The sequence below is a fragment of the Pedobacter sp. AW31-3R genome (assembly GCF_052180285.1).
GTDB lineage: Bacteria > Bacteroidota > Bacteroidia > Sphingobacteriales > Sphingobacteriaceae > Pedobacter.
In genome coordinates, this window is the sequence record NZ_CP197475.1 from 1,038,087 (window position 1) to 1,960,832 (window position 922,746).

Sequence of the window (922,746 nt, forward strand, 5' to 3'; positions counted from 1 at the left end):
GGTCGGGGTTTGGCCGGTATAAATCCGTTACAATAGAATAGGCTTTCCAGCAGTCGGCTTTTTCATTTTCAGGCGTACTGTCCAGGATAATCCTGATGGCAAAAAGATCATATACCTCTTCAAAAGGAATATTTTTCTTCTTCATCTTGTTCCATATGGAATGGATAGACTTCGGCCGGCCGTAGGTACTGGCCACAAAGCCCTGCTCGGCCAGTATCTCATTAATCGGGTCCACAAACTGTTTGACGAAAAGCGTACGTTCAGCTTTCTTTTCATTGAGTTTGGTGGCAATAAACTTATAGGTATCGGGCTCCAGGTATTTCATGGAAAGATCTTCCAATTCCGACTTGATGGCATATAAACCCAGACGGTGGGCAAGAGGGGCATATAAATAGATCGTCTCAGAAGCTATTTTGAGCTGTTTATGCCTCGGCATAAAATCCATGGTCCGCATATTGTGCAGCCTGTCGGCCAGCTTGATCAGGATCACCCTTACATCATCAGCAAGGGTAAGCAGCATCTTTCTGAAATTTTCTGCCTGAAGGGAACTGTTGTAATCGAATACACCGGCAATTTTGGTGAGGCCATCAATTATTTTTGCTGTTTTCTTTCCGAATTCCCTTTCAATATCCTCGAGGGTAATCTCTGTATCTTCCACGACATCGTGTAACAGGGCACATACAATGGAGGTGGTTCCCAGCCCTATTTCCTCAGCAGCGATTTGAGCAACAGCTATCGGGTGATAGATATAAGGTTCACCGGACTTCCTGCGCATGTCTTTATGGCTTTCCAGGGCCATATCGAAGGCTTTGCGGATTTCTTTTTTATCTCCCTTTTGCATTGTAGGTTTACAGGCGCGCAAGAGGGCACGATACCGCTTAAGGATTTCTTGCTTTTCTGCTTCTAAATCAATTACTAAGGTATTCTTCATTTGTATTTTTTTCGTAATAATTGTTGGTAGTTATACGTTTAAGGCTATATTAGATATACGTTATAAACCTAATACATTAAATTTGCTTTAACTTCGCGGGAGCATAAATTTATGAAATTTTACAGTTTATTTATTCTGTTATTTGTCATTATTATCGGAGCAAAGGTAAATGCTCAGGATAATCCTGCGCCTTATAAGTTCCCTCCACACGGCAAAAATGATACCATTAAGGTGGCTTCTACCAATGACATGGGGGAGATGATCCCCTGGATTCCATTAAATGAAGTCGTGATTTATGGGGTACGGATATTTAAATCGCCTGCCGACCGCGCGGCTTATAACAGGTTGCGTTACAATGTACTTAAAGTGATGCCTTATGCGCTTTTTGCGAAACGCCGGTATGAGCAGCTGGAACGTGACCTCGCCGTTACCACCAATAAGAAGGATCATAAAAAACTGATTAAACAATGCGATGCGGAAATTAAACAGATGTTCAAGACAGAAATTAAAGAACTCACGATTACGCAGGGACAAATATTAACAAAGCTTATAGACAGAGAGGTTGGACGTACGACCTATGAGATTGTGAAAGAAACACAGGGTGGAGTCAGAGCCTTTCTTTACCAGTCTGTTGCACGTGTGGTAGGACATAATCTAAAAAGCACCTATAATCCGGAGGAGGAAAGGGATATTGAATCCATTATTACTTCTTCAGGTTATTATCAATAATTATATATGACAGAGACTCCCGGTAATATCTACCAGTTTAAAGCGAAGTTGATCAATGGTGATGAAAAAGTGTTATCAGACTATAAAGGCAAAGTGCTGCTGATTGTCAATATTGCTTCAGCATGTGGTTTTGCCCCGCAACTGGAAGAACTGCAGGAACTGAAGGAAAGTATGAAGGACGAAGCATTTGAAATCCTGGGCTTCCCCTCAAATGATTTTGGGGGTCAGGAACCTTTAAACGGTATGGCGATCCATGAGTTTTGTACCCAAAACTACGGGGTGGAATTCCCGATTTTCGATAAAATTATGGTCAGGGGCAAACTTGCCAATCCCATTTATCAATTTCTGGGGGATAAGAAACTAAATGGCCGCCTCAAATCTACCCCCCGCTGGAATTTTCATAAATACCTGATCAACAAAAATGGGGAGGTTGTTGATTATTTCTTTCCCTTTACCAAACCTCAGTCGGCCAAAGTTACAAAGAAGATCCGCAGGTTACTGTAGGTTCCTATGCTGTACATTGTATAGCCGACAAAACAAAACAAGATTAAAACACAAATGAAATTAGATATATTAGTATTGGCTGTTCATCCTGATGATGCAGAGCTGGGTTGTTCAGGAACCATTTTAAAACATATCGCTGCCGGTAAAAAAGTAGGTATAGTAGATTTTACAAGAGGAGAGCTGGGAACCCGCGGCACGGCAGAAACCAGGGATGCAGAAGCTGCCGACTCTGCGCAGATTTTAGGTTTACATGCAAGGGAAAACCTGCGGTTCAGGGATGCCTTTTTTAAAAATGATGAAGCACATCAACTGGAAGTGGTACGGATGATCCGTAAATACCAACCGGAAATCGTATTCAGTAATGCCTTGCGCGACAGGCACCCTGATCATGGTAAGGCGGGCGATCTGGCAAATGATGCCTGTTTCTTAGCCGGATTGCCTAAAATAGAAACAGCACTGGATGGGGTAGCGCAGGAAGCTTGGCGGCCACGTCTGATTCTCCAGTATATCCAGGATCAATATATTCAGCCAGATATCATTGTAGACATTACTCCTTATATAGAAACAAAAATACAATCTATAAAGGCTTTTAAAACACAGTTTTATACACCTGGAGTGGATGGGCCGGCTACGTATATCTCTTCTCCTGATTTTTTTGAGAGTGTCATTGGCCGTGCCCGTGAATTCGGTAAATCTATCGGGGCAACTTACGGTGAAGGTTTCACCTCCCGCAAACTTTTAGGGATCGATAATCTTTTCGACTTAAGGTAGGAACACAAAACCGGCCTTATGGATGTTTAGTATAAAACAAATATAAAACATCGTTATGGCCGGTATATTTTCCAAATTAAAAAATGCGTACACCCTTTTTCAGAAAATAGATCTGGAGAAACTGGATGCCTTATCCAGAAAAGTTGACCTTACAAAAATTGTAGATGCGGTAGCCCGGCTGGATGATCAGCAGGTTGGCGGACTGATGAAGATGCTGGGTTCTCCCTCCAGGAAAAAAGAGCTTCCGCCTATCAATGGTGATTTTTACCATTTGGGTGCCCAGGCACTGACTGAGGAAGACCGTGCCTTGCAGTTAAAGGTAAGGGCCTTTCTTGAAAAAGAAGTGAAACCGCTTGTGAATGACTACTGGCTGAAAGCTGAATTTCCCTTTGAACTGATTCCAAAAATAGCTGAACTGAACATTTGTGGATTAACTTACAAGGGCTATGGCTGCCCCGGAAGGTCTAATCTGATGGAAGGGATTCTGGCCATGGAACTGGCAAGGGTAGATACCTCTATGTCCACTTTTTTTGGGGTACAGAGTGGCCTCGCTATGGGATCGATTTACCTGCTGGGTTCTGAAGCCCAGAAGCAGGAATGGTTGCCTTTAATGCAGCAAATGAAGATCATTGGCGCTTTTGGCCTCACAGAACCGGAAGTAGGTTCAGCAGCTGCGGGGGGACTTACGACTACCGCGAAACGGCAGGGGAATAAGTGGATCTTAAACGGTCAGAAGAAATGGATTGGCAATGCAACTTTTTCGGATGTAACCATTATCTGGGCACGTGATCTTGACGACAATGAAGTAAAGGGTTTCCTGGTGAGAAAGGGAACCAGGGGGATTGCAGTGGAAAAAATGCGCGATAAAATGGCCTTAAGGATTGTGCAGAATGGTTTAATTACGCTGACGGATTGTGAAGTAGATGAATCCGACCGGCTGCAAAATGCCAATTCATTTAAGGATACCGCCAGGGTATTGCAAATGACCAGGGCAGGGGTAGCCTGGCAGGCTGTGGGTTGCGCCAGGGGTGCCTACGAAAGTGCATTGGCGTATACCAGAACCCGTAAACAGTTCGGTAAACCTATAGCCTCCTTCCAGTTGGTACAAAACCACCTGGTAGAGATGTTGTCCAACCTGACCGCCATGCAGACCCTGTGTTTCAGGTTATCGCAATTACAGGATGAAGGGCTGCTGACCGATGAGCATGCCTCCCTGGCCAAGGTTTTCTGTTCGTTGCGGACACGTGATGTGGTCAGCAGGGCAAGGGAGGTCATGGGTGGAAATGGGATCTTACTCGAATATGATGTTGCGCGTTTTGTGGCAGATGCCGAGGCAATATATTCTTATGAAGGTACGAAAGAGATCAATTCCCTTATTGTTGGACGTGCAATTACAGGATTTTCTGCCTTTGTATAATAAAAGACATTTTTTTAAACAGGAATACCCGGGATACCGGAATGCGCAGTCTCCGCATGGGGTGGCTAAAGATCATTAACTGCCTTTTGAGTGGAATTTATCTCCCAAACGGGAACCTGGCATCTTTGCATTTAGCTTACTGTTTATACATAAATGACGGAAATCACGTTATTTTTACAAATACCTAGGAAGGTTGTGTTAATATTTTCTTTAATTTGAGAACTATTAGCCATTAAACCTACCAAGCTATAATTAGTCTGTACAGCTACAACATTGTTTGTACCGTACAATCTACCTTTAAAATTTTAAAAAAAATACATGAAAAGATTAGTGTTATCCTTATTAATGACTTCTCCTGTTCTGGCATTTGCACAACAAGGTGCTTACACCTTAAATGGAAAGATTGGAACTCTTAATGCGCCATCAAAAGCGTATCTTATTTACACAGCCGGAGGTGCACAGGTGCTGGATTCTGCTGTAATTACAAAAGGTGCATTTACCTTCAAGGGAACAGTTGCCGGCCCTACAGCAGCAAGGGTTGTCATTGACCACCAAGGTGCCGGAATACAAAAGCTGGGCAGGAATGCTGACAATAGTGTAGTTTATCTTGAAGCTGCAACCATTAACCTTGCCGCGAAAGATTCAGTGAAACATGTGACCATCACTGGCTCAAAACTGAATGATGAGAATGTAAAATATACAAAATCTATCAGCGCTCCAATGGCACTGATCAATTCGATCAATGCAGAATTCCAGAGTGCTCCTGAAGATAAACAAAAAGACCCTGCTTTCAGGGAAGCATTGGAAGCGAAATATGAAAAAGCGGTTACTGAGCTTGAAGGGCTTCAGAACGCTTATATCAAAGCAAATCCTGATTCCTACTTCAGTCTTGTCGCTTTAACTGAAACTACAGGTCAGGGCATTGATGTAGCGAAAGTTGAACCAATTTACAAAGGTTTATCGGCAAGGGTACGTGCTACAGAGGCAGGTGTAGCTTTTGCTAAAGCAATTGAAAGTGCACGTGCCACTTCAGTTGGTGCTATGGCTCCCGATTTCACACAGAATGATGTGAATGATAAACCTGTTTCCCTGTCAAGCATGCGTGGAAAATACGTACTGTTAGACTTCTGGGCTTCATGGTGTGGACCTTGCAGGGCTGAAAATCCAAATGTAGTTGCTGCTTTCAATAAATTCAAGGATAAAGGCTTTACTGTCCTGGGTGTTTCTTTAGATCAGCCGGGTAAAAAAGATGCATGGTTAGCCGCTATCGCTAAAGACGGACTGGCATGGACTCAGGTATCAGACCTTAAATTCTGGAACAATGAAGCTGCTCAGTTATATGGTATCCACAGTATTCCTCAGAATTACCTGATTGATCCAACCGGAAAGATCGTAGCTTCCAACTTAAGAGGTGCTGAATTACATGCTAAATTAGCTGAGCTGATTAAATAATCAGCCTAAAAACAGGGTTTATTTAGAGACCCTGTTCAAATAAATAAAAGCCTTTATGAAAATCCTGATGCTTATTCAAAGTTCAGCACCTTCATAAAGGCTTATTTATTTTTGATCCGCTTTATGTTGTATCAAGCGATGTGGTACCTACAACGAGATGAAGATCTTTTCAGGTTAACTGTTATTTAAATGGATATTTCTTTACACTCGTGTAACCTGTTGCACTCTTTTCATATAATCCCACACAACCTGTATTAAAAGAGCTGTCAAAGTTCACATTCCCGGGACTCAGCTGATGGGGTACAGAACTACCTTCCATAAAATAATACACTTTGGTATTTCCTCCTTTATGGTGGGGTTTATAATTGCCGAAGGTTTCCATCTCTGACCATATTGTATCTTTCACGGTGACTGTAAAGATATATTGAATAGGGCCTGTATTATTTTCATTTCTATACTTGGCAATTTCTTTAAATCCCGCTTTCAGGTCACCTGCACCAGGTTGAAAAAACGTCCCTTTCAGCATCCAGACCACCAGGAAGAGCACAAGGATCACCAGGAAGATATTTGTTTTTTTATTTCGCATTGTATTTATAAATCGGCTAAAATTTTAGTCATCACTTCAAGACCCAGATCGATATGACCTTTCTCTATGATCAGGGCCGGCCGGAAACGGATCGTATGTGAGCCGCAGCCTAAAAACATCACCTGCTGCTCCATTCCTTTTTTGATAAAGGCATTCCGCATGGCCGTATCAGGAAAATCGAAAGCACACAGGAGTCCTTTCCCGCGCACATTGCTGATCTTCTCATACTTGCCGGCCAGTGCTTCCAGGTTTTCTTTCAAATACAGTCCCACCTGAGCAGCATTCTCACATAATTGATCCTCCTGTATAATCTGAAGGATTTGTGTCGACCTCACCATATCCACCAGGTTTCCACCCCAGGTGGAGTTAATTCTTGAAGGGACATGGAACACATTGTTCTCCACCTCATCAACTTTATGTCCAACCAGGATTCCGCAGACCTGCATTTTCTTGCCAAAAGCTACAATATCGGGTCTTGCTTTCTCACTGTAGTGCTGGTGGCACCAGAATTTACCGGTCAATCCCACACCAGTCTGCACCTCGTCATAAATGAGAAAGGCCTCATTTTCGTCTGCAATATTCCGCAGTTGTATCAGGAACTCCTCACGCAGGTGGTTGTCGCCACCTTCAGATTGTATGGGTTCAATGATAATGGCACAAATATCATTTTTAAAGTCTGCAAATGCCTGCTTCACCTGTGAAATTGACAATTCTTCAGTATGTATGGCATTCTCCAGGTTTTCTCCCTGCTGGGGGAATTTAACGGTAGGAACTGAAACACGTGGCCAGTCGAATTTCGCGAACCATTTTGTTTTATCAGGTAAGGTATTGGTCAGGCTCAGGGTATAACCAGATCTGCCATGAAAGGCTTTCTCAAAATGAAGTACTTTGAAACCTTTTTCTTCCTTGTACCCTTTGGCAAAATTCTTTTGTACCTTCCAGTCCATTGCTACCTTGATGGCATTTTCAACAGCCAGTGCGCCGCCCGCAATAAAAAAGGCATGCGGCAGATAGGAGGGGATACCAACGGCTCCGAATGTTTTCACAAACTCAGCATACTGTTGCGTATATACATCCGAATTCGAAGGGTTTGCAATGGCAGCCTGCAGCAGATTGTTTTTAAAGTTTTCATCATTGACCATCTTCGGGTGGTTATACCCGAGTGGGACAGAAGCAAAACAAGTGAAAAAATCCAGTAACTTACGTTTGTGCTTCGAGTCATAAATATATGCTCCCTGGCTTTCGGCCATATCGTAAGTCAGGTCAAACCCATCAGCTAATATATACTGGCTTAAAGTTTCATTTACCTTATCTGGTGCTACGGTAAGTTGGTACATAGTTTTATATTTTGGTTCATTGTAAATGTAACAAAAAGCCTATCAATAACAAATCAAGCCATATTGTGGGAGAAACCAAAATGGTGCTTAAAGCTTCTTAAAGGCATCAAACGTTTTAGGTATCATTTAAAGGAAGTTTTTATGTATCGGAGGGGATGGTGAGAACTTGAAATGGTAAGCTATGAATTCGAATTGGTTACAGCATTATTTTCAACCAGATGTATAATCATAGATGATTGAGCAATAAAAATTCTCAAACTTGCCATTCACGATTAGTTTTGTGGGTGGCTTTTTAAAGTCTAAACATCAACCGAGCATATGACAGGTAATGGAATTGTAACAAAAGGCCCATCAGGTAATAACAGTATAAGAGGCATGTTGCGTAAATTTTGTTTTACGGTGCAGGATATAAATCTTATTATTTATATTCGTAGAGAAGGGCTGATCAGAAACACCTGAACCCCCTTTTTCATTTGAATTTGTATCCTTGTTTGTGATTTTCAATGAAGTTCCCATGCCTGATTAATTTTAAACCTATTTTTTAATAAAACTACTTTGTCGAATCAGAACATGGATAAAGGAAAGAAACCTCAGAAATTCATCGTTACGGATAGTGAAATTGCCTTTCATCATGAAGACCGGAAGAAGCGTACTGCAGAACTGGCCACAGCAAATGAAGAACTGGCTTACCAGTATCTTGAAAAGAGTAAGCGTGCTGGAGAGCTGCTTATCGCCAATGAAGAGTTGCTTTTTCAAAACAGAGAAAAGGAAAACCGTGCCTCAGAGTTAATTATAGCAAACAAAGAACTGGCTTATCAGAACCAGGAAAAAGAGAAACGTGCTGCAGAGCTGCTTATTGCCAATAAGGAGCTGGCCTACCAGAATGAAGAAAAAGAGAAACGTGCTTCAGAATTGGCCATAGCAAATAAGGAACTTGCTTTTCAAAATGAGGAAAAGGAAAGGAGGGCAATAGAACTGATGCGCGTGAATAGTGAACTTAAAAAGGCTGAAGAGCAACAAAAAATGAACTTATTGGTCATGGAGGAGATGATGTTCATCACTTCACATAAAATCCGTCAGCCAATTGCACAGATTCTCGGGTTGACCAACCTGATGGATACCTTAATGGATTCACCGGAGGAACTCAAAGAGATGACAGGATATATTCAGCAGTCTGCACATTCCCTTGATAACTTAACCAGAGAATTGACCACCTTTATCTATGAGCAGGAAGTAAAAGCAAGAAAGGCTTTATAAAATTTAAATCTCGAAAAGCCTTTCCTTCATTCCCATAATTCCCAGAAGTCCCCCGCTATGAATAGCTACGATTTTCTGGTTTTCAACGAAATAATTCTTGTCGGCCATATCATAAATTGCATAACACATTTTAGCGGTATACACAGGATCTATCAATATCCCGGTTTCTGCAATAAATTGTTTTATGAAAGCCAGCAACAGCGGCTGTGTTTTGGCATAACCACCGAAATGATAATTGGTATGTACAATCAGGTGTTCTGTAAAGGGCACATAACGTTGTATATCATCTTTCATGAATTCTCCGCCTTTAAGTACCGGGATCACATGAAGTTTAGTCTTCAGGCCTGCATCCTGAATTCCTTTGAGCAGTCCGGCAGCCGTTGCTCCGGTTCCCGCAGCGCAGAAAATATGATCCACGTCGCCGGGCAGTTCTGCAATGATTTCCGCACATCCTTTCACTGCTTTTGATCCTGCACCACCTTCATCTACAAAGTAACTGTCAGGGTTATTCCCGAAATATTTATGGTAGCACGACAGTTTATCACGGTACGACTCCCGGTCGATAAAAATAAGGTGCATCCCAAACAATTTACACAGCACCAGCATTTCATTGGCCAGCTCTTCGCCCCTGACAAAGGCAGTCGATTTTAATCCCGCCCTGGCAGCAGCAGAGGCCGTCGCAACAAGGTGATTGGAGTATGCTCCTCCAAAGGTAACCAAATGTGTCTTTCCTTTGGCAGCTGCATCCTGCAGGATATATTTTAGCTTTCTCCATTTATTCCCTGAAATATAGGGGTCGATTAAATCATCCCTTTTCATCCATAAATCTTTCAGGTATGGGTGTGACAGTTGTTGTAAGGGGCTGTACAAATCTTTAAACATGCCGCAAATATAAAGCTCTTTTTTAGGACGTTTATAATTTAATCCATACTATAAAGCATTTCAGGGCGAATTTCTTTCAAGAAATGTAATAGTTAAAGATTAGTTTTGTAAAATGGAATCTGTAAAGGTAAATCTCTTATGGGCTCCATTAGCAAATAACAATAAAACTCATGGAACACGCAAGGCAGGGATGCCGGATGTGCGGTGACCAATAGCAAATAAACTTAATGGAAAACACAAATAGCGGGCAGGAATTAGAAGAGCAGGATTTATACGAGCATTTTAATATAGTAGTAGACAAAGGACAATCCCTGTTGAGGGTAGATAAATTTCTGATGCACCGGATGGAGAATGCATCCAGGAACAGGATACAGAATGCCATAGAAGCAGGAAATGTACTGGTCAATAAATCCACAGTAAAGGCGAGCTATAAGGTGAAACCGGCAGATGAAATTTCTATTGTATTCCCACATCCGCCAAGAGATACAGAAGTGTATCCGGAAGATATTCCTCTGGATATTGTGTATGAAGACAATGACTTGCTGGTAGTTAATAAACCAGCAGGAATGGTTGTACATCCGGGTTTTAACAACTATACGGGTACATTGGTAAATGCCCTGGCCTTCCACTTTGAGCAATTGCCACAGTTGCCGGGTAATGAAGGCAGACCGGGACTGGTACACCGGATTGATAAGGATACTTCGGGACTCCTGCTCATCAGCAAGAATGAAATCACGATGACCAAGCTGGCCAAGCAATTTTTTGATCACTCGATTACGCGTAAATATATCGCCCTGGCCTGGGGTGACATTGAAAATAATGGCACTGTTACAGGGTACATCGGACGAAGTGCAAAAAACAGGATTGTCATGGACGTTTATGACGATGAGGAGAAAGGAAAGTGGTCTGTTACTCATTATTCCGTACTGGAACGCTTAAATTATGTAACCCTGATCAGTTGTCAGCTGGAAACCGGACGTACCCACCAGATCAGGGCACACATGCAGCATATTGGTCATCCTTTATTTAATGATGCGAATTATGGAGGAGATAAGATCCTGAAGGGGACTACGTTTAATAAATATAAACAATATGTAGCCAACTGTTTTGAATTGCTGCCACGTCAGGCCTTACATGCACAGACTTTGGGTTTTATCCATCCTACGACTAAGGAATATATGGAATTTGAAGCGCCGCTGCCACCTGATTTTGATGCTGTACTTAACAAATGGAGAAACTATATCGTTCAGTCGTAATTATTAATGCAACAGGAATATATTTTACATAACAATCAGTTTGTAGAGATCAATCAGCCTATACTGACGGGTAAAAACCGTGGGTTCAGGTATGGGGATGGCCTTTTTGAGACCATGTTGATGTCGGGCGGGAAATTAAAGTTCCCTGAGCTGCATGCCGATCGTTTACAGGCCGGAATGAATGCGCTGAAGATGGAAGGGGGAGTGTTGTTCGATGCTTATTTCCTAAAGCAGAAAACGGCAGAACTTTGTAAAAAGAATAAACTAAAAGACAACATCAGGTTCCGTCTTTCGGTATACCGGGATGGGGAAGGATTGTATACACCTGAAAGCAACCGGACAGGATACATGCTGGAAGCTACGCCATTGGAGCATGCAGGGTATGAGCTGAACAAAAAGGGACTGATCATTGACGTATTTGACGAAATATCAAAACCCGTTGACAAGTTTTCCAATTACAAGACCAGCAATTCATTGCTGTTTGTCATGGCTGGATTGTATAAAAAACAAAACCGGCTGGATGAAGCATTTATCCTGAACCAGCATGGCTTCCTTTGTGAAAGCATCAGTTCAAATGTTTTCGTTGTTTATGATAAACAGGTCTATACTCCCGGCTTATCTGAGGGTTGTGTGGCAGGCGTGATGCGTAATGCTGTGATGCAAATGGCTAAAACCAATAATATCTCTATTATTGAAGCGCAGATCAATCCGGAAGTGCTGAAAGAGGCGGAGGAAGTGTTCATCACGAATGCCACTTCAGGTATACGCTGGGTAATGGGGTATGGAAAGAAACGTTATTTCAATGAAGTGACGAAATCGCTTTCCACACTGCTGAATGCTTTATAGCCAACGCCTGCAAAAGTATACAGGGAATGCGTTATAAACGCATTCCCCTTAAAAATTCATCGACCATCATTCTCTTTTTGCCTTCATACTGCACATCAAGCAGTTGAATGAAACCATCAGTGGCAGCAAATTTCAGATATGTTTTTCCATCTGTCATAAAGTCGCCCGGCAGGTGTGCTTTTCCATTATCCCCTTTTGTTTCTTCATAAGCAGCTTTAAAAATCTTAATGATCTTATCGTTCAGCTGTGTAAATGCCGTAGGGTAAGGACTCAGTCCCCTGATCAGGTTATAAATTGTTTTTACCGGCTGATTCCAGTCTATTTTACAAAACTCCTTAAATATTTTAGGGGCATGTTTTAACTCCCCGCTCATGGGCTGTGGGATTTCAGTATAGTTATTGCCTTCTACAGCCTTTACTGTTTTGACCAGTAAGGCTGCACCGGTCTCCATCAGCTTGTCGTGAAGGTCACCTGCTGTGTCATCGGCTGCAATACTTACTTTTTCGGAAAAAATCACATCACCGGTATCAATTTCATGCTTCAGGAAAAAGGTGGTTACCCCACTTTCTGTTTCTCCATTGATAATGGCATGGTTAATGGGTGCTGCGCCACGGTAATGCGGCAGGAGCGAGCCGTGCAGGTTGATTGTTCCTTTTGGGGGCATATTCCAAACCACTTCAGGCAGCATCCGGAAGGCAACCACCACCTGAAGGTCGGCATTCAATGATGTTAACTCCGCAATGAATGCAGGGTCTTTCAGTTTTAAAGGCTGTAATACTTTTATGCCTTTTTCAACAGCATATTTTTTTACGGCACTCTCCTGGAGTTTTTGTCCTCTTCCTGCAGGTTTATCTGCTGCGGTAACTACCCCTGCAATTTCATAGCCTGCTTCATACAAAGCATTTAAAGAAGCTACGGCAAAATCGGGTGTCCCCATAAAAACTATTTTCATAGATATATGTTTGTTTTTTCAGTATTGTGTTGTATTGGCTTTTAGCTGAAACCGCAGTTTTTCCATGTATACCTGTTGGTTCATGAAGGATACTGTGGGATCTGCTTTAAAACTGACAAAATAACTAAAATTTAACGCATATTCTGCTTAATTCATATGGTTCAGACACCCGAAGAGATAAAAGAAAGTGGTTTGGTATACGTTACCGACAGTATGCCTGGTATTTACAGGAAGGGAGTGCCCGGTAAGTTTTATTACGAGGATAAAAATGGGGTCAGGATAAAAGACGAATCCATACTGGAAAGAGTACTGGGACTGGTCTTGCCTCCGGCCTGGACGAATGTGTGGATTGCTGCAAAAAAGAACGCTTATCTTCAGGCGACAGGCCTGGATGCTGCGAAGCGTAAACAATACCGGTACCATCCCAAATGGACTTCAAGGCAGTCTGACCATAAATATTTCAGGTTACTGGAATTTGGAAAAGTACTGCCTCTGGTGAGGAAAAGGATAGCGAAAGACCTGAGAAGGAAAGATTATGACGAGCAGAAGGTACTTGCAATTTGCCTGCAGGTGATGCAGAAAACACTGATCAGGGTCGGAAACGAATCCTATGCCCAGCTCTATGGCAGTTATGGTTTGTCTACCCTGCGGACCAAACATGCAAAGGTGGAAGGAAACCAGCTTAAGCTGAAGTTTATCGGTAAAAAAGGCGTAAAGCAGGAAGTGGTGCTCAATGACAGGAGCCTGGCAAAAATGGTCAAACATTGTATGGAAATCCCTGGTCAGGATTTGTTTCAATATTATACAGAAGGCAGGGAGCACCGGGGAATTGATTCGGGTAAGATCAATAATTACATCAGGGAAATTACGGGGAGTGACTTCACGGCTAAAGATTTCCGTACCTGGGGAGGAACGCTGGAGGCTTTAAGGCAAATGGCTATCTGCAACTGTAACGTGGAAGAGGAGCGGCCAAAGAAGAAAATCATTGTGCATGTGCTGGATTGTGTCGCTTCAAAACTGGGAAATACCAGAGCAGTATGTAAGAGTTCCTATGTCTACCCGCTACTGCTGGAGGCCTTCGAAAATGACCGGCTTGAAAAGTACCTGAAGAAAATACATACTACACAGCCTGATACCATCAAAGCCATGGAGAATGACGAGAAAGTACTGATGAAATTTTTGAAAGAGATGCAGCGCTAAGTTGAAGATCTGCCTGACCCGCAATAACTGAATGGGCAGCACCCCTAGCCTTCCTGAAAATAAGGACAACAAAAAAGAGCTGCATATCCAGCTCTTTTTTGTTGTCCTTATTTATTCTTTAGGGGCTTTTTTGACCGGATTTACCGGCTGTTCTTCACGTTCCCTCTGTTTTGCGGGATTCTTAAATTCAGGCTCCTCTTCTGTATAGTCCTTATCTTCGGGTTTCTTTACTGCTTTATTTCCTTTGTCCACTTTATCTTTAGGGATACTCTCCTGAAGATTACTGCCCGGATTTTCATTTTTTTTCTTAGGTTCCTCGTTCATGGTAAGATCGGTTTAATGTTAAGGATACAGCAAGTACTTCTCGCGTATCTTTTTATACTGACTCAATCCAGGTTCCCAGCTTGCCCTGATTTCTTTTTCGGTCTTTCCAGCAATAATCTGCTCTTTGAGACTATAAACACCTGCAAGCTTATCAAAATTTCCCATCTGCCTGCTCAGTTTAAAATTAAAGAAATCGGCTTTTGCCGGATATGCCTTGTACAATTCCATCAGCCATTTAAGATTTAACGTTTTATCTTTCCTAATGTTTGAAATATCGTAATTCCTGAGGTCTACACCATAACAGGCCTGGTTCATATGTAAAGGTGACTCCGACATTCCTTTGATACTCTTCGGACTAAAGGAGAAGCTGTATTTTCCTTTTAATGCTGGAGCTCCCAATACGGTAAAAGGAAATTGTGTTCCGCGTCCCTGACTGATGTAGGTTCCTTCAAAAAGGCAGAGTGTGGGATAAAGTAAAATGGATTGCTGGGTATTTAAATTCGGTGAAGGTTTTACCGGCAATTCGTAAGGCATATCATGGGTATAATGGTCTACCTTCACAATATCGATTTTACATTTCAACTTATTTTTCAGCCATCCTTCACCATTCAGCATTTGTGCATATTCCCCAATGGTTAGCCCATGTACAATAGGGATAGGATTAATTCCCAGTCCGGATACCAGTCTTGGATCCAGCACAGGGCCATCAATGTAAAAGCCATTGGGATTCGGGCGGTCCAGGATCAGTAACTCCCTGTTGTTTTGTGCACAGGATTCCATGACATGCTGCAGGGTATTGATATAGGTATAAAAACGTACCCCTACATCCTGAATATCAAAAACCATCAGGTCAATATCCGATAAATCGGCAGCAGTAGGGGCTTCATGTTTACCATAAAGGGAAATCACCTTGATCCCGGTTGCCTGGTCTACTTCATCACTAACCGCTGCGCCATTACTGGCATTGCCTCTGAAACCATGCTCCGGGCCGAATATTTTTACAATGTTTACCCCGTGCTTCAACAGGGTATCTACCAGTGTTGCCTGTCCGATGACCGAGGTTGGGTTGACCACCATGCCAATGCGTTTTCCGGCAAGTTTAGGCAGGTATTTTTCGGTTTGCGCCGCACCGGTAAGGATCTCTTCCGATTCTTGTTTTTGAAGGGGTTCACTAGGCTGACTATTTTCAATCGGTAAAGGAGACTCCTGTGGAACTTTAGGTTTTTCCTGTATGACAGGCTTACCGGAGGCACAGGCCTGAAATGTACTTAGTGCAACGAGTATAGGAAATATGGTGTTCAGGGATAGTTTCATAGTAATTTATTCATCAGGATATAAACTATTGGTTAGCATTGCATATCAAAGAATAGTCCAAACGAAAATTAAAAAGTTAAATGATATAAATTAATTACGCATAGCATGTGTGATCAGGGATAAAACTACTGAATATTTTGCTGCATGCCTGTTTTTTTATTCTGTTAAAAAGGATTCCTGCGGTGTGGATTAGCGTTATTCGATTAATATTTGCATTTTTACCCCAAACAATTAGACATGGGATACAGGTCTCTGATATGAATACAGAATATTTTATTGCCAGGCGTATAGCCATCAAATCTGAACGTACTTTCTCCAAACTGATTGTCCGCATTGCCATTTCTGGTGTGATGTTGAGCCTTGCGGTAATGTTGCTGTCTGTCGCCATTATCAAGGGATTTAAGACCGAAATTCAGGAAAAAGTAAGGGGGTATGTCGGGGATGTACGGATTTTTAAGCTTGATCTCAATCATTCTTTTGAGCTTACGCCATTTGTTCCTTCCAAAGAAACCCTTTCCGCCCTTAAAAATAATAAAGACGTTGATTATTTTCAGTCCTATGCGACAAAGCCAGGCATTATATCCGCAAATGATGAAGTCGAGGGCATTAACTTTAAAGGGATAACGAAAAACTTCAACTGGAGCTATATCAGTAAACACCTGGTTTCCGGCAGGGTGATTAATTTTGCAGACAGTGCCGGTGCCATGAAAGAGATCATGATCTCTTCTTATACGGCGAACCGTTTAAAACTGAAGACGGGAGACAAGTTTATCATGTATTTTGTACAGGATCCTCCCCGTAAGCGGCCTTTTAACATTGTTGGAATCTATGATATCGGGGTGGAAGAGATTGATAAGAGCTTTGTCCTGGGGGATATCAATATCATCAGGAGATTAAATAACTGGAAAGCCGATGAAATAGGGGGGATAGAAGTGAGACTGAAAAGCTTTTCCCGTTTAGATGTGGCGGCTGAACAGATCTATTCCAATCTGGAGATGAAACTCAGGTCGGAATCTGTCCGGGAGTATTTTCCTAATATTTTTACCTGGCTTTCCTTACTGGATGTCAATAATAAAGTCCTGCTGATCTTAATGATGATTGTAGGGGTGATCAACATGATCACTGCATTGCTGATTATGATTCTGGAACGCACCAATATGATCGGGATGCTGAAGGCTTTTGGCATGACAAACTTCGGGGTCATGAAAATATTCCTTTACAATGCTATTTACCTCGTAGGACTGGGATTACTCCTGGGGAATATTCTCGGATTGGGACTTGGGCTGTTGCAACAGTATACGCATGTCTTTAAACTCAATCAGTCCAACTATTATCTTGCCTATGTACCCATTGAAATACATTTATCAGATGTGGTTTTGCTGAATGTAGCGACCCTGTTAATTTGTGTAATGGTATTGGTGATCCCGTCGATGCTGGTCAGCAGAATTTCTCCGTTAAAAGCGATCAGGTTTAAATAACTTACTTAGCTCAAGAAACAACGAATAACAAAAGTATAAAAACATAAAAGCCCGGCAGTGATTCCTTACTGCCGGGCTTTTAATTAATGGGGTTACGATCTCTATTTTGCTTTCTTTACATAGGTATCTAACCAGTTGTTCATTTCCCAAAGCATATGAAGGAGGTTTTCCTTACCTCTGTAGCTATGGGCCTCATAGGGCAGGAATACGAATCTGGTTGTTCCGCCAAATCCTTTGATCGCTGCAAATAACCTTTCACTATTCATCGGGAAGGTACCCTGATTATCATCTGAATCACCATGTATCAATAAAATAGGGGTTTTAATTTTATTGGCATAACTAAATGGACTCATCTCATAATACAGTTCCGGTGCATCCCAATACGTACGGTCTTCATTCTGGAAACCGAATGGAGTAAGGGTTCTGTTATAGGCACCGCTACGGGCAATACCAGCTTTAAACAGGTTGGTATGCGCCAGTAGGTTTGCTGTCATGAAGGCGCCATAACTGTGTCCGCCCACAGCCATCCTGTTTTTATCACCCACACCAAGTCCGGATAGTTTATTGATAGCGGCTTCGGCATTCATTTGCAGTTGTGACACATAGGTATCATTTGGCTTTTTACCATCTTTCGCCACAATTGGCATTTCAGCATTGTCAAGCACTGCAAATCCCTGCGTTACCCAGTAAATAGGGGATGCCCAACTGATGGTGGTAAAGCGGTCTTTGGAACCTCTGATCTGTGCAGCATCAGCGGCAGAGTTAAACTCACGCGGATAAGCCCAGATCAGGGTAGGCAGCGGTCCGTCCTTTGCCTTATCGTAACCTTTTGGTAAATACAGGTCGCCCGTCAGGTCTACCCCATCGGCCCGTTTATAGGAAATTTTCTCTTTGCTGATTCCTGCAAGCTGAGGGTATGGGTTGCTGAAACTGGTTACAGGGAGGTCAGCAACTCTTAAAATCAAGTTCTTGATATAGTAATTGGGAACTTCTTTCTGCGATTCTTTTCTGGTCAGCAGGACAAGTTTATTCACATCCAGCACATCGGCAACATATTCGTAGCTACCTTCAGCACTGCGCCAGATGATTTCACTTTTCTTTGTCTGCAAATCAAATTTTGCCAGAAAAGGAAGATCACCTTTAGGTGATGACCCGGTTATATTATTCAATACGATTTTCTTTCCATTGTCTATGGTCTGCACCACATAACGGCCAAACTTGTTCTTTGCCAGGACAGGGTCGCCGGGATTATTGTAGGCATCGGTCTGGTTTAAATCAAACAGCGTCTCCAGTTTACCTGTAGTGGGATTGTAGCGGCTTGTTTTGATCCTTTGTTTACTGCGTAAGCCTTCTTCTACCAAGGCTAAAGTTGCATTGCCCCAGTTCGTGCCGCGGTAACGGGTTTCTGTTTTAAAAAGCTCCCTGGCGGTTCCCGAGAAAGGCGCACTCAGGGCATAAACAGCATCATGGAAGGCTACCTTTTTCTTAATCAGTCCGCTGTCCAGCGGCTGTGCCCAGGTAATGGTTGCAGGTTCATCATCCCGCCAGTCATATCCGCGTGGCAGGTTCTGGGTATTGTCATATCCGGAAGGTGTGCCTTCGGCAGAAGGAAGTTTGATCAATACTTTTACTGGTTTTCCAGCCATATCGGTTACACTTACTGTAGAAGGAAAACCACGTGAAGGCACCAGGTAGGAGAAGGGCTTATCGATAGTCCTCGTCAGCATAAATCGTTTATCCGGTGAAACGCTCACGCTGGAATAAATGGCGGGCTGACCTATTAAAGTTGTTTTGCCTTGTTTATACAGGCTGAGCTGTGAAGTAGCAAAGAATTCAAACAGCTGCTCATCGTACGGGGATTTAATTAAATCCTGGTAGGTGGGGCTGGGAGAAGCTTTTCCCAGGTTCTGTTGTACCGTTGGTCCTTTTGGCATAAGTGGTTTTACGGGGAGTTCAGTAGCAGGTTGAACAGCAATCCTGTACAATAAGGTTTCACTGTCCACCCAGTTGATTCCACTGCCCAGTACCACATTCAGCGGTTGTGTGTTAATTTTTATAGCTTTAAGTGTAGCGATATCGATGATATACAGGTCTACTCCCTTTGCTGTGGTCTGCGTAAAAGCAATTTTGGTTTCTCCGGGATTCCAGGAGATATTGCCAGCAAATAATGGGGAAGGTATTCCTGTGATCGCTGCGGTTTTACCGGTCTTTATATTTTTCAGGGTGAAATTGTTAATGAAGATCTGCCTGCTTGGAGAAAAATTCTCCGGGTTAATGCGCAGACCGGCGATCCTGAATTCTGGTCGTGCCAGTTCTTCTACCGAAGGGTAAGAATTGCGGTCACTGAGTAACATCCATTCTGCTTTACCGTCGATGTTTACTGTAGGGGTTGGCCGGGCCAGTAACAGGTCGGCCATTTCCTGTGGTGGTTGCTGATAATTTACGGCATCCTGTGCAAGAGCACCAAGAGAAGTACTGATTAAAAATAAACCGAGTAGAGTTTTCTTCATTTGAATGGGGGTGGTTTAAGAAATTGAAAATAGGTAGTTAATTAAAAAAACAGCGGGTGTTTTTCTAAGCGATAAACCTACAAATTCCATGACTGAATACAGATTCTGTTGTATCAAAATCTTGATACAATAGATAGATATGATATAAATAACTGATGTTGCGCTTATTTCCGTAAATTTGCGCCAATATCAATTTTAATAAAAATACTGTGTCATTAGAGAAATTAAAACTAAGTAAATTCCTGGTAACGTCCATGACTGATGCCGGATACTTAACCCCCAAAGAGATTCAGGCGAAAACAATGTCCCGGATCCTTGGCGGACAAGATGTAATTGCGGTGGGACCTGAAGGGTCGGGCAAAACAACCACTTATATTCTTGGTGTTTTAATGCGTTTAAAATATACCAAAGATGAGGCACCTAAGGTACTGATTTTGGTGGCTGATGCAGAACGTGCTATTGCCGTCATTGATCAGTTTGTGTCCTTAAGTAAAAACCGCGATTTGAATATTGTGGGATTATATGGTACAGGGGGACTTGAAGCAGAGATTAATGAATTGGTACTGGGGATCGATATTGTTGTCGCCACACCAACACGTGCAAGGGCGGTTTACCTGAAGCTGGGATTGAACCTGAGCAAACTGCAGACTTTCATTGTAGATGATGCAGAACTGATCATTAAGCAGGGAATGCAGTTGCCTGTTTGTGAGCTGGCGAGAAGTGCAGGCAAATGCCAGCATTTGGTCTTTACTGAAGTGATCCATGAAAAGATGACCAAGATGACCGACCAGTTTATGAATTATCCGACTGTACTGGAGGTTGAAGACTTCGGGGATACGCAAGCCGAGACTGTAGACCAGGTGTTATACCTTGTTCCGAATTATAAAACCAAGATCAATCTTCTGCACAATTTATTGCGTGACGATGAAGTATTTGATAAGGTGGTTGTTTTTGTGAATACCCGTTTGGCGGCCCAGAAATTAACAAAAAGCATCGCTTCTGAACGTGTTGCTGAATATTCGATGCTGAAGCCCCTTCATTTTGATGAGGATGGGTTTGATGATTTTGAAGATTTTAAGCAACATCCTGAAGCCAGGGTATTGGTAGTTGCCAATGAAGGTACAGATGCGCTCGACTTATCGGGTATTTCTTTTATTTTCCACTTTGAACTCCCTGAGGAGAAAGAGACATTTTTAAGCCGTATCGTTAAAAACAAGGAAAATACAGCGGAAATGGTGGCTATTACCTTCTCTACTGATATGGAACTGGTACAGGTTAAAAAGATTGAACAGGCGATAGGCCAGAAGCTTGAAATCGCCGATCTTCCTGAAGAAATCCTGGTGGAGAAAACTTCCAAGCCCAAGGGACTGGATAAAAACCGTATAGTGAAGGTTAAAAATGATGAGCCTTCAGGCGGTGGCGCATTCCATGATAAAAAAGAAAGCAATACGAAGAATTACAACTATGGGATTGGCCAGAAAGCCAAGATGACAATGAAGAAGAAACATTCATAGTGTTTCTTCTTCATTGATGTTTAATGTTGTTTAACATATGTTTGTTGTTTTTTTTAGTTGAAAAATAACAGGCCTGTTTAATTGAAGGCCAGTGCTGTTCCCTGGCATAAACCCTTTTGCCCGCACGCAAAAAAAAAAAGCGGTGAAGTAAAAATTTATGTTTTACTTCACCGCTTTCAGCTATTCCTCCTTAAGGAGATATTTTTTATCTCAAATTTTGTGGAGACCTTTTCAACTTTTATAACTTCTTGGCCTCATTCCAGTACACATCCATTTCGGCCAGTGTCATATCCTGTAGCAGTTTACCATTTTCTTTTGCTTTCTCCTCTAAATACTGGAAACGTTTGATAAACTTCTTATTTGTCTTTTCCAGTGCATTCTCTGGATTGATATTGATGAAACGTGCATAATTGATCAAAGAGAACAATACATCACCAAATTCTGCTTCGGCTTTTTCTATATCAATTGCTGCATTATCCACCACATTGTACTCGTTTTTAAATTCGGCCAGTTCTTCTTCTACTTTTTCCCAGACCTGGCTTTTGTTCTCCCAGTCAAAACCGATACCCCTTGCCTTCTCCTGAATCCGGCTTGCTTTAACCAGCGCAGGTAGGGAAGCGGGAACACCACCTAAAACAGATTTATTGCCCTCTTTTAGTTTAATCTGCTCCCAGTTGCGTTTTACATCCTGTTCATCCTGAACTTCCACATCCCCGTAAATATGCGGGTGACGGTTGATCAGTTTATCACATACACTGTTTAAGACGTCAACAATCGTAAAGTCATTGGTTTCTGACGCAATCCGTGCATAAAATACGAGGTGCATCATGACATCCCCCAGTTCCTTTTTTACCTCATCCAGATCCCCTTCAAGTATGGCATCTGAAAGTTCATACGTTTCTTCAATGGTGAGGTGACGTAAGGTTTCCATGGTTTGTTTTTTATCCCATGGACATTGGGTTCTCAGTGTATCCAGAACAGTAAGTAATCTTAAGAATGCTGATGAAGGATCTGCTGCGGTAATTGGTGGAATATTATTGGGCATATTGCGGTTTATTTTTATCGATGTATGTACGCTGTTCATCAAAGGTCTTCTTTTCCTTGAGTTTTCAGGTTAAATCTGTTGAAATAAATTCTTTTGAAGCCTGTCCGCTGCCTTTTAAGCTGCAAACGGGTTCGGTGTATGAGCGTGATTGTTGTCCGGCGCAGGGTTATTCCGCTTCCTGAAACTTGATCTTCTTGGTCAGATGGAATACCTTTCTTTTTTTCTTCGGATGTTCCTGTTCACCCAGCAGCAGTCCCCATGGCTTGAGTTCATCCACGCGATCGAATATGATTTTCAGGATGGCCAGGTAGGGGATGCATAGGAACATGCCGGAAATTCCCCAGATCATTTCTCCCACAACAATTCCAATAAATGCAAAGAGGGCATTGATTTTTACTTTTGAACCTACTACAAGAGGCATGAGCACATTTCCGTCGATGGCATGAACGCCAACAAATGCAATGATCACAAAGAGTACTTTTGTGGCTCCTGCTGTTGCAAAAGTGATGAGGATGCTGATCAGCAGGGAACTAAAGATACCTATATAGGGAATAAGGTTGAAAATTCCGGTGATCAGGCCCAGCAGTACGGCATATTTTACGCCCATTACTGATAATACAATAATCATCATCACTGTAACGATAAACATCTGCAGAAACAGACCGAGGATATATTTCTTGATAATGTACTGGATCTGATCCACAATATCTCCTACTTTTTGTTGGTGTTCTTCCTTGAACACGGCTTTTAGGAAAGTAAACAGGATATGTCTGTAGTTCAGTATGAAAAAGGTAAAAAGCAAAATGAATGACAGGAAAAGCAGGGTAGAAGATAAGGTCATCAAGGTTGCTCCCACCACAGTAGCACTGGTCGCCAGGGCACTGGTGGCACTGTTTTTCAAATAATCAATCTGTTTATGGGCATTCACATGGAAATTGGTGGAGATATAACGCTGCAAATCCTCAAAGGAATGGATAGCCTGCTGTTTCAATAATGGCCAGTCCTGCCACAAATCACTGAGCTGATTGGCTAGAAAAACCATGATGCTTGAAATGACGGCAATCATGATCACCACCGAAATAATGGACGACAGCGCCCTTTTAAATTTCCATTTTCTTTCCAGAAAATTAGCCATTGGTAATAACAGCAATGCCAGCAAAATAGAAGCCAATAGGGGGGCGAGGATGGTCTGACCCAGGATCGCAATGTAGACAAGGCAGATGATGGACAATAACACCATAGCAAGCTTGGTGTAAAAAGGGAGAGAGATGTTTTTCATGGATTACCTTATGGTCATTTAAAGCGTTAAATTTATTTAAATACAAATGCCCTGCCAAATAATTTGACAAGGCATTTGTTATTCAACGATTTGATCTACCAGGCACTTGCTTCATCCAGTATTGCAATATCTTCTGTGTTTAATCTCAGTGATGCCGCTTTTACCAGGTCTTCCAATTGGGTCAGACTGGTCACACTTGCAATAGGGGCAGTTACTGAAGGACGTGCAATTAACCAAGCCAGGACAACGCTCGCAGGACTTGCGTTGTACTGTTCCGCTACATTGTCTAAAGCTTTAAGGATGGCAAGACCCCTGTCGTTCAGGTAATCTTTCATGCCTCCGCCGCGCTGACTTTTACTGAAGTCTGCCTCAGAGCGATATTTGCCGGTCAGGAAGCCGCTGGCAAGCGAGTAGTAATTGATCACACCCAGCTGGTTATCCAGGCAAATTTTTTCATATTGTTTTTCGAAGTCTTCACGTTTGTAAAGGTTATATTCCGGCTGGAAGGTCTGGTATTTCGGCAGACTTAAGCGCTGACTTGTTTCCAGAGATTCTTTCAGTCGTTCCGCACTAAAGTTGGATGCACCGATCCAGCGTACTTTTCCAGCCCTGATCAATTCGTCATACGCTTCCAGTGTTTCCTGAACGGGAGTCTCCAGGTCGTCGAAATGAGACTGATACAGATCGATATAGTCTGTTTTTAAACGGCTTAAAGAAGCATCTACTGCTTCCAGGATATATTTTTTGGATAGACCTTTTTTACCATTGCCCATGTCGCTGCCAACTTTGGTGGCGAGAATGATCTGATCGCGGTTATTGCGTGATTTCATCCAGTTTCCGATGATGATTTCTGATTCACCACCATGATTACCTTCTTTCCAGCGTGAATATACATCCGCCGTATCTATAAAGTTAAAGCCTGCAGCGATAAAACTGTCCAGTATTTCGAAAGATTTCGCTTCATCAATTGTCCATCCAAATACATTGCCACCAAAAGTAACCGGGGAAACGAATAAGTCTGTGTTGCCTAATTTTCTTTTTTCTATTGTACTCATATACTGCTTGTAAATTGTAAGGAATTCCCGTATGAATGCAATTGATACATTCTATTTACTATCAGGAACAACAAATCTAAGATCCTGTTTGACAGTTTAAGTCTTTGTTTTGTCAATTATCGGTAGTGGAGAAATAGCTATAAAATGGATAGGCTGGATGTAGCGGAGTTTATACGCATCCCATACTTCAAACTTTCACTATAACCTGACCGCACGCAACATCTCTCTTTTGCCGGGGGCGCCAGGGAGTTTCTCAATCTTTAGTCCAAAGCTTTTCAATGCACGCTTCAATTTGCCGGTGATGGCATAGGTGACAAATATTCCACCGGGTTTAAGAAAAGAACACACATGGCCGATGATTTCGTCAGACCACATTTCCGGCTGGTGCTGAACGGAAAAGGCATCAAAGTAAATCAGGTGATAGGTTTGTCCTGTGTTAAAAGTTTCAAGTGTAGTATGAGCAATGTCAAGCTTCACCTGAGGAGTCAGCTGCACTTCATTGACCAGGCTTTCTGCATACTGTTCAATGAATTTATTCCAGATATCTGCACTTACATACTGACCGTAATTTGTGCTTTTCAGTTCTTCAGTCCCAAGAGGATAAGCTTCAATCCCTGTATATGCCATGGGGACTGAATTTTCTTCGGCATAGGCTGTGCTGAGCAGGAAGTTTAATCCGGTTCCGAAGCCTACTTCCAGGAGCTGTAGCGGTTGGTCTGGGAAAACTTCCCGGGCATGCCTGAGTCCAGCGTTGATAAATACATGTTTGCTTTCCTGTAAGGCACCATGTTTGGAATGGTAATGTTCACCTATGGTTTCATTGTATAAAGTATTCGAGCCATCGGCAGTCTGCGTAATCACGTTCATTTCTCAAATTTATCGTATTTGTTTAAATTAGCTTAAATTTATTTGGATATGGATATTGAAATGTTCCGCGATTATTGCCTTTCCCTGCCGGGGACTACTGAAGACCTGAAATGGGGAGATAACCTTTGTTTCCTTGTGGAGGAAAAGATTTATGTGATGGCCTCACTGGATTCAGGCAGCCTGGTCTTCAAATGTGACCCGGAAGAATTTGAGGAATTGACGGCCCGGGACGGGGTGAAACAAGCTGGTCATATGGCCAAAGGTCAATGGGTGGCGCTGATGGATTTTGATGTGCTTCCTGTGAAGGAACTTCAAAAGAGAATTGCCGGTTCCAGGTCATTAGTCCTAAAAAAACTGCCGAAAAAAATTCAGGAGAAATATACAGCTGCTGAATAACGGTAAAATAAGGCTGAAATGTAACCTCTGTTACATTTGATGGATTTTAGGGTTTTTGTGTATTATGGATCATTTATTTTTGTGATTTCTCTCATTATTTTAACCTGTGCTTCCTTTTAGTTTTGCTTTAAATTAAAAAAAAGCCAAATGAAAAGATTAATTTTAGTGTCAACAATGATGTTTGTTGGGTTTACTGTCTTCGGTCAGTCGGTTGAAAGCAGCAAGGAAACAAAAAATGATGCAGGTCATGAATGGAGAGTGAGGTTGCGTGGCGTAGGTGTTGTTCCTCAGGAGAGTGCAAAAATAGGCGTGATCGGCGGGGATGCAGAAATTTCCAATACCCTGATTCCTGAACTCGATTTCACGTATTTTTTTAATAAACATTTTGCGGCTGAACTGATCCTGGGTACCACAAGACATTCCGTAAATACGGCTTCTTCTGATCTTTCAGCCATTGGTGCTTCGAGTTCTGCCAATGTAGACCTGGGCAAAGTATGGTTGTTGCCACCAACACTGACTTTTCAATACCACTATCCTGTTGGAAAGTTTAATCCGTATATCGGCGCCGGATTGAACTATACGATCTTTTACAGTGTAGACGAAGGCCCGACAGTAAAAGATGTAACATATGAAAACAAGTTTGCATTTGCCGCCCAGGCCGGATTTGATATTGATATCAGCGACCGTTTTTTTGTAAACGTGGATGTGAAGAAACTCTTCCTCTCTACCGATGTCACTGTTGATGCTTCGAATTTAACCCCCGCCAATAGTCCGTCACTGGCACCGGTTTTAAGTAATATTCAGGCAGACGTAAAAATCAACCCGTGGCTGCTGGGGATAGGTATCGGATGTAAATTTTAAATAAAATACGCACATAGAAAGACCTCTTCAAATGCTGAAGGGGCTTTTCTCCGCTTAACCGGATATTGGATTACCGTTTTTCACTGTCGTGTTTTTCCGGTTTAATCTCCGTATCAATCATTTCCTTTTCGAATTTCTTTTTGTCTTTTTGATTTCTTCTGATGAGATAGATAATCAGCAGGATAACTGCCAGCAAGACCAGACCTGCAATTTCATAATTGATGTCCATAGGATTTGCATTTAGCTGTAGAGGAAGGAGTCGAACCCTCGGCGTGCCGCCAACCAGCGCTCTACCAGATTAATTAACTACTTAACCTGATACAAATATAATTCAGTTCATCAGGTTTTCTTTCGCCAATCTATTCCTTAACAAAAGAATAATACTTTTTGTTCACACCATTTTTACTCATCTGCTTTTCCTTAGCGGGTTGATACTGTCGTACGGATGTTGATTTAATGTGACCTCAAAGAGCCCGATTGTAAACTTAACCTATTTTTAACCTGAAAAATTATAGATTCTATAGGTTTAAGCTTAGTATTGGAATCTTTTTACCATATCCCGAAAAATAAGATCACTGATATGTCTAACCGTAGATTTTTTATCAAAAGCAGCCTTGCAGGTTTGGTTCTTGCAGGAATTTCCCCGGCAGTATCCGCACTGAGTCCTGCAGAACAGGATGCATTGCCTGAACCGGGCAAAAAGCTGAAACTCCGCTTTGCAATTGCATCCGACGGCCATTATGGCCAGCCGGGAACGGAGTATAAAAAAGACCATGCCAATATGGTCGGCTGGTTGAATGATGCACACGGCATTAGTCCCCTGGATTTTGTTATTATCAACGGAGACCTGGTACATGACCGCCCCGATTTGTTACCTGAAGTAAAAAAGGATTATTATGATCATTTAAAGGTTCCTTTTTATGCCATACCGGGAAACCATGACCATACCGATACGGCAACATGGAAGTCTATTTTCGGGTATGAGGATAATTTTTCTATGGAAAAGAATGGGGTAGGGTTTGTACTTGCCAATACCTCTAATACTACCGGTAAATATCTCGCTCCCAATAATGAGTTCATTAAAATGGAACTCGATAAATTTACGGCATTAAAAACCGTTTTTGTGGTTTTACACATTCCACCACACCTGTGGGTTCCGGAAAATCCATTTGTAGATTCGCCGGAAACTGTCAAACTGTTGCATGCCTATCCGAATGTGAAAGCTGTGTTTCATGGGCATGACCATAGCCTGGATGCCGTGTTTTACACCAATAAACTGCCACACTTCTTTGATTCCCATATTGGGGGCAGCTGGGGAACAAGTTATCGCGGATACAGGATTGTCGAAGTGGATGAAAATGATAAGGTAACTACCTACCAGGTCAATGCGAGTAAAAGTCCGATGCTGAATTCCACAGTCTTGTAAAGATTGATCTGAAAACTTATTCGGCGTCTGTGTTTTGGATAAGCGGTATAGCCTGGCTAAGCCGTAATGTTTGGGTAGATGATGGCCTCTAAAACAGGTTGGCGAGGAGGTGGCCTGCTGTACAGAACGGGCAGAATTATTATATAATAATTTGATAACATACAGGAAACACCCTTAAGGAACTATCGGGATAATTTTGGATCGAAATAAATTGATCCATGCAGTATTATAAAAATGATTCGGAGGCGGCGCAGGCATTGAAAGATGGGAACATGCGTGCATTGGAGTATTTTTATCATGCTTATCAGAAAACATTGCTGCTGTTCCTAAGGAGCTACTGCCGTGACGAAATGCTGGTGGAAGAGATGTCCCAGGAAGCTTTTATTCAGCTTTGGGAGAACAAACATAAGGTGAATCCGGAACAAAATGTTAAAAACCTGCTGTTCACCATCGCTAAAAATAAAGTGATTGACCAAACCCGTCAAATCCGCAACCAGGCAAGGATTATCAAATTACAACCTGTAGAAAATGCAGGCAACTTTACGCTGGATCAGGTGATCCTGGCCGATTATAACCGTTTGCTGTCCAATGCACTTTTACAGTTGCCTGCCCGTAGCAGGGAAGTGTATGCACTGAGCAGAACGACGCAGCTCAGTAATGTCGAGATATCCAACCAACTGAATATTTCCGTGAAGACTGTTGAAAAGAATATCACCAAGACGCTGCATTTCCTTCGCTCTTTCCTCAAAAACCAGCAGATCCTGCTCCTCTTTGTATTTTTTTATCAATATTTTTTTTAAATAGGTAGGGTTGCCCTACAGGTTATACGTATACCACGTATAACAAATGAAAGAACATCCTTTTACTCCGGAAAAAATAGCGCAGTTTTTTGAAGGTACCCTTCCTGAAACTGAACATACAGCAGTATTAAACTGGTTCTCTTCTCTTTCCGAAGAAGAACAGCTTGCCTTTATGGATCAGCACCTGGCTGCATTGGAAAAGCAGGAGGTTAGCTGGGTGGATGTTCAGAATAATGGATTCGGGCAGATTGAAGAACGTATACTCCAGATAAGAGAATCAAATAGACATAAGGGATACTGGTTCCTCAGGATTGCTGCAGTCAGCCTGCCTTTCCTGCTGGGATATTTTCTCCTGCAACAACCGGATACCGCAACGAAAGAATCCGGCGGCATTGAGCTTTCTGCTACCATAAAAACGATCCGGGTCAGTAATCCCTCGCATACGGTCAAAAATATTTCCTTACCGGATTCCAGTACGGTTATCCTCTATCCAGGGGCGGAAATGAGTTATACTGCGGGGCTTCAGGGGGAAAAAAGGGCATTACAATTATCGGGTAAAGCCTTTTTTAACGTGAAACATGAGGAACACCGTCCTTTTACCGTCCAAACGGGTGCAATCACTACAGTTGTACTGGGGACTTCCTTCTGGATAGACGCAGAAAAGGGAGCCGGAAAAATCAGTGTAAAAGTGAAAACCGGAAAAGTGGGGGTGATACATGGCAAACAGGCAACTGTATTTCTATTGCCCACAGAAATGGCCGCATTCAATACCACTAGTGGGGTACTCGCAAAGGTTAATCCACCTGCAGTTAAAAAACGTGTAACCACTACAATTGAAGACATTCCTGCAGCCCTGGTATTTAATGAAACCCCTTTAAGACAGGTAGTGAGGGCGCTGTCCGAAAACTTTAAGGTCAATATCACCACACAGGACTCGCTGCATAACGATAGGCCAGTTAGCCTGAGTACAAAGGGAAAAACAATGGAGGCCATCTTACAGGAAATTAAATCACAAATCCATATCGATTATGAAATAAAAGACAACCGTATTACCATCAAAAATCAGGAATAAAAAGAAACCATGAGTGGGTCGAGCACTCATGGAATCAGACATCATTAAAAACTGGTCTTAATGACCGCCATTATTAAAAATCTAAAATATGAAAAAAAAGTCTACATCCTCAAAATGTATCTTTCAATCCATCGTTGTCTTGCTGATTTTCAGCACGATGCTATTCAGTCAATTTTCTTCCCATGCCCAGGGCACTACCTCTTCAGGTATCCGGGGCTATGTTTTCAATAACATGAACCAGCCGCTTTCAGGAACAAGTGTAACTGCAGTCTATAAACCTTCCAACAGCCGCTTTGTGGTGACCGTAAATGAAAAAGGTGCCTTTAACTTACAGAATTTACCTGTCGGCGGGCCTTATACCATTGAAATCACCCATATTGGGAACAGGAAATACACGGAAGAAAATGTAACCCTGCCATTGGGACAGGTGTATACCATGAAAGTATATATGGATTCCGAAGACCAACAGTTAAATGCAGTAGAGGTGAAAGGTGCAAAAACAGGATCTTCAAGAAATCTGTTAAAGACCGGAGCTTCAAAAAATATCAGCCGCGCAGATATAGACCGCTATCCTTCTATTAACCGTTCATTAGCTGATTATACCAGGTTTACCCCGCAGTCTTCAGGTTTATCTTTCGGGGGAAGGAATAACAGGTTCAACAATATCCAGATAGACGGATCGCAGAACAATGATATTATGGGTTATGGAGTAGGCGGAGGGACAACTACAGGCGCTCCGGGTGGTCAGGCCGGCACACAGCCAATCAGTCTGGATGCGATTGACGAGATTCAGGTGGTACTAGCTCCATTTGATGTGAAGCAAGGCAGTTTTACCGGAGCAGGAATTAATGCGGTTACCCGTCGTGGTAACAATACCACCACAGGTTCTATCTACACTTTTGGCAAGAATGAATCATTGGTAGGGAAAAGTCCCGATGAAAAACGGGCCAAATACAATGAGTTTACAGATGTCCAGTATGGTTTCAGATTGGGAGGACCAATTATAAAGGATAAACTGTTTTACTTTGTGAATGCAGAGATCAGCCGCAGAAAGGAACCTTTATTGTACAAAGCAAAAGGAAGCCAGGGAAGCACCCTTGAATCTAATATCGAGGCTGCAGTGGCACAGGATTTATCAGATTACCTGAAAAATAACTTTAATTATGATCCAGGGAATTTTGATGACATCAATAAAGAAACGAACAGTGAAAAGTTTTTTGTCCGCTTCGATTACCTGATCAATGCCAAAAACCGTTTAACAGTGAGGCATAATTATGTGCATGGAAAACGTGATGACATCAGCAATGGTATCAATGCCCTGAGGTTTGAAAATAATAAATATATACAAACCAGTACCACCAATATTACTGTAGCAGAGCTGAACACCTATTTTTCCAATAATGTAGTGAATAACCTGATCATTGGATATTCAAACGTACGTGATAACCGTGAAATTCCAGGCAGCCCATTCCCTCAGGTAACAGTTCAGTTGGGTGCGTCTGCGACCATCACAGCCGGAACAGAAGGGTATTCCCCTTCGGCGCGACAAACGCAGAACCTGTTCCAGCTGACAGATAACCTGGACGTGATTGCTGACAATCACCACTTTACTTTCGGGACACAGAATGAGTTTTTCAAGTTCGACAACCAGTTTATCCAGAATATCTGGGGGAACTATACCTTCAATAGCCTGGAAGCATTCAAAACGAATCAGGCACCTACGCTATATCAGCTGACGTATTCAAAGGTTCCGGGTGTAGCCATCCCTACGTCGATCTTCCGTGCAATGCAACTTGGATTTTATGCTCAGGATGAGTTTACCGCAACAGAAGGACTGAAAATTACAGGTGGCCTGAGAGTGGATATTCCGGTATTCCTTGATAAGCCACTGGCGAATGAACAGTTTGCCGCTTCATTCCAATCGCAGGGGCTGGCTACAGATACGAAACCAAAATCGCAGTTCCTGTTTTCACCACGTTTAGGCTTTAACTGGGATGTGATGAAAAATGGCGCTACAATCATCAGGGGTGGAACAGGTATTTTTACTGGCCGTCTGCCTTATGTATGGTTAGGAAATGCGTATAACAATTCAGGTGTAGACCTGGGTAGGATCAATGCTACCGGAACAGCAACAGCAGCTATCCGTTTTGATGGTGATGTAAACAATCAGCCACGTACGGCAAATGTGGCTACTTCGGAGATCGATCTTACCGATAAGAACTTTAAAATGCCTCAGGTATGGCGTTCCAATCTGGCAATTGACCAGAAGCTGATCTGGGGATTCGTAGGAACACTGGAAGCGATTTATGGAAAGGAACTGAATGCACCCTATATCCAGGATTTAAATCTGGTTGAGCCAACAGCTAAGCTGGCAGATGGGCGCGACTTGTACCCTGCCGGGAATGCAAGACTGAAATACCCGGAATATACAAACGTATTTTTACTGAGGAATACCAATAAAGGATACCAGTACAGTTTAACGGCACAGTTACAGCGCAATGTGGCACAGGGCGTGTCGGGTTCAATTGCCTATACCTATGCGCAATCGAAGGATATTTCCAGTATGAACTCTACGATTGCCTCTACAAACTTCAGGAACAATACCATTGCAAATAATCCAAATATGCCTTTGTCTACTTATTCTGACTGGAATCTGGATCACAGGATTATTGGTACCGTGTCTTACCGTTTTGAATACCTTAAAAATTATGCGACGACTATTGGCTTGGTTTATAACGGACAGTCGGGCCTGCCGTATACCTACCGTCTGAATTCAGATATCAATAATGACGGACAGGCACAGAATGATGCGATGTATATTCCAAGGTCGGAAGCAGATATCGTGCTGATCCCTACCAATGCGGCGGATACGCGTACCCCTGCACAGATTTACCAGCAGCTGAATGCTTTTATTGAACAGGATCCTTACCTGAGTAAACACCGCGGAGAGTTTGCAGAACGTAACGCCGCCAGAACACCATGGTCACATGTTTTTGATATGCACCTGGCACAGGATTTCTTCATCAATACCGGTAAAAAGAGACACAATCTCCAAATTACTTTTGATGTATTTAATGTGGGGAACCTGCTGAATAAAAACTGGGGATTAATTAAGCTGCCTTCGATTACCACAGCTCAGTTACCTGCGACATTAAGTGGTTCCATCCTGACTTACAGGAATACCACCACAGTCAATGGGGTTTCCCGTGCAGCTTACAGCTATACGCCACTGAGCAGCTCATTTGTCAATGCACCATTCGACTCCAGATGGAGAGGACAGATTGGTGCCAGATATAGCTTCTAAATTATTACGGAAGCAGAGATTATCCAAAATAGAAGCGCCCCGGTCATTTATTACGATGACCGGGGCGCTTCTATTTTAATACACTCTTTAAATTACCACAACCGGATCCGGTCTTCTGGTTTTTTATATAATTTATCTCCGGGTTTCACCTCAAAGGCTTCATACCAGGCGTCCATGTTTACCGGTGCACCGATAGTCCTGTACGGGCCTGGAGAGTGGGGATCTGTTTTAATCAGCTGAGCCGCACTTTCAGGTAAGATATTACCTCTCCATACCTGTGCCCAGGAAAGGAAGAAGCGCTGGTCAGGACTGAATCCATCAATCTTTTCATTAGACTGACCTTGTTTGGTGAGCTTGAAAGCGGTATATGCTGCATTTAATCCACCCAGGTCACCAATGTTTTCGCCCATAGTGAGCTTTCCATTTACATGAAGGGTATCCAATACCGTATAGGCATCAAATTGTTCCCCCAGCGCTTTGGTTTTCTCTTCAAACTTGGTACGGTCTTCTGCAGTCCACCAGTTTTTAAGATTTCCTTCCTGATCGTATTGGCTGCCACTGTCATCAAATCCATGCGACATTTCATGACCAATTACAGCACCTATACCGCCGTAGTTGATGGCGTCATCGGCATCTGGTGCAAAAAATGGAAATTGCAGAATACCTGCCGGAAATACGATTTCATTCATCGTAGGGCTATAATAAGCATTTACTGTCGGAGGTGTCATTCCGAAACGGTTACGGTCAACCGGTTTACCCAGCTGACTGATCATTTCTGTATACCCCCAGATGCCTGCATTTCTGATATTCTGGAAATAGGTGCTGCGGGTAATGTTCAGGCCTTCATAAGTTTTCCATTTTTCAGGGTAACCGATTTTGGGAACAAAGGCATTCAGCTTGGCTAAGGCTTTTTCCTTAGTGACCGCACTCATCCATTCCAGGTTTTTAATCCGGATCTCGAACGCCTTACGCAGGTTGCTGATCAATTCGGTCATGCGGGCCTTCGCTTCAGGCTTAAAATATTTAGCGACATACAGTTGTCCCAGCAATTCTCCGATAGTTCCATCGGTTAACTGCGACATGCGCTGCCACCTCGGCGTTTGTATACGCTGACCTGTTTGCGCCTGAGTAAATGCGAAATTGGCGTTGACGAAAGGAGTACTCAGGTTTGGTGCGGCATTTTTAAGTACATTCCATTGCAGGTAGGTTTTCCAGTCGGCCACAGAAACATCCGACAGCATTGTATTTAAGCTCAGGAAGAATTTTGGAGAATTGACCATCACCGTATCCTGACCTTTTACCTGCAGTTTTTCCAGTGTGTTTACCCAATTGATGTTCGACGTTGTTTCGTTGAAATCAGCAATGGTAAACTTGTTATAGGTTTTATAAGGATCACGCATCTCCAGTCTTGACAGCTGTGCTTCAGCTAATGCCTTCTCTATCTTCCAGATGGTTTCAGCCTTTTGTTTAGCTTCCTCAGCCTTTGTACCGGTCAGGGTGAACAGTGTGCTGATGTAGTGGAAATAGGCGTCACGGATCTTCAGTGACCTGCTGTCGTCTTTTAAGTAATAATCGCGGTCGGGCAGGGTGGTCCCACCCTGACTCAGTTGAGGAAGGTACTTATTTACATTTTTTCTGTCCTGTGCTACACCGAATCCGTACATCGGACTTCCGATTCCTGAAGTGCGCATGAATACAACTTCATCGAGGATGCCCTGTAGGTTCTTAATTTTCCCAATCCTGGAAAGATCAGCTTTGATAGGGGAGAATCCCAGTTTGTCAATCGTGGTGCTGTCCATCGCAGCAGTATAGAAATCACCAACCCTTCTTTTAACCGATCCTGCAGGTGCAGATTGGTCTCCGGCAGCTTCTTCTACAAGGCCTTTGACTGCGATGATATTGAAATCCCTTAATTCGTTAAAACTTCCCCAACGGGTTTCCTTGGCTGGAACAGGGTTCTTTTTGATCCAGTTTCCACTGGCATAGTTGTAGAAATCATCTCCAGGTTTTACCGTGAGATCCATGTTGGCAGGATCAATAAATTTTTCTGGTGCCTGTTGCGCAAAGGAGGAATAGCCTGCCGCTACAATCCCTAAAGCAGCAAATGAGCTTTTAAGACGGTTGATAGTCATCATTATTCAGTTAATAGTTTTTATGAAGGCATTATTGTCCTGATAGAACACCAATACCATCGTGTGTAATATGTCGTAGGAAACGAACACTAGGCGGAACCAGAAATTAAGAATAGGCAGATCCCGTTCATTTAAAAACGACACGGGCTGAAATTAAGCAATACCAGTAAACATTAAGACTGTCTAATGAAAATATTACTTATTGAACCAATCATAAATTTTTGCTAATCCTAACTTTCTAAGGATCAGTCCGGGAATCAGAAATGCTTTAATAGATTTCATGGCTGAATAATTATATACTATTAACATATTTTAACATATATTATTGTGAACGTGTCGATAATTATGTTATAACTGGTCACTTGGCTTAAAATGGAGGGATTGGGCAATAGTCATAATTACTATATTTGGCGGATAAATTTAAAATGATAATGAAGAAAATATTGGTGCTTATCCTTTTCTTATCGCCTTTTTTCCCTGGCGTTGCACAACAGAAACAGTTAACTGTACAGGATGCCATGCTCAAGGCAAGGGCCAGCCTGGCACCACAGAGTTTACCACTCCTGCAATTTATGTATGGTACGGAAGATTATGTATACCTGAAAAGAGAGGCAAATGGGGCATCCTGGTACACAGGAAATACAGGCCTGAAAGAGGAAAAGGTTTTGCTGACCCTGGAAGGACTGAATGAAAGTTTAAAAAAGGCCGGTAAAGATGTTTTACCGCAGATGCCTTTTGTGGAGTTCAATAAAGGGAAAAACTGGATTATCTATATCAACGGTGCCGCTGTAGCCTATGACCCTGCAAAAAATACCTTCATCCCTGAACTGGCAGCCTCCTTGCTGGACAAGGATAAACTGGAGAAAGGAAATGCGGGTTTTGCGGCATACCTGCAGGATTTTAACCTGTTTGTGAGCGATGGAACTAGTGCTAAACAGGTGACTACCGATGGGAATAAGGATATTGTTTATGCTTCTTCCGTACACAGGGATGAATTTGGTATTTCCAAAGGTACCTTCTGGAGCAATAATGGACAGCAACTGGCTTTCTATAGAATGGATCAGGGGATGGTGACAGATTATCCCATTATCGACTGGACAAGCTACCCGGCGAAGAATGTCAATATAAAGTATCCGATGGCAGGTGGTAAAAGTCACCAGGTGACTGTTGGGGTGTATCATACGGCTACACAAAAGGTGGTTTACCTGAAGACCGGTGAACCGGCAGAGCAGTACCTGACCAATATTACCTGGAGTCCTGATGATCGATTTATCTATCTGGCCATTGTTAACCGTGGACAAAACCACATGAAGTTAAATGTGTATGACGCAGCTTCTGGTAATCTGGTGAAAACCTTATTTGAGGAGAAAGATGATAAATATGTGGAACCCCTGGTACCGGTATTGTTCCTGAAAAATGATCCTGCTAAGTTTATCTGGCAAAGTAACCGTGATGGATGGAACCATTTGTACCTCTATGATACGAAGGGTAAATTGCTGAAACAACTGACCAAAGGAAACTGGGAAGTGCTGGAGGTGATGGATTTTGATGCAAAAGGCGAGCATCTTTTTTATGTGTCTACCGAAGAATCCCCTGTTAACAGGAATGTGTACAGCTTAAATATCAACACAGGAAAATCTGTGCGACTGACAAAAGGAGCAGGTGTTCACCGGGTGCAGATCAGTACCTCCGGACGTACCCTGATCGATAATTTCAGTACTACTGAAAATCCGGGAACGGTCAGTGTGTTTGAAACCGCAGGTTCCGGAAAGAAACAACTGCTGCAGTCGGCTAACCCTTTAAATGAATACGGAAAAGTAAATTCCGGTATTTTCACCTTAAAAAGCAAGAGCGGCGATTTGCTGTATTGTAACCTATATAAAGCTGAGGGACTGGACACCACAAAGAAACATCCTGTGATTGTGTACTGGTATGGGGGTTCCCATGCGCAACTGGTTTTAAATCAGTGGAATGGTGGGGCTGGCGACTATTGGTTCCGGTATATGGCACAACAGGGCTATATTGTATTTGTTATGGATACCCGAGGCAGTGATAACCGTGGAAAGGCATTTGAGCAGTCAATGTTCAGAAGGGCGGGAGATGTGCAAATGGAAGATATGGTGACCGGAACAGATTACCTGAAAGGTTTACCCTACGCAGATAGCAGCAGAATGGGATTATTTGGCTGGAGCTTTGGTGGATTCAATACTGTAGATTTTATGCTGAACCATCCTGATGTATTTAAGGCTGCTGTCGCGGGCGGACCCGTAACCAACTGGAAGTTTTACGAAGTGATGTATACCGAGCGTTATATGGATACCCCACAGGAAAATCCTGAAGGTTATGCGGCGACAGATTTAACGATGCAGATCCAGAAGCTTAAAGGTAAACTGCTGTTGATTCATGGATTACAGGATAATGTGGTAGTGCAGCAGCATTCTGTAGAATTGGTAAAGAAAGCAGTAGACCATGGAGTGCAGGTGGATTATATGATTTACCCGGGCCATGAGCACAATGTGACCGGAAAGGACAGGGCGCACCTGTACCAGAAAGTGACAGATTATTTTATGCAAAACCTGAAGTAGAGAAATGACTGAAGTAAAATTTTTCACAGAACGACTGAAATTAAGACTGGTCGAGATGGCAGATCTGGAAGCCGTCCATATCTTGCACCACCTGGCAGAAACTGACCAGTATAATACACTGGGGATTCCAAAAAACCTGGAGGAAACCAATGTGATTGTTGATGGCTGGATCAATGACCACCAGAAGAAAACGATTAAGAATTATACTTTTGCGATTGAACTGGAAAAGGGCGGGTTTATTGGGTTAATCGCACTCAAATTGTCTTCCTCGAAGTTCAAAAGTGCAGAGGTATGGTATAAGATCAATGTAGATTTCTGGAATAAAGGATATGCTACTGAAGCGATCCGGGCAATCATCAGGTTTGGCTTTGACCGTCTTAAATTACACCGGATCAATGCCGGATGTGCTGTTGAAAACCTGGCTTCTATCCGTGTACTTGAAAAAGCAGGAATGACACAGGAGGGCAGGAAGAGGCAGATTTTACCACTTAAAACCGGTTGGATGGATAGTTTTGAATATGCAATCCTTGACGAAGAGTGGAAAGCCTGATTCTTTTCCATTAAAAAGATTATTTTTGCAATTGAAACTGATACTTTAAAAATATAATGAGCATTTCCACTAAATATGATCCGGCAGCAACCGAAGACAAATGGTACAGCTACTGGCTTTCAAAAAACTTCTTTCATTCTGAACCTGATGAGCGCGAGCCTTATACCATTGTAATTCCTCCACCAAACGTTACTGGTGTATTGCACATGGGGCATATGCTTAACAATACCATTCAGGATGTACTGATCCGCCGTGCCCGTATGCAGGGGAAAAATGCCTGCTGGGTACCGGGAACAGACCATGCTTCTATCGCGACAGAAGCAAAAGTGGTCGCCATGCTGAAGGAAAGAGGAATTAGTAAGAAAGACCTGAGCAGGGAAGAGTTTCTTGCTTATGCCTGGGAATGGAAAGAGAAATACGGAGGCATCATTCTTGACCAGCTGAAAAAACTGGGGGCAAGCTGCGACTGGGAGCGTACACGTTTCACCATGGAGGAAGACCTTTCAGATTCAGTGATCGACAGCTTTATCCATTTATATAAAAAAGGAAGAATATACCGCGGAATCCGCATGGTGAACTGGGATCCGGCTGGTAAAACAGCGGTGTCTGATGAAGAAGTGATCCGTAAAGAGGTGAACCAGAAGTTATACTATATTAAGTATTCCATTGCTCCCGCGAATGCAGATGCTGCAGTGGAATACCTGACTATTGCGACCACACGACCTGAAACCATCATGGCGGATGCAGCGATTTGTATCAATCCTAATGATGAACGTTATACCCACCTGAAAGGTAAAACTGTTTTCGTTCCGCTGATTAACCGTGAGATCCCGGTGATTGAAGACGAATATGTAACGATGGATTTTGGTACAGGCTGCCTGAAAGTTACGCCTGCGCATGACCTGAACGATTATGAACTGGGGGTAAAACATAAGCTTCCTGTGATCGATATCCTGAATGATGATGGTACTTTAAATGAGCTTGCCGTTATTCTGGTAGGCGAAGACCGCTTTGCAGCCAGAAAGAAAATTGCCGTATTGCTCGATGAAGCAGGTCACCTGGAAAAAGTGGAAGATTATAAGTCGCAGGTAGGATTTTCTGAACGTACCGATGCTGCCATTGAGCCTAAACTTTCCATGCAGTGGTTCTGTAAAATGGATGAGATGGCAAAACCTGCCCTTGAAGACGTATTGAACGGAGAGGTGAAGCTGATCCCGGAGAAATTCGTGAACACCTACCGTCACTGGATGGAGAATGTGCGCGACTGGAATATCAGCAGACAACTGTGGTGGGGACAACAGATTCCGGCATGGTATGATGATAAAGGTAACTGGGTAGTTGCCAAAACGAAGGAAGAGGCTTTGGATGAATTTCTGAAGCTGAAAGATATTGATGGCAATTTCTCTGAAGAAGAAGCCCATGGCTTTAAACACCAGCTGGCACCATTCATTAAACAGGATGATGACGTGATGGATACCTGGTTTTCTTCCTGGTTATGGCCAATATCTGTATTTGACGGACTGAAAAATCCGGGAAATAAAGATATCAGTTATTATTACCCCACGAACGACCTGGTGACGGCTCCTGAGATCTTATTCTTCTGGGTAGCGCGGATGATTATGGCAGGACATGAGTTTACGGGTAAAAAACCATTTACCAATGTTTACCTGACTGGTATCGTACGTGATAAACTGGGCCGTAAAATGTCTAAGTCGCTGGGTAATTCACCTGATCCGATTGGCCTGATTGAAAAATATGGAGCGGATGGTGTTAGGGTAGGAATGTTATTGTGCTCTCCTGCAGGAAATGACCTGATGTTTGATGAAAGCTATTGTGAACAAGGCAGGAATTTTGCCAATAAAATATGGAATGCCTTCCGTCTGGTGAAAGGATGGAAAGTTGATGAAAGTCTGCCAAATCCAAATGAACAGGCTATTCTATGGTTCGAGAACCGTTTCAATGAGGCTTTTGCTGAAATTGAAGATAACTTTAAACAATACCGCCTGTCTGAATCTCTGATGACGACTTATAAGTTAGTGTGGGATGATTTCTGTGCCTGGTACCTGGAAATGGTAAAACCTGTTTATCAGCACCCAATTGATCCTGCTACCTTAAAAGCAACGATCGGTTTCTTTGAGAAAATATTGAGCCTTCTGCATCCATTTATGCCATTTTTGACAGAAGAGTTGTGGCATGATGAGTTGTTTGGCAAGAAAGGTGAACTGGATTGCATTATTGTTGCACCGTTCCCTGTTGCAGGCCATGCTGATGCAGCTTTACTGAAAGATGTGGAAGTGGTGAAAGGTATTGTTGCTGAAGTGCGTAATATCCGGAATACGAAGCAGATTTCCCCTAAGGAAGGATTGCCATTGGGCATTAAAGTGAATTCAGCTTTAGCGTATGATAAATGGCTGACTATTATCGGGAAACTGGCCAATATTACAGCGGTTGACTTTGTGAATGATAAGGTTGCGGGTGCGGCTTCATTTATGGTGGGGAATGATGAGTTCTTTATTCAGCTGAATGAGACTGTCGATGTAGAGGCAGAACGTGAACGCTTAAATGCAGACCTGGTGTATTTGCAAGGCTTCCTGAAGTCTGTTGATGCGAAGCTGGGTAATGAAAGGTTCGTGCAGAATGCGAAACCGGAGATTATTCAGAATGAACGTAACAAGAAATCAGATGCGGAAGGGAAGATTAAAATTATAGAGGAGTCCTTGCAAGCACTTTCCTAATTAGGAACGGTATGCGGGAAAGAATTTTCTTCCTGTAAAAACTTGGGGTATGCTGTTTGATGTCTGGATAATTTGCCTAAAGGGGCGAAAGATTCAGACATCAAACAGCATACCCCTTTTTGTAAAATAACTGCTGTGAAACAATGATCCATAAACCTGTATGGGCAAATAGTATTCAGTTATCTCAACTGATTGTGAAAAGATGATCTATAAAATAAGTGTACACACCTCCATATCTACATACCTCAGCTGGTTTTGAATATAAACCCATATCACGGATACACACTTTTTCGGATAAAGACTGCTTCGTTTACCTGTATTTCTTTAAGCGTTCAATTTACCTCCATCCCAGGTGAGAAGAAATTCAAAAAATGAATCCTGTTGTTGAAAGGCATTCAAGCGTATTTCAGCGCTTGTCGGCCTGGAAACAATAGGATTCATTTTTCCGGCTGAAAGCCGTAGATGAAGCTTAGAAGACTCGCAGGAGAACCCAATTACAAATCCCTGTAGTCCGGCAGTTCCTCAAAAAATAAAAAAGATGATTTAAGGTGATCTATCTGTGCATAACAATGCTTCAGTCCATTGGTCACCACCAGCCATTTGGCTTTATGTACGGAATTGTATCTTGATGCCTGGTCAAACACAGCCTGGGAAATCTTCACCGAAGGTGCCTTACATTCAATCACCATGATGCGCTCACCGGAAGTATTAAAAATAACGATGTCAGTTCTTTTCTGCAATGCATTTAAATGCAGTCCCCCTTCAATCTGGATCAGAGATTTAGGAAACTTCCTTTCCTTAATCAGGTATTGGATAAAATGCTGCCTTACCCATTCTTCAGGTGTCAGCACCAGGTGTTTCTTCCTGATTTCATCAAAAATAAAATACTGCTCTTCTTTTAGGGTAATCCTGAAAGGATGATGCGGTAAATTAAGTGCTGTGGGATTAAATGCCATTTGTGCAAAAATAACCTTTAATAATTAATTTATAGCGGTTACATTTGGATAATTATATGAGTGCCTCCGATATTATAAAAGACCTTAAAGCAAAAAAGTTCAAGCCGGTTTATCTGCTGCATGGTGAAGAACCGTATTATATTGACCAGATTATTCACTATATGGAGCAACATATTCTGAATGATATGGAAAAGGGGTTCAACCAGACCGTTTTATACGGGAAGGATACAGATATGGCTACCATTCTGAATGCCGCTAAACGATACCCGATGATGTCCGATTATCAATTGATCATTGTGAAGGAAGCACAGGATTTAAAATGGGCAAAGGAAACTGAAGGAAGCAGTAAAGAAGCAGAATTTATTCAGAGTTATTTTGAAAAACCACTGCCCAGCACCATTCTGGTGTTCGGCTTTAAGTATGCAAATTTCGATAAGCGCAAGAAGCTATTCAAATCCATTACCAAAAGCGGATTGGTATTTCAGTCTGATCCGGTAAGGGATTATAAGCTGGCAGGCTGGATTGAAGACCTGGTCAAAGAAAAGGGAGCTAAAATAGCTCCGCAGGCTGCGGCATTGATGGCGGAATACCTGGGGACGGATTTATCCAAGATTTCCAATGAGCTGGAGAAACTGATGCTGAATGTCAGCAGGGAAACAACCATAGATACCGACCATATCCAGCGGAATATTGGCATCAGTAAAGAATATAACGTCTTTGAGCTGCAGAAAGCTTTGGCGGTAAGGAATGTATTGAAGGCCAATCAGATTGTCAACTATTTTGCAGATAATCCCAAAGCAAACCCTATGGTCATGGTGATGGCAAATTTAAACGCGTATTTCACTAAAATCCTTAAATACCATTACCTGCAGAACAAAAGTGAAGCAGCCAAAGAGTTGGGGGTTAATCCTTATTTCGTGAAGGACTATGAAACGGCGGCCAGAAGTTATACTATCGGCAAAACTTTTGATATTATCAGTCTGTTGCGGGAATATGACCTGAAGAGCAAAGGAGTGGACAGTACGGGGAATGTGACTGACGGAGAGCTGCTGAAAGAGTTGATGTTTAAAGTACTGCATTAATATTTAATCACTGCTTGTATTTACATTTTGCCATTTCTATTTATTTAACCACAAATTGTTCCGCTTTTATTAGTTTTGGTTACTGAAACCATCGAAGGAATTATATAAACAATCAACAAATGAACTACTTCTTAGTCAAGTCAGAACCTTTTAAATATAGCTGGGAACAGTTTAACAAAGACGGACGTACCTTCTGGGATGGTGTACGAAACTACCAGGCACGTAACAATATCAAATTGATGAAAGAAGGTGACTTAGTCCTTTTTTACCATAGCAATGAAGGGAAAAATGTGGTGGGCATCGCCAAAGTAGTCAGGGAATTCTATCAGGATCCTACAACTGATGATGCGAATTGGGTGGTGGTAGACCTGGTGCCTGTGGAGACGCTTAAAAATCCCGTTACACTGGAGCAGATTAAAGCCGAGGAGAGCCTTAAGGACATTTCCCTGGTACGTCAGGGCAGGTTATCAGTGATGGAGCTGAAAGCGACTGAATTTGATAAAATACTGGAAATGGGCAGTTAGGTGGAGGCTGAATCCTGAACATAAAAAACCGGATCATTTTTTAAGGTGATCCGGTTTTTTTATTTTTAATATCAAGCGTATTCTTTGCGCTCATGCTTCTTCTTTAAGTCTAAGCCTGTTCACCGAAGAAAAATGTTTTCAGTTCTTTTGCATCTTCAGCCTTCATCTTTCCGGCAAGGATCAAACGCAACTGTCTTCTTCTCAAGGCATCAGCATACAATTCAATTTCGTCTTCCGTCTCTGGTAACAACTCAGGAACAGGGATCGTCCTGCCACTCTGGTCAACCGCCACAAAAGTATAATAGGCCTGGTTGGATTTTACCCGCGTTCCGGAAGGGATATTTTCTGCCCATACATCCAGGCGTACTTCTACAGAAGTATGAAAAGCACGGGTGACTTTGGCCTCAATGGTAATTACATCCCCCAGTTTAATGGGTTGCTGAAAAGATACATTGTCTACCGATGCTGTAACCACAATCCTGTTGCAGTGTTTTTGTGCAGAAATAGCTGCAGCGATATCCATCCAGTGTAACAGCCTGCCACCCATGAGGTTATTTAATGTGTTGGTGTCATTTGGCAGGACTAATTCATTCATGATAGTGAACGAATTTTTTGGGCTTTTGGCGTTTGTACTCATAATTGCTGCAAAAGTAAACAAAATAGAATTAAACGCTGTTACTCTAGCGATTTAACAACAATTACGCTTACAAACTTATGGTCAATCAGACATTTATCCAATATTTTCACTGGTATTATAACGAAGAACAAAAATTATGGCAGAAGGCTATTCAGGAGTCTGGAAAACTGCAGGAAATGGGAATTACAGGAGCATGGCTGCCCCCCGCCTATAAATCAACAGAAGGGGCTGATTCTACCGGGTACGACTGTTACGACCTGTACGACCTGGGAGAGTTTGACCAGAAGAACAGTATCCCTACGCGGCACGGCAGCAAAGATGAATATCTTCAGGCGATAAATGCCTTACAGGAAAAGGGGATTATGGTAATGGCAGACATTGTCTTCAACCATAAAGCTGGTGCAGATGAACTGGAGAAAGTTGCTGTTCGCCGTGTCGATCCGGAAAACAGGGCTGAGTTTATCTCTGATGTCTTTGAAATCGAAGCCTGGACGAAATTTACTTTTCCGGGCAGAGGGGGCAAATACTCTGATTTTGTATGGGATAAAAATTGCTTTAGCGGAACAGACTGGGCTGAAGATTTAAAAGAAACGGCTATATTTTCTATCCAGAATGAATACGGCGAAGGCTGGGAGGAGGTACCTTCATCGGAACTTGGCAATTACGATTACCTGATGTTCAGTGATATTGAATTCCGGAATAAAGCGGTACGGGAAGAGTTGAAAAGATGGGGAGAATGGTATTATGAAACCTGTGGAATGGATGGGTTCAGGCTGGATGCAGTTAAACATATTGCTCCGGATTACCTGAATGAATGGCTGGACCACATGAGGAATAAGTTTAACAAGGACTTTTTCGTCGTAGGAGAAAACTGGGTGCTGGATGATGTGGCCAATCTGCGTTCTTACATAGACCTTACTGAAGGCAGGATGCAGTTGTTTGATTCTATGCTTCACCATAATTTTTACCAGGCAGGATTGCAGGGTGACCAGTATGATATGAGCAAAATATTTGTGGATACACTGGTGGAATCACATCCGCATTTGTCGGTGACTTTTGTGGATAATCATGATTCACAGCCCCTGCAGTCGCTGGAAGCATATGTTGACTTCTGGTTCCGCCCGCTGGCTTATGCCATGATCCTCCTGAGGGAACAGGGAATCCCTTGTATCTTTTATCCCGACCTGTATGGTGCAAAGTATGTAGATAAAGATCATGAAGGGCAGGACAGGGATGTGGAGCTGGTCTTTGTTGAGGGACTGCCGCAAATGACGCAGATACGCAGGGATTTTGCACATGGTTTCCAGCGCGACTATATTGATCATCAGAACTGTATCGGATGGACCAGGGAAGGAGATGAAGAACATGGGGATTCTGGTGTGGCCGTGGTCTTAAGCAATGGAGAGGAAGGCCATAAAAATATGGAAATAGGAAAAGGACATGCGGGACAGATCTTTATTGATGCGATCGGCGGAAGGGAAGATGAAGTAATGGTGAATGAAGAGGGCTGGGCTGAGTTTTTCTGTAATGCAGGAAGTGTCTCTGTATGGATCAGGAAGAAATAATCCCTATCAGAAAGAAAACTTCAACAGTTTATTTCTGCACGGTACTGATGGTTTGATAACCCACCAGTTCATACCAGCGACTACCGGGTTTGCGAAAATAAACAAAAGCCTGGTAGTTGTTCTCGGTTTCAAAGAACGACCCTTCCATCGTAGAGATACTCACGACACCGGTTTTGCTGTCTTTCCAGGCATACTGGTAATCATATACTCCCTGTTTTAAGTACAGATTCGCAGAAAACCTTTTTCTGTTCGCATCATAAGTCATCCTGTTTTCAGGGTTCAGTCTGAAGTTATTGAAACCGCCGGTGACATACAGTTCACCATCTCCCGGAGAGGCAACATCGATGCTGAACCATACTTTTGCATAATCACTGTCGGTATTGTTCTCCAGGTTATCCTGGTTACGGATAAAAAAAGCTCCGTCATCATCAATCTGCCGTGTATACTTCGGCGCATTTCCGTCTGCATCGGCGAATAAAGTGATCCGGTTCAGCGTATCCATTGTAATAGCTGACACATGCGCACCTTTATACCGCAGGCTGCGGATATCGAATTTGCGGAATTCATTTAATCCTTTAAAGTCGTTTGCATTTACTTCATTGTAGATTAAAGTACCAGGTTTAACATAGGTTGGTTTGGTATTCAGTTTGGAGGTCAATGCATTTCCATTTTGCATCAGCACTACTTTCAGGTCGTTGTAAGGATTCTGAATGGGCATCTGATGCGTAACCGTAAAGTTGATCTTCTGGTTGCTGGAGCGCTGGTTTACGTCATTGCTGGGCGTTACCTGCAGGTCGATGTTCACCTGGTTACTGCTGACATAAAAACGCTGTGAGCACACGGGCTTTTTCTGATCTCCTTCTTCATAAATCTTGAGCAGATAATTGCCGGGTATTTTGGGCTTCATCTGTTCATTGGGTATCTTCAGTTCATAATGCGTAAACTTCTGGAGCGTTTTGGAGGAGTAGGCATAATCTATAATCCGGTCCTCGCTTAATCCGTCCAGGTAATCGAGCAGGGTGACATTGGAAGGCTGCCAGTCGAATGTGCAATGTTCTATGGTGTACCAGTATTCTTTGCTTCCTCCATTGAGGTCATCAAAAGAGAACAGCAACTGCGCAGTTGAATTCAGCTGTATAACCGGGAAAGATTGTTCTTTTTGTGTATTGTAACACTGCACAGACTTAATCTGTGCAGTGTAAATATGGTTGTCATACTCAAACTGCTTCTGCTGTGCCCTGCACAGCTGCAGTGTTCCGAAGAATACGAAGAGTAATCCGACAATACGCTTCATCAGGCGGTTTCCAGTTCCATGATTTCTGCAGCAAGGGTTTCCCACTTTTGCTGTGCATCATCCAGCAGTGTTTTTGCTGCCTGATAACGTTTGTTCGCCTCTGCCAGTTTAGCCTGATCACTGTATACTTTTTCGTCTGCCAGTTCAGTTTCAATAACTTTTACAGTCGTCTCCAGCTCAACAGTCTCCAGTTCGATTTTTTGTAACTGGTCGTTCAGCTTTTTGAGCTGCTGTTGTGTATTTATGGTAGGAGGTTTCGGCTCAGCCTTTGGCTTGACTTCTTTTTCTGCTTTTACCGGGATATTTTTGGCCGGTGGAATAACCCTTTTGCTGTTCCAGACTTCGTATTCGGCATAAGTACCAGGATATTGTTTGATCTTTTCCTCTTCAATGAACCAGATTTTATTGGCTACATTATCCAGGAAGTACCTGTCGTGGGATACGGCAATAAATGTTCCCTCAAACTGTTGTAAGGCTTGGATCAGAATGTTTACCGATTGGATGTCCAGGTGATTCGTAGGCTCATCCAGGATCAGGAAGTTAGAGTCTGTCGTTAATGATTTCGCTAAAGCGACCCTTGATTTTTCACCTCCGGAAAGGACTTTAATCCTTTTGAATACATCATCTCCTGTGAAAAGGAAACAGCCCAGGATAGAGCGTAACTCCGTATCGGTATGTTTAGGGGCAAAAGCCTGCAGTTCTTCCAGAATGGTATTTCCCAGGTGAAGGGATTCCAGCTGGTGCTGGGCGAAGAATGTGGTGGTCACATTGTGGCCTGTCTCACAGCTACCTTCAAATTTCTCCACTCCGGCAACCATTCTTAATAAGGTCGATTTACCTTTACCATTGGCACCAATCAATGCGATCTTATCGCCTTTTTCAATAACAGCCTCTGCATCCTCAAGGATGTCTATATTGGGATATTTCTTGGTTGCATTTTCAATCCGGATCACGTGCCGGCCTGAAGGTTTCGTGAATTTGAAGCTGAAGTTGACCGTAGGGTTATCATCATCAACATCTTCCACACGCTCCATTTTATCCAGTGCTTTCATTCGTGACTGGGCCATCTTGGCCTTACTGGCTTTCGCCTTGAAACGTTCAATCAAACGCTCTTCCTGTTTGATCTTGGCCTGCTGGTTTTTAAACTCACCTTTCTGGATCTCTCCGCGAAGTGCTTTCTCTTCCAGGTAGAAGGTATAGTTCCCCGCATAGGTCGTTAGCTTTCCTTTGCGTGATTCTACTGTGCGGTTCACGATTTTATCCAGGAAATACCTGTCGTGGGAAACGATGACAATGGCTCCTTCAAAACCTGCCAGGTAAGTCTCCAGCCACTTGATAGAGGGTAAGTCCATGTGGTTGGTCGGCTCATCCAGCAAAAGGATGTCCGGGGTTTGCAACAGGATTTTAGCCAGCATGACACGCATTCTCCATCCTCCTGAAAAAGTATTCAGTGGACGGTGCTGATCTTCAGTGCTGAAACCAAGTCCCGCAAGAATCTCATTTGCCTTGTATTCAATGTTGTAACCATCCAGTGCTTCAAACTCCTGCTGCTTGTCACTCAGTTTATTCAGTACTTCTTCAGAGTAATCGGTCTCAATCTTTTTTAATAACACTTCAATTTCATCATGTATCTGGTTCTGGCGCTCGAAAGCTTCCATGGCCACATGCAAAATAGTATGGTGGGATTCGTAGGAAAGTAAATCCTGGTTCAGGTAACCAATTTTCAAGTCTTTGGACATAGAAACTGATCCTGAGGAAGGGGCGTATTCTCCTACAATTATTTTTAATAGGGTAGATTTTCCTGTTCCATTGGCACCAATCAGGCCAATTCTTTCTCCTGGTTTGATATGCCAGTTCGCTTCGTCATATAAAGCCCTGGAACCAATAAGGAATGTTAAGTCGTTTATCGAAATCATGTGGATGCAAAAATACGATTTTTACTGCGCATTTTATATTGACTGATAGTGGGTTCTGGGCAATTTCTTTAATTTTATTACAGGCAGCCTGCTTTTTTATGTGAAAAGATGATTTATCTCCTTTTTTATCCTTGAAATGGTTCCTATCTTCGCTGCATGTATCGTCTTATAAAACCCATTTTCTTCAAGTTTGAGCCGGAGAAAGTGCACCACTTTGTCGTTGAACGGTTGAATTGGTTTCATGACCATTTCCCTCTTGGTAAAACTATCCTGCGCAATAGCTTTGATGTCCGTGATCAGGCACTTGAACGGGAAGTCTTCGGGATTAAATTTAAAAACCCTGTGGGATTGGCAGCAGGATTTGATAAAAATGGAGAGTATGTAGAGTCGCTGAGTCATCTCGGCTTCGGTTTTATTGAAATTGGTACGGTTACCCCTTTACCACAGCCAGGAAATCCGCAGCCGCGGATGTTCCGTCTCCAGGAAGATGAAGCCCTGATCAACAGGATGGGTTTCAATAATAAAGGGGTGGATGTGGTAGCGGAAAGGTTACGTGCCCTGAAAGCAAAAGACCCCTCAATTGTTGTCGGTGGGAATATTGGCAAGAACAAAAACACGCCAAATGAGGAGGCAACCAGTGATTATGTGAAATGTTTTGACAAGCTTTTCGATGTGGTGGATTATTTTGTGGTGAATGTGAGTTCTCCGAACACACCGGGATTGAGGGCTTTACAGGAAAAAGGGCCGCTGACTGAGTTGCTGAATACGCTGCAGCAACGAAACAGCAAGAATGGGGTCTCCAGGCCTATTTTACTGAAAATCGCTCCTGACCTAACGAATGAACAGCTTGATGATATTATTGATATCGTTAAAGATGCGGGTATTGCAGGTGTCATTGCGACGAATACAACAATCAGCAGGGAAGGACTGGCGAGTGTAGCTGCACTGGCTGCGGAGACTGGTGGATTGAGCGGCAAGCCCCTGACCCTGCGTTCTACTGAAGTCATCCGTTATTTATCGGAGAAGTCGGGTAAGGCTTTCCCTATTATTGGGGTAGGAGGAATTCATTCCGTTCAGGATGCAAAGGATAAAATTGCTGCGGGTGCTGCATTGGTACAGATCTATACCGGGTTTATCTATGAAGGGCCCTGGCTGATCAGAAGGATTTGTAAAGCTTTATTGGGAAAATAGCTTATTGAAAGCTCATAAAAAAAACCGTTTAGCTGACTAAACGGTTTTTTTTATGCTTTTAACAGAAAGAAACTATGCTCTTGCAGCAGCAACTAACTGATCTAAAATGATGTTGTTTAATGCCAACTGATCTTTTTTAGATTGTTTTGAACGGCTTCCCAATTCGATGTTTGTAGCTAGTTTCAAAGTTTTAACTTCTAAACGTGAAGTTGTTTTATTCTTTCTGTCTTTTCTTTTTAATCTGGTAACTGCCATGGTCTTAACCTTTATGTTTTTAATTTATATAAATCTGGAGGTCGAGAGCGGATTCGAACCGCTGTACGAGGTTTTGCAGACCTCTGCCTAGCCACTCGGCCACTCGACCTGTTAAATTCAAGGCTGCAAAAATAGTAATTAAATATTAATATGCAATTTATTTTTGCAAAAATCTGCTGATATCTGCGCAAAAAATTGCGGCCGATACTGCAACGTTCAATGACTCAGCCTGTCCCACTCTGGGAATAGTTACCGGACGATCAATTAATTTGATCACTTCTTCAGTCACTCCCTGTCCTTCATTCCCCAGCACAACAAGTCCCTCGTTTCCCCATTTGGTCTCATACAAACTATTTCCATCCAGCATCGCCCCGAAAACCGGCAATTGTATCCCCTGTAAAAATTCCGGAAGGTTCTGGTAGCTGACCTTTACACGTGCCAGTGAACCCATGGTCGCCTGTACTGTTTTCGGGTTATACACCTCCACCGTATTTGCAGAACAAATTACCTGTTTAAAACCAAACCAGTCAGCCGTTCTGATAATGGTTCCCAGGTTTCCAGGATCCTGAATCCCATCCAGTACCAGTGAAAATGAGTTTTTTAAAGTATTTTTATCCAAATCAACTACAGGAGGGATGGTCACCACTGCAAGAATGCCCTGTGGGGCCTGTAATGCACTAATCTTTTCCAATTCGGTAGTGTTTACTTCAAATAACTTTATATTTGGCAATAGTTTAGGTAGTAAAGACTGGTATTGAGGCAGAAAATAGATGCTTTGAATCTGATAACTGGAGTGAAGAAATTCAGAAATTGATTTTATTCCTTCAATAATGAATACCCCATTCTCTTTACGGTACTTTTTTTGATGTAACGATTTTATAAAACCTATCTGAGATTTTGAAAGCATACGCTAATTATAAAAAGAAATTCAATTTTCCCGCAATATTACTATTTATTCTTCTTTTTGTCACTGCCTGTTCCTCTACAAAATTTATTGAGCCAGACCAGTCCATTGTAAAAAGTGTGGAAATAGACAGCATCCCGGATAAGTATAAAGAGGAGTCACTGAACTATATACAGAAAGATATTCGTCCCGCACCGAAGTTCAGTATCAATGTGGGTTTGTACAATACTTTTTATTCCCTTTTCAAAACTAAATCGGTAGGTAATCCGGCACCAGTTCTCGATAGTACACTGGTGGAAATTTCGCGCAACCAAATTGAAAAGTTTTTGATAAGCAAAGGATATTTCAAAGCTAAAGTGAAATCTGAAATCAGGGTGGATAAACAAAAAGCAGAAGTTGATTTTAAAGCCATTACGGGGCCTGCTTTTTTTATCAATAAGGTGAAGTACGATATACCGGATACTGCTGTCAGCAAGCTTTATATGGATAAGAAATCATTGTTTACCCACCTGAAGGAAGGAATGCAATATGATGATGATTCCCTGGCCTATGAGCGGGAGCAGATTTTTACTGTCCTGAAAGGAAACGGATATTATGAGTTTCTTCGCCCTTATGTGCGTTTTGAAGTAGATTCAGCCCTGAACAGCAGTAAAGCCAATGTCGTTTTATTTATTGACACACCGGAAAACAGGCCCAATCATGTGAAGTATGTGATCGGGCAAAGTAATGTGATTATTGCCCCTTCCACAGAAGGTTTTACGGATTCCGTAAAACTCAACCCACGTACTTTCCGGGGAATTCGTTATACCGACCTGTCCAAACGCTTCAGAAGGAACCCTATCCTGCGGTACGATTTTATTAAAAAAGGAGAGGTGTATGATGTGAATAAGGAAAACCTTACCTACGACCGTTTATATGAACTCAATGTGTTCAAAAACGTTAAAATTGATTACGTCAAATCGAAGGATACGGCCAATACCATCGAACCTGTTATCCTGCTAACCCCTCAGAAAAGAATGAGCAACAGGGTAGAGGGAGAGATTCCTTTTAATGCGGGTACCATAGGTTTTACCCTAAGCAATACCTATACCAACAACAATATATTCAGGGGGGCGGAACGTTTTGAATTCCAGGTTAAAGGTGGACTGCAATCCCGTGTAGGGCAGGGCGGTTCTTTTTTTAATGACATTTATCAGCGTGACTTCTCTGTGAGTTCCAGCTTGTCTGTTCCGCGGCTGATGGTGCCTTTTAACATTCCCATGATGGGGAAAAACGGGATTCCCTATACCACCTTTTCTTCAAGTTATGTTTATGCACTGCAAAAGGATCTGTTTGTACGCCGTGTGTTATTGAATTCGGTGAGTTACCAATGGGTGGAAACCAAATCCAAACTGCATTCCTTTACGCCATTGAATTTTGAGTACCGTTTTGGAAGTTTGCTGCTTGATACCTCAGATACACAAGCAGGACAGGCGGGAAAGCTGTTTCTCGATTCCAACCGGTATACCATCAATCTACTCGACAGGAGGCTGATTACCCTCGGTATAAAATATGCCTACTCCCTGAATGCGGATAAACTTTTACAGAACAAGTCTTTTATTTACTTCCGCGGAACGATGGATATGGCCGGTAATTTATTGAGTGCAGTCACCAGGCTTACCGATAGAAAACATAACGCTTCTGAAGGGGATTATGCCAGGTTTCTGGGATTGCCCTTTAACCAGTACATCCGGCCGGAAGTCGATATCAGGTGGTATAAAAGTTTAGGGGAAGACCGGCAGTTTGTAGCCAGGATCAATGGGGGAGTGGGATATGCCTATGGGAATTCTACAGCGGTCCCCTTTGAGAAACTGTTTTTTGCGGGGGGCTCCAACGGTGTGCGGGCATGGCAGGCGCGGACACTGGGGCCAGGTAAATACAACCGTGCAGAACGTTTACCTACAGAAGATGCAAGGAGAACCTTGTATGGGATTGACCAGCTTGGTCAGATGCGGATTGAAGCGAACCTTGAATACCGGTTCAGGTTAATCAATAATTTCTTTGGAGCCAAGCTTAAAGGGGCATTTTTCCTGGATGCCGGTAATGTGTGGAATATTTCCCCTGGAAACCCACAGCCTGAGACCTATTTCGACTTTAAAAACCTGGCCAATCAGCTGGGGGTAGGAACAGGAATGGGCTTCAGGTATGATGTCCAGTACTTTGTTTTCCGTTTTGATATTGGTTTGAAACTCAGGGATCCCCAGTTTCAGGGATCCGATCAATGGGTAATTGGCAAATTCTTTAGCGGTGGTAAGGAATTTAAGGAAGTTTATAATGCAGCAAATAGTCCGGATACTTACCGGTTCCTGCAATATAATTTCGGTATCGGGCTGCCTTTCTAAAAGACGTTTTTTAAACTGTCGAAAATGGTTTCGAAGAAAGTTGACAGGTTAAGTCCGTTGCTGTGGTTAAAATAAATAAATACCAGCAGGATGATTACAGCGAAGATAATCAGCTTTCTGAAAGCAAAAGCGATGAAGATCACCAGCAGCGGAAACAGTACCAGCCACAAGCTGTTAATGGTATAGGGATTTAAACTCCCGTCCTTTTTATACACATACAGCAACTTGCTGTGTGTACCATTGTCATTCTGGTGTTTGATGTAGACAAAGGCCGACCTTTCCAGCTGCAATGGCAATACTGCCACCCCATCATTGAACTTTGCTTGCTGCGTAAACCCACTGACACTGAAAGTGTAAAGTCCGTTGATCGATTCCAGTGGATTTTCAAGGGAATCGGTAGCGATGATCGCCAGTTTACTGTTCTTCAACAGGCTTTCTTTTACAATGAAATTATTGATATCAGCAGTCTGTGCAAAACCTGCAGCAGAAATCATCATCAGCATCAGGCAATAGTAGATTTTCTTCATTATTCTATAGAACGTTTATTATAAATAAGATACCCCAAATGTAGTAAAACGCCGTTTCTTTTTATCGGGTCATCATACAAATTATAGCTAAAACTAATGGGGCCAACCGGTGTATGGTAAACCAGTCCTGCCGTACCGGCATAATGGAAGCGGTTGAAGGTTCCTGTATTCTTGATCTGCTGGAAGCCATTCTGTTCAAACTCCTTGTAGGGAATAAAGGCATAAGCTTCAATCCTCAGGTCGAGATTACGGCGGAATTTGAAGATGTTTCTTAATCCCCCCGCCAGATAACTGCTTGCCCTAAACCTTTCCAAGAACAACGACCTGCTGTCCTGCAGTGGATAAAAAGCAGGTGCCACCAGCAATGTGGAATAATAGTTATGAAATAGGGGCTGATTGGAAATCACCCCTTCGACCAGATAACCCAGCGTATACCGTGATTTATGGAAGAAATAATTTTCATCGCTTATTTTAATATTCACCCATTCCCTGAATGTTCTCTTGATCATGATCTCACCTGCCGTCATGTTTTCCTGATCTGTGCTGAAGCGTGAGATATTGCCGGGAGTATAGTTCTCTTTGCCAGTGAAATAGTTCAGGCTCAGCAGGAAATTCCTTCCTTTTGTGGCGTACTGTTTCCTGTCCAGTGTATTTTGTTCGAAAGCCAGGGTAGATCTCCATCCGTTGAAGATGGTTTCATCCAGGATGTCGCCCGTGCCGAAAGTATTGTTAGGACTGTAATGGTCACTGTTGTTAATGAAGGAATTACTGAGGGTGATTTTGGTATTTTTATTCAGGGGAATACCCGCTTTGAGCTCTATTTTCCGGTCACTTTGTTCAATATAGGTAGGATTTGGGTTTTCAATGAAAATCTGACTCGTATTGTAATAGTTAAAGTGGTTGAATGTCATTTCCATTGCCAGGAAAAAGGGTAGCCGGCTGGGATAATCTATTCGACCCTGCAGCTGTGCAGATTCATAAAAACGTCCGGAATAGAAGTCTGCCCCAAAGGTATAGGCCTTGCGGTTAAGGTAATTATACTGGACACCCAGAAAAACATTGCTTATTGCCCTGGTGGATATATTGCCACCGACATCCAATTTAAGGCTCTTTCTTGGTTGGGCAAGGATCTCAAAGGTATAACCGTCTGATTTAGGGTCATAGGAAATCCTGGGGTAAATGGTTTCAAAAGTCTCATCTGCCACCAGTTTATAGTATCCTTGTTTAATGTCACTGAGGTTGAATGTTGCTTTATCTCTTTTAAATAACCGCTCTATATATCTTTTCTGCTGACTATTTACGCCTGAAACCGTCACTGCGTTAAAAACAAGATCAGGTTTTTTACTGTTGAACAGTGCCCTTTTATCTGCCAGTTCTTTGTCACTTACCCTGCGGCTGAGCTTCTGTTTAATCTGCGGCATTTCGGCCATTGTTGCCTCATAGCCCAGTTGGATTAATTCGGCAACAGGATTGAAATTACTGGCCGTAAAACCTTTTAGGTCTGGTTGGATGTAAACCCCATTTTCCCCTACCAGGGTAGAATCAGACTTGGACAGGAACATGAACATCATTAGTCTGTTCATGAGCCTTTCGTCACCGTTTTTTGGATATTCATTAAAATTCTTGGCAGATACATTTGCACCAATGATAAAGTCGGGCTTAAATTCTTTCTGCATCACGTCGGCAGGAAAATTATTATACAGCCCTCCGTCAAACACATACTTGTTGTCCAGTTTAATCGGCCTGTAAATGAGGGGGACAGTCATGGTGCCACGCACGGCCTCGGCCAGACTGCCATTTTTGACCATGATACTGGTCTGGGAAAAGATATCAGATACCATGCAACGGTAGGGAACAAACAGACGGTTGAAATCGTCTTTGGCTGTGGCTGAGGCCTGTGATAAAAGTTCAAGCAAAGCAAAATTCAGGGGAATATCGTTTACTATATTCGACCTGAAATTCATCCGCAATGCGGTATCGATAGACAGCTTGGCAGTAATAAGGGAAGCATTCGTGGAAGTTTTCTGAAAGTAAAAGCTGTAATCACTCTTGAACTTTCCGCTTACCCAATCCTGGAAATCGGAATTCAACGCTATCTTTTCGATTTCCTGAGGGGAATATCCTGCAGCGTACAATGCCCCTACAATTCCTCCCATGGAAGTACCGGTGATGTAATCTACGGGAATATTGTTTTCTTCCAGCGCTTTGAGTGTGCCAATGTGGGAAAGCCCTTTCGCCCCACCCCCGCTCAATACCACGCCAACTTTCTGTGCAGATAAATTAAATGCCCATAAACACAGTATCACAAGGAATAATCTTCTTGACAGGATCACCCTACTAAATTACAGGTTCTTTTGGAATTAATTAAAGCAATAGCGTATTAAGTTTCAAACAATTAATTCAGTATAAAAAAGCTATACGTTAGAAATGAAGCAAAACTTACCCATAAAAAATAAGGAATAAAAAGCAGGCCGGCAGTCTTGTCGATTTTATAGAAAACGACAGCATTGATGGCGATAGAGATCAGCAGGGCAAAGATTTCAATCAGCGCTGCCCCAATCTGGTGGCTATAAAAAAACAGGAAAGACCAGCCCAGGTTAAGGATCAGCTGGATGAAATAAATCGCTACCGTACGCGGGAAATGGATGATCTGTTTCCTTTTGATCCATACCCGGTAAGCCGAAATTCCAATCAGCAGAAAAAGTACTGACCATACCGGGCCGAATAACCAGTTTGGCGGATTAAAAGCCGGTTTGCTGAGGCTGGGATACCAGGTGTTGACAGATTTGACAGTGATCAGGCCTCCCAGTCCGGCGATGATATAGGGGATGAATAAATTCATCAGCAGTGGAACAAACTGGATACTTCTCTTTTCTGCGGCCATCATATTCCAAATCTATGAATAAACATGGTTTTTTAAGACGGGAATTTAAAGGAACCTTAACCCTCAGAAATTTGTGCAGGCAGTAAAAAAGGTTAAATTGCATTAAAAACGATTTTCATGGAAGATTATAAACCTGTTGCGAGTTCCCAAACCACACTTACTGAATTGATGATTCCTTCTTATTCCAATTTTGGTGGAAAAATCCATGGAGGAATTATCCTGAGCCTGATGGATAAAGTAGCTTATGTATGTGGTGCCAAACATGCAAACGGCTATTGTATTACGGCATCCATTGATGTGGTGGATTTCCTGGCACCGGTGGAAGTAGGGGAGCTGGTTTCTCTGATGGCCTCTGTAAATTATGTGGGTAAAACCTCTATGATTATAGGCATCAGGGTAATTTCGGAAAACCTGAAGAGCAAAGTGATTAAACATACCAATACCAGTTATTTCACGATGGTGGCTATTGGGGATGACAATAAGCCGAAGGAGGTACCAGGATTGATTCTGAAAAGTCCTGAAGATGTAAGGCGTTTTTCCCAGGCTTTAAACAGGAAAGAGCTGAAGAATACCTATAAAAAAGATGAAGCCATGATCAAGACCGTTTATGAGCGGGATAACTTCATGAAAGCTTTACAAAGGGAACGCTGTATAGTTGATCTGGTCAGGGAATCCTGAAGGCTCTACATAAAGAGGCGGCCATCTTGCGATGGCCACCTCTTCAGGGTATAAACAAACGAGAACGTTATTGGTAACCAGGATTTTGAAGCAGTTTGTTATTGGCATCAATTTCAATCTGCGGAATAGGGAAAACCAGGGCATTGGCATTCCAGGCAATGTTTCCCACATTGGTTTCTGTTCTTTTTGCATCATGTAAAAAGAAACCTTCAAAAGCAAGTTCGCGTTTTCTTTCCAGTAGGATATCATCGAGGGTAGCAGAAGTGGTGGTTAGACCTGCTCTGCTGCGGATGACAGAAAGATCTTCCAATGGCGATTGTCCCACTGGTTCGCCGCCATTGCGCTGATTGCTCTCCGCTCTGATGAGATACATTTCCGCCAGCCTCAGTATGGAAACATTCCCGTATCGATTGGCATATTTTGAAGTGAAAATATCACCATCATCATAGAAATTGTTGATACGGTCATCACCGGCTTCATATGTATTGGCTATCCATGTGGAAGAAATAACCGCATCTCCTCTTCCTCCATAGGTGGAGGATCCGTAAAATTCATTATAGCTATTGTATCCGGTAAGTGTATTTACCTGCATGGCAAAGATATCTTCAGGGGTATTGGAACCAGGTGTTGAAGGACTGCCAATTACAGGCCTAACAGGGAATGCCCCGCTATAGGTAGATGCCAGTCTGTAAACACCCGATTTAATCACTCTGTTTGCAGCGTCAGCTGCATTGACATAATCCCCCATCTGTAAATAAACCCTGGCCAGCATACCCGTTGCTGCATATTTTGTCGCAAAAAATCCATTCTTCTCTGGTAATAAGGATTCTGCTTCCATCAAATCTTTAATCACCTGCTCATATACTGCGGCAACCGTAGTGCGTTCTACAAAACTGGCATCGGTAATTTCTGTAGTAGGCGTAAGTATCAGGGGCACGCCAGGGTTAACGGCGGGATTTCCATCATTGTAGGCTCTTCCAAAAAGTCTTACCAGGTCAAAATGTGCAGAACCTCTGATGAATTTAGCTTCACCCTCCACCTTATCTCTTTCCCCTTCATCTACAATTGCAATAGCTCCCAGGACAAGATTGACATCATTAATGGCGTTATAACCATATCGCCAGATGTTGTTCACATAGGTATTGGTCTTCAGTAGTGACTTGTTACTGGCCTGAGTGGGTTCCTCAAAAGTTCCAGACCAATCGATGGCCTGGTTATCACCCATGAGATCAGCCATGAGAAATGGCCTTCCTCCGTAAAAATTCCTGTTTCCAAGATCGGAATAAGAACCGATGAGCGCGGCCTTCACATCCTGAGAAGTTTTCAGGGCATCCCTTTGTTCAATGTCATTCACAGGGGCTACATCTAAGACATTCTTGCAGGAGAATACTGCAACCGCAAGGATGGAAAGGAATAGTAAACGATATATATAAATCTTTTTCATAATATTTCTGTTTTGGGTTATAAACTAATATTTACGCCAAGGGAGATGACTCTGGGTTGTGGAGCAGAGTAAAAATCCACACCCTGGTTAATATTAGTGGCCTGGTAATCTGCGTTTACTTCCGGATCCCATCCGGTATACCCTGTGATAGTTAACAGATTCTGTGCTGTGGCGAACACTTTTAACCTGCTTACTTTTATTTTGTTCAGCAGTGCTGAAGGAACATTATAAGCTAATGTCAATGTTTTCAGGCGAAGGTATGAACCATTGGAAAGATACCTGGTAGAGGTACCAACACCATTTCCGTAACCGAACCGGGGCTCTGGAATGTCAGTGATATCACCAGGGGTATTCCAGTAATTCATCTGATCAACGGTCTGGTTATCAAAGCCGTTTGATCCATTCGCACTCATAAAGGTACCCCCGCCATTGAATATTTTATTGCCCTCAACGCCCTGAAAGAATACAGTCAATTCTACATTTTTATAAGAAAATGAGTTACTGATGCCGAAGGTATAAGTAGGGGCAGGATTACCGGCAAATATTCTTTGGGCCTCATTGATCTGATTTGTTGTTCCCCTGTTAATTGTTCCATCTTCGTTGGTGGTGTTCAGATAATATATAGCATCACCATTCGATGGGTCTACCCCGGCATATTCAGGCATGTAAAATACACCTATGGGCTGACCTGCGATAGCCGCATTGATTTCATTGGTATTCAATATCTGCCCGCCAAGGTTGGTGATTTTGTTTTTATTGTATCCCGAGGTAAAGGAAGTAGACCATTTGAATTCACCCCTGAAGTTTTCTGTATTGATACCTATTTCAAAACCTCTGTTGGTAAGAGAGCCTATGTTTTCATTGATGGTAGCGTAACCTGTTGTCTGTGGAATTGGCTTTTCCAGTAAAAGATCATTGGTGCGCTTTTCATAATAATCAAATGTGCCTGAGATTCTGTTATTGAGTAAACCGAAATCCAGACCGATATCGAGTTGTTTTGTTTTTTCCCATGTTAAATTGGGGTTTGAAATTTGCAGGGGAATTTGTCCTGGTAAACCACCATACGCTCCTGTACCACTATATAATGCTTTGGCAGCATAATTCGAAATTTCGGCGTTTCCGGTCAGACCATAGCTTAGTCTTAATTTTAATAAGCTGATGGCTTCAATGGGTTTAAGAAAATCCTCTTCTGAAGCAATCCAAGCTACCGATCCCGCTGGGAAGTTACCATAATTATTATTCACTCCAAAACGTGAAGATCCATCTCTCCGGATACTAAATCCGATTACGTATTTATTATCATATTTGTAATTCGCCCTGAAGAAGTAGGAGAGAAAACTAAAAGCTTCTTCTTCACTGTTCGCTGTAAGTTTATTCGCAGCGCTTTCTATTTTTTTATAGGCATCAGAAGGGAAATCGGCCCCTTCAAGTGTGCTAAGCTTAGTAGTTGATTTCTGATAACTGTTTCCTAAGGTCGCATCCAGTATTCCTTTTTCACCTATTGGAGTGTTATAGCTTAAAAAATTGTTAATGTTGGTATTCATAACTGTAGTGGAGATGTTGTCTCCGTTACCTCCGGAAGAACCTGTATTCCGGAAGGTTAAGGAACCATAATAACTTTCCTCATCCTGATTGGTATTGTCTACTGAAAATTCAGTGCTGAACTTTAGTCCTTTCAATAAGTTCAGGTTTGCAAATGCTTTTCCTACAGTACGGTAAGTTGTTGCTTTATAAAATGCATTGTCAACCGAAATAAATGGATTATAGTATACCGGAAAAACGGAAGCCTCACCGGGAAGTGTACCACTGACCAGTCCTGTACGCGGATCAATAAATGGGGTAATAGGGGATAAGGCTACTGCCTGGATAGGATTAGAGAAAGCATTATCATTGGAAAGTCTGTTGTTAATACTATTTGTGAAGTTCAGGTTAACCCCGACTTCCAGGAAATCTGTGGCTTTATTGGTCAGGTTTAACCTGCCACTGTATCTCTTGTAACTGTTTCCTACAATGATTCCGTTTTGGTCCAGCGCCTGACCACCAATATAAAATTTAGTTTTGTCTGAACCTCCGGTGAAATTCAAGTCATACTGCTGATAGGTTGGATTGTCCTGAAAAGCGGCCTTTTCCCAGTTGGAATTTACTTTGTAGGTCTGGTAATCGTCATTTCCAGCAGAATACCTGTTTAACCGGCCTTCTATATATTCCTCATAATCGGCAAGTGCTTCCTCCGGTGTACTAAAATCGCCGGCATTAAATTCAAGAATGGCGGCGCCTACACCGGCTCTTCGCATTAATTGTACATACTGTTCAGCATTTAAGAAATCCCTGTGGTTGGAAGGGGAGCTGATACCGCCTATTGCACTGAAATTGACGGCCGTTTTACCAGCTTTACCTTGTTTGGTCGTGATCAATACTACACCGTTGGCAGCACGTGAACCATAAATGGCCGATGCATAAGCATCTTTCAGGATTTCGATTGATTCTATATCTGTCGGATTTAAATCTGCCAATGGATTTGTCGGAGCAGTGGTGCTGGAAAGGTCGCCAGTACTATAGGGTATTCCATCTACTACATAAAATGGCTCACTACTTGCCGTTACGGAACCTGATCCCCTTACCCTGACGGTGATCCCCTGCCCCAGTTTACCACTTGTAGAAGATACCATGACACCGGCAGCCCTGCCCTGCATCGCAGATTCAAAACTCGTTACGGGTAAGTTCTCCAGATCTTTTGCCTTCACCTGGGAGATTGAACCCGTCACATCCTTCTTATTCTGGGTTCCGTACCCCACCACGACAATTTCTGATAAGTTGTTCAGGTCTTCTTCCAGTGTAACATTTAAGGTCAAACCTGTAACAGGTACTTCCTTCATTTTGTAAGATATAAAGGAGAAGACCAATGTTTTTGCCTGTGCGGGAACTATTAGTTTATAAACCCCGCTTGCATCTGTCTGTGTGGCAACCGAAGCTGAACCTTTGAGTCTGACACTGACTCCGGGAAGTGGCTCTGCATTGGCAGAGGTTACCTTGCCGCTGATTACCCTGTCTTGCCCAAAGGCAAAAATCAGGGTACAGCAAGATAAAATGAAAGAAATGAGTAGTTTTTTCATCATATGGTTTGAATTAGTTAATAGTTAGGTGTTTATGGTATACAAAATAGTGATTTTTTGTGTAGTATTTTGAGTTTTGTGGCAAAGATTATAAGGGTGGACTCAATTTTTCAAAAAGTGTATATTCCTGGTGGATAAAAATTGAATATTGTTTTATTTGGGTGGGTTTATAGCAAAAAATTGCTGATTTGATATTTTTTTGAGAAAAAAGCAAGTGGCTGTGTCAGATTTTCAGGCCTTTTTTACAGAGAGAAAGGGGAAGCTGGAAGTTTTTAGCTTATAATTTTTATGATTCCGCAGGGAAGGGCGGTACCGGATCCAAAAAATACAGCTGATGTTGAGGATCTATATAGGAAGGAATAGGCAAAGCGTCTGGGATACGGCTACTGTAGGGACACCAGGCGAATGCTTTTGTTAGAAAAGATGCAGATACCCCAATAATGCGAGAATATAGGGGGTTAGTATGGCGGTGAAAATGCCATTCATAATTAAGCCGAGACTGGAGAAGGCACCAAATGAAGGACTGATTTCCAAAGATTTGGAAGTACCAACAGCATGTGCTGCAGTTCCCATAGACAAACCCTGTGATACCGGATTATGTACTTTTGCCCATTTCATAAACTGATATCCGTAAATAGAGCCGAAGATACCTACCACAATCACAACAGAAGCGGTGAGTGGAGGAATACCACCTACTACTTTGGAAACTTCTATCGCAATTGGTGTGGTGACAGATTTTGGGGCTAAAGACAGCACGACTTCACGCGGAGCCCCCATCACTTTTGCCAGAAGTACTACACTGACAATACCGGCAACACAACCGGCAATTTCAGAGATCACAATATGAAGCGTTTGTTTCCTTATTTTTTCCAGTTGCTGATACAGGGGGACACCTAAGGCAACCACCGCAGGTTTAAGAAAAAAGTCGATCAGCCTGCTTCCCTCATGGTATACCTTGTAATCAATTTTGAAGACCGACAGGAAGACAATGATGATGACAATTGATACCAGGATAGGGTTGAGGATCACCAATTTTGTTTTTCGCTGCAAAACCTGCGCAAGGAAATAGACAACGAAAGTGAACGAGATAATAAATACATGCCCCTGTAAAAATGTATTCATAACTTTTTCCGGATCAATTGATGAACCCAGCCCGTTACGGCCAGGATAATAACAGTGCTGCCAAAAGCAGATACCAGGATCGCGAGTAAGGAGTTTTGGATCACATCCAGATAAAGCATAATCGCTACACCGGAAGGCACAAAGAATAAAGCCAGGTTCTTAGATAAAAAATCTGCAAAACCTTTCACCCAATGTAATTTTACCCAGCCCATTTTCAAAAACAAGGTAAGTAATAACATGCCAATGATACTGGACGGAAGCTGGATACCGGTAATGCTTACGATAAGTTCTCCCAAAGCGAGGCAACCAAAAATAATTACGCACTGAATAATCATTACTATAGGTTAAGAATTAATGATTTTGTTTAAAATCTGTTGTCTGTCAGCAGACAGATCACCGTCAGGCTAAAATTAGAAATAAATGTTTTAATGTGAGGGACAAATCGGCAACAAATGATGCATATCATAAAAAATTAAAGCCCCCATTTTTGAGAGGTCATGCCTGATAAATTTTAGACGTAAAATTGTCCACAGTATAGTTGTCCAGGCATGCTGATATAGCGCAAACGGTTGGGTTTTTAGCTAAAAGTATCTTTATATGTCCTGCCAATAGGAAGCTGTTTGCCATTTTTCAGAATTGCCCATTGCGAATTGCGGGATTCAATATGGTCTTTTAAAACGATGTATGATTTGTGAATCCGTATAAATCCGAACTGGTCGTGTTTTTCCAGAAAATCATTCAGTCGTTGCAATACCATATACTGTTTAAACCTGGTCACAATTTTCAGGTATTCCCCACAGCCTTCAATCCAATGGATCTCATCAATAGGGAGTTTATTGACCATATAATCCGATTTGAAAATGATATAATCCTGAAGATTGCTGGATTCAAGGTATTTCTGGTAATCAACTGCTTTTTGTACCGCTTTGAGGAAACGTTCAGGAAATACAGGTTTGACCAGGTAATCGATGACATCAAGCTCGTAAGCTTGTGCGGCATGTCCGGGGTCGGCAGTGATGAATATGATCAATTTACCCGGCGGAATCATTTTTACCATATCCACTCCGGAGATTTCGGGCATCTGAATATCCAGGATCAGCAAATCAACGTCATTTTTTTTGATGAATTCAAGGGCCTCCGCAGCCTGTCTGAAGCAGGCCAGAAGACGGAGCTCAGGAATGCTGCTGCAATAGTTTTTTATCAATTCCAGGGCTGGCATTTCATCATCGACATAGATAGCGCTTAGACTTGTCATATATTAATTGTTAAGACGGTAGAATATTCTGTTTCTGATTCAGTAACCTGCAATTCAAAGTTATCGGGATATTCCAGGTTCATAATGGTTTTTAATACCGTTAGTCCGACACCATTATAATTGTGAACCGTGTCCTTTTGCTGAAGGGCAGATCTGTAATTGGTAATGGTAAAAATCAGCCGGTCTCCGGTAAGCACTAAACCAGCATGGATAAAAGCCTTTTGGTCTGCACCCAGGGCCGAATGTTTAATTGCATTTTCGAAAAGTGTAAAATAGATTGTCGGAGGGATTTCTATTAAATGGTACAAATCCTCAGCCACATAGTTGAAGTCCAGATTTAACTCCCTATTGTGTTTTAGCTGGTATAGACTGCTCAGCGCAGCAATCATTTGTATTTCCTTGTCCACCACTATCCTTTTCTTTCCTGTTTCATAGGTGGTGTATTGCAGCAACAGGCTCAACTGTTTGATCAGGTTCGCTGAACTAATATCTGTTGCATAACTATGAGAATAGATGTTGTTTAAAGTATTGAACAGAAAATGTGGATTAATCTTTGACTTCATGAGATCGAGGTCCGCTTCTTTTTTCAGGATTTCCAGTCGCGCGAGTTCATTTTCCACAATCATCTTATATTTTGATATCCCCAGTAAGGAAGCGATGAGAATGATTATCGTTTGTGTCACATAAACCAGCAATAGCAGGGTACCCAGGGAAATAGGATTTCCTGAAAACACCTCTGGTTCAATTAAAATCCTAAGCAGGCAGGAAATGACAAATACAACAGCTGTATAGCGGATATATTCCGCATATTTTTTAGTCTGATAATATTCAGGTACCAGCTTACTGTAGCAGAGGTGGTAGAGGGGGATATTGATCGCCAGCATAAATAGGAGCCGGTAGATTCCCTGGGCCAGGCCAAAGAGTTGCAGGTATAAATAGCTGTTCAGCAATACAAATGCCAGCCAGAATATCAGGTGCTGTATTGTAATCAGGCCAGGCCACTTCTTATACAACAGTATAGTCATCATCTTCTTTTCAAAGGAAAGCCGCAGGATAAGCACCAGGAAAAGCAGGTTGAATAACAATACCATATTCTAATTATTTGCTTCAGCCCTCATCATTAAGGCGTTTGTTTATTATTTACGTCGTTTATTGATTTTGTTCAGCACCCAATCTATAATCTGCACATCTTTAAAAATTAGCGCATAAATGTGATCCTTATCATTTCTTATGATGGTAATCATTTGTACGGAGCCAAATATAAAAATTACGAATCTAAACTATTTTACGTGAATAAGTAAAGAATTCCATATGACGGATAAAAAGTCTTTTGCTATAATTATTTCCATCTGCCAGTTATTGTGCCTCTGGGTTTCCCTTGGTGCCCTCCTGGTCGCCGGCTTGTGCAGCCCGGCCTTAGCACAGGACAGGCCTGCTGCAGAACGTGATAAGCACACCAACAAACCTTTAATTCATTATTTAAACGACGACCGGTCACATTACATCAAATTTGGAGGCTATGCCCAGGTTTGGGCAAGGTATACAGAGATGAACCCCGGCTCAAAAATCGATGAGAGCGTGATAAAAAACACGTCTGATTTCTCTTTGAGGAGATTACGCTTTAAAATGAGCATGGTACCGATGGATAAATTCCTGATCGTATTCCAGGCTGGAAGTACCAATGTGACTAACCTGTCCAATAATGAAAGTTCCTTCGACGTACTGGATGCCTATGGGGAATACCAGTTTAATCCTCACGTTCAGATTGGTGCGGGACGGTCCAGCTGGAAAGGGCTGACGCGCTTTGCTGCCGGCCCAACTTCTACACTATTGTATGATGTCCCTTTTCTTACGTTGGGTAATGTAAACCGTACAGATTTAACCCTTAGGAGCTTGAATATTTATGCCAAAGGACAACTGGGCAGGTTGGACTATCGCCTGAGTATAGCCAGGCCCTATATCATCTCACCTGCAGCACCTCAGCAACATATCTCTTCTTTCAATAACCTGGCAGTAAAGCCAACCCTTTCGGGTTATGTCAAATGGCAGTTTTTTGAAAAAGAAAGCAATACTTTTTCTACTTCAGCAGGCAGTTACCTGGGAAATAAAAAGGTTCTTGCCCTGGGAATTGGGGCGGAATATCAGAAGAATGCACTATGGCACCTGAACAATCAGGATACCGTGCTGAACAGTATGAGATTGTTCAGCGCAGATATATTTTTTGATACACCAGTAGATAAAAAGAGGGGAACTGCCTTTAACGTATACGCAGCAGTTTTCCACCATGATTACGGGCCTAATTATACCCGTTCATTGGGAATAAATAATATGGCGAATGGTGTGGACACGAAGACCGCATCATTTAATGGCTCCGGAAATAGCTATCCTATAGTAGGTACGGGCAATAGTTTTATCCTGCAAACAGGTTATACACTCCCTTATTTTAGTCAGCAGAAAAAGACAACCCGGTTAATGCCTGCTGCAGCATTCCAGTATTCCAAATTTGATCGGCTGGGCGACCCCATGTTTACCTATGACCTGGGTTTAACCCTGTTGATGAAAGGCCATGCCTCTAAGTTTGTGTTGAATGCACAAAGCAGGCCTGTGTACACGACTGTCAATAATGAACTCAAGGTATCGGATAGAAAAATGATGTATGTATTGATGTACCATGTCAGTATAGACTAAGAAAATATAAGCATGAATTAAAAGCAGCTCCGTGCTGACCAGTAGAACCGTATTCAAAACCTAACCAAACCAAATGAATGTAACTCATCCAACACCTGACCCTAAAAATCCGATAGCTAAAACCAGTATGGTTTCGCGGATTCTCAGCAACCTTACCTTCTGGGTACTGATCGCCATTATTGCCGGTGTCATCCTGGGCAGCTATGCGCCGGCAACTGCTGTGAAAATGGAAATCATAGGCAAAACGTTTATAGAGATCATTAAACTATTTATCGCACCAATTATCTTCCTGACCATTGTACTGGGAATTAGTGGGATGGGTGATCTTAAAAAGGTAGGCCGTATTGGCGTGAAGGCACTTTTTTACTTTGAGGTTGTCTCCACTTTCTCTCTGGCTATAGGCATCCTTATGGCTGTACTCATTCAACCGGGGAATATTGACAAGAGCCATCTTCAGATCGAGAATGCCTCAAAGTATACTTCCGCACCTGCCAAAGGATTCAGCTGGATGGAATTCTTTTTGAGTAACCTGACCTTACAGGTTTTGCTCGTGGCGATCCTGACAGGGATCATCCTGAACTATTCCAAATACCGTATGGTTGCTGTCGCCGGACTTGGGAAAGTTTCCAAACTTGTTTTTACCGGTTTGAAATATGTGATGTACCTGGCTCCTTTGGGTGCATTCGGAGGGATGGCTTATACTATTGGTAAATTCGGACTGCATACGCTTGTACCACTGGCCAAGCTGATGGGTACAGTGTATCTCACCATGGGGCTTTTCATCTTCCTTGTTCTCGGTGGAATCATGAGATACTATAAAATGAGTATCTGGAAGTTTATCAAATATATCAAAGAAGAATTGCTGCTGGTATTGGGGACTTCCTCTTCAGAATCTGCACTCCCTTCCATCATGCAGAAACTGGAAAAAATGGGTTGCAGTAAGTCAGTAGTGGGCCTTGTCGTCCCTACAGGTTATTCTTTTAATCTTGACGGAACTTCCATTTACCTATCCATGTCGGTTATCTTTCTTGCCCAGTTATACAACGTACACCTGAGTGCTTTTGAGATGGTCAGTATCATCGGCATTTTAATGGTTACCTCTAAAGGTGCGGCCGGTGTGACCGGCAGTGGGTTTATTGTGCTGGCTTCTACACTTACCGCTATCCATAAAATCCCTGTAGAGGGGTTGGCCTTCCTGCTTGGAGTGGACAAGTTCATGAGTGAAGCGAGGGCGCTGACCAATATCATTGGAAATGGGGTAGCTACTATTGTCATCGCCAGGAGCGAGAAGGAATTTCATCCGGAACAGTTAGCGGAGAAAAAAGAAGAAATGCCAGCACTACGGAAAAAAGAAGAAGTAATCACCTTAAATCATTAACAAATGACTGAATCAGAAACATCACCGAAAGGTAATTTACTGCAGTTTGGAAAACGGGTACACTACCAGTTATCCTCAGAAGAGTTGGTTAGGCAAAGTCTGGAACTGGGACAGGGAATCCTGAACCATTCCGGCGCTTTGTGTGTAGACACCGGGGAATTTACCGGGCGCTCTCCCAAGGATAAATTTATTGTGAAGGATGTGCTTACGGCGGACACGGTGGACTGGGGGGAGGTAAACAGGCCTATTTCTTCGGCAGATTTCGATAGGTTGCACCAGAAAATGCTTGTTTACCTGGAGGGTAAAGAAGTATGGGTAAGGGATGCCTATGCATGTGCGGACCCGGAATACAGGTTAAACATCCGTGTGGTGAATGAAACGCCCTGGGCCAATTTATTCTGTTACGAACTTTTTTTAAGGCCCGAAGATGAGGATTTGCTGACTTTGGAACCGGGATGGCTGATTCTTCAGGCACCGGGATTCAAAGCCAATCCCCTGATGGATGGAACAAGGCAGTCGAATTTCACGATAGTTGATTTTAGCAGGAAGACCATCCTGATTGGAGGTTCTGCTTATACCGGCGAAATGAAAAAGGGGATATTCAGTGTTTTAAATTTCCTGTTGCCGCAAAATCATGGGGTATTGAGTATGCATTGCTCGGCAAATGAAGGGGCGGATGGAGATGTAGCCTTGTTTTTCGGTCTTTCCGGAACAGGTAAGACGACGCTGAGTGCCGATGCCTCACGTGCCCTGATCGGGGATGATGAGCATGGCTGGGCAGCAGGTAGCGTGTTTAACTTTGAAGGGGGCTGCTATGCAAAAGCAATCGACCTCAATGCAGAACGGGAACCGGAAATTTTTTCTGCGATACGACCGGGAGCACTCCTGGAGAATGTAGTGGTAGATCAGGAAACTGGACTGGTAGATTTCAGTGATACCCAAAAAACGGAGAATACACGTGTTGCTTATCCTATCCATTTCATTGACAATGCTAAAGAGCCTTCCTTTGGTGCAGAACCGTCCAATATTTTCTTTCTTACCTGCGATGCATTTGGCATCCTTCCTCCCATTAGTAAGCTGGATACTGAACAGGCCATGTACCATTTTATCTCTGGATATACGGCTAAGGTTGCAGGTACTGAGATGGGGATCACCTCACCGCAGACGACCTTCTCTGCTTGTTTCGGAAGGGTTTTTCTACCCTTGCACCCGCTGAAATATGCCGGTCTGCTGGGTAGGAAATTACAGGAAAACCCTGAAATTAATGTCTGGCTGGTGAACACCGGATGGATTGGAGGAATGTATGGTATTGGAAACAGGATCAGTCTGAAATATACCAGGGCCCTGATTGCGGCGGCAATTCGGGGAGATCTCAATGCAGTGCCGTATACCACACATCCGGTTTTCAAAATTGCCATGCCCGGATCCTGTCCCGGTGTGCCATCAGAAATCCTGGATCCCTGTAATTTATGGTCAGACAGGGCGGAGTACGATGCTAAAGCTGCGGAACTGGCAGGGTTATTTGCCGGACACTTCGCCCAATATGCGGATGCCGCAGGCGAAGACATTAAAAGGGCTGCCCCATTAATAAAGACCAGGTAATGAATTTATCCGTATGTATATTAGTTCCTGATTTACAATTAATCCATGAATACCATTTGAGCATACTAGAAAAAGCGGACAGGTTATTTGATAAATTCAGTAAATATCTGAGTTTACAGATTCTTGTTGCCCTTACTTTTGGCGTACTGGCAGGAATTTTCTTCCCTGCTTTTGCCATTAAAACAAAGTTTATTGCCACAGTCTTTGTGTCTATCATTGAGCCCTTTGTTGCTCCGGTAATATTTTTAACCATAGTTACGCTTTTTGGAGGTCTTATAGATTTGAAAGGAGCCGGAAGGATTGGTTTAAAGTCTTTTATTTATTTTGAGCTCATCACCACTATAGCCATCGTATTTGGCATTTGCAGTGCACTGCTGATCCGTCCGGGAAAAATGGCGCGCGCTGAATTCAGCTCTATGCTTCCGGAGAATTTTACAGCAAGGGTCAGCAGCAGCTGGACCAGTCACCTGATCTCCAGTTATACCCTGTATTTCCTCCTGGCAGCTATTGTTATTGGCTTAATCATTAACCGTTCGAGGCATCAAACAGCAGCAATAGGAGTGTTGGACTACCTCCGCCATATGGTATTCCGGATATTGAGGTATATTTTTCTTTTTGCTCCATTTGCAGCTTTCAGTGGCATTGCCTATACTGTAGGAAAATTCGGAGCAGATACTTTACTCCCTATCGGAAAACTCCTTGCGGGCACCTATATAGCAGTCTTCATTTTTATATTCGCTGTACTTGGTGGTGTACTTGCTCTCTACAAAGTAAATATGTTTAGTTTCCTGAAGGCGATTAAGCAAGAGCTGTTATGGGTACTGGGTACTTCCTCTTCCACTTCTGTTTTGCCATTACTGATGGACAGGCTGGAAAATATGGGGTATCTGCGATCGGTAGTAGGACTGGTTACGGTAACGGGGAATTCTCTAAACCTGACAGGGACTTCGCTTTACATGGGGATGTCGGTGATTTTCCTCGCTCAGCTGTACAATGTTACTTTCTCCTTTTCGGAGCTGCTGAGTGTCGTGCTGGTGATCATGGTCACTTCTAAAGGAGCTTCGGGCATCTCTGGTACGGGCTTCATTGCACTGGCGACTACAGTGGGGACTATTCATAAAATACCGGTAGAGGGCTTAGCGATTTTATTGAGCATCGACCGGTTTATGAGTGAAGCGAGAGCCATCACAAACACGATAGGTCATGGCGTAGCAACGGTCGTGATTTCAAACAGTGAAAAGAACAATTTATAACACACACAACACATGAAAAAAATATTATCTATTGTACTGATAGCCAGTGTGCTATTGGGCGCTTGTAAAAAAGAGGCGGCAGAGGAGGAAACTGATGTGGTACTCATTGGTGCAGGTATTATGAGTGCAACCTTGGGCACGATGATGAAAGAACTTGATCCTAAGTTGAAGATTAATATTTACGAACGGCTGGATGCTGTAGCAGCTGAAAGTTCGGATGCCTGGAACAACGCGGGAACAGGGCACTCCGCACTTGCAGAACTGAATTATACGCCTGAAATGCCTGATGGCAGTATCGATATCCATAAGGCAATAGCGATAAACGAGCAGTTTGAGGTGTCCAAGCAATTTTGGGCCTATCTTGTTCAGCAGAAAAAACTACCGGCAGCCCATACATTTATCAATAATGTGCCCCACATGAGTTTTGTATGGGGCGATGAAAATACGGTGTATCTGAAGAAAAGATATCAGGCATTGCAGAAAAATGTCCTGTTCAAAGGGATGGAATATTCTGAGAATTATGACAGCCTGGCGAGATGGATGCCCTTGGTGATGAAAGGGAGAAGCAGGACACAGAAAGTTGCGGCAACACATATGGATATCGGTACGGATGTGAACTTCGGGAACCTCACGAGGGGAATGATTAGTGCCCTGAAAAATGCTGAAGGGGTGAAAGTAGCGTTAAACCATGAGGTGAAAACCATGAAAAGGAATGCGGACAGTACCTGGATGGTAACTGTGGTAGACAGGGCCACAAAAAAAGAAAGAAATATCAAAGCTAAATTTGTCTTCATTGGTGCCGGTGGTGGTGCATTGCGCCTGCTCCAGAAATCCGGGATCCCGGAAGGAAAGGGATTTGGAGGTTTCCCGGTGAGTGGAGAATGGATGGTGTGCCATAATGATGCTGTGATTGCACAGCATATCGCCAAAGTGTATGGAAAAGCAGGGGTGGGCTCCCCTCCAATGTCGGTTCCCCATCTGGATACCCGGGTGATTAATGGTAAAAAAGCATTGTTATTTGGCCCTTATGCCGGTTTCTCCAGTAAGTTCCTTAAACAGGGATCTTACCTTGATTTAACAAGATCGATTACTCTTAAGAATATTGGCCCGATGATGTCGGCAGGACTGGACAATATACCGCTGACAAAATATCTTGTGGGGCAGGTGATGCAATCTGACGAAGAACGCCTGAAAGCACTGCAGGAATACTATCCTGAGGCAAAGGCAGCAGATTGGAAACTGGAAACAGCAGGACAGCGGGTGCAGATTATTAAAAAGGATAAGGAACATGGAGGAATATTACAGTTCGGTACCGAAGTCGTGACTGCATCCGATGGCAGTTTATCTGCACTGCTGGGAGCTTCTCCGGGAGCCTCAACATCAGTGGATATCATGCTCAGCTTACTGAAGAAATGTTTTCCCGGTCGGGTCGCTTCGGCGGAATGGCAGCAGAAATTTAAGCAGATGATCCCATCCTATGGCAAGAAGCTTGCTGACAATGTGAATCTTGCCAATCAGGTTCGTGAGGCGGACAGCAAGGCTTTGGGACTGAAGTATTTTGTGATTCAACCCTGACCCATAAGAAGTATTGAGGTGGTTTAAAACTTGTTATTTGACGTCAGATGACAAGTTTTAAAATAGAATTATATGTAAAATCTTTAATATCAGTGATAAATGATAGATATCACTAAAAATTAAAGTGATATTATAATAATATGTAACGCAGGTTATATTTTAGGGCAATAATTTTCCATTCATTTGCTTTATAATATAAAAGGAATGAAGTATGTAATCATCGGTGCTGTTGCGGGAGGGGCAACCGCTGCAACAAGGCTCAGGAGACTGGACGAAAAGGCGGAAATCATTATGTTTGAAAAAGGTGAGTATATTTCGTATGCAAACTGCGGAATGCCCTATTATATTGGAAATATTATCAAAGAGCGGGACCAGCTTTTTGTACAAAAGGCAGATACTTTTAGTCAGCGCTTTAATATACAGGTAAGGATCAATACCAGGATCACGGCAATCAATTCCCGCAATAAAACAGTAACGGCTATTGATTTATCTACAGGCAGGTCCTATGATGAAAGCTATGATAAACTTGTTTTATCGCCTGGAGCTGAATCCCTGAAATTAAGAAGTGCAGGAAGTGGGTTGAAAGGTATTTTTAACCTGAGGAATGTCTATGATACCGATGCGATCAAAACCTATGCTGAACAATATCCATCTGGAAAAGCAGTGGTCATTGGTGCTGGTTTTGTGGGACTGGAAATTGCGGAAAATCTACATGCTTCAGGATTTTCAGTAACGATTATTGAAAAGGGAAACCAGGTGCTGCCACCGGCCGATTTCCCAATGGCAGCTATCCTCCAGGAACATATCCGTTCCAAAGGCATCGATCTTCGTTTAGATACAGAAGTGATTGCCTTTGTGAAGGGAGAAGAAGGAATTCATGTCATTCTCCGCTCTTCTGAGTCCATTGAAACCCATATTGTCATTCTGGCATTGGGCGTTACGCCAGATGTTAAACTGGCATCTAGTGCAGGACTTAAACTGGGAAAAGGAGGAAAAGGAATTGAGGTCAATCGCTATCTGCAGACTTCAGATCCTGATATTTATGCGGTGGGGGATGCGATCCTCTTTAAAAACCCTATTTCAGGAAAGAGTGTGAGCACTTATTTGGCAGGGCCCGCAAATAAACAGGGCCGCATCTGTGCAAATAATATCGTATTTGGCAATAGTCAGGAGTATTGCGGAGCAATTCAAACGGCTATATTAAAATTATTTGACTTAAATGCTGCCGTTACCGGTCTGTCGTCCAGGCAGCTCAGGGCAGCAGGAATAGCACATATCGTCTCCACTACGCACAGTAGTTCCCATGCAGGCTATTATCCTGGTGCAATGGAAATGACTGTCCAGCTGGCTTTCTCTCCGGCAGACGGGAGACTTTTGGGTGCTCAGGTAGTTGGCGGGCAAGGGGTGGATAAAAGGATAGATATCCTGTCCCTGGTGATCAAGAATCAGGGGACTATTGATGACCTTGTAGAATTTGAACAGGCCTATGCTCCACCTTTCTCATCTGCGAAAGATCCGGTAAATATTGCTGGTTTTGTGGCGGAAAATATCCTGCTGAAGCGCTCGGAAATCTTTCAGTGTACCGATGTGAAGTATATTAGCCCGGGCAGTGTACTGATTGATGTCCGCACACCTGATGAATTTATGGGGGGATCCATACCAAAAGCAATGAATATACCGCTGGATGAAATCAGAGGAAAGATCAAAAAGATCCCAAGGGATGCCCCTTTGTATATCTTTTGCCAAAAAGGGCAGAGAGGGTATCTCGCCCAGCAGATTTTACTGCAGAATGGTTACCGTACGGTCTTTAATCTTTCCGGTGGATACCTGCTCTGGAAATCCTATGCTGCTGAAACGAAGCTGGGTGGGAGTTAAGGTGCATTGCATCAGGTGTCTACGGGATGCACCATCTCTTATTTTCCAATAGATTTTTCCATAAGGATTCTCCATACATTCATATGGAGCCACTCTTTATAGTTCATCAGGTGTTCGTACTGCGGCATTTTTACGCTAGTGGGGATGTCAAAAAATGGGGTGCCGTCCTGCATGGCTTTTTCAGTAGCGGCATAGAGGTCTTCAAAATAACTAATGTTGAGGTCCAGGTCTTTGCGTGTACCTATGGGTCTCACATGGGCCATGTATAGTGTATCAAAGTCCAGTTTCCGTATTTCATACAGGTGTTTCAACCAGTTTTTGGGTTTGGCATCCGGCAGGTAGGCATATAAAACCCGGTCTGGAACCACCAGATCTACCACGAATAAAGCTCTTTGTTCAGGGAAACGAAATAAGGTCATCCCATCTCCATGATTTCTCCCATAAAAGTAAAGCTCGATAGTTTTGTCACCCAATGTAAATGTAGAACGCTGACCGGTCCATGTACTGTCCGGTAAGATAACTTTTGGACTGGGTTCTATATTTTCTGCTGCCTGCTGGTGGGCAAGGAAAGTTGCCCCTGCCTCTTTAAAGATTTGACCTCCACTAATGTGGTCCCAGTGATTGTGGCTGTAGATCACCTGTTTTATGGGTTTATCTGTTATTTTTCTGATGGCCTTCATCGTCGCAACAGCATGTACGGAATCCAGGGGGTCTATCACAATTACTCCTGCTGTAGTGATCACAAAACAGGAAAATGTGCGGTCCCCTACAAGATAAATGTCTTTTGCTGCTTTAAATGTCTGGATAGGAACATGCTGAGAAAATCCCTGAAAACCGAACATGAATGTCAATAAGAGTGGTGTAAATATGTATTTCATCTATTTTATTTCTCAGGTTACCTGTAATAGGTACAACAAAAAATGATTCTTGTTTGAATGAATAGTTATTTATTCCTCCCGCAGTTGCGGTTTATGCCCTAATTATAGAAGAAAATAGAATAACAGGCACTATAGATTTTCCAGCTGAGTTAAGTAAAACGGCGGTCAATTTTTCCACTACATAAATGATAACAGTCCCCCAGGTCATTGAATAGTGATGTATCTTTGTATTATTGTATAAAATACGTTGTTTTAACCCCCATTGAAGAAAAAAAAGGATGAACAAAATTGAAATCTATTCGGATAGAATTCTAGATATTATCGTCAGCCATTTGCCAAGTGTGGTGATGGCTATCATATTGCTTATTGTGGGCAGTTGGTTGATTAAGAAGCTGATCAGGTTTCTACACAACCGTTTCCACCGCAATAATATTGACATTTCCCTGAGCGAATTCCTGATCAGTATTGTGAATGTAGTGTTGTATGTGTTGCTGATTATCAGCTGCACGTCCATGGTCGGGATAGAAACCGGTTCATTCATGACGATACTTGGAGCTGCGGGATTGGCCATCGGACTTGCGTTACAGGGTAGCCTTTCCAACTTTGCCGGAGGTGTACTGATCTTACTTTTTAAACCCTTCAGGGTTGGCCATTTTATTACTTCCAGTAATAATGTATCAGGGACAGTACTGAAAATTGATATTTTGTATACCACTTTAAAAGCAGGTAACGGGACAACCATCTATGCCCCTAACGGGCCTTTGGCAAATGCGGTCATCAATAATACCTCAGATAATGAAATCAGGCAGGCTGAGTATAAGCTTAATCTTTCCTTTGATACGAATATTGATGAGGTGCGCAAAATTATATTACAGGTATTGGTCAGTGATGAACTGGTTCTTCAGGAGCCGAAACCGGTAGTCCTGGTTGGTTCCTTAACTGATACGGCTATCGTATTACAGGTACGTGCCTGGGCCCTGAATGCTAACTTTTGGCCTGTTTACCACAGCAATTATGAAAAAATAATTGATACGCTGGCTGCCAATGACATCAGATTACCTGCAACAAAGCCAGAAATTCACCTGATTAACAGTTCCTCAACTTAAACTTTGCTTTTCTAAATTTCAACGATTCTCTAACTGAGTTACAAACCAAAAGAAATGAAAGAAGAATTTTATCTTCATATTTACCAGAAACAGGGGCAGATAGAGCCTGTGTGCTCCAATAAGGAAATAGCCGACTGGGTACTGGACTTACTGAACCTGGTATATCCGGAAAGACTTACGCGTCCTGAATTCACCCTGGAACAGATCAGGCAGCTGTTTACCGATTCTGAAAAAGAATTGCTAAGTATCCTGAATGCAACGAAAGCCTGCAGAAATTGTAACCATGAACTGATTGCGGCTAACTTTTACGAAGGTTTGCCTGAATTATACCGCAAAATGAATACCGACATTGCGGCTACACTTGATGGTGATCCTGCAGCAGGCAGTGAGTTTGAAATCATCCGTACCTACCCGGGTTTTCTTGCCGTGTCTATTTATAGAATTGCACACCTCCTGCTGCAGCTCGGTGTCCCCCTGATTCCGAGAATTCTCACAGAATATGCGCATTCTATCACAGGGATTGATATCCATCCCGGAGCCAGGATAGGGGAATACTTGTTTGTAGACCATGGTACCGGTATTGTAATCGGCGAAACGACAGAGATTGGTGACCATGTGAAATTATACCAGGGCGTTACCCTGGGCGCACTCAGCGTAGAAAAATATATGGCCAATACCAAACGCCATCCAACCATTGGGGATCGCGTGATCATTTATTCCGGCGCAACCATACTGGGGGGCGATACCTTTATAGGAGAGAATTGTATCATTGGAGGAAATGTCTGGTTAACTAAAAGTGTTCCTTCATTTTCAACAGTATATCACCAGTCGGCCATGAAAGTTATAGAAACAAAAAATAAAGACTAGAGAAAAGCAAATGGGAAATATTATATCATTTATCGGGAATACTCCACTGGTAGAAATCCAGAAGTTAAACCCAAACCCCAATGTGAAGATCTTCGCTAAACTGGAAGGGAATAACCCCGGTGGAAGCGTAAAGGACAGGGCAGCCCTGAATATGATCCGCAGTGCAATGGAGCGTGGTGAAGTCACAAAGGGAACACGTTTAATAGAAGCGACCAGTGGGAATACAGGTATTGCCCTGGCCATGATCGCTGGCATATACGGACTTGAAATTGAGCTGGTCATGCCCTCAAACTCTACCCGCGAACGTACGCTGACCATGGAAGCTTTCGGTGCAAAGGTAACTTTGCTCGATTCTATAGAAATCTGTCGCGATTATGCAGAAGAAAAAAGCAGTCAGCCAGGATACTTTTTGCTGGATCAGTTTGCTAATCCTGATAATTACCTGGCACATTATAAAACCACCGGGCCAGAAATCTGGAAGGATACCCATGGGGAGATTACCCATTTTGTCAGCTCAATGGGCACCACTGGAAGTATCATGGGCAATTCCATGTACCTGAAGGAACAGAACCCGGAGATTCAGATCGTCGGCTGCCAGCCAACGGAAGAATCTTCTATACCGGGGATCAGGCGCTGGCCCGAAGCGTATCTGCCAAAGATTTTTGATGCCTCCAGGGTAGATAGGGTGATGGATGTTTCCCAAGAAGAAGCATCGGTATATGCGCGGTTAATGGCCAGAAAAGAAGGGGTCTTTGCGGGAATGAGCAGTGGTGGGGCACTGGCCTGTGCACTCAGGCTTGCTGCGGAGTTGAGCTCCGGGACGATCGTGTTTATTACCTGTGACCGTGGAGACAGATACCTCAGCAGTGACTTATTTATAGACAAATAAGGGGATGGGCTTAATTAAAGATATTTATTCTCCAGCATTTTATTCCCGGTTTGCAGATACCATCGCAGCGGTTGTTCCTTTGTTTTCCAAGGATAAGTTTATGGAAAACATACTGGATGATCAGTTTGTGCACATGGAATGGAAGGAAAGACTGAAACATACCACTAGGGTATTCCACCAGTTTATGCCGGCTGATTTTTCTGCAGCCAGTGCGATTATTGAGACGATCATTGCCCGTTTGAAGACCGCACAAGTTACTGAAGATAGTCTCGTATTTATCTTTTTTCCGGACTATATAGAAACGTATGGACTGGACGACTTTGAGACTTCAGTGAAAGCCCTTGAAAACATTACCCAATTTATCAGCTGTGAATTTGCAGTAAGGCCGTTTATCTTAAAATACGGGCAACGTATGATTGACCAGATGACCCTCTGGTCAGCCCATGAAAATCATAAGGTGAGGCGTCTGGCCAGTGAAGGCTGCCGGCCACGGTTACCCTGGGCAATGGCCCTTCCGGGATTGAAGAAAGACCCTGCACCCATTCTTCCCTTATTGGAAAACATGAAAAATGATCCCTCGGAATGGGTAAGGAGGAGTGTGGCCAATAATATCAATGATATTGCAAAGGATCACCCGGATATTGTGATTGCAATGGCTGCCAGGTGGAAAGGAACCAGCAAAGAAACCGATGCGGTGATTAAACATGGCTGCCGCACACTGTTGAAACAGGGGAATGCGGAAGTTTTAAAACAGTATGGCCTCGTCAGTGAACACATTACCCTGTCTGATTTTGAAATCCTGACGCCCGACCTGAAAATAGGGGAGGCCCTGGAATTTTCGTTTGCCCTGACCAATGAAAATAAAGCATCGCAGCTAGTCAGGCTCGAATATGGGGTGTATTACATGAAGGCGAAAGGGCACCTGGCGAGAAAGGTCTTCAAGATCAGCGAAAGGGTGTATGCCGCTGAAGAGAAAGCCGTCGTGAGAAGGAAACAACCGTTTAAAATAATTACCACCCGGAAGTACCATACAGGCAGGCATCAGTTGTCGATTATTATCAATGGGGAGGAAAAAGCACTGCTTAATTTTGAAGTAGGGGAAATGGATCCTATAACCTAACGGTCGGGATACCGGGCTCAGCTGGACAGGGGTAGGGATACATAGAATACAGATCCGCTATCCCTGTTACTCTCAAACCAGATTTCCCCATGCTGGAGCTTGGTATATTCTTTACAAAGGTAAAGTCCCAGGCCTATACCTTTTTCGTTGGCCGTTCCATAGGTAGACTCTGCTTTTAAGGAGAATACGGCAGCGCTATTCGCTGGATCGATGCCTTTCCCCGTATCTTTTACGGAAATCAGGCATTTTTCCTCCAAACGTAATGTCCTGATCTCAATCTTTCCATACTCGGGGGTAAACTTGATTGCATTCCCCGTGAGATTCCTGATGACCAGCTGAAGCATATTGATGTCGCATAACAGTACGATAGAAGAATCAATGTCAAAGTTAAGTGCTATATTTTTTTCTGTGGCGGCAACCTTCTGGTTATGAAGCAGGCGGACAAGTACCTCATCAATGGGATAGGGCAACAGGTTTACCTTGCTGCTGCTGAGCTGTGATTTAGACCAGGACAACAGGTTGTTTAACATTTCCTGTGTACCCGAAACGGCATTACTCAATTTATGTTCCAGCATCTTGCGTTCTTCGCTTTCCATTTCAAAAACCTTCAGTGTTTCCATATAACTTTGTATGGAGGCCAATGGGGCACGGAGATCATGGGAGATGATCGAGAAAAATTTAGTTTTCTCATCATTCATTTTTTCGAGCTCCCTTGCACGTACTTCGGCTGAGAGCTTCTCCTGGTAGTAGGCAGCCTTCAGGTAGAATAAACCTGCAAAAATGACGAGGATCTCAATGGCATAAGAAGATGCCAGGTCCATAAATAAGCTTGCCCTGTTGTCATACGGAGAGGAAATCAATGCCGGATAAAAGTAATGCACTGCAATCAATCCTGTTCCTGTCAGTACGGACAAAGAAGTCCAGATCCAATAATGTTTTTCAGAGGAGATAATGATGATCAGGAAAAAACCGATGGTCAGTGCCAGGAGACCAGGCCCATTTACGCCACTGGTGATAAAGAATGTCCCTGTAAGCGTGGCAAGGACAAGGATGGAACATAAAAAGATGGCCCTCTTATACCTCTTTCTCATCCTTGCATAGTAATAAGCCAGGCAAAGGCCAAAAAACATGACAAAGTAGAGCAAGGCAGTAGATTTCAGTCCCAGGTAATAACTGAAGGGAACATTATATCCAATAATGAGGATCCCTATAATGCTGATGAAGTTAAAGATCCTGTGCTCCAGTTTCATATGTTTCGTATCACCGGTAATCAGGTGTACAATCTTTTTAATGGCTGTCGGTACCTTTAGTTGCATTACCTCATGGTCGGTTTAACAGAAATATAAAATTCTGAGGCTATTTGTTCCGCAAATAGGTATACACAATTGTCAGACAATATATTAAATGGGAGGGTGGGCGTATGGATCACAGCTGAAATGCAAAATCAAATATACCACAGTAATTTCAAAAAATGTTGATTGAACGAGTTAAAAATATTACGAAGTGCTTCTTTTTTGTGGTTTTTAAAACTTTTAGGAATTATATCAGACGATTTCTATCGACGTTTCGACAAAAAATGTACTTTTGTAGTGTGAAATCTACAACTGATGTAAAACAACAAATTATAGCGGCTTCTAAAGAGGCTTTTAAACGATATGGGTTTACCAAGATTGCAATGGAAGACATTGCCAAAGCAAGTGGGAAGTCCAGGAGTACGCTGTACCATTATTTTAAGAACAAGACAGAGGTATTTGATGCCGTTATGCTGGACATTCTTTCAGCAATACTGGCCTTAGCATCAAAACAAATACAGAAAAATAAAAACCTGAAAGATAACCTGTGGGACTTTCAGCTGGTCAAACTCAATGAGCTGAAATTGCTGATTGATCAGTTTGAGCATGTGGTGAGTGATATACGTGTTTCACCGGAGATACTGAACAAGATAACTCATGTCCTCAAGAATGAAGAAATCAGCCTTGTATATCAGATTCTGGTGATTGGAATAGAGAATGGCGACGTTGCGGAGATTGAGGCCGCTGAACTGGATTTTCTGGCACGCTCTTTAGTCCTGGGCATGAGAAACCTGGAAGTTGACGCACTATTATTCGGAAATATGGTTGTGGAAATCAAACAGTTAGAGCGCCTGGTTCTTATTATTGCCAAGGGCCTTAAATAAAAATTATACTTTTACTATATATCTTACACCACCTGATACAATTTTTAAATTTATGAAGTTAAGCAGAAGAGGCTTTTCAGCCATGTTGATCCTGTGTGCAGCTATTGCAGGCTGCAACAATGAAAGTGATAAAATGAAGACGGTTGCTCCGGTAAAGGTGAATACGTTGACGATAGGTGGTGAAGATCAGGCAGGAAGTGCAATCAGTTACAGCGGAACCATCACCGCAAATAAAACGATAGATCTGAGCTTCCAGGTTTCCGGAACGGTATTAAATATTCCTGTCTCATCGGGACAATATGTAACTAAAGGGCAATTGATTGCTGCAGTCGATGAAACGGTATACCGTAATCAATACAATGCACAGCAGGCGCAGGCCAATCTTGCACGGGAGAATTCCCTGCGTGTGGCAGAAGTATTTAAAAAAGGGAGTATTGCTGAAATCAAGATGATAGAAGCTAAATCCAACGCAGAGCAAGCCTCATCGGCAGCTAAAGCCACTTACCAGAATATTCTGCACGCCAGGCTTTATGCTCCCCAAAGCGGATATATTGGAGAAAAAAGAATAGAATCCGGTGCAACGGCTGCACCAGGTGTCCCTGTAGTGCAGCTGCTGGATATCTCACAGGTGAAAGTCAATATTGCCATTCCTGAGGCCGAAATTAATCAGTTCAAAAAAGGCGACCAGGCTGCAGTAACCATTCAGGCCTTGCAGAACCTTAAACTTGAGGGTAAAGTGGATGAAGTCGCGGTGAGTTCCGCACAGGGAATCCCGACCTATACCGTGAAGGTGCTGCTGTCCAATGGGAACAACAAGCTGAAACCGGGAATGGTATGCACTATCCTTTTCAACAATAAAAAGAAAGATTCAGGGAAAGATGAGGCAGGACAGGAGCCAATTGTGGTACCCGTGCAGGCCGTTCAGATCGATGAGAACAATGTGAATTTTGTATACGTGACCAATGCAGAGGGAAACAAGGCGATCAGGAAAAATGTAAAAACAGGCGAACTTTTTAACAATGGCATAGCCATCAGTTCCGGCTTACAGCAGGGAGAGAAATTAATCATTACAGGGTACCACCACCTGACCAATGATACGCCAATTCAAATCGTTAAATAACCTTTGCAGCTGATTTATGACTAAAGATAACAATAGTATTATAGAATGGGCAATGCGGTACAAATCTGTACCCTTGTCCATGGCATTTATGATTGTGGCATTCGGGATCTACAGTCTCTTTAATATGCCAAGAAATGAATTTCCTGAATTTACCATCAGGCAAGGGTTGATTATTGGTGTCTATCCGGGTGCTTCCGCGAAGCAGGTGGAGCAGCAGCTGACCTCGAAGGTGGAACAATACCTGTTCGGCTTCAATGAAGTGGATAAGTCAAAGACCTATTCCTATTCAAGGGATGGCATGATGTATATCTTTGTGGAGGTAGAGGGAAGGGTAAACGGACCTGATACCAAAGCTTTTTGGAACAAGATTAAAAATGGGGCCATTGTACTCCAGGCGCAGATGCCGAAAGAAGTGAGGGGGATCCTGGTGAACAGTGATTTTGGAAGCACTTCGGCAGTTTTACTGGCCGTTGAATCCAAAACCAGACCTTACAAGGATTTGCAGAAACATGTGGAAGAGCTGGAAGATGGTATACGTACCATCCAGGATGTCGCCAAGATCAGTCATACCGGAAACCTGGAGGAGCAGATTGGTGTATATGTGGACAATAACAAACTGGCATTTTATGGCATATCTGCAGGATCTATTATGCAGGTACTGCAAAATGAAGGGGCCATCAATCCCGCAGGTTCTCTCGATGGAGAGGTGATCGACAGGCCGATCCACCTGAATACCTTCTTTAAGTCTGAAACAGACCTTGCCAGCCAGATTATCCGTAATGACGGCAAAGGAAATATTGTCCGCCTGAAAGATGTGGCGCTGATCAAAAAGGAATATGAAGACCCGGATTCCTATGTGACGGCGAACGGGACGAAAAGTATTGTCATTTCTATGGAAATGAGAGCGGGAAGAAATATCGTTCAGTTCGGTAAGAAGGTAGATGAAAAGCTCGCAGAGCTGGAAAGTAAACTGCCTGCAGATATTAAGATCAGCAGACTGGCGAATCAGCCAGCCGTGGTTGATGATTCCATCAGTCATTTTATGAAGGAGTTCCTGTATGCACTGATTGGTGTGGTCCTGGTGACCATGATGCTGTTGCCATTGCGCATTGCTTCTGTTGCTGCGGCAACTATTCCCATTACGATTGCAGCGACCCTGGGTATCATGTACTTTTTTGGGATTGAACTAAATACGGTTACCCTTGCCGCCTTGATTATTGTCCTGGGAATTGTGGTGGATGACCCGATTGTGGTGATTGATAACCATGTGGAGAAACTGGACCATGGCCAGTCTATCTGGGATGCGGCAAGACAGAGTGCCAAAGAACTCTTTCCATCTGTGTTCACCGCTACACTGGCCATCATTGCTACCTTTTTGCCAACCGCATTTTTTATGACAGGTGTGGCAGCAGATTTTATCAGTGTTTTCCCTTATACCATTATTATTGCACTGGTCTTGTCGCTCGTTATTTCCATGTTACTGGTGCCTTATTTCAATACCAGGTTCATCAAGAAAGGCTTGCATGACCCGGATAAAGTAAAGGAAAAAGGTAAAAAGTCTATGCTGGACAGACTGCAGTCGTTTTTTGACCACCATATCGGGGAAGCCATTGATCATTATAAAATGACCATTTTCTTCGGAATTCTCTCTGTCCTTATTGGGATGTACCTTATGAGTATCCTGCCCCAGCAGCTGTTTCCTAAAGTAGACCGTAATCAGTTTGCAATAGAAATTTACCTGCCCGATGGCAGCAACCTGAAACAGACGGATAGCGTAGTGAAAAAAATGGAAGCGGTAATGTCTAAAGATGAACGCATCGTTTCCTACACCAGTTTTATAGGTTCAGGCTCACCACGTTTCCATACGGTATACGCACCGAACCTTCCTGCAAAAAACTATGCACAGATATTGATCAATACGACTTCTGAGGAGGTGACAGAAGAAGTGCTGACGGAGTACGAGCAGAAATACAGTGATATTTCTCCCGGTGCTCATGTACGGATGAAACAGCTGAACATGATCCCTACACCTGCACCTATTGAATTCAGGCTTTCCGGAAATGATATTGCAACGTTGAAAAAGACCGGGTATGAACTGGCAAAGATTGCCAAAACTGTTCCTCATGTGACCTGGGTAAGGACCGATTATGAAGAAATGCAGGAAGGCATTGCACTTGATATAAAGAATGATGAGGCTGCAAGGCTGGGCCTGTCTAAAAATGATATTGCCAATGCGGTAGCCATGAATATGGAAGGACTGTCAGCCACGCGGGTTTGGGATGGCAACTATACCATGGACGTGAAAGTGAAAACAGATGCGCAAACAAGGACGAAGGTCGGCGACCTGAGAGATCTTTCCATTGCTTCACAGCAAACGCATAGCGTGGTGCCGTTGAGGCAGGTGGCAGCTATCAAGGCCGACTGGAATGAAGGACAGATTGTACGCCGCAATGGAGTACGGACGCTAACGGTAAGGGTGGATATCAATAAAGATGCTGTTGCTGCGAGCGTGATGAAGGATTTTAAACCTCAGCTGGAAAAGGTAAAACTTCCGGAAGGGGTGACTCTTGGTTATGGTGGTGAACAGGAAATGCAGGAGGAGAATATTGTTCCGATGGGACTGTCCCTGCTGCTGAGTATTGTGCTGATCTTCCTTGTACTGATCTGGCATTTCAAGAGTGTAAAACATGCTGTATTGAGTATCACAACTATGCCACTGAGCATTTTCGGTGCCTCCCTGGGACTGCTCCTGATGAACTATCCTTTTGGATTTACTTCATTTATCGGATTGCTTGCCCTCTGTGGAATTGTAGTCAGAAATGGAATTATCCTGATAGATTTTGCAGAAGAAATGCGGCATAAAGAAGGGATGTCGGTGAAAGATGCCGCTATTTTTGCTGCAGAACGCAGGATGAGGCCTATCTTTTTAACTTCCTCTGCTGCTGCGGTTGGGGTTATCCCAATGATCATCAGTCGTTCTTCCCTATGGGGACCTTTGGGAACCGTGATCTGTTTCGGTCTGATGCTTTCAATGCTACTGACCCTGTTTGTACTGCCCACCTTATATTGGGTGTTCTTCAGGAAGGAAGACCTGGAGAAGGCTGATCATCATAAAGTGGAAACCGTTTAAAATTTGACTATGCGTATTATATTCTTAAGTATATCTCTATTCATTGGTAGTGCTGCTGTAGCTCAGGAGCATAGCATCACCTTACAACAAAGTAAAACGGCTGCCCTGGAGTACAGTAAGGCCATTAAAAATGGACAGCTGAACATTGAATCTGCTGAATCCGGTAAGAAAGGGGCAGCAGCCAGCTATCTGCCTTCGGTAAGTGTGACGGGAGTTGGTGTTTATGCTTTTAAAGACATCATAGGTGCACCATTGGTGCCGCAGGGGATCAATAACTTCTATTTCGCAGGTGCCACGGCCTTACAGCCCCTTTATGCAGGCGGTAAGATTGCGACCGCAAATAAACTGGCAGCCATGCAGGTTGAAGTCAGCCGTATCCGGGCCAGGCAATCGAAAGATTCCGTGCTGCTACAGACGGAACAGAAATACTGGAACCTGGTGGATTTACAGGAACAGCATAAAACACTGCTGGCCAATGAAAAATTCCTTGACCAGGTATTGAAGCAACAAAAGGACATGCTTGCTTCGGGCCTGATTGCGCGAAATGATTTGCTGAAGGTCAATGTTCAGCGCAGCCGCCTGTTACTGAACAAGAGTAAGCTGGAAAATGGACAGCAAGTTGCCCGGCTCGACTTTTGCCTCTACGTAGGTATTCCGTTTGATTCCCTGCTGATTGCCAGGGACACGTTTAACATTGCCGGAAGTCCGGCAGCACAGCCAAAAACTGGTTTGCACCGTTTACAGGAAGCAAAACCTAGTCTGGACTTAAATGAAAACAATGATTACCAGTTGCTGCAAAAGAGTATAGAGGCAGAGAAACTGCAGACCAGGCTCAGTAAGGCTGATCTGCTGCCAAGTATTGCGGTAGGGGTAAATGCAGGACAGGCCGGTGTGATCGACAGAGGCATTGGAAGTACGTTTATGCCTCTGGCTTTTGGGACGGTGAGTATACCGGTTTCAGAACTATGGGGCAATGGTAAACAAAAAGTAAGGCAGCGGGAAATCAGTGAGCGTATTGCAGCGAATAATTTTATTGATGGGGAGAATAAACTGAAGGTGGGGATCATGAAAAGCTGGTACGACCTTACGGATGCACAGAAACAGATTGTCTTTGCCAATGAAAGTATCGCTCAGGCTACAGAAAACCTGAAGGTGACGAATGATAATTATTCCAGCGGACTGGCGGGAATCACAGAACTAATGGATGCCCAGGCGGCTTATCAGCAGGCACTCAGTGATGGGGTGACTTCTTATACAAATTATGAGAACAAACAATCCAGCTACCGGTACATTACAGGTAAAATGGAATAAAATGTGCCTTATTCAGCATATTTTAACGCTAAAACAAAAGGCCGGATCAACATGAAAATGATCCGGCCTTTTGTTTTTTCATCCTGTCATAAGCTAAAGTATGCCTATCTTTGTCCTGTGTCATATAACGGCTTTGTGAAAAATATCTTTCTGTCTTTTCTCTTCTTCCATTTATCTTTCGCTGTACATGGTGCTCCACAGGATACCATTTATACCAGACTGAATGAGGCTTTAGTGAAGAAGCCTTATTTTGTACGGCAGAAAGAAGAGAAAATAGCTGGCCTGAAGCGTATCCTGTCGGGTAACTTATCCCTACAGGGAGAATATGATTGCAATCAGCTGCTGTTCCAGGAATACCGGAAGTTCAGGCTGGATTCAGCGATACGTTATGTGGAAAGAAACCAGCAAATTGCCGGCGTCCTAAAAAACCAGGAACTCGCTGATCTGGCGAAATTACAATTGACCACCCTCTATTCCTCATCAGGGAGATACAGGGAATCCGAGCTGATCCTTAAAAGTATAGTTAAAGATAAGCTCGCAGCGAGATTGCTTCCCGCCTATTATGAGAGTTATATCCAGTTCTTCGAGCATTATTCCACCAACATTTACAGTGATGTCTATATACAGTCGATAGAACGCTACCGCGATTCCTTACTGAAAGTCCTTTCGCCTTCTTCCGTGGCCTACAAGATTAACCTGGTGCAAAAGGATTTCCACCGGCAGCAGCTCAGGGCAGCCCAGAAAAGTCTTCTTGAACTGTCGAAAACGGTTAAAGAGAACGATACTGACTATGCCATGATCGTGTATCTGCTGGGAAGGACCTATGAACTGCAGCAGAATAAAGCACTGGAAGAAAAATATTACGCTTATTCAGCAATTGCTGATATCAGGAACTCGATAAAGGACAATGCCTCCATGCAGCACCTGGCATTGATTTATTATGAAAGAGGCCATATTGACCAGGCATTTCAGTGTACCCGGTCAGCCATTGAAGACGCCATTTTCTGCAATGTTAAATTCCGCACGCTGCAGATGTCCGAGATCTTTTCCATTATCAATACCGCCTATCTGAATAAGGAAGCAAAAGGAAAAGAGCAGCTGCAGACCTACCTTTTAATGATCAGCTTCCTCTCCATTTTTCTTATCCTGGCCGTGATGTATGTGTACAAGCAAATGAGAAAGGTATCAAAGATCAAGGAACAGCTTGACCTGAGCAGTAAAAAACTGGCAGAGCTGAATACCGATATCAGCAATACCAATGACCAGCTGAATGAGCGGAATGCACAGCTGTCAGAATCCAATCATGTAAAGGAAGAATATATTGCACACTTTTTTGACCTCTGCTCTGCCTATATTGGTAAGCTGGAAAATTACCGTAAATCCCTGAACAAAAAGGCTACGGAAAAACAGCTGACAGAGTTGTTTAAAATGCTCAAGTCGACTACCCTGGTGGATCAGGAACTGGAAGAATTGTACAAGAATTTTGACCGTATTTTCCTGAATCTTTACCCCACTTTTGTGAAGGATTTCAATTCGCTGCTGATTAAAGATGAGCAGGTCGTTCCCAAACATGGTGACCTGCTGAATACGGAACTCCGTATTTTTGCACTGATCCGTCTGGGGATTACCGACAGTGTAAAGATCGCCGCATTCCTCCGTTACTCTATCAGTACAATTTATAACTACCGTTCACAGGCAAGAAATAAAGCGGCGGTTTCCCGCAATGAGTTTGAAGAAATGGTTTCCAAAATAGGGAATATCCCCGGAAAAATGTACTGAAACCTTTCTTGATCTACTACTTTTTCTTGTTATTTTAGATTGTTAATGCTTTGTTTTTTAGTGTTTTGTGATTCGTTGTGGCTACTTTTTTTTGTCAGCAATTTCAGATCGCGGATAACCTTTTAGTTTTGCAACGGGATTTCCGTCATCGCACAAATCCTGATACAGCAGGCAAGCTGTATGCAGATCAAATAGAACAAGTATGAAAAAGGTATTGACATTCATTTTTGTCTTTGCATTCATGATTTCCCTGAATGCACAGCAAAAAACAAAAGATCCCAAAATGGATAAGTTCATCACTAACCTGATGAATAAAATGACATTCGAAGAAAAGGTTGGACAATTGAATCTTCCGAGCGAAGGTGATATTATTACCGGACTGAGTAAAAACAGCAATATCAGTGGAAATATCAGGAAGGGCCTGGTTGGCGGAATGTTCAACATTAAAGGAGTGGATAAGATCAGGGAAATTCAACGTATTGCCGTTGAGGAAAGCCGCCTTAAGATCCCGATGTTATTTGCGATGGATGTGGTACACGGTTACGAAACTGTTTTTCCAATTCCATTGGGTATTGCCTGTTCCTGGAATATTGATGCTATTGAAGAATCTGCACGTATCGCCGCAACTGAAGCTAGTGCAGATGGGATTTGCTGGACCTTCAGTCCGATGGTGGACATTGCCAGAGATCCCCGCTGGGGCCGCGTATCAGAAGGTAGCGGGGAAGATCCTTTCCTGGGTGGAAAGATTGCACAGGCGATGGTGAGAGGTTACCAGGGAAAAGACAATTCCTTTTCTGAGAAAAGTAATATCCTGGCTTGTGTGAAACATTTTGCACTTTATGGTGCTGCAGAAGGAGGAAGAGATTACAATACGGTGGACATGAGCCACCTGCGGATGTTCAATGATTACCTTTACCCTTATCAGGCTGCTATAGATGCCGGAGCAGGTAGTTTAATGGCCTCATTTAATGTGGTGGATGGTGTTCCTGCTCATGGTAATAAATGGTTGCTGACTGATGTCCTGAGGGATCAATGGAAGTTTAACGGGTTCACCGTAGCAGATTTTGGTGGTATTGCAGAAATGCAGGCACATGGCCTGGGTGATATGCAGACGGTTTCTGCACTTGCACTGAATGCAGGCCTGGATATGGATATGGTAAGTGAAGGCTTTCTGTCCACATTGAAAAAATCTGTGGCGGAAAATAAGGTTCAGGAGGAAAAGGTCAATATTGCCTGCCGTCGTATTCTGGAAGCAAAATATAAACTGGGATTATTTGCAAATCCCTACAAATATTGTGATGCCTCCCGTGCAAAGAAGGACATTTACACCAAAGCAAACCGTGCCATTGCACGCAAAACGGCAGCAGAGAGCTTTGTGCTCCTGAAAAACCAAAATAACCTGCTTCCTTTAGCAAAAAAACAAACTATTGCCCTGATCGGCCCTTTGGCGGATACCCGTTCAAATATGCCGGGAACCTGGAGTGTGGCAGCGAAACTGGATGCTCCCGCTACAGTGCTGGAAGGATTAAAATCAGTTGCCGGAAAGGATGCTGCAATCTTATATGCGAAAGGAAGTAACCTGACGACAGATGCTACACTGGAAGCAAATTCTACTTTATTTGGGCGCAGCCTTAACCGCGACCAACGTACAGATGAAGAACTTCAGGCAGAAGCGCTTAAAATAGCCGGACAGGCAGATGTGATTGTTGCTGCAATGGGGGAATCTTCAGAAATGAGTGGCGAGTCCAGCAGCCGTACCGATATCGGCATTCCGGAGGTCCAGCAGCGATTGTTAAAAGCATTATTGAAAACAGGGAAACCTGTAGTACTGGTTCTTTTTACCGGACGTCCTTTAACCCTGGTATGGGAAAATGAAAATGTCCCTGCCATTCTGAATGTGTGGTTCGGTGGAAGTGAAGCGGCTTATGCCATTGGTGATGTTCTTTTCGGAGCGGTGAACCCAAGTGGAAAACTGGTTTCTACCTTCCCGCGCAGTGTAGCCCAGATCCCGCTCTATTACAATCATTATCCTACAGGCCGTCCGGCAGCTGACAATGGGTTTGAAAAATTCCGCAGCAATTACCTGGATGAAAAAAATGCACCGCTGTATCCTTTTGGATATGGATTGAGCTATACACAGTTTACTTATGGAGATATTCAGCTGAGTGAGAAGTCGATGACTGATAAAGGAGAAATTACGGCTTCCGTAACGGTTAAAAATACCGGAGAAGCAGCTGGAGCAGAGACGGTTCAGCTGTATATCCGTGATCTGGTGGCCAGCACTACAAGACCGGTAAAAGAACTGAAGGGCTTTGAAAAGATCAGTTTAAAAGCCGGGGAGACTAAAACCGTAAGCTTTAAGGTAAGTCCTGAATTATTGAAGTTTTATAATTCAAAACTCGATTACGCCTTTGAAGCCGGAGAATTTGAACTGATGATCGGTGGCAACAGCCGTGATCTGAAGTCTGCCAGATTTGTATTACAATAAGTTATTCTATAAAATTATGTTGAGAAAAATCAGATTAGTGACGATGCTGCTGGTGATGGGCGCTTTTGGTACACAGGCCCAGGATAAACCAGTTTATTTAGACGATACAAAACCTATCCAGGCGCGTGTGGAAGATGCCCTGTCAAGGATGACTGTAGAGGAAAAAGTGGCGATGTGCCATGCGCAGTCGAAATTTAGTTCTTCCGGGGTTCCACGTCTGGGGATTCCTGAATTCTGGATGACCGATGGTCCGCACGGCATCCGTCCTGAAGTATTGTGGGATGAATGGACGCAGGCAGGATGGACGAATGATTCCTGTATTGCCTTTCCGGCATTGACCTGCCTTTCTGCTACCTGGAATAAAGAGATGGCTTTGCTTTATGGTAAATCGATAGGAGAAGAAGCTCGGTACCGCAATAAAAATGTATTGCTGGGCCCTGGGGTGAATATCTACCGCAGTCCGCTGAATGGCCGTAATTTCGAATACATGGGGGAAGATCCATTCCTGTCTTCAAAAATGGTGGTTCCCTATATTCAGGGGGTTCAGCAAAATGGTGTTGCTGCATGTGTAAAACACTTCGCTTTAAATAACCAGGAGACAAACCGCCATAAAGTGAATGTGGTGGTAGATGACCGTGCATTGTATGAAATTTACCTGCCGGCTTTTAAAGCTGCGGTGCAGGAAGGAGATGCCTGGACCATTATGGGGGCATATAACCGCTACAATGGTCAGCAGGCCTGTCAGAATGAAGTACTCCTGAAAAAAATCCTTAAAGGCGAATGGGGATTTGAAGGCGCTGTCGTAGCCGATTGGGGTGGGGTAACCAATACCAAAGAAGCGATTTTCAATGGTATGGACATGGAGTTTGGTACATGGACTGATGGACTTTCTGTTGGAAAAAGCAATGCTTATGACAACTATTATCTGGCCGATCCATACCTGAAACTGATCAAATCCGGCGAAGTAGGGACAACAGAACTTGATGATAAAGTACGCCGTATCCTGCGCCTTGCTTTCCGTACCACGATGAACAATGCTAAGCCTTATGGATCATTCGGAACAGAAGCGCATGCCATGGCAGGCCGCAGGATTGCAGAGGAAGGAATCGTACTGCTTCAGAATAAAAACAATATCCTGCCGATTGACTTGAACAAGACGAAGAAAATAGCTGTAATTGGTGAAAATGCCATCAAAATGATGACTGTAGGTGGCGGAAGTTCTTCGTTAAAAGTTAAATATGAAGTCTCACCGCTTGATGGACTAAAGGAGAGATTCGGCAGCAAGGCTAAAATTGTATATGCACGCGGATATGTCGGAGATCCTTCCGGCAGTTACAATGGTGTCAATTCCGGTCAGGATTTATCGGAAAAACGCTCTGCTGCAGAACTGTTGGCTGAGGCACGTGACGCTGCTAAAAATGCAGATATGGTGATCTTTATTGGTGGATTAAACAAAAGTGATAACCAGGATGCAGAGGGCATGGACCGTTTGAGTTTAGGTCTTCCCTACGAACAGGATAAACTGATTACTGAGTTGCTTAAAGTGAATAAAAACCTGGTGTATGTGAATATTTCCGGTAATGCAGTGGCGATGCCATGGGTGAAAGAAGTACCAGGCATTGTACAGGGCTGGTTTTTAGGTACAGAAGCAGGAAATGCCCTGGCTGCGGTACTGGCTGGTGATGTGAATCCTTCAGGAAAACTGACTTTTACGTTCCCGGTAAAACTGGCAGACAATGGTGCACATGCTTTAGGTGAATTTCCAGGCAAAGATGAAGTGAAATATAACGAGGGAATTTTTGTAGGTTACCGTTGGGCTGACAAGCATAAAGTAAAACCATTGTTTAGTTTCGGCCACGGATTGAGCTATACTACATTTCAATATGGTAAAGTAACGGCTGATAAAAGCAGTATGTCTGCTTCAGATAAAATCACTTTTTCCGTGAAAGTTAAAAATACAGGTAAGAAATTAGGCGCCGAAGTTGCCCAGCTTTATATCAGTGATCTGAAATCTTCTGTTCCAAGACCTGTTAAAGAGTTAAAAGGATTCGAAAAAACGGTACTAAACCCTGGAGAAGAGAAAACGCTGACTTTTACAATTGATAAGGCTGCATTGAGCTTCTTTGATGCAGACAAACATGAATGGGTTGCTGAGGCTGGTGATTTCGAAGCCCTTATCGGTGCTTCTTCTACAGACATCAGAACTAAAGTGAAATTCACGCTGAAGTAAAAATCAATTATACTGAAGCGTTCCGGTGATCAAGTATCGGATGCTGAAAATTTAATTGTTTTTGAAGGATATACTTCAGAACAAAAAAACAGGCTGATCATGATTGATCAGCCTGTTTTTTATATCATGAATTTGATCTGCAATGCTCCGGTTGTCAGGATGCTGATGGGGCTGTTCCATCAGCATGATGAACAGGTTTGTCAGAATGTCCCAGATTTTTATCCGGACTAATCACATCGCGGACAAGTTGCTTGAGTTCCTTAATTTCCGGAAAGCGACCTTTATCTTTTCTGTCGAACACGGTGACCCCGTCAATACTGATGATAAAAGAACCACCTGTTTCACTGGGTTGTAACAACACACCATGTAGTTCATCGGTAAATGTAGTCAGTAACTCCTGAGCCATATAGGCTGATCGCAGCATCCAGCCACATTTGGGACAGTATTCAATGTTAAGGGTAGGTTTCATAAGCGCTAATTTAGCGCTTATGAAACTAATCTTTATGATTTACCTTTCAAAATATCATTGATACGTACCTGTAAATCCTGCAGGTGATATTTGCTCATTCCTGTAGCGGCAGGAATTGCGGCACGGATATCTTTAGCCAGTACATTCAGCTGTGCGCGACTTATACTCGACACATCAGAAGCTGTTGGATCTGCTGCAGCCCTCATACCCGGCATTCCCATACCCTGGCCTGATGGTGCAGCTGCAGGTGCAACTAATCTGCTTAAAGAAGCAACATAGGCTTTCTGAAGATTTCTTCTATAAACATCGATTGTTTTATGCGTATATAATTCTGACCAGATGCTGGTCTTCAGATCTGAAAACAGGTTCACTGCAGTGTAAGCTTTTGCTCCGTTCATTTCCTCTGCATTGATCAGTTTACCGATGGTAGCCGCGTTTAATAATCTGCTTAATACACCAGTCTGTATGTTCTGAAAGGCATCTGTCGGATTCACGCCGATCTGCTGCAGCAATGCTTTATTAATTAACCAGCTTGGTGTAGTAAATAACTGAACATGTAAGAAGGTCATGGCTTCTTTCTGTTTTGCGAAAGGTACTGCCTGGAAGGTCGCACCACTTTGCTCAACTGTATGAGGCGTTGTGTATACACCACCGACATTTTTGACTACATGTCCCATGTACCTGCCATACTGACCAATCAATTCAGTATACATCGTTTTGGCATTGTCATAACCTTCATTTGGTTCTTTTGTCCATTTGATAATGTTGGGCAGGATACGTTTCAGGTTTTTTATGCCGTAGGCAGAAGCAAGCATGGCATTGTCACCAAGATCTTCATTCTGGTTACGCGGATCATTGGGATCGCTTTCCGTACCAAAAGTCAGGCGTTTGTTGGCTGCCAGACGGCTGATGATGGTCTTGTTGGAATAGGCTTCTTCTTCCTGTGGTGTTTTAAATTGTGGCATCCATCTGTAGCCCCATTCTATTGCCCACATGTCATAATCACCGATTCTTGGATAAATACCTTTGGCAGTGATCCCGTCTTCCGGTTGGGCAACATAGTTGAAACGTGCATAGTCCATGATAGATGGCGTATGTCCGTTTTTCTCTACCCATTGTTTATCACGCAGTTTCTCTACAGGAACGGTTGCTGAAGAACCAAAGTTATGGCGTAAGCCTAAAGTGTGGCCAACTTCATGTGAAGAAACAAAGCGGATGAGTTCACCCATAAGTTTATCATCAAATTTCATCTTTCTGGCCTCCGGATCAATTGCTGAAGCCTGAATGAAATACCAGTTCCTTAACAACAGCATGATATTGTGGTACCAGTTGACATGGGTTTCCAGAATTTCTCCGGTACGCGGATCATGCACGTGCGGTCCGCTTGCATTTGGAATGGATGAAGGTTTATACACAATGACATTATGCCTTGCATCGTCAATACTCCAGGAAGGATCATTCGGTGCTTCTTTCGCAACAATAGCATTTTTAAATCCGGCCTTTTCGAAAGCCACCTGCCAGTCGTTTACACCCTGGATCAGGTAAGGAACCCATTTTTTTGGGGTCGCAGGATCGATATAGAATACAATTTGTTTTTTAGGTTCTACGAGTTCACCTTTTTTATATTTCTCGATGTCTTCATCCTTCGGTTCTAAACGCCAGCGGGTGATCATGTTCAGGTCTTTTATTCCCTGGGGGTTGGAATCAAAATCAACATACCCTGCTGCGAAGTAACCTACACGCGGATCAAAGAACCTTGGTTTCATTTCATCGGCAGGAAGTAAGATCATTGAGCTGTTCAGTTCATAGGTTGCAGGGGTGGGATTCCCGCCGCCACCGCCACCAGGTCCGCCAGCACCAGACATCATCTGTGTCGGTGATTTGGAGTAGGTTTTTACCGTTCTGATCTCAATGTTTGTCGGGTGCGACTTAATTTCTGTGATGTAACTGCGGTCGGGCATCATCCCACCCAATGATAATCCTCTTTTTGCACTCGGGTCAAAAAAGAAAATATCATTGTCACTGTTCATGTATTCTGTTACATCAATGACTGTACCTTTTGCTCCCGATACCGAGTCTTTGGCAAAGGCTTTGATTTCAAATGAGGCTACCAGAGGCTGAACGTTAGAGTTCATGACCGATTTGTACAATCCCTGTGCTGTCGTATCGGTGGAGCGCTCTCCATAAGAAAGACTTTTCAGGAACAATTTGTTCGATGGGCCTTTTTCGAATGAAATCACATTGTCACCGATCTGGTCGCCACCATAACCGGACATATTTGCACGGTTGCCTGCTGCTGCTTTACTGATCCTGTTTACCGTCAGGATTGCTCTGCCCAGCAGGGAGTCAGGAATTTCGAAGAAATAACGTTCCTCTATTTTGTGTACTTTAAATAATCCGTTTTCTGTTTTTGCTTTGGCAGTGATGATTTCTGCATAAGGCCTTGGTCCGGGACCCGATGGTGGACGGTTGACCGCATTTGGATTTGCTCCGGGTGCTACAGCAGCGACAGGTGTCTTCCCTTTATTTTTCCCTTTTGCCGGGCGCTGTTGTGCAAATGAATGATAACTGGCTCCTATAAGCACCAGTGCTATCAAATTGAGTTTTTTCATTAGAATATAATTGATTTTTTAGTAGTTTTTATTGTTGCTTTGGCCCTCAAGCTGCCTTCGGCGGTTTAATGGTGATGAAGCTACCATGCCTATTCATTGCTATTTTTTTAGTGGCAGGTGCATGATGGTTCCATCGTTTATTTGTATGTTTTAATTGATTATACGATAAGTCTGTTTCCTTCATTTTAATCATGAATTCAACATTAGTCGTGTTTTATAGGAGTTATCTAAAAGATAAAGTCGTTTCGAGCATGTTCAGCCGTTTTTCTAGGCCAGATTTGCCCGAAAAGCAATTGCATGTGCTGCTCTTACTGAGAATACAGTTCAGGAATAGTTAATGGCATGCAATTTAGTGATAAAAAACAATTGTAAGAAGTAATGGATATGAAATATCATCGGACTACGCAGTTTAATTGCCTTTAGAACCATAATTTAATGTGGTTTTCATATGTAAGTAGTTCGTTACATGGTTTTTTTTTTGAATATTAAAGAATATGACCATATTCAATGGCAGATTAAGGGAGCAGCTGATTTACTCCCCAATTCCATGCAACAATATTGGTATGAATATCAAGTAGCCTGTTCTTAGCACGATTTTTGGAGCTTCTACTGTTTTACAATTACTATTCAGATGCTATGATTAACAGAAGAAACTTTATCTCAAACGCTGTGGTTGGTGCCGCAGCAGTAGCCCTTACCCCAATTATCCCTGCTTTTGCGGCAGATTTGCCGGTAGAAGCAGGTTCAGCAGTTCCTTCAGTAGAAATGGATAAAACCGATGGAGTTCACTATAAACCCAATGTGAATTTTGGATTGGGTGGTGTGGCGATAGGAAATGGGTTTAAACCTACAACTGAGAAAGAGGCAGAGGCAGCGCTGGAAGCGTCCTGGAATGCAGGAGTAAGGTATTTCGATACGTCGCCATGGTACGGACTGGGTTTGAGCGAACGTCGTTTCGGGCATTTCCTGCATGGGCAGAAGCGTGAGGAGTATGTGATTTCTACCAAAGTCGGTCGTGTCCTGAAAGCCACAAAAACCCCACCTAAGGCATTATGGGTCAATCCTTCGCCTTTTATCCATAGTTATGATTATACGGCCAGTGGTGTTCGCCGTTCGGTAGAAGACAGTTTACAGCGCCTTGGCATCGATAGTCTGGATATTGTGTATATCCATGATCTTTCCGAAGATAATGGAGACCTGGGGAAAAACTGGCTGCAGCAGTTTGAAATTGCAAGAAAGGGGGCCATGCCTGAATTGACCAGGATGCGTGAAGAAGGGCTGATCAAAGGCTGGGGACTGGGGGTGAATACCATAGAACCGATACTGAAGACACTGGAAGTGGCAGATGCAGATATTTTTCTTTCAGCAACGCAATATTCAATGATGTACCATGAGGATGCATTGAACCGTCTGTTTCCTGCAATTGAGAGGAAAAAAGCAGCTGTTGTAGTTGGTGCCCCGTTAAATGCGGGGTTTCTGGCTGGGGTAGACCGCTATGATTACAGGGGTAAAATGCCGGCAGGTTACATGGAAAAGAGAACAAGGATGGAAGCTATTGCCAAGGCACACGGTACAGACCTGCGCACGGCAGCCCTTCAGTTTTCTGCAGCTCCGGCATGTGTGGCTGCGGTTATTCCGGGAGCAAGGACAGCAGAACAGGCAAAGCAGAATGCAGACTCAATGAAGGCTAAAATCAACTCAGATTTCTGGAAAGAACTAAAACAGGAAAAATTGATTGCCGCAAATACAGCTGAACCTGCGGCTTAAGATAGAGCCTGTTTTTTGCAAAACCGCCGTATATTTTTGACCAGGGCTGTAATGATCACACAAAAAGAGGATGAACCTGTAATTCAGGTTATCCTCTTTTTTATTCGTGAATGGCAATGAAATTCTTAATACTTTTGGCCAGTGCCGGTCCCGGACTTTAATCAATTCAAGAACAATGGCTGAAATTAAGAGGCAACGTGTAACAAGAGCAGATGGTAAAGCGATTAACCTCGTGCAACGGAGAGGCCACCTTTCCTATTGTTACAATGCCTGCTGTTGCGGAAGGACCGATAAGGGGTACAGCGCTGTTCCGGTCGATTTGTACAAGGGGGAATGGTTGCGCCGGAAACTGCGTAATGTGGTACACATGACCAAAGGGGGCTGTCTGGGCCCCTGTACACTGGCCAATGTCGTGACGCTTTTGTTTGACGGTCGTTCAGTATGGTTTCATTCCATCAACAGCGATTGGCAGGTTCTGGCCATTTTCGATTATATTGACAGCATGGTTCATGCCGACGGTTTTCTGGTACCTCCGGCAGAGCTGAATGAATATGTTTTTCAGTTTTATACCTGGAAAGGTCCGGAAGCACCAGGTTTGTCAGCACCAGCTGAACAGGCGAAGGAAGGCATTGTCTTTTTAAGCCATGCAGATACCGATCTGCTGACCCTCCACCGTGCCCTCCAGTCGCTGCCGGAAGACTTCCCCAGAACATTGGGGATTAACCTGCTCGCCGTAAAAACAGAAGCACATATGTTGCAGCTGCTGGAAAGGGAAATCGCGGGAGCGAAGATTATTCTCCTCCGGATTTTAGGCCGGCCAAGTAGTATTCCTGGATTTTCTGAACTCGTACAGCGGGCACAGGCACAAGGCCAGCAGCTGATGATCATTAGCGGAACCAATGACTTTAATCCGGAATATGCCGCAGCTTCTACTGTTGATCCCTCCATCTTACAGGAAACACTGGATTATCTGGATGCCGGGGGACATGTCAATATGGTTTCTCTTCTACATTTCCTGTCAGACCGTTTGTTGATGACAGGTTTTGGCTTTGATCGGCCTGTAACATTGCCTCAGCATGGAATATATCATCCCGACCTGCCGGAAAATGCAACTATAGCCGATTGGCTGTCCAGAAGGAATCCTGATTTTGCAAGTATCGGAATCACCTTTTACCGGGCCCATTACATGAGCGGAAATACAGCATTTGTAGATGCGCTGATCAGGTCGATGGAAGATCGTGACCTGAATGTATTGCCTGTGTATACGGCTTCCTTAAAATCAATGGAAGCAGATTCGGAATGGCCGGCAGCTTTCAGTTTTTTCAGGGATGGACAGCAGACTATCATAGATGTATTGGTCAATACGGTGTCTTTCGCCATGCAGGATGCCAATGCTATACATACAGGTAATGGTATCCTTAATCAATTAAATGTCCCTATCCTGCAGGCGATTACCAGTGGTATGGGGCGCGGGGCATGGGAGTCATCTCCCAGGGGATTAAATCCGCTGGATACGGCAATGAATGTGGCTATTCCGGAGTTCGACGGGCGTATCATCACCGTTCCTGTATCTTTTAAAGAGAAGGGGAGGGAAGCCCATGGTTATGAATCGCTTGAAGACCGTACTGACCGGGTGGCGGGACTTGCATTTCGTTTTTCAAGGCTTCGCCATTTACCGAACAAGGTTAAAAAAGTGGCTTTTGTATTCACGAATTCGGGGACTAAAGCTTCCCAGATCGGCAATGCTGTCGGCTTGGATGCACCTGCCTCGCTGATGCATATGCTGGAAGCCATGCAGGCTGAAGGATACCAGATCAGTGACCTGCCTGCTTCCGGTACACAACTGATCCATGACCTGGTGAACAGGTGTTCCTATGACGAGCAATACCTTAGCGCCCAACAGCTGGAAGATGCTGTAGGAAGTGTGTCATTTGATCAATATAAGCATTGGTTTAAAGAACTGCCGATCGCTTTACAACATAAAATGGAGAAACAATGGGGGGATGCCCCGGGAAAATCCTATGTCCATAACGGACATATTTCTTTTGCAGGTATTGAATTCGGGAATGCGCTGGTTGCTTTGCAGCCACCACGCGGGTATGGTATGGATACTGATGCGATCTACCATCAGCCAGACCTGGCGCCTACCCACCACTACCATGCTTTTTACCGCTGGCTCAGGAGTAGCTGGGGAGCAGATGCCATTGTCCATGTAGGAAAACACGGTACCCTGGAGTGGCTGCCGGGGAAGAGCATCGGACTGTCTGAAAATTGTTTTCCGGATGCTTTTCTGGCTGATCTGCCACTTTTTTATCCTTTTATTATCAATGACCCCGGTGAAGGTGCACAGGCGAAACGCCGTGCCCATGCTGTTGTTGTCGACCACCTGACTCCGGCAATGACTTCAGCCGATAGTTACGGAGAGCTTGCCCTGCTGACCCAGCTGGTTGATGAATATTACCAGGTGGAAACGCTTGACCCTTCAAAATTACCGCTGTTGCAGCAGCAGATATGGAACCTGATTAAACAAACCAATCTTGACCAGGACCTTTCAGCTATGCTTAAACGTGACCATGGAGACCATGTTCATGAATGGGACGATGAGATGACTCCTGAAGGGGTTCCGGTCAGTATTGCCGAGATGGATGGCAAGGATATTGCCCATCTGATTGAGGATATTGACGGTTATCTCTGTGAATTGGGCGCCGCACAGATCAGGAATGGCCTGCATATCCTTGGACAGGCACCGGAAGGAGAGGCGCTGATTGATATGTTACAATCTTTAACCAGGCTGTCTAATATTGGGGTTCCTGGTCTTTCTGCCGCTGTGGCTTCACTTTTTGGGTATGACATCAACGATCTTCTGGATAAAAAAGGACAGCGGCTGGAGAAGGTAGCGCAGGATTTTACGGCACTGGCCGGTAGGCCAGTAATGACAGCCAGTGATGCGCTGGAGGTGATAGATGAACTGAGTAAACATCTGCTCCAGCTGATGTATGCACGCCATTTCGATAAAAGATATATTGAACAGTCATTTGGTCAAACATTTGGCCGGGAAGCGGGGAGGCATGCTGAACCTGCTACCTTAACCCAGGAGCATTACCCAGATACGGGTACTGCGGACATCCTAAAAGTGATGGTGTATATCTGTGATTTCTTAATGCCCAGTCTGGGAAAAACCTATGATGAAATCAACAACCTGATGCATGGGCTGTCAGGAGGATATATTCCTGCTGGCCCAAGTGGTGCACCGACACGTGGAATGGCACATATTCTGCCTACAGGAAGGAATTTTTACAGTGTTGACCCCCGGGCTTTGCCGTCTCAGGCAGCATGGAAAGTAGGCCAGCAATTGGCAAAGGAAGTGCTGGACCGCCATCTCCGGGAAAAGGGATTTTATCCCAAAAGTGTGGCGATTAGTATCTGGGGAACCAGTGCCATGCGGACCCAGGGGGATGATGTAGCTGAGATTCTGGCATTATTGGGGGTCAGACCAGTATGGCAGTCGGAGAGCAGGCGTGTGATAGGACTCGAACTGATTTCCCTGGAGGAATTGAACCGGCCAAGGATAGACGTGACAACAAGGATCAGCGGTTTTTTCCGCGATGCCTTCCCCCATTTAATCGACCTGATTGACGAAGCTGTACAACTGGTACTGACAGCAGAGGAGCCGGAAGCGGATAATTTTATCAGGTCACATTATCTGAAAGACCTCGCGGAGTTCAGTGCGGCTGACCTGTCCCTTGAAGAAGCGGAAGCAAAAGCTTCCTACCGTATATTCGGTTCTCCCCCGGGAGGGTATGGTGCCGGAATACTGGAGCTCATCCAGGAACGGAACTGGAGTACTGATGCGGATTTTGCTTCTGCCTATATCAACTGGGGTGGTTATGCCTATTCCAGAAGTACAAATGGTACGGATGCAAGGGAGGAATTTAAAAAACGGCTTTCAGCTGTGGAAGTTGCCCTGCATAATCAGGATAACAGGGAACACGATATCTTTGACAGTGATGATTATCTGCAGTTCCATGGTGGAATGATTGCTTCTATCAGAAGCCTGACAGGGAAACAACCGAAAAGCTATTTCGGGGATACGCAGCACCCTGACCGGTCGACCGTGAGAGACCTGAAAGAGGAGGTTTTGCGTGTATTCCGGTCGAGGGTCGTTAATCCCAAATGGTTGGAAAGCATCAAAAGACATGGATATAAAGGTGGACTGGAGTTGACAACCACGGTAGATTATATGTTTGGTTATGATGCAACGGCAAAAGTTATGGACGACTGGATGTATGATAAAATCGCTGAAACGTATGCACTGGATCCTGGAATGCAGGAGTTTTTTGCTGACAGTAATCCATGGGCATTACATGCCATCACGGAAAGGTTACTGGAAGCTGTAAAACGGGAAATGTGGTCTGCTCCGAAGGAGATACTGGATAAATTAAAAGAACTTTACCTGAAAACAGAGACTTTACTGGAGGAAAGAAATGAGGTTGGATCAATTACTGGATAGAGTCATAAAACGGGAATATAAAATATGAATTACCCATTCACAGCGATAGTAGGGCAGGAAAAACTAAAGAAGGCATTAGTGTTGTGCGCAATTAATCCGGCTATTGGCGGACTTTTAATTCAGGGAGATAAAGGCACGGCTAAGAGTACCGCCGCCCGGTCATTGGCGGAAATTATCCCGCCAATGTCCAGAATAGCAAAGTGCAGGTTTAACTGTACTGAAGATAAGCCGCTCACCATTTGTGAGGTCTGCAACCGGCCGGACAGGACGCTGGAACAAGTGAAGGTGCCCTTTGTCAATCTGCCCTTAGGCGCAACCGAGGAGCGTATTTTAGGGAGCCTGGACCTGGGAGCAGTGCTGGTAGAAAAAAAGAAGAAATTCCAGCCAGGATTGCTGGCGTCGGTACACCGTGGAATACTTTATATTGATGAGGTCAATCTCCTGCCTGATCACCTGGTCGATGTCTTGCTGGATGTTTCCGCAATGGCAGAAAACAGGATTGAGCGGGAAGGCTTGTCACTGAGCCACCCTTCGCGATTCACACTCATTGGTACGATGAATCCTGAGGAAGGGCAGTTAAGGCCACAATTTCTGGACAGGTTTGGTTTGATGGTGCATGTGGAAGCCCCTGCAGATGTGACGGAAAGGACAGAAGTGGTGCGCAGAAGAATCGCATTTGAGACTGATCCGGAAGTATTCAGGAGCCGTTGGGAGTTGAGTCAGCAAAATTTGCAACATCAGCTGCTGAAAGCCAAACAATTACTTCCTAAGGTTAGACTGGATGATGACCTGCTCAGCCTAATCAGTGAACTGACAACAGTGATGGAGGTCAGGAGTCTTCGTGCTGATATCGTTGTCTATAAAACAGCAATTACCCTTGCCGCTCTTCATCACCGTACAGCAGTTAACAGGGAAGATATACTGGAAGCCGCTGAGTTGGCACTGAGCCATAGGAGCAGGAAAAAAACGGGATACCCCACACCGCCATTGAAGAATAATACCCGCAAAGATCATCGGGAGAATGGAGAACCTGATCAAAATAAATCTGGTACAACTGCAGGGCAGCCTGAGCCGAAGATTAAAAATCCTGAGCCTTCGGCTGAAAGAAATGAGCAGGAAAGCAAGGGGCGGTCCGGCCAGAAAGAGGCACCTGGTTATACAGGGGAGGGGAAAGCGACTGAAAATGAATCTGATCAGGGGCGCCAGTCTGGAACAGAACCTGAATGCGGTGATGAAAATTATTGTGGTTCAGCTGAGGATAATGGCACTGAAGGCGAAGAAAAAGGTGCAGCGGAGCAGGTTTTTAATGCTGGTCTGTCCACTGCTGCATTGCCAAAAATTCAGGCCCTGGATGTTCCTGTGATAGATAGTCCTCAGGAAGGCAGGAGGAATGTCATTCCGAATGTAAAAAGAGGCAGCTATCAACGTGCAGAACTGGTTGGGAATACCAGTGATATTGCTATTGAGGCGACAGTAGTTCATGCTCTCTTAAGGAACCCTGATCAGTTTGACATTTCAGCAGAAGATCTGCACCATAAAATACGGTCCGGCAAGACCAGTAATCTGATTTTATTTGTCGTAGACGCTTCAGGATCCATGGCGGCAAGCAAAAGGATGGAAGCCGTCAAAGGAACCGTATTTCAGCTGTTAACGGAAGCCTATGAGAAAAGAGATACTGTAGGGGTAATCGCTTTCCGGGGGATAGCGGCACAGATCTTACTGGATCCTACACAAAGTATTGACCTTGCCAGGGAGGCGATGCGAAATTTACCAACAGGCGGGAGAACACCCCTGCCCCATGCTCTGCAAACAGCCATTGGGCTTTTATCGGAGTACGATGGTAAAAAAGGTTATCACCCCATCATGGTCATCCTTACCGACGGAAAGGCAAATGTACCTGTAGCAGGGACTGGCGATGATCCATGGAGCCAGACGCTTACTTTTGCTGCGCAGCTAAAAGCGATGAATGTCCAAAGCCTGGTGTTGAATTCCGGTTCCGGTTATTTACAGTTGGATAAGGCTGAAGCGCTGGCAACAGCCCTCGGTGGGCAATACCAATCGCTGGAAGATATTTCCGCAGAACAATTGACCCCCATAGTGAACAGGCTCTCTTAATAATCGATATGGGATACTGCAGGTTCCCGAATCATAGGCAGACTGAACAACTGAAATTATAAAAAATCTGGTGTTATAAAACAAAGAAGCTCATGCTGTTAAAATGAGACCGCTATTGAAAAATTAAATATTCATGATAAGAAAAAGATGCTTTTTTACCTGCGTTGATCATAAAACCTTTCTACAGGCATTCATTGCTGGCCTGCTGATGTCCGTAGCTCTATTATTCAGTTCTTGCCAGCAAGAGCTGTACAGGGGGAATTCAGCCGGACAAAAGAAGGAATCGCCAGTTGGAAAAGCAGCTATCAGGTATGCAAAAGGCTTTAGTATTCTTTATTACAAAAACTTCAGCCTGGTCAATGTCTATCATAATGAGGGCCAGTCAATGGATACCGCCGAGTACTTGTTGATTAAAAGGGGGGCAGCTATACCTGATGGTTTTCCTGCTGCGCAGGTGATAGAAACGCCTGTAAGGTCTGTGATAGGCATGTCATCCATGCATGTCGGATTAATAGATTTTGCCGGGGCAGCACAGTTGCTTATTGGTCTGGGGAACCTGAAATATGCAAGCTCGGCTGTTGTGAGGGCTAATATTAAGTCAGGCAAGGTGAAAGAAGTCGGGCAGGAAAGCAACCTGAATAATGAGCTGGTGCTGACGATGCATCCCGACCTGGTGATGGCTGTAGGGAATGTCCATGCAAAAGCAAACAGGTTTAGTGTATTGACCCAGGCAGGGATTCCCGTCATTCAGAATTCAGAATTTCTGGAAAGTACGCCATTGGCCCGTGCCGAATGGGTAAAGCTGATGGGGGTTTTAACTGGTAGGGAGGAATTTGTGAACCAGAAATTCAATGCTGTTGAAGCTGAGTATAAACGATTGGTGAAACTTGCGGCGAATACCATAGATAAACCACATGTCATTACAGGAATGCCGGTTAAAGGCACCTGGTATGTGCCCCAGGGTAATAGTTATTTAACACATTTTCTGCAGGATGCTGGCGGTTATACGAAATGGACCGGGGAGAAGGGAATTGGAAGTTTGCCACTTTCTTTTGAAATTGTTGCGCCGGAAGCGCTTAAAGCAGATTATTGGCTGAATATAGGATATGTAAATACGAAGGATGAAATGACGGGCAGGGATGTCCGCTTTGCTGACTTCAAGCCATTTAAAAATGGAAATGTATACAATTTTAATAAGAAGGTCAATGAGATTGGAGCCAATGATTACTGGGAATCGGGTGCGGTCAATCCGCAATGGGTATTGGCCGATCTGATTAAGATTATTCATCCGGAATTGCTACCCGGGCATGAACTCATCTATTATAAACAACTGAAATAGTTTACCTGATCCATCCTTTTCAACAGGACCTTTAAAGGTACTTCTGATATGCTGTCCGGCAGTTTCTTCTTTTGATGGTGACTATGTTATTTGTGTATTGATATCTTTAATTTTTTTGTATCAATGTATTTAGGTTTCTTTATATGTCTATGTATTGGTATAGAGATGTTATTAAGTCAAGGTTCTTTGAGGTAACTATATTTTGATGTGGATATGCCTTGATTCGCTGATGTTTTTTATCCTAACCTATTGATTTATATGTCGAAAAAGAGTCTTTCTATAGCATTGATTTTATCTCCAAAATACAGGTGGAAATAACTTGCCAGGACAGTTTTGGTTTTGAAAACGGGTAATTGCAACAATTCGTTGCGGGCATTCCATACTTTCACAGCGGTCTGGTCTGAGCTTAAAACCGGCTTAATCCTGTCTTTTGATTCTTCATTTACGGTAAGTTTTCTCCTTCTGAATTCCTCTGCAGGTAGTGTTGCCGAACCTGCGATTTCTATAAACCGGGAATAATGAAACTCATGGCCATGCAATACTATCCCATCAATATTTAATCGTTTGTAACCGATGGATAGCTTCTTTTGTTGCATCCCTGTTGCCATATCCAGCAATCCGACCATGGGATAGATTTTTCCCTGTTCATCTGTAATGTATTTTCCGAGGTACATCATCCCCCCACATTCAGCCAAAATTTTACCACCATTCTGGTGATAGGCGTACAATTGGTTGATTAAGGTTTTATTGGCTGATAGTGCTTCCAGGTGCAATTCAGGATAGCCACCAGGTAAATAGATGAGATCTGCATCAGGTAGTATACTGTCAGAAAGTGGACTGAAATAACCCACTTCTCCAATGGCCGACAGCGCCCTGACGTTTTCCGGATAGATGAAGTTAAAAGCTTCATCATAGGCAATGAGCAGGCGCTTTTTTTTATTGGAACCTGGTACAGGGTGGGTGAGCCCTACTGGATCCGGAATGGGCTCCTGGTTACGATTTAAGGGTTGAAATGAGGTATTGGTCGCCTGTAACAACAGCTCCAGGTCAATATGTTGTTTGATATGGTCCGCTGCCTGTTCAATGATCGATTGATGATCTATTTCCATTCCTGTTTTGAGTCCCAGGTGTCTGGATGGGAGGTGTATACCGGAATGATCTGGTAAATAACCCAATGCGGTGATCCCGATATCCTGAGCGGCTTCTTTCAATATCCGGTAATGTGATTCGTGTTGTACAAAGTTAAAGATTACCCCGGCGATATGGATGTCTGTGCACAGCGTTTTAAAACCCAGTAGGAGCGCAGCAACGGAATAAGCCATGGCTTTGGCATTGATGACCATGATGACCGGAAGGTGGAGTAACCGGGCGAGGTCGGCACTGCTACCTTCCATTTTAACAGCCCCGTCAAACAATCCCATTACCCCTTCCGTGACCGTAACGTCGGCTTTGCTGCCATAACGGGCATACATGTCCTGAATGTGGCTGTCCTCCATCATAAACCTGTCCAGATTGATACTTTTTTGTCCGGAGGCCATCGTGTGCAACTTTGGGTCAAGGTAATCAGGACCGCATTTAAAAGGCTGTACATTCAGTCCCCGCTGGGTTAATGCGTTCAAGATCCCTAACGTGACTGTCGTTTTCCCTGCTCCACTGTGTGGTGCTGCAATTAAAAATTGAGGTTTCGTCCTGGGTACTGTTATTGCTGTCATGTGAGCCGGAATGTGAAAGGTATAACCAGGTCTATCTTTTGAACCACTTTCATAAAAATAGGCAATAAAAAACCGCCTGACATAATTTTAAGGTCAGGCGGTTTTTATTAAAAAGTGTCCCCGACGAGATTCGAACTCATATCGTTGGTACCGGAAACCAAAATTCTATCCATTGAACTACGGAGACAAGACCGCAAATATATAAATTAGTATGGGGAATTCTTAAATTTAGCTCAAATTAAACATTTTTAAATATTTCAGTTAAATGATTCCAATTTAAGGCGTTTAAAACCAGTATGATGTGATAAAAGCTGAAACAGCCCTATAGCTCTTTTGGTACCCTATGTTTTTTAATCCCCTAAGTTACCCGTAATAGACAGGATCTCAAATGTATAGGTTAATGAGGTCTTGCTTTTCTCATACCACTCAAGCGCATCCCAGCAATTCTCGAATTTAGATTCATACATGTTATTTTTGACATCCCGGCAGAAAGCAATCACCCCATGGTCTTTCCATGGCCTGACAGTGGAAGAGAGTTCAATAATCGGAGTTGATCTCCCTTTGGTGACCAATGCGGTTTTGAAGCTATTGATGATATCCGTCATGAGCATAAAATGGGATTCACTATCCCTGTACAAGTCGGGATATAAATCCTGTTTATGCAATTTGTGTATATTATCTTCCAGTTTGACTGCCTGTTCCAGGAATGACTTACGAATGCGGTCAGCCTCCTGGTCAGGTTCCAGAAGCTGGGCCTTTAATGCCTGGACGGTATCGAGAGACTTTTTCATGAATGCTTTACTCTCTAATGTTTTAGTCTTCAGGTGTTTTAGGTGGGCAGCCTGAAAGGCTTCAATTGCCTGCACAGTGGTCATCAATAGCGATGAACCGTTAAAAAAAATCTTCATAGGATCCATAAAACCATTTTTTAAGCGGCCCAACTAAGAATATCCGACAGCTCCACCATGTTACCGCTATGTAAAAATAATAAATTTGTTGAATTCAAGTATATGTTAATGAATTAATTTTATGATTATCAATTCATTAACGATTGGTTTGTTCGCTATTTGGTAAATCCATGTTTTTTTGCCGCCCTATACGTGTCTTCAGCATTTTTGTCAGATAGTGATAAATCACGAGTTCATGCATGCGTTGATCTACATAAAAAAGCCTGTTCACATGCATATGGAATAAGTCAGTTAGGAGTGTCTTCGCTTCTTCCGCATCGGCTGAAGAGATCACATCCAGTGCGGCATCCCGGATTTTTAATAACTGCTCTTCTGGAATCGTCCTGATCTTACCGTTGTCGTGATCTGTGTTAAATGTCCGGTAGGACTGGTTGATCTTTTTGTGTCCCTCAGCACCAATTTTCATTTCCCTGTCGAAAGCTGACGCCATCCCCTCTGCTAATGAAAGCTGTTGTACCAGGCTGTAAGAAGCTCCGCAAAGGATATAACCGATAAGCTTTAAAGAGATGGCATATAACTCTGGTATGGTAAAATTATATTTTAATATGTCCATGACCAGTTCACTGTTGATACAGAAGTAGCTTTCTGCCAGATGGATCCGTTGTGCACCATACCTGTCATTTTCCCGCTTATATATTTTAAGCTGTAAATCTGCTATAACACCGCTCAATATATCTGGCTGCAGTGTTTTAGAAAGCTGGTTCATGACTTCATACCCATCTTTGGGATCTTTCAGCCTCAATCTTAATCTGATATGATCTGAAGGAGAATTATAGCGGATAAAAAACCACTCTTTTATTTTATCATTCAGTCCGGCAATGAATCTCTTGATGCTGAACTGTAAAAGTGCATTACTTCGGGAAGCATGGCAATAAATCTCAGCGTATAACCACTCTCCACCTGGTAAATACATTTGTGGTACAGGTTGGCCAGCTTTCCTGAGTTCATTTTTCTTTAGGGGATAAGGCGTGTAGAGTTGTTGCTGGTGTGAAAGCGTGACAATAAATTCAGATAAATAAGGCTGTTGATCCTCATCCTTGATGACAGCGTTTACGGGGATAAATGCTTCTTCTACATAGTATTCGGATTTATTCCTGCAGTAGTTCAGGAAAGAAACCTGGTCTTCTTCACGATCAGTGTTAAAACATAAAATCTGATCACCATTCCCACATTTAAAGAACTTCCTTGGGCCTATACCTGTAGATTCCAGCCAGGAACTGAGTGCCTTGAATGGAAGTGCCTTGTAATGACAAAGTTCTGATGGAACCAGCCATTTTGCAGGGGAGAGTACCAGGTTTTTGTATTGTATCCGGGGATAGAAATCGAGCCCAGGCAAGACTTGTTCCGGATTTACTGTTAGGGCGAGATGAACATTTTGGTGTTGTAAATCTGACAAAAAACGGAAAATTGTGAGATCGGAACGCGTGTAATTGTATGCAGAGGCAAGTCTTGGGATCAGTCTTTTCTGGTGTTTGATGGAATGCAATACCAGCTCCTCTCCGGTAACAGAAAGTACAATGTCATCTAAATCGAGTACCTGATTGCTTTCTGTCCAGGTTAAGATCGGAAGCTCATACTTGTACAATGATTTCCTGCGGTTAATGTTGTCGACATGTTTTTCTGCCTGGTAAGCGATATCAAAGAATATGACATCAGGATTGGCTTGTTCTTCAATTTCTACCAGTTCCTTTCCTTTTTGAATTAATTCCTCACTTACCAGTGTAAATCTCCCCAGCAGGGCATTTGCTGTAACCCCTCCGATCTGACTGGTCACCATCAAATCATCACAAAAGGTAATCAGGCTGCTGGTGGTATTGGCTAAGGTGGCCTGGGGAGTGATCTCAATCCCTTTATAGTTGTCCAGTTGTATAGTTTCCTGCCGGGACAGCTGATTCAGGATATATTTGTATAAGGCTGTAATTGGCTGACCTGTATTCACCTGCTGAGACAGGCTTTCCTTTTTAAGTTCTTCAACCAATTCATCCTGTCCGCTTTCCTGTTCAAAAGCCATATAATTTACACCCAGTTCAGGATCTATGGCGACTAATAAGGGAACTGCCTGATGCTCAAACCTCGCCAGGAATTTGTTGCGAAAGTCATTCAAACCAGCATTTTTGCGATAGGGTATATGTTTACAGAGGAAATTTGCTAATTCGGCCAGGACCTGAAGCTTTTTTCCATTGAGCTGGCCCCTGTGTACTTTTCTTTCCGCAATGATATAATCTCCGTGTTTTATGGGGTGGACACTTCCAATACGGTTAAAATATTCACTTCCGGTAATGTTGGGATGGAAGTCGCTGAAAAAAAGCTGTAATTCAATGAATTGTTCCAGAAGAAACTTGATAGTCACCTCATTCAACTGGTGTTCTTTTTCCAGGTAATTCTTAATTTCATCTACCCTGCGTGGGGTATGGCAGTAAGCCAGGGTATCTAAAATTATTTTGTTGCTGTTCACTTCTGACAATTCAAATGTTCCTTCCACAAAGCTGATATAGCGGATCTGTTTGCTGCATAGATAGGCGGAAGTATTGGCACGCAGGAACCCCGCATTTTCCAGTAACCACACAGGATTAAGATTGACCTGTTCTTTTTCAGACCAGTCGGGGAACCTGTAAGTCACGGGCCCTGCCGTTTGTATGATTGGTGTATCCTCTTCTTTACCTACCGGAACAAGGGAGAAGGTGGCAAAGTTACCAAATGGCGTAGCCCTGAACTGAGCCCTGTTGAAATACTTCCATAAAGTGAATTTTATCTTTGGCTCCAGCAGCTGCAGCTCATCGCTTTTATAATTTTTAATAATATCAAAAAATGCGGGGGATGCTTCTTCAATATATAATTTGAGATCATTCCATACCTTTTCGATTTTAACATCAGATGAAAAAATAGGGGTACGGCATAAGCTGAAGGGGTGTATCGTTAGTTTCATAAAACGTTTATATTTTTTTTCTGTATACTGTATTGATTAATTGGTGTTTAGGGTTTTTTTTCTGGTGGCCTGCAGTAAATCTTTATCTCTACGTTGAACATTCCTTCTTCGAATTCAGAACTAAACTGGAACCCATCTTTATAAAGATGCCTTAACCTTGACCTGATATTATTTAATCCGGTTTGTGTGCTTCTCTGGTGTCTGCTTGCATTTGGAAGGTTTGAAGTCCTGAAGAATACATATTCAGCAGTGGTTTCTATATTGATCTCTGCCGGATGTTCCTTTTTTAATAAATCTCCGTGTTTAAAGACGTTTTCAACCAGTGTCAATAAGACAATTGGGATGACCGGTACTTCCTGGTCATAAATGTTTTTCGTATAATTAATCTGAAGGCTGTGGTTATATCTCAGTTGATTGAGCCTGATTATATTTTCAACCTGATCCAATTCTTTTCGTAGCGGAACAGTGGTGGAATTATGCTCCAAGGCATAGCTCATGATACCGGATAGCCGCATGATCGCTTCATTGGCTTCATCGGCGTTTCGTTTGGCCGCATATTTAATAAAACTCAAGGTATTAAATAATAAATGCGGATTGATCTGTGCTCTCAGGAAATCCTGTTCCGCCAAGAGAAGTTCATTTTTTAGTTTTTCATATTCAATTGACTGGTTCAATTCCATTTCTTTCCGCTGGTTGTACCGGATGAGGAAAAAATATCCTGTGCCATAAAGGATAAAATATATTCCCCGGTAGGCGACCGATATGACATAGTCTTGTGTGAGAAACTCCATCCCCATCTCTTTACCGGATAAAGCCATTAACAGCATGTTTAATAAGGCATAAATAGAACAGTATACCGCTAGTTCTATCGTGACGGCAAGTGGTATCCACCATAGATTGATGAAGAGTTTGGGCGAAGCCTTGTTCAGTATAACCAACGAGTGAAAATAAAACAGGCAGATATTCAGCAGGTAATAGAAAAGATAGAAGGAAAAGGGATGATAAGATTTTGCCAGGACAGCACTTACGCTAACCTCATAAACAATAAAGATAATCCAGCAAAACAGATGGATGTAGATGGGGTTTTCTGGCCAGAAACGGGCTTTATATAATAATTGAGGCATGTCATATAATAAAAGTGCACAGGTTTTTTTACGGCGATAATATTGGGCTCACCTAAACAACAATGGCCATGAATTCATCTCAAAAAAACCTGAAACTGACTAAAAAATCAATGTTTATTTTCAAACAAAAAGTTGGTGCCAAAATGCCTGAAGTTAACACAAGCGATCCTACAACGATTTTGGTGACTACCATTACCACCACCCAAAGACATTTTTAAGCTTATTGGATGGGGTATCTAAGACCTTAAGGTGTGTTTCTTTAAAAATTCAAGAAACACACCTTTATATTTCTCCCCCACCTGATAATTCTTCCCGTTCGCCAGTCTTGCAATAAATCCATCCACACGTTCCAGGAAATTTACAGATATGATAATTGATTTATTGACCCTGAAAAAGATGTCTTTGCCATAGAGTTTCTCTTCCATCGCCTTGAGTCCCATATAGGTGATCTCATGACCGTTAACGGTATGGATCATAATATAATTTAACATTGCTTCTATATAAATAATATCATTATAACTGATTTTGATATAACTGCATTTCTGACCTCCCTTGATGAATAAAAAATTCTGCTCATCTTTTTGCCGTTTAACCAGATGCTGAAATTGCTGGTGTAAGTCCCGCATATTTTCATTAAAAGCCACAAAACTTACTGGTTTCAGCAGATATCCTGCGGCTTTTGCACCAAAAGCCTCCAGGGCATAATCGCGGTATGCTGTCACATAGACCAGGAAATGGCAATAGTTATTTAAAACTATTGCAGCGTCGATCCCATTTAGAACCGTCATGTTGATATCTGAAAAAATAAGGTCAACATGTGATTTCTGCTGCAGGTATACAATAGCTTGTTTTGCATCCGGAAATGTTTCCAGTAATTCCAGGTAAGGCACACCGGCAATCAATTCTTTAAGTTCCTCAATGGCGTGCGGTTCGTCGTCAATAACAATACAAGTCATAGCCATAACATAATGAGTTAAATTTTGAGATAAATGTTTTGGGGCATTTCTATAGGGACTTCTCTATTTCATATAATATTTGGACTACTTTATATAATAAATTACTGTGACTGTACACCAACAGATATATTGCCTGTCCTTATTTGGTTAACTAAATTAATCATTAATATGGTATAAAATAAATTGTGGATGAGTATTTTGTTAAAATATTGAGTGTAACTATAGTTAAAAGGTTTTAGTGATCAAATAAGTCAAATAATAAAAAATAGATACCCATGAATCCATCATCAGCCTAAAGCTTAAAGAAGTACTGAAAACCGGGCTTGTGAATTCTTGAATGCAAATAAAAACAATAGAAACTACTGAAAAAACAATGATATTCTAATGAAGAACAGGGTAGAAACAGAACAAAAAATAATCAAAGCTGTGGAGTATATTGCTTATGTCCATGGATTTATGGCATTGGGTATCAATAAGGTGGCTAAACAGGCAGGGGTGTCAAAAGTCTTAATTTACCGGTATTTCGGGAGCTTTCAACTTTTATTGGTACACTGTATGAATAAAAAGAAACTTAATCCCTCTTCTGAGCATCTACCATTATTGGTCAACTGCGGATCCCTATCCTTAAAAGAGATGTTGGGGAATTTGATTGACTATCAGTTTGATCATTTTTTTAATTGCTGTGAAAAGGAAGTTCAATTGTTGAATGGCGCGACCAGTAAAAAGGGTATTGCGCCCGGTTTCTTCGGGAACTTTCTTTATCGGGAGGAGTCTGGGCTGGAAACGAGGCTATCAAATGATGAACGTATCTATTATAGAATTGTCTCGAAACTCATCTGTGCAGGAACAAATCAATTGATGATGCAAATTCCTGTACAAGGCCAAGCTCTTCAGCACAGCCGCGGGGAACAACGTGAACAGCTGCTACGTTCCATTACCCACATTTTACAAAGGTCATATTGCGTATAATTAAAGTGTATACTTTTGTGAATTTATTCCTATAGACTGTTTTTTAAATACCCCCATAGGTTAGTATTATATTATTTTTATGCTTCACTGAGGAGTTTTAAAAATAAAATGTCATTTTTGCAACCTTGACAAAATTTAGGAAAATGTAAAAACGACGCTATTTATGGAAGAACAGATTGTTGAAGAGGTTATAGAGCTGATTGAGCGTGGGGAAAAAGAACAATTAAAAGTCTATCTTGACAATCTGAATATTTCGGATGTTGAACATCTGATAGATGAACTTCCTGAACATGCGATTAAATTTATTGATACACTCTCCATCAAGAGAGCAGTAAATGTCTTTCGGATTCTCGATTTCCCCACCCAGGAGAAAATTATAAAAAAACTTCCCGGAGAGAAACTCGCGGAACTCATCAACCTGCTTCCTCCGGATGACAGGACCTCCTTATTTTCTGAACTTAAGGGGGATGCGGTAAAAAGCCTTATTATTCTTTTGCCTGCAAAAGACAGGGTAGAGGCATTGTCGCTGCTCGGTTATAAGGAAGACAGTGTCGGGCGGTTAATGACACCAGATTATGTGGCCGTTAAAAAAGACTGGACAGTTAAAAGAGTACTGGAACATATCAGACGGTATGGAAAGGATTCTGAAACCATTGATGTCATCTATGTGATCGATGAAAAAGGTGTGCTTCTGGATGACATCAGGATCAGGGAAATTCTCCTTGCCGATCCAGAAGTTTCCATTCTGGCCTTAACAGATAACCGTTCTATTGCTTTAAATGCGAATGACCCGCAGGAAGAAGCGATCAATGTGTTCAGAATGAATAATAGGGTAGCCCTTCCGGTAACGGACGATAACGATGTTCTTTTGGGGATTGTTACTGTAGATGATATCCTTTGGATTGCCAATGAAGAATATACGGAGGATATGCACAAAATCGGAGGTACCCAGGCCTTGGATGAACCTTATCTTGATATGCCCATCTTCGGTCTTTTTAAGAGAAGGATCGGCTGGCTTGTGGTTCTCTTCCTTGGGGAAATGCTGACTGCAACGGCAATGGCCCATTTCGAAGCTGATATTGCCAAAGCCGTAATCCTGGCCATGTTTGTGCCACTCATTATTTCAAGTGGTGGTAACAGTGGTTCACAAGCTTCCACACTGATTATCCAAGCCATGGCATTGGGTGAAATTACCATAGGTGATTGGTGGCGCGTGATGCGCAGGGAGATCATCTCAGGCTTAATGCTGGGTATTGTTCTCGGTTCAATAGGTTTCCTCAGGATCTTTGTATGGACATTGTTTTCAGATATCTATGGGCCACATTGGGTTTTACTCGGCATCACCGTCGGTGTAGCATTGGTAGGGGTAGTCCTGTGGGGATCTCTGGCTGGCTCCATGCTGCCCTTATTGCTGAAAAAATTAGGGGCCGACCCTGCTACTTCCTCAGCACCATTTGTGGCAACATTGGTGGATGTAACCGGACTGATTATCTATTTCTCTGTGGCCGTGATGTTCTTGACAGGGGTGTTGTTATAGCCTGAAGGGAATTCCAGCACTTCAAGGCAAAAAAACACAAAACGTACAAATACGTAATCTTGGCCCGGTGAAAACCTAAAACCATGCAGATTACGTATTTGTATTTTTTTTGTTTTATAAAATGGATAGTGAAAGGTATTATCATCTCACAGATGAAGAGCTCAGGCTCGAATTCTGTCCCCCGGATATCGATACTCCTGGTAAACGCAGGAAGCAGAAACATGCTTATATAGAAACGTATAGACGGTTCTGGGGCAGGGTTTTTTATGTGGCCTACAAACACCTGCAGCGTCAGAAAGATGCTGAGGAAGCAGTCTACCAGGTCTTCTTATTCCTTTGGAACAAGCGGGAAGAATTTAAGATTGAGTCCCTTGATGCACACCTGGCTGCAATCACGCGTTTTACCGTGTATCGTATCATGGCAGATGCAAGGGCGAAACGTGAGCTGGAAGCAGAACGTATGCCGGTGTGGCCTGAAGTGCTGGAACCGGATGCTAATATAGGAGAGCAGTTCCTGCTGAAAAATATTCCACAGCTGCGGAACCAACTTCCTGAGCAAATCAGAATGACATTCAGGCCACTAATGAAAAAGGTAAAATCCCGTTCAGAAAACGGATTTGCTGAAGGAATGAATAACCTGGGCCGGAAAATTACTGCTCTTTTTAAGCGCTCAACTTTATAGATTTCAACCGAAATATGTCAATCTATCCTGATATTTAGGTGTCCAGATAGAGATAAACCACCTATTTATCCTTTTAAATAAATACGGCTAACCTGATTGCAGGGAGGTGGGCCGTTCATCGGCGATAACCAAATATTAAAATTAAGATGGAGAATAAATACCTGGAGAGCCTTGCCTATAAGTTTGTATTGGGCACAGCGACGAAAGAAGAAGCTCAATTGTTACACCTCTGGTATGATGCAGAGGACATGGAAAGACCGGTGTATGTGTGTACGGCTAAGGGGGAGGATGAGTATACTACTGGTAAACGTTTATTTAAAAAAATACAGGCTTCCGGAGGTGGAAAACGTTGAGTCAACGCTTCAGTTTAAGTAAAATACCTACAGAAATACATATTCTTATTATATTGGGAAACTTGGGATTAAATTGCTGAGTGCTGTTGTATTTATTTATTTCTTGCTATGAAGGTATGGGGTCTTTTTCTTGCGGTATGCTTACCGTTTTTTGTTTCTGCACAGCAGGAGGTAAACCGGCCGGTTCCGGATACTGTCCGTCAGGTGAAAATTCAGTCTTTTATTATCCCGGCAGTATTCATGGGATATGGATTTGCCTCTTTAGGAGATAATGCCATCAGGCGTCTGGATTACAGCACACGTGCAGAGCTACAGGAGGACCATCCTGCTTTCGCCAAAGGAGCGGATGACTATCTGCGTTTTGCTCCGGTCGTTGCCTTTTATGCATTGAACCTGGCAGGACTTAAAAGTAAACATGGATATGCGGATGGTACAGGGTTACTGGTGCTCTCGCAGGCCATGATGAGCGGATCTACCTTTTTTGTGAAAAGAGCAGTGAACAGGAGCCGTCCAGATGGTTCCAACAATTATTCTTTTCCTTCCGGACATACGGCCACTGCTTTCGCTTCGGCAGAGTTTCTTTACCAGGAATACCGGGATATTTCTCCGCTGATCGGTTATGCCGGATATGCAGTCGCTACAGCAACAGGTGTATTCCGTTTATACAACAACAGGCATTGGGTGAGTGATGTGGTTGCCGGGGCAGGATTTGGGATTGCCTCTACAAAACTGGCATACCTGATTTATCCGGGATTTAAAAGAATGTTATTCGGAAAGGAGAGCACGAAATATACGGTAGTACCATTATATCAACAAAAAACAGCAGGTATTTCTTTTAGCGGAACATTCTAGCACAGGCAGGGTATCCTATGGAAATGCAGCCGGAGAAATACCTGCCCGTAATAATTATTGAATGATGGCTACATTAGTCAGGTCAATGGTAAAGTCGAGTACCGAATTTGCAGGAATTGCTCCGGAAGCCTGATTTCCATAACCATAATAAGATGGGATCAATAACCTGATCCTGCCACCTTTCTGGATATAAGGTATCCCAATCTGCCATCCCGGAATCAATTGGCTCAAGGTAAAAGTCCGTGGTGTTCCATTACTGGAATCGAAATTTGACGATGAACCCATTACTTTCCCGGTATAGTTTACGGTTACCGAAACTTTTGACCGGTCTGTATAACTGATAGAACCATCACCTGCAGTCTTTATTTCATAGAATACACCATTTGCATCTTTAAGTGCATTGATGTTGTTTGCTTTGATATACGTTCGGATGGCGGTGGTATCTGCTTTAAATTGTGCTTCGGCATCGAAATTGTCACCACCTTTTTTACATGAGGCAAGGCATGCCGCCATACCTGCCAGTAACAAGAAATATTTAATCTTCAACATCTGTTCAGTTATTTTTTTAAAGTAAAAATAGAAATTTACAAGAGATTCGTTGTGTCAGTGAAAAATCCTGTGCAGGAAGGCACAGGATTCTATGAATGAATTATACGTTGAAACGGAAGTGCATGATATCACCATCTTCCACAATATACGTTTTACCTTCAACACCTAATTTACCTGCATCCTTGCAGGCATTTTCCGAACCCAGTGTAATGAAATCGTTGTATTTAATCACCTCTGCACGGATAAATCCTTTTTCAAAATCAGTGTGGATCACACCGGCTGCCTGTGGAGCAGTAAATCCTTTGGTAATTGTCCATGCCCTTACTTCCTGTACTCCTGAAGTAAAGTAAGTATATAAATCAAGAAGGCGGTAAGCAGCAACAATCAGTTTATTGACACCCGACTCTTCCAAACCCAGGTCTGAAAGAAATTCCTGACGCTCTTCATAACTTTCAAGCTCAGCAATTTCCGATTCTATTTTTGCAGAAATAATCAATACTTCCGCATTTTCATCTTTTACGTTTTCTTTTACACGATCCACATATGCATTTCCATTGATCACAGAGTTTTCATCTACATTACATACATACATCACCGGTTTTTGCGTCAATAAACCAAGGTCCTGAATGAATTCAAAGTCTTCAGCATTTACTGCAGCGGAACGGGCAGATTTACCGCTTTCCAGGTGAGGTTTAATGACGCTAAGGATCTCGAAAGTCCTTTTTGCATCTTTATCTGTTTTTGCCAGTTTTTCAACTTTCTGAATACGTTTTTCAACGGTATCCAGGTCTTTAAGCTGTAATTCTGTGTCTATAATTTCTTTATCACGGATCGGATCTACTGAACCATCCACGTGGATCACATTACCATCGTCGAAACAACGTAAAACATGTATGATCGCATTGGTAGCCCTGATATTTCCTAAAAACTGGTTACCCAGTCCTTCCCCTTTTGATGCGCCTTTCACAAGGCCGGCGATATCCACGATCTCGATCGTATTCGGAACCACCCTGTTTGGTTTAACCAGCTCCGCCAGTTTAGTCAATCTTTCATCAGGCACAGTAATTACGCCGATATTGGGTTCAATAGTGCAAAAAGGAAAGTTAGCTGCCTGAGCTTTTGCGTTTGATAAACAGTTAAATAAGGTGGATTTTCCAACATTTGGTAAACCAACTATACCACATTGTAATGCCATGTATGATTTTTTTCTTTATTTGGCGCAAAGGTATCAATTTTTTTAAATCCATAATACAATAAACTTGCGGTGTATCCAAATATTCTTTATGTTTAGAAAATAAAAAACTGAACCATTGCAATGGACAATTTTGACGAAATAAAAACGGAACGTGATGAAAATGAGGAAGTAGATGCCTTATGGATTTCTGAAGATATCCGCAGTTATATTTATGATACGGCGAAGTGGACCCGCTTTCTTGCTATTGTAGGTTTTGTCTTTTCTGCACTGGTGGCGATTTCAGCCTTTAGTGTCGATGCCATTTTCAGTTCCATTGCAGCTGCCAATCCTGGTAATCCGTTGTTGCAACTGAACCCAATGGTACTCACGGTGATGTATTTGTTGTTCGCCCTGGTGATATTTTATCCCAGTTTTTTATTGTTTAAATTTTCGAGTTCAGCGAACCAGGCCGTATTATTCGCAGATCAGCCGAGTCTGACTGTTGCCATGAATAAACTGAAATCCTATTTTAAATTCTGGGGAATCATGACCATTATTGTGATCGGCTTTTACGTCCTGGCAATTGTTTCTGTAGTATTGCTGGGCTTAAGTGCACAGGGCGGGGCAGCTTAGGCTGGTTTTTGTGCAATTGCTGCACCTATGAGATCAATCTCCTGTTGCTCAAGATCTCCCCACAGCTGTTCCCATTGACCATCTTCTTCTTTTCTGATCTGGGTAATCTCAGCTGATCCGTCGTTACATTTATAGTATTCCACCCCATCACTGGTCTCTGCCGGCTGCACTCGGATCGTTTTTTCTTCTCCGCTCAAACTAACGGTAATCTCAAATTCCGGATTATTCAATTCTAAATCTGCCATAATTGCTGCTTTTTACAGGTAATAACAATTGTGCAGGCAGAGAGTTTTCCATGCAGGCCAACAATTTGTTTTTAATCCATTAAAAAGGGGTCAGCACTTTCGTGAAACCCCTTAATAGTGTTTGTCAACCGTAATTAAATCTGCCAATCCTTACCGGTTGCAAACACAACCCAACCAAAGCAAAAACAAGATATTATAGATGGTGTGTGTGCGCTAAGTCTCTTGTATCTGTAAGGTGTTTTGCTTTTTTCCGATAGGCCCAGTAAAACACAATGGGATAGACGAACAGGCAAAACAAGGTGTTGGTGATTAGACCACCAATCACAACGATGGCCAGTGGTTTGGAGGCTTCCGAACCAATCCCGGTCGATAGTGCTGCAGGCAGTAAACCTATTGCCGCCATCATTGCTGTCATGATCACCGGACGTAAACGTGTTGCAATGCCATCTTTCAGGGCATCCTGAAAACTCCAGGTCGGATGATATTTCAACTCTGCTATGTTTGTCTTAAACCGGGTGAGCAGTATGACACCGTTCTGTACACAGATCCCGAAGAGAGCAATGAAACCGATACCTGCAGAGATGTTAAAGTTTACCTGTGTGATCAGTAAGGCGATAATTCCGCCAACCATGGCAAAAGGGACATTGTTTAAGACCAGCAGGGAATCTTTGATATTTCCGAATAAGACGAACAGGATAAAAAAGATAAGCAGTAGACTGATCGGTACCGCTTGTGATAAGCGGGCTGTTGCCCTTTGCTGGTTTTCAAAGTCGCCTGCCCATTGCAGCCTGTATGCTTTAGGTAACTTAATGACTTTGTTTACTTTTGCCTGCGCCTCTGCGATGGTACTTCCCATATCTCTTCCACGGATAGAGAACTTGATGGCTCCATACCTTTCATGGCCATCACGGTAGATAATACTCGGGCCGGTTACCTTTTTAATGGTCGATATTTCACTCAAAGGGACTTTCGCACCAGATAAACTCTGGATCCTCAGGTTGCCAATGGACTCTTCATTCTGACGGAATGAATCCGGATACCTGATCCTCAGGTCGAACTTGCGTTCTCCTTCGTAAATCTGGGTCGCTGCTTTCCCGCCGATAGCCATCTCTATCACTGCATTGGCATCTTCGGTTCTTACCCCGTATAAAGCCATCTTTGTCTGGTCAAGATTGATCTGCAGTTCTGGCTGGCCAAGGTTCCGCAGGATGCCCAGGTCTTCAATCCCATCGACGGTTTTCAGTATGTTTTCGATTTTTTCCTCTTCTTTCTCGATGTAATCGAAGTCATTGCCAAACATTTTGACTACAATCGATCCTTTTACACCAGATACCGCCTCTTCAACATTGTCTGAAATAGGCTGTGAAAAGTTGAGACTGATTCCGGGATATCCCTTGAGTTTTTCCTGCATTCTTTCCACCAGCTGTTCTTTTGTTTCCTTACGCTTCCATTCTTCTTTCGGATAAATATCGACCAGAAACTCCATGTTGTAAAACCCGGTGGCATCTGTACCATCATTGGGACGACCGGTCTGTGAAACCACCTGTTTGACCTCATCGAAACTCAGGAAAATCTTGCGCATCTCATTGGATAATTTTTTTGTTTCATCGAGCGAGATGCTTAAGGGGGCACTGGCCCTCACATAGATCGACCCTTCATTCAGGGAAGGCAGGAATTCCGTTCCCAGGAATTTGAAGCAGGAGAAGCCCAGAACCAGGACAAGGATAGCGATGGGAAAAACTATTTTCCTGGCTTTGAAACTGGCATTGTATAAGCGCATGGTACCATTGGTGACCAGCTTCAGGAAGAATGTATCTTTCTCTTTTACATTTTTCTTTAAGAGGACACTCGCCAGTGCAGGTACCAGCGTAAAGGTCAGTATCAGGGCACCCAGCAGGGCGAAACTTAGGGTCCAGGCCAATGGGGAGAACATTTTTCCTTCTACCTTTTGGAAGGTGAAAATAGGCAGCAATCCCGTGATAATGATTAGTTTGGCGAAGAAGATCCCTTTGCCATTTTCTAAACAGGCCCTTTTGATAATGCCCCATTTGCTTAAGCGGTTGAATTTATCCATCCCCACGGCATGGGCACGACGATCGAGTGCTACAAATATACCTTCCACCATAACGACTGCCCCATCAATGATGATCCCGAAGTCTATCGCACCCATCGATAACAGATTGGCCGACATCCCCCTTAATTTAAGGCAGATGAAGGCAAATAATAAAGCGAGCGGAATGATGATGGATACAATCAGCGTGGTGCGCCAGTCGGCCATGAAAAGAAATACAATGACCGTCACGAATATGATGCCTTCCATCATGTTGTGCATGACAGTGTTGATGGCGAAATTAACCAGGTTTTCCCGGTCATAGAAAGTTTTTATCTTCACATCGTCCGGCAGAATGTTGTCGTTGACATTCCTGATCTTTTCCTTCAGCCTGCCCAGGACTTCACTTGGATTTTCTCCTTTACGCATGACTACAATACCTTCTACTACATCCGGATCATTGTCCCGACCTACCTGTCCCAGACGGGGCAAGGCACTTTCGGCTACATCAGCTATGGTTTTAACATATACGGGAGTCCCGTTATGGTTGTCGACAATAACATTATTAATTTCGTCGATATTATTTAATACCCCAATACCACGGACCACATAGGCCTGTCCGCCCTGGTTGATGACATCGCCGCCTACATTGATATTGCTTTTCGCTACAGCCTCAAAAACTTCAGTTGCTGTTACCCCATACTGAATAGATTTCTGTGGATCTACTGTAATCTGGTAGGTTTTTACTTCTCCACCAAAACTGACCACATCGGCAATGCCCGGTACAGAAAGGAGTTCGCGCTGCACTACCCAGTCCTGCAGGGTCTTGAGCTCCCGGATGGATTTGATATTGCTCTGAAGAGTATACCTGAATATTTCCCCTGTAGGTCCTGCAGAGGGTTGTATCTCCGGATCTACACCTGCCGGAATATCAGCATCTTCAATATGGTTATTGACCTGAACCCTTGCAAAGGCATAGTCCACATCGTCTTCAAAAGTTATTTTTACAATGGATAAGCCGAAAAGTGAAGAAGAACGGATACTTGTTCTTTTTTCAGTAGGGTTCATGGCTATTTCCAGCGGACGGGTGACAAATTTTTCTACCTCTTCCGCGCTGCGTCCCGGCCATTGGGTAATGATCGTGATGTTGGTATTTGTGACATCCGGGAAGGCTTCTATCGTGGTATGCTTAAAGCTCAGGTATCCGGCAACGATGAGGATGAACGTAGCAAAAAATATGAAGTATTTGTTCTGCAGGGCAAAACTGATGATCGTCTTAATGAATGTATTCATTATAGTAGAGTTAAACTGGGGTAAGGAATTTAGTTTTTAAGGCTTTCGTAGAGAAAGACCTGTTTGGATGCAATGATCCGGTCTCCTGCCTTTATGCCTTCACTTATATAGGCTTTTGCACCGCTTTTCCTTTCTATTTTAACCTGCTGTATCCTTACTTTTTTGACGGGATCAAGTACCAGAACATAGTTTTTATTGTCATCAAAAATAATGTTATCCGCATTGACAGAGGGTAAGTTGATTTGTGATTTCGCCGCGATCTGTGCTGTTGCCATCATGCCTGGTTTAAGGAGGTATCCGGGATTGGGAATGCTGACCCTGGCGTTCATGACTTTGCTGTCAGCATCCAGGATGTTGTAAATCTTATCAATTTTACCGGTAAAGGTTTTGTCCGGATAAGATAGGATGGCGATTTTCACCTCATCGCCTTCATGTATATCGGCGATGTCAGACTCATAGATATTGATGAGTCCCCAGACGGTTGACAGGTCCGCCACTGTAAAAAGGCTTTCATTATTATCCGGGCGTACCTGCATATTGTTGTTGACATTTTTTTCGATCACAAAGCCTGAAATCGGAGATTTTAGGGTGTACCCGCCATTGGCACTGCCACCATTCAGGCTGAGTACAGCTTTAGTCCTTTTATTCTCTGCCTGTTTCACCAGCAGGTCGTTTTTAGCTTCCTCCAACTCCTTGGCAGAGGATAATCCGCTGTTATACATATCCTGCGCAAGCTTTAGGTTCCTGGTTGCATTTCTCAGTTCTGCCGCTGAACTGATCTCTTCCTTATCATAACCAGCCATCTCAGCGCTGCCCATGGTGGCCAGGACTTGTCCTTTACCGACCCTGTCACCCAGTTTAACAGGGACTGATCTCACATTTCCACCAACCATGGGGAATACCCTGGCCATAGTTTCTTCGTTTGGGGCTATTCTGGCCGAAAAATTTAAATCGGTTTCATTGTTCGCTTTTTGTACGGTATCGATCAGCAGTTTATGGAGCAGGGAGTCGGTTACCGTGAATTTACCTTCTTTAGGTTGGTCCTGAACATGCGATGTACAGCTTTGAAAGAGGATGCCGGCAGCAAATAACAGTTGGGTAAGCCTGCCGATGTTTTTAATTGGGGTTTGCATGGTTTGTATTATTTAAAGATGGTGGAACCGGTGACATAATTGATTTCTTCTTTGGCATTCATCCGCTGATATTTCAGGTCGTTCATTTGCAGGGTACTCTGTTTATAGGAATCATAGAAATCCATAAATTCGATTAAACTCATATTCCTGTTTTTAAAGTTTTTGACCACTTCCCCAATGAGCTTGTCGAAATCTGCGCTGAAGTGCTGATCAAAACTGTGGTAAAGACCTTCGGTTCTGAGGGCTGTTTTATAGCTGTTGGCAACTTCATTTTCAAGGGTGGCTTCCTGTTGGCTTAGCCGGCTTTTTCCTGCATCTATAGCTATTCTGGCCTTTTTAATTTCTCCCTGGTTACGGTTAAAAAGGGGAAGGGGGATGGTTAATCCCAAACCGGTATAGTTGTCCGGGTAGGATGATTTCCAGTCATAAACCAGGGAAACCTGTGCATCTGGTATAGCCATCGCTTTTTGGAGGCGCAGATTCCTTTCTGCATAGGTAATCCCCGTTTGTGTAAGCTTCAGGTCAGCACGATTATTTCTTGCAGAGTCCAGCAGGTTGACATAGGTCTGTTTGTCCAGTTGGTAATTTTGTTCCTCTGCCGGATCCATAACCAGCTTTAGGTTGAGGTCCGGTTGAATATTCGTCATCAGCTTCAGGTCAGTCTGCATATCTTCGATATCATTCTCCAGGTTATTGTATTCAGATTGCAGGGTGTATACCAATGATTTAATCCTGATGATATCTTTCATGGCAATGTTTCCCAGTTTCAGCTGTTCTTCTGAGGCCGACAATAGCTTTTGAAGGGAGCTGATTTGCTGCTGGTAGAGTTTTGCCGATTGCTGCGCATAAAAAGCTTTGTAAAAATTAGACCGCAGGTCGTACCTTAAGGTACGCATCAGGTCAAAGTATTGATATTCTGCCAACTGGGCACCTGCAGTGGCCAGGCTGATGTTTTTATTTCTCTTGCCTGCCAGTTTAACCAGTTGTGAGATGGAACCCTGGTATTGTCCATGGGCTTTCGATGTTTCGAAGAACCTTTTCGACTCAGGATTATACAACTGATTTTCGAAATTAACTTCCGGGTTATCAAATAATTTTGCTGTAATGATCTCTGCTTTCGCTTCTGCCGTCTGGTAGTTTTGCGCAATTAACTGATAATTGTTTTTTATAAAAAGCGCTTCCGCAGCGGGGAGTGAGAGCTGCAGGGTATCCGTAGTTTGTGCGGTTGCTGTCCCGGAGATACCTGCGCTTGCGAATCCGATGAACAGGATATAATATTTTAGCTGATGGGTTGCCATTTTTTGTTGTTTAAACAAAGCTATAATGGCCGCATTAAAGGCAAATTAAAGACGAATTAAAAAGGAATTAAAATATAAATGAGGCTTAAAAAGATGGGAACCGGAGGATAAATGTGGTTCCTGTGGGTGCTGAAGAACTGACATGGATGGTTCCATGGTACAGGTGGACGATTTTATGGGCCATATACAGACCCATTCCGTTCCCGGCATGTTCAGATTTGGCAGAAGAGCTGAAAAAGGGTTTGAAAATTTCTTCCTGATGTGCTTCAGTGATGCCGGGACCGAGATCGCTGATCAGGAGAATAATCTCTTTTTCCTTTATTTCCAGGATACACTTTACCTGCCTGTCGTCTGAAAACTTAAAGGCATTTCCAATGATATTGTCCAGGGCAATCTGAAGCAGCGTAGGGTTTGCAGCAATGATCAGTGCTGACTCCTCTTCGGGAAGGTTTTTCATCTCTACTGTTAGCTGGTTTTGTCCTTTTTTCTGGTTCCATTCAGATTGCAGCTGCCAGATCAGTTCATCTATGCGAATGTTTTCTGTCTGTGAGGAACCATATTCCAGGTCGGCCTGGGCAAGGTTGACCAGTGCAGTAATGATATTGTCCAGTTTCTCCGCATCCTCAAGCATAGATTTCAATGCTTTTTGATAGGCTTCTTTTTCACGTTCCCTGGAAAGGGAAATCTCTCCGCTAATGATCATACGTGTTACGGGCGTGCGCAATTCATGTGAGGCATTCGCCACGAAGGTTTTCTGCAGGATAAAGGAATGTTCCAGGTGCTCCATCAGTTTATTGAAGTTCTGGGCAAGAAGACTGATTTCATCTTTATTTCTTCCTTCATCTACACGGAAGTCGAGATTGCTGGATTTGATCTCCTTTACCTGGTTAATAAATATATCAAGCGGGGACAGGATCCTTTTTGCAATCCATCGTCCGGATAACAGCAATCCCAGAAAAATGACCACAAAGACGATGACCATGATCGTGAGCAATTTATTGATCCGCCTGTTGGTCCCCTCGTCTATTGCTGAAGCCAGGATCACGAAATCTCCCTGATTATCTTTGTAGAAAATACCGACTACCTGCCGCTCGCCATCCTTAAACCTTATTTTTCCTTTTTTCCTGACCAGGTTGATGGTCTCACTTGTCCAGAACTGCTGGTCATCTCCGATAAAAGTAGCGCTATTTACTTCGTTATAAATCCTGATGACTTCTCCGTTTAGTCTCTCCAGATACTGTGTCCTTACCTTATTTAAGGCTTCGCTGGAAATTTCATCTGCTTCGAGGTACAGTTTTGCTGTAACCATGGTACGGTCGTTCAGGCGTTCAAAGAACTCTGATTCCATGAGTTTCAGAAAGGTAAAATAAACAACGACCAAAACACCAAGCAGTGTAACCGTGCTTACAAGCGTAAAGTATAAAGCCAGGCGGTCTTTGATCTTCATTCGATAGTGTTTAATTATTTTTGCAGCAGATGGGGAATGACCTTATTTGAGCATATATCCCATTCCTATTTTGGTATGGATCAGCTTTCTTTCAAAGCCTTTCTCAATTTTATTCCGAAGGAAGTTGACATATACATCAATCACATTGGTTCCGGTATCAAAACTGATATCCCATGCATTTTCGGCGATATACTGACGGGAAAGGAGTCTGTTCGGATGTTTGAGGAACAATTCCAGCAAGGTAAATTCTTTTGCAGTAAGCAGGATGTCTTTTCCTGCACGGACAACAGTTTTACTGTAGGTATCCAGCACAATATCTTCAAAACTCAGGGTGTGGGAAGCGGATGATGCTGCCGGACGCTGTCTTCTGAGCAGGGCTTCAATCCTTGCCAGCAATTCTTTGAAGTGGAAAGGTTTGACAAGGTAATCGTCTGCACCAGAATTTAATCCCAGCACTTTATCGTCTATAGATCCGAGGGCAGTGAGCATCAGTACAGGCACCTCTTTATTGGTTTCCCTCAACTGTCTGCAAACCTCAATGCCATTCATCCCCGGCATCATTACATCCAGGATGATGAGGTCAAATTTTTCTTCCTGAAAGGCATAAAGTGCCATTATTCCATCAGGAATGGTGGTCACGAGATAATTGTGTTCTTCCAGTCCGGCCTTCACCAGACCGGCTATTTTCTGATCATCTTCTGCAAGTCCGATTTTAAACATGGTAGGGTTGAGTTTGGTGGAATTACAAAGATAAAATCTATTTTATCATTTATTCCTTGCTTTTCGGCTCTTCACCTTTCTGACCGTCTTTAAATTCTTTAATGCCCTGGCCAAGGCCTTTCATCAACTCGGGAATTTTCTTTCCTCCGAAAAGCAGCATCACGGCTACAAGGATTAAAATGATTTCTGGGGTGCCTAGAGCGGCTAACAGTGTGGAGTTAAACATGTTTTCCTGTATTGAGTGGAGATGGGTGTGTTTTAATGACAAAGCTAAATATATCTGCTTAAAGTGTGATTAAAATGGGATTAAAATGTCATTAAAATTTAATAACCTTACCTTAATCTTTCTTTACCTTTTTTAATTGTACCTTTGCAAAATTGTTTCCCTGAGGGATCGGTTGAGCCTGCAATTCAGCCTGTTAATCACAAACAATTATTGCCATTAAACAACATATGAAGAAGATTGTCGATTACAGAAAGTTATTGGGTGTTCAGAAAGATGCCGAACTTAAAGAATTAAAAACTGTTTACAGGAATTTAATGAAAGAATATCATCCTGATAAATTTCAGGAGAGTGATGAAGCCAAGCTGGCAGCAGAAGTGAAAAGTAAAGAGATCATCGAAGCTTACCATTTTCTGGTAAGTATTGCTCCTGAAACTTTAGCCCTGTCAATAGAAGAGTATACCAATACGACTACTTCTTGTGGTATCGCAGATTATGAGTGGAAAGGATTGGTGTTAACCGTTCACTTCCTTGATGGAAGCGCTTATGAGTATTTTGAGGTTCCAAGAGCTATTTACGTGAAATTAGTAAATGCTGATTCTCCAGGCCGGTTTGCCCGCCGCCATATTTTCAGCTCTTTCCCTTACAGGAATATTGTAAAATTAGAAACAGCTTAAGCTGCTTTTATTTTAAATAACAGGTTATAATTTTTCCATCCCCCGGAAGAATATAACCTGTTATCTTATCTTTTGGTGGGCCAGAACGGATTCGTAATGCGGATATCTTTGTTGCTCTTAAGTCAGAATTCAGGAATAAGATAGAAATGCAAAATAATACATCTATTTTTGCTAACACTGTTAATAAAAATGAATGGGAATTATAGAACGCAAATTAAGGCATAAAGAAGAAATCAGGTCAGCCATTCTTTCTGCTGCCTGGCATATGGTCATCACCGAGGGCTGGCAATCCCTTTCTATCCGGAAAATTGCCGATGCTATTGAATATAGCATCCCTGTGATCTATAATCATTTTGAAAATAAAGAGGCAATTTTGCTGGAGTTTTCTAAGGAAGGTTTCCATAAACTTGCCCTGGTACTGGAAAAGACGAGAGATTTATACGCTTCGCCAGAGGTTCAGCTCGCAGAAATGGCGAATGTCTACTGGGACTTCGCTTTTGAGAATAAAGAATATTATCAGCTGATGTTTGGCCTGGGGATTCCTGCATGTGAAGCCGTCAACCAGAATGCACAGATCAAAGAAATGACGGCAATCCTGATTGCTACCATAAGAGCAGCACTCACCGCGGCCAAAAATGAAGAAGCCGATTATTTTCTTAAGTTTCATACCTACTGGTCTATCCTGCATGGCCTGGTTTCGATTGAAATGATCGAAAAAGCCGTAAAACCGATGGATAAGAAAAAGATGATCCTCAAAGATGCCATGACTGGTTTTATTAAATCCTTATTGCCATAAAAAGAGTATTATTTGTAATGAAACCTATATATTTACACGGGTTCACTATTAATAATAATTCTATTTAAATATGTACAGATTATTTAATACCAATTACAACCATAATAGTCTTGATTTTGTCGTATTCATTTTACGGGTGGCTATTGCCTTATTGATGCTTTCTCATGGAATGTCTAAACTGGATACATTGCTGGCGGGTGGCGAGATCAAGTTCCCTGATCCGGTAGGGGTTGGATCCGTACTTTCCCTTGTCTTTACCGTTTTTGCAGAAGTATTCTGCTCAGCACTGATCCTGATCGGATTGGCTACACGTCTGGCTGTACTGCCGCTGATTGTAACCATGGTTGTCGCTGTATTTGTCATCCATGGAGCTGATGGCATGAAAGAAAAAGAATTGGGACTGCATTATATTCTTGCTTATGTGGTATTGTTGTTCTCAGGAAGTGGCAGGTTTAGTATCGACAGTCTGATTAGCCGTAAGGCGACCCGATCAAAAAGAGGGTATTAAACAATAATACTGCTTTTTTCCGTTATAGTCTGGTGGACAAACAGGTCTGCCCATAAAATTTAAATGACATGAAGAAATTGATATTGATTTGCGTTGCAGCAATGACCGTGTTTGGCTGTGGCGTAAATAAACAGGCGCAGCAAATTAAAGCACTTGAAAAGTGTACCTATAAAGTGAAGTCGGCCGACAATATTTCTGTGGCCGGAACGGATATTAAAAACCTGTTGAATAATCAGAATATCAATCTTTCCAGCCTTCCCGGACTTGCCTTTGGTTTATTAAGGAAAGATGTTCCGCTGCGTGCAAGGCTGAATATGGAGATTACCAATCCCAGCGGTAACCTTGCAGCAATCAATGAGTTTGAGTATAAAGTGCTGATCAATAAACAGGAGCTGGCAACGGGTTTTGTGAACCAGCTGGTGAGTGTGGAACCTGGTACTACGGTAGTGGTACCGGTTGATGTGAATGCCAATGTGTACCAGTTTATTTCCAATGCGAAAGTAATGTCTGAAATTACTGAATTCCTGCGTGGCGGCGGCAGTGGCCCGGAAAGAAAAGGATTAGTGACCTTAAAAATCAGGCCGAGTATCAAAGTAGGGAACACCCTGGTGAAGTACCCTGGTTTTATCAGTATTGATAAGGAAGTGAGTAGTAAAATCCTGCTGTAATAGGCAAAAATCTATTTATATATCCCCCGCAGGATTGTTACCAATATTAATTGCTTTAAGAACCGGAGCTCCCGTTTTTTTAATTATTTTAGGCAATTCATACGGGCAGCCGGAACTTGTCATCATCAAGGGTTCCGGCTGACCAACAAAACAAGAATAAATAGATGAAATTTCGTTTGTCTTTGCTATGGATGTTGTCCATAACCCCATTGTTTATCAGTGCCCAGACGTCTACGCAGTTAAATGCGGCAGAAATTAAACAAGGTCTGGAAAGTTTGCATGTTACCGGTAGTGTATTGTACATGGCCGCCCATCCTGATGATGAAAATACCCGTCTGCTGGCTTACCTCGCCAAGGAAAGAAAGGTTCGTACAGGTTATCTCTCCTTAACACGCGGAGATGGGGGACAAAATTTAATCGGAACAGAGCAGGCGGAACTCCTTGGTCTGATCCGTACCCAGGAACTGCTTGCCGCCAGACGTATGGATGGTGCGGAACAGTTTTTTACAAGGGCGAATGACTTTGGTTTCTCCAAAAATTCTGAAGAAAGCTTTAAGATATGGAACAAGGAAAAAATCCTTTCCGATGCAGTCTGGGTGATACGCAAGTTCCGCCCGGATGTGATCATCACCCGTTTTCCTGAGGATGCAAGGGCCGGTCACGGCCATCATGCTGCCTCAGCGATCCTTGCCAGGGAGGCTTTCGCTGCCGCTGCAGACCCGAAACGTTTTCCTGAACAGCTGAAGTTTGTTAAACCATGGCAGGCGAAACGTATCCTGTGGAATACGTTTAATTTCGGTTCAATGAATACTACAGCAGATGATCAGCTGAAAATTGATGTAGGCGTGTATAATCCCCTGCTGGGAAAAAGTTATGGAGAAATAGCTGCTGAAAGCCGCTCGAATCACCGTAGCCAGGGCTTCGGCTCTGCCAGACAAAGGGGAGGCGCTATCGAATTCTTTAGTCCTGTAGCCGGAAGTCCGGCGAAAACTGATCTGTTTGAGGGGATCAATATCACGCTGAACAGCGAAAAAGGAATTTCTGCTATGGAGTCTATGGTCAAAGAAATTAATGAGACCTACAACCCGGCAATTCCATCGGCATCTATCCCCCGGCTGTTGAAGCTGAAAGCTGCAGTGAAAGATCTTCCGTTTAAACACCAGCTCCTGGATGAGCTTATCCTTGCCTGTGCAGGTTTGTGGCTGGAAACTTCTGCTCCACAGCCTTCCTATGCCTTAAATGATACTATTCCTGTGACCATCAGTGCCATTTCACGTGTGCCGGCAGGTTTTCCGATGAAGGTAAGTTTGAAAGTGATAAAAAACGGGACAAATGATGTACTTCCTGGTTTTGACGAAGTGCTGAACCCCAATCAGATGGTCTCGCTTACCCAAAGGGTGGCGACCAATTCCATAGGGATTACTCAGCCTTACTGGCTGGAAAAAAAACATCCTATAGGTAGTTATATTGTTGATGATCTCTCTTTTCTGGGGTTTCCGGAAGCTCCGGCACCTCACACAGGAGTATTCAGGATCTATTTTGATACCCAGTTTGTGGAGGTGCTGAGGCCTGTGGTGTATAAGATGACAGACCCTGTGAAGGGGGAATTGTATCAGCCACTGGTGATTGCGCCTCCTGTAACGGCGACTATGGCAGAAAAGGCTTTTGTCTTCAATAACAATACACCCAAAAAGATTACCGTATTGCTGCATAGCTTTAAGCAGCAGGCTTCAGGGACGCTGATCCCTAAGGTTCCTGAAGGCTGGAATGTTAGTCCCGCGAAAATAGATTTTGCTTCCATCAATAAAGGGGAAGAACAAAGTGTGGAATTTACAGTTACCCCCGCAGGAAAAGTAAGCGGCGGAGACCTCTCTTTCAGCGTATCAGTGAATGGAACCAGCTATAACCAGGGCTTAAAGGTGGTCAGTTATGACCATATCCCTGTGCAAACCCTCTTTCCTTTTGCGGAAGCAAAAGCAGAGCGTATAGATCTGAAATTTGCAGGCAGAAAAATCGGTTATATTGCCGGTGCGGGTGATTTAATTCCGGAGTCGCTGGTACAAATTGGTTACGAGGTGACCCGCCTTACCGAGAAAGAGGTGCTGCAAAGTGATCTTTCTTCCTATGATGCGATTATTGCAGGAGTAAGGTTATACAATATCAATGAACAGATCGGCTTAATGCAGCCAAAGCTGATGAAATATGTACAGAATGGTGGTGTCATGCTGGTGCAGTACAACGTGAATTCACCATTAAAGATGAATGACATTGGTCCGTACCCTTTCCAGCTTTCGCGTGACAGGGTAACGGAAGAGGATGCAAAAGTGGTGTTTTTGACACCTGGGCATGCGGCATTAAACTTCCCTAATAAAATTACGGCCAAAGACTTTGACGGATGGATACAGGAGCGGGGATTATATTTAGCCAGGAATATTGATCCGCATTATGCGAAGATTCTGCAAATGAAAGATACCGGGGAGGAAAGCAGTGACGGTTCATTACTGGTTGCGGATTATGGGAAGGGTAAATTTGTGTATACTTCACTGGCTTTTTTCAGGGAGCTTCCTGCAGGTGTTGCCGGTGCTTACCGCTTATTTGTTAACCTGATTTCAAAGGAGAACCCCAAAAATGAAACCGCAGGAAAATAAGGAAGGGCTACCGCCATTTGTGAAAAGCTGGAGCCAGTTTTACCGGTTGCTGGTGCTTTGGCTGGTTTTGCTGATTAGTTTATTTTACCTTTTTACCAGATATTTTGAATGAGTAGTGCAGACTGGGGAGTTTTAATTTTTACACTTGTCGTCATTGTCGGTTATGGCATTTACAAAAGCAGGGGTACGAAAAATATAGAAGGTTATTTGCTGGGCAACCAGTCTTTACCCTGGTATAGTGTCTGTTTATCCGTTATGGCTACTCAGGCAAGTGCCATTACTTTTTTATCTGCACCAGGACTGGCCTATTCATCGGGAATGAGCTTTGTACAGTTTTATTTCGGATTGCCCCTGGCCATGATTGTATTGTGCATCACCTTTGTGCCCATTTTCCACCGGTTGAAGGTCTATACGGCCTATGAATACCTGGAGCAGCGTTTTGACTTGAATACCCGGGCACTAACAGCCTTTTTATTTCTTGTACAAAGAGGACTGTCTACCGGCATTACGATTTATGCGCCCTCCATCATCCTTTCTACCATTCTGGATATCAATACCACCTATACCACCCTGTGTATTGGGAGTATTGTGGTCGCCTATACAGTTTATGGTGGCACCAAAGCAGTTTCCTATACGCAGATGCTGCAAATGAGCATCATATTCTGTGGGCTGTTTGCTGCAGGAATTATGGTGGTGCATCTGCTTCCGGGGGATGTAGGTTTCAGTAAGGCTATTGAGATCGCCGGAAAAATGGGCCGTACCAATGCCATTGATTTCAAGTTTGACTGGAACAACCAATATACGGTCTGGAGCGGATTGATAGGTGGTTTCTTTCTCCAGTTATCTTATTTTGGAACTGACCAGAGTCAGGTGGGCCGTTACTTAACGGGATCCTCTGTGAGTGAAAGCCGTTTAGGCCTGCTGATGAACGGATTGGTCAAAATTCCCATGCAGTTCCTGATCCTGTTGATTGGGGTGCTGGTATTTACCTTTTATCAGTATAACCGTCCGCCGGTATTTTTTAACAGTTATGAACTGAATAAACTGGAGAGGAGCAGTTATCAGCCTCAGTTGGAGCTTTTAAAAGCAGATTACGGAAAGGCATTTGACCGTAAGCAGATTCAGATCAATAAGTTAAATGTGGCACTTGATAAAAATGACCGGGCTGTTGTGGATGCGCAAAGGGTAGTACTCAGACAGGCTGATGATGAGGTCAAAGCAATCCGCGGAAAGGTAACCGATCTGATGTTAAAAAATGATAAGGGGGCGGATATTAATGACAACAATTATGTCTTTTTAAGCTTTGTGACACGTTATCTGCCCAGGGGACTGATTGGTTTGCTCATCGCCATTATTTTCCTGGCTTCTATGGGATCTACAGCAAGTGCATTGAATTCCCTGGCCTCTACCAGTGTGATTGATATCTATAAACGGTTGATCAATAAGGAGGCAAGTGATGAGAAATACCTGAAAGCCTCCCGCTGGTCTACGATCTTATGGGGAGTGGTCTGTATTGCCATGGCCCTGTACGCCAGTAAAATCGGAAACCTGATTGAAGCGGTAAATATCCTGGGTTCCTATATTTACGGCACTATCCTGGGTGTGTTCCTGGTGGCTTTTTATGTGAAACAGGTGAATGGTAAAGCGGTGTTCTATGCGGCGATACTTGCAGAAATTATGGTTTGTATCTGTGGCTTTAATCAGGTGGTCACCTACCTTTGGCTAAATGTGATTGGTTGTGTGCTGGTGGTTGTGCTGTCTATCCTATTGCAGCTGCTGATAAAAAACAAAACCGCTGCTGTTTCCGGCAACGGTTAAGGTAATTGGGTATATCGTTCTTTGCCTGGAGCAGAATTATTTTTTTGCCAGTCCCATCAGTTCAGTATGTAAACGCACATACTCCTCATTTTTCATTTCAGTGGCTGCTTTAAGACCTGCCTCAGCAGTAGCTGCGGCTCCTTTTTTGTCGCCCATTTTCAATTGAACACGGCCTTTCCATAGTTTAAACCATGGTGCTTTCGGGTCAGCTGCTTCCGCTGCTGTCATCCATTCCAATGCTTTGTTCAGGTCTTTACCTGTTTCAAAATAGTACATCGCAGCCTGGAAATACGGTTTTTTCTCCCCTTTCATCGCTTCATCGATGCTGGCCATTACTTTCGCATCAATATCTGTGGCAAGGTTAACCGTTACCACTGTTTTATCCCATGACAATTGTAATTGTGCTTTTGTAGGATAAACATTGGCAAACTCAATGGTAAAGGTTTCCGTTTTTTCCTTCGCAACAGCAGGTTTAACCTTTACTCTTAAGAAGTCTTCTGCCTCCTTGTATTCATAGGCACCCCATTGTTTAGTGGTTTTATTCAGGATGATTGTCCATTCCGTTTTGCCCGGAATAGTGAAGAGTGCATATTCACCTGCAGGTACTGCTTTACCTTCAATAGTGATGTCTTCTGTGAAAGTAAGGGTTGTGGCATTGTTTGCACCAGTTCTCCAAACTGATCCATAAGGCTCAAGTGCGCCGAATATTTCACGTCCCTTGGTATTCGGCCGCGAATAATTAACCGTGATTTTCCCAAGCCCAAATTCCTGTACCAGGGTCTGTGCAGTACTGGGCTGTGGCATTTTCAGGCCCTGTGCATGGAGTTCAGTGTTCATAACGATGCTTAAGGCAACGATGAATGTGGATTTTAATAGCGTATTCATTTTGATTGTTGTTAGTTTCTGTTTTGTTGTGGTTAAAAATGGTCTTGTTCTTTTTGCTGGTTTCAGAGACAGTCCCTACTTTACGGCTACGAAAATACAGTTCTATTTCTGAATTCTGTAGTATTCAGGGCATGTCTGAGTCATATTATACGTGACAAACTTTTTAAAGGATCAACTGTTAAACAGGAACAACAGTTAAATCAGGTGTCGCTGAAACGAAGATGACCTCAACAGGAGTTTCATCAGCGTTTTATCCGCCTAAAAACAACTCAATACTTATGAAAACATTAAATTTATTTGGCTTGATGATCACTGCGGCCTGCACGTTCCAGGCTTGTCAGAGCCCCGATTCCAGAACCGCAGGTGGTGACTCTACTTCAACGGACACTGCACAAACCCCGCAGGATACTACAGGGATGGTTGCTGATACCGGTCTTAAGGCATCGGACAAGGAGGAAATGAAAACAGGTAAACCAACTTATCAATCGAAAGTGGACAGTGATGAAGCTACTTTCTTAAAGGAAGCCGCAATAGGGGGAATGATGGAAGTGGAACTGGGCAAGCTGGCACAGCAATCTGCCCGTCCGGAAGTTAAAGCATTTGCTGCACAAATGGTAACAGATCATACCAAAGCAAATAATGAGCTGAAAGCCCTGGCTTCAGAAAAGAAAATCCTGCTTCCTGCAGCCTATCCGGCTGATGTAAAAGCACATATTGACATGATGAAAAAGATGGACGGCACAGCTTTTGACAAACACTATATCGACATGATGGTTAACGATCATGACAAGACTGTCACACTTTTTAAAGGGGGGCAGCAGTCACAGACAAAAGAAGTAAAAGACTTTGCGGAGAAAACCCTGCCTGTAATTATGGAACACTACAAAAAAGCAAAAGCTATCCAGTCAACACTTCAATAAGACGGAATCTCAGTAGGCAGGACTTAAAAAAGCAAGCGCTTAAGAAATAAGAATAGAGGGAGAATACCTTTAAAACAAAAACAGGCCTAACGTTGAAGTTCAGGCCTGTTTTCTGTTGTTTTGGGTTATCTACGCCAATGAAAGGCTAAGATCTTTGGTTATTAATCTGAGTTTTTCCTCAGCAACCAGCAATTGATGACGTAATTCCTGAGTGGCAATATCCGTTTGCAACTTTAATTCAGGAATTAACTCCTTGTAATAATTAATTCCGTTCAATAACTGTTCAGAGAATTTTTCGAAGTATTTCGCTTTTTTTGCATTCAGCTCATTGATATGGGCACTGAAGTCTTTTTTCAGGTAATCGATATAGATTTCAAGCTCATTGACAAATAAGTTTGGGCGGCTCATTTTAAAAGGGATAATCTCTCTGCCATAAATATGGCTGATCATTTCTTTAAGGGAATACTGTCTTGAAAAATAGGCCAGGTTCGGTCCGGGACAAATACTTACTGCTGTACTTTCTTTCTCTTTGAGAATACCATGTTTGAGATAGGTTGAAGTACAGAGTCCTTCACACAGACAGATCTTTTCTGTAATGGCATCAAATTTCTGGACGAAGTCTTCCGGGCTCAGCTCCATCTTTTCCAGTTCTTTTATTTTGTGGTTTTGATACTCCCGAGAGGCCGTACAGATGGGTAATTCCGTAAATTCTGTATTTGTAACGAGGAATTTCATCAGGCATGGGCTCCCTGGTCTGCCTTTGGCAATGCGGGCAAGACGCTGTTCTTCCATGGTATTGTTCTTGAAATTATTGAACAGTACCCCCAATGGTGAGGAATTGCTCACATAATAATCTTCTTTGGTCGCCACACAGAGGGCTTCCAGCGTTTTTTCATCCACATTTGTGGCTTCAGGAACCAGTAGAAATGGGCTTCCCCAGCCTGCGGAATCCAGTGAATAATAATTCAGCAGGAAGGTATGTTCTTCAGGTGTTCCTATACCTCCCTGGGCAGTGATCTTTAAGGAAGGCACCAGGTCAGAAGTAATGCTCCTGGCACTTAAAGCTGAAAAATAAATTCCGGAAAGCTCTGCCAGTAATTCTGCTCTTTTAGTTTTAAATTCTTCCAGGATCGGCCCCAGCAGGAAACCGTCGGTAGCAAAGGCATGTCCTCCGCAGTTCAGTCCTGATTCTACGCGGAATTCAGAAACCCATAGGCCTTTTTTGGCCAGCATTTTAGCCTGGATCAGTGCAGACCTGAAATCACTTACTTTCAGGGTAATGCTTTTTTTGATAATGCCGTTTTCATCAGGATAAAAATCCATACAGTTATCCATGTACGTGTATAGCCTTGGATTCAAACCTGCAGAAATAACAACGGAAGACCGGAGCGTGCTGTTGGCAAAACCACGCATGGAAGCCAGCGCATCAGTGAAATCATTCCCTATATTTTCATTGTCCTTGTTATAATTTGCTTTATCGACTTTGGACATGATATTCACATCAATATCCCCGGCCTTCATCTCTTTTCTCAGTTCTTCCTGAAGCTTTTCTTTTTCAGTTCCTTCAGGTAGGGCTATCATTTTCAGGTACCTGCTTTTCAGAATTGAATTTTCAGGTAAGAATTCGAAATAATTGTGGATATCATTACCCTCACTGAAACTTTCCTGTTGGAGATTGCTGAACTGCTTGTCCACCAATACTTTTAACATATCCAGATAGGCCGTAATTCTTTTGGCCCTGCTGTCAGTTTCATTTTTAGTAATGGGTTCATAGGGCAGACCATTTGCTTCCGAATGAAACTTTCTCATCCGTTCAGTCAGTTCATCATTAACTATGGAGGCCACGGAGGAAATACCATATCGGGCAACTTTTAGCGGGGTATCAACCGAATAACCCAATCCTAAAACGGGTATGTGGAAAGTATGGTTCATCGTATTTAGTTTATGTGTGCAATTGCAAAGAAGCAGAGAAAATTCAACCTAAAACATGATGAAGATCACGGTTTTGTGTGACGCATATTAGCTTGACCACTGACTGCTGTCACATCAGTGTTGGAAATAGCTGCTCATATTTGTAGTGTCAAAAACTTAAATCATGGCGATATTTTATAGATTGTAGTTATCTTGCTTCATGATTTTTATATTTGTAAAAATTAACTTATGGAAAATGCGAGGTTATTAGAGGCGATTATTGAAACAGCCATTGACGGGATTATTACAATAGATGATCATGGTGTAATTGAGAGCATTAACCCCGCAGGATTGAAATTATTCGGCTATGAGATCCACGAGGTGGTTGGAAAAAATATTTCCATCCTGATGCCTGAACCTGACAGGAGTCATCATGACAGTTATTTAAGTAAGTACAATGAAACAGGATATAAACACATTATAGGCAAGGGCAGGGAAGTCAACGGACTTAAAAAAGATGGCTCTACTTTTCCTTTCCGTCTGGCGGTGAGTGAGGTTCAATTCAGTGTACGCAAAATATTTACAGGTTTTATCCACGATTTATCCAAGGAGAAGGAAGCGGAAGAACGCTTACGTGAATATGCCATTGAACTGGAGAACCTGGTCGATGAACGTACACGCTCTTTAAAGAAAACCGTATCTGCCCTCCGGGAGGCAAAGGAAGAAGTGAGTATCTCCCTGGAAAAGGAAAAAGAACTGAACCAGATGAAGAGCCGGTTTGTGTCCATGGCCTCCCATGAGTTCCGTACCCCACTGAGTTCCGTACAGCTTTCCTCTTCACTGATTGAAAAATATGCGCAGCCATTTGACAATAAGCATATTGCCAAACATGTTCACAAGATAAAAAATGCGGTGGGTAACCTCACCACTATTCTGAACGATTTTCTTTCCCTGGAAAGACTGGAAGCCGGCAGGGTGGAGCCCTCTTTTCAGGAGTTTGACCTGGTCAAACTGGCAGAAGAGATTACCGAAGAAATGCAGATGATCGCCAAACAGGACCAGAATATTATTTATCTGCATACCGGCCTGGAAAGTGTAGTCTCGCTCGACCAGAATCTGTTGAAGAACTGCATGATCAACCTGATCAACAATGCCATTAAATATTCCGGTGAAAATACTTTTATAGAATTTAATACAGAAGTGAATGACAAACAATGTATCGTGACGATTAAGGATAACGGTATAGGGATACCGGAGACTGATCAGAAACACCTGTTCCAGCCATTCTTCAGGGCCCACAATACGGGCAGCATTCCGGGGACGGGATTAGGCCTGAATATTGTACTTCGTTATGCCAGCCTGATGAAAGGCGAGTTACAGTTTGAGAGTAAAATTAATAAGGGTACCACATTCATTCTTTCTTTTAACAAACAATAAACATGAAACAACAGACCATACTCATTATTGAAGATAACGATGATATCAGGGAAAGCACAGCGGAAATACTGGAACTTGCCAATTATGAAGTATTTCAGGCCGACAACGGGAAAACAGGGGTAGAAATTGCCAACACACAGTTACCCGACCTGATCTTATGTGATATTATGATGCCGGAACTGGATGGTTATGGTGTGCTTTACCTGCTGAATAAAAATCCGCAGACTGCAGCCACGCCATTTATTTTCCTCACTGCGAAAGCAGAGAGAATGGATATGCGGAAAGGCATGGAAATGGGTGCAGATGATTATCTGGTGAAACCATTTGATGATGTGGAACTGCTGAATGCCATAGAGAGCAGGCTGAATAAAAAGGAAAAGCAGGAAATCTTTTACAGCAAATCAATTGATAAGCTGAACAGCCTGGTTGCCGGAACCCAGGGCGTTAAAGAACTGGACAGGATGATGGCTGCACGTAAAGAACGGACCATTAAAAAGAAACAGATTATTTATTACGAATCCGATCCGGTTTCAGGAATTTACCTGGTGCTGAGAGGTAAAGTGAAGACGGTTAAACTGAGTGAAGACGGACGCGAACTGCTGACCGGCATATACGGGCCTGATGAATACTTCGGCATCCCGGCATTGCTGCTGAATGAACCTTATTCTGAAACGGCAGAAGCACTGGAAGATACCGTGATCAGCCAGCTCCCTAAAGAAATGCTGGAGGAGTTGCTCAACTTGTATCCTGATGTGGCCAGGCAGTTTATCCACATCCTTTCCAACAATATCCTCGATAAGGAAGAGCAGTTGCTGCAATTGGCTTACCACTCTGTCCGTAAAAGAATGGCCGATACACTGGTTCGCCTCTGCAAACAGGAGAAGCAGGATGCACAGATTACGCTCCGTATTTCCAGGGATAACCTGGCTTCTATGGCTGGTATGGCCACGGAAACTGTAAGCCGTATCCTGAGTGATTTCAAGGACGAAGATATCATCGAAAGGAAGGGAAGTCAGATCGTTATCCTCAATCTGTCGAAACTTCAATTGATGAAAAACTGATTAAGATCACTTTTCTGGCTGACTAATCTCATTCTGCGGCAAGCCATTTCGTGGTAATTTTGGTATATAACAAATACCATTGGAATGAGAGTCGTAGCTTATAGCATAAAGTCTTTTGAAAAAGAGCCACTGGCGATAGCCAATCATAAAAAGCATGATATTACACTGATATCAAACTCACTTAGCACAATAACAGCGAGTTACGCTGAAGGCAAAGAAGCTGTTATTGTGTTTAATGAAGATGAATTGTCAGAAGATGTCATTACAAGGCTGGCAGCTTTTGGAGTAAAATATATTGCTACCAGATCGACTTCTGTAGTCCATATTGACCACGATGCTGCGGCGAAACACAATATCAAAATTGCCAATGTTTCCGCGAATTCTTTAATAGGTGTCGCTGAAAAAGGCCTGCCACTGGCCCTGGCAAAGGAAACCATTTTAAATCTGGACAAATTTCAGAACGGCAGCTGTTTGGGTGATACATGTGTTTGTTCAAAAGCATGTGATCGTGAAAAACCTAAAACAGAAGAAGATGGACACTAAGGCCCTCATAGAAAAATATCATGTTGCTGCACCCAGGTATACCAGTTATCCAACTGTACCCTACTGGGATAATGAAAGGTTCGATAAGGAGAAATGGGCCTATGCGGTCAGCAGTTCTTTCCGCCACAGTAACCACCTGAATGGCCTTAGCTTATACATCCACCTGCCCTTCTGTGAAAGCCTTTGTACCTATTGCGGCTGTAATACCCGGATCACTAAAAATCATAAGGTAGAAGAGCCCTATATCCTTTCTGTATTGAAAGAATGGAAGCTGTACAGAAAACTTTTCAATGAGAAACCTGTAGTCAGGGAACTGCACCTTGGAGGGGGGACACCTACATTTTTTAGTCCCGAAAACCTGAACCTGCTGATCAGCGGAATCCTGAAAGAAGCAGATATCCATGCGGAAGCCGAGTTTAGTTTTGAAGCACATCCCGGAAATACGACAGCAGCACACCTGGAAACTTTATATGCGCTGGGCTTTAAACGCATCAGTTTAGGTATACAGGATTTTGATCCTAAGGTACAGCTGGTGATCAACAGAATCCAGACGGTGGAAGAAGTGGATAGGGTAACCCGTCAGGCACGTAACATAGGCTATAATTCAGTAAATTATGACCTTATATATGGCCTGCCACTGCAAGATATGCAGGGACTGACCGCAACGATACAGGAAGTACTGAAACTGGGGCCAGACCGGATTGCTTTTTACAGTTATGCACATGTACCATGGGTGAGACCAGGACAAAGAAGATATACGGAGCATGACCTCCCGGATCCTGAGCTTAAACAGCAACTGTATGAAACAGGACGTGAAATGCTGAAAGCCGGTGGTTATACAGAGATCGGTATGGATCATTTCACGCTGAAAACAGATAGCCTGTATACCGCAGAACAAAACGGGCAGTTACACCGCAATTTCATGGGCTATACCCATTTGTACAGCAAGCTGATGATTGGCCTGGGCGTTTCTTCTATCAGCGACAGCTGGACTGCCTTTGCGCAGAATGTGAAGAAAGTTGAGGAGTATATGGCACTGGTGGAAGAGGGACAGATTCCTGTTTTTAAAGGACATATCCTGGACCAGGAAGATTTGGTGATCAGAAGACATATCCTGAACCTGATGTGCAAGGGATATACCTCATGGGAATTGCCGCAACAGCAAAATCCGGCATTACTGAAAGGACTGGAACGCATGCAGCTGATTGCAGATGATGGCCTGGTGGTGATCAGCGGAAGCAGGCTTGACGTGACCCCATTGGGCAAAAGATTCCTGAGGAATATCTGTATGGCACTGGACTCAAGATTATGGCAGAATAAGCCGCAATCGCAATTATTTAGTATGGCAGGTTAATCCTGCCATTTTTTTATCTCCTGAATTTCTTTATAAACATTCGGTTATTGTGGCTGCTTTTGCAGGACTGAGGTAAGGAATGTTGAGCTCCATTCCCCTTAAGATGAACCAGCAGCCCAGGAAAAGCATCAGGTAAGGAACAACGGCATTGATCTTTTTTCTGAAGGTAAGTCCTGTAAATCCTGCGCTTAAACCGGCAATAAACATCAGCGGTGTAGTGCCCAGCCCAAACCAGAACATGTAACTGATCGCGGTATCCACACTTCCGGTATTGAGTGCACCGGCCATGGCCAGGTAGACAAAACCACAGGGAAGAAGTCCGTTGACCATGCCTATGATCAGGTGATTGGCCTTATGTTTAAGGGCATAGCCAAATAGCCTGTGAAAAGGTTTTAACAGGAAGGAACCAGAACCTGCAATGGATATTTTGAAGAGTCTGGAAGTAGCGGCAATGATGATCAATATTCCGCTGAGCACACTTACTCCCTGTTGAATCCCACCCAGCCATAGCTGTCTGCCAAGCAAACCTATAAATATGCCCAGCAGGCAGTAAGAAATGATTCTTCCCGACTGGTACAGGAGTTTATCCCGTACAAGGTAAGCCCAGCCCGGCTGTAAGGAGGGAACTGCAAAAGCAAGAGGACCGCACATACCAACACAATGTATGCTGCCGAGCAGTCCGATCATAAATGCAAGGTTTTGATAACTCATGTTGCCTGATATTTAAATTCCAGGGATTGCTTTAATTGATACTGATTTCCTGTTCATACAGGTAGGCTTTTTCATTGCTCTGCCAATTGATGATGACTCTCCAGGATCCTTTTTTGAGGCTGGCTGAAGGGATGACTACGCGACTTGCGCTATCCGTTTCAAAAGGTACCATCCTGTCGAGCGATTTGTCCGATGTGCGCATTAATTTGATCGTTCCTTTCGCACTTTCCTTAAAATTCAGGACAAGGGTTTCCTGACCGGTTGCAATGACCGGCTCGGCATGGTCTGTCCTGACCTGTTCCTTACGGTTGTAATCCTGATCATAGTTGATCCCTTTTTCATAGTAGTCTGTTTCCACCAGTGCATCGTCTTTACTGTTAAACATAAAAACGCCCAGCACGATAATGAATGTCATAAATGTAGCAAGACCTAAAGCCGCTTTTGTTCCCCAGTTCATAGCTTAATTAATTAACAGGTGCAATAAATGTAGTTTTAAAGTGATCTACTTCCTTATGGTCAGAGATCAGTTTAAAACCCAGTTCTGATTTGTATTTTTGGATGGACTGTTGAGGCAGGATCACGAAAAAAGTGATTTTCACACTTCCGCCAACTTTCAAACTGTCTTCCTTTTGAATATATTGAATTTTGGCTTCTTTATTGTCCGGAACAATTTCAAATACAATTGGCCGGTTGCTTTTATTCACCAATTCTGTATTGTATAAATTGCTTACGGTAGCATCTTTGTCGCGCAACTGATAAAGTGTACCTCCGGCCCTTAAAATGGTCGTCTGTACGTCTGTACGGCTGATGAGCAGGTAAGACAGGGTGCCAATTAACAAAGCCAAAACCACACTGTAACCATAGATCCGCTTGTTCCATCTGAAGGGACGCTGGGAAGCAATCTCATCTTCAGATTTGAAGCCAATCAGACGGGTAGGGCGGCTGATTTTTTCCATCACCATATCACAGGCATCAATACAGGCAGTGCAGTTGACACATTCCATTTGTGTACCATTGCGGATATCGATACCGGTAGGACACACCTGAACACATAACTTACAGTCAATACAATCCCCGATAAGGTTCTCTTCCTTCACCCGTTTACCGCGGGGTTCCCCACGCTGGTAGTCGTACGCCACAATAATACTCTGGTTGTCGAGCAATACGCCCTGGAGTCTTCCATAGGGACAGGCAACGGTACAGACCAGTTCCCTCATCCTGGCAAATACCAGGTAAAAGACAATGGTAAAAAGACAAATAGAGATAAAACCCGTAATGTGCAGGGCCACCGGCTCGGTAATGATTTTGATCAATACCTGACTGCCAATAATGTAAGAGAGAAAGATATTGGCAATAAAAAAGGAAATGCCAAAAAATAAGGTGTGTTTGAGGGTTTTCTTCCATACTTTTTCGAAGGACCATGACCCTTTATCCAGTTTTTGCTGTTTCAGGTGGTCCCCTTCAATCCAGTTTTCAATCTTCCGGAAGACCATTTCCAGGAATATCGTCTGGGGACAGGCCCATCCGCAAAAGACCCTGCCAAACACTACGGTAAACAACACGATAAAAACGATGAAGGTTAGCAGGGCCAGTACAAAGAGATAAAAATCCTGTGGCCAGAAGATAATCCCGAAAAGGACAAATTTTCTTTCCAGTATGTTAATCATGACCAGCTGTTCGCCGTTGAGCTTTATAAATGGCGCTGCAAACAGCAGCGCCAGGAAAAAATAACTGACAGCAGAACGGTACTGGTATAATTTGCCCTTTACGATTTTAGGGTATAACCATTTTCTCTTCTTCCCGTCATCACTAACGGTACTGATCTGGTCTCTGAAATGTAAAGGGCTTTGTGACATTATTCTTTTTCTCCCTGAGGTGCTTTCGCTCCTGCAGGATTCGTTCCTTTTAACGATAAAATATAATTGGCCAGGTCTGAAATCTGTTGTGCACTCAGGGATTTTTCCCAGGCAATCATTCCTTTTTCAGGTACGCCGTACTTAATTGTTTTGAATACATCCTGTATTTTTCCGCCATGTAACCAGAACTCATCGGTCAGGTTAGGACCGACAAGACCTTCCGCATGCTCCCCATGGCAGGGGGTACAGCGGTTGGTAAACAGGGCCGCACCACTTTGCACTACTGCAGCATCTTTACTTTCCACTACATTGTTTTCATTGACCGCGCTTGCCGCATTCACAGGATTGGCAAGGAAGGCAGCTTTGTCTTCCGCTGCCTGTGCGATCTCTGCAACGTATTCTTCATCCTGTAATTTGCCGTATCCAAAAACATGGTAATTCAGCAGGTAACCGATAGCGAAAATGATAGTTGCATAAAAGAGGATCATGAACCATGCGGGGGTAGGGTTGTTCAATTCCGCAATGTTGTCAAATTTATGCTCCATCACCAGGCTGTCCTCTTCTTCAAGCGGTTTGAGCTGCATCAGCTTCAGCCAGATCGATGGTTTCTTCTTTTTTGCTGCCTTGATCGCTTCCTGCTCCAGGCGTAATTTTTCTCTTTCTTCCGGTGTCGCGAAAGGCTTGGGGTTTGCGGCTTCTTTTACGTAAAACTTCACCACCTTCAGCATCAGTATGGAGACACAGAGGATCATGATCGAGGTGATCAGCATTAAGCCGATCACGATATCTACAGAAGTATTTCCTGTAGACCATCCGCTGCTAACTACCTCTTTCATCGGTTTCTTCGTTTAAGGGTAGTGCACTCATATATTCAACCTCGTCTTTTTTCATTGTCAAAAGGTATATTCCCACCAGGATAAAAAATACCAGGAATATGCCAAGTGAGGTGATCAGGTAACCCTGGTTACCGTCAACTCTATCTAAAAATTGCTTAAACATGTCTCTTTAGGTTAAATGTTATTTTGCTTTAATATCTGTACCCAGGCGTTGTAAATAGGCAACAATTGCAATAATTTCCTTGTCGCTTTTCACCTTGATGTTGTTTTGCTGCAGGTCGGCCGCAATGAGTTTTGCCTGCTCATCCAGTTTTGCATTGGCCTTGTGTTCATAACCGGTTTCATAAGGCACACCCAGGGAACGCATGGCATTGATTTTTGCACGCGTAGTGGTGGTATCCAGTGTCTGTTCCGCCAGCCATTCATACGGAGGCATGATACTGCCAGGTGACATCGTTTGCGGATCGACTAGGTGGTTATAATGCCAGGCATTACCATATTTTCCGCCTTCACGATGTAAATCTGGTCCGGTGCGTTTTGAACCCCACAGGAAAGGATGATCATACACAAATTCACCTGCTTTGCTGTATTCCCCGTAACGTTCCGTTTCTGAACGGAAAGGACGGATCATCTGTGAATGGCAGTTGACACAACCCTCCCTGATATAGATATCCCTGCCCTGTAATTCCAGCGGACTGTAAGGTTTCACACTGGTGATTGTCGGTACATTCGACTTGATGGTAAATGTTGGCATCATTTCTATCATGCCACCAATCAGGATCACGATGAGTGACAATACCAAAAATAACATCGGTTTGCGTTCCAGGATCCTGTGTAATTTTTTGTCAGATCCTTTGGCCACATACACTGCAGGCAGTGGCTGTGCTTCAGCGGCTTCATTGGCAACCAGTTTACCGGCCATCATCGTTTTGGCCAGGTTATAGGTCATCACAATCACCCCAACCAAATAGAGTGCGCCACCCAAGGCCCTTAACATATACATAGGAACAATCTGCAGGACGGTTTCCAGGAAGTTAGGGTATCTCAGTACACCTTCCGGGGTAAACTCTTTCCACATCAGTCCCTGGGTAAAACCAGAGAAGTAAAGTGGAACGGCATAAAATATAATTCCCAGTGTTCCAATCCAGAAATGGAAGGAGGCCAGTTTTTTAGAGTAGAGTTCTGTGCTGTAGATTCTTGGGATCAGCCAGTATAAAATACCGAAGGTTAAGAATCCATTCCAGCCCAAGGCACCGACGTGGACGTGTGCAACGATCCAGTCGGTATAGTGCGCAATGGCATTGATCTGTTTGAATGCCAGCATCGGGCCTTCGAAAGTAGCCATACCATAGGCAGTGATACCCACCACCATGAATTTTAATTTCGGATCTTCACGTACTTTGTCCCATGCCCCGCGTAAAGTCAGAAGTCCGTTGATCATACCGCCCCAGCTTGGTGCAATCAGCATCACGGAGAAAGCAACACCCAGCGATTGGGCCCAGCCAGGTAAGGAGGTATAGAGTAAATGGTGGGGACCCGCCCAGATATAGATGAAAATCAGCGACCAGAAGTGCAGGATACTCAATTTATAGGAGTACACCGGGCGGTCGGCCATTTTCGGCAGATAATAATACATCATTCCCAGATAAGGGGTAGTCAGGAAAAATGCCACGGCATTGTGCCCATACCACCATTGTACCAGGGCATCCTGCACACCTGCATAGATATAATAACTTTTAAATGCAGAAATCGGCAGCTGAATGGAATTGACAATGTGCAATACGGCTACGGTAACGAAGGTCGCAATGTAAAACCAGATGGCGACATACATGTGCTTTTCACGTCTTTTGATAATCGTTCCGAACATGTTGATCCCGAAGACTACCCAGATCAGCGTAATGGCAATATCGATAGGCCATTCCATTTCCGCATACTCATGTGAGGTGGTAAGACCAAGAGGCAGGGTAATCGCGGTCGCAACAATGATCAGCTGCCATCCCCAGAAGTGTATATTACTTAAAGCATCACTGAACATCCTTGCCTTCAGCAAGCGTTGTAATGAATAATAAACACCCATGAAAATTGCGTTACCCACAAATGCAAAGATGACTGCATTGGTGTGTAATGGCCGTATACGACCAAACGTAGTGTATTGCGAGCCCAAATTTAATGCAGGCGTGAACAGCTGCATGGCGATGAGGAGCCCGACCGTCATCCCGACTATTCCCCATACGATGGTGGCAATAGCGAAATTTCTGACGGTTTTGTTGTCGTAGTGAAATTTTTCAGTCATGAGAAAAATGATGTTTGGTTTGTACCGGTAAAATTAGACGGTCTGAAAAATATGACGAATGACATATATTCCTTCTATTTTTGATCCTCGTCACTTTTTTTATTGTCGGGTGCTATGATCTCATCGTCAAAGAGGATCCGGACACCTGGCGTATACAGGTCGTCATTTTGTCCCGATTTGCTTGCCCAGAAAAAAGCCAGCAGGAAAATCAGCGCCAGCAAAATGCTGAAGCCGATCAAAAGATAGATCATGTTCATAGTAATTTATTTAAATGGGCGTAATATCTGGCCGTAATACTGGTGAACAGAATAATGGTAATGGTACTCAAAGGCATCAGGATGGCCGCCATTAAAGGAGAAAGCAGGCCCTGAACAGCGAAGAACAATCCGACAGCATTATACAGAAGGGAGATCACGAAACTCATGTGAATGATCCTCACCGCATCTTTGGCCAGTTTAATAAACAGTGGAATCTTCTCAAATGCTGCCCCATCAAGTATGGCGTCACAACCCGGAGAGAAATTATTGATGTTATCGGTCACGGCAATCCCGAGGTCACTCTGTTTCAGTGCGCCGGCATCATTGAGTCCGTCTCCGAACATCATGACTTTCGCACCGCTTTCCTGAAGGATAGTGATATAGTTTAATTTGTCCTGCGGATTCTGTTTGAAATGCAGCTGCTGTGACCTTGGAAAGAAAGGGGTTAGCTGAGCGCGTTCCAGGTCATTGTCGCCCGATAATAAATGCAGGTCTGTGCTTTTGTTCAGCTGAAGGGCCAATTGTTTGAATCCCGGCCTCCAGCTTTGTCTGGAAATAAAATGCCCCAGGTGTTCATTGTCGATTACTACATGTACCACAGTACCGCGGTCTGCCACAGGCAGCTGCAGAAAAGCTGCACTTCCGAGTTTGATGGAATGTCCGTTAACCCATCCGCTGGTTCCCCGGCCTACCATTTCCCTGTACTGGTCGACCGGAAAACGGGATGGCAGGTCCAGGTATTTTACCAGTTCCCTGCTCAGGGGGTGACCGGAATTTCGTGCCAGGTCACCTACCATTTGTTTTTGTTCTTCACTAAGTGTTCCCTGAAATACAAATCCACCCGCATCAGGATTGGTAATGGTTCCTGTTTTATCAAATACAATGGTATCTATTTTAGCCATTTCCTCAATCACAGCTGTATTTTTGAGATAGAATTTATTTTTATCAAAAATGCTGAGCACCGCAGCCAGGGTAAAAGGGGAACTCAGTGCCAATGCACAGGGACAGGCAATAATCAGCACGGCAGTAAATGATGCCACCGCGCGGTTGATATCGGTATTTAACCAGAACAGACCGGCACATAAGGCCACTCCGAGAAGTACAATACTGAAATATTTGCTCGCGGAATCGCTGAAAGTTTTAATGGAATCTTTTCGCCTGAAGGTTTCATTGTTCCATAGCTGGGTTAAATAACTTTGGGAAACCGGTTTGATCACTTCCAGTTCAATGGCTCCGGTGAGCTGCCTGCCTCCTGCATAGATGACCTCCCCAAGGACTTTTTCTACCGGGGCTGATTCCCCGGTCACAAAACTAAAGTCCAGTTTGGCTTCTCCTTTAAGTAATATGGCATCTGCCGGAATGATTTCCTGGCTGCGGATCAGGATCCTGTCGCCGATCTTCAGTTCATTCAGGGGTAAAGGTTTTTCCAGGTCATCCTTGATCAGGGTAACTGCCACAGGAAAATAGGAACGGTAATCCCGCTCAAAGGAAAGATAATGGTAGGTGCGTTGCTGCATCCATTTACCGATCAGCAGAAAGAAAACCAGCGAACACAGGGTATCCACAAAACCTGCGCCCGTTCCGGTGATAATTTCGGCAAAAGAGCGGATAAACATTACCGCAATACCGAGGGCCAATGGAAAATCAAGGTTGAGGACGCCGCGTTTAAGGTTGTTCCAGGCAGATACGAAATAATCTTTTGCACTGTACAATAAAACAGGAACGGAAAATGCAAGGTTAATCCAGCCGAAGAAGGATTTAAATTCCTGCTCCAGGTTACTCAGTCCGAAATAATCCGGAAAACTCAGTAACATCACATTCCCAAAGCAGAACCCTGCTACGGCAATCTTTGTAATCAGGTTCCGCTCCGAATGGTCGGCCTGATTTTTCTTTACCACATCCTGCAGGCTGATCAGTGGCTCATAACCAATGGATTCCAGTAATTCAACTACCTGCCGGAGCGATATTTCCTGGTTTTTAAAAGATACCGAAACCTGCTTTTTAAGGAAGTCTATGCGGGACTGGAAGATGGACGGACTGAATTTATGCAGGTTTTCCAGCAACCAGATGCAGGAACTGCAATGGATAGCCGGAATAAATAAGGTGATCGACGTGATTTTATCGTCTGTATAGTCCACGAGTTCAGCTGCGATTCCAGGCTCATCCAGGTAATCGAAGTGCTGTTTTGCTTTTTTTTGGCTCTGGCCGGGAACGTCGTTATAGGCATAATAATTAGAAAGGTTATGACTGGACAGGATCTGGTAAACTCCTTTGCAACCCAGGCAACAAAATTGTTTATCGTCTGAAGTATAGGGTTTAACTGGCAGGGCATCGCCACAGTGATAACAAGTGGTCTCAATGGAAGAACGCGTTTTTTCAATCATAGGGGGAGGATTTAATACCTCAAAGATGTGATGATGATGCTGTTTTTAAAATGATAAGCCAACCGCAAAAAATGTGATTTGTATCATATTTATTTAATTGACAGTACGTGATGGGATTTATCCAGCTAATCTGTATTTTAGCATTTATTAATAGAAGTTGTTTATAAATAGATAATAATCAAGGGAATACATCGCCTGCATCCGATACAGAAAAATGGGAAAACTGAAACTGAAGTCTGACTGGAAAAAACTCAGCCGAACGACTGATACACATACGCTTGAGGCCCGGATCTTTCATGTTGCCTGCTTGTTTACGATCCTGTTGTTCTCCTGTAGTATCGTTTTCAACTATGCCCTTAAACTCTATGCAGTTTCCCTGATCCTGATTCCGGGTGTAGTAGCCACCTTCGGGGTGTATTATCTCTCTAAAGTTAAATACCGGCATCACCTGGGGGTAAGCCTTTTCTGCCTGCTCGGCAATATCATTTTTATCGGCTATTATTTCAATAATTCCGGGATTAACGGTCCGGGTTTCATCATTTACCTCTTGTTCTTCTTCCTGGTCATGAGCATTACCCCTAAATACAAGCGGCTGATATGGGTAGCGGTTAACAGTCTGGTGGCTTTTTCACTTTTGGCCATACAATATGTCAGACCAGAGTTGATGCCCATGAAATTTCAGAGTGCAGGCGGCAGGTACCTGGATTTTGCCTATGTCTATTTCTTTACCTTAATTATTATCTTTTTTATCATCACCCATATCATCGATAGTTATAACACTGAGCGCCTGCTGGCGGTAAAAAGGGCAGAAGAGCTGGAGCTTTCCAACCAGTCAAAAACAAAGTTGTTTTCTATACTTGCGCATGACCTTAAATCCCCCCTGAATTCCATTCAGGGATTTCTGGAGGTCCTGCAGAATTTTGATCTCGCTGAGGAGGAGCGTAGGGCAATAAAATCTACTTTGCTGCGGGAAACCAAAAACACCGGGGAGATGCTGATCAACCTGCTTTCCTGGAGTAAAACGCAGATGGAAGGGACAACGGTCAGAATGATGAGCCTGAATCTCCGTAATAACCTGGAATCAACGGTACGGATGAAAACAGGGATTGCCAGCGAAAAATCTATTGCCCTTCACAATAAGCTGCAGAAAGATGTTGAACTGATTGCAGATGGGGATATGCTGCAACTGGTCATCCGTAACATCTTAAGCAATGCCATCAAATTCACGCCCTCCGGCGGAGAAATCACAATCTCCTCAGAAATACATGGGAAAGAATGCTGGATCATTATTCAGGATACAGGGGTAGGGATCTCCAGTGCTACAGGCAGGGATATTTTCTCTATGCAGTCGGGCAGTACCTATGGGACCAATAATGAGAAGGGGGTAGGACTGGGGCTGGTTTTATGCAAGGAATTTATCGACGTACAGAATGGGCGCATCTGGATGGAAAGCACAGTAGGCGTAGGTACCACCTTCTTTGTCAGCCTTGACCTGACAGGTCATGGGGAGTTATTCACCATGAATTTGAATTGATGGGTTAAATGACCACCTTTGCGGCGTTAAAATATATTTTTATGGAAAATCTGAATGAGTTGACGCAATTTGGAAAGGATTTTAAAGAGCGGGTGGAAAATGCGTTGATCTGCCTGAAAAATGGCAGGGGAGTCATGGTCGTGGATGATGAAAACAGGGAAAACGAAGGAGATTTAATCTTTCCTGCGGAAAGCATGACTGTCGCTGATATGGCTTTAATGGTCAGAACCTGTACAGGAATTGTATGCCTGTGTTTAAAACCTGAAAAGGCAGATGAGCTGGAACTGTTTCCGATGGTACAGGAGAACAGCAGTAAATATCAGACACCATTCACGGTCACGATTGAAGCCAGGGAAGGCGTAACGACAGGGGTATCTGCTGCTGACCGTATTCAAACCATCAGAACAGCTGTTGCTGATGAGGCGAAACCTGAACATCTGGCCAGACCGGGGCATGTATTTCCCTTAAGGGCAAACCCTGCAGGCGTGCTGGGAAGAAGAGGCCATACCGAAGGAAGTATTGACCTGATGGTACTTGCAGGATTAAAACCTGTTGCCGTTTTATGTGAACTGACGAATGATGATGGTTCCATGGCTAAATTACCCGAAATCTCTGCTTTTGCCAGAGAACACCAAACAACCGTAGTATCGATAGAAGATATCGTTCAGTACCGGTTGAGTACAAACAGCTAGACCGGCTGATCAGCTAAATCCGGTTAGCTTATAGAAGAACTGATCAGTTTTAAACAATCTTCATCAGTTCTTCTATAAATAATACGGCCGATTTCTTCCGGTATGCTCCTTTCTGCCATAAAATAAAAGCCTGCTTAAAAAGCTCTTTCCCAGAGATGGGCACAGCCGTCAGGTTCTCCCAGGTACTGATTGCTTTTTCATTAATGATGGTGGCCCAATGTCCCGAGTCTACCATGGACAAAAGGGAATGTACATCATTCATCTCGATTTTGATCAGCGGGGAAATATTATTCTTTCTGAAAATTTCATTGAGCAGATCCCTTGAACTGAACCCGTTACTTGGTAAGATCAGTTCCAGCTTACCCAATTCTTTCAGGGAGATTTTTTGGAGTTTTGCCAACGGATTCTTTTTTGCAACCACCATCATGATTCTGGAAGAAAAAAGAGGCTGCATTTCCAGTCCTGCATTGTCCTCCTGCTCATGGAAGGCCACCATGAAATCAATGTCGGCCATTCTCAGTTTATTTTCCAGCTCTCCTGAAGTTCCATATTCTACATGGATCATGATCCCCGGAAATTTTTCCAGAAAGGGTGCCAGCGCGGGCAGCAGTAAGGAACTGAAAGCATAAGTCACCCCAATTTTCAATTCCCCCGTCACCAAATTGTTCAACTCAAAAACTGCCTGTTTTGCCTTTTTGATGTCCAGGATCACTTGCCTTGCATGGAATAGAAATACCGACCCTGCCTCGGTGAGCCTGACCTGCTTGCCTACCCTGTCGAACAATAACATGCCCAGTTCATCCTCCAGCTGCTTGATTTGCTGGGAGAGGGTCGACTGCGTCACAAAAGATGCGGCGGCGGCATCCGTGAAGTGGAGCATTTCTGCTGCCTTGATAAAATAGTTGAGCTGACGTACTTCCATATTGATCGTTAAAACTAATCAAAATCATTAAATCTATCAATTTTATAAATATATTCTTTATGCCGAAATTTGTTGGCATCATATTTAATCAATACCATGACTCTATTCAGATCTTTAAAATCACGTAATTTCAAACTGTTTTTCTATGGACAATCTATTTCCCTTATCGGGACATGGATGCAGAAGACCGCCGTAAGCTGGTTGGTTTATCAGCTTACAGGATCAGCTTTGTTATTGGGGGTGGTAGGATTTGTGAGTTTAATTCCTTCGCTGGTATTGTCGCCCTATGCGGGCAGCCTGGTGGACAGGCATAACCGTTACCGTATCCTGGTGATTACCCAGGTGGTATCGATGATCCAAGCCGGTGCATTGGCCGGGATTATCTTTTTCGGTTTTAACAATATCCTTTTTATTATCGGACTTAGTCTGATGCAGGGGGTGATCAATGCTTTTGACATTACCTGCAGGCAATCACTTATGGTGGAACTTGTTGACGATAAAGCAGACTTGCCCAATGCCATTGCTCTAAACTCTACGATGACGAACTTTGCGCGTATTGCGGGGCCTGCGGTGGCGGGGATTATCCTCAGTACGCTGGGAACCGACTTCTGTTTTATCGGTAACTTCCTCAGTTATATTCCGGTATTGATCTGTTTGTTTATGATGCGCCTGGATGTTCAGGTGATCGCAAAACCTGTGAACAGCATCTGGAAAGAGCTGCATGAAGGATTCAAATATGTGTCGGGTGACAAAGACCTGAGCAGTGTCCTGATGATGATCGGGATCAGCAGTCTCTTTGTGATGCCTTTTAATACCCTGATGCCCATTTTTGCCAAAGATCTTTTCCATGGAGATGCGAAAACATTCAGCTGGTTTGAAAGTGCTGCGGGATTAGGTTCTATCGTCAGTGCGGTATACCTGGCGAATCTGAAACACAGCAATACCCTGATGAAACTGATTGTCATTGCTGGCGGAATATTTGGGTTCAGTCTATTGCTGCTTTCCTATGCGCCGCAACTGCCTGTCGCCTTATTGTTTATGGCAGCAACAGGAGTGGGGATGATGGCACAGACTTCAGCGATCAATACCTATATCCAAACCCATTCCATTCCTGAAATGCGCGGACGTGCCATCAGTTATTATGTCATGGCCTATCAGGGACTGATACCTGTGGGGAGTTTAATGATCGGATGGCTGGCGAATGCGATAGGACCACGTCCTGCCGTGTTTATTGAAGGAATTATAGGTTTAACTGCCACAGCACTCTTCGTTTATTACCGAAGCAGAAATGAGGCAGTTAAACCAGCTCAGAGCTAAATAATTCAGCTGCTGAACTAAAATACTTCATTGTTTGAACTAAATACTTAATCCCCCGAACATGCTGAAGAGGATAATGAACAGTACAATAGCAGTAATGAGCACATAAAGTTTATCTTTTTCAAGTACAAAAGAAATCAGGGAAAATATAATGCGGATAATGGGGGTAGCGATGAGGATCACTACCCCTAATTGTATCACTTCTGTGGAGCTCCCACTGGCAAGTCCCTTTATAATTCCTGTCAGACTGGTGTATCCTGCGGGTTCACCACTGAAATGTACATAGTCTGGCATTCCTGATCCCTTCTGGAAGAGGTACAGTATTCCTCCAATGATGGCAACAATGCCGGATAAAAGCACACCATATCTTAAGACCTGACCAATGAGCTGTTGCATATCATAGTCGGTTATTTTTTTATTTTCTGTAGTTTTCATGTCGATGAATAGGTTGAATATTAGAATTTATGGTGAAAACCATTGTAAATCATGTTTAATGCAATCATGGTAATGGCGATGCTGAAAATAATCTTCAGCCATTTCACATTGATGCGCATCAGTAATTTAGATCCTGTAAATGCACCGGCGAGAACACCAATGATGACAGGGAATGCCAGTCCGGGATCAATATATCCCCTTTGCAGATACACGACAGCACTTGCTGCTGCGGTTACGCCGACCATGAAATTACTTGTTGTGGTGCTCACCCGGAAAGGTACCCGCATGGCACTGTCCATTGCAAGGACTTTTAAAGCTCCGGAACCTATCCCCAGAAGTCCTGATAAAACACCGGCAATGGTCATGATCGAAAATCCACCCCCAATATTTTTTAAATTATAAGAGACGATACCCTCTTTTGTCGGGTAACTGCCATTCAGTTTCAGGATATAGGAAAGCTTACTTCCTTCCGCAAGTGCGCCTTCGTGTTTTTTCCTTAAAGTCATGGCCGCAGAAAAAATGAGCATGACGCCAAAGAGAATAGCAACGATGTTTACCGGGGTATAAATAGCGAGGATAGCACCCACTACCGCCCCGGCGGTGGTGGCAATTTCAAGGAACATACCAAGTCTCACATTGGTGATCCCTTCTTTTACATAGGCACTTGCCGAACCGGAAGAGGTGGCAATAGAGGCGACCAGGGCGGCACCAATGGCATAACGGATATCTACATGGAACACAAGTGTTAAGAGGGGAATGATCACTACGCCACCGCCCAGACCGGTAAGTGAACCGGCTAAACCGGCAAGGTAAGCACCCAATAAAAGAATAATGGTGAAAGTTAAAATAGTCATGATATATTAATAATTGTTGTCTAAAATATGTTGTATAAAATGGATGGCCGATTCTTCGTCCCGCAAGGCAATAGCCTGGGCGAGCTGTTCGTGCAAGTGCTGGCTCTTTGCGAAATGAGCGATGGTCTGGTCTTCTCTTTTGGAGAAGAAGCTTTTGATCACTTTGGTGAAACTCTGGTAAATATCTGCAAGAATGGTGTTGCCTGAAGCTTTGGCAATCGTGATATGGAATTCAATATCCGTATCTGCACATCTTTTCTCAGCATTTGCCTCCACTGCATCATTTCGCTTCCGGAGCAGCTCTTGCATCAGCTGCAGTTGTTCAGCTGTCCTGTGAATGCAGGCAAGGCGGACGATTTCTTTCTCCATTAAAGCCCTGACGGCATTTACCTCCTCGAAATCGGCTCTTCTCAGGCGCTGATTTAAGGTTTCATCCTTAACTTTTGAGGCGACAAAGGTGCCTGATCCCTGTTGTACCCGCAGAATCCCTGAGATGGCAAGGGTTTTTATCGCTTCCCGGATCGTCGATCTGCCCACCTGATACAAGTCCATCAACTCCGGCTCTGAAGGAATTTTCTCCCCCTTTTTCAGTCGCCCGCCCGCAATATCATTTTTTATCGCGATGATCACTTTATCTGATAATTTCTCTTTTGTTTTCATGAGTTTCTACATTCCTCCAAAATGTGTTATATAATCCTGTTAAGCCTTATTTTGTGATAACCTTTATCCGGTCAGCACCCGTATAGCTGCTTATAAACATCTGATGTTTCAAAGGTGGTAATTAAATTTAAACATCAGATGTTTGTATGTTGATTGTGACAAAGAAAAGACTGTCCTCCGGGCTTTAAAAAAATAAATATTTCTTTTTTTAATAAAAATAAGATAGGTTTACAAAAAACTTTAGGGGTGCCTTGTGCTGAGATATACCCTTTGAACCTGATGCAGTTAGTACTGCCGAAGGGAAAAGTAAGGCCAATACCTGCTATTGGTTTTTCATTCCTTATTACAGGCCATTCCTATCGTTTGCTAAAAAATGAAAAGAATGGAAATTACTGTAAACAATCAAACTTATGTTGTTCATCCCGGCTGTTCCCTAAGGGAATTGCTTGCTGTTTTATCGCAGCATGCAACCGGAGGAATGGCCATGGCTGTCAATCATGCTGTGATTGCTAAAACACTTTGGGAGGACTATTTCCTTCAGCCAGGCGACCAGGTCATGCTCATCAAAGCTACCCAGGGAGGCTAATATTCCCCTTCAACCTATAAAACCACATCACATGAAAGTAGAAAAAACTCCCAACCAGGAAGTCATCAGCAGAACCCCCTTCCCGGCATCACGTAAAATTTTTGTCAGGGGCGAAATACATGACATCCGTGTCGCCATGCGCGAAATCAGTCTCACGGAGACAAAAATCCACAATGGGTTTGGCTTAACGGAGAAAAATACTCCGGTAACGGTATATGACACCAGTGGTCCTTATACCGATCCGGATGCAGACATAAATGTCAAAGCAGGTTTACCCAGATTGCGTGAGTCCTGGATTACAGGAAGGGAAGACGTGGAAAAGCTGGACAAGATCACTTCAGCGTACGGGGCGAAAAGACTGGCTGATCCGGCATTGAATCATCTCCGTTTTGGCTTTCAGCACCAGCCGTACCGGGCACGTCAAGGCGCAAATGTCACCCAACTGCATTATGCCAGAAAAGGAATCATTACTGCGGAAATGGAATATATCGCCATCCGGGAAAATCAGCGGATCGACCTGTTGAATGAACAACTGGGAGCACAGGCTGAGGTAATGAACCACCAGCATAAAGGACATAGTTTCGGAGCCAATACCCCCAAAGGATACATTAGCCCGGAATTTGTACGGCAGGAAGTTGCCAGTGGCAGGGCGGTGATCCCGTCGAACATTAACCATCCGGAGCTGGAACCGATGATCATCGGGCGTAATTTCCTGGTAAAGATCAATGCCAATATTGGGAATTCGGCAGTCACTTCCAGTATTGAAGAAGAAGTAGAGAAAGCCGTATGGGCATGCCGCTGGGGTGCAGATACCATCATGGATCTTTCCACAGGGAAAAACATTCATGAAACCCGGGAATGGATCATTAGAAATTCACCTGTTCCGATAGGAACTGTCCCTATTTACCAGGCATTGGAAAAGGTAAATGGGAAAGCTGAAGACCTGACCTGGGAATTGTTCCGCGATACGTTAATTGAACAGGCAGAACAGGGGGTGGACTATTTTACGATCCACGCCGGCGTATTGCTCAGGTATATTCCTCTCACTGCAAAGAGAGTCACCGGCATTGTATCCCGTGGGGGCTCAATCATGGCAAAATGGTGTCTGGCGCATCACCAGGAAAGCTTTCTTTATACCCATTTCGAGGAAATTTGTGAAATCATGAAAGCATATGATGTTTCCTTTTCACTAGGCGACGGATTGAGGCCGGGATGTATTGCCGATGCCAATGATGAGGCACAATTTGCGGAGCTGAAGACCCTTGGGGAACTTACCAAAATTGCCTGGAAGCATGATATCCAGACCATTATTGAGGGGCCGGGACATGTGCCGATGCACCTGATCAAAGAGAATATGGAGAAGCAGCTGGAGTATTGTTCAGAGGCTCCTTTTTATACGCTGGGACCATTAACGACAGACATCGCACCGGGCTATGACCATATCACTTCTGCCATTGGGGCCGCTATGATCGGTTGGTTCGGTACGGCCATGTTGTGTTATGTCACCCCCAAAGAACACCTGGGACTTCCGAATAAAAAGGACGTAAAGGATGGGGTAATTACCTATAAAATTGCGGCACATGCTGCGGACCTGGCAAAAGGTCATCCTGGTGCCCAGTACAGGGATAATGCATTGAGTAAAGCACGTTTTGAATTCCGCTGGGAAGATCAGTTTAACCTGTCGCTCGATCCGGACACGGCAAAAGAGTTTCATGATGAAACCCTGCCGGCGGATGGAGCAAAGATCGCTCATTTCTGTTCCATGTGCGGACCGAATTTCTGTTCCATGAAAATTACGCAGGATGTAAGGGAATACGCCGCAAAACAGGGCGTAGAGGAATCGGATGCCTTAGCGAGGGGCATGCAGGAGAAATCGCGCGAGTTTGCGGAAAAAGGCAGTGAAATTTATCTGTAACAATGGAACTGATCGTGATTTCCAGGCCCGGTTACTTTAAAGGTGAAGCCAGTCAGATCAACCGGTTATTTGAAAATGGGATGGAATTGCTGCATCTCAGGAAGCCGGAAAGTCACCCGGCAGATTTCAGGAAATTACTGAAGGGAATATCACCTGATTATATGGGAAGGATAGCCATTCATCAGCACCATGACCTGGCAGCCGAATTTAACCTGCGCCGTTTTCATTATCCTGAACGACTAAGGCTGCTCAGCAGTCACCAGATGCTGGAACAACTTCAGCAGGAGGGATTTATACTGAGCAGCTCTATTCATGATTTAAAAGCCCTTCAGGAGCTGAAATATATGGCCTATGTTTTTTATGGCCCGGTGTTCAACAGTATTTCAAAACCAGGGTATAAAAGTGTTGTTGCCCCGGATTTTCGTTTACCGGAAAGGGGAGAAGAGCAACCTAAAATCATTGCCCTTGGAGGAGTTAAGGTAGAGCGGTTGGAAGAACTCAGGAACATGAATTTTGACGGTGCTGCATTCTTGGGTGCTGTATGGGAAAACGGTATGGGAAAATCAGGGGGAGAAGCATAAAGCGTGAAAGATAGCCTCCTAAAGAATCAACTCATAAAGAATAAAACGATAAAGAAATGATTGACAAGATACAAATTGACCGGTTACATTATATCTCCCGGTCGGCTGAAGACGGATCACATCTGACCTCCATCGAACGTGTACTCCATGGAGGGGCCAGTTGGGTTCAGTTGCGTATAAAAGAACAGCCGGAAGCAGAGGTATTGCGCATCGCTAAGCAAGCGGTAGATTTATGTCAACAGTATAAGGCCAAACTGATCATTAACGATTACCCTAAAATTGCCTTGCAATCCGGTGCCTACGGGGTGCATTTAGGGCTGGATGATATGCCTATTCCTGAAGCAAGGGCATTGTTGGGTAAGGCCAAATGTATAGGAGGAACGGCCAATACCTTCAATGATATCCTGCGTAGGGCAGAAGAGGGTGCAGATTATATCGGCCTGGGTCCCTACAGGTTCACGCAGACCAAGAAAAATTTAAGTCCCATTCTGGGCATAGCAGGATACCAGGAGATTATGGAACAAATGAAACAAGCAGGGATAACTATTCCGGTAATTGCCATTGGTGGGATTGAACCGGAAGACTTGCCCCTCCTTCTGGACACCGGTATACATGGTGTTGCCGTTTCCGGAGCACTCGATGCCCGGAATGAACAAAGTAAAAGGATTGAAGCATTCTATCAGCAGTTGACTACTTCCCTGATCGTTCCCCAGTAGATGAGCTGGTCTGGAAAAGATCAAGCCATGATATCAGGTGATATCTGGATTATAAACCCATAAACCGATAAAAACAGGCATATGTTAAAAATAGCAGATAAAATATTTGGCTCCAGGTTATTTACCGGGACAGGAAAATTCAGTTCAGTGGCACAAATGGAAGGTGCTTTACTGGCCTCTGAATCTGAACTCGTTACTGTAGCCTTAAAAAGAGTAAACATCAACGATGCAGAAGATGATATGTTGCTTCGTCTGAAACATCCACATATCGGTTTACTCCCGAATACCTCCGGTGTCCGTACGGCGAAGGAAGCTGTTTTTGCCGCTCAGCTGGCAAGGGAAGCTTTGGAAACCAACTGGATCAAACTGGAGATCCATCCAGATCCGAAATACCTGATGCCTGATCCGATTGAAACGCTGAAAGCAACAGAAGAACTGGCGAAAGCAGGTTTTATTGTCCTGCCCTATATCCATGCAGATCCTGTATTGTGTAAACGGCTGGAAGAGGTGGGGACGGCTGCGGTGATGCCCCTGGGTTCGCCAATAGGCAGCAATAAAGGACTTCGGACGATAGATTTCCTGGAAATTATTATCAGTCAGAGTACTGTACCTGTCGTTGTAGATGCCGGTATAGGTTCTCCTTCAGATGCTGCCAAAGCCATGGAGATTGGTGCCGATGCAGTGCTGGTCAATACAGCTATTGCTGTTTCCAATGATCCTGTGGCCATGGCTATTGCCTTTAAAATGGCTGTTGAAGCAGGGCTAATGGCTTTTGAGGCACGGTTGGGCGCTATTTATTCACAGGCTGTAGCCAGCAGTCCTTTAACCTCTTTTCTCGATGACTGATCCCTTCACTAACCAGACCGATACATTTACTAAGTTATTTGATACCTATAACTGGGAGGAGACCAGTAAAGGTATCTATGCAAAGACCAGTGCTGATGTAGAACTGGCTTTAAGCCGTAGCAAAAGGACACTGGAAGATTTTAAAGCGCTGATTTCCCCTGCTGCCGCACCTTACCTGGAACAAATGGCCAGGTTGAGTCAGCAGCTGACGCGGAAAAGATTCGGTAATGTGATACAATTATATGTACCCTTATACCTTTCCAATGAGTGCAATAACATTTGTACCTATTGTGGTTTCAGCTTTGACAATAAGGTAAAGCGGAAAACCTTGTCACCGATGGAAATCATGCAGGAAGTGGCGGTATTGAAGGCCATGAACTACGACCATGTGCTGCTGGTGACCGGGGAAGCCAACCAGTCTGTTCATACTGACTATTTTAAAAAGGTATTGGAATTGATTAGGCCCCATTTTGCCAATATCTCTATGGAAGTGCAACCCCTGGATGTAGCAGATTACCAGGAACTCAGCCCCTACGGCTTGCATACTGTACTGGTCTACCAGGAAACCTACCATCGGGCTGACTATAAAAAACACCATCCAAAAGGAAAGAAATCCAATTTCGAATACCGGTTGGAAACACCGGACAGGTTAGGAGAGGCCGGAATCCATAAAATGGGTTTGGGGGTATTGATTGGTTTGGAGGACTGGCGGACAGATTCTTTTTTTACGGCATTACACCTGAGTTACCTGGAAAAGAAATACTGGAGAAGTAAATATAGCCTGTCCTTTCCGCGGTTGCGTCCCTTTAGCGGGGGACTCGAGCCTAAGGTGGAAATGAACGACCGGGAGCTGGTGCAGCTCATCTGTGCTTACCGTTTATTCAATGAGGAACTGGAGTTATCCATTTCCACACGGGAGACTGAAATTTTCAGGGACCATATCGTGAATTTTGGGATTACGGCAATGAGTGCAGGTTCAAAAACCAATCCTGGTGGATATGCCGTTGCCCCGGAATCCTTAGAGCAATTCGAGATTTCTGACGAACGTAGTCCGGAAATTATTGCGGGTATGCTCAGGCAAAAAGGGTATGAGCCTGTTTGGAAAGACTGGGAGAAATATTTTTAATCCCTTGTAATTGGATGTTAAACTTTTATTTGGGCCTTATGCTTGTATGTAGAAGTAGCTTATCTAGCAGTAGCAATTGCATTTAGAGTGAACACTTGTATTTGGAAGTATCACATTTCTAGCTTATTGTAATAAAGCCCCACCTGGTCGTCATTCGGTCCTATTTAGGCATAACAATGGGCCTGCGTAAAAAGAAATAATCTTCCGTATGTGCAGCAAACTCCTGGAAACTTTCAGATCCTTCTATTCCTTCCGGAAGTTTCTTGAAATTTTCAGGAGTAATAAATCTCCAGGTCACTCCATCATTACCCTGTACCGAAAGGACTTCAATAGGAAAATAAAGCACAAATTCCTGTAAGAACTGTTGTTTACATGCCGTCCACTCGCTGGTACTTCCCAGGTTACGGGGCCAGGTATATAACTTATGGGCTTCCAGGCTTCTGCCATTTTCATCGATATAAACCGACTGTTTCAAGATCAGGTCGCTCAGTTTCACTGCGGCAGGGATATCCCCTCTAAAACCGCCTTTATTTGCTGCAACCACGATAGCTTTGGCCACAATAAAAGGAACACTTGAACCGCTATTTTCCACCACGGAGAGCTGATCAATAAACACATATTTACCTTTTTGAAGTAATTCAGGGGGATTTATTTCTTCAGTTTTTTCTTTTAACATGATTAATTTCATTTATCGTAAAAAGCCGTTGGCAATATAGGAAATATCGTCATTTATGACAATATGGTGTGGGATAATTTAAAACTTTGCGGGATATTTAGCGTTTAATAATTCTAAATAAGCCTGCTTTCAGCATGAATGATATAAATAAGAAAAAAATAGTTATAGTAGGCGGAGGATTTGCTGGCGTAAATCTTGCTAATCAATTAGCTTCCCACAATGCTTTTGAAGTTGTCCTGGTAGACAAGAACAATTACAATTTCTTTCCGCCATTATTGTATCAGGTAGCTACCGGTTATCTGGAAACGTCAAATATCAGTTATCCTTTCCGTAAACTGTTCAGGGGTAAAGAGAATATCACCTTTAGAATGGGGGAATTGCAGGAAGTCATGCCTGAAGAGAAAAAACTTCTTCTTTCTACAGGACAAATAAATTATGACTATCTGGTATTCGCAACAGGCTGTATCACCAATTACTTCGGCATCAGAAGTGTGCAGCAAAATGCCATTCCCATGAAAACCGTAGCTGATGCTTTGTCCATGCGTAATACTTTATTGGAAAGACTGGAAAGGGCATCGAGAGAAACGGACCCTGCCAAACGTAAAAAACTTCTTACCGTGGTAGTTGCTGGTGGCGGACCAACAGGTGTAGAAATTTCGGGGATGTTTGCCGAGATGAAAAAGAATATCATTGCCAAAGATTACCCTGAACTGAAAGGTTCAAAGGGCGAGATCTATCTTGTAGACGGGTTGAAATCTGTTTTGGCTCCAATGACAGAGAAGTCGCAGAAATATACCCATGAGATGCTGACCAAAATGGGGGTTAAAATAAAGCTGAACAGCATGGTAAAAGATTTTACCAATGATACCGTTTATTTTGCTGACGGGGATAGCATTGAGGCGAAAAGCCTGATCTGGGCAGCAGGGGTGACAGCCATTGCTTTCAATGGATTGCCTGAAGAGGTTTATGGAAGAGGTAAAAGAATGATCGTTGATGAATTCAATAAAGTCATCGGTCAGGAAGATATTTATGCCATTGGTGATACCTGTCTGCAGACCACGGATAAAGATTTCCCGCAGGGGCATCCACAGGTGGCACAGGTAGCCATACAGCAGGGACAAAATCTGGGTAAGAACCTCATCAACGACCTGAAGAGCCAATCATGGAAACCTTTTCACTACCATGACAAAGGTTCAATGGCAATTATTGGTAGAAATAAAGCCGTCGCTGAGTTGCCCAAACCAAAAGTATTTTTCAGTGGATTCCTCGCCTGGGTCATGTGGATCTTTATTCACCTCTTGTCACTGATCAACTACAGGAACAGGTTGAAAACATTGTACAACTGGACTTCGGCATACTTTACGCAGGATCAGGCATTACGCTTTATCGTACGACCTGCAAGTAAAAGGACCTGATTTGTTTCAGTATCCTTTCTCCGGATTCCGGGAATAGAAATCATATCAATCCTGAAGGGACATCCTGAATAAAGGTGTCCCTTTTTGTCCTTATACATTCCCTCTGCGAGGAAATAAAAATTACAATTTATAGGCAAATTAAATTTGGTTACCTGCATCATCCTAAGCCATAACTATTACTTTTGCCTTTATGGATGATTTCTTAGCCGCGCGACTCCAAATGGCCTTTTCCTTAGGCTTTCACATTGTTTTTTCCTGTATCGGGATGGTCATGCCATTCTTCATGTGTACTGCCCATTACCTATGGCTTAAAAAGAAAAAAGCTGTTTATCTCGATGTGACAAAAGCATGGAGTAAAGGGGTAGCGATCTTCTTTGCCACCGGTGCTGTATCAGGAACCGTACTCTCTTTTGAACTGGGCCTGCTATGGCCGAAATTCATGGAACATGCGGGACCGATATTCGGAATGCCCTTTTCCTTGGAGGGAACAGCCTTCTTCATTGAAGCCATAGCCCTGGGTTTTTACCTTTATGGCTGGAACAGGTTCAATGCCTGGTTCCATTGGTTTACCGGTTTGGTGGTCGGCATCACTGGATTGCTCTCCGGCATATTGGTCGTTGCTGCCAATGCCTGGATGAATAGTCCCGCGGGATTCGACTTCATCGACGGTCAATACCTGAACATTGATCCGGTGAAAGCCATGTTCAACGATGCCTGGTTCTCACAGGCACTGCACATGTGTGTTGCAGCCTTTGTTTCCACAGGTTTTGCCGTAGCAGGTGTTCATGCCCTCATGATCCTCAAAGGGAAAAATGTGGCCTTCCATAGTAAAGCATTTAAAATTGCAGCCGTATTCGCCACTATCGCTGCCTGTCTGCAACCGCTAAGCGGTGATATTTCGGCCAAAGATGTGGCCAAACGTCAGCCTGCTAAACTGGCAGCCATGGAAGCCCATTTCCATACCGAAAAAGGAGCTTCATTAATTATCGGTGGAATTCCCGATACGGCCACAAAGCAAGTCAACTATGCCATAAAAATCCCCAAAGCTTTAAGCTTTATGGCTACAGGCGATTTGGATGCTGAAGTAACAGGGCTGGACCGTATTCCCCAGAAAGACCAGCCACCGGTTGCTGTGGTGCATTATGCCTTCCAGATTATGGTAGGACTGGGCATGGCCATGTTAGGTCTGGCCATTGTTTATTTCATTGCGCTCTTCAAAAAGAAAAACTGGCAGGAGAGCAAATGGCTGCTCTGGTTATTTGTCATTGCCACGCCTATGGGTTACATCGCGCTTGAAGCGGGATGGACGGTAACAGAAGTGGGCAGACAGCCCTGGATTATCAATGGGGTAATGCGCACGGCAGATGCGGTAACGCCTATGCCCGGGATTGCCTATTCTTTCTACCTCTTTACCGGGGTGTATATCTCCCTGGCGATCATTGTAAGCCTTCTTTTATTCAGGCAGATCACCATGGTGGGTAAACTATACGATTCTTCCACAGACAAAAAAATCCAGTAGATATGATTTATGTAGTTATTGTTTTCCTATGGACAGCCATTCTGCTGTATATCTTACTGGGCGGGGCCGATTTTGGTGCAGGTATCATGGAACTTTTCACCTCCAAAAAGAACAGGCACAGAACCCGTAAAACGATGTATGAGGCTATCGGTCCGGTTTGGGAAGCCAACCATATGTGGCTCATTATTGTCATCGTAATCCTCTTCGTGGGCTTTCCAAAAATATATACCACAGTTTCCATTTACCTCCACATCCCGCTGGTATGCATGCTTCTTGGCATCATTGCCCGCGGAACGGCCTTTGTCTTCCGGAATTATGATGCGGTTAAAGATGACATGCAGAAGCTGTATACCCCTATATTCGTTTTGTCCAGCCTGGTGACCCCATTTTTCCTTGGGGTAATTGCGGCAAGTGCCGTGTCGGGTAAAATTGATTTACAGGCCAAAGACTTTCTTTCCGCCTATATCCTGAGTTGGTTCAACTGGTTTTCTATCACTGTAGGCTGGTTTACCATTTCCATCTGTGCTTACCTGGCAACTGTTTTTATTATCGGGGAAACGGATAATGAAGAAGACAGGTTGCTATTCACGCGAAAAGCGAGACGTGTAATCTTCGTTGTCATGGGCGCTGGTGCATTGGTATTCATTGCTGCTTATATGGAAAACATTCCACTGCTGCAATGGATCCTGAGTGATGAGCTGGGGGTAATCGCCATTGTCTCTGCCAGTATTTCTCTGGTGATCATGTTTTTTATGCTGAACCGGAACAAACCCGGATGGCTGCGTTTTCTTGCAGGTTTCCAGGTCACGATGATCCTTTTCGCCGCCACCTACAGTCACTTTCCTGATATTGTGCTCCTGAAAGGCGGTGAAAACCTTTCCCTTCTGGCACATCAGGGAGAATACAAGGCTATTGAAGGTCTTGCCTGGGCTTTAATGATCGGCAGTATTTTTATCCTGCCTGCATTGGGGTACCTGATTTACAGTTTCCAACGGAAAAAAGGAAGTATAAGTGAACATTAAATGTATAAGGGAACATGAAGAAGTGCAATGGGCGTTAAGAAATATCCTACATCAGCATATCCTAACCTCAGCGCCCTGGAAATATAAAGAATAATCAATCATGCTGTTAACGCTCCGTCTTATTCACCAATTTTTGAATTAAATATTAGTATAGCATATAACTTTATGGAACAAGTATCCGATTTTTCGAGATTAAGTAAATTAACAGAAGGAGATTACGAAGCATTTTTATACGATTGTGATGGTACCCTGGCAGACAACATGCCTTTGCACGCAGAAAGTTACGTAGAGGTAGCCAGGGGATACAATTTTAACCTTGATCCGGCAATTATCAATGAGCTGGCAGGATGGCCGATAGTACAGGTCGTGGAAGAAATCAATATCCGTTATCAACTGGCAATGGATCCTCAGGAATTCCGGGTAAAAAAAGCGCAGGTTTTCAAAGAGCGTTTCCTGGAGCAGGTCATGCCAATTACCTATGTCACGGAACATCTTAAAGCCAATGCCGGAAAAGTTCGTATCGGCGTAGTGTCCGGAGGAGACAGGGCAGGCGTTCAGCGTACGCTGGAAGTTATCGGTGTAAGCGATTTCGTGGAAGTATTGGTTTGTGCAGGAGAAACGCCTAAAGGCAAACCATTTGCAGATCCATTTCTGCGTGCTGCGGAATTATTGGGGGTAGACCCCAAGAAATGCCTGGTATTTGAAGATGGTATTCCAGGGGTAAAGGCTGCAGAGGCAGCAGGGATGCACTGGGTACGTATTGATGAGTTTAAATTTGGTTAAGCCGGAATCCGGGCCATAATTTAAAAGTATTATCTTTAAGCGTACCTCTTTGTAAGATTAGGCGAACACCTTTGTAAAAATGAAAAGATCGGGAACAGCAGATTTACCTTTACATTATGGCCATATTCCCAAATGGCTGTCCGAACGTATGTCGCGGCTCGGCTTTGCCATCACCGAAGCCATTATTGCTGAATACGGCACTGCTGAAGTCCTGAGGAGGTTAAGCGACCCTTTCTGGTTTCAGAGCCTTGGTGCGGTGATGGGAATGGACTGGCATTCCTCCGGCATCACGACCTCCGTCATGGGTGCCCTTAAAAGTGCCATCAACCCCCATTCAAAAGAATTGGGTATTTATATCTGTGGAGGTAAAGGAAAATCTTCCCTGCAAACCCCAAAGGAACTTTTGTTTTACAGCGACCGGAACGGATTGGATGGAACTGAACTGGTGCGCTGCAGTAAACTGAGTGCAAAAGTTGATAATACCGCTTTGCAGGATGGCTTTCAACTGTACATGCACAGTTTCATTGTTAATGCTGACGGACTGTGGACGGTCGTGCAGCAGGGAATGCAAAACCAGGGATCTACTGCCCGGCGGTATCACTGGCATTCCTCCGGTATGCAATCCTTCGTAGAAGATCCGCATACGGCTATCTGCGGCATCAATCAGGGGCCTATCCTGAACATGGTAGCCAAAGAAGCCTTGCCGTCGCGAAATGCGGTATTGGCGATGGGAAAAGAAAATCCCTCACGTATGCTTGCTGAAGTACAACAGCTGGTGATGCCCAAACACCATGATGTCCGTGCAAAGGATGTCGACCTGAAGCGTCTGGGTGCCATGCTTTGGCTGACCCATGAAAAACAGCCTTCAGACTTTGAGGAACTGTTGCTCCTGGAGGGAATGGGACCAAGAACCCTGCAGTCGATGGCCCTGGTCAGCGAAGTGATTTATGGTACACCTTCCCGTTTTAAAGATCCGGCGCGTTTTTCCTTCGCCCATGGCGGTAAAGACGGACATCCCTTTCCTGTGCCTATAAAAGTATATGATGAAACCCTGACTGTACTTTCCAAAGCAGTACAAAAGGCTAAAATTGGGGAAAGCGATAAACTACATGCCATTCAGCAATTAAGTGAACTTTCCCGGCGCGCAGAAAAAGATTTTACACCAAACAATAATTTCGAGGAACTTCTTGAAAAGGAGCGCAATGCGTCCTGGAAGTATGGAGGTAAAACGATTTTTGGTGAGGCAAAACCGCCAAAAGAAGGGCAACTGTCCTTATTTTAGCCTGATATTTTTCTACCTTAGCCGGTATACATCACTGCTTCTACAGCGTTCTTTATAGAAGTAGAAATTAAACAACAAGTGAAACCACCATGATTTTTCAAATCACACAAAAGGGGTGAATACAAATTCATGACGGCTTCATGATCGTTAAAAAACAATTATATACTGATGAAAAAAATTTATCTTCTTGCCCTTCTCCTTCCTTTTGGACAGGGCGTAATGGCACAGCAAAAACAGTCTTCAGCTACCGTATATACTACCGCTGAAGGTTCAGACCTTCGCTTGTCAAAAAATGCAACACTTCAATTTACAGACCTTAATCAGCCGCTGGAAACACAGGTATGCATATTTGTAGACCCTGCGCGCACTTTCCAGACCCTGGTAGGGATCGGCGGGGCCATTACCGATGCTACGGCAGAAACCTTCGCCAAATTGCCTAAAACGGCCCAGCAGGAACTGCTCACTGCCTATTATGATACCCAAAAGGGAATTGGTTTCACACTTGCGCGGACAAGTATCCACAGCACAGACTTTTCGAGCGATAGCTATACCTATGTGAAAGAAAATGATGCGGAGCTGAAATCCTTCAATGTAAAGCACGATGAAAAATACAGGATCCCGATGATCAAACAGGCCATCGCAGCTGCAGGCGGTCAATTGCCAATGTTCGTGAGTCCCTGGAGTCCACCGGCATGGATGAAAACCAATAACAGCATGCTCAAGGGAGGGAAGTTGAAACCTGAATTCAGACAAAACTGGGCAAATTATTATGCAAAATTCATCAAGACTTACGAGTCTAAAGGGATGCCAATCTGGGGGCTTACTGTGCAGAATGAGCCAATGGCTACACAGACCTGGGAATCCTGTGTATTCACAGCTGAAGAGGAACGTGATTTTATCAAACAATTCTTAGGTCCGACTTTACAAAAAGAAGGCTTGAGCGATAAAAAACTAATTGCCTGGGACCATAACCGTGATCAGGTATACCAAAGGGCAAGTACCATCTTAAACGATCCCGAAGCAGCGAAATATGTATGGGGGATTGGTTACCACTGGTATGAAACATGGACTGGCAGCGGAATGTTATTCGATAACCTTAAGCTGGTTAAACAAGCCTTTCCGGATAAAGAACTTATTTTCACCGAAGGCTGTGTAGAGAAATTCAACCTCGACAGTGTGAACAACTGGTCGCTTGGAGAACGTTATGGGTATTCCATGATCAATGACTTTAACAGTGGTACAGCAGCCTGGACTGATTGGAATATGTTGCTTGATGAAAAAGGTGGACCCAACCATGTCGGTAATTTCTGCTTTGCTCCGGTACATGCAGATCTTAAAACAGGGAAACTGATCTATACCAATTCCTATTATTACATGGGACACTTCTCTAAATTCATTAAGCCGGGTGCAAAAAGAATTGTAAGCTCTTCTAACCGTGATCAATTGCTGACCACAGCTTTTGTTAACCCTGACGGGAAACTGGCTGTAGTCGTGATGAATAAATCGGATGAAAAGCTTTCCTACAATTTATGGATCGCTGGTAAGGCCGCAGAAACGGTGAGCTTGCCACATTCCATTGCGACGATTATAGTGGAGTAATTCCAGTCCTGTTTCTGTCAATAGCAAAGGCTGCGTAATGTACGTGGCCTTTGCTGTTTACTGCGTATTATTTATTATTTTGCTCATCTCTATGCTGATGGATACGTATTCCTGTTTATAGGTTCATTTTCCGACCCATATGGCACAGTCTATGCTTATTTCTTTTCATACATTTAAATTTTTCTGCATACATGAAAGGCTGGCACAAAGTAATCTGCTGTATATATCTGGTATCACTTTCCGGCTGCGGTATTCTGATGAAAGACCGTTACGCCAAACACCGGGGAATTGTATTGAATGAAGAAAACCTGCCGCCTGTCATCAGCTACACCTGCTCGGATGCTTCCGCTAAAAAGTTATTGATTTTTTTCTCTGGAGACGGGGGATGGCTGGAGTTCGAGGATGAGTTGTCCACCCGCTTTTCTGAGCAGGGGTTTCATACCATCGGATTCAATTCCAGAAGTTATTTCTGGGAGGCAAAAACGCCTGAACAAACGGCAAAAGATATTGTTATGCTCATCAATAAATATGCAGGGATGTATAAAACCAACAGGATTTATTTATGTGGTTACTCCTTCGGGGCAGATGTTGTTCCCTTTATATATAACCGTCTACCGGCAGTCCTCAAGAATAAAGTCGTTGCGCTGGAACTATTGTCCCCATTTGCGACATCAGATTTCATGGTGCATACCTCCGACCTGTTAAACATTGCCGGGGATGACAGGGCGTATAAGGTACAGCCGGAGATAGAAGCAGCAAAAGTTCATATTTTCTGCTTTTATGGGGAAAATGAGGAGCCCAAACCAATGGCAGGAATTCAGAAGAAGAATTTTTTTCTGAGGACTGTCCCCGGAGATCACCATTATGAAACCTCAGGTTATCCAAGCCTGCTTTCCGCCATGCAGCGGTTAAGAAAAAATCAGATATTCAGACAAAACAGACCATGAAAGCAATTGTAATTACCGAAAAAGGAGGACCAGAAGTATTAAAGATAAAAGAAGTTGAAAAACCAATTCCTAGGGGTAATCAGGTCCTCATCAAAGTAGTCGCTGCCGGTGTAAACAGGAGTGATGTATTATCCAGAAGCAGTAAAGCATATGGTGAAACAATAGCTGATGAAATTCCTGGCCTGGAAATATCCGGTATTGTGCAGGCGGTAGGGCCGGATGTGGAGCGCTGGAAAGTAGGAAACAGGATATGTGCGCTGGTTGCAGGAGGTGGATATGCAGCTTATAAGGTCTTAGATGAACGCCTCTGCCTGCCGGTACCCAGGGCCTTAAGCTTTGCAGAAGCGGCGGCACTTCCTGAAACCATATTTACGGTCTGGTACAATGTCTTCAAAACAGCTAAATTCAAAGAAGGAGAAAACTTCCTTGTGCATGGGGGAACAAGTGGTATTGGGGTGATGGCCATTCAAATGGTGCTGGCGATGGGTGGAAATGCTTTTGCCACTGCAGGTAGTGCAGAAAAATGTAAATTCTGTAAAGATCTTGGCGCAACGATGGCCATCAACTATAAGGAAGAGGATTTTGTGGAGCTGTTGAAACCTGTAGGAATCGATGTGATCCTGGATATGACAGGTGGAGAAAATACCCTTAAAAATCTGGAGATCCTGAATACAGATGGGCGACTGGCATATATCAATGCAATGAACGGACTGAAATCTGAGATCAATATCATGGATATGATGCGTAAGCGCCTTCAACTTACCGGGAGTATGCTCAAACCACAGACCGACGATTTTAAAGCAGAGCTGGCCTGGGAGATAGAGAACCTGGTATGGCCCCTGATTGAAGAGGAGCAGATCAAACCCATAATCTATAAGGTTTTTCCCCTTGATAAGGCTGCAGATGCACACCGGTTGATGGAAAGCAGTCAGCATATTGGAAAAATAATTCTGGAGGTGTAAGCCTGTTTCAAAATTGATACCTTTGCGGCTATATACAAATACACACCCATGAATAACCACATTACAAGAATTCAGCAAGTCATAGAGCCGTTAAGACAAGAAATTATCCACCATAAGGTCTATTCCGTGATCAACACGATGGACGACCTGAAAGTATTCATGCAGTACCATGTGTATGCTGTATGGGATTTTATGTCGCTCCTAAAGGCTTTGCAGATCAATCTGACCTGCACCACTATTCCCTGGTTTCCGGTAGGATCAGCGAATACAAGGTATCTTATCAATGAAATTGTGGCAGGGGAAGAATCTGATGTAGATGGGGCAGGCAACAGGTCCAGTCATTATGAGATGTACCTGGAAGCAATGGAACAATGTGGTGCGGATACGACAGCGATCCATCGCTTTATCGCGGAACTGAAGGAAGGGAAATCTTTAGCTACGGCATTCACGGAAGCTGGTGTACCTCAGGAAGCACAGGATTTTGTCGCTTTTACTTTTGAGGTAATTCAGGGGAATCAGCCGCATCTGCAGTCGGCCGCTTTTACTTTTGGCCGGGAAGACCTGATTCCAAATATGTTTGTTTCTATTGTAGGTGACCTGAACAGAAAATTCCCTGAACAGCTTTCCCTGATCAAGTATTACCTTGACCGTCATATTGAAGTGGATGGCGATCACCATAGCCACCTGGCTTTGGATATGACTGCGGAGCTTTGCGGGGATGATGAAGATTTCTGGAGAGCAGCAGAGGAGGTAACTATTGCTTCGTTACAGCAGCGTATTCATCTTTGGAATGGTGTTTATAATGAGATTGTTGGTGTAAAAGCTTAAGAGTCAGGTTTTTTTTATTTTGAGCGATATAGATGTTTTGATGTCAAGACATCTAAGTATCAATACGCCTGGGTTCCAAGGTTTGTTGGTACAATGATAGGTACATATGTTGATGTCATTTTTCCTGTAATTTTAATGACTGCTGAAATGTATGTAGATATCTAGATATTCAGCTGTAAATATGCCTGGGGTTCAATATTGATTAGCATAATGGTAGTGATAGGAAGGTAGGTTGGTGTTGTACCTTCGGTAGTTTTGATAGGTATCTGTATACTAAGATATCTAGGTTTTAAGATGTTTATATTTATTGATGTAATGATGTTAATGTGTATTTGTGTCCTTGTACCACAATTTTTAGGCAGTGCCTGTCTGCTGATTCGGGCAATAATTTAATCATGTATGGAATTCAATATCAGAAAGATACAGCCGGGAGACAATAAAGCCATGGCGCTTATTATTAGGGAAAGTTTAAAGGAATTCAGTCTTGACATTCCCGGTACCGCTTATTTTGATGAAAGTACGGATAACTTATCCGGGGCATTCGAAATAGCGCGCAGTGCGTACTTTGTAGCGCTAGGGGATGATAAAATAATAGGTGGTGTGGGTATCTATCCCACAGATGGCTTACCTGAAGATACAGTGGAACTGGTGAAGATGTATCTTATTCCGGCAGCCAGGGGAAAAGGTCTGGGGAAAATGTTAATGAAAAAATGTATTGATTTAGCAGGGGAACTTGGATACAAAAATATCTATCTGGAATCTATGCCTGAGTTGAAAAGTGCGGTATCGGCCTACGAGAAACTCGGATTTGAGCTCTTGGATAAACCTATAGGCAATACTGGGCATTATTCCTGCAGTATATGGATGTTGTACAAGGTTGAGGGGTAGATCTTTTCTTAAAGATGAAGCATGCCTGAATAGGTATCGGAGTTGCGCTCTGTCAAATGATGACATATAATGCCTAATGTCATCATTTGATAGAGCGCATCAGCCATTGTAAACTTATGTTGATTTAGCAATTCCAGACTTTAGGTTAATTTAGCAATTCCAGGTTTCGAGTTAATCTTGTAATTCCAGACTCTTAAGGGTGAATTCATATATCGCTTTTGGAGAAATTGCCAAACATGCTGTTCTGCTAAACCTTGCGATATTAATACCGTAGAATTTTCCATCGGCATCGAAGATGGGTCCCCCACATTCATCAGGTTTTATAATGGCATCATGCGCAAAAACCCTGTTAAAGCCGTCGAGTCTGAAGCTCTTGCCACCGTCAAACCTATCTGCAGGATGAACCACTGGCCTTGCGGGCATTTTTGTTAAAGTTACCTTTAAGTTATAGGTATTGCCTGCGCGCACACCTTGGATGGTAATGGTGTCGCCCGGAGCATATTTCATCAGTTCAGCACCATATTGTGGAGGTTGGTTGATAGGGGTGCCATTAATACCTGTGATCTGATCTTCCAGTACCAATTGAGCAATGTCAGCAGGACTGCCGGGGGCGATCCTGTTCAAAATGATTTGACCATTCCTGAAATTTGCTGATGCACCAAAGTAGCCGGAACTGAATTTTAAGGGTTGATCAACATACATGCTGCCCAAAGCACTGATCCTATTCTCATTTATAGCTAAAGGTGAAATCAGAAATTTCCCCAACTCTTTGAAAGTAATGCTCGCGGTATCCTGGAGTGACAATCTCAAGCCTTGGTCCAGCCTTTTACTGATCTTCAGCAATACGAGGTCGTTTTCTTTGTCCCTCGCAATTACTGAGGCTTTGCTGCGTTCGCCTCCATTTAACTCCACAACAATTTCATCTCCAACCATTGAGCTTTTACTGAGCAGCAGGCTGCCATCTCTGGGCGTATTTTTAAAGATTTTTCGATCCAACAGAAGTACCGTTCCCATAATCTGCTGTAGTTCACCTTTCCTTTTACTTTTAACCACCAGGCTGATACCCTCGAATCGGGGATACCATTCAGAAAAAATAGCCGGCAAATTCTCCAGCTCATTCATACTGGCAAGGTGAGTCACCAAGGGATCCGTGTGAATTGTATCTGCTGTGGTAGGGTAGGACTTGTAATCTTGAGCGACCGTTAATGCCGACCAATACTTTCGATACGTATCTACCGGGATTTCATAATTGATCATTTCTAATCTGTCAATCCGGCTGTGCAATGCGATTACCCTGCCCATAACATCAAAAAGAGGACCGCCAGAGTCTCCCGGTTCCATTTTACAAGTCGACTCTACAAAGCCGAATGGAGTCAGGGGATTTGAAATTCGGCCGATCCGGATAGTCGGCAATGGCTGGTTGATCGTTGTGGGGTAAGCAATACTGATACAGGGTTGGTTTACACGCAGGGCGTATGACCAGCCCATTTCTGCGACTGGCCATAGGCCTTTATCAATAATCTTTATCATTGCAGCATCCGGTCTTCCGGTCTTTGGTTCAAAACCCATTCTTCCCAAACCTTCCGCTGTACATTCCTTTCCGTCCGGAAAAATCACTTTATACCTCTTCCCGGGAACTATGGCATGGGCTGCGGTTAAAATGTGCCCGGCAGCATCTACCACCACACCACTAAACTGGGCACTATTCTGCTGCCGGCTCGCGCTGTCTATTCCCCATATTCTTACTGAAGCTGCATAGGCTTTCTCAATGCCCTTTTGAATCGTTTGCTCAAAGGCTTTTCTATCGAATTTCTGGCCATAAATTGGTGCGTTAAAGCAGGTAATAAATAGGAAAAGGACTAAAAATGATGTGTTGATTTTCATCAGTGAATATTTTCTTTTTAAAGGTTATGATGGTTTTATGAGAATATATTTGTTTTTTAGGCTTATCGGCCACCTGATAAATCAGATAGGGGCGTCTTATCAGGAAGAACACCCCTATCACAAGCTTGGTAAGCTATTTTTACTTAAATATTTCGTCAAGCTGTGCTTTTAACTTCGGGCTGAATCCGGTGTATTTTTCTATAATTTTACCCTCCCTATCTATCAGGTAAAGTGTAGGGATACCTATAATCATAAAATCTGCAAGCGTTTTGTTCTTATTGGGACTCAACACCTGCGTCCAGGGCATAGCCTCTTCAGACATCGCTCTTCTCCAGGCAGCATTATCCGTATCTACAGAAATGCTCAGCACTTCAAATCCTTTTTCTTTATACTTACTGTACAAGGTTTTGATTTCCGGGATTGCTTTTCTACAGGGACCGCACCAACTCGCCCAAAAATCAATCAGTACATACTTTCCTCTAAAAGAGCTGATATCAACCGGTTTCCCATCCGGATCGTTGTACACAATGGCTGGAATTTGACTCCCTGTTTTTAGTGCATTACGGATCGCACGTTTGTCAAGATAATCTTGTTTCAATTGCTTTGCTTCCTGTATCTGCGGATAGCGGGTGATCAGTTTTTCCACTGCCTTTTCAAAAAAAGCATTGTCTTTGTCGGTCGGCAATAAACCCAGCAGATAAACGGAAGCCGGGCTATCTTCGTTAGCTGCAATCAGCTGTTGTAACCGGAGTGTTTCATTGGCAGCTTTACTTTTAATCAGCCCCTCTGCACGCAGGTATTTCAGCCAGGTAGAATCTTTCGCTGCATGACGCATTGCGGCATAACTTTCATCCGTTAGCATAGCCATCTCTTTCTCTGCAAGATACTGGTTATATACTGCGGAGTTGATCAATTGAGTAGCTTTAGATTTACTTTCTACCGAAACAAATCCCGAATTTTTTACTTTCACCCTTGACGTATCGTAACCCCTGGCGGTAATATTCACATCCTGGTCCGACCAGAATGAAGCGGACTGCCATTTCAGCAAATCCAGCTGATATAATCCGGCAGGGGTTGACTTCATCCGTATGGTAAAACTTCCATCTGCATTTACGGGTACAGAATCTATGGCCTTTCTTCCTTTGCCTATTCCCTTGTACAGCCAAACCATATTGTACTTCTTGAATATCTCAGGGTTGAGTACAGCTATTTTACCCTTCACCAAAATATCTTTTTTTACCTGAGCCTTAGCCGGTGCCTTAGCCTGCGCTTGTACGGCTTTATTTCCAAACAACAGCAGACCCAAGGAAAGGGCTGCCATTGTTATTTTTCCTCTGAACTTCATACTTAGTTAAAGATTGCTTTCAATTTATCATCCAGGGCCTTGCCTCCGGCTCCCAGCCATCTGGCAATAATCTTACCCTCTTTATCCAATAGGATTTGTGTAGGGTACCCCTCAATATCATATAAGCGGACTACGTCCTGCTTCATCTCTTTTTCGTTATTTAAGACATTCGTCCAGGTAAGCCCGTCTTTTTCTATAGCTTCTTTCCAAACCTGTTCAGCGCGCTCCTGTCCGCTCACTTTCTCGCTTGAAACCCCCAGGATCTCAAATCCTTTTGCGGAATAAGTGGAATACAGTTCTTTTAAATGTGGGTTGGCAGCGCGGCAGGGACCACACCAGCTTCCCCAGAAATCTAATAGTACGTATTTTCCTTTAAACTGTGATAAACTCACCAGCTTACCATTCACATCCGGCTTACTGAAATCCGGCGCCGGTCCACCGGCCTGAATCAGCTTTAAAGAAGCAATTTTATCCTGGAGCCCTTTTGCATAGCGTGTATGTTTATAGGTTGGTGCCAATGCTTTATAGGCAGCATCGAGCTCATCAGCCGAGTAGTCCCTTGTCGTTAATGATAAGTAGTACAGGCTGGCAAAAGCTTCCGGATGTTCCTTGATGAATTTTTTCCTGGAGGCCGCAATGGACTTCCTGTTCTCTAACATTTTAGGCCCAATTTCATTCATCGCATCTTTAATCCCCATCACCCTGGCTTCTACCATTTGCTTTTGTAAGGCAACCATTTCCAGCATATATTTCTCTTCAGCTTTTCTAAACTGGGTGAAGCTTTCATTCAAAGCATCCCCTGTTACCGAAGCCAGGTTGAGCTCTTGTACCTTTCCGCTGATCATGAGTTTCGTCCCTTTGGTTAATACCACATCCAATGGAAGTGCTGGCTGATACATCCCCGTTTTACCACCACCCAAATAAAGGTTGCGGTCGACGCCTGTGTTGATAGAAGTCACAAATGGCTCCTCATCTGCTGTACCACTTAGCTCAAACACATTGTCCTTCGCCTCAACGGTTATTGGTCCGTCGGTGCCGCGCAAAATAATTTTCTCATTTCCCTGCCCCTGTAAATTGCCTTTTATGACATAGTTCTGTGCCCTGCTTACCGCAAAACAGCTCAAGAATACTAGTGTTAATGTGATTTTTTGTTTCATTTTTTTAATTGGTTTATGTGTTTCGTATTTATAGGTTTCGTTTGTATGCCATATCCGTAATTCTGCCAAAGCCACCATAAACACGTTCGGAAGATTGGTTGATATTGCCATTGGTGATATCAATCAGGTAACAATAGACTTTGCCTTCCTTCGTACCGGCATTCCAGGTAGCGATATAAACTACATTGTTTACTTTAGGCATTAAAGCCAGTCCGAGGGCTACATTGTAAAAGAACTTCTGGATGCGTACACAGGTGACTTCCTCATTTGCAGGAGCACTCCAGGCAATTGATGGATCAGAGCCTTCAATATAGCGATGCACGTATACTTCCTTATCAGTTCCAATCAAGGTATAATTGCCTCCAAATGCTGAAGTAAGTGAACGTACGGGAGTGCTCACCGGCAGTCCTCTGACCGGATATTTGGCCACTGCCATATTCGCCGTTACCGTACTGTAAAAGTTACTCACCAAAAGATATCTTTCCGTATCGTTTTTCATGATGCTGTATTCGTATCCGATCGTAATGTTTCCTGTACCCCGGCCATAATCAAAGGCCTCGGGAACCAGTCCGACATTGTTCACATCAAAGGCAGCAGTGGGCAATTGTTCAGGAAAAGCCTGCACACTTGTTGCCCCGGTAGGTACATTCAGAAATCTTTTATGGGTGTTGTCATACACCACTGCGTCATAGCCCGCGCCAAATGCGGTGGCCGACCATTCGGCCAGGTCGCCGTATGTTCCGTTCAACGCCGGACCAAAGAAATTTACCCTTTGCACACCTGAAGGCACAAAGTTAACCACATGTACCCTGTTGTTATAGATGATAACCTCCTTCCTTAAATTATTAGCCGATACCGCTTTAATCTCTGCACCTTTTGCAGTCGGATTCCAAAAAAGTTTTTCAAAGGGGTAGAACACCTGGAAGGAAGATTTCTCCACTGCTGCAATATCGCGGGATGATGAAATGACAACCTCTGCACTTGCAATTGGCCCTGCCGATTGAAGCAAAGCCCGGGGTTCTCCCGGCAGGGGAAAGCCATTTGAAGTACTATACATATCGACAAAAGTGCGGGGCTGGACCACACCTTTTTTTATCCAGTCGTCCACAATTAAGCCGGCATCGGTATTCCCGTCTTTGCCGTAAAGCAGCATCCATCCATCTGAAAGCTGTTCATCAATCTGAAGTGAAAATTTCATGTACTCTTCTACCTGCGTGCGGATATTTTTCACAGAAAGAATAACAATCCATGATCCGGCCGGCTTTTCTATACTTTTGTTGAGGATAAGTTCGTGCGACAAAGTATCGCGCTTATACACCTGTCCCCCGGCAATTGACTGGTATATAGACCAGGTAAAGGATAAATCATTGCTCACCTCACCCGTGGAGGTGACTTCCTTATTATTGAAGCTAATTTTAGGGTCAATCTTCAGCTCATCATATCTGAATATCGCGTATGCGCTTAAAATATTCCTGTTTGCGGTGTCTATTACCACTTTATCCAGCTCTACATAGTCATAATTTCCCTTGTCCTTAGCGCAGGATGCACACAACAAGCAGCTACTTACGAACGATATGGCTATCCAAATTACTTTTTTCATTTCTAATATTTTTAATAATTTATACCTGTAAACCAAATGGATATTAAGGGAATACAATTGGATTTCCATTCTCGTCCAGCAAATCCGTATCATGTTCTGCATTGTATTGCTCCAGGGCCACCTTACACTGAATTTTCAACGCCAGGGCATTAAACGTGGTAATGGTATTTTCAGGTAAAACAGGGTTAATAGCAATGGTGCTGTAAACCGAAAAGTTACTTAATCCAGTAGTTTGGATAATAAAACGGTATTTCGCATCACTATAGGTACCAAAATAAGTTTTGAGTGGAAAATAGGGGCTAACTGCTGTTTCCCAGTTTTCCGGTTTTGCTATCGCATTTTTGAATTTAATCCTCAGTGCCTTGTAATTCGTTGTTGAAGGCTGAAACAGGTCCGTCTGTTTCAACGTAAAAGTCACCTTCAAATCCCTTTGTGTAAATACATCCATATCTTCGGGTTTATCCACATACAGGATAAAACTCCCCTCATATTTCCCGGCCGGGACAACATAGGATCCAAATGTGAAGTTTACTAAGCGGGCGTCATCATCTGAAGTACTGAGCTCAAACGTACGGTCATAGTCCACAGCATATCCCGCAATGCGGTAGTAAAAGGTAATGGCATCCCTATTCCCTGAAGTATAGGCAAAATTATGTGTCAGGCTATCCTGCACAACCGAATTGGTGCCCAGCCAGATGTTCAGCAATGGAGTTTCCTCCCTGAAGAGCTGTAACTCACTTTTTTTGCATCCTGAAAAGATCAGTAATGCCAGTATTATAAAATTAATATGTTTCATCAATTGTTTTTTTAAGGCCATGAAGCCATTATGATTTTATACTTGGTCTATGGTGTGACTGGAAAAATCATGAGGATTTCATGTGCTGGAATTTAACGGTTTGGACTGCGGTTTGCGGACTCATATTCGGCTACCGGGAGTGGCAGCACATAGGCCCTTAACTCCACTAAATTCTTGTCGGTGCCTGCAATAAGCGTCCTGTTTAGTCTTTTATATAAGTGAAACAGCTGCCCTTCGCCAAAAAAATCCTTTCTAAACTCTGAAATAAATGTAGCTGTGGGATCGGTGGGGGCCGTAGTCATTGCAGGAAGCCCTCTTGCCTGTCTCACTTTATTCAGTGGATCCAACAGGCTGATGTTCTCCTCCAGGTTGCATCCTGCCAGGATAAAATACATCTCCGAAAGCTTAATCAGGGCACTCTTGTTCCTATAGTATAAAGTGGCTGCAATGGGTGCACTATACTTCAACAGGAACCGGTCACTCGCAAGACTTCCTGCTCCGATTTTAAAGAGGTAACTGAACCTGTAATCGCTCGAAGAAGATTCGTAATAGGAGGCCAGGGCCGCCGCAGTAAGAGAAAATGGCCGTGTACCCTCATCAGATAAATACAGGTCTGAACGGGTGTGAAGGTTATTGACCTGCAAGCCAAAAATATGCTCTGCTGCTCCGGTCAGGTCCACACCATTCGCAATATTAGCCTGAGTAGAAAATGAAAACTTACCGGAACTGATCACTGTATTGGCAGCGGTACGGGCCTTTGCAAAATTTCCTGTATTGTAATAAAGCCTTGCCAGCAAAGCTTCTACGGCATAATAATTCAAATGCAGCTGGCGGTTCAATAGATAACCGTTGTCATCTGCTTCCGATATCACCCTTCCGGTCAGCATAGGGTCTGCCTTCAGCAATTCTTTAGCTGCTTCCAGGTCCTTAAGGATCAAATCATAGGCTTCCCTCACCGTAGATTGTGCCGTCTGCTGAGGCGTATACTGCACAACATAGGGAATTGCCGGCTTGTTGGGATCAACCAGGTAAGAAGCACCAAATAAGCGCAGCAGTTCAAAATGAAGAAAGGCACGTTGTGCAAGTCCTTCTCCTTTTATAATGGCATAATTATCACCACTAAAAATTGATTTTTTGTCCTCTATACTATTGATCAGGTTATTTGAATTGGTAATGGCCTGATAAAGACCATTCCAAACATTATTGATGCGGCCCTGGGTATTTGTACTTTCATATTCATAAGCTGCATCTTCCGTATAAGCCACATCATAAGCTGACCATTCCTGGGCCAATACACCAATCATTCCGTACTGCAGCTCTTTGCCATATAGCCTTTCTTCAGTCATCAGTGTATACACTCCTGCAAGGGCTTCCTTAAAACCGGATTCGGTAGAAAAAAGCTCTGATGATTTAATCTGAGAATTGGGTTGAACGTCCAGCCACTTATTGCAGGAAGTTGATACTGTAACCATAAAACACAGTAGTATGCTATAAATAAATCTTGTATTCATGTGCTTAAATTAAAATGTGGTTTGCAATGCAAAAGAAAAAGTACGGGCAAAAGGATAGTCGGTACCCCTTTCAATACGAATGTTTGAAATGACGAAAGCTTCATTCACAAAAAATGAGCATTTCAGGTTTTTCAGCCCATAGCGCTTCAGGTTCTTCCATTTAAAATCATAATACGCACTCAAAGACGAAAGGGTGAGGTCACTTTTCCGTTGAACAAAACGGGTAGTTGCCCTGGTCTGGATGGGCCTTACATTAATTTTTTTGAAGGGTGTTTGATCCCCGGCCTGAAGCCATGTATTATTCAATACCCTGGTGTCAACGTTATTGGCTATATCCACATTTTCCACCCGGTTCACCAGGGTAGAATTGTAATAATCCTCCCCTAAAACATACCTGAAGGTCCCACTGAGTCCCCAGCCCTTATATTCCAGATTGATGCCGAAATTGCCGCGTAATGCAGGGTCAGTGACCCCTGCCACCACCTGATCATTCGGATCCCAGGTATAAGTTTTACTGCCGTCTTTCTTCACAAAAATCTCCTGCCCCGTTGATGGATCAATTCCCAGGGAAGGAACAGCCCAGATCGCTGAAATGGATTGCCCTTCTTCATAGCGGGTCACAGGAGCATTCAAATTATCTGTCCGCCCGTCCTGATCCCTGTTGAACTGTTTTAGTCCATCAGATATCTTGGTAATTTTATTCTGGTTATGTGCAAAGGAAGCGAACAGGGAAACATAGGACTGGGATTTCGGATCACGGTACAGCTGGTAACTCACTGTACCCTCATATCCTTTATTTTGAAGCGAGCCCAGATTCGCCTTATACGTAGTAAAACCTGTAGATGGGGGCAAAGTCATATCCGTAAGCAGGTTTTGTGTATTGCTGAGATAATAGTCCAGACGGATATTCAGCCGCTTTAATAAGCTGATATCAAGGCCGATATTATTGTCAATCTTCTCCTGCCACTGGAGGTCATCATTGGCCAGGGCAGACAAATAGGCACCGGAGATATTGTCATAGGTATTGCTGGTGAAGAAAGTATAGGTGGCCATAGCCTGGTAAGGATTGAAATTCTGACTACCCGATGATCCCTTCGAAGCCCTCACTTTCAGCATCTCAAATACATTCAGTTTCTTGATAAACGCCTCGTGATGCAGGTTCCAGCCCATACCGACAGACCAGAAGGTACCCCAACGGTTATTTGCGCCAAATACAGACGAGGCATTTCTTCTCACACTCAGGTCCAACAGGTAACGGTTATCATAGGAATAACTTCCGAACGACAGGAGCCCTAACTCCCTCTGAATATTCTCCGTTCCCATGGGTTTACCATCCTGGGCGTATTGGCTTGCAAAGGAGATAAAATCAACCCGGTTATTTAAAAAACCTTCCGCTACCATGCCATGAGACTGTGACTCTAATGAGCCTAAGTTTAGCCCACCATTAATTAATACCATATGTTTGCCCCACATTTTTGTCCAGTTAGCAAACACATCCGACGTCAAATTTGCGCTTTTGCCATCGGTGATCGTATAAGAGCCTCTTCTGCTAAAATTATCGCCCGTTAATTGCGTAAAACGGGTATGGTCGCCAGGTAAAAACACTTCAGAACCACTCCGGTTCTGTGTAAAGCCCACACGGGCTGTCAGCCTGAAATCCTTGCTTGGCTGCCATTCGGTATAGAAATTTTCCGTAATCTCTGTGTAGGAAGAAAAGTCCTTCGTATTCAGCGTAGCATTGTATAAAGGGTTATAATAATAAGTGGGGGTTCCTGAAGGACTGGATCTGAATTCGCCAAATACTTTGGTAATCCGTCCATATTCATCTGTTGGCGACCAGTAAGGATTTAAGCGGGTATATTCACCAAAAGTTCCATAGGGAGAATTCACCGACTTATTGAAATTTAAGTTCAGGATATTTCTGAACAGCACTTTTCCGCTCCGGTAAGAAAGATTGATCGATCCTCCGATATTATCCCTTTTAGAGCCTTTCATGACCCCTACTATATTGTTGTAATTGAGGTCAATGCCATACCGCATGTCCGTATTTCCGCCTTCCAGAAACAAAGCATTCTTTACGCCCATTCCTGTGCGTACGGGTTGTGAAAGCCAGTCTGTGTTTACGCCCCTTGCAATATCTTTCACCACATTGTTGTACTGTTCTGTTAGAAATTGCTGAATCAAAGGTTGCGTTGAGGTATACCGGCCTGCATTTTTTTCCACACTAAGCTTCTCTGCGGCATTCGTTAAGTGGTAAGAAGAAAGATCGGGAACTTCCAGGTTAAAATTACTGTTATAGGTAATGCGCAATTTCCCTTCTTTTGGGGTCAGCGTTTCGATCACAAGCACCCCATTGGCCGCTTTTGATCCGTAAATTGCCTTGGCTGAAGCATCACGTAATATCGTAATCGAAGCCACCCTATTCATATCCAGATCATATATCTTTTGCAGGTTGGCTTCAAAACCATCCAATATAAATAAGGGCAAATTAGGGTTGCCGGAATATTCTCCCCGTACATCATCAAGCCCCGCCTGTCCCCGTAACTGTATGTCCGGAAGCATATTGGGGTTAGATCCCATAGACAGATTCTCTGTCAGGACAAAGGAGGGATCCAGATTTTGTAAACTCTGCAGCACATTCCTATTTCCCACCCTTTTCAGGTCTTCCCCCGTAAATGTAGAAGCACTTCCTGTGAAATTCTCCTTTGAGCGTTTTGAATAGCCGGTTACGATGACTTCATTCAGTTCATCCGTAGACACTTTCAACACCAAAAGCAAGGGGAAATTGATTTTTTGCGTCAGGTCAACTTCCTGACGCATAAATCCTATACTGGTGATCACCAGTGTTTCATCGCCGTCTTTAGTTAAAAGCGTAAACTCTCCGGCAGTGTTCGTGGTGGTGGCTATCTTTGGATTTCCCAGCACAGAGATACTGGCTCCCGGAATAGGCTGCCTGGTTTCATCCACAACTTTTCCCAGTACATTCTGATTGACTTTCACTTGCGTGATCGCTACCGATTTGGTCATAGGCACCTGTGTAGCTGCTGCGGGTATGGTCTTTTTCCTGATAATGATCTTCTTATCCCTGATCAGGTAATCCAGTGTTGTTTTACCCAGTATGTTGTCCAGTACCGTCTGCACCGACAAAGCCTTTCCTTTCAGGGTAACCTTATAGGGTTTTACCATTTCTTCACTGAAGACAAAATTGTAGTCGCTTTTCTTTTGTAATTGTTCTATAGCTTGTTTTAACGGGATGTTATTGAAATCAACATCAACTTTTATGGGTTTAATCTGTTGAGCTCTGGCTGATTGGTTCAATGTCAGTAAAGCGCAGATCATAAAGCAGATGTTGTAAATTGAACGCATAGCGCGCACAGGTTCAACCGGCAATAAAATGCGGGCGTATTTTTTCATACCTTTGAATGTGGTTTTTTGATTAAAGTTTAGATTTAAAAGACACGTGTATCCATCAGTCAGGTGATTGGGATTACATTTCTGAGGATAGTTGAAACCGGAATAGTCTATTCCGGTTTCTTTTTTTAGTAGCTAATTTTACATAGGCAATGTGTTTAGTTTAGGTGAATTGGCTGGTTTAGGTTAATTTTTAATGGTAATCTTATTCTGGTTGATCTCATATACTAATCCCTGGGTCATCGTCAGGGCATCCAGAATATCAATCAGTTTGTCGGTCGGTTCAAACGTTGCACTGAAATGAAAATCCTCTATCTTTTCATCTGAAAAACTAATGATCACATGGTACTTGCGTTCCAGTACAGCAGCAACAGTTTTAAAATCTGCATCATTAAATGCGAGTCCCCCCTGCATCCAGGAAATCATATTGCTTGCCAGCAATTTTTTCTTCTCCAGGGTTGCCGAAGCTTTATCATATACCATCTGCTGATTGGGCAATAACATTTCATTATTTACGGCAACTTTTCCACTGGTAACTGTAATGTTGATGGTTTTCAGCCAGGAGTAAGCGTTGATATTAAAGGCGGTACCTAAAACATGGGTGAATGTTTTTCCTGCCTCTACCTGAAAAGGTATTTTTTCATCATGTTTAACATCAAAAAATGCTTCACCTTCCAGGAGGGTAACCTTCCGGGATTGACGTTTAAACTGTTGGGGATAGCTTAACTTTGTGCCTGCATTCAGTGTCACCACTGAACCGTCTGGTAAGGTTACTTTTTCCTGCTCTCCCTGTCTGGTCTCGACAATAATCTGCGGATAGGTAATCAACTGATCAAGCAACTCATCTCTAAATAAAAATCCTACCGCAACAGTAGCGATAAGGACAGCAGCGGCAGCTATAGCAGCGAACTTTTTGAAATTGAACACAGGTTTGGTCTCTGTGACATTGATGCTTGCTAAAACACGATTCAACACCTTTTCCCGTGCGATATTCTCGGCTCCCATAGATTCCGGGTTCCATGGCTCAGGATTTTCCTTCAGATCTTTCCAGACTTTGGAGATATATTGCTCCATTGCTTTGTTATCTTGCTCGTTTTTCCTGTTTTTCTTAAAAAATGAGGGAATCATATCTGCTGCTTTTGATATAAAGACACAGCAGGGGTTCATATCCCCCAAAAGAATATCGGTTTTATTTTAAAAGAGAGAAGAAAATTCCGGAAACGATTAGGAAATCGCCTAATTTTTTTCTTAGCTGACGTAATCCGATGGTAATTTGATTCTCAACGGTTTTAGTCGTGATGTTTAGCCTGGCAGCGATCTCCTTGTGTGAAAGGTGTTCTTTTCGGCTCATCAATAATATCGTACGGCATCTTTCGGGTAAATCGGCCAGGGCTAAATCGTATATTTTGTGGAGTTCCTTGGAATTCAACTCATCTTCTATTAAGGTTTCCGAAGAGATGGGTTCAGGTTGGGCATTTACGGCTTTTAAAAGACTTTTCTCTGAGCGCATTCCGTTCAGTATCCTATTTTTGACCGCAATGTAGAGGTAGTCTTTCAGGGACTTGACCAGGATCGTATGACGTTTGTTCCATACATTGAGGAACACATCATGGATAATATCTTCGCAGGTTTCCTGATTGGGATAGATTTTAAAAGCAGCGCGATATAATTCAGACCAGTATCTATCATAAATGCCCACAAAGGCATTTTGATCATTCTGTTTTAAGCGATCTAAAAATTCTGAATCTGTTATATCTTCCGCTTTTTTTCTCATTAAGGTCTAACTGAGTGCCTTTTTTTGATAAAAATACATTTATTAAGCAGAGTTCGACCTAAAAAGGTTAATTAGAGCGGAAGAATGGTGTTAAACTTTCGGGAATAACGTAGGGATAGGCTATGGAATATATCTTTACTACTTTTTGATGGAGGGAGTTTGCTGCTGCAATGCAGGGATTTTTCAAAAAATATCATCTTTCAGGGTAAAATGTAGCATCTTTAGCGCACTGAACCTTCACTATCAACGCAGTTGAGCTGACACTATGGCCTTGAAACCCCTCGATCAGGAAAATGTTATTCTGGCAAAAGTTGCACAGGGGGATCACCATGCTTTTTTCCTTTTATTTGACCATTACCAGCGGTATGTTTATGGGTTCGGACGAAAGCTGACACGATCAGATGACCAGGCTGAAGAAATTGTCCAGAACATCTTTCAGAAAATATGGATACGTAGAGAAAAGCTGCCGGAAATAGATCATTTTGAAGCCTATATTACCCGACTGGTTCGCAATCAGGCCTACACGATCCTCCGGAAAAATATGCTGTCCGCAAAAATCAATACCGGACTGGGCGAAGAGGCAGCCATGGAAGTCAGCGATCTTAATGCTGAGCTTGACTACCGAGAAACGGTTGTTTTATTGAATGAAGCCATACAATCTTTGCCCGATCAGCAGCGTAAAGTATACGAACTCTGCCACCAGCAGGGATTAAAGTATGAAGATGCCGCCAAAGAAATGAATATCTCTCCTGATACGGTACATTATCATATGAAACTTGCATTAAAAACTATTCGGGAGCATTTTAAAAGGAGGTCCTTCCTATATCCTGTGCTGATTTCTTTTCTTTTTAAATAATTTACGCTTTTTTTTAAGAATTGACTACCCTCTTTTCGTTTTGAGGCGTCGTACATATAAAGGGGAGATCAAATCATGCACAGTCACGTCCGCCTGTCTGCCTTGTTGGCCAGGTATTTTGAAAATAACTTAACGGCTATTGAAGCGCAGGAATTTTCCGCCTACCTGGAAGATCCGCTTTATGCAGAAGAAATAAAAGAGCTGCTCGGTGCATCTTTTACAAGGCAGAGCGACCTACTCGAAATGCCCGTCACCCGTAAAAGACGTGTACTGAAAAATGTGCTGGGTGCTTCTTATGTTTTACAACCTGTAAGTCGCCGAATCTGGTTCAGAGCGGGACTCGTTGCAGCCATCCTGTTATGTGTTCTTGCTGCAGGTTTATTCTACACCCCCCGCCATAGTGGTCATTCGGATGACATCACCTATCTAAATGACGTCGCTCCGGGAAAGCAGGGCGCTACACTGACCTTGTCAAACGGTACCCGGATCAAACTGGATGAAACTGGTAACGGGATACTTGCCGAAGAAGCAGGGGTAAAAATCAGTAAATCTGCCGATGGTCAGGTTGTCTATGAAATTAAGAATACCGACGATGGGAATCCTGCAGTTCAGGTGCTCAGTACTGCAAGAGGAGAGACCTATCAACTGCGGCTGCCGGATGGTTCTGTGGTACACCTGAATGCAGCTTCCAGTCTCAGCTTTTCCAGCCGGCTGTTACAGCAGGGCAAACGTCTCGTTAAACTCAATGGCGAAGGTTTTTTCGATGTAGCTAAAGATAAAACCCATCCATTCGTAGTTGAGTGCAAAGGGCAGGAGGTAGAAGTTTTGGGAACGCATTTCAACATTAAAGGTTACGCCGAAGACCAGAAGATGGCCAGCACACTTGTAGAGGGATCGGTAAAGGTAAGGTATGGAAATGAACAACGGCTGTTAAAGCCCGGGCAACAGGCGATAAACGATGGCCGCCGGCTCTCAGTCAGCGAGGTGGACGTTGCGGAAGCCATTGCCTGGAAGGAAGGTTTTTTCCGCTTCAACGATGCGCAGGTGGCGGACGTTATGGAGCAGCTGGCGCGCTGGTATAATATCGAAGTGAAGTATGAAGGGAAACTGGCCAGTGATGGCTTCAGTGGGAAAATCTCCCGATATAAACCGATCTCGGATGTTTTGAAGATGCTTGAAAACACCGGATTGGTCAAATTTAAAATCGAAGGAAGGAGGGTGACTGTACTGGAATAAATATACCATTCATTAACAACAGGAACCTGAATAAAAAAGGATACCGCTGGACACGGTATCCCCATCAGTAAGGTTCAGCAAAAAATTATCAGCTATCAGCAGCTGCCGACGCATCTCGACAATGAACGGCAGGCTGCACAACCAAACTCATGTAAATGTATAAAATATTGACCAAAGAACTATGGGCACCTTCGCGCGCCTTAGCTAAACTATTGTTGATTATGAGGCTAACCACCTTCATGCTGATCACAGCAATCCTGCAGGTAAGTGCTGCCGGGTATGCACAGAAGATTACCCTTAATGAAAAGAACATGCCGCTGATGAAGGTATTTGACAAGATCAGCACCCAAAGCGGACTGGACTTCCTGGTACCTGCTTCTGTCTTAAAGGAAAGTAAACCAGTCAACCTCCGTGTAGACAATATGGAACTCAGGCAGGTGATGGAGCAACTGTTGAAAGACAGTCCGCTTACCTTTAAAATTGCACAGCAATCCGTTGTGGTATCGAGGAAAGAGCCCTCCCTGATGGATAAGCTCATCAACATCACCAAAGAGGCCTTTACTGCCGATATTGATGTGCGGGGTCGGGTATTGGATTCCCTTTCCGGACCGCTGCGGGGCGCCTTTGTGCGGGTAAAACGTACAGGGAAAGTCGTCAGCACCAATTCCAATGGCGAGTTTACACTGCAGGGACTGCAGGAATCTGATGTACTGGAGGTGAGCTATATTGGCTATATGCTGAAATCTGTTCCTGTGCGCCAGGAACCAATGCTGATCAGACTGGAGCCCAGTACGACCAAGCTGGACGAGGTCATGGTGATGGCTTACAGCAATACCACCAGGAGGCTGAGCACGGGTTCAAGCAGCCAGGTAAAGGGTGCTGACCTTACCAAACAACCGGTATCGAATGCCATTGTTGCGATGGAGGGACGGGTGCCGGGACTCTTCATCACGCAGACCGCCGGTTATGCAGGTGCCAATGCTTCTGTCACCATCCGTGGCAGGAATAGTATCAACCCCCTTGCGGGTGCGTCATCGCCATTATATATTGTTGATGGGGTTCCTTTTGGCAGTAATCCTGTAGAAAAAAGCATCGGTGGTTTCAACCCGGCGCTTGACTTCAGTCCGCTGAATACCATCAACCCTGCCGAAATTGAAAGTATTGATGTGCTGAAGGATGCAGATGCCACGGCCATTTATGGTTCACGCGGAGCAAACGGTGTCATCCTGATCACGACAAAAAAGGGACGTGCAGGCCGCACGGATGTTAACGTCGACTTTAGCCAGGGTTTTGGTGAGGCCGGTAATTTCGTAGAGATGCTTGGCACCAATGAATACCTGGCCATCAGAAGGCAGGCTTTTGCAAATGATAACATCACACCTACTGCCGCAAACGCGCCCGACCTGGTTACCTGGGACCAGAATGCCTATACTAAATTTTCGAAACTGTTGATTGGAAACACATCGCATCAGACCAATGCGGGCATCTCCGTATCCGGAGGTAGTGCCTATACACAGTTCACTCTTGGCGGAACCTTTCGCAAAGAATCTACCGTTTATTACGCCCAATCTGGTGATAGGGCGGTGCAGCTTCGGCTCAGTGTACAGCACAAGAGTACCGATTCCAGGTTTGCCACTTCTGCTTCCGTAAGTTACAATATGGATAACAATAAAATCCCTAATTACAACATGAACCTGGCGAATTATGGCTTGCCACCCAACTATCCATTGTATAACCCGGATGGCAGTTTATATTTTGGCCCGGGTTATACCAGTCCGCTGGCAGCTTTCAATGCCAGTAACGGGTTGAAGTCGGCCAATCTGAATGCCACCGCTTCCATGCGTTACACCATTTTACCCGGACTGGACATCAAGGCCAACGGAGGGTACAACCTGATCGACGTGAAAGGCACCATCATCTCACCGGCATCTGCAAGTAATCCTGCTTTTAACGCATTGCCACAGGTTACCCTCAACAACAATTACATCAGAACATATCTTGCCGAGCCACAAATCACCTATCAGCTGGCGACTGGCAAGGGCAAGCTCAACCTGATTGTGGGCGGCACCTGGCAGCAGACGGAAACCGTTCAGCCCTTCTGGATATTGGGCAACTACAGCAACATCAATTTGGTAAACAGCCTGAATGCCATCTCGCTGATCGCCAAATCTTCGGATTATGCCGACTTCCGTTATGTTTCTGTTTTCAGTCGCGCGGAATATAACTGGGATGATAAATACCTTATCAGTGCCAACATCAGAAGAGATGGTTCTTCAAAATTTGGAGCCAATAACAGGTTTGGTAACTTCGGCAGTGCTGCTGCGGCCTGGGTTTTCAGCAAGGAAAACTTTGTCACTGAAAATCTCCCATGGCTGAGTTTTGGAAAGATCCGGGCGAGTTATGGAACGGTGGGCAATGATAAGATCAGAGACTATGGGTACCAGTCCAGCTTTTCTGCCAGCGCTGCTTATGGGCCACAGAACAGCCTGGCCCCCTCCCGGATTTCGAATCCCTATCTGAAATGGGAACAGACAAAAAAGTTGGATATCGCGCTGGATCTCGGTTTCCTGAAAGACAGGATCCTGTTCAGCACCATTTATTACCGCAACCGGTCTAGTGACCTGTTAGGTGATGTGCCGCTCCCAGGCCAGGCAGGTTTCTCTTCCTACACCGCAAACTTCGATGCTACTGTGCAAAACCGGGGGTTTGAATTTGAACTGAATACCGTAAATATGGATAACGGGAAATTTAGGTGGACAAGTTCCTTCAACCTGACGATTCCGGAAAACAAACTGGTATCATTCCCTGGTTTGAATGCTTCTACCTATAATAACCAGTACGTGGTGGGTGAATCACTAAACTTGCGCACCGTATTCCAGTCGGCCGGAATTATAGATGGTATTGCCACAGTAGTTGATGTCAACGGCGACGGTGTCATCACCAGCGGTATTAATGCCAATGGAAAGGGAGATTACATCGTCTATGGAAATAATGACCCTGAATTTTACTGGGGAATAAACAATACCTTTATTTATAAAGGATTTCAACTCGATGTGTTTTTTCAGGGGGTTAGCCGGAGGGCAACCAGGGGCGACCTCAACTTTGGTACTTATCCGGGCACCGGTTATAACTTACCAAAATCCATGGTCAACACCGGTTTGAAATACTCTTCCAATACTTCTACTGCTGCGGGCAGTAAATATTTCTACTATACCAATTCCGACCTGGCTGTCGAGTCTGCTAATTTCCTTCGGTTGAGAAATATCTCAGTCGCCTATAATGTACCGGCCACTTTCAGTAAAAAAATAGGGATGTCCTCCGTACAGCTCTATCTCCGCGGACAGAATCTGCTGACTTTTACCGGATATAAAGGGCTTGACCCGGAAACACTGAGCAATCAGGTGCCGCCTTTGAAAATGTTTATTGCCGGCTTTAGAATTACTTTATAGCATTAAAATCATGAAAAAATCTCCTCACTATACTTCCATATTCAGTCTGACCCTATTTATAGCGGTATTAACGCTGGCCCTTGGCAGTTGTAAAAAATTAATCGAAAATAACCCTTCGGGTTCGCAATTGCTGGATAAGGAGGTCTTCAACGACTCTACCGCAATTAAAAGCACGCTAGTGGGTTTATATACCAGCCTGAACTCCGGCGACAGGTATAGTGTGCTGCTGTCTACGCGGCCGGCTTTCAGTGCCGACGAAATGACCTTCGTGGGAAATACCTATGATCATTTTATTGGCAATGTGATCAATGTGAATGATCAGGATGTAGGTAACTTCTGGACGGCTCCATATGGCATCATTTACCAGGCAAATGCAATTATCGAGGGAACTTCGTCGGGGAGCAACCTTAGCCCTGCTTTCCAGGCCCGCACAATTGCCGAAGCCAGGTTCGTCCGTGCATTTTGTTATTTCTATCTGATTAATATTTTTGGCGACGTACCTCTGGTTTTGACTACGGATGTGGAGCAGAACAAAATAAGTACGCGTAATCCGGTCCCGGCAATTTACAGCCAGATTATAGAGGACTTGTTATATGCGCAGGTCAACCTACCGGCTGACTATGCGGTATCCGGTTCGGCAAGGGTACGTGCAAACAAGTGGGCGGCAACAGCTTTACTGGCACGAACTTATCTTTACCAGGGGAACTGGGACGGGGCAGAGGCAGAGGCAACGGCTGTGATTGAAAACACCTCCTTATTTGGGCTGGAGCAGCTGGATCGGGTGTTTATGCCAAGCAGTAAGGAAGCGATCCTGCAGTTCTATAATGAATCAAACGGTTACACGTCTTATGCATCGGCAATCTTGCCTAGTCCCGTAACGCCGGTACCCAAATATGTCTTTACGGAGCAACTGAAAAATGCGTTCCTGGCTGAGGACAACGATGCACGCCCCACGATTTGGTCTGCAACCATTAACTACAGCAATATCTTATATACCTATCCCACAAAATACCGGAGTTTAACTCCTGCTGCCAATGCAGAATATTTCACCGTCCTGAGGTTGGCAGAACAATATCTGATCCGGGCGGAAGCAAGAGCGCAGCAGAATAAGGTGACAGGTGCAAAGGAAGATCTTTTTGTGGTACGTAACCGTGCTGGCTTAGGTGAAACACCAGCAAACGACAAAGGTGCCTTGCTACTGGCCGTAGAACGTGAACGTCAGATTGAGCTCAACAGTGAGATGGGCCATCGCTGGTTTGACCTGAAAAGAACAGGCAGGGCAAATGCAGTGCTTGGGGCAGCGAAAGCGAACTGGACACCCGAGGCAGCACTCTATCCCGTACCTGCAGACCAGCGCTCAAGAAACGGAAACTTAACACAAAATCCAGGTTATCATTAAGAATTGATTACGATATGAAATTTAAAACAGGACTATTATGGCTGCTATGTGTCTGCACATGGGCCATTGCACAGGAAAAGAAATATGTAGTGAAAGGTAACCTTAGCGGATCAGCTGTACCGATGAAAGTTTTTTTGAATTTTCGGGATGGAAGCCGTGTGGTATCTGATTCTACGGTGTCAAAGAACAACAAGTTTACCTTCTCGGGAACGTTGATGCATGCTGCGGAGGCAACCATCTACGTACACTGGATCTATCCCTCAGGCATGAAACCAACTGGCCGGCTGAGTGAAGGAACACAATTTATACTTGACCAGGGGACGATATCGATTGAGGGGGAACGGTTATTTACGGCGAAAATTGAAGGTGGGGTAGCTCAGGCAGAGTATGTTGCCATGAAGGCAAAAAGTAGTCATGTACGTGACTCTGTATACCAGATCTGGAAAGCGCAACAAGGCGTATTACCTGAAGATTCTGCAGCAGCTTTTAACAGGTTGCTGTATGCCCAGCGCAACATGATGCAAAAAATAACAACAGACTTCGTGAAAGCCCATCCAAAGTCAGGTTATGCCTTTCATATTTTGCAGGCCAATACCCTTATCGTGAGTGATGTACCATTGGTGGAGTCAATGCTTGAGGTGCTGAGGCCGGAATTTGGAAATACTGAGCGGTATCGGGAGGTAGAAAATAAAGTGAACCTTGCTAAACGGCTGGCGATAGGGCAGTCTGCGATGGACTTTAGCCAGTCGGACGATAAAGGCAAAATGTTTTCCCTGTCGGATGTAAAAGGGAAGTACATATTGGTTGACTTCTGGGCGAGCTGGTGTGGCCCCTGCAGAACAGAATACCCATTCTTAAAGCGTGCATACAGCCAGTATAAAGATAAAAACCTGGAAATTATCGGTGTGTCGATAGATCATCAGAAATCTGCCTGGCTGGATGCGATTCAATCGAATGGTTTTGAATGGATCCAGCTCTCTGACCTGAAGGGGAGGGATAATGCGATTGCCAAAATGTATGGGATATCGGCAATTCCTCAGAGTTTCCTGATCGATCCCCAGGGTAAAATCATTGCAAAGAACCTTCGTGGAGAAGAGCTACTGTCAAAATTGGCAGAAGTAATGCCTTAACTGCTGAGAACAGCACCAATACCGATTACACCATTACTAATAGGAGCAATGGATAAATTTGTGTTGGGCGTCTCAGCAACAATTTTGAGAGGCTGAATCATAGATCATGATCAGTCTCTCAAAACTGTCACCATACCCAGGTATTCTGTCTCAGACACAAGCTTTCCATCCCGGGAGGCTACAAAAATATAACAGGCAATTTCATGCCCTATTTGCATCTTGGCGGCTGTTAGGGTATAGCTTCCAGTTTCTCTTGTTCCAACAAGCCCTTTCCGGCAAAATGCCCCAATATTTTTGTCATATATCAAAATGATCAACTGGTCGTTAGGTTCACTCTCTTGATGCCATGGCTACCAGTTGAATTGTCCGAGATGTAAACTGTCGCTGATCCGCGTACGCTCATCGCTCACAAAAGAAATATAGATCTCTGCAATGCTTCCTTTTTTGATTCCTGCGAGATCAAGAAAATCTTTACCGATACTCCGTCGTCGTCCTCCGGTGCTATACCTGGCTTCTTTTAGTTGTGGGAAATAGGCCATCAGGATCACCTGATCGGTAAAATGTGCAGTAGCCGGAACCTTGGTATCCCAGGTAAAAGCCACCCCTGTATCGGTTACTGAGGCTTCAGCAGCAGTTGTACCAGGCAGGGATCCTTTGGTCATCAGTATTTTACTGCAATCAACACTCCGGTTTGGAAATTCACCCTGTATGGAATTCCTTCTGTTGCAGGAAACCATTGCATTATGGGGGTTCATACCGAGTTTTTTTCCTTCAAGGCCATATCCTACCAGGGTAAAGCGCTTTAAAGGTTTCATGAAATTCGCAAATACCCTGGTATCTTTCTCTACGACAAGTTGTTTCGGTTTTGGTGCTACAGTTCTTTTCTTGTTTTTTTTCTTTGCACAGGTTCTCCCATCTGGAAGTTGATAATAGGTGATGCCGTCTACTGTACCGGAAAAACCCACATAAGGGCCGCTAGTAACGATTGCCATAGTTCTGAATAATTAAGTATGTATAATTGATAAATTCAAATTATGCAGCTTAATATCGAAATCAGGGCAGGGCTTAACATGGCGGTGTCGGTTCGAAATTACAGCTGAATGTTATTTATGCTAAAATTGTCAATTTCTTCAAGTCAAATATAAATAGTTAAGAACAATAATTATAAAATAAATATTTTATTTTCTTACAAAATTTTGAATAGAGGTATGTTGGTTAATTTTTGAAAAGAAATGGAGCGCGTCTAGGGATCCTCTTTGAATAGAATGACCTTGATGGTATTTTGGTTCGGGAATGGTTCGCCATGAAGTTTGGCTGTAGCCCGGTTGTTTTCTGGTTGTGGTTTGATCATAAGTACCCCATATATAGAGCTAACTTACCATAAACATACCTTTAGGTATATTTGTGGTAGGATTGACCTAAGTTTATTGTAGGTATGGGGTACTTATGATCAGGCAGCAAGCAAGCTAGAAGTAGGCCGCAAGGAGAATCAAAGACGAACCATTATCGAACAGTGTACGCAGAGAATGGCTTACAGATCAAATCATTTGTGCTATTCTGGTATCCGAACTTTATAGAGTAATATGCAGAGCAGTGTATCGGAGGTACAGGTGAAGAGGTTTGGCAATTCTGTTCTCACAGATCAAGTGAAAGATTACAAGAATCTAGTGCAAATTTTTCACCTTACACTTTGCGCTAATGTGCTAAAAGAGGGACTTCATTTCCTCTATCTGATCACCAGTTTCCTGATGGCAGCAAGGTGGGCAAACAGTACCAGCGGAACAATAAAGGTAGGTAACCAACTGAAAGGGAAGTGCAGAATCCCAACATTAGGCTGGTCAAAACCAAATTGCTGAAAGGGAGAGGGAGTAGAAAGCACAGCATTAACGACAATGTTAAGCAGCAGTCCTAAACAGATAAAGTTCCAGGCCAATAGAGAAGCCTTTCCCATCCTGCTTTGAGCAATCCCGAAGAATCCAATGAGCGGAGCAGTGATCCCAGCCAGGATATCCAGGTTGCGGCCTTCAAAGGTCATGAGCTCGGGAACTGCACCATTTATATATAATCCATAGAGAACCAGCTCCACCGGAATCCTGACCAGGTGGACATAGGTCAACATCTGCATGGATGAACGGTCAATGAATTGCTTGCCTTTCCTTGTCATGAAAATTAAAATGATGGCAATTAATGCTGGAAGGATGCCCAGAAGGACTATTCTAGGGGGCATAGCTTCCGGGTAGTCTGTATAAATTCCATATAAGGTTAATAAGGCCTGGATGGCAAGCCAGGAAAATATGGCCATGATAATTGCCCGTGATGAACCGATTCCCATGGGTTTTGACGAAGTTTTGATCAACAGCATGACCATAGCTATTGCCAGGAGCGTAGTGAATGCAAAACCTAAGGTCAGGTAAAAGGGCAGATTTTCAAGCATGGAATTTTCGTGAGGATAAACAAACTGGTGAGGATAAAACAAAGCTACTTAAAAAGACAGAACAAAATGTACCAATTTATGGATGTGCTATGTGACCAATAGAATTTCTTACGGAGACCCGTTCAGGTATAATTGTGTGGTTTGCAGGACGAAAGGTGGTGTATGGTTTGATGCGCAGATATTTGAATGTCATTCAACCGATAAACAACAGGATCTCCTTCCACTGGTGCAGTTTCTGCTCAAATGTTTTTGAGGCATTAGCCCCACTGGGGGATGGAAGCAAATGATACACCTTATCTTCGCTCTTGCCTACGTGCCGGAGATACAGCTGCTCTGCCTTTTTACTATCAAAAAATACGTGTTTTATTGCCGGATATTTGCTGTAGAAAATGGAAAAGTCGTTTACCACTTCATTTTTTATATTGCTGTCCAAGCTTCCTTCACAGGTGCAGGATGCCAATACATCCCATAACGCTATCTTGTGGTTCAATAAAAACTGTTTCCTTGCTGTATAATCAGGATCCGGCACCTGATCAAACAGACGATACACTAACTTCCAGAAATGATTTCCGGAATGACCATAATATTGCTGCAGCCGAAGGGAACGGTCGCCCGGCATTGTTCCTAACAGCAGGATATGACAGTTTTCATCTACGACAGGAGGAAATGCAGTTTTAACAGGAGGAGTATTTGTTCCCTTATCCAGTTCCATCCTACTTTCCGGCGTTTTCACAGCTAATGTCTGCTTTGTATTCATTTTATATCTTTTATGAGCTATTTGCTACCCATATCCTAACAGTTTAAAGGATATTTGGATTTGATTGTGGTCAAAATGAAAGATAGCGCTATTTCCAATATATTTTCTATAAGAAACATCGGTTTTTCAGTATTGGTTTCGCAGTATTCGTTTTTTAGTATCCGTTGTACAGTATTAGTTTTACAGCATTGCGCTTACAATATGTCAATTTGCAGCGTTGGTCCTCTAACACCATCTTTTCTGATAAAATGATTTTTTTAGCATATGAGTTCCTTGGTTGATATTGCCTACCTTTGTAAATTGAATAACAGGAATACATGATACAGATAGGACAATACAACGAACTGAGAATTACAACTAAAACGGAAGCTGGACTGATACTCACAGATGGCGATAAGGAAGCGCTGCTGCCGTACAACCATGTCCCTGCGGATGTGGAAATCGGAGATAATATCAACGTTTTCGTTTATATGCACAAAGATGGTAAACTTCATGCGACAACGCAGAAACCATATGCCTGTGTGGGTGATTTTGCTTACCTGACCGTTGTAGAAGATGGGGAGAATGGTGTGTTTATGGATATTGGCATTGATAAGGATGTTTATGTACCGGAAAAAGAACAAAAACGACCAATGTTCAAGGGGGATAAACATGTAGTATATGTTTTTCTTGACGATAGCAATGACCGTATGGTTGCTTCTTCCAGACTGACAAACTATGTGGAAGAGGAAGAAATAGACTTTGAAGAAGGTGATGAGGTGAGTCTGTTAATCGCAGACCGCAGTGATTTGGGATATAATGCTATTATTGACAATAAGTTCATTGGATTATTATATCAGAATGAATTATTTGATCAGCTTAACCCTGGGGAAGTCAGAAAAGGATGGATCAAAAAAGTACGTGTTGAAGGTAAGATTGACCTGAGTTTACAACCTATGGGTTATGGCCATATCCTGGATATGAAAGAGGTCCTGATCAAAATGCTGGAAGAAAATAAAGGTGTTATCCGTCTTGGTGACAAAAGTTCTCCGGAGGATATTTATGACGTATTGAAAATCAGCAAAAAAGCATTTAAGAAAACTACCGGTGCTTTATACAAGGAACGATTGATCATGATCGGTGACCATGAGATTACCCTGATTTCTGAATAAATACCGGGATCAGTTATTCGGGACTGAAAGGTATCAGTGCTAAGAAAAATACATGCAGCTATGTCAAATTATAGTGCCCCAAGAATTTAGATATTATCTTGGGGCATCATAATTTTAGATATTTAATTCAATTGGTCTGTAACTCCTGAGGAATGAACTATGTCTTATAGGCGTTGATAAATTACAGGGCCAGATGATATGACAAAGAAAACAATAATCTTATTGGGATTTATATTGACAAAGTTTCTGTTGCAATATTTTTTATTTAATCCCCAATACGACTTACAACGTGACGAGTATTTACATCTTGATCAGGCAAACCATCTGGCCTGGGGATATACATCAGTACCACCCGTTACTTCATGGATTTCTTATCTCATCCTGATACTTGGCAATGCTGTTTTCTGGGTTAAATTTTTTCCTGCATTATTTGGTGCATTGACAATTCTGGTGGTATGGAAAACTATTGAAGAGTTAAAAGGGAATTTATACGCCATGGTGTTAGGATCTACCTGTGTGCTGCTTTCCGTTTTGCTGAGGCTGAACTTTTTATTTCAGCCCAATTCATTGGATGTTCTATGCTGGACGGCATTTTATTTTTCGCTGATTAGGTACTTCAACAAGGAAAAGCAAAAATGGCTTTTTATAGCTGCAGTTATCTTTGCGGTTGGTTTCCTCAATAAGTACAATATGGTGTTCCTGCTCATCGGACTGATCCCTGCTGTACTATTAACCAGTCAACGTAAGATCTTTGCTCAAAGAGGTCTGTATGCCGCTATTGTATTTTCTTTATTGCTGGTCTCACCAAATCTATACTGGCAGTACGCGAATAATTTTCCAGTTTTTCACCATCTCAAAGAATTAGCAGAAACGCAGTTGGTCAACGTGAACAGGTGGGGTTTTTTAAGGGAACAGGTTTTCTATTTCATTGGTGCATTACCCGTAATTATTTCATCGATGTATGCGTTGCTGTGCTATGAACCTTTAAAAAAGTATAAATTTTTCTTCTGGTCTCTCCTGTTTACCCTGGCAACTTTTCTCTATTTTAGGGCCAAAGGTTATTACGCGATAGGACTTTATCCTGTTTATATCGCTATAGGTTCAGTTTTCCTGGGCAATATACTGCATACAGGATGGAAAGTATACCTGCGTCCGGTTATTTTGGCGGTTCCAGTTTTATTTTATGTGTTGTTATTCCGTGTTTTTTATACCATTGAAATTCCTGAAGATATTTTGAAGAGAAAAGATGTGTATCAAAAATTGGGTTTACTACATTGGGAAGACGGAAAAGACCATGCCTTACCACAGGATTTTGCGGATATGCTGGGCTGGAAAGAATTGGCCTTAAAAATAGAAGCTGTTTATAACCATTTGCCAAAGGGTAGCCAGACACTCATTGTTTGCGACAACTACGGTCAGGCGGGAGCAATCAATTATTATGCTAAAAACAAGAGTATCAGGGCGGTTTCTTTCAATGCTGACTATATCAATTGGTTTAACCTGGAAAAGAAAACCGACAATTTTATCAGGGTCAAAGCATTTACCTATAGGGATGGGGAATTTAAAAAAACGAGCCCTTTTTTTAATAAATCTTTTGTGGCCGATTCCGTAAATAATTCATTCGCACGAGAATATAAAACGACTATTTTTGTTTTTATGGAACCTAAAATAGATGTCAATCAAAGACTGAAATCTGAAATTGAAATAACGAAAAGATAGCAGGGATAAGAGATGTTGGTTCTTTTATCAACAGCTAAACGTTTTAATCTTTTATTGTTGAGAGGTAAAGCAATAAATGGGGGGCAAGCCCCCATTTCAGGTTCTTAGAGTTCGAATACAAAACCAGCATTATAGCCCGTTCTGCTATTCCTGATCGTATTGTCACTTTCGTTTTTAACAATGTTTGTAATACCTGCTTGTGCATCCAGCTCCAGTAAAATCTTTACACGATTCGCAACCGGTATTTTAACACCTATTCCAAAAGCCAAACCGACATCCGTACTTTTAAAATATTCTTTCAGGTTCATGTCAAAAGCAGTTTCTTTAGCTTGCAGTAAAATACCAGCATAGGGACCAAAATTCAAATACCAGTTTCTTTTCCTACCAAAATGCCAGTTTGCCATCAATGGAATCGTTAGGTAATCCATCTTGTAATCCGTAGTATAATACTCGCCACTGTTCAGGTTTGCAATATACCCATCACCCCAACCTTTCTGGTCGTATATCAGTTTTGCCTTGATACTCCAGCTGTCTGAGAGAAAGTAATCCCCAAAAATGGCCGCATTGAAGCCACCCTGGTAATTGCTGTTGGTTTCCGATCCACTGGTTGCAGTAGAAAGGTTGTAACCAATTTGAGCGCCCAGTTCAATACTTCCTTTTTCCTGGGAAAATGCTGTATAACCGGCGCAAGAGATCAATAATAAAGTAAATAACTTTTTCATTTTATTCGTTAAATAAGATTTCGCGAATATAGAGATACTGGGTAAATAAAATGACAAGAAAGAAATTATTTAATATACATGTTGTCGATACTGTTAATGTATTGGCTTTTTGGTTGAACATCATAGCTGTTATGGTTCTCCTATCTACTTAAATGTGTCCAACACATTTGTCTTACCCGATTTTAGATCAATTAACTGCGTGTGAAATTATCCCGATTTTAAAAAATAAGCCTTAAGTAATGAATTTGTGATACTTATATTTGCAAAATAAATGGATGCGGTAATCACAAAAAACAAACACAGGATATTTTTAAGCACATTTTTCTTCATGTCAGGTTTCAGTTTTGCCACATGGGCATCAAGAATTCCTACGATAAAAATGGCATTTGGTTTCAATGAGGCTGAATTGGGAAGTATTTTACTGGCCATGCCAATAGGTTCCCTAATCGGACTTCCGATATCCGGTTGGCTGGTTTCCAAATATAACAGTAGGGTTCCTCTGGCAGTTGGTTATGGAATGAATGCCATATCGCTGGCTATTATTGGGTTTACCCATTCTACTTTTAGCCTGGTGGCAGCAGTGGTCTTATTTGCATTCAGCACCCGTATCTTTAATATTTCAGTAAATACACAGGCCATCACCTTGCAAAAGCAGTTTCCAAAAAAAATAATGGGATCTTTTCATGGGTTCTGGAGTACCGGTGGAATTGCAGGGGTTGCTTTTTCTACTCTACTGATTGCGATGAACATCCCTATCCAGTTTCATTTTCTGATTGTTGCCCTGGTCACGTTGTCAATTACTATCTATTCCTACCGTTTTCTGCTCAGAAATGACAAGGCAGAGAGTGGCAATAAAATTATTCTGGGCAAACCGGACCCTTATATTCTTTATCTTGGACTTGTCGTTTTCTTCTCTGCAATTTGTGAGGGAGGGATGTTCGACTGGAGTGGAATCTATTTCCAGGAGGTATTGAATGTCAGGATTTTCACGTATGGTTACCTAATTTTTATGACTTTCATGGCAGCATCAAGATTCCTTTCTGATATTATCATTATCAGGATAGGAATGCCAGTCACTTACCTGATGAGTGCGGCCTGTATTGTGACCGGAATATTGCTGGCTATCGTTTTTCCTTATTTCTGGACGGCGATGATCGGCTTTTCATTGGTTGGTTTTGGGACAGCAGCCGTAATCCCGATGTCTTATGCCCTGGCAGGGACGTCAAAAAAATATTCACCAGGTATGGCCATTTCCATTATTGCCACCTATTCGATTACCGGAATGCTGCTTGGTCCCCCTCTTATAGGATACCTGGCACATGCCTTTAATCTGCGTGTCTCTTTTATTGTGTTTGCTCTATGCGGATTAATGCTTATCCCGATATCCCAACTGTTTTTCAAATATCAGAAGTCAATTTCCGGGACAACGGGCAAATAGAATGGAGGATGAACTGTCGAATGGACAGACAAAAATACCTGCACTAAAAAATAATTGATAAGCTGTACAATATTTGCGTTGATCAAGCGTCTATATATACGAGAGCGTTAATTTAGATGGCGGGGGCATTGCGAAAGTGATGCCCCTGCTTCTTTTTTCAGCTATCTTCTTTTTAAACATCTTCTTCGGCTACTTTAGTGCTTATTATCTCCAATAGGGCATTTAAACAATTATTCTGTCGGCATTGTTATACTTTAAAAGGATATTCTTATGGCAAATTTCAACGATATCATTAAATCTGATAAACCTGTGCTGGTCGATTTTTCTGCCGAATGGTGTGGCCCCTGTAAAATGATGGCTCCTATTCTTCAGCAACTGAAAGGAGCGATAGGCGATAAGGCAACCATCCTTAAAGTGGATGTGGATAAAAATCCAGCAGTCTCCAGTCAGTACCAGATTCAGGGTGTGCCCACCCTTATACTTTTCAGAAATGGGGAAATTAAATGGCGCCAGTCGGGCGTCATCCCTGCAAACCAGCTGCAGGGGATTATAGAACGGCATATTTAAGCGGAACAGCAATTCAGAATTGTTTATCCCGGATGGTGATGATTTATGCCGGATCTTCAGCAGCATAGTTTAGCATATAATTTGTTTTTTATTGATGGGCAATACGCTAATTATATATAACTTTAACAAGAAAGAATTTCAGGAAGGGCTGTTGTTCTTTAGCGTGCTTATAATTCTAATCAAATATACTTAAATGAGAAAACTATCTGTAATGATCCTGTTGTGTGCTGTAGTGTTGACTGCAAAAGGGCAGTCGAAAGATGAAGCCGAAGTAGCTGCTGGGGTGGAAAAATTAAGGGCCGCCATGGTGAGCGGTAACAAAGCTGATCTGGAAAGTGTCCTTTCTAAGGATTTAACCTATGGGCATTCAGGCGGAAAAATTGAGAATATGTCGTCTTTCGTCACTGCCATCTCTACAAAGAAATCGGATTTTAAGATGATCACGCTGGAAAATCAGACCATTTCTATTGTGGAAGATGTGGCCATCGTGAGGCATATTCTAGTGGCCGATACGAATGACGGGGGAAAACCTGCCCATATCCGTCTGGGAATAGTCCTGGTCTGGAAAAAGCATAAAGGAGACTGGAAAATGATAGCCAGGAGGGCATTCCATGTTGCTGATTAAAAAATATCGCTTAAACCAGTACATATTGCTGGTTTAAGCTTAAAAGTTTTATTTTTAGTGCATGTTAAAATCAATACTGACTGGCAGTGAAACCAGTGAAATCAATGCGATTCTCGATTCCAGAACAGCATCAAATGCAGCTATACTTCAACAGGATGTTGCCGGCGTGGCAAAATACTGGATGAACGATATGGTGGTCATTTCAGGTGAGGGAACGCCTTATGTGGGCAAAGCGTTGCTGATAGAGATATGGGAGGATATGTTCGCAGTGGATCAGCCTCCGGTATTTGAGCGGAACCCGGTAGAAATTACCATTGGCGCAAGTGGAATCCTGGCCTGGGAAACAGGCACCTGGAAATACCATACGGCGAGCTTCAAAGGCAATTATTCCGCCATGTGGAGGAAAATAAAGGGCAAATGGATGACCCAATCTGAATTGTTCGTTTCGCTGGATTAATAGCCTCGGGCGAAACGAACAGTTTTTTATTTGTTCCTTTTTCCTAGTTCATCAGCAGGTTCAGCATTTCTTTGACTTCTTCCAGTTCCTTTTCCAGCCGGGTTACCCTATATTCCAGTTCGCTGGTAGATGCCGGTAGCGGATCATTTGTTTCTGCCGCAATGATTTCTTCTTTTTCCCCGCCGAAAAGATGCCTATATCTTGCTTCTTTTTGTCCTGGTTTTTTCGCCAGCTGTTTGACATATGCCGGTTCATCAGCGGCCAGTTTATTCAATATTTCCTGGATCTCAGCGATAGTCTCAAATTCGTACAGGCGGGCAGAATTTGTATTGATTTCCCCTGGTGTGAGCGGACCGCGTAAGAATAACAGACACAAAACCGCCAGTTCTACCGGAAGCAGGGGATAGACAATGGCAAGATTATGTTTATATTTTATGCTGCGGCTTCCTGCCCCGGTAGCCGTCCCGATGAGTCCTTTTATCTTTAAGTTGTTCAGGGTAAGTACAACGGTTTCTTCATCATAGTTGACCACCGGATTTCTGGAGGTCTTTTGGTTACATGCGGCTGTTAAAGCAGAAATCGTCATGGGATAATAGTCGGGTGTAGCTTTACTTTTTTCTATCAACGCGCCAAGGATGCGCTGTTCAATACTGGTCAGGAGTAGGAGGGGATTTACTTCGTTCATAAGGTATAAATAGCTAAAAAGAAATGTGATGTGTGATAGGTGATAAAAATTTGTCTAAAATACGAGATCTGCCCCAAATAGTTTTTAGAATAGGCCATTTTTAGCCATTATTTGTACTTAAATACGATCAAAAATATTCATTCTGAATTTTATATATGTAATATTTATTATATATTCGAGGATAATTCAATAGAAATGACTATGTAGAACAGGTTAACGCTCGAAAAAGTTAAATGCTCCACATATTTTTATACTCAGCTTGTTGAGTGTCTGTTGACGATGATTACTGGTTTAAAAATATGCAGATGATACCATAGACTGCAAAAGAAATAGGCTTCGGCTTATAATAGGTAGTTAATAAAGAAAATGCTGATGGATGTCAGCATTTTCTCTTTCGGCCCTTTCTTAAAATCATTTTTTTGAACGTTGCTACTACAAAGTGTAGCCTTTTTCCACACTATATTTTTGGATGTTTAATTGTAAGTCATTGATTTTTATTGATTTGTTGTTTTTGGCATAACTCTTTCTATTTACCTATCATAATTATTTAAATGAATTTAACAGATCAACAATAAAGGGGATCCCCATTTGAAAAGGAAAACCAATTTATTGCGATCAAAAAAACAAATATTATGAAAAACTTAATTTTAACAGCTACAGTATTAGCATTCGCAGGAATTTCAACAGTAAAAGCATCAGCAGTGACAAATCCGGTAGCACCTACCATACAATATCAAATTAGCGTAAAACAAGACAGTACCACTAAAGTACCAGTGAAACTGGAAGAATTGCCAGCACCGGTAACCACTACACTTAAAGCAGATGCTTACAAGGAATGGGCACCAACAACAGCCTTTCTGGTAACTAATGCTGACAAAACCCAATATTACCATATTGATGTTAAAAAAGGAACAGAGGTTGCTTTTATTAAAATCAATAAAGATGGAGTGGTTGTTCAATAAGCCTTATTTCAACTCAATTATATGAAAGAGCCGGATTTATCCGGCTTTTTTTATGTGCTGCTGTGAGGTGTTTTCCTGAATTCTTTTAGTTGTTATTGCCTGCTCTTTTGAATTATTTCGTATTCTTTGTCGCTGTTTTTCTGGCTTCTTTTAACTGTTGTTGCTTACTCTCTTGAATTATTTCGTATTCTTTCTAGCCGTTAATTACCAGGTTTCATGGGAATAACCTTTGATTGAAAAGGGCTATAACATCGGAGTTATTCACATTCTTTGTGGATAACCGGGCAAATAAATGTGAATTGCTGTTAAGAACATGTGGATGGATGCGCAAAAAAAAACCGGCTGTCCCTATAAGAGACACCGGCTTTAGATTGGTGTGTGATTTATTGTTGATTAATTTCTATTGCTTTTCTCAGCAGAGCGGTTGTTTTTACTTCCTTCATTTCTGGAGTTATTTTTAGCCGTATTTGACCTGTTATCGGCACTGTTTACTTTGTTCCTGGAATTATTCTGTGTGGCCCGGTTGGTGTTATTACTTCTTGTAGTCACCGTTCTGTTTACCTGTTGTGTTGTCCTGCTGGTTGTAGTTCTGCTATTTCTTGCATTTGCATACCTGCTATCGCTGCTATTTTTAATGTTAGGTTGTTTTCCTTTATAGTTTTTGTATTTGCTATATTGGGTAACATGGTTTTTGTGTGACAGGTAAGGCCTTTGGGTATTCATGACAACCTTATAACTATTGTATAGATCATATCCGTTGTATCTTGAAGGAAGGGCATTTCTCCATATCCAGCTACCGTTGTTTAGATAGATGTATTGTGCTGTAGGCACGTAATAGTATACATCCAGATCCGGCAGATAGTAATAGTCTACGTGATCATAACCTGTTGGTCCCCATTGTGGCTGTGAACCGATGTTTATATTTACACTAACCTGTGCTTTTGTACTGATGCTGCTTAACGAAGCTACTCCGAATAGTACAGCTAATAGGATTCTTTTCATGTTTATGTGCGTTTATCTGTTAGGCAATGTCCAAATCATATGCCATAGGAGGGGTCCTATACGATGAAATCTACGGATAGCCTTCTTGTGTCGACGGAGAACAGGTAATTGCCGACAGAAAACCTCATTGCTGCGAAGGGAAAAAATGTCAGGTATTGATCAGGAGCTGTTTTTGAGGAGTTTTTGTTCCGGTGTTCTGCTTTAATGCACAGTTCATGGAGCTAAATAAATATGTAATTGAAATCAAACTAAACACCAGGAGTAATGTTAGGCTTATAAACATATTCCTATGAATTCTTTCTTTAAAACTATAATCGCCGGTTGGGGTGCAAAAAAATTAGGAGGCGGTTGCCTATCCACAATAATCATCTTTGTCCTGATTTATATGGCCTTAGGACAGTGCAGCGATAAATCTCATCGGGCCGTTCAATTGAAGCAGCACAGTTCTGCAGTAGCGGAATATAGAAGATAAGGGCTGAACAGATGAGCTGTTCAAAGTGCCTGTGAACTCGATGCAGTAGCGGAATACAGAAGATAAGGACTGAACAACGCTTAAGGAACAATCAAATACAGCGTGTAAAGACGGACGGAGATGGAGAGTAGCTGCACAGAGATAAATAACAGGTGGCCAGCGCAAATAACAGTCGAATCAGAACGTAAAGCACTGCATGCCCAAAAGTCCTGAAAAAAGAAACGGGGAACAGCCAGGCGGCTGATCCCCGTTATCTAATTAACGCTCTCATATATACAGACGCTCATTTTTTAAGTTTAGTATACCTTCATAAAAATAAATTCAGAAAAATGGTTTACAGGGTATCTTTGGTGCTTTGAAGGTGGGCTAATCCGTAAGGAAATCAGTAATATTGCAATTTAAATTTATACCCCAAAATAGTATATTTTGCTTTCCCTGCTTCAACAAACCAGAACTACCTATCAGGAATCATTTACCGGATTAAGCCGTGAAACGTGGTTATTAAGTATCGTGATGCTCATTAACAGGAGTTGCAGTATGGCAGTCCCTTTTATGAGTTTGTACATGACTCAATACCTGCACCGGCCACCCTCAGATGCGGGTTTGATCATTACCTTATTCGGGGCTGGATCTATACTGGGTGCGGTGGCGGGGGGTAAACTCACCGATATGATTGGTTTCAGGTCTGTGCAGATCCTATCTGCTGTGATCGGAGGTCTGTTTTTTATCTTCTTCTCTACCCTGACCCATTTCCATACCCTCTGCTTGCTCACGCTGGTGATCAGTTTTTTTTCTGAAGCTTTCCGTCCGGCAAATTTTGCAGCCATAGCAACGTATGCCGCTCCGGGTACCCAAACTCGGTCATATTCCCTGAACCGCCTGGCCACCAACCTGGGATGGGCTTTTGGCAGCAGTGTTGGTGGTATTGTTGCTTCGTTCAACTATCCGCTTCTTTTTATTGTTGACGGATCTGTCAGTATCCTGGCAGGTGTATTTATCCTGTGTTTCCTGCCCGCAGTCAGGATGACTCCGATAGTCGTAAAAGAGAAAATTGATGAACCGTCGGCCCCTAAACCCTGGCAGGATGCTTTATTCATCCGTTTTCTACTGTTGGTAACTTTGCTGACCACCTGTTTTTTTCTCATGTTCAGGGTGGTGCCCCTGTATTATAAAGAGGTATGGCATATCGATGAAATGCTGATCGGACTTATCCTGGGCGTCAATGGAATAATTATCGCTTTGTTTGAAATGGTCATGATCAGCAAAATAGAAAACAAAAGATCACCGATATTTTATATCATTGTCGGAGTGCTTTTTATCTCCGGTTCTTACCTGGTGCTGATGCTGCCAAAAATTACTCCGGTGCTGATCGCCTGCCTTTCTATTGTGTTTTTTACGATAGGGGAGATGTTTGCCCTTCCCTTCATTAACACCTTTGTCATGAGCCGTACAACGATGGCCAACCGTGGGCAGTATGCTGCAGGATATACACTTTGCTGGTCTGTCGCGCAGGTCATAGGCCCCTCTGCGGGATTCTACCTGGCAGAAAAATTCGGATATACCTGGTTATGGCTGATGATCTTTTTATTGCTGATAAGCTGTGCTGCAGGTTTCAGATATTTAGGAAAGAAGCTGTAATATCCTGTATAATATTTCCATCTTTGCTGTTTAATTGTTTTATGGAACGTAAGGAATATACAGAAGATCACTTTATTGGAATGACGGCTCAGGTACTGAGTTTTATTTCTATCAAATTATGTGAATACGGATATCTTCTTGCTTTTGAAAAAGAGCTGCCCGATCTGAAGGGTCTGGTTGAATTGGATACCATTTCAAATGCAGATTTTGAATTGCTGGAAACCCTGCAGGATCCTGCGGTGAAGATTGTGGTACATTCGATACATCAGGTAGAAGATTGCCTGAAAAATTTTATATTGATCAATAACCTGGATGAATATGAAATCCTGGATAATGAAGAATACCGGGAGCTTGCAGCCGATAGCTTTTTCGCCTATGTCATTGAATTTGACGGACAGACCTATACCGATATCTTAAATGACCTCAACGGTGTTTATTATAACATCTATCAGCTGTTGTACCATACCACAAGGCAGATCAGCCTGCAGCAAATGGATATCTTTGACCAGGTATATGATGAGTTTTTTGAAATCATAGAAGATCTGCTTGGGAACAAGATTGAAACTGACAATAAAAACATTGCGCTTTTATATCACCTCATCAATACCTTGGCTAAAGATGAGATCCTGCTGGACAATATTGAATAGATGGTCAGAAGGGAAGGAATATTTAAAGCTCCGGCAAACAAAATCTGCTGAAATTCCTTTTTAGTATATACAGATTTTTACCTGTGTACTAAAAGAATAAGCTATGGACAGATTAGTTATAGAATCAATACTTGCAGACCTCGATGAGATAGTCTTATCAAGTGATCAGGCAAGGCCGGAATTCAACCCTTCAATCATTTTAACTTTCAAAGCGGTCCATGCAGACCAGGTGAAGCATGCCTTCACTGCACTGAATGAATTGACGAGCGATAAAAAAGTAGAATTTATGATCTGCAGGACACTGGTATCAGGAATTTATGACCTGGAGATCAAAACAGATGCGCTGGATGAACCCATAAGAATAGTGAATAAAGCCATTTCACCTGAGTTGCTGTTACAGATTGAGGACCTCCTTGAAAAAAATAACCCTATCCGCATTGGTACCAATGTTACCGGTGAAGGGGACTGGATCATTGCTTCCAATGCGCAGGTAAAAGAATGCAGTGTCAAGGAAGGCTAATCCAATAAAACCAAGGAAGACTGGCCCTGAAAAATAACCAGGGATATAAAAAAAGCCCCTGGTTAAGGAGCTTCGGTAAATATTATATTTTAGAATGAAAAGTCGTCGTTTTGATTTTTACCGGAGCTTTCATGGTTCTCAGAATATTCATATCTTTTTTCTGTGACCTCCTGGTGATTTTTGATGTAGTCTACCGTTTCCGTCAGACCTTCAGCAAATTTCTCAAAGTCTTCCTTGTAAAGGAAAATCTTGTGTTTTACAAATACACCATCTTCCAGTCTTTTTTTACTTTCTGTTAATGTTAAATAGTAATCCCCTGTACGTGTCGCTTTAACGTCGAAAAAATAAGTCCTCTTACCCGCTCTTACTTTTTTAGAAAAAACCTCTTCTCTCTCTTTGTTGTCAAATTCTCCCATGTTTGGTATTGATCTTGGTTTTGGTACGGGTAAATATAAACTAATAATTAGGAAAGATCAAAATAGAAATTAAAGAGATTTATTTTCTTCTTCGAGTAATTGGTTCTGATACATTTCTTCATAGATGCCATGCAGGTTAATCAACTCATCATGAGTTCCTTGTTCCGCAATGCGCCCTTCATCCAGTACAAGGATTTTATCGGCATTTTTAGTTGTTGAAATCCTGTGGGCAATAAGGATACTGGTCTTTCCTTTCATGATCCTGCCCAGGTTGTTAAGTATTTCTTCCTCTGTTCTGGTATCGACGGCTGAAAGACAGTCATCAAAGATCAGTATTTTGGGCTCTTTAATCAATGCACGTGCAATGGATACACGCTGCTTCTGTCCCCCGGAAAGCGTAATTCCCCTTTCCCCCAGCATGGTCTCAAACTTCAGGTCGAAATCAATGATGTTCTGGTATACTGCGGCATTTTTCGCTGCTGTGTCTATCTCCTCATCGGTCACTTCATCCAGGCCAAAGGCAATATTGTTTTTGATGGTATCAGAAAATAAGAAGACTTCCTGAGGAACAAAACCAACCCCACTCCTGAAGGTATTGAGGTTAACCTCTTTCAGGGGATTTCCATCAATAGATATGGTTCCGGACTGTGTATCATACATGCGCATGATCAGATTGGCCAGGGTGGATTTTCCTGATCCTGTGCGACCGATAATGGCGACAAACTGGCCGGCTTCAATATGAAAGCTGACCTCCTTGATGGCCTGTATGCCTGTATCCTGATAGGTAAAGCTAACTTGATCAAAATCGATATGGCCTTTGAAATCTTCCAGGGGCAGCTGGCCTGAGATGATATCGGCCTTCAGTTCCAGGAACTCATTTATCCTTTTTTGGGAAGCCGCGGCACGTTGTATCAATGTCGTTACCCAACCCAGCATGGTGACAGGGAAAGTGAGCTGGTTTACATAAACAATGAACTCTGCGATATTACCCGCGGTGATGGAACCGTTTAGGACCTGCTCCCCACCAATGAATACGGTTAATATGGTACTCAAGCCAACCAGCAGCAACATGGTAGGGTAGAAGAGCGCCTGTACCTTTACCAGGTTCATGGCATTGTCTTTATATCCTTCACTCTCTTCGGCAAATATTTTCCTGGTATAGTCTTCCCTGACATAGGATTTGATGACCCGTATCCCGGAAAAACGTTCCTGAACAAAGCTGGAGAGCCTGGACAACTGTTCCTGGATCTGCTCGCTTTTGTGGTTAATCTGTGTATTGACAAAGTAGATGATGATCACCAGTACCGGCAAGGGCAACAGGCTATAGGTTGCCAGTCGCGCGTTTACCGCATACATAGAGGTGATGATCAGTAAGAATAATACGGCGGTATTGATCGCATACATAATGGCAGGCCCGACATACATCCTTACCCTGTTGACGTCCTCAGTAGCCCTGTTCATCAGGTCACCGGTATTGTTCCGCCGGTAAAATCCAAGACTGAGGTCCTGGTAATGGGCATAAATTTCATTCTTCATGTCAAACTCGATATGACGTGACATCAAGATCAATGTTTGCCGCATAAAAAAGAGGAACAAGCCTCTCAGCAGATACAGGAAGAGCACAATTCCCCCAAAGTAGAACAGGCTATAACTAAAGATATCATAAATCAGCTGCTGGCGTTCAAAACCATCAAAAAGGGTGTAGATCTGTATGTTTTCTGTGATCAGGTTAAAGGCATGTCCGATTACCTGGGCAGGGATAACGCCGAAGATATTAGAGATGATGACAAAAAAGACACCGGGAACTATCCACCATTTATATTTATAGAAATATTTATTTAAAAATCGAAGGTGCTTCATGTGGCTGTAAAGTTAGCCAATTGGCGCTGATTTTTGAAAACTGTTTAGTTATTGCAATGTAAATAATGTTTTTTTACGTAGTTTTGCGGCTCTGTGTTAAACGAAATCATATGTCTGCTAATACTACCGTAGTTACGTCAATTTTAGATCAATTAAGTTCTTTAGGGCATAAGAAAGTCGTTTTTTGTAATGATCCGGATACGGGCCTGAAAGCCATTATTGCTGTGCATGATACCACCCTGGGGCCTGCTTTGGGCGGAACAAGGATGTGGAGCTATGCAACAGAGGCAGAAGCGCTGGAAGATGTGCTGAGACTATCAAGGGGTATGACCTATAAGGCGGCCATCACAGGGCTTAACCTGGGTGGTGGGACTGCCGTCATTATTGGCGATTCAAGAAAAGGCAAATCGGAGGCAATGATGCGCAGTTATGGTCGTTTTATTAAAAACCTTAACGGTGAATTTATCACGGCGGAAGATGTTGGGACAACAATGAGGGATATGGAATACATCCGTATGGAAACCAGCCATGTGACCGGTGTACCGGAATCTATTGGTGGGGCCGGAGATCCGTCACCTGTTTCTGCAAAGGGAGTTTACCTGGGGATTAAAGCCTGTGTAAAGGAGGTGTTTGGAACAGATGTCCTTGCCGGCCGTTCTGTAGTGGTACAGGGCATTGGCAGTGTGGGAGAGCATTTGGTAGAGCTGCTCAGAAACGATAATGTGGAAGTCTTTGTCAGTGATATCAATGAGGAACGTTTGCAGTATGTGGCTAAAAAGTATAAAGCAAAAGCTGTTGAAGCAGATCGGGTATTTGGCCTTGATGTGGATATCTATGCGCCATGTGCACTGGGAGCGACCGTAAATGACAGTACGATCCCTAAGATGAAGTTCGCCATTATAGCAGGTTCAGCAAATAATCAGCTGGCGAATGAGCAGACCCACGGACAGCTGTTGCTGGAGAAAAATATTCTTTTTGCACCAGACTACCTGATCAATGCAGGCGGGCTGATCAATTGTTATTCGGAACTGACCGGTTATGGGAAAAAACGGACCATGCAGCTGACAGAGAATATATATGAGGCCACCAGGAATGTGATCAAGCTCTCCAAAGCAGAAAATATACCTACTATCCGTGCCGCAAACAGGATAGCAGAACAAAGAATAATAGATATAAAGAAAATAAAATCATCATTTTAAATAACCGGTAACCATACCAACTCGTTCTTACATTCATGTTAAACAGAAGGCACTTAAGAATTAAAGCTTTGCAAAATATTTTTGCTTGGCAAATGACAGACAAAAAAGATTTACTTTCCTCAAAGAAAGCATTAATGAAAAGCATTGATGATGTATATGAAATGTACATCAGGATGCTGGCACTGATTTCCGAAATTACGGAACATACGGCCATTGATGCTATTGAAAGGGCAAATAAACATTTCCCCACTGCGGAAGACCTTAATCCTAACCAGAAATTATTGCACAATAAATTTATTGTGCTGTTGCAAAAAAGTCCGGAATTTCAGGCTGCCGTGAATAAATATCAGGTGAACTGGAATGCAGAACCAGGATTTATTAAAACGATCTACAACAAGCTTAAAGCTACACCAGAATATGCTGCTTACCTGGAAGACCCGGATGACAGCCTGGAATCTTCTAAAGAAATTATCAAATTCATTTTCAGAAAAATCATCCTGAAAAGCCAGAATATCATTCAGGCTTTTGAAGATAAATTTATCAACTGGCCTGTAGATAAGGAAGTGATGCAGGGAATGGTTGCAAAAACGATTAAGAACTTTATCAACGAAGATCCTTTCAAGAATAAACTGACCCCGATCAGTGCCGACTGGAAAGAAGACAGCAAGTTTGTGGAAGATCTTTTTGTATATACCCTGAAAAACAATAATGAATACCAGGGACTGATTGCGGAACGGACTAAAAACTGGGAATCTGAGCGTATTGCCCTCATGGACACTATCCTGATGAAAATGGCGATCTGTGAGCTGATGAACTTCCCTTCTATTCCTGTGAAGGTGACGATCAATGAATACCTGGATTTATCCAAAGATTACAGTACACCGAAAAGTAATTCATTTATTAACGGTATTTTGGACAAAATTTTAGGGGATCTGAAACGGACCAATAGCATTAAAAAATTGGGTCGCGGTTTAATTGAAGAATAAAAAGAGGAAAACATCAGCTGGTCATCATGCTGACTGGATCCCTCATAAAGGCTTTATCCGCTTTAAAATAAATGATATAAGATGAGAAGAATATTTTTATTGGGTTTGCTGGCAGTTTCATTTGCTGCCTGTAACCGTACAAAAACCGCTACTGAAACTGAACAGGCAGCACAATCCAATGCTCAGGTAGCTGATGGTGCTACTCCTGTTTCCGTGGCTTCACCTGATGCTGCAGTGCTTAGTTTTGAAAGCGGCATGTACAACTTTGGTAAGGTTTTGCAGGGAGAGAAAGTAACGCATGAATTTAAATTCAAAAACACAGGCAAAAGTCCTTTGATCGTGACCAATGCGACAGCAACCTGTGGTTGTACTGTTCCTGAGATTCCTAAGGAGCCTGTAAAACCTGGAGCTACCGGAGTGATAAAAGTTGTTTTTAACAGCGCGGGGAAAATGGGAATGCAGGATAAGATCGTTACCGTGACATCAAATGGTAATCCTTCCACGTCTGAAGTTCACCTGATTGGAGAAGTGAAGGAAACTTCAGGTACATAATTTAATAACAACAAACAAAGAATATGATATCAACAGTAATTTTACAAGCTGCCGGCGGCGGTAGTATGTTAAGCACATTGGTTCCAATGGTTTTAATCATGATAGTATTTTATTTCTTCATGATCAGACCACAGGTAAAAAAAGCAAAAGACCACAAGAAACTGGTTGCTGAATTAAAAAAAGGAGATAAGATTGTCACTACTGCAGGTATCCACGGCAGGATTGTAGATATGAATGAGCTTACTTTTCTCATTGAAGTGGAAAGCGGAGCAAAAATCAGATTTGATAAAACTGCTGTTTCACTTGATGCGACTAAAGCTACCCTGGAAACACCAAAAGCCTAGAAAGCTTATACTTGTGTTTAAAACACTTAAAGCCGCTCCTTTCAGGTGCGGCTTTTTTTATTAAAATTTGTTTACTTTGCAGTTATGCCATTCATTAAACTTACAAAAATAGAGCGCAAGCGTTTTTTGGCTTTAGTTACCTGTCTGCTTCTCGCAATCGCCGGCTGGCTTTTTATGGCTTTAAATAATAAGTATGTGTACACGGCTAAGACGGTGCTGGTGTACAGGAACTTCCCCCAGAATAAAGCTTTTCACCCCCTGCAGTCCGATACAGTCGATTTACAGGTAGAAGGTACCGGATGGCAGCTGCTGTTTGCCCGTCTCAGGGTGAATCCGCAATCGATCAGCATTAGCCTGGATAAACTCAGCAGCAGGAATTTTATCCTGTTTTCCGAGCAATTGTATAATGTGAACGGACAGCTGGAAACCTCACAGAAAATCATCTCTGTCAGGCCTGATACCTTATACTTTGATTTCTCTAAAAGAACAGTAAAGCGGGTGCCTGTAAAACTGGTGACCAACCTGAAGTTTTCCAGACAGTTTGGGATTACGAACGACATTGAATTGACACCCAGTTACGTGACGGTTTCCGGTCCACAGGAAGAAATCGGAAAGATCAATGAGTGGAATACCGATACCCTGACCTTGCATGATATCCATGATTCCATTATTACCAGGGTGCCGATGAAACAGAATGTCCTGAAGAACGTGAATATCTTTCCTGCAAGTGTGGAAGTGAAGCTGCCTGTAGATGAATTTACCGAAAAGACAATTGAGGTTCCGCTGAAAATCCTGAACAACAAACAGTATTATAATGTAAAGCTTTATCCAAAGAAAGTAAAGATTACCTTTATGGTGGCTTTGTCCAGTTACCAGCAGGTGAATGAGGATTTCATTGAAGCCGCTGTGGATATGGAGGAATGGAAGGTTCAGGGGCATGACCAGTTTACGGTTAAGTTGACCCGTTTCCCCGACTATTGCAAGCTGGTTAAAATGGAACCGGAAAAAGTTGATTTTATTATAGAGAAGTAATGCTTAAGATAGGTATAACAGGGGGTATTGGCAGTGGAAAAACTACCGTTTGCCGGATATTCGAAACGTTAGGGGTTCCGGTCTTTTATGCGGATACCGCGGCCAAACAGGTGATGGTCACTGATCCGTTGCTGATAGCAGGGATCAAACAAACTTTTGGTTCCGGTAGCTATGATGAATCCGGTCAGTTGAACAATAAATATATTGCCCATATCGTCTTCAATGACGCTGCGGAACTGGCTAAATTAAATGCACTGGTTCATCCTGCAACATTCAGGGCTTTTGAGGAATGGACAAAAAATGTTCCTTCCCATACCCCTTATATCCTCAAGGAAGCAGCACTGCTTTTTGAAAGTGATTCTTACAAAATGTGTGACCAGTCTATTTTGGTTACCTCTCCTACGTCCGACAGGATACAGCGTGTCATGACACGCGATAACGTGACCGCAGCGCAGGTACAGTCAAGGATGGATAAACAGTTCAGTGATGAGCAGAAGGCTGCAATGGCCGGTCATACCATCAGAAATGAGGAGTCTGTATCCCTGATCCTGCAGGTGCTCGATTTACACCAACAATTTATAAAATAATTATTAAATGATATTGAACGACTTTTTAGTGCCAACTAAAATTGGCTTGTTTTGTGCCTATGGTAATTTTTACCTGGATCCAAAGGAAGCAGTGAAGGAGGCAGTAATTTCTCATGCCCATGGTGACCATGCCGTTGGTGGAAACCTTAATGTGTATTGTACCGATGCCACTGCGCAGTTTATGGTACACCGGTATAAGAAGTTTGCGGCAGTAAATTTTCATGTCAGGGATTACCACCATGAATTTGTGCTGAACGGCGTGAAAATCAGCTTTATTCCTGCCGGACATATCCTTGGATCGGCATTGATCATGATGGAATTTGAAGGGGTAAAATACCTGTACACGGGAGATTATAAGCTGCAGCCGGATCCGACCTGCGAGCCGATTGAGTTTGCTGCGGCAGATGTCCTGATTACGGAGACTACTTTTGCTAACCCTGATACCAGCCATCCGGATCCCGTGGAGGAAATCAAAAAACTGAATTCCACGTCGGTAAATATTATGCTTGGTGCCTATGCCCTGGGTAAAAGCCAGCGCCTGATACGCCTGATCAATGACCACTGTCCGGAAAAAAGAATCCTGGTTCACCACAGTATTGTCCCTTTTATCAAGATCTATGAGAAATTCGGCATTGATGTGGGCAGGTATGAAGTGTACGACAGGAAAGTCATGAAAGCGAATCCGGCCAACCTGATTTACATGGTACCCCCTATGGTTTACCGCAGTTATATCAGGGCGATCAATGTCATCCGGGTTTTTGTGACCGGATGGAAACATTTACAAAACAAAAATGAATTGCAGGTGTATATATCGGATCATGTCGACTGGCAGGAAATTGTGGGAACTATTGAGCGGGTGAAGCCCAGGGAAGTGTGGACAACGCATGGCAGTGGTATCCAGCTGAAAAGTTTTTATGAAAACATTTTAGAAGTTAAATTGCTTAGTTGATGGAAGAGGGTACAGATTATTATTTTAATACCGAAGGACTGATGGTTTTTACTGCTGCATACCACCTTAAACGTGGATATTGCTGTAAGAACAAATGCAAACACTGTCCCTGGAACTATGGAAAAAATAAAAATACTGCTGCCGGTTTAAAAAAATAAATGTAAGCTAAACAAACGATGCAGATTAAGGAAGAAGCGAAGGCACCCAAATATGAAAGTGTATTTCAACAGGCTATGGTCAATGTGTTTTTTACACATAACTACTGCAATGAAAAGATGAAACAGGCATTTGTGCCCTATGATATCACTACACAGCAGTTCAATGTACTCAGGATCTTACGGGGACAGTTTCCGAAGCCCTGTACCATTAATTTATTAAAATCACGGATGCTGGATAAAATGTGCGACGCTTCCCGTATTGTTGACCGCCTGGTGCATAAAGGATTAGTGAAAAAGGAAGTGAACCCCTACGATAAACGTGCAGTGGATATCATCATCAGTGATAAGGGCCTGGAACTACTAAAGAAGATGGACGACGAAGTCAGCCTGTCTTCCATTTTATCGCCCAACCTCAGCCATGAGGAGGCGGAGCAATTGAATAAATTACTGGATAAGATCAGGCGTTAATGGTGATGTCCTGATCCTGTACCTGAAGAATAAAATCCAATCAGTGCGACGGCTATACCCAGCAGTACAGCCAGCATTTTTTTTCGGGAAACCTTATGGTCTACACTTGATTCGAAGAGGATGGTTGTGGAAATATGCAGGAAGATACCAATCACAATACCCATCATTTTATTGAAATAAGCTTCAATGCCACCTATGCTTCCATTGCTGATCCCATAACTTAAACAAAATCCCAATGGAGCCATTACCGCAAAAATGGCCACATAAAAGATGATGGACTTCCGGTCAAATTGGTTTTGCACCAGGATACTGGAGAGGGCAAAAGCTGCCGGGATATGGTGCAGGGAGATCCCGAAGATCAAAGCATTGTGCTGGTCGGCCGCCAGGGGCATACCTTCCAGGAAGGCATGCAGGCAGAGGCTGATCATGATGCCATAAGGAAATGCTTTCGTTTCATGGTGCCTATGGATATGGCCGTGTTCCACACCCTCAGAAAACTGCTCAAGGAAGATCTGGAGCAGGAAACCAATCAGGATGAAGATACCTATCTGTTCATGGTCCGGGCCACTGTAGGCTTCAGGAATAAGATGAAGAACAGTGATGGCAAATAAATAAGCCCCGCTAAAGGAAAGAATCAGTTTCAGTAACTGTGATTTGTCACTTTTGACAAAAAATATCGTAAGGCCCCCAAGAAAGGCGCAAAGAAACAAAACGAGAAGTTTCCAGATTTCCATTATCGTACCGGTTGTAATTTTCTATATATTTTCCCTGTGAAAAGCCCTATTGCCGTTCCCAGTAATGCTCCTGCCATGGTATCTATAGGGTAATGTACACCTACATAGATCTGTGCAAAGGAAATGATAAATGCCCAGGCAAGCGCCAGGGGTAAAATGGGTTTCCACCTGGGATAGAATACCATGATCAGAAATACGGCAATGGCAAAATGATTGGTCGCATGCGAGGAGGGGAAACTGTATCCGCTGCCGCAGGGAACTCTGTGGATGATGTCATTGACAAGGGTAACTTCATTACATGGCCTGACCCGCGCAACAGCTGGTTTGATGATCCTCGCGGAAATCAGGTCGCCCAGGGCGAAGGTCAGCAGAAGCATCCCGATGATATACCACCCATTTTTTTTATACTCTTTAAAGCAGAATATAATAATAAACAGATATAACGGCGACCAGAAGTAACGGTTACGCACTAAAGGTAGTAACCAGTCGAAAAATCCGTTCGCCAGTCCCCTGTGTATACTCAGGAAAAGCTCTACATCAAACTCATGTAAGGACGTCATCATATTTTTTTACACACAAGAATAAGTCTGTCGGATTTCATTTCATCAAACTCCTCCAATCCGTAACTGCCAAAAGTTGCCGTGATTTCCAGTCCGCTTTTTTCCAGCATACGCTGAAAATCGGTCTGTGAAAAGGCCTGCACCCGTTCTTCAAAGGCAAAATGTTTACCTTTGTGTTCGAAATCTATATTCTTGATGATTTTGCCCTCCGTGACATATTTATGGATATTGAAATCAATGCCTTCCACGGTTTTTATCTCGCGGTGGGTAAGGTTTTTCAGGATTTTTTGGGTGTTAAAATAGTCAATCACCACTTTTCCGTCAGCTTTGATACTTTTCCTGAATGCTTTCAGGGCACTCACATGATCTTTTTCCGTGTCGAAGTAACCGAAGCTGGTAAACAGGTTCAGTGCAATATCGTAGTAATTGATATAACCCAGTTTACGCATGTCATGTACAAAGAAATGCAGTTGCTTGGACTCAAACTGGCGTGCATATTTGATATTCTGTTCGGAAAGGTCTATCCCGGTCACATCAAAACCTTTTTTCTGGAGGTAGATCGCATGTCTGCCTCTGCCACAGGCGATATCCAGTATCCGGCTTTCTGCAGGAGGTTTCAGATAAGCAGTTAAGTTATCAATTAAGAATTCGGCTTCCTCATCATTTCGCTGACTGTATAGGATATGATAGTAAGGGGAGTTAAACCAGTATTGAAACCACTTTCGCTGCATAAAGAACCTGATATAAAATGATGCTTAAAAAAAAACAAATATAGTAATTACTGTTGCAACGGTTGGATATTTACTTTCAATTGTTTTTTATATGGTCCCTGCTTCTTAAATTTTTGCTATTTTTGCTAAACAAATATTAAAGCGTTGACACTCATAAAATCTATCTCCGGAATCAGGGGTACCATCGGCGGAATCGCCGGGAATGGCTTAACACCAATCGACATTGTGAAATTTACCGCGGCTTACGGCTCATGGGTAATTCAGCATACACAGATAAAAAAAATTGTAATCGGGCGTGATGCACGCATTTCAGGGGATATGGTCAATCACCTGGTCACCGGAACCTTACAGGGTTTGGGGATAGCAGTGGTCGACCTGGGACTTTCCACCACTCCAACAGTGGAAATCGCTGTGCCTATGGAAGGAGCCGGGGGTGGGATTATCCTGACTGCAAGCCATAATCCCAAGCAATGGAATGCACTGAAGCTGTTAAACAGTGCCGGTGAGTTTATCAGCGATGCGGATGGGCGTGAGATCCTGGAAATGGCCGAGCGGGCAGATTTTTCTTTTGCCGAGGTGAATGAGCTGGGAAAAGTAACAATGGACGATTCCTACCTGCAGAAGCATATTGATGCCGTGCTGGCATTGCCATTGGTGGATACGGAGCTCATCAGGAAGGCCAACTTTAAAGTGGCGATCGACTGTGTAAATTCTACCGGAGGCATTTTTGTCCCTGCGCTGTTAAAAGCACTGGGCGTAGAAAATATAGTTGAGCTGTACTGTGACCCAAATGGGGAGTTTCCGCATAATCCGGAGCCGCTGCCGGAAAATCTAACTGAAATCGCCAAAGTCGTGCAGCAGCAAAATGCTGACCTGGGAATTGTAGTCGATCCGGATGTTGACCGTCTTTGTTTTGTCTGTGAGGATGGATCTATGTTTGGTGAAGAGTATACCCTCGTGGCTGTTGCCGATTATATCTTAAAAAATACACCGGGAAATACGGTCTCTAACCTGTCGTCTACACGGGCGCTAAAAGATGTCACCCTGAAAGCAGGTGCGGAATACCATGCTTCCGCTGTGGGGGAAGTCAATGTGGTGAACCAGATGAAAGCGACCGGGGCGATTATTGGTGGTGAGGGGAATGGCGGGATTATCTATCCGGAATCACACTACGGGAGGGATGCCTTAGTTGGTATTGCCCTATTTTTAACGCATCTTGCGAAGTTTGGTAGATCTGTTTCCTTATTGCGCAGCAGTTACCCTAACTACCATATTTCTAAAAATAAGATTACGCTTACACCGGAAATGGATATAGATGCCTTATTGGTTAAGGTGCAGGAAAAATATAAAAATCAGCCGAACAGTACTATTGATGGGTTGAAAATAGAGTTTGACAATGAATGGGTACATCTCAGGAGGTCAAATACAGAACCGATTATCCGAATATACAGTGAGGCAGAAAATGAAACTGTGGCAGAGAACCTTGCGAAAAAGATAATTTCGGATATTAAAGAAATTTTAAAATTGAATTAAAATACACATGAACAGGATCTATTTAGATAACGCTGCAACAACACCACTTGATAAGCAGGTAATGGCCGAGATGGTTAATGTGATGGAGAATTATTATGGAAATCCTTCATCTATTCATGCACAGGGCCGTGAGGTGCGTACCCTGATTGAAAAATCAAGAAAAACTGTTGCAGGCTTGTTAAATGCAGTTCCTGCAGAAGTGTTTTTTACCTCTGGTGGAACTGAGGCCGATAATACGGCCATTCGTTGTGGCATCGCTGCATTTGGGATTAAACATGCCATTACGTCGAAAATTGAACACCATGCCGTAGAACATACCATGGAACAGTTGTTGAAAGACGGAGTCATTGATAAGCTGAGTTTCGTGAATATTGACGGCAAGGGAAATCTTGATTATGCCCACCTGGAGCAGCTTTTACAGGAAAACGGCCGCTCATTTGTTTCCCTGATGCATGCCAACAATGAATTGGGTACACTGAATGATATCGAGCGTATAGGTGATCTCTGCGAACAATACGATGCCATCTTCCATAGTGATACGGTACAGACAATGGGGCATTATGTTCACGATGTGAAGAAGCTTAAGGCACACTTCATTGTTTGTGCTGCCCATAAGTTCCATGGGCCTAAAGGCGTAGGATTTATCTATGTCAACCACAAAGTTAAGATCAGTCCCATGATATTTGGCGGTGCCCAGGAACGCAATATGCGTGGAGGTACAGAGAATGTGTATGGAATTGTTGGTCTGGCAAAGGCAATGGAAATTGCTTACGCTGAAATGGAAGAGCATAAAACCTATATCCAGGAACTCAAAACCTATATGAAGGAAAAGTTAATGGCGGAGGTTCCCGGAATTAGTTTCAATGGAGAAACTGATCCAGAGAAAAGTCTGTATACGGTACTTAACGTTTCCTTTCCGGAGATGGACATGGCAGATATGCTGTTGTTCAACCTGGATATACAGGGAATATCTGCCTCTGGTGGGAGTGCCTGTTCTTCAGGTTCAAATATAGGTTCCCATGTCCTTACCGGTATTGGTGTAGACCCTAACCGGCCATCGGTACGTTTCTCTTTCAGTAAGTTCAATACCAGGGAAGAACTTGATTTTGTAGTAGAAAAAGTGAAGCATATTGTTGAACAGAATATTACAGTTTAATAGGCTTGCATTAGCGGTAGGTGGTAATACTGTACAGCGGAGGAATAACCCAGCTGACCAAAGCCCATAGCATCCAATATTAAAGAGGCTGCTGCAGGGGAGGACAGACGAAAATAGAAAAACAAGGCCGGTCATGATGAATGATACGGCCTTTGTTTTTGGCCGAGCAGCGCATAAACATTCTACACAGGCCTTTTGGGGGCTTTTGCAGGAAAAAATTAACCGGTTATGGATCCCCGGATCTTACAGGGGATTTGAATTTAATCAAACAATGCGCATACTTACCTGTTTATAAGAGTAATTCAACTTATTAATTCATTAAATACATCTATTATGATTACTCCTGAAGAACAATATAACGAAGAAGAAGAGAAAAAGACCGTTTATAAAGAAACCACAGATGATGATGAACTGACCAGTGGAGAGACTTCCACGCCCTCATCAAATTCGGCATTTGCCCGTCAGCCTGAGCGTAAAAACAAACCGCTTGGATCCAGTCATGAACCTGGTGTGACGCCTGGCAGAGAATTTTAAATTATATACGCATAAAATAAACTGACGAGGCTGTATCATAAATCATGATCAGCCTCTTTTTTTATTTATAGCTTCTGTCTCTGCTTATTTTTTATAACATTTTTTCGCAGCACTATTGACACAATTATTTGATTTTCATATATTTAATGTATTAAAACACACTAGATATGGCAATCAGAGAACCCGTATTTAAGCCCTATAACCAACAGCAGATTCTTGCCATTCCGCCCACTCTTGATGAATTAATTCCTGATTCCCATCCTGTTAGAGTTGTAAATGAGGTGATTAATAAGATTAGTATAGAACCTCTTCTAAAAGCCTACCACATTAAAGGCAGTTCCAGCTATCATCCCCAACTTTTGCTTAAAGTTCTGGTTTATGGTTATCTCACCAATATCTATTCGAGCCGTAAGCTGGCTGCCGCTTGCCGTGAAAGCATCTACTTTATGTGGCTGAGCTCCATGAGCTACCCAGATCACAATACCATCAACCGTTTCCGGGGTGTACGCCTGAAACATGCCCTTCGCAGTGTATTTGAGGATGTGGTAAAACTACTTGCCGCTGAAGGCTTATTAAGTATTGAGGAAATCAATACCGACGGGACTAAGATCGAAGCCAGTGCCAACAAGTACACTTTTGTCTGGAAGAAATCCATTCAGACCAATAAGGAAAAAATGAAAAAGCAGCTGACCCACATTTGGGAATATGCGCAACAGGTGGCCAGTGATGAAGACAAGATGCCTGAGCCGCCTGATTTTAAACAGATTGATAGTGAGAAGGTAAAGCAAGCTGTAGAGCAGCTGAATGAAAAGCTTGCCGGGCAGAAAGATATAGACAAGAAAGTGAAGGATAAGCTAAAGTATGTAACTAAAAATTATCCGCAGAATATAGCCAGATATGAAGCTCAGGAGGCTATTTTGGGCGAGAGAAACAGTTATAGTAAGACAGATACAGATGCTACTTTCATGCGGATGAAAGAAGACCACATGAAAAACGGACAGCTGAAGCCCGGCTATAATGTACAGATATCTACCTCTAACCAGTTTATCGTCAATTACACGATACATCCCAACCCAACCGACACGACTACCCTGAAGATCCACCTGGAACAACACGTAAGCAGCTTTGGAAAAGCACCAAAGAAACTTACAGCAGATGCAGGCTATGGTTCTGAGGAAAACTACCAACTGCTGGAAGATCAGAAAGTTGAGGCTTTTGTGAAATATGGCATGTTCGATAAACAGCAGAAGGGTAAGTACAACAGCAAATCTCCTTTTGGGGCAGACAAACTTTTTTATAACCAGCAGCAGGATTGTTATATCTGCCCAATGGGCCAGCAAATGCTCTCAATCGGGTCTTACACAAAAAAGACGACAACAGGCTTTAAGCAAACCCTTAAAAGATACCAGGCAAGGAATTGTGAAAACTGTCCTATGAGAGCAGTTTGCCATAAATCAAAAGAGAACCGCATCATTGAAATCAATGAAAACCTGAACAGGCTTAAGCAAAACGCATTCGAAAAGCTGAACAGCGAAGAAGGAATACAGCGGCGAAAGAAACGATGTTATGATGTAGAACCTGTCTTCGGAAATATCAAACAGAACCACGGGTTCCGCCGCTTTAGGCTCCGTGGAAAGGAAAAAGTGGCCATCGAATGGGGCTTACTCGCAATTGCACAAAATATCAGAAAAAAAGCAGCCTAAAAGAGCTGTTTCATTGACCTTTTTCAAAATCAGATGACTAAAATGCAAATGAACGCGTTGGTGTCCAGAGATGGTACAAAACTTACCCATCATAAAAAAAGGCTGCATCATCTAATTTGATACAGCCTCTTTTTATGTACGGCATATTTTTATATAGCGTAATGGCCCATTGTTTCGGAGCACAAGCTGTAAAATCAGGTTGGTATGCAAAAGCCTGTGGAATTTTTGAATGGCTGATCATTTCTATTTCCTAAATAAATTGAATAGTATTGTGTAACTAAAACGATTTAATCCTTTATTTTAGAAACGAAAATATCAATTAGCGTATATCAGTAGCAGGAACCACATTTTTTAATGCTTTTGATGCGTAAATTGAATACTAAATTATAACACACATAAAATGATAAAGCAATTTCTATCCGTATTATTATTTTCTGCGGCAATACCTGTACTGGCTCAGAAGACTGATCACATCACTGATCCTGTAGAATGGATTAATCCATTGATGGGTTCTGCAAGTAAACCGGACCTGTCTAACGGGAATACCTATCCAGCCATTGCTGTACCATGGGGAATGAATTTCTGGACCCCTCAGACCGGTAAGATGGGGGATGGCTGGGCATACACCTATGATGCTGACAAAATAAAGGGATTTAAACAAACCCATCAACCTTCACCATGGATGAATGACTACGGACAGTTTTCTGTGATGCCGGTTACCGGTAAAAAAAGATTCACACAATCGGACAGGGAGAGCTGGTTTTCCCATAAGGCAGAAACGGCCAAACCCTATTATTACAGTGTTTACCTGGCAGATGCAGATGTGACCACTGAGATTACCCCAACGGAAAGGGCAGCACAGTTCCGTTTTACCTTTCCTGCTTCCGATAGTTCCTATGTAGTGATCGATGCTTTTGACAAAGGGTCATACATCAAGGTCATTCCAAAAGAGCGTAAGATTGTGGGCTACAGCACCCGTTATGCAAGGGGGCCTTTACCCAATTTTAAGAACTACTTCGTCATTTATTTTGATAAAGCTTTTGTTTCTGCCGAAACCTGGCATGGAAATACTCTTGCCGGAGATACACTGGAATTAAAAAGTGACCATTCAGGAGCCATTATAGGTTTCAAAACTAAAAAAGGGGAACAGGTGGGAATGAAGGTAGCTTCGTCATTCATTAGTGTGGAGCAGGCAGATATCAGCCTGAAACGCGAGCTTGCGGGTGATAGTTTTGAGTTGACGAAACAAAAAGCGAAGACCGTATGGAATAAAACGCTGAGCCGGATTGCTGTAGAAGGTGGTACAGTGGATCAAACCCGTACTTTTTACTCCAGCCTGTATCGTACGGTGTTTTTTCCCAATAAACTGTATGAAATCGATGCTGCGGATAAAATTGTACACTGGAGTCCCTACAACGGTAAAACGCTGCCGGGATACATGTTTGCAGGTACAGGTTTCTGGGATACTTTCCGGGCCTTATATCCCTTCCTGAACCTTGTTTATCCTGCAATTAATAAAGAAATGCAGGAAGGCCTGATCAACGATTACAAAGAAGGCGGCTGGTTGCCAGAATGGTCCAGTCCGGGTTACGCCAATATTATGGTAGGCAATAACTCTGCCTCGGTAGTCGCCGATGCTTATATCAAGGGCATACGTGGTTATGATATTGAAAAGTTATATGAAGCATTGCAGCATGGGGCGAACAACGAGGGACCGATTGAAGCGGTAGGAAGAGCAGGGGTGAAGTATTATAATGATCTCGGTTATGTCCCTTATGATGTTAAAATTAATGAAAACGCCGCGCGGACTTTAGAATATGCCTATGATGATTTTACGATCTATCAACTGGGTAAAGCCCTGAATAGACCGAAATCTGAAATAGGGATTTATGCCAAAAGGGCGATGAATTACAAGCACCTTTTTGATCCTTCGACAGGATTAATGCGGGGGAAAAACAAAGACGGGTCTTTCCAAAGTCCCTTTAACGGATTCAAATGGGGGGATGCCTTTACTGAAGGGAACAGCTGGCATTATACCTGGTCAGTTTTTCAGGACATAGACGGCCTGGCTAAACTGATGGGGGGAAAAGAGAAATTCGCCATGAAGCTTGATTCCGTGTTTTCTTTGCCTCCTGTCTTCGATGACAGCTATTATGGTGGAGTCATCCACGAGATCAGGGAAATGCAGATTGCAAATATGGGGCAATATGCGCATGGCAACCAGCCTATTCAGCATATGACCTACCTGTATAACTATGCGGGACAGCCATGGAAAACCCAGTACTGGGTAAGGGAGGTGCTGGACAGGATGTATAAAGCTACACCTGACGGATATTGCGGGGATGAGGATAATGGGCAGACTTCAGCGTGGTACGTATTTTCTGCGCTGGGATTTTATCCTGTGACCCCTGCTGTGGATCAATATGTTCTTGGCGCACCTTTGTTCAAAAAAGTAACCCTGAACCTTGAAAATGGTAAACAGGTAATTATCAATGCGGCCAATAACAATGCCAGCAACAGGTATATCCAGACTTTGAAACTCAATACCAAAGACTATACAAAAAACTGGCTGAGCCACTCTGAATTGCTGAAAGGTGCAGTCCTGGATTTCCACATGTCGGCTGAACCCAATAAGAAGAGAGGGGTGAATACCTCCGACTTTCCATATTCTATGTCAACTGACAAGGATTTGTAAAGACAGTACGGGGATATTGTAAGGATAGGCTATTGCAGTAAATTAAAAATGGCAGTTAAGGTTTAAATGATAGAATCATTCAAACCTTAACTGCCATTTTTTCTCATAAACCCTGCTTCATAACTACTTCAGCAGGTAACCGTGTAAAACCTTCTCCCCATTTCTTCTCATAAACCCTGCTTCATAACTACTTCAGCAGATAGCCCTGTAAAACCTTCCCGCCATATCTTCTCATAAATCCTGCTTCATAACTACTTCAGCAGATAACCCTGTAAAACCTTCCCGCCATTTCTTCTCATAAATCCTGTTTCATAACTACTTCAGCAGATAACCCTGTAAAACCTTCCCGCCATTTCTTCTCATAAATCCTGCTTCATAACTACTTCAGCAGATAACCCCGTAAAACCTTCTCCCCATTTCTTCTCATACACCCTGCTTCATAACTACTTCAGCAGATAGCCCTGTAAAACCTTCCCGCCATTTCTTCTATAAATCCTGCTTCGTAACCCATTCAACAGATGATTGTATAAAAAAAGACCTTCCCTTTTTCCGGCCTTAAATTGCGTTTCAGCAATTTCCAGACGGAAAAAGGGAAGGTCTTTTTCAAGCGAAGCCAGGATAAATCTATCCAGGCAAAAGCATACTAGTTCTTCACCATTTTGAGGAAACTTCCTAATTTAGCCTTCATCTCCCTGCGGTCAACAATAAAATCAAGGAAGCCATGTTCCAGTACAAACTCAGCAGTCTGAAAACCTTTAGGTAAATCTTTCTTAATCGTTTCTTTAATCACCCTTGGTCCGGCAAAACCGATCAAGGCACCTGGCTCTGCGATATTGATATCACCAAGCATAGCATAGGAAGCGGTTACACCACCTGTGGTAGGGTCGGTAAGCAAAGAAATATAAGGGATTTTAGCCTGGCTCAACAATGCCAGCTTAGCTGAAGTTTTAGCCATCTGCATCAATGAAAATGCGGCTTCCATCATCCTGGCCCCACCCGATTTTGAAATCATCAGGAAAGGAATTTTATGTTTGATACTATAATCGATAGATCTGGCAATTTTCTCACCTACTACGGAGCCCATAGAGCCACCGATAAAGTTGAAATCCATACAGGCTACAACAAGATCTTCTCCATCCATTTTACCTACGGCAGCACGGATAGCGTCTTTCAGACCTGTCTTTGCCATGGTATCTGTCAGGCGTTCAGTATAGGGTTTACTATCATTAAAATTCAGCGGGTCACCTGAGGTCAGGTTACCGAAAAGCTCTGTAAACTGATTGTTATCAAATAATACCTGAAAATATTCTTTAGAGCCAACTCTTAAATGGTAATTGCAATAGTGACAAACGTATTTATTTTCGATCAGGTCTGCACTGTGTAACACTTTCTTACAGTTAGGACATTTGTTCCATAAGCCATCCGGCGCTTCTTTTTTCTCTTCAGTAAGCGTACTGATACCTTTTTTTTCTCTCTTAAACCAAGCCATGTTATTCGTTGAAAAATGCGATTACAAAGAAACAAAAAAAAATTAGAACAGTTTACCCTGTTTTTAGTATAATTTAGCTAAATAATGACGGGCGTTTATGTAAATAATGATCTTAGACATTTGCGTGGCATATTATTTTTCCTAACTTCGGCATATATTAAATCTTATTACAATGAGTTTAAAAGGCTATAAAGGCGTAATTTACGGAGATGCCGTTCAGGAATTGTTTGAACAGGCTAAGAAGCACCAGTTTGCACTACCAGCGGTAAATATTACCGGAACAAATACGATCAATGCAGTTATGGAAACTGCTAAAGCGGTGAATTCACCTGTAATGATCCAATTATCAAACGGCGGAGCTCAGTTTTACGCAGGAAAAACATTAAATAATGACAACTTAAATGCATGTGTATTGGGTGCAGTCTCTGCGGCTAAACATGTTCATTTATTAGCGGAACACTACGGTGTTGCTGTAGTTTTACATACAGACCATGCTGCAAAAAAATTATTACCATGGATCGACGGTTTGTTAGACCACGGAGAGAAATTTTTCGCAGAAACAGGTAAACCATTGTTTTCTTCACACATGATTGACCTTTCAGAAGAGTCGATTGAAGAGAACATGGAAATTTCCGTGAAGTATTTAGCACGTATGGCTAAAATGGGTATGACACTTGAAATTGAATTGGGTGTGACCGGTGGTGAAGAAGATGGTGTTGACAATAGTGATGTTGACAGTTCTAAATTATATACTCAGCCTTCAGAAGTAGCTTATGCCTATGAAGAATTGAGCAAAGTAAGTGACAAATTTACAATTGCAGCAGCATTCGGTAATGTTCACGGTGTTTACAAACCAGGTAATGTTAAATTACAACCGGTAATCCTTAAACATTCTCAGGATTTCGTGAAAGAGAAATTTAACCTTACTGCTGAAAAACCTGTTAATTTTGTATTCCATGGTGGATCTGGTTCCTCTACTGAGGAAATCAGAGAGGCTATTTCTTATGGTGCTATCAAAATGAATATCGATACTGATATGCAATGGGCATTCTGGGAAGGTATCTTAGATTATTATAAAGCCAATGAAGCTTATCTTCAGGGACAGATTGGTAATCCTGATGGAGAAGATAAACCAAATAAAAAGTATTATGATCCACGCGTTTGGTTGCGTAAAGGTGAAGAGACTTTTGTGAAACGTTTAACACAAGCTTTTGAAGATCTGAATTGCAGAGATGCAAGCGATAAATTGTAAGCTAACCAAATATTCTTTTAAGCCGCTGCCTGAATTTCAGACAGCGGTTTTTTTTTGTCTATTCACCTGCTGTTGCTGCCAATATTCTATATTAGTACAAAAATATAGACGATGGAAACTGAAACTAAATCAAAAAGCCTGTTTGAGAAATTTTCCAACAAAGCAACAGCCTTCACGGGAAGCTCTCCTGCATTTATCATCGCTTTCCTGACTGTTGTCATCTGGGCGGTGACCGGACCCCTGTTCCATTACTCCGAAACCTGGCAGCTGGTCATCAACACAGGTACTACCATTATTACTTTCTTAATGGTCTTCCTCATCCAAAAAGCACAGAATAAAGACGGGAAGGCCATACAGCTGAAATTAAATGAACTTCTGGCAGCAAATGAGCGGGCAAGCAACAGGATGGTGGATATAGAAGATTTAACGGAAGCAGAGCTCGACCAGCTGCATAAATTCTATGTTACATTGTCATCATTGGCAAAACAAGAAACCGATATCCATTGTTCTCATTCCATAGATGCAGCAACGGAGATCAATGAGATTAAAGTAGAGCATTCACGTCATCATAAAGACAAATCACATCATGGAAATACTTCAGGTAAATAAGATCAGGACCCAGGAAGAGCTGGAAAGGGCATTTGCTATCCGTAAAAAGGTATTTGTAGAAGAACAGGGGTGTCCGGCAGACCTGGAATATGAAAATGAGGATGTTTCTACCCATTTCCTGGCCTTAATGGACAATATGCCATGTGGTGCCTGCCGCTGGCGTAAAACAGAGCAGGGGTACAAACTGGAGCGGTTTGCAGTACTAAAGGAATTTCGGGGGAAAAGGGTAGGTCAGGCATTGCTGGCTGCTGCCCTGGATGACATCCCGGATCATGCCGATCTGATTTATCTGCATTCCCAGCTGGATGCCACCAGCCTCTATGCCAAATTTGGTTTCGCCGTAGAGGGGGAACAATTTGAGGAAGCAGGAATCAGGCACTTTAAAATGGTGAAACGATAATCCGGTATATCCCTATTAGCGGGAGGAAGCAGGTCAGGTTTGGAATACCGCAGCCGATAAGGCCAATGCTTCTTCCCATTTCTCCTGGTTCAGTTGCAGGCTTTCCCCCTGTTGCTCCAGAAAGGCAATAAGCTCTTCTGTGGCCAGGTTACCGGTCAGGTCATCCTTTGCCATCGGACAGCCTCCATATCCCTTCAGGGCACTGTCAAAACGCCTGCATCCACTATGGTATGCTGCTTCAATCTTCTCCATTCTCGTTTCCGGGGTACTGTGCAGGTGAAGGCCTATCTCTGTGTGGTGAAATCTTTCAGTCAGCAGGGGAAGCAACTCCCGTATTTTTGCAGGGGTAGAAGCACCAATGGTATCAGATATCGAAAGTATGGTGGTACCACTTTCGACCAGGGCAGAAGCCCAGTGCTCTACAATCTCGTTGTTATACACATCCCCGTAAGGATTACCAAAGCCCATGGACAAATAAACGACCGCTGTCTTTCCTTGCTGGTCACACAATTCCAGCAGCTGTTTTACCGTATCCAGCGACTTGGTGATCCCCGCATTGGTATTCCTTTGCTGGAAGGTCTCGGATATCGAAAATGGAAAGCCAATATAGCTGATCTCCGGGAAGGTCGCCGCTTCTTCTGCACCCCGTAAATTAGCTACAATGGCAAGTAGTTTGCTTTGTGTATGGCTCAGGTCAAGCTGTGCCAGTACCTCCCTTGTATCCTTTAATTGCGGAATAGCTTTCGGAGAAACAAAACTGCCGAAGTCGATCGTATCAAAGCCAACTTTTAAAAGCAGGTTGATATATGCAGCTTTCAGGGCTGTAGGAATAAAATCATGAAGGCCCTGCATGGCATCCCTTGGGCATTCTATCAGTTTTAGGGGGTGTAGTTTCATGAGGAACTCAAATTAAGAAAAAAAAGGCATAAACAAAAAAAGGCACCCTATAAAGGATGCCTTTTATGACTATAGCGTTTAGCTTATTTGGCTTTTTTCTGACCAAGGTCGATTACAATTGGAGTAGAGATACACAGTGATGAGTAGGTACCAATAATACGGCCAATTAATAATGCAAAGATAAATCCTCTGATACTTTCTCCACCGAAGATGAAGATCACTAACAAGACAAAGAATACGGTTAATGAAGTCAGGATGGTACGGCTTAAGGTACTGTTCAAAGCAAAGTTGATCAGTTTATTACGTTCTTCACCATATAAATCATCTTTACCTGCTTCAGTAAGCTTCTCTCGGATACGGTCAAATACAACAACTGTTTCTGTCATGGTATAAGACATTACGGTTAATATCGCCGCAATAAAGTCCTGTCCGATTTCCAGGGAGAATGGCAGTACACCATCCAGGATGGTATAGAATGACAATACCAGCAGCACGTCATGGAAAAGGGCGATAACCGCACCAAGACCATAGTTCAGTTTCTTGAACCTTACGATGATGTAAACAAACATCAGCAGGCAGGAGAACAGGACAGCTCCGTAAGCACTGTAAACAAGGTCGCTCGCAATGATTGGCCCTACTTTCTGGTTACTTTCGATGGTATATTTAGCACCTGTTTTGTTCAGGCCTTCTCTCAGTGTGTTTTCCACCAATTTATCTGCACCAGCATCCTGGTCAGTAATATGGAAGGTTGTGGTAATTTTTAACTGGTTATCGCTACCTGCAGTTTTAACCTGGATTTCTTCATTTTCAAAGCTTGGGGCAAGTTTCTCTTTCACATCTTCGGTATTCATTCCTTTATCGAAATGAACGATGTAAGTTCTTCCGCCTTTGAAGTCAATACCCAGTCTTAAACCACCATTTTTAAAATAGAAGACAAAACCTAAGATAATGATCACTGAAGAAATGATGTAATAGATCTTTCTGCGGCCTACGAAGTCGAATGCAATATTTTTGAAGGCATGGATCGTCGCTTTATTACCAAAAGTAATATTGGCATTTTTAGCCAGCAGGCTTTCAAATACGATACGTGAGATCAATACGGCACAGAACAGGGACGACAGGATACCAATACACAGGGTGGTGGCAAATCCCTGAACAGGGCCGCTACCGAAGATGTACAGGATCACACCCAGGATCAATACCGTAACGTTGGAGTCAATGATAGAAGGCATTGCATGTTTGAAACCTTCTTTGATAGACACGCTGATATTTTTACCATGGTTCAGCTCTTCCCTTACCCGTTCGAAGATCAGGATGTTTGCATCAACTGATAAACCGATCACGAGGATAATACCTGCGATACCCGGTAAGGTCAGTACAGCACCCAATGAAACAAGGATACCGAAGATGAAGAACAAGTTGATCACCAATGCAAGGTTAGCTACCCATCCTGCTTTGTTGTAATATAAGGCCATGAACACAAGGATCACGATAAATGCAAGCACGAATGACAATAAACCATTGTCGATAGCTTCCTGTCCCAATGAAGGACCTACCACGAACTCTCCTACAATACGTGCAGGAGCAGGCAATTTACCAGCTTTCAGGATGTTTGCTAAATCCTGTGTTTCATTCACTGTAAAGTTACCTGTGATCGAAGAAATACCGTTAGGGATTTCATTCTGCACTGTAGGCGCAGAGTACACTGCGTTATCCAATACGATAGCGATTGATTTTTTGTTATTTGGATCTGCCGAAGCTTCAGCAGTAATTTTTTTCCATTTCTGCGCACCTTCGCCAGTCATGTACATGGTCACTTCAGGTTTACCCTTCTGGTCGTAATCATGACGGGCATCGCTGATGGCGTCACCACCTAAATCTGGTTTTCCATCTGCATTGACAGATTTAATGGCATATAATTCGAAAACCTTCGTTCCGTCCATCGGTCTTACACTCCACATGAATTTGAAACTCTGAGGAATGATTGCCGCGATTTCAGGCATTCTGAAATATGAATTTACTTTGGCTGTGTCTTTTTGTGCTACCCATCCCACTGTCGGACCCGGACGTAAAGCAGGTTGCCCGTTTTCAGCCTGGTAAGTAGGGATATTTAAAACAGCAAACAAAGGGTTAGTTTTAGTTAGCTCCTGGGTTTTAAGATCTGTAGAATCTTTCCCGGTTTTCTTTGCTAATCCAGCCAGAGCACTTGTGCTTTTTGCAGCAGTGTCTGTTACTTTTGTTGCGGTGGTATCTTTTAATGTTGAAGCAAGGGTTTTGTTGATATTCTCCATGATAGAGTAGACCTCTTCATTTTGATATACCTGCCAGAACTGTAATTCAGCAGAACCTTGTAAAAGTTTATGTACCCTTTCTTTATCCTGAACACCTGGCATCTCGATCAGGATACGGTTGGTACCTTCCTGTTTTTGCATGTTCGGGCTCACCACACCAAATCCGTCAATACGGCTTCTGATAATGATAAATGAACGGTCGATTGCACTGGTTGCTTCTTTTGAAAGGTAAGCTGCTACTTCAGCATTGCTGGCATTGGCTTTCAGCTGCTGTGCATTATCCTGGTTAGAGAAATAATCTGCAAGTTTTACATTAGGGCTGATTTTTTCAAATTCGTTGACAAACAAACTGATGAAATCCTTACCACCTGCATTCAGCTGCGTTTGTGCTGTGGACAGTGCTTTGTTAAAATTGGCATCATCTGTATTGTTTGCCAAAGATTTAACAAGCTCACCTAACGAGATTTCCATCGTTACGTTCATACCGCCTTTAAGGTCAAGACCTAAGTTGATTTCTTTTCCTTTGCAAAACTGATAGTCAAATCCGAAAACCGGATAAACAGGTACAGTTGACATGGAGTCCAAATAAGCTTTTTCTTTTTCTAAGTCGCCTTTAGCATATGCTTTTGCGTCTTTTTCTACCTTCGAAGTAACGAGATTAAACGAGAGGGAATACACACAGACAATACCTAATAGTATTGCCATAAATTTAATGAAACCTTTACCTTGCATTTTTTGTTTGTAATTATTTGTCTATGCTGTATTATTTTTCAACAAGTCGGCAAATCTAATTAATTTTTTAATTAATAGTCAGCCTAATATAATATTTATTGAGCAGGCGGAACTATTTCCTGATTAACGTGGAGAATGTGTATCCGAAAGCATTTTTCTCATCCGGCCCATAAGTTGTACTTTCTGTTTCTATCCAGAGCTCAGGCTGGATGGCCGGGAAGAAGGTATCTGCTTCAAATGTGCCTTTAACCACAGTGAGATAGATCTTATCGGTCATATCCATGGCCATTTTGTAAATTTCTGCCCCACCGCCAATAAATACCTCTTCTTCATCTTTACAGCGGGCAATTGCTTCCTCCAGCGTATGGACAACTTCTGCTCCCGGAATGCTGATCTCTTTTTTCCGTGTAATAATTATATTACGTCTGTTGGGAAGAGGTTTACCCACAGAATCGAAAGTTTTGCGTCCCATAATAATGGTATGGCCGCTGGTGATGGTTTTGAAATGTTTCAGGTCTGCCGGCAGGTGCCACAGCAGTTTATTTTCTTTTCCTATCGCATTGTTTTCAGCGGTAGCGACTATCATAGACAAGATCATACGGCAACGATTCCTTTAATATGCGGGTGGGGTTCATAATTTTTAAGCGTGAAATCTTCATAGCGGAAGCTGAAGATATCTGTCACTTCGGGATTAATTTCCATAACCGGTAAGGGTTTGGCATCCCTGCTGAGCTGTAGTTTTGCCTGTTCAATGTGATTATTATACAAATGTGCATCCCCAAGGGTATGGATGAAGTCGCCATACTGCAATCCGCACACCTGGGCAACCATCATGGTCAGCAAAGCATAGGAAGCGATATTAAAAGGAACCCCAAGGAAAATATCCGCACTGCGCTGATACAGCTGGCAGCTTAATTTTCCATCGGCTACATAGAACTGGAAAAAGGCATGGCATGGTGGAAGTGCCATCTGATCAATATCAGCTACATTCCATGCGGATACAATGATACGTCTTGAATCCGGATTGTTTTTTATCGTCTGGATGATATTGCTGATCTGGTCAATATGCCGCCCGTCAGGTGTAGGCCAGGAGCGCCATTGAGAACCGTAAACGGGGCCTAAATTACCCTGTTCATCTGCCCATTCATCCCATATCTTTACATTGTTATCTTTCAGGTACCTGATATTTGTATCTCCGCTTAAAAACCAGATCAGCTCATGGATAATTGATTTAAGGTGTAGTTTTTTGGTGGTGACCATAGGGAACCCTTCCTGTAAGTTAAAGCGCATCTGGTAGCCGAATACACTGATGGTACCCGTTCCTGTACGGTCGTGCTTCTGGGCACCATGATCCAGCACATGCTGCATTAAATCTAAATATTGTTTCATTGATGTCTTTCTCTTTTTTCTTTGTCAGATGGAACCTGTGGTGATTTAAATACGATGCAGGTTTGCCTGCAAAACTAAACAAAATACTAAGTTTGTGCATTATCTCCTAAAATATTAAGAAATGCTTGCATTCGCTAATGCCAAGGTCAATCTTGGTTTACATGTGACAAAAAAGAGGGCGGATGGTTACCATGAGCTGGAAACCGTATTCTATCCGGTGCGTATCAATGATGTGTTGGAAATTACGGATGCACCGGAAACAGGATGTATAGTCAGAGGAATTGATGTACCGGGTGATGCCGCGGATAATATTTGCCTGCGTGCCTATCAATTATTGAAAAATGACTACGATCTTCCACCGCAACAGATTACCCTGCTGAAAAATATTCCTGTAGGTGCAGGACTTGGCGGGGGCTCTGCCGATGCGGCCTTCCTGATCAGGTTGCTGAACACAAAGTTTAAACTGGATCTTTCTGTGGCAGCGATGGAAGGATATGCGCGCAGACTGGGGGCCGACTGTGCATTTTTTGTGGAGAACAAACCGGTATATGCGGTAGGAAAAGGGGATGAATTTGCGCCCCTGAGTATAGATCTGAGTCCTTATTTTATGGTATTGGTGAAACCTCCTGTACATGTGTCTACTGCAGCGGCCTATGCAGGGCTGCAGCCTGTCATGCCTGAAAAGGAACTCAAAGCGCTGATTTCCTTGCCTGTCGGGACATGGAAATCTCATTTGAAGAATGATTTCGAAAAGCATGTTTTTGTAAAATATCCTGAAATTGCTCAAATAAAAGCGCGGCTTTATGCTTCAGGTGCTACATTTGCAATGATGAGCGGCAGTGGATCCAGTGTCTATGCACTTTTTGAGTCGCCCATAAAATTACCCGAACTGGAAATAAACAATAAAGTATTCTATAATATTTAGTCAGCATGGAGATTAACCTGGTACGTAAAAATAATAAATTCAATTTTGAAGCAGAGAGTGCTTCCGGACAAACGGTTGAACTGGATGCAAATCCGAAGATTGGCGGGGAAGGAAAAGGATTCAGGCCAATGGAAATGTTACTTGTCGGTTTGGGTGGATGCAGTGGTATAGATATGGTCAATGTCCTGACCAAACAAAAGGAGCCCCTGGAGGATATCAAAATCAGCATTAAGGCTACCCGTAAAGAGGAAGAAACGCCAGCGATATTTGATGTGATCGACATTCGCTTTGAATTGTATGGAGACCTGAATATCCAGAAAGTAGAGCGGGCACTGGCACTGACTTTTGATAAATATTGCTCCGTATCGAATATTTTAGGCCGTTCGGCCACCATTAATTTTTCATACGAAGTACACCCTTAAGGGAAATCACTGCTGCAATAGCAACTTTGTTTTTTTTTTACATGACCACTTTATCACCTGATCACAAAGTTTTTTATCACCTGATCATAAATAGTCCTGACCAGGTGATAAAAAATACTAACTGATATATTCCCGGTCTTCTTCTGTCAGGCCATCTTTCTCCTGGTCCGTTTTATGGGTATTGTCGAATTTATCGTCATACGTACTCACCACAACTTTAGGCCTCCCTGTCCAGTATCCCAGTATAAAACCTATAAAAGTAAACACCCCTACAACGACCAGTTTGGAGATATCTTTTTCAACGAAGATGAAATCAAATTTAACCGGATCTGTATTCATCATCAGAAATACAGTGATCAATACGGTAATTAGGATAATGAAAATGGTTTTTGCACGCATGGGATTAAAAAGTATAGTTTACAATTAATTCAAATATAGGATTCTGGTGGTATTGTTTGTTCACAAACACAAATCTTGTACCCAAATCAAAAACAGGTTCATAACGCATCAGGTTCATGCTGCTGTGCAGTTCGAATCCGTAAGTCTTTGGTGCTGATAGATCCGTACCGGAACCCAGGTTTTCATAATGGCAGAACAAGGCACCACGGACATTCGTGATATAGGCCAGGGGACCGATCTCTGTATCAGGAAAGGCGATAGGGAAGCGGTAATTGAGCAACAGCGTATTTTTGAGCCTGCTGTTTGCCCTGATATTATTATAGCCGTAAACCGTGTTAATGGCATTGGTAAACGCACGGATACCGGAAGATTCCTGATAGTTGAAATTCGCCAGCAGCACATGGTTTTTGGCTATACCCGGAAAATAGAAAAATCCTTCTGCAGCGAACAGGTCCCCACTCAGTTGGGGATCAAATGGCTGACTCAGGTAAGTCAACCGGATGGTCTGCGCCCATCGCGGTGCAATATCCCTTTCTGCTGCCCTGATGCTGTGGGTAAAAGTAAACCCGGTCTGCAAAGGAAACTGGAGTCTGGTAATGTAGTTCGCCGGCATATTTTCTGCCGCATACCGCTGGGTGTAACTGGTACCCAGGTTAACCGAAAAGTTATAATTGTGATTTTGTGCACTCAGGGAAACGGGAATCTGGGCCTGGAGGGCCACATAATTTTCTCGCCAGTCGCCCTGTTCAAACCCTGTTGTAGTTTCATAAAAAGCCCTGCGCGGCAAATTCCTGTAACTCAGGTTAAAAATGGGATAAAAGCTTTTAAAGCTGATTCCTGCATTGTACTCAAAACGTCGCAGGTCGCGCTGGTAATCAATTCCTGCGTAGGTATCCACTGTATTCAGCAGGTTGTTGGATTTCAGCTGCAGACCAGCTTTGTACTCATCTTCTACATTTGGGGAGATGCTGTGAAAATTAAACAGGTGGCCCAATTTATGGTAGGGTTTACTGGTAAAATTACTATCCGGGATGGCGGAAAATACATTGCCTGTGTTCTCCTGCTTTTCTGCTGCAGCACCAAAATAAACGAAGTGATTGAGCGCTACTTCCTCAGCTTGTAAAATCGTCTTTGATACCCCATACCCATACAGGTTATAATTATTGAAAAGGACACTATCGGTTCCTTCAATTGGTGTCGGGTTAAATGCACCGTATTTTGCAGCGCTCAGGGCCGTTATTTTTTTAGAGGATACATTGACCTGGTAGATGTTGTCAATTCCATTGTAATGCGCATTAAATGCGATCTGGTCCTTTATAAAAACCGGGCGGCGGAGCTGCTGTGCAGTTTCAGGAATAATCTTGCTGGTATTCCCGTTATCGGTTACGGTCCATAAGGCTTTTCCCTGTTCAGCTACGCTGATATAAGCAATCGTATGGTCATCATCGCTGAAAGAAGGCGTCTGGATCAGCAAATTTTGAGGATTCGGGTAAGACCTGATCATTTTTCCGTCTGCAGCATGGAGTACGACCAGCTGTATCTGATTGCTGAGGTCTATACTGACGGCAACTATCCTGGTTCCGTCTTTTGACAGGGAAGGGGAGAATAACCTTGATCTGGAACTTAATTTTTTCACTTTACCGGTTTCCAGGTCGTAACTGCAAATTACGCTGTAACTCCTGCGAAAGAAACGCGGGTCGTACCTCACCTCATCCCATACAATTTTGCCATTGGCGTAGCTGAACCAGGGACTTTCCTGGTAACCAATTCCCTGTAATCTTTTTTCTTTCCCATCAGGACTGGTCAGCACAAATGCGGCGGCTTCTGCTTTGCTTTGTTTAAGCGTCAGTATTTTTCCATCAGCCAACTTTACCGGGAAATAATAATTGGTTTCATAGCTGGCGGTGGGACTCAATTGGGGATAATTCCTGGATGGCGTGCTTTCTGCCTGTGCCTCCCAGTCTTTCCTGATTCTTGCCGTACTGAAATCGTACCATTCTTTTCCGGTTTTTCCGGTATATTTTTTAAGGCTCTTTGCAAATGGATACAAGCGGACAGGGCGCTTTTTAAGGTCGGTCAGTACGCTGTCAAAAACAAATTTTCCTGAAGACTCCCTGATCTGTGAAGCCAGTAGATAGCCCAGCTGGTAATAACCGGGAGTAATGTCTTTTTGGGATCCAAAATTTGCCTTGCTGTAGGAAAATTCCTTTCCTTCCAGAATGGAGGTGCGGTAGGGCATAATCCATACCGGCTGCCTGCCCCGTCCGGCATGGGTAAGTGAAGTTTCCGTACTTACCGCATCCCCTTCGAAAAACCATAGGGGAATGCCGGCCCCCATCAGGGCATAATATGCTTCTTCAGGGAATGGATAGGCCCTTCCGTTAGTCAGCTTATCAAATTGTGCGGCATGGCGCAATTCATGAACGGCGAGATTATTCAGCCAGTCCTGGCTATCGAACGATTGTGGCGGAGTGGTATAAAATTCTGATTTTTTGGGTGCCAGTTGTACAAATCCGTTGGCCAGGACACCCCTGTTTTGCAGGAGGACCGGGATGGTCGTTTTTTTTACATTCAGGCTGTTACCCACATAAGGGAAAATGTACCGCAGGGTATTGGCCATTCGCTGCGCTTCTTTTTCCATCTCTGTCGGATAGATGACTTTAAATCCTGAAGTATTAATTTCTCGCCAGGAAACGCTGAGGGGATTCTGTTCCCTGTTATAGACTTGTGCATTTGCGGTATTCCATACGGCAGAAAGGTGAAGGATGCTGGTAATACCAATGAGCAGTCTGATGTTTTTTTTTAAATAACCCATTATGATGTATGCGCTGAGACGATCTGATTTTTATTGTGGCCCTAAATTTAACCCTGTTGAATCTCTCTTTATTCCCCAGTCATTTACGTATACACAAAACCCAAAGATGGATTAAATATTTGGAAAAAAGCAAAAATGATATTGATTATTATTGGCTGTAATTTTGGTTTTAAAGGGCTGTCAGCTTGGGTTCAGCAGGGGTATTGTGGATAAAAATGAATATTTTAACCGATGGATCTTCCTTAAAAAGAAATCACCGCTCCTGAAAATAAGAACCGGACAAATATTTAATCATGTAGTCATTATTAATTTTCTTACTCTTCAATATTATTCCGGAAGCAAATGCTATCTTCGCTAAAGAATTTATTTTTTTAATGAAACTATTATACGCTCTTCTGCTTTTTCTTTCCCTCCATACCGTTGTTTACGCACAGGAAAACCCACGATTTACCCAGTACATTTTTAATAATTATTTGATAAACCCTGCAATTTCGGGGATAGATAACTACATCGATGTCAAATTGGGGCACAGGACGCAATGGAAAGGACTTCAGGGGGCACCGGTGACCAATTATATTTCTGTCCATGCACCGATCGGTGATGATTTTGTAAGAAGTTCCATCAACTCTTTTGGCGGAGGGTACAACCCCTTGAGCAGAAGTTACGTGAACCAATACACCTCTGCGGAGCCCCATCATGGGATTGGTTTTTATGCCATAACAGATAAAGCAGGCCAGATCAGGCAGACCAATGCCAGTGTGACTTATGCCTACCATATTGGTTTGAGCAATACCCTCAATCTGGCTCTTGGCGTTTCCGGGGGCTTCTCTTCTATAGGGGTGGATGTACCCAATATCAGGGTAGACAACACCTCAGATCCTTTATTGTCTGCCGACTATAACAATAAAATAAGGCCCGACGTAGGGGCGGGTTTATGGTTATATACCCCGAAATTATTTTTAGGGGTATCTGCCAAACAACTGCTTGGCTACAGGAGTGCGACAGAAAACAATGCGAACAACCTGATCACTTACCAAATGACTTCTTTTTATGGTACTGCCGGCTATAAAATTTTCATAGACGAAGACATTGCCGCAATTCCATCCATCATGGTAAGTTATACTGCTAATACCCCGACTGCTATTGATGGAAATGTGAAGTTTGCCTACCAGGACAGGTTATGGATAGGTGGCAGTTACAGAAACAATGATTCCTTTTCCTTCCTTGCAGGATTTAATATGGCTTCTCTGGTTAACCTCAGTTATTCTTATGATGTCACCACTTCCGGATTACGATCGGTGAACTCAGGGACACATGAGATTGTGCTGGGTTTTCTGCTGAATAACCGTTACCAGGTAAGGTGCTCTGCACGTCAGTTTTAAAAGTAAAAAATCCTTCATTCCTGACCGAATGAAGGATTTTTTACTTTTATCTGAGTAGGTTTAGACTGCCACCCAAAGGTTTACAATCTGACCGGAGATCTATCCTGTAATAATAGACGCCTGCCGGTAAATCTTTTCCCCTGAATCTTCCGTCAAAGGTATTTTCATACTTCCCGACTGATTCAAAAATCAGCTGGCCTCCCCTGGTATACAATTTAATATTGATGTCATTGTAATCCGGCAAGCCCCTGATGATCCAGTAATCGTTCATGCCATCCCCATTGGGGGTAATGGTATTGGTGATTTCCAGGTTATCAATCGTCACCTCTATGTGTACCTTCACAAACTCACTCGTACAGTTTCCAAGGACGCGTCTGATATAGTAATCCTTAGTTTTGCTGACCGAATAAATAAAGTTGCCGTTATTGCTTTCCATCAAAGGACGGGAATCGGTCATTTCATCAAACAACTGATAAGTTCCTTCTTCTGGGGCGATAACAGAAAGCATAATTTCTGAGGCATAACACACACGAAGGTCGTTCACCACAGGCGTCTGCAATTCAAAAGGATAATCATTAACGGTATACTCTTCACTGGTAAAAGTTCCGCAACTTGTCTTGTCTGTCACCACCAGGCGGTATGTTCCGGCACCTACGCCTGTAAGCTCCTGTGTATATTGCACCGCTGCACCATTGGCATCGATCCACTTGTAATCGTAGTCAGGGATTCCTCCAATGACTTGTATGCCTTTAATAGAGGCACGTTTCAAACCACAGCCATCATCAGCAACCGTACCACTTGCCGGCACAACCGAGAGCAGGGGAGTTATACTTATCGTATAAGGACCAATCACTGTCTCGCAATTGTATTCATCATAGGCATACATGGTATAGGTTCCTGCTGCCAATCCTGTCAATGCCGTTGCTGTTCCTGTAATTTCTGTGCCTGAAGCATCTTTCCAGATAAAGTTATATGGTCTTTGCTGGGAAGTATAATTTAAGGTGATACTTCCATTGATCAAACCGCAGGTGGTTGCATTTACTGTAGCGGTATAAGTATACACTGTAGGCAATACCTGGTCGATCCTGTAACTTACACTGTTGGTACAGCCGCTGACAGTATTTGTGGCCCTTAAGGTATAAGTACCCGCGGCAAGATCTTTAAGGACTAGCAACATACCAGGGGAATATGTTCCTTTTCCCAGACTTATATTGGAAGAATTAAACCATTCATAGCTATTGGCTTCCGTAATGGAAACTCCGGTAATGGAACCGTTGTCTGTATTACAGGTAGCACCCTTCACTGCTCCCCCAGATATGCCCACAGAGTTGTAGGTATCGATGAATAAGGGCGTCGTTCTTACCGGGGAACAGGATCCGTTATCTGTTACTTCAAAAACATACCATCCGCCGGCTGCATTGATGAGTTTGTCCGACGTACTTACCTGTGCGCCGATGATTCCTTTGTTATAATCATAAAGGTACCATTTATAGGTCGCTGTTCCGGTAATATCACTTACCGTGATCCCTGTTATGGATCCATTGTTTTGTCCACATGCAGCAGCGGTAAAACTGGCTGATGACAAGTTAATGATCGGCGCTGGAAGCCGTTTAATGGTGTAATATATGGACTCTTTTACACAGTTGGCTTCGTCAGTCACCTTCAGCTTATACGTTCCCTGCGGAAGGTTAACAGATTGTCCCATGGCGACAACAGTACCGCCTTCATTGATCCATTGATAAGTAATCGCGCCCTTTCCCCTAAGGACAGTGGCACTGAAATTAAAGCTCATCTGTCCGCATGAAGGTACAGGTACACTCACCACAGGATCGGTTAGTTTCTGATCCGTTATTTCAAATAACTGTGCGATGGGCTTACAGCCGTCATCAATAATGACTTCATAGGTACCTACTTCCAGATTTGTAATTTGCTGCGTACTTCCCAGGAATACGCGGGTTCCGTTATTGATAATTTTATTCCAGGTAAAAGTCATTCCTTCTCGGGGTTCCGGAATTTTTATGGAGCCATTACCTGAGCAGGTTACCGGCTCTACAATAGCCTCACCATCTAACAAGGCTGCAGTGGAAAAGGGGGAGGTGGTTGCATTGAGCAGGCTTGCTGTTGCGGTTACACTGCCGGTTAGTGCTCCGCTATATTCCCATCTTCCATCAGATCCCGCCTGTACCGTTTTGAAGTAAGTTTTTCCTTCGCAGATGCCTTCACAATTGACCGTATAAAAAAGCTCTACTTCCGCATTGGGGCTGGCCTTACCGGAGACATAATTCGATCGTTTTTTCAGGATCTGTATATAGGGCTGAAAACTGTTGAAGGTTTCCCCTATACCAAATACTTTATTACAGAACATACTGTTTCTGGTAATTTTTACCGGTCTGGCGGATGTACTTTCAATACCGTAATTATTGTACCCAATGCGGTTAATCTCTTCATTTGTTCCTCCACCTATGGTCCCTGTTGCTCCGGTTTCTATTCTTATCCCACCGCCATTGCTCAGTTTCTCGGTGCCTGCAGTTCCTGTACCGATAGAATTTCCAGTCAGGATAAAATCGGAATTGGAGATAGCCAAGCCCCAGGTACGGTTACCGGAAATAATATTTTTACGGATATAGAGATCTGTATTGGCTGCATTTACTTTGATGCCATAAATATCTATTGAAGAAGAAGAGAGAAACAGCGGATGTTCACGGAAATCTTTTGTCCCACTATGGTCTGTCCCTATTTTATTGTTGATGATGTTGATTTTGTGTTTGGTCGTGTTGTATGCGTAGGTACTGATGGAGATATTGGTCTGATTTGCAGAAATCACGTTGCCATTTCCGGCATTATCCCCTCCGATATCAAATGCGGAAGGATAATATACATTTGCGGAAATTCCTGTTACATTTGAATTGGCTGTTATTCCATCATAAAGCAATCCGATGATATTCGACTGTATGCTGATATTCGTGGTAGATGTGGAGGGATAGCGGTAATCGTAGCCATCCTGAATAAGAATCCCGTTGATATTTCCACCAATAACGTTTCCTTTTCCCGGCGCACCAATTTTGATACCGGTTGCCCTGTAGCTGATTACAATTCCTGACCCCTGACTGGTGTTTACATTCTGGAGATTAGTGAGGGTGGCAAAATTCCTGATGTACAGACCATAAATGGCGACATCTCTTGCTTCATAATATTCATTGTTGTTATTGCCGAAATAATATTCTCCTATCGTGAGGCAGGAAAAAGTAGAATTTGGATACTCAGGTTCTATAATAACCTTGGCACCGGAAACCCCCAAAGCTGGCCAGCTGGCTTGTGATGTCCCATCAATGGTCACTCTGGATCTTATGACGGGTAGCTGACTGCGTAACCTGATGGTCCTGTTCGCATAATTTGTCGGACTCCCGGGCAGGTTAAAATTGATGGTATAGGTACCTGTCGTCAAAACCGGTGCTTTTTCAAGTCCTTCTCTCAGTGTTCCGGGACCACTATCTGATGTGCTGGTGACTGTATAAGTTTGGGAGTAGCCTGATCTGACTCCGATAATGAGAAAAAACAGGAAGAAATACCTAGAGATGCGCATAATTACAATTGAAGCGCCAAGTTATAATTAATTTAAAGATTGCTAAAAAAAATAATTAAATACGGGTAAGATATTTGTTTTATGTTAAAAAGAAGTACGGCCTTTTTTCGAGGTCTATCCTATAGAAATTTAACGTTACAAACTTTTATTTTTCCTTTTCTTATAGACAGGATACAGGAAGACTGCACTTAAAATAAGCGTTGAACCCATATAAAAACCGAGTGACATGGTTTCTTTATGGCCGAAAAACAGGAACGCAAGAAGAATACCATAGACGGGTTCCAGGTTACTGATCAGTGCCACCCGAAAAGCAGACAGGGTACGCATCACGGCCACGCCGGCAATATAGGCCAGGGCAGTACAGATGGTTCCTAATATCCCGAGGTAAACCCAGTCCGTTACACTCAGTTTAAAGTGTTCTTCCGCCAGGGTCCCATCAAACAAACGGTAGACTGTAATCCAGAAGAAAGCACCTGCGATCTCATAAAAACCAATCACCCTTGCATCACTTTTCTTGGCAAAGGTAGAATTCATGATGGAAAAAAGACTGGAAGCCACTGCTGCAGAAAGTCCGAATACGATACCCAGTGTATATTGGGTTTCAAACTTAAAGATCATATAGATACCCAGGATAATGATCATCCCTATAATGATATCGCCCACTTCAACAGCAGTTTTCTTCACTATAGGTTCCAGAATGGCTGTAAATAGTGTAAAGGAGGATAGGCATACCAGGGTAACCGATACGGTAGAAACCTTTATGGCATGGAAAAATAAAATCCAGTGCAGGGCTACGATACTCCCCGTGAAGAAATATTGCAGGAATTCTTTTCTGCTTACCTTTAAAGAAAGGCCGCTGATCTTGAAATAAGCGAAAAGTGTCACACTGGCAATAAGTACCCTGTACCATACCATCTGCACGGCATCTACAGAAATTAGTGCGCCAAGGATACCCGTAAATCCCCAGATGAACACGGTGAAATGAAGGATCAACAGGTTTTTATTCACGCTGGAAGAAGAAAGGGTTGTCATTACTTTGGTGCTTTTCTTAATAAATAGTAGCCCAGGAGGCCGAAGAAGATGGTGGGGATCAATACGGCAACCAGCGGCGGGATTCCTCCTTTCAGGGAGAACATTTTAGCAAACTGGTTGACCACGATATAGGTGAAACTGAGGAATATCCCTATACCCAAAGGAAGGCCGACGCCCCCCCTTACTTTTCTGGAGGATAAGGCAACCCCAATAAGTGTCAGTACGAAGGCAGAGAGTGGCTGTAGGTATCTTTTATACTGTTCAAATAACAAATCATTCCATACGCCTGTACCCCTGGTTTTTTCTTTCTTGATCTTGTCTGATAATTCTTTGGTCGTGAGACTTTCAAATACATTCTCATAGGCCGAGAAATCATCCGGACGCATATCCAGAATGGTGTCTTTTGTCTTCGCTGATCCGTTGATCATCGACTCTTTTAATCCGTCAACATTCCTGATCGAATAGTTGGTAAGCTTCCAGTTTCTTTTCAGGGAATCCCATTTGATCTGGTCGGCCACCAGTTTTTTTACCAGCACATCACCCTTGAAATTATCCAGGGAGAACCGGTATCCTGACTTCGATTTATTGTCAAAACTTTCAATATAGATATACGTGTTCTCATCCAGTTTCATATGGATATTATTCTTACTGGAGGGGTCATTTTTCTTGATATACGTATTCTCAAAACTATTCTTCAGCTGGTTGGTATAGGGAAGAATATAGAGGTTGGCGGTAAGGTTCGCTGCGAAAATGATAAATGCGGAAGCAAAATAAGGGAGGAGAAAGCGGTTAAAACTCACACCTCCGCTGAGAATAGGGACAATCTCCGTCTGGTCGGCCATTTTTGCCGTAAAAAAGATCACCGCAATAAAGTTGATCAGGGGAGATAACATGTTCACATAAAAAGGAATCGATCCGGCATAATACAGGGAGATCACCTGCCAGAACGTAAGGTTGTTCCCTAAAAAGTCATCCAGTTTCTCCGACAAGTCGAAAATAATAATAATGACCACGAATACCGTCAGGGTATAAATAAAGGTACCCAGGTATTTGCCAATAATATAGCGGTCAATAATTTTTATTCTGTTCCTGAGGATGTCCATTTATAGCTTATTCCCTAATATAGTAACCATTTTATTTTTCCAGGCATAAAACTCTCCGCTGATGATTTTTTCCCTTGCTTCTTTAACCAGCCACATATAAAAATGGAGGTTATGCAGGGTGGCAATCTGTGCACCCAGCATTTCTTTGGAATGCATCAGGTGTCGGAGGTACGCTTTGGAATAGACCTGATCGGCGTATAAATCACTTTCCGCATCCAGTGGGGAGAAATCATCTGCCCATTTTTTGTTGCCAATATTTATAATTCCATTCCTGGTAAATAACATGCCATTCCTGGCATTCCGTGTAGGCATGACACAGTCGAACATATCTATACCTAACGCAATATTCTCCAGAATATTGATAGGTGTACCCACGCCCATCAGGTAACGCGGTTTCTCTTCGGGAAGTATATCACAAACCACTTCGGTCATGCCATACATTTCTTCGGCAGGTTCACCTACGGAAAGTCCCCCGATCGCATTTCCTTCACGGTCCATGGATGCAATAAACTCGGCAGATTTTTTTCGGAGGTCCTTGTAAACAGAACCCTGCACAATAGGGAATAAGGTCTGGTCAAATCCATATTTTGGTTCCGTTGTGTCAAAACGGTTGCAGCACCTCTTTAACCAGCGGTGGGTCATGTTGATCGAGTTTGCGGCATATTTATAATCACAAGGGTAAGGGGTACATTCATCAAAAGCCATAATGATATCTGCACCAATGGTACGCTGAATATCCATGGCATTTTCCGGACTAAACAAATGTTTTGATCCGTCAATATGTGACCTGAAGGTTACACCTTCCTCTTTGATTTTGTTTACCTTACTTAAAGAATAAACCTGGTAACCACCGCTATCTGTTAAAATTGGCCTGTCCCAGCCAATAAATTTGTGCAGGCCGCCCGCTCTTTCGATGATATCCAGACCCGGGCGCAGATACAAATGATAGGTGTTTCCCAGAATAATTTTGGCATCGATATCATTCTCCAGTTCACGCTGGTGCACGGCTTTGACAGTCCCTGCGGTTCCTACCGGCATAAAAATCGGCGTGGGTATTTCACCGTGTGCTGTGGTCACTGTTCCTGCTCTTGCTTTTGACTGGGTATCGTTAGCCTGTAAGGTAAATTTCATATATGTATGTACTCTTCAAAAAAAATCTGCGCAAAAGTAGCAAAAAACGAGCGATTAGCCTGCTAAATTTTTTATCAACATAAGAGAACATTATAGATTTAAAATCAGAAATTTGGCCAATTCAAAAATACCATCGTGGAATTAACCTTATTAGAGGGCTTTCTTGTCGGAGCTCTTGTTTTTTGTTTTGCCGTTCAGCTGTATTTCAGCCTATTTGTACATTTAAAATTGGCACTTGTAAAAGTTGAAGTCCTTCCTGAAGAGGGCCGCCATCCCATTAGTGTTATCATCTGCGCCCGTAATGAAGCCCATAACCTGGAGCGTTTCCTGCCCTTGGTGCTGGAGCAGCAGTATCCTGATTTTGAAGTTATTGTGGTCAATGACCGTTCCTGGGACGGAACTAGGGACCTGCTGGATACTTTTGCTGTAAGCTATAAGAACCTGAAGATCGTGACGGTGAGTGAAGGCAATAAATTCATTGCAGGGAAAAAGTTCGCCGTAACGATGGGAATTAAAGCTGCGGCAAATGAATGGCTGGTGTTTACTGATGCCGACTGCTATCCTGCGTCGCCACAATGGCTGATGGGAATGCAGCAGCCGGAAGAGCCCATGTCGGAGATCGTTCTCGGCTATTCTCCCTATGCTAAAAAACGCGGACTGCTCAATAGCCTGATCCGCTTTGAGACTTTTTTCACTGCCGTTAATTACCTTTCTTTCGCCATCAAAGGAATGCCCTACATGGGGGTCGGCAGGAATATGGCCTATAAAAAATCACTGTTCTTTAAAAACAAAGGCTTTGCAGCACATATGCATATCCCGTCGGGAGATGATGACCTGTTTGTGAATGCACATGCGACCCGACATAATACACAGATCAGGATCAATACCGGTACACAGGTATGGTCAGAACCAAATACAAAGTTTTTAGCCTACCTGAAACAGAAAAAAAGACATTTTGGCGCCGGGAAACTATACAAGGGAAAACACAAGTTTATCCTCAGTTCCCAGATTGTATTTCAGTTTCTGTTTTACCTGTTTTTTGCTGTTTGTATGTTCTTTAAACCTGCCATGTACCTTGCAGGGGGGGTATTTGGATTAAGTTTGCTGGTCCGGTGTTTCATTTATCCGCGACTGCTGAAACGCTTAAATTATGCAGAACTAAGGTGGTGGTTCCCGGTTCTCGATATTCTATTATTCATTTTTTTAGTCTTTAATGGCTTTCTGTCTATATTTGTCAAAAAAGTAACGTGGAAATAACTTCAGCCCTAATACAAAAATACTTCAAAAACCTGACTGCTGACCAGATTGAAAAATTTGACCGGTTGTATGAGTTGTATAGCTTCTGGAATGCCCAGATCAATGTGATTTCAAGGAAAGATATTGAAGAATTGTACGAGAGACATATCCTGCATTCCCTGGGAATTGCACAGTTCTGTTCCTTCAAACCGGGGACTAAGGTGCTTGATGTGGGTACCGGCGGTGGTTTTCCGGGTATTCCCCTGGCGATTTTATTCCCTGAAACACAATTCCACCTGGTCGATTCCATCGGGAAGAAAATTAAAGTGGTGAATGAAGTGTCCACGGCGCTTGGGTTGACCAATGTGAAAGCAAGTCATCTCCGTGCCGAACAGGTAACAGATAAGTATGATTTTGTAGTCTCCCGTGCCGTAACCAGGCTGGCAGATTTTTATCCCTGGGTAAAAGGAAAATTCAGCAAGACCTCAAACAATGCAGTGCCAAACGGCATCCTTTATTTAAAGGGTGGGGAACTTAGCGAAGAGATCAGGGAATCCGGGCTCAAGGCACAGCTGTTCCCCTTGTCGGATTATTTTGAAGAAGAGTTTTTTGACACCAAGTTCGTGGTTTATATCCCTCAGTAAGATCTTTTCTCCATGTCCTGAACGAAATTCAGATTGATTACCAGATGATGGATAATCGGCATTAGTTTGGGCCATGAGTTTAATCCATCAAATTGCACTCACCTTAATCAAAAATGTAGGTGATGTGAATGCCAAAAATCTTCTTAGCCATTTTGGCTCGGCTGAAGCTGTTTTTAAAGCCAGTCACAAACAACTGCTACAGATTCCGGGGATCGGAAAGGTAACCGCACAGCATATCCTCCGTAACCATGCGCTGGAACTGGCCGGAAAACAACTGGAATTCATAAAAAAGTATGGCATCGATGTGCTTTTTTATACCGATGAGCGCTATCCGAAAAGATTAAAAAATTGTTATGATGCCCCGGTGCTCCTGTATTATAAAGGGACTGCCGACCTGAACCATCCGCGGGTGCTGAGTATTGTAGGCAGCCGAAGGGCAACAGCGTATGGTCAGGGCCTTTGCCGGCAGCTTGCGGAAACCTTGAAACCCTATGGGGTACTGGTTGTGAGCGGGCTTGCTTATGGGATTGATGTGGCCGCCCACAAGGAAAGCCTGGCCTTACAAATTCCGACAATTGGGGTACTTGGCCACGGTTTAGATAGCATGTATCCTCCGGCACATAAAAAGATTGCAGCGGCCATGGTTAAAAATGGGGGACTGCTCACTGAATTTCCATTTCAATGCATTCCCGAACGGGAAAATTTCCCTAAGCGGAACCGGATTATTGCAGGAATTGCTGATGTGACTATCGTTGTGGAGGCTGCACTGAAAGGCGGTGCATTGATTACTGCCGAGATTGCAAACTCCTACCACCGCGATGTATTTGCATTTCCCGGAAGAACAACAGATGAATATAGCATGGGATGTAATTTCCTGATCAAAACCAATAGGGCAGGGCTAATTGCCCACGCCAGAGACCTGGTTTATGATATGGGCTGGGATGTACTGCCGACTACAGGGGAGAAGCAGATGGAAATCCCTTTGAATCTTTCCCCGGAGGAACAGAAAATCATTCAGCTATTGAAATATTCCGCTATGCAGGTCGATGAACTTGGGGTCAGGGCTGAAATTCAGCAGAGTAAACTTGCGATGTACCTGCTTAACCTGGAACTGAAGGGAGTTATTGTTTCCCTCCCCGGAAAGGTATATCAGCTCACTTCCTTTTGAGCAGCTACTGTGTTTGCCAATGATTTGGGAAGTATTTCAATAATTTATATCTCATTTCAGAATATAATTTCATTTCGGTTAGTTATTCGAAATTAGATTATGAATTTTTAATAAAAATAAAACTCTAGTAATCAAGTCGTATTTTTGTGCTATGTGGTATAACAATATTTTAGAAACTATCGGCAATACGCCTCTTGTAAGACTGAATACGATAACAAAGGATATTCAGGCAACTGTACTGGCAAAAGTGGAAACAACCAATCCTGGAAACTCCATTAAAGACCGGATGGCTGTTAAAATGATTGAAGACGCTGAAAAAAGCGGCAAACTGAAACCAGGTGGCACCATCATCGAGGGAACATCCGGTAATACGGGAATGGGACTGGCTATGGCTGCCATTATAAAAGGATACAAATGTATCTTCACGACGACAGATAAGCAGTCGAAAGAAAAGGTTGATGCATTGCGTGCTTTTGGTGCGGAAGTCATCGTTTGTCCCACGAATGTTGAACCTGAAGATCCGCGCTCTTATTATTCTGTGTCTTCGCGCTTAGAGCGTGAGGTGCCGAATTCATGGAAACCGAACCAATATGATAACCTGGCCAATACCCAGGCGCATTATGAACAAACGGGACCTGAGATCTGGGCGCAGACAGAAGGGAAAATTACGCATCTGGTAGTCGGCGTAGGTACGGGGGGAACGATTTCCGGTACGGGTAAATACCTGAAAGAACAAAATCCGGATATCAAAGTATGGGGGATAGATACCTATGGTTCTGTCTTCAAGAAATATAAAGAGACAGGCATTTTAGATAAGAATGAGATTTACCCATATATTACGGAAGGTATCGGAGAAGATTTCCTGCCAAAAAATGTAGATTTTGATATCATCGACCTGTTTGAAAAAGTGACAGATAAGGATGCGGCGCTGATGACCCGTGATATTGCCCGTAAGGAAGGGATTTTTGTAGGGAACTCTGCTGGTTCGGCTATTGCGGGGCTGTTGCAGTTAAAAGACCTGCTTCAACCTGAAGATGTGGTGGTAGTCATTTTCCATGATCATGGCAGTCGTTATATGGGTAAAATGTATAATGAAGACTGGTTGCGGGAGCGTGGATTTTTGCATGACGAGAAATTGACTGCAAAATCAATTCTTTCTAAAAAAGAGAAGACAGAGATTGTAACCATCGATTGTGAAAAATCACTTGTGGAAGCGATCAATACCATGAATACGTTGAATATTTCCCAGATTCCTGTGACTCAGCAGGGGATGGTGGTGGGTAAACTGGCAGAGGGTGATATCCTCAGGGCTTTAATGGAAAATCCTTCCCTGAAATCTTCACCTGTGAAAGAGGTCATGTCGGCTACTTTCCCTTTTGTGGATCTCAATACTTCAATTGATAAGATTTCTGCCTTGATTAACAAAGAAAACAGCGCGGTACTGGTAGAAGATGCTGATGGCAACATAGAGATCATTACGCAGTACGATATCATTAATGCGATATCTGCATAAGGTCAGAGAAACAGGATAAGACCACAGAAATTAAGGCATAAAAAAAGAGGGATATTATATCCCTCTTTTTTTATGCCTTAATTTCTGTTTCCTGCAGTTTTTTAGTGGCCTGGACCTGATCCGTCCACACGTTTGATCTGGGCACCTAAAGCACGTAAACGTGTATCGATATCCTGGTAGCCACGTTCAATTTGCTCGATATTGTAAATTGTTGAGGTACCTTCGGCAGATAATGCTGCAATCAGCAGGGATACTCCTGCACGGATATCAGGGGAGGTCATGCTGATTCCCCTTAATTTATATTGTTTGTCTATCCCATTCACTGTTGCCCTGTGCGGATCACAAAGAATGATCTGGGCCCCCATATCAATCAGTTTATCTACAAAGAACAAACGGCTTTCGAACATTTTCTGATGAATAAGTACCGAACCCCTTGCCTGCGTAGCGACAACCAGGATGATACTCAGCAGGTCGGGCGTAAAACCTGGCCATGGTGAATCGGCTACAGTAAGTATCGACCCGTCAATAAAAGTATCGATGATGTAATGTTTTTGGGAAGGGATAAAGATATCATCACCCCGCAGTTCGAAGCTGATTCCCAGTTTCCTGAATACCTCCGGGATAATACCTAATTCCTGGTAACATACATTTTTGATGGTGATTTCCGATTCGGTCATCGCAGCCAGACCGATGAATGAGCCGATTTCGATCATATCGGGAAGCATACGGTGTGTGGTACCGCCTAATTTCTGTACGCCTTCAATAGTCAGCAGGTTAGATCCAATACCGGAGATCTTAGCACCCATGCGGTTAAGCATTTTACACAACTGCTGTAAATAAGGCTCACATGCGGCATTGTAGATGGTTGTTACCCCTTTGGCCAGCACTGCAGCCATTACAATATTCGCTGTTCCCGTAACAGATGCCTCATCCAGCAGGATATACGCACCCTGAAGGTTTGTTGCATCCACATTAAAGAAGGCTTCTTTCGCATCATAAACAAATTTGGCACCTAATTTTTCGAAACCCAGAAAGTGGGTGTCGAGTCTTCTTCGTCCTATTTTGTCGCCCCCTGGTTTAGGGATAGCGGCTTTACCGAAGCGGCCTAACAGCGGACCAACAATCATGATTGAACCCCTTAAGCTTCCACCTTTAGATTTAAAAGTTTCAGATTTAAAGAAATCCAGGTTGATATTTTTGGCTTCAAAAGTATAAGTATCTTTTGATAACCTTTCAACAATAACCCCCAGGTCTCCCAATAATTCAATTAATTTATTGACATCCTTGATATCAGGGATGTTGCTGATGGTGATTTTTTCTTCAGTAAGCAGAACGGCAGAAATAATCTGAAGGGCTTCATTTTTAGCTCCCTGAGGATGAATTTCTCCTTTTAACTTCTTCCCGCCTATAATTTCAAATGCGTTCATGTGCTGTTAACCTATAATATATATTGCAGACAGATTAATGTCTTTGTTTCGGATTGTTATTATTGCTGCGGGGAGGACGGTTATTGTTGTTGTTATTCTGTCTTCCTTTATTATTGTTGTTATTGTTATTGCGTCCGCGGTTGTTTGTTGCCGATCTGCTCACCTGTGGCCTGAATTCTACTTTATTCAGGTTCACATTTTCATCCAGTACCAGTTGCCCACCGGATAGCTCACGTAAGTTTTTGATGATCGTCTCATCAGCAACGCTGTCTTTATTCCAGGTAACATAGGCCATTTTCATGAAATTAGCAATGCCCTGAACCATAGCAGCCCTGCGTTCCGGTTCGTCTACAGCCTTTGCCCTTTCAATCAGCGTTTCTACTGTTTTTCCATAATGCTTATAGGTAATCCTCTTTTGGGGATAACCGATATGTGCAGGTTTTACGAGTGCCATTTCAGGTGTCGGTTTAGGATAAGGGCTGTCTACCTCTATCTTATATCCTGATATGATGTGCAGGTGATCCCATAATTTATGCTTGAAATCAGCAACATCCCTCAAATGTGGATTTAAGAACCCCATCAGATCTATCACTGCCTGGGCATATTTATTTCTTTCTTCCAGATCAGGCAGCTCGCAAATGTACTTCACCATATTCTGTACATTACGGCCATATTCTGCAAGAATTAACTCGTTTCTTGTGGTGTTATAATCGAAATTCATTCTTTATTATTTCTTAAAGGCAGTCGTAGAAGGGAATAACGACACAAAGCCTGATTTGTTATATTGTTCAAAGATAACCTTATTTTACAATCTGCAATTTAGCAAATTTTAATAATAATTGTTTATTTCCTAATCCCTGGAAAAATACCGTTGCTTTCACATCGGGTAAGGTCCCTTCTAAATTGATGATCTTACCAAATCCGAACTTTTCATGCTCTACTTCCATGCCATTCTGGAAGGCTTTCGCTTCATCGGGTTTAAAACCTGCTGAAGGTACGTGTGCCTTGGGAAGGATAGACGTCGTTTTTGGCCGTGGCGCTGTTCCGGCACTTGCCGAAGATCCAGACGATGCAGGTTTCGGTTTGCTGAAACTATCACGTTGTTGTGTCCATGAACGGCGTTCGCCTTCAAAGCTTCCTGAATCGAGGCTACTGTTTTTTGGCGCTTTAACCATTTCCAGCTCCAGGTATTTGGCATTGATTTCATTGATGAAACGGCTCGGCTCACAGCTGGTCAGTGTTCCCCAGCGGTATCTTGAGGTGGCATAGGTCAGGGTAAGTTTCTTTTCAGCACGGGTAATCGCGACATAAAAAAGCCTGCGTTCCTCTTCCAGATCGGTCCTTGAATTCAGTGACATTTGGGAAGGGAAAAGGTTTTCTTCCAGTCCCACCACAAATACGTTTTTAAATTCCAGTCCTTTGGCCGAGTGGATGGTCATCATGGAAACCATGTCCTTATCCTTGTCGTCCTGTCTGTCATCATTGGTCAGCAAAGCAATATCCTGCATGAAAATAGCCAGTCCGCGGTCTTCAATATCTTCACGTTCAGCGAATTCCTTCACCCCGTTCAGCAATTCCTGGATATTTTCGTACCTGCTGCGGCCTTCTATACTGTCATCAGTATGCAGTTCTTTTAAGATCCCTGAATGTTGTGCAATATACAATGCAGTTTCATACGCATCCAGTTTCTTCGCTTCTGCCATGAAACTTTTAATGAGCATGGCAAAATCATTCAGCTGGTTGGCAATCCTGCCCGCAATGTATTTTTGCGGGTCGCAAATCACTTCCCACATGGTGATGTCATGCTGGTCTGCCGCAACGATGATCTTATCTACCGTGGTATCACCTAATCCCCTTTTCGGATAATTGATGACCCTTTTGATGGCTTCTTCATCACTCGGATTGAAAGTCAGGCGGAAATAAGCAATTAAATCCTTGATCTCTTTACGTTGGTAGAAAGAGAGTCCCCCGAAGATCTTGTAAGGGATATTTAATTTCCTCAATCCTTCCTCCATGGCCCTGGATTGCGCATTGGTCCGGTAAAGGATGGCAAAATCATTATAATTAAGGCCGTTTGAAGTACGGTCCTGTACGATCGCTTCCGCTACAATTTTACCCTCTTCATTATCGGTAAATGCGCGGGAGACTTTAATCCTGTCGCCTTTTTCATTATCAGAAAAGACATTTTTCTCCAGCTGGTTTTTATTGTTGGCAATAATACTGTTGGCGACATCTACGATATTCTGTGTAGAGCGGTAATTTTGCTCCAGTTTGTAGACCTTCAGGTCCGGATAATCTTTTTCAAAATTCAGGATGTTCTGGATATTTGCCCCCCTGAATCCGTAGATACTTTGTGCATCATCACCTACCACACAGATATTTTGGTAGGCAGCAGCAAGTTTCTTGACAATGGTATACTGTGAAAAGTTAGTATCCTGGTACTCATCCACCATCAGGTATTTAAATTTCTGCTGGTATTTATTCAGTACATCGGGGTGGTTTTTCAGTAAAACATTGGTTTTGAAAAGTAAATCGTCAAAATCCATCGCACCGGCTTTGAAACAGCGTTTGGTGTACGTTTCATAGATGACCCCAATCAGCGGACGTTTATTGCTGGCATCTTCTGCCTGAATCTCTTTGTTATCCAGGTATTCAGTATGACTGACCAGGTTATTTTTTGCCGATGAGATCCGGTTATAAACGAAGTTGGCATTGTAGAGCTTATCATCCAGCTGCATTTCCCTGAGGATAGCGCGGATCAGGCTTTTACTGTCATCGGTATCATAGATAGTGAAGTTGGAAGGATATCCGATCTTCTCTGCTTCTACACGCAGTATTTTGGCAAAAACAGAGTGGAATGTTCCCATCCATAGGTTTTTGGCTTCTGTACCAACTACTTTAGAGATACGCTCGCGCATATCCTTTGAAGCTTTGTTTGTAAAGGTCAACACCAGGATATTGAATGGGTCAACTCCTTTTTCAATAAGATAGGCAACCCTGTAGGTGATTACCCTGGTTTTCCCCGACCCTGCACCGGCAACGATCATTGCTGGTCCCTGGGTGTTTTCTACTGCTGCACGTTGTTGTGGGTTTAGTCCCGCTAAATAGTCCAAATTGATTCCTCTTTTTGCGTATTTGAATTGACAAAAATAACAAATCCCGGCGGGTATTTTAAGGATGTTGGTAAAATTGATCGCTGTAAAAAAAACTTACCGTGGTGTTGTTGTTTTAGGGTGGCCCTTATCCTTATCCGGTATGACAGTAATCAACTCAACACCCAGGCAAGCTTCAATTTTTGTAATGGTTTCCAGGGTGAGGTTTTCCTGGCCTTTTACAATTTTATTCACATGCTGGGGAGATGTACCCAATTGCTCCGCCAACTGCACCTGGGTCCAGCCTTTACTTTTCAGGCTGAGCATTATTTTTACTGCGATTGCAGCCGATTTCATCAACCATTCTTTATTTTCCTGCCTCCAGGTGGCTTCCTTTTGCCAGGTAGAGACTTCAGCTGATGCGATTTTATTCAGCCTTTCTGTGATGTCTGTTAGTTCTTTCATTTTATTTACATTTCTACGATGGCCTGCTCATCAAAGATGCCCTGCTGAATCAGGAAGTCTTTGCATTGTTCCATCTTTACCAATTCTTTTTTCGTATGCGCTCTTTCCCCCATCGTTCTGGTGAGTTTAATCGCACTTCCCGTCACGATGTATATTGTACCTATCTTAATGGCATATATCCTCAGCCAGCTCTTTTGGTATGTTCCATATGCCTTTTGCCTGCTGATATCTATTTGCCTGTAAAATTTATTATCCAGTTGCTTGAAAAGGTAATCCAGTGTACCTGTAGCTACCCTGTTCAATACAATATGTTCAAATTCCCTTGCCTCCGCCAGGGTATTCATTATGGCTCCTTCCAGTGTCATTCCGTTATAGAACGCAGCATGGATGTCTTGTATGTTATTTTCAAAGAATGCGAGCAGATATTCTGCATCGTTCCACAATTTAAATGCGCGTTCAAATTCATTCCATACCTGCGTATCAAATTTGAAAGCATATAACTTGTTCACAAAGATAGTATTTATTTCCATTTAATCAACCTATAGGTTTATTTTTAATTTATTTTTTTTGTCTTTTTTCAGAAGAATCCCTTAGGTATCCGGTTCCGTAATTATTTCTGAAATTTATCCTGAATAGCGGAATACCTGTTCATTTATTTTACTGGAGATTGGTGATTGTGCGTTTTCCTCCTGTGGAGAATGGCTAAAAGCCAATTCCGGGCTTAAGCGCTGCACTGTTTCAGATTGGTATCCCAATTATATATCTTTGCCCAAAATCATTTTGTTATGCAAGAGATCAAAAAATATGTAGAAGAAAACAAGCAGCGTTTTTTAGAGGAGTTGTTTGCATTGTTACGCTTTCCATCGGTAAGTGCAGACCCGAAATATAAAGGTGATGTACTGAAAACTGCTGATTTTGTGGCTGAAAAGCTTAGGGAAGCAGGAGCGGATGCCGTAGAAGTCTGCGAAACTGCCGGATACCCAATTGTATACGGAGAAAAAATAATCGACGGGGCCTTGCCTACAGTATTGATATATGGCCATTATGACGTGCAGCCGGCTGATCCGCTGGAGCTGTGGGATACGCCTCCATTTGAGCCTACCGTACGTGACGGTAAAATCTATGCGCGTGGTTCTGCTGACGATAAGGGACAGTTTTACATGCATGTAAAAGCCTTTGAACTGATGATGAAAACCAATACCCTGGCCTGTAACGTAAAGTTCATGATTGAAGGGGAGGAGGAAGTAGGTTCCAGCAATCTTGGCATTTTTGTAAAAGACAATGCAGCACGTTTAAAATCTGATGTGGTATTGATTTCTGATACCTCCATGATCAGCATGGAAAACCCTTCTATAGAAACCGGGCTGCGGGGATTGGCCTATATGGAAGTGGAAGTCGTAGGTCCGAACCGTGATTTGCATTCGGGGGTATATGGCGGGGCTGTAGCCAATCCTGCTACGATTTTATGTAAAATGATTGCATCCCTGCATGATGAAAACAACCATATCACCATTCCTGAATTTTACGATAAAGTCATTTCGCTGACGGATGAGGAGAAGGAAGCACTAAATTCAGCTCCTTTTGATCTGGAAGAATACAAACAAGACCTGGGCATCGATGCCGAATGGGGTGAAAAAGGATATTCCACTTTAGAGCGCACAGGAACCAGACCTACATTAGAGGTAAATGGCATCTGGAGCGGGTATATTGGGGAAGGGGCAAAGACGGTGTTGCCTTCAAAAGCAAATGCCAAAATTTCTATGCGCCTGGTGCCTAACCAGAGTTCGGAAGAAATCTCTGCTATTTTCCAGAAGCATTTTGAAAGCATTGCACCGGAATTTGTGAAGGTGAAAGTGATGGCACACCACGGTGGCGAACCTGTAGTCACACCGACCGACAGCGTGGCTTACCGCGCCGCAGAAAAAGCTATTGAAGATAGTTTCGGTAAAAAGCCAATTCCTACACGCGGTGGGGGCAGTATCCCTATTGTCGCTTTATTTGAAGATGTACTGGGCATTAAATCGGTACTTTTTGGCTTCGGACTGGATAGTGATGCTTTACACTCGCCAAACGAAAAATATGATATCTATAACTACTATAAAGGAATAGAAACATTACCCCTGTTCCACAAGTATTTTGCTGAACTCAGTAAATAATTTTTGATATTTATTTCCAAAAGGGTGGCTTAACGGCTGCCCTTTTGTATTTTTACAGCGTGCCTCCTATAAAAAGAAAACCAGCAGATCAAAAGCAAATCACTGAGATTGATAATCCGCTGGCTGCGGTTAAAGCAGCCATAGAGGCGAGGTCGACCGCTAAAACTGGCACGAAATCGACAGGCAGGCCATCCTCCAGGCCAGCTGCAAAAACAACTACAAAAGCAACCGCCAAGACTGCCGCCACTAAGCGTAGAAAGGCTCCTGCAAAGAAAGGTAAAGGATTATCCCTTCAATGGAAGTTCGTTATTGCCCTGGTGCTGCCGGTCTTGTTCTCCCCGCTGTATTATGGTTATGTACTCAAAATATTTACTTCTGCCACACGCTGGGTGCTGGATATCGGAGAAGACCCCAATTACCGTACGTATAAAAGTTTTAACATCCAGATCCCCAAAAGGTACCAAATCCATGGTATAGATGTTTCTTCCTACCAGGGAAAAATAGACTGGAAAATGGTGAAGTCTATGCGGGAAGACGATGTACAGATTACATATGCTTTTATTAAGGCTACAGAGGGTATTTCCAGTGTAGATCCTTATTTCCAGCGCAATTGGCGGGAGGCCCCCAAAGCAGGGATTGTCTGTGGTGCCTACCATTTTTTTATTCCTAAGAAGTCTGGTTTGTGGCAGGCCCGTTTTTTTCTGCAGACTGTGAAGTTTGAAGAAGGTGATCTTCCTCCTGTGATTGATGTAGAGCACCTGAGTGGTGTTTCTCCGGAAAAGATGCGTGCAGAGCTGAGCGATTTTATCGGACATGTAGAGAAAAAAACGAAGGTAAAACCCATTATCTATTCCGGACTGGTTTTTTATAAGGATTATCTGAAGGGGTATTTTGATGAGTATCCTTTATGGATTGCCCATTATTATCAATCGGACCTCAAAGCCGGAGCAGATACAAAATGGTTTTTCTGGCAACATTCCGATAAGGCAAGGATTACCGGTATTAACCATGTAGTAGATTTTAATGCCTTCCGTGGCGACAGTCTGTCTTTCCAGCAAATGCTGATTAAATAGTTTCAGATGCAATTTTAATCCATTGTGACTAAAATGGTTACAAGGCAGCTCTACTCTGGTATTGGTTTACCGTACGTCAAATCATTCTTTCAGGTTTGCAGCAGAATTTCTTTCTGTATCGCAAAATTTTTTTAATCGCAGTACAAGAAACCGCATCATTATTTGTTTTGGCTTCCTTGTCTACCTTTCATGAATTTTCAGTTTTTAGGAAACAGTAAAAACCTATAAACTGCAAAAAAAAGAAGAATTTGCAATTCCTTAATATGAAAGTGTATAAACGGATATTTTTGCTGCCCTTTCTTCTTATTTTCTAATCTCGTTTTAATTTCTTTGCAATGATTTCGTTATATGGCGACTATACTTTTGTGGACAACAAAAAAAAAGTATATGAATCAAAAACTACTCAACGTGTCCCGGATGCTGCTCCTTGTGGCGTTCATTTTCACTGCAACAGGAAGTCTTTTTGCTCAGCGTACCTCCTACAGGGGGACGGTCAGAGATGAGATCCAGGTAACTGTTCCAGGCGTCAACATCATGATAAAAGGTACCAAAACCGGTACATCAACCAATAACGATGGTGCCTTCGTTATTGCTGCAGAAAAAGGGCAGACACTGGTTATTTCTGCTGTTGGTTACCTCACGCAGCAGATCGTATTGGGTAATCAAACAGTACTGACCATTGATTTGAAGAATAACTCAAACGTTTTAGGTGAGGTGGTCGTAACCGCACTTGGTATTAAGAAAGAAACTAAAAAATTAGGATATGCCGTAACAGAAATCAAGGGCAGTGAGGTGAATAAGATCCGCGCAGCGAATCCTTTAAATGCGTTGGCGGGTAAAGTTGCCGGACTTTCTGTCGGGGCAAATACGGAAATGTTAGGCCGGCCGGAGATTGTTCTGCGTGGCAGTAAGGATTTATTATATGTAGTAGACGGTGTACCGATCAGCTCCGATACCTGGAACATTAGTCCGGATGATATAGAAAGCTATTCTATCCTGAAAGGCCCGAATGCTGCTGCATTATATGGCTCAAGAGGGATTAACGGTGCCATTGTCATTACGACCAAACATGGTACAAATGACAGTAAAGGATGGACTATAGACTTTAACAATACGACCATGTTTGACAAGGGCTTTTTGGCATTGCCGGAAAGTCAGTATGAATACGGTCGTGGTACAGGTTTCAAATATTCCTATGGTAATGTGGCCTATGATAACGGACAGCGTTTACCGGAATGGGGTCCACGTTTTGAAGGCCAGCTTATACAACAATATGACAGTCCATGGAATGCGACCACACAGGTTCGTGGTACTACACCATGGTTATTGAGAGGAAAGAACAATTTCGAAAACTTTGTACAAACAGGATTAACTACCACAAATAACATCTCCTTATCCGCTTCAGGTGAAAAGTACGATATGCGTTTGTCTTACTCACATCTTTATCAGAAAGGGATCTTCCCCAATACAAAACTTAATGGCGACAATGCCAATCTGAGTTTAGGCTATAATGTGAATGATAAATTAAGGATAGAAGGAAACATGAACTTAAGTGTTCAGTATACACCAAATATTCCGGACGTAAATTATGGTCCTAACAGCTATACCTATATGTTCAAAGTTTATGGTTCTTCTGATTATGATATCAGGGATCTGGAAGACATCTATGGTGGTCAGCAGGGGGTGAAAGACCTGGTTCAGAATTCTGCAGAATATGGCCGTCTGAACAGTGCCTGGTTTATGGCGAAGGAATGGTTACGTTCCCATAACAAGACAGATATCTATGGTTTCATCAAAGCTTCCTATAAGTTCAGTGATGATTTTAATTTAAGCCTGCGTTCGCAGGTAACAACATGGAACCAGACCCGTACAGAGAAAGTTCCACCTTCAACGAATCTTAATGATTACGTAGCCTGGTATAAATTCGGCTGGTATGGAGATTACCGTGTAGATGAGCGCAATGTTCTTGAAAATAATACTGATTTATTGTTAAGTTACAATAAGAAAATAAGTAACTGGAATATTTCTGCTCTTGCAGGTGCAAGTATGCGTTCTTACAAATACAATTCTACCTGGGCAACCACTAAAGGACTGGCCATTCCTAAATTATACAGTTTATCCAACTCGCAGGCTGCAGCGTTAAGTTATACCTGGGGCTCTACGATGCAGGTATACAGCGGATATTATTCAGCAGATGCCAGCTATAAGAATTATTTCAACTTAAATACTACTGGTCGTGTAGATAAGCTATCTACCTTTGCCAAAGGTAATGATACTTTCTTTTACCCTTCTGCATCCTTAAGTACGGTAATTACTGATTATGCAAAATTGCCAGCGTTTGTTTCTTTCCTTAAACTTAGGGCTTCAGTAGCTGAAGTTAAAGGAGGATTAACCAATGCCACAGTTGGATCTGCCTATATGGGGGTTACAGGTAAAACCTTAGGTTCTTCCCTCTTGAATTACGGTTCAGAACTTTATTCTGTATATGATGGCCCAAGTTATGCCAACCAGAACTCTTACTCCATCAACAGTTATTATAGTGGTTTACCTGCGGCAAGTTATTCAGATGTTATTGCCAATCAGTTGTTAAAACCATACAACCGCTTATCTTATGAAGGTGGTCTGGATATTAAATTCCTGAACAACAGAATAGGATTGGATGCCACCTACTTCCGTACCATCAATGGTCCAATGATCTACGCTTTGGATGTGGCTCCCTCTACAGGATATACAAAACGTAATATCAATGGAATTACCACCTTAAATCAAGGTTTTGAGATCGGATTAAATGCTTCAGTGATCAAACATTCAAATGGTTTTAACTGGGATATCAGTGCGAACTGGAGTACCTATAAAGAAACATTGAAAGAAATTTATGGCGATGAATCCGTACTGTATTTAAATGGCCATGGTTACCGGGTTGGTGAAAGACTTGATGCTTATTATGGAAGGACACTGGTGAAGGATGGCAATGGGAATATTGTTCATACTTCTGCAGGATTAATCCAGCAGGCACCAACTGGAGATCAGCAGAATGGATTCTTAGGAAATCTTAACCCTGACTTTTCAATAGGGATCAACAACAGGTTCAGTTATAAAAATTGGGGATTGAGTTTCCAATGGGATGGCCGTATAGGTGGTAAAATCTATGATTTTACTTATGCACAGACCATGAATGGAGGTACAGGTATTGAAACTGCTTCAGGAGCATTTGGAGAGGCAAGGCTTTCGGAATGGAATTCTTTGAAAAATACGGGTACTGTAGCGCCTGCATATGTAGGTCAGGGCGTAGTCATCACGTCGGGTACACCGGTATATGATAAAGGACAGATCACTAATCTGAATGAACTGACTTTTGCTCCGAATACAAAAGCAGTAACGGTACAAAGTTATATTACAGGTACCAACGGATTGTATGGCAATACAGAATATTTTATGGTTGACCGTTCTTTTGCCAAGTTACGTGAAATGGGATTGAGTTATAGCTTACCTGAGAAGATGCTTAGAAAAGCCTTCTTCAAATCTGCAACCTTCTCTTTAGTAGGTAGAAATCTGCTTTACTTCGCTAAAAGGAAAGATATGGATATGGACAGCTATGCCTCTGGTTTCAATGCTACCGACAGGGTAGCACAAGGTGGTAAAGGCAGTACTACTTTGCAGAGCAGCACCACCCGCTCTTTCGGATTCAACATTAATCTCAGTCTATAAGCTAATTTTAAAAATCACAACATGAAATTCACAAACAGAATATATACACTAGGCCTGCTTATGTTTTTACTTGCAGGTACAACAGGATGTCAGAAGGGTAACCTGCTGGATAACCCGAATGCTGCCGGAGATGGTACACTGGTGCCTCCAACACTCATACTCAATCGTATTACTTCGTCCCTTATCAAAGCAGAAGAACAGCCTTTTGCCCAGGCGAACAGAACAAATCAATACTATGTAAGTAATTATTCTTATTACTGGGGAAGTAATTTTTATAACTGGGGTAATTCCGATCATCAGTATGAAATGCTCAGATATGCCATTAAATTAGAAGAACAGGCCGCTAAACTTGGAAATACTACCAATGCTTATTTTGCCCTGGCCAAGTTTTTCAGAGCTTACACAGCCATATGGTTAAGTGTTCGGGTTGGAAACATTCCCATGTCAGAAGCAGGGAATGCTGATAATTTAACACCTAAATTTGACACGCAGAAAGAGGTGTATAAAAACTCCCTGATTTTGCTTGATGAGGCCAATACCATTATGACCAATCTATTAACGGTTACTCCGGCAAATAAAAATGTGGTATTGGATGCACAGGGTGATGTTTTTGGTTTAACCTATTTCCAATGGCAAAAGGTAATCAATACGTATAAACTACGTCTCCTGGTGAGTCTGAGCAAGCGTGCTGTTGATCATGCAGATCTGAATGTTGCTACTCAGTTTGCAACAATGGTGAATAACCCCATTCAATATCCTGTTATGGAAGCAAATTCAGATAACATGTCCTATAAATATAATGCATCTTATAATCCGTATCCTGTGTATACCAGCAGGTCGTACAGTTATGGCGCAAATATTTCTAAAACTATTTTAGATATCACCACATCCAGCGAAGATCCACGGACATTCGTATTTGCAACTCCTGCTCCGGCACAGTATAAATCCAGCTTGGGAAATAAAAGTGTGGGTGACTTTAGTGCATATGTTGGAGCAAGTAACAATACTGATCAGGCTGTACTTTTTAACGGTACTGATGCTTTGGGGAATACCAGTTCTGATAAAGGCGCCTATTCCTATATCAACTACAAACGTTATTTCTCCTCTCAGGATGGTTCAACTGCTGAAGCCTATATTTTACTTGGATACCCGGAGTTATGTTTCAACGTAGCAGAGGCAATTAACCACGGCTGGTTAACAGGTGACGCCAAAAGTTGGTATGATAAAGGAATAAATGCATCACTTGGTATTTACGGTTTGACAAACGGACAAACTTTTACAGTGGGTGACAGACTAGGGGGAACAATCGGTACGACAATTATTGATATCCCCAGGTTCATGGCAAATGCCAATGTGGTGTATAAAGGGAACAATGAAAATGGTTTAAAACAGATCCTTACACAGAAGTATGTGGCGATGTTTAATAACTCTGGTTATGAGCCTTTTTATAATTACCTGAGAACCGGGTATCCTGCTTTTATTGATGGTGGTGTAGGTATTGGTACTTCCAATAATAAGATTTCACGCAGATGGATGAACCCTCAGAATGAGATTACCTATAACAGTGAAAATTATAAAGCTGCGATACAATCCCAGTTTGGTGGTGCTGATGATATATCAAAGGATAACTGGCTTTTCAAATAGCCGAAGCAGGATTACCCTTGCTTTATGTATACGCTCTTCGCCTTTTTGGCTGAGGGCGTATACATATGAAAACTAGCGACAGTTTAATCACCTGTAACAAATAACTATTACTCATGAAAAAACTTATTTTTTTATTATTCCTCCTGGGTACAGGAATCCATACCCTGGCAGTAGCCCAGGAGAAGACAAAAGCTGTTGCCATTACCGGAGCTACAAACTTCAGGCAGCTGGGTGGCTATGAAACTACTCAGGGTACCCATGTGAAGTGGAATAAACTTTTCCGTTCAGGAGAAATCAGCCGCCTTACCGAGCAGGATATGAAAGAGCTTGCGCAAAGACATATCAGCTATGTCGTAGACTTCCGCGGCAATGATGAGGTGGCCAAAGCCAAAGACCGTCTGCCTGAAGGGGCTGTCTATTTACAATTGCCGGCAGGGAGCGAAAATCTGAACAGCTGGATGTCGCAATTGCCGAAATTAAACACTGCAGACTCTCTCATGATCTCCTTCTATAGCCAGACTGCTCATTTAAAAGCGAAATACCAGCCATTTTTTAAGGAATTGCTGGTGATGCCTGATTCCTCCGCATTATTGTTTCATTGCACCGCTGGAAAAGACAGGACAGGAATTGGTGCTGCCTTGTTATTGTATGCTCTTGGCGTTCCGGAACAAACAATTTTGGACGACTATCTGGAAAGTAATGAATACCGGAAAGTGGAAAATGAAAAAATGGTGCAGCAAATGGTTGCCCTGGGCATTAAAGAGCAGGTAGCCAAAGACCTGTCAGGAGTAAAAAGTCAGTACCTGATGGCTGCTTACGAAGCAATTGTGACGCAGTATGGAAGTGTTGATCAGTTCCTCAGCCAGGAAATAGGTTTAAGCAAGCAAGACCTGGCCCTGCTGAAAAAGAAATATACCGAATAACAGCTGAAAAATCGTTTTCATCTCGGGGAGGCCGTTTTCATATTTTGATTAACGGCTTTCCTGTTTTCTGCCCTAAGTCTTTTTAAAAGTAGTCTTTTAGATAAAAAATCATTAATGGGAAACCTTAATTTGAAATTTGTGTTTAATGAAAAGGCATCATCCCATAGGTCTTAAAATTTGATTTTCTACCTTTACACTATGAATACAGCATCCAATAGTCTGATTAATGCTTCCTCACCTTACCTTTTACAACATGCTTATAATCCTGTGGAATGGTATGAATGGGGCGAAGAAGCACTAGCTAAAGCCAGCAGGGAAAATAAATTGATCCTGGTCAGTATTGGTTACTCCGCCTGCCATTGGTGTCATGTCATGGAGCGGGAAAGCTTTGAGCTTGCAGAAGTTGCAGAGGTAATGAACAAACATTTTGTCTGTATTAAAGTCGACCGCGAGGAAAGACCCGATATCGATCAGGTATACATGTTGGCCGTGCAGCTGATGACAGGCAGCGGAGGCTGGCCATTGAATTGTATTTGTCTGCCCGACCAGCGCCCTATTTATGGAGGAACATATTTTAAAAAGGAAGATTGGATCAGTATACTGCTGAACCTGGCCGACCTGTGGGAAACAGATCCTGACAAAGCAGAGCAATATGCGGAACGACTGACACAGGGTATACGCAGTGCGGAAAAAGTAATTCCTAACCTGAAACAGGATGGATATACAGGCAACGACCTGCAGGAGATTGTCTCTCCATGGATCCGTACATTTGACAGGGAAAAGGGAGGGTATAACCGCGCACCCAAATTCCCTATGCCCAATAACTGGCTTTTCTTGTTGAGATACAGCCATTTTAAGCATCATCCAGCGATCCGGGAAAGCGTATTGCATACTTTGGAGAAAATGGCCATGGGAGGTATTTATGATCAGATCGGAGGTGGTTTCGCCAGGTATGCGGTAGATGCCAACTGGCACGTTCCCCATTTTGAGAAAATGTTATATGACAATGCACAGCTGATTGGCCTGTATGCCGAAGCTTATCAGCATTCAGGGAATATCCTGTTTAAGGAAGTCGCAGAAGAAACCATCGGCTGGGTACACCGGGAAATGACTTCTGCTGAAGGATTATTCTATTCGGCCCTTGATGCAGATAGCGAAGGGGTGGAAGGTAAGTTCTATGTCTGGGATGTGGAAGAATTCGATCAGGTACTGGGAGCCGATGCCACAATCCTGGCGGAATATTTCGGTCTTACCAGAGAGGGAAACTGGGAGGAAGAGCAGACCAATATCCTGAAAAGGGCATACAGCCCACAGGAGTTTGCGGCCCTGAAACAAATTCCTGAAGAGGATTTCATGCTGACTCTTAGTATGGCTAAAGAGGAATTACTGGCCAGGCGCCGGAAACGTATGCGGCCCGGCCTGGATGATAAATGCCTGACGGCCTGGAACGGGATGATGATTAAGGCACTTGCCGAAAGTAGTCAGCTCTTCGACCGGGAAGATTATTACCAGTCAGCGAAGAAGGCTGCGGGATTTATTCTTGCCGAAATGAGGACTGCAGATGCAGGACTAAAAAGAAATTACAAGAATGGAAAGGCTTCTATTACAGGATTTCTGGACGACTATGCCTTTCTAATCGCTGCACTGATTGCCTTATATGAAGCTGATGCTGATGAACAGTGGCTGCTGGAAGCGAGGGCTCTCAGCGAATATGTGCTTTCCAATTTCCGTGACCTGGATAGTCCGATGTTTTTCTATACCCCGGCAAAAGGGGAGACCCTGATTGCCAGGAAACATGAGATCATGGACAATGTCATTCCTGCTGCGAACTCTGTTATGGCGCAAAACCTCAAACTCCTGGGTTTGTTATTCGATGAAAACAGGTATACCGAAAAAGCAGAGCTGATGCTGGCCGCTGTTTTTCCCCAGATTAAAACCTATGGTTCCGCCTATTCCAACTGGTCTATACAATTGTTAAACGAAGTCGGAGGAATAAATGAAATTGCAATTACCGGTGATCACTCCGATCAGGTTAAAAAGGAACTGAGTAAGAGATATATCCCTAATAAAATTGTATTGGCAGGAACAAATTCTACACTTCCTTTGTTAAAAGATAAGCAAACCTTTGAAACAAAAATCTATATTTGCCGAAATAAATCATGCCAGATGCCCGTAACGACAGTGGATGAGGCGGTACTGATGTGTTTTCAATAATTTAAAATTAATAAACTAAATAAGATTCCAATGAGTATTAAACCCAATACAGTAGTTTCATTGACATATGAACTGCATACTACTAATGAAGAGGGACAACAAGTTTTCGTAGAAAAAGCTGATGAGCAAAATGCATTGGTATTCTTGTACGGTACAGGTATGATGTTGCCTAAATTTGAAGAGCATTTAGAAGGACTGAATGTTGGTGATGAATATAAATTTGAGCTTAGTGCTGCTGATGGTTACGGTGAACAAGATCCCGGAGCTTTCGCTGATTTGCCAAAAGACATGTTCAAAGATGTTGACCTTCCTAATGTAGGTGATGTTATTCCTTTGCAGGATAATGAAGGTAACCATTTCAGAGCTGGCGTAACGGCTGTTCATGAAGATACCATTTCAGTAGATTTGAATCACCCGATGGCAGGTAAAAACCTGATCTTCGGTGGTACCATTCTTTCTGTACGTGAAGCCACTGAAGAAGAATTAAGCCACGGTCATGCACACGGTGCTGACGGTCATTCGGGACACTAATCTGAATCATAAGACCATAAAAAAAGGTGCGAATTGAGAAATTCGCACCTTTTTTTATGGGTTATCATATGGAGCCTGAAACGGGTTTAATTTCCTGTGATCGCTGCGGAATTACACTTTTCACATACCCCATAGGCTGTTGTAGTCATTGCTGAAGCAGTGAAACCTTCAGGCATCTGAATAGGAGGCGCCACTACGTCCAGGCAATAAATTTTATTGCATTGGGTGCAGTTAAAATGAACATGTTCATCATGGTGGTGGTCTTCTGTACAGGATGGTGAACAAATGGCGTAATTTGCTGTACCATTCATGTCCATAATCCTGTGCAGAATTCCTTTATCCTCATAAATGTTCAGGATTCTGTATAAGGTTACCCTGTCAATTTCCTTCCCTAATTTTTTTTCCAGTTCAGGCTGTGAAATGGCGACAGTATCCAAAGCGATTTCCTCTAATACACGGACGCGCTGTTTGGTGTGTTTCAGGGAGTGTACCTTTAATATATTAACCGGATCTATACTCATATCACTAGATTGATTTTGCATTTGATAATACGATTGGCGGATTGTCCATTGCATTACCTGAATTCAATTTCAGCGTTCCTTTAATGACTATTGTCTGGTAAGTAAATTTTATGGGTTCAGCAAGTTCCACCAATACCATGATGGGTACCCCGTTTTTACCGCAGAAAAAACACTGGTTGATAGGTAACGTAGATAACATGAACTTTGTTTGTTTCATCCCGTCTTTAATCGGCACCATGTATCCTTCCAGTTCAAAAGGCTTGTTGGCATGTTTTTTTATTTCCGGCGTATACACAGCCAGCATTTCGGTATCCTTTACAATCTTAAAATCGACACCTCCAATAATATCCCAATTGGTGGACATGATCTGGTCATTTGGATCATGCTGTGCCTTAACTGCAAAGCCAGAGAAGAGTAATAATATAAAGAGTAATTTTTTCATAACTATATAATTGTTTTTTAAAGGTGATGAAGCGATCATAAGCTGATTCATTGCTGTTTGTGAGCGGTATGCTGATGATGGTTTCATGAGTATATATTTGTTTTTTAAAGGCTATGAAGCGATCATAAGCTTATTCACTAATCTTTTTAAGCGGCAAACTGATGATGGTTTCATGCATTTTTATAGTTGTTATTGTAAATCATATGCGTTGCAACCTGCAGATTACCCCAGGTTTTTCAGCAGACCGTGGCAGTTCATCCCGGCCTCTAGTTTTTAGACAATATTTTAGAAATATTTGATCTGTAAGCTTGAACGGCAGGAATTACAGCTGCAAATATACCAATCGCTATGCCTGTAACAAAAAGATAAATCTCCTTATTCAGAAAAATCAATCCGGTAAGGCGTGCCTGATTACTTTCCTGGTTCGCACCAATAAACTGTAATACCACATGTCCTAAAGCTATTCCAATGACCGTGCCTGCCAGTGTGAGTAAAATACCTTCAAAAATGACCATCTGGAACAACTGTCCACGGGATGCACCCAGGGTACGCATAATCGCCAGATCATAGCTACGCTCTTTCAATGAATTGTACAGATTGATAAATACACTGATTGCAGCAATAAACATAATCAGTACCGCAAACCACTGTAACGTATCTACACCGACGCCGATAAGTGAAAACAAACGGGTACTTTCCATGGCAGGGGAGGCTGCCTGAAGACTGGTGGACTGATTAACCATCCTTGGAAACATAACAACAGACATGGGAGACCTGTACTGGATCAACAATGCGGTGATTTCCCGGTCTTCATTGGTGGCTACCTGATCAGGCCGCTGCTGAGCTTCATCATGATGGTGTTCGTGCTTGCCATCCTGATCATGGTGGTGCTCTTCAGCTTCTTCTTTTTCATGGTCATCATGCATCTTCCATACACTGGAGATATTGGTCAGGATAAGGTTGTCGGTTACATTGCCCTGCGGGGTTAAAATCCCTGCTACTTTATAAGCATGTGTTTTATGTACATCTGTACTTCCCGTTAAACCATGTGCCCCAAAAAAGGTATCGCCAATTTTCAGGTGCTGACCGCTTGCAACATTTGCCCCTATGGTGACTTCAAAATCTTCTTTCCAGAATTTTCCGCTTTGCGTGCTGAGCTTGTACACGCTTACAAAATTACTGTCTGTACCCACAATCCTGATCCCTTCATAATTATCGCCCAGTGCAAGCGGAACCGCGCGTTTAACAAAAGGACTATGGGCTAGTTCCATTGCTTCTTTCTGTGGAATGTTTCCTGTCGGGAAATCAATATAGTAAATGCTGCTGAGGATCAGCTGGAGCGGACTGCCTTTTGCGCCCACCACCAGGTCAATATCTTTGGAATTGTTATCTAGTTTTTCGCCAATCTGTGTAGAGGCCAGCAGGAGGATAGTGAGTATACCTGTTCCAAAAGCGACCAGCATAATGTTCAGTACGGAAGACAACGGTTTAAACCATAGGCCTTTCCAGCTTATTTTTATTGGACTCATGATAATTCGTAGGTATTGGTGAAAGCATCTTTAACTCTTTTATCGTGCGTTGCGACAATTAGGGTGGCCTGGTTTAAACCAGATTGTGTCAACAGTAAGTCAAGTACTGCAGCTGCATTTTTGTCGTCCAGACTGGATGTCGGTTCATCGGCAATCAATAATGCAGGTCTGTTGATGACCGCCCTTGCAATAGACACACGTTGCAATTGTCCCTGACTCAGTTCACTGGGATAAGCATTCTTCTTATCGGCTATGCCTAGCGAACTGAGTACTTCATTGATGCGCTCCGTGTTTTCCGGTAAGCGTGCAAAACTTTGTGCCAGTTTCAGGTTCTCTGCAATGGTCAGACTTTTAATCAGGTGTGGCCGCTGAAAAATAATTCCGATATTCCGGCCTCTGAACTGATCCAGTTCCCTTGAGGAAAGTGCATAAACAGCAGTTGCATTGATATGCACCTCGCCTGCTGCTGGTTTTAAAATACCTGTTAAGATGTGGAGCAATGTCGTTTTGCCACTTCCGGACTCCCCCAGGAGCAGCCATTGTTCTCCTTTGTTAATTTCCCAGTCCTTAAAACTGATGCTTTTGGCACTGTCGTAATGATGGGAAACTGATTTGATAGTGATCATTCGTATGTAGTGTTTGATGTGTGTACGCAGGTAATTTTGGTAAATGATTATTCAGGTGTTCTTCAGGCCGTCTTGTGTTATATCCAAGTTAAATATCTGCAAAAATAGATTTTGCAATCTGATTGCAACTCATAAAGCTGTAAATACTTTGTGATATAAACTGTTAGCCAAAAGCATAAAGAACCTTCTGTTTATACAACGGTGATTTTGTAAACGTGTTATCTGTTCCCAAACATTAATGCAATTTAATTGCATTAATGTTTGGGATGTTTATATTTGCAATTCTGTTGCATTAATAAATGGTGGTGCCTTTTTATGTGCAACCATACCAACTATTCATCATAAATCAAGAAAAATGAATCCTACATTATTACCCGTGACCGTACTCAGTGGCTTTTTGGGCAGTGGTAAAACAACATTGCTCAACCACATTCTCCACAACAGGGAAAATCTTAAAGTCGCTTTGATTGTAAATGATATGAGTGAGCTGAACATCGACGCGCGCACCGTACAAAGTGAAAATATCCTGTCAAGGACTGAAGAGAAGCTGGTGGAGATGAGCAATGGCTGCATTTGCTGCACCTTGCGTGAAGATTTGATGCTAGAAGTAGAGAAACTAGCCAGAGAAAACCGTTTTGATTACCTGATTATTGAGAGCAGCGGTATTGCTGAACCTATTCCTATTGCACAAACTTTCAGCTATATTGATGAGGAGATGGGATTGGACCTGAGCAAATTCAGTAAGCTCGATACTATGGTAACCGTAGTAGATTGTTTTAACTTTAAAAAGGATTTCGGGACAAATGAGCGTTTGGTGGATCGCGATTGGGTAGATGATGTAACAGACCAGCGTACCATTGTCAACCTGTTAACTGATCAGATTGAATTTGCAAACGTCATCATCTTAAACAAAACAGACCTTGTTTCAGCTGAAGACCTGCAGCTGTTAAAGGCAGTGATCAGAAAACTGAACCCGACAGCAAAACAGATTGAATCCACCTTCAGCAAAGTGGATCTTAAAGAACTCATCAATACCGGAAGGTTTGACTTTGAGCAGGCATCACAGGGAGCGGGCTGGATACAGGAACTCCATGCGGAACATACTCCTGAGACAGAAGAATACGGGATTGGCAGTACCATTTTCCGCTCTTCAAGGCCATTTCATCCTGAACGCCTATGGAACTACCTGAATGAGCAGTTTCCTCCGAACGTACTGCGTACAAAAGGACTATTCTGGATTGCGGCTATGCCGGACAATGCGCTGAATTTTTCACAGGCCGGCGGATCATTGCGGGTAGAAAATGCAGGCACCTGGTGGGCAAGTATGCATTTGGCTGAAAGGATGAATGATATTGATTTTATGGAAAATCAGCAAGCGATTGAGGGCAGGTGGGATCCGCTCTTTGGAGACCGGATGAATGAGCTCGTTTTTATTGCACAGGACCTGGACAAGATAATGCTTCATGCGGAACTGAATACCTGTTTGCTGACAGATGCAGAAGTGGCGGATTATACCAGCAAAAAAGATTTCAGTAATCCTTTTGCCAGGATTATTCAATAAACCTGGAGAAAATGAATAATCCACAGTTTTATGGCAGTTAAGAGTTTGTAAGCGCCTTAAATAAAAGATGCAATATTGTTGCGATTGAACTTTGATCTATTATCTTTGTCATTCATTATTTAGTTAAGCAGAAAGCATTGCACGGGAATTCATCAAGCCTGTGCGGTGCTTTCATTTTTTCATCAATACCCTGTTTAGTTTGTTCCTTAATGGGTTTCAAGGAATTCTATGCCTTTTTGGGTAATGGTGGCTGAGGGGTGTGCATCATCTTCATGGATGATGATATATCCCTGATTGGCTAACTCGATATAGTTTTCTTCCATTCCTCCCAGAATAGATGAGCTTACCTGTTGTTCAATTGATGTCAAGAGTGTGATGATTTCTTCAGTTCCCATAATAAGATCTTTAGGGTATAAACAAAAAGGCCAGCGTAAAGTTTTACACTGGCCTTTCCTGTTGTGCTGGTTTTTAAAATTTATTTATACAATTCAGCTCTGAGTTGTGCGATCTCATCACTATTGATGTATTCATCGTAGGTCATCATTTTATCAATTGTACCTTTAGGGGTAATTTCGATAATGCGGGTTGCCACAGATTCGGTCAGGGCATGATCCCTTGATGTAAATAAGGCTGTACCTTTAAAGTCTTTCAGGCCATTATTCAATGCGGTAATGGACTCAAGGTCAAGGTGGTTGGTCGGCTCGTCAAACATCAGTAAGTTCGGATGTTTCAGCATCATTTGGGAGAACATGCAACGCATTTTTTCACCTCCTGAAAGTACTTTTACATTTTTAAGTACCTCTTCACCGGAGAATAACATCCTGCCGAGGAAACTTCTGACAAACTGCTCATCCTGGTCAGTTCCTGAATATTCACGTAACCAGTCCACCAGATTCTCATCTTTACCTTCAAAATAAGGAGTATTGTCATTTGGAATATCAGCAGGATTGATGGTCACACCGAATTTAAACTCTCCTGTATAGTTTTTCTCCCTTCCGGTCAGTACATTATAAAAAGCTGTAGTAGCCAGGCTGTTTTGAGAAAGGATAGCTATTTTATCGCCTTTATTCACCATAAAGTTGATGTTTTTAAACAGCAATTCACCATTCAGTGAGCAGGCAAGGTTTTCAACCTGAAGAATCTGGTCACCAGCTTCCCTTCCCAGGTTATTGAATAAAATTGCAGGGTATTTTCTGCTGGAAGCCTTGATTTCTGAAATATCGATTTTATCCAGGGCCTTCTTCCGTGAAGTAGCCTGTTTGGATTTTGATGCATTCGCACTGAAACGCTGGATGAATTCCTGCAATTCTTTTACTTTTTCTTCCAGTTTTTTATTTTGGTCGCTGCGTTGTTTCAATGCGAGCTGACTTGATTCATACCAGAACGTATAGTTACCGGAATAAATACTCATTTTGCTGAAATCAATATCCACGATATGGGTACATACCGCATCTAAGAAGTGCCTGTCGTGAGAAACAACCAGTACGATGTTCTGGTAATCGGCCAGGAAATTTTCCAGCCATGCAATCGTTTCAATGTCAAGATCATTCGTCGGCTCATCCAGCAACAGGATGTCAGGATTTCCGAATAAGGCCTGTGCCAGTAAGACACGTACTTTTTGGTTTCCGTCAAGTTCTTTCAACTGTTTGTAATGGTGTTCTTCTTTTATCCCTAAATTGCTCAGCATGGTAGCTGCATTGCTTTCCATATTCCAGCCATCCATCTCAGCAAACCTGTTTTCCAGTTCCCCGGCACGTTCACCATCTTTATCGCTGAAATCTTCCTTCAGGTAGATCGCATCTTTTTCCTTCATGATGTCATAAAGTTCCTTATGACCAATCATTACGGTTTCGATGACAGAGAACTCATCAAACTGATAGTGATTCTGGTTCAAAACAGCCATGCGTTCGCCCGGAGTAAAAGCTACGCTTCCTGTAGTCTGGTTAACTTCACCTGAAAGGATTTTTAAAAAAGTTGATTTACCTGCGCCATTGGCCCCGATTACACCATAGCAATTGCCCTGTGTAAATTTTAGGTTGACATCTTCGAATAAGGTACGTTTACCGTAACGCAGGGATAAATTAGAAACTGAAATCATATTGCACAAAAATAAGCCGCAAAGGTAGCGATTATTTAATGAAACCATCATGCGCCTACTGCTTACAAACAGCAATGAATTTAGCGAAGCGTTCTCCTGAATACAAATGAAGAACAATAAGATCGGATGAAAAACCGAGCTTGCGAGTGCTTGAATACAAATGAAGAACAATAAGATCAGATGAAAAATCCTACTTAAGATAGCTTCAAAACCAATAAAATCCTTATGAGGATATGGCAAACAGTAATTTTACACCGCTATAGCTTTATTGCTCTCCTGTAAATGTTACTTTTGTGCTTTTAATCATTGTATGGAAAGAGAAATAGATATATTAAATTCGATTATTCAACGGAGACGCAGCATTTTTCCGCCAAGTTATACCGCAGAGGAGATTCCTGCAGAGGCTATTCAGCAGGTACTGGATAGTGCAAATTATGCACCTTCACATAAACTCACAGAGCCATGGCGTTTCATCGTGTTCAGAAAAGCTGCAAAGCATAACCTGGGCATAGAGCTGGCACGCCGCTATAAAGAAGAAACTCCTGAAGAGAATTTTCTGCTTAAAAAATATGATGGGATTATAGAAAAGGCCAACCAGGCAAGTTGCATCATTGTCTTGAATGCACAACTGCACCCTGAACTGCTTCCGGAATGGGAAGAGATCGCTTCTTTTGCCTGTGCGGTACAAAATATGGCTTTAACAGCGGAGGCGCTAAAAATCGGTGCTTACTGGAGTTCACCGGGAACATTATCACGTATGAGTGAATACCTGGAACTGCAGCCCAATGAAAAATGTTTTGGTGTGTTTTATATGGGATACCACAATGAAGAGCCGCGCTTACCGAAACGTACGCCAATTGCTGATAAAGTGAGGTGGCTGGAAGATTAATATGGAGAACCTTAAATCTGAATTGTACCAGCTTTGTCTGAACTTTATTACTCGACGTATCGAGACTGCTGAAATTGCATTGCAACAGGCGCAGGAAGCGAGTAATGATGATACGAAGAGTAGTGCCGGCGATAAGTTTGAGACGACACGTGAGATGATGCAGCAGGATATCGCAAGAAATAAGAACCTGTTATTCGACGGACAGCAGAACCTGCTGTTACTGAAATCGCTGGAAAGTGTGCCACTGACTGATACCGTAAGAAACGGTAGCCTCGTTTTTACCTCAAAAGGGATTTTTTATGTGGCCATTAGTGCCGGACAGCTGAAACTGAACGATAAAATTGTGTTCGCTATTTCAGCGGCATCCCCAATCGGTCAGTTGCTGAGCGGTAAAAAAGTGGGCGATACTTTCAGTTTTAACAACAACAGCTATACGATTGAAAGTGTAGCCTAAGAACGGTAACCTGATCAGAAAAAAGGCAGTCCCGATAAGGACTGCCTTTTTATTTTTATCACCAACAGCGCAAATTAAAAGCTGTTTTTAATACTGTTGCTTAATGTTTTTGGGGTCCAGTAACCGCTGGCAATGATCCTTCTGATTGTAAACAAAGGATCATTTTCATCACGTTTGGTAGAAAGGATGAAAGCACTTTTGAAACCTCTTTTTTTCAATTCAGGAATGGCTTCAGGGTTCCACAATCCAAACGGATAAGCGAAGTGGTGAATATTTTTACCGGTGATTTCCTGCAATGTTTTTGTCGGTTTTTCAATCTGTGTCTCCCAGTCTTTACCCTGGTATTTTTTCACATTATGGTGGTCCCAGGTATGCGATTCAATATCATGCCCTTTGTCAGACAGTTCTTTGATCTGTGCTTTGTTCATATAGTTTGGTCGGCCAATGGAAACCGTCATGACAAAAAATACGCCTTTGAAACCGTATTTTTTCATGGTTGGTTCTGCAACGGTGTATTGATCAAGATCTGTATCATCATACGTTAACATAATTGGTTTACTTGGCAACTCCGTTCCATTGTTCAGGTAATCGTATAGCTGGTCTGGTAAAATGGTATGGTAACCACTATCGGCAAGCATTTTTATCTGCGCTTTGAACACCTCTACCGGAACAATATAATCTTTGGCGCCTTTGGAATCTTTAGGTCTCCAATCGCGGATCTGGTGATAACATAAAATAGGTACCTGTTTACGTGCCAGAATTGTTTTCGCATCTGCAACTTTAATCTTTGCTACATCTACAGCTTTTGCAGGGCTTTCTTCCGCAATGGCTTCTACAGCAGTACTGTCCTGGTTATCATTGGTACTGGTTTGTGATTTGGATTGACAGCCAGCGCTAAAGATCATCGCTGCTGCAGTAAGGGTTAATAAATGGTTCTTCATTAGGATTTTATTTGTGATGGGCAAAACTATGAATTCTGCACCTGCATTTATACAAATTTTGTATAAAAACACAGAATTTACAGGCTATCTGATTTATTACATAATTATTCATGCTTTGAACGCTTTTAGTGATATTTTTATCGATTATGATGGATTTATATATGAAAAGATTCTACCTGCCTGTTTTAATCGGAATTACGGCTGGTTTTAATGCTGTTGCGCAAACAAAAACGTTTACCATGACAGAAGTTGCGCAAGATGTACCTAAAGCCAATTACCAGCTGGCTTCGCGTTTCTCCCCAAATAAACTGAAGAAAATTATTTATTCCACCGCAGTTGAACCACATTGGCTAAGATTGAGCAACAGGTTCTGGTATGTATATGAAACTCCGGCTGGCAAGGAATGGTTTGTGGTAGATCCTTCGGTACGAAGCAAGAAGAAGTTGTTCAACAGTTCCCGGATGGCGGCTGAGATCACGACCATCATCAGGGATCCCTTCGATGCACAACACCTGCCTATTGAAAACCTTAAATTCTCGAAAGATGAAAAAAGTATCAGCTTTGAGCTCAAAAGTACTATCGATGAACTGAAAAAGGACAGGAAAGATAAAAAAGCCGCAGATTCAATGCAAAAGAAGATTTTTTATTTCAGCTATGAACTCCAGACAGAGAAACTTACTGAAGTGAAAAACTATGAAAAGGCAAAAGAAAAACCCAAATGGGCTGCTATTGCACCGGACTCTTCAGCCATTGTCTTCTCCAGAAACTATAACCTGTATTGGATGGATAAGCTGAATTACCTCAAAGCCGTTAAAAATGAAGAGGACAGTACGATAGTGGAACATCAGCTGACTAAAGACGGGGTAAAGTTTTATGCGTATGGAAATGATGGTGATGGAGAGAACAATGAAGAAAATGAGAAGAACAACAAGAAAAGAAGGGAGGCGAGGGTATTATGGTCGCCTAACTCGAAATATTTCGTACTGAACAGGGAAGATTCCCGGAAGGTAAAAGACCTGTGGGTCATCAATAGTGTATCGCAGGGAAGACCTACACTGGAGACCTATAAATATGTAATGCCGGGTGAAAAGGAATATCCTGTCCTGGAAGTGCTGTTATTTGATTTTGCTGCAAAGACGAGTAAGAAACTGAATGTATCGGCTTTTAAAGACCAGTATTTATCAGTATGGCCGGCTCCACGCTTAAATAAGGACCGTGACAATGAATTCCGTCCGGATATATGGCTGGGGAATAACAACAAGTTCTATTTTTCAAGAACCAGCAGGGATTTGAAAAGGGTGAATACTTGTGCGGTAGATATTACAACCGGTGCCGTATCCCCATTGATTGATGAACGTTTCAATACCTACGTGGAAATTAACCGTCCCGGACTGGTTAAGGATGGAGAGGAGATTATCCATTGGTCTGAGCGTGACGGATGGGCCCATTTCTATTTGTATGATGGAAAAGGCAAACTGAAGAACCAGATTACAAAAGGTGCCTTCCATTGTGAGGATATCGTCAATATAGACCAGAAAAACAGGGTGCTGTATTTCACCGCCAATGGTCGTGAAAGTAAAGAGAACCCATATTACCTTCATTTATACCGTATTAATTTTGATGGTTCAGGCCTGCGTTTACTGAATAGCGGAGACTTTGACCATGCGGTAGACATGAATGATGAGGCCCGTTATGTGGTGGACAATTATTCAAGGGTAAATACGGCACCCCAATCGGTACTGCTGGATAACTTTGGAAATAAGGTGATGAACCTGGAGACTACGGATCTTTCTTTGCTGATGGCTACCGGATATAAGTTTCCTGAACCTTTTACGGTGAAAGCGGACGATGGTATTACAGATATCTATGGTGTGATGTACAAGCCATTTGATTTTGACCCGAAGAAAAAATATCCGGTGATTGAATATGTTTATCCCGGTCCGCAGACTGAGGCTGTGTATAAGGCTTTCAGCAAGAGCATGGACCGTACCGACCGATTGGCGCAGTTTGGTTATATTGTGGTGACGGTAGGTAACCGTGGCGGAAATCCTGCACGTTCAGCCTGGTACCATAATTTCGGCTATGGCAATTTACGTGATTATGGTCTGGCAGATAAAAAGGCTGCAATTGAACAGCTTGCTGACAGGTATAGTTTTATTGATGCCGGCAGGGTAGGGATCACCGGGCACTCCGGAGGAGGTTTTATGTCAACCGCTGCCATGCTGGTTTATCCGGATTTCTTTAAAGTAGCCGTTTCCAATGCAGGGAACCATGATAATAGTATTTATAACAATTGGTGGAGCGAAAAACACCATGGTCTGAAAGAAATCGTTTCTGTTAAAGGTGATACGACCTTCCAGTATAGTGTGGATAAGAACCCAGATCTGGCAAAGAACCTGAAAGGGCATTTATTGCTGATGACAGGTGATGTAGACAATAACGTTCATCCTGCGAATACTATTCGTGTGGCAAATGCTTTAATGAAAGCCGGTAAACGATTTGAACTGGTGATCATGCCTGGACAGCGCCATGCCTTTGGTTCTTTTACAGAGTATGGCTTCTGGAAACTTGCCGACCATTTCAATAAATACCTGATTGGTGATTTCTCCCATGCCAATGAAACCGATATGATGGAGATGGACAGGGAAGTAGAGATGAACGGGAAGTAAAACGGGCATCTGGTCAGGTAAAGAGAAACCCTGAAAAAATAATCACCCTGTAAAAAGGGTGATATATAAAAAGCGACTGCCTTTCGGGGACAGCCGCTTTTTTACTAAAAACTCTTGAGTAGATTTTCTACATCCTATAAGTAGAACTGAACACCAATTTTTGGAGAGAAGAAGTTCGCGCCAACATTGAAGTTTTTGCTGCTTCCTGCAATTCTATCACCATTGTTATTTTCAATTCTGTTATCGTTGTAGCTGATACCGTTTACAGAGAACTCAATACCAAATTTTTTGCTTGGGAAAAAGGCAACACCTGGAGATAAAGCTACCCCTACTGTACTGATAGATCCTTGTTTTCTGTAGCTTTCACCACCATCTATGCTATTTTTTACATTACCGAATGCCATTGGAACCGATAATTGTCCGAAGAATTTGAATTGTTCAGTACCTGCATAGTAACGTGCGAATGGAGCAACTACGAAAGCCTGGCTTTTTCCAATTGCAGTTGCACTGGCAGAGTGAACTTTAGATAATTCATAACCCACTCCTGTACCTATAGCAATGTTGTTGCCAATGAAGTAACCCACACTTGGAACCAATGATAAATTGATGTCAGCTTTGTCAGCACCTTCTGCTTTTTCTGAATTGAACTCAACGTTACCGCCGATCATGAATTTACCTTTTTCTGTTTGTGCCTGTGTGCTGAATGCTAATGCGGAAACTGCAAGTAACGATAATACTAATTTTTTCATTTTGTGCTTTTTTAATTTATAATGATGTCAGGTTTTTTATTTTAATATCTGACTATGTTTGTCATATAGTCAATGTTGGTGCCAAATATATATTGCTATTACAGTGCTGAAATGATGTTTTTTTGTAATGACTTGTTTAATAGTGATATAAATCATATCAGTTTTCTGATTATTATTTTGTGATGACAATTAACCTTTTATTAACAATTTATTAACTTATGACAGAAAGAGACAATTTGACTTTTTTTGTGTATTTGTCAGTTTGATGGTTGTTGGATGTCAGTTTTCAGCATCTGTTTTTGTCAGTCAGGCAAATGTAAAAACGGGTAGGTAGTTGTTGCCCTATCCGACCCTCACTGATCAGATCGTAGGAGGAACGAGAGAAAATTTCAGCAGCATTTTATTGCGATAAACTTGTGTATTTTCATTGATACATAAGACTCATTTCCTTCTTGTAAACCTTTCTATGGGAAAACCATGACTTTTCCGGCTGATTTAATCCCTAAATTTGGACTTTTAAAGCAATTTTTACTTAAAAGGAGAGTTCGTGTCAATATTGTGGTGAGGGAAGCGCAATAGTTGATCATTATAGGATAGCTATGGTCATATTTAAACAAATTATATTATACCTGATGGGCATTGGCCTCCTGTTGTTTGGATTCAGAAGGAATATAGACGATGCCATTCAGGATTATCGAAAAAAACATCCGAAAGATGAAAATAAGGATCTTGAAAAACATTTCGAAACCCAGGTGTTGAAAGTGGATACCACCACCCATGAACTGCGGAATGACCAGGTGTACTTTCAGGTGTTGCGCATCAGCAGTGATGACCTGAAACGGAAGAAATCAACAAGAAGTAAAATTACTACGGAAACTGATCATGCAGAGACAGCCACAGATAGTATGTAGTCCTACACTTTTTAAGGCACAAACGGATTATCTCTTTCATGCGAATATTAAAATTAAACTTCCTGCAGATTGTCCGGATAGCCTGTTTGACCATTTGTTTCACCTCCTGGAAGATATTGATGTACGCTATAATTCCTATTCCGCTGATTCTTATTTCGACAGGATTAACCGGAATGCCGGAACTTTTGTGGAAGTAGATGAGGATACGGTGGCGATGTTAAACACCATTGCTGAAGTTTCGGCAATTTCTGGAGGGACTTATGATATTTCAGTGATGCCCCTGCTGCAACTATGGGGATTTTATAAGGAACAGGTGACAAATATCCCTGAAGCGCATGCCATCACAGCCGCCCTGGAAAAGGTAGATTACAGATCGGTGTCCATCCGTGGAAATGAAGTAAAAATCAATAAAGGACAGCAACTCATGACGGGTTCTTTTTTAAAAGCCTTTGCCGTTGACCGGGTGGTGGAATTCCTTGCGGATGAAGGAATACCTGATGCGATGATCAATGCCGGAGGGAGTACTATTTATGGAAGGAAAGCAGCAGCAACAGATCACTGGAAAGTAAATGTGATCGGGTCGAAAGAAGATCCGGATCCAATTTACCGGATCAGGCTGCAAAACCATTGTTACTCGACTTCAGCTCAGCTGAGCAATAAACTTGTGGTGGATGGCAAATCTTATGGACATATTCTCAATGCAAGGACAGGTTATCCCTCTTCGAATAAACAGATGGGACTGGTCAGTAAAAGTGCCTTTATCGGTGATATCTGCTCCACTGCCTTGTTCAATACAGACCGTAGTAATTTTTTGCATGCTATCGGAAAACTGAAAGAGCGATTTGATCTGGAAGGCTTTTTAATGGATCAATACAATGATCTCACAATGAGTCATGGTTTCACCCGATATATTGATCAGGAATGATAAAGTTATTTAAATCCAAACTGAGCGTTAAAGATAAAGCCATTACCACACTGCCCGAAAGTGATGATTATTTCGTTGCGTTGGGTGGACACCGTGGGAAACCGGCCTTGGCAGCTGTCCGGGTTGGGGAGATGGTGAAGAAATATCAAAAAATAGGAGTTGCAGACGGTGATTTCTCTGCCCATGTTTTTAGCCCTGTTTCAGGAATGGTTAAGGCTATTGAAGAGGTGATTCTGCCCAATGGAAATGCCTGCATAAGTATCGCTATAAAAAACGACCATAAAGAAGACTGTGAAAATGGTACGGTTGATTTTGAAGAATTGACCGCACTGAATTTTTCCGTGCTCCTCAAGGAATTTGGAATAGTCGGTGCCGGCGGAGCGCAGTTTCCTACCCATATCAAATACAGGCTGCAGAACAGAAAGGTCAACTGCTTTATTGTAAACGGTGCGGAGTGTGAACCCTACCTCACTGCCGATTACAGGGCCATGAAAGAGTATGCTGCAGAACTGATGGAAGTGCTGAGTCTGGTCAATGTGCTTTTTCAGCCGGCCGAAATTGTCCTGGCATTTGAAAAGCAGTATAAGGACCTGAACAAAGAATTTAATAAACTGGCTGGGCAATATGGTTTTCCTTTCAGGATTAAATTACTTGAGGATAAATATCCTCAGGGCAGCGAGCAGCAACTGATTAAGGTGATCACCGGGATCAATATGTCAAAAGGTGTTCCTCCTGTCGAAAAAGGGGTGCTGGTGAACAATGTGGGTACCTTGCTGGCCATCCGCAACAGTTTTGCCTTGAAACGTCCGGTAATCGACAGGATTGTGACGGTTTCAGGTGACGGACTGCAGTCTTCAGGGAATTACAGGATCAGGATTGGGACACCTGTTTCGCATATTTTAAGAGCGCTGGGACTGGAGCAAATGGCAGGGGATAGGGAGATTGTATTTGGTGGACCAATGATGGGCCATAAGGTAACAGATCTCAATTCTGCTGTTCAGGCAGGAACCTCTGGTATACTTCTCCTGGAACGCAAAAAAAGAGAAAGCCATCCCTGTATTCAATGTGGTTATTGTATCGATGTTTGTCCCATGCACCTGCTGCCATTGGAATTTGCCAAGGCAGCTGAGCATCATGACCACAGTGCTTTTGAAGCCTATCATGTCAAACAATGCGTGGAGTGTGGTGCATGTGACTATATCTGTCCCAGTAATGTCCCGCTGATGGAAAGCATCCGCATGGGTAAAAGGGAGGTACAAATTTTATAATGATGATGGCAAGAACTATAAAAACTTCTTTCTCCCCACTTTTTGTCTCTGGGGAACGCACTTCTTTTGTCATGCTGGATGTGGTGATATCGTTGCTGCCCCTGGTATTTTTTGGAATATTGTGCCGGGGAGCAGATGCCCTGATGGTGTTTGGTGTGTCTGTGCTGACGGCTGTGCTGACAGAATTTGTATGCCATTGGATATTCCTGAAAAAGACCGGTACATTATGGGATGGTTCTGCGGTCATAACGTCTGTGCTGCTTGCTCTAACACTATCACCGCTAACGCCATGGTATGTGGTGGCCTTCGGTAGTTTTGCTGCCATTTTTTTTGGTAAGGTCGTCTGGGGAGGACTAGGAAAAAACCAGTTCAATCCGGCATTGGTGGGCAGGGAAATGATGGTTGTCTTCTTTCCGCTGATCATGGGCTCAGGAATGTTGTGGTCTGTCCAGGGCCCTGTCAACCTGGCCGAAATCCGGTTTTTCACCCTGCTTGGAGATCACGACCTGTTGATCTACCTGGACCATTTGCTGTATAAAACCAGCGGTGCCCTGGGAGAATATTCTATGCTTTTTTTAATCCTTGGCGGATGTTACCTGTTGATCAGGCGGCGCATATCATGGCATATTCCCGTGACGATAATTGTCGGATTTTTTCTGATGTCAAATCTTTTTCTCTCTGGGGAGATTAGATTCTCTGTAGCGGGTTTACTATTGGGAGCCATTTATATGGCGACAGATATGCCATCAAGTCCGAATACCGGATCCGGCAAAATATTTTATGGTCTACTGATTGCTGCGGTGGCTGTATTCTGCATTGGGAATGGGATAAAACATGAATTTATGTCGTACGCCATTTTAATTGGAAATGCATTTACGCGGAAGATCAATAATACATTCGTCCCTGTGGCATGGGGGCAAAAATTAGACTGGGAGAAGCATTTGGAGGCTATATTCTTACTCCTTATCATGGTCATTGCCCTGAGTATGGCAGTGGTTCAGCTTCATCAATTACATGCCACTTATTATTTGTTATTCATTTATATCGTATTTACACTGTTAAAATTCAGTCAATCCTTCACTGTCCAATCCAATCATCAAAAAATATAAATACAATGAAAAAAATGCTTTTGAGTATTTTCTGCATCAGTCTTTTGCTTTCCTGCAGGAATGAAACCATAGAAAACAATGCCCCTGTAAAATCGGAAACTGACATTGTCATCAACAATATCCTGACCAGGAGGGCAATCCGGAAGTATAAGACACAGCAGGTAGGACGTGGAAAACTCGATACCATTTTGAAATGTGCTATTTATGCCCCAAGTGCGCTTAATAAACAACCCTGGGAGATCAGGGCAATACAGAACCCGGAGTTGTTAAAAAAGATAAACGACCGTTTCTTAAGTTTTGCTGAAGGGAAGACCTTTCAGGGGAGCGCTGCTCATTATAAGGAACCAGGATTCAGTATTTTTCACAACTCACCGACACTGATCGTTATTGCACGTGATAAATCCAGTAATATCAGCTATATGGACTGTGGGATTTTGTTGGAGAATATCTTATTGAGTGCACACGCCACAGGCCTGGGAACCTGTCCTCTGGGTACCTTGGTGCCAGTACTCAACAGACCTGAAAATGCCGATTTACTGGAACTGATGAATATTCCGGAAGGATATGAAGTGGCAATTAATGTTTCCCTTGGCTATTCTGATGAAACCCCTCCTGTGAAAAAGAAATATGCAGACAGGGTGAAAATTATTGAATAGCAGCTTCCGGTAGCTCCACTTTCTTAGCTGTAAACAATACCATTAAAAGATACTGTAAATTATTAGTTAATAGATCTGTGTGCTGTTCCAGGCTGCTTTATGAATGATTCACCCATCGTTCACCCTTTGTTCGCTGCCCGTAAAAGCTGGGGTGAACAGGGGGGAAGGATGGGTGAACAATGGGTGAACAAACCCATACGGAAGCCCAGGGAATTGGGGATCAAAAATGTCTGGAAAAACAGGAATTCATCATTGAAAACCTTGTGCTGCGACCTGATTCCGTGACTCCGGTAAAAATGCGGATAAGCTCTAGTTTTAACTGATAGTAAACAAAAAATGCTTTATAGGGAATACGTAGTCGTTTTCAGGTCTCAAGGCTGATAACAGATTGCTATTTCATGAAATGCCCGGGACATCATTGGAATCTTTGTCATGGCAACAGCTAATTCACATTTCTTGGTGTTATTAGTTTAAAAACAGTTAAATTCATATAACTTTTATATCCGTCACAAACAATATCCAACTATGAGATTATTAATAGAACGAAAATCAATAAAAGTATATCCAGATCCTAAACGTGTTATTGCCAGGTTTTTCTTTAATGGTGATGAGCGGGCGAAAGAGGTTGTAAAGAGAGTGTTAGAGTTGTCACAACAAGATGTTTTCGGGCTAATATCTCCAATATTACAGGAATACTCCAAACGGCACCGTAACATTACCAAAATCCTTTCGCGGCATTGTAAAAAGCTTAAAGTCATTTTTGATGAGCTTGGTATTGACTATGAAACCCTGAACAAATATCAGCGCTTGCTGATCGGTTCTTATTTCACCCATGAATACTCCATTGAGTCGGCTGCTTTCTTTAACCCTTCTGTGGTAGAAGATCCTGATCAGTCGGAGTTGGTAGAAGGAGAAAAGAGGCTGATTATCAGTTTCCGTGCAGTAGGGGAAGGGCATATCTCTTCCGTTGTATTCCGCAGGGCATTGGTTGACCGGAATGGAACAATCACGGTTAATCCTGCGGGAAACTATATCGATGAGGCAGAGGTTGTCCGTAATGCCATATATAACAAGAAATTATTTCTAAAAAAGGCCCTGGATTCCAAGATAGATATTGATATCCTGAATGAGATAGGGCTGAAACTGGAGGAAAAATTCGATTATGCAGTGTTAAGACGGCTGATTATCGATTCGAAAAACCTCCAGGATGATGACCTGAAAAAGCTGGAATATGATAAGGTGTTGTGGTTATCTGATACTTACCATGAAATCAGCTTCTCCAGGGATACTGATATATCTGACAGGGTGATTTTCCCGATTTCAGAATTTGAACGGAAAGGGATCGAGGATGCAAGGTTTGTGCGCTTTATAAAAGAAGACGGCAGTGTAATTTATTATGCGACCTATACGGCATTTGATGGCGCCATGATTATGCCTAAATTATTGCAGACTACAGATTTTTATGATTTCAAGATCAGTCCCCTGCATGGAGCAGGTGCACAGAATAAAAACCTTGCTTTATTTCCAAGAAAGATTAAAGGGAAGTATGTCATGATATCGCGTATTGACGGATGGAATAACTATCTGATGTATTCTGATAAAATTACGGTATGGGATCATCCGGTAAAATTGCAGTCGCCGAAATTCCCCTGGGAGTTTATCCAGATCGGGAACTGTGGTTCACCTATTGAGACAGCGGCGGGATGGCTGGTCATTACCCACGGGGTGGGACCTATGCGGAGGTATTGCCTGGGGGCATGCCTGCTCGAATTGGAAGACCCATCAAAGGAAATCGGCAGACTCGAAGAACCACTGGTGATCCCGAATAACGATGAGCGTGAAGGATATGTACCGAATGTATTGTATTCCTGTGGCTCCATCATCCACAACGGTGAACTGATTATTCCTTATGGATTGTCTGATTATTGTTCGTCTTTTGCTACCGTGAAAATTGATCTGTTACTGGAAAAACTCATTAGTTCAGGTAAAACGGTGAAGGAAGAAGTTCCTGCAGCTGAAGAGGTATAAACGGGTCAAACTTTGCGCCTGCTATTTTTAAATAAGATTTTGGTATACATCAAATATTATTCTGTTATACCTTGTATTATACGATCTGATGGTAGAGGTTGATATAATCCTCTACCATTTTTTCTTTGGAGAATTTCCCTGCTGCCCATTCCCGGCAATCCTTCCTGTTGATGGTATTGAGGTCCTTCAGGCTTTCAATGGCTTCTTCAGTTTGTGTGACCAGGAAACCTGTTTTTCCATGAAGGATTAATTCCGGCATGGATCCCCTGTTAAATGCAATCACCGGTGTTCCGCAGAGCTGGGCTTCTGCTACGCTCAGTCCAAAAGGCTCATCAAAACTAATGGGATGTAAAAGGCAACTGGCATTGCACAGCAGCCGGTTTCTTTCTTCCGGTCCTGCTGCACCAACAAATACAATACTTTCGCTCAACAGAGGCGCTACGCGTTCCCTGAAGTAATGCTCATCCTGTATAATACCTGCTATGATCAATTTACGCTTACTCTTCAGGGCTATTTCTATCGCCTCAACCAAGCCTTTATGCGGGTGTATGCGACCAAAGAAAAGCAGGTAATCTTCAGGAGTGTCCCCGAATTCGAAATCTGTAATGTCAAGTCCGTTATAAACGGTCGCCAGGTAGTTCAGCAATGGATGCCTGTTGGCATTGCTGATGGAAACATAATGATTTTTATCATTATACTTCTGATAAACAGGAATGATCTTTTCAGAAGAGAAGCCGTGAATAGTTGTGATCATGGGCGTATCGATCAATCCCGTATAGGTTAAAGGCAGAAAATCGAAGTGATTGTGAATCAGGTCAAATTCTGTTGCATGTTCCATGAGGTTACTGATATGGAGGCATTCCAGAACCTTGGCATCCTGGTCGGGTGTCTCCGCATATCCTGAAGCCACAACACTGTTTAACTGTGCTGAGGTAAGGGAATCGCCCGTCGCAAATAAAGTAACGTCCAGTCCTGCATCCACCAATCCTTCCGTGAGATTGGCTGCCATCTGTTCCCATGGGCCATAGTGGCGTGGAGGGGTTCTCCAGGCCACTGTAGATAATACGGCGACTTTCATTAAATAATGCCTTGTTTTATATCATTTAATTCTGCAGGGTTGGTGAACTCATATTCAAACTCCAGCGCCTTTAATACGGTGAGATGGGAAATCCAGTAGGCCAGTGTACTTTCTGCACCCTGGTTCCTGTTTACCCCGGAGGTCTGCAGGCCATCACCACAACCTTTGGTTTCGTAATCATATAAAGGAAGTCTCAAACTATTTTCTCCGAGGAACCACTGGTAACTTAAATACATTTGTTTGATATAGCTGAGATTATGGGTAATTTCATAGGCCTTGAAATACATCAGAACCATGGCCATTGTTTCTATGGCCTGCTGATCATAGATTGCCATTTCCTTATCTTTAAATAACCAACCATCATTGCCAACCGGATTTAAATAACCTGCCGACATGGTTTTTTCAGTTAAGAAATTCATGCTTTCCATACCTATAGCCAGTGATTCTTCATCCATTGTAGTCTGGTAATGGCTCAGCAGTGCCAAGGGCAGAATGGCATTGTCATACGTCATTTTTTCTTCAAACCAATGCCATCCGCTGGCTTTATGATTGCGGTAAGCCTGTTTCAGGGGTTCAGCAAGTTGATTCAGTTCAACAATAATCCCTTCATCATAGGGATGGGCTTTCAGGTAATTGGTCAGGCCAATGATCGTATTTCCTAATCCACGAAGGTGTCTCAGCTGACTGAAATGCGTAACTGACTTATCGAACAGTTCTTTCGCAAATTCACGGTAGGAGTTGTTGGGGGCGTTGCTGATCAGATATCCCAATGCCCATACAGTTCGGCCGAAGGAGTCTTCCGTACCTACCTCATCCAGGTACTCCCTTCTGAAGCTAAGGAAATTCCTGAAATTGCCATCATCACTCTGCATGTATTGGATATAACTAAGGTATACCGGCAGTAATTCCAGTGCGGCCTTGCTTTTGTTCTGCTGCCATGCCTGTATGACCATGATCAGTGCCCTTGCATTGTCGTCCAGGCAGTATCCTTCTTTCAGGTTAGGAATACCGTATTTGGCATGCTGTACAATACCGGTGTCATCAGTTAGCCGCTGCACATGTGCCATACTGAAGGCAGGCATCATTTCAGGATCTATAATACGGGTGGTCTCTTCATTGACCAGGTTTGCATGGTGGATAGATTCCTCCAAAGTCTCAATAAACACCTTTCCTATGCTTGGCCAGCGCAGGTGCATCCCATAGGCAAAAGCATTACGCTTTAAATCCTGTAACAACACCTGGTTATCAAATAAATCATTCACAATCTGGGCCAGTGCTGCCGAATCCCTGAAGTCGAACAGTTTCCCCCTGTTTTCTGCCAATAATTCCTGGGCATGCCAGTATGGGGTAGAGATCACTGCGGCACCGGCACCTATGGCGTAGGATAAGGTTCCGCTGGTAATCTGTGCTTCATTCAGGTAAGGAGTGATATACATGTCGGCCGCAGTAAGGTAATCATGCAGCTCTTCCTCAGAAACAAATTTGTTGATGAACACCAGGTTATTTTCTACGTTGAGTTTTTTGGCCATACGTTTCAGGCTGTCACGGTATTCTTCCCCTGAATTCCTGATCACCCCCGGATGGGTGGTTCCTAAAATAACGTAGGTGACATCGGGATGCCGGGCTACAATATCGGGTAAAGCCTGCACAACAGTTTCCAGCCCCTTGTTCCTGCTGATGAGGCCGAAGGTGAATAACACTTTTTTATCTTTGAAGCCCAGTGATTTTTTTACGGGGTTATCCTCTTTGGGTTCCAGGTCAGGAACCCCATGCTCAATGTACCTGATCTTATTTTCAGAAATTCCATAGATGCTGGTCAGAAAACCGACCGCCCTGCGGCTCATCACCACAATCTTCGACGAGTATTTGGCAATTTCACGGATGATGGTTAGCTGTACATAAGAGGGATCCTTCAGGATGGTATGCAGGATGGTCACCAGGGGTTTCTGTAAGCGTGCGATGAGTGGGAGGATATACAGTCCGCTTTCACCACCATAAATACCAAATTCATGTTCCAGGATACAGACATCGGTTAAATTGGTATTGATATAGTCGGCTGCACGGATATAGTCTTTCTGATTTTCCTGACGGATGATATATTCCACCTCCGGCGGATACTCATAGGTATTCAGCTGTTCAGCATCTGTCATGGCTACGACAAAGCTGTCGGCTGAAACGGTTGCGGTATCATGGCCTATGGCCTTGAGGAGATTATTGTTGAATGTAGCAATACCACATTCACGCGGAGGGTAAGTTGATATATAAGCTATTTTCATCAGAATATATTTTTTTTAAAGGTTATGAAGCTATCATGTGCCTATTCGTTGCTGTTTGTTAGCGGTAAGCTTATGATGGTTTCATCAGTATATAATTGAATTTTAAAGGTTATGAAGCTATCATGCATCTATTCATTGCTGTTTGTAAGCGATAGGCACATGACGGTTTCAGTGATTGATGATTTTCATGGGACTATTTTTTCAATATAATCAATAAAAGCATCATATTGTTTTTAATTACTTCCTTTCAGAATAAGTATTTTAAAAACGGTGAAATCATCAGGAGTCAACAGCTCCTTTAGTGGAATACCTACAAGCTTTTGGGGGTGTCCTCATTTTTAATGGCCAAAGCGCTTGGAAATAAAAAAGGCTGCCCTCCTGGTCGGGAGGCAGCCATAAATTATATCCGGAAACTGTCTTTAGACTTTTTCTGCTTCCTCATTTTTGGTATTCAGGAATACAAATTTATTATCGAACATATCCAGTTTGATCTTGCTGTCTTTATTGATATGTCCGGCAAGGATTTCTTTGGATAAATCATTCAGTATACGTTTCTGGATTACCCTTTTTAAAGGCCTTGCCCCGAATTGCGGATCATACCCCAGTTCTGCCAGCCAGTCGAGTGCTTCTTCTGTAGCTTCAATTTCCACACCGATCTCTGCCATGGTCTGCTGTACCTGCCTGAACTGCAGGGCTGCAATATCCCTTACTTCCTTCCGGTTTAAAGGAGTGAACATGATCAGCTCATCGATACGGTTCAGAAACTCAGGCCTGATGGTTTGTTTCAACAGTTCAAACAGCTCATTTTTGGTCTTCGCAATAATCTCTTCCCTGTTGAAATCATCCAGATTTTTGAAGTTATCCTGGATCAGGTGTGAACCGATATTGGAAGTCATGATGATAATGGAGTTCTTGAAATTAACCAGCCTTCCTTTATTGTCCGTCAGTCTTCCATCATCCAGTACCTGTAGCAGAATATTAAATACATCAGGGTGAGCTTTCTCAATTTCATCAAGCAGCACTACAGAGTAAGGTTTACGGCGTACGGCTTCGGTCAGCTGACCACCTTCATCATATCCTACATATCCCGGAGGCGCACCAATCAGACGGGATACCGCATGCCTTTCCTGGTATTCACTCATGTCAATACGGGTCAGTGCATTTTCATCATTGAAAAGGAACTCTGCCAGCGCTTTTGCGAGCTCAGTTTTACCTACACCTGTTGTTCCCAGGAAGATAAAGGAGCCAATCGGCTTTCTTTTATCCTGAAGTCCCGCACGTGAGCGGCGGATGGCATCGGAGATGGCTTCAATGGCTTCATCCTGTCCGGCAACACGGTTGTGGAGTTCCTGCTCCAGGTTCAGCAGTTTCTCCCGCTCACTGGAGACCAGTTTAGTGACCGGGATCCCGGTCCAGCGTGCAACCACACCGGCAATGTCATCTGCTGTCACTTCTTCCTTCAGCATCCGGCCTTCTCCCTGCTGACTTTCCAGAACGACTTTCAGTTGTTCCACTTTGTCCTGTGCCTCTTTGATCTTTCCGTAACGGATTTCGGCCACTTTACCATAATCACCAGCTCTTTCGGCCTGTTCAGCCTCCAGTTTATAGTTTTCAATAGTTTCCAGCTGATTGTTGATGCCATCAACCACATCTTTCTCCCCCTGCCATTTTGCTTTCAGCTCATCGCGTTCTGCTGAAAGATTGGCAATTTCCTCACCCAGAGATTTCACTTTCTTCTCGTCATTTTCCCTTCTTATCGCTTCACGCTCAATTTCCAGCTGCATGATCTTGCGGGAAAGTTCATCCACGTTCTCCGGAACACTGTCCATTTCCAGGCGTAACTTAGAGGCGGCCTCATCCATCAGGTCAATTGCTTTATCCGGAAGGAACCTGTCGCTGATGTAACGTTGGGACAATTCCACAGCGGCAATAATGGCTTCATCTTTAATCGTCACCTTATGGTGCGTTTCATAACGCTCTTTCAGTCCGCGAAGGATAGAAATGGCATCCTGTGTATCGGGCTCATCCACGACCACCTTCTGGAAACGACGTTCCAGCGCTTTATCTTTTTCCAGGTATTTCTGGTATTCATTTAGAGTGGTTGCACCTATGGCACGCAGTTCACCACGTGCCAGGGCTGGTTTCAGGATATTGGCTGCATCCATGGCACCTTCTCCACCACCTGCCCCCACAAGGGTATGGATCTCATCTATAAACAGGATGAGATCTCCGTCACTTTGTGCCACTTCTTTCACTACTGCTTTCAGGCGTTCCTCGAATTCTCCTTTATATTTTGCACCGGCAATCAATGCACCCATGTCCAGGGAGAAGACGGTTTTTGTTTTCAGGTTTTCAGGAACATCACCTTTGATAATCCTAAAGGCAATCCCTTCGGCAATGGCGGTTTTACCGACACCTGGTTCCCCGATCAGGATCGGGTTATTTTTTGTCCTCCTGGAAAGAATCTGGATGACACGGCGGATTTCTTCGTCCCTGCCAATCACAGGATCCAGTTTCCCGGATTCGGCATATTCATTCAGGTTCCTTGCATATTTGTTCAGGGCATTATAGGTAGCTTCAGCATTCTGGTCTGTTACCCGGTTATCACCCCTTAAGCCTGTAATTGCTTTTTTAAGGTCTTTTTCCGTGACCCCTCCCTCCTTTAATAATTTCGAAGTCTGGTCATTTACCGACAAGAGACCCAGCAGCAGATGCTCCACGGATACAAACTCGTCTTTAAACTCTTTTAAATAAGATTGTGCTTTTTGTAATGCTGAATTTGTACCTGAAGATAAGTATACATTGCTACCGCTTACTTTAGGGAATTTATTGATTTGCAATTCCAGGTTCTGGTTAAGCGTATTGATGTTCACATTTAGCTTTTTCAGTACATATGACACTACATTTTCATCAACAGTGAGCAGACCTTTTAGCAGGTGAGCTGTTTCAATAGCCTGTTGCTGATTGCCCTGGGCTATTTCAGAAGCCTGTTGGACCGCTTCCTGGGCTTTTATCGTAAAGTTGTTGAAGTTCATGTGATGCGTGGAACAAAATAAATGCCATGTTGTATAAAGTCCTGCGATCGGAAATTTTGTCGTTTAACCTAATAAATTTATGAATAAATGTCTGATATATAATGTTTTGTACTGTAGTTTTGTCTGTCTGTTAATGTTTCCTGCCCAAATTTGGGGAGTAGGGCTGTCAAGCGATATTAGGAATCAATGTTTGTAATCAGTTTCTTTGTCGGAATTATAACTTATCAATTGATAAAGACATTTGGCCTTATTTATGTTTAAAAAATACTTACTCCTTTCCTTTTCTGTTTTCCTTGTGGTCTTTTCTGTTGCGGCCCAGGACATTACCGTATGTTCCTGGAACCTGAAAGACTTTGGGCAGACAAAAACAGATACCCAGCTGGCTTTCATTGCCAAAACAGTAAAGAATTATGATGTAATTGCCGTTCAGGAGGTTGTTGCTGGTCCAGGTGGGCCACAGGCAGTGGCCAGACTAAACGATGCACTGAACAGGACAGGGGCAAAATGGGATTACCGCATCAGCCATGGTACTTCAAGCGACAGGTACAGCAAAGAGCGCTATGCTTTTTTCTGGAAAACAAGCAGGACTTCATTGGTAGGGGAGCCCTGGCTGGAGAAAAAATATAACCTGCAGCTGAATAGAGAGCCTTTTTTGGCCAGATTTAAACTGGGGAAGAAACAATTTACTGTAGTTTCCTTCCATGCCATACCTAAAGCAAAACAACCGGAGACAGAGATCAAATACCTGCAGTACCTGCCTGCGGAATACCCTGCAGATGCACTGGTCTTTTGTGGTGACTTTAACCTGCCGGAATCCCATTCTGTATTTAATCCATTAAAAAAAGCGGGTTATCCGGCAGCATTCAATAATCAGAAAACCTCTTTGCGGCAAAAGTGTATCAATGGCGATTGCCTGGCCTCTGAATATGATAACTTTTTTTATCAGCAGCTGAAGTTGAACTGTATCTATGCCGGGGTAGTCCATTTCTATACTTCTTTCCCTGATTTTAAAGAAGCCAGAAAGGTTTCTGATCATCTTCCGGTCTACATGAAGTTTTCATTGAATGAATAATAGAGGGAAAATAGCATGCGCAATCCATCTTTCCCTGGATTTTCACATCAATAAAAAAGGCCTTTAATCATGCAATTAAAAGCCTTTTTACTTCTATATCCTGCTATAGGACTGGACTTACTGTAAAATCTCTTCCAGGCGTTCCGTCTGATGGTCTGCCAATTTCTGCAGGGGACCTGCGGCAAGCATTTTCATCATCATATTCAGATCTGCAGAAATAATGTGTTTTGCAGTTGTTGTGCCGTTACCATTATCAGCAACCGTCCATTTCAACTCAATTTCAAAAGGTGCTTTTTCTGTTGGTATAGCAGTAAGCTCCTGATTTTCTATACGGTCAGAAATCCTGATCGCTAATTTAGCCATATTCTGGATTGTAAAACTAGCTTCATCCTTAGTGGACGACCAGTTATAGATATTCTCGGGCATGAGGCGCTGATGATTATTCAAATCAGCTAAAAAAGCATAAACTTGTTCAACAGGTTGATTAACTATTGTTGTACTTTCTATAACGGTCATATATATTGGTTAGTTAGGATTTATCAGCTTAATCTCTACCCCATTCTGATGGGTTTCTGCGCCATTTATTCAATAAATCCACATCATCCTGTGCAATGAAGCTATGCTCTGCAGCATATTCAATAAGGGTATTGTAGTTTGATAAGGTGGCAAAGCGGCATTTTGCTTCTTTAAAGTTTTCTTCCGCCACATCAAAGCCATAGGTAAAAATGGAAACCAGACCAGCCACAGACAAACCTGCTTCTTTTAAAGCTGCAACAGCCTGTAAACTGCTTTTTCCTGTAGAGATCAAGTCTTCCACGACTACTACGCGTTGACCTTCCACAATTTCACCTTCAATTAAACTGCCTGTACCATGTTCTTTTGCTTTGGCCCTTACATAAGCAAAAGGTAATCCTAATTCCTGCGCCACCAAAACTCCCTGAGGGATACCAGCAGTAGCCACACCGGCAATCAGATCTACAGAACCAAACTCCTCCTGAATGAGTTGTGTAAGTTTTTGTCTGATATATGTACGTACTGAGGGATGGGAGAGCGTGACCCTATTATCACAATAAATCGGAGATTTCCAACCTGATGCCCAGGTAAAGGGATTGTTAGGTTGTAATTTAACTGCTTTAATTTGTAATAGAAATTCAGCTACCTTTAATTCAATATCACTTTTATTATACATACGGCAAAATTACTTAAATTCTTCCTTTAACCTATAAGACCTTTGCGCTTTTTTTGCCAACTATTGATAATCAATGTGATAAATAGAAAAATTGGCCTTCAGCGCAAATAATAAACGATTCATCTTTAATTCACTGAGAATTTTTATACTTTTATTTTTCGCTTTATAGCTTTACGACTACATCAATGAAGACATACAGGATTTATATCAATAACAATACGCTCATTATCGCAGCTGTCCTGCCACCAAAAACTGAGCAGGCCCAACCACTGGAAGAACTGAACTTTGATTTTAAAGTGTTCTATAATGGCCTGGGAAAGACCACCTCCAACCAATATGTGATTGTTAGTGAAGACCCAAAAGCGCTTTTAAAAAGAATACAGGCCAGCTGTACCATTATTAAGGCATCAGGGGGACTGGTTAAAAATGCGGAAGGGGATTACCTGTTTATTTTCAGGAATAAGAAATGGGACCTGCCTAAAGGTAAGGTGGAAAAAGGAGAGGGCATGAAAGAAGCCGGTGTGCGTGAAGTAGAAGAAGAATGCGGGGTGAAAATTCAAAGCAACGACAAGAAATTATGTAAAACCTATCACGTATACGAGATGGGGACCAAAGTGGTCCTGAAGAAAACCAACTGGTACAGCATGACCGTTAAAGGAGTACCTAAACTTGTCCCGCAAAAGGAAGAAGGCATTACCAAAGCAGAATGGCTAAGTGCGAAAGACTTAAAGCCAGTGGTTAAAAATACCTATCCATCCATTATGGATGTCTTAATCGCAGGAAAGCTGATCAGGGAAAAACTTAAAGAAATTTAAGTGCTTCCGCTGGTAGAAAGGGCGTAATATCACCATGGTTGCGGAGAATATCCCGTACTATGGTGGAACTGATCGCAGAATACTCCGGTTTGCTGAGAATAAAGATTGTTTCCATCTCCGGCATCATGGTCTGATTGATCTGTGCAATGGCACGTTCGTACTCAAAATCACCAACAGAACGAATCCCGCGGATCATATATGTCGCCTGTATCTTTTTGCAGAAATCAACCGTCAGCCCTTCGTACGACTGTACGCTAATATGGGCATAATCTTTAAAAACAGTCTTTACAATTTCCTCGCGGGTTTCGCCACTCAGAAAATTCTGTTTAGAACTGTTTAATCCGATCCCTACCACTACCTTGTCAAACAGTGGAAGGGCACGCTTAAGAATATCGGCATGTGCAATAGTCAGGGGATCAAAGGAACCGGGGAAAAGCGCAATCTTCATATGGATGATTTATGAGGGGGTGTATTCAAAAAAGCTGAAGGAAGAATTCCCGTATCTGCGGGTTTCTGTATATCCGGGCTGATCCTTTAATTTAAGCAGGGAAGGATGTTCTACCACCAGCAACCCATTTTCAGTCAGCAGTTTATTTTTCGCCACCAGCTGCGGAATCAGCGGGATGGTAGGCAGGTCATAAGGGGGATCGGCAAATATGATCTGGTACGATTTGTTGTGCTGTTCAAGGAATTTAAAGACATCTGCTTTTTGTGTTGCGATTTCCTTCAGGTCATAACGGTCAATCACAGATTTTAGCCAGAAAATACAGCCTGAATGTTTATCTACTGCAGTCACCTGTTGTATGCCTCTGGAAGCGAACTCAATGCTCACACTTCCTGTTCCACTGAACAGATCGAGGACATGGCAGCTATCAAAATCATAGGTATTGTATAAGATATTAAACAAGGCCTCTTTGGCCATGTCTGTTGTCGGTCTTACGGGGAGACTGGCAGGCGCATTCATGCGGATGCCTTTAAGTTTACCACCAATTATACGCATAAATCAAGGGCTAATAAGCTACTGTAATAATGTGCCGGCATATCCTCAAGGATAGCCTTTTCAATATCATTGGCAGGGGGAAGGTTAAAAGTAGTGTGGTTGAAGTAGCTGCTGATACAAGTGTGGTAATCATCATTCTCATGGATCATTCCACTCATTAACACTTCAATACCGGTATCTATAAGTAATTCCTGGATCAGGAGCGCCAGGTAGTAATGGAATTCCTGAGCATTCTCGATGTCGAAGGTGTTCTGAAAAACCAGCTTTCCATCCTTTTGCAACAGGACATTCACGGAACCGACGGTGAAATCGAGCAGGAATGAGGAACTCCCTGCGGCGGCGGCAAGGGCAAGGACAGGTGCATTCTGTTCAAATCTTTTGGCATCTGCCATATGCAGGTCAAGCGTATCTTCAATGAACTGCTGCAGGTTAAATATAGCGGTGAAGCCGTATTTGGCAAATGGCTGTACATACAGGTTTCCTGATTGCTCTTCAGTGAAAAATTTGGCATAGCTGTTCAGGTCATCTTCGGCATACAATTCATCGGGAATAGCAATGGTATTCCGGGTGTATACCGAAGTTTTGATATCCCTGAAAGGCAAACCCAGGTAATTATCCTGTTTGAGTGCCAGGGCAAGGCTGAAGCTGATGTCCTCGCATTCCTGCTGGTCAAAAACGGCTTTTAACTGTTTATTGTTCTTGTCTATTATCGCATAGGAAAAGCTATCCCCCGTAATTTTCAACAACAAGCTACAATCCGGGGCCGTAGCCGGATCAAACTCCGGGTCTACTAACAGGATGCTATTTTTACTGTTCTTCATCATAGCAAAATTAATTCTTTTTTCTATAACCACACCATTGCATATTTGTAAAATGGATAAAGCCGCATTAATAGCCAATTCTTACCCCTTCAGCCCCACAGCAGAGCAGTTGCTTTTTTGTGGGCAGATGGCAGATTTCTTATCGCATGACCTTGATCAGCGGTGTTTTATCCTGCGCGGATATGCGGGGACGGGAAAAACAACTTCTGTCGCTGCATTGGTGAAAGCATTGCCGCGATTTAAATTGCGTGCGACTTTACTTGCCCCGACAGGACGCGCGGCAAAGGTAATGAGCAATTATTCGGGCAGGACGGCCCTGACGATCCACAAGAAAATCTACCGGAAACGCTCTGCCGTATCCACGGACCTTTCCTTCCAGCTTGCCCCGAACCTTGCCGAACGCACGTTATTTATCATCGATGAGGCTTCAATGATTGCCGATGAATGGAATACGCAAAATGGCTCATCCTTCCTTAAGGATGTGATGGAGTTTATCTACAATGGTAAAAACTGTGCCGTGCTGTTTGTGGGCGATACAGCTCAGTTGCCACCTGTCGGCAGTCTGGATAGCCCGGCTTTAAACAAAGGTTATATTGCAGAAAATTTCCTGCTGGACGTGACCGAGGTGGAATTGCAGCAGGTCGTGCGTCAGGGACAGAAATCCGGTATCCTGGCCAATGCGACCATGCTCCGTAACCTGATCAATGCACAGGTGGAAAATCAGGAACAGCAGAAAGAAGGCGTTACCCTGCCGAAGTTTATCACCAAGGGATATAAGGATATCTTCCGGATGACTGGACTGAAACTGGTGGAGGGCCTGGAATATGCTTACCGTAAATTTGATATCGAAAATTCCCTTGTCGTTTGCCGTTCCAATAAATCGGCAAATGTATATAACCAGCAGATCCGAGCCCGGTTGCTGTACCGTGAGGAAGAACTCACCGGAGGGGATCAGATCATGGTTGTCCGCAATAATTACTTCTGGCTGCCCGATAATGAGGCGACGTCCTTTATTGCCAACGGAGATATGGCGAGGATTGTAAGGGTAAGAAATCAGGAAGAGCGATATGGTTTCCGGTTTTCTGAAGTACAACTGGAGTTTCTTGATTATCCTGATGCCGGACAGGTGACATGTAAGGTCATGCTGGATACTTTACAGGCGGAAACACCGAATCTGGCTTATGAGGATAGTAAAAAACTTTATGAGGGACTGGCACTGGATTATGAACACATCACGAATAAGAAGGAGCGGCTGCTGGCCATCAAGCAGGATCCTTATTACAATGCTTTACAAATTAAATTTGCCTATGCAGTTACCTGCCACAAAGCGCAGGGTGGACAATGGGATGCTGTTTTTGTAGATCAGGGCTATCTGACTGAAGAAATGATCGACCTGGATTTTCTGAGGTGGTTGTATACAGCTGTGACGCGGTCCAGGCAAGAGCTGTTCCTGGTAAATTTCGCGCAGCACCTGTTTGACACTCCGGCTGAAGAGCAATACTGAGGCTGATCTCAGCGCTACTGAAGCTATTGTTTAAAGCTGATCAGGAGAAAGCGGCACTAGTCATCTGACTAGTGGTGTGCATCATGCGTATCACTTTTCTTTCCAAATGAAAGGTATAAAGCCAAACCAGCAATAATAATACATAAAGAAAGGATGATGATGGTTACTTCGGTATTTTCCATGGGGGGAAGTTTTATAAGGTTATAAATTTTTTGATGAAGGTAAACATAATTGAAGAAAGGGCTCGAAAAAAAAATCAATTAATATTGACTCCAAAAAAACGAAAAAAAACTCAGCTATAATGAAATTGGGATTTTTTTTATCAAAGTGGGGAACAGGATCAACAGGTACAGCTGAGTTTTAGATCTGGTTTTTCTGGAGGTTAGCCTACGATATTGAGGCATTTTTCAATTGCTTTTCCGATAGGCTGAATAGGTAGTTTCATCTCAGCTTTACTTCTTGACAGTACCTTCCATTTGCCATTATTCCTGTTCCTTGTCACTTCCACGGCTCCACCAGCATATTTTATCCGGTATAAATTGATGGTGTTAATAGGGTGTTCAACGGTGTAAACCTGATTTTTGATGCTAACATTTAACTGTTCCATAAGGTGTGTTTTTTAAGTTCAACTGCATAGAAAGATGCAGGAATCCGGCCACCTTCAGGCATAAATATCCGGCAAGGGGCAGGTATTCCCTGAGGTTGTTAAGTTGTTTGTAATCAGGTTTTAATGTCAGGGTTTTCGAAATGAAAAAAGGCAGGTGAGAGGCTGTTCCTTCATCAGGAATTTCCCCGCATCTGCCTTTTTTCATTTGGGTATGGTCGGCTTATTTTACTGCCACACTATCTATTTTTTTCTGGAATTCCTGCCAGTCATAATAATGGAACACCTTTCCGTTGCTCATGGCCACAAATAGTCCCTTAGGGAATTTAGGTCCCAGGTTGACATTGGTGACTTCCGAACCGTCACTTTCAAGTGTAGAAACAGGGATTTCTGCAATCTGTGGATGGTCATTTTTGTTGGCAGCTGAGCCTTCTCTCGGATACACCATGAACGTATTTTTCTGCTGGTTGGAGACCAGGATATACCCTTTGTCGGCTGTTGTTTTAAAGATAGAGATCCCTTCATGGTCGCTTGTAAAACCTGTTGTAGCAAAGAGGGCGAGTTCTTCATTTCCTTTGGCAGGATCAGCATAATATTTATGCACACCATGCTGCTCATCAGAGTAGTAAATATACCCTAGTTCATTGTCAACAGCAATGGATTCTATTTCCTTTTTACCGCTATATTTTCCGAATTTGCGCACGACTTCTGCTTTCACCTGCCCCTTACCGTTATCAGTAAGTTTATACTGCCACAAGTAATTGTTGGTTGGACCGCTTTTTCTGCCTACAATAGCATAGATAGTTTGATCCGGGGCAGTATATAAACTGATACCCATTGGGTCTTTCTCGCTTTCAGTGTCGAATACAGGGATGCCGCCATTGTCAATCGCTTTCATGTCAGGCAGGCTGAAAATTCTGAGCCTGTTATTTTCCCTTTCGGTTGCCACCGCGATGTCTACAGCCTTACCGTTAAGTTTTAGACCATAAGCGATATCTACGTTATTCGGGCGTTTGATTCCCAATACCTTGTTGACAATTTTGCCGTCAAGATTAAATACATATAATCCTCCGTTGGTATCCTTATCCGTACCGACAATAAGGCTTTTGGAAGCGTCAGCAGGGTTGATCCAGATGGCCGGATCATCAGTGTCAAATAATACGGTATCAGTGACTACTGCCGGCTTTATGGCACCTGGCTGGAGGGTATCTGTTTGCTCTTCAGCTGTTTTTTCTCCGGTTGTTTTTTCTGAACTGTTGTTTGTACATGCAGTAACTGCGAGCAGGAGTGCAGGTAGCATGAGAAATAGTCTTTTATTCATTGATATTGAAATTGGTAAAGAAAATATTGTCATGCGCATCAATGGCATGACAATATTTTCTGGTTATGGTGTTAATGGTTATGTTGCAATTGGTTTTAATTATTTCGTCAGGTCAAACTTCAGACCCACGTTAAATCTTGTAGTATAGTACTCCATTTGCATGGTTTGTGAAGCAACACCCTGGTAATAACGTAAGGGTTGATTGGTGATATTGTTCACCTCAGCAAATACGCGAAGGGATTTCAGGAAATTATAAGAAGCGTTGGCATCTAAGAATACTTGTTTATCATAATAACGATCCACGAAATCATTACCTCCCAATTCATCGAGGTACGCAGCTGCATAGTTCAGGGAAAGTCTGGCCGAGAATTTCTTGTTTTCCCATGATAAAGAGGCATTGAACATGTGTGGAGCTGTCCCCGGTAAGGAAATACCAGTACGCATATCGCCGTCTTCATTATAAATACCATCTGCTTTGGATTTGGTATAGGTATAGTTGGTGTATATACCAAAACCTTTCAGGAATCTGCCTGGCAGGAAGTCCAGCTGACGTTGTAGAGCCACCTCAAAACCATATACTTTTACACTTTCACCATTACGGTCCTGGATCAATGTCCAGGATTCACCTGCAGGTACTGCATTTGGCAGGTCAGGGAATTGTTGGGCAAATGAGGCTGTGGTTAGATTTTCGTCCCTGTAGGTATAAATGAAATCATTGATTTTCTTGTAGAATACACCACCAGAGATTAAACCAACAGATTTAAAATAATATTCACCCATAAAATCATAGTTCGTGGCCGATGCTGCTTTCAGGTCAGGATTACCTGCACTGATTTGATTGTCTTCCAAAGCGGTGCTGACGAAAGGTGTTAAAGCATAATAGTTAGGGCGTGCAATACCTGTTGTAGCTGCGGCTCTCAGGATCAGGTTTTCTACAGGAACATATTTCAAAGTCACACTTGGCAATACATTCAGGTAACTGTTTTTAACAGTACGGCTACCTTCAAGATTATCTTCATCTTGGATAAGGTTACCCTCATAATTGATACTGGTATTTTCAAGTCTCACACCGGCGATCATGGATAGTTTGCTGCTGAAATCCTGATCATAACGTACATAACCTGCAGTGATGGTTTCTTTTGCATTAAAGTTGGCAGCAAGATATTCATCTGGTTTATCTTCTGCTTCAAACCATGCGGTGTTGGCCAGGTTAAGGTTACCCAGGTATTTTTTTGAAGCAAATGCTCCTGGAACATATTTAGAAGAAGGATTCCAGTTTTCACCATCCCAATATTGTTGTTGTGCCTGTGCGAGGTTTTCCATAACAATGCCTGTTGGTGCATACTCCACGTAGGTATTTTGTCTGTCTTTATTTTTTAATCTTACACGTGCCCCGAAGCGGATACGTCCTTTCTGATCTTCAATTAAGCTAAATGGAACGCGGAAATTCAGTTTGAAACCAAGTTCATTTTCTGTGGTTTTATCTGTATTCTCACTGATTGCTCCCAGTGCGTAATCGCTCAAAGAAGTATTAGATGTGGGTCTCAAAAGAGGGAAATCAGATGGGCCAAAGTTTTTATCATAAGAAATACTTTCAGCCTCATATTCAATATAGCGTTCATTCGGACGGAATTCACTGGCAGTAGAATAACTTATTGCCCAGTCCATATCAACCTTTGAACCCAGCAGGTGATCTCCACGCAGGGAGTAGTTTTGTACTTTTTGCTCTTCTAAACGGGAATTTTTTACATTATTGTTATCAATTCCTCCTTTAGTCTCTCGATTGATTACACCTGTATAGCTTGTGATGTTGTTATTGGCATCATAAACCGGCTTAATGTCTTTATAAGATAACTTATAACGGTTTTCCCTGTCATCACGCCAGTTGTACATGGCATTAAAGCTGATATGGTTTTTATCATTGAATTTATAATCCAATGCTGCCGCACCACTGCGACGAACCCTTACCACATCATATTTTCTGATATCCTGTTCTTCGATATAGGTATTTCCGAAATCATCTTTTTTCCACACCGCTTCTACGTTGTCTGAACCATAGTTATTGCCATTGATCGATCCGCTCAATACAATTCCTAATTTATTGTTTATAAAACGGTTCCCGTAAACAAAACTACCTGCATACAGACCTTTATCACGGATTGAGCTATAGCCTCCGGAAACAGTTGCTGAAATACGTTCGCCGTTAGGTGCTGCCCTGGTGATGAGGTTAACCGATCCGCCAATGGCATCTGCATCCATGTCAGGTGTCAGGGTTTTGTTCACCTCAATTGTCTGGATCATATCTGATGGAATTAGATCCATCTGCACACGACGGTTATCACCTTCAGCGGAAGGAATACGGTCGCCATTCAGCGTTACAGAATTCAGCTCCGGAGCAAGGCCGCGTACAATGATGTTACGTGCTTCTCCCTGGTCATTCTGCATGGTAATACCTGGAATACGTTTGATGGCATCACCAATATTTGCATCAGGGAAACGACCAACCTGGTCTGCAGATACAATATTGGTAATGTTTGGATTGTTCTTCTGAACGTTAAGGGCTTTCGCCTGTCCGCGCAGCCTGTCACCCATGATCACTACTTCTTTTCCCATTACGGTAGCTTCTTCCATGGTAATGTTGAGGGAAACTACTTTTCCGGCAGTGATACTGGCTTCAGCATTAAATGGATTATAACCAATATAGGTTGCGGTAAGTTTATAGCTTCCTGCAGGAACATTCAGGAACTGGAATTTTCCATAGGCATCTGAGATGGTATGGATATTTCCAGGGCTTAACTTAATGATTGCTCCTGGTAAAGATAGTTTTTGTCCGTCAGTAACCTGTCCCGTCAGTAGTCCGCTTTGGGCGTAACTAAGGGCAGACATGAACGTCATTAACATAGCAAATAATAGAATTTTTTTCATCTGATTTTTTTAATAGAGTTTTAATTGTGATGATAGTGTGGTCAAAAAATTTGGTGTTTTTTTCTAATGCCGGCAATTTGTAACTGTGCGGATCAGGAAGCAAATTTTCGGTGTTATATAAAGTAAACAAAGACTTTTATAGCGTATACAGGAAGTTGTGTTTTGGTTTTAAATTATTGATAATCAGATGTTTTGTGTGCTTAAAAATATCCATTATGGAATTGTTAAGCCTGTATTACCTGAAAATTATGCATAGAAAACCGGATGGTTTTTCAATAAATGCGGCAGGTATTTATTTTTAAAATGATTGCAGAAAGGCCACCAGGTTTTCTCCCTGATCCAGGTTCAGTTTCTTTCTCAGTCTGTAGCGGGCTATTCTCAAACTATCCTGGGATATCGCCAGCATGGCAGCCATATCATTGGAATCCATGTTCATCTTGAGCAGAGAGATTAACCTTAAATCCGTTGAAGTCAGTTTAGGAAACTGCTGATTCAGGTTTTCAAAAAAGGACTGGTGGATTTGTTCAAATACAGTACTGAAGTCGCTCCAGTAACTGTCATTGTTAAAATCCTGGTTAATCTGATTAATGATCTGCCTGAGCTGCTTCTTCTGGTCACGTTTATCCTCTTTTACCATTTCTTCCAGTTGTGCTTTAAGGCCTTCCAGCAATTGGTTTTTCTGTATCACGTGTAATACATGGGTACTCAGCTCTTTTGACTTCAGTTCTATTTCCTGCTTCAGCTGGGTCTCTTCCATTTCTTTGTTCCTGAGTCCGGCTTCCATCAGTCTTTGCTGGGTTTCCAGGATCTTCATCTGCTGTTCACTGGCTTGCTGGGTGCTTTTGAGCAGGATCCGGTGTCTACTTACCAGTGAAAAACCAGCCACGATCAGTAAAATGATGATCAGTACCGTAGCTACCGTAATAATGATATTCACGCGCCGTTCATTCTGAAGCGTCCTGATTTGCTCATTTTTCTTCTCTGCGTCATTTAGGGCATGCAGAAAAGCCATTTGCCTGTTATTTTCCCTGGAATAGATCTCCATTAAATAACCTCTTGCCGTTTCAGCATAATGAAAAGCACTGTCATTTTTGCCCATTAAGTTATATGTTTTTGAAATATCACGGTAGGCTGAGCTGATCTGGTACAGTTCATTGTGTTTCCGGGCGAGCTTTAAAGCTTTCAGTGTCTGCTCCATAGCTTTTTTGTAATTTCCTGTCTTCCGGTAAATATCGCCCAGGTTATTCACAACTTCGATAGACTGGATTTCCTGTCCGGATTGCTCATAGATGTTCAGTGCAGACTGGAAATAGGTCATGGCTTCATTGTAATTGCCCAGGTCCTCATAGATACTTCCCATGTTCTCGTAGATATGTGCAGAACCTTTTTTATCATTGATGGCTTTGTAAGCGTCCAGTGCCCTGCGCTGATAAATAAAGGCACTATCATACAGTTGTTTTTTTTCCAGTAAATGGCCCATTTTACCTAAGGTTAGGGCAATTCCCAGCTGATCATTTAAACCGGTATACAGTTGCATCGCCTTCTCATAGCTATGTCTGGCATTTAGTGTATCCCTGTTGTAGTAATAGAGTGTTCCTGTCTTATTGTAATTGTCGGCCAGGAGATCATTTCTCTGCAGCTTTTCAAATATATTTTTTGCATCAATGAAATACTCCAGTGCCATTGCATAGTGTCCGAGGTGGTAACAAATCTCGCCCATATCCCTCAGACTGGTTCCCTGGAGGATGACATTGCCTGAATTGATAGCCTCGCTGTTTTTCTTTTTCAGCTGGAGGAAAAGTGAATCGGGGTTTTCTATAGTCTGTTTGCTGTTGACATTGAATTCAAAGTCGTCGTTTTTGAACTGACCGAAGCATTTTTCAGTTCCAATAGTAAAACTGCAGAGCCAGATAAAAAGAACATAACAAAGGATATTGAATTGCAATCTCATAAAGGTTTATGGTTAGCCCTGGTGAAAAAGGCTATTACAGTTGACAAAGTAAAGAACTTAATGTTAAGTAATTGTTAATTTATGGACTTTAAGGTTTGTCGTAACAGATTAGGGACAATTCATCAGGAATTGTAATTAGTGATCATTGTCTATAGAAATGCATTCCTGCCCAAGAAAAAACAAGCCATAAGCACAAAAGAAACGACCACGTTATTCCGAACTTCCGAAATGTGTCATCTCGCCTAGTATGGCATTCAGTAAAAGGTTTGCAGCTTTATTCCTATATCCGTTTTTCTTCACCAGTACTGCTCCTTTAACTCTGGGCAGTGCTTCTTTGATAGGAATACAGACAATATTGTTCCGTTGGGAAACGGCAATATCCGTGACAATAGTGGCGAAATCCCCTTTTTCCACCAGGTCGAGCAACAGGTTGATATCATTGATCTCTGTGTTGATAAAAGGAAGATGTTTGTACTTTTTAAATATTTTCTCCAGCATGCTGCGTATGATATTGCCTTCTGCAGGGAGGACAAGCAACATGTTTTCTAAATCAAATATGGAAAACTGTTTCAACTTTGCTAGGGGATGATTTCTTTCAACGGCAAGTACCAGCCGCGTCTTAAAAGAACCTTTCTGTTCCAGTTCTTCGCTGTTGTTGTCATCGAAGGTCAGCGCGATATCCAGTTCAGACAGGGATAATTTCTCATGCAAATCTTCATTGTTGCCGAGCAGGATGTTTGTCTTTACGCCGGGGTAGAGGCGGCAGAAATTGCCGATGACGGCCAGTAAGGGGTTAAAGTAAGAATACATGACACCAATTCTCACATTTCCAATCACTGCTTCCTGTAAATCGGCCATAGCCCTTTCTCCTTTTTCCACCTCAAATAGTGCTCCCTTGGCATATTCAAGAAAGATGAATCCGGCATCGGTCAGTTTGACCTTCCTGCCGGAACGGTCGAATAGTGGGGTATTCAGCTCGTCTTCCAGTATTTTAATTTGCTGGGAAAGTGCCGGCTGGGTCACAAAAAGCTCATCCGCAGCACGGGTAAAATGTAAGGTTTCCGCAACTTTCACAAAATATCTCAGACGGTGCAATTCCATGCAGCCAATATAACCAACATCGGTTAAAAAGCATAAGGATTACTTATGACCGCCATTAATAATTCGAATTATAGGAGCCGGAACGTAGCTGCTAACTTTACCATTGTCAAAATAACTGCATGAAGACATCGCTTGAACAGCCCGATATTTCCAATTCAATGCTTTTACTATAGGGCCGGATTAACAAATCAAATGATAAACACATCTTCAGTCAGGTGCATGACAAATTATTAAAATATACACATAGACAAATGGATAAGATAACAGGTGCGGAACTGGTTGTGAAAACTTTGGAACAACAGAAAGTAAAACAAGTATTCGGTATACCTGGTGCAAAAATAGACCCGGTATTCGACAAAATGGTAGATAGCCATATCCAGCTTGTGGTATGCCGGCATGAACAGAATGCAGCTTTTATGGCTGCTGCCATCGGACGGATAACAGGTGCGCCGGGGGTATGTATGACAACCTCGGGACCAGGAGCCACAAATCTGGTAACGGGACTGGTGACGGCCAATACGGAAGGCGATCCTATGATTGCCATTTCCGGAACTGTAAAAAGGAGTCAACTTTTTAAACGTACACACCAGTCGCTCGATGCTGCCAGTATCATGAGACCGGTAACGAAGATGAGCGTGGAAATTGAAGACAGCAGGGCTATACCTGAAGTGATGACACAAGCTTTCCGCATGGCAAACACACCCAGAAAAGGTGCTGCTTTCATCTGTCTGCCCAATGATGTCATCACTGAAGAGACAGATGTGCCGTTGATCCCGGAAAGCAGGATCTTCAATGCCGGGCCTGCTCCGGAAGCATACCTGGAAGAAGCGGCGAAACTGATATCCGGTGCAAGCCTGCCGGTGATACTTGCAGGGCAGGGAGCCAGCGACAGGAAAGTGGTAGAGGTACTGCGCCGGTTGCTGGATGTGGTTCCCCTGCCAATCGTGGGGACTTTCCAGGCAGTAGGTATTGTTCCCCGTGAGCTGGAACATTTGCTGGTAGGAAGGGTAGGTCTTTTTCCTAATCAGCCAGGTGATGTTTTACTGGCCCATGCAGATGTGATTTTAACAATTGGATATGATCCTGTAGAATATGGCCCGCAGGCATGGAACAAAAAACGCAGTGCGAAGATTATTCATCTGGACCACAGCAATAGCGACACTGATTTTTATTACCAGCCGGAACTGGAGCTGATCGGTGATATTGCTGCGTCTGTTAAAGCGCTGACCAAACTGTTGAAACCCTCCAGGATAATTTCCTATCCGCAGATAGAAAAACTGCATATCAATTACCGGGAAGCCCAGCAAAGGATGCCGCTGATCAATGGAGGGCCAAGGGTTCATCCACTTCATTTCATCCGGACTTTGCGCAGGCTGATTGGCGACGATGTAACGGTAACCTGTGATATTGGGTCACATTACATCTGGATGGCACGGTATTTTGACAGCTTTGAACCGAACCGTTTATTGTTCAGTAATGGCCAGCAGACACTGGGTGTTGCCCTGCCATGGGCCATTGCTGCCGCCATGGTTCATCCCCATGAAAAGGTCATATCTATTTCCGGGGATGGCGGATTTCTATTTTCTGCCATGGAATTGGAGACTGCTGTACGCCTTCAGTCGAACATCATCCATTTTGTATGGACGGATGGAACTTATGATATGGTTGGTTTTCAGGAAGTAATGAAATATGGCCGTTCTTCGGGCATCGACCTGGGCCGGCTGGATGTCGTAAAACATGCGGAAAGTTATGGGGCTGTAGGTTTCCTGGTAAGGGATTCTGCTGAGCTGGAAGCGGTGATGAGAAAAGCGTTAACGATTGCAGGCCCGGTAATTGTAGATATTCCGATTGATTACCGTGATAACATACAGTTAGGAAAAAGTATAAGCGCAGAAATCATAAAATAAGGTGTTTGATTGAATAGGACACCAGAAAAATATTAAAAAATACAAAGGTATGGATATGAGGAAAGAAACATCAGGCACAATATATCAGGTCTCTATTATGAATGCATTGCTGGAAGGGATTTACGAGGGAGGCACCACTTTAAAAGAAATGGCCAGGCATGGTGATTTTGGACTGGGCACTTTTAATCGGCTGGATGGGGAGCTCATTGCTTTCAATGGTGAATTTTACCAGATGCGCGCAGATGGTTCATCTGAACTGGCGGATGAAAACCTGAAAGTACCTTTTGGAGCCATCACTACATTCGATCCGACGATCAGTTACGCCATTGAAAAACCTGTTGACAAAAAAGGATTGGATCAAATGATCAAACGCCTGGTTGTTGGGGAGAACCTTTTTTGTGCCATCTATGTAAAAGGACATTTTAAAAAAGTAAAAACGAGGACGGTATCTGTTCAGGAGAAACCATACAGGCCCTTTACCGAGGTTGTTAAAGATCAGGCAGAGTTTGATTTCAGCCATCGTGATGGTGTTCTGGTGGGTTTTTTCTCTCCGCCATTTGCGCAGGGAATGACGATTGCAGGCCATCACCTGCATTTCCTGAGTGAGGACAGAAAAGGTGGGGGGCATGTGCTCGATTTTATACTGGAAGAAGGGGAATTACAATTGCAGGTATTATCTGATTACAGGATTATTTTGCCTGAGCAGGAGGATTTCAGGTATGCCAATTTAGGTGGTGATACCAGCGCTGCAATTATTGAAACAGAAGGATAATTATTGTGAAAGGGTAATTATACGTACGGCGTGGGGATTTGAATAGGCCCATGTTTTTCAGCGGTAATGAAGATGTTGAAAGGGAATAGCGGGTACCGGTGGAGATGATATCAATAAGCAGTAATATCAATGGATGTTGATGTTAATACTTATTGATATCATTGTATAATAAAATCAATATGGCATGATCATGAGAAATTACAGCCTTGATTTAAGTGTTATGCTTTCTTTTTGTTGACGACATAGGATGTCATTTTCTTTACCCTTCCATTTTCCAGATCATAAAGGTCACAATAGTACATATCATGATGAATGCCGGTGCCTTTGTCTATGCACTGTACTTCACCATCAACTGCCGCATGGTCTCCGTCAATTAGGATATGGCTTTTTGTGCTGGCAATCATTTGCATATCCGGATGGACCTCAAAAAACTTCCTGATACTTTCTTTCCCGGAGAAGGTTTGGTCGCCTACCATATTCCATTCAATGTCTTCCGTAAAATAAGTTAGGATTAATGGGACATCATTTTTATCAAACGCTTCAATGAGTTCGATGATAATTTCTTTGGTGTTCTTCATGACAGTAGGTTTTGGTTGTTAACCAAAGTTAGCTGTCGGAAGGCGTAAACAAGCTTGGTATATGCGACATTTTAGAGGGGTAAATCAGACAGCAGGATTTTCCGGCAAATTTGTGCTTATTTAATCGGGCAACCCTGTTCCATAGCCTTGGTAAATTCTTTAGTGATCAACTTACTTCCGAGTGCTTTACCCTCTTTGTAATATTTTAAGGCTTTTTTACAATCCCCTTCCATCAGATAAATAGCAGAAAGCTTGAACAGTGTGTTTTGATTCCTTGGATTAACGGCATAAGACCTGGTAAATAAGTCGGTTGCAGAAGCCAGTTCTTTTCCACTCTCGTCAGCTTCGGAGAGGATGAGGTGGATAGATGCTTTATCGGTAAGAATATTGGCATTTTTAGGATTCAAGGCAAGTCCTTCATTGAGTTGTTTCAAGGAATTTTCCAGGTCATCAAAGTTGAAATATACGGTAGCGAATCCCCAGAATGCATTTTCATTTTTTGGATCCAGTGTCCATGCCTGGTTAAACCGGTACATAGCGGTCTGGGGATTTCCTTTACGCAGATAATAGAATCCAAGTTTCACCAGCTCATCCGAACCCTTACGACGGGAGCCGTGTTTCTTAACCAGGTATGCTGTAAGTTTCTCATCTGCTTCTTTTTGTTCTTCATTTTTGAGTATGCTCCCAAACTTTGGCAGCAGCCTGATATCTGTTATTGCCTCCTCCTTCCATTCCCGATAGGTGATTTTATGGGTGGGGGTGATTATCTCAGCCTCGGAATCATCTGTGTCCTGTGCGTAGCTGAAATTGTTGCATAAAGTGATGACTAAAAAGAAAAGAAAAATAGGTTTCATGTAAGCAGATGATAAGTGAATGATTACCAATGGTAGATGATTGATAATAATGGCGATAAATGTAAGACAAAAAAAGATGTGATTGATGTTAAGAAATGTTATTGTGTATTGATGCGCTGTGAAAGGGGATGTGGGTATAAAGAAAATACCATGATCGCTGTAGAATGATCATATTGATAACTATTAGATAAGGTGAAACAATTAGTTTACAATGCAATTCATTAATTTGATCAGGTCTTTGTAGGAGGCTTTATTACAGGTACTGAATCTTCTTCAAAAAGGCATAAATAAATAAGGTCATATTCCAGCAAGAGGGGAGAAATTGCAAATCAAAATTTTATCTCATCACCTGTTGGGATAGGTGATGAGATATAAATGAAAGAGCAATAACCGGATGGAGTCTTTCAGGATTCGAACCTGGCCGCAAATGCGGTTTCACCAACGAAGTATCTCCAGCCTACGGCATCTTTCATTATATTTTAAAGGGCAAAAAGCAAGGGTGAATGAACTGAACTACTCGTGAAATTCATCACTGGCCGGATTTGAACCGGCGGCCTTCCCCTAAGGGATGTTCTAACCGAAGTATCACCGGTTTACGGCACCTTTATGAGGTATAGTAAACGTTTAAAAGAAGAGCAATGGTCAACCAGCGTTCATTATTCGATTAACAGGCGAAGTAACACTGGTTTACGGCATCTTCTTCTATAAGGAGCAACAAGCGAACGCGGGACGGGGGAATGCAAATTGGGACTCGAACCCACAGCATGGCTTGCGCCACACTGCCCACCCCCTGATATGGCTGCGAAGTAACCCGTTTCTACGGCATCCTTATGATTTTAATTCCTTTAAAAGTATGGGGTGATTCTACCCCATACCTGGTTTATAATTCTGTATGATTGATCAGCTCTACCACTGAACTTCCATTTTCTATGGCAGCCAATACCTCAAAAACTTTATCGCTCCAGCCTGCGATCAGATAAACATCATTGCCTAAGATCTGCAATGGAGCTTGTCCGTAACCTTTTAAGTCGAACAGGTAAAGTTTCGCCTCTGGGGATATACTGGCCTTGTATTGCAACCAAAGGGATTGAATATGATCGCCGGAATGATTGCTATTCCATAACTGGGTATCGGTAAATATAAATACCTTATCCATCCTTACCTTGCGGGATAAGATATCCCTGATCACCAGGTAACCATTAGTTGCATAACCCACTTCTCCCTCACGGCGATAAAACTCCTGCACATTACCCAGTATGTGTTGACGGGGTATTGCTATCGTTTTCCATCGATCACCAAATAGGCCTATTTCCACATTTTTACAACGACTCTGCAGCAGCATGGCCAGCATCAGGCCCACATCATACAGCAGGATCTTAGATCTGGCCGATACGGGTGTCTGCATTGATCCCGAAACGTCACAGGCCAAAAGTACCCGTGTTTCGGCATCAAATCCTTTGATATTGCCTGAACTTGCCTGAACAGCACTCTCCAGCGCTTCCAACAATTCACCAGTATACCCTTTGTTGCTGTCCCGCATAAAAGAGGTTAATTTTTTAAGTAATCCCTGATCAGGCATCTGGGTAATCACCGGATTAATCAGCTCGCGGTAAGCAGCCAGATAACGGAATGGAAACTGTTTGGCCTGAGCAACTTCTTTAGCATCAGCTAAACGTGCGCAAACCTTTTTGAAGTGGCCATAACTGACTCCGGCTTCCTGTATGTTGCGCAAATTACGCAGCAAGGCCATGTATCCCATTTTTCCACTGTCTATCAACTCTTCCCATTTGAGGCTAAAGGCCAGCGCTTTATCTTCTTCACTATCAAAATTCAGCTGACCCAATGCTGAAAGTTCGGTTTCCCAGGTATAGGGTGTTTGCAGGTTGCCCTTCACTATTTTGTCAAACAGTATTTGCTGCGATTCATCTTTTGCCTTAGGATGGACGAGGAATAAAGCATCACGAAACCTGATGGCACTGTTACCGTTGTATTTGGCAAACTGGTATTCGTCGAAACGGTTAAATGCTATGGATAAACCTTTTTGCAATTGTTTGCTCAATCTGTTCAGTTTTTTAGTGCCTTTACGCTCGTTTAATAATTCGTAACAGGCGAGCAATTCAGTGATCTCATCGGCACGTGCGATGACCCCACAGGTAACCCGGGCAACCAGATTGTCGCCCGAGTGCAGCTTAGCCAATTCGGTTGTTAATATTAACGGAACCGAACGCATATACATTTTGGTACGGGCATATACAGCCAGTTTACCGACAAACAATGGGTCACAAGCAGTCATCAATTTTTGCAGACGGTTTAAACGGATGTTGTCTTTTTCGTAAAAAGAGTCATTCAAGCTCCAGGTCACCACAGCGGTATACAGCTCCATTTCCGGGGAGAGCGAAAATGATTTTTCGCCCTCGTGGTTAATGATCTGGTTTTTTAATTTGCTTAACAGATTGAATTTCATGATGAACCTCCTTTTTCTTAATGTTGATACAAAGAAATAGCAGCTCTGCGCAGTGTATTTGCGCAGATGAAATTATTTTTAAAAATTTTATTTTTTATCCTTTATGATCATCAGGAAGCGCACATCTGGTTTTTCATCAGCATATGATTGTTTTTTAAAGGTGATGAAGCGATCATAAGCTTATTCATCACGGTTTGTAGGTTGTAAGCTTATGATGGTTTTATCAGTATATAATTGATTTTAAAGGTGATGAAGCGATCATGTGCCTATTCATTGCTGTTTGTAAGCGTTAAGCTTATGATGGTTTCATCAGTAATGACAAAGGCCAGTCCTGATGCTAAAATGACCAGAGCAAAACATTTGTTCTTCATTGGAAGTTTCTTTTATGAAGAAGACTGGAAAAATAAAACAGGATTTATGGATAAAGCAGAATACTACGGAATATTTACGGACCAGTCCGGAGTCGAAGGAATACCGGGATCATTGCAACTGAGGATGTTTGAGGCTGAGGTACAGGGAGATCCTTTTGGAAGGGAAAATGCCGTTTCATATGACTGGACAAAGGCAGGATTCAATGAATACCGCCTGAAATTGAGTTTTATTCTATACAGTAAAGTTGACTATCTGAACTTCGATTATTACAGGTATGCGAATGATTTTCTGATCTCGGAAGACTTTCTGAATGTGATTGATCAATATCATGTTCAGTATGAAAAGGCAGTAGTGAAGGTCCTGAATGCTGCTGATCACCGGGAACTGGAGCATTCCAAAAAATATTATTTTGTTAAATTCCGCTATGCAGAAGATGTCGTTGACTTTGAGCAATCAAAGTTTGAAGATGCCCTGTCCGATAAAGGGGAGCCTATCCTGCACAATGGTGTGAGGTATGTGAAGAACTATGAAAAGATTGTATTGCATGAAGATCGCATTCCCGCGGATATATTCCTTATAAAGGATGCGAAGCTGGGATACAATTTACTATGCAGGACTTCAGTTAAGGAAAACCCTGCTGTTCAGCAACTCAACGGTTTAATCTTCATCCCACTTGACGAGTTTATGGATTTCAGGAATAATCATGGTTCCCTGGGGAAAGCTGCCTATGAGCGCATGAAAAATAGAGGGCAGCCAAAGCAGCATGATGCAGTTCAGCCTACTGCAGCAGTTGACATGAACAGGAAGCTTCCTATTCAGTATCGGGAACTGACTGCTGAAGAACGTACCGAGGTAGAGCGTTTGGCTGGTTTAGGCAAGAGCAGACTTACTGCTACGGGATACAAGAGTGCATGGCTTATTGATCAACTGGCACATGATGTGGATAATTTAAAGTCAAATCACACAAATGCTGAATATCTGGCTTATGAACTGGGATCTGTATATGGTCAGCTGATCTCAAATCAGTATGGCTGGCATTGGACTTACATTACTGTTGATGGGGAGGGGACGATTTGTGTGCAGTCGCCAGACAGGTATTTTGCCTGTAAGGTACATCATTATTTTTATTCCCTGCTGACTACCGACCGGACAAATAACCTGAAATTACTGTTTAACATGATGGAAGATCTGAGCAAGGCAAAAACACAAAATGAGATTACCTTCTTAAATTAGTGTTTTGCCCTCAGTGTAAATACAAGTCATGATGAAATTGACCTGAGTCCTGGAATTTTCCGTAAATCCATGTAGAAGAAAATGTCTGGAGAGAGAATAAGTATTATCCTAACTGAATGCAGATGAAGACCTTTATAAATTCCTTTATCATTTTTACCCTTTTGTTGCTGCCGGCTATGAACAGCCAGGCACAGTCGTTTTTCAAACTGAAAGAGATGAAAAAGCTTTTTGAGGGGCAATGGCTGAATAGAAAAACGACCAGACAGCTGCAGATTTCTTTTGAGGATGATAAGTATGCGACGATTACAGACTGGACGGAGAAATTTCAAAGACGGGAAAGCGGCGATGTGTACAAGGCATTCATCAAAGATGGGAAACTGGTAATGCCCGAAGATAAGGAGCATCGTGCACCCTACAGTGAAATTATATCAAAAAATAACGTACTGATTTATCGGACCAAGTCTGTTGGAACAGGAAAAAATTCAGCATGGGATCAGGAGATCTTTAAAAGACACCATAGTTTTTAACTATTTAGTATAGAATTAATTGATTATAATTTTCTCATTCAATATCATAAATTTATGTGTGCTTTAAAATTACCGGGGCGCATTAAGATTCAAATATAAACTTGTAAATATGGAAAGAGATTCAAATGACATCAGTAAATGTCCATTTCACAATGGCAGCATGAAGCACAATGTTGGCGGTGGCGGAACCAGAAACAACGACTGGTGGCCTAATCAGTTAAAGTTGAGTACTCTCCGTCAGCACTCTTCTTTATCCAATCCGATGGGAGGAGATTTTAATTATGCCGAAGCTTTTAACAGTCTTGACCTTGCAGCAGTGAAAAAAGATCTTCATGAGCTCATGACCGACTCGCAGGACTGGTGGCCGGCAGACTTCGGGCATTACGGAGGTCTGTTCATTCGTATGGCCTGGCACAGTGCGGGAACTTACCGTGTAACCGATGGGCGTGGCGGTGCTGGTGCAGGATTGCAGCGCTTTGCACCATTAAATAGCTGGCCGGATAATGTCAGCCTCGATAAAGCGCGCAGATTGCTATGGCCAATCAAACAAAAATACGGTAACAAAATTTCCTGGGCCGACCTGATGATTCTCACAGGTAACGTAGCCCTGGAATCAATGGGCTTTCAGACCTTTGGCTTTGCCGGCGGACGCGAAGATGTGTGGGAAGCAGATGAATCTGTATACTGGGGATCTGAAACGACCTGGCTGGGGGGCGACCTGCGTTATGCGCATGGTTCACCAGGGGTGGAAGAGGGGCACGGCGTACTGGTATCAGACGATGATGCCGATGGAGATATCCACAGCCGGAATCTTGAAAAACCACTCGCCGCTGTACAAATGGGGTTAATCTATGTGAATCCGGAGGGGCCTGATGGTAATCCTGATCCTGTGGCTGCCGCTAAAGATATCCGCGATACTTTCGGCCGCATGGCGATGAATGATGAAGAAACGGTTGCATTAATCGCCGGTGGACACAGCTTTGGCAAAACGCATGGTGCCGCATCTGCTGACCATGTGGGCAAAGAGCCGGAAGCAAATGATATTGAAATGCAGGGTTTTGGCTGGAACAACAGTTATGGTTCCGGAAAAGGTGCCGATACGATTACCAGCGGACTGGAAGTGATTTGGACAAAAACACCGACTCAATGGAGCAATAACTTTTTTGAAAACCTGTTTGGCTTTGAATGGCAATTGTCTAAAAGTCCGGCGGGTGCACACCAATGGGTCGCTAAAACGACGGAAGCAATTATTCCTGACGCATATGATAGCTCAAAAAAGCATCTTCCGACTATGCTGACTACTGACCTTGCCTTAAGATTTGATTCGGCATATGAAAAAATATCAAGGAGATTTTTCGAAAACCCGGATCAGTTCGCTGATGCCTTTGCCCGTGCATGGTATAAACTAACGCACCGGGATATGGGACCGGTTGTGCGGTACCTGGGGCCAGAGGTGCCGCAGGAGGAATTGTTATGGCAGGATCCTATTCCTGCAGTTGACCACGAACTCATCAATGAAAGTGATGTTGCAGCCTTAAAGGCAAAAGTATTGGAATCTGGTTTAAGCATTCCTGAACTGGTTTCCACAGCATGGGCTTCTGCTTCCACGTTCCGCGGGTCTGATAAGCGTGGTGGCGCCAATGGTGCCCGTATCCGCCTTGCCCCACAGCGGTACTGGCAGGTGAATAATCCGGTACAACTGCAAAAAGTGCTGGAAGTCTTAGAAGGTATTCAGAAGGAATTTAATGCGGCACAGGAAAATGGTAAAAAGGTTTCGCTGGCAGATTTAATCGTATTGGCCGGTAGTGCAGGCGTAGAGAAAGCAGCTGCAGACGCAGGACATACCGTCAAGGTTCCTTTTTCAGCGGGTCGTACAGATGCTTCGCAGGAACAGACCGATACAGAATCCTTTGGTTATCTGGAACCTGCTGCTGATGGTTTCCGTAACTACCGTAAATCTAAGATACCGGTATCCACCGAAGAATTGCTGATCGATAAAGCGCATTTGCTCACACTTACAGCACCAGAATTAACGGTGCTGGTAGGGGGAATGCGTGTGTTAAATACGAATTTTGATGGTTCCAAACATGGTGTTTTCAGTTCGGCACCGGCTGTACTGAGCAATGATTTCTTTGTCAACCTACTTGATATGAACACCGCCTGGAAAGCTGTGTCGGGCGACAAGGAAGTGTATGAAGGTCGCGACCGTTCTACAGGGGAGCTGAAATGGACAGGGACCCGTGCGGATCTTGTGTTTGGCTCTAATTCAGAGTTGAGAGCTGTTGCTGAAATATATGGAAGCGCAGATGGTCAGCATAAATTTGTAGCAGACTTCGTTGCTGCCTGGGCTAAAGTGATGAATCTGGACAGATTCGATTTAAAATAAAATACAGGTTTTAAATTCAGTTCTTTCTGACCTAAGATGAATGTTATTAAAATCCCAAAGGCACCCCAATCAAGGTGCCTTTGGGATTTAATTAAGATTTACCAAGCAGGATGGCGATTTCCACATCTAATTTCTTTTGCAGGATTTCCCCTTCAAAACCAATCGTCCTGAATTGAAGCAGTCCTTTCTGATCAATCACTGCGATGGTTGGGATAAGGGTGAAGCCCACTTTTTCTCCAATGTTTTTGTCATTGTTAAAGTAAACCGGAAACTGATATTGCGGATTTTGCTTCAGCCATCTTCTGGCGTCATCAATGGTATTGTTTGCACCACTGTTAACCACCATAAACATGACTTCCTTATGGTTGCGGTATTTTTCAAAAACCTTATGGAAATAAGGCATTTCCTGCATACAGGGCACGCACCAGGTAGCCCAGAAATCCAATATGACAATCTTTCCCTTCATCATCGCGGCAGTGACCTGTTTCCCGTCCAGGTCCACAAGTCCTGATAATTCCGGACCCGGCTTGTGCATCATCAACGCTTTTGTCTTTTCGGTAAGCTGAGCGATTTCCAGGGCTTCAAGTGTAGCAACTTTCGACAGGAAATCTGTCTCAGAAGAGTTATACTTCATGAAAATATGCTTTGACATTGCCAGGATAGCACTATCAGTAGGATTTTTCATCAGCAATTTCCAGAGGGTAGCGAATGCTTCTTCATTTTTGCCTAAACGGGTCAATACTTGAGCACTATTCATCAGGCCTTCTCTTCCCTCAGCAACCTTTATCGCTTCGTTTGCAAAAAACAAGGCTGAATCAGGTTGATGCAATTGTATATAATTCAATGCTTTAAGAGATAATAAAGTCGACCTCGCTTCTACGATGGCATTTTTTCTGGTACTATCCGGAACATAGGAAGGAATATAACCAAATTCAGGGAAATAGCGGATAATTCCTACCGGCCACTGGTCCACTACAGCTAATGACCTTTCTGCATAAGCTATGGCAGCGGCAGGAGCAATCTTATTCTCCGTTAATTTTGCTGCGATATCTTTATATGCCTGCGGTGTATATGGATTGTTCTTTGTGTTTAACTTCGACGCATGGTATAAGGCCTTGGTCGTATCTTTAACAAAGGCATAGTGGTCAAAAAGCATACGGTGGATATTTTCTGATCCCTCTTCACCATGCGCATCACTATTGCCAAGCATTTTTTCCAGCTGAGCTACCTTCTGGACAGTATCCTTCTCTTTGGCGATCAGCGAAGCTTTCAGGTCTTTTGAGATATCGGCATCAGGAAAGCGCTTCATGATGACTTTGCGAACTGAGTCGACCCTGCTTTTTTCCCCGATCATCAAATAACCCATCGTCACAAGATTGACATTACCTGGCAAAGTCGGGTTTTCCTCCAGCTTCGCTGCAATGACTTTTCTGGCCTGCTCCCTAAACTTTAGTTTTTCAGCGGGACTTTTGGCCATGATCATCTTCGTATGAAGTTGTGCCACTTTTGCTTCATAATGATCAGGATTATTCTTCAGCTCCTGATTGATCAGGGCAAGCTTTGCTTCCTGCAGGTTTGGTGTTTTAGGCATTTGTGCCGACAGGCTGTAGGACTCGTGAAGCAGGCTGCCCTTCACCCTGTTTATCCCATCGAACACCCGAAGGTTATACTGCTCTCCGGCTGCCGGTTGCTGGATCTGTTCTCCGCTTTGCAGGTAGAAAGAGGCAAAGGTGGCGAACCTGCCGGCCACAAATGAAGCAGTCCAGCTATTACCCTCTTTTACCATGGGCATTTTCCAGGGGAGATCATAAAAAGTTGAATAGCTGAAAACGATGGTTACGTAAGTCGCGGTTGCGGGTATCTTTGCATCCGCGGCGACTGGATTGTACGTAATCCTCACCGTGTCACCACGTTTAATTTTTTCAGGTACCACAGACAAACTTTGTCCATAAGTGCGGCACAGCACAAATAAAAGGCAAATACAGCATATTGAAAGTTTTTTCATAGGGCTTTTGCTTAAATTTAATTATAACCTGGGTTTTGAACCATGTTTGGATTGGTACGCATGACTTCCACAGGAATAGGGAACTGTAATGCTGTAGATTTCCATGAAGGTTTGCTTAAAGGCAATATATCATCAGCCCTTGTTTTCGTCGGGTCGCCGGATACGCTTTTCCATCTTTTCAGGTCGAACCATCTGTGTCCCCATTCTGCAAATAACTCCGCCCTGCGTTCCTGTTCAACTTCTAACATGGCCATATCCTGCGTAGCAGCTACCGCTAATGGCGGCAAGCCAGCCCTGTCCCTGATGATGTTTAAGTCGTTCGCCGCATCCGATAGTTTATTCAGACGTACGCTTGCTTCCGCACGGATCAGATAAGCTTCAGCAAATCTCAGAACCATAGCATACTCCGTTACTGCAGCACCTGCAACACCTACTCTTACCTTATATTTATATGGGAAATAATGTGTAGTAACAGGTGCTGTTGGGGTTGTATATGTTCCTACCCAATTGCTGAAACGCTTATCACCCTCCTCAAATCCTGTTTCCAGTCCATAGGTTCCTTTGGTCAGTCTATAAAATGGTGATCCGGTGGAGATGAAGGTATTTCCTTCCCAGGTATTCCTTCCGCCGAGTGTATTCACCACCTGAAGTTGCCAAACCGCTTCATTGGAGTTTTTAAGGAAAACTTTGGTCATATGTCCGGCATTATTTGGATCCGTATGATTTAAAATGGAATACTGTGCGGTAGTTGCGATAACTTCAGCAGCTTCTGTTTCTGCCAGTGCATATTCCTCTGTGTACAGGTACGCTCTGGAAAGCAACAGGGTAGCAGCAGTTTTATTGGGTCTAGTGCGCTCAGCAGATCCCGGATAAGCGGCAACGAGCAGTTGCTTCGCATCTCTCAGGTCCTGGATGATCGCAATATACACTTCCTCTTTGGGCGTTCTGGGCTTGCTGGTATTCTTCAGCACATCAGTATCAAGGATAAGGGGCACATCACCAAAGAAATTGACAAGGTAGAAATAACAAAAGGCCCTCATAAATTTCGCTTCGCCCAGCAATTGGTTTTTTACTGCCGGACTGAGTGTGGTCGAAGCGGTTACACCTTCAATCACCGCATTTGAACGATAAATAAAGTTATATGGTGAGGACCACATTAAGCCAACATAGTTATTTCCTGTGGTCAGTGCATTGTTTTTGAACTCATCAAAGTTTGCCAATACGGAGGCATACACAAACTCATCAGCATACATGGCACAGGTAAAAGTAGTGAGTACATTGGCAAACTGATAATTAGAGGCATTCATATCACTGTAAATCCCTACCATTGCTGCGGTGGCGGTTGCGTCAGATTTAAACACGGTACCTGTAGCCAGCTGGTCCTTTGGATCTTCAATTTCCACATAATCCTTACAGGAGCATATCATGCTGAGCAGGGTAATCGATAGTATATAATAAATAATTTTCATGTTCCTTTATTTTAATGGTGATGAAGCGTTCATAACTGAAATACGCTTTGGAAATAATGATTTTATGCGCCGTTGACGCAATTGTAATTAAGGTTAAAAGGATACCTGCAAACCCGCCGTATAGATACTTACAGGTGGCAATGCGTATCCTTTTGTTTCCGGATCAAAACCATCGTATGACGTAATGGTAAACAGGTTTTGTCCCTGGATGTACATCGTGATGTTATTGAATTTCCAGCTTTTCAGCAGATCTTTGAAATTATATTTAAGAGAAACATTTTTCAGTCTGATAAAAGAAGCATCGCCCCAGTTCGCATTCGACAAACGGTAATTGTTTTGATAAGCAGTGTATGTTGGTTTCCCTGCCGTTGCACTCGCACCTGGAACTGTCGCAGGAATACCTGGTGTAGTCCATCTGTCCAATGCACTCTGATCTTTATTCCTGAGTGAAGAACCGTTGGAATAACTAAGGTAACCGTAGTTTAAACCCGGGCCATCCTGTTTCACAAACTGGAAGAAGAAATCAAAACTAAAGTTCTTATAGGCAAAACTGTTTTGCAGACCGCCATAAAACTTGGGCATTGTGTTTCCTATGACCACCAGATCCGCAGGATCTGAAATCACTTTGTCTCCGTTCACATCCCTGAATTCAGGTACTCCCGTTTGTTCGTTTATGCCCAGAAAGTCAAATCCCATTACAATTGACAAGGGCTGACCGATCATATATCTGGTGGCATTGCCTGAGTTGATCAGATTGGGATATTCCAGTAATTTATTATCCGCTATCGTAAGATTGAACGAAGTATTCCAGGAGAAATTCTTTCCTTTAATATTCACCGAGCTCAGCTCAAACTCCCAGCCTTTATTCTGTACAAGAGCAGGAAGGTTAGCCTGATAGCTGGTAAAGCCCGATTGTGAGGATAGTGTGCTTCCGATCAGCTGGTTATTTGAACGGTTCCTATAGAAATTTGAGCTGAACAATAATCTTTCATTAAAAAAGCCCAGGTCAATCCCTGCTTCTATTTTCTTGTTCACTTCCCAGCTATAGTTCGGATTCGGGAAACGACTTGGTGATATACCGCCAATACCTCCATAGGGATAGGAAGTAGATGACCAGCTGTCCAAAAACTGATAATCTCCGATCTGGTCGTTACCCACGGTACCGAAACTTCCCCTTAACTTACCAAAACTCAAGAAGGACAGTTGATCTTTAATAAAGCTTTCATTGCTGAATAACCATGCGGCACCTATGGCACCAAAATTTCCAAACCGGTTGTTGGGACCGAATTTAGAGGAGCCATCTCTTCGGAAAGTACCGTTAACAATGTATTTTTCATCCCAGTTATAGGTCAGTCGCCCAAAAACTGAAGTATAACGGTATTTGGTATAGCTGTATGTTCTGGCGGTAAGGAGTGTTGCCGCTCTTATATTTTCCAATTGTTCATCGCTCGCATAGCCACTTCCGGTCAGGCCTTCTGTTTCCCTGACACTGTGCTGCCAGGTTCCGCCTACCAGTGCCGAGAGATTTCCTTTTCCCAGTTTGAGCTGATAGTCCAGTTGAGGTTCAACGATGTAGGAATTTAAACTGCCATCACTATAGTTCGCACTGCTTCCTGTATAGGTCAGCGGATTGAAGCCCAGCTTGGGAAGTGTCTGCGTTTGTTTCAGGTCCATCCGGTTAAAACCTGCACTCACTTTGGCTTTAAAGCCTTTTATAAATTCATAGCTCAGGGTTGTATTCCCAAATATATTGGACGTATTACTGATACTGGTCCGTTCAAAATAGGCCATTGGGTTTTGTTCATTTCCTACCCAATAGTAATTTCCCTGGGCATCATAGATAGGGAAATTCGGTGCCAGATTGAAAAAGCTCGTGACGTCACTCTGTAAAGTATTGTTCTCATCAAGTGTATATTTCAGTGAGCTGGTAAACTGGAACTTCTTGTCTATGGAGCTATGGTTGAGCGACATATTGAGCGCAGCTCTTTTATAGCCAAGATTTCCTGGCAGTACAATTTTTTCATCGCGGTAGGTTCCACTGATCAGGTAGTTGGTTTGTTCATCACCACCACGCAGTCCCAGCTGAATTTCGGAGAGATTTGCAGATTCGCCAATTAATATATCCTGCCAGTTCTGGTCCAGGTTCTGATCCCAGATTAAAAGATCAGGAGCCTGGGTCTCTGTGGGGGTAACGGCGTCATTGGCATAGGCTTCGCGCCTCATGGCTAAATATTGAGCACCATTCAGCATATCCACACGTTTATTCAGGGAAGAGATGCCCGTATATAGGTTTGCGGTGAATTCTGCTTTGCCCGCCTTTCCACGTTTTGTGGTGATTAAAATTACGCCATTGGCACCCCGTGATCCATAAATTGCTGTTGCATCGGCATCTTTTAAAATATCGATCTGTTCAATATCGGAAGGATTGATACTGGATAAGGGACTTTGGTTGCCATTTGCGGCGGAGAACTGGCTTAAGCTTTCTGAAACAAATGGAACACCATCCACTATATATAGAGGTGCATTTCCAGATGAGATCGAATTCTGTCCCCTGAGCCGAACGTTGTATCCCGATCCCGGATAGCCGGTAACCGATGAAATATCCAGTCCGGCAACGCGGCCCTGCAATGCGGCGAGAGGGTCGCCCACGGGCTGATTACCAATTTGTTTTGCACTGACGGTAGTGACAGAGCCGGTATTTGTTCTTTTGGTTGTAGTTCCATAACCAATAACGACCACCGCGTCAAGTGTACCCGCTTCGGGTTGTAAGGTAATGTTCATTGCTGCAGTATTGGTGATACGTACTTCGACCGGTGAATAGCCTATATAGCTGAAAACCAAAATATCATCAACAGCTGCTCCGATTTTGAAGCCACCCTTATCATCAGTAATAGCAGAATTAGTTGTGCCCTTTACCTTTACAGATACCCCGGGCATTCCGACTCCTTTTTCGTCTTTCACCGTCCCGGTAAACTCTTGCTGATAACTTTCCAGGGGAGCGGCAGTAGCGATAGCTTTAAAAATAATAATGCTGTTGTTCACTTGTTTGTAGTCCAGTCCGCTATCCTTTAAAAGTTCATCAAGTACCTGTTTCACGCTGCGTACTTTTGATGGAAGGGCAGGGGCCTTTATTCCGGAAAGCACTTCTTTTTTATAGGCAAACCGAAAATCAGTTTCTCTTTCAATACTGGCAAGGGCCTGCTGGATATTTCCCTGAGGGAATCCTATGGAAACGCGCGTTTCCTGCAGGCTTTGTGCGGAACCATTGGTCGCATACAGGCTGCTGATGGTAAAGAAGGAAATCAGGAATAAGATCGCGTTTACTTTCATTAAAAATCTTAATTTTTTGATAATAGGGTGGTCATAAGTCAATGAGGATTGACTTGCAAATGGTGTATATATATAATACATTGCAGTGGTTTTAGGTTGTGCGATAAATAATTTAAAACTGTTGTAAGCCCCGGTGGCCGCCGGGGTTTACTTAATTTTTCCTTTATATCATGTCGGCGATATTTTTCTTTTCATTCATTTAGGTTTATAAGTTGTTGATTATTAATTTTCGCATCCTGGTCCGTCGATAAAAAGGTGGTTGTCTTTTAGTGCAAAGGATGCCCCGGTAATATCAGTTAACACCTGGATCACCTGGCTGATCTCATTACGGTTTAAAAATGCAGCGGTAAAGCGGCATTCTTTCACTTTCTCTGTTTTAAAAGTAACAGTCAGATTGTAGCGTTTAGCGATCAGTAGGGCAGCCTGCTGCAGGGTAATATCATCCATGATCAGGTCCTGAGCCTTCCATGCCGAGGCTATAGTTGCATCTACATTGTATTTTTTTACTGTTTTAACCTCGGGCTTCCAGCTCAGTTGTTCATTAGGAACTAAAACGGCCAGCATTTGTCCGGTACGCTGAACCATTACTTTCCCCCGTGTTACCGTCACTGTTACTGCTTTTTCATGATCATAGGCTGAAATATTAAAAGCAGTACCAAGCACCGTAGTTTTGATTTTCCCGGTATGGATAATAAAAGGGTGGACCGCATCATGTGCGACGTCAAAAAAAGCTTCTCCATATAAAGTTACCTCCCTGTTTTTCTGTCCTTCAAAACTATCTGCATATTCCAGGCGGCTATTGCTATTCAGTTGTACGGAACTTCCATCAGGCAGCTTAATCCACCGGTGTCCCGTCTGCTTCTCTGCTGCTGGTTTTGCAGGTTCATTTTTAGCCATGACAGCGTGTTTGTTTTGAAGGGGAATGCCGAAATAAGCAATCGCAGAAATTAGGATTACCGAAGCTGCATAACCTATCCATCTCATTGGTTTAACCCTTACTCTTAATTTTGAGGCCGTATGGCTTTTAATTCTTTGGTAGAGCAGCTGTTGGTCCGGAAGTTCGGCTTCTTCATTCTTCCTTTCGGAATCCTCCTGGAACGCCAATACTGCGGCTTCCCATTCCCGCTCATAGGCATCGCTTTGCATTAATGCCAGCACGCGGGATATTTCTTCCTGTGAGGCACGATTCTGTATATACTTTAAAAAAAGTTGCTGAATTGAATTTTCCAAAATAGCTGGTGTTTAATAGCATAACACACAACATAGCCGGTACATTTACCCGGCAATGAAATATTTTTTTCTGCACCCTAAAAATCAGCCGCTGTGAAAGGGTGTTGGTCAGCTTCAGTGACAATAGAAAGGTAAAATTACTGGGATCTGAAAAAGAGCAGGAAGAGCAATGCGCCGTTCCGGATAAGATACTGCCTGATAGCCCGTATGGCTTTAACCATCTGGCTGTTAATAGTGGCGTCTTTAATCCCCAATTCTTCTGCGGCCTGTTTATAGGTATATCCTTTGCCGTGACAAAGTTCATAGATAAGCTTTCGCTGTGGAGGCAGCTGTGAAACAGCTTGTGCTATAAACTCGCGGGTCTGCCGGTGCTCGGTAAATGTTAAGCCATTCCCGTTCTTATCCTGGGCATATCTGGCGATTTCATCTGTAATCAGTGTTTCCTTGCTGGCTTTACGGATGACATTCAGTGACAGGTTCCTGGCGATGGTGAAGAGGTAAGCCTGCAGCGATAATTTGGGATCCAGGTTAGCGGAAGTTTCCCATAACCTAATGAAGACTTCCTGTACAATGTCTTCAGCCAATACCGGTGATTTGAGGATGTTTAATGCAAAGGCGTATATACGCTTCACATAAATTTCATAAAGTTCAGAAAACGCAGTTTCACTTCCGTCTTTTAACTTCAGTAATAATTGCTCTTCGGAATCTCTACGTATATGCATAGTCTACAAAATTAGTAGATTTTAGTTAAAAACATAGTCCCTTTTCAGGGATCTTAAAATCAGCTGCTGAAGCCAAGATACCCATTTGTCCTGCAAAAAAACAGGTAGTCTTTAAAATCTAAGTCATTTCATACTGAATCTACCTATTCAGCCAAAAGTGTAATGAAATTCTATACCATTATTATTGTTTGGAGGTATAGCCATACTGTTCTTTTGTACGGGGCCATAGTTCTGGTTCTGTATAAATGGTTTATTAATTTTGAGTTCAGAACAACCGTAATCATCGCATTTCTAACATTCAGCTTTCGGGCTATTAGCGTTGCCAAAGCCAATCCAATGAATGTGCTTAAGTATGAATAAAGGATGCATGACCACAGAAGGAGAATAATCACTTATGGCTGTTTGCAATTGAAGATTTATATTATATTTGAATAATAAGAGTGATCGTAAGATGTCACTTGTCAGTTACGAATCGTTTTTTCAAATAAAACACAAAATCAAATTACGCAATGGCAATAACGCCATTTCTCTCTACTATGGGGTATTTGAAAGAACTATGATAGGAAATTGAAAAGTCTCAACAGCGTAGAGAGAAACCTATCCTGAGATTAATAATTTTAAAGACAGCTATGTATTTGAGTTCTTGAATCTATCTGAACCATTTAGTGAAAGTGAATTAAAAAAAGGGTTAATCAAACAAATGAAAACCTTTATTCTGGAGTTAGGTAGGGATTTTATCTTTATTGGCGAAGAGTATAAAATAATGGTCGGGAATAGCGATTTCTATCTAGATTTACTATTCTATCATGTATAGGAAATGGATAACAATAGCCTTGATGGCTCACAAATATTTTAATAAATCAGAGACCTATTATGGATTGGGAAATCAGAAACACCGATAAATTTAGATACCATACTTATTTAAAAGAGATTCTCAAACCTATCATAGATGATATCGGTGGCTTTGACTGGTTGGTCTCAGGTTTAGATTACATAGCATTTACTGATGCCAACCTTCCAATTAATTTTGAAGAAGATCATTTTATTCTTTCTAATGAGCAGTTTATGCAGCTGCTGGACGTTGATATTCAATTTCTATTTGGAGTATTTTTAGCAATACCAAGTAATGTAAAAATACACGTCGATACAGATCATTTACCCTATGCAGATTTAAACAAGCTTGTTTGGAAGAAAGGAAACTTTCAGCACCCAGACGCAAAGATTGAATTAATTTGCTTTGATAGTTCAAGTACTATTGTCAAGTTCAAAGATGAATCTTTATCAAGGAAGTTTCACAAATATTTTGAAGAAGCACTTGAGCTTAAATAAGCTGACTAATCTGGACACTAATGAGAAATCATTTTATAAACAGTTGATCTATCTTCATCACAGATAGATTTATTGTACCAAGCATATTTTTGCAAAGCCAGGATATACTATGAAGACTTTGTTTCAAAAACATCAAGTACCTGTAATGAGAAAATATATAAAGACCATTCTAATTTGCATCATTTTCTCTAGTCTATTTGGAGGAGCTTATACTTTTACATCAAGAGATATAGATCCAATATTGAGAGACTATATTTTTTGGGGAATGATTCCAGTGTCAAGTATATCACTACTCATATTGGGTGTACTAGTTATCTTGGATGACATCAAGAATAGTAAACGTAAAAACAATCTAAATCAAGACATTAATAATAATAAAAAAGGCCTCTGAGATGATCTCAAAGGCCTTTTTATCGTGGAGCCGAAGGGGTTCGAACCCTTGTCCAGTTGTGTGGCAAATTATGCCTTCTACATGCTTATTTTCCATTTTATTTTCGGGATCAGACGGGCCGGAAACCTACCTTGTCTTTCTCCTTAGGTACTTTATCTCGCAATTGTTCCGCACCTAACAATTGCCAGCGTCGTTATTTCGATGCCCCTGATTCCGGCCTAACAACACAGCAGCCAGAGGGACAAAAGCTATTTAATTCTAAATTAAGCAGCTAAGGCGTAGTTATTTTCGCCAATCAAAGTGTGAACGTTCACTTTAAGTGCTCTCCGTACAACGCACTGCATGCTAACATACGTACCTCCACCCTGTCAAATCCAAAACGGCCCCGGTAACGTCCTGATGGTGTGTGGTTAACTAATCCTTTCCAACCATCAGGGTACAAATTTACTAAAATATTGTCAATTTCAAGCTAAAGAATTTATTTGTTTATTTGGCGCTGTACATTTGTTGAGTGAAATACTTTCCTTTCTGGTAAGACATGGTCAGTTCTAACCATTCAAAATGTAGTCGTTGTATTTATTCAAAAAAATTTGAAATAGCATTCAATACCTCAAATGTCGGAGCATCAGAAAAACAATGTTTGCAGTGATGGAACATAAACAGGCAATCAATCAGGTCTGTCAACATATGGAACAATAATCCAATTCCTATGATACGATAGGGGTTGCGAAAAAATAACAGGATGAAGTACACCATCATCGCATAATAACTATGCAGGTAATGAAAGCCAAAACTGCACCTGTTCGCCTGGAAGATTGGTGTTGCAAGTAAATGATCCAGATCTACCAGCATCGTAGCAATCAGTATCAGGTATACCTTTTTCCAATCCTTCCTGAACAGGAGAAAAGCGATAAAAAAAGGGAATCCAAAATGTAAAAAATAATGTATAAATGACTGCATGCCGCTGATGTTGATAGTTTTATCCTGTTCAAAAGGAACAGGGGGAATAGTCCGGGATTATTTCACTGCACTCGGTACAGTTACTTCTTTCCCAATAACCACATTACTAAATACAATCTGTTCTGCATTGGTAAAGCTTATCGCTGCGGCACAGGAATCAATTTTTACATTGGAAAAATGAAGATTGGAAACCTTCTGTGTGGGGTATCCCTGGATGACCAATCCACCATGACTGGCTGTTTTGATCTTCAGGTTGTCCACAAACACATCATAAATATCCGTCACAAATCCTTTGCCCTCCCCGTGATAAAAAGAAGTGATAAAAACCCCATCTTCGACGTCGCCAAATTCCACATCATTAATGTAAATATCCCTGATAAAACCTCCGCGATCAGGATTTGATTTCAGGTAAATACCCCGTTTGCAATAACCTCCGTAGGTACAGTTCTCCACAAAAACATGTTGTACGCCTGCCGACATTTCACTGCCAATGACAACACCATGCAAACCTTTAAACCGGCAATTGCGGATGATGATATTCTCTGAGCTCATGGCAGTCTTACGACCCTCATGATCCCGGCCAGCTTTGATGGCTACATTATCATCTGCATTATTGAAGTCAATATCTTCAATCAATATGTTTTTGGAATACTCTGGATCGAAGCCATCATTGTTTTTATTGAAAGAGTTGAACTTTATCTTTCTTGCTGTAATATTTTCTGATTGAAGAAAATGAACAGACCAAAATGGGGAATTTTCAATGGTTATTCCCTCGATCAGGATATTCTGACATCCATAGAACTGAATCAGTTGTGGCCTTAGATAATGTCCTTCACCAAACAAACGCTCTTTGACAGGTACATTTTCATGGTTCATTTTCCTGCTTAATTCCTGGGCAGGTTTTTGGAGGTCATACCATTTGCTGAAACCATCTTTCCCATTTCCATCGATTGTACCTTCTCCTGTAATCGCGATGTTTTTAACCTGATACGCATAGATCAATGGGCTGTAATTGTACAAAAATGTCCCTTCCCAACTGCTAGGCACTGCAGGGAGATAGTCAGCTGCATTTGTCCCAAAAACAAGCTTTGCGCCTTTCTTCAATTCAATGGAAGTATTATCAACGAAGTGGATGGGGCCATTCAGCAGGTAAGTTCCTGCGGAAACGATGATTTTGCCTCCATTTTTTTCTTTACAGACTTTTATTGCTTTATCAAATGCCGGTTTGCAATCTGTTGACGAATCACCCTTTGCACCAAAATCTGTCAATAATAGCGTATAAGTGGAAATCTTTGGAGGGATGATGTTTTGTAGAATTTCATCTCTTTTCTCCACCCTGGATAATTTTTTTGGTTCAGGGGATTTACATGCTGAAAAACAGGTAACAGCTAGAATAATGAGGGTGCAGAATTTCATTGTAAATTTAGGTTCAGTTGGTCAGATGAAACAGGAATAACTTAAGTTTTAAAGATAGCATAATTTCCTGTCCCTTGAGGTCTTCAATAAACTATTGGTTTTACCAGCTGGATGCCAATTTAATCCATAGAATTAAAGCAATACAAATTGTAAATATTATATTTACCAAACGCACCATAACCGGTACCTAATTTTATGAAGAAGTTAACTTTACTATTTGCTGCATTGCTCATCGCTTTTGCAGGGTTCTCACAGAACATTATCCAGGATTTCAGTACGGCAACTGATTTCTTCAATTCCATGGACCAGGGGAAGTTTGAAGAAGCACATGGCCTGTTTGATGAAAGTGTGAAAACTAAAATCACTACTGATGGACTGAAACAACTGTGGACAGCATTAAATACCAAACTCGGTAAACCCAAGTTCATTACTCCTGTCAGAAGCCAGGAGCAGGGCGAATATATATTGGTTACTGTAGAAGGTGAATTTGAACTCGATGACCAGAATTTTACACTTGCTTTTAACAAAGAAGGCAAGATGGTGGGAATCTTCCTGCCGCCAAAAACCAATGTACAGGTTTATAAATCTCCTGTATATGCAGATACAACCAGATATGCGGAACAGGAGGTGTATATTGAAACACCAAATCACCAGCTGGCTGCGATTATTACCACCCCAAAAAATGTAAATAGCTTTCCTATGGTGGTGTTGGTCCATGATTCTGGTCCTGGTGATATGGATGAAACTACAGGGCCTAATAAACCTTTTAAGGATATTGCTGCCGGACTTGCAGCTAAAGGTATTGGGAGTACCCGCTATGTGAAACGTACTTTACTGTATCCCCAGGAATTCAATAAGGCCTTTACGGTGAAGGAAGAAGTACTTGATGATGTTGCTGCTGCTATTGTCAAAGCAAAAGGGGTAAAAGGAGTAAACAACTCCCAACTCTATGTCTTTGGCTATGGTCTGGGAGGGATGCTTACACCGAGAATAGCTACACTGGCTCCGGAGCTTTCAGGGCTTATCCTTGCGGCATCACCTGCCCGGAAAATGCCTGATTTACTGATGGAACAGAATAAATACTTTTTTGAGCAGGCAAAAGATACCACGCAAGCCATGAAGCAGAAGTTTGATGAGTCATTAACCTTGCTGGAAGGTATTAAATCCCTGAAAACAGGAAGTATCAAACCTGATTCCGTTGTTGCCGGATTGCCTGCTTCCTACTGGCTGGACCTGAATGCATACGATCAGGTAGCAGCAGCTAAAAAGATAAAAAAACAACGTTTCCTGGTGTTGCAAGGTGCATATGATACACAAGTCTCCACAATTGATTATGAGTTATGGAGTAAGGGGTTGTCTGGTAAAAAGGGGACGGCATTGAAGTTATATCCAGACCTGAATCACCTGTTTATCCCGCAGACGGAAAAAGGCGCGGCGGACCAATACAGAAATGCAGGAAATGTCTCAGAAACGGTAATTAATGATATTGCCGACTGGATCAATCAGAAGTAAACCTTTAACAGGGCCATACAAAGTAAAAGGCTTTATCTTCGTTGACTAATCTATAACTTAAATGAGTTTAGTTAACGGCGATAAAGCCTTTATGTTAAATAATGAGCTTAAATTTTTCTTCCCGGATATTGCTCCAGCGCAGCTGTTAAGCAGTCCATCGCCTTGTTCAGGTCATCGGTATTTAGAACATAGGCCATTCTTACTTCATTCTTTCCCTGGCCTGGTGTAGAATAAAATCCTGTTGCAGGTGCCATCATTACGGTTTCTCCGTTCAGCTCAAATTTCTCCAGGATCCACTGGCAGAAAAGATCTGCATCATCGATGGGGAATTTCGCCACTACATAAAAGGCACCACCCGGATTGGGGCAGAAAACGCCATCAATCGCATTTAATCTTGACACTAAAGTATCCCTGCGTAAGGTATATTCTTTATTCACCTCTTCAAAGTAACTATCCGGCGTATCCACTGCTGCGGCTCCTGCAATCTGTTCTACCATACCCGGACTCAACCTCGCCTGCGCAAACTTGAGTGAAGATTTAATGACTTCTTTGTTTTTGGTAATCATACATCCAAGACGTGCACCACAAGCGCTGTATCTTTTCGATACGGTATCCAGGACAACTACGTGCTCGTCCAATCCTTCCAGATGCATAGGAGAAATAAACTCCCTGCCATCATAGCAGAACTCACGGTAAGCCTCATCAGAGAAAAGGAAAAGGTCATGTTCCAGGCATAATGCTTTCAACTCATCCAGTTCCTCTTTAGCATAAAGGTAACCTGTCGGGTTATTGGGATTACAAATAATAATCGCCTTGGTCTTAGGGGTAATCAGTTTCTCAAATTCTTCAATAGGAGGGAGGGCGAATCCATTTTCAATATGCGATAGGATAGGTTTCACCACGACATTACTCATACAGGCAAAACCATTATAATTCGCATAAAATGGCTCAGGAATAATGATCTCATCGCCTTCATTCACGCAGGTCTGCATGGCAATGGTGATGGCTTCAGAGCCGCCAAGCGTAACCAGAATATCCTCTGGAGTAATATTATACCCTAGTTTATTGTAATATTCTGTAAGTTTTAACCGGTAAGCTAAAGTTCCTTCGGAGGCGGTGTAGGCCCATACGTTGAAATCTATATTTTTAATCGCATCCAACATCACGTCAGGTGTGGCGATATCTGGCTGACCGATATTCAGGTGGTATACTTTTTTACCTTCCTTTTTTGCCTGGTCAGCATAAGGGGTTAGTTTTCTAATTGGAGAAGCGGGCATAAATACCCCTTTTTCTGAAATTTTTGGCATGGGTGGAAAAATAAAAAACCTCGTGAACACACGAGGTTTTAAATGATAATTATCTTGTTTTGTTATTTGCTAGCGGCAACGGTCTCCCCTTTAATGTACAACACTTTTGTAGGTGTCTTAGCATTGGAAGTGATGGTAATACTTTTACTGAATGGCAATGGTGAACCTGCAGGAGTATAGGTTACATTGATTGCACCAGTTTCACCTTTTTTCAAAGGAGTTTTTGTATAGGTTGGAACAGTACATCCACAAGTAGTTTCTACTTTGGTAATGATCAGCGGCTGGTCACCAATGTTTGTAAACTTGAACTCTACTGTTACCGGTTTTGTCAATGGAATTTTTCCGAAATTATGTGTCTCTTCAGTAAATTTGAACTCTGCTGGATTCTGGGCAACTGCGGCAACACTGATACCTAAGACAAAGGTTAATAGTACGATTAGCTTTTTCATGTTTGTATGTTTTACACAAATTTAATGATTTGATTCATAATTCAAAGCGCAAATACAATATATATATTACAGATAGAATTAAAGCTGCTTTTAGAAAATACGTATCTTTGCCCAATAAACTTTTGTAGATATGATTCTAAATGATAAACTTACTACGAATCCAATTGATGCCTCAGAATTAAGTTTTGACGATTTCAAAGCCATTGTAACAGACGATTACAAGATCGCTTTCGAAAGCAGACAAGCTAGCTTGTTAGGCCGCAAGGAGGTTTTAACGGGTAAGGCGAAGTTTGGTATTTTTGGTGATGGTAAAGAGCTTCCGCAAATTGCCATGGCGAAAGCTTTTAAAAATGGCGACTGGCGTTCCGGGTATTACAGGGATCAGACATTTGCCTTTGCAACAGGTATTTGCACCATTAAGGAGTTTTTTGCACAACTGTATGCTAATCCTACGCTGGAGGCAGATCCTGCTTCTGCCGGCCGACAGATGAATTGCCACTTTTCTACCCGTTCCCTGAATGAAGACGGATCATGGAAAGATCTGACGGAGATGAAGAATTCTTCGTCGGACATTGCCCCTACAGGTGGACAAATGGCAAGGCTGGTAGGTCTGGCTTATGCCTCAAAATTATACCGTCAGAATCCTGATCTGGCTTACCTGAAGAATTTCTCTGTTGAAGGAAATGAAGTGGCCTTTGGTACCATAGGGAATGCTTCTACTTCTGAGGGTGTATTCTTTGAAGCCATCAATGCTGCCGGGGTGTTACAGATACCAATGGCTATTTCTGTTTGGGATGATGCCTATGGCATTTCTGTTCCTGCAAAGTACCAAACCACGAAAGAAGATATTTCTGAAGTATTAAAAGGATTCCAGCGTGATGAAAAGCATGCAGGATATGAAATTTATAAGGTTAGGGGCTGGGATTATCCTGCTTTATGCGAAACCTATCAGCAGGCAATAGCTGTTTGCAGGGAAGAGCATGTACCCGTTTTAATACACGTTACTGAAGTTACCCAACCTCAGGGACATTCTACTTCCGGTTCTCATGAACGCTATAAAAGTAAAAAGAGACTGGAATGGGAGAAAGAATATGACTGTATCCGCCAGATGCGGATCTGGATGCTGGAGTCGGCCATCATTACCGAAGAGGAACTCCTGCTTTTAGAGGATACGGCTAAGAAAATGGTGCGCAATGCACAAAAAGAAGCCTGGGATGAATTCCTGGCTGATATTAAAGTGGAGAAAGACCAGGCCATTGAACGTATTAATGCTGTAGCCAATGGCAATCCGCAGATTACAAAGATTACCAGGCAACTTATTTCCACTCCTGATGCACAGCGCAAGGAGATTATTTCTTCGGTGAGGAAAGCATTGCGTTTAACCATACAGGAACCTTCGGCAGAAAGAACAGCATTGCTGGACTGGCTGGAACAGGAAAAGGCAGTAAATGCTGAGCGCTACAATACCAAACTTTTTACCGATGGTATCGATAGCCCTCTGGCTATTCGTGTTGAACCCCCTGCTTTTACAGATACCAGTAAAATGGTTGATGGAAGGGAGATTTTAAATGCATGTTTTGATGCCAATTTTGCGCGTGATGAACGTCTGGTCGCATTTGGTGAGGACTTAGGGGCCATTGGAGATGTCAACCAGGGATTTGCCGGTCTACAGGCCAAGTATGGCGATCTCAGGATTACCGATACAGGAATCAGGGAAATGACAATTATAGGGCAGGGGATAGGTTTGGCTTTGAGGGGATTGAAACCCATTGCCGAAATCCAGTACCTGGATTACCTGTTGTATGCCATCAATGTTTTGAGTGATGACCTGGCAAGCTTGTCATACCGTACCAAAGCAGGGCAGAAGGCACCGCTGATTATCAGGACCCGTGGACACCGCCTGGAAGGCGTTTGGCATTCAGGTTCGCCGATTTCTATGATTCTGGGCTCTCTGCGTGGTTTGCACCTGTGTGTACCCCGTAACATGACGCAGGCCGCCGGTATGTACAATACCTTGTTTAGGGCTGATGAACCCGCATTGGTGATTGAATGCCTGAATGGCTACCGTCTGAAGGAGATGATGCCTGCCAATGTGGGTGATTTTACCGTTCCATTGGGTAAGGCAGAAGTGATTAAAGAAGGCACCGATATTACGGTAGTTTCCTATGGTTCTACGCTGAGAATAGTGGAAGAAGCTGCCGAAGAGCTGGCTGCATTTGGTATTTCTGTAGAGATCGTTGATCCGCAAACGCTGCTTCCTTTTGATACTGACCATGTATGTGCTACTTCATTGATGAAAACCAATAAACTGCTGGTCGTGGATGAAGATGTTCCGGGAGGTGGATCTGCTTATATCCTGCAACAGATTTTAGAAACACAGGGCGGTTATTATCATTTGGATGCCCAACCGCAGACTTTATCAGCTAAGGCACACCGTACTCCTTATGGTACAGATGGGGATTATTTTACCAAGCCTTCTGTAGATGATGTGGTGGAGACGATTTATCAGATGATGCATATTCACAACAAAACAAAATTCCCTGCTATTTACCCATAATGCGGTTGAGCAGCATCTTTATTATCTGCCGTAAACAGTTTAATTAAATTACTGAAATGCCCTGTTGCTGAATGTAACAGGGCATTTTTTGTTTTGCCTTCTGAAACTAAAACTTGATTAGGAGGCTGTGCCTCAAATAGGGCTGTCTTTGACGAACATAAAGCAATTGCTCGATTTTTACCGGCAAAACTGAAAAAGTTTATAGTTATTGAAATAAACTACCATTTGTTGATCAGACCATATTACATTAAGCGTCCTTCATCAGGAAATTGAAATCTATCAGATAGATCGGCAATTTAAGAAATGTTATAAACCAATATTCATTAATTTGAACTTATGCATGCTCAGAATACCCGTATGGAAAACAGTAGCAAATACGACAGAATTTTTAAAGAAAACATAGATGCGATGCTTCCCAATATTGCCAAGAGCATGCTGAATTTCGGTATTGTACAGAAGTACGATTTGCCTTCCGATATTCAGCACACAAAGGAACGTAAACCTGATTTCCTTAAAAAGATCAAAGACAGTGATGGGAAATATTTCATTTTACACATTGAATGCCAGACAAAAGAGGATAGGGATATGGAATTTAGAATGGCAGAGTACTATATTATGTTGCGCCGCCGCTATCGCCTTCCTGTGATACAATATGTACTCTTCCTTGGTGAGCAGGCTCCACGCATGGTCAAGTTGATGACAGCTGATAACTTTAATTTCAATTATGAGATTGTGACTTATATTGATACAAATTATGAGTTGTTGTTAAAATCTTCAGTTCCTGAAGATAAAGTATTCTCCATATTGTGTAACTTTAAACATGATGATCCTGCATTGATCATAAAGCGCATTATTGATGAATTAAGAGAAGTATCGGCCGATTTAGCTTACGGGAAGTATATCAGGCAGCTGAGTATCCTCGCGCAATTACGTGAATTGACACATTTAATTAAAATAGATATGAAATCAGATCCAAGATTAGTCATAGAAAAAAATGCATTCTTTCAGATAGGTGAAGAAAGAGGAGAATTGAGGGGAATAACTCAGACGGCAATTAAATTACGGGAAGCCGGCATTCCTTATGAGACAATAGCGAAAGTAACGGATTTTAGTGTTGAAGAAATAGGCAAGCTTGAGCTCCCAAAATAGATCTCAACTGAATAGGGGGGTTTAAAATAAAGCAGCCGTACCATTGTGAAAATGATACGGCTGCTTAAAATATTCTATTTTAGAGTCTTGTGGCTTTATGACGCAGAAACTGGTCTGCCAATACCAATGCTGCCATTGCTTCAACAATAACAACAGCCCTTGGTACTACACAAGGATCGTGTCTGCCTTTTCCTTTGATTTCTGCCGCATCTCCTGCTGCATTCACTGTTTGCTGGTTATGCATAATGGTAGCTACAGGTTTAAAAGCAACAGTAAAGTTAATTTCCATGCCATTTGAAATCCCACCCTGGATACCACCAGAAAAGTTAGTGAGCGTTTTTGGTGCCTTTCCTTCATTGGTAAGAAAAATATCGTTATGTGCTGAACCCCTCATTTCCGATCCGGAGAATCCTGAGCCATACTCAAAGCCATGTACCGCATTGATACTTAACATTGCCTTGCCTAAATCGGCATGCAGTTTATCGAATACAGGTTCTCCCAAGCCAGGGGGACACCCATTGATTACACAGCTGATTTTTCCACCCACGGTGTCGCCGTCTTTTCTGACGCCATCAATAAACTCAATCATCTCTTTTGCTGTTGCCGGATCTGCACAACGCACAATATTCTCTTCTCTTTGTGCCAGCACCTCATCATAATGGAGTGCCTGAAGATTTGGTGCATTGATTGTTCCAACTGCAGATACATGGGCAAAAACCGTAATTCCATAGTGAGCCAGCAGTAATTTTGCGATGGCGCCTGCAGCCACACGGGCAGCGGTTTCTCTTGCAGAAGAGCGTCCTCCACCTCTGTGATCACGGATACCGTATTTTGCATCATAAGTATAATCAGCATGGGACGGTCTGTACACATTTGTATTGTGATCATAATCTTTTGAACGCTGATCTTCGTTGGGAATCAGCAAAGCAATTGGCGTACCCGTACTTTTCCCTTCAAAAATACCTGAAAGGATTTGTACCGTGTCGCTTTCCTTACGCTGGGTAGTGATCTTAGACTGACCGGGACGACGTTTATCCAGTTCTGACTGGATAAATTCCATATCGATAGGGAACTGTGCGGGACAGCCATCTATAATTACGCCAATAGCTACGCCATGTGATTCTCCAAATGTTGAGATCCGGAATAAATGCCCGAAAGTATTACCTGCCATGTATGTTTTTTATTAAAATATATTAAAACTCTGCTGCTTTATATACAAATTCTTTTTGTTGATTGACTACCTCTCTGCTCTGCAATTATATCTCCTGCACGGTAAAACCTGCTTTTTCGAGGTCCTTCCAGAAATCAGGATACGACTTCTCTACCACCTGATAATCTTCGATCTCCACCTCATTGATGAGCAGGCTGAGTGGAGCGAAAGCCATCGCCATCCTGTGGTCATCATAAGTGGCGAAAGTTACCTTTTCGGGGAAGGAAAGAGCTGAACAATCCAGCGTATACACTTCATTGTCTTCAACTAACAAAACTCCGATTTTAGCGAGCTCCTGTTGTAAGGCAAGTATCCTGTTCGTCTCCTTAATCTTGAGCGTTTCCAGTCCGGTGAAAGACAAATTCAGTCCCTTTACTGCTGCGCATACAACAATGGTCTGTGCCAGATCAGGACAATCCTTTAAATTCAGCACTTCTTTTACATCTACGGTAGTGCCCGATTTCAGATCTATTCCATTGGGAACACGTGAAGTACGTACCCCGAGAGGTACCATAATTTCCTGAATTTTACTGTCTCCCTGTAAACTTTCTTCACGAAGGTTCGTGAGGGTGATTGTTGACTGATCTGCCAGGGCGGCAATGCTGTACCAGTAAGAAGCAGCACTCCAGTCGGGTTCCACCACAAGGGTTGCCTTCTGGTGTTTCTGAGGGGTGATATGGATCGTATCGCCCGTCCAGCTGTGTTCAATACCTGCCGAAGCCAACATATTTAAAGTCATTTCTACATAGGGTCTTGATGTCAGGCCCCCTTCAATCTTCAGGGATAAACCTTTGGGAAGGGTAGGGGCAATAATCAGCAATGCTGATAAATACTGGCTGCTCACATTCCCTTTAATCGACACCTCTGCTGCATCACTGTTCAGCCCACCGTTGATATTCAAAGGCGGATAACCTTCATTCTTCGCATAAGAAATATCAGCACCCAGGGTTTTCAGGGCATCCACCAATATGGCTATTGGCCGTTCCTGCATCCTAGATGATCCGGTCAGGATAAACTGTTGCGGCAGCGTAGAAAGGTAAGCTGTAAGGAACCGCATTGCCGTTCCTGCATGGCCTACATTTACAGTTTGTTTCTCTGCCGCCGGATTATTTTTCAAGTCATTTAAGATGCTATTTAAGATCACCGTATCGGCTGCATCGGATAAATTATCAACTTTCACCAGTCCCTTGCTGAGCGCGGCAATAATTAATGCCCTATTGCTTTCGCTTTTGGAACCAGTCAGGTTAATCGTGGTATGGATATCTTTTTGCCCTTTAAAGGAAACAACTGCACTTTTCTTCATTATATCGTATTGCGCTTATGATTAAAGTAGTATAAATGATTAAAGTACGATTATGATTTTACTGGAGTATCTGCATCGATAATATGTACTGTTGTCGCTTCTGCATCAGTAACATCAGCTGTTTCTTTACCTTCATTCATGATTTCAGTTTGTTTTCTGATCGACTCGCCATGCACAAGTTCCAGGAATTTCTCTGTAAAACCAAGGTCTAACTTCAGCGCCCTTGCAAATGCACTTCCTTTTTTAAGGATCTCATCCCAACGGTTCACCTGTAAGATCGTTACTTTATTGTCTCTTTTGTACTGACCTATTTTTTCTACGATAGCCATGCGCTCGCCTAATTTCTGCATCAGGATGTCGTCAATCTTATCAATTCCTTTGCGCAGTTCAGCTAATTTATCTACAAAAGCTTCGTTTGCTGAATCCGGTTCACGCAAGCTCAGTTTTGAGATCAATTCTTCTAAAGCAGCAGGAGTAACCTGTTGTTTAGCATCTGTCCATGCGACAGAAGGATCAATATGACTTTCGATCATTAATCCCTGCATGTCCATATCCAGGGCTTTCTGGGCAATGTAAGGGATCAGTTCGCGGTTACCGCAGATATGTGAAGGGTCGTTAATGATTGGCAAGCCCGGACATAGTGTTTTCAGTTGAATAGCCAGTTCCCACATTGGTTCATTACGGAAAGAGCTTTTTTCATAGGAAGAGAACCCACGGTGAATGGCACCTAATTTAGTGATTCCTGCATTGTTGATACGCTCTAATGCACCGATCCACAAAGAAATATCTGGGTTAACCGGATTTTTAACCAACACCGGGATGTCTACACCTTTCAGGGCATCAGCAATTTCCTGTACAGTGAATGGGTTTGCAGTAGATCTGGCACCAATCCAAAGGATATCTACACCTGCTGCCAAAGCTTCTTCTACATGTTTCGCTGTAGCAACTTCTACTGCAGTAGGCAAGCCTGTTTCTTCCTTAGCTCTTTTCAGCCATTCCAGACCAATGCTGCCAATACCTTCGAACTCTCCCGGACGGGTACGTGGTTTCCAGATACCTGCTCTTAGTACAGATACTTTACCTGTTGCGGCAAGCAGATGTGCTGTAGATAACAATTGCTCTTCAGTTTCTGCACTGCAGGGGCCAGAAATAATTAAAGGCTCGTTTGTGATGTTTAACCAGCTCTCTAAAGGCTGAATGTTTAAATTTAATTTCATGATGAAGGTTATTTTAATGCGTTTGTGTTTGAATTATTATGGGGTTGTTAGGATGATCTTATGGGGCGCTGCTATATCGTTTTTATAAATAGTAAACAGCCATTTTTTATACTTTATCGTTTTTCTGATACTCGCCCATGATATTAAAGTTGACGGTGTATTTGAGAGCTTTGCGAATGGCATAATCGTACTTGGCCATATCTTTCCACTCCATATCTACATAAAAGTAGTACTCATTCCTCTTGCCAAGAACAGGCATGGACTGTATTTTACTCAGGTTAACTTCCTGTTCAGCAAACAGGTTAAGTACTTTTGCAAGGGCACCTACATGATTTCCGAGCTGGAAACAGATGGAAGCCTTATTGATAGGGACAACATCGTCTGCCTGGTTGTTCTTTAAGATCAGGAAACGGGTGAAGTTCTTCTTGTTCGATTCGATACGTTTCTCAATGATATTCAGTCCGTATAACTCCGCAGCAAGGGAATTGGCCACCGCTAAAGTATCGGTAAGCTTTTCGTCCCTGATCTTTTTTGCACAGGCAGCAGTATCTACGCTTTCCACTACTTTTAAATGAGGGAATTCATCGAAGAAATCAATACACTGACGGATGGCAATTGGATGGGAAGTCACAAACTTCGCCTCTTCAAGTTTCACCCCGGGAAGAGCCATCAGGTGAAGCTGGATCGGGATGTAAACTTCTCCTGCGACAGCGAAATTGTACTCTCTGATTAGTGTGTAGTTTGGTAAAAGACTGCCGGCAATAGAGTTTTCAATAGCCATCACCACATAATCTGCTTCATTGTTGGCCAGGCTTTCGCAGGTCTGTTTGAAGGAGTTGCATTCAACTGTCTGAATGTCCTGACCAAAAAATTTAAATGCAGCTTCTTCGTGGAAGGAGGCTTTGATACCCTGAATAGCTACTCTTTTTACTTGTTTCATTTTTAAGGATACTTTAGTTTGTTGCTTTTGCGTATTCGTTTCTGCTATGTATTGTGTTTTTGTCTTCCCGATTGCCGTAAACAAAAAAAGTCCCGGCTGTAGGCCGGGACTTTTCTATACAATTAATCTTGTGTTTATTTTGATTGCATATTAGTCCCGGCTCTTACTAAAGTAGTAAAAGTAACCAAACCAATATGTAGTAATATTTATCATCTTATGTTTTCTTCTTTATGGAAGTTTTTAAATTTTGTGCAGGTCAATTCAATTTTCTTAAAATCCTCTCCTTGTCCTGAGCCAAATGTACTAACAAAATTTAATTTGTCAATAGCTAAATAAAAAAAATTATTTTTTGTCTCTCTTTCCCTCTTAAAAAAATAGAATGAAGCAGGCTTAAACTGCCATTTCACAAGTTTTAAGGTGGTTTGCCTTGATTTGCAGGAACTAAGCTTTTTCTTTCCTCTTTTTTGGATACGCAGAATTATAGTAATTCATACTTTCGGTCAGGTCAGTTTCAGACACCCTGCAATTGTAAGTACAGGTTCCTATCGCTTCCAGCAGGGTAAAAAGGATATTGCCATGTTCATTTTTCTTATCGCTCTGCATCAATGCAGCCAGCTGAGGGAAAGATTTTTCTTTGATCTTATAGGCGGGATAAATACTTGTGATATAGGTGGTTATTTCTGTCAGTTCTGCAGCGGTAAGTGTACTGTTTTTGTGCGACAGGTAAGCTTCACAGATCATGCCGATAGCAATAGCTTCTCCATGTGTAAGGGAGTTTTTATCCTTGCTCAGGGAATAGCTTTCTACAGCATGTCCGATAGTATGTCCGAAGTTTAGGATTTTGCGTCTCCCTTTTTCGAGCGGATCTTCGGTAACCACTTCATTTTTAATCTCCACGGAACGGTGAATATCAGCGGCATTTATCTTTTTATAATCTGCAGCTTTCAGGACATTGTAATAATCTTTATCGGCAATCAGTCCATGTTTAATCATTTCGGCAAAGCCAGATAACAGTTCCCTTTCCGGCAAAGTTTCCAGGAATTCTGTTTCAATAAAAACTGCTTGCGGAAGACTGAAAGTACCTACCATATTTTTCACATTGTCGATATCGATTCCTGTTTTTCCACCGACAGAAGCATCTACCATAGATAAGAGAGTAGTGGGAATGTTCACAAAATCGATCCCGCGTTTATAGGTAGAAGCCACAAAACCGCCCATGTCGGTGATGACACCGCCACCCAGGTTGATCATCAGGCATTTACGGTCGGCGCCAAAATCAAGCAGCGTTTTCCAGATTCCGATGCAGAAATCGATATTTTTATTTTCCTCGCCCGGATCAGTTTCAATCAGGTCAAATCCATTAAAATCATCCAGCATCTGTCTAAAAACCGACAGACAGAGGTCAGAAGTATTGCTGTCAGCAAAAACAAAGACTTTACTGTATTTGCCTTCATTAATGATCTCCATTAATGGCGCAAGCTGTGTCTCGAAGTGAATTTTGTGCCCGGCACTTTCAATTGTATTCATTAAACGATCTTTATTTTGTTACCCATAAAATCAACAACATCACCTACCCGTACCTTTAAACGTTTGCGGTAATCTACAGTATCATTGTATTTAACTAAACCATCTTCAACAACAGTTTGTGCTTCACCGCCACTTTGAACAAGTCCGGTTGCTTTTAACAGAGAAATAAGGGGAATAAATTCGCCTTCTAATTTAAATTCTATCATTCTGTTGCAAATTTACAATTATTTATAAGGTCTTTTGCTAACGATAGTTAAGGAATTTATACTTTTGCTGAAGTTTGACTAAACCATCATTCAAATGCAGATATTATCTCAAAAAAAGATCAATTTCGATAACACTGAAATTGCTTTTCGCAGTAAATCAAATTCAGAACTTAACAAAGCTTACTGGTTGTTCAAGATTATCAGCAGTAATTTGTTAGTACAGGTAGGGCCACCTGTAACCAACCTATTCCTTAAGATCGGGTTGCCTATTAAAGGAATAATAAAGGCAACTATTTTCCAGCAATTTTGCGGGGGGGAAACGATAGGAGACTGTGAGCACACCATCGGGCAGCTGACAGCAGGTAAGGTAGGTACTATCCTGGATTATTCTGTAGAAGGGGAAGAGGAAGAAGAAGTATTTGATTACACCTGCGCTGAGATTATAAGAACCGTGGAGCGTGCTGCAGGAGATCCCCGTATTCCGCTTACGGTATTTAAAGTAACCGGGATCGCACGTTTTGCACTCCTTGAAAAGATTGATTCCAAAGTAGCATTAACAGGAGCAGAAAAAACAGAATTTGATAAAGTGAAACGCCGTTGTGAGCGGATCTGCAGGACGGCATTCGAGAAAAATGTGCCCATTATGATCGATGCAGAAGAAAGCTGGATTCAGGATACGATCGACGGACTGGCGTTAGATATGATGTTGTTGTTTAACAGGGAAAAGCTGATCGTTTATAATACCTATCAACTGTACCGACATGATAAACTGGCAGATTTAAAAGCGAATCATATGGTCGCAGAAAAAGCAGGATTTATCCTGGGGGCTAAGATTGTGCGGGGTGCCTACATGGAAAAAGAACGTGAAAGGGCTGTTGAAAAGGGCTACGCTTCTCCGATACAACCCGATAAGGCATCGACAGATAAGGACTACAATGCAGCGATTACCTATTGTATACAACATGTTGAACGTATTGGTCTGGTTTGTGGTACACACAATGAGCAAAGTTGCAGGGTGTTAACAGATTTACTGGATAAACATGATATCGATGCGCAGCATCCGCATGTTTATTTCTCACAATTGCTGGGGATGAGTGATAACTTAAGCTTTAACCTTGGTGATGCTGGATATAATGTGGCAAAATATGTTCCCTACGGACCTATTAAAGCAGTTATGCCTTATCTGTTCAGAAGGGCACAGGAGAATACTTCCATTGCGGGGCAAACCAGCAGGGAACTTGACCTTATCCTGAAAGAGAAAAAAAGAAGAGGTCTGTAGTATTATTTTTAATTCTACTCCCGCTATATCACGTCCGGTATCTGGATCCCGCTGGGGAAAGGTACCGGATGTGTTTGTTTTGGGGCCTTTTATCAGTCGTACTTAACCCTGGCACAGCCTTACCAGAGCCATAAAGTATAAAAACCGCCCTACATTGCTATAAGACGGTTTTATTGGTAATAGTTAATAGTGTTTCCTTAATGTTTCTGCGCTTGCATAGCCTGCGATGCATCAATGCCCAATCCGCTGGCAACTGCCATGCCCAGGCTGATATCCGCTCTGAACCAGTGGCACAATTGCAGGTTGATAATTTTCTCTCTCTTCGGTCCACTGATACCGCTCATGGCACCCACAATATTATTGATCAGATTTTTACGGTCTGCATCATTCATCGCTTTGCGGAAAAGCTCTCCAGGCTGTGAATAATGGTCATTATCGCCTTCACCTTCATTTCTGTCATACCAATCGGCCGTGCTGGAATGCAATTCCTGTGCAGGTTCTTTATAGCTTTCATCAGGGAAGACATCTCCAAAACTATTAGGGAAATAGTTCGGATCATCATTTCCATTGTCATCAAAGCGCATTGCACCGTCACGGTGGTAGTTATTCGTCATAAACGGACAGGCATTTACTGCCAGCTGTTCATAATTTACGCCCAGGCGGTGGCGTGCTGCATCCGGATAGGATAAAATCCGTCCCTGTAACATTCGGTCAGGCGAAAATCCGATTCCGTCTACCTGATTGGTAGGTGCAAAGGCTGATTGCTCTACATGTGCAAAATAGTTTCTTGGGATTTCGTTCAGTTCAATTTCCCCCACATCAATCAGCGGAAATTCAGCATGCGGCCAAACTTTAGTTAAGTCGAATGGGTTCCATCTGAAGGTTTGCGCTTCTTCTTCGGTCATCACCTGGATTTTAACCGACCATTTGGGAAATTCGCCATTATCAATTGCTTCAACCAGATCGCGCTGAGAGTGATCCATATCCTGAGTACGCATGGCATCCGCTTCAGGCCCTGTGAAGTTTTTAATTCCCTGTTGGGTTTTGAAATGGAATTTCACCCATACCCTTTCATTATCGCTATTGATCATAGAGAAAGTATGGCTTCCGAATCCATCCATATGGCGGTAGGAGAAGGGCGTGCCACGGTCACTCATCAGGATCATTACCTGGTGAAGGCTTTCCGGATTCAGCGACCAGAAATCCCACATCATGGTAGGGCTTTTCAGGTTGGTACGCGGTTCCCTTTTCTGGGTATGGATAAAATCACTGAATTTTTTAGGGTCTTTGATAAAGAAAACAGGCGTGTTGTTTCCAACAATATCCCAGTTGCCGTCTTCAGTATATAATCTCAGGGCAAAGCCCCGTGGATCTCTTTCAGAATCGGCACTTCCTTTTTCACCACCAACGGTAGAGAAACGAAGGAATATTTTACATTCCTTACCGATCTGGTTAAATATTTTGGCTTTGGTATATTTAGATATGTCGTGTGTTACCGTAAATTTACCATAAGCTCCGGTTCCTTTTGCATGTACCACACGCTCGGGAATACGTTCACGATTAAAATGAGCCATTTTCTCATGCAGCACAAAGTCCTGCAATAATAATGGTCCTCTTTTTCCTACAGATTGTGTGTTCTCATGTTCTGTATAAGGCCTGCCGGATGCTGTCGTTAATTTTCGGGTTGGTTTGTTTGTCTCTTCCATTAAAGTTTTTTTTACTCCGATAAAAGTATATACAATTGAAGATACGGAGAAACACCTAATTTCTATGCAGGTATAGTCATAATCTATCGTTATTTGTAAGGTATATAATTATGAGTTACTTGGCCTTGAAGGATTCCCTTCCCATGATGATATCGCCGAATAATAAAAAGTCGCATGCAAAGCTCAGGAAAGGGTGTTTCAGGGTGGAAGGTTTATTTTTCTCGAAGAGCAGATGCCCCAGCCAGGCCAGGATGAATCCGGTGATGACCATGGAAAGGAAGAATACAAAGGCGTGGAACAGCATAGCTGTGATGAAGGAAAGTGCCATCAGTCCGGCTCCGAAGAAGTGAAGGACCCTGTTCATTGTATGTTGATGCTCTGACAGGTATAAGGGATAAAAATCCTTTACAGATGCGTATTTCGTTTTTTGTGTGTTGGGGTTAGTCATTTATGGTTGTTGGTGACTGGATAAGTAGGATGGATTCAAAAGATAATGTAGCCTCTTTTTGATACTGCAGTATCTTTTGATAACCATCTGTGATATTATTTCCTTGATTGAATTTTAAACCGTGATCCCGTTGTTTTTCAAAAATACATCCAGGTTTTTTGGATTCTCTGTCATCAGCAAAGTATGAAGTCCTGCTTTTTTAGCGCCAACCAGGTGCTGAGGACTGTCATCAATGAAAAGTGTTTCTTCCGGATTCAGGTTGTTTTCTTTGATGACCTGCTCAAAGATTTCTACGTTTGGTTTGCGAAGGAACATCAGTTGTGAATAATATGCTTTTTCAAACAGGTGATCATTATTTTCCACTTCATATTCTTTTTTCAGGTAGTCCATGATATAATCATAGTGAATCTGATTGGTATTACTTAGTAGAAAAGTACGGTAGTTATTTTTCACTTTACTGAGTACTTCGTGAACATTTTTTGGAACTCCAATAAGTAAACTTGTCCATGCGGCATCAATTTCCTTGTCTGTTAATGCAGAATTTTGTGCTGCTTTTCTAATTCCATCCCTGAATTCTGCCGGAGAGATAGCGCCGGTCTCTAAATTATCAAATAAATTATCATGTCCCTTATGGCCGAAAAAATCATCAATATTTGGTATACCTAGTTGTGCAAGAGCTTTTTGTGCTATTTTGAAGTCGATTTCGAAGATTACGTTGCCATAATCAAATATGATATTTTTAATTTTTTCCATCAAAGTGTTTTTAAAATTGAATACAAATATGTAACATTGCACTCGCAAAATCTAATAGTGTTTAGATTTTTCAGGGCCATTAGCTCAGTTGGTTAGAGTAGAAGACTCATAATCTTTTGGTCGATGGTTCGAGCCCATCATGGCCCACTGGATAAAAATCCGCTTTTCGATAAGAAAAGCGGATTTTTGCTTTAAATAGGTTAGTGATAGATCCCGAATATTTAACTCAATTTTAAGAAAATTTCTTGTTTTGAAGCGACTTCACTATTGGTTTTGTTAAAGTTATTCTCTGTAAATTTGACAGGATGAAATTACTTTACCATGGGAGAATTGGAAAACTCAAGTATTCTTTTTAAGCAAATCACTGAAATTGTAACTCATGCGAGGCAAAAAGCGTATCAGAATAGCAATGCCATTTTGCTGGAAATGTATTGGCAAATTGGCTATCTTATAGTTGAGGATGAACAACAATGAAATATTAAGGCGATATACGGGAAGGGTATATTAAGAAATTTAGCTGAACAGCTTACTCTTCACTTTGGAAAAGGTTTTGATGAAAGTAATCTAAGAAATATCCGGCAATTTTACATTGCTTTTCCAATTCGTGACACACTGCGTCACGAATTGAGTTGGACTCATTATAGAATTATAAGCCGTCTTGAAACTGAAAGTCTGAGAAATCAATATGTCATTCACGCAATTGGATATTCCGGTCGTCCAGAATATCCTGTAATCTCAAATAAATAAAAACTTCTAAATGTTATTATTTCATAATTTTGCGGAATGAAAAGAAAAGAGAATATAAGCGATTTTCATGACCGACATGGGTGGGAATACCCTAAAAATGGACAATTCAACGTGTATAACAGAGAAGAATTTTCCTGTGATAGTACATCCCTGCCGCCCAACCGCAGGGATTTTTATAAAATATCTATGATCACAAGAGGTACTGGAATATTAAGTTATGCTGATAAAGTCATCAGGATTGATAAACCATCCATTACCTTCTTTAATCCTTTAATTCCCTACTCGTGGGAGCCTACTTCGAACGATCAGGCCGGCTATTTCTGTCTGTTTACTGAGGATTTCATAAGCCAAAGCCTTAAAAGTGAGAGTCTTTCACATTCACCTTTATTTAAGATAGGAGGCAATCATTTGTTTTTTCCTAAACTAGAAAGTGTTGAGTTATTAAAAGGTATTTTTGAAAACATGTTCCTTGAGATCCGTTCCGGATACGCTCATAAATATGAATTATTAAGAAGCTACGTGCAGATCATTATGCATGAAGCAATGAAAATACAACCTGCAGATACATTTTATCAGCCAGTAAATTCATCAGAGCGTATCACTACTATGTTCCTGGAACTGTTAGAACTGCAGTTTCCTATTGACTCCCCTACACAAACTTTGAAACTCAAAACAGCTAAAGAATTTGCTTTGCAGCTCAATATACATACCAATACGCTGAACAGAGTGATGAAAGAAAGCACAGGCAAAACTACCACGGAATGTATTGCCAATAGAATTGCTAATGAGGCAAAAGCGTTATTACAGTTCAGTAATTGGGACATATCAGAAATTGCCTATAGCCTGGGTTTTGAATATTCGGCCAATTTTATCATTTTTTTTAAGAAGCAAACAAATACAACCCCTTTAAAGTACAGGAAAGCTCTCTGTACACCTATTTCCAAACTATAAAGGAAAACACCAAATCATCTTAATACATTCCTTTTATTGCTTCCGGTTATAATATCCCATACCATATAATTAGAAAGATGGTTGTCTAACAGTAGATTTCCTATAAATGTCCGATCTCACACCAATTTAATAATCATATGTTTGATTAGCATAATTTTAAACCAACCATAAAATGGAGCTTTGCTTCATAAAAAATTATGTATTTATGGAAAGTGAAAATCTATGTAAAAAAAATAGTAATGATGCTAAGGTGTCAGATGGCAACCTTTTTAATAAGGACAATACTCAACCGATCTCTCCAGCATGGACCGCGGTTTTCTCGCTAACAATGGGTGTCTTTGGATTATTAACAGCGGAGTACCTGCCTGCCAGTCTGCTCACACCGATGGCTTCAGAACTAGGGCTTTCAGAAGCAGTAGCAGGTCAGACGGTAACTGTGACCGCGATAGCTGCATTATTTTCCGGACTGTTGCTACCCGGACTTACACGATCTTTAGACAAAAGGATCGTATTGCTCAGCTTTTCTGCTTTGATGATCGTCTCTAATCTTTTTGTTGCTTTATCATCAAGCATAATCGTGCTTTTATTGATGCGTACTTTGCTCGGAATTGCTCTTGGTGGCTTTTGGGCAATGGCAGCAGCAGTGGCAATGCGTCTTGTACCTTTGAAATTGGTGCCACGTGCCTTATCGATAATCTTCAGTGGCATAGCTGTCGGAACTGTGCTTTCTGTGCCTCTAGGTAGCTATTTGGGAGGCTTGTTCGGCTGGCGTAGTGCCTTTTATGCAGCGGCGGCAGTTGGTATAGTGACCTTAGTTTTTCAATGGTTTACTTTGCCAAACCTGCCTTCGCAGCAGGCAGCCAAATCTACAACAGTGCTTAAAGTATTGCTGCGTCCAGGCATAATAGTAGGAATGCTGGGCTGCGTGCTGGCACATATGGGCCACTATTCCCTTTTTACTTACGTTCGTCCCTTTTTAGAGGATACAATAAGAATTGGTGCTGATGGAATAGCCATGGTGTTGTTGGGCTTTGGAGCAGCGAACTTTGCCGGTACGCTTCTGGCAGGACGGCTCATGGAACACAGTCTGCGCTCGACATTAACAATTATGCCAATTTTGGTCGGAGTTGTAGCATTGCTTTTGGTATTTTTACCACACTCTTTTACCGGACATGCATTGCTAATTGCCGTCTGGGGAATGGCTTTCGGCGGTGTGCCAGTTGCATGGTCAACGTGGGTGTCAACTGCGGTTCCGGATGAGGCAGAGAGTGCTGGAGGAATGGTTGTAGCAGCAGTGCAAGGCGCTATTGCAGCGGGTGCAGCTATGGGCGGCTTATTATTTAATTATGCCGGTATCTCTGGTGTATTCGTCACAGCAGGCATCTCAATGATTTTAGCCGGGGTTTTTATCGCATGGTTAGTCAAGGTTAAAGCTATTCGTAACGACGCTGGAAGAGTGGTTGTATCTCATCATTAAAACGTGGAGCAAACTAAGATGGATTTCTATATTTGGTGCTTAGGTAAAAATGGAGATTTGTTATACATGGGAGTTATTGTTGATATCAGTAAAGCTCAGGTTAATGGAATTGCTGGGACAGGTGAGTCTGCTGCACCGGTGCTTTCTGCTAATGGGCTGGCAATTAAGGTATCTTCCAATGGATTGATTCAAATTTTTGATGAAGGGAATTCCCAACCATATATTTCTGATACGTTCCCTTTATATAAATAAAAATATCTCTGACGAAAAAGTAAAAACATCACTTCTTTATTAAATCTATACCTTTGCGGGAAGCCAACTATTCAAATGACTAAGACTACTTTCAAAATAAAACAAGAGATTAAAGTTACTGTTGATGCCATTGTTTTTGGGTACAATCAGGGAAATGGTATTTCTGTTTTATTGATCAAACGTAAAATAGAGCCGTTTAAAAATGAGTGGGCATTGCCTGGAGGCTTTGTCTTGAATCAGGAAACGCTGGAGGAAGCTGTAGAGCGTGAACTAAGGGAAGAGGCGGGGGTATCGATTAACTATCTGGAGCAGCTGTTTACATTTGGAAAGCCAGACCGTGATCCACGGATGCGCATTGTTTCTGTTTCTTATTTTGGTTTGGTGAAGTCTGCCGATTTTAGTCTTTTTGCTTCTACCGATGCAGCTGAGGCTGCCTGGTTTAACATCTATGAGTTGCCTGCACTGGCATTTGATCATAAAGACATTGTAGAAAAGGCTATAGCACGACTACGGGCTAAAATTATTTATGAGCCCATTGGTTTTGAACTGCTTGATCGTAAATTCCTTTTTTCTGACCTGGAGCACCTGTATACTTTATTGTTGGGACGTGAGATTGATCGCCGCAATTTTAAACGCAAAATGATGTCCCTGGGCTTGGTGATTGAACTGGATGAAAAAGCGCCATCGGTGACAGCCGGCCGACCTGGTAAACTTTATTCATTTGATAGTGATAAGTACAATCAGTTGAAAGTCAATGGTTTTGATTTAAATAAACTCATATAGAATTAATTTGTGTAAAATAAACACAAATTAATTTGGATAAGAAAAATATAAGTATTTAATTTGTGTCATTGTAACGCAAATATGTATGAAAACATTAAACTTATCAACCGGATTCAACCCATTTCCATCTTCAATTGAAGAGATAGACAGCAAGAGCTTTTTGTTTAGTGGGGGCGAGGTGCACATCAAATTACAGGACAGTGCAGATGAAGTTCTGATTTCCACAAGACTTAATGACTCCAATGAGGTGATGAAACTTTTACTGGCAGTAGATGCTTTACGCAGAAGCGGCTGTAAAACCATCAGCGTATTGATCCCTTATCTGCCATATGCCCGCCAGGACAGGGTCATGGTTAGCGGCGAACCATTGTCTGTCAAAGTGATAGGTAACCTGATCAACAGCTGCGGTTTTGAAAAAGTATATGTGTTTGATGTGCATTCGGAAGTTTCATTGGCATTACTGGACAATTGCGAACTGATCAGCAATTATACACTGGCAAAAGAAGTATTAAAAGACCATGCGGATTATTTACTCGTTTCTCCGGATGCTGGCGCATTGAAAAAGATCTATAAGCTGGCTGAGGCTTTAAATTATACCAGCGACATCGTATTGTGCAATAAAGTACGTGATGTAAGCAACGGACGGATTAAGCAGATTACAGTAGATCAGGAAGATCTTCAAGGTAAAGATTGTTTCATTATCGATGACATCTGTGATGGTGGTGCTACCTTCATCGGTGTGGCTAAAGAATTGAAACAGCGTAATGCCGGTAAAGTAAGCCTCATCGTATCGCATGGCATCATGTCTCGCGGAGATTCGGAATTGGGCGAATGGATTGACCATATCTACACCACCGACTCCATAAAAGATACAGAAACAGCGCTGGTGAGCAGAATCCAATTGGCCAATCTGATAGCATTATAAATGTTTTTCAACCCTAAAAATCTACAATCATGAACAATATCCTTTTACAAACAGATGTATATAAAATGGGCCATATGGAACAGTATGCCCCAGGATGTAATAAAGTATATTCTTACTTAACAGCACGCAGCGACAAAAACTTTGATGAGACTGTTTTCTTCGGGTTGCAATATTTTATCAAAAAATATTTATCAGCACCCCTTACTCCGGCAATGGGAGAGGAGTTTTTAACCTACCGCAAAATGATCCTCGGAAGTAATTCTGAAGAAATTGAAGCTAAAATCAGGGCACTGTGCCAATTGGGTTATTTGCCTATTGAAATTAAAGCGGTTGAAGAAGGCACCATTATGCCAGTGCGGAATGTGCTGATGACCATTACCAACACGCATCCTGATTTTTACTGGGTGGTGGGTTTTATGGAGAGTTTACTACTGAAATTGTGGTATACCATTACGGTGGCTACCTGCAGTCACCAATACCGTAAAATTGTAAACAGGTATTTTAATGAAACTGACGAAGAGGCAATGGCTCCCGCTAAAGATTTCCAGGTGCATGATTTCGGATATCGTGGTGATGCTTCTGAAGAAGGTGCAGCCATTAGTGGGGTGGCGCATCTGCTTTCTTTTTTGGGAAGTGACAATGTGCCAGCCTTGCCTTGTGCGGTAGAATTCTACAATGCAGATGTGAATGGCGAACCTATTTTACTTTCTGTACCTGCAAGTGAACACAGTGTGATGTGTTCTTTTGGAAGAGAAGATGAGATCGGTGCATTCAGACACATGCTGGAACTCTATCCTACTGGCATTGTTTCTATTGTATCTGATACTTTCGATGTCTATAAAGTACTGACAGATTTTGCAGAGATCCTTAAAGAGGATATTCTTAAAAGGGATGGTAAAGTTGTATTCAGACCCGATAGTGGAAACCCGGAATATATCATTTGTGGTAATCCTGAGGCTGAACAGGGCAGTAATGAGTGGAAAGGTGCCATTCGTTTACTGGATGAGAAATTTGGAAGCAACCTGAATAACAAAGGATATAAAGTTCTGAATCCTAAAGTAGGCCTGATTTACGGTGACGGGATGTACTTGGAAAGATATGTACGCACACTAGACCGTTTAAAAGAAATGGGCTATGCAGCCAGTAATCTCGTGATCGGTGTGGGTGGAATTTTAAGAAACCACAGCAGAGACACTTTAGGCTTTGCAATCAAAGCTACTTATGTTGAAGTGAATGGAGTGCCAAGAGAAATTGAAAAAGATCCAATCACAGACCACAAAAAGAAATCTCATAAAGGTTTGCTTAGTCTGCGGAAAGTAGAAGACCAGTATATCACCAAAGATCAGTGTAATGTGGTTGAGGAAGCCGATTCTTTGCTGCAGGTGGTGTATAAAGATGGTCAATTGATTAAAAAAACCAGTTTGTCCGAAATCAGACAATTGGTTAAAGCCCAGGAAGCTATTTTAATGACCGAGATATTATAGAATTTAACAGACCTTAAACTTACTAAAATGTATTACGATATAGAATGGCTTAATAATGTGGTGACAGATCATCAGAATTTAAAGTTTCTTTATTTCTGGGGACACACCAATAAATCAAATGAAGCGATTGGTAAATTCTGTTTTAGTCAGTGGTATGAGTCGCCGTTTGCGGTGGATGGGGTAACCTACAATACAGCTGAGCATTGGATGATGGCAAAAAAAGCGCTGTTATTCGGGGATTTAGAGATCTTCGGGAAAATTGTGATTTCGGATAAACCCGGTGAAGTAAAAGATCTTGGCAGGAGAATTTCGGGGTTCGATGATGAGATCTGGACGGCTGAAAGGTATGAAATTGTTAAGGCAGGGAATCTTCATAAGTTTAAACAACATCCAGAACTGTCCGAATATTTATTGGGGACAGGGAATAAGATTTTGGTAGAGGCCAGCCCCGTAGATCGTATTTGGGGAATCGGGCTGGCTCAGGATCATGCAGATGCTTCAAATCCAAACCGTTGGTTGGGATTGAATCTTTTGGGCTTTGCTTTAATGGAGGTGAGGGATTTATTAGTTTAATTAGCTTTATAGCAATGAAGAACAGGATTAAGGTGATTAAAGGTGAGATCAAGAAATGCAATGTTGATGCAATAGTCAATGCTGCAAATACGTCATTGATGGGTGGTGGAGGTGTGGATGGCGCCATTCTCCAATAAGTCATTTCGTTGTCCATTTTTATTACGTTGGAATTGAGCGGTATCACTTGCTAATATGAAACGTAACCTATAGTTTAGAGCTGATTAACAGCTTGTATTAAAAATGAGAATTAGCAATCTTCTGTATGACTATCTGTGTATATGAACAAGATGGTAATGAAAAACTTTACAAGGCACTTATCAAAAGTGACACTTTCAGCAGGAAAGGGAAGGAAGAATAAAGAATTAATAAGCTTATTGAGGATAAATTAAATAACCATTAAAACCTGTTATGAGATGAAAATATGTTATTTTGAAGAATTAAAACCTAACGAACTCGAAGAATATTATTCGATAGATATTGAGTTTGAAGGTCGCCAGATAAAGCTAGATCTTAACTTTGATAATACTTCAATAGCAGAAAGCCGGCTATTAACAGTTAATGCTATACTTGAAAAATTACCTGAATTCGTTGGTAAACTAAATGGTTTCATTCAAGATGATTTCAAAACTGGAAATGATGTGCAAGAATTTCTAGATTTTCACCTTGAAGAAGTTGATGAAGAATTAGTGCCTCTTCTCTCGAAAACAGACCAAAGTCTAAAGAAAGACCAACAGTTACTATCTATTTTAGACTTAAGACGAATTGGTTTTTATCCCGATAACGATGAGGTTTTTACGGTTTCTGATTTTGGAATAGATAAGGAAATTTCACAGTATGTTTTAGTTGTAAATACAACACAAGACCAGGAGTTTCATTATATAACGATGGAAAGCTAACTCGATTTTACCAAATCACTGATTAAACATAAATCAGACAGGAAACGGTTCGAGAAATGCCCTTTCGGATGCTAAATGCTGGCGGTACTTCGAAATCTGGACAATTGCCAATATTTCAAATGTAACAATAAATAGTTTTTCTCTTCTTTGACTACGAAAGTACTTATTGTTTGACGCTATTAATATCCGGTAGTAGAGTATTTTTTTTAATTGCACCTGGAGTTTCTTTTTTCCAGTACTTTTTGTCTTCTCGAAAACTTAGTGCTAGAATTACAACTCCTCCGATTAATGCCATGCCAGCTGCTATAAATTCTTTACTTCGAAAACTAGATTCGTTCAGAATAACTACGCCATTCTTTTCTATTTGAAATGTTTCTATGTTCGGATCAGTTGACAAGGCATGTTTATAATAGACCTTAACGTTATCGCCTAGATTCAAAGCACTATCTAATTTATTATAAGATTTAGATGGGTTATAAGTGGCTAATATTTGATTGAGTCCATCAATTCTAAAGAAAAAGACTTTGGCAGGCATTTTAGACTTAGTAAAGGTAATTCCCTTATCAATAATTACACCTTCATAGCTGTCTAGATCTCTTGCTTGCATGTTAGCATTTTGCAACGCAAGATACCCCCAAAAAAGCAAGCTGTACTAAGAATAATTGCAGCGCAGTAACTCCAAATTCGTTTTAGTTTAACTTTTAATTTAGCTGATGGCATACCTTAATTAACACCCTTTTGTTTAATTGCAATGCCCGTAAATATATCAAAATTTATGGTCGATTGGATTCTGTTCATTTTGGAATTAAGAATTGATCACCATTTTTTACTCTTTCACATTCATCTTGCGCAAAAATATCAACGGTGCTCCCACAGTACCGGGAAGCCAATACGAGGCCTCAAAAAAAGGAGATTGGTTTTAAATCGGGAACCCGTTTAGATTTTTCATGCTTATCATAATTTCCAATAAGCAATATTTGATCTATTATTAATTATTTAAATATCAATTTATGATCATAAATTTAAATCAAATGAATACAAATTTTAAGTAATTGTACTCGCTATCTGTCCGGTACGTCCCCGGTCAGAGAGCGACTCAGGTGTATGTTATGTCCGTGAAAAGTCCGTGTAAAAATCACTAGTTATTTTTACCCCCTCAAAAGTCGCAGTCAACTCGCAGCTGACACGCAGCTTGCCCGAGGACGTATAGAAAAATTCCAGAACCATTACCAAGGTCTAAATATACCCAATCACAAACTATTGCTAGTTTTGCACAAGATGAAAATACTTCGTATAATGACCGCTGAGCGAATTAATAATTCAGCACATGATATGATGTAAATGCTGGCATTTAAGCGCGCAGCAAAGCTTTAAATAGCCTAAAAACGCAAAATTATCAATTCTTATACAGAGCCCGGCACAATGGTCGACATATATCACCTGATTGAGGTGTTTTCTGATCAATGCAGATCCGGTTATCCTCCATATTTCCATGATCATGGATCGAGAAAATTTCAGTCTGATTTTGTATTTTTAATACAGCTGACATCCGCTGATTTGAAATTAACCAATAGTTAAATAAAAGGTGTCGTATCTTCAGGATCAAAATTTGTATATCTTCCTCTTTCTGGACGGATTTTGAATCAGTTTATTCGAGACAGGGTAATGGAGTATAAAACACAACAGGTCTTCATCTCCTGATCAGATCGGGAAAGTTCAACACTTTCAAGCTGAACATCTTGCCTCTGCCCACATTTTTGATCTTGATCCGAGATGATTTTAGGAACGAAGTCGTAGCGGACGGCATAAATATTTATTGGGTATGGTAAAATTACAAAGCTATATTTTTAATCCCTGCTCCACAACATTTGGCATTGATCCGGTAGTTTTCGGTGATTTATTCATTTTTAAGCAGTCTATTATACCGCATTAAAAAACTCAAACAAATTCACATTACTTGCAATATTCAGTTTCTTTCTTAACCTATACCTTCCAACTTCTACACCCCTGGGCGATATTTTCATGAGTGTAGCTATTTCTTTAGTAGAAAGGTTCATTTTAAGATAGGCAGATAAGCGTAGCTCAGTGCTGGTTATCGACGGAAATTTGTCTTTCAAATGTTTGATGAAATCTACATGTACTCTATCGAAATGGACAGAAAATTGTTCCCAACTTTCATCAGATTTTTCTTCGGCATTGAGCAGTCTGATGATTTTGTTAAAGTCAGCAGTTTGGGTATCATCCTTAAGTTCATTCTTAAGCTTGAATAGTTCATTCTTGATCTTGGACATCATATCTGCCTTTTGTACCAAATGCATGGTGTTGGAAGCCAATTCCGAGTTTTTGGTTTCAATTTCAAGTTCTAACTTTTCATTTTTAAGGTTGATGATTTCCTTTTCAGACTTATCCATCTCCAATTGGTGCATATATTTGATATGCTCCTGTTCTTTTTGAAAAGCAATTCGCTGGTTCATGATTTTTCTCTGTTGCCTTTTATATACCAGATAAATAATGCCTAAGAGAATTAAGCCATACACCAGGTAGGCCACAATGCTTTGGTACCAGGGCGGCAGAATATCAAACTCATAAGTGGCTACGGACGATTCATTGCCCAGGTTATCCTGTGTTTTTACCATGAAGGTATAATGCCCCGCTGGTAGATTGGTGTAATCCTTTTCTGTCTTTTTGTCGAGCGCCGACCACTTCTCATCAAATCCTTTTAGGTAACAACTATAGAAAGTATTTTCCTTGTTCCTGTTAATGGTAGAAGAATATTCGAAGTGAAAAGAATTCCAGCCATGTTTAATTCTCGGCACTTCGTTTTGTTTCGAATTTTCATTTACGTTGCCAAAGTAACCGTTAAACAATCCTATATCTGATTTTCCGAAAGCTTTAACCAAACTGATGCGCACTTGCTGTTTGCCTGCATTAGCTAAATATTTTTCGTAATTGATATGGTAGAATCCCTTTTGTGCACCTACAAATAAGTTGTTTTTGTCGACACTATAAATGTGTTCGAAACCGCCTAAAGTTTTGCCATTTAACTCTGGAATGTAGAGTAGCTTGTAAGTTTTGCCATTGTACTGTGCTACGCCAAGTTTCTTCTCTTCAATAAACCAGATATTGCCCTGCGCATCTTCTTTAAGGTATCTCACATATTTTTTGCCAAAAACAGGTGCAAAATAGCTCGAAATTTCAAAACTGTCTTTATGGATGTTATACTCATAAACACCTTTTTCAGTACCTACTACAATTCTATTTTTAACCTGGTAAACGTGGTTATTAAAGGTAGATGGCAAGCCTTTTTTATCGGTATAAAGTGTTACACTTTTGGTGTGCATATTCGCCAATGCTATTTTATAAACCCCCTTATAAGGATGAGAAACCCAAACGTTATTCTTTCCGTCGCTTACGACAAATCGGGCGGATTCGCTAAAATTGGCAATATTTCCAACTATCCTAAACGTATTATTTACGTAATTTAAAATGGAAATACCATTATAGTTGCCGGCAAGCACAGTTGGTTGGGTGGTATTTGCTTGGTGATAACTTAAAAAATTCCAATAGCCTTGTGCACTGGAAATAGGTTGAGTTCCTTTTGCGGTCAATTCAAAAGCACCTTCGTGCCTGGCCAATAATAATTTCCCATGAACGATGTTCATTCCCCAGGCCTGTCCGTTAGCCTTGGGTACGGGAGCAAAATTATTTTGGGTTGTACTGATATCTGTTTCACCAGCCAGAGGAAGACTGTAGAAACCATTCGACAAACCGGCATAAAAGGTATGGTTGTAGATGATAGCCGTATGGCCTGCAGCATTGTCAAAGATTGCTGGATTGATGTGTTTGATGGCATTGTTGTTGGCAATAAAGCTGATTCCATCTGAAAGGCCCAGCCAAATGTTCTTATTGCTGTCTTTAAAGACACTGATGATGGCATTGTTTTGCAATCCGGAGCCTTTGGAAATATGATAAATTACTTTCCCGCGGGTATCCATCAGATAACAGCCGTTGTAAAGTGTGGCTATAGCGATTGAATGATCATCTATTTTACGTGCACTACTAATATTTAAGATCTTTGCGGCAGGGTTTAGCGGAGTAATTTTTCCACCTTGAATGGTGTGTAAGCCATGCGCAAACGAACTCATTAAAATGGTGTCTTTTCCAAATTGGGAAATGGAGCTTACCATGAAATCGTAAGGGAGGGTACCTGTTAAGAGAGGGAGCCAATTATTCCCTGAAAGCTTTAACAGCCCTTTATCTTTTTCGTGGGCAATAATGGTGTTGTTGGCCATTCCCATGTAAAGCCATTTCGTTTTTGTTTCTAAAACGGTGATTTTTCCGTTTTGCCATTTAAAAATATTGTTTTCCGCACGGAAAAATATTGCGGTTCCAATGCTTTGCACGTTCCATATATCAGCAAATGACTGATGCTTTTTGGGTATTTTCTCTTTCAGGCTCGTAAAAATCAGCTTTCCGTTGCTGTTTGGAGAGAAAAAGCCAAAGTCGCCCTGACCTCCGGCATATAGTTTTTTGTCGAAACCTATTTTGATAGACCTTACAATTGTCTTGTTGGGTAATGGATATATTTTCCAACGGCTGCCATCAAACGTAAGTACCCCTTCATCATTGGCAAAGTACATGACACCGTTACGATCTTGTTGGATATCCCAATTGTGAGTTCCGGCATTATAAGTGGTATTGTCGTAATTTACAATATCTGGCATTCCTATAGGATTTTGTGCAAAACCCGGTATGCCCAGAGAAAAAAGGAGTAGGTAAAATATTTGGCTTTTCATTATCAAAATAAAAGTAGGTAAAATCTTTCTAACTCCAAATGTAGTAGGCCTAAACTGGCATTCCCGTCAGTTTAAGCGGTTTTGATGTAGTTTTGTAGGGGCTGGAAATTTGGAAGCTCCCAGGTTTTAAGGATAATTTTGCCTCAAATCCATTAACCAAATATTTAAATCGTATGAATTACAAATTGTGTGTAAGGCAATATTGTCTTCCGCTGGTCGTACTCTTTTCTCTCTTAAGCTTTGGCTGTAAAGAAGAAGAGTACGCCAGCAAATTAGGTACCTCAGCAAAGGCCTCTTTTAAAGTGAGTCAGGTACAGGGTAAATTAAATACCTATCTTTTAGAAAGTACTTCCCAGGATGCTTATCGTTATCAATGGGATTTCGGCTTAAATGAAGGCCTGAAATCTGGCGGTTCCTCTATCGAAGCCTATTTTATTTCTAAGGGAACCTATAATGTGAAATTGTATGCTTACGGCGAAGGTGGCTATGATATAGCTACACAACCAGTAGTGGTTGACCAGGATGATTTCACACCAACTTTGAATAATGAAAATTTTAAATTATTAACTGCCCATGCCTGGAAATTAGACGGGGGTTCCACTGCACCAGTTATTGTCGGTACGGAAGGTAATCCATCTGAATATTTTGGAGGTGGCTCATTGGCTACCTGTCAATTAGATGACGATTACACTTTCTCATTTGCAAATAATGCCTTTAAAGTTGTTTATAATGCTCATGGCGCAACTTTTAACGGTGGAAATGTAGAACCTAGCTATAACTGCGGTAGCGATAGATCTTATGAATCTGCTTTTACATTTGCTACAGCAGTGGAAGGAGCAGGCATTGCTACCATAACTATTCCCAATACACCGCCAAATAGATTTATTGGTGTGACCGATGTTTCTTCTAACAATTACCGCATTATTTCTATCACGGCAAATGAAATGGTATTGCGCTCTGGAAAGGTAAATGAGGCAGTACATACCATGCGTTTTGTGAAGAAATAAGCAGCTACTTTATTATTATTTAATTGAAGCCAAATATAAATATGAAAAGAATTCGACTATTAATCGTAATACTGATTTGTTCGGTTGCCTTACCAAAGGCATTTGCCCAAAGCATCACCATTTCAGGAATGGTTAGGGACAAAACAGGAAAAGAAATTCCGGGTGTTTCGGTCATGATCAAGGGAACAACCAAAGGTATTTCTACCATAGCAGATGGTAAATATTCCATCACAGTACCGAAAGCTGGTACAACCGTAGTCTTCTCATTTATCGGGATGATCAGCCAGGAAATTATTGTGACCAAATCGGAAGTCGTTAACATCGTAATGGATGATGCCGCTAATACCTTAGATGACGTTGTGGTCGTAGGTTTTGGTACGCAGAAAAGAAGTAACGTAACCGGCTCTGTTTCTACCGTAAACAACAAGCAATTGGTACAAACGCCTGTTGGCGATTTGAGTAATGCCTTAGCCGGTCGTTCGCCGGGGGTGATTACGAAACAACCTTCCGGAGAGCCAGGTGCCGATGGTACGCAGATTTTCATCAGAGGTAACTCTACTTTTGGTGGTGGCAGCATGGAGCCTTTGTTTGTAATTGATGGTATAGTCCGCACCGGACGTGATTTCGGTCAGATGGATCCCAATGAAATCGAAAGCGTAAGCATTCTAAAAGATGCTTCTTCGGCAGCAATTTTCGGGGTCAAAGGTGCGAATGGTGTAGTTTTAGTCACGACTAAACGCGGTAAAGCCGGCCAGCTGAGTGCAAATTATTCATTCAATTATGGTTTCTCAAAAGTAACCAGATTACCAAATGCTTTAGGTTCTTACGAATACGCAACATTATTCAACGAAGCGAAGTTAAACGACAATCCTTTAGCTACGCCCGAATATTCCTTAGAGCGTTTGGAGTCTTTTAGAAATGGATCAAACCCTGATGCAGACCCAAACACCGACTGGATGGATTTAGTGCTGGGAGGTACTGCACCAAGAAGGCAGCACAATCTGTCACTTTCTGGTGGCAGCGAAAAAATCAAATACTTCACATCCTTTGGCTATCTTAATGAAGATGGTTTGTATAAATCATTGAATTACAATAGATACAATGTTAGAAGTAACATCGATATCCAGGCCACTTCTACTACCAAAATCTCTGTCGACTTATCTGGAAGGGTAGAAAACAAGCAATCTCCGCCAGCAAGTGTAGATAATATTTTTGAGCATACCATGCGTAATCCGCCAGTGCAACCCGCAAGATTCTCTAACGGACTACTGGCTGCACCAGGGGTATACCCCAACCCCCTGGCCTTAATTAGCGAAGAAAGCGGCTACAACAGAAATAATGCGAATTTCTTTATGAGCAACTTTCAGGTCGTACAACAGATCCCAGGTGTAGAAGGACTGTCTGTTAAAGGTGTCCTGGCATTCGATAAAAACTTCAATTCCAATAAAACCTGGAACCAGTGGGTACCGCTGTATGTAAGAAATAATGATGGCACCTATGCGATCAACGCAGAGTCTAAATCATCACTTTCCAAAGGATACGGTGAAGGTCAAAGTACGGAATTACAAGGCCATATCAATTACGACAGAAGGTTTGGAAAACATGGTATTTCTGCTTTAGCACTGGTGTTGCAGAAACAAAATCAGGGTACCGGAATTTATGCAGCCAGAAATTCTTACGAAAGTTCTGCTTTACAAATTTTGAATTTCGGTCCGGCGCTCAATGAAGTATTAAGCGATAGTGAAGACAAAACGGCTTTGCGTAGTGCAGCGTTCCGTATCAACTACGATTTTGATGGCAAATACCTTTTTCAGGCGAGTTTAAGAAGAGATGAGTCAGAAAACTTTGCTCCAAAAGAAAGAGTGGGTTATTTCCCTGCATTTTCTGCTGGTTGGTTACTGACCAGGGAAAGTTTCATGCGAAATGTAAAGTTTGTGGATTTCTTAAAACTGAAAGCGTCTTACGGAACATTGGGAAGTGATCGTATCCCTAGTCGCTTTGGTTACTATAACCGTTATAACCTGGTGCCAAACGTTTATCCTTTTGGTGGCACATTCCTTACTGGTTTAACACCAGGTGCAATTGCCAATGAAAATTTAACCTGGGAAACCTCCATCAAAATGGATGCAGGTATCGAAGCTAAATTATTCAAAAATCAATTGAGCATAGACGTAACCGTTTTCAAAGAAAGAAGGAAAGATATCCTGGCAACCAGAGCATTGTCTGTTCCCTTGAGTTTTGGGGCGGCTTTACCGAGCGAAAACTTCGGTATTGTAGACAATAAAGGTTTGGAGTTAGTTTTAAACCACAACAAGCAATTGTCTGACAATTTCTCTTACTTCATTGGTGGTAACTTTACCTATGCAAAAAATAAAATCGTAGAGGCTGCCGAGGCCTCAAATATTCCAGACCACCGACGTATCACAGGAAGACCGAACGGAGGAATTTATGGCTATAAAGCAATAGGTATTTTTAGAGATGAAGCAGATTATGCAGCTTCAGCAAAACATAATGCGTATTTAGCTTCTACCGGGCCAGGTGATATCAAATATCAGGATATTAATGGGGATGGCATCATCAATGATGATGACATTACGTATTTGGGAAATGGTTCATTGCCACAAATCCTTTACGGTATCAATGGTGGTGTAAATTATAAAGGCTTCGAGTTGAACTTCTTATTGCAGGGAGCGGCACAGTCTCAACAATTGTTTACTCAAAACGCAGCCTGGGCCTTCCATAATGGTGGCCGTGTAAATGCAGAATGGTTAGACAGATGGACACCAGCACGTCCTGATGCACCACTTCCACGTTTAAGCCTGAACACTAATGGTAACAATTATTTGGTAAGTAGTTTCTGGGTTCAAAACTCCAGCTATTTGCGCTTAAAGAATGTGGAGTTTGCTTATACGCTTAAGCATAAGTTTTTGTCAAAGATTGGCGCTAATAATTTGAGACTATATGCTCAGGGTCAAAACTTATTTACCATTACCGATTTGATCAATCTGGATCCTGAAAATACTAATGGTATAGGTAGGTATTATCCTCAACAAAAGACTTACACTTTTGGGCTTAATGTACAGTTCTAATAACCAATCGTTGAAATAAATATTAAAAGAAAAGACATGACTAAAAGATATAAATGGTTGGTTGGCGTAATGTTGTTTACGTTGGCAACTTCCTCCTGCAAAAAAAACCTGTTGGACATCAAACCGATAGATTTCGTATCAGATGCTGCCGTTTTTCAGGATATTGCCCTTACTTCTCAGTTTGTGAACGATATCTATGGCACAATGTTGAGTGGTTTCGAACGCCGTGATTTTGGTTACGACCAGGATTGGGCACGTGGTTTTGCCAACCTGGATATGATGACCGATGATATTGAAGGACATAACGATTTGCCCATGAACAGGGTTCAGGCAGGTGATTTGAACTCACATTTCTCCATGGGTACACAGCTGTGGGCTGTTAATTATTCTTTAATTAGAAAGGCTAATACTTTAATAGCGCGTATAGATGGTGTACCAACTACCAATACGGATTTAAGAAATCGCCTGAAAGCAGAAACTAAATTTTTAAGGGCATTTGCTTACGCTGATTTAGTAAAATCTTTTGGTGGAGTACCTTTGATCATCACAGAACAGAATGTAAATGATGACCTGGAAGTTCCTAGAAACACTTACGATGAGTGTGTGGCTTTTATTATCAAAGAATGCGATGAAGCAGCTGCGGTATTATCAGCAACGTATCCGGATGCCGATTTAGGCAGAGCCACAAAAGGTGCAGCATTAGCTTTAAAAGCCAGGGTATTACTGTATCATGCCAGCGCACTTAACAACCCTTCCAACACGGTTTCAAGATGGGATGACGCAGCAAAAGCAGCTAAGGAGGTTATCAATATGTCTCCTGCTGTTTACACGTTGCATCCGGATTATTACCAGTTATTTATGACGAAAACCGGAAACAGGGAAGTGATTTTTGCTAGAAAATTTGGACGACCCAACCGTACACATCAAAGTGCCTGGATGTTACACATGAGTTTTACCCCAACAGGCTGGGGTGGCTGGGGTGCTTTCCATGCTACCCAAAACCTGGTAGATGCCTTTGAAATGAGAACAACGGGCTTACGTCCTGAGGAAGCTGGTTCTGGTTATGATCCACAAAATCCGTATGCAAACCGCGATACCCGCCTGGATAAAGCAATGTTAATGAATGGTTCGCAATTTAAAGGGATCACAGTGGAAACTTTCCAAAGTGCAGATCTTAACGCTTTTCCTGATGGTAATGCGAATAGCCGTACCAATGGAGACAGAACCAAAACAGGTTACGGCCTGCGTAAATTCATTGACGAAAAAAATATGACTTCTGATGCGGTGTACCAGGGTGGTGACAATGATTGGATTTACATGCGTTATGCAGAAGTGCTATTGAACTATGCTGAAGCGAAAAATGAGTTCAGCGGCCCGGATGGAACTGTTTATGATGCCTTGGATGAGGTACGGAGAAGAGGAGGTTTGCCACCTTTAAGCAGAAGTTTTTCTCAGGGAGATTTACGTACTAAGATCCGTAACGAGCGCAGGGTAGAACTTTGTTTCGAAGAGCACCGTGTATATGATGTGAGACGCTGGAAAACAGGAATGACTTACTTTAATCAACCTGTTTACAGAATGAACGTGATTAAAAATGCAAACGGTACCCTGACATACAGCAAAGTCGTGTTGGAAAACAGGGTTTATAAAGAAAGCTATAACCTTTTCCCGATTCCTCAAATTGAAATAGAGAGAAATGGAAAACTAACACCAAATCCTTAATAGAAACCATATGCTCATCCCTTTTAAAAAGAAGGGATGAGCATAACAAGATTACAAAACACTTATGCAGAAAATTTTCTATGGCGCTATGGCCATGTGTGCTACAGTTTGTAGCCACCTGTTTGCGGTAGAGACCTTGCCAACTGGCGAAAAACTTCAACCCATTAAAGTAGAAGTTAAAAAAACTGAAAAAGGATTTGAGCTATTACGCGGCGGCAAACCTTACTTTGTTAAAGGCGCTGGCGGAAGTTCTTACTTTCATAGAGTGGCAGCAAATGGCGGCAACTCGATACGTACCTGGGGTACCAATGGCGCTAAAGAGATTTTAGATTCTGCACAGCAAAATGGCCTGACTGTAATGATGGGACTGTGGGTAGCTCCGGAACGTCATGGCTTTAATTATGATGATCCTGTTGCGGTAAGAAAGCAATTCGAGAAAGCAAAAGCAGATGTGATGAAGTATAAAGATCATCCGGCGATGTTAAGCTGGGGAATTGGCAACGAGTTAAATCTTTCCTACTCAAATCCGAACGTTTGGAAGGCGGTGAATGATATCGCAAAGATGATTCATGAAGTAGACCCTAATCACCCGGCTACTACTGTGCTTGCCGGAATTAATAAGAAGGAGATCGATCATATCAATGCAACTGCTAAAGATTTAGATTTCCTGTCTATTAATATTTATGCTGATTTGGATGTACTGCCTGCGAGGATTAAATCGGCTGGCTGGACGGGCCCGTACATGGTGACCGAATGGGGGCCTACAGGCCACTGGGAAGGCTTACAAACCGAATGGAATGCGCCTGTAGAAGAAACCAGCAGTGAAAAAGCAGCTGTTTACAAGAGCAGGTATATTTATTCTGTGGAAAAAGATAAGGCGAATTGCCTGGGGTCGTATGTGTTTTTATGGGGACAGAAGCAAGAGAGAACACCAACCTGGTATGGTCTTTTTACAGCCAAAGGCGAAGAAAGTGAGGTGATAGATGTGATGAAATATCTCTGGAGTGGCGCATATCCTAAAAATAGAGCGCCCCATGTTTATGGTTTTACGTTGGATAGCAAAAGAGCAAATCAAAGCGTTTACCTTAAGCCCGGGACGACTTACACTGCAGAAATAGATGCTTTTGATCCCGATAACGATGCGTTAATTTACCACTGGGAATTGTTGCCCGAAGCCACGAAGGTAGGCGAAGGTGGCGATCATGAAGATAAACCAGAGACAGTGAAAATGGCCTACAAGGAGATGGGTAAAGGTAAAATTAGCCTGACAGCTCCTAAAGCCTCAGGTGCTTACCGTTTATTTGTCTATGTTGCTGATGGGAAAAATAAAGTGGCTACAGCGAATATTCCGTTTTACATAAAATAAAGCCGACGAAATGAAAACACATACCTTTTTTAAAAACTTGTTGCTGATATTGACTTTACTGATGCTTAACCTCAGCTGTAAGAAGGAAGCAAGTGCAACAGCGCCTACTGATCTTCAATTGACAGCTCATGTAAGCGATGATGGTTCGGGCAGAGTAGATTTCGTTGCCATTGCGGGTAATGCAGATCGCTATCTGTTCTCCTTTGGACAAGGCAGTAACGAAAGTATCAGGTCTGCCGATGGTAAGGCTTACACGATTTATGCGGAAAGTGGAACTTATACTGTAAAAGTCATTGCTTACGCTGGTGATCAATCAATGGAAATCACTAAGCAAATTACTGTTGATAGAAATGAAGTGATCGATAATGCAGGTTACGTCTCGCCGGAAAGTTATCCGGGAATGACCCTGGTTTGGCGGGATGAATTTAACGGCACTGAGCTGGATCCTAAGTTTTGGAACTTCGAGGAAGGAAACGGTACTGAAGGTTGGGGTAACTGGGAGTTACAATACTACCGTAAAGAAAATACCAGGGTACATGGTGGTTACCTGACCATTACTGCGAAAAAAGAATCTTTTGGGGGCAGGGAATATACATCATCCAGATTAACAACAGAAGCAAAAAAAGACTTCTTGTATGGACGTATCGATTTCAGAGCGAAATTACCTAAAGGACAGGGGATTTGGCCTGCCTTTTGGGCTTTAGGTGCAAATATCCGGACTACGCCATGGCCATTCTCCGGAGAAATCGACATTATGGAAATGGTAGGCGGTGGTCCCGGAAAAGATAACACCGCTCACGGAACAGTACATTACGAAGATGGCGGACATCAATACATCGGTGGCTCTACAACCCTCGCATCGGGAGATTTTTTTGATAAATTTCATGTGTTTTCTTTAGTATGGACGGAGACATCTTTGAAATGGTATGTAGACAATGTGGAGTTTTATACCTTTGATACCACAGGAGCCAATAAAGACGAATTCAGACGTTCTTACTTCCTGCTCATTAACCTTGCTGTTGGCGGAAACTGGCCAGGTGCTCCGAATCAAAGTACGGTCTTTCCACAAAAGTATATTGTAGATTATGTCCGGGTTTTTCAATAACGAATCATACCGTTAATTTTAGCGCTTATTGAATGGGAACCCCGATTTTTTTGGGTTCCTTTTTTTTAGCCAATTTTTACTGGTTACAACTCAATGGTACTTTTCGTTAAGCCTAAATTAGCGATTGAATATAAGTCAGGCAGGAAATGGTTCGAGAAATACCCAGCTGCAACAATTGTTTCAACTGAGTTACTTGCTAAAGTTGAATTCTTATGGCAACAGGAGAAGATGGGGGAATACAAAAGGATTCAATTATCATAGGGAATAAGATCGCCTGATTGCATACATAACCCCCAGTTTTATCATTTTTAACTGTCTAATGAACAAGTTATTGAGAATGCTTCTAAATAAAATTATTCTAAATAAAGAAATAATGCTTTTCTTTGTGCTTTGCATAGAAAGATTCTAAATAGATTGACGAAATTACTTATACTTTTATCCCTTTTATCGGTTGGTGTGTATGCGCAAAAGTCTGATAATACCTTCCGAGGCCGTGTAATTGATGTGGCACATCACCCTATCCAATATGCTTCCATCATCGTAAATGACAATGCTGCGGATACGTATTCGAATGAAAATGGGGAATTCAGCATTCGTGCTGCATTACTGAAAGAAGATTCTCTGCGCCTTAAAATATCATTTGTAGGAAGACAAACCATATATAGAACAATCTCAAAATCGGCGTATCGAACTGTACATACGTTCGTCCTCCAGGAATTGAGCCTTACACTTAATAATGTGATCGTGAGTCCTACGGCAGTCCAGAGTGATGTTTCAAATTCCTCCATCCGTTTCGACCGCCAGGCAATTGAACAAGTGCAGGCGTACAGTCTCGCTGATATCCTGAACAACCTGCCGGGCAAGAAAATGTCTGCCCCGGATCTGCAGTACCGCCAGGGCATTACACTCCGTAGTGCAGCATCAGAGGATCCTGTACAGGCCACAAACAACGCCATGGGGGTAGGTATTTTTATTGATGGCTTCAGACAGGGAAATGATGCAAATATGCAGGGCCGTAACGTCGGTTTACGCGGTTATTCCAATTCGGGAATCACCAACCGCAGAGATCCCTATCAGGCTAGCCCCTCCTACGATTCTCCTTTTGGGGGAATAGATATCCGTAATATTCCTGCAGATCATATCGAAAGTATCGAGGTCGTATCAGGTGTCGCTTCGGCCAAATATAGTGAAATTACTGATGGTGCTATTATTATTGAACGCAAGGCCGGCCAGACACCATTTAATTTTACCATGCGGCTGAACGGTTATTCTACCAATTATTCCATTTCAAAAGGGATCAGCCTTGGTAAAAAGGCGGGGGCACTGAACTTCAACCTGAATTATCTTAACAGTGTTCAGGACCCCACAAATTACCTTAAAAATTATAAACGGATTACCGGGGGATTGATGTGGACCACTAACTTTTCCAAAACTATACGCAATACGCTATCGGTAGACTACAGTTATAAAAAAGATTTTGCACGTGTAGATCCTGATGATCAGCAGCAGACTTCCACTATTGCTTCGGACAGAAATATTTCCTTTAAAAACAGGACTTCATTGAAACTGGAAAGCCCTCTTGTAAAAAATATTACGTTGGGGATAAGCTATGATAAAGGTTATACGGAGAGTTACAGCCAGTATCTGATCAACAAATCGGTAGAGACTGTTGCAGATAAAGACACGACAGGCATCTATGAAGGTTATTTCAGTCCGGGAAATTATCTTGCCATTGATCATATTATTGGGGAACCTTATAATTTCTCGGCCAACCTAAGCGCAGATAATCATTTCAAAACGGGTATGGTGAGCCATACTACTTCGATAGGTGCGAGTTTTTATTCCTCTGGGAATAGCGGGGCAGGAATTATTGCCGATCCGGGTTTCCCGCCTACAGCGAGGGGGAGCAGTATGAAAAGTGAACGCCCCTATAATTTCGATCTTCAGCAGCCGGTTCGCAACGGCGGATTTTATGTGCAGGAACAGGCCAGATACATGCTTTTCAACCGTCTGCTGACGGCGAATGCCGGGATGAGGTATGACCTGCAGAATGGATATGCAAGCATTCAGCCCCGTATCAATACTTCGTACCAACTGAGCAATAAATGGTCTCTGCGCGCCGCCTATGGTATCGCTACAAAATCCCCTGGTATGTCACAGCGTAATCCTCCGCCAACGTATTTCGACATTCCTTTGTTGAATGTATACAACAGTAATATCAATGTGAACCAAAACCTTTACCTGGTGTATACCCAGAAGATAGACCATGACAATAGTGACTTAAAACCTTCCAAATCATCCCAGATGGAACTGGGTGCCTCAGCCAGCTATCATTTTTTCAATACTTCCATTTATGGCTATTGGAAAAAGAACAGGGATGGATTTAATACGCTGCAGAATTTTGTAAATATTACCTTACCGGTATACAGCTATACGCTGGTGGATGGGCAGAAACCCCAGTATTACACCACCGGTGCTTATAGATTGTATTCCGGGCTATATGACAATGCGATAACCAATAGCTCACAATCGGACAATTACGGAATTGAATGGTTTGTGAGTACACAAAAAATCCCTTCTCTCCAGACTTCCTTGAGTATGAATACTTCTTATAGTTTTTCCCGTTATAATAATCTGGGATACAGGGTAGTGGAGGTTGCTGAGAGTTTCCGCCTGGCTGAACGTACCGCCTGGTATGGTATTTACCCTGCCACCAAATTATCTCAGATGGCAATCACCACAAAAATAACTACCGATACGCATATTCCCAGGCTAGGTTTTATAGTCAGCCTTTCGGCCGATATTTACTGGAAGAATAAATCAAGTGTCCTGGGGAAAAGCAATGAGCCTATTGGCTATCTGGATAAATATCAGAATTATTTCCCAATCAGCAACTTCGATCCTTCAAACCAGGATTATGGTTATCTGGCACTAACAGCCGATAAAGCCACAACAAATGAGAGCCCTCCCTTTGCCTATGGCAATATGAGTCTGCGTATTGCCAAGGAAATGCGTAAGAAACTGAGGGTTTCTGTTTTTGCCTATAATTTTCTGAATATCATTCCAAGGCACTATAATGAAATTACCCAGACGTATTCGACTTATAATAGTCCGGTTAACGTCGGGGCCGAAATATCAATTAAATTCTAATTAATCACACCGTAAAATGAAACCATCATACCCATACCGCTTAACAAACAGTAATACCTATGCTGATGATAGCTTCATCACCTTTAACCGCTGAATGCAGCTTGAAGGGCAAAACAACACTAAAAAACTACTAAAAAATCCAATTATATTCTAATGAAGCCTTCATAAGCCTAGCGCTTACAAACAGCAATGAATAAGCTTATGATCGCTTCATAATTTTTAAAAAATCAATTATATTCTAATGAAAAAAATCAGCTACTTATGTATCCTCCTGTTGCTGCAGTTTACAGCCTGTAAAAAAGATGAATCTGTCGAAAATGTATCTCCAGTAACCATTAAGATCAATCTAAGCTATACAACAGACGACAAGTTACTTGAACTGAGTCTGGAAAATGCGCAGGTAAAGGCTACAAATCTGGTAACCGGGCAGGTTTACAATGGTACGACCAATAACACCGGTACAGTGGAGTTTGCCGCCATTGCTCCGGGTAGTTATGATGTTTCTGCAGTGCAGACTATAAAGGCCGCCGATTATAACGGAAAAGCAGGAACCAGCGTGGAGGAAGATGTGGTCTTCAATGGTACAGTAAATAGCCAGAGTTTTACTTCTGACGGATCGTTTGCTATTACCCTGCAGGCGGGGCGTATTGGCGACCTGGTGATTAAACAAATCTATTATGGAGGTTCGCACGTAACCAACGGTGCACTCTTCCGTGATCAGTTTGTAGAGATCTATAACAATTCAAATGCGGTGATCTATGCCGATAGTTTATATTTTGGTCAGACGATAAACGTAACAACTGCACTGTCTAAAATCGATTTTACTAAATCGTATTATCTTTCTGGCGGACAATACGACTGGACAAAATCTGTCGGTATGAACAATAGTAACGCCAATACGGATTATGTCTATATGGCTTCTCTTTTTATGATTCCTGGAACGGGTAAACAATATCCTATTGCACCGGGAGAAAGTATTATTATTGCCGCTAATGCAATTAACCATAAGGCTCCTTATGTAGATGCAGATGGTAAGGCGATAACGGTTAAAGATCCATCACTGACTGTTGATTTAAGTAATGCAGACTTCGAGGTTTATCTGGGAGACAGAACCGATATTAATCCCCTTTCTTCCGATCTCAATAATCCAGCTGTGCCTAATCTGACTGTTTTGGCCATGGCGGGACGTGATCTGGTCATAGATGCACTGGGTAGAGATGGCCTGGTTATTTTCAAATCGACAGTTGATCCAAAATCATGGACACAATATGCTACTCCTGACGTGACCCAGGTGATTTCTACGACCAAAATATACACGCAAGTTCCTGTCAACCTGATTATCGATGGCGTTGGATTGAACCATTCTGTATCGGCCAGCAGAATTCCGAAATATATGAATAACCTGGTTGATGCCGGTGAAACTTATACACTTGGGGGATCATATTCATCTAATTCTGTTGTCCGCAAAACAAGCAAAACTGTAGGTACACGTATCGTGTTGAAGGATACGAATAATTCCGGGAACGACTTTAGTACCCTTACAAGAGCTGATGCTTCAAAATCCGCATCGTCTTTTATCAACTAATTGAATGAAGCAATTTTTTATATCCCTATTATTTTTATACCTGTCAGCAGGAGCTTTTGCGCAACAGAAGGCTCCTGCTGACAGTATTTATCTGCAGATCCAAAGTTTAAGGCGGTTGAATGATGCCGCTGAACATGCGGCTTCCCTGCTCAATTCCGATTTCCGGCAAATCAGTACCCTATCTTCAAATTACAATTCACAAACAGGACATTTCAGGACAGTGCAAACTGCTGAAAAGCACAGGGAGATCACTTTTAAGTCGAGCGGTATCAGCAGCATTGGCAGGTTCCGACTTTCGGGATATTTCAATTTCGTTAAAACAAGCGAGGACAGCCTTGCCTGGAGCTTGCAGGGGGTGCCAAACGGAGCTACACCGTATTATTTCGCGGCGGCCAAACCTGGGAAATTTGAGCGGCTAAACTATAACTTCGGTGGTTTGCTCAGCTATGCACTGGTCAGTGATCAACTCTTTCTCGCAGCAGCAGCCGACTATTTTTATAACAATACCGCCAGGTCCGTTGATCCGCGATCTTCTGTACAGACTTTCCGGCTCGCGCTTCATCCCCAGCTCTTATATAAAAGTGGTCAGCAGGTATTCGGTGCAGTTTACCATTATTCCTATGGAAAAGAGGACAATAGAGTCAGCTATAAAAATGACCAGTATACAGGCGGGGAAACCATTGAAGGGGGCAGCCGTGTCAATTACCTCATGATGGGTTACGGTTACATGTATCCGGTTTATGCATTCAGAATGAGACGCCAAACCAGTAGTTCTGGTGTAGGGTTGAGTTACGCCAATACCGGAGAGAATAGCTATCTCAACGCTGGCCTTGATTATGAGAAGCACCTGGAGAACAACCTGGATCCCCTGGATAATTCTGCCAATACCAATAAAATCGGTTCCTTTACTTTGAACGATTACAAGGGTAGAATTTTGACAGGAACAGGTAGCGGAAAATACCGGCAGCAACTGCAACTCCTCCTGCTCCTACAAAATGGCTTCGATAGGAATTTCTTTAAACAGGATGGAAAAAGCGCGTATAAATATGACCATCAACAAATCAACTTTCAGTACTCGATCCTGAACCGTCACTCTGCTGCTCAGCAGACAGAACTGGGAGTAGATGTATTGTATGACAAACTGGAGAAGAAAGATCTCCTGCTGAGCTCCGCTGTTATTTTCTCGTACATACAACCAGGTATCACGGGAAGCTTTTATAACCGGTTCAGGGATCAGAGCAGGCTGGCGCTTACACTTGCGCCGGGTCTTCGTTTGCCGTTGGGGGGTAAAGTGAATTTCAATGGTGCTGCAACTCCCTTTACCAGCAATGTGATGTATCCTGATTTTACTTATTGGGATACAACTGCCGGTGTTCTTGATTTCAATGCGCGGTATGTCACGTCCAGACTATTGAAAAACACATCCACAGGGATTGGTATCCGCGCTAATTATATGTCCACTTTAACATCCGGAGAAAATTTTCAAACATCTGCATTTTCCCCTTCCGGGAGCAGGTTAGACCTCACGTTAAGTGTTAATCTCTATTTTTAATTTGCCATGAGAAGGATAATATTTGCCATTTGTGCATTGTTTTTTATATTAATTCAGTTATCATTCAGCGATTTCAACCGGATTGGGGTGGATATACCGTTGGATTCACTCAGGAAAATTTATAGCGGACCGGTGTCGGGCTGGCCAAAACCAGAGATTGACAGTGGTGTGAAATGGACAGAATTGGGGGTAGTCCCAGCCTCTCCCCTGAAAGAAGGATTGAAAGAGACGAAAAACCTTGTACAGCTGGGAAAGGTACTTTTTTATGACCCGCGCCTATCCGGATCCAATCAGATCTCCTGTATGAGCTGCCATGCACCGGAAATGAACTGGTCGGACGGCAGAAGGGTTTCACTGGGCCACGACCAGGCAGCGAACCAACGCAATTCGCCATCATTGGAGAATATATGGTTTTTCAAAAACCTTTTTTGGGATGGTCGGGCAGGCTCACTGGAGGAACAGCTCCTTGGTCCAATCAGCTCAAAAGTAGAAATGCACCAGGAACTGAAGGTACTCCCGAAAAAGTTAAAGGCAATCAGGGGGTATGAAGCACTCTTTATTGCTGCCTATGGGGATAAGAGAATTACCACGGAAAGGGTAGCCAAAGCTATTGCTAGTTATGAACTGACATTTACCAGTCGTAAGAGTGACTTTGATTATTTTTTGGAAGGCAATGAAAAAAGGATGAGTAACCAGCAGATTCATGGACTCCATTTATTCCGCACCAAGGCACGTTGCATGAATTGCCATAGTGGGCCCCTGTTTTCTGATGATGATTTCCATAATCTGGGTCTAACTTATTATAAACGTTCCAAGTATGAAGATCTGGGCAGGTATATGGTGACTAAAAAACCGGAAGATGTCGGTAAATTCAGGACCCCTGGTTTAAGAAATGTATTGCGCACACGTCCCTGGTTTCATAATGGATTATTTGATAATATTGAGGGGGTATTGAATATGTATAACAATGGGATGCCGCAACCAAAAGCCGGAGCCGGTGATGAGAATGATCCATTGTTTCCAAAAACGGATGTCCATATCAAAAGGCTGCATTTAAGTCTTGAAGAACGCAATGCCATTATTGCATTTCTTGGAGCAATTACCACTGAACCCTGGAGAATACCTACACCTGAATTGCCGCAATAACCATTCGGGTTCTGTTTGCATAGACGACAGCATCCGAATTGAGGTATATATAATGTCTTTTGATTCCTGCACCTGGGCAGTTGTGTTTAGGCCAGCAAACCATTGTGAGGATGAGTGATTTTTTCATATGGATTACATTTGTGTGTATTCCATAAATAAATAAAAATACTAAAAGTGTTCTGTAAACGATAAAGTACAATCGAATAGCTGAGATTAACAGCAGTGTCTTTGTCGAAAAATTAAAGCAACACAGGTTTTTTTGTCCAGAGAATCTCTTGTAGTTTGATCTCATTTTACATCCATATCCTGATCAGCGTACCTGCATTTTATACTAATCGTTTTCAATTGTTCCTGATGTCTATCTCCCTATTCATCTTGTGCAGTAATTGCTGGCAGTAAATTAACACCCAGATCTGTCAATGGGTACTCAATTAAAGGATGACAGGCGCAACTGCGAATCCAAAGGAAACTCGCAGCAAATACAGGAGCCTACGAACAGAATAATTTTTTACCCCTGGGATATTTTACATCTTATCCATCTGTTTCAGCATAGTCTGACCCAGCAGCTGATCCTCTTTGGCAATAGCTCATTTAACCTCGTGTTATCGGTATCCCAATTGATTCTGATCTGTTTTTAGTTAATAATGGCTGTTTTTTTTAGCTGTTTGACTATGGTACTGATTTCCAGAGTTTCTTGTTTTTATATGTCAGATGCGTTCAATATGCAAGTGTATTTATGGAAAAATATTTCCTTAAAGCTTTATTTTTTCATCCGCTATACGCAGGGATATTTTATTTGAATGCGTAGCAGATTTCCAGACCACTTAACTTTCCTGCTGGTATGTATGCCCTTTCTTTAGGCTTTCAATCACCTTTATTGGGATAAAATATAAGATAAAAAGACGGTGTAAGATGTAACATCAACATGTGTCTTTGTCACATCGCTATAAAAGCAGATTATAGATATTTTTGAATTAGAAAATCGACACACGAATTACTTATAAATATGAAAAAAAATCTACTTTACATCTCTTGCTTTATTTCGCCTGTCAATTCCTTTGCTAAGAATCTTGAAACGCTGGAAAACTCTTTTTGTCCCTCTGCGGGATGGAGGTTCAACACCACATTAGCTTGATGGGTAGGTTAGATAGAGTTCATCTGAAAAATATTGGCCAGGCCAAAAATGAACTTAAAAATCAGGAAGAGCAAAAACAAACCATAATTTCAGGAAAGCAGGTACCGGGAGATCTCATCCTTAAGGGCAGCACGATTTTGTATTTCATTATAAGTAATTTAATAAGGCGCAAAAAACAGGTGCAGGTTGCTGATGTACAGTATAAAGGGTTGCCTATTGATAGGGAAAGGGAAGTCTCTATTTTTGAAATCAACAAGTTAAACGATTTAGCGAAAATGGATGATCCTTCATTCATGCTAAAATTCCATGAATATTTCCCTTCGTTTGCAGCCTTGTTAAATCAAAATTCCTGTGTCCCGCTAACTTATTCGGAAATCGAAATTTGTGCTTATACCAAACTGACTTTCTCTACGAAAGAGATTGCTTTATACAGGAATTGTACGATAAGATCTGTTGATAACCGGAAACATAGAATAAGGAAAAAGATGAAACTGACTCCTGAAATTGATTTTATGGTTTGGATCGCCAACATTAAATAATTTTTTATGCTGAATGCCTTTTGCTGCTTATTCAGCCCTGGAAACCTTTTTATAGTGTCAATTGCAAATAGAATCTGGAGAAAGATTTTGTGAAAAATTCCTTTACAGCTTGGCTTGCTATTCTCCTGTGGAATAACATTTATGACAACATAAGCTGATGGGGGAGAATTGAGTAGCAATGAGTACATCTGAGTATGTATGAGTAATAATAGATTGATCTTGGATGGTCAAATTTGAGGAAGTACAAATTAAAACAGATGCTATGGATTTAAACAGAAAGCAAATCAGACGAATAGGGAATTGTTTGGGATTTCTTTTATTCCCTTTTTTTGCCACTTCGTCTTTCGGACAGGAAATTAAACGGGATACGGTTGTTGTGGAGAGTAACGGAAAATTCCCGGTTGTGACCAATGGATTTTGGGACAATTGGTTTGTCGGGGCCGGAGCTGGTACCCAGATATATTTTGGTGATCACAACAGGCAAATGAAAATTGGACAGCTCTTTAGCCCGGCATTTAATTTTTACTTTGGTAAATCGTTTTCACCAGGTATTGCGCTACGCGCGGCAGTAGGTGGGTTTAAAATTGTAGGCCTTACCCAGAACGGAAGCCATTCTACCGGGGTAGTATATGATGCTTCCAGGAGTCTGACTAAACAACAATTTAATTATTACCAGGCAAATATTGATGTGTTATTCAATGTCAGTAATGTTTTAGGTGGTTTTAAAGAAGATCGCTTTTACGCATTAAGTCCCTATCTGGGCGTAGGTTGGATGGAGACTTCAGATGAACCCACCGCAGGAGAGGTGAGTTTAAACATTGGCTTTTATAATACCTTCCGTCTGAGCTCCGGTCTGGACCTGGTTCTGGATATGCGTGGTAGTATGGTGAATGACAGATTCGATGGAGAAGTAGGGGAAAGTAAAGTAGAAGGCATATGGGCCACAACCTTAGGACTTGCTTATAAGTTCAGGAGACGTGGATGGGAAAAACCAAAAACGACGACGATCAGTTATGATGAGACTGCACTGGCCGCCCTTCGCGACAGGATGTCTGCACTTGAAAGAGATAATCAGGCTTTGAGGAAATTGCTGGATGATTCGAAGAACCAGACAATTACCGATGTCAATTTACAAAACCGGGTCTTAGCTGCGCCAATTCTGATCACTTTCCCTATAAATAAGAGTGTGGTGAGCAACGAAGCACGGGTGAACCTGGGATATTTTGCCGATGTAATTAAAGGAGATAAGTCTGGCGTGGTGTATAAGCTTACCGGTTATGCGGATAAGGGAACGGGTACATCTAAGCTTAATCAACGTTTGAGCAAAGCACGTGCAGAAGCCATCTATCAAGTGCTGGTGAATGAGTTCGGTGTACCTGCCAGGCAGCTGCTGATCTCTCACAAAGGTGGTGTAAACAACATGTTTTACAATGATCCACGCCTGAGCAGAGCGGTAATTACAATAGCTCAATAGAAAATTCAAACTTAAAGATTTACCCTGATGAAAAACGACAAAAAAGTAAAATATGAAGCCCCTACAATAAAAGTGATGATTGTAGAGCTTGAACAAGGAATAGCGGCTGCTTCAGTAACATTTTCTGGTGGAGATACTGCGACACCAAATCAGCCTCAGGTAGAAGATTGGCAGGTCGGTGTGGTAATTGGCCCGCAGAATGGAGATTTATAAGAGTTGTTAACGTGTTATTAATAAGATGAATATGAATTTATTTTACAAAAACTATACCTCTGGAATAGCTATGATTATTCTACTTATAGGTGTCGCACAGTTTTTTTCCAGCTGTTCGAAAGATAAAGACAATGAAGCACCTGGGGGTGGTTCAAACGGTACCGATAAACTGGAAATTCAGGTTCTTGGCATTACGGAAGATCTGGTGAATACCGTGAACCCGACTGCCAGTGTAGCGACCAGATCTGTTGCCAGACAAAGCGGTCTTACTGCTCCTAAAACAACAGTGTTTGCCGGATTTGATGCCGTTACTTCAGTGGAAAGAGATGTGCAGAAACAATCAAACGTTTCCATTGGAAATACTGCAGGTGGACAAACTGCTGCAAATGGATTGCTGGCCGCAACACCGATGGCTACGAATGTGAGTTACCGTTTGCTGTTATACAAAACCGACGGAACCTTTGTCAGTTCAACCGTATTAACTTCCGGAACCATAGGTCTGGTAGATGCTGCCAAGGGAAATAGCTATAATTATTATGCAATTTCGTATAATACGACGGAAGTGGTACCAGATCCGAATCATACTACGCCAACTTTAGTTTTACCGGGCGGAAGGGATATCTTATATATCAGTGGAACTGTAACTATACCTGCAAACCAGGCGGATGGGAATACGCCATTGGGGCTTGTCTTTAAGCACAAATTTTCCCGGATTGCCGTAGAGCTGAATACCATGGGGATGTTTGGAGATATCAATACGGCGGCAGTAAGCGTTTCGGGAATAAATGCAAAAACAGCAACTATCAATCTCATAACAGGTACTTTGTCTGATCCGGTAAGTTCTTCCCAAACCATTAGCTATAGTAGTTTTGCCAATGCGACTACCGGATTTAATGACGCAAAGGAAGTTTATATCTATACTGCTGATCCGGCTGCCACTTCACTTACTGTAACATTAAGTAACTTGGTGGTAGATGTAAAGCAACCGCCTTCAACAACGGTAACGAGGTCTTTTACCACTTTACTGGCTGCTACCCCCTCCGTATTTACCTTTAGTGTGACGCCGCTGCTGGGATATAGTTACCGTGCAAAAGTCAATCTGATCGAATCACCTATCACAATAGCGGGCGTGAGATGGGCCAGAACGAATCTGTATTACGCTGATGGAACAACACATAACCCATATCGTTTTGAACCTACCTATGCGCATACAAATAATTTAAACAGTTATTTTTCTTTCAAAGGAACGCTTCCCAGACAATATGGAATTAATGGGGACCCTTGCGCGCTTGTATATCCTCAGGGTGTATGGCGTCAGGCTACTGAGACAGATTACCGAACACTAGTAGGCGGAGCACTTTTTATTGGTGCATTACCAAATACCTATGGTACTCATCCTGTTACCGGACTTGGTTATATAGAGTATACAGGAACCGGAACCGTAGCTCCTTACGAAGGTAACAGGTTACGGTTTAATTTCAATGGTCAGGGTGTTAGTCTTGGATTAGTAGGCGGTCTTATTGATGTTAGTCTGGGTTCTACTTATGGAAATAGTGCACAAATATGGACGAGTAGCTATGGTCTTGATGTACTTGGTTTAGTTGGTTTAATTGCTATCAATTATGAAGGAGTTCGCAATACACCACCGATTATACCGCCTAGTAATACATCGCAAGTCATAGGTAACCTGCTCAATATCTCTGCTATTGGTACAGCCGTTGTCCAATCGAATTTTAAAAATGTCCGTTGTGTGCGGAACTAAATCCCCTACCTGAAAAGGTGAAAAAAACAGGGCGGTTTAAGTCCACAATAAACCGCCCTCAGTACTGTGTTTCAAAAGAGGTGTAAGCTTAAAATTGACTAGAATTAGGATGAAAGGTATTTTATTGTTATTTATTGGACAGCTCATCAACATAATAAAATACCTTTTTTATGATAAAACGGCTTGGGCTCCTGCAATTCTTCTACTGCTGATCCTCTCCTGTAAAAAGGAAATGCCGGTTGTGGCTGAGCAAGCGGAAAGGTCCGCCGATCAGCGTCTCAAAGATAGCATATACTATTACTATAAACGTTATTCACTATGGACCGATAGCGCAGCACTTGATGATGACAGTGTGTTTTCGTTTACCGATACCTACGATTCGCCTTCAGCTGTATTAAATGCACTGAAAGGAATGACACCTTTCCATGCGCTATACCGTGGCGGTATAGACCGCTTCTCCTATCTGGCAGATGCAGAAAATGGCGGAAAGCAAAGTTTTGGTCTTTTTTTATCCATAGGAGCTGTAGGGGAGAAAAAAGCTTATCCGGTGGTATATTTTGTAGAAGGTGGCTCACCGGCAGACCTGGCGGGTATCAGGCGATCTGATGTGGTGCTCAGCATTGATGACAATCAGGATCTTGGCATTCCTGTCACTTGCAGTGATGCTGGCTGCCAGGTGGATGAGGAAAGCGTTTATCAGACTGTGATTTCCAGGTTGCTGAAGGCGATGGCACAACCTGGTATGCGGATCAGGATTCGCCATGCTGATGCTGCTGAATCGACCATTCAGCTCTCCTCTAATCGCTATGCGGTTAATCCTGTCATTACCCATAAAGTGTTTTCCTATCCGGATAAGGCTATAGCTTACCTCGCTCTTTCTTCTTTTGAAGAAGCGTCTGTAGGGAGTATCAACCGCTCCCGGCTGGAGCAGGTGTTCAATAGTTTTGAGCAGCAACAGGTGAATGACCTGATAGTTGATCTGCGTTACAACACGGGAGGGGATATTCGTACAGTTGAATATATCGCCAACAAAGTAATTACCGAGGGAGGCAACAGGAACTTAATGTTCAGGTTTATTTTGAATGCCTACCTGAAACAACACCCGCAGGCGGGAGGCAATTCTTTTGATGATGTATACTTTAGGCGCAATAACCACCTGAATCTGAATACAGTTTATTTTTTGGTGACTGATGTTACTGCTTCTGCAGCTGAACTGCTGATCAATGTACTCCGTCCCTATATGAATGTGGTGATTATCGCTGAACATGAGGGTACGTATGGAAAGCCCGTGGGTTTTTTCAAACAGGAAATTATGGGTAAAGCGGCACTTTGGGCAGCCTCTTTTAAACTGGTGAATGCGCGTGGCGAAACGGATTACTGGGATGGAATAGGAGCAGATCAAAGAAATGTAGTGGATAATATTTTTCGGGATTTTGGAAATATGGAAGAGTCTATGGTACGGGCTGCGGTTAATCATGCTCTTGGCAGGACGACATCGAGCACGATCAGTTCAATGGTTGCTAAAACGATATTGCCTTTAAAAGGCCGGATAAGTAATGTAAATGTAGTTAGAGAGAAGGAGATGCTGATGAGGGGGCTGGGAAATTAATGCGAATAAATAAACCATGCAGCGATGAACAGATTTAATTTTTTTAAGTATTTTTTGTTGTCCCCCTTCATTGTTAGCGGCATTTTCGGTTGTCTGCCGGACGCCGTACATGCTCCGGGATCTTCTGCAGGTAAAGCCAGTACCAATACTGTCAGCAAAATTCCGAAAGATGTACTTTTTCACTATTGGGACGATTTCGATTTCAATGATACCATTGCTTTAAATAATCCTGAGATTGGCGAACAGGCAGTCGTTAACTTTATTGCTGCACTTAAGAAGTTTCCTGATACGATAAGTAAACGGGCTGTGAAACACATGCTTTCACAAGCCAAAGTTTACCCCGCCAGCTTGAGCTATTTTACAAAGCAATATGATCATTATCTGTATGATCCAAATTCGCCAATGCGCAGTGATGTCTATTATAAGCCGGTTTTGGAATTCTTACTGGATTCATGCCAGCTTAATGATACTGATAGACACAGGTACCATTCGCTGCTTACGCTGGTGAAAAAGAATAGCGCTGGTTCGCCTGCGCCTGACTTCAATTTTCAACTGCCAGGGGGAAACAAAAGTTCACTTTATGACATTAATGCGCCTTTTACACTTTTGTTTTTTTATGAACCCGGCTGTCCCCATTGTGAAGATGCCATGATTCAGCTACAAACTACTCCGGGTTTTCAGCAACTGGTGGAAAAAGGGAATCTTAATGTCTTAGCGATTTATGCGATGGGCGACCGGAATATTTGGAAAGCATATCAATCGCATATTCCTGCAACATGGACTAACGGACTGGACAAAAACAGGCAAATCCTTAATCAAGGACTTTATGAGATCAGGGCCTCGCCTACACTTTTCTTACTGGATAAAGACAAGGTGGTGCTCCTGAAAGATGCTGATTTGGGGCAGGTCACCTCATTTTTTAAAGCTGTAATATAACATTTATGTATAGATAGGAGAGTTCTTTTTTTGTTTAATTTAATTAATTTAAGATGGCTACTGTTAAAATTCTGATTATCCTGATTCCGTTTCTACTGGCACTTTATCTGGGGAGGTCTATTATACCTTTCATTTACCTGATCAGTTTTAAAAAAAGGCTTTTTGATCCTGTTAATGCCCGAAAAACTCATGGGCATGTTATACCGAGACTGGGAGGTGTCGCTTTTGCACCAATTCAGTGCTGCCTGATGACCCTGGCGGTGGTCATCTTTCATAAATACAATTTTTTAAATGACCTGCACCTGAATACCGGTGAAATACTGCCTATGTTTTTGTTACTTATAACAGGTCTGGTTACCTTATTTGTGGTGGGCATCGCAGATGATTTAATAGGGGTGAGTTACAAGTATAAATTTATAGCACAGTTGCTTACAGCGACTTTATTGCCGGTTTCCGGCCTCTGGATAAATGATATGTATGGGGTGTTTTTCATTACTTATCTGCCACCCTGGATAGGAATGCCATTGACTGTTTTTGGAGTAATGCTGATTATCAATGCGGTTAACCTTATTGATGGCATCGATGGTTTATGCTCCGGACTGATTATGGTGAGTAGTTTGATTCTGGGTGTCTTATTTGCCATCGAGAATGCCTGGCTGCATGCTATTTTTGCTTTTGTAACCGCCGGAATGCTGATTCCGTTTTATTATTTCAATGTACTTGGTGCATCGAAAAGAAGACGCAGGATCTTTATGGGGGACACGGGAAGTCTAACCCTTGGTTTTTCTATAGCCTTTTTGGCTATCAGTTTTTCGATGAACAATAAAGATATCAAGCCGTTTTCTGAAGGGGCTATCGTGGCTGCGTTTACTACCCTGATGGTTCCTGTGATGGATGTCGCAAGAGTAATGTGGGTGCGTTTCAGCAATCATAAATCCCTCTTTGAACCCGATAGAAACCATATTCATCATAAATTCCTGGATCTTGGGTTTTCACATCGCCTCACAATGATCTATATTTTATTGATTGCGCTGTTCTTTAGTGTGTTTAATATTGTGAGCGTGCAATTTATCAGCAATAATATTGTCCTGGCCTTAGATGCCGTATTGTGGACCCTCTTCCATGTGGTGTTCCACAAAGTAGAAACCAGTAAAAAGGCAGAACCAGCCATTACATTGAACAAGAATACTCAAATTAGTTATAGTGAGGCTTAATTGCCTGATAAATATTGATGCTTATGAAAATTGCTGTCATTGGAGGTTCTGGTTTTGTAGGAACCCGGTTAATGGAAAGATGGAAACAAAAAGCCGGACTTAGGCTTCTGAATATAGATAAAGAGAGGAGTGAAAGTTTCCAGGCGATTACCCATATTGCCAATGTGCTGGACAAGGCTGAACTGACTACTTTACTGAAGGGGGTAGATGTGGTGGTACTGCTTGCCGCTGAACACCGGGATGATGTTACGCCCGTTTCGCTGTATTATGATGTGAATGTAGGCGGGATGAAAAATACCCTGGAAGCTATGGAAGAAAATGGGGTGAGCCGTATAGTCTTTACCAGTTCGGTAGCCGTGTATGGATTAAACAAAGTAAATCCGGATGAGGAAATTTCTGCAGACCCTTTTAACCACTACGGAAAGAGCAAATGGCAGGCTGAGCAGGTCCTTCATGAATGGTATAAACTGCATGGACACTGGAATATCAATATTATTCGTCCTACGGTTATTTTCGGTGAAGGTAATCGTGGAAATGTTTATAATCTTTTAAAGCAAATTGCTTCCGGAAAATTTTTAATGATTGGAAAAGGTGATAATAAAAAGTCAATGTCTTATATTGGTAATATCGTTGCTTTTATCGAATTCCTGATCTTTGAGCGGACTGAAGGTTATGAGGTGTACAATTATGTGGATAAGCTGGATTTTACGACCAATGACCTGGTTTACCATACAGGAGAAGTGCTTGGAAAGAAAATTCCTACTATTCATATCCCCTATACTTTGGGAATGCTGGGTGGATATGGTTTTGATGTACTGGCCTGGGGACTCCGTAAAAAATTGGCCATTAGTTCAGTGAGGGTAAAAAAATTCTGTGCGGTCACGCAGTTTGATTCTTCTAAAGCAATGAACTCCGGATTTGTTCCACCCCATTCGATTGAAGATGGATTAAGGAGAACGTTAAAAGCAGAGTTCGGAAAATAATACAGGTCTGATACAATTATTGAGAAGCATAAAATACGATAACAGGTAAAGCGAAATATTTAATTGATTCAGAATGAAATCTTTTTTAAAGGGAAAATTTAACACACTCTATTTCTTCTATCAGTATCTTGGTTTCAGGATGTTTATATTGTTGGGATTCAGTTTTCTAATGGTACTGTTGGATAGTATCGGACTGACAATGTTTATTCCTCTGCTCCAGATTGCTGATGGAACGGAAATAAGTGGCACATCAGACAATACCAGTAAAATCATCGGCATCGTAAAGAGTTTTTTTACTTTTTTTCATTTGAATACAAACATTGTAACCATGCTGCTGAGCATCGTTTTGTTATTTATTTTAAAAGGTTTTTTTTACTATTATGCTACAAAATACCTTGGAATTAATCAGCAGATTTTTTCCAGGAAAATCCGTACGCTTTTAAGTGTTGGTGTTCGTGATTTAATGTATAAAGAGTTTGTCAGAACGGATATAGGTAAGATGCAAAACTCACTTACAGGAGAATCATGGCAGGTCGTTTATGCCTGTAGTCAATATATGGAGTCAATAAGAAATGGAATGTTTCTGCTCATTTATCTGTCTTTCGCTTTTTTAATGGACTGGAGGTTTTCAATTCTGGTGACTATAGGTGGTTATTTATCCAATACCACCTACAAATATTTTTACAGACGCACGGAGGAGTTATCAAGAGATATCACAAAGAATAACCATAAATATGGGGCGATTGTAATTGAGGTGGTTAATCATTACAAGTATCTTAAATCAACTGGAAGAAGTATGTTTTTTATCAACCGCTTGAATGATGAACTAGGCAGACTGACCGGAAACAATATAGAAGTTGCTAAGCTCAACGCACAGTTATCCGCTTTACGTGAACCGATGATGATGATCGTAATTAGTATTGTGATAGCGGTCCATGTACTGGTGTTCAGGTCATCGCTCTCTTCTGTCATGATCATTTTAATTCTGTTTTACAGGGCCATGCAGACGATTATAAATTTGCAGGTGAACTGGAATAATTATCTGACGAACAAAGGGTCGATTGAAAACGTAATGGATTTCCAGAAATATTTGGATGAGCATAAGGAAGTTTTTAGCGGAACAGCAATGCTTCCGGTTATTGACAGTATTCGCCTTGAAAATCTTAGTTTATATTATGGCGATTTTGAGGCACTCAGTGATGTCAACCTTGAGATTCATAGAAACCAGTCTGTAGCATTTGTTGGAGAGTCCGGTTCAGGGAAAACCAGTCTGGTCAATGTGTTATGCACCTTGATGCCATTTGATAAGGGGTCATTTTTAGTAAATGGTCAAAGTATTAAAACCTATAATAACATCGATTTTAAGAGTAAGGTCGGGTATATTGCTCAGGAGCCTTCCATCTTTAATGCGGATATATTTGACAATGTTACCTTTTGGAATGAAAGGACAGCTGATAATTTAAGGAAGTTTCACCGGATTATGCAGATGTGTAGTTTGCAGAAGTTTTTGGACGGACTGCCTGAAAAGGAAAACACGTTATTGGGCAATAATGGGGTTAATATATCCGGAGGGCAAAAACAGCGGATTTCTATTGCCAGGGAACTCTATCGGGATATTGAAATTTTAATTATGGATGAGGCTACATCGGCTTTAGATTCTGAAACGGAAAGGGAGATTAAAGAAAGTATCGAATCGCTTCATGGAAAAATTACCATCGTCTCCATTGCACACCGGCTTTCAACCATACATCATGCCGATAATATTTTCTTGTTGGAAAAAGGAAAAATTGCTGCTCAGGGCAGTTTTGAAGAATTGAAAGTGAATTCAGCCTATTTCAAGAAATTAACTGAGCTTCAGGGTATTTAAAAACATAAATTCTTCCCCTGAAGGGGAAATGCATCAATAAGGTCCTATAAAGTCAAATCGCCATTTGTTAAATATGTGTATCGTATCATTTGTTTTACCAGCTTACAAGGCAAAGTTTTTTCATCAGGCTATTGATAGTATATTGAATCAATCGTATCCTGATTTTGAATTAATTATTGTCGATGATGCTTCGCCGGAGCATCTGAAAGAGATTGTTGATTCTTTTAACGATACACGAATCAGGTATTATCGTAATGCGCAGAATATTGGCGGACGGAGTTTGGTGGAGCAGTGGAATCACTGTATTGAATATGCAAGCGGAGAATATATTGTCTTAGCCGCTGATGATGATATTTACCTGCCTGGTTTTCTGGAACAATGTTTAGGCTTGGCAAGAAAATACCCTGGGGTGGATTTGATCAGAACCGGGGTGGAACAAATCGATGAACAAAATAACCTGATTGGCATAGATAATATTTTGCCCGAGTACTGTAATAAATACCAGTTTCTGTATTACTGGGTGAATGGAACAGCTTTTACCTGTATTGGTAATTATCTATTTAAAGCTTCTGTTTTGCGGGACAAAAAGTTCATTGATTTCCCTTTTGGCTATTGTGCAGACGTTGCGTCGACGATCATGATGGCTGAAAATGGAGTGTCAAATACTTCGGAAATGCTGTTTCAGTTTCGTATATCAACGATTCATTTGTCTGGCAGTATAAAACATCTGTCGTCTAAACTTAAAGCTACAACATTGCTGTACAAATGGTTAAATGGTTTGGGGTATGCGAAACCGGAAAGCAAATCAGATAACTATCATTATGATCAGGTGCAGCATCAGGTGCTGTATTCAAAATGCAGGTACGATTATTATAACCAGGTAATCAAATATTTACCATTCTATAAGTTTTATGCAATTAAAGATTGTGAGCTGCTCTCTGTCAGGGATAAATTCCTGATGTTTTTGAGGTTTTCAGCTCATAAACTTTTGAAAAATTAAAGCGTACAGGATTGGATACAGGTGTTTTAGCTTCTAATAACTGAAAATGAATTTTATTAAGATAGTCATCAAATATATACTTAGGCTAATTTCTTATCGCAGCGTTCAAAAGGCCGATAGATTTTTTAATATATTGTATACGCATTGGGTAAAATATAGTTTTGCTTCATTCGGAGGGAATTCCTATTTGGAAAGAGGTTTGCGATTATGGAACGCAAAATTCATTTCTATCGGGCAGCGTGTCTTTATCAGGAGGATGGGGAATCTGTCTGCCTGGGATGAGTATATGGGACAGCAATTTCAGCCAAAGATAGAAATTGGAGATGGTTGTTCAATTGGTGAATTCTTCAATATGTCATGTACAAATAGCATTGTATTAGGTCAAAATGTTTTAATAGGCAGGTGGGTTACCCTTATTGATCACGCTCACGGGGGGAACGGAGAAGAGGAACTCGAAATTCCTCCGGCAGAAAGGAATCTGGTCTCTAAGGGTGGGATTGTCATTGAGGACAATGTATGGATTGGCGATAAAGTAACGATCTGTGCAAATGTATACATACATAGGGGAGCAGTAATCGGAGCCAATAGCGTGGTGACAAAAGATGTCGCAGCGCATACCGTTGTGGCAGGATGCCCCGCAAGAATTATAAAAACCGCTTTAAAATAGAATCGATAAGCCTACATTAAATGATAAACAAAACGGATAAAAAGACTCCTTTGGTCATAGCTTTCACGCCAAACTATATTGTTCCTGCTGCAGTATGTATCTCGTCTGTTTTGGAATACGCCAGTCCTGCCGATTGTTTTCATATCATTTGTCTGCTGGCGGAACCTTTGTCCAATGCAATGCAGGAGCAATTGTGTCTGCTTGGCGGAGACCGCGTTTGCTATTCATTCCTGAATCTCGAAGGAGAACTGGGGGATATTTATGTGGATGAGAAGTATTCTATAGCGGCTTCTTATCGTTTGCTGCTGCCCGATTTATTACCTCAGTATGATAAGGTCATATATGTTGATTGTGATGTAGTGGTACGTAATGATCTGGCAAAATTATTTAGAGAGGCTGATCTGGGTAATCATTATTTAGCCGGGGTTTATGAGGCAACGCTGGACTTCCAGGTTGCCCATATGGAGGCTATTGGATGTGCGCCGGGTACTTACCTCAACTCTGGCTTCCTCCTGATGAATCTACAGCAGCTAAGAGCGGATCATATGGTGCAGCTGTTTATTACTGCGTCGAAGAAGGAGTATCTGGAATTTCCTGATCAGGATGTGCTTAATCAGCTATGCAAAGGACGTATTATAGGGCTTCCTCCTTTTTACAATAGCATACGGACATTTTATTTACCACAATACAAGCCGGATTTTCTGAAGTATTACAGAGAGGGGGATTGGCAGGCTGTACAGAAACAGGGTACTGTACATTATACTGGCAGTAAACCCTGGAATACTTTTACGGTGAAGTTTGACTTATGGTGGTCTTATTATGAACAGCTTCCTGACGGTATTAAAGCTTATGGAGGGGTTGATCATAAGATGTCCCTGCTGTATAAAGTGTACCGTACCTGGTTAGGTGGTTTTTTAATTCATACGCTGCAATATGTATACAGGCAGCTGAAAAACAGGAGGGAATCATGAAACATGCTTATCTGATTATTGCACATCATGAATTTGAGATATTAAGGCGTTTGGTGAAAGCGCTGGATGATGTACGTAATGCGATATATATTCATTTTGATAAAAAAGTGGAACAGGTACCTTCAATAACGACTGATTATGCAGATTTATATATTCCAGACCATAGGGCCGATGTGAGGTGGGGTGATGTTTCACAAATTGAAGTTGAGTTGTTTTTATTTCAGGAATCGTTGAAACAGGGTCCTTATGCGTATTACCATCTGCTGTCGGGTGTAGATATGCCTTTAAAGTCGCAGGATTTCATCCATAGATTCTTTGCTATCCATGAGGGTAAGGAGTTTATTGATTTTTATGCAGGGAACGCAAGTTCGGAAATCGATAAAAAGGTACAGTATTATCATTTATACCCCAAGTATTATCGTTCTGCCCCAGGTATTTTAAACTTCTTTAGAAAGGCATTGCGCTCTATCTTTTTAAGAATGCAATATACTGTTGGCACCCGCCGTCACCGTGACATTTTGTTTAAAAAGGGTTTGAATTGGGTAAGTGTTTCACAGGAATTTGTGTTGCATTTACTCAGTAAAAAAGAGGAAATCATAAGGGACTATCAAGGTACGTTCTGTGCAGACGAGATTTTTCTGCAGACCGTTTGCTGGCATTCCCCATTCCGTGAAAATGTTTTTGATTCACAACATGATGGCCCTGGTTCCCTGCGGATGGTTTGCTGGCAGAATAATGAGTTAGTGGACTGGGAAGACAAGGATTTTGAAACCTTAATGAATTCGGATGCCCTGTTTGCAAGGAAATTCAGCAGTAAAGATCTAGACTTTGTTGATCATATATTAAACCAGATTACATCAGATGTTTAAAAAATTAACGGACAGGACGACATTTGAGTCCATTGAACTACTTCGTTTCCCGCTCATGCTACTGGTGGTGTTTGTACATGTGATACCACCTGAATTGTATCCTGTTAAATTGGGATGGGATCCGCACCGTATGTATACTTTTTTCTCGGAGCTTATTTCTCATTTGATAGGTAGGATCGCTGTACCCGCTTTTTTTCTGTTTTCCGGTTATTTTTTCTTTTTAAAGCTCCATACTTTTAATGCCCGGATTTACATCCGTCAATTGAGCAAACGCTGGAGTACCTTGCTTTTTCCCTATCTTCTATGGATTATGCTATACGTTTTAGTGGTGGTGTTAAAGAACTCCATGTTAGGAAAACTGGGTGCGGTTGAGGATGAGATGTATGCAGAGATTAAGGAGGGGCACTATTACGATATATTTTGGGGCGGACCACTCCTGTATCCCTTCTGGTATATCAGGGATTTGATTTGCATGGTAATCCTTAGTCCTGTTTTTTATCTGCTGTTTAAATACCTCAAAGGATTAGGCCTGTTCCTGCTGGCTGGCAGCTATTTAATGGTGTGGGAATCAGGTATTCCGGGATTAAGTACGACTGCATTTTTCTTTTTTGGGGCAGGTACATTTTTCGGAATCAAAAAATATGATTTAATGGCATTGGGACTAAGGTATAAATATTTAAAATTACTCGCTGCGGTAATTTTTTTAGGCATAGCGACTTATTGGAATGCGACACCGGATCACGAATACTGGATTCGTCCTTTTATTATTTCGGGGGTTCTTGCTGCATTATGTTTAGGAACGATACTGACCCAGACAAAAAAACTGAAATCGCAGTTACTTAGATTATCATCTACGGTATTTTTTCTTTATGCTGTACACGCGTTGTACATTATAAATTGGTTGAAAGGGGGCTTCGCTAAGCTAAGGTTACCCGACCAGGGCTGGGGCAAACTATTGGTTTATTTTACCATTCCAATCGCCTGTACGTTGATATGCCTGTGTCTGTATGCACTCATGAAGAGGTTTTTCCCTAAGGTACTGGCAGTTTTGACCGGTGGAAGAATAACTGTTAAATCTTTAGAAACGTAATATGGGGTTTAAGACATTCGCATCCGTGATTATGCCTGTTTACAATGCAGGGAACCGGGTATGTACTGCCCTGAAATCTCTCAGGGAACAGGACTATCCGGACCTGGAAGTAATTATAATTAATGACTGCAGTACGGATAATTCCCTGAGCAAAATTGAGGAGTATGTTCCGGTTCTGGAAGCTAGGGGTATACACGTAAAAGTCATTAGCCATACACAAAACCAAGGGGTGGCCGCGGCAAGAAATACCGGGCTGGACCATGCAACCGGAGAGTTTGTTTATTATGTGGATGCTGATGATCGTATTGAGCCTGATACGATTGGTTTACTGGTGGGAAAAGCCCTCTCGGAAAACGCGGATATCGTGGGCTGCAACTGGTTCCTCACCTTTGAAAAAAATGAGCGCAGAATGAATCAACCTTCTTTCACTGATCCAAAGGAGGCGATCCAGAAAATGCTGAATGGATCGATGCGATGGAACCTCTGGCTGTTTATGGCACGGCGGTCTTTGTATGTGAAGCATCAGATCCGTTTTATTCCGGGAATGAATATGGGAGAAGATCTCATGGTGATGGTGAAATTATTTGTGCATGCGACTAAGGTCGTATTCCTGAACAAGAGCCAGTACCATTATGGGCAATCCAATACGCAGTCACTGACTAAAATTTATTCGAATGCACATATTCATGAAGTTGTTGAAAATGTAAAAGAGGTGGAACGGTGTATTTCAAAAAGTGGTCTCGCGGACCAGCTGGGCGATTGTATTGATTTTTTAAAATTAAACATTAAACTCCCATTGTTGATTTCGGATGAGGTAGAACAATACCAACGCTGGTTAATATGGTTTCCGGAGGTTAATGATAGGGTGATGGATAATGATGCACTGCCTTTGCGGACAAGGTTTATACAATGGCTGACGGTTAAAAGGCAATTTTGGGCAGTAAAATTATACTACCGTGTAGTGATAAAATTTGTTTACGGGAGATTATATAAATAGTGAAAAATATGGGACGTATCCTGCAGTATTTGATGATAGGTATGGTTGTCAGTTTATTTTATTTTTCCTTTGGATTCACATTTTTGCCAAGTAGCATAAATACTAAGCTGATTTTGGCTGTGATAGGTTTACCTTTTGCTGTCTTTCATGCAATTCAGAGAGGAAGTATGAAAATAGACCGTGCACTAGTCGGGGCTACCGGTATCGTGATGTTGTTTTCTCTGGTTTGCTTCTTCGCTGTTGATTATAACCATACGACTGACTTATCCTATGCAACTTATTTTGTAAGTTTTGCTGTCTGGACTTTTTCTGCTTATACCGTATGTGCGCTTATCCGATCGGTACATGGGGTGATCAATTTAAAAATTTTGACTTGCTATTTAGCCGGAGTCTGTGTTGCACAATGTTTATTGGCCCTGCTAATTGATTCAATCCCTCTTTTTGAAATATTTGTGAATAGTTATATTGATCAGGGACAGGATTTTCTGGTAGAAGTAAGTCGTCTGTATGGCATTGGGGCATCCCTGGATAATGCAGGTGTACGCTTTTCTCTGGTATTGATCATGTTGGCCGGGGTACTTTCTAAAGAGCAGACTTTGCGCACCGACCGCAGTACAATCATCATGCTGCTTATTGCCTTTTTTAGTATTGTAATCGTGGGCAATATGATTTCCCGTACCACCTCAACAGGAGCTGGCCTGGCGCTGCTTTTATTTACCTGGAATACCGGGATTTCGCGAATGGTGGTCAGACCTGATTTTCTGAGATTTCATGTGATTTTCTGGATGATGCTGATCGTGGCCGTGTTGATAACCACATATTTTTATCAGAGTAACAAAATCTTTCATGAACAGATTCGATTTGCATTTGAAGGTTTTTTCAATTGGATCGAAACCGGGGAGTGGAGAACAGGCTCGACGGATAAACTCAGCGAAAATATGTGGATCTGGCCCACCGATATGAAAACATGGATTATTGGAACAGGACTCTATGAAAATTGGATTTATGGGACAGATATTGGCTATTGTCGCTTTATATTATATTGTGGGTTAAGCGGCTTTAGTTTATTCGCCCTGTTTTTTATCTATAATGCAGTTGTATTCGCAGGTAAATACAGGCAGTACTGGGATATGTTCTTCCTTTTTTTTGTCATGACGTTCGTGGTTTGGATAAAAGTGTCGACTGATATTTTTCTGATTTATGCCTTACTGTATGGTATGGATATGTTCAAGAGTGATAAAACTTTAAACCATCAGTATGAGGATCGTCTATTGTATTGTTAGTACGTTTAATTCCGGGGGGATGGAACGGGTTCTGGCCAATAAGGCTAATTATTTGGCTAAGCATGGAAATGAGTTATTCATTGTGACTACTGATCAAAAAGGCAGAAAGCCTTTTTTTAAGCTGAATGATCATATTGTTCAATACGACCTGGGTATCAACTATACAGGAAACAAAGGACTTGTCCGGAAAATATTATCGTATCCGGGAAAGCAACGGAAACACAGGCAGAAGTTATCGGCTTTATTGCAGCAGCTTAAAGCGGATGTGGTGATTTCCATGTTTGACCTGGAAGTTCCTTTCCTGTATAAGATAAAAGATGGCAGCAAAAAGGTAGTAGAAATCCACTTTTCACGTTACAAGCGGCTACAATATGGAAATACTGGATTATTGGGATGGGTAGACCGGTTTCGAAGTAAACAGGACTGGTTTATCGCGCAGCGATATGATCGGTTTGTGGTTTTAACGCAGGAAGATAAGTTGTACTGGGGTAATTTGAAAAATATACAGGTGATTCCTAATGCGAATAGTTTTAAGCCGGTGGTCAATGCGGATTTAAAGGCAAAGCGGGTGATTGCAGTGGGGCGGTATGACTATCAAAAAGGATTTGATGAACTGATACGCAGCTGGAAACAGGTGCACAAAGTACATCCGGACTGGTCGCTCGCTATTTTTGGACAGGGACCGCTAAAAACGGAACTGCAAGCTTTGATTGTAGACCTGCAACTAGAGGAAGCTGTGCAGTTATGTGCGCCGGTAAATGCGATTGAAAAGGAATATCTGGCGAGTTCTATACTGGCCATGACTTCCCGTTACGAAGGTTTACCGATGGCTCTTCTGGAAGGACAGGCCTGCGGTTTGCCCCTGGTCGCTTATGCCTGCAAATGTGGGCCACGTGATATTATTAAGGAGGGGAGCAATGGTTTTCTTTTGGCAGAAGGAGATGAAGAGGGACTGGCGGACAAATTAATTGATCTAATGGATGATGCTGCCTTAAGGGAAAAAATGGGTAAGGCATCCCTTGCGCTGTCTGGAGATTATGCGGAAGATTTGATCATGAAACAATGGCTGATGCTTTTTAATCAATTAACAGGTAAATATGAATAGAATATGTCTGCTATGCTATCTTCTAAGAAAACAATCGTAATTTCTGCCGTTAACCTCAATGTTGGAGGTACCCTAACAATTCTGCGGGATTGTTTAGGCTATCTTTCTGCACTTGCCGGAGAAGGAAATTACCGTATCGTGGCTTTGGTGTATAAACAGGAATTGGCTGATTACCCGAATATAGAATACATAGAAACACAATGGCCTAAAAAATGGTGGGTAAACCGTTTGTGGTTTGAATATGTATCGGCAAGGAAAATTTCCAAACAGCTTAGCCCTGTCTGTCTCTGGTTATCCCTCCATGATACCACACCCGATGTGGTGGCGGAAAGAAGGGCTGTGTATTGCCATAACCCCTTTCCCTTTTATCGCTGGAAATGGCAGGAATGTTTTTTTACCCCTAAGATTGTGCTGTTTGCTTTGTTTTCCAGGTTTATATATCAAAAGAATATACATCAAAACAATAGCATCATCGTACAGCAGCAATGGATCAGGGAAGCTTTTGTAGAAATGTTTTCGCTGGAAGCGACAAAGATAATGGTTGCCTTGCCAGATGCATCTTCTACCGGGAAACTGCAGGATCTGGTCAATCAGGAGGAAGGTTATAATTTTATATATGCAGCCTCAGCAAACAGTCACAAGAACTTTGAATGTCTCGCAGAGGCAGCCAGAATACTTAGTATGCGCGGCCTGCCACAATTTCAGGTCAGGATTACGGTAAATGGTCATGAAAATGCCTATGCACAGTGGTTGTATAAACACTGGGGAAGTGTCCCAAACCTGAACTTCGCGGGTTTTATGGACCGACAGACCTTATTTAATCTATATGCGAGAAGCCATTGTCTGGTTTTTCCATCGAAAGTAGAAACCTGGGGTTTGCCGATAACAGAATTTGGTGCATTTGATAAACCCATGCTGCTTGCTGATTTGCCTTATGCACATGAGACGGCTGCTGGATACAGCCGTGTGGCGTTTTTTGATACAAATAATCCTTTGGAATTGGCCAGATTGATGGAGAGTTTAATCCTTGGTGATTATACCTCTTTAAAAGCGGTTGGACAGAAGTATATCGCTCCACCTACAGCAAATTCCTGGAAAGAAATGTTTGATACTTTATTATCTAGTTAAGAAACAGGGAGAATGTATGCGCATGGTGAAACCATCATAAGCTTAACACTTACAAACAGCAATGAATAGGCAGATGATCGCTTCATGACCTTTAAAAAGAAAATATTCACTGATGAAACCATCATATGCCTACCACTTACAAACAGCAATGAATAGGCAGATGATCGCTTCATGACCTTTAAAAAGAAAATATTCACTGATGAAACCATCATATGCCTACCACTTACAAACAGCAATGAATAGGCAGATGATCGCTTCATGACCTTTAAAAAGAAAATATTCACTGATGAAAAAAGAATTGCAGAATTCAAGTATAGGATTGGATATTCAATCTTCAATGATTTTAAAAGGAGCGTTAAGCTTGTTGATTGTTTTTCACCATCTTCAATACAGTGACGGGCTTTCCTATCTAAATGTTTTTAAACACATAGGTGCACCGGTAGTTTCTATCTTTTTCTTTTTGTCTGGCTACGGTTTAATGTTGTCTTATAAGAAGAAAGGGCTACTTTATTTAAATGACTTTTGGAGAAAGAGAATTGGAAGTATTTTGTTCCCATTTATAGTGGTTACCCTGCTTTATCTGTTTCTGGATTACCTGGATAAAGGGCTGATTAATTATAATTTTTTCAATGATCTGATCTTTAGGGGAATTACACCTTTACCTTATTCATGGTTTGTTTTTACGATCATTTTGCTTTACGCTGTTTTCTATGCTGTGTTTCATATCAATTGGCTGAATATCAAGTGGAAAATATCTCTTCTTATCATAGTAACATTTTTCTATATTTTTTTCACCAAAAGTGTTTTGGTATATGATAGGGCATGGTGGGTTTCTGTCTTAGGTTTTCCAAGTGGAATCCTATATGTATACTACCAGGAAGAAATAGCGGTTAGATTAAAAGGTATATCCAGGAAGTTTCTGGGTATTATTTTTCTCCTGGGGGTCTGCGCCTGTCTAATTATCACCAAAAGTGAATGGCTATATCTTTTTGTTTATGCGTTGATTCCTGTAATTACGCTATTATTAATCAGTTGTTTTGATGTTCCAAAATTTAAATCCCTGATATTTTTGGGGGATATTTCTTATGAAATATATCTTGTGCATGGAGCTTGTATTGTTTTATTAAGAGGGGAACATATCTACATTAGATCAGGTGCTCTTTATATCATAATTGTTTTCCTGATAACAATCGTTACTTCATTTTTTTTAAAATCCTTTCTCAGTACTAAAAAAAATAACAGCCATGAAAATACTTCAAATCGGTAAATTTTATCCCATACGAGGGGGCGTAGAAAAGGTGATGTATGATATGATGCTTGGGCTTGCTGCCCGGAATATCTACTGTGATATGCTGTGTGCAACTACAGAAGACCATCCTGGAGGTATACTGACAATAAATCCCTATGCTAAGGTGATCGCAATCCCGACGCAGATTAAGTTTGCGGCTACTATGATCGCACCGAAGATGATCGTCAAACTGCGACAGATTGCTAAAGATTATGATATCATCCATATTCATCATCCTGACCCTATGGCTAGCCTTGCACTTTTTCTCTCGGGTTATAAAGGCAAAGTGGTTTTGCAGTGGCACAGTGATATCCTTAAGCAAAAAATGTTGCTGAAATTGTACGGGCCTTTGCAGGATTGGTTGATTAAACGTGCGGATTTAATTACTGGAACTACCCCGGTATATGTGAAGGAGTCACCTTTTCTAAATCAGGTGCAGCATAAGGTGGATTATATTCCTATTGGTGTAGAACCTATAAATCCAGAAGCTTCTCGGGTATTGCTGATCCGTCAGAAATATCAGGGAAAAAAGCTGATTTTATCGGTCGGCAGACTGGTGGAATATAAAGGTTATGAATACCTGATCCGTGCAGCCCAGCATTTGGATGCCCGGCACCAGGTTGTGATTGCCGGTAAAGGCCCGCTCCATGATAAGTTGCAGGAATTAATTATGCAGTTGGGCGTTCAGGACCGGGTTGAACTGATCGGATTTGTGTCGGACGAAGACCTGGCTGATTATTATGGCGCTTGTGATATCTTTTGCTTGAGTTCGATTTTGAAAACAGAAGCTTTTGCCATTGTACAGATTGAAGCGATGTCTTGTGCGAAACCGCTCATATCTACTCATATTCCCGGATCTGGTGTGAGTTGGGTGAATGCAGGTGGAGAATCGGGGCTGATCGTAGCCCTTGAAAACTCCCGGGCACTGGCAGATGCGATTCTTACCCTTTCTGGAAATGATGAAATCTATACTCAACTGTCCGCTGGAAGTTTACTGCGCTATCAGCAGTTGTTTACGCGGAATAGGATGATAGACAGGTGTTTGGAGTTATATGGTCGGTTTTGACCGATTAATGAACAAAATGAACGGCCTTAAAGGGGAGTAGGAATCCTGATGTTTTCCATTTATTCCTTATTTTAATTAAAAATTAAGGTAGGGATTAAATATTGAGGTAAGCAATTGCAGCAGAAAGATAAAATTACGATGCCAAATAAGCTGCTTTTAGCGCAGGTACTGGATTACATAGGGCAAGGGAAATACGTAACAATCCGCGTAAAAGGAAATAGTATGCGGCCCTTTCTAAGAGAAGGTGACAGCGTATTATTAAAACCTTTTGAATTAAAGGAGTTGTGCAGGGGGGTAATTGTACTGGCCAAAATGGATGGTCAACTGTTGCTGCATCGTGTAGTGGAGTATAATAAGACAACAATTTGGTTGGCTGGTGATCATAATCTGGTAGTGCGTGAACTTGTGGAATATGCAGATATAGTAGCAACAGTTGTTGGTCTGTACCGCGGTGAGGCGATGGTTAAATTTAATCAAAGATGGAGAGGTTATCTGGGACAGGTATGGTATTTGGCTCGTCCTTTACGCAGGTTAATAAAGAAATTGTATTGAAAATATATTTTAATAAAACACGGTGAACGCGACACGATTAAAGTAATTATTATGCATACAGGGCAATGATAGTTTCAATCATCAAATGCTGCAGCTGACAATTAAATAATAAATAGATGAAATTAAGAGAAGACTTGGTACTGAGACATGTGGGAGATGACCATATTATAGTTGATCCGGCACAGGATATGGTTGACATGTCGAAAGTTTTTACCCTCAATGATTCTGCAGCCTGGTTGTGGGAAAAGTTAGCAGGACAGGAGTTCATGAATGAAACTGTAGTGGAGCTGTTAAGTGAAGAATATGATCTATCGTACGAACAGGCAAGAGCTGATGCGCAGGGGCTGATTGAAAATTTCGGGAAAAACGGATTGCTGAATAAGGATGCTGGATAGAGGTATACAGACAGCTTTACTGGCACTGCTTAGACTGGGTCTTTGGGGGAAGGAGGAGATAACGAAAGTACTCCCCTTGTCAAGCACCCAATGGGCAGCATTGTATTCCTGTGCGCAGCAGCATACGGTGGAGGGGATTGTATTTGACAGCTTCGCGAGATTGCCTCTTGATTTGCTGCCTCCGCATGATTTATTGCTTAAATGGACGGTAAGGATTGACCAGATTGAACGGCGTAACAGGCAAATGAATGCATGTATAGAGGAACAATTGAATTTGTTTAACCGGGAGGATTTGTATCCCGTTTTGCTTAAAGGACAGGGGGTGGCTGCTTGTTATGCTATCCCGGATCATCGGGTATGCGGAGATATAGATTGGTACTTTGAACAGAAAAAGGATTATCGAAAAGCTAACGAGCTCGTACGGAAAGGAGGGCTTGATGTTTCCTGTACTGCTGGATTTAGCACTGCCTACCTCTGGAAAGGAATTGTTACAGAACATCACCAGCGAATGTTTGATATTCATAATCCTTTGAACTTCTTGTTTTTGAACCGTTTGCAAAAGCAATTCCATAAAGAAAGGCTTCAACGGGCGCTGGCAGGAAATACCCTGCTTTTGCCGGCACCGCTACTGATGATGATACAGGTAAATGTGCATATTCTGAAGCATTTGTTGTCCTTCGGCGTAGGCATCAGACAGCTCTGCGATGCAGCCAGGGTTTACTATACTTTTCGGTTAAACGTAGATGGAGAGGAGCTGATGCAGGTCTATAAAAAGTTGGGGATTTTGAAATGGATGGATCTGCTGCACTTTGTTCTGGTTAAATTTATTGGCTTGCAGCCGGAATCTTTGCCTTTTGAAGTCCCGGAAAATATAGATGCGGACTGGATGATGGACGAAATCTGGCTATCCGGCAACTTTGGCTTTTTCTACCCTCAGTCAGAAATGGGAGTGGAACAGCCTCGTTCTTCAAGAAGCCAGCCCTCAGGCAGGATCTGGTCAAACCTAAGCAGGTACTTTAAATTTGCACCAATGGAAGCGATCAGTTTCCCCCTTGTACAAGTCTATTCAAAATTTGGAGGAAATAGTTAATGAATTCAACAATGTCACATCAAACGAAGTGGGCCTGGTCGATGACCAAAGGACATAGATTGGCATTGCTGACTTATTTTGTGCTTGAATTGCTTGCAATCATTCTTTCCCTGTTGTTTGTGCTTTGGTCCAAACAAGCAATTGATATCGCCATGCGACCATCCGACGCAAATTTACAGACCATCCTGGTATTGGTGGTGGCCAGTATACTGCTTGCGGTGACGATTCGCGGTTTCTCGGGCTGGTTAAATGAACGTACCCGTCTAAAGATGGGCCTGCAGTTGCAGTATAAAATGATTGAGATACAGATGATGTCAGTTTGGAAAGTCGTGAAGGACTGGCACTCTGGTGATATTCAGGTCCGGATTCATTCGGATTGCAATGAGGTAGTGGGGATGGTTGCTTATTCGGCTATTTCATTTATGCTCACATTGATTAAGCTGATTGCATCTTTTGTGTTTCTCTGGAGCATGGATCCTATGCTGGCCTTTATCATCATAGCGATTACACCCCTCTTTGCCTTCTCAAAAATCTATTTCAAAAAGATGAGAAGGTTGAGCAGGGAAATCAAACAGGAGGAAAGTGTCTTCTGGAAGATCTTGCAGGAGAACCTGAGGTTCCGGATGCTGATCCGTGGGATGGGATTGTTGACGGCAAGAAGTGGGAAGATTGAAATGAGCCTCCACACGATGAATACGCTGAAAACAGAACAGCTAAACTTTTCCACTTTCACGCAGGGAACCATGAAGTTCTCGATCAATATCGGTTATTTATTGACATTTATCTGGGGAGTAAACCGCCTGCACGACGGACAGATTTCTTTTGGTACCATGACAGCTTTTTTACAATTGGTTGGACGGATCCAGTCACCGATCCTGACATTGATAGGCTTTGCACCGCTATTTATCCGGTTTAGAACTTCTTTGGAAAGACTGCTGGAACTCGCTTCAGGAGAAAGAGAACCACTTGTTAAAGCTGATAAAATTGAAGGTATAAAGGCGCTGCATATGGAAGACTTAACTTTCAAATATGAAGATGATAGGGTTATCGATGGATTAAATATGGAGGTAAAGTCCGATCAGCCAACTGCTATTATTGGCTCAAGTGGTAAGGGAAAGACCACTTTGATACGCTTATTACTGGCTTTGTTACCAGCTGAAAGTGGAAGAATATGGCTGGAAGACAAGCATCAGAAATATGAATTGAGTGCCGGACACCGTGTCAATTTTGCGTACGTGCCTCAGGGAAATACGTTGTTCAGTGGTACCATCAGGGAAAACTTGCTGATTACAGGTGCAGAAGCAAATGAGGAACGTATGACCTATGCCTTATGGCTGGCTTGCGCTGAATTTGTATATCAGCTGCCCGAAGGGTTAGATACCATGGTGGGCGAATCCGGACATGGCTTATCTGAAGGCCAGGCCCAGCGCATTGCCATTGCACGTGCCATGATGCGCGACTGCGGTATCTGGCTCTTTGATGAAATTACCTCTGCGCTTGATAAAAAAACTGCAGGAATACTGACAGATAGGTTATTACAGGAGGGCAAAGGCAGGGTGTGCATTTTTGTTACGCATGATTTTGACCTTGCTGAAAGGTGTAAACGAACTATAGATATTAACTAATTAAAAGGAAGAATTTGCAGCATCATCAACAAAAAGAATTTTACAGCATCGCCGGACTGTTGCTGGATCTCGTTTTTCCTGCTGGACTTAAACGCCAGGAAATCCTGCCTTCTTTTGAACCTTTTTTGGTGGAATATACTGATATCCAAAAAAGTGTGTGTTCGGTGGAGCTGGTTTTTTGTACATCGGTTATGCAGGATGACCGGGGAAAATTGAAGAGTGATGTGTCGGCGGTATGGGGCGAGCATTTCCGCTTTTATGAACAGGAGGATGGTTATCACATGAGGATACAGACTGAGCAGTGTGGGGATTTGTGGATGATGAAAAGCAATAAGGACTTTAGCCAGTCGGTGATCTATATTCAAGATGACAACCGACCTCGGTATAGTGGTTTGAGCTGGTTGGTGATGGTCGCCTTTGGACAGACTTGCTTGTTGCATCACACTGTTTTGATACATGCTTCTGCTGTGGCCTGTAATGGAAAAGGGTACGTTTTTTTGGGTAAAAGCGGAACGGGTAAGAGTACGCACAGCAGGCTTTGGCTGGAGCACATAGAAGAAGTAGAATTGCTGAATGATGACAACCCCGCAGTCCGCCTGGAAGATGATGGACGGCTTTATGTCTATGGTACCCCATGGAGTGGAAAAACCTGCTGCTATAAAAACAGGAAAGTACCTGTGCAGGCTTTTGTACGACTCAAACAGGCGACTGATAATAGCCTATTAAGAAAAAAAGGGATGGATGCGTTCATCGGTATTTTACCAAGCTGTACAGCCATCCGCTGGAATAAAGACCTTTTTACAAAAATGACTGATACCGTTGAAGCGATAGTGAAGAAGGTTTTGGTAGCTGAACTGGCCTGTTTGCCAAACCGGGAGGCTGCCCTTCTTTGTTACCATGAGATATTTAAACTAACCAATCAGAAACCCGAGTGAAACCCTGCATAGGAAGAAAGCTCATGAATAATGATGTATATGAAAAAATGTTTGCCTGTTATCTTCGTCGGCTGGATGCTGCTGTTCAACTCATGTGTGGTAAGTAAAAAGGTGGTTTATGTGAAAGACATGATACCCGACACCACATATAATGCCATGCTGGCGCCCGCTTTACGTGTTCAGAAAAATGATCGGTTAAGTATAGTTGTGGGAGCCAAAAGCCGGGAACTGGCGGCGCCTTTTAACCAGGGGATGACTGCTTATCAGTTGGATGACCAGGGAAATGTGCCTGCCGGCTCTTCCTCGATGGAAACACAAGGGTACCTGGTGGATAATAATGGAGAGATTGAATTTCCAATACTTGGTACTTTGCGGATAGAAGGAAAGACGATGAACGAGGTGAAAAATATGATTAAACAACGGTTGATTGATGAAAAGTTAATTAGTAAACCGATGATCAAAATTGAGCTGCTGAATCTCAAAATTAACATGATGGGAGAAGTAAAGAACGTAGGCGTACTGAATGTGACAGATCCCAGGATTACACTGCTGGAAGCCATATCACGATCAGGGGGCTTGACCCTTAATGCAGCTACGGATAAAATAACAGTGATCCGCGAGGAAAACGGGGTACGAAGAATGGTGATTAATGATATTCAGTCAAAGGAAATTTTTAATTCACCAACCTTTTATCTGCAGCAAAATGATATTGTATATATCGAACCTAAAGATGCTGAGCCAACACTTAAAGCACAAAACAACTGGCGGTACATTAGTACGGGGCTCGGTTTGCTGGTAACCGTATTCACTATTCTTAACTTCTTTAAATAATTGATAATGGAGAATTCGTATACTATTAACCCGCTGCCTAAAATGAAACAGGAAAAGTCTCTAAACCTCTTAGATATTCTGAAATACCTGCTCTATAAATGGAAATGGTTTCTACTGTCAATAGTCATATTTGGCGGCTATTACCTCTATCAATATAGCAAGTCGTCCTTCATGTACAGTCAGTCGGAAACAGTCATGATTAAGACGCCCGTGAATACGCCATCAACGGCACGCCTTACGCGAACCAATTCAGCATTCAATTCTGTTAGTGTAGCGGGGGAAATTTTGCAGCTGCGCTCCAAAGAATTGATGCGGCAAACGATTAATCGCATAGGTGCAGATGTCAGCTATTCAGTTCGCAAAGGTCTGCGTGATGATGAAATGTATAAGAAATCTCCGGTACAGGTGAAGGTCTTTGGGAAATCGGCTGACGACAGTTACGCTTTTACCGTGGTGCCTTTGGATGCAAAGCATGTAATGGTCAAGAACTGGAATAGAGATACGGATGCAAACATCAAAGTGGCATTGAATAAGGAAGTGAAGACACCTTTGGGACGCATCCTGGTAACACCGGGCGAAAATTATACGAAAGAGTTTTATGACGTGGACATACATGTGGTCAAATACCCACAGAATTACATGGTGGATTACTTTATGGGTAACCTTTCGATTACACAGTTGGAACAGGATGCCTCTTTACTGCAAATTACCGTAACTGACCGTACGCCAGAGCGTGCGGCAGATTTGATCACAACCCTGATCACCGTATATAACGAAATTTCAATTGACGATAAGAACAAAATTGCCATTAATACCGCTGCTTTTATCCGCGAACGCTTAGGAATCATTGAAAGCGAACTTGGATCCGTGGAATCGAATATCGAGCGCCTAAAAACATCAAACCAGGGGTTAGATGTTGGTGTGGCAGGAGAAATGTACCTTTCTGACAGCCGTCAGCACCAAACAGAAAGAACGAAAATTGAGACGGATAAAAAATTGGTTGAAATGATGCGCGGGTACCTGGCCAATAAAAACAAACAAAATGAACTGATCCCAAATAATACAGGTTTGGTGGATGCAAACGTGGAAAGTCAGATTGTCCAATACAATACCATGCTCTTAAGAAGAAACCGTCTGGTTGAGGACAGTAGCTCTGCAAACCCCGTGGTGCAGGACCTGGAAAAAGCACTCGGTGCGGTGCGCAGAAATATAGACAGGGCAGTTGATAATACCCTGTCCGGATTGGATGTAAAAATAAAGAATGTACAGCGGGAGGAAAGGCAAGCCCGTGGCGAAGTGCTGCAGGTACCAAAAAAACAACGGGTGATGCTTTCTGTTGAACGCCAGCAAAAAGTGAAGGAGGAGTTGTATCTATACCTCTTAAATAAAAGAGAAGAAAATGCAATAAACCAGGCGATGACGGATGATAATGTGCGAATTATTGACCCGGCGTCTGGTTCTAATGCACCTATTTATCCGGTTCGCCTAAAAAAACTAATGTTGGGTGTGGGGATTGGTGTTACATTGCCTGCAGTTGCATTCTTACTCCTATTAATGTTGGATACAGGTGTGCGTAGCCGTAAAGATGTAGAAGATGTATTGTCTGTTCCATTTCTAGGTGAGATCCCCCATGCATTCAAACAAAAGGATAATAGAGAAGCTGTTATTTCTGAGACAGGAAGGGACAGCACTTCTGAAGCATTCCGTATTCTTCGGACAAACATTGGTTTTATGGCGGCAGGAAAGGAGCGCCGAGTCATTACTTTAACCTCTTTCAATATTGGTGCAGGAAAGACTTTTACTGCATTTCACCTCGCTTCCAGCTTTAAATACCTGAATAAAAAAGTGTTGCTGATGGATTTAGATCTTCGAAAAGGAACGTTAAGCAAAAGGATAAATGCACCAAAAAATCTGGGTGTGACAAATTTCCTTGCAGATCCAAAGATATCGGTTGATGAGGTGATCTATAAAGGACTGGCTGGTGGGGTAGATCTTATCCCAATCGGTTTAATTGCGCCTAATCCAGTAGAACTATTGTTGAGTACACGGTTGGATGATTTGATAGTTGAGTTAAAAAAACGATATGATTATATCATTGTGGATAACGTGCCTGTCAATTTGGTCGCCGATGCATCTATCATCGATCGCATCAGTGACCTTACTATTTTTGTCATCCGTTCCAGAAAGATGGACCGTAGGCAGCTACCTGAAATCCAGGCTTTATACGACCAGGGAAAGCTTTCTAACATGGCCGTATTGCTGAACGGTATACGGCTGAATAAAGGGGAATACGGATACGGGTATGGTTATGGCTATGGTTATGGAATTGAAGATAAGAAAAGCATGTGGAAAAAGTTATTTGAAAACCGGGATAGATCATCAAATTCTTAATTTCACATGGCTGATCGGCTGTTCTTATTGCAACCGCCGGTGCCTTATTCTGCTTTTTCTATTGAACTGATACTGATTCCTCTGAAACAGTCATCTGCACAATTATTTTCTACATATCCGGCCGAAGAGATCATCCCATTGTTGTTGGTTTCAAGGTAAGTTTTCGCATCTTCCCGTTTCAATAGCCAGTCAGACTTGGCTCTTTGGTAGATTTCATCTAGGGTTTGTGTCGGATATCCGTTTGTATGTGTGTTCAGATTATTCAGGTCTTCGTCCCATTGTTCCCGAATGGTCAGTTCTACCTGGTTTTGAGCAACTGGTGTTTTGTATACATAGGAACGCCCGGTCGCCCTGCCATTCTTCACCGTGATAATGGTTTGAGAGGTTGAACCTGTCCATGAGCCAGTAGTCACCGTATAGCGGTATGAGTTACCTGAAGAAGTCTTAAAATTCATCCAGACCCGGTAACTGTTATCAAAATCATTTTCGTAAGCGATATCACTTTTTTTGCAGGATGCAAAAAGCGTGACGATCAGCAGTAAAGCTAAGGTAGAGCGATTTCCTTTCATGATTATACTTTTACACGTAAACGCAATATTAACAATTTACGCTACAAATAGTCTTGTTAAATTTATTATTATTTTTCGGTCACTAAAAGTGAGGTGTTACTTGTTTTGTGTGAAAAATCGTTTAACTCCTTTCTTCCCCTAACTATTTTCCGGTTATTTTTTCTCTGTATTGTAATCCCCAATCGGAAATACTATCGGTTAGTATTTTCAGGGAATGCCCCTGTGCTGAAATCTCATAGCTTACAGATAAAGGCTTAGTTGTAAGCACTTTTCTATTGATAAGACCATTTATTTCTAGTTCTTTGAGCTCCCGACTAAGCATTTTCCCCGATATTCCATTGATGTCCCTTAGCAATTCTGAATATCTCATCTCTTTATAGCAGAGACGGGCGATAATAGATACTTTCCATTTCCCACTCAATAGATACATGGTATCATCGATAGCCCGTATCTTTTTTGCGCAATCACTCAGCGGTAGATATCCTGAATTTATCTGTTTTTCCATATTTCAACCCTGGTTACCCAAATGTCACTATTACTTCTTGATAGGTTGTGGCAAAAGTAAACCATCTTGTTTTAATTTTGTCGGTACAGACAATAAAATTTCACACTATGGCATTATTAGATGATTTAAAGTGGCGGTATGCTACCAAAAAGATGAATGGGACAAAAGTATCCCAGGATAAGATAGACTATATTTTAGAAGCTGCCCGTATGGCACCCTCTTCTTCGGGATTGCAGCAGTATAAAGTTATTGTCGTATCAGATCGGGACTTATTGGAAAAAATCAAGGGAGTTGCTTACCATCAGAGCCAGATTACGGATTGTTCACACCTGTTGATATTTGCAGCCTGGGATGGATACAATGATGAACGGATTACAAAGGTATTCAATTATATGATGGACGAACGGGATTTGCCCCATAGCACTATGGATAGTTACAAAAATACGATTTTAAGTCTTTACGAAATACAGGGGCAGGAATGGCAGGCACACCATGCGGCAAAACAAAGTTACATTTCATTTGCGATGGCCATTGCAGCGGCAGCAGAACAAAAAGTAGATGCTACCCCAATAGAAGGTTTTCTTTCTGATAAATTAGATGAACTGTTGAAGTTAAGGGACGGTGGTTACAGAAGTACCGTGATCTTGCCTTTGGGATATCGGAAAGAAGAAGAAGATTGGTTGGTGAACATGAAAAAAGTGCGTCTGCCAAAAGACAAATTTATTACGGAAATGACCATTGAAGATGCCGCCGATATTGGTGATTTACCGATGACACAAACGCTTGATGGTTTTGCGCAAAAATAAGCAAACCGTACACCATTCATCAGGTATTTGGAAATAGGCGTGTCATTCGCGGCTTTCCTCCCAAATTTTGAATATTAACAGCACAGGATAGCGACCCTGTGCTGTTAATAGGCAGTTAACGCCTTGGCTTAAAATCCGGATTGATTACAGGCCTAGTGGTTGAATTGGATACCTTCCAGGAGGTGCGGTACATCCATTCGGTTACTTTTCTGAGCTTCTTATAGTCGATATGCTCCGGATCATCTTTTGGCGTATGGTAATCAGGATGTAATAAGGTCGTGTAAAATACAGCCGGGATTCCTTGTTTCAGGAAAGGGGCATGATCACTCCGGTACAAAAATCCTTCTTTGTGGTTCGGATGATCCCAAACTGAATCCAGTTTGAATTTTGGACCTTCCTCATTGGCCTCTAATGCCATACTGCTGAGTAGTTTGGAAGTGTTATTGGTGCCAAGCGTGCCCAAGATGGCTGCGCTGTCGATAGAATTTCTGCCAATTAAATCGGCATTCAGAACAGCAACGATATCTTCTTTTTTTACTGTTGGATGCAGGGTGTAATAGTTAGAGCCGAATAAATAAGGCTCTTCAGACCCAAATGCAATAAACAATTGTGATCTTTTAGCAGGATTTTTATGGTAAGCTCTTCCTATAGCAAGCATGGCCACTACAGCACTTCCATTATCGTCGGCACCGTTATAAATTGAATCACCTTGTTGTGTTTCTCTCACGCCCATGTGGTCAATATGGCTTGTAATCAATACGTTTTCGGTTTTTAGTTTCTGGTCTGTCCCCTCAATTTTCCCGATCACATTGACCGACGGATATAAAAATGATTCCGTAATCATGTTTGCAGTAAAGCGGACAGGATTGGCTTTAAAAAGAGCTGAATCTTTACCAAACATCCAGAATACAGGAATTGCTGCCTGTTCGGGTAAAACCATTTTACCACCATCATTGAGCTTATAGGCACCTCTCTCGAAACGCACATGTACGTGTTCTTTCCAACCGGTTATCGTAAATTCATCACTGGCAAGAAAGATGATCCCTTTAGCTTTTTTCTGGTATAAGAGATTTCTGTATTTCATGGATGCCAGCCTTTGCATAAATCTTGTCTCAGGAAAAGCCACGTTCAGATCCAGGCCCTCGTAGGTAGGAATTAAGGCAACTACTTTTCCTTCCATGTTTGCTGCGGAAATATTTTCATTTGTTCCATTACCGATAAATACGATATCTGCATCAATTTTGGCCTGCAATGGCTCTATGGCCAAAATATCTTTCCAGAGTTCCAGCTGATGCTCACCTATTTTTATGGTGCTTAATGGCGATATACGATCTCTTTGTACATTAAAGAACTGAAAAAATGTTCCATCATTACCGGCAGGTTTCATTCCTGTTGCTCTCATCTGATCGGCTAGCCATACGGCTGCCCTTAATTCATCGGGTGAACAGAATTCCCGTCCCCTGAAACTATCGCCGGCAAAAGTGTATAAATCATTCTTTAAATCACTTTCTTTAATGGCTGCCAAACCTTTGGCAGGAGGTAACTGCGCGTTGGCAGATAAATTGAGCAGGCAGGTCAAACAAGTAAGTAATCGTAATCTGGCAAATTGTTTCATGATCTTAAGGAATGGGCTTAGCAATTAATAATTTCAGCAATTTTACGAAAAACTTGTGTGAATGAAAACTTGCGTTGATGTTGACTGAAGTAGTCTGCTGAGAGGTATCATACAGACGTATCTGTATCACTATAAAGTGAAGGTGGAAATACGTCTGTCCTGAACTTCTTGCTTTTGTAATTTCGATCATTGAAAATGATAGGATAGCAATTCTATTGGGATGTGCCTTTCTTTCCAAAAACACCACTCCAGGAGCCACAGCTCCAAAGTGGCCAGATCACCAATAATGGATGCAGGAAAAGTCTCGTCAGCCTCAGTCCGTCGCTATTTAGCCCAAAGGCATCAACCTTGTTGGTATATTGTGCATAATTACCAGGAAATATGGCCACGAAAAAGATTGCCGCTACCCATCCTACAGCTACACGGTAGCGTTTTAGAAAAATGAGAGAAAGTCCGATGGAGATCTCTGCAATACCTGATAACAATACGACCAGGCCATCTTCAATCGGAACCCATTCAGGAACCTGTGCAAGGAAGTCCGTGCGGACAAAGCTGAGGTGTCCTATGCCGGTAAAAAGGAGCAAACATCCCAATAGGATCCTGAAGATGTTCTGGGTTTTGGAATAATGGTTAAATGTTTCCATAATTTGAGTTCTTTAGCTGATTAAAATTAACGATAATTTATGTAAACCACTATAGTTCAGTTGTTAATGGTGCTTTTTTTTGCTATGGGAAACCTGTCTTGTGGGAGCTGCGTGATTCTCCTGACCTACATTTTCAAACAGTATGTCCTGAGCCTTGTAGCCCCAACAAACATTTTCTATATTTGAGGAGTGCCCTTTGAATTAAGGGTATACTGTTTTCAAGACTGGTTCTCTACATCATCCAGGAAAACACCATTAACAATTCTTATGCTAACCATTTTTGTATGTGCGGTAAACTGGGCAATTATCTGCTTGTTTTTATTCTGGCTGTTTTTAGTGGGCAACTTTTTGGAGCTGAACACATTCCTTATACGACACTGGGTATTGAAAAAGGCTTATCCAATAATGCAGTAAGATGCATATTTAAAGATGCCAAAGGGTTTATGTGGTTTGGTACCCATGACGGATTGAACCGTTATGATGGATATGAATTTAAGATCTACCGTAACCAGCTTGGGGATAAAAGCTCCTTGCCCCATAACTATATCTATGCAATAAATGAAGATAGAAACCACAATTTGTGGGTAGGGACAGGGCAGGGAATAGGTATCCTGAATCCCTTGTCCAATAAATTTACTCCGGCATATTACAAGAGGAAATCTGATGGAATGAGGATGGAGTTAAATTGCCAGATCAACAGGATCAAGACGGCACCGAATGGAGATATCCTGATCGCAACAAATGGTTCAGGCCTGTTGGTGACCCCAGTGAATGATGAAAATGCAGTATCGGTAGCTGTACAAAATAAAGATGGTAAACTGATCAATGCTTACAATGTAACCGATATAAAGATTTCCGGAAACAAGAACGTCTTTATGTTTATTGAACGGATAGGGCTTTGCGTATATGATACCCGGAGCAGAAAAATCAGGGTGATTGATCGAACAGTCTCGTTCGCCAATTGTATAGAACCAGAAGAAGGAGGTCACGTGTGGATGTGTTCTCCGGAAGGCTTGTATAGGTATGATTATCAATCGCGGAAAACGACCAGGATGGACCAGGGGAAATCGAATCTGTCAAACGCTGAACTTATTCTCTCTGTGCGCATGGACAAGTACCAAAACCTATGGATGGGAACGAAGGCAGATGGATTGAAAGTGTTTAACGCCAGTACCGGGAAAACCACCTGGCGTTCCCTGGAAGGGCCTAACAACAGCCAGTCCGTTACGGCCATTTTTGAAGATGAACGCGGGAGGAAATGGATCGGTACTTCGAAAGATGGGATATACATATTTGATACACATCATTCCAGATTTAAGACGATTTCCCAGCAGCCCCAGAACCGCTCCGGCCTGATCAATAATTTCGTCTCGGCATTTTTTGAGCAACCAGATGGTAAAATTTGGATTGGAACCGATGCCGGAGGAATCAGTATCTGGAACCGCCCCCAAAATGTGTTTACTAACCTGAAAGCTGAAGCGGGCAATCCCCATTCCTTAAGCAATAATGCCATCAGCATGATCAGGAAGGATTACCTGGGGGACATTTGGATCGCCACTTACGGCGGGGGAATCAATAAGGTGAATCCTGATGGCAGGAGTTTTAAGCATTACAAATGTATCAATGAATATACAGGCTTCGAAAATGAAAATGTATGGCAATTGCTGGAAAGCCATGACCGGGTATTGTGGGCCACTACATTTTCTCATGGTACCTTATACTATTTCAATAGAAGTAAAGACCGCTTTGAGGTCTTTGATAAAAATCTGGAGGAGAACCTACTTGCCTTAAAAGAAGACCGTCATGATGTTTTGTGGGGAGGAAATGCCTCTTCACTGATCAGGATCGACCGTCAGGCAAAAAATCATACCGCTATAGATATAGGAAAGCCGGTACGGGTCATCCATGAAGACAGGTATGGAAACTTCTGGCTTGGAACGGAAGGCGGCGGACTCATACTGTTTAACCGTAAAACCATGAAGGTCATTAAGCGATTTTCTACGGTCGAAGGCCTTTGTAATAACTCTATCCTCAGTATCGTAGAAGATAAGGGAAACCTGTGGTTGAGTACCTTCAGCGGACTCTCCAAATTTGATATTAAACGACAAACCTTTTTGAATTTTTACCAGGACGATGGGTTACAGAGCAACCAGTTCCTGGACAATTCATCTTTGAAACTCCGTTCAGGTGAATTGGTTTTTGGAGGACTAAAAGGATTTAATATATTTCATCCCGATAGTATTCAGTCTAACGGAATTGTCCCTCCAATTTTGATTACCGGCATCCGTATAAACAATATGCCTATTTCTTCGGAAGATGAATATGTGCTGAAGACAACAGAACACCAGGTGGAAGAGCTGAAGATCCCTTATGGTGAAGCTGCTATAACGGTTGATTTTGCCGCACTGGAGTACACCGTACCCGGTAAGATTTCCTATGCCTATTATATGGAGGGATGGGACAAAGGCTGGAATTATTCCAATAAAATAAGGACAGCGGCTTATACCAATCTGGCAGATGGAAATTATAAGCTACATATCAAGTCGACAAACACAGATGGCGCCTGGGCAGATAATGAGAAAATTATTCTTGTCCATATCCTTCCGCCCTGGTACAGAAGCTGGGTGGCCTATTTTTTCTATACCATTTGTGCATTGGGAGCCGGATATATTTTTATTGACTATCAGAAGCGGCAGTCTTTCCTTAAATACCAGATTGATCTGGCAAATTTGAGAGTCGAACAGGAGAAAGAGATGAGTGAGAATAAACTTACTTTCTTTACAAATATCTCTCATGAATTCAGGACACCGCTGACATTAATTATTAATCCGATAAAAGAGTTTCTGAACAGCAAAAATGGCTATGTGGATCCAAAGGAACTGATCATAGTGTACCGAAATGCACGAAGACTGCTTAACCTTGTCGATCAGCTCTTGTCTTTCAGGAAATCGGAGACCCAAAAGCTTAAGGTCTCAAAATTCAATTTCGTTACATTCAGCAAAGAAATTTTTGCTTGTTTTGCCCAGCAGGCAAAAGCGAAGCATATTAATTTTGAACTGCTTTGTTCAGCTGAAGAAATAGAAATTTTCGGCGATCGTGAAAAACTGGAAATCGTTCTCTTTAACCTGATTGCCAATGCATTTAAGTTTACCCCAAAAGGAGGTGCAATCAAACTCCGGTTACTGTTAAATGAAAAGGATCTGGAGATACAGGTTTCTGATACCGGTATGGGCATAGCTGAGGATGCCGGATCAAAAATTTTCGATAGGTTCTATCAGGAAGCTAAACAGCATGCCAGTTCGGGATTTGGTATCGGTTTGTTTCTCGTTAAAAACCTGGTGGAAGCCCATCATGGAACTGTTTCCTATTCCAGCGTTCCAGGGGAAGGTACCGACTTCAGACTGAATTTATTACTGGGTAGCAGCCATTTTAAAGCTGATGAGATACTAGAATATACCCCTGATATGGAAGGATCAGGCAGGACCGAGGATAACAATTATGTGAACGATATCTGTCAGATCGAAGAACCTGAAAGTTCTGCCGGCAATCCATTGTCTGTAGAACCAACAACAGAGAAAAAAGCCATACTAATTGTGGAAGATAATGCTGATATCAGAAATTATGTCAAAAAAATATTTGAGAAAGACTACCTGGTGTATGAAGCTGCTAACGGAAATGCTGGTGAGACACTGGTCCGAAAATATGTTCCTGATATAGTCATCACTGATGTGATGATGGACGAGGGGAATGGCCTGGATTTGTGCACCAGTATCAAATCAAATCCGGAACTCAGCCATATTCCTGTGATTATCCTCACTTCCAGCTCCTCCTCCGAAATTAAATTAAAAGGAATAGAACTTGGAGCAGATGATTTTATTACCAAACCATTCGACAAGGATATTTTAATTGCCAGGGTGGCCAACCTGTTGAAAAGCCGGAATGCACTGCAACAGTATTTCCTGAATGAGATTACCCTGAAGTCTGATGATTTCAAAGTTTCAAAAGAATATAAGGAGTTCCTTGAAAAATGTATTTCGATTACAGAGAAACACATGGACAATCCTGATTTTAATGTGAAAACCCTGGCAGATGAATTGGCAACCTCTCCGTCATTGCTGTACAAGAAAGTGAAAGCGATATCGGGAAAAACAACGAATGAATTTATTCGCTATATAAGACTTAGAAAAGCCGCTCAATTGCTCATCAATTCCGATTATAATATCAACCAGACCGCATTGCTCTGTGGTTTTAATGATATCAGGTATTTTAGGGAACAGTTTAACAAGGTATTCGGTATCAGGCCGTCCGATTATATCAAGAAGTATCGGAATAACCTGTCAGACAAACATCGGGTGATCAGGGATTTTTAAGTATGGTAAATGGTGACAGGTGATTCGTGTCTTCAATTATTTTTCTCGCGGAACGTATTAAGAATAAGTTGCTGCTGATATCATGATACCAGCATATCCTGGACAAGTTTTACCCCTTGGTTCTTATCTGGATTGATGAATGGTATCCTTTATAAATTCATTGTTGGGGGGGCTTTGTGATGGAAAATAAACTTTCACATTCTGTCCCCCCTAATGTATGAATTCATCCCCCCTGAGGCATGTTGAAAATTCAGTAATTGCGCATAACCAAATAGGGCAGTTGAATCTAAATTCGATGTGGAATCAATACATAAAATAGTGCTACATTATCTGTCCAAATAGACGGAATTAAACCTGTAAGAAATGAGAAAGATGAAGTTACCCCGTGTTTTCCTTGTATGTTTACTCTTCATAAGCATAAGAGGTTATTCACAAACGAAAGAAGATATCCTGGCCAGTTTGAATTCGGCCAATGTGTACTGGCAGTCAAATCACAAAGCCCAGGTCAATGCTTTCTGGGATAATGCCGCTTACCATACCGGTAACATGGAAATCTATCAGCTGACCAAAAATGAAACATACAGGAAATACGCTGAAGATTGGGCGGAATATAACAAATGGATGGGTGCAAAATCGGATGACAAATCCCAATGGAAATATTCCTATGGAGAAAAAGATGAGTATGTGCTTTTTGGCGACTGGCAAATCTGCTTTCAAACCTATATTGATCTGTATCTTCTGAAGCCTGAAGCCTATAAAATTGCCAGGGCGAAAGAGGTGATGCAATATCAGATGAGTACGCCGGCTAATGATTATTGGTGGTGGGCAGATGGCTTGTATATGGTGATGCCGGTCATGACTAAACTTTATAAGTTAACTGGCGATCGGCAATATTCGGATAAACTTCATGAATATTTAACCTACGCCAATAGCATTATGTATGATAAAGAAGCAAAGCTGTATTATCGTGATGCAAAGTATATTTATCCTAAACATAAAAGCGCCAATGGCAGAAAGGATTTCTGGGCCAGGGGAGACGGATGGGTATTTGCAGGATTGGCAAAGGTGCTGAAAGACCTGCCGGAGAATGATCCGCATCGTGAAGAATACGTTTCAAGATTTAAGGATATGGCCAAAGCAATTGTTAAAAGTCAGGCCGCAGATGGCTATTGGACACGCAGTATGCTTGATCCTGATCATGCTCCCGGACCGGAAACCAGCGGGACGGCCTTTTTTACCTATGGTTTGTTCTGGGGAATTAACCATGGTCTGCTGAAAGAAAAAACGTATCTGCCTGCAGCCCTAAAAGGCTGGAATTACCTCTCTAAAAAAGCATTGCAGCCTGATGGAAAAGTAGGCTTTGTACAGCCGATAGGTGAAAAGGCCATTCCCGGACAGGTGGTGGATGTGAATTCGACAGCGAATTTCGGCGTTGGCGCATTCCTGTTGGCCGGCTGTGAACATTATCGTTATCTATTAAACGCAAAATAAATATCCTTTCAATTCTTAACCTGATGAAACCATCACGCGCCTAGCGTTTACAAACAGCAATGAAAACCGAGCTTGCGAGTTCTTGAATGCAAATGAGAAACAATAAGAGCTGATCGCTCCATAACCTTTAAAAAGACAATGTTCACTGATGAAACTTAAACTACTGATTTTATTTTTACTGATCCGGGTCGCACAGGCCAATGCACAAAATAACGAATGGGAAAACCCTATGCTCATTGATCAGGGTAAGGAACGCCCACATGTTCCCTTTATGGTCTTTGGGAATGAAAAAGACGTGATTGATGATGATTACTCCAAATCATCCAATTACAAACTGCTGAATGGTAGCTGGAAGTTTAATTATGTAGATAAATATGCTGACAGGATCAAAGATTTTTACCGTGCTGATATAAATGACGCACTTTGGGCAAATATCACTGTTCCATCAAACTGGGAGCTGAACGGGTTTGGTATCCCCATCTATACCAATATTACCTATCCCCATCCCAATAATCCGCCTTTTATCGGGGAGAATAACCCTGTTGGAACCTACAGGAAAACTTTTACCGTACCTGCTGGCTGGAAGAATAAAGAGACTTTTATCCATTTCGGATCGATATCCGGATGTGCTTTCATCTATGTGAATGGCAAAAAAGTGGGGATGACTAAGGCTTCGAAGACACCCGCAGAATTTAATATCACCCCTTTTTTAAAAGAGGGGGATAATCAGCTGGCTGTTCAGGTCTTCCGCTGGCATGATGGCAGTTATCTGGAAGACCAGGATTTCTGGCGCCTGAGTGGAATTGAACGTGATGTTTACCTTTATGCCCTGGAGAAATTATCAGTTTGGGATTTCTTTTTAAAGGGTGACCTGGATGGCAGTTATAAAAATGGTCTTTTCAGTGCCGACATTGAGCTGAGGAAATTCTCCGGAAACAAGGTTTCTTCAGGAGTGGTGACCGTAACCTTATCAGATAAAAGCGGAAAACAGATCTACAGTAAAAAACAGGAGTTTAGTACAACTGCAGATTCCATACAAACGGTTCAGTTCAATGGAACCATCAGTAATCCTTTAAAATGGAATGCGGAGCAGCCTAATCTCTATAACTGTATCATTAAAGTTGAGGACAATAAAGGAAAGCTGCTGTCCCTGACCGGAGCTAAGGTTGGTTTCAGAAAGGTGGAAATCAAAGATGCCCAGCTGATGATCAATGGAGTGGCGACCATGGTCCACGGGGTGAACAGGCACGAACATGATGATGTAACCGGGCATACGACGACAAAAGAATTGATGTTGAAGGATATCCGGCTGATGAAGGAGCTGAACATCAACTCTGTAAGGCTTTCCCATTATCCGAATGATCCGCTCTGGTATAAGCTGTGTGATGAATTCGGACTCTATCTCGTAGATGAGGCCAACATTGAAACCCATGGATTGGGAGCTGAATTCCAGTCCTGGTTTGATAAAGGCAAACACCCTGCCTATCTTCCACAATGGGCAGCAGCACATACCGATCGTACCGTGCGTATGGTGGAGCGGGATAAAAACCATCCCTCAATTATTATCTGGTCGCTTGGGAATGAATGTGGCAATGGCCCCGTCTTTCATGATAATTACAAGTGGATCAAATCACGTGACAACAGTCGTCCTGTGCAGTTTGAGCAGGCTGGTGAGGACTGGAATACGGATATCGTTTGCCCCATGTATCCCAGCATAGGCAATATGAAACAATATGCTGCTGATACGTCGAAAAAACGTCCTTACATCATGTGCGAATATGCCCATGCCATGGGAAATGGGAATGGAAACTTTCAGGAATATTTTGATATCATCCGGTCATCCAAACATATGCAGGGCGGATTTATCTGGGATTGGGTTGATCAGGGGATCAAAACGAAAGATGCCAATGGAAAAACCTTCTGGGCATACGGAGGCGATTTAGGTGGATTTTACTGGCAGAATGATGAAAATGGGGTCGCGGATGGAATGATCAGTTCTGACAGGACTCCGGATCCAGGCGCTTATGAGATTAAAAAGGTTTATCAGAATATCCTCTTTACTTCAAATGATATCTCTAAAGGGAATCTAACGGTCGAGAATACATTCGACTTCACTAACCTGAGTGAATACAGTTTTAAATGGGAGCTATTTGCCAATGGAAAAAAAGTTAAAGAGGGTAAATTTGAGATGAATCTCGCCCCACACCGTAAACAGCAGGTGAAATTGAAAATGCCCCAATTTAAATCGGCTGCAGGTACTGAATATTTCTTAAATGTTTTTGCCTATACCAGGAACGAAAGCCCAATGTTAAAGGCTGGATTTGAAGTAGCCAAAGAGCAATTTAAATATGCAGGCGATTATTTTGCAAAAACAGCCCGTACAGGAAGTACCCTGGATATGAAAAGGGATCGTGATAAGATCATTTTCAATGCGGGAAAGGTGACTGGTGAATTTGATGTGAAAACAGGCCGTTTTACCAAATACACCTTGAATACTAATTCTTCCCTCAGGAATTTCCCTGAGCCTTATTTCTGGAGGGCACCGACCGACAATGATTTTGGTAACAACATGCCTCAGCGATTGGGTATATGGCGCGCTGCACATGAAGGAAAATTGTTAAAGAACGTTGATGTTTCCAAACAGACAGACAGCGGACTGGTGATTAAAGTCAGTTATGAACTCAGCAGTATTCAGGTTCCTTACACCATTACTTATTTGATTCAACCCGACGGATCAATAAAAGTTACCGCTTCGATGAATCTTGGGAACCGGGAATTGCCTGAACTTCCACGTTTTGGAATGCGTACTGTATTGCCGGGGCGTTTTGACCACCTCAGCTATTACGGACGTGGCCCATATGAGAACTATACCGACCGGCATGATGCTTCCTTCATTGGTTTATATGAAGATAAAGTGGAAAATCAATTTTATAAAGGTTATATCCGTCCCCAGGAAAGTGGCAATAAAACAGATGTGAGGTGGCTTTCTTTAACTGATGATACCGGAAAAGGCTTGATGATTCAGGGTGTGCAGCCAATTTCTTTCACAGCCATCAATCACAGTACTGAGGACCTTGATCCGGGATTAACCAAAAAACAACAGCATCCTACGGATCTTCCGGTAAGAAATGAGGTCTTTTTATCGATAGACTTAAAACAACGCGGTGTAGGTGGAGATGATAGCTGGGGAGCTTATCCGCACGATCAATATCTCTTACTGGATAAGGTGTACAGCTATAGTTATATACTTAAATTAATTGATGGAGAAAATGGTCAGGTTCAATAGAAAATTAAGTTTTTACTTGTTTTTTCTCGCTTTATCCTTCCCATCCTGTGCTTTAAAAAAAGCACAGGATTTCTCCGGAATTTATGCCCCGGAAGGGTATAAGCTGGTCTGGAGTGACGAGTTCAATAAGGATGGAGTTCCCGATCCGGAGAACTGGGGCTATGAAAAGGGATTCGTAAGGAACGAAGAATTACAATGGTACCAGCAGGAAAATGCGATTTGTTCAGGTGGAAAGTTAATGATTGAGGCAAGAAAAGAACAAAAGCCAAATCCTTTATACCAGGAGGGAAGCCGGGACTGGAGAAAGAAACGTCAGTATATTGAGTATACCTCTGCTTGTCTCATTACACGTAACCTGCAAAGTTTTCAATATGGAAGATTCGAAATGAGAGGTAAGATTGATATTTCTTCAGGATTGTGGCCCGCTTTCTGGACACTGGGTATGGAAGGAAACTGGCCAGCAAATGGAGAGATCGATATTATGGAGTATTATAAAGGCAACTTATTGGCCAATATTGCTAGCCTGGGTAAGGAGGGAAAGCCGAAATGGTTTAGTCAACAGATCGCTGTAGATAGCTTAGGAGGCAAAAAATGGGCATCGGAATTTCATGTCTGGCGCATGGATTGGGATGAGACAGCCATCAGTTTATTTGTGGATGGAAGGTTGCTCAATAAAACCATGTTGAGTCAGCTGGAAAATGATAAACCCGGCTCATTTCATCCTTTTAAACAAAAGCATTATCTTTTATTTGACTTAGCGATGGGAGGGATGAATGGAGGCGACCTTGGAGATACCGAATTTCCAAACCGTATGGAGATTGATTATGTAAGGGTTTACCAGAAATAATGTTGATACATTTTAGCATTACCATAAAAAGCAAAAGACCACACATTGCTGTCCTCCAGCTAAAATCTAATTCATAGTAATCGCCAGGAGTAAGAATATGGTTTAATTTTATGACAGTTTCATCAGATTTTTATTTAGAATCCTGATGATCATTCCTGTACCAATGATGCGGGCGCCCTCTTTGAATTCAAAGCTTAAACCTGGATATAAAAGATGATTAAAATGATCAATCGCTATGATACGTATTTCCGCATCAACGGTATCTCCTGGGAATACACAGTTTGTACCAATAAATCGTTGTTCTCCTGAAGTGTGCATTTCATCAAAAGGGAATTTAATATTTGGCCTGTACCCTGAAAAGGCAGGGGTACTTCTACCTCCTTCCGCTGTAGAATTATACTTTAGTGTTGCAATGAAATCAATGGTCTGTTTTATTAACATCTATTCATATAAATTTAAGAATATACTTATCATACTTTTTTGAGCAGAATTTTTTCTGTTATTAATGCCAGTTAAATCCGCAATGTCTGCATTGCCTGGCTTTAGGCGTTCTTGTTAGTCTGTTACATTTTGGGCAGCAATTCAACTGAATCTTCTCTTTATGCTCTGACCATATTCTATCGGCTGCTTTTAGTTTAAATTTTTCTTCTCCCAATAAGACTAGAGCTAGTGCATCCTGGTCTTCTGTTAACCAACCAATCTTTTTATAAAGACGGATGTTTGTATTCAAAACATTAGGATCGTTGCCACAGTCTAATTTGATCAAGGAATGCAAGTGTCTCAAGGCTAATTTTTCTTTATCATTTAACAGTATGGAATAGTAATTAAAGATATAGTCTGCGGTTTCCTGATCCATCTAAGCTGATTTATTTAATGTACAAATTAATGAATAAATTAGTCCATTAAAAATTTAACGATCATTTGTCACATCCGGATATTTCCGGTTTTTCTTAACTGGTACGGTAAACAACCAAAATGTCTTTTAAAAGCTGATTAATAGTCAATTTTTTTAGGGAGGAATTGCATTTCATCAAGAGAAGACTCGTAAATGATTCAATTTATCAGCTTTTTTGTATTTATTTCATTTACACGTAAGGGTAAACTGTCACTGACGTGTTAAAGGGGTAAATACAAAAAATGAAGAAAATTTATTGTTTAACCTTTTTGCTCCTCAATGTATTACTTTTTGAAGTAAACGCGCAGGATAAAGGCTGGAATTCCTATACGCAAACGATCAGGGGAACGGTATCGGACAAAGCATCAGGACGTGCAATTCCTGGAGTGACCATTACCTTAACAGACCTGGAAGGTATCCATACGACCACAGACTTACAGGGAAATTACCGTTTAAAAAAGATACCTGTCGGAAGACATACCCTGAAACTATCGGGAATAGGCTATCAAACCATTATCCTTTCAGACATTTTGATTACTTCAGGAAAAGAAACTGAAGTGAATCAGGAACTTGAAACAAAAGACGAACAACTCCGTGAAGTTACCATCAGTGTTGCTGCCGGCCAGCGGGCCTCCAATCTGATGGCAATGTCCAGCAGCCGGTCCTTTTCTCCCGAAGAAACCAATAGGTATGCAGGCGCAATGTTTGACCCTGCAAGAATGGCCCAAAGTTTTGCAGGGGTAGTCGCAGGAGGTGATGACAATGAAATCATTGTCCGTGGAAATTCACCAAAGAGTCTGCAATGGCGTTTAGAAGGTATAGAGATTATCAATCCCAACCATTTTGGGAACCAGGGTTCAGCAGGCGGTGCAGTGAGTATGTTAAACACTACCGTACTTGGAAAATCGGACTTCTATACAGGAGCCCTTCCCGCGGAATACAATAATGCAACTGCAGGGGTATTCGACCTGAGGTTCAGGAAGGGGAATACCGATAAACGCGAATATGCATTTACCATTGGTGTATTGGGTGCCGGAGCAACCCTTGAAGGTCCCTTTAAAAAAGGAGGATCCGCATCGTATTTAATCAGTTACCGTTATTCTGCATTGGATATGTTGCAGAAAATGGGGCTCAATATTTCATCTGATGGGGTGCCCAGATACCAGGATCTGTCGTTTAATTTCGTTGTTCCCACGAAGAAAGCAGGTACATTTTCCCTGTTTGGAATTGGCGGGAGCGGAGGCCTGTTTAATGAAGCGGACAGGGATTTTAACAAATGGGAAGAAAGGGATGATGCCCAGGACATCAATCTGAAGTACCGCGCCGCAAGTATCGGCCTGAAACATGTGCTGATAGCGAATGAAAGATGGTCCATCCACAATATCATATCGTATTCAGGCGACCGCAGTAGACTGAAAGTAGATACCCTGAATACCACTTATTTGGCAGGACGGACATTTGATAATCAGTATGACAATTCCGCTGTACGTTACGCCGGAACGCTGAATTACCGCTGGAATGAACACAATACCCTCCGTGCAGGAGTAAACGGATCCTTACTGGGTTATAACCTGCGTGATTTACAGTATAAAGAAGAACACAAAAGATTAGAAGAAATACTCAACGAAAAAGGGAATGCAGGTACTTTTGATGCTTATATCCAGAATAAACATGATTTTGGAAGTCAGCTATCCTTAAATACGGGGGTTCATACCAATTACTTCAACCTGAGCAATAGCTGGTCACTGGAATACCGTGCCGGCATCAACTGGAAGATCAGTCGGGATCAGTTACTGACCCTGGCAGGAGGGACCTACAGCAGGCTGGAACCTATTTCTTATTATTTTGCTAAAGACAATGCCGCTCTAAATTTCAGCAGCAGTAAATTGAAACCCACCAAATCGGAACAGATCGTGATGGGCTATGAAAAACAGTTTCCGAATCGACTGAAGTTTAAAACCGAAGTGTACTACCAGTACCTGTCACAGGTGCCTGTATCGATCGATTCTTCCAATAATTTCTCCCTGTTAAACGTATCCGATAATTCAGCAATAGGTTCCTCCAGCTATACTGCTTTAGTGAACAAGGGAACGGGGAAGAACTATGGACTTGAACTCTCCCTGGAGAAATCGATGAGGAATGGGTATTACTTTATGTTGTCTTCTTCCCTGTTCCGATCTACCTTCAAGGCGCTGAGTGGAGAGGAGTTCAATACCACTTTTGATACCCGTTATGTCGGTAACCTGGTTGCCGGAAAAGAATGGACAGCAGGAAAGCAGCGCAAAAACCTGTTCGGCCTGAATGGTAAACTGATCTATGCCGGTGGAAGGCGCTATTCGCCAATTCTATTAGAGGAGTCGCTTAGACTGGATGAGCAGGTGATTGACCAGACAAAAACCAATACCTTAACAGCCGATCCTTATATTCGCATGGATTTTTCTGCCACTTACCGCATCAACAGGAAAAGGGTAAGCCATGCGATCATTTTAGATATCCAGAATTTACTCAACAGGGAAAATAATATGGGTTTATATTATAATCCGAGTAAAAGGGATGTGGAGCTGAATAAATGGATAGGGATTATTCCAACACTCAATTACCGTATAGAACTATAATTGTTAAATCATGATCAATTTAACAGATAAGAATTTGGATTTGAATAACGAACAGTTGATACCACTGCTGCTGTCAGGAGATGAGCGCACATTTGAAAATGTGTATAAACATTTTCTAAGGCCGCTCCATGTTTACGCCATCAATATATTGAGAGATGAAGATGCAGCAAAAGGAATGGTACAGAATATTTTTTTAAAACTATGGGAACGAAGGAGTACGCTGAAGTTTAGTGGCTCCCTGCAGGCTTATCTCTATGCTGCGGTGTACCATGAATGCCTGAATTACTTACGTCATGAAAAAGTTAAGGTAAATCATCAAAATGATATGGCAAACAAGATGACAAATAAAGCAGAACCCGGCAATGGAATGGAGTTGGCCGACTTGAGGGAAAAACTGCAGCAGGCCCTGGGCGACTTACCCGAAAAATGCCGTACAATATTTCAGTTAAGCCGTTTTGAAGAGCTGAAATACCAGGAAATAGCCGATCAGTTAGGTATATCTATCAAAACGGTAGAAGCGCAGATGGGCAAGGCGCTGAAGATCCTGCGGTATAAATTGCTGGACTACCTGCCTTTTATCATTTGGTTGATCAGCCATCAAATAATCATATTTAAATAAGAAGAAATGGACGAGTTATTAGCAAAATATATGATGGGCGAAGCCAGTCCTGAAGAAATGGAATTGGTGGCAAAGTGGCTGGAGGAAAGTGAGTACAATGAGAAGTACTTTGCCCATTTTAAGCTGATCTGGGAAACAGCGGAAAGCCTGAAAACAAAAAGTAACCTGGATGTAGAGCAGTCCTGGGAAGAGTTTAAACAACTGACACAACAGGCAGAGAAAGGCCCTGCTCAAAACAGATACCCAATGGCTGCTTCTGGTACATCAAAGGGCAGCCTTGTACACTGGATCAGGATCGCTGCCATATGGGTTTGTGTGGTCGGTATTTCCGCCTTACTGTATACCTTTCTGCGTCCCGGAGCACCGGAATTATTGACCCTGGAGACCTTTGATGAGGTGAAGACGGATACATTGTCGGATGGTTCTGTCCTTACGCTGAACAAAAATTCTGTACTGACTTATCCGGCTACATTCACAGGAAATACCCGTGAACTGAGACTGATCTCCGGAGAAGCATTTTTCAGTATTGCAAAGGACCCTTCAAAACCTTTCCTGGTGCAGCTTGACCATGCTGTGGTTAAAGTAGTAGGTACTTCATTTAATATCCGAAAGGGAAAGAAGAAAGCAGAAGTCATTGTCGAAACCGGAATTGTGGAAGTCATCAGAAAGAAGGTCGTTGTACGGCTTCAACCTGCGGAAAAGGTAGAAATCGATTATACCACAGGGGAACTGAAGAAAGGATTGAGCAAGGATAATTTCTATAATTACTACCGCACCAAAGAGTTTGTAGCGAATAAAACCCCTTTATGGCGTGTAGCAGAAGTATTAAATGAGGTGTATAAAGTGAATATACAGATTCCTGACCGGACACTGGCCAACAGGACGCTAACCACTACGCTTAAACTTGGCCCGCTGGATCCTATCCTGGACCTGCTGGCCAGCACATTCAACGTACATATTATCCATCAGTCAGGTCAGATTATTATTAAATAGCAAAGAAAATCATGAAATATATATACCCTACTTTTTGCGTACTCAGCTTATTCTTCTGTATGCTGACAGGTATTGTTAAGGCCCAGCATAAGTTAAATTCCCTGGTGAGTACACGCGTCAGACAGGTGAAGCTGTCAGCTTTGCTGGATACCATAGAGAAGAAGAACGGTTTTTACTTTTCCTATAGCAATGACCAGATCCGGACAGATAGCCTCATTAACCTGTCTGTAAGCAACCTGCCCCTAAGAGCGGTTTTGGATACGTTATTTAATGGAAAGGTAGATTATAAAGAGATTCCGGGATATGTCATCCTTCGCCTGGCACCCCACAATCTGAGGATGGATGCAGAAACTGAAGGTGGAAAGGAACACAGCTATGACATCAGTGGTTATGTGCTGGATGAACAAACCGGACTTGGCCTTCCCAATGCAAGTGTGTATGAAAAGAGATTGCTGGTCTCCACACTGACGGATCAGAAGGGATTCTTTAAGATCCGGATCAAAGGCTCCGGTATGGTTACCCTTTCGGTAAGCAAGGAATTTTACCGGGATGCCAGTGTAACTTTCCTCAGTGATGTGACGATTTCAGTACAGCCTGAAAATACCGGCTACAATGCCGATTCCAGGCCAAGTAAAACCGAGAAGAACTGGCTGGGCAGATTGTTTATTTCACCAAAACAGAAAATACAGAGCCTTAACCTGGCGGGATATTTTAAAACGGTACCTTTCCAAACGTCCTTAATGCCAGGCCTGAGCTCCCATGGAATGATGAGCAGTGAGGTGCTGAACCATTTCTCCCTGAATATTCTGGGAGGATATACTGCCGGATTGGATGGGATAGAGCTGGCAGGTTTGTTCAACCTCAATAAACAGGATGTTCGGTATTTACAGATGGCTGGTCTGTTCAATGTTACCGGAGGGAATTTCAGTGGTGTACAGCTGGCCGGGATAGGGAATAATGTGTCAAAAAAGCTGGACGGACTGCAAATGGCGGGTATCTATAACCAGGTAAAAGATAGCCTGAAAGGAGCACAGTTTGCAGGGATTGTCAATCATGCTGGTGGAAAAGTAAATGGGGTCCAGGTAGCCGGGATATTGAATAAGGCGAGGGTAATGGACGGATTTTCCCTGGGACTAATCAATATCGCAGATACGCTGAACGGTTATGCTGTGGGATTGTTAAACTTTTCCCGGAATGGCTACCATAAGATACAGGTTTATTCCAATGAAATAGCTCCTGTGAATGTTGGCTTCAAAACAGGAAACCAAAAGTTGTATTCGGTGTTGACTGCTGGAGTGAATCCCAATGACAGGGGGACTTATTTCATCATGGGATTTGGCATCGGGCATGATTTTATTTTCAATGACCGCTTCCTGCTTTCTGCTGAAGCTTCTTCCCTGACCTTACAAGCCAGGAAATGGGGTAAATCGCATATGATCAGCCGGCTGAGTACACTGATGAATTTCAACATCAGTTCAACAATGGGCCTTTTTGCCGGTCCTTCATTTAACCTGTACTATGATCAGGGAAGCGGTGTCGCTGCTGAACAGCAACAGATTACCAGAAATAAACCCGGACTTATGCATATAGGTAACAACAAAGCCTGGATCGGTTGGACAGCGGGTTTTTCTTTTTTATAATGTATGTTTGTTACGGTTATTTACTGGCAAGTATCAATTAAAATTAGCTGATCATGATAGATGAAAGTCTGCTCCTTACCTTCGGGTCTAAAACCGTAGGTTTTGACAAGGGCGAAATACTTTTTAAACAGGGAGATACTCCACGATATTACTTTCAGATCAATACAGGGGCAATCAAAATGAACAATTTCAATGATCAGGGGAAAGAATTTGTCCAGGGACTTTTTTCCGCTGGTGACAGCTTTGGAGAGCCTCCTTTATTTCTTCAGGATACGTATCCGGCCAATGCCATTGCCATTATTCAATCCACCATACTGATCCTCCCGAAAGATAAATTCATGGACCTGCTGGTAGCCAACCCGCAGGTCCACCTCAGCATCACCACGAATCTGGCGAGGCGGCTTTATTACAAATCTATCATGGCATCTGAAATATCCTCCCAGGAACCTGAACACCGTGTGCTGAAGCTGATTGATTATTTTAAAGTCAAGGTCAATAAGGTTCCTGCAACACTTCGGTATAAAGTGGAAATCACCCGGCAGCAGATTGCAGATCTCACCGGATTAAGGGTGGAAACGGTCATCCGGGCTATCAAATCGCTGGAGAAAAAAGGAGAATTGATAATCGAAAACCGTAAGGTTTACCGGTAGTCTTAGCCGGTAAAAAAGCCCCCGGTAATTTTTTGCCCAATGTGATTGAGATCATAAAGGTCATTTCTTATAGCGCATAGCTTTGTCTTCATAAAGTATCCAGTTTAATATTAAAATATAGGAAATATGAAAACATTAGAAGCACAAGATGCTCAATTGTCTGAAACGACCATTGGAGAGATCGTGACCAAAGATTACAGAACCGCACAGGTATTTAAAAGTTTCGGCATTGATTTCTGTTGTGGTGGCAAAAAAACAGTTGCTGAAGTCTGCGAAAGAAAAGGAATAGACTTTAAAGAAGTAGAAAAAGCATTGCAATTGACGGAGCAGGATGCTGTGGGAGCAACACACGACTACCAGAGCTGGAGCATGACCTTCCTGACCGATTATATTATCAATACCCATCACCGGTATGTGAAGGACAATACATTGTTCATTACTGAAATTGCGAATAAAGTGGCGAGAGTGCATGGCGACCAGCATCCGGAAGTGATCAGGGTGGCAGAGCTGTTCAACCAGGTGGGGGCAGAGCTGCTGTCACATCTCAACAAAGAGGAAATGGTTCTTTTCCCTTTTATCAAAGAACTTGATGAGGTACTTCAACATGGAGGATCAATCCCTGGAAGTACTTTCGGGACGGTTTCTCAGCCTATCCAGATGATGGAAGCTGAACATGAACATGCCGGAGAGCTGCTGCATGAGATTCGTGAGGTCACCCATAATTTTACCCTGCCTGCAGGAGCCTGTAACTCTTATACCATACTTTACAAAAAACTCGATGAGTTCGAGAACGACCTGCACTGGCATGTGCACCTGGAGAATAATATCCTGTTTCCAAGGGCACTTGCCGCAGAGAAAGATTTACCAAAAATAGATTAAAGCGGCTAGAATAAGCTCAGGAGCCATTGTCGGCTATTACTTACTTGGCTCCTGGGATTTTATAAAGACCCTGTTTTACCGGCTGGCGCTTATACCGTTGATGAAGGAGGTACCATTTTTTATTATTCGGATAACTTCGATGATTAGTCCTGTTATTAAAAAATATAGCGACCATCAATAAAATAAATGCCCCGGAAAATACCGGAGTCAGCACATAGAGATAACCCATCGAAATAATCGCCGGAGAGCCAATATTTGCAATTAGTGCTGTTGCCCCGCCCGGAGGATGCAGTGTTTTGGTGATTTGCATGAATACAATAGAGAGTGATACGGAGAGTGCCGATGATAACCATATTTCATTGGGGATCAGCTTATGAACGGTGACCCCTACGATGGCACACAATACATGTCCACCAAGTAAGTTCCTGGGTTGTGCAAGCGGACTGTTGATTACACCATAGATTAATACAGATGACGCGCCAAAGGAACCAATCAGAAATAGGTTGTCAGAGGCTGTAAAGTATTGACTGTGTAATAATCCTATCAGTCCGATCCCACAAAATGAACCAATGAATGTCCAGATATGCTCTTTGTAATCAATCAGCGTTTCTTTGTATAATATATATTTTACGCGGCGTGTATGTCTTCTTAGTTTACCCCTCATTAAATTTGCACTCAAAATTCGGGCATTAACGCCCATCTATATTTCTACAAATATAATAAAAGTGATAAAGGTCATAATATGTGTTGTGATATTTGTCATTTAAATTCAGTTGTTTTTGATTTATGATTCAGTTTTAAATGACTTTTATAATAATGTGTATTTGTCTGGTTCCAGCAGGTATATTGGCAATCGCAATGATAGATTCATTTGTACCTTTATTTATATAGTAGAAGAAGAATACTGGCTATGCTGTCTGGTAACAGGCTTATTATCCTGATAAGTTATATTCATTACACCAATATTCTCCTTTGCTGGATAAAGTTTTACAAAATAATTTGGTGTAACTATCATTTTCAGGTGATCAACCTTCATATTGAAGCGATGTAGAGGGGATTTTTGACGCTGTAAAATACATGTAGAAAACCGATCAGGGTGTGTATATCTTTAAACCATGTAATTAATCTATATTTGATTTTTACGGCTCATTTACCTGAGTTGGTAACCTAACAGAATCCCCGATTTTTAATAGACTAAACACAATTATATGTTTCATCCAATCACTAAAGGTTCAATAATTCTACTTTTACTTTGGAGTATATCAGTATCCGCGCAATCTGGTAAACCAATAAGTATCGGACATACCGATGAAATCCAGTCTTCCATTCTTCAGGAGACCAGGAAAATCAACATCAGCCTGCCGGAGGGATACAACGCAACAGACACCACGAAATATCCGGTAATTTATATCATAGACGGGGGTGTAGAAGAAGATTTTGTGCATATCACCGGAATTGTAAAGTACAATACGCAGCCCTGGATTGATCGTTTTCCCAAATCTATAGTAGTGGGGATTGAAAATGTAAACCGTAAAAGAGATTGTTCCTTTGCTGTAGCCAATCTAGATTTCCTTCAGCGAATGGGATTCAGGCAAGAACAATTCCCCAGTTATGGTGGTTCTGCAAACTATATCAGCTTCATCGAAAAAGAGTTGCAGCCATATATTACAAAAACTTACCATACGAATCAGCAGAAAACCCTGATAGGGGAATCATTCGCAGGATTACTGGCGACAGAAATTCTGTTGCGGTATCGCCATCTTTTTAATACCTATATCATTGTAAATCCGAGTCTGTGGTGGGGTGGAGAGTTGCTTTTGAAAGAAGCCCCGCAGTTGTTGGATAAGGATCATAAAACCGCAGTTAAAGTGTATATCGGGGCATCTGATAAGAATGAAGATGACATTATGTATACTGATGCTGTAGCACTGGCAGAGGTGCTGCAGCAACATTCATCGAAGCACACCAAAGTATTTTTTGATTACCTGGAGAAAGAGAAACATGCGACTGCAGGTCATCAGGCCATTTACAATGCTTACCAACTCCTGTATCCCAAAACGGCATATGAGTAGTTAATTGACAAGTATTGATTAATTAACATACATCAATATTCAGGACCGGATGGTTGAGTAAATTTGTTTTTATAAAAATGTAAGATTATGGAATTAGGTATTGGTATGTTTGGCGATTTGTCTGTTGATCCTGCAACCGGGAAACCAAAAGAAGCGCAGTTAAAACTGTATGAGATTCTGGAGCAGATTAAACTGGCTGATGAAGTGGGATTGGATGTTTTTGGTCTTGGCGAACACCACAGACCGGATTATGCAGTTTCAACTCCTGAAATTGTCCTCGCTGCTGCTGCAAGCATTACAAAAAATATAAAGTTGGCCAGTACGGTTACGGTGCTGAGTTCGGCAGAGCCTGTAAAAGTTTACCAGGATTTTTCAACAATCGACCTGATCTCTGGCGGCCGTGCTGAAATAGCAGTAGGCCGTGGAAGTTTTATTGAGTCATTCCCTTTATTTGGCTACAACCTGAATGATTATAACCAATTGTTTGAGGAAAAACTGGACTTATTGCTTCAGATCAATAACAATGAAGTGGTGAACTGGGAGGGTAAATTACGTGCTCCGGTTGTCAACCAGACCGTTTTACCCAGAGCAACCAATAATGGCCAGCTGCCCATATGGATCGCTGTAGGCGGAACACCGGAATCAGTTTTGCGTGCAGCAAGATTGGGCTTACCCCTTATTGTTGCTATTATTGGTGGAATGCCAAAACAGTTCCAGCCACTGATTGAATTTTATAAACAGGAATATGTGAAGAGTGGCCATGATGTGGCGAAGATGCAGATTGGTATCCATTCCCATAGTTTTATCAGCAATGAGGCTGCTATCGCCGATGGTTATTACCAAAACTATGCCTCGCAGATGGATAGGATCGGTGCCAGTCGCGGTTGGGCACCCTATAACAAAATGCAATACCAGGCAGGACGTGCAAAAGATGGTGCCTTATTTATTGGAGATGCGGCACAGGTAACAGATAAGATCCTGTACATGCACGAATTGTTTGGCATTACCCGCTTTATTGGCCACATGGACGTTGGAGATCCTTCACATGCCAACATGATGAAGTCTATCGAGATCTTTGGTAAAGAGATTGCCCCTGAAGTGAGGAAAGCAATCGGGAAGAAAGCAAAGGCAGATCAAACAGTATAATATCCTTGAAATGGTGTGGCAATTTAACCACACCATTTTTTGAGGAATTATCTTTTCCGCTTCAGGAAAGGCAATACAGAGAAGCTGAAGTTGACATACGGTACATTGCTCAGTTTATTTTTGAGGAAATAATCGTTAGATGATTCGTTCCGTTCAAAAGCACGCGCAGTAATAGGAGTTAGTATCCCTCCATTTACGCCAATCAGTATTTTTTTACCCAAACGGTACTCTACACCGGCACCACTTTTCAGGTCCATTGTCGTATAGTTGGCATCATTGGGCAGCACCGGACTGTTCAGTTGGAAGAAAGCCACGGAGCCAGACAGGGAAGAACCAGCAGTTAACCAGAGCCGGTCAGAAAACCCTTTTCTCAGGCTTATCTGTGAGGGCATGTTAAAGGTAAATTCCAGGTCGTTATCAAATCTATGCCAGTAGGTAAACAGCAGGAATGCAGGGATATCCAGGGAAGGGTCTATATTGATCACAAGACCAAGGGAATATCTTGTCTTAGCAGTTTGCTTCAGCGGAAAGAGTAAAGTGGCCAGGTAACTTATCTTTTTGAGGGATTTTGCATCATTGGTCAGTCCTGATACACTTGCGGAGAAGTATACCGGGCGATTGAAAAGAGAGTCTGCCCTTGAAAAGGATGCCGTCAACCCGACAGTGGATTTGTTAAAGTCCAGGTCCTGATTGCCCAGTTCCGGAACAAAACTTTGTATCTCCGTCATCCGCAAATGCTGCTGGAAATAACTGACTGTAGTAGAAAATGAGTTTTTACCCCAGGAGATTACGGGAACATTTACGATCATATTGGTCCGTATGGTTCGTGCTTTACCTTTAAACAAAGGTTTGCCATTCAGCTCACTGGTAATATCACCATTGGTGATGATATCTGTGGAGATGTTCAGCTGCCTCAGCACAGGTGTTCTGATGGCGGCCTGGTCAATCATTTCGTTCATGACAGAGTCCTTGGCCAGACGTTTGGATACTTCTGAAATGGTTTGTGCCGTACAAACATCAGCGCTAAGAAGAAACAGGAAAAAAGGGATCAGATAGTATTTCATTGGTTCATTAAGTTTTACAGTAAATATTTAAAGGATGAGCGGGTAGGATTAACTCAATGAAGGGCTGTGCCGGGAATCTGTTATTTCAGTTCCGCTGCGCTCTTCCTTTTTCTTCGAAAACCTGTTTTTCATATTTTCAATAATCAGGTACATCGAAGGGACAACAAAGAGGGTAAGGACCATCGAACTGCTGAGTCCGCCAATAATCACCCAGGCCATCCCGTTTTTAATCTCAGATCCGGCACCACTGGCCAGGGCAATGGGCAACATACCCAGTATCATGGCCAGTGTGGTCATCAATATCGGACGAAGGCGCTCCTTTCCGGCCTCCACCAAAGCTTCGGAAACGGGGCGGCCTTCGCTTTTCAGCTGATTCGTAAAATCTACGATGAGGATCGCATTCTTGGAAACCAGTCCGAGTAACATGATCATTCCAATAATGGAAAATATATTCAGGGTCTCCATCGTCAGTGCCAAAGCCAGTAAGGCACCGATCAAGGCTACAGGGATAGAAAACAACACCACAAATGGATAGATCGTACTTTCATATAGGGCAACCATGATCAGGTAGACCAGCAATATTGCGGTGATCAGCGCCAGTCCGAGACTGCCAAAGGCATCCCCCTGATTTTTTACATCCCCCAGGTATTCGATTGTGATTCCCTCGGGTAATTTTACCTGCTTCACTTTTTCCTGCACATCGGTCGCTACTGAGCCTACTGGCCTTCCCGCTACGTTGGCATTGACAGTGATGGAACCCAGACGGTCACTGCGCTGCAACACACTTTCACCCAGTCCGTCGCTCACCTCCGCGAACTGGCTCAGCACAAAGCTTTGTCCATCGCTATTGGTAAAGGAAAGGTTTCTTACATTGCTGATATCGGAACGGTTATACTGGTCCAGGCTAATCAGGATATCATACTCATTCCCTGATTGCTTAAACTTACTCTTGTCATCCCCGCTGAACGCATTCTGTAATGCACTGCCCACCTGCGTGGCATTGAGCCCAAGGAGGGTCATTTTTTCCCGGTTGAGCTTCACTTCAATCTGTTGTTTCTGATCTTTTACAGAAAGCTGGACAAATTGGGTACCTGGTACTGAAGCCACCAGCTGCTTATATTCTTCTGCTACTTTCCTGATCGCTTCGAGGTCAATTCCTTTAATCGCAATCTGAATAGGTGCCTGTGTCCCGGAGCCTGTGATGGATGTCGGTGAAGCCGTTACCTTTGCACCTGGAATGGCACTGCTGAGCTGTCGCTGAATTTCAATACCAAATTCTTCAGAAGATACGTTTCTTTCTTTCTGCTCTTTGAGGGTCACAGTGAGCTCTGCCAGGTTGCTGTTGTTTGCCGATCCGGATACACTGCCCGTCACAAAACCTATACTGGAAAAAACCTTATTCACTTCAGGTCTTTTCATGATGATTTTTTCTGCCTGCTGTGTAGCCATATTGGTCTGGTAAATGCTCGCTGCCGGGGAAAGCTCCAGCTTGATCATCAGCTCCCCCTGGTCGGCCGCCGGAATGAATGCAGCACCAATAAATCCTTTCAGGACCAGCATCAGTGAACCGATGATCAACAGGATCACACCCGATAAAAGCCATCTTTTCTTTTTAAGGATGACTTCCAGACTTTTCGCATATGCTTCCTTAAGCTCATCGATCAGCTTTTCAAACCCCAGATTTATCCTTCCCCATAGGGTATCGCCGTTCATCTCCTCAATCTTACCAAAGCGGCTGGCCAGCATAGGGGTAATCGTGAAGGAGACAAAGAGACTCATCAGGGTCGAAAAAACAACCACAAGCGAGAATTCCCTTAAGATGGAACCGATCAGTCCCCCGGCAAGTGCAAGCGGTAAAAATACCACCACATCCACCAGGGTAATGGCCATTGCCGTAAAGCCGATCTCATTACGTCCGTCGAGTGCTGCTTTTTGTTTATCCGATCCCATTTCCAGGTGCCGGTAGATGTTTTCCAGGACAACAATGGAATCATCCACGAGGATACCCACAACCAGCGACATGGCCATTAAAGACATCAAGTTCAGGGAGAAGCCCATGAAATACATGGCAATGAAGGTCGGAATGATAGAAGAAGGTAAGGCCACCAGGACGAACATGGAACTGCGGAAACTATGAAGGAAGGCGAGCATCACAATCGCGACAATGATGACTGCCAGTCCCATATCTTCTATAACGGCATCGGCAGATTTCAGTGTGTAGGTCGACTGGTCGGTAGATACCGTAAATTTCAGGTTGTTCCTGGCATATTGTTTTTCAATCTTCGCGAAACTCTCTTTTACCCCTTCACTTACATTTACCGCATTGGCATCAGATTGTTTAATTACCTGGATTCCTATAGAAGGAATACCATTGATATGGTTGATGGCGGTAGTTTTTGCTGTTGCATCCACCACTTCGGCAAGGTCCTTCAGATAAATCGTTCCTTCTCCGGGCCTTTGTTTCACAATCAGTTCCCTGATTTGGGCAATGGAACTGACATTGGCATCATACTGTATGGATAACTGCTGATCCCTTGTCTCAATTTTACCGGCAGGGAAGGATTTATTGGCATTGTTTATTGACTCCGTTACCTGTGTGATACTCAGTCCGTAGGCCTTCAGCTTCTCCTGGTCTATGTTGACCTGGATCTGACGTTCATCACCTCCTACAATATTCACCTGTCCAACCCCTACAACATTCTGAAGGATAGGGGTGAGTTCCTTATCCACCATGTCATACAGTTGACGTGGCGCGAGGTTGGAGGTCACACCCGCACGGATCACCGGCATTTCTTCCAGATTGACTTTATTGACCACCGGACGGTCGATGTCGGCTGGCAGTTCATTCTGCGCCTGATCGGCTTTCCGTTGTATATTTCTTTCTGCTTCATCGACATCTGTACCACTTTTAAGCTGCACGGAGATCTGCGATACCCCCTCCTGGGAGGTAGAGTTGATCTTGTCCAGTCCTTCCACGGAGGCAAAGGCATCTTCCAGTTTTCGGGTTACGGAAGTCTGCACTTCTGCTGCGGAAGCTCCCGGATAAATGGTACTCACTGATACTGCACCGACTTCCATTTTAGGGAGCAGGTTATAATTCAGCTTAAAGTAACACTGTACCCCGAAAAGGAGGAGTACCGTAAAAATAACGATGATAAGTAAGGGCCGCTTGACGGCAATTTCTGCTATTGACATTCCCTGTGATTTATTTTGATATACTTACTGAACTGCCTTCATGGAGGTTAATCTGGCCGGAGGTAACCACCACCTCACCCGCTTCCAGTCCGCTGATGACCTGGATCTTTCCAGCTATTTCCAGACCTGTGCGGATACTTTTAAGGCGTACGGTATTGTTGGATACCACATATACCGAAGCATTTTTAACACTCTCTGTAAGCGCTTCGCGCGGAATGACCAATACCGTTTGTTTTGTTTTTCTGGAGAAATCGGCATAGACGAAAGTCCCGGAGCGCAATACGGCTTTTGCGGCATTATCGACCATGATTTCTACGGAATAATTATGTGTTTCATCTGCCTGTGGACTAATGAAGCTGATTTTACCATGGAACTCTTTTCCCGGGTAAACATCTGTGGTGATCTTAATCTGTTGTCCCTCCGATACCTGGTAGACTTCAGTTTCTGTGAGGTTAACCTTTACCTTGGCCTGTGATAAGTTGATGATCGTGGCAATTTCTGTTCCTGCATTGACGAACAAACCCTGTTCAACAGACTTGACCGCTATTGTTCCGGAAGTAGGGGCCTTGATCACCACATCGGCCAGGTTTTTCTTCGCCAGTTTCACCTGATTGACAGCATCCAGGTAGTCCTGACGCACCTGATTCACCTTTTCCTGTGTTGCCGCTTGTCCCTGTAGGAGCTCGGTATAAGTATTCAGGTCGTTGTGCAATTTCAATGCAGTCGATTCTGCTTTCTGAAGGTCCAGCTGATAAGTCCGGGCATCCGTTCTGGCCAGTACCTGTCCCTGGCTGACCTGGTCTCCCAGTTCAAACAGTACTGAAGCCAGGGTTCCTCCGGTAATCGCCAGGGCTTTCACTTCTTTGAAAGGAGCAAGGTTCCCGGTTTTCCTGATGACAATTTCCTGTTCTTCCTCCACTGCCTGAGCTACCTTTACCGGGATGCTTACATTTGCTGCCGGGGCCTGGTTATTTTTCTTATTGAGTTCCTTTTTGTTTGCAGAAAGCTGATAAATGACAAGTGACACCAGCGCTATGGCCACTATTCCTAAAATGTATTTCTTCTTCATGGTTTATGGTAGAGAGGTATAAAAAGTTTTTAAAGTGCCGCCAGCTTTCTCCAGATCAATTTTGGCGAGCAGATAATTATAAAGGGAATTGAGGTAATTGTTTTGGGCTTCTTTCAATGAATTCTGTGCCGTAAGCCATTCCGTCATATCGGTTGTTCCTTTGCGGTATTGAAGGTCTGTTGTGGTCAGTACAGACTGTGCCAGCTCTATATTGCGTTTGTTGTTGGCCACATTGCTTTGCTCCTTACTCACTTTTGTCCGGGCATTCTCAAATTCCATCCGGAATTTCCCTTCGTTCAGCTTCAGGGTTTCCAGTGCATTCCTGCTTTTGTATTTTGCCTGGTTGTATTGGGCATTGCGCTTGAAAAAATCAAGGATGGGGAAGTTTAGTTTGATGCCTACGGCTGAAAAGGGGGACAGGCTGGAAAAAGCGGGACTCAGGTTATCGCCAAAACCTACAGCACCATACCTGACGTAAGCTGTCAGTTTGGGATAGATTCCCGATTTGATCCTTTTCTGATCTATATCCATCAATTTTGCATCTACTTCCGCAAGGCGATAATCTGTACGGTTCATGACAGAAAATGACTCCGTGCCAGACAGGGAAGAGACAGGAAGTTCCGGGTTGATGACTGAAGCAGATTGTTCCACTTTCAGCGTACTGTCGAATGGAAAGCCCATCTCATATTTCAGCTGATTTTCGCTGAGACTGAGGTCACTTTCTGCTACCCTGACCTGGGAAACGGAGTTATTGTAATCCACAGTCACCTTATCGAGTTCTTTTTTAAGCAGGATACCTTTATCCACCTGAAGTTTTGTAATCTCCATTTGTTTCAGGTAGGTTTCCTGGTTGGCATGCAGCAAATCCAGCTGCTCCCGGTAAACAAAAATCTGGTAATAGGCGGTACTGATATTATAGATGATGGTCTCCTCATTTTTGATAAGATTGAGGTCCGACTGCTGCCGGCTATATTTATTTGCTTTCAGGCCGGTTAACAGGGAATGGTCAAATATCGTCTGGTCCAGTTGTGCCGTCGCATTGGTACTGAACTTTTTGGTAAAGGCCACACGGGTATCTGTCGGGCCGAAAACCCCGGCAGGGATCACCGTTTCCTGAACCTTAAGGTTGTCATCCACGGTACCTGTAAGGCTTACTGCCGGAAGGTAGGCTGCAAGGGCTTCCTTTGCCTTGGCATCGGCGACTTTTTTCTCATTTTCATAAACGGCGGAATTGCGGTTGTTTTTGATCCCATATTCAATGCAGGTCCTGAGATTCCAGGTATCCTGGGCTGAGATGGAAAGGGGGAGTATGCATAACACAAACAGGATGTCTTTTCTCTTCATTCTTGACTAATACTAAAGAGCCAGCTTTATCATGGCTCAAGATATAATAGCACGAATGTCTATGCCCAGGGCCTTAAAATAAAGGGAAAAGAAACCGAAGCGGACAAAATCAGGAAAGAGAGGGCGGGAGGGAAATTAAATGGCTTTCTCCAGCCATTCCAGAAAAGAAGAGGCTTTACCCTTACTTACCGTGACTTTTTCAGCAAGCGGAACGGTAAGGTTAAGCGACAGTTTTCTGGAAAAAAAACTGGAGACATCAATAATGGCTTTCCGGCAGACCAGGAACTGGCGGTTAGCCCTGAAGAAATGATCACCCGTAATCCGCTCCAGTTCATCCAGCGTTTTGTTCGGGAAATAGACCTTGCCGGAAAAGGTATGCAGGTGAATGATATCATTCTCCAGCTGGAAGAGGGCGATATCTTCCAGTTTAATCGGCATAATCCGGTCCTGGTAATACACCAGTATGGAAGCAGCCCTTACCTTTTCCCTTTCGGCAAGTACCTGCATCAGGTGCGAATACTTTTGGGGTTCTACCGAGGCGAACAGGTTTTTGAGTTCACTGTACTTCGCCAAAGCACGCTCCAGTGTCTGTGTGGTAAAGGGTTTAAGGATATAGTCTATGCCATTGACCTTAAAGGCTTCCAGTGCATATTCATCGTATGCCGTACAAAAAATAATAGGTGCGGTTACCTTTGCCGCGATAAATATTTCGAAGCTCAGGCCATCGCCCAGCTGGATATCACTGAAGATGATATCGGGCTGCGGCCCGGTTTTAAAATAGGCGACAGATTCCTTCACCGATCGCAGCTGAGTGATGTTTACAGGTTCATTGATCAGTGTAATGATGTTCCTTTCGAGGTCCTCCGCTACAAATCTTTCATCCTCAATGATGACTACGTTCATATGCTAATAATTTTATGCTTACAAGGAATTGTTGTGGTGTTTCCTGAATAATAACTTCGTCGCCCGACCATAAGCGATACCGCTCGGCGAGGTTGGCCAGTCCGTTATTGGTCGATACTTCACTGATTTTCTTTTTTTGCAGGTTATTGGCCACCATGATGCGGTCAGATGCAATACTGATAGTCACATACAAAGGCATTTCTTCTGTCAGTTCATTGTGTTTGATGGCATTTTCAAGCAATGGCTGTAAAGAAAATGAAGGGAGGTAATAGTCTTGCAGACAGTCTTCCCGGACATTGATGGTACAGTTCAGGGCAGAACCGAAACGTATTTTTTGCATTTCCAGATAGTCTTTGAGTACTTCCAGTTCCTCCCCAAGGGTGGAAATATTCGAGGCGTGGTTAGAAATCGAGGCCCTCAGGAAATTTGCCAGATGCACCATATAGACATCTCCGGTGTCTGTATTTACCCGATACAGGGTCTTTAACATATTGAGGGCATTGAACAGGAAGTGCGGCTGTATCTGTTGTTTCAACAGCAGATTGGCGGCCTCGGCATGTGCGGCTTTCAGGCTGGAAAGCTCTACATCTGCATTTGCCTTTTCATTCTGCAGGAGGATCAGGTTTTGAGAAAGGATGATCAGTGTATTGATCAATGCACTGGAGATCACCAAAATGAAAAAGGTATAGATATCAGCGTAGGAGAATTTCTTTTCGGCAAGCGTGGCGAAAATCGGCCAGATCAGGAGATAGGCGATGGCGCTGACTGCATAGGTAATGATATACCTGTACTGTTTGAATTTCCTGGACTTCATCCCAAAAATTCTATTCAGCCGCACTACGATGTAGATGTTGGCCAGGCCAATCAGTGACACAATCACTGCAGTCATGATCGTGTATACGAGCGTACTGTTCTGGTACCTGTCCAGCTGAAGAAATATGTAAACATATCCACTGATGATCAGTGACAGCAGGCAATTGAGACGGATTAGTGTATTTACGGGTAGTTTCACCTCCATGAAACAAAACTAAGCAATAAATCTACAGAGAAGGCAGGGCTGCTGCCGAAGAGGACAAAAATTGGTTTAAAACAAACAATTAGGGATTGAAGCGGATTTCAAAGAACCAGGAAAGGCAAATTTCCCGCTTAACCGTGCTGCAGGTCTGCGGGCTTGAACTTCCAGCGCCTGTGCGACCATAACCAGTATTCGGGCTGCTCTCGGATCACCTGTTCCAGGTAATGCACATGGGCATCGGTGATTTCATTTTCTTCCGTTAATTTGGGTTCTTTGAACATGGGCACAAAAGAACATTGATAATAACCTCTTTTTATCCTCCGGATATCACAGAAAATAACCGCACTATTGGTCAGCTTTGCCAATTTTTCCACCCCCAGAAATACAGCTGTCGGCTGATTCAGAAATCTGGTGAAGTAATGGATTTCTGATTTCGCAGGAGTCTGGTCGCCAACCATTACCGTAACCGTGCGTTCATTCCGGAATTCTATCAATTTGCGCATGGTGCTTTTCATGCTCACCATTGTGGCCCCAAACCTGGAGCGCATTTTGATCATGAGTGCATTGAAATACGCATTACTCAGCGGTTTGTAGACAATGACGCGTTTTTCATCAAACAGCTGACTAAAACGAAGTGCCCCCATTTCCCAGTTGCCATAATGGCCCAACACCCCAATCACACTCTGGCCTTCGGAAAATATGTTTTTTACGGATTCAGGATTTGGTACTTTTACCCGTTTCATGACTTCCTTCTGTGAAATGGTGAACAATTTTATCGTTTCTACCACCAGGTCGGACAGGTAATGAAAATACTTCTTCCTGATCAGGGCACGTTCCTCATCAGATTTTTCAGGAAATGCATTCAGGAGGTTTTCATCCACCACTTTACGGCGGTACCGGAAGACATAATACACCAGGAAATAGAAGAAGTCGGACAGAATATATAAGAGTCTTAAAGGCAAGAGGGAGATGAGGTAGAGTATAACCAATTCAACGATAAAAAAAGCTTTTTTGATCATCATGTAAATATTTAGGTAGTCGCTCAAATATAAAAAATAGCAAAAAAACTATAAAATGATCCCGCTCATGAACCGTGAATTTTACCTTTCGGGAACAAATGAAGGAGAAGGATTATATCCTGAAACTGTGTTTATTGTGTATTTAAGGCTGTAATTTGGATAAATGCCTGATTTTTTCTATTTTCGTGAGAGAAGGAAATGAATATTCAGCTCCTTACGTGTAATTGACTGCTTAAACTATTTTTCATCGTCTTCAGGACAGGATAGTTTCACCATTCACATGAACCTTTTGGCGTTTATTCTGCCATTCATAACTAAAGATACTGGCCCAGGCTGGATTTTATTGAACCTTAACTATTACGGCATGACGAGATCAATCCAGAATATACTTATTCCCATCAACTTTTCCCCATCTGCAGAGAGCGCTATTGCAACCGGCATTGCGATCTGTAAAAGACATTTTGCTGCAATGCACCTGCTTTTTGTAAGGGATGAAAGTCAGTATGCCATGCATCCGGGAAAATATGCAAGAACATTCGAAAGCATTTTACAGACAAATAAAGCTATTGCCGATAGCCTGGAAAAACAGGCAAAAAGTATTGAATCGAAATATGCAATTGAATGTAACTTTTTTACCCATGACGGGGCTTTATATGAAGGCGTGACAGAGAAGGCAAATGATCTGCATTGCGACCTGATCATTGTTGAAAGTGCACCACGTATGAACTTCTTTACAGCCAGCAAAGCAAATAGTCCTTATAAAGTGATGGAGCAGGCGGCCTGTCCTGTGTTGGCTATCCCGGCGAAAAAGAGTTTTTCCGATTTTAAACGCATCCTTTTTCCGGTACGCTCCGTTTCTTCCGGTATCCAAAAGCTGGAAGCGACCTTACCCATCATTAAAAAAAACAATTCGAGTATTGGGATATTCCCTTTTGCCAATAGAAACCAGCAGCCGGCGGCTGAAATAGGGGAGGCATTGCTGAGCTGGTCGAACAGGATCTTTAAAAATGCCGGACGCAGGAATACCGAAGTATGTGTCACAAATGATATGGCACAGGTAGTGGTCAACGAAGCCATTGAAAAACAATCAGATTTGATTGTGATGCGGGGCTCATTAAAGAAGGGGCTGAAGGCGCTTTTCTTCAAGAATGATACAGAGCGTGTGATCGATCAGTCACCTGTTCCGGTATTGCTGGTTAAGAAAGAATAAGCCGGTATCAACGGATTATCCTGCTGTTGCTTCCTCCCTTGTAACTTGTATTTTCATTGATCCGGGTGCGAAGAAGCGGTCTTCATTTTCTTCCCTGATTGCACTCAAAATATCCTGTAAGGATTTGACGGGGATAATGGAAGTACCGTGAGTTTTCAGTAAAATGAGGTCATTGAAATAAAACTGATCGGCCGATACCCGGTGCTGGGCATACACAAAATCAAGGACAATATTGGAAAGGGTTTCCGGTTCGACAGAAAAATACCGGTAACACAGGTCTGGGTTTTTGCCACAACCTCCCGACTCGGTAAGCTGGACATTGGTATAGGTTATATTCATCTCTACAGGTTTTTGATCAGGCAATAAAGCGTAATGGAGCATTGAAATCTTCAGGATCCCTATTGGGCTTTACACTGCATAAAGGACGGTATTCCACCTGTAAAAAATAATGATGGTTATCATGTAAAAAAGGCTCATTACACATTACATCAGGAAGATGCAGCGTATAATGAGCCTTTTAATATTTGTGGGACAACTTTAGTTTACATCCCAGAAGATTTTAGTCAGGCGGGTGTCTTTACCTTGTACTGCGGCATAGTTTGCACCATTGTAATTTCTCTCACCTGCAGGGTATACCAATCTGTTAGGTGGAACATCGAAACCAGAAAGTTTTCCGGTAGTTACAAATTGAAGGACAGGATAACCCGTTCTTCTGTATTCAGACCATGCTTCTGTAGATTGAAGTATGCCATAATTTAACCACTTCTGTGTATATATCGCAGCAAGTTTTGCGGTAGTGCCTGAAGCAGGATAAGAAGCTGTAGAAGAATTCACGAAATCATCTATCACTGATGCTGCAGGCAGTGTTTCTGTTTTTACACCTGAAGCATTCAGATTGTTCAGGTAATAATAGAACGTCACAGACTGTCTCAATGCAAGGTCGTATGCTGTTTTTGCATCGGCAGTACTTCCCCAACGTTCAAATGCTTCTGCTTTAAGGAAGTTCACTTCTGAAGAGGTGATAACGATACCTGGCAAATTAAGATTCTGGAAATAAGTTGCCGAATCTACAACTGCATAGTTGTTATAATTATTTTCCTGTTCCGTAGTAGTGAAGTCGTACGGCATTGCTTTGAACTCTGCATTCTGAACCAGTTTACCATTCACAGTCTTGCTGTTTTTGTCATAAAAAACCGGAATTCTTGGATCATTTGCTGGAATCATCACGTCATTTAGCATCACATCAGTGGCATACCAGCTACCTTCTCGAAAAGCATCAATCAAGGTACTGGTGTTATTGGTTAAAGGACTCAACAGGATATCGGTAGCTTTTGGGCCATAGGCCGCAACACCAGCTCCGTCAACCAAAGGATAGTTGGTCGGATCATTTAGCATAGCTAAAATTGCTGTTCTTGCGGTAGACTCTTCTACATTAGAAATACGCATCAGCAATCTCAAACGTAGTGAGTTTGCGTAACGTTGCCATTTACTAACGCTACCGCTCAGGAGAATATCATACTTTGAAAACTCGGCTGTTGTAACCGCAGTTTTAAAATAAGTATTAGCGGCATCCAGGTCAGCGATAAACTGGGTATACAATGTTTTCTGCTCATCATATTTGGGATAAACAATAGTACTCTGAGTAACCAGGCTACCCGCTTCGTAATACGGAATATCACCCCAAAGATCTACCATTTTAGCTGCCTGCTCAATCAGAACAACTTTAGCTGCCTGCATAAAAATGGTCTTTGTGGCTTTTTCAGCTTCATCTGATGTATTGTACACTGTTTCCATCGTACGGTATTGTGCCATTGGCCCTGATCCGTTTCCACCTGGAGCATAAAAATCATTCCAGTACTGTTGCCCATAATCGTCACTTTGCTGGTAAGCGCCATTGCTATTTGCAAAGAAAGAAGTTTGGGCATAAGTACCTGGCATAAGACTTAGGAAGGTACGTACGTTCCAGTACTTGGCCGCTACACGGTCATTGTTAAGCATTGCGGTAAAAAAACCGGGAATGCTTTTAGTGGTTGATTTCTCTGGATTAAGAAATCTCTCGTCGATACCCTTTTTGCAACTGCTAAACGATGCAGCTAATGCTACAAAAAGGCCCGCTTTGATTATATAATTTTTCATATTGCTTAGCTATAGAATGTATTAAAAATTTGCATGTAAAGAGAATCCAAAACTTCTTGAAGCTGCTGTAGATCCAACATCTACACCTTGCGACCACCATTTGTTCCCAATAGGAGCCTCTGGGTCTAGATTTTTCATTGTTCTGTACAGGTAAAACAGGTTTCTTCCTATTAAGGAAACTCTCAGGTTATTGATATGCAATTTATCTGCGAAGGAAGAAGGGATTCTGTAACTCAATGTCGCTTCACGCATTTTCACATAATTATTTTTGAAAATAGCTCCATCTTCTGTCCAGGAATCATAACCCCAGTTGTAGGTATTCATATAGTATTCAGCTGCACTGATGATTTTTGTATTTGTCAAACCTGTATTTTGATTTACACCGGCCAACAGTACTCCGTCGTTATACGTTTTACCATTTTCAGTATACGTTAAACCACCGTGTTCCGAATCTCGGTATTGCAATGAATTTTCAAGCATACCTGCACCAGTCATGTATTTGGTTGGAGGAGAGAGCATTTTTGAACCAAGGCTGTAATCGATAGTAAAATCTAATGAAAATGCTTTATAAGAAAAAGTATTGGATAAACCACCTACCGATTTAGGAGTGATATTTCCTGCATTGACATAACTTGTCTTGTCCATTACATATAAGCCATCATCACTGATCACAAGGTTACCCGCATCGTCTCTTAAACGTGGATTTACATAGATGTTTCCAAGACGTTCTCCAACTTTAGCAACTATTTTTGCAGTACTTTGTTCTGCTGTATAGAATACAACTTCATCAACGCCTGTTGTCAGGCTATATACTTTGGAACGGTTAGCACTGATATTTGCTCTTGCATCCCATTTGAAATCTTTGCCGGTGATTATAGAAGCATTCAATGCAAGCTCTAAACCATTACTCCCAATTTCGCCAATGTTCACTAATTGTGAGGTTGCACCTACTACAGCTGAAGTTTGTAATTGAAGAAACTGGTCTTTAACCCTATTTGTATAATAACTTAAATCGAATCCAAAACGATTATTCAGAAATCTTGTTTCTAATCCAAATTCAGCTTCATGCTTCATCTCAGGTTTCAAGTTATTATTACCATAACCACTTCCACCAGTAAGTGAAGCAACAGAGCCATTTATTGTTTGTAAAGAAGTTTGTGTGTATGAAATATTCGCTTCATACATTGGAGGAGCATTTCCAACTATACCATACGATGCACGTAATTTACCATAACTTAAGAAGTCCGGCACTTTAAATGCTTCAGAAAATACGAATCCGGTGTTAACAGAAGGATAGAAGTATGCGTTGTTTTGAGTGGGTAGTGTAGAAGCGTACTCCTGTCTTGCTGTACCTTCAAGGAATAGATAGTTTCTATAGTTTAAGTTTACCATTCCTAAATAAGCGTACTTAGCCAGTTCTTTTCTTGTTTCAGTAATACTCGCCTGAGCATAAGAATTACTTAAACTAAACCAGTTTTCTGATACCAAACCATTAACTGTACTTCCTGTAATATCGTTGTAATTCTCTGTTCTGCCCTGGAAACCACCACTTGCAGAGAAGGTTAAATCACTTCCAATTTTGTTATCATAAGTCAATAACGCGTCCCCATACAGAACAGAATACTGTCCCTGAGTTGAAACATAATTACCGCTGCTGCTTGTTGCACCATTATTCACCAATGGATATTCATTGTACATTTTATTTTGGGTTCTTGCTCCGGTATAGTCATTACCAACCCTGGTTCTGAACTTCACATGATTTGCAACTGCCCAGTTTAATGTAGCACTTGACAATAAACGATTCTCTGTCTCATCATAGCTGTTACGCAATTGATTCCAGAAGAAATCTAACAAGTTGGTCGCTCTGATATTGTATAAAAATGGCTCAGGACGATCTAACTGATTGTACAATGCATATTTATAACCTTCACTTGTAATTGCTTTGTCTTTCATCAGATCCATATCTTCAGTTCTGCTGAAGAATCCGGAGAAAGATCCCAATACCTGACCTAACTGATAAGGTCTGTTGTGATTTTTAGTATTCACATAACTTACAATCACATCCGCACTTAATTTCGGACTTAATTTAACTGTCGAGTTCAGGTTAAATGAATTTTTCTGCATGGTATTTCCCGGCTGGGTACCTTTGTAATCCAATCTGGTAGCAGAGAACCTGTAATCTATTTTATCAGTCTGATTAGAGATGGCTACGTTTGCAGTGGAATTCACTCCGGTTTCGTAAACATTTGCGTAGTTATCGGGCTGAGCGGAATAAGAGCGGATGGATCCATCCCACCACTTCACCTGCTGGCCTTCCATTTTGGGGCCGAAGTTAGCATAAGCTCTGAAATAAGGTCTGAAACCAGTTGGTGAACTCGCATCAGGAACCCATCCTTCTTCTGTTGCTCCGCCAGCAAGGTTATTTGCGCGGTCATAACCGGGACCATACACATTCTGAAATTGAGGCAGGAAAGCCGCTTTTTCAATTCCTATGTTATAGTTAAAATCGATACCTAAGCCTTTTCCTTTAAGTCCTTTTTTTGTTGTAATTACAACCACGCCACTGTTTGCATCAGAACCATATAAAGCTGAGGCACTTGCTCCTTTTAGAATGGTTAAGCTCTCAATATCTGCAGGGTTGATATCGAGAATACCGTTACCACGTATCCGTTGGTCATCCCAGTAGTTATTATTGTTCGCTCCGGCAGCACCATTTTGTGCGTCATTCCGGATCATAATCCCGTCTACAACATATAAAGGTTGTTGTTGGTAACTCAGGGAGTTCACACCACGAATCTGTACGTTAACCGCACTGCTGGCACCTCCCGGCGCAGTAGTAATCTTTACACCCGCTGCTTTACCATATAAGGCAGAAGCGAAGTTCGTATTACCGGCTTCGGTAAGTTGTTTGGAAGTTACCGTTGCAACAGAGTAACCCAAAGATTTCTGCTCCCTTTTGATACCCAATGAAGTCACGACTACCTCATTCAGGTCATTCGTGCTTTCTGCTAAAGTAACATTGATCGTAGTTTGATTCCCTACAGTTATGGTTTGTTTATTATATCCCAGCATACTGATTTCTAACACATCAGTAGGTTTGGCAGAGATTGTAAATTTACCTTCCTGATTGGTAATGGTGCCACCCGAGGCTCCTTTTACCTTGACGTTGGCGCCTGGCAGTACACCTGAGGCGTCCCGAACCGTTCCGGAAACGGTTTTTTGTGCATAGGCATTTATTGTCAGGAGGGATAACAATAAAACACTCATACACAGTGAGTAGATTTTCTTCATGTTAGTTAAGATTTAGTTAATTGTTTGTAAGTTGGGGGTGTTTAGTTAGTAGTGGTTTTTATATTTATTTAAATTGATGGTGTTCTATGACAAGGCTTGCTGCGGCCAGCAATTCCGCATTGGCCGCAAGTTCTGATATGATGATGGAAGTATGGTTAGCCATTCTCGGCATGCAGAATTCATTGATGGCCTGCTGTATAGGTGGAAGGAAAATCTTTCCTGCTATAGCGCCCCTGCCACTGAGGACAATACTTTTTGGATTCATAATGTGTATCAGTGTAGCGAGCCCCTTACCCAGGGTAAAGGCCGAATCAGAAAGGATGGAAACAGCCAGTGGGTCATAATTACGTGCTGCATCCAGAAAGTGTTCACCAATATCTTTACTGTCATCCTTGAAAAGCTCAGCCATACTGGAAGCGGCACCTTCTGCAATTTGTGCAGTTGCTTTCTGGGTCATCACCAATAAGGACGTTTCCACTTCCAGGCATCCGCGTTTCCCGCAGAAGCATAGGATATTGGTATTTGACAGGGGAATATGGCTAAACTCCCCGGCATCACCGCTGCTGCCCCGGTAAAGTTCCCCCTTCAGGATCATTCCTAGACCGGTTCCCCAGCCAATATTCACCACGAGTACATCTGACATGCCTACCGCAGCGCCAAAACGTAATTCAGCAAGGGCGATCAGGCTGGAGTCGTTGTCAATATATACGGGCAATCCAAGTTGGTCAGATAGATACTTTTTAAGGGTGATCCCATTCTCAGGAATCAGATAGGAATAATTTATTCCTTCCTCCAAATTGATGAAACCGGGCATACCGATTCCGATGCCAAGAATGTTTTTTTTGTCTATACCTGATGAGGTGGTATGGCTATCTATAAATGAAACCAGTTTTTCCAGCGCATCCGGATCAGTGGCAATGACCAGGTCCAGCGATTTGACGGGCAGGATGATTTGATTGGCCAGATCGTAAATGGTCATGCGGGTAATCAGCTGATCCATGGCGACAGAAATGATGTATTTATTCTTTGCGGTGTTCAGGAGGAACTGTGAGGCCCTTCTTCCGCCTGTGGAAGGGGCTAAGCCCTGTTCCATGACATATCCCTCAGTCACCAGGTTGTTTACCGCCTTGGTGACTACAGGTAAACTCTTCTTTGTCAGTTTGGTGAGTTCGATTAACGATAGCGGATTTTTATAATAAAGATTCTTTATGATATCAATCCTGAGCAGGTCTCCATTTTTACTGATTAGTGGCATACAGATTTATTGTATTCCAAACTTAATAAATAAATCAATAAGTTTTACAATACTTAATACTCTTTTTATGTAAGTATTCCTTTTGATTATACTTTTTTATAGGAAGTATGTAGAATATAAGTAATGTTAGCGAGATGAAAATGCTTGATTTTACCTATCTAAGAGCATATTTTATAAAAATTGACGAAAGCTGAATAGTTTTCAAAAAAAAGAGAATAATAAAGAAAATATCAATGGTGAGGAAGAGTTTTTTTGTTTTAATACTGGTGTTAATTTAGTTTTTTGATCTTTTGTTTGGTTGTATTCTGGTTTGTTTTAGTGATTAATTTGTTTTTTGTATGTTTTTGTGTTTAAATGATGTTAATTGTTGTATGTTTGTGATTGTAATCGAAAAAATTTACTAGGATTAGTAAAAAAAAAGACCGTTCTGTCAAAAGAACGGTCTTTTTGTTGTAAAATAAGATGTGTTTTTAAGGTTATAGGTCGTACTCCTTCTCGATTACGGATAATATAAGGTCTTTAACCGTGATTCCCTGTTGTGCGCCCATGATCTTTAATGCCTTTAGCGAGCTTTTCTTCAACCGTAAAGGATAAGTAACAATTTCTTCTTCCGGTAATGGCGTTTGTTTAACTTCCTTTGGATTATTGTCCTTGATTGGAGAGTTGAATAAGGCGGATACCCCGCCTAAATTTTTATTATTGTCTTCTATGTCGCCTAAATTTTTCTTTGCCATAACCTTATAATTTTACTAATATTTCATCCACCAGATTTGCATAATCCACCGCCGCATTTGATGCAGGTGCATATTCAAATACATCTATCCCTTTTAACTGTGCTTCTACCAGTGCAACATTGATCCTTATTGACGTATCAAACAGCTTGTCATTAAAATACTTTTTAATGCTTTCTGTAATTTGTTCCGTAATCACCCTTCTCGGATTGATCTTCGTCACAAACACTCCACCGATGGTTAGGTTTTCATTGTAATGTGTACGTACATCAGAAATAATGGATACCAGGCGGTCTATTCCCCTGTAGGCGAAATATTCTGCTTCCAGAGGGATCAGGACGGTATCCGCTGCCACCAGGGCATTGACGGTCAGCATTCCCAACGCGGGGGCACAATCAATCAGTATATAATCGTATTTTCCTTCTACAGCTTTCAGGAGCCTTTTCAGGATGGTTTCCCTGCCCAGTCGGGAAACCAGCTCAATTTCAGATCCCAGCAGGTCCAGTGAAGAAGGAACGATATGCAGGTATTCGCTAATGGTTTCAATAGGGAGGGGTGCGTCATTTTTAATACTGTCGTATATGGAATGCGTGATATCCCGGAATCCTAAACCTTCTGTTAAGTTGGATTGGGGGTCAATGTCAATCAGCAGGGTTTTTTTCTGCAGACGTGCTAACCCTGCGCCAATATTGAGGGTTGATGTCGTTTTTCCTGTGCCACCTTTATGGTTGATAACAGCTATAGTTTTCATTTTCAGTATTTGTTTTTTGGTCATGAAGCCCTGGTGATTTTCCTGTTTCAGGTGTTGATACTGAAAATCACCAGGGTTTCCTATCAATAGGTCTTTATATCAGGACGCAATGATACTAAGATGTTTTGATGTGTAGATATCTTTATTTGATTAAAATAGGTAAGTGCCTGCTTTACTTAGTGATAAAGTTCTTCCTTAAACCTGTTGGCCAGAAAACCGGTCGCCAAAGCCGGATCAAGCTCAGCAAAAATTATCCCCGGCTTCCTATAGCTTTCATGGACTATACAAGTACCATCGGGTGCAATGACCGCACTGGCCGATTCAGGATACTGGCAGGCATAGTTTGAACTGGCGAAGTAAATGGTATTCTCCAGTGCCCTCATGAGCATGGCTTTTTCATAATATGGGTTTTCTTTGCTTCCCCATTCCGTCAGGTTCATGCCTTCTGTATCACTTCCGCTGTAATGCGGATGAAAGACCACATGTGCACCCTTACGTGCTGCCCATCTCACCGTTTCAGGGTACCTGAAACCTTCATGGCAGATGGCAATGCCAAATTTTAGTCCGTTGACCTCAAATAGATGGCGTTCTTTTCCCGGAATCCAGATCTGGTCTTCCGAAGGATCCAGCTGGTTTTTTGTTTGATAGCCTAATATTTCCCCCTTGGCAGAGATGACATAGGCCAGGTTGAAAATGCCTTCTTCAAAGTGCCAGTCCATCGGAACAATAATTGCTATTCCATATGTTGCAGCGATTTGGCAGACCCGGTCGAGTGCTATTTGCAATTGCTCAGCGGAACGGTCGGCTTCGGTATAAGGCATACCCGGATAACCTGGTAAATAGGATTCCGGAAAACAGATAATTTCTGCCTGTCCTTCGGCAGCTGCTTTGACCAGTTTTTCCAGCTGAACTAAACCATCTTGTATAGATTCTGGAATCGGAGGGGAGGCTACGGCTATTTTCATGTATTGTAATGTTGTTGGATCGTGTAAAAATACAAAATTGATGAGGGCAAGGACAATAAAATCCCGATATATGTAACCTGATATAGGTAAATTGTGTTACCGGGCAATTGGTACCTACAGGTCTGGAAATATTAAAATGGAATGATGGATTTATTTGGTGAAGCAGAAGAAAAAAGGAATTTACTGCCAAAAGGTGGTATTGTGAATTATTATGGGCAGTTATTCTCCCCGGAAAAATCTGACCATTACCTGAAGACACTGCTGGATACGATTGAATGGAAAAATGATGAGGCCGTGATCTTTGGGAAGCGTATCCTCACTAAAAGAAAGGTGGCCTGGTATGGAGACCTGGATTTTGAGTATACCTATTCCAACCATACCAAAACAGCCCTCCCCTGGACTGCGGTGTTGCTGGAATTAAAGGTCATTGCGGAAGAGAAAACAGGGGAGCAATACAACTCCTGTCTCCTGAATTTATACCATAGTGGGGAGGAGGGGATGGCATGGCATAGTGATGGCGAAAAAGACCTGAAGAAAAACGGAGCCATTGGTTCAATGAGTTTTGGAGCAGCCCGTAAATTCGCTTTTAAACACAAGGAAAGTAAAGAGACTGTGTCTTTGGTACTTGAACCCGGGAGTCTGCTGGTCATGAAAGGTGCAACACAAACCCATTGGCTGCACCGTCTTCCTCCGACAAAGTTAATCAGCAAACCCAGGGTAAACCTGACTTTCAGGACCATTGTTGCCTAGCGGTACTGCTATTGTTTTACCCGGTTTTTTTCTTCTATCCAAAGCGACATATATTTTGTGCTATTCGCGGTATGGTGCTGTAAAATCTGTCCGAAGAAATTTCGCTGACGGTGGCTGCTTAGGTTTGCTGAAAGTGTATGCAGGGCCGCTATAAATGAAGTACCGAACTTTAGTCTTCCGTAACGTTCGTTGATCATGGATACCCCCTTTTCCTGTGCGTTGAGCCAGGAGGTTTTATCCTGGTATAGCTTAATGGCTTGTGCAATAAAAGTAGCGGTATCCTCTTCAATTGCCCCACTCCATTCCAGGTGGCCATGCATGGCTTCAGCGCCGACAATGGTGGTCACTGAGGGGGTGCCTGTCTGCATGGCATCGATGAATTTTCCCTTAAGCCCCGCACCAAACTGAATCGGGGCCAGCATAATGCGGTGTTTTGCAATGCTCAGCCTGGCATCTGCCGCCCGGCCATGGACAAAAAATCTTTCTTTGTCGTTGTGCAATTGCATGACCTTTTGGGAGGTATAGGCACCATAAATATGAAGTCCTGTTTCCGGTAGTTTCTTTTTTAATTCCGGCCATATTTTGTTCTTTAGCACCTGAACGGTATGCCAGTTGGGCTCATGCAGGAAGTTGCCGATGAATATAAAACCTTCGCGCTGCTCAAAAGGTGTCCAGCCGGACTGTACTTTTTCTGTGATTTCTTCCTCCAGAAAGGGTAAATAGTAAATCAGGGATGGATCGATCCGGAACTGCTCCCGCAGGATATCCATTTCCGTTTCCGAGATGACCAGGGAAAGGTCACATCGTAAAATAGCTGCGATTTCGCGTTTGGCAGTATCGGTAAACAGGTCTTCGGTACGCCAGGGCTGTCCGGACTTTATGCCCTGCTGCCTGGCATAACGTAAACAATGCAGGTCTTCCGTGTCCAGTATCCTCAATGCGTTCGGGCATTCCTGCTGTACCCTCCAGCCATATTGTTCTTCCACCATATAACGGTCAAACACGACAATAGCCGGATCAACCGACCTCAGAAAAGTATTGAAACTGCTGTCGTTCAATACAATCTCTTTTTCCGTGACCCCTATACCTGTTAAATGGAAGCTAAACTCAGTCTTTGAAGCTGCAGAGGCAAAAATGATATCGTACTCGCCCGACAACAACAGGTTGACTAGCTGCAGTATTCTCGTTCCTGCTGCCGATGAGGTAGGTTCAGGCCATACCAAGCCAATAATCAGGATTCTTTTTTTACCCATAAAGTGCAAAATAGATGTTTTTACTGCATAATTCCAGAACATCAGGATTATTCTTAATTTTGGGGGCTAAGAATTTATTAAAACCTCATGCTTGGATTAAAATTATTAACCGACCCGCGCTGGGCAAACGTAGCGGAATCAAACCTGGAAGAAATCTTAACCGACCATGCCTGGTGTGAGCAAAAAGCGGCAACGAATGCCATTACCCTGATTACCAATAATTCTGAGCATATGGACCTCGTGGAGGAGCTGACAGCTATCGCTATTGAAGAGCTCCAGCATTTCCAAATGGTGGTTGAGATCATTAAACAACGTGGTTATACCCTGGGGCGTGAGCGTAAGGACGATTATGTAGGGCAGCTGGTCAAGTTCAGCCGTAAGGATGGAAGCAGGAACAATGCATTTGTCGACCGCCTGTTATTTGCAGCCATGATAGAGGCAAGAAGCTGTGAACGTTTCCGTGTACTCTCCCAGAATATCAAAGACCAGGAACTGGCAAAATTTTACCATGACCTGATGGTTTCTGAAGCGGGACATTACACTACTTTTCTGAATTTCGCCCGGAAGTACAGTGTGGATGTAGACGTAGACAAGCGATGGAAAGAATGGCTTGAATTTGAAGGAGAACTGATCCAGAGTTATGGAAACAAAGAAGCCATTCATGGCTAGTCTGTAAAAATGGCTATGGCTGCACAAAAAAATTAAACACCATGAAGAACATCTTATATCTGCTGCCCCTGCTCAGTTTACTGGGGTGTACGGGGAACCAATCTGGTCAGAAAGAAACCACTGATACCGCTACGGCTGAAGCAGTGGCTACCATCAATTACACGGTTGTCAACAGTTATCCGCATAGTGTCAATGCATTCACAGAGGGATTCCTGTTCCATAACGGATTGCTTTATGAAAGTACCGGTTCCCCCGAGGGCATGAAAAATACGGAATCTGTGGTTGGTGTAGTAGACCGGAAGAGTGGAGAGATTGACGGGAAGATCAAACTCGACAGGAACACCTATTTCGGTGAGGGGATTGTATTCCTGAAGGATAAACTCTTTCAGCTGACCTATAAGAACCAGCTTTGTTTTGTGTATGATGCACAGACATTCAGGAAAACGGGGCAGTACAGTTTTGCGAATAAGGAAGGCTGGGGGCTCACGACGGATGGTACCCAGATCATCATGAGTGATGGAACGGCAAATCTAAGTTATATAAATCCGGATAACTTTCAGCTGATCAAAACACTTCCGGTAACAGAAAATGGGTATGCCTTGCCCAACTTAAATGAGCTTGAATATATTGATGGGTTTATTTATGCCAATATCTGGACCACTGATGAAATCGTCAAAATAGATCCTGCAGACGGAAAAGTAAAAGGTAAGCTGGACATCACCGGCTTTAAGAATGAAGCTTTGCGTATCAACCCCGATGCACAGGAAACGAACGGTATTGCCTATAATCCGGATACAAAAAAAATCATGGTTACAGGGAAGTTATGGCCTAAGATGTACGAGATAGAATTCACAAAGTAAAATCGAAACTTAACAGGTCCTGAGGTTACAATTGCTCGATTAAGTCGCTTCGTCTTCCTCCTCCAGTTTCCCTTCCTTATTTCTTTTTAGAGCTACTTTAGGTTTCTCCTGTGTTCCGGTGATGCTTAAAGGAATCCCTATCAGTCCGAATGGAGGAAGGCCAATCCTTCCGCTTAAATTCAGTCGCCCGTCAAAACTCACCTGGCCTTCAAAGCGTGGTCTGAATCCTGCAATCCGCATTTTAAAACGTTCAATGGTAATGATATTCCTGTTGATGGTCGTCTTTATATTCACCTCCGAAAGGTCAGGATTCGAAAGGCTGTCCCGTTTGGTGGCTTTACTCACTGCATTCATCAGTTTAAAACCGCTGAGGCTTATCTTTTTCAAGGAAAGTACCCCGCCGCCTTTTAGGGAAGGATAAATTGGGGCCATATCTTTGTTGAGTTTACCTGAAAGCTGATAATCCAAACCTACAATGCCTTTTACTTTGGCAGCTGAACTGGCCAGTTCACGGAATATTTTTAGTTGTTTATACGCCTTGGCAATATCAAATTCTTTTGCAGAAATGTGATAGTCGAAGGCGGCAGTTTTAGGATTCAGGCTGGTATAGGTCGCATCCATTCCTACAGCAGCATCAATGAGGTTGAAGCTGGTTTGCTGCAACTTCAATGTACCGTTATGGATATGCAGAGTGCCCTTGGCTTCCTTGATTTCCAGGTCGTCATAATATACCGCGGCTGCATTTGCATTCAGGGTTACATCCAGGTTTTCAGGGATCAGGATCACCCCTGTCGTGGTACTGCCTGTTGTTGGAGCACCTGTTGCATTGTAGGCCATAAATTCATTGGCAAATAGCTTCCTGCTGTTCAGGTTAAAGTTACCGGTCAGTTTGGCCTTAGGTGTCAACACATAGCTGATCACATTTCCCAGGTAACCATCCATACTGAAATCGGATTGGCCATAGCTGGCAGCAAACTTTTCAAACTTCATTTTATCTTCATAAAATGAGAACACCCCATTGCTGATCAAAAAGGATTTCGGGAAGAGGTCTGAATTCAGCTTCATCTGTCGGATGACGATACGGCCTTTGTTGTTCAGCCGTTGGTATCTTCCGGCAACAGCATCACTCTGTCTTCCTTTAAGGGCCACATTGGTATATATGGAGCCTTTCACCTGATAGCCTTTCAGGGCAAAAAGCTGGTACATCTTTCCGATGTCGATCCGCCCTTTGGAAGTCACATTATAATTCACGTTGTCAAAGTTTTTGATGTCTGCCTTCAGCATAAAAGGCTGTCCGGCCATCGCAAATGATATCGGTTTTATATTCAGCTGTGTTCCGCTTAAACTGCCGTTACGGTTGCTGAGCAATGCATTGATATTGATTTTTTCCAATGGCTGATCGAAATGTGTGGTCTTGATCTTTCCCTCTGTGAGGTTAATGGTAGCCGCAGTGACAGGAAACAGTTTTTTCGCCTTGTTGTAACCGCCTTTACTGGTCGCGCTGAGGGTAAGTTTCCCTTCCAGGTCAATACCGGTTAAAGGATAAAAACTTTTGATATCGGCAAAGTTAAGCAAGGCATCCAGTTTGAGGTCGACCGGCATATTGGCTGAAGTCTGTACGCTCGCAAATCCTTTGATATAATTTGATAAAGCCTCGATATGAAGATCGCGGATCTCCAGGTTGGTGTTTTTATAATTGCCATCTGCATTGTTTCCCCTGATGCTGAAGTTGATCTTGTCAATTGCGGCAGGCAAGGAGGCGTATTTGAAATATCCGTTCTTCAGGGAAGCCGTTAATTGGAAAGCAGGAATGCTGGCAATCACGGTATCAACTTGTCTCACCCCGCTGCGTACGACTTTTTTGGTGTATTTGCCTTCCGCTTTAACGTTCATGGTATATTGTCCCCTTAACTGATCCAGACTGAATACTTTTGCCCATTTCTCCAGGTCGATATCGGCGCGCGATTTGATATACAGTTCAGGAGCTTGAAGTCCTTTTAATTTCACTACTGCAGCTACATACGATTTGCCCATGGTAAAATACAAACTGTCCATATTCAGTACCAGGCTATCCGGGTTTAAAGAGGGAACTTTGGTCTGCAGGTTCAGGTATAAATTGCTGACCGGTTCGGGTGCTTTGGGATTGGATATATATCCGTCCCTAATTTTCATGTTAAATGCCAGTGTGGGCATGATGCTGTCTTTCGCGAGGTATTTTCCCTTTAAGGAGGCTTTGATCTCTGCGTAACCTTTGATATTGGTCTTTTCCATCCGGTCGGCAATAGCCGATGGCAGGGCCGTGAAAATATTATGAAGGTCGGTCTCTTTGGCCATGGTTTTGAAATCAATGTCATAGCCGTCCTTGATAAAGGAAAACTTACCTATAAAACGGATTGGCAGGGAATTGATCTGCAGGTCGTTCTCATTGAACATGAGGTCGAGTGAGTTGGTGTTGATCTTGGTGAGCAGCCTTGCATTGATCTTTTTATTCAATAAATAGGCTTCATTACCATAGTACACATCCAGTGAGGCAATATCTGCCTTACTGGCCAGATCGAATATTGCTTTGCTTAAATCTCCTTTACCTGAGTAATTCAGGTCTTTGGCATTGATTTTCATCGGTATAGAGCGGTCGTTATACACCAGGTTACTCTTGTTGATAAAAATTCCTGCAATTTTTATGGCAGTCGAACTGCTGTCGGTTTTCTCTTCCTGCGGCGCAGAACTTTCAAAAACAGCATAGTTGGCATTCCCTTTTTCATCTACTTCAACATTGATATTCGCCTGGTCTATAGCCACCTGGTCTATTTGGATCTGTTCCGAAAATATCGTACTGAGATTGATACGGAAAGAGATTTCTTTGGAATAGAGTAAGGTGTCCTTTTCAAAAGGAGCCGCTCCTTTTAGGATAAATTCGTGCAGACTGAAGGTCAACGATGGGAAATGCCGGTAAAAAGAAAGGCTGGACTTCTCAAATTTCACTTCTCCCCTGATATTCTTGTTTACCCACTTCTGCACTTCCCTGGCAATGGTATCGGGTAATAGATAAGGAATAATAAATAAAAGCAGAAGAATAGAAAGAATAGTTATCCCTGTGATTTTGAGCGCCTTTTTCAATGTGATTAAGATAAAATGAGAAGATAAGGCAAAGTTAATTTTTTTCAGGTATTCCTGATCGTTGTTGTAACAATTATATGGATAAATTAAGCGCTTTACTTTCCGGCAGTTCTGTCAATGACCAGTATATGGGGAGTGGTTAGCTATTGCCCGACGACTAGTTAGAACGTGCTTGGGCAAACTATCAGTAGATACTCATTTTACAGCCAGTTGTTTCCTGGCAACAGCATAGGAAAACATAGATTTTAGTGCGTATCTACTGGGTATCTACTGGGCTTTTTTCCGAGCAGTCACCAACGATGCCTCGAATCATCACAGAATGGGGACCGGGGGTTGCAACGGAATAGATTCTTTGGTATTTACCCGTCAGTTTACTTGTTGTAATCTCGTATTCATCAGTTTTGTTTTCACTGTATGTGATTTGTTCACCTCATTCTACAGTTCATGACTCATGAACTGTAGATATTAATTAAGGCCGACTACAAGAAAGTGGATCAAAAACCTAGCTACGAAAGATGCAAATTAAGTAGACAATTTATAGCCTTAATGATAAAAAATAATTGGATAATAACCTATATATGGACTTTAGTTTACCAGTCATATTGACTAGTTTTGATAGCTTAAAGTGCATGAAATACATACGCTATGAGTAAAATTAGAATTAAGAACTTCGGACCAATCAAAGAAGGTTATGCTGAAGATGATGGATACCTGGATATTAGGAAGGTTACGCTATTTATGGGGAACCAGGGGAGTGGAAAAAGTACGGTTGCGAAGCTTATCTCTACTTTTACTTGGATTGAAAAAGCCCTGGTCCGTGGGGACTATCAACCAGAATACTTTGAGAACAAGGATCGTTTTTCTCAATATCTTACCTACCATAAAATTCAAAACTACCTGCATTTCAAAAAGGAGGAGGAAGGGGATACTGTAGTCTTCAAGTTGTATCATGATTCTGAAATCTCTTATAAGGGCGATGCATACCATATGAATTTTACTGGACGAAGATTGCACATCCAAAAAATAGAAAACACCAGTTATGATCTGCCGCAGATTATGTATGTACCAGCTGAAAGAAATTTCCTGAGTACAGTTGACGACCTGAGATCCCAGCGTCTTTTTTCTGAGGCACTTGTAGAATTATTGACCGAATTGGAGAACTCAAAAAGAAATTTGTCAAAAGAGATTAAGTTACCAATTAACAACGCCAGTTTAGAATACGACCCAACTGAAAATGCCTTATACATCAAAGGCGATAACTACAGATTAGCTTTAAGCGAATCTTCAAGTGGATTTCAGTCCATTGTTCCATTGTATTTGGTTACCAGTTATCTCACAAGAGTGACACGTAACAAGGCAGTTCATAGTGCAGTAAGTATCGATGAACAAGAGAGATTCCGCAGCGGTATATCCGCAATATGGGCTGATGAAACCTTAAGTGATGAGCAAAGAAGAATAGCACTTTCTGAACTTTCTTCTAAGTTCAATAAGACAGCATTTATCAATATTGTGGAAGAGCCTGAGCAAAACTTATTTCCAGAATCGCAGTGGAAAATAACTATTTCACTATTAGAATTTAATAATGCAATGCCAGGAAATAAGCTGATGATGACAACCCATAGTCCTTACATTCTTAATGGATTGACCTTGGCAGTTAAAGCTGCACTGGTTTCAAATAAGCTTTCCAATGCTAGAAACAGGTTTGAGCTTGAGGATGAACTGAATAAAATTGTACCTGTAGAAGCAAGGTTAAAGCCATCAGATTTAATTGTTTATGAGCTTGATGGAAGAGGGAATATCATCAAACTCGAGGATTATAAAGGCTTGCCATCAGATGAGAATTACCTCAATAACAGTTTAGAGGAATTCAATGAACAGTTTTCAAACCTATTGGATATCGAAAAGCAATGCAAATAGATTTTTTTTTCCAACCTTGCAAATCAGATTCTTCAAGTGCAAAATTTGGGTTGTGTGATGATCCGGATCCGGCAAAAAATCCAGCTTATATTGATGAAGCGGATTCAACTAAATGGATCGCAACTGTTGACAATCCAAATCTCAAAGTGGCTGAATTTTATGCAATAGACAATTGTCTGAATATTTTAGATGAAGCTGGAGCCATGCAAAGTCGCTGTGATGGTATGCTATCTTACGAGAACAAGGTTATATTTATCGAATTGAAAGACCGTAATTATAAAAATTGGCTTGGAGGAGGAAGAGATCAACTAATTCAAACCATCACCACATATGCTGCAAACTACCCAGTTAATAGCCTCAGTGCCATTTCTGGAGTTGTAGCAAATTGTCAAAGGCCAAAGTCCAATGGAAATTATGCCATCCATATCCAAAAGTTTAACGACGAAATGGAATTGTTAGGCATTCCCGCGGAGCTCACAATAAGTCCATTTATAAAAATATAATAGCTTGATTTCGCAGGAAATCTAATGTAGTTAGATGAATAATAGTTAGTTATTGACATTAATTATATTGAAGTATATCTCATCAATCGCCTACTTCTATGGTGGGAATTCATAAACCCGGTTACCTGTAATCTTATCGGGTAACCGGAAAATGCTTCCTGCAGGATGGTTATCTTTCCTGCCTGAGCAGCTCATTTTTCTCCCTTTCTGTGAGGATCAACCGTTCATACAATTCCCAGACTTTATCGAGGAGCTTAAAATTACATTTAAAGCTGGAATGCCCCCCATCGTCGAAATAATCGATCAGCATCTGCTCATCAAAGTTTTCAATAATCTGTACCGGTACCTGTAAAGCTTTAGCTATTTTTCTAAGCATTTCTATGTCAATAGATTCATTCTTCTCCAATCTTGACATGGCCTGTTGGGTTAAACCCAGGTCAATCGCCAATCCTTCCTGTTTAATTCCACGCAATTCCCTTACACGTGCAATTTTTCTGCCTATACTGTTTTTCTCTGCCATTGTTAAAAATATGATGATAAATAACTGTTAGTTCTGATCTATTGAGCGTTAAATGAGTGGAGAACGATTCATCAAAAGCGCATTTTCGTTGGATTGCAATTCATTAAAGCACGTTTTCCTTAGACAAGCTTAATTCGCGACCTTCAGCTGGAATGTTACATGAGCGTTTTATCAGCTCAGTCCAATAGTCTGGACTGTTCTGTAAGGTTTTCCTGAAGAAGGAAAAAAGGACGTTCTTTATTTCTACTGGGCATAATGATGTCGCAGGAATGGATACGGGTATGCCGGTAAACCTCTTTCTCCATAATGACATGGAGCAGCGTCTTTTCCTGATGCCTGGGCTGGAATACCCGGATGTCTTCTTCGCCCAGTGCCCAGGCTATTTCCTGCAATTCAATATCGGACTTTAGGGGAAACTGCAGCATTTCAATGGCATCCATGAAATCTGCCTCCCTGGCGATGATATGGGATAGTTGTGTTGTGGTGTAACCTTTGGCAATCCTTTTCAGGATGAGCCTGTAAATGAGTTCCAGGTAATATTTCTCGATGAGTGCAACGTTGATCATGATGTTGGATTTAATGGTGGATAGTTTAAAATTTTGGACATGGCATGGCCTGCAGGATGAAATCCTGAAGTAAATGCAGTTAAAACTTGGAAAAATATGGACGGTAGGGAGGGTTTCCGTTGTGTCCTGAGAAAATGAAGATTAACCAGATGGGCCGTTCCTGTTGAGAAGCAGATCATCCATGAAATGCGTAACAGGAGTTGGGCAGAAGATTTGAAGGATGGTGCTGGTGTCTCTGTTTTTCATTGCTTTAAGTTTAAAAGGTTTTAAAGCAATGAAAACTTAAAGGAAGACCAGGATATGGAGGCTCCCCGTACGCAATAACACCTCCTGAGAAAGGAAGGGAACGTGGTTCCCTTAATATAAACCGTACGGAGAGCGCCCATGGTCCCAAACCTTGCAAAGGTAAAGAAACCGGGCATTCTATCATCCGTAACTTTGGTTTATAATTAGATTTCTCAGGTCTGTTATTGCAAAGTTCCGTTGATTTAAAATACCTATTTGGATTTAAAATCTGGTAATAAAGCCATCGCCTGATTACCACATCGTAAATGTAACCACATCAAATCGTACAGAGATAACAAAAAAATAAATATTTTTCTTATCCTGATTTCTGGAGATATAATCAAAATTTTTATAGCTGTATTGGCCTTGTGAAATGTAAAAATAACAGGCTTACACCTATAATGATGCTTTCTTATCAATGATCTGGGTATAACCATGCTTTGCCCTATACTGGTATTGGTTTACAATATGTTCTGACCAGCTCTGATAGAAATTTTAGTCAGGTTCTACTTTGGTTCTGGAATTGGTCTGGGTTGCCAAAGGGCTGGAACAGTATCAGAACTCAACCAAAGCCCAACCAAACTATTTCTGCTTGTTTAACCAATGTTACCCTACTAGAAGTCAGGAAGGGCTATAAAAGTCTTGAAGGTTATGGAGGGGTAGAGTGAATTACCCTGGTACCTTTAATCGTAAAATAAATTACAGCTTACCTTTCTGATTATGAAATCAGTGAAATTTTGTTTAAACTGCCCGCATTAATACAGCTCCTGACCGCAAATCAGCAGGCGCTGAGATTTCGGACACTATAACCGCAATACCTATGAAAACAGAAAAAGAAAAAATGCTGGCAGGTGAATATTACCTCGCTGGAGATGAACAACTGGTAAAGGAAAGAACGGACTGTAAAAAGTTGCTGCACCGATTAAATGTAACGGAATATGTCGTATCAGACCTTACCAGGGAAATCCTGGCCGAACTTATTCCCCATGCTCCGGCAAGCCTTTACATTGAGCCTCCATTTCATTGTGATTATGGCTACAATATCAAATGTGGTGAGAATGTCTATTTCAACGTGAACTGTGTCGTGCTGGACGTAATGGAAGTCAAGCTGGGAAATAATGTATTTTGTGCGCCTGGTGTCCAGATTTATACGGCTACACATCCCTTAAATGCTGAGCTGAGAAGAACTCAGGAAAATGCTAAACCTGTGGTGATTGGTGACGACTGCTGGATAGGGGGAGGTGCGATTATTTGTCCCGGGGTTACCATCGGCAACAGGTGTGTGATCGGTGCGGGATCTGTGGTGACAAAAGATATTCCCGATGATTCTCTTGCAGTGGGAAATCCTGCCCAAGTGATCAGGAACATACCGGCATAGGTTTAAAGGGCACAATAACATTTAGCAGGAGCAGAGCTGATGCCTATTTTAATAAATGTTATTTTGACATTTAATTTTTTTTGTATATTAGCTCATCATTGACCATCAATGAATAGGAGTTAACCAAATATAAATTACTTGTTTTTGCTATGAAAAGAGGACGGATATATATCGTATGGAGTATTTTAAGTATTCTTTCCACCACCGGATACGCTCAGAAGACTTCAGCCAGTTACCAGGAAAAGCCACTCCGTACTTTTCCTTTATCATCAGTACGACTTCTGGAAAGTCCGTTCCTGCAAGCACAGCAGACGGATATGAAATACATGCTTTCCCTTGATCCGGACAGGCTGCTGGCTCCTTTTCTGCGGGAAGCAGGATTAGCCGCTAAAAAGGAAAGTTACCCCAACTGGGAAAATACAGGACTTGACGGACATATTGGCGGACATTATATTTCTGCCTTATCGGATATGTATGCCGCCACCGGAAATAAAGAAGTGATGGAACGCCTGAACTATATGCTTGATGCGCTGGAAAAATGCCAGCAAAAGGATGGTGAGGGATACATGGGCGGTGTTCCGGGAGGTAAAGCCATGTGGAAGGACATTGCTGCCGGTAAAATTAATGCAGGCAGTTTCTCCCTGAATGACAAATGGGTACCCTTATATAATATCCATAAATTATACGCAGGTTTGGTAGATGCTTACCGCCTTACAGGCAGTGAGAAAGCGAAAAAAATGCTGGTTGGCTATGCAGACTGGGCATATCGCCTTACGGCAAACCTTTCTGATGCCCAGATCCAGGACATGCTGAGGAGTGAGTACGGGGGACTGAATGAATCTTTTGCCGACGTGGCAGAGATTACGGGCGATGAACGTTACCTCGTGCTTGCACGTAAGTTCTCCCAGCAGGTATTGCTGAAGCCCTTGCTGGAAAACAAGGACGAGCTCACCGGAATGCATGCCAATACACAGATCCCCAAAGTGATCGGTTTCATGCGTGTCGCCGAATTATCAAAAGATAAAAGCTGGGCTGCTGCAGCTGATTTCTTCTGGCATACCGTCGTGAAAAACCGCAGTGTGTCTATAGGAGGAAACAGTGTCAGGGAACATTTCCATCCTGTAAATGATTTCTCGTCTATGGTGGAATCGAGAGAGGGACCGGAAACCTGCAATTCCTACAATATGCTGAAGTTAAGCGCTCATTTGTTCCGTTCCAGGCCTTCGGCTGAATACATGGATTTTTATGAGCGTACCCTATACAACCATATTTTATCTTCCCAGCATCCGGACGGTGGTTTTGTGTATTTCACTCCCATGCGCCCCGGACATTATAAAGTATACTCACAGCCACAGGAAGGATTCTGGTGCTGCGTAGGCTCTGGCCTGGAGAACCATGGAAAATATGGAGAAATCATTTATGCACACAATGAGAACGACCTGTTTGTCAATCTTTTTATCGCATCGACACTGGAATGGAAGGAAAAAGGGCTTAACCTGGTTCAGGAAACCACTTTTCCAGAAAGTGAAAGCTCGTCTATTGCTTTGAAACTGAATAAAGCAGCCAAGTTCGCCATTCATTTCCGCTATCCTTCATGGGTAAAAAAAGGAGAAATGAAGCTGGCAGTGAATGGAAAAGAACAGGTGTTACTGACGGACAGTAATTCTTATGTCAGCCTGAACCGCAAATGGAAGTCGGGCGACGTGGTTAAAATCATTCTGCCAATGCATACCAGTACAGAAGTTCTTCCGGACCAGTCGGATTTTGTATCCTTTGTACACGGACCTGTCGTACTGGCCGCTTCTTTGGGCAATGAAGGATTGGAAGGCTTAAAGGCAGATGCCAGCAGGATGGGACATATTGCAAACGGTCCGCTGATGTCGCTTGAAGATGCCCCACTGATGATTGGTGCAAAAGACAGCCTGGCATTGGGCCTGCAAAACGAAAATCAAGCCGCTATGGGTTTTAAAGCCTCCCAACTGATCTATCAGGAAAAGTATAAGGACCTTGAACTGGTTCCATTTTATAAGCTGTATGATACCCGTTATATTGTGTACTGGCCATTCACTACTGCTGAAAAACTGCCAGCCATTTTAGCCTCAAGGAAAGAAAAAGAGGTGGCGGAGCGTGAGCTTGAAAACATGACGGTAGATAAAATCAATACCGGGGAGCAGCAACCTGAATCTGACCATGGTTTCAAAGGAGAAAAAACCTGGGAAGGGGTGTTCAAGGAACGCCATTTCAGGTCCGCTACAGGTTGGTTCAGCTATGTGCTGAAGAATCCAGGGGCAAAGGCTACGGGGATCAGGTTAACTTATTTCGGAGCTGACCGTGACAAGAATTTTGATATTTATGTGAATAATGTGCTGCTGCAGACCGTAAAATTGGAGGGGGCTAAGGGAGATCAGTTTTATGACGTGGTTTATCCACTAACGGCTGTTAAAAAAGGAGAAAAGATGGAACTGAGATTTGCCGCAAAACCGGGTTCTTCCGTTGCTGCCATCTATGAAGTGAGACTGGTGAAATAGTCTTCACTATGTCCGGACTGAAATTTTAAAAAGTATTCACTGTATTTCGATGTAATGCCCTGGTCTGTAAAAAGATCAGGGCATTTTCTGCTTTAAACAATACCAGATTCCGTATGTTGTATAACTTATTAATCCCAAGCATATGCAGAAGAAATATACAACAGTTTTTTTATGGTCTATTATTGTTGCCCTGGGCGGCCTGTTATTCGGTTTTGATACGGCGGTAATTTCGGGAGTAGAGAAAACAATACAGGAATTATTCCGGCTTAGTCCCTTCTGGCAGGGCTTCACCATTTCTTCGGCCCTGATCGGAACGGTCATTGGTGCTTTATTTTCAGGAGGCCCGGCCGATAAGTATGGCCGTAAACCTTTGTTATTTCTTACGGGTGCATTGTTTGGTATCTCTGCCATTGCCAGTGGGCTGGTGACCAACCTTCCCTTGTTTATTGTTTTCCGTTTTATCGGGGGATTGGCGATTGGCGCTTCTTCTGTAATTGCCCCGATGTATATTTCCGAAATTTCTCCCGCAGGGGTAAGGGGCAGGATGACGGCATTGTTCCAGTTTAATGTGATCACGGGCATCTTACTGGCCTATGTCTCCAATTATTTTCTAAGGGACATTGCCGGGGAAGATTCCTGGAGATATATGCTTGGTGTGGGCAGTATCCCTTCTGTGGTGTTCTTCTTTCTGTTGTTCCTGGTGCCGGAAAGTCCGCGTTTCCTGATCCGCTCCGGGAAGGTCACTGAGGCAAGAGCTGTACTGGAAAAATCGGGTATGGAGGCCGTGGATAAAGAAATTGAAGATATTGAGCTGAGTTTGGATGAACGGAAGGAAAGCCTGTTTTCCAAACGTTTCATCAAACCGATTACCCTGGCCTTTCTCGTGGCGATGTTTAACCAGTTTTCCGGGATCAATGCCATTTTATATTATGCACCCCGGATTTTTGAACTCTCGGGTGTATCTGCTGCAGATGCCTATCTGCAACCTATCATTATTGGGGTGACCAATGGGATCTTTACCATGGTTGGCCTTGTGGTGATTGATAAGGTGGGAAGAAAGAAGCTGCTCATCTCAGGATCTATTGGAATGACGGTTTGTCTGGGACTTGTGGCCAGGTCTTTTTACCTGCAGGATTTTGAAGGATATGGCTTGCTGATCTTTCTGATGGGATATATTATGTTCTTCGCTTTTTCTACAGGTTCGGTGATCTGGGTATTGATTTCCGAAGTATTTCCGAATAGTGTGAGAGGGCAGGGACAGTCTTTGGGGAGTTTTACCCATTGGTTTTTTGCTACGGTGATTACCTTTCTTTTTCCTGTTGTTGTCGGGGAATCGACATTTGGCGGAGGATATGCCTTTACCTTTTTTGCGGTGATGATGGTCCTGCAGGCTCTGGTGGTATGGAAGTATTTCCCGGAGACCAAAGGCCGGACACTGGAAGACATCAGTGAGGAACTGGTAGGTAAATAAACGGTCCGCTGTAATGTAATCTCACTGTCAAGTCAGATCCAAAATCAGGTTCCGGATAAACAAAAGGCTTTTTAAATGGTTAGACCTATATACACGTTTAAACATTTAATTTTTATATTATGAGTTCGTTACAAGGTAAAATTGCGTTAGTTACAGGAGCATCAAGAGGTATTGGCCAGGGAATAGCATTAAGTTTCGCGAAAGCAGGAGCTGACGTTGCACTGGCAGATATCAGCATTGATGTATTGGAAGAAACAAAATCTTTAGTTGAAAAGGAAGGCGTAAAAGTAAAAACTTATCAGGTTGATGTGACCGATTTTGATACGGTGAGAACCATGGTTCAGGCTGTGGCCGCAGATTTCGGAACTTTGGATGTAGCGGTGAACAATGCTGGTGTGCTGGGCATCCACAAGGTGGTCGATATGACCCCGGAGCAATGGGACCAGGTGTTCAATGTCAATGCCAAAGGGGTATTCCTGTGCAGTAAAGCAGAACTGGAAGTGATGTTGCCGAATAAATCGGGACGTATTATTAATGTTTCCTCTATTTTGGGTAAAACAGGAATGTCTGATGTTTCTGCTTACAGTGCTTCAAAATTTGCAGTCGTAGGGTTTACCAATTCTTTGGCTAAGGAAGTGGCAAAAGAAGGCATTACAGTAAATGCCTTATGTCCTGGTATTGTGGGAACAGGAATGTGGAGAGGGGATAAAGGACTGGCGAAAGCCTTTGCCAAAGATGGAGAAACTGAAGAGCAGTCATGGGAAAGAAACCAGGAGAGCCTGCTGCCGCAGGGAGAGGCACAAACTCCGGAAGATATGGGTCAGCTGGCGGTTTACCTGGCTTCAGCACCACATGTTACCGGTCAGGCGATCTCGGTTGATGGTGGCTTCGGTCTCTAACATAGATTATTTTTTTATAAAAGCCGTCCCAGAATGGACGGCTTTTTGCTTTTACAGCATTTTCTGTATGCTGTTACCTTCCATCCTTCGATCCTTCCATCTTTATAACTTCCACGTTGCTACTTTATTTGCAAGCTATCTCCTTTTCTGTATGCTGTAAAAATTTCCGGCCTTCCTGTTTAAGCTTAACTTTAGTTTAACAAGTAAAAGTATACTTTTGAATCAGATATGTATACGCTTAATGATACTGACGATGATTTACTTCTTGCTTTGCGAAAAGGAGATGCGTCCGCCTTTAAAGTATTATATGAACGCTACTGGAAAGAGGTATACACCATGGTTTACCGCAGGCTGCGTGATGAAGAATCTGCCAAGGATATTGTGCAGAACATCTTTGTCAATCTCTGGACTTCCCGGAAGGAGATTAGCATTGACAGTACGCTGGCTCCTTACCTGAACAGGGCCGCAAAAAACAGGACGATCAGTTTCTACAAGAAGAATGAAGCCACTTTTTCCAGGGACTACCTGTTCCAGGATGAGCAGGTGCAGCACCCGATAGACCTTGCCCTGGAAGCGGGAGAACTGGAAGCCTTTTTTAAGGAAGAAATTGACAGCATGCCCGATAACATGCGTAAGGCTTTTATCCTGAGCAGGGAGGAAAATAAGTCGGTCCGAGAAATTGCGGCAGAACTTTCCCTTTCAGAACAGACGATAAAAAATAATATTTCCCAGGCGCTGGACCGGCTGCGGAAAAAATCGAAGCGCTATTATTCAGACCCCACAAATCTTGCTGTTTTATTCGCTGTGGCCTTAACGAAATTTTAACATATACATAATTATTGGTTAAAGTACTTTTTGGCTTTGGCGATGATGAGTTAGTATATGAGTAATAAAGATAAAGGCTTTCAGGGGGATGTGAGTCAACGTGCAGAGAGCTGGTTCAATCGGACAAACGATGACCTTCCATTTGATGCCTTTGGAAACAATGAAAACGAAATTCGTATCGGGAACGAGATTTTTAATAAAGTCAATCACCAGATTCATGGTGGCAGAACAGCCAGGCTTATATTTTTAAGATATGCTGCTGCAGTACTGCTTGTGGCAACGGCAGGCCTCGCCCTGTCGAGATACCTGCAACCGGCAGTACCAGGAAAGAACCAGACGGAATGGACAACCTTCACTGCTGCAGGGGAGGAAAAAACGGTTAGACTGCCGGATAGTTCAATCGTGATGCTGAGGCCTGGAGCAAAATTAGTGGCACCCACTTCCTTTGCCGAAGGGAACAGGGCCGTAAAACTCAGCACAGGTGAAGCCTACTTTACCGTTACACGGGATAAAAAACACCCCTTCATTGTACAGTCGGGCGCCATCTCTATCAAAGTACTGGGTACGGCCTTCAATATCAAACATGCACTGAAACGGAACGAGATAGAAGTTGCGGTATCCCATGGAAAGGTACAGGTGAATGACCAGGCACACCGGCTGGCTTACCTGCGCAAAGGGGAATTGATCACCTATAATACCAAATCCGGATTGTTCAGGCTGGATACGATCAACACCTCTGCCGTGGCGGCCTGGAGCCACCAATCGGCCGACCTGAATAATGCTGCTTTCAGGGAACTTGCCTATGTATTTATGAGCTATTACGGGATGGAGCTGATGGCGGCCGACCCGGATATTGCACAACTGAGGTATACACTTACGGTTAATAAATCAAGTGCTGCGTTAAGCACACTAAAAATCATCACAAAAATTCATGGACTTTATTTCAAGGAGCAAAATGGAAAAATAATACTCTACAAATAAGAAAGAAGCCGCTGTTCTTCGAAAACAGCGGCTTCAGAATAGTCTGCCGAGGGCAATACTATTGAATTGAATAAATCAACATTTTAATCAAAAATATGAAAAAATTTATACATCCGGTATTAAATATATCGTCTGTAATCGGACTCAGTATGGTATTGGTTTTTCTTATCACTGGTCAGCTTTACGCAAAAAACTATGCTGCTGCAGGAATACTGAGCCATAAGGTATCAATTTCCTTTGAAAAAGAGAACCTGGAGACAGCCATTCAAAAGATAAAAAACAAAACAGGATTTAACTTCGCCTATGATCCGCAGTTACTTAACCTGAAAAAGGCTGGGGTGAAGAATGAGAGTTTTAAGGATATTCCCTTAAATCAGATCCTTCATAAATTATTGACTCCGTTCTCGATTTCTTATCAGGAGTATGAGAATGCAATTGTTTTGGCACAAACCGTTACCATTTCAGGTACGGTTACCGATGCAGCCACTAAGGAAACATTGCCAGGGGTAAGTGTAATGGTAAAAGGCAGCACCATTGGTACGGTGACCGACAACAAAGGCCGCTACCAGATTGCTGCACCCAATGCGCAATCGGTACTGGTATTTGCCTTCATCGGTTATGCCAAACAGGAAATTACTGCCGGCAACCGCCAGGTAATCAATGTGGCTTTATCGACTGATGACAATAAACTGAATGAGGTGGTGGTGACCGCACTGGGCATTACACGTGAAGCGAAATCGATTGGTTTCTCGGTGCAAAAAGTGGATGGTGACTTACTTCGGGAGTCGCACGAAACCAATTTGCTGAATACCTTAAGCGGACGTGTAGCGGGTGTACAGATCACCAATTCATCAGGTGGTGTGGGTGCATCATCCAATATCCAGATCCGTGGACAGAACTTTGTGAGTGGTTATAACTACAATAACTCTCCGCTGTTTGTCGTGGACGGTGTTCCTGTAAGTAATAACAATGAGCAATCTACCCGCGCCTATACAGGAAGACAGGATTACAATAACCCGAATTTAACCAATGGTGAAGGTGAAGTGGATTATGGTAATGCTGCCGGTGAGATTGATCCGAATGATATTGAAACGATTACCGTATTAAAAGGCCCGAATGCTGCTGCATTGTATGGCTCCAGGGCTGCGAATGGTGTGGTCTTAATTACCACAAAATCGGGTAAGGGAACCAAAGGAGTAGGGGTGAGTTTCAATTCACAGGCCAGCTTTGAATCTCCGTTGAAATTGCCTGAATACCAGTACACCTATGGCCAGGGCCGCGATGGTCAGTATGCCTATGTAGATGGTATGGGTGGTGGTACAAACGATAATATCATGGAAAACTGGGGGCCAGCCATGAACGGCCAGCTGATTCCACAGTTCGATTCGCCAATAAATCCGCAGACAGGATTGCGTACAGCTACCCCTTTTGTGGCCTATCCTGACCAGCTGAAAGATTTCTTCGTTACGGGACAGACCTATACCAACAATTTATCCATTGCGGCAAGCAATGACAAGCTGAACTTCCGTTTATCCTATACCAATGCAGAGCAGACCGGTATTGTGGAAAATACGGGAATGAGCAGGAACAGCCTGAGTTTAAATTCGGGTTATGCCATCACACCGAAACTGAAGGTGGATGTGAACATGAACTATGTGAATACGGCGAGTGACAACAGATCCAGTTATGGAGCGAAAAATGAGGAAGCGATCATGAGGATCTTCCTGTTTATGCCCAGGAACGTCAATGTGGAAAGCCTGAGAAATTACTGGAAACCCGGAACCTCAAACCAGGAACAGTATACACCGATTTACAGCGCCAACGGATCAAGGTTGAACAACCCGTATTTTGTGGCCAATGAAAACCTGAATGGCAATAACCGTGACCGTGTGTATGGTAATTTCAAGCTGAGCTATGATTTCCTGCCCAATTTGAAACTGATGGTCAGAACGGGACGTGATTTTTATAACGACAAGCGTACCATGAGACATGCGACTTCTTCTGCCCAGTATGTGAACGGGTATTATCAGGAAGACGATGTGTATTTCCTGGAAACGAATCATGATTTCCTGTTATCTTATGATACAAAAATCAAAGATGTATTCAGTTTCAATGCCAATGCGGGAGGAAACCTGCTGACCCAGCGTTCTAAAAGATTAGGGGCTATTGCAGGCAGACTCGCGATTCCGAATGTCTATAACTTATCAAATAATGCGATTCCGATTGTTGCGGGAAATTCCTTACAGGAAAAGAAAATCAACTCCATTTACGCCACTACACAGTTTGGATATAAAAATGTGGTTTTCTTAGACTTGACAGGAAGAAATGACTGGTCGAGTGCCCTGCCCAAACAAAACAATTCTTATTTCTACCCTTCAGCTTCCTTGAGTGTGGTGGCTTCCGACCTGTTAAAGATCCAGAGCCCCTTGTTAAGCTTCCTGAAAGTAAGGGGTAGTGTGTCTTCGGTACGCCGTGACTTAGAGCCCTACCAGACTGCGGCGAACTTCCAGATCTCCCAGGGATGGAACGGACAAACCGTTGCGGTACACAACAACAATTACCCGAACTCCGATATCCGTCCTGAAAAGGTTGATTCTTACGAATTTGGTTTCGACTCCCGTTTCCTGAACAACCGTATCGGATTGGATGTGACATATTATAAGAGTACCACGACCGACCTGATCATTCCGGTAACCCTGAATCCTTCGGCAGGTTATGATACAAAACTGATGAACGTTGGTAAAATGAATAACCAGGGTCTGGAGGTCATGCTAACGGCTACGCCACTTAAACTAAGGGATTTCAGCTGGGATATGTCAGTCAACTTTGCGCTGAACCGCAACAAGGTTATTTCACTGGCAGAGAATATCGGCATTTCCAGAATCCGCCAGATAGAGCGCTGGGCATCCCTGGAACTACGTACCCTGAACACTAAAGGTGATGGTTCATTTGGTTCCCTGTATGGCGATTACCTGATTTACAAAGGAGGATCACTGACGCATAAAAACGGCCTTCCGCAGGAAGAGAATGGGGACTGGGGGTATTTGGGTAATGTCAACCCTGATTATACTGCAGGTATTACCAATAACTTCAAATATAAAAAACTGTCATTGAGCGTATTGTTCAGTATCCAGAAAGGTGGGGTTGTGCATTCACGTACCTACATTGACGGGATCAATGCGGGAAGTTTAAAGGAATCACTGGTCAACAGGGATGCCAATGGTGCAGGAAATATGATTGGCGGTGGAGTTGACATCGATACCAATAATCCGAATGCAACTGAAGTGACGGTGAGAAATTACTGGCGTGCATTTTATAACAATGATGCCATTGCCACTTTTGATGCTTCCTATGTAAAGCTGAGAGAGGTAAAACTAAGTTATTCCTTACCTGCTACATTAATGAAAAAGATTGCAGTTAAAAACGGATCAGTGTCATTGGTGGGAAGGAACTTATTGTTATGGTCTGACGTACCGAATATCGACCCGGAAGTTTCTGCTTATGACGGACAGTTCCAGGGGGTTGAGGCCATGTCCCTTCCTTCTTTAAGAAGTATTGGTGTCTCTCTAAATCTAACCTTCTAAGTTTTATCTACATGTTATTTAACAACTATAAAATGAAAAAATTCTCTGTTATAACAGGCGCTCTGCTGATGCTGCTGAGCTCCTGCGGTAAGTTTGAAGAACTCAATGTGAATCCGAATAATCCTGCAACGGTACCTGCCGAGATGCTGCTTCCGCCAATTATCAGCGGTGCAGTGGGCTCGATGAACAGCAGTGGTACACGTGCGGGACAATATGTACAGCATTTGTCCTGGCTGGGGGGAACAAGCGAGGAAGATGGACGTTATAACCTTACCGGTGCATCTTACCGCGAAGAATGGAATGGCCCGATGCGTTTAATTAAAGACGTGAACCAGCTGAAGGAAATCGGTACTTCGACGAACCTGAACCAGTATGTGGCGGTTGCTGCCGTGCTGAAAGTTTATATCCTGTCGCTCATGAGCGATGCTTACGGTGATATTCCGTACAATGAAGCCGGAATGGGAAATGTAAGCGGAATGGAGTTTGCACATTACCAATCGCAGCAGGAGGTCTATACCCTGATGTTAAACGACCTGGAGTCGGCTAATCAGCTGTTTAAAAACCTGCCTTCCGGAACGGTAGTCAACCGCGATATTCTTTTCAGCGGCAGTATTGCCCGCTGGAGAAAGTTCGCCAATTCCCTGAAGGTGCGTATACTGATGAGGCAATCGGCTAAAACGAATGTCAATGCTGCTGTCGCAGCCATCTTTAATAATCCTGCGGAATACCCTGTTTTTGAGAATGTGAGTGACCAGGCGACATTGGTGTACAATAACGGAACCGACCTGTATTACTGGTTCATCCAGAACCCGGCAGCAGATGGCAGCGGGGTAGACTTTGCCGGAAATACGAGGGTAAGTAATGTGATGGTGAACCTGCTGAGCAGCAAGAACGATCCGCGTTTACCCATTTATGCAGCGCCGACAAGGAATTCATTTTTAGCCAACAGGACCAATTCCGCGACTCCCCTGGTGTACCGTGGACAAAGGGCAGGCTTCAGTACTGCTGAGCAAAATGCAGATTATGCACAGACAGGTTTAAATAAGGATGATTATTCTGTTATCGGAAAAAGGATCCGCAAGGAAAACCGCGCATTCCTGATGACCTATGCAGAACTGATGCTGCTTAAAACTGAAGCCATCCAAAGGGAAATGGGGGTCAGCGGAACGGCTGCGGCAACTTACCTGATCGCTATAAAAGCTTCACTGGACAAATGGCCTGCGGTAGGTTCGGCAGACCAGGTGGAAACACCATTCATTTCTGAAGCCCAGAAAACAGCCTACCTGGCACAACCTGCCGTTGCACTTTCGACGACCAATCCGATCAAACAGATTGCAGAGCAGTTGTACATTGATTCCTACCTGAATGGTTTTGAGGGATGGGCAGGATGGAGAAGGTTAGGTTTTCCGGAACTGGTTCCGGGACCGACAGTTTTATCGCCTGTGCCGGTACGTTATGTGTATTCTGACAATGAGCAGAATAACCCGAACCTGATCCTGTGGGTTCAGCAGACGATGGGCGGTACCATGCCAACCCACAACACAAAAGTGTGGTTCCAGCCTTAGTCAAATTATTAATGTCGCCCTTTGGAACAAAGGACAAAGCGGTGTGAAGAGCAATAGAGGATGTTTCACATTGGTGAGGCATCCTCTTTTTTTTAATAACATATCAATGTAATACGATGATGAAGATCAATAAGACATTCCTTTTCCTGCTGGCCATGGTGGCGGCTGGAAATACCGCAACATATGCCCAGACGACCGTACCTGTACGCAAGTATGAGGTCGGAAAGAATACCCATTCCCACAATGATTACCTGCAGAGCCAGCCTTTCTATACGGCCCATGCCAATCATTTTGCTTCTATAGAGGTAGATGTTTTTCTGGTAGACAACCAGCTGTATGTCGCCCATACCAAAGAAGATATCGATCCGAAACGTACCCTTGAAAGCCTGTACATTGAACCGGTTTTAAGGGAAATGAAGCTGAATGGCAACGACAAGGTGTATAAGGATGGTGGGAAACTGCAATTGCTGATCGACCTTAAAACTGCCGGGGAACCAACAATGAAATGCCTGGAAGCAAAGCTGAAACCTTTGCGTAAATACTTTGATGTGAAGAACAATCCCAATGCAGTGCGTTTGGTGATCAGTGGTGATGCTCCAGCAGCGGATCGATTTAAAGCTTATGATGACATCTTTTTCTTTGATGGCAAGCGCAATGTACCCTATACGGCTGACCAGATGAAAAGGGTTGCTTTTTTCAGCGCGGGATTACATGAGTTTACCAAGTGGAACGGATTAGGCCGTATGGTGGAGCCGGATTCCCTGAAGTCGAAAAACTTTGTGGATTCTGTACATACCCTGGGTAAAGAAGTCAGGTTCTGGGGAAATCCGGATACGAAAACCTGCTGGCAGGCATTTATTAAAATGGGGGTAGATTACCTGAATACCGACTCTCCGGCAGAAATGGCTAAATTCTTGAATCAGTATGAAAGGAATACCTATGCTGCGCAGTCGAAACATGAGACCTACCTGCCGACTTATAAAAGTGACAACAACAAGGGGAAACCAAAAAATATCATCCTGCTGATCAGTGATGGGGCTGGTTTCTCGGAGTTCTGGGCCGCGGCTACAGCCAATGGGGGGTACCTGAATGCCACCCAGATCAAACATGTTGGTTTTTCAAATACTGCTGCGGCAAACGATTATACCACTGACTCTGCTGCAGGCGCTACGGCAATGGCAACGGGGGAGAAGACGAATAACCGTTATATTGGTATGGGCGCGACAGGACAGCAGATTCCTAACCTTCCGGAAATGCTTTCGAAATCGGGGATACGTTCCGGCGTGCTGAGCAATGACCGGGTGACCGGGGCTACACCTTCTTCATTTTTTGCACACCGCATGGAGCGCGACCAGAGTGACAGCATTGCTTCAGATTTGAGCCGAAGTCCCCTTTCACTGGTGATTGGTGGTTACAACAAAGCTTTTGCAGCACAGGATAATGCAATTTTAAACCAGGTGAAAGCCAGTGGATTTGAAGTCTATGAAGGGATAAAAAACCTGCCTGCAGCTGCAAAGAATAAAAGAGTGATCTGTTTTGATAACGACCGTCCCGAAGAGAATTTCAGGCTGATTGAACATGCTTTTGATGAAAGCGTCAGGTTTTTGTCGACCGATAATAAAAAGGGCTTCTTTTTAATGGTAGAAGGAGCGAAGATTGACCAGGGCGGACATACGAACAACCTTAAAATCTGCATTGATGAATACCTGAGTTTTGACAAAGTCATTGGTAAAGCGCTGAAATTTGCCGACCAGGATGGGGAAACTTTGGTACTGATCACCTCAGACCATGAAACCGGAGGTTTAATTGTGCTTGATGGCAATTATAAGAACGGTACCGTAGTAGGTACTTTCACCACAAACGACCATACCGGTTTACCTGTGCCTTTGTTAAGTTATGGCCCTGGTGCGGAAAACTTTACCGGTTTCCTGCAGAATTCGGATATTCCTAAAAAGGTTGCTGAATTGTTGAAAAAATAAGGCGTCAGGATGGGCTGCTGTCAGCTTTTTCATGCAATATTCAGTTAAGGGGTTATTTTTTTCATCGCTTAGAAGGTTATATTTGTTTATATAAATTGATTAATTGAAATTTTATGATAACAACTAAAGGATATGCTGCACAAAGTGCTGAAACGGATTTGGCACCCTGGAACTTTGAACGTCGCGAGGTTGGTCCTCATGATGTACAGTTCGAGATACTTTTTTGTGGGGTTTGCCATTCCGATCTGCACCAGATTAAAAATGATTGGTTCCCTGGGATTTTCCCGATGGTTCCGGGCCATGAGATTGTTGGCCGTGTGGTAAAGGTGGGTGACCATGTGAAAAACTTCAAAGTGGGTGACCTTGCCGGTACCGGTTGTATGGTTGACTCCTGCCAGGTGTGTGAAAACTGTAAGCAGGATCTGGAGCAGTATTGCCTGGAGGGGAACACACAGACCTATAATTCAATGGAGCGTGATGGGTCAAGTCCTACTTACGGTGGATATTCAAACACGATTGTGGTCAGGGAAGAGTTTGTATTACATGTTTCTGATAAATTAGACCTTGCTGCGGTAGCTCCTTTACTATGTGCCGGGATTACCACCTACTCTCCGTTACGTCACTGGAAAGTGGGTAAAGGACATAAACTTGCCGTGCTGGGATTAGGCGGACTGGGCCATATGGCTGTGAAGTTCGGGGTTTCCTTTGGTGCTGAAGTTACTGTACTGAGTACTTCTCCTGCAAAAGAAGAAGATGCAAAGAAACTGGGAGCACATCACTTTGTGGTGACCAAAGATGCGGAACAGATCAAGGCAGCGACCGGAACATTTGATTTTATCCTGGATACGGTTTCTGCTGCGCATGATTTCAATATGTACCTTTCTTTATTAAAAACGAATGGTACGATGATTTGTGTAGGCGCTCCGTCTACACCGGCCGAAATTTCGGCATTCAGTTTATTGGGAGGAAGGAAAAGTGTAGCCGGATCTGGTATAGGCGGAATTAAGGAAACACAGGAAATGCTGGATTACTGTGCGGAAAATAATATCGTATCAGAGATTGAGCTGATTGACATCAAAGATGTCCATGCCGCTTATGAACGCATGGAAAAAGGAGATGTCCGTTATAGGTTTGTCATCGATATGGCTACCTTATAACAACTGATCAGGATTGAGCTTAAACAGTTCAACAAAGTGAATTGGCACAGCAACAGGCCCGATATTTTATCGGGCCTGTTGCTTTTAAGTATAGGGTTATCCAACGAATATGACCGTACCAATGTTCAGTCGCTCCGTTACCATAATGGCAGTGTCTTTGGCATTCCTCAGGATAAAGATCCTGTGTGTTCCCATATTAAGGTGACATACGGCCTCATTTTTGAGATAAAGCAACAAAGAATAGTTTAACTTTGTTATTTTAATTTTTAATGGGAAATATGGAGACGGAAGAGTTGATCTTAAATAGTAAACAAATACTGATCATGGAGACTGCAGAGCAGCTTTTTGCCACGAATGGCTATGATGCGACCTCGATCAGGGATATTGCTGCCTCAGGTTCTTTCAATTCCGCTATGATTTCCTATTACTTTGGTTCCAAGGAACAGCTGATGGAGGGGATACTAAGGTATCGTACCACGGTGTTGGAAGACGTTGTCAATGATTTGTTATTGACATTAAAAGACCCACTGGAAAAAATTCTTGCGATCACTGATTTTTATATTGAAAAGGTTTTTCAGCAGAAGTATTTCTACCTGTTGCTGATCCAGGTACAATCCATGCCGGAAAAGCATACCTTAATCCGGAACTCGTACAATACCATACGTTACAGAAACTTTGCCTTACTGGATGCAATGATCAAAGAAGGACAGGAAAAAGGTCAGTTTAAAAAGGATATTGATATTGCGCTGTTGCTTTTTATCATCAGCGGTACAGTAAACAACATTCTGATCAATCAGGATTATTATAAGGATGTGAATCAGATGAACCATTTGTCTGATCTTGAAGTGATTGTTCATCTCAAGGAAAAGGTTGGCATCTTATTGAAAGAAACCATAGAAGGAATCGTTTTAAGGGGATAATATCCTTGTTTTTAATCCCCTGGTCTTTTCCCTAACCTGAAAAAATTGTGATCCCAGCAACTTGTAGGAAGCGGGTTATTTGGTACCTTATGGGGAAAGAAATAGTTTATCAGGAAGGATTTTTAAAACTCATGATTATATTTGGAGGTAAATTTCTATCTTGGAAACAGCGATAAACTACCTAAAGAAAGGATTTTGTTTATAAACGCTTCAAAAATCAGATAGTGCACAAATATGATGACCACTCAGGAAGAACAGAAAACGATTGATGTAAAAACAGAAATAGGCAGGTTACGTAAATTACTGATTCATAGTCCGGATAGCGGATTGGGAAAAGTTGTACCCTCGAAAGCGCAGGACTGGCTTTTTGAAGATATTGTACATCTGGATACCATGCGGAGGGGGGAATACGATTACTACGTCAAATTGCTGATGTATTTCCTCGATCCTGATAAAATTAAAGGCAAGTTGGCGGAAATTGACTCGGAAGGTGCAAACCGTGAATTTTTTAAGCCGGACAGTGAAGGGTTCCACCATTCCTCTGCAGTGATTGAAGTGCAGAACCTGCTTGCCGACATTCTTGAAGATAAGCTCATCAGGAATAAGCTGGTGGCCTCTGTCTGTGCAATTGAAGGCTGTACCTATAAACTACAGCTGCAGCTGGCCAATACGCATCCAAAAGAGCTGGCGAAAATATTTATTTCCGGCAGCCTGGAAAACGATTTGATGATTTTTGCCCCTATTCCCAACCTGATTTTCACCCGCGATGTCGGAATTACCATCAATAACCATATCCTCTTAAACAAACCCGCTAAAAAAGCGCGCAGCAGGGAAACACTGCTGATGCGGTATATATTTTTTAATCATCCTATCTTTAGTGCCTACACGGAAAATATCCTTGAAATTCCCGATTCTGCACAGCACTTTCTTCGTCCGGGAGAGGAAGAAGAACACCGCACCACGCTGGAAGGCGGTGATGTGATGATGGTCAGCCAGAATCACGTATTGATAGGCTGCAGTGAAAGGACTTCTGTGTATGGGGTCAATGAGGCGATCAAATTGTTGTTCAATAATAATGTAGTCAATAAGGTAACAGTCGTAAAGATCCCGCATAAGCGTGATTTTATGCATATCGATACCGTTTTTACCCAGGTGAAACGCAATATGTGGGTACTGCTGAGTTCGATATCAAAAAATCAGGTGCCCCATCCCGATGAGCCTGTTAACTTCCTGGTCAAACCAGACAGCAAGGACAGCACGGAAATCCTTCAGTTTCACAGGGAGCAGATCCAGTCGCCCAGAAGTTTTGAAAGTATTGAAGCCCTACTCGATGATATCAGCAGAAATGACCTGGGAAGTACCGTACCTACACAATTTATTTATAGTGGGAATGGTTCTTTTCCCTATGATGCAAGGGAACAATGGACCGATTCCTGTAATCTGCTTGCACTGAAAGAAGGTGTGGTATTGGGCTACGACAGAAATAACAAGACCGTAGAAGCTTTTAAGAACAATGGTTTTGCCGTGATTGATGTCAAGGACCTGCTGAATGACCTGGAAAGCGGGAAGTTGGAAGCCGATAAGATGACCGATACGTTGATTTTAATGCCTTCATCAGAACTGTCAAGGGCAAGAGGTGGTTTTCATTGTATGAGCCTCCCTTTACTGCGCGACGAACTCTAACACTCCCCCACAAAATTATACGCATGCAAACCACCAGCCATCTACTCATGATCCGCCCGGTCAATTTCAAGTTTAATGAACAGACCGCGGAAAATAATAAATTTCAACAGGCCTCAGATCAGTACAATGTACAGGCTGAAGCCTTAAAAGAATTCGACGGATTTGTTGCCCTGCTGGAAGATCAGGGAATAGAGGTCACCGTGATTGAGGATACCTTAACACCTGAAACCCCCGATTCCATCTTTCCGAATAACTGGGTGTCTTTCCATTCGGACGGTCAGGTCATCCTGTACCCCATGTTTTCAGCGAACCGTCGCGTTGAACGTCGTCAGGACATCCTGGATACGCTGGGGGAACGTTTCCACATCAAAGGAATCACAGACCTTTCCGGTTATGAAGCAGAAGGTATTTATCTGGAGGGAACCGGCAGCCTGGTACTCGACAGGGAAAATAAAATAGCTTATGCCTGTTTATCGCTGCGGACAGACGAACGTGTATTACAGGATTTCTGTCTCCATACCGGTTACGCTGCTGTAACTTTTCATGCGACAGATGCAACTGGTTTTCCGATCTACCATACCAACGTTATGATGTGTATAGGGGAAAATTTTGCTGTTGTTTGTTTTGCATCTGTTCCGGATGCGGACGAGAAGGAGGCGCTGAGGTTAAGCCTGCTTAACAATGGCAAGGAGATCATTGAAATCAGCCTCGATCAAATGAACCATTTTGCAGGTAACATGCTTCAGGTGAAAAATAAAAATGGGGAATCCTTACTGGTGATGTCAGAACAGGCATGGTTATCCCTTAGGGCAGAACAGATTGAGGCCTTAACCCGCCTGAGCATGGTGGTTCATGCCCCATTATATACCATTGAAAAAAACGGGGGTGGAAGTGCACGTTGTATGCTTGCCGAAATTCATCTGCCGGTAGCAGAATAAATTTACAGGCAATGTCTAGTATGACATTGCCTGGATGTTTTCTTCCCGATGTGCTGGGGATTTGTCTCTCTGGCGGGAACTGAGTAATCTTGGGACTGAATAGCTCAGAAACTGATGAGAGCTAATGCGGCTGATTAATCATGGGAATGTTTTTCATTGTTCCTCATGCTGAAAATAATAAACATAACCAATACCGAGATCACCGTTAAAACAAGATAACTGAGACTGAGGTTATGGTCGTCTTTTGCCGGGAGTGCAGCTATTGTGGTGTAACTTAAGAAGGAGACGATCACATAGGTGATGCCACCGGTTAATCCGCCTGCGATACCTGCGTTTTTAGGGAATTTGCTGAGGCAGAAGGTGAAATAATTATTAAACACATAACCTGCCGTGACATGTATGATAAAGGCAAAAAATATGATCGAATAGAGGGTGGAAATGAAGTTCACACTCAGCACCATAGCCAGTACAAAGATCACCTGTAAGCCCTGATTCACGAGCATTTTTTTCAGGAAAGGACGGTTAATTGTTGCTTTACCGACAAAACCACCGACCATCCAGGCAAAACCCAGGATCAGGGAACTGTATCCAGCTACGATAGGTGACAATTGTAAATGGTGTTCTACGATAAAAGGGCCGGTCATGTTGTAAATCATCACCATGCAATAGGCAAGTCCCAGCATCACTATACCCAATGTAAAACTGGGTGTTTTAATCATTTCCAGATAGGTGCCGACGATTTTTCTGAGATTAAATTCGGAAAAGTGCTGCAGGGTCTCCCCGCTGAAGCAAAACTCAAGAACGGCCATGATGATGGCCAATCCCCCCAGGAAATAAAAGTTAGATTCCCAACCAAATGCAGTTTGCAGGTATCCGCCAATAAAAGGAGCGACAATTGGGCCGGTCGACCAGATGATAGAAAACATACTCAGGTAATGTTTGAGTTTATCCCCGGAATATAAATCTACAAAGAAAGCCCTTTTGGATACGATAATGGCTGCTGTGGTCGTTCCATGGATTACACGCATCAGGTAGATGACATATATATTATGGGTGCTGGCGATAATGATACTTGCCGCAGCGAAGACCACGAGGCTGACCAGGCCTATTTTATACCTTCCGAAGCTATCCAGAATACTTCCTATAAACAACTGGGAAATCCCGTAGCTGATCAGAAATATGCTTAAGGTAAGCTGGACCTGTACGCTGCTTACCTGTAGCGTTTCAGCCATTGTAGGTAAGGAAGGGATATAAATATCTGTCGCAAATCCGGAAAGGGAAAGCAGGGAAAAGGCAAGGATCGTAGCGATGCCCTGATTTTCTTTTTTTATATAATTGTGATTGATGTCTGTAGGTGTACCTGTGGTAGTTGCCATTGCCAATTGAAAATAATACTGATTACGTCTTTTGTATAATGCCGCAAAGGTAGTTTTTTCATCAGGCTAAGCTCGGTGTGTTCAAACATGCAATTGTAAAGATCATGGAAGGGGCTGGCTTCATTATTAATTAGCCTCATTTTAATTAAATGGATAAAATAATGTCACCGCTCGTATTGTGAGGTTATTTACATATCTTGTATTCACTAAGTTAATTGCCTATGAAACCTCTGGTGATACTTTTTGTACTCATGGTTAACTTGTCTGTTTGTACAGGACAGACGGATAACGTTCAAATGATACAGGCGCAAATACCAAGGATCACGGACAGCCTGAAGTATGTTGATGCGTTGAACAGGCTGGCTATGCTTTATTATGAGAGGAACCTGGATAGTACCTTTAACTATACCACCCGTGCACGTGAAATTGCGAACCGGCTGGACTATACCAAAGGGAAAGCAGATGCATTAAATAATCTGGGTATCGTATTCGACTTGAAAGGGGATTTACAATTGGCCCTCCGGTATTATAATGAATCTTATAATTATTATAAGGCTATCGCGGATTCCTCAAATATTATCCAGACCAGTATGAACATTGCCATGGTGTATACTGAACTGGATAAGAAACAGAAATCAATGGATATCTATAAGGATATATTTTCCAGTGGGAAATCGCTGAAAAATGATTCCATAATGTCATTGGTGATCTACAATTACATGTTACAATATCCTGAAGCATTGAACAAGGATTCTATATCTGCCTATATTGATAAAGCAAAGTCTATTGCATTAAAGTACAAGGATACACGCGTATTATTGGCAATAAATCAGCTGATAGGGGTAAATGCGATTAAGAATAAGGAACGGGAGAAAGGAATCGCCATTTTACAAAAAACACTGGAGGAGACCCTGAAGGAGAACAATTTCTATCTGAGTATGGATATGCTGGTCAGTCTGGGGGATTTATTTGTGGGCACCGATTCTGCGAAAGCAATTGCCTATTATAAGCAGGGACTTAAAATTGCTGAATTGAAGGCTTTTCATGTGTACGCTAAGATCTTTGTTAAAAAACTACATGATTTTTATACTGTTGAAAACAAGAATACGGAAGCTTTTTATTACAGTGAACAACTGGTCAAATTATTTGAAATACAAGAGGCGGTAAATAACAAATCGGGTGTTGATTATATGGAATATGCGCTGAAGGATCAGCAGCTTGAATTGGCCAGGACACAGTCAAAATATCAATTTGGTTTCCTGATCCTTGCCCTGTTGCTCTGCGTGATGACGATAGTGATTATCATTATATTATGGCGCAACTGGAAGAATACCCAGAAAACTGCTGAGGCCTTACGTTTGCAGTTTAAGCATTCTGAGGCTACCATGGAAACCATGGATATCATGAACAAAAATTATGCGCTCCTGATCAAAGTAGTTGCCCATGATCTCCTTAATCCTATTGGTGCGATAAGTGCAATGACAGGCCTGATACCGAAAGGATCAATTTCTGCTGATGTGCAAGAATATATTGACCTTATTCAATCGTCAAGTAAAAATTGCCTGGAACTGATCAATGAACTGATGAAAACTGATTTTGATCAGCAGCAAAACCTGACAAAAACAGTATTGGATATTGGACAGCTGCTTCGTCAGTGTGGGATGCTATTGGCATTCAGGGCTAGGGATAAGCGGCAGGAGCTGGTACTCCATAACCATGTGGAGGTAAGTATATCCGGGGACGAAGAGAAAATCTTACGGGTTATTAATAATCTGATTGTCAATGCCATTAAGTTTAGTCAGCCGGATACTGTGATTTATATCAACTGCGAGCAGTTGGAGCAGGAAATCCGTATTGATATTCAGGATAATGGAGTGGGTATACCGGTTGGCCTGCAGGACAAGATATTTGATCCTTTTACCAGTTCTAAAAGGAAAGGTACACAGGGAGAACAACCTTTTGGGCTGGGTTTGTATATCAGTAAACAAATTATAGAGGCACATCATGGCAGAATCTGGTTTGAAAGTGAGGCTGGTAAGGGGAGTACCTTTTACTTATCGCTTCCAATTGCTCCTCAGCCCAGGGATTATACAGAAAACTTCCAGATAGCCTGATAAGGCCAGGATTTCTTCTATATTTATCCGCATGAAACAATATATTTACGAAGATATGTACCGTGGAAAAATAAGAAAACTATTGGTAGTCCATACTGCCGAAAGCAATCAGTACAGGGTATTCTGTGAATCCGAACTGTTAGGTTTGATGCGGGCTGAAGAAGGCGAAGGGCTGTTGATATGGAAGACCGATTATAATATGTTGAAACCAATTGTGTCAAAGATTGGTGCTTATATTGAAGCTTGTGAGCAGTATCAATAAAAAAGCAATTAGTCTGTAATTATTCTAAATAAGCTCTATATTTGTTTTGCTTAAAGAACTGCAGGAGCTACCTGTTCAGGTTTTTCTTTGCGGGTTTAACCAATAACTAATCAAATAAGAGATGAAATACATCAAAACATTACTGTTAACAATGGTCGGATTGACTTTAGGGACCACTGTTTTTGCACATGCCCTATGGATAGAGACAAATACTGCCGGAAAAGTTGGCCAGGCCCACGCGGTTAAAATATTTTATGGGGAGTATGCTGAAAACGAGCGTGATGTTACTTCTAAATGGTATTCTGATGTAAAAGAACTTACCTTATGGCTTGTAGGGCCCGATAAACAGAAGATAAAATTAGCCACTACCCTTGGTGATGATGTTGCTACAGCGTCTTTTACGCCTGAAAAGGATGGTCAATATACCCTACTGGTTAGTCATCCGGCGAAAGACCTGGCAGGAACAACACAATATCATTTCCTGACCAGTGCAGCGGTGTATGTTGGAAAGACTGCAGCAAATGTTGACGGAGAGGCCATTAGCAATGAATTAAAGATCTTCCCTGAAAGTGGACTGAAATATAAGGTGAATGCACCGGTGAAGTTAAAGGCGATCCATAACGGGGCGAATAAGGCTGAGGCTACGGTATCCGTTTTTTCTCCTTCAGGATGGTCGAAGGTATTGAAGACCACTAAAGATGGGGTAGTGGAGTTTACTCCGGAATGGCCAGGAAGATATGTGGTAGAAGTTACTGATTATCAAACCAAAAAAGGAGAGGTTAACGGTAAGGCATATGAGTCTTTATGGCAGGGCTCTACTTTCAGCTTTGAAGTGAAGTAGTTCGAATAGGACTGTTTAAGAATTTAATGATGATTACTATTAAAGGGCACCCATATTTGGGTGCCTTTTAATTTTAAGAGATGGCAATTCCCTATGGGATGGAATGTTCCTTTTTTTTCAGGTTTGGATCAATGCTGACTGATCCTGTGCTAAATTTTTGCCGTATAACTCTTCGGAGATCACAGCTAATTCAGGAAGAATCGGGAAGAATTGAAGGATAAACTGGAGGTGTTTTTGCATTTTAACTATATCGGTTTAGGTGAAATATGGTGGATTGGCCTATTTTTATTAAAAATTTAGAGGGGCTGGACCAGATTTTTTTTAACTAACTGGCTAAGGTTTATTTTGTTTTTAAGTATTTGATTTATAGTGTTTTGTTTATTTTGTGTGCTTGTTTTAACTGTGATTTTTGCCTTATCTGAAGTTGGAAAATGTCCTCTTCGAAAAAAAAAATAAAAATATTTTAAAAATGTTAGTGTATTTGATACACTAACATGTATATTTGTATCAGCAACAACGGGAAAGAAGTTGTTACTAAATTAAGATTGACATAAAAACAAGTTTAGTACTCAAAGTACCTTAGGTAGGTGTACTAAAACTTTATAAGAAAAACCCGTTCATACAGGTTTATATTTGGTTAGAAGAGGGATGTGTCTGGATGGAGCAACCCTTTCTTTTTTTATACCATTTTGTAATTGATTATCAGGTGCCTGAAAATAAACAGTTGATGAGTGGTTAATAAGTCTGTTAATTATTTTTAATTATATTGAGTTTTTATATGTGCTTTTGAGAGCATTTATCCCCACTTTATTCCCGCCTTTTATAATATGCCTTCGTCAGTGAAGCTATAATACTTGTCTTTATTAAAAAGATCAGGTGGTTAAAATGTACCACAGCAGGAATTATAGAACGAATAGTTCGCACTTGCTTCTTAAATAGAAATGAACCCTGTTACCTTATAAATAAAAGACCATACGATGCCTTAACCTATTCTAAGTAGCAAAACAGAGAGAAGTATTATATGCGTCTGCGATTATTTACTGATTGAATTGATCTTCGACATTCGCAAGAATCTCGCAATCACAAAACCCATTATTGGCTATTAACCAACTGACAACATCACCAGGATTGTCAACTCCAATTAAGTTTAAAAACCAAATAGTTAATGAATGATCATCTTTGCATATTTCCTTCTGCAACGTTGCATCCAGATTATCAAATAAGCCGCTAAATTTATCTCTACTCATTGGGAGGCTAGCTTCAAATTCCTCCCGAACTTTCAATCTAAATTCATCTCGTATTTGCTTACGCCTAGCTTTGTCTACCATAATTGTTTGCCCATTGATCTTACTTTGACATCTAAAATAGAACTTTCCGCTTAATTATGACAATGATTCAGTCGGTCGATCTGCTTTTGAGAGAATGCTAAGTACTGGACTACATTGAGCTTGTAAAAACAAAATACCCGCCACTCCTTAACATTTATATCAGTGTTCATACTCAGTGTATTATTTTTTATGGATGTAATGGGATTCTCTAATTTATAGTATTGTATCAATTGGCCTGTTATTCCTATCGGAAGAGCTTCTGGTTTTGTGGTACAGAATAATCAAAAAACTGTTGTTAGAAATTTTGATCAACCAGTGGTGCGATTAATAGTAAATGAAATTAAGGCAGACTTATTAGATTGGGAATTTAGATAGAAATTAATGGGTATGCTATTGGAAGATTACATCAGGTAAGATGAACACGCTAAATAAATAACATATCGTTACCATCACCGCGACAAGTAAATGAGATTTAGCCCCTGCCAAATCCTTGTGAAAGATTTTTTTAGAGAGGTTAAATCCGGTAATTGCGAGTACAATTATTAATGGCATCCATTCTCCAATAAATATAGTAATTGGTAAGGATCCAATGCGATCAGCCGAAGCACCTTCAGCGTATATACCCCAGAATGTTATTGGTATTATTAAAATATACAGAACTGTTGCTAAACTGGTAGCAAGAATAAAGAAAATGATAAAATGTAGCCAATTTGTTTTGGTTGAAAGTATATTTTTAAAAGTTACAACAGTTCGATTCCTAGTGATCATATACCTTCAGTAAGGATAAGTAAAGTAGTTATTTATATACATAAATCTAACATCTGATAAGGTATTTCTCGTAGATAGGAGTGAAATGATGATTTTTCTTAAAAAAAATGTTCATCCCGTGGGGTAATTTTGAAAAAACACCAGTTTGTATTATTGAATGACATATTCAATCATTAATTAAACCATTAAACATGACCAAAAACTTTACCAAACCAATCTTTTGTCTATTTTTTCTTATAGCTCTGATAGGCTTTCATTCTTCCGCCTATGCGCAGGGTAAAAGGATAACAGTGGAATCGGCTCTTAACGCGATCTCTCAAAAGTACAAGACCAAATTTGCTTACAGGCATGGCATTGTAGAGAACAAGTTCACTACAGACGAAAGCCTTAAAGCGAAAACGCTTGATGAAGCTTTAAAACGTATCCTTTATCCAAACGATTTATTATTCCTTTATGTAAGTGAAGGTAATTATACCATTATACCACGCAATGAAGAATTAAAGAATCAGCAGTCGGGTGCCGTAAATGCTAATGATGGAACGATATTCATTTCCGGGCAGGTATCAGACGAATCAGGAAATGCAATGCCAGGTGTTACTGTAAAATCAAATGCTGCGAACAACTCCATCGTAACAGACGCCAATGGTCGTTTTTCTTTTTTTGTACCACAGGAGGCTACGGAAGTAAGTTTTTCCTATCTGGGTTACGACCGTTATGAAGCAAAGTTAGAAGGGGCTTCTAAAAGGGTCAACATCAGCCTTAAACCATCTGAAGGAAATAACCTGCAGGAAGTTAAAGTCGTATCAACTGGTTACCAGACCATATCACCTGAACGTTCAACCGGTTCTGCAGTTGTGGTAACAAAAAAACAACTGGAGCAGGTTCCGGTAGCCAATCTCATCCAGCGCCTTGAATCGATGGTTCCCGGGGTAAGGATCAATATAAATTCTGGTGACAATAGTTTCGCCTATAAAACAACCAACCCCTCACTTAATTCACCTACAAGAACTATTGGTCGCTCGGATTATAGTATGAATATTCGTGGGACAAGTACAGTATCCACTTCAGCAGAGGCTAATCCATTGATCGTTATCGACGGAGCAATTACTGAAATTGACCTTTCTGCTCTGAATCCGAATGATATTGAGAGTATTACTGTGCTAAAGGATGCGGCGGCTGCCTCGATCTGGGGCGTAAGGGCTGCAAATGGAGTTATTGTCGTGACGACTAAAAAGGGTGCTTCAAATCAGGCCGCCAGGATCAGTTTTTCAACAACTTTGTCTTTGTCGGCTAAGCCAGATCTGAATTATCTTAAAATAATGAATGCTGCGCAAACCATAAATTTTGAGCAGGAACTTGTAAATAAAGGGATAATTACCGCACCAAGTGCTACAACTCCTTTGGGATCTCCTGTAGCTGACGTAACCGACCTCACTTTCAAATTGCGTGCAGGAACAATTAGTCAGGCAGATTATGATGCAAAAATTCTGCAGTACAGCACAATGGACAGTCGTGATCAGATCAGTGAGTATCTGCTCCAGCCGGCAACCAGTCAGCAATACAATCTATCCGTTGGCGGAGGTGGAACAAACTCTACTTATTTTTATTCCGGATCATACAGTAAAGAGATACCAAACGATGTGGGTAATCAGGCCAGCAGGCTTACCGTAACACTGAATAATACGTTCAAGTTATTTAATAAAGCCACGCTGAGTACCAATTTCAGGGGAACGTTCTTTAAATATCAAACCAACTCGGTAGGATTATCGAGTTTATACACTCCATCAGCAACCACCTTTTTGCCATACAACCAATTGGTTGACGCGAATGGAAACAGGGTGTATTCTTCAAGAACCTACTACTCCGGTTGGGTAAACACTTTATCAGCAAGAGGATTTCTGGATTGGAATTACAATGCACTGGATGAACTGGAGAATCTGGACAATTCAAACAGCGTAAATAATTATTCATTCAATGCCAACCTGAATGTACCTATTTTTAAGGGCTTGTCTGCTAATGCATTCTTTAGCAACGAACGCAGTTTTGGTAACAGCCGCATCTATAATAATGAAGAGACATTTTATTACAGAAACTTTGTCAATGGTTTTACTCCTATTCCTGTAACCGGCCAGGCAGTAAACTCGATTGGTTTATCACGTGGATCAGGAATTCTCAATCAGATTAACTCTACCACCAACAATTATACGGTGAGGGGCCAGCTGAATTACGACAATACCTTTGCTGGTAAACATCAGCTGACGGTGATTGCCGGATCTGAGATCAGACAGACGAAAGCAGGGCAGGGCAGCAGCACATTGTATGGATATAATATGGGAACCGGACTGAATATACCGGTGAATTTCTTTACGCCATATACGACGATACAAGGTTATACTTCTGGCATTGGAGGTGCTCCATACCAGCAAGATAAAACACGAAGGTACTTATCTTATTATAGTAATGCAGGGTATACCTTCAACGGTAAGTATACCCTGTCGGCCAGTGCAAGATACGATGATTATAACAATTTTGGGGTAGACAGGCAATTCAGGGCTACACCACTATGGTCTACAGGTTTGAAATGGGATATCTCGAAAGAAGATTTTCTTAAATCCCAAACATGGATCAGTAACCTGAACTTAAGGGCAACCTATGGGGTGAATGGTAATATAGCGACGGGAATTTATCCCTTCACGGCAATAAGTATAGGTTCTCCGGATGGTGCAACAGGATCACCAACAGCTTCCCTGTCAGCACCGGCAAATCCTTCATTGCGTTGGGAAAAGACTTATGTAACCAATATCGGACTGGATTTGGGCGTGTTGAATAACCGTTTGGGATTAACTGCCGATTTCTACAAAAAACAGGGAAAAGATCTGTTTTATGAATTCCCGATCAACCCCACCTATGGCGTAAGTACATTAAACAGAAACTCGACAGAATTGTCTGGAAAAGGGATAGACATCAGTTTAAGGGGAACATACCTGACCAACAAAGACTGGGATGTATCAAGTATACTGAACTTCTCTTACAATACAAATGAAATTACAGATGCACGGTTTGCACCAACTTCAACGTTTTACAACAATCCTGCATATGGTGCTCAACTGGAGGGCTACCCAACTGACAAGGTAATGGTTTTCAAGAATGCCGGACTTGATGCGACCGGTATGACCCAGGTTTATGATCAGAATGGGAATAAGGTTGCAGCCAATGGAAACATTACATCACTCGATGCATTAACTTTTGCAGGCCGTTCTTCTGCGCCTTATTTCGGAAGTTTTAACACCTCGGTAAGGTTCCGCGAATTTACCCTGATGGCTATCGCAACCTATCAGTTTGGCAGCGTCTTTTTAAAGCCAACAGTGAGTTCTTATCCAAGTTCAAGACTCGGGGTGAGGTATGACCTTGCTGAAGATGTGGCCAAAAGATGGCAGAATCCAGGCGATGAGGCTACAACCAATGTTCCGGGTATGGCCGGTGTTTATGCTGCACAAAGCTTATTGCGTTTCCAGCAGTCGGATATCAATGTCTTGAAAGGTGATTATATCCGTTTAAGAGAATTGTCGCTGACTTACCAGATTCCTGTTAGCAGAATTACTCATGTAGTGAAGTCCGCAAACTTCGCCTTCTCGGCGCGGAATATCGGTTTATTATGGAGGGCCAATAAAGAAGGGATTGATCCTGATATCACGGGCGGTTTGAACAGTACCACCTTAGGTCTGCCAGCTTCAGTGTCCTATAATTTCACGTTAAATGTTAACTTTTAATCCTCTAAAAAATGCGTTCAATACATAAATATTTAATCGTTTCACTTGCAGTTTTATCTCTTTCGGGCTGCAAAAAATATGTAGACATCAAAACCCAGGGCAGTTTGGTACCCAATCAAACGATCAACTACAGGTACCTGTTGAATAATGGGAATGTTTTCGAAATCAATCCGAACTTATCCGATTTTGCATCCAATGATATCGATATCAATGATGCTGCACAGGTAAGCGGCCTTACCGGCAGCATGTTCTACGGATATTTTGCAGGGGCATATACCTGGTCGCCTGTCATTTTTCCTTTTGGTACGCCTACTTATGAACAGGACAACCATTGGAATGCTGCATATTCCCTCATATTGAGCTGTAATACGATTATCAACGAGCTGCCTGGCAGTGACGGAACAGCACAGGATAAGGCAGAGCTAACTGCCGAAGCGCTTGTTCACCGGGCGGATGCCTATCTTGTTTTGGTAAATAACTATGCGAAACCTTATAATGCTACTACAGCAGCAACAGATCTGGGCGTACCGTTGATTACAGTGCAAACTGTGACGCAAAATTTAAACAGGGCAACCGTACAGGCAGTATATGATCAGATTATTGCAGATCTTACCCTGGCGATTCCTGCGTTGTCGGTCACACAACTTTACAACACTTTGCCTTCAAAGGCTTCAGCTTACGGTGAACTGGCGCGTACTTACCTGTATATGAATGATTATGTGAATGCTGCCAGATATGCAGATGAAGCATTGGCATTGAGAAGTACGCTGAATGATCTTTCTGTACTCAGTACTGTAAGTAGTGCAAACTATCCAAGACGTATTTCTGATCCGGAAATTTTACTTTCCAAAAGGCCAAACAGCGGTATCAGTGCCTATACGCCCACTGCATTTAAGCTGAGCGATGAATACCTGGCTTTGCTGGGGACAACAGATCAGCGGTATACCTTATTTACCGTGCCTGCTGCAACCCTATCAACGTCCTATACCGGCAGATATTTTTACAAGGAGCGCGCGACAGGAGAAACGCGTAATGAAGGTCCTTCGGTGCCGGAGATGATGCTGATAAAAGCAGAGGCGTTTGCCAGGGCAGGGGATGCAAGTAATGCCATGGCCTGGGTGGACAGACTGCGTATCAAAAGGTTTAAACCTGAGGATTATGTGGCATCAACTGCAGCTACAGCAGATGAGGCACTGGTTAAAGTCATAGATGAACGCAGACGTGAGTTGTATGGTTTACAGCTGCGCTGGTGGGATATGCGCCGTCTGAAAAATGATCCGCTTTTTTCACGGACTTACACGCGGGTTTTTAATGGTAAAACCTATACACTCACGCCAAACAGCGACAGGTATGTATTCCCGATTGCGCAGTATCTTACCAATTTGAATCCGGAAATGCAGCCCAATCCTTAAGATTTGGTAACCCAAATTACAATAGGGCAGCTGATAAGCCCACTCAGCTGCCTTTCAATTTAAACTAAAAGGAGTAATCCCTGCGGATTGCCCGCAGCAGTGGCCAAATAAACAAAGCCGGAAATTGTACTGTAAAACGGTATCTTTTTCCGGCTTTGCTTATTTTGGTTCCAGTGTGATTGTTGTACTGTCTTTCTTTACGTTTGCATTCAGGATGTTTGCAAGGGTAAACAAAACCTCATCCTCACTATTAAAGGAAATGGTCCCGTCAATCTGTACATTGGCCATCTCCGGATCGTTTAAGACGATGCGATGGCCATAAATCTCTTCAAATTCCTGCAAAACTTCCTTTACCTGAGTTTTTTGCATTTTTCTGTTTCCATCCACCCAGGCATGTTCAACAGTAGGGTCGGCAGCAATTATTTTTAAATCTTCCTCACTTGTTTCCAGCGCCATTTGTTTGGGCTTAAGGATATAATGTTTGCCGGAGATCAATGATAACACGCTTACACTACCTTTTGTGAGGGAGATTTTAGCGGTTTGGTTCCTGTCTTTTACGTCGAATTCGGTACCCAATACCTCAATATGAAGCCGTTCTGTCTGCACACGGAACCTGTCTCGCGCTGTGATTTGTTTTGGGTTTTTATTTAAATGTACTACTTTGAAATAAGCTTCACCTTTCAGTTCCACTTTACGTTCGTGTTTTAGGCGCCATAAGAGTGGATAGCTGATGGAGGAATTTGCATTGAGCACGACCAGAGTACCATCGGGAAGTGTAACACTTTTTCTCTCTCCATAATTTGTACTGACGGTTATACTTGCACCGTTCAGCCAAAATCCCAGTGCTACGAAGGCCAGTACCGCGGCAGCACTGCTAATTGTGATATACAGGCGTCTCAGGCTTGTTTTCTTTTGCTGTTGCTGATCAACAGACTGTGTGATTCTGCCAAGCAAATGAGTTTCAAAAGCAGCTGGCATGGTAATCCTTTCAGCCGTATAAATGAATTTTAACTCTTTTTCAGCTGCAAGATAAGCATCAAGATTTGAGGACTCCTTTTCAAACGCGGTCCAGAACTGTATATCGTCAGCATTACTGTGCTTCATGAATCTGATAAAATCAGGATCATTCAGAAAATCTTCTGTAGTGTAGGATTGATATTTTTCTGTTTGCATCTGTAACTAATTGTTCTTCGTTTGATCGTCTGTAATGAATAAACACCATTCTCGTTAAAATCACCCCATCATAAAGAAATTTTTTTAAAATAATTGGGATTTATACTGTAAAAGCATCCATAGCACTACAGCCTTATCTACATTCATTATAATCTTTAAGGCATCTAAAGCACGTGCCGACAGCTTGTAAGCACCCTTCACGGTAATGTTCATCATTTCAGCAATCTCCTCATAATTCATCTCCTCAAAATATTTCAGATAAATAATTTCTTTCTGTCTGCCTGTAAGCTGTTCCAATGCAGCGCTGATCAGGTGCGACTGTGCCTGATTTTCTTCTTTTTTCACCCGGGCTGATTCGGCATTGAAGTCCAGCACAAAATCATCGGGATGATGGAATTCTTCTTTTGGTAAGCGGTCTTCTCTGGCTTTGTAAGACATCATGGTATTCCTTAGGGCGCCGAGCAGATAAAAGCGGATGTTATCTGTTTTTCCTATCGTTTTGTGATTCGCCCATAACTTGGTGAAAAGATCATGGATGCAATCTCCCACCTGGTCTTCATCTTTCAGCATCCGCATTCCGTACTCATATAATGTCCCTACGTAAGCGCTGTAAATAGCTGTAAAGGCTTCCCTGTTTCCTATAGTAAAACTGAGCCATAAATTGGATGGCTCTAGGGGATGTTTGGACATTAGTGCTTTTGGATTATTATGCAAATAAATAGAATACTGAGCAATAAAATATAATTATCTATTTTTTTTTACAGAAATGAGAGGCTTGAAGGGAAGATACTGACATTTGTTGTTAAAACAACATCTTCCCGCGCAACCTGTTCGGTGGGTAACCGTAAGTGTGTTTAAATGCAGTACTAAAGTTAGAAACACTTGCATAACCGGACATACTGCTTATTTGCTGGACGGTAAGGGTTGTATCCAGTAAAAGTTTACGGGCCATGTTCATCCTGGTTTCCTGCAGATAACCGAACACAGTATTGCCAAAAACAGCCTTGAAACCATGTTTGAGTTTTGTTTGATTGATCCCTACCTCACGTGCGAGCGCTACAATCGTAAATGGATTACTCAGATTTTCCCTGATCAGCAGGGCCGCATATTTAATCCGTTCCTCGTCTGCTCTCGTCAACTGATAACCCGTATCATCAGCAGATGAGCCTTCATGCGTAAAGGCGATCAATTCATAAATTTTTGATTCAAGATAAATTCTTTTGGTCAGGCCCTCAAATGTACAGTTCCTGATCGCCTGAATAATACTTTGCATTCTGGGGCTTACATTTACTTCCTGCGGAGAGAGTACTGCACTCCTGTTTTTGTCGATGCTGTTGAGGAAAGTATCCATTACTTTGCTTTCCCCGGCATAAGCCGTCAAAAAGGAAAACGGAAGGTGAACGTCAAAAGTTTGGTAACAGATATCTTTATCAAATGAGATCTTGGCCTGATTTTGCTCGGGAGAAAGAAAGGTGATATTACCCGACATTGGGGGGGCGACCTCTCTTTTGATTGCATTGTTTTTGTAATAGATATAGCGATCCGATAAATTGAAATGCATTTCCAGCAGATGGGATTCGCCTTTTCCATAAATCGTGATATCCTCCTTAAGATTATACAAGCCCTGAAGTATTGTCAAATCTTCTTTTACCTGATATTCCCTGTAAACAATTTGCCCCTTTGAGGTCAATAGGTTAATCTCTCCGGCCTCGTCTATACCAGGATGATATACTTTACGCTCTGCCAGGTCCGCAGCTGCTAAATACTCACTAAAATCACTTCCCTGAAATATAAAACTCATTTAAACTTCCATTTTCAAAACTAAAACTTCCTAATTCATAAATGCGCTGCAAATGAAAAGAAATACATTTGCCCCACAAATTTAGTTTATAATTAGTTTAAATAAGATACTTTGATTAAATTATTACTCACCTGTGTTTTAATGTCCTTTTGTTGGCTGGGTACAGCCTGTCCTGTGTACTTACATGTTAAAGATCACAAGGGGAAAGCGGTAACGAATTTATCCATTATTATTGATGGTACAGATAGGGGAGCCACCAATGCTTCAGGAATCCTGGTCGTGGAATTGGAAAGCGGCAGCCATACCCTTCAGCTGGCCAGGGGCACCGAACTGTTGAAAGAAACAACTATAGCGGTAGACTGCAAAAAGGAAAACCGGTTTGAGCTTGAGTTGAAAAACCAGGAAGGTAAGTCAATCGCACTGGAAGAAGTGACTGTAAAATCGACCACTGCAAAACAATTGATCGATCATTCACCATTTTCAGTTCAGGCCATCGACCTTAAGAAATCTTATGAAAGGGGAGGTGATGTTGGGGAAGTACTGAACAGGGCTTCCGGGGTCAGACTGCGGAGTGATGGTGCTGTTGGTGCTCCGGTACAGATCAATTTGGGTGGATTACAGGGAAAGGCCGTCAGGTTATTCAAAGACGGAATTCCTATCGAGTTATTTGGCCATGGTTTTAGTTTGGGCACAATTCCTGTCAATATGCTGGAACGGGTAGAAATATACAAAGGGGTAATGCCTCTATACCTCGCTGCTGATGCATTGGGCGGAGGGGTCAATCTGGTGTCCAGACATGATTACAAGAACTTTGCAGAGTTATCTTACGAAACCGGATCATTTAACACCCACCGGTTGACTGCCAATGCTTTATGGAGAAATAAAGCGAAAACCTGGTATCTCGGAACAAGCAGCTCTTATAACTATTCAGACAATAGTTATAAAGTCAATGTTCCTCTGCCAACAACGCCGGTTGTTTACAAGGACGTCAAAAGGTTTCATGATGCCACCGACAGCTACTATGCGGAAGGGTATGTTGGAATTCAAAACCGGTCATGGGTAGACGACCTGCGGCTTACCCTGATCAGTTCGGCCTTTTACAAAGAAATACAACATGATGCGCAGATGAATAAGGTGTACAATGAGGCTTTTTCCAGGGAAAGGAACTATACCGGTTTGCTGAATTATAAAAAGAATTTTTTAAATGACCGGCTAAAAGTGAACGCCATGGGGACCTATAGTTTTTTCAAAACCAAATTTATTGATACCGCAACGGTGAGATATGGATGGGATGGCCAGGTTATAGGAAGTGGTTTACATCCCGGAGAAATCAACCTGGGTAACAATCAGCAGATAGATTATCGTTTCTTTTCTTCGCGCCTGAACATCTCTTATGATCTTTCTGATAAACATAGTCTCGATTTTAGTGAGCTGACTTATCAGCAGAACCGAAAAGGCAGCGATCCAATCGGATCTGTTTCTGCCATTGAAGGAATCGATGTACTGAGTGTGCCTGCGGTATATCGCAAAGACAATACGGCACTTGGGCTGCGCTCTAACTGGTTCAACAAGCAAATGGAAAGTATTATTGCCCTCAAGTATTATCACTTCAACACGAAGGGATATACAACAGATAATTTTGGCATGGGATACCAATCTTCCGGCAGCGGACAGCGGTTGGGGTATCTTGGTGGATTAAGGTGGAACCGGGGGAACTATTTGCTTAAAGCCTCTTATGAATACGCAACCCGCTTGCCTGATGAATCTGAAATATTCGGTGATGGCCGCCTGACAAAAGAAAATATGGATCTTCAGCCAGAGCGAAGCCATAACATTAACCTCAATGGTCAGTACCAGGTGGAAAATGGAGCGCATACCTATACCCTGTCTGCAGGTCTTTTCTACCGGAAGGTACAGGATATTATTTTTCTGCAACTGGATATCCCATTCAGCCGGTATATCAATTACGAGCATGCAGAAGTGAAAGGTATTGAGCTGGAAAGCAGTTATACACTTTCCAGACGTTTTGACATCGGGGCGAATGTAACTTACCAGGATATCCGCCGGATTGGGATCCAGGAGTCGATGTTTAAAAATCTGGAGGGCTCAAGGGTTCCCAATGTTCCTTTCTTTTTCGGTAATTTTTGGATGAGCTCCTACTTCAGTAATGTATTGCATGATAAAGATCGCCTGGAGTTAAACTGGAATGGCAACTATACCCACCGGTTCTTTTTACAGGCCATTCCAAAAAACCAGGAGCCTGGTCTTTTCGAGAAGGTGAAGAACCTTCAGACCTCCCTGATTATTCCGCGTGACGATAGATTGGGACAGTGGACAAATAACGTCGGTGTCTATTATCATTTTGCAAAACCTAAGCTTACCCTGTCGGGCGAATGCAGAAATATTGGCGACGTTAAGCTCTATGATAACTTCAGCGTACAGAAACCGGGAAGGGCATTCTACTTCAAATTACTCTATCAATTTTTTTAATCACAATAATTATTATAAGAACCAATATGAAACGTAACAAATTTTACGCAATGATGATCGGGCTTTCTGCGCTGATGTTTTTGGGTGCTTGCAGCAAAGACGAAACTGCTGCACCAGCCCCTGTCGACACTGACCTGCCGGCAAATGAGACCTGGGTAATTTACAATGCCAGTGCCAATTGGAGTGGTGGTATCTATGCTTTGAAGGACAATAAAGCAAGGGAGATCAACCTTAGTGGTATTCCATTTTTTCAGGTAAGCAGCTCCCTGGGCGGCAGAGTACTGGGAAAAACGCTCTACAAGGTAAATAGCGCCTCCAATGCACAGGGGATCTTGAAACTTGATCTAAACTCAGCTGGTAATGTTGTTGAAGGCAAGTTTTTACCTTCGCTTTCGACAAGTTACATCTCCAACTACCTGGTTGTAAGTGCAACTGAAGGGTATTACTGGGATGATGTAAGAGGAGGATTAAAAGTACAGAAGTTCAATCCAACTACCATGGAGCGCACTGGAGAAATAGACTTTAGTTCGCTGTCAGAAGGTCTTCCGAACGAATCCGCAGGTCAGTTGATACTGGCTAAACGTGATGATAAACTTTATGTAGATTTATTACTTGGAACTAAACTGGCTGGCGACTGGCAGGTTTCCCCAACAAATAAGGAGGTTGCTATAGCGGTGTATGACCTGACCAATAATAAAATTCTTAACGTGACTAAATTTGCAGGAACCACCAATCTGGGGGTATTCATCGACCACGTGCTTTGGGGACTTGATGAAAAAACCAAAGATCTTTACTTTGTTGCCGTTGGTGATATGAAGAGACAGCCAACTGACTATTCTTCCAAGATTCTGCGAATCAAAAGCGGAGCAACAGAATTCGACCAAAGCTTTTCCATCGATATCAAAAATTACCAGTTCCCTGCAGAATTTAACAGGTTATTTGTATACGACAGTAAAATCTATACCACCATTCCATCACGTGGTGTCTCTTATTATGGAGGAGCACAGCACGGGGTAACTTACAGGAGTGATGTTTGGTACTGGAACGAAATTGATGCAACAACGAAAAAAGCTAAACGACTGGCAATCCCTGCGGATAGTTTTTATGGGACACAAAACCCGTTCCTGCACAATGGTGAGATCTATTTTCTGTCCAATAACACTACAGAAGGATATTCTGGTGTAAATCAGTACAACCCAACTACCGGAACGGTAAAGGAAACCTTTCATTTGAAAGAGAGCGGAAGATTGAACGGATTTAATATCATTACAGACTAGACAAGGTTTAACGCCTTTAATTTTATATTTTTCCAACAGTCGTAAATGCAGGCCAATTCAAACCGATTTGAGCCTGCATTTCCATTCCAGCTCAATCTTACTCCATTATTTATCCCATTTCAACCTCACTTTAAATTGTGATGGGGTATCAATATAGTTTGCTCCTTTATCGAAACCCATTTGATAGGCAGCACGATCTGCACTGTCTATATAAAAGACTTCTTTAAAGTATTGTTTTTTCGATAACCGTCTCTGGTAATACGTATCATCTCCAACGGGTGGGTGTGGAACAATTTTATGTTTTAGTAATGTCGTTTCAAATCCCTCGCCGCGCAGCCAGACAATGATATTGCCTTTATTGGCAATTCCAACTACAAAATCTAACTTATAGACAGGCATTGCCTGGTATAAGCTGACACTCATGCCTCTAGTGTTTACGCTTGCAAAAGCTTTTTTAATTACATCTAAGGGCAGGTCAATGGTGTCCGCATAGAATGATTCGTCTCGGTAGGAGGCGTATTCCAAAATTAGCTTCACAGGTAGCCTCTCGCTGGTGCTTGGGTTACTATAATCTCCATCACCCCATCCTATGTTCCGGTTGTCATTTACATCACTGGTGCCAACGTACTTGGTATCCCCATCCTCTAAAATGAAAAAGCCATTACGAACGTGTACGGGATAGCTGTGTGGTGAAGAAAAAGACGCCGCATAATAAAACCTGTCCCAGCTTTTGTATCTCAGGATTTTTACTGCCGTGGCAATAACGAGCACCACTAATATCGTGACATATATTTTATTGATCGTATTTAATTTCTTCATGTTAGTGTGCGTATGCTTTACCAAGTTCAATGAAGTAAATTAATGCCCAAATACTCAACAGGCTAAGCGCTAAAAAAATAAAGAACATGACACGACTTACCCTATAAGCTTTACCGCGATAGGTGAAGGTATACATACCTAATAATATGGTTAATATCGGGGAAGCCAATGTAAGTAACATCATCGATTCATCTTCCGTATGGTGAGTACAATTCACGTAAATTAAAGTCATCATAACAATGCCTACGATCAGCATCATACTTATACCGGACTGTTTTTCGATGCCCGGTGTATTTTCTGTTATTTGCTCCATGGATTGTTAATTCAGGTCTGGTAAAACTATCATATTCAGTTAAGGTCTAACAGTAAAAGTGGAAAATTGTTCTTCCCGGAGATAACCGTATATCACATAGGTGAGGGGAGTGGATGCAATCTGTATAAAAATTATAAAAGAAACAGCCGGAAGGAAAATGGAAATAGTTCATGGGATTAATGAAATTATTATGGCTGGTTATTGATATTATATCACTTCTATTGGGTTTAGCACTCCAGATGCTGCGCAGGGCAAGTACATAATTCAATTGCTTTGAATGGTCATGTATGCCGGTGTTAAAATTGGTGCCTTATTTATTCATATGGGTACCTAAACCTGCTAAATCTGCTGAAATATGACTTATTTAATTAATTAGACCCTGTTTTTAGTCGATTTAGCCCCCCTTGTTTGAGAATATAAGCAGGTATTTTTGACCAATGACGAGCCGGTTTTGATTTAAAAGGGATAGACCGGCATATTCAGTAACAGGGAATTCTATGGAAGTTTTAAGGTTTACACTACCAGTCATCTTTAAAGAGTCAGTTACCATCCAGGAAGATCAGCTCCTGCATCATGCGTATTTGCACCACCGTCCGGAAGTACAGTTAACCTGTATACTGGAAGGAGAAGGAACCCTTATTGCAGGTACCAGCATGCATGCCTTTTCGGCGGGAGATATTTTTCTGATTGGAGCAAACCAGCCGCATGTATTTAAAGCAAGGCCGGAGTATTTCCTTTCGGGAAGTACAGCTCAATGCCGTTGCCTGATGATCTGTTTTGATCCACATGGAGCCCTTTCCGCGGTGTTTAACTTACCTGAAATGCAGGCCCTCCTCACATTTGTAGTCCAGCACAACAATGGTTTTAAAATCCCGTCCGGTTATACAAAGCAAGTTGCACAAAAGATGAAAGAAATGCAGTTGTTGAACGGACTTGACAGACTGACCTCCTGTTTTCATCTGCTAAAGACCTTACACCAGATGAATGTCAGTGCAGTTCCTTTATGTGTTGCTTCAGTAAAGGAAGTCAGCGAACGTAATGGCTTAAGAATAGGGGTAATTTATCACTACATCACAAAGCATTATAACCGGATCATCACCTTGGATGAAATCGCCGCTATAGCCAACATGAGTATCCCTTCCTTCTGCCGCTATTTTAAGCAACATACCGGAAGTACCTTTGGCATGTTTGTCAATGAAATCCGCATTAATGAAGCTTGTAAAAAAATGACGGCGGGAAATTGTGAAAAGATTTCTGCTGTTGCCTATGAATCAGGTTTCAATACGGTTTCGAACTTCAACCGGATATTTAAGAATATCGTTGGAATTAGTCCTGGGTATTACTTAAAGAAATACAACAGTAATTTTAATTGAACATTCTACTTGAATGACACTAATAAATTCAGAACCATTACCTTATACAAACCAATCCATGAGAAAAAAACATTTATTCTGCCTGTTATTGCTGTTATCGGCTGTATCCTACCAAGCTTCTGCCCAGTCAGGAAATAAGCTCAAATCATTTTCACCAGGAGCATTGTGGCATGATGACCATGGAGAGCTGATCAATGCCCATGGCGGCGGAATTATTTTGGTGAACAAGGTTTATTACTGGTTCGGTGAAAAAAGGGGCGCCCAGCGTTCCGAAGGCGTGAATGTGTACTCCTCCAGGGATCTTTACAACTGGAAAGCCGAAGGATTAGCCCTGGCCCAGTCCGATGACCCTGCAAGTGACATCACCAAGGGATGTTTAATGGAGCGTCCAAAAGTGATTTACAACAAAAAAACAAAGAAATATGTGATGTGGTTCCACCTGGAGCTGAATGGTAAAGGGTATGCTGCAGCCAGGGCAGGAGTGGCCATTAGTGATAAAATTACCGGCCCTTATCAATTCATCAGTAGCTTTAGGCCAAATGGCAACATGTCGAGGGACATGAATCTTTTTGTTGATGATGATGGATCAGCCTATCATATTTATTCCTCAGATGAAAATATGGACCTCAGGATAGTGAAGCTTGCGGATGATTACCTGACTGCAAACCAGCAGGATACGCTTTTATTCAGGAGGCAGCGCGAGGCACCTGCACTATTTAAAAAAGACAGTAAATATTATTTAATTACGAGCGGATGTACCGGTTGGGCACCCAACCAGGCAAGTCTGCATGTGGCCAATAGTATTTTCGGTCCCTATGTTTTGAAGGGTGATCCGATGACCGGAGAAAATGCAGCCAAGACTTTTGGCGGGCAGTCAACTTTTGTGTTGCCTTTGGCAGGAAAGAAAGATGCCTTTATTTTTATTGCCGACCAATGGAATCCGAAGGATTTGAAAGACAGCAGGTACGTTTTCTTGCCGGTGGATATTCAGGAAGAGAAAGTGAGCATTGGCTGGCTGGACAACTGGAAGCTGGATAGGTTCAATAAATAGCAACCTATGAACTGTCTGATGTTTAGCGTGTGTTTATAAAACCAATTTATTCATAATGATTTTTAAAAAGTACAGGAAATGCTGCCTGTTTGTTTGGCTAAGCCTGGCCAGTGCCGGTGCAAGTGCCCAGCAACAAGCAGGGATCATCAACATTAAAATAGATTTAACAAAGGAAGCCCAGGTAATTGATAACATCGGATCATCGGGCTGCTGGTTTTCTGAAGGTATAGGAAAAGACTGGCCGAAAGAAAAAAGGGAAAAAATAGCACAATTGCTTTTTAGCCAGAAGTTTGGTTCCGATGGAAATTTAGAAGGTATAGGTTTATCCTCCTGGCGCTTTAATATTGGAGCAGGCACTACCGAACAGGGAGATAGCAGTGGGATCAAAGACTTTAGAAAGAGAACAGATTCTTTCCTGAACAGGGACGGCAGTTACGATTGGACAAAACAGGCCGGCTACCGCTTCTTTTTACAGAAAGCCCATGATTATGGGGTGGAAAAACTCATTGCTTTTTCCAATTCTCCCCCGGTTCAGCTGACAAAGAACGGTTTGGGTTTTAAAACCGAAAAAGACAGGATCTCCAATCTGAAGGAAGATGCCTATGATGCCTATACTGAATTTCTGGCAAGGGTACTGAAACATTTTGACGGGCAGGGATTGCATTTTGACTATGTGAGTCCGGTAAATGAACCCCAGTGGGACTGGTCGCATACCTATAAAGAAGCCAGTCAGGAAGGTTCGGCCTGGACCAATGAGGAGATTTATAAAGTCACCAGGTCTTTAAATACGGCACTCACCAAAGAACGCTTAAACAGCAAGATCCTGCTTACAGAAGCAGGCATGCTCAACTATTTATATGCGGGTTCAGGTAAGGCAGCAAGACAGATTCAGCATTTTTTTGACCGGAAGAGTCCTTTATATCTTGGTGATTTGGCCCACCTGCCTAAAATTATTGCTGGTCATAGTTACTATACAGAATCGAATGACAGTGTATTGGTCAGTACCCGGAAGCAGCTGGCCGATACGGTGAAAGCATATGGGATTAATTATTGGCAATCGGAATATTCTATGCTCGACAATGGATTCAGGGAAGGTACGGTTGGCGACAGGAGCAATATGGACTGTGCATTGTTCTTGTCTAAAGTGATCCATTCGGATTTGACTGTCGGTAATGCTACGGCATGGCAATTTTGGAATGCCTACGAACCCGGAAGTGCAGCTGTCAATACCAGGTATTATTTAATCGCACTCCAGCCTGATGCCGGCTTTAAATATGGGGAATTTACGGTAACCAAAAATCTATGGGCTTTAGGTCATTACAGCAGGTTCATAAGGCCCGGGATGACGAGGGTTTTAACAGAAACACTGGGGGGCGCTGCCGCTTTGGGTCAGGACCTGATGATCTCTGCTTATAAAGATAAAAACGACAGAACGGTGCTGGTCTGTACCAATTATAGCAAGAATGCCATGGAACTGAAACTGGATATCCAAAATTCGGCAAAGAAATATAAATCATTGTCAGGCTATCTCACTACAGCTGCCATTCATGTGGATATGCAGCGACAACCGTTGCAAAAACCTTCAGATACAGTTAAACTACCAGGAAGATCTCTGTTAACGCTGATTATGGATTGATATTTGGTAAATTGAACAAGATATTGTTGTTTAAAGTCAATATTTGTGTAGTAAAGAGTGCTTTAATCGTGTTCATTTGTATATTAGAGGATTGTTTAACGCTAATTTAACATACAAAAATGAATGCGGACTGAGAAAATGAAAAATATTGCTCTTTTCTGGTTCTTATTTTCCTTGAATCTCTTATTTGTTTCCCTTCAGGTGCTTGCACAGGTGAAAAAAATTGGAAGTCAGCAAGGATTATCCAATAATTCCGTCACCACGATATTCGAAGACCATGAAGGTTTTATGTGGTTCGGCACCATGGACGGATTAAATAAATATGATGGATATGGCTTCAAGGTTTTTCGCAACCTGAAATCTGATACCCATTTCAAACTGGACAATAAAATCACGGCAATTGGGGAGACTTCCGGCGGCAAAATGTTGGTAGGTACAAAAAAAGGTGGTGCCATCATGAGCCTGCATGAAACCAGTTTTTCAATCATCAGGTACCGCTCTGCCCTTGATCATGGGATAAAAGAAGTTCCGGGGCAAATTTTTGGGTTTTTCCGTTTATCGACAGACACACAATTGTTGTCTACCAGCAACCAGGGGGTACTGCTCCTGAAGGATGGAACCGATATCGCCCATCAGCTTGCGGTGGTTGACCTGGCGGGTAAAGTATCGTATAATGATTTTATCCAGGGAATTACCAGGGATGAAAAAGGAGAGGTCTGGGTTTTTATCCGTGGAAAGGGAATGGCCCGCTTCAATAAGAAAACGCAAACTATCCATGTCATTAACAATAAAATCCTTTCCGCCAGGTGTATCCAATCTGATCTGAGGGGGAATATCTGGATTGGTGGAATAAAATTGCTGTCACGCTACCAGGTACAGGCAAATGCTTATCTGGATGTGCATACCAATTTATCAGAAGGCAGGAAAAATCTGAACATTACGGATATGGGGCTTTCAGGTGCGGGGAAATTCAGGATTTCAACCGACGGACTGGGCCTTGTCTTTTATGATTTGAATACAGGTAAATATGAGGTGGTTTCTGATGGTATGCAAGGAGGTCTGGCAAGTCCGGCAGTGAACTGTTCCTATGAAAGTAAACAGGGGCTGGTTTGGGTAGGGACTGTACGTGGTGGCATAAATGTACTGAACAAGAAAGACGATTCTCCCTTTAAGGTATACACTAAAGGAGATGGCCATCATTCGAATACGCTGCCTACCAATTATATCCAATCTTTTTGTGCCATTGATGATACCCATATCTGGATAGGAACTGACGGGAAGGGAGCTTGCTTGTGGGACCGTAGGAAAAATGTATTCAGGAACTTTTATCACCAGGAAAACAATCCCCGCTCCATCAGCAGTGATTATGTGGTTAATATATTAAAAGACCACCTTGGGAAGGTTTGGTTCACCACCTATGGTGGTGGCGTTAACCGTTTTGAGGAGAAGACGGGGGATTTTGTGCAGTATCCGCTGTCAAATTCCACTCAGAAAAGGGAGACCGGTAATGTCTGGGACCTGTACGAAGATGCTGAACATACCTTATGGATGAGCACCCTGGGAGAGGCGGGTTTGTTCCGGCTGAACAGGGAGAAAGACCAGTATGAACTGTTTGACGCCCGGCTGCAGGATATCCTGATTATGAAAGAAGATGCCAGAGGGAGGCTTTGGGCAGGAAATTATAATGGAATAATCAAAATCGACAAGCGCAGTAAGCGGCATAAAATATTTAACCTGGGTGTTGCGGTCAGGGCAATTGAAATCGCAGATGGGGGTGGATTGTGGATTGGGACTGAAGGGCAGGGACTGCTGTACTTTGACTTGAAGCAGGAAAAGGTAATCCGTCGTTTTACCGAATCAGAAGGGCTGTCAAACAATACCATACTCAGCGTACTCAAATTAAAAAACAACAGGATCTGGTTAAGTACCTTCAAGGGCTTATCGGAGTTTACTGTAGCAAAGGCTAAATTTAAAAACTTCTTTGAGAATGACGGTCTTCCAGACAATGAGTTTAGCTATAATGCGGCTTTAAAACTATCTGATGAGGAACTTCTTTTTGGTGGAATAGGAGGTTTTTGCCTCTTCAATCCCTATCAGCTCAACATCCCTCCGGATCGTCCTCCCTTAAAAATCACCAATGTACTCATCAACAACCAGTCGGTTTTTAACCAATGGGATGAAGCCAGCCTGCTCGGGGATATCGATCAGCTCTCCCTGCCTTATGATAAAGCCGTAATTACGGTTGAATATACTGCACTGGAATATACAAAGCCACAGAAGATCATGTATTCCTATTACCTGGAGGGCTGGGAAGAACACTGGCATTATGTGGAGGGCTACCGGAAAGCGACTTATGGAAAGCTGCCGCCCGGAAATTACCAATTACACCTCAGGTGTACCGATACCGAAGGGAATTGGCTGAGCACAGAAAAAACGATTGCAATAAGAATAGACCCACCTTTCTGGTTATCCTGGTGGGCTTATACCAGTTATGCCATCATGCTGGTCACCGGAGTATATACCTATAACCAGTATAAAAATGGCAAACGTCACTATAAAAATGAATTGGCTTTATCCAGCCTTAAACTGGAACAGGAACAGGTACTCCAGGAGAAAAAAAATGAGTTTTTTACACATGTTTCGCATGAGTTGCGTTCTCCGCTCACCTTAATTGTAAATCCTGTCAAGGATTTGATAGAGGGGGCTCATAGTCGTCTGGACGAAGACCAGTTGGCAAAGCTGGATATCGTATACCGGAACAGTAAAAGACTGTTAGGGCTGGTGGATAAGTTTCTGCTCTTAAAAAGAATGGAAAATTTTTCCGATGAGCTGGTACTGACAGGGGGATCGATCACCAGTGTTTGTGAGCAGGTGTTCCAATATTATGTCCTGCAGGCGCAGAGTAAAAATATAAGCTATGTATTTGACTATGCTGAAGACCCGGATGATCTCTATTTCGACAGGGAGAAGATAGAAATCGTAGTCTCCAACTTATTGTCGAATGCTTTTAAGTACATTAAACCAGGTGGTTCTATTACGCTGAGTGTTTCCCCCATGGAAAAAGGGGTGTGTATAGCCGTAAAGGATGATGGGGCTGGTGTTGCAGAAGAGATTGCCGATACCTTATTCCAGCAGTTTGTAAGGGAAAAGGATTCCGGTCACAGTGGCTTCGGGATAGGCCTTTTCCTGGCGAAAAGTTATATGGAGATGCATGGCGGAACCATTGCCTATTTACCCAATCCTTCAGGAGGTTCCATCTTCCAGATCACATTATTGACTGGTAAAGCACATTTTTCGGGAATGCTGATCCGGGAGGAGGCCGATAGTTATGCAGCCTTTTTAGAAGAGCTGGCAGTTGAAGGGGAGGGGCGCAGGGGGGCTGAAGCTACCTTTACAGGAAAAGCACTCCATCATCTTCCCTTTATCTCTGCGAATGAGAAACCTTCTATACTCATCATTGACGATCATGCTGAAATAAGGGCATATCTGCAGGAGATGTTTGAAAAAGATTACAATGTTTTCTGTGCTGACAATGCATCAGCAGGACTGTTGGCTGCGGACCAGCAGAAACCAGACCTCATCCTCTGCGATGTAATGATGAAAGACAAGACGGGAATTGATTTCTGTAAGGAAATCAAGGCCGATGCCGGTCTTGCCCATATCCCGGTTTTTTTACTCACCGCAGATCCGACAGAAAAAAGCAGGATGATGGGATTGCGTGGTGGTGCCGATGATTATATCTATAAACCCTTCGATAAATCTGTGTTGCTGGTTAAAGTAGAAAATATGATCAGGAGCAGGGCGCAGATGAAAAAGGCGCTGTTTGAGAATATTGTGAATGTGGGATTGGAAAAAATATCCAGGGAAGATGCCTTATTCCTTGAACGTCTGGAAAACCTGGTCCTTAATTATCAGGAATTGGAGCAATTCAATGTGAAATGGCTGGCATCCAGTATCGGCATGAGCCACTCTTCTCTATATAAAAGAATTAAAACGATAAGCGGGTTAACGATCAATGACTTTGTGCGGAATGTGCGGATCAAGCATGCTGCGAAATTGTTGTTAACGACAAACCTTTCTATTTCGGAAGCAGCCTATGCTTCCGGTTTCAGCGATGTAAAGTATTTCAGGATGCATTTTTTGAAAGTTTACGACCTGCTGCCATCAGATTTCGTGAAGAAATACAGGGTGACGTTTGTAGATTATTCCCATATCAAAGGTTTGTAACCTAAGTTTTTGGATTGCTGTTCCAATACAAGCCTGTTCTTCATCGGTTACTCTGAAAAATTCAGCAGCAGCTATTAAAAATAGTCTGCTGCTGGTAGAAAAAATAGCTGTTGATGCCGGAAAAACAGCTGTTCCTGATGAAAGAATAGTTTACTGCTCATAAAAAGAAAATGTTATTTCTGGTGTGGTCATTTTTGGAATTGGATTTCGGTGATTCCCGGGTGTTTTTGTTTTTGAATGGCCTATTTCTGGTGCTGATACTGCTGGTAATGATAGCTTTATTTTGGTTTTTAGTGTCGGATTTTTGTTGCTGTGCATTGATTTGTTCTTTGGGTTGTGTTTTTTATGTTGATTTTGGCTTTATGGATGGTTTTATTTTGTTTTTAAGGATTTTAGCCCCCTTGTTTTACGAAAATCATCTCTTTATTTTCTTGTAAAAAGGTGAATTTGGTTGCAGGAAAGGAGAAAAGCTATGAAATAATATTTATTAACCCATCATCAGACATGAAACCTATAATATCATTAAATACGATCAATTATAAATGCCCAATGTGTGTAACGTTTGAATTTATAATGAATTAGTTACTCATTTTAGCGTGTAGACAACAGCCATAACAATTAAACCATGAAAAAAAGTGTTCAGTCGGTCAGATTAATTTCTGCTATAATATTTGCAGTTTCCATGATGTTGTCTTCGCATCATCTGTATGCGCAGGAAATCCTATCTGGTACCATAAAAGACGCCAAAGGAATCCCGCTTCCGGGAGTGACCATCAGGGAAAAAAATCAAAGTAATGCATCCAAAACAGATGCCAACGGTAATTTTAAAATAAAGACCAGTACACCTTCAGCAACACTTGTTTTTAGCCTCATCGGGTATAAAATTAAGGAGCAGTTGCTGAAAGGAGAAAAAAATATAAGTGTGGTCCTGGAGGATAACATATCAGACCTGAGTGAGGTCGTGGTCGTCGGCTACGGAAGCCAGCGCAAAAGCGATCTGACGGGTGCGATTTCCAGTGTCAAAGGATCTGACTTGACAAAGCTCCCAACGCAAAGGGTAGACCAGGCATTACAGGGACGCGCTGCCGGTGTTCGGGTACAGTCGACCGATGGTGCTGCTCCGGGAGCAAATGCGACCATCCGGGTACGGGGTTCCAATTCCTTACAGGGAGGAAACGAAGCCCTGATCGTGGTAGATGGGGTTCAGGGAATCACACTGGGGCAAATCAATCCCAGTGACATCGAATCCATGGAGATTTTAAAAGACGCTTCTTCCACAGCGATCTATGGGGCACGTGGTGCGAATGGAGTTATTCTGATCACAACCAAACGTGGTAAGACAGGCAAACCCATCATCAATTATGTGGTGGATGGAAGTCTGGCCAAGGTCGGTAAAAAGGTTGATCTGTTAAGTGCAGGTGAATATGCCGAAAACATCAACGCCTTTAAACTTTCACAGAATGGCGGTGGACTCAATCCCGTGCCTGCTTTTTCTGCAGACGAGATCGCCTCATTTTACGCAAATGGTGGAACCGACTGGCAGGACGAGATCTTTCGGACAGCAAAGGTTCAGAATCACCAGCTGTCCATCAGCGGTGCGAATGATATCTCGGATTACCTGGTTTCCCTTGGTTACCTCGATCAGGAAGGAATATTGAAAAATACCGACTATACAAGGCTTTCACTGCGGACAAATATCAACACCACTATCGCTAAATTTTTGAAAGGCGGCGCAGGGTGGTCAATGGCAAAAGAAGATGGCAGCAAGTCTTTATATGGCGGCAGTGCAGACTGGGGGAACAATCCGATAGGCTCTGCCCTGAGTTTCGCGCCAACAGTATCTCCTTATGATGCCAATGGCGAATATTCCACCTATCCGGCTTACGGACAGCAGGGGTACTGGAATCCACTGGCGAACACGCTGGAACCTTACATCAAGAACAATACGCTAACGAATAACGTCAACGTCTATCTGGATGCGAAGTTACTGGATGGTTTAAGTTTCAGGGTTACCGGTAGCGGGATATTCAAAAATGTAAATGACATGAGTTACTATAATCTGGAAACGCAGAACGGTTATGGCAGTAACGGTACAGGAACTGCGGCGACCTACCGGACACAGACTTTCCAGAATTCAAACATCCTGACCTATGATAAATTCTTTGGCGATCATCACCTCACCTTAACCGGTGTGGCGGAGCAGCAAACAGAAAAGTACATTGGTTTTACAGTGAATGGCTCAAGATTTACAGTGCAGCAGACTGGTATTTACGACCTATCGGGTGCACAGACACTGACTTCATCCTCCTCTACCACCAGCCGTTTCCTGAATTCATTTATGGGAAGGGCCAACTATGGTTATAAAGACAAATATTTACTGACTGCCAGTTTAAGAAGAGACGGTTCTTCAGTTTTTGGAAAGAACAACAAATGGGGTAATTTTCCGGCAGCAGCCTTTTCATGGAACATAATGAATGAAGACTTCCTGAAAAATATGAAGACGATCTCCCGTATGAAATTCCGGGCAAGCTGGGGGATCACTGGAAATCAGGGGATCAGTCCATATGAGACCCTGGCGAAAGTTACAGGCGGACAGAATTATCCATACAACGGTTCAGAATCTACAGACCTGGGGTACAGCATTACCACGGCTGCAAATCCTGACCTGAAATGGGAAAAGACAGACCAGAAAAATATAGGTATTGACCTTGGATTCTTAGGAGACAAGATCACTTTCACAGCCGATGTGTATACCAAAATGACAAAAGATTTATTGATGTACAGGCAGCTGCCGACTTACGTAGGGATCTCTTCAGTCCTTGACAATGTTGGGTCGATGAGAAACCGTGGACTGGAGTTAAATTTACAGGCTACGCCAGTAAATAAAGCCGTAACCTGGAATACAGGGATCAATTTTTCACTAAACAGAACAAAAATTGTGAGCCTGGGTGTTTCAGACAGTATCTCTGTAGCCAATTCGAATGGTCATGGAGGTGCAACAGAAGGTTTGCCACTTTCTATGCTTGTAGAAGGAAGGCCGTTGGGTGTTATGTATGGATTCGTTACCCTGGGCACATGGGGAACAGACCAGCGGGAAGAGGCCGCCAGATATGGTCAGCTGCCGGGTGATCAGCGCTACCAGGATATCAACAATGACGGATTAATCAATATCAACGACCGTACGATTATCGGGAATGCTTTGCCGAAGTTCACTTTCGGATGGAACAATGATATTACCTATAAAAACTTCAATTTATCCTTCCAGTTTGTAGGTTCAGTGGGGAATGATGTCTTTAACCTGGCCAGATATGCCATTGAAGGTTACCAGGATGCAACAGGTGCAAACCTGAAAAATGCATGGACACCAAACAACCAAAATACAGATGTACCGGCAATTATCGACCAGGCCACAAGGGAAGCGGCCGCATTGGTCACCAAGGTGAGTTTACCCTCCAGTACCTCCGGACTCATTAGTCGCTGGGTTGAAGATGCATCGTTCGTCAGGCTTCAATATGTAACCCTGAGCTATTCGCTGAAAAAGATGCTCAAAAACACCAGGATCTCGGATTTGAGTGTACACGGCAGTGTTTCTAATGTATTCACCATTACCAAATACCAGGGATATAACCCTGAGGTGGCTTCCTGGTCTGGAAATGATGCGCAAATAGGGTCGGATTACAACAGCTATCCTGCATCGCGAATATTCTCACTGGGCCTCAATATGAGCTTTTAGTGGATTCATACAACAAACAGATTGATCATGATAGCTTCATGAGCTATAAAAAAAGATATATATGAAAAGATATGGTTTTAATGTAAACAAAGTATGGAAAGCGATGGGGCTATGCATTGCCTCGCTCAGCCTGTTGGTTTCCTGTCAGAAACTGGATGAATCGCCTGAAAGCTTTGTAACGCCGGAAAGTTATTATAAAACAAAAGAACAGGTGGAAACTGTGTTTGCCTCCTCTATGAATAACCTCTGGAATGTGTGGTCAAATTACAGTTACACTGTTGAAAAGCTGTTAAAGAACGACGATCAGATGACGGGTGGTGATTTAAATATCACTGCGGATTGGGGAAGTGGTTTATGGGCTGCACACTTTAAGTCTATTTACGGGCTCAACAGTGCAATTGCTGTGTTAAATGTGGGTATTGATGGTGTTTCGACTACTGATGCAGACCAGTTAATGGGACAGGCAAAATTCCTGAGGGCATACAATTATTTTATGCTGGTGAGGATGTGGGGTGGACTACCTATCGTAACCGAAACTACAGAAGATCCTTTAGCCGGTAACTTATCCAGGTCATCTGTTCAGGAGGTGTACGATTTCATCGTCAGCGATTTTAAAGTCGCTATCGACAAACTGCCTGTCTCCTGGTCGGCCGATAAACAAGGTCGCCCTACCCAGGATGCTGCAAAAGCGATGCTGGCGAAAGTATACCTGACAATGGCCTGTTATCCGCTGAATAATCCGGCATACTATCAGGATGCTATGGAATACTCCAAACAAGTTATGGATGCCGGCAACTATCACCTGGTAGAGGACGTCACTAAAGTTTTCAGTACGGCCACCAAATATGCGCCGGAAAATATGTGGGGTTTTAACTCCAATGAAGCGGATAAATCTACCACCTGGCAGCAATGGTCCAACTACTATGGCTGGGGAGTAAACTCAGTAGAGCCAACATTTGCGACTTCCTACCCAGATCAGCCCCGTAAATACGATTACCTGGAGCTGACCTTCGAAGGGAAAACCTATACCGAACTGGGCGTTAACCCTGGGATTGGCAAGTTTGTATACGACAGGAAAGAAGGTTTAGTAGACGGTTTGGTCAATATACCTATCATCAGGTATGCAGATGTGCTATTGATTTATGCAGAGGCAAAAAATAGAGTCAACAACGGCCCTGATGTAACTGCAGTGGCAGCCATCAACCAGGTCATTGACCGTGCGAACGGGTATGTTGCCAATACAGGAGATCCCCGTGCCACTACTGCTTTATCTATGACTGCATTTGAGAATAAAGTATTGCAGGAGAGAAGCTGGGAATTGTGTTTTGAGTTTGACCGCTGGTTTGATATCATCAGGAAGAGAATTTTGCTGGAGGTTACGATACCTGCCTATAAACAAAACTTCTCGGAGGAAGACTACCTTTTCCCGATTCCCCTTCAGGATATGCGATTGAATACCAATTTCAGTCAGAATCCAGGGTATTAAGGAGTACTGTGGTTCTTAGGTAATATCCTGTAGATCTTAAATAATGTCTTGCAGTTCTTAAGTAATGTCCTGTGGTGACTTTTAGGTAATTACCTGTGGTACCTTTTGGGTAATGTCTTGCGGTAATTCTTAGTTAAGATACTGTGGGTATGTACTGCTGGTTTTTGAATAAGAAGCTGGGTAATGAGCAGTATTTCTATTCTTTTTTAACAAAGCTACCTGACCTGATTGCATCCCGATGTAAGCAGAGGCTGAATGGTCAGGTAGCTTTATTTATTTAATCCTTTGAAGATTTTCATCAAATGTCTAACATGAAACGCATATTCTATTTACTATTTTTCCTGCATTTATTTTGTCCTGAATCATTATTGGCGCAAACCCCGATTGTATCCTGGAGTGGTGGTGGCGAAAGTCCTCCGGGGGACAAGGGGCTGCATGCGGCATCAGCTGACGGAATTTTGCATCTATCCGCTGCCAAGGGGGGCATTTATCAGTACACCATTCCTGTTCCTGTGGCAAACAAAGATGTGCGCCCTTTCAGGGCAATTCAGTTTGCTGTTTCTAACTCCGGAACATCGGCCAGCAGGATCAGTGCAAAGTTAAACGACAAAAGCTGGTTTGGCGGCAGTACTTTAGTGTTGCCGGGGGAAGCAGATACGCTGGAAATATGGTTCCTTCATCCGTCTGACCATCAGCAGAAAAGCTTCCTAGGTATGGACGGACTTCCGGGAGGGAATGCATCTATCTGGGATCCTGTTGATCCTGCTGGATTAACTTCCATCACTTTGGAACTGAAATCTGATGCTCCTTTAGGGCTGAACCTGGGCACCATTTCAGGAGCGGGCCTATATCAGGACGTAAGTACCCTTGCAAAAGATTCATTTTTCCCATTTATAGACGGGTACGGCCAGTTTATTCATTCTGAATGGCCGGATAAAGTCCATTCAGCTGCGGCATTTGCAAAAAGTGCTGAAAAAGAAAGGGCTGAGCTTGCCCTATTTCAGGGGCCTTTAAATTTTGATACCTATGGTGGCTGGCTTGATGGCCCTCAGTTACAGGCAACGGGAAGTTTCAGGACAGAGAAAATAGAAGGGAAGTGGTGGTTGGTTGATCCTGAAGGTCACCTGTTCTGGTCGCATGGTGTGAATTGCGTAGGCTTCGATTCCGGTGTAACGGAAATTGATGGCAGGGAGAAGTATTTCAGGGATCTTCCTGCAAATTCCGGAGTTAGCCAGGCCTTTTATAAGGTCAGGGATGGAAAGGCCCAGTTTAACTATTATAGCCAGAACCTTTTCCGTAAATACGGAAGCGACTGGCGTTCAAGAGCTACAGATGGGGTGTTCAAACGTATGCGCTCCTGGGGATTAAATACTATAGGGAATTGGTCTGATCCGGAGATTTACTTGTCGCACACTGGAAAGAAATTGCCGTACACGGTTAACGTAGACTATCCCTTTGTCGCTGTTGACGGTAAGAGTTTCAAGTTCCCGGATGTTTTTGATAAAGGCTTTAAACCAGCAGTCACTGCTGCTGCAAAAAGGGCAGCGCTTAAAACCGCTCAGGATCCTTTCTGTATGGGGTACTTTGTCGACAACGAACTTAAGTTATTACAGCTGACTGCTGCATGTATGAAACAAAGTCCGGCAGGCGCGGCAAAGAATGCATTTATACATTATCTGAAAGCCAGGTTCGGTACCATTTCCAAACTCAATGCCAGCTGGGGTACTCCATATAAAAACTGGAATACATTGTTGAGGGATACACTATTGCCAGCAAAGGCAGCTGTAGAAATGGCCGATTTTGATCAATTGATGATTGACCGTTATTACGCAGTTTGCAGGGCAACGATAAAAGAGGCTGCGCCTGAAAAGTTATACCTGGGAAGCCGTTTCAACCTGTACCGGATTTATTATCCCCAGGACACCAGTTTAAATATGGCGATGCGTATTGCAGCAAAGTATTGCGATGTCGTTTCCATCAATTATTACCGCTATGGCAGTGAAGACCTGGTCTTGCCGGCTGATGTGGATAAACCGATCATTATTGGTGAATTCCATTTTGGTGCGCCTGACAGGGGGCTTCCGCATAGTGGATTAAGGAATGCCTTTTCGCAGTCACAGCGTGCAAAACTTTACGAGGGATATGTGAAAGAGTCACTTCATAATCCACAGATTGTTGGGACACACTGGTTCCAGTATGGGGACCAGCCATATACCGGTAGGTTCGACGGAGAAAATTACCAGATTGGTTTTGTGGATATTTGTGACCAGCCGTACGCGGAGACGGTGCAGGCGTTAAGGCAGATAGGATATCATATGTATCAGATCCGGTTTTCGGGTTTGTGGAATGAAGGCATGGCTAAATGATTAATAGAGGAGTAGCTTGTGATAAAACAAGCTAGAACAAACCCATGGTATCTTTGCGAGATTTTCAAAGATGCTATGGGTTCCTGGGCAGGAAATGCCTCTTCAGCCCAAGATGAATTATTCTTCAATTTAAAGTATAATATCCCGCCGCGACTAGTCCTGTCAGCCCACTGAGATAACTAAAATTATGTTTATCTTCTTCATTTTTCAATCGTTATTGATTCAACATTCAGGTCGGGCCTTAGTATGCCTATCTATCTAGAATCATATCCTGAAGATTCAATCTACTGGTAAGCAAATCGTGTATGCTTTTTTAGTACGCAGAAACTTGCTGAAGAAGTTGTTCCTCTTTCTCCTTAGTAAATATCCCCCTGTTTTTTTGGACTCTGGAATTATTTCTGCATGCTGTGCCATATAGCCTTCATATTTCCAGATTTACTAATTCATTTAACTAATTATTTTATTGTGATTTATTGTAGTCTTATAGGGAATTATTATTTACAAATTATTGTTTTTTGGCTGTTGTAATCTATAGATTTGGATACATGAAATAGTTTTAGGGTTGAATGAAATGTGAAAAAGATAGGGTTTACAGGAGGGTGATGTGGTTCATATTAATTCAAGGCAGGATGAAAAATAGGTCTGCACTAATCAACTGAAAGAGAATGGAATCGATGATGATAATACGTGTTAATGTTGAAAGATATGACCCCGGCTAAAACAGGTTATTTAGGTGGATGGTGCATATTGATGTGACAGAAGTCCGAATCCAACAATAGATAAAACAAACCCATCCAATACGACGTTTTTTTCTGTCCAATATAAAAAATACTTCAAATTTATCTTATTCATCATACTCGGTAAGGTGAAAATGGATGATGCTAAATAGATTTAGCAATGCGAAAAAAAATATGAGAATTTAAAAAAACTGATAATTATCAGAAAACGTATATAATTCAGCGCTTACTACATACTGTATTTTCTACACCATGAAAAATTACAATTCCTACTCTGACGAAGAACTATTGGTCCTGTTTAGGAATGGTGAAAGGGGTGCATTTGAAATTATCTATCAAAACTACTGGCCGCGGCTTGTCCTCCACGTGAACAACATGTTGAAGGATGAAGATTTAGCCCAGGATATCGTTCAGGAAGTCTTTGCCTGGCTGATCAACAACGTTAAAGAGCTGATCATAAACTCTACACTTAAATCTTACTTATATAGTGCAGTCAGGTTTAAAGTTTTTGACGCGATCAGGCATGAAAAGACCAGGAATAATTATTTGGAGACTATTGCGGATCATATCCCCACAAGCTCTGCAGATGCTGACTTTCATTTGAAATAGTTAATTAACCTGATCGATGCAGAAATATTGAAGATGCCACCAAGGATGCAGGAAATCTTTAACCTCAGCCGTAAACAGCACTTATCTCATAAAGAAATTGCCAATTTGCTGGGTACCTCAGAAAACAATGTGAAAAAACAGGTGCAAAGTGCATTATTTTTGCTGAAGAACAACAGGGATATCAATACTTATGTGGTATTGATTGCGTTTATGGCGATAGGCATATAATACACACCAAATTTGACCCTATTTATTATTCTATCCTCAGGAATAGTAAAGATTCTCTTCATTTATTTAAGATTTCAAATTTATTTTGAATCTTGATTACCCCAGATAACTTCTTATTCGACTCATTATTAAAGCCAAAATGAGCGCAATGAAAAAAGAAGTTTCAAAAGCCCTTCTTAAAAAGTACGAGGAAGGAAAATGTACACCGGAAGAACTTCATCTGTTAGAAGATTGGTATAATAGAACCGCGCATGAAAATGCCGGTACGCCATTTACACAAGATTTATTCATCCAGCAGAAGGCTGGTTTGGAACAACTATGGCCTAAACAAAAAAAGAAGCCTAATCATATCATCGTGCTGTACAATGCTTATAAAAGTTATGGTGTTGCTGCGGTCGTGTTCATTTGTGCAAGCGTAGGTATCTATTTCATGATTGCGGGCAGAAATGATTCTTCCCTGGGGGGTGATGTAGATCCGGGAGAAAATAAAGCAGTCTTAACATTATCAGATGGAACAAAAATAAATGTGACCGATGCCAAATTAGGATTATTATCTACTACATCAGGGATGAAGGTGACCAAATCAAGTAAAGGGGAGGTGGTGATTACATTCTTAAACAATCCCGGCTCCAATAATGCTAAAAGTACAGATTTTAATACCATTGAAACTCCTAAAGGTGGTGAATTTAAGGTGTGTTTGCCTGATGGGTCAAATGTATGGCTAAACGCCGCTTCAACGCTCCGCTTTCCAACAACCTTCGTGTATGCAGGTACACGGAGTGTTCAGTTGAGCGGCGAAGCCTACTTTGAGATCTTTAAAGATAAAGCACATCCTTTCATTGTATCCACCGAGAACCAGGAGGTAAAGGTATTGGGTACACATTTCAATGTGAACAGTTATCCGGAAGAAGTTGTGGTCAAAACCACCTTACTCGAAGGTGCTGTCCTGGTTTCCGCATTGGGAAAGCACACCGCTTTAAAGCCGGGTCAGCAGTCTGTCAATAATGGTAAAACAATCAATGTGCGCAGCATTGAAGCTGAGAATGAAATTGACTGGCACAATGGTAGTTTTACTTTCAATGATGAACCTTTAGGCAATATACTGAACAAGCTGGCCAGATGGTATGATGTGAAGTTTATCTATAAAGACAAGGATTTACAATATAAATCTCTCGCCGGGTCAGCATCCCGGTATGCCAAAATATCTGACATTCTCTGTCAGCTTGAATTAACAGGTGAAGTGAAATTTAAAATTGATGGAAAGGAGATCACCGTAATGAAATAAACAACCTGCCAAGGTTGATATAAAGAAGGCCAGTTGTTGACAGACAACTGGCCAGGGCGTATATCAGCTGTAAAAACCTAGAAGAATTCACAAACGACTAAACACCAATCCAAATGTATAAAACTTTTACCAATAGTAACATTGGCAACTGGAAATCTTTTGCCTTTAAAGTCCTGCTGATTATGCGATTAACTGTCATTTTTTTATTGGCTACGCTATTACAGGTCAGCGCTTCTTCTTTTGGACAGAAGATAACGCTGAAGGAGAATGCTATAACGTTAAAGCATGTATTTTCAGCAATAAAAAAACAGACAGGTTATACGGTAATTTATTTCCGTGACAAAATTGATGACCAGAAAACTATCAATATTAATTTTGACCGTACCCCGCTGGAAGAGGTGCTTAATAATGTCCTGGCAGGCCAAGCAGTAACTTATACCATACAGGATAAGGCTATTGTCCTGAAGGAAGAGAAAAAGTCCTTTATGGATAAATTTCTAGATGTCTTTGCTCAGATTGATGTCCGTGGGCGGGTTCTTGATCCGGAAGGTAATCCACTTGTGGGCGCGACGATTACTATTAAAGGCAGTTCTAGGCGTCCTGTTCTTTCAGGCAATGATGGGAGTTTCCTGATTAGCAATGTGGATGAAAATTCGTTTTTGGTGGTTTCTTATGTAGGATATGAGTTAAAGGAAGTTAAAGCTGCTAAGGAGATTGGTGATGTTAATTTAGTGGTCACTACGGGCAAATTGGAGGAGGTGGGGATTGTAAGTACTGGGTACCAGAATATTTCCAAAGAAAGATTGACCGGTTCTGTAACGGTGATAGATAATGCGCTCCTTAATCGAGCAGTTTCGCCGGATTTCTTAAGTCGTTTAAACTCAGTAACCAACGGTTTATTGATGAATGCCAACTCTGGTAATAATTTGGGCATAAGCATCAGGGGTAAGAGTACTTTGTTTTCTTCTACAAGACCTTTAGTTGTCGTGGATAATTTTCCATTTGAAGGAGATGTCAACACCATCAATCCAAATGATATAGAAAACATATCAGTTCTTAAAGATGCTGCTGCAGCATCGATCTGGGGTGTGAAAGCTGGAAATGGTGTAATTGTTATTACCACAAAAAAAGGTCGGTTCAACCAGAAACCAACGATAAGCTTTAATAGTAATTTAACTATTGGGGCAAAGCCAGATTTGAATTATACTCCTCAGCTTACTTCAGCAGAATATATTGAAGTTGAAAAATTTCTTTATGAACAAGGCAAATTTGATGGTGCACTTCGTAATGATTATGAAGTGATCTCTCCAGTAGTAGCACTGTTAGCTCAGCGCAATTCAAGTAATTCGACAAGCATTGACGCACAGATTGAAGCATTTAAACAATTGGATAGCAGGAAGCAAATTAAGGAATACTTTTACAGAAATAGCATCAATCAGCAATACTACCTGAATGTTAATGGTGGTGGTTCCGCAAATACTTATAACCTTTCTGCCGGATATGACAGGATTCAACCCTTCCAAGTGGCCAGTGCAACTAATCGATTTACCTTTAGGGCGAACAATACTTTTAATATTTTAAAAGATAAATTACAGCTAAGCACTGATTTAACCTTCAATTCGAATAAAACTTTGAATGAAAATGCCCGATTTTACGACAAGGCTCTTTATCCTTATGAAACATTGGCCGACCAGAATGGTAATGCGCTTCCTGTATTGCTTTCAGGTGGATTGCGAGCATCTTACACTGATACGGTTGGCGGGGGAAGATTATTGAATTGGAAATATAAGCCGCTGGAGGAATTAAGAAACAAGGCGAATGTAGTTGAAAATGAGTTGGTTGATGTCAGGTTGAACACTAGTTTAGTCTATAAAATAATTAGGTCGCTTTCCTTATCGCTGAACTACCAATACTATAAATCTGCCGGAAATTCTGAAGGCATCAATAATTTAGATTCCTATCAAACCCGGCACGCCATCAATCGTGTAACACGAATCGATGGATATAATGGAGTGATCAATTACCCTTTCCCACTAGGTTCAACCTATAATGGCAGCAATAACATCTCTACGTTTAACTATGGCAGGACACAGGTAGATTACCAGTATACATTTTTCAGAAAGCACCATATAACAGCATTAGCAGGGTATGAAATTAGATCCGAGAATGCATTTCTTCGTAATGTTAACCTTGTGGGGTATGATCCTGAAACAGCAAAAAGTGTTAGACCTAACAATGTGACTCTTTTTCCATTTAATTTTGGACAACCAGGGTCGATAATTTTTAACTCAAACCCTATAAATCAATCAGGAACAACAAATCATTACATTTCTTCATATTCTAATTTGTCTTATGCCTACGATCTTCGATATGTCCTTTACGGAAGTTACCGTAAAGATGAATCTAATTTATTTGGAGTAAAGTCTAATCAAAAGGGTGTACCACTCTGGTCAACAGGTGTAGCATGGAACATTGATCAGGAAGTTTTTTTTAAAAATGGATTCTTAGAACAACTTCAGCTAAAGGCTAGTTTTGGCTATAACGGGAATGTAAATCAAAATCTATCGGCTTATACCACAGCTTCCTCCTTTGGAGACTTGAATAACTGGGGAGCTTTATTTTTGATGATTACAAATCCTCCAAATCCGTCTCTCAAATGGGAAAAAGTTAAAAATATCAACATTGGAATTGATTTTAGTTCAAAAAATAGGGTTTTATCAGGAAGTATAGAGTTATATGGAAAAAAAGGTTTGGATCTCATTGGTCAAAGCCCTCTAGCACAGCAAACGGGCATCATTACTTTTACAGGAAATGTTGCTCATACTATGACCAGGGGGCTTGACATTCAATTAAGTACCCAGAATGTGAATCGACTATTTAAATGGACCACAACTGCTTACCTGAATATTGTTAAGGATAAAGTGACGAAGTACATGACTAATACTGGAACAAATAGCAACACAGTTAGCACCAATAGTGTAAATCCACTTGTTGGATATCCAATTAATTCTATATTTAGCTATAAAACTAATCAGTTGGATTCTTTAGGTAATCCTCAGGGTTTTTTTAATGGATCTATTAGCCAAAATTATACGTCGATAGCTGGCTCTACAATTCTAAATGATTTAAGATTCCATGGCTCTGCTATTCCTACAGTTTATGGTGCCTTCAGAAATTCATTTTCTTACCAATCTTTTGATTTATCCATCAACATCAGTTACAAGTTAGGCTATTATATCAGGACGCCAGCTTTAAGAAGTAGTGATGTTTATAGCGGAATATATCAAATACCAAATTATGATCAAAGGTGGCAAAAAAGAGGCGACGAATTCTATACCGATGTACCTTCATTACTTTATCCTGCAAATACTTCCAGAGATTCATTTTATCAATATTCAGAAAGCCGCGTAGAAAGAGGTGATCATATCCGTCTGAATGATATCTTATTAACTTATACATTTCTAGAAAAATCCTTGAAAAGAATAGGATTGAAGTATCTCAATATCTATCTGTATGCAAGTAATTTAGGTATTGTTTGGAGGTCAAATAAACAAGGGATTGATCCTGATGTAGCTGTTTTTCCAAGCCAAAAAAACTTGTCTATTGGTCTAAAAGCAACTCTTTAAATCTTTATTATGAAAAATAATATCAACAAATTTTGGTTTTTTTTATTTTTATCAATTTTTTCCTTTTTAAGCTGTAAAAAGGATTATTTAAATCATAAACCATCTACGAATATTGTTCAACCCAAGACGTTGGATAATTTAATTGGATTACTTGATAACTCGGATATAATCAATAAGGCTTCTTCTGCCCTGCCTATACTATCTGCAGATGAATATATGTATGTAGATCATCAAACCTGGCAAGCCAGTCCTACGGCAACAGAAAGAAATGCGTACATTTGGGCAAAAGATATATTCGGTGGAGAGCCACTTATAAAAGATTGGACTGCACCTTATGCTGCAATTTTTTATGCAAATAATGTTTTAAGTATATTAAATGATATTCCTAAAACAGCTGAAAATTCAACAACTCATCGTTTTGTTGAAGCTTGGGCACTCTTTGTACGAGCTAATAGTTTTTATGATCTTGCTAACAACTTTTGTAAAGCATATGATAGCAATACTGCTGTTTCGGATTTAGGTATACCCATTAGGTTGAAACCAGAAATAGATGTAATCGAACAAAGATCAACTCTTCAACAAACATACGATCAAATTCTATCAGACTTAAATCGTGCCGTACAACTCTTTTCTTCCAATTCGATGATGCCGACAGAAAAAAAAAACAGGCCATCACTTGTAGCTGGTTATGGTCTTATGGCCAGAATTTATTTAAATATTAGAGATTATTCAAATGCCGAATTGTATGCAGACAGTTGTCTAATGCTATATCCAAATTTAATCAATTATCAAAACCTCGTTCCTAGTATATTTCCTTTTGATCAATCTAACGAGGAAACATTGTACAGTACAACAGTTGTTAATGCTTACATTTCTGCCTCAGTTGTTTTTAATAATAATATTTTCATAGATAGTACATTATTGGCAACTTATAAAAAAGGTGACCTTCGCAAAACTCTCTTTTTCTCCCCAATGGAAAACGGATATGTAATGGCGGGGAATTATTTCGGACCAGCTCTTCAAGCTTATACAGGCATTGCTACCGATGAAGTGTACTTAATTAAGGCTGAATGTTCAGCTAGAAGAGGTAATATAGATTTAAGCATGGGAAAACTCAACGAATTACTCATTAAACGATATACCTCTGCATCATATATTCCACTAACAGCAGCAACTCAAAAACAAGCTTTAGACCTTGTCTTGTTAGAAAGAAGAAAAGAGTTAGTGTGGCGTGGTCTCCGATGGTTTGATATTAAACGATTAAATAGAGAAGGAGCAGAAATCAAACTTACTAGGATTATAGGCGATGTAACTTATACCCTATTGCCAGATGATCCAAGATTTATTTTTCCTATTCCTGATGATGAAATCGGCTATACTGGCATTGTACAAAATCAGCGTTAATTTGTGCTATGCGAGATATATATCAATGGCGATATACAACATTGCTTGGGTAATTAAAAATGATATGAAAATATTTAATATAGTAAATTAAAATCTTATTATAATAATCTTTATCATATAAATTCTAAAATAAAAAATATTAACAAATAAATTTATTTAATTGAATAATTGTTGATTTAAAGTTGTTTAGGTTTTAAATAGCTATAAAATCATAATTATTTTGTGAAATTTTTTTTAAAAAAAAGTATTCTAATGAAACACATCAAATTTTTATTCGTTTCTCTATTTTCTATTGTTGCATTGGATGCCTTCTCAGTCACATTAGACCCAATCATTGGTCCGACTATTACCCTTCATATAAAAATTACTGATTCAAACGTAATGAAATTAAAAGAGCCATTTTTAATGATTACAACATCAAACTATCCTATTTCTGGCCTTCAACTTTTATCGAGTGCTCAAAAAACAACTTACCGTCAGGATATTAAATTTAATGGAAGTAATACGTTTATTATCCCATCTCCTCAAAATAAAATGTATCTACACATAAGCTGTTCTAAAAGAACAGGTTCAAAAAGATCAATATTTAACGCCTTAGACAACGTCTACATTATAAATTCAGGAAGTGTTATCAATTGTACGATAGGTGAGAATGGCTTTGCGTTTAGTGGTTCAGGTTCAAAAATGCTTAATTTACAAAATGAACTTATTAGATTAAATTATCAACCGAATTATTCGATCTATAGGATGGTTGAACTCAGAAAATATTTGAAATATTTTAATTTAAGGAATGTACAAGCTGATTCGGTGCTAAAGGTACAGTTAAAATTATTGAAAAAGCATAAGAGTGATTTGAATAAAACCGATTACCAGATACTAGTTGCGAACTGTTATGGATATAGGTATTATTGGGAAATTTACGCTTATAATTTGGAAGCTCAACAGAATGAAATCTATTTAGATAGTTTGAAAAGGTTTTATTCGGGTAAAAAAAAATTGGGTGGTATCCCATTACTATCTGATAGCATTCTTACTTTATCACCGAATTATAGCAATTATCTGGTAGAAGAACTAAATATGTTAGGTAAAATGAACCAATCTAACTATTATTCTGTTCCAGAGCATAGCTTTATCTCAAATGTCCTCTTGGATATCAAACGAAAATATGTTGGGATATTAAAAGACAAATTACTTGCTATGTTCTTGATGAGAATGATTAATAGTCCAGCAGTTTTAGGTTTTTACGAGTCAACTTTTGATGTAATTAAAAGCGATTATTATAAACATATGTTACAGGAATTTATGGAGCCGTTAACTAAGGGACAACCATTTAAAGATTTCAAATTGTTTGGAGAAGATTCAAAAATTTATTCTTTAGCAGACTTTAAAAATAAAATAGTTGTCATGGATTTTTGGTATACTGGTTGTGTGAATTGCAGTATATTAAAGGATGCGATGAAGCCAGTATACGATCATTATAAAGAAAATAATAAAGTTGTTTTTGTAAGTGTATCAATAGACAAGTCCAAAGAAATGTGGATCCAATCACTTGCCGGAGGTAAATATACCCATGATGGATCGGTTAATCTTTTTACTAATGGTGAAGGTCAGGATAATGAATTGATTAAATTTTACAATATTTCTGGATATCCAACATTGAAAGTCATCAAAAATGGAATTCTTTTTTCAGCCATACCCCCCAAACCAACAATTGGTGTTCAGCCCGGTCTAACAATTTCACGAGGTGCGACTGAATTAATTGAAACGATTGATGAAGCTTTAAAATAATTAGTTGGGGGAGAGAATCCCCCAACTAATTATTTATTATTGACCGATATAGATGCCTAGTTGAGCGCTTTTTCTAATCCAGCCATTGGCTAAATAAGTAGCAGCTAAAGCGGTATTTAAAACAGTCTCTGAAAACTTATTTGCACCTAATGTCGTCACTATGTATGCACAAGTATTTTGCACTGGTTGACATAAAGATGAATTATAAGTGTTCGTTCTCTGGGTAAATGGGCCATCTGAATTAGTTGTAGCTCCGTATACGGTTAGACTTGGAGGCAGGATGGTAAAAGCACTGCCACTAATTGCAACTACCGCTGCAAATAGACCTAAAAATGACTTTTTCATAAATTTGTTATTTGGTAGGTTAAAATCACAAATATTTATCCAGGAGGTGATATATCTCCTGCTTCGTGCGCACGAATTCTTTTAATCGAATACATTATTGATGTATTCGTTTTTTTTACAGCCGAGTACAAAATAACTTTCGTCTCATTAGTAACTGCAAAATTAATAGTTGAAACTGATGAGTATATTTTGGAATTAAGTTTTAGCTATAGGTTTTATAGTGGATACAAAATGTATTAACTCTTTTAATTACTACTGCTGTCCTCCATTTTATATTTTATATTTTGATGTATATCAAATAATGAAGTCTCAAAATAAAAGCTGGTGCCAGATATGAGAATGAAAAATATATTGAAATAAATATGCTGTGTCCAGCTTAATGCTTCTATAACGCCCCCACAACCGCAGCTTTTAGGTCCACCATAATTCACCATATAAATAAGATAAATCGTAAAAAAAAGGAGGAGAAGAAATGAACTGAGTAATCCTAACCACCTTGATTTTGGAATAATCAATAATATACTGATGCAAATTTCTGAAGAAGGAATGAACCACGTCAATATATGAGAATAAGGTTTGAGTAAAACCGAGTTGTGCAAACCCTCCTCAAATGAAGAATAGGTATATAACTTAGTAATGGCAGTATAAACAAAAAGTATGATCAATAGAAAGCAGGTCATGTCAATAATTATCTCTTTAGTTTTACTTATAATTTGAAATTTGTCTTTTAGTGTAGTTTCCATATCAATTTTAATATTTATGAAGTATTATAATGAGTTGTAAATAGCCTTATAGGAATTGAATCAGTAATTTTCTGAATTTTAAAAGGAACAGAATAATCCCACCTGTACCCGTGAATAGTGTATCATCAGGAGATCCCAGTCCTTTGGTGTCCCAGATTTTTTTCTCTTTACATTCCTGGAATGTGGTATTCCATAAAATATCATAAATCCATTCTGCCTTTTTTTTCCATAACAGACTTTTAAGTATCCTTCCTGCTTCTGCATAGACTAATCCAGTACCCATCAATCCAATATCGAGGCTATATTCTAAATGACAGGGGTATTCACCCATCTTTGAGAGAAGTTTTTCTGCCCGATTTTTATATTCACTATCTCCAAAAGATTCAAATGCGTACAGAAATACTAAGATTATGCCTGCATCACCACTGATAAATGAATGATTAGTAACAGGGGTAGAAAAGCCAAAAAAATGGTTCTTGGGCAAATCTATATTCTTTAACACCCATCGTAATCCCTTTTCGACACTTTGTTTTACTCCTTCTTTTGGAAATACTTTATAGCTTTCAATCAATGAAAAAATGATTCCAGATACTCCTCCTGCAAAACCAAGGTTCTTTTCGTATGAAGCATTTGAATTATTATCGATCTTCCAAGATCCATCCGGATTTTGCAAGTTGATCAATAACTGTACTTGTTCCTGATGTATGTCGGAAAAGTATTTGTTTTGATTCTCAGCATATATAAGCAAAGATGCATATGCATATCCTGCTTGTCCATTAGCCAAATCCAAACAATTTGGTTCAGATTTAAAGCATCCTGCAATCACCTTTTTATAGATTATTTCCTCTTTGGTATAACCCAAGCTTATGAGATATTGCAAATTCAACGCAAAACCTGGTGCACCGCAAAAAAGACCAGGTGTATTTATTTTGCTTTTTACTGTGGATAACAAATCTAAATTTGATAGCAGTTTGGTGACTGACTCATTTTTTTGTGAAGTAAAATCGGATAAATCAGGATCGTGCAACAATTGAATAAGTGATCCTAATGAACTGGTTAAACTAATCTCAGTTGGAAAAGTAGTAGTGCTTTCAAGATAATTTTCATTGTTAAGAATGTTTAAACCTTTAAATGCACTATAAATTAATGTAGTCACCTCAGCCACTTCTGGAGTACGCTCCAGGTAGAAATTCTTGCGGTTAACAGATTCAAAAAGCTTATTCTCTGATGACCATGTCAAATCTTTTAGTATATCATCCAAGGTTGGTCGTTGTCCAGGAATTACATCTAAACATTGGGCAATTAATTTGGCAATTCGTACGTTTCCTGTGAAAAATGAGGTGACTTTAACTATTTGTTCATGATCGGTTGAGTCAAATTTCCTTATCGACATGTTGTTGAAAAAAAGGAACATCAAACTGCCCAATGCATAGATATCTTCACTTTCAGTAGGACGTGAAGCAATCCTTTGTTCAGGCGACATATAGCCTTCTGAACCGAGTTGAAAAGGATGATCCAGATTATCTGGTTTTATATCATAAGCAAGCTCGCAATCTATGATATAGACTTTCCCATCATGAGTTTGTATAAAGTTCTCAGGGGTTATATCCCGGTGAACAATGCCTTGATTGTGCATAGTTTTCACTAGGTTGACAATTTTAAACAAAAGATTTACAATATCAAGTCTTTCTGTACTGCGCAGGTCAAACCAGCATCTATTATTGAACAATTCTCTGATGAAATTTCTTACGGTTTCTCCCTTGATAAATTCTATCACAAAATAAGTATCTCCTTCATATTCAAATAAATCAATTGCTTTTGGGATGTTTAAATGCCCATTCAGTTTTTGATGAACATGTTGTTGCCATTGCAGCCTGTCTTTAATATCCCTGTCATAGAAATCTGATGCAGCATATCTAAGTCCCTTTTTTATAATTACTTTTTTTATCCTAAAAATACTTTTAAAGTCATATGCCACCAAGACCTCACCTCTGTAATCATATTTAATCCTTGATAATACGATGTATCGGTTGTTTAATATTCTTGATTTGCTAAGATGTGCTCCAGGTGTGACTGATGAATCAGCATTATAGGTATAGATTGCACCACCTAAATGGTAATTTCCAGGTATGGCAGGAGATTTTAAATCTCTGGTCATATCTACCAGATTTTGTATGATAAAATTATTATCAGGATCAACAGGAGCATATATTGTGACGATCTTTCCAATGTTCTCATATCCAAGATTTCCAGCAAGCAAATTATTTACCATCAGTTCGCTTCTCAGAAGCTTGAAGGACAGCTTCCATTTGGAAAGAAAAGGCAAGATCCGGTTTAAAACTTCATTGATTTGTGAAAGAACTACCGAAACGTAAAGTTCTGTATCGCCCGGCGTTGGTTCGTTGCCAGCGTAGAAATAAAGAGGATTCTCTAGGTATGAAATTGCATAATCATCCAGTAGGGTACTGAAATCATTTAAACCAATAGCCGATTCAATAATTTCGGTTTGAACTGCCGTTTGATTCACCATTTCAAGAACTGTTTCTTTATTTTCCTCGGTTTTCATAATACAACAACATTAGATGATCTTGAAATAGTAATTTTTAATCCTGGCAAACAGGCTATGTTTAATGCGACTAACAACAGGTTCAATCCCAAACATTGTGTCCATGTCAATCCGCCCATTATCCCTTCACAGGGACAAGGTAAATGGGCTGCAATGGAAATAATATAGATCAGATAGGTCGTAAAAATGATAAGCAGAATAAGAGAGATAAATAAACCCAGCTCTCTGGTTGAAGGAAGGAGTAAGAGTATAACAATACTCATTTCTAATACCGTAATCAGATAGGCCAGTACAACACCAACGCTTTCCAGTAAAGGCATCCTGTGAAGGAAATTTGCAAAAGCATCAACGTTCATAATGTGGACCTCAGCAGCACAAAAAAACAGGAACATTAAGAACCAAAATCCATTATCAATCAAGAGACAATTTATTTTCTCTATGAATGGTAATTTTGATTTAGTGTTCAATGTGATTTCCATGTCGTTGATTTATAGGACTAATTTAAACATGTATTCCTGAATGGAGTATCGGTAACTTTACAAAATGTTGTCATTTTATTTACAAAATTTCCCTTATCCGGGTAAGAATAGCATGTGTTTTAAAATTTGACCTGTCATTAGTACCTGTACCTATTAGGTAACCTCACCACCTGTCCAAAATAAATTAGGGTGGTCACGGGTTGAGAAAAGAATAGCGTGTTACACAGATGGCTTACATTGACATCATCCTATTCACAATAGTTAAAACAGCCTTTGAATGTTACCTAGCTCTATAAACGTAGAAATAAGGTGTGGATTGGATCGTCATGAAGCCATACCTAAGCCATTGTGAACCAATGGTGTTACTATAGTTGACAAGGTGCTGACAAGGTGTTGACAAGGGGCTGGCAAGGTGCTGACAAGGTCTTAGCCCTTGTCAACTACCTGTCAACTACTTGTTAACACCTTACCAAACATGGTTTCACCATGCTTTTACTATTGTTTGACCATTGTTTTATGCATAACAGTGTACGGCCTAAGTTATAACACACTTCCTTGCACAGGTGTCCAAAATGATTTTTGCTAGCTTCTAGAAAGTGATTATTTGTGTATTTAACACATCATTTGGTTGCTTAGTGATAGTAAAGGCTACCCTTATCTGTCAAATAGGCTAAGTTGGATGCTTTCGTCTGATTGGTTTTTGTCTAAAAATGATTGATCAAGCCAATTTGCAGATAGACTTTTATGAAAAGGCTTAACAACCTGATAATTGTACAGGGGAAGAGAAGATTCAGAATGGAATTGGAGGGTGTCGCAAAACCAAAGACAACACAATAGAAACATTGTGCCGATGCAAAGTTATTTTCTGCAGGATAAGGTAGTATGCATCCATGTACATAAAAAATTCAACGGCTGGGATCAATTCTATGGTTGCCATCCGTTGAATTTTTATACAAATACCAGGATCAGGAGTCTTCCATAGAAAACTGTCAGTTGATCCGGGGGATATGAATGGGCAGAATTAAAATCTGCTCCAGAATTTATCTAATAGCAGGATCAGCTTTCGCTTTTACCTGTGATATCATAAAGCCATTGACGTGACATGCCAAGATAGGATGCGATCCATTTACGGGAAAATTTCAGATATAATTTCTTTCTCAGCGTAAAAATCTTTCCTAGCTTCTCGTTTGCCGTCAGCGATTGCTGATCCATATCCCTTGAACGATGGTGTTTGCAATAGTGATAGAGAATGGCGGTCAGAAATAAGGTAGCTTCAGGATATTCCTTGATAATTTGATCTAAAGCAGATCTGTGTAAACGTAACATCTGGGTATCCTCACTAATTTCAATACATAAATCAGACGGTACTTTATCAAAAAAATTTGTAATGTCAGTGACCATGGAATTCTCATCCCAGAGGTAGAACGTCTGTTCTTTAATCGTATGATCAAAATAGAAACCCCCGCGCACCACCTATCTGCAGAAAGTATAGGTAATCAGGCGTTTGTCCTGTGTTGAGGAGGAGCTGTCCCTTGGAAAATTTTTTAATTTCAAGGGCCCCGTCAATACGCTCTGTCCATTTGGTAGAAGTGGTTTGAGCTTTTAATAATTCTACCAAAGCATCAGTAGAAAAAATTGAATTGAAAAAATCGTTGTGTAACATCATTTCCTGGTCTTATGATTAAAAGTTGATAAATGCATCATTCTAAAAGGATTTAATCCCATTTTCTAAATGCCTTTTTGATAAAATCTGGATTGATTCTTTACATCTAACAATTCAAATTTTGAATTTAAAGGCTATATCTGGCTGAAATAATTGCTTAGCGTTTTAACAAAAATAAATTATTTATTTAATTTATCTATTATAAATATTTTTATTTTAAATAAAAAAATTCGGAGACGATGTTTTTCTTAAAAAATAACAGTAAAGTTGTCTTTTAACTATAGTGTGTTTGGTTTAAAATGATGATTTTTAGTTGTTTGAGTGCTTTTTAGTTTTGATCTTGAAAACAACGCCTGAATATCTTCTTCCTTAAATTATAAGGGTGTGGACCGATAGTATGATCAAAATGCAGTTCGTAAGATCAATGTATATGAACCAGCCACAAAACCTTTTCCAGGTATAGGTAAGCTGATGTAATCTATTATTCATTCCTTGTTTTAATTAAAACTAAATGGCATCATTAAATATTTATATTTACCGGGTTAAAATGTGTGTTTCATAAGTCGGTTCACACAGACCACGAAAGATCATTGTAAATAGAAAATTATGAGTAACCTATCAGGAAAAGTAATCATCGTAACGGGGGCGTCAAGAGGTATTGGAGCGAATATTGCCCAAAAACTGGCCGCTGCGGGAGCTATAGTTATCGTCAATTATGCTGGTGGAAAGGAAGCGGCAGAGCAAACTGTAAATTCAATTATTGAAAAGGGCGGTGAAGCGATTGCTGTACGTGCAGATGTCAGTAAAGCTGGAGAGGTGAAGAAATTATTTGATGCTGCAATTGTTCATTACGGAAAAGTTGATGTGCTGGTGAATAACGCAGGTATTATGATTACCAAATTACTGAAGGATACAACCGATGAGGAGTTTACGCGTCAGTTTGATGTCAATGTACGGGGTACATTCAATACCATGCGGGAAGCAGCGACACGTCTGGCGGACCATGGTAGCGTGATTAATTTTTCTACCTCGGTGAACCGCATCATGCTGCCGGGTTACAGTACCTATGTAGCTACAAAAGCAGCGGTAGAGCAACTGACCCGTGTGTTTTCTAAGGAGGTTGGTGCAAGGGGGATCAATGTGAATTCAGTTTCTCCGGGGCCTACGAATACTGAACTTTTTACGAATGGTAAATCTCCTGAAGTGATTGAACGCCTGGCTTCGCTTTCTGCATTTAACCGTATAGCTGAACCTGATGATATTGCACAGATCGTGCTTTTTTTGGCGAGCGATGAGGCGAAGTGGATCAATGCACAGAATATAGGCGCTAACGGCGGAATGGCATAGTCACTGAGATTTACTATATTTAAGGAGTCTGTATCAATATCGCCTGCAGATGAACCAAATAGTATTCGCCGTATGACTATATTTATTGTCCTGTGCAGTATTTTACTGCTGATCATCATGGTTTCGGTATTCCGGATCAATGCCTTTATCTCATTTCTTGTCGTTTCCATTCTTGCCGGGATCCTGCTGGGTATTCCTTTGAATAAATTGGCCGGTTCCATTGAAAAGGGGATAGGGGATGTGATGGGATCACTGGTGATTATCATTACCGTAGGGGCGATGCTGGGTAAACTGGTGGCCGAAAGTGGGGCTGCACAAAAAATTGCGGCCGTGATGATGAAGGTCTGCGGCGAGAAATATATTCAATGGGGTGTGGTGGTGACCGGCTTTCTGATCGGGATTCCCCTGTTTTATGGAATCGGATTCGTACTCATGATCCCGCTTATTTTTTCTATCGTGTATAAGTATAAGCTTCCTGTGATCTATATCGGACTGCCGATGCTTGCCGCCTTGTCGGTTACCCATGGTTTTTTACCACCTCATCCCTCACCTTCAGCTTTGGTGATTCAGTTTAATGCCAATATGGGACTTACCCTGGTGTATGGGATGCTGGTAGCGATACCCGCAATTGTGGTTGGTGGCCCTCTTTTTGCCCGTACACTTAAACATATTCCTTCAAGTCCGCTCGCTTCTTTTGTTCCTGTGGAGTTGCCTGAAGAGGACCTGCCCGGAACATGGAACAGTTTTTTGACTGCTTTGTTGCCAGTCCTGCTGTTAATGGCGACGACTGTGTTTGCACTCTTTGGATTTAAGGATCCTGTGCTGGTGAATTTTTTCGCTTTTGCAGGTAACCCGGCTATGGTGATGCTGGTGGCGTTGTTTACTGCCACATTGACGCTGGGCGTTTTTCAGGGAAAGAAGATTCCATATATCATGAATATTTATGGGGAAGCTGTGAAGGACGTAGCCATGATCCTCCTGATTATCGGAGGTTCAGGTGCCCTGAAACAGGTGCTGGTGGATAGTGGTGTCAGCGGACAAATTGCAGGCCTGCTGAAAAACCTCCATGTGCATCCCTTGATCCTGGGTTGGCTGATTGCTGCAATTATCCGCTTCTGTATCGGATCGGCTACGGTGGCAGGATTGACCACGGCCGGTATTATCCTGCCGCTGATGGTTTCTACCCATACCGATCCCAATCTGATGGTGCTGGCCGTTGGTGCAGGAAGCCTGATGTTTTCACATGTGAATGATTCCGGATTCTGGCTGTTTAAGGAGTATTTCAACCTGAGTATGAAGGATACTTTTAAGTCATGGGCTGCTATGGAGTCTATCGTAGGACTTGTTGGCCTTTTGGGGATTCTGCTACTTAACCAGCTGATATGAAATTTAAGGGGGGCTTATTCGTTTGAATAGGTATACAGGTGTATATTTACCCCTTTACAGTATATATAAATGAGATATCCCGATACGAGAAAAGTACAAATTGAAGATAATTATTTCGGAACCCTGGTCCAAGACCCCTACCGCTGGCTGGAAGATGATGAGTCGCAGGAAACAAAAGAATGGGTGGATGCACAAAATGCGGTAACCCAGGATTTTCTGTCCCAAATTCCCTTTAGAAATGAGATCAGGGAGAGGTTGAGCACCCTGATGGATTATGAGAAGTTCTCCCGCCCTTTTAAGGAAGGTGCATATACTTATTTTTATAAAAACAGCGGATTGCAAAACCAGCCTGTCTTATACAGGCAGCTGGAGGATGGAGAACCTGAGCTGTTCCTTGATCCCAATACCTTCTCTGAAGATGCAACCAGCTCCCTTTCTGGGATCAGTTTCTCGAAAGACGGAAGCCGGGCGGCCTATAAAATTTCTACCGGTGGATCAGACTGGTCAGATGTGGTGACCATCATAACTGCAACCGGTGAAGAGATTGACCGGGAGGTGAAGGATATTAAGTTTTCTGATATTGCCTGGCGCGGAAATGAAGGTTTTTATTACAGTACATACGATAAGCCCCTGGAAGGTAGCCAGCTTTCCGGAAGGACTGCTTTGCATAGCTTATATTATCACCGGGTGGGAACGGCACAGGAAGAAGATGAACTGGTTTTCGGTGCTGAACAAACGCCAAGGAGGTATATCAGTGCTGCCCTGACTGAAGATGAACGGTACCTGGTTATTTCAGCCGCAAATTCTACTTCAGGAAATGAGTTGTACCTGCAGGATCTTACCGATCCCAATGGGAAGATAGTCACCGTAGTGGATAACCTGGAGAAGAACCATACTATTTTTTATAACCAGGCTTCCCGTTTGTATATACATACGGATTTAAATGCACCTAATGGCTGTGTGGTGACTACAGAAGCTTCTGAGCCTTCTCCTGAGAACTGGAAGGTGCTTATTGCTGAAACAGAAAATGTAATCAGTCCCTCCACCGGAGGCGGCAGGATTTTCGCAAATTATATCAGGGATGCATCTTCGGTTGTATTGCAATATGACCTGAAAGGTAACCTGGAGCATGAAATTACCTTGCCAGGCCTGGGAACCGCTACCGGGTTTGATGGCAAGGAGAAAGAAAAGGAACTGTATTATACTTTTACTTCCTATGTGTACCCGCCAACGATTTTTAGGTATGTGATGGAGGAGAATAAAACTGTGGTCTTCAGGAAATCGGGCGTGGACTTCGATCCTTCAGGTTATGAGTCTGGCAGGGTTTTCTTTACTTCAAAAGACGGGACAAAGGTACCCATGATTATTACCCATAAAAAAGGCTTGGTGCTTGACGGAGAGAATCCTGCACTGATGTATGGATATGGTGGTTTTAGTGTTAGTCTGACGCCTGCATTCAGTACGAGCGTGGTCAGCTTTATAGAACAGGGTGGGGTGTATGCCGTGCCGAATATTCGTGGAGGAGGGGAGTATGGGGAGAAGTGGCACCTGGCAGGTACAAAACTGCAAAAGCAGAATGTGTTTGACGATTTTATTGCCGGGGCTGAATTTCTGATTGACCAGGGCTTTACCTCTTCAAAATACCTGGCTGCTATGGGAGGTTCCAATGGAGGCCTGCTGGTAGGGGCTATGGTGGTGCAGCGCCCGGAACTTTTTAAAGTCGCCTTTCCTGCGGTGGGGGTGATGGACATGTTGCGCTACCATCAGTTTACCGCTGGTGCCGGCTGGAGTTTCGATTATGGTACCGCTGAGGATTCAAAACAAATGTTTGAGTACCTGCTGAACTATTCGCCCGTTCACGCATTAAAGGGTGGTGTGTCTTATCCCGCGACTTTGATTACAACAGCCGATCATGATGATAGGGTGGTGCCTGCGCATTCTTTTAAATTTGCAGCCCAGCTCCAAGAGCTGCAGTCGGGTGAAAATCCTGTGCTGATCAGGATAGAAAAAAATGCTGGGCATGGGGCTGGTAAACCTACCGGTATGGTTATCCAGGAGATTGCCGATAAGTGGGCCTTCCTTTTTTATGCAATGGGACTCAGTTATGTTAAATAAATTTAAAGGTATATACAATATTCTGCTTTTATGAGCGTCTGTATATATGAGAGCGTTAATTTAGATAAAACGGGATGGGTCGGATTGACCAGTCCCGTTTTTTTTTTGCTGATTTTGTGTAGCAGAATGGCTATCTTAAACGTTTTACGATTATGAGAAAAATAATATTTCTGTTGGCCCTGGTATCGGCAATGTCCAGCTGTAAAACAATGTATGCCCCAGCTGAAAAAGGCCAGATGACGCTGAGCGGAACGATTGAAGAATCGGGTATGACGACTTATCAATATGGTACACATGTCTTGAAAGGTGCTGCCCAAACCTATGCGCTAAGAAGTACAACGGTTAAGCTGGGCGAGTATATTGGCAAAAATGTAAAACTTAAGGGCGTTAAAATAGAAGGTTATCCTGTGGAAAATGGACCCGACTATATAGAGGTGAAAGAGGTGGCCCTGAAGGGGCAGTAATCACCTGTTCGGCTGATCCTGGGTCATTTTTAAGCAGGAGGAAGTAGATTATTGCCGCCCCGGCAAGGAGGAGTAGAAGCCAGAACCACCATGGTGTCGGATTTTTGGGCTGTACGTTTAATGTTGCCATAGCTGATGATATTTTGGTTGGAGAAGTAACCGGAAGCAGGCGGGAATGTTTAGATGGTGTGAGGAAAGGCCATTTTGGCCAGTTTGGTTTTTTGCAGGGATAAGTTTGTCCAATAAGCAGAGGCCACTCCAGAATTTTGGGTGATAAATTATTTTTATGGAAATTTTTGCATTTAAAATTAAAAGCCTGCCATTATTTTATTTTGTCTATTGAATAGGGGTATTTTGTCCCCGTAAATCATCAATTTGTGTAAAAAAGTACATAAAATTGTTTAGGTTTGTACTGTTTGAGATTGTTGATTTCTATATAAAATTGATTGACTGAACTTTTTATTTCCTGATTCGTTTTTACTGGCGAAATATAATAAACTTGGTTGAAAGAAGTTTGTGCAGCGCCGATTCTGGATTTGTAAGGTTGACTTTTTATACTGATATTCATTTTATCAATGCCTGAGGTTAGTCAGGGAGCAATCTTTTAACAAAACAACACACACTTAAAAAAATGTTTCAAAATCCATTCTCCCTGAAGGGCCGTATCAGCAGGACCGAATTTTGGCTGTCCTGTTTTGCTTACTTAGGCCTCATTTCCTTGTTTTTTATGACGATGGATAAGTCGGCAGCTACCATTCGCAATACCAGCGAACATTGGTTTGTCGTACTCATCTTGGGGCCCTGTTTATGGTTGTTATTCGTGCAGGCCGTGAAAAGAAGCCACGATATCGGAAAAAGCGGCTGGCTGATCATGAACCCTTATTATTACTACCAGTTGTTCTTCGAACGGGGGCAGCCTTGTACGAATCACCATGGAGAAGATCCAAGGGTAGTAAGGTTGCGCTCGGTCATTCCTGATGATGATCTGTTTAATTACTTGAATGAACATAAGCGCAATCTCGGAAGAGATAATTAAGGACTGATCCTTTTATTTAATCCCTGCTTTTCCTGTTTCTGATTTTTTCGCTATCCTCATAGTGATAGGGGATTTCTTTGCCTGGAAATCCCCTATGCCGGAATCTGCAAGTCTCTATTGCAGTCTGTTCCTTTCAGTTTCCCCCCTTATCCTTTTACTGTTTTCAAATATGGCCTAAACTAATCCTGTCTTTTTTCCTGTCAGGACAGGGGATGGAGAGGAAACTCTGCGGCTGCTGGTATCATTTGCGAGCTGAATTTTTCAAATGGATGGGGCAAATTGATTGCCTCTTTTTTTTCTGTCGGCATAAGGGAATGGTAGTCGCATCGAATGGTCGATGCGGTTCTTTACGATGGGAAAGGAGTTAAAATGATAGTATTGTTTTGACAGGGTGTTTTGTGGTTTATTTATCTGTTTTTCAGTTGTTTGTGAATGGTTTTCTGGCTATGTATTTAAATTTTATTTTAACATTTCCACAGGCAAACTAAATATTCATCAGAATATTATGCCATAATATAATTAGTATTTAGTGATATTGTTATTACATTTGGTGTATTAAATAAACTATGAGTGATTTAAATATAATCCTGTATTAAATATTGTGATTTAATTAATATTTTTTAATACGGATTATGGCTGTTTTTCTGGTGGACAATATCAATAATGGAGAGAAGTTTCAATTGATATCAACACAGGATACTTTATGAGATCATCGGGAGTTTAGCTCAGAAATAACCAAACTCATTAATGATATGATACGAAAACTTCAAAAAGCACCCCCTTCCTGATCCTGTTTCCCAGGGCTGTTATCTGCTGGTTAAGGTTATCCTCGTCGTTGTGCCGGTGGAACTGAGCAGGTATATATGCTCTATCAGCTGCAATTTCTGTTGGTGGTAAGATGAACGTTGTCAACGTAAGGGGATTGCTATGCTGAAAAAAATCAACTATTGAACAGATAAACCCTTGATGATATCCTCATGCAAAGAAAAACAGTTAAATCCTGGAATGAAATCGCCAAACCCCCGGATTGACCGGGCGGGAAAGCGGCCTGTTTAATTAGGTGATTTTGTACAATGGCCGCTTCCTTTTCCATTTGCCATCCAAATCCTGAATGTTTTGGGGTTTTCTCCCTGAGAATTATTGCCATCATTTTAAATGAAGCGTAAAAAGAACTTAAGGAATAGGAGTGTCTGTAGCTGATGTATGCGGTAGAAACAGGGGAGGGCATCCCATAGGTGAAATCTAGCGACTTCATGAAATTGATGGCTGACCCTTGTCATACTTTTAAAAAGAATAAATTCATGAAAAAAATAAACACCCAACAAGATGGAATCGTAGACGATTTTTCAGCAGATAAAAAGAATGTTGAAATAGAACTGGTGTTGAGCAGTCCGGTAGATAGTATGCCTTATTTAATGGTTTACCATGGCTCTTTTTATTCAGATGATCCCCAAAAAGTTAAAAGTTATACTGTATACCCTTTTGCCAGTAAAGAGAACCATTTTTTCTTTGAGCTGAGGAACCAGGAAAACCCGCAGTATTTTTCTATGGTGTTGAAGGATTCTACAGGACTCCAGTACCTTTTAGATGATTACCATTTCGAACCCGATGACAAGCTGCTGGTTCAATTCGATAACCAGCCTATCCCCAATAAACGGTCAAGGCCTGAGTTTTCAGGCCGCGGGGCTGCAAAATATAATTGCCAGGCTGCCTTTAAACCGGTGCTTCTGGCAGATAAAGTCAAAACGAAACCCCAATTCAACCAGTGGAATGCTTATAATGAAAATAACAGGCATGTAAGGAATATGAAGCTACTGCTGGGGTTGATTGAGGGCTTCAGTGCGCAGCTTTCCGATTATTCGTATGAATTATTGAAAGCAGATGTTATTGCCGGGCAGTGCAGGGCAATCATCGCAAATTTTCAAAGGAAAATGAATGCATTATGGCTAGATGAAAACATGAAGCCTTATCTTGAATTGTGTAATTATTATCACCATACTTTTCAACTGGATTTTGTAGACAGTATTCCTAACCACATCAAATTTACATCGAAACAATATCCCTTTTTTATCGTGGAAAGGATGATCTGCAATTATTTGGAAAAATATACCCGAATGAATTTTGTTGGGATTTACCATTCCTTTTTAAAGGTTGCGGATGCCAGCCTGAGAGATAAAATGCTGGTGATCCTCATCCTGGGGTATAAAACGGAAATGAAAGATGATTATGCCTATGTATTGAAACATGCACTGACCATCATTAAAAATAAAGAATGTGTGGAAAGACTTAAAGAAACTTTTATGTTGAATTAATTGGCAACATAATGAGGGGTGGTGAGGCTGTCTGTATTCTGGCAGCCTTTACCTGCTAAATGACTTTTTTCTTCAGCTTGTACCGGTTTCCCCTGCCATTTTCAGGTTTGGTGATATCTAATAAATCTCTTCTTGGCGGACGGCATAAAATATCCGAAACTTTACTCGGGGGGATGGTCTGTTGATAGAGATGTAGAAAGTCTACTGCAATTTCCTTAGATGTTTTCTCCTCATTCAGATAACCACCCTTCAGGTACTTGTCAATGTTTTTAGAGTAGTTGGGAGAAGCATCTTTCAGGTAACCTGTATCTGTGCTTTTAAGCTTGTGAAATTTGCGTATGCTTTCATGCAGCTTTTCCCTCATCGGAATAGGAAAGCCAGGATCTGCTAACTGATAATATTTAACACCGAAATAAGTACTGATAATAACCAGCATATCCAGTCCTATACTGTGATTTGCCTTTTCTATTTTTGCAATGTAAGGTTGCTGCATGCCAAGCCCCTGAGCCAGGTGGGCCTGTGAAATACAGGCAGTATCCCTGTATTTTTTCAACTGTTCGGCAAATTCTAATCTCGCTTTTTTTTCTATACTGCTCACCCAACAAATTGAATATTTAGATAAATATTAAGTAATATTTCATAAGGTATTTATTGGGATTGTATAGCTTTAGGTGAAATTATTTATTAATTAGGGGGAATTTTTGTGGTTAATTCATTGCGTATATCAGAAAATAAATCCTTTTTTTTAGCCATTATGTCTGTCGTATATTGTGCTAATATGCAATTAAAACGATTTATCTATTAATTTTATCTGTATTAATTACAATATAATGAGATTAGGGAAGAAGTGTCCCGGTTGTATGATTCCCATAATCATGAAATTAAAAAGTAGAGATCAGGAGGTTATTAACTGAAATCTTATAAGTAATCTTTAATTAAATATTTCTCCTGTAATTTTTATGGAAGACAAGGGGAAAGGTAATGCCATTTGATGGAAACAGATAACTAAACCTATTCGGTCAGCTTTGTGCATACGGAAATGAAATACAGAATTCTGTCCCTTTTCCCAATTCACTTTTGAGTTCCAGAAATCCGCCGTTCTCCCGGATAAATTCTTTACATAACATCAGGCCAAGACTGTTCCCCGCTTCATTTGCTGTCCCGTTGGTGCTTTTATTTAAAGGCTCAAAGATTTTCTCCTGAAATTCTTTGGCAATGCCAATCCCATTGTCTTTGATGGTGAGGGTATTGAATCCTTCTTTTTGGTTGAAAGCAGCAAGAACTTCTATTTTTCCACCTGCATGTGTATACTTAATCGCATTGGTGATCAGGTTCCTGATGACAAAGTCTACATAGGTAATATCTGCATACATCAGGATTTCTGCCGGTGTTTCATCAGTAAGCTGCAACGATTTTTCTATGGCAGTTGTCCGGTACAATGAAATGTTTTTTTGTATAAGTTCCTTGGCATTGAATGTCGTCTTGTTCAGGTTTGCACCTTTGATATGCAGTTTTCCCCAGGCCAGTAATTTCTCCAGGATGTCTAGTGTACCTTCGGTCTGCTCTTTTAATTGCGGAACAATTTGTTGTACATCTTGATTTGAAAGGGTCTTTGTCTCGTATAAGTCCAGCATGTTGACAATGTTGATGAGCGGCGATTTGAGGTCATGACCAATGATGGAAAATAACCTGTCTTTGTAATTGTTTAATTTGTCGAGTTGGTTTTTTTGCTGCAGGAGACCGTGATTTAATTGTTTCGTTCTGGTATAAAAGAAAATAATGATGATCAGAATCAATGTGATTGCCGAGGAGATCAATAGTATGGCTTTCCTTGAGGATTCGATTTGTTCATTTTTCAGCTGTAAGCGCTGGATCTTCAATTTCTCGTTAATCAGATCGAAGTTTGCCTGTAAACCGGCGATTTCTTTGGATTTTTTTATGGTGAACAGGCTGTCTTTTAATTGTATTTGTGCTTCCAGTGTTTCCGTTACCTTGCGGTAGTTACCTGTCCCTTTATGAAGGTCGACCATACTTTCGTAAATATCGAGTCTCATATGGGGTAGCTTAACTGTTTGAGCGATCACTAAGGCTTGTTCAAGCAGCCTGGCACTGCTGTCAGGTTGTGCGGTACTGATTATGGAGGCGAGGTTTACCAGCGCCCTTGCTTCCTGTTCAGGCAATTTCCTGTTCCGGCTTAGGGCTAAAACCTGTTTTTGATATTTCATGGCGGTTGCCAAGTCGCCCTGTTCCTGGTAGACATTGCCAATATTGATCAGCGATAGTAACCTGAGTTCTGTATATTCATGTGCTGCACTTAATTTCAATGCCCTCAGGAAATACTGAAGGGCGGTATTGAGGTCATTTTTTAACGCATAGGCTGTCCCTATGTTATTCAGCAATGACCCTGCAGTAGATGGTGGTGTCAGCGCATTGCTGAGGCGAAGTCCCCTTTGGTAGTATTCCAGGGCTTTATCCGGATTGTTGGTATGCTGCAGTTCTAAACGCCCGATTTTAATATGCGACTCTATCATTCCAATGGTATCATGCCTGCGCTGATTGATGGCCAATGCCGCAAGAAAATGGGTAGTGGCTTCTTTGTTCATCCCCTGTGAGGCGGCAGTGATGCCAAGTCCGTTTTCTGCAGCGGTAATCCCCCGCAGGTCTTTTAACTTTTTAAAGAGGTTCAGGGCAAGGAGGTAATGTTTCTTGGCCAGATCCATCTGCCCACTTTTTGAATAACTCCTTGCGATGGAAGCATTCATTGAAGCGATGCCTTTTGGATAGTTGATACGTTCTGCCAGGGCCAGGCCTTTTGTATTGTAGAACTGCGCTGAATCAGGATCAGGGATACAGTAATAGTTGGCCAGCTTATAGTAAGCCAGAACCCTTATGCTGTCTTGTGTGGCCTTTTTTAGTTCCGATAGTATCGCAGGTAAAGGAGATTGAGCAAAAGCATAGCCTGACATTGTCAGACAACATGCAACCAGGTTAATAACTTTCATTCGTAGAAGATTCTATGTAACGAAGGTTAATATATGAATATAAGCACACTATTCTATCGGCAGAACAGTTTTAAACATAAAGGTTGTATGATCTTGTTGTAGGGAAAAAAATACTGAATTGTTAAATTATTGTACCACTAGTGTTGAATTTTGATTTATTAATTGTTTTAAAAGTTGAATGCATGTGGGTTTAATTTGAATGGAGCTGTAAAATTTTATCCCTGTGTCCTGGTATTTTTCATGAGTTGAATTCCGATTTCGTCATTTTAGGCCTGATAATTATTGAAATGCTCTGGAGTCTGATAAATATATTTCCGCTTTCCATCCGGTTTTTTCATGAGTAGCCCCATGTTGATTAATTTTTTGAGGTTGAAATAGATGGAGCAGTAGGAGATGAGATATCCTGAAGCACGTATATCAAACCATAGTGTTTCTGCATCTGCAGCTTTTTTTGTTTTCTGCAGATGTTTAAGGATAAGGGTATCTATTGGAGGGATTGATGATTTGTTCTGATTCATGATTCCGACATTTAAATGAATTATTTTAGGTAACTATACCGATTAGGGACAACCTTATTTTATTCTGTCTTTGAGTTCTTCACTCGCCGTTTTGCGGTCATTCCGCTCAACGCCGGTGTTTCCAAACCGGTAGCTGAAGGAGAGCATAAAAGAACGGCTATCCGGATTTCTACGGGTATAGGAGGAGATGTTCTGGTAGATCATTTCCTGGCGCAGGCGATATCCCTGGAAGATGTCGTTGACCATCAGCTTAATCGTCGCCTTGCCCTTCATGGTTTCTTTTTGCAGACCGGCGGAGACCAGGCTGTAGGCTTTGGTGGTGGTGGTTCCGGAAACTTCCCCTGAGCTGTAATAACCACTGAGTTCTGCCTTCCAGCTATCGGAAAGGATGAAGTTGTTCTGGGAGTTAAAGGTAAGCGTACTGGAAGAATTGGTCTCCGAAGAGGCCGTCGCACTTTGGTCAATTTTGAAACGGTTATGGTAGAGGTTTAAGAACTGGCTCCCTGTCCACCATTTGGTGATATTTGTGGAGGCAGTAAAGCTAATCCCATAATTGGTAAAGCTCCCCAGGTTGTCTGGCCTTTCAAAAGTTATATTTTCATTCCCTTGCTGTGCGATTTTCTCACCGATCACAGCAGAGGTGTGGTTGTAACTGAGGGAGGTAAAGTACCTGGATGTATAACTGTAGCCTAATTCCAGTGCATTGACCATGGAAGGATTTAAGTAGGGATTCCCTTCATAATAGGAAGAGGGGTCGTTATACACCCGGAAAGGATTCAGGTCCCAGTAACTCGGTCGCTGGATTCTGCGGCTGTAACCTGCTTTTACTTTATGGGTTTCCCCAAAATTACGGGTGAGGAAAACACTGGGGAAGAAGCCGAAGTAATCCCGTTTGAATAAGGAGTCTGTGGTAACCTGATGGCCTTCCGTTGCAGTGTATTCTACCCTTAAACCTGCCTGCAGACTGTATTTTTCCCATTCTTTGTGGAAGTTGAGGTAAGCTGCCTGGATGTGTTCCTTATAGATAAACTGATTGCTATTTCCGGCATCGTTTACATAGAGTTGATGCTGCAGGGTATCGTATTGAAGGTCATTTTCTGTCCGCACATAACTCCCTTTCCATCCGGCATCCAGTTTTGTTTGCTTTCCCAGTGGTTTACTGTAGTCTATTTTTGCGGTATAAATATCGTTGCTGGATGGAATTTTTATCACCCTGCTGCCTGGTTCACGCAAATCGGCACCCTGACTGTTCTGATAACGGGTATCCAGTTGCTGGTCCATGTTGGAAAAATGAGAAAAGTAGTCGGCATCAAACTTGATTTCGTGTCCTTCTTTGTCGAATTGGTGTACATAATTTACATTGTACAGGAAATCTCTCCAGTTTTCCCAGCCCTGAATTTTTGTGAGGGCATTCCAAAGGATGGCACTGGTATTTTTATCGGTCAGGCTGTTTAAGGTGGTCTGATTCGCAGGGTATTTCCCAATGGCTCCATTCACCAGGAAGCCTACCGTATTTTTATCGTCAAGTTGCAGGTCGGCCCCTGCACGGAAATTATGTGAGCGGAGTTTAGCGGTTTCGTCCATTTGCTGGAAGGAACGTTGTTGGAGGATACCGCCTGTATTTTGGGGGATATCATAGAAATTGCGTTCCGTTTTTACGGAGCTTTCAATGTTTTGGTTATTGGAATTATAGGTGCCATACAGGCTAAGTCTGTTGCTGCGGTAGTTTAGGCTGGTTCCTGCCCCATAGCGGAATCCGCGGCCAAAGCCGGTATTGGTAGTGATTGCCCCATTAAAACCGGTGAGGCTGTTCTTTTTGAGGATGATGTTGACAATTCCACCACTGCCTGCGGCATCGTAATTTGCTGCAGGATTGGCAATAATCTCAATGCGCGAGATGGAGGAGGAACTGGTTCCCCTAAGCAAGTTGGCCAGCTGGTCGCCGGACAGGTAGGTCTGTTTCCCATTGATCATGACCAGCGTTCCGGTCCTGCCTTTTAAAGAAACGGCGCCACTTTCGGTAATGGTTACCCCCGGAGCTTTGGCCAGCAGTTCCATAGCGGTATTGCCTTCGGCAAGGATGCTCTTTTCTACGTTCATGATGGTGCGGTCGAGTGTTTGCTCTATAAGTGGACGCTGGCCTTTTACCGTGACGGTGCCTAGTAAATTACTGTTTGCCTGTAGGTAAATTTCCCCGAATTGATGGTGCTGTGCAGTAGGGTGGATGGCGATCACTTCAGTATAATAATCCTGGTACCCCATGTAACTGATTTTGATCACATACTTCCCGTTGGGTATCCCACTGAAGGAAAAGTTTCCAAGTGTATCGGTCATTGCGGCATGTGATTTTACCGAGTCCGCATGCCGCAATACGGTTACAGAGGCATAGGGGATAGTTTGCGCATGTTCATCCAGGATCTTACCGCTGATAGATTTTTGTGCAAAAAGAGAAATAGAGAGGAGGCAGAGGATCAGCGTGCTGTATAATTTTGTCATTTGTTCTTATGAAGCTTTTGCGGATAACCTATCTTTTTTGATTGATAGGACTGAGCTTTCATAAGGATATTATCATGAACATCATTTTACCCCCTATGTTATTTAGAATATTTTTAAATAAATAAGATGGGATACCATATGGCCAGGAATTTTCAGGCCATGGATCAGCTATTGTAAAACTGGATGTTGGTTGGCTTTCGGTTAGAGATTAAAGCTCTGTCTCATGTTTAAGGCCAAGGCTGGAGGAATGTCAACCATACTTTGCTTGTCAATCAGGACCAGTTCATCGTGATTGGCACTGAAATAACCCAACAGGTACGATTTTCCTTTGCGGATACACATTTTTCTGGTGCTGCTGTCTTTCTGGTTCCGGTCTGTACTGACCTCAATATACTGGTCTTCATTTGCCGTATTGCTCAACATGAGCGCACCGGAAAAATGAACATCTATCATTGCATTCTTTTCTGTTTTGAGGCTGACTTCACTGTTTTTGGCTAGCTGAATGGCTAAACCATTGAAATGGCTTTCTACGGCATGGAGACTGTTATTGTATTTGAACACCTGCGTTTGCTGTGGGCTGCCCTGGTGCCGGACTGCAAAAAAGGAGAAGTAGCCCAGGCAGCATAGGCTGGCGGCTATCGCTATTCCGCTAAGCCAGTTTTTACGTTTCCTGCTTTCTTCATATTTCAGGTTTTGCTGGTTTATTTTTTGCCAGGTACGGTGTTTTATCGCCAGCTCCATTTGTGGTAAAACTGGTAATTCTTCCTCATTGATACTTTCTTCCGTATCACTGCCACTAAGCCAGCTGAGATAAAGCTCCCATTCTGAGTCTGATGCATTCCCCGATAAACACTTTTTTAATAATTCCGGATCCATGACTTTTTAATTATACATTATCACCACACTGTTTTTTCCCCTATACCTCAGCTTTACGTACGCGGATATCTTTTCAAACCGTTACGGATGAAATTAAGCGCCTTGGTCAGCTGATTCTCTACTGTTTTTTCTGAAATCAGCAGGTTTCCTGCAATTTCCCTGTTATTTAATCCTTTTGTACGGCTGAGCTGGTAAACATCCTTACATCTGTCTGGCAGCAAATTGACCAGCTTGTCTACATCCTCCTGTAAGAAGTTGTATAAGACCTGCTTTTCGGTCAGGTTGTTGGAAGTCGCCTGCCTTTGCTTGAATTCGTCAATTTTCTTCGTTCTCCGTACTTCATCACTGTAAATTCTGGCAATACGGAAACGTACTGCCCTGACCAGGTAGTTCTCCACCGTATCTTCAAAAAGCAGCAAGGTATCCTTACGCTGCCATAAAGAAGTGAATAACTCCTGTACCACTTCTTCCGCCTGAAAACTATCGCCCAGGTACTTTAAAGCGATATGGTATAGTTTTTTCCAATAAAATTCATAAAGCTCAAAAAAAGTCTGCTCATCAATCTTTAATTGATTTTCGGAATGATATGTGGATTCTTTAGACAATATGAGGATAAGGCTGAGCGGCAAATATAACTTTATTTATAATGAATACAAATTGTAGGGTGTTTTAAGGACAGGGACCGCAAGGTGTTATCGATGAAATCACCTTCCCCGTCGCTTTTTTATCGGTGTAGGTATATTATTCCAAATGGATTGATTTCCGTTATCTACCTTCAAATCGTTTTACAAGCTAATTCATAGTAGGTTAGCTTGTTGATCACACACATCATCGGTGCTCACCGTGAATGTTTAGGTAAATAAATAGTTAATATTAAAGTCGGTAGGTGTGGATGCAGTACCGACTTTAATGATTTAAAAGAGACTGAACATGTTATAAGTTCATGAACGCTTCATTGGTCAGAATAGATTCTGATTGTATGGGCTCCAGGCTTTTCAGGTCAATCATTTCAAATGTACGTATATCTACATAGTCTGCAAACTCAGGACTGGTATTTAAAATTATTCCACCCAACAGAAAGACCCTGTTGCAGGTGAATTCTTCCGCCGTTTTCTTGATCAGGTAATGTATCTGTTTGTCAATACACTGATAGGCTACTTCTGTGATTTCCTTGTGGGGAAGGTCAGCTGCCAGGATCTGCTGTTTAAAGGGCATCATGGTACGTTCAAGCAGTGTTTGCTGGTAGTCAAATTCATAACTGCTGGGGATATAAATTTCGTCAGTGGCTTTTAGGCGCTCTAGTGCAAGCATTAATGCCCCACAGCTATTGGTGAGGTGTTGTTGGCCAGGCCTGCGCATTTTACCCAATATGCCCTCATCAGTAATTCCGATATGGGGGCCGTAGAAGATGAAGGCATCACCTCCATCGGGGATATGGTGCCCATAAGCAACCATGCCGGTAAATCCGGAAAATGGTAATCCGCCTAAACCGCCCATGGCAAAGGGCCTGGTCAGTACCTTCCGGAAATTGGTAGAGATGTTGATGTCATCACAGCAAAGAGAAGTAGCAAAAAGTACCTTCTTTAAGTCGCAATTATATTCATTTTCTAAAAATGTGAGGTACTTTTCTGTAGTTTCAGAACCATTTGTAGCATTCGGGTAGTGATTCAGGATTAAACGTGTAATTTCTTCCATGGATGTGCTCTTAAATATAGCGTTTATAAAATACTCCTGATAAAGACGGGCCAAGATAGCCATATCTTTTCAGATTGGACCCATGATGTATTTTTGCGAGCCGGAATGCCATTGATGAGTTGTTCTTTTTTACCATACAGCCGTATCCACTGTTGATTTGTTTTTTGAAAAATGTAAATTTGCCATTGCTTTTACTAAAACGTTTAAGTAAATCCTAATTCCAATCATCTGATGACCGAACAGCCAACCCTTGACCTGCCTTTTCAGCCGATGCTGAGTGAAGAACCCATTCAGGTGGTACGGTTGAACAGTTTTTATGAAGAATCATCATTCGCGCCACACCGGCATAGTTTTTACATGTGTTATTGTACGACGAAAGGGACAGGGGAACACCGCATTGATTTCAGGAATTATCCGATGCAACCCGGAAGTGTCTTTTTCCTGCACAAGAACCAGGTACACCAGATGATCGCTTATCCTGAAGATGGCTGGATGATTTTATTTAACCAAAAGATATTTCAGGATTTCTTAACTCAAAATCCCCAAATGGAACAATGGGGATTATTTGATTATTTCAGCAGATCACCCATGGTACAGCTGACAGCGGAACTGCTGCGTACTTTTTCTGCCGTCATTGCACTGTTGTACCAGGAAGTATATGATACACGTGGTACCATGCCGGTGATCCAGCATTACCTGGCCATCCTTTTACTCTATGCGGGCACACAATCACAGCAGGTAAACCAGGGGAAACAGGATTCTGTAGAAACAGCCATGATGCGCAAATTAAAAATACTGATCGGCCAGAAGTATAAAAGTAAAAGAGAGACTTCCTTTTACAGTGAAAAACTGGGCATTTCTTCCCGTAGATTGAATGAAATCACTATGGAAACAATGGGTAAGCTGGTTTCAGAGCTGGTTGCTGACAGGCTGTTGAGTGAAGGGGAAGCCCTGCTGGGAACTACAGGTAAGTCGGTCAAGGAAATCAGTTACCATCTGGGCTTTGCCGACCAGGCACATTTTGCCTATTTTTTTAAGAAGGCAAAGGGGCAGAGTCCAAGCCAGTTTCGTGAGGAATTTCTGCGATTTTAGCAAGAAGCGCAAATTCATTATGATGGTTTAGACGGATGATATGCAGTTTTACAGCTGTATGTTGAAGATCAAAATTATAAAAGCCATTTCCCTGGGTATATTGAGTGCGCTGTTCCTTTCCTCTGGTATTATTGTGAATAGTCTGAATGCTTATCATGGCGGAAGCTGGGCATGGACTGCAAGTTTGCGCTATCTTTTATTACTTCCTGTGCTGATTGTCCTGGTATTGCTGAGAGGGAACCTGTCTGACTTAATCCGCTCTTTTAAGAAAATTCCCGTTACCTTTTTACTCTGGGGAAACCTGGGCTTCGGCGGGTACTATGCGCTGCTTTCCTATGCCATAAGGATTGCCCCGGGCTGGCTGGTGACCGCTGGATTTATGACTACTGTACTTGCCGGCATCCTTATTGCCCCTTTTATTTATGATGACCACAGAGCGAAGATTTCTAAAAAGGCCTTGACCTTGTCTTCTTTTCTGGTGATTAGTCTGGTAACGATGCAATTTGACCATATCGCTAAACTGGAACATCTTCCCGAGCTGTTGCTGAGCCTCGGTATGGCGCTTCTTGCGGCCTTTTTATGGCCTCTTGGAAACCGTAAACTGATGCTTGATCTGGAACGTAAAGAGATTAAACTTGATCCTATGCAACGGGTGCTGGGAATGACAGTGGGTAGCCTGCCGATATTGATCGCACTTTCCCTATATGGTTTTTATACCTCTGGTGCCCCTTCGTCACTACAGCTGAAGTCGTCTTTTATAGCCGTCCTGTTTTCCGGGGTGGTCGGGAGTACCCTATTCTTTAAAGCCTTGCAAATGGTAAGTAAAAATCAGTTCGCCCTGATGACGGTAGAAGCTACCCAGGTTACCGGTGTCCTTTTTACCCTATTTGGTGAAATGATCTTTAAAGGAACACCATGGCCTGGTTTTTACGGGAACCTCGGTTTTGCCATGATGGCCCTGTCCCTGGGTTGTTACAGTTGGTTATCTATCAAAAAGACGGGTGCCTCAGCGGTAAAAAATACTGTAGCACTGGGCATATAGCCCTTCCTGTTTCTCAGTATTTCACAATTTATACAAATAAATACCCAGCAGGAGGAATCCGCATAATCTTTGATTTTTTGATCCTATTTTTAGGTAAATGTGATTTTTTTCCAACATTTATTTGCCTGAACATGAAGATTCTGTTTTTTACTTCCCCCATTGAAGATTATTTAGCCGATGCGGTGCTACACGGACTACGGATGTTGTATGGTAAAGATGTCGTCGACTATCCCAAATGTGAGATCTTATATAAAAATTGTCCGCAGCAGACACTCAGGCAGGTGAGGGGTTGCGGATTTACCTTATATTCAGGTTTACTGGATGATATGGATATAGACCGGTTTAAGCTGGAGGAGAAAATCAGAGATAATTATTTTGACTTGATTATTTTTGGGGATATACAGCGTGAATTTGGACTTTTTATACAATTCAGGCCTTGGCTAAACTTTAATCGTACGCTAATCCTTGATGGATTTGATACCACACAGCCCTATCCGGCCAGAGGGTTTTGGTGGCGCAGGCCCTACTTTTGGTTTCTTCCCGCAGCACACCGGAACTTTCTGTATTTTAAAAGAGAATGGACACCGGACACACACTTTACCCTGTGGAGACGGATGCTGCCGGCTTCCTGGCGTGCCCTGCTTCCGCAGCATAAGAATGTCAGAAGCATCAGCTACAGTATACCCAGGGAAAAGATTGTGACCCATCTGCCGAAAAAAATAAAGGAATTTCCTAAACATATTGTAGATCCTGAGGTGGCCTCAAAGGTACCAGGTTCGCTTATTGACTATGCTTTCCAGTCTGAAGCAGCCTATTATAAAGATCTGCAGGAGTCACGTTTTGGAATTACCACCATGCGTGCTGGTTGGGATTGTCTCAGGCATTATGAGATCGCAGCTAATGGGACGGTGCTTTGTTTTAAAGATCTGGATAAAAAACCTGAAAGCTGTGCCCCGCATGGATTGACGGATGGTGTAAATTGTATTTCGTACCATAACTTTGATGATTTAAAGCGGAAAATAGAGGTTTTAACTGAAGATCAGTATAAACTTCTCCAACGAAATACCCTTCAATGGATCAGGACTTCCACAACGACTAGAAGGGTAAGACAATTGCTCCGGGAGTTCCAGCAATCTACCCGGGCGGAATTCCATGATTCTAAAACTTGAAGTCATGCGTACGGTGAAAAAACGCGGTCTACCATGATTGATGATAGACCGCATTTTTATTAGGGCTTGATGTCAACATACGGATCATCGGTTCTTTTGTATTTATACTCCAGGTCCTCTTTGAAACGTTTTGCCTTGTCTGCCCATTCAGGAGCTTTATCTTGTAAGTCGTCAACAATAGATCTTCCGTTGACATCTTTTTTTGTCACATATTTAATCGCACCATATACTGCGGCACCAATTAATGCTGTTTTGAGTAATCCCATAGCTTTTAAGTGTTTATCTATCTATTCAACACCTTACCTGCAAAAATGTTCGGAAAACCATGCAGATTTTTAAAAAGCATTTTTGTGGCCTGTCAGGACCTGGACAGTGGTGAAGAAGATGATGCGGATATCCAGAAGCACAGACCAGTTTTGTAAATACCAGATGTCATGGTGAATCCGTTGCTGCATGGCATCCAGTTCTTTGGTTTCTCCCCTGTATCCATTGATCTGTGCCCAGCCCGTGATGCCCGGTTTAAGGGAATGCCTTAACATATAGTTGTCTATGGTATAGCGGTATTGCTCCGTATGTTTCACCATATGCGGGCGAGGGCCTACTACACTCATGCTACCGAGCAATACATTTATAAATTGTGGAAATTCATCCAGGCTGGTTTTACGGAGGAAGTTCCCTAAGCGGGTGATCCTTTCATCGTTCCTGCTGGCCTGCCGGTGATGTGAATCGTCATTTATTCTCATGCTCCGGAATTTATAACACCAGAAGCCTTCATTGTTTTTTCCGCTTCTCAGTTGTCTGAAAATAACCGGTCCTTTACTTTCCAGTTTAATGAGTAAGGCAAGGAGCGGACAAAGCCAGCTGAAGATAAATAGCAGTATAAACAGGCTGAACAGAATGTCAAATACACGTTTGATGTACCGGTTATAAACTTCATCCTGTGGGGATGGGATGCTAAATACCATGGCTTCTTTCACCAGGTTATTCATCTCATCAGCCCTGGCAGAAATCAGGGAATGTAAAAGTTCGGTTTTTTCGATCTTCAGTGAAGAAGGGTTAACGCCTTCGGACGTTTGGCGGGGACTTTTAGGTTCAGGCAAGGCCATAGGAAATAGATTAGGTGATGGATATAAAATGGACAGCTGGGATGGCTCCTGAAAAAATTGCTATTCCTGAACAAGGGCATTGGAAACGATCAGGTTTGGCAAGCTTACAGGTTCATGGAGCTGCTGCATCAGGTTACCCAGGATCTGATGTTTGTTCAGGGAACGTTCTGCATAGTTCCTGCCATTGATATGCCGCTCAGTATGGTCGTTCGTACAGCAATCCAGTATGGCATCAAGAAGAAGCTGGTCATTCTCACACGCGATCACGACGCCCATTTTGTTTTCAAGGATCTCCATATGAAGGGTACTTCCGGGTTCTGCAGTAACCAAAGCGAGTCCTCCTGAAGCCCAGATGGCAGTAAGTTTAGAGGGCATCATCAGGTCGCACGCATTTTTCTTTTGGAGAACGAGGTGTACATCTGTCATATTCAATAATTGATTGAACTTGTCTAGGGGCTGGGTAGGAAGAAAGGAGATGTTCAGCAACTTATTTTCCTTGGCCAGTTGTTCCAGCTTTTGTTTATATGGGCCATTTCCGCAGATCACAAATTTGATAAAATGGTGTTTTTCCAGTGTTTTAGCGATCGTAATCAAACTTTCCAATCCCTGTTTTTCTCCTACGCTTCCAGAATACAGTACCACCTTATCGCTTTCCTGGAATCCCCATTCTTTCTTCAGGTGCTGTCTTGGCCACAGCGGATAAAATAGGTTGGTATCTACCCAATTGGGGAAAAGGAGCACTGCCTTTTTTGTTTTTGCTGATATTTTTTTCAGCATGCCCAGAGAGATGGTACTCACCACATCAGCATGTGAGATGATCAGCTGCTCTAAAGCGAATAGCAAACTAAATACCTGTTTTACCTTGATGACTTTAAGGTCCCTGGCTGCCTCTATCTGCAGGTCGTGGATATGGTAAATGATCTTTCCACCTTTAAAGAAACGATAAAGCATAGCCAGAAATCCAAGGTGAAATGGGGGAGCCATGCAAAAAATATGCGTATGCCGGGGCTTGAAGAGGAGGTAGATGGTCATCAAAAGGGCAGACAACCAAAAGCTGGCATCATGCAAGATCCTTCTGAGGGCGCTGGGCTTTTCAGGAATATACAAAGGGCACCTGTAAAGGTTCAGCATCCCATTTCTCAGGACCTCTTTTTTATAGAAATTTCCGCTGTAAGGGGATTGTATTTTCCAGTTGGGATAGTAGGGAAAAGAGGTTAAAACAGTACATTGGTAGCCCTGGTCTACCAGCCAGTGTGCCATTTCTCCGGTATACTTTCCTATACCGGTTAGTTCTGGTGCGAAGTTGATCCCCATCATCAGAATTTTTTTAGAAGTAGAATTTTTAGGTTTCATATTTGGCGTTTTTTGAATTGTAGACAAACAGATTTCTGGTCTGGCAACAGAAAAGCTGCCAGACTGGGCCGGAAAATGAAAGGGTGTCGGACTGAAAATGAGGAAAGAAGGCAATTGATGTGAAGTGATTCATTGCCTGGCTGGAGAGGAGTATCGGGAGCACTAATTGACAAGGCCGGCGGGGGTACGTTTTTAGGGTTGTATCAGCTCACTGGTTTTCATCTTAAAATGTTCGACCTGCTCAATTCTCAGTTGGTCTACCAACCTTCCCTCAGGTAAAATCACATCATCATAGGTAAGTATCTGGTCTTTAGGAATGTCATGTTTAAGGATACAATTTTCTGCTATGCCCAGGGGGAGCAGGTTTTCCAGTTGTACGATGTCTGCGTTTTCACATAAGCCATAAGTCATATAATGGCCTATGCCATCAATGGCAGTACCTGCTTTTAAGTCAGTTTTTGCTGCGGCAACCACTTCTACATAAGGTCTGCCAAGGGGAGTCAATGCCGCATCCTTAAACAATACCGCACGGGCAACGGTTGTTGGTACTTCAAGGTGGCAAAGGTGATAGGGGGTATAAAAAAGATAAAAAGGCCCTTCTCCTAATTTGTACAGGTTGAGATAATGCTGCTGCAGGGGATGGCTGGTTGTACCCAGGACAAAAACGCCGGGGCCAGGCTCCGCACCAACAATATAATCCACTATTCCGGGGCCTTCTTTAAGGAGTTCTTCTGCATCAAACAGCTGGATGGCATCTTTCAGCGCAGTGCCTGAAATTTCTACGGTCGGTCCGGCCATACCGCGTTTGCTGACGCGCATACCCGTGCCATTGGCAATAATGGCCTGTTCAAAGGAAATTTTGCTTCCATCTGCGAAAGAAGCGACCATAGCGGCTTTCTGTCCCCATTTTTTTGCGAAGCTTTCCTGTGTGCTGGGATTGCGGTATGGGTCATGTAATCCTTTCATGTTGCCGCATAGTACGGGCTTTAAACCGATTGACTTGACAAAACGGTATAGGTTCATGGTGACCCCAGGCTGGTCACCATCGGCATTGGTGATCACGACGCCGGCTTTGTCCGCATGGTATTTCAGAATGGGGCCAATGGTACCGTCGAGTTCAGCATTCATTAAAATCACATGTTTACCATTTTCTATCGCACACATGGCTACATGTGCACTAAATTCAATTGCTCCGGTTACTTCTATGATGGCATCAATTCCTTCTGCCTCGCACAATAACATGGCATTGGAAGTTATACTGTACCGGTCGTCCCTGATATTGCTTTCCAGTTGTGACGTAAAGGATACTTCGGATGTTTCTGTAATGCCTGCCTCCAGGTAGGCCTGCCTGGCTTTATCGGGGTGATGGTTTGAAATGGCCACCAGTTTCATGCCCGGCGTGAATTTACAGATCTGTAAAGCAATGGCCCGTCCCATAAATCCGGCGCCAACAAGGGCTACTTTTATAGGAGTGTTTTTCTCTTCCAGTTTGGATAATGCGGTATCTACTATAATCATGGTCGTAAGTATTGAGATGAAAGGATCGTTAAGTTGTGTCTGGGGATTCAGACAGCGATATTGTTTTTGAAAAGAAGGTGATGCTGATCTTTTTCAGAGATAATTTGTGGTTGGATGGGCCAATTTATGCTAAATGCCGGATCGTCCCAGCGGAAACCCTGCTCGGTTTGGGGGGTGTAAAACTGGGTGACCTGGTAAGTGACATCCGACTCGTCTTCCAGCGTGATAAAACCATGGGCGAATCCTTCAGGGACATACAACATCCGATAATTATCGGCGGTAAGCTCTGCACCGATCCATTGTTTATAGGTTTCTGATGCAGGCCTTAAATCTACAATGACATCATAAATCGCTCCGCGGGTACAACGTACCAGCTTTGTTTCTTCAAAGGGGGCATTTTGTGTATGCAATCCCCTGAGGGTTCCTTTTTTTTTGTTGTAACTCACATTGGTCTGGACGATATTGGTGTTGAGTCCATATTCTTCAAATTCGTTTGTACAGTAGGAACGGCCAAAAAATCCGCGGTTGTCTGCAATACGGGCAACGTCGATGACATAGGCACCTTTTAATTTTGTTTCAGTAAAAATCATAAGAGAGGGATTAAAGGGGATTGATATAGGATTCTGTTAGTTTATAATTCCATTCCAGATTGGCATTGATGAAGTTGTTCCGTTGCAGACTGGAGAGTACTTGCAGCCGCATGAAATAGGAATTTCTGAAATCGTTGTTCTTGAAACCCATTTCTATCAGCCCGTTGGCCAGATCCAGGATAGTCTGGGTAAGATTGTACCTGGGTTGGTGGTCTGGTGCAATAGTGGCATACAGGCTAAAGTCTACACTATAAGAACGTTTGTCTGGTACAGCATCTTTATTCAAAGTCAGAGAGGTGCCTGGTATTGCCTTTTGTACTGCCGCAGCGATTTCATGTACCTGGTAATTCCAATCGTTGCTGCCCACATTTACAGCGAGGAAACTATTGCCTGCCGGGGCTTCCCGTTTGACGGCCCATTCAATGGCAAGGGCCATATCCTGGACATTGATGAGCGGGCGCCATGGACTGCCATCACTCAGGATATTGATATTTCCATCGGTAATGGCACCTGCGACAAAATCGTTGAGAACCAGATCCAGGCGCAAACGGTCGCTCATGCCACAGGCGGTCGCGAAGCGGAGGCAGGTAACCGTAAAATGCTCATCTGCCAAAGGCTGGAGGTCCTGTTCGGTTAAAACCTTAGAATGGGCATAAGCTGTTAAGGGATTCAATACAGAGGTTTCTGTCTTGGCAGTTCCATCGGCGGCACCATACATACTGCAGCTGGAAGCAAAGACAAATGTTTTTGCACCTGCCTGTTTGGCCAGTTTGGCAATTTTTATACTTGATTTATAGTTGACCTCCAGGGTGATATCCTCATATTCTTTACCCATAGGATCGTTACTTATGGCAGCGAGGTGTACCACGGCATCTACTCCGATCAAGTCTTCAAAAGTGATTGTCCTGACATCCCCAAATAGCTGGACATCCAGTTTACTTTCAGGCAATACAGTTGCATTGGTTAAAAAAGCGGCGAAGTAGGCCATATCAAAACCTATCAGCAGTGCTTCGGGGAATGCCTCACGCAATTGCGCAACCACACCGGGACCTACATATCCCATGTTTCCGGTAATTAAAATTTTCATAAGTATAATATTTTTTTAAAGGTGATGAAACGAGCATAAGCGTTTTTCATGAGCTCTTATTGTTTTTCATTTGTATTCAAGAACTCGCAGGCTCAGTTTTCATTGCTGTTTGTAAGTGGGGAGCTTATGATGGTTTCATGAGTATTATATTTGTTTTTCTCAAGTTCTTCTCTATGCCATGGCGCTTTTCCTGCTTTCCAGAGCTCATCCAGTACGACTTTATCTCTCAGGGTATCCATAGGCTGCCAGAAACCGGTATGCCTGTAGGCGGAAAGTTCAGCAGCTTTAGCCAGGTTCTCCATGGGCTGGCGTTCCCATATCGTCTGGTCACCATCGATATAGTCCAATACCTGTGGCTCTAAAACAAAAAATCCCCCGTTAATCCATGGCATTTCTACACCTTCCGGTTTTTCCTGGAAATGACTGATTTTTGTATCCTCGGCACCAAGGTTAAAGGCACCGAACCTGCCGGGTTGCTGCACTGCCGTTACCGTAGCAAGTGTACCCTGCAACCGATGAAAACCGATGAGTTCTCCCACATTGATATCGCTTAATCCATCTCCATAGGTTAAACAAAAGGTTTCATTGTTGATATAATCCTTTACCCGTTTGATGCGTCCACCCGTTAAAGTGTTAAATCCGGTATCTACCAGTGTCACCTTCCAGGGTTCACTTGAGCTTTTATGTACCTCCATCTCATTTTGGCCCATATCAAACGTGACATCAGCATTGTTCAGGAAATAGTTGGCAAAGTATTCTTTAATGACATGGCCTTTATAACCACAACAAATGATGAAATCATTAACGCCATAAAAGGAATAGATGTTCATAATATGCCATAGGATTGGTTTACCACCGATTTCTACCATTGGCTTTGGTTTAACTCCGCTTTCTTCGCTGATCCTGGTTCCAAGACCCCCTGCAAGTATTACTGCTTTCATAAGGTGTTTTTTAAGTGTATGAATGGTATAAATTGATCTCTTTAGTGTGTTCGTAAACGCCTCAACTCCCTGTTGGCCATTTTCCTGGCCATGGAATAGGTGAGGCGCTGCCGCCTGTTCAGGAAGACAAAGGACCAGCCATAAGAAAGCTGTTTCCATTTGGGCAGAAGGATGGCAGATTTACTGAAAAGCACATTCCGGAGGTAATCAAACTTTCCCCGTATCGCCAGCAACAGTGCATTACGGTAATGAAAGGAGCATATTTCAAGACTGAAATATTCCATGAGTTTTTTGCGGTTATATCGTTTTGATAATTTTTCAATTATTTTTGTATAAATGGAAAGGTGCTGTAGGAACAGTTCTCCTTTTAAACCGAGATAATTTGAGGCTACTTTTTCATGTCTCCTCACGTAGATGATGTGTTCCCGCTGTATGCCAATACTATACAGCCGTGCCGCCCTGCTCCAAAATTCAAAATCGCCTGCAAAGGGATAATCCCCGTCAAAATATCCTGTGGCAGCAACAATTTCCGTCCGTAAACATACATTGGAGAGATTGCCGGGGAAATTACCGAAAATGAAAAACCAGATGTCAGCCTCAGCCCTCTTGATGATTGCAGGGATGACTTCCCTTTCCAGGTTGATAATGCGTTGTTCTGACGGGTTGATGTGTCGGTAGCAGACGAAACCGATATCCGGGGATGCATTTTTCCAATAGTTTACCAATGTTGAAAGTGTTGCCGGGGAAATAAAATAATCATCAGCACACAGGATCTGGCTGATGGGAGCCTGTGCTTTTGAAAAAAGGAAATTGATATTTCCGATAATCCCAAGATTTTCCTCCTGCTCAAATACCCTTATTCTCTTATCTTTTAAGGAACGCAGGTATTCACGTGTCCCGTCAGTGGAGCCATTGTCGCTTACAATCAGCTCCCATGCCCCGTAGGTCTGGGCGCGTACGGAATCTACGCACTCTTTCAGGTAGGGCAAGCCATTCCATACCGGGGTAAGAATAGAAATCTTTGGTTTTATGTTCATATAGGAGAATTTTGCCTGTTTTTTAACTGTGGATTTTCCTGTTGCGGATAAATAGCGCCGGATTTCCCCCATAGATCTTCCAGCTTTCAAGATCTTTTACCGCAACAGCATTTACCGTAAGAACGGAATGTGACTTGCAGGTCACTCCGGGGCATACGACTGATCTGGCACCGATCCATACGCCGTCTTCCAACGTGATTTTCCCCAACCGGTAGGGAAAGTCTGTACGTGTGTAATCATGGTTGCCCGTGAGTAACAGGGCAGCCTGGGAGAGACAGACATGGTGGCCGATATGGACATCTTCCAGATTATCTATCCATACCGATTCACCAATCCAGCAATGATTGCCCAGGGTCAAACGCCATGGATTCTTTATCCTTACATTTGTTTTGATGACCAATCCCTTGCCACCCTTGGTACCAAACATGCGCAAGAGGCCAAGTTTTAAGGCATAAGGCCAGGGAATAGCATTGTGGAAAAAGATGCAGCTACAGGTGTACCACAGGCTCCTTTTCAGCAATGGTGCATTTTTGTAATCGCCGGTTTTAAAAGCAGAAAGATCTGTTTGTAAGTGTTCGGTTGCTTCCATTTCAGAGGAGGTGAATAGGAGTTTTACAGGATAGGGTTGCCCCCATGAGCTATGCGTTGGCCTTACTCGCTCTTTATAGCATTCAATAACCTGTGTGTGGCTGCCATCGGGGAGAAGTTCCTGTTAAACGAATCCAGGGCCTGCTGTCCCATGAGTGCCTGGCTTTCCGCGGAAAAATGTTGCCAGGTATCCAATAACCTGGTTACCCCCTCAATGGTATTGTCTTCGACACAGCAAGCCCCATCTTTTGCAATTTCGCGCCATATATTTACCTGGTTTGAAATCAGTACAGGGCGGCCGCAGGAGAGGGCTTCCACTACGGCAATTCCAAAATTTTCCTGGTGGCTGGGCAGTATAAAGGCTTCACAGCCATAAAAAGCACCCCATTTGGTAGAACCTGAAAGCATACCTGGTAAAAAAATGTTTTCTTTTAACACTGCGTTTTCTTCAATCAGCCGTTTAATCTTATACCCGTAAGGACTGTCAATTCCGGGGCCTGCGATAACCAGCTTGGGCAGGGAAGTTGCCGGCTGAATGGCGGTAGCTTCGGAGGTCCTGTTTTCAAGTAAAGCGGAATAGGCTTTTACCAATAATTCAACTCCTTTTTTTTCATGAATCCTGCTTAAGAAAAGAAAGTAAGCTGAACCGTTCAGGCCCGGACATTTCTTCCTGAAGGCTTCGGTCAGTGCTGCCTTATCAAATGGGGCAGGATCTACACCTAGTCCGACCACAAGCTTTCCTTTAGGCTGGTAACCTTTGAAAGTCCCATTGGCCAATACCAATTCCTCCTCGCAGGTGAACAGTAGTCCATCCGCTTTATTAACCAGGTGCTGTTCAATCCATCTCCAGTAAAGCGCATTTCTGATGGCCTTCAACCGGCGTTCAGGGGCTTTTTGAAAATAGGGGTCGAGCATGCCATGCGGCATTATGTATAGGCGTGGAATTGAGGGGGAACCGCTGGACTGCAGCATCTTTTTCATCGCTTTCCTAAGTCCGTAGCCATTGTATTGCCATAGTCCATGTAAGATCACCACGTCAAAGCGGCCTAAATTTTTCAGCAGCCAGTCTAAAAAGTTAGCGTTATACCTCCATGGCCCCCGGGCTTTTCCAAGAGCGTGTACCCTAAACAAATCGTGGACAGAGAACTGGTCTTCCGGATGGTCAAAACATACGGCCTCGTTGTGTACTTGCATTTTCAGCAGACCTCTGACCATCGTTCGCACCGCCTGGCAAACACCTCCTTGCCTTGAATCCATTGATGGGACGATATGTAGGATTTTCATTGTCTTGCCAGTTTATGGTTGATGAGCTCTTCTATCTGGGCCACAGCATTTTTGTGGTGGAATTTTTCACATACTGTTTTATAATTCCTTTCAATCAGCTCCTGATAAGGTTCAGGGTTGGCGAGGATCTCCTGTATCTGTCCCAGGGGATCAGTCCAGTCTACCTCTACTACCGGATTATAGTCAAACAGGTAGGCTGCATCGTCGGGTGAGGCGCCAATAATCAGGCATTTGGATGCCATTGCCTGAAGGTAACGGATGGTGAGGGTAGACACATTTCCGGCAAGTGCAGGATGGGTTATGGACCGGGGAAAGCAAATACAAAGCTGTGCATTGGCCAATCCACTGATAAATTCCTTCCAGGTTGGGAACTGAAGATGGCTCCGCAATCCATGTACAGCTACATCGTGTTGCTGATTTCTTTCCTGGTAAGCATATTCTATATGGTGTTGTACACATCCAGCTGCAATGGCATCGTGGTAAGTCAGCCAGGAACGGCCAAAAGACAGGATGTTTGTACGGCGTTCATGCCAGGGTTTAAATTCGTATTCATCAGTATTGATGGTTTCCGGAACCCAGTGGACTTCACAACCGGGGATATCCAGTTGCTGGAAATGGGCTGTTGCCTGTCGGCTGGAAAGTAATAAGAGGTTGATTCCGCTTTTACGGACAAGATTTTCAAAAGGTATATAAACGGGTTGCCATACATCATAGGTCCACAACACCTTTAGGTCGTATTTTATACTGAAATAGGGAAAATTCTTGGCATAAAGATATAAGGGATAAGGCAGGCCGAGGCTTAATACCGCACCTGGTTTTTTAAAGTGCCGGAGAAGCGGATGTAATAAGGCATGAATGAGGGTATACATCCTGGAAGAAATACTCCGCGGTGAAAAAAGAACCGGACCTTTTCTGGTTCTCCAGTTACTGTTTCCAGAACAAAACTGCTCGAACTGTTGTAAAAGCTCCAGGTCCGGGCTCCCCTTTCGAATTTTTGAAGTAATGAGTGTAATCATATGATTTTTCCTTTTTCAGCTGGATGGTGGGGTTTCGGTGATGGCGCGATAAATATTTTCAATCTGGTCCAGCGCATGTTTTGAATTGAATCTTCTGGCATTATGGATGGAGGCATTCACGACTTGCTTCCGTTCCGCATGTGATAAACCAATCACCTTTTGTAGCATTTTTGCCCCTTCAGCTGCCCATGTTTCTTTATTCTTGGCATTGCGGCGCGGGATAAAGAATCCTGCGGCTCCAGCCACCTCGGTCATGGGGGCTTCATTGGTGGTGATCACAGGGCAGCCTATTGCCATGGCTTCTGCTATTGGCCAGCCAAATCCTTCTGCTAAAGAAGGAAAGAGGAGTACGGTGGCACCAGCATAGGCGTAACGTACATATTCATCAGATAAATTACAGATGGCATGGATATCTTTCTCAAAGGCGGATTGTTCAATGGCCTGTGCTAATGAACTGGAGGGAGGGGGACCGATCAGTAACAGGGGCAGCTTTATTTTTTCCATCGATCGCCATGCATTATAAATATCAACTACGCCTTCCCTGTTTTTATACCATTGGTTCCCTCCGATATGCAGGCAATACCCCTTGTCTAGGTTTGCTGCGGTTTTATTCTTCAGTAATGCCCTGGCCCGGTCTGCAGGAAGGGGTACATAGGTTTCATCCAGCCCGTTATAAACAACTGAAGAGGACAAAGGCATCTGCGGAAGCAGCTCTTCCAGGTCATTTCTTGTTTTATTGGAGATACAGATAAAATGTTTGCCTTTACGGTATCCGTTACGGATGAAGCGTTGGTATTTCTTTCCTGTCCAACTTGTTTTACACTCCTCAATTTTGTCCATGGCAGATAGCTGGGAAAGAAAATCATGGCAGTGGATCACATGGTGTTTATTTGCTACCAGCGGAACCCATGGCCCCTGTGCCTGATCAGTAAATACATACAGGGTATCTTTACTGCATGTTCTCAGGAGCTTTTTTACTGTTGCAGGGAAGAGCAGGTATTGGTCAATATAGCCCATCCATTTTTTCATCGTGCCTTTGAAGGGAAGAAGAAAAAACCGGGAGCGTGGCGACCATATTTTTACCTTATGCCCCCTTTTGGCCATTCCTTCGGCAAGCATGTTCGTAAAGCGCGGCATACTGGAAAACTCAGGTCTTTTCTGTGTCCCGAAAAAATCTGCATTGGAGAAGAATACAATATTCATGTTTGGTGTTGGTAGGAGGAATGCGCTCAGTCCACCAATTTTTAGTGATCTTTAATTTTCAGTAATTGTCAATTCCCTGAGCAAGGCAGCCGCAGTTGCATCGATGGAGTAGTTTTCCAGCTCCTGTTTTGCCCAGTCAAATTCCCTGTGATATTTGGCTAAGTCGGTTACCTTTTCAGCCAGCGCTGCAGCATCACCTTCAGGGAAGACCCTGAAACGTTCCCAGGAGGAAAAATCTGAACTGCAGCCAACAGCATCACTGACCACCACACTGCAACCCGCCTGCATGGCTTCATTGGCCACCAGTCCCCAGGTTTCTCCCATTCTTCTTGAGGGCAGGACAAGCACATCCATCGTGAGGTAATGGGGGACAAGCTTTGACTGATTGACAAAGCCTGTGAAATGGGTTTTTATTCCATACTTCCTGTACGCCTCTGCAGCCTTGCTTTCTAATGTTGGCTGTAAGGCTCCTGACCCCATAAAATAAAGGTGTATCCGCTTTTTAAGCTCTGTAGGCAGGAATGCCAACATATCAAAAAGTATCTCCGGATTTTTCTTGGGGATAAACTTTCCTGAAAAGCCGATCACCACAGCGGTGAGGTCAATGCCGGCGAACAGCCTTGCCCTCGCACGGATAAGGTTCTTTTGTGCTGCGGTCATGTCAATGAAAAGATCTTTGGTCCCATAATAAGCTGGCTTAAGCCTGACCGGGGAGATCTGGTGCCGTATATAATGCATCTTATTCAATTTCCCGATATAAAATATTTTGTTCAGGGCACGATAGGCGATACTATAGACCAGTAACCTGTAGATTTCTTTGAGTTTCGATCGCTTCAGCGCATAATCCTGTGTCTCACAGCGCAGCCAAACAGGGATGCCCGATTTCCGCGCCGTGAGATAGGCGACCAGGTCAAATTTATAATTTAAGCCAGTGAGTAATACGGCAGAAGGATTTATTTTGTTGATGACAGCTTTTACCCCTTCACCGGTAAGAGAACCCCAGTTGGATAGGGGAGCTCCCTTCTCACAGTTAAGGATAGAATACGGATACCCTTTTAACATGGGAATATCCCAGCCGATGGTAATTCCGAATTCATTGTCAGCATGGCCAACTACAGAACAGTCTGAAGCATATACGACATGTACCGATCCGGGGTGGAGTTCTTCCATTTTTTGCCATATCGGTACCCTGTACTGTACGGGGTGGGTGTCAAATACTAAAAGCTTGGGAGTCATTGTCAATAGATTGAGGATTAAAACTTATGGATGAAATTGCTCAGGAGCCTGCTGACCTGGTAAATGGCAAAATAGAGCAGGATAATCTGGAGATACCCCCTGATCAAAAAGGCTATAATTCCTGAAACACTTTCAATAGGGAGGAATTGAAAAATTGCCGTCAGCGTTAATAGTCCGGCTACACTGAAGACCATTTTATATTCCGTATGCCCATGATAGCGTATGGTTCCGGTAATCAGGCACAGTTTATCAAATAGCAGGAATACAGGAACCATTGAAATGCCGAAAATAAGGAGGTACCACCATCCGAATGCTGCCATGCCGGTACCGGCGAAATGCCCTGTACGGTAACCACCGAAGGCAAGGGAACCGGCTCCGGCAAGGTGATAAATGTAGTCGCCAAAAGAACTGGAGTAGACTTCGTCTTTATTCACATCCGGATTAGCCAGCTTTAATATCGGGCCGGGAAGTGCACCCCACATATAATCAATGGAATATCTCAGCATCTCCGGATTTTTCTCCCCTACTTTTTCCGCTTGTACCAGGCTGGCATCATTAAATTTGATATTGGCAAACCTGGCGGTAAAAATATTGTCCAGGTACCGTTCATCCCAGTTCCCTTCTGCATTTTTATCCGCAAGCCTGCGCATGGCGATTCCATTTTTATCCTGAAAAGCGTTCCAGGTAAGTTCAATCAGTTCCGCTTTGGTGATGTCTGCACGCTGGCTCCTGACAATGACCATGGCAGTTCCAAGGTCGGCCAGGGGACCTGTGACTATCCAGAACACGGTGGCTGCGATAGCGATGTTTTTAAAAGCTATTTTTGGGAGTTCAAATATCTGTAATAACATCCCCAGGCCATAGGCAAAAGCAATGGAAGTAAATCCGATCATAAAAGCTCCCCGGCTATTTCTTGCCATGCTGATGATAAAAAGGGCCAATGTCCACAAGGTCAGCAGTAGTACCAGTTTTTTAGCCTTGGTTTCTTTACCCCCGAATATGGATTTAACAGGGATGAAATAGGGCGCGTAGGCGAAAGGCAGCAGCGATTGTATCGCTTTATCACTTGCATTTCCTGATACCTGGGTCGCAATGTCGGTGGAGACAAAGAACACATAAATGTTGGCCATTAACCCTAAACCTCCTATCAGCCATAGTTGTAAATCGTCGGGTGGAGTAAAAAATCCATAGCGGTAAAGGTAGGAACTTGGCCTTTTGGTCTGCTGCGGAAATAGCCTGTAGATCTTATGTGCCATGACCAGCACCATCAGTGCCGCCAGGGAATGGAAAAAAACTTCATAGGGTAACTCTAAATTGAAGACCACAGGTTTAAATTCCAGTGAAGTGAAAAGCAAGGGAAAATAAAATTGTGTTGCAGTGAACCCGATGACCAGAAAAGTTGAAAGCGGATAATTCCTGAGCGTCTTTTCATTCATAAAGAAAAAGCTGAGGATGAGCCAGGCGATCATTACACAAATGATGGACACAAAATTGGGGATACTCCAGAAAAAGAAACACTGAAAAGCAGCAGTGGCCATCAATAAAATCCATGACCAGGAATTGACTTCTGCAATGATATGGGTATTCTTCCGGAGCTTGACATAAATAACTTTCTTGTCAGCAGTATGCCAGGCAAGCTCAGGTAAGTTTTTACCCGTTTGCATGAGTGATGGTGAAACATGGGAACTCATATCAGAAAGAAAAAGGATAAAGTGGAACGGTAGTTTTTCTTCAGCGAAATCGGGCTGTTATTACCGGGGAAAAAAGAACCTGATCAGTGGCATTTTGCTGATTTTTTCAATGGCTTTCCTGTTTGTTAACAGGGGCAAGGTTCTCAGGTACCTGCGGGTATTCCAGTAGAAAGCAATAAATGAAGCCAGCAGGATCAACCACTTACAGTAGGGAAACAGGACCATACCACCCATGGCTATGGCTCCTATCCATACGGAAGATGAGGCGATGGTAAATGCCTTTTCTGGCCATGATAAACCATGTTGATGGAGCCATTTTTTTGCGGTGTGGCGGTAGGCAATGCTGGAGGTAATTTCTGCTGCCAGCAAACTTATACCTGCTCCGGGAATTCCGATATGGGGTACGAGCAGACCGATTCCTGAAAGTGCAATGGTTGCAGATAGGGTAGAAATGATCACCTGGGGTCGCAATAGGTTATTCCCCCTTACCACGGCTATTGCGGGTTGTGCTGTGGCATAGACAAGGACACTGAGGGATAGTGTGGCAAAAAGCCAGGGTTGAAAAGGGATCTGTCCTCTTGTCCATACCGCATATAATGGCTGTATAAATGATTGCAGATAAACTACGGCAGGTGCTAAAATAGCAATGGCGACGATCCAGACTGTTCCGAATGCCATTTCACTGCGTGCCTGATCACGGTTGTGTAAGAATCTCATCAGTTCTGGCATCAAAGGGTTGGTCACGGTATGTAATCCCTGCATCGCCACATTGGCGCCTGTGCGCATGGTGGAAAATGCAGCAAGCCCGGCCGTTCCGGTAAATGGGGTCAGGAGGAGGCGTGCGCCCTGCTGCCGCATATTCTCCATAAGGTTGGAAACAGAGAGCCCTACCGATTGTATAAAAATATGCCATCCCAGTGTGAAGGAAGGGCGGACAAACGATATCTTTTCCCTTTTCAGCAGGCGCAGCATGTCGATATAAATGGGGATATCTGCCAGAACTCTGGCAACGGCCATGACGATACCCGTTTTTAAGAGCCCCCCGCCGGAAACGACCATCACTGCAGGTGAAAAATTCAGAAAAAATGCTGAAAAGACTCCCCACCAGGCCATCCTTGGATAATAACCAAAGGTGGATAGGGATCGGGTGAGAATCCCGCCTATGCTGCCGCAAATCAGCCATGATAGCCCCTGCATGAGCAGGATAAGTCCGGCATCACTTAGCAATGACTGCTGGCCTGCACCAGCCCTGCCATCTACAAACCTATGAAGGAGGCCAAACAAAAGAAGACCAGTGATGACGAGCAGCTGAAGAAGACCTAAGAGGAAGCCAATAAACATCCCTGAGCAGAGGTATTCACTTAATACCCGCCGCTGGTGCTTACCGGTACGTAGAAATTCATAACCGATATATTCCTGAAAACCCAGGTCCAGTGCACTCAATAGTCCGGACAGGGAAAGGATCGCCAACCATAATCCATATGTTTTTACATCCCAGTAACTGAGGTACAATGGAACCAGCGCGATTTGCGTGACCAGTGTAATCCCAATTTGCGCCCATGATGCTGCGGTTCCTGAAATCAATCGTGCTGCTACCGACATATCTTTTTAATGAATAGGTTTTAGCCTTATTCTCCTGCTTAAAATATACAATTGGTCAAATATTTTTAACAGGATGGAAGTCAGGCTTCCAGGCCGCCTGACCGGTAATTCCGGCGTTTCTTTACCCTGTTTTTTAGCTTCATGAAGGCATGCTTCCCAATTGAAATTCCATATATCATCCAGATGAAAGCGCTCATATCCATACTGCTTAAAACATTCCAGGATTTTATAATCCTGCCAGGTGTATTCGGGCTCTTGAAAATGGGTCAGGTTAACCTGTATCTCTTCCCAGTCCCTGAACCATTCCCTGGGAACAGGTTGTCCAGATGCGGGACTGCTTAACTTTTTCAGCTTGTGGGTATTGTACGCAAACCGCCTGATGTGGAGCTTGCTGGATCTTTGCAGATTTTCCAGCACGGCATAATATCTTAATTTAGAAAACCTTACATTGATTCTCGAATAGAGAAAGTGTGCAAATTTGATATCATCAATGTATACCGTTTCTCCTTCAGGATTATAGGGGATCCTTCTGGAATGAATGGTATCTGGAAGGTGTTTAATCTCGTCATCCACATAACCCAGAGGAAAATAAAGGTCATGGCTGGGGTACCTGGTGCAGGTGTTACTTCCATAGCGGATATCACATTTCTCAAAGTTTAAGGACGTACCCGGAGCTAAACTCCGGATGTAATTCCAGGTGCTGGGATCATGCAGGCTGTCTGCTGTGATCAGCTCATCAGCATCTAAGCCAAAAAGGATCCTTTTATCGTCAGGAAAGAGCTTTCTGGCAGTTTCTATCAATAGTGTTTGCCTCTCGTCTTCACAGAAATCCTCATTGTTGTTGTGGATCAGCTGGACTTTAGGGAACTGTGCACAAATCTCCCTGCTTTTATCCTGGGATAACTGGTCTGCAATGATAATACAATCTGCAAAGGTGCTGGTTACGGTGAGATATTGTTTTAATATCCATTCTTCATTTTTAACTGGGGTAAGGACGATTATTTTGGCCATATCATAAAATTGGGAATTAATGCAGCAGGAGTCTTGAAGAGAAGTTTCCAAAAAGGGAATGCCATGCAGGAGTGTCTTCCTGGTCTTTATAATAGCCATAATTGATTTCGTATCCAAAACGGCTATCCATTCTTACCCCATTAAAAACCAGGTGCATATTGAATAACTTATGATCTCTGAATATCTTATCAATAAACTTAAGCTCAGATTTGGGCGTGTAATTATGGCGTAGCATATACATGGTCATGTCACATAAGGGAGCGAGGATCATGGCATCGGTAACCAGGTGTAAGGGAGGGGAGTCCAGCAATACATTGTCAAATTCAATTCTCAGGGCATTGATCAGTTGTTCCATTTTATATCCTTCCAGCAGTTCTGAGGGATTAGAGGGAATACGTCCTGCACGCATGATATACAGGTTAGGGTGTACACCAGATGGAGATAGGATATCTTCCATGGAAGCAAGGCCGGCGAGGTAATCGGACAAGCCGGGCTGGACAGTCTCCGGCAGGTTAAAGTTTTTCGCTATCTGCGGTTTCCGGAGGTCCAGTTCCAGGATGACTGTTTTTTTGCCTAGAATGGCCAGGGAAACACCAATATTACTGGCCACATAACTTTTACCTTCTTTGGCAATACTGGAAGTAAACAGGATGACTTTGCCTTTCCTGTCATAGGCACGGAGGATACTGGTCCTTAAGGCCCTGATCTGTTCGCCGATGGCGAAAGCACCTTTATTCAATACGACAATAGGTTTTTTACTCGATTCCTGGATCAGCTCACAGATGACCGGGGCACTGGTGACCTGCTCAATATCAGTTTTTGTCATCACTTTATCACGTATCGTATTTCTGGTGGAAATCAGCACAACAGGAATTGCAATACCGAAAACCAGGGCTATAGCCAGGGGCATTTTTTTATTGGATTGGGGCAGGCCATAATAGGCTTCTTCCACTGTCCTTGCATCTGTCAGCGTGGATGCATAACTCAATGCCACTTCTTCTCTTTTTTGTAAAAGGTAGATATAGAGGCTTTCTTTGATGCCTTGCTGACGTTTGATACTGACGTACTGTCTTTCCTGTCCCGGCATGTCTTTGATCCCGGATTCAAATTTGGAATTGAAGCTCATCAGCTGTCTTTTGGTGGCCAGTAAAGACGATTCCATACTGTATATATTTTCGCTGAAAGCGCGTTTGGTACTGCTGATCTGTTTGTTCTTCGAAACAAACATGGGATTGCTTTCCGGTGTAGTGGCCAGGTCTTTGGCGCGTTCCAATTGCAGTTTTGTGAGTTGGGTAGCCAGGTTGTTTAATCCCGGATCTTCAAGGCCAACCGTAGATGGCGGCGTTTCATTCTCATTTGAAGAATTCAAATATCTTTTGAGGCCATTGATGATGTTGAGCTGTATATTTACCTCATTCAGCTGCTTATCATTGGTCTCTACATTGTTCAGCAGGAACTGTGATTTCGAAGAGATGTCGGTTAGCCCGATACTGCTTTTATAACCTTCCACATCTTTCTCCACAGCGGTCAGTTCCATTTTTAGAGAATCAAGCCGTTCATCGATGAATTTAAGTGTGCTTTGCGTTTCCTTATTTTTATCAATGATATTTGACCGCTGGTAAGCCGCCACAAGTCGGTTCAAAATCTTTGCACCACGTTTGGGTTCCACATCTTCAATTTTTAAATCGACAATGGGAGTGGTCTTGTTCAGAAAGATCCCGATATTCATCTGGTAGGCTGTGATCGTTTTCTCCGGATTTCTGAGACTGATGCTGATTGTTTTGCCTGCATATTTTTTTAGGTTTTCTGTTGGAATGAGTTGCCATTTTCCAAATTCACTTTCAAAAGTGCTGCTAAAGCTGGCATTGATTTCTTTGTCATCCTCAAAAGTCACCAGGTAACGGCCTGCAGGCATAAAGGTTATTTTGAAATTAAAGTCCTTCAGATCTGCCAGGTCACCCAGGAATTTAAACTTTACCGGGCTGGAGGAATAGAGGTCCGCTGTCCTGAAACCATTGCGCATGGAGTAGGTGCACCATAATTGAAGCTCTTCCACAATGGTTTTAATAATGGGTCTTGACCTTAATATCTCTACTTCACTCTCAGCGAGTTTGGGTGAGGTGGAAATGTTCAATTGCTGTAAGGCGGCATCTTTATCTGTTGCCGTTTTATTTTTATCATCTTTGATGGAAAGCTTGGCTTTTACCAGGTATACTGGTGTAGCGTGTTTAATGTAGACAAAGGCAAGGGCCATGGTCACCATAAGGCTGATGATGAATACCGGCCAATGGAATAAATACTGATTCATTACCTGCCTGGTATCTTTTTTCTCTTCTTCCCTGGTTTCTGTGAAGGGGGTATAGATAAACTGTTCCATTGATCTTCAGATTTATTTTAACGCATTGGAGAGGATAATTGCCACAATAGACAGGCCTGACAGGATCAGGCTCCAGTTCCGGTAGCTGCCATCCACAGTCGCATATTTTGTTTTATCAGGCTGTACGTAGATCACGTCATTGTTTTTTAAATAATAATAGGGAGAACTGAAAATGGCCGACCTGGTCAGGTCCAGGGGAATAAATTCCCGTTTCCCGTCAATTTCCCTGATCAGTAGGATGTCTGTACGCCGTGCCGTGATATTTAAATCGCCAGCCATACTGAGGGCCTCAGGTAGGGTTACCCTTTCATTGATGATCTTGAAGACGTCCGGTTTACCGACATCCCCAAACACGGCGATTTTAAAACTGATCATTCTCACGTTGACCGATGGATTTGTCAGTTTAGTGGTCAGTTTATTCTTTATCTGGTCGGCAGCCACAGCTGTGGTGAGTCCCGCGACCTTAACTTTATCCTGAATCAAGGGGAGTTTGATTTCACCATTCTGATCAACCATATAACCGATAGCCCTGTTACTGGAGTCCTTAAACGCCAGTGGGTTCTCACTGTCACTGGTCACAATGACACTGAGAATGTCTGAGTTCTGTATCGTGAGTGGAGTGAAATTATCGATGGCTTGCCGGGTATCGGCAGTTCTGTTGATATTCTGAAAGTAGGGAACATTTTTATAAGAGTTGCAGCTGCTTAAAAAGAACAAGGCTGAACATAAAATGAGGAGTGTATAGGTTTTGATCATAAATGGTAGATTAATGTGTAGATTCAGATAGGTAGTCCTTTGGTGAAAGAGCTCCGCCACTCCGCTTACAGCAGCTGGTTAATTGAAATCAGTTGATCCTATCCGGAGCGTATTTAATCTAAACTCAAATGAATTTAGTGGTGTAAACCTTTTTTTTATAAAATTAATAGGTGTAAAGGGATAAATGAAGGAGTTGAACCGGATGATTAGGTTTTCGTGAAATACTGTGAATAATTGCGTGTTTTCTTTTGTTTATGGTGTATATTTTAGTAAATCAGGTAGTTGTGCTTATCCGTTCAATCCATTGTCTTTTCCCTGCTTTCTTTGGGGGGGGATGTTTGACTGTCGGCAAAGTCGAATACACAAATCTGGCCTGAATTTCTCAAGGTTTTACACTTTGTTATACATTGCTGAGTATAGGTAATGTTTTAGTACTATTTAGTATTATTTTGGTTGTAATGGTTGAAAATATTATTTTATGAATAAAATATATCTATCTCACAGCGACTCTCACGAAAAAAAGTGGTTGGTGGTCTACACTAAATCAAAATGTGAAAAAAAAGTGGATCAATTGTTCAGGCTTCAGGGGATTGAAAGTTACTGTCCGGTTGTAAAGATGAAAAGAAAATGGGCTGACCGGTATAAAACCGTGGAATTGCCCCTGTTCAATTCCTATGTATTTGTATGCATCAACCCTGCTGAACGTTTGAAAGTATTGCAGACTGCCGGTGTGATTAACTTTATCCATTATTGCGGTAAACCAGCTATGATTCCCGGGGCAGACATCGATAAGATTCGTTTGTATATGAACCAATATACAGATATTGAGTCGGTTAGTTTGAAAAGTCTGAAGCCCGGAGATGTCGTTACAATTAATGATGGCATTCTTTTTGACATTCCTGCTGAGGTACTGGAGGTGCATGGGAAGTCAGTACTGGTCGTCATGAAGCAATTGGATTGTGCATTGGTTGCCAAGGTTAAAGTAAAATCCGACCAAATTCTTCTGGCAAAAACAATGCGGGATAGCTATGCTGTAATCAATTAAAGTTTATGAACTAATTTATATCCGATCATGTATGGAGCTGCATCATGGGCAAATAGTTGAGCGCATCATTAGGCGTAATGGCCATAGTATTAGTGAATTGGCCCGTTTAGCGAAAGTAAACAGAAGATCTGTTTACAATTGGTTTAATCAAAGGAATCTGAAACCGGACATTATATTCCGTATTGGCTGTGTGCTCAATTATGATTTCTCAGCAGAGTTTCCCAACCTTTTCTCCAAAGGAGAGTTTAACAGGCAAAATAACTCTTTTATATCTGGTGCGATTACGAAATCAACGCATGGACAGGAGGAAACTGACTATTGGAAAGATAAATACATTGATCTGCTGGAGAGATACAATCAGTTACTGATGATGTGTATTGACAGTAAATCCTAATCTTTTTTCAAATCAATTACAGGAATAACCAGGCTTTTCATTAAAAAACCGACTTCCCTAAGAAATTTAAGCTGCTGTTTCAATTCTTCAACAGAAGTTTCACTGTCTTTTCCATCTATGACCTGGTCGGCAATAATCCTGGTCATATTCTCCAGTCCATCCCCTTCAACTGACATGAATTTTTCACACTGCTGAATGAAGCTTTCAAACTCTGTAAGATTGATATAGTAGCTGTTTCCATTGATAGTGACGATATATTTATTGTGCTGAGTGTTATCAATTAACATTTGTTTGATCATGTTCTTAAGAATTAAACGGTTATTTCTGTAATTATTCTGGGAATTTATAGTCTTAAAGAAGTTCTATAGAAGATTGATGTTTTTTATTATGTTTTTATGATGGAAAATTAGTGAGCTGTTCTTTTTAAGGCGAACGTCAGGTGTACGAGGGGAATATTTGCCCCAGCGGAGGATTTCTATTCCTGTGCACATCGGGTTAACCACTTGAAAGCCGGACAATTTTACCTATTTTTCCGGAAAAAAACGACTAAAAATTTATGGTCATTCAAAAACAAATCTGCTGTTTTTAATTTCATTCAGGATATCATGATATACGGGGGAATAAGACCGGCGGATCAGCGCAATTATCGTTAATATTACCATTTATTTTAACTCTTCATTTTTTATGACAGCCTACGAAGAAAAAGCATACATCGAATTGCAGTTTTGGCAACGTAAGATGCAAAAGAAGCCAGCGGTAACAGATCGTCTTTCAAAGGCTGTTCAGCAAAAAATCAATAGTTTCCTCCCGGAAAAGCTGCACAAGGGCATTACGGTGACCATAGAGAAAATGGTAAAGGCCGTACTTTACGGTGCAACCTATACCACTGCCAGTTCAAGGGAAGAAGGATCATTGGAATTTCGTGAAGCATTGGTCAGGCAGCAGATTTCCTTTTATCAGAAAACCGCCAGTGTAGAGGGTGCGGTTACAGGAGCTGGTGGCATTTTGCTTGGATTGGCAGATTTCCCTGTGCTTATTGTCTTAAAAATGAAGTTGTTATTTGAAATGGCTGCCTTGTACGGTTATGATGTAAGGGATTATAAGGAACGATTGTTTATTTTATATGTATTCCAGCTGGCCTTCTCCAGTCAGCAAAGCCGTAATGAAGTGTATTTGCGGATTGAAGGCTGGCAGGGGTACAGCAATTCATTGCCCGATAATGCAGGAGATTTTGACTGGCGCAGTTTTCAGCAGGAATACCGTGATTATATTGACCTTGCAAAAATGGCACAACTGGTCCCTGTAATTGGTGCTGCGGTTGGTGCAATAGCGAACTATAAACTGCTGGACCAATTGGGGTATACGGCAATGAATTGCTATCGGATGAGAAAGGTTAGCCCTTTAAAAGTACTCCGGTAATTACCATTTTTCCAATTTCCAGGCACTGTCCCAGAAAGCGAATTCCAGACGGCTGGCGGTGATAAAGGCTTCCGTCATCCTTTCCTGTTGCTGTGGTGTACACTCCAGGGCAACTTTATCGCATAGGGCAATCGCTTTTTCCACCAGCAGGCCAAACTCTTCCCCTGCGTACGTATCAATCCAGTTTTGGTAAGGATGGTGGTGTGGATCCTGGGTCTCAAGAATGAAATCACCTACCTTCTTATAGATCCAGAAGCAGGGCAATACGGCTGCCATTGCTGTTTCCACCTGGGCAAGCGCAGCGGTACTTTGCATGAAGTGCACATAATGGTGGCAGGTAGGGGAAAGGCTGGTTTTTCCTTTCACTTCATATTCAATAAAATAAGACTCATGTAAGGCATTCTCTACAACGATTGCACCCTCTGCAAAGCGGATAAAGTCCAGCACATGGTTGATGTCATGCACCCTTGCAGCGATCAGTGATAATGTCCTGCCAAAATATTCCAGGTAATTGGAGTCCTGCTGCATGTAGAACTTAAATTTTTCGATGTCCAGTGTGCCTGAAGCCAGGTGGGTGACAAATGGCATTTTAATGATGTCATTGTAAATGGGTGTTGCTTTCTCCCAGGTGTTATCCGACCAATTCATTTTTTATGAGGTGTTGAGGGTTAAAGAAATGATTTAAAGGGCCATTTCCATTCCCTGTTTGTACATCTGATCCTTGTACAATGGCTTCATTTACATATTCCTGGGCAGCGTAGACGGCATCAGCCAAGGCCATGCCCTGTGCCAGGCAGGCGGCTATCGCTGAAGAAAGCGTACAGCCGGATCCATGTGTATTGTTGGTATCGATCCTGTCGTAGTGAAACTCCTGCATGGTGTCCCCTTCGAAGTAGATCGAAGTCAGCTTGTTCCCTTCAAGGTGCCCCCCTTTAAGCAATACCGCTTTACAACCCAATGCCAAAATCTTTCTCCCTGCAATTTTCATGTCTTCCAGCGTATGGACAGGCATCCCTGCCAGTATGGTGGCTTCATCCAGATTGGGCGTAACCAGTGCCGATAGCGGGAAAAGGTGGGTAATTAATCCGGTAACCGTGTTGTTTTCTATGAGTTTATCCCCGCTGGTGGCTACCATGACAGGATCCAGTACTACCGGTATTTCAGGGTATAACCGCAATACGGCAGTAATGGTTTCTACCAGTTCCAGTGTATGGACCATGCCTATTTTAATGGCAAGGGGTTCAATATCAGTAAGTATGGCTACGATCTGCCCTTTTACTATTATTGGCGGTATGCTATGGATAGCCGTTACGCCCAGGGTGTTTTGTACCGTCACCGCAGTTATTGCACTGGTCGCGAAACAACCCAATGCCGCTATGGCCTTGATATCGGCCTGTATGCCTGCGCCTCCGCCACTGTCTGAACCTGCTATGGTCATGACAGATGGATATGTATATGATTTGATCATTTTATTTTTTCTATTTCATTTCTTAGCTGTTCGGCGGCCAATCCCGGTGATGCTGCAGCACATATTGCAGATACCACGGCAAGACAATCGGCACCGGCTTTAATGACTTCATAGGCATTGCCGATGTTCATATTGCCGATAGCGACCAATGGTTTAGTCGTAAGGCTCCTGATTTTTTCTACTCCCTGAAGGCCCCATTCCGTTACCGTATTGGTTTTGGTCAGTGTACTGAACACAGGGCTGATACCGAGATAATCGGCCGCCCTAGTATTTTCATTTTCCAATTGTTCCATATATTCAATGGAATATCCTAAAATCCCACAATCCTTCCAGGTATTTCTGATCTGTACAGGCGGCAGGTCGGAATTTCCCACATGTATACCACTGGCCTGGCAGCTTTGGGCTACCTGAAGGTCGTCATTCACCAGCAAGGGAACCTGGTATTTGTCCAGCATGTCTTTGAGTTTTTGCGTCTTCCTCTTCAATTCCTCTGCGGTGATCTCTTTTTCCCTGATCTGTACCAGGTCGACACCACCTTTAACTGCTTCTTCTGCTACCCTAACCATATCTTTCCCCAGGCAGGCCGCCTCACTGATAACGAGATACAGCTTATATGGGAAGGTACTATAGTGCATGTGTTCCCCCGGTCTTTAAAAGCGTCTTAAACTCATATTCCGTGATATTATATAATTTATCCGTTAAATGCATTTGCAGACTACCCGGGCCTTTTGCATTTGCCGCAGCAATTTCACCGGCTATGCTCAGCAAGGCCATGGCAGCAGCAGTGGCTTCCATCGCTTTACCCGGTAGAACGGCAAGGAAGGCACCGATCATTGCAGAGGCGGTACAGCCTAAACCGGTCACCTTTCCCATCAGGGGATGTCCATTGGATAAGGTCAGCGTATGGTCCTGGCTAATGATAATGTCGGTCGCACCGGAAATGCAGATGATGCTTCCTGAATATGCCTGCAAACGTCTCGCGGCGGCTATCGCCTCGGTACTTTCATGTGTGCTGTCCACTCCTTTAGTCGTAGATACGCTGTAGTTGGAAAGGGCCATGATTTCAGAGGCATTTCCACGGATTACCGTAGGTTTCAGCTCAATGAGCTGAGATAAAACCTTGTTACGGTAGGAGGTGGCACCGGCACCTACAGGGTCTAATACCCAGGGTTTTCCGGATGATGTCACCTCTTCAACGGCCAGCTGCATACTTTTTACCCAGTATTCATCCAGGGTTCCGATGTTCACTACCAATGCGGCTGCGATGCCTGCCATATCTTTTACTTCCGATTGTGCATGTGCCATCACCGGCGAAGCGCCAATCGCCAGCAGGGCATTGGCCGTATTGTTCATCACCACATAATTGGTAATATTATGTACCAGGGGGGATTGTGTTCTTACGGAGAGGATGTTTCTCCAGAGCTGCTCTTTCATGTTTGAAGGTGTATAATTAAAAGCGGCTAAAGAGCCTCCGGAACAGGAGGGGACCGATGAAGAATAGGTCTATACTTTTCCCTTCGACGGTATGAGCCGCATCAGGTTCAAAGGGACTATCTCAACTCTTTTCAGAATACCCCTAAAGCCATCGTAAAAGTAATAAAAAAATATGAGCAGTCAACACTCCTGAGGAAAGCGTTTTTTATGAAGCTCTGGACATATTCAGTACGCAGAAAAAAACTTTTATCTGTTACTGCTGTTGTTTGGAAAAGAAAAATAGAGGGGTAATCGATATGTATAATTGCCTTCCATGTTAAGCTTCCTATAAATGAATGTACACCAGAGTTTTACCGATCGCGAAATCCTTGAAGTCCTGTCCCTTTCTTCCAAGGCGACAGCCATATACAGTACCGATGAAATTATCATCGAAAGTGCAAATGATGCCATGATCGCTTTCTGGGGCAAAGACAGAAGTATCATTGGCCAGCCCCTTGGTGTCGCTGTGCCTGAATTAAATGGCCAGCCTTTTATAGCGATGTTGCAAAGGGTACTCCGAACGGGAATCACGGATTCCGGGAAAGCGATACCGGCAGAGACCAGGATCAGGGGGGAAAAACTCCAGGTTTCTTATTTTGATTATGAGTACAGGGCGATAAAGAATGCCGCAGGGGAAACCTATTGTATTTTACATACAGCAGAAGATGTGACTGCGAATGTCGTCAATCTTCATGCCCTGGAAAAGGCAGAGCGGAAGGCTGAGTTGCTGAACAGGGAACAGCAGCTGAATGAAGAACTTGCCGCCTCAAATGAAGAACTGAATTCTACCAATGAGGAGCTGTTTGAAGCGCAGGAAAGCCTTAAATTGCTTAATAATGAGCTGGAGAACCGGGTGGCAGAACGTACCGTTGCTTTGGCAAAGAGTGAGGCCAGCCTGAAGTACATGATCGCCGATGCACCCATAGCCATAGGCGTGTTTAAAGGCCGTGAAATGATGGTGGAAACGGCCAACCAGAAATTACTAGAGGCCTGGGGGAAAACGGGGGAGATTGTAGGCAAACCCCTGCATGTTGCGCTGCCTGAACTGGTAGGACAGGATTTTCTGTATATCCTTGACGATGTCTATTCCACCGGGGTTCCATTTTTCGGCAATGAGATTAGGGCATCGGTGGTCAAAAACAATGCTGTTGAAGAGGTGTATTCTAATTTTGTCTACCATCCTTTAAAAAATATGGCGGGACAAACTACGCATATCATGCTGGTTGCCCATCTGGTAACGGAACAGGTGATTGCCCGTAGAAAGGTTGAAGATGCAGAAGAGATGCTTCGGGTATCTGTGGAAGCAGCAAATGCCGGCACCTGGTATATGGATGTAAAAACACGGCATTTTAAAGGCTCGGCAAGGCTGAAGGAATTGTTTGGTTTTAAACCGGAAGAGGAAATATCATTTGATGACATTACTTCAAAGATACCCGAAGAATATCGTCGGCAGGTATTGAAGGGGGTGGATATGGCCCTTAGCAAAGGAGAACCCTACTTCCTGGAGCATCCGGTAATGAGGTCGGCTGAGCAGGGGGAAACCTGGGTAAGTGCACAGGGAAAGGTATTTAAGGATGGGGAGGGTAAAAACCTGCATTTCTCCGGAATGATCATGGATATTACCCAGCAAAAGAGAGACGAACACCGGAAGAACGACTTTATCAGCATGGTGAGCCATGAATTGAAGACTCCCCTTACCTCGTTAAGCGGTTATATACAGTTACTGGAACGTAATGCCAGAAAAACAGGGGATGAGTCTGGTATCCAGCTGATGCATAAAGCCGGAAATCAGCTGAGAAAAATGACCTCCATGATCAATGGATTCCTGAATATATCCAGACTGGAATCGGGAAAAATACACCTTCAGAAACAGGAATTTGAGCTGGATGAACTTATCCGGGACATGATTGAAGATACCCGGATTTCTTCTTCCAATTTCCAGTTTCATCTGAGCCCCTGTGAGCCCGTTCTCGTTTATGCCGACCGGGATAAGGTGGGGGCTGTGATCTCGAACTTGCTGAGTAATGCAGTGAAATACTCCCCCAATAAAAATCAGGTCATCGTTAAATGCGAATTAAAAAATAATTCTGCGGTAGTCAGCATAGAAGACGAAGGCCTGGGTATTGACCAGGAGGACGCTAAAAAATTATTCCAGCGCTTTTACCGTATAGACAATAAAGATAATCCCAATATATCCGGTTTTGGAATCGGCCTCTATCTTTCTGCTGAAATTATTCAGCACCATGGAGGAAAAATATGGGTGGAAAGTGAAAAGGGTAAAGGATCCATATTTTATTTCAGCCTGCCCTTACAGGATAAGGCATAAACGAATTCCTTCCTGACATGTGGATGGGCAGGAATCTTTCCTGTTGATTTCTTAGGCCTAATTTCTCTAAGCGGAATAAAATGATTCTTTGCGGTTGTAGGGCTGCAGAATTATGTTTTGCTTTAAGCTCAAAGTGGAATTGTTTTTATTTTATTTTACAAAAAACAAACATAATAAGTCTTAACAGTGTAATAATAGTATATCCTTAATCTTAATGATACTATCATTTACCTATTTACCTGATATAAACCCAATTGTTCCATTCCCTCATTCCGGGTTAAATACGCTTTCTGAAAGGGTGTCAATCGACTGTTTTTCATCACTATCCCAGCAGGCTGAAAAATATCCATTGGCAATAATGTATGGTAACAGCGGGCTATCAGCTCACAAAAAACAAGAATTGAATGCCTAAATCTCAAAACACCATTCCCTGCGTCATGAAAAACAGCAAGACGGTCAGGTTGATGCTAAAAATTACCTGTACACTGCTCATCAGTTCTTCCATCCAGGTGTCTGCAACAGATAAAAATTTCTACTTCCCATGGAGAAATAGAATAGCTACCGCTGAACTATTTCAGGACACGCTGTCTGCCAAAGCCCTGCAGGATACTGTGGCTAAGGCAAAGCAGGATTCCATCATTACTGGAAAGGTCACTGATGATAAGGGAAAACCGCTAACGGGCGTGACGATTATGGTAAAAGGGAAACAGGGGGGCACTGCCACTGATGCCAGTGGTAATTATGCGGTGACTACTGCAAAGGGTACTGATGTAATGGTCTATTCCCTCTCAGGTAAGGCGACACAGGAAATTCCGGTGAACAACAGGAGCGTGATTAATGTGAGACTGGCTTCTGCAGAGAAGGACCTGAAGGAGGTAGTCGTGATTGGCTATGGCAGCCAGGCACGTAAAGACATTACCGGAGCCATCACGTCGGTAAGGGAACGCGACCTGAAGGAAAGGCCGGTGACGAATATGGTACAGGCATTGCAGGGTAAAGCTGCGGGGGTATATGTAACCACCAGCAGTTCCAGTAACAATGGAAATGAACCAGGCGCTACACCCTCCATCTTTATCAGGGGTAAACGGTCGATTGCTGCAGGAAATGATCCTTTATACGTCATCGATGGTATCCCGGTTAACGGTGGACTGAATGACATCAATACAGATGATATTGTGTCGATGGACATCCTGAAGGATGCCTCTGCAACAGCTATTTATGGTTCCAGGGGAGCAAATGGAGTAGTTATCGTCAGCACCAGGAGGGGAACAAATGGGCCTGCTACGGTAAATTACAATGCCTATGCGGCCATAGGAACCATCAACAGGTATGTTGATGTCATGACCGGCCCGGAGTTTGCTGCCTATAAAAGGGAATCTCGCAGGGCAGCAGGGACCTACACAGACGGTGATCCGGATGCAGAAACTAATCTTTTTACGCCGGTGGAACTGGGTTCTATTGCCAATGGGAGTACCACCGACTGGCAGAGGCTGATGTTAAGAAATGAATTCCGGCAAAACCATGAGCTCAATATCAACGGAGGGACAGAAACGACCAGGTATTCCATTTCTTTCGGTTTTAATGACAACAAAGGATATAATCCGACGCAAAGTTTCAGGCGCTACAGCACCAGGATCAACCTGGATCAGGATCTGGGTGAACGCTTTAGGGTGGGAATTTCCATGCTGGGCTCATATTCGAAAGCCAATACTGCCAATTCCTATAACAATACCCTGATTGCTAACCCACTGGCACAGCCATACGACGCTGAAGGAAATTTGATTTTTCTGCCGATCAGCAGTGATGCTTTGCTGCCCAACCCACTTTCTGATATGGTAGATGGTGCGGTGATTAGCCGTAACCAACGTTTCAGGTTACTGGGCTCTATTTATGGAGAAGCAAAAATTACGGATGGACTAACCTTCAGGATGAATTTTGGCCCTGATTTATCGGAAAGCAGGTCTGGGAATTTCTTTAGTCCCAATACCACCTACAGGAATTTAAGACAATCGGCCGCATCTGTAGAAGATAATTTCAATTTTGTGTATACCTGGGAGAATATCCTGAGTTATAAAAAGACATTTGCCAAAAAACACAGTATAGATCTGACCGGCTTATACAGTATCTCTTCCCTGACCAATGAAGTGACCGGTTCTTCTGTTGAGGGATTGCCGCTGGAATCATTTGAATACCATAACCTGGGCGCTGCAAATACCATTCTTGGGGTAAACAGTCTGTATTCAAAATGGTCGATCCTTTCCTATATGGGGCGCGCGAACTATTCCTTTGATGATAAATACCTCGTTACGGTGACCATGAGGGCTGATGGATCTTCCCGTTTCGGATCTGATAATAAATGGGGATATTTTCCTTCCGCTGCTTTTGCATGGAACATTACGAATGAAGGATTCATGAAGGATATCAAAGCAATTAATAACCTGAAACTGAGGTTAAGTTATGGTAAAACTGGAAATACCGGTATCAATCCTTATCAGACCCAGGGGCTTCTTTCCCGTACCCAGTATGATTTTGGAGGCACAGATGCCTTTGGCTACCAGCTTTCTTCCCTGCGCAATAATGAATTGAAATGGGAATCGACTACCGCATTAAACCTTGGGCTCGACTTTGCCTTGCTGGGTAACAGAATTTCAGGTTCCCTGGAGTTATACCAATCGAAAACCTCTGATCTCCTTCTGCAAAAGGTATTGCCGGGCTCTGGAGGATATTCATCTGTGCTGTATAACGTTGGTGCCACACAGAACAAGGGTATAGAATTGAGTATTTCCACACAGAATATCCTGGCTAAAGGAGAAACAGGTTTTTCCTGGAGTACAGACTTCAACCTGGCTGCAAGCAGGGAGAAGATTACGGAATTGTCCCAGGGAAAAGTAGATGATCCGGGAAACCTCCGTTTTATTGGCCAGCCAATCACTGTATTCTACGATTATAAAAAGTTGGGGATCTGGCAACTTGGAGAAGAAGCGGAAGCAGAAAAATATACTTCAAAAGTAGGCCAGGTAAAAGTACAGGATACTGATGGAAATGGAAAGATTGATGCAAATGACCGGGTAATACTGGGTACTCAGCTTCCGGACCTTACCGGTGGGATCACCAACAGGTTCAGCTATAAAAGATTTACGGTCTCTGCCTTGGTGATTGCCAACTTTGGGAACCTGTTCTCCAGCCAGCTCTACACCACGGCAAACAATACCATGACTTTACAGGGACGCTACAATAACCTGAATGTGAACTATTGGACACCAACAAATCCGACCAATGATTTTCCACAGCCCAACTATGCCAACTCCACACCACTTTTTGCCAATACCCTACAGTACTTTGATGGTTCATTCGTGAAAATTAAGAACATTAGCCTTGGCTACCAGTTTTCATCGGAAATTGCTAAAAAGATCGCTGCAAAATCTCTGCGGATTTATGGCAGTGTACAGGATCCTTTTGTATTTGCACCCTATGTAAGGGACTACAACGGGACAGATCCTGAAATCCCCGGCAGACCCGCCTTAGTTACTTATACTGTTGGACTTAACGTTTCCTTTTAAACCCTTGTATCCATGAAAAGAATATATATAGCCTTATTATTGTCGACAGCACTACTGATTTCTTCCTGCAAAAAAGAGTTGAATGAAGATAGCCGCAGTGAAGTAACAGACGATTACATCAATACACCAGAGGGATTCCAGAGTACGGTAAATGCGGCTTATAGCTTCCTGCGTACCTATTATGGAACAGAATTGGGAGGGAATTTAAGCCTGAGCGGGACGGATGAGTTCACTGCAGGTAAAGATGCCGACAGGGATTACAATAGTTACAGCAGCAACTTAAATGCGACCAAATTACATTTCACGACGACCTGGAATAACTTTTATCAAGCGATTAACAACTGCAATGCGGTCATTAACCGTGCAGCACAAATCCCGGGAATGGATGAAACCTTAAAGACAACCAGGGTAGCAGAAGCCCGTTTTTTACGGGCACAGTATTACTTTATGCTTGTCCAGCTATATGGCGCAGTGCATTTGACGCTTACCGAGACCCAGGGGATCAGCACCACCGCATCGAGGGCACCGGTTGCTGATGTTTACCAAGCTATTATTGAAGACCTGGATTTTGCCACTGAGCATTTGCCGGTAACGGCTGAAAATTATGGCAGGGCAACAAAACCCGCTGCAGCACATCTGCTTTCGAAGGTCTATTTAACCAGGGCTGCACTGAACAACAACCAGGAAGATTACAGTAAGGCAGCAGCATTGGCGAAAGGGGTGATCAATGATTATTCCTTCCGCTTACTGGATGATTTCTCTTCCGTATTTGCCCAGGGCGCAGGTGAACAAAACAGTGAAGTGATCTTTTCTGTACAATACAGTTTAAACGTGCTGACCAATGGGGACGGAAATCAGCTGCATTTGATGTTCTTATTTCCCTACGACCTTCAGCCGGGTATGAAACGTGACCTGGCAAACGGACGCCCATTCAGTAGGTTTAAACCTACAGCATATAACCTGAATACGTTGTACAATCATGCGATAGACGGAAGATTTGATCAGACATTTAAGCGGGTATATTTTTGTAATAACCCGGGGACCTATACCGTCAATGGGCATCAGGTCCAGATGAGTATTGGAGATACCGCCGTATATTTTCCGGATGTGGAGATGACTGCCGAGGAGATTGCTGAAAAGGATTATTCCGTGTATCCGCCAAGCAAAGTTACGGAAGCGATTTATCCTACATTAAGTAAGTTTCTGGATCCTTTAAGAAGGGATGTGAATGATGCTGCGGGCAGCAGGGATTTTATTTTATTCCGTCTTGGAGAAACCTATTTGATCGCAGCAGAGGCGTTGCTGCAGAGTGGCCGGCAGACGGAGGCTGTTACCCTGATCAATACCTTAAGGCGCAGGGCTGCTAAAACAGGAAGTACAACGGCTGAAACGTCGGCAAACAGGTTGGCGATGGAGATTAGTGCTGCCCAACTGGATATTGACTTTATTCTTGACGAAAGGATGCGTGAGTTAAATGGGGAACATCAGCGTTGGTTTGACCTGGTTCGGACCAAAAAACTGGTCAGCAGGGTCAGGGAATACAATGTGCTTGGGGCACCAAATATACAGGACTTCCACATGTTGAGACCTATACCTCAGGAACAGATCGATAGGACAGACGGTGGGATTTCAGCATTTCCGCAGAATCCGGGTTATTGATAACCTGAAATTTACCAGGAGGAGAAGTACCGGTAGGGGTAATGCCGGTACTTTTTACTGGAATTTAATTGTGGCTTTGGATCTTACTTTTTATGGTTTCCTGGATAATGCTGTCCAGTTCCCTGGCCGATATGTGGAGATAGGACATTAAGGTGTGGAAAGTGTCTGGTTCACTTTCTGTATCTTTTAGCAATTCTACAATACCCATAATGCGTGCGAGCGGTGCTCTTACCAGGTGTGCCTGTGACCACTTTATTTCACTTAAATGGAGATTATGCTGCTCTATGGCATGGATGTAATTTGTCCGCTGGGTAATATCCCTCGCATTGGCAAGGATACCCTCAATGCCCGGTTCATTCCGTAAATCTGTCACAACCATTTCTGCCCATCTGATTTCATTATTGCCATTGGTATACCTGAAAGGAGTGAGGTCAATACTTTTGAGGGAATTCAGTTTCGCAAACTCTGTCTTAAATAAAGGTAAGTCCAGCGGATGGATGAAATCAAAAACGTTTTTTCCAAGTAAGGAGTCAGGTTGTATGTGCAAGAGCCTTTCGGCATTTGGACTCACATACAGGTAGTTATTGTCTGTATCCAGGATGAAAATTAAATCTGCTCCATCATGTATTAAAGTTTTGAAACGGCGTTCGCTCGTCATTAAGGCTTCCTCGGCTTTTATTCTGGCCGTTTCATCTATAGCCATCACCAGCCTGGCTTCTTTTCCATTATAGGGAATAGAATTCCCCTTCGTGAATACCAGCATGATTTCGCCCGATTTCTTACGATGGCGTGCAGGAGTAGTATGGTAAAAACCTTCCTGAAGTTCGTTTTTGATCATGTGCATGAAGTCTTTGATATCTTCTTCAGGCCGGATGTCTGTTAAATCCATAGCAAGGAATTCTTCCCTGCTGTATCCGTAATCATTAACTGCTGCATCATTGACATCCAGAAATTTTAAAGACACAGGGTCATAGACAAATGTAGGCTGCGGAGAGAACTGGAAGAGGTTCCGGTATACTTCCTGGTGTTGCCTGTTTTCAAGGATCACCTGTAAAAGAGCTGCAGCACGTTCTATGATCTTCTGTTCCCCAAGGTCAGGATTTTTGATTTCCAGGTAATAGATGCCAAATGTTGCCAGTACCTGTCTATCGGTATTGATGATGGGGTAAGACCAACACGCCTTTAAACCGGCCGCAGTGGCAAACTCATGAAAATTAGCCCATCTCGGATCATTGGCAATATCATTGGAAATGACTTCTTTTTTCAGGTAGGCTGCAGTCCCGCAGGAGCCCTTGCTGATCCCTATTTCGATTCCATCAATGGCGGTAATGAATTTTTTTGGCAGGGATGGGGATGACCAGTTGTACATCCTGTTATTTTTTATCTGCATAATGGAACAGCGCATTTTTGGAAAAAGGGCTTCTATTCCTTTGGTGTAACAGGATAATACTGCTGTAAGGGCTACATCTTTTGAGGAATTTAACTGAAGCACTTCTTTTTCCAGATGTTCCAGGTTGTTAAATAAACTGAATTCATCGATGCTTCTTTCTGCCAGTACCTGTATGGAGATATCTGTATAACTGATCGCTATATAATTCACTACCTGGTTTTCATCCAGCAGCGGATAAATGTCGAGCCGCCAATGTTGTTCGCCAAGATCCTGTAGCTCACCCCTGCTGGAATGGAAATTCATGTCCTGAATCTGGTATAATTTCTTTTCCGATAATACAAAGTTAAAGGCCTCATAAATATGAGCTGCCATTTGCATATCACAGTCATGATCTGCTGTGAAAGCATCAAAAAAGGTCTCCCCTGGCTGATAGGCCGAAGACATAGGCACAAGATGATGAAAAGAATGATTCACCAGCGCAATTGAAAAGGAGGGGGCATCTGCTTTGAGTATAATGCCAGGAGTCGGCTGGCAATTATAAATTATTTCAATCTCCTTTAAGTTCATTATCATAGGATATAGGAATCAATCTACTATTTTTTTGTAACAATGAGCATTATTTTGTTGATGTTTAGCGATTTGTCAATAGAGATATGGCGAATTTTAATTGAGAAAGGCGATTTTTTAGTGCAAATTATATGTAAATATCTGGTTACACAAATGGATATTGCCCTGGTCAGCCCTGATGCTACAGGCTTGCATTTTGAGCTAACCAGGGTACAATTGGACGTCAAAGGTTTGTTTAAACAGGGATATAGATCCCTCTTACTTCGTTCAGTTTCATGGTCATCTGTTGTGCATCATGTTGGATCCAAATTTCATAGTCTTCAATGGCTTTTAATCTCAACTCATCAGAAATATATCCTTCTTCTACCATTTGTGTCGATTGCGCTACTTTTGACCAGATACCTATCCTTGACAGGAAATTATCTTCTCCTCTCTTATACGTCTCATCGGCATTCAATACTTCCACTCCAGCAAAACCTGCTGATGTAAAATAATCCTGCAGATCATCAGCGATATGGTTATTCATCCCGGCATCACTTCGCCATTTCAAAAAGGTCTGATAAAACGACCGCATGCTTTCTGGTGGAGAGGGGAGCCATGCCAGGTTTTCATGATTATAATCCAGAATAGAAATCCTTCCCCCTGGTTTCAGCAGGTTTTTCATTTTCTTTAAAGCTTCCAATGGATTATTTAACCACTGTAAGGTACGGGCAGAGACAATGAGATCGAATTTCTCTGTATCATTGAAATCGAAAAGGTCTTTATGGAGAAGGAGAAGGTTGGTGGTCTCTTTATAGCTTTCGGCTCCGCTGACAATGAACTTTTCTGTATTGTCAATGCCAGTCACCGAACCTTCCGGGCCTACTAACTTCGCGATGTCGCTCGATATGGCACCGGTTCCACATCCAACGTCCAGTACACGGAGTCCCTTTTTTAACAAGGGAAGCAAGGTTGAGTAGTCCGTAGCGAGGCTCCGGTTGTCAAAAATCTTATGGGTGGTCTGATGATCACGATGAATCGTCTTGTTCATGTCATTCTTGTTTCTAATGTTCTGCTGGTAAGTTAATTAAAAAAGTATAGATTATGGGTGACTGCACAGTTCGGTTTTTATAGAACTCCGGGAAGATCATCACCTGGTTCTGTGAAGGCTATCTGTGGTTCATAGATGGGCCCTGATCTCTTTTTTCCTGTCATCGCTCCGGGAGTACCGGTAAACTGAACAGGGAGGGGACGGACAGCTTCAACTTATTAAACAGGTATCCTGTTGAGAATTAGAGAATACTAAATTTTAAAGTGATCTTCATCAGTTAATTAAGCAATAACCGTGTTTTCTGGTATATACAGGCCAATAATTTAATTTATTTTTGGCAGATGGATTTTCAAATTGTTGCCCGTTTATGGTGAATAGTGCTAAAATACTCGAGGTTCTTAAAGGTTCGCCAAGCGTTGATTTACTGAAACTCAGGAATAGGGAGATTGTAATTGAATTTCTCCTCCAGACTTTTATCAATGGAGATACGGTGGTCTCCTCTGATCAGGTCCACAGCCGGCTTTCAGATTTTCTGGATCTCAGGCAGATTGAGGGTGATGAGGACAATGAGATCGAGATTTTTGATACGTATGAGGTCAAGGCAAAAAAATACATAAGAAAATGGGCAGATAGTGGTTTTCTCACGAATTATCAGGATGATAAAGGTGAGGTTTTCTATGAAATGTCGTCACATTCCGGTAAAACGATCGACTGGCTGATGAGTCTCCAGAAAAAGGAATTTGTTGGCACCGAGTCGAGGTTTAAGGATATTTTCAGTCAGCTGAGGAACCTGGTGGAATTTACGGATGAAGACCAGGAGAAAAGGATAGCCTTACTGGAAAGTAAAAAGCTGGAGATCGAACAGGAGATTCAGCAGTTGAAAGATGCAGAAGGTGCGAAGGTATACCAGGATTTTGAGATCATTCCCCGATTTAACCAGCTTACGCAGACGGCAAAAGAATTGTTATCTGATTTCAAAGAAGTAGAATTCAATTTCAGGGAAATTACGCGGCAGATTTATCTCAAACACGCTGAAGGAAGCCTAACCAAAGATCATATCCTGGAATTCACCTTTGATGCACTGGACCAGCTGAAAGAGAGTCAGCAGGGAAAAAGCTTTTATGCCTTTTGGTCTTTCCTGTTGAATCCTGAATTGCAGGAGGAATGGACATCCCTGAGTAAGGAATTGTTCCAGACCATGGAAGCAAGGAAAATCAGGGTGGGCGATTTCTTCCTGAAGGATATGAAAAAATACCTGCATGCTTCAGGCCAGAAAGTATACAAGGCCAATGATAAAATGGCGGAAAAGCTTGGCCGGATTATCAGGGAAAGTGAAGCTACCGGAGCTATGGTCACGAAAAACCTGATTCAGGAAATCAAGATGCTCCTTATTGAAGCCGGAAAACAGCAACAACGACCTGATATCGGTTTTATGCTGGAGATGGAACCGGATATTCATGTGCCCTTTGAGCGCCGCCTCACGTTCGAACAAACGGAAGAGGTGACGTATGAACACCGTCCGCAGATGGCCGATAAAGACATTTTAAATGCATCAAATATTGGTAAGCTGTTTTCTCAGAAAAAAATAGACAGGGAAGCGATCAGATCCAATATCCGTACTGTACTCTCTGAAAAAACGCAGGTTACCCTGTCGGAAATCATTGAGATGAACGGGGGCCTCGAAGATGGCCTGCCGGAATTATTCGGGTATCTCTCAGTAAGCCGCGATTTTAAACATACGGTAAACGCCGACAATGCGCAACGCATATTTTTTGACCGGGAACAGCGGAAGTCTATCAGTGTTCCCGAAGTAATATTAACTAAATGAGCAGTTTCGAAAATAATTTAAAGCCATATTCCAGGGCTATAGTCAAGCTAATGAAAAATGGTACCGTCTACAGCAGTTCTTCCGTATGGGAAGATATCCTGTACTACCAGAATGATATACAGGATTATATTAACGTTATGGGTCTCGAACTCATCCTGCGCAAAGATGAAGGCCGCGCATTCCTGACACAATTTGAAGACAGTGAAGGAAATACCCTGGGACTGATCAGCAAAAGGCAGATGGGCTTTGAAACATCTATTGTGCTGGTGGTACTGCGTCAGGTACTGGAAGAATTCGACCATAATCCAACACAGGTACAGTCGGTCGAAAAGTTTATCCTCCATAGCGGAATCAAAGACGAGCTGGAACTTTTCCTTCCGGAAAAGTATAACCGGGTGAAGCTGCTCAAAGAACTTGACAGCTACATCTATAAGATTGTAGACATGGGATATTTAAAGGTGGTCAATGCCGATCCTGATCCGCTGTATCAGATACAGCGTGTCATTAAAGATAAAGTAACACTTGATATTCTGAAAGAATTCAAAATAAACCTGGAGGAGTATGTATAGTCTGTTTAGCACAAGTTCAGATAAGGCAGGTTTCAGGCTCCAGTATATGGAACTCTATAATTGGGGAACATTTGACGGCCAGATTTTCCGGATCTCCCCGCAGGGAAACAATTCATTGCTTACCGGTGCCAATGCATCCGGAAAGAGTACCTTCATCGATGCCTTACTCACGCTCATGGTTCCTATAAAAAACGACAGGTTTTACAATCAGTCGTCTGGGGTAGAGAAAAAAGGCGACCGTACCGAAGAGAGTTATGTCTATGGTAACTATGGTAACATTCAGAAAGAGGGGGAGCTCGGAACCACCACACAGACCCTGAGAGACCATACCACCTATTCCGTATTGCTTGCTTCCTTTGCCAATACCGATGGACAGGTGGTTACCCTATTCCAGGTCCGCTGGTTTAGCAATGGAGAACTCAAAAGGTCTTTTGGTATAGGCCGCATTCCGCTGGAGATAGAAAAAGACTTTGTGCCGTTTGATGGAAAAGGAAACTGGAGGCGAAAGCTGGAACGCCTGTACAACTATGGCTATTCCAAAAAGAGGGTTGAATTTCTGGACGGCCCGGTAAAATATGCCGAACGGATGTCAGATTTGCTGGGTATGCGCTCAGCAAAGGCCTTAAGCCTTTTCAATCAGGTGGTAGGTGTGAAAGTCCTGGAAGACCTGGACGAATTTATCCGTGCAAACATGCTGGAACAACTGGATGGGGAACAGGAATTCCTGCAGCTCAAAGACAGCTTTGTAACGCTGATGGATGCAAAAGTTAATATTGAGAAAGCCAAAGAGCAGATTGCCCAGTTGATTCCCATTCGTGATGCGGCACTGGAACTGGAGGAAATCGGCAAAAAGTTAACGGCACTGCTGAACAATAAGGAACTTGGTGTCTATTGGTTTGCGGCGAAAGGAATTATCCTTACTCAAACGGAACTGGAGAATTATAAAACAAGGATGGGTGCCCTATTGGATCATCTGGAGAAACTGAGGGAAAAGAACGATGGGCTGAAAAAGGAGGAAAGAGACCTTTCCATTTCCATTGCCAGGGATGAAGTGGAGCAGCAGATAGAAAAAATTGCGGAAGAAATACGCAGGGCAGAAAAAAACAGGAATCAGCGTAAATACAAGCTTGACAGTTATAATATCATCGCGGCTGAACTGGAATTACCTCTGAATCCTGATGAAACAGTTTTCCTGGAGTCCAGGGAAATTGCCCGTCATAAAAGGACAGACTGTGACCTGAGCAGACAGGCGGAGGATGAACTGATGCGGCTGGCAAAAAATGAGGAGGAGAAAACTGCCGGAGAAATTGAAAGCCTGGTTTCTACGATCCAGTCCCTCCAAAAAAACAGGAACAATATCTCCGGGCGTGAGGCCGATATCAGGGATGAAATTCTTGCCCATATTGGTGCCACCAAAGATGAGGTACCCTTTATCGGTGAGCTGATTCGGGTAGCTGAAGAAGAATCTATTTGGGAGCCTGCCATAGAAAAGGTACTGCATAACTTTGCCCTGCGCATGGTGGTGCCGGAGAAATATTATAAGGAAGTCAACGCCTATGTGAACAATACCAATCTGAGGGGACGTATCACCTATCAGCGTTACCAGGGATATACTTCTGCCGGCAGCCTCAAACGCCGGTCATATGGGGAAAACCTGCTGGTCAATAAGCTTGATTTCAAAAATGACAGCTCCTATGCAGAATGGCTGGAGGACCTGATTGCAGGACAGTTTGATTATAACTGTGCAGAAAATCTGGAGGAATTTAACCGCTTCACGGAAAAAACAATTACCATTGAAGGATTGATCAAGGCGGTAAAAGGAAAGCATGAAAAGGATGACCGTCCGCATGTCTCCAGGAAAGAGAATTTTATTCTTGGCTGGGACAACAAAGAGAAAATGAACCTGTTAAAAAAAGAGCTTGAGCTGTTGCAGGATAAACAATCGGCCAGTAAACAGCAGGTCAAAGCCATTGAAAAGGTTATTCAGCAAATTGAAGTATCGAAGGACAAGGCGGCGGCTTTTCTTTCAGGGTACCTCAGCTTTGAAGAGATCAACTGGAGCATTTTTATAGATGAAATTCAGCAGAAGCAGGACCAGAAGCAAAAACTGGAAAAGGCCAATGACAAAAACCGGGAATTAAAAGACCAGCTGAACCTGGTCAAGGCAGACCTCGACAAAACAGAACTGGAAAAAGATGGTAAGAACCGCGAAAAATATGGATTGGAAGGAATGATTTCCAGTCTGCAAAAGGAATTGGTAGCTTATCAGCAGACGGTAGAACTTATTGGGAATGAACCTGAAGGGGTGATTGCCTTTGAAGAGGAGCAGCCCGATCTGCAAAATCTGAAATACAGTGCCTTTAAGAATACATGGAATACTTTCACTGAAGCCAACCGTACGGAGACACTGAAGTTAGAACGTGAAAAAATGGTGAAGGAGAGTGCGGTAAGGATTAAAATTAATGCATTTAAACATCCGCTGGAAGATGTGGTGTTAAGGTTCAGGGACTGGCGTTCCGATGTGAATAGTCTGCCTGAGTCTACCAACCTTGAATTTATCACGGAATACAATAAATACCTGCAACGTCTCCAGCAGGATAACCTGCCGAAATACGAGAAGAAATTTGATGAGTACCTTCAGGAAACGATTACCAATAAAATTGGTGATTTCAGGATGTTCTTTGAAAACTGGTCGGATGCCATCAGGGAAAACATCAGGGTGTTGAATGACGCATTGATAGAACTTGACTTCAAGAGTACACCTAAGACGTATATTCAGCTGGTATTTCCTGACAGGATCAGTGATGATGTGAAAGAATTTAAGCGTTTGCTGAGCAATGCCATTCCCAACATCAAGGAAATGGACAACTTTGATGAAGGGAAACGACAACATTTTGAACAGCATATAGAACCATTAATTCATAAGCTGGAGAAAGAAGAATGGCGCAAAAAGGTGATGGATGTACGTGGATGGTTCAGCTATAAGGCGGAAGAGTTCTATAAAGAAACCGGGCAGAAATTCAAGACCTATGAAAATATGGGCCAGCTTTCCGGTGGAGAGAAGGCACAGCTCACGTATACCATCCTTGGATCGGCTATTGCGTATCAGTTTGGATTGACCAAAGAAGGCCTTCAGACCAATTCATTCCGTTTTATTGCCATTGATGAGGCTTTTAAAGCGCAGGATGAGGATAAGGCACGTTACCTGATTACGCTTTGTAAACAGCTGCACCTACAGTTATTGGTGGTTACGCCGAGCGATAATATCCATATTGTAGAAAACGATATTTCTTTCATCCATTTTGCCGAACGCAAGAACGAACGTAATTCATGGCTGTATGATATGCCTATAGAACAGTTTAAAGCGGAAAGGGAGCAATTGGCTGAGATGCTGTAACTTTCTGATGCTTTCGAACTATCTATCATGTGGTATTGTTTCCGATGAACAGGAATGCCAGTAAGGTTGGTCGGGCTGTTCAATAGGATATAAAAATTGCCTTCCAAAAAATGATGGAAGGCAATTTTTACGAAATGTTTAACTATATTGAACGCTCTGATATTCTAAAGCTCTTTACGTTACATTAAATGTTTAATTATAATAATAAATCCTTCCGTCCGGTAAGCAATAGTGAAAATGGGGAAACCTCAGCAGATACGGTTTTCCATTATCAGCAGACGGGTAATATTTTAACTTCTGAATATGCCGGCGGGCAGATAAAAGTTGGCCACCTGATAGGTCTTGTGGACAAAAATGGGGTAATTGATATGCGTTATCACCAGGTGAACGAAAACAATGAGATCATGACCGGGATTTGCAGATCTGTTCCAGAGCTACTGCCGAATGGTAAGATCAGGCTTCATGAAACCTGGCAATGGACATCAGGTGATTATTCTAAGGGACACTCCGTTATTGAGGAAGAATAGGTTTTAGCATCAAACATTCATCATCTGATGATACCTGATGAATAACCATAGATACCAATTTAATATCTTTCTTTAGTGTGAAACCTTTACAGTGATTATTCCGTATATAAATGCTTTGCAAAATACGCATTGTTCAACAGGCAATTAGAAGGAATAATTTTGACACACAATTATAATGACCTTTCAGATGATGAACTGCTGCTCCTGCACAGGAAAGGTGACCGTAAAGCATTTACAACCATCCACAATCATTACTGGCCTGACTTGCTGGTTCATGCCAATAAAATGCTCAGGGATGAGGACCTGGCCAAAGGTGTTGTTCAAGACCTGCTCACCCATTTATTCCAGCATATTGAAAATATACATATCAATAAATCTTTAGCCGCTTATCTCCATGTATCCATCACTCACCGGGTACTGAATCTGATTAAAAGAAGAAAGGTGCTTAAAATAGACTACCTGGAATCTATTGCAGGTTATGAGATTACAGATACACATGAGACCGATGAAAACCTGATCCTTAAAGAACTCATTCAGGTGATCGACCAGGAAATTGAAAGAATGCCTGCGGAAATGAAGCGGGTTTTCAAGCTCAGCTATAAAGAAAACAAGACCAATCAGGAAATTGCTGAGGAACTGAACATTGCATCATCAACAGTGAGTACGCACATATCAAGAGCGATCAGGAAGCTCAAAAATAATCCGGATATCAATCATCATTTTAACCTGATGTTATTGGTTACCCTCCAGGTAATGGATAAACCTGAGCTCCTGAGTCACCCGATAAAAAATATTTTGAACTGATGTAGTTCTGGGCTTTGCGAAAGTTGTCATAAGATTATAAACCCCATTGTTTATAATAAACCAAATACGATGACTAAAAATGAAGTTATTGCCTTGCTGCAAAGGTATGAAGATCAGTTGTGTACGCCAGAAGAACGGGTGTTTTTACAGAATTGGTATCTTGACCAGTCGAAAAAGAATGCCTCTTTAACTTTGTCTGAAAATTTCCTGATTGACAAAGAAGCCAGTCTACGGCTGATTCTATACCCCAGGGCAAGGCATCGGATATCTACTTTGAAAAGGAGTGTCTACCTCTATAAAAAATACAGCCGTATAGTGAACACTGCATTATTTATTATCTGTTTGTCGGTTTCCTTTCTATTGTACCGTTCCATGGGAGGCGATGGAAGGGCTGTTGTACCCGGTGGTTACAGGGCCATGTTAACTTTGCCGGAAGGGGGAACGATCAATTTGGTGGATGCTGGAAATGGGGTAATTGCTACGGATGGGGCAATGAAAATCCGTAAAGTCAACAATGAACTGCTCTTTGAAATCATAGACAGTCAAAAAATCTATAGGGAGAGGGGACAAGGTGAGTATAAAATTGAAACACCCAATGGAGGTCAGTATGCTGTGGTATTGCCAGACCATTCCAAAGTTTGGCTGAATGCGGGTTCTACGATCAGTTTTCCGGTGGATTTTACTGCTGCTGACCGTAGGCTGCAGTTGAATGGAGAAGCTTATTTTGAAGTTTTTAAAGATAAGTTGCATGCTTTCCGGGTGCGTACAAAAATGCAGAATGTCGAAGTTTTGGGCACACACTTTAATATCAGCAGCTATGCCGATGAGGCCGTGACAAAAACTACCCTTCTTCAGGGAACTGTACAAGTTGTTCCGTTAACCAGTGCCTCTGGTCATGCCCCTACTGAAAATCTCAGGGTACTGGCTCCCAATGAGGAAGCTGTATTGACTCCGAATGCTTTTTATGTCAAAAAAGTAGACCCTGCGGATGCCATTGCATGGAAAGATGGATTGTTCACTTTTACTGATCAGCCCTTAGAAGAGGTGATGGCAGAAATAGGCCGCTGGTATGATGTGAACATCTCTTATGGGGATGGCCAATTGAAAGAGGAGAAATTCACCGCGTCATTTTCGAAATACACTTCCATGACTACCGTACTTAAAATATTGGAAAGTACCGGCGCCGTATATGGGGAAAACGGCGATGTGCCGGTGAAAAAGGAGGATATACATTTTAGGATGGAAGGGAGGGAGCTGAAAGTCTACAGATGAAACGCGGGTGAAGCAGATGTTCCGCAGGAACCGGAAAATACAAAGCCCCGACAGACATCAGGGCTTTGAAATACCTGGTTGTTGCTATTCTTATTGCGACTAACAATAAAATAAAATCAACCCAAATACACTTAAGATGTATAAAAATCATACCACTTTTATAAAGTTTACCCGATACTTTGTTTCCGGAGTTACCTGTAAGATTAAATTTGTCTCTATCCTGCTGCTGGGGATATTTATGCAGATCAGTTTCAGCGCTTCTGCACAACGAATTACGCTGAAGAAGAAAAACATCTCTTTGTTGCAGGTGATGAAGGAGATCCAGAAACAGACCGGTTATTCTTATTCCTGGCGTTCCGACTTAGTGAAAAAATCACTCATTGTGAATACAAATTTCAATAACACACCGCTGTTAACGGTATTGGATCAATGTCTGCGGGATAATTCCCTGGATTATAAGTTCGTTGACCAGGCCATTATTGTAAGGTCCTCCCTGAAACCTATGAAAAATTCTGCTGCCGGAGGAAAAAGGACAGCAGCATCCCTGAAACTGGTTTTAAGAGATCATAATGCCAACATTATTACTGGGCGGATTATCGATGAAAAGGGACTGCCTTTAAGCGATGTGCTCATTAGGCTTAAAGGGACGACGAATGTCGTATCCAGTGATACCGCAGGAAAATTTTATCTTTCTGTTCCTCTTACAGGTAAATATGTACTGCTGATTTCCTATTTGGGCTATTCGGGTATTGAAGTTTCTCTGAAAAATGACCAGTTTACTGAAATTTCAATGCTTCCGGTTTCGGCAAGCCTGCAAACAGTTACCGTGTATGCTACAGGTTATCAAAATATACCTAAGGAAAGGGCAACCGGTGCCTTCACTCACCTGGATAGCAAGGAAATCAACAGATCAACAAATGTGAATATTCTTGAACGACTGGAAGGGATCACCAGCAGTCTGCTGATTAACCGTAACCTGCAGAACGGTGCCAATAATGCTGCGCTTTCTATCCGTGGACGCAGCACAATTTTTGGAAATGCAGAACCCCTGATTATTGTTGATGGTATCCCTTACTCCGGAAGTATCAATCAGATCAATCCCGCAGATATTCAATCAATAGATTTATTAAAAGATGCAGCCGCCGCATCAATATGGGGAACGAGGTCGGGAAATGGCGTTCTGGTCATTACCACAAAGAAAGGGACTAAAAACCAGCGATTGAATATCGGAGTGGTTTCTACACTTACCACATCCGGCAAGCCCGACCTCTATTACCTTCCCACCATGAGCCCTGCTGACTATATTGACCTGGAGCAGTACCTGTTTTCTAAAGGATATTATAACAGTAGCCTGAATACGGATTATATGGCCGTGACACCAGCTGTTGAACTCATGGCCAAACGACAAAATAATGAGCTTACACAAACCGAATTTGATAAACGTATCCAGGAACTGAAATCACATGATGTCCGCTCCGATTTATTGCGCTATGCCTATAGAAATAGCGTATACCAACAGTACCAGTTAAATTTAAATGGAGGAGGCGTAAATAATACCTATTACCTGTCGGGTGGATTTGATAAAAATCTGGAGAACGATGTCACCAATAGTTTTGACAGGCTTACCTTAAATGCCAGCAATACCATTTCGTTGTTGAAAGAAAAATTGGATATTTCTACCGATGTCAATTTTTCCTCCAGCCACACCAACAGCATTTATCGCTCATACACACCGCTGACTCCTTATGACCGGTTAGCAGATGATTATGGAAATTCATTGCCGGTGGCCAATACACTACGGCTATCTTATGTGGATACTGCCGGAAAGGGAAAACTATTGGATTGGTATTACCGTCCAAAGGATGAAATGAAACCCGATAATTTCAGCAGTCTCATTCAATACAGGGTTCAGCTTGGACTCCGGTATAAACTGCTGGAAAGTTTGAGTTTGTCTGCTCATTATCAATACCTGAAGGAAACAAATGATATTTTGCGCTATGCTGATGCGGAGAGTTATTATACAAGAAACCTGATCAATACATTTAGTTCCATAACTGACGGAGTGGTCACGAAGGTGATACCGCAGGGTGATATCATGGAGGAGAATCTGTCCGATCTGAATGTCAAGACCTTACGTGTGCAGTTGAATTTTAATAAGATATTCTGGAAAGATCACGAGTTGAATGCACTTGCAGGGTATGAAGGGAGTGACAGCAGAAATGAGGTAAATAACCAGATTTTTTATGGATACCATAAGGAAACCCTTCAAAACCAGAATAACAGTATCAATCCCATGAAGTCTTATTCTTATTATTATTCTCCCTTTTCATCGGTATTTATTTCTACAGCTCCTGTTCTCCGGGAGAACATCAATATCACCCAATCTTTTTACGGGAATTTTTCCTATATGTACCGCAATAAGTATCTCCTGTCCGGAAGTGTCAGAAAGGATGAATCCAATATATTTGGCATCAAAGCAAAAAGAGGGGTGCCACTATATTCTGCGGGGGTATCCTGGATTGTTAACCGTGAAAAGTCTTATCCATTCGATTGGCTTCCCTCTTTAAAACTGAGGCTGACGTATGGACACAATGGGAATGTCGACAAGACCGTATCAGGTTACCTCACCATTCAGAATTATAGTGTGAAAAACCCTTTTGGGAGTTTGTATGCGATCATCATTAATCCGCCGAATCCATCGCTGAGATGGGAGAGGGTCAAAACATGGAATGCAGGCCTGGATTATCAGTTCAGGAACAACAGGATTTCCGGCAACATAGATTTTTATCGGAAGAATGCGGTGGATCTTATTGGTAATTTGCCTGTTGCCATGCAATCAGGCGTTGCTGAATTCAGGGGAAATGGAGCCAGTGTATGCACCAAAGGAGTTGATGTAGTCGTCAATACCAGGAACCTTGTCAGGGCTTTTCAGTGGACCACTTCATTTCTGTTCAATTACAATACGGATAAGGTGACTACCTATGATATTAAACAGACGGCAAATCTGGATATTGTTCAGAGTAATTATAGAAATCCCTTAGTTGGCTATCCCTATTATGCTGTTTTCAGTTTTCCTTCAGCAGGTTTAGATGCAAACGGAGAACCACAGGGATATTTAGATCATCAGGTAAGTAAAAATTATACTTCAATCCTGATGTCACTGGATCCTGCAGAGCTGAAATACCATGGTTCGGCAACACCCAAATATTTCGGGAGTTTGATCAATACGTTCAGCTATAAGAATATAGAACTCTCTGTTAACTTAAGTTATAAACTGGCCTATTTTTTTAAGCGGTACCAGGTATTCTCGGGGAGCACCTATGACTATCAATATTTAAATTATGATAAACGGTGGCAGCATCCCGGTGATGAAAATCACACGAAGATTCCTGTCCTGACTTATCCGGGAGATCTGAGTTATGGCTTTTTTGAAAATTCAGAAGATGTCATAGAAAAAGGCGATCACCTTCGTCTCCAGGATATCAGGCTCTCTTATCTATTCCCCTTTAAGGCTGGTCTGAAATCGCATTTTAAAAGTGCAAACGTTTTCCTGTATGCCAAAAACCTGGGCGTCCTCTGGTGTCAGAATAAATGGAATATAGACCCGGATTATGGAACATCCGGTATCCCGCAACCATTCAGCTGTTCATTGGGACTTAATTTTATGCTGTAGTTACTGATCGTGTATTATATTAATAATTATTTAGAAATGAAAAGGATTATTTCATTACTCATTATAAGTGTCATTTTTTCCTGTGGAAAAAAATTAGACTTGAAGCCAGACAGCGATATTGTTCAACCTGCGACGGTAAAGGACTTTGAAAACCTGCTGGACAATACGGAGGTCATGAACAGTACACCCGGATTGGCGCAGATATCTGCAGATGAATATTTTATTCCTGATCTCCAATCATGGCAGGCGATCAGTTCCGTGACACAGCGGAACGCCTACCTGTGGTTAAAGGACCTGTATGGTGCAGAAACCAAAATCAAGGATTGGTCTGCTCCCTACACCACCGTGTTTTATAGCAATAGTGTGATTGATCTGCTGGCTAAAAAAGATATCAGCAATGACCTCGAGATGCAACACATTCAGGGCCGGGCATTATTTTCCAGGGCTTATGCTTTCTACGCCCTGGTCAGCATCTTCTCTAAGGCCTATGATGCGGCAACGGCCGCAACTGATTTAGGTGTGCCCTTAAAATTAAGCTCAGCGATTGATGAAACGCAGCCACGCAGCTCTGTACAGGCAACTTACGACCAGATTATTAGGGATGCTTTAGCTGCCGGGGAGCTGCTGGAACAAAATTTTAATCCGGAAAAGAAGAACAGGCCTTCGCAGGTCGCTGCTTTTGCTTTCCTTGCCCGGGTCTACCTGAGCATGAGAAAATATGATTTGGCAGAATGGTATGCTGACAAGGCGATGAATTTATACGCTGTTCTGGTGGATTTCAATACCCTTCCAATCACTAACCGTTCTTCTTTTACCGTAAATAGCGTGGAAACCATTTATTACTCTCAACAAATTATGGCCTACAGTTCCACCACTGTGGGTTCAGCTCCCTTATATGGTATTGATCCATTGCTCATCAATTTATACGAACCTAAAGATTTGCGGCTGAAGATTTATTTTAAACTTAGTCCGGTTGGTCATGCGATTATTAAAGGAATAAACTCTATCGGATATCCGTTTACCGGATTGGCGACAGATGAGCTCTATCTCATTAAAGCGGAATGTCTGGCCAGGAGACAGCAGAAAGATGATGCCCTGTTATTTTTGAATACACTGGTTAAAACCAGGTATGTATCTGGTGGGTTCAAGGCAATTACTGCTGCAAATTCCAGCATGGCACTTGATAAAATTTTAACTGAACGCCGGAAAGCATTGATATGGAGATCTTTGAGATGGACTGATCTGAAACGTCTGAACCTGGAAGGAAGGGACATCACCCTACGCAGGAATGTTGAGGGACAGATGTATTCTTTAGCACCCAATAGTCCGTTATATGTAATGCCTATTCCATTGGATGAAATTCTGCTCAGCAAAATCCAGCAGAATATCCGTTAATGGTTATCATGAATCCTCCTGGAGGATTTGACCGGGTTAGAGGTGTAGGGATTAGGGTTCAGCTGAGTCATAAACTGACAATTTTAGACAGAGAAGGGTGACCTGCATCAATCAAAAGGCTGTATCAGATGACACAGCCTTTTGATTTTTTCGGCGATTGGATGATGTGGTGGATATTAAATGACCACCAGATGCCGGGTCATTCTTACCCTTCAATCCTTACAAAGATTCATAGAATCCTCTTTCTGATTCAATAACTGCACCTGCCGGCCTGTTGTTATAAAAAAACTGCTCGTCGCCGGGACTTGAATTCGGATAATATAAAGTGCAGGCATGGACAGCTGTTGAAGTCATACATAAACCCAGTTCGGGATTGCTGATGTATCTCCCGTTTGGTTGCTGAAAGTAGACCTTTACTAATTTATTGAGATTTTTTGGTTCAGTGGCGGTAAAAGCACTTAAAGCGATAGCGACCAGTGCGATGCACATACTTGAAATAATTTTTTTCATTATTGTTTAGTGTTGAGGTGAATAACATTTTTATGAAAGATATACGGGCGGCGTATACCTACAATTCATAAGTACCCTTTGCAAGAGACTCCAGACGGAGGGTGGTAGGTCTGTTGCTGTAGAAAAAATTCCATAAACCCGGATCGAAAATATAGGTAATTGTGCAGGGATAAATGGATTCTGCCGTACAGATCTGGTCCGTAGGATAGTTCACATCGTAAAATCCGATGTGAGTCTGATAATAGGTAGTCACAAGAAATGGTCTACGGCCAAAATACTCTCCATGATTCAAAACGCTCGAGCCCATACCTACAGTAGTGGCGAGCAAGCCAAAAATTAAACTTTTCATATTATATTATTTAGGTTGTTAGTAATTCTTTTTTAGAAAGGATTCCTCCTTTTATGGCTTTTTAGGACTTAAAAAAATTCCGGTAGCGGATAATCCTGTAAGAACAAGGTTTAGAAGGAGATGCTGTTTCCAGGTAAGAATGGTCAGTACCCCACCGCAATTGCAGGTATGTGTGGTCTCAAAATAGATCATGTAGACCAGGTAGCAGGTAAATAGCAGCATAAGTACAAAAGAACCGATGAGTGCAATTCTATTGGTTCTTGGAATAATCAGCAAAATGCTTAGTAGTATTTCTGTTGAAGGGATAAAATAAGCCACCCATGTGGAGAAACTTCCTATCAGAACAGATTTGCTTAAAATTAAGCTGAAGGTGTGGAAGGTTATTATTTTGCTGACTGCAGTATATACAAATAAGAGTATAAATACGTTAGTCACAAATACCAATAAATTCCTCCTGGTTTTCCCAGATAACTTCGTTACTGGAATTTTTTTTAATACGGTTTCCATAGCTGTAAATTATAGAACTAATTTAAAAAGGATATTCCTCTTGGTTGTGTTGCTTTTGATCAAACAACAGTACCTTTTAAACAAGTTCAGGTGACATTGTAACACTCCATAATGGCCGAGGGGAAGAAGGTTGCTGATGGGGTTTAAGTGTACAAAGGTTTTCTTAAAGCATGGAAATGGTGGATAGCTGTTACGGAGCTACATTAGCTTTTTTTTGATCTGGAGATGGTTTGGCGACTGATGCCAAGGAAAGAGGCTATTTCCTGTTGCTGGAACTTTAAGCCTACTTTGGGAATGGCCTGCTTCAGTTTATAATAGCGGTCGGTTGAGGGCAGGGAGATCAGGTCCATGATCCTTTTTCGGCAAGAAATGAAATCATTGAACAATATGGCTTCTATAAGTGGCTTTAAACAGGGAAAAGAGGTAATGGATTCGTTTAATTTTTGTTTAGAGATAGAAATAACAAAGCTTTCCTGTGTAATTTCAATATAAAGGTTTGAGGGGCTGGCAAGGAAAAAACTTAAGGTATCAGTAATAAAGGTCTGTTCATCCCACAGATATAAGATATGCTGTTTATTGTCATCATCTTTAAAGTATCCTTTGGCAGCTCCCCAGTCCAGAAAATACACCTGGTCTGCGATATTTCCCGGAGTAAGTAACAGCTGGTTTTTTTCAAGATAGCTGAAACAGAGCTGCGCATCCATAAACTGTATAAATTCTTCACGTTTGTGGTTGTCGCGCAGCTCATTAGGGAAGTTCTTACAGTCCAAAAGGGCTTCGTATAATCGATGTTTGATCATGTGGTTTGAGCGATGGGTGTGTACGTTTAAAATAAACCGCAATAACAAAAATAATTATTATTGCGTATAAAACGCAGCATGGTAGGTGTTTATATCGGTGCCCTGATGTTTGTACGGGCATTTGGGCGTTCTCCGGAAAATAATGGGACAAATGTCCCGGTATGAAAGGAGGGAAGCTTTGACCTCAATGGCCATACGATCAATTTGTGCTATTGAAAATTTAGTCATCCCTGCCATGAATGACCACAAAGGTTTAGACTTATGGACTGCCAAATGTCTTTAATTTGGCTGCGCTGAGTGAATTGGTAAAGCTTTTGTATAGTGATAGGATACCTAACCTTCGGAAAATGGAATTTTATAAGGATAAAAAAAAATCAGGAAATCTTATTCTCGTTTATGCAGGCTTAATTCTGGTACTGACGGGCATTTTATTGTACAGTACAGGCGTATTCTCTGATGTGATCCTGGCTAAGGGCATCGCTATATCTCTGGTTTTTATTTTATTCCTCAGTGTTTACCTGATCAAAATGCTCATCGCTTACAATGATACTGACCCACAAATAGTACTTAATCAGGAAGGAATCGTCTCAAAAGTTACTTCCCTGAGTAAGGCTGCCGGATTAATCAGGTGGGAGGATATCAAGAATATTAGTCTTGACCGCATTGGCGGAGATACGCTGGTTACCCTTCAGGTGGGGAACCCTGATCATTATCTCCCGGTTATCCGTAAGCATATTTCGGCAATGATGTTAAAAGGTGTTCAGGATAAAAACGGAAATCTCACCATTTACCTCACTGCCTCGGAACTGGAATTGGAACCTTTGGAATTGCAGAAAAGCATAGCACATTATGCCGCTGGCAGGAGATCCTGAAACTGCAGTTTTTTTGTGGGCTTTAAAAATAATTGGTACATTGTTTGGTATTAAATCTGGAATTCTGAATTAAAACTCAATCCCGGATCACAAAAAATGGCTGAAAAACGAAATTTCGATTCTGACTTTTGCGGAAGTTTACCTTTACACCATATCAATTCTATACAGGACTATGGCTATCTTTTGGTCTTGGATATGAAGGATTTAAGTGTCCTTCAGGCAAGCGAAAATAATGCGGCCATCCTGGGCAAAAGTATTCAGGAAATCATCGGTACACCCCTTTCTGATTATATAAAAGAAGAAGATCTGGAAAAGGTGAGGCAGGTGCTGAAAAAGGGCGTAACCCATAAAATTCCATTGACGTTTACCCTGCATGCGTCCTTTAATCCGGTCGATTACCATGCCTTACTTCATATCAAAACAGATTATTTAATTATAGAGCTGGAGAAAGTTTCCGACTTGGGGAACAGGAAATTTTCTGATGTCTTTCAGGAAGTGAAATATATTTCTGCAGCTATTGAACAGGCCAATACCGTACAGGAGGTTTGTGATGCTGCAGTACATGAACTCAGGCGCTTATCAGGCTTTGATGGTATTCTGATGTACCGCTTCGACAGTGACTGGAACGGAACTGTAATTGCTGAAGAGAAGGATGATCGCCTGGAACATTACCTGGGGCAAACCTTTCCTGCTTCAGATGTTCCCAAACAGGCAAGGGCACTTTACCTGACAAACCCGTATCGCCTGATCCCAAACAGGGAATATCAGCCTGTAAGGCTATATCCGGTAATCAATCCTGTGACCAATGCCTTTACTGATCTTTCCGCATGTAATCTCAGGGGAGTGGCTGCAGTACACCTGGAGTATATGAAAAATATGAATATCAATGCCTCTATGTCTATCAGAGTCATTCATAATGAGATGTTATGGGGACTGATTTCCTGCCACCATATTGATCATAAATACCTGAATTATGAGGTTTGTTCCATCTTTGAGTGGCTTTCTGATGTGATCTCCAACAGAATCACACTGATCCTGAATAAGGAAGAATATAGCCTTTCGGGCGACCTGCAGCAAAAAAGGATGGCCTTAACGGATCTGGTCTATGCAGAGGAAAATGTGGTTGATGGTTTGCTGAAAGATGACCAGGCAGATGTGCTGGACCTTTTTCAGGCAACGGGAGCAGTGATCAGTTTAAATGGCCGGATAGAGATCAAAGGACTGGCTCCGGAAAAGGATGACCTGGAGAATCTAATGCTTTGGCTGGAAGGAAAGAATTTTAGTAAGGTATTTTCGACCGACCATCTGGTAGGACTGTATGAAGATGCAATTGCTTATGCCGACAGGGTAAGCGGCTTGTTATTTATTCCTATTGATAGTGATAAGGGTGATTTCCTGGTATGTTTCAGGCCGGAACTGGTGGAAGATATCAAATGGGGAGGAGACCCTAACCAGGCCATAAATTTCGAAAAGGATGGTAAAAACTATCATCCGCGGAATTCGTTTAAATTATGGATACAAACCGTGTTGAAGCATTCTTTGTCCTGGAAAAAACAGGAGCTGGAAGTAGCAGAATCACTGCGCTCCTTCCTGTTTGAATTTAGAACAAAACAGTTACTGAACTAAAAGAAAAATTACGAAATTACCAATGATTAAAGCTGAAGATACGGAACGTAATACAGGCATACTACCAAAAAGGTACGATAAATACATTGTTGCCATAGGTGCGTCTGCTGGCGGACTGGAAGCGATACATGAGTTTTTTGACCATATGCCGGAGAGTTCCAGCTTCTCTTTTGTGGTGATACAGCATCTTTCTTCTGATTATAAAAGTCTGCTTGTGGAGCTGGTGGCTAAACATACCCATATGAAGGTGTTTGAAGCTGCCCACGATATGATGATCCAGCAGGATTGCGTCTATATTATTCCGAACAATAAGCTCATGACCGTGAGTAAGGGCAGGTTAAAACTTGCCGATAAATCTCAGGTTAAAGCACCAAATACGGCGATTGATACTTTTTTACATACCCTTGCGGAAGATAAAAGGGATAAGGCCATCGCCATTATCCTTTCCGGAACAGGTACGGATGGGACTAAAGGTATCCACAGTATAAAAGAATGTGGCGGGATGGTCATTGTACAGGAGCCTGCTACAGCCAAATTCGATGGGATGCCCAATAGCGCCATTGCTTCCGGTGATATCGATTTTATCCTTCCCCCACGCAGAATATATGAAGAACTGTTCAATTATGTAAATGAAGAGCCTGTTAAGGTGTTACAAAACGGACAAATTGATGAAGCACTGCTCGATGAGATTTTCACGATGGTTCATCAGCAGAGCGGAAACGATTTTAACCTTTATAAAACAGCAACGATTATCAGGCGTATTGGTCGCCGGATGAATGAAAACGGCTATAAAAAGCTGGATGGTTATGTCCGCTTCCTTCAGGATAACCCTAAAGAAGTCCAGGTCCTTGGACAGGATTTCCTGATCGGTGTCACCAAGTTTTTCAGGGATAAGCAAGCCTTTGAGTTGCTCCAGAAGAGTATTATTCCTGATATCATCCAAAATAAAGTGGATAGGGAACCGATTAAGGTCTGGGTGTGCGCCTGTAGCACTGGTCAGGAAGCGTATACCATGGCTATCCTGATCAATGAATGCCTGGAGAAGGCAGACCGTCGGTTGGAGGTGAAAATTTTTGCTTCTGATATTGACGAGAAAAGTATTGAAATCGCTTCAAGAAATCAGTACGACCTTGGCATTAAGAAAGAAATTCCCGCTGCAATCTTAAAAAAGTATTTTGTCCAGGAAGGAAAGTTCTATAGCGTTATACCGGAAATACGCAAGCAAGTGGTTTTTGCCAGGCATGATGTCATCAAATCACCTCCCTTTATAAAAAATGACCTGGTCAGCTGCAGGAATATGCTCATCTACATGAACAGTATCCTGCAGGAGAAAGTACTGTCTACCTTCCATTTTTCGCTGAACAAAGGAGGTTACCTGTTCCTGGGCTCAAGTGAAACAGCCCATGCATTAAAAGATGGGATAACAGAAGTTTCCGGTAAATGGAAAGTTTACCAGAAGTCGGGACTGATTAATTATTCCTCTTATAATACCTATAATACCAGCGGAAGATTACTGGCACAGAAGGAAAAAAGTAAAAGTACAGAGCTGCCATTAACCCTTGTAGAAAAGCGTTTCAATAAGTTTATCACGGCAGACCTTGGGTATGTTGGGTTATTTATTGATAAATTATATCTTATTCAGGAAGCTGTAGGCAATTACCGTAAATTTCTTTCCCTGCCCGACCAGAAAATAGAGTTGAATATCTTAAAAATGGTTCCCAAAGAGATTTCCATTGTGCTGAATACGGCATTGCGTAAAGTATGGAAAGATCATGAAAAGGTACACCTCAGCCGGTTACGTATCAGGAAGGATACCGATTATGTGTACCTGAATATTTCGATACAGCCGCCTGAAGAAGAAGGGGAGCTGACGATGATTGTTTTCTCGGAGAGTATGACCGAGATGATTCCCGAAACGGAAGATCTAACCTTACCAGCCTTGACAGGCGATCAGCACAATGAATATATTTATGAGCTGGAAGCGGAGCTGAATGAGACACGCAGCAATCTGCAGATGGCAGTGGAGGAAATGGAAACCACAAATGAAGAACTTCAGTCTACCAACGAGGAATTGCTTTCCGCGAATGAAGAACTTCAGTCAAGCAATGAAGAGTTACAATCCTTAAATGAGGAGCTACATACCCTGAATACAGAGCACCAGGTGAAAATCAAGGAACTCGTGGAGCTGAACGATGACCTGGATAACTATTTCAGAAGTACTGATATTGGTCAGGTTTTTCTCGATGCAGGCTTGTTTATCCGTAAATTTAACCCTGCTGCCATCAGTATGGTAAACATGATTGATGCAGATATTGGCAGGTCTATTGACCATATATCAAATAATATAAAGGCAGAAAACCTGTCGGGTGATATCCGTTCCGTTTTAATCAGCGGCCATGTGGTAGAAAAGGAAGTGTTGCTTAAAAATGGTAACCGAAGCCTGATGCGCATTATGCCCTACCTCCGGAAGGATAAGCATAAGGATGGGGTGGTGATCACGTTTGTAGATATCTCCCATATCACTGAGCTGAACAATATGATCACCGGAGTATTTAATGCCAGTTTAAGTGGTATTTTAGCTTTCACCGCCCTGAGGAACCATGATCATTTTATAGTCGACTTTAAATGTATTTCCTTTAATGATGCCGCACTCAGCTTGCTTAAAAAAGAAAAAGAAGCGCTGAATGAGGCCATGCTGGTGAAACAGATTCCCGAATTAACAGCAGGTAATTTATTTCAAAAGTATATTCAGCTGGTGGAGAAAGGCAATGCTTTGGAAACAGAGATCAAGACGGCAGACGAACGCTGGTATCACCTGGTCGCGGTGAAAATGTCGGACGGATTTGCCGCTACACTGACGGATATTACTGACCAGAAAAATGCGGATTATAAACTGAAAAAGAATTATAATGAGTTGATCACGGCCAGGGAAACATTGAGGCGCCTGAATGCAGAGCTGGAACAAAAGGTGGACGAACGTACACAGGAACTTTCTGAAAGTGAAGAACGTTTCAAACAGGTTTCCAGGGCAACTAATGATACCATATGGGACTGGAGCCTGGTGGATAACACGATGTGGCGCAGTGATAATTTTGTATCCATGTTTGGCTATGAAAATAATGCGGAGACCAGTAACCTGAGCTTTTGGCTGGATAAAATTCATACGGACGACCGGAAAATGGTCCAGGATAGCGTATATGCTGCGATTAACAGCAATGAGAAACAATGGTCTGCCGAATACAGGCTGAAAAAACAGAATGGGGATTATGCCATTATCCTCGACCGGGGTACGATTATGCAGGATGATTTCCATACCCCTTTCCGGATGGTGGGGTCCATGATTGATATTACCAGACAGGTAGAGGCTGAGCGAAGAAGGAATGAACTGCAAAGCCTGATCAGTAAACAACAGGATGAATTTTACAGTATTTTTAAGAATGCGCCCGCACTGATCAGTATACGGAGGGGAAAAGACCTGGTCTATGAATTTGTGAACAATGCCTTTATCGAATTTAATGGCTATGAGAATTATATCGGACGGACTTCCGCCAGTGTCCATCCGGATTATGTAGACAACAGAATTCTGGAAATTGAGCAGCTGGTCTTAAAAAGCGGAGAATCACATGTCGCGAAAGCGGTACAGATTAACCGGGTGAATCCGGTGAATGATGAAATCTCGGACTATTGGTTTGATTTTATTATGGCACCTGTATTTACAGAGGAGGGCGAAATTGACGGAATTGCATTTTTTGGATTTGAGGTGACTGACTTGCTCAAGGCACAACAGGCTACAAAGGAACTGATGCAGCGTAAGGATGAATTCATGAGTATTGCCAGTCACGAACTGAAAACCCCCATCACCAGTATACAGGGATTTCTGCAACTCGCACTGCGGCTGGGAGGTAGAGAACCGGATAATAAAATGCTGACATTTGTGGATAAGGCCTACCGGCAGCTGGGAAATTTAACTTCGCTGGTCAATGATTTATTGGATGTCACCAAGATACAGGCAGGTAAAATGCAATTTAACTATGCCAGTTTCCATATCAAAGAACTGGTGGAACAATGTGTGGAAGATATTCAGAATGTAGAGGAACACCAGATTGTAGTCGCCCATGCAGATGATATTGAAGTGTACGCAGATAAACATAGGATTGAGCAGGTGATCAACAACCTGTTATCAAATGCAATTAAATACTCTCCGGGAGCAAAACGGGCGATTATATCTACACAGCTGATAGATGATCAGTTAAAGATCAGTGTAAAAGATTTTGGTGTTGGCATCCCGGAAGACAAACTGGAACAGGTATTTGATCGTTTTTTCCGTGTGCAGGATACCTCATCCATGATTTCCGGACTGGGCCTTGGATTGTATATCTCCTCGGAGATTGTACAACGCCATGGAGGAACCATAGGAGTGAACAGTGTGGAAAATGAAGGCTCTGAGTTTTGGTTCCTGATTCCTGTGAAGGGAACCGCAGATTAATGATCGCAATCATGGTAGCCAGGATATAAATTAATATTCCCCTAACATTGGATACTTAACTTTGGGCAAACCCAGGATAAGGAATGTATTTGGAATTTACAGATGAAGCATTGGTGAGCAGGTTGAAAAGTGATGATCCTGTTGCTTTGGAAACACTCTTTAACAGATATTATAAATCCCTTTGTCATTTTTGTAGTGTATATACAAAAGATCATGCAGTTGCTGAAGAGATTGTAGCAGACCTTTTTATCAGACTTTGGGACAACAGGAAGGAAACAGCTATTCTTAAAGTAAGGAATTACCTGTTTGTTTCTGCCCGGAACCTTTCCCTGAATTACACACAAAAGAAGAAAAATCCAGTGAATTCTTTTGAAGACCTTGATGTGCATGAACAGCAGCATCAGGTACTTCAGGACCACAATACTCCTTTTGACATACTTTCCGGCAGGGAAGCCAGCGAACACCTTATTTACATGATCAATAAGCTGCCTGAACGTCAACGCGAGGTCCTATTGATGAGCAGGATTGATCACCTTGATAAACATACCATTTCCCAGCTTTTGGGAATTTCTGTAAGGACAGTAGAAACAACCCTGTATCAATCGATACACCAGCTGCGTACCCTGCTGAAACAATCGCCCGATATTTAATTCCGGTAGTTCATGATTTATTAATATAAGTTTAACAAAGTTCAGTACGTAAAATCTTCCAAAAACCTGTCTTCCTCTATAGAGACACAATAATGGAAGATAAAAACTACTGGCTGATCTTATCCTATTTTGATAAAACGATCAGTGATGACGGACTTACACAATTACAGGAATGGATTGAAGAACATCCGGACAACCTGGAGATGTTCAGTGAAACGATACAAATCCTGGGTGCTTCAAAGGGATACTTTAAACAACCCGAACACACAGCAGCGAACTGGGCCAAAATAAGCGCACATATCCATGCGGAGGTCTTGCCGGAAGAGAAAAAGACCATTAAAGCGAGTCGCCTTAAGTGGATGATGTATGCCGCCATATTTTTCCTGATTGCTGTAGCAGGACTGATGAATGATAAGATGATATTTCACAGGAAAGCGCTTCCTGTGGACTATGCACAGATCAATAATCCTGATGGACAGCATTCGAAAATTGTGCTGCCCGACAGTTCCGTGATCTATTTAGGAGGGGGCAGTAAACTCAGGTATGCAAGAAAGTTCGATGGTGCCGAGCGGACCGTGTACCTGGATGGCGAAGCTTTTTTTGATGTGGTACACCAGTCTAAAAGGCCCTTTGTGGTAAAGAGTGGAAATATCGCCACTGTGGTGTTGGGCACCTCATTCAATATCAAGGCTTTTACAGCAAAGAACAGTGTTGCTGTAACGGTAAATACCGGTAAAGTAGGGGTCATGTCAAATCTGAATGGAAAATCCAGGCTGGTGAAATTCCTGACGCCAAATGAGCAGATGGAGATCAATACCCTTACTGGGCTGTATACTTTTAACACCACCGACGCACAGGCGGTAAGTGGTTGGAGGGATAACAATTTCGTGTATTACAATACTCCCCTTAAAGAAATCGCGGCTTCACTGGAACACCATTATGGTGTAAAGATTGAATTCACAGACAATATACTGGGGGAAAGCAGGCTTACTGCCAAATTCAACAGCATGTCGCTACATCAGATCATGGATAACCTGGCTGAATTGAGCAGTATTGCCTATACCCAAAAAGGAAACCATTTTTTCATCTCGAATACAAACCAAAAAGGAGGAAGGATTATGAAATAGAAGATACCCAGCGAATAGCAAAAAAATAGCCTGGAATTGCTCGAACAATCCCAGGACTGTTAAGAATTTAAACTCATGAATGAATAAGTATAAACGAAGTAAATATATGAAGAAGTTATGGTTATTTACCATATTGTTGCTGCTCCAGTTGCCATTTGCCGTAGATAAGGCACAGGCCCAACAAGGAGCAGTGGATAAAAAAATTACGTTTGGTGCAGAGAATATCACACTTAAGGAAGCTTTTGCACAACTGGAAAAACTCAGCGGTTTTTCCATCAGCTATAATAATTCCTTATTAAATGACAGTAAGATAATTAAAGTGAGCCGTGCAGAACGCTCGGTTCAGGAAACGTTGAACCAGATTTTAAGGGGTACACTCTTTACCTTTAAACTTTCAGGGAACAGAAATATCCTTATTGTCCGTAAAGAGGCAGATAAAGGAACCATTAAAGGTAAAATCGTAGATGAAGACGGGCAGCCGCTCCCCGGAGCTTCGGTAAGGGTTTTGGGTGCAGATGCCTATGCCCAAAGTCAGACGGATGGAAGCTATACCTTAGGTGTTGTTCCGGGGACACATACGGTTGAATTCAGCTTTATCTCTTTTCAGACCCTGAAAAAAGAAAATATCAGTGTCCAGCTGAATAGGGCGACTACCCTGGACGCTGTATTAAAAGTCTCTGCCAATGACCTTCAGGAAGTTGTCGTAACCGCATTGGGGATCAAACGGGAGTCTAAAGCCCTGGGTTATGCCGCTACGGTACTGAGCGGTGAACAGCTGACCAATGCCATTTCCAATAACTGGACAGATGCCCTTTCGGGTAAGGTGGCAGGCTTAAACCTGGTGCGTTCCAATGGCGGACCTGCGGGATCCAATAAAATCATTTTACGGGGAGAAAATAACCTGACGGGCGATAACGGGGCGCTGATCGTTGTAGATGGGGTGGTGATCAACCAGGGAAGCGGAAGAAATACCAGTTATGGAGATAAAGGCTATCTGGCAGAAGAAACACCCATCGATTTTGGAAGCGGGTTAAATGATATCAACCCTGAAGATATAGCAAATGTTACGGTATTGAAGGGGCCTGGCGCCTCTGCACTTTATGGTCAGCGCGGTGCCAACGGAGCTATCATTATCACCACAAAATCAGGAAGAACTAGGAGTGGACTGGGGGTAACCTTTAATTCCAATACCTCTTTTGAGAGCGTCAATCGCTGGCCTGATTTACAATATGAATATGGCCAGGGTGTTGATGGGGATAATTATTATTCTTACAATGCCTCCGCTGATGGAGCGAGTACAAGAAGTACCAGCTCTGCATGGGGGCCAAAATTTAACGGGCAGGAATATTTCCAGTATGATCCCATTACACATACACAGGGGACAGTTAGAACACCATGGGTGCCTTATGTGAATGATTCAAGGAATTTTTTCGATACCGGACGGACACTGACCAATAGTGTAACCCTTGATGGGGGGAATGAAAAGACGGCGGCGCGTTTTTCTGCAACCAACGTCAACAATAAATGGATTATCCCCAATACCGGGTATAAAAAAACTTCAGTTGCCCTGTCTGTAGATACGAAGGTTACTGAAAAACTACAACTTGCTGCCAAGGTCAACTACAACAACAATGTCAGCGATAACCTTCCTGCTACCGGATATAACAATCAGTCTATTATGTATTGGTACATGTTCTGGGAACCCAATGCACCCATCAGCTGGTTGAAGGATTACTGGATGCCCGGACAGGAGAACATCAAGCAAAGTTATCCATTCAGCAGTTATCCCGATAATCCTTACCTGATCACCAATGAGATGCTCAATGGATCAAAGAGGAATACCGTGACCGGGAATTTACAGGCTACCTATAATTTTACGCCCGACCTGAGTGTGATGGTGAGAACCAGCCTGGATATGGCTAACGAACAGCGTAGCCAGCAACGGCCTTATGATACGGAGAAGTTCAACAAGGGGATGTACAGGACCCAGGCTATATTCTCACAGGAAATCAACAGTGATGTGCTGCTGAGGTACAATAAAAAGTTGGGTGATGATTTCGAAATTTCCGCTACCGCAGGGGGAAGCATGCTGAAAAATACCTATGACAAAAGCGACCTGCGTGCAGATTCTTTATCCTATGCAGGCGTTTATAGTATGGCAAATGCAGCAGGTGACATCGTTCCGCTTCCTTACAAAAGCCAATACGCGATTAACAGTTTTTATGGATTGTTTACGGCAGCTTACAAGGATTTCCTGTTTGTTGACGTCAGTGCGCGTAACGACTGGAATAGTGTGCTGGCAACACCGTCCAGTACCAGTAATGTGTCATTTTTCTATCCCTCGGTGAATACGAGTGTCATTGTTTCCGAATTATTTAAACTGCCGAAAGCGATCTCTTATTTAAAGCTAAGGGGATCTATTGCCGGTGTAGGAAGTGGCAGTACTGAACCGTACCGTACCTCTTATACTTATGTCCGGGCAGATAGTTATGATGGTAGTCTATATAATCCAACAACGCTGGCGAACCCATTCCTGGAATCCTTGTACACGACAAGTTATGAGGTGGGAACAGAAATAAAACTATTTGATAACCGTTTGGGCCTGGACCTGACTTTCTATAAGGGCAATACAAAATCCCAAATCCTTACCTCTACAGTGGATGCGGCTTCAGGATATCGTTATGCGGTTGTCAACGCCGGACTGGTGCGCAATAAAGGTATTGAGGTGATGCTTAGCGGAACTCCTGTACAAACAAAAAGTGGTTTAAACTGGACAATTAACGGAACTTTTGCGGCCAATAAAAATACGGTTGCAGCATTGACCGATGCGCTGCAGGAAATGATCTTACAGAATGGCCCGGGAAGCAGGGGCGCGATTATCGCCAGGCCAGGGGGAAGTATGGGCGATCTTTTTGGAAGAGGGTATGAACGCTCCCCTGATGGCCAGATCGTGTATAATGAATTGGGTAATCCTGTGGTCATGAGGGATACAAAATATATCGGTAATACCAATCCCCAGTGGAAAGCAAGTATTGGCAATACCCTGCGCTATAAACAGTTCTCCTTTAATTTTCTGATTGATGCACAGTATGGTGCTGTGGCGTATTCCTTATCAGCTGCGGTAATGGCCGAACAGGGAAAAACAGTGAATACCCTGCCGGGGCGTTATAATGGTATTATTGGAAATGGGGTACAAAGAAACACTGATGGAAGTTTCAGACCTAATGATGTGGTGGCTAAAGACGTCTGGACTTACTATAACGCACACTATGGGCGTGACAATGTGGAGGGATCTACTTATTCCACAGATTTTATCAAGCTGAGGGAAGCGAGATTTGAGTATGCACTTCCAGCAAAATTCCTGGGGAAATTGGGTTTACAGCGGGCTTCTGTTGGTGTTTATGGGCGTGATCTGCTGACGATTACCCAATGGCCTGGTTTTGATCCCGAGTTCGGTACATTAAACGGTTCAGATATCAATAAAGGTTTTGAGTATGGACAGTTTCCATCCACCCGTTCGGTTGGTCTGAACGTTGTAATCGGCTTATAAGACTGTATGAACCCATTTTTCTTATCATTAAAAGAATCCAATGAAATTACATCAAAAAATCTATAGCACACTGGGCCTTGTTGTCGCTCTGGCGATACTGACAACGTCCTGTAAGAAAAACTTTTCGGAGTTGAATACCAACCCCAATACCTCCCAGTATGCTTTGCCGCAAGCCTTGCTTGCCCCGGCAATTAACAGTGTGGTTTCGGCAAATGCCACGCGCAGCCAGCGGATCACCAATGAACTGATGCAGGTTACCGTAAATATGGGCGATGGCGACGGCAAGATCTTCAGGTATGAACTGTTGACTTCTGAGGCAGATTTCCTGTGGAATACCTGGTATGTCCAACTGACCAACTTTAAGGATATTTATAAGGGTGGTGAGGATTTAAATCCTTCCTACATGGCAGTATCATTGATCTGCCAGGCATGGATCTATTCCATGCTTACGGATACCTATGGTGATGTTCCCTTTACCCAGTCAATTAAAGGCAGTGAAGGGAATTTTACCCCTGTATTCGACCAGCAGAAGGATATTTATCCCATGATATTTCAAATGCTGGAAGAGGCAAATACCATTCTTACCGTAGCCAATACGGGGCAGGGGGTGGTACCTACGAATTCAATCGCTTCAGCAAGTGACCCTGTTTTTGGAGGTGACCGCTCCAAATGGCGCAAGTTTGGCAATTCGCTTTATTTAAGGCTATTGCTAAGGGTATCGGCAAAGGCAGAAACCGGTGCAATTGCCAAGATCACGGAAATGATTGATACGAAAGCTTCCACCTATCCTTTAATGGCGGGTAATGAAGATTCTGCCCTGTTAAAATGGACAGGGACTGCACCTTATTCTACTCCTTTTGCCTCCTGGAGGGATGCGGACTGGTATGGGCCAAAGCTGGCCAGTTTCTTCGTCAATAACCTGAATGAATGGAGCGATCCGAGGATTCAGCGCTGGGCAACCTTGTCTGATGGGGAGTATGCCGGTATCCCCAGCGGATATGCGCCAGGCCAGGCCCCGGAAGGAAGGTCGACTTTCCCGGTATCCTTAATGGTAGACCCTACGCTGGGTAACATCATGAATTATTCAGAGCTGCAGCTGATCCTTGCTGAAGCTGCATCAAAGGGCTGGATTACGGCCAAGCCTGCGCAAACCTATTATGAAAATGGGGTGACCAGCGGAATTACACAATATGGATATACCCTGCCAGCCAATTACCTGACTTTTGAAAAAGTAAAATGGGATGATGGTTATACCCTGGAGCAGAAAATGGAATTGATTCACCTCCAGAAGTATTATGCCATGTTTTTCACCGGGATGGAACAATGGTTTGAATACCGTCGTACAGGGCACCCTGTTTTGCCAAAAGGTGCGGGATTGTCCAATGGGGGAACCATGCCGGCAAGGTTGAATTACCCGGTTTATGTGCAGTCTGCCAATGGCGAAAATTACAGGGCTGCTGTCGCGATACAAGGCGCAGACCAGATTTCTACACAGGTATGGTGGCAAAAGCCTTAATTAAAAGAAATATAAAAAGATGAGACTTAAAAAATACTATTTGCTGGTACTTTGCATGGTTGCGCTGTGCTCGGCCTGCAAGAAGCATGATGATGCAGAGGGGACACTCAGTTCCATCACCTTTCTGGAAGAGGTACGCCTGCTGTATACAGGGACGGCAGTAACGATAACGAAAGCACACCTGATGGAGGCAACGACAGTTGGCGGGGTAGTGATTTCCAACCTGGATTCGGGGAATGTCATTTCCAATACGGTCGTGATCCAGAATACCAGAAGAAACAAGACCCGGGGGATTGTCCTTGCACTCAACAATGCGGCGGACTATAAACCGGGAGATTCACTGTCGGTTACTGTGGAGGGGGCCGTATTGGAGAAGGTAAACGGTTCCTTACAGCTGACAGGCCTGGCAGAAGGAGCAGTCAGAAAGATATCTTCCGGCAATGCCCAAAATATACAAACCGCCTCGAGTTATAATATTTCCCTTAAACCCGGAGAATATGAGAGCACATTGGTGAAGATCACCGGAGGAACTGTAAATCCTGCACCAAAACCAGGAGAGACTATGGAGGGGGATAAAAGTGTGGTAAACGGTGCAGACAGCATTATTTTACATACAGCAGCTGCAGCAAGTTTTGCTTCGGCAATTTTACCAGCAGGCGCGAGTTTTGCCGGAATTGTGGTGGTTCAGGAAACTGTGGATGGAATACCTGTGCTGCAATTATGGCCACGTACATCAGCTGATATTACCGATCCGATTGCTCCAACAGATCCTGATGGGCCGGAATTGGGTAAGCTGCCTGTCCTGATCACCGGTTTTGTGAACGATTCGAAAGGTGCAGATGGTAATTATGAATACTTCCAGTTTATGGCTACGAGGGATATCGATTTTTCAGAGACCCCCATGTCGGTCGTGACCTGTACGAATGCAGGGGCAGCAGCACCCTATGCTGGTGATGCTCCCGGCGGCGGATGGGCTACCGGAGGGGGAAGGACCTATAAATTCAACCTTACCTCGGGAACTGTTGTCAAAGGTGAATTCTTCTATGTAGGAGGAAGCAACAAAAAGATTAACGGACCCAATACGACCGATATCAGTGCCTCCAAATGGATCAGTGCGATTGCATATAATGCCAATGATGGGGATGGCTTTGGCAACAAATCCAGCGGATTACTTCCCAACAGCGGAAATGCAGGGGGGATTGCCATCTTTGAAGGGCTCAATGTAACGGAAACTTCCGTGCCTGTAGATGCCGTGTTTTTTGGTGGAACAGGCAAAACAACTATGTATAATGAGATGAAAAATACAGGTTACCGTATTCCGGATAGTGACCATTACACGATGCTGGATATCACGGAGCATACAGAACAACCTTTCTTTTTTCAGGGGACCAACCAGTATATTATCCCGCACCAGAGTCCGGCAGACCAAGGGATTTTTGTCAAACTTGGAGGTGTTTTCAATGTAACCGACAAGTCTTGGGATACCCCGAGGGCACATACCTTTTACCTGATGTCGGCTACATCAGTAGTGGCTGAAATTGAGACAACAGATGTAACTACGCTCTCAGAAGCGCTCAGCGTAAAGAAATAACTGCAGGTGATCGATCCGGTGTTAGGCTAAAATCGCATGGATCACCTGAAAAAGGATTTACCGGCTAGGTTTTCAATAGGGAACTGCCCGGTAAATTCTTATTTAAATACATATCAAGAAATATATTGTAGAAATAATTATGAACAGGAGATCATTTATACAAAAAGCAGGATTGTTATCCGGGGGACTTCTGGTGAGCTTCCAGGCTTTTCCATATTCTTTTCTGGGCAAGGGAAAGACCATAAAAGGCAGGGTAATTGAGCAGGGGAAAGGGATTGCAAACGTAGTGGTATCTGATGGATATAGTGTCGTATTAACGGATAAAAAAGGAAGATATAGTCTAACCGCCCATGATCAGGCAACGATGGTTTGGGTGAGTACACCTGCAGGTTATGAATTTTTAGCAGAGAATTCTATTGCAAGGCATTACCACCAGTTCCAGGAAGGAAGAAACCAGGAGTTTAATTTTGATCTAAAGCGTTTGCAGCAACAGGATGACCAGCATAAGTTTATCATCTGGGCTGATCCGCAGGTCCGGAACAAGAAAGATGTGAAGCAGATGATGGAAACCTCATTGCCCGATACCGTAGCCGTGATTAAGGCGATGGGAACTGATACTTTGGTCCACGGGATTTGTGTAGGAGATATTGTATGGGACTTCCATGAATATTTTGCCGATTACAACAAGGCAGTGGCCACTATGGGGATCCCATTTTTTCAGACCCTGGGAAACCATGACATGGACTACAGAAAAGGAGGGGATGAAACCTCTGATGTCACCTTTAAAGCTACCTACGGCCCTACCTATTATTCGTTTAACCGGGGAAAAGTACATTATGTGGTGATGGATAATGTAAGGTACCTGGGCAGGGAACGGGAGTATGATGGTTATTTTACACAGGAACAGCTGGACTGGCTGAAGAAAGACCTGCAGTATGTAGCAAAAGATCAGCTGCTGATCATCAACGTCCATATCCCCGTTTACAATCAGGTGAAAAACAATAAGGATTTCTATGCCGTTCTGGAAGGATATACAAATGTGCATATCATGTCAGGACATACCCATTACAATGCCAATAACATCACGAATGGCATCTTTGAGCACAATCATGGCACAGTTTGCGGCGCATGGTGGACCGGGCCGATCTGTGAAGACGGTGCGCCCCGCGGATATGGGGTGTATGAAGTGGACGGCACGCAATTGAAATGGTATTATAAACCTACAGGGGCGACAAAAGACCTCCAAATGAAGATTTATACCGATAAAACAGAGGGGGATAACCGGTTTATCGTGAATGTATGGAACTGGGATCCGGTATGGAAAGTAGAATACTTCTTTGATGACCAACCTATGGGAACCCTCAGGAATGAGATAGGTTTTGATCCTTTAGCAGTCAGGTTGTATAAAGGTGACCAGCTTCCTGCGGGACGCCATTTTCCTGAACCCAGGGAAACCGATCATCTTTTTTCGGCCGCTTATGGTTCCTCGGTTAAGAAGATCAGGGTGTTGGCAACAGACCGCTTTGGAGAAGTATACAGCACTGAAGTCACGCTGTAATTCGCAAGCACAGTGGTCCATCAACCACCATTAGGGAAGGCCGGTTTTTACCGGTCTTTTTTTATGCTGTAAAGCAGCTTGTTTTCCGTCCTTAACCCAAGCCGAAACACAGCTGTCAGGAACTATCCACATGTGGATAAGTTATCCCCATTATACCGGTTTTCAGGTGTTGACTTCTGCGCAGCCTTTTGCTTAAAAAAACAGTTATTCTTACTAATACTTTTAGTTTTAATGACATTAAGATGATAGATGACAGGAAGTTAAAACGATAAGGTAAATGATGAAAAAAGCGTAAAAAGTATCCACAATGGGCTTAAAAAAGAGTAGTTAACAACACCTGTTAATAAGCCATACTTATCCACATTAGAAACGAAAAATATCGCGTAAGTTGCTGATTTATATCAGCTTGAATGATGGGTATAAGTTTATCTTTTATTGTTAATAATTATTTTGAACTTCGCAATCCCAATCGGGAACAACAGAAATTTGATACCTAATAACAATAAAAAATATATGCAGAATACTTGTACTACAGTATGGAATAACTCACTTCAAACCATCAAAGCCAATATCCCGAACCAAAGTTACAAAACGTGGTTCGAGCCGATCTCAGCTTTAAAATTAGAAGGGAATGTTTTGACTGTTCAGGTGCCAAGTTTATTCTTTTATGAGTGGTTGGAAGAACACTATGTTGGACTTCTGCGCAAGACAGTAAAACAGGAACTTGGAGAAGACGGCCGTCTGGAATATAACATCGTTGTGGACAAAACGACGAACAGTGGCTCGCCGTATACAACGAACATGCCTTCTCATGGTAACACCTCTGCATCGGCGAAATCACAAGCCTTTCCCAAGGCAGAATCGCTAAGCAAGGATTTAAGGAACCCCTTTGTGATTCCGGGACTGAAAAAATTAAATGTAGATCCACAGTTGAACAGGAATTATACCCTGGAGAACTACATTGAGGGCGATTGCAATCGTCTGGCACGCTCTGCGGGCTTTGCTGTGGCCGCTAAACCTGGGGCGACATCATTCAACCCACTGATGATTTATGGTGCGGTAGGATTAGGGAAAACGCATTTGGCGCAGGCTATCGGTAATGAGATTAAACGTACCCATCCGGATAAACTCGTGATCTTTGTATCCTGTGAGAAATTCTGCCAGCAGTTTGTAGAATCCCTGAAAAATAACACCATCAATGATTTTGTGAATTTTTACCAGGCAATGGATGTGATCATTATGGACGATGTGCATAATTTTGCAGGAAAAGAAAAAACACAGGATATCTTTTTCCATATCTTCAACCACCTGCACCAGTCGGGGAAACAGATCATCATTACTTCAGACAAAGCACCAAAAGATCTTTCAGGTTTAGAAGAAAGACTGCTCAGCCGTTTTAAATGGGGACTTTCAGCAGACCTTCAGATTCCTGACCTGGAAACCAGGATTGCGATCCTGAAAAAGAAAATGTATGCCGATGGTATTGAACTGCCTTCAGAGGTTGTTGAATACGTAGCGCATAACATTGACAATAATGTTCGTGAACTGGAAGGTGCCATGGTCTCCTTATTGGCACAATCCACGCTGAATAAAAAAGATATCGACCTGTCCTTGGCAAAGACCATGCTGAAAAACTTCATTAAGAATACCACGAAAGAGATTTCTATGGAGTTTATCCAAAAGCTGGTGTGCGAGTATTTTGAAGTTGCGGTAGACCTGGTTAAATCGCCTACCAGAAAGCGTGAGGTGGTACAGGCCAGACAAATTTCCATGTACTTATCGAAAAGCCTGACAAAGTCTTCACTGAAAAGTATTGGTGCTTTTTATGGAGGAAGGGACCACTCTACAGTGATCTATGCCTGCCAGACCGTGGAAGACCTGATTGAAACAGATAAGAAGTTTAAAGGTTATGTAGATGATATTCACAAAAAACTGAAGATGAGCTAACCTCCGCTGTCAGGATTGGAAATAATAAGGGGCATTCATTTGATATGGATGCCCCTTTGCTATAAAATACTTTTCCTTTCTGGTTCTTAAACCCGACAATCCCGGTGCCTGTCAGCCTGATAGCTGTCTATCCGGATGGTCTGTTATGTTGGGAAAGATAGAAAAGTAGATAGATAAAGTTTGTAAAAAATGGTTTAGCTGATATTTTTAACTGAGTCGCCCTGTTTCTGGGATCTTTAATTTACAGAAGTCTGTTTTTTTGCTGTAGGTTCTTTCTTTTTCCACAAGCCGATGTTTAGTATAGCCCTTCTGATTTTTTTTAATTTTTTATATACCAGAACAATGGCAGTTACGGTCTTTGTGCTTTTGGTTTTGCGCTGCTGGATGTTATCCAGGCGCTCCCTGGTGATTTTTTCAAACCTCGGAAAGGTCTTTGCATAGTTTTCCAGTTCTTTTTCTTCTGCTGTCTGTTGAAGTGAATCCATGCTAATTCCTTTTAGTTTAGCGACATCATAAGTTTTTTCCATCTGACTGACCACATACCATACGGAAGCAAAAGCCATTTTTGTTGCGGTGATCCTGGCTTTGAATTTTAGGTCATAATAACCGGAATCGGTACTTTCAATCTGCTCATACTCCGCTGGCGGAATTCCAAGCTTTTTTGCTGCAAATTGTGTTGTCCATTTTAATTTTAATCTTCCCTGCTTTAAAGCGCCCCCATTGAGTTTTGTTTCCATTCTTTATAAAAGTAAGCCGCAAAAATAATAACATATTTTATTGTAAGACAATGTAATACACTCTTTTAAAGAATAACCAGGACAGAATCATGGGGTGTGTGTGGTATGGATGTATAATGTAAATTAGTTAGGATGAAACTCTGTTTAGATATTGTGATTTTTATTAGGTTTTAAAAATTAATGTGCACTTAGAAGAAAAAAACGGGATTTCCCTTTAGATTTTTGCTCTTGTAGATAATACGAAAACAGAGACGGCCATCACGAAAATAAATATAAAAGCTATCCTCAGGGTGAAGGCTCCGGCAAGAAAACCTATGACCGGGGGACCGATGAGGAATCCTATAAAACTGATGGTCGATACCGCAGCAATTGAAGCACCGGGCGACATGGTCTTTGATTTTCCTGCAGCACTGTACACCAGTGGTACCACAGAGGAAATACCGGCACCAACGAACATGAAACCAATGATACCCCAGAGCAAAGTAGGGAAGAGTACAGCGATCAGCAGTCCGACGGCACTGAGCAGTCCGCTGACCTGCAAAGTCCTTCTCAATCCGAATTTTGCGGAGAAGCTGTCGGCAACAAAACGTCCCAATGCCATCGTACACATACATGCGGTATATCCGGCAGCAATCCAGGCTTTTTCTGCCAGCACAACTTTCTTAAAATAAATTACACTCCAGTCGAACATCCCCCCCTCACAGACCATCGAACAAAAAGCGATGAGTCCAAGGGTGATCAGTGATTTGTCCGGGATCGCAAAAGCGGGCGTTTCGGCTGCGGTATGGTCATTGTGAAGGTACCGCAGGCAAATGATCACTGTAACCACGGTAATCGCGGCAATGATCATAAAATGTGGCGCGGGGGCCATATTGATACCGATCATAAAGGTACCAATACCGGCACCAATGAAACCCGCGAGGCTCCATACCCCGTGAAAGGAAGCCATAATTGGTTTAGGGTACAAGGCTTCGGTAGCAACAGCCTGGGTGTTGACCGATATGTTGGTTGCATTACTGGCCAGACCGAAGACAATCAGGCACAAAACCAGCTGGTAGGCATGGGTAACCATACCTAGGCTGATCAGGGTTAAGCCATAGGCCGAAAGGGCAATGGCAAGGACTTTACGGCTGCCGATTTTATTTACCGCCCAGCCAGACAGGGGGAGGGATAACATTAAACCTACCGGCAGGGCGAACAAAACAGCGCCAAGCGCAGCATCTGATAAGGAAAGGTTCTGCTGTATCGTTGCAATACGCGACGCCCAGCTGGCAAAAACCAATCCTGCCATAAAGAACATAGCAGCAACAACTGCCCTGATGATGTTTTTGGAATAAGATTTTTGCGGTGGTATTGCGTTGGCTGGCGTCATAGGGATGGGGTACTTTTTTTATTTTGGATAATTGATGTCAATTTCGGGTCTATTCACAAAATAAGGGATTAATTGTAGATTATCCCATTTTTAAATGCTGCTCATACGATTTATGTATTATCTTTAAAGCTAGTGATGACGCCAGCAGGTGTATTCATTTCGTTACCTGCCCTGAATAGCTTATAAATTTCAGTGGTTTATTTTATTTTAGTGTAAAAAAAATATGGAAAACAGAAGATCATTTTTAAAAAAAGCAGGTCTTTTGGGATCTGCAGCCATGGTTGCCGGCCCATTGATGTCAAACGCTATGGATGTCTTTTCAGCAGCGCCTAAGGTCCGTGAAATCGGACTTCAACTCTATACCCTGAGGGATGCATTGTCTAAAGATGCACGTTCCACTATAGAGAAGGTTGCCGGAATCGGGTATAACCATGTGGAAACTTTTTATGGATACAAACCCGGCGAAGCGGCCAGTTACTGGGGTTTAAGTTTACAGGAACTGAAAACCCTGCTGGATGACCTTGGGCTTAAAACATACAGCGGTCATTACCAGCTGAATGATTTCCTAACCCTAGGCAATGGTGATGATACTGCGCTGAAAGCACAGCTGGAGATTGCCTCTGCATTGGGACAGAAACACCTGGTGGTACCCGTGCCACCATTTACACTGGTTGATAAACTCAGCAGTGCCGATTTTGAATTTATGGCTGCACAGCTGAATAAAGCTGGGGAGCTGTCAAAGGCTTCAGGCATTCAAATGGGCTACCATAACCACTTCTGGGAATTCAGGAAACTGGATAACGGACAAAGGGGATATGATATCCTGTTAAAAAATACGGATCCGGCACTGGTTTCTTTTGAGATGGATCTTTTCTGGATAGAAAAATCGGGAGTGAAACCATCAGCTTATTTTAAAAGCAATCCCGGAAGATTTCCCATGTGGCATGTGAAAGATATGGATAAGGCTTTAACGGCGCCAATTACTGGTGGAGAGTTGGATAAGTCGCCTTCAATGGATATCCTCAAATCTATCGGGTATACAGAAGTAGGTACCGGAGCCATCAATTTCAAAGATATTTTCAAAGCACAAAAAGAAGCTGGCCTGAAATACATTTTTGTAGAGCAGGATGTCATTAAGATAGATCCTTTTGTGAGTGTGAAAGACAGTTATAACTATGTGAAACAGCAACTGGTGTAACAAGGACATAAAATTTAAATGGGGAACCAGGCTTCCCTGAATTCAGCGCAGGATAACAATGGCATTCCAAAGGATGAAGATCTATTGTTGTCCTGCGCTGAATTTTTAATGCTGGTGTGGATACTATGGAAGAATATGCTTTAATAACCGGTGCGAGTAAGGGAATCGGAAAATCTATCGCCACCTTACTGGCCGTAAAGAAATACAATTTATTGCTGGTCGCCCGGTCGGGAGAGGAATTGGCCCAACTAAAAGAAGACTTAACCGCTGCATATGCCATTCAGGTTGACCTGCTGGCGATTGACCTCTCTATGCCTGGTGCTGCACTGGAGGTGGCAGATTGGTGCAGGGAGAAGGCCTATACGGTCTCCATCCTGGTCAATAACGCAGGATTTGGATTGTGGGGGAACTTTGATCAGTTGTCGATTGATGAGCAGTTGAACAGCATACAGTTAAATATCAATACGGTCACCGAACTCACGTTCCGGCTGTTGCCCTCACTCCGGACTTGTCAACAGTCCTATATACTGAATATTTCCAGCACAGCTGCTTACCAGGCGCTGCCAACCCTTGCGGTATATGCTGCGACCAAAGCCTATGTGCTCTCTTTCAGCCGTGCGATCCGTATGGAACTGCAGCATACTTCGGTATCTGTGACCTGTATCAGTCCGGGTCCGGTGGCTACCGGTTTTGCAGAACGGGCCGGACTCTCTGTGATTAAGGATTTGGCAGAGAAATTTAATATGGATCCTGACCAGGTCGCTGCCTTTGCCTTAAAAGCCATGTTCAGTAAGAAATCAGAGGTTATCCCCGGTTTCACCAACCAGGTATCGGCTTATGCCAACCGTTTTCTTCCCAAAGCGATCATTGAGCGGGTTGCCGCCAGCCTCTATAAAACCCGCTAAGCTGCCGGGGATATTTTCGCTATTTTGTTCATGGTACTGTGAGACAGTGGTATATCCTGCTATTATTTTTAAATATTTTTTTAAAATAATAGCAGGATATAAAAAATATTTTATATGTTTGTTTAATGTCTACCAAAATGGTAGTCTTTATGAAAGAAATGATCAACAACAGCACACCTACCCACTCTTGTAAAGCAATGCTTCAGCTGATGAAGTATATGCAGGGCTGCTGTTGTTAATCCTGCAGATCTTCCCGATCTAAATTTTCTTTAAAAAAATCAATCCTACTTCTCATCTTTTAATCCTATAACCATGGCAAATTCGTACCCTGGATTCTCTTTAGGCGAATCCTTAACCGCAGAACAAAAGTCCTTTTTTAACACCAATGGATTTATCCATTTCAAAAATTTCATTACCCCGGAAACGGTAGATTCTATTGTCAAAGCCTCCCTGGAGGTGCAGCATAACTGGATTGAAAAAGGGGTAGATAAGGTAAATGGTGTACCTATAAAATATGGGCAGGACCTGGATGGTTCTACCCTGGTACAGCGTTTTGCATTTATCAACCAGCACCATTCTACCTTTAGCGGATTATTACTTGACCCACGTCTGAAAGGGTTATTTGAGCTGGCAGGTGCCGATGCCCGGCTGGGTGAAAATGAAAAAGACGGCATGGTGTTCAACCATTATGTAAATGGCCCGGATAGCAAGTTCACAAAAATGGGCTGGCATACTGACGGACTGCGTGATTTATTCTATGGAAAAAAACTGAACCCAATGCTGAATGTCGGTATCCACCTGAGTAACCTGAAACCGGAGAACGGGGGATTGCGGATTATTCCGGGCACCCATAAACAGAACCTTTACCAGATGCTGTTCAGAAAGAAATATTTCATGGACCATGACAATGACCCGAATGAAGTGGCCATTGTGCCTGAAGCAGGTGATCTTACCGTGCATGATGGCCGTTTGTGGCATCGTGTGGCACAGTCGTCTATTGTTGGTGAACAGAGCCGCAGGAGGGTTATCTATATTCCGATCATCGCGGGGAAATATGCACCTAAAAATGAGCATAGTCCAACTGTGTTTTATCAGCGGTTTGCAGGTTTAGTTAAATAGGGGGGATTCCATATGCTTTTTTTAATTGTGGTTAACTACCTGATCAGATCGGGAAGGTTAAACAAACCCATTCTTTTCTGCCGGAATACCTATAAAAGGCTGTCTTTAAAATGACCCTGCTTTTTACGCCTGAATGAAACCGGGAATGCTGTTTTTTTCCTGAGCGTCAGTGTATATATCTGGTCTTTCTTGTTTCCCGGGAGCTGCAGCAGCCCTGGAAAAAGAAGAATAAAAAAAATTGAAATAAAGTCTACTTATTTAGTATACTATTTGTACATTTGTTTTCAACAAGAGTTCTTAAATTTATTTACTTATCCAGAAAGACTGAGGGAAAGGCCCTGTGAAGTCTTAGCAACCTGTGCTATACAAGGTGCTAATTCCTTCTGCCGTTGAGGTGGACAGATAACAATCGCTATCAGATTTTGCTGGATAAGTCATACTTAATCAATTTAATCCAGATAGAAAATGAAGATTTACCTTGACAATGCAGCGACCACCCCTTTAAGCAGAGAAGTTTTTCAGGCTATGGAGCCTTTTATTTTCGAAAACTTCGGTAATCCCTCTTCCTCGCATTCCTACGGGAGGCAGGCAAGGAAGGCTATTGAAGAATCCAGGAAGACAATTGCTGATTTACTGAACACCAACCCTTCACAGATTATTTTCACTTCCGGTGGTACGGAAGCTGACAATACGGCGATCATTTCCGCTATCCGGTCTAATGGGATTCGCCTTGCCATTACTACTCCTTTAGAACACCATGCCGTATTACATACCCTGGAATCCCTGAAACGTACAGGGGAGATCGAGTTGGTCTACCTGAGTCATGACCATAAAGGAAACTTGTCTATCCGGGAACTGGAACAATTGCTTTCTACCGGGGACAGGGCATTGGTATCCATCATGCATGGAAACAATGAAATTGGGAACCTTAACGAAATTGAATCTATTGCTGAAGTCTGTTGTAGGTACGACGCTATATTTCACACCGATACGGTACAAACCATGGGACAATACCGTTATGATACCCAACAATTGCAGGCAGATTTCCTGGTTGGTTCTGCACATAAGTTCCATGGCCCAAAGGGAGTAGGTTTCCTTTACAGCAGCGCGGCCAGTCAGATTACCCCTTTAATTAATGGAGGTGCCCAGGAACGAGGACAAAGGAGCGGTACAGAAAATGTCTCCGGGATTGTAGGACTGGCAAAAGCCCTTGAGCTAAGTTATGCCAATGCCGGGGTTTACCATCAACATATCACCCATCTTAAACAGAAAATGATAAAGGATTTATTTTACAGGATTCCGGGAATCAGATTCAACGGAAATTCAGCAGAGCACAACAGTTTGAAAACGGTGCTGAGCGTTTCATTGCCCGATCAGGCAAACGGACTTTCACCCATATCTTATCTCGACCAGCTCGATATCTGTGTGTCAGGCGGCAGCGCCTGCACCAGTGGATCCGGTTCGCATGTGTTAAAGGCTCTTGGAGACCAGCAGGGACGCACCACCATCCGTTTCTCTTTCAGCAGGTACAATACTGAAGCAGAAATTGATGAGGCAGTGAACCAGCTGGCCAATCTGTATGTGCATGAAACACTCACTGAAATGCGTGCAGTCTGCTAGAATCATATTTTAATACCTTGATATACATAGGTATAACAATTAATACTACTAAATTAGTAGTATTAATTGCAGAAGTGATTTATCCTTCTTATATTTATAAAAAATAATTGACAAAAAACTAAAACTCTCATTATGATATCCATCATACAACTTCCTGAAAGCTTTCTGAAATCTTACTCAGATAAAGTCATGCGTTGTTGTTGTTGCTCCTAAACCAAAATCATGGCTTCCTCCTAAAAAGGTTATTCTTTCAAATATTCTTATTTAAAATCCTGGTACCCCGGGGCATTTTGATAGAGTATTATGGTGGTCATGTATTCTGGTCAAATAAGTTGCCGGGGTATCAGGAAGGCGCCTAACTAATCACCACCACTAGTTAGGTTTTTACTCTAATTAATCACCACCATTAATTAGTTGATTTATACAGAAGAAGGGAGAGTCAGTCTCGTTGAACTTCTAGCAACTTTCCGTAGGAAAAAGTGCTCAAACTGATCTGGAAACAGATTATAAATTAACCCATAACAGGTTACACTTCGTTTCATGTGAATCCATGTATAGGCTCAACCGGTATTTGCCGGAGGGTATTGTGCTGGATCGGCCTGGACAGGAAAACTTGTTATTAAAAACTATTAAAATATAGTGTTTAAATTAATAACGATGATGATGAAAACTACAATTTCCTCGAAAATTGCGTGCCTGATGACCTCAGTAGTCCTACTGGGGGGAACGGTATCCGCAAAAGATTCAAAGCCTTTTCCGAAGGAAGGAATATGGCGTGGTGTGTTTAGTGTAAGTGAATCGAAAGTTCCGTTTAATTTTGAATTTAAGGGCAAGGATCCGAAAACAGCCGTGTTGACACTGATCAACGGGTCGAGGCGTGACGATTTTCATGTGGAGCGTCTTGGGGAGGATTCTATCTATGTGAAGATGAATACCTATGATGCTGCACTTGTGGCAAAACTGGAAGATAATGGTACACTGACCGGGGAATACCGGAGTCTGGTTCCTGGATTCAGGGGCAATTCTTTGCCTTTTGTCGCAGAATACGGTAAAAATTACCGGTTTGTAGCCCCTGGAAAGGAGGTGGCACCCAGCCATGATATTTCCGGTAAATGGGAGATTAAAACCTATACCAAGGAAGCGGTGCCAGCCTCTATTGCTTTACTGAAACAGACCGGCAATAAACTGACCGGAGTAATTATGACCGTAGTAGGCGATACGCGGGAGCTGGAAGGAACAGTACAGGGCGATGAGTTTGAATTGTCGGGATTTACCGGTCCCAGTCCTTTTATTGTCAGGGGTAAGATCAATGATGACAACAGTATCTCCGGAGAACAGGGATTTGGAATCTATAAGAACCTGAAGTTCGACGGACAACGCAATGAGAAAGCTGAACTGCCGGATCCCTACAAACTGACTTTCCTGAAAGAAGGATACAAAAAACTGGACTTTACTTTTCCGGATTTGAATGGAAAAAAAGTCTCCCTGAGTGATGACAAGTATAAAGGTAAAGTGGTGATTATAGAGACGATCGGTACCTGGTGTCCGAACTGTACCGATCAGACCGTTTTCCTTGCCCCATGGTTCAAGAAGAACCAGAAGCGTGGGGTGGAAGCCATCGCTATTGGCTTTGAGCAAAAAGATGATCTGGAGTATGCAAAATATACACTGGGCGTGCTGAAAAAGAAATATGGAATTACCTATGATGTTCTTTTCGGCGGGATTGCCGATAAAAAAATAGTTGCTGAAAAACTGCCGGCACTGAATAAGTTTGTTGCTTTTCCCACAACGATCATTATTGACAGGAAAGGTGAGGTGAGGGAAATTTATACCGGATATACCGGAACAGTCACCGGTAAATATTTTGAAGAGTATGAGAAGAAATTCAATAAGGTACTGGATGAACTGATTGCTGAACCGGTGCCGGAACTGGCTTCTGCCAGAACGGTCAACGGAAAATAAGGAATATTTAAGTTCTGTTTTAACAAATATTTACAGTCTATTTTAACCCATTTAAAGGTTTAACCGGTTGGTTGACCTACACGCTTAATCTCTTTTTGATATGAAAAATCATGTGTATAAAATACAGGTGCTGGCCCTTGCTACGCTTATTTCTTCCTCTTCACTGGCCTTCAGCAAGCACCCGGATGATCCGAAGGGAAACAGGAAATTTATTAAGGAAGGCATCTGGCGGGGTGTTTTCAAAGTAAGTGAAAGCGAAGTGCCTTTTAATTTTGAGCTGAAAGGTAAAGATGCAGAACATGCCACGTTTACGCTGCTCAATGGAACCAGGAGAGATGATTTCCATATCCAGTACCTGGGTAAGGATTCACTTTTCATCAAGATGAATACCTATGATGCTGCGCTGGTGGCAAAGATTGAAAGTGATGGTAAGATCAGTGGTGAATACAGGAGCCTGGTTCCGGGACTTCGGGGAAATGCCTTGCCTTTCACAGCAGAGCAGGGGAAATCTTACCGTTTCGTAGAGCCGGGTAAAGATATCGCACCTGCAGCGAACCTGAGCGGAAAATGGGAGTTCAAAGGTTTCTCTAAAGAAGCGGTGCCGAATAAGGTAGCGATACTGAAACAGGTAGGCAACAAACTGACCGGTGTCATCATGCAGGTGACCGGCGATAGCCGCGAACTGGAAGGAACAGTACAGGGCAATCAGTTTGTCCTCTCCGGATTTAGCGGGCCAAGTCCGAAAATCTACAGGGGAACCATCAATGAAGACGGAACATTATCCGGTGAAATTAGTCAGGGGATCTATGACAATCTGAAATTTACCGGCGTGAAAGACGGGAAAGCGGAATTGCCGGATCCCTATACACTCACTTCCCTGAAACCAGGATTGAAGAAGCTGGCTTTTACTTTTCCCGACCTGGATGGAAAGCCTGTTTCCTTAACAGATGAGAAGTACAAAGGGAAAGTCGTGATTGTAGAGCTGGTAGGTACCTGGTGCCCGAACTGCACTGATCAGACCATCTTCCTGTCGCCATGGTTCAATAAAAATAAAGACCGTGGGGTAGAGGCCATCGCTATCGGTTTTGAACAAAAGGATGATCTTGAATATGGCAAATATACCCTGGGTAAACTGCGCGATAAGTACAATATCAAGTATGATATCTTGTTCGGGGGACTGGCTGACAAGCGTCTGGTGGCAGACAAGTTACCGGCCTTAAATAAATTCATTGCTTATCCCACAACGATCATTATCGACCGCAAAGGAGAAGTCAGGGAAATTTATACCGGATATACCGGTACGGTTACCGGGCAGTACTATGCCGACTATGAGAAAAAGTTCAACAAGGTACTGGATGAACTGATTGCTGAGCCGATACCTTCTGTGAGCGCTGCCAATGCCCCGGTGACAGGAAAATAATACCTAAACGATTTAAACATACCTACTAATTCTAATCACATGAAACAAATTACCACCCTGGCTGCAGCAGCAACCGTTTTTGTTCTTTCTTCTTTTACGATTGTCCATTCGCTGGTTCCGCAGCAGCAACAGGCTTATTGGGAACAGGCAGCCTCCAAAGCGGAGTCTTTTAAAGTGGATGCCACCCATAGCAAGCTGACCTGGCTGGCTAAAAAAGTTACCGGAGAACATGCCGGAACGATTAATGTAAGCGCGGGGGCACTGACTGTCGAAAACAATGTATTAAAAGGTGGCAGCTTTGACCTGGATACCAAGTCGATTACAGTGACAGATATTGAAGATAAGGAAGCCAATGGCAAATTGCTGGGACACCTCAAAAGTGACGATTTCTTTGCTGTAGAGAAATTCGGAACAGCCAGGTTCGTGATTACCTCTGCAGTTACCAAAGGGGCTGGAGCCTACCTGATTAAAGGGAATCTTACCATAAAGGGAATCACCAATGAAGTGAGTTTCCCAGCCAGTGTAACGGTAAGTAACAATAAACTGTCGGCCAATGCGAAGATTGTGGTGGACAGGACGAAGTATGACATCAAATTCAGGTCTAAAAGTTTTTTTGAGAACCTGGGTGATAAGACTATCGCAGATGACTTTGAACTCAACATTCAGCTTGTGGCAAATAAGTAAGTGTTGGTTTTATTTGGTTGGATACCGGGCAGGACATCTTCTGCCCGGTCCTTAATACACCGGATAGCATTTACATTTTTTGACCTTACAGAAGAAAATACAATGAAAAGAACCAAACTCATGATTTTTGTGGTGATGACCAGTCTGGTATTCATTATCGCCGGTTTTGGTGCGGATGACCCCGAATTGATCAACAGTAAAGAACGGCTGGGAGAGAAGTTGTTTTTTGATCCTATATTATCAAAAGATAAGTCTATCAGCTGTGCTTCCTGCCATAAGCCAGAATTTGCATTTGCCGATACCGCGGTAGTCAGCATTGGTGTAGGCGGTGCAAAAGGATTGAGAAATTCTCCTTCGGTCACCAATCTTTCCGGCCGGCCGAATCTTTTCTGGGATGGCCGCGCTTCTTCCCTGGAAGACCAGGCCTTACAGCCAATCATTAATCCTATAGAAATGAACCTGCCCATTGCCGAGGCACTGGAAAGGCTGCAGAATGATAAAACTTACGCCGTTTTATTTCAGCAGATTTTCAATGCAGCACCCAACCAGAAGAATTTGCTGCAGGCCATCGCTGCTTATGAAAGAACGCTGGAAACGGCCAATAGTCCGTACGACCGTTATATTAATGGTGACGATGCAGCCATTTCTGAAAATGCAAAACGGGGAAGGTTACTGTTTATCGGGAAAGCCAATTGTAACAACTGCCATTCCGGGGAGGATTTCACGGCCGACCGTTTTAAGGGCATTGGTTTATTCAACGGAGAAGAATTGAAAGATGCAGGCAGGTTTCAGGTGACCAATAATCCTGAGCATGAAGGGCATTTTAAAATTCCCGGACTGAGAAATGTGGCATTGACTGCTCCCTACATGCACAACGGAATGTTCAGGACGCTTAAAGATGTCATTAAATACTATAATAACCCCGATGAGGTGATCAAAAATGGAAAGAACCGCGACCTTTCCTTAAGTAAACCCCTGGGACTTACCACAACTGAAATGGATGATCTGGAAGCCTTTTTGGTTTCATTGACAGACGACAGGTTCCTAAAAAAGCCATGAAAAACATGGAGGCCTGTTAAAAAACACTACTAAATATTTTTTTAAACGAACTGATTTACAGCAACAAATGCGGTGGGTTAGCCTGGGCTATGCCCAATTTAAACGACGATAAATGAAAATAAAACTACTCTTGATACTACTTTTGGGTATAGGTGTATTCCCTGAAATTTTTGCTCAGCAACGGACGATCAGCGGACTGGTTACTTCTGCGGAAGATCAGCTGCCCTTACCGGGAGTTTCGATTAAGGTGAAAGGCCTGGATGGAACTGCAACGACCAATAAAGACGGATTCTATAAAATAACGGTAAAAAACGGACGGTTCCTGGTCGCTTCCTATATCGGCTATAAATCGTCCGAAGTCCAGATCGGTACCGCTACCACCATCAATATCAGGCTGGAGCAGGCCGACAATAATCTGAATGAACTTCAGATTGTAGGGTCACGTAATGCCAACCGTACAAAATTGAATTCACCTGTTCCGGTAGATGTAATTGACCTGAAGAGCCTTCAGCAATATTCTCCCCAGGCCAGTGTGACCCAGTTGCTGCAATATGTTTCTCCATCCTTTCACTCCTCCGTTTCCGGGGGAGGGGATGCTGCATCTGCGACTTCCACCGTGCAGCTGAAAGGTTTGGGCGTGGACCAGGTGCTGGTCTTGGTCAATGGAAAAAGAAGGCATAAAAGCTCCAATATCAGTTGGGGAGGCCTGGGAAATGGAGCGACAGGATACGACCTGAATGCTATTCCTGTCGGTTCTATTGACAGGATTGAGATCCTGAGGGACGGTGCTGCTGCCCAGTACGGCTCGGATGCCATTGCCGGAGTAATTAACATCGTGCTGAAGAGCAATGTAGATGAGCTGACCATCAGTACACTGGAAAGTATACGCAGGAGGGGAGATGGACTGACCACCCGTACCAATGCAAATGTAGGCCTGAAGCTGGGTGCAAAAGGATTTCTGAATGTAACTGGTGAATATGCTACCCAGGCGGTTTCGCTTCCGGCAGGAAAAACCGGCGATGGTCTTTACATTGGGCCGGCATATGGTGGCGGTGCAAATACACGGGGATTTGATCAGATCTATACCAAAGAGATTGATGATGCAATTATTGCCAGCAGGGGTATAGACCGCCATTTTTTTGATACCCGCGGATCTACGAATAAATCAAAGGACGGACTGCTATCCTATAATGCTGCCGTACCGCTGAACAATGGCTTCGAAGTATACTCTTTTGGGGGAATAAGTCACCGCAATTCCCAGTTTACAGCAGTTTACCGATTGCCGGGCTGGACAGAGCGCAATAATACTTTCGTATATCCTGATGGTTTCCTTCCGGCTATGGACAATATCATTACCGACCTTTCCTTTGCTGTTGGGGTAAAAGGAAAAATTAAAGAATGGAATGTCGATATCTCCAATGTGTATGGCAGGAATGCCTTCGATAACCTGATCAGCAATTCCTTGAATGCCAGTCTTGGCCAGAAAACTCCCAGAACTTTTAACGCCGGTAGCTATAATGCTTCTCAGAATAGCGGAAGTATAGATTTTTCGCGTAAGTTCGATAAGGTGTTGAGTGGACTGAATGTGGCTTTTGGGGGGCAATACCGGGTAGAGACTTACCAGATCAAGGCGGGTGAAGAGGGCTCTTACTCGAAGGCCGACTTAAGTCCAATATATAACGTGGAATACACGACTGGTGGAATTCCCTACCTTGTTGCTGCGGGAAGCACCCCTTTGAACGGACTGTCCCCGGGCTCCCAGATCCATGCGGGATTCCGCCCTTCTAATGAAGTAGATGCAAAACGTTCTATTTCTGCGGCCTATGCGGATGTGGAATTGAATGTGACAAAAAACTGGCTGGTGTCCGGTGCATTCAGGGTAGAAAACTATGCCGATTTTGGAAGTGTAAGTACTTACAAAGCAGCCACAAGATATAGTTTTGCAAAATGGCTTGCCATCAGGGGCGCTTTCAATACCGGATTCAGGGCACCCGATCTGGCTCAATACTATTATACCGAAACCTCTACAACCTTCCAGAATGGGGTGGCCATCGACCAGGTGACCGCAAATAATGTAAACCCTGCAACCAAGGCCCTGGGAATTCCATCCCTGCAGCCTGAAAAGTCCAAAGGTTATTCCGCTGGGATTACCTCACAGCCTTTGCAGAATATAGAGCTTACACTCGATGCTTACCAGATCGATATCAGGGACAGGGTAGGAAATACGGGACGTTTTTCTGCTACGGATACCAATTTGCCGGCTGACGTGAGGGCGCTTTTTGTGCAAACAGGCACGGTACAGGCCAAGTTTTTTTACAACTCGTTCAGCACACGAACAAAAGGGGTTGAGTTTACGGGAAGTTATAAGTTCTTATTGCCAAATGGTGCCAATGCAGCCTTCTTAGCGGGCGGTAATTTCCAGAAGACCAGGCTGACCAAAGTGAATACACCGAAAGGCCTGGAAGCTTACCGTTATATCATCTTTGACGAAAGTGAAGAAGTACGGGTTACTTCGGCTATTCCGGCGACGAAGATCACTTTGCAGGGAACCTATAATTTCAAAAAGCTAAGCCTCCTGGCACGTGGTGTTTATTTTGGTTCGGTCACTGCTGTAAGTCAGCTGAATGCGAGTTTTCCTAAGCCTGACTATTATTATCAGGTGTACAACCCGATCTGGGTAGTTGATGTATCGGCGGGATACAGGATCACCCCGATATTACAGGCAACGGTAGGAGTCAACAACCTGTTCAATGAACTGGGAGATTATGCGATACCTGCACCGGGCAGCAATATCACCAGGACACCATCGCCGGGCGCTGTACAGTCCGGTTCAAACGCAGGATTACAACCTTTTATCAGACTATCGGCCAATTTTAAATAAAAAATATAAATCATTTGATGATGAGGGGATCGGCAGGCCAAATCGGAGTTTGCTCCTGAAAATGTTGATCAGGCCCCTTAAAACAATTAACATATCCTTCATGAAAAAATTTAAAAATTATATATTGATCACCGCGTTCCTGCCAGTTGTTTTTTCTTCCTGCGGTAAGGCAGATTACCTGGATGTGGATGCGGGCGACAGACCGGCACTGAGTGCCAAGGTTAAGTTTGTGAATGCCCGTTTGTCAACTACAGCCGTACATTTCTGGGATTTCACCAGGAAAGTTACCCCAGTTGCCTTGCAGAGAAATACGGCTTCGGCCTATCTGGAAACACAATATGGAAAAGTCCAGTACAATGTGACCGAAGGAACGTCAACTTCCTATAAGGCCTCTTATGTTTTTGGGGGGAGTGCCAATTTTATACAGGAGAGCAATTCCACTTCTTTCGCAGGACCTAATGGGCCGATTGCCGACTTTGCCCATACTTTGTTTACCGTTAAAAAGCGGCTGACCAGTACCCTGAATCCCAATAACATCGATAGCCTCATCCTGGTTTATGATGACCTGAGCCTGCCTGCTGCCGGAAAAGCCAAAGTACGCTTTGCTAATTTTGCGCCTGATGCTCCAAATCTTGATTTCAGCTATGCTGCCGGGGAAACAATTTTTTCTGGTGTAGGTTATGGAAATTTTGGTGGTCAGGTCGTCATCCCTTATACTGCAGGGAAAGCTCCTGCAGTGGTGGAAGGGTTAACCTGGAAGACATTAGGCCCCTTTAAAGAAATAGATGCAGCTTCGGGCCTGAGTTTTCAGCTTAAGGATGCTGCTAGCAAGGCTGTCATTCCTGTAGGGGGAAATTCGCTTTCCGGTATTGCGCTGGAAAGTGGTAAAATCTATACCATATTTGTGAATGGATTACAGGGTGGTTCCCCTGAACTGACGGCCACAGTGATTGTCCACAATTGATCAGGTCTTCCAAACAGCAGCGATGTTTTTTCTAAACACTGCTGCTGTTATTGTTATTGTTGTTGTTGTTGTTGTTGTTTCCGGGGGTTATCCGGAATGTTTGGCATCAATCAGCACCGCCAATTGTATACAGGGCTGATCGGAGCGGTTGCTCCATGCATGGTTCGTGCCTCTCTGGATCACAATATCACCAGTGCTCAGCTTTACTTCCTCTTCTTCCAGGACAAGGTAAATTTCACCTGAGGCAATGATGATATAATCGATTGTATCCGTCTGGTGAAACAGGGGATGCCGGTTATGCTCCTGGGTTGCTGGAATCCCCAGGTCTTTATCGGGAGGAATGCTGACATACCTGAAATAGGTGCCGTTCGGCGGAGTGACCGGAATAGCAGTATTGGGAATCGATAGCTCTTTGGAGAGATCTACAGGCATGGTATTGGTCGCCCATACATCAGAGATCACCAGTCCTGGAAAATCTTCGGAAACATTTGTCACCTGTGCATCTTCAATGATGACGGATTTTCCTCCATTGATACCGGTTACTATTCTTCTTGGAATGGTAGGGAACTTGCTCATAATTTATGGTTTTTATGGTCATAAAAGACACAGGTTCATTGTTTTTAAAAACAAACCTGCTGATAGATAATTCTGGAAAAAGGATACTTACTTCGAGACGAAGGAAAGTTTGTTTAAAAAGGAAGCCAGTGTTTTTCTCAGTCCACTGAACAGCTCTTCGGAGCCTGTCGAATTATTATTGCTTCGGGAACGTGTCGTATTGGAAATTTCACGGCAGGTGAGTATAAAGATATACTCTTCGAGGGATTCAATCTGCTGCTCATGACGATTGATCCAAAGGGTTTTAAATACGGTGGTTACCGTTTGTTCAATGTGGTCGGGGTCGTTAATCGCTTTGCTCACAAAATAATAGACACGCTTGAAATATAGATTTATAATATCTTTCAATGCTTTTTCATCATTTTTTCTGATAAGATTTAAGAGTTCCAGGTCACCGTCAGCCACAATTGTATATAATTATATTAAAACTTTATAAATTTTTTTCTTCATTTTAAAAACCAGAGGCTATTCTTTTAAATAGCCCCTGATAAAATCAAATTAATGAGCAATTTCTGCTTGCAGAAATTATTACAGACCGGAATGAGTACAGTCTGTAACCAAATGCACAAGGCCATCCGGCTTTGTTAAATTAAAGAAAGTGGATCTAACCACTGTTGAAAAGCTGATCTGGCTGTAAGTATACAGCTTCAATCGCTTAGACGTCAAGAGCGGATTCGAACCGCTGTTACAGGTTTATGAAACCAATGCCTAACCACTCGGCCACATGACTATAATGTGCTGCCCATTTTCTCTGTTGAGCATGTACAAAGATAATAAAGTATACTAAATTAGTAGTATTTATTTTCAGATAAATATCCGCTGTTTCCGGCCCGGGATTGACCGTAAATGCTGATCAAGCTAAGCGCTGATAGATTGTTTTACCAGCTCCTTTACCGGCCGTATTTTATTGGTAGTTTAACTGGCCTGACACAATAATGATTCCTGCAGACTGACCACTTCACCTATAATTATTATTGCAGGATAACTGAGTTCCCCATCCTTAGCTGCCTGTTCCAGATCTTTGGCCGCACAGATCACTTTTTTCTGATGGGGAAGTGTGGCATGTTGTATGATGGCTGCGGGAATATGTCCCAATCCGGCAGAGCAGTAGATGTCCGCTATTTCCGCCAGTTTTTTCATTCCCATGTAGATCACCACTGTTGCAGAGCTGTTGATCGCACAGCGTAGATCGCGCGAAAGACTACCATCTTTTTTTGTTCCGGTAATCACCCACAGGCTTTCACTCACCCCGCGGTGTGTCAATGGAATACCGTTTAGTCCGGCAGATTGCATACTGCTGATCCCTGGGATATAATGTGTTTGTATACCCTGTTCTTCCGCATAGCATAATTCTTCATAACCCCTGCCAAAGATATAAGGGTCTCCGCCTTTCAGGCGAACGACTACCTTATCAGGTGCGGCGTACTGCCTGATCAGTTCATGAATGGTATCCTGTGGGGTATAGTTTCCATAGGGTTGCTTTCCAACATATACCAGTTTGCAATGTTCCGGAGCCATTTCCAGCAGTTCATTATTGATCAGGTTATCATATAGGATAACATCTGCACGCTGTAATGTCCTGTAACCTTTTAAAGTAATCAATTCCGGGTCTCCCGGGCCACCGCCCATGATAAATAGTCCGTATTCAGCTGTTTTGTTTTTCATTTGCCTGGTTTTTTATGGGGTAATAACATAAAATTGATCATTTAATCTCGTATTTCAATGATATATTATGATAAAAATCATAATATTTTGATTTTATTGAATTAATAATACATATTTGTATATCAAAAATCATATAAAATAACCTTTGGTTGTCTTATTTATAATATGTTTTTGTGATGTAGAGCTGAAAAATGAATTTATGGCTGATTGCTGATAGATTGTTGTGATGAAAAACACTAAAAACCTGAAAAAAACCTGAAAACCTTAATTTAAAATGTCAAAACGCATGAAAAAGGATACAATTGTAGTGATAGGCAATGGAATGGTCGGCCATAAGTTCTGTGAAAAACTCATTGCAAAGTCGCGCGACTTTGATATTTATGTTTTTGGCGAAGAATCGAGAAGGGCGTATGACCGGGTGCACCTCAGTGAATATTTCAATGGGAAAAGTGCCGATGACCTTTCTCTGTCGGCGGCAGACTGGTATGAGAACAATGGGATCACACTGTACCTGAATGATCCGGTAAAAGATATAGACCGGCAGACCAAAACTGTTTATTCAGGCAGCGGGAGGGCATTGCCTTATGATATGCTGGTCCTGGCAACGGGCTCAGCTGCTTTTGTTCCGAATATACCTGGCCTGGGGAAAGACGGGGTATTTGTATACCGGAATATCGATGACCTGGAACTGATCCAAAGTTATGCCCGTCATGTAAGTCATGCAGCTGTGATGGGAGGGGGCTTACTGGGGCTGGAGGCAGCGAAAGCATTAATCGACCTGGGAATTGAGAAAAACCATGTCATTGAATTTGCTCCCCGTTTAATGCCCCGGCAAATCGATAGTGCAGGGAGTGAAATGTTAAGTGCCAAGCTCAGTGCCCTGGGTTTACAGCTCCATTTAAACAAGAACACGGTTGCGATAAAAGGCGATACAGAAATTACAGGGCTGCAGTTCAATGATGACACGGAACTGGATATTGATATGCTGGTCATCTCCGCCGGGATCAGGCCCCGTGACGAACTGGCAAAGCTCTGCGGAATAGAAGTGAGCAGCCGCGGGGGGATCATTGTAGACCATAAAATGCAAACCAGCGACCCCGCCGTATTTGCTATCGGGGAATGCGCATTATTTGAACAGACCATCTACGGTCTGATTGCTCCGGGATATGAAATGGCTGAAGTGGTCGCTGCCAATTTGTGCGGCGGAGACAAGTCATTCAGCGGTTTTGATATGAGCACCAAACTTAAACTGATTGGTGTGGATGTCGCCAGTTTTGGCGATAACTTTATCACGGAGCCGGATTGCAGGACCATCATATTTGAAGATACCCATAAAGGAATTTATAAACGCATCAATATAAGTAACGACGGGCGATACCTTTTAGGGGGTATTTTAATTGGTGACGCAGCAGCCTATCCTATGCTGCTGCAAACCGTTAACAACAGGATCCTCCTTCCGCCAAATCCGGAAGACCTCATCCTGGGGTCAAGGGGAGGGAATGCGGAAGAAAATTCGGGTTCAGGAGTGGCATCCTTGCCGGATGAAGCCCTGATTTGTAGTTGTGAAGGCATTACCAAAGCTGCGATCTGCAATTCCGTAACTGAGCAGGGATGTGAGACGGTGGAAGCAATAAAAAAATGTACCAAGGCGGGTACAGGGTGCGGCGGTTGCATTCCGATGGTGAAGGACCTGATGGTCTATACCCTGAAGGCGAATGGCAAATATGTACGCAATGTAATTTGTGAACATTTCAATTATAGCCGGCAGGAATTGTACGACCTGATCCATATTCACCAGATCAAAAGCTACGATGAAGTATTGGATGAACTCGGAAAGGGAGATGGCTGTGAAACCTGTAAGCCACTGGTGTCTTCCCTCCTGGCCAGTCTGTGGAAGGAGATGATCCTGCAGAAGGGCAATGATACGGCGCAGGATAGCAATGACCGTTTTCTGGCCAATATCCAGAAAGGCGGTTCCTACTCTGTGGTGCCGCGAATTCCGGCCGGTGAAATCACACCCGAGAAACTGATTGTCATCGGTCAGGTTGCCCAAAAATATAACCTGTACACAAAGATTACCGGGGGACAGCGCATCGATCTTTTCGGTGCGCACCTGAGCGACCTGCCCCTGATCTGGGAGGAATTGATTGATGCGGGTTTCGAAAGTGGCCATGCCTACGGGAAAGGACTGAGGACAGTGAAAAGCTGTGTGGGAAGTACCTGGTGCCGCTTCGGATTGCACGACAGCGTGAGCTTTGCTGTCAGGATTGAAGACCGCTACAAAGGGCTCCGGGCACCGCATAAGTTTAAGTCGGCCGTGAGTGGTTGTATCCGGGAATGCGCCGAGGCACAGAGCAAGGATTTCGGAATTATTGCTACGGAAAAAGGATGGAACTTATATGTCTGCGGAAATGGAGGCAGTAAACCCCAGCATGCGCTGCTGCTGGCTTCGGATGTCGACAGTGATACCTGTATCCGTTACATAGACCGGTTCCTGATGTTCTATATCCGCACTGCGGATCCTCTCACCAGAACGGCTACCTGGCTGAACAAAATGGAAGGTGGAATTGATTACCTGCGTAATGTGGTGGTCAATGACAGTATTGGAATGGGGAGGCAATGGGAAGAGGAAATTGAAATGCTGGTCGCTTCGTACAAATGTGAATGGAAAGAGGCGGTAGAGAATCCTTCCATCAGGAAAAGGTTCAATCACTTTATCAATGCTCCGGGAGAAAAGGATCCGACGGTAACGTTTACGGAAATGCGCGGGCAGAAAAAAGCGGAATGGACCAAAGCATAACCAGTGCGGTTAAATCAGTTATACAATAGCTAATCATATCTCAATTTATACCCTGTTCCTTATGAATACACTATGCGAAAATGAAATATACACCTGGTTTGTTGCCTGCCGTGTAGAGGATGTTGCTGAAAATGGCGGTGTCTGTGTGAAATACGGTGCCGAACAGATTGCACTTTTCTACTTTACCCGCCGTGGGGAGTGGTATGCCACACAGAATGAATGTCCCCACCGCCGTCAGATGGCATTGAGCAGGGGGATGATCGGTACCGCCGGGGAAGAACCCAAAATTGCCTGCCCCTTCCATAAAAAAACATTTTCCCTGAAAACCGGGGAATGTCTGACAGGGGATGAGTGCGCAATTCAAACCTATCCCGTGAAAATTGAGGATGGATTGGTGTATATCGGATGGAAATCAACTTTGTAACTATATGGACTATGTATCACCAAAAGAAGTAGCCGGCACGATGATGAGTGCCGCTATTTCAAAATCATCTTTGCAGGTCAGGGACCTGCTCATCAGAGGTAGCATGTCGGGTGCCTTGCTCGGCATCTCTGTAACACTCGCTTACCTGGCTGCCGCCCAGACGAAACTGAGTATGGCGGGTGCCCTGGTATTCCCGGTCGGATTTATCATCATTATCATTCTGGGAATGGAGCTGGTCACGGGAAGTTTTTCCCTTGTTCCGCTGGCCTGGCTGGAAGGGAAAATAACGGCATCGGTAATGCTGAAGAATCTGTTCTGGGTTTTTGTGGGCAACCTGATTGGCAGCATGTTATTTGCCTTTTTATTCTGGAGCGCTTCCTCCGAGACAGGTACACTGCCTACCATGGGGCCAATTGATCAGATGCTCGTTGCCGCCGCGGAGAAGAAGACTACGGGTTATGCTGTACACGGTTTTGCGGGATTGTTTTCCGCATTTGTTAAAGCGGTTTTGTGTAACTGGATGGTCTGCATGGGTGTTGTCATGGCAATGACTTCAAAGTCGACTTCCGGAAAGATCCTTGCTGCGGGTATCCCAATTTTTATCTTTTTTGCCCTCGGATATGAACATGCTGTAGTGAACATGTTTGTCATCCCGGCCGGGATGCTGTTTGGTGCAAAAGTAAGCTTCGCTGAATGGTGGCTGGATAACCAGCTGATTGTAACGCTGGGAAACATTGTAGGTGGCCTGTTATTTACCGGGATGGCTGTTTATTACACCCATGGCAAACCAGAAAATCAAGTCAGTACACCTATCCTATAAATTGATCAGTTCATTTTAACCCGCCCATCACATGCACTATTACGCTCGCCTATCACTCATTTGTTTTGCCATTACCCTTTCCGGCCTGCAGGCCAGATCACAGCAGCATGCTGCAGCCCCCATACAACCGTTGCTGTTTGAAGGAACCATTGTAGCCGGATACACAGATCATGGTGCCTATGTCAACTGTACGGGGCCAGGGATTAAATTTAGCCGGAAACCAATTGCCCTGCTTGTCGGATTGTTGCCCGGCTTACGTATAAAGGAAGATAAGGGGACTGCAGGCAGCACAAAAAATTCAGTGCTCACGCCATCTCTGGGATTCGGACTCACTGCAAGCTACAAACATCTGGCCGTACAGCTGCCTTTTTATTATAACAGTAAAACAGCTGCCAGGAATGGGAAATGGAACCCAGGAATAGGGCTGGGGTATAAATTCTAGCCATCGGGAGGGATTATGGTCAGAAAGGTTGATGCTCCGGACCACTTCTGATCATAATTCCCTGTGGGATCAGGGGATTTCTGCGGTGAGCAGTTTTAGTCCCTTTGCATCCCGAATCTGTATCTTTTTTCCGATCAAGGTAATCAGTTGTTCCTGGACCAGGTCGTTCATGGTCCTGAAAACAGTTTCGTAAGTAGCCCCGGTAAAAGCCGCGAGGTCCTGGCGGCTCAGGTCAATACTGATACAGTTTTGTTCATCCAGGCCAAATAAGTCCTGGAGGTGGAATATAGCCACTGCAAGCCGGCTTTTGACAGACATCAGGGCCAGGTTCCTCATTTTTTCTTCTGATTCCCGGAGGTCTTCCGCATAAAACATCATCAGGTTGAAAGCCAGTTCATGGTTTACTCTGAGGGTCGCCAGAAAGAATTCCTTTTCAATAAAACAAAATGTGGTCGCCTCCAGTGCTGTTGCAGAGATCGGGTAGACCGAATTTTCCACACCGAGTCCCCTGTGGCCGAATATTTTTCCTTTGGTGGCAAAACGAATGATGATATCTTTCTCTCCCCATTTCTTGTGTACCTTCACACTTCCGGAATAAATGAAATAAACACCGGTTACGGGTTCCCCTTCTTTAATGATCTGTTCTCCTTTTTTGACGGAGAGGTTTTTACGGTGATTTTCAATTGCAGGTTTCCATTCTTTTAGGGCCAGCTGACACATAAAGCAGGTTTGAAGGTCGCAATTCGTATTTTTTCTCATTCTCGGTCAGTAAATGGTGGAAATGTGACCGTAAAAGTAAGCAGATAATTCATTTTATGCGCATATCCGCACTATACATTTGATTTCCGGATGTCAAACCCTGCTGATAGCGCATTCAAAAGGGGACTGGCCTAAGCCCTTTCCCTTATTTTGTAGTTGAATTCTTTGCAGGGTTTCAGATTTCTTCATATCGGAGTACATAATTATTATAGATGTTCTTGATGTTAAATACCTCATCGAATATGATCAGTAAGAGGACTGGCAGGATGATCAGTTCTATTTCTCCTGCTTTCCATAGTAAAAAAGCCAGGAGAGTCAGGATTCTGGAGCATTCCAGGTAATAAATCCACTTTTTTTGCTCCATCAGGGCCCCACAGTTGATCAGGGTGAGTAAAATCATTGTGGTCATAAAGAGCTTATCATCCAGGCCAAGGTAGGCATATCCGGCGGTAATAAAAGTGAGGAGCAGAATAGAAAAAATAAGCTGGATGTTTAAATATTTCCTAAACTTAAAGCGGTACTGGTCGGGAGACCTGTCCTGGAAATACCTCTTTTCAAGTGCAGGCCTGATCTCCTGGTTGAGTAATCCCGGGTTTCCAAAAATAATTTTCAGTCTGCCTTTGAATGACTTCGTCTGTTTGCAGGCCTCGATAATCTCCAGGTAATAATGGAAGTGCTGCCAAAGAAAGCTGTAGCTTTTAATGGGATGCGTCAATCCGTATTTAGGTGCCTCTTCCTCCTTTTGGAAGGTGCCGAAGATTCTGTCCCAGAATGTAAAAACATCACCGAAGTTTTTATCCAGGTATTTCTCATCGCTGGCATGGTGGATGCCATGGAGTGAGGGGGTGATCATAATGTGCTCCAGCCAGCCCAGTTTACCAATAAGCTGGGTATGGGTAAAAAAGGAATAGGCACCATGCACCATTAAAATGGTGATGACCATGTTTGGATGAAAGCCGAGAAAAGGGATGGCGCACCAGAATATATTGCGTATCAACGCCTGGAAGACCGTTATTCTGGCGGCAACAGTGAAATTGAATTCTTCACTCTGGTGGTGGACAATATGTGCGGCCCAAAAGAAATTGATCTGGTGACCCAGACGGTGGTACCAATACCACACCAGGTCGGTGACCAGGATCAGTAAAATCCAGACCCACCAGCTATTGGGGATATTAAAAAGTGCGTAATTCGTGTAGATCCAGACGTAAAGGCTGTAAAAACTTGCCGTGATAAACAGGTTGAGCAAGCGCTCAGCGATACCGATACTTAAATTCGAGATAGAGCTTTCATATTTGAATACCCCGGTTTGTTTCTTCCTTACCGCAAGCAGGTATTCCAGCAGTAAGAAGATGAAAAACGCAGGAATGGCAAAGGCTTCATAGTTGATGCCGGCTGCTAACAGGACAATTGTATTCGTTGTGTTTACCATATTGAATAAAGTATACTAAATTAGTAGTCTTTACAAAAGTAGAAAAATATTTTACTTAATCCACCGGAATGTAATTTTTTAGCGGGGGATATAAGGGGCAAAATCCCTGGAATTTAAAAGCATATATTTTTGTCTACTTATTTGTTAGATATTAAATACCATCACCAGTGATCAATATGATGTACTTGGAGCAGAAAAGGTTGGCCTTTTTTTTCCGGGCGACCATACCCATACCAATGAAGCAGGGGCGGAGCTGAATGCTGCCGCTGTGATCGAGGGTGTAAAAGCACTGAAAAGAACTCACTTGAAAAGCTGTTTACTGGAATAACACTGATCCGGACGGCGACGGTTAATCGATTACTGAGCCTGATAAAGCAATAAAACCAAACGGATATTAACCCTCTTTTAGTCAATTGTAGCATTATTTTAACAAGTACTAGGCCTATTGTATATTTTGTCTACTATATTGGTAGTATATAAAATAATTTCCTTATACTTACACCATGAAAACAAGTTTACGCTCTGCAAGTATTCTATCTCATCTCCCCCGATTATTGAATTATTGTTGTTGTTACAGTAATTTTTGTTAAGCTATGTATCTGATTCATTGGTCTAAATGTTTCATGTGTCATCGCTTCCATCTACCTCCGGCTTTTAAAAATATCCACTTTACCTTAGGGTTTGGTTAGGAATTCTGCGGCCCTATACCGTCATTTTAATACTGAAAAATCAATTATATACTTAAACTTAAATCATGGAAAATCTTTACTTCACAGGCGCTTCTTTCTCTCCCTTCAGCAATTGGTTTTGTTTTGTATTCGACTGTTCTTTTGAACGTACTGAGGAATATAAGGTGTTGATGGGGATAGATTTCTAAATCCCTCTTCCTTCCCCTTTCTGATGTCCAGCCCTGAGCTGTAAAATCACCTGTTCATTATTGTTTCATCAATGACATTATCAACTAATTATACTAGTGGAATAGAATTCTTATGCACTTTTTTTTATCAAAACCCGCCGTACTGTACGCTCTTTTAATGCTTGTTTTCTTTAGTTTTTCGGGCTGTAAGAAGAACAATTATACCATCGCAACCACATCCGACCTGAATATTACCGATTATCTGGCTCAGCATCCCGATCAGTTCTCTGAATTTTCATCCGTATTGAAACGTTCTGAAATTTCGGGCGTACTGAATGCCTACGGAACCTATACGATCTTCGCCCCCGATAATGATGCCGTAAAATTGTGGCTTAAGGATATCGGGAAGAGCTCCGTGCAGGAAGTTCCTGTAGCGGAGCTGAAAGATCTGGTGAGGTACCATTTATTTACAGATACCATTACTACCAGCTCGTTCACCGATGGTAAAATCCCGGTTCTGAATCAATATGGTCAATACCTGATTACCGGAGTTTCGACCATCAATGGCGTATCCAGTATCCAGGTCAACAGGTCTGCGAATATGATCAGCAGTAATATTATCACCGGTAATGGCGTCATACATGTGCTTGACCGGGTGCTGATCCCTGCAAAACTGACCCTTGCCCAGCTTATTGAACAAAATCCTTCTTATTCTATATTTACGCAGGCATTGAAAGAAACCGGTTTTTATGATACCCTCAACCATATCAATGGGAGCCACCGGTGGCTTACCGCAATCGCAGAAAGTGATTCCTCTTTTCATGAAGCAGGTTTCAGCACCTACGCCGCTTTAAAAACAAGGTATTCCACTAAAAATGACCCGCTCGATCCGGCAGATAGCCTGCACCTTTTTGTGGCTTATCACCTGTTGCCTGACATTAAATATCTGGCAGACATTGTCAGTGCTTCTTCCCATGAAACCCTTGCTTTAAATGAAGTGATTACCACTAAATTAAATGGGGAAAGCATATTGATCAACGAAGATACCTTTAACGATGTAGTGGAAAAGGGAGTCCTGGTGAATCGTGCGAAGAGTGATTTTCAGGCCAGTAATGGTACGCTGCATGAACTGTCAGGAAACCTGAATATCAAACTGAGGGTACCCTATGCCATCTACTGGGATCCTGCCGATCAGCCTGAAATACGGAAGCTGGTTTCGGTTTTCCGGAAATCTGGCCAGAAAGCGGCATTCTCAGATCCGGAACAATTTGAAGGAATGAAATGGCAGGGAGGCGATATTACCTATAATTCCAATGCAAGCTCAGCCAGTGACGCGTATGTTTACGATGATTTCCTCTCCTTTTATATCAGGAGTGCCGTTACCCAATGGATAGAATTTACCACGCCTTTCATCGTCAAAGGCAGGTATAAAATCTGGATTTGCTACCGCAGGGCGCGTTCCCAGACCATACAGATCCAGTTTGATGATGTGGCGATGCAGAATGTAGTCCTTGCCCATGATTATTACCCGGTTAATGAGACGGATAATGGGGCAGAGGCGCTTGGTTTTAAGCGTTTTGTGGTCACTGCAGCTTCGGTGGCGAATAATGTTGCGAAACTGAGTGGAATTGTAGAGGTGAAGACCAGTGGGAAACATAAAATCAAATTTGTCGCCCTGAGCAATGAAAGTGGTTCTGCGAACACCTTTAACCTCGATATGATCCATATTATTCCTTACAATATTGAACAAAAGTGGCCACGCTTTAACAGGGACGGTACTCAGGTTAACCCCTAAGGCTCCCAGCAATCATCTAATATAATCACCAATAAAACGCATGATCATGAGTAAGAACTTCGCTTACCTCAGTATCTTACTGTGCATCTTCAGTGCCTGCCAGAAAGATACTTTCAATGAATATTATGAAAGACCTGCATCCCTTGCAAATCCCATCTACCAGCAATTGCAGGCCAAAGGAAATTTCAATTCTTTTCTTTCCTTAATTGACAAAGCCGGCTATAAGGATATTTTGAATGCCGCCGGCTACTGGACTGTCTTTGCGCCGAATGATAACGCATTTAACGCTTATCTAAGTGCACACCATATCCAAAATGTATCGGCAATAGAGGCTACGGAAGCCCGCAGACTGGTGGAGTACGCACTGGTGTTCAATGCTTTCAAAACCGACCATATAGCAGACTACCAGTCCAACCTGGGTTGGGTGACGAATGCGGCTTTCCGAAGGAGGACGGCATATTACGATTTTGTGTACAGCGGCGAGATCAAAGGCATCAGCTCCAAGCTACTTGCAGCGAACCGCAACGGCAGTTATGTGGCCGCAGATAATAACAATAAGTACCTGACCTATTTTTTCTCCGGGTATTTTGATGCGCAAAAGCTTACGGCTGCCGACTACAACTATTTTTTTCCAAATGCTACCTATACCGGTTTTAATGTGCTGAATGCGGCTGTGGTCAACAAGGATATTGTTGGAGAGAATGGCGTGATCCATGAAACAGACCAGGTGCTTAGTCCGCTCTCCAGTATCGACCAGTATTTGACAGCCCATGCCGAGTACAGCGAATTTAAGAAATTGCTGGATACCTATAAAGTAAGCTATGCCCCCAATGCTGAGGCGACCACCAGGTATCAGGCCTTAACGGGTTCGGCAGATCAGGTGAATATCAAGCTATATGATGTATCCCTTGCTTTTTCACCCAATAATGAAAATTACCTGAAGTTGCAGGACAACGACGGACAAGCGAACAGCTGGACACTTTTTGCACCAACAAATGCAGCGTTGCTGGCCTATGAACAAAATGTATTGCTGAAACATTATGCGACCAAGACCATCAACCAGCTGCCCCTGGAAGTGATCACCGATTTTTTGAATGCACATTTCTGGCAGTCGGCCGTTTGGCCAAGCAAATTCAAAACGACCACCAATTACCTGAATGAAGAGGCCAGGTTTGATCCCGCGACCGATATTACAGATCAGCAGGTATTGAGCAACGGCTTTTTCTATGGCACCCGTAAGGTGCAGGAAGCCAATGTATTTCATTCAGTATATGGCCAGGCTTACCTGGATCCCCAATACACGCTCTTTAAAAGGGCGCTGGATTTGGAAAGAAAACTGACGATAATTAACCCTAACCTGAAGTTCGCCTTGTTTTTAATTTCAGATGCAGTGCTGAGGTCGTACGGTTTTGACTGGAATACCCCCAACAATACTTTTGAATATACGGCCAGCGGAGGGACAAAAGTTATTGGTACCGATGCGGTAAACCGTCTCAAGCGTATTGTCAATACCCATATTGTTCCTTTAACGGCCTCAGGCCTGGATATCTCGGAAGAGCAGCTCGCGGAAACCATTGGCGGGGAGGTCATCAAGTTGAAAAATGGCGAGGTATATAGTTCCGGCACATCAGACCGTACATCGGTAAATGAACAGTCCGTTGCACTGAGTTCAAAAGTGGAGGCGAATAACGGGGTTTCCTATGCTGCTGACGGGCTGCTTGATTTTTCCAGCCTGAATATCGGCAAGCATATCGAAAAGTACGGGAATACCGCTTCTGCACCTTATTACAGTTTTTACCAGTTTCTGAAGAATGCGACTACGATTTACAACAGCAGTACGGGAGAGATCAGCGGTGTGGTTACTGGTACTTTTTATACGGTACTGATCCCTACTGATGCCGCTATCCAGCAGGCCGTGACCGATGGGGTGCTGCCCAAACTGGCCAGTGGATTGCCGAATTATGCGCCTACAGCCGCTGCCGATGTCAATTTGGTGCTGAATTTCATCCGGCACCACCTGATTAACAATGCCATTATCATCGCCGATGGCAATAAGGATGGCAATTTTGAAACGCTGTTGAATGATGCTGCAGGTTATCCGGTGACGGTAAAAGTAACCAATGTGAACCGCGTCCTCTCCTTTCAGGATAAACAGAATTTTACCTCTACCGTCACCGGCCCCGCAAATAGTAACCTGTCCAACAGGACTGTTCTTCACCAGATTAATTCCTACCTCAGGCCTTAATTATTAAATATCATTTGTGCTATGCAATTCAATATATATAGTTTTTCTTTCTTTCTGTCTATCCTGTCCTCCCTTGCATTTTCCTCCCTTGCGCAAAGTCCGGAAATAAAAACGATGATCAGGGGGAAAATTACCGATTATACCGATCACCGGCCGGTTCCGGGAGTATCGGTTGTGGAGGTGGACAAAAACAGGCGTACGGTGAATGGGGTTTCGACCGACAGGGAAGGAAACTTCGCGCTTAAGGTTTCGGATGCCACGAACAGCGTCTCCATCTCTTTTATTGGCTATAAAACACTGACCCTGAAAATCGGCAGCCGCTCGGTCTTTAACCTGGAAATTACGGCCGAGGAAAACGCACTCACTGAGGTGACCATCTCAGCTGGTAAATCGGTCGACAGTGGAAACGGACTTCCCGTGGAAGAGAAAAACCGCACCACAGCCGTAGCGACAATCAGTGCGAAGGCAATGGAAGAAATGGTTGGAGCCTCGATCGACCAGCAATTGCAGGGCCGCCTTTCCGGGGTAGATATTGCGGCAGAGAGCGGCAATCCCGGGGCGGGGATGCAAATCAGGATCAGGGGGACTTCCTCTATCAATGCGGGAACCAATCCTTTGATCGTGGTCGACGGTATGCCCTATGAAACGACGATTTCCGATGATTTCAACTTTGGTACGGCGGATGAACAGGGCTATGCCCAGCTGCTGAATATTGCCCCTTCAGATATCAGTGAAATCAGTGTATTGAAAGATGCTGCCGCCACAGCCGTATGGGGATCCAGGGCCGCAAACGGGGTCTTGTTAATCACCACAAAAAGGGGGACTATCGGGAAGCCGGTGCTGACCTATACCTTCAAAGGATCGGTGTCCAGACAGCCTGACGGAATTCCGATGCTGAGCGGCGACCAGTATTCGCAGCTGATCCCGGAAGCCTACATGAACCGGACGGGGGCAGCGCTGAATACCTCTACCTATAAGGAATTTTCCTATGATGTGAAAGACCCTTACTGGTATTACAATTACAGCAACAATACCGACTGGGTGAAGGAAATCACCCAGACAGGGGTACTGCAGGACCATAATATATCGGTCTCCGGAGGCGGGGAAAGGGCAAAGTATTTTGCCTCCATGGGGTATTTCAAACAGGGAGGAACCGTGATTGGGACAGACCTGGAGCGGATCACCACCAGGATCAACCTGGATTATAACGTGTCGGACAGGCTCCGGTTCCGTACCGATGTGGCTTACACGCATGTGGTCAATAACCAGCCTTACAGCAATACCATACGTGAAGTGGCCTATAAAAAGATGCCCAATATGAGTGTGTACGAGTATGACATTTACGGCAACCAGACCCCCAATTATTTTTCGCCTGAACAGAATATCCAGGGGTATTTTTTTTTCAATTCCAATGGCGCCATCCGCGGGACTTACAACCCGGTAGCCATGGCCCTCGCAGCGAAGAATGTACAGGCCGGGGAACGGATTGTTCCCAAGTTTAATATTCAGTATACCCTTGTCCCTTCTTTGCTGAAGCTCAGTACCGATGTGCAGTTCGATATCAATACCCAAAAGACGAATTCATTCCTGCCACAGATAGCTACCGGAAGACCATTTACAGAAACCACCGTCAACCGGGCGGGCGACAGGGATTATGATACCTACAGTGTGCAGACAAAAACAAATCTGCTCTATACACCCACCCTGGGGCCTAAACATAGCCTCTCCGGTGCTTTATCTTTTCAGACGAGTGACCTGCAATATGTAGATCAGCAAATTCTGACCTCCAATACGGCATCCTCTTATTTGCAGGATGTATCCTCCGAGTCGAGGACACAAAGCGATGGGCTGTATACGCTTTCTTCCCAGATCAGGCGCCGTTCCATCGGGGCAATCGCCAATGTACAGTACGGATTTATGGGCAACCGCTACATCCTGAATGCAGCAGTGCGGATGGATGGGGATTCCAGGTTCGGGCCTGCCAACAGGTTTGGTTATTTTCCTTCCCTGTCGGGCAGATGGAGAATTTCAGACGAAAACTTCCTCAAAAAAGCAACATTTATAGACGACCTGAGCTTAAGGTTAAGCTATGGACAGGTGGGCAATACCCCGCGCTATGATTATACCTTTTACAATACCTACAGCAATTACACCTGGAATTATATGGGACTTTCCGGAGTGTACTCCTCGAACATAGAACTGAAAAACCTGAAGTGGGAAACGGTAACCGGAAAGAATATAGGATTAAACCTTATTTTACTGAAAAACAGAATCAATCTCGATGTGGATGTCTACCGTAACCGCACTACAGATATGATTTATCCTGACCTGCAGCTGATGTCTTCCTCGGGTTTCCAGTCCGTAGACCTCAACGTGGGGACGATGGACAACCAGGGCTGGGAACTCAGCATTTTTACTACGCCATTGAAAACCAAAAAATGGGAGGTCGGCTTCAATTTCAATATCTCCCACAATGAGAACATCATCCGCTCTATTTCTTCCCTCTATCCGAGGGAGAGTACAAAGAGCGTCACAGAAAATGGGGTGTACAAAAGTTATCTGCAGGAAAACAACCCTTTTGGTTCTTTCTATGGTTTCCGTTACAAAGGGGTGTACAGCGACAAAGATGCGACCGTAGCGAAAGATGCCAATGGCAATCAGCTGGTAGGGCTGGATGGGGAGAAGATTTATATGCGCTTTAATTATCCGGCGGTAGATTATGTGTTTCAACCCGGAGATGCGGTATATGAAGACATTAACCATGATGGTGTCATCGATTACCGGGATGTCGTTTACCTGGGAAACAGTAACCCTAAGTTTTCAGGAGGTTTCGGAACCAATATCACCTACGGGGGCAACCTCACTTTACTGGTTTTCTTCAGTTACCGGTATGGGAACAGCCTCATCAATGGCACGAAAATCACCACCACCAATATGTCAACCTATGACAACCAGAGTACCGCAGTATTGCGGCGCTGGAAGAACGAAGGTGATGTTACCGATATCCCGAGGGCAGTGATCGGTACAGGATACAACTGGCTGGGGTCTGACCGCTATGTCGAGGATGGTTCCTTCCTGCGCTTGCGCAGTGTGACGGCAAAGTATAACCTGGATCAAAAGCTGGCGAAACGCCTGGGGATGCTTGGGGCCAGTTTATACTTCACGGCAGAAAACCTGCTCACCTGGACAAATTATACGGGACAGGATCCTGAAGTTGCCATCAGGATTACCAACGCTTTTTCTACGGTAACAGACAATTCATTAACTCCACCGGTAAAGACTTTTACCCTGGGTCTCTCCGCACGTTTTTAAATCAACCACCTTATGAAACTTTTTAAATCAACCTTTTATATCGTCCTTTTACTGTCTGTTGTGCTGCTCAGCTCCTGTAAGAAATGGCTTGATCAGGAGCCACAGGACGGGATTATCAAAGAAAACTTCTGGAAAACAAAAGAGCAGGTACTGGCAGCCGTGATCGGGTGTTACGCTTCGATGCAGGGGCCGCCGGCAGGAGTCTCTGACAGGGCTTTGCCTGAATACCTGTTCCTCTGGGGAGAGCTGCGCGGGGATTTCTTAACGCCCGCCACCGGAATTACGACCGATGAGCAGGATGTGATCAATGTGAATATCCTGCCCACGAATTCCCTTTCCCGATGGGGCGCGGTTTACCGTACCATTAATAACTGTAACACCGTGATCGAGTTTGCACCAGCCGTGATTCAATACGACAATACCTTTACGCAGGCGCAGCTGAATGCCTATGTGGCTGAAGCGCTGGCATTGAGAAGCCTGATGTACTTTTATCTGGTGAGAAGTTTCGGGGAAGTCCCCCTGGTGCTGAAATCTACTTCTACCGATGAGGATATCAGTCCGATACCAAAAAGCAGTAAGGAAGCGATTCTGGCACAGATCACAAAAGACCTGCTTACCGCGGAAGCTGCTGCCGCAATAAGTTATGGCAGTAAGTTGTATGATACCGGAAGGCTGACCAAGGGCGGGGTGCAGACGATCCTGGCGGATGTGTATTTATGGGACGAGAAGTATACGGAAGCGATTGCGGAATGTGATAAAGTGATTGCCTCGGGAAAATATGGTCTGGTCGCAGGTACAGGTAGCTGGTTCAACACCGTGTATGGTGTAGGAAATTCCAACGAAGGTATTTTTGAACTTCAGTATGATGCACAAAAAATAAATACCCTGTATAGTCTTTTTGCCACCTCCAGGCGTCGTTTTGTAGCCGCCGGAAAAGTTTTGGAGGATGTGTATACGCTGGATTATGTGGACGAGACCAATGCCGATATCCGGGGGGTGGGTGCTGCGGTGAAGGCCAGTGACAATTCCATATGGAAATACATTGGTACAGATAATTACAATTCCAGGGCCGCGGCAGATTCCTATGCACACTGGTTTTTTTACCGGTATGCTGATGTTTTGCTGATCAAGGCGGAAGCCTGCAACCAGGTAAACCGCGGCCAGGATGCCTTAGACTTGGTGCAGGTGATCCGTACCCGGGCCAATGCGCTGGCTGGCACGGAGCAGGACCTGCAAGCGGATGATACAGAAGGGATCAGCGCTTATATTTTAGACGAAAGGGCCAGGGAGTTTGCTTTTGAAGGCAAGCGCTGGTATGACCTGCTGCGCAATGCCAAAAGAAATAATTACCAGAACCTGAATGTTTTGTTGCAGGTGGTTGCCGAAACGGTTTCTTCCGACAGGCAGCAATCGGCCCTGGCCAAATACAGGGATATCAACAGCCATTATTTCCCGGTCAATACCAATGAGTTACTGACCAATACAGCGCTGGTACAAAATCCATTTTATAAATAAAATCCATATCCAGATGACTTATAAAGTTTTACGACACCTTTACGTTCTGCTGCTTCTCACCGTGCTTACCGGCTGTAAAGATGCCTGGCAGGACCACAATGCAGTGAAGGATACAGACCTTAGCGGAAACCTTTTTCAAAAGATCGAACAGGAACCTTCATTAAACAGTTTTGCGGCCTTGTTAATTCAAACAGGTTTTGATAAGGTGCTGGCCTCCTCCCGAAGTTATACGGTCTGGGCTCCGCAAAATGAAGCGATAGCAACTTTAGCGGTAGAAATTACTCAGGATACCGCGAAATTGAAGCAGTTTGTAGCTGCCCATATCAGCCTGCAAAGCTATGCCAATAAAAGTGGATTAAATGGACAGCGGATTGAGACACTGAGCGGAAAATATATTACACTGAAAACCGACTCGGTTGATGGTGCCCGTATTGTGAAAGCAAATAGTTATGCCGGAAATGGCTTGCTGCACATTATCGATAAGGCCGAATTGGTTAAACAGAATATCTGGGAGTTTATCAGCGGCACGGGGCTGGCGCAGTTACAGAAGAACTATCTTTTATCACAGAATTATATCGGATTTGACCCGTCGAAGGCTGTGCAAACCGGTATAGACCCCCTGACCGGTACACCGGTCTACCAATCAGGAAGCGGGGAGGTGAACAGGAATTATTACCTGGATCAGGTGGCCGATTTAAATGATGAAGGGAAGCAGTTTACCTATTTCCTGCTGGAAGATGACAGTTATACCGAGGAGTACACCAGGCTCAGGCCCTATTTTAATACTTCGGAAGAGGCCAATCCGGCAAGTCTGACGGCATGGCGGCTAGTGAAAGACCTTGCTGTGGCCGGTGTGTACCCCTTAACCAGCTTACCGGATACACTCCTGTCGGTCGGACAGGTGAAAATCCCGCTGAGCAAGACGGTGATCTCTGCAACTTACCATCTGAGTAATGGAATTGTACATGTGCTGAAACGGGTAGGCTTCCGTCTGGAAGATAAGTTTCCCGCCCTGGTCGTTCAGGGGGAAGCGCCACTGGGCTATAGCAGAACAGATAAATCTGCCGTCACCTACTTCCGCGAGAAACGGGACCCCTCAGGAAATTCCTATAAGGATATTTTTATCTACGGGCATGGGATATCGCAGTTCTATATATCCTACAGGCTTCAAAACGTGCCGGCAGCAAAGTATAAGGTGTACTGGCGGGCGATAGCGGGAAATGCCGATAGCCAGACCATCGCTTTTCAGCAGCGGATAGCCTTTAACCTGGCAACAGATACCAGTTTACCCTATATCACCGTGACGCCCAATTCCTATACCGAGGTCTTGCTGGGCGAATATACCGCTGATACCTATGGCCACCTGGATATCTATCTGGTTGCTGCGGCAAGTGGAACAACCGGGCAGAATACACTGACACTTGACTACCTGAAATTAGTTCCGGTACTGGATTAACCATTCCCGGAAATTATATTATTCATTGAGATTAAATTATGCATCCACCATTGAAATTTAGAATCCTGTTTATAGCGCTGACCGTCATTTACAGCGGTGTATTACAGGGGCAGATACGGAGTAAAAAAGATACCCTGATTACCGGCAGGATCACCAGCTCAGCGGCAGGAACGGCGGTAGCAGGACTCAGTGTTTCCTACTTGAATTTAGCGGAAACGCTGACAGACAATACAGGTTATTTCAGCCTGAAAGTACCTCACCTGTGGGTAAGCCTGGATATCAGGGGACAGGGGTACCCGTATAAACAGGTTGCCCTGAAAGGGAAAAGTACGCTTGAGATTGTCTTGTACCAGAATAGCTTGAATACCAGCTTTGACGAAGTGCCCCTGAATGATGGGGTTCTGAGGACAAAAACTAAAATTACCGGTGCGGTAGACCAGATTGATATGGCCGGTGTGGGACAATACAGCAGGGAAACGCCGGACAGTTATTTCCAGGGTAAAATCGCCGGACTTGGAGTGACCAGGCATTCGGGTACACCCGGTAGAGGTGCCCTGCTCACTTTGCGGGGTCTGACTTCCATCAATACCTCCAACCAACCGCTGATTGTGGTTGATGGGATTATATACGACAATGAAAACTATGGCTCCTCTTTAGTGAATGCACACCGGAATAATCCGCTTCAATCTATCGACTTAAAGGATATCGACCAGGTAACCGTCATTAAAGATGCGCTGAATACCTATGGTACCAAAGGAGCGAATGGGGTCATCCTGATCAATACCATACATGCCAGGCAACTGGCCACCAAAATTGATTTCGATGTCAATACAGGAATAAATATAGCGCCTGGAGGTATTCCGCTGTTAAACGCGGCACAATACCGGACTTATCTGTCAGATATATTCCAGAGTGCCGGATATACCAACCAGCAGGTGCAGGCACTCCCTTATCTGGACGATCAGGTGTCTAATCCTGATTATCACCTCTATCACCATGATACCAACTGGCAGAAAGAGGTGTTTAAGGATAGCTATAGCCAGAATTACTACCTTAACATCACCGGGGGAGATAACATTGCCAAATATGCCTTGTCTGCCGGCTACCTGAAGAGTGACGGGATTATACAAAATACGGGGCTGACACGCTACAACACCCGCTTCAATGCAGATTTAAACCTGACTAAAAAGCTGACCGCTGCCGTGAACCTTGCCTTTACCTATAACCAGCAGAACTTAACCGATCAGGGACATGCGCTGAAAACAAATCCCTTGTATCTGGCCCTGGTGAAATCGCCTTTTATTCCCGTAAATGAAGTCAATGCCGATGGAAACGTGTCGCCTAACTTAAGTGATACTGATATTTTTAATGTAAGTAATCCTGCCGCCATCATTAAGAATGCGCAGCAAGCCAATAAAAATTACCGCTTTAACAGTCAGGTGAATGTGAACTACCGCTTCAGTAACAAGCTGAACCTGACTTCCATCTTTGGCATTACCTACGACAAAGTGAGGGAAACCAATTTTATTCCTGCTAAAGGGGTAGCTGTTGATACGCTGAGCAATGCCCTGGCCAAAAGCAGGTTGGGCAGCCGTGTGCCGCGTTTGTTCACCGTCAATAATGATACCCGGATCAGTTATCAGACTACAGTCGGACAGTTTCATGAGCTGGCGTTCAGGGCAGGGTTCCGGTTTAACAATTCCAGGTCAGAGGATGACTATGCCCTGGGGTATAATTCTGCCACAGACGACCTGATTAGTGTGGGAACGGGACTCAGTTCCTTGCGGCAGGTGGGGGGCGACATCGGAAAATGGCGATGGATCAACCAGTATTTGAGTGCTGACTATGGTTATGCCGGGAAATATTTCCTGAATGCCAACCTCAGTACTGACCAATCTTCACGTTTTGGAGCCGATATTCCCAATGCCTTATCCCTTGGCGGTGTCCATTCTGCTGTCCTCCCTTCAGCAGGTGTTTCCTGGTTGGTATCTTCAGAGCAGTTCCTGGCCGGGGCAGGATGGCTCGATCAGTTGAAGCTGAGGCTGAGTTACGGGCTGACAGGAAATGACAATATCGGAAATTACAGTGCCCGCAATTACTATGTATCACAGAATTTGCTCGGTATGGAAGGGCTGGTGAGAGGGAATATTGCCAATACAGCCCTGCAATGGGAAACGGTGAAAAAGGCGAATGTGGGTGCCGATTTTCTTGCATTTAAGGAAAGGTTGCAGCTGAGTGCCGATTTCTATCAGAATACCACTTCAAATATGCTGACCTATGAATCTACCGGGGCAAGTACAGGTCTTCCTTTGATCATTACCAATAACGGCGGGTTAACAACACGTGGACTGGAGGTAAGTGCCAGTTACCGTATCCTGAACGGAGCGGTAAACTGGGTGGCGGGTATCACACTGAGCAAGTACAGGTCAGAGTTAACCAGGCTCCCACAAAATCCCTTCATCGTTACCAACAGTGCCGGTGCATCTTATATAGCTCAGGTTGGTAGTCAGCCGAATTTATTTTACGGATATATAGCCGATGGGGTATACCAGTCTGATGCCATAGCTGCGGCAGCAAACAAGAGTACCCTCAACAGCGCGGGTATCCTGCAGGCTTTTAAAGGTGGGGATGTCAATTTTAGGGACATCAATAATGATCAGGTGATAGATGATCAAGACAGGGTTGTGATCGGAAACCCCAATCCGGATTTTACTGGCAGCCTGATCAATACTTTCCAATGGAAAAGGTGGTCGCTTGACGCTTTAGTTACTTTTAGCAGTGGTGGCGATGTGTTCAATTATACACGGTACCAGCTGGAATCACAAAGCAGCTACAACAACCAGACCCCAGCAGTCATTAACCGCTGGCGCAGCGATGGGCAGGAAACGGATATTCCCAGGGCATCCTATGGCGATCCGCTGGGAAATTCCCGGTTCTCCAGCCGATGGATAGCCGATGGTTCCTATATCAGGTTACGCTCCCTTTCCCTGTCTTATCGGATACCTAAAGTTGCTGGTGTGTTTAAATATGTAACGGTTTATGCGAGCGCGACCAACCTCATTACCCTCAGTCATTATTTGGGATACGATCCGGAGTTTAATGCCGGAGGGGGAATCTTTAACGCAGGAACGGATTATATGCTGGAGCCCCAATACCAATCGGTACAGCTGGGGATCAGGATCGGCTTGTAAGCTAATGAAACCATCATCAGCTACCCGCTTACAAACAACAATGAGAACGCTGATGATCGCTTCATCACCGGTAAAAACAAATATTTACTAATGAAACCATCATCAGCTACCCGCTTACAAACAACAATGAGAACGCTGATGATCGCTTCATCACCGATAAAAACAAATATTCACTAATGAAAAAATTATACAGATGATACAACTTCACATGATATACAGGTCTTTAAAATCCCCAAAAAGTATAGGCTTACTGCTCGTGGTACTGATGATGCATTCCTCGTGTAAAAAGGTATTGGACATTGACCCAGAGCAGACACTTGCCGCAGAAAATATGTACCGTAATGTTTTTGACGCTGATGCTGCAGTCATAGGCATTTACGGAAAACTACAATCCCTCGCAGGCCAGTATGTGGTTTTAAATGAATTGCGTGGCGACTTGCTGGAAGTAACGGCGAATGCCAGTCCGGACCTGAAACAGGTCAGTACACACCAGGTGGCTATTGGAAATCCATATGCCGATCCCCGCCCGTTTTATGAGGTGATTTTCTATTGCAATGATGCCCTGAAGAATTTTGATGTGATGCTGAAGGATAAGAAATTTACGACTGCGGAATACAATTCAAGATATGCCGATATTGGTGCGGTACGTTCCTGGTTATACCTGCAGCTGGGGATTCATTTTGGAACCGTACCCTATGTCACCCATCCTTTTGAAAAGGTCGAAGAACTTAAAGATGTCTCCAAATATCCAAGGTTAAACTTCAAACAATTGCTGCAGGAACTGATCACCTTTACAGAACGCTTACCTACTTTAGCCCCTTATCCTGCCGCTACCTCTTTGGTCACTACTGTAGATGGGTACTCAACCGCTAAGTTTTTTGTCGACAAACAGATTTTACTGGGCGACCTCTATCTGTGGAATAACGATTATTTAAAAGCGGCCACCAGTTACAAAGCGGTGATGGAGCGGTATACGACGAGTGCTGACGGTGTGGAACAATTTGATTTCTACAAGGTCAGGTATGCGGAAGCTGCATCAAACAATGACCTGGCAGTGGGTTACATCAGGTATCAGGAGCAGAATTTAGGGTCGCTGATCAACAGCAATACCCAGGGCTGGAAATCTATGTTCGCCCGCAGTCAGGATGTGTTATGGAATTCGGAATGGATCTGGGTGCTGCCCTTCAATAAAAACTTCGCCCCTGTGAATCCATTTATTGACCTGTTCGCAGTGAAGGGAGGGAAATACCAGGTGAAGCCTTCACAAACCGCCATCAGCAACTGGGGCAGTCAGACCCAGCAAAACGGATTTTCTTTTGATGCACGCGGATTGTTTAGCTATGCGTCGGACAGCGGACAGCCGGTGGTGAGTAAATACACCTATAATTACAATTTTTTGCTACCGCTGGAAAAGACCGGAAACTGGTTTTTATACCGTGCGGCATTGCTGCACCTGCATTATGCAGAAGCGGCAAACAGGGACCATCAGGGGAAGGTGGCCTGGGCATTGGTCAACTATGGCATTGCTTCAGCCTATGATGACGCTGCAAATACAGATAAAACCAATTTACAGCAGAGCCATGAGGCGGCTCCCTATGATTTTGATGCGAGATATGGTACTGCCCCGTATTTTAGGGGACCATGGCACCGCAATGCGGGAATCCGGGGCAGGGCATACCTTACGCCCTTAGCCAGCGCTTTACAAGATGACCAGCTGGGATTGGAGGATGCCATTTTAAATGAAGCAGGTTTGGAGCTCGCTTATGAGGGCAACCGCTGGCCGGATTTATTGAGAATTGCTTTACGCCGGAATGATGCTTCTTTTCTGGCAGATAAAATTGGCGATAAATTAGAAAAAGACGGATATACGGATGCTGCCGCGGTGAGGGCAAGGCTGCTGGATAAAGCCAACTGGTACCTGCCTTTTAACTGGTAAATACAAAGTCCGGGTACAGGTAATGGTGACCCTGCGGGCATAGAAGTTTGCTGTTTGTTGACATAAGAAACCTGCTGTCGGTATGCCCAAAGTACGTGTTTCCAGGACATCCCCGGATAAGATATTAATATCTACCAATTAAGTAGGATATTTGATATATTTACCGGCTGACGAAGATAAGATTGTACAAAAAGACGAAATCCCAATGATAAAACGAACCCTTTCCAGAAGGAAATTTCTTAAAAATTCAATGATCATCACCGCTGCGACACCTGCTGTCATCAACACGGGGGCAGCGAATATCCTTTCAGGGATTAAAACCGGGGCAGAACCTGTAAAACTGACCTGGCTGGAAGAAAGCAATACCGTGCTTTCCGGCGGTTTAACCTGGGGGGTGCCCTGGCCGAAGGGGACACTTCAGCCAAACCAGAAATTTCATTTGCGTAATGTACAGAAAAAGGAGTTTGTTCTTCAATCCTGGCCACTGGCCTACTGGCCTGACGGATCTTTAAAATGGACAGGACATGCGGCGACGCAGCTGCCATCAGATGGCGCGTATACAGTGGTGCCGGGTAAAACGGAATCACAACAGGTAACACTGAGTGTGAAGGAGGGCGCAGATTCCTGGAAGATTGATACAGGTAAACTACAGTGTACCCTGAATAAATCGGGTCAGGTACTTATACCTCAGATCAGTATCAACCATCAGCCCATTGCCACTGCCGGCCTATTGGAAGCCATTATCCAGGACCAGCCTGACGACGCCTATGATCGCCCAGTGACCAGGGAAATTTTAAAAGGGAAAATTGAGAAAGTAGTACTGGAACAAAGCGGCCCTGTCAGGGCCGTTATTAAAATATCAGGTCGCCATACCTCAGAAAAACTGGCACTGCTGCCCTTCGTGGTTCGCTTCCATTTTTTTGCAGGAAGCGACGAAATTAAGATCCTGCATACCCTGATCTATGATGCAAACGAGCAGGTTCATTTTGTTAAAGGTCTGGGACTCTCTTTTGAGGTGCCACTCAAGGATGAACTGCACAACAGGCATATCCGTTTTGTGAACAGTGAAGAAGATGGAATCTTTGCCGAAGCCGTAAGGGGATTAACCGGCCTGCGGAGGGATCCAGGCACGCCATTCAGGTCAGCACAGCTCAATGGGGAGGCTACTCCGCCGGTCACTGAACTTCCCGGAATCATTGCCCGGCAATTGAAGTATATTCCGGCTTTCGGAGATTATACCTTGTTTCAGGGAAATTCTGAGGGGTTCTCTCTGCGGAAGCGGACGGGTACCGGCCATGGGTGGTTGAGTGCTGCACAGGGAAAGCGGGCCTTGGGTACGGTTTACCTGGGCAGCCCCAGGGGTGGTTTAATTGCCGGGATCAGGAATTTCTGGCAAAGTTTTCCGGCACAGCTGGACATCCGCAATGCGGCAACAGATACCGGAAAACTGAACTTGTGGCTCTGGGCCCCGGAAAGCGCTGCAATGGACCTTCGCTTTTACCACGATGGACTGGGGGAAGATGATTTTGCAAAACAGCGCGAGGCACTGGAGATTACCTATGAGGATTATGAACCCGGATTTGGTACACCCAATGGGGTGGCAAGAACAAGTGAGCTGGTCATCAAGGCGGTAAGCGCAACCCCTTCAAGGGAAGCCCTGCTGAAGGTTGCGCAGCAGATTCAACATCCGGCGACACTCCTTACAGACCATGCCTATTTGAAAAAGCAGGAGGTTTTTGGAGGGAACTGGAGTTTAACGGATCGTTCTGATGCCGCCAGGGCTGCCATTGAAGATGAACTCGACCAGTATTTTGGTTACTATCAACAACAAGTGGAGCAGCACAAGTGGTACGGGTTCTGGAACTACGGCGATTTCATGCATGCCTATGATCGTGACCGCCATACCTGGCGTTATGATGTGGGAGGTTTTGCCTGGGATAATTCTGAGCTTTCTACAGACTTGTGGTTATGGTATTATTATCTGAAAACACAGAAAAAAGATGCCTTTAGAATGGCCGAGGCCATGACCAGGCATACCGGAGAGGTGGATGTACACCATATGGGCCCTTTTGCTCCCCTGGGTTCCCGGCACAATGTCATGCATTGGGGATGCAGTGCCAAGCAACTGCGGATCAGCACTGCGGCAAACCGGCGGTTTTATTATTATTTAACGGGCGATGAGCGGGTAGGGGATTTATTGAAAGAGCAGGTGTTTGCTGCAAAAACACTGAGCCGGATTGTACCGGGGCGTAAGCTGGAAAATATCAGGAACAGTAAACAACCGGAATATACCGAGAATAAAATCCCTTCGGGTTTCGGCACAGACTGGGGATCCATTGCTGCGGCCTGGTTGACGGAATGGGAACGTACCGGGAATAAGGAGATCAGGGACCGCCTTCTCAACAGCATGAAAACTATTGCTGCACAGCCGCAGGGCTTTTTTACCGGATCAGGAGTGTTACACCTGGATACCGGGAAATTTGAGATCAGCACTTCCAAAGCTTTAAGTGTATCACACCTGAGTGCTGTATTCGGCCTGACGGAAATTGCGGCTGAGCTGATTGCATTGGTTGACCTTCCTGAGTTTACAGCGGCATGGCTGCAGTATTGCCGGTTGTATAACGCAAGTGCTGAAGAGCAGGAGAAAGAACTGGGACAAAGTCTGAAGAAGCTCAATCTCGGACAGGGGCATTCCAGGCTAACTGCGTATGCGGCATATAAGGATCAGAATCCGGAATTGGCTAAAAGGGCCTGGACAGAGTTTTATGGAGCCAGGGCGGGCATCATTCCCGGGGGATTCAAAACTGAAAAAATCAGTGGTACACAGGTATTTTATCCTGTTGAGGAAAATGCCAGCCTGTCCACCAATGGTGTGGCACAATGGGCCCTCGCTGCTATCCAATGCCTTGCCTATGTAGGGAAAGCCATATAAATAAGGTTTATCAATTCATCATACCATGATATTTTACAGAAATATACTGCGCAGTGGAATCTTTTTACTGGGTTTTTCCCTCAGCAGTTATGCACAAAAACAAGTAGAAAAGCTGGATCGCGGACTTATTGCGCTGAAAGTGGACGACCGAAAGGTGTTTTTAAGCTGGCGTTTATTAGCCAGTGACCCAAAAGATGCCACTTTTGATATTTACCGGCAGCAAAAAGGAAAAGCAAAGCTGAAATTGAACAGGAAAACCCTGGCAGCCGGAACTAATTTTACAGACAGTACCGCAAAAAGTGGTATTGCCTATACCTGGTCTGTCAAATTATCTGCTGCTGCAACTGCAGCGGAAACTGATGCCGGCTCCTCCTATTTTTTATCAAATGATAGCCGTTCGACAGGTTATTTATCTATCCCCTTACAAGTCCCTGCCCCAGGAGAGATTGATGGCAAGCCCTTTACGTATAGTGCCAATGACGCCAGTGTAGCCGATCTGGACGGCGATGGCCAGTATGAGATTATCCTGAAATGGAATCCTTCCAATGCCATAGATCCACCGCGTACCGGCTTTACAGGAAATCAGCTTTTGGATGCTTACCGGCTGGATGGAAAACTATTATGGCGCATTGACCTCGGAAAAAATATCCGGTCTGGTGCTGCCTATACCCAGTTCCTGGTGTATGACTTCGACGGTGATGGCAAAGCGGAGCTGGTGACCAAAACAGCCGATGGTACCATCGATGGCCTGGGTAAGGCTATTGGGGATCGGGAGAAAGACTGGAGAACGTATGATAAAACTTCGGGTACCTATGGGAAAATCGTTAATGGACCAGAGTATCTGAGTGTTTTCAATGGGCAAACCGGAGCCGTGATGGCAACAGTTCCTTTTATACCTGACAGATTCCCGCTCGATGGCTGGGGGGGAACGGGTGGCAATGGTGGTAATGATAGTACCGGAGGGAGGGCCGACCGCTTTACTGCAGGAGTGGCCTATCTGGATGGGAAACATCCCAGTGTGTTTTTTGTCAGGGGATGGTATGGACGTACCGTGATTGCGGCCTGGGACTGGACAAATGGGAAACTGAGCAGTCGCTGGGTTTTTGATTCGAAGGACAGGAATAACCCTTATTCCGGGATGGCAAACCACAGTGTGAGTGTGGCCGATATGGATGCTGATGGGAAAGATGAGATTTGTGTGGGTGCCATGACGGTTGATGACGATGGAAAAGGTTTGTATACAACAGGATTTGGCCATGGCGATGCCTTACATGTAGCGAAGATGAGTCCCCTGAATGAGGACGTTTCGGTGTTTGGAATCCATGAGATTGAGGATACGGTAAAAACACCGGTCAGGCCAGGTGTTGCCCTTTATGATGCGAAAACAGGGGAAACGAAATTTACGACTGGACGCAATATCGATGTGGGCAGGGGAGTCGCTGCAGATATAGATCCCGAACACCCGGGATTTGAAAATTGGGGCGGCCCCGGAGGCCTGCGTGATTTGAATGGGAAGACCATTAGTTTGCATACGCCCTCTTCTACCAACTTTCTGGTATGGTGGGACGGTGACCTGACCAGGGAACTGCTGGATAAAAACAGGATCGATAAATGGGATTGGAAAGCAGAGAAAACGGTGAACCTGCTGACTGCAGAAAACTGTGTGTCTAACAACGGGACAAAGGCAACACCTGTGTTGAGTGCCGATCTGTTTGGCGACTGGCGTGAAGAAGTGATCTGGCGGACTGAAGACAATAAGGAATTGCGTGTGTATTCAACAACGATTCCAACAAATTACCGCTTTACTACCTTAATGCAGGATCCACAATACCGTACAGCTGTAGCCGGCCAGAATGTTGCCTATAATCAGCCTCCGCATCCCGGATTTTATTTGGGAAGCGGTATGCGCCACCCATCGACTGAAAAAGTAGCCATCGTTGACCATAGGGTTAGCCCTGGCGCGCAACTTATTTTCCAGGATAATTTCGAAAGTGCGCTTGATACCAGTTTATGGCAGGTAGAGTTAAAGCCTGCTCCGGGAGAATTTGCAGGTACGCGAAATGGGAAGCTCATTTTGGAAACCGATGGTGGAGTGACGGTCTGGCTAAAGAAAAAGCTGAAAGGCAATATCAGGATCAGTTACGACAGGAAAGTGATCCTGAATGGCGGGGCAAAAGACAGGTTGTCCGACCTTAACCAGTTCTGGATGGCATCCGATCCCCAGCGCACTGATTTTTTTACACGGGACGGAAAACTGGAAGCCTATGATGACCTGAAATTATATTATGTCGGAATGGGAGGGAATTACAATAAAACCACCCGTTTCCGTAAGTATGATGGTAAGGGAAACAGAGAACTTATTGCTGAATATACTGATTCGGCACATTTACTGGAAGCAAATAAGGTGTACCATATTACCCTTGTGGTCAATCATGGAGAAGTGTCTTTTTTGGTCAACGGCCAAAAATATTTTTCTTATCAGGATCAGCAGGTACTGGAGGAGGGGTATTTCGGATTCAGGTCTACGAAATCCAATCAGGAAATTTATAACCTCAAAATTTACCAGCTGCCCTGATTCCCGGATCCATTTATTTGCGCTCATTGAAAGCAAGGATTTTTCAATTGGGATAGGATAAGGGAATCATGTTTGATCCTAATAATACTGACACTGTTTTGTTGAAGTTCTATCTGTCCGCAACCCCTTCCCAAGGCAGAACAGTTTCAGACCCAAACCAAAGCACGACAAGACGTTTTATGCTTGGTGGTCTATACTTGTACTTGCCGCGCCCAGGTGTGAAAGGCAGGTTTTGATTTTTTGCCTTGCGTAATGCGGTTATTCTATAGCTTATATTCATAATCATGCACAAAACGATGCTGTTCCCTGCTATGTGAGCAGTGGGAAGAGCTACCAGAGCAGTAAACCTGAAAGTAGTGTTAAAAAAATATCGTCCAAAAAAAATAACCACAATAAGCGTCTATCTAAATACCTTCACAGTATGAGCCAAACGAACGCAGTTATCGTGCCTGATGAAGTAGTCATGAGTAAGATTTATGTGATCCGGGACCAGAAAGTGATGCTGGACAGGGATCTTGCTGAATTGTATGGTGTAGAGACCAAAGTGTTAAAACAGGCGGTACGGCGTAATATAACCCGTTTCCCAGAAGACTTTATGTTTGAAATGACTAAAGGAGAACTGGATAATTGGAGGTCACAGATTGTGACCTCCAAAGAAGATCGTCAGGGATTGCGCTATATGCCTTTTTGTTTCACCGAACAGGGAGTAACGATGTTGTCTTATGTACTGAATAGTGAAAGAGCTATCTATGTTAATATCCAGATTATTCGTATCTATACCCGTATTCGTGAAATGGTACTGCTGCATAAAGACGTATCATTGCTGGTGGAACAGGTTGAAAAGAAGCTTCTTAAGCAGGATCAGAAAATAGAGGTATTGTTCACTTATCTGAGTAAATAATCTCCACCCCAGCACCTGCAGGGCTTCAAAATCCAGCCAGCTCGCACATGCTCGCTTCTCCCTGTCTTTTTCATCCCTCTGAAAAAAAATCCTGATTTAGTTGTCTATAATCCGTCAGCCCGACAGGCTCCTTAGGATAGGAATGAATATATTGATTTTTTTGATTCATTTGTTAAATGGTATGGGGTTTCATTAATGATCCTGTCTCAAAATAAACTGACTCAAAGTTCGTCCAGAAAGAGGAAGATATACAAATTTTGATCCTGAAGATAGGATGTCTTTATTTTAACTGTTGGTTAATGATGAATCAACGGAGGGCAGCTGTATGAAAAATACAAATCAGACTGAAATTTTCTCGATCCTGACCATGGAAATATGGAGTGTAAACGGATTTGTAATTGATCAGAAACTACCTCCATCCGGTGATTTATGTCGACTATTGTGCCGGGGCTCTGTATAAGAATTGATAATTTACGTTTTTAGGCTATTTAAAGCTTTTCTGGGCGGTTAAACGCCAGCGTTTATGTCAGGCATGCCTGTGATTATTAATTCGCTCAGAGGTCATTATATGAAGTATTTTCATTTTGTGCAAAACTAGCAATAGTTTGTGATTGGGTATATTTAGAACTGGGTAACGGTTTTAAAATTGTCCATACGTCCTCGGGCAGCCTGCGTGTCAGCTGCGAGTTGAGTCCGACTTTTGAGGGGGTAAAAAACACTAGTGATTTTTACACGGACTTTTCACGGAAATAACATACACCTGAGTCGCTCTCTGACCGAGGACGTACCGGACAGATAGCGAGTACAATTACTTAAAATATATGTTCATTTGATTTAAATTTATGATCATCATATGATATTAAAATAATTAATAATAGGCTGTCTGTTGCTTATTTGAAATTGTGATAAGCATGCAAAATCTACACCGGTTCCAGATTTAAAATCAATCTGCTTTTTTGGAGGTCTTGTATTTGCTTCCCGTTACTGTGCGAGCATCATTGATATTTTTGAGCAAGATGAATGTGGAAGAGTAAAAAATGGTGATCAATTCTCAAGCTTATTGGGAGTAAGCTTAGGATTTAAATTTGATACTTAAATATAACAAGTTATTCTTATTTATTGACATTCAGTGTTTGATAAGAAATACTACGGCCTCACACTACATCTTTATCCCGAACTCACCTGAATTAACCAGTAGGCAGCATCTGCTTTGGGTTTGCTATACCTCTCTGAAATGTTAAAGTTTTGATATTACACATCAAAGTCTACTAAATTTATAGAACTTATTGTATATTTGACACGAACTACTGGGGTGTAAACACTTAAATAGCTGTTTTTCAGTTGTTTTGTTAGATTTTTGGCTTGATGAGTTATACCCTTAACTGGACATATACAATGGAGGAAAAATGAGGCACTATTACTTTTAGATAATAAAAATCAGGGAAATACCAGTTGTATTTCCCATGATTTCGATCAGGGGACCGGAGATCAATTGGCGTTGCATCCGGTCCAGTTATTCACTTAATCATTATAAATTTATGAAAAAAACCGGAAAGTCCGGTATGGACCCCTATGCCTCTTTTTTTTCAAGAAAGGTTTCGTTAAATAGGCTCAGCACCCTAACTGTACTTATGGCCTGTGTACAGCTATCTTCAACTCTACAGGCGAAAGAACATATTCCGCCTGCTTCTGCAATCCGCAGGATGGCTGTGATCACGATTAAAGGTAAAGTAATTGATGAGAAGAATTTGCCTTTGCCGGGGGTAAGTGTCCGCCTGAAAGGTTCTTCAAAAGTGGTATCCACGAATACGGAGGGAGGGTTCGAAATCTCTTCCGATACGGAGCAGCCTGTACTGGTATTTAGTTACATTGGTTATAAGACACAGGAAGTTGTCTACAAGGGGCAGCCTTTGCTCAGCGTAAAATTGGAACAGGACCAGAGTACGCTGGATGAATTCGTTGTTGTGGGCTACGGAACACAGAAAAAAAGTGACGTATTAGGAGCGGTGGCTTCTTTTAATGCAAAAAATATTGAGGAAAAACCTATAGCCAGGGTAGAACAGGCTTTGATTGGCCAGATGCCAGGCGTCCAGGTGCGGCAGCAGACAGGTATGCCGGGTAGCGGACTCAGTATTATGGTACGCGGTGGCGGTTCCATTACTGCGGGAAATGAACCCCTATATGTAGTGGATGGCTTCCCTCTGGATGTTGCGAGCCAGAGTTCTTCCGGAGCAATAGCAGCCAGTCCGCTGGATAACCTGAGCCCCAGTGATATTGAAAGCGTACAGGTACTTAAAGATGCAGCAGCAGCGGCTATCTACGGATCCAGGGCCGCAAATGGCGTGGTGATCATCACGACCAAACGCGGGGTTAGCGGCAAGGCCAAGATCAGTTTCAATGGAGTTACGGGAATCAGCGAAGTATCGAGAAAAGTAGATGTACTGAAGGCAGATGAATGGGTGTCCATGGCCACAGAAGTCGCCAACAGCAATTGGGTGAAGTCGGGTACGGGCAGAACGGCAACCCAGACGAATGCTGAACGGGCAGCGATTTTGGGTATAGGGGCAGAGGAAATCAACGTTTCTTACATGGCCGACCCGCGCTGGAGCATCGCCGGGCATCCCGGACTGGAGTATATAGACTGGCAGGATGAAGTGTACCGTAAAGCGGCCTATCAGAAATATGAACTGTCTGCCAGCGGGGGATCGGAAAATGTCCGTTATTTTATTTCAGGGAATTACCTTGACCAAAACGGAACACTGATCAATTCCAATTATAAAAATTATGGCCTCAGGGCGAATGTGGAAGCCAATGCCAGCAAGAAATTAAAATTCGGGATTAATCTTGCCCCTTCTTATTCCATTAACAACTCTCCGCCGGCAGAGGGGAAAGATAATCAGCTGATGAAGCTGTCGCAAATGGTACCCGTAGTGGAAAGTTCAGCTGGAATCAATACGGGGGCGTATGGCAATAAAACCTATACCTGGGCAAGCGACAAACTGATCAGTCCCTATGCCTATCTGGAAACCGCTATCAATAAGATTAAAACTTCCAGGTTACTGACTTCCGTGTATGCAGATTATGAAATCGTTAAAGGCCTTTCCCTGAAGTCAACGGTCAATTATGACAATGTAGACAGGAGTACCATGAAGTACACCTCAGACCAGGTAACCGTGGGGGCGGCAGAGGCATTAATTACCAATCCGGGGCTGCTTTCTACAGGAGCTTACCTGACTTATAAAAAGCAGAATTTCCTGAATGAAAATACACTGAATTACACCACTAAAATTGCGGAAGACCATACCATTTCTGCTATTGCCGGTGTATCTTACAATATTGTACACACGGAACTCTCCAGCCTGGAAACGGCAGGTGGTTTTGCCAATAATATTGTGAAAACATTGAATAATGCCATTCCCAATGCTGCGGGCGTAACCTTAACAGGATCGACTTCAGAGAGTAACAATACGCTGTTTTCTTATTACAGCAGGTTACAGTACGCGTATAAGGATAAATACCTGTTATCGGGTACCCTCAGGAAAGATGCTTCTTCAAAATTCGGGCAGGAAAACCGCTGGGGAACATTTCCATCCGTTTCTGCAGGCTGGAGGATTTCACAGGAACCATTCTTTAAGGGGATAACCGCGGTGAATGACCTGAAACTAAGGATGAGCTGGGGTAAGTCGGGGAATAATAATATTGGTGATTACAATTCTATTGCTACACTGGTGGGTTCCAAGTATGTTTTCGGAGGAAATACGCCTACAACAGCTACGGGACAGGTGGTGTCCGGTTTAGCCAATAGCGGACTGAAATGGGAAACTTCCGGTACCTACGACCTGGGCCTGGACCTGAGTTTACTCAGGAACAGGATCAATTTCACCTTTGATGCTTACCACAAGAAAAATTCCGACCTGTTGCTGAACCTGCCTGTGTTATCGGCAAGTGGTTTTAGCTCCAGTTTGCAGAATATAGGGGCAGTGGTAAATAAGGGGCTGGAATTTAGTCTGTCTACCGTAAATGTAAATACCACAGACTTCCAATGGTCTATGAATGCCAATATAGCTTTTAATAAAAATACGGTAACCGACCTCGGCCCTACACATGCTGACATTGAGATTGCTTCTGCTTACAGCGGCAGTAATGCACCTTATCTGTTAAGGGAAGGCCTGCCCGCTTTCAGCTATTATGTGACCAGGGTTGTTGGGATCTTAACGGCAGAAGATATGGCCGATGCCACAGTTGCCAAGCTGGCGAACCAGACCGTAGGAGATGCCAAATACCTGGATGCAAATGGTGATGGTGTCATCAATGCGAAGGATAGGGTAATAGGCGGACAGCCGACACCAAAGTATACCTGGGGATGGACAAATACTTTCCGGTATAAGGATTTCGACCTGAGTGTGCAGGTGTATGGACAGCATGGTGGTTCATTGCTTTCTTACCTGGGCCGCGCAATAGATTTTTCCGGAAGCACTACCGCGAATGTTCTGGGAACATGGAGAGACCGGTGGACGACTGAAAACCAGAATGCAAATGCAGTACGTGGTAAATTCGGTGCCGCTTATACCTTCCCTCAGGTGACGTCCGACTGGATTTATTCTACTGACTTCCTGCGTGTACAGAACATTACCCTGGGCTATAACCTTAAAAAACTCATCAAGGCACCTACCATTGGTTCTGCAAGGGTATTCCTTTCCCTGGAAAACTTCTTTTCACATGATAAGTATACCGGAGGCGCAAATCCTGAAGCCCAGAATACCAATGTCAGTGGAAACACGAGTTATGCTGTGTCTGGCGATTATGGGTCTATGCCATTGAGTAAAACAGCCTCTATAGGGCTAAACTTTGGATTCTAACCTAAAACTGAACGAAATGAAGATGAAAATATACTTACTGTTGCCACTGTTGCTGATTTTGGGCAGTTGTGAAAAACAGCTGGACCAGACTCCGGTATCCAGTATTACCACAGAAAATTTTTACAGCAATAACAATGACTTTTTACAAGGGGTAAACGGCGCATATGCACAACTGAGTGCCTATCCCAGTCAGGCCCTCTGGCTCGGTGAAATGCGGAGCGATAATATCAATGCCACCTCAGATGGTAACCGCGATTGGGATGGCGTAAATAATTTTTCTCCCAATATTACCACGGTGGGTTTTATTACCAATGCCTGGAAAAATAACTTTAACGGAATTTTTAACGTAAACAATGTGCTGCAGGCACTGGAAACGAAAAGCAGTGTCATTGGGGATGAAAGCCTGGTGACCAGGTATACTGCAGAATGCAGGTTTTTGCGTGCATTTTATTATTTCCAGCTGCTTCGCCTTTATGGACAGGTTCCTATCCTTTCCTCGGTAAAAACTGCTGCTGAGGTGAATACCATTGAACGGAGTCCGGTCGCAGAAGTGTATGCATTCATTGAGGCAGACCTGAGCTATGCTGCGGCAAACTTGCCGGATAGTTATCCTGCCGCGGATGCAGGCAGGGCCACTTCTTATGCCGCAAAAGGAATATTGGGACTGGTTTACCTGACAAAATCGGGTCCCGACTATGGTGTAAACGGAGCAGGACTGGCCAGCAATGAGTATGGCAAGGCAGCGGCATTATTTGATGAAATTATCACCGGCAGTCCATATAGCTTCATCGATAATTATGCTTCCATATTTTCTTATGACAATGAGAACAATAGCGAAGTAATTTTTGATATACAGTTTGCCAGCAGTTTAAATGGTGCGGGTTTTCCATCCCATCTTGCTCCTGTAGCTTTCTGGACAGGGCAGGGGATTTCCAATAGCTATGGAAACGGTTACGGGTCGAGTACCTTTCCGGTTACGGCAAGACTGGTTAAATCGTATACCACCAATACCATAAGTGGTACTGATGTCCGTTATGCCTTTAATGTGGCAACTAGCTATACCAAAAGTCCATTCATTAAAAAGTATATTGATATCTCCAAAAAGGGAACCAATGGAACCGATTGGCCAATAAATTTCATCGTGCTGCGGTATACCGATGTTTTACTCATGAAAGCAGAATGTATCCTCCACGGTGCCGGGGGTACACAGGCAGAAGTGGACGCGATTGTCAATAGGGTACGGGCCAGGGCAGGCGTTGGGGCAGTCAGCAATGTTACGCTGGCCACCTTAATGGAGGAGCGTCAGCGTGAATTTTTAGGCGAAGGCCTGCGCTGGAATGATTTGGTCAGGGAAGGATTGGCCGTATCCAAAATGAATGAATGGAGGATTGCTGATGGCATTACCAAGATCAATGAAATTGTTCCAAACTATGTGATCTATCCGGTACCTGCAACAGAATTACAAACAACTGCAGGGCTCTATATCCAGAATCCTGGATACAATTAATCCTGCTTTTTGCACGTGTCATTTTCCTGTTTTCCGTCCGGACAGATCAGATTCCGGAACCGGAGCACAGGAAAATGATACTGATGTTAATTAAATCTATGGATTTAGTAGTAATTGTGATGTTCTTTATTATATTTGTCAGTAAACGGCTGTATAGCTGTGAATAACAAGCAAAACACATATAATCTATAACACATATCCAATTACAATCATGAGAATTTTGACAGCTACTCCACCACCATTAGCTACCTCTTACCTTTCCGAAAATACCTTTCTTTGTGCGAATTGTTGTTGTATGTGAAGCTGAACGGCTATGCAGTATCCTAAGGTAAAGTACTGCCCCGTATTTCATACAAGAGGAGAACTGAAAGTCCTCCTCAACGATTAAAAAACTAATCAGGCTTATCAATTGGCGTTGTCGCCTGATTTCATTTTCGCATATAATCATTCCAAAACTATGACAAATAATTCAAAAGTCAAACTGACTTTTGCCAGGGTATCCCTGCGTATCATCCTGGGCAGCCTGCTGCTCTGCAGTGTCCTTCCTGCATTCTCACAAGTGCCTAATGCTCCGCTAATTAACTCCCGTCTTTTAGGGGTGGTAATGGATTCAAGAAGTAAAGAAACCTTACCCGGTGCAACGGTGCAGATTGAAGGTACCACACACAGTGTGCTGACAGATGCCAACGGCAAGTTCAGTTTCATTACCGGACAAAAATTCCCTTACACGCTGATTGTAAGTTATATTGGCTATAAAACAAAAACACAGATTGCTGCTACAGGAACCGTGGAAGTCCAGCTGGAGGAAGTGCTGAACCAGCTCAACGATGTGGTTGTGGTGGGCTATGGTACACAAAAGCGCAGTGATGTGACAGGATCCATTTCTTCAGTCAACGAACGCTTGTTGAAACAACCTGTCAGTTCTTTTGATCAGGCATTAAAGGGAGCGGCACCGGGCGTTCAGGTTACCCAGACTTCCGGTCAGCCGGGGGGCGGTGTAAGTATCCGTATCCGCGGTGGGAGTTCGATCCAGGGTGGCAATGAACCCTTGTATGTGATCGATGGTTTTCCGGTATATAATGTAGCCAACAGTGCCGGGGTACTGAGCGGTGTTTCTCCAAATCCACTGGGAAACATCAATCCTGCCGATATCGAAAGTATTGACATCCTGAAAGATGCCTCCGCTACAGCGATCTACGGATCGAGAGGGGCAAACGGAGTGGTCATTGTCACCACAAAAAAAGGAAAAAATGGCGGTACGGTAACCTATGAAGGATCTTACGGGGTACAATCCATTCGCAAGACCATAGCTGTCCTGAATGCCACTGAGTTTGCGAATTTAAGAAATGAGGCCTTATTGGATAAAACCCCCGCACTGGGTGCCAATCAGTATCTTTCTGCCGATGCCATCAGCAGGCTGGGTGAAGGCACAGACTGGCAAAATGAAGCTTTCCGCTCTGCCGGGATGCAAAATCATCAGTTATCGATTACCGGAGGAGGAGAGAAAACACATTATGCCATTTCCGGGAACTATTTTGACCAGGATGGTATTATCACCAATACGGGCTTTAAACGTTACGCCACCAGGGTGAATGTAGAGAGTCATCCGTATGACCGCCTTAAGGTGGGCTTAAATCTCTCCGGAAGCAGGACCAGTGCGAATGTGTCCCCCTCAGGGGTAGTCAGTGCTTTGCTGAACATGCCGGCAACGGCTTCTGTATACGATTCAAACGGGAGTTATACCCTAAGGAATCCTTTTGAAAATATCATCTCTAACCCGATCGCCTCATTGAATGCGCAGCAGAATGAAACCAGTGCATACCGCATTCTGGGAACCGCTTTTGCCGAATACAGGATCATCGACGGTCTGAAGTTAAAAGTACTCGCTGGTACAGATGTCAACAATACAAAAGAGAACAGTTACATTCCCTCCACGGTATATGAAGGAAATGCAAAAAAAGGGATAGCTGCCATAGGTACGCTAAACAGTTATTCCTGGTTGAACGAGAATACCCTTTCCTATGATAAGACCTTTGGAAAGGACCACAATTTCAGCAGTGTGATCGGTTTTACCCAACAGGCATTCCATGCGGAAAGTGTAACGGCAGGCTCAAGTAATTTTGTTTCTGATGATTTGGCCTACCATAACCTGGCCAGTGGATCTGTATTGACCACCCCTACCTCAAATACAGCGGAATGGGCATTAAATTCCTACCTGGCAAGGGTGAATTATAGCTACAAACAGAAGTATTATGTAACCGCCAGCGTACGTGCAGACGGTTCATCACGTTTTGGGAAGAACAATAAATGGGGATATTTCCCTTCAGCAGCATTGGCATGGAAAGTCAGCAATGAAGATTTCTTTACACCCCTCGCTGCAGTGGTCAGTGATTTTAAGCTGAGGACCAGTTTCGGGGCTACAGGAAACCAGGAGATTGGTAATTATCAGTCGCTGTCTACGCTGAGCAGTGTGAAATACCTGTTTGGCAATACGCTGGTGACAGGCTTTACCCCCACAAATATTGCGAATGACGACCTGGGCTGGGAGACGACCTACCAGTACGATGGTGGTTTTGATATAGGCTTCCTGAAAGACAGAATCACGCTTTCTGCTGATGTATATTATAAAAAAACAACAGACCTGCTGCTGAGCGTGGAAATACCATGGACTTCAGGACAGAGTACCTCCCTGCAGAATTTTGGTTCTGTATCGAATAAGGGGTTGGAGATCGGGATACGCAGCAGGAACCTGACCGGTGCATTGACCTGGGATACGGACCTGAATATCTCCTTCAACAGGAATAAAGTGCTGAGTATAGGTGACGGTTCTACGGATTATTACCTGAGCGGAAGTTATATCGTGCAGGTGGGACAGCCATTGGGCAGCTTTTATGGTTCTGTAACCGATGGGGTTTTGCAGACTGCCGACATTGCCAGCAAAGGTGCCTTAACGGGAAAGACCACACCAAAAGCAGGGGACCGTCTCTATAAGGATATAGATGGCAACGGTACTTTCTCCAACGCGAGTGACAGGGAGATCATCGGCAATGCCCAGCCTGATTTTATCTTCGGCATTAACAATACTTTTTCCTGGAAAAGGTTTGACCTGGGCGTATTTATCCAGGGTTCTTATGGGAACCAGATCCTGAACAGCAACCTGCAGACACTGGAATTATTCACCGGGCAGCAGAATGCAGCTTCATCCGCATTAGACCGCTGGACACCGGAAAATACAAATACCGATGTTCCCCGTGCTTCGTCCGATCCGGCAAATTTCTTCTCCAGCAGGTTTGTGGAGGATGGCTCTTTCCTAAGGCTGAAGAGTGTGACCCTCGGTTATAACCTGCCGAAAAGTGTGATCAGCGCATTGAAAATCCGTAATGCCAGGATTTTCTTTAGCGGGCAGAATCTGCTTACCTGGACAAACTATACCGGCTTTGATCCTGAGGTGACTTCAGGAAGTAATGTTTCCCCGGGAACAGACAGTGGTATTTACCCGATATCAAGAAGTATCACCGGGGGACTGAGCGTTACCTTCTAATAAGTTCAAAACACTAAATAAGAGATGAGTATGAAACCTATATATTATTTTTTACTGTTGCCACTGATTTTCATTTCCTGTGCGAAACTGGATGAAAATCCACAGTCGGTCATTACTACAGATAATTTTTACACCAATGAGTCGGATGCTACTGCCGCAGTAAGTGCTGTTTACAGCCGGATGTTTACGACAAGCCTGGTATTGTACAACCGCCAGCTGATGATGTATGAAATGGCGACTGACGATTATACCGCGGGACCAAGGACAAGAAATGCACAGGTGGTAGACCTGTCCAAGTTACAGCATACCTCCCAGAACCTGGGGATTGAATGGAGCTGGCGGTATTCCTATGATGCCATTAACAGGGCAAATATTGCGATAGACCGGATAGCCTTAATTCCTGCCGATAAAATCGGAGAGGTGATCAGGCTGCGTTTAATCAATGAAGCTAAGTTTTTACGGGCATGGAACTATTTTAACCTGGTGAGGTGGCATGGTGATGTACCCCTGGTTTTACATGAAACAACGTCACTGAGCAGTGAAAGTCTGCAGGTCTCCCAATCGCCTGCCGCAGATATCTATGCGCAGATTATTGCCGACCTGACCGCTGCGGAAGCTTTGCCGGCACCAGCCGAATATGGAAGTGCAGATCAGGGGAGGGCTACCGCAGGTGCTGCAAAAACAATGCTGATTAAAGTATACCTTACCCTGGAACAATGGCAGAAGGCTGCGGATAAGGCGAAAGATTTAATAGACAGAAATTGGTACAGCCTGTTCGATAGTTATGCAGATGTTTTTAATGTAGCGACCAAAAATGGAAAAGAGCATATTTTCTCCGCCCAGTTTAAAGGAAATTCAGACTATACCATCAATATGCTGGCACAATATTCAGCACCTACTGAAGCGCCGTTCAATGGTGAGTTTGTGGATGCACCCAATACCCTGTCTAACCTGTATGCGAGTTTCAGTGAAACCGATAGCCGGAAGTATGTAACTTTTACCAACGGTTATACCCATCCGACTACCGGGGCATATGTGGCATTCAGCCAGGTGCACTGGAATAAATACTGGGATCCTTCCACGCCGACGGCACCGACGGAATCTTCCAAGAATGTTCCTTTACTCCGTTATGCAGATGTGCTGCTGATGTATGCAGAAGCACTGAATGAGTTGGGCGGACCCTCAGCTACCGCCTATGATGCGCTGGATAAGGTGAGGTTAAGGGCACAGGTCCCGCGCCTGGAAACAGAAAGCCCTGGGCTTGACCAGACTGCATTACGTGATGCCATCTTCCAGGAACGCAGAAAGGAGTTGTCACTGGAATACCACCGCTGGTTTGATCTTGCAAGAAGGGGGCCGGTAGAATTTGTTAAAGCCTGTAAAGCTGCGGGCAAAGCCAATGCGGCGCCAAAACATGTCCATTTCCCTATTCCCCTGCGTGAACTGAACCTGAATAAGAAACTGGTGCAACTGCCGGATTGGAACTGATAGGGCCTGACTATTCATAATGAACTATTAATAATGAACTGAATTATAATTAATGCGATATGAAGAACAAATTTCTTTCCCTTAAACGGGCCTTCAGCTCGATGGCCATGATTGCCCTCCTGTATGCGAATGCCAATGCACAGCAGCACAGGAAACCAAATATTGTGCTGATCATGGTTGATGATATGGGATATTCCGACCTGGGCTGTTATGGGTCGGAGATCCAGACGCCCAATCTGGACCGTCTGGCAGCAGAGGGCACCCGCTTTAAGGAGTTTTACAACAATTCCATCTGTGCACCCACACGTGCTTCCCTGCTGACAGGACAGTACCAGCACAAAGCCGGGGTTGGATATTTTGATGTTGACCTTGGCCTTCCTGCTTATCAGGGATACCTGAACAAAGAGTCGCTCACCCTTGCCGAAGTGCTTAAGGAGGCGGGCTACAGTACCCTGATGGCCGGGAAATGGCATGTGGGGAAAGACAGCCTCGCCTGGCCGAATCAAAGGGGATTTGACCATTTCTACGGATTTCCAAATGCCCTGAGCAATTATTTCGATATCGGGAAGTATGGAAAGGCCCCTGCGGTGGAATTGGTAAGGGACAATAAAAAACTGCAGCTGCAGCCTGGTGAATACCTCACCAATACCATTACGGATAATGCGCTGGGCTTTCTGGACGAACAGCACAAGCTGAATAAACCTTTCTTTTTGTACCTGGCATTTAATGCACCGCACTGGCCCCTTCAGGCTTTGCCGGAAGATATTAAAAAATATGAGGGGCTGTATGATGCCGGATGGGATTCTTTACGGACTGCAAGGATCAAAAAGCAAATGAAGCTGGGCATTATACCAGGCAATGCGCAAATCGCCCTGAGGGATGACAGCGTTGCGGTATGGAAAAACCTGAGCTATGATGAAAAGAAATTATGGAAGGCTAAAATGGAAGTTTATGCCGCTATGGTTGACCGGGTGGACCAGAATGTAGGACGTTTACTGGCGAAATTGAAGGAGCTGAAAGCAGAGGAGAATACCCTGATTGTCTTCCTGTCCGATAACGGTGCCCAGGGTGGATTTACAAAAAACAGTAACCGTAAGCCACCACGTAATACAGGGCCTATCGGTACACCGGGTTCTTATGGGTACCAGGAGCAGAACTGGGCTTATTTATCCAATACCCCACTTCGGGATTATAAAAACACGATGCACGAGGGAGGAATTTCTACCCCCTTTATTGCCTGGTATCCCGGTAAAATCCCTGCGGGGGAAATCAAGCAGGGAACGGGACATATCATCGATCTTGCCCCTACTTTTTATGCATTGGCAGGATACAAATATCCGGCGAAATATAAAGGCCACAGCGTAAATCCGCTGCCGGGGAAAAACCTGCTGCCCGTTCTGGAAGGTAGCGGAAAGGTTGTGGACCGTGGAGAACCTTTGTTCTGGGAAAGGGCAGGCAACAGGGCTGTACGCAGTGGGAAATGGAAGATCGTCTCCACTTTCCCGATTTACCGCTGGGAGCTGTTTGACCTGGAAAAAGATAAGGGAGAGACAACAGACCTTGCCGGCAGGTTTCCGAATGTGGTAGACCAGTTATCTGCACAGTACTTTGAATGGGCAGAACGTACAGGGGTGGTAGATTATGATAAAATAAGGAGGAAAAGAAAATGAGAAATTTAATCATGGGTGCCTTAATGGTTTTCAGCACCTTGCCAGCACTGGCACAGAAAGCAAAGAAACCCAATATTATCCTCATCATGGTAGACGATATGGGATTCTCGGATATCGGTTCCTATGGTGGAGAGATCAATACGCCGAATCTTGACCGTCTGGCAAAGGAAGGCTTACGCCTGAAGGAATTTTACAATAATGCCATCTGTGCCCCTACAAGGGCATCGCTCCTTACCGGCTTATACCAGGCAAAGGCGGGGATGGGCTATTTCAGTTCCAATCTCGGACTCCCTGCTTACCAGGGGTATTTAAACCGTCAGTCCCTTACCCTTGCCGAAGTGCTGAAAGGGGCAGGGTACAATACGCTGATGTCGGGTAAATGGCATGTAGGTGCCGATACTTTAGGCTGGCCAAATCAGCGTGGCTTTGACCAGTTTTATGGTTTTGTAACCGGTGGGGCAAGCAATTATTATGATATCGGGAAATACGGACAGGCACCACCGGTGCCGCTGGTGAAGAATAACAAGCGGATTAAATTGGAACCAGGGAAATACCTGACCGAGGAAATTACCAATAATGCCCTGGAATTTATTGAAGGGAACAGTAAAACCGACCAGCCTTTTTTCCTGTACCTCGCTTACAATGCTCCGCACTGGCCGCTTCAGGCACCCGAAGAGGATATTGCGAAGTACAAGGGGAAATACAGCATGGGCTGGGATTCCCTAAGGACGGCACGCATTGAACGGATGCGGCAGCTGGGTGTTTTTGATGCCGGTCAGCAGATCGCCCAAAGGGATTCCATTGTACCGCTATGGGCAAATTTATCTTATGACCAGCAGCAATTCTGGCAGAGAAAGATGGAGGTGTATGCCGCGATGGTAGACCATGTGGACCAGGGGATAGGACGGATCTTAAAAGAGTTGGAGCGACTGAAAAAGGATAAAAATACACTCATTGTCTTCATTTCCGACAATGGTGCCCAGGGAGGATATCCGCAGACCAATAAATGGGGAGCACAGCGGAATACCGGCCCGGTAGGGACAGCGGGATCGTATGATTTTCAGGACCAGAGCTGGGCATCTTTGTCCAACAGTCCTTTAAGGTCCTATAAAAGTTATGCCTATGAAGGAGGGATGAGTTCCCCTTTTATTGCCTGGTTTCCGGGAAAGATAAAAGAGGGCGCCATAAAAAAGGGAACAGCACACCTGATCGATATTGCCCCCACATTTTACGAGTTGGCAGGAGCAAAATATCCGGCAGTACGCAATGGGAATTCCATTAATCCATTGGCCGGAACAAGCCTGGTCGATTTGTTGTACCGTCAGAAAGACCTGGAGCGCGGGCAGCCTATATTCTGGGAATGGGGTGGTAACCGGGCGGTGAGAAAAGGCGAGTGGAAACTGGTTTCTATTTATCCGGAAAAGAAATGGTCGCTCTATGATATCGGAAAGGACCGCGGGGAGAATACTGACCTGGCATCCGAACATCCTGAACTGGTCGCAGAACTGGATAAAGCCTATAAGGAATGGGCGCTGAAAAATGATGTGGAAGATTATGAGAAGATTAAACCAGCCAGGCCTATAAAGTTTTAAGGTTGATCTGTCAGCACTTTCAGGATAAATAAAACAACCCTCCCCGGTAATTCTTTTGGATACCGGGGAGGGTTGTTATTTATCCCGGACGCACCTGAAACCAAGGTGTTCCATGCCACTATCTTCGGTAGTCTTCATGCGCCTGGCTACCCTGTAACCTGAACAATAGCTGTCGTTACATAAGAATGAACCCCCTCTGACTACATGTTTGATGGCATAGGGTTCATCAGGATCATTTGATTGGGCAGGGCCTGTAGGGTTCTCTACTCCATCTGGAAGATTGATGCTGGCATAATACTGATAGTCATAATAGTCTGAACACCATTCCCATACATTTCCGGCCATATCGTATAAACCAAACCCGTTTGCAGGAAATGATTTTACCGGGGAGGCATAGTAAAAGCTGTCGGCCAGCGTATTGCGGTAAGGGAAATCTCCCTGCCAGCTGTTGGCTTTGGCTTTCCCCGTGGATATGGGCTCATCTCCCCATGGATAAATTTTGTTTTTTAAGCCCGCTCTTGCCGCAAGCTCCCATTCTGCTTCTGTAGGTAATCTTTTTCCCGCCCATTTGCAGTAGGCGATGGCATCGAAATAGGATACATGGACAACAGGATAATTATCTTTTCCATTGATATTGCTTTTGGGACCATGCGGATGTTTCCAGTCTGCACCTTTTTCCCAAATCCACCATTGTGCATAATCATTCAATGGTACCGGATTTTTGGCAGGTTTGAACACCAGGGAGGCGGCGACCAGTAAACTGTCATGTGGTTTGGGGGTACCGGGAGGAACCTGTTTTTTCAGCTCTTCCCAATCTGGTTTTTGTTCTGCAGTAGTGATATATCCTGTGGCCTCGGTAAACTTCCTGAATTGTGCATTGGTGACCTCAGTTGCATCCATCCAGAAGCCATTGACGGTTACTTTATGTTTAGGGTATTCGTCGGCAGAAGCCTGTGGATTGTCACCTCCCATCTGAAAACTGTCTGTATTTATCCAGACCATATTTTCGTGATTTGGGTTTGCCGGAGCAGCTGCAGTCCCTTTGGCTTCCTTCAGCGGGGAAGGGGCGAACCTTGAGGGAATATTGGATTCACAGCAGACCGGTGTTTTTGCAGGACTAAGTATACTGTTCATTTCAGTGTGTTGGACCTGTGCATATAGTTGATTCATGCTGAGGCCGAAGAAGAACAAAAGGGTAATTTTATCGATTTTAATCCTGATCATAGAGGTGTACATAAACAAGATGCAATATACGATAATCTTAATAAAGTCTACTTGTTTGGTAGTATAAATTGGGCGAAGGTTTCCTTTCGCCTGGTCTTTTATCTGCCGATTTTTGTGGGCGATAGGCATTGCTTTTCCCCGGACATGTTTATATTTGCTGCTACGGAAATGGTGTCTTCCGATTGAACCGCCCTAAAAAGCTGATGGCGCCTACAAAGATTAACCGGTAAGCAATGGTGCTTAGCGGCCTTAACTGTTTTGTAGGTGAAATTTTCAACATCATTATCCGGCATCGATTACAAATCTGTACTTAAAGCGATTATTCTGGTTATTCCTGTGGCGATATCCATTGGTACTGTCATTGCTTTTTTCCTCTGGGCACTTCATGCGGTCATCCATCTTAGGTTCCAATATAAATGGTTGCTCTACCTGCTTCCTGTAGCTGGAATTGTTATTCATTTCATTTATCAGTCTGTCGGTAAATCATCACTCAAGGGCAATAACCTGATTATAGAAGAGATTCATAAGGAAGGTTCGGGTGTACCGGCAGCCATGGCTCCTGTTATTCTGCTGACCACTATGATCACCCATCTTTTTGGTGGATCCGCAGGCCGTGAAGGTACTGCAGTGCAGATTGGCGGAAGTATGGCGGCGCTTTTCGGGAAATGGTTCCGCCTGAATCAGAATGAAACAAAAATGATCCTTACGGCCGGTATTGCTGCCGGATTTGGAGCCGTGTTTGGCACCCCCTTCACAGGGGCAATATTTGCGGTGGAGGTGCTTAGCCTGGAAAAGCTGAAGATGAATGTACTCTTGCCGGCATTGATGGCGAGTGTTGTTGCAGATTTTACCGTTTCCGCCTGGCAGGTACACCATACGGTATACCGTATTGACGAATTGGCGAAAGTGCCTTACTTTCTGTCCGATTATTTATCAGTTGATCTTTTGTTGCTGAGCAAAGTCCTGGCCGCATCAGTGATTTTCGGACTGGCGAGTTGCTTGTTTTCTATAGGTATGGAGGCCATTAAAGCTTTTTTTGGAAAAATGGTGGCTGTTCCCTGGCTGATTCCTGCGCTTGGCGGAGGACTGATCATCTGCCTGACCTTTATCTTACAAAAACCGGATTATTTAAGTCTGGGGGTTGATGCCGAATATCCCGGGGCAGTGACTATTCCTTCGGCATTCCTGCAGGACGGGGCAAGAACCTGGAGCTGGTTATGGAAGATGATGTACACCGCAATTACTTTAGCCACGGGTTTTAAAGGCGGGGAGGTGACGCCCTTATTTTATATGGGTGTAACATTAGGACATACGCTTTCCCAGGTTTTGGATGCTCCAGTCAGTCTTTTTGCGGCTATTGGTTTTATTGCCGTCTTCTCCGGTGCCACGAATACCCCATTGGCCTGCACGGTGATGGGGATGGAATTATTCGGAGTGGAGTATACCTTGTTTTTCGCCGCCGGCTGTTTCACGGCCTACCTGTTCAATGGGAATTCAGGTATTTACAGCGCACAAAGGTCTGCCGTATCGGCATTATTCCATACCCAATCCTATTTTCAACAAAAGTTATCAAGGTATACGGTCAAACGCAGAAAATGAGAACTTACCGCACCATATAAAGGAAGTATTGTTCAGATTTTGGTGTATAAATGACATTCGTCATTATTTTTTCAATTATATGTGTCACGACATCTTCTTTTAATTAGAATTAATCTAATTTTGGAGCTTTAAGCAGAAGAATGATGGTGAAGAATATAAAGAAGATGCTTGCCTGGCTGCATTTATGGCTGGGAATTGCTTCAGGACTGGTTTTATGTATAGTTTGTCTGACAGGAAGTATACTTGCATTTGAAGAAGAACTGGAACCTCTTTTATATAAAAATATCCATGTGGTTGCTGTACCCGACCGACCGTTTTTACCGCTGGACTCCCTTGCGGATATTGCGCAGAAAGTATATCCCGAAAGTAAAATGAGCAGGATTGTGGTTGCTGCTGAACGGGATAGAAGTGTGGAATTCAGGTTAGGCAATAAGAAGAAGGGCCTGAAAGAAGTCTTTGTCAATCCCTATAACGGGGAAGTGATCTATAAAGGGAATTTTACCGCAAGGTTTTTCAGGTTCATCATTGACCTGCACCGCTATCTTCTTCTGGGACCTACCGGAAAGGTAATTACAGGAATCTCCTGTGCGATTTGCTTTTTCCTGGTGATCAGCGGCATTGTGATGTGGTGGCCAGCCAATAAAAAAGCAATGAAACAACGTTTTAAAATCAAATGGGATGCTTCCGGTAAGAGGCTGACCTGGGATTTACACGCGGTTTCCGGATTTTACGCCTCCATATTCCTGGTGGTGATTACCCTTACCGGACTGGTATGGAGTTACGATTGGGTGGATAACCTGTTGTTTCAGCTGGCGGATGGAAAACCAAACAAGGAAATGAAGGTGAAGAATATCGCAAAAGAGGGGACTGCACAAACTGGTTTATACCAGGGGATGTACGAACAGATGAATGAGATTTACCCCTGGCATGGCAGGCTCTCTATCAATATTCCGGCGAAAGGGAACCAGTCGATTACCCTGCAGAAGGTTAATGAAGAAGCGCTGATTCCGGAAAGTGATGCGGCTTATTTTGATAGTCATACCGGAAAACTGATAGAAAAGATGCCTTTTGAGCAGCTGAGTACCGGCAATAAAATCCGCAAGATGAATTTACCCATACATGGCGGAAGTATTCTTGGCTGGCCGACGCAGATCATAGCCCTGGTTGTCACCCTGTTTACGGGGAGCCTCCCTATTACCGGTTTCCTGATCTGGTTCCGCAGAGGTAAGAAAGGGAAAAAGAAACGGGCTGGAAAGGCCGTTAAAAAAATGACGGCGGCCGGAGCCTAAGAGGATAATCAGCTGGCCGGGCGTGGATGGGTTTGTACTGATGAACGGGATGTCATTTTATGTTATAATTTGATTATTTTTATTCTTGTGCCGACCAGTTGTACCTATTTTACTGTTAATTTGAATAGGCAATACCGGTAAAGTATTAAATCCTGTTTTTATGATTAGAAAATTACTTTTTTTTTCTTTGGTGCTGAGTTCCCCGGTCGTATTCGGACAACATAAGAAAGATAGTGTTACCGTAAGGGTTCATCCTTCTTATGATCAGGTCAGTGGAGTCCACAGGTGGTTATTTGGCGAGAATTACCGTAAGGAATGGGCGATAGAAGTCAGGCTCCCGCTGATCAGGATTTCCGACCTTTATGGGGGACTGATACCTGAGAAAGAAGGTGGTGGCATGCAGTCTAAATCCCTCCGGTTAAAAGATAAAAATGGCAAAGAATATATCCTGCGTACGGTGGAAAAAACACCGGATAAATTACTGCCTGTAAATCTGCAGGGCACTTTCGCGGTAGACTGGGTAGATGATGCGATGAGTGGGCAGCATCCCTTTTCTGCACTGATTGTTCCTCCGCTGGCAAGGGCGGCTAATGTTCCACATGCAAATCCGATCATTGGAGTGGTGGCTGAAGATGCGGCCCTGGGTGATTTTGCAAAAGAATTTACCGGCCTGGTTTGTTTGTTTGAAGAACGGGAACCCGCCGGGGAGTCGGAAAATACCCCTAAAGTCATCAGGGACCTCGTAAAAAATTACAATAAAAGATTTGACAGCAGGGCTTTCCTTCGTGCGAGACTGCTCGACCTGCTGATCGGAGACTGGGACCGGCATGAAGACCAGTGGCGATGGGCAAGTGATAAAAATGGGAAAGAAGAGTTTTATATCGCTGTTCCGCGCGACCGTGACCAGGTTTTTCATCTTTCTGAAGGACTTTTTCCTTCTATTGCTGCATTGCCATGGATCAGTCCCCTGCTGGATGATTTTGAAGGTGAAATACCCAGGGTTCGCTTTTCCATGTTTAAGACCAGGTTCATGAATGCTTTCCCCGATGCCCAGCTGCCTGAAGAGGAATGGATAAAAATCGCATCGGATTTTGTCGCTGCAGAAACGGATGAGGTATTGGAAGCGGGGCTCCGGCGTTTACCGGAAGAGGTGTACCGGCTGCGGCATGACGAATTATTTAAAAAACTCAAGGCCCGTCGTGACCATATTCCTGAAGCTATTAAAGCCTATTACCGCTATGCAAACCGGATTGTAGACTTACGTGCAACGGATAAGAACGAGTTAATTACGATTACTGATGCAGCTGACAAGGGCCTCAGGGTGGTCATTACCAACCTGAATAAAGACGGGGAAGAGAAAAAGGACCGCATGGATATGACTTACCGTGCTGAGCTGACCAGAGAGCTCAGGTTGTATTTGGGGGATGGAGAAGATAAGGTCCTGATCAACAATAAGGCTTCGGCGATAAAATTACGCGTGATAGGCGCAGCAGGAAATAAGACGTATCAGTCCACAGTTCCCGGCTCTAAAGCCAGGATATATGGTACGCCGGAAGTCGTATTTGAAGGAGAGGCAGATCATTTCCGTAAGCATCTATCTACCGATACACTGCAGACAAAATATATACCTACCAATTTGTACAATGTATGGATTCCCACCGTAACGGCAGCCATTAATGCTGATGATGGCTTTCTGCTCGGGCTCGGATTTAAATATATCCATAACTCCGGATTCCGAAAACTGCCCTATACCCATATGCAGCAGTTTATGCTCAGCCACTCTTTTGCGACAAATGCTTTCCGTATCAGGTACAACGGAGAGTGGATAAAGGTACTGGGAAAGGCAGATTTTACCCTGCAGGCCATCGCGAATGCACCCGATAATACCCTTAATTTCTTCGGCCGCGGTAATGAATCGGCATTGGTAAAAGAAGGGAATTACCGCAGGTATTACCGTACCCGCTACAATACATTTTTAATAGATCCGGCCCTGCGCTGGACGACCGGGAAACAGAGTACAATAAGTGCCGGGCCATCTTTTCAGTATTACCATCTCGACCTGACCGAGAATGGAGGACGTTTTATCAATAACGTTTCCCAGATAAATTCTTATGATAGTGCTACCGTAACTAAAGACAAAGCCCATCTCGGCCTGTCTGTGAATTTCGTGAGCAACAAAAGGGAAGGCGGACTCCTTCCGGTAAAGGGGTATTACCTGAATGTATCCCTGCAGGGATATACCGGATTAAACCACGATTCGAAATCCTTTGCACAGCTGCGGCCGGAGTTTACTTTTTACCAGAAACTGAATTCAAAGGGTTCTGTTGTCCTTTCTGACCGTATTGGCGGGGGAATCAGCATTGGCAAACCTGCATTTTATCAATCGATGTTCTTAGGGGGACAAGGGAACCTGCTGGGCTATCTGCAGAATCGTTTTGCGGGACAGCACATGGTTTACAATAACCTGCAGGCAAGGGTGAAACTGTTCAATATTGCCAGTTATATTTTGCCCGGACAATTGGGGCTGACCGGGTTTTATGATGCGGGCCGTGTATGGGTAAAGGGGGAGGAGTCGGACAAATGGCACCAGGGAAAAGGTGGCGGACTTTACTTTTCACCTGCTGGTTTAACCATATTCCAGGTATTGGCAGGTCATTCCGAGGAAGGCTGGTATCCCTACGTATCCCTGAATTTCAGGATATAACCGCTCTTTTTGCAAGAAAATACAATAAATTTTAAAAGCATAGCAATTTTATGAACACTGTTTAGTATGTTTGCAGTGTTATAAAGTTATGGCGATTAAAGACAGAAAAGAGCGGGACAAACTGGACAGGCGGAAGTTGATTATAGAATCAGCTACCAGGCTTTTTTTGGAGCAGGGTTACGATAAAACTTCCATCCGTAATATTGCGGATGATATTGAGTACAGCCCGGCAACGATCTACCTTTATTTCAAGGAAAAGGATGAAATATTTTTTATCATCCATGAACAGGGCTTTGACATCCTGAACAAGGCATTTTCCCAGCATATGGACATCAAGGATCCCATGGAACGTCTGCATGCCATTGGCCATAGTTATATCCGCTTTGCCATGGAGAACCCTGATTATTATGATTTAATGTTTACCATGCGGGCTCCCTTAAACGAGATCGCCTGTAATGAAAAATGGGATGCAGGTGACCATGCCTTCCAGTTTTTAGTGAATACTGTTACCGAATGCATCGCGGAGCAGCAAATTGCAGCAACTGATACCTATCTGGCTGCAATGACCATCTGGTCCTATGCACATGGGCTGGTTTCCCTCTACATCAGGCAGCGGTTTCAATCGATGCAGATGGGGGATGACCAATCCATCAGGAAGATGCTTGACCAATCCATGGAGTATTTTTTACATAGTATTAAAGTTTAAATCCAAGCAGCAGTATAGGTTAAAAAAATTTAAACGCTACTAAACACTGTTCAGTTAAAAACCTATGGTTATAATATTTTTTACTAATTGTAACAACACCTCAAATATACGCTCTTATGAACAGTGTTCATTAAATAAACAATGAAATAATGATATGAAAAAATCGCCCTTTAATCTGCTTCTTATAGCCATTTGTTTATACTGTATTCCATTCAAGGCAATGGCCCAGTATAAATTACAGGATTATATAGAGGAAGCGCTGAAAAACAATCTTGAACTCCGGAATCAGGATTTTATGTTCCAAAAAAGTATATATGCCCTGAAAGAAGCCAGGGGACTTTTTCTGCCGCAAGTAGAAATGAGCACCCAATACCTTTCTTCCGAAGGTGGACGGAAGATTGAAATCCCTATTGGCGATTTACTGAATCCGGTGTACAGTACGCTGAATAACCTCACGAGTTCAGGCAGGTTTCCACAGGTAGAAAATGTGAGCCAGGCATTTAACCCCAATAATTATTATGATGCTAAAGTACGGACCACTTTATCTTTATATAATGCAGAAATTACCTACAACAGCCGTATAAAAAAGGAACAGATCAATTTAAGGCAGGCACAGCTGATGGTGTATAAAAGGGAGCTGGTGAAGAATGTGAAGCTGGCTTACTATGGCTACCAGCAATCTTTACAGTCGGTTAAGGTATTGGAGAATGGAGTGGCACTGGCCAATGAAAACTTGCGCATTAACCAGTCGCTCGTCAAGAATGGCAAAGCCATCAGGACGGTGATCAGTCGCGCGCAAAATGAACTGACCGGACTGGAAGCCCAATTGGAAAATGCGCGGCTGCAGTCTGTGAATGCTGCTGCCTACTTTAATTTCCTGCTCAACAAACCGCTGCAATCAGCCATCGATGCAGGGGAACCAGATAGTTCAACCCTTCCTGCAGATACCCTGGGTACCAGGAAGAGGGAGGAATTGCAAGTGCTTGAATCGGCCGAAAAGGTGACTGCACTGGCTTTGAAAATGAACAACAGCTATGTATTGCCCAAGCTATCCACTTTTATCGACCTGGGCGCCCAGGGTGATTTCCTGAAGGTCAATGCTGAATCTCCCTATTACCTTTTTGGGGTAACCTTATCCTGGTCAATTTTTACGGGAAACCAGTATAAGAACAAAAGCCACCAGGCGGCCCTGGAGCTAAGGTCGGCACAAAATCAAACCAGTCAGGCCCGGCAACAGTTGCAGCTGGAAGCGGAAACGGCAAGAAATAAGCTCATCGGGGCACTACAAGCCCACAAGGCCGCGGTAAGCCAGACCAGCATGTCGCAGCAATATTTCAAGGATGAACAGCGCCTGTATAAGGAAGGACAGGCATTATACCTGGAATTGCTTGACGGTCAGATCCGCTTAATTAACGACGAACTTAAGCAGACCATGGCCTTGCTGGAAGTACGCAGTAAACAGGCGGAGCTGGAGCGGGCAGAGGCCAGCTATATTTTTTAAGCTGCCGGATTGCAGCAATTCATTTATTCTTTAATCTATAAAACTCCAACATATGAAACATATTCACTTTTCTGTGCTGCTGCTGTCAGCAGGGATCACGGTAATGGGTTGCCGTCAACCAAAACCTGCTGAAAAAGTAGATCCCAGCATCCCTGTAAAGGTAATTTCTGCTACTTCGCTTCAGGAAAAAGAACCGCTGGAAACTTCAGGACTGCTATCGTCCGATCAGCAAAGTAACCTCTCCTTTAAAAGCGGCGGCATCATTCACAGCATCCTGGTTAAAGAAGGAGACCGGGTACGGAAGGGACAGGTACTGGCCCGACTGAATCTTACAGAAATTAATGCACAGCTGAGCCAGGCCAGGGAGAATTTTAACAAGGCTTTGAGAGATGCACAGCGCATCAGCAATTTATATAAAGATAGCGTGAGTACAAAAGAGCAGTATGAACATATGCAGACCGCCCTGACCATCGCTAAAAAGCAATTGGAGATTGCACAATTCAATGCCGGGCAGTCGACTATCATTGCCAGTACAACCGGCGTTGTACTTAAAAAATATGTGAATGAAGGAGAGCAGGTAGCCGGGGGAAGTCCGGTAGTATTGATTGGCGGGACAGCGGAAAAAGACTGGATCATTAAATGCGGCATTACCGACAAGGACCGGGCAAGAATGACGGGGAATGAACGGGCAGAGATCAGCTTTGATGCCTATCCGCAGACATTCTCAGGAACCCTGAAGTCCCTGGCGCAGGGAAGTGACAATAGTTCCGGACTGTACCAGGTGGAAGTACGTCTGGATCCGGGTAAGGTGACACTGGTATCAGGATTATTTGCGAATGTGAAGATCTATCCTCAGGGCAAAGCCGATTTATTGTCTGTACCCATGGACGCATTGGTGGAGGGGAAAAATGACAGTGCCTATGTCTTCATCACCTCAGGAAACAAAGCCCTGAAGAAGCCGGTTAAGGTGGCTTATTTAAAAGGGGATAAGGTATTCCTCTCTTCAGGACTGGCCGCAGCCGATACCGTCATCAGGGAAGGATCTGCTTACCTGACGGATGGTTCCCTGGTTAAAATAATTAAATAGCAAAAAATAAATAATTACCGATGAAATTACCTGAATTTGCCGTAAAGAATTACCAGTTCACCCTTGTGGTTTTCATAGCGGTACTGGCACTGGGCATTTACTCCATGTTCACAATGCCGCGGAGTGAAGACCCCGAGGTTAATGCCCCGAATTTTACTGTCGTGGTGGTCTATCCGGGTACCAATCCAAAGGATATGGAACAGCTGGTGGTCGAGCCCATAGAAAAAAAGATCAATGAGCTCGACAATATCAAACATATCGTTACCAATATCAGCAATGGTCTGGCGGTGATTGAAATCCAGTATAAATATAGTGCTGATCCCGACGATAAATACCAGGAGGTGGTACGCGAGATCAATAGCCTTAAAAGTAGTTTGCCTGCGGATATTGCCGACCTGCGTATCAAAAAACAGATCCCTTCTGATGTCAGCATCTATCAGTTTGCTCTGGTCAGCGAAAATAGCTCCGGCGCTACCCTGAAAAAATATGCAAAAGAGTTAAAAGAGAGACTCGAGAAAATTCCGGCACTGAAGAAAGTAGATTATGTAGGCGTTCCGGAACGCCAGGTGAATGTACGGTTGAACCTGCAGAAAATAGCGGAGGAAAAACTTACGCAAAACCATATCATTGCAGCACTTCAGAGTGAGAATGTGAATATCCCAGGAGGGAGCATCACGATGGCCGACAAAAAGCTGAACATTAAAACCAGTGGCAATTACAGTACGCTGGAGGAAGTGAAAAACACCGTCGTATTCAGCGCTGCAGGAAAAGTACTTTACCTGAAAGATGTAGCTGAGGTTAGCCTGGGTTATGAAGACGAAACCCATATTACACGGTTAAATGGTTTCAGGAGCTCTTTTGTCAATGCCAGTCTGAAAGACAAGGAAAACATTATTGATGTGCAGGATAAAGTGGCCCTGGTTACCGCTGCTTTCCAGAAGGAATTGCCCGGAAATATAGACCTGGTGAAAGTCTTCGACCAGGCAAAAAGTGTAGACATCAGGTTGTCCCATTTTTCGAGGGACTTTGGTATTGCCATTCTGCTGGTCCTGGTGACGCTGTTGCCTTTGGGCACCAGGGCATCGGTGGTGGTCATGATTTCTATTCCCTTATCCCTCGCGATCGGTTTGACCTTAATGAACCTGCTGGGATACAACATGAACCAACTGAGCATTGTCGGGATGATTGTCGCACTGGGAATTCTTGTCGACGACAGTATTGTGGTGGTGGAAAATATTGAACGTTACCTGCGTATGGGCTATGGGAAAGTAGAAGCGGCTATCAAGGCCACCTCGCAGATTGGTATTGCAGTCGTGGGCTGTACGGTACTGCTTATTTTTGCCTTTATGCCTATTGTTTTCTTACCGGAGGCTGCAGGTGAATTCATCCGCAGTTTACCCCTTTCTGTAATCACGACCATCCTGGCCTCCATGCTTGTTTCTTTAACTGTTGTTCCCTTCCTGGCCAGTATTATCCTTAAGCCCCATGAAAGTGAAGAAGGAAATTTCCTGCTGAGGATGCTCAAAAAAGGAATTCATACCACCTATGGAAGAGTATTGAACAAAGCATTGGCAAACCCTGTGTTCACCCTCCTGATCATTGGTGGCATATTTATCGGTTCGCTATTGCTGGTTCCCTTAATCGGCAGCAGTTTGTTCCCTAAATCTGAAAAACCCATGTTCCTGATCCAGATTGAGACACCTGAAGGGACAAATTTAAATGCCACGGATAAAGTTACCCGTGAGGTGGAATCGAAATTAAAGGCCGTACCTGAAATCAGCTCGTTTTCCAGTAATGTCGGCAAAGGGAATCCACTGATTTATTACAACGTAATCCCCCATAATGAGAGTGAAAACTTTGCCGAGATTTTTGTGCAGGTGGAAGGTTTGAATACACGGGAAAAAGTAGAAGTGATTGAAAAACTAAGGAAACAGCTGGAAATATATCCCGGGGCAGTAATTAAAGTGAAAGATTTTGAACAGGGACCACCGGTAGAGGCTCCGCTGGCTTACCGCTTGTATGCGGAAGACCTGACAGCGCTCCGTCAGACCGCAGTTGAGGTGGCCGCAATGATTGGAAAGGTGGAGGGAACAATCTATGTCAATAATCCGCTGCTGGTCAGGCCGGTTGACCTTAAGGTCACCATCAATAAGGAAAAAGCAGGTTTGCTGGGGGTGTCTTCTGAAGATATTGATAAGACAGTCAGGTTAGGGGCTGCGGGTTTGAATGTGGCTACCTATAGGGAAGATGAAGGAAAAGCAGATAGTTATCATGTCAATGTTTCCATTCCCCGGAAGGGGACGATACAGGACCTGAGTATGTTCGACAGGCTGTACGTGCCCTCCTCCTCTGGAAAGAGCATCCCCCTGAAAAATGTAGTCTCCATCGGCTTTGAAAGTCTCCCCAACCAGATCAGGCACTATGACAAGGACAGGTATGTGACCATCTCTGCGTTTGTTAAACCAGGGTACAATGTGGAGCAGCTTGACCAGCAGATCACGGCGAAGCTGAATGCCTATAAATTTCCAAAAGGTTTTTCCTTTACAGTGGCGGGGGAGAAGGAGAGTAAGGAAGAAAGTTTTGGCAATCTCGGTATCATTCTTATCGTTACGGTATTCGGATTTTTAGGGGTATTGATCCTGGAATTCAAGACTTTTAAAAGTATTTTGATTGTGCTCTCCGTGATTCCCCTGGGGATTGTTGGTGGCCTGATCATGCTGTACCTCAGCGGTGAAACCCTGTCGTTCACGGCTACGATAGGCTTTATAGCTTTGGTGGGGATTGAAGTGAAAAATTCATTGCTGGTGGTAGATTTTACCAATCAGTTGCGTGCAGATGGAAGAAGTGTGGAAGATGCAATTATAGAAGCCGGGGAAATCAGGTTTGTACCTATATTGCTGACTTCCCTTACTGCAATAGGAGGTTTACTGCCACTGGTGATTGAATACAGCGAATTGTATTCTCCATTGGCATTGGTATTAATTGGAGGTTTACTGAGCTCCACCCTGTTGTCAAGGCTGGTTACCCCGGTGATGTATAAATTGCTGCCTCCCAAGGTGGAAATGAATATAGCCTAACCCCGCGGAACTTAAAACCCGGTCTACAGGATAGGGATGCAGATTCAGTGCAGACCTATCCTGTAGACCTGAAATTTTTAAAGATTGTGATACGGGTTATATATTCCATACCGTAGTGTACTATCTTTGCATTTTTAATCTTTTACCGGAAAATTGTGAAGGCGAAATACACTGTGTCTCCATTGACCATTTCAACATCCCTATACCTGCTGAAATGCATCATTGGAATAATTATCTGCTACATCCTTTATAAGGAAGTTCCTGCATATCCATTTTACTGGTCGATGGTCTCCGTTGTCATCACGATCTCACCTGATAACAGCAATAAGCTGGCGTATGACAGGATCATTGCCAATATGCTGGGCTGTGGGGTTGCCCTTTGCCTGTACCCGATCCATGTATCCTCGATGATCATCCTGTGTGCAGGTGTGGCCATTACCATTATTGCGGGTACCCTGCTGAGGATTACTGCAGTATTAAGAAGCGCATTGGCCGCCCTGGTTATTGTGATTGTCACCGAAGAAAGCCACCGGGAATGGCTGGTGGCCCTGGAGCGCGTAGGTTGTGTCGTTGTTGGCTGTACGGTCGCCCTGGGACTTACCCTGTTATTTAATGTGATCCTAAAAATATTTAATAAGCGATTTCAGAAAGAGGAGTCTTTAACTGAAGTGATGGACACAGGAGGGGAATAAAATCCCCATCCCCAATCAAATATTCTACATCCCGGATGAGGTTGCCGCGCACTCAGGAGGGGTAGCGGCTGTTCATCTGCAACTGTAATTAATCTGCTTTGATGCTAAAAGTATTCACTTTTGAAGTTCCTTCTTCCACTGTGCTGAGTTCATTTGAAACGATTCTTCCCCGGGAATCAAATATGGCTAAGCGGATATTTTGTTTTGTTTTTGAATTCACACTTGTTTTTAGTTCAAAACTGGATACGTATGAAAACTTAATGTCTTCACTATTAGCTACATTTATCGCGTAATTATCTTTTAATACGGTATAGGTTAAGGAACAGTCCGAACATTCAATGCGGATAATGCCATCTTTTGGGAAGAGGACGGTAGAGAGCGGATCCATAGCTGTTTCTTTTGAACAACTGGTAAATAGAAGTGAAGTACAGCAGATTAAAAGGATGAGACTTATGGTATTTTTCATGAGCGCGTTAAAGGTTATACCTGCATTAGGGCAGAAATAATGCCAGATGCAGACCACTATTTAGGAGCAGTAACGTGCTGGGAATTGATTGTCTGGGACGGGCTTCCTGAACTACTCAACTACTTTGAAACTCTTTTCAAAGATGGCCTGTACATTTGCGGTCATCAGGGGTTTTTTCAGCAGCTGGATGACATAGGAATTGGCTTCCGCTCTGCGGATATCACCAAAGTCAAGCGTAGAGGAAAGCATGGCAATTGATGTTTTTCCTTTTAATATTTCAGGAAAACCTTTGTATTGTTCAAGAAATTCAAATCCATCCATTTCCGGCATTTGAATGTCGAGCAGTATCAGGTTCGGTAACTGGTCAGGTTGTGCAGCATGGTCCTGAAAATAGGCGATGGCCTCTTCAGCAGACTGGCACATGATGATTTCGTCGAACAGACCTGTAATCGTAATGATCTTTGAATTAATTTTTAAATCAATTATGTTATCATCAATCAGCATTACTTTGAGCGGTCTTGATACTTTAACAGGCATTCGGAATTGTTATTTTGAAAGTGGTACCATAATCTATATTGGAGCTTACCGAGATCTTACCATTGATCTTGTTCAGCGCTTCCTTGACAATAAACAGGCCTAACCCGCTTCCTTTATTATTTTTACTCTTGAAGAATTGCGTGAAAATTTTCTCCAGGTGTTCATTCAAAATACCCAATCCATTGTCTGCAATTGATATTTCGGCTACGCTATGGCTTACGGAGATTGATATTTCTACCATTTTTTCCGTCTCATTGTTCTTCTGGTATTTAATCGCATTTGAAATTAAATTGCCCAGAATCACTTCAATCCGGAAAGAATCCCCTATGAATTTGTGTGGCTGGTTGATATTGACTTTAAACTGTGTATCCTTATGGTTGTAGGCATATAAGGCAATGATATCATCAACCAGTTTCTGGAAATTTACTTCAGTGTGGATCGTCTCCACTTTATTGTTTTTATAATACTGCAGCGTTTTCTGGATATAATAATCCAGCTTATTGGAGCAGGATTCTATCAGTTCCCAGTATTCCCCGCTGGAATGGTATAAACCTTCCATTTTCACCAGGTTGACAATGCCGATGACAGATACCAGTGGTGCCCTCAGCTCATGGGAAATACTGTAAATGAAACGATTTAGCTCATCATTCGTTTTTTCCAGTTCTTTGATTTTATTCCTTAAATCGATCTTTGAGCGGTAGGCATCATACGCATTTTTTATAGAATTATGCAGTTCCAGGTCATTCCAGGGCTTTGTAATGTACCTGTAAATGTCCCCGTGGTTAATGGCATCAGCCAATGCTGCAATATCAGTGTACCCTGTTAAAAGAATCCTGATGGGATCCGGATAGGAATAGGCAATACTCTTGAAAAATTCAACCCCTGTGATTCCAGGCATTTTCTGGTCTGCAATAATGACTTCTACAGGTAGATTTTCCAGGATTTTTAAACCTTCTTCAGCAGATTTTGCGGTATATATCTCATAGAGTCTCCTAAAGCTCGCTTTAAAGGCCAGCAGATTATTTTCCTCGTCGTCAATATATAAAATTTTAACAGGGGAAGGCGTCATATCAATTGATGTTTAAAGGCAATGTAATAATAAATTCTGTACCAAAATCTACTTTTGTAAAAACATCAATCTGGCCTCTATGTTTTTCTATGATACTAAAGACAATAGACAGTCCTAAACCGGTTCCTTCACCCACCTGCTTGGTCGTGAAAAACGGCTCAAATATCTTTTGCCTGATTTCCTCTGACATCCCAATTCCACTGTCCTTGATACTGATTTTAACATATTCACCCTCCTGCCAGGTGCTGATGGCCAGCTCTTCTTTCTGCTCAGGTTTTCCCTTGAGACGGATGGCATGGATACCATTGGTAATGAGGTTCATGAAAATCTGGTTGATTTTACCCGGGAGGCATTCCACCAATGGTAAAGTCTGGAAGTTTTTGACGATAGTAACGTTGGGTGGAACCTGGCTCCTCAAGAGGATCAGGGTAGAATCCAGGCCCTCATTCAGGTCGACCGGTTTGGTATCACTTTCATCCAGACGGCTGAAATTTTTGAGGCTCCTGATGATCTCGGCAGTCCTTTTGGCTCCTTCACCTATTCCTGAAAGGAGTGAGTTGATTTCGGTCTTGATGAAATCAACATCGATAGACTTTTTGAAGGCCTCCACTTCAGCAAGCTGCGCATTGATGTCTTTACCTGGATCCAGGTCCTCGTATTTTTGGATGACATCATAGAGGTCGTTGATGTCTAATTCCAGCGGTTTGATATTGGAAGTGACAAAGTTGATCGGATTATTGATCTCATGTGCAATACCAGCTGTCAATTGTCCCAGGCTTGCCATTTTCTCTGCATCCACCAACTGCGATTGTGCTTCTTTTAATTCAGTGAGGGTATGGTTAAGGGTACTGTTAGAGTTTTGTAATTCTTCGGTACGTTTATTTACCTGGATTTCCAATTCAATGTTTTGTTCACGTATCAGACGCTCATTTTCTTTGGATACCCTTAAGGCCTGTTCTTGGGCCTGCTCATTCTCTTTCCTGAAGATATTGATTTTATCTGCCAGCGCAAAGGAAAGTAAGGTAATCTGGATCACGGATCCGATTTCCAGGATATAGGAAGTAAAGAGATTATACGTTACAATGTTGAAATTGCGGAGGACAAATATGACCACGCAAAACATGAATATGGTATAGGCGACAAGGAAAAACAAGGCGGGACGGGAGCCTTGCTGCCTGATTGCATTGGCCACATAGAGGAAATATAAGGATCCAAACATGGCCAGGATCTGGAGGCATTGGATACTAATGGCATGGAAGCCCGACATCCATAAGACCAATACAACTATGTATAAGATGATAAACATATTGATCCCCCTGTGCAGAGCCGGAGTACTGCGCTTTGTCTGCAGGAATCTTTTCAGGAATTCCGCTGTAGAGATTCCGGAGAAAAAAGGAACCAGCATAGAGCTGTTTATCGCCAGCCAGGGACTATCCGGCCAGAGAAACTTAAATGCATAACCCTGAAATGTCGCCTGTGTCAGCCCTACAAAAAAGATGTAGATGATATAATAGAGATAACTGGAATCTTTTACGGTGAAAGAGATAAACAGGTTGTATAAAATCATGATCAGAATCACCCCTGCATAAATCCCGAAAAGGATATTTCGGTTATTGTCATTTTCAAGGACAGACCGCTGCGTGCCTATGCTGATGGGTAACTGAATCTGGTCTGTAGAGTTAATGCTGATATAAAATGTTTCCTCGGTATTTTTGGGAATACTCACCGGAAAAACATAATTGGGATTGTCAACGATGCGCTCATGGAAGGGCCTGTATTTCCCAAGATTGGCAGAATGGAAAATCTGATGCTGAAATGAGCGGTATAAGGTAATGCTGTCGATTGCCGGCTGGGCAATGACCAGGAGCAGGTTTTCTTCGGGACTCTGGTTACGAATGGTAAACTTTACCCAGATCCTGTCGGCGGTGATGCCTAAATTCGGGACTTCCTGGTCAATCCTGACAAAATTTTTATGGATCACTTCATTGATGCCGAGTGTCCGCGACGGGTCTTTAAAAATAAAGATGTCATGGTCAATCCTCAGGATTTCATTTCCATTCCGGAAATTCAGGATCCCATCTTGATCTCCGGAATAAGCGGAACAATAGTGGAATACGAATGCGAATAATAAAAAAAGTATTTTTTTATACTGCATCATGTAAGTTGGGGATATCTAAGTTATATTCCAGTTGATATACTCCTTTAGGGCCTCTTTCTTCAATCACCTGGTGCATGTTTTCTCTCAAAGATATGATTTTTTCACGCTCTGAATCATCTGCATTGCTCAGGTCATTCCAGTCCCTCAAACGCATAGCCGTGGCCACAAGGTCTTCTTTGGGATAATAGAATAGTCCGTTATTTCCCAATGAGGTTTCCACCACGCAACCAACGCGTTTCCCCATTCTTACCGTTGCAGGGGCACACAATACGAAAAGGCTGACAATGGGCAGCTTGGCCGACAATACCGATCCCACACGGGCCAGTACATGGCTCCCGATACCCATACCTGCAACCTCCCTTGAATTCCACAGTCCACAGAGTTCACAGGTACCTCCACGCTGGTCATCAGCGTTGATCATATCGTATATCTTGGCATCGTAACGCCCGATGGCTGAAGAGATCGGAAGTTCAAAACGGTCTGTTTTAAGCTGGATCCTTGCCCCGCCATAGACGAACTTGGTTTCTTTATCTTCCACCAGGATAACGATAGTTTTATAATCCTCTACCCATTCCTGTACATTGGAGGTAATCTGTGTAATTCCATAAAGTTCAAGTAATCTTTTGTGGCCAACAATAAACTTTGAGCACGCTTCCGGATCATCCGGAGCTCTGAATGTTCTGATATGTATCATTAATTACGGGTTGTATGATTGATGGTGTTAAACTGGTCTGTGAAGAGCTCGTCAAAATCGACAAAATATCTTCCGGAAGCGGTGAATTGCTGGAGCAGTATCTTTCTGCTGACATCCGTAATCATGGCTCCACCAAGGGTTACTGCAGAGGCAATCTGTGGCCAGCCGACAATAGTTTTATTCATTTCGGCTACAGAGGTTTTCATGGCTTCAGATAAATTCTCAAAACCGATGATTTTGGCCAGGTAGCCTATTTTTTCCGGAATGGTTAAGCTGTTTAACCGGGAATTGAGTTCTTCAGCACTCAATTCTTCCAGATCGTTCACTTTGCCGTGGAAAATTGGACGTTCCGGTTCAAGATCAAACCGTTCCACATCCAGCATTCCCTTATCATTGGTGTCCATCACCACTGGGATTCCCAGTGCTTTTGCCTTTATACGGCTCAGGATCTTGATATCAATACCATCGCATTCCTCCACAAGGATATCAAGCTTTCCATCCTGCGTAAAAAAGTCGTCGATATTGTCATTGGTAATTCCTTCCGTATAACAAACCACCTTGATAAAAGGGTCGAGTTCCGCGATCTGTCTTGCAGCAACAATGGCCTTGTTCAAACCCAGGTCCTGTATATTCACCCTGATCCTGTTCATATTGCTGAGTTCTATCTCATCGAAATCTGCCAGGCGCAATTCACCGCAGGTCCTCTCCATGGCCAGTGTCATGGCAATACTCTGGCCTACCGATAATCCGATAATGCCTATTTTCTTGGTTTTAAGGGTGTCTATTTCTTCAGGAGTGATTTTATATACATTTCTGCTGGTCCTTACCTGGGCAAATTCTTTTTCATCTAAAGTATGTACCAGCTTATTGGACCAGGGAAAGTAAATCCAGACACCATAGTTGTCTATATTCCCGTTCACATGGGCTGTAATAAGTTGTGCTGATTCTTCAGCACTGAGTTTTTTCTGGGGATGATTTAACCGGATCAGTTCTGTAAGCTGCGTTCTGATCGTATCATAAATGGTGATATCTTTTTTTGTGTTGATAAAAGCTTTTAGCTCAGTTTCCGCGGCAGGAGAGACGTTTCTAAAAAAAACCGGGCGATAACTCATTGACTGGTTGGTAGAAAGTAGACTTGAGTTGATTTTATCCATTTTAAAATTTTGTAAGGGAGTTATAGAAAAATTATCAGCGGTCGGATTGCAAATAATTTTTATCCGAAATTAGTTTTTTTGAACTTATAAAAGCAATATATTTAACAAAAAAATCGATAAAATTCAATGAATTCTGACACCTCAATCAATGTTCTTTATGTAGATGATGAAGTTCATAATCTTAATTCTTTTAAAGCTGGATTTAGGAGAAAATTTAATGTATTTACTGCCGAGTCTGCTGTTGAAGGAAGGGCTATTTTAGAGCAGCAGTTGATTCATGTCATTATTACCGACCAAAGGATGCCTGTGACTACAGGAATAGAGTTCCTGGAATCCATTATTCCTGCTTTTCCTGATCCAATCCGAATACTTTTAACCGGATATGCTGATATCAATGCCGTGATTGATGCCATTAACAAAGGACAGGTGTATAAATACATCCAAAAACCCTGGATGGATGAAGATCTGAGGATAAACATCGAAAAAGCATTTGAAATCTACTCTTTACGGAAGGAAAACAGGGAACTTACAGAAGCTTTACTGGTAGCCAATAAACAACTGGAATTCCTGTTGAGACAAAACCTGCTTTCTTAGTTTTTGCCCTGGAACAATACATAGTTTAGTACAGATGTACAACTAAAAAGGCCCTTCAAGGGCCTTTTTAGTTGTACATGGAATCCGAAACGCTCAGGTGTATTACAACTCTTTGCGTAATCTTGCCACAGGAATATTCATCTGCTCCCTGTATTTTGCTACGGTTCTTCTTGCGATGTTATAACCTTGTTCTTTTAAGATCTCGGTCAGTTTTTCATCTGCCAGGGGTTTACGTTTGTCTTCGTTACCGATACAATCTTCCAGGATTTTTTTGACCTCTTTATTGGAAACCTCCTCACCGGATTCAGTCTGAATGGCTTCCGAGAAGAAAGATTTCAGGAGGAAGGTTCCGAATTCTGTCTGCACATATTTGGAATTCGCTACCCTGGATACCGTAGAGATATCCATGTCAATTTTATCTGCAATATCTTTCAGGATCATCGGACGCATCTTGCGTTCATCTCCGGTCAGCAAATACTCATACTGGTATTGCATAATGGCATTCATGGTTTTGAGCAGGGTTTGCTGTCTTTGTTTGATGGCATCGATAAACCATTTTGCAGAATCCAGCTTTTGCTTTACAAACTGTACGGCCTCTTTTAATTTTTTATCCTTCTGGGCAGCTTTATCATAGTGTTCAAACATATCGATGTAAGAACGGCTTACCCTTAGTTCAGGTGCATTTTTTGAGTTGAGGGTAAGAATCAGTACCGAATCATTATTGCTGATATGAAAATCAGGGATCACCTGCAGCTGTTTTGTCGTGACCTGGTTGGAATCTCCTGGTTTAGGGTTAAGGCGCAGAATTTCAGCAATGATCTCTTTCAGGTCCTCACTGCTGAGTCCCAGTGATTTTTCCAGTTTATCATAGTGTTTCCTGGTAAATTCATCCAGGTAATTTTCAACGATCTGAATGGCTTTCTGGATAATCGGATTCAGCGGGTCCTTGCGTTTCAACTGCAAGGTCAGGCATTCCTGTAAGTCCCTCGCCGCAATACCTGGAGGGTCAAAGCTTTGGATCACTTTAAGCATTTCCAGGACATCCTCTTCTTCAACCATGATATTCTGTGAAAAAGCAAGGTCATCAATCATGGAAGTCACTGGCCTTCTCAGGTAACCGTCATCATCCAGGCTGCCAATGATCTGCTTGCCAATGATAAAATCTTCATCAGACAGGGGAACCAGGTCCAGTTGTTCCTGCAGGCTTTCAAAAAAAGTACTCTCAATGGCTATGGGCGTCTCTTTTTTCTCCTCGTCATCATCACTGTTATTGTAAGACGTGCTGTAGTCATTGGGACTGTCGTCCTGCAGATAATCGTCTACATTGAATTCATCATTATTTTCTTCTTTTGAACCACCATCATAGTCTTCCGGTGTATCATTTAAATCATCATATTCTCCCTTAGGCTCTTCGGCGATCATTAAACTCGGATCTTCAAGCGCTGGGTTTTCTTCTAATTCTTCTTTTATACGGGTATCTAAGGAAACGGTAGGCACCTGCAGCAATTTGATAAACTGAATTTGCTGCGGTGATAATTTTTGAAGTAACTTTTGTTGTAAATGTTGTTTAAGCATATGGTGTAGAAAAGGTATTATAACCTGTTTCAAAAATAAGCATTTGGTTTAGATATAAACTACACACTTACGCTATTATTGTAATTGAAAGGAACTTTTTACATTGTATGGCCTTATTTCCCAATAAAGTTTATATTTTTATATTTATATAGGATCGCTTATCAAAAAAATTGAAGTATGAGTTTTATTAAAGAGTTTAAGGAATTCGCTGTAAAAGGTAACGTCATAGACCTGGCAGTCGGTGTAATCATCGGAGGTGCTTTTGGCAAAATTGTCACCTCTATGGTGAACGACCTGATCATGCCCCCAATCAGTTTATTGATAGGTGACAAAGGCTTTACCAACTTTTATCTTCCATTAAATGATAAGGTAAGGGAATTTGTAGCAGCGAATCCGGGAGCTTCACTGGAAGATGTAAAAAAAGCAGGGCCTGTATTTGCCTGGGGAAATTTTGCAACGGAAGTGATTAATTTTGTGATTCTCGCTTTTATCATCTTCCTGATGGTTAAAGGGATCAATGCCATGAAGCGTAAACAGGAAGAAGCACCAAAAGCTCCTCCTGCACCATCAAAAGAAGAAGTTTTATTGGCTGAAATCAGGGATTTGTTAAAAACCAAAACTTTATAAGGACAGATCAGCCGCATAAAAAAACCGGATGGCTCCATTCTCCATGAGCCATCCGGTTTTTTGTTCCCTGAATTTTTGTGGTCAGGAAGCCGCTCAGTGGCCTTCTTTATTTATCAAGAGGCTTACTGATGATGATATAGTCTGCAAGATGCCCATGTTTCTGCCAGTCAGGCTGATCAAAATCTGCTGAAGGAAAACAGGAAATCGTAGTGATGTTTAGTTTGGCTGCATGTTTCTTTAATTGCCCGGCAATCCCCAGTTTTTCATCACTATGGAACCTTCCATTAAGGTGGAAAACCTTCGCTTTGCGGTGTGATTTGATATAGCTGGCAATGGACCAGGACATGGTCGCATCCCAGAGATTCTGGGTCTGATAGATCTTCATATTGCCCATGGTATGTCCGCCGAGCGTTTCATTGAACTTTTCATAATACCTGCCTTCAGCAGTATCTATAGGCAGGGGAGGCAGGAAACTTTTGGAAGCGGCAGGAAATTGCTGCAAGATTTCCAATCCTTTCATGGTAACGGCATTGCTGTATCTTGTTGCCGCATTTGCAGCGATGACATCCACTTTGTTTGTTTTGGCAAATTCTATTAGAGGCCGGTAATCTTTATAATTATTCCATGCACGTGCTTCTTTGACGAAATTCTTTTCTGAAATAAGGCCATCCAGGTATTCATTGATTACAGGCTGTACATCTGTGGAGAACATTTCCATAGAAATTGCAGTTCCTGGGTAGGCTTTTACAGCCTGTTCAAAGATCTCCACTTCCAGTAAATGCCCGATAGAATCATTGTGCTCCTCCCCAAAGAAAAAGACATCGGTGTTTTCCAGTGCTTTAACAAGTTCAGGAATGGCAATTGTTTTTTTGCTTTTCACCTCATAGATCTTATAGGGCAAATCGGGGTTTTGGGCCATCAGTACCATGGGGGATAAGATGCAGCTGAGCAGTAGTCTGAATTTATTCATATTCAAATTAACGGATTTCATTAGTAAATATTTGTTTTTTCAGTAGTGATGTATTCTTTTTTAGCCTTCAAGCTGCCTTCGGCGGTTTATTCACAAGTGTTAAATTTTATTTGTGTTCATGAGCCCGCTAAAGCTCTGTTTATCGGTGATGAAGTGATCATAATCGTTTTTGATGAGCGCTTATTGTTTTTCATTTGCATTCAAGAACTCGCCAGCTCGGTATTCATTGCTGTTTGTAAGCGGTAGGTGCATGATGGTTTCATTTTGTTTTCAGCAATGGTGTTGCACTTTTTTTGAAGGCTGAAATTTTTACCGCCAAAAAGGTGGCGTTCACCGACAATTTACCGCGGTGTGGAAGAAGGCTATTCCCTATTCCGGGAGTACACGCTACATTTGACTATACAAAACAAACAACCCTTTATTAAAATATAAAAATAATCATCATGAAAAATTTTCTTCACTCAGCCAACTTTTCCAACAGAATGATCAGCGGTATGCTTATTCTTCTTTTCGGTATTGTTTTTCTTTTGGATAATTTCAACGTCAGCATGCCACACTGGTTATTCAGCTGGAGCACCTTTTTGCTTGCGGCAGGCGTAGTTGTGGGGATCAGGAAAAACTTCCAGGGCAATGCCTGGTTGGCAATGGTTTTCACCGGTGGGTATTTCACCCTGTCAGCCATAACTGAATTCGATCTTTCTTCCTATTTTTTTCCGCTTGCAATGATTACTTTAGGCCTGTATTTCATCCTTAAACAACCGTTGCGTCATAAAGCGCAGCTGGGATAGGGATCAATAGACCAAGCCGGACAACTATATTTTCATCTGAATTTACGCTCAATATACCTAACACACAAACACACACAATGAAACCACATAAACTTACAGACGGACGCTCAAACAGGATGTGGAGCGGTATCGTCGTTCTCCTCATCGGTATCGTATTCTTACTGAGTAATTTCGGTATCCACATGCCAAACTGGTTGTTCAGCTGGCATACGATCCTCCTTGCCATTGGTCTTGCCGTAGGCTACAGAAGGGGGTATAATGGCGGTGGATGGTTGGTGATGGTGCTGATCGGAGGATATTTTACCTTATTGGACATTACGGATATCAACATGTCTAAATACTATTTTTCATTTGCCTTTATTGCACTGGGACTTTATCTTATTCTTAAGCCCAGGAAGGCATTCCGTACCAAGAAACAACAAAAGGAAACGCTGAATTTCGGAATGGAATGGGAGTATGGACAGGGGACAGATACAGCAGCAGATGGCGCTGAAGCCAACACCGGTTCAGTCAATGAAATGGACTATATAGATGCGGTAAATATATTTGGCGGGAGCAATCATAAGATCATCTCCAAGAACTTTAAAGGAGGGGATGCGATTTCAATTTTCGGAGGCTGCGAACTGAATCTGATCAATGCTGATTTTGAGGATAAGGTAACCATAGATATTGTTGCGGTGTTTGGCGGGATGAAAATCGTTGTGCCGCCAACCTGGGCAGTGAAATCTGAGGTGACTGCAATATTCGGTGGAATAGAAGATAAACGTACGGTAATGCCACATGCAGCTGAACCCGAAAAAGTGATCATATTAAAAGGACTAGCCCTGTTTGGTGGCATGAGTATTACGAACTTCTAAATCAGCCATTGTGACCAGTAATCCTCTTTTAAGCAGAAAAATCCAGAAAGTGGCGGGTACGCTCTTTCTGGCCTGGATAATAGCTTTTGTCCTATTGTTCTACTACACTTTAAATTTCAACTGGATGGTTTCTGCAGGAGATAGCCTGATCAGCAATGTCCTGCTGGCACTTGCCTGTCTGGCCATTAGTATGGTGCTCAGGTTTTATCAGCCAAAACATGAAATTGTCCTCTTTGTCATTATCATGGCGGTAGCAATGGCTGTTGCTATCTGTATCATGAGCAAATTCCTGTTGAACAACCTGTTCCAGGAGTACCAGACCTATACCGAGTTCCTGAATTTTTCCTTGCCATTTAGGTTTATCGTTTTATTTGTCTTTCTGGCCTGGTGTGGTTTGTCAAATGTACTGTGGTACAGGCTGGAAGAACAGTCGGAAATGCAGGAACGCCTTTTCGCCGCACAGAACCTGGCCAAAGAGGCAGAGTTGAATAAACTGAGACATCAGTTGCAACCCCATTTTCTGTTCAACAGCCTGAATTCGGTGTATGCCCTGACCATTGTGAATCCAAAGGAAGCGGGACTGATGATTACCAAACTCGCCTCTTTTCTGAGGGGAACCCTGAAGCGGGATGATGAAGTATGGGTAAGTGTGGCTGAGGAAATGGAATACATCCAGTTGTACCTGGACATTGAAAAGGTAAGGTTTAGCCATCGTCTGAACATCTCCGTCGATATTGCCGAAGATACGCTGGCTTTATGTTTACCGGGGACATTGCTCCAGCCGATTGTAGAGAATGCCATTAAATTCGGGCTGTATAATACTTCTTCGGCCATTTTAATTTCCGTGACGGTGAAGGTCGAAAACAAAATGCTGATTGTGGAGGTGAGTAATCCTTACGATCCGTCAATGAAAAGCACAGGAGGAACAGGATTTGGATTGACATCTATAAGAAGAAGGTTATATTTGCTCTTCGCAGACCATAACCTGCTGCAAACTGCTGCTTCGGCCGATAATATTTATTTAACAACGCTTAAAATACCTCAAAAAAATGATCAGAACCATACTCATTGATGATGAACCCCTGGCAAGGGATATTGTGAAACATTACCTGGGCAATTTTCCTGATATAGAAATTGTGGCAGAATGTAATGATGGTTTTGAGGGACTGAAAGCGATCACGCAGCTCCAGCCCGATTTTATATTCCTGGATATTCAGATGCCCAAAATAAATGGGTTTGAGATGCTGGAACTGGTAGATAACCCCCCGGCCGTTATCTTTACCACTGCTTTTGATGAATATGCCATTAAGGCTTTTGAGGTAAGCGCCGTAGATTATTTACTGAAGCCGATAGAGCAGGAACGCTTTGAGCAGGCCATGCATAAGTTACCGGCAAAACTGAAACAGACTGAAATCAACCCGGAGCTGCTGGAGTCGGCCGCTGTCAATCCTGTGCAAAACAACAGGGTTGTGGTAAAAAACAATGGGGTCATCAAAATCATTCCTGTCTCTGATATCCACTATCTTGAAGCAGATGATGACCAGGTGAAATTCAGTACTACGGAAGGTATATTTTATAAGAATAAAACCATGAGTTTCTTTGAACGCAGCCTGGATAGTGCACAGTTTATTCGTATCCACCGTTCCTACATCATTAACCTGAGCCAGGTCTATAAAATTGAACTCAAGGAAAAGGACAGCTATGTGGTGCTGCTTAAATCTGACATCTGGCTGCCAGTGAGTAAAACGGGATATATGAAACTGAAGTCGGCTTTAGGGATATAACCCAGTTGTTTTCTGTTGAATAACAGGGAGCACCACCGCTCAAATGATGATATATTGTAATGAAATATAAAACTCATGCTGAATGTATTTGCATTTAAGAAAAAATGAGACTATATTTGCACCTCTGATTTAAAAAAACAATAGTTAAGATATAATACAGTTATGAAAAGAACATTCCAACCTTCGCAAAGAAAGAGAAGAAACAAACACGGCTTCCGCGAAAGAATGGCTACAGCAAACGGTAGAAGAGTATTAGCTTCTCGCCGCGCAAAAGGAAGAAAGAAATTATCAGTTTCTGACGAACGTCGTCACAAAGCATAATTTTGGTTGCAGCACATTAAGTGTTAGCAGATCTATTCTGCAAAATTGCGATCAAAACATGAAAACATTCCATAAAGAAGAACGGTTATGCAGCAGGAAGTCTTTAGATCTCCTCTTCAAAAACGGTTCTTCTTTTTTATTATATCCTTTCCGCGTTTCTTTTTTAGTGGTAACTGCCGAAAATAATTTCCCTGTACAGGTGGTGGTCAACGTTTCTAAAAAACGTTTCAAACGTGCACATGATAGAAATTTAATCAAACGCAGGACGAGGGAGGCCTACCGGATGCTGAAAGATGCTGTCCTCTATCCGCCTCTCCAACAGAAGGAGGGCTTGTTACTGCTTTCCCTTCAGTTTGTTGGAAAAGAGCACTACGAGTATACCTTTTTTGAAAAGAAACTACAGGCCGCACTGAAAAAGTTAATCCTTAACATGGACGCCAATGAAACTCCTTAAGAACGCTATCGGATGGATATTTATGGCCCTGATTAAACTGTATCAATGGCTTTTATCACCAATGTTGGGGGCAAATTGCCGTTTTACGCCTACCTGTTCCCAGTATGGGATGGAAGCGATTAAAAAGCATGGCCCCTTTAAAGGCGGATGGCTTACCCTGAAAAGGATTGGAAGATGTCATCCCTGGGGTGAACATGGACATGATCCCGTACCATAAATTTTAAAGAACTATATTTGCGGCAATGGTCACAATACTCCAAATTGAAACGGCTACACAAGTGTGTTCGGCCGCACTTTCTGTAGATGGTCAAACTATCGCGTTAAAAGAGCTTATCGCTCAGAATATTCATGCTGGCAGCCTTACTTTATTTATACAGGAAGTGATGGCTACCGCAGGTATATCTTACCAGGACCTTGATGCTATTGCAGTGAGTAAAGGCCCGGGTTCTTACACTGGGCTTAGGATCGGTGTTTCTACGGCAAAGGGTTTGTGCTTTGCGCTCGATAAACCATTGATTGCTATAGATACCCTAAAGATGATGGCTGCGGGATTTCAGCGTGCACAGCAGCATAACCAGGGGATGATCTGCCCCATGATAGACGCGAGGAGAATGGAAGTTTTCACCGCTTTGTACCATCCTGATTTAAGCCCTGCTTTACCGGTTACAGCGAAAATTATCGACGAAGCTTCCTATCAGGAAGAATTGGCTGCGAATGGGATTACATTTATCGGAGATGGGGCGGCAAAATGCCGGACGGCCATCGTGTCTGCCAATGCTGTGTTTGATGAGACGAATTACAATTCTGCCGCAAATATGAGCGAACTGGCATTTGAGGCATTTAACAACCACCAAATTGAGGACCTGGCTTACTTTGAACCTTATTACCTGAAAGATTTCGTGATCACTGCAGCAAAGAAAAAAGTGTAATTACCGGAAATTTATTTCTTCTTGAAAATCCCGAATAGCTTGCTGAAGAAACTGGTTTCTTTATCGTTTTCAAGGCCTGGCATGTAACTCGAGTTTTGCGGATGTTCTACGGTATAGCCGAATTTAATCCCCAGTCCCATATAAAATGATGCCCCTGCTGTATTTTTCTGTACGGAGCTCTTCAGAAGCGTTGCCGTTCGCAGCAGGTTGTCTGTCCCCATAAAAAATTCGAAGTTAGGTGTCTGGTACATTCCCTGTGCACCCAGCATCCCGAATCCATTCAGGTTGTAAGTGGGGGAGAGGGCTACTGAAAACTCATTGTATTTAAAATTATTCACGAGTACCACATCGCCACCTTTGTAAAACAGGTTTTTTGAAACGATGAAATTGGGCGTGTAAAAGCCATATTTCCTGGAGATCAGAAATTCTGCCTTTGCATTGGTGGCCGTATAGAAACTTTCTGGCTGATCTGCATCTTTCAGTACCCTGTAAAGCTTATCCTTCAGCTCAGTTTGCGTATCCGGATTTAAATTGTCCAGCGTAATCACATCGTTTACATACATGGAATGGGTAGATTTATTCCACTTGATAAATCCGAGGTCTTTGATATTTCCCATCATGAAAAAGCCGGACTTTGAGGTATATGTCGTACCTAAACCAACGGATAAACCTGGATTTTTAAATGTTGGCATGAACAATTTTGAATTCACCTCCTCTTTGTCCAGGATGTTGGTCCGGTAAAGTGCGGCAAGGCCAATCTGTACCTCACCGGTAAATGGGTTTTCTCCGATTTCGGATCCCCCGATCTCTACCCTGTTATAGGTGACACCACTCAGCAGGCTCAGTTTTGCACCGAAGGCTAACCTTTTGTTGTAGTTCTCCCGGTAATTGATGCTGAACTGGTGATAGGTCTGAACATCTCCGATTCCATTGAACAGACCCGGTGCCGAGCCTACTAACCTGTTGTAATCATCAAACGCAACCAGGGTTTCATTGGTATAATCTGCCCTTGCATCTGTACGTACCTGCCAGGAAAATCCGAGTTCTTTATGATATTTGTAGGATTTGAAAATTCTGAAGGTGAGTAAATAGATATTTGAATTTTGAATAACCGTATTGCGGTCCTGGTTTCCGACAGGAATACCAGAGGTATTAAAAGTACCGTCCCCATCAAGTAACCTTTTCAAGGTGGAATTTGCATCTCCTTTATTCGCTGCAGCGATATTGAAATAGGGAAGCAGGAAATTAGAGGCATATTGCCGGGAAGAATCGAGTACGAATGCTCTTTGCGCAGGATTTTCAAAGGCATCAAACAAGGTTCTGGTGTTAAAAAGTCCGTATTGTTGCGCTTTAAGCTGTGTAACTGCAATTAAGAGAAAAATGAGGAGGAAGTATCTTTTAGCCATAAAAACAAAACTTGCCTAAAGATGCTGATTTTTAGACAGGAATTGTGCCAGTTAATTGTTAAAACACTTAAAGTTAACCTGTTTTTAACAGTTTTTGTGGGAATGGAGTGAAAATATGGGACTGTTGTTGTTATTTAGTTGCCGGTGAATCTGTATGGCTAGCCTCAGTACTATCTGGAATGGTATTGATCAATAAGTTGCTCTGGAATATGCCTTTGTCGCCACTCAATTGATAAACCACTGCATCAAAATGGCCAAAACCATTTTTTGTTGTGAAATACCTGAAATAATTGGTGTAAAAAGTATTAAGGATGAGGTTGGAAGAATTCTTGTTATTGACGTAGAAAGTAATATTGCTGTTGTCTGAAATCTGATTATACAGGTTGCTGTAACCACTGGTATTGATCAACAGTTTATTGTTTCGGTAGTGATTTAAAAATACCTGTAAGGTGGCAGGATAATTGGCAAATACCATGTAATTGTCTATGATGGTATAATAAGGTTTCCTGAATTTCCTGAAAGGCTCACCAAAGTAACAATAAAGAAGGTCGGGCTCTTTCAGTAAATTGATTTCCTCATTGTAAGGGGTACTGATATCCAGTAGCAGCTGATCCAGTTTATCCCCATTGCTGAGCTGTATTGCCCCCAGTTTCTCTGCTGTGCTTAGCTGGAAGGTGATCAGCTGGTTTTTGAAATACCTGGGAAATACCTTGTCAAGATCCAGGTGGTATTTCTGGTTAGTGCTGCTGACTGTTTTTTTAACCGTTTCACTTTTGTTGTTTGACACAAACCAGTTGTCGAGTGAAGTTTTCCAGGAAGCATATTCCGGAATGGAAAAAAGGCTGAAGTTTGCCGTATTTTCTGGAAGAATATTGTCGATGACGTTTTTTTGAGGTTTAAGGCTGGTGAATAACTGAAAGTAGTTTTTACTGTCGTTGACCTTACAGCTGCCATTAAAGAATATCCGCTCTTTGCTGAAATTATAACTCAGGGCTGCGAAGGAATGCTGGTGGTCTAATATCGAGAGTTCACCCGTAGGGCCATTTGGGGAAATCACTTTGAGCAATTCCGGAAACCTGTTATAGTCGATATATAAATTGGCAAGACTGTTCTTATTGAATTTATCACCGCTTTTGATATAGGCTGCAAAATCATCATCCTGATCCAGTTCTGGTGTGGCGATGGCTAATAAAACAGGTTTTTCAGCACTGGAAAGGGCGAGTAACTTATCTTTTATCCCAATAAAGAAGGTCGTGCTGTCATTTAAGGTCAGTTTCAGCAGTGGCCCTATCGTATCTGTTTTTATTTTATTTTCTTTCAGTATCCCCAGCAATATTTCTTTGTCCGCTTTATTGCCGAGTTGTGTCGTGATGAGGTAATCGTATTCCCTTTTTTCAGCAGGTAAGAAACCAATGAATATGGCGTTGCCGTTTAAAGAAGTAGTGATGGCACTTTTTGAAAGAAACTGTGTCCTGAGGGTATTCAGTTCCCTGGATTTCTTTTCTCCGATCAACCGCTGGAAATGGTCCTGTCCACTCAGTATGTTGATGATATCCTGGTCATTACGCATGCAGAAAATAAGGCCGGAACTATTTGTTGCAGCACGCAGACTGGCATCGTTGGTGGTGTACTGGCTGGATAAATTTGAAAAATATAAATAGACCATTGCCACCATGGCTATCAGTAACGCAAACAGGGTGATATAGATTTTTTTCATCATATATTTTGGTAAAATTACTTTTAATAGTTGGATTAAACGTAAATGAAATCCCTATTTCTTAATAAGTTTGCTAATTTTGCTAACCGGAGAAAAGCGGATTTTTATATGAACAGAAGAATAATTTTAACAGCTTCTTTATTTGGAGGTTTGGCAGTCATCCTCGGTGCTTTTGGTGCACACGGCCTGAAAAACCTGATCTCAGCAGATGCCATAACGATCTGGGCCAAAGGAGTGGAATACCAGTTTTATCACACTTTTGCTTTATTATTCCTGTCTACTTTCGCCAGGTTCAGGACCAAGCTGGTAGACATCGCCTATTACTGTTTTACCCTTGGCGTGGTCTTTTTTTCTGGATCACTGTATTTATTGGCAACAAGAGAAGTGCTGGAACTGGGTTTTGTTAATTTTATAGGGCCTGTTACGCCTATCGGGGGACTCTTCTTTGTGACAGGATGGATTTTTCTTTTTCTTGCCGCCTTAAAAAACAGATAAATGCAGACGAATGATATTGATTTTGTAGAGCTGGATACCTTGTTCATCGAGGTGATACTTCCATTATCTCTGGCAAAGAACTATATCTACCGCATACCTTTTCATCTGAATGAACATATTGCTGTAGGCAAAAGGGTAATTGTACAGTTTGGCAAGAATAAAATCTATACGGCACTGGTCAAAAGTATCAGCTCAATCGCACCGGAGCACTACCAGGCAAAATATATTATTGATGTGGTGGATGAATATCCGGTGGTCAATACCCTGCAACTGCAGTTCTGGGACTGGATGACCAACTATTACCTCTGTAATGAAGGGGATGTGATGTCTGCAGCCTTACCTGCCGGACTAAAGCTGGCCAGTGAAACGATCATTATCCTTCGTGAGGATGCTGACCTTGATGTCCATATCACGGATAAAGAGGCGATACTCATCACGGCCATGCAAAAGCATCCGCGGCTGACCATCGATCATATTTCCAAGCTGCTGGGCCAGAAAACGGTATTCCCCATCATCAGGTCACTGATGGAAAAGGAAATTATCCATATCGCTGAGGAGGTGGTGGAGAAATACAAACCGCTCCTGAAATCGTACCTCAGCCTGAAGCCATTCTATAAAGAAGAAGGAAATTTCAGGCAGCTTTTTGAGGTACTTGAACGTGCGCCAAAACAACTGGATGCCTTACTCACCTATATTAAACTTTCCAAGACAGGAGCAGAAGTTTCCAAACAGCAGCTGCTGGAAGAAAGCAGTTGCGGACCTGGGGCACTGAAAGCACTGCTCGATAAGGAGATCTTCAGTTTACAGAAAAAAGCCGTGAGCAGGCTCAATGATGAAACAGATGATCTTATCCTGAATTTCCAGCTGAGTGAAGCACAACTCGCAGCTTTACAGCAGATACAGACAGCGTTTAAGACGAAAGATGTCGTATTGCTGCATGGGGTGACGGCATCGGGTAAAACACAGGTATATATCAAATTAATTGAGGAGGCTATTGCTGCCGGGGGACAAGTATTGTTTTTGTTGCCGGAGATAGCCCTGACGACTCAGATTGTCGAGCGGATCAAGCGTTATTTCGGAGATGCCATAGGAGTGTACCATTCCAAATTTAATGACAATGAACGCGTAGAGATCTGGAATAAAGTCCTTAAAGGACAATATAAAATTGTTCTTGGCGCAAGGTCGGCGGTTTTCCTGCCATTTAAAGCATTAAAACTCATTGTGGTGGATGAAGAGCATGAATCTTCCTATAAACAGAATGAACCGGCTCCGAGATACCAGGCCAGGGATGCTGCGGTATACCTGTCACATTTGCACCAGGCTAAAATTGTGCTGGGTTCAGCAACGCCTTCCATTGAAAGCTATTACAATGCGTTGAACCATAAATATGGACTGGTTACCCTGACAGAGAGATTCGGCGGGGTAGAATTGCCCTTACAGCAGGTGGTGAGCATTTCTGAGGAGACGAAGAAGAAAAAAATGGTTTCCTATTTTTCCAGTGTGCTGATTGATGATATACAGGATACGCTGGATAAAAAGGAACAGGTCATCCTGTTCCAGAACCGCAGGGGATATGCCACGATCATGATCTGTAAAACCTGTGGTTTCGCACCCAAATGTGTCAATTGCGATGTCAGCCTAACTTTCCATAAAAGCAGCGGGAAATTGCATTGCCATTACTGTGGTTACCATGAGAGCAGCATGAAAATCTGTCCTGCCTGTGGTTCTGTCCATGTGGAGCAGAAAGGATTCGGAACAGAAAGAATAGAAGAGGAGCTTAGCCTTATTTTTCCCGATGTAAAAATGGCAAGGCTGGATGTGGACAGCACCAGGACAAAAAATAGCCTGCAAAAGATCATTACTGAATTCCAGGAAAAGAAAACCCAGATTTTAATCGGTACCCAGATGGTGGCCAAGGGACTCGACTTTGATAATGTGACCCTGATTGGTGTCATCAATGCAGATACCCTGCTCAATTTTCCTGATTTCAGGGCTTTTGAGCGAAGCTACCAGCTATTGGCACAGGTGGCAGGCCGCGCAGGCAGAAGATCGCAGCAGGGCAAGGTTTGTATACAGGCTTATGATGATAACCACCGGATCATCAAGCAGGTCGTGGATAACAACTATCTCGAAATGTACAATGACGAAATTGCTGAACGCCAGCAGTTCCATTTTCCCCCTTTTACCCGGTTAATATTTATCAATGTTAAACATAAAGATGCAAACGTACTCAACGCCGCTGCCGCCAGGTTTGCTGAAATGCTGAAAGTAAGCCTGGGGAACCGCGTCCTGGGACCGGAACAGCCCCTGGTTTCCAGGATCAGGAATTACTATATCAAGCAGATAATCATCAAATCTGATAAAAGTACCGCAATACAAAAGGTGAAGTCGGTACTGAAACAGACCATCACCGATTTTAACGGGGAAAGCATGTTTAAGGGCATTGTGATGCAGATTGATGTAGATCCGTACTAAGGAATCCTATAGGGGCTTGATTTAGTGTGGGTTAACACCTCTCCTGAATATTACATGAATTTAGGCCTTGATTTTACGTCAAAAGGATTATTTTTGAGATTGGATGGCATATAAATTTGTAGACAATTACCGGGAGCAGGGAGCCAGGAAAAAGCTGGTTGAACACCTTAGGTCAAGAGGTATTGCCGACAGGCGTGTTTTAAATGCCATAGGCAAAATACCGAGACACTTCTTTTTCGATGAAACCTTCTGGGCCCAGGCATATAAAGATATTGCTTTTCCTATCGGAGATGGGCAGACCATTTCCCAGCCTTATACGGTAGCTTACCAAAGTGAGCTTTTGCACATCAGTAAGGGGGACAAGGTGTTGGAAATTGGCACGGGATCAGGATATCAGACCTGCGTGTTAATGGAACTGGGGGCTGAAGTCTATACCATCGAACGTCAGGAAAGTATTTACAAACATACCATCCGGGTGTTGCCGGGAATGGGTTATCCTGCGCATTTTTTCTTTGGTGATGGTTCTATGGGAATTGCCGGCCATGCCCCCTACAATAAAATCATTGTGACAGCAGGTGCACCATTTGTTCCTGATGTTTTACTCAAACAGCTGAAGATTGGCGGCATCCTGGTGATCCCGGTTGGGAATGAACACTCCCAGGTCATGGTCACCGTGATCCGGATCAGTGAAACAGAATATGATAAGATTGAACTGGATACCTTCAGATTTGTACCCCTGGTAGGTGATCAGGCCTGGTAAGGCCTGAATCATCAGGTATTAAGATTTCATTGCCCTATCCATCTCACGTTTTGACTCCCGGTCTTTGATGCTGTCCCTTTTGTCAAAATCCTTTTTACCCTGTGCAAGGGCAATCTCAATTTTAGCAAATCCCCTGTCATTTGTAAAAATCCGGAGTGGAACAATGGTATATCCCTTTTCCTCACTTTTTACTTTGAGTTTTTTCATTTCCTTTTTGTGCAGGAGCAATACCCTGTCCCGTTTGATGTCATGGTGGTGAAATGAACTGTGGCTGTACTCTGAGATATGTAGGTTTCTAACGTATAATATATTGCCGATGAACATGCAGAAAGCATCAGACATATTTGCTTTTCCTTGTCTGATTGCCTTGATTTCTGTGCCCAGTAGTGCCAGTCCCGCATCATATTTTTCAACGATATGGTAGTCGAAATACGCTCTTTTATTTTTGATCTGAATGTCGTTTTTCATAGAATCCGCTAATATAAGATTTATCTGACCACTAATACAGGAATGTTTACTTTATGTCTTACCGATTCCACGGTGGTGCCGAAGATTAAATCTTTTAGACCTTTATGTCCATGGGCACCCATTACCAGCAGTTCCAGTTCATTTTTCCTGGTGATCTCTGCAATTTCCCGTGCTGAACTCCCGAAGCCGATATGTGGAATGGCTTTATAACCCAGTTCCTCCAGATTTGCACAGTACTTTTTGAGGTTGTCAGCATCACTTTGTGTTTCATGGTCAAGGGTCGCTTTTCCATGGTACCGTGCTGCGGCGGTCTCCACCACATGGATCAAATGGTATTGTGCACTTTTTCCGCCCTGAATAATGGCATGATGAATGGTATTCCGGTCATTTTTGGAGAAGTCGACCGATATGCCGATGCGCTTATATTTGATCTTCTCCATGTTCTCTATGTTGATGGCATTCCCATGGGGGACATTATTGGCCGCACCGCGTCTTGCGCTGAATATCGGGTAGAGGAGGATATACAACAACAATAATCCGATAAGGATGGCCAGGGGAATGACCAGTACATAGATGTACCAGCTGTGTGAGGCGGCCGACCAGCTGGCAATTTCTTCCGTCACCAGCTTGATATTGAGGATGACAATTACCCCGGCACTCAGCCAGGCAAGGATTTTTACCCATAATTTGATGGCAAATTCTTTCATTTCCTTTTTATCGGAAGTGATGTGGATGAGGGGAATCACTGCAAAACCCAGCTGTAAACTCAATACCACCTGACTGAGGATCAGCAATCCGCTCAATGCATCGTCACCAAAATAAAGTATGGTGAAAAATGCAGGGATGATGGCAAGCAAACGTGTAATCAACCGCCTTAGCCAGGGCTGTATCCTGAGATTCAGGTGGCCTTCCATTACAATCTGTCCTGCCAGGGTTCCGGTAACGGTGGAACTTTGTCCGGCAGCGATCAATGCTATGGCAAAGAGGGTTGGGGCTACTCCTCCAAATATATTTTCGAGTAATTTATACGCATCCTGTATTTCTGCGACTTCATGCAGGCCATTTTTATAAAATGCTGCGGCTGCAAGAATAAGGATAGCGGCATTGACAAAAAAAGCCAGGTTAAGGGCAACTGCGGTGTCAATGAAATTAAATTTTATGGCCTCTCTGATTCCTTTCTGGTCCCTTTCGAATTTCCTGGTCTGCACCAGGGAAGAATGCAGGTACAGGTTATGCGGCATCACCGTCGCACCGATGATCCCAATGGCGATATACAATGCTTCTCCCGATAACAGAGAAGGTTCGAGTCCTTTGACCACTTCTTTTATGGCGGGTTCTACAATAAACATTTCTACCAGGAAGGAGAGGCCGACGATAAATACCATGGAAACAATAAATGCTTCCATTTTTCGCATTCCTTTGTTCATGAGGAAGAGGAGGATCACGGTATCAAAAATGGTGATACTGATTCCCCAGATTAAGGGAAGGTCGAACAACAGGTTCAAACCTATCGCCATCCCAATAATTTCAGCAAGATCACAGGCCACGATAGCCGTTTGGGCAAGGACAAACAGCGGAAGGTTAACCCATTTCGGATACGTATTCCTGGATGCCTGTGCCAGGTCAAGTCCGCGCACAATCCCCAGCCTTGCACTCAATGACTGCAACAGTAAGGCAATCAGGTTCGACATCAGCAAAATCCATAACAGCTGATAGCCGAACTTGCTGCCTCCTGCAAGGTCCGTGGCCCAGTTGCCGGGATCCATATAACCTACACTGACCAGGTAGGCGGGACCAATAAAAGAAAGGATCCGCTTCCATCCAGTGCGTTTACTGGTATCTACACTTTCATGTACTTCGCTTAATGATTCCGATTTCTTCATTACTTTCGTTTGCTTGTTTGATGATAAAAATATTCCTGTAAGCCGGGGCTATCGCCCTATAGCTTAACCAGAATATGTTGTGCTACTGCTTTACTGATATGGATGGTTTGATGGTCAACGGCGAGTTCAATAGAGCCGTCAAAATCTGTAATGTCTTTCACTTCCAGGGAGATGCCAATGGTCAGCCCCAGTTTTTCCAGGTGTTTCAAAAAGGCCGATGAATGCTCTGTTACGCCAATAATTACCCCTTTACTTCCCTTTTTGAGCTGTTGTACATGGATATTTACAGCAGGTTCAAAAATCCCTTCCTTATCTGGGATCGGATCCCCATGGGGATCCCGTTTCGGGAAATCAAGATAATCTTCCAGCCGGTCGATCAGTACAGTGGAATTGACATGTTCCAGTTCTTCCGCCAACTCATGGACTTCATCCCATTTAAACCTGAGTTTTTCTACTAAAAATACTTCCCAGAGCCTGTGTTTTCTGATAATATTCACAGCTGCGGCATTACCTGTCTCCGTTAAAGTTACACCCTGATACTTAATGTAATGAACCAGTTCTTTATCCGACAATTTCTTCAGCATATCCGTTACCGATGCAGCCCTGGTCTGCATTTTTTCTGCTATGGCATTCGTTTGCACGGTATTAGCATTATTTTTCGATAGATGGTAGATGACCTTGAGGTAGTTCTCTTCAGTATATGTTTGCATTTATGTAAATCTAATTATAAATTTAGATATATCTAAATTTATGACCATAAAATAATCCGTAATTTTGTTGTCGATTTTTAGAATTTTATTTGGTAAATAATCTATTCTTATTCTACCTTTGGATATAAGAAATAGAAAATGGCAGCAGATTTAGATAAGATCGATTTTAAAATACTTAAGCTTCTCCAGGAGAATGGCAGGATTACCAATTTACTGTTATCACAAGAGATTGGGTTATCGCCGGCGCCAACATTAGAAAGAGTCAGGAAGCTGGAAATGTCAGGCTTCATCAAGAGCTATCATGCCCTTGTAGATGAGGAAAAATTGGGTTTAGGCATTAAGACCTTTATCCAGGTACAGCTTGATTTTCATAAGAACAATACCATCCAGATTTTTCTGGATGAAGTCAACGTAATCAAGGAAATTACGGAATGCCACCATGTGACTGGACAGGCCGACTTCTTATTAAAGGTATATGTAAGTGATATTAAAGCTTATGAGCGTTTAATCATGGACAAAATCAGCAAGATCAGCGTGGTCAAGACCTTCCAGACCATGATGATTATGTCCACGACCAAGAAAGAACCTATCGTACCACTGGAATACTAAAGCATAAAAAGCCTGTCATTAGCTGATTTGCCAATTGACAGGCTTTTTTCCATGGGCTACCAATATACTATTGGTCTTTGAAAAAGGCTTGCTTCCAAAAAAGCCATTATAGGCGGAAAAAGGGGAGGGGTGAGCCGATTTGATGATGGTATGTTTCTGCTCATCAATTAAGATGGCTTTGTTCTGCGCAAAGCGTCCCCAAAGTAAAAACACCAATCCTTCCTTTTGTTTGGAAAGCTGGCTGATGGCCTGATCTGTAAAGGCTTCCCATCCTTTACCCTGGTGTGAGCCTGGTTCATGGGCCCTGACTGTAAGTGTAGCATTCAATAACAATACCCCTTCATCTGCCCATTGGGTAAGGTTGCCATGAGAAGGAATCTGGAACCCTTCCATATCATCTGCCAGCTCCTTGTATATATTTTTCAGCGAAGGCGGAACAGTTACCCCTTTTTGTACGGAAAAGGAAAGTCCGTGGGCCTGTCCCACGCCATGGTAAGGATCCTGGCCTAAAATCACGACCTCCACCTGATCAAAAGGCGTATGGTTGAAGGCATTGAAGATATCTGCCCCTTTTGGGAATATGGTTTTTCCGGATTCCTTTTCCTGCAATAAAAAGGACTTCAGGTTTTTCATATAGTCCTTTTCAAATTCTTCCTGTAGTACATTTAACCATCCTGGTTCCAGTGCTGCCGACATATTTTTCTTATTTATTTGGGGATAAAATTTCTATCATATCTTCTTCCAGTGTAGTCAGCGGGCTTTCTACTATACGTCCCACTTCCTCATAAAGGTGTGTTTTACCAGGGCTGTCCTGGACAGCAAGATGAACCATTCCTTCTTCAGCAGGACGCATGAAAATGAAAGTCGGGATTCTCATCACCTTCAGTTCTTCAGTGCGGCCATGTTCATCCCTTTTCATCCTGTCTACACACACCAGTTCTATATTTTCCTCTTCCATTCCTGCTGCATCTAGTATCCTGTAAAAATGGGGAACCTGCAATTTGCAGTCGCCGCACCAGGTTCCCAGTACCATAATTACCTTCGTGTTTTTCAGCAGCGGTCTCAATTGCTCTATTGCAGCTGCATCAGTTTGATACGAGGGATATCCGCTTTCATAGTCCTCTTTCATTTCTGAAAACAGACCAACGCCGGTACGTGTACAATTGTTTGGCATAAAATATAATTATTCAGTTTCTTAGGTCTCTTTATACGGTAAAGGCAACAAATATTATTATTTTAAATCTACTTTTTGGTATTTAAAGACGATATTTGCAAAAAATAAATTAAAGATAGATATGCCAAACATCGTAAGACTTATCGTAGGATTTGTAATATTGGGCGCTGCGATAGCACTCATGATTTTCAGTTTTTGGGGCTGGGGAATATTGGCTGTATTTATAAGTATCTTAATCTTTGTTACCTTTTTCTACAATGAAAACATGCTGCTTGCGCAGTGGTTTTTAAGAAAAGATGATATGCCGAAAGCAGAATCGTTTTTGAAGAGAATCACGAACTATGAAACGCAGTTGTTAAGGGGGCAACATGGTTATTACAACTTATTGATCGGTCTGATTGAGTCGAGGAAATCACCTATGCAATCAGAGAAATACTTCAAGAAAGCATTATCCCTGGGAATGGTCATGGACCATAACATTGCATTGGCTAAATTAAGTTTAGCAGGGATAGCAATGGGAAAACGGAATAAAAGGGAAGCTCAGATGTACCTTACAGAGGCTAAGAAAGCCGATAAAAACAAATTACTTGCAGATCAGATCAAACAAATGAAAGATCAGCTTGGAATGCTGGATAAACAGCAACAGGTAAGATACAGATAGGAGATATACAGATCAAAAAATAAAAAAAGCCACCATTACGTGGCTTCTTTTATTTATCGGTTAACAGGTCAAAGTTTTCGTTTCTGTCAGCTTTTCTGCTAATAATATCATCTTCAAAAACGTCTTTGTTTCTGCTGAAAAATAATTGTTCAGTCTGAATTCTTTTAATCAGCTGACGGATCAATGACAAGTCAAAAGCATCTTTGCTTAGTTTTATGCAATATTCGTTATCAGTTATTTCGAGGATTGAGTTTGTCATAACATTTACAATTTAAGTATATGCTAATATAGAAAAGGCCTGCCATATATTTGTATGGCAGGCCTTTAAGTTTTCGTTATCTCTATGTTAAGTGACGAATGTCCAGTGTTAAGAGAACCACGCGGTGACTTCTTCTTTCGAAGGCATCACGAGGTCAAGTTTCAATTTCTTGCGCATTCCACCCAGGTCATTGAATACTTTATTTGCATTGGCAGCTGCAAGGTCCTCAAGGGTATTGAATCCCATTTTCCTGATGACAGGAACCCATTCTGCAGGGATACCGGCATTCACAAAATCTTCATCGGACGTTACTTTGGCTTTTTTCTCCGGTCTCATCTGCGGGAAGAACAATACTTCCTGGATGGTAGACTGGTTAGTCATCAGCATCACCAGCCGGTCGATACCGAAACCTAAACCTGATGTAGGTGGCATTCCATATTCCAGGGCGCGGATAAAATCATCATCCATGGCCATGGCCTCATCATCACCGCGGGCAGCAAGTTTCAGCTGATCTTCAAAACGTTCTTTCTGATCGATCGGATCATTTAATTCAGAATAGGCGTTGGCAATCTCTTTACCATTGACAAATAATTCGAACCTTTCTACCAGTCCTTCTTTACTGCGGTGTTTCTTAGCCAGTGGTGTCATTTCCAGCGGATAGTCAGTAATGTATGTTGGTTGAATCAGGTTCGCTTCTACTTTTTCACTGAACAGCTCGTCTATTAATTTTCCACGGCCCATGCTTGGGTTAGTTTCGATGTCCAGGTCCTTACAGGTCGCCAGTAATTGTTCTTCCGTCATGCCGGATACATCGATACCTGTATATTTCTGGATCGATTCATACATCGTCAGTTTTTCATAAGGGCCTGCGAAGTTGATTTCATGTGCTCCTACTTTTACTACCGGTGATCCATGGATAGCCATGGCTACTTTTTCCAGGCATTCTTCCACCATGCCCATCATCCAGATATAATCTTTATAGGCTACATAGATCTCCATTGCCGTATATTCCGGGTTATGGGTACGGTCCATCCCTTCATTCCTGAACATCTTTCCGAACTCATATACGCCGTCAAAACCGGCAACGATCAACCTTTTCAGGTACAACTCATTGGCTATCCTCAGGAATAAGGGCATATCCAGGGTATTGTGGTAGGTTTCAAACGGACGTGCAGCTGCACCACCATGGATACTCTGCAGGATAGGCGTTTCTACTTCCATCCAGCCCTGCTGATCGAAATAGGACCGCATGGTATTGATCACCTTAGAGCGGTTGATGAAAATCTGTTTGAAGCCCGGATTTACAGTTAAATCCACATAACGCTGTCTGTATCTTAATTCAGGATCAGTAAAACCATCATAAATATTTCCTTCCTCATCACGTTTCACTACCGGCAATGGTTTCAGGGATTTGGAAAGCAGTGTGAATTCGGTCACATGGACAGATATTTCACCGGTCTGTGTGGTAAATACATACCCTTTAATCCCGATAAAGTCACCCAGGTCGAGCAGCTTTTTGAACACGGTATTGTAAAGTGTCTTATCTTCACCAGGGCACAGTTCATCCCTTTTCAGGTAAACCTGTACACGTCCTGTTGCATCCTGGATTTCCACGAATGCCGCGCTGCCCATGATACGGCGGGTCATGATCCTTCCTGCAAGACTAATGTGCTGGTAAGCGTCCTTATTGCCTTCGTAATTCTTTAAAATGTCTGCCGCATTGGCATTGATCTCATAACCTTCAGCAGGGTAGGGATCAATACCCAATTCACGTAATTGAGTAAGCGCATTCCTGCGCAATATTTCTTGTTCTGATAGTCCTGTACTCATAAATGTATATTCAAAAACGGGCAGGCTGAATTTCTTCTTTAAGCCTGCCACTGCAAAAATAGTAAAATGGATGGTGTTTTAGCAGAAAGTTCTAATCTGCTTCGACTGATTCTTTATACATCTCGTTAATGCTTTCCGCATATTTCTTTTCGACCACCTTACGCTTGATCTTAAGGGTAGGGGTGATCTCTCCCTCATCCATGTTAAAAGGATTCCTTTTAATCTTGAAGTTCTTGATCCGCTCAAACTTGGAGAGCTCAGTAGAATATTTACGGATGTCCTGCTTAATCCAGTCTACAATCTCCGGATCAGCAATAAAAAGGTCAGGTTCTAAAAAGAATTCTTCGCTTAGGTTGAATTTCTCCTGCATGGTTTCCCGGTTCGGGATAACGATAGCGGTGAGGTATTCCCTTTTGTCACCAATGAGGAACAACTGCTCGATCTTCATGCTCTTTAGGTAGACGTTTTCTACAGGGGTAGGATATACGTTTTTACCATAGGCATTCACGATCATGTTTTTTAACCGGTCGGTGATCTGGAGATTGCCTTTGTAGAACCTCCCAATATCACCGGTATGGAACCAGTTGTGTTTATCGATGGCTTCCGCAGTCTCGGCAGGTTTATTGAAATATCCCTGCATGACACAGTGTCCGCGAACCACGATTTCTCCTTCCGCACATTCAAAATCTTCATGAAAAGATTCATGGGTCTGGATGTTGATCATTTCTTTCGTTTCCACATCCTGTATGCCGATTTCAATACCCGGAATTACCCTTCCGACCGTACCGTATACCTGCCTGTCGAATTCTGTAACCGACATCACAGGCGAAGTTTCCGTTAGTCCGAAACCTTCCAGTATTTTTATACCCAGGTTGCCAAAGAATTCACCTACGGTTTTAGGCAGGGCGGCACCACCGGAAATCATGAATTTCAATCGTCCACCGGTTTTTTCCTTGATCTTGCTGAACACCAGTTTTTCGGCAATGAGTTTTTCGGCAGACAGCACGAGTCCGGCGTTTTTACCGGCTTCTTTCTGTTGTCTGTACAATTGCCCGGTGGTCAGTGCCCAGGTAAAAATCTTTGCTTTCAGGCCACCTTCGGCGGTTCCGCTTTTAATGGCCTTATCGTGGATGCGTTCCAGCAAACGGGGTACGCAGTTCATGACGGTTGGGCGTATCTCCCCCATATTTTTCGCCAGCAGTTCCAGGCTTTGTGCAAATGCGATTTTACACCCCTGTGCACAGCAGACATGGTAAGTCGCCGTCCGCTCAAAAACATGCGACAAGGGAAGGAAGGACAAAAATGTTTCTGTCTCATCAATCACCGGGATCTGGTCCAGGCATACCCTTACATTCTCCACAAAGTTACCATGGGAAAGCATGACTCCTTTCGGTGTTCCTGTTGTTCCAGAGGTATAGACCAGGGAAGAGGTGTCTGATGGGCCTAAAGCCTGGCGGATGGCGGTGATCTCCGGCTGATAATCAGGTGTAATTGCTTTGCCATGGGCCAGGACGTCCTCAAAGCTGAGTATGCTTGCCCTCAGGTCTGCCGGAACAGCAATTTTTGTATATTCTGCAAAAGCAGGAATAAGGTACTGCAGCTGTTTGCAGTTATCTGCGATTTTAAGGATCTTTTTATATAAAAAGGTATTCCCTATCAGGATGGCCTTCATCCCGGAATCATTGATGATATATTCAACCTCCTGTTCGGAGAGAGTGGGATAGATGGATACATTGATGGCACCGATCTGCTGGATCCCCTGATCGTAAAATACATACTCCGGACTGTTTTCTATGATCAGTCCCAGTCTGTCGCCTTTCAGGATTCCTTTTTCCAGGAAAAAAGCAGCGATAGCGTCCGCACAATCAAGTGTTTGTTTAAACGAGATATTCTCCCAGTCTGCAGTCTTTTTATGTATAATAAAGGTGTCTTCAGGCTGATGGATATTTTCCACCACGTTTCTTAAGAGGGACGGGACAGTAGAAAATTCGTTAAATGATACCATGTGAATAAGTTTGGGGGAGCAATAATAGAAAAAAAATAAATTAAAAACACAAAAAGGGCACGAATGTGCCCTTTAAAATATAATTAAGGTATTTAAACAGAAAAACTTTCTCCGCAGGCGCATGAACGGCTTGCATTGGGATTATTAAAGGCAAATCCCTTACCTGTCAATCCATCGGTAAAGTCCAGTTCCGTACCTGCAAGGTAGAGGAAGGATTTCATATCCAGTGCAATCCTGATTCCCTTGTCTTCAAAAAACTGGTCATCAGATTTTGATTCATTATCGAAATCAATATTATAGGTTAATCCTGAACATCCGCCGCTTTTTACGGAAACGCGCAGGAATTGATCCGGACCTTTATCAGACTCCTGCATCAGATTTTCAATCTTAATTTTTGCTTTATCAGTTATGGTGATCATAGTCTTTCTATTTATTATCGTTATTTAAATGGCAAAACAAATGCCAGTATTCATGAGTTCAATTCCTATATGGTGGTCAAAGTATGGTCTGTTCCATCTTTAAACATTTCCCATTGCGGGGAAAGGCTTCTCAGTTGTGCGACAGCTTTTTGGGTACTCGCTATGGCAAAGTCAATTTCTTCTTCAGTGGTAAAGCGGCCAAGGCCGAAACGTATGGAAGAGTGGGCAAGGTCATCCGTCAGTCCCATACCTTTCAATACATAGGAGGGTTCCAGGGAGGCTGAAGTACAGGCTGAACCTGAAGACACAGCCAGGTCCTTCATGGACATCATCAGGCCTTCTCCTTCCACATGCCGGAAGGAAACATTGCTCACATGCGGTAAGCGCCGTTCAGTATGTCCGTTCACCTTACAGTCCGCTATAGCTGTAAAAGCATGTTCAAGTTTATCCCTTAGCGCTTTAAGCCGGCCTGCTTCCTCCTGCATTTCCAGCCGGCACAATTCACAGGCCTTGCCAAAACCGGCAATGCCCGGGACATTTAGGGTACCGGAACGCATTCCGCGTTCATGTCCGCCTCCGTCCATCTGGGAAGTGATTTTTACCCTGGGGTACTTACGGCGAACATACAGTGCACCTACCCCCTTAGGGCCATACATTTTATGGGCGGTAAAAGCCATCAGGTCTATGCCATCGGTATCCACATTTACAGGGATTTTTCCTACAGCCTGCGTAGCATCAGACATCATCAGGGCTCCATGTTTATGGGCAATGTCTGCAATTTCTTTCACCGGCTGTATTACCCCGGTTTCATTGTTTCCATACATTACCGTCACGAGGATGGTTTGTGGAGTCATCGCAGCTTCCAGTTCAGCAAGGTCAACCAGGCCATCTTCCCCGACAGGAAGATAAGTTACCCTTGCGCCCAGTTTTTCCAGGTGCTTACAGGTATCTAACACAGCCTTATGTTCAGTATTCAGCGTAATGATATGGTTCCCTTTTTCCTGGTACATTTCATATACGCCTTTAATGCCGAGGTTATCGGCTTCAGTCGCACCGGAAGTAAAAATAATCTCCTTGTCTGAGCATCCGATTAATGCGGCCACCTGTTCACGTGCATAATCAACACCTTCTTCAGCAATCCAGCCGAAGGCGTGGTTACGGCTGGCTGCATTGCCGAATTTACTGGTGAAATAAGGCAACATCACTTCAAGTACCCTCGGGTCCATTGGTGTTGTTGCGTTATGGTCAAGATAAACAGGAAATTCCATTGCAGTCTGATTTTGCATATTCAATACAAATATAAAAAAAAAGATGCCCAACAATAGGAGTTGTCAGGTTGATGCTATAATTCTGCGCGGTATTTTTACATTTGTATAACGTATTCAGAGAGGGAACAACAGGTTTTCGGTCCATGGATAAGATAAAGCAGAGTGGAATCGCGGCCCCTGATTTGTACATTCCAAATCTATACATTAAAGAATACAAGAATAATATCATGGAAGATTTAACAGCATTGCGTATCATTATCGGGAAAGACTTCGAGCTGGAAGAGGAAATTCCTGAAGAGATCATCCGTCAGAAAATGGTTCATGCCTTTTCCTGGTTACTGGACAATGACATCTCAAAAATGATGAATATATTGTACCGGGCTGATGTAGATGAAGATAAGTTGAAATCTTTGCTGGTTAGCCGCTCTCAGTTGCCCTCGGCTGAAATAATTGCAGATGAATACATTAGCCGCCAAAAACAAAAAGTGGAAACCAGAAAAAAGTATAGCTCATAATTTTTCATTATTTGTTGTAAATAAAAAATATAATTTGGATATTTGCAACCTTCAAAATAAGCGACAAATAAGAATATATTCATATGAAAAAAGATCTTCACCCATCAAACTATAGATTCGTAGTATTTAAAGATATGTCTAACGAGTACTCTTTTCTAACTAAATCTTGTGTAGATACAAAAGAAACTATCACCTGGGAAGATGGCAACGAGTATCCCCTATATAAATTAGAGATTTCTCACACTTCACACCCTTTTTACACTGGTAAAATGAAATTGGTTGATACAGCAGGTCGTATCGATAAATTCAAAACTCGTTACGCTAAGAAATAATTAGCAGTAAAAAGGAAATTATTTTAAGTCCCGTAGCATTTGCTACGGGACTTTTTTTATTTTTGTCGCCGATGGCTGGATTCTGGTATGAATTTATAGCCTGATTATATAACAAAAACTATTGATGAAAATTAACCTGTTTGATGATCATAGCTGGATGTCGTTGCGTCCGCTCACCTTTACCAGGCCTGTGGCCGATCTGCGGATCGGTATTCTGACCATCGCCGGGAAATGGAACAGGTATTCACATGATATTGCTGGTTATGCGACCACAGGTTATCTATCTGTTAAATATCCGCCCCTGGCAGAGGCAGATACGTTTATCAATGGTGCCATATGTCCGAACCCGGAATTGTTTGCTGCCATTGTTCAGCTCAACAATGGAGAGGTATTAAAAGATAATGACCTGATTATTGCCTTTAAGGCCAGTCCGGCTGAACAGCTGACGCTAGCCCAGGCTGCCCTGCTCAGGCCGGTGGAGTATACCGCTGCCTATACCCATCTCCGTTTTCCGGAAGATATATTTAAATATAATGATACGGAACTCCGTAGCGATTACAGTTTACTGACCGCTGGCAGGACTTCCGCATCCCTGAGTGCTACAAATACCATCCTTGGCGAAAATATTTTTGTTGAAGAGGGCGCTGAGGCCGAATGTTCTACGTTTAATACGTTAACCGGTCCGGTTTACCTGGGGAAAAATGCCCAGGTATGGGAAGGGAGCCATGTGAGGGGATCTTTCGCCCTCGGAGAAAATTCCCAGTTGAAAATGGGGACTAAAGTATACGGGAAAACCACCATCGGACCGTTTAGCAGGGTAGGCGGAGAGATCAATAATGCCATCATCTGGGGCTATTCCTCCAAAGGGCATGAAGGTTATCTGGGGAATGCTGTCATGGGACAATGGTGTAATATCGGTGCCGACAGCAACAACTCCAACCTGAAGAACAATTATGCTGAGGTGAAACTGTGGGATTATGAACGCGAAAGTTTCAGGCCAACAGGGCTGCAGTTCTGCGGACTGATCATGGGCGACCATGCCAAGTGCGGGATCAATACCATGTTCAACACCGGAACGGTAGTAGGGGTTAGTGCCAATGTATTTGGTGCAGGCTATCCGCGAAATTTCGTTCCTGATTTTGCCTGGGGAGGGGCACACCGCTTTGAGGTGTATACGCTCAGCAAAATGTTCGAAACCACGGAAAAGGTATTTGAGAGAAGAGAAATGGAATTTGATGAAATGGAACGGAATATTTTGTCATCAGTTTTTGATTTAACCTCAGTTTATAGACGTTTTTAAAAAGTTTACGTAATTTTAGCACATATATAGGTGTAGTCTTATCACTACAGCACTAACAGATTGATTATGAGAAAGAAAATAGTAGCCGGCAATTGGAAAATGAACACAGATTACGCAGAAGGTATATCTTTGTTTTCAGAAATCGTGAATATAGTAAGAGATGAAAAAAAGGGGGAGCAGATCGCCATTATATGCGCGCCTTATATTCACCTGAACAGCTTAGCGAAACTGGGCGGCGATACTGTTAAAATCGGTGGACAAAACTGTCACCAAAATGAAAGCGGCGCTTATACAGGCGAAATCTCCGCAAAAATGCTGAAGTCAGTAGGCTGTGAGTATGTAATTATCGGCCATTCTGAGCGTCGTCAGTATTTTGCTGAAAGTGATGCCTTATTGGCGGAGAAAACTAAAATCGCCCTGGCGAATGGTTTAACCCCATTATTCTGTATCGGAGAAACTTTAGATGAAAGAAACAACGGTAACTTCTTTGAAATCCTTAAAGGTCAGCTCGAAAACGGTGTTTTTGGTCTTGATGCGGCAGATTTTTCAAAAGTTGTCATTGCCTATGAGCCGGTATGGGCAATAGGAACCGGATTAACGGCTACCTCAGCACAGGCACAGGAAGTACATGAGTTTATCCGTGCGGAAATTGCCGGTCAGTATACGGAAGAAGTGGCTGAAGAAACTTCAATTTTATACGGAGGCAGCTGTAATCCTAAAAATGCAGCAGAACTGTTCGCACAGAAAGATATTGACGGCGGACTGATTGGTGGTGCATCACTTAAATCACGTGATTTCGCAGATATCGTTAAAACATTTAACGCTTAATGCAGTATATCCAGGTAACATTTAGTTTTATTACTATCCAGGAATATCAGCAGGATCTATTGATTAATGATCTTGCTGATATTGGATTTAATACTTTTGAGGATACAGCAAACGGATTCTCAGCTTTCATCGATGAACACTCCTATCACCAGCAGGAGCTTGCAGATCTTCTTGCAGGATATGAAAGCGAATTTCAATACAATTATACCATCACTACCATCGCAGCAGAAAACTGGAATGAGGAATGGGAGAAGAACTTCGAACCCCTTATTGTAGATGATACCTGTTATGTCAGGGCTACATTTCATGAAGCGCAGCCGCAATATGCCTACGAAATAGTGATTGATCCCAAAATGGCATTTGGTACGGGTCACCACCAGACCACCACCATGATGATGCAATACCTGCTGGAAGCAGAGGTTGCAGATAAAGTGGTACTGGACATGGGCTGTGGTACAGGTATTTTAGCCATCCTTGCTGCCAAAAAGGGAGCGAAGGAGTTGATTGCTATAGATAACGACGAAGTGTGTTATTTAAGTGCAATAGAAAATGCAGCATTGAACTCGACAGGGAATGTGACTGCATTATGTGGGGGGAAAGAGGTGATTCCTCAAAAAAATTACGATATTATTCTCGCTAACATCAACAGGAATATCCTGCTGGACCAGATCCCAGTCTATGCGTCAGTACTGAAAGCGGGCGGAACTATTTATTTCAGCGGATTTTATGAGTCGCCCGATCTGGATATAATCAGGACGGCCTGTGAAGAATTTCGGATGAATTATGTTGACCACAAGAAAATTGGCGACTGGGTAGCTGCAAGATTTACAAAAGGGGAGTAAATAAATATTTTTGTTTTATTAGTTGACATGCGTATACATTTTATAGCCATAGGCGGCAGTGCAATGCACAATCTCGCCATCGCCTTACATAAAAAGGGATTTACCGTTACAGGTTCTGATGATGCCATATTTGAGCCTTCGGGCAGCAGACTGGCCAGCCATGGGATACTGCCTGCTGCATTGGGCTGGCATGAGAATGCCATCACCCCCGAACTGGATGCAGTCATCCTGGGGATGCATGCCCTGACAGATAACCCTGAATTGTTAAAGGCGCAGGAGCTGGGTATAAAAATATACTCTTACCCGGAGTATATCTATGAGCAGACAAAAGACAAGCTGCGTGTGGTCATTGGCGGCAGCCACGGTAAAACAACGATTACCTCCATGATCCTCCATGTGCTGAACTATTACCAAAAAGATTTCGATTATCTTGTTGGGGCACAGCTGGAAGGATTCGATACCATGGTTAAAGTAACGGATGCGGCTCCTGTGATCATTATCGAAGGGGATGAATACCTTGCTTCCCCCATCGACAGGAGACCAAAGTTCCATCTTTACAAAGCAAACATTGCCGTGATCAGTGGGGTAGCCTGGGATCACATCAATGTATTTCCTACTTATGAAGATTACCTTAAGCAATTCGACCTGTTTATAGACACGATACAGCCTCAGGGTAAATTAATTTATTGTGAGGCAGATAATGAACTTGTGCGTTTGGTTAACCAAAACGATGCTCCAGTTAAAAGGACACCCTATGCCATGCCAAACCACGAAATTATAGAGGGGGTCACCTATTTGTTACCTGAAAAACGGCCTTTGAAAGTTTTTGGTGACCATAACCTTATGAATTTAAGTGCTGCGAAATTGGTTTGCAGGGAATTAGAAATTGGAGAAGAAGCTTTTAATGTGGCAATAACATCGTTTAAAGGAGCTTCAAGGCGGTTAGAGCTTTTAAATTCAGAAAATAATTCTAATATTTATAAAGATTTTGCCCATTCTCCTTCAAAAGTTACCGCCACAATTGAGGCGGTAAAGTCACAGTTTGAGGAAAGAAAATTAGTGGCATGTGTTGAATTACATACGTTTAGTAGTTTAAATAAAAAATTTTTACTGCAATATCAAAATTCGATGATCCGGGCAGATATTTCTCTCGTATATATAGATGAAAAAACATTTCAACAGAAAAAAGTTGTACCATTCAGCGAGTTAGATGTTCAAACAGCCTTTCAGAGCCCTGGACTGACTTTTTTTAGCGATGCAAAAAAACTGGAGAGTTATTTAAAAAATTTGGATTTACGCAATACCAATTTACTCCTGATGAGTTCCGGGAACTACGGAGGAATAGATCTCGTTAAATTGGCACGCGAGTTGAATACTTAATAAGAACAAAACACACCTAATTAAATAAAAAATGAACATTATCGGTAAAAACATCAGACAGCTCCGTCAGAAAAACGGATGGAGCCAAGGAGAAGTCGCAAAAAGACTTAACATCTCAATCCCTGCTTTCTCTAAAATAGAAACAGGAATTACAGACATTAATATTTCTAGACTAGCTCAAATCGCTAACTTATTTGAAGTTTCAACTATGGACATTATCTCAAAAGAAGGGGAGAACCCACAATCAGTAAATTTCGAAGAGATCAATAATCTGAAAGCGAAACTGTCTCAGCGTGAAGAAGAAATCATCAAGCTTCAGAAGAAGGTGATTGATCTTTACGAAGAAATCAGGGAAAAATAGTTCTCCCATCAGGAGAACTTCTTATGCATAGTCAGGTGCCGCTTTCCAAAAGTGGCACCTGTTGCTTCATGGATAGAGAGCATTTTATCATTAAAATCACCTACCCAGGAAAGCTCCAGTTCATCATATTGGTCTAATGGCAAAACATACTCCTTCAGTTTAATAAACAAAGCCGATTCAAGGCCATGTTTCTGGTAAGCAGATTTCGTTCCCATGACAATCGCCCGCATCCTGTTCACGCCTTTCCACCTCCTGTAAACAAATTTCAGTTTTTCTATCCATCCGAGTTTTCCATTGAAACCTTTGATCATTTGGTTGGCATCAGGTATAATGACGACGAATGAAGCGGGTTCTCCGTTTAAATAAGCGAACCAAATTAGTTTTTCATCCATTATGGTCTGCATCTGTTTGAAACTCTCCTGTAGCGTCTCTTTTTTGATCGGCACAAAGTTCTCAAAATCTTTCCAGCCGTCATTGTAGATTTCCATCAGGTCTTCGACATACTTGTCCGCGTGTTGCTTTGAAAAATGCTCGAAAGTATATCCCGGTTTATTGGCTACCCAGGTCGCAATCTTGGTAAACCTTTCAGGAAAAGGATTCCTTACGGCCAGGTGGTTGGTGATCTGCTGGTAGGAGGTGCTGAAGCCATAGGCTTCGAATAGGGGAAGGTAATAAGGCGGGTTATAGTTCATCCCATAGGATGGGGGTGTAAAACCTTCCACAAGCAGTCCCCAGAATGTGTCATTTTCTCCAAAATTGATGGGGCCGTCCATCGCCTGCATGCCATTTTTAACCAGCCATTCCTTTGCGGTATCAAATAATTTAAAAGCGGCTTCAGGGTTATCGGTACATTCAAAAAAACCGCTTCCTCCGGTAGGCTGTTCGTAATTGTATGCTTTTTTTTCATTGATAAATGCAGCAATCCTTCCGATGAGTTGACCCGAATCATCTTTTAAAATCCAGCGTGTACATTTACCGTGTTTAAAAAATGGGTTTTTACTTTCATCAAATGTTTTCTCAATATCCTGATCCAGCGGACAGATCCAGTTTTCATCGTTTTTATAGATGAGCTGGGGAACTTTTAAAAACTCTTTTTTTGTCTGCGGGTCCTTAACGGGAATTATTTGCATTTAAATGGTTTGGGGTTAAATAAAAAAGCATCTTTTACAAGATGCTCTAAATAGGTTATGTATTCACTAGGTTTAATAGTTGTCGTCGTCATCATCAAAATCATCAAACGTATCCAGATCATCTAATGGAAGATCGAAGTCATCGTCGTCATCGTCATAAGACTTCTTTTTTTCAATGGGGTCGAAAGAATCCTCATCAGTCATATCTCTGTCCTGCGTTTGATCATCTAAAGGAGATTTCTTTAATGGTTTTTTGGGAGTTGTCATGTCTCTAAAATATAGTTGCCAGAAATTTATTGATAAGTTAAAATTATAAAAAATCTTTTTAAACACCAACAAAGCTGTTTTTCGGATTTTTGCCTATTCAAAATTAACATAAAAAGCATTTCAAAAAAAGAACTATTTATAAAATTACTGCGTGTTTTTTCAACATGTTCACGATCAGATCACTAATTTAATTTGTAGCTGTGCCGCAGATTCCCTGGAGGATCATTTTTTGGCCCGAATCTGTATTTATCGGGGTTTATTTGCCTTCTATGGCCATATCTCATCTGAAGGATGGGCAAAAAAAAAGTGGTAAAATGTTAGTTTTACCACTTTTAACACACAAATGAAACCTGAATTGAGATATAGTTTTAGGTTAGGTTAAAAATATCTTTTGTCAATTCTATAAGAACGATTGTACAAACTATTGTTTGTTTTAATATCTATAACAAGTTTAATGCAAATTTGTATTTTATGGAAGTTTACTTAGTAAGTGGTATATATCACTGAGTAAACGGTAAAATGCTATTTAAATGGAACCAAAATAGATATTGTAGTGCCTGATTTTCCGTTCTGAGTGATGTCAATTTGTATAGGATGGGCTTCAATCTGATTGATCAGGTTAATTCTTTCCTGGGTCAGGCTCATGCCCTTGCTGGTATGTCCATCACTTTTGACACGCATTGAATTGTCTATTCCCACGCCATTGTCTATGATTTTAATGAGCAGGGAATGGTTTTCCGTACGGCTGACCAAAATATCGATATGTCCGCTTTCTTCCTGGGGCATCAGGCCGTGCCAGATCGCATTTTCGACATAAGGCTGCAGGAGCATAGAAGGGAGGAGTGTCTCATCCAGATCGATCCCATGGTCTATCTGTATGCTGAAATTGAGTTTTTCGCCGAACCTCTTTTTTTCCAGGTTGAGGTAGAGTGTCAGGTATTCAATTTCCTCTTCCAGGGTAATGAAGCTGCGGGTACAGATATCCAGGTTTTTTCTGATCAGGCGTGCAAAGCCCGTTAGTATTTTATTTGCGGAGGAGGTATCCTTGGTATTGATGTAATGCTGGATGGAGTTCATGACATTGAATACAAAGTGTGGGTTCATCATCGCCTGCAACGCACGCTGTTCCAGCATCAGGATTTTATTTTTGAACAATAGCTGCTGCTGTTCCTTGTTTTTCTGCTGCCGGGTGACGATCACAGCGATTTTATAACAACTGAAGCTGACCATCAACAGCAACAGGATGATAAAATAGGTGGATTGCCAGAAGTGTTCCCGGAGCGTAAAATCTACGCTGACAGGTTTGCTCCAGTCACTGTTTATCGTCTTTGCACACAGTTCGAAGGTATACGCACCCGGTTCGAGGGAAGAGAGTTCAAGTCGCCTGTTCCTGGTTTCTGTCCAGTTGTTTTCAGCTTTTAACCTGTATCTATACAAGATATTCTTGTTTTCAAAGTCGAGTGCGCTATAATAAAACATAATGGTATTGTCAGATGGGCCAAGGCTGAAATTACTGATATGCGGATCCATTACCGTTTTGTTGCAGATAATAGACGAGATCAGCACTTTTGGTGCCTTTTTAATTCCCCTGGCAGAGGAAACCGGGAAATACACCAATCCCTGGTTTGTGGCAAACCATGCCGTGTCCCTGTCAATGTAAAGGTCATTTACATCATTGGTCAATACAGTGCTGGTGTATTCAAATGATTCTATTTTATACGTGGACGCATTGACCTTGTTGATGCCGCTATTGGTGATGACCCAAACCTCATTGTCCCGCACAAATAGTCGTTTACAGATATTGTTGGAAAGACCTTCCTTCAGGGTCAGCTGTTTCAGCAGCGTGTTGTTTTTATAGAAAAGCAGGCCATAACCATCCGTAGCCAGTATGGTCGTCCCGTTTCCAGACTGTATGATGTCATTAATCCTTTTGGTGAGTAAGTTGTGCTGCTGGTAATCTTTATTCAGCCTGTTTCCTCTCAGTTCAGATAATCCGTTGATGTTGGAGAACCATAAATTTCCGGATTGGCCATAGTACACATGGTACGACCTCCCGCTGAAATAGTTGATCCCCTCCTCATAGTCAAATGAGGTAAAAGACAGGCTTCTGAAAGGATTGTTTAAGATCACTACTCCGGAAGAGAGGGATAAGGCAAGGTTGTTGTTAGGGCTTAAACTGAAGCCTTTGAGGACAAAACCAAGATTGTTGGTTTCCTGTAAATAGCTGACGTGCTGATTTTTTTCGCCGTAATTTTTAAGGATACCCAGGCCATTATCAGAAGCAAAGATCAGGGCTTTATATGCCGGGTGATAACTCAGCTGTTTAATGGTCCTGAATTTGGTCTGATCGGGCAGGCTGATTTTATGGACTGCTCCACCAGGATGTTTCAGGCTGTTCAGCATCCCTCCGTCGAGCCCCAGCCAAAGGTTGCCCTGGCTGTCCTTGGTGATGCTTTTCACATGGTTATTGCTTAGGCCGTGTCCGGCATCTGCGATATAGATCCTGTTTTCTTTTTTTGGCAGCATATAGATCCCGTTGGAAGTCGTAAACCACATATTATTACGGTCGTCCCTGATCACCTGGTTCGTTGTGATGCCGTAGAGGTAATGCTGTGTTTTCTTTCCTTCCTGCAGGTGGTAAACACCCGTATTGGTGCTCATCCACAATTCTTTCGTACCTTCTGCATAATAATATCCTGGATTGTCATTTAACAATGCCGGATCAACCTTTAACGTCAGTTTCTGGATATACCCGTTTTTAAAATTCAGTCCGTTTTTATCCAGGAAAGACATGGTATGGTCTGGAAGGTTTAACGCTGTTTTATACGAAATCGGACTGATCCTGTGGTTAACGATCTCAAAATTTTCCCCGTCATACACCCTCAGGCAGTGCGCACTGTAGGCCCAGATCTGGTTCGCCTTGTCTTCGTAGATAAAGGTATTGATATACTGGTGACTATTGCTGGCCGAGCTGTATTTCTTCAGGGATTTACCATCCCATTTGGCCAGGATATTTTTGTTTGTCCCGAACCATATATTGCCCCGGCTGTCTTCAAAAAAGGAAACAATGACACCGCTAAACTTCAGCATTTTCAGCAATTGGTCATTGTGCTCATTGTATATTTTTCCATTGTAAAAATAACTGAGCTGTCCGTTGAGTGCTGAAAACCATATCCTTCCTGCCTTATCTTCATTGAGCTGGATAATCTGGTTGTCCGGCAGTCCGTCGTCAATAGAGAAATTTTCAAACATCTTGCCATCATAGCGGCTTACCCCTGCATCCGAAGCAATCCAGATATAACCATTGCTATCCTGTAAGGTATAATAACAATTATTGCTTGGCAGGCCGTCCCTGGTGGTAAAATGCCTGATAAAGGTTGTCTGCGCAAAAACAAGGCTGCCTGAAAAAAGGAAGGCAGCAAACAGCAGGAACAACTTTCTCCGGAATATGATTTGAGTGTTTACCAATATATGTTGATTATTTATCAGAATTGTTACCTGTATATGATTTCACTTTTTCCATAAAATCACTTACCCTTCTGCGCGATACCGCAATTTTCTCTCCGTTTTTCAGCAGGACTTCCAGGCCATTTTTAAAGTTGAACTCCTTTAAAAAGTTTAAATTGATGATGCTCGACTTATGAATTCTGACAAACTGGGAGTCGGGAAGGAGCTCTTCATACTCTTTTAAAACCCTGGAAACCGTAATTTTTTCTCTTTTTTCGAGGTGAAAAACAGAATAATTACTCGCAGCTTCGATATGTATAATCTCTTCCGTTCCCACCAAAGTTGTCCCCTGGCTATTGGGTAAACTCAGTTTTTTGATCTCTGTTTTTTCGGTTAAACTGAGAGATAAATTTTTCAGACGTTCATTTCTATCCTGTTCATAACCGGCAAAAACAATGAATTTTGAGGCCTTTTCTACGGTCTCTTTCAGCTCGTCAATATCAATGGGTTTCAATAAATAATCGAGCGCACTGGCCTTGATTGCTTTGAGTGCATATTGGTCAAAAGCAGTGGTAAACACCACCTGGGAGTTGTTTGCACGCGCATCAGGAATCAGTTCAAAGCCATTTTTTCCGGGCATGGCAATGTCCAGGAAAATAAGGTCTACATCATATTTCAGCAGCAAATTGCGGGCCTCATCAACAGATTTTGCAATTCCACAGATATGCACATTTTCACAGTTTTCCTGCAAGAGAAAATATAAGGAAGAACGCGCAAATTCTTCGTCATCAACGATTATCACATTTAGCACTGGCGTATTTTTATGAAGGTGAATTTATTAAAAAAATAGGGGAGTTGAGAATTTTTCTTGGCTCCATTAAAATCCGGATCATTTTTTCCCCCGTATGTCACAGTATAATCAGGAGATAGAAATTTACTGAACCACGACATATCCTATAATCATCAATAACTATGAAAAACTTACAAGAAGAAGAGCAAGTCATGCTGCAAAATGAAAGCGGCATTTTCACTGCACCCTTGCAACGCAGATCCTTCCTGCAGTATGCCGGTGCCGGAGCAGCCGGTATTGCATTGGTAGCTGCAGGTTGCAAAAAAGACAAAGACTATGTGGGTTCAGGGGTAAACCTCGGATCGGGTGATATCGGGATATTAAATTATGCCTATGCCTTAGAACAATTGGAAGCTGCGTTTTATACCGCAGTGGTACAAAGTCAGTATGAATTGATTACTGCAAATGAACTTGCCTTGTTAACAGATATCCGTGACCATGAGCTGGCACACCGTGAATTTTTCAAGAAAGCTTTAGGTACCGCAGCTATTCCTGCACTGGAAGTAGATTTTACGTCTATCAATTTCCGTTCAAGAATAGATGTACTGGGAACAGCAAAAGTGTTTGAAGACCTTGGTGTAGCTGCCTACAATGGTGCAGGGAAACTGATCAAATCGGCAGATTATCTGTTGCTTGCAGGTAAAATCGTTTCTGTAGAGGCCAGGCACGCTGCTTTAATCCGCGACCTTATTTCCAACGGTACCTTTGCCGATTCCACAGTGGTGGATGCGAACGGGTTGGATGTGGCATTTCCACCAGCAAAAGTACTGGGAATGGCGCAATCTTTCCTGAAAACCTCAATTATCGGATCAAACTTACCATCATAATTATACAGTCATGAATATCATAAATATATTAGAAGAAATTGAAAAAGTAGATGGTGAAGTGTATGAACGCTTGAGTCCACGCAGAGCTGCAATGAAACAATTTTACAACATCGGTTCAAAGGTAGCCGTAGTTGCAGCACCACTTGCCATGGGAACCATGTTCAAAAAAGCATATGCCCAGACCTCAACTGTTGCAGTGGAAGATGTATTGAACTTTGCCCTGACACTGGAATACCTTGAATATTATTTTTACCAGACTGCTGTAGCCACATCAGGACTGATCCCGGCAGGTACACCGGCTGTTGCGGCGCTGACCAATATCCGTGACCATGAATTGGCGCACGTCAATTTATTGAAAGGTGCCATTACCGGTTTAGGTAAAACGCCGGTATCTTTTGTCGCGGCTGATTTTGATTATACTGCGGGTGGTGCTTTTTCAACTGTATTCTCTGATTACAAAACATTACTTGCCGTAGCACAGGCTTTTGAAGATACCGGGGTAAGAGCATATAAGGGTCAGGCCGGTAACCTGCTGGCTACACCAAGCGTGTTGCAGACTGCCTTACAGATTCACTCTGTAGAAGCACGTCATGCTTCACACATCCGCCAGATGCGTAAGGCACCTGCAGGCGGTGGTGTTACGGCATTAAAACCATGGATTACCGGTGCAAATGACAGTGGTGTTCCAGCAGTTGATCCGGTTTATGCGGGGGAAGATAATGTTACACAAGGAGGCGTAAGTATTACAAGTTTGGGTGTATCTTTAAATGCGGCAACAGAATCATTTGACGAACCATTAACCATGGCTCAGGTCAATGCGATTGCCAGTTTATTTATCAGATAGAACATATTAGTTAGTGTAGGTTTATAATGTGGGGAAGAGACGGCGGTACTCTTCCCCTTTTTTCATTTTATACCTTTAGCTATCTAGTAGGTAATTACCTGTTCTTCCAGGTGTGATGGCAGGTCCCGGTAATTGTATTGCTGTCCTCTTAACTGAGGTTCAAATCCTGCTTCCCTGATTGCCTGCTGAATGCCGTTTGCAGTAAACCGGTGCGGTGCTCCGGCAGCAGATACCACATTTTCCTCAATCATGATCGATCCGAAATCATTTGCTCCGGCATGTAAACACAGCTGCGCAATGCTTTTTCCTACGGTAAGCCACGAAGCCTGTATGTTTTTAATATTTGGCAGCATAATCCTGCTCAAGGCAAGCATCCTGATATATTCATCACCTGAAACATCATTGGTGATCCCGCGTAGACGCTTCAATAAGGTACCATCATCCTGGAATGGCCATGGAATGAAAGCCAGAAATCCTTTGGCATGTTCAGGTTTTTCACTTTGTACTTCGCGGATCCATACCAGGTGCTCAAAGCGCTCTTCGATGGTTTCCACGTGACCAAACATCATTGTCGCTGAGGTGGTCATGTCGAGCTGGTGAGCTGCACGCATCACGTCCAGCCACTCTTGTCCGCCACACTTACCTTTAGAAATCAGGCGGCGTACCCTGTCGTTTAATATTTCGGCACCCGCACCAGGCAATGAATCCATCCCTGCATTTTTCAATGCACTTAACACTTCAGTATGTGAAATCTTTTCCAGTTTGGCCACATGGGCAATCTCCGGTGGACCTAAAGCATGGAGCTTTAAATCAGGATAAAGTTCTTTGAGTTTCTTAAACAGGTCTGCATAGAATTTCAATCCCAGGTCGGGATGGTGACCGCCCTGTAGCAGTAACTGGTCGCCCCCAAGACGGAAAGTTTCTTCTATTTTAACTTTATAAGTTTCTATATCGGTAATGTAGCTTTCATCGTGTCCCGGCCTTCTAAAAAAGTTACAGAATTTACAGTTGGCAATACACACATTTGTGGTATTCACATTCCGGTCAATCTGCCAGGTCACTTTGCCACTGGGAACCTGCTTCTTCCTTAACTCATTTGCTACAAAAGCCAGGTCGGCAGTAGCAGCATTATGGTATAAAAAAACACCTTCTTCTTTGGTTAGAAAATCGAATTTTAAGGCTCTTTGAAGTAGTTCGGCAGTATTCATGGCACAAATATACCATAAGTTATGATGTTTTTTGTTCATGCGATTATCACATTTGGCCGAAATGGGTACTCCTTCAAGAAAAGGTTGTGGTTATACCGATAACCTTAGAAAAATATATCTGTCATATCGGGTCAAATGTCTCATCGACTTCTTTTGAATTGTTGAAAATTAAACATCACATTTAGCTTTGATCATTATTGTTATATTTGGCAGAATTTAATTTTATTTATGGTAGATTTTAATCGTTTTACATTAGCAAACGGATTGCGTGTTTTAGTGCACGAAGACGATACGACACCGATGGCGGTGTTGAATATCCTTTACGATGTAGGAGCAAGAGATGAAGAACAGGATAAAACAGGCTTTGCCCACCTCTTTGAACATTTAATGTTTGGAGGTTCGGTAAATATTCCCAGTTATGACGAGCCTTTACAAAGGGTAGGAGGGGAAAATAATGCCTTCACCAGCAATGATATTACCAACTATTATATCACTTTACCGGCAACCAATATAGAAACCGCTTTCTGGCTGGAAAGCGACAGGATGTTAAGCCTTGCCTTTTCAGAGAAAAGCCTGGAAACACAACGGAATGTCGTTTGTGAAGAGTTTAAACAACGCTATTTAAATCAGCCTTATGGAGATGTATGGTTGAAACTCAGACCACTCGCCTATAAAAAACATCCATACCAGTGGCCAACCATTGGCCAGGATCTGGCGCAGATTGAAAATGCTTCGATGGAAGATGTAAAAGCATTCTTCAAAAAACACTACAATCCGCAGAATGCGATCATGGTAGTGGGTGGGAATGTGAAAACGGAAGACATTAAAACACTTGCAGAGAAGTGGTTCGGACCAATTCCTGCCGGGGATAAATACCTGCGCGATTTACCTCAGGAACCTGAACAGACAGAAGAACGAAAAGAAACGGTTACTGCCGATGTCCCACTGAATGCCTTTTACATGGCCTTTAAAATGCCAGGCAGAAAGGATGAAAATTTTCAGGCTTATGATTTATTGGCCGATATTTTATCCCAGGGACATTCTTCCCGTTTGTATGATACCCTGTTGAAGGAAAAACAACTGTTCAGTGATATCCATGCTTACATTACAAGCAGCATTGATGCTGGATTGTTCCTTGTGGAAGGGAAACTTGTGGAAGGCGTTGCTGTGGAAACTGCTGAAGCGGCTGTCTGGGAAGAATTGGATAAGATCGTTTCCGAGAAAGTGACAGCGACAGAATTGACTAAAGTCAAAAACAAATCCGAATCGATTATGGTTTTTGCAGAGATGAGCCTGCTGGATAAAGCCATGAATCTCGCCTATTATGAGCTCCTTGGTGATGCCGCCAGTCTAAACACAGAAATAAACAAATATCTAGCAGTTACAGCTGAAAAAATTCAGCAGGCTGCACAGCAGACTTTTGTGAGACAACAATGTTCAACTTTATATTATTTAACTGCTAAAAATGCTTGATCGTACACTTGTGCCTGAGTCAAAACAGGTAAATGATATTAGTTTTATATCCCCCAAAAAACAGGAATTGGATAATGGTATTCAGGTTTTTACCATCAATGCGGGAAAACAGGAACTTGTCCGTATAGAATTTGTATTTGAAAATGTAAACTGGGATGTATCCAAACCCTTACAGGCCATCGGTGTGAGCCACCTGATCAATAACGGGACGAAAACCCTCAGTGCCAAAGAAATTGCGGATCAGGTGGATTATTATGGTGCCTTTTTGCAGACTGATTATGGGGCCGACCAATCCACTGTGAAGCTGTATACACTAAATAAACACCTGGCTACTGTATTGCCCCTGGTCTGGTCTATTCTCAATGAAAGTGTATTTCCGGAGCATGAACTGGATATTTTTAAACAAAACCAGCAACAGTCGTTAAAGGTGAGCCTGCAAAAGAATGACTTCCTGGCCAGGAAAAATTTCGCCCACGCCATTTTTGGCCGTTCACCTTATGGTTCCAAGATTGAAATGGAAGATTACCAGGCGATGAACAGGGAAGACCTTGCAGAATATTTCAGTGCGGCCTACAAACCGGAGAACTGTACCATATTTGTTGCCGGAAAGTTTGAAGACAAGGAATACGCCATCTTAAATGATATTTTTGGACAACAATGGCACAACCAGAAAGCTGCTGTAGCCAACAAGTTTGAATTCAGTGCTGCTGCACCTGGTGAGATCTTTATTGAAAAACCGGATGCGATCCAGTCGGCCATCAGGATGGGGGTATTGGGGATCAACAGAAAACATGCTGATTTCCCCGGTTTCCAGGTGTTAAACTGTCTGCTGGGCGGTTATTTTGGCTCCCGTTTAATGGCAAACATTCGTGAAGACAAAGGGTATACCTATGGTATCGGTTCTGCAGTGGTTTCTATGAAAGATGCAGGATATTTCTTTATTGCTACAGAAGTAGGGGCAGATGTATGCGCCAATGCCCTGGTGGAAATAGAAAAGGAAATTACGCTGTTGAAGGAAATCCCTGTTGAGGCTGAAGAACTTGACCTGGTGAGGAATTACATGTTGGGATCCATGCTGGGCAGTCTGGAGAATGCGTTCTCCCATGCAGATAAGTTCAAAAATATCTATTTCTCGGGATTGGATTACAGCTATTACGATAACTATATCCGTACGGTGAAAACCATTACTGCCGGAGAGTTAAAATCGCTGGCAAATAAATACCTGGACACGACTACTTTCACCAAAGTAGTCGCAGGTAAAAAATAAGGGCCTATCCTGGCTAATTTACTTTAGCCAGGATCGCTTTTTGTTTGTCAGCCAGATAGATCTTTTTATAAAAATCAACCAGGTCCTGATATTTTTCTGGTGGATACTGTTTGCTGTTCATCATCTGGCTGCGTGTATATACCAGGGCATTGTCTTTTATAACTACTTTAGCCGTATACTTCCCGAATTCTGATTCCAGGATAATGTCTTTGGGTAAATACTCAGCCTTATATCCCTGTGGCAGTGTATAGGTAATCTGATCGGTGTCTTCATACCCGTATGGCACTGCAAAAGATGTTTTGCGGTTTTCTATTTTTCTGGGTACACTCTCTCTTCTGTTCAGCAGGTTTAAAGTCAGAAAAAGCTTTTCCCCGCCCTGGCTCATCATTTGCGTACTTTTTAATTCAATTTTTTCTTCTATAAGCGGTTTGGTCTTATCTGGCTGCGTATAACTTGCGGAAGAGATATCCATATTGGGAATCCCCAGGCTATTCATCAACCGTTTCCTTTGGTCGGTAGGTTCAATCAGCATCATGCCCAGGTTATCCTCGTACTGGGAGGCTCCATAAAGGGTAGTGATACGGATAGCGGCCGATCCTTCCGGTGTGAGCGCCACACTGGTGGTACGGTTCTGAAAGTTATCCTGTGGCTTGTACACGGGGGACTTCACGAGTTTACCTCCGCCTTCGGTTATCAGCAATACGTTTCTTCCCGAATTGTCATTGCCGATATATCCCATTGGTTTGTATTGGCTGGTACATTCCAGCCAGGTCGTGTCTTTTCCCAGGGGGACACATAAAATAGCATGGTTAGACTGTCCGAAACTTGCATAATCGGGGAGCATAGAAGGCATGCCGGAACCTAAGATGACGATATCTGATTTGATACCGGCTTCTTTAAGGAGCACCATCATATAATTGGACAAGGCCTTGCAATCGCCATAGTTTACGGAAGCTACCTTTTCCGCAGCAATGGGCCTCAATCCCCCGATTCCCAGTTGTACACCGACATACCTGGTATTGGATTGCAGGTACTGATACAATATAGCGATCTTTTCCTTATCCGTTTTCGCCCCGGCGATCAGTCCTTTGACAATGCCTTTAGTGTTTTCCGGAATAGTTTGTCCATCGGTGGTCAGCTGATACAGCCAGGTGCCTAAATTTTTCCAGCTTTCCATGTTACCGGCGAAATGGTCATACTCAAATTTGACCGGTGAAGCCTTCACCCAGGGGGTTACTTCCGAAAGGCCTATGCTCATTTGCTCATGTTCCACCGATGGGAAGTTGGTGCATGACCAGTTATAGATCAGGTTATTGTTGACCACTGAAGAATCTGTTTTTAAACCTTTGCTTTTTAAAGACTTGAAAGAGATGGTTTTGGGTAGCTGCAGAATGAAAACAGATTTTTCTATGGCCGTATCATAATACCGTACCGGAACCCAGTAAGGAAAACCAAGATAGCCGTTGTAATCTCTTTCATAACTGTATTCAATCGTATATGGATAATTTGAATTTAAAAATTCAAGCTCTTTGATCCTGTTGTCATCGAATAAAGTTCCTGAACTCACCATGCTGCGGTCTTTAAAGTCGGATGACTTATACGTTTTAATTTTAAGTCCTTTGGCATCATACATGGTTGCTTTCAGGTTATACACATTAGTAAATTTATCATAATAGGCTGACATTTGGGACAGGCCATCGGCATTTTTGCTGAGGATGGTAACTGCAGTTTTATACGTCTCTGTAGCCGAGCTTACACTTTTAACGACAACATTCATTTGTTCATGACGTACTACTGCCGTTGAATTTTTTAGCAGCTCTGCAGGGATTTTTGCCACATCATAATTTTCCTGTGCCTGTGTGGAAGATAGCAGGGTAAGGCTCAGTAACCCTATTAACGGATATAGATTTAATTTCATGATTTCTTGAATACAACTTGTTCTGACTGCTTGCGCACAATATTTTTAAACAGTTCTTTGAGGTTATAGTACTCTTCCGCTGTGAAAGTCGATTTGGACAGGGTAATCTTGCTCAGGATAGAGAGCCTGTGTTCTTCCCGGGCAAATAAGATCGTAAATGATCCGGCTCCTTCAGGCAGGGAGAATTTCTCACTTTTCGGAAGTTTATCCAGTTCATAGTTTTCAGGATATTCAATTACTATCCTGTAATTTTCTTCATTTGGATAGGCAAAATCTACCGGGAACTTCCGGTCTTCCAGGTTGAAGGGATTTTCCTTCGTCCGTTCAAACAACAACGGCATGAAATACGAAAGGTTCCCTGCATCTTCTATATGGTCTTCAATAACGACATCCATACTTTCTTCCAGTGCATCGGCAGGATTATCCAGGTTATTGATTTTATAATTGCTGATTTCCATTCCGGGTTTATCAGTTTTATAGGCTTTGAGATACTCCTGTTCAGTTGCGGAGGACTGGTAACTGTTCCGCTGCCTCAATCCCGCATAATTATTGGAGGAAAGGAACAATGTGCCCGATAATTTGTTTTCTGTATCCAGTTTCAGGTTATAAAAAATACTGCTTCTGCTCAGGTTTTTATTTTCTGTAGAGATCCATTCTGCAGTCTTATCGCTTAAATTCACCTTTAATCCTGCATGATTTAAACTCTGATAGCTAACGAGGTTGCTCACATGATTTTTATCTGTGGCATCGAGAAGGTATTTTGTACTGTCAATTTCCACTTCCACGATCAGGTTATTGAATTTATTGGCCATTGGATAACCAGGATGTGCACCATTGCCCCTGGTACTTAACAATACAGGATAGCTGGAGATCCCTGTCTCCTGCAGCAAGCTGTATAACAACAGATTGATCTCTGAAGAATTCCCTGATTTTTTCTCCATCACAGATTTTTGAGTCGTTGCTTTTGTATAATCATTGTATTTGCCATCCCATTTGATCGTATTCTTCACATAATTAAAAATCAGGTTCATTTTTTTTGTGGCATCGGTTTCACTATTCAGGATCCCGGCAAGAAATCCTTTCGGATAGTTGTTTTTCCTGATATACCCTCCAAAATGTTCATGTTCCATTAATTCGGTGATGATTTTCGGCCAGGAAGAGGTATAATCCTTATATCCGGAATTTGGAAATTGCTCTGAGGTTAATTCAAATCCTATTCTGCTGATATAATCATCAAGTGTGGTGATGAACCTTTCCTCTTTAATCGCCGGGATGTTCTCTGCATAGTACTGGCTTCGTATGGCATTGGCCTGCACTGTTCCTCCATTGGAGGTGCTTGATGAAGATACATACAGGCTCTGATTCACATTGACCTGTGGCGCCTGGTTGATGGGGATATAGCCTCCGGCATTGATCTTATAGCGGTAATACTGCGGGATGGTAATGGTAAATGAAGAGTACCGGCATGGGTATGAACCCTGGAAATACCAGTCATCTAAAGTAAAATAGAAGTCAGATTTAGTCTTGTAACTGAATTCGATCACAGATCCTTCTTTCACATTCGGCAGTGTGAATTTTTTTGTCGTGTAATTCTTATCGGCTTCACTGCTAAATTTGGCATCCTTTTGCATTTTGCTGACAATAATTTTGTTATCTGCAAGATTATAGGTAGCCCCATTAAAGAATTCTAATTTTTGCTGGCCACCACTGTTGTTGTGGTAGAGGTATATTTCCTTATCTGCTAAATCGTATGCGTTTTTATTGATGATTTTATAGCGGGTATGCCTTTCGAAAACATAAACGAAGCCACCTGAAGGCGAGAGCTCGAAGGAACCTTTCCCAATATCGAATATTTTTACTGCTGCTGCGGCTGAATCCTGTTCTGATCCTTTGATTTCGAACTCTTTAAGTTCTACTTTTCCATATTTAAATTGTGGTAATTCCGATTTTTCTTTTTGGGCTAAAACACTGTTGCTGATAAAAAAAACGGATAAAATAAGAGAGAGAATGCGGCATTTCATGAAACTGTTTTAGAAGAGCAATATTAATAATAATTTCTTTTTTAAAAACTCTTTTAAAAAATTCTTTATTGTCACTAAACTCACATTTTAAAGCCCTGTACATCGTCACAGTTGTTTTCTATGGGGAATTTATTTACCTTTGCCCGGCAAGTAATAACTCCTAATTATTTGCTATGCAACTCGATCCCCAAAAATTTATTGCCGAAGGACTCACATACGACGACGTATTACTGGTTCCCGCATACTCTGAAGTGCTTCCCCGTGATGTTGATACGGGTAGCTATTTAACAAAAAACATCAAAATAAATGTACCTGTGGTTTCAGCCGCAATGGATACCGTTACCGAAGCCGGCTTAGCTATTGCTATTGCCCAGGCAGGTGGTATAGGTATGCTCCATAAAAATATGAGCATCCAGCGCCAGGCTGAGGAGGTAAGCAAAGTAAAGCGTTCTGAAAGCGGGATGATACAGGATCCTGTAACCCTCCGTGCAAGTGCGGTGATCGCAGATGCTTTCCAAATCATGACAAAATATAAAATTGGTGGTATTCCGGTGATCGATAATGACAATAAGCTGGTAGGTATTATCACGAACAGGGATTTGCGTTTTCAAAAGGACATGCAGCGCCCGGTATCGGAGGTGATGACCAGCGAGAATTTAATTACTGTTCCTGAAGGCACCACCTTATTGCAGGCCGAAGAAATCCTGCAGGACTATAAAATTGAAAAATTACCTGTAGTGAATAATGAAGGCCGCCTTGCCGGTTTGATCACTTTTAAAGACATCCAGAAATATAAAAATTATCCGAAGGCCTGTAAAGATGAGCGTGGCAGATTACGGGTAGGCGCGGCGGTAGGCGTGGCTGCTGATAATATTGACCGTGTTGCTGCATTGGTTCAGGCAGGTGTGGATGTCGTTACCGTAGATACTGCACATGGACATTCCAAAGGCGTGATTGACATGGTGAAAGCCATTAAAGCAAGATTCCCTGAATTACAGGTGATCGCCGGAAATATTGCTACTGCAGATGCAGCAAGGGCATTGGCCGATGCAGGTGCAGATGCTGTAAAGGTCGGTATCGGGCCAGGATCAATTTGTACAACCAGGATTATTGCAGGTGTGGGAGTACCTCAGTTATATGCTGTTTATGAATGTGCGCAGGCACTTAAAGGTACAGGTATCCCTGTTATTGCCGATGGCGGTATCAAACAGACAGGTGATATTGTGAAAGCGCTGGCAGCGGGAGCAAGTGCCATCATGGCCGGATCCTTATTTGCAGGGGTGGAAGAATCACCGGGTGAGACGATTATATATGAAGGACGTAAATTTAAATCTTACCGCGGGATGGGTTCTGTTGAAGCCATGCAGCAGGGGTCTAAAGACCGTTACTTCCAGGATGAAGAGGATGTTGTGACCAAACTGGTTCCAGAAGGTATTGTTGGACGTGTTCCTTATAAAGGTACCCTTTCTGAAGTGATTTACCAGATGATTGGTGGCCTAAGGGCAGGGATGCATTATTGCGGATCGGCTACGATTGCTGATTTACAGGAAGCGAAATTTGTACGGATCACTGCAGCAGGAATGAGAGAAAGTCACCCCCACGATATTTCAATTACCAAAGAAGCACCAAATTATTCAAGATAATTTTGTTTAAATTAAGGAGGTATTTCAGCCCATTATACGGTATTGAAATACCTCCTTTTTTATTTACCCCAATTAAAAGACCCCAAATATCAATATGAAAGCAATCTGTGTATACTGCGGCGCTAACTTTAACGGAGACCCTGTTCTCCGGACAGCAATAGAAAATCTGGCTCAGGCATTTAAGGATCAGGATATACGGCTGGTTTATGGCGGAGGGAGTGTTGGCATCATGGGCATCATCGCAGACGAAGTATTGAAACGTGATGGTTTGGTGACCGGTGTGATCCCACAGTTCCTTCTCGATCTTGAAGTGGGCCATATGGAAGTGACTGAATTAATTGTAACGGAGAATATGCACCAGCGGAAGCAGAAGATGGCCGACCTAGCCGATGGATTTATTATTCTTCCCGGCGGTTTCGGAACGCTGGAGGAGTTTTTTGAAGTACTTACCTGGTTACAGCTTGGCCTTCACAATAAAGCCATAGGTGTATTGAATGTAGGTGGTTTCTATGATCACCTTTTTGCCCAGATGGATGTGATGGTGGCACAGCAACTGCTTAAGCCGAACAACAGGGCGCTGGTTCTCCAGTCGGCAGATCCTGTGGAACTGGTGGAAAAGATGAAGTCTTTTTCTGCAAAACCAGAGTCGGTATGGTTTAAAGACCGTGACCTGATTTAAGTAGATCCTCCCATATATTATACTGTTTTATCCTCTTATTTCACTGTGTATAACTTACAATAAGGTATATTTCGTACTATTATTTTTATTTCTCCTGTTCTGAAATTCGCTGGAATACTTCTATATTGCCTTCATGGACATCGAATTCAACAAAAATGAAGACATCAATAAGCAGCTTATTTACGAGGTAAAAATGAGGCTGAAGAAGATATATAATGGCGGTGGGGAAAAGAGTGCGGCTAAGCAAAAAGAAAAGGGCAAAATGCTTGCCCGGGAGCGGGTAGCCTACCTGCTGGACAAGGAGACGGAATTCCTGGAAATTGGTGCTTTCGCTGCGGAAGGCATGTATGCGGAGCAGGGGGGATGTCCTTCAGCGGGGGTGGTCTGCGGTATCGGAACTATTTCCGGCCGGCAATGCATGATTATTGCCAATGATGCCACAGTTAAAGCCGGCGCATGGTTTCCTATGACGGCCAAGAAAAATTTAAGGGCACAGGAAATTGCCATGGAAAACAGGTTGCCAGTGGTCTATCTGGTGGACAGTGCCGGTGTTTACCTGCCCATGCAGGATGAGATTTTTCCGGATAAGGAACACTTCGGCAGGATGTTCAGAAATAATGCGCTGATGTCTGCTGAAGGCATTGTCCAGATTTCAGCAATTATGGGCTCCTGTGTCGCTGGTGGTGCTTACCTGCCCATCATGAGTGATGAGGCAATGATTGTTGAAGGTACCGGATCTGTATTTCTTGCAGGTTCCTATCTGGTGAAATCGGCCATCGGCGAAGAAGTTGATAATGAAACCCTGGGCGGCGCGGCTACCCATTGTGAAATTTCCGGTGTAACCGATTATAAACATCCTAACGATCAGTCCTGTCTCGACAGTATAAAAAATATCATTGGCATGCTTGGTGAACCACAGTCGGCAGGCTTTAACCGTATTCCGGCGGCAATGCCAAAGCTGGATCCAAAGGAGATTTATGGTCTGTTGCCTGAAAACCGTGAGAAGCCATATGACATGCATGATATTATCCTGCGCCTGACGGATGATTCTGAATTTGAAGAATATAAAAAACAATATGGCCAGAGTATCCTCTGTGGCCTGGCCCGGATTGATGGATGGGCAGTAGGGATTGTGGCCAACCAGCGTAAGGTGGTGAAATCCAAAAAAGGGGAGATGCAGTTTGGAGGGGTGATTTATTCCGACAGTGCCGATAAATCGGCCCGGTTTATCATGAACTGTAACCAGAAAAAAATCCCGCTGGTCTTTCTGCAGGATGTAACAGGATTTATGGTAGGAAGCAGGTCTGAACAGGGGGGGATTATCAAAGATGGGGCTAAGATGGTCAATGCGGTAGCCAATTCTGTAGTGCCCAAGTTTACCATCGTGATCGGTAATTCTTATGGTGCCGGAAATTACGCCATGTGCGGTAAAGCTTATGATCCCCGGTTAATTTATGCCTGGCCAACAGCCAAAATTGCTGTAATGGGTGGTTCTCAGGCCGCCAAAACCCTGCTGCAAATTCAGGAGGCTTCCCTGAAAGCGAAAGGGGAAGAGATCACCCCGGAAAAGGAAGCCGCTTTGCTGAAGGAAATAACGGACCGGTATGATCGCCAGACTACTCCTTATTATGCGGCCTCAAGGCTTTGGGTGGATGGAATCATTGATCCGCTGGAGACCAGGAAAGTGATTTCCATGGGCATAGCGGCAGCAAACCAGTCGCCAATAAAAAGACAATTCAATGTCGGAATTATTCAGACCTAGTGCTTAAATTTGTACTTATCATGAAGAATAGTTTTATTGTTTTTCTCCTTCTTTTTATAGGACACAATAGTTTTGGCCAGGTGAAATCGGTCATGTTCGACAGAAAAGATCAGCTTACCCTTGATTCCGCACAGGCAGCAACCTATGCAGTTTTTGGTAAAGTGGAAGGAGACAGTTTGTATACCTTTAAAAAATTTGACTTTGAAGGCATCCTATTGGCTTCCGGAACTTTTAAAGATGACAGTCTGCAGGTGCCCCATGGGAAGTTTACATACTACAACTGGATTACGCCTGAGAATAATCCGGTCAACATGGATTTTGAAATCAATGGCCGGGAACGTTATATTGAATCTACCGGAACGTTTACCAATGGCCTGAAAACGGGTCGGTGGATCACCTTTTACCCCAACCGTGCCATGAAAGAAATTGCCACCTATAGTCAGGGTGTTTTACATGGTGCCTATCAGTCATTTAGTATCCATGGCAAGATCATCATTTCCGGACTCTTTGTCGCCGGGAAAAAGAATGGTACCTGGACATTAAACGGGGGGAAGCAGGAGAATGAATATGTAAATGACCAGCTGATCTCCACTTTAAAGGGAAAAAAACTTCGTGATAAACAGGTGAAAGGCAATAATATCAATTAAGGAAAAATATCTTTTTGCTGTTGACCGCTTTAAAATGTAATTTTGCATTCAATTAATAAACCTAACCGCTCTGAGACATATTCAACATATGTACTCTCCGCTTTTTAATAACAATATAATTTATGAATACGTCATATCAAGAAATAGAACATGTTCAATGCCTGATTATTGGTTCAGGACCTGCTGGATACACTGCCGCAATTTATGCAGCAAGGGCTGATTTAAAACCAGTGCTGTATACAGGAATGGAAGCTGGGGGACAGTTGACCCAAACTACAGATGTAGACAACTTTCCTGGGTATCCAAATGGAGTAATGGGACCGGTAATGATGGAAGATTTCCGTAAACAAGCGGAAAGGTTCGGTACTGATATCCGTTTTGGTTATGTAAGTTCGGTAGATTTTTCTGCCAGACCGCATAAGGTAGTGGTAGATGAAATCAAAACCATTACAGCAGATACGGTGATCATTTCTACGGGTGCTACCGCAAAATGGCTGGGTTTACCAAGTGAGTCGCATTACAATGGTTTCGGTGTATCTGCATGTGCGGTTTGTGATGGCTTCTTCTTTAAAAATCAGGATGTAGCGATTGTTGGTGCTGGTGATACAGCAGCCGAAGAAGCAACTTACCTGGCTAAATTGTGTAAAAAAGTTTACATGCTGGTGCGCAGGGATGAGTTCAGGGCTTCTAAAGCGATGGTTCACCGCGTGCTGAATACACCTAATATTGAGGTGATCTATAATTCTGAAGCGATTGAAGTTTTAGGAAACGGAAAAAATGTAACGGGCTTAAAAATCCATAACAATAAAACAGGGGAGGAGAGCGATATCGAAGTAGAAGGTTTCTTCGTTGCGATTGGTCACAAACCGAATACAGACATCTTTAAAGGATGGTTGGAAATGGATGAAACCGGTTACCTGAAAACTATTCCGGGAAGTACCAAAACCAATATCGAAGGTGTTTTTGCTTGTGGTGATGTACAGGACCACTATTATCGTCAGGCAGTTACTGCTGCGGGATCTGGTTGTATGGCAGCACTTGATGCTGAGCGTTACCTTGCAGCAAAGGAAGATGAAGTAAAAGTACTTTCCGAAGAGCAATAATTAATCTTCAACCTTCGGGTAAAAAATACAGGGCCGTATCATGATGCATGACCGGCCCTTTTTTATTGCTGGTGTTGTCAGGTATTTGGCAGGGTGATCTTTTTGCTTAGCTTGCCCATAAATCCGTAAATTCATTTACAGGGGTATTCACCAGTTGGTCATAATCCAGCGAAAGATCCAGGATCTTCTGTTGTTGCTTCTCAGGGAACCTTCTGGCCAGATTGATCCTGAATTTCTTTAACAGTTCAGGAATTCCTTCCACCCTGCGGCGGCCATGTCCAATAGGGTATTCCACGATTACCTCCTTTAAGGCAGTTCCATCATTAAAGGTAATGGTCAGTGCATTTGCAATAGACCGCTTTGCCGGATCATGGTAATCACTGGTAAACTGCGGATCTTCTACACATTCCATCTTGCCGCGCAAGACATCAATATTTGGATCAGCGGCAATATGATCTTCGTAATCAGCGGCAGTTAATCTTCCATAAAGCAAAGGGACAGCCACCATGTATTGAATACAGTGGTCCCTGTCGGCAGGATTGTCCAGCTTTCCTTTTTTGTCAATGATACGGATAGCGGCTTCGTGCGTACGGATAGTGATTCTTTTAATCTCTGCCGTTGTCCTTCCCAGCTTCGCCAGTTCTTCATGTAATGTCATCGCTGCTTCTACCGCAGTTTGTGAGTGGAATTCTGCCGGAAAGGATATTTTGAACAAGATGTTTTCCATGACATAGGAACCGTAATCGCGCTGGAATGTAAATTCGTTTCCTTTAAACAGTACCTCATAAAAACCCCAGGTTTTTGCAGTAAGCACGGATGGATAGCCCATTTCTCCTGTTTTGGCAATCAATGCCAACCGTACGGCACGGGAAGTGGCATCCCCGGCAGCCCATGATTTACGGCTTCCGGTATTTGGAGAATGCCGGTAGGTCCTTAGGGAATGGCCATCTACAAAAGCCAGTGAAACTGCATTCACCAACTCCTCGCGGGATAGTCCGATCAATTTCCCTACGACAGCTGTAGAGGCTATTTTTACCAGTATCACATGGTCCAAACCCACGCTGTTGAAGGAGTTTTCCAGGGCCAGCACACCCTGGATTTCATGTGCTTTGATCATCCCTTCCAGCACCACCTTCATGGTCAATGCCGGTTTTCCATTGGCCACAGCAGTGCGTGAAAGCCAATCGGCAGTAGCAAGAATACCACCCAGGTTATCCGAAGGATGTCCCCATTCCGCTGCCAGCCAGGTATCATTAAAATCCAGCCAGCGGATAATTGTTCCAATATTAAAGGCTGCCTGAATGGGATCCAGCTGAAAGGAAGTACCGGGTACCTTTGCTCCATTGGGAACGATGGTGCCCGGGACTACAGGTCCCAGTAACTTGGTACAGGCCGGATAGGTTAAAGCTTCAAGACCACATCCGAGGGTATCCAGCAAACAATATTGTGCTGTCTTCCAGGCCAGGTCATTGTTGATTTCATAGGTTAACACATAATCGACAATATCGGTTAAAACTTTGTCTGGTTGTGGTCTTTCGTTAGAGATATAGGATGACATTGCTGTATTTTTTTTGGTGTATATTGATTTAACGGTTTTCCATCGGAATAAAATTCCTGTTGTCGGGGCCTGTATACCTGGCACTCGGGCGGATGATTTTCCCATCCTGTCGTTGTTCAATGATATGGGCACTCCAGCCGGTAACCCTTGAGATGACGAAAAGAGGGGTGAACATAAGTGTGGGCACGCCCATCAGATGGTAAGAAACTGCGGAAAACCAATCCAGGTTGGCGAACATTTTTTTTCGTTCCCACATCAGGGTTTCCAAGCGTTCTGCAATATTATACAACATCATATCGCCGGTTTCTTCGGAAAGTTCCCTGGCTACCTTTTTAATCACCACATTTCTCGGGTCTGAAATGGTATAAACCGGATGACCAAAACCGATGATCACTTCCTTGTTTTCCAGGCGCTTTTGAATATCTGCAGCTGCTTCTTCCGGTGAGTTGTACCTGCTTTGAATATCATAGGCGACTTCATTTGCCCCTCCATGTTTCGGGCCACGTAAGGCGCCGATGGCTCCGGTAATGGCTGAATAAATGTCCGATCCTGTTCCGGCAATCACCCTGCCGGTAAAAGTAGAGGCATTAAACTCATGTTCTGCATACAGGTTCAGAGAAATTTGCATGGCATTAATCCAGGACTCCGAAGGCTTTCTTCCATGAAGCAGGTGTAAAAAATGAGCGCCTATGGAATCATCATCCGTCTCTACTTCTATAGTCTTTCCATTATGGGCATAATGATACCAATACAATAGGGCGGAACTGAAGCAGGCCAGCAATTTATCGGCAATATCCCTTGCTCCCGAAACATTATGGTCGTCTTTTTCCGGTTGTATACTGCCAATGGCAGAAACAGTGGAACGCATCACGTCCATTGGATGTGCTGCGGCTGGAATTTGTTGTAAAATATTTTTAACTGAATTGGGTAATCCCCTCAGTGACTTTAATTTGGTTTTGTAATTGATGAGCTGAGATTTGGTCGGTAAGGATCCGTAGATCAGCAAATAGGCTATTTCTTCAAATTCGGCTTTTTGGGATAAGTCGAGGATATTGTAACCTCTGTAATGTAAATCATTGCCACTTTTCCCCACGCTGCATATGGCAGTATGGCCTGCTTCAATACCAGAGAGGGCCACACTTTTTTTGCCCTTGAAGGCTGGAGTTTCCTGGTTATCTGTCATTTTTTTTGGTATTAAAGAGGTGATCTAATTTTTGCTCGTACGTATGGTAGGAAATACTTTTATAGAGTTCTTCCCTGGTTTGCATGGTCTGGAGTACCTGTTGTTGTGTCCCGTCCTTACGGATATGTGCATAGACATTTTCTGCCGCTTTATTGGCTGCGCGAAAGGCGGACAGGGGATATAAAACGAGTCCTACCCCGGCATCCCGGAGTTCATTGACAGTGTACATAGGGATCATGCCAAATTCGGTAATATTGGCCAGCACAGGAATCCCTGTGGCATCGACAAATTTTTGATAATACGTAAGGTCGGCTATAGCCTCTGCAAAAATGAAATCTGCTCCGGCTTCTTTATAAGCAACCGCTCTTTCCAGCGTTTTTTCAAGACCTTCTACTGCAAAAGCATCTGTCCGGGCACCGATTAGAAAATGTTCATCCGTTCTGGCATCAGCGGCAGATTTCAGACGGTCAACCATCTCTTCCTTGCTTACAATTTCTTTTCCGGGCCTGTGACCGCAACGTTTCGCACTTACCTGGTCTTCTATATGCAGTGCAGCAGCCCCTGCTTTAATCACAGATTTTATGGTGCGGGCAATGTTGAAGGCAGAAGGGCCAAAACCGGTATCGACATCCACCATAAGCGGTAAATCACATACTCCCGTAATGCGCTCAATATCGATGAGCACATCGTCTAAAGTGGTAATCCCCAAATCCGGAATTCCCAATGATCCTGCAGCAACGCCTCCTCCGGACAAATAAATAGCTTTAAATCCTGCCTGTTGAGCCAGCAGCGCATGATTGGCATTAATGGCCCCCACAATTTGAAGAGGAATTTCCTCTTTTAAAGCCTCCCGGAATTTCAAACCGGGGGATTTAAATTCTTTTGTTTGCATTGTCAGTTTATTACAGATTTATATTGGTTAAGCAGTTCTTTAGCTTTAATACAACCATTTCTATCCAGCTGTACTTCGGTAAAACCGATGCTGATGGATATCAGGTGTAAAAGAACAATAGGCAATTTAAAAAAATTAGGTGATAATAAAGTAGTTTACCCGGTATAGTTTTAATGAGGTAAAATTAAGGCGGTGTTAAAATGCGGTAAGTACGTATTTTGAAAAAATAAGTCTGATATATTTCTATCTATATGAAATTTGGTTAATTTTGAATAGTTAAGGTAAAATATGAAAGAGCTAAAGGAAAGATTAACTGGTTTAGAGAAGACAGTTTCAAGTCTTCTGGAGTTGGGGAGAAGTAATCATGCTGTTACCAATGCATTGGTAAAAATGGTCGATGAACGATTTACTAGGGTAGATGTACAATTCGATAAAATAGATGAACGATTTACTAGGGTAGATGTACAATTCGATAAAATAGATGAACGATTTACTAGGGTAGATGCACAATTCGATAAAATAAATGAGCGATTTACTTGTGTTGATGAACGATTTACTCGTGTTGATGAGCGATTCACTAAAATGGATGAAAGATTTGATCGTGTCGAATTTAGATTAGGAACCATCGAAAGCCAGGTAAATATTCTTACAATTGAAACAGCTTTTAAATTTGACCATTTAGCTGATAGGTTAGACAATCTAACTACTAGGTTAGACAATTTTGAAAATGAAACAACGTCTAATTTCGGTCATGTAGTTACCAGATTAGACAACCTAACTACTAGGTTAGACAATTTTGAAAATGAAACAACGTCTAATTTCGGTCATGTAGTTACCAGATTAGACAACCTAACTACTAGGTTAGACAATTTTGAAAATGAAACAACGTCTAATTTCCGTCATGTAGTTACCAGATTAGACAGTATAACTGTTGAATTATCAAAAATAGGAATAGCAACACGTTATGAGCAAAATTATCAGGACCTGGTAAGATTCGGCAACTTTAGGCCATAATTCATTATCAGCATTACTCTAGAGGTAAGGAAGAATTTAATAATTCTCTTCTGTGTTTTTATTCTGTTTAACGATTTTCAGCTTTTGCTCTAAGTAATTGGTTCTTTTCCGTTTGTCTTAGTGTTCTTTTTACACTAATTCAGATGATTTCGTGTTTTATTGTTTGTTTTAATCGGTTTAGCCTTTTTATTTTTATGTTTTTTTTATAGATTCACGAAATAGAATTCATAAAATAATTTTAATAGGCCTGTTTTGATAGAAAAAAGACTTGATTTAAGAGAGCTGTGGGATAGAATTACAAATGATGATGATACTAAAGCATTTGAGAGATTGTTTTTTATCTTAAATACAAAACTTATTAAATTTTGCGAGTTATATGTAAAGCAGAAAGAAGCCGCTGAAGAAATCGTGGCTGACGTATTTGTCAACATATGGTCGTCAAGAAAAGAGCTTTTGCATGTCCGTAATCCTCAAACCTATATTTTTATTTGTGTGAAAAACAGGGCACTGAACTATCTTAAAAAAGCAGGTAGTTTTGCTATTGTCCATCTTGATGATAGTTTAATGGAATTGACAGCTGCAGGCAATCCACAGGATGAGCTGGAGAAGAAAGAGTTGTTCTTTCAACTGGATCAGGCTATTGATAGTTTACCTCAGCAGTGTAAAGTAGTATTTCAGCTGGTCAAAGAAGAAGGGATGAAGTATAAAGAGGTATCAGAAATCCTGAATATTTCACATAAAACGGTGCAGGCACAGATTTTCCGAGCGATGAAAAAGCTCAGCAAAGAAATGAGCCCATATTTGTCGGCCAGAAACTTCATCTCTAAATTTCTTTAATCTATATTCTTTCTATTTTTTTCAATACCGGTTTACACCTCTTTGAACCTGCAGGCGGTTAAGATTATTTTCTCATCGCAGCTATTCTACTGATCTTTGTTTTTATCTCTTCTGCATAGTTGAGAATTATACAACAGTCGTAATTCTTTATTGACAACTGTTGTACATTAAAACTGCGCTTTGCTTTATTGAACTCTGGTATACCTGCACTGACAATTTATTTGATACATCCTACGTAATTTGTGGCATTGAGTTTCGCCTCACATAAAACTTTGGCATAATCGCTGAACTCCTCACAGCAGCTGTGGATCTCATTTATAAAAGGCTCCATTTCATTTCCTTTTTCCTTCTTCCAGGATCCCTGCATCAAAATGTGGTAATTAAAAATGTTCCTTTCGGTGATCTTTGGAATAAGGCCATCAAAATGCAGATCAATGCTATTGCAGAGGTCAAGCATTTGTTCCAGCGAATAGCCGCTGGGCGTATAGCCCAGGCATACAAAAATTAATCCCTCACAAATCTGTGTCAGGTTTTTGGTGTACAGTGGGATAGCAATATCAATATGGTGGTAATTGTGTAATGCGGAATGAAGGCTGGCCATCCCATTTTTATAACATTTATCCCAATATTTCCTGGTGGTGCTGCGGTCTTTTTCCTCATCGAAGTGGCCGGGATGGATAGGGGTTTTACCGATTTTGGTATGCACCAGTTTACCTTTTCTGACAATGGAATGGAAGAATCGGTTGTTGTGCTGCAAGGCTGTCTGTAATGCAGCGTGGGTTGACACAATGAGGGAGACCGTTACCTCCATATCTTTAATGTTATCCAGTTTGCCAATAAAATCGGGTAGCGGACAGTTGTTGGTAGTCACCACCAGCATATCAAAATGTATAGATGTCCTTTGTTCCATTCCAGGATCCGCAAATATAGATTTTGTGGTCTGCAGGGTGTTTCTTGTACCGAAGCAATACATACATTCGGTTGCCATTACCTCGTTAATGTAATTAATGGCCAATTGAAGTAATTTAGTTTGGATATTCATCTTCTTATGTTGTTAAATGATCAGTTTGTTATTTTGCGCATATTTAAATTCATGGTATGATGCATTTTAGGGGGCTTGACTCCTGTTTTGAGTCTCAGTTTTCCAGTAATGATGCGTCAAATCCGGTATAACACACCAATTTGACCAGGCATATTCCTTCTACCAGGGTAGTGAAATCGTCAACTATTTTTAGCAGATACTCAATAATTGGTTCTCTATCTTGTCCATATTTTCCCTTCCAGAAGCCTTGTATAAGCAATTGGTAATGGTAGCGGTCGGCTTCAGTAATTTTTGGGATAATCTGTTCAAAGCGTGGGTCTATACCCTGACACAGGTTTAACAGGTCTTTCAGTGTATAATTTTGGGGTTCATAACCCATCATGACATAAATCAGGAACAGGCAGGCGTGTTCCAGTTGCTTGCTGATGATGGGCACGCAGATGTGTGGTTTTTGGCTATCGTAAAGAATGCGGGCATTTAACGTTAGTTGTTCTTTACACGTCTTGCTGTATTCCAGCGTGAGTCTTTCATCAGCCTGCCTGTCAAAATTAACATCGTGGGTACTCCATGTTCTACCTTGTTCTTTTGCATCATGAACCCTATACATGGGATGGACTAGCCTATGGAAAAAGCGGTTATTCCCTTTGATGGCCTGCGTCACTTCTTCTATGGTATGGACAATGAGGGTACAGGTGATGGGGCGCGATACTTCCGGGAGTTTAAATTTAATTCGTTTACCTGGTTTAACCGGTTGATCACTGGCTGTGATTACCAGAAAATCATAGTGTACGGCGGAAGAATGTCTCTTAGGGAGGTTGGAAAACAGGGAAGCCGAGGCGGTTTTGTTTTTGCTGCTGCCAAAGCAGAAAATAGCTTCTGCCGCCAGGAGTTCTTTGATGTGGTTGGCTGCCAAACGCATCGTTGTAGAATTGTAGTCTATCATTGGATTGGGTATTTATTGTTCTGTAACCTAATTTTTGGGCATAGCAAGGCCATTGGGATCAAGTCCTTTTTTTTAAAGTATTGAAAATTACAGGAGGATTATACCTGAGCAACTGAATAAGTTGCCGTTTTAAGGGGATAATTCAAGGTGAGGGGTAATGGAGGAGACAGGCCGGTTAATTTAATAGGATGGTCGTAAATGAAGAAAAGTATGGCGTCTTCGGCAGATGGAGTAAGGAATTGAAAAGTGGCTGTAAGGATTTTCATTGTTTTAATTTTTTAAGGCATTAAAACAATGAAAACCTGGATGGGGCTTTTCAAAAATATGAAGGCTCCCCGTACGCTCAAGTACCCCCTAGGTGGGAAGAGAACATCGTTCTCTAAAACGTGCAGTACGGAGAGCGCCCATAGTTTCGTGCAGCCGCAAAGATACAGAAACAGGGCATTCTTTTCATCCGTAACTTTGCACGTTTTTCGATTCCTAGGTCTACTTGAACAAAGTTTCTATGATTAAATGCTGTTTACAATTTAACCGGGTAAATGGGCTTGTTGATCACCCAAATACCACATGGTAAATGTAAGTAAAAAAGTTTTTATGTTTCAAAATAAAATAAAAAATTTATTAATAATTATTTTTAGGTTGGTATTCTGTAATTTACAGCAGAATGCAAAAAGATGAAAAATGAAGGCTTACGACCATTTTTAAGGTGTTAAAAAGTACCCCAGAATTCTGTCCCAATGGCCTGCATTTTGAATGGCTAGGCTATTTCATGCGAACGGTCAGTACCTGTGGTTTTCTTTATGATTTCTCTTATTCTGCTAAAGGTTGATCATATTCAGTCGATTGTTTCGGTTTCTATGATGTTTTTAGCTCCTTCAGGCTCTTCAATAGGAAAAGATATATCTCTGACTGTTTAAACTTGTTAAAGCTGCTCTGTAGTCTTAAATTGTGTTTTTAATTTTTATTAAAACCTGGTTTTCGTTTGCAATTGGTGTACAAAAGATCAGGAGCGTGCTGAAACTTCTTGTACCGTCGTGCAGGTCGGTACGACCTGGCTGCGTGCTGAGTCCGACCTAGGTCCGACTAAAAACAACTAGTTGAAAAAGGTCGGACTCAGGTCGGACTCAGCACGCAGCTAACACGGACCTAACCCAACGCGTCTCCGTATGATGTCTTATCCTTGTCAACAGGTTTGTTAAATTTTTATATTTAAATCAATTTTAATTTTGTGCTATTATTAGGAAAATGAAAAGCTTATAAAGGATTTGTGTAACTTCTATGGTTGTTATATTTTTATAATAGATTTTATTTTATTTATAATAATAAAATTGTGTTCTATATGTGAATATTGTTGATTGTAAATCTGGAATAGATACAGGGTGCCAATCAAAGATTGGTTTCAGCTTACCATTTGGTGGTTAATGTTGCTGGACGAGCCCCGGAACGGGCGGTGACTTTCTCCAGGATGTTTTGGAAAGATTCAGATTCATGGAGTGCATGTCAAGATTTTATTTTAATCACCACCTTTCCTTTAGCACGGCCACTTTTTACATAAGCTAGTGCATCGTTCGTTTTTTCAAATGGGAATACTTTGTCCAGTACAGGTTTAATTATACCTGATTCGATGAGTTTGGTTATCTTGCTTAATTGTTTTCCCTGGGCTGTCATAAAAAGGAAGAAGAAATCAATATTTCTCTTTTTGGCCTTTTTCCGGGTGCTTAAACTGAAGAAAAAGAGTAAGATCCTGACAAACCACGGAGCGTTTACTTCTCTGGCGAAAACTGGTGTTGGTGGGCCAGAAATTGAAATAACTTTTCCACCCGGCTTTAATATGTTTATAGATTTATGAAGTGTTTGCTGATCCTGACTATTCAGCACCAGGTCGTAATGCTCCAGGATATCTTCAAAATTCTCATTTTTATAATCCACCAGAACATCCGCGCCTAGATTTTTCAGTATTTCAAAACTTTGTTTACTGGCTGTTGTGGCAACAGTTGCCCCTAAATGTTTTGCCAGTTGGATAGCAATAGTTCCAACTCCGCCTGAACCCGCCTGAATAAAAACTTTTTGACCTCTTTTTAGGTTACCTTTTTCTACCAAAGCCTGCCATGCCGTTAATGCAACGAGTGGAACAGAAGCAGCTTCTTCCATAGAGATGTTGGAAGGCTTTAATGCAGCATCGTTTTCATTGACTGCAATGTACTCGGCAAAAGTACCAATACGGAAATCGGCTGCACGTGCATAGATTTCATCCCCCATTTTAAATTTGGTTACATCCTTCCCAAGCCCTATGATAATCCCTGCAACATCATGTCCTAAAACGAGTGGCAGTTTGTAGGGCAAAATCAGCTTAAACTCACCTGTTTTTATCTTAGCATCCAAAAGATTTACGCCTGCAGCATGGACTTCCACCAGAACCTCATTGGCATTTAGTTGGGGAACAGGTAGCTCACTGAGTTTTAAGTCCTGGTGCTTACTATATTTTTCAATGGTAAATGCTCTCATACCAGTTGGTTTTTTGATTGGTTGTTAAGGAAATCCTTGTATATTTTTCTGGGATTCACAAGGTTAAAAGCTAATTTAGGAAAAAACCTGCTCATGATGTAAAGCAATTTAGTATCCCCTACACGGATGGTAAACTGGTCTTTTTCCATCCCTGAGATCAGTTCTTTCACCAATTGTTCCGGAGTCATTTTCTTGTCCTTTCTTTTTGCTGTCATTTCAGTTGCCACAACGGGAGGTAGCAATTCAAATACCTTTACATTACTGTTCAGGATCTCCAGGTTTTTTCTTAGTAATCGGGTGTAAAAACTCAGGGCCACCTTAGTGGCAGAATATGTTGGTTCTTCCAGTGCGGGTACAAGGCTCAGGATCGAGGTCGTATTGATGATTGCGCTATCTTTTCTCGACTTAAGCATATCCATAAACAGGTTATTCAGTCTGATCACTCCAAAATAATTCACATTCATCTCATAGCTTGCCTGTTCAAGGATTTTATCGCTGGATACGCCCAGATTGAGCGCCGGGCTCCCAACACCCGCATTATTGTATAAAATATCAATACCTCCCATGACACTTACCTGCCTAAAAAGGGATAATGCATCATCCTCATTTTCCACATCACTTCTGATCGCAATTAAAGATGGAATATCCTTTTCTGCAGCCTCGAGTTTTTGTTGATTTCTGCCCGTGATAATGACTTTTGCACCGATTGCTGAAAATTGTTTCGCTGCCTCCAATCCTATACCTGAGGCACCTCCGGTGATGAGGATAGTTTTTCCGTTTAAGTCCATGTCTTTTTTAATAAATAGGATTAATGGGCCGCCTGTTCGGTGAGAGGCTCCAGTAAAGCATGGATCCTTTTGGTTTCACCTACCGGCACTTCAAACTGATTGTTTGCTAGAGCCTGGAACAATTCATCGGCTACTTCTGAAGGTGGAATGCCGTTCGCACCACCGATTCCTGCTGAGAATTCGGTATTCACCAAAGGAGGATAGACTTCATATACATTTAACTGTTCATTTTCTGCAAATGTATCTCTCAAGCCTTGTGTATAGCTGTGTAGTGCAGCCTTGCTGGCAGAATAGGTAGGCAGATATTTATTTCCACGGAATACCGCTATCGAAGAGATGTTGACCACTGCCGCATCTTTTTGCCTTAAGAGCTGTGGCAAGACCCGCGAAGTAAAATCGATTACACTGATATAATTGGTGTTGATTTCCTGGTAAGCTTTTTCTGTGACATTGTTATTTGCATCGCCCAGATCGTTCATAAAGGCTGCTCCTGCATTATTTATCACAATATTCAGTTCCGGATGGTTTGCTGTTAATTCGTTCGCAATACGGATACGTTCGTCCGCTACCGATAGATCACCCTGCATGGCTACGGCATTATCCAATTCCTGTAATGCCTTTTGCAGGCGTTCTTCATTACGGCCGTTAATGATAATTTTGTTGCCTGCTGCACTTAGTTTTTTAGCGAAGGCCAGGCCAATGCCGGCACTGCCGCCACTGATGAATATGGTATTTCCTGTTGTTTTCATGATGTTGATATTTATTGAATTAAAAAATTAGTTTTGCTGATCAGTTAAAGTTGGATAATCGGTATATCCTTTTTCCCCTGGGGTGTAGAAGGTAGCTTGATCAGGAGTATTTAGAGGGGCATTGGCCCAAAAGCGTTCTACCAGATCGGGGTTTGCCAGAAAAGGGACACCAAAAGAAACCAAATCTGCATCACCATCATTTATTACTTTATTCGCTGTTTCTTTGTTGAAAGCCCGGTTGATAATGATTGTTCCTTTATAAAGAGGGCGGAAATGTTTAGCCACTTCCTGAATGGCCTCTGGGTTATTGGATACATCGGTAAACGGTTCAATCAAGTGAAGGTAAGCCAAATCATAATCGTTTAGTTTGGTGACAATATGGTTGTATAGCTCGATTGTTTCCTTATCAATCAAAATCCCCATAATTCCATGCAATGAAGGATTTAAGCGCAGACCTACACGTTTAAGATCAACAACTTCCTTCAGCTCGTCCAGTATTTCAAAAAGAATACGGGCACGGTTCTCTACTGATCCACCATATTCATCTTCACGTTTATTGGAATTCTGACTGAAAAACTGTTGCAGTAAATATCCATTGGCTCCATGTAATTCAATCCCGTCAAAGCCAGCCTCAAAAGCATTTATAGCACCTTGTTTAAAATCAGCTATTGTCTTTTTGATTTCCAGTACCGTCATGGCCTGCGGCTCTTCGGACATTTTAAAACCTTCAGCGGTAAAAACCTGTTGGTTTGGATTAACTGCGGAAGGAGCCAATGGTTTTTTTCCTCCATGCAAATCAGGATGCGAATAGGCACCGGTATGCCAAAGTTGTGCAAATATCTTTCCTCCATGTGTGTGTACCGCACTGGTGGTCAACTTCCATCCTTCAACCTGGTCCTTGCTGTAAATACCGGGTACATTCACTACGCCCACTGCCTGCGGACTAATGAATGTGCCTTCAGTAATAATCAATCCGGCAGAAGCACGTTGCCCATAGTATTGTGCCGTCAATTCTGTAGCCAGGTTTCCAGGATTGTTGGAGCGGCTGCGTGTCATAGGCGCCATGACCATTCGGTTCCCTAATTTTAGGGTACCGAGTGGATAGGGTTCAAAAATTTTGGTATTTAGCAAATTATCCATTTCTATTTTCATGTTTTATACTTTTTGGTCTATTTATGTTTGGTAATATACTTTTTGGTCTATTTTAGTGTAAAAAAATTATACAGTGTATTGGTTCAATTCAAATTTTAGGCTTTTAATCAGCCCGTGCATAGGTTTAATTGTGTCCATGACCCTGCACATTACAATTCCGCCTTCTATGGCGGCGACCATTTTGAAAGAAAAAATAACCGGATCCAGCTGATCTGAAAATTCTCCATTGTTAATCCCTTCCTGAAGCAATGCAGTAAGCTCTTGTTGACCGGCTCTGAATACTTTTGCAACCTTTTCCTTTAGAACGGGATAGTTATCATCAGCCTCAACGGCAGTATTGATTAAAGGACACCCACCAGGGATATAGGTATCGATAGGGTCTTTATAGAAATCCATAAAAGCAAATAACTTGGCCTTTGCAGATTTTCCTTTAGAAACAGCCAGCCGTATTTTATCTGAAAGCTTCTTCAATGACAACTCAATAACCTGTTCGGAAAGATCTTCTTTATTTTCAAAATGTCCATAGAGACACCCTTTTGTCAGCTTCGTAGCAGCAAGTACATCATCTATACTCACGCCGGATATTCCTTTTTCATTGTAAAGAGGACCTGCTGTTTCTAATATAAATTGCTTTGTTTTTTCCGCTTTCGTTAGCATTACGATTGAATTGGTGTTCAAATATACTAAAAAGTATATTTTTATGAAGTGGAAATGCGACGAATGGTTATTCATTACATTATACAGACACAAACTATATGTGAACAATTATCACATAGGAAATTGGTTTTTTATAATCATTTATCGACTGATTTGCCTGCATTAACTATAAAGTGTCCATTTTGCCAAATCTTTCGAATGTGTTTAGGAAGATGGTAGCCAATTCGGCCGACGTTTGTAACGTCACCCGCAATTCCAGTAAAATTATTTCCGAATGGCTCTGTAGAAGCCTCAAATTTGTTTTATTTCAGCTATAGGCGGCGACTCTAAAACCTATACTGCTGTTGGTACATGTGATTAAAGTTACCTTGTCTTTCAACTTCATGCGTTTGGAAACTTTTATGTTTCAAAATTTAACTGCTTTTTTTTCGGATTGCGATATGAGGCATTTGATACATTTTAAGAGATCACTTTCACTACAATTGCCACTTCAAATGGCTCTATCACTCAAAAAGTGGAATAGTGGTTCCTATATTCATTGTTTGATTGCAATCATTGACTTCATATGTTGTTTGATCGAGATGTCATTATTGAAGAAATATTTGAATTGAATAGTAAAAAAGCGGATGCATTTTCTTTATTTGTAGGTGACCTTGTCCTGTACTTAACCATGAAAAATATTTTTTACACTTTTGTTATTTTTGCATCCTTAACGCATTCTTCAATTAAGGCCCAGCAAGCCTATTTAACTGGGATCATTAAAAATGAAATCACGCAACAACCAATTGAACAATCTTCCTTAAAAATTAGTGACAAACAAATTGGCACTGTTAGTAATGCAGATGGAAAATTCATGTTACTGTATGCTGGTATTCAGGAGACAGATAGTTTGAAAATTAGTTGTATGGGTTATCAGACTAAAGTTTTTTCAATAGCAAACCTCCAATCCAACCCAAATCAGGCTATCTATTTAAAACCAGTATCCTTTAATCTGACTGAAGTTGCCATTCATTCCCTTTCCATACCCGAGATTTTAAAGAAGGCAATAGATTTTACCGATTCACTAATCCCGGTTGAAGATAATCTAGGGGCCTACTATAAGGAATTTGCCTATCTGGATGAAAAGCTTTATAAATACGCAGACGCCGCAGTGCAATATAAAATAGACCATAAAGACAGGAAGACAAAACTCAGGATGAATATTGTAGAATCCAGAATTAAGAAAGATTCAGTTACGGAAGAAAACAAATGGAAATCTGAGGTTGAAACATTAATAAGTCCGGACCAGGCTCTGAAAGATTATTACAGTCTCCAATACCTTAATAAGTTAGTTCAGCCTAAACAACTGCACAAATACACGTATACCATCCAGTCGTATGGGGATCTTTCAAAGATCACTGTTAATCCAAAAACTGAAGTACATCAATATCTGCCAAATGCTGTTGTTTATATTAATACCCTAACCAATAGAGTCATGCAGGTGGAGTATGGTTACCTTACCCATTTAAAGTACATGCCAAAAGTTAATCTGATTTTTATCGCCTACTCTTGTGAGAAAAATAGTATGCTTGGGATTTACAGCGATGGTGATATTCCACTTTTAAGGTACTGCAGGGTTAAGCAGGATATCAGGTTTAAATTGGGCAAAAAACAAGGGCTTTTGGGATCTGTAGCAGAGGTATTAATTCATAATAACAATGTACCCGAACAAACAGAAAAAGGGGGTGATTCCTATAAGAAGAGTACTTTATTTAGAAATGGGAATCGTTTTTCAGATGACTTCTGGTATAAGTACAATACGATCTTACCAACTGGTAAAGAATTAAAAATATTGTCGCTGTAATCTCCACCTCCAGATACTAATCGCAATACAGGATTATTTTTAATAAGACGGTTAGAGATAGAACCGTTACTAAAAGGAATGTTTAAGAATCAAACAATGAACAGAGTTTAATCCAGGTCACAAAAAGCGGCATTTGCCGCTTTTTGTGACCTGGTAATGAACAATGATATTACAGCTTATTTTAATGCGTAGTTCAGGTAACCGCCATCCACAACGATTTCTGTTCCTGTAATAAAACTTGCGGCATCAGAAGCCAGGAATAAGACTGTTTTTGCAATTTCATCAGGATCACCAATCCTTTGCAGTGCGGTCGCACCAGCCAGATACTCTTTTGCTTCTAAGGGCACAGCGTTTTCTAAACCAGGTGTTAAAATAGGTCCAGGGCTAACGACGTTGACACGGATTTTTCTTCCCGCCAGTTCATTTGCCGAAATTTGGGCAATTTTATTCAATGCTCCTTTGGTTGCAGAATATACGCTGGCTCCGGAATTTGCAGCGGTGGCTACCGTTGAGGAAGTGAACACTACCGCTGCTCCATCTGCCAGGTGGGGGAGTAATTTTTGCAAGGTGAAGAAATGGCCTTTGACATTGGTATTGAATTGTGCATCAAAATTTGCCTCAGTTACTTTTTCTATTGGCTCGAATGTCGCAATTCCTGCATTCAGGAAAAGGACATCTAATTTGCTTCCGCTATCTGCAACTGCTTTTTCCAGGATCGAAATGTCTTCAAGTTTTGAAGTGTCCGATACGACAGTAAACAATTTTGGGTCGTTGATCTCTGCGTTTGCTTTTTGCAGGTTTTCGGCATTTCTTCCTGTAATCCAAACGTTTGCACCCGCGCTGATAAATGCTTTTGCTGTGGCCAGACCTATTCCGGTAGTTCCACCTGTAATGACTACATTTTTATTGGTAAAATCCATGATTGTATTTTTTTAATGTTTATGGTGCAAAGTTAGCACAGGTAAAATAATTTAGGTTACTTTGTAACGAAAAGTAACAGTAACTTTCGGGTAACAAAGTAACTTATGACGGAAAATGAATGCCAATTAGGGCACAAAAAAGAGATTATGGCCGTCCACGATGCGATGGACGTTTTGAACGGGAAATGGAAAATCTCCATCATTTCTTCAATTTGTTATTATAACAAAAGAAGATTTTCTGATATTCTGAATGATGTACAGGGGATATCCAACAAAATGTTGAGTAAAGAATTAAAGGAGCTGGAGATCAATAAACTGATAAAGCGAACGGTGTTAGCTACTCAGCCTATAGCTGTGCAATACCAGTTAACTGAATATGGTATAACGTTGAAGACCATTATCAATAACCTGGCAGAATGGGGGATAGAACACCGTAAAGTAATTACTGGTAAATAGAATTGATCATGAGTCAGTGGTATCCCATAAGAGATTCTTATTGGCAACTGTAAGCGCTATGAGGTGAAGGCAAAGGGGAAGATTAGTCTTTTAATAATCTCCAATAGATCATTTCATCGTCCATCTTTATGATGCTGAAATTGAGCAAAGACAGTATCTTTTGTGACCCCAAGTTGTCAGTGAGGCAATTTGCAGTAATTGACCTGACTTCTTGTTGCTGAAAGGCCCATTTCAAAATTCCGGTGGCTGCTTCAAGGGCAAATCCCTTCTTGCGTTCTTTTGTAATTATACCGTATCCAAGATCTACCTCTCCATTCTCATTGGGAATGCCCTTGAATCCAATATCTCCGATCAATAAATTGGTATTTTTTTCTATGATCATCCAGGACTCAAATCCGGAAGGTTGGTTTACCTTAACCAGGTTTTTAATGATTCTAGGCAAGGTGTCCAGGGTTTCCGGATCCGGCCATCCGCTGCCAGGATAAATTCCCATACCGGCAATAGTCCCAAAAACGTTGGATAGTGACTCTATACAGATGTCCATTGTGAAAGGAAGCAGCGTTAATCTAGTGGTCTGAATATTGAGTTGCATACGTGTGATCAAAGATAATTGCAAAAAATCAATTAATTAGATTCTTATGTTATGACCTGCAGGAACACAAGAGCTATTGATTGAGTATGTTTTGGAGAGGATTTAAAAATAGTTAAATATGTGACTGATGCATTGTGGTGTGCTAACCATAAGGTTATGGCGCCAGTTAACACAAACTTTGTTAAGTGTCAAGTGGATATCTATAATAAGTGTCGAAAATGACGTTGTACTTATCTTTGACTTTATTGACAGAAATACATATTTTAGGAAAAAAATAATTTGATCAAATTAATACCAATACAATTCGATGGGAAACTTAAGGGAGGGTCAACCAAACCTTGGAGTATTTCATGTATTGACGAAAATGATCCTGATATAAAATTGATTCCCTGTGTGGTTAAATTATTTACACCAAATAACGTAGCACAGAGCTGTCATATCGCAAAGGAATTTATTTGTTTGAGCTGGCTAGAGAGTTTGACTGGATACTCCAGAAAGCTATATTATAGATCTCAATGACCCCGAATTCAGAAGCACACTGGATCCTGTAGACTTAGAAGAGCTGAAAGGCAAATATCAGGGGGCAACATTTTGTAGCAAACTTGTCAATGCCAGTCTGGTAAATGAGGATCTCAAAAAATCTACCTTTAATATCTGGGACTGTGCAACATTATTTGCCTTTGATTGCATGATCATGAATGCAGATAGAGGAGGTCATCATAACAAGGCTAACTTATTGCTTGATGATGATGGATTTATACTAATTGACCATGAGCTCTGTCTTCATTTTATTGATGGTGACTCTGAGCGCGCTTATCAAGCAATTTTAGATGAGTTTAAAGACAATAAGTGGCCACAAACCTACAATCACCATCTCTTCTACTCGAAACTGAAATCCTATAGAGGGCAGAAGAGACCCCTTTTTGATACATTTAAAGAGTACCTAGGCAGAATGGACGTAAATAAAATCGAATTATTGATTGAAGAACTTAAGAGGTCAGGTATCAATGTCGGTGGAAGTGATCGATTAATTCAGTATCTTTATTACCTCAAACAGAATTCCAATAAATATTGTTTGATAATGTTAAGTCTGATCGCATGATAAAAGGAACCTATCAATATGCTTTATTGCAATACCACCACTCGCAGTTGCTAGGGGAGATATTGAATATCGGTCTTGTTGCATATTTTCCTCAGTACAAGAGATTAGAATTTATATTTCCTGAAAAACTTATTAGATTAAAATATGCCTATCCGAATGTTCCTGAGAGAACTATAAAGTCTTATTTCAGGTATTTTCAGGAGCGTGTGAATACATTAAATAAAACTCCACATTTGTTCTACGATCATGATATGGGGAACGGATTCCAGCAATTTTTAGAAAAAGAATTTCTGGCACCTGATGCGTCAGCATTGCAGTTTGGAAATTATCGCAATTCAGTGCTTTACACTCCAGAAATTCAAAAGATTACTGATCAACTTTATAACCTGTATTTTTCCGTATTTCAAATTCAAGATAGCAACACAGAAAAAGTAGATGAGTCCATCTTACTTAGAAAATACAAAAAATTTTTAGGTAAATTTCTGAATAATGATCAATCATTAAATAAGACAAGTAATATTTATTTGGACTATGCGATACGCCCTAATGCCAGTGCTTCTATTAGATTTGATATTGCATGGAAAGAACATGCAAATACACATTTGGTAAAGCCTGTTAGCTTTGATCTCCAAAGACCCGAATCCATTCAAAGGAAAGCATGGCAATACTTTGGACAGTTCGAGGATCTTCAAGAGTTTGCCACCCAGAATGGCTACCTATTTGATGTAATTCTAGCTAAGCCCAAATCAAAGGATTTGTTTAAGCCTTATGAAAACGCAATCCGTCTTCTTGGAAAACCCAATAGGGTAAATCTAGTTGAGTTTGATAATCTGCAGAGCTATTCTCAACATACAATGGAGTCAATCCTCGATCAATAAAATTGTTATAATTTCTTGCCCTGAATCCCCACTATTATATTCTGAATTCCTGTTAATTCCAATTTTATTTTCAAAGCTTGTAAGCATTTGACTCCTTGATATTGTCTTTATACCAAATGACCAGGAATACAGACGAATTAATCAATGGACAAGGATAGGTTTTTAGAGCTGCTGACTAAAGAACTTTCGGGCGAGATCTCGGAAATGGAAAGGAGTGAATTGATCTATCTGAGGGGAGAGGACAGTTATGATAAAGAGCAGGAAGATTTACTGAGGGAGTATTGGTTGGGTGGCCATAAAAAAAGCTATGACAGTATGGCTTTATTTAAGACCATCCAGGAGAGGATCGGCAGGGGCGAATCTGGTGAGGATAAAGCCGGAGAGCAGGAGTCGACAGACGATGAAGAGGATCCCTACCGGGAATCAAAACGAGACACCTGGATAAATAGGATGGCTACTGCTGTATTGCTTGCTTTTTGTGGATTTATTGTTTACAACAGCTATTTCACCTACAGAACGGAATTGCTCATTAAAGAAACTTCGAAAGGAGTGAGGTCTGTTTTTACCCTGGCTGATGGAACTGAAGTCCGATTAAATGCAGATAGCAAACTGGAATACCCGGCAAACTTTTCTGACACTACCAGGGATGTATTCCTGACAGGAGAGGCATTTTTCGATGTAAGTAAGGATAAAGCACATCCATTTATCATCCATACCAAAGATATGAACGTTAAAGTAGTGGGAACAACATTTAACGTCAAGGCTTATGCAAATGAAAACCTAACTGAAACAACTTTACTGACCGGTGCGATCACGGTAACGCTGAATGATTTGTCCAGGAAACAGATCAGGTTAAAGCCAACGCAGAAACTGGTGGTGAACAATAGCCGTAAAGGCCCTAAGATCGTCAGCCTTTCTGAGGGAAAAATTAAAGCTTCCATGGGACAGCTTACGTATTATCCGGGGCAGAAAACCATCGTGGAGACTTCATGGACAGAAAATAAACTGGTCTTTAAGAATGAAGGTTTTCCTGCACTGGCCAGAAGTATGGAAAGATGGTATAATGTAGAGTTTAAGTTTGAAAATGAACAGGTAAGACAATTGAGGTTTACCGGTATCATTGAAAAGGAAAACCTCAATGAAGCACTTAAGGCACTGCAACTGACAGAAACATTTCATTACAACATCAGTAATTCCGTAGTGAGGATATTTTAAAAGAAGAATACAAAACAAAACTATAACATAACTAACTATTAACTAAAACACTTAATTCAAAATTTCATGAAAGACTATTACACCTAACCGATGATTTTACGAAATCAACAGGTATGTCTGGCCCCTGACAGCATACCAAAATTGTCTAATTTTTAACTTCCCTGAGGAGGTTAAATCAATCACAAAAATTGATCAGTATGAAATTTCTATCGCGCCTTAATGGTGCTGTGCACAAACATGCCCCAGCCAAACTGCTTGGCTTCGTAAAAGTAACTTCGGGATTAATGTTAGCTTTTAATCTCAGTGCTGTTGCCGGAGTTTATTCACAGAATAAAATCTCCTTAAAAATGAGGTCTGCCGAATTTGTAGACGTGCTTGCCCAAATCGAGTCAAAAACAGATTATAAATTTATGTTCAGCAACAGGAAAATTCCTGCCGGAAAGAACATTAATATCGATGTGAAAGATAAAGATTTGTCTGAAGTACTCGATGAAACATTAAAAAATACAGGTTATACGTATAACCTGCTGGCCGACCACCTGGTGGTTATTGTTGCCAAAGGCGAGAAAGTAGCTGATATCGTGGTGAAAGGTAAAGTAACCGATGAAACAGGTTTAGCTGTGATCGGAGCTTCTGTGAAAGTAAAAGGTACAAACAGAGGCGCTACCACAGATGCAAATGGGATGTTCTCCATTACAGTTCCGGATAATGCAGTCTTAGTGGTATCTTATATCAGCTATGTTACGCAGGAAGTGAATGTGAACGGACAGACGACCATCAATATCGGTTTGAAACCCAATACCAACGACCTGAAAGAGGTGGTGGTGACTGCTCTTGGTATTACGAAAGACCAGAAGACTTTAGGGTATTCGGTGACTAAAGTTGGTGGTGAAACCATGAGCCAGGCAAGAGAATCCAATGTGGCCAATTCATTGAGTGGCCGCGTTGCAGGTTTGAGTGTTGGTGGTACAACTGGTGGTCCTGGTGCTTCCGCCAGATTGAATATTCGTGGGGCAACGTCCTTTACTGGCAGCACATCGCCCCTGATTGTTATTGATGGGGTGCCAATTGACAATACACAAAGAGGAACAGGTGCCGGACAGTATGGTGGTTCTGACGGTGGTGATGGTTTCAGTAACATTAACCCGGATGATGTAGAAAGCATGACTGTGCTGAAAGGATCTACAGCTTCTGCACTATATGGGGCTAGGGCTGCGAACGGGGTGATCAATATTACGACTAAAACCGGTAAAAAGGGGAAAGCTAAAATTGAGTATAGCGTCAATTTACAGTTCGATAAAGCAGTGGACAATTCCGATTACCAGTATGAATATGGCCAGGGACGCGAAGGTATAAGACCCGGAAACAGAAATGCAGCGATTACTTATGGCCTGTATTCCTGGGGGGAGAAAATGGATGGTGTGCCCACCATTGCAGCGGATGGGAATTTATATCCTTATTCAGCCGTAACTGATAATGTAAGTACATTTTACAGGACTGCCCCGAGTTTAACAAACAGTGTTTCAGTTTCTGGAGGTGGGGATAAGGGCACTTACCGTTTGTCTGCCGCAAATCTGGATGCCAAATCAGTATTGCCTAACAGTGGTTTGGTAAGAAAAACATTCAATTTCAGTACCAACCAGGAGCTTACAGAAAAACTATCTGTGAATCTGGTGGCTAATTATATAGATCAGAATGACAAGAACAAGGCTTATCTGAGTGATTCTCCTCTGAATGCAAATTATGCGCTGCAATTTTTACCAACCAGTACCAATGTAACGATGTTATCTCCGGGATATGACTTATCAACAGGTAGCGAGATGAGTTGGAATGACAATATTTTTGTCACCAATCCTTATTTTGTTACCAGTCAACTGGTCAATAATAATGCACGTAAGCGTTTTATAGCTGCAATTACAGCGAAATATGCTTTTACGAAATCCCTGTCCTTACAGACCCGTTTAGGTTATGACATGACGAACGACCGTTCACTTTCAGTGACGCCTTATGGAACAGCTTATTCGAATTCCGGATCAGGTGCACTGAATGGATTTTCGCAATCCCAACGAATTGAAATGAATACGGACGCTTTGCTGAATTTCAATAAAGATGTGACCAGCGATTTTAATGTGAATGCAAGTGTGGGTGCCAACTATCGTAAAGCTACCTATGAGATCAATGGTACCAGTGGAAATATTTTCATTATACCTTATTTGTATACACCTTCCAATGTGAAGAATAAGGTCCCGATTTACGATTATTCAATTATTGAGACACCTTCGGTCTACTATACAGCCGACTTCAGCTATAAAGGCTTACTTACCCTGAGTACTACAGGCCGTTATGACCAATTCTCTACGCTTCCTACAGATAAGAACAGCATTTTTACCCCTTCTGTATCTACCAGTTTCATATTTTCACAACTGAACAATCTTGGAGGAGCTTTAAGTTTCGGTAAGTTAAGGGCCTCTTATGCAAAGACCAGCGGTGAACCTGCAGAAGCTTATTTAACGCAGCAATATTATACCATTGGGAATGATGTGAATGATCTGCCAACAGGTACTTTTACAAATATTCTTCCGAATGCAAACCTGGAACCTTTTTCCTTAACAGAATTCGAGGTAGGTACCGAGTTGAAGTTTTTAAACAACAGAGTGGGTATTGACGCTTCATTCTTTACCCGTAAGACGGAAGGTGAGGTGGTCAAGGCTTCTACGTCTACAGCGAGTGGTTTTGAGTCGAGGTATGTGAATCTGGGATCAACCAAAAATACCGGTATTGAAATCATGCTTTCTGGCACACCGGTTAAAACCGATGATTTTAGCTGGAATTCCAGTTTCAATTTTACCAATGTTAAAACAGAGGTTCTGGATATTGATAATGACAGTGATGCGCCATTAAATACAGGTACTTACAGGCCAGGAGATGCATACATCGGTGTCGTTAAGGGGTATGGCGTTGCGCAGATCATGGCCTATGATTATAAATATGATGCAAATGGTAATGTGGTGATTGGTAGTAACGGAATTCCCCTTCGTGGAGACCTGAAACCCCAGGGATCTGGATTACCTAAAATTTATGGTGGATGGAACAATGATTTCCAATACAAGAACTGGAATCTCGGATTCCTGATCGATTACCGGTTTGGCAACAAGATCTTATCAGCTACTGAATTTTATTCTTATAGGTATGGCTTGAATAAGGCGACCCTTCCAGGAAGGGAAGGCGGTATTGTTGCTGAAGGAGTGATGGCAGATGGAACCGTAAATACGATTAATGTAGATGCAGAGACCTATTATACCGGATTGATGTCGAATGTAAATAAATTGGCAGTACTGGATGGTAGTTTTATCAAATTCCGTCAGGCTACACTGGGCTATACCTTGCAGTCAAAAAATCTGGGCAGATTACCTTTTTCGTCGATCAGTATAAATCTTGTTGCCCGTAACCTTTTTACCCTGATGAAACGTACGGATAACATTGATCCGGAGAATACATTCTCCTCACAAGTAGCACTGGCAGGTGTAGAGGGCGGTTCTCTTCCTTTCACCAGGACTTACGGATTCAACGTTAACTTTAAATTTAAATAGAACAGCCATGAAAAAGATATTCATATACTTCGCCTTTTCGGCAGTCGTACTTTCCTCGTGTTCTAAAGAACACTTAGGGGAGACAAATATAGATCCTACAGCAGGTACGATTGCAGATACGGATCCGAATTTCCTGCTTACTTCCGGGCAATTGGGATATGCCAATACCGGATATACACAATTGTTGTACCCCTCTACTATGATGCAGGGATTAGCCAGTACCTTTTCTTATTACGGTAACGGAGATAAATATATAAACACTGACGGTACCATCGGCTATCATGCAAGGACCTGGAATGAGGGCTATACCGCACTGAGCAGGTTGAATCAGGCACTGATCATTGCCAAAGCACAGGATTCAGTGAAATTTCATAATGTGATACAGATTGTGAAGATTAACCAGGTTTTCTTATTTCAAAGAATTACAGATACTTATGGAGATGTGCCGTTTTCTCAGGCCTTAATGGCTGAATCTGGCCTTGTCAGACCTGTATATGATAAACAGCAGGCGATTTATACAGCAATGCTCAACCAGTTGGAAACTGCCATTCTTGCCTTAAATCCCACAGGCGTTACAGCTACCGGTGATGTATACTATAAAGGGAATGTAGACAAATGGAAAAAAGCAGGTTATTCCCTGATGTTGAGGTTAGCCATGCGACTGACTAAGGTTGATGCTGCCACTGCAAAAACATGGACTGAAAAAGCGTATGCCGGAGGATTGATGGCAAGCAATGATGATAATGCAGTTTTCATCCCTGATGGAGGTGCTGATGATACCAGGAATGCCAGCTTTGGTGCATTAACTGTTGGTGATGACTTTAAACAAGTGAGGTGGAGCAAAACAATGATCAACTTCCTTAAGGCAACCAGTGATCCACGATTAAGTGCAATTGCTGAAATTTCTGAACCAGGGCTTGTGAATAATGGCAATACTACATTGGTAGGAGATAATACAGCCAGCAGACAGGTTGGATTGCCAAATGGGTATGACCTGGGATCGGGTGCTACAAATATCGAAAATGAACCCAATTATCCGGGTGCAACAGGTACTGGTAATAATTCCGCTCCCTTAGGTGGTTACTCCAGGCCAAGGGTTGCTGTATATATTCAGGCGAGTGCACCTATCGTTACCCTTTCCTATGCGGAGACAGAGTTCCTGCTGGCCGAAGCTGCATTTAGGGGATGGACTGTAGGCGGTACTGCGGCTGAACATTATACAAAAGCATTAACGGCTTCACTGAGTGGACTGTCACAATTGTCTACCGCCGCAACCATCAGTTCTTCCACTGTGGAAACCTATGTGGCTGCGCACCCTCTAATTGCTGGTCAGGAATTAAAAATGATCAATGAGCAATACTGGGCAAATGAAAATGCGACATTTAGTTTTATTGAAAGCTGGGCAAACTGGAAAAGATCAGGTTATCCTGTGCTGACTCCAGTGGTGTATACAGGCAATGTGACCAATGGTGTGATTCCGAGAAGGATGATTTATCCTTCCACAGAGGCTACATCAAATGGTACGAATTATCTTTCCGCTGTTTCCTCTCTGACCGGTGGCGATTTGCTGACCTCCAGGGTATGGTGGGATGCCACTAACTAATCTCATTTGCTTTCCTATCGCATCCGCGATAGGAAAGCTTTTTTTGCCCCTTGCCATAGCTTTCAATATCTGTATACCAATAATTTTACCCAATAACTTATTTATCATCGTCTGAAAAAACTTAGCTTAGAATGTTGAAATTTATGCGCCTGTTCAATTAAAAGCTAACGCATAACCTATACATCCATAAAAAAATCAACACACAAGATGAAACGAACCAATTGGATAATTGTATTGATTATACTCTTATCAGTAAAAGTAAAAGCGCAAAATGGAGTGCACCAGCAGTCGTCGCTCTATGAATGGCCTGCAGAAAAAGAAGTCAGGGCAAAACTGGATAAATGGGAAGACCAGAAGTTCGGGATGCTGATCCACTGGGGATTGTATGCAGTGCCCGGAATTATTGAATCATGGCAGATCTGCTCGGAAAACTGGATCGAAAGAGACAGTACCATTGCTTATGAAGACTATAAAAAATGGTACTTCGGTTTGCAAAAAGACTTTAACCCCCTGAAGTTTAATCCTGAAGCATGGGCAAAAGCAGGAAAAGATGCAGGAATGAAGTATATGATCTTTACGACCAAACACCATGATGGATTTTCCATGTTTGATACCAAGGAGACCGATTTCAGCATTGCACACGGGCCTTTTGCCAGTCATCCTAAAAAGGACGTGGCAAAGTATGTCTTTGATGCTTTCCGTAAGGAAGGATTTATGATCGGAGCCTATTTCTCTAAACCAGACTGGCATTCACAATACTTCTGGTGGTCAAAATATGCTACGCCGGACCGCAATACCAATTACGACATCAGGAAATACCCCTGGAGATGGAATAAATTTAAACAGTTTGCCTTTAACCAGATCAATGAGCTGATGACAAATTATGGCTCAATTGATATTCTATGGCTTGACGGCGGATGGGTACGCCCGTTATCTACTGTAAATGATGAAGTCAGGGGCTGGGGTGCCGCCATTCCTGAATGGGACCAACAGATTGATATGCCTAAAATTGCTGCGATGGCACGAAAGGCACAACCTGGACTGCTGATGGTAGACCGTACGGTACATGGCCCATATGAAAATTATCAGACTCCGGAACAAAAGATCCCTGAAAAACAACTGGACCATCCATGGGAAAGCTGCCTGACTTTAGGTACTTCATGGGGGTATGTCAACAATGAGGTCTATAAACCTTCTTCAGAAGTGATCCGCTCCCTGGCAGAGGTCGTGGCAAAAGGCGGAAGTCTGCTGCTGGGTGTGGGGCCTTCACCTGATGGTACTTTACCGGCGGTTGCCGTTTCCCGTATGGAAGAGATCGGCAGCTGGATGAAAATGAATGGAAAGGCTATTTACAGTACAAGGATTACTGCCGATTACCATGATGGAAATACCTGGTTTACACAAAGTAAAGATGGGAAAATGAAAAATGCAGTATATTGTTTCCCTAAAGAGGAGTCGCCTGCCGCAAGTATTGAGTGGAAAGGTAATGTTCCCGCAAAAGGAAGCAAAATGACACTGTTGAATATCAATAAATCAGTAAAATGGGAAGTGAAGGACAATGTAGTGAAAGTACACCTTCCTGCTGCCCTGAAAAATAATCCGACAGTTTTTGGTGCATTGGCATTTACTTATCCTGCAAAATAAAAAGACTATGCTTAAATTTAATCAAGCCCGTTTCCACACTGCTGTTAAACGCTTATGTGTGTGCAGCACATTGATCGCTGCAATGGGAACCCAGGTTTTTGCACAAACAAAACCTGCAGTGCAACTTACCAAATATGTAGACCCTTTTATTGGGACTGGTGGTCATGGTCACGTCTTTATGGGCGCGGATGTTCCTTATGGCGCCGTTCAGTTAGGGCCAACAAACCTGTCTACCGGCTGGGACTGGTGTTCAGGTTATCACTATAGTGATTCTACCATCACAGGTTTTGCCCATACCCGGTTAAGTGGTACCGGTATTGGTGACCTTGGCGATATTTCAGTAATGCCGGTAACGGGTTCTGTTGTTCTACTAAAAGGTTTTAGCAATAATCCTGGAGTAGGCTATTATTCTCTTTTCTCCCACAAGGAAGAAACCGCTAAACCCGGATATTACAGTGTACGCTTAAAAAAATATGATATTAAAGCCGAATTAACGGCAAGTAAAAGAGTCGGATTCCATCAGTATACCTTTCCCAAAGGAGAGCAACCCAAGATCCTTATCGACCTGAAGCCAGGCACCGGATGGGATAGTCCTGTGGAAACGTATATCCGCCAGGAAAATGATACGACAGTATCCGGTTACCGTTACTCGAAAGGCTGGGCAGCAGATCAACGGATCTATTTCACCGCCGTATTTTCAAAACGCATCAAAAAATTCTCGGTGTCTGACAGTACGGCTACCAAACCCGGCCTGGAGCTAAAAGCACTTGGGGTGATCGGTATGGCAGAATTTGATGCCAATGAGCATGGCCCTATTCAACTTAAGGTCGCTATTTCTCCGGTGAGCATCGAAAATGCGAAACTGAATATGAAAGCCGAGATTCCGGGATGGAATTTTGCTGCACAGGTTGCAAAAGCTGATGCTGCCTGGAACAAGGAACTGAGCAGGATTGTCATCAAAAGTGATGACCCGGATCAGATGAAGATTTTTTATACTTCCCTGTACCATACCATGATTGCGCCTTCAGTGTTCAATGATGTGAATGGCGATTACCTCGGCACGGATAAAAAGGTGTACAAAAATGCGGGTTTCACCAATTATACTACCTTTTCCCTCTGGGATACCTACAGGGCTGCTCAACCCCTGCTTACCCTGATCAACAGTGAGAAGGCTGGTGATGTGGTGAATACTTTTCTGGCAATCTATAAGCAGCAGGGAAGATTACCTGTTTGGCACCTGATGGGAAATGAAACAGATTGCATGGTCGGAAATCCTGGAATGATTGCTCTGGCAGATGCTTACCTGAAAGGGATAAAAGGGTTTGATAAAGACCTTGCCTATGAGGCGCTGAAAGCAACGGGAATGAGGGACGAAAGAGGACTTCATCTGCTGAAGAAATATGGATACATCCCGGCAGACAGTACCGTGGAATCTGTTGCGATGGGAATGGAATATGCTATTGCCGACTGGGGTGTGGCACAAATTGCAAAGAACCGAGGCAATAAGGAAGATTATGCCTACTGGAGTAAGCGAGGTGCCGCTTATAAGGAATATTTTGATAAGGAAACCCGTTTCATGAGAGGCCGTTTCGCCAATAATACCTGGAGAACACCTTTTAACCCTTTCCATGCGATTCACCGTCAGGATGATTATACTGAAGGTACGGGTTGGCAGTATTTATGGCTGGTACCACATGATGTGGAAGGTCTGATCGGTTTACTGGGAGGGGAGAAACCTTTTACGGCAAAACTGGACTCCCTGTTTACCGCTACGGGGAGTATGGGAGCAGAGTCATCACCCGATATCAGTGGATTGATTGGTCAGTATGCCCATGGAAATGAACCGAGTCACCATGTGACTTATATGTACCCATTTGTTGGGCAGCCTTATAAAACGGCCGACAAGGTGAGGGAGATTATGTCGACCCTTTACACGACTAAAGTGGATGGGTTAAGTGGTAATGAGGATGTGGGACAAATGTCTGCCTGGTATATCTTTTCTGCCCTTGGGTTTTACCCGGAGAATCCCTCCAACGGAATGTATGTTTTTGGCAGTCCTGTAGTGAATGAAGCTACGCTGAAAGTTGGTTACGGTAAAACGTTCAGCCTTTCTGTGAAGAACAACAGTAAAACCAATAAGTATATCCAAAGTATTAGCCTGAATGGGAAAGCCTATACCAAATCTTATATCCTGCACAGTGAGCTGGTTAAAGGAGGGAAGATGGTGATACAAATGGGTGCCAGGCCTTCGGCTACCTGGGGAGTGAAAAAGGCAGACCGCCCTTATTCTGTGACACAATAATTCATTTTAAGATAGATACATAACAATGTTTACAATGACAAAATTTCAATACATCAAGAGACTTTGTATTTTGATGCTCCTGCTGATTGCAGGAGGGCAGGTGTCAGCTCAGGATCAGTATGAACTGAATGCAGGCTGGGTATGTATGCCGGTTACCCAGGTAAAGGCGCAGGGCACAGAGATCTCTGCTGCTTCCTTTTCCCTGGCTAACTGGAAAAAGGCAGTAGTGCCTGGAACGGTATTGACAACGATGCTGGTGAATAAGGAAGTTCCCGATCCCTATTTTGGAATGAACAATGAACTGATTCCTGATATTTATAAAACAGGAAGGGATGAGTATACCTACTGGTTTGTTAAGGATTTTAAGGAGCTGCAGCCAGATGCCGATGGGCAGGTATGGCTGAAGTTCAGGGGAATTAATTACAGCGTGGAAGTGTTCCTGAATGGTAAAAAGGTGAATGATACGCCTTTTAAAGGGATGTACCTGCGTAAGTCGTTTAATGTTACAAAGCTGCTGGCGAAAGATGGCAATAACCGTCTGGCAGTGATTGTTTATCCGCCGGATGTGGTAGGTAATCCGAACGGGGGACAAGGTGGCGATGGTACGATTGCCAAAGGGGTAGCTTTGCAGTATACTGCCGGCTGGGACTGGATCCGCCCTATCCGGGATAGAAATACCGGTATATGGGATAAAGTACAGATTGTTCGCACAGGTAAAGTAAGTATGGACAATCCCCATGTGGTGACATTGGTTGCCGGAAAAAGAAAACCGGAGGGCCCGCAGGAACCAGCAATTATTAAGGTGTCTGCCGAACTGAAAAATACAAGCGCCAAAGAAGTTGCTGGTGACCTGGTGTATACCATCGCCGGTCAGAAGATTGTGCAAAAGGTTTTGCTGAAAGCGAACAGTACCTCAGAAGTTAAATTCCCCGATTTTGTGTTGAAGAACCCGAAATTATGGTGGCCTGCAGGTTATGGAAAACAGGATATGTATGCCTTGCAGCTCAGCTTCCTGGAAAAAGGAAATAAGCTGTGTGATAGCCAGACGGTGAATGTGGGGGTACGGGAGATACAAACAGCCTGGAATTCCACAACCAGCAGTAAGGAAGTGGCCGTGAACGGACAGAAAATTTTTATTAAAGGCGGGAACTGGATTATCTCAGATGCCATGCTTCGTTTTTCTAAGGAAAGATATGATACGGAGGTGAGGTACCACCGTGACATGAACCTGAACCTGATCAGGATCTGGGGCGGCGCACTGATTGAACGTCCGGAGTTTTATGAAGCATGTGATAAATATGGGATGCTGGTGTTCCAGGATTTCTGGATGTCGGGCGACTGTAACGGGCGCTGGGTAGATCCGATGAAACTGGAAGATCAGTGGACACGCAGAAAATATCCGGATGATCACCACCTGTTCCTGCAATCGGCAGCAGATATGATTAAGATGGTAAGGAACCATGCTTCACTGGCGATCTGGTGCGGCGGTAATGAGATTACCCCTCCCGATGATATCCTGATTCCTTTAAGGGATTCGATCCTTCCTGCACTGGATGGTACCCGCTGGTTTATCGATTATTCGAATTCAGACGATATGTCGAGGAATACCTTAGGTGGAAATGGTGATGGTCCTTATACCATCCAGAATGTCGCTACCTTCTGGGAAACCCGGACTTACCCCTTTAATTCTGAAGTGGGATCTGTGGGTGTAGGTGATATGGAATCACTGGAACGTTTCCTTCCGAAGGCAAGTTTAATTGCTCCACAATACATTGCCCCAGAGAAAAGAGGAGAAAAGGGGCCATCGGAGAAGGTGGATTCGGTGTGGGATTACCACAATTACCTCGGCGTAGGATATGAACAGCATATTTTACCTTACGGCAAACCAAAAAGTATTCAGGATTTTGCCAAAAAAGCACAGGTGGTAAATTATGACCAGTACCGTGGCCTGATGGAAGGTTTTAGTTCACATATGTGGGACTGGTATACCGGGGTGATTATCTGGAAAACACAAAATCCGTGGACGTCGATGCGCGGACAGATGTATGATTATTACCTTGATCCCAATGCCTGCCTGTTTGGCCTGCGCTCTGGTAGTGAAATGCTGCATTCCATGTATAATCCTGTAGATGGTACGGTTATGCTGGTGAACAATGGTTTTGAGAGTAAACAGAATGTGATGCTGGTGGCAAAGGCCTATGATATGGCCGGTAAAGAAACCATGCTTACCCAGGTGTTCTGTTTTATGGATCCCTCAAGCAACAAGAAGATCCTGTCGCTTAAGAAAAAAATGGATGAGCTGTCGGCCGAAAAAGGATCATTCCTTTCCCTGCAGTTGCTGGATGTGAATAAAAAAGTATTAAGTGATAACCTGTATTGGCTGGCTGACAGCAAAGGCATGTATTCCGGATTAAATGAACTGAAGTCTACCCCATTGAAGGTAAGTGCAAAACAATTGAAGGACGGAAAGGTGGAAGTGATACTGACTAATCCTGCAAACAGTCCCGTAAGTTTCTTTAACCGCATTGCTCTGGTAGACGCAGAAACTAAAAAAAGAATATTGCCTGTGTTTTACGATGATAACTATTTTTCTATCCTTCCGGGCGCGGAAAAGAAGGTCATTGTGGAGTACACTGCGGATAAAAAAACAATGCCTGCAATTACTTTAACCGATTATGCCGGCGGGGAACAAACCATTTCTGTTAATCCATAAAAATTACCATATTTAAAATTCGAATGAGTGATGCAACCAACTAAACTATACATACATATATGACTACAACAGAAAAGAAAGGCGCAGGGATAAACCCGATCGTAATTATCGGCGCGCTGTTTTTTATTTTTGGATTTGTGACCTGGCTCAACTCCGTCTTGATTCCTTATCTTAAACTGGCTTGTGAGCTGAATAATTTTGAGTCATACCTCGTAGCTTTTGCATTTTATATCAGTTACCTCGTGATGGCAATTCCTTCCTCATGGGTTTTGAAAGCTACCGGATTTAAAAAGGGCATGGCAATGGGCTTAGTGGTGATGGGTGTAGGTGCCCTGATCTTTATTCCTGCTGCACTGACCCGTACGTATGGCTTGTTTTTACTGGGATTGTTTGTTCAGGGGACAGGACTTGCCTTATTGCAAACGGCTTCCAATCCTTATATTACCATACTGGGACCACCGGAAAGTGCTGCGAAAAGGATCAGCATCATGGGAATCTGTAATAAAATTGCAGGTGCGATTGCCCCGATTGTTTTAGGTGCCATTGCACTTAAAGATGTGGATGGTTTCCACCATAAAATCAATGCCATGACTCCGGTGGAGAAAGCGGCAGAACTGAGTGCTTTGGCGGAAAGGGTAATTTTACCTTACGTGGTGATCATTATTGTATTGGTAATTCTGGCGGTGCTGATTTATTACTCTTCTTTACCGGAGATTGATACAGATCAGGAAGATGAAACGGTGAGTGCCGCTACAGCAGGAAAAACAAGCGTTTTCCAGTTCCCTCACCTGGTGATGGGCGTGATTACCGTGTTTTTATATGTAGGTGTGGAAGTGATGGCTGGAGATACGGTCATCAGTTATGGTGCCTATCAGGGGATCCCACTTTCTACAGCGAAGTATTTTACGACTTTCACCCTTCTGGGAATGATCTTGGGTTACCTGATCGGTATCCTCTGTATTCCCAAATATTTTACGCAGGAAAATGCAATGAAATGGTTCGCTGTACTCGGCGTAATCCTTTCCATAGCTGCGATTTTTACGACAGGTTATGTGTCTGTATTGTTTATTGCCTTACTTGGTTTCGCCAATTCATTGGTATGGCCTGCAATTTGGCCACTGGCACTTGCAGGACTTGGACGATTTACCAAAATAGCTTCTTCACTGATGATTATGGGGATTGCCGGTGGTGCAATTATTCCATTGTGTTACGGTGCCCTTGCGGATGTGCTGAACGCACAGCAGGCATACTGGATTATGGTTCCTTGTTACCTCTTTATCCTCTACTATGGCGCTGCCGGATACAAGGTAGGAAAAGCTAAGATCACTAAATAAAATACCAGGGGGGATGTCTAATCCCCCTTTTTAATACATATACTATACGTATAAAGTTGTTTTGAAGACCTTATGCGATAGTTTTTCATGACTAAGAAGGAAATACCAATGAACATAACGATGATCAGGAAGGGGAGTATATGGTCCTGCCTTTTGATAAGCGGGATGGTGTGCTGCCCTTTTTTTGTGCCGGCACAGCAGACCGTACCGAGATATAAAGATCCAAAAGCTACAGTTGAAGAACGGGTAAAAGACCTGCTCGGCAGGATGACCCAGGAAGAGAAGATCGGGCAGCTGTCTACGCTGCTGGGGTGGGAAATGTATGATAAAAAAGGAGATAAGGTTAGGGTCTCCGCAAAGTTTAAAGAAGCGATTGCCCAAAGGCATATCGGAAACCTGTGGGCAACGCTGAGGGCTGACCCATGGACAAAGAAGACATTGCTGACAGGGCTTGACCCTTATCTGGCAGCAGAGGCAACGAATGAGCTGCAACGTTATGTGATGGAGCATAGCCGTTTGCAGATCCCTGTGTTTATTGCGGAAGAATGTCCACATGGACATATGGCCATTGGAACGACTGTTTTCCCTACTTCGATAGGTCAGAGCAGTACCTGGGATCCTGAGCTGATTGGCCGGATGGCCGGGGTGATTGCAATGGAAGCAAGGTTACAGGGGGCACATATCGGTTATGGACCGGTGCTCGACTTGGCACGTGAGCCACGCTGGTCGCGCGTGGAAGAAACTTATGGAGAAGATCCTGTGCTGAACGGCATTATGGGCGTAGCGATGGTGAAGGGGTTTCAGGGAACTCATATCGGCAGCGGCCGGAATGTGATTTCTACCCTGAAGCATTTTGCTGCCTATGGTGTTCCCGAGGGAGGGCATAACGGTGGAGGCGTGAATACAGGGGTACGTGAATTGTACCAAAGCTACCTCCCGCCTTTCAAGGCTGCCGTTGAAGCAGGAGCCTTGTCGGTGATGGCGGCCTATAATTCTATTGACGGTATTCCATGCAGTGCAAATGCATGGCTGATGAATGATGTGCTGCGTAAACAATGGGGCTTTAATGGTTTTATGGTGTCCGACCTGGGCAGTATCGATGGCTTGCTCACGGCTAACCATGTCGCAGCAGATATGAAAGAGGCGGCTGCAATGGCCATGAATGCCGGTCTGGACAATGACCTTGGTGGAGTGGCCTTCTCTGCGCCTTTAATGGAAGCCTTGAAGAATGGCACGGTGAGTCAGGAGCGCATCGATGAAGCTGTTGCAAGGATGCTGAGACTGAAGTTTGAAATGGGCCTGTTCGAAAACCCTTATGTGAAACCAAAACTGGCGAAACAGGTGGTGAGAAATAAAGCGGCAGTGGCACTGGCACGCCAGGTGGCAAGAGAATCTGTCGTGTTGCTTAAAAATGAGAAGCATACGCTTCCTTTCAGCAGAAGTATCAAATCTATTGCGGTGGTTGGTCCCAATGCCGATAATATGTATAACCAGTTGGGCGATTATACCGCTCCCCAGGATAGTGCCAATGTTTTTACCTTGCTGGAAGGCATACAAGCTAAACTGAACGGTGCGGCGAAAGTGAATTATGTGAAAGGCTGCGATATCCGTGACACGACGGATGTACGGATTGATGCTGCGGTTGCAGCAGTGCAGGCAGCTGATGTCGCTGTGGTTGTGATTGGCGGTTCAAGTGCCAGGGATTTCAAGACTGAATATATCAGTACAGGGGCAGCTACGGTATCGCAACAGGGTACAGGAACGGTCAGTGATATGGAAAGCGGTGAAGGTTATGACCGCTCTACGCTGGATTTACTGGGTAAACAGCTGGATCTGCTGCAGGCCGTGGTGAGGACCGGCAAACCGGTGGTGGTGGTCTTTATTGGTGGAAGGCCCCTGAATCTAAACTGGGCTGAGGCGAATGCCCCGGCAATTCTGAATGCCTGGTATCCTGGTCAGGAGGGTGGAAATGCAATTGCTGATGTCCTGTTCGGTGATTTTAATCCGGCAGGGAGATTACCGGTTTCTGTTCCGCGTTCGGTAGGCCAGTTGCCTGTTTATTACAATTATAAGAGTCCGCAGAAACATGACTATGTGGAAGGTCCTTCCGGCCCGCTGTACGATTTCGGATTCGGACTGAGCTACAGTAAGTTTGATTATAAGAATCTGCAGGTCAGCCTGAAGGAAACGACAGATCTGCAGCTGGATATTAACGTTGAGCTGACCAATACCAGCGATGTGGATGGGGATGAAGTGGTCCAGTTGTATATTCATGATGAGGCCGCATCTGTGGTTGTCCCTGTGAAACAGCTGAAAGCTTTTCGCCGTGTTCATCTGAAAGCCCATGAAACAAAAACTGTTTCCTTCGGTTTATTGAAAAATGATCTTATGCTCTATAATCAGCTGATGGAGCCGGTCGTGGAAGCGGGAGTATTTAAACTGATGGTGGGGGCCAGCTCAAAAGATATCAGGCTAGAAACAAAAATCAATATCAACCAAAACTATAAAATCAAATGAAGAAGATTCTTGCAGTAATTATTTTCGCTTTTACAACGGTTAGTTTGAAGGCGCAGAACGATGAAAACCTGGGTATTATTCCTGCTCCGGTTTCCGTAGAAAAGAAAACAGGGGTTTTCCAGCTCGATAAAACGGTGGTCCTGGTTTCCGGGGAAACCGCAAATGCGGGGGCAGCAGATATACTCAATGCTTTTATCGTGAGCAATGGTGGTTTCGCCCTGCGTACAGAAAAGGTTGCAGGCACAGGTAAAAGTATTGTCCTGACTGCTAAGGGAGCCGATCAGTTACCTGATGAAGGTTATTTACTGGAAGTGTCTCCACAGAAAATAACCGTAACCGGCAAGGCTGCGGGATTATTTTATGGGGTGCAGTCGCTCATGCAGATGATGGCAGAAAAAAAAGGCCAGAGCATTGCTATTGCTGCGAGTGTGATTAAGGACTATCCGAGATTTAAATACCGCGGGATGCACCTGGATGTGGGAAGGCATACTTTTCCGGTGGCATTTATCAAAAAATATATTGACCTGATGGCACAATATAAGCTGAACAACTTTCACTGGCACCTGACCGAAGATCAGGGATGGAGAATAGAGATTAAAAAATATCCTAAGCTTACTTCAGTAGGTTCCCTGAGAAGCGGAACAATTGTTGGGCACCATCCGGGTGTGACGAATGACAATACACCTTACAAAGGCTTTTACACACAGGATGAGGTGAGGGAAGTGGTGGCTTATGCGTCGAGAAAGTTTGTCAATGTGATTCCTGAAATTGAATTGCCGGGACACAGTTCGGCGGCAATTATGGCTTATCCGCAGTTGAGCTGTTTTCCTGACAGGGATACGGCTATAGATCCTAAAACACCATGGGCAGGCAGCAGAAAAGGAAAACAGGTGCAACAGACCTGGGGGGTATTTGATGATGTGTTTGTTCCGAGTGAATATACCTTTAAATTCCTGGAAGATGTGCTGGATGAGGTGATTGCCTTGTTCCCTTCTAAATATATCCATATCGGCGGAGATGAAAGTCCTAAGGATTACTGGAAAGAATCTCCATTCTGCCAGCAGCTGATTAAAGATAAAGGGTTGAAGGATGAGCATGAACTGCAGAGTTATTTTATTCAGCGCATTGAGAAGTATATCAATGGCAAAGGAAGATCGATCATCGGCTGGGATGAAATCCTGGAGGGTGGATTGGCACCAAATGCGACGGTGATGTCATGGAGAGGATTAGAAGGCGGTATTGCTGCAGCGCAGCAGAACCACGATGTGATCATGACCCCGAGCAGCAATGGTTTATATTTTGATTATGCACAGTCGACATCTAAAGATGAGCCTGTAAATATTGGCGGGGTAAATCCTTATTCGATGACCTATAAGTATGATCCTGTTCCGGAAGTCCTGTCTGCAGACCAGAAGAAATATATTCTGGGGGTTCAGGCGAATCTATGGACGGAGTATATACAAACGCCTGAAAAGGTAGAGTATATGGTACTGCCGAAAATGTTTGCCCTCAGTGAAATTGCCTGGACACCGCTGGAAAGAAAAAACCTGAAGAATTTCTCTGAGGAACGTATTCCGGTACACCTGGCCCGCCTGGAGAAAACACGTACGAATTTCTGGGTACCGACACCGCTTGGCTTGCCGGAAAAGGCAGTGAGTGGAGAAAACATCAGTATCGAGTTAAAAGCACCTGTACTGGGCGCAAAGGTGTATTATACACTGGATGGTACCCGTCCTTCTGAAATTTCAAGGCCATGGAATGGGCCGATGAAAATCAATGTGCCTGCCGGTAAAACACTGACCTTGAAAACCATTGTCATTACCTCAGGAGGAAAGAGAAGTGTGGTGACTGAAACAGCTCTAAACAACAGTACAGCGATGAATGCAAACTAAAATTTGTCCTTTTTACCTGTGCAAAATTTGGTTAAAATGCTTTTTTAGTATAAATTGCTAAAATAAGAGCGGGAGGGAGCAGGTGCTCCTTCATCCATCTTTTTGAAACAAAATTTATACTGATGAAACTCAATAAACATATTTTACGGCAGTCCGCAGTACTTGGCGGACTGCTTTTTTTATTCGCCTGCCAGCAAAGTGCTTCCGAAAAAGCAGTAGACTCCAGTTCGAAATCTGTGGCCCTGGAGAAGGTAAAGAATAATTTCCCTTTTTACAAGAATATTGTGGTGAAACCCGGCCATAGTTTTGAGGTAGTTAGCTGGGGAAAAGGAGTAGATAGTGTAGGTGGTTACCTGTTACTGATGTCAGATTCCGTAAAGAATAACTATAAATCTTTCTCTGTGGAGCGGGAGGGCATTATTACTGATGCCTGGAACATGGACATGGACAATGATGGTAACCCTGAATTGTACATTGAGCTGCTGAGCAAAAAGAATGTGAAAGACCTGAATGTGTATGAATATTCAGGGAACAGCTTCAATAAAATCACTTTTCCTCCGCTGAGCAGTAAGACCAAGAAGACGTATGGTGGTAACGATAAGTTCATGATTAAAAATGGAGACCTGTTCCGGACCTTTCCAATTGTGAATTCAACGGATACGACAGAACAGAATGGGAAATTGAAAATATTGCATTACAGTCTGCGGGGCAATAGTTTTTCCGTAGAGGAAGTGAGTGAATAATATCAGCTTTCTGAAATTCAGCTGGTTCTGCTGGATAAAAAAACAAAGCATAAAAAAAGCGTTTCATAAGAATGAAACGCTTTTTTTATGCTTTGTTCCGGATTAATGTTTGTCCTGGAGCTGATTACTGATTCGTTGGAACTTTTCGATCAGGAGGTCGATTCTTTCCTTTTCCCTGTTCATATATCCTTTTCTGAGTATAGTGGCACAAAATACGATCCAGATGATGGTAAACAGGACAAATGAGAGTTGTATCCAGGTATCCATCTGATTTAAGGTCTCATAAAAATACAGGGTAACACCAATGGAAACCGCGAAAGTATAAAACCAGTAAAGTTTGTTATGGAGGTGAAGCCGGCTCAGCTGATAGGCTTTTAAATTGGCTAAATAGGCTGCAGGATGTATGGTGAAATCATTTTTTGAGATCAGGAGGTGTTCTTTAAATAAAATAAGGGTATAAATGGCAACTGTAGCAATGATAATGCCTATGCCTACCGGGGTTGTCCAGGAGTTGAAATCAAATAATACCAATATGGAACCTATGGCAAGGAAAGAGACCACCATACCGGCAATATTAAAGAGGGATTTGGTGCGGATCGCCTTCACCTCTTTTTTAGCCTGGGCGAGCATTTCCTCTGAAGAGATTTTTACCTCAACGGAATGTGATTGCCAAAGGGACTGTATATGTTCAAATTCTTGCATGCTGATTGTATATTTCTGTCAATTTTTGTTTAATGCGGTGAATTTTCACACGCAGATTTCCTTCGCTAATACCAGATATATCTGCTATTTCATGGTAAGGCAATTCATCCAGTACCATGGTAATAATTAAACGGTCGTTTTCTTCGAGTTTTGAAATAGATTGGTAAAGGAGGGCAACCTGTTCATTTTTCTCTGAGAACTCTTCCACCTTGTTTTCAATAATGTTCTCTGTAAGCTCATCTTTGGCCTGTCTCTTTTCAGCACGCAGGTAAGTGAGACAGGTGTTAACGGCTATTCTGTAAATCCATGTTGATATCAGCGATTTATTCCGAAATTTATCCAGGTTTTGCCATACTTTGAGAAAAGTTTCCTGCAACAAGTCGTTTGCAGCATCGGAGTCTCCTGTATAACCATAACACAAATGGAAAATTTTCTTGGAATTTGTATCGAAGATTTGCTTAAATAAGATGTCTTTCTGATCCAATCTGCTTTAATTTAATATGTCTATGATAAATACACTGTATAATTGTTACAAGTGCAGGTGATTTTTTTACGTTTTCCACAAACTTTCCGAAGTAAGTTAATTATTGTAGTTTTACGCTCGTAAAAATAACTTAAGCAAAGATAATGTCAAAAAACAACAGGCTGACCTTTTTTATTTTTCTTGCATTGGTGCTGGGCGCTGTTCTTGGGTATGTATTAAATGTAAAATCATTTGATACGTTTAACCGGACCATCAGCACTGCAGATGATCAGGTGAAAGAGGCAGATGCAAAGTTGAGTGTGATTAAAGATACTACGCTTACGCAGTATACACAGCTCAATTTACAAAAGAAGGAGGCTTTACAGCTCAGGAAGGAGAGTGAAGCGGCAAGGGAAAAGAAACTGGAACCATTTACCTTATTGAGCGATATTTTCCTGAGGCTGATTAAAATGATTGTTGCCCCATTGGTATTTGCCACGCTGGTGGTGGGTGTAGCCAAGGTAGGGGATATCAAGGCAGTGGGACGGATAGGTGGAAAGACCATGCTGTGGTTTATCAGCGCTTCCTTGTTGTCACTGATATTGGGACTGATCCTGGTGAATATCTTTAAACCGGGTGAAGCCATGAACCTGCCGCTACCCAGCAGTAATGTCGATACCGGCTTGCAGAAAGCAGCTTTTTCCACAAAGGATTTCATAGCCCATATTGTACCAAAGAGTATGGCCGAGGCGATGGCAACCAATGAGATTTTACAGATTGTCGTTTTCTCTTTATTTTTTGGGGTGGCTACGGCAGCTATCGGAGAAAAGGGAAAAATCGTTATTGAATTTTTTGATGCCGTTGCCCATGTGATTCTGAAGGTGACCGGTTATGTGATGAACTTTGCACCTCTGGCAGTTTTTGGGGCAATGACAGCGATTGTGGCCAAACAGGGTTTAGGTGTACTTTCAACCTATGCCATATTTATCGGGGAGTTTTATTCCGGGATGCTGCTCTTGTGGATTGTGCTGATTATGATCGGGTATGCCATCCTGAAGAAAAGGGTATTTAACCTGATGAACAGGATGAAAGAGCCGGTGTTGGTGGCTTTCAGTACGGCAAGCAGTGAAGCTGCCTATCCGAGAACGCTGCTCCAATTGGAACGTTTTGGCTGTAAGGATAAAATTGTGAGTTTTGTACTGCCCCTGGGCTATTCCTTCAACCTGGATGGCTCGATGCTGTACATGACCTTCGCTTCCCTCTTTATTGCACAATCTTACGGTATCCATTTGTCCTTTGAACAGCAGATTACCATGCTGCTTATCCTGATGTTAACCAGTAAAGGTATAGCAGGTGTACCCAGGGCTTCCCTGGTGGTGATTGCAGGTACGATAGCGACCTTTAACATCCCTGAAGCTGGACTGGCTTTATTGATTGGTATAGACCCCTTGCTGGATATGGGTAGGTCGGCCACAAACGTGATTGGAAATAGTATTGCCACTGCAGTAGTGAGCAAGTGGGAAGGAGAACTGTCAGAAGCACAGGATTAATTATTAAAATTTTATGAGTAGCAAAGCAAAAAAAATATATCTCTTATTAACCATTGTTGTCCCTTTTCTGGCATATTCAGTTTTTTATTATATGCCAATGATTAAAAATGCCCCGTTCAGGTCGGGCGAGTTTGTCTCCCTGCAGTTCAAATGGGGACCTGGAAATAACCTGGAGAATTCCTATGATTCGGCAACAGGGATTTATCAATACAAGAATGCGAAAGATTCCCTGGTGAGGAAAAGCTTTAAATTAAGGCACAATGATATCATTTATCTCCATAACAAAGCCAATGAGCTGGGATTGTGGAATTTCCCGGAAGTCATTGCCAATGAAGGTACAGATCTGAAAAAATCGGATGTCCTGCGTTATGAAATGCAGTTCAATTACAAAAGGAAATCAAAAAAAGTGATATTTTTGTCTGATTACCATGATATTCCAAAGTTAAGGGATGTGGCCACACAGATGAAAACGCTGGTGGAGCAGACAATTACAGATGCTGAAGAACGTTATGGTAAAGCATTATAAAAATCTTTATGATTTCTAACAAATATATTCTATATTTGCACCTCGATAAAAAACAAACAATTTAAAATAATAATTATTTAACAATGTACGCAATAGTAAATATAGCAGGACAGCAATTCAAAGTTGCAAAAGACCAGCACCTTTTTGTACACCGTTTGCAAGGAGATGAAGGCGCTAGTATTGAATTTGACAATGTATTGTTGGTTGAAGACGGAGGTAACATCTCTATCGGTGCTCCTGCATTAGCAGGTGCTGTAGTTTCAGCTAAAATCGTGTCTCATTTAAAAGGTGATAAAGTAATCGTTTTCAAAAAGAAACGTAGAAAAGGTTACAAAAAGAAAAATGGCCACCGCCAGTATTTCACTAAAATCCAGATCTCTGGTATCAGTTTATAATTATTGTTAAACAATTGATAGGCAGTTTTACTGTTTGTTCATAAAATATAAAACAAAATGGCACATAAAAAAGGAGCCGGTAGTTCGAGAAACGGACGTGAGTCGCATAGTAAACGTTTAGGTATCAAAATTTTTGGTGGTCAGGAAGCTATCGCCGGAAACATTTTAGTACGTCAGCGCGGAACTAAACACCATCCTGATAAAGGTGTAGGTATTGGTAAAGACCATACTTTATTCGCTTTAGTTGATGGTACTGTAATCTTCAGAAAAAAACAAGATAACAAATCTTATGTATCTGTTTTACCTGCAAGTGTAGTTAAAGAAGTTGTTGAAAAAGCTGCTCCGGCTGTTAAAGCTGAAAAAGCTACTGAGCCAGTTGCTGAAACTGAAGCTCCTGCTAAAAAGGCACCTGCTAAAAAAGCAGTTAAAGCTGAAACAGAAGCCGCTACAGAAACTGAAGCAGCACCAGCAGAATAATATAAATTATTAGCAATAAAAAAAGAGAGTATCTATTTGGGTACTCTCTTTTTTTTTGCCAAGGATTGGTCCTTTCAATCCTTTTCAATTGTAAATGACCTGTATCTTGTTTTTAATTTCCTGAAGCTCATTTTCCAGGGCTTTTAAAGAAGCGGAGAAGCTTTGGAGGGTAAGCTCCAACTCTGTGATCAAAGTCGGTATACCCGTGTGCTCTGCGTCTTTTGACTTCATGTCTTCTTCCCCATGTAATAACCAGTTGTAACTCTTTTCATAATGTTTGGAGAGTATACACAAGGTATTAAATGTCGGATACTGATTTCCGAGTTCAATTTGCGAATAATTACTTCTCGATAGATTTAAAAGTTTCGCCACATCTGCCTGTGCCAGGGATTTTTCAATTCTTAATGATTTAATCCTTTCTCCCAGGCTTTTCTTTGATAGTATTTCTTGCATAAATAATAATTTTTTCGTTGGTTTGTGAATTGTTCTATCCGTGTAAATAAGGCAATTATTGAACCATAAGAAGTTTAAAGCCAATTGAATTACGTTATTAGTGTATATTTAGATGTATGATGAATGTCAACAATATGAAAGTTAATAAAGAATATGCTTGTATATGTGTCAAACTAAGGGAAATGAGTCATGAAGCTTAGTGCTTATTGTGAATGTTATTCCGATAACTCCTATTTCCTGTTCAACGAAAAAAATCAAATTACTTTTTTTGAAGTTCATTCTATAACTAAAGTTGGGTATTTCCTGAAAAATTTTCCTGTAATTGGGAAACCAATTGTGGAAATCATTTCACAACCATACGAGAAAAGATTTTTAAATCTGGTCGAAGATTGCTTTAAAGGGAAATCTTTTAATATTGAAAAAAGGATCAAAATTAAAGGTGGCAATGATATCCTGGTCCAGATTGTCCTTACCCCGGTATTCCTGGAATCTGGTGTTAAACATGTAAGTTGTACGATTGTAGGCAGCGACAGGAAGTCGAACCAGATGAAACTGATGGATGAGTATTCCCGCCTGGCATCCCATGATCTGAGGGCACCCATAACGAATATTCTGAGCCTGACCAGTCTGATCAGCTTCAATGACCTCCAGGTATTTGATACCGGTAAAATTGAAGGGTTACTGAAAGATATTAATGTCCAGGCAGAAAAACTGGACGATATTATCAAAATGCTGAATAGGCTTGTCAACCAGGGGCAGGGAAATGTCGATTTTACTGCGGAACAGATCAAGAAGGATGCGAAGCATATTGTTTTGGTTGATGATGATTCGCTGACCAATAAACTCCACCACATGATTATCACAAAGCACAATAAAAACAGGAAGGTAGTGCCATTTGACAGTCCAAGTCTGGCACTTGAATATTTGAAGCGCCATCAGCCCGACCTGGTCTTATTAGACCTGAATATGCCGGAGCTTGATGGTTGGAAGTTCCTGGATCTGCTGGAGGAAAACCGTATCACTGTTGATGTTGTCATTATTTCCTCCACAATTGATGCGGCCGACAGCAGAAGGGCAGGAGCCTATCCATTGGTTAAAGATTTCCTGATGAAACCTTTAACCTATGAAAAGATAAAACACCTGATAGACGAACAATCAAATTAATACTCCCTGTGGATTAATGATTTTGCCAGCTTTAGCAATACTGATTTTTTGTTTTCATCTGCATTTACGCTTTGAAGAGCTGAAAAGGAAAGCTGAAGACTGTCCTGCATTTCTGCTACTGCTAACTCCCTTATTTTGTATTTGTCATACAATGAGGTAATGGACACGATTTTTGAAGGTATATCTATGTTCAGTAGTTGTTTGTTGAGAATGTTGAGGTCTTCAGCCGAAACCAGTTCTTTTAGTTTGAGCAACAAAAAAGTCTTTTTATTGGAAATGATATCACCGCCAACCTGTTTACCGAATTTTGCTGGATCCCCGTATACATCCAGGATGTCATCCTGCAGCTGAAAGGCTATCCCAAAGCTTTCACCAAAGGTATACAATAAGCTTGCATCTTCCTCTCCTGCACCTCCTACTATAGCACCTAGCTTCATGGCTCCGCCTAACAGTACAGCAGTTTTTAAACGGATCATATTGATGTATTCAGCGATGCTTACATTATCTCTTTTCTCGAATTCCATGTCTAACTGCTGTCCTTCACAAACACCTTGTGCAGCTTCATTAAAACAATCCAGTGCAGCTTTCAGCACCTTCACATCGATATTGGAAATATGTTTGTTGGCTCGCCCCATCATGACATCTCCACTCAGTATGGCATTGTTAACTCCCCATTTGATGTGAACGGTATCATTACCTCTGCGCAAAGGTGCATTGTCCATGATGTCGTCATGGATTAAAGTGAAATTGTGGAAAGTTTCTACTGCCAGCGCAGCTTCAATGGCGATGTTAATGTCAGTGTTAAACATTTCTGAGCTGAGAAGGAGCATTACCGGCCTTAGCCTTTTGCCTCCAAGGCTCATGATATATTGTATGGGGGCATACAATTGAGCAGGTGTTGCAGGGTATTCGACTTGATTGATGGCTTTTTCTATGCGTTGTTGTAATTCAGAAATTGTATGCATTATTTTTTTACTTGTGGTATTTTTTCTAATATTTCTATTGCGTTTTGTTCTTTTTCTGTTCGGATGATGCCCTGGTTGTTTTTCCAGAAAGCTTCTCCTGTGACCGTTGCCTTTACCATATCCTGGTCATTTATTTTTCCATTGATCTCCTTCAGGTTGTCTTTGTTTACCGGCAGCTGGTCTACCATATATAAAGTAGTATATAGATCCGTTGTTTTTGCGCCGACACCCAGTACTTTCAACAGGTTGGAGGTATTAAAGACTACATAATCCAATACATTGTCCCCATGTTCATCCTGTTTAAACTGCGCTGTAAAAGTCGAAAATTTATTTTTAAAACCTAAGGGTCCTCCTCCGGATATTTTAACCCCACGGATATTCCCTTCCATTTTGAGGACTTCATTGCTTACTGTATTGACGTAATAAATTCCTTCAAAACTGAGCTGGTGTTTGATCTTATATTTAGGGATACAATTGATCTTGGCAATTTCCTGTCCGTTGAGCTCGTAGGTCCCCAGGAGTTTTAACTGATAAAGGGAATCTACCTTTCTTGTCAACGGTTTTAAAACATGGTTATTTCCCAGGTATCCGGATAAGATAAAAGTAAGATAGCTAAGGTTGTCATAGGAGATCAGGCTTTTGCCTTTCAGACTTCGCGCCTGTGTAGGATGCCATGAAGACATGGTATATGCTTTCCAGTCGGCTTCAAAGAATATCTCATTCATGTAAGTCGGACGTTCGCCTTCATAGGCAATCTGCCGGATAAAAGCTTTTCCATAATGAGATTCTCCGGCAGTTTTTCTGGCTTTATCACTCACTTCCTGCATAATGGCTATCGCAGGGTTGCCTACGCTTACTTCCTTCAGCGTCAGTACCTGCGGGATCAATGTGATCGACAGGGATTGATCGCTGCCGGTTTTCAGGTGCAGGGCATGGTAGTTGAGATGTGAGATGGCCAGGCTTGCAGGAAGTCCGCTGACCTCAATTTCAAACTGGCCATTTTCATTGGTTAAGGATTTTTTGGCATTTTTAGCCTGTATCGTGGCAAAGGGCACAGGTAATCCTGTTGTTTTATCTTTTACAATCCCCTTCAGCCTTTGCTGTGCAAAACTGCTGGTGGAAATCAAGAAAAAAAGGAACAGGATAAAAATACTTTTCTGCTGCATGTATACGCCTTATTGTCTTAGTCTTGCGTGAGAGAGAAATCTATTTGTCGTTTTGACAGATCTACTTTTTTCACTTTCACTTTCACTTCATCGCCCAATTGGTATTTCTTTTTCTTGCGTTGTCCCACGATACAGTAATTTTTCTCATCAAGTACGTAAAAGTCATCCGTGATGTCTTTCAGCCTGATCATCCCTTCACATTTGTTGTCGATGAGCTCAACATACATTCCCCATTCCGTTACGCCGGAGATGATGCCCATGAACAGCTGACCCACATTTTCTTCGAGGTATTCAACCTGTTTGTATTTGATGGAAGCCCGTTCTGCATCAGCAGCACGTTTTTCCATGGCGGAAGAATGTGAGGCCGCAGTTTCATACTCATCTACATCCGCAGAGCGTTCGCCATTTAAATAGGCTGCAAGCAGGCGGTGTACCATCACATCAGGATAACGCCTGATGGGTGAAGTGAAATGGGTGTAATGGTCGAATGCCAATCCGTAATGGCTGGTTTTCTTGGTGGTATAGATCGCTTTGGCCATAGAGCGGATAGCCAGCTGGGTGAGGACATTCTGCTCTTTTTTACCTTCTACATCTTCCATCAGAAAGTTCAGCGATTTCGCAATGTCCTTATCGGATTTCATGTTGATCTTATAACCGAAACGGGCAGCGAATAAGGCAAAGGTGCCCAGGTTTTCCAGGTTCGGAGAATCATGGGAACGGTAAATAAAGGTATATTTCTGTTTTCCTTTCCCTTTTTTGGCAATAAATTCAGCCACCTTTTTATTGGCCAGCAGCATAAAGTCTTCAATAAGCTTATGTGCATCCTTACGTTCTTTTACATATACACCAATAGGCTTACCTGTATCGTCAAGTTTGAATTTCACTTCGGTGCTTTCAAAGCTGATGGCCCCATTTTTAAACTTGCGGTCCCTTAGGATATAGGCAAGTTCATTTAGTTTCAGTATTTCCTCTGCATAGTCGCCGGCTTTATTTTCTATGACTTCCTGGGCTTCTTCATAGCTGAACCTTCTGTCGGAGTGGATGACCGTTCTGCCGAACCATTCGCTTTTGATATTGGCCTCTTTGTCGAGCTCAAATACAGCGGCGAAACACAGCTTATCTTCCTGCGGACGCAGGGAGCATACCCCGTTGCTTAAACGTTCCGGTAACATGGGAATTACCCGGTCTACCAGATAGACCGAGGTTGCCCTGGAGTAAGCTTCTTTGTCCAGATAGGTCTTAGGCTGGACATAATGGGAAACATCAGCAATATGGACACCGATTTCATAGTTCCCATTGGGCAGCTGCTGAAAGGAGATGGCATCGTCAAAGTCTTTCGCATCTGCCGGATCTATGGTGAAGGTCGCGATAGGGCGGAAGTCTCTTCTACTGGCTATTTCTTCTTCCGTAATTTCTTCCGGAATCGCATTGGCCTCTTTTTCCACTTCCGGGGGGAAGCTCAAAGGAAAACCATACTGTGCCAGTATCGCATTCATTTCGGTATCATTTTCTCCCTGTGTACCCAGGATATTGATGATTTTGCCTATCGGGTTTTTCGCATTTTCCGGCCAGTCGGTAATGGCTACCTGAACTTTCTGGCCATTTTTTGCCCCTGCAAGATCGGACAGGGGAACGAATATGTCCTGCAGCATTTTCTTGTCATCTACACTGACAAATGCAAAACGCTCGGATATTTTGATCACCCCAATGAAGTCGGTTTTTAAACGCTGGATAATCTCTACAACTTCCCCTTCGTTTTTCCTCCCTCTTTTTTTAGCATATATATATACTTTTACCTTATCACCGTGCAGCGCATTGTGGAGTTTGCGTGCCGATACGAATACATCCTTTTCAAATTCATCGTCAGGAATAATGAAGGCTGCACCATCTGCGGTGAGGTCCACTTTTCCTGTAATGAAGGTTTTAAGTTCCTTTAACTTGAATTTCCCCTTCTCAGGTTCACTAAATATACCCTTGTGGGCCTGTTCTTTCAGTATTTCTAAAATGGTCTCCCGGGATTCGTTATCAGTTATATTAAGTTTGGCCGAGACCTGTTTGTAGTTTAATGCTTCATTGTTGTTTTTCTCTAACACGTCACTTATTAATTTGGTGAGGACGAGTTTTATCTGAGAAGATTTCTTTTTTACCATAACATTTGTATCAATTATTCCGAAGGTAGCATTTTGAAATGATTTTCCCGTGTTTAAAATCCTGCGGAGACCTGGACTTCATATTTACAGCAGCATCCAGGTGAGTGAACCCTGCGGGGATCCTGATTTCAGAACAGGCTGGTATGGCCAGGGATGGCAGAGATTAACTTCTTGGTATAAGCTTTTTGCGGATGGTTATAAATATCTTCCGGAAAACCTTCTTCTTCCACTTTACCCTTGTTCATGACAACCATTCTGTCGGACAAGTGTTTTACTACTGCCAGGTCGTGCGAAATAAAAATATAAGTGAGACCAAGTTCCTGCTGAAGGTGACGAAGTAAGTTCAGCACCTGTGCCTGTACAGATACATCGAGTGCGGATACAGATTCGTCGCAGATGATCAACTTCGGTTGCAGGGCAAGTGCGCGTGCAATGACGATTCGCTGCCGTTGTCCTCCGGAAAACTCATGCGGATAGCGGCTGAAATGGTCAGGATGCAAGCCAACAAGTTGCATCAGGTTTTGGATATGGGATTTCCGCTGCTGGTCTGAGGGGAACAGCTGGTGCACCTGTAAAGGTTCCATAAGGGTATTGCCGACAGTCATTCTCGGATTCAGGGAGGAATAGGGATCCTGAAAGATCAGCTGAATTTCTCTTCTCAGTTTCCTGAGTCCGCTTTGTTGAAGTGTAGTGATGTCACGGCCTTCAAAAAATATTTTACCGGAGCTGGGTTCGATGAGCCTGAGGATACTCCTTCCCAGGGTGGTTTTGCCGCATCCGGACTCCCCGGCAAGGCCGAGGGTCTCTCCCGGAAATACTTTAAGGGAAATGCCGTCAACTGCCTTGATGACCCCTGTAGTTTGCCCGAATAGTCCATTGCGTACAGGATACCAGGTGCAGAGTTCCCGGAGTTCCAGGATCGGGTCGGCGGTATATAACTTCGCTCTTTTGGATGCTATTTCGGCATCGGTATAGCTGTTTTCCGCAAGAAGATGAGCAATAGGCTTTGATTCATTCGCGCCAAGGAAGTCGCCCACTACCGGTAGGCGCTTTAACCTGAACAGGGGGGATGGACGGCAGGCCAGAAGACCTTTGGTATAAGGATGTGCTGGATGGCTAAAGATATCGGATACGGGACCCTGTTCCACAATTTTCCCTTTATACATCACAGCCACATCATCTGCAATTTCACTGATTACACCCAGGTCATGTGAGATGAAGATCATGGCCATGTCTCTTTCCTTTTTGAGTTTTAGCAGCAGCTGGAGGATCGTCTGCTGAACAGTTACATCCAGTGCAGTGGTAGGCTCATCGGCAATAAGTAATTCAGGATTACAGCTCAGGGCCATGGCGATCATCACCCGCTGTTTTTGTCCGCCGGAAAGATGATGCGGATAGGTATCGAATATATGTTCCGGCCGCGGAAGCTGTACTTCATTGAACAATAAGATGGCTTTCTCCCTGGCCGCTTTCTTACTGATTTTCTGGTGCAATATAATCGCTTCCTGCACCTGGTCGCCGCAGGTAAAAACAGGGTTCAGTGAGGTCATTGGTTCCTGGAAAATCATCGCTATCTTGTTCCCGCGGTAATGCCTGATTTCTTCCTCAGAGAGTGCTCCTAAATTGATGTCATTAAAAGTTATCTGTCCCTGGATCCGGCTGTTTTGAGGATCCAGCAGCCGCATAATGGAGAAGGAGGTGACTGATTTTCCCGATCCTGATTCTCCTACGATACCCAGTATTTTTCCTTTCTGCAGGCTGAAACTAACCTCGGTTACGGCTGTATTCCAGGACTGTTTTTCCTGGTCAAAAAACTGTATATTAAGATCGGTTATGTTTAGCATGAGATGACCAATATAGACAAAAAAATGGCTCTTGTTTCGTCTAATTCTGCTATTTTTGCAAAATGGAAAGAGAAATTCTTGATACAAAGCGTAAAGCCTTAAATATCAATTTAAATCCCAATATCTATGGGACTTTCGCAGAAATTGGAGCAGGACAAGAGGTGGCACGTAACTTCTTTACTGCAGGCGCAGCTTCAGGAACGGTAGCGAAAACCATGTCTGCCTATGATATGACTTTTAGTGATGCGATCTACGGGGCGGAAGAAACCGGAAGGTACGTTAGTCAGTCGAGGCTTCAGAAAATGCTGAACCATGAATACGGACTGCTGACGGAGCGGCTCCAGGGGGAAAAGTATGACAGCCGTACTTTTTTTGCTTTCGCGGATACAGTGACGACGCTGAACTACAATAAATCCAATGATCCGCATGGCTGGATTGGGATTAAATTCCAGATTGCACCTGAAGCGGAGGCCAATGAAATATTTTTCCATGTGCGCCTGCTGGACACCGATTCGGCCCTGCAGCAAAATGTACTCGGCATTATTGGGGTAAACCTGGTTTATGCCGCCTTTTATTACAACCGTGATCCCAAAAAGATGATTGAATCCCTTGCCGATAACCTGACTATAGGCTCGGTAGAGATCGATTTAATTTCAGTGAGCGGACCTGCTTTTAAAAATATCAACAATATCCTGCTGAACCTTTACCTGATTGTGAGGGATTTCTCTGATGCTGCCATATTTGATTCTGCGGGGCAGCCCTGCCTGCCTAAGGACCTGCTCTATAAGAAGGATATCATGATCCTCCGGACGAAATATGCCCAGAAATCACTGCCCAACTTCAGTCTCTTCAACAGGGCTGTAGACCAGTTTAAAAGGACAGAGAAAGTGAGTAAGGATAACCTGAGTGTGCTGATTGAAGTCCTGTTAAGTAATGTGCTTACTGCGGATGATGAAGTTCCCGATGACCTGAACCTGGAAGCTGTGGCACAAAGGGCAGAAGAGCTTTGCCAGACAGGAAACCTCGTGATTGTTTCCAATTTCTCCAGACACAATAAGCTGGCTAAGTACCTTGACCGCTGTAAGCCAAAAAGTGTGGGGATATCTACAAATATCAATAACCTGAAATTTGTCTTTAATTCGAGTAATTTCGGAGGCAACTATTCCAGTCAGCTCCTGAGCTATGTGAGTGATATGTTCACCAAAAATGTGAAGCTTTTTGCCTATCCTTTCCTTGATAAAAAATCCAACCAGGTCATTACCACGACCAATATGCCCGTGACGCCTGATGCCAAACCTTTGTTTGACTTCCTGATTCTGAACGGATACATATCTGATATCAAAGAATACAGTGATGTGGATGTAAAAACGGTTTAATCAAAGAAGGACTGTTGAAGGGGGGATGCCTGACTTTTTTGACCAGCAAAAAAAACTGGAAGCGTTAAACACGACCTAAAAATCCCCCAATAAGTGTCTGACTTTTTGGGGGATTTTTTTATTCAACAGGAGGGGCATTACTTCGCTGCCTGATCTGCTTTTTGATTATCGTAAGCGTCTTTGATGACAATAGCCATCAGCATTTCAGGATGTTCCGGTGCTTTAAATCCAAACTGGCTGTACAGGCCCTGGGCATCAAGGGTAGCCAACTGATAGGTCCTCAATCCCTGTAAATCTTTATGGAAGAGCATGAGTGACATCAGTTTTTTTGACAATCCCAGTCCACGGTAAGGCTCTTCCACATACACATCCGCCAGGTGTGCGAAAGTGGCTTTGTCTGTCACCCATCTGGCGAACCCAACCTGAATATGATCTTTATAGATACCGAAACATAGGGAATGCTGAACAGACCTGACTACGGTCTCCAGAGGAATTCCCTTTGCCCAGTAGGACTGGGTGCTGAGGTAATGGTGAACCGCAACAGGATCAATCAGATTCCTGTCATCCGAGAAAACGAAACCCTGATCGATAATTTCCATGCCTAGTTGCGCATATTGATGTACTGTAAAGGCTGACCGAAATCTTCTTTTTTACATAAAGCGATGACACCCTGGAGGTCGTCAATACTTTTGCTTTGTACACGTACCTGGTCATCCATCATCGAGGCCTGTACCTTTAAGCTGCTGGCCTTAATTTTGGCCACAATCTTCTTGGCAGTCTCCCTGTCTATTCCTTCTTTAATAGAGATCTCTTTTCTGATCATGTTACCCGATGCATATTGTTCCTTTCCAAAGTCGAGACTGTTAGGGTCAATGCCCTGTTTAACCATCCGGGAAATGATCGAGTCTTCAATGGCTTTTAAACGCATATCATCCTCTGTGACTACTGTAATCACGTTTGTTTTTTTATCGTGGTCGATTGTACTTTTTGAAGTGGAGAAATCATAACGGTTCAGGATTTCCTTTTTTGCATTGTTCATCGCGTTATCTAATGTTTGCGCGTCTACTTTACTTACTATATCGAAAGTGGGCATGATTATGGCTTTAGAATAAAAAAAATGTTAGATTTAAATAATATCAATTTAACGCATTAATCAAAAAATATATTATGAAAACCGATAGCTCAAAAGTGCAAAAAAAAGTTGCTAAAAAGGCAGCAAAAAAAGAATTAGAGCAGAGTTTGGCCCAAAAGTTTTTTGAGGTCATTGGACATCTGGGGCATGATGCTGAGAAAATAGCCGATGAGGTAACCAAGGCAGCGAAATCTGTTGCGGGTAAACTGGCTAAGAAATTTGCGGGGGACAAGAAAGAAACTGATAAGAAGAAAGCTAAACCGACAAAAAACAGCACCATCAAAAAAGCGGAAGAGCTGAAAAAGGCGGTCGCAAAAGCGACAGTGAAGGGGACTAAAAAAGCGGGTAAGGAAGTGGAGAAGGCGGTATCTAAGGCAAAACCTTTGGCCAGCAGCATTAAAGTGGAGGCCATTGCTTCTGAAGAAAAAGCTGCGGATCTGATTAAACCTAAAAAAGAGGCTGTCGCAAAGGTAGCTGCACCGGTTAAAAAGCAGGCGACTTCAACTGTTGCTGCCCCTGTTGCTGAAAAAAGCACTGCCTTAACTGAGGAAACACCTGTTGCCGCAAAAACAGCCCTGAAAAGAAAACCAGCAGTGGCAGCCAAAAAAGTAAGTGCAACTGCAGCTAAGACAGTTCCTGAAAATCCGGTAAGCCCGAAACCGAGGGCAGCGCGTAAACCTGTAGCAAAAAAGCCGGCAGACCCGACTGAGACTACAGAATAAGCTGGTTCGCCGTAAATAACCTGAAGGGTACAACCGTACGGAATACCGATAGGGACTGTTACGTTATCTGGGTTAATTCAGGAATACTTAACATTTAATTAACAATAGAATTTGCAGTTTTGAGCTTTCCGGTTATCCGGTATATTTTGATCGATTACATGACTAAGAAGAAGGTACCATTTTTAAACAGAGAGATCAGCTGGTTATATTTTAACGAGCGGGTTCTTCAGGAAGCTGCAGACGAAACTGTACCCCTCATTGAACGCATCAAGTTTTTATCGATATTCTCCTCTAACCTGGAAGAATTTTATAGGGTAAGGGTGGCTACCATGACACGTTTATCTAATTTAAATGATAAGGCAAAAGAGCTTCTTGGTTTTAATCCGAAAAAAATACTGAATGAAATCAAGAATATTGTGGTTAAGCAGGAACGTAAGTTTGAGCAGCTCTTTCAGGCGACGCTGATCAATGAACTTGCCCAGAACCGTATATTTATATTGAATGACACCCAGCTCAATGTGGCCAGGGGGGAGTTTGTCAGGGAACATTTCAGGAATAAGATCCTTTCCAATCTGGTTCCTATCATCGTAAACCTGGATAAACCCTTCCCTGAACTGAAAGACCGTTCCCTTTACTTTTTTGTAAGGCTGAAAAAGAAGACCGGAAGAAAAAAAGACCAGTATGCGCTGATTGAATTGCCTACAGACCTGCCGCGTTTCCTGGTGTTACCGGAAACCAACGGACTGAAGTTTATTATCCTCGCAGAGGATATCATTAAATATTGCCTGGACGATATCTTTTATACCTTCAGCTATGATGATATGGATGCTTTTTCCATTCAACTGACAAGGGATGCGGAGCTGGATATTGATAAAAATGTAAGCGATAAGTTTATTGATGAACTGAAGACCAGCCTGGACAAACGGAAAAAGGGTAAACCTATGCGTTTGTTATACGATACCGAGATGCCATTTGATATGCTGAGTATCCTGGTAGCCAAAATGAAGATTGAAGCAGAAAGCCTGATTCCCGGAAACAGATACCACAGGTTTGGTGATTTTATTAAATTTCCGAATGTGGGGGACAAAAGCCTGGAATATCCGGCAAATGTACCCTTGAAAGTTTCCGGTCTTCACCGTACGCAAAGTATCTTTAATAAACTTGCAGAACGCGATTTTCTGGTCAACCTCCCTTACCAGTCGTACGATTATATTATACTTTTCCTCAGGGAGGCCGCTATTGATCCGAAGGTTACCGATATCAATATCACGCTTTACAGGCTTGCCGAAAACTCGAAGGTGATCAATGCGTTGATCAATGCCGCGAAAAATGGGAAGAAAGTAAATTGTCTGGTGGAACTCAAGGCACGTTTTGATGAACGTGCAAATATCTTCTGGACGAATAGGCTGGAAGAGGAGGGAGTACAGGTGAATTATGGCCTTACGGATTATAAGGTGCATTCCAAAATATGTCTGGTCACCCGGATAGAAAAAGGCCGTCCTGTGTATTATGCCAATCTGGCGACAGGAAATTTTAATGAGAAAACAGCGAGGTTATATTGTGACCACAGCATCTTTACCGCAAAAAAGGAAATTACACATGACCTGATCAAGCTCTTTGCCGCATTGAACAAGAAAACGGTGGCTTCAGGATTCAAGCACCTGATGGTTTCCCCTATAGAATCGCGGACAAAGTTTTACGGACTTATTGAACGGGAGATCAGGATTGCCAAATCCGGCAAACCTGCCTACCTGATCCTGAAGGTCAACAGTTTGGCCGATGAAGGGATTGTTGAAAAGCTGTATGATGCCAGTAATGCCGGAGTGAAGATCAAACTGATCGTCAGGGGCATCTGCTGCCTGGTACCGGGTATCAAGGGATTCAGTGAAAATATCACGGTGATCAGTATCGTGGATAAATTTCTTGAGCATGCCCGTGTTTTTATTTTTGGGAACAATGGCAAGGAAGAGATGTTCCTTTCTTCTGCCGACCTGATGTCCAGGAATTTTGAACACAGGGTAGAAGTTGGATTTCCTGTGCTGGATGCTGAAGTGCGGCAGGAAATACGGGACATTATCGAGTTCCAGTTACAGGATAATGTAAAGGCCAGGGACATTACCCGGTTAAATAACAATAAATATCATAAGAACCGTCTTACTGCCAAGGTAAGGGCCCAGGTTCAGACTTATAATTACTTAAAAAATAAACACCACTAGAAAGATTATGCTCAGATATGCTGCAATTGACGTTGGTTCCAATGCTGTCAGACTGCTTATAGCAGATATTACCCAGACTGAAGATGGTTATGGGTTTAAAAAGAATACCCTGGTGAGGGTACCTCTAAGGCTTGGTGACGATGCTTTTCTGGAGCATAGAATTTCGGGGCGTAAGATTGAAGACCTGCTGAAAACCATGGTGGCCTTTAAAAATCTGATGGATGTTTATCAGGTGTCTGCCTACCTTGCCTGTGCTACTTCTTCGATGCGGGAAGCAGAGAACGGGCAGGATATTATCCGTTTGATTAAGGAACAGGCGAACCTGGATCTGGAAATCATTGAAGGACAAAGGGAAGCGAATATTATTTATGCCAACCATATTGAAGATACGCTGGACATCAATAAGAATTACCTGTACATTGATGTAGGTGGTGGAAGTACGGAGCTTTCTGTATTTGTAAATAAAGTACCTATCGCCTCCAAATCATTTGATATCGGAACTATCCGTATCCTGGATAACCAGGATAAAGATGAAACCTGGGAAGAAATGAAATTATGGGTGAAGGAACAAACCAAATTCCATAAAAACCTGGCCGGAATTGGAACGGGTGGAAATATCAATAAACTCTACCGGATGGCCAATGAAAAGGAGGGACAGCCCCTGACATTTTTAAAACTGAAATCCCTTTACAATCAGTTGAACAGCCATTCCCTGAAAGAGAGAATCCAGATTTTCGGTTTAAACCCGGATCGTGCAGATGTAATCATCCCGGCATCGGAGATTTATATTACACTGATGAAATGGACCGGCATCAAGCAGATCCATGTGCCAAGGGTAGGTATGGCCGATGGGATTATTAATCTTTTAATAGAGGAGAATCTGAAAAAATAATAGACAGGTATTTACCATGATGACTTATTGATGCAGCATGGTAAATACCTGTATGTAAGTTTCTCACTGCCGGTAATCCGCTTTTATCTTTTTCCAGCCGGTAAGTGTGGCTCAATTCATTAAATTCCTGCAGGTAGGATGGGGAGTTGTCGAAATGGTGGATATGGATTGAAAGTGGTACCCGATGAAGTTGCCCCTTATCCAGAACAGCAATGGTATGGATTTTATCTGCGCTGAGCAATGAACGGGTGTGGAATATTCTTTTTTGATAGCTGACATATCCTGTCCTCCATTTTATTCCGGAGGAGTCGGCCGTAGAGCCATATTCCTGTACTCCGGATTCCTCCACGCAGACCAAACTTGCCGGGGCATAAATGCGTTCCCTGCTTATCCTGTTTTCGGCTTTATAGGCCGCTTCTTTCATCGACCATAATATCCATACCTGATGTGCAGGATGGACAGCTTCCCTGATCAATTTCTGCTCAGCTTTGGTGAACACCTTTTCCAGGTAACCTTTACGCTGCCAGTTGCTTTCTATTTGGGCCAGGCTGAGGTCAACTACATCATTTCCCAGCATGGGCTATAGTTTAGCGGTGATCACTTCCAGTGCGGCCTTTACATTCAGCATTTTCTCCATAGATTCGTTGTCAATTTCTATGTTAAATTCTTCCTCGATATCGAGTACCACATCTACGAGGTTGGCCGAATTCATTTTCAGGTCTGCAATGAAATCGGTTTCCTCATTGATCTGCTCCAGCGCAGCTGAGTCCTGTGCATAAGGAGTAAGGATGACTTTAAGTCTGGCTAATAGTTCTGCTTTATCCATGTTGGTATTTTTTTAAGATGATGCATGTATTCACATCTCCAAATCCGAAGCTGGCTTTTGCAAGGATGTTAAAACGCTTGTGCAGGCAAATGGAAGGAATGGAGGATTGGTCAATAAGCCTTAGGATGTCGGGATGGAGATCTTCGGTATTGATGTTTGGAAAGATAAAATCTTCATTCAGTTCCAGTACAGCTGCAACACATTCTATACTTCCTGCGGCACTGATACAATGTCCCGTCATTCCTTTCAGGGAATTGATATAAGGAAAGTCTTTCCCTTGCCGGCCTAGTGCAGTCACCCAGTTCTGAATTTCCACAGGATCTTTACTGGTGGCCGTCAGGTGTGCATTGATCACATCGATTTCCCTGGTCTTCAGGTCTGCCTTTTCTATTGCTTTCTGGATACACCGCTGCACAGCTTCGTTGTTTGCTGCGGTCATGGTTCCGGTGCCCCGCTGACCGCCGGAATTGATATGTCCCCCCAGCACTTCCGCATAAATCTTTGCACCGCGCTGCAGGGCGGCATCCAGCGACTCGAGGACCAGGGCAGCAGCACCGCTTCCCGGTACAAATCCACTGGCGGAAGCACTCATGGGCCTCGAGCCTTTTTCCGGTTCTTCATTATGTTTGTAGGTACAGACTTTCATGGCATCAAATCCGGCCCAGATATAAGGTCCGCTGTCGCTTGTGCTACCGGCAAGCATTCTTACTGCATCACCATGTTTAATGCGCTCATAGGCCATAATTATACTTTCTGTGCCGGTAGAGCAGGCAGATGAATTGGTTGTGACCTGATTTCCAAGTCCCAGTTTCCCTGCCAGGAAAGCGCTGATGCCACTGTTCATGGTTTGGGCTACGACCGTACTTCCTATTTTCCGGATTTGCAGCTGGTCTACTTTATAGATGGCATCCCTGAATTTATCAATTCCGGAAGTGCCGGTGCCGAAGATGGTACCGCTATCCCAGTCAGGCGTATCACGATCCGCCGGCTGCAGTCCGGCGTCTTTCCAGGCATCCATTCCTGCAAGTACACCATAGACGATACCTGAGCTGTCCAGGTTTTTGAGCTCCAGCTCCGTAAAGTATTTGCTGATCAATTCTGCGGAGATTTCCGGTCTGCCGGAAATCTGGCAGGAGAAAAGTAATTGCTGTAGCTGCGGATCGTGTTTAATTCCGGAAATGCCATTCATGATGGCATTTCTGAAATCCGGTAGTCCCACCCCATTTGGTGAAACAACTCCCAGTCCGGTGACTACAACACGGTTAGCCATGCAATTTTGCGGTAACCATTCCTGATATGCTGCCTTTGCATACCACATCACCTGCCTCATTTGTCATCACGACAGTGCAGTTCAGTTTCTTAAACCTGAAATATACTTTTTCGGCAACCACGGTTACTTTTTCACCCGGAAAAACAGGTTTCATGAAGTCGATAGCTGTTGACGTGAGCATGACATGTGCCTTCATTTCAGCATTGGCCGTTTCTGATAAATAGATACCCAGGCATACCAGTCCGATCTGGGCCATGGTTTCTGTAAGGATCACTCCTGGTGTAACGGGATAATCTTTAAAATGGCCTTTGTAAAAATCAAGGTCCTTATCAAAGGTATAGGTTCCTGTTGTTCCGGTCTCGTCGATGTGTAAAAGTTCATCTACGAATAAAAATGGTTTGCTGTAAGGTAGTTTGTCCAGTATTTCCTGTGCTGTCATATAAAATGTATGTACTGATAAATATTCCTTCCTGTTGGGTAATGAACAGGAAAATTTAAATAGTTGCGGATGATCACCATGATTCTTCCAATTAGATGTAAAGTAAATACAAAATCTCCAGATTCGTCTTCATTACCATTGCAATAAAATTCTTTGTGCTGAAAATCCTGGTCCGAAGCTCAACATCAGCCCTTTTTCTCCCCGTTGTGGCTGCTGGTCAAGAATACGTTCCAGGACGTACAACACCGTTGCGCTGGACATGTTACCATACAGGCGTAACACTTCCCTGGTATCATTAATGTTCTTCCCCAGCGCACCGAACAGTTCTTCCACAACCTGTACGATCTTTTTTCCTCCAGGATGGAAAATCAGGTGATCGATTGCGGCAATATCCAAACCGTTCCGCTCCAGAAAGGGATTGATGATTGCGGGGAAATGACTGGCTATGGTCTCCGGTACCCCAACATCCAGCACCATCTGCAGTCCCGTATTTGTCAGCCTGAAACCCATCAGTTGTTCGGCATCATCAAAATGGTACATGCCCTCATCAACTACCTCCGGACCCTCATCGTCCTCATGTGAAGATAACAGGACACAGGCTGCCCCGTCACCAAATATGGCGGCGCTCACTATATTTGCCATACTAAAATCGTTCCGCTGGAAGGTAGCTGTAGGTGATTCAACAGCAACCACCGCTGCGCGTTTCCCGGGATTGGCTTTCAGGAAGTTTTTGGCATAGATAATTCCGGAAACCCCTGCCGCGCAACCCATTTCAGTCACTGGCAGGCGTATTACGTCGCCCCTCAAACGGAGAGCATTGATCAGGTAAGCATCCAGCGAAGGGATCATAATGCCAGTGCAGCTCACTGTGATGATATAGTCCAGGTCTGCAGGCAGCCAGTTGGCCTTGTTCAGTGCCTTTTGCAGGCATTGTTTTCCTAAGCTGATCCCTTCCCTGATATAAATTTCGTTTCGTTCGGCAAAGCTGAGGCCAGAAAATACTTCCTCCGGTGACATAAAGGAATACCGCTTATCCACCGCGGCATTCTCAAATATCTTTTTCACCTTTCTGATGAACCTTGGGTCCTGCCCATGTAGCCATATTTCCAAAAAGGGGAGTATCTCTGCCGTAGTTCTTGAATATTCCGGCAATGCCTTGCTGACGCCTGTAATTTTTACTTTCATGATCTTTTTACTATCCATTGGTAACGAAATGCCCATTTCCACCTGATGATATAATTTTTACTGTCTATGCGCTTCGAAAAGCGAACCAGGTCATTCTTTTTAAATCCCCTGAGGATAGACACCAAACCATCCTCGCGTGACATGTGATTAAGGCGGAATACAAAGCACAATGCCTTAAACAGGTAATATGCTATACTACTGCGCTGCAGGTCATTGATCACAAAACCCAGTTTCGCTGCAGACTTAAACTGCTGAAGCAGCCAGGTGATGTCATCGTCCTTGAAATGGTGCAGGGTAAGGGTACACAAAATAATATCATAGCTATCTGCAGTCAGCACCTCCTGAAATATATCAGTGCATAGGTAGCTGATATCCGGATAGTTGCGGGATAAAGCGCTTGCATGCGTAACCGTAAAACGATTGGCATCAATTCCAATAAGTTCAAACGTCCATCCATTTCGGGATGCATAACCGGATAAGGTACGGAGCATATCGCCATTTCCGCAACCCATATCCACAATTCGGATGACCCGTGTTTTTGCTAGGCCCTGTAGTAGCATTTCCACGCCTTCCAGACTTAGCCTGTTTCCGCCCAATAACCGGTTGATGCTGGCAATTTTATCTAAAGCATCACGCAACACTTCACCCTCCATCTCAAAGTCGTCCATCAGCTCCGGGGCATTGCTCCGGTAAGTTGTATCTACCCTCATATCCGACTTTCAGTTATTGGTTTGCCATGTGTTTTTCTGATCATAAATGGCAGCACCGGAGGAATCCGGAGGACGCTGCCCAGTAGAAATTCTGCGAGCTTTTCCTTTCTCAGCAAGGCCGATATGATACTTCCCATCCTTAGGCGTGATTTAAATGTATTGTTCCAGCATTGGGTATACTGTTGCTCCAGCAGCAGTCTGCTTTTAATCTTTCCCTGTGTTTGCGCAATCAGCAGTTCAGCAGCAATTTTTGCACCATGGACTGCCATCCCCATTCCATTCCCGCAAAGCGGGTGTATCATGCCGGCAGAATCACCTATCATCAGCATATGTGCAGTAACGGTTTGCTTTGCACCGAAGGAGATCTGTCCTATGGATAGGGGAGCATCGAAAAGCATGGTGCTTTTTTCCAGTACCGCTTTCAGGCGATGGTTTTTATACAGTACATTCTCCTGATAGGCGAGGTGGTTTTTGTATTTGCTGAAGGAGTTGTAATCTGCGAGATAGCAGATGTTTATCTTTTGATCTTCTATCTTCGATACCCCACAATAACCACCCCTGAAGTTATGCAGTGCAACTAATCCATTTTCAACATCCCCAGTGTAGTGTGCCTTGACGGCCAGGAAAGGAGAGTTTTTTTTAATAAACGGTCTTTTTAGCTTCATGTCCATAGCTGTCCTTTTGCCGTAAGCCCCAATAACCTGCTTTGCGCGAATCTGCTTCTCCTGAGCGGTTTGTACATGAAATACCTCATTGTCAAAGTTAATGGCAGTTACCGTATCGAAATGGATGCGGCCACCGCGGTCTCTGTACTTCTCGTATAGGAAATTATCAATGCAATAGCGGCTAAGCCCAAAACCGCCAAGCGGGAGGACTGTCCTGATGCTGCCTTCCCCGGTATTGGTAAATTGTAAACTGTTAATCTGGTGAGGTCCGAGCGGTTGAGGGTCAGCCCCCAGCCACTGAAAATAGGGTAACACCTCATTGGATATATATTCCCCGCATACCCGGTGATTCGGATAAGGAGATTTTTCAATCAGCAAAACGTCCATGCCTGCCTTTTGCAGGTGCAATGCAGCAGTGAGTCCTGCCAGTCCGCCGCCAACAATTAAAATATCTGTCTGATCATTCATCATAGCAGGGATCGAGGTGTAAGTGTAACATACAGAAAGTCTGAATTGTTCTGTCTGCCAGCCCTATTTTCGGCATTCGGATTCCTGAAAAAAAATTCTACAAAAAAGCCCTGTCCTTTTTTAGAAGAACAGGGCTTTTACCGGTACTGCATACCTGATGCAGGCAGGATATCACCTTCAGGACAACTTAATTCTCCAGTAATTGGGAAGCTTCCGTATCCATAAACCAGGTCAGGCTGCCATCCACGGGATGAATAAGTTGTGAAGGATACAAATGAGGATTTTTATGCTCATCTTCAATCACATGTTTAACCGCTTCGGCCTTAGCTTCCCCAAAAACAAGGAAAGCCACATTTTTCGCTTTATTGATCAAAGGTGCGGTAAAGGTGATCCTGTAAGTAGATAACTTCTCTACATACACCGTTTCCACAGTCACCTCTTTGTTATCCAGAACGTCAGTTCCAGGAAACAATGATGCAGTATGGGCATCATCACCCATACCCAAAAGAATCAGGTCGAAGCTGATATCAGCTCCTTTAAAATGTGTTGAAATCGCTTTGGCATATTCAATAGCCGCTTTTTCGGGAGCCAGAGTAGTATCTACTAAAAAGATATGGTCTGACGCAATATGGAGCGGGTCAAGAATTGATTTTTTAGCCATCAAACCATTATAGCTTTCATGGTCAGGAGAAACATTACGCTCATCACCGATAAAGAAATATACTTTGGTCCAATCCAGTTGATCACGGTAAGTGCTGGAAAGCATTTCGTACAATTCTTTCGGGGAATTCCCGCCTGTGAGTACAAAATTAAAACAGTCGTTTTCAGCTATTGCCTTTTCGCCTATTTTAATGATATAATCTGCAAGGTCTTCCAGCAATTCCGGCTTTGTTTTATAGATTAACAAATTCATTAGTCTTCATTTTTTAAAGGTAGTGTAAACCAGTGGAAACCATCCCTTGCGATCAGGGCTTCCGCATCTTCAGGCCCCCATGAGTCTGCATGATAATTAGGGAAGCTTAATGATTTTTTAGTTTCCCAGGCATTGACAACAGGCATCAATAATTCCCATGCACTTTCCACCTGATCTGCACGCATAAACTGTGTCTGATCGGCCAGCATGACATCAAGTAATAAAGTTTCATAAGCCTCAGGTGCCTGTGCGCTGTATGTACCTTTATAATCGAACACCATATCTACCGGATTTAACACCATATCAAGGCCCGGTCTTTTTGCCTGAACCTGTAAACGGATACTCATCTCTGGTTGTATGCTGATAATCAGTCTGTTCTGTTGCCAGTGTTCCGTTACTCCTGCAGGGAAAACCTGGTGAGGAACATCTTTGAACTGGATAGAGATCAGTGAAGAAGTTTGGTATAAACGCTTTCCTGTACGCACATAGAAAGGAATTCCCTGCCAGCGCCAGTTGTCCACAAAGAACTTAATGGCTGCAAAGGTTTCTGTATTGGAATCAGCAGCAACATCTTTCTCACTTCTGTATCCCGGTACTTCTTTTCCTTCAACCCATCCTTTGGAATATTGTCCGCGGACAGTGCTGAAACGGATATCTTCAGGACCAAAAGGACGCATGGCTTTCAGTACATCTACTTTTTTATTCCTGATTTCATCGGCTTCAAAATTAATGGGCGTTTCCATACCAATCAGGCATAACAACTGCAGGATATGGTTCTGGATCATATCTCTCATGGCACCGGCTCCATCATAATAACCACCGCGGTCGCCCACACCCAATTGCTCTGTCACAGAGATCTGTACATGGTCAATGTAAGTACGGTTCCATAGTGGCTCCAGGAAGGAGTTGGCAAAACGGAAAGCCATGATATTCTGAACAGTTTCCTTGCCCAGGTAATGGTCAATTCTATATATCTGTTTTTCGGTAAAGATGCCTGTCAACAGTTTATTCAGCGCTTTTGCAGTCTCCAGATCCCTTCCGAAAGGTTTTTCAATCACAATACGGCAGCTTTCCTCATCACCGGCCAGGTCATATTTTTCCAGGCATTGTGCAATTAGTGGAAAAAGGTTCGGTGCCACAGCCAGGTAGTAAATCACCTGTGTTTTTGGGCCGAATTCTGCTTTAATTTTTTCGATATTGGTTTTTAAGACGGCAAAAGTATCGGGTGCGGAAACATCAACAGCGTTGTAAGACACATGCTCTGCGAATTTATCCCATTTTTCTTTTTTTACTTTTCCGGAGCGGGAGAACTGATTCACTCCTGCCTGAATGGTATCGCGGAACTGGGCATCAGTAAGTTTACTTCTGGCAGTTCCAATGATGGCATAATCCTTTGGCATGAAACCATCGGCTTGTAAATTATATAATGCGGGCGCAAGTTTGCGCATGTTAAGATCTCCGGTACCACCAAAAATAACAAAGATGGTTGGATTAAGACATTGACTTGTTTTCATTTCGTCTTGATTAAGCTTTTACAGGATTCCAGATGGCATGGAAAACACCTTCTGCATCCGTACGTTCAAATTTATGTGCACCAAAGAAATCCCTTTGGGCCTGAATTAAATTGGCCGGCAGTTTTTCAGTGCGCAGCGAATCAAAATAGGTAAGGGCAGAGGCAAATGCAGGAATGGCAAGACCTATTTTAGTGGCCTCAATAACTACATTGCGCATACCTGGAAGGATTTCTTTCATCTTTGAGGCAATACCTGCGTCAGCATACAGGTGCTCCAGGTCTGGCTGTTTTTTGTAGGCCTGGTATATATCTTCTAAGAAAGCTGCCCTGATGATACAACCCCCACGCCAGATCTGTGCAATTTCATGCAGATTTAAATCATATTCATAGCTTGCTGAGGCCTGCCATAGCAGGTGTAATCCCTGTGCATAAGAAGTAATTACTGAAAAATACATGGCTTGTTCCAGTTCTACAATAAATGCTTCTTTATTTTCTACGGTTACTTTTTCTTCAGGATAAGTTTTAGATAAGTTTACACGTAATGTTTTATATTTGGATAAGTCCCTGGTCGTCACTGCCTCATTGATTGTTGGGATAGGCAATTGCAGGTCTACAGATACCTGTGTTGTCCATTTTCCTGTTCCTTTGGATTTGGCTTCGTCTTTGATCATGTCAATCAGGAAACCACCGGTAACTTCATCTTTAAAGGCAAAAATATCTCTGGTGACTTCCATGAGGAAAGATTGCAATCTGCCGTTGTTCCATTCTTCAAATACACTGAAGATCTGTTCATTGCTGTAACCTAAAGCGGTTCTCATCAGGTCATATGCTTCAGCCATCAGCTGCATCATGGCATATTCAATTCCATTGTGCACCATTTTGACAAAGTGTCCTGATGCACCCGGACCAATGTAAGTTACACATGGATCGCCATTTACCTTTGCAGATACTGCTTCAAGGATTTCTTTCATGGCTCCGTATGCGGTTTTATCCCCACCAGGCATGATACTCGGGCCAAAACGCGCACCTTCTTCACCTCCTGAGATTCCCATACCAAAGAAATGGATGCCTTTGTCAGACAGCTCTATTGCTCTTCTGCTGGTATCTGTAAAATGTGAGTTTCCGCTATCAATTATAATATCACCCTTATCCAGTAAAGGCTCCAATTCTTTAATTACACTATCCACTATTGGTCCTGCCGGTACCAGCAGCATTATTCTTCTGGGTAATTCCAGGCTTTGAATAAAATCTTCCAGAGACTCATAAGCATTGAGGTTGTGTTTTGCCCCGTCTTCCTTGAGTTTCTGGATCATATTCGGATCCTTATCATAACCCGTAACAGCAAAGCCATTATCGGCCATGTTCAGTAATAAATTACGGCCCATCGTACCGAGCCCTATCATTCCTAATGTGTATTTACTTTCCATTTTATGTATTTGATTTTGGATAGGTTGTAAAAATGTGGTATTTTTCTTCAGCAGCCCAAAGCTTGGCGCCGCCTTTAATCCCATCCCTGTTAGAAACGATGTGTATGTTATGGTCTAAATCGAAAGAAATGTGTTTTGCATTTCCACCTCCAAGGAAGAGAGTGTCATAATTAAAGACGGTTTTATAAATTTCTATGATGCGTTGCACACGTTCATTCCATTTCTTTTCCCCTTCTTTTTCATAAGCACGGTCACCGATATAGTCGTCATAATCTTTAGTTTTTGAGATCGGGAAATGTGCCAGTTCCAGGTGGGGAAGCAGTTCTCCGTCATAGGTCAGGGAAGTACCAAATCCTGTGCCCAGTGTGAGCACGATTTCAAAACCCTTGCCTGAAATAATCCCTAAAGCCTGTTGGTCGGCATCATTAATCAGCCTCACCGGCCGGCCTAAAAGATCACTCACTTCCTGAGCAAGAGGAAAGCCTGCCCATTTGTTTTTTGCCAGGTTTGGCGCGGTTTCCACGATGCCACATTTCACATAACCGGGAAAGCCAATCGCGATTTTACAGTAATCCTGTAAAGGGCTCACCAGTTCATGCACTACCTTTAATACTTCTACGGGTGTAGCGTTTTTTGGGGTAGGTAGTTTTGTATACGCTGAAAATAACTCGCCTTCCGGTGTCAGTAAACATGCTTTGATACTGGTTCCACCGATATCAATTGATAAAATGTTCTTGCTTTCTTCTGTTTTTTCTATGCCAGGCATGTTTAATTTCTTTGTGAGATTGCTCAAAATATTTGATGGTTCAAATTAACAAATTTCCCGCCACATAAAGACTGAATCTATGTAAGATTGCCTGATTATCCAATTGATTTAGATAAAAGTCCAATTAAGCCCCTGTGAAGGGTGTCAGGAACCATTAATTTGATTTCTACATGACTTTTTGCTGGTAGGTTTAATCGTTTTAGCTATGAAGGGAGGCTACCCGATTTGGCGATATTCCCGTTCAAACTATGATCATGATCAAAATATTCCATCAGAGATGGTATAATCTGCAGGAGGGAGAAAAAAACTTTCCGGGCTATTGACCTTCTCCACATGGTCTGCCTTGATCCCGACATTCATTCCTTTGGATACGGTACCGATGGACAATGCGCAACCCGGGATGTTCTTCAGGTAGCTGTATTTTTGCCAGTACAGACGGGGCAGGGCAGGAGCGTACCAAACCGTGATGGTATGCTGGGCATAATCCGGATTTATAAAAGTCGCCTTCCTGCACAATTGGCCGGCTATCGTCATGGTATCTTTTAATAATTCCATTTTAAAACCTTCAGAGCTGATGACCACCAGTGAATCGCTGCCCAACTGTGTATGGAGGTTGGCAATTTCTGCAGGATATTTCAGTGCTGTTTTAGCTGTGGTGTCCAGAAGGTAGCTGATGGTATCCCTTTTATCGGCCAGCGTAATGCCTCCGCCAAGACCATTTTGTTCAATCCTGATATAGCTGGTGTTCACATAACAAACCAGGGGTGGTGTCTGGTCAGATGATCCGGAAAGTGACTTGGCAAGTTCCATCATGACAGATTGTTCCTGATACCCATCCTTTGTAGATTCCAATTGCCGGTCTGGTGATCCGAAATCCAAATGGTAACTGATTTTCCATGCAGGTATGCTTTTCGCATTATTATACTGCTGGGCATTTACCATAAATGCCATTGTTAACAGGAACAGCAGTGAAGGGATCTTTTTGTAATTCAAAACTTCAAAATTATTTTACAATGGTACAAAAAAAAACCTGCCTGGATAATTTTCTATCCGGCAGGTTTTGAAAAAGGTTATAAAATATTACTTTTTAGCTGCTGCATTTTGCATTGGGTTACCTCCAACAGACTGTCCGCGGGCGGCCATTGTTTTCTGTTTGAACAATTGGAATTTAGATTCTTCCGCTTTTCCGCCCCAGACATTATTGCTCTCGTCGATATCAGCGGTTTCACGCATCGGATCAAGCTTAATGGCCGTTACTTCTTTGTCATGTACATAAAACTTAGATGCTTTCTGCTCATCATGCCTCCAGATCTGTGCAGGGATCCTGTCAATCTTTTTGCTGCCATCAGCGAAAGTGAATTCTACAATTATCGGCATCACCAGGCCGCCTTTATTGCTGAAATCCAGCTCATAGTAAAATTTGCCTGCATATTTCTCCTGTTCGGCTTTTGATAGCTTTTCGAATGGTGCGGGAATCTCAATTTTACGCTCTTTGGTGTCATATTTCTCCAGGCCACGGTCGTATCTCCAGTAAAAATCCTGGGTGGACTGATCAAGATCGGTATAAAACTTAATGTTTTTATCTTCCCTGTTTCTCACTTTAGAAATATCATCAAATGCATTGACTGCCGGCGGATCAATTTTCACCATTCTCACATTGGCAGGTGGAATTTTAGCATTGACATCAGGTTTTCCCATTTTTACTGCATCAAGGGAAATATCACAAGGGTCGGTTCCATAAAACCAGCCTCTCCAGAACCAGTCGAGGTCTTCACCACTCGCATCTTCCAGGGTCCTGAATAAGTCTGCGGGTGTAGGATGTTTGAAAGCCCATCTTCTGGCATATTCTTTAAAGGCATAATCGAACAACTCTCTGCCCATAATAGTCTCGCGGAGGATATTCAGGCCTGTAGCGGGCTTCGAATAGGCATTGGGACCAAAACGGGTGATGTTTTCTGAATTGGTCATGATAGGTTCCAGCTCATCCTTTGGCAGTTTCATGTAATCTACTATGGTATACGCTGCTCCTTTTTTAATCGGGAATTTATTGTCCCACAGTTCTTCTGTCAGGTATTCCACAAAGGAATTGAGTCCTTCATCCATCCATGTCCACTGGCGTTCATCACTGTTGACAATCATAGGGAAGAAATTATGTCCTACTTCATGGATAATTACCCCCAACATTCCGTTTTTTGAACTTTCACTATAGGTACCGTCCTTTTCAGTCCGGCCGTAGTTGAAGCAGATCATTGGATATTCCATTCCGTTTGCAGCTTCTATACTTTGTGCTACCGGATAAGGATAAGGGATGGTGAAATCTGAATAGGTTTTAATGGTATGGGCTACTGCTTTTGTAGAATAAGGGCGGTACAGGTTATAGGCTTCCTTACCATAAAAACTCATGCACATGACCGATTTATCTTCAACTTTTTGTGCCATGGCATCCCAGACATATTTTCTGGAAGAGGTCCATGCAAAGTCGCGCACATCATTCGCCTGAAAGACCCAGGTTTTTGTCGTTTTACTTTTGGTACCTTCTGCTTTTTTTGCTTCAGCAAGTGTCACGATCTCCACAGGCTCGGCCGATGTTTTTGCTTTATTGTAACGGGCGAGTTCAACTGGACTGAGTACCGCGCTGTAGTTGATACATTCTCCGGTTGATCCCACATGGTGATCGGAAGGAACCGTCATTTGCACTTTAAAGTTACCGAAAGTAAGGGCAAATTCGCCTCTGCCGGTAAACTGGTGATTTTGCCAGCCCTGGAAGTCACTATAGACGCATAGTCGCGGATACCACTGCGCCATGGTAAACAGATAATTGCCATCTTCAGGGAAGAACTCATAACCTCCGCGGCCTCCTTCGTTTATCCTGTCGGATATTTTGTAGGTCCAGTTCACGTTGAATATAAATTGTTGGCCTGACTTTAATGGTACCGGCATTTCCACCCGCATCATTGTTTTATTGATGGTGTATTTTAAGGCTTTGCCTGCTGCATCCGTAATTTTAAGTATAGAAACTCCCATTCCATTGTCCGCATCGCTGGCCTGTGCATTGTCGAGTGACTTTGTGGTGCTATAATTTTCCGGCAATTGTGTACTGCTCTGATAATTGGCATTATTCACATTGCTGTGCTCGTTTTCATCCAGCTGTAACCATATATAGGTCAGTACATCAGGTGAGTTGTTAAAATAGGTAACTTTCTCTGCACCGGTAAGCATCAGTTTCTGTTCATCCAGGCTACATTTAATGTCATAATCTGCACGTTGCTGCCAGTATTTTACTCCAGGGGCACCGCTTGCAGTCCGTTGCTCGTTAGGCGTAGAAAGAATGGTACCCAACTGTTCAAATTTATTCCCGTGGTTACTGCCGGGATTATTTTGGATATTTTGAGCAAATGAAAGCTGCCAGGAAGAACCAAGCAGGATAAATGCAGCTAAAGTTTTATTCATTTGATGTTTTTTTGATGAAAGTATAAATTTAAACCGTTTTTTTGTATAGAAAAAATTAAAAACTCACTATGTTGACTTTTATTTCCCAATATCTACTATTTTGTTACGTTTTTCTGGGGGCTTTTACTGCTGAAAAAGATTTAACAACAGTAAAAAATAGTCGTCATCCCTTACATTTAAGTTCTACAGAGATCAATTACAATGCTAATGGCAAAACGATGGAAATCAGCTGCCGCATATTTACAGATGATTTTGAAGATATCCTCAGTAAAAAATATAAGGTAAAATCTGACCTGTCTTCCGCAGTGAAACATAAGGCGATGGACGAATTGGTCAGGAAGTATATGGCAGAACATCTGCAGGTCGCTGTCAATGGAAAACAACTGGGCTTAAGTTATATTGGTTTTGAAAATGACAAAGAGGCCGTTATTGTTTATATAGAGTCAGAAAAGGTAATGAATCCTGAAAAAATGGAAACCACTTGTACTGTTCTTTATGATCTTTTTGATGACCAGATTAATATTTTCCATATCACTTATCATGGCAGCAGGAAGAGTGCAAAACTCAATTATCCGGATAAGGTATTGTCGTCAATACTGAAGTAGTCTCCTTTTGCCCTCTCTGTGAAAGCTGCTTTGTTTGCAATTGGTTTATATCTGGTCTGCCAGGTTGTCCTAAATCCACCTTTGGTTTCTTATTGAAGCCCTGTGTATCTATTAGTGGTGCAGAGGAAATGAATGGTATTGCCTGTAAGCCCTGCTGAAAGTAAGATGATTCGACAATTGGTTGGGATGTGGTTGGGCAGATTGCCTGCAGACACTCAGTTTACAGCGAGCTGATACGGGGCAGTAACAAGGAAAAACTGAGTATATAGTGTGTATCGACTGGGTATATACTGGGTGTTTTTCCGACGACGTGCCGAAGCATCGCTCACGGTGTCCTGTACTGTTAATCGTTTGCGCCTTAGGAAAAGCAGGGGGAAGTAACCTGTGAGGGTCACCGCTTCAGGATAACATCATACCAAATGAAGAGAAAATGATACAAAGAAATATTTATCAACTCAGATAGCTTTGCGAATCCAGGTATTGTTAAAATACTGGCAGACATTTCACATAAATGTCTAATTTGGATTTATGAAAAATTTACCGGTTTTAGATCTCGTTGTCATTGCGCTGTATTTATTGAGCATGATATTGGTAGGTTTTTATTTTTCCAGAAAGAATAAAAGCACAGATCAGTTCACCAAAGCTGCGGGCAGTATCCCTGGCTGGGCAATAGGACTTTCCATATATGCTACCTTTTTAAGCAGCAATACCTTTCTCGGTGTCCCGGGGAAGGCTTTCGGCAGTAACTGGAATGCATTCGTTTTTAGTCTCGCCATGCCATTTGCGGCTTACATTGCCTCAAAATATTTTGTCCCCTTTTACCGGAGGACAGGGGAGGTTTCTGCTTATACCCACCTAGAAAAAAGATTCGGGCCATGGGCAAGAACGTATGCTGTTGTTTGTTTCCTGCTCACTCAGCTGGCTAGAATGGGCTCTATCTTTTTCGGGATTGCCTTGAGTCTCCAGGCATTAACAGGTTACAGTATGCAATCGATTATGATTGTCGTTGGAACCTGTATCATTATATACACCGTATTGGGTGGAATAGAGGCGGTCATATGGACTGAAGTTGTGCAGGCAGTGATCAAAACACTAGGTGCCTTCCTCATCCTCTACCTGATCGTCAGGAATATGCCGGGAGGGGTCTCACAGATCATATCCATCGGTGCCGCAGAGAATAAATTCAGTCTGGGCAGTTTATCTCCAAATCTCAAGGAATCCACTTTTTGGGTGGTACTGTTTTATGGTTTTTTTATCAACCTGAACAATTTCGGGATAGACCAGAATTATGTGCAGCGTTACCATACGGCAAAAAACTCTGCACAGGCGTCACGGTCTTTATGGATATGTGTGGTCTGTTATGTTCCCATATCTTTATTGTTTTTTATCATAGGTTCCTCTTTATATGCCTATTACCAGGTGAACCCCGATTTAATTATCAGTGTGAAACACCAGGTGGCCATGGAACGCTTACCTGTACATTCCAGCGAAAAAGCCATTCAATCTGTAATGGATGTACTGGTACCAGAGGATTATGGGGATAAGATCATGCCCCATTTTATGGTCAATGAAATTCCGACTGGACTGGTGGGACTTATTATCTCTGCCATCATGTCGGCTGCAATGAGTACGATCAGTTCAGGGATGAATGCTTCTGCTACGGTATTCTCTATAGATATCTACAAACGTTATATCAATCCTGCGTTAAATGATAAACAACTGATGAAAGTGCTTTACATCAGTACGGCATTGTTTGGGGTGATGGGGATGTTTACGGGAGTCGCGATGATCGGGATCAAAAGTATACTCGACATCTGGTGGCAGTTATCCGGGATTTTCTCGGGAGGAATGCTCGGGCTGTTCTTACTGGGGATGATCAGTAAAAGGGCGGGAAATTCGGAAGCGCTCACCGCAACAATTATAGGTGTCCTGGTCATTTTATGGATGACCTTCTCAGGAAGCATCCCACGGGATTATGGATTTCTTAAGAGCATGTTCCACAGTAATATGATTGTGGTAATCGGCACGCTCACTATTTTTCTGGCGGGACTTTTACTGAGCAGGGGAAAGAAAGAAAAAATTAACGAAACTTAAATAGGTACGCATGGACAAATCACAAAAAGGATTCATTCCTGTTATGCTCACTCCTTTCAGTGATGATGGCAAAATAGATTATACCTCACTGGGCAGACTAACAGACCGGTATCTGCAGTCTGGTGTGAAAGGGCTTTTTGCCAATTGTTTATCCAGTGAGATGTTCGAATTGAGTGCGGAAGAGAAGATAGAGCTCACCAGGAGGGTAGTAGAAATGACGGGAGGAGCTGTACCTGTGGTGGCTACAGGTACATTTGGAGGGCCTATTGGAAAGCAGGCGGAGTATGTGAAAAGAATCTATGATACGGGTGTGCATGCCGTGATCTTAATTACCAGTCTGCTGGCAGAAGAAAAAGATCCCGAAGCTGTTTTCAATGAAAAGGTTTTTGAATTGTTCGATCTTACCCCATCCATCCCGGTAGGTTTCTATGAGTGTCCGGTTCCCTATAAAAGAATACTCTCTTCCAGGCAGCTGGGGTCATTTGTAGCCACAGGAAGGGTAATTTATCATAAAGATACCTGTCTGGACCTTGAACAGGTAAAGGCAAAGCTGGCTGCAGCAGATAATAACTGTTTTGGTCTTTACGATGCCTATATGGGGCATGCCGTAAAATCTCTGCGTGCAGGTGCTGCAGGGCTCTCCTGCATTCAGGGCAATTACTTCCCGGAATTAATTGTATGGCTCTGCAAAAATTTCGATAATGAAGCTATGAAAGATGGGGTAGATGCCATACAGGATTTCCTCAACCTTCATATGGACGTGATGCACAATATTTATCCTACGGCAGCGAAATATTCGCTTCAGCAACAGGGATTGGATATTTCCACTTTCACCAGGCGGAAAGTTGGTGAATTCTCTGCTGACAGGATGAAGGAAGTAAGGCAATTGTATGCCAGTTATCATATCCTTCAGCAGAGAATAGGAATTTAATTCAGGAGGTATCTCCTTTTATAGTCCATCGGCGTCATTCCGGCTATTTTCTTAAAATGACGGTAGAAGTTCGATACATTGTTGAAACCACAGTCAAAACAAATGACTTCGGTAGGTATCTTATCTTCAACCAGCAAACGGCAGGCATGGCTGATCCTGATTTCAATAAGGAAATCATAATACGTTTTTTTCGTCATCAATTTGAAATACCTGCAGAATGAAGTAATGCTCAGGTTGCTGATAGAGGATATTTCCTCCAGGCTGATTTCTTTCTTATAGTTAGAGAGGGTATAAGAATAAATTTTGTTTAACCTGATGATATCAGATTCATTGGAATGGTAAAAAGCATAGCCAGAAGTAATCGATTCATACTCGTCCGTTTCAGACAGGGTGCTTAGTATCGACAGCAGTAAAATCAGGCGGTCCATATGGGATGCCGTGGTTGCTTTTTTCATCAGGTCAGCCACCTTTTCCCTGGTTTCACCGGAGAGTACCATTCCTTTCTTTGCCTTTTCAAATAATTTAGGGATCAGGTAGGCTTCCGGGAGGTTAAAGAGATCTTTTCCGAGGCAGTCCGGCAGGAACTGGATGACGATAGCTTCCACTTCAAGGGAGTCGTTTTGCTGGTAGTATTTATCGCTGCAGCGGAAAGTATGCGGAAGATTTTCGCCTAACAGTATTATTTCTCCGGAAGAAAAATTGCTGATATTGTCGCCTATAAATCTTACGCCTTCCCCTTTCACGACATAATGTAGTTCTAATTCGGGATGGTAATGCCAGATTTTACCAAAGTTTGGCTCAATGTTGTGTCTTATCCCGAACGTGTTTTGGATGTTAATTGGAACTTTATGAAAAAGTGGTTTCATGTTCTGTTCAGATTTTTGGAAATATATTTGGTTTTCGCTCTTAGAGCGGGACAATACTACGAAATTGTAATGATAATATGATATAAAAAGTTGGTAATAATTGGTAACAATACTGTGAACTGATTATCCATATTTGTATCGATATGTAGAAACTAACCCCCCGTTTTTTTATACATTTAATTGTTTTAACCAAATATGATACCATAAGCGCTATTCCCTGAATCAAAGAAGATGATTTTTTTATATATGATTTTGTCTGAAAGAAGCATTCATAAATTAATCTCTGATACATTACCTCTCACTTAATGAAATGATTATACTCATCCAGAATGTTTTAAATAAAAAAAATTATATAGTGATGAAACAAGTGTAGCTGAAAATTCTATTAAATGAAGAATAGGTTATACCGGGTTCAAAAATAAAAAACCAAATTAAAACTTATGAAAAAGCAATTTTTATTATTCATCATGCTTGTGTCCTGTTCCATTTCGGGAATGGCACAGACTAACAAAGTGGCAGAGGATTCTGTTTATCGTGCTGCTATTCAAGACCGTTCCTGGAAAATTGTTCAGAAGTTACAACTTAATGATTCGGCTAAAGCCATTCAACTGAGAGAGGTCATCGCAGCACAATACATCAGTCTGAATGAAGTCTATACCAAAAGGGATGTTAAAGAGAAAGAGATTAAAAGTAATTCTTTGCTTAATAAGGAAGCAAAGCAAGATAGTATGAATAAAAATCAGTTAACTTCAGAATTGTCAGTTGCCAAGCTGCATAAGCCTTATCTGAAAAAACTGTCGCACCTGTTAAATAAAGAACAGGTGGTTGCGGTGAAAGACGGCATGACCTATGGTGTGGTGCCGCTTACCTATGGTGCCTATATGGAAATGCTTCCACAGCTGACAGCACCACAGAAAAAACAGATCATGGAATGGCTGGTTGAAGCCAGGGAGAAAGCCATGGATGCGGAATCCTCAAAGAAAAAACATGCCTGGTTTGGCAAGTATAAGGGAAGGATCAATAATTACCTTTCTGCTGCCGGTATTGATATGAAAAAAGAAGGCGAAGCCTGGCAGGAAAGGATCAAAGCCAGGTCTGCAAATCACTGATTTCAGCTTAAAATCTGAAGGATAAGATGCTACAAAACCTGGTGAAAATGGTATAAAAAAGCAGTTTATCCTTCCGATATATTTGACCAGCGAAATTTACCTGACCAATTGTATAAACCTAACATTCATTAACCTCAGTTTTTATTTGCCAAAGAGATTCGTGCTTAAAAGGATGATAGCATTCCCGCCTTTTTTCTCCTGGTACTAAGTTCTACTGATTTAATTCAACTGTATGAAGAGATAGATACTCCCTCCGAATGATGGCTGGCCTGAAGTCAGGCAATCAGCATGCTAAAATAACCCTCTCTTATAGTTTAATCTAACCAAATTTTAAACGTGTATTTAACATGAAAATTTATTTACAGAAGCAAAGTTATTTGTGCAAATGGCAGAGAATTGCCGCCGCACATTTAATCATTGCCCTTGCACTATCAGGTTCTGCAGCTGTTGCTGAAGAGGCTGTACCCGTGTCGGGGGAAGTAACAGCCGTGTCCCACCGAAAAGGAATTAAAGGAACAGTAAGGGATGCCTCCGGGCAGCCAATGCCAGGTGTCGGCGTCATGATTGTCGGTACCAAATCCGGTACATCGACTGATGCAAATGGTAATTTCAATATCAGTGTACCGACAGGAAATGAGACTTTGATCTTTACTTCTATTGGTTACAAAGCCGTTGAGGTTGTCCTAAATGGAAGAACAGAAATCAATGTCAGAATGGAAGAAAATGCTTCCGATCTGAATGAAGTCGTTGTCGTAGGTTACGGCACACAGGAGAAAAAACATTTGACGGGAGCAATTGCTACGGTAAATGTTGCGGTCATTGCTGATGTTCCAGTAGGTACACTATCTGCAGCTCTAAGGGGGCAACTTCCTGGTGTAAGTATTGCAGGCGGTTATTCAAGGCCGGGAGAACCTGCGAAGATTACGATTAGAAATCCATCTTTTGCGGTTAAAGATGGTGGAAGAACTGAGCCTTTATATGTGATAGATGATATTTTCAGGACATCTGAAGATTTTAACCTGATTGATGCCTCTGAAGTAGAGAGTATCTCCATCCTGAAAGATGCGGCAGCAGCAATTTATGGTATTCAGGGAGCGAATGGGGTGGTCGTGGTTCGTACCAAAAGAGGTAAAGCAGGTGTGCCAAAAATAAGTTATGGTGTTTCTGTCGGAGCTTCAGATGCGACACAGCTGCCAAAAATGATGTCTGGAATTGAACAGGCTACTTATTTAAATGACTATACCCGTGCCGCAAGAAATTATGTCGCAACAGGAAGTAGCGGCTATCTTGCCGATGCAGCCTGGTATACACCGGATGAACTGGAGTATTTCAGGAATAACAGTACGGATTGGTTACCGGAAGCCTGGCAAACAGCAATGACAACACGTCATACCTTAAACGTAAGTGGAGGTAGTGACAAAGCAACTTATTTTGCAGGCGCTTCCTATATTACTCAGGGATCTAATTTTGATGGTGTAAACACAGATAAATGGACTTTCCGTGCCAGTTCTGATATCAAACTGACTAAAGGACTGAATCTGGGCTTATCCCTCAGCGGTGATTTATCAAATAATAAAAGATTCTGGTTTAAGCAAGGAAGTGAGAGTCTGGATAATGACGTCAGATCTCTGATCGGAACACCGATGTTTAATCCATATTATGTAAATGGTCTGCCAGTTTTACTGACTACAGGAAATACTGGTTCTGTGGATGGTACTCATTTCTTTGAAGTTCAGAAATTGAATAATTATACCAATGCAAGAACAAATGGTTTTAATGTTCAGGCGACCTTAAATTATGACGTACCCTTCATTACTGGGCTAAAAGCAGGATTGAACTTTAGCAAGAACCTGGATAATGCATTTAACAAACAATATGGTACCCGTTATAATGTATATCAATTAAGCATGCTCGGTGATAATAAACATATTTACGGAGGTGATGTAATTAAAACGATCAGTGTAAATAATGGTGATAAAGTGAGGATTAGTTCTTCTTATAAAGACAGTTATCAACTGAACGGTACACTGAATTATTCCCGTAAATTTGGGAAGCACAGCTTTTCTGTTCTGGGTGTTTATGAGCAGGTGGAGAGCGAAACAGACCTGGTTAATGCCGCACGTGAGGGTGTGATTATGGGGGGGCTCGACAATCAGCAATATGCAACTGGTGTTAATCTGTCCGATGAATCACAATCTGAATTCGGCCGACTGGCCTGGGCGGGTAGATTGAACTACAGCTTCGCAGACAAATATCTTGTGGAATTTTCATACCGGGGTGATGCCAGTGTTTATTTTGCTCCCGGAAACAGATGGGGGTATTTTCCTTCACTTTCATTGGGATGGGTAATGTCTGAAGAGCCATTTTTCAAGAAAAGTATGAAATTCGTTGATTACTTTAAGCTAAGAGCTTCCGTAGGTCTGTTGGGAATCGATAATACCAGGAATTTTGGCTATGCAAGAAATTATTCTCTTTTAACAGGTAAGGCACCGGTTTTTGGAGGTAATTCTGACAGACCATTGGCCATTAGTCCAAATATTGCCCTGGCTAATGAGAATATGAAATGGGATAATAATACAAAAATTAACGTTGGTTTTGATGCCCAGTTTTTAAAGAGCCGCTTAGTCGTTGGCGTTGATGGATTTTTGGATCACAACTATAATCAGCTGACTACGAGAACCTCCTCCGTATCATTGCTAATCGGTGCGCCAATTCCCGCAGAAAACTATGGGATCACCAATAGCTTCGGTTATGAGCTGTCCCTAACCTGGAAAGATAAAATTGGATCAGACTGGGGATATAATTTGAATACTTTCCTGCAATGGAATGACAATAAAAATATTCGCATGGATCAACCATTAGGTTTTGCGGGAACATTTCTTGATGGGGTAGGTCATTCCAGTGACATGGGTGTCCTTGGTTATAAAAGCTTAGGTATCATCAGAACTCAGGAACATTTGGATGAACTGATCGCAAGAGGCTATAAGGCTTTTGGTGAATCGCCTAAATTGGGTATGATTGAGTATCAGGATCTTAGAGGCCCTCGGGATGCGAATGGTAATTTTACTGCACCTGACGGAATTATTTCAGAGAATGTCGATTACACCTTTCTGACACCAAAATCAAGTAATCATTACAACGTCGGATTTAATCTGGGTGGAACCTATAAAACATTCAGTTTAAATATGGTGATCGGACTTTCCTGGGGCGGACAGGAATCTGTGGAAAGTGCAGCTGTCAAAAGAGCAACAGCAACCTCTAACAGACCAGCATTTTGGGCAGATCACTGGACACCTGAAAATCCTAATGCGGAATATCCAAATCCTTTCTATACTAACAATTATGACAGAAAAACGGATTTTTGGTTTAGAAGCTCAACTACATTCCGTATGAGCAATATTAATTTGTCCTATGGATTGCCAACTAAATGGGCTGAAAGAGCAGGGCTTGCAAATGCAAAGATATTTTTTGTAGGAACAAACCCTATCAATTTTTATAATCCTTATGATTATAAAGACAATACGGGCGCTTATGATGTTTATCCAAATCTAAGAACGTTCTCACTTGGTTTAAATGTTAGTCTTTAATTATGATAATGATGAAGAACAGTAAAAATATTGCAATCATTTTTTTTGCATTTTTAGCCTTTACAAGCTGCAAAAAAGTATTGGATAAAGGTGATCTGGGTTCTATTCCGGGAGAACTGATCTATAACGACTCAACTCTTGTTAACTTAAACGTAGGTTATATCTATGAACAGAATTTGCCGGGATGGGGAGGAACTACAAGCGGTAGTGTTCCATTCTGGGGTGGTACATTAACGGATGAATCTTATGGTGATAATAAATTTATGCGCGGTACACTTACCGTAGAAGATGTTACAGACTTCGGGACGGCTTTAGATAAAGGAAATAATTATGGCAAAATAAGAACAATTAACATGATGATTGCTGATACTGATGCCGGAACTCTTCCTTTAGCAACCAAAAATCGCCTGAAATCCCAGGTGCTATTTTTCAGGGCATGGCGATATTTCGATCTTGTACGTCTGTATGGAGGAGTACCTTTGGTGCTTACCCCTTTAGATGGAGTGGGTCAGGAAGCTAAAGATCTTGCTTTGCTGCCAAGGAACTCTACCGCAGAATGTATCGCTCAGATAGTTAAAGATCTGGATACGGTAATTAAATATCTGCCAGGAAGATGGGACAATACAAACTGGGGCAGAATAACAAGAGGAGCCGCCGCCGCATTGAAAGGCAGGGTGTTATTGACGTATGCCAGTCCGCTTTTCAATCCCAGTGGTCTGCCGGAACGCTGGCAGGCAGCTTATACTGCCAATGTAAAGGCTAAAGAAATTCTTGATAAGGACGGATATGGATTAAATTCTTCTTATGGAGATATGTGGTTCACTGAAGTGGGTAATCCTGAAGCTGTTTTCGTAACAGGTTATAATAATGCAACAGGTGACCAGACGAAAAAGAATAATGCCTATGATAACCAGACCAGACCTTCTTATACGGGCACGGCCGGAGGCTCTAACCAACCTTCATGGGAACTGGTAAAATCGTATCCTATGAAAGACGGAAGTAAACCTGCTGCTGATCTGCCTGACAACCTTTTTTATAAGGACAGGGATCCTCGTTTTTACAAAACTATTGGATATAACGGTGCGGTCTGGCCATTGAATGGAAATACGAATTATCGTTTGTGGACGTATTATGCTGGTGGAAAAACGTCTGAGCAAAAGGCGTCAAACACAGGTTTTTATACCCGTAAAGCCATAAATCCAAATGTTGCTGCTGGTGAAGTTCAATTTTCAGGAACGGACTGGATGGAGATACGTTATGCAGAAGTCGTACTGAACCTCGCTGAAGCAGCCTGTGGTATTGGTGCAAATGCAGAAGCCTATGCTGGTCTTGAGGCGATCCGTAAACGTGCAGGAATAGAATTAGGAAATGGTCATTACGGACTGGTAGCAGGTTTATCCGGAACTGCGCTTTTTGATGCTATCTTATATGAGCGCCAGATAGAGTTTGCCTTTGAAGGAAAAAGATTCTGGGATTTGTACAGGTGGAAAAAATTTGCAGATGTGCTGAATACAAAAGCAAGGAGAGGGGTGACAATAAATCTTAAAACAGGAGCCGGAATACCTACAGCCGCTCAGTTTGCGGATCCGACTAATGCCAACTATAGGGACAAAGTAGATATTGATGTCCTTTACAGCCAGTATTTCGATGTGCAGATAAAAAATATGGATACCTGGGATGGTAACATACAATGGAGGGACCAGTATTATTTCTTCGGTCTTCCAACTTCATCAATAAACAACAATACCAAAATTACTCAGAATATAGGCTGGGGTGGTAGTTTTGTTCCAGCACCTTAACTCAAAAGATTGCGCTCATTCAACCCATATAAAATAAAAACCAATGAGTGATCATGACCCATGGTCACTCATTATTTAAAACAAACAACATGCTAATTAAAAAAAGAGCTTTACCATTCTTATTTACAGCTGCGTTACTTACCTTTTCTCAGGCGGTACTGGCCCAGTATCCGGATGTGCCAAAAGACATTAAGGAACAAAGTGATGCGATGATGAAGGAAACGGAAAGATTATCAGACATCGCCTGGTTGAAAGCAGTTCCGATTATTGAAAAGGAAGCAAAAGAAGGAAAACCTTATATTCCATGGGCGGCCAGACCCCACGATTTACCACAGTCGGAACTACTGGCCTTTCCTGGTGCAGAAGGTGGTGGTGCCTATTCTTTTGGCGGACGCGGTGGAAAAGTTATTGTGGTGACTTCACTGGCCGACAGCGGACCAGGTACATTAAGGGAGGCCTGTGAGCAGGGTGGTGCAAGGATTGTTGTATTCAACGTTTCCGGGATCATCAGGATCAAAACTCCTTTGATTATCAGGGCTCCATACATCACTATTGCAGGCCAGACCGCCCCGGGTGATGGAGTGTGTATTGCAGGAGAGAGTGTGTGGATCAATACCCATGATGTGGTTGTACGTTATATGCGTTTCCGCAGGGGAGAAACCAATGTGGGCAGAAGGGATGATTCTATCGGTGGTAACCCTGTAGGAAATATCATGATCGACCACGTTTCCGCAAGCTGGGGACTGGATGAGAACATGTCTATGTACCGCCACATGTTTAATGACAGTACAGGTAAGGCAGAGCAAAAATATGGTACCGTGAACATCACGATTCAAAACTCTATATTTTCTGAGGCTTTAGATACCTGGAACCACTCTTTCGGAAGTACACTGGGTGGGGAGAACTGTACTTTCATGCGTAACCTATGGGCAGATAATGCAGGCCGTAACCCATCGATTGGCTGGAACGGGATCTTCAATTTTGCCAATAACGTGGTATTTAACTGGTACAACCGCTCCACTGATGGTGGTGATTATACCGCATTGTACAATATCATCAATAATTATTACAAACCTGGACCTATGACTCCGGAGAATCAGCCCATCCGTCACCGTATCCTGAAGCCTGAATCCGGCCGCAGTAAACTGCCTTATGTCGTATTTGGCCGTGCACATGTACAGGGGAATATTGTGGAAGGCAATGATACCGTAACAAAAGATAACTGGGATGGCGGAATTCAGCTGGAAGGTAAGGATGGAAACCTGATGTCTCCTGAAAAAGCTAAAGTTTACTATGATGCAATGCGTGTCAATAAACCGCTGCCGATGCCGGCAATGACCATTCTTCCAACTATGGAAGCACATGACTATGTACTGGCAAATGCAGGTGCGACTTTACCAGTAAGGGATGCGGTAGATACCAGGGTGATTGAGCAGGTGAGAACAGGTAAGATTACCTATAAAGAAGGTGTTAAACTTCCTGAAACAAACTTTAAACACCGTCGTATGCCGGTAGATTCCTATAAAAAAGGAATTATCACCGACATCAGTCAGGTAGGCGGATATCCGGTGTATAAAGGCAAACCTTATAAAGACAGCGATAAAGACGGAATGCCAGATGAGTATGAAACTAAAAATGGCCTTAATCCTAAAGACGCTTCAGATGCTGCAGTGATCACTGCATCCGGTTATTCAAATATTGAAGTATATTTAAATAGTGTTGTTCCTGTGAAACAGGTGAAACCATAACATATTAATTGTTGATTAGCAGGGGAGGAAATGACAAACGTTTCTTCCTCTGCCTGATCTTTAAAACCAGGCACCTTGTTGAATCCTAACTACTTTTTTAAGCGAAATACAGGTAACCCTTTATGGTTACTATTGGCCTTTCTTCTGTCTTTTACTGTCGCACTTGCACAGAAAAAAAAGGTGATTCCGGTAAAACCTCCCGTTTATCTGAACGAAGAGGGAAAATTGGGGTATACACCTGATGCTTTAGGTAACAGGATACCTGATTTTTCTTATTGCGGTTACCGTGCCGGTGCTGAAGTGATACCGGATGCAGTGATCAGGATTGTGGTGCCTGTACAAAATGAAGATGCCACACAGCTGATTCAATCGGCATTGGATGATGTTGCCCGTTTACCGCTGGGGAAAGACGGACTGCGTGGCGCCGTACTGCTGCAAAAAGGAACTTATCGTGTCAAAGGTTCATTATATCTAAAAAATTCGGGTGTGGTGTTGCGCGGAAGCGGAACAGGAATGAAGGGGACAGTCATCCTGGCTACAGGGGTAAGACGTGAGGCGCTGATTAACATTGCCGGAAAAGATAACAGCATACAAGAACAGGAGATCAGCATAGCTGATGCTTATGTTCCTGTAAATTCTTTTCAGATCAATGTTTCCGGAGCTGCGTTGAAGCATGGATTCAAGCCGGGGGACAAGATTAAGGTCCGTCGCCCTTCAACGAAAGAATGGATCGACCTTATTGGTACCGAACACTTTGGTGGAGGTATTACCTCCCTTGGCTGGAAAGCGGGACAAAGGGATATTTCCTGGGACCGCACTGTGGTCGCCGTCAAAGGATCACTCATCACTCTTGACGCACCTTTGACGACCGCATTGGATACCAGTTATGGGGGCGCGTATGTTTCCAGGTATACCTGGAAAAACCGGATTTCAAATGCCGGTGTAGAAAATATGGAATTGGTATCTGACTATGATACGAAAAATATAAAAGATGAAGATCACCGCTGGACAGCGATCGGCATTGAAAATACAATAGACGGATGGGTGAGGCAAGTGAATTTTCATCATTTTGCGGGTTCTGCCGTCACCGTTCTTGCCTCCGCGAGAAGGATCACGGTGGAGGATTGCAAGTCTCTCGATCCTGTCTCAGAAATCGGTGGACAAAGAAGAAATACCTTTTTAACCACAGGTCAGCAAACCTTATTTCAACGCTTGTATTCAGCCTATGGCTACCATGACTTTGCTGTAGGGTTTTGTGCAGCAGGTCCGAATGCTTTTGTAGAGTGTAAAGCCTATATGCCTTTCAGTTTTAGTGGTACAACGGACAGCTGGGCATCAGGTGTATTGTTTGATATAGTTAACATCGACGGACAGGCGGCATTGAGTTTTGCCAACCGGGGTCAGGATGGAATGGGTGCCGGATGGACAGCTGCAAACAGCGTATTCTGGCAGTGTTCGGCTTCCAGGGTAGATTGTTTTCAACCTCCGGGGGCGCAGAACTGGGCCTTCGGAACATGGGCACAGTTTGCAGGCGATGGTTACTGGGATATGTCAAATGAGCAGATTAAACCTAGAAGTTTATATTATGCGCAATTGAAAGACCGTATGGGAGATGCTGTCAGTTCCAGACAGTTCCTGATGCCTGTACCTACGGAAGCATCAAGCAGTCCTTCGGTGGAAACAGCAGCGGAACTAACAAAATTAGCGGGGCAACCAGCTTTTACGCTGGAAGATTTTATTGATCAGGCGCCTACGCGCCAAGCTATTTCCCTAAAGGCGCAAGGTTTGAAAACGATCGCTCAGATAGGCCTGAAAAGTCAGGCAGCACGAAAGATCGCCGAGCCGATGTCCGTAACCAATGGATGGCTAATGCGCGGCAATGTTTTGGTTTCTGGAAAACGCCAGGATGTACAATGGTGGACCGGTAGCGCACGTCCATATGGTTTAAAAGGTTCAAGATCGCATATCACGCGTTTCGTACCCGGACAGACAGGGAAAGGACTTACGGATGATTTAAATGAAGTTACCGATAGCATGGTGCTGAACAAGGTAGTGGCGATTGACCATAATTATGCATTGTGGTATGAGCGCCGTCGTGATGACCATGAAAGGATACGAAGGATTGATGGTGATGTCTGGCCTCCGTTTTATGAATTGCCTTTCGCAAGAAGCGGACAGGGGACAGCGTATGATGGATTGAGCAAGTATGACCTGACAAAATATAATAAATGGTACTGGAGCAGGCTGAAGGAATTTGCTGACTATGCCGATGAAAAAGGGCTTACCCTGCTGCACCAGAATTATTTTCAGCACAATATCATTGAGGCTGGTGCACATTATGCCGATTTCCCCTGGAGAACAGCGAATAACATTAATGATACAGGCTTCCCTGAACCCGTGCCCTATGCCGGGGACAAGCGGATTTTTATGGCTGAACAGTTTTATGATATCAGCAATCCTGCAAGAAGGAAAATCCACCGCGCATACATTCGCCAATGCCTGGAGAACTTTAAAGATAATACCGGAGTGATCCAGTTTATTGGTGCTGAATTTACCGGGCCTCTTCATTTTGTAGCTTTCTGGATAGATACCATAAAAGAATGGGAGGAGGAAACCGGTAAAAAAGTGCTGGTTGCCTTAAGTACGACAAAAGATGTTCAGGATGCTATTCTGGCGGATAAAGAACGTGCAAAAGTAGTAGACATCATTGATATCCGCTACTGGCACTACCAGGCGGACGGGAAAACCTATGCTCCGGCAGGCGGGCAAAGCCTGGCTCCAAGACAGCAGGCCAGACTTTATAAACCTAAGAAAACTTCTTTTGAGAAGGTGTATACTGCCGTGAGTGAATATAAATTGAAATACCCGGAGAAAGCAGTCATTTACAGTGCCGACAATTATGACAGTTATGGCTGGGCGTCATTTATGGCCGGAGGCTCTCTGACCAATATCCCATCAATTGCAGCTCCCGGAATTTCTGCTGAGTTGTCAACCATGAAACCTGTGGTACTCCCGGCAACTGATCCCCTGCGGGCCAGTGTACTGGCAAAAGAGGGTATCGCCTATCTCATTTATGCAGATACCAATCAGACGGCTGTGATTGATCTTCCCCTGGGGGAATTTATGATGCAAAGCATAAATCCTAAAGATGGAAGTGTCCAAAAGAAAAAAGAACGTATTGCAGGAGGGCAGCATTTCAATTATAAGAATCAAACCTCTGGTGTACAGTTAATCTGGATTTCAAAACTATAAATATGTATAAGAACTTATTGCTCATTGTTTCCCTTGCGTTTTTTATAACCGCATGTAAGGTAGAAAAGAAAGAAGAAGGTATGCAGGCATTGTCTGTTTCTGCAAATAAAAGGTATCTGATGACGGCAGATGGCAAGCCATTTTTCTGGCTTGGGGATACAGGGTGGTTGTTATTCAATAAACTGGACAGAACAGAGGCGGATCAGTATCTTGAAGACCGCCGTAAAAAAGGATTTAACGTGATTCAGGTGATGGTGTTGCATACCGTTCCTTCTGTAAATCAATATGGGGATTCCTCTCTGGTTAAAGGGGATATTTCCAAACCGGATACCACTCAGGGTAATCTGGCTACAGATGCCGCACAATATGATTATTGGGACCATGTAGATTATATTGTCGATAAAGCGGCGTCCAAGGGACTTTATATGGCTATGGTGCCGGTTTGGGGAACGAATGTTAAAAATGGGCTGGTTACGCCACTGCAGGCAAAAACTTATGCGGAGTTCCTGGCTAAACGGTATAAGGACCGGAAGAATATTATATGGCTGAATGGCGGGGATATTAAGGGGAGCGATTCTATTGAAGTATGGCAAACGATAGGAAAGACATTGAAACTGAATGACCCGGGGCATTTGGTGACGTTCCACCCCAGGGGGAGAACACAGTCGTCTGACTGGTTTCATGATGCACCTTGGCTGGATTTTAATATGGTGCAGTCGGGCCACCGCAGGTACAGCCAGGATACTTCAAAAAATGAAACCCTCCATTATGGGGAAGATAACTGGAAATATATTGCAGCAGATTATCACCTGAAGACACCAAAGCCTACTATAGATGGCGAACCTTCCTATGAAGGGATACCTCAGGGGCTCCATGATATCAATGAGCCACGCTGGACCGCAGAAGATGTAAGACGTTATGGCTACTGGTCGGTATTTGCCGGTGCATTTGGCTATACCTACGGACAAAATTCTGTGATGCAGATGCACAAGAGTACAGATAAAGAAAGTGCTTACGGATCTCATGAAGTATGGTCGTCGGCCATCAATGCCCCGGGTGCTTCTCAGATGGTTTACCTGAAAGAACTGATGTTATCCCGTCCGTTTTTTGAGCGTATTCCTGATCAGTCGCTGGTTGCGGTTGGTCCTTCAGAAAAATATAACAATATCCTTGCTACGCGAGGAAAAGACTACCTGATGGCTTACACCTATACAGGAAGAACATTTTCGCTGTACATGGGGAAAATATCAGGTGAACGTTTGAGGGTTTCCTGGTTTAATCCGCGTGATGGAAAAACGACAAAAGGGGAAGAGATTGAGAATACAGGAAGCCATAGTTTTGACCCTCCGGGCGAAGAGAAACCAGGAAATGATTGGGTGTTGATACTTGATAGTCTGTAGGTATGAGGTATGGCCTGTGGATAGTTGCCCTGTTGTTTTTAAGTTCCTGCTCGAAAGAGGTGTATCTGTTTACCTCTTTCCATGAGCCTGCTACGGATGGCTTGCGTTACCTGTACAGCTATGACGGGTATAACTGGAAAGGTATTGATGGAACTTTCCTCAAACCGGAGATCGGTGTACAAAAGGTGATGCGCGACCCCTCTATAGCAGTGGGACCGGACGGGATTTATCACCTGGTGTGGACAACGAGCTGGCGTGGGGATAAAGGTTTCGGCTATGCTTCTTCAACCGACCTGATTCACTGGTCTGAGCAGAAAATGATTAATGTGATGCAGCATGAACCGGAGACGGTGAATGTATGGGCTCCCGAAGTGTTTTATGATAAAGAGAGTCAGCAGTTTATCATCATCTGGGCTTCAGCTATTCCTTTCCGTTTTCCGAAAGGAACGGAGGAAGAGAACAATAACCATAGGATGTATTATACCCTGACACGTGATTTTAAAACTTTCAGCGAGGCCAGGTTATTTCTGGATCCCGGTTTTAGTGTGATTGATGCCGTGATTGTCCCGCGTGAAAAGGAGGATTATGTGCTGGTCTTAAAAGACAATACCAGGGCCAACAGAAATCTGAAAGTTGCTTTCAGTAAGGAACTGACAAGTGGCTATGCCGGTGTCTCAGCCCCCTTCAGCGGAAACCTGACGGAAGGCCCTTCGGTTGTTAAGATCAAGGATAACTGGCTGATTTATTATGATGCCTATGGGGAAAAGAGATATGCAGCTTATAAGACATCTGATTTCAGGACATTTAAGGAGGTGTCTGCAGAGATAAGTATTCCGGAAGGGCATAAACACGGGACGATTTTTAAATCGTCAGAAAAAGTACTCAGGGGGCTAAAGTCAAAAGCGAACGAGAAAAATTGATAAATAAAATTTAGAATGAGAAGTATATTTAAGGTTGTTGCGGTTATCTGTTTGAGTTCATTGATGTCCTATGTTCAGGCACAGGATACAGTTAGGTATACAGGAAAAACACTTTCTAATGTAGATTACCATCATGGACAGCTAAGTCCTGCGGTGGGTGTACACAATATCCAGGTATTCAGGGCCAACAGGGAACACCCTGAAATGGCGGGCGGCCATAACTGGACTTATAACCATCAGCCGATGCTGGCTTACTGGAACAATACTTTTTATCTGGAATTTCTAAGCAATCCTGTAGGGGAGCATATCCCTCCGGGAGAAACATTAATGCTGACTTCTAAAGACGGCTATAACTGGTCTGCTCCGGAAGTGATTTTTCCTCCTTACAAGGTTCCCGATGGGGTGACCAAAAAAGGTTATCCCGGTGTGGCCAAAAATTTATATGCAGTCATGCACCAGCGGGTAGGATTTTATGTGACCAAGAATAAGAGGTTGCTGGTGATGGGATATTATGCCATTGTGATGGATAAAAAAGATGATCCCAATGATGGAAATGGAATTGGTCGCGTGGTCAGGGAAGTTTATGCAAACGGCAAATATGGTCCGGTTTATTTTATCAGGAATAATGCAGCCTGGGATAAGTCGCGCTCTACCTATCCTTTTTATACAAAAAGTAAGGATAAAGGGTTTGTTAAGGCCTGTGAGGAGTTGATGGCACAACCACTGATGATGCAGCAATGGGTGGAGGAAGCGGATCGGGATGATCCCCTTATTCCGCTGAAAAGAAGCATTAAAGCCTTTAGTTTTTATCACCTGCCGGATAACAGGGTAGTCGGATTATGGAAACATGCACTGACCTCCGTAAGTAATGATGGAGGGAAAAGCTGGGTGTTTAATCCATTGCGGGCACCAGGATTTGTGAACAGTAATGCAAAAATATGGGGACAAAGGACTGATGACGGACGATTTGCTACTGTTTATAATCCTTCAGAGTTTCGCTGGCCATTGGCAGTTTCCACAAGCAATGACGGATTGAATTATACTGATTTATTATTGGTTAACGGAGAGATTACTTCTATGCGTTATGGTGGCAATTACAAATCTTATGGACCACAATATGTACGTGGAATTCTGGAAGGCAATGGCAATCCTAATGATGGAAATATGTGGATTACCTACAGTGTGAATAAAGAAGATATTTGGGTGGCTGCGGTTCCTGTCCCCATAGTTTCGACGGTATCTGCTGAGGTGAATGAGGTCTTCAGTGAGATGAAAGCCGGAACAGAACTCCAGCAATGGAATTTGTACAGCCCGCTCTGGGCTACTGCAAAAATGGAAACTTTACCCGCAACGGCAGGATTTCCGGCAGGAGAAAAAGCATTGGTCTTGCGTGATAAGGATAAATTCGATTATGCCAAGGCAGAAAGGATTATTCCGGCAGGGAAAGATATGACTGTGGAGTTTTCGGTGACACCGGCACAGGCAGATAAAGGATTGTTACATGTGGAATTGAATGACAGTAAAGGACAGGCCGCTTTAAGACTCGTTTTTGACGCAGACAGTATTTTAAAAAATAAAGCAGGTTACCGCTATTCAGGTGTGACCAAATATGAAAAGAACAAGACTTACACTGTAAAGATAGAGGTACATGTGGGCAGCCGCTCGTATGATGTGGAAATAAATGGGAAGAAAACCGGGACAAAGATATTTTTTGCCCCTGTAGCTGAAATTCAGCGCGTGACTTTCAGGACCGGCGAGTTGCGAAGATTCCCTGATAGTGATACGGGTACTGACCAGGATTTTGATTTGAAAGATGCTGGGGAGGGAACTCCTGAAGCTGTTTTCTATATCCATTCACTTAAAACAACTCAACTGTAGGACGATGGGAAGATTAAATTCAATGGTAATCCGCACACTATTCGTTGTTGGATTGGGAATATTCTCCGGATTGAAATCATTTGCACAACAGGAACAAGCGGCTACAGAGATAATGATGCTTTCCGGAACAGGAAATGAACATACGGTAAACTGGGAGTTCTTCTGTACCGCAGGACGGAATTCCGGAAAATGGACGACGATAGCGGTACCCTCGAACTGGGAACTTCAGGGATTCGGAAAATATGATTATGGATTTGCCCCCGATAGTCTGAGGGGCAAGGAGCAGGGATTATACAAGCGCCGCTTTACCGTAACTAAAGGATGGAAAGGAAAGAAGATCAATCTTGTTTTTGAAGGGGTGATGACGGATGCTGAAGTAAAGGTGAACGGAAAGGTAGCCGGAGCCCTGCATCAGGGATCTTTCTATTCTTTTAAATACGATATCAGTGGATTGGTCAGCTATGAAAAGGATAACCTGCTGGAAGTAAAGGTGTCTAAACATTCGGCAAATAAATCAGTGAATGAAGCAGAACGCAAAGCAGATTTCTGGTTGTTTGGTGGGATATTCCGACCTGTTTTCCTGGAAGCTTTGCCGGCAGTTCACCTGGAAAGGGTGTCTTTGGATGCGAAGGCAGATGGAACTTTATCCGGCAAGATTATTTCCAGGGGGGTAACGGACCAGCTTTCGGTAGAGGTGTATGACATGCAGGGAAAGCGTATCGGCGAAAGTTTCAGCATGGAGCTGAAGAACCAGGCAAAAGCAAAAGGAACGTCTGTTTATGCTTTTCAGACAAAGTATGCGAACATAAAGCTATGGTCGCCCGAATACCCATCTTTATATAATACAACGATTCGTCTTTACAGGAAAGGGAAAATTGTCCATAGCGTGCAAAAGAAAATAGGTTTCCGAACCATTGAGGTTAAGGCCAGGGATGGAATGTATGTAAACGGTGCAAAAATAAAATTCAAAGGGGTAAACCGACATTCTTTCTGGCCAACATCGGGCAGAACGACGAGTAAGAAAATTTCGGTAGCGGATGTTTCCCTGATGAAAGACATGAATATGAATGCGGTAAGGATGTCGCATTACCCACCGGATGATCATTTTCTGGAGGTTTGCGATTCACTGGGTTTATTTGTAATGGATGAGCTGGCCGGATGGCATGGGACGTATGATACGCCTACGGGTACTAAATTAGTAAAAGAGATGATTGCCCATGATGAGAACCATCCCTCTATTGTCTTCTGGGCAAATGGGAATGAAGGGGGGCATAACCTGGAACTGGACGAGTTCTTCGGTCGGGAGGATGTGCAGAAGCGGCCTGTCATACACCCCTGGCAGGTGTTCAGCGGTTTTGACACCCAGCATTACAGGGAGTACAATTATGGTATTGGCAATTATGACCAGGGCCGCAATATTGTGATGCCTACAGAATTCCTGCATGGGATGTATGATGGCGGACATGGTGCCGGACTGGAAGATTATTGGAAAGCGATGTGGTTAAACCCGCTTTCCGCTGGAGGATTCTTATGGGATTTTGCGGATCAGGGGGTAGTAAGGACAGATAAAAATGGAGTGATTGATACCGATGGAAACCATGGTGCTGATGGTATTGTGGGTCCTTTTCATGAAAAAGAGGGCAGCTATTATGCAATCAAGGAAATCTGGAGCCCCGTTTATATCGAACACAGGGAAATAACACCTGCGTTTGATGGTACGCTGACGATGGAAAACCGCTTTTCTTATACAGACCTGAAGGATTGTCGTTTCAACTGGAAACTGCGCCGTTTTGCAGATGCGGATTCGATATCCGGTACTGCAAAGTCGCCCGTAGTGGCTCCACTGACTAAAGGACGGTTGCAGCTTGCCTTACCCGGCAACTGGAGTACTTATGATGTCCTGGCATTGAAGGTAACTGACCCTCATGGCAGGGAGATCTTTACCTGGACTTTTCCAATCGTTAAGCCGGATGTACTTGCGGCAACAATCGTTCAGAGGAATGGCGATGGAAAAGTGGGGATGACGGAGACGAATACAGTTTTCCGCATTACGGTGAAAGGCTTACAGCTGGATATCAATAAAAAAACAGGGATCCTGGAGGAAGTAAAACAGGGAAAAGAAGTGCTGCCTATAAAAAATGGACCTGTATTGCAGGAAGGATTGAGCAACTTCAGTACTTTTTCCTACCATAAGGAAGGAGATTCGGCTATTGTCAGTTCCGTATTTGACAAGAAAAATACATACAATACACTCCGTTGGGTGATCTATCCATCAGGCTGGGTGAAAATGGAAATGAGGTACTTCCCTGGAGCCTATTTTACGAATTTTGTGGGGGTTAATTTTTCTTTTCCTGAGCAGCAGCTGAAAAGCGTAACTTACCTTGGCAATGGCCCTTACAGGGTCTGGAAAAATAGGATGAAAGGAAATCAGTTTGGGGTTTGGAATAAAGCATACAATGATGTCGCCACAGGGGAAAGCCCTTTTGCTTATCCGGAATTTAAAGGTTACCATTCAAATGTATACTGGACCCAGTTTAATACCACGGGTCAGTCTTTTAAGGTGCTGACTGATCAGGAGGATATGTTTCTCCGTCTTTTTACGCCTAAAAAATCAGATGATCCTTATCAGAACCTGCAGGCATTATTCCCTTCAGGAGATGTATCTTTTATGCAGGGAATAGCAGGTATCGGTACGAAGACACAGAAACCGGAAACTACCGGTCCCATGGGAATGAAGAATATTTATTATGATTATGAAAAGGAACCGGTAAGGGCAAAAGTACTTACGCTGTACTTTGATTTCTCCGGTAAACCATTGAAAGGGGTAACAGCAGAATGAAGGGAATTTTAAAAGCCGGCTTGTCTATCGGGATGGGATTTGTTGTGCTCCTGTTTCTTTCGGCCAGCCCTGTTTATGCGCAGGTACAGTTGAACCATCCGCTTTGCGAGATGCGGGAGAATCCGCTGGGCATAGATGTGGTCAGGCCAAATATGAGCTGGGGGATTACCGGGAGTGCCCGCGGTATTGAACAGCAGGCATTCCAGATACTGGTGGCTTCCACGGCTGAAAAACTGGCTGCCGGTGAAGGGGATTTGTGGGACTCCGGAAAAATAGAATCGGCTGCCTCAGTGAATGTCACCTATGGAGGCAAGGCACTGAAGAGCCGGATGAAATGCTTCTGGAAGGTCAGGGTATGGACGAATAGTGGAGAGAGTGCATGGTCTGCACCTGCCTGCTGGAGTATGGGTTTATTAAAAGCCGCGGATTGGAAAGGCCGTTGGATCGGAATGGACCATCCTGCAAAAGGTGATGTGGAGACCCAGTTTTCCCGTCTTTCCGCCCGGTATTTCCGTAAGGAGTTTAATGCTGCCAAGCAGATTAAATCGGCCACAGCTTATATTATAGGACTTGGATTGTATGAGCTGTACCTGAATGGCCGGAAGGTTGGCGACCAGGTACTGGCACCGGGGCCAACAGATTATACTGCTGGGGTAAAGTACAATACCTTTGATGTGACTTCATTTTTAAAGACCGGAACCAATGCCATTGGCACCATTTTAGGCAATGGACGCTATTACACCATGAGACAGGCCTATAAGCCCTATAAGATCAAGACTTTCGGTTATCCTAAGATGTTGTTTAACCTGGAGTTGGAATATGCAGACGGAAGCAGGGAAGTGCTGAGTACAGATGATAGCTGGAAGATGACTGCTGAAGGTCCTATACGTGCAAACAATGAGTACGATGGGGAAGAATATGATGCGACCATGGAAATGCCGGGATGGAATACGGCAGGTTTCAATGCGGATGCCTGGCAGAAAGCAGAATACGTGCAGGAGGCCGGAGGGATGCCAGAGGCACAGATGAATGAGAACATGAAAGTGATGGAAACGCTTACACCTGTTTCTATCAAACAGATAAAGCCGGATGTCTATATCCTGGATATGGGACAGAATATGGCTGGCTGGATAAAGATGTCTGTTTCCGGTACCGCGGGAAAGCAGGTGAAACTCCGTTTTGCGGAGACCTTGCAGGATAATGGTGAGCTCTTTGTTAAGAATCTCAGGGATGCCAGAGTCACCGATATCTATACCCTGAAAGGTGGAACAAGGGAAGTATGGGAGCCTTCTTTCGTCTACCATGGATTCAGGTATGTGGAAATTACCGGTTATCCGGGTAAACCGCAGCTTAAGGATTTTGAGGGGCGTGTAGTCTATGATGAGATGAAAACTACAGGTACATTCTATACCTCAAATGCGATGATCAATAAGATCCATCAAAATGCCTATTGGGGAATAAGAGGGAATTATAAAGGGATGCCGGTCGATTGTCCACAAAGAAATGAACGTCAGCCCTGGTTGGGTGACCGGACTACAGGAGCCTATGGAGAAAGTTTCCTGTTTGACAATGGCCGCCTGTACACCAAATGGCTGGATGATATTCAGCAGGCGCAAAAGGCAGATGGAAGTATTCCGGATGTGGCCCCGGCATTCTGGCGTTATTACAGTGATAATGTAACCTGGCCTGGTACTTATCTCACCATTGCTGAGATGATTTATCAGCAGTTCGGCGATATAAGACCTATGGTTAAACATTATCCATCCATGAAGAAATGGATATTGTACATGCAAACCAACTATACAAAGGATGGGCTGATGACCAAAGATAAGTATGGGGATTGGTGTGTACCACCTGAGTCTAAGGAAATGATTTTTTCCAGGGATCCGGCACGCAAAACGGATGGGGAGCTGATTGCTTCGGCTACTTATTATAAAATGCTGACGCTGATGCAGGAATTTGCGCTACGCCAGCACCTGGAGGCAGATGCCAGGGACTATAAATTAATGGCAGAAAAACTAAGGCAAGCTTTTACCCATAAGTTTTTAAACCGGGAAAAATTATTTTATGGAAATAATACCGTTACCGCTAACCTGCTGCCGCTAAGTTACGGTATGGTCGGCGATGAGGATAAAGTGGCCGTTTTCAAAAATATTACCGATAAAATTCAGGAGAATAATGGTCATATCAGTACGGGGGTAGTTGGCACACAGTTACTGATGCGCGGTGTGTCTGCTTATGGAAGGCCTGATCTTGCCTACGGCTTCAGCACGAATACAACCTATCCAGGCTGGGGATATATGGTGGAGAATGGAGCAACGACGATCTGGGAACTGTGGAATGGAAATACAGCAGATCCGGGAATGAACTCTCAGAATCATGTGATGTTGCTGGGTGACCTCCTGATCTGGTATTATGAGAATGTTGGTGGCATAAAGGCGGCAAGTCCGGGATTTAAGACGCTGCAGATGAAGCCTGAAGTCATTGAAGGATTGTCATTCGCAGAAACAAGCCATGAGTCTGTCTATGGGTTGATCAAAAGTAAATGGTCAAGGAAGAATAAACGTTTTACCTGGGATATTACACTTCCGGCAAATACAAGTGCCAGGATTTATATTCCGGCAAATGCCGTGGATCGTATTCTTGAAAATGGGAAGAAGATCTCCAGTATAAAGGATATACATTTTATACAGATGGAAGGTGGCCGTGCAATCCTGGAAATAGGATCTGGCGCTTATCATTTTGAGTCGGAAATTAAATAACACACCTAATAAAATAAGTGATGAAAAGAATTACAGCGGTTATATTGCTCTTGTTTTTGGCGGTAAAGCTAAATGCACAGGTAGAGAAATGGCAAACAGGGGTACTGGTGAATGAATTTCTGTATGATCAGGCTTCCTTTCCATCCTGTCATTCCGCTACCCTGGCTGAAACGCCAACGGGTTTGGTTGCCTCTTTTTTCGGGGGGACTAAGGAACGTAATCCTGACGTGGAGATTTATATCTGTCGCAGGGTTGATGGAAAGTGGACTGCGCCTTATAGCGTAGCCAATGGTATTCAGGAGAATGGAAAGAGGTTACCTACCTGGAACCCTGTGTTGTACCAGGTGCCGGGAGGAGAGCTGCTCTTATTTTATAAAATCGGCCCAAAACCTTCTGAATGGTGGGGAATGATGAGAACTTCTGCTGATGGGGGAAAGACTTGGTCGGATGCCCGTAAATTGCCTGATGGCTTTATCGGGCCGGTAAAAAATAAACCGGTTCTTTTGAGTAACGGCAATTTGATCTGTCCTTCAAGTACTGAAGGTAATGGATGGAAACTGCATTTTGAGGTGACGCCGGATTTTGGGAAAACCTGGAGGAAAATAGGCCCAATCAATGAAGCCAAGGTGATTGGTGCGATACAGCCAAGTATTTTGGACCATGGCAATGGGAAATTGCAACTATTGGCCAGAAGCCGTAACAGGGCTTTGATATCCGCCTACTCCAATGACAATGGGGAAACCTGGTCGCCGCTGGAAAAAACCAGTCTGCCGAATAACAACTCCGGCACTGACGCAGTCACGCTGAAAGATGGACGGGATGTACTGGTCTATAACCATGTATTGCCTCCCGGTGATCTTGCCAAAGGTCCGCGGACGCCCCTGAATGTGGCCATCTCAAAAGATGATAAAAAATGGGATGCAGCCCTGATCCTGGAAGATTCTCCGATCAGCCAGTATTCTTATCCTGCAGTCATTCAGACAAAAGATGGCCTGCTGCATTTTATCTATACCTGGAGGAGACAAAAGATCAAACACGTTGTTGTTGATCCTGCCAAACTGAAATTAAAGAAAATTAAAGACGGGAAGTGGCCTTTAATGAAGGGATATACTGCTCCGGAAGTGATTATGGGTAAAGCTGAAGAACAATAAAACGATCAAGATGACTGGTAGGAAAAATTCGGGTGACCGTAAAATGCAGCAGGGAATTAAAAGGAATGTGCTCCTGCTGTTCCTGGTCTTATTATTTGCAGGGTATACACCTGTTGCTGCACAAAACTCCGATGATGAATATAAAGAACCTTTACAGGAAGTCTTAAAAAAAATAGAATCCAGATTTGGCCTGAAGATAAAATACTCGGAAGACCAGGTGAAAGACCAATGGGTGAAATATGCGCAGTGGAGATTCAGGGAAACAGCAGAGGCAACCCTGGAGAATGTGCTGACACCATTGGATATGAAAGTGAATAAGGAAAAAGAGAAGCTGTATAAACTCAAACCTTATGAATACCACCGCTGGAAAGTGACCGATGGCTGGGCGAAACTGGATACTCTTGCTGCGGGTACACCAGACCTTGCCCGTTGGGAGAAGAGGAAATCTGAATTGCGGCCTGAACTTTATGCGGCTTTACAGTTATCGCCACTACCGGCTAAGCCGGATTCGAAACCAATTGTGACCTCCCGCAGAACACTGAATGGATATACAGTTGAAAATATTGCCATTGAGATGATGCCCGGCTTATATGTGAGTGGGTCGTTATACCGTCCCCTGAAGGTAAAAGGGAAGATCCCTGTGGTGTTGAGCCCTGATGGGCATTGGGGTGGACACCGTTACCGGGCTGATTGTCAGAAAAGATGTGCCATGCTGGCCAAAATGGGTGCGATGGCTTTTAGTTATGATTTGTTTGCCTGGGGAGAATCTTTGCTTCAGTTTAAGAGTGAAGACCACAGAAGAAGTCTTTCACAAACAGTACAGGCACTGGGTGCAATCCGAATCCTTGACTACCTGCTTGGCCTGAAAGAAACCGATCCGCAAAGGGTAGGGATTAGCGGAGGTTCTGGGGGAGGCAGCCATACTGTCCTGATGGCTGCCCTGGACGACAGGATAAAGTTATCTGCTCCTGTGGTGTCTTTGTCTTCTTATTTTTATGGTGGCTGTCCCTGCGAAAGCGGAATGCCCATCCATTTTTGTGGTGGTGGAACCAATAATGTAGAGATTGCTGCCATGGCTGCACCAAACCCACAACTGGTAATTTCTGATGGGAAGGACTGGACTGCTGAAATGCCTGAGCATGATTTTCCTTACCTGCAACACCTGTATGGGTATTACAATGCCAAGGATAAGGTGAAAAATGTTCATTTACCCGAAGAAGGCCATGATTTTGGATTTTCAAAACGGATTGCCCTGTACGACTTCGTGTCTGCCCATTTTAAACTCAATAACGGGCAATTGAAAGATGGAACCGGCAAGTACGATGAATCTGCCATAGTGATTGAAAAACCTTCTGCACTGTATGTTTTTGGAGAGAATGGCGAAAGATTGCCGAAAAATGCAATAATGGGGTTTTCAGCTTTGGAAGCCTTGTTTAGCCCTGTCAAATAATAACCCCAACAATTTAAATTTAGCCGAGATGAATCACTTAAATTTCCCTAAGCCAATAAACATAATTACTGCAATTGTCCTGACTGTACTTTGTTCAGGTGTATTGACCAGCGTTTCCGCTCAGGATAAAAAGAAACAACAGTATAAAATTGCTGTGATTGACCTGATGATTCTGAAACGACAGAAATTAAGTGCTTTACAGTTGACGAAGGATATCGGTGCTGATGGGGTTGAAGTGGATATGGGGGGATTAGGAAAAAGAGAAACCTTTGACAGTAAACTTGCCGATCCGGCGATCCGGCAAGAGTTTATGGCCAAAGCAAAAGAACTGAATATCGAGATCTGTGCATTGGCAATGACGGGTTTTTATGCACAATCATTTGCATTGAGGCCGACCTACGAAAGGATGGTCTCAGATTGCCTGGAAACCATGAAAGCAATGCAGGTAAAAGTTGCCTTTCTTCCACTGGGAACGCAGGGAGATCTGGTGAAAAATCCTGAACTCAGACCTGCAATCGTTGAACGCTTAAAGGTAATTGGTAAGCTTGCAAAAAAGGCTGGGTTAGTGATAGGCATCGAAACTTCTTTACCGGCATCAGCGGAACTGCAACTCCTGAAGGATGTCGGCTCTCCGGCAGTTCAGATTTATTTTAATTTCTCTAACCCATTAAAAGAAGGACGTGACTTAATCCGTGAAATGAAAATCCTGGGAAGGAAACATATCATTCAGATCCATTGTACCGATGAAGATGGAGTATGGCTTCAGCACAATACCAGACTGGACATGCATAAAGTTAAAGCAGCACTTGATGAGATGAAATGGAAAGGATGGCTTGTCATTGAAAGATCCAGGGATGCGAAAAATCCGAAAAGCGTGAAAGAAAATTTTGGGGCAAATACCACTTACCTGAAATCTGTTTTTCAATAATACCAGGGCAGGTTTATCCATCCTCTTCAATGACCTGTATAGATTGGAGGAGGAAATCAAAAATATAGTTCAGGTAGTTGTATCGGGTGTTTTTAACTCATATTCTTTGATCAGGTATTGGGCTGGAATACGCAGGAGCTCACTAAATTTACGGATCATAAGGAGAGAAAGGGATTGTTTATAGTTCAATACTTTACTTACTGTTCCTTTATCTCCATATTCTTTAGCTAAATCTGAAGGTTTGTACCCAAAATCTTTCATCCTTATTTTAATAAGTGCTATCGGATCAAGTTCGGGCAGTGTCCAGGATTTTTCTTCGTATGCAGCGATCAAATGTACCAGCAGTAATTTCTCCCTGTGTGCTATCGTGCCTTTTTCAGCATGTTTGACTTCTTCATACCTCAACGTACATTGCTGATATTCTTTATCAGATTCGATGAGAAACCATGTTCTGTTATTCATTGTTCTGTCTCCTTTTTGATCGTTAATTATATTGTTGTTGCATCAACTTTGTCGTATTCATGATGTGTTCCAATGAATCGTATTTCAACAATTTCATCTTCATAATCAAGTTCTACAATGAGCCGGTATTTATTGCCGGATATTTTAAAACGTGCCCTTTTTCCCTTAATGGTTTTTGCCGTGGGAAAATCATTCAGTAAATCTGTATTCGTTTTCCATTTGGCCTTTTGTGCTATTGTTTTCCATGCCGATAGACTTTTTACGGCACCTGAATGTTTAAACGCAAATTCCTGTAATTTTTTCATGTAAATAATCGTCATTCTTTGGAGGTTGTTTTACTACTGATGTCCTTAGTTTGTTAGATTTACACATGATAATGCTTTCCTGATTATTAGAGTTAATTTTTTTTTAAATTATTGTGATTCCTGAATGGAACCTTGTTTTTAGTTACTGCAAATGTATGCATTTGGTTGGTTTTTTGCCAACTTTATTTTTGTATTTATTTTGCATTTGCTTACATAAGGGTATTTTCTTCAGTCAATTCCTGCTGCTAAGTTTTTATAAAATCTTGGTAAGATCGTAGATTAATCATTGAAGGGTTCGCTGTATCTATGTTTATCCATAAACCAAATATTATAAAATAAACGAATGCGATCGTCTTTCCTGATTTTATCTTTGCTTTTAGTCTCATTAACAGGGTATTCTCAGCTCCTAAAATCCGAAAACCTTCGGTGTGAATACAAGATTAATCCTGTTGGAATTGAAAATGCTGAACCCCGGCTGAGCTGGGAACTGGTATCAGACCAGCGCAATGTCCTGCAAGAAGCCTATCATATTCTGGTATCAGACAATCCTGCGCTGCTTAAGAAAAACATAGGGAATATATGGGATTCCAGAAAGGTAAGTTCATCGGGTTCCATCCAGGTGGTCTATAAAGGAAAACCACTCAGTGCTGCAAAAATGTATTACTGGAAGGTAATGGTATGGGATAACCTTAACCATTCTTCCGGCTGGAGCAGTGTGCAGCAATGGCAAACCGGGCTTTTCTCTCAAAAAGACTGGAAGGGCGCCCGTTGGATTGCTTATGAAGTAATGGCGGATTCTGCACGTATATTACCTTCTCATGAAGGAAAAAGAGATAAAAATGGTGGAACCAATAATGATGTGTTACCCTTATTGCGGAAAGAAATCAGCATTAAAAAGAAAATAAGCAGGGCCACTTTTTATATCTCGGGACTGGGGCATTTTGAATTGCGGATTAATGGCAGAAAGGTGGGGGATCATTTCCTCGATCCGGGTTGGACAAACTATGAAAAACAGGCTTTATACGTGCCTTTCGATGTAACGAATGAACTGAAATCGGGAAAAAATGCCCTCGGTGTGATGCTTGGAAACGGTTTTTATTATATACCAAAACAAAAGAAACGCTTCAGGAAGTTACTCACCCAGTACGGTTATCCAAAGATGATCTGCAGGCTGCAGATTAACTACAATGACGGAAGTTCAGAAGATATGATCAGCAATGAAAGCTGGAAATCTGCTCCCGGTCCCCTCACGTTTTCAAGTATATATGGTGGGGAAGATTATGATGCCACGAAAGAGAAAAAAGGCTGGGATCTTCCCGGCTTTGGCGAAGCGGGGTGGAAAAGATGTATCATCACGAACGGTCCGCCACAGCTGAATGCCCAGGCTGCCGATCCGCTGAAGGTATTTGAAGTATTTCAACCGCAGCAAATCACAGAGATCAGCAACAGGAGCAGGGTGTATGATCTCGGACAGAATTCGTCGGGTATCATCCGGATTTCCGTAAAAGGAAAAAAGGGCGATACCGTAAGGGTTACTCCTTCGGAGTTGCTCAACACCAATGGTACAGTCACCCAGAAAGCAACTGGAAGCCCTTTTTACTTCACTTATATTCTGAAAGGTGACGGACTGGAGACCTGGGAACCCCGGTTTACTTACTACGGATTCCGCTATTTACAGGTCGATGGCCTGCAACCAGTTGCAATCAGTGGTTTACACACGCGGAATGCCGCGGAACAGGCAGGGGCATTTAGAAGTGACAATGTATTGTTTAACAAGACTGCTACATTGATAGATTGGGCAATCCGCAGTAATATGGCCAGTATTTTTACCGATTGCCCGCATAGGGAGAAACTGGGCTGGCTGGAAGAATTGCACCTGATGGGAAGTTCTGTACGCTACAATTACCAGGTTCAGAATCTATTGGGTAAATCTATTAAAGACATGGAAATGGCGCAGGTGGCAAATGGTCTTATTCCGGAAATATCGCCCGAATTTACGGTGTTTACCTGGGGTGGCGACATGTTCAGGGATTCTCCGGAATGGGGAAGCAGCAGCGTAATTGTGCCCTGGTATTTTTATGAATGGTACGGGGATAAGAAAATATTAAGTGAAGCTTATCCCATGATGAAAAAGTATATCAGTTATTTACAGTCCAAAGCTCAGGACCATATACTAAGCCAGGGTTTAGGTGATTGGTATGACCTGGGGCCAAATCCTCCGGGAGTATCGCAGTTAACTCCTATGGGTGTGACAGGAACAGCTATTTATTATTATAACCTGAACATCATGCAAAAGATTGCCGCTATTATGGGTCAGGAGCAGGATATTGTGCAATACAAAAAGATGGCTGAAGAAGTAAAGCTGTCTTTCAATAAAAAATTCTTTGATGCAAAAACCAATAATTATGGTGGTGGCAGTCAGACCGCTAATGCAATGGCCGTATATATGCAATTGGTCAGTCATGAAGATAAAAAGGCCGTGGTAGCCAATATTGTAGCTGATATCAAAAAACGCAATAGCAGTTTAACTTCAGGAGATATAGGATATCGTTATTTATTGAGGGTGCTGGAAGATGAAGGTTATTCAGACCTCATTTATGAGATGAACAGCCGTGATGATGTGCCGGGATATGGTTATCAGCTGGCACATGGGGCAACCGCATTAACGGAATCCTGGCAGGCATTGCCGACCGTTTCCAATAACCATTTTATGCTGGGTCATTTGTTGGAATGGTTTTACAGTGGGCTAGGGGGAATTCGCCAAGAGGAGAAGTCCGTCGCTTTTAAAGCGATTAAAATCCATCCGGAAGTGGTGAAAGGAGTAAATTCTGCGGAGACCAGTTACCATTCACCTTATGGACAGGTAGCCACTGCCTGGAAAAATGATGATGGGGCGTTTGATTTATCCGTAGCTATTCCTGCGAATACTACCTCAACAATTTATCTCCCCGCTGCCCAATCAGACCGGATCTATGAGGGGAACCAGCTCCTTGATCAAAAAAATGTGGTGTATGAAAATGGCCGTGCAGTTATTTCTGCTGGCTCAGGTAAGTATCGGTTTAAAGTATTAAAAAAATAAGTTCCCTATGAAAGTTTGTGTGTATCTCCTGTGGTTGATGATGTGTTGTTTAACTGTTGTTTTCACTCCCGATAAGTTGCATGCCCAAAGTCGGCCGAAAGCCGGTGTTAAAACTAAAATTACCCCGACAGCTATTGCTGCGGAAAAGATGAAGGCGATTTACGAAGAAGTAAAAACCCCCTATAAATATGGATTGGTGGTGGTACCTGAATCAAATGATAAGAAACTGGATTGCCCAACCGTATTCCGTAAAGGTAATAAGTGGTATATGACCTATATTATTTTCGACGGCAGGGGATATGAAACCTGGCTGGCAGAAAGTAGCAACCTGCTGGACTGGAAGACCCAGGGAAAACTTCTTTCTTTTTCTGATACCACACGCTGGGACGGGAACCAGAAAGCGGGGTACCCTGCCTTGCAGGATATGCAATGGGGGGGGGACTATAGCTGGCCAACCTATAAAGGAAAGTATTGGATGTCTTATTTCGGTGGCAATACCACAGGATATGAAGCGGGTGACCTGTCTATCGGGATTGCCTTTACAAAGCTTTCTCCCAGCAATCCCCATGAGTGGGAAAGGTTGGCAGAGCCTGTGCTGACGGCTAAAGATGCCGATATCCGCTGGTGGGAAAACCGTAAGCTATTTAAAAGCAGTATCATCAGGGATAACAGGAAACTGACAGGCCATGAGTTTGTGATGTATTATAATGCAAATGGGGATTCTGCCAGGAATAATATCAAGACACGTTGGTTTGAGCGGATTGGAATGGCTGTATCTGACGATATGGTCAACTGGAAAAGGTATAATATTGACCCGGTGGTACATCATCCGGTGGGGATTACCGGCGACGGAGTCATCCAGAAAATCGGTGATGTATATGTCATGTTTTATTTTGGTGCTTTCTGGCAGGACCGTAAAGGTGGATTTAACAGGTTTGCCGTATCGACCGACCTGGTCAACTGGACCGACTGGGAAGGGGAAAATCTGATTGAGTCTTCAGCACCCTATGATGAAGTATTTGCACACAAGTCATTTGTCCTGAAACATAATGGGGTAGTATACCACTATTACTGTGGGGTCAATAAGTCGGAACAAAGAGGAATTGCAGTGGCTACCTCAAAAGATTTGGGTCAGAGTACAGTGAATTTTGTTGCCCCTGCAGCTGTTGTAAAAAAGAAATAAGACATGAATAAACACAAATATATCCTTTTGCTGATGCTTTTGCTGACGGCTGGTACAGCTGTTGGACAAGGATCCGTACGTATTACTGCAGATTTTAACCAGGGCTGGAAATTTCTTTTGGGAAACCCATCCAGGGCTTATGAAACTGCATTTAATGATACCGAATGGAGGAATTTATCTTTGCCGCACGACTGGAGTATTGAAGGGGATTTTAAAGAAGAGCACCCGGCCACAAATGCGGGTGGTGCTTTACCCGGAGGAACAGGCTGGTACCGTAAAACTTTCCGTATCCCATCATCCGCTGTTCATAAAACAGTTTACATTGATTTTGGAGGAGTGTACCGAAACAGTGAGGTCTGGATCAATGGGCATTACCTGGGAAAGCGGCCCAGCGGGTATACTTCTTTCAGGTATGAGCTGACACCTTACCTGAAAACAGGTAAGGTAAATAATGTGATTGCCGTTAAAGTAGATAATTCTTTACAACCGAATTCCAGGTGGTATTCCGGATCAGGTATTTACAGAAATGTCAGGTTGATTACCACGAGTAAAATTGCTGTGGCACATTGGGGGACTTTCGTGACCACACCGGAGGTTTCTGATGGGCAGGCGAAGATACACCAGCAACTGACCATCAGGAATTATACTTTGGGTGCCAGAAATGTAAATCCCCGGAATACCAATTCATCAAAGGCGATTGCTGCCGTTCCTGTAAATATTGAATTGACTTTAATGGACAGCGAAGGTAAAAAAGTTGCGGGCATGATGTCCAGACAAACGTTAAAAGATTCGCTGACCACTCTTGAACATCAGTTCAAGCTGGACAATCCCATATTATGGTCGGTGGAAAATCCATACCAGTACACGCTGGTCACGAGGATTAGGCAGGGCAACCAATTGCTTGATGAATACAAAACTCCATTGGGTATCCGGTATTTTGATTTCGATGCCAGGAAAGGTTTCCGCCTTAATGGGAAAGCGCTGAAAATCCTGGGTGTTTGTATGCACCATGATCTGGGTGCACTGGGTGCCTCGGTGAATGTCCGGGCTATGGAAAGACAGCTGGAAATCTTAAAAGATATGGGCTGTAATGCCATTCGCATGTCGCATAATCCGCCAGCTGCGGAGCTGCTGGACCTGTGTGACCGTATGGGCTTCCTTGTGATGGACGAAGCATTTGACATGTGGAAGAAAAAGAAAAATAAATACGACTATTCGCTTGATTTCAGCAAATGGCATAAAGCAGATCTGGAAGACATGGTGAAAAGGGACAGGAACCATCCTTCGGTGATCATGTGGAGTGTTGGTAACGAGATCAGGGAACAATTTGACAGTACCGGTACAACGATTGTTCAGGAGCTGGTAGCCCTGGTGAAAAACCTGGATAAAACGAGGCCTGTTACGACTGCCCTTACAGAGACTGATTCTGCCAAGAACTTTATTGCCAAGGCAAAGGTGCTGGACGTGATGGGTTTTAATTACAAGTATGAGGAATATGATCTGTTGCCGCTGAACTTCCCGGGACAAAAGTTTATTGCCTCAGAAACGACATCAGCCCTGGAAACCCGTGGGATTTACGATACTTCAGACACGCTCAGGTTCTGGCCGTCAAGTGGAAAGCAGAAGTTTGTTCTGAATGGCCGTGCGGACTGGACGGCTTCAGCCTATGACAATACGGCTGCGTATTGGGGAACTACCCATGAAAAGGCCTGGCTGGAAGTGAAGAAACGGGATTTTCTGGCCGGACTTTTTGTATGGTCGGGTTTTGATTTTATAGGGGAGCCTGTACCTTATCCTTATCCCGCACGCAGTTCTTATTATGGCATTGTTGACCTGGCGGGTTTTCCGAAGGATGTGTATTATATGTACAAAAGTGAATGGACATCTACGCCTGTACTCCACCTGTTTCCACACTGGAACTGGAATTCCGGAGATACGGTAGATGTCTGGGCCTATTTTAACCAGGCCGATGAGGTGGAACTCTTTTTGAATGGAAAGTCATTGGGGACGAGGAAAAAGGAGAAGGATCTCCATGTCAGCTGGAAAGTAAAATATGAAGCGGGCCTATTGAAAGCCGTTTCGCGCAAAGCAGGTAAAGAGGTGTTGTCAACTGTGATCGAAACGGCGGGAAAACCATTCAAAATTGTATTGGAAGCCGATCGTACAGCGATTAGCGCAGATGGTAAAGACCTTTCTTTTATCACTGTAAAAGTAACCGATGAAAAAGGTAACATGGTACCCGATGCGGATCAGCTGATTAATTTTGAAGTGACAGGGCCAGCAGAAATTGCGGGAGTAGATAATGGTTATCAGGCCAGTCATGAGCCTTTTAAAGCGAATTACAGGAAAGCATTCAAAGGGAAATGCCTTGTCATCCTTCAGTCAAACGGAAAAGCTGGCCCAATTCAGTTGAAAGCAAAATCCGCAGGATTGTCTGGCGCAGCGATTAGTTTAAATAGTAAATAAATATTCAACTAGCCATCATTGTAATGAGAGATAAAATTTGTGTCCTCCTTCTCCTGATTCTTTTTCAAATGAACCCTATTTCTGGACAGGTTAAAGAGGGGATTAATCCTGATGCTCGTCCCTGGGTATTCTGGTATTGGATCAAGGCAGGGGTCTCCAAAGCAGGAATTACGGCTGATCTGGAAGCAATGAAGGAAGCTGGAATAGGAGGGGCTTACCTTATGCCTATACAGGGGGCTTCTAACCCACCCTTATTTAAGCCGGCTGTGGAACAGCTAAGTCCCGAATGGTGGGACATGATGCGGTTCTCCTTCGCAGAAGCCAAAAGATTAGGCCTTCAGCTTGGAATGCATGTGAGTGATGGCTTTGCCCTGGCAGGAGGACTATGGATTACTCCTGAACTTTCTATGCAGAAGGTAGTATCGGTCAGGTCTTCCCTTACCGGTGGAAAACTGGTAAAGATGAAATTGGCCCAGCCAGAAACTATAGCAGGATATTATAAGGATATTGCTGTTTACGCCTATCCTGAATTGCCGGGATCAGATCAACATACTTCCATACAGGTTCCACTAATCACTACAAGTTTAAAAGAAAAGGAGAAAGATGCGCAGGCATTAGTGATCCCCGGAAATAAAGCTGGATTCAAAACTGATCAGCCTTGCTGGATTCAGTACGAGTTTAAATCTGCATTTACCTGCAGGAATATTACGATCAGGACGGGAGGGAATAATTATCAGGCGCATCGATTGAAGATAGAGGTGAGCAATGATGGCCGCACATTCAGGTCACTGGGCCGTTTGCATCCTCCGCGCCATGGCTGGCAGGATACGGATGCTAATGTTACCCATGCGATAGTCCCTACCACAGCGAAGTATTTCAGGTTTATTTATGATCCTTCAGGTGCTGAACCCGGTGCGGAAGATCTGGATGCCGCTAAATGGAAAACAACACTTAAAGTTACGGGTATTGAACTCTCTGCTGAGCCCAGGATCGATCAGTACGAAAGTAAAAGTGGTGCCGTATGGCGTGTCAGCAGGAAGTCTACCCCGGAACAGCTGCCTGCAGCATTATGCCTGCGCAAAGACCAGCTGATCAATATTTCTGCCCACCTGAATGCCGAGGGCCTGCTGAGCTGGAAAGCGCCGAAAGGAAAATGGACGATTTTAAGAATCGGACATACTTCTACAGGGCATACCAATGCTACCGGAGGAGCCGGTGCGGGACTGGAAGCGGATAAGTTTAACCCTGCGGCTATCCAGCTTCAGCTGGATAAGTGGTATGGAGAGGCGATGAGACAGGCTGGTCCTGAACTGACAAAAGAGGTACTCCGCATATTCCATGTAGATAGCTGGGAGTGTGGAAGCCAGAACTGGTCGCCCGTATTCCGGGAAGAATTTCTTAAAAGACGGGGATATGACCTCATTCCTTATTTGCCTGTTATGGCAGGGATTCCGATAGAAAGTGCTGCACGTACGGAAGCGATACTCTATGATGTGAGAAAGACTATAGCAGAGCTGGTGGCTGACCGTTTTTATACGAGCCTGGCCGGTTTTGCGAAAGAGAAAGGACTGGTCTTTACTGCCGAAAGTGTTGCACCCACGATGCTGAGCGATGGATTGCTGCATTATAAAAAAGTGGATGTGCCCATGGGTGAGTTCTGGCTGAACAGCCCTACCCATGATAAGCCCAACGATATGCTGGATGCGATCTCAGGAGCCCATATTTATGGTAAGAACATTATTCAGGCGGAAGCTTTTACTACGGTAAGGATGGCCTGGAATGAGCATCCTGGAATGTTAAAGACCCTGCAGGACAGAAATTATGCCCTTGGGATCAATAAGCTGGTCTACCACGTATTCGCACTGAATCCCTGGACGGACCGTAAGCCGGGAATGACCCTGGACGGTGTTGGATTATATTTTCAGCGCGACCAGACCTGGTGGAAACCGGGTAAAGCCTGGGTTGACTATGCTTCCCGTACCCAGGAGATTTTACAGAAAGGTCATCCTGTAACAGATATTGCCGTTTTTATTGGCGAAGAATTACCCCGTCGTTCAGTGCTCCCGGACAGGCTGGTATGGACATTGCCCGGCATTTTTGGGAAGGAAAGGGTAGAACAGGAAAAGACAAGACGTGCGAACATTGGAGAGCCCATGAGGGAGTTTCCTGCAGGAGTGATCAACTCTGCCAATATTACCGATACACGGGATTGGGTAAATCCCCTTCAGGGATATGCTTACGATTCTTTCAATACAGATGTTTTGCTCGGTGCTGTAGTGAACAATGGGCGCGTGGTGTTTCCTTCAGGAGCCAATTACGGCATGCTCGTGTTCCCGATAGATAATCAGATGAATCCGCAGGATGACTTAATGAGCAATGAGGTGTTGCAGAAGCTGTACAGCCTCATTCAGGAGGGTGCAACGGTGGTTTTAGGAAAACGCCCAGTTGGCAGCTTTACTGTGGTTGATGAGGCTACTGAAAAGAAAATGAAGGAAACCATTGCCGCAATCTGGGAGGGTAATGCCGCGATTAAAACACTGGGGAAAGGAAAAGTAATTCAGGCTCCTTATACCTTGCCGGATTTTAGTACGCTGAATCTTCAGCCGGATGTCTTGATCAATAGTGGTAATGGGGATGTTCCAAAAACAAATGATATAGCCTGGACGCACCGGACAAATGGGGAAGAAGAGATCTACTTTATCTCAAATCAGCAGGCTGTCCGCCGCGATCTTGAGCTTTCATTCAGAGTGACTGGAAAGAGGCCAGAATTGTATGATGCCGTAAGTAATCAGACTACTGTGCTGAAAAGCTTTAGTGATCACAATGGCCGTACAACAATTCCTGTGCGACTGGAGGCGAATGCTTCGGTATTTGTTATTTTTAAGGATAAGCCTGCTGAAGTTCCGGCTGCCGGTAATACCCAAAACGCCGGGGATACTAAAAAGGTAAAGGCAGGAAAAAAACTGAACTGGCAGGTATTTAAATCTATTAAAGAGATTGAAGGAAGCTGGAAGGTAGCCTTTGATCCCTCGTTTGGCGGACCACAACAACCGGTTATTTTTAATTCTCTGACAGATTGGTCAAAGAATAGTGATCCGGCAATTGCCGGATATTCAGGTACTGCAGTATATACGAAAACAATAACCTGGGATGGAAAAATCAAGACTAATGTATGGTTGGACCTTGGCAAAATAGCGCATCTTGCTGAGGTAAAAGTGAATGGTGTAAGTTGTGGAACCTTGTGGACCGCACCATTCAGGCTGAACATCGGCAAAACACTCAAAAAAGGAAATAACCTTATTGAAATCGCCATCACCAATACCTGGGCGAACAGGCTGATTGCTGATCAGGCGCTGCCTGAAAATAAAAGGATAACACAGACTACGGCTCCGTTCCGTTTGAAAGGGAAACCTTTGGAAGAAGCAGGCCTGCTGGGGCCAGTGAAACTTATGGTGGAAGATTTATAGATCAACACCGTCACCCTGTCCGCTATCTTTTTCGGGCAGGGTAACGGTATGCTACTCCGGTTTATTTTAACAGGTTGATGATATCTTTCCTCCTGCTTTCCGGTGTAACTTTCAGTGATTCCAATTTGCCATTTTTTAGTACACCTTCTACAGTAGTCAGATAGGGGGCATGAAGTTTGAAATGGGTATCCCAGTTTACCGGCCATGAAGGGAATAACATAATTTTTCTTCCATCGGTTTGCATCAGCATTTCCTGCAGACCGATCATTCCGGAGCCACCCCAGTTATGGTCGGGTACCCAATCAAACCCTGGTCCCCAGAAAGCTGGGAAACGTCTCCCTGAGTTTTTAAGTTTCAGTAGGGCAAGTGCAGCGGCTTCATCGGTTAAGCCCAGTCGCGCTGCAAAAATGTTATCCTGTTTCCATCCGATATGGCTTCTGAATTTCAATACATCAGTATCATATTTATAGGTGTTGATTGCGGTATCCAATCCTGGTTTTCCAACGCCATAGATTCCCCATGGGAACACGGGATAGAGCTGCGGAGATTCAGTGTTATTGATTCTCTCCCAGCTTTTTGCAGGTGATATAGTCGTTTTTCCATCAAATTCACGAAAGGATATATCCGGAATTTTCTCAGCCATTGCCTGTATTTCCTTTCTTTTCAGGGAATCAAGATACCGGACCGGTAGTTCCAGCAGCCTGTTCAATACTGTTTTCAGACCTGCAACTGTAGAGCTGGCATTATAAGCCATCTTATAGGTCTCCGCCCCCGAACCGGGATAGAGGATCAGCTTCCCCTTGCTATCCAGGGATTTACTGCCACGCTGTTTTGCAAGGTACAGGTAGTGTTCATGGAAAAATGTGACCGCACTTTCTATCAGGGGGAGATACCTGCTGATATCTTTTCCTGTATACCGTTCCTGCTCCATGATCATCAAACAGAACTCAAGCACCGTATCCCATTCGTATTCCAGCCAGGCATTGTATTCCATGCCTTTATCGTATCCGATAGGTCTTTTCCATCCGTATTCTGCGGGATTAGGCAGGCCGAAGTTTTCGAGTTGTTCCGTAAAGGAAGCTCCTTTATGATTCCAGTAAACCGCTGACCTGATTTCTGCATTTTTCAGGGTGCGGTTGTAGTAATCGAACTGAGGGGCCATCATTTCGGCATCACCACTTTTAAGCATAGGCCAGTAAACCAATCGCTGGTTCTGTGCCGTATGGGTACCGCCTCCCCAGTTCCTGAAGTCCGGACTAAAGGTCAATGTGGTATCGCTGAGTACAGGGTCAGCGGTAAATAATCCCCCATTGAATTTTGTAGGGTACTTTCCGAAAGCATTACAGCCTAACATAAAACGGAACAGCTGGTAATTCCTGGCGATCTGCCATTCTTCTGCTGTTTCTTCTTTATTGATGAAGATGAAACTTCTTTGCCAATAGGCTGTCCACCATTCCGCACTGCGTTGTGCGGCATGTTTATCTTTACTGAGACGGCTGATCAGCTGAGTTAAACCTGTTTTCCAGGTTTCAAGGCCGGGGCTTTGTGAAGTATGCAGCACCATTTGCATCTGATGCCGCTTTGCCGGAAGGACACTTTTCAGGCTCCAGGCTTCAAATTCAGTATTCAGGTATTTTCCTTTAGAGGTTGACGAAGCTTTCAGGTTATTGCCCATCATCATTCCCCCGAATGTCAGGTTTTTGAGTGGATTATCCAGCTGGTCTATCTGTTCCTCCAGACCCTGCTGCTGAACGGCGTCGTCGAATACTGTTTTTTCACGGTTACGGTGATAAAACAGAACCTTGTTGTCTTCGAAAGAGATGCTGTCTTTATACGTTTTTACCTCTCCCTTAGGCGCCCATTTCCAGGAATTGGCATTGTTTTCCTTTCCTTTGGGTACATGGTCTGCATGTCTCCAGTTCTGAAAAGCAAATGTGGTGGATACCGGTTTGCTGCTGTTCACTTCTACGTGTATGACAGGGTTAAAGACATCGGTACGGACAATGATTTCGGCTGAAAGCCCGTCTTTTACTGCATTGATCCTGATCTGTCCTTTTTGCAGCTGAAGTTCCTGCCGAAAGGTACCACCATCAAAAGGATTGGGACTCATTTGAACACTTATCCTTCCCAGCTTAAGTAAGGTATTGTTCTCATCAAAAGTTCCGCTTCTGGACACATAAAATAGAAGCTCCCCTTTTTCCACCCATACATTCAGGCCAATATCGCCACCTCCGCAAGGCATAGATTCCCCTGAGTTTATACTTTGACTTTCCCAAACCGGGTTATAGCTGTCCAATTGATTTTGACAGGACAATTCCTGTTTGCCTGTGTTTCGTTTGTCTTTCTGCTGGCTGAACCCCGCAGTTGGCAGTAAAAATATAAGGAAACTGATTCCCGTAGTCAGTATTAAAAGATAATTCCTATGCATCTTACCAAGTATCGGTTCTGAAGGAAGAAGCGGGTAATCCTTCGGTATTAAATAAGTCGCCCACTACAAAATCCTTAAAAGCATAACGGACAGCGACAGGAACTTTAACCATTGGGGAGGAAACGACAACAGTTGATCCATTTATAATCGCTTTGGCCGGATAAAACTGTTTATTTTCTCCTGCAACTTCGAAAAGGGAAGTCTCTTTACCGAAAGTCGTTAGTCCGTTAGCGGCATTTAAAAATTTAATGGTTGCTGTGCTTCCATTGATTTCCAATGCACTAAAGGCTGGGCTCTCTGCACCAAAGCCTTTCCATCCATAGGTTTTTGTGAGCGCCAGCAGGGCTAACCTTTTACCTCCGGCTTCCTTGTTTGCAGGATGGATATTCTTTTCTTCCCCAATATCCATTAATACAGCCATGGCCGAGTTTGGAATGGCTGATACCGATTTTCTCTGGGCATCACGCAGGTAAGCTGAATTGTATTTCCCGCCAACAAGGTATGGTGGAAGCTGAGCATAATTATAAGGGGCAATCTGTGCAAAATAAAAGGGGAATATCTCTTTGCCCCATTCTGAACGCCACTGATTCACCATGGCCGGCAGCAATTTTTCATATAAATCCGGATTCTCATAATTGGATTCCCCCTGGTACCATATGGCTCCTTTTATACCATAACCGACAACAGGATATAACATGCCATTATATAAGGTCGTAGGAGTTTTGTTCACCACTTTGATACTGTCATTTTTGGATGGGATTTTGGTATCCGGAAAAGCCTTCAATGCTGCCGGGGACATCCATGCTTCTGCATTTGAACCTCCATAACTTACATTGACCAGTCCTATCGGAATATCCAGCATCTCATTCAGCAGTTTGCCGAAAATATACCCTGTGGCGCTGAAAGCCGATACGGCTTCCGGGCCTGCGATTTTCCAGGGAGAAGGTTTACTGTTGTCCTGGGCCGTAGTTTTGGAAGAACGTGGAACGGTATACAGACGGATATAGGGATTACCGGATTTCAAGATCAGGTCGTTTGAGCCCAGGATGGGTTGTCCTTTAAACCCTTTCAGCGGCATTTCCATATTGGACTGTCCGGTGCATAACCAGACTTCACCGATCAGGATGTTGGACAGGGTAAGTTTTTTTCCATTGCTGACGGTTATAGTATAGGCTTGTTTACTGGCTTTGGGGGTGCTTAGAGGGGTCACCCATTTGCCTTTTCTATCTGCCTGTACGGTATAGGTTTTATTATTCCAGGAGGTGGTCACCGCTATTTTCTGTCCCGGTTTATCCCATCCCCAGATCTGGGGCGATGATTGTTGCTGTAACACCATATTGTCCGTGAAAATAGACGGCAGGCTGGTTTGTGCATCGACAGCGAAAAATAATAATACAAGAAAAGCAGTAAGTGAGAACTGACGAAAGATGGTCTTCATGAAAAACGCGTTTATAATTGGTTGTTAATATTTCTTTTAAATGTAGCTGAAATTTAGGGCTTTAACAGATATCAAAAAAGAGAGCTTGAAAAGACTTCTGAAATTAAGAATTAACTTACATTCAAGGGAATTTTTGACAAGATGATATATGATCCTGGGAAAATAATATAAAGCCCGGCAGTGCCGGAAAGCCAAAGACAAGATGATATATGATATTGGAAAAATGGTATAAAAAGCCCGGATGGGTATCCTGTATATTTGGTTTTATTTATTGACCAGATATGCTATTCACCTTTTTTTACCTTTAATAGGGACACATCATATGAACAAAATCCGCAACCTGCTCTTCTTTTTAACGCTACTCCTCATTTTTAGTTCTTACAGCGCTGGTTTTGCCGCTCATCGATCTGCTGATGATCCGACTATTACGCTTATTCTTCCGGTAAAGTATACGCCGAGGATGAAATATGGTGCTGAACGCCTCGCCGAAGTATTGCGGGGTAAAAACTATAAAATCATATTGAGTGTTGCTGACAATGTCCGTGCACTGGGTACCTGGATTGCTATAGGTCAGGCAGATGACCTCCTGATCAAGCGGCTGAATACAACAACCAATAACCATAAAGAAGGATATGCCATCAGTACGCTTGCAAAGGGTAATGTTGTCATTTCCGGAAAGGATGAATCCGGTGTTTTATATGGTTGCCTCGATCTTGAAGAGCAACTGAAAAATACTGCGGAATTACCAGGCAAAATCACATGCTCGAATCAGCCGGAAATGGTACTGAGAGGTACTGCCATAGGGTTGCAGAAGCCGGATTACCTGCCAGGCAGGGAGGTGTATGAATATCCGTATACAGAAGAGACTTTTCCCTGGTTTTATGATAAGCAGATCTGGCTGAAGTACCTGGATATGATGGTGGAAAACCGTTATAATTCTCTGTATCTGTGGAATGGACACCCTTTTTCTTCCCTCGTTAAATTAAAGGATTATCCTTATGCACTGGAAGTGGATGAGGCCACCTTCAGGAAAAACGAAGAGATGTTCAGGTTCCTTACCCAGGAAGCAGATAAAAGAGGAATATGGGTTATCCAGATGTTTTACAACATCCTTATCCCGAAACCTTTTGCTGAAAAGCATCATTTAAAAACACAGGACAGAAACCGCCCTATTATTCCGCTGATCGCTGATTATACGCGTAAATCTATTGCGGCATTTGTAGAGAAATATCCGAATGTAGGTCTGCTGATCACCCTTGGTGAAGCAATGGAAGGTGCGGGACAGGATGATGTGGACTGGTTTACCAAAACCATTATTCCGGGTGTGCAGGACGGATTAAAAGCCCTGGGTACCACTATTGAACCACCAATCGTGCTTCGTGCCCATGATACAGACGCACCACGGGTGATGAAGGCGGCGCTGCCGATATACAAGAATTTATATACCAGTGCCAAATACAATGGCGAAGCCCTGACCACTTATACTCCACGCGGAAGCTGGGCAGAACTTCACCGTAAACTGAGTGCGATAGGGACTGTACATATCGAAAATGTGCATATCCTGGCTAACCTGGAACCGTTTCGTTATGGTTCTGCAGATTTTATACAGAAGTCTGTTCAGGCCATGCACAGTGTTTACCATGCCAACGGACTTCATTTATATCCGCAGGCTTCTTTCTGGGACTGGCCATACACAGCTGACCGTACCCCAAGCAGATTGCTGCAGATGGACAGGGACTGGATGTGGTATAAGACCTGGGCACGTTATGCCTGGAAAGCTGACCGGGACCGTGAAGGCGAACTCAGCTATTGGGGGAACCAGCTTGGGAATAAATACGGAATGGACGAAAACAATGGAAAGGAAATCTTAAAAGCCTATGAAGAATCGGGAGAGATTTCACCAAAGTTATTGAGAAGATACGGGATTACGGATGGTAACAGGCAAACCCTCACCCTGGGAATGCTGATGACACAGCTGATCAATCCTTTCAGGTATGGTCTGTTTACTATGTTGTATGAATCTGAAGCGCCGGAAGGAGAAATGATTATTGAATATGCAGAGAAAGACTGGAAAAAACAGAAACATATAGGCGAAACACCTGTACAGGTAGCAGATGAAGTCGTTGTTCATGGGGAAAAAGCTGTTCAGGCAATAGATAAAGCAGCCCCTTTTGTGACCAGAGATAAAGAGGAATTCGCCAGACTGCAGAATGATATGTATTGTTATAAAGAAATGGCTTCATTTTATGCGGAGAAAGTAAGGGCTGCTTTGTGGATCTTAAGATATAAATATTCCGGCTCCCTGGATGACCTGGACAAAGCTGTACCTTTCCTGGAAAGCAGTATCACGCATTACAGTAAATTGGTAGACTTAACAAAAGACAGTTATCTGTATGCCAATAGTATGCAGACCAAACAACGTAAAATCCCTATGCGTGGGGTCGATAAAACGTTTATTGAATGGAAAGAAATGCTGCCTGTCTATAAAAAAGAGATGGCGAACTTCAAAAGAAGTATAGATTCCCTTAGGGCCAATGTGCATGTGCTGAAGGAGAAAGTAAAGCCATTTAAAAATGCTGATGTAAAAATTCTCACCAAAATAGCAGGAGAGTACCACATTGCCAAAGGAGCAAGTGTATTTGCCGATACCGCATCACTGATCAGTGCATTTGCCGAAGAGCTCAACGGATTAAAAGGACTGAAATTATCAAAATCAGACCAGGTGAGAAATGGCACTACACTGGAATTCAGGACCAAAAAACCTGTAAAGGTTCTTGTTGGGTATTTCAATCAAAAAGGAGCACCATACCTGCCTGCACCCGAACTGGAAACAGATGCCTCAGCCAATAATTATGGTCAGGCGGAAGCCAAATTGTCTAATGCACTGATTGTTGCAGGTTATCCGATTGCAAATGTCCATAGTTATTCATTCGGTGAAGGGATACATACGCTTACCCTGGCTAAGGGAGCCTGCATGATTCTGGGCTTTATTGATGAAACTGAACCCATCCGTATTTATAATGCGGGTATTGACGGGAAGAGTAAAGATATCGACTGGTTATTTGAGTAAAACAACTGAATAATGCCCTCAGGAGAGGCTAAAGGTATCGGGATGTCCTGAGGTATAGATATCAAAATTTATAGATATCCTGGTGACAGGAATGAAAGTATAATTGAATAAAAAATTATGACATGTTTACATAGAGGGGGAAGACCTAAGCATAAGCTTATAGCTGCACTAATGGGTACAGTGTTCTGCAGTATGCTATTTTCTCCCGGAGCATCGGCTCAGAAAAAGACACCACAGGTGTTGAATGCCAGCATCATGAAAAATGATATTGATTATTTCAACTCCCTGGATAAAGAGGATGTCAGGAATTTTGTAAGTAATGCAGCTACCTATGAGTGGCTTTCAGATCAGATTCCTCTTTTTGAATGCCCGGATTCAGCTATTCAGAAAATCTATTATTACCGCTGGTGGACACTCCGTAAACATTTGAAACAAACCCCGGAGGGCTATATTTTCACCGAATTTATCACGCCAATGAAACATGGCGGTAAATATAATGCCATCAGCAGTGCGCTGGGCCTCCAGGTGAATGAAGCCCGCTGGCTGCACAATCAGGAATTTGTACAGAAGTATGTGACCTTTTGGCTGGATGAAGATAAAGCCACAACCAAGCCACATTTCCATAATTTCAGCAGCTGGGTAGATGATGCGGTGTATAACCTTTACCTGGTGAATGGCGATAAGGAATTCCTCCGTCAGCATATTTCAGCTTTAAGTCTGGATTACCAGTTATGGGAAAAAGAGCGGCAATTGCCAAACCAGATGTTCTGGCAGTTTGATGTGAAGGATGCCATGGAAGAATCGATCAGTGGTTCACGTAAAGAGAAAAATATCCGGCCGACCATTAACAGTTATATGTATGGCAATGCGGCTGCACTGAGTAAGATCGCTGCGGTTGTGGGTGCCGATAGTATTCAAAAAACATATGAGGATAAGGCCGCAATACTGAAAAAGTTGGTGATGGAACAGCTTTGGGATGAACAAGCCTCATTTTTTAAAGTCAGGAAAGAGAAAGGTGGCTTTGCTGATGCCCGCGAAGCGATTGGTCTGATCCCATGGTATTTTAACCTTCCACCTGATAAAAATACTTATGCCGTAGCATGGGATCAGCTGATTGACACGGCAGGTTTTACGGCACCATGGGGACTGACTACCGCGGAAAGGAGACATCCGCTGTTCCGTACCCATGGATCCGGCCATGGCTGTGAATGGGATGGCGCTGTATGGCCCTATGCCACTACCCAGAGTTTGAAAGCATTGTCTAATCTGCTGAATAATTATAAGTCGCACGGAAAAATGAACCCTACCGTTTTCTATAACGAATTTCATAAATATGCACTTTCCCATATCATGGATGGCAAAACTTATATTGGGGAGTATCAGGATGAAAAGAATGGGGAATGGCTGAAAGGGGACCACCCGAGGAGCCGTTTTTATAACCACTCCAGCTTTACAGATCTGGTGATCAATGACCTGGTGGGATTGAAACCTGCAGAGGACAATACCTTAGAAATTCGTCCGCTTATTCCGGCTGGTCAATGGGAATGGTTCTGCCTGGATAATGTATGGTACCATGGGCATGCGGTTACGGTATTATGGGACAAAACAGGAAAGAAATATGGTAAGGGCAAAGGACTTCGTGTGTACGTTGATGGTATCGAGAAGGGGAGTTCCAAAAAACTTAAACCACTGAAAACGAAATTGATTTAATACTGGTAATTCAAAATAAACACTGGTGAAACTATCATAAGCCTACCGCTTACAAACAGCAATGAAAAACCTGGCTTGCGAGTTCCTGAATGCAAATGAAGAACAATAAGAGCTCATGAAAAATGCTGATGGTAGCTTCCTAACCGATAAAAAACAAATAATTACTGATGAAACTTCTGAATATGATAAAGCGAATCTGCCTGCTATGTTTATTAACCTGTTTTTGTGTGAATGTTTCGGCACAGGGTTATTTCAATGTATTGAAATATGGCGCAAAGAACGACAGTAGTAAAATTGCTACCCTTGCGATTGGTAAAGCGATTGATGCTGCGGCGAAAAACGGTGGAGGCACTGTATATTTTCCAGCAGGAAAATATCTGACAGGTCCTATACATTTGAAAAGCAATATTATCATCCTCATTGATGCCGGAGCTGAACTACATTTCAGTGATAATTTTGACGATTACCTGCCTATGGTATCCAGCCGCTGGGAAGGAACTGATGTGATGAACTTTTCCCCTCTTTTTTATGGTGACCAGCTGGAGAATATTTCAATCATGGGAAGAGGATTAATTGACGGACATGGTAAAAAATGGTGGGCTTATTCCGAAGTGCATGTGAAAAAATCACCTGGATCAAAATGGCAGGATGAGTTCAAACGCCTGAACCAGAATGTACTGGCACCAGACCTTCCCGGATGGATTGAAAGAGGATTTCTTCGCCCTCCTTTTATTCAGTTCATGAATTGTAAAAATGTACTTATTGAAGGGATAACGATCCGTAATTCTCCTTTCTGGACAGTGAATCCGGAGTTCTGTGAAAATGTGACCATTAAAGGCATCACCATAAATAATCCACCCTCACCCAATACAGATGGGATCAATCCGGAATCCTGCAAATATGTGCATATTTCCGACTGCCATATTACAGTGGGTGATGATTGTATCACCATCAAGTCAGGAAAAGACAGGGCAGGCAGAAAAATGGCTGTGCCGGCACAGAATTATACCATTACCAACTGTACGATGTTATCTGGTCATGGTGGCGTTGTGATCGGAAGTGAAATGTCGGGCGGCGTGAAAAAAATTGCCATATCCAACTGTATTTTTGATGGAACAGACCGGGGAATAAGAATCAAAACTGCCAGGGGACGTGGTGGTGTGGTAGAAGATATCAGGGTGGATAATATCATTATGAAAAACATCAGGGACCAGGCTATTGTATTGGATATGCAATATGCCAAAACAACGCCAGAACCTGTATCAGAACGTACACCCGCTTTCAGGAATATCCATTTCAGCAATATTACCGGACAGGTAAAACAAGCAGGTTACCTCAATGGCCTGGCGGAAATGCCTATTGAAAACATCACTTTCAATGATATAAATATTGATGCCAGGTCAGGTTTTTTAATTAAAGAAGCCGGTAAAATTGAATTTCATAACGTCCAGGTGAATACAGAGGTGGGACCGTCAATAACCGCTGAAAATGTAAAACAGATTATAGTTGATGGCTTGCTGAACTATAAACCGCTACCGGAAGTTCCTGTGATAAGTTTTAAAAACGTTGCCGATGCTTACCTGACCAATGTTTCTCCCTTTGTAGAAACGGATATATTTTTAGCGGTGGAAGGTGAAAATACAAAGAACATCGTTGTTCAGAACAATAATTTCCGTCAGGTGAGTAACCCGGTGATGTTAAAACCTGAAGTTCCTGTTGCTGCTGTCGTACAGTTCGGCAATCAGACTAAAACTAAACGTTAGTGCCTTGAAAACGGATATACGGAATACTGTTTTAGCTGCAGGCTTGTTTTTACTGGCAGGTATGATCAGTACCCCTGTGGTTCTGGGACAAACAAAAAAGCAGGGGCTACAGGATGATGTTTTATGGTATACTGCCGCTGCAGTAAAATGGACGGATGCGATTCCACTGGGAAATGGTCGTCTGGGTGCGATGGTTTTTGGAGGGATCAATCGGGACCGGATACAGTTTAATGAAGAGAGTTTGTGGACAGGGGAACCGCGTGAGTACGATCATCCAGGTGCTGCGGTGTACCTGCCTGAAATCCGCAGGTTGCTTTCAGAAAATAAACAGGCGGAGGCAGAACGTTTAGCAGATGAGAAATTCATGGGACTGCAAAGCAAGGCAGGTAATAAAAAGAAATGGTTTGATGACATGAGGGCGGGTAAGGGCATAACAGGCAATCCCTCATTAGCAGTTTATGATGATAGCAAATGGAAGACTATACAAGTGCCCTCTTATGAAGGATGGGAAATTGTTGGCCTGGAAGGTATGGATGGCGCTGTCTGGTTCAGAACAACATTTGTCTTGCCAGCCAATTTTAACAGCAGCAGTTCAAAAAAGGAAAAGCCCGGGAGCGGAGAAATTGCAAATAGTAAAGCGGACTGGATGATCGATCTAAACAGGATCAGAAATCACGATTTCACTTATATCAATGGACATCTTGTTGGAACTACCGAAGGAAATGAGCCGAGGAAGTACGGTATTCCTTATCAATTCCTAAAGCCGGGCAAAAATGTATTGTCCATCCAGGTGCTCAATTATTTCGATAAGGGAGGAATTGCAGGGTATAAAGATACTACAAAACATATTTCGGTCTATCCTGTGAATGGGACTCCCGCAAAGGCCATTTCTTTAAATGGAAAATGGAAATATAAAGTACAAAATGATGAACCACCGGCTGTTCCGCATTTTCAGGCAGATTATCAACCTTTTGGTGATCTCGTCCTGGACTTTGGGAATCATCAAACGAATAAAGAGCAGAACTACAGAAGGGATCTTTCGCTGGGAACGGCAATCTCTACCACCCGCTACACAGTAGGGGATGTTCATTATACCAGAGAATATTTTATCAGTCAACCCGGACAGGTGATTGTTGTACACCTCAAGGCAGACCAGCCTGGAAAAATTAACTTCTCCGCAACACTGAAAAGTCCGCATAAAAATACCCATTTCCGGAAAATTGATAATTATACCATCGCAATGGGCGTAAAAGTCAGGGATGGAGCCTTAAAAGGGGAAAGTTACCTGAGTGCAAAGGTGACAAAGGGCAAAGTTGTCCTGGAGAAAGGGAAAATTGTGATTAGTGGAGCCAATGAAGTGACTTTGTATTTGGCTGCCGGCACTAATTTCATTAATTATAAGGAGGTTTCGGGAAACCCTGACCTGATCTGTCAGCGGGCAATGTCCGGGATAAACAATAAGACCTATGCCGAAGTTAAAGCTGAACATTTACGGGAGTACCAGCCCTACTATAATACCTTTTCTATACGTCTGGGAAACAAAAACAGGCAGGGTATGACTCATCCTGACAGCAGTACAACGCTGATTGGTCGGCAAAAGCCTACTGATAAAAGACTGGAAGATTTTAAAAATGGGAATGATCCTTCTTTTGCTGCCTTATACCTGCAGTATGGAAGATATTTATTGATTTCAAGCTCCAGACCAGGAAGCAAACCTGCCAATCTGCAGGGGATCTGGAATGAACAGCTCTCTCCATCATGGGGAAGTAAGTACACCACTAACATTAATTTACAGATGAATTACTGGCCAAGTGAGGTGCTTAACCTTTCCCCGATGCATGAGCCCTTGTTTAACATGGCTGATGATCTTGCGGAAAGGGGGCGTCAGACCGCAAAAACTCATTATGGTGCGTCGGGTTGGGTACTTCATCACAATACCGATATCTGGATGGCAACTGCGCCGATCAACTCTTCCACTCATGGGATTTGGGTTACAGGTGCAGCCTGGCTAGCAACAGATTTGTGGGAACATTATCTTTTTAGTCAGGATAAACATTTTTTGGCTACAAGGGCATACCCACTGATGAAGTCGGCCGCCACCTTCTTTAACGACTTTCTGGTGAAGGATCCTAAAACAGGATGGCTGATCAGTACACCTTCCAATTCTCCGGAAAATGGGGGACTTGTAGCCGGACCAACGATGGACCATCAGATTATCCGTACTTTATTTAAAGCTTGTATCGAGGCGGCAGAAATTCTTCAGGTAGATACTGCTTTCAGCAAAGTGCTGCAAAAGAAATACCATGAAATTGCACCCAATCAGATTGGAAAATACCAGCAATTGCAGGAATGGCTGGAGGACAAGGACGATCCTGAAAACAAACACCGTCATGTATCGCATTTATGGGGTGTACATCCGGGAAATGATATCACCTGGGAGGATCAGCCTGAATTCATGAAAGCTGCGCGTCAATCTCTTATTTACAGGGGAGATGAAGGTACAGGATGGAGTCTTGCCTGGAAAATTAACTTCTGGGCCAGGTTTAAAGAGGGCGACCATGCCATGAAAATGATTAAAATGTTGCTGAGTCCGGTAGGAGAAAGTGGGGGCAGTTATGCCAATCTCTTTGATGCCCATCCCCCTTTCCAGATTGATGGAAATTTTGGGGGTGCCGCAGGAATTGCCGAAATGTTGCTGCAAAGCCATACCAGGTACATCGATCTGTTACCAGCATTGCCGGCAGATTTCTCTTCAGGTGAAGTCGACGGAATATGTGCCCGTGGTGGCTTCGTGATCCGTATGAAATGGGAAAACACCGAACTGAAAAGCCTGCAGGTGATATCTAAGGCAGGCAATAACTGCCATTTACGGTACAAAGGAATGGAGAAGAATATACCGACAAAAGCGGGTGGGGTATACACCTTTGATAAAGAATTGAATATTCAACAGACTAAAATCTGACAGAGAATTGAGCTTGATGAACAGAAAAAATAATTTGGCCGGACAGGGGACGTGGGCTGAGAAGAAACAGGTGTGTGAAAGGCAGATGGTATTGGTGTTATTACTGATACCACTGCTTTTAAATACGGCAGTACTCATGGCACAGACACCGGTTAGGACCACTATTGAGCTGAACAGGGACTGGAAAAGTGTTGCTGATGATGAACACCAGCACGCCTTTGAGGGCTTCGAAAAGCCAAATTTCGACGATACCAAATGGGCGAAGGTACATATTCCGCATACCTGGGATCAGTATGAGGGATACAGACGTTTGCTTGCAGGAAACAGACATGGTTATGCATGGTACAGAAAGACTTTCAGGTTAAGTCAGAAAGAAACCGGCAAAACTAGCGGAAGGAACCAAGACGGAGAAAAAAGATATTTCCTTTTTTTTGAGGGAGTAGGATCTTATGCCACAGTATTCCTCAATGGGGTTCAAGTTGGGGAACATGCAGGAGGCAGGACCACCTTTACCATTGACGTGACCAAAAATATACGGTTAAACAATCAGCCAAATGTATTGAGTGTCAGAGCTGACCATCCCAAAAATATACAGGATTTAGCCTGGGTTGACGGCGGAAGTTCTACGGAGCGCGGTTTCTCGGAAGGGTCACAGCCCATGGGAATTTTCAGGCCTGTGAGTTTACTGATCACCAATAGTGTGAAGGTGGAACCTTTTGGTATCCACATCTGGAATGACAACAATATCTCTAAAGAATCTGCTTTACTACAGTTGAACGCTACGATCCGGAACTACGGACAGCGGCCCAGGCAAGTGACAGTTTATAACCGGTTGCTGGATAGTGCCGGAAACCTGGTCAAAGCGGTAAAAAACAACATCAAAATACCGGCAGGAGGTACGGTGAACAGCCTGCAAAATCTGCAGGTAAACCGGCCGCAGTTATGGTCAGTCAGACGCCCATACCTGTATACCTTATCCACTCAGATCCTTGAAAACAATAAAATTATAGACGATATTAAAACACCTTATGGGATTCGATGGATCAGCTGGCCAATTGCTGAAGCCCTCAACAAAAAGCAATTTCTGCTCAACGGCGAACCTTTATTTATCAATGGTGTAGCTGAATATGAGCACCTCATCGGTAACAGTCATGCTTTTAGTGCTGAACAGGTCAGGTCCAGGGTAATGCAGATTAAAGAAGCTGGATTCAATGCCTTTAGGGATGCCCACCAGCCACACAACCTCCGTTATCAGGAATATTGGGATCAATTGGGGATACTGAGCTGGACACAGCTGGCTGCGCATATCTGGTATGACACACCGGAATTCCGGGCAAACTTCAAAACCAGTTTACGGGAATGGGTAAAAGAAAGAAGAAACAGTCCTTCGGTTGTCTTGTGGGGGCTCGAAAATGAAAGCACCTTACCTGAAGATTTTGCCAGGGAGTGCACCGAAATTATCAGGGAAATGGATCCCACAGCCTCTTCTCAGCGTAAAGTCACGACCTGTAACGGAGGAAAAGGAACGGACTGGGATGTGCCACAAAACTGGACGGGCACTTATGGCGGCGACCCGCTCGATTATGCGAAAGATGTGGAAAGGCAGGTGCTCATTGGGGAGTATGGGGCCTGGAGAACACTGGATCTGCATACTGAAGGACCTTTTCTTCAGAATGGGCCTAACAGCGAAAACCGGATGGCGCAATTGATGGAAACAAAGATCAGGCTGGCAGAACAGGCTAAAGATAAAACTGCCGGACATTTCTTCTGGTTATTCAATTCCCATGACAATCCGGGACGGGTGCAGGGAGGGGAAGGATTCAGGGAGCTCGACCGTGTAGGACCCGTGAATTATAAAGGTCTGCTTACACCATGGGAAGAGCCATTGGATGTATATTATCTTTTCAGGGCCAATTATGCTCCAAAAAGCACTGCACCAATGGTCTACATTGTATCTCATACCTGGCCGGAAAGATGGCTTCAGACAGGCCTGAAAGACAGCATCACGGTGTATTCCAACTGCGATGAAGTAGAGTTGTTCAATGATGTAGACGGACTTTCACTGGGCAAGAGAAAAAGAAACGGAATCGGTACCCACTTTCAGTGGGACAATGTCCAGGTCAGGTATAATGTTTTGCATGCTGTAGGATATGTAAATGGAAAGGCTGTTGCCAAGGATGATATTGTGCTGAACTACCTGGAACAATCGCCAAACTTTAAGTCGTTTTATAAAGATGCTGTTGCACTGGTACCTGAAAAAGGCTATAAATATCTGTACAGGGTAAATGCTGGAGGGCCTGACTATACAGATACACAAGGTAATTTATGGATGGCCGACCGGCAGCGTACCAATAAGGACAGTTGGGGTTCAACATCCTGGGCGGCTGATTTTCCGGGGACACCTGCTTATTTTGCGAGCCAGAGACGAACCTTTGACCCTATAAAGGGAACTACAGACTGGAAATTATTCCAGACCTTCCGTTATGGGCGCAACAAACTCAGGTTTGATTTTCCTGTTCCGGATGGGGAATACCTGGTTGAATTATATTTTACAGAACCCTGGTTAGGTACCGGTGGTGGAATGGACTGTACAGGATGGCGCTTATTCGATGTTGCGGTAAATGAGCAGGTGGTTCTTCATGACCTGGACATCTGGAAAGAAGCAGGACATGATGCTGCCCTGAAAAAAACAATCAAGCTGAGGGTAACAGGAGGAACTTTGTCCCTTTCATTCCCTGAAGTGAAGTCGGGACAGGCGTTGATTTCTGCAATTGCTATAGCCAGCACGGATACTGCTGTTCAGGCAGCTCCCGCATCATCCTTAATTGTAGAGAAGGCTGAGATCAATGAACAGTTGTATCCAAAAGGAATTTTAAAATCATGGATGGATATAGGGGAGGATTTCAGTGTCCTGCCACCGGAACTTTTTGGTGCGCTGTGGTTCGATCATACCACTGTGGCTAATCTTCATCCTACTGAAGCCCTGCGAAAAATCGCATTTACCCCAAAAGAAGAAGCTGTGGTTTACATGGCTGTGGAAAAACAATCGTCTCGGGCACTGACCTGGCTCAGCAGTTTTGAGGATACACAAACTGCTATCCGTAATGCGAAGGGTGAATATTTAAATGTCTATAAAAAAAGATATCAAAAGGGTGAAAAAATAACTTTCGAAGGCTTCAGGAAGGATTTGTCCTTTGTAATGGCAGTTACACCCCTCAGCGGGCTGGCACCAGCATATGATTTAAAATCAGCAACCAATTATACTGCTGTCAAAGCTTTTGAAGCTTCTAAAGGAGTCGTTAAACAGACACTTATGGGAAAAGAACGGTTAACTTTCAGTCAGAATGAAGGAAGCGAGATTGTTTTTAATGTACATGTTGGTGTAGCTGATACCTATTCACTCACCTTAAAATACCACAATGCATCGGAGAAAAATGTGAGTGCTACCATTGAAGTGGCGGCATTGGATGGAACAATCATGAAAAAGGAGGAAAAGCTCATTCTTGCTCCCACGAAAGAAGGAAAATGGAATTATGTGAATACCAATACTGGAACCATGATCAATGCAGGAAGCTATATCATCCGCCTCAAAAGCATAGATGCGATCCATGTCAGTATAGATGGAATTGAGGTGCAATAATCTTTGTGACAATTCACTGATAGACTATTTCAAAAGTAGTTTTACATTTGCTTAACGCTGTTAGATTATTTACACCATAACAGATTCCCCATGGGTAGCAAAGAAAGAATTCAAAGAGGTAAGGAAGAAACAAGGGTCAATATCCTTGATGCAGCTTTAGAAATTGTCAACGAAGATGGTTGGCAGGCATTGAGTATGCGTAAGATTGCCGATAAGATCGAATACACTGCTCCTATAATTTATGAGTATTTTGATAACAAGGAAGGTATTCTGTTAGAGCTGACCCGCAAAGGAAATATTGAGTTGTTACGGGAATTCAAAAAAGCAAAAGCTGCGAATGAGTTGCCGGAAAAACAACTGGAAGCGATGTGGATTGCCTACTGGGATTATGCCTTCGCTAACCAGCCGATGTATAAACTGATGTTTGGTGTGGATACAAACTGCTGTGAATGTGCACAGGCAATTCCTGAAGCTGTTGCTGCAAAGAAACTGGTGATGGATACCATTGCTGAAGTGATGGTTGGAAATAATCCTTCAGAGGAAGTAACCTGTAGGAAATACTTTACTTTCTTTTCTATTATCCACGGATTGATTTCTATCAACCTGGTACAAAAAGGTACCTATGATGAAATGAACCAACGGATACTCAGGGAAGCTATCCACGGAATTATTAAATCCATTAACGACTAAACTTTTTTTTATGGAGTACTTAACGCTGTTAAATTATTTATACACTATAACTTTTACCTACAGAAACAAGGCCATCAAGTCTATTAAACATCCTGCGTTTTTTTTGCCCGATCATCTAACGCTGTTAAATAAACTATTCACGTTAAAACACCACTCTTCTCTACAATAATATATCTATTTTTTTATCTACACACTTAACACTGTTAAACAATTTATTGACGTTATGAAAACAACACTATTACTCATCGCCATACTCTTCGCCGCATGTTCAGGCGATAAACAGCAGCTTCAAACTGCTGCGGTACAGTCCCTCCCCGTAATTTCCCTCGCAAGCAGTGTGGAAACTACATTCATTGAATATCCTGCTTCTATACAGGGAGCTGTGGACCTGGAAATTCGTCCCCAGATCTCAGGTGTGCTGGATAAAATTTTTGTCAGTGAAGGCGCATTGGTCAGCGCAGGGCAACCTTTGTTCAAAATCAATGAGCTGCCGTTCCGCGAAGCGCTCAATAATGCAAAAGCTTCACTCCATGCGGCACAGGCAGCCGTGATCAACGCCAGACTGGAAGTCGATAAATTAACGCCACTGGTGAAAAACAAAGTGGTTTCAGATTTTCAGCTGAAAAGTGCGGATGCAGCCCTGCAGGTTGCAGAAGCCAATGCAGAACAAGCCACAGCAGCAGTAGCATCAGCAAAAATTAATCTGGGATATACACTGATCAAAGCTCCGGTAGCTGGTTATGTAGGCCGTATGCCTAAAAAACAGGGTAGTCTTGTTTCTTTGAATGAAGCGATCCCACTGACACAGCTTTCCAATACTACAGAAGTCCATGTGTATTTCTCCTTAGGTGAAGACGATTTCATCAACTTCAATGCGAAATACCCTGGGAAGACAGTCGCAGAGCGGTTAAAAAAGCTGCCTGGAGTATCCTTAATTCTGGCAGACAATACCATTTACGGAGAGCAGGGTAAAGTAGATATGGTTGACGGACAGTTTGATAAACAGACAGGCTCCATTGCTTTAAGGGCAACGTTTCCTAATGCCGAAGGACTACTGAGATCAGGAAACACCGGGAAGATCAGGTTAAGCCTGCAGCATGACCATGCCATCCTGGTTCCACAATCTTCAACCGTTGAAGTTCAGGACAAAACATTTGTGTTTACTGTTGACGCCAGCAATAAGGTGAGTAAACAACCTATTACCATTCAGGGAACAAGTGGAGTCAATTACCTGATCAAAGACGGACTGAAAGCCGGTGACAGGATTGTTTTCGATGGCATCGACAAGCTAAAAGAGGGGGATACCATTCAACCTGAAAAATTAAAAGAAGAAACAGTTAAAACTGCATCAAGATAATCTACAAAAATCATGTTTAAGAAATTTATTGACAGGCCCGTCCTGGCAACCGTTATCTCCATTCTGCTGGTGATACTGGGCGTGCTTGGACTTACAAGACTACCCTTACAGCAATTCCCCGATATCGCGCCCCCTGCTGTACAGGTGACGGCATTATATCCGGGTGCAAATGCAGAGACTGTATTGCGCTCTGTAGCACCTTCCCTGGAAGAGGCCATAAACGGGGTAGAAAATATGAGCTATATGAGCTCTACCGCCAGTAATGACGGTTCATTGGTGATTTCCGTTTATTTCAAACTGGGTACCGATCCGGACCAGGCAGCGGTCAACGTGCAGAATAGAGTATCACAGGCGACCAGCCAGCTACCGGCTGAAGTGATACAGGCCGGGGTAACCACGGCAAAACAACAGAATAGTCTGATTATGGTATTGAGTTTTTATACCGAAGATGTTAAAAATTACGATCAGACGTTCATGGCCAACTATTCAGCGATCAACATTATCCCGGAAATTAAAAGGATTCCCGGTGTTGGTCAGGCCCAGATATTCGGAGGAAGTAAAGATTATTCTATGCGGGTATGGTTAAATCCTGCACAGATGGCTACCTATAACCTTACCCCGAATGAAGTCATTGCAAAAATAAAAGACAAAAATCTGGAGGCTGCACCTGGTAAATTCGGTGAAAGCAGCAGCAATGCTTTTGAATATGTACTGAAATACAAAGGAAAGCTCAGCAAAGCTTCAGAGTATGAAGACATCATTATCCGTTCCAATGCAGATGGCTCTTTCCTTCGTCTTAAAGATGTTGCCAGGGTTGAATTCGGTGCATATACCTATAGTAGTGAAACAAAGGTCAATGGAAAAACAGGACTGAATGTAGGAATCCAGCAGCTGAGTGGCTCGAATGCGAATGATATTCAGATCGCGATCGAAAAATTCATGAAAAAGGCTGAGAAAGACTTCCCTAAGGGGTTGAAGTATACTGTGCTTTACAGTACAAAAGTATCGCTCGACCAATCGATAGACCAGGTTGTCCATACCCTTGTAGAAGCTTTTATCCTGGTATTTATAGTAGTGTTTATCTTTTTACAGGATTTCCGTTCTACTTTAATTCCAGCTATTGCCGTTCCTGTAGCGATTCTGGGAACGTTTTTCTTTATGCAGATTTTCGGTTTCTCGATTAACCTGCTTACCCTTTTTGCACTGGTGCTAGCCATTGGTATTGTGGTCGATGATGCGATTGTGGTTGTCGAGGCCGTCCACGCCAAAATGGAACACAAACATATCGGGCCTAAACCTGCTACAGCTGCGGCAATGCACGAGATCACAGGGGCGATTATATCCATTACACTGGTCATGAGTGCAGTATTCCTTCCTGTAGGATTTATGGAAGGTTCTACAGGAATGTTCTACAGACAATTTGCATTTACGCTCGCCATAGCGATCGTTATTTCTGCAATCAACGCTTTAACGCTTAGTCCGGCCTTGTGTGCCCTATTCCTCAAAGAAATCCATCATGACCATGCGGCAGAGCCAGTCAAGTCCACTTTTAAACAACGTTTCTTTAAAGGATTTAACCGGAGTTTTGAGTCGTTAACGAATAAATATGTAAGCAGCCTGAAGTTCCTCATCCGTACCAAATGGTTGAGTCTGGGCGGACTTGCTGTAGTTATTCTGGCTACCGTTTGGATGGTTAAGAAAACACCTACAGGGTTTATTCCTTCGGAGGACCAGGGATTTATAGCAATCTCGATGTCTATGCCAGCGGGTGCTTCACTGGAAAGAAGCAAAGAAGTGATCCGCAAGGTGCAGGAACAATTACAACCGCTGTCATTTACCAAACAATTCAATGCCCTAACCGGCTTCAATATACTCACACAGTCGACCAGCCCCTCATCCGGAACGGCATTTATCCTGCTGAAACCTTCAGAAGAAAGGGGAGAAGTGAAGGATATCAACCAGATTATAGGTATTGTAAATGGAAAGCTGGCTACAATTAAAGGAGCGAACTTCTTTGTCTTCACCTTTCCAACTGTACCAGGATTTAGTAATGTAGACGGACTTGATTTTGTCCTGCAGGATAAAACAGGCGGCAGGCTTGACAAATTTAGTGGCGTAGCCAATAATTTCATAGGGGAGCTGATGAAACGTCCGGAGATCGCCGTTGCCTTTACCTCTTTTAAGGCCGATTATCCGCAGTTGGAAATGAAGATTGACGATTCAAAAGCAGAGCAGCTAGGTGTATCTACACAAGATATCCTTCAGTCCATGCAGGCATATTTCGGAAGTTCCCAGGCCTCAGATTTCAACAGGTTTGGAAAGTATTACCGTGTGATGGTACAGGCAGATATTGCCGACAGGGCAGATCCTTCAGCAATGGATGGGATCTATGTGAAAAATAAACAGGGGGAGATGGTTCCTGTAAGTACCCTGGTGAAACTTAGCCGTGTATACGGACCGGAAACGGCCTCAAGATATAACCTGTTTACCTCTATCGGAGTCAATGCGATGGCAAAACCAGGCTTCAGTTCCGGGGATGCCATTAAGGCTGTAGAGGAAGTTGCAGCGGCACAGTTACCTTCCGGTTATTCCTATGAATTCTCCGGTATTACGAAAGAAGAGATCACTTCCGGAGGACAGTCGGTTATTATCTTCGGCCTCTGTCTTATTTTTGTTTACTTCCTATTGTCAGCACAGTATGAAAGTTATGTGTTGCCACTGGCTGTTATTTTATCTATTCCTACAGGCGTCTTTGGTGTATTTGTAGCCATCGGGTTTACCGGAATTGAAAATAATATTTATGTACAGGTCGCATTGGTCATGCTCATCGGACTGCTTGCAAAAAATGCAATTCTAATTGTAGAGTTCGCTGTGCAAAGGCGCAAGATGGGAAAATCACTGGTATCCTCGTCCCTGGAAGCTGCTAAATTACGTTTACGTCCGATCATCATGACTTCACTTGCCTTTGTGGTAGGATTGGTTCCAATGATGAGCGCAACTGGCCCCTCTGCTTTAGGAAATCACTCTATCAGTATCGGTGCAGCAGGAGGAATGGTTACCGGCGTTATCCTCGGACTGTTCATCATTCCTGTTTTATTTATCATCTTCCAGTTTATCCAGGAAAAAATAACGGGTGCCTCGAAACCGGCGGCCATCCAGCATGTACACACTAAAAATATTCACGAATATGAAACCGTTTAATTATTATTTAGCTTTTTTACTCCTGCTCGTGGTAGCAGGATGTAAAATCTCTAAAGATATTCCCACTCCTGTAAATGCTGCTCCTGAACAATTCAGGGGAAGCAATGCAGCGGATACCACTGCCAGCATCGCCACTCTTCCGTATAAAGATTTTTTCAAGGAAGAGGCCATCAGAAACCTGATCGATACGGCTATACTCCGAAATTACGATATGCAGGTAGCATTGAAAAACATTGAAGCCGCCTCCCTCGTCTTCAGTCAGGCGAAACTTGGAAACATACCGGAACTGAATCTGAAGGTGACAGCTAATTCGAGCCGCCCATCGGATAACAGCTTAAATGGTTTAACCATCAGCCAGTTTGCCGGAACAAGACATATTGAAGATTACAGTGTTACTGCAGGCCTCAGCTGGGAAGCCGATATCTGGCGTAAGATTGCCAATCAGAAAAATGCTGCAGGGGCAGCATACCTGCAAACAGCAGAAGCAAGGAAAGCCATTCAAACCCGTCTGGTATCTAATATTGCACAAGGATTCTACAGGCTGATTATGTTGGATACCCAGCTTGACATCGCCAGGAAAAACCTTGCCCTGAATGACAGCACCCTTCGCATCATCCAGATGCAGTTTGATGCGGGACAGGTAACTTCATTGGCAATCCAGCAGGCAGAGGCACAGCAACTGGTCGCTGCGGGACTGGTGCCACAACTGGAACTGAACATCAGCCTGGAAGAAAATGCTTTGAGTATCCTCACCGGAGCCTATCCTCAAACTATTGCAAGAATAGGAAAACTGAACTCCCTGGTTTTACAGGAACAGCACAGTACAGGGATTCCGGCGGAAATGCTGAGCCTGAGACCGGATGTGAAGATGGCTGAACTGGAGCTGATGAAAGCCAATGCACAAACTGGAATTGCGAAGGCAAACTTGTACCCTTCTTTGGTGATTACAGCTTCTGGTGGACTGAACTCTTTTAAGACCAGCAACTGGTTCAACGTGCCTGCCTCATTGTTTGGTATGGTGGCGGGAGGCCTTACCCAGCCGGTGTTTCAGCGTAAGCAGTTGAAAACACAGTATGAAGTGGCTTTAGTCGAACGTGAAAAATCTGTACTGCAATTCCGATCCAGCGTGCTCTTTGCCCTGGGGGAAGTGGCTGATGAGCTGGCGAAAATCGAAAAACTGCAGGAGCAATATGCCATTGCAGGAAAGCGGGTACAGGTGGTTCAAAGCGGATTGCAAAATGCAAACTTCCTGTTCAAAAGCGGAATGGCCAATTACCTGGAAGTGATCAATGCACAAAGTAATGCCCTGCAAAGTGAACTGGATCTTGCAACTATTAAAACGGCACAGCTCAATGCTACCGTACAACTTTATAAAGCTTTAGGAGGAGGATGGAAATGATAGACCACACTACACTTCATCCGACATTATGGTCGGAAGTCATCAATTATTTAAGGTTTTCTGCAACTGATGCGGAAAACCTTAAACTGAAACAGTCGGTTAAAGAACTCAGTATGGACCATATTTCTGTTTTCAGGACCACTGTACAGCACCAGAAAGATCTTGAAAAGGTCGCGGTTTCCTTAAACAAACTTATTGGAAAGGAAAAATGGACCATAGATCTCGATGATGAGGAAAAGGTATTAAGAGCAATTTTTAGGGTAGACCGGCAGGAAGAAATTATCGATGCCTGTAAGCGTTCCGGTTTTAGCTGTGAATTAATGCCTTACTGAATTTCCTGATTTTCCATTGCCGGAAAACCTTGGGATTACTCAAATGTTGCACAGACAAATGGGTCGTTTGTCTGTGTAATTGCTTAATTTAGCAAACAACAATGAGAATTCTTCATACGGCAGACTGGCACCTTGGTAAAAGACTCGAGCAGAGTGAACGGACAGATGAGCATCAGGCATTTCTGGACTGGCTGATACATACCTTACAGGCAGAAAATATAGAAGTATTGATTATTGCCGGAGATATTTTTGATACCGGCAGTCCTTCAAATACTGCTTTTGAGCAATACTACAGGTTTCTGCGGCAGGTGAAAGATACCTGTTGCAGGGAGGTCATTATCATTGGCGGAAATCATGATTCCATCAGTACGCTCAATGCTCCACAGGCATTGTTAAAATATTTTAATGTACATATTATCGGGGGGGTACCCGAAGATTTTAATGACCAGATCATTGAAATCTGTGATGCTGATGGTTTTCTTGAACTGGTGGTCTGTGCGGTTCCTTTTTTAAGGGACAAGGATATCAGGCTTTCAGTATCAGGAGAAAGCGTAGAGGAAAGAGAAACCCGTATTAAACAGGGAATCTGTAACCACTACCATCAGTTTGTACCGCTCATCAGTCAGTATAAACTGAGGAATATTCCTGTCGTGGCAACCGGACATTTGTTTGCTGCCGGATCCAGTACTTCAGAAAGTGAAAAGGAAATCCATGTCGGTAACCTGGGGCAGGTTGGGGGCGACCAGTTTCCGGTAGATTTTAACTATGTAGCCCTGGGTCATATCCATAAACCCCAGTTGGTTAACCAAATGAACCATATCCGGTATTCCGGGTCACCCATTCCACTAAGTTTCTCCGAGACAGCCGATCGCAAGCAGGTAATCATTATCGACTTTAAAGGTGCTGAAATTACCGCTTTAAGAGAACTGGAAATACCTTGTACACGTAAGCTTATCCGGATTAAAGGTGATTTTGAAAAGGTAAAAAGCAAACTCATGGCGCTTGAAGACCCTGAAACCTTGTTCCCGTGCTGGATTGAAGTACAGGTACAAACGGAAAAAGTTATTTATGATCTGGAAGAGCAGCTCAATGCTTTAATTGTGCATCAGCCGTTTATAGAACGTATTTTTACACGGCAGCAGCGTATACGTCCTGCACTGAACCTTGATGAGCAGAGCACGGAGACCATGACACTGGCGGACCTTGATCCCAAAACTGTATTTTTAAAAAAATGTGCATCGGAGTATCCTGAAGAGGACCAGTCCACCCTTCTTTTTACTTTTAATGAAGTATTGGAACTGATGTCACAAAATGAGAGGGACGCATGAAAATCATCAGTATTAAATTTCTGAACCTGAATTCCTTAAAAGGGAGACATGAAATTCATTTCAATCAGCCACCCTTCAGTGAAAGTGGGCTTTTTGCCATCACTGGTCCCACCGGAGCTGGAAAGACTACTATCCTGGATGCCATTACTGTTGCGCTTTATGGGAGGGTACACCGGCACAATAAAGATGTTTTCGAGATCATGACTCGTCATACCGGGGAGTGTTATGCTGAAATAGAATTTGAGGTAAAGGAACAGTTATACCGATCAAAATGGATGTTAAAACGCAGCCGTGGTAAAGCGGAAGGAGCCTTGCAGCAGCAAAAGATGGAACTCATCAATGCGGATACAGATGAAGTTATCATTGCCCATCCCTTACAGGCCGTCAGGGATGCCATCGTGGAACTTTGCGGACTCGATTACAATCAGTTTTTGCGTTCAGTCATGCTATCCCAGGGGGATTTTACGCGATTCCTTAAAGCAGATGAAAACGAAAGAAGTGAGTTATTGGAGAAGATTACCGATACAGGAATTTATAGTGAAATCTCTAAAGCAGCTTATGAAAAGGCAAGACAGGAACGCAGCGTTCTTGAGCAGCTTAGCGGGAAGTTAAGTGAGGTCACTTTACTCCGTGCCGAAGAAAGGCTTGCTTATACAGAAGAGCTAGCAGGATTATTGGTTCGCGAAGCGGCAATAAAAAAAGAAGAACTGGCCTTACGGACTCAACTGGAATGGCTGAAAAACCTGGGAAAGCTGGAATTGCGTCAGCAGCAGCTACAGAAAAACCTGTATGCCGATGAGTTATTTTACCAGTCACACCGTGAGGCATTCAGTAGGTTAGGGTTTCACCAGCAAGCTATGGTGTATCGCCCCGCTTTGGCGGAAATAAAAACTATTGAAAGTCAGCTGCAAACATTTTCAATTGATTTGAAAGAGCTTGAGCTCTCACTTCCTTTCTACATTACTGAGTCGAACGAAACCAAGATAGCTTTAGAACAAGCCAAAAATCAGCTTGTTGCTACGCGCAAGATCCTTACAGATCATGAGCCGGTATTTGAGGAGATCCTTAAAAAGGATATGTTCATTGTACAGGCGAAGGTTGCAGTTGAAAAAACAACTGCAGAGCTGGAAAAAGCAAATACGGATTACCATACCGCACAAAATTCCAAAATATCCTTAACTGCTGAATTAAAAAATATACAGGAAAAAATCTTCCTTTTATCTGGCTGGTTAAAGGAAAATGAAGGGGATGCAAAACTGGAAAAAGAAATTGTTGTACTTCAGCAATATATGCAGCAAAAAGAAAGGTTAACCTTAAAATCCGGTTCAATGATGAACAGGGAGGATAAGTATAAAGCAGAAATTAAGCAGGGGAATATATCTGCTGAAGTCCTGTTGAAAAGTATAACCACACAGGATGATGTATTACTGGAACAGCAACATACTTTGGCTGACTTCAACCTACAACTGACGACTATGCTGTCCGGCAAGACAACAGAAGACCTGGAGCAGGAACTTACCATCTTTCCTCCGCTCATTAATATTTCTGAACAGCAATCCCGTTTATCGGTCGCTTACCAAAAGGGACAGTCATCGTTGGATAAGGTAAAAAAAGACCTGGACAACTATGCACTGGACTTTCAATCGGTAAAGACCATTCTTGAACAGCTAAGCGGGCAACATACCGACGCTGCTGAATTACTAAAGACCTTTCAGGATATCTACGAACTGGAAGTTAAAGTCCAGAATTATGACCAGGACCGGCTTGCATTGGCTCCTGAAAAACCATGCCCGCTTTGTGGTTCAATCCACCATCCTTACCTGGAGAACCATTATACAGTAAGGGTCAACGAGACATTGGAACGCCGTAACAGGCAGCAGGAAAAGCTTCAGGAAATAAGAATCCTACTGGACCAGCAGCAACAGGTTTTTAACAAGTTGAACTACCAGATAGAAGCTGGCACTCAAACGCGTACACTGGCAGAACTGGAACTTTCCACTGTCTTAAAAGAATTTGAAGACAACAATGCGCATTTGCCTAAAGGGTTGGAAATTGACAGGCCGGATATTATCACGGCTGTCATAGCGAAGAAAAAAGTACAGCAGGAAAATCTGCTGCAACAGTTAAGGGCGGCAAGATCTTTACAACAGCAAATCGTTACCCATGAGCAGATGATCCGGCAGCAACGTGAGGTAATCAGTAATTCGCGTAATCAGCTGGAGCAGCTGAAGCTTTCCTTGGCATTTGGTATGAAACAGCTTGAGGAACTTTCTCAGGAGCTGTTGACCACTGAAAAGGAGTTGAAAAATATAGATCAGGAATCTATGCACCTATTGTTGCCCTTTAAGCTTATTTATGATACAGCTGAACCGGGGGCCGTTCTGCAAACGATGAAGGAAAGGCTATTGGGATATAATGCTTCTGTACAGCAGTTCAATAACTTACAGCCGGAACTAAGGGAAAAGGAAACGGACATTAAAAATATCACTGCTGCAATACATACTAAAAAAGAGTTGCTGGATAACCTTACTATTCAACAACAAAAAAACAGTAAAGAACTGTTGCAACTCCAGGAGGAAAGGGCAATAGCTTTTGCTGATAAAGATCCTAAAGAGGAAAAAGAGAAACTGAGCAAGCAACTGGAGAATTTAGGCCGGCAGGGAGATCAACTGCAATTGCTCATGCAGGAGAAGCAGGAACAATTGCGCATTGCTGAAGCGCGCAAGGTGATGATAAACAATAGTATCCATACTTCAACATTACTGTTGGAAGCACAGCAACAAAAACTACTGATCGACATACAAGCTATAGGCCTCACTTCAGTTTCAGCACTGAATGAGAGCTACCTGGAAGATGAGGAAGCGGCTGATCTGCTTCTTTTGCAACAGGAGTCCATGCAGAAAATTGCATCTGACAAAAGTATGATTGCCGCATTGGAAAAGGAACTGATCCAGGAAAAACAACTGGCACTGACGGAAGAACCGGAGGAAGAGTTAAGTCTTCAGCTGCAACAGCGCGATGTGGATTTATCTGCCCTGATGGAACATAAGGGAAAGGTTGGTGAAGTCCTGAATCAGGATGACCAGTTGCGGATGAAACATAAAGAAGTGGCAGAACAGTTGGAGAGCCAGCAGCGGGAATATGACCGTTTCCACAAACTTTCTGTACTGATCGGTTCGGCAGATGGTAAAAAGTTTAGCCGTTTTGCCCAGGGGCTGACCCTTGCAAGATTAACAGAGTTGGCAAACCGGCATTTATTGCAACTAAGTGACCGCTATCGTATTCTTAAGAGTGCGGAGAAAGATCTGGACCTGCAGATTATCGATGCTTACCAGGCAGATGTCATCCGTCCGATGTCCACCCTTTCTGGTGGAGAAAGTTTTCTGGTGAGCCTCGCACTGGCACTTGGCCTGTCAGACCTGGCCAGCCGAAAGGTACAGATCAACTCTCTGTTTATCGATGAAGGTTTTGGAACGCTGGATGCTGAAACGCTGGATGTAGCTATTACAGCATTGGAAAACCTACAGGCAAATGGCAAGAGTATTGGAGTTATTTCCCATGTGGAAGCATTAAAGGAGCGCATAGGCACACAGATTCAGGTCACCAAACAACCTGGGGGATCAAGTCGGATCAACCTGCAGAGTTATGGAAACCTGGTAGGATTTGGTTAGAAAATACGCCTTAAACAATTTACGGTACACCGTGTTAAATAGGGTATGATCGAAAAAACATATCTCAGAAAGCACGTTGCCGTCACGGCATTTTCATTTATTATCGCCTTTTTGCTCTGTTTGCAATCCTGTAAAAAGAGTCGTTCAGATTTAGGTAACGCGTTGTTTAAGGAAACGGGCAACAAATTGTTTAAGAATATTGAAAACGAGGCTTATGTAGAAGTTTTTAAGAAAAAACTTGAAGAAGGCAAGAACAAGCTCAGCAATCCGAAATTAATCTCTGCTTATTACGAAAGCCATGGTTATGAACCCGTGATGGTGTTGCAGCATATGGAAGATAAGGGATTGCAGCATATGGTGTCTTATTTTGAGCGTTCTACCGAACATGGGCTATCCCCGGAGGGCTTTAAGGCTACTGAATTAAAAGCATTGGCGGCAAAATTATATGATAAAAAAGCCATCAAAACTATCGAGGAAGCCTATGGCTTACTTGCCGATCTGGAATTGTTAGCCGCCAATTCCCTGATCAATTACAGCAATGCCCTTCAATACGGTGTGATCAGTCCTAAAAAGATCTATGCCAGCTATTTTATGGATACCAAAAGACCGGACAGTGCAGCCATCAACAGTATTTTTTCTATTACAGATATCAAAGTATATTTGGACAGTATTCAGCCAAAAGATCAACAGTACCTTGCTTTGCAGAAAGCATTGAAGGAAGGATTGAGTGGACCGGGCATATCAAAAGATGAAACGCAGAAGCTGCTCAAGGTCAACCTGGAACGTTTACGCTGGAAAAACAAGCCTGCAGAAGAAAAATATGTCATCGTAAACATTGCCGATTTCAGGCTGGATGTGATGGAGAAAGGAAAGTCTGTCCTCGATATGAAAGTCTGTGTAGGAGAGGGTAGGAACAAGAATTTTTCTGATAATATCCAGGAGTATGATGAAAATGACCTAAAAAAGGACCGCCCATTTTCAAGGGAAACACCCCAGTTGAACAGTCTAATACATAGTGTACAGGTGAACCCGGTGTGGAATATCCCAGAGAGTATTGCCACCAATGAGATTACCAAATATGCTGCGGCCGACAGGTATTATCTGGCCAATCACAATATTGATGTTTTTGAAAATGGCAAGCGGGTGGAAGATACGGAGCTGATTGACTGGTCGGAAGGAAATCCTGGTAAGAAATATACTTTCAAACAGCGTCCTGGAGATGACAATTCATTGGGTAAAATTAAATTTCTGTTTAATAACCAGAGTGCGGTATACCTGCACGATACGCCAGCAAAGGCTGCCTTTGGACAGGCCATGAGGGCTGTTAGCCATGGATGTGTACGTCTGGAAAAACCACTTGAATTTGCACATGTTTTATTTGGTGACGGAGCCAAATATGAGGACATTAAGAAAAGAATGTCAGAAAGTGCAAATGAAGCGAAGGATATTGCTTTGCCTCATAAGATTCCTGTATACTTGACTTATACTACGGTCTGGGCAGATGCGGCGAATCAGCTGCAATTCAGAAAAGATATATATGGACTGGATATCGTGCTTTACACCTACATGCAAAAACTGGCGACAGTTGCTTAATTTTTGCTGTTCAAAGACTTAAACAGCAAAATAAATAAGAATAGCCATCCTTTTAAACAAAAAGGGCAGGACACCTATTATCCTGCCCTTTTTGTTTAAAAGGATCTTAAATATGCGCAGTAAGATTGCTGTCCAGGGGTTGGACAACTGCACTTGCAGCCAGTTGTGTATCCAGGTATTTAGAGAAATACGGTTGTTTACTTCCATTAATAAAAATCACTGTTTTACCGCCTATGGTATTGATCACCATATCGGACAATTCTGCTGCAACAGCTGGACAGCCGTGGCTGCGTCCCAATCTTCCCAACTGATTAATGGTCTTCTGGCTCACATATGGTGCTCCATGCACTACAATAGAGCGCATACGTGCGTTTGAATTAAATCCTTCATCCATACCGTCCAACCTCAATGAACGGCCATGTTTGCCATAATAAACTTCTGCTGTCACATAAAAGCCCAGACTGCTTTCCTTAGAATCATTTACATCAGAAAAACGAGTAGCCAGGTCATTTCCGCTTCGTTCTCCATGGGCAACCCAGGTATTCAGCAGTAAAGAATCCTTCTCTAGGTCAACAATCCACAGCCTCTTTTTTGTGCTGTTCTGATCAAAATCGGCAATGGTAAGAATCTGCTTGTCTTCAGAAATTTTGCCACTATATTTCAAATTATAGAAGCCTGTTAAAGCTTTTTCAAATACTGCCGGATTGAGGCCGGTTTCTCCCAAATGTGCACCATTGTAGATCTTGCTTACATGTAAGCTATATAAAGAATCTTTGGTAACAACTTTAAAGGGTGATTTTGGACTTGATGAAGGTGTCCAACTAATAATAGTCAGTGCAAGGGTACTAAAAACTAATCCTGCTCCGCCTAAAAGGTATTTTTTCATAGAAAGTGGTTTAAGTGCTATGAGTATTGATACGATTATTTAGGTAGTATTTATTTCAGATTAAATGGGGTTTGCTGAGTGTCTTTAGATTTTTGTTGAACAAATATACTAAAAGAAATAAACACTAAAAAATAACAGATACATAATTACGCTGGTATGACTTTATGTCTCAGCGGCTAAATTATATAATTACTTGCTCATGACCTAAATAAAAGTACAAAGAATAATTAGTGAATAAGCTTTAGCTAATTTTGCAGAAAAGACTATTTATTTTGATCTCAAGAATAATTAAGCTGAAAACAAGTATTCCTTATTGCGCTATTTTGATAGGGTTGGTGTGCTCAATCTGGTCGAATTCAGTAGTTGCGCAGGAAAAGTGGAAACTGGCAGATGATGATGGATGGCTCAAAATATATACGCGGCCAATGATCAATTCAAAAATTAAATCCATAAAAGTGGAATGTACGCTTGAAGCCAGTGCATCACAATTGGTTGCGGCAATCGTAGATATTAAAACCTGCGGGGAGTGGGTATACAGCAGTAAAAAAAATATAATGATCAAACAGATATCTCCTTTGGATCTTATCTATTATTCTGAAGTGACAGTACCCTGGCCGGTAGAAAACAGGGATTATGTAGTTCATATCATGGTGGAACAGGATCCGAAAACGAAAGCCATCACCATCAATTCTCCTTGTATTCCCGGATATGTAGAAGAAAAACCGAATATCGTGAGGATAAGCAAATCGGTTGCCAAATGGACAATTGTTCCCATGGAAAAAAATCAGCTGAGAGTGGAGTATCTTCTTGAAGTAGATCCACTGGGATCTATTCCGCCGTGGCTGATTAACCTGTTTGCTACAAAGGGACCATCTGAAACTTTTAAAAAACTCAGGACCCACGTCAAGAAAGACATTTATAAAAAGACATCTTACCCTTCCATTGTCAATTAAACAAGCTTTATCAGAGTTTGCATGGGTACATGGCATAGGTTTTGCATTGGCATCAGCATAGGTTTCTTCATTATGTGAGAAATCTAATGAAGAATTATCTTGTCATTTATTTTTTAATCTAATCATTTGATTATAAAACTGGTTGATCATTCACGTTTATTACCGCTGTTAAACGCCCGATAATATGGATATTATAAAGAGAAATAATGTGAATATTCTTGGTAAGGGGAAACAGACAATGATGTTCGCTCACGGTTTCGGTTGCGACCAGGCGACATGGCGATTGATCACCCCAGACTTTGAGGACGATTATCAGATCATTTTATTCGATTATGTGGGCGCCGGAAATGCAGATGCTGGTGCGTACGATCAGGATAGATATAGTACATTAGGTGGTTATGTTCAGGATGTTATCGATATTGCCGAATCTCTCGGTCTGCAAGATGTGATATTTGTCGGACATTCCATCAGTTGTATGGTGGGTGTGCTTGCATCCATCAAAAATCCCTATTTGTTCAGTAAATTAATTTTAATAGGTCCTTCGCCACGTTACCTTAATGATGAAAACTATTATGGGGGGATGGATCTCGCAGATCTTAATCAATTGCTGGAAGTTATGGACAGTAATTACCTGGACTGGTCCGGGAAAATGGCACCTGCCATTATCGGTAATCCTGAACGTCCGGAATTGGGTAAGGAGCTGACCGTAAGCTTTATTGCCACAGATCCTGAACTTGCTAAAAACTTCGCCAGGGTGACTTTTTTAGCGGACAACAGGGCTGATCTGCCATTTGTGAGTGTACCAAGTTTAACGATACAATGTAAAGAAGATCTTCTTGCTTCTGAAAAAGTGGCAACCTATATAAAAAATAATACTCCAGGTAATACGATGCTTATTCTTGATTCTTGTGGCCATTGTCCGCATATTAGTGATCCTGAAAATGTGATAAAGGCAATAAAGGATTACATCAAATAACTATGAGCAGAAAAACATTTATAGAAAATCATCCTGAAACCTTTGCTGAAATTACAAGTTCCGATTTCCTTTATCAGCAGGCACCTTGCGGGTTTATTTCATTTCTTCCTAACGGAAGTATTCTGCGTGTGAATCAGACCTTCTCCAGGTGGCTGGACATAGCGGAAGATGATATCTATCAGATCAAGATCTGGGCTTTACTGAACAAGGCTAGCAGTATGTATTATGAGATGGTAGTCATGCCTTTATTAAACGTACGTGGATTTGCGAATGGGATTAATTTCAGCTTTGTAACGAAAAATGGAAGCTTGGAAACACTGTTTAATGCCACTGCATTCAAGAACGAGACAGGGAATATCATTGCAATCAATGCAACCATACAGGATATTACCGACAGAAAGAAATATGAAGCTGAAATTTTACTGGCAAAGCGAATTGCTGAACAGGAAAAAAGGAGATTTGAGTTTCTCTCTAATACCACATCACATATTGTATGGACGGCTTTGCCTGACGGGCGGGTCAATTTTGTAAATCAGAAAGCCCATGAATATATGAATATGGGTTTGGAGGAGATGAAAGCTTTCGATGGGATTTTTGAAGAAGACAAACCTATTTTTGTAAAAGAATGGCATAAGGCCATCAGCAATGTCAGCAAACTGGAGATGGAAATCCGGTTGTTGTCCAGGGAAAAACGGGCAGAGTGGTTTGTTCTTTTTGCAGAACCATATTACAATGAAGAAGGGGAGCTGGAACTTTGGTTCGGTTCCTGTATCAATATCCATAAGCAGAAGATGAGGGAACTTGCAAATTACTCCTCCTATGAGAGCAGCTTGTTGAAAGCCCACAAGACTATTGATGTACACAAAGAGCGTTTTATCCAGATTGCGATGAATCAGTCGCACCTGATCAGAAAACCACTGGCGAATGTGCTGGGTATTTTATCCCTGCTGAATGATATGGATTTCCCGGAAGAGGCATGGGAATTACTGAAACTCTTAAATGTGAGTGCAGAGGAATTGGATGATACAATCAAGGAAGTTATTGGGGCTGCCAGCAATTCTTTTTGATTGTCCATATCTTACCCAATCCCATATGAATGGATGAAAATAGTTCCAATCTATAGTTGAAGTAGGTGAGGGAACAGGCGGCATTTTTTTATTTTTAGCCATAGGTAAAGCTTGCTCATGTAGTGGATGTTTTACCCCGTTACTTTTATCCCATTTTTTTGATATTTTGGCCTGCACTGGCTACTGCTGAATACCTAAAAGTAGCAAGGTAGAAGAAGGACTGCTTTTTGCCAGAATAAATATATACACCACATTTATTCTGCTTTTTTATGATCAACAGATCACTTAATTTTAACATTCACTTTACACCTCATCCCTATATTTGTGCCAGTAAATGCCTGGTTAGTATTTATTAAAGTTTAGGTTTAGTTGATAAAGAGGAGGCTGTATTGATCAGCCTCTTTTTGTTTTATTCCAAATAAACCAATGCCGTGCAGACCTATTTATAGTTCTTTAAAAAAATCAGGTTTAATTGAAGTCCATTCTTCCATGGCTCAATAATGAGGTCTCAAACTGAGCGACCAGATGATCACCCCCTCTTATTTGGCGATAATGGTGAATATCCTAAATACATCCTCCTGGAATTAATTTAACCTGTTGAAATAGGACGGTCAAAAAAACAGAGCGAGGGATTTTGACAATGTTTTATTTCTAAACTGGAAGTTGTTTCCGGGAAATAAGGGTTTAATATTATACTGAATTTACTTTGATATGTTATTGTTTTAAAAAATATAACTGTTTTTTGGTGAAAATACTCTTTTTATTTTTTTAGTTTTACTGAATAAATATTTCGAATAAGCAATGTTATGGATTTTTAATAAAAAAGACCCGCACGATGGCCTGGAATGGTTGGCGGTTGATATGCATTCACATTTATTGTCTGGAATTGGAAAAGATTCCCTGGATTTGGAAACAGCTGTTTCTTATATCCGGCAGCTCAATGAATTAGGCGTTGGCAAAATCTATTGTACACCTCCAATTGAGGAGAACAGCCCTGCCAACTCCTCCGAAGCAATAGCTGAGGCAATCATCAAATTAAAGACAGTGGTTGAAGAAGCGGGAATTGAAGTGGAACTTATTGCGGCAGCAAAATACTTAATTGACGAGAACTTCCAGGTAGCAGATGACTTGTTGACGCTGCCGGGGAAACATCTGTTGGTAAAACTTTCTTTAACGGAAGAAATGAAAGGGCTGGAAGAAGTTATCTTTAATCTCCAGAAAAGTGGTTATAAAATTATCTTAACCAATCCTGAGCGGTATACTTATTACCATGCCCGTAAAAGCCATTACAAAAGATTAAAAGCTCTGGGCTTGATTTTTCAGCTGAATTTAATGTCCATTACCGGATATTATGGTAAAGATGTGAAACATGCAGCAGACCTGCTCCTGGAAAAGAATATGTACGATTTAGCCGGTACCGAAAGTCATGATGACGGATATTTTACCCTATTGCTTAAAAACATTGTAGAAGGGGATATGTTCAAAGAAATAAGAAAATATCATTTTAAAAATAAGGATTGGTTCTAAAAACGCATCGGCCTGATTCCTGGATGGTACGTATATCAGACCGGAGAAGATGAAAATTCAGGCTAAGTATTGAACTAAGAGAATGGGTAATCCTTAAAATAACCAGGGATAAGTATAATTGCAATGCTGACCTGAAAAAGGGCTATATGAAAATATATTTTCATATAGCCCTTTTTTTATTCCTCCAGATAAATATCTTTGAGGTGTATTACTTAACTAATACACCGCTACTATGATGAAAGTATCAAACCTTACCTTTGGATACAGCAGGAAATCTATTTTATTTGAGAACTTGAATCTGGAATTGCTTCCCGGGCGTATTTATGGATTGCTTGGAAAGAATGCAGCAGGAAAATCAACATTGTTGAAATGTCTTTGCGGACTTATCCATCCCCTTTCTGGTAGTTGTGCCAGAAATAATTTGGAGGCATCGAACAGGCAGCCAGCTTTTCTCCAGGAATTGTTTTTTATAGCTGATGAACTGTATTTGCCCCAATTGAATGTTCATCAGTATGTCAAAAGCTATGCTTGTTTTTATCCGAAATTTGACAGGGAACAATTCTTTACCATACTGGCTGAATTTGAGGTGCCTGAAGGCGAAGATCTGAACAGCCTATCTCTTGGTCAGCAGAAAAAAGTAATGATTGCTTTCGGGATAGCAGCCAATACTTCAGTCCTGATCATGGATGAACCCACTAACGCACTTGATATCCCTTCAAAAAAACAGTTCCGTAAAATCATAGCAGCTGCTTTAACTGATGAAAAAATTATCGTGATCTCTACCCACCAGGTCAGGGATCTAGAGAGCCTGATTGATCATATATTGGTACTTCACGAACGAAAGATGATTTTGAACAATTCAATGGACCGTATTGCAGCGTGTATTGCATTCAGCAAGATTGTTCCGGCAGATCCATCGCTTATCCTCTATCGAGAGGACAATTTGTTGGGTAGCCATATGATCTGCCTGAATACCAGTCACCATGAGGGGAAGGTGGATCTCGAACTGCTTTTCAATGCAATGACGACCGGCCATCAGCCACTATTAGATGTTTTAAAATAAATCTTATGAACAATACATTCAGTTTTCAGCGCTTTTCAAAATTATTTATGAAGTTTAGTAAGGAACATTTTTATTCCTATCTGCTGTCTATTGCCGTAATTATGGTACTCTTGGCTGGGCTTTTGGGCTGGGGTGCCTATAGCGGTAATGGAAAGGTGAGTGTGGATACACAGCGGAAGATGTTTTCATTTTTCCTGTTGGTGGTTAATGTTATCTTTACGAGCAGGATTTTTAGGATACTGTGGGATAAAAAGAGCACTGTTGCGGAATTGTTGCTGCCTGTATCTCCCTTGGAGAGATACCTGGTCTTCTGGCTCTACTCATTTGTAATTTTCGGACTGGTATATCTAGCCCTGTTTTTTATGATCGATATGGTAGTTATTCAGATCGGAAATATTGAACAGGTGGATGGAAATGTACTTTTTAACCCTCTTCATAAAGACTTTAAATTACTTGACTTATTTGTAAGCTATGCAATACTACATGCTATTGCATTTCTGGGGAGTATATGTTTTAAGAAAACACACCTGATTAAAACAGCAATGTGCACCGTGATTGTGTACCTGTTTCTTTTGTTCACGAATCAGTTTATGGTTTCCTGGATTTTTAATAGGGCAAGCCTGACATCCCTGCCTTACATGAGTGTGGACCTAAGTCCATATAATACACCAGGATCGGAGAAGGGAACCAGAGGGATTAGTGCTACCGTCGATTTTTATGACGGCTTTAATCTGTTTTTCCCCTACGAGTCGATAGACTGGGTGATCAATAGCATGTTGCTTACCACAACAGTTTTATTGTGGTTTGCCGCTTACTATAAACTCAAAGAAAAACAAGTGTAATATGGAATTCAGAGATAACGAAGCGATTTATTTTCAGATCGCCACTTTTGTGGGTGAAAATATCCTGCTGGAGAAATGGAAACCCGGCGAAAAGATTCCATCGGTGAGGGACCTTGCAGCTGACCTGCAGGTAAATCCCAATACCGTCATGCGTTCCTATGAATTTCTGCAGGGTAAGGAAGTGATTGTAAATAAACGTGGAATTGGTTTTTTTGTCACCGAAGATTCCATCTGTAAAATAAAAGAACACAGAAAAGAACTCTTTCTGGGGCAGGAGCTTCCATTGTTTTTCAGGAACCTCTCTCTGCTCGGTATCAGTATCGAAGAAATAGAACAACGTTACATCGTTTTTTTAAAGGAAAACAATCAATTTGAAAAGTAATGAAGAAAAGTACATTAATAATGGTCGCCACCCTGATCTGTCTATTGGGTTATCTCATCCTGTTTAACTTTAAGATGAAGGAACAGATCGTGCAAACGAACAAAAATAGTGCCTTTGTCGATATGGATTTTTATGCTGCTAAAGATCTCGAAAATATCGATTTGACGATGGTAAATGGGCTTTCCCTTTCTATTACTAGTGAGGGTGAAGAGGGAATATGGATAGGTAAGCGAATAAAAGACAATATCTCAATGGATACCTCGGCCAAACATAAGCTGGTTTTAAAGATATCTGACGAAAATACGGATACCCGATTTCATTCTACTGGAGGAGAGGTCAAAATTATCACTAAAAAACTGCGGTCCGTATCTGCCAGGCCTTACGCGGAAAGTAGTTTCATTAGTGGTAAAACAAGTTCTGGAATTGGCCGTGTAAGCATAAGTGGACATAAGTTAAATTATTTTTACTTGTTTACCGGATCTTTCCTGCAAACGGAACTCAGAAATATGCACATAGAAAATTTTACAACAGCTATTGGAAAGAATAACTTTGGCGGTAGTCTTGAATTGAGTCGGGGGGTAAAGGTAAACCATGCTAAATTTCAGTTATCAGATGGTAGTAAACTTGAAATGGGTAATGCCAAAATTGAAGATGCTGTGTATAAACTGTCTGGATTGGCTAAGGTAAC

716 protein-coding genes, 4 tRNA genes, 1 other RNA gene and 5 riboswitches (2 of these 726 running past the window's edge) are annotated in these 922,746 nt (G+C 42.8%); of the genes, 425 read left to right on the forward strand and 296 right to left on the reverse strand.

The window, feature by feature from the left end:
- Positions 1-931: the 5' portion of a RelA/SpoT family protein gene (locus tag ACSBL2_RS04350; RefSeq protein ID WP_442590442.1), read on the reverse strand. Its footprint begins 1,277 nt before the window's first position; the window shows 931 of its 2,208 coding nt (coding positions 1-931); its start codon is at positions 929-931; its stop codon lies beyond the left edge, outside the window.
- Positions 932-1,042: 111 nt separating this feature from the next.
- Between ACSBL2_RS04350 and ACSBL2_RS04355 the strand changes: the two genes are divergently transcribed.
- The 5 genes from ACSBL2_RS04355 (at position 1,043) to ACSBL2_RS04375 (ending at position 5,804) form a co-directional block, all read left to right on the forward strand.
- The gene (locus ACSBL2_RS04355; protein ID WP_442590443.1) at positions 1,043-1,660 is read left to right on the forward strand and encodes a DUF4294 domain-containing protein; all 618 of its coding nucleotides are present in this window, start codon (positions 1,043-1,045) and stop codon (positions 1,658-1,660) included.
- A gap of 6 nt (positions 1,661-1,666) precedes the next feature.
- A complete protein-coding gene (locus ACSBL2_RS04360; protein ID WP_442590444.1) occupies positions 1,667-2,164 on the forward strand; it encodes a glutathione peroxidase in 498 nt (165 codons plus the stop codon).
- A gap of 54 nt (positions 2,165-2,218) precedes the next feature.
- Positions 2,219-2,935, forward strand: a complete 717-nt coding sequence (gene bshB1 / locus ACSBL2_RS04365; protein ID WP_442590445.1) for a bacillithiol biosynthesis deacetylase BshB1 — start codon at positions 2,219-2,221, stop codon at positions 2,933-2,935.
- A gap of 55 nt (positions 2,936-2,990) precedes the next feature.
- Complete coding sequence (locus tag ACSBL2_RS04370; RefSeq protein ID WP_442590446.1) at positions 2,991-4,352, forward strand: acyl-CoA dehydrogenase family protein; 1,362 nt, start codon at positions 2,991-2,993, stop codon at positions 4,350-4,352.
- A gap of 318 nt (positions 4,353-4,670) precedes the next feature.
- A complete protein-coding gene (locus tag ACSBL2_RS04375) occupies positions 4,671-5,804 on the forward strand; it encodes a redoxin domain-containing protein (RefSeq protein WP_442590447.1) in 1,134 nt (377 codons plus the stop codon).
- Between the two features lie 181 nt (positions 5,805-5,985).
- Here ACSBL2_RS04375 and ACSBL2_RS04380 read toward each other — a convergent pair whose 3' ends face one another.
- Positions 5,986-6,390 carry a hypothetical protein gene (locus tag ACSBL2_RS04380; RefSeq protein ID WP_442590448.1) on the reverse strand — a complete coding sequence of 135 codons (405 nt, stop codon included), beginning with the start codon at positions 6,388-6,390 and terminating at the stop codon, positions 5,986-5,988.
- A 5-nt stretch (positions 6,391-6,395) separates the two neighbouring features.
- Complete coding sequence (gene lat, locus ACSBL2_RS04385) at positions 6,396-7,727, reverse strand: L-lysine 6-transaminase (RefSeq protein ID WP_442590449.1); 1,332 nt, start codon at positions 7,725-7,727, stop codon at positions 6,396-6,398.
- A 555-nt stretch (positions 7,728-8,282) separates the two neighbouring features.
- On the opposite strand from lat, the gene ACSBL2_RS04390 reads away from it, so the two are divergent.
- Positions 8,283-8,984 carry a histidine kinase dimerization/phospho-acceptor domain-containing protein gene (locus ACSBL2_RS04390; protein WP_442590450.1) on the forward strand — a complete coding sequence of 234 codons (702 nt, stop codon included), beginning with the start codon at positions 8,283-8,285 and terminating at the stop codon, positions 8,982-8,984.
- A gap of 3 nt (positions 8,985-8,987) precedes the next feature.
- Here the strand turns inward: ACSBL2_RS04390 and ACSBL2_RS04395 are convergent, their stop codons facing one another.
- The gene (locus ACSBL2_RS04395) at positions 8,988-9,866 is read right to left on the reverse strand and encodes a 1-aminocyclopropane-1-carboxylate deaminase/D-cysteine desulfhydrase (protein WP_442590451.1); all 879 of its coding nucleotides are present in this window, start codon (positions 9,864-9,866) and stop codon (positions 8,988-8,990) included.
- A 227-nt stretch (positions 9,867-10,093) separates the two neighbouring features.
- Here ACSBL2_RS04395 and ACSBL2_RS04400 point away from each other — a divergent pair, with 227 nt between their 5' ends.
- Complete coding sequence (locus tag ACSBL2_RS04400; protein WP_442590452.1) at positions 10,094-11,122, forward strand: RluA family pseudouridine synthase; 1,029 nt, start codon at positions 10,094-10,096, stop codon at positions 11,120-11,122.
- 6 nt (positions 11,123-11,128) lie between these two features.
- A complete protein-coding gene (locus tag ACSBL2_RS04405; protein WP_442590453.1) occupies positions 11,129-11,968 on the forward strand; it encodes an aminotransferase class IV in 840 nt (279 codons plus the stop codon).
- A gap of 31 nt (positions 11,969-11,999) precedes the next feature.
- Here ACSBL2_RS04405 and fmt read toward each other — a convergent pair whose 3' ends face one another.
- Positions 12,000-12,920 (reverse strand): methionyl-tRNA formyltransferase, encoded by a 921-nt coding sequence (fmt, locus tag ACSBL2_RS04410; protein ID WP_442590454.1) that lies wholly within the window; start codon positions 12,918-12,920, stop codon positions 12,000-12,002.
- Between the two features lie 156 nt (positions 12,921-13,076).
- Here fmt and ACSBL2_RS04415 point away from each other — a divergent pair, with 156 nt between their 5' ends.
- On the forward strand, positions 13,077-14,120 hold the full coding sequence (locus ACSBL2_RS04415; RefSeq protein ID WP_442590455.1) for a DNA topoisomerase IB: 1,044 nt from the start codon (positions 13,077-13,079) through the stop codon (positions 14,118-14,120).
- A gap of 111 nt (positions 14,121-14,231) precedes the next feature.
- On the opposite strand, the gene ACSBL2_RS04420 is transcribed toward ACSBL2_RS04415, so the two are convergent.
- Entirely contained in the window at positions 14,232-14,444 is a 213-nt protein-coding gene (locus ACSBL2_RS04420; RefSeq protein WP_442590456.1) for a hypothetical protein, read from the reverse strand.
- Positions 14,445-14,462: 18 nt separating this feature from the next.
- A complete protein-coding gene (locus ACSBL2_RS04425) occupies positions 14,463-15,758 on the reverse strand; it encodes an exo-beta-N-acetylmuramidase NamZ family protein (protein ID WP_442590457.1) in 1,296 nt (431 codons plus the stop codon).
- 257 nt (positions 15,759-16,015) lie between these two features.
- Between ACSBL2_RS04425 and ACSBL2_RS04430 the strand changes: the two genes are divergently transcribed.
- Positions 16,016-17,236, forward strand: a complete 1,221-nt coding sequence (locus ACSBL2_RS04430) for an ABC transporter permease (RefSeq protein WP_442590458.1) — start codon at positions 16,016-16,018, stop codon at positions 17,234-17,236.
- A gap of 101 nt (positions 17,237-17,337) precedes the next feature.
- Here ACSBL2_RS04430 and ACSBL2_RS04435 read toward each other — a convergent pair whose 3' ends face one another.
- Positions 17,338-19,746, reverse strand: a complete 2,409-nt coding sequence (locus tag ACSBL2_RS04435) for an alpha/beta hydrolase family protein (protein ID WP_442590459.1) — start codon at positions 19,744-19,746, stop codon at positions 17,338-17,340.
- 209 nt (positions 19,747-19,955) lie between these two features.
- Here ACSBL2_RS04435 and ACSBL2_RS04440 point away from each other — a divergent pair, with 209 nt between their 5' ends.
- Complete coding sequence (locus ACSBL2_RS04440; protein ID WP_442590460.1) at positions 19,956-21,260, forward strand: DEAD/DEAH box helicase; 1,305 nt, start codon at positions 19,956-19,958, stop codon at positions 21,258-21,260.
- 238 nt (positions 21,261-21,498) lie between these two features.
- Here the strand turns inward: ACSBL2_RS04440 and mazG are convergent, their stop codons facing one another.
- From mazG to mnmD, 4 genes are all read right to left on the reverse strand, one after another.
- Positions 21,499-22,305 (reverse strand): nucleoside triphosphate pyrophosphohydrolase, encoded by an 807-nt coding sequence (mazG, locus tag ACSBL2_RS04445; RefSeq protein ID WP_442590461.1) that lies wholly within the window; start codon positions 22,303-22,305, stop codon positions 21,499-21,501.
- Between the two features lie 166 nt (positions 22,306-22,471).
- Entirely contained in the window at positions 22,472-23,584 is a 1,113-nt protein-coding gene (locus ACSBL2_RS04450) for an AI-2E family transporter (RefSeq protein WP_442590462.1), read from the reverse strand.
- Positions 23,585-23,679: 95 nt separating this feature from the next.
- Positions 23,680-24,630 (reverse strand): aldo/keto reductase, encoded by a 951-nt coding sequence (locus ACSBL2_RS04455; RefSeq protein WP_442592222.1) that lies wholly within the window; start codon positions 24,628-24,630, stop codon positions 23,680-23,682.
- Positions 24,631-24,837: 207 nt separating this feature from the next.
- Complete coding sequence (gene mnmD / locus ACSBL2_RS04460; RefSeq protein ID WP_442590463.1) at positions 24,838-25,506, reverse strand: tRNA (5-methylaminomethyl-2-thiouridine)(34)-methyltransferase MnmD; 669 nt, start codon at positions 25,504-25,506, stop codon at positions 24,838-24,840.
- 48 nt (positions 25,507-25,554) lie between these two features.
- Here mnmD and ACSBL2_RS04465 point away from each other — a divergent pair, with 48 nt between their 5' ends.
- Both ACSBL2_RS04465 and ACSBL2_RS04470 read left to right on the forward strand, forming a co-directional pair.
- A complete protein-coding gene (locus tag ACSBL2_RS04465) occupies positions 25,555-25,902 on the forward strand; it encodes an MmcQ/YjbR family DNA-binding protein (RefSeq protein WP_442590464.1) in 348 nt (115 codons plus the stop codon).
- A gap of 147 nt (positions 25,903-26,049) precedes the next feature.
- Positions 26,050-26,763 carry an OmpW/AlkL family protein gene (locus ACSBL2_RS04470; protein WP_442590465.1) on the forward strand — a complete coding sequence of 238 codons (714 nt, stop codon included), beginning with the start codon at positions 26,050-26,052 and terminating at the stop codon, positions 26,761-26,763.
- Between the two features lie 70 nt (positions 26,764-26,833).
- Here ACSBL2_RS04470 and ACSBL2_RS04475 read toward each other — a convergent pair whose 3' ends face one another.
- Positions 26,834-26,992, reverse strand: a complete 159-nt coding sequence (locus ACSBL2_RS04475; RefSeq protein ID WP_442590466.1) for a hypothetical protein — start codon at positions 26,990-26,992, stop codon at positions 26,834-26,836.
- Between the two features lie 351 nt (positions 26,993-27,343).
- Here ACSBL2_RS04475 and ACSBL2_RS04480 point away from each other — a divergent pair, with 351 nt between their 5' ends.
- The 4 genes from ACSBL2_RS04480 (at position 27,344) to ACSBL2_RS04495 (ending at position 33,365) form a co-directional block, all read left to right on the forward strand.
- On the forward strand, positions 27,344-28,189 hold the full coding sequence (locus ACSBL2_RS04480; RefSeq protein ID WP_442590467.1) for a metallophosphoesterase family protein: 846 nt from the start codon (positions 27,344-27,346) through the stop codon (positions 28,187-28,189).
- A gap of 218 nt (positions 28,190-28,407) precedes the next feature.
- Positions 28,408-28,989 (forward strand): RNA polymerase sigma factor, encoded by a 582-nt coding sequence (locus tag ACSBL2_RS04485; protein WP_442590468.1) that lies wholly within the window; start codon positions 28,408-28,410, stop codon positions 28,987-28,989.
- A gap of 46 nt (positions 28,990-29,035) precedes the next feature.
- Positions 29,036-30,061, forward strand: coding sequence for a FecR family protein (locus ACSBL2_RS04490; protein WP_442590469.1), 1,026 nt, complete (start codon positions 29,036-29,038; stop codon positions 30,059-30,061).
- Between the two features lie 88 nt (positions 30,062-30,149).
- Positions 30,150-33,365 carry a TonB-dependent receptor gene (locus ACSBL2_RS04495; protein WP_442590470.1) on the forward strand — a complete coding sequence of 1,072 codons (3,216 nt, stop codon included), beginning with the start codon at positions 30,150-30,152 and terminating at the stop codon, positions 33,363-33,365.
- A gap of 92 nt (positions 33,366-33,457) precedes the next feature.
- Here ACSBL2_RS04495 and ACSBL2_RS04500 read toward each other — a convergent pair whose 3' ends face one another.
- Positions 33,458-35,497 (reverse strand): M13 family metallopeptidase, encoded by a 2,040-nt coding sequence (locus tag ACSBL2_RS04500; RefSeq protein WP_442592223.1) that lies wholly within the window; start codon positions 35,495-35,497, stop codon positions 33,458-33,460.
- 431 nt (positions 35,498-35,928) lie between these two features.
- On the opposite strand from ACSBL2_RS04500, the gene ACSBL2_RS04505 reads away from it, so the two are divergent.
- Genes ACSBL2_RS04505 through ACSBL2_RS04515 form a run of 3 tightly spaced genes read left to right on the forward strand, consistent with a single transcriptional unit; the run spans position 35,929 to position 41,367 of the window.
- Positions 35,929-38,082, forward strand: coding sequence for a DPP IV N-terminal domain-containing protein (locus tag ACSBL2_RS04505; RefSeq protein ID WP_442590471.1), 2,154 nt, complete (start codon positions 35,929-35,931; stop codon positions 38,080-38,082).
- A gap of 4 nt (positions 38,083-38,086) precedes the next feature.
- Complete coding sequence (locus ACSBL2_RS04510) at positions 38,087-38,632, forward strand: GNAT family N-acetyltransferase (RefSeq protein ID WP_442590472.1); 546 nt, start codon at positions 38,087-38,089, stop codon at positions 38,630-38,632.
- A gap of 56 nt (positions 38,633-38,688) precedes the next feature.
- Entirely contained in the window at positions 38,689-41,367 is a 2,679-nt protein-coding gene (locus ACSBL2_RS04515) for a valine--tRNA ligase (protein ID WP_442590473.1), read from the forward strand.
- 494 nt (positions 41,368-41,861) lie between these two features.
- Here ACSBL2_RS04515 and ACSBL2_RS04520 read toward each other — a convergent pair whose 3' ends face one another.
- Complete coding sequence (locus tag ACSBL2_RS04520) at positions 41,862-42,323, reverse strand: type I restriction enzyme HsdR N-terminal domain-containing protein (protein WP_442590474.1); 462 nt, start codon at positions 42,321-42,323, stop codon at positions 41,862-41,864.
- Positions 42,324-42,379: 56 nt separating this feature from the next.
- Here ACSBL2_RS04520 and holA point away from each other — a divergent pair, with 56 nt between their 5' ends.
- Positions 42,380-43,405 carry a DNA polymerase III subunit delta gene (gene holA / locus ACSBL2_RS04525; protein ID WP_442590475.1) on the forward strand — a complete coding sequence of 342 codons (1,026 nt, stop codon included), beginning with the start codon at positions 42,380-42,382 and terminating at the stop codon, positions 43,403-43,405.
- Between the two features lie 119 nt (positions 43,406-43,524).
- Positions 43,525-43,929 (forward strand): EVE domain-containing protein, encoded by a 405-nt coding sequence (locus ACSBL2_RS04530; protein WP_442590476.1) that lies wholly within the window; start codon positions 43,525-43,527, stop codon positions 43,927-43,929.
- 109 nt (positions 43,930-44,038) lie between these two features.
- Here ACSBL2_RS04530 and ACSBL2_RS04535 read toward each other — a convergent pair whose 3' ends face one another.
- A complete protein-coding gene (locus ACSBL2_RS04535; RefSeq protein WP_442590477.1) occupies positions 44,039-44,566 on the reverse strand; it encodes an acyl-CoA thioesterase in 528 nt (175 codons plus the stop codon).
- Positions 44,567-44,643: 77 nt separating this feature from the next.
- On the opposite strand from ACSBL2_RS04535, the gene ACSBL2_RS04540 reads away from it, so the two are divergent.
- Positions 44,644-46,131 (forward strand): alpha-amylase, encoded by a 1,488-nt coding sequence (locus ACSBL2_RS04540; protein WP_442590478.1) that lies wholly within the window; start codon positions 44,644-44,646, stop codon positions 46,129-46,131.
- Positions 46,132-46,159: 28 nt separating this feature from the next.
- On the opposite strand, the gene ACSBL2_RS04545 is transcribed toward ACSBL2_RS04540, so the two are convergent.
- A complete protein-coding gene (locus ACSBL2_RS04545) occupies positions 46,160-47,425 on the reverse strand; it encodes a DUF5103 domain-containing protein (RefSeq protein ID WP_442590479.1) in 1,266 nt (421 codons plus the stop codon).
- Positions 47,425-49,341 carry an ABC-F family ATP-binding cassette domain-containing protein gene (locus ACSBL2_RS04550; RefSeq protein WP_442590480.1) on the reverse strand — a complete coding sequence of 639 codons (1,917 nt, stop codon included), beginning with the start codon at positions 49,339-49,341 and terminating at the stop codon, positions 47,425-47,427. The genes ACSBL2_RS04545 and ACSBL2_RS04550 overlap by 1 nt, the downstream gene beginning before the upstream one ends.
- A gap of 156 nt (positions 49,342-49,497) precedes the next feature.
- On the opposite strand from ACSBL2_RS04550, the gene ACSBL2_RS04555 reads away from it, so the two are divergent.
- A complete protein-coding gene (locus tag ACSBL2_RS04555; protein ID WP_442590481.1) occupies positions 49,498-50,532 on the forward strand; it encodes a quinone-dependent dihydroorotate dehydrogenase in 1,035 nt (344 codons plus the stop codon).
- Between the two features lie 72 nt (positions 50,533-50,604).
- Here ACSBL2_RS04555 and ACSBL2_RS04560 read toward each other — a convergent pair whose 3' ends face one another.
- The 3 genes from ACSBL2_RS04560 to ACSBL2_RS04570 form a co-directional block, all read right to left on the reverse strand.
- The gene (locus ACSBL2_RS04560; protein ID WP_442590482.1) at positions 50,605-50,787 is read right to left on the reverse strand and encodes a spore protein; all 183 of its coding nucleotides are present in this window, start codon (positions 50,785-50,787) and stop codon (positions 50,605-50,607) included.
- A 35-nt stretch (positions 50,788-50,822) separates the two neighbouring features.
- Positions 50,823-50,896: transfer RNA gene (locus ACSBL2_RS04565), tRNA-Cys, on the reverse strand.
- A gap of 48 nt (positions 50,897-50,944) precedes the next feature.
- Positions 50,945-51,694 carry a TrmH family RNA methyltransferase gene (locus ACSBL2_RS04570; RefSeq protein ID WP_442590483.1) on the reverse strand — a complete coding sequence of 250 codons (750 nt, stop codon included), beginning with the start codon at positions 51,692-51,694 and terminating at the stop codon, positions 50,945-50,947.
- Between ACSBL2_RS04570 and tamL the strand changes: the two genes are divergently transcribed.
- Complete coding sequence (tamL, locus tag ACSBL2_RS04575) at positions 51,685-54,072, forward strand: translocation and assembly module lipoprotein TamL (RefSeq protein WP_442590484.1); 2,388 nt, start codon at positions 51,685-51,687, stop codon at positions 54,070-54,072. The two genes, ACSBL2_RS04570 and tamL, sit on opposite strands and share 10 nt — an antisense overlap.
- On the opposite strand, the gene ACSBL2_RS04580 is transcribed toward tamL, so the two are convergent.
- The 3 genes from ACSBL2_RS04580 to ACSBL2_RS04590 form a co-directional block, all read right to left on the reverse strand.
- Positions 54,069-54,599 carry a hypothetical protein gene (locus ACSBL2_RS04580; protein ID WP_442590485.1) on the reverse strand — a complete coding sequence of 177 codons (531 nt, stop codon included), beginning with the start codon at positions 54,597-54,599 and terminating at the stop codon, positions 54,069-54,071. The two genes, tamL and ACSBL2_RS04580, sit on opposite strands and share 4 nt — an antisense overlap.
- Positions 54,599-56,905, reverse strand: coding sequence for a patatin-like phospholipase family protein (locus ACSBL2_RS04585; RefSeq protein WP_442590486.1), 2,307 nt, complete (start codon positions 56,903-56,905; stop codon positions 54,599-54,601). The genes ACSBL2_RS04580 and ACSBL2_RS04585 overlap by 1 nt, the downstream gene beginning before the upstream one ends.
- 89 nt (positions 56,906-56,994) lie before the next feature.
- Positions 56,995-57,486, reverse strand: coding sequence for a TspO/MBR family protein (locus ACSBL2_RS04590; RefSeq protein ID WP_442590487.1), 492 nt, complete (start codon positions 57,484-57,486; stop codon positions 56,995-56,997).
- A 114-nt stretch (positions 57,487-57,600) separates the two neighbouring features.
- On the opposite strand from ACSBL2_RS04590, the gene ACSBL2_RS04595 reads away from it, so the two are divergent.
- Entirely contained in the window at positions 57,601-58,161 is a 561-nt protein-coding gene (locus ACSBL2_RS04595; protein ID WP_442590488.1) for an acyl-CoA thioesterase, read from the forward strand.
- Between the two features lie 67 nt (positions 58,162-58,228).
- Here the strand turns inward: ACSBL2_RS04595 and ACSBL2_RS04600 are convergent, their stop codons facing one another.
- The 6 genes from ACSBL2_RS04600 to ACSBL2_RS04625 form a co-directional block, all read right to left on the reverse strand.
- Positions 58,229-59,605, reverse strand: coding sequence for a RagB/SusD family nutrient uptake outer membrane protein (locus ACSBL2_RS04600; RefSeq protein ID WP_442590489.1), 1,377 nt, complete (start codon positions 59,603-59,605; stop codon positions 58,229-58,231).
- Positions 59,606-59,622: 17 nt separating this feature from the next.
- Entirely contained in the window at positions 59,623-62,721 is a 3,099-nt protein-coding gene (locus ACSBL2_RS04605; RefSeq protein ID WP_442590490.1) for a SusC/RagA family TonB-linked outer membrane protein, read from the reverse strand.
- 411 nt (positions 62,722-63,132) lie between these two features.
- Positions 63,133-63,840, reverse strand: a complete 708-nt coding sequence (locus ACSBL2_RS04610) for an LrgB family protein (protein ID WP_442590491.1) — start codon at positions 63,838-63,840, stop codon at positions 63,133-63,135.
- Complete coding sequence (locus ACSBL2_RS04615; RefSeq protein ID WP_442590492.1) at positions 63,837-64,175, reverse strand: CidA/LrgA family protein; 339 nt, start codon at positions 64,173-64,175, stop codon at positions 63,837-63,839. Before ACSBL2_RS04615 ends, ACSBL2_RS04610 begins: the two co-directional genes overlap by 4 nt.
- A gap of 242 nt (positions 64,176-64,417) precedes the next feature.
- Entirely contained in the window at positions 64,418-65,095 is a 678-nt protein-coding gene (locus ACSBL2_RS04620; protein WP_442590493.1) for a LytR/AlgR family response regulator transcription factor, read from the reverse strand.
- Positions 65,092-66,186: a sensor histidine kinase gene (locus tag ACSBL2_RS04625; protein WP_442590494.1), complete on the reverse strand. Its 1,095-nt coding sequence runs from the start codon at positions 66,184-66,186 to the stop codon at positions 65,092-65,094. The genes ACSBL2_RS04620 and ACSBL2_RS04625 overlap by 4 nt, the downstream gene beginning before the upstream one ends.
- Positions 66,187-66,406: 220 nt before the next feature.
- Here ACSBL2_RS04625 and ACSBL2_RS04630 point away from each other — a divergent pair, with 220 nt between their 5' ends.
- The 6 genes from ACSBL2_RS04630 (at position 66,407) to ACSBL2_RS04655 (ending at position 75,466) form a co-directional block, all read left to right on the forward strand.
- Complete coding sequence (locus ACSBL2_RS04630; RefSeq protein ID WP_442590495.1) at positions 66,407-67,783, forward strand: hypothetical protein; 1,377 nt, start codon at positions 66,407-66,409, stop codon at positions 67,781-67,783.
- A gap of 73 nt (positions 67,784-67,856) precedes the next feature.
- A complete protein-coding gene (locus ACSBL2_RS04635) occupies positions 67,857-69,161 on the forward strand; it encodes a cation:dicarboxylate symporter family transporter (protein WP_442590496.1) in 1,305 nt (434 codons plus the stop codon).
- A 3-nt stretch (positions 69,162-69,164) separates the two neighbouring features.
- Positions 69,165-70,763, forward strand: coding sequence for a phosphoenolpyruvate carboxykinase (ATP) (pckA, locus tag ACSBL2_RS04640; RefSeq protein WP_442590497.1), 1,599 nt, complete (start codon positions 69,165-69,167; stop codon positions 70,761-70,763).
- A gap of 56 nt (positions 70,764-70,819) precedes the next feature.
- Positions 70,820-72,016, forward strand: a complete 1,197-nt coding sequence (locus tag ACSBL2_RS04645) for a cation:dicarboxylate symporter family transporter (RefSeq protein WP_442590498.1) — start codon at positions 70,820-70,822, stop codon at positions 72,014-72,016.
- Between the two features lie 12 nt (positions 72,017-72,028).
- Positions 72,029-73,591: a malate:quinone oxidoreductase gene (locus tag ACSBL2_RS04650; protein ID WP_442590499.1), complete on the forward strand. Its 1,563-nt coding sequence runs from the start codon at positions 72,029-72,031 to the stop codon at positions 73,589-73,591.
- Between the two features lie 204 nt (positions 73,592-73,795).
- Positions 73,796-75,466: an FAD-dependent oxidoreductase gene (locus tag ACSBL2_RS04655; RefSeq protein WP_442590500.1), complete on the forward strand. Its 1,671-nt coding sequence runs from the start codon at positions 73,796-73,798 to the stop codon at positions 75,464-75,466.
- A gap of 38 nt (positions 75,467-75,504) precedes the next feature.
- On the opposite strand, the gene ACSBL2_RS04660 is transcribed toward ACSBL2_RS04655, so the two are convergent.
- A complete protein-coding gene (locus ACSBL2_RS04660; protein ID WP_442590501.1) occupies positions 75,505-76,344 on the reverse strand; it encodes an MBL fold metallo-hydrolase in 840 nt (279 codons plus the stop codon).
- 278 nt (positions 76,345-76,622) lie between these two features.
- Here ACSBL2_RS04660 and ACSBL2_RS04665 point away from each other — a divergent pair, with 278 nt between their 5' ends.
- Genes ACSBL2_RS04665 through ACSBL2_RS04680 form a run of 4 tightly spaced genes read left to right on the forward strand, consistent with a single transcriptional unit; the run spans position 76,623 to position 80,326 of the window.
- A complete protein-coding gene (locus ACSBL2_RS04665) occupies positions 76,623-77,450 on the forward strand; it encodes a mechanosensitive ion channel family protein (RefSeq protein WP_442590502.1) in 828 nt (275 codons plus the stop codon).
- A 54-nt stretch (positions 77,451-77,504) separates the two neighbouring features.
- A complete protein-coding gene (gene epsC / locus ACSBL2_RS04670) occupies positions 77,505-78,317 on the forward strand; it encodes a serine O-acetyltransferase EpsC (RefSeq protein ID WP_442590503.1) in 813 nt (270 codons plus the stop codon).
- A 10-nt stretch (positions 78,318-78,327) separates the two neighbouring features.
- The gene (gene cysM / locus ACSBL2_RS04675) at positions 78,328-79,206 is read left to right on the forward strand and encodes a cysteine synthase CysM (protein WP_442590504.1); all 879 of its coding nucleotides are present in this window, start codon (positions 78,328-78,330) and stop codon (positions 79,204-79,206) included.
- 4 nt (positions 79,207-79,210) lie between these two features.
- On the forward strand, positions 79,211-80,326 hold the full coding sequence (locus tag ACSBL2_RS04680; protein WP_442590505.1) for a DNA alkylation repair protein: 1,116 nt from the start codon (positions 79,211-79,213) through the stop codon (positions 80,324-80,326).
- Positions 80,327-80,343: 17 nt separating this feature from the next.
- On the opposite strand, the gene ACSBL2_RS04685 is transcribed toward ACSBL2_RS04680, so the two are convergent.
- Positions 80,344-81,642 carry a sensor histidine kinase gene (locus ACSBL2_RS04685; protein ID WP_442590506.1) on the reverse strand — a complete coding sequence of 433 codons (1,299 nt, stop codon included), beginning with the start codon at positions 81,640-81,642 and terminating at the stop codon, positions 80,344-80,346.
- 275 nt (positions 81,643-81,917) lie between these two features.
- Between ACSBL2_RS04685 and ACSBL2_RS04690 the strand changes: the two genes are divergently transcribed.
- The 7 genes from ACSBL2_RS04690 to ACSBL2_RS04720 all read left to right on the forward strand — a co-directional run bounded on the left by ACSBL2_RS04690 (position 81,918) and on the right by ACSBL2_RS04720 (position 94,560).
- Positions 81,918-82,502 (forward strand): TetR/AcrR family transcriptional regulator, encoded by a 585-nt coding sequence (locus ACSBL2_RS04690; RefSeq protein ID WP_442590507.1) that lies wholly within the window; start codon positions 81,918-81,920, stop codon positions 82,500-82,502.
- Between the two features lie 52 nt (positions 82,503-82,554).
- Positions 82,555-83,622, forward strand: a complete 1,068-nt coding sequence (locus ACSBL2_RS04695; RefSeq protein ID WP_442590508.1) for an efflux RND transporter periplasmic adaptor subunit — start codon at positions 82,555-82,557, stop codon at positions 83,620-83,622.
- A gap of 16 nt (positions 83,623-83,638) precedes the next feature.
- Positions 83,639-86,752 (forward strand): efflux RND transporter permease subunit, encoded by a 3,114-nt coding sequence (locus ACSBL2_RS04700; RefSeq protein WP_442590509.1) that lies wholly within the window; start codon positions 83,639-83,641, stop codon positions 86,750-86,752.
- 9 nt (positions 86,753-86,761) lie between these two features.
- Entirely contained in the window at positions 86,762-88,063 is a 1,302-nt protein-coding gene (locus tag ACSBL2_RS04705; RefSeq protein ID WP_442590510.1) for a TolC family protein, read from the forward strand.
- A 135-nt stretch (positions 88,064-88,198) separates the two neighbouring features.
- Positions 88,199-89,842 (forward strand): DUF6377 domain-containing protein, encoded by a 1,644-nt coding sequence (locus ACSBL2_RS04710; protein WP_442590511.1) that lies wholly within the window; start codon positions 88,199-88,201, stop codon positions 89,840-89,842.
- Between the two features lie 202 nt (positions 89,843-90,044).
- Positions 90,045-92,330 (forward strand): beta-glucosidase BglX, encoded by a 2,286-nt coding sequence (gene bglX / locus ACSBL2_RS04715; protein WP_442590512.1) that lies wholly within the window; start codon positions 90,045-90,047, stop codon positions 92,328-92,330.
- A 16-nt stretch (positions 92,331-92,346) separates the two neighbouring features.
- Positions 92,347-94,560: a glycoside hydrolase family 3 C-terminal domain-containing protein gene (locus ACSBL2_RS04720; protein WP_442590513.1), complete on the forward strand. Its 2,214-nt coding sequence runs from the start codon at positions 92,347-92,349 to the stop codon at positions 94,558-94,560.
- Between the two features lie 154 nt (positions 94,561-94,714).
- Here ACSBL2_RS04720 and ACSBL2_RS04725 read toward each other — a convergent pair whose 3' ends face one another.
- Positions 94,715-95,029 carry a SelT/SelW/SelH family protein gene (locus ACSBL2_RS04725; protein ID WP_442590514.1) on the reverse strand — a complete coding sequence of 105 codons (315 nt, stop codon included), beginning with the start codon at positions 95,027-95,029 and terminating at the stop codon, positions 94,715-94,717.
- Positions 95,030-95,061: 32 nt separating this feature from the next.
- The gene (locus tag ACSBL2_RS04730) at positions 95,062-97,641 is read right to left on the reverse strand and encodes a zinc-dependent metalloprotease (RefSeq protein WP_442590515.1); all 2,580 of its coding nucleotides are present in this window, start codon (positions 97,639-97,641) and stop codon (positions 95,062-95,064) included.
- 636 nt (positions 97,642-98,277) lie between these two features.
- On the opposite strand from ACSBL2_RS04730, the gene ACSBL2_RS04735 reads away from it, so the two are divergent.
- The 4 genes from ACSBL2_RS04735 (at position 98,278) to ACSBL2_RS04750 (ending at position 107,372) form a co-directional block, all read left to right on the forward strand.
- The gene (locus ACSBL2_RS04735) at positions 98,278-99,408 is read left to right on the forward strand and encodes an aldo/keto reductase (protein ID WP_442590516.1); all 1,131 of its coding nucleotides are present in this window, start codon (positions 98,278-98,280) and stop codon (positions 99,406-99,408) included.
- Between the two features lie 175 nt (positions 99,409-99,583).
- The gene (locus ACSBL2_RS04740) at positions 99,584-103,918 is read left to right on the forward strand and encodes a cobaltochelatase subunit CobN (RefSeq protein ID WP_442590517.1); all 4,335 of its coding nucleotides are present in this window, start codon (positions 99,584-99,586) and stop codon (positions 103,916-103,918) included.
- A 24-nt stretch (positions 103,919-103,942) separates the two neighbouring features.
- Positions 103,943-106,033 (forward strand): magnesium chelatase subunit D family protein, encoded by a 2,091-nt coding sequence (locus ACSBL2_RS04745; protein WP_442590518.1) that lies wholly within the window; start codon positions 103,943-103,945, stop codon positions 106,031-106,033.
- 133 nt (positions 106,034-106,166) lie between these two features.
- Positions 106,167-107,372 carry an ABC transporter substrate-binding protein gene (locus ACSBL2_RS04750; protein WP_442590519.1) on the forward strand — a complete coding sequence of 402 codons (1,206 nt, stop codon included), beginning with the start codon at positions 106,167-106,169 and terminating at the stop codon, positions 107,370-107,372.
- A gap of 254 nt (positions 107,373-107,626) precedes the next feature.
- On the opposite strand, the gene ACSBL2_RS04755 is transcribed toward ACSBL2_RS04750, so the two are convergent.
- The 5 genes from ACSBL2_RS04755 to ACSBL2_RS04775 all read right to left on the reverse strand — a co-directional run bounded on the left by ACSBL2_RS04755 (position 107,627) and on the right by ACSBL2_RS04775 (position 114,102).
- Complete coding sequence (locus ACSBL2_RS04755) at positions 107,627-109,084, reverse strand: cobyrinate a,c-diamide synthase (RefSeq protein ID WP_442590520.1); 1,458 nt, start codon at positions 109,082-109,084, stop codon at positions 107,627-107,629.
- A 115-nt stretch (positions 109,085-109,199) separates the two neighbouring features.
- A tRNA-Arg gene (locus tag ACSBL2_RS04760) sits at positions 109,200-109,271 on the reverse strand.
- 163 nt (positions 109,272-109,434) lie between these two features.
- Positions 109,435-109,992: a hypothetical protein gene (locus ACSBL2_RS04765; protein ID WP_442590521.1), complete on the reverse strand. Its 558-nt coding sequence runs from the start codon at positions 109,990-109,992 to the stop codon at positions 109,435-109,437.
- Between the two features lie 136 nt (positions 109,993-110,128).
- Complete coding sequence (locus ACSBL2_RS04770; protein WP_442590522.1) at positions 110,129-112,978, reverse strand: thiopeptide-type bacteriocin biosynthesis protein; 2,850 nt, start codon at positions 112,976-112,978, stop codon at positions 110,129-110,131.
- Between the two features lie 47 nt (positions 112,979-113,025).
- Positions 113,026-114,102 (reverse strand): sensor histidine kinase, encoded by a 1,077-nt coding sequence (locus ACSBL2_RS04775; protein ID WP_442590523.1) that lies wholly within the window; start codon positions 114,100-114,102, stop codon positions 113,026-113,028.
- A gap of 68 nt (positions 114,103-114,170) precedes the next feature.
- Between ACSBL2_RS04775 and ACSBL2_RS04780 the strand changes: the two genes are divergently transcribed.
- Positions 114,171-114,320, forward strand: coding sequence for a hypothetical protein (locus ACSBL2_RS04780; RefSeq protein WP_442590524.1), 150 nt, complete (start codon positions 114,171-114,173; stop codon positions 114,318-114,320).
- Between the two features lie 18 nt (positions 114,321-114,338).
- Here the strand turns inward: ACSBL2_RS04780 and ACSBL2_RS04785 are convergent, their stop codons facing one another.
- Positions 114,339-115,064, reverse strand: coding sequence for a LytR/AlgR family response regulator transcription factor (locus tag ACSBL2_RS04785; protein ID WP_442590525.1), 726 nt, complete (start codon positions 115,062-115,064; stop codon positions 114,339-114,341).
- Positions 115,065-115,442: 378 nt separating this feature from the next.
- On the opposite strand from ACSBL2_RS04785, the gene ACSBL2_RS04790 reads away from it, so the two are divergent.
- From ACSBL2_RS04790 to ACSBL2_RS04810, 5 genes are all read left to right on the forward strand, one after another.
- Positions 115,443-116,027, forward strand: coding sequence for a TetR/AcrR family transcriptional regulator (locus ACSBL2_RS04790; RefSeq protein ID WP_442590526.1), 585 nt, complete (start codon positions 115,443-115,445; stop codon positions 116,025-116,027).
- 163 nt (positions 116,028-116,190) lie between these two features.
- Complete coding sequence (gene mgtE / locus ACSBL2_RS04795; RefSeq protein ID WP_442590527.1) at positions 116,191-117,564, forward strand: magnesium transporter; 1,374 nt, start codon at positions 116,191-116,193, stop codon at positions 117,562-117,564.
- A gap of 121 nt (positions 117,565-117,685) precedes the next feature.
- Positions 117,686-118,246 carry an RNA polymerase sigma factor gene (locus ACSBL2_RS04800; RefSeq protein ID WP_442590528.1) on the forward strand — a complete coding sequence of 187 codons (561 nt, stop codon included), beginning with the start codon at positions 117,686-117,688 and terminating at the stop codon, positions 118,244-118,246.
- A gap of 146 nt (positions 118,247-118,392) precedes the next feature.
- Positions 118,393-118,599: a hypothetical protein gene (locus ACSBL2_RS04805; protein ID WP_442590529.1), complete on the forward strand. Its 207-nt coding sequence runs from the start codon at positions 118,393-118,395 to the stop codon at positions 118,597-118,599.
- A gap of 108 nt (positions 118,600-118,707) precedes the next feature.
- A complete protein-coding gene (locus tag ACSBL2_RS04810; protein ID WP_442590530.1) occupies positions 118,708-119,451 on the forward strand; it encodes a phosphatase PAP2 family protein in 744 nt (247 codons plus the stop codon).
- Between the two features lie 54 nt (positions 119,452-119,505).
- On the opposite strand, the gene ACSBL2_RS04815 is transcribed toward ACSBL2_RS04810, so the two are convergent.
- Together ACSBL2_RS04815 and ychF are read right to left on the reverse strand one after the other, a co-directional pair.
- Complete coding sequence (locus ACSBL2_RS04815; protein ID WP_442590531.1) at positions 119,506-120,000, reverse strand: FKBP-type peptidyl-prolyl cis-trans isomerase; 495 nt, start codon at positions 119,998-120,000, stop codon at positions 119,506-119,508.
- A gap of 100 nt (positions 120,001-120,100) precedes the next feature.
- Positions 120,101-121,195: a redox-regulated ATPase YchF gene (ychF, locus tag ACSBL2_RS04820; protein ID WP_442590532.1), complete on the reverse strand. Its 1,095-nt coding sequence runs from the start codon at positions 121,193-121,195 to the stop codon at positions 120,101-120,103.
- A gap of 120 nt (positions 121,196-121,315) precedes the next feature.
- On the opposite strand from ychF, the gene ACSBL2_RS04825 reads away from it, so the two are divergent.
- Positions 121,316-121,807, forward strand: a complete 492-nt coding sequence (locus ACSBL2_RS04825; protein ID WP_442590533.1) for a DUF5362 family protein — start codon at positions 121,316-121,318, stop codon at positions 121,805-121,807.
- On the opposite strand, the gene ACSBL2_RS04830 is transcribed toward ACSBL2_RS04825, so the two are convergent.
- The 7 genes from ACSBL2_RS04830 to ACSBL2_RS04860 all read right to left on the reverse strand — a co-directional run bounded on the left by ACSBL2_RS04830 (position 121,804) and on the right by ACSBL2_RS04860 (position 130,219).
- Positions 121,804-122,052, reverse strand: a complete 249-nt coding sequence (locus ACSBL2_RS04830) for a hypothetical protein (protein ID WP_442590534.1) — start codon at positions 122,050-122,052, stop codon at positions 121,804-121,806. The two genes, ACSBL2_RS04825 and ACSBL2_RS04830, sit on opposite strands and share 4 nt — an antisense overlap.
- 193 nt (positions 122,053-122,245) lie before the next feature.
- Positions 122,246-125,395, reverse strand: a complete 3,150-nt coding sequence (locus ACSBL2_RS04835; protein ID WP_442590535.1) for an efflux RND transporter permease subunit — start codon at positions 125,393-125,395, stop codon at positions 122,246-122,248.
- Positions 125,396-125,424: 29 nt separating this feature from the next.
- Entirely contained in the window at positions 125,425-126,528 is a 1,104-nt protein-coding gene (locus ACSBL2_RS04840) for an efflux RND transporter periplasmic adaptor subunit (RefSeq protein ID WP_442590536.1), read from the reverse strand.
- Positions 126,529-126,536: 8 nt separating this feature from the next.
- Positions 126,537-127,826, reverse strand: coding sequence for a TolC family protein (locus ACSBL2_RS04845; protein ID WP_442590537.1), 1,290 nt, complete (start codon positions 127,824-127,826; stop codon positions 126,537-126,539).
- A gap of 85 nt (positions 127,827-127,911) precedes the next feature.
- Positions 127,912-129,273, reverse strand: a complete 1,362-nt coding sequence (locus tag ACSBL2_RS04850) for an ATP-binding protein (RefSeq protein ID WP_442590538.1) — start codon at positions 129,271-129,273, stop codon at positions 127,912-127,914.
- Between the two features lie 42 nt (positions 129,274-129,315).
- On the reverse strand, positions 129,316-129,993 hold the full coding sequence (locus ACSBL2_RS04855; protein WP_442590539.1) for a response regulator transcription factor: 678 nt from the start codon (positions 129,991-129,993) through the stop codon (positions 129,316-129,318).
- A gap of 49 nt (positions 129,994-130,042) precedes the next feature.
- Complete coding sequence (locus ACSBL2_RS04860; protein WP_442590540.1) at positions 130,043-130,219, reverse strand: Sec-independent protein translocase subunit TatA/TatB; 177 nt, start codon at positions 130,217-130,219, stop codon at positions 130,043-130,045.
- Between the two features lie 227 nt (positions 130,220-130,446).
- Here ACSBL2_RS04860 and ACSBL2_RS04865 point away from each other — a divergent pair, with 227 nt between their 5' ends.
- The 6 genes from ACSBL2_RS04865 (at position 130,447) to ACSBL2_RS04890 (ending at position 137,331) form a co-directional block, all read left to right on the forward strand.
- Complete coding sequence (locus ACSBL2_RS04865) at positions 130,447-130,893, forward strand: KTSC domain-containing protein (protein WP_442590541.1); 447 nt, start codon at positions 130,447-130,449, stop codon at positions 130,891-130,893.
- Positions 130,894-131,086: 193 nt separating this feature from the next.
- On the forward strand, positions 131,087-131,689 hold the full coding sequence (locus ACSBL2_RS04870) for a TetR/AcrR family transcriptional regulator (protein WP_442590542.1): 603 nt from the start codon (positions 131,087-131,089) through the stop codon (positions 131,687-131,689).
- Positions 131,690-131,759: 70 nt separating this feature from the next.
- Entirely contained in the window at positions 131,760-132,197 is a 438-nt protein-coding gene (locus tag ACSBL2_RS04875) for a DoxX family protein (RefSeq protein WP_442590543.1), read from the forward strand.
- Positions 132,198-132,265: 68 nt separating this feature from the next.
- The gene (locus ACSBL2_RS04880) at positions 132,266-132,865 is read left to right on the forward strand and encodes a hypothetical protein (RefSeq protein WP_442590544.1); all 600 of its coding nucleotides are present in this window, start codon (positions 132,266-132,268) and stop codon (positions 132,863-132,865) included.
- Positions 132,866-133,029: 164 nt separating this feature from the next.
- On the forward strand, positions 133,030-135,513 hold the full coding sequence (locus ACSBL2_RS04885; protein WP_442590545.1) for a PIG-L family deacetylase: 2,484 nt from the start codon (positions 133,030-133,032) through the stop codon (positions 135,511-135,513).
- Between the two features lie 108 nt (positions 135,514-135,621).
- Complete coding sequence (locus ACSBL2_RS04890; protein ID WP_442590546.1) at positions 135,622-137,331, forward strand: sodium:solute symporter; 1,710 nt, start codon at positions 135,622-135,624, stop codon at positions 137,329-137,331.
- A gap of 36 nt (positions 137,332-137,367) precedes the next feature.
- Here ACSBL2_RS04890 and ACSBL2_RS04895 read toward each other — a convergent pair whose 3' ends face one another.
- On the reverse strand, positions 137,368-138,216 hold the full coding sequence (locus tag ACSBL2_RS04895) for a DUF2911 domain-containing protein (protein WP_442590547.1): 849 nt from the start codon (positions 138,214-138,216) through the stop codon (positions 137,368-137,370).
- Between the two features lie 278 nt (positions 138,217-138,494).
- Between ACSBL2_RS04895 and ACSBL2_RS04900 the strand changes: the two genes are divergently transcribed.
- Positions 138,495-139,136 (forward strand): DUF4142 domain-containing protein, encoded by a 642-nt coding sequence (locus ACSBL2_RS04900; RefSeq protein ID WP_442590548.1) that lies wholly within the window; start codon positions 138,495-138,497, stop codon positions 139,134-139,136.
- 129 nt (positions 139,137-139,265) lie between these two features.
- Here ACSBL2_RS04900 and ACSBL2_RS04905 read toward each other — a convergent pair whose 3' ends face one another.
- A complete protein-coding gene (locus ACSBL2_RS04905; RefSeq protein WP_442590549.1) occupies positions 139,266-141,068 on the reverse strand; it encodes a hypothetical protein in 1,803 nt (600 codons plus the stop codon).
- Between the two features lie 228 nt (positions 141,069-141,296).
- Here ACSBL2_RS04905 and ACSBL2_RS04910 point away from each other — a divergent pair, with 228 nt between their 5' ends.
- The 4 genes from ACSBL2_RS04910 to hemN all read left to right on the forward strand — a co-directional run bounded on the left by ACSBL2_RS04910 (position 141,297) and on the right by hemN (position 145,442).
- A complete protein-coding gene (locus ACSBL2_RS04910; protein WP_442590550.1) occupies positions 141,297-142,484 on the forward strand; it encodes a PAS domain S-box protein in 1,188 nt (395 codons plus the stop codon).
- 2 nt (positions 142,485-142,486) lie between these two features.
- Positions 142,487-143,545 carry a response regulator gene (locus ACSBL2_RS04915; protein ID WP_442590551.1) on the forward strand — a complete coding sequence of 353 codons (1,059 nt, stop codon included), beginning with the start codon at positions 142,487-142,489 and terminating at the stop codon, positions 143,543-143,545.
- A gap of 84 nt (positions 143,546-143,629) precedes the next feature.
- Entirely contained in the window at positions 143,630-144,088 is a 459-nt protein-coding gene (locus tag ACSBL2_RS04920; RefSeq protein WP_442590552.1) for a lactate dehydrogenase, read from the forward strand.
- Positions 144,078-145,442: an oxygen-independent coproporphyrinogen III oxidase gene (hemN, locus tag ACSBL2_RS04925; protein WP_442590553.1), complete on the forward strand. Its 1,365-nt coding sequence runs from the start codon at positions 144,078-144,080 to the stop codon at positions 145,440-145,442. The genes ACSBL2_RS04920 and hemN overlap by 11 nt, the downstream gene beginning before the upstream one ends.
- Before the next feature lie 30 nt (positions 145,443-145,472).
- Here the strand turns inward: hemN and ACSBL2_RS04930 are convergent, their stop codons facing one another.
- From ACSBL2_RS04930 to ACSBL2_RS04965, 8 genes are all read right to left on the reverse strand, one after another.
- A complete protein-coding gene (locus ACSBL2_RS04930; RefSeq protein WP_442590554.1) occupies positions 145,473-146,153 on the reverse strand; it encodes a sulfite exporter TauE/SafE family protein in 681 nt (226 codons plus the stop codon).
- Positions 146,154-146,184: 31 nt separating this feature from the next.
- Positions 146,185-146,610 (reverse strand): FixH family protein, encoded by a 426-nt coding sequence (locus ACSBL2_RS04935; protein ID WP_442590555.1) that lies wholly within the window; start codon positions 146,608-146,610, stop codon positions 146,185-146,187.
- 7 nt (positions 146,611-146,617) lie between these two features.
- Complete coding sequence (gene ccoG, locus ACSBL2_RS04940) at positions 146,618-148,009, reverse strand: cytochrome c oxidase accessory protein CcoG (RefSeq protein WP_442590556.1); 1,392 nt, start codon at positions 148,007-148,009, stop codon at positions 146,618-146,620.
- A complete protein-coding gene (locus tag ACSBL2_RS04945) occupies positions 148,009-148,845 on the reverse strand; it encodes a cbb3-type cytochrome c oxidase N-terminal domain-containing protein (RefSeq protein WP_442590557.1) in 837 nt (278 codons plus the stop codon). The genes ccoG and ACSBL2_RS04945 overlap by 1 nt, the downstream gene beginning before the upstream one ends.
- Entirely contained in the window at positions 148,829-149,008 is a 180-nt protein-coding gene (locus tag ACSBL2_RS04950) for a hypothetical protein (RefSeq protein ID WP_442590558.1), read from the reverse strand. The genes ACSBL2_RS04945 and ACSBL2_RS04950 overlap by 17 nt, the downstream gene beginning before the upstream one ends.
- Positions 149,009-149,026: 18 nt before the next feature.
- Entirely contained in the window at positions 149,027-151,138 is a 2,112-nt protein-coding gene (ccoN, locus tag ACSBL2_RS04955; RefSeq protein WP_442590559.1) for a cytochrome-c oxidase, cbb3-type subunit I, read from the reverse strand.
- A 74-nt stretch (positions 151,139-151,212) separates the two neighbouring features.
- Positions 151,213-151,395 (reverse strand): cbb3-type cytochrome oxidase assembly protein CcoS, encoded by a 183-nt coding sequence (gene ccoS, locus ACSBL2_RS04960; protein WP_442590560.1) that lies wholly within the window; start codon positions 151,393-151,395, stop codon positions 151,213-151,215.
- On the reverse strand, positions 151,392-153,779 hold the full coding sequence (locus tag ACSBL2_RS04965) for a heavy metal translocating P-type ATPase (protein ID WP_442590561.1): 2,388 nt from the start codon (positions 153,777-153,779) through the stop codon (positions 151,392-151,394). Before ACSBL2_RS04965 ends, ccoS begins: the two co-directional genes overlap by 4 nt.
- A gap of 214 nt (positions 153,780-153,993) precedes the next feature.
- Between ACSBL2_RS04965 and ACSBL2_RS04970 the strand changes: the two genes are divergently transcribed.
- Both ACSBL2_RS04970 and ribB read left to right on the forward strand, forming a co-directional pair.
- The gene (locus ACSBL2_RS04970) at positions 153,994-155,313 is read left to right on the forward strand and encodes a sensor histidine kinase (RefSeq protein ID WP_442590562.1); all 1,320 of its coding nucleotides are present in this window, start codon (positions 153,994-153,996) and stop codon (positions 155,311-155,313) included.
- Between the two features lie 41 nt (positions 155,314-155,354).
- Entirely contained in the window at positions 155,355-156,005 is a 651-nt protein-coding gene (gene ribB, locus ACSBL2_RS04975) for a 3,4-dihydroxy-2-butanone-4-phosphate synthase (protein WP_442590563.1), read from the forward strand.
- A 49-nt stretch (positions 156,006-156,054) separates the two neighbouring features.
- On the opposite strand, the gene ACSBL2_RS04980 is transcribed toward ribB, so the two are convergent.
- Entirely contained in the window at positions 156,055-156,927 is an 873-nt protein-coding gene (locus ACSBL2_RS04980; RefSeq protein WP_442590564.1) for a LysR substrate-binding domain-containing protein, read from the reverse strand.
- Positions 156,928-157,023: 96 nt separating this feature from the next.
- Between ACSBL2_RS04980 and ACSBL2_RS04985 the strand changes: the two genes are divergently transcribed.
- The gene (locus tag ACSBL2_RS04985) at positions 157,024-158,244 is read left to right on the forward strand and encodes an MFS transporter (RefSeq protein ID WP_442590565.1); all 1,221 of its coding nucleotides are present in this window, start codon (positions 157,024-157,026) and stop codon (positions 158,242-158,244) included.
- A gap of 39 nt (positions 158,245-158,283) precedes the next feature.
- Here ACSBL2_RS04985 and ACSBL2_RS04990 read toward each other — a convergent pair whose 3' ends face one another.
- Genes ACSBL2_RS04990 through ACSBL2_RS05000 form a run of 3 tightly spaced genes read right to left on the reverse strand, consistent with a single transcriptional unit; the run spans position 158,284 to position 160,193 of the window.
- Positions 158,284-158,679, reverse strand: coding sequence for a DUF1634 domain-containing protein (locus ACSBL2_RS04990; protein ID WP_442590566.1), 396 nt, complete (start codon positions 158,677-158,679; stop codon positions 158,284-158,286).
- A 20-nt stretch (positions 158,680-158,699) separates the two neighbouring features.
- Entirely contained in the window at positions 158,700-159,533 is an 834-nt protein-coding gene (locus tag ACSBL2_RS04995) for a sulfite exporter TauE/SafE family protein (RefSeq protein WP_442590567.1), read from the reverse strand.
- Between the two features lie 6 nt (positions 159,534-159,539).
- Positions 159,540-160,193: a FadR/GntR family transcriptional regulator gene (locus tag ACSBL2_RS05000; RefSeq protein ID WP_442590568.1), complete on the reverse strand. Its 654-nt coding sequence runs from the start codon at positions 160,191-160,193 to the stop codon at positions 159,540-159,542.
- 232 nt (positions 160,194-160,425) lie between these two features.
- Positions 160,426-160,513: riboswitch (TPP riboswitch) on the forward strand.
- Between the two features lie 62 nt (positions 160,514-160,575).
- On the opposite strand from ACSBL2_RS05000, the gene thiS reads away from it, so the two are divergent.
- From thiS to thiH, 6 genes are all read left to right on the forward strand, one after another.
- On the forward strand, positions 160,576-160,779 hold the full coding sequence (gene thiS / locus ACSBL2_RS05005; protein ID WP_442590569.1) for a sulfur carrier protein ThiS: 204 nt from the start codon (positions 160,576-160,578) through the stop codon (positions 160,777-160,779).
- A 31-nt stretch (positions 160,780-160,810) separates the two neighbouring features.
- Positions 160,811-162,694 (forward strand): phosphomethylpyrimidine synthase ThiC, encoded by a 1,884-nt coding sequence (thiC, locus tag ACSBL2_RS05010; protein ID WP_442590570.1) that lies wholly within the window; start codon positions 160,811-160,813, stop codon positions 162,692-162,694.
- 2 nt (positions 162,695-162,696) lie between these two features.
- Positions 162,697-163,275 (forward strand): thiamine phosphate synthase, encoded by a 579-nt coding sequence (locus tag ACSBL2_RS05015; protein ID WP_442590571.1) that lies wholly within the window; start codon positions 162,697-162,699, stop codon positions 163,273-163,275.
- 56 nt (positions 163,276-163,331) lie between these two features.
- Positions 163,332-163,991 (forward strand): thiamine phosphate synthase, encoded by a 660-nt coding sequence (locus ACSBL2_RS05020; RefSeq protein ID WP_442590572.1) that lies wholly within the window; start codon positions 163,332-163,334, stop codon positions 163,989-163,991.
- Between the two features lie 81 nt (positions 163,992-164,072).
- Positions 164,073-164,837, forward strand: a complete 765-nt coding sequence (locus ACSBL2_RS05025) for a thiazole synthase (protein WP_442590573.1) — start codon at positions 164,073-164,075, stop codon at positions 164,835-164,837.
- Entirely contained in the window at positions 164,830-165,963 is a 1,134-nt protein-coding gene (gene thiH / locus ACSBL2_RS05030) for a 2-iminoacetate synthase ThiH (RefSeq protein ID WP_442590574.1), read from the forward strand. Before ACSBL2_RS05025 ends, thiH begins: the two co-directional genes overlap by 8 nt.
- Before the next feature lie 160 nt (positions 165,964-166,123).
- Here thiH and ACSBL2_RS05035 read toward each other — a convergent pair whose 3' ends face one another.
- Positions 166,124-166,639 carry a hypothetical protein gene (locus ACSBL2_RS05035; RefSeq protein WP_442590575.1) on the reverse strand — a complete coding sequence of 172 codons (516 nt, stop codon included), beginning with the start codon at positions 166,637-166,639 and terminating at the stop codon, positions 166,124-166,126.
- Between the two features lie 134 nt (positions 166,640-166,773).
- Between ACSBL2_RS05035 and ACSBL2_RS05040 the strand changes: the two genes are divergently transcribed.
- The 10 genes from ACSBL2_RS05040 (at position 166,774) to ACSBL2_RS05085 (ending at position 177,884) form a co-directional block, all read left to right on the forward strand.
- Positions 166,774-168,054, forward strand: a complete 1,281-nt coding sequence (locus ACSBL2_RS05040; RefSeq protein ID WP_442590576.1) for an NAD(P)/FAD-dependent oxidoreductase — start codon at positions 166,774-166,776, stop codon at positions 168,052-168,054.
- Between the two features lie 190 nt (positions 168,055-168,244).
- Positions 168,245-169,573, forward strand: coding sequence for a cytochrome ubiquinol oxidase subunit I (locus ACSBL2_RS05045; RefSeq protein ID WP_442590577.1), 1,329 nt, complete (start codon positions 168,245-168,247; stop codon positions 169,571-169,573).
- A gap of 2 nt (positions 169,574-169,575) precedes the next feature.
- Positions 169,576-170,595: a cytochrome d ubiquinol oxidase subunit II gene (locus tag ACSBL2_RS05050; protein WP_442590578.1), complete on the forward strand. Its 1,020-nt coding sequence runs from the start codon at positions 169,576-169,578 to the stop codon at positions 170,593-170,595.
- A gap of 165 nt (positions 170,596-170,760) precedes the next feature.
- Positions 170,761-171,378, forward strand: coding sequence for an HAD family hydrolase (locus ACSBL2_RS05055; protein ID WP_442590579.1), 618 nt, complete (start codon positions 170,761-170,763; stop codon positions 171,376-171,378).
- Between the two features lie 79 nt (positions 171,379-171,457).
- Positions 171,458-172,660, forward strand: a complete 1,203-nt coding sequence (locus tag ACSBL2_RS05060) for a DUF763 domain-containing protein (protein WP_442590580.1) — start codon at positions 171,458-171,460, stop codon at positions 172,658-172,660.
- A gap of 168 nt (positions 172,661-172,828) precedes the next feature.
- Positions 172,829-174,259, forward strand: a complete 1,431-nt coding sequence (locus tag ACSBL2_RS05065) for a glycoside hydrolase family 30 protein (protein ID WP_442590581.1) — start codon at positions 172,829-172,831, stop codon at positions 174,257-174,259.
- A 191-nt stretch (positions 174,260-174,450) separates the two neighbouring features.
- Positions 174,451-175,206 (forward strand): AcvB/VirJ family lysyl-phosphatidylglycerol hydrolase, encoded by a 756-nt coding sequence (locus ACSBL2_RS05070; RefSeq protein ID WP_442590582.1) that lies wholly within the window; start codon positions 174,451-174,453, stop codon positions 175,204-175,206.
- Positions 175,203-176,168, forward strand: a complete 966-nt coding sequence (locus tag ACSBL2_RS05075) for an NAD(P)H-quinone oxidoreductase (RefSeq protein ID WP_442590583.1) — start codon at positions 175,203-175,205, stop codon at positions 176,166-176,168. The genes ACSBL2_RS05070 and ACSBL2_RS05075 overlap by 4 nt, the downstream gene beginning before the upstream one ends.
- A gap of 48 nt (positions 176,169-176,216) precedes the next feature.
- Entirely contained in the window at positions 176,217-176,996 is a 780-nt protein-coding gene (locus ACSBL2_RS05080; RefSeq protein WP_442590584.1) for a DUF3050 domain-containing protein, read from the forward strand.
- 399 nt (positions 176,997-177,395) lie between these two features.
- Positions 177,396-177,884: a GNAT family N-acetyltransferase gene (locus ACSBL2_RS05085; RefSeq protein WP_442590585.1), complete on the forward strand. Its 489-nt coding sequence runs from the start codon at positions 177,396-177,398 to the stop codon at positions 177,882-177,884.
- A 171-nt stretch (positions 177,885-178,055) separates the two neighbouring features.
- Here ACSBL2_RS05085 and ACSBL2_RS05090 read toward each other — a convergent pair whose 3' ends face one another.
- From ACSBL2_RS05090 to ACSBL2_RS05130, 9 genes are all read right to left on the reverse strand, one after another.
- A complete protein-coding gene (locus tag ACSBL2_RS05090; protein ID WP_442590586.1) occupies positions 178,056-179,768 on the reverse strand; it encodes a S1C family serine protease in 1,713 nt (570 codons plus the stop codon).
- Between the two features lie 139 nt (positions 179,769-179,907).
- A complete protein-coding gene (locus ACSBL2_RS05095) occupies positions 179,908-181,113 on the reverse strand; it encodes a redoxin family protein (RefSeq protein ID WP_442590587.1) in 1,206 nt (401 codons plus the stop codon).
- Between the two features lie 2 nt (positions 181,114-181,115).
- Positions 181,116-182,270, reverse strand: a complete 1,155-nt coding sequence (locus tag ACSBL2_RS05100) for a redoxin domain-containing protein (RefSeq protein ID WP_442590588.1) — start codon at positions 182,268-182,270, stop codon at positions 181,116-181,118.
- 28 nt (positions 182,271-182,298) lie between these two features.
- Positions 182,299-183,870, reverse strand: a complete 1,572-nt coding sequence (locus tag ACSBL2_RS05105; protein WP_442590589.1) for a PKD-like family lipoprotein — start codon at positions 183,868-183,870, stop codon at positions 182,299-182,301.
- A 43-nt stretch (positions 183,871-183,913) separates the two neighbouring features.
- Complete coding sequence (locus tag ACSBL2_RS05110) at positions 183,914-184,666, reverse strand: DUF4843 domain-containing protein (RefSeq protein WP_442590590.1); 753 nt, start codon at positions 184,664-184,666, stop codon at positions 183,914-183,916.
- Between the two features lie 92 nt (positions 184,667-184,758).
- Positions 184,759-186,177 carry a RagB/SusD family nutrient uptake outer membrane protein gene (locus ACSBL2_RS05115; protein WP_442590591.1) on the reverse strand — a complete coding sequence of 473 codons (1,419 nt, stop codon included), beginning with the start codon at positions 186,175-186,177 and terminating at the stop codon, positions 184,759-184,761.
- A gap of 9 nt (positions 186,178-186,186) precedes the next feature.
- Positions 186,187-189,591 carry a SusC/RagA family TonB-linked outer membrane protein gene (locus ACSBL2_RS05120; protein ID WP_442590592.1) on the reverse strand — a complete coding sequence of 1,135 codons (3,405 nt, stop codon included), beginning with the start codon at positions 189,589-189,591 and terminating at the stop codon, positions 186,187-186,189.
- Between the two features lie 183 nt (positions 189,592-189,774).
- Entirely contained in the window at positions 189,775-190,716 is a 942-nt protein-coding gene (locus ACSBL2_RS05125; RefSeq protein WP_442590593.1) for a FecR family protein, read from the reverse strand.
- A 61-nt stretch (positions 190,717-190,777) separates the two neighbouring features.
- Positions 190,778-191,362 carry an RNA polymerase sigma-70 factor gene (locus ACSBL2_RS05130; RefSeq protein ID WP_442590594.1) on the reverse strand — a complete coding sequence of 195 codons (585 nt, stop codon included), beginning with the start codon at positions 191,360-191,362 and terminating at the stop codon, positions 190,778-190,780.
- Positions 191,363-191,627: 265 nt separating this feature from the next.
- On the opposite strand from ACSBL2_RS05130, the gene ACSBL2_RS05135 reads away from it, so the two are divergent.
- From ACSBL2_RS05135 to ACSBL2_RS05155, 5 genes are all read left to right on the forward strand, one after another.
- Positions 191,628-192,218 (forward strand): RNA polymerase sigma factor, encoded by a 591-nt coding sequence (locus ACSBL2_RS05135; RefSeq protein ID WP_442590595.1) that lies wholly within the window; start codon positions 191,628-191,630, stop codon positions 192,216-192,218.
- Between the two features lie 75 nt (positions 192,219-192,293).
- Positions 192,294-193,454: a FecR family protein gene (locus tag ACSBL2_RS05140; protein WP_442590596.1), complete on the forward strand. Its 1,161-nt coding sequence runs from the start codon at positions 192,294-192,296 to the stop codon at positions 193,452-193,454.
- Positions 193,455-193,609: 155 nt separating this feature from the next.
- The gene (locus tag ACSBL2_RS05145) at positions 193,610-196,903 is read left to right on the forward strand and encodes a SusC/RagA family TonB-linked outer membrane protein (protein WP_442590597.1); all 3,294 of its coding nucleotides are present in this window, start codon (positions 193,610-193,612) and stop codon (positions 196,901-196,903) included.
- A 10-nt stretch (positions 196,904-196,913) separates the two neighbouring features.
- Entirely contained in the window at positions 196,914-198,302 is a 1,389-nt protein-coding gene (locus ACSBL2_RS05150; RefSeq protein ID WP_442590598.1) for a RagB/SusD family nutrient uptake outer membrane protein, read from the forward strand.
- Positions 198,303-198,316: 14 nt separating this feature from the next.
- Positions 198,317-199,432, forward strand: coding sequence for a redoxin domain-containing protein (locus tag ACSBL2_RS05155; protein ID WP_442590599.1), 1,116 nt, complete (start codon positions 198,317-198,319; stop codon positions 199,430-199,432).
- 350 nt (positions 199,433-199,782) lie between these two features.
- Here the strand turns inward: ACSBL2_RS05155 and ACSBL2_RS05160 are convergent, their stop codons facing one another.
- The 3 genes from ACSBL2_RS05160 to ACSBL2_RS05170 all read right to left on the reverse strand — a co-directional run bounded on the left by ACSBL2_RS05160 (position 199,783) and on the right by ACSBL2_RS05170 (position 202,623).
- Positions 199,783-200,424 carry a DUF6266 family protein gene (locus tag ACSBL2_RS05160; protein ID WP_442590600.1) on the reverse strand — a complete coding sequence of 214 codons (642 nt, stop codon included), beginning with the start codon at positions 200,422-200,424 and terminating at the stop codon, positions 199,783-199,785.
- A 734-nt stretch (positions 200,425-201,158) separates the two neighbouring features.
- The gene (locus tag ACSBL2_RS05165) at positions 201,159-201,866 is read right to left on the reverse strand and encodes a hypothetical protein (protein WP_442590601.1); all 708 of its coding nucleotides are present in this window, start codon (positions 201,864-201,866) and stop codon (positions 201,159-201,161) included.
- 193 nt (positions 201,867-202,059) lie between these two features.
- Positions 202,060-202,623, reverse strand: a complete 564-nt coding sequence (locus tag ACSBL2_RS05170) for a DNA-deoxyinosine glycosylase (protein ID WP_442590602.1) — start codon at positions 202,621-202,623, stop codon at positions 202,060-202,062.
- Positions 202,624-202,940: 317 nt separating this feature from the next.
- Here ACSBL2_RS05170 and ACSBL2_RS05175 point away from each other — a divergent pair, with 317 nt between their 5' ends.
- Together ACSBL2_RS05175 and ACSBL2_RS05180 are read left to right on the forward strand one after the other, a co-directional pair.
- A complete protein-coding gene (locus ACSBL2_RS05175; protein ID WP_442590603.1) occupies positions 202,941-203,774 on the forward strand; it encodes a CvfB family protein in 834 nt (277 codons plus the stop codon).
- 198 nt (positions 203,775-203,972) lie between these two features.
- Positions 203,973-205,493 carry a glycosyltransferase family 39 protein gene (locus tag ACSBL2_RS05180; RefSeq protein ID WP_442590604.1) on the forward strand — a complete coding sequence of 507 codons (1,521 nt, stop codon included), beginning with the start codon at positions 203,973-203,975 and terminating at the stop codon, positions 205,491-205,493.
- 104 nt (positions 205,494-205,597) lie between these two features.
- On the opposite strand, the gene ACSBL2_RS05185 is transcribed toward ACSBL2_RS05180, so the two are convergent.
- Complete coding sequence (locus tag ACSBL2_RS05185) at positions 205,598-206,215, reverse strand: porin family protein (protein WP_442590605.1); 618 nt, start codon at positions 206,213-206,215, stop codon at positions 205,598-205,600.
- A gap of 328 nt (positions 206,216-206,543) precedes the next feature.
- On the opposite strand from ACSBL2_RS05185, the gene ACSBL2_RS05190 reads away from it, so the two are divergent.
- The 4 genes from ACSBL2_RS05190 (at position 206,544) to ACSBL2_RS05205 (ending at position 209,302) form a co-directional block, all read left to right on the forward strand.
- The gene (locus ACSBL2_RS05190) at positions 206,544-207,653 is read left to right on the forward strand and encodes an MFS transporter (protein WP_442590606.1); all 1,110 of its coding nucleotides are present in this window, start codon (positions 206,544-206,546) and stop codon (positions 207,651-207,653) included.
- A 270-nt stretch (positions 207,654-207,923) separates the two neighbouring features.
- Positions 207,924-208,220, forward strand: a complete 297-nt coding sequence (trxA, locus tag ACSBL2_RS05195) for a thioredoxin (RefSeq protein ID WP_442590607.1) — start codon at positions 207,924-207,926, stop codon at positions 208,218-208,220.
- Positions 208,221-208,413: 193 nt separating this feature from the next.
- The gene (locus ACSBL2_RS05200; RefSeq protein WP_442590608.1) at positions 208,414-208,845 is read left to right on the forward strand and encodes a nuclear transport factor 2 family protein; all 432 of its coding nucleotides are present in this window, start codon (positions 208,414-208,416) and stop codon (positions 208,843-208,845) included.
- Positions 208,846-208,906: 61 nt separating this feature from the next.
- Positions 208,907-209,302, forward strand: coding sequence for a YybH family protein (locus ACSBL2_RS05205; protein ID WP_442590609.1), 396 nt, complete (start codon positions 208,907-208,909; stop codon positions 209,300-209,302).
- A 43-nt stretch (positions 209,303-209,345) separates the two neighbouring features.
- Here the strand turns inward: ACSBL2_RS05205 and ACSBL2_RS05210 are convergent, their stop codons facing one another.
- Complete coding sequence (locus ACSBL2_RS05210) at positions 209,346-209,987, reverse strand: YceH family protein (protein ID WP_442590610.1); 642 nt, start codon at positions 209,985-209,987, stop codon at positions 209,346-209,348.
- A 632-nt stretch (positions 209,988-210,619) separates the two neighbouring features.
- Between ACSBL2_RS05210 and ACSBL2_RS05215 the strand changes: the two genes are divergently transcribed.
- Positions 210,620-210,949 (forward strand): hypothetical protein, encoded by a 330-nt coding sequence (locus ACSBL2_RS05215; protein ID WP_442590611.1) that lies wholly within the window; start codon positions 210,620-210,622, stop codon positions 210,947-210,949.
- 393 nt (positions 210,950-211,342) lie between these two features.
- On the opposite strand, the gene ACSBL2_RS05220 is transcribed toward ACSBL2_RS05215, so the two are convergent.
- Positions 211,343-211,951: a hypothetical protein gene (locus ACSBL2_RS05220; protein ID WP_442590612.1), complete on the reverse strand. Its 609-nt coding sequence runs from the start codon at positions 211,949-211,951 to the stop codon at positions 211,343-211,345.
- A gap of 1,009 nt (positions 211,952-212,960) precedes the next feature.
- Between ACSBL2_RS05220 and ACSBL2_RS05225 the strand changes: the two genes are divergently transcribed.
- From ACSBL2_RS05225 to ACSBL2_RS05235, 3 genes are all read left to right on the forward strand, one after another.
- Positions 212,961-214,061, forward strand: a complete 1,101-nt coding sequence (locus ACSBL2_RS05225) for an MFS transporter (protein ID WP_442590613.1) — start codon at positions 212,961-212,963, stop codon at positions 214,059-214,061.
- Positions 214,062-214,102: 41 nt separating this feature from the next.
- The gene (locus tag ACSBL2_RS05230; RefSeq protein WP_442590614.1) at positions 214,103-214,708 is read left to right on the forward strand and encodes a hypothetical protein; all 606 of its coding nucleotides are present in this window, start codon (positions 214,103-214,105) and stop codon (positions 214,706-214,708) included.
- 103 nt (positions 214,709-214,811) lie between these two features.
- A complete protein-coding gene (locus ACSBL2_RS05235) occupies positions 214,812-215,228 on the forward strand; it encodes a hypothetical protein (protein ID WP_442590615.1) in 417 nt (138 codons plus the stop codon).
- An 89-nt stretch (positions 215,229-215,317) separates the two neighbouring features.
- Here ACSBL2_RS05235 and ACSBL2_RS05240 read toward each other — a convergent pair whose 3' ends face one another.
- Together ACSBL2_RS05240 and ACSBL2_RS05245 are read right to left on the reverse strand one after the other, a co-directional pair.
- On the reverse strand, positions 215,318-215,644 hold the full coding sequence (locus ACSBL2_RS05240; protein ID WP_442590616.1) for a DUF3276 family protein: 327 nt from the start codon (positions 215,642-215,644) through the stop codon (positions 215,318-215,320).
- A 69-nt stretch (positions 215,645-215,713) separates the two neighbouring features.
- Positions 215,714-217,504: an ABC transporter ATP-binding protein gene (locus ACSBL2_RS05245; RefSeq protein ID WP_442590617.1), complete on the reverse strand. Its 1,791-nt coding sequence runs from the start codon at positions 217,502-217,504 to the stop codon at positions 215,714-215,716.
- Positions 217,505-217,614: 110 nt separating this feature from the next.
- Between ACSBL2_RS05245 and ACSBL2_RS05250 the strand changes: the two genes are divergently transcribed.
- From ACSBL2_RS05250 to ACSBL2_RS05290, 9 genes are all read left to right on the forward strand, one after another.
- Positions 217,615-218,703 carry a Glu/Leu/Phe/Val family dehydrogenase gene (locus ACSBL2_RS05250; RefSeq protein WP_442590618.1) on the forward strand — a complete coding sequence of 363 codons (1,089 nt, stop codon included), beginning with the start codon at positions 217,615-217,617 and terminating at the stop codon, positions 218,701-218,703.
- A gap of 92 nt (positions 218,704-218,795) precedes the next feature.
- Positions 218,796-219,689, forward strand: a complete 894-nt coding sequence (gene nusB / locus ACSBL2_RS05255; protein WP_442590619.1) for a transcription antitermination factor NusB — start codon at positions 218,796-218,798, stop codon at positions 219,687-219,689.
- 81 nt (positions 219,690-219,770) lie between these two features.
- Positions 219,771-220,241: a DUF1573 domain-containing protein gene (locus tag ACSBL2_RS05260; protein ID WP_442590620.1), complete on the forward strand. Its 471-nt coding sequence runs from the start codon at positions 219,771-219,773 to the stop codon at positions 220,239-220,241.
- Positions 220,242-220,264: 23 nt separating this feature from the next.
- Positions 220,265-220,585 carry a preprotein translocase subunit YajC gene (gene yajC, locus ACSBL2_RS05265; RefSeq protein WP_442590621.1) on the forward strand — a complete coding sequence of 107 codons (321 nt, stop codon included), beginning with the start codon at positions 220,265-220,267 and terminating at the stop codon, positions 220,583-220,585.
- 84 nt (positions 220,586-220,669) lie between these two features.
- Positions 220,670-221,617 carry a CdaR family protein gene (locus ACSBL2_RS05270; protein WP_442590622.1) on the forward strand — a complete coding sequence of 316 codons (948 nt, stop codon included), beginning with the start codon at positions 220,670-220,672 and terminating at the stop codon, positions 221,615-221,617.
- Positions 221,617-222,204, forward strand: a complete 588-nt coding sequence (gene coaE / locus ACSBL2_RS05275) for a dephospho-CoA kinase (protein ID WP_442590623.1) — start codon at positions 221,617-221,619, stop codon at positions 222,202-222,204. The genes ACSBL2_RS05270 and coaE overlap by 1 nt, the downstream gene beginning before the upstream one ends.
- Before the next feature lie 7 nt (positions 222,205-222,211).
- Positions 222,212-223,153, forward strand: a complete 942-nt coding sequence (locus tag ACSBL2_RS05280; protein WP_442590624.1) for an MBL fold metallo-hydrolase — start codon at positions 222,212-222,214, stop codon at positions 223,151-223,153.
- Positions 223,153-223,311 carry a DUF5522 domain-containing protein gene (locus tag ACSBL2_RS05285; protein ID WP_442590625.1) on the forward strand — a complete coding sequence of 53 codons (159 nt, stop codon included), beginning with the start codon at positions 223,153-223,155 and terminating at the stop codon, positions 223,309-223,311. Before ACSBL2_RS05280 ends, ACSBL2_RS05285 begins: the two co-directional genes overlap by 1 nt.
- 18 nt (positions 223,312-223,329) lie before the next feature.
- Complete coding sequence (locus ACSBL2_RS05290) at positions 223,330-223,779, forward strand: MarR family winged helix-turn-helix transcriptional regulator (RefSeq protein ID WP_442590626.1); 450 nt, start codon at positions 223,330-223,332, stop codon at positions 223,777-223,779.
- On the opposite strand, the gene ACSBL2_RS05295 is transcribed toward ACSBL2_RS05290, so the two are convergent.
- From ACSBL2_RS05295 to ACSBL2_RS05305, 3 genes are read right to left on the reverse strand one after another with little or no spacing between them, the layout of a single operon-like run.
- Positions 223,776-224,513 carry a ZIP family metal transporter gene (locus tag ACSBL2_RS05295; protein WP_442590627.1) on the reverse strand — a complete coding sequence of 246 codons (738 nt, stop codon included), beginning with the start codon at positions 224,511-224,513 and terminating at the stop codon, positions 223,776-223,778. The two genes, ACSBL2_RS05290 and ACSBL2_RS05295, sit on opposite strands and share 4 nt — an antisense overlap.
- On the reverse strand, positions 224,513-225,076 hold the full coding sequence (locus tag ACSBL2_RS05300; protein ID WP_442590628.1) for a phosphatase PAP2 family protein: 564 nt from the start codon (positions 225,074-225,076) through the stop codon (positions 224,513-224,515). Before ACSBL2_RS05300 ends, ACSBL2_RS05295 begins: the two co-directional genes overlap by 1 nt.
- The gene (locus ACSBL2_RS05305; protein WP_442590629.1) at positions 225,073-225,804 is read right to left on the reverse strand and encodes a class I SAM-dependent methyltransferase; all 732 of its coding nucleotides are present in this window, start codon (positions 225,802-225,804) and stop codon (positions 225,073-225,075) included. The genes ACSBL2_RS05300 and ACSBL2_RS05305 overlap by 4 nt, the downstream gene beginning before the upstream one ends.
- 144 nt (positions 225,805-225,948) lie before the next feature.
- Between ACSBL2_RS05305 and glmM the strand changes: the two genes are divergently transcribed.
- From glmM to ACSBL2_RS05330, 5 genes are all read left to right on the forward strand, one after another.
- On the forward strand, positions 225,949-227,337 hold the full coding sequence (gene glmM, locus ACSBL2_RS05310; protein WP_442590630.1) for a phosphoglucosamine mutase: 1,389 nt from the start codon (positions 225,949-225,951) through the stop codon (positions 227,335-227,337).
- 7 nt (positions 227,338-227,344) lie between these two features.
- On the forward strand, positions 227,345-228,493 hold the full coding sequence (locus ACSBL2_RS05315; RefSeq protein ID WP_442590631.1) for a cysteine desulfurase family protein: 1,149 nt from the start codon (positions 227,345-227,347) through the stop codon (positions 228,491-228,493).
- A gap of 333 nt (positions 228,494-228,826) precedes the next feature.
- The gene (locus ACSBL2_RS05320) at positions 228,827-229,027 is read left to right on the forward strand and encodes a hypothetical protein (RefSeq protein ID WP_442590632.1); all 201 of its coding nucleotides are present in this window, start codon (positions 228,827-228,829) and stop codon (positions 229,025-229,027) included.
- A 167-nt stretch (positions 229,028-229,194) separates the two neighbouring features.
- Positions 229,195-230,730: an IS1182 family transposase gene (locus tag ACSBL2_RS05325; protein ID WP_442587651.1), complete on the forward strand. Its 1,536-nt coding sequence runs from the start codon at positions 229,195-229,197 to the stop codon at positions 230,728-230,730.
- 400 nt (positions 230,731-231,130) lie between these two features.
- Positions 231,131-233,425 carry a GH92 family glycosyl hydrolase gene (locus ACSBL2_RS05330; protein WP_442590633.1) on the forward strand — a complete coding sequence of 765 codons (2,295 nt, stop codon included), beginning with the start codon at positions 231,131-231,133 and terminating at the stop codon, positions 233,423-233,425.
- 643 nt (positions 233,426-234,068) lie between these two features.
- Here the strand turns inward: ACSBL2_RS05330 and accD are convergent.
- On the reverse strand, positions 234,069-234,914 hold the full coding sequence (accD, locus tag ACSBL2_RS05335) for an acetyl-CoA carboxylase, carboxyltransferase subunit beta (RefSeq protein ID WP_442590634.1): 846 nt from the start codon (positions 234,912-234,914) through the stop codon (positions 234,069-234,071).
- 172 nt (positions 234,915-235,086) lie between these two features.
- Here accD and fbaA point away from each other — a divergent pair, with 172 nt between their 5' ends.
- The 3 genes from fbaA to ACSBL2_RS05350 all read left to right on the forward strand — a co-directional run bounded on the left by fbaA (position 235,087) and on the right by ACSBL2_RS05350 (position 237,175).
- Positions 235,087-236,166 carry a class II fructose-bisphosphate aldolase gene (gene fbaA / locus ACSBL2_RS05340; RefSeq protein WP_442590635.1) on the forward strand — a complete coding sequence of 360 codons (1,080 nt, stop codon included), beginning with the start codon at positions 235,087-235,089 and terminating at the stop codon, positions 236,164-236,166.
- A gap of 111 nt (positions 236,167-236,277) precedes the next feature.
- The gene (locus ACSBL2_RS05345; protein ID WP_442590636.1) at positions 236,278-236,775 is read left to right on the forward strand and encodes a low affinity iron permease family protein; all 498 of its coding nucleotides are present in this window, start codon (positions 236,278-236,280) and stop codon (positions 236,773-236,775) included.
- Positions 236,753-237,175 carry a GNAT family N-acetyltransferase gene (locus tag ACSBL2_RS05350; protein WP_442590637.1) on the forward strand — a complete coding sequence of 141 codons (423 nt, stop codon included), beginning with the start codon at positions 236,753-236,755 and terminating at the stop codon, positions 237,173-237,175. The genes ACSBL2_RS05345 and ACSBL2_RS05350 overlap by 23 nt, the downstream gene beginning before the upstream one ends.
- A gap of 33 nt (positions 237,176-237,208) precedes the next feature.
- Here ACSBL2_RS05350 and ACSBL2_RS05355 read toward each other — a convergent pair whose 3' ends face one another.
- The 4 genes from ACSBL2_RS05355 to ACSBL2_RS05370 form a co-directional block, all read right to left on the reverse strand.
- Entirely contained in the window at positions 237,209-238,072 is an 864-nt protein-coding gene (locus ACSBL2_RS05355; protein ID WP_442590638.1) for a hydroxymethylglutaryl-CoA lyase, read from the reverse strand.
- 83 nt (positions 238,073-238,155) lie between these two features.
- A complete protein-coding gene (secDF, locus tag ACSBL2_RS05360; protein ID WP_442590639.1) occupies positions 238,156-241,095 on the reverse strand; it encodes a protein translocase subunit SecDF in 2,940 nt (979 codons plus the stop codon).
- A 112-nt stretch (positions 241,096-241,207) separates the two neighbouring features.
- Positions 241,208-241,681, reverse strand: coding sequence for a dihydrofolate reductase (locus ACSBL2_RS05365; protein WP_442590640.1), 474 nt, complete (start codon positions 241,679-241,681; stop codon positions 241,208-241,210).
- A gap of 8 nt (positions 241,682-241,689) precedes the next feature.
- Positions 241,690-242,484, reverse strand: coding sequence for a thymidylate synthase (locus ACSBL2_RS05370; protein ID WP_442590641.1), 795 nt, complete (start codon positions 242,482-242,484; stop codon positions 241,690-241,692).
- Positions 242,485-242,605: 121 nt separating this feature from the next.
- On the opposite strand from ACSBL2_RS05370, the gene ispE reads away from it, so the two are divergent.
- A complete protein-coding gene (gene ispE, locus ACSBL2_RS05375; RefSeq protein ID WP_442590642.1) occupies positions 242,606-243,409 on the forward strand; it encodes a 4-(cytidine 5'-diphospho)-2-C-methyl-D-erythritol kinase in 804 nt (267 codons plus the stop codon).
- A gap of 5 nt (positions 243,410-243,414) precedes the next feature.
- Complete coding sequence (locus ACSBL2_RS05380) at positions 243,415-243,831, forward strand: OsmC family protein (RefSeq protein ID WP_442590643.1); 417 nt, start codon at positions 243,415-243,417, stop codon at positions 243,829-243,831.
- Positions 243,832-243,948: 117 nt separating this feature from the next.
- Here ACSBL2_RS05380 and ACSBL2_RS05385 read toward each other — a convergent pair whose 3' ends face one another.
- Both ACSBL2_RS05385 and ACSBL2_RS05390 read right to left on the reverse strand, forming a co-directional pair.
- Positions 243,949-244,230: a hypothetical protein gene (locus tag ACSBL2_RS05385; RefSeq protein WP_442590644.1), complete on the reverse strand. Its 282-nt coding sequence runs from the start codon at positions 244,228-244,230 to the stop codon at positions 243,949-243,951.
- 4 nt (positions 244,231-244,234) lie between these two features.
- Positions 244,235-247,045 (reverse strand): TolB family protein, encoded by a 2,811-nt coding sequence (locus ACSBL2_RS05390; protein ID WP_442590645.1) that lies wholly within the window; start codon positions 247,043-247,045, stop codon positions 244,235-244,237.
- Positions 247,046-247,419: 374 nt separating this feature from the next.
- On the opposite strand from ACSBL2_RS05390, the gene ACSBL2_RS05395 reads away from it, so the two are divergent.
- Positions 247,420-248,427 carry a PorP/SprF family type IX secretion system membrane protein gene (locus ACSBL2_RS05395; RefSeq protein WP_442590646.1) on the forward strand — a complete coding sequence of 336 codons (1,008 nt, stop codon included), beginning with the start codon at positions 247,420-247,422 and terminating at the stop codon, positions 248,425-248,427.
- 46 nt (positions 248,428-248,473) lie between these two features.
- Here the strand turns inward: ACSBL2_RS05395 and ACSBL2_RS05400 are convergent, their stop codons facing one another.
- The 4 genes from ACSBL2_RS05400 to tgt form a co-directional block, all read right to left on the reverse strand.
- Complete coding sequence (locus tag ACSBL2_RS05400; protein WP_442590647.1) at positions 248,474-252,010, reverse strand: gliding motility-associated C-terminal domain-containing protein; 3,537 nt, start codon at positions 252,008-252,010, stop codon at positions 248,474-248,476.
- A 135-nt stretch (positions 252,011-252,145) separates the two neighbouring features.
- Positions 252,146-253,042, reverse strand: coding sequence for a DMT family transporter (locus ACSBL2_RS05405; protein WP_442590648.1), 897 nt, complete (start codon positions 253,040-253,042; stop codon positions 252,146-252,148).
- Positions 253,042-254,145, reverse strand: coding sequence for an LptF/LptG family permease (locus ACSBL2_RS05410; protein ID WP_442590649.1), 1,104 nt, complete (start codon positions 254,143-254,145; stop codon positions 253,042-253,044). Before ACSBL2_RS05410 ends, ACSBL2_RS05405 begins: the two co-directional genes overlap by 1 nt.
- Positions 254,146-255,276, reverse strand: a complete 1,131-nt coding sequence (gene tgt, locus ACSBL2_RS05415; RefSeq protein WP_442590650.1) for a tRNA guanosine(34) transglycosylase Tgt — start codon at positions 255,274-255,276, stop codon at positions 254,146-254,148.
- Positions 255,277-255,411: 135 nt separating this feature from the next.
- Here tgt and ACSBL2_RS05420 point away from each other — a divergent pair, with 135 nt between their 5' ends.
- The 4 genes from ACSBL2_RS05420 to ACSBL2_RS05435 all read left to right on the forward strand — a co-directional run bounded on the left by ACSBL2_RS05420 (position 255,412) and on the right by ACSBL2_RS05435 (position 259,837).
- A complete protein-coding gene (locus tag ACSBL2_RS05420; RefSeq protein ID WP_442590651.1) occupies positions 255,412-256,533 on the forward strand; it encodes a glycosyltransferase in 1,122 nt (373 codons plus the stop codon).
- The gene (gene rsmG, locus ACSBL2_RS05425; protein WP_442590652.1) at positions 256,524-257,156 is read left to right on the forward strand and encodes a 16S rRNA (guanine(527)-N(7))-methyltransferase RsmG; all 633 of its coding nucleotides are present in this window, start codon (positions 256,524-256,526) and stop codon (positions 257,154-257,156) included. Before ACSBL2_RS05420 ends, rsmG begins: the two co-directional genes overlap by 10 nt.
- A 73-nt stretch (positions 257,157-257,229) precedes the next feature.
- Positions 257,230-258,324 (forward strand): DNA-processing protein DprA, encoded by a 1,095-nt coding sequence (dprA, locus tag ACSBL2_RS05430; protein WP_442590653.1) that lies wholly within the window; start codon positions 257,230-257,232, stop codon positions 258,322-258,324.
- 151 nt (positions 258,325-258,475) lie between these two features.
- A complete protein-coding gene (locus ACSBL2_RS05435) occupies positions 258,476-259,837 on the forward strand; it encodes a pyridoxal-phosphate dependent enzyme (protein ID WP_442590654.1) in 1,362 nt (453 codons plus the stop codon).
- 101 nt (positions 259,838-259,938) lie between these two features.
- Here ACSBL2_RS05435 and murA read toward each other — a convergent pair whose 3' ends face one another.
- The 5 genes from murA to ACSBL2_RS05460 form a co-directional block, all read right to left on the reverse strand.
- Positions 259,939-261,264: a UDP-N-acetylglucosamine 1-carboxyvinyltransferase gene (murA, locus tag ACSBL2_RS05440; protein WP_442590655.1), complete on the reverse strand. Its 1,326-nt coding sequence runs from the start codon at positions 261,262-261,264 to the stop codon at positions 259,939-259,941.
- A 34-nt stretch (positions 261,265-261,298) separates the two neighbouring features.
- Positions 261,299-261,985 carry a DUF4290 domain-containing protein gene (locus ACSBL2_RS05445; protein WP_442590656.1) on the reverse strand — a complete coding sequence of 229 codons (687 nt, stop codon included), beginning with the start codon at positions 261,983-261,985 and terminating at the stop codon, positions 261,299-261,301.
- Between the two features lie 79 nt (positions 261,986-262,064).
- Positions 262,065-264,377 (reverse strand): ATP-dependent helicase, encoded by a 2,313-nt coding sequence (locus tag ACSBL2_RS05450; protein WP_442590657.1) that lies wholly within the window; start codon positions 264,375-264,377, stop codon positions 262,065-262,067.
- 96 nt (positions 264,378-264,473) lie between these two features.
- Entirely contained in the window at positions 264,474-264,821 is a 348-nt protein-coding gene (locus tag ACSBL2_RS05455; protein ID WP_442590658.1) for a helix-turn-helix domain-containing protein, read from the reverse strand.
- Positions 264,822-264,826: 5 nt separating this feature from the next.
- Positions 264,827-265,351 carry a hypothetical protein gene (locus tag ACSBL2_RS05460; RefSeq protein ID WP_442590659.1) on the reverse strand — a complete coding sequence of 175 codons (525 nt, stop codon included), beginning with the start codon at positions 265,349-265,351 and terminating at the stop codon, positions 264,827-264,829.
- A gap of 255 nt (positions 265,352-265,606) precedes the next feature.
- On the opposite strand from ACSBL2_RS05460, the gene ACSBL2_RS05465 reads away from it, so the two are divergent.
- The 7 genes from ACSBL2_RS05465 to ACSBL2_RS05495 all read left to right on the forward strand — a co-directional run bounded on the left by ACSBL2_RS05465 (position 265,607) and on the right by ACSBL2_RS05495 (position 277,070).
- Complete coding sequence (locus tag ACSBL2_RS05465) at positions 265,607-266,977, forward strand: dipeptidase (protein ID WP_442590660.1); 1,371 nt, start codon at positions 265,607-265,609, stop codon at positions 266,975-266,977.
- A 59-nt stretch (positions 266,978-267,036) separates the two neighbouring features.
- Positions 267,037-268,050, forward strand: a complete 1,014-nt coding sequence (locus tag ACSBL2_RS05470; protein WP_442590661.1) for a glycoside hydrolase family 25 protein — start codon at positions 267,037-267,039, stop codon at positions 268,048-268,050.
- Between the two features lie 387 nt (positions 268,051-268,437).
- Complete coding sequence (locus tag ACSBL2_RS05475; RefSeq protein WP_442590662.1) at positions 268,438-271,758, forward strand: SusC/RagA family TonB-linked outer membrane protein; 3,321 nt, start codon at positions 268,438-268,440, stop codon at positions 271,756-271,758.
- A 21-nt stretch (positions 271,759-271,779) separates the two neighbouring features.
- Positions 271,780-273,402: a SusD/RagB family nutrient-binding outer membrane lipoprotein gene (locus ACSBL2_RS05480; protein WP_442590663.1), complete on the forward strand. Its 1,623-nt coding sequence runs from the start codon at positions 271,780-271,782 to the stop codon at positions 273,400-273,402.
- A 113-nt stretch (positions 273,403-273,515) separates the two neighbouring features.
- Positions 273,516-274,325, forward strand: a complete 810-nt coding sequence (locus ACSBL2_RS05485; RefSeq protein WP_442590664.1) for a tyrosine-protein phosphatase — start codon at positions 273,516-273,518, stop codon at positions 274,323-274,325.
- A gap of 198 nt (positions 274,326-274,523) precedes the next feature.
- On the forward strand, positions 274,524-276,539 hold the full coding sequence (locus ACSBL2_RS05490; RefSeq protein WP_442590665.1) for a thioredoxin domain-containing protein: 2,016 nt from the start codon (positions 274,524-274,526) through the stop codon (positions 276,537-276,539).
- Positions 276,540-276,569: 30 nt separating this feature from the next.
- Entirely contained in the window at positions 276,570-277,070 is a 501-nt protein-coding gene (locus tag ACSBL2_RS05495) for an FKBP-type peptidyl-prolyl cis-trans isomerase (RefSeq protein ID WP_442590666.1), read from the forward strand.
- 86 nt (positions 277,071-277,156) lie between these two features.
- Here ACSBL2_RS05495 and ACSBL2_RS05500 read toward each other — a convergent pair whose 3' ends face one another.
- The 4 genes from ACSBL2_RS05500 to ACSBL2_RS05515 form a co-directional block, all read right to left on the reverse strand.
- Positions 277,157-277,612 (reverse strand): Fur family transcriptional regulator, encoded by a 456-nt coding sequence (locus tag ACSBL2_RS05500; RefSeq protein WP_442590667.1) that lies wholly within the window; start codon positions 277,610-277,612, stop codon positions 277,157-277,159.
- The gene (locus tag ACSBL2_RS05505) at positions 277,596-278,033 is read right to left on the reverse strand and encodes a hypothetical protein (protein WP_442590668.1); all 438 of its coding nucleotides are present in this window, start codon (positions 278,031-278,033) and stop codon (positions 277,596-277,598) included. Before ACSBL2_RS05505 ends, ACSBL2_RS05500 begins: the two co-directional genes overlap by 17 nt.
- 266 nt (positions 278,034-278,299) lie before the next feature.
- Entirely contained in the window at positions 278,300-279,562 is a 1,263-nt protein-coding gene (locus ACSBL2_RS05510) for an ABC transporter permease (RefSeq protein WP_442590669.1), read from the reverse strand.
- Positions 279,559-280,188 carry an ABC transporter ATP-binding protein gene (locus ACSBL2_RS05515; protein WP_442590670.1) on the reverse strand — a complete coding sequence of 210 codons (630 nt, stop codon included), beginning with the start codon at positions 280,186-280,188 and terminating at the stop codon, positions 279,559-279,561. Before ACSBL2_RS05515 ends, ACSBL2_RS05510 begins: the two co-directional genes overlap by 4 nt.
- Positions 280,189-280,543: 355 nt before the next feature.
- Between ACSBL2_RS05515 and ACSBL2_RS05520 the strand changes: the two genes are divergently transcribed.
- Positions 280,544-281,749, forward strand: a complete 1,206-nt coding sequence (locus ACSBL2_RS05520; protein WP_442590671.1) for a GTP-binding protein — start codon at positions 280,544-280,546, stop codon at positions 281,747-281,749.
- Positions 281,750-281,955: 206 nt separating this feature from the next.
- Here ACSBL2_RS05520 and ACSBL2_RS05525 read toward each other — a convergent pair whose 3' ends face one another.
- Both ACSBL2_RS05525 and ACSBL2_RS05530 read right to left on the reverse strand, forming a co-directional pair.
- On the reverse strand, positions 281,956-282,144 hold the full coding sequence (locus ACSBL2_RS05525; RefSeq protein WP_442590672.1) for a hypothetical protein: 189 nt from the start codon (positions 282,142-282,144) through the stop codon (positions 281,956-281,958).
- A gap of 80 nt (positions 282,145-282,224) precedes the next feature.
- Positions 282,225-283,847, reverse strand: coding sequence for an ABC-F family ATP-binding cassette domain-containing protein (locus tag ACSBL2_RS05530; protein WP_442590673.1), 1,623 nt, complete (start codon positions 283,845-283,847; stop codon positions 282,225-282,227).
- A 310-nt stretch (positions 283,848-284,157) separates the two neighbouring features.
- Here ACSBL2_RS05530 and ACSBL2_RS05535 point away from each other — a divergent pair, with 310 nt between their 5' ends.
- Together ACSBL2_RS05535 and ACSBL2_RS05540 are read left to right on the forward strand one after the other, a co-directional pair.
- Positions 284,158-284,736, forward strand: a complete 579-nt coding sequence (locus ACSBL2_RS05535; RefSeq protein ID WP_442590674.1) for a nitroreductase family protein — start codon at positions 284,158-284,160, stop codon at positions 284,734-284,736.
- 1 nt (position 284,737) lies between these two features.
- On the forward strand, positions 284,738-285,190 hold the full coding sequence (locus tag ACSBL2_RS05540; RefSeq protein WP_442590675.1) for a 3-oxoacyl-ACP synthase: 453 nt from the start codon (positions 284,738-284,740) through the stop codon (positions 285,188-285,190).
- Positions 285,191-285,264: 74 nt separating this feature from the next.
- On the opposite strand, the gene ACSBL2_RS05545 is transcribed toward ACSBL2_RS05540, so the two are convergent.
- Entirely contained in the window at positions 285,265-286,131 is an 867-nt protein-coding gene (locus tag ACSBL2_RS05545; RefSeq protein WP_442590676.1) for a polysaccharide deacetylase family protein, read from the reverse strand.
- A 161-nt stretch (positions 286,132-286,292) separates the two neighbouring features.
- On the opposite strand from ACSBL2_RS05545, the gene ACSBL2_RS05550 reads away from it, so the two are divergent.
- Entirely contained in the window at positions 286,293-288,800 is a 2,508-nt protein-coding gene (locus tag ACSBL2_RS05550) for a DPP IV N-terminal domain-containing protein (RefSeq protein WP_442590677.1), read from the forward strand.
- 134 nt (positions 288,801-288,934) lie between these two features.
- On the opposite strand, the gene ACSBL2_RS05555 is transcribed toward ACSBL2_RS05550, so the two are convergent.
- On the reverse strand, positions 288,935-289,549 hold the full coding sequence (locus ACSBL2_RS05555; RefSeq protein WP_442590678.1) for an outer membrane beta-barrel protein: 615 nt from the start codon (positions 289,547-289,549) through the stop codon (positions 288,935-288,937).
- A 599-nt stretch (positions 289,550-290,148) separates the two neighbouring features.
- On the opposite strand from ACSBL2_RS05555, the gene ACSBL2_RS05560 reads away from it, so the two are divergent.
- The 7 genes from ACSBL2_RS05560 (at position 290,149) to ACSBL2_RS05590 (ending at position 296,446) form a co-directional block, all read left to right on the forward strand.
- Positions 290,149-290,460, forward strand: a complete 312-nt coding sequence (locus tag ACSBL2_RS05560; protein ID WP_442590679.1) for a hypothetical protein — start codon at positions 290,149-290,151, stop codon at positions 290,458-290,460.
- A complete protein-coding gene (locus tag ACSBL2_RS05565) occupies positions 290,432-291,385 on the forward strand; it encodes an FAD:protein FMN transferase (RefSeq protein WP_442590680.1) in 954 nt (317 codons plus the stop codon). The genes ACSBL2_RS05560 and ACSBL2_RS05565 overlap by 29 nt, the downstream gene beginning before the upstream one ends.
- Complete coding sequence (gene rsxC / locus ACSBL2_RS05570; RefSeq protein WP_442590681.1) at positions 291,382-292,653, forward strand: electron transport complex subunit RsxC; 1,272 nt, start codon at positions 291,382-291,384, stop codon at positions 292,651-292,653. Before ACSBL2_RS05565 ends, rsxC begins: the two co-directional genes overlap by 4 nt.
- Positions 292,653-293,762 (forward strand): RnfABCDGE type electron transport complex subunit D, encoded by a 1,110-nt coding sequence (locus ACSBL2_RS05575; RefSeq protein WP_442590682.1) that lies wholly within the window; start codon positions 292,653-292,655, stop codon positions 293,760-293,762. Before rsxC ends, ACSBL2_RS05575 begins: the two co-directional genes overlap by 1 nt.
- 5 nt (positions 293,763-293,767) lie before the next feature.
- On the forward strand, positions 293,768-294,418 hold the full coding sequence (locus ACSBL2_RS05580) for a nitroreductase (protein ID WP_442590683.1): 651 nt from the start codon (positions 293,768-293,770) through the stop codon (positions 294,416-294,418).
- Positions 294,419-294,517: 99 nt separating this feature from the next.
- Entirely contained in the window at positions 294,518-294,703 is a 186-nt protein-coding gene (locus ACSBL2_RS05585) for a hypothetical protein (protein ID WP_442590684.1), read from the forward strand.
- A gap of 240 nt (positions 294,704-294,943) precedes the next feature.
- Positions 294,944-296,446, forward strand: a complete 1,503-nt coding sequence (locus ACSBL2_RS05590; RefSeq protein ID WP_442590685.1) for a glycoside hydrolase family 130 protein — start codon at positions 294,944-294,946, stop codon at positions 296,444-296,446.
- Positions 296,447-296,522: 76 nt separating this feature from the next.
- Here ACSBL2_RS05590 and ACSBL2_RS05595 read toward each other — a convergent pair whose 3' ends face one another.
- From ACSBL2_RS05595 to clpB, 3 genes are all read right to left on the reverse strand, one after another.
- Complete coding sequence (locus ACSBL2_RS05595) at positions 296,523-297,524, reverse strand: glycosyltransferase family 4 protein (protein WP_442590686.1); 1,002 nt, start codon at positions 297,522-297,524, stop codon at positions 296,523-296,525.
- Entirely contained in the window at positions 297,524-299,800 is a 2,277-nt protein-coding gene (locus ACSBL2_RS05600) for a glycosyltransferase family 4 protein (protein ID WP_442590687.1), read from the reverse strand. The genes ACSBL2_RS05595 and ACSBL2_RS05600 overlap by 1 nt, the downstream gene beginning before the upstream one ends.
- A gap of 419 nt (positions 299,801-300,219) precedes the next feature.
- Entirely contained in the window at positions 300,220-302,835 is a 2,616-nt protein-coding gene (clpB, locus tag ACSBL2_RS05605) for an ATP-dependent chaperone ClpB (protein ID WP_442590688.1), read from the reverse strand.
- 253 nt (positions 302,836-303,088) lie between these two features.
- On the opposite strand from clpB, the gene ACSBL2_RS05610 reads away from it, so the two are divergent.
- Positions 303,089-303,907: an endonuclease/exonuclease/phosphatase family protein gene (locus ACSBL2_RS05610; protein WP_442590689.1), complete on the forward strand. Its 819-nt coding sequence runs from the start codon at positions 303,089-303,091 to the stop codon at positions 303,905-303,907.
- Between the two features lie 117 nt (positions 303,908-304,024).
- On the opposite strand, the gene ACSBL2_RS05615 is transcribed toward ACSBL2_RS05610, so the two are convergent.
- Both ACSBL2_RS05615 and pyrE read right to left on the reverse strand, forming a co-directional pair.
- Positions 304,025-304,423, reverse strand: a complete 399-nt coding sequence (locus tag ACSBL2_RS05615) for an SRPBCC family protein (protein ID WP_442590690.1) — start codon at positions 304,421-304,423, stop codon at positions 304,025-304,027.
- Between the two features lie 28 nt (positions 304,424-304,451).
- On the reverse strand, positions 304,452-305,096 hold the full coding sequence (gene pyrE / locus ACSBL2_RS05620; RefSeq protein WP_442590691.1) for an orotate phosphoribosyltransferase: 645 nt from the start codon (positions 305,094-305,096) through the stop codon (positions 304,452-304,454).
- Positions 305,097-305,281: 185 nt separating this feature from the next.
- Between pyrE and ACSBL2_RS05625 the strand changes: the two genes are divergently transcribed.
- Positions 305,282-305,911 (forward strand): NUDIX hydrolase, encoded by a 630-nt coding sequence (locus ACSBL2_RS05625; RefSeq protein WP_442590692.1) that lies wholly within the window; start codon positions 305,282-305,284, stop codon positions 305,909-305,911.
- On the opposite strand, the gene coaD is transcribed toward ACSBL2_RS05625, so the two are convergent.
- From coaD to ACSBL2_RS05640, 3 genes are read right to left on the reverse strand one after another with little or no spacing between them, the layout of a single operon-like run.
- On the reverse strand, positions 305,898-306,359 hold the full coding sequence (gene coaD / locus ACSBL2_RS05630) for a pantetheine-phosphate adenylyltransferase (protein ID WP_442590693.1): 462 nt from the start codon (positions 306,357-306,359) through the stop codon (positions 305,898-305,900). The two genes, ACSBL2_RS05625 and coaD, sit on opposite strands and share 14 nt — an antisense overlap.
- Before the next feature lie 9 nt (positions 306,360-306,368).
- Positions 306,369-306,911, reverse strand: a complete 543-nt coding sequence (locus ACSBL2_RS05635) for an RsmD family RNA methyltransferase (RefSeq protein WP_442590694.1) — start codon at positions 306,909-306,911, stop codon at positions 306,369-306,371.
- Positions 306,902-307,735, reverse strand: coding sequence for a DUF3822 family protein (locus ACSBL2_RS05640; protein WP_442590695.1), 834 nt, complete (start codon positions 307,733-307,735; stop codon positions 306,902-306,904). The genes ACSBL2_RS05635 and ACSBL2_RS05640 overlap by 10 nt, the downstream gene beginning before the upstream one ends.
- 49 nt (positions 307,736-307,784) lie before the next feature.
- Between ACSBL2_RS05640 and ACSBL2_RS05645 the strand changes: the two genes are divergently transcribed.
- Entirely contained in the window at positions 307,785-309,236 is a 1,452-nt protein-coding gene (locus ACSBL2_RS05645; RefSeq protein ID WP_442590696.1) for an ATP-dependent DNA helicase, read from the forward strand.
- A gap of 382 nt (positions 309,237-309,618) precedes the next feature.
- Here ACSBL2_RS05645 and ACSBL2_RS05650 read toward each other — a convergent pair whose 3' ends face one another.
- The 6 genes from ACSBL2_RS05650 to ACSBL2_RS05675 all read right to left on the reverse strand — a co-directional run bounded on the left by ACSBL2_RS05650 (position 309,619) and on the right by ACSBL2_RS05675 (position 317,138).
- Positions 309,619-309,843, reverse strand: a complete 225-nt coding sequence (locus ACSBL2_RS05650; RefSeq protein ID WP_442590697.1) for a hypothetical protein — start codon at positions 309,841-309,843, stop codon at positions 309,619-309,621.
- The gene (locus ACSBL2_RS05655; RefSeq protein ID WP_442590698.1) at positions 309,824-310,048 is read right to left on the reverse strand and encodes a hypothetical protein; all 225 of its coding nucleotides are present in this window, start codon (positions 310,046-310,048) and stop codon (positions 309,824-309,826) included. Before ACSBL2_RS05655 ends, ACSBL2_RS05650 begins: the two co-directional genes overlap by 20 nt.
- Positions 310,049-310,063: 15 nt before the next feature.
- Complete coding sequence (locus tag ACSBL2_RS05660) at positions 310,064-311,161, reverse strand: phytase (protein ID WP_442590699.1); 1,098 nt, start codon at positions 311,159-311,161, stop codon at positions 310,064-310,066.
- Between the two features lie 99 nt (positions 311,162-311,260).
- Positions 311,261-314,086, reverse strand: coding sequence for a TonB-dependent receptor (locus ACSBL2_RS05665; protein ID WP_442590700.1), 2,826 nt, complete (start codon positions 314,084-314,086; stop codon positions 311,261-311,263).
- Positions 314,087-314,384: 298 nt separating this feature from the next.
- Entirely contained in the window at positions 314,385-316,037 is a 1,653-nt protein-coding gene (locus ACSBL2_RS05670; protein ID WP_442590701.1) for a tetratricopeptide repeat protein, read from the reverse strand.
- 210 nt (positions 316,038-316,247) lie between these two features.
- Positions 316,248-317,138 carry a LysR substrate-binding domain-containing protein gene (locus tag ACSBL2_RS05675; RefSeq protein WP_442590702.1) on the reverse strand — a complete coding sequence of 297 codons (891 nt, stop codon included), beginning with the start codon at positions 317,136-317,138 and terminating at the stop codon, positions 316,248-316,250.
- A gap of 251 nt (positions 317,139-317,389) precedes the next feature.
- Between ACSBL2_RS05675 and alsS the strand changes: the two genes are divergently transcribed.
- Complete coding sequence (gene alsS / locus ACSBL2_RS05680) at positions 317,390-319,045, forward strand: acetolactate synthase AlsS (protein WP_442590703.1); 1,656 nt, start codon at positions 317,390-317,392, stop codon at positions 319,043-319,045.
- A 55-nt stretch (positions 319,046-319,100) separates the two neighbouring features.
- A complete protein-coding gene (gene budA, locus ACSBL2_RS05685) occupies positions 319,101-319,817 on the forward strand; it encodes an acetolactate decarboxylase (protein WP_442590704.1) in 717 nt (238 codons plus the stop codon).
- Between the two features lie 218 nt (positions 319,818-320,035).
- On the opposite strand, the gene ACSBL2_RS05690 is transcribed toward budA, so the two are convergent.
- The 3 genes from ACSBL2_RS05690 to ACSBL2_RS05700 all read right to left on the reverse strand — a co-directional run bounded on the left by ACSBL2_RS05690 (position 320,036) and on the right by ACSBL2_RS05700 (position 323,713).
- Positions 320,036-320,395 (reverse strand): nuclear transport factor 2 family protein, encoded by a 360-nt coding sequence (locus ACSBL2_RS05690; RefSeq protein ID WP_442590705.1) that lies wholly within the window; start codon positions 320,393-320,395, stop codon positions 320,036-320,038.
- 116 nt (positions 320,396-320,511) lie between these two features.
- The gene (locus ACSBL2_RS05695) at positions 320,512-321,249 is read right to left on the reverse strand and encodes a tetratricopeptide repeat protein (protein WP_442590706.1); all 738 of its coding nucleotides are present in this window, start codon (positions 321,247-321,249) and stop codon (positions 320,512-320,514) included.
- Between the two features lie 880 nt (positions 321,250-322,129).
- Entirely contained in the window at positions 322,130-323,713 is a 1,584-nt protein-coding gene (locus ACSBL2_RS05700; RefSeq protein ID WP_442590707.1) for a TROVE domain-containing protein, read from the reverse strand.
- A 297-nt stretch (positions 323,714-324,010) separates the two neighbouring features.
- On the opposite strand from ACSBL2_RS05700, the gene ACSBL2_RS05705 reads away from it, so the two are divergent.
- The 3 genes from ACSBL2_RS05705 (at position 324,011) to katG (ending at position 328,231) form a co-directional block, all read left to right on the forward strand.
- Positions 324,011-325,318 carry an Imm43 family immunity protein gene (locus ACSBL2_RS05705; protein WP_442590708.1) on the forward strand — a complete coding sequence of 436 codons (1,308 nt, stop codon included), beginning with the start codon at positions 324,011-324,013 and terminating at the stop codon, positions 325,316-325,318.
- A 122-nt stretch (positions 325,319-325,440) separates the two neighbouring features.
- On the forward strand, positions 325,441-325,845 hold the full coding sequence (locus ACSBL2_RS05710) for a hypothetical protein (protein ID WP_442590709.1): 405 nt from the start codon (positions 325,441-325,443) through the stop codon (positions 325,843-325,845).
- Positions 325,846-325,954: 109 nt separating this feature from the next.
- Positions 325,955-328,231, forward strand: coding sequence for a catalase/peroxidase HPI (katG, locus tag ACSBL2_RS05715; protein ID WP_442590710.1), 2,277 nt, complete (start codon positions 325,955-325,957; stop codon positions 328,229-328,231).
- A gap of 91 nt (positions 328,232-328,322) precedes the next feature.
- Here katG and ACSBL2_RS05720 read toward each other — a convergent pair whose 3' ends face one another.
- From ACSBL2_RS05720 to ACSBL2_RS05740, 5 genes are all read right to left on the reverse strand, one after another.
- Positions 328,323-330,236 (reverse strand): TlpA family protein disulfide reductase, encoded by a 1,914-nt coding sequence (locus tag ACSBL2_RS05720; protein ID WP_442590711.1) that lies wholly within the window; start codon positions 330,234-330,236, stop codon positions 328,323-328,325.
- 17 nt (positions 330,237-330,253) lie between these two features.
- Positions 330,254-331,705: a RagB/SusD family nutrient uptake outer membrane protein gene (locus tag ACSBL2_RS05725; protein WP_442590712.1), complete on the reverse strand. Its 1,452-nt coding sequence runs from the start codon at positions 331,703-331,705 to the stop codon at positions 330,254-330,256.
- Between the two features lie 93 nt (positions 331,706-331,798).
- Positions 331,799-335,035, reverse strand: a complete 3,237-nt coding sequence (locus ACSBL2_RS05730; RefSeq protein ID WP_442590713.1) for a TonB-dependent receptor — start codon at positions 335,033-335,035, stop codon at positions 331,799-331,801.
- 222 nt (positions 335,036-335,257) lie between these two features.
- A complete protein-coding gene (locus ACSBL2_RS05735) occupies positions 335,258-336,265 on the reverse strand; it encodes a FecR family protein (protein ID WP_442590714.1) in 1,008 nt (335 codons plus the stop codon).
- A 137-nt stretch (positions 336,266-336,402) separates the two neighbouring features.
- Positions 336,403-336,987: an RNA polymerase sigma factor gene (locus ACSBL2_RS05740; protein WP_442590715.1), complete on the reverse strand. Its 585-nt coding sequence runs from the start codon at positions 336,985-336,987 to the stop codon at positions 336,403-336,405.
- 643 nt (positions 336,988-337,630) lie between these two features.
- Here ACSBL2_RS05740 and ACSBL2_RS05745 point away from each other — a divergent pair.
- A complete protein-coding gene (locus ACSBL2_RS05745) occupies positions 337,631-337,801 on the forward strand; it encodes a PDDEXK nuclease domain-containing protein (protein ID WP_442590716.1) in 171 nt (56 codons plus the stop codon).
- A gap of 59 nt (positions 337,802-337,860) precedes the next feature.
- A complete protein-coding gene (locus tag ACSBL2_RS05750) occupies positions 337,861-338,316 on the forward strand; it encodes a hypothetical protein (protein ID WP_442590717.1) in 456 nt (151 codons plus the stop codon).
- 413 nt (positions 338,317-338,729) lie between these two features.
- Here ACSBL2_RS05750 and ssrA read toward each other — a convergent pair.
- From ssrA to ACSBL2_RS05765, 3 genes are all read right to left on the reverse strand, one after another.
- Positions 338,730-339,094: a transfer-messenger RNA gene (gene ssrA / locus ACSBL2_RS05755) on the reverse strand.
- A gap of 189 nt (positions 339,095-339,283) precedes the next feature.
- The gene (locus ACSBL2_RS05760) at positions 339,284-339,667 is read right to left on the reverse strand and encodes a DUF6122 family protein (RefSeq protein WP_442590718.1); all 384 of its coding nucleotides are present in this window, start codon (positions 339,665-339,667) and stop codon (positions 339,284-339,286) included.
- A gap of 57 nt (positions 339,668-339,724) precedes the next feature.
- Positions 339,725-341,002, reverse strand: coding sequence for a glycoside hydrolase family 28 protein (locus ACSBL2_RS05765; protein WP_442590719.1), 1,278 nt, complete (start codon positions 341,000-341,002; stop codon positions 339,725-339,727).
- A 276-nt stretch (positions 341,003-341,278) separates the two neighbouring features.
- On the opposite strand from ACSBL2_RS05765, the gene ACSBL2_RS05770 reads away from it, so the two are divergent.
- Positions 341,279-342,595, forward strand: coding sequence for a DUF3887 domain-containing protein (locus ACSBL2_RS05770; protein ID WP_442590720.1), 1,317 nt, complete (start codon positions 341,279-341,281; stop codon positions 342,593-342,595).
- A gap of 107 nt (positions 342,596-342,702) precedes the next feature.
- Here ACSBL2_RS05770 and ACSBL2_RS05775 read toward each other — a convergent pair whose 3' ends face one another.
- Together ACSBL2_RS05775 and ACSBL2_RS05780 are read right to left on the reverse strand one after the other, a co-directional pair.
- Positions 342,703-343,902, reverse strand: coding sequence for a pyridoxal phosphate-dependent aminotransferase (locus ACSBL2_RS05775; protein WP_442590721.1), 1,200 nt, complete (start codon positions 343,900-343,902; stop codon positions 342,703-342,705).
- Between the two features lie 62 nt (positions 343,903-343,964).
- Positions 343,965-344,351 (reverse strand): DUF1573 domain-containing protein, encoded by a 387-nt coding sequence (locus tag ACSBL2_RS05780; protein WP_442590722.1) that lies wholly within the window; start codon positions 344,349-344,351, stop codon positions 343,965-343,967.
- Positions 344,352-344,481: 130 nt separating this feature from the next.
- Here ACSBL2_RS05780 and ACSBL2_RS05785 point away from each other — a divergent pair, with 130 nt between their 5' ends.
- Both ACSBL2_RS05785 and ACSBL2_RS05790 read left to right on the forward strand, forming a co-directional pair.
- Entirely contained in the window at positions 344,482-346,908 is a 2,427-nt protein-coding gene (locus ACSBL2_RS05785; protein WP_442590723.1) for an alpha-ketoacid dehydrogenase subunit alpha/beta, read from the forward strand.
- Between the two features lie 336 nt (positions 346,909-347,244).
- Positions 347,245-348,057: a hypothetical protein gene (locus ACSBL2_RS05790; RefSeq protein ID WP_442590724.1), complete on the forward strand. Its 813-nt coding sequence runs from the start codon at positions 347,245-347,247 to the stop codon at positions 348,055-348,057.
- 79 nt (positions 348,058-348,136) lie between these two features.
- On the opposite strand, the gene aroC is transcribed toward ACSBL2_RS05790, so the two are convergent.
- The 6 genes from aroC to ACSBL2_RS05820 all read right to left on the reverse strand — a co-directional run bounded on the left by aroC (position 348,137) and on the right by ACSBL2_RS05820 (position 354,460).
- Entirely contained in the window at positions 348,137-349,228 is a 1,092-nt protein-coding gene (aroC, locus tag ACSBL2_RS05795; RefSeq protein WP_442590725.1) for a chorismate synthase, read from the reverse strand.
- 85 nt (positions 349,229-349,313) lie between these two features.
- A complete protein-coding gene (gene aroA / locus ACSBL2_RS05800; RefSeq protein WP_442590726.1) occupies positions 349,314-350,570 on the reverse strand; it encodes a 3-phosphoshikimate 1-carboxyvinyltransferase in 1,257 nt (418 codons plus the stop codon).
- A 50-nt stretch (positions 350,571-350,620) separates the two neighbouring features.
- Positions 350,621-351,787: a chorismate mutase gene (locus ACSBL2_RS05805; protein WP_442590727.1), complete on the reverse strand. Its 1,167-nt coding sequence runs from the start codon at positions 351,785-351,787 to the stop codon at positions 350,621-350,623.
- Between the two features lie 106 nt (positions 351,788-351,893).
- On the reverse strand, positions 351,894-352,727 hold the full coding sequence (locus tag ACSBL2_RS05810) for a prephenate dehydratase (protein WP_442590728.1): 834 nt from the start codon (positions 352,725-352,727) through the stop codon (positions 351,894-351,896).
- 441 nt (positions 352,728-353,168) lie between these two features.
- Complete coding sequence (gene aroB, locus ACSBL2_RS05815; RefSeq protein ID WP_442590729.1) at positions 353,169-354,254, reverse strand: 3-dehydroquinate synthase; 1,086 nt, start codon at positions 354,252-354,254, stop codon at positions 353,169-353,171.
- Entirely contained in the window at positions 354,254-354,460 is a 207-nt protein-coding gene (locus tag ACSBL2_RS05820) for an RNA-binding S4 domain-containing protein (protein ID WP_442590730.1), read from the reverse strand. The genes aroB and ACSBL2_RS05820 overlap by 1 nt, the downstream gene beginning before the upstream one ends.
- 94 nt (positions 354,461-354,554) lie before the next feature.
- Between ACSBL2_RS05820 and ACSBL2_RS05825 the strand changes: the two genes are divergently transcribed.
- Entirely contained in the window at positions 354,555-355,739 is a 1,185-nt protein-coding gene (locus ACSBL2_RS05825) for a proline dehydrogenase family protein (protein WP_442590731.1), read from the forward strand.
- A gap of 197 nt (positions 355,740-355,936) precedes the next feature.
- Here the strand turns inward: ACSBL2_RS05825 and ACSBL2_RS05830 are convergent, their stop codons facing one another.
- The 3 genes from ACSBL2_RS05830 to ACSBL2_RS05840 form a co-directional block, all read right to left on the reverse strand.
- A complete protein-coding gene (locus tag ACSBL2_RS05830) occupies positions 355,937-357,445 on the reverse strand; it encodes a catalase (protein ID WP_442590732.1) in 1,509 nt (502 codons plus the stop codon).
- Positions 357,446-357,560: 115 nt separating this feature from the next.
- On the reverse strand, positions 357,561-357,893 hold the full coding sequence (locus tag ACSBL2_RS05835) for an Mpo1-like protein (RefSeq protein ID WP_442590733.1): 333 nt from the start codon (positions 357,891-357,893) through the stop codon (positions 357,561-357,563).
- A gap of 114 nt (positions 357,894-358,007) precedes the next feature.
- Complete coding sequence (locus ACSBL2_RS05840; RefSeq protein ID WP_442590734.1) at positions 358,008-358,646, reverse strand: HAD family hydrolase; 639 nt, start codon at positions 358,644-358,646, stop codon at positions 358,008-358,010.
- 73 nt (positions 358,647-358,719) lie between these two features.
- Between ACSBL2_RS05840 and ACSBL2_RS05845 the strand changes: the two genes are divergently transcribed.
- The 12 genes from ACSBL2_RS05845 to ACSBL2_RS05900 all read left to right on the forward strand — a co-directional run bounded on the left by ACSBL2_RS05845 (position 358,720) and on the right by ACSBL2_RS05900 (position 366,734).
- Positions 358,720-358,793, forward strand: a tRNA-Ile gene (locus tag ACSBL2_RS05845).
- Between the two features lie 174 nt (positions 358,794-358,967).
- Entirely contained in the window at positions 358,968-359,120 is a 153-nt protein-coding gene (locus ACSBL2_RS05850; RefSeq protein WP_442590735.1) for a hypothetical protein, read from the forward strand.
- A 27-nt stretch (positions 359,121-359,147) separates the two neighbouring features.
- Positions 359,148-359,393 (forward strand): DUF1016 N-terminal domain-containing protein, encoded by a 246-nt coding sequence (locus ACSBL2_RS05855; protein WP_442592224.1) that lies wholly within the window; start codon positions 359,148-359,150, stop codon positions 359,391-359,393.
- A gap of 36 nt (positions 359,394-359,429) precedes the next feature.
- Positions 359,430-360,344 (forward strand): helix-turn-helix domain-containing protein, encoded by a 915-nt coding sequence (locus tag ACSBL2_RS05860; RefSeq protein WP_442590736.1) that lies wholly within the window; start codon positions 359,430-359,432, stop codon positions 360,342-360,344.
- Positions 360,345-360,516: 172 nt separating this feature from the next.
- The gene (locus ACSBL2_RS05865) at positions 360,517-361,821 is read left to right on the forward strand and encodes an MFS transporter (protein WP_442590737.1); all 1,305 of its coding nucleotides are present in this window, start codon (positions 360,517-360,519) and stop codon (positions 361,819-361,821) included.
- Positions 361,822-361,824: 3 nt separating this feature from the next.
- The gene (locus ACSBL2_RS05870) at positions 361,825-362,073 is read left to right on the forward strand and encodes a hypothetical protein (RefSeq protein ID WP_442590738.1); all 249 of its coding nucleotides are present in this window, start codon (positions 361,825-361,827) and stop codon (positions 362,071-362,073) included.
- A gap of 75 nt (positions 362,074-362,148) precedes the next feature.
- A complete protein-coding gene (locus tag ACSBL2_RS05875) occupies positions 362,149-362,856 on the forward strand; it encodes an NUDIX hydrolase (RefSeq protein WP_442590739.1) in 708 nt (235 codons plus the stop codon).
- A gap of 85 nt (positions 362,857-362,941) precedes the next feature.
- Positions 362,942-363,781, forward strand: coding sequence for a ribose-phosphate diphosphokinase (prs, locus tag ACSBL2_RS05880; RefSeq protein WP_442590740.1), 840 nt, complete (start codon positions 362,942-362,944; stop codon positions 363,779-363,781).
- A 29-nt stretch (positions 363,782-363,810) separates the two neighbouring features.
- Entirely contained in the window at positions 363,811-365,265 is a 1,455-nt protein-coding gene (locus ACSBL2_RS05885; RefSeq protein WP_442590741.1) for a nicotinate phosphoribosyltransferase, read from the forward strand.
- A gap of 27 nt (positions 365,266-365,292) precedes the next feature.
- Entirely contained in the window at positions 365,293-365,838 is a 546-nt protein-coding gene (locus ACSBL2_RS05890) for an NADAR family protein (protein WP_442590742.1), read from the forward strand.
- Positions 365,839-365,852: 14 nt separating this feature from the next.
- A complete protein-coding gene (locus tag ACSBL2_RS05895) occupies positions 365,853-365,975 on the forward strand; it encodes a macro domain-containing protein (RefSeq protein ID WP_442590743.1) in 123 nt (40 codons plus the stop codon).
- Positions 365,976-366,251: 276 nt separating this feature from the next.
- Positions 366,252-366,734 (forward strand): DUF2004 domain-containing protein, encoded by a 483-nt coding sequence (locus ACSBL2_RS05900; RefSeq protein ID WP_442590744.1) that lies wholly within the window; start codon positions 366,252-366,254, stop codon positions 366,732-366,734.
- Between the two features lie 163 nt (positions 366,735-366,897).
- On the opposite strand, the gene ACSBL2_RS05905 is transcribed toward ACSBL2_RS05900, so the two are convergent.
- Both ACSBL2_RS05905 and ACSBL2_RS05910 read right to left on the reverse strand, forming a co-directional pair.
- A complete protein-coding gene (locus ACSBL2_RS05905; protein ID WP_442590745.1) occupies positions 366,898-367,341 on the reverse strand; it encodes a hypothetical protein in 444 nt (147 codons plus the stop codon).
- 1,312 nt (positions 367,342-368,653) lie between these two features.
- Positions 368,654-371,530 carry a ligand-binding sensor domain-containing protein gene (locus tag ACSBL2_RS05910; protein WP_442590746.1) on the reverse strand — a complete coding sequence of 959 codons (2,877 nt, stop codon included), beginning with the start codon at positions 371,528-371,530 and terminating at the stop codon, positions 368,654-368,656.
- Between the two features lie 173 nt (positions 371,531-371,703).
- On the opposite strand from ACSBL2_RS05910, the gene ACSBL2_RS05915 reads away from it, so the two are divergent.
- The 36 genes from ACSBL2_RS05915 (at position 371,704) to ACSBL2_RS06090 (ending at position 418,267) form a co-directional block, all read left to right on the forward strand.
- Positions 371,704-372,537, forward strand: a complete 834-nt coding sequence (locus ACSBL2_RS05915; RefSeq protein ID WP_442590747.1) for a hypothetical protein — start codon at positions 371,704-371,706, stop codon at positions 372,535-372,537.
- Between the two features lie 41 nt (positions 372,538-372,578).
- Entirely contained in the window at positions 372,579-375,626 is a 3,048-nt protein-coding gene (locus tag ACSBL2_RS05920; protein ID WP_442590748.1) for a SusC/RagA family TonB-linked outer membrane protein, read from the forward strand.
- A 36-nt stretch (positions 375,627-375,662) separates the two neighbouring features.
- Positions 375,663-377,348 (forward strand): RagB/SusD family nutrient uptake outer membrane protein, encoded by a 1,686-nt coding sequence (locus ACSBL2_RS05925; protein WP_442590749.1) that lies wholly within the window; start codon positions 375,663-375,665, stop codon positions 377,346-377,348.
- Between the two features lie 64 nt (positions 377,349-377,412).
- A complete protein-coding gene (locus ACSBL2_RS05930) occupies positions 377,413-378,714 on the forward strand; it encodes a glycoside hydrolase family 2 TIM barrel-domain containing protein (RefSeq protein ID WP_442590750.1) in 1,302 nt (433 codons plus the stop codon).
- 10 nt (positions 378,715-378,724) lie between these two features.
- Complete coding sequence (locus tag ACSBL2_RS05935; RefSeq protein WP_442590751.1) at positions 378,725-379,819, forward strand: family 16 glycosylhydrolase; 1,095 nt, start codon at positions 378,725-378,727, stop codon at positions 379,817-379,819.
- A 414-nt stretch (positions 379,820-380,233) separates the two neighbouring features.
- On the forward strand, positions 380,234-382,969 hold the full coding sequence (locus ACSBL2_RS05940; RefSeq protein WP_442590752.1) for a TonB-dependent receptor: 2,736 nt from the start codon (positions 380,234-380,236) through the stop codon (positions 382,967-382,969).
- A gap of 241 nt (positions 382,970-383,210) precedes the next feature.
- Entirely contained in the window at positions 383,211-384,554 is a 1,344-nt protein-coding gene (locus ACSBL2_RS05945; protein WP_442590753.1) for a DUF4876 domain-containing protein, read from the forward strand.
- A 4-nt stretch (positions 384,555-384,558) separates the two neighbouring features.
- Entirely contained in the window at positions 384,559-386,106 is a 1,548-nt protein-coding gene (locus ACSBL2_RS05950; protein ID WP_442590754.1) for a DUF6850 family outer membrane beta-barrel protein, read from the forward strand.
- A gap of 6 nt (positions 386,107-386,112) precedes the next feature.
- Positions 386,113-387,252 carry a cytochrome-c peroxidase gene (locus ACSBL2_RS05955; protein WP_442590755.1) on the forward strand — a complete coding sequence of 380 codons (1,140 nt, stop codon included), beginning with the start codon at positions 386,113-386,115 and terminating at the stop codon, positions 387,250-387,252.
- 1,134 nt (positions 387,253-388,386) lie between these two features.
- Entirely contained in the window at positions 388,387-388,926 is a 540-nt protein-coding gene (locus ACSBL2_RS05960; protein ID WP_442590756.1) for a helix-turn-helix transcriptional regulator, read from the forward strand.
- Between the two features lie 262 nt (positions 388,927-389,188).
- Positions 389,189-390,400 carry an OmpA family protein gene (locus ACSBL2_RS05965; protein WP_442590757.1) on the forward strand — a complete coding sequence of 404 codons (1,212 nt, stop codon included), beginning with the start codon at positions 389,189-389,191 and terminating at the stop codon, positions 390,398-390,400.
- A gap of 27 nt (positions 390,401-390,427) precedes the next feature.
- Positions 390,428-390,613 carry a hypothetical protein gene (locus tag ACSBL2_RS05970; protein ID WP_442590758.1) on the forward strand — a complete coding sequence of 62 codons (186 nt, stop codon included), beginning with the start codon at positions 390,428-390,430 and terminating at the stop codon, positions 390,611-390,613.
- A 31-nt stretch (positions 390,614-390,644) separates the two neighbouring features.
- Complete coding sequence (locus ACSBL2_RS05975) at positions 390,645-392,375, forward strand: hypothetical protein (protein ID WP_442590759.1); 1,731 nt, start codon at positions 390,645-390,647, stop codon at positions 392,373-392,375.
- 109 nt (positions 392,376-392,484) lie between these two features.
- Positions 392,485-393,984: a S41 family peptidase gene (locus tag ACSBL2_RS05980; RefSeq protein WP_442590760.1), complete on the forward strand. Its 1,500-nt coding sequence runs from the start codon at positions 392,485-392,487 to the stop codon at positions 393,982-393,984.
- Positions 393,985-394,008: 24 nt separating this feature from the next.
- Positions 394,009-394,920, forward strand: a complete 912-nt coding sequence (locus ACSBL2_RS05985) for a DUF5106 domain-containing protein (RefSeq protein WP_442590761.1) — start codon at positions 394,009-394,011, stop codon at positions 394,918-394,920.
- Between the two features lie 53 nt (positions 394,921-394,973).
- Entirely contained in the window at positions 394,974-396,134 is a 1,161-nt protein-coding gene (locus ACSBL2_RS05990; RefSeq protein WP_442590762.1) for an MraY family glycosyltransferase, read from the forward strand.
- A gap of 23 nt (positions 396,135-396,157) precedes the next feature.
- Complete coding sequence (locus tag ACSBL2_RS05995; RefSeq protein WP_442590763.1) at positions 396,158-397,117, forward strand: NAD-dependent epimerase/dehydratase family protein; 960 nt, start codon at positions 396,158-396,160, stop codon at positions 397,115-397,117.
- Between the two features lie 73 nt (positions 397,118-397,190).
- Positions 397,191-398,984, forward strand: a complete 1,794-nt coding sequence (locus ACSBL2_RS06000; protein ID WP_442590764.1) for an ABC transporter ATP-binding protein — start codon at positions 397,191-397,193, stop codon at positions 398,982-398,984.
- Positions 398,985-399,057: 73 nt separating this feature from the next.
- The gene (locus ACSBL2_RS06005; RefSeq protein WP_442590765.1) at positions 399,058-399,984 is read left to right on the forward strand and encodes a glycosyltransferase family 2 protein; all 927 of its coding nucleotides are present in this window, start codon (positions 399,058-399,060) and stop codon (positions 399,982-399,984) included.
- A gap of 46 nt (positions 399,985-400,030) precedes the next feature.
- A complete protein-coding gene (locus ACSBL2_RS06010; RefSeq protein WP_442590766.1) occupies positions 400,031-400,651 on the forward strand; it encodes an acyltransferase in 621 nt (206 codons plus the stop codon).
- A gap of 20 nt (positions 400,652-400,671) precedes the next feature.
- Positions 400,672-401,622 (forward strand): glycosyltransferase family 8 protein, encoded by a 951-nt coding sequence (locus ACSBL2_RS06015; protein ID WP_442590767.1) that lies wholly within the window; start codon positions 400,672-400,674, stop codon positions 401,620-401,622.
- On the forward strand, positions 401,619-402,491 hold the full coding sequence (locus ACSBL2_RS06020; protein ID WP_442590768.1) for a beta-1,6-N-acetylglucosaminyltransferase: 873 nt from the start codon (positions 401,619-401,621) through the stop codon (positions 402,489-402,491). The genes ACSBL2_RS06015 and ACSBL2_RS06020 overlap by 4 nt, the downstream gene beginning before the upstream one ends.
- On the forward strand, positions 402,484-403,581 hold the full coding sequence (locus ACSBL2_RS06025; RefSeq protein WP_442590769.1) for an acyltransferase family protein: 1,098 nt from the start codon (positions 402,484-402,486) through the stop codon (positions 403,579-403,581). Before ACSBL2_RS06020 ends, ACSBL2_RS06025 begins: the two co-directional genes overlap by 8 nt.
- 1 nt (position 403,582) lies before the next feature.
- Positions 403,583-404,578: a glycosyltransferase family 2 protein gene (locus tag ACSBL2_RS06030; RefSeq protein WP_442590770.1), complete on the forward strand. Its 996-nt coding sequence runs from the start codon at positions 403,583-403,585 to the stop codon at positions 404,576-404,578.
- Between the two features lie 167 nt (positions 404,579-404,745).
- A complete protein-coding gene (locus ACSBL2_RS06035) occupies positions 404,746-405,861 on the forward strand; it encodes a hypothetical protein (RefSeq protein ID WP_442590771.1) in 1,116 nt (371 codons plus the stop codon).
- Entirely contained in the window at positions 405,836-406,966 is a 1,131-nt protein-coding gene (locus ACSBL2_RS06040; RefSeq protein WP_442590772.1) for a glycosyltransferase family 4 protein, read from the forward strand. Before ACSBL2_RS06035 ends, ACSBL2_RS06040 begins: the two co-directional genes overlap by 26 nt.
- A gap of 3 nt (positions 406,967-406,969) precedes the next feature.
- On the forward strand, positions 406,970-408,094 hold the full coding sequence (locus tag ACSBL2_RS06045) for a glycosyltransferase (protein WP_442590773.1): 1,125 nt from the start codon (positions 406,970-406,972) through the stop codon (positions 408,092-408,094).
- Positions 408,095-408,380: 286 nt separating this feature from the next.
- Complete coding sequence (locus tag ACSBL2_RS06050) at positions 408,381-409,361, forward strand: acyltransferase family protein (RefSeq protein ID WP_442590774.1); 981 nt, start codon at positions 408,381-408,383, stop codon at positions 409,359-409,361.
- A complete protein-coding gene (locus ACSBL2_RS06055) occupies positions 409,339-410,448 on the forward strand; it encodes a glycosyltransferase (RefSeq protein ID WP_442590775.1) in 1,110 nt (369 codons plus the stop codon). The genes ACSBL2_RS06050 and ACSBL2_RS06055 overlap by 23 nt, the downstream gene beginning before the upstream one ends.
- Positions 410,449-410,586: 138 nt before the next feature.
- Positions 410,587-411,000, forward strand: a complete 414-nt coding sequence (locus ACSBL2_RS06060; protein WP_442590776.1) for a S24/S26 family peptidase — start codon at positions 410,587-410,589, stop codon at positions 410,998-411,000.
- 116 nt (positions 411,001-411,116) lie between these two features.
- Entirely contained in the window at positions 411,117-411,395 is a 279-nt protein-coding gene (locus ACSBL2_RS06065) for a PqqD family protein (RefSeq protein ID WP_442590777.1), read from the forward strand.
- Positions 411,385-412,485 carry a nucleotidyltransferase family protein gene (locus ACSBL2_RS06070; RefSeq protein ID WP_442590778.1) on the forward strand — a complete coding sequence of 367 codons (1,101 nt, stop codon included), beginning with the start codon at positions 411,385-411,387 and terminating at the stop codon, positions 412,483-412,485. Before ACSBL2_RS06065 ends, ACSBL2_RS06070 begins: the two co-directional genes overlap by 11 nt.
- Positions 412,486-412,496: 11 nt before the next feature.
- Positions 412,497-414,110, forward strand: coding sequence for an ABC transporter ATP-binding protein (locus ACSBL2_RS06075; protein WP_442590779.1), 1,614 nt, complete (start codon positions 412,497-412,499; stop codon positions 414,108-414,110).
- A 14-nt stretch (positions 414,111-414,124) separates the two neighbouring features.
- The gene (locus tag ACSBL2_RS06080) at positions 414,125-415,045 is read left to right on the forward strand and encodes a hypothetical protein (protein WP_442590780.1); all 921 of its coding nucleotides are present in this window, start codon (positions 414,125-414,127) and stop codon (positions 415,043-415,045) included.
- Between the two features lie 39 nt (positions 415,046-415,084).
- On the forward strand, positions 415,085-415,876 hold the full coding sequence (locus tag ACSBL2_RS06085; protein WP_442590781.1) for a polysaccharide biosynthesis/export family protein: 792 nt from the start codon (positions 415,085-415,087) through the stop codon (positions 415,874-415,876).
- Between the two features lie 6 nt (positions 415,877-415,882).
- On the forward strand, positions 415,883-418,267 hold the full coding sequence (locus tag ACSBL2_RS06090) for a GumC family protein (protein WP_442590782.1): 2,385 nt from the start codon (positions 415,883-415,885) through the stop codon (positions 418,265-418,267).
- A 44-nt stretch (positions 418,268-418,311) separates the two neighbouring features.
- Here the strand turns inward: ACSBL2_RS06090 and ACSBL2_RS06095 are convergent, their stop codons facing one another.
- Entirely contained in the window at positions 418,312-418,836 is a 525-nt protein-coding gene (locus ACSBL2_RS06095) for a hypothetical protein (RefSeq protein WP_442590783.1), read from the reverse strand.
- 142 nt (positions 418,837-418,978) lie between these two features.
- Positions 418,979-419,341 carry a winged helix-turn-helix transcriptional regulator gene (locus ACSBL2_RS06100; protein ID WP_442590784.1) on the reverse strand — a complete coding sequence of 121 codons (363 nt, stop codon included), beginning with the start codon at positions 419,339-419,341 and terminating at the stop codon, positions 418,979-418,981.
- A 107-nt stretch (positions 419,342-419,448) separates the two neighbouring features.
- Here ACSBL2_RS06100 and ACSBL2_RS06105 point away from each other — a divergent pair, with 107 nt between their 5' ends.
- A complete protein-coding gene (locus ACSBL2_RS06105) occupies positions 419,449-420,147 on the forward strand; it encodes a nitroreductase family protein (RefSeq protein ID WP_442590785.1) in 699 nt (232 codons plus the stop codon).
- Between the two features lie 115 nt (positions 420,148-420,262).
- Here ACSBL2_RS06105 and ACSBL2_RS06110 read toward each other — a convergent pair whose 3' ends face one another.
- Both ACSBL2_RS06110 and ACSBL2_RS06115 read right to left on the reverse strand, forming a co-directional pair.
- A complete protein-coding gene (locus tag ACSBL2_RS06110) occupies positions 420,263-421,762 on the reverse strand; it encodes a M28 family peptidase (protein WP_442590786.1) in 1,500 nt (499 codons plus the stop codon).
- A 212-nt stretch (positions 421,763-421,974) separates the two neighbouring features.
- Positions 421,975-422,406, reverse strand: coding sequence for a DoxX family protein (locus ACSBL2_RS06115; RefSeq protein WP_442590787.1), 432 nt, complete (start codon positions 422,404-422,406; stop codon positions 421,975-421,977).
- Positions 422,407-422,690: 284 nt separating this feature from the next.
- On the opposite strand from ACSBL2_RS06115, the gene ACSBL2_RS06120 reads away from it, so the two are divergent.
- From ACSBL2_RS06120 to ACSBL2_RS06135, 4 genes are all read left to right on the forward strand, one after another.
- Entirely contained in the window at positions 422,691-426,776 is a 4,086-nt protein-coding gene (locus ACSBL2_RS06120; protein WP_442590788.1) for a hybrid sensor histidine kinase/response regulator transcription factor, read from the forward strand.
- Between the two features lie 363 nt (positions 426,777-427,139).
- A complete protein-coding gene (locus tag ACSBL2_RS06125) occupies positions 427,140-428,267 on the forward strand; it encodes a glycoside hydrolase family 88/105 protein (RefSeq protein WP_442590789.1) in 1,128 nt (375 codons plus the stop codon).
- Between the two features lie 148 nt (positions 428,268-428,415).
- Positions 428,416-431,553, forward strand: coding sequence for a glycoside hydrolase family 2 TIM barrel-domain containing protein (locus ACSBL2_RS06130; protein WP_442590790.1), 3,138 nt, complete (start codon positions 428,416-428,418; stop codon positions 431,551-431,553).
- On the forward strand, positions 431,528-432,400 hold the full coding sequence (locus ACSBL2_RS06135) for a glycoside hydrolase family 16 protein (RefSeq protein ID WP_442590792.1): 873 nt from the start codon (positions 431,528-431,530) through the stop codon (positions 432,398-432,400). The genes ACSBL2_RS06130 and ACSBL2_RS06135 overlap by 26 nt, the downstream gene beginning before the upstream one ends.
- A gap of 108 nt (positions 432,401-432,508) precedes the next feature.
- Here the strand turns inward: ACSBL2_RS06135 and ACSBL2_RS06140 are convergent, their stop codons facing one another.
- Positions 432,509-432,841, reverse strand: coding sequence for a hypothetical protein (locus ACSBL2_RS06140; protein ID WP_442590793.1), 333 nt, complete (start codon positions 432,839-432,841; stop codon positions 432,509-432,511).
- A gap of 61 nt (positions 432,842-432,902) precedes the next feature.
- Positions 432,903-433,256 (reverse strand): hypothetical protein, encoded by a 354-nt coding sequence (locus tag ACSBL2_RS06145; RefSeq protein WP_442590795.1) that lies wholly within the window; start codon positions 433,254-433,256, stop codon positions 432,903-432,905.
- Positions 433,257-433,537: 281 nt separating this feature from the next.
- Here ACSBL2_RS06145 and ACSBL2_RS06150 point away from each other — a divergent pair, with 281 nt between their 5' ends.
- The 6 genes from ACSBL2_RS06150 to ric all read left to right on the forward strand — a co-directional run bounded on the left by ACSBL2_RS06150 (position 433,538) and on the right by ric (position 440,691).
- Positions 433,538-435,910, forward strand: a complete 2,373-nt coding sequence (locus tag ACSBL2_RS06150) for a TonB-dependent receptor (protein WP_442590796.1) — start codon at positions 433,538-433,540, stop codon at positions 435,908-435,910.
- Positions 435,911-435,920: 10 nt separating this feature from the next.
- Positions 435,921-436,529, forward strand: coding sequence for an RNA polymerase sigma-70 factor (locus ACSBL2_RS06155; protein ID WP_442590797.1), 609 nt, complete (start codon positions 435,921-435,923; stop codon positions 436,527-436,529).
- A 6-nt stretch (positions 436,530-436,535) separates the two neighbouring features.
- Positions 436,536-437,522 (forward strand): FecR family protein, encoded by a 987-nt coding sequence (locus ACSBL2_RS06160; RefSeq protein WP_442590798.1) that lies wholly within the window; start codon positions 436,536-436,538, stop codon positions 437,520-437,522.
- 11 nt (positions 437,523-437,533) lie between these two features.
- Positions 437,534-439,162: a carboxypeptidase-like regulatory domain-containing protein gene (locus tag ACSBL2_RS06165; protein ID WP_442590799.1), complete on the forward strand. Its 1,629-nt coding sequence runs from the start codon at positions 437,534-437,536 to the stop codon at positions 439,160-439,162.
- Between the two features lie 53 nt (positions 439,163-439,215).
- Entirely contained in the window at positions 439,216-439,812 is a 597-nt protein-coding gene (locus ACSBL2_RS06170; RefSeq protein WP_442590800.1) for a Crp/Fnr family transcriptional regulator, read from the forward strand.
- Between the two features lie 126 nt (positions 439,813-439,938).
- The gene (gene ric, locus ACSBL2_RS06175; protein ID WP_442590801.1) at positions 439,939-440,691 is read left to right on the forward strand and encodes an iron-sulfur cluster repair di-iron protein; all 753 of its coding nucleotides are present in this window, start codon (positions 439,939-439,941) and stop codon (positions 440,689-440,691) included.
- Positions 440,692-440,731: 40 nt separating this feature from the next.
- On the opposite strand, the gene ACSBL2_RS06180 is transcribed toward ric, so the two are convergent.
- On the reverse strand, positions 440,732-441,355 hold the full coding sequence (locus ACSBL2_RS06180) for an HPP family protein (protein WP_442590802.1): 624 nt from the start codon (positions 441,353-441,355) through the stop codon (positions 440,732-440,734).
- 544 nt (positions 441,356-441,899) lie between these two features.
- Between ACSBL2_RS06180 and ACSBL2_RS06185 the strand changes: the two genes are divergently transcribed.
- The gene (locus tag ACSBL2_RS06185; protein WP_442590803.1) at positions 441,900-442,763 is read left to right on the forward strand and encodes an alpha/beta hydrolase; all 864 of its coding nucleotides are present in this window, start codon (positions 441,900-441,902) and stop codon (positions 442,761-442,763) included.
- Positions 442,764-442,850: 87 nt separating this feature from the next.
- Positions 442,851-443,909, forward strand: a complete 1,059-nt coding sequence (locus ACSBL2_RS06190) for an LLM class flavin-dependent oxidoreductase (RefSeq protein WP_442590804.1) — start codon at positions 442,851-442,853, stop codon at positions 443,907-443,909.
- Positions 443,910-443,956: 47 nt separating this feature from the next.
- Here ACSBL2_RS06190 and ACSBL2_RS06195 read toward each other — a convergent pair whose 3' ends face one another.
- The 7 genes from ACSBL2_RS06195 to ACSBL2_RS06225 all read right to left on the reverse strand — a co-directional run bounded on the left by ACSBL2_RS06195 (position 443,957) and on the right by ACSBL2_RS06225 (position 453,521).
- The gene (locus ACSBL2_RS06195; protein ID WP_442590805.1) at positions 443,957-444,973 is read right to left on the reverse strand and encodes a hypothetical protein; all 1,017 of its coding nucleotides are present in this window, start codon (positions 444,971-444,973) and stop codon (positions 443,957-443,959) included.
- Positions 444,974-445,021: 48 nt separating this feature from the next.
- The gene (locus ACSBL2_RS06200; RefSeq protein WP_442590806.1) at positions 445,022-448,168 is read right to left on the reverse strand and encodes an efflux RND transporter permease subunit; all 3,147 of its coding nucleotides are present in this window, start codon (positions 448,166-448,168) and stop codon (positions 445,022-445,024) included.
- A 10-nt stretch (positions 448,169-448,178) separates the two neighbouring features.
- Positions 448,179-449,237 (reverse strand): efflux RND transporter periplasmic adaptor subunit, encoded by a 1,059-nt coding sequence (locus ACSBL2_RS06205; RefSeq protein ID WP_442590807.1) that lies wholly within the window; start codon positions 449,235-449,237, stop codon positions 448,179-448,181.
- A gap of 3 nt (positions 449,238-449,240) precedes the next feature.
- Positions 449,241-450,581, reverse strand: coding sequence for a TolC family protein (locus ACSBL2_RS06210; RefSeq protein WP_442590808.1), 1,341 nt, complete (start codon positions 450,579-450,581; stop codon positions 449,241-449,243).
- A 135-nt stretch (positions 450,582-450,716) separates the two neighbouring features.
- Positions 450,717-451,484: a LytR/AlgR family response regulator transcription factor gene (locus ACSBL2_RS06215; protein WP_442590809.1), complete on the reverse strand. Its 768-nt coding sequence runs from the start codon at positions 451,482-451,484 to the stop codon at positions 450,717-450,719.
- Positions 451,465-452,502 (reverse strand): sensor histidine kinase, encoded by a 1,038-nt coding sequence (locus ACSBL2_RS06220; protein ID WP_442590810.1) that lies wholly within the window; start codon positions 452,500-452,502, stop codon positions 451,465-451,467. Before ACSBL2_RS06220 ends, ACSBL2_RS06215 begins: the two co-directional genes overlap by 20 nt.
- Before the next feature lie 128 nt (positions 452,503-452,630).
- Complete coding sequence (locus ACSBL2_RS06225) at positions 452,631-453,521, reverse strand: lysophospholipid acyltransferase family protein (RefSeq protein WP_442590811.1); 891 nt, start codon at positions 453,519-453,521, stop codon at positions 452,631-452,633.
- A 361-nt stretch (positions 453,522-453,882) separates the two neighbouring features.
- Between ACSBL2_RS06225 and ACSBL2_RS06230 the strand changes: the two genes are divergently transcribed.
- Positions 453,883-454,728, forward strand: coding sequence for a universal stress protein (locus ACSBL2_RS06230; RefSeq protein ID WP_442590812.1), 846 nt, complete (start codon positions 453,883-453,885; stop codon positions 454,726-454,728).
- Between the two features lie 15 nt (positions 454,729-454,743).
- On the opposite strand, the gene ACSBL2_RS06235 is transcribed toward ACSBL2_RS06230, so the two are convergent.
- From ACSBL2_RS06235 to ACSBL2_RS06265, 7 genes are all read right to left on the reverse strand, one after another.
- Positions 454,744-455,067, reverse strand: a complete 324-nt coding sequence (locus tag ACSBL2_RS06235) for a hypothetical protein (RefSeq protein WP_442590813.1) — start codon at positions 455,065-455,067, stop codon at positions 454,744-454,746.
- A gap of 198 nt (positions 455,068-455,265) precedes the next feature.
- The gene (locus tag ACSBL2_RS06240) at positions 455,266-456,864 is read right to left on the reverse strand and encodes a SusD/RagB family nutrient-binding outer membrane lipoprotein (RefSeq protein WP_442590814.1); all 1,599 of its coding nucleotides are present in this window, start codon (positions 456,862-456,864) and stop codon (positions 455,266-455,268) included.
- Between the two features lie 21 nt (positions 456,865-456,885).
- The gene (locus ACSBL2_RS06245) at positions 456,886-460,155 is read right to left on the reverse strand and encodes a SusC/RagA family TonB-linked outer membrane protein (protein ID WP_442590815.1); all 3,270 of its coding nucleotides are present in this window, start codon (positions 460,153-460,155) and stop codon (positions 456,886-456,888) included.
- Between the two features lie 64 nt (positions 460,156-460,219).
- A complete protein-coding gene (locus tag ACSBL2_RS06250) occupies positions 460,220-461,410 on the reverse strand; it encodes an ROK family protein (RefSeq protein WP_442590816.1) in 1,191 nt (396 codons plus the stop codon).
- 476 nt (positions 461,411-461,886) lie between these two features.
- On the reverse strand, positions 461,887-462,144 hold the full coding sequence (locus ACSBL2_RS06255) for a hypothetical protein (protein ID WP_442590817.1): 258 nt from the start codon (positions 462,142-462,144) through the stop codon (positions 461,887-461,889).
- Between the two features lie 4 nt (positions 462,145-462,148).
- On the reverse strand, positions 462,149-462,892 hold the full coding sequence (locus tag ACSBL2_RS06260) for a ParA family protein (RefSeq protein WP_442590818.1): 744 nt from the start codon (positions 462,890-462,892) through the stop codon (positions 462,149-462,151).
- A 176-nt stretch (positions 462,893-463,068) separates the two neighbouring features.
- Positions 463,069-463,857, reverse strand: coding sequence for a carbon-nitrogen hydrolase family protein (locus tag ACSBL2_RS06265; RefSeq protein ID WP_442590819.1), 789 nt, complete (start codon positions 463,855-463,857; stop codon positions 463,069-463,071).
- Positions 463,858-463,998: 141 nt separating this feature from the next.
- Here ACSBL2_RS06265 and ACSBL2_RS06270 point away from each other — a divergent pair, with 141 nt between their 5' ends.
- Entirely contained in the window at positions 463,999-464,607 is a 609-nt protein-coding gene (locus tag ACSBL2_RS06270) for an alpha-ketoglutarate-dependent dioxygenase AlkB family protein (RefSeq protein WP_442590820.1), read from the forward strand.
- An 8-nt stretch (positions 464,608-464,615) separates the two neighbouring features.
- Here ACSBL2_RS06270 and ACSBL2_RS06275 read toward each other — a convergent pair whose 3' ends face one another.
- Positions 464,616-465,860 (reverse strand): glycosyltransferase, encoded by a 1,245-nt coding sequence (locus ACSBL2_RS06275; RefSeq protein ID WP_442590821.1) that lies wholly within the window; start codon positions 465,858-465,860, stop codon positions 464,616-464,618.
- Positions 465,861-465,947: 87 nt separating this feature from the next.
- Between ACSBL2_RS06275 and ACSBL2_RS06280 the strand changes: the two genes are divergently transcribed.
- Both ACSBL2_RS06280 and ACSBL2_RS06285 read left to right on the forward strand, forming a co-directional pair.
- Positions 465,948-466,529 (forward strand): tRNA-(ms[2]io[6]A)-hydroxylase, encoded by a 582-nt coding sequence (locus tag ACSBL2_RS06280; protein WP_442590822.1) that lies wholly within the window; start codon positions 465,948-465,950, stop codon positions 466,527-466,529.
- A 41-nt stretch (positions 466,530-466,570) separates the two neighbouring features.
- Entirely contained in the window at positions 466,571-467,389 is an 819-nt protein-coding gene (locus tag ACSBL2_RS06285) for a glutaminyl-peptide cyclotransferase (protein ID WP_442590823.1), read from the forward strand.
- 39 nt (positions 467,390-467,428) lie between these two features.
- Here ACSBL2_RS06285 and ACSBL2_RS06290 read toward each other — a convergent pair whose 3' ends face one another.
- Positions 467,429-470,506, reverse strand: coding sequence for an AsmA family protein (locus tag ACSBL2_RS06290; protein WP_442590824.1), 3,078 nt, complete (start codon positions 470,504-470,506; stop codon positions 467,429-467,431).
- 645 nt (positions 470,507-471,151) lie between these two features.
- Here ACSBL2_RS06290 and ACSBL2_RS06295 point away from each other — a divergent pair.
- Both ACSBL2_RS06295 and ACSBL2_RS06300 read left to right on the forward strand, forming a co-directional pair.
- On the forward strand, positions 471,152-472,423 hold the full coding sequence (locus tag ACSBL2_RS06295) for an ATP-binding protein (RefSeq protein ID WP_442590825.1): 1,272 nt from the start codon (positions 471,152-471,154) through the stop codon (positions 472,421-472,423).
- On the forward strand, positions 472,414-472,926 hold the full coding sequence (locus ACSBL2_RS06300; RefSeq protein ID WP_442590826.1) for a hypothetical protein: 513 nt from the start codon (positions 472,414-472,416) through the stop codon (positions 472,924-472,926). The genes ACSBL2_RS06295 and ACSBL2_RS06300 overlap by 10 nt, the downstream gene beginning before the upstream one ends.
- Before the next feature lie 169 nt (positions 472,927-473,095).
- Here ACSBL2_RS06300 and ACSBL2_RS06305 read toward each other — a convergent pair whose 3' ends face one another.
- Both ACSBL2_RS06305 and ACSBL2_RS06310 read right to left on the reverse strand, forming a co-directional pair.
- On the reverse strand, positions 473,096-473,446 hold the full coding sequence (locus ACSBL2_RS06305) for a helix-turn-helix domain-containing protein (protein ID WP_442590827.1): 351 nt from the start codon (positions 473,444-473,446) through the stop codon (positions 473,096-473,098).
- Between the two features lie 176 nt (positions 473,447-473,622).
- Positions 473,623-474,012: a hypothetical protein gene (locus ACSBL2_RS06310; RefSeq protein ID WP_442590828.1), complete on the reverse strand. Its 390-nt coding sequence runs from the start codon at positions 474,010-474,012 to the stop codon at positions 473,623-473,625.
- A gap of 1,105 nt (positions 474,013-475,117) precedes the next feature.
- Between ACSBL2_RS06310 and ACSBL2_RS06315 the strand changes: the two genes are divergently transcribed.
- The 14 genes from ACSBL2_RS06315 to ctlX all read left to right on the forward strand — a co-directional run bounded on the left by ACSBL2_RS06315 (position 475,118) and on the right by ctlX (position 494,205).
- On the forward strand, positions 475,118-475,675 hold the full coding sequence (locus ACSBL2_RS06315) for a sugar O-acetyltransferase (RefSeq protein ID WP_442590829.1): 558 nt from the start codon (positions 475,118-475,120) through the stop codon (positions 475,673-475,675).
- 149 nt (positions 475,676-475,824) lie between these two features.
- Positions 475,825-478,203, forward strand: a complete 2,379-nt coding sequence (locus tag ACSBL2_RS06320) for a beta-L-arabinofuranosidase domain-containing protein (protein WP_442590830.1) — start codon at positions 475,825-475,827, stop codon at positions 478,201-478,203.
- 142 nt (positions 478,204-478,345) lie between these two features.
- Positions 478,346-479,674: a sugar porter family MFS transporter gene (locus ACSBL2_RS06325; protein WP_442590831.1), complete on the forward strand. Its 1,329-nt coding sequence runs from the start codon at positions 478,346-478,348 to the stop codon at positions 479,672-479,674.
- Positions 479,675-479,793: 119 nt separating this feature from the next.
- The gene (locus ACSBL2_RS06330) at positions 479,794-480,573 is read left to right on the forward strand and encodes an SDR family NAD(P)-dependent oxidoreductase (RefSeq protein ID WP_442590832.1); all 780 of its coding nucleotides are present in this window, start codon (positions 479,794-479,796) and stop codon (positions 480,571-480,573) included.
- Positions 480,574-480,801: 228 nt separating this feature from the next.
- Positions 480,802-481,398, forward strand: coding sequence for an RNA polymerase sigma factor (locus tag ACSBL2_RS06335; RefSeq protein WP_442590833.1), 597 nt, complete (start codon positions 480,802-480,804; stop codon positions 481,396-481,398).
- A gap of 57 nt (positions 481,399-481,455) precedes the next feature.
- Positions 481,456-482,379, forward strand: a complete 924-nt coding sequence (locus tag ACSBL2_RS06340) for a FecR family protein (RefSeq protein WP_442590834.1) — start codon at positions 481,456-481,458, stop codon at positions 482,377-482,379.
- 95 nt (positions 482,380-482,474) lie between these two features.
- The gene (locus ACSBL2_RS06345; RefSeq protein ID WP_442590835.1) at positions 482,475-485,963 is read left to right on the forward strand and encodes a SusC/RagA family TonB-linked outer membrane protein; all 3,489 of its coding nucleotides are present in this window, start codon (positions 482,475-482,477) and stop codon (positions 485,961-485,963) included.
- A 32-nt stretch (positions 485,964-485,995) separates the two neighbouring features.
- On the forward strand, positions 485,996-487,528 hold the full coding sequence (locus ACSBL2_RS06350) for a SusD/RagB family nutrient-binding outer membrane lipoprotein (protein WP_442590836.1): 1,533 nt from the start codon (positions 485,996-485,998) through the stop codon (positions 487,526-487,528).
- Between the two features lie 116 nt (positions 487,529-487,644).
- A complete protein-coding gene (locus ACSBL2_RS06355; protein ID WP_442590837.1) occupies positions 487,645-489,507 on the forward strand; it encodes an alkaline phosphatase in 1,863 nt (620 codons plus the stop codon).
- Between the two features lie 113 nt (positions 489,508-489,620).
- Positions 489,621-490,664 (forward strand): NAD(P)-dependent alcohol dehydrogenase, encoded by a 1,044-nt coding sequence (locus ACSBL2_RS06360; protein WP_442590838.1) that lies wholly within the window; start codon positions 489,621-489,623, stop codon positions 490,662-490,664.
- Between the two features lie 36 nt (positions 490,665-490,700).
- Positions 490,701-490,913 carry a hypothetical protein gene (locus ACSBL2_RS06365; protein WP_442590839.1) on the forward strand — a complete coding sequence of 71 codons (213 nt, stop codon included), beginning with the start codon at positions 490,701-490,703 and terminating at the stop codon, positions 490,911-490,913.
- A 20-nt stretch (positions 490,914-490,933) separates the two neighbouring features.
- Positions 490,934-491,584 carry a TetR/AcrR family transcriptional regulator gene (locus ACSBL2_RS06370; RefSeq protein ID WP_442590840.1) on the forward strand — a complete coding sequence of 217 codons (651 nt, stop codon included), beginning with the start codon at positions 490,934-490,936 and terminating at the stop codon, positions 491,582-491,584.
- Positions 491,585-491,821: 237 nt separating this feature from the next.
- Positions 491,822-493,267: an arginine deiminase family protein gene (locus ACSBL2_RS06375; RefSeq protein WP_442592225.1), complete on the forward strand. Its 1,446-nt coding sequence runs from the start codon at positions 491,822-491,824 to the stop codon at positions 493,265-493,267.
- Between the two features lie 23 nt (positions 493,268-493,290).
- The gene (gene ctlX / locus ACSBL2_RS06380; RefSeq protein WP_442590841.1) at positions 493,291-494,205 is read left to right on the forward strand and encodes a citrulline utilization hydrolase CtlX; all 915 of its coding nucleotides are present in this window, start codon (positions 493,291-493,293) and stop codon (positions 494,203-494,205) included.
- A 134-nt stretch (positions 494,206-494,339) separates the two neighbouring features.
- Here the strand turns inward: ctlX and ACSBL2_RS06385 are convergent, their stop codons facing one another.
- The gene (locus tag ACSBL2_RS06385) at positions 494,340-495,581 is read right to left on the reverse strand and encodes an MFS transporter (protein WP_442590842.1); all 1,242 of its coding nucleotides are present in this window, start codon (positions 495,579-495,581) and stop codon (positions 494,340-494,342) included.
- 221 nt (positions 495,582-495,802) lie between these two features.
- Here ACSBL2_RS06385 and ACSBL2_RS06390 point away from each other — a divergent pair, with 221 nt between their 5' ends.
- The 3 genes from ACSBL2_RS06390 (at position 495,803) to ACSBL2_RS06400 (ending at position 498,798) form a co-directional block, all read left to right on the forward strand.
- Positions 495,803-497,695 carry a tetratricopeptide repeat-containing sensor histidine kinase gene (locus ACSBL2_RS06390; protein WP_442590843.1) on the forward strand — a complete coding sequence of 631 codons (1,893 nt, stop codon included), beginning with the start codon at positions 495,803-495,805 and terminating at the stop codon, positions 497,693-497,695.
- A gap of 31 nt (positions 497,696-497,726) precedes the next feature.
- Positions 497,727-497,957: a hypothetical protein gene (locus tag ACSBL2_RS06395; protein ID WP_442590844.1), complete on the forward strand. Its 231-nt coding sequence runs from the start codon at positions 497,727-497,729 to the stop codon at positions 497,955-497,957.
- Positions 497,958-498,078: 121 nt separating this feature from the next.
- Entirely contained in the window at positions 498,079-498,798 is a 720-nt protein-coding gene (locus ACSBL2_RS06400) for a DUF4198 domain-containing protein (RefSeq protein ID WP_442590845.1), read from the forward strand.
- A gap of 1,037 nt (positions 498,799-499,835) precedes the next feature.
- Here ACSBL2_RS06400 and ACSBL2_RS06405 read toward each other — a convergent pair.
- Positions 499,836-500,126, reverse strand: a complete 291-nt coding sequence (locus ACSBL2_RS06405; RefSeq protein WP_442590846.1) for a DUF2695 domain-containing protein — start codon at positions 500,124-500,126, stop codon at positions 499,836-499,838.
- Positions 500,127-501,085: 959 nt separating this feature from the next.
- Here ACSBL2_RS06405 and ACSBL2_RS06410 point away from each other — a divergent pair.
- Both ACSBL2_RS06410 and ACSBL2_RS06415 read left to right on the forward strand, forming a co-directional pair.
- Entirely contained in the window at positions 501,086-504,664 is a 3,579-nt protein-coding gene (locus ACSBL2_RS06410; RefSeq protein WP_442590847.1) for a SusC/RagA family TonB-linked outer membrane protein, read from the forward strand.
- A gap of 11 nt (positions 504,665-504,675) precedes the next feature.
- Positions 504,676-506,076 (forward strand): RagB/SusD family nutrient uptake outer membrane protein, encoded by a 1,401-nt coding sequence (locus ACSBL2_RS06415; RefSeq protein WP_442590848.1) that lies wholly within the window; start codon positions 504,676-504,678, stop codon positions 506,074-506,076.
- 159 nt (positions 506,077-506,235) lie between these two features.
- On the opposite strand, the gene ACSBL2_RS06420 is transcribed toward ACSBL2_RS06415, so the two are convergent.
- The 3 genes from ACSBL2_RS06420 to ACSBL2_RS06430 all read right to left on the reverse strand — a co-directional run bounded on the left by ACSBL2_RS06420 (position 506,236) and on the right by ACSBL2_RS06430 (position 509,050).
- On the reverse strand, positions 506,236-507,249 hold the full coding sequence (locus tag ACSBL2_RS06420) for a FecR family protein (RefSeq protein ID WP_442590849.1): 1,014 nt from the start codon (positions 507,247-507,249) through the stop codon (positions 506,236-506,238).
- A gap of 84 nt (positions 507,250-507,333) precedes the next feature.
- Complete coding sequence (locus ACSBL2_RS06425; RefSeq protein ID WP_442590850.1) at positions 507,334-507,939, reverse strand: RNA polymerase sigma factor; 606 nt, start codon at positions 507,937-507,939, stop codon at positions 507,334-507,336.
- 112 nt (positions 507,940-508,051) lie between these two features.
- On the reverse strand, positions 508,052-509,050 hold the full coding sequence (locus ACSBL2_RS06430) for a helix-turn-helix transcriptional regulator (RefSeq protein WP_442590851.1): 999 nt from the start codon (positions 509,048-509,050) through the stop codon (positions 508,052-508,054).
- 141 nt (positions 509,051-509,191) lie between these two features.
- On the opposite strand from ACSBL2_RS06430, the gene ACSBL2_RS06435 reads away from it, so the two are divergent.
- Both ACSBL2_RS06435 and ACSBL2_RS06440 read left to right on the forward strand, forming a co-directional pair.
- Positions 509,192-511,540: a TonB-dependent receptor domain-containing protein gene (locus ACSBL2_RS06435; RefSeq protein ID WP_442590852.1), complete on the forward strand. Its 2,349-nt coding sequence runs from the start codon at positions 509,192-509,194 to the stop codon at positions 511,538-511,540.
- A gap of 26 nt (positions 511,541-511,566) precedes the next feature.
- Positions 511,567-512,817: a hypothetical protein gene (locus ACSBL2_RS06440; RefSeq protein ID WP_442590853.1), complete on the forward strand. Its 1,251-nt coding sequence runs from the start codon at positions 511,567-511,569 to the stop codon at positions 512,815-512,817.
- A gap of 105 nt (positions 512,818-512,922) precedes the next feature.
- On the opposite strand, the gene ACSBL2_RS06445 is transcribed toward ACSBL2_RS06440, so the two are convergent.
- Complete coding sequence (locus tag ACSBL2_RS06445) at positions 512,923-513,636, reverse strand: DUF2931 family protein (protein WP_442590854.1); 714 nt, start codon at positions 513,634-513,636, stop codon at positions 512,923-512,925.
- A 1-nt stretch (position 513,637) separates the two neighbouring features.
- On the reverse strand, positions 513,638-513,949 hold the full coding sequence (locus tag ACSBL2_RS06450; protein ID WP_442590855.1) for a hypothetical protein: 312 nt from the start codon (positions 513,947-513,949) through the stop codon (positions 513,638-513,640).
- A 497-nt stretch (positions 513,950-514,446) separates the two neighbouring features.
- Here ACSBL2_RS06450 and ACSBL2_RS06455 point away from each other — a divergent pair, with 497 nt between their 5' ends.
- From ACSBL2_RS06455 to ACSBL2_RS06515, 13 genes are all read left to right on the forward strand, one after another.
- Complete coding sequence (locus ACSBL2_RS06455; RefSeq protein WP_442590856.1) at positions 514,447-515,322, forward strand: helix-turn-helix domain-containing protein; 876 nt, start codon at positions 514,447-514,449, stop codon at positions 515,320-515,322.
- 58 nt (positions 515,323-515,380) lie between these two features.
- Positions 515,381-516,373: a glycoside hydrolase family 43 protein gene (locus tag ACSBL2_RS06460; RefSeq protein WP_442590857.1), complete on the forward strand. Its 993-nt coding sequence runs from the start codon at positions 515,381-515,383 to the stop codon at positions 516,371-516,373.
- Between the two features lie 55 nt (positions 516,374-516,428).
- Positions 516,429-518,009, forward strand: coding sequence for a glycoside hydrolase (locus ACSBL2_RS06465; RefSeq protein ID WP_442590858.1), 1,581 nt, complete (start codon positions 516,429-516,431; stop codon positions 518,007-518,009).
- A gap of 138 nt (positions 518,010-518,147) precedes the next feature.
- Complete coding sequence (locus ACSBL2_RS06470; RefSeq protein ID WP_442590859.1) at positions 518,148-522,236, forward strand: two-component regulator propeller domain-containing protein; 4,089 nt, start codon at positions 518,148-518,150, stop codon at positions 522,234-522,236.
- Between the two features lie 625 nt (positions 522,237-522,861).
- A complete protein-coding gene (locus ACSBL2_RS06475; protein ID WP_442590860.1) occupies positions 522,862-525,969 on the forward strand; it encodes a SusC/RagA family TonB-linked outer membrane protein in 3,108 nt (1,035 codons plus the stop codon).
- Between the two features lie 61 nt (positions 525,970-526,030).
- Complete coding sequence (locus tag ACSBL2_RS06480) at positions 526,031-527,455, forward strand: RagB/SusD family nutrient uptake outer membrane protein (protein WP_442590861.1); 1,425 nt, start codon at positions 526,031-526,033, stop codon at positions 527,453-527,455.
- A gap of 311 nt (positions 527,456-527,766) precedes the next feature.
- Complete coding sequence (locus tag ACSBL2_RS06485) at positions 527,767-529,821, forward strand: beta-galactosidase (RefSeq protein ID WP_442590862.1); 2,055 nt, start codon at positions 527,767-527,769, stop codon at positions 529,819-529,821.
- A gap of 989 nt (positions 529,822-530,810) precedes the next feature.
- A complete protein-coding gene (locus ACSBL2_RS06490; protein ID WP_442590863.1) occupies positions 530,811-531,167 on the forward strand; it encodes an RNA polymerase sigma factor in 357 nt (118 codons plus the stop codon).
- Between the two features lie 33 nt (positions 531,168-531,200).
- Complete coding sequence (locus ACSBL2_RS06495) at positions 531,201-531,395, forward strand: sigma factor-like helix-turn-helix DNA-binding protein (protein WP_442590864.1); 195 nt, start codon at positions 531,201-531,203, stop codon at positions 531,393-531,395.
- A 148-nt stretch (positions 531,396-531,543) separates the two neighbouring features.
- A complete protein-coding gene (locus ACSBL2_RS06500) occupies positions 531,544-532,680 on the forward strand; it encodes a FecR family protein (RefSeq protein ID WP_442590865.1) in 1,137 nt (378 codons plus the stop codon).
- A 113-nt stretch (positions 532,681-532,793) separates the two neighbouring features.
- Positions 532,794-536,306, forward strand: a complete 3,513-nt coding sequence (locus tag ACSBL2_RS06505; protein ID WP_442590866.1) for a SusC/RagA family TonB-linked outer membrane protein — start codon at positions 532,794-532,796, stop codon at positions 536,304-536,306.
- A gap of 9 nt (positions 536,307-536,315) precedes the next feature.
- Positions 536,316-537,710: a RagB/SusD family nutrient uptake outer membrane protein gene (locus tag ACSBL2_RS06510; protein ID WP_442590867.1), complete on the forward strand. Its 1,395-nt coding sequence runs from the start codon at positions 536,316-536,318 to the stop codon at positions 537,708-537,710.
- A 252-nt stretch (positions 537,711-537,962) separates the two neighbouring features.
- A complete protein-coding gene (locus ACSBL2_RS06515) occupies positions 537,963-539,498 on the forward strand; it encodes a TlpA family protein disulfide reductase (protein ID WP_442590868.1) in 1,536 nt (511 codons plus the stop codon).
- Positions 539,499-539,534: 36 nt separating this feature from the next.
- Here the strand turns inward: ACSBL2_RS06515 and ACSBL2_RS06520 are convergent, their stop codons facing one another.
- The 5 genes from ACSBL2_RS06520 to ACSBL2_RS06540 all read right to left on the reverse strand — a co-directional run bounded on the left by ACSBL2_RS06520 (position 539,535) and on the right by ACSBL2_RS06540 (position 544,957).
- A complete protein-coding gene (locus ACSBL2_RS06520) occupies positions 539,535-539,843 on the reverse strand; it encodes a hypothetical protein (protein WP_442590869.1) in 309 nt (102 codons plus the stop codon).
- A gap of 245 nt (positions 539,844-540,088) precedes the next feature.
- Positions 540,089-540,586 carry a MauE/DoxX family redox-associated membrane protein gene (locus ACSBL2_RS06525; protein WP_442590870.1) on the reverse strand — a complete coding sequence of 166 codons (498 nt, stop codon included), beginning with the start codon at positions 540,584-540,586 and terminating at the stop codon, positions 540,089-540,091.
- 46 nt (positions 540,587-540,632) lie between these two features.
- Positions 540,633-543,152, reverse strand: coding sequence for a lanthionine synthetase LanC family protein (locus ACSBL2_RS06530; protein ID WP_442590871.1), 2,520 nt, complete (start codon positions 543,150-543,152; stop codon positions 540,633-540,635).
- Positions 543,149-543,631, reverse strand: a complete 483-nt coding sequence (locus ACSBL2_RS06535) for a MauE/DoxX family redox-associated membrane protein (RefSeq protein ID WP_442590872.1) — start codon at positions 543,629-543,631, stop codon at positions 543,149-543,151. The genes ACSBL2_RS06530 and ACSBL2_RS06535 overlap by 4 nt, the downstream gene beginning before the upstream one ends.
- Positions 543,632-544,687: 1,056 nt before the next feature.
- The gene (locus tag ACSBL2_RS06540; protein WP_442590873.1) at positions 544,688-544,957 is read right to left on the reverse strand and encodes a hypothetical protein; all 270 of its coding nucleotides are present in this window, start codon (positions 544,955-544,957) and stop codon (positions 544,688-544,690) included.
- 943 nt (positions 544,958-545,900) lie between these two features.
- Here ACSBL2_RS06540 and ACSBL2_RS06545 point away from each other — a divergent pair.
- The 6 genes from ACSBL2_RS06545 (at position 545,901) to ACSBL2_RS06570 (ending at position 553,954) form a co-directional block, all read left to right on the forward strand.
- Entirely contained in the window at positions 545,901-546,641 is a 741-nt protein-coding gene (locus tag ACSBL2_RS06545; protein ID WP_442590874.1) for an SDR family oxidoreductase, read from the forward strand.
- 72 nt (positions 546,642-546,713) lie between these two features.
- The gene (locus tag ACSBL2_RS06550; protein ID WP_442590875.1) at positions 546,714-548,027 is read left to right on the forward strand and encodes a gluconate:H+ symporter; all 1,314 of its coding nucleotides are present in this window, start codon (positions 546,714-546,716) and stop codon (positions 548,025-548,027) included.
- A 69-nt stretch (positions 548,028-548,096) separates the two neighbouring features.
- The gene (locus ACSBL2_RS06555; RefSeq protein ID WP_442590876.1) at positions 548,097-550,142 is read left to right on the forward strand and encodes a prolyl oligopeptidase family serine peptidase; all 2,046 of its coding nucleotides are present in this window, start codon (positions 548,097-548,099) and stop codon (positions 550,140-550,142) included.
- Between the two features lie 152 nt (positions 550,143-550,294).
- Entirely contained in the window at positions 550,295-550,606 is a 312-nt protein-coding gene (locus tag ACSBL2_RS06560) for a hypothetical protein (RefSeq protein WP_442590877.1), read from the forward strand.
- A 631-nt stretch (positions 550,607-551,237) separates the two neighbouring features.
- The gene (locus ACSBL2_RS06565) at positions 551,238-551,642 is read left to right on the forward strand and encodes a DUF805 domain-containing protein (RefSeq protein ID WP_442590878.1); all 405 of its coding nucleotides are present in this window, start codon (positions 551,238-551,240) and stop codon (positions 551,640-551,642) included.
- A 1,301-nt stretch (positions 551,643-552,943) separates the two neighbouring features.
- Positions 552,944-553,954: a hypothetical protein gene (locus ACSBL2_RS06570; protein WP_442590879.1), complete on the forward strand. Its 1,011-nt coding sequence runs from the start codon at positions 552,944-552,946 to the stop codon at positions 553,952-553,954.
- Between the two features lie 55 nt (positions 553,955-554,009).
- Here ACSBL2_RS06570 and ACSBL2_RS06575 read toward each other — a convergent pair whose 3' ends face one another.
- From ACSBL2_RS06575 to ACSBL2_RS06605, 7 genes are all read right to left on the reverse strand, one after another.
- Entirely contained in the window at positions 554,010-554,552 is a 543-nt protein-coding gene (locus ACSBL2_RS06575; protein WP_442590880.1) for a helix-turn-helix domain-containing protein, read from the reverse strand.
- Between the two features lie 421 nt (positions 554,553-554,973).
- The gene (locus tag ACSBL2_RS06580; RefSeq protein WP_442590881.1) at positions 554,974-556,956 is read right to left on the reverse strand and encodes a tetratricopeptide repeat protein; all 1,983 of its coding nucleotides are present in this window, start codon (positions 556,954-556,956) and stop codon (positions 554,974-554,976) included.
- A gap of 266 nt (positions 556,957-557,222) precedes the next feature.
- On the reverse strand, positions 557,223-557,474 hold the full coding sequence (locus ACSBL2_RS06585) for a hypothetical protein (RefSeq protein ID WP_442590882.1): 252 nt from the start codon (positions 557,472-557,474) through the stop codon (positions 557,223-557,225).
- Positions 557,475-557,528: 54 nt separating this feature from the next.
- Complete coding sequence (locus ACSBL2_RS06590) at positions 557,529-559,970, reverse strand: TonB-dependent receptor domain-containing protein (protein ID WP_442590883.1); 2,442 nt, start codon at positions 559,968-559,970, stop codon at positions 557,529-557,531.
- Positions 559,971-560,171: 201 nt separating this feature from the next.
- The gene (locus ACSBL2_RS06595) at positions 560,172-560,846 is read right to left on the reverse strand and encodes a hypothetical protein (RefSeq protein WP_442590884.1); all 675 of its coding nucleotides are present in this window, start codon (positions 560,844-560,846) and stop codon (positions 560,172-560,174) included.
- A 53-nt stretch (positions 560,847-560,899) separates the two neighbouring features.
- The gene (locus ACSBL2_RS06600) at positions 560,900-561,451 is read right to left on the reverse strand and encodes an RNA polymerase sigma-70 factor (protein WP_442590885.1); all 552 of its coding nucleotides are present in this window, start codon (positions 561,449-561,451) and stop codon (positions 560,900-560,902) included.
- A 328-nt stretch (positions 561,452-561,779) separates the two neighbouring features.
- Complete coding sequence (locus ACSBL2_RS06605) at positions 561,780-562,541, reverse strand: hypothetical protein (protein ID WP_442590886.1); 762 nt, start codon at positions 562,539-562,541, stop codon at positions 561,780-561,782.
- A 231-nt stretch (positions 562,542-562,772) separates the two neighbouring features.
- Here ACSBL2_RS06605 and ACSBL2_RS06610 point away from each other — a divergent pair, with 231 nt between their 5' ends.
- The 3 genes from ACSBL2_RS06610 (at position 562,773) to ACSBL2_RS06620 (ending at position 565,844) form a co-directional block, all read left to right on the forward strand.
- A complete protein-coding gene (locus tag ACSBL2_RS06610) occupies positions 562,773-563,633 on the forward strand; it encodes a helix-turn-helix domain-containing protein (protein WP_442590887.1) in 861 nt (286 codons plus the stop codon).
- 58 nt (positions 563,634-563,691) lie between these two features.
- On the forward strand, positions 563,692-564,675 hold the full coding sequence (locus tag ACSBL2_RS06615; protein WP_442590888.1) for a multidrug resistance efflux transporter family protein: 984 nt from the start codon (positions 563,692-563,694) through the stop codon (positions 564,673-564,675).
- Between the two features lie 131 nt (positions 564,676-564,806).
- Positions 564,807-565,844, forward strand: coding sequence for a hypothetical protein (locus ACSBL2_RS06620; RefSeq protein WP_442590889.1), 1,038 nt, complete (start codon positions 564,807-564,809; stop codon positions 565,842-565,844).
- A gap of 59 nt (positions 565,845-565,903) precedes the next feature.
- Here ACSBL2_RS06620 and ACSBL2_RS06625 read toward each other — a convergent pair whose 3' ends face one another.
- From ACSBL2_RS06625 to ACSBL2_RS06710, 18 genes are all read right to left on the reverse strand, one after another.
- Complete coding sequence (locus ACSBL2_RS06625) at positions 565,904-566,110, reverse strand: YtxH domain-containing protein (protein WP_442590890.1); 207 nt, start codon at positions 566,108-566,110, stop codon at positions 565,904-565,906.
- Positions 566,111-566,179: 69 nt separating this feature from the next.
- A complete protein-coding gene (locus ACSBL2_RS06630) occupies positions 566,180-566,950 on the reverse strand; it encodes an exopolysaccharide biosynthesis polyprenyl glycosylphosphotransferase (protein ID WP_442590891.1) in 771 nt (256 codons plus the stop codon).
- A gap of 60 nt (positions 566,951-567,010) precedes the next feature.
- Entirely contained in the window at positions 567,011-568,303 is a 1,293-nt protein-coding gene (locus tag ACSBL2_RS06635) for a WcaI family glycosyltransferase (RefSeq protein ID WP_442590892.1), read from the reverse strand.
- A 192-nt stretch (positions 568,304-568,495) separates the two neighbouring features.
- Positions 568,496-569,821 carry an NAD(P)H-dependent oxidoreductase gene (locus tag ACSBL2_RS06640; RefSeq protein WP_442590893.1) on the reverse strand — a complete coding sequence of 442 codons (1,326 nt, stop codon included), beginning with the start codon at positions 569,819-569,821 and terminating at the stop codon, positions 568,496-568,498.
- A gap of 47 nt (positions 569,822-569,868) precedes the next feature.
- The gene (rfbC, locus tag ACSBL2_RS06645) at positions 569,869-570,411 is read right to left on the reverse strand and encodes a dTDP-4-dehydrorhamnose 3,5-epimerase (protein WP_442590894.1); all 543 of its coding nucleotides are present in this window, start codon (positions 570,409-570,411) and stop codon (positions 569,869-569,871) included.
- A 10-nt stretch (positions 570,412-570,421) separates the two neighbouring features.
- Positions 570,422-571,498 carry an NAD-dependent epimerase/dehydratase family protein gene (locus ACSBL2_RS06650; RefSeq protein ID WP_442590895.1) on the reverse strand — a complete coding sequence of 359 codons (1,077 nt, stop codon included), beginning with the start codon at positions 571,496-571,498 and terminating at the stop codon, positions 570,422-570,424.
- A gap of 92 nt (positions 571,499-571,590) precedes the next feature.
- A complete protein-coding gene (gene rfbF / locus ACSBL2_RS06655) occupies positions 571,591-572,439 on the reverse strand; it encodes a glucose-1-phosphate cytidylyltransferase (RefSeq protein WP_442590896.1) in 849 nt (282 codons plus the stop codon).
- 41 nt (positions 572,440-572,480) lie between these two features.
- Entirely contained in the window at positions 572,481-573,476 is a 996-nt protein-coding gene (locus ACSBL2_RS06660; protein ID WP_442590897.1) for a glycosyltransferase family 2 protein, read from the reverse strand.
- Positions 573,477-573,498: 22 nt separating this feature from the next.
- A complete protein-coding gene (locus ACSBL2_RS06665; RefSeq protein ID WP_442590898.1) occupies positions 573,499-574,065 on the reverse strand; it encodes a WcaF family extracellular polysaccharide biosynthesis acetyltransferase in 567 nt (188 codons plus the stop codon).
- Between the two features lie 62 nt (positions 574,066-574,127).
- Entirely contained in the window at positions 574,128-575,348 is a 1,221-nt protein-coding gene (locus ACSBL2_RS06670; protein WP_442590899.1) for a glycosyltransferase, read from the reverse strand.
- Positions 575,345-576,364, reverse strand: coding sequence for a glycosyltransferase (locus ACSBL2_RS06675; protein WP_442590900.1), 1,020 nt, complete (start codon positions 576,362-576,364; stop codon positions 575,345-575,347). Before ACSBL2_RS06675 ends, ACSBL2_RS06670 begins: the two co-directional genes overlap by 4 nt.
- 15 nt (positions 576,365-576,379) lie before the next feature.
- Positions 576,380-577,567: a glycosyltransferase gene (locus ACSBL2_RS06680; protein ID WP_442590901.1), complete on the reverse strand. Its 1,188-nt coding sequence runs from the start codon at positions 577,565-577,567 to the stop codon at positions 576,380-576,382.
- 51 nt (positions 577,568-577,618) lie between these two features.
- Positions 577,619-578,737, reverse strand: a complete 1,119-nt coding sequence (locus tag ACSBL2_RS06685) for a glycosyltransferase family 4 protein (RefSeq protein WP_442590902.1) — start codon at positions 578,735-578,737, stop codon at positions 577,619-577,621.
- An 83-nt stretch (positions 578,738-578,820) separates the two neighbouring features.
- A complete protein-coding gene (locus ACSBL2_RS06690) occupies positions 578,821-580,494 on the reverse strand; it encodes a hypothetical protein (protein WP_442590903.1) in 1,674 nt (557 codons plus the stop codon).
- A gap of 60 nt (positions 580,495-580,554) precedes the next feature.
- Complete coding sequence (locus tag ACSBL2_RS06695; protein WP_442592268.1) at positions 580,555-582,096, reverse strand: lipopolysaccharide biosynthesis protein; 1,542 nt, start codon at positions 582,094-582,096, stop codon at positions 580,555-580,557.
- A gap of 6 nt (positions 582,097-582,102) precedes the next feature.
- Positions 582,103-583,107: a glycosyltransferase family 2 protein gene (locus ACSBL2_RS06700; protein ID WP_442590904.1), complete on the reverse strand. Its 1,005-nt coding sequence runs from the start codon at positions 583,105-583,107 to the stop codon at positions 582,103-582,105.
- A 16-nt stretch (positions 583,108-583,123) separates the two neighbouring features.
- The gene (locus tag ACSBL2_RS06705) at positions 583,124-585,484 is read right to left on the reverse strand and encodes a GumC family protein (RefSeq protein WP_442590905.1); all 2,361 of its coding nucleotides are present in this window, start codon (positions 585,482-585,484) and stop codon (positions 583,124-583,126) included.
- Positions 585,485-585,496: 12 nt separating this feature from the next.
- Entirely contained in the window at positions 585,497-586,240 is a 744-nt protein-coding gene (locus ACSBL2_RS06710) for a polysaccharide biosynthesis/export family protein (protein WP_442590906.1), read from the reverse strand.
- A gap of 478 nt (positions 586,241-586,718) precedes the next feature.
- Between ACSBL2_RS06710 and ACSBL2_RS06715 the strand changes: the two genes are divergently transcribed.
- The gene (locus tag ACSBL2_RS06715; RefSeq protein WP_442590907.1) at positions 586,719-587,285 is read left to right on the forward strand and encodes a UpxY family transcription antiterminator; all 567 of its coding nucleotides are present in this window, start codon (positions 586,719-586,721) and stop codon (positions 587,283-587,285) included.
- 31 nt (positions 587,286-587,316) lie between these two features.
- The gene (locus ACSBL2_RS06720) at positions 587,317-587,679 is read left to right on the forward strand and encodes a helix-turn-helix domain-containing protein (protein ID WP_442590908.1); all 363 of its coding nucleotides are present in this window, start codon (positions 587,317-587,319) and stop codon (positions 587,677-587,679) included.
- Here ACSBL2_RS06720 and ACSBL2_RS06725 read toward each other — a convergent pair.
- Positions 587,676-587,978 carry a hypothetical protein gene (locus tag ACSBL2_RS06725; RefSeq protein ID WP_442590909.1) on the reverse strand — a complete coding sequence of 101 codons (303 nt, stop codon included), beginning with the start codon at positions 587,976-587,978 and terminating at the stop codon, positions 587,676-587,678. The genes ACSBL2_RS06720 and ACSBL2_RS06725 overlap by 4 nt on opposite strands.
- A 385-nt stretch (positions 587,979-588,363) precedes the next feature.
- On the opposite strand from ACSBL2_RS06725, the gene ACSBL2_RS06730 reads away from it, so the two are divergent.
- Positions 588,364-589,098 carry an EcsC family protein gene (locus ACSBL2_RS06730; RefSeq protein WP_442590910.1) on the forward strand — a complete coding sequence of 245 codons (735 nt, stop codon included), beginning with the start codon at positions 588,364-588,366 and terminating at the stop codon, positions 589,096-589,098.
- Here the strand turns inward: ACSBL2_RS06730 and tenA are convergent, their stop codons facing one another.
- The 4 genes from tenA to thiM are packed head-to-tail and all read right to left on the reverse strand — an operon-like array spanning position 589,099 to position 592,000.
- Positions 589,099-589,746: a thiaminase II gene (tenA, locus tag ACSBL2_RS06735; protein WP_442590911.1), complete on the reverse strand. Its 648-nt coding sequence runs from the start codon at positions 589,744-589,746 to the stop codon at positions 589,099-589,101.
- Positions 589,730-590,566 carry a bifunctional hydroxymethylpyrimidine kinase/phosphomethylpyrimidine kinase gene (gene thiD, locus ACSBL2_RS06740; RefSeq protein WP_442590912.1) on the reverse strand — a complete coding sequence of 279 codons (837 nt, stop codon included), beginning with the start codon at positions 590,564-590,566 and terminating at the stop codon, positions 589,730-589,732. The genes tenA and thiD overlap by 17 nt, the downstream gene beginning before the upstream one ends.
- Positions 590,563-591,201: a thiamine phosphate synthase gene (gene thiE, locus ACSBL2_RS06745; RefSeq protein WP_442590913.1), complete on the reverse strand. Its 639-nt coding sequence runs from the start codon at positions 591,199-591,201 to the stop codon at positions 590,563-590,565. Before thiE ends, thiD begins: the two co-directional genes overlap by 4 nt.
- Positions 591,191-592,000 (reverse strand): hydroxyethylthiazole kinase, encoded by an 810-nt coding sequence (gene thiM / locus ACSBL2_RS06750; protein WP_442590914.1) that lies wholly within the window; start codon positions 591,998-592,000, stop codon positions 591,191-591,193. The genes thiE and thiM overlap by 11 nt, the downstream gene beginning before the upstream one ends.
- Positions 592,001-592,061: 61 nt before the next feature.
- A riboswitch (TPP riboswitch) is annotated at positions 592,062-592,154 on the reverse strand.
- Positions 592,155-592,331: 177 nt separating this feature from the next.
- Between thiM and ACSBL2_RS06755 the strand changes: the two genes are divergently transcribed.
- The 3 genes from ACSBL2_RS06755 to ACSBL2_RS06765 all read left to right on the forward strand — a co-directional run bounded on the left by ACSBL2_RS06755 (position 592,332) and on the right by ACSBL2_RS06765 (position 599,584).
- Entirely contained in the window at positions 592,332-594,365 is a 2,034-nt protein-coding gene (locus ACSBL2_RS06755; protein ID WP_442590915.1) for an ATP-binding protein, read from the forward strand.
- 437 nt (positions 594,366-594,802) lie between these two features.
- Positions 594,803-597,925, forward strand: coding sequence for a SusC/RagA family TonB-linked outer membrane protein (locus tag ACSBL2_RS06760; protein ID WP_442590916.1), 3,123 nt, complete (start codon positions 594,803-594,805; stop codon positions 597,923-597,925).
- 12 nt (positions 597,926-597,937) lie between these two features.
- Positions 597,938-599,584 (forward strand): RagB/SusD family nutrient uptake outer membrane protein, encoded by a 1,647-nt coding sequence (locus ACSBL2_RS06765; RefSeq protein ID WP_442590917.1) that lies wholly within the window; start codon positions 597,938-597,940, stop codon positions 599,582-599,584.
- Between the two features lie 64 nt (positions 599,585-599,648).
- On the opposite strand, the gene ACSBL2_RS06770 is transcribed toward ACSBL2_RS06765, so the two are convergent.
- On the reverse strand, positions 599,649-601,541 hold the full coding sequence (locus tag ACSBL2_RS06770) for a PAS domain S-box protein (protein ID WP_442590918.1): 1,893 nt from the start codon (positions 601,539-601,541) through the stop codon (positions 599,649-599,651).
- Positions 601,542-601,776: 235 nt separating this feature from the next.
- Complete coding sequence (locus tag ACSBL2_RS06775; protein ID WP_442590919.1) at positions 601,777-602,571, reverse strand: methyltransferase domain-containing protein; 795 nt, start codon at positions 602,569-602,571, stop codon at positions 601,777-601,779.
- A gap of 367 nt (positions 602,572-602,938) precedes the next feature.
- Between ACSBL2_RS06775 and ACSBL2_RS06780 the strand changes: the two genes are divergently transcribed.
- The 8 genes from ACSBL2_RS06780 (at position 602,939) to ACSBL2_RS06815 (ending at position 616,036) form a co-directional block, all read left to right on the forward strand.
- Positions 602,939-604,399, forward strand: coding sequence for a DUF3375 domain-containing protein (locus ACSBL2_RS06780; RefSeq protein ID WP_442590920.1), 1,461 nt, complete (start codon positions 602,939-602,941; stop codon positions 604,397-604,399).
- A complete protein-coding gene (locus tag ACSBL2_RS06785) occupies positions 604,396-604,968 on the forward strand; it encodes a DUF4194 domain-containing protein (RefSeq protein ID WP_442590921.1) in 573 nt (190 codons plus the stop codon). The genes ACSBL2_RS06780 and ACSBL2_RS06785 overlap by 4 nt, the downstream gene beginning before the upstream one ends.
- Positions 604,961-608,365, forward strand: coding sequence for an ATP-binding protein (locus ACSBL2_RS06790; protein ID WP_442590922.1), 3,405 nt, complete (start codon positions 604,961-604,963; stop codon positions 608,363-608,365). The genes ACSBL2_RS06785 and ACSBL2_RS06790 overlap by 8 nt, the downstream gene beginning before the upstream one ends.
- A gap of 188 nt (positions 608,366-608,553) precedes the next feature.
- Complete coding sequence (locus ACSBL2_RS06795) at positions 608,554-608,892, forward strand: n-acetylglutamate synthase (protein WP_442590923.1); 339 nt, start codon at positions 608,554-608,556, stop codon at positions 608,890-608,892.
- A gap of 159 nt (positions 608,893-609,051) precedes the next feature.
- Entirely contained in the window at positions 609,052-609,696 is a 645-nt protein-coding gene (locus tag ACSBL2_RS06800) for a sigma-70 family RNA polymerase sigma factor (RefSeq protein ID WP_442590924.1), read from the forward strand.
- Between the two features lie 69 nt (positions 609,697-609,765).
- Positions 609,766-610,968: a FecR family protein gene (locus ACSBL2_RS06805; RefSeq protein ID WP_442590925.1), complete on the forward strand. Its 1,203-nt coding sequence runs from the start codon at positions 609,766-609,768 to the stop codon at positions 610,966-610,968.
- A gap of 136 nt (positions 610,969-611,104) precedes the next feature.
- Positions 611,105-614,641 (forward strand): SusC/RagA family TonB-linked outer membrane protein, encoded by a 3,537-nt coding sequence (locus ACSBL2_RS06810; RefSeq protein ID WP_442590926.1) that lies wholly within the window; start codon positions 611,105-611,107, stop codon positions 614,639-614,641.
- 36 nt (positions 614,642-614,677) lie between these two features.
- Positions 614,678-616,036: a RagB/SusD family nutrient uptake outer membrane protein gene (locus tag ACSBL2_RS06815; RefSeq protein ID WP_442590927.1), complete on the forward strand. Its 1,359-nt coding sequence runs from the start codon at positions 614,678-614,680 to the stop codon at positions 616,034-616,036.
- Between the two features lie 219 nt (positions 616,037-616,255).
- On the opposite strand, the gene ACSBL2_RS06820 is transcribed toward ACSBL2_RS06815, so the two are convergent.
- From ACSBL2_RS06820 to ACSBL2_RS06835, 4 genes are all read right to left on the reverse strand, one after another.
- Positions 616,256-616,546, reverse strand: a complete 291-nt coding sequence (locus ACSBL2_RS06820; RefSeq protein ID WP_442590928.1) for a hypothetical protein — start codon at positions 616,544-616,546, stop codon at positions 616,256-616,258.
- Between the two features lie 58 nt (positions 616,547-616,604).
- On the reverse strand, positions 616,605-616,895 hold the full coding sequence (locus tag ACSBL2_RS06825; RefSeq protein WP_442590929.1) for a hypothetical protein: 291 nt from the start codon (positions 616,893-616,895) through the stop codon (positions 616,605-616,607).
- Positions 616,896-616,946: 51 nt separating this feature from the next.
- A complete protein-coding gene (locus tag ACSBL2_RS06830) occupies positions 616,947-617,402 on the reverse strand; it encodes a MauE/DoxX family redox-associated membrane protein (protein ID WP_442590930.1) in 456 nt (151 codons plus the stop codon).
- A gap of 203 nt (positions 617,403-617,605) precedes the next feature.
- Positions 617,606-618,202 (reverse strand): Crp/Fnr family transcriptional regulator, encoded by a 597-nt coding sequence (locus tag ACSBL2_RS06835; protein WP_442590931.1) that lies wholly within the window; start codon positions 618,200-618,202, stop codon positions 617,606-617,608.
- Between the two features lie 347 nt (positions 618,203-618,549).
- Between ACSBL2_RS06835 and ACSBL2_RS06840 the strand changes: the two genes are divergently transcribed.
- The 10 genes from ACSBL2_RS06840 (at position 618,550) to dnaA (ending at position 637,125) form a co-directional block, all read left to right on the forward strand.
- Positions 618,550-619,074, forward strand: coding sequence for an STM3941 family protein (locus ACSBL2_RS06840; RefSeq protein ID WP_442590932.1), 525 nt, complete (start codon positions 618,550-618,552; stop codon positions 619,072-619,074).
- Between the two features lie 96 nt (positions 619,075-619,170).
- A complete protein-coding gene (locus ACSBL2_RS06845; protein ID WP_442590933.1) occupies positions 619,171-620,700 on the forward strand; it encodes a GAF domain-containing protein in 1,530 nt (509 codons plus the stop codon).
- Positions 620,701-620,722: 22 nt separating this feature from the next.
- Positions 620,723-625,186, forward strand: coding sequence for a chemotaxis protein CheB (locus tag ACSBL2_RS06850; RefSeq protein ID WP_442590934.1), 4,464 nt, complete (start codon positions 620,723-620,725; stop codon positions 625,184-625,186).
- 83 nt (positions 625,187-625,269) lie between these two features.
- Entirely contained in the window at positions 625,270-625,836 is a 567-nt protein-coding gene (locus ACSBL2_RS06855) for an RNA polymerase sigma factor (RefSeq protein WP_442590935.1), read from the forward strand.
- 92 nt (positions 625,837-625,928) lie between these two features.
- Entirely contained in the window at positions 625,929-626,963 is a 1,035-nt protein-coding gene (locus tag ACSBL2_RS06860) for a FecR family protein (RefSeq protein WP_442590936.1), read from the forward strand.
- A 79-nt stretch (positions 626,964-627,042) separates the two neighbouring features.
- Complete coding sequence (locus tag ACSBL2_RS06865) at positions 627,043-630,513, forward strand: SusC/RagA family TonB-linked outer membrane protein (RefSeq protein WP_442590937.1); 3,471 nt, start codon at positions 627,043-627,045, stop codon at positions 630,511-630,513.
- Positions 630,514-630,553: 40 nt separating this feature from the next.
- Entirely contained in the window at positions 630,554-632,029 is a 1,476-nt protein-coding gene (locus ACSBL2_RS06870) for a SusD/RagB family nutrient-binding outer membrane lipoprotein (RefSeq protein WP_442590938.1), read from the forward strand.
- A gap of 19 nt (positions 632,030-632,048) precedes the next feature.
- Positions 632,049-633,620, forward strand: coding sequence for a DUF5689 domain-containing protein (locus ACSBL2_RS06875; protein ID WP_442590939.1), 1,572 nt, complete (start codon positions 632,049-632,051; stop codon positions 633,618-633,620).
- 139 nt (positions 633,621-633,759) lie between these two features.
- The gene (locus ACSBL2_RS06880) at positions 633,760-635,178 is read left to right on the forward strand and encodes a calcineurin-like phosphoesterase C-terminal domain-containing protein (protein WP_442590940.1); all 1,419 of its coding nucleotides are present in this window, start codon (positions 633,760-633,762) and stop codon (positions 635,176-635,178) included.
- A 513-nt stretch (positions 635,179-635,691) separates the two neighbouring features.
- Complete coding sequence (gene dnaA, locus ACSBL2_RS06885; RefSeq protein ID WP_442590941.1) at positions 635,692-637,125, forward strand: chromosomal replication initiator protein DnaA; 1,434 nt, start codon at positions 635,692-635,694, stop codon at positions 637,123-637,125.
- 236 nt (positions 637,126-637,361) lie between these two features.
- Here the strand turns inward: dnaA and ACSBL2_RS06890 are convergent, their stop codons facing one another.
- Together ACSBL2_RS06890 and ACSBL2_RS06895 are read right to left on the reverse strand one after the other, a co-directional pair.
- Positions 637,362-637,862 (reverse strand): hypothetical protein, encoded by a 501-nt coding sequence (locus ACSBL2_RS06890; protein WP_442590942.1) that lies wholly within the window; start codon positions 637,860-637,862, stop codon positions 637,362-637,364.
- A gap of 214 nt (positions 637,863-638,076) precedes the next feature.
- Positions 638,077-639,234, reverse strand: a complete 1,158-nt coding sequence (locus tag ACSBL2_RS06895) for an MFS transporter (RefSeq protein ID WP_442590943.1) — start codon at positions 639,232-639,234, stop codon at positions 638,077-638,079.
- A 223-nt stretch (positions 639,235-639,457) separates the two neighbouring features.
- Here ACSBL2_RS06895 and ACSBL2_RS06900 point away from each other — a divergent pair, with 223 nt between their 5' ends.
- From ACSBL2_RS06900 to ACSBL2_RS06945, 10 genes are all read left to right on the forward strand, one after another.
- The gene (locus tag ACSBL2_RS06900) at positions 639,458-640,432 is read left to right on the forward strand and encodes a sugar phosphate isomerase/epimerase family protein (RefSeq protein ID WP_442590944.1); all 975 of its coding nucleotides are present in this window, start codon (positions 639,458-639,460) and stop codon (positions 640,430-640,432) included.
- A gap of 125 nt (positions 640,433-640,557) precedes the next feature.
- On the forward strand, positions 640,558-641,337 hold the full coding sequence (locus ACSBL2_RS06905) for an SDR family NAD(P)-dependent oxidoreductase (RefSeq protein WP_442590945.1): 780 nt from the start codon (positions 640,558-640,560) through the stop codon (positions 641,335-641,337).
- A 312-nt stretch (positions 641,338-641,649) separates the two neighbouring features.
- On the forward strand, positions 641,650-642,456 hold the full coding sequence (locus ACSBL2_RS06910) for a phytanoyl-CoA dioxygenase family protein (RefSeq protein ID WP_442590946.1): 807 nt from the start codon (positions 641,650-641,652) through the stop codon (positions 642,454-642,456).
- 308 nt (positions 642,457-642,764) lie between these two features.
- A riboswitch (SAM riboswitch) is annotated at positions 642,765-642,865 on the forward strand.
- Positions 642,866-642,921: 56 nt separating this feature from the next.
- Positions 642,922-644,076 carry a cysteine desulfurase family protein gene (locus tag ACSBL2_RS06915; protein ID WP_442590947.1) on the forward strand — a complete coding sequence of 385 codons (1,155 nt, stop codon included), beginning with the start codon at positions 642,922-642,924 and terminating at the stop codon, positions 644,074-644,076.
- Between the two features lie 416 nt (positions 644,077-644,492).
- Positions 644,493-644,589, forward strand: a riboswitch (SAM riboswitch).
- A gap of 186 nt (positions 644,590-644,775) precedes the next feature.
- A complete protein-coding gene (locus ACSBL2_RS06920) occupies positions 644,776-646,038 on the forward strand; it encodes a peroxiredoxin family protein (protein ID WP_442590948.1) in 1,263 nt (420 codons plus the stop codon).
- 100 nt (positions 646,039-646,138) lie between these two features.
- Positions 646,139-647,458, forward strand: a complete 1,320-nt coding sequence (locus ACSBL2_RS06925; RefSeq protein WP_442590949.1) for a peroxiredoxin family protein — start codon at positions 646,139-646,141, stop codon at positions 647,456-647,458.
- Positions 647,459-647,497: 39 nt separating this feature from the next.
- On the forward strand, positions 647,498-648,142 hold the full coding sequence (locus ACSBL2_RS06930; RefSeq protein ID WP_442590950.1) for a YceI family protein: 645 nt from the start codon (positions 647,498-647,500) through the stop codon (positions 648,140-648,142).
- A gap of 102 nt (positions 648,143-648,244) precedes the next feature.
- Positions 648,245-649,201 (forward strand): cytochrome-c peroxidase, encoded by a 957-nt coding sequence (locus tag ACSBL2_RS06935; protein WP_442590951.1) that lies wholly within the window; start codon positions 648,245-648,247, stop codon positions 649,199-649,201.
- Between the two features lie 112 nt (positions 649,202-649,313).
- Positions 649,314-652,082 carry a TonB-dependent receptor gene (locus tag ACSBL2_RS06940; protein ID WP_442590952.1) on the forward strand — a complete coding sequence of 923 codons (2,769 nt, stop codon included), beginning with the start codon at positions 649,314-649,316 and terminating at the stop codon, positions 652,080-652,082.
- Between the two features lie 100 nt (positions 652,083-652,182).
- The gene (locus ACSBL2_RS06945; protein WP_442590953.1) at positions 652,183-653,046 is read left to right on the forward strand and encodes a hypothetical protein; all 864 of its coding nucleotides are present in this window, start codon (positions 652,183-652,185) and stop codon (positions 653,044-653,046) included.
- 87 nt (positions 653,047-653,133) lie between these two features.
- Here ACSBL2_RS06945 and ACSBL2_RS06950 read toward each other — a convergent pair whose 3' ends face one another.
- The 4 genes from ACSBL2_RS06950 to cobA form a co-directional block, all read right to left on the reverse strand.
- Positions 653,134-653,622, reverse strand: a complete 489-nt coding sequence (locus ACSBL2_RS06950; protein ID WP_442590954.1) for a cupin domain-containing protein — start codon at positions 653,620-653,622, stop codon at positions 653,134-653,136.
- A gap of 87 nt (positions 653,623-653,709) precedes the next feature.
- On the reverse strand, positions 653,710-654,066 hold the full coding sequence (locus tag ACSBL2_RS06955; RefSeq protein ID WP_442590955.1) for a hypothetical protein: 357 nt from the start codon (positions 654,064-654,066) through the stop codon (positions 653,710-653,712).
- Positions 654,067-654,320: 254 nt separating this feature from the next.
- Positions 654,321-654,391, reverse strand: a tRNA-Met gene (locus tag ACSBL2_RS06960).
- Positions 654,392-654,576: 185 nt separating this feature from the next.
- Complete coding sequence (cobA, locus tag ACSBL2_RS06965; protein WP_442590956.1) at positions 654,577-655,326, reverse strand: uroporphyrinogen-III C-methyltransferase; 750 nt, start codon at positions 655,324-655,326, stop codon at positions 654,577-654,579.
- Positions 655,327-655,612: 286 nt separating this feature from the next.
- Here cobA and nirB point away from each other — a divergent pair, with 286 nt between their 5' ends.
- The 4 genes from nirB (at position 655,613) to ACSBL2_RS06985 (ending at position 659,812) form a co-directional block, all read left to right on the forward strand.
- Positions 655,613-658,126 carry a nitrite reductase large subunit NirB gene (gene nirB, locus ACSBL2_RS06970; RefSeq protein ID WP_442590957.1) on the forward strand — a complete coding sequence of 838 codons (2,514 nt, stop codon included), beginning with the start codon at positions 655,613-655,615 and terminating at the stop codon, positions 658,124-658,126.
- 61 nt (positions 658,127-658,187) lie between these two features.
- Positions 658,188-658,550, forward strand: a complete 363-nt coding sequence (gene nirD, locus ACSBL2_RS06975; protein ID WP_442590958.1) for a nitrite reductase small subunit NirD — start codon at positions 658,188-658,190, stop codon at positions 658,548-658,550.
- A 4-nt stretch (positions 658,551-658,554) separates the two neighbouring features.
- Positions 658,555-659,370: a formate/nitrite transporter family protein gene (locus ACSBL2_RS06980; protein ID WP_442590959.1), complete on the forward strand. Its 816-nt coding sequence runs from the start codon at positions 658,555-658,557 to the stop codon at positions 659,368-659,370.
- Positions 659,371-659,401: 31 nt separating this feature from the next.
- Complete coding sequence (locus ACSBL2_RS06985; RefSeq protein ID WP_442590960.1) at positions 659,402-659,812, forward strand: hypothetical protein; 411 nt, start codon at positions 659,402-659,404, stop codon at positions 659,810-659,812.
- A gap of 69 nt (positions 659,813-659,881) precedes the next feature.
- On the opposite strand, the gene ACSBL2_RS06990 is transcribed toward ACSBL2_RS06985, so the two are convergent.
- Together ACSBL2_RS06990 and ACSBL2_RS06995 are read right to left on the reverse strand one after the other, a co-directional pair.
- Positions 659,882-660,571, reverse strand: coding sequence for a Crp/Fnr family transcriptional regulator (locus ACSBL2_RS06990; protein WP_442590961.1), 690 nt, complete (start codon positions 660,569-660,571; stop codon positions 659,882-659,884).
- A gap of 175 nt (positions 660,572-660,746) precedes the next feature.
- Positions 660,747-662,000, reverse strand: a complete 1,254-nt coding sequence (locus ACSBL2_RS06995; protein ID WP_442590962.1) for a sterol desaturase family protein — start codon at positions 661,998-662,000, stop codon at positions 660,747-660,749.
- A gap of 754 nt (positions 662,001-662,754) precedes the next feature.
- Here ACSBL2_RS06995 and ACSBL2_RS07000 point away from each other — a divergent pair.
- From ACSBL2_RS07000 to ACSBL2_RS07080, 17 genes are all read left to right on the forward strand, one after another.
- Entirely contained in the window at positions 662,755-662,877 is a 123-nt protein-coding gene (locus tag ACSBL2_RS07000; RefSeq protein ID WP_442590963.1) for a hypothetical protein, read from the forward strand.
- A gap of 157 nt (positions 662,878-663,034) precedes the next feature.
- On the forward strand, positions 663,035-664,651 hold the full coding sequence (locus ACSBL2_RS07005; RefSeq protein WP_442590964.1) for a fasciclin domain-containing protein: 1,617 nt from the start codon (positions 663,035-663,037) through the stop codon (positions 664,649-664,651).
- A gap of 46 nt (positions 664,652-664,697) precedes the next feature.
- Entirely contained in the window at positions 664,698-666,896 is a 2,199-nt protein-coding gene (locus tag ACSBL2_RS07010; RefSeq protein ID WP_442590965.1) for a fasciclin domain-containing protein, read from the forward strand.
- Between the two features lie 21 nt (positions 666,897-666,917).
- Positions 666,918-670,208 carry a SusC/RagA family TonB-linked outer membrane protein gene (locus ACSBL2_RS07015; RefSeq protein WP_442590966.1) on the forward strand — a complete coding sequence of 1,097 codons (3,291 nt, stop codon included), beginning with the start codon at positions 666,918-666,920 and terminating at the stop codon, positions 670,206-670,208.
- A gap of 12 nt (positions 670,209-670,220) precedes the next feature.
- Entirely contained in the window at positions 670,221-671,723 is a 1,503-nt protein-coding gene (locus ACSBL2_RS07020; RefSeq protein ID WP_442590967.1) for a RagB/SusD family nutrient uptake outer membrane protein, read from the forward strand.
- 13 nt (positions 671,724-671,736) lie between these two features.
- Positions 671,737-673,179 (forward strand): fasciclin domain-containing protein, encoded by a 1,443-nt coding sequence (locus ACSBL2_RS07025; protein ID WP_442590968.1) that lies wholly within the window; start codon positions 671,737-671,739, stop codon positions 673,177-673,179.
- Positions 673,180-673,229: 50 nt separating this feature from the next.
- Complete coding sequence (locus ACSBL2_RS07030; RefSeq protein ID WP_442590969.1) at positions 673,230-676,370, forward strand: SusC/RagA family TonB-linked outer membrane protein; 3,141 nt, start codon at positions 673,230-673,232, stop codon at positions 676,368-676,370.
- A 193-nt stretch (positions 676,371-676,563) separates the two neighbouring features.
- Positions 676,564-678,306 (forward strand): RagB/SusD family nutrient uptake outer membrane protein, encoded by a 1,743-nt coding sequence (locus tag ACSBL2_RS07035; protein WP_442590970.1) that lies wholly within the window; start codon positions 676,564-676,566, stop codon positions 678,304-678,306.
- Between the two features lie 205 nt (positions 678,307-678,511).
- Positions 678,512-681,238 carry an exo-rhamnogalacturonan lyase family protein gene (locus ACSBL2_RS07040; protein ID WP_442590971.1) on the forward strand — a complete coding sequence of 909 codons (2,727 nt, stop codon included), beginning with the start codon at positions 678,512-678,514 and terminating at the stop codon, positions 681,236-681,238.
- A gap of 25 nt (positions 681,239-681,263) precedes the next feature.
- Entirely contained in the window at positions 681,264-683,813 is a 2,550-nt protein-coding gene (locus ACSBL2_RS07045; RefSeq protein WP_442590972.1) for a rhamnogalacturonan lyase family protein, read from the forward strand.
- A gap of 421 nt (positions 683,814-684,234) precedes the next feature.
- Positions 684,235-684,714, forward strand: coding sequence for an ORF6N domain-containing protein (locus ACSBL2_RS07050; protein WP_442590973.1), 480 nt, complete (start codon positions 684,235-684,237; stop codon positions 684,712-684,714).
- Between the two features lie 1,538 nt (positions 684,715-686,252).
- Positions 686,253-689,573, forward strand: a complete 3,321-nt coding sequence (locus ACSBL2_RS07055) for a SusC/RagA family TonB-linked outer membrane protein (protein WP_442590974.1) — start codon at positions 686,253-686,255, stop codon at positions 689,571-689,573.
- A 22-nt stretch (positions 689,574-689,595) separates the two neighbouring features.
- On the forward strand, positions 689,596-691,080 hold the full coding sequence (locus ACSBL2_RS07060; protein WP_442590975.1) for a RagB/SusD family nutrient uptake outer membrane protein: 1,485 nt from the start codon (positions 689,596-689,598) through the stop codon (positions 691,078-691,080).
- A 457-nt stretch (positions 691,081-691,537) separates the two neighbouring features.
- On the forward strand, positions 691,538-694,621 hold the full coding sequence (locus ACSBL2_RS07065) for a SusC/RagA family TonB-linked outer membrane protein (RefSeq protein ID WP_442590976.1): 3,084 nt from the start codon (positions 691,538-691,540) through the stop codon (positions 694,619-694,621).
- A 30-nt stretch (positions 694,622-694,651) separates the two neighbouring features.
- On the forward strand, positions 694,652-696,109 hold the full coding sequence (locus ACSBL2_RS07070) for a RagB/SusD family nutrient uptake outer membrane protein (protein ID WP_442590977.1): 1,458 nt from the start codon (positions 694,652-694,654) through the stop codon (positions 696,107-696,109).
- Positions 696,110-696,168: 59 nt separating this feature from the next.
- Positions 696,169-697,779, forward strand: a complete 1,611-nt coding sequence (locus tag ACSBL2_RS07075) for an arylsulfatase (protein ID WP_442590978.1) — start codon at positions 696,169-696,171, stop codon at positions 697,777-697,779.
- On the forward strand, positions 697,776-699,371 hold the full coding sequence (locus ACSBL2_RS07080; RefSeq protein ID WP_442590979.1) for an arylsulfatase: 1,596 nt from the start codon (positions 697,776-697,778) through the stop codon (positions 699,369-699,371). The genes ACSBL2_RS07075 and ACSBL2_RS07080 overlap by 4 nt, the downstream gene beginning before the upstream one ends.
- 75 nt (positions 699,372-699,446) lie before the next feature.
- Here the strand turns inward: ACSBL2_RS07080 and ACSBL2_RS07085 are convergent, their stop codons facing one another.
- Positions 699,447-700,595: a formylglycine-generating enzyme family protein gene (locus tag ACSBL2_RS07085; RefSeq protein WP_442590980.1), complete on the reverse strand. Its 1,149-nt coding sequence runs from the start codon at positions 700,593-700,595 to the stop codon at positions 699,447-699,449.
- 155 nt (positions 700,596-700,750) lie between these two features.
- Positions 700,751-700,815: riboswitch (Fluoride riboswitch) on the forward strand.
- Between the two features lie 44 nt (positions 700,816-700,859).
- On the opposite strand from ACSBL2_RS07085, the gene ACSBL2_RS07090 reads away from it, so the two are divergent.
- The 8 genes from ACSBL2_RS07090 to ACSBL2_RS07125 all read left to right on the forward strand — a co-directional run bounded on the left by ACSBL2_RS07090 (position 700,860) and on the right by ACSBL2_RS07125 (position 713,250).
- The gene (locus ACSBL2_RS07090) at positions 700,860-702,194 is read left to right on the forward strand and encodes a chloride channel protein (protein WP_442590981.1); all 1,335 of its coding nucleotides are present in this window, start codon (positions 700,860-700,862) and stop codon (positions 702,192-702,194) included.
- A gap of 140 nt (positions 702,195-702,334) precedes the next feature.
- Positions 702,335-703,483 (forward strand): PepSY-associated TM helix domain-containing protein, encoded by a 1,149-nt coding sequence (locus ACSBL2_RS07095; RefSeq protein ID WP_442590982.1) that lies wholly within the window; start codon positions 702,335-702,337, stop codon positions 703,481-703,483.
- Between the two features lie 160 nt (positions 703,484-703,643).
- Positions 703,644-706,187 (forward strand): BamA/TamA family outer membrane protein, encoded by a 2,544-nt coding sequence (locus ACSBL2_RS07100; RefSeq protein WP_442590983.1) that lies wholly within the window; start codon positions 703,644-703,646, stop codon positions 706,185-706,187.
- 88 nt (positions 706,188-706,275) lie between these two features.
- On the forward strand, positions 706,276-706,893 hold the full coding sequence (locus ACSBL2_RS07105) for a TetR/AcrR family transcriptional regulator (protein ID WP_442590984.1): 618 nt from the start codon (positions 706,276-706,278) through the stop codon (positions 706,891-706,893).
- A gap of 154 nt (positions 706,894-707,047) precedes the next feature.
- Entirely contained in the window at positions 707,048-708,394 is a 1,347-nt protein-coding gene (locus ACSBL2_RS07110) for a TolC family protein (protein ID WP_442590985.1), read from the forward strand.
- A 52-nt stretch (positions 708,395-708,446) separates the two neighbouring features.
- A complete protein-coding gene (locus ACSBL2_RS07115) occupies positions 708,447-709,481 on the forward strand; it encodes an efflux RND transporter periplasmic adaptor subunit (protein WP_442590986.1) in 1,035 nt (344 codons plus the stop codon).
- Positions 709,482-709,501: 20 nt separating this feature from the next.
- The gene (locus ACSBL2_RS07120; protein WP_442590987.1) at positions 709,502-712,558 is read left to right on the forward strand and encodes an efflux RND transporter permease subunit; all 3,057 of its coding nucleotides are present in this window, start codon (positions 709,502-709,504) and stop codon (positions 712,556-712,558) included.
- Between the two features lie 155 nt (positions 712,559-712,713).
- The gene (locus ACSBL2_RS07125) at positions 712,714-713,250 is read left to right on the forward strand and encodes an FUSC family protein (protein ID WP_442590988.1); all 537 of its coding nucleotides are present in this window, start codon (positions 712,714-712,716) and stop codon (positions 713,248-713,250) included.
- Between the two features lie 88 nt (positions 713,251-713,338).
- Here ACSBL2_RS07125 and ACSBL2_RS07130 read toward each other — a convergent pair whose 3' ends face one another.
- From ACSBL2_RS07130 to ACSBL2_RS07155, 6 genes are all read right to left on the reverse strand, one after another.
- Complete coding sequence (locus ACSBL2_RS07130; protein WP_442590989.1) at positions 713,339-713,716, reverse strand: hypothetical protein; 378 nt, start codon at positions 713,714-713,716, stop codon at positions 713,339-713,341.
- Positions 713,717-713,827: 111 nt separating this feature from the next.
- A complete protein-coding gene (locus ACSBL2_RS07135) occupies positions 713,828-714,253 on the reverse strand; it encodes a response regulator (protein WP_442590990.1) in 426 nt (141 codons plus the stop codon).
- The gene (locus ACSBL2_RS07140; RefSeq protein WP_442590991.1) at positions 714,243-715,322 is read right to left on the reverse strand and encodes a hybrid sensor histidine kinase/response regulator; all 1,080 of its coding nucleotides are present in this window, start codon (positions 715,320-715,322) and stop codon (positions 714,243-714,245) included. Before ACSBL2_RS07140 ends, ACSBL2_RS07135 begins: the two co-directional genes overlap by 11 nt.
- A gap of 1 nt (position 715,323) precedes the next feature.
- Complete coding sequence (locus tag ACSBL2_RS07145; RefSeq protein ID WP_442590992.1) at positions 715,324-717,480, reverse strand: sensor histidine kinase; 2,157 nt, start codon at positions 717,478-717,480, stop codon at positions 715,324-715,326.
- On the reverse strand, positions 717,467-718,174 hold the full coding sequence (locus ACSBL2_RS07150; RefSeq protein ID WP_442590993.1) for a hypothetical protein: 708 nt from the start codon (positions 718,172-718,174) through the stop codon (positions 717,467-717,469). Before ACSBL2_RS07150 ends, ACSBL2_RS07145 begins: the two co-directional genes overlap by 14 nt.
- On the reverse strand, positions 718,174-719,328 hold the full coding sequence (locus ACSBL2_RS07155) for a ThiF family adenylyltransferase (protein ID WP_442590994.1): 1,155 nt from the start codon (positions 719,326-719,328) through the stop codon (positions 718,174-718,176). The genes ACSBL2_RS07150 and ACSBL2_RS07155 overlap by 1 nt, the downstream gene beginning before the upstream one ends.
- A gap of 126 nt (positions 719,329-719,454) precedes the next feature.
- Here ACSBL2_RS07155 and ACSBL2_RS07160 point away from each other — a divergent pair, with 126 nt between their 5' ends.
- Positions 719,455-719,922 (forward strand): response regulator, encoded by a 468-nt coding sequence (locus ACSBL2_RS07160; RefSeq protein ID WP_442590995.1) that lies wholly within the window; start codon positions 719,455-719,457, stop codon positions 719,920-719,922.
- 102 nt (positions 719,923-720,024) lie between these two features.
- On the opposite strand, the gene rpoN is transcribed toward ACSBL2_RS07160, so the two are convergent.
- Positions 720,025-721,497 carry an RNA polymerase factor sigma-54 gene (gene rpoN, locus ACSBL2_RS07165; protein WP_442590996.1) on the reverse strand — a complete coding sequence of 491 codons (1,473 nt, stop codon included), beginning with the start codon at positions 721,495-721,497 and terminating at the stop codon, positions 720,025-720,027.
- 177 nt (positions 721,498-721,674) lie between these two features.
- On the opposite strand from rpoN, the gene mscL reads away from it, so the two are divergent.
- On the forward strand, positions 721,675-722,124 hold the full coding sequence (gene mscL, locus ACSBL2_RS07170; protein ID WP_442590997.1) for a large conductance mechanosensitive channel protein MscL: 450 nt from the start codon (positions 721,675-721,677) through the stop codon (positions 722,122-722,124).
- Between the two features lie 106 nt (positions 722,125-722,230).
- On the opposite strand, the gene ACSBL2_RS07175 is transcribed toward mscL, so the two are convergent.
- On the reverse strand, positions 722,231-723,115 hold the full coding sequence (locus ACSBL2_RS07175; RefSeq protein ID WP_442590998.1) for a ChaN family lipoprotein: 885 nt from the start codon (positions 723,113-723,115) through the stop codon (positions 722,231-722,233).
- A gap of 422 nt (positions 723,116-723,537) precedes the next feature.
- On the opposite strand from ACSBL2_RS07175, the gene ACSBL2_RS07180 reads away from it, so the two are divergent.
- The 8 genes from ACSBL2_RS07180 (at position 723,538) to tsaB (ending at position 728,227) form a co-directional block, all read left to right on the forward strand.
- Positions 723,538-723,882: a LiaF transmembrane domain-containing protein gene (locus tag ACSBL2_RS07180; RefSeq protein WP_442590999.1), complete on the forward strand. Its 345-nt coding sequence runs from the start codon at positions 723,538-723,540 to the stop codon at positions 723,880-723,882.
- 77 nt (positions 723,883-723,959) lie between these two features.
- A complete protein-coding gene (locus ACSBL2_RS07185; RefSeq protein ID WP_442591000.1) occupies positions 723,960-724,739 on the forward strand; it encodes a LiaF transmembrane domain-containing protein in 780 nt (259 codons plus the stop codon).
- A gap of 10 nt (positions 724,740-724,749) precedes the next feature.
- The gene (locus tag ACSBL2_RS07190; protein WP_442591001.1) at positions 724,750-725,811 is read left to right on the forward strand and encodes a sensor histidine kinase; all 1,062 of its coding nucleotides are present in this window, start codon (positions 724,750-724,752) and stop codon (positions 725,809-725,811) included.
- Positions 725,789-726,523 (forward strand): LytR/AlgR family response regulator transcription factor, encoded by a 735-nt coding sequence (locus tag ACSBL2_RS07195; protein ID WP_442591002.1) that lies wholly within the window; start codon positions 725,789-725,791, stop codon positions 726,521-726,523. Before ACSBL2_RS07190 ends, ACSBL2_RS07195 begins: the two co-directional genes overlap by 23 nt.
- A 162-nt stretch (positions 726,524-726,685) precedes the next feature.
- Positions 726,686-726,844, forward strand: a complete 159-nt coding sequence (gene rpmH / locus ACSBL2_RS07200; RefSeq protein WP_008241331.1) for a 50S ribosomal protein L34 — start codon at positions 726,686-726,688, stop codon at positions 726,842-726,844.
- Positions 726,845-726,902: 58 nt separating this feature from the next.
- Positions 726,903-727,298 (forward strand): ribonuclease P protein component, encoded by a 396-nt coding sequence (locus ACSBL2_RS07205; RefSeq protein WP_442591003.1) that lies wholly within the window; start codon positions 726,903-726,905, stop codon positions 727,296-727,298.
- Positions 727,285-727,515, forward strand: a complete 231-nt coding sequence (yidD, locus tag ACSBL2_RS07210; RefSeq protein ID WP_442591004.1) for a membrane protein insertion efficiency factor YidD — start codon at positions 727,285-727,287, stop codon at positions 727,513-727,515. Before ACSBL2_RS07205 ends, yidD begins: the two co-directional genes overlap by 14 nt.
- A gap of 25 nt (positions 727,516-727,540) precedes the next feature.
- Positions 727,541-728,227, forward strand: coding sequence for a tRNA (adenosine(37)-N6)-threonylcarbamoyltransferase complex dimerization subunit type 1 TsaB (gene tsaB / locus ACSBL2_RS07215; protein WP_442591005.1), 687 nt, complete (start codon positions 727,541-727,543; stop codon positions 728,225-728,227).
- An 11-nt stretch (positions 728,228-728,238) separates the two neighbouring features.
- Here the strand turns inward: tsaB and ACSBL2_RS07220 are convergent, their stop codons facing one another.
- Together ACSBL2_RS07220 and ACSBL2_RS07225 are read right to left on the reverse strand one after the other, a co-directional pair.
- Positions 728,239-729,633 carry a DUF5723 family protein gene (locus ACSBL2_RS07220; protein ID WP_442591006.1) on the reverse strand — a complete coding sequence of 465 codons (1,395 nt, stop codon included), beginning with the start codon at positions 729,631-729,633 and terminating at the stop codon, positions 728,239-728,241.
- 130 nt (positions 729,634-729,763) lie between these two features.
- Positions 729,764-731,353: a hypothetical protein gene (locus ACSBL2_RS07225; protein ID WP_442591007.1), complete on the reverse strand. Its 1,590-nt coding sequence runs from the start codon at positions 731,351-731,353 to the stop codon at positions 729,764-729,766.
- A 105-nt stretch (positions 731,354-731,458) separates the two neighbouring features.
- Here ACSBL2_RS07225 and ACSBL2_RS07230 point away from each other — a divergent pair, with 105 nt between their 5' ends.
- The 3 genes from ACSBL2_RS07230 (at position 731,459) to ACSBL2_RS07240 (ending at position 735,080) form a co-directional block, all read left to right on the forward strand.
- Positions 731,459-731,845 carry a DUF423 domain-containing protein gene (locus ACSBL2_RS07230; protein WP_442591008.1) on the forward strand — a complete coding sequence of 129 codons (387 nt, stop codon included), beginning with the start codon at positions 731,459-731,461 and terminating at the stop codon, positions 731,843-731,845.
- Complete coding sequence (gene priA / locus ACSBL2_RS07235; RefSeq protein ID WP_442591009.1) at positions 731,846-734,320, forward strand: replication restart helicase PriA; 2,475 nt, start codon at positions 731,846-731,848, stop codon at positions 734,318-734,320.
- Between the two features lie 103 nt (positions 734,321-734,423).
- On the forward strand, positions 734,424-735,080 hold the full coding sequence (locus tag ACSBL2_RS07240) for a protein-L-isoaspartate(D-aspartate) O-methyltransferase (protein WP_442591010.1): 657 nt from the start codon (positions 734,424-734,426) through the stop codon (positions 735,078-735,080).
- 18 nt (positions 735,081-735,098) lie between these two features.
- Here ACSBL2_RS07240 and smpB read toward each other — a convergent pair whose 3' ends face one another.
- From smpB to ACSBL2_RS07255, 3 genes are read right to left on the reverse strand one after another with little or no spacing between them, the layout of a single operon-like run.
- The gene (smpB, locus tag ACSBL2_RS07245; RefSeq protein WP_442591011.1) at positions 735,099-735,548 is read right to left on the reverse strand and encodes an SsrA-binding protein SmpB; all 450 of its coding nucleotides are present in this window, start codon (positions 735,546-735,548) and stop codon (positions 735,099-735,101) included.
- A gap of 20 nt (positions 735,549-735,568) precedes the next feature.
- On the reverse strand, positions 735,569-737,431 hold the full coding sequence (locus tag ACSBL2_RS07250; RefSeq protein WP_442591012.1) for an Nramp family divalent metal transporter: 1,863 nt from the start codon (positions 737,429-737,431) through the stop codon (positions 735,569-735,571).
- 56 nt (positions 737,432-737,487) lie between these two features.
- Positions 737,488-738,141 carry a metal-dependent transcriptional regulator gene (locus tag ACSBL2_RS07255; RefSeq protein ID WP_442591013.1) on the reverse strand — a complete coding sequence of 218 codons (654 nt, stop codon included), beginning with the start codon at positions 738,139-738,141 and terminating at the stop codon, positions 737,488-737,490.
- Positions 738,142-738,279: 138 nt separating this feature from the next.
- On the opposite strand from ACSBL2_RS07255, the gene ACSBL2_RS07260 reads away from it, so the two are divergent.
- Complete coding sequence (locus ACSBL2_RS07260; protein WP_442591014.1) at positions 738,280-738,750, forward strand: Lrp/AsnC family transcriptional regulator; 471 nt, start codon at positions 738,280-738,282, stop codon at positions 738,748-738,750.
- 18 nt (positions 738,751-738,768) lie between these two features.
- Here the strand turns inward: ACSBL2_RS07260 and ung are convergent, their stop codons facing one another.
- Together ung and ACSBL2_RS07270 are read right to left on the reverse strand one after the other, a co-directional pair.
- Positions 738,769-739,446 (reverse strand): uracil-DNA glycosylase, encoded by a 678-nt coding sequence (gene ung / locus ACSBL2_RS07265; protein ID WP_442591015.1) that lies wholly within the window; start codon positions 739,444-739,446, stop codon positions 738,769-738,771.
- Between the two features lie 7 nt (positions 739,447-739,453).
- On the reverse strand, positions 739,454-739,924 hold the full coding sequence (locus tag ACSBL2_RS07270) for a thioredoxin family protein (RefSeq protein WP_442591016.1): 471 nt from the start codon (positions 739,922-739,924) through the stop codon (positions 739,454-739,456).
- Between the two features lie 121 nt (positions 739,925-740,045).
- On the opposite strand from ACSBL2_RS07270, the gene ACSBL2_RS07275 reads away from it, so the two are divergent.
- Entirely contained in the window at positions 740,046-740,585 is a 540-nt protein-coding gene (locus ACSBL2_RS07275) for a DUF2892 domain-containing protein (RefSeq protein WP_442591017.1), read from the forward strand.
- Positions 740,586-740,634: 49 nt separating this feature from the next.
- Here the strand turns inward: ACSBL2_RS07275 and ACSBL2_RS07280 are convergent, their stop codons facing one another.
- The 5 genes from ACSBL2_RS07280 to ACSBL2_RS07300 all read right to left on the reverse strand — a co-directional run bounded on the left by ACSBL2_RS07280 (position 740,635) and on the right by ACSBL2_RS07300 (position 746,366).
- Positions 740,635-740,844 carry a hypothetical protein gene (locus ACSBL2_RS07280; protein WP_442591018.1) on the reverse strand — a complete coding sequence of 70 codons (210 nt, stop codon included), beginning with the start codon at positions 740,842-740,844 and terminating at the stop codon, positions 740,635-740,637.
- A gap of 108 nt (positions 740,845-740,952) precedes the next feature.
- Entirely contained in the window at positions 740,953-742,674 is a 1,722-nt protein-coding gene (gene lysS, locus ACSBL2_RS07285) for a lysine--tRNA ligase (RefSeq protein ID WP_442591019.1), read from the reverse strand.
- A gap of 91 nt (positions 742,675-742,765) precedes the next feature.
- Positions 742,766-744,679, reverse strand: a complete 1,914-nt coding sequence (locus ACSBL2_RS07290; RefSeq protein WP_442591020.1) for an AMP-dependent synthetase/ligase — start codon at positions 744,677-744,679, stop codon at positions 742,766-742,768.
- A gap of 92 nt (positions 744,680-744,771) precedes the next feature.
- Positions 744,772-745,098 carry a HesB/IscA family protein gene (locus tag ACSBL2_RS07295; RefSeq protein WP_442591021.1) on the reverse strand — a complete coding sequence of 109 codons (327 nt, stop codon included), beginning with the start codon at positions 745,096-745,098 and terminating at the stop codon, positions 744,772-744,774.
- A 65-nt stretch (positions 745,099-745,163) separates the two neighbouring features.
- The gene (locus ACSBL2_RS07300) at positions 745,164-746,366 is read right to left on the reverse strand and encodes an IscS subfamily cysteine desulfurase (protein ID WP_442592226.1); all 1,203 of its coding nucleotides are present in this window, start codon (positions 746,364-746,366) and stop codon (positions 745,164-745,166) included.
- Between the two features lie 143 nt (positions 746,367-746,509).
- Here ACSBL2_RS07300 and ACSBL2_RS07305 point away from each other — a divergent pair, with 143 nt between their 5' ends.
- The 7 genes from ACSBL2_RS07305 (at position 746,510) to ACSBL2_RS07335 (ending at position 751,924) form a co-directional block, all read left to right on the forward strand.
- The gene (locus tag ACSBL2_RS07305) at positions 746,510-746,881 is read left to right on the forward strand and encodes a hypothetical protein (RefSeq protein ID WP_442591022.1); all 372 of its coding nucleotides are present in this window, start codon (positions 746,510-746,512) and stop codon (positions 746,879-746,881) included.
- 83 nt (positions 746,882-746,964) lie between these two features.
- Complete coding sequence (locus ACSBL2_RS07310; RefSeq protein WP_090786193.1) at positions 746,965-747,213, forward strand: type B 50S ribosomal protein L31; 249 nt, start codon at positions 746,965-746,967, stop codon at positions 747,211-747,213.
- Between the two features lie 124 nt (positions 747,214-747,337).
- Complete coding sequence (locus tag ACSBL2_RS07315) at positions 747,338-748,513, forward strand: putative sugar nucleotidyl transferase (protein WP_442591023.1); 1,176 nt, start codon at positions 747,338-747,340, stop codon at positions 748,511-748,513.
- A gap of 66 nt (positions 748,514-748,579) precedes the next feature.
- A complete protein-coding gene (gene tpiA, locus ACSBL2_RS07320) occupies positions 748,580-749,341 on the forward strand; it encodes a triose-phosphate isomerase (protein ID WP_442591024.1) in 762 nt (253 codons plus the stop codon).
- The gene (gene prmA, locus ACSBL2_RS07325; protein ID WP_442591025.1) at positions 749,341-750,183 is read left to right on the forward strand and encodes a 50S ribosomal protein L11 methyltransferase; all 843 of its coding nucleotides are present in this window, start codon (positions 749,341-749,343) and stop codon (positions 750,181-750,183) included. Before tpiA ends, prmA begins: the two co-directional genes overlap by 1 nt.
- 27 nt (positions 750,184-750,210) lie before the next feature.
- Entirely contained in the window at positions 750,211-751,563 is a 1,353-nt protein-coding gene (locus ACSBL2_RS07330; RefSeq protein ID WP_442591026.1) for a UDP-N-acetylmuramate--L-alanine ligase, read from the forward strand.
- A gap of 31 nt (positions 751,564-751,594) precedes the next feature.
- Entirely contained in the window at positions 751,595-751,924 is a 330-nt protein-coding gene (locus tag ACSBL2_RS07335) for a helix-turn-helix domain-containing protein (RefSeq protein ID WP_442591027.1), read from the forward strand.
- Positions 751,925-751,932: 8 nt separating this feature from the next.
- On the opposite strand, the gene ACSBL2_RS07340 is transcribed toward ACSBL2_RS07335, so the two are convergent.
- From ACSBL2_RS07340 to ACSBL2_RS07355, 4 genes are all read right to left on the reverse strand, one after another.
- Positions 751,933-753,054 (reverse strand): GNAT family N-acetyltransferase, encoded by a 1,122-nt coding sequence (locus tag ACSBL2_RS07340; RefSeq protein WP_442591028.1) that lies wholly within the window; start codon positions 753,052-753,054, stop codon positions 751,933-751,935.
- Positions 753,055-753,126: 72 nt separating this feature from the next.
- On the reverse strand, positions 753,127-753,321 hold the full coding sequence (locus ACSBL2_RS07345; RefSeq protein ID WP_442591029.1) for a hypothetical protein: 195 nt from the start codon (positions 753,319-753,321) through the stop codon (positions 753,127-753,129).
- Positions 753,322-753,843: 522 nt separating this feature from the next.
- On the reverse strand, positions 753,844-756,789 hold the full coding sequence (locus tag ACSBL2_RS07350) for a two-component regulator propeller domain-containing protein (RefSeq protein WP_442591030.1): 2,946 nt from the start codon (positions 756,787-756,789) through the stop codon (positions 753,844-753,846).
- A gap of 10 nt (positions 756,790-756,799) precedes the next feature.
- Complete coding sequence (locus ACSBL2_RS07355; RefSeq protein ID WP_442591031.1) at positions 756,800-757,579, reverse strand: LytR/AlgR family response regulator transcription factor; 780 nt, start codon at positions 757,577-757,579, stop codon at positions 756,800-756,802.
- Between the two features lie 161 nt (positions 757,580-757,740).
- Between ACSBL2_RS07355 and ACSBL2_RS07360 the strand changes: the two genes are divergently transcribed.
- Together ACSBL2_RS07360 and ACSBL2_RS07365 are read left to right on the forward strand one after the other, a co-directional pair.
- Complete coding sequence (locus ACSBL2_RS07360; protein ID WP_442591032.1) at positions 757,741-758,445, forward strand: ferritin-like domain-containing protein; 705 nt, start codon at positions 757,741-757,743, stop codon at positions 758,443-758,445.
- 10 nt (positions 758,446-758,455) lie between these two features.
- The gene (locus ACSBL2_RS07365) at positions 758,456-759,289 is read left to right on the forward strand and encodes a ferritin-like domain-containing protein (protein ID WP_442591033.1); all 834 of its coding nucleotides are present in this window, start codon (positions 758,456-758,458) and stop codon (positions 759,287-759,289) included.
- An 83-nt stretch (positions 759,290-759,372) separates the two neighbouring features.
- Here ACSBL2_RS07365 and mqnC read toward each other — a convergent pair whose 3' ends face one another.
- Positions 759,373-760,497, reverse strand: a complete 1,125-nt coding sequence (mqnC, locus tag ACSBL2_RS07370) for a cyclic dehypoxanthinyl futalosine synthase (RefSeq protein ID WP_442592227.1) — start codon at positions 760,495-760,497, stop codon at positions 759,373-759,375.
- 228 nt (positions 760,498-760,725) lie between these two features.
- On the opposite strand from mqnC, the gene ACSBL2_RS07375 reads away from it, so the two are divergent.
- The gene (locus ACSBL2_RS07375) at positions 760,726-761,970 is read left to right on the forward strand and encodes a M16 family metallopeptidase (RefSeq protein WP_442591034.1); all 1,245 of its coding nucleotides are present in this window, start codon (positions 760,726-760,728) and stop codon (positions 761,968-761,970) included.
- Positions 761,963-763,237 (forward strand): M16 family metallopeptidase, encoded by a 1,275-nt coding sequence (locus tag ACSBL2_RS07380; RefSeq protein WP_442591035.1) that lies wholly within the window; start codon positions 761,963-761,965, stop codon positions 763,235-763,237. Before ACSBL2_RS07375 ends, ACSBL2_RS07380 begins: the two co-directional genes overlap by 8 nt.
- 13 nt (positions 763,238-763,250) lie before the next feature.
- Here the strand turns inward: ACSBL2_RS07380 and ACSBL2_RS07385 are convergent, their stop codons facing one another.
- Both ACSBL2_RS07385 and ACSBL2_RS07390 read right to left on the reverse strand, forming a co-directional pair.
- A complete protein-coding gene (locus tag ACSBL2_RS07385) occupies positions 763,251-765,155 on the reverse strand; it encodes a DUF3857 domain-containing protein (RefSeq protein ID WP_442591036.1) in 1,905 nt (634 codons plus the stop codon).
- Positions 765,152-767,176 carry a DUF3858 domain-containing protein gene (locus tag ACSBL2_RS07390; RefSeq protein WP_442591037.1) on the reverse strand — a complete coding sequence of 675 codons (2,025 nt, stop codon included), beginning with the start codon at positions 767,174-767,176 and terminating at the stop codon, positions 765,152-765,154. Before ACSBL2_RS07390 ends, ACSBL2_RS07385 begins: the two co-directional genes overlap by 4 nt.
- Positions 767,177-767,349: 173 nt before the next feature.
- Here ACSBL2_RS07390 and guaB point away from each other — a divergent pair, with 173 nt between their 5' ends.
- The 5 genes from guaB (at position 767,350) to trxB (ending at position 773,010) form a co-directional block, all read left to right on the forward strand.
- Positions 767,350-768,819: an IMP dehydrogenase gene (guaB, locus tag ACSBL2_RS07395; protein ID WP_442591038.1), complete on the forward strand. Its 1,470-nt coding sequence runs from the start codon at positions 767,350-767,352 to the stop codon at positions 768,817-768,819.
- Between the two features lie 94 nt (positions 768,820-768,913).
- On the forward strand, positions 768,914-769,498 hold the full coding sequence (locus ACSBL2_RS07400) for a TIGR00730 family Rossman fold protein (protein WP_442591039.1): 585 nt from the start codon (positions 768,914-768,916) through the stop codon (positions 769,496-769,498).
- 133 nt (positions 769,499-769,631) lie between these two features.
- Positions 769,632-771,260, forward strand: coding sequence for an acyl-CoA carboxylase subunit beta (locus tag ACSBL2_RS07405; protein ID WP_442591040.1), 1,629 nt, complete (start codon positions 769,632-769,634; stop codon positions 771,258-771,260).
- 20 nt (positions 771,261-771,280) lie between these two features.
- Positions 771,281-771,907: a toxin-antitoxin system YwqK family antitoxin gene (locus ACSBL2_RS07410; protein ID WP_442591041.1), complete on the forward strand. Its 627-nt coding sequence runs from the start codon at positions 771,281-771,283 to the stop codon at positions 771,905-771,907.
- Positions 771,908-772,029: 122 nt separating this feature from the next.
- Positions 772,030-773,010 carry a thioredoxin-disulfide reductase gene (gene trxB, locus ACSBL2_RS07415; RefSeq protein WP_442591042.1) on the forward strand — a complete coding sequence of 327 codons (981 nt, stop codon included), beginning with the start codon at positions 772,030-772,032 and terminating at the stop codon, positions 773,008-773,010.
- A gap of 106 nt (positions 773,011-773,116) precedes the next feature.
- On the opposite strand, the gene ACSBL2_RS07420 is transcribed toward trxB, so the two are convergent.
- The 3 genes from ACSBL2_RS07420 to prpB are packed head-to-tail and all read right to left on the reverse strand — an operon-like array spanning position 773,117 to position 776,643.
- Positions 773,117-774,568 (reverse strand): bifunctional 2-methylcitrate dehydratase/aconitate hydratase, encoded by a 1,452-nt coding sequence (locus ACSBL2_RS07420; RefSeq protein WP_442591043.1) that lies wholly within the window; start codon positions 774,566-774,568, stop codon positions 773,117-773,119.
- Between the two features lie 28 nt (positions 774,569-774,596).
- A complete protein-coding gene (gene prpC, locus ACSBL2_RS07425) occupies positions 774,597-775,751 on the reverse strand; it encodes a bifunctional 2-methylcitrate synthase/citrate synthase (protein ID WP_442591044.1) in 1,155 nt (384 codons plus the stop codon).
- Positions 775,741-776,643, reverse strand: coding sequence for a methylisocitrate lyase (prpB, locus tag ACSBL2_RS07430; RefSeq protein ID WP_442591045.1), 903 nt, complete (start codon positions 776,641-776,643; stop codon positions 775,741-775,743). Before prpB ends, prpC begins: the two co-directional genes overlap by 11 nt.
- A gap of 288 nt (positions 776,644-776,931) precedes the next feature.
- Between prpB and ACSBL2_RS07435 the strand changes: the two genes are divergently transcribed.
- A complete protein-coding gene (locus ACSBL2_RS07435) occupies positions 776,932-777,657 on the forward strand; it encodes a hypothetical protein (RefSeq protein WP_442591046.1) in 726 nt (241 codons plus the stop codon).
- Positions 777,658-777,909: 252 nt separating this feature from the next.
- Positions 777,910-778,494, forward strand: a complete 585-nt coding sequence (locus ACSBL2_RS07440; protein WP_442591047.1) for an RNA polymerase sigma-70 factor — start codon at positions 777,910-777,912, stop codon at positions 778,492-778,494.
- Between the two features lie 217 nt (positions 778,495-778,711).
- Here the strand turns inward: ACSBL2_RS07440 and ACSBL2_RS07445 are convergent, their stop codons facing one another.
- The 8 genes from ACSBL2_RS07445 to ACSBL2_RS07480 all read right to left on the reverse strand — a co-directional run bounded on the left by ACSBL2_RS07445 (position 778,712) and on the right by ACSBL2_RS07480 (position 786,330).
- A complete protein-coding gene (locus ACSBL2_RS07445; protein ID WP_442591048.1) occupies positions 778,712-779,536 on the reverse strand; it encodes a hypothetical protein in 825 nt (274 codons plus the stop codon).
- A 94-nt stretch (positions 779,537-779,630) separates the two neighbouring features.
- The gene (locus tag ACSBL2_RS07450) at positions 779,631-780,479 is read right to left on the reverse strand and encodes a hypothetical protein (protein WP_442591049.1); all 849 of its coding nucleotides are present in this window, start codon (positions 780,477-780,479) and stop codon (positions 779,631-779,633) included.
- 98 nt (positions 780,480-780,577) lie between these two features.
- The gene (locus tag ACSBL2_RS07455) at positions 780,578-780,745 is read right to left on the reverse strand and encodes a hypothetical protein (protein ID WP_442591050.1); all 168 of its coding nucleotides are present in this window, start codon (positions 780,743-780,745) and stop codon (positions 780,578-780,580) included.
- A 1,234-nt stretch (positions 780,746-781,979) separates the two neighbouring features.
- Positions 781,980-782,984 carry an NADP-dependent oxidoreductase gene (locus ACSBL2_RS07460; RefSeq protein ID WP_442591051.1) on the reverse strand — a complete coding sequence of 335 codons (1,005 nt, stop codon included), beginning with the start codon at positions 782,982-782,984 and terminating at the stop codon, positions 781,980-781,982.
- On the reverse strand, positions 782,981-783,772 hold the full coding sequence (locus ACSBL2_RS07465) for an SDR family oxidoreductase (RefSeq protein WP_442591052.1): 792 nt from the start codon (positions 783,770-783,772) through the stop codon (positions 782,981-782,983). Before ACSBL2_RS07465 ends, ACSBL2_RS07460 begins: the two co-directional genes overlap by 4 nt.
- A gap of 20 nt (positions 783,773-783,792) precedes the next feature.
- Positions 783,793-784,521 carry an SDR family oxidoreductase gene (locus ACSBL2_RS07470; protein WP_442591053.1) on the reverse strand — a complete coding sequence of 243 codons (729 nt, stop codon included), beginning with the start codon at positions 784,519-784,521 and terminating at the stop codon, positions 783,793-783,795.
- Positions 784,522-784,548: 27 nt separating this feature from the next.
- Positions 784,549-785,673, reverse strand: a complete 1,125-nt coding sequence (locus tag ACSBL2_RS07475; RefSeq protein ID WP_442591054.1) for an alkene reductase — start codon at positions 785,671-785,673, stop codon at positions 784,549-784,551.
- Between the two features lie 66 nt (positions 785,674-785,739).
- On the reverse strand, positions 785,740-786,330 hold the full coding sequence (locus ACSBL2_RS07480) for a TetR/AcrR family transcriptional regulator (protein ID WP_442591055.1): 591 nt from the start codon (positions 786,328-786,330) through the stop codon (positions 785,740-785,742).
- Between the two features lie 565 nt (positions 786,331-786,895).
- Between ACSBL2_RS07480 and ACSBL2_RS07485 the strand changes: the two genes are divergently transcribed.
- Positions 786,896-788,173: a carboxypeptidase-like regulatory domain-containing protein gene (locus ACSBL2_RS07485; RefSeq protein WP_442591056.1), complete on the forward strand. Its 1,278-nt coding sequence runs from the start codon at positions 786,896-786,898 to the stop codon at positions 788,171-788,173.
- A 176-nt stretch (positions 788,174-788,349) separates the two neighbouring features.
- On the opposite strand, the gene ACSBL2_RS07490 is transcribed toward ACSBL2_RS07485, so the two are convergent.
- Positions 788,350-789,093 carry an SDR family oxidoreductase gene (locus ACSBL2_RS07490; protein WP_442591057.1) on the reverse strand — a complete coding sequence of 248 codons (744 nt, stop codon included), beginning with the start codon at positions 789,091-789,093 and terminating at the stop codon, positions 788,350-788,352.
- A 147-nt stretch (positions 789,094-789,240) separates the two neighbouring features.
- On the opposite strand from ACSBL2_RS07490, the gene ACSBL2_RS07495 reads away from it, so the two are divergent.
- Positions 789,241-789,549 (forward strand): winged helix-turn-helix transcriptional regulator, encoded by a 309-nt coding sequence (locus ACSBL2_RS07495; protein ID WP_442591058.1) that lies wholly within the window; start codon positions 789,241-789,243, stop codon positions 789,547-789,549.
- An 82-nt stretch (positions 789,550-789,631) separates the two neighbouring features.
- On the opposite strand, the gene ACSBL2_RS07500 is transcribed toward ACSBL2_RS07495, so the two are convergent.
- On the reverse strand, positions 789,632-790,141 hold the full coding sequence (locus ACSBL2_RS07500) for a GNAT family N-acetyltransferase (RefSeq protein WP_442591059.1): 510 nt from the start codon (positions 790,139-790,141) through the stop codon (positions 789,632-789,634).
- A gap of 694 nt (positions 790,142-790,835) precedes the next feature.
- Between ACSBL2_RS07500 and ACSBL2_RS07505 the strand changes: the two genes are divergently transcribed.
- The 12 genes from ACSBL2_RS07505 to ACSBL2_RS07560 all read left to right on the forward strand — a co-directional run bounded on the left by ACSBL2_RS07505 (position 790,836) and on the right by ACSBL2_RS07560 (position 811,674).
- Entirely contained in the window at positions 790,836-791,243 is a 408-nt protein-coding gene (locus tag ACSBL2_RS07505; RefSeq protein WP_442591060.1) for a hypothetical protein, read from the forward strand.
- The gene (locus ACSBL2_RS07510) at positions 791,240-792,121 is read left to right on the forward strand and encodes a hypothetical protein (RefSeq protein ID WP_442591061.1); all 882 of its coding nucleotides are present in this window, start codon (positions 791,240-791,242) and stop codon (positions 792,119-792,121) included. Before ACSBL2_RS07505 ends, ACSBL2_RS07510 begins: the two co-directional genes overlap by 4 nt.
- Before the next feature lie 144 nt (positions 792,122-792,265).
- Entirely contained in the window at positions 792,266-793,336 is a 1,071-nt protein-coding gene (locus ACSBL2_RS07515) for a FecR family protein (RefSeq protein WP_442591062.1), read from the forward strand.
- A 197-nt stretch (positions 793,337-793,533) separates the two neighbouring features.
- A complete protein-coding gene (locus ACSBL2_RS07520) occupies positions 793,534-796,926 on the forward strand; it encodes a SusC/RagA family TonB-linked outer membrane protein (protein ID WP_442591063.1) in 3,393 nt (1,130 codons plus the stop codon).
- A 7-nt stretch (positions 796,927-796,933) separates the two neighbouring features.
- Complete coding sequence (locus tag ACSBL2_RS07525; protein WP_442591064.1) at positions 796,934-798,529, forward strand: SusD/RagB family nutrient-binding outer membrane lipoprotein; 1,596 nt, start codon at positions 796,934-796,936, stop codon at positions 798,527-798,529.
- A gap of 207 nt (positions 798,530-798,736) precedes the next feature.
- Positions 798,737-800,173: an alpha-L-fucosidase gene (locus ACSBL2_RS07530; RefSeq protein ID WP_442591065.1), complete on the forward strand. Its 1,437-nt coding sequence runs from the start codon at positions 798,737-798,739 to the stop codon at positions 800,171-800,173.
- 7 nt (positions 800,174-800,180) lie between these two features.
- Positions 800,181-802,475: a GH92 family glycosyl hydrolase gene (locus tag ACSBL2_RS07535; protein ID WP_442591066.1), complete on the forward strand. Its 2,295-nt coding sequence runs from the start codon at positions 800,181-800,183 to the stop codon at positions 802,473-802,475.
- A gap of 34 nt (positions 802,476-802,509) precedes the next feature.
- Positions 802,510-805,188, forward strand: coding sequence for a glycoside hydrolase family 2 protein (locus ACSBL2_RS07540; protein WP_442591067.1), 2,679 nt, complete (start codon positions 802,510-802,512; stop codon positions 805,186-805,188).
- Between the two features lie 59 nt (positions 805,189-805,247).
- Positions 805,248-806,522, forward strand: coding sequence for a sugar MFS transporter (locus ACSBL2_RS07545; protein ID WP_442591068.1), 1,275 nt, complete (start codon positions 805,248-805,250; stop codon positions 806,520-806,522).
- Positions 806,523-806,630: 108 nt separating this feature from the next.
- Positions 806,631-809,039: a glycoside hydrolase family 3 N-terminal domain-containing protein gene (locus ACSBL2_RS07550; RefSeq protein ID WP_442591069.1), complete on the forward strand. Its 2,409-nt coding sequence runs from the start codon at positions 806,631-806,633 to the stop codon at positions 809,037-809,039.
- Positions 809,036-810,931, forward strand: coding sequence for a beta-N-acetylhexosaminidase (locus ACSBL2_RS07555; RefSeq protein WP_442591070.1), 1,896 nt, complete (start codon positions 809,036-809,038; stop codon positions 810,929-810,931). The genes ACSBL2_RS07550 and ACSBL2_RS07555 overlap by 4 nt, the downstream gene beginning before the upstream one ends.
- A 122-nt stretch (positions 810,932-811,053) precedes the next feature.
- Positions 811,054-811,674 carry a hypothetical protein gene (locus ACSBL2_RS07560; protein ID WP_442591071.1) on the forward strand — a complete coding sequence of 207 codons (621 nt, stop codon included), beginning with the start codon at positions 811,054-811,056 and terminating at the stop codon, positions 811,672-811,674.
- A 102-nt stretch (positions 811,675-811,776) separates the two neighbouring features.
- On the opposite strand, the gene ACSBL2_RS07565 is transcribed toward ACSBL2_RS07560, so the two are convergent.
- Together ACSBL2_RS07565 and ACSBL2_RS07570 are read right to left on the reverse strand one after the other, a co-directional pair.
- Positions 811,777-812,376 carry a hypothetical protein gene (locus ACSBL2_RS07565; protein WP_442591072.1) on the reverse strand — a complete coding sequence of 200 codons (600 nt, stop codon included), beginning with the start codon at positions 812,374-812,376 and terminating at the stop codon, positions 811,777-811,779.
- On the reverse strand, positions 812,363-812,860 hold the full coding sequence (locus tag ACSBL2_RS07570; RefSeq protein ID WP_442591073.1) for an RNA polymerase sigma factor: 498 nt from the start codon (positions 812,858-812,860) through the stop codon (positions 812,363-812,365). Before ACSBL2_RS07570 ends, ACSBL2_RS07565 begins: the two co-directional genes overlap by 14 nt.
- Before the next feature lie 143 nt (positions 812,861-813,003).
- Here ACSBL2_RS07570 and ACSBL2_RS07575 point away from each other — a divergent pair, with 143 nt between their 5' ends.
- The 4 genes from ACSBL2_RS07575 to rpmA all read left to right on the forward strand — a co-directional run bounded on the left by ACSBL2_RS07575 (position 813,004) and on the right by rpmA (position 815,787).
- Positions 813,004-814,389 carry a dicarboxylate/amino acid:cation symporter gene (locus ACSBL2_RS07575; protein ID WP_442591074.1) on the forward strand — a complete coding sequence of 462 codons (1,386 nt, stop codon included), beginning with the start codon at positions 813,004-813,006 and terminating at the stop codon, positions 814,387-814,389.
- A 97-nt stretch (positions 814,390-814,486) separates the two neighbouring features.
- Positions 814,487-814,915, forward strand: a complete 429-nt coding sequence (locus ACSBL2_RS07580; RefSeq protein WP_442591075.1) for a hypothetical protein — start codon at positions 814,487-814,489, stop codon at positions 814,913-814,915.
- 83 nt (positions 814,916-814,998) lie between these two features.
- The gene (gene rplU, locus ACSBL2_RS07585; protein ID WP_442591076.1) at positions 814,999-815,310 is read left to right on the forward strand and encodes a 50S ribosomal protein L21; all 312 of its coding nucleotides are present in this window, start codon (positions 814,999-815,001) and stop codon (positions 815,308-815,310) included.
- Between the two features lie 57 nt (positions 815,311-815,367).
- Entirely contained in the window at positions 815,368-815,787 is a 420-nt protein-coding gene (gene rpmA / locus ACSBL2_RS07590) for a 50S ribosomal protein L27 (protein ID WP_442591077.1), read from the forward strand.
- 84 nt (positions 815,788-815,871) lie between these two features.
- On the opposite strand, the gene ACSBL2_RS07595 is transcribed toward rpmA, so the two are convergent.
- Positions 815,872-816,240: a helix-turn-helix domain-containing protein gene (locus tag ACSBL2_RS07595; RefSeq protein ID WP_442591078.1), complete on the reverse strand. Its 369-nt coding sequence runs from the start codon at positions 816,238-816,240 to the stop codon at positions 815,872-815,874.
- Positions 816,241-816,429: 189 nt separating this feature from the next.
- On the opposite strand from ACSBL2_RS07595, the gene ACSBL2_RS07600 reads away from it, so the two are divergent.
- Entirely contained in the window at positions 816,430-817,404 is a 975-nt protein-coding gene (locus ACSBL2_RS07600) for a response regulator (protein ID WP_442591079.1), read from the forward strand.
- Here the strand turns inward: ACSBL2_RS07600 and ACSBL2_RS07605 are convergent.
- The 4 genes from ACSBL2_RS07605 to ACSBL2_RS07620 form a co-directional block, all read right to left on the reverse strand.
- Positions 817,401-818,369 carry a polyprenyl synthetase family protein gene (locus tag ACSBL2_RS07605; RefSeq protein ID WP_442591080.1) on the reverse strand — a complete coding sequence of 323 codons (969 nt, stop codon included), beginning with the start codon at positions 818,367-818,369 and terminating at the stop codon, positions 817,401-817,403. The genes ACSBL2_RS07600 and ACSBL2_RS07605 overlap by 4 nt on opposite strands.
- Positions 818,369-819,535, reverse strand: coding sequence for a carboxypeptidase-like regulatory domain-containing protein (locus tag ACSBL2_RS07610; protein WP_442591081.1), 1,167 nt, complete (start codon positions 819,533-819,535; stop codon positions 818,369-818,371). The genes ACSBL2_RS07605 and ACSBL2_RS07610 overlap by 1 nt, the downstream gene beginning before the upstream one ends.
- 17 nt (positions 819,536-819,552) lie before the next feature.
- Complete coding sequence (rnr, locus tag ACSBL2_RS07615; RefSeq protein WP_442591082.1) at positions 819,553-821,685, reverse strand: ribonuclease R; 2,133 nt, start codon at positions 821,683-821,685, stop codon at positions 819,553-819,555.
- A 128-nt stretch (positions 821,686-821,813) separates the two neighbouring features.
- Entirely contained in the window at positions 821,814-823,529 is a 1,716-nt protein-coding gene (locus ACSBL2_RS07620; protein ID WP_442591083.1) for an ABC transporter ATP-binding protein, read from the reverse strand.
- A 62-nt stretch (positions 823,530-823,591) separates the two neighbouring features.
- Here ACSBL2_RS07620 and ACSBL2_RS07625 point away from each other — a divergent pair, with 62 nt between their 5' ends.
- Entirely contained in the window at positions 823,592-824,905 is a 1,314-nt protein-coding gene (locus tag ACSBL2_RS07625; RefSeq protein WP_442591084.1) for a nicotinamide mononucleotide adenylyltransferase, read from the forward strand.
- 137 nt (positions 824,906-825,042) lie between these two features.
- On the opposite strand, the gene ACSBL2_RS07630 is transcribed toward ACSBL2_RS07625, so the two are convergent.
- On the reverse strand, positions 825,043-825,504 hold the full coding sequence (locus tag ACSBL2_RS07630) for a GNAT family N-acetyltransferase (protein WP_442591085.1): 462 nt from the start codon (positions 825,502-825,504) through the stop codon (positions 825,043-825,045).
- 2 nt (positions 825,505-825,506) lie between these two features.
- Entirely contained in the window at positions 825,507-825,998 is a 492-nt protein-coding gene (locus ACSBL2_RS07635; protein WP_442591086.1) for a YajQ family cyclic di-GMP-binding protein, read from the reverse strand.
- 74 nt (positions 825,999-826,072) lie between these two features.
- Here ACSBL2_RS07635 and ACSBL2_RS07640 point away from each other — a divergent pair, with 74 nt between their 5' ends.
- The 3 genes from ACSBL2_RS07640 to ACSBL2_RS07650 all read left to right on the forward strand — a co-directional run bounded on the left by ACSBL2_RS07640 (position 826,073) and on the right by ACSBL2_RS07650 (position 829,867).
- A complete protein-coding gene (locus ACSBL2_RS07640; protein WP_442591087.1) occupies positions 826,073-826,759 on the forward strand; it encodes a hypothetical protein in 687 nt (228 codons plus the stop codon).
- Between the two features lie 158 nt (positions 826,760-826,917).
- On the forward strand, positions 826,918-828,975 hold the full coding sequence (ppk1, locus tag ACSBL2_RS07645) for a polyphosphate kinase 1 (protein ID WP_442591088.1): 2,058 nt from the start codon (positions 826,918-826,920) through the stop codon (positions 828,973-828,975).
- Between the two features lie 7 nt (positions 828,976-828,982).
- A complete protein-coding gene (locus ACSBL2_RS07650; RefSeq protein ID WP_442591089.1) occupies positions 828,983-829,867 on the forward strand; it encodes a Ppx/GppA phosphatase family protein in 885 nt (294 codons plus the stop codon).
- Here ACSBL2_RS07650 and ACSBL2_RS07655 read toward each other — a convergent pair.
- The 13 genes from ACSBL2_RS07655 to ACSBL2_RS07715 form a co-directional block, all read right to left on the reverse strand.
- Positions 829,833-830,444, reverse strand: a complete 612-nt coding sequence (locus ACSBL2_RS07655; RefSeq protein WP_442591090.1) for a 4'-phosphopantetheinyl transferase superfamily protein — start codon at positions 830,442-830,444, stop codon at positions 829,833-829,835. The two genes, ACSBL2_RS07650 and ACSBL2_RS07655, sit on opposite strands and share 35 nt — an antisense overlap.
- A 3-nt stretch (positions 830,445-830,447) precedes the next feature.
- On the reverse strand, positions 830,448-830,693 hold the full coding sequence (locus ACSBL2_RS07660) for a phosphopantetheine-binding protein (RefSeq protein WP_442591091.1): 246 nt from the start codon (positions 830,691-830,693) through the stop codon (positions 830,448-830,450).
- Positions 830,686-831,963 (reverse strand): beta-ketoacyl-[acyl-carrier-protein] synthase family protein, encoded by a 1,278-nt coding sequence (locus tag ACSBL2_RS07665; protein ID WP_442591092.1) that lies wholly within the window; start codon positions 831,961-831,963, stop codon positions 830,686-830,688. The genes ACSBL2_RS07660 and ACSBL2_RS07665 overlap by 8 nt, the downstream gene beginning before the upstream one ends.
- Positions 831,956-832,402, reverse strand: a complete 447-nt coding sequence (locus ACSBL2_RS07670) for a 3-hydroxyacyl-ACP dehydratase FabZ family protein (protein ID WP_442591093.1) — start codon at positions 832,400-832,402, stop codon at positions 831,956-831,958. Before ACSBL2_RS07670 ends, ACSBL2_RS07665 begins: the two co-directional genes overlap by 8 nt.
- Positions 832,403-832,534: 132 nt before the next feature.
- Positions 832,535-833,587, reverse strand: coding sequence for a type III polyketide synthase (locus ACSBL2_RS07675; RefSeq protein WP_442591094.1), 1,053 nt, complete (start codon positions 833,585-833,587; stop codon positions 832,535-832,537).
- Positions 833,584-834,297, reverse strand: a complete 714-nt coding sequence (locus tag ACSBL2_RS07680; protein WP_442591095.1) for a methyltransferase domain-containing protein — start codon at positions 834,295-834,297, stop codon at positions 833,584-833,586. Before ACSBL2_RS07680 ends, ACSBL2_RS07675 begins: the two co-directional genes overlap by 4 nt.
- Positions 834,294-835,433, reverse strand: coding sequence for an NAD(P)/FAD-dependent oxidoreductase (locus ACSBL2_RS07685; protein ID WP_442591096.1), 1,140 nt, complete (start codon positions 835,431-835,433; stop codon positions 834,294-834,296). The genes ACSBL2_RS07680 and ACSBL2_RS07685 overlap by 4 nt, the downstream gene beginning before the upstream one ends.
- Before the next feature lie 184 nt (positions 835,434-835,617).
- Entirely contained in the window at positions 835,618-836,343 is a 726-nt protein-coding gene (gene pgl / locus ACSBL2_RS07690) for a 6-phosphogluconolactonase (protein ID WP_442591097.1), read from the reverse strand.
- Positions 836,343-837,857, reverse strand: a complete 1,515-nt coding sequence (gene zwf / locus ACSBL2_RS07695; RefSeq protein ID WP_442591098.1) for a glucose-6-phosphate dehydrogenase — start codon at positions 837,855-837,857, stop codon at positions 836,343-836,345. The genes pgl and zwf overlap by 1 nt, the downstream gene beginning before the upstream one ends.
- 10 nt (positions 837,858-837,867) lie before the next feature.
- Complete coding sequence (gndA, locus tag ACSBL2_RS07700) at positions 837,868-839,283, reverse strand: NADP-dependent phosphogluconate dehydrogenase (protein ID WP_442591099.1); 1,416 nt, start codon at positions 839,281-839,283, stop codon at positions 837,868-837,870.
- A 1-nt stretch (position 839,284) separates the two neighbouring features.
- Positions 839,285-840,049, reverse strand: a complete 765-nt coding sequence (locus ACSBL2_RS07705; protein WP_442591100.1) for an ROK family protein — start codon at positions 840,047-840,049, stop codon at positions 839,285-839,287.
- 258 nt (positions 840,050-840,307) lie between these two features.
- Positions 840,308-841,042: a hypothetical protein gene (locus ACSBL2_RS07710; protein WP_442591101.1), complete on the reverse strand. Its 735-nt coding sequence runs from the start codon at positions 841,040-841,042 to the stop codon at positions 840,308-840,310.
- An 87-nt stretch (positions 841,043-841,129) separates the two neighbouring features.
- Entirely contained in the window at positions 841,130-843,499 is a 2,370-nt protein-coding gene (locus ACSBL2_RS07715; RefSeq protein WP_442591102.1) for a M1 family metallopeptidase, read from the reverse strand.
- Positions 843,500-843,567: 68 nt separating this feature from the next.
- On the opposite strand from ACSBL2_RS07715, the gene ACSBL2_RS07720 reads away from it, so the two are divergent.
- The 3 genes from ACSBL2_RS07720 to ACSBL2_RS07730 all read left to right on the forward strand — a co-directional run bounded on the left by ACSBL2_RS07720 (position 843,568) and on the right by ACSBL2_RS07730 (position 847,129).
- Positions 843,568-844,104 (forward strand): DUF6702 family protein, encoded by a 537-nt coding sequence (locus tag ACSBL2_RS07720; RefSeq protein ID WP_442591103.1) that lies wholly within the window; start codon positions 843,568-843,570, stop codon positions 844,102-844,104.
- 528 nt (positions 844,105-844,632) lie between these two features.
- Complete coding sequence (locus ACSBL2_RS07725; RefSeq protein WP_442591104.1) at positions 844,633-846,198, forward strand: sodium:solute symporter; 1,566 nt, start codon at positions 844,633-844,635, stop codon at positions 846,196-846,198.
- Between the two features lie 10 nt (positions 846,199-846,208).
- The gene (locus tag ACSBL2_RS07730) at positions 846,209-847,129 is read left to right on the forward strand and encodes a dihydrodipicolinate synthase family protein (protein ID WP_442591105.1); all 921 of its coding nucleotides are present in this window, start codon (positions 846,209-846,211) and stop codon (positions 847,127-847,129) included.
- Here ACSBL2_RS07730 and ACSBL2_RS07735 read toward each other — a convergent pair.
- Positions 847,126-847,995 carry an AraC family transcriptional regulator gene (locus ACSBL2_RS07735; RefSeq protein WP_442591106.1) on the reverse strand — a complete coding sequence of 290 codons (870 nt, stop codon included), beginning with the start codon at positions 847,993-847,995 and terminating at the stop codon, positions 847,126-847,128. The two genes, ACSBL2_RS07730 and ACSBL2_RS07735, sit on opposite strands and share 4 nt — an antisense overlap.
- Before the next feature lie 440 nt (positions 847,996-848,435).
- Between ACSBL2_RS07735 and ACSBL2_RS07740 the strand changes: the two genes are divergently transcribed.
- The 13 genes from ACSBL2_RS07740 (at position 848,436) to ACSBL2_RS07800 (ending at position 872,818) form a co-directional block, all read left to right on the forward strand.
- On the forward strand, positions 848,436-849,104 hold the full coding sequence (locus tag ACSBL2_RS07740) for a DUF3826 domain-containing protein (RefSeq protein WP_442591107.1): 669 nt from the start codon (positions 848,436-848,438) through the stop codon (positions 849,102-849,104).
- 347 nt (positions 849,105-849,451) lie between these two features.
- Positions 849,452-852,691 (forward strand): SusC/RagA family TonB-linked outer membrane protein, encoded by a 3,240-nt coding sequence (locus ACSBL2_RS07745; protein WP_442591108.1) that lies wholly within the window; start codon positions 849,452-849,454, stop codon positions 852,689-852,691.
- An 8-nt stretch (positions 852,692-852,699) separates the two neighbouring features.
- Entirely contained in the window at positions 852,700-854,490 is a 1,791-nt protein-coding gene (locus ACSBL2_RS07750; protein ID WP_442591109.1) for a RagB/SusD family nutrient uptake outer membrane protein, read from the forward strand.
- Between the two features lie 89 nt (positions 854,491-854,579).
- The gene (locus ACSBL2_RS07755; protein ID WP_442591110.1) at positions 854,580-856,238 is read left to right on the forward strand and encodes a pectate lyase family protein; all 1,659 of its coding nucleotides are present in this window, start codon (positions 854,580-854,582) and stop codon (positions 856,236-856,238) included.
- A 75-nt stretch (positions 856,239-856,313) separates the two neighbouring features.
- Complete coding sequence (locus ACSBL2_RS07760; protein ID WP_442591111.1) at positions 856,314-859,490, forward strand: DUF6298 domain-containing protein; 3,177 nt, start codon at positions 856,314-856,316, stop codon at positions 859,488-859,490.
- 2 nt (positions 859,491-859,492) lie between these two features.
- Complete coding sequence (locus ACSBL2_RS07765) at positions 859,493-860,890, forward strand: glycoside hydrolase family 140 protein (RefSeq protein WP_442591112.1); 1,398 nt, start codon at positions 859,493-859,495, stop codon at positions 860,888-860,890.
- A gap of 2 nt (positions 860,891-860,892) precedes the next feature.
- The gene (locus ACSBL2_RS07770) at positions 860,893-861,810 is read left to right on the forward strand and encodes a glycoside hydrolase family 43 protein (protein WP_442591113.1); all 918 of its coding nucleotides are present in this window, start codon (positions 860,893-860,895) and stop codon (positions 861,808-861,810) included.
- A 15-nt stretch (positions 861,811-861,825) separates the two neighbouring features.
- On the forward strand, positions 861,826-863,688 hold the full coding sequence (locus ACSBL2_RS07775; RefSeq protein ID WP_442591114.1) for a six-hairpin glycosidase: 1,863 nt from the start codon (positions 861,826-861,828) through the stop codon (positions 863,686-863,688).
- 4 nt (positions 863,689-863,692) lie between these two features.
- Positions 863,693-866,527: a glycoside hydrolase family 2 TIM barrel-domain containing protein gene (locus ACSBL2_RS07780; RefSeq protein ID WP_442591115.1), complete on the forward strand. Its 2,835-nt coding sequence runs from the start codon at positions 863,693-863,695 to the stop codon at positions 866,525-866,527.
- Entirely contained in the window at positions 866,524-869,289 is a 2,766-nt protein-coding gene (locus tag ACSBL2_RS07785; protein ID WP_442591116.1) for a glycoside hydrolase family 78 protein, read from the forward strand. Before ACSBL2_RS07780 ends, ACSBL2_RS07785 begins: the two co-directional genes overlap by 4 nt.
- A gap of 20 nt (positions 869,290-869,309) precedes the next feature.
- Positions 869,310-870,440: a sialidase family protein gene (locus ACSBL2_RS07790; RefSeq protein ID WP_442591117.1), complete on the forward strand. Its 1,131-nt coding sequence runs from the start codon at positions 869,310-869,312 to the stop codon at positions 870,438-870,440.
- Between the two features lie 10 nt (positions 870,441-870,450).
- Positions 870,451-871,890, forward strand: a complete 1,440-nt coding sequence (locus ACSBL2_RS07795) for an alpha/beta hydrolase family protein (RefSeq protein ID WP_442591118.1) — start codon at positions 870,451-870,453, stop codon at positions 871,888-871,890.
- Between the two features lie 28 nt (positions 871,891-871,918).
- Positions 871,919-872,818 (forward strand): sugar phosphate isomerase/epimerase family protein, encoded by a 900-nt coding sequence (locus ACSBL2_RS07800; RefSeq protein ID WP_442591119.1) that lies wholly within the window; start codon positions 871,919-871,921, stop codon positions 872,816-872,818.
- 69 nt (positions 872,819-872,887) lie between these two features.
- Here ACSBL2_RS07800 and ACSBL2_RS07805 read toward each other — a convergent pair whose 3' ends face one another.
- Together ACSBL2_RS07805 and ACSBL2_RS07810 are read right to left on the reverse strand one after the other, a co-directional pair.
- Positions 872,888-873,280 (reverse strand): helix-turn-helix domain-containing protein, encoded by a 393-nt coding sequence (locus tag ACSBL2_RS07805; RefSeq protein ID WP_442591120.1) that lies wholly within the window; start codon positions 873,278-873,280, stop codon positions 872,888-872,890.
- Between the two features lie 26 nt (positions 873,281-873,306).
- Entirely contained in the window at positions 873,307-873,585 is a 279-nt protein-coding gene (locus ACSBL2_RS07810) for a type II toxin-antitoxin system HigB family toxin (RefSeq protein ID WP_442591121.1), read from the reverse strand.
- A 343-nt stretch (positions 873,586-873,928) separates the two neighbouring features.
- Here ACSBL2_RS07810 and ACSBL2_RS07815 point away from each other — a divergent pair, with 343 nt between their 5' ends.
- The 4 genes from ACSBL2_RS07815 to ACSBL2_RS07830 all read left to right on the forward strand — a co-directional run bounded on the left by ACSBL2_RS07815 (position 873,929) and on the right by ACSBL2_RS07830 (position 883,780).
- On the forward strand, positions 873,929-876,664 hold the full coding sequence (locus tag ACSBL2_RS07815) for a family 78 glycoside hydrolase catalytic domain (protein ID WP_442591122.1): 2,736 nt from the start codon (positions 873,929-873,931) through the stop codon (positions 876,662-876,664).
- 7 nt (positions 876,665-876,671) lie between these two features.
- Complete coding sequence (locus tag ACSBL2_RS07820) at positions 876,672-877,847, forward strand: glycosylase (protein WP_442591123.1); 1,176 nt, start codon at positions 876,672-876,674, stop codon at positions 877,845-877,847.
- A gap of 3 nt (positions 877,848-877,850) precedes the next feature.
- Positions 877,851-880,313 carry a glycoside hydrolase family 2 TIM barrel-domain containing protein gene (locus ACSBL2_RS07825; protein ID WP_442591124.1) on the forward strand — a complete coding sequence of 821 codons (2,463 nt, stop codon included), beginning with the start codon at positions 877,851-877,853 and terminating at the stop codon, positions 880,311-880,313.
- 68 nt (positions 880,314-880,381) lie between these two features.
- Positions 880,382-883,780 carry a glycosyl hydrolase gene (locus tag ACSBL2_RS07830; protein ID WP_442591125.1) on the forward strand — a complete coding sequence of 1,133 codons (3,399 nt, stop codon included), beginning with the start codon at positions 880,382-880,384 and terminating at the stop codon, positions 883,778-883,780.
- Positions 883,781-883,841: 61 nt separating this feature from the next.
- On the opposite strand, the gene ACSBL2_RS07835 is transcribed toward ACSBL2_RS07830, so the two are convergent.
- Positions 883,842-886,208 (reverse strand): DUF5703 domain-containing protein, encoded by a 2,367-nt coding sequence (locus ACSBL2_RS07835; protein ID WP_442591126.1) that lies wholly within the window; start codon positions 886,206-886,208, stop codon positions 883,842-883,844.
- Between the two features lies 1 nt (position 886,209).
- The gene (locus tag ACSBL2_RS07840) at positions 886,210-887,646 is read right to left on the reverse strand and encodes a sialate O-acetylesterase (RefSeq protein WP_442591127.1); all 1,437 of its coding nucleotides are present in this window, start codon (positions 887,644-887,646) and stop codon (positions 886,210-886,212) included.
- 322 nt (positions 887,647-887,968) lie between these two features.
- On the opposite strand from ACSBL2_RS07840, the gene ACSBL2_RS07845 reads away from it, so the two are divergent.
- The 13 genes from ACSBL2_RS07845 (at position 887,969) to ACSBL2_RS07905 (ending at position 914,362) form a co-directional block, all read left to right on the forward strand.
- On the forward strand, positions 887,969-890,716 hold the full coding sequence (locus ACSBL2_RS07845; protein ID WP_442591128.1) for an alpha-d-galacturonidase: 2,748 nt from the start codon (positions 887,969-887,971) through the stop codon (positions 890,714-890,716).
- Positions 890,717-890,887: 171 nt separating this feature from the next.
- A complete protein-coding gene (locus ACSBL2_RS07850; RefSeq protein WP_442591129.1) occupies positions 890,888-892,426 on the forward strand; it encodes an MGH1-like glycoside hydrolase domain-containing protein in 1,539 nt (512 codons plus the stop codon).
- Positions 892,427-892,653: 227 nt separating this feature from the next.
- Positions 892,654-894,189 (forward strand): glycoside hydrolase family 28 protein, encoded by a 1,536-nt coding sequence (locus ACSBL2_RS07855; protein WP_442591130.1) that lies wholly within the window; start codon positions 892,654-892,656, stop codon positions 894,187-894,189.
- Positions 894,190-894,193: 4 nt separating this feature from the next.
- The gene (locus tag ACSBL2_RS07860; RefSeq protein ID WP_442591131.1) at positions 894,194-897,151 is read left to right on the forward strand and encodes a glycosyl hydrolase family 95 catalytic domain-containing protein; all 2,958 of its coding nucleotides are present in this window, start codon (positions 894,194-894,196) and stop codon (positions 897,149-897,151) included.
- A gap of 16 nt (positions 897,152-897,167) precedes the next feature.
- The gene (locus tag ACSBL2_RS07865) at positions 897,168-900,791 is read left to right on the forward strand and encodes a malectin domain-containing carbohydrate-binding protein (RefSeq protein WP_442591132.1); all 3,624 of its coding nucleotides are present in this window, start codon (positions 897,168-897,170) and stop codon (positions 900,789-900,791) included.
- A 90-nt stretch (positions 900,792-900,881) separates the two neighbouring features.
- Positions 900,882-901,481 carry a TetR/AcrR family transcriptional regulator gene (locus ACSBL2_RS07870; RefSeq protein ID WP_442591133.1) on the forward strand — a complete coding sequence of 200 codons (600 nt, stop codon included), beginning with the start codon at positions 900,882-900,884 and terminating at the stop codon, positions 901,479-901,481.
- Between the two features lie 223 nt (positions 901,482-901,704).
- Positions 901,705-902,838 carry an efflux RND transporter periplasmic adaptor subunit gene (locus ACSBL2_RS07875; protein WP_442591134.1) on the forward strand — a complete coding sequence of 378 codons (1,134 nt, stop codon included), beginning with the start codon at positions 901,705-901,707 and terminating at the stop codon, positions 902,836-902,838.
- Positions 902,839-902,850: 12 nt separating this feature from the next.
- Positions 902,851-906,039, forward strand: a complete 3,189-nt coding sequence (locus ACSBL2_RS07880) for an efflux RND transporter permease subunit (RefSeq protein WP_442591135.1) — start codon at positions 902,851-902,853, stop codon at positions 906,037-906,039.
- Positions 906,026-907,438: an efflux transporter outer membrane subunit gene (locus ACSBL2_RS07885; RefSeq protein ID WP_442591136.1), complete on the forward strand. Its 1,413-nt coding sequence runs from the start codon at positions 906,026-906,028 to the stop codon at positions 907,436-907,438. The genes ACSBL2_RS07880 and ACSBL2_RS07885 overlap by 14 nt, the downstream gene beginning before the upstream one ends.
- Entirely contained in the window at positions 907,429-907,770 is a 342-nt protein-coding gene (locus ACSBL2_RS07890; protein ID WP_442591137.1) for a hypothetical protein, read from the forward strand. The genes ACSBL2_RS07885 and ACSBL2_RS07890 overlap by 10 nt, the downstream gene beginning before the upstream one ends.
- 101 nt (positions 907,771-907,871) lie before the next feature.
- On the forward strand, positions 907,872-909,098 hold the full coding sequence (locus tag ACSBL2_RS07895) for an exonuclease SbcCD subunit D C-terminal domain-containing protein (protein WP_442591138.1): 1,227 nt from the start codon (positions 907,872-907,874) through the stop codon (positions 909,096-909,098).
- On the forward strand, positions 909,095-912,769 hold the full coding sequence (locus ACSBL2_RS07900; RefSeq protein WP_442591139.1) for an AAA family ATPase: 3,675 nt from the start codon (positions 909,095-909,097) through the stop codon (positions 912,767-912,769). Before ACSBL2_RS07895 ends, ACSBL2_RS07900 begins: the two co-directional genes overlap by 4 nt.
- 45 nt (positions 912,770-912,814) lie before the next feature.
- Complete coding sequence (locus ACSBL2_RS07905) at positions 912,815-914,362, forward strand: L,D-transpeptidase family protein (RefSeq protein WP_442591140.1); 1,548 nt, start codon at positions 912,815-912,817, stop codon at positions 914,360-914,362.
- Positions 914,363-914,468: 106 nt separating this feature from the next.
- On the opposite strand, the gene ACSBL2_RS07910 is transcribed toward ACSBL2_RS07905, so the two are convergent.
- The gene (locus ACSBL2_RS07910; RefSeq protein WP_442591141.1) at positions 914,469-915,248 is read right to left on the reverse strand and encodes a murein L,D-transpeptidase catalytic domain family protein; all 780 of its coding nucleotides are present in this window, start codon (positions 915,246-915,248) and stop codon (positions 914,469-914,471) included.
- Between the two features lie 272 nt (positions 915,249-915,520).
- Here ACSBL2_RS07910 and ACSBL2_RS07915 point away from each other — a divergent pair, with 272 nt between their 5' ends.
- From ACSBL2_RS07915 to ACSBL2_RS07950, 8 genes are all read left to right on the forward strand, one after another.
- Complete coding sequence (locus ACSBL2_RS07915) at positions 915,521-916,201, forward strand: START domain-containing protein (protein ID WP_442591142.1); 681 nt, start codon at positions 915,521-915,523, stop codon at positions 916,199-916,201.
- Between the two features lie 184 nt (positions 916,202-916,385).
- Entirely contained in the window at positions 916,386-917,177 is a 792-nt protein-coding gene (locus ACSBL2_RS07920) for an alpha/beta fold hydrolase (protein ID WP_442591143.1), read from the forward strand.
- Positions 917,178-917,179: 2 nt separating this feature from the next.
- Complete coding sequence (locus ACSBL2_RS07925) at positions 917,180-918,244, forward strand: PAS domain-containing protein (protein WP_442591144.1); 1,065 nt, start codon at positions 917,180-917,182, stop codon at positions 918,242-918,244.
- A gap of 801 nt (positions 918,245-919,045) precedes the next feature.
- A complete protein-coding gene (locus tag ACSBL2_RS07930; protein WP_442591145.1) occupies positions 919,046-919,771 on the forward strand; it encodes a tyrosine-protein phosphatase in 726 nt (241 codons plus the stop codon).
- 232 nt (positions 919,772-920,003) lie between these two features.
- Positions 920,004-920,834, forward strand: coding sequence for an ATP-binding cassette domain-containing protein (locus ACSBL2_RS07935; RefSeq protein WP_442591146.1), 831 nt, complete (start codon positions 920,004-920,006; stop codon positions 920,832-920,834).
- 5 nt (positions 920,835-920,839) lie between these two features.
- Positions 920,840-921,676 (forward strand): hypothetical protein, encoded by an 837-nt coding sequence (locus tag ACSBL2_RS07940; RefSeq protein ID WP_442591147.1) that lies wholly within the window; start codon positions 920,840-920,842, stop codon positions 921,674-921,676.
- A 1-nt stretch (position 921,677) separates the two neighbouring features.
- Positions 921,678-922,058, forward strand: a complete 381-nt coding sequence (locus ACSBL2_RS07945) for a GntR family transcriptional regulator (protein WP_442591148.1) — start codon at positions 921,678-921,680, stop codon at positions 922,056-922,058.
- Positions 922,058-922,746, forward strand: partial view of a hypothetical protein gene (locus ACSBL2_RS07950; RefSeq protein ID WP_442591149.1) — the 5' portion only. The gene runs 34 nt beyond the window's last position; 689 of the gene's 723 nt are visible here — the first part of the coding sequence; its start codon is at positions 922,058-922,060; its stop codon lies beyond the right edge, outside the window. The genes ACSBL2_RS07945 and ACSBL2_RS07950 overlap by 1 nt, the downstream gene beginning before the upstream one ends.

Excerpts from the sequence above, each read along its gene's own strand:
- ACSBL2_RS04355 (WP_442590443.1), top strand. The coding sequence starts at position 1,043 with ATGAAATTTTACAGTTTATTTATTCTGTTATTTGTCATTATTATCGGA.
- ACSBL2_RS04360 (WP_442590444.1), top strand. The coding sequence starts at position 1,667 with ATGACAGAGACTCCCGGTAATATCTACCAGTTTAAAGCGAAGTTGATC.
- bshB1 (WP_442590445.1), top strand. The coding sequence starts at position 2,219 with ATGAAATTAGATATATTAGTATTGGCTGTTCATCCTGATGATGCAGAG.
- ACSBL2_RS04370 (WP_442590446.1), top strand. The coding sequence starts at position 2,991 with ATGGCCGGTATATTTTCCAAATTAAAAAATGCGTACACCCTTTTTCAG.
- ACSBL2_RS04375 (WP_442590447.1), top strand. The coding sequence starts at position 4,671 with ATGAAAAGATTAGTGTTATCCTTATTAATGACTTCTCCTGTTCTGGCA.
- ACSBL2_RS04380 (WP_442590448.1), bottom strand. The coding sequence starts at position 6,390 with ATGCGAAATAAAAAAACAAATATCTTCCTGGTGATCCTTGTGCTCTTC.
- lat (WP_442590449.1), bottom strand. The coding sequence starts at position 7,727 with ATGTACCAACTTACCGTAGCACCAGATAAGGTAAATGAAACTTTAAGC.
- ACSBL2_RS04395 (WP_442590451.1), bottom strand. The coding sequence starts at position 9,866 with ATGTTTAAAGATTTGTACAGCCCCTTACAACAACTGTCACACCCATAC.
- ACSBL2_RS04400 (WP_442590452.1), top strand. The coding sequence starts at position 10,094 with ATGGAAAACACAAATAGCGGGCAGGAATTAGAAGAGCAGGATTTATAC.
- ACSBL2_RS04405 (WP_442590453.1), top strand. The coding sequence starts at position 11,129 with ATGCAACAGGAATATATTTTACATAACAATCAGTTTGTAGAGATCAAT.
- fmt (WP_442590454.1), bottom strand. The coding sequence starts at position 12,920 with ATGAAAATAGTTTTTATGGGGACACCCGATTTTGCCGTAGCTTCTTTA.
- ACSBL2_RS04415 (WP_442590455.1), top strand. The coding sequence starts at position 13,077 with ATGGTTCAGACACCCGAAGAGATAAAAGAAAGTGGTTTGGTATACGTT.
- ACSBL2_RS04420 (WP_442590456.1), bottom strand. The coding sequence starts at position 14,444 with ATGAACGAGGAACCTAAGAAAAAAAATGAAAATCCGGGCAGTAATCTT.
- ACSBL2_RS04425 (WP_442590457.1), bottom strand. The coding sequence starts at position 15,758 with ATGAAACTATCCCTGAACACCATATTTCCTATACTCGTTGCACTAAGT.
- ACSBL2_RS04430 (WP_442590458.1), top strand. The coding sequence starts at position 16,016 with ATGAATACAGAATATTTTATTGCCAGGCGTATAGCCATCAAATCTGAA.
- ACSBL2_RS04435 (WP_442590459.1), bottom strand. The coding sequence starts at position 19,746 with ATGAAGAAAACTCTACTCGGTTTATTTTTAATCAGTACTTCTCTTGGT.
- mazG (WP_442590461.1), bottom strand. The coding sequence starts at position 22,305 with ATGCCCAATAATATTCCACCAATTACCGCAGCAGATCCTTCATCAGCA.
- ACSBL2_RS04450 (WP_442590462.1), bottom strand. The coding sequence starts at position 23,584 with ATGAAAAACATCTCTCTCCCTTTTTACACCAAGCTTGCTATGGTGTTA.
- mnmD (WP_442590463.1), bottom strand. The coding sequence starts at position 25,506 with ATGAACGTGATTACGCAGACTGCCGATGGCTCGAATACTTTATACAAT.
- ACSBL2_RS04465 (WP_442590464.1), top strand. The coding sequence starts at position 25,555 with ATGGATATTGAAATGTTCCGCGATTATTGCCTTTCCCTGCCGGGGACT.
- ACSBL2_RS04470 (WP_442590465.1), top strand. The coding sequence starts at position 26,050 with ATGAAAAGATTAATTTTAGTGTCAACAATGATGTTTGTTGGGTTTACT.
- ACSBL2_RS04475 (WP_442590466.1), bottom strand. The coding sequence starts at position 26,992 with ATGGACATCAATTATGAAATTGCAGGTCTGGTCTTGCTGGCAGTTATC.
- ACSBL2_RS04480 (WP_442590467.1), top strand. The coding sequence starts at position 27,344 with ATGTCTAACCGTAGATTTTTTATCAAAAGCAGCCTTGCAGGTTTGGTT.
- ACSBL2_RS04485 (WP_442590468.1), top strand. The coding sequence starts at position 28,408 with ATGCAGTATTATAAAAATGATTCGGAGGCGGCGCAGGCATTGAAAGAT.
- ACSBL2_RS04490 (WP_442590469.1), top strand. The coding sequence starts at position 29,036 with ATGAAAGAACATCCTTTTACTCCGGAAAAAATAGCGCAGTTTTTTGAA.
- ACSBL2_RS04495 (WP_442590470.1), top strand. The coding sequence starts at position 30,150 with ATGAAAAAAAAGTCTACATCCTCAAAATGTATCTTTCAATCCATCGTT.
- ACSBL2_RS04500 (WP_442592223.1), bottom strand. The coding sequence starts at position 35,497 with ATGACTATCAACCGTCTTAAAAGCTCATTTGCTGCTTTAGGGATTGTA.
- ACSBL2_RS04505 (WP_442590471.1), top strand. The coding sequence starts at position 35,929 with ATGAAGAAAATATTGGTGCTTATCCTTTTCTTATCGCCTTTTTTCCCT.
- ACSBL2_RS04510 (WP_442590472.1), top strand. The coding sequence starts at position 38,087 with ATGACTGAAGTAAAATTTTTCACAGAACGACTGAAATTAAGACTGGTC.
- ACSBL2_RS04515 (WP_442590473.1), top strand. The coding sequence starts at position 38,689 with ATGAGCATTTCCACTAAATATGATCCGGCAGCAACCGAAGACAAATGG.
- ACSBL2_RS04520 (WP_442590474.1), bottom strand. The coding sequence starts at position 42,323 with ATGGCATTTAATCCCACAGCACTTAATTTACCGCATCATCCTTTCAGG.
- holA (WP_442590475.1), top strand. The coding sequence starts at position 42,380 with ATGAGTGCCTCCGATATTATAAAAGACCTTAAAGCAAAAAAGTTCAAG.
- ACSBL2_RS04530 (WP_442590476.1), top strand. The coding sequence starts at position 43,525 with ATGAACTACTTCTTAGTCAAGTCAGAACCTTTTAAATATAGCTGGGAA.
- ACSBL2_RS04535 (WP_442590477.1), bottom strand. The coding sequence starts at position 44,566 with ATGAGTACAAACGCCAAAAGCCCAAAAAATTCGTTCACTATCATGAAT.
- ACSBL2_RS04540 (WP_442590478.1), top strand. The coding sequence starts at position 44,644 with ATGGTCAATCAGACATTTATCCAATATTTTCACTGGTATTATAACGAA.
- ACSBL2_RS04545 (WP_442590479.1), bottom strand. The coding sequence starts at position 47,425 with ATGAAGCGTATTGTCGGATTACTCTTCGTATTCTTCGGAACACTGCAG.
- ACSBL2_RS04550 (WP_442590480.1), bottom strand. The coding sequence starts at position 49,341 with ATGATTTCGATAAACGACTTAACATTCCTTATTGGTTCCAGGGCTTTA.
- ACSBL2_RS04555 (WP_442590481.1), top strand. The coding sequence starts at position 49,498 with ATGTATCGTCTTATAAAACCCATTTTCTTCAAGTTTGAGCCGGAGAAA.
- ACSBL2_RS04560 (WP_442590482.1), bottom strand. The coding sequence starts at position 50,787 with ATGGCAGTTACCAGATTAAAAAGAAAAGACAGAAAGAATAAAACAACT.
- ACSBL2_RS04570 (WP_442590483.1), bottom strand. The coding sequence starts at position 51,694 with ATGCTTTCAAAATCTCAGATAGGTTTTATAAAATCGTTACATCAAAAA.
- ACSBL2_RS04580 (WP_442590485.1), bottom strand. The coding sequence starts at position 54,599 with ATGAAGAAAATCTACTATTGCCTGATGCTGATGATGATTTCTGCTGCA.
- ACSBL2_RS04590 (WP_442590487.1), bottom strand. The coding sequence starts at position 57,486 with ATGATGGCCGCAGAAAAGAGAAGTATCCAGTTTGTTCCACTGCTGATG.
- ACSBL2_RS04595 (WP_442590488.1), top strand. The coding sequence starts at position 57,601 with ATGGAAGATTATAAACCTGTTGCGAGTTCCCAAACCACACTTACTGAA.
- ACSBL2_RS04600 (WP_442590489.1), bottom strand. The coding sequence starts at position 59,605 with ATGAAAAAGATTTATATATATCGTTTACTATTCCTTTCCATCCTTGCG.
- ACSBL2_RS04605 (WP_442590490.1), bottom strand. The coding sequence starts at position 62,721 with ATGATGAAAAAACTACTCATTTCTTTCATTTTATCTTGCTGTACCCTG.
- ACSBL2_RS04610 (WP_442590491.1), bottom strand. The coding sequence starts at position 63,840 with ATGAATACATTTTTACAGGGGCATGTATTTATTATCTCGTTCACTTTC.
- ACSBL2_RS04615 (WP_442590492.1), bottom strand. The coding sequence starts at position 64,175 with ATGATTATTCAGTGCGTAATTATTTTTGGTTGCCTCGCTTTGGGAGAA.
- ACSBL2_RS04620 (WP_442590493.1), bottom strand. The coding sequence starts at position 65,095 with ATGACAAGTCTAAGCGCTATCTATGTCGATGATGAAATGCCAGCCCTG.
- ACSBL2_RS04625 (WP_442590494.1), bottom strand. The coding sequence starts at position 66,186 with ATGGTATTGTTATTCAACCTGCTTTTCCTGGTGCTTATCCTGCGGCTT.
- ACSBL2_RS04630 (WP_442590495.1), top strand. The coding sequence starts at position 66,407 with ATGACGGATAAAAAGTCTTTTGCTATAATTATTTCCATCTGCCAGTTA.
- ACSBL2_RS04635 (WP_442590496.1), top strand. The coding sequence starts at position 67,857 with ATGAATGTAACTCATCCAACACCTGACCCTAAAAATCCGATAGCTAAA.
- pckA (WP_442590497.1), top strand. The coding sequence starts at position 69,165 with ATGACTGAATCAGAAACATCACCGAAAGGTAATTTACTGCAGTTTGGA.
- ACSBL2_RS04650 (WP_442590499.1), top strand. The coding sequence starts at position 72,029 with ATGAAAAAAATATTATCTATTGTACTGATAGCCAGTGTGCTATTGGGC.
- ACSBL2_RS04655 (WP_442590500.1), top strand. The coding sequence starts at position 73,796 with ATGAAGTATGTAATCATCGGTGCTGTTGCGGGAGGGGCAACCGCTGCA.
- ACSBL2_RS04660 (WP_442590501.1), bottom strand. The coding sequence starts at position 76,344 with ATGAAATACATATTTACACCACTCTTATTGACATTCATGTTCGGTTTT.
- ACSBL2_RS04665 (WP_442590502.1), top strand. The coding sequence starts at position 76,623 with ATGAACAAAATTGAAATCTATTCGGATAGAATTCTAGATATTATCGTC.
- epsC (WP_442590503.1), top strand. The coding sequence starts at position 77,505 with ATGAAAGAAGAATTTTATCTTCATATTTACCAGAAACAGGGGCAGATA.
- cysM (WP_442590504.1), top strand. The coding sequence starts at position 78,328 with ATGGGAAATATTATATCATTTATCGGGAATACTCCACTGGTAGAAATC.
- ACSBL2_RS04680 (WP_442590505.1), top strand. The coding sequence starts at position 79,211 with ATGGGCTTAATTAAAGATATTTATTCTCCAGCATTTTATTCCCGGTTT.
- ACSBL2_RS04685 (WP_442590506.1), bottom strand. The coding sequence starts at position 81,642 with ATGCAACTAAAGGTACCGACAGCCATTAAAAAGATTGTACACCTGATT.
- ACSBL2_RS04695 (WP_442590508.1), top strand. The coding sequence starts at position 82,555 with ATGAAGTTAAGCAGAAGAGGCTTTTCAGCCATGTTGATCCTGTGTGCA.
- ACSBL2_RS04700 (WP_442590509.1), top strand. The coding sequence starts at position 83,639 with ATGACTAAAGATAACAATAGTATTATAGAATGGGCAATGCGGTACAAA.
- ACSBL2_RS04705 (WP_442590510.1), top strand. The coding sequence starts at position 86,762 with ATGCGTATTATATTCTTAAGTATATCTCTATTCATTGGTAGTGCTGCT.
- bglX (WP_442590512.1), top strand. The coding sequence starts at position 90,045 with ATGAAAAAGGTATTGACATTCATTTTTGTCTTTGCATTCATGATTTCC.
- ACSBL2_RS04720 (WP_442590513.1), top strand. The coding sequence starts at position 92,347 with ATGTTGAGAAAAATCAGATTAGTGACGATGCTGCTGGTGATGGGCGCT.
- ACSBL2_RS04725 (WP_442590514.1), bottom strand. The coding sequence starts at position 95,029 with ATGAAACCTACCCTTAACATTGAATACTGTCCCAAATGTGGCTGGATG.
- ACSBL2_RS04730 (WP_442590515.1), bottom strand. The coding sequence starts at position 97,641 with ATGAAAAAACTCAATTTGATAGCACTGGTGCTTATAGGAGCCAGTTAT.
- ACSBL2_RS04735 (WP_442590516.1), top strand. The coding sequence starts at position 98,278 with ATGATTAACAGAAGAAACTTTATCTCAAACGCTGTGGTTGGTGCCGCA.
- ACSBL2_RS04740 (WP_442590517.1), top strand. The coding sequence starts at position 99,584 with ATGGCTGAAATTAAGAGGCAACGTGTAACAAGAGCAGATGGTAAAGCG.
- ACSBL2_RS04745 (WP_442590518.1), top strand. The coding sequence starts at position 103,943 with ATGAATTACCCATTCACAGCGATAGTAGGGCAGGAAAAACTAAAGAAG.
- ACSBL2_RS04750 (WP_442590519.1), top strand. The coding sequence starts at position 106,167 with ATGATAAGAAAAAGATGCTTTTTTACCTGCGTTGATCATAAAACCTTT.
- ACSBL2_RS04755 (WP_442590520.1), bottom strand. The coding sequence starts at position 109,084 with ATGACAGCAATAACAGTACCCAGGACGAAACCTCAATTTTTAATTGCA.
- ACSBL2_RS04765 (WP_442590521.1), bottom strand. The coding sequence starts at position 109,992 with ATGAAGATTTTTTTTAACGGTTCATCGCTATTGATGACCACTGTGCAG.
- ACSBL2_RS04770 (WP_442590522.1), bottom strand. The coding sequence starts at position 112,978 with ATGAAACTAACGATACACCCCTTCAGCTTATGCCGTACCCCTATTTTT.
- ACSBL2_RS04775 (WP_442590523.1), bottom strand. The coding sequence starts at position 114,102 with ATGCCTCAATTATTATATAAAGCCCGTTTCTGGCCAGAAAACCCCATC.
- ACSBL2_RS04780 (WP_442590524.1), top strand. The coding sequence starts at position 114,171 with ATGAATTCATCTCAAAAAAACCTGAAACTGACTAAAAAATCAATGTTT.
- ACSBL2_RS04785 (WP_442590525.1), bottom strand. The coding sequence starts at position 115,064 with ATGGCTATGACTTGTATTGTTATTGACGACGAACCGCACGCCATTGAG.
- ACSBL2_RS04790 (WP_442590526.1), top strand. The coding sequence starts at position 115,443 with ATGAAGAACAGGGTAGAAACAGAACAAAAAATAATCAAAGCTGTGGAG.
- mgtE (WP_442590527.1), top strand. The coding sequence starts at position 116,191 with ATGGAAGAACAGATTGTTGAAGAGGTTATAGAGCTGATTGAGCGTGGG.
- ACSBL2_RS04800 (WP_442590528.1), top strand. The coding sequence starts at position 117,686 with ATGGATAGTGAAAGGTATTATCATCTCACAGATGAAGAGCTCAGGCTC.
- ACSBL2_RS04805 (WP_442590529.1), top strand. The coding sequence starts at position 118,393 with ATGGAGAATAAATACCTGGAGAGCCTTGCCTATAAGTTTGTATTGGGC.
- ACSBL2_RS04810 (WP_442590530.1), top strand. The coding sequence starts at position 118,708 with ATGAAGGTATGGGGTCTTTTTCTTGCGGTATGCTTACCGTTTTTTGTT.
- ACSBL2_RS04815 (WP_442590531.1), bottom strand. The coding sequence starts at position 120,000 with ATGTTGAAGATTAAATATTTCTTGTTACTGGCAGGTATGGCGGCATGC.
- ychF (WP_442590532.1), bottom strand. The coding sequence starts at position 121,195 with ATGGCATTACAATGTGGTATAGTTGGTTTACCAAATGTTGGAAAATCC.
- ACSBL2_RS04825 (WP_442590533.1), top strand. The coding sequence starts at position 121,316 with ATGGACAATTTTGACGAAATAAAAACGGAACGTGATGAAAATGAGGAA.
- ACSBL2_RS04830 (WP_442590534.1), bottom strand. The coding sequence starts at position 122,052 with ATGGCAGATTTAGAATTGAATAATCCGGAATTTGAGATTACCGTTAGT.
- ACSBL2_RS04835 (WP_442590535.1), bottom strand. The coding sequence starts at position 125,395 with ATGAATACATTCATTAAGACGATCATCAGTTTTGCCCTGCAGAACAAA.
- ACSBL2_RS04840 (WP_442590536.1), bottom strand. The coding sequence starts at position 126,528 with ATGCAAACCCCAATTAAAAACATCGGCAGGCTTACCCAACTGTTATTT.
- ACSBL2_RS04845 (WP_442590537.1), bottom strand. The coding sequence starts at position 127,826 with ATGGCAACCCATCAGCTAAAATATTATATCCTGTTCATCGGATTCGCA.
- ACSBL2_RS04850 (WP_442590538.1), bottom strand. The coding sequence starts at position 129,273 with ATGAAGATCAAAGACCGCCTGGCTTTATACTTTACGCTTGTAAGCACG.
- ACSBL2_RS04855 (WP_442590539.1), bottom strand. The coding sequence starts at position 129,993 with ATGTTTAAAATCGGACTTGCAGAAGATGATCAGAAAATAGCCGGTCTG.
- ACSBL2_RS04860 (WP_442590540.1), bottom strand. The coding sequence starts at position 130,219 with ATGTTTAACTCCACACTGTTAGCCGCTCTAGGCACCCCAGAAATCATT.
- ACSBL2_RS04865 (WP_442590541.1), top strand. The coding sequence starts at position 130,447 with ATGAAGAAGATTGTCGATTACAGAAAGTTATTGGGTGTTCAGAAAGAT.
- ACSBL2_RS04870 (WP_442590542.1), top strand. The coding sequence starts at position 131,087 with ATGGGAATTATAGAACGCAAATTAAGGCATAAAGAAGAAATCAGGTCA.
- ACSBL2_RS04875 (WP_442590543.1), top strand. The coding sequence starts at position 131,760 with ATGTACAGATTATTTAATACCAATTACAACCATAATAGTCTTGATTTT.
- ACSBL2_RS04880 (WP_442590544.1), top strand. The coding sequence starts at position 132,266 with ATGAAGAAATTGATATTGATTTGCGTTGCAGCAATGACCGTGTTTGGC.
- ACSBL2_RS04885 (WP_442590545.1), top strand. The coding sequence starts at position 133,030 with ATGAAATTTCGTTTGTCTTTGCTATGGATGTTGTCCATAACCCCATTG.
- ACSBL2_RS04890 (WP_442590546.1), top strand. The coding sequence starts at position 135,622 with ATGAGTAGTGCAGACTGGGGAGTTTTAATTTTTACACTTGTCGTCATT.
- ACSBL2_RS04895 (WP_442590547.1), bottom strand. The coding sequence starts at position 138,216 with ATGAATACGCTATTAAAATCCACATTCATCGTTGCCTTAAGCATCGTT.
- ACSBL2_RS04900 (WP_442590548.1), top strand. The coding sequence starts at position 138,495 with ATGAAAACATTAAATTTATTTGGCTTGATGATCACTGCGGCCTGCACG.
- ACSBL2_RS04905 (WP_442590549.1), bottom strand. The coding sequence starts at position 141,068 with ATGAACCATACTTTCCACATACCCGTTTTAGGATTGGGTTATTCGGTT.
- ACSBL2_RS04910 (WP_442590550.1), top strand. The coding sequence starts at position 141,297 with ATGGAAAATGCGAGGTTATTAGAGGCGATTATTGAAACAGCCATTGAC.
- ACSBL2_RS04915 (WP_442590551.1), top strand. The coding sequence starts at position 142,487 with ATGAAACAACAGACCATACTCATTATTGAAGATAACGATGATATCAGG.
- ACSBL2_RS04920 (WP_442590552.1), top strand. The coding sequence starts at position 143,630 with ATGAGAGTCGTAGCTTATAGCATAAAGTCTTTTGAAAAAGAGCCACTG.
- hemN (WP_442590553.1), top strand. The coding sequence starts at position 144,078 with ATGGACACTAAGGCCCTCATAGAAAAATATCATGTTGCTGCACCCAGG.
- ACSBL2_RS04930 (WP_442590554.1), bottom strand. The coding sequence starts at position 146,153 with ATGAGTTATCAAAACCTTGCATTTATGATCGGACTGCTCGGCAGCATA.
- ACSBL2_RS04935 (WP_442590555.1), bottom strand. The coding sequence starts at position 146,610 with ATGAACTGGGGAACAAAAGCGGCTTTAGGTCTTGCTACATTTATGACA.
- ccoG (WP_442590556.1), bottom strand. The coding sequence starts at position 148,009 with ATGTCACAAAGCCCTTTACATTTCAGAGACCAGATCAGTACCGTTAGT.
- ACSBL2_RS04945 (WP_442590557.1), bottom strand. The coding sequence starts at position 148,845 with ATGAAAGAGGTAGTTAGCAGCGGATGGTCTACAGGAAATACTTCTGTA.
- ACSBL2_RS04950 (WP_442590558.1), bottom strand. The coding sequence starts at position 149,008 with ATGTTTAAGCAATTTTTAGATAGAGTTGACGGTAACCAGGGTTACCTG.
- ccoN (WP_442590559.1), bottom strand. The coding sequence starts at position 151,138 with ATGACTGAAAAATTTCACTACGACAACAAAACCGTCAGAAATTTCGCT.
- ccoS (WP_442590560.1), bottom strand. The coding sequence starts at position 151,395 with ATGAACATGATCTATCTTTTGATCGGCTTCAGCATTTTGCTGGCGCTG.
- ACSBL2_RS04965 (WP_442590561.1), bottom strand. The coding sequence starts at position 153,779 with ATGATTGAAAAAACGCGTTCTTCCATTGAGACCACTTGTTATCACTGT.
- ACSBL2_RS04970 (WP_442590562.1), top strand. The coding sequence starts at position 153,994 with ATGGGAAAACTGAAACTGAAGTCTGACTGGAAAAAACTCAGCCGAACG.
- ribB (WP_442590563.1), top strand. The coding sequence starts at position 155,355 with ATGGAAAATCTGAATGAGTTGACGCAATTTGGAAAGGATTTTAAAGAG.
- ACSBL2_RS04980 (WP_442590564.1), bottom strand. The coding sequence starts at position 156,927 with ATGGAAGTACGTCAGCTCAACTATTTTATCAAGGCAGCAGAAATGCTC.
- ACSBL2_RS04985 (WP_442590565.1), top strand. The coding sequence starts at position 157,024 with ATGACTCTATTCAGATCTTTAAAATCACGTAATTTCAAACTGTTTTTC.
- ACSBL2_RS04990 (WP_442590566.1), bottom strand. The coding sequence starts at position 158,679 with ATGAAAACTACAGAAAATAAAAAAATAACCGACTATGATATGCAACAG.
- ACSBL2_RS04995 (WP_442590567.1), bottom strand. The coding sequence starts at position 159,533 with ATGACTATTTTAACTTTCACCATTATTCTTTTATTGGGTGCTTACCTT.
- ACSBL2_RS05000 (WP_442590568.1), bottom strand. The coding sequence starts at position 160,193 with ATGAAAACAAAAGAGAAATTATCAGATAAAGTGATCATCGCGATAAAA.
- thiS (WP_442590569.1), top strand. The coding sequence starts at position 160,576 with ATGGAAATTACTGTAAACAATCAAACTTATGTTGTTCATCCCGGCTGT.
- thiC (WP_442590570.1), top strand. The coding sequence starts at position 160,811 with ATGAAAGTAGAAAAAACTCCCAACCAGGAAGTCATCAGCAGAACCCCC.
- ACSBL2_RS05015 (WP_442590571.1), top strand. The coding sequence starts at position 162,697 with ATGGAACTGATCGTGATTTCCAGGCCCGGTTACTTTAAAGGTGAAGCC.
- ACSBL2_RS05020 (WP_442590572.1), top strand. The coding sequence starts at position 163,332 with ATGATTGACAAGATACAAATTGACCGGTTACATTATATCTCCCGGTCG.
- ACSBL2_RS05025 (WP_442590573.1), top strand. The coding sequence starts at position 164,073 with ATGTTAAAAATAGCAGATAAAATATTTGGCTCCAGGTTATTTACCGGG.
- thiH (WP_442590574.1), top strand. The coding sequence starts at position 164,830 with ATGACTGATCCCTTCACTAACCAGACCGATACATTTACTAAGTTATTT.
- ACSBL2_RS05035 (WP_442590575.1), bottom strand. The coding sequence starts at position 166,639 with ATGTTAAAAGAAAAAACTGAAGAAATAAATCCCCCTGAATTACTTCAA.
- ACSBL2_RS05040 (WP_442590576.1), top strand. The coding sequence starts at position 166,774 with ATGAATGATATAAATAAGAAAAAAATAGTTATAGTAGGCGGAGGATTT.
- ACSBL2_RS05045 (WP_442590577.1), top strand. The coding sequence starts at position 168,245 with ATGGATGATTTCTTAGCCGCGCGACTCCAAATGGCCTTTTCCTTAGGC.
- ACSBL2_RS05050 (WP_442590578.1), top strand. The coding sequence starts at position 169,576 with ATGATTTATGTAGTTATTGTTTTCCTATGGACAGCCATTCTGCTGTAT.
- ACSBL2_RS05055 (WP_442590579.1), top strand. The coding sequence starts at position 170,761 with ATGGAACAAGTATCCGATTTTTCGAGATTAAGTAAATTAACAGAAGGA.
- ACSBL2_RS05060 (WP_442590580.1), top strand. The coding sequence starts at position 171,458 with ATGAAAAGATCGGGAACAGCAGATTTACCTTTACATTATGGCCATATT.
- ACSBL2_RS05065 (WP_442590581.1), top strand. The coding sequence starts at position 172,829 with ATGAAAAAAATTTATCTTCTTGCCCTTCTCCTTCCTTTTGGACAGGGC.
- ACSBL2_RS05070 (WP_442590582.1), top strand. The coding sequence starts at position 174,451 with ATGAAAGGCTGGCACAAAGTAATCTGCTGTATATATCTGGTATCACTT.
- ACSBL2_RS05075 (WP_442590583.1), top strand. The coding sequence starts at position 175,203 with ATGAAAGCAATTGTAATTACCGAAAAAGGAGGACCAGAAGTATTAAAG.
- ACSBL2_RS05080 (WP_442590584.1), top strand. The coding sequence starts at position 176,217 with ATGAATAACCACATTACAAGAATTCAGCAAGTCATAGAGCCGTTAAGA.
- ACSBL2_RS05085 (WP_442590585.1), top strand. The coding sequence starts at position 177,396 with ATGGAATTCAATATCAGAAAGATACAGCCGGGAGACAATAAAGCCATG.
- ACSBL2_RS05090 (WP_442590586.1), bottom strand. The coding sequence starts at position 179,768 with ATGAAAATCAACACATCATTTTTAGTCCTTTTCCTATTTATTACCTGC.
- ACSBL2_RS05095 (WP_442590587.1), bottom strand. The coding sequence starts at position 181,113 with ATGAAGTTCAGAGGAAAAATAACAATGGCAGCCCTTTCCTTGGGTCTG.
- ACSBL2_RS05100 (WP_442590588.1), bottom strand. The coding sequence starts at position 182,270 with ATGAAACAAAAAATCACATTAACACTAGTATTCTTGAGCTGTTTTGCG.
- ACSBL2_RS05105 (WP_442590589.1), bottom strand. The coding sequence starts at position 183,870 with ATGAAAAAAGTAATTTGGATAGCCATATCGTTCGTAAGTAGCTGCTTG.
- ACSBL2_RS05110 (WP_442590590.1), bottom strand. The coding sequence starts at position 184,666 with ATGAAACATATTAATTTTATAATACTGGCATTACTGATCTTTTCAGGA.
- ACSBL2_RS05115 (WP_442590591.1), bottom strand. The coding sequence starts at position 186,177 with ATGAATACAAGATTTATTTATAGCATACTACTGTGTTTTATGGTTACA.
- ACSBL2_RS05120 (WP_442590592.1), bottom strand. The coding sequence starts at position 189,591 with ATGAAAAAATACGCCCGCATTTTATTGCCGGTTGAACCTGTGCGCGCT.
- ACSBL2_RS05125 (WP_442590593.1), bottom strand. The coding sequence starts at position 190,716 with ATGATTCCCTCATTTTTTAAGAAAAACAGGAAAAACGAGCAAGATAAC.
- ACSBL2_RS05130 (WP_442590594.1), bottom strand. The coding sequence starts at position 191,362 with ATGAGAAAAAAAGCGGAAGATATAACAGATTCAGAATTTTTAGATCGC.
- ACSBL2_RS05135 (WP_442590595.1), top strand. The coding sequence starts at position 191,628 with ATGGCCTTGAAACCCCTCGATCAGGAAAATGTTATTCTGGCAAAAGTT.
- ACSBL2_RS05140 (WP_442590596.1), top strand. The coding sequence starts at position 192,294 with ATGCACAGTCACGTCCGCCTGTCTGCCTTGTTGGCCAGGTATTTTGAA.
- ACSBL2_RS05145 (WP_442590597.1), top strand. The coding sequence starts at position 193,610 with ATGTATAAAATATTGACCAAAGAACTATGGGCACCTTCGCGCGCCTTA.
- ACSBL2_RS05150 (WP_442590598.1), top strand. The coding sequence starts at position 196,914 with ATGAAAAAATCTCCTCACTATACTTCCATATTCAGTCTGACCCTATTT.
- ACSBL2_RS05155 (WP_442590599.1), top strand. The coding sequence starts at position 198,317 with ATGAAATTTAAAACAGGACTATTATGGCTGCTATGTGTCTGCACATGG.
- ACSBL2_RS05160 (WP_442590600.1), bottom strand. The coding sequence starts at position 200,424 with ATGGCAATCGTTACTAGCGGCCCTTATGTGGGTTTTTCCGGTACAGTA.
- ACSBL2_RS05165 (WP_442590601.1), bottom strand. The coding sequence starts at position 201,866 with ATGCTTGAAAATCTGCCCTTTTACCTGACCTTAGGTTTTGCATTCACT.
- ACSBL2_RS05170 (WP_442590602.1), bottom strand. The coding sequence starts at position 202,623 with ATGAATACAAAGCAGACATTAGCTGTGAAAACGCCGGAAAGTAGGATG.
- ACSBL2_RS05175 (WP_442590603.1), top strand. The coding sequence starts at position 202,941 with ATGATACAGATAGGACAATACAACGAACTGAGAATTACAACTAAAACG.
- ACSBL2_RS05180 (WP_442590604.1), top strand. The coding sequence starts at position 203,973 with ATGACAAAGAAAACAATAATCTTATTGGGATTTATATTGACAAAGTTT.
- ACSBL2_RS05185 (WP_442590605.1), bottom strand. The coding sequence starts at position 206,215 with ATGAAAAAGTTATTTACTTTATTATTGATCTCTTGCGCCGGTTATACA.
- ACSBL2_RS05190 (WP_442590606.1), top strand. The coding sequence starts at position 206,544 with ATGTCAGGTTTCAGTTTTGCCACATGGGCATCAAGAATTCCTACGATA.
- trxA (WP_442590607.1), top strand. The coding sequence starts at position 207,924 with ATGGCAAATTTCAACGATATCATTAAATCTGATAAACCTGTGCTGGTC.
- ACSBL2_RS05200 (WP_442590608.1), top strand. The coding sequence starts at position 208,414 with ATGAGAAAACTATCTGTAATGATCCTGTTGTGTGCTGTAGTGTTGACT.
- ACSBL2_RS05205 (WP_442590609.1), top strand. The coding sequence starts at position 208,907 with ATGTTAAAATCAATACTGACTGGCAGTGAAACCAGTGAAATCAATGCG.
- ACSBL2_RS05210 (WP_442590610.1), bottom strand. The coding sequence starts at position 209,987 with ATGAACGAAGTAAATCCCCTCCTACTCCTGACCAGTATTGAACAGCGC.
- ACSBL2_RS05215 (WP_442590611.1), top strand. The coding sequence starts at position 210,620 with ATGAAAAACTTAATTTTAACAGCTACAGTATTAGCATTCGCAGGAATT.
- ACSBL2_RS05220 (WP_442590612.1), bottom strand. The coding sequence starts at position 211,951 with ATGAAAAGAATCCTATTAGCTGTACTATTCGGAGTAGCTTCGTTAAGC.
- ACSBL2_RS05225 (WP_442590613.1), top strand. The coding sequence starts at position 212,961 with ATGGCAGTCCCTTTTATGAGTTTGTACATGACTCAATACCTGCACCGG.
- ACSBL2_RS05230 (WP_442590614.1), top strand. The coding sequence starts at position 214,103 with ATGGAACGTAAGGAATATACAGAAGATCACTTTATTGGAATGACGGCT.
- ACSBL2_RS05235 (WP_442590615.1), top strand. The coding sequence starts at position 214,812 with ATGGACAGATTAGTTATAGAATCAATACTTGCAGACCTCGATGAGATA.
- ACSBL2_RS05240 (WP_442590616.1), bottom strand. The coding sequence starts at position 215,644 with ATGGGAGAATTTGACAACAAAGAGAGAGAAGAGGTTTTTTCTAAAAAA.
- ACSBL2_RS05245 (WP_442590617.1), bottom strand. The coding sequence starts at position 217,504 with ATGAAGCACCTTCGATTTTTAAATAAATATTTCTATAAATATAAATGG.
- ACSBL2_RS05250 (WP_442590618.1), top strand. The coding sequence starts at position 217,615 with ATGTCTGCTAATACTACCGTAGTTACGTCAATTTTAGATCAATTAAGT.
- nusB (WP_442590619.1), top strand. The coding sequence starts at position 218,796 with ATGACAGACAAAAAAGATTTACTTTCCTCAAAGAAAGCATTAATGAAA.
- ACSBL2_RS05260 (WP_442590620.1), top strand. The coding sequence starts at position 219,771 with ATGAGAAGAATATTTTTATTGGGTTTGCTGGCAGTTTCATTTGCTGCC.
- yajC (WP_442590621.1), top strand. The coding sequence starts at position 220,265 with ATGATATCAACAGTAATTTTACAAGCTGCCGGCGGCGGTAGTATGTTA.
- ACSBL2_RS05270 (WP_442590622.1), top strand. The coding sequence starts at position 220,670 with ATGCCATTCATTAAACTTACAAAAATAGAGCGCAAGCGTTTTTTGGCT.
- coaE (WP_442590623.1), top strand. The coding sequence starts at position 221,617 with ATGCTTAAGATAGGTATAACAGGGGGTATTGGCAGTGGAAAAACTACC.
- ACSBL2_RS05280 (WP_442590624.1), top strand. The coding sequence starts at position 222,212 with ATGATATTGAACGACTTTTTAGTGCCAACTAAAATTGGCTTGTTTTGT.
- ACSBL2_RS05285 (WP_442590625.1), top strand. The coding sequence starts at position 223,153 with ATGGAAGAGGGTACAGATTATTATTTTAATACCGAAGGACTGATGGTT.
- ACSBL2_RS05290 (WP_442590626.1), top strand. The coding sequence starts at position 223,330 with ATGCAGATTAAGGAAGAAGCGAAGGCACCCAAATATGAAAGTGTATTT.
- ACSBL2_RS05295 (WP_442590627.1), bottom strand. The coding sequence starts at position 224,513 with ATGGAAATCTGGAAACTTCTCGTTTTGTTTCTTTGCGCCTTTCTTGGG.
- ACSBL2_RS05300 (WP_442590628.1), bottom strand. The coding sequence starts at position 225,076 with ATGATGACGTCCTTACATGAGTTTGATGTAGAGCTTTTCCTGAGTATA.
- ACSBL2_RS05305 (WP_442590629.1), bottom strand. The coding sequence starts at position 225,804 with ATGCAGCGAAAGTGGTTTCAATACTGGTTTAACTCCCCTTACTATCAT.
- ACSBL2_RS05315 (WP_442590631.1), top strand. The coding sequence starts at position 227,345 with ATGAACAGGATCTATTTAGATAACGCTGCAACAACACCACTTGATAAG.
- ACSBL2_RS05320 (WP_442590632.1), top strand. The coding sequence starts at position 228,827 with ATGATTACTCCTGAAGAACAATATAACGAAGAAGAAGAGAAAAAGACC.
- ACSBL2_RS05325 (WP_442587651.1), top strand. The coding sequence starts at position 229,195 with ATGGCAATCAGAGAACCCGTATTTAAGCCCTATAACCAACAGCAGATT.
- ACSBL2_RS05330 (WP_442590633.1), top strand. The coding sequence starts at position 231,131 with ATGATAAAGCAATTTCTATCCGTATTATTATTTTCTGCGGCAATACCT.
- accD (WP_442590634.1), bottom strand. The coding sequence starts at position 234,914 with ATGGCTTGGTTTAAGAGAGAAAAAAAAGGTATCAGTACGCTTACTGAA.
- fbaA (WP_442590635.1), top strand. The coding sequence starts at position 235,087 with ATGAGTTTAAAAGGCTATAAAGGCGTAATTTACGGAGATGCCGTTCAG.
- ACSBL2_RS05345 (WP_442590636.1), top strand. The coding sequence starts at position 236,278 with ATGGAAACTGAAACTAAATCAAAAAGCCTGTTTGAGAAATTTTCCAAC.
- ACSBL2_RS05350 (WP_442590637.1), top strand. The coding sequence starts at position 236,753 with ATGGAAATACTTCAGGTAAATAAGATCAGGACCCAGGAAGAGCTGGAA.
- ACSBL2_RS05355 (WP_442590638.1), bottom strand. The coding sequence starts at position 238,072 with ATGAAACTACACCCCCTAAAACTGATAGAATGCCCAAGGGATGCCATG.
- secDF (WP_442590639.1), bottom strand. The coding sequence starts at position 241,095 with ATGCAAGGTAAAGGTTTCATTAAATTTATGGCAATACTATTAGGTATT.
- ACSBL2_RS05365 (WP_442590640.1), bottom strand. The coding sequence starts at position 241,681 with ATGATAGTCGCTACCGCTGAAAACAATGCGATAGGAAAAGAAAATAAA.
- ACSBL2_RS05370 (WP_442590641.1), bottom strand. The coding sequence starts at position 242,484 with ATGAAACAATATTTAGATTTAATGCAGCATGTGCTGGATCATGGTGCC.
- ispE (WP_442590642.1), top strand. The coding sequence starts at position 242,606 with ATGCTTGCATTCGCTAATGCCAAGGTCAATCTTGGTTTACATGTGACA.
- ACSBL2_RS05380 (WP_442590643.1), top strand. The coding sequence starts at position 243,415 with ATGGAGATTAACCTGGTACGTAAAAATAATAAATTCAATTTTGAAGCA.
- ACSBL2_RS05385 (WP_442590644.1), bottom strand. The coding sequence starts at position 244,230 with ATGCGTGCAAAAACCATTTTCATTATCCTAATTACCGTATTGATCACT.
- ACSBL2_RS05390 (WP_442590645.1), bottom strand. The coding sequence starts at position 247,045 with ATGGGTTATTTAAAAAAAAACATCAGACTGCTCATTGGTATTACCAGC.
- ACSBL2_RS05395 (WP_442590646.1), top strand. The coding sequence starts at position 247,420 with ATGAAACTATTATACGCTCTTCTGCTTTTTCTTTCCCTCCATACCGTT.
- ACSBL2_RS05400 (WP_442590647.1), bottom strand. The coding sequence starts at position 252,010 with ATGCGCATCTCTAGGTATTTCTTCCTGTTTTTTCTCATTATCGGAGTC.
- ACSBL2_RS05405 (WP_442590648.1), bottom strand. The coding sequence starts at position 253,042 with ATGACAACCCTTTCTTCTTCCAGCGTGAATAAAAACCTGTTGATCCTT.
- ACSBL2_RS05410 (WP_442590649.1), bottom strand. The coding sequence starts at position 254,145 with ATGGACATCCTCAGGAACAGAATAAAAATTATTGACCGCTATATTATT.
- tgt (WP_442590650.1), bottom strand. The coding sequence starts at position 255,276 with ATGAAATTTACCTTACAGGCTAACGATACCCAGTCAAAAGCAAGAGCA.
- dprA (WP_442590653.1), top strand. The coding sequence starts at position 257,230 with ATGAGTTTAATCCATCAAATTGCACTCACCTTAATCAAAAATGTAGGT.
- ACSBL2_RS05435 (WP_442590654.1), top strand. The coding sequence starts at position 258,476 with ATGTGGTATAACAATATTTTAGAAACTATCGGCAATACGCCTCTTGTA.
- murA (WP_442590655.1), bottom strand. The coding sequence starts at position 261,264 with ATGAACGCATTTGAAATTATAGGCGGGAAGAAGTTAAAAGGAGAAATT.
- ACSBL2_RS05445 (WP_442590656.1), bottom strand. The coding sequence starts at position 261,985 with ATGAATTTCGATTATAACACCACAAGAAACGAGTTAATTCTTGCAGAA.
- ACSBL2_RS05455 (WP_442590658.1), bottom strand. The coding sequence starts at position 264,821 with ATGAAAGAACTAACAGACATCACAGAAAGGCTGAATAAAATCGCATCA.
- ACSBL2_RS05460 (WP_442590659.1), bottom strand. The coding sequence starts at position 265,351 with ATGGAAATAAATACTATCTTTGTGAACAAGTTATATGCTTTCAAATTT.
- ACSBL2_RS05465 (WP_442590660.1), top strand. The coding sequence starts at position 265,607 with ATGCAAGAGATCAAAAAATATGTAGAAGAAAACAAGCAGCGTTTTTTA.
- ACSBL2_RS05475 (WP_442590662.1), top strand. The coding sequence starts at position 268,438 with ATGAATCAAAAACTACTCAACGTGTCCCGGATGCTGCTCCTTGTGGCG.
- ACSBL2_RS05480 (WP_442590663.1), top strand. The coding sequence starts at position 271,780 with ATGAAATTCACAAACAGAATATATACACTAGGCCTGCTTATGTTTTTA.
- ACSBL2_RS05485 (WP_442590664.1), top strand. The coding sequence starts at position 273,516 with ATGAAAAAACTTATTTTTTTATTATTCCTCCTGGGTACAGGAATCCAT.
- ACSBL2_RS05490 (WP_442590665.1), top strand. The coding sequence starts at position 274,524 with ATGAATACAGCATCCAATAGTCTGATTAATGCTTCCTCACCTTACCTT.
- ACSBL2_RS05495 (WP_442590666.1), top strand. The coding sequence starts at position 276,570 with ATGAGTATTAAACCCAATACAGTAGTTTCATTGACATATGAACTGCAT.
- ACSBL2_RS05500 (WP_442590667.1), bottom strand. The coding sequence starts at position 277,612 with ATGCAAAATCAATCTAGTGATATGAGTATAGATCCGGTTAATATATTA.
- ACSBL2_RS05505 (WP_442590668.1), bottom strand. The coding sequence starts at position 278,033 with ATGAAAAAATTACTCTTTATATTATTACTCTTCTCTGGCTTTGCAGTT.
- ACSBL2_RS05510 (WP_442590669.1), bottom strand. The coding sequence starts at position 279,562 with ATGAGTCCAATAAAAATAAGCTGGAAAGGCCTATGGTTTAAACCGTTG.
- ACSBL2_RS05515 (WP_442590670.1), bottom strand. The coding sequence starts at position 280,188 with ATGATCACTATCAAATCAGTTTCCCATCATTACGACAGTGCCAAAAGC.
- ACSBL2_RS05520 (WP_442590671.1), top strand. The coding sequence starts at position 280,544 with ATGAATCCTACATTATTACCCGTGACCGTACTCAGTGGCTTTTTGGGC.
- ACSBL2_RS05525 (WP_442590672.1), bottom strand. The coding sequence starts at position 282,144 with ATGGGAACTGAAGAAATCATCACACTCTTGACATCAATTGAACAACAG.
- ACSBL2_RS05530 (WP_442590673.1), bottom strand. The coding sequence starts at position 283,847 with ATGATTTCAGTTTCTAATTTATCCCTGCGTTACGGTAAACGTACCTTA.
- ACSBL2_RS05535 (WP_442590674.1), top strand. The coding sequence starts at position 284,158 with ATGGAAAGAGAAATAGATATATTAAATTCGATTATTCAACGGAGACGC.
- ACSBL2_RS05540 (WP_442590675.1), top strand. The coding sequence starts at position 284,738 with ATGGAGAACCTTAAATCTGAATTGTACCAGCTTTGTCTGAACTTTATT.
- ACSBL2_RS05545 (WP_442590676.1), bottom strand. The coding sequence starts at position 286,131 with ATGAAGAACCATTTATTAACCCTTACTGCAGCAGCGATGATCTTTAGC.
- ACSBL2_RS05550 (WP_442590677.1), top strand. The coding sequence starts at position 286,293 with ATGAAAAGATTCTACCTGCCTGTTTTAATCGGAATTACGGCTGGTTTT.
- ACSBL2_RS05555 (WP_442590678.1), bottom strand. The coding sequence starts at position 289,549 with ATGAAAAAATTAGTATTATCGTTACTTGCAGTTTCCGCATTAGCATTC.
- ACSBL2_RS05560 (WP_442590679.1), top strand. The coding sequence starts at position 290,149 with ATGGTCATATTTAAACAAATTATATTATACCTGATGGGCATTGGCCTC.
- ACSBL2_RS05565 (WP_442590680.1), top strand. The coding sequence starts at position 290,432 with ATGCAGAGACAGCCACAGATAGTATGTAGTCCTACACTTTTTAAGGCA.
- rsxC (WP_442590681.1), top strand. The coding sequence starts at position 291,382 with ATGATAAAGTTATTTAAATCCAAACTGAGCGTTAAAGATAAAGCCATT.
- ACSBL2_RS05575 (WP_442590682.1), top strand. The coding sequence starts at position 292,653 with ATGATGATGGCAAGAACTATAAAAACTTCTTTCTCCCCACTTTTTGTC.
- ACSBL2_RS05580 (WP_442590683.1), top strand. The coding sequence starts at position 293,768 with ATGAAAAAAATGCTTTTGAGTATTTTCTGCATCAGTCTTTTGCTTTCC.
- ACSBL2_RS05585 (WP_442590684.1), top strand. The coding sequence starts at position 294,518 with ATGAATGATTCACCCATCGTTCACCCTTTGTTCGCTGCCCGTAAAAGC.
- ACSBL2_RS05590 (WP_442590685.1), top strand. The coding sequence starts at position 294,944 with ATGAGATTATTAATAGAACGAAAATCAATAAAAGTATATCCAGATCCT.
- ACSBL2_RS05595 (WP_442590686.1), bottom strand. The coding sequence starts at position 297,524 with ATGAAAGTCGCCGTATTATCTACAGTGGCCTGGAGAACCCCTCCACGC.
- ACSBL2_RS05600 (WP_442590687.1), bottom strand. The coding sequence starts at position 299,800 with ATGAAAATAGCTTATATATCAACTTACCCTCCGCGTGAATGTGGTATT.
- clpB (WP_442590688.1), bottom strand. The coding sequence starts at position 302,835 with ATGAACTTCAACAACTTTACGATAAAAGCCCAGGAAGCGGTCCAACAG.
- ACSBL2_RS05610 (WP_442590689.1), top strand. The coding sequence starts at position 303,089 with ATGTTTAAAAAATACTTACTCCTTTCCTTTTCTGTTTTCCTTGTGGTC.
- ACSBL2_RS05615 (WP_442590690.1), bottom strand. The coding sequence starts at position 304,423 with ATGACCGTTATAGAAAGTACAACAATAGTTAATCAACCTGTTGAACAA.
- pyrE (WP_442590691.1), bottom strand. The coding sequence starts at position 305,096 with ATGTATAATAAAAGTGATATTGAATTAAAGGTAGCTGAATTTCTATTA.
- ACSBL2_RS05625 (WP_442590692.1), top strand. The coding sequence starts at position 305,282 with ATGAAGACATACAGGATTTATATCAATAACAATACGCTCATTATCGCA.
- coaD (WP_442590693.1), bottom strand. The coding sequence starts at position 306,359 with ATGAAGATTGCGCTTTTCCCCGGTTCCTTTGATCCCCTGACTATTGCA.
- ACSBL2_RS05635 (WP_442590694.1), bottom strand. The coding sequence starts at position 306,911 with ATGCGTATAATTGGTGGTAAACTTAAAGGCATCCGCATGAATGCGCCT.
- ACSBL2_RS05640 (WP_442590695.1), bottom strand. The coding sequence starts at position 307,735 with ATGATGAAGAACAGTAAAAATAGCATCCTGTTAGTAGACCCGGAGTTT.
- ACSBL2_RS05645 (WP_442590696.1), top strand. The coding sequence starts at position 307,785 with ATGGATAAAGCCGCATTAATAGCCAATTCTTACCCCTTCAGCCCCACA.
- ACSBL2_RS05650 (WP_442590697.1), bottom strand. The coding sequence starts at position 309,843 with ATGGAACAGTTAAATGTTAGCATCAAAAATCAGGTTTACACCGTTGAA.
- ACSBL2_RS05655 (WP_442590698.1), bottom strand. The coding sequence starts at position 310,048 with ATGAAAAAAGGCAGATGCGGGGAAATTCCTGATGAAGGAACAGCCTCT.
- ACSBL2_RS05660 (WP_442590699.1), bottom strand. The coding sequence starts at position 311,161 with ATGAATAAAAGACTATTTCTCATGCTACCTGCACTCCTGCTCGCAGTT.
- ACSBL2_RS05665 (WP_442590700.1), bottom strand. The coding sequence starts at position 314,086 with ATGAAAAAAATTCTATTATTTGCTATGTTAATGACGTTCATGTCTGCC.
- ACSBL2_RS05670 (WP_442590701.1), bottom strand. The coding sequence starts at position 316,037 with ATGAGATTGCAATTCAATATCCTTTGTTATGTTCTTTTTATCTGGCTC.
- ACSBL2_RS05675 (WP_442590702.1), bottom strand. The coding sequence starts at position 317,138 with ATGGAATTGCACCGTCTGAGATATTTTGTGAAAGTTGCGGAAACCTTA.
- alsS (WP_442590703.1), top strand. The coding sequence starts at position 317,390 with ATGGATAAGATAACAGGTGCGGAACTGGTTGTGAAAACTTTGGAACAA.
- budA (WP_442590704.1), top strand. The coding sequence starts at position 319,101 with ATGAGGAAAGAAACATCAGGCACAATATATCAGGTCTCTATTATGAAT.
- ACSBL2_RS05690 (WP_442590705.1), bottom strand. The coding sequence starts at position 320,395 with ATGAAGAACACCAAAGAAATTATCATCGAACTCATTGAAGCGTTTGAT.
- ACSBL2_RS05695 (WP_442590706.1), bottom strand. The coding sequence starts at position 321,249 with ATGAAACCTATTTTTCTTTTCTTTTTAGTCATCACTTTATGCAACAAT.
- ACSBL2_RS05700 (WP_442590707.1), bottom strand. The coding sequence starts at position 323,713 with ATGAAATTCAATCTGTTAAGCAAATTAAAAAACCAGATCATTAACCAC.
- ACSBL2_RS05705 (WP_442590708.1), top strand. The coding sequence starts at position 324,011 with ATGATGGTTTCATCAGTAATGACAAAGGCCAGTCCTGATGCTAAAATG.
- ACSBL2_RS05710 (WP_442590709.1), top strand. The coding sequence starts at position 325,441 with ATGAAGACCTTTATAAATTCCTTTATCATTTTTACCCTTTTGTTGCTG.
- katG (WP_442590710.1), top strand. The coding sequence starts at position 325,955 with ATGGAAAGAGATTCAAATGACATCAGTAAATGTCCATTTCACAATGGC.
- ACSBL2_RS05720 (WP_442590711.1), bottom strand. The coding sequence starts at position 330,236 with ATGAAAAAACTTTCAATATGCTGTATTTGCCTTTTATTTGTGCTGTGC.
- ACSBL2_RS05725 (WP_442590712.1), bottom strand. The coding sequence starts at position 331,705 with ATGAAAATTATTTATTATATACTATCGATTACCCTGCTCAGCATGATA.
- ACSBL2_RS05730 (WP_442590713.1), bottom strand. The coding sequence starts at position 335,035 with ATGAAAGTAAACGCGATCTTATTCCTGATTTCCTTCTTTACCATCAGC.
- ACSBL2_RS05740 (WP_442590715.1), bottom strand. The coding sequence starts at position 336,987 with ATGCATATACGTAGAGATTCCGAAGAGCAATTATTACTGAAGTTAAAA.
- ACSBL2_RS05750 (WP_442590717.1), top strand. The coding sequence starts at position 337,861 with ATGGATTGGGAAATCAGAAACACCGATAAATTTAGATACCATACTTAT.
- ACSBL2_RS05760 (WP_442590718.1), bottom strand. The coding sequence starts at position 339,667 with ATGCAGTCATTTATACATTATTTTTTACATTTTGGATTCCCTTTTTTT.
- ACSBL2_RS05770 (WP_442590720.1), top strand. The coding sequence starts at position 341,279 with ATGAAGAAGTTAACTTTACTATTTGCTGCATTGCTCATCGCTTTTGCA.
- ACSBL2_RS05775 (WP_442590721.1), bottom strand. The coding sequence starts at position 343,902 with ATGCCAAAAATTTCAGAAAAAGGGGTATTTATGCCCGCTTCTCCAATT.
- ACSBL2_RS05780 (WP_442590722.1), bottom strand. The coding sequence starts at position 344,351 with ATGAAAAAGCTAATCGTACTATTAACCTTTGTCTTAGGTATCAGTGTT.
- ACSBL2_RS05785 (WP_442590723.1), top strand. The coding sequence starts at position 344,482 with ATGATTCTAAATGATAAACTTACTACGAATCCAATTGATGCCTCAGAA.
- ACSBL2_RS05790 (WP_442590724.1), top strand. The coding sequence starts at position 347,245 with ATGCATGCTCAGAATACCCGTATGGAAAACAGTAGCAAATACGACAGA.
- aroC (WP_442590725.1), bottom strand. The coding sequence starts at position 349,228 with ATGGCAGGTAATACTTTCGGGCATTTATTCCGGATCTCAACATTTGGA.
- aroA (WP_442590726.1), bottom strand. The coding sequence starts at position 350,570 with ATGAAGAAAAGTGCAGTTGTTTCCTTTAAAGGGCAAAAAGATATCCAT.
- ACSBL2_RS05805 (WP_442590727.1), bottom strand. The coding sequence starts at position 351,787 with ATGAAATTAAATTTAAACATTCAGCCTTTAGAGAGCTGGTTAAACATC.
- ACSBL2_RS05810 (WP_442590728.1), bottom strand. The coding sequence starts at position 352,727 with ATGAAACAAGTAAAAAGAGTAGCTATTCAGGGTATCAAAGCCTCCTTC.
- aroB (WP_442590729.1), bottom strand. The coding sequence starts at position 354,254 with ATGAATACAATTGAAAGTGCCGGGCACAAAATTCACTTCGAGACACAG.
- ACSBL2_RS05820 (WP_442590730.1), bottom strand. The coding sequence starts at position 354,460 with ATGATAGAATTTAAATTAGAAGGCGAATTTATTCCCCTTATTTCTCTG.
- ACSBL2_RS05825 (WP_442590731.1), top strand. The coding sequence starts at position 354,555 with ATGCAGATATTATCTCAAAAAAAGATCAATTTCGATAACACTGAAATT.
- ACSBL2_RS05830 (WP_442590732.1), bottom strand. The coding sequence starts at position 357,445 with ATGGAAGAGACAAACAAACCAACCCGAAAATTAACGACAGCATCCGGC.
- ACSBL2_RS05835 (WP_442590733.1), bottom strand. The coding sequence starts at position 357,893 with ATGACTAACCCCAACACACAAAAAACGAAATACGCATCTGTAAAGGAT.
- ACSBL2_RS05840 (WP_442590734.1), bottom strand. The coding sequence starts at position 358,646 with ATGGAAAAAATTAAAAATATCATATTTGATTATGGCAACGTAATCTTC.
- ACSBL2_RS05850 (WP_442590735.1), top strand. The coding sequence starts at position 358,968 with ATGGGAGAATTGGAAAACTCAAGTATTCTTTTTAAGCAAATCACTGAA.
- ACSBL2_RS05860 (WP_442590736.1), top strand. The coding sequence starts at position 359,430 with ATGAAAAGAAAAGAGAATATAAGCGATTTTCATGACCGACATGGGTGG.
- ACSBL2_RS05865 (WP_442590737.1), top strand. The coding sequence starts at position 360,517 with ATGGAGCTTTGCTTCATAAAAAATTATGTATTTATGGAAAGTGAAAAT.
- ACSBL2_RS05875 (WP_442590739.1), top strand. The coding sequence starts at position 362,149 with ATGACTAAGACTACTTTCAAAATAAAACAAGAGATTAAAGTTACTGTT.
- prs (WP_442590740.1), top strand. The coding sequence starts at position 362,942 with ATGAAAACATTAAACTTATCAACCGGATTCAACCCATTTCCATCTTCA.
- ACSBL2_RS05885 (WP_442590741.1), top strand. The coding sequence starts at position 363,811 with ATGAACAATATCCTTTTACAAACAGATGTATATAAAATGGGCCATATG.
- ACSBL2_RS05890 (WP_442590742.1), top strand. The coding sequence starts at position 365,293 with ATGTATTACGATATAGAATGGCTTAATAATGTGGTGACAGATCATCAG.
- ACSBL2_RS05895 (WP_442590743.1), top strand. The coding sequence starts at position 365,853 with ATGAAGAACAGGATTAAGGTGATTAAAGGTGAGATCAAGAAATGCAAT.
- ACSBL2_RS05900 (WP_442590744.1), top strand. The coding sequence starts at position 366,252 with ATGAAAATATGTTATTTTGAAGAATTAAAACCTAACGAACTCGAAGAA.
- ACSBL2_RS05905 (WP_442590745.1), bottom strand. The coding sequence starts at position 367,341 with ATGCAAGCAAGAGATCTAGACAGCTATGAAGGTGTAATTATTGATAAG.
- ACSBL2_RS05910 (WP_442590746.1), bottom strand. The coding sequence starts at position 371,530 with ATGAAAAGCCAAATATTTTACCTACTCCTTTTTTCTCTGGGCATACCG.
- ACSBL2_RS05915 (WP_442590747.1), top strand. The coding sequence starts at position 371,704 with ATGAATTACAAATTGTGTGTAAGGCAATATTGTCTTCCGCTGGTCGTA.
- ACSBL2_RS05920 (WP_442590748.1), top strand. The coding sequence starts at position 372,579 with ATGAAAAGAATTCGACTATTAATCGTAATACTGATTTGTTCGGTTGCC.
- ACSBL2_RS05925 (WP_442590749.1), top strand. The coding sequence starts at position 375,663 with ATGACTAAAAGATATAAATGGTTGGTTGGCGTAATGTTGTTTACGTTG.
- ACSBL2_RS05930 (WP_442590750.1), top strand. The coding sequence starts at position 377,413 with ATGCAGAAAATTTTCTATGGCGCTATGGCCATGTGTGCTACAGTTTGT.
- ACSBL2_RS05935 (WP_442590751.1), top strand. The coding sequence starts at position 378,725 with ATGAAAACACATACCTTTTTTAAAAACTTGTTGCTGATATTGACTTTA.
- ACSBL2_RS05945 (WP_442590753.1), top strand. The coding sequence starts at position 383,211 with ATGAAAAAAATCAGCTACTTATGTATCCTCCTGTTGCTGCAGTTTACA.
- ACSBL2_RS05950 (WP_442590754.1), top strand. The coding sequence starts at position 384,559 with ATGAAGCAATTTTTTATATCCCTATTATTTTTATACCTGTCAGCAGGA.
- ACSBL2_RS05955 (WP_442590755.1), top strand. The coding sequence starts at position 386,113 with ATGAGAAGGATAATATTTGCCATTTGTGCATTGTTTTTTATATTAATT.
- ACSBL2_RS05960 (WP_442590756.1), top strand. The coding sequence starts at position 388,387 with ATGGGTAGGTTAGATAGAGTTCATCTGAAAAATATTGGCCAGGCCAAA.
- ACSBL2_RS05965 (WP_442590757.1), top strand. The coding sequence starts at position 389,189 with ATGGATTTAAACAGAAAGCAAATCAGACGAATAGGGAATTGTTTGGGA.
- ACSBL2_RS05970 (WP_442590758.1), top strand. The coding sequence starts at position 390,428 with ATGAAAAACGACAAAAAAGTAAAATATGAAGCCCCTACAATAAAAGTG.
- ACSBL2_RS05975 (WP_442590759.1), top strand. The coding sequence starts at position 390,645 with ATGAATTTATTTTACAAAAACTATACCTCTGGAATAGCTATGATTATT.
- ACSBL2_RS05980 (WP_442590760.1), top strand. The coding sequence starts at position 392,485 with ATGAAAGGTATTTTATTGTTATTTATTGGACAGCTCATCAACATAATA.
- ACSBL2_RS05985 (WP_442590761.1), top strand. The coding sequence starts at position 394,009 with ATGAACAGATTTAATTTTTTTAAGTATTTTTTGTTGTCCCCCTTCATT.
- ACSBL2_RS05990 (WP_442590762.1), top strand. The coding sequence starts at position 394,974 with ATGGCTACTGTTAAAATTCTGATTATCCTGATTCCGTTTCTACTGGCA.
- ACSBL2_RS05995 (WP_442590763.1), top strand. The coding sequence starts at position 396,158 with ATGAAAATTGCTGTCATTGGAGGTTCTGGTTTTGTAGGAACCCGGTTA.
- ACSBL2_RS06000 (WP_442590764.1), top strand. The coding sequence starts at position 397,191 with ATGAAATCTTTTTTAAAGGGAAAATTTAACACACTCTATTTCTTCTAT.
- ACSBL2_RS06005 (WP_442590765.1), top strand. The coding sequence starts at position 399,058 with ATGTGTATCGTATCATTTGTTTTACCAGCTTACAAGGCAAAGTTTTTT.
- ACSBL2_RS06010 (WP_442590766.1), top strand. The coding sequence starts at position 400,031 with ATGAATTTTATTAAGATAGTCATCAAATATATACTTAGGCTAATTTCT.
- ACSBL2_RS06015 (WP_442590767.1), top strand. The coding sequence starts at position 400,672 with ATGATAAACAAAACGGATAAAAAGACTCCTTTGGTCATAGCTTTCACG.
- ACSBL2_RS06020 (WP_442590768.1), top strand. The coding sequence starts at position 401,619 with ATGAAACATGCTTATCTGATTATTGCACATCATGAATTTGAGATATTA.
- ACSBL2_RS06025 (WP_442590769.1), top strand. The coding sequence starts at position 402,484 with ATGTTTAAAAAATTAACGGACAGGACGACATTTGAGTCCATTGAACTA.
- ACSBL2_RS06030 (WP_442590770.1), top strand. The coding sequence starts at position 403,583 with ATGGGGTTTAAGACATTCGCATCCGTGATTATGCCTGTTTACAATGCA.
- ACSBL2_RS06035 (WP_442590771.1), top strand. The coding sequence starts at position 404,746 with ATGAAAATAGACCGTGCACTAGTCGGGGCTACCGGTATCGTGATGTTG.
- ACSBL2_RS06040 (WP_442590772.1), top strand. The coding sequence starts at position 405,836 with ATGAGGATCGTCTATTGTATTGTTAGTACGTTTAATTCCGGGGGGATG.
- ACSBL2_RS06045 (WP_442590773.1), top strand. The coding sequence starts at position 406,970 with ATGTCTGCTATGCTATCTTCTAAGAAAACAATCGTAATTTCTGCCGTT.
- ACSBL2_RS06050 (WP_442590774.1), top strand. The coding sequence starts at position 408,381 with ATGAAAAAAGAATTGCAGAATTCAAGTATAGGATTGGATATTCAATCT.
- ACSBL2_RS06055 (WP_442590775.1), top strand. The coding sequence starts at position 409,339 with ATGAAAATACTTCAAATCGGTAAATTTTATCCCATACGAGGGGGCGTA.
- ACSBL2_RS06060 (WP_442590776.1), top strand. The coding sequence starts at position 410,587 with ATGCCAAATAAGCTGCTTTTAGCGCAGGTACTGGATTACATAGGGCAA.
- ACSBL2_RS06065 (WP_442590777.1), top strand. The coding sequence starts at position 411,117 with ATGAAATTAAGAGAAGACTTGGTACTGAGACATGTGGGAGATGACCAT.
- ACSBL2_RS06070 (WP_442590778.1), top strand. The coding sequence starts at position 411,385 with ATGCTGGATAGAGGTATACAGACAGCTTTACTGGCACTGCTTAGACTG.
- ACSBL2_RS06075 (WP_442590779.1), top strand. The coding sequence starts at position 412,497 with ATGTCACATCAAACGAAGTGGGCCTGGTCGATGACCAAAGGACATAGA.
- ACSBL2_RS06085 (WP_442590781.1), top strand. The coding sequence starts at position 415,085 with ATGAAAAAATGTTTGCCTGTTATCTTCGTCGGCTGGATGCTGCTGTTC.
- ACSBL2_RS06090 (WP_442590782.1), top strand. The coding sequence starts at position 415,883 with ATGGAGAATTCGTATACTATTAACCCGCTGCCTAAAATGAAACAGGAA.
- ACSBL2_RS06095 (WP_442590783.1), bottom strand. The coding sequence starts at position 418,836 with ATGAAAGGAAATCGCTCTACCTTAGCTTTACTGCTGATCGTCACGCTT.
- ACSBL2_RS06100 (WP_442590784.1), bottom strand. The coding sequence starts at position 419,341 with ATGGAAAAACAGATAAATTCAGGATATCTACCGCTGAGTGATTGCGCA.
- ACSBL2_RS06105 (WP_442590785.1), top strand. The coding sequence starts at position 419,449 with ATGGCATTATTAGATGATTTAAAGTGGCGGTATGCTACCAAAAAGATG.
- ACSBL2_RS06110 (WP_442590786.1), bottom strand. The coding sequence starts at position 421,762 with ATGAAACAATTTGCCAGATTACGATTACTTACTTGTTTGACCTGCCTG.
- ACSBL2_RS06115 (WP_442590787.1), bottom strand. The coding sequence starts at position 422,406 with ATGGAAACATTTAACCATTATTCCAAAACCCAGAACATCTTCAGGATC.
- ACSBL2_RS06120 (WP_442590788.1), top strand. The coding sequence starts at position 422,691 with ATGTGCGGTAAACTGGGCAATTATCTGCTTGTTTTTATTCTGGCTGTT.
- ACSBL2_RS06125 (WP_442590789.1), top strand. The coding sequence starts at position 427,140 with ATGAGAAAGATGAAGTTACCCCGTGTTTTCCTTGTATGTTTACTCTTC.
- ACSBL2_RS06130 (WP_442590790.1), top strand. The coding sequence starts at position 428,416 with ATGAAACTTAAACTACTGATTTTATTTTTACTGATCCGGGTCGCACAG.
- ACSBL2_RS06135 (WP_442590792.1), top strand. The coding sequence starts at position 431,528 with ATGGAGAAAATGGTCAGGTTCAATAGAAAATTAAGTTTTTACTTGTTT.
- ACSBL2_RS06140 (WP_442590793.1), bottom strand. The coding sequence starts at position 432,841 with ATGTTAATAAAACAGACCATTGATTTCATTGCAACACTAAAGTATAAT.
- ACSBL2_RS06145 (WP_442590795.1), bottom strand. The coding sequence starts at position 433,256 with ATGGATCAGGAAACCGCAGACTATATCTTTAATTACTATTCCATACTG.
- ACSBL2_RS06150 (WP_442590796.1), top strand. The coding sequence starts at position 433,538 with ATGAAGAAAATTTATTGTTTAACCTTTTTGCTCCTCAATGTATTACTT.
- ACSBL2_RS06155 (WP_442590797.1), top strand. The coding sequence starts at position 435,921 with ATGATCAATTTAACAGATAAGAATTTGGATTTGAATAACGAACAGTTG.
- ACSBL2_RS06160 (WP_442590798.1), top strand. The coding sequence starts at position 436,536 with ATGGACGAGTTATTAGCAAAATATATGATGGGCGAAGCCAGTCCTGAA.
- ACSBL2_RS06165 (WP_442590799.1), top strand. The coding sequence starts at position 437,534 with ATGAAATATATATACCCTACTTTTTGCGTACTCAGCTTATTCTTCTGT.
- ACSBL2_RS06170 (WP_442590800.1), top strand. The coding sequence starts at position 439,216 with ATGATAGATGAAAGTCTGCTCCTTACCTTCGGGTCTAAAACCGTAGGT.
- ric (WP_442590801.1), top strand. The coding sequence starts at position 439,939 with ATGAAAACATTAGAAGCACAAGATGCTCAATTGTCTGAAACGACCATT.
- ACSBL2_RS06180 (WP_442590802.1), bottom strand. The coding sequence starts at position 441,355 with ATGAGGGGTAAACTAAGAAGACATACACGCCGCGTAAAATATATATTA.
- ACSBL2_RS06185 (WP_442590803.1), top strand. The coding sequence starts at position 441,900 with ATGTTTCATCCAATCACTAAAGGTTCAATAATTCTACTTTTACTTTGG.
- ACSBL2_RS06190 (WP_442590804.1), top strand. The coding sequence starts at position 442,851 with ATGGAATTAGGTATTGGTATGTTTGGCGATTTGTCTGTTGATCCTGCA.
- ACSBL2_RS06195 (WP_442590805.1), bottom strand. The coding sequence starts at position 444,973 with ATGAAATACTATCTGATCCCTTTTTTCCTGTTTCTTCTTAGCGCTGAT.
- ACSBL2_RS06200 (WP_442590806.1), bottom strand. The coding sequence starts at position 448,168 with ATGTCAATAGCAGAAATTGCCGTCAAGCGGCCCTTACTTATCATCGTT.
- ACSBL2_RS06205 (WP_442590807.1), bottom strand. The coding sequence starts at position 449,237 with ATGAAGAAGAAATACATTTTAGGAATAGTGGCCATAGCGCTGGTGTCA.
- ACSBL2_RS06210 (WP_442590808.1), bottom strand. The coding sequence starts at position 450,581 with ATGAAGAGAAAAGACATCCTGTTTGTGTTATGCATACTCCCCCTTTCC.
- ACSBL2_RS06215 (WP_442590809.1), bottom strand. The coding sequence starts at position 451,484 with ATGAACGTAGTCATCATTGAGGATGAAAGATTTGTAGCGGAGGACCTC.
- ACSBL2_RS06220 (WP_442590810.1), bottom strand. The coding sequence starts at position 452,502 with ATGGAGGTGAAACTACCCGTAAATACACTAATCCGTCTCAATTGCCTG.
- ACSBL2_RS06225 (WP_442590811.1), bottom strand. The coding sequence starts at position 453,521 with ATGATGATCAAAAAAGCTTTTTTTATCGTTGAATTGGTTATACTCTAC.
- ACSBL2_RS06230 (WP_442590812.1), top strand. The coding sequence starts at position 453,883 with ATGACGAGATCAATCCAGAATATACTTATTCCCATCAACTTTTCCCCA.
- ACSBL2_RS06235 (WP_442590813.1), bottom strand. The coding sequence starts at position 455,067 with ATGAATATAACCTATACCAATGTCCAGCTTACCGAGTCGGGAGGTTGT.
- ACSBL2_RS06240 (WP_442590814.1), bottom strand. The coding sequence starts at position 456,864 with ATGAAAAATTATATAATCAAAGCGGGCCTTTTTGTAGCATTAGCTGCA.
- ACSBL2_RS06245 (WP_442590815.1), bottom strand. The coding sequence starts at position 460,155 with ATGAAGAAAATCTACTCACTGTGTATGAGTGTTTTATTGTTATCCCTC.
- ACSBL2_RS06250 (WP_442590816.1), bottom strand. The coding sequence starts at position 461,410 with ATGCCACTAATCAGTAAAAATGGAGACCTGCTCAGGATTGATATCATA.
- ACSBL2_RS06255 (WP_442590817.1), bottom strand. The coding sequence starts at position 462,144 with ATGGCAAAGAAAAATTTAGGCGACATAGAAGACAATAATAAAAATTTA.
- ACSBL2_RS06260 (WP_442590818.1), bottom strand. The coding sequence starts at position 462,892 with ATGAAAACTATAGCTGTTATCAACCATAAAGGTGGCACAGGAAAAACG.
- ACSBL2_RS06265 (WP_442590819.1), bottom strand. The coding sequence starts at position 463,857 with ATGAAAATAGCCGTAGCCTCCCCTCCGATTCCAGAATCTATACAAGAT.
- ACSBL2_RS06270 (WP_442590820.1), top strand. The coding sequence starts at position 463,999 with ATGATGGATTTATTTGGTGAAGCAGAAGAAAAAAGGAATTTACTGCCA.
- ACSBL2_RS06275 (WP_442590821.1), bottom strand. The coding sequence starts at position 465,860 with ATGGGTAAAAAAAGAATCCTGATTATTGGCTTGGTATGGCCTGAACCT.
- ACSBL2_RS06280 (WP_442590822.1), top strand. The coding sequence starts at position 465,948 with ATGCTTGGATTAAAATTATTAACCGACCCGCGCTGGGCAAACGTAGCG.
- ACSBL2_RS06285 (WP_442590823.1), top strand. The coding sequence starts at position 466,571 with ATGAAGAACATCTTATATCTGCTGCCCCTGCTCAGTTTACTGGGGTGT.
- ACSBL2_RS06295 (WP_442590825.1), top strand. The coding sequence starts at position 471,152 with ATGAGTAAAATTAGAATTAAGAACTTCGGACCAATCAAAGAAGGTTAT.
- ACSBL2_RS06300 (WP_442590826.1), top strand. The coding sequence starts at position 472,414 with ATGCAAATAGATTTTTTTTTCCAACCTTGCAAATCAGATTCTTCAAGT.
- ACSBL2_RS06305 (WP_442590827.1), bottom strand. The coding sequence starts at position 473,446 with ATGGCAGAGAAAAACAGTATAGGCAGAAAAATTGCACGTGTAAGGGAA.
- ACSBL2_RS06310 (WP_442590828.1), bottom strand. The coding sequence starts at position 474,012 with ATGATCAACGTTGCACTCATCGAGAAATATTACCTGGAACTCATTTAC.
- ACSBL2_RS06315 (WP_442590829.1), top strand. The coding sequence starts at position 475,118 with ATGAAAACAGAAAAAGAAAAAATGCTGGCAGGTGAATATTACCTCGCT.
- ACSBL2_RS06320 (WP_442590830.1), top strand. The coding sequence starts at position 475,825 with ATGAAAAGAGGACGGATATATATCGTATGGAGTATTTTAAGTATTCTT.
- ACSBL2_RS06325 (WP_442590831.1), top strand. The coding sequence starts at position 478,346 with ATGCAGAAGAAATATACAACAGTTTTTTTATGGTCTATTATTGTTGCC.
- ACSBL2_RS06330 (WP_442590832.1), top strand. The coding sequence starts at position 479,794 with ATGAGTTCGTTACAAGGTAAAATTGCGTTAGTTACAGGAGCATCAAGA.
- ACSBL2_RS06335 (WP_442590833.1), top strand. The coding sequence starts at position 480,802 with ATGTATACGCTTAATGATACTGACGATGATTTACTTCTTGCTTTGCGA.
- ACSBL2_RS06340 (WP_442590834.1), top strand. The coding sequence starts at position 481,456 with ATGAGTAATAAAGATAAAGGCTTTCAGGGGGATGTGAGTCAACGTGCA.
- ACSBL2_RS06345 (WP_442590835.1), top strand. The coding sequence starts at position 482,475 with ATGAAAAAATTTATACATCCGGTATTAAATATATCGTCTGTAATCGGA.
- ACSBL2_RS06350 (WP_442590836.1), top strand. The coding sequence starts at position 485,996 with ATGAAAAAATTCTCTGTTATAACAGGCGCTCTGCTGATGCTGCTGAGC.
- ACSBL2_RS06355 (WP_442590837.1), top strand. The coding sequence starts at position 487,645 with ATGATGAAGATCAATAAGACATTCCTTTTCCTGCTGGCCATGGTGGCG.
- ACSBL2_RS06360 (WP_442590838.1), top strand. The coding sequence starts at position 489,621 with ATGATAACAACTAAAGGATATGCTGCACAAAGTGCTGAAACGGATTTG.
- ACSBL2_RS06370 (WP_442590840.1), top strand. The coding sequence starts at position 490,934 with ATGGGAAATATGGAGACGGAAGAGTTGATCTTAAATAGTAAACAAATA.
- ACSBL2_RS06375 (WP_442592225.1), top strand. The coding sequence starts at position 491,822 with ATGACCACTCAGGAAGAACAGAAAACGATTGATGTAAAAACAGAAATA.
- ctlX (WP_442590841.1), top strand. The coding sequence starts at position 493,291 with ATGCAAACCACCAGCCATCTACTCATGATCCGCCCGGTCAATTTCAAG.
- ACSBL2_RS06385 (WP_442590842.1), bottom strand. The coding sequence starts at position 495,581 with ATGGCAACTACCACAGGTACACCTACAGACATCAATCACAATTATATA.
- ACSBL2_RS06390 (WP_442590843.1), top strand. The coding sequence starts at position 495,803 with ATGAAACCTCTGGTGATACTTTTTGTACTCATGGTTAACTTGTCTGTT.
- ACSBL2_RS06395 (WP_442590844.1), top strand. The coding sequence starts at position 497,727 with ATGAAACAATATATTTACGAAGATATGTACCGTGGAAAAATAAGAAAA.
- ACSBL2_RS06400 (WP_442590845.1), top strand. The coding sequence starts at position 498,079 with ATGAAATACATCAAAACATTACTGTTAACAATGGTCGGATTGACTTTA.
- ACSBL2_RS06405 (WP_442590846.1), bottom strand. The coding sequence starts at position 500,126 with ATGGTAGACAAAGCTAGGCGTAAGCAAATACGAGATGAATTTAGATTG.
- ACSBL2_RS06410 (WP_442590847.1), top strand. The coding sequence starts at position 501,086 with ATGACCAAAAACTTTACCAAACCAATCTTTTGTCTATTTTTTCTTATA.
- ACSBL2_RS06415 (WP_442590848.1), top strand. The coding sequence starts at position 504,676 with ATGCGTTCAATACATAAATATTTAATCGTTTCACTTGCAGTTTTATCT.
- ACSBL2_RS06420 (WP_442590849.1), bottom strand. The coding sequence starts at position 507,249 with ATGCAAACAGAAAAATATCAATCCTACACTACAGAAGATTTTCTGAAT.
- ACSBL2_RS06425 (WP_442590850.1), bottom strand. The coding sequence starts at position 507,939 with ATGTCCAAACATCCCCTAGAGCCATCCAATTTATGGCTCAGTTTTACT.
- ACSBL2_RS06430 (WP_442590851.1), bottom strand. The coding sequence starts at position 509,050 with ATGAGTTTTATATTTCAGGGAAGTGATTTTAGTGAGTATTTAGCAGCT.
- ACSBL2_RS06435 (WP_442590852.1), top strand. The coding sequence starts at position 509,192 with ATGTCCTTTTGTTGGCTGGGTACAGCCTGTCCTGTGTACTTACATGTT.
- ACSBL2_RS06440 (WP_442590853.1), top strand. The coding sequence starts at position 511,567 with ATGAAACGTAACAAATTTTACGCAATGATGATCGGGCTTTCTGCGCTG.
- ACSBL2_RS06445 (WP_442590854.1), bottom strand. The coding sequence starts at position 513,636 with ATGAAGAAATTAAATACGATCAATAAAATATATGTCACGATATTAGTG.
- ACSBL2_RS06450 (WP_442590855.1), bottom strand. The coding sequence starts at position 513,949 with ATGGAGCAAATAACAGAAAATACACCGGGCATCGAAAAACAGTCCGGT.
- ACSBL2_RS06455 (WP_442590856.1), top strand. The coding sequence starts at position 514,447 with ATGGAAGTTTTAAGGTTTACACTACCAGTCATCTTTAAAGAGTCAGTT.
- ACSBL2_RS06460 (WP_442590857.1), top strand. The coding sequence starts at position 515,381 with ATGAGAAAAAAACATTTATTCTGCCTGTTATTGCTGTTATCGGCTGTA.
- ACSBL2_RS06465 (WP_442590858.1), top strand. The coding sequence starts at position 516,429 with ATGATTTTTAAAAAGTACAGGAAATGCTGCCTGTTTGTTTGGCTAAGC.
- ACSBL2_RS06470 (WP_442590859.1), top strand. The coding sequence starts at position 518,148 with ATGAAAAATATTGCTCTTTTCTGGTTCTTATTTTCCTTGAATCTCTTA.
- ACSBL2_RS06475 (WP_442590860.1), top strand. The coding sequence starts at position 522,862 with ATGAAAAAAAGTGTTCAGTCGGTCAGATTAATTTCTGCTATAATATTT.
- ACSBL2_RS06480 (WP_442590861.1), top strand. The coding sequence starts at position 526,031 with ATGAAAAGATATGGTTTTAATGTAAACAAAGTATGGAAAGCGATGGGG.
- ACSBL2_RS06485 (WP_442590862.1), top strand. The coding sequence starts at position 527,767 with ATGAAACGCATATTCTATTTACTATTTTTCCTGCATTTATTTTGTCCT.
- ACSBL2_RS06490 (WP_442590863.1), top strand. The coding sequence starts at position 530,811 with ATGAAAAATTACAATTCCTACTCTGACGAAGAACTATTGGTCCTGTTT.
- ACSBL2_RS06495 (WP_442590864.1), top strand. The coding sequence starts at position 531,201 with ATGCCACCAAGGATGCAGGAAATCTTTAACCTCAGCCGTAAACAGCAC.
- ACSBL2_RS06500 (WP_442590865.1), top strand. The coding sequence starts at position 531,544 with ATGAAAAAAGAAGTTTCAAAAGCCCTTCTTAAAAAGTACGAGGAAGGA.
- ACSBL2_RS06505 (WP_442590866.1), top strand. The coding sequence starts at position 532,794 with ATGTATAAAACTTTTACCAATAGTAACATTGGCAACTGGAAATCTTTT.
- ACSBL2_RS06510 (WP_442590867.1), top strand. The coding sequence starts at position 536,316 with ATGAAAAATAATATCAACAAATTTTGGTTTTTTTTATTTTTATCAATT.
- ACSBL2_RS06515 (WP_442590868.1), top strand. The coding sequence starts at position 537,963 with ATGAAACACATCAAATTTTTATTCGTTTCTCTATTTTCTATTGTTGCA.
- ACSBL2_RS06520 (WP_442590869.1), bottom strand. The coding sequence starts at position 539,843 with ATGAAAAAGTCATTTTTAGGTCTATTTGCAGCGGTAGTTGCAATTAGT.
- ACSBL2_RS06525 (WP_442590870.1), bottom strand. The coding sequence starts at position 540,586 with ATGGAAACTACACTAAAAGACAAATTTCAAATTATAAGTAAAACTAAA.
- ACSBL2_RS06530 (WP_442590871.1), bottom strand. The coding sequence starts at position 543,152 with ATGAAAACCGAGGAAAATAAAGAAACAGTTCTTGAAATGGTGAATCAA.
- ACSBL2_RS06535 (WP_442590872.1), bottom strand. The coding sequence starts at position 543,631 with ATGGAAATCACATTGAACACTAAATCAAAATTACCATTCATAGAGAAA.
- ACSBL2_RS06540 (WP_442590873.1), bottom strand. The coding sequence starts at position 544,957 with ATGTTACGTTTACACAGATCTGCTTTAGATCAAATTATCAAGGAATAT.
- ACSBL2_RS06545 (WP_442590874.1), top strand. The coding sequence starts at position 545,901 with ATGAGTAACCTATCAGGAAAAGTAATCATCGTAACGGGGGCGTCAAGA.
- ACSBL2_RS06550 (WP_442590875.1), top strand. The coding sequence starts at position 546,714 with ATGACTATATTTATTGTCCTGTGCAGTATTTTACTGCTGATCATCATG.
- ACSBL2_RS06555 (WP_442590876.1), top strand. The coding sequence starts at position 548,097 with ATGAGATATCCCGATACGAGAAAAGTACAAATTGAAGATAATTATTTC.
- ACSBL2_RS06560 (WP_442590877.1), top strand. The coding sequence starts at position 550,295 with ATGAGAAAAATAATATTTCTGTTGGCCCTGGTATCGGCAATGTCCAGC.
- ACSBL2_RS06565 (WP_442590878.1), top strand. The coding sequence starts at position 551,238 with ATGTTTCAAAATCCATTCTCCCTGAAGGGCCGTATCAGCAGGACCGAA.
- ACSBL2_RS06570 (WP_442590879.1), top strand. The coding sequence starts at position 552,944 with ATGAAAAAAATAAACACCCAACAAGATGGAATCGTAGACGATTTTTCA.
- ACSBL2_RS06580 (WP_442590881.1), bottom strand. The coding sequence starts at position 556,956 with ATGAAAGTTATTAACCTGGTTGCATGTTGTCTGACAATGTCAGGCTAT.
- ACSBL2_RS06585 (WP_442590882.1), bottom strand. The coding sequence starts at position 557,474 with ATGAATCAGAACAAATCATCAATCCCTCCAATAGATACCCTTATCCTT.
- ACSBL2_RS06590 (WP_442590883.1), bottom strand. The coding sequence starts at position 559,970 with ATGACAAAATTATACAGCACGCTGATCCTCTGCCTCCTCTCTATTTCT.
- ACSBL2_RS06595 (WP_442590884.1), bottom strand. The coding sequence starts at position 560,846 with ATGGATCCGGAATTATTAAAAAAGTGTTTATCGGGGAATGCATCAGAC.
- ACSBL2_RS06605 (WP_442590886.1), bottom strand. The coding sequence starts at position 562,541 with ATGGAAGAAATTACACGTTTAATCCTGAATCACTACCCGAATGCTACA.
- ACSBL2_RS06610 (WP_442590887.1), top strand. The coding sequence starts at position 562,773 with ATGACCGAACAGCCAACCCTTGACCTGCCTTTTCAGCCGATGCTGAGT.
- ACSBL2_RS06615 (WP_442590888.1), top strand. The coding sequence starts at position 563,692 with ATGTTGAAGATCAAAATTATAAAAGCCATTTCCCTGGGTATATTGAGT.
- ACSBL2_RS06620 (WP_442590889.1), top strand. The coding sequence starts at position 564,807 with ATGAAGATTCTGTTTTTTACTTCCCCCATTGAAGATTATTTAGCCGAT.
- ACSBL2_RS06625 (WP_442590890.1), bottom strand. The coding sequence starts at position 566,110 with ATGGGATTACTCAAAACAGCATTAATTGGTGCCGCAGTATATGGTGCG.
- ACSBL2_RS06630 (WP_442590891.1), bottom strand. The coding sequence starts at position 566,950 with ATGGCCTTGCCTGAACCTAAAAGTCCCCGCCAAACGTCCGAAGGCGTT.
- ACSBL2_RS06635 (WP_442590892.1), bottom strand. The coding sequence starts at position 568,303 with ATGAAACCTAAAAATTCTACTTCTAAAAAAATTCTGATGATGGGGATC.
- ACSBL2_RS06640 (WP_442590893.1), bottom strand. The coding sequence starts at position 569,821 with ATGATTATAGTAGATACCGCATTATCCAAACTGGAAGAGAAAAACACT.
- rfbC (WP_442590894.1), bottom strand. The coding sequence starts at position 570,411 with ATGATTTTTACTGAAACAAAATTAAAAGGTGCCTATGTCATCGACGTT.
- ACSBL2_RS06650 (WP_442590895.1), bottom strand. The coding sequence starts at position 571,498 with ATGAAAATTTTAATTACCGGAAACATGGGATATGTAGGTCCCGGTGTG.
- rfbF (WP_442590896.1), bottom strand. The coding sequence starts at position 572,439 with ATGAAAGCAGTAATACTTGCAGGGGGTCTTGGAACCAGGATCAGCGAA.
- ACSBL2_RS06660 (WP_442590897.1), bottom strand. The coding sequence starts at position 573,476 with ATGAACATAAAACCAAAGATTTCTATTCTTACCCCGGTATGGAATGGC.
- ACSBL2_RS06665 (WP_442590898.1), bottom strand. The coding sequence starts at position 574,065 with ATGGAAGCAACCGAACACTTACAAACAGATCTTTCTGCTTTTAAAACC.
- ACSBL2_RS06670 (WP_442590899.1), bottom strand. The coding sequence starts at position 575,348 with ATGAAAATCCTACATATCGTCCCATCAATGGATTCAAGGCAAGGAGGT.
- ACSBL2_RS06675 (WP_442590900.1), bottom strand. The coding sequence starts at position 576,364 with ATGATTACACTCATTACTTCAAAAATTCGAAAGGGGAGCCCGGACCTG.
- ACSBL2_RS06680 (WP_442590901.1), bottom strand. The coding sequence starts at position 577,567 with ATGAATATTGTATTCTTCTCCAATGCAGATTTTTTCGGGACACAGAAA.
- ACSBL2_RS06685 (WP_442590902.1), bottom strand. The coding sequence starts at position 578,737 with ATGGAAGAACTCCACCCCGGATCGGTACATGTCGTATATGCTTCAGAC.
- ACSBL2_RS06690 (WP_442590903.1), bottom strand. The coding sequence starts at position 580,494 with ATGAGTTCCCATGTTTCACCATCACTCATGCAAACGGGTAAAAACTTA.
- ACSBL2_RS06695 (WP_442592268.1), bottom strand. The coding sequence starts at position 582,096 with ATGTCGGTAGCAGCACGATTGATTTCAGGAACCGCAGCATCATGGGCG.
- ACSBL2_RS06700 (WP_442590904.1), bottom strand. The coding sequence starts at position 583,107 with ATGGCCAAAATAATCGTCCTTACCCCAGTTAAAAATGAAGAATGGATA.
- ACSBL2_RS06705 (WP_442590905.1), bottom strand. The coding sequence starts at position 585,484 with ATGGAACAGTTTATCTATACCCCCTTCACAGAAACCAGGGAAGAAGAG.
- ACSBL2_RS06710 (WP_442590906.1), bottom strand. The coding sequence starts at position 586,240 with ATGATCAAAACCTATACACTCCTCATTTTATGTTCAGCCTTGTTCTTT.
- ACSBL2_RS06715 (WP_442590907.1), top strand. The coding sequence starts at position 586,719 with ATGAATAAAATATATCTATCTCACAGCGACTCTCACGAAAAAAAGTGG.
- ACSBL2_RS06720 (WP_442590908.1), top strand. The coding sequence starts at position 587,317 with ATGGAGCTGCATCATGGGCAAATAGTTGAGCGCATCATTAGGCGTAAT.
- ACSBL2_RS06725 (WP_442590909.1), bottom strand. The coding sequence starts at position 587,978 with ATGATCAAACAAATGTTAATTGATAACACTCAGCACAATAAATATATC.
- ACSBL2_RS06730 (WP_442590910.1), top strand. The coding sequence starts at position 588,364 with ATGACAGCCTACGAAGAAAAAGCATACATCGAATTGCAGTTTTGGCAA.
- tenA (WP_442590911.1), bottom strand. The coding sequence starts at position 589,746 with ATGAATTGGTCGGATAACACCTGGGAGAAAGCAACACCCATTTACAAT.
- thiD (WP_442590912.1), bottom strand. The coding sequence starts at position 590,566 with ATGATCAAATCATATACATATCCATCTGTCATGACCATAGCAGGTTCA.
- thiE (WP_442590913.1), bottom strand. The coding sequence starts at position 591,201 with ATGCACTATAGTACCTTCCCATATAAGCTGTATCTCGTTATCAGTGAG.
- thiM (WP_442590914.1), bottom strand. The coding sequence starts at position 592,000 with ATGAAAGAGCAGCTCTGGAGAAACATCCTCTCCGTAAGAACACAATCC.
- ACSBL2_RS06755 (WP_442590915.1), top strand. The coding sequence starts at position 592,332 with ATGAATGTACACCAGAGTTTTACCGATCGCGAAATCCTTGAAGTCCTG.
- ACSBL2_RS06760 (WP_442590916.1), top strand. The coding sequence starts at position 594,803 with ATGAAAAACAGCAAGACGGTCAGGTTGATGCTAAAAATTACCTGTACA.
- ACSBL2_RS06765 (WP_442590917.1), top strand. The coding sequence starts at position 597,938 with ATGAAAAGAATATATATAGCCTTATTATTGTCGACAGCACTACTGATT.
- ACSBL2_RS06770 (WP_442590918.1), bottom strand. The coding sequence starts at position 601,541 with ATGAACTTAAAGGAGATTGAAATAATTTATAATTGCCAGCCGACTCCT.
- ACSBL2_RS06775 (WP_442590919.1), bottom strand. The coding sequence starts at position 602,571 with ATGAACAAGACGATTCATCGTGATCATCAGACCACCCATAAGATTTTT.
- ACSBL2_RS06780 (WP_442590920.1), top strand. The coding sequence starts at position 602,939 with ATGGTGAATAGTGCTAAAATACTCGAGGTTCTTAAAGGTTCGCCAAGC.
- ACSBL2_RS06785 (WP_442590921.1), top strand. The coding sequence starts at position 604,396 with ATGAGCAGTTTCGAAAATAATTTAAAGCCATATTCCAGGGCTATAGTC.
- ACSBL2_RS06790 (WP_442590922.1), top strand. The coding sequence starts at position 604,961 with ATGTATAGTCTGTTTAGCACAAGTTCAGATAAGGCAGGTTTCAGGCTC.
- ACSBL2_RS06795 (WP_442590923.1), top strand. The coding sequence starts at position 608,554 with ATGTTTAATTATAATAATAAATCCTTCCGTCCGGTAAGCAATAGTGAA.
- ACSBL2_RS06805 (WP_442590925.1), top strand. The coding sequence starts at position 609,766 with ATGACTAAAAATGAAGTTATTGCCTTGCTGCAAAGGTATGAAGATCAG.
- ACSBL2_RS06810 (WP_442590926.1), top strand. The coding sequence starts at position 611,105 with ATGTATAAAAATCATACCACTTTTATAAAGTTTACCCGATACTTTGTT.
- ACSBL2_RS06815 (WP_442590927.1), top strand. The coding sequence starts at position 614,678 with ATGAAAAGGATTATTTCATTACTCATTATAAGTGTCATTTTTTCCTGT.
- ACSBL2_RS06820 (WP_442590928.1), bottom strand. The coding sequence starts at position 616,546 with ATGAAAAAAATTATTTCAAGTATGTGCATCGCACTGGTCGCTATCGCT.
- ACSBL2_RS06825 (WP_442590929.1), bottom strand. The coding sequence starts at position 616,895 with ATGAAAAGTTTAATTTTTGGCTTGCTCGCCACTACTGTAGGTATGGGC.
- ACSBL2_RS06830 (WP_442590930.1), bottom strand. The coding sequence starts at position 617,402 with ATGGAAACCGTATTAAAAAAAATTCCAGTAACGAAGTTATCTGGGAAA.
- ACSBL2_RS06835 (WP_442590931.1), bottom strand. The coding sequence starts at position 618,202 with ATGATCAAACATCGATTATACGAAGCCCTTTTGGACTGTAAGAACTTC.
- ACSBL2_RS06840 (WP_442590932.1), top strand. The coding sequence starts at position 618,550 with ATGGAATTTTATAAGGATAAAAAAAAATCAGGAAATCTTATTCTCGTT.
- ACSBL2_RS06845 (WP_442590933.1), top strand. The coding sequence starts at position 619,171 with ATGGCTGAAAAACGAAATTTCGATTCTGACTTTTGCGGAAGTTTACCT.
- ACSBL2_RS06850 (WP_442590934.1), top strand. The coding sequence starts at position 620,723 with ATGATTAAAGCTGAAGATACGGAACGTAATACAGGCATACTACCAAAA.
- ACSBL2_RS06855 (WP_442590935.1), top strand. The coding sequence starts at position 625,270 with ATGTATTTGGAATTTACAGATGAAGCATTGGTGAGCAGGTTGAAAAGT.
- ACSBL2_RS06860 (WP_442590936.1), top strand. The coding sequence starts at position 625,929 with ATGGAAGATAAAAACTACTGGCTGATCTTATCCTATTTTGATAAAACG.
- ACSBL2_RS06865 (WP_442590937.1), top strand. The coding sequence starts at position 627,043 with ATGAATAAGTATAAACGAAGTAAATATATGAAGAAGTTATGGTTATTT.
- ACSBL2_RS06870 (WP_442590938.1), top strand. The coding sequence starts at position 630,554 with ATGAAATTACATCAAAAAATCTATAGCACACTGGGCCTTGTTGTCGCT.
- ACSBL2_RS06875 (WP_442590939.1), top strand. The coding sequence starts at position 632,049 with ATGAGACTTAAAAAATACTATTTGCTGGTACTTTGCATGGTTGCGCTG.
- ACSBL2_RS06880 (WP_442590940.1), top strand. The coding sequence starts at position 633,760 with ATGAACAGGAGATCATTTATACAAAAAGCAGGATTGTTATCCGGGGGA.
- dnaA (WP_442590941.1), top strand. The coding sequence starts at position 635,692 with ATGCAGAATACTTGTACTACAGTATGGAATAACTCACTTCAAACCATC.
- ACSBL2_RS06890 (WP_442590942.1), bottom strand. The coding sequence starts at position 637,862 with ATGGAAACAAAACTCAATGGGGGCGCTTTAAAGCAGGGAAGATTAAAA.
- ACSBL2_RS06895 (WP_442590943.1), bottom strand. The coding sequence starts at position 639,234 with ATGACGCCAGCCAACGCAATACCACCGCAAAAATCTTATTCCAAAAAC.
- ACSBL2_RS06900 (WP_442590944.1), top strand. The coding sequence starts at position 639,458 with ATGGAAAACAGAAGATCATTTTTAAAAAAAGCAGGTCTTTTGGGATCT.
- ACSBL2_RS06905 (WP_442590945.1), top strand. The coding sequence starts at position 640,558 with ATGGAAGAATATGCTTTAATAACCGGTGCGAGTAAGGGAATCGGAAAA.
- ACSBL2_RS06910 (WP_442590946.1), top strand. The coding sequence starts at position 641,650 with ATGGCAAATTCGTACCCTGGATTCTCTTTAGGCGAATCCTTAACCGCA.
- ACSBL2_RS06915 (WP_442590947.1), top strand. The coding sequence starts at position 642,922 with ATGAAGATTTACCTTGACAATGCAGCGACCACCCCTTTAAGCAGAGAA.
- ACSBL2_RS06920 (WP_442590948.1), top strand. The coding sequence starts at position 644,776 with ATGACCTCAGTAGTCCTACTGGGGGGAACGGTATCCGCAAAAGATTCA.
- ACSBL2_RS06925 (WP_442590949.1), top strand. The coding sequence starts at position 646,139 with ATGAAAAATCATGTGTATAAAATACAGGTGCTGGCCCTTGCTACGCTT.
- ACSBL2_RS06930 (WP_442590950.1), top strand. The coding sequence starts at position 647,498 with ATGAAACAAATTACCACCCTGGCTGCAGCAGCAACCGTTTTTGTTCTT.
- ACSBL2_RS06935 (WP_442590951.1), top strand. The coding sequence starts at position 648,245 with ATGAAAAGAACCAAACTCATGATTTTTGTGGTGATGACCAGTCTGGTA.
- ACSBL2_RS06940 (WP_442590952.1), top strand. The coding sequence starts at position 649,314 with ATGAAAATAAAACTACTCTTGATACTACTTTTGGGTATAGGTGTATTC.
- ACSBL2_RS06945 (WP_442590953.1), top strand. The coding sequence starts at position 652,183 with ATGAAAAAATTTAAAAATTATATATTGATCACCGCGTTCCTGCCAGTT.
- ACSBL2_RS06950 (WP_442590954.1), bottom strand. The coding sequence starts at position 653,622 with ATGAGCAAGTTCCCTACCATTCCAAGAAGAATAGTAACCGGTATCAAT.
- cobA (WP_442590956.1), bottom strand. The coding sequence starts at position 655,326 with ATGAAAAACAAAACAGCTGAATACGGACTATTTATCATGGGCGGTGGC.
- nirB (WP_442590957.1), top strand. The coding sequence starts at position 655,613 with ATGAAAAAGGATACAATTGTAGTGATAGGCAATGGAATGGTCGGCCAT.
- nirD (WP_442590958.1), top strand. The coding sequence starts at position 658,188 with ATGAATACACTATGCGAAAATGAAATATACACCTGGTTTGTTGCCTGC.
- ACSBL2_RS06980 (WP_442590959.1), top strand. The coding sequence starts at position 658,555 with ATGGACTATGTATCACCAAAAGAAGTAGCCGGCACGATGATGAGTGCC.
- ACSBL2_RS06985 (WP_442590960.1), top strand. The coding sequence starts at position 659,402 with ATGCACTATTACGCTCGCCTATCACTCATTTGTTTTGCCATTACCCTT.
- ACSBL2_RS06990 (WP_442590961.1), bottom strand. The coding sequence starts at position 660,571 with ATGAGAAAAAATACGAATTGCGACCTTCAAACCTGCTTTATGTGTCAG.
- ACSBL2_RS06995 (WP_442590962.1), bottom strand. The coding sequence starts at position 662,000 with ATGGTAAACACAACGAATACAATTGTCCTGTTAGCAGCCGGCATCAAC.
- ACSBL2_RS07000 (WP_442590963.1), top strand. The coding sequence starts at position 662,755 with ATGGAAAATCTTTACTTCACAGGCGCTTCTTTCTCTCCCTTCAGCAAT.
- ACSBL2_RS07005 (WP_442590964.1), top strand. The coding sequence starts at position 663,035 with ATGCTTGTTTTCTTTAGTTTTTCGGGCTGTAAGAAGAACAATTATACC.
- ACSBL2_RS07010 (WP_442590965.1), top strand. The coding sequence starts at position 664,698 with ATGAGTAAGAACTTCGCTTACCTCAGTATCTTACTGTGCATCTTCAGT.
- ACSBL2_RS07015 (WP_442590966.1), top strand. The coding sequence starts at position 666,918 with ATGCAATTCAATATATATAGTTTTTCTTTCTTTCTGTCTATCCTGTCC.
- ACSBL2_RS07020 (WP_442590967.1), top strand. The coding sequence starts at position 670,221 with ATGAAACTTTTTAAATCAACCTTTTATATCGTCCTTTTACTGTCTGTT.
- ACSBL2_RS07025 (WP_442590968.1), top strand. The coding sequence starts at position 671,737 with ATGACTTATAAAGTTTTACGACACCTTTACGTTCTGCTGCTTCTCACC.
- ACSBL2_RS07035 (WP_442590970.1), top strand. The coding sequence starts at position 676,564 with ATGATACAACTTCACATGATATACAGGTCTTTAAAATCCCCAAAAAGT.
- ACSBL2_RS07040 (WP_442590971.1), top strand. The coding sequence starts at position 678,512 with ATGATAAAACGAACCCTTTCCAGAAGGAAATTTCTTAAAAATTCAATG.
- ACSBL2_RS07045 (WP_442590972.1), top strand. The coding sequence starts at position 681,264 with ATGATATTTTACAGAAATATACTGCGCAGTGGAATCTTTTTACTGGGT.
- ACSBL2_RS07050 (WP_442590973.1), top strand. The coding sequence starts at position 684,235 with ATGAGCCAAACGAACGCAGTTATCGTGCCTGATGAAGTAGTCATGAGT.
- ACSBL2_RS07055 (WP_442590974.1), top strand. The coding sequence starts at position 686,253 with ATGAAAAAAACCGGAAAGTCCGGTATGGACCCCTATGCCTCTTTTTTT.
- ACSBL2_RS07060 (WP_442590975.1), top strand. The coding sequence starts at position 689,596 with ATGAAAATATACTTACTGTTGCCACTGTTGCTGATTTTGGGCAGTTGT.
- ACSBL2_RS07065 (WP_442590976.1), top strand. The coding sequence starts at position 691,538 with ATGACAAATAATTCAAAAGTCAAACTGACTTTTGCCAGGGTATCCCTG.
- ACSBL2_RS07070 (WP_442590977.1), top strand. The coding sequence starts at position 694,652 with ATGAAACCTATATATTATTTTTTACTGTTGCCACTGATTTTCATTTCC.
- ACSBL2_RS07075 (WP_442590978.1), top strand. The coding sequence starts at position 696,169 with ATGAAGAACAAATTTCTTTCCCTTAAACGGGCCTTCAGCTCGATGGCC.
- ACSBL2_RS07080 (WP_442590979.1), top strand. The coding sequence starts at position 697,776 with ATGAGAAATTTAATCATGGGTGCCTTAATGGTTTTCAGCACCTTGCCA.
- ACSBL2_RS07085 (WP_442590980.1), bottom strand. The coding sequence starts at position 700,595 with ATGATCAGGATTAAAATCGATAAAATTACCCTTTTGTTCTTCTTCGGC.
- ACSBL2_RS07095 (WP_442590982.1), top strand. The coding sequence starts at position 702,335 with ATGATGGTGAAGAATATAAAGAAGATGCTTGCCTGGCTGCATTTATGG.
- ACSBL2_RS07100 (WP_442590983.1), top strand. The coding sequence starts at position 703,644 with ATGATTAGAAAATTACTTTTTTTTTCTTTGGTGCTGAGTTCCCCGGTC.
- ACSBL2_RS07105 (WP_442590984.1), top strand. The coding sequence starts at position 706,276 with ATGGCGATTAAAGACAGAAAAGAGCGGGACAAACTGGACAGGCGGAAG.
- ACSBL2_RS07110 (WP_442590985.1), top strand. The coding sequence starts at position 707,048 with ATGAAAAAATCGCCCTTTAATCTGCTTCTTATAGCCATTTGTTTATAC.
- ACSBL2_RS07115 (WP_442590986.1), top strand. The coding sequence starts at position 708,447 with ATGAAACATATTCACTTTTCTGTGCTGCTGCTGTCAGCAGGGATCACG.
- ACSBL2_RS07120 (WP_442590987.1), top strand. The coding sequence starts at position 709,502 with ATGAAATTACCTGAATTTGCCGTAAAGAATTACCAGTTCACCCTTGTG.
- ACSBL2_RS07130 (WP_442590989.1), bottom strand. The coding sequence starts at position 713,716 with ATGAAAAATACCATAAGTCTCATCCTTTTAATCTGCTGTACTTCACTT.
- ACSBL2_RS07135 (WP_442590990.1), bottom strand. The coding sequence starts at position 714,253 with ATGCCTGTTAAAGTATCAAGACCGCTCAAAGTAATGCTGATTGATGAT.
- ACSBL2_RS07140 (WP_442590991.1), bottom strand. The coding sequence starts at position 715,322 with ATGACGCCTTCCCCTGTTAAAATTTTATATATTGACGACGAGGAAAAT.
- ACSBL2_RS07145 (WP_442590992.1), bottom strand. The coding sequence starts at position 717,480 with ATGATGCAGTATAAAAAAATACTTTTTTTATTATTCGCATTCGTATTC.
- ACSBL2_RS07150 (WP_442590993.1), bottom strand. The coding sequence starts at position 718,174 with ATGATACATATCAGAACATTCAGAGCTCCGGATGATCCGGAAGCGTGC.
- ACSBL2_RS07155 (WP_442590994.1), bottom strand. The coding sequence starts at position 719,328 with ATGGATAAAATCAACTCAAGTCTACTTTCTACCAACCAGTCAATGAGT.
- ACSBL2_RS07160 (WP_442590995.1), top strand. The coding sequence starts at position 719,455 with ATGAATTCTGACACCTCAATCAATGTTCTTTATGTAGATGATGAAGTT.
- rpoN (WP_442590996.1), bottom strand. The coding sequence starts at position 721,497 with ATGCTTAAACAACATTTACAACAAAAGTTACTTCAAAAATTATCACCG.
- mscL (WP_442590997.1), top strand. The coding sequence starts at position 721,675 with ATGAGTTTTATTAAAGAGTTTAAGGAATTCGCTGTAAAAGGTAACGTC.
- ACSBL2_RS07175 (WP_442590998.1), bottom strand. The coding sequence starts at position 723,115 with ATGAAATCCGTTAATTTGAATATGAATAAATTCAGACTACTGCTCAGC.
- ACSBL2_RS07180 (WP_442590999.1), top strand. The coding sequence starts at position 723,538 with ATGAAAAATTTTCTTCACTCAGCCAACTTTTCCAACAGAATGATCAGC.
- ACSBL2_RS07185 (WP_442591000.1), top strand. The coding sequence starts at position 723,960 with ATGAAACCACATAAACTTACAGACGGACGCTCAAACAGGATGTGGAGC.
- ACSBL2_RS07195 (WP_442591002.1), top strand. The coding sequence starts at position 725,789 with ATGATCAGAACCATACTCATTGATGATGAACCCCTGGCAAGGGATATT.
- rpmH (WP_008241331.1), top strand. The coding sequence starts at position 726,686 with ATGAAAAGAACATTCCAACCTTCGCAAAGAAAGAGAAGAAACAAACAC.
- ACSBL2_RS07205 (WP_442591003.1), top strand. The coding sequence starts at position 726,903 with ATGAAAACATTCCATAAAGAAGAACGGTTATGCAGCAGGAAGTCTTTA.
- yidD (WP_442591004.1), top strand. The coding sequence starts at position 727,285 with ATGAAACTCCTTAAGAACGCTATCGGATGGATATTTATGGCCCTGATT.
- tsaB (WP_442591005.1), top strand. The coding sequence starts at position 727,541 with ATGGTCACAATACTCCAAATTGAAACGGCTACACAAGTGTGTTCGGCC.
- ACSBL2_RS07220 (WP_442591006.1), bottom strand. The coding sequence starts at position 729,633 with ATGGCTAAAAGATACTTCCTCCTCATTTTTCTCTTAATTGCAGTTACA.
- ACSBL2_RS07225 (WP_442591007.1), bottom strand. The coding sequence starts at position 731,353 with ATGATGAAAAAAATCTATATCACCCTGTTTGCGTTACTGATAGCCATG.
- ACSBL2_RS07230 (WP_442591008.1), top strand. The coding sequence starts at position 731,459 with ATGAACAGAAGAATAATTTTAACAGCTTCTTTATTTGGAGGTTTGGCA.
- priA (WP_442591009.1), top strand. The coding sequence starts at position 731,846 with ATGCAGACGAATGATATTGATTTTGTAGAGCTGGATACCTTGTTCATC.
- ACSBL2_RS07240 (WP_442591010.1), top strand. The coding sequence starts at position 734,424 with ATGGCATATAAATTTGTAGACAATTACCGGGAGCAGGGAGCCAGGAAA.
- smpB (WP_442591011.1), bottom strand. The coding sequence starts at position 735,548 with ATGAAAAACGACATTCAGATCAAAAATAAAAGAGCGTATTTCGACTAC.
- ACSBL2_RS07250 (WP_442591012.1), bottom strand. The coding sequence starts at position 737,431 with ATGAAGAAATCGGAATCATTAAGCGAAGTACATGAAAGTGTAGATACC.
- ACSBL2_RS07255 (WP_442591013.1), bottom strand. The coding sequence starts at position 738,141 with ATGCAAACATATACTGAAGAGAACTACCTCAAGGTCATCTACCATCTA.
- ACSBL2_RS07260 (WP_442591014.1), top strand. The coding sequence starts at position 738,280 with ATGGCAGCAGATTTAGATAAGATCGATTTTAAAATACTTAAGCTTCTC.
- ung (WP_442591015.1), bottom strand. The coding sequence starts at position 739,446 with ATGTCGGCAGCACTGGAACCAGGATGGTTAAATGTACTACAGGAAGAA.
- ACSBL2_RS07270 (WP_442591016.1), bottom strand. The coding sequence starts at position 739,924 with ATGCCAAACAATTGTACACGTACCGGCGTTGGTCTGTTTTCAGAAATG.
- ACSBL2_RS07275 (WP_442591017.1), top strand. The coding sequence starts at position 740,046 with ATGCCAAACATCGTAAGACTTATCGTAGGATTTGTAATATTGGGCGCT.
- ACSBL2_RS07280 (WP_442591018.1), bottom strand. The coding sequence starts at position 740,844 with ATGACAAACTCAATCCTCGAAATAACTGATAACGAATATTGCATAAAA.
- lysS (WP_442591019.1), bottom strand. The coding sequence starts at position 742,674 with ATGAGTACAGGACTATCAGAACAAGAAATATTGCGCAGGAATGCGCTT.
- ACSBL2_RS07290 (WP_442591020.1), bottom strand. The coding sequence starts at position 744,679 with ATGGTATCATTTAACGAATTTTCTACTGTCCCGTCCCTCTTAAGAAAC.
- ACSBL2_RS07295 (WP_442591021.1), bottom strand. The coding sequence starts at position 745,098 with ATGATCACCATAACTGATAAAGCAAAAATTAAGATTGAAAATCTGATG.
- ACSBL2_RS07300 (WP_442592226.1), bottom strand. The coding sequence starts at position 746,366 with ATGGAATTTCCTGTTTATCTTGACCATAACGCAACAACACCAATGGAC.
- ACSBL2_RS07305 (WP_442591022.1), top strand. The coding sequence starts at position 746,510 with ATGGATAAGATAAAGCAGAGTGGAATCGCGGCCCCTGATTTGTACATT.
- ACSBL2_RS07310 (WP_090786193.1), top strand. The coding sequence starts at position 746,965 with ATGAAAAAAGATCTTCACCCATCAAACTATAGATTCGTAGTATTTAAA.
- ACSBL2_RS07315 (WP_442591023.1), top strand. The coding sequence starts at position 747,338 with ATGAAAATTAACCTGTTTGATGATCATAGCTGGATGTCGTTGCGTCCG.
- tpiA (WP_442591024.1), top strand. The coding sequence starts at position 748,580 with ATGAGAAAGAAAATAGTAGCCGGCAATTGGAAAATGAACACAGATTAC.
- prmA (WP_442591025.1), top strand. The coding sequence starts at position 749,341 with ATGCAGTATATCCAGGTAACATTTAGTTTTATTACTATCCAGGAATAT.
- ACSBL2_RS07330 (WP_442591026.1), top strand. The coding sequence starts at position 750,211 with ATGCGTATACATTTTATAGCCATAGGCGGCAGTGCAATGCACAATCTC.
- ACSBL2_RS07335 (WP_442591027.1), top strand. The coding sequence starts at position 751,595 with ATGAACATTATCGGTAAAAACATCAGACAGCTCCGTCAGAAAAACGGA.
- ACSBL2_RS07340 (WP_442591028.1), bottom strand. The coding sequence starts at position 753,054 with ATGCAAATAATTCCCGTTAAGGACCCGCAGACAAAAAAAGAGTTTTTA.
- ACSBL2_RS07345 (WP_442591029.1), bottom strand. The coding sequence starts at position 753,321 with ATGACAACTCCCAAAAAACCATTAAAGAAATCTCCTTTAGATGATCAA.
- ACSBL2_RS07360 (WP_442591032.1), top strand. The coding sequence starts at position 757,741 with ATGAAAAACTTACAAGAAGAAGAGCAAGTCATGCTGCAAAATGAAAGC.
- ACSBL2_RS07365 (WP_442591033.1), top strand. The coding sequence starts at position 758,456 with ATGAATATCATAAATATATTAGAAGAAATTGAAAAAGTAGATGGTGAA.
- mqnC (WP_442592227.1), bottom strand. The coding sequence starts at position 760,497 with ATGAATACTGCCGAACTACTTCAAAGAGCCTTAAAATTCGATTTTCTA.
- ACSBL2_RS07375 (WP_442591034.1), top strand. The coding sequence starts at position 760,726 with ATGGTAGATTTTAATCGTTTTACATTAGCAAACGGATTGCGTGTTTTA.
- ACSBL2_RS07380 (WP_442591035.1), top strand. The coding sequence starts at position 761,963 with ATGCTTGATCGTACACTTGTGCCTGAGTCAAAACAGGTAAATGATATT.
- ACSBL2_RS07385 (WP_442591036.1), bottom strand. The coding sequence starts at position 765,155 with ATGAAATTAAATCTATATCCGTTAATAGGGTTACTGAGCCTTACCCTG.
- ACSBL2_RS07390 (WP_442591037.1), bottom strand. The coding sequence starts at position 767,176 with ATGAAATGCCGCATTCTCTCTCTTATTTTATCCGTTTTTTTTATCAGC.
- guaB (WP_442591038.1), top strand. The coding sequence starts at position 767,350 with ATGCAACTCGATCCCCAAAAATTTATTGCCGAAGGACTCACATACGAC.
- ACSBL2_RS07400 (WP_442591039.1), top strand. The coding sequence starts at position 768,914 with ATGAAAGCAATCTGTGTATACTGCGGCGCTAACTTTAACGGAGACCCT.
- ACSBL2_RS07405 (WP_442591040.1), top strand. The coding sequence starts at position 769,632 with ATGGACATCGAATTCAACAAAAATGAAGACATCAATAAGCAGCTTATT.
- ACSBL2_RS07410 (WP_442591041.1), top strand. The coding sequence starts at position 771,281 with ATGAAGAATAGTTTTATTGTTTTTCTCCTTCTTTTTATAGGACACAAT.
- trxB (WP_442591042.1), top strand. The coding sequence starts at position 772,030 with ATGAATACGTCATATCAAGAAATAGAACATGTTCAATGCCTGATTATT.
- ACSBL2_RS07420 (WP_442591043.1), bottom strand. The coding sequence starts at position 774,568 with ATGTCATCCTATATCTCTAACGAAAGACCACAACCAGACAAAGTTTTA.
- prpC (WP_442591044.1), bottom strand. The coding sequence starts at position 775,751 with ATGACAGATAACCAGGAAACTCCAGCCTTCAAGGGCAAAAAAAGTGTG.
- prpB (WP_442591045.1), bottom strand. The coding sequence starts at position 776,643 with ATGCAAACAAAAGAATTTAAATCCCCCGGTTTGAAATTCCGGGAGGCT.
- ACSBL2_RS07435 (WP_442591046.1), top strand. The coding sequence starts at position 776,932 with ATGAAAGAGCTAAAGGAAAGATTAACTGGTTTAGAGAAGACAGTTTCA.
- ACSBL2_RS07445 (WP_442591048.1), bottom strand. The coding sequence starts at position 779,536 with ATGAATATCCAAACTAAATTACTTCAATTGGCCATTAATTACATTAAC.
- ACSBL2_RS07450 (WP_442591049.1), bottom strand. The coding sequence starts at position 780,479 with ATGATAGACTACAATTCTACAACGATGCGTTTGGCAGCCAACCACATC.
- ACSBL2_RS07455 (WP_442591050.1), bottom strand. The coding sequence starts at position 780,745 with ATGAAAATCCTTACAGCCACTTTTCAATTCCTTACTCCATCTGCCGAA.
- ACSBL2_RS07460 (WP_442591051.1), bottom strand. The coding sequence starts at position 782,984 with ATGAGAGCATTTACCATTGAAAAATATAGTAAGCACCAGGACTTAAAA.
- ACSBL2_RS07465 (WP_442591052.1), bottom strand. The coding sequence starts at position 783,772 with ATGGACTTAAACGGAAAAACTATCCTCATCACCGGAGGTGCCTCAGGT.
- ACSBL2_RS07470 (WP_442591053.1), bottom strand. The coding sequence starts at position 784,521 with ATGAAAACAACAGGAAATACCATATTCATCAGTGGCGGCAGTGCCGGC.
- ACSBL2_RS07475 (WP_442591054.1), bottom strand. The coding sequence starts at position 785,673 with ATGAAAATAGAAATGGATAATTTGCTAAATACCAAAATTTTTGAACCC.
- ACSBL2_RS07480 (WP_442591055.1), bottom strand. The coding sequence starts at position 786,330 with ATGCTAACGAAAGCGGAAAAAACAAAGCAATTTATATTAGAAACAGCA.
- ACSBL2_RS07485 (WP_442591056.1), top strand. The coding sequence starts at position 786,896 with ATGTTGTTTGATCGAGATGTCATTATTGAAGAAATATTTGAATTGAAT.
- ACSBL2_RS07490 (WP_442591057.1), bottom strand. The coding sequence starts at position 789,093 with ATGGATTTTACCAATAAAAATGTAGTCATTACAGGTGGAACTACCGGA.
- ACSBL2_RS07495 (WP_442591058.1), top strand. The coding sequence starts at position 789,241 with ATGGCCGTCCACGATGCGATGGACGTTTTGAACGGGAAATGGAAAATC.
- ACSBL2_RS07500 (WP_442591059.1), bottom strand. The coding sequence starts at position 790,141 with ATGCAACTCAATATTCAGACCACTAGATTAACGCTGCTTCCTTTCACA.
- ACSBL2_RS07505 (WP_442591060.1), top strand. The coding sequence starts at position 790,836 with ATGAATGCAGATAGAGGAGGTCATCATAACAAGGCTAACTTATTGCTT.
- ACSBL2_RS07510 (WP_442591061.1), top strand. The coding sequence starts at position 791,240 with ATGATAAAAGGAACCTATCAATATGCTTTATTGCAATACCACCACTCG.
- ACSBL2_RS07515 (WP_442591062.1), top strand. The coding sequence starts at position 792,266 with ATGGACAAGGATAGGTTTTTAGAGCTGCTGACTAAAGAACTTTCGGGC.
- ACSBL2_RS07520 (WP_442591063.1), top strand. The coding sequence starts at position 793,534 with ATGAAATTTCTATCGCGCCTTAATGGTGCTGTGCACAAACATGCCCCA.
- ACSBL2_RS07525 (WP_442591064.1), top strand. The coding sequence starts at position 796,934 with ATGAAAAAGATATTCATATACTTCGCCTTTTCGGCAGTCGTACTTTCC.
- ACSBL2_RS07530 (WP_442591065.1), top strand. The coding sequence starts at position 798,737 with ATGAAACGAACCAATTGGATAATTGTATTGATTATACTCTTATCAGTA.
- ACSBL2_RS07535 (WP_442591066.1), top strand. The coding sequence starts at position 800,181 with ATGCTTAAATTTAATCAAGCCCGTTTCCACACTGCTGTTAAACGCTTA.
- ACSBL2_RS07540 (WP_442591067.1), top strand. The coding sequence starts at position 802,510 with ATGACAAAATTTCAATACATCAAGAGACTTTGTATTTTGATGCTCCTG.
- ACSBL2_RS07545 (WP_442591068.1), top strand. The coding sequence starts at position 805,248 with ATGACTACAACAGAAAAGAAAGGCGCAGGGATAAACCCGATCGTAATT.
- ACSBL2_RS07550 (WP_442591069.1), top strand. The coding sequence starts at position 806,631 with ATGAACATAACGATGATCAGGAAGGGGAGTATATGGTCCTGCCTTTTG.
- ACSBL2_RS07555 (WP_442591070.1), top strand. The coding sequence starts at position 809,036 with ATGAAGAAGATTCTTGCAGTAATTATTTTCGCTTTTACAACGGTTAGT.
- ACSBL2_RS07560 (WP_442591071.1), top strand. The coding sequence starts at position 811,054 with ATGAAACTCAATAAACATATTTTACGGCAGTCCGCAGTACTTGGCGGA.
- ACSBL2_RS07565 (WP_442591072.1), bottom strand. The coding sequence starts at position 812,376 with ATGCAAGAATTTGAACATATACAGTCCCTTTGGCAATCACATTCCGTT.
- ACSBL2_RS07575 (WP_442591074.1), top strand. The coding sequence starts at position 813,004 with ATGTCAAAAAACAACAGGCTGACCTTTTTTATTTTTCTTGCATTGGTG.
- ACSBL2_RS07580 (WP_442591075.1), top strand. The coding sequence starts at position 814,487 with ATGATTAAAAATGCCCCGTTCAGGTCGGGCGAGTTTGTCTCCCTGCAG.
- rplU (WP_442591076.1), top strand. The coding sequence starts at position 814,999 with ATGTACGCAATAGTAAATATAGCAGGACAGCAATTCAAAGTTGCAAAA.
- rpmA (WP_442591077.1), top strand. The coding sequence starts at position 815,368 with ATGGCACATAAAAAAGGAGCCGGTAGTTCGAGAAACGGACGTGAGTCG.
- ACSBL2_RS07595 (WP_442591078.1), bottom strand. The coding sequence starts at position 816,240 with ATGCAAGAAATACTATCAAAGAAAAGCCTGGGAGAAAGGATTAAATCA.
- ACSBL2_RS07600 (WP_442591079.1), top strand. The coding sequence starts at position 816,430 with ATGAAGCTTAGTGCTTATTGTGAATGTTATTCCGATAACTCCTATTTC.
- ACSBL2_RS07605 (WP_442591080.1), bottom strand. The coding sequence starts at position 818,369 with ATGCATACAATTTCTGAATTACAACAACGCATAGAAAAAGCCATCAAT.
- ACSBL2_RS07610 (WP_442591081.1), bottom strand. The coding sequence starts at position 819,535 with ATGCAGCAGAAAAGTATTTTTATCCTGTTCCTTTTTTTCTTGATTTCC.
- rnr (WP_442591082.1), bottom strand. The coding sequence starts at position 821,685 with ATGGTAAAAAAGAAATCTTCTCAGATAAAACTCGTCCTCACCAAATTA.
- ACSBL2_RS07620 (WP_442591083.1), bottom strand. The coding sequence starts at position 823,529 with ATGCTAAACATAACCGATCTTAATATACAGTTTTTTGACCAGGAAAAA.
- ACSBL2_RS07625 (WP_442591084.1), top strand. The coding sequence starts at position 823,592 with ATGGAAAGAGAAATTCTTGATACAAAGCGTAAAGCCTTAAATATCAAT.
- ACSBL2_RS07630 (WP_442591085.1), bottom strand. The coding sequence starts at position 825,504 with ATGGAAATTATCGATCAGGGTTTCGTTTTCTCGGATGACAGGAATCTG.
- ACSBL2_RS07635 (WP_442591086.1), bottom strand. The coding sequence starts at position 825,998 with ATGCCCACTTTCGATATAGTAAGTAAAGTAGACGCGCAAACATTAGAT.
- ACSBL2_RS07640 (WP_442591087.1), top strand. The coding sequence starts at position 826,073 with ATGAAAACCGATAGCTCAAAAGTGCAAAAAAAAGTTGCTAAAAAGGCA.
- ppk1 (WP_442591088.1), top strand. The coding sequence starts at position 826,918 with ATGACTAAGAAGAAGGTACCATTTTTAAACAGAGAGATCAGCTGGTTA.
- ACSBL2_RS07650 (WP_442591089.1), top strand. The coding sequence starts at position 828,983 with ATGCTCAGATATGCTGCAATTGACGTTGGTTCCAATGCTGTCAGACTG.
- ACSBL2_RS07655 (WP_442591090.1), bottom strand. The coding sequence starts at position 830,444 with ATGCTGGGAAATGATGTAGTTGACCTCAGCCTGGCCCAAATAGAAAGC.
- ACSBL2_RS07660 (WP_442591091.1), bottom strand. The coding sequence starts at position 830,693 with ATGGATAAAGCAGAACTATTAGCCAGACTTAAAGTCATCCTTACTCCT.
- ACSBL2_RS07665 (WP_442591092.1), bottom strand. The coding sequence starts at position 831,963 with ATGGCTAACCGTGTTGTAGTCACCGGACTGGGAGTTGTTTCACCAAAT.
- ACSBL2_RS07670 (WP_442591093.1), bottom strand. The coding sequence starts at position 832,402 with ATGACAGCACAGGAAATACTGGACAAACTACCTTACAGCAAACCATTT.
- ACSBL2_RS07675 (WP_442591094.1), bottom strand. The coding sequence starts at position 833,587 with ATGAAAGTAAAAATTACAGGCGTCAGCAAGGCATTGCCGGAATATTCA.
- ACSBL2_RS07680 (WP_442591095.1), bottom strand. The coding sequence starts at position 834,297 with ATGAGGGTAGATACAACTTACCGGAGCAATGCCCCGGAGCTGATGGAC.
- ACSBL2_RS07685 (WP_442591096.1), bottom strand. The coding sequence starts at position 835,433 with ATGATGAATGATCAGACAGATATTTTAATTGTTGGCGGCGGACTGGCA.
- pgl (WP_442591097.1), bottom strand. The coding sequence starts at position 836,343 with ATGAATTTGTTAATCTATAAAACAAAGCCGGAATTGCTGGAAGACCTT.
- zwf (WP_442591098.1), bottom strand. The coding sequence starts at position 837,857 with ATGAAAACAAGTCAATGTCTTAATCCAACCATCTTTGTTATTTTTGGT.
- gndA (WP_442591099.1), bottom strand. The coding sequence starts at position 839,283 with ATGGAAAGTAAATACACATTAGGAATGATAGGGCTCGGTACGATGGGC.
- ACSBL2_RS07705 (WP_442591100.1), bottom strand. The coding sequence starts at position 840,049 with ATGCCTGGCATAGAAAAAACAGAAGAAAGCAAGAACATTTTATCAATT.
- ACSBL2_RS07715 (WP_442591102.1), bottom strand. The coding sequence starts at position 843,499 with ATGAATAAAACTTTAGCTGCATTTATCCTGCTTGGTTCTTCCTGGCAG.
- ACSBL2_RS07720 (WP_442591103.1), top strand. The coding sequence starts at position 843,568 with ATGTTGACTTTTATTTCCCAATATCTACTATTTTGTTACGTTTTTCTG.
- ACSBL2_RS07725 (WP_442591104.1), top strand. The coding sequence starts at position 844,633 with ATGAAAAATTTACCGGTTTTAGATCTCGTTGTCATTGCGCTGTATTTA.
- ACSBL2_RS07730 (WP_442591105.1), top strand. The coding sequence starts at position 846,209 with ATGGACAAATCACAAAAAGGATTCATTCCTGTTATGCTCACTCCTTTC.
- ACSBL2_RS07735 (WP_442591106.1), bottom strand. The coding sequence starts at position 847,995 with ATGAAACCACTTTTTCATAAAGTTCCAATTAACATCCAAAACACGTTC.
- ACSBL2_RS07740 (WP_442591107.1), top strand. The coding sequence starts at position 848,436 with ATGAAAAAGCAATTTTTATTATTCATCATGCTTGTGTCCTGTTCCATT.
- ACSBL2_RS07745 (WP_442591108.1), top strand. The coding sequence starts at position 849,452 with ATGAAAATTTATTTACAGAAGCAAAGTTATTTGTGCAAATGGCAGAGA.
- ACSBL2_RS07750 (WP_442591109.1), top strand. The coding sequence starts at position 852,700 with ATGATGAAGAACAGTAAAAATATTGCAATCATTTTTTTTGCATTTTTA.
- ACSBL2_RS07755 (WP_442591110.1), top strand. The coding sequence starts at position 854,580 with ATGCTAATTAAAAAAAGAGCTTTACCATTCTTATTTACAGCTGCGTTA.
- ACSBL2_RS07765 (WP_442591112.1), top strand. The coding sequence starts at position 859,493 with ATGTATAAGAACTTATTGCTCATTGTTTCCCTTGCGTTTTTTATAACC.
- ACSBL2_RS07770 (WP_442591113.1), top strand. The coding sequence starts at position 860,893 with ATGAGGTATGGCCTGTGGATAGTTGCCCTGTTGTTTTTAAGTTCCTGC.
- ACSBL2_RS07775 (WP_442591114.1), top strand. The coding sequence starts at position 861,826 with ATGAGAAGTATATTTAAGGTTGTTGCGGTTATCTGTTTGAGTTCATTG.
- ACSBL2_RS07780 (WP_442591115.1), top strand. The coding sequence starts at position 863,693 with ATGGGAAGATTAAATTCAATGGTAATCCGCACACTATTCGTTGTTGGA.
- ACSBL2_RS07785 (WP_442591116.1), top strand. The coding sequence starts at position 866,524 with ATGAAGGGAATTTTAAAAGCCGGCTTGTCTATCGGGATGGGATTTGTT.
- ACSBL2_RS07790 (WP_442591117.1), top strand. The coding sequence starts at position 869,310 with ATGAAAAGAATTACAGCGGTTATATTGCTCTTGTTTTTGGCGGTAAAG.
- ACSBL2_RS07795 (WP_442591118.1), top strand. The coding sequence starts at position 870,451 with ATGACTGGTAGGAAAAATTCGGGTGACCGTAAAATGCAGCAGGGAATT.
- ACSBL2_RS07800 (WP_442591119.1), top strand. The coding sequence starts at position 871,919 with ATGAATCACTTAAATTTCCCTAAGCCAATAAACATAATTACTGCAATT.
- ACSBL2_RS07805 (WP_442591120.1), bottom strand. The coding sequence starts at position 873,280 with ATGAATAACAGAACATGGTTTCTCATCGAATCTGATAAAGAATATCAG.
- ACSBL2_RS07810 (WP_442591121.1), bottom strand. The coding sequence starts at position 873,585 with ATGAAAAAATTACAGGAATTTGCGTTTAAACATTCAGGTGCCGTAAAA.
- ACSBL2_RS07815 (WP_442591122.1), top strand. The coding sequence starts at position 873,929 with ATGCGATCGTCTTTCCTGATTTTATCTTTGCTTTTAGTCTCATTAACA.
- ACSBL2_RS07820 (WP_442591123.1), top strand. The coding sequence starts at position 876,672 with ATGAAAGTTTGTGTGTATCTCCTGTGGTTGATGATGTGTTGTTTAACT.
- ACSBL2_RS07825 (WP_442591124.1), top strand. The coding sequence starts at position 877,851 with ATGAATAAACACAAATATATCCTTTTGCTGATGCTTTTGCTGACGGCT.
- ACSBL2_RS07830 (WP_442591125.1), top strand. The coding sequence starts at position 880,382 with ATGAACCCTATTTCTGGACAGGTTAAAGAGGGGATTAATCCTGATGCT.
- ACSBL2_RS07835 (WP_442591126.1), bottom strand. The coding sequence starts at position 886,208 with ATGCATAGGAATTATCTTTTAATACTGACTACGGGAATCAGTTTCCTT.
- ACSBL2_RS07840 (WP_442591127.1), bottom strand. The coding sequence starts at position 887,646 with ATGAAGACCATCTTTCGTCAGTTCTCACTTACTGCTTTTCTTGTATTA.
- ACSBL2_RS07845 (WP_442591128.1), top strand. The coding sequence starts at position 887,969 with ATGAACAAAATCCGCAACCTGCTCTTCTTTTTAACGCTACTCCTCATT.
- ACSBL2_RS07850 (WP_442591129.1), top strand. The coding sequence starts at position 890,888 with ATGGGTACAGTGTTCTGCAGTATGCTATTTTCTCCCGGAGCATCGGCT.
- ACSBL2_RS07865 (WP_442591132.1), top strand. The coding sequence starts at position 897,168 with ATGAACAGAAAAAATAATTTGGCCGGACAGGGGACGTGGGCTGAGAAG.
- ACSBL2_RS07870 (WP_442591133.1), top strand. The coding sequence starts at position 900,882 with ATGGGTAGCAAAGAAAGAATTCAAAGAGGTAAGGAAGAAACAAGGGTC.
- ACSBL2_RS07875 (WP_442591134.1), top strand. The coding sequence starts at position 901,705 with ATGAAAACAACACTATTACTCATCGCCATACTCTTCGCCGCATGTTCA.
- ACSBL2_RS07880 (WP_442591135.1), top strand. The coding sequence starts at position 902,851 with ATGTTTAAGAAATTTATTGACAGGCCCGTCCTGGCAACCGTTATCTCC.
- ACSBL2_RS07885 (WP_442591136.1), top strand. The coding sequence starts at position 906,026 with ATGAAACCGTTTAATTATTATTTAGCTTTTTTACTCCTGCTCGTGGTA.
- ACSBL2_RS07890 (WP_442591137.1), top strand. The coding sequence starts at position 907,429 with ATGGAAATGATAGACCACACTACACTTCATCCGACATTATGGTCGGAA.
- ACSBL2_RS07895 (WP_442591138.1), top strand. The coding sequence starts at position 907,872 with ATGAGAATTCTTCATACGGCAGACTGGCACCTTGGTAAAAGACTCGAG.
- ACSBL2_RS07900 (WP_442591139.1), top strand. The coding sequence starts at position 909,095 with ATGAAAATCATCAGTATTAAATTTCTGAACCTGAATTCCTTAAAAGGG.
- ACSBL2_RS07905 (WP_442591140.1), top strand. The coding sequence starts at position 912,815 with ATGATCGAAAAAACATATCTCAGAAAGCACGTTGCCGTCACGGCATTT.
- ACSBL2_RS07910 (WP_442591141.1), bottom strand. The coding sequence starts at position 915,248 with ATGAAAAAATACCTTTTAGGCGGAGCAGGATTAGTTTTTAGTACCCTT.
- ACSBL2_RS07920 (WP_442591143.1), top strand. The coding sequence starts at position 916,386 with ATGGATATTATAAAGAGAAATAATGTGAATATTCTTGGTAAGGGGAAA.
- ACSBL2_RS07925 (WP_442591144.1), top strand. The coding sequence starts at position 917,180 with ATGAGCAGAAAAACATTTATAGAAAATCATCCTGAAACCTTTGCTGAA.
- ACSBL2_RS07930 (WP_442591145.1), top strand. The coding sequence starts at position 919,046 with ATGTTATGGATTTTTAATAAAAAAGACCCGCACGATGGCCTGGAATGG.
- ACSBL2_RS07935 (WP_442591146.1), top strand. The coding sequence starts at position 920,004 with ATGATGAAAGTATCAAACCTTACCTTTGGATACAGCAGGAAATCTATT.
- ACSBL2_RS07940 (WP_442591147.1), top strand. The coding sequence starts at position 920,840 with ATGAACAATACATTCAGTTTTCAGCGCTTTTCAAAATTATTTATGAAG.
- ACSBL2_RS07945 (WP_442591148.1), top strand. The coding sequence starts at position 921,678 with ATGGAATTCAGAGATAACGAAGCGATTTATTTTCAGATCGCCACTTTT.